Consider the following 922,746-nt stretch of genomic DNA (forward strand, 5'->3'; position numbering starts at 1 on the left):
AGTTCCCAATTAAGGTAAGAATCACAGCGCCGATCGCAAGCCAGAAGGCATCATCCAATGTAAACGGATCGATACTGAGACCAAAGCTGAAAAAGAACATCGCTCCAAAGAAATCTCTAAACGGAACCACGAGATGCTCGATGCGGTCTGAGTGCTCTGTTTCTGAGAAAACAAGACCAAGTAAGAGAGCTCCAATAGCCTCTGCTACATGAATCGTTTCTGAAAAACCAGCGACAAAGAACAAAGCGGCAAAAATCACAATGATGAACACTTCGTTCGAACGGATATCAAACAACTTATTTAATAGTTTTGGCAGCTTCCGCGCAATGATAAAGAAAAGCATCATATAACCAAAAGCGATTAAAATCGATAATAAGGCACCGCCAACAGTAGTGGCATCTCCAAGGACAAGACCTGATACGACGGATAAATAAACGGCAAGGAAAATATCCTCAAACATAATAATCCCTAGAATTAACTCTGTTTCAGGATTCGCCGTTCGTTTCAAATCGACAAGGACCTTGGCCACAATGGCACTTGATGAAATGGTGATCACCCCTGCCATAATGAGAACCTCAAGGAATCCAAACCCTGTGATAAAACCGTAGAGCAGTCCTAAGCTGAAGTTGATCAAAATATAAATAGATCCGCCGACTGCAATAGATTTACCCGATTTAATGAGTTTTCCGACAGAGAACTCAAGCCCAAGATAGAAAAGAAGGAACAGGACGCCCATTCTGCCAAAAAACGAAATAATCTCCGTGCTTTCGATAAATTTCAAATCAATGATCCCGATAGTTGGAGCATGCGGCCCAACAATCATTCCGAGGACAATGAGAAAAGGGATGATAGAAAATTTAATTTTATTGGCGATTAAGCTGGCGATGGCGATAAGAATTAGCGCCGTCCCAACTTCAAAGACTAAATGATCCATTCATCACTCTCCCCCTCTAGAAAGAAAATCACGTACCAATCGCTTCAAGTGTTTTCTTTCGCCCGAAATGACCATCGTATCATTTGCTTGAATAATCGAATCGGCACCAGGGTTGAGTAATTTTTCATTTGTATGTTTAATGATCGCAATCACGGTGACTTCATAATTTTGTCTCACATCTAAATCACCGAGTGTATGTCCAACCGCTTTTGCACCTTTTTCCACTTTAAACCATTCAATGATCAAGTCGTTGAAGGCCATTTCAATGGTTTCTAGTGCCTGCGGTTTATACACCATACCGCCGATAATAGCAGCGATTTGCCGGGATTCAGCATCATCGAGTGAAATGGTAGACAGCACTTCATCTGGATCATCATCGTCAAAACGATAAATTTCCCGTCTGCCATCATCATGAATCACAATCGTCATCTTTTCTCTATTTCTCGTTTCAATTTCAAATTTCTTTCCGATCCCAGGAAGATCATTTTCTTTAATGTTCATTTTATCCCTCCGAATTTGATAGGCTGTGTTTTTCAAATAGTAAATGCGGATGAAATAAAATGAATCAGTAGAGGTAATTAGATTGATACATAACGGGGATCGCACACTTCATTTCCAAAAAACATAGATCAATGGACAATGCAGCTGATGGGGCAGGCTTTGGCAGAAAAGTCTTGGCATACGCCCTTGATAATCTGTCCTTCAACAGAATGGATGAAGCATGTTTTTTTGAAAATGAAGGTGTCTTCACAGCATTGATTTCTTCATCATAAATGGATGGAGAAATCAGGCTAGGTATACTCGCTTCTGCCTGTGAAGCAAAAACGACATTTGAAAAAGGAGAAAACATGACGATGAAGCTAACCAATATCATGATGGAACATCTGATCAATCATCCTCCTCCTTTCAAATTTATTTTCTTTCTTTTTTTACTATATAAAAATATATTTCTTGTTTCAATCATTATGCTTATTTTAGTATCAATTGATCTTGAAATTTTTTATTTAGAGAAAAAGGTTTTACATGATGAAAATGGAAGTAAGTGATGAGCTTTTAAAAGAAGAGGGGGATGGATGATGACATATATCAATTGTCAGTTAGACGGGGATGTTTTTGAAATCGTTTTCAATAGGCCTGAAGCTTATAATTCTTTTCATGTGGACATGTTTGCTGAATTCAAAGAAGCATGTGATGCAGCGGAGGAAAGCAGTGCAAAAGTCGTTGTCATCAAGGGAGCGGGAAAAGGATTCTCAGCAGGCGGAGATATTGGGATGATGCTCAAGCAGGAAAGTGAAGAAGATTTCTATCGTGTGATGGATTTGATCGAGGGAATTACACTTTCTCTAGCTAGTATGAAAAAAGTGACGATTGCGCTTGTTCACGGGTCAGCAGCAGGCCTCGCTTTTAGCTTTGCTCTAAGCTGTGACTACTTGTTTATGCATCAGGATGCAAAACTCGCCATGAATTTTAATGGAGTAGGATTAATTCCAGATGGCGGGGGGCATTTTTTCCTCACAAAAAGAGTGAGTGAGCAAACCGCTAAACAATTGATTTGGAGCGGACAAAAGCTGCCGGCTGAAGAAGCGTTAAAGCTGCGCCTTGCAGACGGGGTGTTCCAGGATGAGGTCGATACGTATCAAAAAGTGTGTGTGAAGCCATTTATGAACATGCCGCTTCAAGCCTTTATCGAAACAAAGATGATCTATTTCCAGCAGTCAGAATCAAAGCTCTTAGCAGTTCTTCAAAAAGAGAGAGCAGCACAGGCAAGACTGAGAAAAAGTCATGATCACAAGGAAGGTATACAGGCCTTTTTAGAAAAAAGACGTCCTGTCTTTCAAAAAGCATAAATGAACATGATGCCGGCGAAAGCCGGCTTTTTTAACGTTCAAATAAAAGCAGCTTTCCTGCTTGATCAACGAGTCGATGAGAATGCTTTGTGTATTGCTGTTCCATTAAGCGATGACGTCCTAATTCCTTTGCTTTCTCGTCACCATCCGCTGTGATTTTTTCATTTAATAAAGTCTCACCCGACCGGTCAAATACGGTTAAAAAGTATGTCTTCTCCATTCCTCATCTTCCTTTCTTCTGTTTTTAATGTAATTAAACATGGAATAAGACAAAACCTCTTTTTTAGCCCTTAAAAATGTGTTTTTTAGAAGAAGAGTGATAGAACGTGCATTCGTAAAAATGGCATGATAAAATATGGACAATGACAGTATCGGACAAGGAGATAGACGTTTGACTAAGCTCACCTTTATTCATGCCGCAGATTTACATTTAGACAGTCCATTTGCAGGAATGTCGACTATACCTAGTTCTATATTTAAGCGGCTCAAAGAAAGTACATTTCAAAGTGCTAAGAACATCTTTGATCTCGCCGTTGCGCGGGAGGTAGACTTTGTGCTGCTGAGCGGTGATTTATTTGATGAATCCAATCGCAGCTTAAAAGCACAGCTGTTTTTAAGAAATCAGTTTGTAAGACTGCAAACGCACGGGATTGAAGTCTTTATTATTTATGGGAATCATGATCATTTAGGCGGTGAATGGACACCGATTGAGTGGCCCGAGAATGTACATGTCTTTTCGAGCAGTACACCAAGTGAGCACTCCTATTATCGAGGGGATCAGCTTGTCGCGAGTATTTATGGGTTTAGCTACAAAGAGCGGGCTGTATATGAAAATATGACATCTCATTATGTCAAAACAACAGATGCTGCCTATCACATTGCGATGCTTCACGGCACATTAGCCGGACAAGAAGGACATGATGCATATGCCCCATTTCAGCTTCAGCAGCTCATAGCACAGGATTTTGATTATTGGGCGCTTGGACATATACATAAAAGAGCCCTTCTGCATGAAGACCCATATATAATTTATCCTGGTAATGTGCAGGGCAGACATATAAAAGAAACGGGAGAAAAAGGCTGTTACTTGATTCACCTCTCCGAAGATTCACGGGCAGCGGATTTTATCAGCTGTGCAGATATCATCTTTGAGAAACTGGCAATAGACATCACAGAAACAACTCATATGACGGATCTTGTCACACTTGTGGAAGGCAAAATCAATGAGCTGAAAGAGGAAGGCATTCCTCATTTTGTGAGAATTGAATTGACAGGTGATGCGCCTTCTTACTTTGAGCATACGCAGCTTGAGGTCCTCGAAGAGCTGATGACTGTTTTTCATGAGCAGGAGGAAGATGAAGATGTGTTTGTTTGGGTGATGTCAATTGATTGCCGAACAAACGAGGATGTGATTGATCCAGAAGATTCCTTTTTGAAGGAACTAACGGCAGAAATTGCACAGTTTGAGTCATATGAAGAGCTGCTTTCACCGATCAAGCGTCACCCAACCTACAGGAAGTCAGGAAAAGCGCTCACAAAAGAGGATGAAGTGGATATAAAAGAAGAGGCACAAAGGCTGCTGACGGAACAGCTGAAGCAATTATGAGAAAAGGAGAGGTATGATGAAAATACGTTCACTCCATATAGCGAATTTCGGGAAATTTTCAAATCGAACCTTTCACTTTTCTGATGACGGTTTTCAGCTAGTTTACGGCCTGAATGAATCGGGGAAAACGACATTGAAGGCATTTATTGAGTCGATGTTATTTGGTTTTTCAAAAAACAAGATATACAAGCCGAAACAAGGATCTTTCTATGGCGGCTCCCTCACTTGCTTAGATGAGGAGTTAGGTGTCATTCACATTGAGAGATCGTCCGATCGAGGCGGTCAAACGCAGGTGTTTTTACCGAATGGTGAAGTGAAAGATGAAGCATTTCTACGAACTCTTTTAAAGGGAACAGATCGCAGATTATTCCAATCAATCTATTCATTTGATGTGTTTGGACTGCAAAATGTCCAAGCCTTAAACGAAGATCAAATCGGTGAATTTCTCCTTTTCTCAAGTTTATTTGGCTCAGATGCTGCCTCCAAGATGGATAGCAGGCTGCTTAAGCAGCAGGAGCAGCTGTTTAAACCAAATGGACGCAAGCCGGAATTAAACCAGCAGCTTGATCGTTTAAAAGAGCTGGCTGCCCAGCTGAAACAAGCTAGATTGGCAGAAGGCCGTTATACAGAAAAAAAACGGGAGCATTCTGAATTCATAGAGACGATCACAGCGCTTCAAAAGGAAATGAAGCAGACAGAAGAACAGATTCAGCAGTTAAACGAACACATTCGACTTTATCCCATGTTAGAGAAGAAGATGGAGTTAAAAAAAGAATTAGCCCGTTATCCAGAACGAGTCAAACGCTTTAGAGCAGAAACAGAGCATGAATTGGATAAATTAGAATCACACCATCACCCGAAAAAGGCTCAAATGACTGCACTAAAGCAAAAATTAGATCATTTGCAAACCTCGCTGGCACAAGTTCAACCGCTTTATGACAAGGATACATTACTGGAGATGAAGCGTGTCGTTGATGAATCTTCTCATGCTGAACGTGTCAAAAACCGCTTAGCTGAATGTAAAGCAGAACGTGATTCATTGAAACAAAAAATGGACGAAGCCGCAGCGAAGCTGAAGTGGCAGCGTTCAGTCAAGCTTGAGCAGATTGACGACTCCCTTGAATTTGAGTGGGAATTAAAGGAGGCTGTCAGCCACTACGTTCGTTTAATGGACAGAAAGGCACAGCTGGATGACCGGTTTGATCATGCAAGACATGAGCTGGAAGAAGCGGAAACCGCTTTAAAAGGATTAAAGGAACAGCAGGCCAAATCGCACAGTTCAGTGGAAGCTGGGGAAACAAGAGCAAAAGAGAAACAGGTTCATTCCCGGGCGTGGTTATTCCCTGTGATGGTGATATTTGATGCTGCATTTCTGCTTGTCCTTTTCTTTTTAACAGAGTGGTGGGTTACTTTCTTATTTGCAGGGTTTTCTGTTTTTGTCTTCTTTGCTATTTACCCATTTTTGAAATCGACACAGGTGAAACAGGGAAGCGGCGGGGGAACATTCGATTCCTTCCAAGTACAGGCAGCTTCAGCTGAAACGCTTGTGAGGCAGAAGGAGCTTTTGTACGAAAGGATCATCCGGCAATATGAAGACTGGGAGCAGGAGCTGGAACCTGTCCAGCAGCAAGTAGAGGAAAAGAAAAAACAGCTGGGCTTGTCCTCAGAGCTTTCTTTCCTAGTAGAAGCCTTCCTTATCCTGAAGCAATTAAAAACGAATACAGCGGGATATGAGGAGCTTAGCCGGGAAATAGACGAGCTTGCCGGCCAGCAGTCCAATTATGAGCAAAGGGTGGAAGCGTTAAGCAGTCTTCTGCAGCGAAAGGAAGGCACCATTCAAGAGAACATCTCGGCCTTTCAAGAGATATTGAAAGATGAGGCGAAAAGAGAAAAAGAACGTCAGACATTGGATGTATCGATTCAACATGTGAAACAGCAGATCACGACGCTGGAAGGGGAAATTGACTATTACGAAAAACAAATGGACGCGCTTTTTCGCCAAGTAGAGGCAGAGTCCAAAAAAGATTACCAAATTCTTTCTCATCTATCGAAAGAATATCGGGAACGGCTTTCCCATTTGCAGCAGCTGAATCAAGAGCTGCATAGAAGCGGCTGCTTTGATGAGGAAGAATCGATTGTTCGTAAAGGATTGCGCCTTCTTGAAGAAGAGTGTGCGGAAGCAAAGCAGCACCTGAATAACATACAATCGAATGCGGCGAATATGGAAAAACGTCTGGCAGAACGAGCAGTGGAAATCCGGCAAATAGAAGCTTCAGGTACGGTGTCTGATTTGACTCATCAGCTTTCAGCTGAGCAGGAGCATGCAAAGCACCTTGCGAAAAAATGGGCGGCGATTCAGCTTGTCCGCTCCGTCATTCGAGAAAAATTGAATGAACATAAAGAAAAAAGGCTGCCAGCACTGCTGCAAACAGCTTCCCGCTTTATTCAGCCGTTAACGAATGATCGATATGAAGCCATTTTATTTTCACCAGAGGATGACCGGCTGATCGTGAAAAGGATGGATGGACGAATATTCCGCCCAGACGAGCTCTCGCAAGCAACCTGTGAACAAGTCTATCTGGCCATTCGTTTTGCACTCGCCTTGTCTCATCAGCAGGAATGTCAGCTTCCGTTTATGATGGATGACAGCTTCGTTCATTTTGATCATGTTCGTCTAGGAAGAGTGCTGGAATTGATGAATGAACTCACGCGTTTTGAAACACAGCTGTTTTATTTTACCTGTCATCAGCATATGGCGCAGGCTGCAAAAGATGGACAGATTACGAGTTTAGCAGTTGAATGATTGACAAATAATGACTTATGTTATACTTATATGAGCAGAAACATGGAAGGAGCTTTTATTGAATGGCTAAAGGGATCATGACCTATGATGTCGGCGAACAAGTTGACCTGCATTTATTAATTAAATCATCTACTAAAGGAATTGCAAGTAATGGCAAACCATTTTTAACGCTCATTCTTCAAGATCAAAGTGGAGATATTGAGGCAAAACTATGGGATGCAAAGCAGAATGATGAAATCACCTATGGACCGCAAACCATCGTGAAGGTAGTAGGCGACATTCATCATTATCGCGGGAGGAATCAGCTGAAGCTTAGGAATATACGCCCTGTTGCTGAAAACGAGCAAATTCGAATTGATGACTTTCTCGAAACAGCTCCTATTCCAAAACACGATATGATGGATACGATTATGCAATATATCTTTGATATGAAAAACCCTAATATTCAGCGTGTTACAAGGCATTTGCTGAAGAAATATGGACAGGAATTTGCTGATTATCCAGCAGCGACAAAAAATCATCACGAATTTGTCTCTGGACTCGCCTACCACGTCGTGTCTATGCTGCATTTAGCAAAATCCATTGTTGACCTATATCCATCACTAGATCGAGATCTTTTATATTCAGGTATCATTCTTCATGATTTAGGGAAAGTCAAAGAGCTTTCGGGCCCAGTCTCCACGACATATACTGTGGAAGGGAATTTAATTGGCCACATTTCCATTATGGTGACAGAAATTGCGAAAGCTGCGGAAGAGCTTAGCATTGATTCAGAGGAAATTCTTATTTTACAGCACTTAGTCCTGAGTCATCATGGAAAAGGAGAATGGGGCAGCCCGAAACCACCAATGGTAAAAGAAGCTGAAATTCTCCACTATATTGATAATTTAGATGCGAAAATGAACATGATGGATCGTGCGCTTGAGCATGTGAAACCAGGAGAATATACAGAACGTATTTTTGCACTTGAGAATCGTTCGTTTTATAAACCAACCTTCCATCACGAATAATCATGTCAAAACGTCCGTTTATGCGGGCGTTTTTTTTCATAACTTGTCTTCTTTTCGCATAAGCATGTAACACAAAGGAAGAGAGGAATGTCCTTAAGAAAAGGAGGCGATGAAAAAATGTTGTTTTTTCCGTGGTGGGTGTATGCATGTATCATCGGCATTATTTTCTGTGCGTATAAATTAATGACAACAGCCAAAGAGGAGCAAGAGATTGATCAATCCTTTATTGAAAAGGAAGGAGAAATTTTTATCGAGCGAATGGAACAGGAAAGAGAGCGCAGACGTCAGGATCAGCAGGTGAAAAGATCGCAGGATACTGCGGGACATGAAGATCATTCGATTGCTTAATCTCGTCATACAAAAACCCCTCTGCACGATGACGGCAGAGGGGTTTTTTGTGATTACTGGTTCTGTTGTGTCTGCTGATTTTGTGCAGGCTGTTCAGATTTTTCTTTGAACGTTTTTTGAAGCTCTTTATCTTTTACTTTCACATCAGCATCTTTTACTAATTTGTTTAAGATGTTTTGGATTTCATTTGTGTCTGCTTGTTTTTGGTCAAGCAGTTCTTTTTTCAAGTCCGCTTTCATGTCATCATATTTACCGCGTTCTTCAGTCTTTTTAATGATATGGTAGCCGAATTGGGATTTTACTGGCTTGCTGATTTCATTTACTTTTAGTTTGAAAGCAGCTTTGCTGAAGTTCTCGTCCATTTGGCCTTCTTTTGCGAACCAGCCTACATCGCCGCCTTGTGCTGCTGAAGCAGTATCAGTTGAATATTCAGAGACAAGGGCATCCCATTTTTCACCTTTATCTAATTTCTTTTCCACTTCGTCAGCTGTTTTCTTATCAGCTACTAAAATGTGGCTTGCGCGGATTTTTCCTTTAAGGTCATCGTAATACGATTTTACTTCTTTATCAGTGATTTTGATGTTAGCTTTGGCAGCCTTTTGAGTCAGCAGCTCATATTTCACTTGATCTTTGATGTAATCTTTACCGAATTCATCTTGAAGCTGTTTTAAACGATCTTCACCAAGTGTCTTTTTATATTCTTCCAATTTCTTATCAATTTCTTTATCAGATACTTTGTATTTGTCAGCAAGAACCTTTTGTTGAACAAGTAGGTTTAAAGCATCTCCACCTGCTTGTTTCTTAAGAGTAGTATAAAGTTCTCCTTTTGTGACATCTCCTGATTTTGTTGTGGCGATCACATCTTTATCACCGCTACTGCATGCGCCAAGAGTTAAAACACTTACTGCTGTTACAGCTGCTAAAGCCATTTTTTTCATTCAAAAAACACTCCTAATCTTTCCAATTTATTTATCATTGCTTGTATCATAACATATTGTGACACGCTGTAAAAAGAAATGCAAATGGAAGGGCATTCGTCTAGTCAAAAAATTGCGCGCGACATACACATATAGTGATCACAAAAAGGAGGCTGAATTATATGGGAGCAGGATATTCTAATGGGTTTGCTTTATTGGTCGTGCTATTCATTTTGCTGATCATCGTTGGTGCAGCATATCTTTACTAATTAAATCGCTGTGACAGAAGGGAGCCGTCCTGCCGTGCGTGAGGGCGGTTCTTTTTTCAAACGATGACAGGTGCCTAAACGTTTTTTATTTTTCTGCATACACTGAGCTTAGAACAGAGGAAGAACTGGCAGGAGGTGTTTTCACATGGGAGGAGAAGTCTTTGCTGGCGGTTTTGCACTAGTCGTCGTATTATTTATTTTATTGATCATCATCGGTGCATCTTGGATTTGCTAATGAAAATATACACAAAAAGCTGCCCTCAAACTGGCAGCTTTTGCTTTGATCTTAAATGGAAATGGTAATTTCAACAAATGATGAGATAAGTAAGATCAGTATCGATACATTGATAAAGCGAAACACCTTATCTTGCCGTTCTTCAGGAATCTCTCTGACAAGGCATAATGTATTAGTAAGCCTGTTTATTGAATACACAATAAACGCGGCAAAGACGATGAAGTAAAATAAAACTATCGGAGATCCCCCCTCTCTATGCTATTCCCATACTACATTACCAAATTTTTTATGAAAAAGATAGAAGTTGGCTTTAAAAACCTCATGATGAGGAAGTTTGGTCAACTAAAATATCAAACTCGTCTTGAGCTTGATCGATGATGCAGGATTTAGGTGCTTTGAGCAGCTTCCATGCAAATAAAAAGTCAGGCAAACAATAGCCTGCATGTATACTTGCGATGATGATAAAATAGTGTGCGTACATAGGAAACGCCACGCCTAACAAAAAGTAAACCGGTGAGATGACACAAAACGGGCTGAGAAGTGAAAAAAGCATCACTTTCTTAGGCACGCGCTGCCAGCAATTTCGTTTCATCAATAGCGTCATTTTTTTCTTATTTTTCATCACTGGGATCAAGTGAACCACACGGTGGACAAGCAATGTCACAAGTAAGAGCACGGCAAAAAGCGGTGCGTTATGGCTGCTTAGCCGCGTTTCAGGATGAGTCAGTTGAAAACATAAAAATGCCATAATGAAAAAAAGGATAGCAAGACTTATGGCTGAAATCATCATTCTCGTATAACCATAATCCTTTTCAAGATTAATGGTCTTCCAACAATTCATTTTTCATCCTTCCAATCTAAAAATCGAATTGAATATCTCAAGATAATTTACTCTTCCTGAGGATAAAAATCAATGGTTTTGATGAAAAAAAATAAAATGGTGCCTTCATATGGAATAAAGAGAGGAAACTTTGGGTTTTTCAAGAAAAAAGAACAGAAGGGGGAGGTTCGTCTCTTTCGTCAATGAGTAATTTCGGCTAAAATAGAAGGACTAAGAGAAAGAGGGAACGTACATGAGTATTGAGGAACGAATGAGCCAGCTTGAATATTATATGGAACTTTTATTGAAGGCAGCCGATATGAGCCGTTATCCATATTATGCGTTATTGATCAGGCAGCGTGTATCGAAAGAAGAGGCAGAGGAAATTGAGCGTATTTGTGCTGAGCTTTCAGAGGAAATGGATAAGCAAAAAGCACAAGGCTACGTCATGTTTGACGATCTCCTTGCGCTCTTTGCGGGACAGTTAATTGAAAAGCTGGATGTTCATGAGACGATATTTGCTTTGCATGATCAGGGGCTGTTTCAGCCGCTAATGAATGAATTTATAAAGATCATTAAACAATTTGATTTGTTTTAGCCGCTTTTTCTGCTGCCTCAGCTGAGTTTTCAAGTTCCTCAGTCTTTTTTGTGACTTTTCCTCGCTCATTTAAAAAGTCCTTCTCAATGTTTGAAAACGATTTCTCAAAAATCTCCATGAAATCCTCACCATAAATGTTTCGGATAATACACATCATTTCTAAAATCTCAGGGAACTTTCCGTAAATGTCATGAAGCGGCTGTGCGCCTTTGACAATACCAGTTCGTGCCGGGTCATAATCTTCGAGTAGTTTATGGAATGTCTCTTCGCCTTTTGGCGTTAGCTCAATATACGTATTGCGCTTATCGTTTAACTTTTTAGAAAATTTTAAAAATCCTCGTTCCTCCAGTTTCTTGGAGAAGTTAAACGCCGTTGATACATGCATGACGCCAAACTTTGCAATTTCTGATATTGAAGCTCCTTTTAATTGATACGCAATCCACAAAATATGATGTTCATTGATATTTAGGTTATACGGTTTGATCCACTGCTGCCAGTCCTTTTCAATGGATTTCCAAAGAGCTTTGCTCAATTGGGCCATTCTTTGACTGAATAAAAGTGCTTCTTTTACATCGAAAGGCTGTTCCGAATGATTCATCCATTTCACCTACTTCTCTTTTTCTTGTAATTCTATTATGCCAATAAAATAAAGATTAATAAAGCTGAAAATTCAAGAATTTTTAAAAGTCATGAAAAACATTGTCAAAATAACCTTTTTTCAACAAAAAAAGTGCGGGATACGCACCCCGCACACTTTTGTAAACGAATATTTTTTTGTGAGTATATTAGTTTTGTAAGGTTTTCTCCAGTTGTTTGAGCTTTTCCTCAATCTCTTGAATTTCCTTTTGTAAGTCCTGCTGATGAGGTTTGATTTCTTCGCGCCATTGCTGAATCGATGTTTGCAATTCAGACCCGACTTCTTTAATCACCTCTGCGCTTTCTTTTGCTGTTTCCACAATTTGCTCTTTTAAAGCTTGTCCGTCTCTTTTTAATTTTGTCAGCGTATCTTCGAATTTGTCATAGCCGTCTTTCACTTTTCCGCGCACATCTCTGCCAGAAGAGGGAGTCGTCAGGAGCACTGCCGCACCTCCGAGGAGACCGCCTACAAATAATCCTGTTAATAAAGAACGTCCACTAGCCATTCAAATCACCTCTAGTCAAATTTTACACATTCGCATGTTCTCTCTGAGCTGACGATCAGCTTCATTGAACTTCCATACATAGCTTGCTTTATTTTAGCATACTTTTGAAGAAAAGGGAGGGGAGAAGGTTGTCTGTCTTTCTGTTCGTTTTTATGTGTATCGGCATCGTTTTTACAGGTGGTTCTATTCATTATGCAAGACAGCTTGGATATGCAGGGTCTTATCCGCCAAAACATGTCTTAAAGCAAAAAGCACTTGTGTGTGCGGCTGGTGCAGGGATTTCACTCCTCATTTTGCTGCTGACCCTTTTTCTTTTATAAAAGCATGAAAAAAACCTCTTCATCTATCATGAAGAGGTTCCAGCGTGTAGACAAACCCTCGCATTCTTTGTCAGTCCTGCGTGCTGGTGCTCACGAATATCAAATTCGCTCCGCGCCAGTACTCGTCCTTCCTAGACTTCAAAGGTTTTCTTTCACGCTGAAAAGAAGACAAAGGGCTAAAATCAAGATCATTTTAGCCCTTTGTCAACAATCTGAAACCTCTTCATCTATCATGAAGAGGTTCGGTTATTCGTTAAGCAACTTCTATCATTCTTGCACGTCTCAAAATGGACTGAGCAATTGGGAAGACAAATACCATAGCAATGGTATTAATCACGGCAGCTGGCAGGACCACGCCCACAAGAAGTGCCGGTAATGCAGCTGGCAGTCCAGTGATCAGTAAAGCGGCAGATAGGAAAATCACACCGGATACGATGGTTCCAATCGCAGTTAACACAGCGGTCAGCACCACTTTGTTCTTTATCTTCATGCAAGATAAGAAAAGGGCTAGGAAGATAAAGGCTGTCACTGGTTTATCAATCATATTCGGAATTTGTCCGCCTGGGAATCCCGTTGTTAATGCAGAAATCACGCCAGTCACTAGCGCAATCACGACAACATGCTGAACCTTTGGGAAAAGGATGATGCTTAAAAACATCATGACCAGCATCATATCAGGTTTCATTCCGAAAAAGATGGGCGGGAAAATCGTATGCAAAACAGCTCCCATTGCTGCAAGCAATGACATAATCACTAATTCTTTTGTTTTCATTTCTATGCTCTCCTCTGCTAAGCTCTTATAGGACTCTCCAATAATATGGCTCATCATTTATTGCAAGAGTCATGACTTTATATTTCTCGTTATTATAACAAATTTATTTCCCTATAGAAAAGCCTTTTTACTCATTTTCTTGCTGGAACTTTTTCATAAAGTCCGCAAGCTTTTGGCAGTCTTCTATTGAGACCGCATTGTAAATAGATGCTCTGCATCCGCCGACAGAACGGTGGCCGGCAAGTCCAACCATTTGCTCTTGCTTTGCTTTTTCCACAAAGGAAGAAGTAAGTGCATCATCACGAAGAGTAAAGGTGACGTTCATATGAGAACGGCTGTCAGCACACGCATGTCCTTGATAAAAACCGCCGCTTTGATCAATGGTATCATAGAGAATGCCTGCTTTTTGTTCATTGCGTTTTTCCGCTGCTTCTACACCGCCAGCATGTTTGACATGCTCAAGGACAAGTGACAGCATATAAATCGCAAAAGTCGGTGGTGTATGATAAAGAGAATTGGCTTTTGCATGTGTTGAATATTTTAATATTTTTGGCGTGCTGCTTTTCTCTTTCTCTAATAAACGTTTGCGCGCAATCACAATCGTGATACCTGAAGGCCCTAGGTTTTTTTGTGCCCCAGCATAGATGAGATCAAATGAAGAAACGTCTATTTTTTTGCTGAGAATATCACTGGACATATCCGCAATGAGCGGCAGTGACGTGTGCGGGAACGTTTTCCACTGAGTACCGAAGATCGTATTGTTCGATGTGATGTGTAAGTAAGCACCATCTGTTAAACCAGAAGTATCTACTTCTGGAATATACGAGTAGTTGTCATCTTCACTTGAAGCAAGCACAGATGTCTGACCAAACCCTTTTGCTTCTGACAATGCTTTTTCTGACCAAGCGCCTGTTTGAATGAAATGAGCTGTTTCGCCTTCATGTAAGAAGTTCATAGGAATCATCGCAAATTGAAGACTAGCTCCGCCTTGTAAAAAGAGGACTTCATAATCTTCTGGAATGTCCATCAGTTCCACCAAAAGCGCTTTTGCTTTATTGTGGACTTCTTCATATTCACCGCTGCGATGAGAAAGCTCCATCACAGACATCCCAGTTTGTTTAAAATCAACAAGTTCTTCCTGTGCTTTTTGAAGCACTTCTAGCGGCAATGCCGCCGGACCAGCATTAAAATTCGTCGTTCGTTTCATCACAATCTCTCCCTATTTCTCGCGTTAATGGATCAAAAGATAAAACCATCCTATCACAAATTTGAAGCATTTGGACAAAAAAATTGAATCGTTCAAAATATCTTACTATTAAAAGGCGGAAGCGATGAAAAGGGGTGAAAATAAGAAAAACCTCATCTGTTAAGATGAGGTAAGCCGCGTGTGGATGGCAGAAGAAATGTCTTTTAAATCCTCTGACGTGTATTGATCTTGATGTGATTTCCATACGGCACCAAAGCCATCACCTTTTCCGTAGCGCGGAATGATGTGCATATGGTAATGGAATACCGATTGTCCGGCTTTTTCACCGTTGTTGTTCAGGAGGTTTAACCCGATTGGTTCAAATTCCTGTTTGATCGCCCTTGCAATTTTCGGAATCGCTTGGAAGTAGTGGTTAGACACTTCTGGTGTCATCTCATAGATGTTTTCTTTATGTATTTTCGGGATTACAAGGGTATGTCCTTTTGTTACTTGGCTGATATCAAGAAAAGCCAATACATGCTCGTCTTCATATACTTTTGCACATGGAATGTCTCCATCAATGATCTTGCAAAAAATGCAGTCGCTCACGCCATGTCACTCCTCATTATTTTTCCTTTATCGTATCACAAAAAGAAGCAAAAAAGAAAACAGGACAAGCGAACTCCTTTGGTCGCTCATCCTGCTCCTGCAGAAGAAATGCTGATGCTTTCATTCGAATGCCTTTTGAATTCTCTATTTACTGAAATAAAGAATTCATATGCCTGCTATTTCTGCCGTAAACACCTCATTTGACGTTTTGGTTTGTCGTATACATATTGTATAGGACACAAAAATCAAGAATCAGTGAAGCAAAACAGAAGCTAAGGTTTTTAGATGAAAAACCAACTTGTCATGCGGTTCTTTGCCTTTAACAAACACCTCATTTACTTATTGGTCATCAAGTTCATTTCTTCTACATACATTATGATGACCAAAGCGCCTATTTTTTATTCATGACTCGTCTATAGGTAAACATTTCAAATTATCATTCGTTTTTGTTACTATAAAGGAAAAAAGAAAGAAAGGAACGAATTCATGTCCCTTCTCACTGTAAAAGATGTAACGGGTGGATATACGAAGAATCCCGTTCTAAAAAATATTTCATTTGAATTAGAAAGAAATCAAATCGTCGGTCTCATTGGCTTAAACGGGGCGGGGAAAAGTACAACCATCCGCCATATTATCGGGCTCATGAAACCGCATAAAGGTGTCATTCAATTGAATGGACGAACCCTTCAAGACGACCAAGAGGCGTATCGTTCACAATTTACATTTATTCCTGAAACACCTGTTTTATATGAAGAATTAACGCTAAAAGAACATTTAGAGCTGACAGCGATGGCTTACGGTCTATCAAAGGAACAATTAGACGAACGCCTGCCATCATTGCTGAAAGAATTTCGAATGGAGAAACGGCTGAAATGGTTCCCTGCTCATTTTTCAAAAGGAATGAAGCAGAAGGTCATGATTATGTGTGCATTCCTTGTGGAACCAGAGCTGTATATCATCGATGAACCGTTTTTAGGGCTTGATCCTCTTGCGATCAATGCACTGCTTGAACGGATGAATGCTGCGAAGAAAAATGGCGCTAGTGTCCTGATGTCAACGCATATTTTGGCGACAGCTGAACGCTATTGTGATTCCTTTATTATTTTGCACGAAGGGGAAATCAGAGCGAAAGGAACACTGACAGAGCTGAGAGAACAGTTCAATATGAGAGATGCGACACTCGATGATCTTTATTTGGAATTAACAAAGGAAGAAAGCTATGAGTAAAACTACGCAAACCATTTGGAAATCAAGATTAGAGGAACACGTACAAGAAACAAGAAAATACTTAAAATACATGTTCAACGATCATCTTGTCATTGTGCTCATTTTTTTCCTTGCAGGCGGAGCAAGCTGGTACAGCAGCTGGCTCAAACATATTCCGGCTCACTTCCCATCCTACTGGGTGATGGCAGTTGTTTTCTCATTGGTACTCACAAGCTCATACGTACGTACGTTGATTAAAGAAGCCGATCTCGTGTTTTTGCTTCCTTTGGAAGGGAAGATGGAGCCTTACTTAAAACAAGCGTTTAATTTTAGCTTCATTTCTCAGCTGTTTCCTCTCATTGTTGTATCCATTGTCGCACTTCCTCTTTATTCGGCGGTGTCTTCAGGAGGCATCACGGGGTATGTGCTGATACTGGCGCAAATGATTTTAATAAAGGGCCTGAATACAGCCATTCAATGGAGAATCACATATTTTCAAGGAAAACACGTGAGATGGCTCGATGCAGCCCTTCGTTTTCTATTAAATATGATGCTGATCTACACCGTCTTACAGGCAGCCTATGTGATTGCAATCGTTTTTTATCTTATCTACGGTGTCTATCTCGTCTACTTAACAAATGCAGTGAAAAAACAGCCCTTTCAATGGGAAATGCATATTTCTGATGAATTAAAACGGAAGCAGCGCTTTTATCGTTTAGCAAACTTATTTACAGATGTGCCTCACTTAAAGAAACAGGTGAAAAGAAGAGCATACATGGATTGGCTTATGAAGTTTGTTCCTTACGATCAGCGTAAAACTTTTTCTTATATGTATGTGAGGGCGTTTGTACGCTCAAATGACTATTTTGGTCTCGTTTTAAGATTAACGGCCGTGTTTGTCCTGATTATTTTGTATACAGGTGCAGCAGGCTGGGTGGGTGCGTTACTAGTCTTGTTCACAGTATTTATCACAGGTGTACAGCTTGTGCCGTTAACGAAGCACTTTGCTCATCTTTCATTACAGGCACTTTATCCAGTTTCTCAAAAAGAAAAGGATCGAAGCTTTTTTGTTCTCGTCCGTAATGTGCTGATCATCCAATCAATCTTGCTGAGCTGTGCGGTACTTCCAGCGGGAGGCTGGCAGGGAAGCGGACTGGCCTTTCTCATTTCTTTAGCATTTGTGCTTGTCCTCTTTAAGCCTTACGTACAAAGCAGGTTAAAAAAGATGAGATAAGTGGAGATTACAGCGAGCGTATGATGACATCAAGGAGGGGACCGGATGAATGCAGCTGAACGGGAGTTGTATGAAGAAGCCATTCTTTTTCAAACACGTTTTTTAAGAAAACCTTCAAAGATCGAACGGTTTTCAAAAGGAGTTCAGCAGCATGTGAACCGCCGAATTCCTGCCAGGTTTCATCAAGTCATCACAAGTGCAGTCAAAACAATGGTTGAATCCACCGTATCAGGATCACACTTTACTTCATTTTCAGTGATTGATGAACAATTATCTATTGTAGAACGAAATGAACTGGCAAAGGATAAAGTGAAGTATTACCAAAAGGCGGCTGCTATCGAAGGGGTTGGAACAGGTGCAGGCGGTTTATTCCTCGGAATGGCAGACTTTCCGCTGCTGTTAAGCATAAAGATGAAATGCCTTTATGAGCTGGCGTGTATTTATGGCTTTGATTTATCTCAAAAGGAGGAAAGACTCTTTTTGCTCTGTATATTTCAGCTCGCCTTTTCCAGCAGTGCCCATCGTCAAAAAATGATGAAGATCATAGATGATTGGGAAACGAGCCGCGAGGAAATGGATTGGTACAGCTTTCAGCAGGAGTATCGAGATTACATTGATCTTGTAAAGCTGTTTCAATTAATGCCGGTCGTCGGAGCCGCTGTTGGCGGGGTGGCGAATCATCAGCTGACAGGACAGCTCGGAGAGGTCGCACGCCATGTGTTTCACTTGCGAATATTGAAAGAAATGAAATAGAAAAGCCGCTGAGGACAGCGGCTTTTTTTATTCATTGTAGGAAAGAACGGCGTTCGCGAGTACCTTTGCTGCAATAGGCATTGCTTTTTCGTTGATATCAAACTTTGGATGATGATGTGGATACACGTCCTGGCTGTTTTCCGGCATGGCGCCTGTGTAGAAGAAGGTACCAGGTACATGCTGAAGGTAGTAAGCAAAGTCTTCTCCGCCCATTTGGGTTTCCGCTTCTTTTACTTCTGTGACACCTTCTGTCTGGTTTGCGATGCCAGCAATATATTCCGTCGGCTTTGGATGGTTTTTGACAGCAGGGTATCCTCTGACGTACTCATATGTGTAGGCAGCATCATGCATCTGGCATACCCCTTTTACCACCTGTTCAATTTCTCGTTCGATAATATGCCGTGCACTTTCTTCAAAGGATCGTGCAGTACCAGTTAAAACAGCTGAATCTGCAATAACGTTAAAGGCATTCTCTGCTACAAAACCTCCAACAGAAACAACAGCAGAATCAATCGGATTGACTTTACGTGCAACGACTTGCTGCAGGTTTGCGACGATTTGTGAACCGATGAGTACGGCATCTTTTGTTAAATGAGGCTGAGCGCCGTGTCCGCCTTTCCCTTGGACTTGAATGGAGAAACGATCGGCCGCTGCCATAAAGTTCCCGCTTTTATAAAGAATCGTGCCACAAGGCTCTGAAGACCAAAGGTGCGTACCGAATATCACATCGACACCGTCTAAACAGCCGTCTTCAATCATTGGTTTTGCACCGCCGGGAGCATATTCTTCTGCATGCTGATGAATGAGGACGATCTTTCCTTTTAATTGATCACGATGCGTATGCAAGACTTTTGCTAATACAAGAAGTGTCGCAGTATGCCCATCGTGACCGCACGCATGCATCACACCAGGCTTTGTTGATTTGTAAGGTACATCTTTTTCATCGTGGATGGGAAGTGCATCAAAATCAGCTCTGAGGGCAATGGTTGGTCCCGGAGAAGCTCCTTCAATAAAAGCGAGTACGCCATGACCGCCCACCTTGGTGCGCGTAGGTATTTGTAATGTATCATAGTAGCTGGCGATGAAAGCGGCTGTTTCTTCTTCCTGAAAAGAAAGTTCAGGATTCATATGGAGATGGCGTCTAATTTCAACCATTTCCTCATAATGTTCATCAAGACGTTCATTGATGCTTTTTTGTAAAGTGGATATTGTCATTGAATCGAAAACCTCCTTCATGCTCTTTTACTGATTGTATGGTAATTGTTAGAATCTTTCAACAGAAGAGGATTTCGTGGTCAGTAGCAAAAGGTCATTTTACATAAAAGTCGAAGTTGATATGAAGCAGGGAAAGGGAGGAGTAGCGTTGGGAAGCTGTCCAAATTGTTCAAAAACATTTTCTTTCGTCGAAAAATTTCATTTATCACATACGAAAATGATGATGTGTCCAAGCTGCCGGCATCAAATTAAAGAAACATTTCTCTCAAAAATGAGTTTTTTCATGATCTGCTTGATTCCACTATTGGTGCTGCTGATTCAATTGAAAGGTGCTTCACCTATGTTGAAGTGGCCGGTCTTATTAGGTTGGATATTGCTGAATTTCTATGTGCTTCAGCCGATCATTCATCGGTACGAGCTGAAATCAAGCTCATAAAATGAAGAGCCCATCGACTGGGCTTTTTTTGATGAAAAAAAGAAGTGCTGAGAGCAGCACTTCCTTAATTGTCTGTGACGGCATGATAGGATGTGAGGTAAGCTGGACGAGAGAAAATGGAGCCTGTATCCTCGTGTGGCTGAAAGAATGCTTCTGATTCTTGAAAGTCTTGAAATAAGTCCTCTGATTCCCAAAGTGTCAAAATCAAATAAACTTCTTCATCTTTTTGCGGTCTTAAAACGCGAATAGCCTGGAAGCCGCGCTGATGTTCTGAGATGTTCGTCTTTTTCTGAAAGGTGGATTCAAACAGTGCTCTGCTTTCAAGCTTAACAGGGATATGATTCAAGGTGACGAAACCAGATTGGACAAGCGCGCCTTTCGCATAAATCACATCATAGGCATGAGGGGCTTTAAATACAGTCTCACCCTCCGTTTCATGAAAAAGAGCTGCTTGTTCTTTTCCGACCATATAAAGCAGATTTTCCAGATGGTGTTTCTTTGCGATTTTATGCAAAAAATCTGCTGTTCCATATGTAATATAGAAATTCATCTAAACCGCCTCCTGCTTGATAGTATAACAAAAGAATGATATATAATTCTTTGGCAGTCAATCCATAAAACATATTATGAAGCAATACATCCCATACTATCCGTATAAAGGAATGAGGTGACCTAATTTGAAGAAAAAGAAGATAATCATTCCATTAGTCATTGCAGGAAGTACAATCGTACTCTCATTTATTGGCTATCTGACGATTTTATTTTTAGGACATTATGTCATAGATGAAAAGAAGCTTGTTTTTCACGCTTCCTCCAAAATCATTGATCAGAATGGAAAAGAACTCACAAGCATGTATTCAGAAAATCGGGATCCTGTGTCATTAAAAGAGGTGCCTGATAAAGTAGCAAAAGCTTTTGTGGCTGTTGAGGACAAGCGTTTTTATGAGCATCACGGCATTGATGCACAGTCTATTTCAAGGGCGGTTTATCGAGATATATTAGCAGGAGGGAAGGTAGAGGGCGGCAGTACAATCACCCAGCAGCTCGCAAAAAATATTTTTCTCACAAATGACAAAACCTTTCTTCGAAAAACAAAAGAAGTCATTATTGCCATTAACTTAGAAAGAGATTATTCAAAGGATAAGCTGCTTGAGATGTATTTGAATCAGCTATACTTTGGCCATGGTGTTTATGGTATTCAGGCAGCAGCCAATTATTACTTTAGTAAGGATGTCAAAGATTTAACGGTCAGCGAAGGTGCCACACTCGCTGCGATGCCAAAGGCACCATCTTCTTATTCGCCTGTTTTACACCCTGATAAAAATAAACAAAGGCGGGACACCATCCTGAATTTAATGAACGAACAAGGATATTTGTCTTCAACAGAAACAGTAGAAGCAAAAGGGAGAACACTAGGCATTCATTTGAAAAAGAAATCAGAAACGCCTTGGGTGGACAGCTATGTTGATCTCATCATTAAAGAAGCAGAGTCAGAGTATGCCATTTCACATGAACAATTGCTTCAAGGCGGCTATACCATTACAGTTCCGATTGATATGAATCTGCAAAAAACCGCATATGATGCGATGAAGAACAACCGTTATTTCCCGGGAAAAAGCGGTTCTCCGGAAGGCAGCGCCGTATTCATTGATAACGAGTCTGGTGGAGTGAAAGCAGCCATCGGTGGACGAGAATATCAGGCGAGAGGCTACAACAGGGTGACAGCTGTTAGGCAGCCTGGATCTGTTTTTAAGCCGATCGCGGTCTACGGTCCGGCAATGCAGGAGAAAAAATTCAGACCTTATTCATTGCTTGAAGACAAAGAAAAAAGCTATGACGGCTATTCACCAAAGAATTACGATGGGCAGTATGAAGGAAGGGTCACAATGGTGGATGCCCTCATGAAAAGTAAAAATACCGCTGCTGTGTGGACGTTAAGCCAGCTGGGCATTGACACGTCGAAATCATATCTTGAGAAAATGGGGATAGATATCTCGGATAAAGGACTAGCCATGGCGCTTGGCGGTTTAGAAAAAGGAGTTTCTCCATTACAGATCGCTGGAGCCTTCCATACATTTGCAAATGAAGGCGTATATAAAAAGCCTTTCTTCATTCAGAAAATCACCAATGATGAAGGAGAAACTGTAGAAAAGAATCGTGGTAAGCAAGAACGAGTGTTTAGCGTGCAGAATGCTTGGAATATGACAAGAATGCTTCAGCAAGTCGTCAAAGGCGGGACAGCCCAGAGCGGTTCATACGCTGGAGATTTAGCAGGTAAGACAGGTACGACCACATATTCAGGTGTGAAAGGTGCAACAAAGGATGCTTGGTTTGCCGGCTATACGCCTAGTACAACGGGTGCGATTTGGATGGGGTATGACAAAACCGATAACAGTCACTATTTAACCGGCGGCAGTCAATTCCCGGTGCAGCTGTTTAAAGATATTTTAACAGCAGCTCAAATCACCAATGAAACGTTTGAAAAACCAGAGGGGATTAAAGAGCTCGAGTCGCCCATCCATTTAGAGGGATTATCAGGATTTGAAGCCCGCTATGCGTTTAAAATCAAAGGCTTGTTTACATTAGAGCTGTCTTGGGACAATCAGGAGGATAAACGCATTGAATACCGCATCTATGAAAAGAGAAATGGAAGCGAGACGCTGATCGACACAGTGACTGGCGTGGACAGCTATACAATGCCGTATGCCAATGTATTTTCAAATGCAGAGTATAAGGTTGTTCCATATAATACCCAAACGCAAGAAGAAGGAGAAGGCAGTCCATATGTCAAGCCAGAGGCTTTTGGACGTTAATATTCGGCGATTTTTTGAACATTGAGCCGCTTTAGTATACCGTGCCTTGAAAAAACGGTATAGTAAAAGCAGGTTTGAGCCTTGTACAAAAAGAGAGTATAAGGCGAAAGGTGGAATGAAAGGTAATGGGAAAAACGAAGGTTTTTAATGACACGTTCTTAAAGGCGTGTAAAGGGGAAAAAACAGACCATGTACCAGTGTGGTATATGAGACAGGCAGGACGCTCACAGCCTGAATATCGTGCCCTTAAAGAAAAATACGGGCTATTTGAAATTACGCATCAGCCAGAGTTATGTGCTTATGTAACAAGACTTCCTGTAGAACAATATGGTGTAGATGCCGCTATTTTATATAAAGATATTATGACCCCGCTTCCGGCTATTGGAGTGGACGTAGAAATTAAAAATGGAATTGGACCTGTGATTGATGCACCGATTCGATCTAAAGCAGATATTGAACGTCTTGGGGAACTTCATCCTGAAGAAGACCTGCCATATGTGCTTGATACCATTCAGCTTTTAACGAAGGAGCAGCTGAATGTTCCGCTTATCGGTTTTGCTGGCGCACCATTTACGATGGCAAGCTATATGATTGAAGGCGGTCCATCTAAAAATTATCATAAAACAAAGGCGCTGATGTACAGTGATCCTGAGGCGTGGATGCTGCTCATGAACAAGTTAGCTGATATGACGATCACGTACATACGTGCGCAGGTAAAAGCCGGGGTCAGTGCATTTCAAATTTTCGACTCATGGGTTGGTGCTTTAAATGCCGCAGATTACCGGACATTCATTAAGCCTGTCATGCAGCGAATTTTCACAGAGCTGAAATCTGAAAACGTCCCAATGATCATGTATGGAGTTGGTGCAAGCCATTTAGCGAAAGATTGGCATGACCTGCCACTTGATGTGGTTGGACTGGATTGGCGTATGAGTGTAGACGAAGCAAGAAAAGAAGGGCTCACAAAAACGTTACAGGGGAACCTTGATCCAACTATTTTACTTGCTCCTTGGGAAGTCATTGAAGAGAGAGCAAAAGATATTTTAGATCAAGGAATGAAATCAGATCACTTTATCTTTAACTTAGGTCATGGGGTATTTCCAGATGTTTCACCAGATACGTTAAAGAAGCTGACAGATTTTATTCACGATTATTCAGCGAAACATAAAAAATCATCCATCTAAACTATTTCAAATGATCTGAAGGAGTGTTGGTTGTGGAGAAAAAGAAAATGGGACTTCTTGTCATGGCATATGGCACCCCATATAAAGAAGAAGATATTGAGCGTTATTATACACATATCCGTAGAGGCAGAAAGCCGGAGCCAGAGATGCTGCAAGATTTGAAGGATCGCTACAAGGCAATCGGCGGTATTTCTCCTTTATCAAAAATTACCGAACAGCAGGCAAATGGTTTGTGTGATCATTTGAACGACATCCAAGACGACATTGAATTTCATGTCTACATTGGCTTAAAGCATATTGAGCCGTTCATTGAGGATGCAGTTGCAGAGATGCACAAGGACGGCATCACAGAAGCAGTGAGTATTGTTCTTGCGCCGCATTTTTCAACCTTTAGCGTGAAATCGTATAACAAGCGTGCACAAGATGAGGCAGACAAGCTTGGCAATCTGAAGATTACGTCTGTGGAAAGCTGGTACGATGAGCCGAAGTTTGTGGACTATTGGGTGAAACAAGTGAAGGATACGTATGCATCAATGAGTGATGAGGAAAGAGAATCAGCCGTACTCATTGTGTCTGCACACAGCCTTCCTGAAAAGATTATTGCAGCAGGAGATCCATATCCTGATCAGCTCGCACAATCTGCCAAAATGATTGCAGAAGGTGCAGGAATTGAACATTATGAAATAGGCTGGCAAAGCGAAGGCAACACGCCTGATCCATGGCTTGGACCAGACGTTCAAGACTTAACACGGGACCTATTCGAACAAAAAGGCTATAAAACGTTCGTATATGTGCCTGTTGGGTTTGTCGCTGACCATCTTGAAGTGTTATACGACAACGATTATGAATGTAAAGTCGTGACAGACGAAATCGGTGCAGCCTACTATCGACCAGAAATGCCAAATGCGAAACCAGCATTTATTGATGCTCTCGCAACTGTTGTATTAAAGAAGCTTGACGAAAGCAAGTAATTATATAAAAGAAGGCGATCCTATGCATGACAATCAAAAACACCTTGTCATCATTGGCGGTGGCATCACTGGTTTAGCCGCCGCCTTCTATTTGGAAAAGGAAGTCGAAGAAAAAGGTCTTCCCATTCAAATATCTCTTATTGAAGCGAGCCCTAGGCTAGGTGGAAAAATCCAAACATTATATAAAGACGGCTACATCATTGAACGTGGGCCTGATTCATTTTTAGAAAGAAAGGTCAGTGGACCGCAGCTGGCGAAAGATGTAGGTCTCGCGGGTCAGCTCGTCAATAATGAAACAGGGCAGGCGTATGTACTAGTCAATGAAACCCTTCACCCGATGCCAAAAGGCGCTGTCATGGGTATTCCAACTCAAATCAGCCCATTCATCACAACCGGTCTTTTTTCAGTTGCAGGAAAAGCGAGAGCGGCAATGGATTTCGTCTTGCCAAAAAGCAAGCAAACAGAAGATCAGTCGCTCGGTGAATTTTTTAGAAGACGTGTCGGTGATGAAGTAGTTGAGAATTTAATCGAACCTCTTCTATCAGGCATTTATGCAGGTGACATTGACCGTCTCAGCTTAATGTCCACCTTCCCGCAGTTTTATCAAACAGAACAAAAGCATCGCAGTTTGATTCTTGGGATGAAAAAATCACAGCAGCATGCGAAAGCGCAGCAAGTGACAGCGAAAAAACAAGGGCAGTTCCAAACGATCAATCAAGGACTTCAAGCGCTTGTTGAAGCAGTAGAAAGCAAGCTCAAGCTGACAACGATTTATAAAGGGACAAAAGTGAAGCAGATTGAAAAAACAGATGGAGGCTACGGTGTGCAGTTAGACAGCGGTCAAACGCTTTTTGCTGATTCAGCCATTGTGACAACTCCGCATCAATCGATCTATTCCATGTTTCCAAAAGAAGCGGGGCTTGAGTACTTGCATGATATGACATCTACTTCTGTTGCAACGGTTGCACTCGGTTTTAAAGAAGAGGATGTTCATAATGAATATGACGGTACTGGTTTTGTCATCTCAAGAAACAGTGATTTCTCTATTACAGCCTGTACGTGGACGAACAAAAAATGGCCGCATACAGCTCCTAAAGGAAAAACGCTATTGCGTGCCTATGTAGGGAAAGCTGGCGACGAATCAATTGTCGAGCAGTCAGACCATCAAATCGTCAGCATCGTGCTGGAGGATTTGAAAAAAATCATGGATATTAAAGCAGATCCAGAACTGACGACAGTGACTCGCTGGAAGACGAGCATGCCGCAATATCACGTCGGTCATCAAAAAGCTATTTCGAACATGCGAGAAACGTTTAAGCAATCATATCCTGGTGTTTATATCACAGGTGCTGCTTTTGAAGGTGTCGGAATCCCTGATTGTATTGATCAAGGAAAAGCTGCTATTTCAGAAGCTTTATCTTACCTATTTTCATAAAAAAACAACTCCCTTTTCTGTCATGGAAAGGGAGTTTTTCATGTTCGAATCAATCAAAAAGAGTTGGGAATCATAAATGTGAACAAAATTGTTGCATCCGGGGAAAAGGGTGTGGTATATTACTTTCTGTACTTAATGACCAAAACGTTCAAATAGTCATTTTGGGAGTGAGATCATGAGTGTTGATAGGAGACAAATGATTTTAGACGGGGCTACGAAGGCATTTACTCAATTCGGGTATAAAGCCACCACAATGGACCTTGTGGCGAAGCTTGCCAACGTCGGAAAAGGAACCATTTATACCTTTTTCAAAAACAAAGAAGAGCTGTTCGATGAAATTTTCACATCCCTTTTAATGGAGATGAGGAAAATTGCGGATGAAGCAATGGATGAGGAAAAAAGTTTCTCTGAAAACCTTCACTTAGCACTCTTTGCAATATTGGAATTTCGAAAAAACCACCAGCTCACAATCAAAATCTTTCAGGAAAGTGCGGAGCTTGGCACGTCAGCGGTCAAGGAAATGATTGAGAAGATGGAGCAAATGATCATTCGCTATATCAAAACGAAAGTAAAAGAAGCGATTGATAAAGGCGACATTAAGCCATGTGATCCTGAATTGACTGCATTTGTGATGGTGAAACTATATATTGCACTTATTTTTGATTGGGAAAAGCGATACGAGCCTTTAACAAAAGAAGAGGTGGCCGAGTCGCTGGAACTTTATGTACTCAAAGGACTTTTAGCAGCACCATAATTTTTTTTAAGTTCAAATGACCAAATTCTAAATTTAGTCATTCATCTATGGGAGGAAAACAGCAATGAATTTAATTCGGAATCAATGGAAAGACATTGTGACGAGCAAAAAACTACTGATCCCGATTTTAGCTGTCTTATTTATTCCGCTGATTTACAGCGGTGTATTTTTAAAAGCGTACTGGGATCCATATGGTACAGTCGATCAGTTGCCTGTAGCGGTTGTCAACTTGGATGAAGGCAGTCATTATGACGGGAAGACACTGCATGTCGGCGATGATTTAGTGAAGGAATTAAAGAAAAACGATAATTTCAAATGGAACTTTGTCGATAGTGAAGAAAAGGCAGTGAAGGGATTAAATAATGAGGATTATTATCTCGTCGTGGAAATACCAAAGGATTTCTCGAAAAATGCAAGTACAGTCCTTGATAAGCATCCAAAAAAATCGAATCTGAAATATTATACGAATCCAGGCGCCAACTATGCGGCGTCACAAATTGCGAATAATGCCATTATCAAATTAAAAGATTCGGTTTCAAAGGAAGTCACAAAAAATTATGCAGAGGTCATTTTTGATAACTTCAAAACGATTGCAAAAGGCTTAGATCAAGCAAGCGATGGTGCGAAGAAAATTGATGACGGAACAAAAAATGCAAAAGATGGCAGTAACAAGTTAAAGGACAATTTAGCAAAATTGGCTGAAGGAACGTTAACCTATAGCGAAGGTGTTCATCAATTTGCTGGTAAAATGGGTGAACTGAACACAGGGATACAATCTCTTGACAGCGGACTTGGCCAGCTCTTAACAGGCTATCAAACCATCGATCAGAAATTTGGAGAGCTTGGTACAGGAATTGATACATTGACTGAAGGGTTAAACACAAGCCGTGAAGGTCATCAGCAGCTCGCTTCTAAAATGCCGCAATTCACAGCGGGTATTGAGCAGCTAAACAACAAAGCACAATCTTTTTCAGAAAAAATTGAAGCAGTAGAAAAAGTCTTGTCGTCACCAGAATTAGCGAATCTTGAAAAGATGGCGCCTAAACTCGATCAGGTGAAAAAAGACGCAAAAACGTTTAGTACAAAACTTGCTTCATTAAAAGAAGCGCTATCGAATCGAGATGCTAAAGTAAAAAGCATCATCCAAAACAGCTCAATGACAGATGAAGAGAAAAAGGCGGCAATGGATCAGCTTGACAGTCTGCCTAAAATCGAACTGCCAGATCTGTCTGGACTTGAACAAAGCTTAGCGGCCTTGCAGGAACTGCCTGATGCAAGTGAGGTTCAATCTGCGGTTGCTTCTGCAAAAGCTCAGCTGCAGCAAGTCAAACAGCTGCCAAAGAAAACGGAACAGCTGTACACATCTACAGTCGCGATACAAAGTGCGATTGATCAAATGACATCTGGAACGAATAAATTGTATCAAGGTGCACTTAAGCTCCAAACAGGTCAAGGCCAATTACAAGATGGTCTGCAAACAGCAAATGGAAAGCTGGATACAGCGAAAAGCGGTGCAGATAAGCTTGCGAATGGTTCAAGCCAGCTGAGTGCAGCGTTAAATAAGCTGGAAAGTGGTTCAACGAATATCCAAAGCAACACATCTAAGCTTGCTGAAGGCTCAAAATCACTCGATAAAGGATTGGGAGATTTAAAGAGCGGTACAGGTAAGCTGTCCGATAAATTAAAAAGTGCCGCTGATGAAACAGGAGAAATTGATGCGGGTCAAGACAATTACAATATGATTGCGAGTCCCGTGAAAACAGAAAATGATACAGCGAAAAAGATCGATAATTATGGTACAGGGCTCACACCTTATATTTTATCGATGGGACTCTTTGTAGGGGCTCTCATGCTCACCGTTGTATTCCCAATGAAAGACCCTGCTGGACGCCCTAGAAACGCGTTTGAATGGTTTTTCAGCAAATATAGCGTACTCCTCTTTGTCGGTATCCTGCAAGCAGTCATTGCAAGCTCCATGCTCATCTTTGGGCTTGGTCTTGAGGTGGAAAGCCTCTGGCGCTTCTATCTCTTTGCGATTATCGTCAGTCTGACATTCTTAGCGATCATTCAGCTGCTGGCGACAACTATGGGGAACCCAGGACGCTTCATTGCCGTTATTATCTTGGTTCTTCAGCTCGCAGCAAGTGCTGGTACATTCCCGCTTGAACTTGTGCCGAAATTCTTCCAAGTCATTCATAGTCTGCTTCCAATGACGTATACAATCAACGGATTTAGAACGATCATTGCAAGCGGTGATGACAGCTATTTATGGCACCAAGCAGCGATCCTTGGAACAGTTGCGATCATCATGATGGCGGCAACAACAGCATACTTTGCTTGGAACGTAAGAAAAATGAAACAGGACGAAGCTTAATTCATGAATCCTTTCTCTTTATAGAGGAAGGATTTTTCATTTGAAATTAGACATCTCGAACCTGAAGCGATATATTTTAAGAAGAGATGCTGAAAAAGGCATACATGGAAGGAATTGCTTTCAGACAAAGGAGGAAATGCCGAATGACAACTGAAGTAAACGAAACCGTTCAGCTGATTCAAAAGCTCGTATCAATCCCAAGTCCATCAGGAAATACGGAAAAAGTGATCGGCTTTGTTGAACGTTTTTTACAAGATTTGAATATTGAGACAAAACGAAATCGAAAAGGCGGATTAATTGCCACAATCAAAGGAACAGATGACAAGGAACACCGCATGCTGACAGCGCATGTCGATACGCTCGGTGCGATGGTTAAGGAAATTAAATCAAATGGACGGCTTCGTCTTGCACTTATTGGAGGCTTTCAATATAACTCAATTGAAGGCGAATATTGTGAAATTGAAACAGCATCAGGCCATACATACACAGGGACCATTCTTATGCATCAAACATCCGTTCATGTTTATGCGGATGCTGGAAAAGCGAAACGAAACCAAGAAAATATGGAGATTCGTCTCGATGAAAAGGTGAAAAATGCAGACGATGTCAAAGCACTTGGCATTCAAGTAGGGGACTTTATTTCATTTGATCCGAGAGTGGAAGTGACGTCTTCAGGGTTTATTAAATCAAGACATCTTGATGATAAGGCAAGTGTTGCGCTGCTTTTGCGGCTCATCCACCGGATTCAAAAGGAAAACATCACATTGCCGCATACGACGCATTTTTTAATTTCCAATAATGAAGAGATTGGCTACGGCGGCAACTCGAATATTCCAGAAGAAACAGTGGAATATCTCGCTGTAGATATGGGTGCGATCGGTGACGGTCAATCGACAGATGAATACAGTGTATCGATTTGTGTAAAGGATTCGAGCGGCCCTTATCACTATGGATTTCGCAAGCATTTAGCTGCATTAGCAGAAGAGAACAACATTGATTACCGCCTTGATATCTACCCTTATTATGGCTCTGATGCATCAGCAGCCATTAGAGCAGGGCATGATATCATTCATGGACTGATTGGTCCTGGTATAGATTCCTCGCATGCTTTTGAAAGAACACATGAAGATTCACTTGTCCATACAGCGGATCTCCTTTACTACTATGTTCAATCACCATTAATCACAGCATAAAAAAAGAACCCCTGATAGATGGGGTTCTTTTTGGTTAGCTTGAAAGCTGTGTTGGCTCAGGTGCCTCTTGTCCAGTCATCACACGATGTCCTTTTTCAGGGTCATACTGCCCTTCCCATTTAGACATGACAACAGCTGCAAGTGCATTTCCTGTTAAGTTGACAACAGTCCGTGCCATATCCATGATACGGTCCACACCTGCAATAAATGCAAGACCTTCAGCAGGTACACCGATCGTTCCTAATGTCGCGAGTAATACAACAAATGAAGTACCAGGAACGGCAGCCATTCCTTTAGATGTTACCATCAGCACAAGAACTAGTGTAAGCTGCTGGACGATCGTGAGGTCAATGCCATATACCTGTGCAAGGAAAAGCGCAGCAATGGCTTGATACAAGACGGAGCCGTCCAGATTAAACGTATAACCGATTGGGATAACGAACGAAACAATTCCTTTTGGACATCCGATGCGCTCCATTTTATCCATGACTCTTGGTAAAACTGTTTCAGAGCTGGATGTACTAAAGGCAAGAAGCATTTCGTCTTTCATGTAAGCAAGAAATCTGAAAATATTGACGCCAATCATCTTTCCGATAATTCCGAATACAACGATAAGGAAGAGAGCGAGCGCAAAATAAACAAGACCTACAAGCTTACCTAATGAAATGAGAGATTCAAGACCAAATTTTGATACGGTCACACCAATGAGTGCAAATACACCAAATGGTGCAGCTTTCATCACAACATTGACGACATGGAACATGGCATGTGATACACCCTCGAAGAAGGCGAGCACTGGTTTACCGCGTTCGCCAATTGCTGAAACGCCAAGTGCAAATAGCACAGTGAAGAAAATAATCGCAAGCAAATCACCTTCCGCCAATGATTGGAAGAAGTTCGTTGGAACGATATGAAGGAACGTATCAGCAACTGATTTGCTGCTTTGCTCTTTTTCCGTTTCAACATACTGGCTAATATCTTGCTTTTCCGTATTTCCAAAGTCAACGCCTGCACCAGGCTGTACAAAGTTTGCAAGCACAAGACCAAGGACAATCGCAAATGTTGTGATAATTTCAAAATAAAGAATGGTTCTAAAACCTAGTTTCCCTACTTTTTTACCATCACCCGCACCTGCAACACCTAAAATTAAGCTGGATACGACAATTGGTATGACAATCATCTTTATGAGCCTTAAGAAGAAGTCTCCAATTGGTTTTAAGTATGTCTCGACACCTGGGTTACCGAAAAAGATTGCCCCAACAACAACACCGAGAATAAGACCGATTAGGATTTGAGTAGCCAATCCAAATTTTAATTTTTTCATAGATTTCCTCCCTAACATATTCATTAAAGGAATATTCCCACCATATTAAGTTTTAATATATGAATTAAAGTATAACTAAATTTAAAGAGGTTCGTCCACGATTAAATTATATTAAGAAAATACAAAATTATTAGAAAAAATAGACATTTAGAACCCCCTCCATTGTTTCGAGTCAATAAAAAGTGCCTTCAGAACTAAAAGTCATCATATGAAAATACTAAAAAACCCTTTTGTGACGAGGGTTTTACCTTTTTACCTATTTTTCAGAAAAAATAAAAAGCACCTTTGACTCCAACTGATGACGGAGGAAAAAAGTGCTTTTTTATTCAATTTATTCCCTTATTTAAGATAACTTACTTGTGAGCATTCCTCACATTCATTACCGTAACACTCGTGCTGTTCCATTAAATCATTTCCACATTTTGTGCATTTCTTTGAGGGCAAATTTCTAAAAAACTCTGTGATTTTTCCTAGCATTTGTCATCCTCCAATACGATTTGTTGCTATTATTGTATTATAACAGATTAATAATTGTCAATCTGTTTTGTAACAATAGGCAGGAAGAATGCTTTTTCCTTGAAAAATGGGTATATTGTAAGAAGGGGATTTTTAGAAAAGGAGGGAAAAATGACGTTGAACTTAACCGTGATTGGATGCTATGGAGGGTTTCCGGCAGCTGGTGAAGCGACATCAGGCTACCTTTTTGAATCAAATGGCTTTCGTCTTCTTGTAGACTGCGGAAGCGGTGTTCTTTCAAAGCTGCAGCAATACATTGATATAGAAGAACTAGATGCTGTTCTCCTTTCTCATTATCACCACGATCATATTGCTGATATCGGACCACTCCAATATGCAAAGCTAGTGGGATATCATTTAGGAAAAAGCAGCGGCCCGCTTCCGATCTATGGACATACTGGTGATCAAGAAGCATTTGGGCGGCTTTCTGATGATGTACATACAAAGGCAAAGCCTTACCAGCCAGAAGAAAGGATTGAACTCGGACCCTTTCAAATTGATTTTTTGAAAACGGTTCATCCGGCAGAATGCTATGCGATGAGAATTCAGGCAGAAGATGCTGTGGTCGTGTATACTGCAGACTCAAGCTATCAGGAGGCATTTATTCCATTTAGCAAGGGGGCAGATCTGCTCATTGCCGAAAGCAATTTTTACGCTGGACAAGATGGATCAGGTGCCGGACATATGAACAGTACGGAAGTAGGGAAAATTGCAAAGGAAGCAAATGTTGGGGAACTTATCATCACCCATCTGCCCCATTTTGGACGTCATAAAGACCTAGTCAATGAAGCACAGGCGTTATATACTGGCAGTATACAGCTTGCCCATTCAGGGCTTAGATGGAACAAGGAAGGAAGATAGAGATGCTGTTTATCGATAACGAACAACATTATGATCCAATGATTAATTTGGCAATTGAAGAATATTGCTTAAAATATTTAGATCCAGAAGAAACATATTTGCTGTTTTACATCAATCAGCCGTCGATCATTATTGGAAAGAACCAAAATACAATAGAAGAAATCAACACAAAGTATGTGGAAGACAATGGAATCAAAGTCGTGCGCCGCTTATCCGGCGGTGGTGCAGTTTACCATGACAAAGGGAACTTAAACTTCAGCTTTATCACAAAAGATGATGGAGACAGCTTTCATAACTTTAAAAAGTTCACAGAGCCAGTTATCAAAGCGCTTGAAAAGCTAGGCGTTAAAGCTGAATTGAGCGGCAGAAATGACATCATGGCAGATGGACGTAAAATTTCTGGAAATGCCCAGTTCGCAACAAGAGGACGTATTTTCAGCCACGGCACACTGCTATTTGATTCAGAAATTGAACATGTCGTTTCGGCTTTAAATGTGAAAAAAGAAAAGATTGAATCAAAAGGCATCAAATCAATTAGAAGCAGGGTTGCCAATATTAGTGAACTGATGGATCAAAAAATGACAACAGAAGAGTTTAGAAAAATTCTTTTAAGCTACATTTTTGATACAAATGGGGACGTGCCTCAATATCGCCTGACTGAAAAGGATTGGGAAAAGATTCACGAGATTTCCCGAGATCGCTATCAAAAATGGGAATGGAACTATGGCCGTTCACCGAAATTTAATTTGCAGCATTCTAAGAGATTCCCTGCAGGCTCCATTGATTTGCGATTAGAAGTGAAAAAAGGGATGATCCAGGATTGCAAAATCTTTGGTGATTTCTTTGGCGTAGGAGATATTGCCGATATTGAGAAGCGGCTCATTGGCCAGCAATATGATCGTAAAACGATCAGTGACGTCTTAGAAAATATGGACATGCGTCACTATTTCGGTAACGTATCAAAAGAGGATTTTCTTGATTTGATTTATTAATCGCGGGAAAGCACTGCTAGGCATAGCAGTGCTTTTTTGATTGAAGGAAATGAAAGCGATTTACATTTGATCTTGTGGATTTTTTCGATTGTCGATTATAATAGAAAGGAGGAATGTTCGGCCATAAAATGAATGGTCATTCATTCATTGATGACATGTAAGGGGTGGGAGAATGGATTTGATTAAAAATCTTCAGCAGACAGCGATGACGAAGGGAGAAAATATCGCATTGATCTTTGAAGGAAAGAAGTGGACCTATCGAGAGCTGATGACAAGTATCGAGCGTTTTGCAGATGGATTAGTGAGCGAAGGGTTTCAAGCCGGGGATCATATCGCGCTTATTTTAGGAAATTCACCGCATTTTGTCATTTCTTTTTTTGGCGCATTAAAGGCAGGGCTTGTCGTTGTGCCTATTAACCCAACATACACACCTAGTGAAATTGGATATATGCTCATCACAGGTGATGTTAAAGGGATTGTTGCGCCTGAACAGCTTCTGCCAGTGTACGAGCAGGTGTATGAGCAGCTTCCTTCCATTGAAAGAGTCATTATTTGTGCAGAAAATGAAGCGGCGTGCAGATCAAGCTTCAAGGAAGTATCTGATCGGCTTGTTTTCTTTGGAAAGCTTGTGACAGGTGCTGCGAATGAAAACGTACACCCTTCCATTCAGCCAGATGATACCGCTGTTATTTTATTTACATCTGGCACGACAGGAAAACCAAAAGGTGCCATGCTGACTCATTTCAACCTTTATTCAAATGCCAGAGATGTCGCTGAGTATTTATCGATTGATAAAAAGGACAAGGTCATTGCCGCTTTGCCAATGTTCCATGTATTTTGTTTAACAGTCTGTATGAATGCGCCGTTGATTCATGGCGCGACGATTTATGTCTTGCCGCATTTCAGCCCGTCAGAGCTTTTGCGCATGATGGAAAAAGAGAAGCCAACGCTATTTGTTGGTGTGCCCACCATGTATAACTATTTGTACCGACAGGAGGGGCATAATGAAGCGATGTCATCTGCGAGGATCTGTATATCAGGCGGTGCCTCAATGCCTGTTGCCTTACTGCATGGCTTTGAGAAAAAGTTCGGAGTTACGGTCCTTGAGGGCTATGGGTTATCAGAGGCATCTCCAGTGACTGCATTCAATCCTCTTGACGGAAAAAGAAAACCGGGTTCTGTCGGAACTGACATTATGAATGTGAAGAATAAAATTGTGAATGAACTTGGAGAAGAAGTCGGTCCTAATGAAGTCGGAGAGCTGATAGCAAAAGGGCCAAACATCATGAAAGGCTATTATCAAATGCCAGAAGATACGGAAGCTGCACTAAGAGACGGCTGGCTGTATACTGGCGATTTGGCGAGAAGAGATGAAGACGGATATATTTACATTGTCGATCGGAAAAAGGATATGATTCTTGTTGGCGGTTATAATGTTTATCCAAGAGAAGTAGAAGAAGTACTCTATCAACATGAAGGTGTAGCAGAAGCCGTTGTCATCGGTGTGCCAGACCCAAACACAGGAGAGGCAGTCGTCTGTTACATTTCCCCTAAGAAACATGCTCACATCAATCAAGAAGACATCATCACACATTGTTCACGCTATTTAGCAAAATATAAGCAGCCCCAAACGATCCATTTCATAGATGATATTCCTAAAAACACAACAGGTAAAATTTTAAGAAGAGCGCTAAGAGAAAAGTATCAAGCAGAAGAAAGTAAATAAAAAAAGGGAGTCTCTGATGAGGAGGCTCCCTTACAAATCCCCGCACTTCAAGGTTTTCTCTCAAAGACATTTTAGCTCTTTTGAATGGCTTCTTTTAACTGTCTCTGAAAAGAATTCGACTGTTTTTGATTCAGTTCATAAAACGTTCCATCAACTAAAAAAACGACCTGTGATCGGTTGGTCCAAAGCTGGAAGGTGGTGCCGTTTGTTCGTCCGAACATCACCTTGGCGATATAATCAGGCTTTTTTAAATTTTTCTTGAGATGATTGCTTGTTTGTTTGCCTTTATTTAATTCTTCAATTAAATCTTCTGCTGTGTCCTTATCATCTATTTCATAAGAGATTGATTCATTCGCAGGTGAGAGCAGCAATTTTTCTGCTCGATTCTCATCAAAGATTTCGCTCGTCCGGCTGAACACATAAAAGAAAGTGATTAATAAAAGTCCAAAAATCACAACTCCTGCAAGGATTTTCTTCATTTTGATCCTCCAACTTACTGTTTTACATGTAGCTTCTCCGATTTTTGAGCCGCATAATCATTTTTTTCGCGAAAGCTTTTTCAGATGGGGCATGCTATGATGGAGCCACATGAGACAGGTTCTAAACGAAAAAATGCGCGACTAGAATAGAGAGAGGGATGGAAAGGAGGCTGACCTGTGCGAGTACGTAAATGGATAGCTCTTGTAACGGTAGCATACATATTGTACGGTCTTTTTATTTATTCGTATTTGTTTCTAATGGGGGATTCATCGGTACCTGAAAGTATAAAAGAGACAAGTGCAGATCCGCATACTTTTATGACAAGCCATGAGCTTGTGATCAGTGAGAATTTCTCGAACATACGGAACCTGCTGTATTTCATAACCATCCCATTAGATTGGTATGTCTTTTTTCTTTTGCTCATTTCAGGGTTTTCACGGAAAATAGCAGACTGGAGCTTGGCAGCAGCCCGTTTCAAGTTTTTAAGCAAACTTGTGTATGTGTTTGTGCTGTCACTTTTAACAATGATCATTTCATTCCCAATTAAATGGATTGGCTATCAGCTGTCTTTACACTACGGAGTATCTTCACAAAGTACGGCAAGCTGGTTGAAAGATCAAACACTGGATTTTTGGATTCAATATCCGCTCCTTGCCCTTTGTGCTATTGTGTTCTTTTGGCTGATTCAAAAGAGAAGAAAGCGCTGGTGGCTGTATGCGTGGTGTTTGACAGTCCCAGTTACGCTGTTTCTCTTCTTTATACAGCCGGTCGTCATTGATCCGTTATATAACAATTTTTATCCACTAAAGGATCAAGCCCTAGAGAAGAAGATATTAACGCTGGCAGACAAAGCGCATATTCCGGCAGATCATGTATACGAGGTCAATATGTCTGAAAAAACGAATACGATGAACGCTTATGTCACAGGAATAGGTGAAAATAAGCGTATTGTTTTATGGGATACAACACTGCAAAAGCTGAAAGACCGCGAAATTTTATTTATCATGGCGCATGAAATGGGACATTACGTCATGAAACATGTCTATATTGGGTTAGCAGGATATTTAGTGCTGTCACTGGCCGGATTTTTTGTAATCGACCGTCTTTATTTTTATCTTTATCAAAAAGGAGCAGCCTCATTTCGACTCAAGGTGTCTAACGACATCGCCGCTCTTCCGCTTCTTTTAATCATCGTTTCCATGCTGTCATTTGCAGCTTCACCTTTTACAAATGCAGTGTCAAGGCATCAAGAACGGGCAGCCGACGAATATGCGGTGAACATGACAAAAGACGGGAATGCAGGCGTAACGTCTTTTCAAAAGCTTGCAAAATCAGGGCTCTCCCAGGTGAATCCACCATTTCTAGTGAAGATTTTCCGCTATGGACACCCGACCATGATGGAAAGAATTATGGATATGGAAAAAGCAGCGGAAAAAGAGAAAACGCCGAAAAAGCAGGAATAAATAAAATCCGGCTGGATCAGCCGGATTTTTATTATCACATTTGGATTAGTTAGAAGCCGCTTGAACGTTGATTAACCCTTTTCCGTAATAGAATGAGTCACCAAGCGGTGTTGCCGTGTTTTCTAAGCGCTGGCGAACCTGAGAAGTTGATAGATTCGGATACTTAGAAAGGATAAGCGCTGCTGCTCCTGCTACATGAGGAGACGCCATAGATGTTCCAGTATAAGAAGTGTATCCACTGCTTGGCACCGTACTTAAAATAGAAGTACCAGGTGCAGAAACATCTAATTCAGGACCTGCGCTAGAAGATGAGTTTCTGACATTGTTACTGTTTACATTGGCAACAGCAATTGTAGAATCGTATTTTGCTGGATAGCCAACGGTGCTAGTAGAGCCAAATGAACCTGAATTTCCTGCTGCGGCAACGACAACTACTCCGCGGTTATTCGCTGTGTCAACAGCATTTTTAAGCGCTGTGGAGCCGTTTGGTCCGCCTAAGCTCATATTGATGACATCCATGTTATTCGCTACAGCCCATTCAATACCGCTAATAATCCAGCTGTATTGTCCGTCGCCATTACGGTCTAATACTTTCACAGCATATAGGGAAGCGCTTGGAGCGACCCCAAGAACACCAATTGTGTTATCAAGGGCAGCAATGGTTCCTGCTACGTGAGTTCCATGTGATTGAAAGTCTTGGGTGGCATTTGGCTCTGAAGGGACGAAGCTCGCACCGCCTGCAACATTTAAGTCAGGGTGTGCAGCGTGGATTCCAGTATCAAGGACAGCTACTTTGACATTAGCACCTTTATAACCTTGAGCGTGTACAGCTGGAGCTTTGATTTGAGGGATTCCATAAGGGACGGTTTGTGCATATGCTTCTGCTTTATGGTCTTCTTCTACGTAAGCAATGCTAGGGTCATGTTCAAGTTTCTTGGCGGCTTGTTCGGACATTTTCACTTGTGCAGCATTAATGAGGCGGTATTGTTTTTCTAGTTTTCCACCATTTTGAATGACAGCTTGTTTCTTAGAGCTGTTTGTGGTGGCAGAGGCTTTAAAACCAACAATATAGCTTTTTTCACTATCTGTTTTGGAGACCGTTTCGGCATTTGCCATGGATCCTCCAAACCCTGCTGAAAACAGAAGAGGGACAGCCAATAAAACACTTGTCATCACATTTTTCTTTTTCACGCACATTCCACATCCCTTTTTTCTTATTTCAGAATAATCATCCGTAGTCTATAAGAATGAACCGTTTGATTATTCTGTATATTCAGTTTAAGGGAAGTAGGCAAATAAGAGTAGACCCGAATTTTTGTGAAAGTCCTAGCGAAAATTGGGGAATTAAGTCACTTGGAACTGGTGGTAAAATATGTTTATTCTATCATTTCAGCGATGTTCTATTAAAAAGGGAGTGTGCTTTTTTTCTCATGATCCATTTCCGGTTAAATATTCGATACCCGAAAAGCCATAAAATAGGTAGAATCGTCTAGCATCTATTTCGAATTTCGATATAAAAAAATATTATTTTATCATTGTTTTTGCCATAAAAAAGAACCTGCTAAGATAACAGGCTCTTTAAGAAGGGGCGGATTGAGTTAAATGGCTGACCACGTTGTAATCACGGACCTTCCATTTACCATCTGACCATTCCACATAATTTAAGCAAGCATTAACAAGTCTCGTGTTCTGTAGACCCATATGTTCATCTGCCAAAGTGGTGAGTAAAGCATGGATAGCAGCTCCGTGAGCCACGATCAGGACATGTTGATCTGGATAGGCGGCTCTGACTTTCTCAATACCTTCTAGCATTCGGTTTTGAATCGTCTCAATTGGTTCCATATTTGGATACTGTTTATCTGGAAACAGCTTCTGACGCTCCTCAAACGACATGCCTTCAGCGTCACCATAATCTCGTTCTATAAAATCATCCATGATGACAAGTGGAGCATGGACATGATTTAAAATCAAGTGTGCCGTTTCTTTTGCCCTTGTTAGTGGACTGGAAATGACAACATCCCAATGGACATCCTTTAAGTAAAGTCCAGTTTGTTCAGCCTGCCATTTACCTGTGTCGTTTAAAGGGATATCTGTTCGTCCTTGAATTCGTTTCGCTGCATTCCAATCTGTTTCCCCGTGTCTGACTAGGCAAATTGTTGTCAATCAAATCCCGCCTTTTCTATCTTTTCTTCTATTATACTAAAGCAGAAGAAAAAAGACTGTATTAGCGATTTGTCAGGCTTGTTAAGGATTCGACGGAGCTTGCGACTTGAGACACCGTTTGTTTGACTTCCTTCAATTCGTTAAGGAAAGTCTGAAGGTCAATTTCAATTTTTCCGTTTTGGTTTTTGCTTAAGTTCATGCTGCTGACGATATCATCGAAGAGTGAATTGATTTGTGTCATTTTTTCTTTACTGTCTGTCACAAGTAAATTCACGTCCGCAATGTGCTGAGAGACAATGGCGATTTGTGAATTGGTATTGTTGACAAGTTCAGATACAGTTGAAACCGTTTTCTTTGTGTCCTCTGATAATTTGCGCACCTCGTTTGCAACGACAGCAAAGCCTTTTCCATGTTCTCCTGCTCGTGCAGATTCGATTGAAGCATTTAAAGATAACAAGTTCGTCTGCTCTGCAATGCCTGTGACAATCCCAAAGATTTGTTCAATTTGTTTGGCGATTTCCTCAAGACGCTTAATTTCTGTTTCAATCTTCGTCATGCTGCCATCAATCTGATTCATTTGTGTTTGCTGAATTTCTAATTCTTTTTTACCGCCGATTGATTTTTCTTCGACCTGTGCTGAAATTTGTGTTCCAGCTTGTGACATGTCCGCCATCTCATCCGATTTTGAGACAAGCTTGTCGACCGCACTTGTTGTGTTTGAGAAGAGCGAAGCAAGCGAATTTGAAGTCTCTGTGATTTTTGTATGAAGCTCTTGCTGCTGCTCTTCTGCTTCATCACGAATTTTAGAATATTCATTTTGGAATGTATCTAGGACAAGCTGCTGCTCTAAATTTAAAATTTTCGTCGTCGCTTTGACCGCTGTCTGATATTCTTTGAAATCTTGGATATGGTTAGCGAATAAATCCATAATTGATAGCAGAAGGTCTTGGAATGCTGCCATGTACCATTTAGGCTGGAGTCCAATCCGTAAATGAACTTGCGCAATTTTAATGCGTTTTGCCACATAGGCTTCGTCAATCACGCCTGCAAACATTTCGCTAATATGAATGCGGAGTGTTTTTTTCAAACGATCGACAGAACTATTGTCTTGAATGATATGCATCAAGGAAGACTCGACTTCTAAATTTTTATAAAACTTATCAACAATATGTGCAATATCATCCTGAACAATTGGATTGAGCTGCTTTAATATCAATAGGTCATGCTGCGTCAGGTCAATCATTTTGATTTGTTTCGCGATGTCCGTATTGTTCGAGAAGTTGATTCGTTTTATCCCATCATCCTGCTGTGTGAAAAAAGCAGTGTTTTTTCTTTTCGGTTCTTTTTTAAATAACAATGTGTTTGTCCCCCCATAATCATCAAAAATATCAGACTTTATGTTTTTTATCGGATAATATTGGATTTTTTAAAGGGGGGACGAGTGAAATTTTACTGTTCTTTATATGACCTTTTTAGTGGTTTTTTAGCAGGGCCTTCTACTACTTCTCCAGTAATGGAAAAACGTGAACCGTGACACGGGCAATCCCAAGTGCGGTCACTATTATTCCAAGCCACTTCACAGCCTAGGTGAGTACATGTTGTATCGACTAGAAAGACATTCCCATCCTCTGATTTATAGGCGCCGCACTTTTTATGTTCATACGAGATAATGCCGCCCTCGCCTGGTTTTAAATCATCGATTGTTTGATCAGTTCGTTTGAATTTACCACTGATCAGCTTGGCAGCGACATTGGCATTTTCTTTAACGAAATCTTTGACGAAAGAGTCAGTAACAGGTCTTGATGGCGTAAAGATTGATTCGTATGGATTCGATTTTCCTTCAATTAAATCACCGATAAGAGTGGCTGCGACGTGGCTTGTGGTCATGCCCCATTTTCTAAAGCCGGTTGCTACAAAGATATTCTGGTGGTGTTTGGTCAGGCGGCCAATGTAAGGGATTTGATCCATTGTGACCATATCGTGGGTTGACCAGCGATACAGCACTTCTTCTATTCCAAGGGTGGCGTCTCCAAACGTTTCTAGTCCTTCATAGTGAGCGGATTCATCTCCGCCTTGTCCTGTTTTATGGCCTTCTCCTCCGATGAGGACTACTTCTTCTCCGTCCCATTCTGCCGTTCTTAAAGAGTGAGCAGGCTGGTCAATTCCTAGGTACATTCCGTCTGTGAGTGGTTTGGTTGTTTTAGCTGCTACGACATAGGATTGCTCTGGATGAATACGGGTGAAATAAAGTCCTTTTCCATCATAAAAAGGAAAGTGTGAGCATGAAATGACATAGCGCCCTGTCAGATGATATCCGCTTTTTGTGACGACAGCAGGGCGGTTCCCTTCTTTTACATCAACAGCGGTTGTTTGTTCAAAGATACGTACACCTCGCTCTAGGAGCTTGTCGATTAGCGCATTGAGATAATGAAGGGGATGAAACTGTGCCTGATTGGTCATCGCAAGGGCTGCTTTAATGTCAGCGTCAAAAGGAAGCTTTGTTTTCCATTCCCGGTCAATACCAAGCTGTTTGTAGGCATCTAATTCCTTCTTTAACTTTTTTACACCGCTTTCTTCCTTTGTATAAAGGTAAGCATCTTTTATCTCTAGCTGACAATCGATGTCGTGCTCTTTGATACGAGCTTGAATGAGGTCTTTTGCTTTCTCATTTGCTTCTACATACAAACGTGCTTTTGGCATCCCAATTTGTTGAATCAGCTCATAATAGTACACATCATGCTGTGAGGTGATTTTAGCCGTTGTGTGTCCGGTCGTGCCTTGCAGCAATTGTTCGGCATCAATGATGATCACATCTAGTCCTCGCTCTGTCATTTCAAACGCCGCAGCGATACCGGTAATACCGCCGCCGACAATGATCACATCTGCTGTGAGATCTTCACTGACAGCAGGAAAAGAATGCTTCTGACTATCCGCCAGCCATAACGATTTTGCCTGTTCCATTCCTTTATGTTCTTGTTCCATGTTGTCGCCTCCAATGATTTGTTGTGTATAATTTTTCCACAATGCTGAAAATCATACATCTGAAAGGAAACAGGGGCGTCATACATAAAAAAGCAGCCAGCACATAAAAATAAACAAGATAAAAGGAAGGAGTGGACTAACGTGTCAACAAAGCAGCCGAAGAAAACATTACCGCCTCAGCACCAAAATGAACGTCCGGGTCTTGAATATAAAATGAACCCTAGACCTGTCTTTGATCGTGAGGTGCAGAATAAAAAGTTAGCAGGAAAAACAGCCATTGTGACAGGTGGAGACAGCGGGATTGGAAGAGCAGTCTCTGTTTTATTTGCGAAGGAAGGTGCCAATGTCGCCATTGTTTACTTAAGTGAACATCGTGATGCCGAGGAGACGAAGGACTATATTGAGAAAGCGGGAGGCCGTGTCATCTTAATTGCAGGTGATTTAGGGGATGAGGCTTTTTCTAATGAGGTCGTCAAAAAAACAAAAGATGCCTTCGGTTCCATTGATATTTTGGTGAATAACGCCGGGGAACAGCATCCACAAAAAAGCATTGAGCAAATTACCTCGCATCAGCTTCTTCGGACGTTTCAAACGAATATTTTTGCCATGTTTTATTTAACAAAGGCTGTTCTTCCTCATTTAAAAAAAGGAAGCAGTATCATTAATACAGCCTCTGTCACCGCCTATAAAGGGCATGAAACATTGATCGATTATTCATCCACAAAAGGGGCGGTCGTCACCTTTACGAGATCATTATCTTTATCGCTCATTAAACAAGGGATTAGAGTGAATGGAGTAGCTCCCGGTCCTATTTGGACACCGCTGATTCCCTCAACCTTTACGGAAAAAGAAGTCTCTGAATTTGGCGGAGATGTCCCAATGGAACGTCCTGGTGAGCCAGTAGAGCTTGCGCCAAGTTATTTATTTTTAGCGAGCGAAGACTCATCTTATATGAATGGACAAATGCTGCATGTGAATGGCGGGACCATTTTAAATGGATAAACAAAAAACTTGCGGTAAAGAGACGAGTTACTGTCTCTCTGCCGCAAGTAAAATCATCATGATTGATGTAAGCAGTGTTCTGCATATTGAGCTGACAAGTCATTGAATCGCTTTTCATCACGCTGATCCAGTGCCTTATCAATCTCTTCTCTTAGGAAGGTTAAGCGCTGTTTATAAAGCGCCTCATCTAAAACCATTTGAATATAGATGTCTAAAATGGTGACGCCGTTTTCTTCGGTTTTTTGGGTGTTGCGGGACTTCATGAGCTCAGCATACGTTTTTTTCTCTTTCATAAAGAATCCCCCCGATGCCTTTTTTATAGTATATGGATTGGCGGAGAAAAAATCAACAAGAATTTATAATTTTTAGACAATTTATTTTTGAGCAGAATCGACACCTCTTGTCCAATCGACAGGATGTGATATATCTTTAAAAATGGCTTTTCGATAGATCGAATGGACTAAAAAATATGATAAAAAGATGATTTTTAATAAATTTTGAAAAAATCCTGTCGTTTCTTATATGTTGGTGATAGATTAATAGTATCTAAAATAACCAAATATTAACACAGGAGGAAATGAAGTGTCAGGAATTAGTGAAACACCTTTAGATTCATACGTCATTAATCAAACAACAATGGCGGTCCTTCCAGTTGAAGAAGGAAAAAGAGTATATTCAAAAGTTATAGAAAGAGAGACAAGCTTTTACGTTGAATTAAAGCCCCTGCAAATTATTGAACGCAGCTGCAGATTCTTCGGCTCAAGCTATGCAGGCAGAAAGGCGGGAACATACGAAGTAACAGGAATTTCTCACAAACCCCCAATTGTGATTGACTCATCCAATCATCTGTATTTTTTCCCAACCTATTCATCCAACCGTCCTCAGTGCGGCTGGATCTCCCACAAATACATTCATACCTTCCAAGAATCATCCCTCGGAGACACGGTGGTCACCTTTACAAACGAGCAAACCGTCAAACTTGATGTCTCATATAAATCATTTGAGAGTCAGGTGCACCGGACAGCATATCTCCGAACGAAATTTCAAGATCGTCTCGATGGAGGTCTTCCGAAGAAACAAGAATTTATGCTGTATCCAAAAGAACAGCAGCTCAATCTCGTATACGATTTTATATTAAGGGAGCTTCGAAACAAATATTAGTCAAAAGCCAGCGGCAGAGCAGCCGCTGGACCTCTTATCCAGCATGAATGAAATGCAAAAAGGCGCCGCTACATCATAAAGAAGAATTCATTGAAACCAAATACGTATGTCTCGTCGTCTATTGGTTGTTTGGGAAATGACAGGGAAATGTGAATCCTTAGACATATTTTCATTCATTTATCCATAAATCACAGAAGAGACACGAGCTTGTCTGTTACAATAAAAGAAATCTTATGTGGTAAAGGATGCTTATATTTGACCGATATGAACGAATGGGATGAAGAAATGGAGGCTCTGTATGAAAAAACAATCACATTTGGTGCTGCTATTTATCCTAACTTTGACATTACTAGCAGCCTGTCAGCAAGCAGGTCAGCCGCCTTCAAAGCAAGACACAAAAGAAGCTGCTTATGAACAATGGGTGCAGTCTTATATGGATGAGTTAAATAAAGCATATGAAAATATGACCGGTCAGTTTATCTCAGATGGACATGGAAAGATCCAAACAAATAAAAAATTGACAGAAGCGACGAAAGCATTTGATCGTGTGATTCAAAAAGGGCTTGATCATCAAGAAGTTCCAGCTGCTTACCAAAAGGCCGATCAACAATTAAAGACAGGCCTTGCTTCATTTGAAAAAGGGATCAGTAAGGTGGAAAAGCTCTTGAAGCATCCCGATCAAGAAAAGCTGTTTATTTCCGCTACCCATCATTTTCAGGATGGCTTGCAGCAGACAGCCGCATTTATGGAAGAAGTAGGTCAGATTCAGCAATCATCCTAAAAAAGCCTGGAAGTAAACCTTCCAGACTTTTTTAAATGTGAAGGATTTTCTTTAAACGGCGAACGCCCTCTTGAATCATGCTTTCGTCCGTACAGGCGAATCCTAGCAGTAATCCCTTTCGATTGCTTTCAAAACAATAAGGACTTAATGGATAAATGCCAACGCCAGCTGCTTTTGCTGCCTCAATGCTTCCTTTTTCATCAAAGTCTTGCGCTCCTTCTAAAAAGACATGAAGGCCCGTATCGGTTCCGTAGATACGGAAGTGTTTGTCAAAGTGATGTGTCAAAAGGGCTTCCATCATGGCTGCCTGTCTTTTTTTATACAACTGTCTCATTCGCCTGACATACCGCGTGAATTCTCCTTCTTTGAAAAAAGAAGCGAGTGTGATTTGTTCCATAATGGGCAGCTGCCTTTGAATGAGTGATTGCAGTGCGGCAATTTCTTTCATGACTGCTTTGGAGCCGACAATGGCAGCCAGGCGGATGCCAGGTGCCAGCACTTTTGAGAAGCTTAAGATGTAAATCACATGCTCGGGTGCTTCTGAAAATAGGGAAGGGAGCGGCCCGCCATGGTAACGATAATCCCCATCAAAATCATCCTCTAATATATAAGACTGATGGCTGACAGCAAACTTCAGCAGCAGCTGCCTTCTGTTTACACTCATACATACTCCAGTTGGACGCTGATGGGAGGGCGTCACAGCAATCAGTTTTGTTCGCCGGGGCAATGTGTTCACCACCATTCCTTCTTCATCAACTGGTGCGGGGTGAATGTTCATTTCGCGATGCATAAACGACAGCCTTGCCCCAGGGAAACCTGGATCTTCAACAGCCACTGTATCACCTTTTTTAAGCAATACCTGTGAAATCAAATCAATGGCTTGCTGCGTACCACCTGTTAACACCATTTGATCTTCTTCTACATCAATCCCGCGTTCAACAGATAAATATTGGCGTATTTCTGAACGCACCTCCCATAATCCATGCGGTGAGGAATAGCCCCAATCCTTCATATCTAATCGCTGTAATGCTTTCATGAGCGAGCGCTTCCATATGTTTTGAAAGTGTGCATCGATGGCTGGCTCCTGATGACGAAAATCAATATCAAGCTTCTCATGAAATTGATTGGCTGACAGCCAATGATCCATTTGTTTTTCGGCTTCTTCAAAGTGAGGTCTTGTCGGAGGTGAAAAAGGCGGTTCACTTTGATAGGGAGGGGAAGCTGTATATTGATCGCTTGAAATGACCTTGGTACCGCCTCTTCTAGATGTGCTCACGTAACCTCTTGCCAGCAGCTCATCATAGGCAAGCTGTACGGTTGATCTTGATACATTAAGCTCCTGTGCTAACACTCTTGTCGGTGTTAACTGATCGTCAGGATGCAGTTTTTGTGTATGAATTTTTTGAATGATCTCAGTCACGATTTGCTGCCAGAGCGGAGTAGCGCTTGAACGGTCTAAATGAATATACATCGTGCACCTTCTCTCGTTTTCACATCATAAGTTGATGATGACACTGAATTATGGACTGGTCAATAGTGTCATTTTTGGATGTAGGAAGTAAGCCAAATGGTGTGTACACTGTTCTCATATGCAATGACATAGAGGAGAGAGTCAAATGATCCCAGCATCCAAAGAGGAAACGGCACACTTATCCATCATCCCGTTTATTTTCGTTTTACTTGGTCTTTTTATGATTACGATTGCTGTGAATCTGCAAGTGCCCCTTTATACGGCGTATGCAGAACACGCAGGGTACGGAAAGGCGGCAACAGCACTTGTATTTGCCGCGTATGTCTTCGGACTTATTCCAGTTTTGCTTTTTCTTGGCGGCATTTCTGACCGGGTTGGACGCAAACCGATTTTATTGGTTGCGCTTAGCTTTTCGTTATGTGCCACCTTGTTGATGATTATCCACCCTTCCATACAGATGCTCTTTGCTGCCCGGCTCTTGCAAGGTGTCGGACTTGGTCTTAGTGTTGGAACATGCACCGCATATTTGATTGCTTTATATCCAGAGAAGTCAGGCTGGATTCCAACTTTTATTGCACTATGCAGTTCGGTTGGATTTGGGGGCGGTGCTCTTTTTACGGCACTTCTTTCTTTTCAGCGTGTGTCCCTCACGCCGCTTAGCTATTGGATTGTGCTGGCTTTTTTGATCTTAACCATTGTGGGTGTCTTCTTTTTCGTGCCGCCTGTCCAAGGAGATTCAGGTAAACCGATGATGAACATGCCAAGATTTCCAAAAGGAACAATGCCGGCGAATGCAGCCATTGCTATCGCATGGTCGGTGTGCGGCCTTGTCATTTCAATTTTGCCAGCACAGCTTAAACTAAATGGTTATGAATTGTGGGTAGGGCCAGCGCTCTTTTTAATTAATATGGCAGGTGTCCTGATGCAGCCCTTTGTGCGCAAGATGAATAGCAGCACAGCGCTCCTTTTGGGGTTTATCTGTCTTCCGTGCGGATATGGCCTCTTACTATACGGTGCAAGCAGCGGGTCTATTTTCCTTGTACTTGCCGGAACGATGCTGGCGGGTACTGCCTGCTATGGATTTACTTATTTAGGTGGCCTTCAGCTCATTGTTGAGCGAGGGAAAAAGGAGGCGGCTAGAGCCGTTGCAGGGTATTACTTGTTTGCCTATTTAGGACTTGGTATTCCGAGTGTTTTTGTTGGACTCTTTGCTGATATATACGGTACTCAGATCGTGTTAACCCTCTTTCTCTTGATCGTTTTGGCTGCCTGCCTCATTCTCTTGATCTCAGGGGTCAGGCAGAAACAAAAGTAAGATGTCCATCTTTCTCTTTCTCTTCCAATTCGTTTAAAATATAGGCAAGAGAGGGGAAGATGAACATGAAAAAAGTGCAGCTTGACGGCGCAGCGTGCAGGTCGCAAGAAGAGCTTCATGACCAGCTAAAAACAGTTTTACACCTTCCTGACTATTATGGGAAAAACCTTGATGCCCTTTGGGACTGTTTGACAGGAGAGGTGACTCTTCCAGTTGAACTGACATGGGTGAATTTTCAAACGAGCAAAGACGCTCTTGGTGATTATGCTGAGAGCTTGCGTCAGTTATTTCAAGAAGCAGAAGAAGAACTGAATGGACAATTTCAATTGAATATTCAATAAGAGAAAAAGCAGCCGCTGCCGCAGGCTGTTTTTTGAGTTTTCGTCTTTTTTATACCGCTATTGAATATTTCACTAGATGTGATAATATATGAACTGTCGCTTAATTGATAATGATAATCATTTATGGCGGATAGAGCTTGATAGAAAGTGAGAAACCTGTATGAAGTTGTATCAATTAAGTTTGTTATTTGTATGTTTGGCATGTATATCTCTGTTTGTCGGCGTACAGGATCTGTCCATTTTAGAACTGTTTCATTTAACAGATGAACAAGTGCACACGTTAGTTTCAAGCCGCCTCCCGCGTCTCGTGAGTATTGTGCTTGCTGGTATGAGCCTTAGTTTATGCGGCTTTATTATGCAAAGCATGACGAGGAATAAATTTGTTTCACCAACCACTGCAGGAACGATGGATTGGGCGAAGCTTGGTATTTTAGCAGCAATGCTTGTTTTTACACATGCGAATCCGCTTATGAAAATGGGGATTGCGTTTCTATTTACTTTAGCTGGGAATCTTCTTTTCTTAAAAATCCTGCGGCATATCAAGGTGAATGATACGATTTATGTACCATTAGTCGGCTTAATGTTTGGGGGGATTGTCAGTTCAATATCTACGTTTATAGCCTATAAATATGATTTGATCCAAAACGTATCCGCATGGCTTCAAGGGGATTTTTCTCTTATTGTCCAAGGGCGTTATGAACTGCTCTATGTGAGCGTTCCACTATTGATCATTGCGTATTTATATGCTGACCGCTTTACAGTGGCAGGCATGGGCGAGAGCTTTGCTGTCAACTTAGGTTTAACGTATAAACGTGTGATGGCAGTTGGTTTGGTGATCGTTTCAATGATTACGTCTGTCACCATTTTAACTGTCGGGATGCTGCCATTCCTTGGATTAATCATTCCGAATATTGTTTCGATCTACCGCGGCGATCACTTGAAAAAAAGCCTCCCGCATACAGCTTTACTAGGAGCTATTTTTGTTCTGATTTGTGATGTGCTCGGAAGGGTGATCATTTATCCATATGAAATATCGGTTGGGCTCATGGTAGGCATCATCGGGAGTGCGATCTTCCTGTACATGTTATTAAGGAGGAAACGCTATGCATAAGAAACGTATATTATGTCTGATTGCAGCCATTGCAGCCGTGTTGATCGTAATTTTTATTACCTTTCAAATGGGGTACTGGCCGTACACAGTCCCAAGCCGTTTAAAGAAAGTGCTTGCGATGACATTAACGGGAGGCGCGATTGCCTTTTCATCTGTTGTCTTTCAAACTTTGACCAACAATCGAATCTTAACGCCGAGCATATTGGGTTTAGACGCACTGTACTTGTTTTTGCAAACAGCGATTATTTATGTGTTTGGGTCGACTCATTTAATGATCGTCAATAAGAATCTTAATTTTTTCCTTTGCGTTGGGCTGATGATTCTATTTTCTGTACTGCTGTATACAGTCATGTTCAAACGCAAAAATAAACACATTTTCTTACTTCTGCTTGTTGGAATTGTGTTTGGGACATTGTTCAAAAGTCTTTCTTCGTTTATGGAAATGCTGATCGATCCGAATGAATATCAGGTCGTACAGGATAAATCCTTTGCAAGCTTTAATCACATGAACACGGACATCTTACTGATCGCTTCTGTTTTATTTGCGGCGCTGTGTGTTTACATTTGGACATTCCGCTCCAAATTAGATGTCATGTCTCTTGGCAAGGAACATGCGGTGAATCTAGGCATTGACTACGACAGCATCACAAAAAAGATGCTGATCGTGATAGCTGTCCTTGTGTCTATCGCAACGGCACTTGTCGGACCAATTACGTTCCTCGGCTTACTTGCCGTAAACGTCGCACGAGAGCTTTTTCGGACATACCGGCATACATACTTGCTATTAGGCTCTTTATTTATCAGCGTGATTGCTCTTGTAGGCGGGGAATTTCTTGTAGAAAAGGTATTTACTTTTCAAACGCCGCTTAGTGTGTTGATTGATTTAGTCGGCGGACTGTATTTTATTTATTTACTGTTAAAGGAGAGTCGTTCATGGTCTTGATGAAGGGCGTCAGTAAGGCGTATAACGGAAAAACAGTGCTTCACGACACAACGATCAGTGTGAAAAAGGGACAGCTGACGTCTCTCATTGGTCCGAATGGTGCGGGGAAAAGCACGCTTTTATCCATCATGAGCCGGCTGATTCAGCCAGACTCAGGTGCAGCTTATTTAGAAGACAAGCCATATAGTGCATACCCTCCGCAGGAACTTGCAAAGAAAATGAGTATTTTAAAGCAGGCCAATCATATGAATGTGCGGCTGACCGTTCGGGAGCTTGTCAGCTTTGGCCGTTTCCCTTACTCGCAGGGTCATCTGACAAAAGAGGATGAGAAGATGATTGATGTGTCCCTCCAATACATGAAGCTTGCCGATATCCAGCATCAATATGTAGAAGAACTGAGCGGTGGGCAAAGACAAAGAGCTTTTATTGCAATGGTGCTGGCGCAGGATACAGATTATATTTTCTTAGATGAGCCTTTAAACAATTTGGATATGAATCATTCTGTCGAGATGATGAAGCTCTTTCAGCAGCTCGTCAAAGATCTTGGGAAAACAATTGTTGTGGTTCTTCATGATATTAACTTTGCCTCTGTGTATTCCGATCATATCGTCGCCTTAAAAGATGGACAGGTCATTAAAGAAGGTGGAGTGGACGACGTGATTCAAACAGAAGCACTTGAACAAATTTATGACATGCGCATACCGATTGAAGTTATTCGTGGTGAGCGTATTTGCTTATATTTTTCTTAAAAAATGAAGAGGTGATTACGTATGAAAAAATGGATATGGATAATGACTGTATTAACAGCGATCGTGGTACTCGCTGGCTGCGGAAATCAAGGACAAACAGAAGGAATTAAAGAAGAAACTGTGACGGTAAAAGACATGCTGAATAAAGATGGTGTAAAGATCAAGAAAAACCCGAAAAAAGTGGTCGTGTTTGATATGGGAAGCCTTGATACGTTAGACAAAATAGGTGTGAATGTAACAGCTTTACCGAAACAAGCGGTGCCTAAATATTTATCAAAATATGAAGGAGACAAATATGAAAATGTCGGCGGATTAAAAGAGCCGAACTTTGAAAAAATTGCAGAAATTAAGCCGGATTTAATCATTATCCAGCACCGTCAAGCAGATGCATTCGATGAATTTTCTAATATTGCCCCTACGATTTATATGGATGTAGACAATGCCAATTATATGGAATCATTTAAAAAGAATGCCAAAACTTTAGGCAAGGTTTTTGATAAAGAAGACAAAGTTAAAGAAGAACTTGCAGCCATTGATCAAAAAGTGGATGCTTTAAAGAAAGAAGCAAAAGAGTTAAAGAAAAATGGGCTGGTGATCATGGCGAACGACAGCAAAATGACAGCGTTCGGACCTAAGTCAAGATACGGTCTCATCCACGATGTGTTTGGTATCACACCGGCAGATCAAAAGCTTGAGCCATCTGATAAACACGGTCAAAGCATTTCGTATGAATACATGGTCAAAACGAACCCAGACTATCTATTTGTCGTTGATCGAGGCGCAGCGATCGGAGAAGAAACGTCTGCGAAACAGCTTGTTGAGAATGATTACGTGAAATCAGTCAAAGCGATCAAAAACAACCATGTGGTGTATTTGAACTCTGACATGTGGTATCTATCCGGCGGCGGGCTTGAATCATTATCTGCCATGATTGGTGAAGTAAAACAAGGTATTAGCCAAAAATAATGAACGAAAGCTGCTCATCTTGAGCGGCTTTTTTATTGTGGATTCATAAAAATATGTTGCGTGCAGGAAACTTTCATCAAAATATGTTATAGTGGAACCTACATTGATAGACTAAGATAGAGTGAGGGTTCGGAAAGGATGAAGGAAAAAAGATCAAAAAGAAGACTAAGGCCTTGGGTAAAAGCCGTGCTGTTTATCATGGCATTTGTCATGGTGATGGCAGTGTCCGTGACTGGATACGCATACTATAAAATTTCAAAAGCGTCGAATAAGGCGCAAGTATCATTAGAAAGAGGAGACACCTCGCAAAAGCGTGTGAAAGCTTTTGATCCAGGAAAGGACAGCTTTTCGGTGCTGCTGCTTGGAATTGACAGCCGTCCAGGTGAAACGGTAGATGAAGCAAGAAGTGATGCGGTCTTACTGGCGGCGGTGAACCGAACAGACAAAACCATTAAGCTTCTCAGTATTCCTCGTGATTCTTATGTAGATATACCGGGAAGAGGATATGATAAAATTGCTCACGCCCATGCGTTTGGGAGTGCAGATTTGTCAGTCAAAACGGTCGAAAACTTGTTGAACATTCCTGTAGACTATGTGATTTCAGGGAACTTTAAGGCGTTTCAAGACATTGTGGATGAGCTAAATGGAATTGACGTAACGATTGAAGATGAAAGCATCGCAAAACAGATGGAAAAGGATTCAAAGGGAAAAGTTCAAGTGCAAACAGGCACTCATAGACTGAATGGCGAAGAAGCTTTAGCCTTTGTGAGAACGAGAAAGGCTGATAGTGATCTCATGCGCGGAAAGCGCCAAATGGAAGCACTTCAAGCCATCTTTGAAAAATCTAAATCGATTTCTTCGATCCCGTCATACGACAACATCATTGATACGCTTGGTGATAATGTCTCAACCAACCTTTCCATGAAACAGTTCATCGGTCTTTTTCCATTACTGAGCTCATTGAAATCAGTGGATACGATTCAGCTAAAGGGCCATGATTATCAGCCTGGGAATGTGTATTACTTTGAGTTAGATGGACCAGGATTAGAAGAAGTTAGAACAGAGCTGAGAAAACAGCTTGAATTATCATAAATAAGAAGGAGCCTGCCGCCGCGGCAGGCTTTTTTTGCATGGGTACCGCGCCGCATTTCAGCAAGAAGTTAATTTGCTTGATGCAGAAAATATGCAGTCAGCAGTTCCTCTACCCGGTGACGTATACGCGGATTAAAGTATTTATGCTTTTCTTCATAGCCATTTATGATAAATAGATACGTTGTAAATCCTTCATCGTGTTCAATTTGCTGTACTTTCATATTTTCTTTACGTAAATGCTGCTTCAGTTCGTAAAGTGCTTTCTGTGCTTCCTTTAACACAGAGGTCACAAGCTGAATGTATGGTTCATTTAGTTTAAATGTTTGATGTTGTTTTAAGTGTGTCAGGTCACGATTGAGGATGGAGATGACCATTGGAAGAAAGATGGCCTGTTCCATCATCTGAAGCTGTATTCTTGATAGTCTTGTCATGTCCAAGCCTGCTTTCTTTATGAATAGAACAAATGTTCTTGTTTATTATATCGAATGAGTCAAACAATCTCAAGGGGGCGAGTGGGATTCATTTGTATATTTTTATGTTTTCCATGTAAAATGAAATGTAGACAAACCTTGAAGGAGTCAAACAAGTTGACATCATTTCTTTCTCTATTTACTCATGAAAATATCACATCATTTTTTGAAAGCTACAAGGCTTTTGGACCAATTGTCGCTATATTGCTTCCTCTGATTGAAGCATTTCTTCCGTTTTTACCACTTGTGGCGTTTGCGGTGGCCAATGCAAATGCATTCGGCCTTTGGGAAGGCTTTTTATTAACCTGGATCGGTGCAAGTGCAGGGTCTATTCTTGTCTTTTTACTGATCAGAAAATTTGGACAGATGAGAATGCTGAACTTTATCAGCAGACACCCTTCCATTAAGAAATTGATGCTTTGGGTAGAGAAGCGGGGATTTGGTCCGTTATTTATTTTACTCTGCTTTCCTTTTACACCTTCTGCGGCTGTCAATGTTGTCGCAGGCTTATCAAGAATTAGCATGTGGCAATTTTCATTAGCTGCTTTAGCTGGTAAGTGTGTCATGCTCTTTATCATTAGTTTTATCGGTTATGATCTTTCTGCTTTAGTAAAGAATCCGTTAAGAAGTGTTTTTGCGGTTCTAGTTATCGTTTTATTATGGTATGTTGGAAAGAGAGTAGAAAATAGGTTGAATATTCGAATGAGCAAGCGTGAGGACAAAGGAGGCTCTTAATGAAAAAGAAGCCATTGCTGTGGTTGATGATTATTACATGCATCGTCTTATTGTTCCAGGTAAAGAATTTCATGTTTGTGAAGTATAAAGTAGAAGGGGTTAGTATGGACCCTACATTTACAGATGGAACAGAATTATTAATCAACAAGTTCTCGCCAAAACTCACGAAAATTAGCCGGTTTGATTATGTGTTATTTCACGGACCCAAAAATCAAATTTTGATCAAACGGGTCATTGGGCTCCCAGGAGAATCGATCAAGTATGTAGATGATCAGTTATTTGTCGATGGGGAAAAATGGAAAGAACCCTATTTAAAAGAGCAGAAAAAACATAAAATGGGGAATGTCCTGACAGGAGATTTTCAGCTGAAAGCTATCACAGGACAAGATAAAATCAAAAAAAACCATTACTTCGTGATCGGAGATAACCGAATACATAGCTTCGACAGCCGGCATTTTGGAACGATTTCAAAGGATCAAGTAGTTGGTGTCAAAAGAAATCAGAATGAATAAAAGAAGAGGCGCTCTGCACATGCAAAGCGTCTCTTTTTTTATTTTGCGGCTTTATATTCAGGATGTCTTTTTGCCCAGACATGATGTAAGAATCGAAAAAACGGTGGCAGCATCGCAATGACAAGAATGATTCTAACGACTTGTACAGCTACTACAAAGGTTGAGTCCTCATGGAGTGTGACTGCTGTTGTTGCCATTTCTGCAATACCGCCAGGTGAAAAGGCAAGAATGGCTGTAATGACAGAAATGCCTGTGACCTCTGCAATGGCAATTGAACTGAGAACCGTTGCAGCAATCAGTCCAGCTGAGCTGACGACGGCCACAATTAACGTGTTTTTTAGCCCGACAAACATCTGTTTATTCATTTTTGAACCGATGGTTGCACCTAGAAATACCTGTGACGCGATATTCGCTTGTGCTGGCCAGTAAGGAATCAAATCATGACCTATGAGAGCACCTGCACCTACTTGAAGAGCTGCAACTCCTAACATACTGCCAATCAGCCAAGGGGCAGGGAAATGAAGACGAACCGCGAGGCGTGACATAAGCCAGGCACCTAAAATAAGTGCGATACTCCACGAGATATTTGACAGGGTGAAAACGCCGGATGAAAAGGCGCTCCCTTGCACGGTTGCAGCTGCATCCGCTGGATTTTTTGTATTTAAATAGAACACCGTAAATGGGATGGTGAGTACCACCATTAATACACGTGTTGTTTGTACGAGACTGACAACGGCTGTATTTGCTCCAACCTCTTGGGCAATCCCTGGCATAGCAGATAAACCGCCTGGTGCTGTTCCGACAAAACTGGTCAGCATATCTGTTTTACTCAGCTTCCATAAGGCAAAGCCAGAGAGCATCGCCAGTAGAATAGAAAAAACGAGCATGAAACTCACAGGGAGCCAATGTTCAGTGAAAATATGAAGAACTTTCATGTTCATTTTCTGTCCGAGTTCGATTCCGAGAATAAATTGACCAAGGAGTAGCCATCTGCTGTGGATACGCAAGGTGTTGTTTCCTTTACGCTGAAACAGGGCGGGACGTCGCATGGCAATAAATGCAGCCGTGATTAATGTTCCGATCATCCAGCCAATAGACATTCCTGTTAAAGACAAAAGAAATCCACCTAAACCGCTTATCGCGATCAAAATGAGATCGGTTCGAAGGCTGTTTCCTTGTTTCATCACATGTAAACCTTCTTCCTGTAAATTTGTTCAGTAAGTGAAATGTTGTTATCTTCACTATAATACAAAAGTCTCTATAAATAAAATACGAATTTTTTTACCAATTTCATAAGATTATCTTATCGAGAATCAGATTGCCTATTGATATAAATAGGTTCGTAATTTTTACCAAGAAGCAAGGTAATATGCAACGATTTTCCCCTATTTTGGTTATCTGTTGACTATCATTTTCAATTACACTACAATCCTTAGTGTGAGGTGATGACATGAAAATTCCTTCTTTTAAATATAATGAAAAGGGTTTGAATCGCTTTTTCGGTCCTTTAGAGGGAAGGATTATGGAGATCCTTTATCAAGGTGAGGGTATGCCGATTAAAGAAGTGCAGCAGAAGCTGTCAGATGAGAAGCCGATTAATTTCAACACGGTGATGACTGTGCTGAACCGCTTAACCGAAAAGGGAATTGTCGAGAAGAAAACAAAAGGGCGTTCATCTATTTATAATCCCATTTTAACAAAAGAAGAATTTCTAAATGAGCAGACAAAATGGATTACCCAAGGGCTGATGGACGATTTTGGTCCACTGGCAGTGAATCATATGGTGGATGCAATTGAAAGTGCTGACCCTGAATTACTCAAAGTGCTTGAAGCAAGGCTGGCATCCAAAAAAGAGGAGCAGCAAAATGAATAAAATGAAATCGAGCCTGCTGTTTTTAGGCGGTATATTGATTGGTTTAACGATTTTTTATCAGATGGGTTATTACGTGCTTTCAAGCTTTTTTGGCTGGAATCAAGCATATAATCTTATTCATGTATGCCAGTCTGTTCTCGAATTCTATGGATTCACTCCTTTGAAATATTTTCTAGATGCTTTAGTCCTCTACACACTGGGATTTGCGATTTTCTATATGACGAAGCAAATCAAAACGTACATTCAATTCAAGCAAAATCTGATGCTTGCAGTCGATTACCACTCGACCGAATCTTTATCTGAGAAATATGCAAATGACATCATTGTGTTTCATTGTCATGAACCGCTTGCTTTTGCCATGGGGATGCTTCACCCAAAGGTTTACTTATCAACGTCTCTCATGGACATGCTGGATGAAGAGGAGATTGACGCTGTTGTTTATCATGAATTACACCACAAATACAGCTATGATCCTTTAAAGGCTTTCACATTCTCAATGCTCACAAAAGTCATTTGGTACATTCCAGTGTTAAAGCATATGAGACAAAGCTATTCCGTTTTTCGTGAAGTGATCGCAGATGACTATGCGATTCGGCAGACAGGCACTGAGCTTGGAGTAGGGCAAGCCCTTTTGAAGCTGATTAAAAAGAGAACGCAGTTTCAAAAACAAACGAAGTTTGCGGTATCCTTTGGAGATCGGGCATTGAATTTAAGAATACAGAAGATCTTAAATCCAACATACAATATTCCTTTCAATGTACCCATCATTCCCATTGTCACATCAACCATTCTCATGGTGGCCTTAATGATTATGCTTAACCTAAATTACTAATTTTTTTTACTTATTAACATTACATTATGTAGTGCAAAAACAGGAGGAAATCACTATATGAAAACGAATCAAGAAATAGGAACACTTTTTGTACGTGTTATTTTAGGTATTATCTTCTTTCTACACGGACTTCAGGCATATCAAGGAGGTCTGGGGGGAACAGCGGCATTCTTTGGACAAATCGGTGTACCGGAATTTATGGCCTATATTGTAAAGACAATTGAGCTGGTCGGTGGTATCGCCTTGATTTTAGGTCTAGGAACACGTATTTTCGCAGCATTATTTGTACCAATTATGGCTGTGGCGATTATTACGGTTGGTTTTTCTAAAGGATTTGTTGGCGGTTATGAATTTGAACTATCGCTGCTTGTCATGGCCCTTTATTTAACACTCAGCGGCAGTAAGATGCTGTCCATTGATGGGTTGCTAAAACATCAGCAGCAAAGCAATGAAGCAAAATTTCATTAAACGATCATGAAAAAACTCCTTCTGCTATTTGTGGCAGAGGAGTTTTTTTATTTATCAAATTGTCGTTTTCACGTTTGAAAAAGTGAAAGAGATGAGGGATTTATTGAGAATAGTATTTTATTTGATAGATTGAATGAACAAAAAGCCGATTTCATTTTTTGACGGAACATACGATCTCCTATTAAAATAGGACTATCTAAGACACATGGTGCGTTAAAAGATATAAAAACCATACAGCATGCTGCTGTTCATCTTGAGCGATACGTTTCATCAGCTCTTTTGTTCCTTGATCCCGGACATAATCTGATATCGTTAAGTAAAAATCGACTGTTCTTTGTTCATCTTTAAATGCGAAAAGAAGCCCTTCTCTAAATTGATCTGGACAAGGTTCTGTTACGCTTGGTTTGTGATTTTTACCTGTTAAAGAATAATACAGCTTTGAAAATAGTTGATAGTGTCTGACTTCATCCTGACGTATTTCTTGAATGATTTTTTTTGCCTCAGGAGTTTTTGCTCTTTGAGCAAGTTTTTCGTAGCATTGGATCGCAGAATATTCACCATTGATTGCTTTTTCAAGGTCTGAAATGATTCTTGTGTTTTGGCGCATGTCATATGGCGGGTAGTCGTAATAACCGTAATACATGATATTGCCAGCCTCCTTTGAGTTCATGATGGTTTATGATATGAGAAGAGTAAGGAAAGGTGCCTATATCTTTTTAGGAAAGAGAAGGGGAAAATAGCTATTTACTTTTATTTTCGCTAGAATATGAGTACATAAGAAAGGTGTTGTGGAGCGTGGAGATTCAGTTTTTAGCAGGCAGATCGGGGAGTGGAAAAACGACTGCAATCTTAGAGGAAATCAAAGAACAGCTTCGGCTTGATCCGTTGGGTCCGCCAATCATTTTTTTAGTCCCGGATCAAATGACATTCTTAATGGAATACGAGCTTGCAAAAACGTCTGAAGCTGGCGGGATGATCAGGGCCAAAGTATTTAGTTTCACGCGTCTTGCTTGGTCTATTTTACAGCAGACTGGTGGAGCGAACCGGCAATTTGTGACAAGCACAGGAATTCAAATGCTTTTAAGAAAAGTGATTGAAGAGGAGAAAGAAAAGTTTAAGGTATTCAAAAAAGCGAGTGATAAGCCGGGGTTTGTCGAGCAAATCGAAAAGACGATGGCTGAGTTCAAGAGATACTGCATGCTGCCTGAGGATATTGAAAAAATTTCATTACAGAGCATGCATTCAGAGTATACAGAAGAAAGACGGGCAGCCGAGAAATTGCATGATCTGCATGTTCTTTATCAGCAGATGGAGCAGCATTTACAAGATGAATATGTGCACTCAGAAGACTATTTGACGCTTCTCACGGAGCAAATTCCTTTATCTGAAGAAATAAAAGGAGCACACATTTATATAGATGGTTTTTATCAATTTACACCGCAGCAGCTTCTCGTCATTGAACAGCTTTTGCTGCATGCTGAGAAAATAACGGCTGCTTTCACAGTGGATCGTTCCTATCATGATAAACAGCCAAATGAACTTGATTTATTTCGTATGACAGGTAAAACGTATTTCCAGCTCTATCAGCTTGCTAAAGAGTGCGGCGCGTCCATTTCTGAGCACATTTTGGAGAAAAATAACCGTCATCTTCATACGTCGGATCTTGCTTATTTAGAACGGCAATATGAGCAGAGACCGGTGAAGCCATATCAGGAAATAACCCCTCATCTCACAGTGTCTAAAAGTGCGAGTAAACGAGCTGAAATTGAGGGAGTAGCGAGAGAAATTCTTCATTTAGTGAGAGAAGAAGGACTTAGACTGCGAGATATTTCGATTGTAGCGCGGCATGTAGACGACTATAAAGATACGTTAAAAGAGGTTTTTCGAGATTACGATATTCCATTTTTTATTGATGGAAATGAATCGATGCAGTATCATCCGCTCATTGAATTAATTCGTTCAAGCTTGGATGTCATAAAAGGAAACTGGCGTTATGAGGCCGTGTTTCGCTGCGTGAAGACAGAGTTCTTATTTCCGCTCGAACTTGCCAAAAACAAAGCGAGAGAACAGGCAGACCAGCTTGAAAACTACTGTATTGCTTATGGTGTAAAAGGAGAACGCTGGACAAACGGTTCCCGTTTCCATTACAGGCGATTCCAATCCTTAGATGAGGATTTTGGACAAACAGATCAAGAAATTGAAATGGAACAGATGCTGAATGATGTAAAGGAATGGATCGCACCGCCGCTTTTCCAATTGCAAAAAAGGCTGAAAAAAGCGCAAAAGGTAAAAGACATGGTAGAGGCAGTTTATGTCTTCTTAGAGGAAATACAAGTGCCGGATAAACTTGAAAAGGCTAGGCTGGAAGCTGAAGAAGCAGGTAGATTAGCTGAAGCCATGCAGCATGGACAAGTATGGGATGCTGTTATTCAATTAATGGATGAATTTGTTGAAATGCTCGGTGAGGAGGAGCTCTCATTTCCTTTATTCCAACAGATGATGGATACAGGATTGGCCTCTTTAAAATTCGCTTTAATTCCGCCTTCACTCGACCAAGTATTTATCGGAAGTATGGATTTATCGAGAATGTATCAAGTGAAGTGTATGTTTATCATTGGGGTAAATGATGGCGTTATTCCCGCACGTCCTTCTGACGAAAGTGTTTTGTCTGAGGATGACCGGGAGTGGTTAAAACGAGCAGGAGCAGAACTCGCAGAGACAGGAAAAGAACGGCTGCTAGATGAGCAATTTTTAATTTACCAGGCGCTGTCGAGTCCATCTCATCATTTGTATCTGTCTTATTCAGTGTCAGATGAAGAGGGGCGCTCTCTATTGCCTTCGCCTCTTATCAAGTATTGTCAGGAGCTTATGCCAAATCATGAGCATGCTTTGTATGTGTTAGACCCGGAACAGCTGGATGACAAGGAGCAATTAAAATTTGTAGCGAATGAGCATGTCTCGTTATCGTATACTGTCTCGCAGCTGCAGCAATGGCTCAACCAATACCCCATCAGTGGTGTATGGTGGAGTGTCTATAATTATTTGATGACGTCATCTCATCGGGATGTATCAAAAAACATCTTGTCGAGTTTGTTTTTTACAAATCGAGCGAAGCGCTTAAAACCAAACGTCACAAAAGAACTTTATGGTGATCACATTCAAGGCAGTGTTTCAAGAATGGAGAAATTCAATGCGTGTGCATTTTCTCACTTTGCTTCCCACGGGTTAAAACTAAAGGACCGGCAATTTTATAAATTGGAAGCACCCGATATCGGCCAGCTGTTTCACTCGGCCTTAAAGCATATTTCAGATACGCTTGTTGAACAAAAAAAGGATTGGAAAAACCTAACGAAGGATGACTGTGTCAACTATTCAAGACATGCAATCGAACAGCTTGCACCGCGTCTTCAAAAGGAAATCCTATTAAGCTCTAACCGGCATGCTTATATTAAAGAAAAGCTCCAGAAAATCTTGATTCGAGTCTCTTCTATATTAAGTGAGCATGCAAGAGTGAGTGGATTTTCTCCCGTTGGGCTTGAGTTAGGCTTTGGCGGCCAAGGGCCACTTCCGCCGTTTACTTTTCAATTGAAAAATGGCTGCACGATGGAGCTTGTCGGAAGAATTGACCGGGTGGATAAAGCAGAAGGTTCAAAAGGGCTGCTGTTGAGAATCGTCGACTACAAATCGAGTGAGAAAGGCCTTGATCTAGCAGAAGTATACTATGGGCTCGCCTTGCAAATGCTCACATACTTAGACCTGACGATTACGTATTCAAAGGAGTGGCTCGGTGTAGAAGCAACGCCAGCTGGCATTTTATATTTCCATATTCATGATCCGCTCATTCAAGCACCGATTCCGCTTGCAGAGGATGAAATCGAGCAGGAAATATTCAAGAAATTTAAAATGAAAGGTCTTTTGCTTGAAGATGTAGAAGCGGTAAAGCTAATGGATCAAACGCTTGAATCAGGAAGATCACAAGTCATTCAAGCTGGCTTGAAAAAGGATGGGTCTTTCCGTTCTGACTCTGCTGTTTTAAGTGAAGATCATTTCCATATACTCACACAGCATGTTCGGCGCACGTTTGAAGAGGCAGGCGAAAGAATTACAAATGGCGAGGTAGCGATTAATCCATATAAATTGAAGGATCAAACACCATGCCGCTTTTGTTCATTTAAGTCTATTTGCCAATTTGATGAATCGATAGAGGATAATGAATTTAGAGTGCTTTCATCTGAAAAGGATGATGTTGTGATAGACCGGATCAAAAAAGAAGGGGATCAGTATGCAAATACCAAAACCGAATAACAGTACTTGGACGGATGACCAGTGGGAAGCCATCGTTTCAGAAGGACAAGATATCCTTGTTGCGGCGGCGGCAGGGTCAGGTAAAACAGCTGTTTTGGTTGAACGGCTGATTCGAAAAATGACCCGTCCTGAAGATCCAGTTGATGTGGATCGTCTGCTCGTTGTGACTTTCACAAATGCATCTGCGGCAGAGATGAAGCATCGGATCACAGAAGCACTTGAAAAGGAATTAGCTAAGAACCCCGGGTCCCTTCATATGAGAAGACAGCTGTCGCTCATGAATCGTGCCAATATTTCCACCCTGCACTCCTTTTGTTTGCAGGTTTTGCGCACCTTTTACTATGAGATTGACCTTGATCCAGGCTTTCGTTTGGCTGATCAAACAGAAGGAGAATTATTAGGAGATGAAGTGTTAGATGAACTGTTTGAGGATGAATATAAGGCTGGAAAGCCAGCGTTCTTTGAACTGGTTGATCGTTACACTTCTGACCGTCATGATTTAGATTTGCAATGGCTTGTGAAGAGAATTTATGAGTTTTCCAGATCTCATCCTTCACCTGAACAATGGATGAGGGCATTCCTTTCTCTTTATGATGTAGATGCTCAAACAAAAGTAGAACAATTACCGTTTTACCCATATATCAAAGAGGACCTTTCTCTCGTTTTTCGAAGCTGTCTTGAACTGCTCGAACGAGCTCTCGCCCTATCAAAAGAACCGGGTGGCCCCGCGCCGAGAGCAGAAAATTTTATAGATGATTTAGAGCAGATCAATGAATTAATCAGGCACCAAGATGATTTTGAGAAGCTTTACGAGCTTTTGCCAAACATCAATTTTAAAAGGCTCAAAACATGTAAAGGGGACGAATATGACCCTGTGCTGTTAGAAAAAGCCACAGATGCACGCAATCAAGCAAAAAAACAATTAGAAAAGCTCAAAGATGAATACTTTATGCGCAGTCCCGCCCAGCATTTGAACAGTTTAGCTGAAATGAAGCCGGTGATCGAAACACTTGTGGAGCTTGTCATCCAATTTGGACAGCGTTTCGAAAGAGCGAAGCAAGAAAAATCAATCGTGGATTTTTCGGATTTAGAGCATTATTGCTTACGCATTTTAGCAGAGCAGGACGCGGAAGGAAATTTGATTGAAACAGAAGCGGCCAAGTACTATCAACAGCAGTTTGAAGAAGTGCTCGTTGATGAATACCAGGATACAAACCTTGTACAGGAAACGATTTTAAGGCTTGTATCTAAAGGGGAACATGCTGCAGAGGGCAACCTGTTTATGGTTGGTGATGTAAAGCAGTCCATTTATCGTTTTAGACTGGCTGAGCCTATGCTCTTTTTAAACAAATATAAACAATTTACACCAGACGGCAAAGAAACAGGGAAGAGAATTGATTTAAATAAAAACTTCCGCAGCCGTTCAGATGTGTTAGACAGTACGAACTTTTTGTTCAAACAGCTGATGGGGGAAACAGTTGGAGAAATTGATTACGATGAACAAGCTGAATTAAAGCTTGGAGCTAGTTATCCAGAAAGCGAAGATACAACGACAGAAATGCTTCTTGTACATTTAGATCAACAGGAAGCAGAAACTGACGAAGAGCGAGAAGAACTAGAGACCGTACAACTAGAAGCGAGAGTCATTGCTAAAAAAATAAGAGAATTGGTGGAGCAGCCATTTCAAGTGTACGATGCAAAACAGCAAATGACCCGTAACTTGCAGTATCGGGACATTGTGATTTTACTTCGCTCCATGCCTTGGGCTCCGCAAATGATGGAGGAATTGAAGAAGCAGGGAATCCCTGTGTATGCGAATCTTTCCTCCGGTTATTTTGAAGCAACAGAGGTGTCTGTGATTCTTTCTCTGTTAAAAGTCATCGATAATCCATATCAGGATATCCCGCTTGCAGCTGTATTAAGATCACCAATTGTTCATTTAGACGAAAATGAAATGGCACTGATTCGCACGAGTGATAAAAAAGGCACTTATTATGATGCTGTGAAGGCATTTATGAGTGTGACTCATTCAGATCACCCTACATGCAAAAAACTAGAACGGTTTTTCAGGTTGCTGCGTAAGTGGCGTGATTTCTCCATGAATCATTCAGTAGCGGAATTGATTTGGGAAGTATACCGCGATACGCAGTATCTAGATTACGTTGGCGGGATGCCTGGAGGCAAGCAGAGACAGGCGAACCTCCGTGCTCTTTATGATCGAGCGAAGCAGTATGAAAAAGCTGCCTTTAGAGGGCTGTTCCGTTTTCTTCGTTTTATCGAAAGAATGCAGGAGCGTGGAGATGATCTTGGTGCGGCAAAAACATTCAGTGAAACAGAGGACGTTGTTCGCATGATGACGATCCACAGCAGTAAAGGATTAGAATTTCCAGTCGTCTTTACCGCAGGACTCGGCAGAAACTTTAATATGATGGACTTAAACCAGTCCTACTTGCTTGATAAAGAATTAGGCTTTGGAAGCAAATATATTCATCCAGAGCTGAGAATTAGCTATGCAACATTACCGCTTGTGGCGATGAAAAAAAAGATGAGGAAAGAGCTATTATCTGAAGAGCTGAGAGTTCTATATGTAGCGCTCACAAGGGCTAAGGAGAAATTATTTCTGGTCGGCTCTGTCAAAAATCAGGTGAAGGCATTAAGCAAATGGCAAAATGCTGCAACCGGAGAGGACTGGCTCCTCCCTGATTTTGAACGTTATCAATCGAAAACATACTTAGATTTTATTGGTCCTGCTCTCATCCGCCACCAAGCAATGTCATCTATTTTAGAAGAAACAGGTGATGTTGTTCTGTCACACCCATCAGCATTCACGATCTCATTTACTCAAGCTTCCGATCTTCTAAAAGAAGATATGTCACTTGAAAAGAAGCAGCAGGACGAGGTGGTACAAGCTTTGATGGAAGGTCTGCCTGTTGAAAAATATGGTGATGCTGATGAGAAAGTAGCAGAGAGACTTTCATGGAGATACCCATACCTAGCGGCCTCACAAGTCGGCACAAAGCAGTCAGTTTCCGAGATAAAAAGAATGAAAGAAATACAGGATGAGTACAGTGTTCCTTCTTCTCTTCGAAAAGACCGTGCCACGATGTATGACCGGCCGGCTTTCATGAAGAAAAAAACACTCACTGCCGCAGAGCAAGGCACCGCAATGCATACAGTCATGCAGCATATTGCGCTTCCTTCTGACGAGCCCTTCGATGAAATCCGTATACATCAGCTGCTCGATTCCTTACAGCAGCGAGACTTGCTAACAGATGAACAAGTCCAGTCAATTGATCAAGAAGGAATTGCAGCTTTCTTCTCTACTTCTATTGGTCAAAAGCTGCGGAAAGCGGACTGGGTGAAACGAGAAGTGTCATTTAGTATGGTGTTACCTGTTAAAGAGGTATACAGCCATATTGATGCAGAGGGGGAGCCTGTCCTTATTCAAGGGATGATTGACTGTTTGTTTGAAACGGATGGAAAACTATATTTACTAGATTATAAAACAGATAGAGTGCAAGGCAGATATACAGACGGTCTTGAAGCAGCTGTACCTATATTGAAAAAGCGCTATGAAACTCAAATAGCGTTATATGCAAAAGCAGTAGAACGTTTAACAAACAGAACATTAGAGGAGAAAATTCTTTATTTCTTTGATGGTAATTTAGAAATTTCATTATAAATGTATCGGAATGAGAGGTGAATCACATGAGGATTCTGCATACGGCAGATTGGCATTTAGGAAAAACCCTTGAAGGCCGGAGCCGGCTTGATGAGCAAGCACAGTTTTTAGATGAGCTGAATCAAATCGTAAAAGACGAACACATTGATGTCATTGTCATGGCTGGAGACGCCTTTGATACAGTGAATCCGCCTGCTAGAGCAGAACAGCTTTTTTATGAAAGTCTATCCGCCTTATCAGATAAAGGAAAACGTCAGGTCGTGGTCATCTCAGGCAACCATGATAATCCGGATCGACTATCTGCCGCATCTCCTTTAACTAATGATCAGGGGATTCATTTAATTGGTTATCCGACAAATGACATCATCCGCGTCGATGTTCCTTCTTCAAGTGAACGTTTATCCATTGCAGCACTCGCTTATCCGTCTGAAGCGAGACTAAACGAGGTGCTGGCTGAAACATTTGAAGAGAAATTGCTTCGCGATCATTACAATTTAAAAATACAGCAAGCGTTCCAACATTTAAGCACTCAATTTCAAGCCGATACGGTCAATATCGCAACGAGCCATATTTATGTGGCAGGAGGAAGTCAAACAGATTCAGAAAGACCGATTGAAGTAGGCGGTGCATATACCGTTGCGGCAGAAAGCCTGCCAGAAGCAGCCTGCTATGTGGCCCTTGGTCATTTGCACCGCCCGCAAACCATCAAGCGTGCCAAAACGATTGCCCGCTATTCCGGGTCACCTCTTGCTTACAGCTTTTCTGAATCAGGATATGCCAAATCAGTCACAATTGTAGAGGCAAAACCTAATGAAAAAGCAAGCTGGAAAGAAGTGTTGTTATCAAGCGGAAAACCACTTGTGAAATGGAAGGCAACTGAGGGACTGAGTCAAGTGCACGAGTGGCTGGATGAAAAACGGGATCTTCAGGCATGGATTGATTTAGAGATTCATTTAACAGATCAGCTCTCCATAGAAGAGATCCATCAGCTCCGAAAGCAGCATAGCGGGTTTGTCCATATTAGACCGAAATTTAAAGAACTTCAGCAAATGGAAGAACAAAAGCAAGCCGAAAAGCTCTCAATCGAGGAGCGGTTCGTGAAATTTTATGAGCGCCAGACAGGCGGCGGTCTTCCTGATGAAAAAACAGTCAAGCTGTTTTTGGAGCTCGCCAATGAAATGCAAGAGGAGGAAGCGACTTGAAGCCGATTACGCTAACCATTAAAGGACTTCATAGCTTCAGAGAAGAACAAACAATTGACTTTAGCTCATTATGTGATGCAGGTGTGTTTGGCATTTTTGGACCGACAGGCAGCGGAAAGTCGTCCATATTAGACGCCATGACCCTGGCACTTTATGGCAAAGTGGAACGTGCGTTAAATAATACACATGGTATTTTGAACCAAGCGGAAGAGAAGCTGTCAGTTTCCTTTACGTTCGCTTTACAAAAGGAACACCACATTTCTTATAAAGTCGAACGTGCTTTCAAGCGGGCAGATGAAATGAAAGTCAGAACGACACTATGCCGTCTGATTGAAATTGGGGATACACAGACAGTTCTTGCAGATAAAGCGAGTGAGGTCAATCGTAAAATAGAAGAATTACTCGGGTTAACCATTGATGATTTTACGCGAGCGGTTGTCCTGCCTCAAGGGAAGTTTGCAGAATTCCTTTCCCTAAAAGGAGCCGATAGACGACAAATGCTACAGCGTTTGTTTAACCTGGAAAAGTATGGGGATCAGCTCGTTAAACGTTTGCGCGCAAAAGCGCAGAATCAGTATGGACAAAAAAATGAACTGCTTGCTGAGCTGAATGGCTTAGGAGAAGCTGGCCCAGAGGCGCTCGCAAAGGCAAAGGAAGCGGCTGAGCAGGCAAAGGCTATTTTTCATGAGAAAAAACAAGCACGGGATGAAGCGTTCACTGCTTTTACAAAGGCGCAAACAATTTGGCAGTATCAAAAGGAACGAGAAGCCTATGAGACGGAACTAAACCATCTGAATCAACTGGCACCATCAATGGAAGAAAAAAAGGTCAAGCTTCATATTGCTGAGCAGGCAGAGGCATTAAAGCCTTATGCGGATGCATTAACAAAGGCTGAAAATCAGCTTTCTCAAGCATTAAAAGAGAAGCAGGAAGCAGAAAATCAGCTACTGCATCAACGAACGATCTATGATCAAATGACGCAGAACTATGAGCAAGCAAGGCAAAAGAAAATAGAAACTGAGCCAGAACTTCTTCAAAAGAAAGAGCAGCTGCTTCAGCTAAAGGAAATTGAACGGAAAAAAGAGGCGGCTCTTCAGGAAAAGACGGCAATCGAACAGCGAAAAAACGATACAGCGCAGCAATTATTACAAAAAAAAGAAGAAGCAGACAATCTCCAATCTTTGTTAGAACGTGCACTGGCAAAACAAACACAGCTGAAGCGTGAGCTGGAGCAATTACAAGTCTCTGTAAAAGAACGGAAAAGTGTACAGGATGCTTTGCGTTTAAGCGAAAATGTTCAAAGAATACACCAAAGCATACACAAGGAAGAACAAAAGATGGAGGAGCTCAAAAAGCGATCAACACAGACCGCAGCAGCATATGAAAAGCTTCAAAAACAGCAAAAAGACCATCATGAAAAAATAGACCAATCGTTTCAAGCGATTGAACAGCTCTATTTCTATGTATGTGAATTCGAACGGGCTTTTACAGAATGGAGTAAAAGAGAACAAAGTCAGAAGCTCGCAAAATTAAAACAGCGTGATGCTGTTAGGGCGGCAGAATTAAGAAAAGAATTAGCGGCAGAGCTCGTAGATGGTGAGCCATGTCCTGTTTGTGGATCGATTCATCATGATCCAAAGGCATTGGAAAACAATGACCATGAAGAAACAGTGGCACAAATCGATGAAGTGATTCAACGGATGGACACAGAGCTCAAGCAGGCAGAGGAATATACAAGAGACATGTATGCCGCCAAGCAGTTATTGGAAACGCACGCCAATCAATTAGTAAAGCAGTTTGCCTTTTTATCTCAGAAAGCTCCAGGTGCGGAAGTTGCAGCAGCAGTAGAAGCAGTGCAAAAGCCGGAGTCCTTGCAGTATCTCATGCAAGAATGGAAAGGCTTGAAACAAGATATTCAAGAAGTTGAACGTAAACGAGCTCGTTTAATGGATGAAACATACGATCAAGCAGCAGAGATAAGCAAGACGAAAGATCAAATGACATTTGATCAGCAGCGTATCGAAGAATTAGACGGGCTGATCAAGGAGCTTCAATCTGAGCTTTCAGAGCAAACGTCTCAATTTGAACAGGCCTTCCCGCACTTTACATTGCGCCAAGTACAAGAGATGCAAAAGCAGATCGACGAAAAGGACCAGCAAGCGGAAGGCTATAAAGAGCGTATTGAGAAAAGTATTTCATTTTTGGAAGAAAAACAGCAGGCAAAAGAACAGCTGCAAACAGCCATATATGATGTAGAGAAGGAACTTGATAAACTAGCGCATCAGCTAGAAAGCCAGCAGCAGCTCATTTATCAATATGAAACAGATTTAGGGAGATATCCATTGAAAGCTGTCTCTATTTCTGAAGAGCTGATCGAGGTTGAACACACGCTTGCTCGTCTCAATGAAATGGAACAGCAATCGTACAAGCAATTACAGCATGCGCAGGAGCTCTTTAGTGAAGCACAAAGTCATTTTTCAAGCTGTGAGCGTCAGCTTCAAGAGGCTGACCGGAGAAAACAAGAAGCAAGTGCAGCATGGGCTAAAGAATCGGAGTCTTCTCCTTTTGATAAGCCTCAAGAGATTGAATCTGCTTTTATGAATCAGGCAGTACGTCACTCGGTTAAACAGGAAATTGACGAATTTGAGGATAAAAGAAAGCAATGTGCCGCAAACTTAAAGCGAATTTCTGAGCTGCTGAAAGATGAGTCACTAGATGAAAAGCAGTGGACTGATATTCAACTGAGGAAAGAAGCGGCAGAGAAGGCATTGGAAGAAGCAACAGTGATGAGCGGCTCTGCATATGAACATCTGCGTGTAATGGAAGAGAATCACCAGCGATTTGCAAGTATTCATGAACGCTTGGCGGAGCTGCAGCAAGAAATTGATCGGCTCGATAAGCTGCAAACCGTGTTTAAAGGAAATACATTTGTTGAGTTCTTAGCAGAAGAACAGCTGGAAAGTGTCAGTCGTGATGCATCTGCCCGTCTTGGTATTTTGACAAGACAAAGGTATGCGATTGAAGTTGATTCAGAAGGCGGCTTTGTCATGCGTGATGATGCGAATGGCGGTGTCAGACGTCCAGTGTCCAGCTTGTCCGGCGGGGAAACCTTCCTGACGTCGCTTGCGCTTGCACTAGCTCTTTCAGCGCAGATTCAGCTGAGAGGTGAGTTCCCGCTGCAATTCTTTTTCCTTGATGAAGGCTTTGGTACCCTTGATCAAGACTTGCTCGATACAGTGATTACCGCATTAGAGAAATTACAGTCTCAAAACTTAGCTGTTGGTGTCATCAGCCATGTGGAAGAATTGAAAATGCGGCTGCCGAAAAAACTGATTGTCCATCCAGCAGATCCAAGCGGGAAAGGGACAACAGTCTCAATGGAATTAATGTAAATATTGAGGTGATGACACGGTGGCAAAGCAAACAATTGGATTATGTGAGATGTGCGGAAGACAAGATGTCCTGCTCACAGAACATCACTTAACGCCAAGAGAAGAGGGCGGGGCTTTTTTACCGACTGCCTTCCTATGCATCCCTTGTCATAAACAAGTACATGCCCTCTTTACAAACCAGGAGCTTGCCGCACGTTTGAATACAATTGATGCGCTGAGGCAGGATGAAAAGCTTGCTTCGTACATCAAATGGATTCGGAAACAGCCGGCAAGCAAGCTGGTCAAAACGAAAAAATCGAGACAGCGCAGAAAAAAATAAGCATAAAAAAGCGCTCCTCTATTTGAAATGGGTGTAGAGGAGCTGCTTTATGCATTGCCTACCATATTCTGATCATTTAAGTCAGGATCCACATAGTTGGTGGCGCTAATGCCATTATTTAATATCAAGAAATCTCCGGTATTCCCCGCTCCAGAGCCTAAAGCAGATTTTGACGAACTTTTAGGCGACAGGTAGAATGAGTCACCGACGTTTACGACGCCTCCAGAAATAGAGTTAATGTAAATGGGTCCGACAATTGCTGGCATAATCGACATCCTTTATTCGAAGTCATATCACCATCATATGCGCAGGTAGGTCCATTTGTGAGTTTTGCGGACTTTCATCATTGCTAAACAGCTCTCTAATATGCTTCACTCGCGCAACGCCATTCATTCTACAAGTAGAGCCGATTTGATAGACAGAGGACGATGATACCCCTTCTACATGGATTGAAGACACTTTAATCACAGGCTTTTCATGGTAAAATGCCGTTCTCACTGATCGTTCTGGCAGCATCAATGGAATGGGCTCATAATACACTTCAAATTCTTTCGCATCTAAATTTTCCGCTTCATAGCCATAAAACAAACTAATGGTTCGTTGAACAGCTAAAACCTTGACTGCCGGGCACAGCTCTTGTGTATCACCAATTTGAACCACACTCGAAATCCCGACAGAATTCACCTTTGAGAACTTCACTTTAGATGTGCGCTTGATCATTATCGAGGTGCCAGAGGAACAAACGGGCCAATAATCAGTGATTCTGGCGGTGTATCGAAAATCGAGGATAATTGTACATGGTCTGTGTCCCCGATGATAAACAGGGAAGAGGACGAAACCCCGACTACTTTAATGCTTCCGGTCTCGATGTTGCGGTTGACAACTGTGAAATTCATCCGTTTTCCTCTCCTTTCGTTTCACTTGGAATATGGGCTAAAAAGTGCTCAATCGCCCGCTTTACATCATGCTTCACATATTCAGCAATTTGCTCTGAACGCTGCAGCGGTGTCATTTCTTCCCGGTGTGGCAGCTGTCCCGCATAGTATTTGATCCTGCTGTCAATTTGCTTGCGAATATCCTCAATGATATGGTGTTTGTTGCTTTCATCGAGGGACCCTTCATATCGCTGTTCTAGTTCTTCAAGAAGTTCTGGAGCTTCTTCATTTAAAAATGCATCGACAAGCTGCCGTGTTTGATTGAAAAATTGATCAGCCATTTCTTGCTGCATCATTCCAATTCCCGGGGTTGTTGTTTGGCCCACTTCAAAGTTTTGAACACTGTTTGGATCAGATGGATTGAGGCCGATATTCAGCGTTCCTTCCAGCCGTTCGATTTTCAGTTGATCAAATTGATAATCAATCCGTTCAATATTCGTTGTCGGTTTATCTTTGATCATTTGTATTTCCTGCTGAAGCTCGTTAAGCCTTTTTTCAAGCATCATGAGTTGTTGCGAGTGTTTTTGAATGATGCCATATACCTGTGAAGCGTTGCTCTGATAATCATACATTTACATACACCTCCGGGGATTGCAGATGACTTAAGTTGTTGGTGACTGAAGCGGTACAAAAGGTGCTGTGCTTGCGCCTTGAGATTCTTCAATTCCTTGTGTACCTGCTGCGGCAGGCGCTGCTTCTACGTAGCTTCCCGTGTTATACAGGTTGGAAAGGGCCTTGATGGATCCAGCACTCCCAATTTGCAGAACAGAGGAGTTACTTACAGACTCTACACGTAAATAATTAATTTGTATCGCTTGATTAATATAGAAGTTCAACGGATCCTCACTCCTTACAAGTTACCAACAAGCGGTTGATCAATGACATCACTGTCGTACGTATTTGTCACACTTTTGTAGTTGCTAATTCGCAATTGATCACCAGTATTAAAACTGCCTGCGCCAGCAAACGTTTTAACCTGACTATTTGGAGAAATAGTGATGCAGTCTCCAACATGAACGACTCCGCTCGTTCCGACGGCATTTACTTTAAAGGCTCCCACAATAGCCGGCATAGCGGTGCACATCCTTTATAAAATTAGGGCACTTGTTTTGGGCGTTTCACCATAGCTTATGATGGGTCTTTTAATGTGTGATTGTCTTTTTGAAAGCTTTTGATGAGAGGAATTAGATGTATGGTTTACCCTTTTTTTGAGCAATCTTTAGAGGTGGATTTGATGCCTTTATTTAAGAGTGTGTCAAGCTCTTGACTGCACCTGATCGTTTCTTCGGCATTCATCCCGAATTTTTTTGCAGTCTCAATTAAATGTAATCTTTTTTGTTCAATTTCATAATTGATCATAACGGACGCCAACTCTCACATTTTTTATCAAATAGAAGGATATGGTTAGTATACCCTATTTTTCTATAAAAAAAGCTGTTTCGTCAATATGAGTAATAAAGTGACAAAATTCGAAAGTGTTCTTACGTACCAAAAATCTCTTTTTTGATCTCAGTCTGTAAATAACGTCGTCTTTTGTTGATATATTGCCGGATTAAGTCTCTTTCAGACTGCAAGACATCTTTTCGATCTTTCGTATATGGATCATCTCCAATTCGATCCTCAATCGATTCATGCCATTTCTCTATGATTGGGCAGAGCCGGTCTTCTACAAAATGTGTATCGAGTACATGCTGGAAAAGTGTGTAATAGGCTCTTTTAAACGAAGGGATATCTAGTAATCTAGCAGTTAATGTATTAAACCCGTTTACTGGGATATAATCAAACGGCATTTCTTCTCCATGAATGTCACGACCCCATGTTGCATCATAATCCCAAGGAAGTACTTGAAACCTCCCTTGTTCATTTACATAAAGGGCATAGTTATGAACAAAACCATCAAAGTTTTGTGTGCATACCACACCGATGAGCCAGCGGAAATACTGTGTCACATCTAGGTATTGTTCAATTTTTTCTGCAAAAGTGTCATCTTTCGCTGTGTTGAGAAAGTAAATAAATTCGCTCAGCCGCTGATCATGTTGAGAAGTCCCCGTTTTTTTCTCATATCCGAGAAGAAGGTGCTTTTTTGGTTTTTTATCAAAAGAACTCAAAAGGGAGAAGTTCGCGTCATCATCAACCGCATAATAAATGCCGCCTCCTGAAAGCTGCCGTTTTTTAAGAAAGAACTCATCGACGGATTCTATTTTTAAATAAATCCCTTCTTTTCTTCCATTTATGGTGAGAAACACATGAGAAGCGGCTGGGCTATGCACCCCCATCTGCTCAAAGAAATAAAAGGACAGCCTGTTTCGGATAAACGACGGATCATTGTACTCTGCATTTAAATGAAAGATGGATTCGCCTTGTCTTTGTTTTGGCTTTCGGTATTCAATTTGATAGGACTTTTTCTTAAGCTTTCTAATGTGCGATCCGCGGTATGAAGCATAAATATGTGATTTGGTTTGGCCGGTTTTTAGAATAGCTTCAACAGGTTCATCGTTCCAAATGTCTTTTTTTAATTCAATCAGGTCCTTTGGATGAATCCACATATCAAGTTGTTTTAAAGGTTCTGTGTTCATATGTTCATCAGCCTCCTATATGCTCTTCTTTACGATATGAAAGTGAAGGAATGTCCTGTACCGGCTGGTAGGTATTCATGGAGTTTTCAAGGAAAGAGGCATTCGTCACGAACACTTGTCTACCGAGTCTCGTAACATAAAGCAGAGAAGATAAACAGCTTTGTCTGTTTGTTTTGTCGAAGATAGACTGGGAGGGGAATTGTTCGTGAGTACATTTGATCATTCACACATTGAACATGCAGTAGCTTCACTTCGAAGTGAGGGACGTGATCATCACTTAGATCGTGAACCAGAATCGAGACGTTCGCATAAGTCAGCTCGTTCTCGTCATTCAAGTCGCGGTCATTGGTTCTTTGGCGGTGGTGGACGCCGTAAATCACGCCGCAGTAAAAAAAGCTACAGAAGCTATCGTTCAAAGAAAAGTTATCGCTCTAAGAAAAGCTATCGTTCGAAGAAAAGCATGAAGAGTAAAAAGTCATATAAAAGCAAAAAATCTTACAGAAGCAAAAAGAGCGAACCGAAAAAGTCACACCGCAGCAAATGCAGATCCCATCATAAGAAAAGCTGCCGCAAGTCACACCGCAGCAAATGCAGATCGCATCATAAGAAGAGCTGCCGCAAGTCGCGCCGCAGCAAATGCAGATCGCATCATAAGAAGAGCTGCCGCAAGTCACATCGCAGCAAGCACAGATCCCACAATAAGAAGAGCCGCAAGTCGCGCCGCAGCCATCGATCTAAACGTTCTCATCACCATAAACGAAGCCGCTCTTGCCGAAGATGTGGAAAGAAATCGCATCGTTCCAGAAATAGAATAAATGTTGAGCGTAAATGGGATCAAGGGAACATGTGGGAGTACCGCCGTTTCCGCTAAGCATTCAATCATCATTTTTGAAACCCTTTTTAAAAGAGAGTATGATAAAAAAGGGTTTTTTTTATTTCGTAGAGAAATAAAATGAGACATCATAACTTAGCGAAATGAAGATTGTGAGGGGAAGACATGAAGTTTTTTACAGGTGAGATACATAGCAGCATGTTTATTGGGATAGTCATTGATGATGAATGGGTGATGGACGTCAAAAAGGCAGAAGCCAAATTATTTGAGCTTGAGACACTGCCAAACTCTTTATCTGAGTGTATCAAAATGGGGGACAAGTTTGTTGAACATGTAGGACAGCTTCTTGATTGGGCTGAGAAAAAAGAAGAAGACCGCGGTTCTTATGTATATCCGCTTTCGGACGTGAAACTCCATGCGCCGATTCCAAAGCCGTCTAAAAACATCATGTGTGTCGGAAAGAATTATCAAGACCATGTCATGGAGATGGGAAGTGCGGCGGATATTCCTAAAGACGTGATGATTTTTACAAAGGCACCTACTTCTGTCATTGGACACGGAGCGGACATTCTTCTTCATGAAGGTGTGACCAGTGAACTGGATTATGAAGGAGAGCTTGCCATTGTGATGGGCAAATCAGGGAAAAACATTGCTCCTGAAGAGGTCCAAGATTATATATTCGGTTACACCATTTTAAATGATGTGACGGCAAGAGATTTGCAGAAAAAACATAAACAATTTTTCATTGGCAAAAGCTTAGATACAACCTGCCCGATAGGACCTTATATCGTTCATAAGTCAATGATCGAGGATCATGGTGCGCTCCATGTGGAAACAAAGGTAAACGGAGAGGTTCGTCAGTCTGCCAGTACGGAATTAATGATCTTCACAATTGAAGACATTGTCTCCACTCTTTCAAAAGGGATGACATTAGAAGCGGGTGACATCATTGCAACAGGTACACCTTCTGGGGTAGGGAAGGGCTTTGAACCGCCTAAGTTTTTAGCTTCTGGAGATCGAATTGACATCACAATTGAACCGATTGGAACGCTGACAAATCACGTCAAATAAAGCGCGTGATGACACAGGATTGTCGCTTTGTGTTCGACTTATTTCGTGGTACGATGAGAAGGTACTTGTTCTGATAAAGGGGGAAATCACAAATGGGAACACATTTACATATCACAGCATGGGTGCTGGGGATTATTTTATTCTTCGTAGCCTTTGCTCTTGCAGGTAAAAACGACAAAGGCGCTAAAATTGTGCACATGATCGTTCGCTTATTCTACTTGATCATTATCGCAACAGGCGTAGAATTGTATGTTCGCACAGGAATGAAAATTCCAGGTTTCGGGGGCGAGTATATTGGAAAAATGATTCTCGGTATCCTCGTGATCGGTTTCATGGAAATGGTCCTAGTGCGCAAGAAAAAAGGAAAATCGGTGACTGGTGTGTTGATTGGGTTTATCGTATTTGCGATTGTGACCATTCTTCTCGGTTTACGTCTGCCGATCGGTTTCCATATCTTTTAATATAAAAAGGGCATTGCTTATACGAAGCAGTGTCCTTTTTATGTGGCATCAAATTGTGAAACGATCCGTTGTCCGTCTGAAGTGGTCCATTCAAAACGAATGTGGCTGGCTGCAGGCTCATAGTGACATTGAAGTGCAAGTGATTGCGTATCTGTCGAAAACTGAAAGAAAGAGACGCGCTGCATTGAATGAAAGGAAGAGAAAACACAATCATAGACGGAAAAACCAAGCTGCTCTATCTGGTCAAGGATGTGATCAAAAACGTTTTCCGGTACGAACATGAGAAGATCAAGCCATCCTTTGGCAAGGGACGCCGTATATTGAATGTTTTCTCCTCCCTGTACTTCTATTAGCTGCCCGTTTTCATGAAGAATCATAGAACCGAGCAATTCCCCTTTTGTCCATTGGTCATTTTCCTTCAAACAGATCATTGTGCTTTGAAGACTTTCTGGCAGCATGATCTCTCCTTCTTCATCTTCAATCAGACAATGCCCGTTTTCAATGAGCAAATACCCGTTACACCATCTTCGGCTGCAGCGTTCAAGCTGCTTCATTCGATTTTCCATTTGCAAAAGCTCCTTTCTTCTTTCTTTTCTTACCAAATCAAGCTTGTCCTATACGCCGGGAAAAAAGGACAAATCAACTATCAAGGAAACGATGCATAAACTAAGAAAGGCTGAATGAGAACACTTGAGGAAAAACGGATGGGAGCTGATGATGATGTGTGGAATTACAGGCTGGGCAGACTTTAAAAAGCAGCTCATCCAACAGGATCATGTAATCAATCAAATGACAGATACATTATCTAAAAGAGGGCCAGATGATACAAATACGTGGAAAAGTGAGCACGTTCTTTTCGGGCATAAAAGGTTAGCGGTGGTAGATGTAGAAGGCGGAAAGCAGCCGATGACATATACACATCAAAACCATGCTTATACGATTGTATACAATGGAGAGCTCTATAACACGGAGGATATAAGAAAAGAATTATTAAAAAGGGGGCACCGCTTTCTTGGGCATTCTGATACAGAAGTTCTTCTTCATGCCTATACAGAATGGAAGGAAGAGTGTGTCTCCCATTTTAATGGCATTTTTGCATTTGTGATCTGGGATAGTGAGCGTGAATTGTTATTTGCAGGGAGAGACCGGCTAGGCGTCAAGCCATTTTTCTATACAGAACGTCATCATTCCTTCTTATTTGGTTCAGAGATCAAAGCACTTCTTGCTCATCCTGATATCAAAGCAAAAGTCGATTATGAAGGGCTGTCGGAGATCTTTGGCTTAGGACCGTCAAGAACACCAGGTCAAGGAGTGTTTAAAGGGATAAAAGAGCTGAGACCTGCACATGCCTTGACCTTTTCAAAAGACGGACTGCGCGTGTGGAGATATTGGAATGTCAAAAGCAAGGAGCATACCGACTCACTTGATGACACCGCACAGCACATTAAGCATCTCTTTACAGATGCCGTGACAAGACAGCTCGTCTCTGATGTGCCTGTATGTACATTTTTATCTGGTGGCGTCGATTCTAGTGCCATTACTGCCATTGCCGCTAAGCACTTTGAGAAAATAGGGGAAGCACCGCTTCATACGTATTCCATTGACTACGAAGGAAACGATCAATTCTTTGAGGCAAATCAATTCCAGCCGAATGCTGACGGCCCATGGATTGATCAAATGACAAAAGCGTTTCAAACGAATCATCACAGCTGTATCATTGGACAAAAAGAGCTCGCTTCCTATTTGAAGGAAGCCGTTGAGGTTCGAGACTTACCGGGTATGGCAGATATTGATTCTTCCTTGCTTTGGTTTTGCCGAGAAATTAAAAAGGACTTCGTTGTTGGCTTGTCAGGTGAATGTGCTGATGAAATCTTTGGCGGCTACCCTTGGTTCCATATGGAAAATGAAACGAATGGTTTTCCGTGGATGAGATCGACTGAAGCGAGAACTCAGCTCCTGCAAGACTCGTGGCAAAAAAAGCTGTCACTTAAGGAATACGTGCAAAGCAAATATGAAGAAACGGTGGCAGAAACGCCTCTTTTAGATGGAGAAACTGGCGTTGATAAAGCCCGTAGAGAACTTTTTTACTTAAATATGATCTGGTTTATGACAACACTGCTTGATCGAAAAGATCGAATGAGTATGGGGGCTAGTCTTGAGGTACGTGTGCCATTTGCAGATCATCGTCTTGTCGAATATGTGTGGAATATTCCTTGGGAAATGAAAATGCATGGAAATCGTGAAAAAGGGGTTTTACGAAAAGCATTAGAGGGAATTTTACCGAATGAAGTGCTTTATCGAAAGAAGAGTCCTTATCCGAAAACACATCATCCAGCCTATACTCAGGCTGTGAAAGAGATGCTAACAGACTGCCTCGCGCAAAAAGACTCTGTACTTCACGAATTTTTAGACCCACATCAATTAAAGCAGCTGATTGAAACGGAAGGAGCTTCTTTTCATGTGCCATGGTATGGCCAGCTCATGAAGGGCCCGCAGTTGATTGCCCATCTTGCACAGATTCATCATTGGTTTGAAACGTATCGAATTGATATAGAAGCGTAATAAAGGGTCGGCTTTCTTGCACTTGTTGAAAGGAAGCCGGCTTTTTTGATACATAACATGAGACTTTTTGAGCACATCAAAAGTTGATCTAATCTTTCTAATTTGTATAATTAACTTAAAGTGAATTAATTTGGAGGAAAAAGGAAAATGAAAATCATTGTGATCGGAGCGGGACCAGGGGGCCTTGCAGCAGCTATGATGCTTCAAAGCAAAGGACATGATGTTCATGTATACGAAAAACAGCCCTTTGTTGGCGGGCGTAACGCTAAGTTTCAACTTGGTGATTTCACGTTTGATACAGGTCCTACCTTTCTCAGCATGATTCATATTGCAGAGGAGCTGTTCACCTTTGCTGGTAAAAATCTTTATGACTATATTGATGTGATTGAATTAAAAGAGATGTATAGATTAATATTTCAAAACAATCAGCTCGATATGATTCGGGATCGCGATGAAATGTACAAACGATTAGAAGCCTTTGCACCTGGTGAGGGCGAAGGGTATCTAAGATTTATGAAGGATACAAAGCGCAAAATGGATCGTTTGACACCAATTCTACAAAGTAAAATGGACCGCTTTCATCATTACCTTCGCCTGAAGGTGATCAAAGCACTTCCACAGCTTTCACTAAATAAAAGTTTGTATGATGTGCTGTCAGACTATTTTTCGAATGAATCAGTGAAATATGCTTTTACATTTCAATCAAAGTACTTAGGAATGTCCCCGTGGGAATGCCCTGGTGCGTTCTCGATCCTTTCGTTTATGGAACATGACACAGGTGTATTTCATCCGAAGGGCGGTGTCAATCAGCTGTCAGAAGCGATGGCAAGGGCCGCGCTTGAAGCTGGAGCAGAGATTCATCTGTCAGCTGGCGTCGAAAAGCTGCTCACGGAGGGAAGGAAAGTAAAAGGCATTCGTTTAGAATCTGGGGAAGAAATACAAGCAGATGAGGTTGTCGTCAATGGAGACTTTGCACATGTGATGACAAAGCTTGTCGAGCCAGGACTCTTAAAGAAATACAGCGAGAAGAAATTAAAAAAGAAAAAATTCTCTTGCTCTACCTTTATGCTTTATTTAGGACTGGATACCATATATGATGAGCCGCATCATACCATCGTTTTTTCCGATGATTATGCTAGATTTGTCAAAGGCATTACGAAGACATATGAGCTGCCAGATGACCCGTCTATTTATATTCAAAATGCAAGTGTAACCGATGACTCACTTGCTCCAAAAGGAAAATCAGCTCTTTATGTGCTGGCTCCAGTTGCCAATAACCAAAGCGGTATTGATTGGGAGGCGCAACAAGATGAATTTAGAGAGCTTGTGCTGGATACATTGGAGCGGAAAACAGGCTTTCAGAATGTGAGACAGCATATAGAAGTCGAGCGGATGATCACACCGAAGCAATGGGAGGAAGACCTTTACGTATATGAAGGAGCTACATTTAACCTCGGCCACCAGCTGACGCAGATGATGGTCCTAAGGCCGCACAATGAATTTGATGAATTAAAGCACTGCTGGCTCGTTGGAGGAGGAACACATCCAGGAAGCGGACTGCCAACCATTTTAGAATCAGCACGTATCACGACAAATGCCATTCTTAAAAAAGAGAAACATTCACACAAAACAATGCCGCATCAAGAAAAGGGGAGCGCCTCATGAAAAAACATATATTAATTGCAGGCGGCGGTATTGGCGGAATGATCTCAGCGCTTTATTTAAAAAAAGCGGGACATGATGTCACCCTTGTCGAAAAAAATGAACGGCTTGGCGGGAGACTTGCTTTTGTACGTGAGAAAGGATATAAAGTAGATGAAGGTCCGACCATTGTCCTACTTCCTGACATGTTAAAAGGCATTTTACATGAGGTAGGAATTGACGATTCATCTCTTGATCTGCTGCAGCTTGATCCGCTGTACACAATTCAATATCAAGATGGAACCTCCTATACGAAATACTCTGATGCACTTCGTCAGCTAGATGAAATCAGACGTGTATTTCCAAAGGAAGATCAAGGGTTCCTGAGGTTTATGGAAGAAATGACAGACCGGTTTCAAGAAGGGCAGCAAGCCTTTCTAGAAAAATCATTTCACGAAAAACGTACATTTTTTACAAAAGCGAATATGAAGATTTTAATGAAATTAAAGGCGTATCGAACGGTACAAAGTGCTCTGAAAAAATATTTCTCAGACGAACGCCTGCGAGATGCATACGCACTTCAAACCCTCTATGTTGGGGGAAACCCGTATGAAGCATCGGCTATTTATTCGCTTGTGTCCTATAGTGAGCACGCGCATGGAATCTACTATTTAAAAGGCGGCTATGCGAGTTTAGTAGATATATTGGAAGGGCAGCTCATCAAAATGGGTGTGCATGTAAGAAAAAATGAAGAAGTCACGCAATTGGTGTTTGAGGGGAAACGGGCAGTCAAAGCTAAAGTAAATGATGAATATGAAACCGCTGATGCATTTGTGATCAATGGAGATTATCCAGCTGCGTTAAAACAGCTTGGTTTAGACGAACAAGATCGCCGGAAATACGTGCCGTCCTCTGGCTGTGTGATGGTGTATCTCGGGTTAAACAAGATGTATCATGAAGCACCTGTTCATCAATTTTTTATGGGAGAACACTTTGATCAGCATATGAAAGAAGTTTTTCAAACGAAAACGATTCCTCAAGACCCGTCGTTTTATACATTTAATCCATCGATCATTGATCCATCTCTTGCCCCAGAAGGCTGCAGTGTTCTATACATGCTCGTTCCCGTTCCTTCAGGAGATCATATCAACTGGGAAGAGGAGACAGAGTTTGTCGAGAAGATGGTGGATGTCCTTGAGAAAAGAGGCTTTCCGAGATTGCGAGAGTCGATTGTCTGGAAAAAGGTCAGAACACCAAATGATTCCTTGCGAGAAGGATTGTTTGAAGGCGGCAGCTTTGGACTTGCGCCTAATTTGTTTCAATCAGGTGTCTTCCGCCCGCAAGTGAAGGTCAGTGAGACAGATAATCTTTATGCGGCAGGTGCTTCCATCCATCCGGGCGGCGGGGTGCCGATCGTGATGCAAAGTGCGAAGCTGATGGCTTCTGTACTACTAAAAGATTTGAATGATAGAAAGGAAGTGAAGCTAAGTGGTTGATGTACAAACAGCATTAAAAGTGTGTGAGGAAACCATTCAAACCCATTCAAAAACGTTTTACCGGGCCTTTTCCATGCTGCCTAAAAAGAAAAGACAGGCCGTCTGGGCCGTATATTCCTTTTGCCGTAGAGCAGATGACATTGTAGATGAATCTCCTTCGCCAAAAGAGGACCTTGCATCCTTTCGGGAGACGTTTGATCGATTTTTACAAGGTGAGGTAGACCGGAATGATCCAATATGGGTGGCGCTAGAGCATACATTTCAAGAGTTTCGGATGGATGAAGCCCCGTTCCGTGACCTGCTCCAAGGACAGGAGATGGATTTAGAGCAGCAGCGATACGAAACGTTGGATGAACTGCTCATCTATTCCTATCATGTTGCTAGTACAGTTGGGCTTATGCTCCTTCCCATTATTGCACCGCGTAAAAAAGAGCAGCTAAAAGAAGCAGCCATTTCGTTAGGGATTGCTATGCAGCTAACCAACATCCTTCGAGATATCGGCGAAGATCAGGCTGAAAGAGACCGCATTTATTTGCCAAAGCAAGTGATGGATCAATTCGGGTACACAGAGCAAGAATTGCAGGAAGGGATTGTGAATCAAGCCTTCCAGCACGTCTGGGAGTACATTGCCTTTGAGGCAGAGGCATACTACGAGGAGTTTTTTGACCATCTTCATGAATTCCCGCTCTATTCACGAATACCGGTGAAAGCAGCAGCCTACTTTTATAAAGCCATTTTAGATAAAACAAGAGAAAACGAATACCGCGTCTTTACAGAGCGAGCATTTATTTCAAAACAGGAAAAAGCACTTATTTTAGAAGATATTACGTAAAAAAGGACTGCACCCGCAGTCCTTTTTATGTGGAAGAAAAACGATACTCCGTCCATACTCTGGAACGCCAGCGCCTATACATGAAGATACCTCTTACCCATTCATCCACAATAAAAGAAATCCAAACCCCGATGAGCCCCATTTCAAACTGAATGCCTAACAAATAAGCGATCGGAAGCCCAATTCCCCACATTGAAATCATCGCCATATACACTGGAAACTTCGCGTCACCAGCAGCCCGCAATGAATTAATAATGACCATATTAAAAGAGCGTCCCGGCTCTAAAATGATCGTCAATAGGAGAAGTGTGGCGGCGATTTCAATGATTTCACGATTGCTAGTGAAAAAGGTAAGCAAATGCGTCGATGATAAAGATAAAGCAGTGGAAGAAAGAAGAGAGATCCCAATGGCCCAGTATAAGCTTTTCATACATCTGCGGTAGGCAGCATCAAATTCATTCGCTCCAATATGGCGCCCGATTAAAATCTGTGTCCCTTGGCTAATCGCTGCACCAAACAACATAATAAACATCATCAAATTTTGAGTGTAGACCTTTGCGGCTAAAGCCTGCGTCCCCATAAATGTAATAAACAGTGTAATAATCATTTGAGAGCCGTTATAAGAAAGCTGCTCTCCAGCAGAAGGAATGCCAATTTTCAGCAGCTTTTTTAAATGCGTCCGCTGGATGTGAAACATACTCTTCAGTGAAAAGCGCAATCCAATTCGGCGGCGGACAATGAGGATCATCGCCATCAATCCGATCAAACGAGCCAGCGAGGTTGAAAAGGCAACACCCATGACACCTAATACAGGAAAGCCAAACGGACCAAAAATGACCAAATAATTGCCGGCAACGTTGAGCAAATTCATTCCGATGGTGACATACATCGTGTCTCTTGTATATCCGTAGCTTTTTAAAATAGCACTATACGTCATAATGAGTGCTTGAATAAAAGAAAGCAGGCCGACAATTTGTAAAAAGACCGCCGCATCCGGCATGAGTTCACTTGATAAGCCCATCATGTGCAGGATTGGAACAGCTAACACAAACATGAGGAGACTAATGACAAAGCTGATCAAGAAGTTGGTTCCTAGTGAGACATAGGCGACTTGAGTCGCTTCCTGCTTGCGGTCAGCTCCTAAAAGCTGCGCAATCACAATGGTCGTTCCTGTTGTAATGAAGCTGAACATGACAATTAATAAATTCAGGAGCTGGTTGCTTACACCTACTGCGGCCACACTGTTATCGGAGTATTGGCTGAGCATAAGTGTATCAGCGCTCCCCATGAGCATATATAAAGAGATTTCGATAAAAATAGGCCAAGTTAATGCAAATAATGAAGGGTGTGTTTTCTCATCTATGGCTTGAACCTTTTCATATGACAGGGTTTGAGATTTCATCACATAGCCCCCTTTCGTATAAATCCGATTTATAGTGTACCGTGCATCGACTATAATAAGAAGAGATGAAACCGAAACTTATTGGAGAAATCCGACTTCATAAGGGGATGAATATGGATCGATTTATTACATTTACTGTACCGCCGTTTCCTATTTATATTGCTTCAGGTAAAGGTGTATTTCATCAAGGAGAAAGACATATCTCAAGAACCTTCACTGTATTTGACCTTCTCTATATCACAAAAGGTGAACTATGGATGACAGAGGGCGAGGAGGCTTTTCATGTAAAAGAAGGTGAATATATGATTCTCTCACCGGGCCTGTCTCATGGTGGACATCTGCCGTGTGAAGAGGAAACCCACTATGAGTGGCTGCATTTCTCAATTGACCGATTTGAGCTGACGAACCGGCCGAGAGAACACTGGATTGATATGAAACAAAATCAAGCGACCTTCGAAAAGCCGGCAACCTATGAATTTAGTCTGCCCCGTTTAGGAAAAGTGAAAGGACGAAGTGTGTTAAAAAAACACCTTTCAGCGATGAGAGCACTAAATCATGATGCATCTGAACTTCCGCTGAAAAAACAGCTATTATTTGAGGAAATGCTCATTCACCTGCAAAAGGAAGCATTCCATATTCCAAGTGCAAAGGAGACTGTCGCATCAGAAGTGGTTCACTATCTTGAGCATCACTTTATGGAGAAATTACACATGGAGCAGCTTGCAGAGAAACTGCACTATCATCCTGATTACATGACAAGATGTATGCAGACGGTGTATGGATTGACGCCAAACCAGTACAGCCATCGTCTCAAAATCGAAGAAGCCAAAAGCATGCTGGCCTCAACGAATGAAAAAATCGCTGCCATTGCAGATCATGTAGGTATTGACGACCCTACTTATTTTTCTAAGCTGTTTCGGCAAAATGAAGGCATGACGCCGATTGAATACCGTCATTTAGCAAAAAGAACGACAAAGTAAAGGAACGTGAACAGATGAAAAAAGAAAAGGAAGAGCTTGTGAACATACGTCCATTAACCGAAACGGACTTAGAGACGGTGTGGCATTTAAAATTTAAAGCATCAGACCAGTCCTATCGAAAATGGAATGCCCCTTATTTTTATGAACACGAAATCCCGCTTGCTGCATTTAAGAAACGGTACTTACAGGAAGAATCCATTCCCCAAAAGATATATGGCATTGAAATAGATGGTGATATCAAAGGCACCGTATCATATTATTGGGAGAATGAACGTACGAGGTGGCTTGAATGCGGCATTATCATTTATGATTCACGCTTTTGGAACGGGGGTATTGGGACAAAGGCATTAAATCTTTGGATTGATGTGTTATTTACGCATATTGATATCCCTCGAATTGGTTTAACAACTTGGTCAGGGAATGAACGGATGATGCGGTGCGCAGAGAATTGCGGATTTATCCTTGAGGGGAGACTGAGAAAGGTCCGTTATTATCAAGGGGTTTATTATGATTCAATGCGCTACGGAATGTTGAGAGAAGAATGGAGAAGCCTTCCGCGGAACAATGATAAAATATTTTAGGACAAAAGTATTGTATGTTTGAATAAACTGAAAAAAATCGGTTTTTCAAGCGAATAATAGAAAATGTGTTTTTTTACATAAGGGGGAATTTAAATATGAGATTAACGGGTCTATTCGTTTCACTTGCTGTTGCCATCTATTTATGGTTTGATGCGCCAAAACATAACAAAGACAAATGGCTGTGGGCTGTTTTAGGCGTGCTATTTAGCACCATCGTACTTGGTATTTATTTGATCAAGACAGAGAGGAAGGGGCTGGGCTGGACGATCTTGATTTTAACCATCTTGTTTTATCTCATGCTGCTCATCTCTGTTTTGATCGGTGTTATTCTTTTTTATCAGGCGCCTTCATGAAGAAGGGCCTTTTTCTTTTACCTTTTGAGCCGGTACACCAGCAATGACGATCTGCTCTTCATGAAAGGAACGATTCACCACGGCATTTGCTCCGATTGAAATATGATTTGCAATGTAAATGTCTCCAAACAGCTTAGCACCGGGGCCAACCCATACGTGATCTCCAATGGTTGGTACATCCTTTTCGGAATGGTTTTGGCCAATATTCACCCCTTGATGAATATCACAAAATGCCCCAATTTTTGCGTGCTTATTCACAATTAAGAGACCACTATGATTGATTCTAAGGCCGGGGCCAAAGACGCCAATCGGAATATCAAAGCCAAGCTGCATGCCTTTCTTTTTATGTAAACAGCGATAAAACCATTTGCGCAGTAGAGCGCCGCTATTAGAATAGTACTCATATTTTCGCAAATACCTTTGATATTTCCATATATCGTCCCCAAACCACTTTGGTCTTCTGCGCGTGATCGCTAATGCTTTCTTATCCTGCGTTAAGTAATGGTGAAGATCGTGCTTTGTAAAAATCATCAAATTCCCCTCCATCCCTTTATGTTTCAGAGAAATTATACCATCCAAACCATTTATATCAAGAAAAAATGATGTTACTTCTTCAATTTTCTACCTTCATTTCATCCAAATTTCTTCATAAAATAAGCGCTTTGAGTTGAGTAGAACAAAAGAACCAGGAAGAATGATTTGTAATTTTTTTCAATATCAAACCGTCTCATGCGTTCCATCTCCTTATAGCAGTAAGGTTTGTAAAAATTACTCGAAAATACTCATTAAAAAGAGAATATTGCATTCATGTGCTTTTTGAATCATCTTTTTGAATACAATTGACTTTCCTATCTCACATCCTCTAGGCTAATAAATGAAAATGATAATCTTTATCAATTGGAGGAGTGTTTTATTATGTCCATCAAAACCGTTTCTAAAAATCAGCAATTTTTAGAGCAGCAAAGTCAAAGAGAATCTAATGCAAGGTCTTACCCGAGACGGTTCCCGTTAGCCATGCAAAAAGCCGAGGGTATGATCGTGACAGATGCAGATGGCAGAGAGTTTTATGACTGTCTGGCAGGCGCAGGAACACTTGCACTTGGTCACAATCATCCGGTTGTTATAGAAGCTATTGAACGTATGCTTCATGAAAAAAGACCATTGCATACGTTGGACATAACCTCAGAAATTAAAGAAGAGTTTGTGAATGAAATTTTTTCTCACCTGCCAGAAGAGTTTGCAAAGAGAGCAAAAATTCAATTTTGTGGACCAACTGGCGGTGATGCCATAGAAGCTGCGATTAAATTAGTCAAGACAGCGACAGGAAATCGTTCCATTCTTTCTTTCCACGGTGCTTATCACGGTGCGACACATGGCACGATGTCATTAAGCGGAAATTTGTCTCCAAAGGAAAGAGTGCAAGGGTTAATTCCAGATGTGCATTTCATGCCTTATCCATATGAATATCGCTGCCCATTTGGCATTGGCGGGAAAGATTCACACCGCATTTCCAGCTCTTATATTGAGCGTGTATTAAATGATCCTGAAAGTGGTATTCTACCGCCAGCAGGTATGATCTTTGAAGCAGTGCAAGGTGAGGGAGGTTCAATTCCAGCATCTATTGAATGGATAAAAGAAATGAGAAGAATCACAAAAGAAAAAGGCATTCCGCTCATTATCGATGAGGTTCAATCAGGCATTGGCCGAACAGGCAAGATGTTTGCCTTTGAACATGCGGGAATTGTGCCAGACGTTATTGTATTATCTAAAGCCATTGGTGGAAGCCTGCCGCTTTCAGTTGTGATTTATGATCAAGATTTGGATCAATGGAATCCAGGTGCACACATTGGCACATTTAGAGGGAATCAGATGGCGATGGCTGCAGGAACCGCTACGCTTAAATTTATAAAAGAAACCAATCTGCTTGATCATGTAGACCAGCTAGGGGATCGCATGCAGGCTTATTTAAAAGACATACAAAAAAATGTACCTGCTATCGGTGATGTTCGAGGAAGAGGATTAATGATTGGTGCTGAAATAGTCAATCCAAATGAAAAGCAGGATGTGGATGGAAGTTATCCAGCAAATCCTGAGCTAGCCAGTCTCATTCAAAAGAATTGCTTCGACAAAGGCTTAATTGTAGAGACAGGAGGCCGTTTCGGTAGCGTCATTCGATTCTTACCGCCATTGATCATGACAGAAGAACAGCTTGAACAAGTCATCGCTATTTTCAAAGAGGCCGTTTACGATGCAATCAACTAAAGCTTCTGTGGATTCATTATTTATCAATCAAAGCCAGCTTGGAAGAGAGTCCTTCCGAGCGGCTCTTCATACATCTATCGACAGCTTACTGGATCAGTGGCAAAAAGACCAAGGTCCATACAGCGGAATATTGCCTGGGAAATTAGCGGCTAGTGTCGAATCCTTATTTCAGCTTCAACCGTCTGGCGAATCAATGGAATCTGTCTTTCAAGATATACAGCAGCACCTTTTGCCGCATCTCGTTGATGTATCGCATCCTAAATGCTTGGCACATTTGCATTGTCCGCCGCTTATTCCTGCACTTGCCGCAGAGGTGATAGTGAGCTCCTTTAACCAATCAATGGATTCTTTCGATCAAAGCGGTATTGCATCTTTGGTTGAGGAGGAAATTTTAAAGTGGCTATGTGCGAAGTTTTCTTATGGAAATCTAGCAGATGGGACATTTACGAGCGGTGGCACCCAATCTAACTACATGGGACTGCTTCTTGCAAGAGATGCATTTTGTGAAAACACATGGCAATGGAATGTTCAGCAGAAAGGCTTGCCGAGTGAGGCTCACCGCATGAGAATTCTTTGTTCTAAGAATGCTCATTTCACTGTGAAGAAATCTGCATCCCAGCTAGGCTTAGGGGAGCAGGCAGTTGTTCTGGTAGAGACAGATGAGCATCACCGCATGGACCTCAACGATTTGAAGAAGAAACTTATTGAATTAAAGGAACAAGATCTCCTGCCTTTTGCGGTAGTGGCGACTTGCGGGACAACTGATTTTGGCAGTATTGACCCAGTTCGAGATGTGTATGACATCGTCAAGCCATACGGTCTATGGATTCACGCAGATGCTGCCTACGGCGGAGCGCTTGTATTAAGCGAAACCTACGGGAATAAATTAGACGGTATTGAACTTGCTGATTCCATCACGATTGACTTTCATAAACAATTTTATCAGCCGATCTCCTGCGGAGCATTTTTGCTAAAGGATAAAAGACATTTTGGTTTGATTCATTATCATGCAGATTATCTCAACCCAAAGGAAGATGAACTGGATGGAATACTACATCTTGTCCATAAATCTGTGCAAACGACGCGCCGGTTTGACGCTCTGAAATTGCTTCTTTCTCTTCGTCTGATTGGGGAGGAAGGATTTGGTGACATCATTGACCATACCATTGATTTTGCAAAGGATGTGGCCGCGCTTATTGAGAGCAATGATCACCTTGACTTGATCAATCCTGAGCCAGAAATCAATGCAGTTGTGTTTCGATTTAAGGGGGCGGATGACATCAATAAAATCATCCATCGAACGTTATTCAAATCAGGAACTGCTGTCATTGCGAAAACAGTGGTGGATGGTCAAACATGCTTAAAATTCACTTTGTTAAATCCGAGAACGACAATCACACATATTGAGGAAATCCTTTCTGACATCGTTGATATCGGGATCGCTCATATTCAATCCGGGAGGGTACTACGTTGAGTCAATATAAACAAATGGCTGAAAATGCAACTATGCAAAGCTTTTTAAACTGTTTTTTACGTGAAACAGGAATCGATCGATCTGCAAAAAAAGAGACGAAAGCAGATGGTTTGCTTGTATTCGTGGCAAAACTAGCAAAGCAAGACCTTGAGCTTGTGATTCCGATCCGATATTTTTCATCTGTAGGCCGCCATCTCTTTGATTTTCCGATTCGCTTTCGTCCAAGTGGCAGCGAAAAAGAGGGAACGATCGTCGATTACACGACACTTGTTGCTTTATGTTCAAAGGAGCTCCTCATTGCATATGGCCGCACTGATGCAGAGGATGAATTCATGCTGCGCATCATTTTAAGCTGCCGAAATATTGAACGATTCTTACGGGAGAGAGAAAGTGATCAAGCTGCTTTATCTCAAGCTGATTTTGAGTACATCGAGGCTGAGCAGTCACTTCTCCTTGGACATTTAACACATCCTACACCAAAAAGCAGACAAGGGATGACAGAAGAGGAGGAAGCCGTCTATTCTCCTGAGCTGAAAGGAGCTTTCCAGCTTCATTACTTTAAAGCGCACCATTCGATTGTGCTTCAGGATTCGTCTATTTCACAATCTGCGGCAAGCCTCATGTTAGAAGAGCTTTCGCGTCAGGTGCCAGAAGAAACAGAGAGACTGAATAGGTTAACAGAAAACGGAGAATTTGTGCTCATTCCGATTCATCCGCTGCAAGTCAAAGTGGTCATGGAGAAGGCATTCGTGAAGCGTTATATAGAGGAGGGGAAACTGACTTATTTAGGACCGCTCGGGTCTGAATACACAGCGACCTCATCCTTTAGAACGGTCTATCAAAAGGATTCTGCTTACATGCTCAAATTCTCTGTTCCTGTGAAAATTACGAACTCTTTACGTATCAATAAACAAAAGGAACTGGATCGAGGAGTAGAGATGTCCCGCATCTTAAAAACAGAATTAGGCGTTTCTTTATATGAAAAATTCTCTGGATTCCGTGTCATTGAAGATCCTGCATATCTCTCTATTCGAGGAGATGAAGCGGAATCTGGCTTTGAAGTGGTCATTCGTCAAAATCCATTCTTGCATCGTGAAAAAGGCGCAAGCTTAATTGCTGGGCTATGTCAGGATCATGCGTACGGAGGAAAATCGAGATTAGCAGGAATTATTCATAAACTTGCAGATTCAGAAGGCCGGTCAACAGAAGCGGTCAGCCAAGATTGGTTTAAACAATATTTGACCATTTCGTTAAAACCGATGCTCTGGCTGTTTGAAACGTATGGTCTTGCACTCGAGGCCCATCAGCAAAATGCTGTTGTGCAAATGAAGGATGGTTATCCAGAGACTTTCTATTATCGTGACAACCAAGGCTACTATTATAGTGAATCAAAAAAAGATAAGCTCGCAAATCTAGTTCAAAACTTGAGCGTAAGAAGTGAAACCATTTGTGCGGATGATGTAGCCGTTGAGAGACTCCGTTATTATTTCTTCTTTAATCATTTATTTGGTCTCATTAATGGCTTTGGCACAGAAGGTCTAGCAAAGGAAGAAGATTTGCTGGCACTCGTGAGAGATACATTGCTCGCTCATGAGGAGACGTACGGAGCATCTGATCTGACTAACAGCCTTCTCCGCTCAAAAGAACTTCCTTCAAAAGCGAATTTGCTGACACGATTTGAAGATATGGATGAGCTGACAGGATCTCTGGAAACACAGTCTCGTTACACGGCTGTCTTGAATCCGCTCTTTTTACATAAGGAGGCGCTGATTGGATGAGGCATCGCATCAGGTTTATTCGTGCTGAATATGAAAGAGATGTCCAGCTTGTCCATAAGTGGATGCAAGAAGAGTACGTTCACCCATTTTGGCATTTGAATATTCCATTTCCTGCTTTTGAAAAGCATTTTTATCAGGCCATACATGATCCGCATCAAACCCTTTATTTAGGCACGATTGATGGGACGCCAATGAGTTATTTTGAGGCTTACAACGTGAAAGGGGATATCATTGAATCCTACTATGAGCCTTCTCCGCATGATCAAGGCATCCACCTGTTAATAGGGGAGCCGGATTATGTGGGAAAAGGATTTGCTGCGCCGCTCCTTCAGGAAATGACAGCATTTCAATTTGAGCAGAACAAACGAACAGAAAAAATCGTTGCTGAGCCGGATATTCGCAATGAAAAAATGATTCATGTATTTGAAAAATGCGGCTTCGAACGTGTGAAACCAGTCACTTTACCCGATAAAACAGGTCTTTTGATGTTTTGTGATCGAGAACGATTCGAAAGGAAGTATAACCATGACGCGGTTCAACAAGCAAAATAATATAGTGGATGTAATTGGGATCGGCATTGGCCCGTTTAACCTCGGGCTTGCCGCATTATCTGAAGAGGTAAATGAAATCGACGCTTTGTTTTTTGAAAGAAGTGAAGCCTTTCACTGGCACCCAGGGATGCTCATTGAAGGGACAACACTGCAAGTCCCATTTTTAGCGGACCTTGTCAGCATGGCAGATGTGAAAAGCAAATATAGCTTCCTCAACTATTTGCAGGAACAAAACCGTTTGTATTCATTTTACTTTCTAGAAGACTTCCATATCCCGCGCAAGGAATACAGTCATTATTGCCGCTGGGTCGCTGACCAGTTAGACTCTTGCCGATTCGGCATGAATGTCGAATCTGTCTCACTGATCGAAAAGGCAGGGGAAAAGCGGTATGAAGTGCATGTCCGTCATGTAAAGGACCAAACTGTAGAGGTGTTTGAAAGCAAACATCTCGTCTTAGGAATTGGCACGCAGCCGGCGATACCCGCATCGCTCCAGCCAGCTTTAGGAGAGAAGGTTTTTCACTCAGCTGACTATTTAAAACGAAAGAAAGAAGGCTGTTTCAAAGGGAAATCTGTGACAGTTATCGGCTCTGGTCAAAGTGCGGCAGAAGTGTTTTATGACATTTTATCAGATGATGAGGCGAAGGATATTCACTGGTTCACACGGTCAAAAGGATTTTTCCCAATGGAATATTCAAACCTTGGACTTGAGTATTTCTCCCCTGACTATATTGATTTCTTTTATGAGCTTCCGCAAGCCAAAAAGGATGCGTTATTAAAACAGCAAGACTTGCTGTATAAAGGTATCAGTTCGGCGATGATTCGTGATATTTATCATTTGCTTTATGAACGTTCCGCCTGTGGAAAGCAGCTGAACACAGTGCTTCAAGCCATGACAGAGGTTAACCTGATTGAGGAAACTACAGGCAGATTATCACTTTCATGCACGCAATGGGTCAAGGAAGAATACTTTACACATGAAACGGATATTGTCGTATTGGCGACTGGCTACCAATCCGTTCTGCCGCCGTTTATCAACCCTATTTCTCATCACATTCAATGGGATGATCAAGGACGTTTCCAAGTTGAACGTGAATATCGTTTGAAAACAAATACGATGGGTGAAAATGATATTTTTGTACAAAATGCAGAGCTTCATACACATGGGGTCGGCGCTCCAGATTTGGGGCTGGGGGCTTATCGAAACAGTGTGATCATCAATGAACTTGCTCGTCAAACCGTGTATCCACTTTATCAAAAGCATGTCTTCCAGACATTTGGAACACACAAGAACGCACACACATTTGAAGAAATCAAAGGATAAGGAGGATGAAGCGATGAGTGTACAAGATGAATTGAAAAAAGCGGTGAATTCTGCTGCTTGGAAAAAGGCAAACCAGCGAATGGTGGCAAAAATGCTGTCTGAATATATGTATGAGGACATGCTTCATCCTGTTGAGCTGGATTGTAAGGATGGCATCGCGCAGTATGAATTAATCATTCACGAACATAAGAAATATCGTTATCTGGCAAAACCTCGGTTGTTTGATAGTTTTGATACAATCGCTGAATCAATTGAGTGCTGTCAAGATGGAAAATGGTCAAAGGATGTCAGTGCCATTGTGTTTTTACTAGACATTCAGCCGATCATTCCAATGTCTTCTGATACAACAGGCCATCTTATCAAAGAGCTTCACCATACTTTGTTAGCCGATGTCCATTTGCTGTCGAAAAAAGCACTTCGTGCGGATGAACTGACAGATACGGATTATGCATGGATTGAAGGAGAAATGACAGGCCATCCTTGGATTGTGTATAACAAAGGACGTATAGGATTCAGCTACGATGATTACTTAGCTTATGCACCAGAACGGCAGGAATGTGTGCAGCTGTCTTGGATTGCTGTACATAGAGAGCTTGCGACATTCCATGCAGTCGATCATGAAAACTATGAGCAGGTGATCGCCAAAGAATTAGATGAAGTCACGATTCGTCAATTTCAGCGTGTGTTAAAGGATGAAGGACTGAATGCAGCTGACTATTATATGATGCCTGTCCATCAGTGGCAGTGGACGCATATGATTATTCAGCATTTCCCGGAAGATTTGGCCTTGCGCCGGATTGTGTATTTGGGAGAGGGACTGGATCAATATATCCCGCAGCAGTCGATCAGAACCTTTACAAATATCTCAAACAAAGGCAAGCATCATATTAAACTGCCAATGAGTATTTTAAATACACTCGTGTACCGTGGACTCCCATCAGAACGTACGGTCATTGCCCCGCGCATTACAGCGCATATTAAAGGGATTGCCGATCAAGACTCATTTTTATCTGATGTCTGCCGCGTCATTTTACCAGGTGAGAATGCAAGTATCAATGTCGATCATCCATACTACAGCAAACTGCCTGGTGCGCCGTATCAATATCTTGAGATGCTCGGTGTCATTTTTAGAGAAAGCATTTATACGTACTTAGAAGAAGGGGAGAGCCCTGTTACACTTGCGGCACTCACTTATGAGGATCATGAAGGTGAGCCGTATATCAAGCAGCTGATTGAAAAATCAGGTCTCTCAGCAAAAGAATGGATGGCGAAGTTTTTCCATGTCGTGATGCCGCCGCTGCTGCACTTTATGTATCAATACGGCACAGTCTTTTCACCGCATGGGCAAAATACAATTCTTGTGTTAAAAAATCATCAGCCGCATCGTTTGGCGATCAAAGATTTCGTTGATGATGTGAATATAAGTGACCAGCCGCTGCCTGAATTAGCTTCATTAGAAGAAGATTTAAAAGAAGTGCTGCGCAGTGAGCCGCCAGAAGGTCTGGTGCAATTTATCTTTACAGGATTATTTATTTGCAATCTGCGTTATGTATCCAACGTATTAGACAATCACAATCTGTTAGATGAAACGACTCTTTGGCGTTTGCTTGCTGAAGAAATTCAGCAGTATCAAAAGCAATTCCCGCAGCTAAAAGACCGTTTTGAATTATTTGATCTATTCCAGCCGAAGCTGACAAAGCTTTGCTTAAATCGTAATCGAATGATTGATTATGGCTATGGAGATGGAGATGACCGCCCGCATGCATCAGAGCATGGGAAGGTCACAAATGCACTCGCTCATGTTCTTTCGTCAGTTGGGGAGAAGTAATAGAAAAGCTGTAGACATCAAGTGTCTACAGCTTGTTTGTTTTTTAAGAAAATGCTTGAGAGGCAAGGAAATAGAAAAGGGCGGGATCATTCAGTTTTTCTTTCCCGCGAATCATCATAAAATGCGCTACGTTTGTTTTTGTAAATCCTGCTTCAACAAGTGTTTCATGCAGGCGTTCAGCAGTTTCTTCCTGCATATCTAAACGAATTGCGCCTGAATAAGACGAGATGAGTGATTGGATGAGCGAGAGAGCGGTTTGTTCATCGTTTGCTGTAAGCGGTCCAATCATTAGATTAGCAGGGGTTTCGATGCCAAAGGCAAATCCAGTTGTTTCATGGTGCTCATTCTTTGCAATCAGCCGGAACGATGCTCGTTCCATTCGCTTTCTTATAAAGCTTGATCGATTGGTGCCTGCACCTTTTTCGTCAAGTGCTTCAATAGACGGAAGGTCCGCTTCATCAGCAGGAGAAAGGTGAATCCCGCCTGGCACACGAAAAGCCGCTGGATTCGTGGTCTGTGCTTTGTATGTATGAATGTAGCCGGCCGTTTGAAATCCAATTTTTTCGTAAACGGGCTGTCCTTGTACAGTAGCAGTTAAAACGACAGGAACGCTTTGATCGCTTCTGCGAAGCAGGGTGTCAATCATTTTCCGTGCAAGGCCTAAGCCGCGATGTGTCTCAGATACAATAACGGCACCAATTGATGCTGCTTTATCATATTGGAAAAGTCCTGCACATGAGATCACTTGTCCATCTGTTGTTGAAAAACCTGTAAAATATCCGTTTGTTAAAAGAGATGTAAGCTCATCCGCATTGTAATCAGGCCAGTCGACCTCTTTTGACAATGCGATAAGATCGGGTATGTCATCAAGTGTTAAAGTTCGTTGTACAACGTTTTCCAATACACGCAACTCCTTCTTAGCTGATTTCATCTATATGTATCGTACCATATGAAGGCATAAGAAAAAGGAAAAGGAAGATCCTTTTCCTCTCAGCGTGTATCAAAAAAGAACCCCCAATGACGGAGGGTCCAGTCTTAATGAACATTAAAATATCGAGCATCAGGGTGGGAAACGACGATCGCTGAAACAGATGCTTCAGGTTCCATCATGAATCCTTCTGTGAGATGGATGCCGATTTTTTCAGGCTGAAGCAGCTTGAACAGCTTTTCTTGATCCTCAAGATTTGGACACGCTGGATAACCAAAGGAATAGCGCTGCCCTTGATATTTCGCTTGGAATCGTTTTTCCATTGTAAAATCGACTGGGTCAGGGAATCCCCATTTGTCACGAATCACTTGGTGGGCTCTTTCAGCTAATCCTTCTGCAAGCTCAAGTGCCAGAGCTTGGACAGCATGCATTTTTAAATAATCTCCTTCCTGCTTAAATTGCTGCGCGACCTCGCGTATACGCGCGCCGGCTGTGACGGCGAATAAGGCAATATAATCTTTCTCGTTTTCATCACTTTTCCGTACATAATCAGAAATGGAGCGGTACGGGAGCTTCTCCTGCCTTGGAAATTGGAACGTTTCAATGATGCGGTCAGGCTCTTCGGGATCATAAATATGCAAATCATTTCCGTCTGAACTGGCAGGGAAGAATTGATACACAAATGCTGGCGCAAACCAGTTTTTCTCTCTGCCTTCGTTTAGAAGATCTGTGACAAGCTGTTTTAATTCCAATGCTTTTGGGTGCTTTTCAGCTAATAAGGTTTTGATCTTTCCCTTTAAGCCGAGATGATGACCAATAAGCATTTGTTCATTCACATAAGGCATAATATGATGCAAATCGATGTCCCTCACATAATGGCGTGCGGTATTTTCTGGCGTAAATACCGGTGCCTTCGGGAGTGCTGCGCGTTTTTCTAGTAATTCTATGACAGCTTTCGGCTGCTTTCCTTCCTTTTCCTTGAAAGGTGCCGCTGGCTCTTCTTGCGGTTTTGTTTGAAATTGAAGAGGATTCGCTTTTAACTCATTGGCTAATGATAGTCCGTCCATCGCATCTTTTGCATAAAGAACAGGTCCATCATAATGAGGCGAAATTTTCATTTTCGTAAATTTACGAGAAAGGGCAGCACCGCCGACCAAAATAGGAACAGAAATATTGGCTTTTTGTAAATCTTGAGCGGTTAGTACCATTTGCTGTGCGGATTTTACAAGTAAGCCTGATAATCCAATCATATCTGGTTTTTCCTTTTGCACAGCTTCAATCAATGTTTGAGGTGTCACCTTGATGCCGAGGTCGACCACCTGAAAGCCGTTATTGCTCAAAATGATGTCGACGAGGTTTTTCCCGATATCATGGACATCTCCTTTTACGGTCGCAAGTAGAATCTTTCCTTTCCCGCTCGCATGCTGCTTTTCCATATATTGCTCAAGAAACGAAACAGATGCTTTCATGACCTCAGCCGATTGAAGCACTTCGGCTACAATCAATTCGTTTTGATTAAAAAGGCGACCAACTTCAGCCATTCCCTGCATTAACGGGCCATTGATGATATGAAGCGGCGATTCATATTGCTCCAAAGCAAGGGATAGGTCATCGATGAGACCTTCTTTCGTTCCCTCGACGACATAGAGCGCCAGCCTTTCATCAAGTGATAAGGAGATCTTTGGTTTTTTCTCCGTTTTCTTTTTGCCGCGGTAAAATTGGGTGAATTCAGCCAGTGTTTGATCATTTGTTTCATAAAGCAAGGTTTCAGCTAGTTTGATTTCTTCCTTTGGAATGGAAGCGAAGCGTTCAAGCTTTTCTGTATTGACAATGGCATAGTCAAGCCCTGCTTGCACGCAGTGATACAAATAGACGGCATTTAAGATTTCTCTGCCAACAGGCGGAAGTCCGAAAGATACGTTGCTGATGCCTAAAATGGTGAGGCACTCAGGCAGGGTTTCCTTAATCATTTTAATGCCTTTGATCGTTTCTTCAGCGGCGCCAATATATTGCTCGTCTCCAGTGCCTACGGGAAAGACAAGCGGATCAAAAATGATGTCACTTGCGGGAATACCATATTTCTTTGTTAGTAAATCGTGAGAACGTACAGCAATTTCAAGCTTTCGTTCTGCTGTCACCGCCATTCCTATTTCATCAATCGTGCCAACAACGAGTGCACCGCCATATAGCTTCACAAGAGGAAGAATCTCTTCAAAGCGTTCCTCGCCATCCTCAAGGTTGATGGAATTGATGATGGCTTTCCCTTGAGAGTAGGTGAGTGCCTTTTCAATCACGTGTTTATCCGTTGAATCAATGACAAAAGGGGCTTTCACCTTTTTCATGGCTTCTTGTAAAAAGCCTTCCATGTCTGCTGCCTCATCACGGTCTGGATCGGCGAGACACACATCAACGACGTGAGCGCCATTTTTCACTTGAGCACGAGCAATTTCTGCTGCTTCTTCAAACTTTTGTTCCGCAATGAGCCGTTTGAATTTGCGAGAACCAATGACATTGGTCCGTTCGCCTACAAAAAGAGGACGCATCGAATCCTCATAAATAAGAGGCTCAATTCCTGATACGGTATGCTGCGGTGATTCGCGGTTGATATGACGCGGCTGAAGCGTGCGTACTTCATCTGACAATGCTTGAATATGCGCAGGTGTAGTTCCGCAGCAGCCGCCGACAATATTTAACCAGCCTTCCTTAGCAAAGGCGGCGATTTTTTTAGCAAGAGAGGCAGGGGATTCATGATATTGGCCTTCTTCATCTGGGAGACCAGCATTCGGATAGCAGCTCACCGCTGACTTTGCAATGGAGGAGAGCGTGCGGATGTGGTCTGTCATAAATTCTGGACCAGTCGCACAGTTAAGGCCCACACTGATTGGTTTCATATGCTCAAGAGAGATATAAAAGGCTTCAATATCCTGACCAGCAAGGGTGGTGCCCATCGGTTCAATCGTTCCTGATACCATGAGTGGTAATTGGATGCCCGTCTGCTGGAAGGCTTCCTGAATCCCTTTGAATCCAGCTTTTACATTCAGCATATCTTGGCTTGTTTCTAAAAGAAGGGCATCACACTTTCCGTCAATCAGAGCGCGGGCCTGCTCTTCATAATTTCTGACGAGCTCACTGAAGGTTGTGCCGCCTGTTACAGATAATGTTTTCGTTGTCGGGCCCATTGCGCCTACAACAAAACGAGGCTTTTCCGGTGTAGAGAAACGGTCAGCTTCTGCCTTTGCCAGCTGCGCAGCTCGAACATTGAGTTCATAGGCAAGGTGCCCAAGCCCATATTCGTCAAGGACGAGCTTTGTCGCGCCGAACGTATTTGTTTCAATGAGGTCAGCACTTGCTTCAAGGTACTCCCTATGGATCTTAGAGATGATGTGAGGGGCTGTCACATTCAAATACTCGTTACAGCCCTCATACTCTTCTCCGCCAAAGTCCTCTGCTGTCAGGTTGGCGTTTTGAATCATTGTGCCCATTGCCCCATCAAGGACGAGGATGCGTTTTTTGAGCTGTTCAGTGATAGTTGACATGGACGTTAGACTCCTTTTCTTTCTGATGGATGTAGGTGGTCAGTTCTGCTGTTAAATCTGATCGAAGGAAAGGAGTAATTAAATAAATGCCATTAAACAATTCGCAGGCTGTATCTAATAAAGAGCGGGCAATCGCTAAGCCTTCTGCTCGCTGCTTTTCTTTATCCTCGCCAGCCTTAGCCATAATGTCACGAATAGAATCAGATAATTTGATGCCTGGAATTTCGTGATGAATAAACTCTGCATTTCGGCTGCTTGTTAACGGCATAATGCCGATATAAATCGGTTTATCCAAGTGGCGGCTTTCCTCATGAATTTTCACAAGCTGTTCCTCAGAATAAACAGGCTGTGAAATAAAATAATCAGCACCGTATTCGATTTTTTTCTCAAGACGTTTCACCGCTTTATCAATATGGCGCACATTTGGGTTAAACGCGCCAGCCACTGAAAAATTGGTCTTTTTGCCAAGGGGCTTTCCTGAGAAAGAAAGGCCTTCGTTAAACTGTTTGATGAGACGAATCAAATCAAAGGAGGTTAAATCATACACAGATGTTGCACCTGGGAAGTCTCCAATTTTAGATGGATCGCCTGTGATCGCTAAAATATCGGTTAATCCAAGGGTATCGAGCCCCATTAAATGAGATTGAAGCCCAATCAAATTACGGTCGCGGCATGTGATATGAACAAGAGAACGCATATCGAGCTGCTGCTTTAATAATGCGCCGCAAGCGACATTGCTAATGCGCGGAGTCGCAAGAGAATTATCGGCTAACGTCAATGCATCAATGCCAGCATTCTTTAATTCATTTGCAGCAACGAGAAATTTTTCGAAGTTCAGCTTCTTCGGCGGATCAAGCTCTACGATAATCGATCGTTTTTTCACAGCCAGCTCATCAAGACCTGGCTCAGTGCGCTGATCTTGGATGGAAATGATTTCTTCTTTTAACACCTTCACTTCTTTTTCAGTGATCGGTGCTAAATCTTTGACCGCTTCAGCCATTGCGCTAATATGCTGAGGTGTTGTTCCGCAGCAGCCTCCGATAATACGTGCGCCCTGATTTCTAAATTCAAGTGCACTTTTTCGGAAATAATCGTTATCGGTATCATAGACGAGTCTGCCTGCTTCAAGTGAGGGGAGACTGCTGTTAGGATAGACAGATAAATGCGAATTTTCCAAAAGTGGAACGCCTTCAAGTGCCTGAATCATGTGATAAGGGCCCAGCCGGCAGTTGATGCCGACAACATCTGCACCAAGAGATGATAACTCAGATAAACCATCCTTCAGCGGGGTACCATCCTGCAAAACGCCTTGTTCATGCATTGAGACGTTCATGACAATCGGAAGAGTCGTTTCTTTGCGGGCAATTTGGAGAACAGCCTTCGCTTCTTCTATATCATAATATGTTTCAAGCAATAATCCGTCAGGCTCTTCATTTAATAGGATGTACAGCTGCTCTCTAAAGCTTCGTTTGATTTCTTCTATAGAGTAAGCATTTTTGTTAAACGTCCGAATGCCGCCAATTGTTCCGAGTACATAAGCAGAGCCTGCGGCTGCTTTTGCAATTTGTACCGCTTTTGTATTGATGCGTTTCGTTTCTTCCTCTAGGCCGTAGCGGGATAGTTTAATATAATTCGCACCGTATGTGTTCGTTTGGATGATGTCAGCGCCTGCCTGCACATATGCTTCGTGCACGCGTTTCACTTCATCCTCTTTCGATAAATTTAATTCTTCAAAGCAGCGGTCAATGCCGTAAGAGTATAAAAGTGTTCCCATCGCTCCGTCAGCAATCAGTACGCGGTTTTGTAAGTCTTGTAATAGGCCCATTGTATTCCTCCTTATTTCTATGTAACAAAAAAAGCCTTCTGATAAGAAGAAGACTTTTTGGCTGTATCGTAATTCTTCTCCTTATCTTCCAAGCAGTTGCTTGCTGGATTTAGCACCTTGGTCATAGAAAATAGATTTCTACTACACCGGTTGCTGAGGCTTCACAGGGCCAGTCCCTCTGCCTCTCTTGATAAGAAAGCAATATGAACATGTCAATGAATTGAACTTCCATCAACTGTAACGAAAAATGCAGAAATAATCAATGGAAAATTTGAAATTTATCGAAAATTTATAAATTGGACATCAATCGGCAAATCGGCCTTGCGCATAAGAGAAATCACCTCTTGTAAATCATCTTTATTTTTCCCTGTCACACGCACTTGGTCATCCTGAAATTGTGATTTCACTTTGATGCCTGACTGCTTGATAAGCGCGTTGATCTTTTTGGCGTTGTCTTGATCAATCCCGCTGATCAGCTTCGCACGCTGGCGTACTGTACCGCCTAGGGCATGCTCAGTTTTTCCGTAATCGATGTTTTTAGTTGGAACATTTCGTTTGATCAGCTTTGTCACAAGCACATCTTTTAACTGCTCAAGTTTGAAGTCATCATCAGAAATGAGGACAAGCTCTTCTTTTTCGAGAGAAATATCACTTTTACTTCCTTTAAAATCATAACGGTTTTTAATTTCTTTCAGTGCTGCTTGAACAGCGTTTTGCACTTCAGGCAGTTCAACTTTCGATACAATGTCAAATGAGCTTTCTTTTGCCATCACACATGACCTCCAAGTTTAGATATTGCGTCTATTTTATCATGCAAATAGCAGAAGAAGAAAACTTTATCAAAGAGTAAAGCCGCCAGCCGTATAAATCGTGTCCAGTTTGTCCACTTTAGCTAACAGAACTAGAGATGTTCATGCAGGAAGAAGTATAGTAGAATAGAGTGAATCAAAAGATGAACGAACGCTCTTTTATGGGCAGATAGGAAGGAAGAGAACATGAGACCAGGTGAGCAACTGACCTTGCAAATAGAGAATGAAATGGAATACGGCTACTTTTTGACAGACGGTGAAGATTCGGTCCTCTTACACCGCAGTGAAATGACAGAAGATATTGGTGACCGAGATGAAGTAGAGGTCTACTTATATGTAGATCATGAAGAAAGACTCGCTGCCACGATGAAAATACCTACAATTAACGCACATACATACGACTGGGTAGAAGTCGTGGACGTGGTAGAAGACATGGGCGCATTTGTTGATGTTGGGCTGTCAAAGGATGCACTTGTTGCAACAGAACACCTCCCGCCTTTTGAGGAAGCATGGCCGAAAAAAGGAGACAAACTCTACTGTATGCTGAAAGTCACAAGCTACGGCAGAATGTTCGCAAAACCAGCCACAGAAGACGTGATCAGTGAATTGTTCACAGAGGCACCAGAAACCTTAATGAACAAAGAAATCACTGGAACAATCTATCGTTTAATTGCGACAGGTTCTTTTATGCTGACAGATACAGGCGTGCGTGGGTTTATTCACCGCACGGAACGAAAGGAAGAGCCACGATTAGGATCGACCGTGACAGGACGCGTCATTGCAGTGAAAGAGGACGGAACGGTGAACGTTTCTCTGCTTCCTAGAAAACAGGATGCACTATCTGTCGATGCAGAAGAAATTTTAACCTATATGAGAACAAGAAACGGCGCCATGCCTTATGGGGACAAAAGTGATCCAGAGGATATCCGCGAAAGATTTCAAATGAGCAAGGCAGCCTTTAAACGAGCACTAGGTCATCTCATGAAAAATGATTTAGTTTACCAAAAAGAAGGCTGGACATACGAGAAAAAGTGAGCATTTGCTCACTTTTTTATTTTTGTCTTAAATAATGGATTTTTTCTGTGAAAAAAGTCATGAAAAACCTTCACTAATCATTGAAACAACGCCTCTCAAATCCGATAAAAAAGGAGTAAGGATGATAAAAGGAGTGTGTTTTTGGATGAAAGTGAAGATTTCATTACTTCTGATGGCAGCCATGCTTATGGTGCTCGCCGCATGCGGTAATCAACAGGAGGGGGCGCCAAAATCAACTGCGAAGCATATTGGCGTTATGCTCACAGATGATGGTCTTGGTGATCAATCATTTAACGATTCATCATTTAAAGGATTAGAAAAAGCACGTGATGAGCTTGGCATTGAATTTGATTATAGAGAAATTGCAGAAACTGATACATATGAAAAAGGGCTGACAGAACTCGTAAAAGATGGAAATGATCTTGTCATTGGTGTAGGTTTCAGTATGCAAGAAGACCTGGAAAAAGTCGCAAAGAAATATCCGAAGAAGCAGTTCCTTTTGATCGATGCTGTATCTGAGCTGAAAAATGTGACCTCTGTGACGTTTAAAGAAGAGCAAGGCAGCTATTTAGCGGGAGCACTTGCTGCAATGACAACGAAAAGCGATGTCATTGGATTTGTTGGCGGTGTTGACGCAGATGTCATTCATCGTTTTGAAAAAGGATTTCAAAAAGGGGCCAAATCAGTCAATCCGAAAATCAAGATATTATCCACCTATGCCGGTACGTTTAGTGATGCAGGCAAGGGTAGTAAAATAGCCAAAGACATGATCAAAAAGAAAGCAGACGTTTTATATGCGGCAGCCGGTTATACAGGTGTCGGTGTATTAAAAGAAGCGCAGGCGCAGGGTAAATATGCCATTGGTGTAGACAGCGATCAGTACTATACTGCTGAAAAAGCGGTCATTTCGTCTATGGTGAAAAAAGTCGATGAAGTGGTCTATCAATTCAGTGAACAGCTCGTCAAGAACAATCAAATGAAAAGCGGACATGTTGTCTATGACTTAAGCAATGATGGAATCGATATGGCAAAAATCCGGATCCTGAAAAATGCTGAGACACTGACCAAAAAATTAAATGGTCTGAAGCAGACGCTTCTAAAAGAAGAGGGGGACGCATCATGAGCTTACGCGTCAAAATTTTACTTAACTCACTTATTTCACTTCTTTTAGCAGTTGGCGTCATCGCCTTTATCATTGTCAGCATGACAAAGATCCAATCATCAAATGAGACAGATGTGCAAACCTTATTAAACGTACAAAAAACGAAGGCAAGCTTTGAAAGTGTCGAGCAAGCCATGACCAATTATTCGATGACACTCTCAGATGAACAGCTAGAGATCGTTCAAAACGATATTTCTACAGCAAAAAAGCAGCTGCAAACGCTAAACAAACATGCAGGAAATATGAACAAAGAGGCATTAACAAGGTTAAATTCAAAATTTGACACGTGGACCAAGGAAGCAAACAACGCCATTGGTGAAAAAAACGCATCGGATGCAAGACGTGTGGCAGCAAGAATTGATGGCGTTTTAAACGATGTGCATACGATGAATAAAAGGGCAGAAGAAGAGTATAAACAAAATCTAGAGGCTGCAGCAGACAATGTCCAATGGATTATCACAAGTGCACTCGTCTCAGCACTCACACTGATTGTCATTGCTGTCTTTTTGAATATTGGATTAACGCGATCCATCGTGACACCCATCAAATCACTATCCTACAGAGCAAAGCAGATCGCAGAAGGCAATCTTGCTGTGGAGCGGATGGATATTCAGCGCAAGGATGAAATCGGCGGCTTGAATGAATCCTTTAATCAAATGACAGATCAGCTGATTAGTCTGATTAAAGAAATCAGCAATGTCTCAAGCCGAGTAGAGACATTCTCGATCCACCTGAATGATGAAAACAAAAAGATGATGGAGTCTGCGAATCAAGTATCTGTTTCGACAGACGAAATGGCCAATGGGTCACAAGCGATTTCAGAAGATCTCCAGCACGGCGTCAGCTTGATTGAGAAAATGGACCAGCATGGACGTAAAAATTCAGAACGCTCGCAAACGGTCATCCGCAGTACAGAGGATGCCATCGAAGCCGTAGAAAGCGGAAAGCACACGTTAACAGAAACAAAAACAGCGATTGAAAAAAATACACATGCCACGAGACAAATCGAAGAATCAGCAGGAGAATTTACGCAATACGCCAGCGGAATCTCGGCCATGGCCAAAACGGTTTCTGACATTGCGGACCAAACAAACCTGCTTTCCTTAAACGCAGCCATTGAAGCGGCAAGAGCAGGCGAAGCTGGAAAAGGCTTTGCCGTTGTAGCAGATGAAATTCGCAAGCTTGCTGATGAATCGTCTAATGCAACAAGACAAATCTTTGACATGGTCAGTCATATTGAAAGAGGCATTCAATCCATTAGTCAAACTGTTCAAGAAGGGGTCAAACTTTCACTTCAGCAGCAGGATGCGATGGACAAAACCTCACACTCCTTTGAAGATATAGAAACAAAAGCGCAGCATATTAAACAAGAAATGGCGGTCTTAAATGACCAAATTATGCAATCAACAGAACTTGGCGGACAAGTGCTGCACTCGATTGAAAATATTAGTGCAGTTGTAGAAGAAACAGCAGCTGGCAGCGAAGAAATTTCTGCCTCAGCCAATGAACAGCTGCAATCGTTCCATCAAATGAACAAACAGGTCGAAGAATTGATGAGTATGACGGCGAGGTTAAATGAAACCGTCCAGCGATTTAAACTTTCATAAGAAAAGCACCCTTCCCGTGTTGTGTCAGGGAAGGGTGCTTTTTATGATCATTTGCCTGTAAAAAAGATCGCAAGCGTGCTAGGCCCTGAATGGGACCCAACAGCGGCACCGATGATTTGAATATCAATTTCCTTTGGATGAAATTCGGCTTCGATCAGCTGTTTCATGTCTTCCGCCAGTGCAGGATCATCACCATGACTAATACCGACCGTTTGGTTCGACCAATCCGTTCCGCGTTCTTTCATTAGTTCAATAATGCGTTTCAGCAGTTTTTTACGTCCGCGGATTTTTTCAAGCGGGATGAGTTTTCCATCTTCGACATGTAAAATGGGCTTAATACTTAACAAACCGCCAACAAATGCGGACGCTTTACTGATTCTTCCGCCCCTTGCTAAATACGATAAATCGTCTACAGTAAAAATATGTTGTAAAGATTCACAAAAATGCTTTACAGACGTTTCAATTTCTTGTATTGTATTTCCGTCAATGGCAAGTGATTGAGCGTGTTTGACAGCAAGCCCATAGCCGAGTGAAGCGCATTTAGAATCGATGATTCGTAAATCAAAATCAGGGTATTCTTCCTTCACTTCGTTTGCCATCATCACAGCTGTCTGGTATGTACCTGAAAGCTCTGATGAAAAAGCGACATAGATAGCAGATGTATGGGTTTGAGCGGCAGAAACAAAGGTTTCCTTGATCCGGTTTGGTGAAGCCTGTGACGTTTTTGGACTGGCTCCTTGTCTCATCGCATCAAATACTTGTTTTGGTTCAATGGTGATCAAATCCTCAAATTCCTGCTCGCCAAGCAATACGCGGAGCGGAATGAGCGTTATGTTATGTTCATCATAATAAGAAAGAGGCAGATCAGCAGCACTGTCTGCTATGATATGAACAGTCATATAAATCCCTTCTTTCTAAAAAATAAGCCATATTTTACATCTTTTTAGCCTAACTATATCATAGAAATCATCTTTTCGTGTTCAAATTCTAAATTTTAGGGAAAACCATAGAGAGAATGGTAAGTGGAGGAATGACAACATGTTCATTGGAGAAGCAAAAAAACTCATTGTCGTCGTTATTGGTGCATTACTCAATGCGATTGGACTGAATTTATTTTTAATCCCAGCTGACGTATATGCAAGCGGTTTTACAGGGGTAGCCCAGCTGTTATCCAGCTTAATCGATCAATATGCGCCATTTTATGTATCAACAGGGATTCTATTATTTATTTTAAACATTCCAGTCGGCATTTTAGGCTGGATGAAAGTTGGCCGTTCCTTTACTTTGTACAGCATCATCAGTGTTGCACTGACGACCATTTTCCTTGGCATTTTACCAGAAACGAGTGTTTCCCACGATATTTTATTAAATGCTGTGTTTGGCGGTGTCATATCCGCAGTAGGGATTGGGATTACGCTCAAATACGGGGCATCGACAGGCGGACTAGACATTGTTGCTATGGTTTTAGCGAAGTGGAAGGATAAACCAGTTGGCACGTATTTCTTCATTTTAAATGGAATCATCATTTTTACAGCAGGATTATTACAAGGTTGGGAGAAAGCATTATATACCCTTGTCACATTATATGTGACCACAAGGGTCATTGATGCCATCCATACAAGACATGAGAAGCTGACCGCGATGATTGTCACGAAGAAAGCAGATGAAATCAAAGAAGCCATTTACGGAAAAATGGTCAGAGGCATTACGACTGTACCTGCAAAAGGCGCATTCACCAACGAGCAAAAGGAAATGATGGTGATCGTTATTACAAGGTATGAGCTGTATGAACTTGAACAAATTATTAAAGAAGTCGATCCAAAAGCCTTTACAAATATTGTACAGACAACCAATATTCTTGGATTTTTCAGACGAGATTAAAAGGTGGGTAGCAGATGAAAAAAGGGTTTGTGCTTCTCCTCATTCTATTGGTTTTAGCCGCTTGTGGACAACAAAAAAAGGATGAACCAGACAAGGAGGTATCCGGTCAAATGGGAGAAAAAACGGTTGAGCTCACAGTAGACCCCGTCCAGAAAGGTTCTTCAGTTCAATTTAACATGTCACTGAAAAATGAATCAGACCGAGATTTTGAATTTACTTTTAACACAAGCCAAAAATTCGAGCTTAGTGTGTATGACGAAAACGGGAATGAACAATACCGCTATTCGAAAGACCGTATGTTCACACAGGCCATCCAAACTTTTGTGCTGAAAAAAGGCGAGGCCTATGATTTTCAAGATACATGGTCAAACGGTGTAAAGCCCGGAACATACGAAGCAGTCGTAACGTTTAAAGGAAAAGCAGAAGGGCTGAAACAAATCACGGAGAAGAAAACATTTCAAGTCAAATAAGCGAGGGAATCAGAAAAAGCTGTCCACATTAGGTGAACAGCTTTTTTTATGTTAGAGATCATCGAGCAAGTCTTGGAAGGTATGCAGCTGGTTTCTTTCTGCATCTGTCGAATTGGCAAATGCAGAGGATACGGCATTTTTCGCTCGCTTGACTGCCTGCTGACGCTCTAACCCAGATGAAAATGAAGAAGTAAGAGCTTCTTCAGTAAACGATTTGGCTTGATCAAAAAGTTCGTTTCTCACAATGAACCTCCAGAAGCATCAGTCTTCATATTCCCTCTGTCTGACGCTTCTTCAAGTGTCGAACGATAAGGAAAACGTGCGTCATGAAGACTGACTGAATCTTTACCTTGTTGTATAAAGCGTTTCGATTTGCTTCTTTTACCCATTCGGAATCCGCCCCTTTACACAAGCTGACAGGACAACCTGTCTAACGGTAGTATGCCCGCTTTCATCTGCTATGTATGAATGGAAAAATTAAAGCGAGAAGTAATTCGTTAGAAACTTTGCAATCCCATCTTGTTCATTTGTATCAGTGACTTCATTTGAGACACGTTTCACGGCATCAATTCCGTTGCCCATTGCTACACCGCATCCAGCAAATTCAAGCATTTCTAAATCATTGTCTTCATCTCCGAATGCCACAATCCGCTCCTTAGGAACACCGTAATAATCACTGATCTTTTGCAGTCCAACGGCTTTGTTCATGCCTGTTTTAATGATTTCAATCACGTGCCACGGGGCAGCCCAGCGCCTGTGATCAATCACTTCTGCATGAACATCTGATAAATAGCTTCGAATGGCTCCGACGTCCTCTTCTTTTGCATGAATTAACACGCTCGTCACATTCTCTCCAAGGTTGTCTCTAAGGTCTCCAACAGTGACTTTGTTTGCATTCATATTAAAGATATCAATGAGTTTTTCATCATGATAATGGAAATACAAATCGTCTAACACTTCAGCTAAGACATTATGCACTTTATATTCTTCACTAATGTCTACAAGCTGTTTGACTACTTGAAGATCAAGTGACGTATGAAATCTGCCCCATTTTTCATCAAGAGGATGATGGACAAACGCTCCGTTAAAATTCACAATGGGTGAATCAAGCTGTAATTGCTGATAATAAGGAGAGCTGGAACGAAATGGCCGGCCTGTTGATATACAGACATGATGCCCGCTGTCTCTCACTTTTTGAATGACGTCAAGTGTATGCGCAGAAATGGTTTTATCATCTTTTAATAATGTGCCATCCAGGTCAAGTGCGATTAGATAAGGTTTAGTCTCCATAAAATCTCCTTTGATCTGTAAGTGATAGGAGGCAATTCATGTTAGCGCCTCTTTCTATAGTGTATCTTTATCACATCTTTGTTGTCTACATGTTAAAATAAACAAAGACGGGAATGATAAAGGAGGATTCATAGGCTGTGATCACCATTGATGAGCAAATTACGCGCGATATTCCATTTTTACATATCGTAAAAGCTGAAAATAAAGACAAACCGCTGCCGCTTGTATTTTTTATTCACGGATTTACAAGTGCACGCGAGCATAATTTACACTTTGCCTTCCATTTGGCGGAAAAAGGCATAAGAGTCATTTTGCCTGACTGTGCTTATCATGGTGTAAGATCAGAAAACCTCAGCTTAGAGGAACTGGCATCAAAGTTCTGGGAAATTGTCCTGAACGAAATTCGTGAAATCGATATACTTAAAACATACTTTCAAGAAAAACAATTGATTGAAGCCGATCTGATAGGCGTTGCGGGTACATCCATGGGCGGCATCACCACCTTTGGTGCACTTGCCAAGCATGATTGGATCAAAGCCGCTGTCAGCTTGATGGGAAGTCCAAACTATACGACGTTTCTAAAAGCACAAATCATGGACATGCGTCACAAAGGGTTAATGAAAGACATTACAGACGAAGAGGTTCATCTGCAATTAGACGCCCTGCGCCCATATGATTTAACGCTGCAAACGGATCGATTAAACAAAAGACCGCTGTTATTCTGGCATGCAGAAAACGATCCTGTCGTCCCTTACCGGCACGCAAAAACTCTATATGATGAGTTAGTAGCCACACAATATAAGCAGGATCCGCATCTGATTCGTTTTATCACTGATGGACAAGCTGGACATAAGGTCTCAAGACAAGCGATGTTCGAAACGATAGACTGGTTTGAGACACATCTGAAAAGCACAAACGTTTAGTCATAAGAAAAAGTACGTTATACTAATGGAAAAAGGAGTGGATATCATGGATGAAGCATTGAAAGAAAATATTTTAGGCGCCCTAGAACAGGTGATTGACCCTGAGCTGAATGTCGACATCGTCAACCTTGGACTTGTCTATGATGTCGATCTTGATGAGAATGGAAAAGCGGATATCACCATGACCTTAACATCAATGGGTTGTCCTCTTGCACCAATTATCGTAGATGAAGTCAAAAAAGCATTAAGTGATCTTCCAGAAGTAAAAGAAACAGAAGTTCACATCGTATGGAATCCCCCTTGGACACGAGACAAAATGTCAAGATACGCAAAAATCGCGCTCGGTATTCAATAAGCACAAAATGAAAAATGCCTGGTATGAGTTAAACTCATGCCAGGTTTTTTTATGAAAAATTAAGGTGGAGGAAGAGAGTAGCTTGATATAATAGATGTAATTTTATAGAACGGAGTACCTATCATGAAACAAAAATGGCTATGGATCGTTCTTTTGATCGTATATGCTGCTGCATTTCTTATATCAATCACTATACGAGAAGGCCAAGTACACAAAAAAAAGGATCTTGAGGCTTTTACTGATGTCAGTCATCTCATGCCTGTCAAAATCAAAAAAGTTGTTCAAGGGAAAGAGATAGACACGTTAAAAGAAGTATTGAAAGAAGCAAAAGCTAAACACCTGCCGATTTCTATTGCCGGAAAACAGCATAGTATGGGCGGCCACACATATTATGAAAACGGCATCGTGCTCGATATGACGGAATTCCGCCAGATTTTAGCGTTTGATCCAAAAAAGAAAACGATTCGGGTTCAAAGCGGTGCTACATGGGATGATATACAAAAATATGTGAATCCATATGGCCTAGCTGTGAAGGTGATGCAATCGCAGAATATCTTTACAATTGGCGGATCTTTAAGTGCAAATGCACATGGACGTGACATTCGCTACGGGTCACTCATTGATACGGTACGTTCCTTTAGGCTGTTAAAAGCAAATGGTGAGATTGTCACAGTAAAGCTAGGTGATGATTTGTTTTCTGCGGTCATTGGGGGATACGGATTGTTCGGTGTCATTTTAGATGCTGATCTTTCTTTAACAAAAGATGAATTATATAAAATGGAGACAACCTCTCTAGATTACGATGAGTATACGGATTATTTTCAAAAGCATGTCAAACACAATAAAGAAGTACGCATGCATCTTGCCAGAATCTCAACAGCAAAAACAAACTTTTTGAAAGAAATGTATGTGACGAATTATTCCCTCTCTTCAGATCAAAAAAACGAATCATATCAAGAGCTGAAAGAAGATCAACTCGTTATGCCATTGAAATTTATGCTCGGCCTTTCAAGGAGATTTGATATGGGGAAAGATCTGCTCTGGAATTTGCAAAAGAAGTATTTCCTAAGTCAAAATGATCAGCTGATCACAAGAAACAATGTGATGCGTTCTGATTCTGCCTTTTTGGAATATGAAAATGAGTCAGACACAGATGTGCTGCAGGAATATTTCGTCCCAGTTGACCGTTTTCGTGCGTACATCGATGACATGAGAGCCTTCTTACAACAGGAAGATTTGAATCTAATGAATATCACAATCCGCTACGTTCAAAAAAATGAAAAAGCGGATCTCTCATATGCGAAACAAGATATGTTTGCCCTTGTGCTTTTAGTGAATTACGGGTTCGAAAAAGAAGAGAAGGCGGAAGCAGAGCGGATCATTCGAAAAATGACAGATATCACGCTGCGGCACGATGGAAGCTATTACTTACCGTACATGCCTTATCAAACGAAGGCGCAAATGAAGCGGGCTTATCCTAAAACCGATGTATTTTTCCAAAAGAAAAAACAAGCAGATCCAGATGGCACGTTTACCAACTACTTTTATGAGAGGTACAATACACAATGAATGCAAAAGCAATGAAATGGTTCGTCTACTCTCAAAGTCTGCTGTTTTTCGCCAGCAGTTTGATATTCCCCTTTTACATTCTTTTTATTAAAAATGTTGGATCAAGCTATTCACAGTTTGGACTCGCCTATGGTCTGTTTGGTTTAAGCGGTGCGTTTATTCATTTACTTTTAGGAAAACTGCCGGAAACCACTGACAGGCGGCTCTTTTTAATCATTCATTCGTTCGGTATGGCGTTTCTTTTGCTGCTTTTTCCGCATATAACAGAAGTGGAGCAAGTGTATATCATTCAGCTTGCACTTGGTGCGCTGGGCGGCTTTCAAAAACATGGGGAGAAACTGCTTGTCACTGATCTGACAACAGAGAACAAAAGAATGAAAGAAGTCGGTCACTATCATTTTTGGACAGCCCTATTTTCATCCATTGCCATTATGCTTGGCGGCCTGTTTGCTGATTTCTTTACCGTTTACTTCATTTTTTATGCAAGCTCCATATTATATTTATGCAGTGCACTCATGGTCCTCTATATCAAAAACGAAAGATAAATCCGCATGTCTCATGAAGATATGCGGTTTTTTTGTTGAAAAAAAATGAAAACAAATATTAAATATACAATTGAATTAATTTTTATACATGTTATAATGTTAAATAATTTCACAAAGATCAAGAGGGTGTATTGACGTTGAAAATAGGTATTATAGGTGCTACAGGGTACGGTGGTGCGGAATTGGTTCGTATCTTCAAGCATCACCCGCATGTGGAGGAATGTATATTGTATTCATCAAGTGGTGATGGGCAATCATACAGTCAATCTTATCCGCATCTGACAAACATGACTGACCAAACATTAAAAGCCATTGACCCGGCTGCCATTGTGCAAGAGACAGATGCTGTGTTTTTAGCGACACCAGCAGGCGTATCTAGTGAACTGACACCAAAGCTTATGAATCAAGGAGTGCCGATCATTGATTTATCAGGTGATTTGCGCATTCAAGATGGAGCAACCTATGAAGCTTGGTATAAACGAAGGGCAGCGGATGCAGCATCTGTCCAGCAAGCGGTGTACGGTTTATCCGAACTGAATCGTGACAAAATTCAACAGGCTGAAGTGATTGCCAATCCGGGCTGCTTTCCTACCGCAGTTCTTCTCGGTTTAGCACCGCTCATCAAACAGAATGTCATCGATGAATCCATGATTATAATAGATGCAAAAACAGGGGTGTCCGGTGCCGGACGATCTGCCTCACTTGGCACGCATTTTTCAGAACTAAACGATAACTTTAAAATTTATAAGGTGAATGAGCATCAGCATACGCCAGAAATAGAGCAAATATTAAGAGAATGGAATCCGCAGACGGCGAACGTCACATTTTCTACGCATCTTGTCCCGATGACAAGAGGGATTATGGCGACGATGTATACACAATTAAAAACAGAAGCCACAAAAGAAGAATTGATGAAGCGAATGAAAGACTTTTATGAAGATTCCTATTTTGTCAGAGTGAGAGATCACGGCGTTTATCCACAAACGAAAGAAGTATACGGCAGTAACTTCTGTGATATTGGCTTTCATTTAGATGAGCGAACAGGGAGACTGACAATCGTGTCGGTCATAGACAATCTCATGAAAGGCGCGGCCGGCCAAGCGGTTCAAAACTTCAACATTATCAAAGGCTTACATGAAGAGGCGGGCCTCACAATGACACCTCTTTATCCATAAGAGAACAGGGGAGACAACAAACATGATCGAATTGAATGAAAAAAGCATTGTCAAAATAGACGGTGACGTATCATCACCAAAAGGCTTTGAAGCAAAGGGGATTCACATTGGCTTGCGCTATTCAAAAAAAGACCTTGGCCTCATCGTCAGCGAAGTACCAGCAGCAAGTGCAGCGGTCTACACACAAAGTCACTTTCAAGCTGCGCCTCTCAAAGTCACACAACAAAGCTTAAAAAAGACAGGACAATTAAAAGGTGTCATTGTCAATAGTGCTATCGCCAATGCATGTACTGGTGAGCAGGGAATAAAAGACGCATACGACATGCAGGCAGCCTGTGCAGATATGTTAGGTGTAGCACCTGATTACATTGCTGTTTCTTCTACTGGTGTCATTGGGGAATGTCTGGAGATGGATAAAATCAAAAAGGGCATCGCCGATTTAAAAGAAGCAAAAGCCGAAAAAGGCCATTTTGAAGAAGCGATCTTAACGACAGATACTGTCATTAAAAATACAGCATACACTCTTACGATAGACGAAAAAGAGATTATCATTTCAGGCGCAGCAAAAGGCTCTGGCATGATTCACCCGAACATGGCGACAATGCTTGGCTTTGTCACAACAGATGCAAATGTTGAACAGGAAGCCTTACAGCAAGCGCTTCGTGACATTACGGATGTGACCTTTAATCAAATTACCGTCGACGGAGAAACTTCGACAAACGATATGGTGCTTGTGATGGCAAATGGCATGGCACAAAACGATGTACTCAATGAAGAGCATCCAGAATGGCCATTGTTTAAAGAAGGATTAAAACTTGCTTGTGAGGATTTAGCCAAAGAGATTGCGAGAGATGGAGAAGGCGCAACAAAATTAATTGAAGCGAAAGTCGCTGGTGCTAAAAATAACTTGGAAGCCGGCATCATTGCGAAAAAAATCGTTGGTTCAAGTCTTGTTAAAACTGCCGTATATGGTACGGATGCCAACTGGGGCCGAATCGTTGGAGCCATTGGTCATAGCGCAGCTTCCGTCACACCGGAAGAGGTAGAAGTCTATTTAGGCGGACAATGTTTGTTCAAACGCAATGAACCGCAGCCATTCTCAGAAGAGGAAGCAAAAGCATATCTAGAAAAGGATGAGATTACGATTTTCATTCAAATGAGTGAGGGGAATGGTGAAGCAGCAGCATGGGGCTGTGACCTTACCTATGATTATGTGAAAATTAACGCGAGCTATCGCACATAAAGAAGGAGATAGACATGAATAAAACGATCGTGTTCAAGTGTGGAGGCAGTGTCATTCGAGAACTTTCAGATACCTTTTATGAAAATGTCCGCTCACTTCAAGCCGCTGGATTTAAACTGGCTATCGTGCATGGCGGAGGACCTGAAATCACCGACATGCTGCAAAAATTAGAAGTGAAAACAGAATTTGTTGACGGGCAGCGTAAAACAACGAAGCCTGTGTTAGAGGTAGCCGAAATGGTTCTTTCGGGAACGGTCAATAAATACTTTGTGTCAGAGCTCGCAAAGCATGATATTTCATCTGTCGGCGTATCCGGTAAAGATGGGCAGATGCTTGTCGCCGATTTCCTAGATCAAGACGTTTACGGGTACGTTGGCGAAATCAAAGAAGTTCATCCAGAGATGGCAGAAGCACTCATGGAAAAACAATTCATTCCTGTGATTGCGCCGCTGTCTATGACGGAAGAATGCCAAACCTTAAATGTGAATGCCGATTTAGCAGCATCAGCTGTCGCCGGAGCCATGAAGGCTGATAAGCTTATGTTTGTCACAGATGTTGAAGGCATTTTAAAAAATGGTGAACTATTAGATGTCGTCACCGAACAAGAAGCCCTTTCACTCATTGATGAAGGCATTATTTCCGGGGGAATGATTCCAAAAGTACAATCCGCATTGAGTGCTTTATCAGGTGATGTGGATGAAGTGATGATCGTAAATGGCAAAGGCAGTATCTTTACAGGAGAAACCTTTAAAGGAACAAGAATTGTGAAACAAAAGGAGGCGGTCCTGTGAGTCATCTCTTTCAAACTTATGGTCGGTGGAATGTTGAAATTAAAGAGGCTGCAGGTTCTTGGGCAGTCGATACAAATGGAAAAAAATATTTAGACTTTATACAAGGCATTGCGGTTACAAATTTAGGCCACAATCACCCAAAGGTCAATGAAGCCATTAAGGAACAGCTTGACCACGTCTGGCATGTTTCAAATCTATTTGAAAATGGACTGCAAGAAAAAGCAGCAGAAAAGCTGGCAGAAAACAGTTCAGGGGATCTCGTGTTTTTCTGCAATAGCGGGGCAGAGGCAAATGAAGGTGCCATTAAATTAGCACGTAAAGCGACAGGGAAAACAAATATCATTACATTTTTGCACTCTTTCCATGGGCGCACGTATGCTGGTATGGCTGCGACAGGCCAAGATAAAATCAAAACTGGCTTTGGCCCTATGCTAGAAGGCTTTCACTACGTACCGTTTAATGATCCAGACGCTATGTCAGCGTGTGAAGTCGATGATGTGGCAGCGGTGATGCTGGAGGTTGTGCAAGGTGAAGGTGGAGTGAATCCAGCGACACCAGAATTTCTAGAAGCCGTTCAAGCATTTTGCAAAAAGCATGAAGCACTGCTGATTGTAGATGAAATCCAAACCGGCATCGGTCGAACAGGAACAGCATTTGCGTACGAAGAGACGTGTCTTGACCCTGATATTATCTCTTCGGCAAAAGGGTTAGGAAGCGGCTTTCCAGTTGGTGCAGTCATAGGGAAAAAAGCTCTAGGAGATGCATTCTCGCCAGGTTCACATGGTACAACATTTGGTGGAAATATGCTTGCCATGGCGGCTGTGAATGCGACACTCGATGTCATTTTCAAAGAAGAGTTTCTTTCAGAAGTGAAAGAAAAGGGTGATTACCTGTTAGAAAAGCTGCAAAATGTCAAACAGCTGAATATCGTAAAAGAAGTGCGGGGAAAAGGATTGATGGCAGGTATTGAATGTGATCAGCCAGTCGCCGGCTATATCACAGCTCTTAGAGAACAAGGGCTGCTGGTGCTTCCAGCTGGTCCGAATGTCATTCGTTTATTACCTCCGCTGAATGTGAAGAAAGCAGAGCTGGATCAAGCGATCGAAACAATTGTTCAAGTATTAGCCAATAAAACAGTTTCGGTGTAAATTTTTTTTACAAACAAACGTATAAAAATGCATTTATATCATTAATTATTCAATTTTGGGGTGACATAAGCATGAAGGGTTATTTAAATTTAGAAGATGGAGCCTCTTTTGAAGGAGATCTGACAGGAGAAGCTGGCATCACAGGTGAAGTGGTCTTTTTTACAGGTATGACAGGTTATCAAGAGGTGCTCACAGATCCTTCCTATAAAGGTCAGATCATTGTTTTCACTTATCCGCTGATCGGAAATTACGGCATTAACCATGAAGACTTTGAGAGCAAGAAGCCTCAAGTAAAAGCGGTAGTTGTTTACGAGGCAGCAGAGCATTTTTCACATCATCTTGCAGCGGTCAGCTTAAAAGATTATTTACAAAAGTGGAATATCCCGCTTCTGACACATACAGATACGCGCGCAGTCGTGCAAAACATCCGGGCAAATGGAACGATGAACGCTGTGCTCAGTGTAGACGAAAACGAAACGCCGCCTGCAATGAAACAAGACAATGTCGTCGCACAGGTGACAGATAGTGAAATCTACACACAAGGCAGCGGTGAGGAACATGTGGCGCTCATTGATTTTGGCTTTAAAAAATCAATTGCAGATTCGCTTGCAGCGCGCGGCTGTAAAGTAACCGTCATTCCATATAAACAAATGGAAAAGGTATTTGAGATCAAGCCGGATGCGATCCTCTTGTCAAACGGACCTGGAGACCCGAAAACCATGACACCGTATTTAAAAACAATTCATGACATCATGATGTCATTTCCGACACTTGGGATCTGCCTAGGTCACCAATTAATCGCTCTTGCACTTGGCGGAGATACGTATAAGCTGCCATTTGGCCACAGGGGAGCGAATCATCCTGTCCAGGATACAGAATCCAAACGTGTCTTTATGACAAGTCAGAACCATAGCTATGTTGTGAATGAAAAAAGCATGAATGACAAAGAAGTGGATGTGAAATTCCTTCATGTCAATGATGGATCTGTAGAAGGATTCATTCATAAAGAAAAGCTGATTATGTCAGTTCAATTTCATCCAGAAGCACACCCAGGGCCTGCTGAAAGTGAATGGGTATTCGATGATTTTATTGAGAAAGTGAAACAAGCAAGGAGAGAAGTCGCACATGCCTAAAGATCAAAGCATACAAACCATTCTAGTCATCGGGTCTGGTCCAATCATCATTGGTCAGGCAGCAGAATTTGATTACTCAGGAACACAAGGATGTATGGCCTTAAAAGAAGAAGGCTACAAAGTCATCTTAGTGAATAATAACCCAGCAACCATTATGACAGACGAGTCATTTGCTGATGAAATCTATTTTGAACCGCTTTCAGTTGATTCAGTGACAAGAATCATTGAAAAGGAAAAACCAGATGGTCTTTTAGCCAACCTTGGCGGACAGACGGCTTTAAACCTTGCTGTCGAGTTAGAAAAAGCCGGTGTGCTGAAAAAGCATGGGGTGACTCTGCTCGGAACGTCAGTTGAAACCATTGAAAACGGTGAAGATCGAGAGAAATTCCGTGCTCTCATGAAGCATTTGAACGAACCTGTGCCGGATAGTGAAATTGTGGATAATGCGGAAGATGCTCTTCAATTTGCAAAAGAAGTCGGCTTCCCAGTCATCCTAAGACCAGCATACACACTTGGCGGTAAAGGCGGCGGAATCGCTCTAACAGAGGAGGCGTTTAAGCCGCTCATTGAAGGAGCTCTCTTAGCGAGTCCGATTCACCAGTGTTTAGTTGAAAAAAGCATAGCTGGCTTTAAAGAAGTCGAATATGAGGTCATGAGAGACCGTCAAAATACGTGTATCACGGTATGCAACATGGAAAATATCGATCCAGTTGGTGTGCATACAGGAGACTCGATTGTCGTTGCACCTTCCCAAACATTAACGGATCAGGATTATCAAATGCTCCGTTCAGCGAGCCTGAAAATCATTTCAGCGCTGGATGTAGTCGGCGGCTGCAACATTCAATTTGCCCTTGATCCACTCAGTAAAGAATACTTTGTCATTGAGGTGAATCCTCGGGTCAGCCGTTCTTCTGCTCTTGCATCAAAAGCAACAGGCTATCCGATTGCGAAAATGGCAGCTAAGCTTGCGGTGGGTTATACGCTAGACGAATTGAAAAACCCGCTCACAGGTACAACCTATGCTAGTTTTGAGCCGGCACTAGATTATGTTGTCGTGAAATTCCCGCGCTGGCCGTTTGATAAATTTAAACAGGCAGACCGTCAATTAGGCACAAAAATGAAGGCGACTGGTGAAGTCATGGCGATTGATCGGAATTTAGAGTCAGCCATTCAAAAAGCAGTTGCATCACTTGAAATTAAAACGAAGGGCTTCCACCTGCCAGAACTGAAAGAGCAATCGACAGAACTTTTATTTGAACTTATCAAAACACCAGACGATCGCCGGTTTTTCGCTGTTATGGAGCTTCTTTCAAGACAAGAAACAGTTGAAACGATTCATCAAACGACGAAAATCGATCGATTCTTCTTACATGTGTTCCAGAATATGATTACGCTCGAACAAGAATTGAAAGATCATAAGGGGACGCTATCAAAAGATACCTTGAAAAAGGTAAAGGAAAAGGGTTTCCTTGATGAAACGATTGCTCTTCTTACGGGTCACACGGAAGAGTCAATCAGGCAGCTTCGTCAAGAATACGGCATTGCTGCTTCATTTAAAATTGTCGACACATGTGCGGCGGAATTTGATGCTAAAACGAATTACTTCTATTCCACCTACTTCGGCAAAAGCGATGGTGAACATCAAGAAAAAACAAAGCAGCGTGCACTCATCATTGGCTCTGGTCCGATTCGAATCGGGCAGGGGGTCGAGTTTGATTATAGCGCTGTTCATGGCGTTCTGACCTTGCAAAAGCTTGGATTTGAAACCATCATGATGAACAACAATCCAGAAACAGTCAGTACTGATTATGAGATTGCAGATCGTTTATATTTTGAGCCGATTACATTAGAGCACATCCTAAACGTTGTGGAAGCAGAACAAATTGATTTTGTCATTGTCCAATTTGGCGGACAGACTGCGATTAACGTCGCAGAAGGCTTAGAAAAAGCCGGTGTCACATTGTTAGGTACGTCCTTTGATACGCTGGATGCACTTGAAGACCGCGATTTATTCTATCAGCTTCTTGATGAACTGAATCTTCCTCACGCAAAAGGAGATACGGCTCATTCAAAAGAAGAAGCACTCGTACATGCGAAAAGCATCGGTTACCCTGTATTAATTCGCCCATCGTATGTCATTGGTGGAATGGGAATGATCGTTGTTCAGTCAGAAGCACATTTGGCATCACTGCTTGATCAGCCAGATCATTTGCCATACCCAATCTTAATTGATGAGTACGTCACGGGAAAAGAAATTGAAGTGGATCTTATTTCTGACGGAAAAAAGGCGTTCATTCCAACCATCGTAGAACATATTGAGAAAGCGGGCGTGCACTCAGGTGACAGCTTTGCCATTTTACCAAGTATCTCAATCAGTGAAGACATCAAACAGCAGGTGCATACCGCGTCTGAACAAATAGCGAAGAAATTATCATTCAAGGGCATTATGAATATCCAATTTGTCATCAAAGGGGATCAGGCGCTTGTATTAGAAGTGAATCCGCGGGCAAGCCGGACTGTACCGGTCGTCAGTAAGGTAATGGGCATTGATATGATCCCAATGGCCACTCAATTATTAGCTGGTGCATCGCTTGAAGAACTAAACCCTGCAACGAAAAACAAAGGGGGGACAGCGGTCAAATTCCCAGTGTTCTCATCACATGCCATTCAAGATATCGACCTCAAGCTGACACCTGAAATGAAAGCGACAGGAGAAGGAATGTGTGTAGGCAAGAACGCCGAAAGCGCCTTGAAAAAAGTATTTGCGCCGATCTGGAAGCAAAAAGGAAGCCTTTTTATACAAGGCAGCGAGCAATTGATAGATGAAGCGAAGCATGCAGGCTTTGACGTCTGGACTGGCAGCTTTGAATCTTGGCTGCAGAATGAAGATAAATCCCTTCATATTCATTTAGGAGAAGATGAAGAGGCAAAAGAGCAGCGTGTAAAAGCACTCACACACGGCGTTCAAGTCCTAACCGAATATGAAACAGTTCAAGCATTCCTGCAAGGAAAAAATGGAGATGTATCACCAGTTTCGCTCCATGAATTATATAAAAAGGAAGTGACGGCATGAGTCAAGTCGACGTACAACCGGCATTATACGGAAAAGACTTTTTATCATTAAAAGATTTCTCAATCCATGAGATTGCATATTTAATTGAAAAAGCTGAAGAAATGAAACAAAACCCATATCAAGATTTATTCAAAGGAAAAACGTTAGCGATGATCTTTGAAAAATCTTCAACTAGAACCCGTGTCTCGTTTGAAGCGGGGATGACGCAGCTAGGAGGACATGCGCTCTTCCTCAGCTCAAATGATTTGCAAATTGGCAGAGGAGAAACCATCAGTGATACAGCGCAGGTGCTGTCTGGTTATGTCGACGGTATTATGATTCGAACCTTTGAACATGAGAAGGTTGAAGAGCTTGCACAATACGCGTCTATTCCAGTCATTAATGGATTAACCGACTACTCACATCCATGTCAGGCGCTTGCTGATTTATTAACCATTAAAGAAACAAAAGGTACTTTAAAAGGAATCAAAGTGGCCTATATCGGTGACGGAAATAACGTGGCGCACTCCTTGATGGTCGGCTGTGCGCAGCTAGGCTGTGACATTGCGGTTGCATCACCAAAAGGCTATGAACCACTTCAAGAAGTCACAGACACTGCCCGTGAGTTTGCAAAACAATCAGGGGCAGAAGTGACCGTGACAACAGATCCTGTTGCAGCTGTAAAAGATGCAGATGTTATTTATTCAGATGTGTTTACAAGCATGGGGCAGGAAGCAGAAACAGAGAAACGTCTTGCTGAATTTAAAGAATATCAAGTCAATAACGAACTGATGAGTCATGCAGCAAAGGATTATATTTTCCTTCATTGTCTACCGGCACATCGCGGGGAAGAAGTGACGGCAGATATTATTGACGGGCCGCACTCAAAAGTATTTCAACAGGCAGAAAACCGCCTGCATGTGCAAAAAGCGTTAATGAAAGAACTTATGTATCGAACATCCAAATAAATCCAAGTGTCCCTGACTCGTATGAGCAGGGACTTTTTGCATAAAGGATTGGAGAGGCAAGGGACGGGACATAATAACATCAATCGAGAAAGGAGGATGAAAATGGGTCAGCAGCATCAGTTTAAATCAGGGAATAAAGCACCGAATAATGGTGTGTATATCGAGATCGGTGAAACTGGCAGTATGGTGAAAGATCCTTTAAAGATTAAGCTTAAAGCAGGCGACGTCTTTCCTGATAACTCGAACCATAATCGTGTTTGGACCTACCAAAGAAAGCCGTAAGCAATTGACTAAGAGTCAGCAGGAATAAGACTTTAGAGGCATGTATCATGCCTCTTTTTTCTTTATAATAAAAAACAATTAAGTTCAAATTTTCAAATAAATAGTATGAAAAAAAGAGAACTTAAGGTAAAATATGTAATATATTGTTGAAAGGATTTGTGTGATGGAAAAGATGAATCTCAGTGAAAGTGTTTGGAATAAACGCTTCACCTCATTATTCATATCAAGACTCATTAAAAACACAGGGGAAAGTTTTGCTTTTACATCCGTCCTTTGGCTATTGATTTTAAGAGGGGATGGAGCGCTCGGTACAGGACTTCTTCTAGCAGTAACGGTTCTCCCTTCATCTTTGTTAGCCCCAATTTTAGGACCTCTTATGAAAAAGCACCATTTGTCTAAATGGATGTTCGCTTCAGATGTTGTTCGAGCAACAATTGTACTCATTATTCCACTTCTGCACTTTTCGCATCTATTGCCTCTATGGTTATTGATTTCATTAATGGTTATTCAATCGGCAACAGGTGCAGCATATAATCCAGCTTCGGTGGCGATCTTACCGCAGATTGTTCCAAAGCATCTCATTCAAAAAGCAAATGCAATCCTGCAATCTTCTTTTGAGATTGTTGCACTTGCAGCAGTCATGGTAGCTGGTCTTTTGGTTAAATTAATTGGACCTGCAGATACTCTGCTGATCACCACTGCTTTATTTGTGATTTCTGGTCTGTTTATTATCGGGGTCAAACTAAAGAAAACCGATGAAGAAAAAGCAGCGGGCATTAAACAAGCGAAGAATACATATTTGTATAACTTAAAAAGAGGGTTTCTCGTTGTCAAAAACCATCACATTTTATTTGCGCTCACGCTGTATTGTATCTTAATGAATGTCGCAGCAGCTCCGTGGCAGGCACTGTCAGCGGTATACGTAGCAGAAGCGCTGCAAAGCGACTCCATGGTGTATTCCATTTTAAGAGGTGTTGCCGCAGTTGGCGCGTTTATGATGGGCTTTGCTCTGGCAAAGGTGAAAATTAAGAGATTTGGTTTGTTCTTTATTGTCGCTGGCATGATTGAAGGGGCTGCATTCTTTATGACAGGGATGAGTACATGGCTGCCGGTTGTTCTGCTTGCTTCCTTTATTTTCGGAGCTGCTGTCAGTGCGATCAATGTGCCGGAAATGGTCATTATTCAAACATCTGTTGACCAAGAGGATCAGCCGCAAGTATATGCTGTGATCAATGCCTCATCAAATGTCTTTCTCCCGCTTGCAGCTGTCGTATCAGGCGTCCTGGCAGAAAGATTTGGAGCGGGACCTGTCATTGCTGGCGGAGGAATCCTTGAAATTTTATCAGGTATCGCGATCTTCCTGTTTACAGGGCTTGCGAAAAGCCATTTGACTCAAGACAAACAGAAGTCCGAAACCGTCGAGGTATAAACAATAAAAACCCCCTGTATGTTTAAGGCAGGGGGTTTTAGCGTGCCGCAATCACTCTGAAAAGAAAGAAAAAAGAGCTAAACATCAATTTAGCTCTTTTTCACAAGTCATATTAAGAATGTTTTGTTGAACTTTCCGTTTCTTTCATTGGACTTACTTCAGCAAAGATGAATAAAATAACCGTAAACACAACTGCAAGAATGGAAGTGAGCGTAAAATCATAAGCAGCTCCATTCATAGAGGCAACGATGTAACCAGCCATATGTGTCAGCAGAAAAGTCCAAATGAGGGTGATAATATAATGCATAATCCCACCGTCCTTTATGTAACAATCTATTGATTATCATACCATAGATGCAAGTGAAGGGAAAAGACTGTTTTCCGCCTTTATGTGACCATTTTAAGACCTTCTGCTATAAAAATAAAAAGAATTCTTCTGTCTTTAGGGGATTTCCTTATTCCTACAAGAGTTGTTGTTCATATCATAGAAAGCAGAATCACTGAAAGGAGGCTGGCCATATGGGTGTAAGCGAACGTTTTTTCCAGCTTGGTTCCCAGTGGAACATCATTCACCTTCCTCAAAAACCAAATGGCTTTGGCATTCTAATCCTCGGTGACCGAAATCACTTTGTGCAGGAAAATACATCATTCTGGCTTCAGCATTATGGAAGAAACCAGCTTTTAACTGCCTTAAAGGATGAAGGATATACATTGTTTAATAGTCATCTTCATGGGAATCACTGGGGATGCGAAGATGCTGTTTTTAGTGCCAAGCAGCTCGTGCATCACACACTAAAACAAGAAATATTAAACCGGGAAATTCATGTGCTCGCAGAGGGAATGGGTGCACTTGTTGCTATGAGCCTTGCTGAGGAGATGCCTGAAGTACTAAGGTCCATTGCGATGGTGAATCCATGTCTGAATCTGGATGCACAACGAGAAAGAGAAAAGGAACACAAATTCTTTTATAAGCAGCTGCTCAAAGAGTTAGCAGAGAGCTATGGCTGTTCTGAAAAGGAAGCTGAAACGTATCCACTGCCTTCTTGTCCTGTTCATTCTGCTCATGTACCGATTCATATATGGCAAAGGCTAAACGGCGCACCTTATGCATATGAACTTCACGCAAAGCCTTTTATTGATCAGCATATGAAAAATCCAGAACATTGTCAGGTCGATCTCACGCTGCATATGTTTGATCATCCGAGAAGAATCTTTCAATCCATTCACAAGTTTTATAAATCGCATGAAAGAGAATTGTGATGAATAGGATGATAACAGCCCTTCATAGAAAGGGCTCTTCTTTTTATTCGATATTAAAAAAGGGGACGTGAACATGGAAACAGGACTGATCATAGGGGCAGATGAGTTTTTTGGCCTGACACTTTGTGAATATATGATGAAAGAGGGCATTCAAGTGGATATCACGCGTCCTCATGATCTTAAAGAAGAACAAAAGGCACTGTTAGAAGAGCGGATGATGTGGCTGGGCAGAAATGATCTCGTTCGTGTCATTGACCTTCAGGATAGCAAAGACACGTATGACCTCATTTTTATTCAATCAGAGGAACCGCATAACAGGCAGAAAGACATCAAAGCAGAGCATGGCATGTACCAGATTCTTTATGAAAAACCTGAAAACGAATCAGTGAAACAGAATGTGCCGGCAGTTATTCTTCCTCGCATGTTCGGACCATGGACACTCAATGAAGATCAAACAAAGCGTGCAGATTCACTTTTTGTAGAAGATGTGGCAAAGGAATTGTTACAATGGGCTTCGGACACAGGTCAAAGACAGGACATGACGTATGAATTGAAGGTAGAAAGCCAAACAGATGACAAACAAGCAGAAGACATGATTGCAGAATGGAAAAGACAAAACTCAACATTTTTCGACAAAAAGCAAGAATGATCTTCCATCTTATCTTTTTTCAGTATAAAATAAACCTATATTTAACATACAGGTTCATCACTGCATGTTGCAAAAGGGAGTTGAACATGGCATGAAGTACCAGCGGCTTGTCATGATCTTTTCGTTCCTTCTTCTATTATCTGCCTGCTCGCAGGCGCCTTTAAAAGGAAAAATTGAGAAGGTGGGTTTACTCGTCCCCGATACGATCAATGATCAAGTTTGGGGAACGAAAGGTTATAAAGGCTTATTAAGTATCCAATCAACATTTGGTGTAGATGTTTATTATAAGGAAGGAATGGTCGACAAGGAGAAAATCGTTGATGCCATTGAAGAATTCCATAAAAAAGGAGTCAATTTAATTATTGGCCATGGCAATGAATACAGTGAAATTTTTAACTTGATCAGTGAAGATTATCCAAACATACAATTTATTACGGTCAATGGAAACAAGCCTCAGGCGGGCAATGTCACAAACGTGACGTTTAAAGGTGAAGCGATGGGCTTTTTCGGAGGCATGACAGCTGCACATATGTCAAAAACAAAAAAGATTGGTATTCTTGCTACATATGATTGGCAAAGTGAAGTAGACGGCTTTATCAAAGGAGCAAAATATCAAGATGAACATGTACAAGTATTAGCAGAGTTTGTCGAAAACTGGGATGATGCTGACAAAGCGGTGGAGCTCTATCAAAAATTAAAAAAGCAGGGCGTTGATGTTGTGTATCCAGCAGGTGATGGTTATAATATCCCTGTCATTGAACAAATCAAAGCCGATAATTTATCAGCGATCGGGTACGTCACCGATCAATCCAACCTCGGCAGCCATACAGTTTTAACGAGCACTGTACAGCATGTTGATAAGGCGTACAGTATCATTGCAAAGAAGTTTAATGAAGGCAAGCTAAATGAACAAGATGAGTACTCCTTTGATTTTAAAGAAGGAGTGGTCGAGATGGGGAAATTTAGCTCCACCATTGACGACGCTTTTGTGAAAGACATTGAAAGTGATATTGCGTCTTACAAAAAAACCGGAAAACTGCCAAATGAAAAGTGAGGAGACGACGACATGCAGCACGAAAAATCGATGGAATTTTTACAAATTGCCATGAAGTATTTTCCGCAGGCGAAGGAAGAGTTAGATAAAGCAGGGATTCAGCTTGACCCTGAAGCACTTCAGCCGCTTCTAACATTATTTACATCTGTCATGCAGGAAGCATACGAGCTTGGAAAAGCAGATGCAGAATCAGAAAAAGCCACAGAATAGTGGCTTTTTTTATGATAATTTTTTCTTGAAGGCACTAATCATAGGACCAACATCTTTAAACACAGGCTTCAGCTCATCGATGGAGTTCATAATGTTCCCAATTTGATTCATGACATGCATGTAGTCAATTGAGTCCTCACTTGAAGATGTCTCCGCACGTTCCTCCTTTGCCTCTGTCTTGCTTTTCTCCTTCTCAATCGGCTGTCCAAACATCATTGCTGAGAAAATATCTTTTTGTGCCATATCACATGTTCCTTTCTACTATTGGTATATATCATTAATCTATGAAAAAAGTGAGAGGAAAGGTTAGACGTTTGTATTGCCAAGAAGAAAAAAATAAGGTAAAATTAGTACCAGATACTAATATAAGATCACAATATCACATGCTCGTATGAGTAAAAGGAGTCTTATTCAATGAATGCTGGAATTATTGGCCTTGGCCGCTATATACCTGAAAAAGTATTAACAAATCATGATTTAGAAAAAATGGTTGAAACTTCTGACGAGTGGATTCGTACTAGAACAGGTATAGAAGAAAGAAGAATTGCATCTGATGATGTCAATACATCTCATATGGCGCTTGCTGCTGCAAAAAAAGCATTAGCTGCCGCAGATGTGGCTGCAGAAGATATCGATATGATTCTTGTGGCGACAGTCACGCCAGATCAAGCATTTCCGACAGTTGCTTGCATGATTCAAGAGCAGCTCGGTGCACATAAAGCATGTGCAATGGATATTAGCGCTGCGTGTGCTGGCTTTATGTATGGGCTTGTAACTGGAAAACAATTTATCGAATCAGGAACTTACAAACACGTGCTTGTTGTCGGTGTAGAAAAGCTTTCTCGCATTACAGACTGGGATGACCGTAATACTGCTGTTTTGTTTGGAGATGGAGCTGGAGCTGCTGTGCTGGGAGAAGTCAGCGAAGGCAAAGGAATTCTATCATTTGAACTTGGAGCAGATGGAAGCGGCGGGAAGCACTTGTACTTAGATGAAAAAGATCATACAATCATGAATGGACGAGAAGTATTTAAATTTGCTGTAAGACAAATGGGAGAGTCAAGTGTAAATGTCATTGAAAAAGCTGGACTATCAAAAGAAGACGTTGATTTCTTGATCCCGCATCAAGCAAATATTCGCATTATGGAAGCAGCACGCGAACGCTTAGAGCTTCCGGTTGAAAAAATGTCGAAGACGGTTCATAAATATGGAAACACATCAGCAGCATCCATTCCAATTTCACTATGTGAAGAAATCGAAGCCGGAAAAATTCATGACGGCGATGTGATTGTAATGGTTGGTTTTGGTGGCGGATTAACTTGGGGCGCAATCGCTATGCGATGGGGCCGATAAAAGAGTGGGGTGCACAAATTAATGGATAAGAAACGAGTAGTTGTTACAGGATTAGGTGCTTTGACACCTCTTGGCAACGATGTAGAGTCAACATGGAAAAATGCTTTAGCGGGTGTATCAGGGGTTGGACCGATTACACGTGTCGATTCAAGTGAATATACCGCAAAAGTAGCGGCAGAACTAAAAGATTTTAACATTGAAGATTACATGGAGAAAAAAGAAGCGCGGAAAATGGCACGCTTCACACAATATGCAGTCGTTGCAGCTCAAAAAGCGCTGGAAGATTCACGTCTTGAAATCACAGATGAAATCGCACCGCGTGTTGGTGTATGGGTTGGGTCTGGTATTGGCGGGCTTGAAACATTTGAAGAGCAGTTCGAAGTGTATTCAAATAAAGGGGCAAGACGCGTCAGTCCATTCTTCGTCCCAATGATGATTCCTGATATGGCGACAGGCCAAATCTCTATTGCACTTGGCGCAAAAGGGGTTAACTCTTGTACGGTGACAGCATGTGCAACAGGAACAAACTCGATTGGTGATGCATTTAAAGTTATTCAGCGCGGAGATGCAGATGCAATGATCACAGGCGGAACAGAAGCGCCATTAACAAAAATGTCGTTTGCAGGTTTCTGTGCGAACAAAGCCCTTTCGACAAATCCTGATCCAAAGACAGCAAGCCGTCCGTTCGACAAAAACCGTGACGGATTTGTCATGGGTGAGGGTGCAGGGATTATTGTTCTTGAAGAACTTGAGCATGCCTTAAAACGTGGTGCGACCATTTATGCAGAAATCGTTGGTTATGGTTCAACTGGAGATGCCTACCATATTACAGCACCAGCTCCAAATGGAGAAGGCGGCGTCCGTGCAATGAAAGAAGCGATTCGAGATGCAGGGTTGTCTGTGGAAGATATTGATTATATCAATGCCCACGGTACAAGCACACCTTACAATGATAAATTTGAAACAATGGCGATTAAAGAAGTGTTCGGAGAGCATGCGAACCAGCTTGCGATCAGTTCGACAAAATCAATGACAGGTCACTTACTTGGCGCAGCAGGCGGAGTAGAAGCCATTTTCTCTGTTCTTGCGATTAAAGACAGCGTCCTTCCTCCAACCATTAATCTTGAAACACCGGATGAAGAATGTGATCTTGATTATGTAGCAAATGAAGCACGTTCAAAAGAAGTACAAGTGGCTTTAAGTAACTCACTTGGTTTTGGCGGGCATAATGCGACAATTATTTTCAAAAAATACGAAGCGTAATACTTTCTGAGAAAGCGGCGGTCGATAAACAGATCGCCGCTTTTTTGCATATGATGAAAATGGAGGTGTTTTAGCGGTATGGGTCTGATCAATACACAATATCTCATTCATCAATCATCATCATTTCAGGAGCTTGCAGCGCGCTTTGTTCCTTATTTTAAAGGGGCCGAGGAAAAAGAATGGTCGTCTATCCTCGCTCACCTGCAGCATCACGGGATGGTTCGGTCTTGGAGCTCGTGCAAAAACATGATCGACAAGCTCAAGGAAAAAGGGTATTTCAAGCTTGTCATGAAAGAATATCAAACGCTTCAAAAGCAGTGGAAAGGTCCTGACATTCCCGTGTTTATTTTACCTGTCAACGAGAGCAGCAGAGAAATCAGAGAGCAATTTTATTATCAATCCGGCATGGCATTTGATGACAAGGTCTTTCTTTTTTTGTCTCCAAATACCCCGAAGGAGCGAATCGGTACATTGCTGACTCACGAATATCACCATGTATGCAGGCTGCATTTTCTCTCAAAAGAAGAAAAAGACTTTACATTCCTCGATACAATCATGATGGAGGGGCTCGCTGAATATGCTGTGTATCATAGATATGGAGAAAACTATACAGCGAAATGGACCACCTTCTATAGCGAAGAACAGCTTCAGCGTATGTACAAGAAATGGGTATCCAGTCATCTTGATCAAAGAGTCCAGGACGACGAAAGGCTGATACAGAATCTTCTTTATGGAAAAGGGAACTACCCTAAAATGCTTGGTTACGCTACCGGGTTTTATATTGTGAAAAAATATTTCAATGAGCACCGAATCAGCGAGGAGTCTATGATTGCAGAGCCAGCAGAAACCTTTTTAAAGGCGATAGAATCACAAAGTGAATAATTCACATAAAAAGAGACATATTACAAATTTACTAAATACTTCTTGATTTCGTCATAGCGATGTAATAATATACAAATAATTCTTTTTATTTTTAAAATACAGAATATTCAGGTTCGATTCTATTGATCTAAGGAGAAAGGGGCGAATGAATGAGCACGCTGCTTGAAGTGCAAAACTTAAAAACATATTTTTTTCGAAAAAAGGAACCGATACCTGCTGTGGATGGCGTTGATTTCAGCATCAACAGAGGAGAAACTGTCGCATTAGTCGGTGAGTCTGGGTCTGGCAAAAGCATTACGTCCTTATCCATTATGGGTCTGATTCATGGAACGGGTGGGAAAATTATGGACGGTTCCATTAAACTTGATGGAAAGGACCTTGTTACATATAGTGAAAAGGAATTATGCAGCATCCGCGGTAATGATGTATCTATGATCTTTCAGGAACCCATGACCTCACTTAATCCCGTCTTAACCATCGGAGAACAAATAACAGAAATCCTCATCTATCACAAAAAACTTTCAAAAAAAGAAGCGGTCAAAAAAGCGGTTGATCTGCTGAAGCTTGTTGGTTTTTCCCGCCCGGAGCAAATCATGAAAGATTATCCGCATCGTTTATCAGGCGGCATGCGGCAAAGAGTGATGATTGCCATAGCGTTAAGCTGTGACCCGAAGCTTCTCATTGCAGATGAACCGACAACTGCCCTGGATGTGACCATTCAAGCACAGGTACTCACATTAATGAAAGATTTATGCTCTACCTTTGGTACATCTATTCTTCTTATCACACATGATTTAGGTGTCGTGTCTGAAGTTGCAGATCGAGTGATTGTCATGTACTGCGGACAGGTTGTTGAAAATGGAACTGTTGAAGAGTTGTTTGAACAGCCGCTTCATCCTTACACAGAAGGGCTGCTTGAATCGATTCCTGTCATTGACGGAGACATACAGCCGTTAACAGCCATCAAAGGGAATGTTCCTGCGCCAGATCAGCTTCCAGCCGGCTGCCGCTTTGCTCCTAGATGTCCGCAAGTGAAGGAACGCTGCCTGGGAGAACTGCCTAAGCTGAGAACATTTGAAAATGGCAGAAGCGTCAGATGTTTCTTATATGAGGAGGCAGACCACACATGACCCTTGCTCAAAATCAAAAACAAATAACGGAATTACCAGAGAAAGAAACGATCCTTGAACTGAAACAGATTCGAAAGCATTTTCCGATTAAAGCGGGCGTCTTTCAAAAGAAAGTCGGTGCAGTGAAAGCTGTTGACGGCATAGACTTGAAGATTTATAAAGGTGAAACGTTAGGTATTGTCGGGGAGTCAGGATGCGGGAAATCCACACTAGGCCGGACAATGATCCGCCTATACGAACCAACAGACGGTCAAATTTTTTTTAAAGGGCAAGACATCACGCGCGTATCAGAATCAAAGCTAAGACAATCTACACGAAAAAACATCCAAATGGTTTTTCAAGATCCCTTTGCATCACTCAACCCTAGAAAAACACTTCGAAGCATCATCAAAGAACCCTACAAAACACATCACTTATATTCCTTAAAAGAAAGAAATGAAAAAGTGGAACAGCTTTTATCAAAGGTAGGTCTTCATCCAAGCTTTGCGAACCGCTATCCCCATGAATTTTCAGGCGGGCAGAGGCAGCGGATCGGCATCGCTCGTGCGCTTGCCATGAATCCCGACATGATCATCGCAGATGAGCCTGTATCAGCACTTGATGTATCCATTCAGGCGCAGGTTATTAATCTGATGGAGGAGCTTCAGGAGGAATTTGACCTTACCTATCTATTTATCTCTCACGATTTAAGTGTGGTCAGGCATATTAGCGATAGAGTCGGCGTCATGTATCTCGGCAAAATGATGGAGCTTGCCGATAAGCATAGTCTGTACGATGACCCGCTCCATCCGTATACACAGGCTCTGCTTTCTTCCGTTCCTGTCACCCGTAAAAAAGGGCAGACGAAAAGAGAACGCATTATGCTCCAAGGCGATCTGCCGAGTCCTGCAAATCCGCCAAAAGGCTGCGTATTTCACACAAGATGCCCGCACGCGAAAGAAATCTGTAAAGAAAAAGTACCAGCATTTCAGGAATTAAAAACGAACCACTTTGTTGCCTGCCACCTCTACAACGCTTGATCAAGCTTGTATGATCTCATCTTTGAGAGGGGGGATGAAACAGGATTCGATCATTATTTTTAAAAAAGAATAGGGGGAATTGTCTATGAAAGGTAGAAATAGAAAGTCCATTTTGGTCAGTTTACTGCTGATCTTTACATTAATCCTTGCTGCTTGTTCTGGTGGAAATAAAACGTCTGGAGACAGTGGAAAGAAATCCACAGGTAAACCGGTACAAGGCGGCGATCTTGTCATCGGTTCAATTGCAGAGCCAACATTATTTAACTCGCTGTATTCTACAGATGTGGCAAGCTCTGATATTGAGGAAAGAATCTACAGCTTCTTACTTCAAACAGACGGAAAGCTCAACCCTCAGCTATCGCTGGCAGAGGATATTAAAGAATCTGATGACGGCAAGCAGTTTGATGTCACCATTAAAAAAGGTGTGAAGTTTCATGATGGTGAAGAACTGACTGCTGATGATGTTGTGTTTACATACAGCATTCCAATCAATAAGGACTACAACGGGGAGCGCGGATCAGGCTTTGAAGTTTTAGAGTCTGTTAAAAAGACAGGGGACTACTCGATCGAATTCAAGCTCAATAAAAAAGATCCGTATTTTTATAATGTCACACTAGGAAGCTACGGTATTTTACCTAAGCATATTTTAGGTGATGTGCCTATAAAAGATCTCGGTGAAAACGAATTTAACCGAAAAAAACCAATCGGTTCAGGTCCATTTAAATTTGCAGAATGGAAAGAAGGAGACTACGTCAAACTAGAAGCCTTTGACGATTATTGGGATGGACGTCCTTACCTTGATACTGTCACAATTAAAACCATTCCTGATCAGAATGCAGCGATTGCCCAGCTGTCAGCAGGAGATATTGATTTCTTTGCTGTACCAGGCTCCGAGCTGCAAACAGCTGAAAAAGTGAGCAACATTAAAATCGAATCTGATCTAGGACTCAATTATTCATACATTGGCTGGAACCAGAAAAATGAACTCTTTAAAAGTAAAAAGGTCCGCCAAGCGCTGACACATGCTATTGATCGTCAAACGATTGTTGACCAAGTGCTAGATGGAGACGGCAAAGTAGCCAACATTCCAGAAAGTCCGCTGTCCTGGAACTATCCAAAGGATGAAAGTGTGCCAGTATTTGAATTTGATCAAGAAAAAGCGAAAAAGATGCTGAAAGAAGAGGGCTGGGAGGATACAGATGGAGACGGCTATCTTGATAAGGATGGCAAGAAATTCTCCTTTGTCATAAAGACCAACCAAGGAAATAAAGTTCGTGAAGATATCGCTGTCGTTGTCCAGCAGCAGCTCAAAGAAATCGGTGTGGAAGCAAAGCCGCAAATTGTGGAATTCAGTGCACTCATTGAGCAGACGACACCGCCTAAGTGGGATTATGATGCGCTGCTGCTCGGCTGGAGCCTTGCGACATTCCCTGATCAATTCAGCATATTCCACTCAAGCCAGTCTGAAAAAGGCTTAAATAACATCTGGTATAAAAATAAAGAGGTCGATAAGCTGTTAGTCGATGCTAAAAACTTAAGCGATCGAAAAGATTATTCAAAGGCATATGAAAAAATTTATAAACTTATCGCAGAGGATCAGCCATATACGTTCCTTTACTATGCCAATTCACATCGCGCTATGCCATCTAATCTCCAAGGCTACTCTTACCACCCGAAAGATGAGTATTACAAAATCGAAAAATGGTGGCTTGAACAGTAGGCTGATAGTGAAGAAGGGGGATTCTCCCCCTTTCACCGTGAGAACAATCCCTTGCATTCGGTGTCAGTTCTCTGCGCGGGTGCTAAAAAGATCACTTCGTTCGCTCCGCATCAGCACGAGAATTCAAGGGTTTTCAGATCACGCTGAAAAGAAGACAAAAGGCTAAAATAACATCATTTTGGCCTTTTTTTCACAGAATGGCGATCCGATGAAAAAGGAGTTGTGCATATGGTTACATATATCATTAGAAGGACATTGCTCTCCATTCCCATTTTATTAGGGATTACCATCTTGTCCTTTGCCATTATGAAAGCAGCACCAGGCGATCCGATGTCACTCATGATGGATCCTACTATTAGTGCGGCAGACCGGGAAGCCTTTATTGATAAGTACGGCTTGAACGATCCTGAATATGTGCAATATATGAAATGGCTTGGCAATATGCTACAAGGTGACTTTGGCACATCCATTGTCAAAAAGGGAACACCCGTGGCTGATTTGATTTTTGCCCGGCTGCCAAATACCCTCATCCTCATGATCTTTTCTACAATAGTTGCCCTGCTGATCGCCATCCCATTTGGTGTTCTTTCAGCAAAACGTCCGTATACAAAGCTTGACTATGGCATTACGGTTACATCTTTTATCGGACTGGCTATTCCAAACTTTTGGTTTGGTCTCATCCTCATTATGGTTTTATCCGTGAACTTAGGGTGGTTTCCAACTGGCGGAGTCTCTACCTTGAATGCTGATTTTAATGTGTTTGACCGGCTCCATCACATCATTTTACCAGCCTTTGTTTTAGCAACGGCTGATATGGCAGGGCTGACCCGGTACACAAGGTCGAGCATGCTTGATGTGATGAGGCAGGATTACATTCGCACAGCAAGAGCGAAAGGCTTTAGAGAAAACAAAGTCATTTTTAAGCATGGTTTAAGAAACGGTCTTATGCCTGTCATAACGATTTTCGGATTAATGATACCATCTTTTATTGGCGGCGCAGTCGTGGTGGAACAAATCTTCACCTGGCCTGGACTTGGAAAGCTGTTCATTGATTCTGCCTTTTCGAGAGATTATCCGGTCATTATGGCAATGACCGTTATTTCCGCAGTGCTTGTGGTGGTTGGAAATTTAATAGCGGATATTTTATATGCGATCGTTGATCCGCGTATTGAATATTAGAAGGGAGCTGAAGCACAATTGGCACAGCCTAATATGGGAACACCTCCTGTTGATATCAAATTAAAGGAGGGCCTTCCGCCAAAGCCAGAGACGATGCTGCGTTTGTTTTGCGAGAAATTTTTCAAAAATAAATTGGCGGTTGCCGGCTCTGTGATCTTATTGATCATTATCTTTTCAGCCATTTTCGCTCCAGTGATCGCTCCATATACACCAGAACAGCAAGATTTATTGAAGCGGCTCCAGCCGCCAAGTGCCGAGCATTTTATGGGCACTGACAAGTTTGGCCGCGATATTTTCTCAAGGGTGCTATATGGCGCGCGGGTCTCTTTATTGGTCGGTTTTGTCTCAGTGCTCGGTGCAATCACCATTGGTACTGTCGTTGGTGCGGTTGCGGGGTATTTCAAAGGGTTTGTTGATTCTTTGTTAATGAGGTTTGTAGATGTCGTGTTGTCGATTCCAGACATTTTTCTATTGATTACGCTCGTCACCATTTTCAAACCGGGCATTGATAAATTGATTTTAATCTTTGCTTTGACAGGCTGGACAACAACGGCCAGACTCATCCGCAGTGAATTCTTATCACTTCGAACAAGAGAATTCGTCCTCGCGGCGAGAACCATTGGAACGAAAAATCATGTCATCATCTTTTCGCATATTTTACCGAACTGTATCGGTCCTATTATTGTGTCAGCTACATTAAAAGTAGGCTCCGTCATTTTAGCTGAATCAACGCTCAGCTACCTTGGCTTTGGTATTCAGCCGCCAACGGCAAGCTGGGGCAACATGCTGCAAGACGCACAAAATTTCTCCATTATGGTGCAAGCTTGGTGGTACCCGCTTTTCCCAGGTTTATTCATTTTGCTGACTGTTTTATGCTTTAATTTTTTAGGAGATGGGCTGAGAGATGCGCTTGATCCTAAAAAGCTGAAGTAAAGTTTAAAAGGGCTCTGCGTTTCCTGAACGAAAGAAAGACATGAAGCTCATCATTCTCAGCTTGAAGTTTTGATAAAGTTGGAATAATTTCTCTATCCCTTGCCCATACTGTGGACAACAGTTTTTATAAAGTGAGGGATTGGTTATGTTATTTCTTCATGACGTATGGGTGAATTGGTTTGAAGGGGAAGAGAATGGCTACAATGTGTGTCATTTTCATGAGTGGCGTAAGGAGGACAGTGTTGAACTGTTAGATCAAGTGCCTTTACTTAAGGTGCAGAGCCCTTTGTTTGATTACATAGAGAATGATCTTTCAGAGCTGCCGAAGACGCTGCTAGAGTCTGTATTTGAGAAATCATATATTCGAAAAAATCATGAACGCCGTAAATTAGAGTATTGCTTTGTAGTCACCGACGGAATTCGAATCATTGCTGTAGATACGATAGGGTATTCCATACCTGTGAGAAAAAGCCGCTTGATTCCAAGGCAGGAGCAATTGGTGTATGAAATGGTGAAAGATGTGAAGGCAGAGGAATATGAATTTTCTAAGGACAGCCTTGAATCGACGAAAGAATATCACATTCTATCACTGCCGCCGCAGCATATCAGCGGATTAACGAGAAAAGAAAGACAGCTGAAACAGCTGATGTTTATGGCGCTCGATCAATTAAAAGGGCTCAAAAACAGGGCGGAGATTGCGTATTGGTATACGGAATGGAACCCGCGCATGTACAACCAAATCAAACGAATGTCTTTCGAAGAGATTTGGAACATGCTTTACAATGAAACGATTGATGGGTGGTCAGAGAATCATTTAGCCTTCTGTGAAAAAATGATTAAAGGGCAGCCTTTTTTCGAAAAGCTTTGGGAAATGGAAAACGAATCAAAAGTAAATTAGAAAAAGCTTGCAGCGGCAGTGCTGCAAGCTTTTTTTATTTGCGTTTTCTGCCAAGACCCATCGCATTCTCCATTTTTTTCAGCATTTTGTTTGCTGCGCGGTTTGCTTTTTCAGCACCTTCGTCTAGAATGCGGTCAAGCTCGTCTGATTCAATGAGTTCATAGTATCGATCTTGAATTGGTTTTAAAGCATCAATGACAACGTTCGCAAGATCTCCTTTAAACTCACCATATCCTTTGCCTTCGTACTTTTGCTCCAGCTCTGCAATGGATATGTTGCCTAATACAGAATAAATCGTCAGCAAGTTGGCAATACCAGGCTTGTTCTCTTTGTCATACCTCACGATGCCTTCTGAATCCGTCACAGCACTTTTAATTTTCTTTTCAAGCTGCTTTGGTTCATCTAATAAGGTAATGAAAGATTTTTGGTTCGGATCGGATTTGCTCATTTTTTTCGTTGGATCTGTTAAAGACATAATTCGTGCGCCTTCTTTTGGAATTTTCACTTCAGGCACAGTGAAGATGTCATTGTACTTTCGGTTAAAGCGTTCAGCGAGCGTTCTAGTCAATTCAAGATGCTGCTTTTGGTCTTCTCCAACAGGGACTAAATCAGTACCATATAATAAGATATCGCCAGCCATTAATGGGGGATACGTTAATAGGCCTGAAACAACTGCTTCTTTACCAGCGGATTTGTCCTTAAATTGGGTCATTCTTTCTAATTCCCCAATATAAGCAACACATTGAAGCATCCATCCTGCCTGGGCGTGAGCAGGTACCTCTGATTGGATAAACAATGTCGCTTTCTCTGGATCAAGACCAACAGCTAAATAAAGAGCTGCTAAGCTTCTAATATTTTGGCGGAGAGCTAATCGGTCCTGACTCACTGTAATCGCATGTTGATCCACGACACAAAAATAGCCATGATAGTCATGCTGCAAATCAACAAATTGCTTCATTGCTCCAATATAGTTCCCTAACGTGACAGAACCGCTCGGCTGAATGCCTGAAAAAATTGTCTTCTTTGTCATACTAAAACCTCTTTTCTTCAATATAAAAAGGCCCACCCATCACTTTTCAACAGAAAAGGGACGAATGAACCGTGGTACCACCCTTGTTATTTCACATAGAAATCACTCAAGACGTTGATAACGGAGACTGCTCCGTCTAAGCCTACTCACTTTTTTAGAAGTGTTCGGTTAGCTGCTCCAAAGCCCATTCCATACATGCCATTATCTGCTCACACCGGCCGCAGATTCTCTGTAAATGGTGAATATATGTACTCTTCTTTTTCATCGCAACAATATGTCTATCTATTATAAAGGATGACCATGAAAAAGTCACGAAGCCCTTATGTGACCTTCTCATCATGCCTATTGACACTTAAAATTTTAGATAAAATAACAAATATCTGTCAGAATTTTTTAAAAAAGGATGATTAATTATATGTATAAAACATTATTCCTGCTGAATTTGTTAAATTATTTTAATCAATTTACGCTTTAATTTGTTGAAGTGATTGAGACTTTAGTTTATAAAAATCCCTCTTTATCCCCATTTACGTTTTTAAAAAATATATGAAATTGATATTGCAATAAATTATTCTATTCATTATAATGAATTTGTTCACACGTTTGTGCTAGGCTCTTTACATAGTGAAAATTCAGAAAAAACAAAAGAAATAGAAAGTAAGCTATTCAGGGACTTTTTTACGCTATTTCTTAAATCTGAATCTCATCTTCTATCGAGACCTTTGAACTAAAAACATATTATAAGGGGGAATACAGTTGAAAAAGCGTTGGTCTGTTGTTACTTTAATGCTTATTTTCACACTTGTATTAAGCGCTTGTGGTTTCAGCGGAAACAAATCAGGCGACAGCACGAGCAGTTCTGGAGAGGCTAAAACAACATTAAATGTGAATATCTCCACTGAGCCTTTTTCTCTACATCCGGGATTGGCAAATGATTCAACTTCAGGTAGTGTCATCCGTCAGACTTTTGAAGGGTTAACAAGAATTAACGCTGAAGGAAAGCCAGAAAATGCAATGGCTTCTGATATCAAAACAAGTGCTGATGGTAAAACTTATACATTCACACTTCGTGATGCAAAATGGTCTAATGGCGACCCTGTAAAAGCAGAAGATTTCGAATATGCTTGGAAATGGGCATTAGATCCTAAAAATGAATCTCAATATGCTTACCAGCTTTACTATATTAAAGGTGCTGAAGCAGCGAACAAAGGGAAAGCGAAAGTTGCTGATGTTGGCATTAAAGCTAAAGACGACAAAACGCTTGTAGTTGAGCTAGAAAACCCAACACCGTTTTTTACTGAACTAACTGCATTCTATACTTATATGCCAGTCAACAAAAAAGTGGCTGAAAAGAATAAAAACTGGTACACAAATGCTGGTGAAAACTACGTATCTAACGGACCATTCGTTCTTTCTAAATGGAAACATGGCGGTTCTATCACGCTTGAAAAGAACAATGAATACTGGGATAAAGATACTGTGAAATTGAAAAAAATCAACATGTCTATGATCAAAGATACAAACACTGAGCTTAGCATGTTCAAAAAAGGCGAGCTTGACTGGGCTGGTTCTCCAACTGGAAGCCTTCCAACTGAGTCTTTAAAAACATTGAAAAAAGAAGGCGGTCTGAAAATCCAGACGATCGCTGGTATCTATAACTACAAATTCAACACAGAAGTAAAACCTTTAAACAATGCAAACATCCGTAAGGCCCTTGCATACTCAATCAACCGTCAAGCGATCGTTGACAAAATTACGCAAGGTGAACAAGTTCCAGCAATGGCAATCGTTCCACCAACAATGGAAGGATTCACAGATAACAAAACTGGCTACTTCAAAGATCACGATGTAGATACAGCTAAAAAGCTTCTTGAAAAAGGTGCGAAAGAATTAGGTTATAAGTCTGTTTCTGATCTTCCAACATTGAAACTTTCTTACAACACAGATGAAGGCCACCAAAAGATTGCACAAGCAATTCAAGAAATGTGGAAAAAAGATTTAGGTGTGAAAGTTGAACTTGATAACTCTGAGTGGAACGTATACATCGACAAAATCCACAGCGGAGACTACCAAATCGGACGTATGGGCTGGTTAGGTGACTTCAACGATCCAGTGAACTTCCTTGAGCTTTACAAAGATAAAGACGGCGGAAACAACGACACTGGATGGGAAAGCAAAGAGTACAAACAATTGTTGAATGATTCTGCAAAAGAAACAGATAAAACGAAGCGTGAAGAAATGCTGAAAAAAGCAGAAGAAATCATCATCAACGATATGCCTATAGCACCAATTTACTTCTACACTCAGCTTTGGGTACAAGATCCAAAACTTAAAGGTGTAGTTGTATCTGGACTAGGTGATGTTCAATACAAATGGGCACATTTCGAAAAGTAAGAGTAATAGTGTAAGAGATCTACGGCAAGGATCTTAAGGTATATGGAGGATGTCTCTCCATATACCTTTCTTGCTGATTAGAGAAATTGTTGTAAAATCATGGAGGTGCAATTCCGTTGCTTAAATATATCGGTAAGCGATTAATATATATTTTAATCACACTGTTTGTTATTGTAACTGCAACTTTCTTTCTCATGCAGGCAGCACCTGGTGGTCCATTCTCTGGTGAGAAGAAACTTCCTGCTGAAATTGAAGCAAACCTAAACGAGCACTACGGATTGGACAAGCCCTTATTTGTTCAATATGTAAACTACCTAGGTTCAGTTGCAACATTAGATTTTGGTCCCTCATTTAAATATAAAGGACAAACCGTAAATGACTTAATCAGTTCTGGATTCCCCGTTTCCTTTACCCTCGGAATTGAGGCAATTCTCCTCGCATTAGCATTTGGTGTATTGTTTGGGGTCCTTGCAGCGCTCTATCATAACAAGTGGCAAGACTATACGATTGCCATTTTAACGATCTTTGGAATTTCAGTTCCAAGTTTCATTTTAGCGGCGCTACTACAATATGTATTTGCATCTGAGGCAAGTATTATAGCGATCTTCCCAGTTGCAGGATGGGAGTCTTGGGCAAGCACCGTACTACCTTCTATTGCACTTTCCTTCATGCCAATGGCATTTATCGCTAGACTTGCACGGTCAAGTATGCTTGAAGTACTAAATAGTGACTACATTAGAACGGCTAGAGCGAAAGGGTTAACAAAATCTGCTGTGACGATCAAACACGCCATCCGAAACGCATTGTTACCTGTTATCACATACATGGGACCAATGGCTGCTTCAGTTTTAACAGGTAGTTTTGTCGTTGAGAAGATTTTTGGTATTCCTGGCTTAGGCTCTCACTTTGTCACAAGCATTACAAACCGTGATTACACCGTCATCATGGGTGTCACAGTCTTCTACAGTATTATTCTATTAATCAGTATTCTAGTCGTTGACGTCCTCTACGGTATTATCGATCCTAGAATTAAACTGACGAAGGCGAAGAAAGGGGTCTAACACATGGAAGAGATGAGAAAAGATTTATTTGTGCCTGCGACAGCTGACGCAGCAGAATCTGAAAAAATTTCTAAACCTAGTCTATCTTTATGGAAGGATGCCATGCTTCGCTTCCGTGCCAATAAACTTGCAATGGTTGGACTTACAATCATTTTTATTATCGTGATGCTGGCCATCTTTGTTCCGATGTTTTCTAAATACGATTACTCTACGACTGATTTGCTGAATGCTGACCAGCCGCCTTCAAAAGAACACTGGTTTGGTACAGATGATTTAGGACGTGACATGTTTGTCCGTACATGGGTCGGGGCAAGAATTTCGATCTTTATCGGGCTTGCTGCAGCGGTGCTTGACGTGATTATCGGTATTATCTGGGGAAGTATTGCTGCATTCAAAGGCGGCCGTACAGATGAAGTGATGATGCGTATCGCAGACGTTTTATGGGCAATTCCAACACTATTAATGGTTATCTTAATGATGGTTGTTCTGCCAAAAGGATTATTAACGATTATCCTCGCCATGACAGTCGTAGGCTGGATTAACATGGCACGTATTGTTCGGGGACAGGTTTTACAATTAAAGAGTCAAGAATACGTTCTTGCAGCACAAACATTAGGTGCGAAAACATCTAGACTTTTATTTAAACACTTAATTCCAAACTCAATGGGACCAATCCTTGTGACGATGACATTAACGATTCCTTCTGCTATCTTCACAGAGGCATTCCTAAGCTACCTAGGGCTTGGTGTACCGGCTCCGTTAGCGAGCTGGGGAACAATGGCGTCTGACGGAATTCCAGCCATGACGTATTACCCTTGGAGATTATGGTTCCCAGCCGCATTTATCTGTATTACAATGTTTGGTTTTAACGTGGTTGGAGACGGACTAAGAGACGCTTTAGATCCGAAGTTGCGTAAATAAGGAGTGATTAGGATGGAACGTGAACGTATTCTAGAGGTGAAAGACCTTGCAATCTCATTTAAAACATATGGTGGAGAGGTTCAAGCCATTCGTGGTGTGAACTTCCACTTAAATAAAGGCGAGACACTTGCTATTGTAGGTGAATCTGGCTCTGGTAAAAGTGTGACATCACAAGCGATCATGAGATTAATTCCGATGCCGCCAGGTTATTTCAAGCGCGGACAGATCCTGTTTGATGGCCAAGATATTGTCAAGAAAACTGAAAAACAAATGCAAACCATTCGAGGAAAAGATATCTCAATGATCTTCCAAGATCCGATGACGTCTTTGAATCCAACGATGAAAGTCGGGAAACAAATTACAGAAGTGCTGTTCAAGCATGAACAAATTTCAAAAGAAGCGGCTGAAAAAAGAGCCATTGAACTATTGGAGCTCGTTGGAATTCCAATGCCTGAAAAAAGAATTAAACAATATCCGCACGAATTTAGTGGCGGGATGAGACAAAGGGTTGTCATCGCCATGGCGCTTGCAGCAGATCCAAAGCTGCTGATTGCCGATGAGCCGACGACTGCACTTGATGTAACAATTCAAGCACAAATTTTAGAATTAATGAAAGAAATTCAGCAAAAGGTTGACACTTCGATTATCTTTATTACGCATGATCTAGGTGTTGTTGCCAACGTCGCTGATCGTGTAGCTGTTATGTATGCAGGACAGATTGTGGAGACAGGGACTGTCGATGAAATTTTCTACAATCCTAAGCATCCGTATACATGGGGACTTTTAGCATCCATGCCGAGTCTTGACACAGATGGCGGAGATGAAGGAAAGCTGACTGCCATTCCAGGAACACCGCCAGATCTGACAAACCCGCCGAAAGGAGATGCATTTGCACTCCGCAGCGATTATGCAATGAAAATTGACTTTGAACAAGAACCGCCAATGTTCAAAGTATCAGATACGCATTATGTGAAATCATGGCTACTTCATCCGAATGCACCTAAAGTTGAACCGCCTGCTTCTGTAAAGGCGAGAATGCGTGAACTAGAAGGTAGCTACGAAAAACCTGTATTAGTAAAAGAGGGTGAATAGCATGGCAGAAAAACTGTTAGAAATCAAAAATTTGAAGCAGCATTTCCATACAGCAAGAGGAACTGTGAAAGCAGTTGATGGGGTTTCATTTGATATTTACAAAGGTGAAACGCTTGGTCTTGTAGGTGAGTCTGGTTGTGGTAAATCCACTACGGGCCGTTCGATCATTAGACTTTATGATGCGACAGATGGTGAAGTTCTTTATAAGGGAGAAAATGTACACGGGAAGAAATCAAGACAAAAAATGCTTGAGTTCAACCGTCAAATGCAGATGATCTTCCAAGATCCATATGCTTCACTCAACCCTAGAATGACAGTGCTTGATATCATTGCAGAGGGCATCGACATTCATGGCCTTGCAAAAACAAAACAGGCGCGTAAAGAGCGTGTGTACCAATTACTTGAAACTGTTGGCTTGAACAAAGAGCACGCGAACAGATACCCGCATGAATTCTCAGGCGGTCAAAGGCAGCGTATCGGAATTGCCCGTGCATTAGCAGTAGAGCCGGATTTCATCATCGCCGATGAACCAATCTCTGCATTAGACGTGTCGATCCAAGCGCAGGTCGTCAATTTATTGAAAGAGCTTCAAGAGGAAAAAGGTTTAACGTACTTATTCATTGCCCATGACTTGTCCATGGTAAAATACATCAGCGATCGTATCGGTGTGATGTATTTTGGAAAATTGGTTGAGCTGGCACCAGCGAATGAATTATACGAAAACCCGCTTCATCCATATACAAAATCATTGCTGTCTGCGATTCCGCTTCCAGATCCTGATTATGAGCGTAACCGCAAACGAATCAAGTATGATCCATCTGTTCACAAAGGAACAAACACCGAGTTCCGTGAAGTGAAGCCAGGTCACTTTGTGAGCTGCACAGAGGAAGAATTCAAAGAGCTACAGGCGAAACAATCATAAGAAGGAAGAAGCACTGCTAAGTCAGTGCTTCTTTTATTTGGGTCTGGTTTCATATATTGGAAAGTGTCACTCATCAAAAAGAAATAAACTCAATCATAGGTGAAGTGATAATGAGGAGTTTAATTCAAAATAAGGAAAAATATGATACGCTTAAGTAATGAAAGTTCAAATTGTATACTATTTCGTTTGGGGGAGGACAATTGAAAAAAATAACATTATCAAATGGAGAAACAGTTGAAGTCGAGTGTCTTAGTTGTGCTTTAACGAATGGATTAGTTGAACCAGAAGGTGGTGTGGTTATTGAAACAGAGTACTTTCACGCCCATCAAGATGTCGCTTATCCAATCAGAGGGCTAATAATTTTAGCTTCAAAAAGACACATCAAATGTTTAGATGATTTAACTAATTCGGAAAGATTAGACTACATAGACGTTTTAGCAAAGATAAGAAAAGCACAAAGAACCGCTTTAGGGATAGAACATGTCTATTATTTTTACAACGAAGATACAACCCATCATTTTCATACTTGGATGGTACCAAGATATGAATGGATGTATAACTTCGGGCGTTCAGTTGAATCAGTCCGACCAGTATTACTTCACGCTAGAAATGAAATGAACACTAAAGAAAATATTTTAGAAGTTAAGGAAGCCATCAACATTCTGACCAAAGAATTAAACAAATAAAAGGAGGGAAAAATAGGATGTTGAGATGGAAAACCTTTCGTTATTCATTGCTTCATGTTCTCATTGTATTCATGCTTTTTTCAACGTCTTTTTTCAGGAAACCAAACGGAGGAAAGTGGATGCTCGCGTTTATGGTACTCATTGGGATTGTGTCTTTTTCAATGGAATATATGCTTAACCGAAAGACAAGCGGTCAGAAGCAAGAAGCATGGCGCGTAAAATATCTTTATTTCATTATGCTTCAAATTGCGATGACAATTATCCTGTTTGTCTGTATTCAACTCGTCATGAATCGTTCGTTATAAAACTTTTTTTGCGTTAATTGAAAAAAAGTGAAACTACTTAAGACTTTGCTGCGTCTTACTAGTACAGGCGTTTAAATAGCAGGAAATCGGGAATATCTAAGGAAGTGGTTCTTAACTAAAGCATAAGGAGCAGATCCATGAATTGGTATGAAAAGCTCAGTGAATACTTCCCGATAGAAGAAATGAAGTCAAAAGAGCATATGGAAGCTTTATTAAAGGAAAGAAGTGATATTTATCATAAGGAAGAAGGACCTCATCATGTGATGATGTACGCCGAATTTGATTCTTTCATCTTTATTGATTATTTATTTGTTTCCAAAGATGCAAGAGGTGAAGGCCTCGGGTCAAAGCTTATTCATAAGCTGAAGGAAAAAAAGAAACCGATCTTGCTTGAGGTTGAGCCTGTAGATGAAGATGATGCAGATACTGCAAAACGCCTAAAGTTTTACCAAAGAGAGCACTTCAAGCATGCAGAATCAATCGGTTATAAACGCAAGTCACTTGCAACAAATGAAGTGAACCGCATGGAAATTCTTTATTGGTCGCCTCTTACAAATCATGAGGAAGAGATCATGGAAGCCATGAGGAAGACCTATGAACGAATCCATACGTATAAAGATGAAGAATGGTATGGACAATCGTATGAGGATGTTGATGATGTATTGAAGATCATTGAAAATAGAAAGCAAAAAAATATTTTCGATCATCTCGACTAAATGAGAATGTTCTGACATCCAGCAGCACCACAAAATGAATGAAATTGTCTAGTTTTTGTCACAAAAATTGCAAGAAAATCTGTTCACACTTACTTTTTTATAGTATAATCACTATAAAGATTACTTATTTAGAACAATTTTAATTTAAGAATACAGATCAATATTCATTCTACAAATTGAGGAGTGAAGATTTATGGTAACATTATACACATCACCAAGCTGTACATCATGTAGAAAAGCAAGAGCGTGGTTAGAAGAGCACAATATCCCATATCAAGAGAGAAACATTTTTTCTGAGCCTCTTTCAATCGATGAAATCAAAGAAATTCTTCGAATGACAGAAGACGGTACAGACGAAATTATCTCAACACGTTCAAAAGTATTCCAAAAACTAAATGTCAATGTTGAGACAATGCCGCTTCAACAATTGTATAAACTAATCAATGAGCATCCAGGTCTTTTGCGTCGTCCAATTATCTTGGATGAAAAAAGATTACAAGTTGGGTACAATGAAGATGAAATTAGACGTTTCTTACCAAGAACGGTTCGTACATTCCAACTAAGAGAAGCTCAGCGACTTGCTAACTAATAAAAACATAAAAAGCTGCCGATCATTTGGCAGCTTTTTTTATTTATTTTCAGCCGTTTGTTCGTAAAAGAGGCTCGCTAATATGACCACTATGACGGTTAAAAACGGAAGCATCAATTCAAGCGTGGCATGCTGTGCCATAAATTCAGCCAATTTCACATCACGTACAATCATTTCACCCCCTGTAAAGGCCAAGAGAGCACTTCCTCCGTATAAAAGAAACGGAAATTTAGTTAAAGCTGCATGAATCAGCTTGCTTCCCCAAATAATAATCGGTACAGAAATCATGAGACCAAAAGCGGTCAGAAGCATGTTGCCTTTTGCTGCACCTGCAACTGCGATGACATTATCAAGTGACATAAAGAGGTCAGCAATCACAATGGTTTGAACCGCACGCCAAAGGGAGCCGCTGCTCTTAATCCGAATGGATTCCTTCTTTTGTTCAATTAACAGATTGTATCCTATATAAAGGAGAAAAAGACCGCCAATAAACTGCAAATAAGGGATAGTCAATAAATAAACTGCGGCACCAGTCATTGTAATTCTCATCAGCACGGCCAAAAGTGTGCCGATCCAAATGGCTTTATTGCGTTTCTCATGTGATAAGCTTCGACTGGCCATCGCAATGATGAGCGCATTATCTCCGCCTAAAATCAGGTCTATGCCAATAATCATCAGTAAGGATACGATCCACTCTGTTTCCATCTATTTCACCTCATGTCCCAAATAGAGCTCGTACAACCAATATATGAGGACAATTCAAATATATGTTTCTGCAAGTTTTCTCTGCAAAAAATGCGTTTTTATTTCTTTTATTCATGTTTTATCATAAAATAGACAGTACGAAGCAATACCTCAATTCTTTAAACGGTTAACATGTAGACGGAACGGGTAAAGTGTAGTAAAGTACTATTAATTGGGAGCTTGTATGTCCCTTCAACATCTTATATAGAAGGGAAGGTTGGCAAAATGGAAATCGAAAGAATAAATGAACATACAGTCAAATTTTATATTTCCTACGGTGATATTGAAGATCGCGGATTTGACCGTGAAGAGATCTGGTACAATCGTGAGCGCAGTGAAGAGCTGTTTTGGGAAGTAATGGACGAAGTGCACGAAGAAGAAGAATTTGCAGTAGAGGGACCGCTTTGGATTCAAGTACAGGCACTTGACAAAGGTCTTGAAATTGTCGTGACAAAAGCCCAACTTTCTAAAGATGGACAAAAGCTCGAATTGCCGATTCCAGAAGATAAAAAAGATCAAACAGATGAAGAAAGCTTAGACGCACTGCTTGATGATTTTCATAAAGAAGAGCAAGATCAAGAAGACCATAATGAGAAGGACAAAAAACTTCAACTTCAATTCGTATTGAAAATGGATGACTTTGAAGATTTGATTGCACTTTCTCAATTAAATATGCAGGATTTTACCACAAGTTTATATTCGTTTGAAAACCGTTATTATCTATATGTTGACTTCCACGAGGATTTGTCAGATGAGCAAGTGGAGAATAAGCTCAGCATTTTGCTTGAATATGCTCACGAATCAGTGGTCAGCATCTACAGACTGAAAGAATACGGTCAGCTGATTATCGAAGGGAATGCCCTTGAAACGATTCAACAGCACTTCTCGTAACTAACAAAAAGTCGATTTCTATAGAGGAATCGGCTTTTTTATCTGAATGAATAGGTAAATAAAGAGATCGGCAAGGAGAAAAATGAAATGAGAAATGTAGTCAAAGTTCTATTTTTTCTAATCATTACGGTAGGTGCTTATTTAATCATCCAATTGATTGTCGGTGATTTAGCGGTAAGTGTATTAAGTTCTGTGAGTGTTCTATTTACTTTATCGATTATTTTCATCGGATTTGTTATTTTCTTGGAGAACCGGAATCCGTCTCAAACGATTACATGGCTTGTCCTGCTTGGCAGCTTTCCGTTATTCGGCTTTTTGTTCTACATTTTCTTTGGACGCAATATCAAAAAGCGCCGGCTGTTTGAAAAGAAGGCGGTATTGGACGAGAAGTTAATTCAGGAAGATGAACGTATCCATAGAGAAGCGATTGAAAAAATGACGCATATGGGTGATCATCAGCAGCTCTTATTTAAGCTGGCCCACAGACTCGGACATACTCCTATTACATATCGCACGTCCTCTAAAGTCTTAACCAATGGTGAAGAAACATTCTCTCATATTTTTGAAGAGATTAAAAAAGCAACTCATCACATTCATTTAGAATATTACATTCTCCGCCACGACGACCTTGGCCAAGAATTAAAGGACATTCTTATTGAAAAAGCGAAAAATGGCGTGATTGTCCGCTTTTTATATGACGATGTAGGAAGCTTAAAGCTCTCCCGTCAATATATTGCTGACCTAGAAAAGGCTGGCGTTCAGATCGTTCCGTTTTTACCAGTAAGGCTCCCCCTTTTAAATAATAAAATCAACTTCCGAAATCATAGAAAAATTGTCGTAATTGATGGGGAAGTGGGATTTGTCGGCGGGCTTAACATTGGAGACGAATACATGGGCAGAAGCAGACAATATGGATTCTGGCGTGATACTCATTTGATGATTAAGGGCGAAGCTGTTCGTGACCTCCAGCAGATTTTCATGCAGGATTGGTACTATATGACGAATGAAAGATGCTCTGGTGTGGACTATTTCAAAGATTTCAGCCACCTTGAGAGTACAACAGAAGGCGTACAAATGATTGCTGGCGGGCCTGACAAGCAGTGGGAGGTCATTAAAAATCTTTTTTTCTCCATGATCATCTCCGCCAAAAAGTCCATCTGGATCGCTTCACCGTATTTTGTGCCGGATGATGATATTTTGTCCGCATTGAAAATTGCCGCATTGAGCGGAGTAGATGTACGGATTATTGCTCCAAAGAATCCAGATAAACGGATTGTTTTCCATGCATCTCGTTCATACTTCCCGGAGCTTCTTGACGCAGGAGCAAAGGTATACGAGTATGATCAAGGCTTTATGCATAGTAAATTTATTATTGTGGATAGCGAGCTGGCTTCGATAGGAACGGCAAACATGGATATGAGAAGCTTTCATTTGAACTTTGAAGTGAATGCCTTCCTCTATAAAACAAAAAGCACCGAGAAGCTCGTCAATGATTTCTTAGGTGATTTAGAGCAGTCACATGAAATTGTTCCAGAAGAGTTTGCAAAGAGACCCTTGGGGGTCAGACTGTTTGAATCAACAGCAAGATTATTATCACCACTTTTATAAAGATTGTATTTTCCCCCTTTTCTATAAGGGGGATTTTTGATTTTACCGAAGAAATGATTATTAAAATTATCTTTTGACACGGTAAAAATTCATTTTGCCTTTTCGCTTCCTTATAGACGAACAAGCTATAATACGGTTATCAAAGAGCGAGGGGCGAACTGAATGAACGCAGCAATTATGGATAACGGTAAGCTTATCCGAATGACACATCATCTATCGAAAAGCCGTCTGGAGCATGTAAGAACGACGTGCAAATTTTATTGTACTGAGTGCAGGGAGGAGGTGCAATTAAAGCTAGGGGAGCATCGTGTCTATCATTTTGCGCATAAACAGCTGACAGCATGTCCGCTAGCTTCAGGCGAAACGGCTTATCATCAGGCGGGAAAGGAAGCCATTATGAATTGGCTGAAGGGGCTTGGACATAAACCGGCGCTGGAAAAGTATATGTCAAATATTCATCAGCGTCCTGATGTGACCGTCTCTATAGAAAATGAAAACTATGCAATTGAATTTCAATGTGCAAATATTTCCCGGCAAGAGCTTCGCAGAAGAACAGCAGGTCTCCGCGAGGCAGGGCTCTTTCCCATATGGATGATAGGGGCAAATCGTTTAAACCGAAAATCTGCCCAGCTTTTTTCTTTCTCCTCCATTCATTGGGGAATTTTAAGGGAATCAGAGGAAAGGCGCTTGATTTTTTTCTGCCCGATCCAGAAAAGGTTCATCCATCTTGATCAATTCCTCGTGTTTCAACCAACGAAAATATGTGCGGCCATGACTGTCAGACCACCTTCAGCATACCGTGATATTCCGGCACTTCTATCTCTGCCTTCCAGTAAGCGTCAAGTAAACCAACAATGGATTAAATGTATACAGCAATTTAGGCAGCGTCCTCCTCGCAGTTTATCAAATGAAAGCAAACGTTTGAGAAATATTTTTTATGAGCATCATCATACGGCATTCCCTTTTTTGCCAACTGAATTATTTATTCCGGTGCAAGAAGCGTATATCTTTACAAGTCCCGTGTATGTTTGGCAAGGGTGTCTCTATGATTGGATGATGCGGAAAAAAGGAAGCGGAAGAGTGACGATTCAACAGCTGATGATGGAAATCAATCGCTGTGTGCAAATGAAAGAAGTGAAACTCCGATATGGCGATGTTTCAAGAGAAGAAATAAAAGAGGTGGTCACTGCATATGTAAATGCGCTTGTAAGACAAGGGTTTTTACATATGACGAAAGAGGGTAATTATGAAGTATCGTCGAATCAAATGCCTATACGAACACTAGATGAAGTGTTAAAACGAGATGCTTTCTTATTTCATTAGCATGTTTCATGACCACTTTGATCATGATAAGAAAAAGGTGGTGTTGCTATTGAATCAAAAGAAACGCTTTTTCCTCATTTTTTTAGTCTGTTTGGTATTTATTTCTGCATATGATTTGACAAATATAGTTCAAAACAAAGAAGATAAATACAACACCAATTTCTTTCACTTTCCGAAAGGTTGGTTTAACACAACTCATGCAAGGGGGATTCATATGACTTCACAAAACAAAAACAATCATTTACCAGACAGAAGCGAAGTAAAAGAAGAAAACAAATGGCGTCTTGAAGATATTTTTGAAAGCGTCGATGCATGGAACAAGGAATTCGAAGCGGTCAAAAAAGAAATTCCGAAGCTGGCCCAGTTTAAAGGAAAGCTGGCCCATTCTGCTGATGTTCTGTATGAAGCCCTCACCTTTCAGGATCAACTTTCTGAAAAGCTTGGCAAGCTTTATACATATGCGCACATGAAATATGATGAAGATACAACGAACTCATCATTTCAGGCGTTAAATGATAAGGCATCGAATCTATTTACACAGCTGTCTAGTACATCTGCTTATATTGTTCCAGAGATTTTATCGATCCAAGAAGATAAATTGCAGCAATTCATACTAGAAAAAGAAGAATTAAAACTGTATTCACATGCTCTCGAAGAAATTAATAAAGAGCGTCCACATATTTTAAGTGAAGAGCAAGAAGCTTTATTAGCTGAGGCATCTGAACCACTTTCATCTTCATCTACTACCTTTAGTATGTTTAACAACGCCGATATTTCGTTCCCTTCTGTAAAGGATGAGAATGGGGAGGAAAAGAAGATTACCCACGGCAACTTCATCACATTTTTAAATAGTGATGATCGTGAAGTGAGAAGAAATGCCTTTAAAGCTGTGTATAAAACGTATGATCAGTATAAGAATACACTTGCTTCTACACTGAGCGGTTCGATTAAAAAGGATAATTTTTATGCAAAAGTGCGAAATTACAAATCCGCAAGAGAAGCAGCATTATCACGAAACAGCATCCCGGAAGAAGTGTATGACAATCTAATTGATACAGTTCATCAATATTTACCGTTATTACACCGCTATATTGAATTGCGTAAAAAGGTATTAAAGCTTGATGAAGTGCACAATTACGACTTGTATACACCACTTGTGAAAGATGCTGGCATGAAGCTCACCTATGATGAAGCAAAGGATTATATGCTGAAAGGGTTAGCGCCATTAGGAGAAGAATATGTGTCCGTGTTAAAAGAAGGACTCGACAATCGCTGGGTAGACGTTTATGAGAATAAAGGGAAACGAAGCGGTGCTTATTCATCTGGGAGCTATGGTACAAATCCATATATCCTCATGAACTGGCAAAATAATATTGATAATTTGTTTACTCTGGCTCATGAATTTGGGCATTCTGTACACAGCTACTATACAAGAAAGCACCAGCCATATCCGTATGGAAACTATAGTATCTTTGTAGCTGAAGTGGCTTCCACTACAAATGAAGCGTTACTAGGCGAATACCTGCTCAATCATTTAGACGATAAAAAGCAGCGTTTGTATGTGTTAAACCACTTGTTAGAAGGATTTAGAGGAACGGTATTCAGACAAACGATGTTTGCTGAGTTTGAGCATCTTATTCATGTGAAAGCACAAGAAGGAGAGGCTTTAACGCCAGAATTTATGACAAACCTTTATTACGACCTGAACAAGAAGTACTTTGGTGACGGCATGGTGGTTGATAAGGAAATTGGATTAGAGTGGACGAGAATCCCTCATTTTTATTACAACTATTATGTGTATCAATACGCGACAGGCTATAGTGCGGCGCAGGCATTAAGCAAGCAAATCTTACAAGAAGGAAAACCAGCGGTAGAGCGCTATACCGATTTCCTTAAAGCAGGAAGCTCTGATTATCCAATCAATGTGCTGAAAAAAGCAGGGGTTGATATGGCTTCTAAAGAACCAATCGAAGCAGCATGTCAATTGTTCGAAGAAAAACTAAAAGAAATGGAAGAGCTCATCTCCAAAACAGGTGAGTAATGAAAAGACTTCTGTCAGACGTGTGAGTGCTATCTCATCTTTTGACAGGAGTTTTTTTCTCATAAAAAAAGACCTCTTCAGATGTCGAGGCCGTTCCATGTCAATCATCAACCTTTAAAACCTCTAAAGGTCTTACGGTGATTCATTCGATAAAGCGTAAAAAGAATTGAAGCAAATAAGAGTGGAGACGTCAAATAAAGAGGAAGCATCTTCATTAAGCCTAATATATTTAAAAAGAAACATAAGCCAATGGCAACAAGTCCAATAGTTGTGCTGCGCATGCAGATCCCCCCATTTTTTTGTTACTTTTACTATATGAAAGTGACAACCCTCTTATGTTTTGTGACAAAAATATGAACATATAGTATATCTGTTGTCATAAGTCGACAAAATTTGATATACTACAGATGTGAAATTAATCACATACAAACATTACCCCTTTGTTTGACCGTGAAAAATTTCTCCCATCCCCTTTGTTGTCGTTAAGACATAGTGAAACCGCGCTTATCCCGGCGCGGTTTCTTCGTGTTTATAAATGGAACGAATGTTCCTTTTTGGAGTAAAGAAAAACATGGGTCAGCACCCATGTTCATTTTCACAGCGATAGACATCAAGATCTGTATGGTGGTCATTCTCTTTATAGCGCCAAAACATTTCTTGCTGCACTTGTACACGTTCTACCTTTTGAGCGAAAGCCAGCTTCTTCATTTCTCGTTCAACTTCTTCAAGCGTCAGGTCATAGACAACGGCTATCTCTTTTGCGGAAGCAAATTGAAAGTAAGCAATAAACCATTCAATTGGAGGACGTTCTGATGGTGTTGGTTTTTCACCAATCATTTCAAAAAGAATTTCCTCGTATATATCATAAGAGTAGGCACCTGAAATTTTTAATCCTTCGTCTCCATTTACGGTATTAAAAAAGGCGAAGGTCGGAAGCTCAGATACGTCCATTTCAGCTGCAATTTTCATATCACATTGCAGTGCTTTCACAGCACTTTGAGAATGAATGTCGCGCTGGAATTCCTCGATGTCCAGACCAGCACTTTTTGCATTTTCTATCAGTACCTGCTCACTTGTGACATCTTGCTGATGGCAAAAAAGTGATTCTTGAATAAGACGCAAAAATTTCATTCCGCATTTTCTGCCTTGAAGCTCCGCTGCTTTTAGTGCGAGTGAGGCGAGGTAGGGTGATGTCACAATTTGTTCAGACAGCATTTGTTCTTTTTTAGTCTGCGTTTTAGTGGCAAATTTCCCCCATGCTTCAGTCAGTAAATGTTTCTTTCTTTTCCGATTCAAAGCATTAATACTAGAACTTGTTACCGTTCGTAAAGTGAAAAAACGGCCATATTTCATTTTCAACTTTTTAATGGATGGCTCTAATAACCAGCAGTCTGGGCTTAGAGGATCAATGAATACATAGATTTCAATCGGCTTTTGAGGATGTCCGTGACAGTGTGAGAAATATTGATCGTGCGTATTGCAGCTCAAGATCGTCCATCCTTTTCAGGTGTTTGGTTGACCATATGACGAGCCGTCAGAGAAAGTCGTTCAAATAAAAAGTCACGAATATCGCCGGTTAATCCTACTTGATCCATTGCATCCTCCATGCATTCAAGCCATGCGTCAGCCCGCTCCTCAGTAATCGGAAAAGGGAGATGTCTCGCTCGCAGCATTGGGTGGCCATGCTCTTCTGTATAAAGCGGTGGTCCGCCTAAATATTGCGTTAAAAACTGTTTTTGTTTTCTTGCTGTTTCTTTTAAGTCATCCGGGAAAATAGGATGAAGCAAAGGATGACACTTTACATTTTCATAAAAAGTATCAACAAGTTGCGATAGAAGTTCCTCTCCAACCGCTTCGTAAGGTGCGTTAAACGATTGTACCATGTTGACTACTCCTTTTACTCGTAGTTAATAGGATGACTCACCCTATTGCGCATTACATTTATTTCAAAAGTGATATTCAGTTTGTTCTATTTTATTGTTTCTATTCTTGTACTTATTTTAACAACCTCATCTCAATTCCACAAACAAACCGCTTTGGTCTGCTCAAAATAAAGAGAGAATCGGATTCTGTGATCAATTGACCATATCATAACACATTCAGTCAAAAAAGGGGGAAAAGCGACATACAAAAAACCGAAGAGGTTATTCTCTTCGGTTTAAGCGAAATATTGAGCTGTGATTTTCTTGACATAATTTTGTGTTTCTTTAAATGGAGGAATGCCTCCGTATTTATCTACATTTCCTGAGCCTGCATTATAGGCAGCTAAGGCGAGTGAGATATTTCCGTTATATTTATTGAGCATTTGTTTTAAATACTTCGTTCCGCCTTCAATGTTTTGGGACGCATCAAAAGCATTGTTGACGCCAAGTGATTTAGCAGTAGATGGCATGAGCTGCATGAGTCCAAGCGCACCTGCATGGCTGACAGCATTTGTGCGGTAGCCGGATTCCTGCTTGATGACCGCGTGAATCAGCTTTTCGGGAACGCCATGCTTTTGAGCCATTTGTGACACGATTTGATTAATCTCTTTTGATGATGAGCTGCTTGAGACAGCCTTTTGAAGCGGCGGCGTGTAGCTGTTGTTTAAGACATTTCCAATGCCATTCGCTGTATTTAATTGATTGTCATTTGCATATAAAGATTGGGCCTCAAGCTGATCACTGCCGGAAGTGGCAGATAAATATGGGTTTGTACGCGCATATTGCGTGTTTGGAGCCGTTGATGGATCCGTGCCCAAAAAAGCTGAGATGGAAAGCGGGAGACGTGATAATTCCGATCCGCCTAAAAAATCTTGCAGCAGCGACTGAAATGAAGCTTGGGCATTCGATTCTTGACCCCCAGACATTTGCGTTTGTGCTGGATCTGTCTGTAACGTTTTAAGCGCTTGAAGCTGCATAAAGGATTGAAGTTGATTGACGTTCATCATGTTCCTCCTTCAAGGAATTCATCTATTCTGTGTTTTCATTTTTTCTTCATAAAAACGAACGACTTTGTTTTTTGTGTTTCGTACTGGAATATGAAATTTGCGGAGCAATGCGGAGAAAGCGGCTTGTCCGATTTCCAGATCGCTCACTTCAAATTCAAGTTCATAGTCCTCTATTGTTAAATATCGGCTGTGATCCAAAACAATTAAGCCTTCTTGGATCATTTTTTCTGCTCTTGACGTTTCAAGTGAACCAAAGTACACAATTTGATCCTTTTGAATGTTCAGGTGGTCTAATCTCTCTGCAACTTCACCTTCTGGCAGCTTAAAATCGTCAAGTTGAGAAGGGGGAGCAATCGTTTGGTGGGTTTCGAGCAAGCCTATTTCGTGTGGTTCCTTTAATGTGAGCACCCATTGACCGTTTTTTTCTCTCATTCTTAATGCAGCCAATTGAGATTTTATATCAAATTGAGGTGTATCAAAATAATAGTTGGTTTGCGTATGGAAATCCGCATCCTTCAATTGAAAATGCTGTTTCAGCTGTTCAAATTCTTCTTTCATTAATAATTGCTTTAGTTCGATTTCAATTTCCTGTGCCATTTGACATCAACCTTTCATTAGAGGAAATATGATTATTGTACATGAAGTGTGTTCAACATGTAAAAGACTGTTTTTTTCTCTCTATTTTCTTTAGGAATGGACCAAAATGAATGAAGAATCTTGGGAAAGGATCATTTAAAAGAGAAAAACAGGATTTTCTCAAAAAGTTCGGTTTATCAATATTGAACTTGATATGATAAAATAAAGCTGTACTTTGTTGTAAAGGAGATCATGATGCAAAACAGAATTGAAATCACAGAAGCAACTTTAAAAGAAGACAGGCTGATTTTGACAATCCAGTCAGAAGAGCAAATCCAAAAAGCAAAAGCATCAGGACAAATGCTTGTTGATTCTGATCACTTTGCGTTCGTTTACATACTTGAAACCGAGGAGTCCTTTTCGTATCTTATTTTAGGGGAACATACATGGGCTCCATTAAAGGAAGCAATGAATCGTGACATCCCTGTCTATTTGGCATCAGATGAACATTCACTGGAACTCATTCAGCTTCAACAGGAATTACATTATTTAATCGACAATATTAAAGACAATGCCAATTACGGAGATATGGAAGAGAAAGTGAAAAGCACATTCCTCTGAAATAATTAGGTATATGGAATTGGGGGAAGTTTCATGGACAAAAAACAATGGGATCAATTCCTCGCACCGTATAAACAAGCAGTCGAAGAACTAAAAGTGAAACTAAAAGGCATTCGAAAGCTGTATGAATTCGAGGATGACCATTCACCAGTAGAATTTGTCACAGGCCGAGTGAAACCCGTTGCCAGCATATTAGAAAAGGCAAAGCGTAAAAACATCCCGATGCATGAGATTGAAACGATGCAGGATATTGCTGGGCTTCGCATTATGTGCCAGTTTGTAGAAGATATACAAGTCGTGAAAAAAATGCTCCAGTCACGTAAAGATTTTGTGGTTGTAGATAAACGCGACTATATTGCAGAACATAAAGAAAGCGGATACCGCTCTTACCACCTTGTTGTGTTATATCCGCTGCAAACCGTAAGCGGAGAGAAACAGCTCCTCGTCGAAATCCAAATTCGTACGCTTGCGATGAACTTTTGGGCGACCATTGAGCATTCTCTGAATTATAAATATAGCGGGAACATCCCGGAGAAGGTCAAGCTGCGCCTTCAAAGAGCATCTGAGGCAGCATCTCGTCTCGATGAAGAAATGTCCGAAATTAGAGGGGAAATTCAAGAAGCACAAGTGGCATTTTCCCGGAAAAAGAAAAACGACAGCTGAGCCAGTTTGATCAAATATGATGCTGCCCTCTCATAGCAGCAAGGTGAAAAAGGAGAAGAATTCATGAAATTTGCAGTTTCTTCAAAAGGGAATTCTGTATCTGACACGCTCAAAAGTAAAATTCAGACTTACTTATTGGATTTTGGTATGGAACTAAATGAAGAGGAACCGGATCTTGTCATTACGGTTGGTGGAGACGGCACCCTTCTTTATGCGTTTCACCGTTATAGCGACCGTCTAAATGAAACAGCTTTTGTCGGTGTTCATACAGGTCATCTTGGCTTTTATGCTGACTGGGTGCCGAGTGAAATTGAAAAACTCGTCTTAGCCATTGCGAAAACGCCTTATCATATTGTGGAATATCCGATCTTAGAAGTCATTGTCAGATACAACGACGGCGGCAGAGAAGAGAAATATTTAGCAATGAATGAATGTACAATTAAAAGCATGGAAGGGACACTTGTGGCAGATGTTGAAATCAGAGGCCAGCTGTTTGAAACATTTAGAGGTGACGGTCTTTGTCTGTCTACACCATCTGGCAGTACGGCCTATAATAAGGCACTGGGTGGCGCCATTATTCACCCTTCCATTAGAGCCATTCAGCTGGCAGAAATGGCTTCAATCAACAACCGAGTGTTTCGGACGGTCGGTTCACCGCTTATTTTGCCTGACCACCATACTTGTGTGATTAAGCCGAGGAATGATGTCGATTTTCAGGTGACCATTGATCATTTAACACTGCTTCATAAAGACGTCAAATCCATTCAATGCCGGGTGGCAGACGAGAATGTCCGTTTTGCCAGATTTAGACCGTTTCCGTTTTGGAAAAGGGTGCAAGATTCCTTTATCGGAAAAGGAGAATAAGAAAGAGGTTGTTCCCGCTGGAATACTTTACGTTAAACAAAACCATAACAGCCAAAGAAGAAGGGCTGCTTTTAAAGGAATATTTAATTGATCTTGGCATTTCGAAAAGAATGCTGACAGATATTAAGTTTGCTGGCGGTGACCTCCTCATTAATGGAGAGCATGTTACCGTGAAGTGCGAGCTACATGAAGGGGACAGGCTCACCATTTTATTTCCCGAGGAAAAAGTGAGTGAAGGACTAAAGCCTGCACCGATTCCACTTGATATTATATTTGAGGACGAGCATGTCCTTGTGCTGAATAAAAGGCCGTATATTCCTTCAATCCCTTCTCGGGAGCACCCTGAGCACAGTATTGCGAATGGATTGCTGCATCATTATGCCAAGCAGTCTGTTCGGCATACGGTCCATTTGGTGAACCGTCTTGATCGTGACACATCTGGCGTCATGCTTGTGGCGAAGCATCGCTTTGCCCATAGCCTTTTATCAAAGGCGCAAAAAAGTGGAGCGGTTAAGCGAACATACAGAGCGTTTACACATGGCATGATCACAGAAAAACATGGAACGATCGCTGCAAAAATTGCCCGAAAAGGGGATAGTATCATCGAGCGGATGGTTGATGATACTGGGCAGAACGCAGTGACGCATTATTCCGTGCGAGCGGTAATCGCTGAGTTGAACATGTCGGATGTGTCTCTCTCGCTTGAAACCGGAAGAACACATCAAATTCGTGTTCATATGCAATTTCTTGGGCATCCGCTCATCGGAGATACGCTGTATGGCGGAACGACCGAGCGGATAGACCGGCAGGCACTGCATAGTGAAACCCTTGTATTTCCTCATCCGATGACAGGTGAGCAAATGACATTTTCAGCCCCGCTTCCTGATGATATGAAATCATTGCTTTTTTAAATAGAGAAACCCGGTCACCTGCAGCGCAGGGCCGGGTTTTTTATGATGTGAAATGCTGAAATCTTGACTCATCATAAGGCATGGATGAAGGAACGGAGACCGTTTTAAGCTCAGGGTATGTGAGGGCAGACAGCTGGTTGCCAAATACGCAGCCTGTATCAATATTGACGGTTCTGCCAACGAATCGAGGTTCTTTCACTGGTGTATGGCCGTACACAATCCACGGTTTTCCGTGATACTCCTTTGCCCAGTCTTTCCGAACAGGCCGTCCATCTGGCCATGTTTCTCCTGTGACGGCACCAAATAATAGATAGGACCGCATCTGTTTATTCGGCTTTTTTCCAATATCCTTTTCCTTCATCGCTGCGTGCGCAATAATCAGCTCATCAGGAATAAGTACATCATAAAGCGGAGCCTTCTCGAATAACTGCTTAAATTCATGTGACAATTTGTTTTGTTCATGAATTGGCAGTTTTTTTATTTCGTTCACTGTGGTTTCGATGCCATGAAGCAATTTGACGGGATTTCCTTTTAAATAGCGGTAAAGCTTAAAGCAATGGTTGCCAGGTACATAGCGGATTGCGCCGTGTGAATAGGCATGAATGACAAATCGCATGACGTCTACTGACTGAGGTCCACGATCTGTTAGATCACCAATAAGGGCCAGCGTTCTCTTATCAGGATGGACGGGTAATCCATGTTTGAGTTCATATCCTAGTTTGTGTATGAGGGTAAGCAGCTCTTCGTAGCAGCCGTGGATATCGCCAATAATATCGAATTTCATAAGGTTTCCTCCTGATTTTTTTCATCCATTCGTCGGATATAAAGAAGTTTGAATTTTAGAAAATATAACGAATGGCTTTCATTTCATTTGGGCAATTGTTAGAATCAATGCTTTAACGTAAGACTTAAAAAATTAAACATGAATGTTAGGAGGCTTTAGCCAATGGAGCATACATCTGTTTCATCACTCGTTGTCGTTATCATTGTCGCCTTTTTCACCCCTATTTTATTGCACCGATTTAAGCTGACCATTCCGGTCGTTGTAGCTGAAATCATCATGGGGCTCATCATTGGGAAAAGCGGTCTTCAACTGGTTGTCGAACATGATGCGTGGTTAGATACATTATCCATGCTCGGTTTTATTTTTCTGATGTTTTTAAGTGGGCTTGAAATAGATTTTTCTTCTTTTGAGTCAAAGAAGAAAGCAAGAGAACTTCCAAATGGTTTAAAAGAACCAAATACATTTAAAGCAGCCACCATTGTTTTTCTTGGGGTATTTTGTATTTCCTTTATCCTGTCCTATGCGTTTGTACTCGCAGGGTTTATCCAAAATGCTTTTTTAATGACGCTCATTATCTCTACCATCTCATTAGGCGTAGTGGTTCCAACTTTAAAAGAGGAAAAGTTGATGCAGACGAATATCGGTCAAATCATTCTGCTTGTAGCTGTCATTGCCGATTTGGTCACGATGATTTTGCTTGCTGTGTTTTCCTCCATTTATGGAGATGGAACAGGGAACATGTGGCTCCTGCTCTTATTATTTGCTGCAGGCATTCTTCTTTATTTATTTGGCCGCGTATTTAAGACAAAGTCAATTTTTCAGTCGATGTCTAAAGGGACCGTGCAAATTGGGACAAGGGCAATCTTTACTCTCATTATAGTCTTAGTTGCCTTATCTGAATCACTCGGGGCTGAAAATATTCTAGGGGCGTTTTTAGCTGGCGTGCTTGTGTCCCTTCTTTCACCAAATAAAGAGCTCGTTCAGCAGCTGGACTCATTTGGCTATGGATTTTTAATCCCGATCTTTTTTGTGATGGTCGGAGTAGATCTGAATATATGGGCACTGTTTAAGGACCCGACGATTATGATCATGATTCCGCTGCTGTTTATTGCGCTGCTTATAAGTAAGCTCATCCCGATTCTTTATTTGAAAAAATGGTATGACATGAAAAAGGTCATTGGCTCCGGCTTTTTATTAACTTCAACGCTATCTCTCGTCATTGCAGCTGCGACGATTGGTGAGCGGCTCGGTGTCATTGATCATAAAATGTCAGGGGCGCTGATTTTAGTTGCTGTGCTAACGAGTATTTTAACACCTGTTTGGTTTAAAGCGCTGTTTAAAAAAGAACAAGCGGCAAGCCATAAGAAGCGTGTGACCTTTATTGGAGCAAATCAGCTGACCTTACCTGTCACACTTGATTTACATCAGGATGAATATGACATTCGGATTTTGCATGTTTTTCAAGAAAATAAGGAAGCACTGCTGGCAGACTCTATCTTTGAAGTCGAATCAATTGAACAATACGATGATGAGACGCTGAGAAAGGCAGGCGTCGGCCAAGAAGATGTCCTAGTCGTCGCAACAGGCAGTGAGACGAAAAATAAGGAAATTGCTTTATTTGCAAAAGAAGAAGGTTCAAAACAAGTCATTGCAAGTGTCAACAAAGCAGAGGCAGAGCTGACATTGAAGGAAGCGGGAATTGATACGTTTTCTACTTTCCTGTCATCTAAAACGGTGCTAAGAGCTTTGATTGAAGCACCTGATGCGATTCGATTGCTAACAAATGAGGATTCTTCTTTGTATCAAATTCAAATGAACAATCATCGTTATCATAATGTCATGCTGAGAGAATTTCCTTTCACCGGTGATTTGGTATTTGTCCGTATTTTCAGAGGGATAGACAGCTTAGTACCGCATGGAGATACTACACTCAGAAGCGGCGACCGTGTGCTTGTATCGGGCTCCCGGGAGTATGTGGCAGGACTAAGAGCCCAATTAGAATGACAATGAACCCTTGACCAATGAACAATTCCTGATTAAGATAGAGGTACAACATCATATATTTGATCCACTAGGGGAGTCCTTTAAAAGGGCTGAGATAAAAGTGTCGACTTTTAGACCCTCATTACCTGAACAGGTTCATACCTGCGTAGGGAAGTGGTGCGGTTTTTGACTATGCTTTTTACAAATTCCAAGCCACTTTCCACGCGGAAAGTGGCTTTTTTATATGGAAAAACAGGAGGAGAGAAACATGACGTTTTCAACAGAATGTAAAGAGGCTGCAGCAGCATGGTGGAATGGAAGCTTTACACATCCTTTTGTCAAAGGGATTGGAGATGGCACACTTTCACTCGATCGTTTCACCTATTACGTGATGCAGGATTCGTATTATTTAACTCATTTTGCAAAGGTGCAGGCATATGGAGCGGCGATGAGTGAGGACTTACATACGACGGGCAGAATGGCGTATCATGCCCAGGGCACGTATGAAGCAGAGCTGTCGCTGCATAGGAAATTTACAGAGCTTCTGCAGATTTCTGATGAAGCCATTGAGAACTTTAAGCCTTCTCCCACTGCTTATGCGTATACCTCTCATATGTACCGATCTGTAAAAAGCGGTCGGTTTGAAGAGATTTTAGCCGCGTTATTACCGTGTTACTGGCTCTATTATGAGGTAGGTGAAAAGCTGAAACAAACAACACCTGACCATCCAATTTACCAAGAATGGATTTTGACATACGGAGGCGATTGGTTTAAGGAACTCGTCTTTGAACAAGTGAACCGCTTTGATGAACTAGCAGAAAAAGCACCAGACCATGTACGGGCCAATATGAAAGAAAATTTCGTGATTTCAAGCTATTATGAATATCACTTTTGGGAGATGGCGTATCAAAAAGAAATGTGGCAAACAGCATGCTTAGATGGGGTTGGTGCAAATGGAACTCCACGCAGTGACAAATGATTCCCTTCCTGCGGGTGAACTGATCAAACAAATAAAAGCCATAGCGTCTGAAGTGGATTTTATTCATATTCGGGAACGGTCTAAAACAGCAAGTGAGCTTGTTGATCTCGTGAAGAATCTCCTTTTAGAAGGTGTACCGAAAGAAAAGCTCGTCATCAATGACCGAGTAGACGTTGCGCTGCTTACCAATATTCACAGGGTGCATCTACCGGGCCACAGCTTTTCGCCAAAAGAACTGCGAAAAAAATTTCCTCACCTTCATGCGGGAGTATCTGTCCATTCGATAGAAGAAGCGAAAGCAGCAGAGAAAAATGGAGCAGAGTATGTCATGTTTGGGCACGTATATGCCACCTCTTGTAAACCAGGACTTCAGGCAAGAGGTGTACAGCTTGTGAAGAAACTGACTTCTGCACTAACAATTCCAGTGGTGGCCATCGGCGGGGTGACCCCAGAACGAGTTCCAGAATTGAAACAGGCAAATGTGAAAGGAATTGCTGTCATGTCTGGGATTTTTGCTCATCATCAGCCGCGTATGATGGCACAAGCATTTTCTGAAAAGGTAAAGGAGAATCCTTATGAAAAAGCATTATGACGTTGCAATCATTGGTGGTGGAATCATAGGGATGTCCATCGCTTATCACCTTGCAAAAGCAGGAAAACAGGTGGTCTTATTTGAAGCGAATGAGATAGGGAAGCAAACGACAAGTGCGGCTGCCGGGATGCTCGGTGCACATGCGGAAGGAGAGGGTCATGAGGATGTTTTCTTTCAGGCAGGCAGAGCAAGCCAGGCATTGTACGAAAAATTAAAAGTCGATCTTCTTCATGAATCAGGCATTGATATTCGAACTTCAGCGGGCGGTATCATGAAGGTCGCCTTTACAGAAGAAGAGAAACAAGCCCTTTGCCGGATGCAGCATTTGTCTACATTTAAATGGCTTGACGCAAGCAGCGTAAAAAAATGCATGCCTCAAGTTACAGATCACATGCTGGGAGCAGGTTTGATTGAAGAGGATGTGCATGTGGAACCTTACGCTGTATGCAGGGCTTTATGGCAGGCGGCTGTCCGGTACGGGGCAGATGTGAAAGAGTGTACACCTGTGATCGAAGTGAAGCGGGACAAAGAAGCGTTAACTGTCAGAACAACGAAGGGCACATTCACATGTGATGACCTGACAGTCGCAAGTGGTGTATGGTCTGGCCGTTTTTTTGAAGAACTCGGATTATCTCATTCTCTTTATCCAGTAAAAGGGGAATGTGTGTCTGTATGGAATAATGGTCCGGCGCTCGCACACACCATTTATCATGATCATTGTTATATCGTTCAGCGAGATAGCGGAAAGCTTGTTATCGGCGCAACAATGAAGCCAAACGAGTGGCAGGCTGTTCCAACGCTTGGCGGCATGGAAGCTGTGATTCAAAAGGCGTCTCAGCTTATGCCTTCTATTAAGGAGATGCCGATTGAAGAGTGCTGGGCTGGCCTTCGTCCGGCGACAAACGACCGGCATCCTTATATCGGAAGACTTCCAGAAGACAAGCGTATTCTTTTTGCTGCAGGGCATTACAGGAATGGCATTTTACTTGCGCCGATTACTGGAGAAATCATTCGTGACCTGATATTAGACGAACCGGTCAAAGAGGAATGGCTTCATGCGTTTCGTATTGGACGAAAGGAGGCACTATTCGTATGAAGATTCAATTGAATGGCAGAATCGTTGATTTCGATCAAGAGAATGGAACGATCTATGATCTGCTATCAGCCTATCAGCTTGAAAACCGTGTGGTGATCGTTGAAAAGAACCATGAAATCATTGATAAAGAAGCGTTTCAACAAGTAGAAATTCAACCAAATGACACGATTGAAATCGTTCATTTTGTAGGAGGAGGATGATCCAATGCTGCACATTGGCGGAAAAACATTCACATCAAGACTATTACTCGGAACAGGAAAGTACCCATCATTTGAGGTTCAAAAAGAAGCGGTGAACGTATCGGAAGCCGAAATTTTAACCTTTGCCGTCAGAAGAATGAACATATTCGAAGCATCTCAGCCTAATTTTTTGGAGCAGCTTGATTTATCAAAATATACGCTGCTTCCGAATACAGCTGGAGCAAGTACAGCAGAAGAGGCAGTGCGTATTGCCCGTTTAGCAAAGGCTTCTGGGCTTTGTGACATGATCAAGGTAGAAGTCATTGGCTGTTCAAGGTCTCTTCTGCCAGATCCAGTTGAAACATTAAAAGCATCTGAAATGCTGCTCGAAGAAGGATTTATCGTGCTGCCATATACATCTGATGATGTGGTGCTGGCAAGAAAATTAGAAGAACTCGGTGTCCATGCCATCATGCCTGGTGCTTCACCGATTGGTTCAGGCCAAGGCTTACTAAATCCTTTGAATCTCTCATTTATTATCGAGCAGGCGAAGGTGCCGGTCATTATTGATGCTGGCGTAGGTTCTCCGAAGGATGCAACTTATGCGATGGAGCTTGGAGCTGACGCTGTATTACTAAATACCGCTGTGTCCGGTGCAAAGGATCCTGTGAAAATGGCAAAAGCAATGAAACTGGCGATTGAATCAGGAAGACTAGGCTATGAGGCAGGACGTATTCCGCTGAAAAACTATGGGACAGCGAGCAGTCCACAGGAAGGAATGCCGGCATTTTGAGCACTCGTTATTCACGCCAAGAGCTTTTTCAGCCAATTGGAACAGAGGGACAAAAGCGGCTAAATGACTCAAAGGCGGTCATTATTGGAGCGGGGGCACTTGGAACCGCAAGTGCTGAAATGCTCGTTCGTGCCGGCGTTGGTTCTGTCACCATTTTGGACCGAGATTATATTGAATGGAGCAACCTTCAGCGTCAGCAGCTTTACACGGAGCAAGACGTGAAGGATCGGCTGCCAAAAGCTGTGGCGGCTGAAAAAAGACTCAAGCAAGTAAACAGTGACGTGCACATCAAAGGAATCGTGATCGATGTGACTGCTCACAATATTGACGAACTTGTCAGTGAGGCTTCAATCATTGTCGATGCAGCGGATAATTTTGAGGTAAGAATGATTGCAAATGATGCCGCTGTCAAACATCAAATTCCGTTCCTTTATGGGGCCTGTGTAGCAAGTTACGGCATTCAATTCACTGTGATCCCTGGTGAGACGCCGTGTTTACACTGTCTGCTTGAACATTTGCCCGCACAAGGCATGACATGTGATACAGCAGGTATCATCAGTCCAGTTGTGCAGCAGGTGGCCGCATATCAAGTGGCAGATGCACTTAAATATTTAACAGGACATCAAGTGACGCCAATTTTAAAATCCTTCGATTTATGGAAAAATGAACGGTCTGATATTCGATCGGCCGCGTCTTTAAAGAAGAAGCAATGTCCAAGCTGTGGACTGAAGACGTATCCATTTCTTTCATATGACAAGAGAGCGAAGGCAGATGTACTATGCGGCCGCAATACGGTACAAATCCGCAGTGCAGCAGAAACACCGCCGCCTTTACATGAAGTTGCTCTTCGGTTAAAGAAAGCAGGAATGGATGTGCTTGAGAATCCATATTTGCTTTCGTGTCAAAAGGATGAATTTAAACTTGTCTTATTTAAAGATGGCAGAGCACTTGTTCATGGTACGAATGATATTGCCAAAGCAAGAACTATTTATCATCAATGGATTGGCTAATGAGAGGTGTGAAGAAATGATCAAAAAAGCATTCACAATCGCGGGTTCTGATTCTGGCGGCGGAGCAGGCATTCAGGCAGATTTGAAAACCTTTCAGGAGCTAGGTGTGTACGGAATGTCTGCGATCACAGCGATTACTGCGCAAAACACACTAGGTGTTCACGGGATATACCCGCTTTCAATTGAGGCGTTAGAGCGTCAAATAGATGCAGTGGCAGAAGACTTACTGCCTGATGCCGTCAAAACAGGGATGCTGTGGAGTGCAGACATGATCAAAATCGTTGCTGAAAAAACGGTTCAATATGAAATGAAGCTGATTGTAGATCCAGTCATGATCGCAAAAGGAGGAGCCTCTTTATTAAATGAAGATGCGGTCTCTGCGATGAAAACACACTTGCTGCCTGTCAGCTATGCTGTAACACCGAATCTTCCTGAGGCAGAAGTACTAACAGGCATACGTATTCAGACGAAAGAGGACCGCTATGTGGCAGCGGAGCGTCTTTATGAGCTTGGCACGAAACATGTCGTGATCAAAGGCGGCCATGGTCCGTCTGATGGGATGATTTCAGACCTGCTGTATGATGGAAAAGGCTTTATTGAAGTCACAAATGAACATATTGATACACCACATACACATGGTACAGGCTGCACGTTTGCAGCAGCATTAACAGCTGAAATTGCGAAAGGATATTCGATGAAGGAAGCCTTTGAAACAGCAGAAACCTTTGTCCATGAAGCCATTAAATTCCCTTTACGTATTGGATCTGGACATGGGCCTACGAACCATTTTGCTTATCAGCAAAACAGAATCAAACGATAACGGAATCGAACCGTCTTCACTTGTGAGGGCGGTTTTTTCGCGAAAATGAAACTTTCTTTCAGCGGAAATTGTCATTCTCTTATGATCTATGATAATATTATGATCAGGTACTAATACTATGTCTTGAAAAAATAGGAGGCTTTATTACATATGAACTTTTCTTTAGAAGGCCGTAATATCGTGGTGATGGGTGTTGCCAATAAACGAAGCATCGCTTGGGGAATTGCCCGCTCACTTCATGAAGCTGGAGCTCGTTTGATTTTTACTTATGTTGGAGATCGTCTTGCTGAATCGGTAAAAGAGCTGGCAAGCACACTTGAGCGTGATGATTCAATTATTCTTCCATGTGACGTGACAAGTGACGAAGAAATCGAAAAATGTTTCGCTGCAATTAAAGAAAAAGTACAAGTCATTCATGGCGTTGCGCATGCCATTGCATTTGCAAACAAGGAAGAGCTTGTTGGCGAATACTTGAACACGAATCGTGAAGGTTTCCTTTTGGCGCACAACATTAGTGCATACTCATTAACTGCTGTAGCAAAAGCAGCACGTCCATTAATGACAGAGGGTGGAAGCATTGTGACGCTTACATACCTAGGCGGAGAACGTGTTGTATCAAACTACAACGTAATGGGTGTAGCGAAAGCATCACTTGAAGCAAGTGTGAAATATTTAGCAGCTGATTTAGGCGCAGAAGGCATCCGCGTGAACAGTATTTCTGCTGGTCCAATTCGTACGTTATCTGCAAAGGGCATCAGCGGCTTTAATACCATTCTGAAGGATATTGAAGAGCGTGCACCGCTCCGCCGTACAACAACCCCTGAAGAAGTTGGCGATACAGCTCTATTCTTATTCAGTGATCTATCTCGCGGCATGACAGGTGAGAATCTGCATGTTGATTCTGGCTTCCATATCATTGCCCGCTAAACGAATACAAGACTTGCAGCATACCGATGAAGGGTATGCTGTTTTTTTATTTTTCTTCTGATTTGAGGCCTCCGTTCATATATATAAGGAATGAATCATTCGGGAGGGATTAGTATGTCAAATAAAGGTGATGAGAATCAAAAGCCGCTGATGTATATTGTTCAGCCGAGCTATCAAGAATCAAAGCCGGCCATGCAAAATATTGTGAGAAAGCGAAAGAAATCAGAAAAACAGCCAGAAAGTGAGACCAATGCAAAAGATGTGATCGAAGAAAGCAAGCAGGAGGAACCTGCAGCTCAAGAAATAGAGCATAAAAAAGAAGCCGAGCCGCCTAAACTTCAACATGAACGAGATATAACTCAAGAAGCTGAGTTTACAGAAGAACAAGAGATCCCACAAGAAGCAGGGCCTTCACAGGAACAAGAGGATACACAAGAAGCCGAGCCTGCGCAGGAACAAGAGATCACACAAGAACCAGAGCTCATACAAAAGCGAGAGTCTCAAGAAGAAGAGGGAAATCAGCCAGAAGGTGTCTTTCATGAAACAAAAGAAGAACCAAGAAGAAAACGAGTGAAAAAGCCTTTAAGTCAGATGAGTATTGATGAAAAAGTCGATTTTCTCACAAGACTGCCTCATAATATGCCAAGGGCTCTTTGTCTGATTGAAGCTGATGGTAAAACATATCGAGGGATCATCATGGATCGAAAAGATGATACTGTGATCATTCGTACAGCAGGCGGGGGAAATCCAGTCGAATTAGCGATTGCTGAGATTTCTTCCATCCACCCGCTAGGTTTTTAATTAATAAAAAAAGTCCCATTTAGGGACTTTTTTTGTTAGCAGTTACGATTTATGAGTCGTGGGTTTAGGCACTCGATTGCGCAGAAGCAGTCAAGGTCTACTTCAACGCAATACTTCGATTTTTCTAATCGGAACACATCACATAGGGAATCTTTATCTGTAAAATCTAAAATATGACGGTCTTTGTCAAATGCGATAAGCAAGCTGAGTGTTGCACAGTGATCACAGATATGTTCGACTCTGAAAAATGCAGTACTGAAGCAAGGGCCTGCATCTACTTCTCCGACGTTTCCGAATGCGACGAATGGTTTTGATTTGGATGTAAAGAGAACAAACGGGACAGTGTCACCTAATGAATGTGATGGAGAAAGGAGATTGCTGTAACAGCTGGTCGGGCAATCTTCTTTGACAGCATTTTGCAAGTCGCTAATGTTTTCAACAGCCTCTGTTACACAGCTCCATGAATGATTGCGGCTCATATTCAACCCTCCTATACTAGGAAATTTGTTTGAGTGTTTGAGCACTGTCATCATCTTCAAGCTATCTTTGCCGGCTCGTGCATCTACTTTTAACCAATGCGGAAGCAGCCGCTTCTTATGCTGACTGCTCCGCATGATTGGCTGTCATTCGTGAGGAAGGGGATGCTTTGACTCATGACAAGTTAGATGAGTGGCCTGTTGATTTAGCCGTGGTGATGATGCTTTTTATCTTTTGATGGCATGACTCTGTCGACAAGCTCTGGGTTTAAGCATTGGATTGCGCAGAAGCAGTTTAGATCAACCTCAATACAAAAGTCCGTTTTTTCTAGACCAAAGAAGTCAGGGTCACAAGGGTGACACACGCTTAGCGTATGTCCGTGTACATCAACAGGTCTTAATACAGATAACGTAGCACAGCAGTCGTGTAATTTTTCAACCCGGAAGAAAATAGATTCGAAGCATTGGCAATCGTCAACGAATCCTCCGATGTTTCCGAAAGTAGAGAACAACCCGCCCTTTTTATCAAAAAGTAAAAACGGAATCGTATCTTTTCCAGAAACTGTTGGGCTTAATAAATTACTGTAGCAGCTCGTAGGACATTTATCTTCTACAGCTTCCTGCTCTGCTAAAATCTTATCAACCGCATCGCATACACAGTTTTCATCATGTCGGCCATGGTGTTTTCCGCAGCTCATGGATTTCAGCTCCTTTAACAAGGTATTTGACTTTAGTCCTTAACAACATATGTATGCGCCCTCTAGTTGGTGTGGGTAAATGACCATTTATATTTGATGTATTTTGATAAAAGGAAAAGCAGAGCTTTTCGCTCTGCTTTTGTACATTAGAGGATACCGATTGCAACGATTGTCGCAACAAGTGTTTGAGTAAGTGTTTGGATTGCGATAGAGATGTCCGCATCGATTGTAGATACTGTAACGTTTCTTGAATTTTCGATGACAAGTTTTTGGCGGTTTGTTTGTTTGTGAGTAGCGGCTTGTAAAAGATCCTGCGTAACGCGGTCTGCCAAATCACCGTCAGCGATTGAGATATTTGTAATAGTGATGATCGCTGTTTGAATCGCTACTTGGATAGATGCTGCAACCTGTGCATCAACAGAAGAGACGTTAATGTCACAAGAGTCTCTGACGATAATGACTTCTTCAGATGTCTGCTTTGTGAAACTTACTTGATCCAAGTCTTGTAAGACATCTTCATCATCATAATAGTCGTCACAAAGTGCTTTTCTTTCATAGTTGCAATCGTCGTGGTGTCTGTGGTGTCCGTGATGTCCGTGGTGTGTACAGTTACGATCTAGAGCGACCCAAGAATATGGTTTAGAATCCATTTCTATTCCTCCTTCCGTTTACTTTATTAAATGCTGGAATGCGTGGTTTTGTCTCGGGCATTTACCCTAGCAGGCAACCCATTTTTATTTAATCGTTATTACGCTGCGCATCACGGCGTTGCTGAATACGATTTCGAAGTGAATTTCGTTTTGGACGTACTTTTGGTTCAGGCTCTACTTGTTCCGGCTGTTTTGCTGCCTCAGCCTGCCTTTTTTTCTCCTGCTGCTGTTCTACGAAATCATTTGCTTTCTTTTGCAAGTCCTCCACTAATTTCAAAATCATTCTTCTTTGATCATCTGAGATATTTGCTTTCTGATCATCAGTAATATTGTTTTTGTTTAACACATCACTGACAAGAAGACTTGTTAATGGATCAATATCAGTATTGATTTGAAACTCCTTTTTTTCGTTCTCTTCAGCCACGATGATTTCACCTCTTTCATACGTCATGTTAGAAAAAGAAAGGGTCAAAGAATGCCGGCTTCAACTAAGAGTACATTCAATGTTTGAGTGAGAATTTGGACGGAGTTCATAATGGATGCATCTGATAATGTAATCGTAATGTTATGGCAGTTGATGATTTGAATCACAGTTTTCTTTTGGACTGTCACTTGTTGTGTGGATAAAAGCTGATCTGTGATGTCGGCAGCCACTTCATCGTCTGGTACAAGAATTTGGATTAAAAGAGTAATGATTGTCGTTACGGTCGCTTGAAGGGAGAGTGCAGCTGTTACATCTGTTTTATGAATTGTGACATTTTCGGAATCTTTGATCTCAATGAAATCATCATAATTGCTGATTAATTCGTTTAACAGTTGTGTATATAATATTTCAGCACTTTCTTCAATAGACAATACTTTCACTCCTTTCTTATCTATACATTATTTAATGCAGCAAGGACGCAAGGTGGAATCGGAAAGTGTGAAAAAGTACAACCCAATTTTATTTCCGCTTGATTCATCATGACGGTCTTTTTTCTTGCATATATAAAGAAAGGACGGAAAAAGAAGAAAGAAGGAGGTGGAGGCTTCTGAGCGGTGCTTTGTCATTTGTCGTGTTTGCCCTCGCATCCTTTAGACTGACGAGACTGATTGTGTTTGATACCATTACGGCCCCTTTCCGCCGTCTATTTCATGAAGAACAGGAAGAGGTAAACGAACAAGGTGAGGTCGAAACATATATCATCATTAAAGGGGAAGGACTGCGGTCTTGGGTTGGAGAACTGTTAAGCTGTTATTGGTGTACTGGCATATGGTGCACTGCTGCCTTACTTCTGATATACATATTTTTTCCTGTCATCAGCATGTGGCTTAATTTACTATTAGCGATTGCCGCAGCAGCAGGCATCATTGAAGCGGTCGTCTCAAAGCTTGTGAAATAAACAGGCATTCTGATCAGACACGCTTTCAACAAATGCATATACTATCATGGAATAGGAAAGGAAGGGTTGCGATGAAACCAAACGAAACGCCGTCACATACGCTTCAAGGTTATCCAGCGCAGTCAAATCAACAATCTGTATATACGAAGAAAATCAAGAAAACAGGCTGCGGCTGTGGAAACAAAAAGAAACCTCAATAGAAGAGAAAAACAAAAGCCGGATTTATCCGGTTTTTTTGTTGCCCTTTTTTTGAGTGATGCATATGTAAGAGGGAAGGGGTGACCAGAATGGATGCATTCGAACAATTAATTGGTTCCTTGTTCACTAAACCCCATGATGGGAAAGAACAAGCGCACGAGAAGGCTGAAATGGATCTAACGGATAAAGCGAATGATCTTGAGGAGCACTTAAAAGAATTTGGCGTGAAGATGGAGGCTTTTGCGAAAGAAACAGAAGCATTCATGATGCGTCATAGAGAGGCAGATTACGTATTTAAACAGCAGAAATAAAAATTCCGCACTTTTTTATGTGATCGTCCAAACCATTTCTTTCATTTTTCATACTTTGTAAGGGAGAAGAGGAGGTGCTTATATATGAGTTGTTACGGTGGCGGTTCTTGCGGCGGCTACGGAGGTGGCTACGGCGGCGGATATGGATCAACATTTGTTCTTGTCGTTGTGCTTTTCATCCTTCTAATTATCGTTGGTGCTTCTTTCTTTAACTACTAAAAAGTAAGAAGGTGAGGGAAGCAAGGGGGAAGCCTTTTGCTTTCCTTTCTCTTTGATCAAACAAGGTTTTAGGATAGGCACATATCCCGCCTATTTTCATATAGTAAGGTGATTACTCCACAAAGAGGAGGCAAATGAATGGATAATAAATTCTTTAAAAGCGTAGAAAACAAAACCGGTGTGAATATGAATGATGTGTTTAAACTTGCAGGTTCTTTGCAAAATGCCAACTTTAAAGATGAGAATACCGTTCGAGGTGTCATTAAAAAAGTAGCGCAGCTTGCGAACAAACGTGTACCTAAAGAAATGGAAGACAAAATCGTTCAATCGATTACTAGTGGAAAAGAAAAGCTTGATTTCAATACAATCTCTAAAATGATGAACAACAAAAAATAAACAACAGGCTCTCCGTTTAAAGGGGGGCCTGTTGTTTTTGCGTAAATAATTCACGGTTTTTCTTTAGAAGAGGATATAAAAAGCGAGAACGATGAGCCGTTTTTCCTCGTCTAAATGATGGAACAGACAGATAAAGAGATTGTTCAGCTCTTGTCATGGCAACGTATAATAAACGGCGCTCTTCTTCCAGCGCTTCTTCATCACCGTTTCTGAGTTCATCCAGTGAGAAATCATGGGGCAGTGCCCCGTCGACCACACAAGTGATGTATACTGTCTGGAACTCAAGTCCCTTTGCGCGGTGGATCGTCATGAGCTGAACACCGGGTTCATCTGTTTTTTCCTTTTCGGCAGACTTCATATGTTCGGCATGTGCGAGAAAGGCTTCAATCGTTTCAAAGCGTTTGGCGGCTGTTTTCACATCACGTACATCATCCGCTCCTTTTTCAAGTACATTCGTATCGTTCACCCGTTTTTTTAAGTAATCCCCGAGTCCCATCTTTTGTTCAATAAATGTCACTGCGTCCGATGGCTTTAACGTCCGTAACGTTCGGAACAAAGGAACAATTGATTGCAGCTTTTTCCGCTGAAACGGCTTTATATCTGTCAGTTTTCCGAGCGCTTCTACCATTGAGCAATCTTCTGTGATGGTCAGTGCCTTTAGTGTATTCAGGGTTTGCTGCTTTAAAAAGAAAACCGGCAGCAGCTGTTTTATGGCGGCCACATCATCTGCATCCTGACTTAAGGAAAGAAAGGCGAGGAGAACCCGAACCATTCGTCTGCTGTAGAAGGCTTTGACGCCGGCATCCGTTTCATACGGAATGGCCGATTGATGCAGCCGTTCATAAATCGCACGGCCGCCTGTATTCGTTCGAAACAGCACGCAGAAGTCATTCGGCTTTGCACCGTTTTTAATTTTCTCCTGAATATCTGCGACAATCATCGTCGCTTCCTCTTCTTCATCATATGGATAAAAAAGCGTCGGGGGAATTTTCTCCGCGCGCACGGCTTTTAACGTCTTCTCATAGCGATGCTGATTTTTCTTAATAATCGCATCAGCACTTGCGACAATCGTATGGTGAGACCGGTAATTCGCATGTAAATGGACGATCTGAGCCGAAGGATAGTCCTGTTTGAATTCAAGAATGAAAGCAGGATTGCTCCCTCTAAAGGCGTAAATGGCTTGATCATCATCACCTACACAAAATAACTGCTCTGATTCTCCGGATAAAAGCTGAATCAATTGATATTGTACTGGGTTAATATCCTGAAATTCATCCACTAAAATATACTGGAATCGTTCTTGATACCGTTTTAGCAGTTCGGGCTGTTCTGTCAGCATATGTAAGCAGGCAATCGCCATATCATCAAAGTCAAATTGCTGATTGTCTCGTTTTTGCTGTTCATATGATTGATAGATCGTCCACATATGTTTTTCCTTTTCATCCTTCAAATCAGGAAGTTCACCTGGTAAAAAGGCATTTTTCCAATAGCCGATCGATTGCAGTACTTGATCAGTAGGGTAGTCTTTTTCATCAAGCCCTTCATTCATTATGGCTTTTCGAATGTATTGCTCCTTTTGCCAGTCAAACTTGATCAGATGCTGGCCGTTCCATTTGCTTGCGTCATCGTGAAGCAGCATTTTATAAAAAAGACTGTGGAAGGTGCCTGTCACTACTTGGCTGGCTTGTGAAGGATGAAGCTGGTATTGCTTGCGCAGCCTTTCTTTCATCTCACTGCTCGCTTTGGTCGTGAAGGTCACGAGTAAAATATGATGAGCAGGAATATGATGATGGGACATGAGATAAGCCGCTCTAGCCGTCAGGACTCTTGTTTTCCCGCTGCCGGCACCAGCCAGCACAAGCATCGGACCATCTTGATGTGTGACAGCTTGAAGCTGCGGTGTGCTGAAGGTGATATGCGGAAAGAGGTCGATCGTATGAACTTGTTCATTCTCTTCTAAATGTAAGGCGTCGCTAAATTGAATTGACCTAGGTTCCTGCCAGTCATATGATTCGTTCGTTTGCGAGATGATCTGTTTCCCGGTTGGAAAACGGAAGCCGCCAAGTTCTTTATAAGAATCTCTTTCCTCTTGATCTGCCGTTTTATTGTGATCAGCTTTTTCACAAATCTCTTGCTGAGACATGTGCTTATGAATAAAGGCAGGTTCATCATGTATATTTAATCTAAAAAAGACCGGTTGTCCGCAATATGGGCAGAATAATTGTCCTTTTTTTCCCTCGTCATGGAGGAATTGATAGTGTTCTCTCGAATACGTATGTAATGAGATCGTTCGATCATGTCGTCGTGCGCATTTCAAAGCTAGTCCTCCAATAGTCAATCAATCTTAAAATGAAACACATCTAATCATATCAAATGAGGCGTGTTTCAAACAGTCATAATTAGGGAATAGTAGAATAGAAGAGAAGCAAAGGAGGCGTTCTTGATGGGATATATAGCCCCGATTCAGCCGGATCTGTATTTTCAATATATCAATCGTCCAGCTCCTCAAGATAAAGAAGACTATGCGAAAGTAACAAAGGTTACTCGCACCTTTCATGACAAGATATACAGAGAGCTGGAGAAAAAAGAGGACTTAGTGACAGAAGCGGAAACGAAAGTACAGCAAAAAAAGCGGGAACGCTTTGTACGAGATATGTTTATGGAGGAAGGCAAGGGCATTCATATCAATACGTATATATAAATGATTGCGCTTTCTTCCTGTGGCGAACGATAATGAAAAAGAAAAAGCCAGAGCATCTTGAATGCTCTGGCTTTTCTTTTGGTCAAACAGACAGCGTTTTTGTCATTTTGACATGTGTGATCCCTGCTTCTTCAAACGGTTCAGAAACCGCTTTGTAGCCTTTCTTTTCGTAGAAAGGAAGAGCTTGGACTTGGGCATGCATCACCGCTTCTTTTGCTCCATTTGCAATCGCTTCTGTTTCTAGCGCCTCTAATAGTTTGTGGCCAAGGCCGAAGGAGCGCGCCTCTTTTAACACACAAATGCGTTCAAGCTTTGCCTTTGATCCCTCAATGATCCGCAGTCTAGCAGCCGCCTGAGGTTTTTTGTCATCATTGTAAATGACAAAATGGGTGGCTTTGTCCTCTAGTTCATCTATTTCGATCTCTACTGGAACTTCTTGTTCTTTTACGAATACTTCTTTTCGAACATAGTATGCATCTTCTCGTTGTGTTTGTTCTGTTGCGATGACTGTTTTCAAATGTCTTTAACCCTCTTCTCCTAAAATAAATGTTTCATAGACGGTCCAAGATCCGTTCTCTAATTGATATAAAAGGTGGAAGCGATCCACTGTTTCTTCATGGTCAATTTTTCTCAGCTTTAATGTGCCAAGTACGTCTGAATGCTCATCATCGGATAGTTTTTGAGCGACTGTCACATGCGGAACAAAGGCATATTCAGGTGTACCAGCAAGTGGCTCTGCGTACAATCTTTCATTGAGCGCCATGATGTCCTCGTTCGGTTCTACTTTCATATAAATGACGTTGTTTACAGGAGCGAATGAACTGAATTTTTTAATACGTAACGTAATAGGAGAAGCATTTTTTGCATAATCTCTTAACGTTGAGACGACCTCAGCCGCTTCTAGATCCGTTAATTCAAAAGGTGTTCTTAATGTTAAATGAGGCGGTATGAGTGCATAGTTCGGATCATAACGCTTCCGGTAAGAGTTCGCAATATCTTGCAATTTTTTTGATGGAAATATAACAACTCCGTATTTCATCATGTTCCCTCCTGAATAAGAAAGTATTTATTATTGTTTATTATAACAAAATTCAGTTGATTAACGAATATGGGAGCATTCTTTTTAACGAAGGCGCAATGAGCGGCTGCCAAAACGTCCATTTATGATCCCCTTCGAATGTCTCAAATAAATAATCCGCACCAGATTGTTCAAGAAGGGCCTTTAAATCTTCATTCGGCTGAACAAAATCAAGCACCTGGCCATCTGTTGTTTTCACAGCCGTTTCCTCAAGCCCAATTTGATGGATAATGGCATAATGAGAAAGGGCTGTCGACTGTTTGACGGCTTCTAGAACCGACTCGTCAACGTAAGGGGACTGCAAAATCAGCCCGCCGAATAAAGAAGGATAATCAATGGCTGTCATAAGGGAAATCGTCGCACCAAGTGAATCACCAATAAACGTTCGTCCTGATCCAATTTGATAGGTTGGAAAGTGTTGATCAATATAAGGAACCAGTTCATTTGCTAAAAAGCGTTTATACGCTTCAAACTTTGTACCTTCTGGATGATACGTGTTTCGTCTTTCCGTGACATTTTCATAAGGAACACCAATGATAATCGAGCGTTCCATTTCTTTGTTTTGCATCAATTCTTCTGCCTGTCTGCCTATTTTGCCTAGGCGGAAATAATCATGACCATCCTGGGCAATGATGACATGATATGTATAAAGGGGGGAGTAATTGACTGGCAAATAGATCAAAATGGTCATGTCCGCCCCAAGTTCTTTTGACTGTAAGGTTTCTTCTTGAATGATTCCTGTTTTCTTCACCATAATCCATTCCTCCAGCTAACCAAATTCATCATAAAGTGAAACGTTTCCATTCATTGTAACACGAAAAACAGCGTTGTTCCTATATGCTAACATGCAATCAAACCGTATAACATCGATTCTGTTATAAAATACAGAAAATTTTAATTAATCATGACATTTCCCCTTGAAAAATGAGATTTAATGGGTTACAGTATTAAGAATTAGAACAGACAGACAACACATTCTTATCGTGAGAGGTGGAGGGACTGGCCCTTTGAAACCTCAGCAACCGGTATGCATCACTTCATGTGATGTACCAAGGTGCTAAATCCAGCAAGCAGCTTTTTTGCTTGGAAGATAAGAGGAAGCGATTAAACCCCTTCTTCTTATGAAGAAGGGGTTTTCTGTTTTGAAATCAGATTTTTACTTAGGATGGTGTCAAATGACAGAACATGTGGAAACGAAATTAGCGCAGATTGGAAACCGTAGCGAAGAGGTGACTGGCACTGTCAGTCCTCCCGTTTATCTTTCGACAGCATATAGACATAGAGGTATAGGGGAATCTACAGGATTTGATTACATTCGAACGAAAAACCCAACAAGACAGCTTGTAGAGGATGCAATTGCTTCACTCGAAGAAGGGACGGCCGGTTTTGCCTTCAGTTCGGGAATGGCGGCAATCCAAACGATCATGGCTCTATTTGAAAGCGGAGATGAACTCATCGTCTCATCAGACCTATATGGCGGTACATACCGTTTGTTTGAAAACGAATGGAAAAAGTACGGCCTGCGTTTTCTTTATGACGATTTTTCAGATGAAGACTGTTTACGCTCTAAAATCACGCCAAACACAAAAGCGGTCTTTATTGAGACACCGACAAATCCACTGATGCAGGAAGCAGATATTCAAAAAATAGCGAAGATTGCAAAAGAGCATGGCGCTTTGGTGATTGTCGATAACACCTTTTACACACCAGTCTTGCAAAAGCCGATTACGCTTGGAGCGGACATTGTCATTCATAGCGCAACCAAATATTTAGGCGGACATAATGACGTTCTTGCCGGGCTTGTGGTCACAAAAGGAGAGCAGCTGTCTGAAGACATGTTCCAGCATCAAAACGCGATAGGAGCGGTTCTATCACCATTTGACTCATGGCTTTTAATGAGAGGAATGAAAACACTGGCTCTTAGAATGCGCCAGCACGAGGCAAATGCGAAGGAGCTGGCTGAGTTTTTAAAGAAACAGCCAGAAATTCAAGATGTCCTTTATCCAGGAAAGGGAGGCATGCTGTCATTTCGAGTAGCTAAAGAGGACTGGGTCAATCCATTTTTAAAGCAGCTAAAAACGATTTGTTTTGCTGAAAGCCTTGGCGGAGTCGAAAGCTTCATTACGTATCCTGCAACACAAACGCACATGGATATTCCAGAAGAGATTCGCATTGCAAACGGTGTATGTAACAAGCTGCTCCGTTTCTCTGTTGGCATCGAGCATGTAGATGATCTGAAAGCAGACTTGAAACAGGCACTATCACAAGTAAAAGAGGAGGTACACGCCAAATGACCACACACGATTGGACACTCGAAACACAACTCGTTCATAATGCGTTTAAAACAGACCGTTCAACAGGTGCAGTCAGTGTACCGATTCAGCATGCATCCACATTTCATCAAAGCAGCTTCGATGAATTTGGCCAATATGACTACTCCAGATCGGGAACTCCGACACGTCAAGCATTAGAGGATACGATTGCAGCGCTGGAAGGAGGAACGAGAGGGCTTGCCTTTGCATCAGGCATGGCAGCCATTTCAACCGCTTTTCTTCTATTATCAAAGGGAGATCACGTCCTTGTCACAAGAGATGTGTACGGCGGGACTTTCCGAATGATCACCCAAGTTCTTTCAAGATTTGGAATTGAGCATACCTTCGTGGACATGACCGATTTGAATGAAGTCAAAAGAGGCATTCAATCAAATACAAAGGTCATTTACATGGAAACACCGTCAAATCCAACACTAGGGATTACAGATATTGAAGGTGTTGTCCAGCTTGCGAAAGAGCATAACTGTCTGACTTTCTTAGATAATACGTTTTTAACCCCTGCGTTTCAGCGTCCGCTTGACCTTGGTGTTGACGTTGTTCTGCACAGCGCAACGAAATTTTTAAGCGGCCACAGTGATGTGCTGTCAGGCTTAGCCGTGGTGAAAGATGAGAAGCTGGGAGAGGAACTTTATTCGCTGCAAAACTCCTTCGGTGCGGTCCTTGGCGTGCAGGACTGCTGGCTTGTGTTAAGAGGGTTAAAAACCCTTCAGGTGAGATTAGAAAAAGCAAGCCAAACGGCCTTCGAACTAGCTTCATTTCTAAAAGAACATCCTGCGGTGAAAAAAGTATACTACCCAGGCTTAGACGATCATCCTGGGGCACACATTCAGCGCAAGCAAGCAAGCGGAGCTGGAGCCGTTCTCTCATTTGAACTAGAAAACCAAGCGGCTGTCAAAGAATTGGTGGATGCCGTCACATTACCTGTATTCGCCGTCAGCCTCGGCGCCGTTGAATCGATTCTGTCATATCCAGCCAAAATGTCACATGCGGCTATGCCAAAAGAAGAAAGAGAAAAAAGAGGGATTACAGATGGGCTGCTTCGTTTAAGTGTCGGAGTTGAAAACGGAGAAGACCTCAAACGTGACTTCAAACAAGCACTCGATCAACTAAAGCCCGTCCTTGTGAACCAATCATAAAGAAGGAGAGAAAAAAGCCGGCACAGCCGCCGGCTTTTTGACCTTTTTTAAACAAAACCATTGACGCTTTATTATTATGGTTATATAATAGAGATTGTCAGTAACAGAAAGCCCAGAACTGATACATAACCCGATTCCGTAGCTCAGCTGGGAGAGCGCTACCTTGACAGGGTAGAGGTCGCTGGTTCGAGCCCAGTCGGAATCATCGTTGAAACCCTTGCCTAGCAAGGGTTTTTTGTTTTTTTGACAACGAATATTTGTTCTGTTTCTTTTGATTGGGGACGAATTGGGGACGAACTTTATCCGCCAGATTGTTTCTCAATATTTTTAGGATCAAAATGATTAAAGTGTTCTGCAGTGTTAAATTCTAATTTGTTTGTGACATGACCATAAATATCTGAGGTTGTTTTAGCACTGGCATGTCCGGCTCTTTTCTGAATAGCATTAATGCTCTCACCTGCTTCTATAAGGAGAGCGACCATTGTATGTCTTAAATCATGTAGTCGAATGTTTTTTAATTTGTGTTTGTTTTTGATTTTTGACCATTTGGAAGTAGGGGTTGTGTAATAGTAAGGCTCACCAAAACCATTATGAAATAAATATTGGTGATCATCTCCTTCCCATAAGTCACCAACTAATAGTTTTTCTTTTTTCCACATGATATGGTACTGCTTTAATTCATCCATATACCAGTTAGGCATCTTTACAAAACGTTTAGAACTTCTTGTTTTAGGTTCTTTAACATAGGGTTTGCCATCAACTGTCTTTGAGATTGAACGATTAATATGAAAGCCGCCGAGATCCCAATCAACATCCAAATGCCATTCAAGTGCAAGACCTTCACCGCGTCTTAGACCGCCGATCATAGCAGCTAAAAAATAAAGTCTCCATTTAATATCAACTTCTTTATACAAAATTTTTATACATTCAGCAGCTTCGTCAGCTTCAAAATAGTTCATTTCTTGCTTTTCATGTTCTGGTTGAGGAAGTCCTTTCATAGGATCAACCTTAATGATCTTCCATTCTTCAGTTGCAGTTTTAAAAACAACTTGTAGAATTTTAAAAATGTCCTGTATAGTGGCTCCGCTTAAACCTCCTGGTTTCCCATCTTTTCGTGCGCCATCTTTTTTTAAACTGTCTAAAAAATCTACAATATGAAGGCTTTTTATTTGCTCCATTCTTTTATTGCCAAAGACAGGGAGAATATGATTTTTTAAATGTCTCCAATATACATCGGAAGTAGTGAGAGAGTATGGTTTTCCGCTCTTTCGATAAAGCTTCTTCTCTTTCCACTTAGCGATAAAAGATTCAAATGTTAATTTTTCAGGTTCTATGTATTCTTCAGAAGAAACTTCGATTTTAAATTGATAGAGCTGATCTGAGAGATACTCTTGCAATCTTCTTTTCGTCTTTAATAGTTTAGTATCTTCTATGCGAATGGTTTTAGTTTTTTTCTTTCTTTTTCCGTTTATATCGTGACCAGCTTCAACAATTAATCTAAAAGAATTGTTTCCTCTTTTTTCAATGCTAGCCATATAAATCACTCCTACTATGAGAAATCTACAATAAATAATTTAAAGTCTTTTTCCTTTTTGAATAACTAAAACATTGAAGCTTACATATTAATAAAAAGCATATTCAAGCATTGTTTTGTTTTGAATCTGATTGTAATAGTTTGGAAAGGTAATCAGATTACGATAGAACATTTCCAGTCTATGATGCGCAAAGTCAAATGAAACTCCAAAACGTCTTGATATAAAGGGCACAGCTTCATATATGGAGTTGGGCATATCTATTTTATTCAAAATGAAACTTGGAACTGCAAAGTGATACATGAATGCATTCGCTTGATTTTCTTGCATTTGTTTAAAGAGATAATGTGTATTATTCTGTGCCCCAGTGTGTTTTAAAATGTGGCAAAGTTCATGACAAAAATCTTCTCTTTGTTGAAATGAGTCTTTCCTTTTGTCTATGACAATAACTTTCTTATTTAGGATACTAATCGCCTTTGATTCTGCTGATTTATAAATAAGAGAAATATCAAAGTGTCTGGCCACTGCTTCAATATTTAATGGGTTCATATCATCTAAAGATAATTTGCTATAAATATCTTTCACTTCTATTTCTAATGCGGAATACATGTATTTCAAGAAAAATCCCCCCTAGCTTAAGAATGTATGTTCGTATTTTATTTTAAAAAAATAAATACTCGAATTGAGTATCTATTTAAAATTTGACTTTAACCTTTTTCTCATCAGTAACAGTAGTTCCATTACCAACGGAGCTGTCAAAAACAAAAGTGATTTCTTTTATGTCTTTAGGATCACTTTCAAAAGGTATACCTTGAGTAATATCCTTTTTTGCTCCTGAATAAAGTTCCCATTCTCCAGAGTCAAGTAGTTGGTTTTCTTTAGCGTTAACTTGTTCTTTTGTGTTCAAGATAACATGTGATATTTGTGGCCATAGTAAATCAATTTTCCCTTTGTTCTCTGCTGAAAAAGATATTTGTATGTAATTAACGGGGTTTTTAAGTTTCAATTTAAGCCCCTGTTGATACGATTCGAGAAGATCATCTGAAATATTAGATATACTCAAAATTTTTACGTCCTTGATATTTATTGACAATGGATCAAGGTCAGTGGTTTCATCAACAACTTTAATATTTTTTAATTCATATATTTCGTTGTCCTCACCTTTATTCTTTTGACCAACTTTTGTCAAAGGACCATCAACGTATTCTCCTTGCTTTGGAGTCTCTTGTTTTTTCTCTGTGTCTTTTTCATCAGTACCAGCAGTATCGTTATTACCGCATGCACCAAGGAAGACTAAACAAAAAATTAGTAGAAATAACAATCTTCCTTTTTTCATTTAATTAGATCCCCCTGTTTTTATAACTCCGAATTTAATCTTTTTTACCAAAACCTTTTTTAAGGATTAATTCTAATAATTCACGAGCTTCTTCTTCGGTAATTTCTCCATCTCGAGAAGCGATTAATGTTTCCGGATCATTTAATATTCGACTTGTTTGTTCATCAATACTGTTTCTACCTTTGAGAAGAAAATCAATCGAGACATCTAAAATGTTCGATATAGCTATTAACGTATTATGGTCTGGCTCTCTTTTCCCTAATTCATAGGCTGTATATGCTGGTCTGGAAATACCAAGTTTATCTGCCATATATTGTTGCGTTAGTTTTTTTTCTTTTCTAATTTTTTTCAAATTATCTGGAAACATTTTATCACCTACCCTTTAATAAATACATTCTAACGTAACGTTTAGTTACATATAAGTGAATGTAACAAAAAGAAACTTTTTTTCTCAAAGGGGTTGATTTTGTAACACAATGATACTATCATAAGAGTAACGAAACGTTACTTTTCCAAAAAGGGGTGTTACAATGCGTGACTGGTTGAAATTAGCTAGGGAAAGTAAATCTCTAGTACAACAGGATGTAGCAAATCTTGTCGGTATTGAGAGACCTTACTACACAATGATAGAGACTGGGAGTAGAAAGCCCAGTGTTAAAATCGCAAAAAAATTAGCAGAAGTATTAGAAATCGATTGGACTTTGTTCTTTGATGACAATGCTTAAATTCAATAAGGAGGTTGTTAAATTGCCAACAAAAACAACTATGACTGTTCAAGAAACGGCTGATTTCCTTGGGGTACATCACGACACTGTTTACACAATGGTTCGTGAAAAACAAATACCGTTCTTCCGAGTAAGAAAAAGAATTTTCTTTAAACGAGAAGTTCTTGAAGAATGGCAATTAGCACAAATGGAATCCAATTTTCAGCCAGTTGAATGATTAATAATTTACCACCTTAGAATACAGCGGATTTTTAGGTTTTTCTGTTCCAATTCGCAACATGTTCTATATAGGAACAATAAGGGGGTGAGGAAGTTGAGGTTGGGGGTAGTGCTCCGACAAGCAAGGAAAAGAGCTGGGATGTCTCAAGAGAAGTTGGCTGAATTGTTAAGTCGCTCAAGGAGCTGTATATCAAAATTTGAGAACGATCAAAAGATGCTTGATGTTCCTACATATGTACGGTGGATGGAGGCGACAAATGCAAAAGAAGCCATGATCGCAACTTTATGTGGTGTCGATCCACTTGCGGTCACTCAGCAAATTACAGCCATTATGGCTTTGTTTGGAGGATGAAGATGAGAAAAGCGATTTTCAAGAGTATTGATCATGAAGGGATAACTGCTGAAATGATCTGTATTGAACAACTACAAAAAAGATTAATGAAAGCACTTGAGAGTGCTGATATCGCTACGGCATTAGCAGCTCACAAAGATATTGCTAAATCATTAAACCAAATTCAGCGTTACGAAAGCCAAGCTAAAGTTCATTTATTAAAACAGGCTGCGAGTATTACAAAAATCAAATATCCAAAATCACTAAAAAATAGATTGAGAGGATTGATCTAGTTGAAGTATTTGTTCACAGCAAGTCGTTTAATGAAGGCGAAAGATATCGTGAAACAATGTCAGATGCGTCATACAGAGGAAGGGCTCATTTTATTAGCCGCTCTGGAATTACAGATCAGAACGGAAATAGAAAACAGAAAAAAGCAGCAAGCTCCGACACTTACTGCTTAAATCATTTCAAACCATGAATAACAAAATGATCGATCTCATTATAGCGTTATTTAGAGATCACGACAAGGCTTATTCTTGTCGTCCGGCTTGCGGATGGGACAGTGCACACCTACCCCCTCAAATCATGCTCCATCCGCGGTCGGACGATGCGAATAAGCATCAAATAATGTGTTAAGGAGGAAAGAAGTCTTGAGAACTAAACCAGTTATTAAACCTTTCAGTGAGAGACAGTCTGATCAGTTCTATTTATCACAAGTGAATGGATCAATTGTGATGACTAACAAAGGTAAGCCAATGTTCCAATTTCCTGATAAACAAGCCTTTGAGAAATTTCAACAACTAAAGGCAGAAGCGATCCGCTCAAAATTAGAGATTTCTTAATGCTTACACCAAACAGAAGAGGAGGGAAGAAGATGAATATTGAGCATCCGATCATCACAGAGATTAATAGATATGGCTATCCAAAAGATATGGTCAGGCAAGAGGAACACTTTGGAATCGATTTTTATGGGTCAGAAATTTTGTTAGAAGATGACTATGTTGAGGATAAAAATTCGGGTGAACTGATCTTGCGAGAAAATCTAGAACGATATCTTGCAGAGGAACTTGATTTTGAATTTAAAACAGCAAAATAAAAGAGTTCACTCCCAACAAGTGAACTCTCATCTAAATAACCAGACACAGAATAAGGTGTCAACCACTATTATAAGCAGGTTGGCACCTAAATTCAATGGGGGGGTTCTTATATGAATGGATTGTCAAATGTTGATTACTCGAACTATATGGCAGCTTCACAGCCATCAGCAGGAACTTCAGTAACAACCGAAGCTATGGTTAGTCGGCAGGCACAGGAAGTACAAGCAGCTATGGTCATAGCAAAGAAGTTTCCAAGAGACGTTTATGCTGCTTTTGAACGAATCAAGAAAGCATGTGAGCGTAGGTTATTAGCTGAGAATGCTGTCTACGAATATCCACGAGGTGGAACAAAGGTATCAGGTCCTTCAATTCGTCTGGCTGAAGCTCTGGCACAGAATTGGGGAAACATTGATTACGGAATCATGGAACTTGAACAAAAAGCAGGAGAATCTTCTGTTATGGCTTATGCATGGGATCTTGAAACCAATACTCGTCAGACCAAAATATTTACGGTGAAGCATGAACGAAAAGCAAAAGGAGCCATTACAAAGCTCAACGATCCAAGAGATATATATGAACTGGTTGCAAACCAAGGTGCACGTCGAGTTCGTGCCTGCATTCTTGGAGTGATACCAGGAGACATTGTTGATGCAGCAGTTGATATGTGTCAAAGAACACTTATTGATGGCCATAAAGAGCCTTTAGAAGATCGCTTAAGAAAAGCATTAACAACATTTAAAGCTGATTTTGGTGTTACGAAGGAAATGGTCGAGGAATATGTCGGAAGCAAATTGGATGCATTTACTGAGCAGGATTACCTCAAAATAGGACGCATCTATACGTCACTTCGTGATGGTATGGCAAAGAAAGAGGATTATTTCAACGTCAAAGTTTCAGGTGCTACAAAATCAAAAATCGAAGAAGAGTTTCTAAAGCAGCAGGAACAAAAAGAGAGTGATGTAAAGGCTGGTGAGCCAGCAAATGATGATTCCGACAATCAACAAGGAGAATTATTACTCTAACGAGATCGATCAAGTTTATATGTCAAATTCTCAATATAAGAGTTTCTTAGAGTGTGAGGCGGCTACAATGGCAAAACTCAACGGTGAATGGCAGCCGCCGTCCTCTGAAGCTCTACTCTTTGGTCAATATGTTCATGCCTGGCTTGAAGGAGAGCAGGCCTTTGATGAATTTAAGATGAATACACCTGCTCTATTTACACAAAAGGGCCAATTGTATAAACAATATCAATTGGCTGATCTCATGATTGAAGCTATACAGAATGACGATTTATGCATGTTTGTTCTTCAAGGAGATAAAGAAGTGATTATCACAGGTAAGTTGTTCGGAGTACCTTGGAAAGGAAAACTCGATGTGTACAACCCTGCAGGTGGTCGCTTTGCTGATCTTAAAACAACTCGTTCTCTCAGAGAAAGAATATGGGATCAAGAGCTTGGCTATTGTTCATTTGTAGAAGCCTACGGATATATTGCTCAAGTGGCCCTCTATGCGGAAATAGAAAGACAGGAAGCAGGACGTAGTGAGTGGTTAGAACCTTTGATTGTGGCCATATCAAAAGAAGATCCACCAGATAAAGCAGTTATCAATATTGATGAGTCAAGAATGGAAATTGAGTTAGAGGATATAGAAAAAAACATGGAGCGGATCGTTCAGGTTAAGCATGGCGGAGAAAGACCTAGAAGATGTGAAAAGTGTAAGTATTGTCGATCTACAAATCGACTTAACCGCATTATCCATTTTTCCGAGCTGGTGAACAGCTAGTGATTGAGAAGCTAATCATTAAAGTTCCTATTCCGTTTGTATACCTGTCTTTATCTAAATCAAGTCATAATCAAGCTGCGTTATTTAGAGCGTATGTAAAGGGTTATATCCAAAGAAATGAACCAGGTCTTACTTTTATTAGGATCAGTGGAATGTACGCTTTATGTGAGACTAAAATGCCTTAATTGACGATGTTGGGGAGGAGGAAGTTATTTGTCTACTGGATGGGTAAAACTGCATCGAAAAATATTAGAACACGAATTATGGAATGACGTGACTACCTTTAGACTGTTCACTTTATTAGTTATGAGAGCAAGTCATCAAGATGGCTTCAAAATGAATGGAGTTGTATTAAATAAGGGCCAGTACATAAGATCGTACTCAAAACTATGTGAGGACCTCGCTTATAAAGAAGGAAGAGGGTTAAAAAAGCTGTCTAAAAGTACAATTATGCGTTCAATTAAGAAACTTGTTACGAACAACATCATTACTGTTAGCGAAACGGAACTAGGAACACTATTCACCATTGTTAAATACGAGTCATATCAAGAGTTTTCGAGCGATCACGAAACAGAACCCAGAACGGAAGAAGAACCTATCGCAGAACGAAGACGGAACGAAAGCGGTACGAAGTCGGAACTATATCAAGAATTAAAGAATTTAAGAATTAAAGAAGAAGAGGAAGAAGAAAAGAGAGCCTCAGTAGAAAATGATTTAACTCCTTTCCAGCAGATCGAAGAAAAATACTTATCACGAAAAGGTGGGTTGATGTTAACACCAAAAGATTCAGCTGCCATTGAAAGGATTCTAAATGAGAGAATCCCACATGAAAACATTTTGCAGTGGATCGACGATATATTCGATCAATATCAGCCGAAGCATAGAGCAGACAGTATTAAATCATTTGCGTACCTAGAATCAGCAATTCTTGATCGTTGGTTTGCACAGCAGCACCAACCTCAGCCTCTTAAAAACAATGTTTCTGAATTTAAACCAAAGCAGCATAGGCAAAGTAATTTAGATGCACTAGCTCAATACGCAAAAGAAAATGGGATTAAATTTGGAGGAGGTTGATGGACATGAACCAAGAGCAAGCAATGTCTATTCTAACAAGAATTGCAGCTGCCTATCCAAGGTTTGAACTCACTACAGACGCGATCGGAAAAGAAAGAATTAAACTCTGGCTTGACCACTTAAAGGATCAACCCTATGAACAGGTTTTGAAAAAGATCGACCAGCACATTGCTGAAAAGAGATTCCCACCTGCTATCGCAGAGATCAAAATCAAACAACCAGAGCAAAACGAATTCTTAGCGAAACAGAAAGTGTGGGAACAAAATGCAAAATTTGCGAAACGTAGAGGCTGAACAGTTTTTATTAGGTTGTATCATCCTTGAGGGTGATCTGATTAAAGAAACGGCACTAGAGCCCAGACATTTTGCTGAAGAACGGCATAAGCGGATTTTCGAAGCGATAAGGGAAGTGGACAAATTAGGTAAGCCTGTTGAATTGGCCAATATCGCTGCAGCTATGGGAGACCTTTTAAATTCAATTGGAGGCTTTGAATACTTAACCAATCTTGCAAGTACTGTTCCCTCAAAACATGCTTTCGAGACCTATGAAACATTAATTTACGAGGCTTTTAGACTCCGAGATTTACAAAGTGCTGCTTTAGCTTTTGCTAATGCCCCATGTGATGAGGGCATCACTGAGCTTTATCAAAAGACCATTGAAGTGCAAGAAGTTGGAGTTAAAGCTACTCGGACGAAAATGGATGTTCTGACCGAGATATTCATGAGCATGGAAGAAGATCAAGGGGATCTTACAGGAGTCGACACTGGTCTTGCGGATCTGAACGCCATGACAGGTGGTTGGCAAAAAAGCGATTTGATAATCGTGGCTGCTCGTCCATCGATGGGAAAGACTGCTTTCGCTCTTAACCTAGGCTGTAATAACGCACTAAAGGGTGGAGTAACAGATATTTTTTCGCTAGAAATGTCAGATACACAGTTAACTCATCGAATGTTAAGCAGCCTTGGAAGAATTGAAGGCACGAAGTGGAGGAATCCGAAAAAGTACTTTAGCGATCAAGATTATGATAGAGCCAACAAAGCTATGGGTGAATACGAAAAATTAGATATCTACATCCATGATCAGCCCACTCAAACAGTCGCAGATATCCGGTCACAGATCCGTAAAACGAAAAAGGATCATCCTGATCAAGATCATTTAGTGATCATTGATTATCTTCAGCTCATTACCCCAATCGGTAAGTTTGAGAGCAAAAACTATGAGGTTGGAGCTATCACAAAAGAGCTGAAGAATATGGCGAGAAGCTTTAATGTCCCAATCATTTTGCTATCACAACTCTCACGTGGAGTGGAACAGAGGCAAGATAAACGTCCAATGATGTCTGATCTGCGTGATTCAGGAAGCATTGAACAAGACGCTGATATCGTTACGTTCCTCTATCGTGATGATTATTACAACAAAGATAGTGAGCAGAAAAATATAGTCGAAATCATCTTTGCTAAACAGCGAAATGGTGAGGTTGGGACAATTAATGCTGCATTTATGAAAGAGTACGGAAGGTTTGTAAACTTATCGCGGCAAATGGAAGCCGCTTTATGAAATGAGGAATGAACATGTCAATCAATAGCGATCAGCGCAAACAGTTCTTGCTCAAAGAATTGAAGCGCATTGGATATAAACCAAGTGAGAATGAAAGTCTCGAAAAACTATCACTCTATGATCTTGAAATGATAGTCATTTCAGCCAAGAGTAAGCGAGGAAATAAGGCTTTAACATATAACGCGAGGATGGGGGCAATCGAATGAAAATAGCATTCACCGTCTACGGAGAGCCGGTAGCACAGGGGCGTCCAAGAGCTACTCACATGAATGGTATGACAAGATTATACGATCCCAAGAAGTCACGAGACTTCAAGCAATACGTGAAGTTGGCTGCGAGCGATCACCGTCCTGATCAACTTCTTACTGGTCCGCTGGAGTTGAGGGTTAAAGTTTACAAATCCACTTTAAAAAGCTTCAGCAAGAAAAAGGCCGCAGAAGCTGAAAGAGGCGAGTTGAGGCCCGCGAAGAAGCCCGATGTTGATAACTACATCAAAGGGATAAAAGATGGCCTGAATAAAGTCATTTGGCAGGATGATAGCCAGATAGTTGATTTACATGTAAGTAAGTTCTACAGCAGCTCACCGAGAATCGAAGTCGAAGTCTCAACTCTCACACCAACCCATAAGGAGGAACAAATATGTCTTTTGTAAATTTTGATGGATCAGTCAAGAAAGTAAATCATAAGCCTAAAGGTGTTACAGAATTGGTCCTTGAAATCTCAACGAAGGATCTAGGAAACAGCATTCAAAACCTTGCTGAAATGATTGATAACGATGTGCGTGTTGAAATTGAAAGCGATATTGTCCGCTATAACGTGCAGATCAATGCTCACACTGAGCGGCCAATTGTAAATTATGAAGTAGATCAGAGCGGTGTGGTCCATATAGCAAAACCTGAGTCAGAACAGCTCGAAGCTGAACTAGGTTTACCAGAAGAAAAACCAAAAATTGAAGAAAAGCCGATGGAGATTAAGCGTGAAGTGGTGGATCAATTCATCGTTGAAGGTATGGCTCCAAAACAGGAAGGTTTCCCTGAGAATATGGCTGACATTGTGAAACGGCGAATTGAGGGTGAATCATACCGCAAGTTGGCCACAGAGCTTGAGATGTCATCCGGCACCGTCGTTGATCTGATCAATGACTACCGAGCAGCAGTGGCTCCGCTTGCTGAAAAATGGTGGGATTGGAAAGAGGATCAAGCCAACGAAGCTGAACCGTTGCAAAAGGAAAATGCTGAAGAAGAAGCAGCTGAAGGTGAAGCTGAAGGTGAAAAGGGTTCAGATGATAGCGTATCAGATGAATACGATATTCCTAAAGATGAACAAAAAGAAGAGGAAGACGGGGCTGCATAAGATGGCACGTAAACGGTCAAAACGGTGGTTCTTGCTTTATCGCGAAGAGGATGGACAGCGCGTCCACCTCTATGAACCACTTAAAAAATATGAACTGCACAGTCGTATCAGGAAAGGATGGAGGATAGTCAGATGATTAATAAAATCAAGTTCTTCTTCAAACATAAGCACTTCTTTTGCTTTAAGTGTAGGAACCTTGTTTCAGTTGAGCGAGGCTATGAGTTGGAATTTTGCACACGGGTTTTCAATGGTCCTTACTGCTCGAAGTGTGGAAGGAGTTTCAGGAAATGAAACAGATCGTCAAAGGAGATTGGGTGGAAGTTGTAGGTAAAGGTGATCACAAACATTTACGCGTTCAGGGTTACGTTCTTGAAATTGCTGAGGGAGAGCTTTTAATAAAGTCACGTTTCGGACGAAAGGGTGTCTATCCCGAAGATTGGGCTAAAAACATGGATATAACGGTCACTGAAGCTGGCTTAAAGGATCTTATTAACTTGGCCTTAGACATAAAGGACAAGCATCTATTTGAAATGTATACGCGTGATTTACAAGCTCTACAGAGCAAATAAAAAGAACCAAAGCACAAGGCTCCGGCTCTAATGAATCTCGACAATTCATTATAACATGGGAGGCCTTGTGCGCATGAATAATCCTTACAAACATATAGACTCTAACATCTCAATTAATCAGCTTTTTGAAAAAGGAGAAGTTAAAGTCATCATCCTAGATGGCCATTCCAACGAAGCGTTTTTAGCTGAAGCACCTATTTACGGTAAAACGGAAATCACTACACGTGACGGCCAATTCACAAACTTAAATTACTCAAGTTCACACAAAATAAAATAGCAGGAGCTTCCTCCTGCAGGGAGGCAGTCAAAATGAAAGAAATCTGGTATTCAAAATCACCATTTGCTGAATTTTGTATTGTCAATACAGCGAGCGGATACGTTGCCTATTGGCGTTCTGATCTCTTAACAGATGCAAAATGGAGCGAGTATGACACATATCAATCCTATCCAGCAGCACGTCGGAATCTTGGTAAAGTCGGCTGTGCTGGAAGTATGAAAAGGGTCGAGCGGTTGCCATGGGAAATCGTGGCATGACCTTGAAGGGAATATGTCTCACTAGTGAGTTTACACCGTTAGAAAAGGGCGTAGAATACTTTCTCTTTCCTCTTGGTTCCGCTCATTATTATGTATCAAAATTTGATAGTCCTGGCTCACACTATGGAGCATTTGAAGCCAGGCATTTTTTAATAAAGCAAAAAGGACAACACCAGCAACAGCTGACACTGTTCTGAGGGAGGATCATATGGAGTTTAAACCATCTGAAAACATGTCATATGAAGGGCTTTGGATGGCTCTGGATGACATCAAACGACGAATAGGGGATGCGGTGCTGTCTGGTGATCGCATCAATAGCCCTTACATCAAAGGACAAAGAAAAAAAGCTGAAACAATTAAAGATGAGCTGCTGCGCCGGTTTGATCAACAGGCCAAGCAAGCAGAATGAAAAAAGAGAGGAAGATCATTATGAAACTGAGAAGCATTTTTTATTTAAACGTACAAGGCATAAGACTTTTGGGAGGGTGGGATCACTACCCTAGTGAGGACGAAATGCGAAACGCATTAATTAATATGTACGGCTCTTGTACTCACTTAGGAGAACGGCCAATTATTTTTGAAGTCATTAAGCAAAACACGTTTTATCAAGGGGATATACAAGATTTGCAGGAGGGCTTCTGATATGAAAACTGTGCCAGCGATTGTATTTAAAAATAAACACACTGCCCGCTATCTAAGTTATGGACCTGATTTTATGGATTTAACCGATCCTAACGGAGATGTAAAAGAAATTGTAGATGCGTTGTGTCTCATTAGAAAAGATTGTGAGAAGCCAAGTGATCAAGATTTAACCGATTTTTACAACCTTGTGTCTCAACACAATGCTCCTCTTGATATTAACGATCTCAAAAACTGTTACGATCCTGCTCATGTTGATTATACAATCGAAGAATTTGAAAGAATCAAGGCAAGACATGAGGAGGAGTATTGATGCGAGAGATTAAATTTCAGGCATGGGTAATTCAACATAAATTAAGTAGCTCTAATATGCATTGGGCAGGTATAGACAGTTACGAAGAAATTATTGATGTTCATGACATTTCTTTTGATAACGGAAAAATAGATTACGTTACAGATAAAGATGGTGATGAATATTCGCTTGCTGATAAAAGTTTGAAAGCAGTTCGACGATACACCGGATTAAAGGACAAGAACGGCCGGGAGATTTATGAGGGAGACATAGTTAGAGGGTCACTCCGATTGCACGAAGATGTTGATCCAATCATGCGAAAGGTGTGTATGCATAATGGCTGCTACATGTTCGGAGTTTGGAATGCTCATGAGTATTTCAACAAACATCAGCATATCGAAGTTGTCGGCAACATCTATCAAAATCCTGAACTGTTAAAAACGGAGGGTGAATGATGGCAAAGTCAGCCCTCACACTAAAATTAGAGAGGCAGATACATGCCAAAACTCAAGAAAATCAAAGTATGTATGGATGTTTTGAAGTGACCATCGGCTATGAGTATGGTCGAGCAGGATATGAGCGAATTGACTATCTGACTTTTGACACGAAAGGCATATGGAGAGCATATGAAATCAAAGTATCTCTTTCGGATTTTCGATCTAGCGCCAAAAAAAGTTTTGTCGGTCATTACAACTATTATGTGCTAACAAAGGAACTTTACGAAAGGGTAAAAGATGAGATACCAAGTCATATCGGTGTTTTTGCTGATTATCGGTATGTCAAAAGAGCGAAGCGCCAAGAGCTTGCTGTAAACGAAAATGTTTTAAAAGAAGCGTTTATGCGTGCCGGTGCAAGAGAAGCTAACAAATTATACAAACTACAAGAAAAAGGAGTATAACAAATGAAAAAACTACTAATCACACTATCTATTATTGTGGCTGCGGTGCTTTGTGCGCCGGCAGCCGCAGCTGTAACGAGCGGATACAAAACAGTAGACGGACACACAATCAGCGTATCAACGGATGCAAATTCATATACACCGAGAGCTAAATCAATCGACGTGACAGCACGTAAAACGGGATCTGAAACGGTCTATTATCGTTTCACTTTGCAAAAAAAGGTGAGCGGCAAATGGAAAAATCAACGGTTCAGCTTGGTCGGATCATTTAAGAACGCCACACCAGCAAAGGAGTTTTACACAGTTAATCACACATCCGGCACGCATCGGATCAAGATGACCATATATAAAAACAGCAATTGGACAGGCGTTAAAGGGCATATTTATACGCCCGCTTTCGAGGTGCGGAAATGACAATCAGAACATGGCATGACTTAATAAGAAGGTATTTCCCTGACGCTGATGATAAGCGATGTGAATTTATCTTGTGGGAAAAGACTGCTTTTCCTCTTGTACCTGTAGAAACTATTGAAAGGCAGCTGCAAGAATATGCCGAGGAGGTCACGAAATGATGAATGTACGAATTGTTGATGACAATTTTAAAGAAATATCTACTCAACCGATTGATATTAAAAAGGTTGATAACTTGATTCGTTTAGTTGCAAAGTATGGGATTGCTGATTTAGATGGGGATAAATATAAATACGAATCAGCTATCTATCTGCCATTGGAGAATGCGTTTGAGATCAGAGTCTTTCCAATAGAAGAATAAATCATATGACATAGATCGGTGCAAAATTGCTCTGGTCTATGTCTTTCATTGTTTATAGGAGGTCGAGGAAATGGGAGCTGAACAATTGTGTTTACTGCCAGGGATCGATGAGAAACAAGTCAGAAATGCTCTGATCAAAGAGCTGAAGGTTTATAGGGCGTTGAAGGTTAAAGAAGAAAACAGAAAAGAGCAGGAAGCAAACGGTGCAACAGGCCTTTTTCCTTCTCTCAGGAACCAGGAAACTTTAAATGAACTGAAGGTCCGGCAGATAGAAAGAGCGCTTGAAAACAGCCTGGATGAAATTGAGCAAGATATCATCCGGATGAAATACCTGACATCACGTGTGGTGAAGGATTTGGAGGTGTGTGAAGAACTGGGTCTGAAGAAAGACCGGTATTACAAATTGAAGAAGCAAGCGACGTTTAACCTTTCGACAGCACTCGGAATCATATGAGTGCTGTTTTTTGTATCTTTATTCCTATTTAATGACAAGTTTTGTGTTGGTAAAATTGACCTTGTCAATGAATAGGAGGGAGTGACTTCTTCTGGGGAAGATACTTGATGCTAAAGCATTAACAAGTGCCATGGATACAAGAGCGAAACACTATCAGGAACTCCGCGAACAAATGGTAGATTTAAAAAAGGCATTACAAGGTGTGGCAAACCTCGGTGATGATTTCACTGGTAAAGGTGCCGATAATATTAAAAGCTTTTATAAAGAGCTAGCTGGGAATGTGGACATGTTTATCAGCTTCATTGATAAGCAAATAGCTTTTCATGAAGGTGTGTCTGGGACACTTGATGATACGAGCTTTGGCGGTGATACTTTTGTAGAAGAGCACTTTTTAGACAACGCTGTACATATGGGTATCAAAAATGCCAAAAGCATTGTAAAGGATCAAAAAAAGGCACTCAAAACCATATTTGAAGATATCGATGACCTTATTTCTTTGGAGGTATTTGATAGCCAAACCTTTGATGAAAAAATAGAAGATGCGGAAGATGAACGAAAAAAGACAGTAAAAGACTTAATAGAGCTTGATCAAAATTTAAAAGATGAATATGCTTTGTCAGAGACGGAGCAGCAAGCTACAATGGCATTGTACGCAGAAATGATGAATGCCACGAATGACGGGAAATCCATTTCACCTATGAATTTTGACAAAAAAGCATTTCAAGATAGTGAAATCTACAAGGCGAAAAGCGATATTGAGAAGCAAACTGCTGAATATCTCAAAATCAAAAAAGAACAAGAAGAAGCCCGCGAGATCGCAAAGGAACAAGAAGCGCTCGCCAACCGTCCTTGGTATGAAAAAGCCCTTGACTATGGGGGAAACATTGTCAATGAGCTAACAGGTGTGAATGATGCTAAACGTGCAGCTACGGGCGTCGATCCAATCACAGGTGAAGAGCTTACGGCAGGCCAACGAGTCGCTGCAGGTGGCATGGCAGCAGCCGGTTATATCCCTATCGTCGGCTGGGCAGGACGCATTTTTAAAGGCGGGAAAGCCGTCTATAAAACCACCCAAGCCACGTCAGCCGCAGTCAGAGCGGTCGACATCTATAAGACGTCACAAAAATCTTTTGATGCCCTAAAGACATCCCAAAAAGGTTTATACGGGCTCACCGCGACCAACGGCTTCAGCGAAGCGATTACAGGTCGAGACATGTTTGGAAACAAGGTCTCGAAAGAACAGCAGGAAGCAAGTATGAATGCGGCGCTTGCAATGCTTTTACCGTTTGGTATGAAAGGACCTGTGAAGAAAACTCCAGGAGTTATCCAGAAGTCAAATAAACAAATTAGTGAAAGCTATGATGAAATAAAGAGATTCAGGGAAAAAGCGGGATTAAAACCTTATGCTATTGATTCTGGTGATACGGTAGCAGCAGTTAAAGTTAACGACAGGACATTTTTTGGAGTGAATTCCACGATCACTAAAGAGTCGCAAAAAGCAACAAGAGAGCTAAGACAAAAGTGGTTAAAAGAAGTACAATGGGTTCCACCTAAAAAGAGTTCCCCTAAACATTTAGGCCATGCTCAGTCATTGACACATGCAGAATCTCATTCATTAATTAGAGCTTTTGAAAAGGAAGGTCAATTACCGCAAAAAGTAACTATGTTTGTAGATAGGAAGACTTGCAATATTTGTAGAGGAGAAATGCCAGCCTTGCTAAAAAGGTTGGGGGTTGATGAATTAGAAGTTTATAGTGGTGGATTAGAAAAGCCTTTAGTTATCAAAGCAACTAAATAAGGAGGAAATTTCGTGATTGTATATAACGGACCAGTTGAAGAACCAGTTGAAAACCCTGGAGAAGAATTTATTAAAAATATTTTCTTTGAAAAAGAAGCGGATTATTGGAAACAAGGAAGTGGAGATTCTTGTTTTGAGGTAGAGGGAGAAGATGAATGGCTTATTTTCTTTTATGATGAGCCATATGGATTCTTTATCATGAGACATCCAGATTATTTAGTTCCTTTGAAAAAGGATGTTGAAATAGAAACAATAGAGCATTTGGTTGGTGGAGAGCCAATGAAAGTACCATCATGCAGTTATGTAAGTCGAGAAGAAGCATATAGAATTGTTCAACACTTTTTAAGTACAAAAACTATGCCTGATTTTGTTGAATGGGTTGATTTATATGACATCGATTTTGAACATGATTTTTAAAACTAGAGTGTCCATCTTTATGGGCGCTTTTTTATTTGCATTGCCGAGATAAAGCAATCATGAATATTTTGTTTTGTCCAGAAAGAAACCTGAGGACGCTGATCATTGAGCACTTTAAGTGCCTTAATGGATGTATGTTTTTTTGTTGACATAGATAGAACTATTATGTAGAATGGTCCCATTATGAGACTGAGAGAGGCGATGTGATAAAATTGTTGAACGAGAAAGCAAAGCGTTTTTGCAGTATACGGCAAGATTTAGAAATGATCTATGATTACTATGCCAGATCTGTCGGGATTTCCTATACGACATTATTTGTTTTGAATCTTATTAGTCAGTATGAGGTATGTACACAGAAAGTTATTTGTGAAAGATCAATGCTTCCAAAGCAGACAGTGAATAATGTAATTAAGAAGCTATCAGAGCAGGGTTATCTCGAATTGGGAGATATGCCTAACAATAGCAAATCAAAGCGAATTCTGTTTACTGAAAAAGGAAAAAAATATGTAGAGCCAATGATTCAGCATATACATAATGCTGAAAATACGGCAATGGAGCAATTATCTGACAGTCAGCAGGATGAACTTCTTTATATTATGGAACTATATGAACAAGCATTTAGGAAAGCTATGAAAAATGAGTGAGGAGCTAGATGATGAGAAAAAATATTGGAGCAAAATCTTACGTGTTACCACAACCAGTTTTTATTATTGCAGCGTATGACGAAAATGGAATTCCGAATGCCATGGCTTCTACATGGGGCGGTATTAGTAATGAAAATGAAATTTCAATCTGCATTAGTTCAGAACGAAAGACGTTAAAGAATATCATGCTGCATGGTGCATTTACCGTAAGCATGTCAGATGCGTCTTTTCTTGAGGCGTGTGATTATCTTGGAAATGAAACTGGAAATGAGGTTCCAGATAAATTTGAAAGAGCTGGATTTCATGCAGTTAAGGCGGACTTTGTTGATGCACCACTGATTGAGGAACTTCCATTTGCGTTAGAGTGTAAAGTGAAAAGTTATGATGAAAAAGAATGGCGCATGATTGCTGAAATCGTGAACATCAGTGTTGAGGAAGATATACTAAATGAGAAAGGTAGAGTCAATCTGGATAAATTCAGTCCACTTGTATTTGATCGGGGGAGCAGAAATTATCATAAAATAGGAGAAAAAGTAGGAGATGCTTTTGAGGATGGACTGTATCTTAAGAAGAACAAGTAAAAAAATATTAAAGACTTATTAATTGAAATTAGAATGAAGATACTGACATGTTTAGTGAATCTGTAGATGAATTAATAAGTAGTATCTAGAGAATGTTTTAAACCTTGATTGGCTTTATGCCTTTTAAGGTTTTTTTATTGGGCTTTAAGCCGAGAAAAAACCGAGAAAAAGCCGATAAAAAGGGGACCTTTTTTCCTAAGTGGATCATCGTATGATAGAGACAAGCAAAACGAACGTGAATATTTTGTCCAGAAGGAAGAACCTGCGGACGCTGATCATTGAGCACTCTAAGTGCTTTGATTGGTGTCCGCTTTTTTTATTGGGAGATGCGCCTTTCCCTTATCAATGGCGTATCTGGATACGGAACAAAGGTGTTGAGGAATGTGGCCATACGAGAGGGACATTCTGAGCCTGGATAGCAGCTGGTCTGCGGCGGCCGTATCGAGGACAGTTTTTCATTTTACTTGATGATTGACTGTACTTGGCATCCTCTCGGAGTGTAGTCATCATTTCAAAATCTATTTAAGCGAATAGCGTAAGGTGGTGCTTATTCGGCAAGGAGCGAGTGAAATGAAGATCAGGGATTCTGTTTCTAAAGAGACATTAAAGCAATTTAAAAGCATTGCTCCTGGTTCTAATCGAAAGAAGAAGAGCAATGCTGATCCGATAACAAAGCGAGATTGGGAAGAAATCATGGGAACGAGACGCGAAACGTATCAACGACAAGGCGGCCGGGTCCGAAGAAAACGCTGATTTGATGGGAACAGTCGTCTTTTGGGTGTATGGCTGCAGGTGCTTTGGTGAGGGATAGGAGCGCAAAAATATAAAAAGGGAGATGATGAGCATGGCATCAAAGTTTGGTGTATCTGCTAATCCGAAAAAAGCGAATCATACTTTAGGAAAGGACAAGGTTGTGGTTGTTGCGATTCAGAATCACAATGATTACATTTGTGGGCCAAACCTTATTCCTCAGCGAAAAGTAGAAGGGAAATGGGTCACAATCAAGACGAATTCACCTAACCCGCTTAACCCAGCAGAGAAAAAGTACGATGAATTCGATATCAAGGAATCACTAAGTAACAAAAAAGGTACGTATCGATTCAAGGTTGAAGTAGAGCGCTATGACAAGAATGGCAATCATGTTGAAACCGTCGGTACATTCTACACAAACGAATTTTACATCAAGTAAGCAGCTGATGCCGCCTCCTGGGCGGCATCATTTGTTTTATAGGAGGAAACATCGATGAATATCAAAACAATCCCCGTACATAAAATTAATCCTGCACCATATAATCCCCGCATCGATCTGCAGCCAGGAGATCACGAGTACGATTCACTAAAACAATCCATAGATAAGTTTGGATACGTTGATCCGCTAATCTGGAATGAACGGACAGGTCACCTTGTAGGCGGTCATCAACGTTTCAAAGTATTGATGGAAGATAAACCGTCTGAAATTCTGGTATCAGTGGTTTCTTTAAATGACCAGGATGAAAAGGCCCTAAACGTAGCATTAAACAAAATCAGTGGCCATTGGGATGAAAACAAACTTGAAAAACTTCTAACAGAGCTAAAGGATAACAATCTTGATCTAGAAACTATTGGATTTACTGAAGAAGAATATGAAGATCTATTAGACAGTGTTTCTATTGAAAATGATATCGTCATTGTTGAGGAAGATAATTTTGATGTGCAAGAGGCACTAGACAATATAAAAGAACCAGAAACAAAGTATGGGGATGTATGGCGGCTTGGCCGGCATACCCTAGTGTGTGGAGATGCGACAAAGATAGAGGATGTTGACCGATTGATGTCTGGCCATAAAGCAGATCTAGTCATAACAGATCCACCTTATAATGTAGCGGTGAAAAGTGATAGTAAAAAGTTAAATGATGATGGCCATGCATCGATCTTAAACGATTCGATGGATGATGGTCAGTTTGATTTATTTTTAAGAGAAGTGTTCCTGAATTATTCAAGAATCATGAACGAGAAGGCAGCTATATATGTTTTTCATGCTGCTTCATATCAACGCGCTTTTGAGAATGAGATGCGTCACGCAGATATTGATATAAGATCGCAGTGTATCTGGGTAAAAAACTCACCGACATTCGGATGGGCGCAATATAAATACATGCACGAACCGGTTTTCTATGCATTCAAAAAAGGCTATTCACCTAATTGGTATGGAGATAGAAAACAAGTTACTGTTTGGAGAGCTGATACCTCAGAAGAAGGAGGACCAGCAACAATTTGGGAAGTTTCCCGCGGTGATACTACAAAATATGTTCATCCCACACAGAAGCCGCTTGATCTTATTAATATCCCATTAAGTAACAGCAGCAAAAAGGGTGATCGAGTAGTAGATTTCTTTGGAGGTAGCGGATCAACTCTGATGACGTGTGAACAAACGGACAGAGAGGCTCTTCTTTTGGAGCTTGATCCTTATTTTTGCGATGTAATTAAAAAGAGATTCGCTGAATTTACTGGAATTGAATCTGAGTTGGTTTCTTCTTTATAGAATAAAAAAAGAGGGTGCTGACAACACCCTCCCTTCAAAGACAGAAAGAAACTCCCTGCCTAAGAGCGTGATCAAGACGCGGCCGCGTTTATGGGAAAATATCACGCTCTCATCCACTATTGTAATGGAGGTCAGGGAGAATGACAACAGAAAATACAAACACACGTTCCCTTTCTGACGAAGAAAAGACGGAAATGCTTATGATCCTTCAAGCTGAACAGGCTGAAGGTATAGATAAATCAAAAGAGAACTATCGCAAAATCGCTCAAGCTGGTATCTCTCAATGGGTCAGAGACTTTAAAGCAGGAAATATCAAATTGTCTACTGTGGAAGATCTGAAGAAGCTCATAGAACTTGATATAGAGCTTCAGAAAAATAATGAATATTAATATCTAGTTTGCTGTTGTTGCTGAAGTTGATAATGAGAAATTTCTATTCTATTAGTTTGGACTGTTGCTCCTTGTACATCATCTCCAGAAGCATAGATTATCCTAGCGCGTTGTACACTACCATCCCAAAAAACATCTCTGATAAAAATTCGTCGCGGATAATCAAATAATCCGTCGATTGAAGCTGTGATAAAAGTTCCGGCTTTTAGTTGTCTAAAATCAGCATAATTTGAGTTCTGAACTGGATAGTAGTGAGGATAGTAAGAATGGTTATTTGGAACATTATTGAATTGCTGTTGTGGGTAATAATACATTTTTAAATCAATCTCCTTTTTCATGTCTTTCAAATTATATATATGAAGGACAGACTCCTAGTTGGAACGGGAGTATATACTCATTTTATAAAAACAAACTCAAAACTTAATTCAGCAGTTCGGAGGTGGGTGATATGTAATGGCTAGACCGCGCGATCCGAGAAGAGATAAAGCTTTCCGTCTTTGGAAAGAGAGCGGTGGAGCCCGCTTACTAAAAGACATTGCAGATGAGTTGGGTGTGACAAGCAGCACCGTCCGTAAATGGAAAGCGAACGATAAATGGGATGATAATTTCAAAGGGAGCGCTCCTAAATCGAAAGGGAGCGCTCCTAAACGTCCTGGCGCACCAAAGGGAAGCGAAAATGCTAAAGGAAATAAAGGAAACAAAAGAGCAAAAGCTCCACCAGGTAACCAAAATGCAAAAGGAAATAGAGGCGGTGCCGCTCCTAAAGGAAACAGAAATTCTGTGCGGACAGGTGAATATGAATCTATTTTGTTCGATTATATGGACGACACAGAAAAAGAGCTCTTTGAGCAGATTGAGACTGATCCGCTCTATCAAATTGAATTGACTATACGCGAGCTTAGTATTCGAGAGCGGCGCATGATGCAAAGAATCATGAATTATGAGAATGGTTTAACGGATAATCAGCGACGTGTTCTTCAGCAACTTAGAAAAACAAAAGATGTCGCACCTTTGACAAGTGAGAATGGTGTTGTCAAATACGTTCCAATTATCAATGAACGACTTGTAGTCACTGAGGTTGAAGAAACTCAATTACCTGTGATTGACCGCATCCTTGAAATAGAGGAAGCATTGACGCGAGTAACAGACAAGCGTCTTAAAGCCATTAGGCAGAAACACGACATAATGAAAACTATGTCAGAGCATGAATTGAGGCTTCGTGGTCTTGACCTTGCAAACCGAACGAGAGAAGCAGAGCTTGAGCGGATTACCGCTCGACCTGTCGATGATTCGGTTCAAATAACAATTAAGCGGAAGAATAAAGGTGATGGCTGATGGTTCAAATGATGGAGAAGGAAGTCAATCCACATTTTGAGGACTTTCTTTTTGATTGGGATCAGAAGTTTCAGTTCTTGGTGGGTGGTTACGGTTCATCTAAGAGTTATCACATCGCACTGAAACTCATCCTAAAGCTGCTGGATGAAAAGCGAACCGCTCTTGTGATTCGTGAAGTCTATGATACGCACAGAGATTCCACGTTTTCTTTATTTGAAGAGATCGTGAATGATTTAGGACTCGATCATGTCATTCAGTGCCGCACATCACCGCTCATGCTTAAATTTCACAACGGCAGCCGGATCATCTTCAAAGGGTTGGACAAGCCAGCCAAATTGAAGTCGATCAATAACATCTCGATCATATGGATTGAGGAATGTTCCGAGGTTAAGTACGAGGGATTTAAGGAGCTGCTTGGTCGTTTGCGTCATCCAACATTACAGCTGCACATGATCTTATCAACGAACCCTGTCGGCCAGGATAATTGGACGTACAGACATTTCTTCCGAGATGAGCAGCTGAAACGTTTTGTCCTTGATGACGAAACCTTATACAAAGAGCGAACGATCGCTATCAACGATACGTACTATCATCATTCTACAGCTGAAGACAACTTGTTCCTTCCGGTCAGCTATATTAAGCAGCTGGATGAACTAAAAGAATATGATCCAGACCTTTATCGCATAGCCCGAAAAGGTCATTTTGGCATTAACGGAATTCGTGTTCTTCCTCAATTTGAGGTGCAGCCGCATGAAGATGTGATGCTGGCCATCTCAAATATCAATCGGCCTTTGCTTAGAGCGGGGATGGACTTTGGTTTCGTTGATTCATATAACGCTGTTGTTAGGTTAGCTGTAGATCACGAGAAGAAGTATCTATATATCTATTGGGAGTATTACGATCGTGGAAAGACTGATGATGTCACGGTTGAGGATTTGAAAGAATTCATAGAAACAAAAGAGCTGATCAAGGCAGACAATGAACAAAAGACAATCGCATATTTCCGCAAGATGGGATACAACATGGTGGCCGCTCATAAGTTCCAAGGATCACGCTTGCAGTACACCAAGAAGATCAAGCGGTTTAAGAAAATCATTTGTTCCGACTCATGCAAAAACACGATCTATGAGCTTCAGCCGCTCACGTACAAAACAGACAAGCACGGCAATATCATAGAGGACGAGTTTCAGATTGATCCTCATACTTTTTCAGCCATCTGGTATGCGTTAGATGATTATGAGGTCACCGATCTGAAAGAGCAGCCTAAAGAGCGGAAACGCCCTAATAGAGAAAGGAGGTCGATGAGAAGGCTATGACAAAACATGTGAAAGCTACTGTGTTTAAAGCAGACATCTCTCAAACTACGAAACAAATTCATGATGATAGTTTTAACTATGAGACTGATGGTTTGATCGAACCGCCATACAATATCAAAGAGCTCAAACAAATAGCTGAGTATTCTACCATTCTTCAGCAATGCATCGATGCTTATAAAACGAATATTCTAGGTTTCGGCTTAGGAATCGAGTATACTTTCGATTTCAACGCAGAGAACGCACCGAAAGAAAAGAAAGCTGCAGCTGAGAAAGAATGGACCCAACTTGAAGAGTTCGCCAGATATATGAACTATGATGAGTCAGCCGAAGTGGTTCTTGGTTATGTAATAGAAGACCGAGAGAAAACAGGTAATGGATTTGTGGAAGTGCTTCGAGAAGGTACAGGGAAACCTGCAGGTATTGAGTACCTGGATGCACAATACTTACGAGTTTGTAAGCTGAGCGATCCCGTTGAAGTCGATTTCCGATACACAGAAAACGGCCAAGTGAAGTCATTGAAGCGAAAGAAGAGATTCAGGAAGTATGTTCAGAAGAACAATACCAAAAAAGTATTCTTTAAGGAATACGGTGATCCAAGAACAATGAATGCTGCTACGGGAGAATATAGCGAAAAAACTCCCCCTGAATTTGTAGCAAGCGAAGTCATTCATTTCAAGATCGGTAGCGGTACATATGGTGTTCCTCGTTGGATTGGTAACATCGTCAATATGTATGGAGCCCGCAAAGCTGAGGAGCTGAACTATCTGTACTTTAAACAAGGTCGTCATGTGCCGGCAGCTATTACAGTGGAAAATGGCATGCTGTCTGAATCCTCGTACGAACAGTTACAGGAATACATGAACGGCATCGAGGGATCTGACAATGCACATAAATTCCTGTTACTTGAAGTGGAAGGAATTCCAAAGAAGGATGAAATATCGAACGATGAAGAGCCGGCTAATGTAAAGGTGGATATAAAATCACTGGCCGAGATTCTCCAGGAGGATGCGCTGTTCCTTGAATATGATGAGAAAACGAGAAACAAGATACGTTCCTCATTCCGTCTGCCGCCAATCTACACAGGCGAATCACAGGACTATAACAAGGCGACAGCTGACACTGCTCGTAAGACAACTGAAGAGCAGGTATTTCAGCCGGAGAGAATGATCATCACTGGCAAGCTCAATACACTCTTTCTCCCTGATCTCGATCTCTGGCATGTGCGCCTTATATTAAATGGTCCTGACTTTCGTGATCCGCTCGAAATTGCAAAGGTTCTTACACCATTTATTCAAGCAGGAGCGGTTTCACCGAATGACCTGCGTGATCTGGCTGGCCGTATTCTTGGTAAGACACTTGAAGAATGGCCAGAGGAAGAATATCACCGACCAATTGAGGCGAAGCCAAAGGCATCAACTAGCTTGCTTGATACGGTTTTTCAAAAGTCTGCAGGTTCCCAGGAAAATCTGATTCATCTCTTAAAAGATGTCAGGGATGAACTAGAGGAGATCCGCAAATGAGCAAGGTTGATCAGCTGATAAAAAACATCAATACCTTTGTACAAAAAGCGGAGGAAGATGAGGTCAAGGAACTCAAAGCGGCGGTGTCTGATTTCCCTGAACTGAAGGATGTTCCCTCTTTGGTGGAAGAGTATGAGAAAACCACCGCAAAACTTCTCAGATTGCAGCGCAGGACGTTTTTAAATGCTCTGAATGGATTTATATCCAAAGACGATTCGGAGACGTTAGAATCCATTCTGGCGTTTTTTAATAATGATCTATTCACTTCAGATGAATTTGCGGATCTGTTCGGAAAAGAAACGGCTGTCTTTCTAACACTCACCGTCACGGAGCTGGCCGAGAAAATCATGAATTCCATCGATGCAGATATTCCATTCAAGGTGCTTTCTGAGAAAACTGAACAGTGGATTGAATCATGGTCACAGGAATTGGCGCAGCTGATGCAGTTGAATACTCATACAGCCATTGAGCAAACCTTGAAAGAGGGTATAAAAGAAGGCCGCTCTATCCAGGAGATTGAAATGCAGTTGAAGGATCTTCCTGAATTCAGCCGGAAACGCGCACGTGTAACAGCCATTACAGAGGTGTTGACCGCTTCTTCTGTTGCTCAACATGAATCATATGTACAATCTCCAGCTGTAACGGGGAAGAAGTGGAAGCACAGCGGAGGGAAAAAGAATCAGTCGAGAGAAAGTCACGTGCAGCTGGACGGCACGATTATCCCTCTTGATGAAGAATTCGAGATACCAGGCAGTGGGGAGCGGTGCATGTTTCCGAGAGATACTAAGCTTTCTCCCAAAGAGCGTGTGAACTGTCATTGCGCGGTTGGACCTGTGGTTGATCCTATTATTCTAGGATTGTCAGCTGAGGAAAAAGAAGAGATTAGAAGAGAAAGAATTATCTAACATGAAATTAATGTATATTATGCTAAAAATTATTATATAATCATTCTGTTTTGTGATATCTTTACTTTATATTAAAAGTAAAGAGGTTATTAAAATGAATAGTTCATTAATTCCTACAAAGAGAATACCTATTGATAGACAATCAGAAATTAAATATCTTGAGGGGCAAAAAACTCGATTAAAATTTAAAGAAAAAAGAAGAAAAGTTGTGTCCACTTTAATAGGATCAGTATATTTCATTATTGCTTTATATTTTTTTATATTTAGTAAATCGGAATTCAGTGGCATACTTACTTTAGCTTTATTTGTATCAGGCATGGTTATGATTTGTTTATCATATTTCATGCCAGAAAGATCAACAACATTGTTATTTGATATTGAAAGGGAAATTGAATTGTTGCGAAGCGAGGATTCGCTAAAAAATAGAAGTGAGACACTATTCAAACAACATGATCTACAATTGAAAAGATATTATGACCTTAATTTAAGGCAAAACTCTTTTGTGTTTTGGGTTGGGATTAGCTGTATTGCTCTAGGTTTTGGATTTATAGGAATAACATTGTATCTAATATCAGGTAATATATTGGGTGATCCACAAAACAAAATAATAGTAGCTGCAACTGGTGCTCTTGCAGGAATACTTTCCAATTTTATTGGAGCTATTTACTTGAAAATGCATACTAATTCGATAAACTCTTTAACCGAGTTTCATAATAGAATTGTTAATACACATCATTTTTATTTCAGCAATTTTTTAATCTCTCAAATAAGTGATGAAAACAAAAGAGAAGAAACATTGGCAAACCTAGCACTAAATATAAGTAATGATACATCCACTGAGGGTAAAGCTAAATAATACCCAGATGGGATTAGTAAAAGAGTTGAGATAGACACTTACAAAACATGGAATGAAATAGTATAATATCCTCATTACTTTTGGAATGAGGGGAATTTATGAGTTCTATGGAATTAACATCAAATATAATAAATTCGTTAGCTTGGCCAGTCACTGTAATTCTAGTCATAATTTTATTAAAGAAACCCATCTCTGAATTGATTTCCACAATTGAAAATATCCGGTTTAAGGACTGGGAGTTTCAAATAAGGAAAAAAGCGGATACTGTTGAAGGTTACACTAATAAAGTCGTTGCAGCCTCAGGGAAAACTTTTGAAATCAAAAAATATTTGGATGAGGAATCTAACTATAAATCTATAGAACAACTTAATAAAGATCTAGATAAAAAGATTCTGGATTTATACTCTGTTTCATTAGATCCTAGAAGAGAGCTATCTTTGAATGATCCTACTCACCAATTCCAATCAACAACCTATACAGCGAGTTATTTACTTATTAAAGGCATTATTACAACAGAATTGAATGAGGCTGTTCGAGAATTGAAAGAATTATATAGTAATTTAAATAGAGCTGATGAGTATTCCAAGAAGAAATATCAAGAAAATGCAACTAAAATATTAGCTGTACTAGACAATAAAATAAAAGAACTCCAATCAGAGACCTCTCATTCAAAGTGAGGTCTTTTTCTTTTGAAAGGAGGTGAATGAATTGCCGAGAGAATTGATAAATGCAAAAATCACACACGTTTCATACGTGGACAAGGCTGCTAATCAAAAGCAGTTTTTTTTTATGAAATCAGAAAAAGAAAATGACTTTCAAAAGGAAATCAAAGTCATTGCCAAAGCTGATGATGCACAGCGTCTTGTGTACGGTATTGTATACGAACCAAACGTAGCTGATGCACATGGGGATTACATGACACCAGAAGAAATTGAGAAAGCCGCTCATGGGTTCCTGAAGGATGCACGTGAGATCGACAAGCAGCATGATTTCCAAGGTGGTGTCGGGGAAGTCGTTGAATCGTACATTGCTCCGTCTGACTTTGAAATGGGCGAGGAGATTATCAAGAAAGGATCGTGGGTCCTTGTTACAAAGGCTTCCGAAGATATTTGGAACCAGATTCAAAAGGGTGAGATCACCGGATATTCAATGGCCGGAACAGCAGACATAGGAAAACAAGAGCGTGAGCCAGCTTCTGAAGAGAAGGGGCTTTTTTCTTTGCTTAAAAACTTCTTTTTATCAAAAGGAGAAGTAAAGAACAGATACGACAAAGGCCGCATGCGTCGTGAGTTTTGGGCGGCACAAGATGCACTGAATTCCGTTTTGTATAAATGGGATTCTTACGACGATGAAGACTTGGAGACTGATCCTGAAAAGGTAAGGGCAGCACTGCAAGACTTTGTGGAAATTACACAAGAGATTTTGCTTACTGATGACTTGGCTGGGATCCAAACTGATCCACCTGAAGCTGTCGCAAAAGCTGGCCGAAAGTTTTCAACTGCTAACTTAACTGAATTGAAAAATGCAAGAGCCGCTATCGACAATCTGTTGAGTCAAGCGGAAGAGAAGGAGGAGAACGAAGAAGTGAAAAAAGAAGATCTGCAAAAGATGCTAGATGACACAATTGCACCGGTTGTAAAACGACTGGAAGACCTTGAAAAAGGAGAAGGCGAGCAGCAAACTGATCCGCAAGAAAATCAACCAGATGAAGCTGTTGCAAAAGAAATGGCCGCAGCTGTAGAAAAGGCACTGGCTCCAGTAGTTGAAAGAGTCGAAGCGCTTGAAAAAGCACGTCCGCAAGGTAATGGAGTAGGGGATGCACAACAACAAGACTTACAAAAATCTGAAACGGTATGGGGCGGCTTGCTTTAAGCCGAGAAAAGGAGGAACTAGAGTGAGAAATCAAGAGGTAATTAACAAAGCGGAAGTGACGCTTGGTACATTAAAGACAGGCGGTCTCATGAATCCGACCCAATCTAGCACATTTATTCGTATGGTGCAAAATGCACCAACACTGCTACAAGATGCACGTGTTATTCCAATGGATAGTGATGCACAAAAAATCGAAAAAATCGGTTTTGGTCAGCGGATTCTTCGTCCTGGTCAAGAAGGTGTAGGTTTAACTAATGAGCAAAAGACTGCGCCAACTACAAGCACTGTGGAGCTTAATGCAAAAGAAGTCATCGCTGAAGTAAATATCACATATGACACGCTTGAAAATAACATCGAGGGTGATAATTTACAAAATACTATCATGCAAATGCTTGCTGAGCGTGCAGCCGTTGATATTGAAGAATTGATCCTAAATGGTGATACAAAATCTGAGGATACTTACCTTGCTCAACTTAATGGTATCCGCAAACAAGCGGAATCCCATATCGTAGATGTAGCTGGCGAACCACTTACACGCCAAGTATTCAAACAAGGATACAAAGCTGTTCCATCTAAATATTTGCGTATTCCACAAGAGTTCCGTTTCTATACGTCTCCAGGACAAGAAGTTGAATGGAAAGACAAAGTAGCGGAGCGTCAGACAAGTCTCGGAGATGCAGCTGTACAAGGCGGGCTTTCCTCTGCATTCGGTGTGCCGGTCAAAGGTATTGCAAACATGCAGCCATATGAAATGGGAGAGGACGGCACAGATGTTTCAGACATTTTATTGACTCATCCAAAAAACATCATCTTGGGCTTCTCTCGTAATATCCGTATTGAGGTTGATAAAGACATCCGTAATCGTAAGTTCATTATCGTCCTTACTGCGAAGCTCGACAGCAAATTTGAGGAAGAGGATGCTGTTGCTAAGATCATTAAGGTCAAGGAGTGATCAATATGTATACAGCTGAATTGATCAAGGGAAAGACATACTCTGTAATGGGTCATGTCTTTCTTTTAAATCAGGAAAAAGAGATTGAGAAAAAGGTCTTTCAATATCTCAATGGCAATGATTTTTTCTCTTGTAAGGAAGTGAAAGCTCCTGTTGATGATCCAAAAACGGATGATCAAACAAAAGAAAATCCATCGGAAGAGGAAGAACCAAAAGAGGCCGAAGAAGAACCGCAACAAGAACAAAAAATCTACACTGAATCAGAACTGAAGGGCATGAACAAAACTGAACAAGAAGCCATTGTTATTGATCTTGGCGGCGATCCGACTCAGCTCAAAGATAAGAGTGAGAGAATTGCCTTCATCCTCAAGCAACAAGAAAAAACAGGAGAGTAAGGCTGATGCTGATCTCTCCTGAAGATGTTAGGGCATATACCGTATTCGAGAGTGTGAAAAACCGCTCTGATGAACTCTTAATCAGTGACATCATCGAGGCTGAAGCTGAGGTATTTAAGATCGTAGGTCATGATTTCACAAGTGAAAAATATCAGCCGCTTCCTGAAAAAGCAAGAATCGCATTGATTAAAATGGCACAGTTCTTTGCGCTGATCAACGGGGATGAATCAATCATCAAAGGGTACAAGTCGGAAAAGATCGGTGACTATTCATACACCTTGGCAGATGGTAACGCCGTTTCAAAGCCAGATGTGTATAACCTGTTGATAGATTTCATTGAGCCGGGAGAACCGCCAGAAGATCCAGGCAGCGTCAAATTAAGGTTGAGATCGCTATGAGCTATCAATCGTTATTAACGGATCGATGCGATATATATCACTTGCAAACAGAGCAGCTGTCAAAAGATCGCTATGGAATACCTGTCCAAGATGCGCAGCCGCTCTTTTCATATCCTGATGAGCCTGATCAAGTTGCGCAGCCATGTTATTTTACGGAGAAAAACCAATCCATCACACAGCAGGAGCCAAACGCAACCATTCATCAATCGTACCTTGTTCATTTTCCTATAACCGCTGATGTTCGTGTAAATGACAAAGTAGTATGGGAAGGCATTACTTTAAAACTGCAAAAGCCAAGGAAGATCAAGAACCATCATATTGAGGTGGTAGCGATGAGGAGTGAAAGCCTATGAGGATTGATGGTCTTGATCAGTTCATAGAGGATTTGAATGCAGCTGTTAATGGCGGCTTGCAAGCAGAATATGAAGAGTGGCTTGAAGGAATGGGTTATGAGTTCCTAGATATTGTTCAGGATGAGGTCATTCGTACAAAAACAGTAGATGCTCGGCGCTTGCTCAACTCATTCCAAAAGGGAGACCAAGAAAACGTCTTTTCGATGAGCAGTGGCGGTCTCACCCTAGATGTAGGGACCAACTTAGAATATGCATCTTACACAAACGATGGCCACTTTACCATTGATCCCTCCAAGAATCAGGACAGACGATGGGTTCCTGGCAGATGGGTTGGTGACCGGTTTGAATACGATCCAAACGCTGAAACAGGAATGCTTCTAAAGTTCCAGTGGGTTGAGGGCAGCGGCTATTGGGATAATGCAATATCCATCTTTGAACAGATGTTTGACCAATCATTGGACCGCAAGCTGCAGCAATGGATCGATGAACAGTTTGGGCGGTGATTAAATGAATCAAGAAGTCGGCGCCATCATGAATTATTGTTACAAGCGGTTTCCGGTGAAAGTATATGAAAAAGAGATTCCTGAACAGTTTCAGATCCCATCGATGTACTTTCCTGCAGCATGGACAAACACAAAAAACGATACTGTTTCAACGTTCCTCAAAACATACACGCTGCATATAAAAGTGTTTCACAAGGATTCTGGACAGGCTCATGATGCAGCTGAATCGATTGTAGATGCCTTGTCAGCTGATCGGAATATCATTCAGATGGTCAGTGTAGAAGGTGAACCGCTCGATCAATATGTGCGAATCAAGAGGGCGGAAACTAGGAATGGTGATCAAGGCGTGGCAACGATCGTCTTCACATGGGATAGTGCCTATTGGTACAACCGAGACGAGCAACCAAGCCTAGACGACATAAATTTTTCAGATGGGGTGATAAAAAGTGGCCAAGAATAAAAGCGAGCCGGTGAAAGAAGAGAAAGCCGCTCCGGTTCTTCCTAAAGAAGCAGCATTTTCATTTGAAGCCTTAAAGGAGCACAGTAAGGATCTTTTTGGGGTCAAACCAGAAATCCTTGAAGGTGCTCTTTTTTATATCAAAGATCAACCAATTACAAAAACAGAAGCAAAGAAGCAGATTGATGCTTTTTTGTCTAAGGAGGTTTAAGCATGAATGGAGGTACTTTCACGCCAGGTACAGAAAAGAAGCGCCCTGGTATCTACTTCAATTTCAAAACCACAGCACAGCAGCGAATTACTTTAGGCGATCGCGGAACCGTTGCACTTCCGATTACGATGAGCTGGGGAGAGCCTAAGAAGTTCATCTCTATCTCTGGCATCGAGGACTTAAATAAAAAAGTCGGCTTAAACATCGATGACAAATCACTACTTCTTTTCCGAGAAGCGAAGAAAAAAGCACAAACAGTTCTTTTATATCGCTTGAATGAGGGTGAACCTGCAAAGGCTCAGATCAGCGAGAATTTCAACGTTCTTGCCAATTATGGCGGACAGAAAGGTAATGAGGTCACGATCCAAGTCACTGAAAACGTATTGGATAGTTCCAAGCGTGACGTGGTGACTTACGTGGGTACTGATATTGTGGATAAGCAGATTGTCACTGATGTCAAAGAGCTGAAGCAGAATAAATATGTTTCGTTTTCTGGTGAAGGTGAAGTGACAATCACAGCTGGCGTAACACTAAGCGGTGGGAAAAACGGTGTGCCAAGCGTGGCAGATTACACAGCATTCCTTGAAGAAGCTGAAACAGAATACTTTGACGTAATTGCGCTACCTAATAACACTAGCGAGCAGTTAAAAGCGACATTTGTGGCTTTCATCAAGCGGCTGCGTGATGATCAAGGACGTAAGGTGCAAGGTGTTTTGGCAAACTATCCGGCTGATCATGAAGGAATTATCAATGTCACAAGCGGTGTTCTGCTAGAAGACGGCACAGAGATCACGCCAGCCAAAGCAACTGCATGGGTGGCCGGTGCATCTGCAGGAGCAAACTTCAATCAGTCGTTAACCTTTGTTGAATATGAAGGGGCTGTTGATACATTAGAGCGTCTTGATAATGATCAAGTGGAATACCGCTTGTCACAAGGCGAATTCTTGTTCACGTTTGATGCGAGAGATCGCACAGTGAGCGTTGAGAAGGACATTAACTCCTTAACGACTTATACAACCGAGAAGAACAAGACATTCGCTAAAAACAAAATCATTCGTGTGCTCGATGCGATCAACAATGATCTCACACGTGAATTGAAGGATTTAATTAAATTACGCAAAGCAAATGGCAATGACATTCCGGCATCGGATGATGGTCTGCAGCTGGTGAAAACACTCATCACGCAATATCTAACTCAGTTGCAAGACGGATCTGGAATCACTGGCTTTGACTCTGAAACTGATATTACGATCGCTTTAAATGAAGATCGTGACGGTTTCTTGATTGATCTAGCTGTTCAACCTGTTGATGCAGCTGAAAAATTCTATTTCAATGTAGAGGTGAAATAAGATGGCTTTTAAAGCGCAGAATACCATTTCAGGTAAGGAAGGGCGCTTATTCCTCGATGGTGAGGAATTGGCGTTCATCAAGACGTTTGAGGCGAACGTGGAGAAGAATAAATCAGAAGTTAACGTTATGGGCCGTCGTATGACCGGTCACAAGACAACCGGTGCAAATGGTACCGGCACAGCGACTTTCTATAAAGTCACATCACGTTTCGTTCAACTCATGCTCAACTATGTAAAAAAAGGACAAGACCCGTACTTCACTATTCAGGCAGTTTTGGATGACAAATCATCTGGCCGCGGCACCGAGCGTGTCACATTGTTTGATGTGAACTTTGATTCTGCAAAGATCGCAGGGCTTGATGTGGATTCAGAAGCACTGGAAGAAGAGGTTCCTTTCACGTTTGAGGACTTTGATCTTCCTGAGAAGCTGAAAGATTCCTTTTAAAATTTAATCACCATAGAAAATGTAACAAAAGAACTGACTAGTGAGTGTTTTTAAATAAGGTATTTTCACTTTTTTGTACAAATATGATATACTTTTGATAAATGGGATACATGGGATAATAGTGAACCCACCCTTCACCATTCGAGAAAAAACTTGTTTACATGCAAAGTGATTTGCATACAATAAAAAGAAGCCAGGATGCGTCAACATCCCGGCAATGTACAATGAGGCCCTTCAAGGGGCTGGCTTATCAATTAGATAGTTTTAAGGATAGACTTTCCCTTCAACCGTCCAAAGCTCAAGGGGAGTCTATTTTTTGTTTATATACGTCAACAAAGCAAGGATAAACATCCCGAATAAAAGCATTAGGGAAATCGCTTGGAACGTTGACATGAGCATCACCCCCTTCCTATCGGGGATGAGCCAGACACCCTTGAGCAAGCCGTTCAATTGTACGAATTATATTATACATGAAAAGATTGGAAAGCACATTCAAAAAATGGTTGTGCTTTTTTGCATTCAAAAAACAAATCAAAGGGAGTTTTTAAACATGAGCGAAAAACAAACAAACAACGTATATGATCTTTCATTCTTTATGCCAGGACAAACAGCTGAGACAGAAGAAATCAAATCAATCATTTCAAAGCGCTTTGTTGATAAAAAGGGTGAAGTGATTCCATTCGTATTCAAAGCCATTACAACTGAGCGCATCGATGAACTAGAGAAAGAAAACACGACTTTCAAAAATGTTAAAGGTCGTGGACGTGTGAAAGACTTGGATTCTCAACGCTTCTATGCACGTATTGCAGTTGAATCAACTATTTATCCTGACTTTAAGTCAAAAGAATTGCGCGAAGCATACAACACACAAGATCCAGTCGAAGTGGCAAAACGTGTCCTGTCTGTCGGCGGTGAATATGCGAACTGGTTAAACAAAGCTATTGAGGTCAACGGTTTTGAAGACGAGATTGAGGACCTTGAAACAGAAGCAAAAAACTAATAAAAGACGGGAACAAAGAGGCTGTGTATCTTTATTACTGCATGCACGAGCTTCATTACTCCCCGTCTGAACTCTTAGAGGTCTATGAAGCGCCGAGGCAATTCAAGGCCTTTTTGTTTGGGTTGATAGCCCATAAATTAGAAGTGCTTGAAAAAGAATCAAAGAAAGGGGGATAAGACATGGCTCGTTTAACCGCTCGGTTTGATTTACAAGACCGGATCACGCGTAAATTGCGTTTGATCAGAGGAGACCTAGAGAGACTTGATAGATTGCGCCGCAGATCAGAGCGGCCAATCACTTTAAGAATCAGGGACAATGCCACAATTGCATTAAGACGTGTGCAGCGGTTTGTTTTGCGTGATCTTGCTCGAACTTATCAGCTGACACTGGATGTAAATGATCTGGCCACAAAAGCACTACGAAAGTTCAATGGCTTTTTACAACGCAAGGTGCCGCGTACTCATAGTGTGCTGATGCGCATTAAAGATCAGGCAACACCAGGGCTTGTCCGGCTGCGCCGTTATATCAACCGTAACTTTGGCAAAGTAGAACGGTTTGCCATAACGGTTCATGATCGTGCAACCGCAGGGATCAGACGTATTGCATCATATGCAGCGCGTCAACTTGGTCGGGGCTACAGCTATACAATTAGAGCCGTTGATATGGTCCGGCGCACGGTAAGCCGTATAGCGTCGTATACTCGGAACACGTTAGGTACTGAATACAGGGTGGCGATTAATGCGATTGATCGTTTCACCGCTCCAGTTCGTGGGGCTGTCTCATTTGCAAATACCCATTTGGGACGGACTTACACAACCACAATTAAGGTTCTTGATCTTATCACTAAGCCTTTACGGGGGATTGTGTCAGCTGTCACCAGTACACTTGGGTTGCTTGGAGTCGGTGCCGGTGCAACAGGTGGTATTGTCGTGCCGCTCAAAATGGTTGCGGATCGCCAAAACATGACAACGGCATTTGAAACATTGCTCGGTAGCAGAGGAAAAGCAGATGCACGACTGGATGAGCTGACAGCCTTTGCTGGTCAAACACCATTTACTCGTGATGAGATTTATGAGTCAAGTCGTGTCCTCCAAGTATTCACAGGGAACGCTCTATCAACTACAGAAGGAATGAAGCTAGTCGGGGACGTTGCTGCAGGTGTTCAACGACCATTTTCAGAAGTTGCGCTATGGATGGGGCGTTTATATGACGGCATTAAATCGGGGCGTCCTATCGGTGACGCAACGGCTGCTCTTCAAGAAATGGGGGCAATCTCTGGTGATGCCAGAGGTAAGCTCGAAAAACTTGCAAAGAGCGGCAAGGACATAAATAAAACGTGGCCTGAAGTTACAAAAGAGTTTGGCAAATACAACGACATGATGATCAAAATGTCGGACAACTTGGCCAACTTATTCCTGGGTGTTAAATCATTCATCAATAACAGCATCCTTATGCCTTGGGGTAAAGGACTTGCAGCTGCGTTCCAACCCGCTCTTGAAGCATTTAGAACGTGGCGTGGGGAATACTCCTTTGTATTGACTGACCTTTCCAACAAAGCTGAAAAAGCGGGTAAGAAATTCGCTAATAGCTTCCTTGATCCGACCAAAAGTGTTTTCGGATTTATTGGTGATCAGTTCAAAATTTTGTTCCCTGGAGAAAAACTCTCCAAGAAGCAAATGAAAGAGCTCAAAGTGAAATTTAAGGACAACCCTAAGCTGAAGAAGCACTTTGAACAACTAGAAAAATACAGAAAAATGGATTTTGAAACTCGGTGGAAGCTCGTCCTTGATAACACGAAAGATGTTTTCGGAGCGTGGTGGGAGAAGACTGGGAAACCAGGTCTTTTCAAAATGGCCGAGAATGTCGGGAAGACTTACGGTGGCATTATAAACGGTGTGATCAACGGTCTACTTGGTATTGATGACAAATCATCCGAGGACAGTTTCACTGATGCAGGAGCCAAAGCAGGAAAGATATTCATTGAATCGTTTCTTGAAGCACTTGATCCTGTGCAATTAGGTATTCGGATCGCCAAGAAGATTGGCGAGATCAACTGGAATGCCCTTACTGGCGAAGGTTCAATTGCCGGTGCGCTGATTGCCAATGCGTTTGCGCTTGCGTTCTTAGGAAAGGTGGCCACATTATTAAAGCCGCTTAAATCCATACTCTCAGGAGCCTTTGCTGCCTACAAATGGGGAAAAGGTTTAAGAGGAGGAATGGGAGCAGGAACGAGCGGCGGTGTAATTGGAGGTTCTGGAGGAGCAGGGAGACCGCCAAGGAACCAACGACCTCCTGAATATCGTCAGCCTTGGATCAATAGAGGTGAGCCGGTACGTCCAACAACGCCAAACCAAGGGCGTGGCGGTGGATTCTTAGGAAATCTCGGTAAAGGTGCAAAGAGCATCGGAAAACGTATTCCTATTCTCGGTACACTGATTGCGGCCACAGAACTGATTGGCATCAACAATGATAATAAAGGTGAAAAGATCGGTGGGTTCACAGGAAATCTAGGAGGCGGAATCGGTGGAGCGGCAATCGGAACAATGATCGCCCCTGGAATTGGAACAGCAATCGGTGGAATCTTAGGGAGCATCTTTGGCGGTGATCTTGGCAAATGGATTGGAAAGATGTTCGACAATGGAACCATCAAGAAGAAATGGGACGAGATCGTCAAATGGTCAGAGGATGCAATCAAGTGGATTAAAGATACATGGAAAGATATTTCTACTTGGTTCAATGACAACGTTGCTGAACCAATTGGTGATTTTTTTGAAAAAGCATGGACAAAAATTAAAACCACTTGGGAGAAAGTCTCTAACTGGTTCATGGAAAAAGTATTCATACCTATCTATAACTTTGTTGTACCAATCATCAACTTTGTGGTTGGTGTTTTTGTTGTTGCTTGGAACATTATTAAAACTGTTTGGGGTGTTGCATCAACGTGGTTCATGGAAAAGGTATGGAAACCATATGGTAAATATGCACTAGAAGCCATTGGATGGGTATGGAATAAACTTGTTGATACATGGAATTGGATCAAAGAGACATGGGGAGTATTGTCTGAGTGGTTTAATGAATATGTGTGGACACCATTTAAGACATATGGCATTCCAGCTATCATGTTTATCTGGAATCTATTCAAAGGTACATGGAACTGGATTAAAACAACATGGGTGATACTTGCAGCTTGGTTCGATGAGTATGTGTGGCAGCCGTTTAAAACTTACGCTTTACCAGCCATTATATTCGTTTGGAATCTATTTAGAAACACGTGGAATTGGATTAAAACTACGTGGGAAAAACTCTCTACTTGGTTTTATGAAAACGTATGGCAGCCATATAAGAAATATGCGGAACCAGCGATTACCTTCGTGTGGGAGAAATTTCAGGATGCTTGGGAAACGATCAAGGGTATATGGGATGGAGTTAGTGGATGGTTTGAAGAAAAAGTGTTTAACCCATTAAAAAAACATGCTGATAACTTAAAAAAGACATGGGAAGGAATCTTTGGAGTTGTAGGGGATGTAGTTGGTAAAATTAAGGAAACCACCGGAAATGTATTTAAGGTTTTTGAAAAAAAAGGTGAAGAAAAAACAGGTTGGAAACCTATGCCTAAAGGAAAAAAACCAGATCAGAAAGCCACAGGCGGCTATATCACCCAGCCAACCTTATCGTGGGTCGGTGAAGCTGGTAACGAATTTGTCATTCCAACTCAAAATAACCGAGGGCGCGGAAAGATGCTGCTTGCACAGGCTGCTTCTCACCTTGGAATGTCTGTTATGCCAAGCGGTGCATCACCAACCTCTCCAGCAGGTTCATCATCTCCTATGCGACCGGCTGCTGCTTCATCAGTTTCCACTTCTGCAGGTGGATCGGTATCAATTGGAGATGCGGGCAACGCATCAAAATATGGGGAACAGTTTAGCACTGACTTTGAAAAAGGGTTAAACAGCAAAGTCGTTTCACTGGAGCAGTGGAAGCAAGCCAATATCAAGCAACCATTTACTCAAATTCAGACATCGACTCCGCAGTATGGAGCGCAAACTGTCACCGGCTTTGCTGCAGGTCAAAATATGACACCAACCGGTACAGGTCAATTCTTAGATCAAAATGTAAGGCAACCTTTCTTATCCGCTCGCCAAGAGTCACCTACCTGGGGAGCTGGACTGATTGACGCATTTAATAGCGGCATGAGATCAAAAGGAAGCGAAGTGACACAAGCAGCCAAGGACATGGCCAAGAAAGTGGAGCAAGCCTTCCGCGAAGAGCTAGACATTCATTCTCCTTCACGTGTCATGATGAGTCTTGGAAAATTCGCATCGATCGGTGTCGTTAAAGGTCTTGATTCGGTCGACGTGAAGAAGTTTGCTGAAAATCAGGCTGGTTCCTTAATCGCTGCATTTAGTGGAATGGGTGCATCTAACCTGAGTGTTCAACAATGGCTAATGGCTGCATTAATGGCAACCGGAACATCTATGAGCTGGTTACCTGGATTGATGACGATCGCGCAGAATGAGTCACGTGGAAACCCGAAAGCTATCAACCTATGGGATTCAAACGCCAAGAGAGGAACGCCGTCTAAAGGATTGATGCAGACCATTGATCCGACCTTTAATTCTAACAAGGCAAGCGGCATGAATGACATCTGGAACCCGATCCATAATGCTGCAGCTGCTATCAATTACATCAAAGGCAGATATGGAAGTGTCTATAATACGCCTGGATTGAGAAGTATCAGAAACGGTGGACCATATAAGGGTTATGCAAACGGTGGTTTAATCACGCAAGAGCAAATCGCCAGAGTGGGTGAAGGAAACAAGCGTGAATGGATTATTCCTGAAGAGCGCGGCATACGTGGCCGCTATTTATTGGCTCAAGCTGCACAGGCTTTAGGAATGGACGTATACGATCCGGGCAACACTGCATCATCTGAACTTTCACAAGGGCAGGTGCAAACAGTAACAGCTGGCACAGCAAATGCACCGTCTGCTTCTGGTGGTTCAAAACAGGTCATCATTAACTTTAATGGTGATCAGCACTTCCATAACGGCCAAGATGAAGATTCACTTGTTGAAAAGATCAAACGATCAATAGCTGAAGAACTAGAAGTAGAGATCAACACAGGAACGAAGGGAGTCGTGATCGATGGCTAAATCAAAATATCAATTATGGATTTCGCAAGGAAAGGACAAATTACGATTCCCTGTCCTTCCAGAGAAACTCGAATTGAACAACAACGTACAAAATGAATCTATCAAAGTATCAAAATTTGGCGAGCTCACATTCTTGGATGTACCAGGGGCTCGTCAAATTTCATTTACAGCCTTTTTTCCGAAGAAGTATACACCGATCGCTGAATATAAAAATATTCCATCACCAGAGAATGCAATTGCCAAAATAGAGCGATTCATGAAGTCAAAAAAGCCTGTACGCTTTATCGTTACTGGAACCAAAATCAATATGCAATGCAGCATAGAAAGCTTTAATCACAATGAAGGTACGTATGACGTCGGCGATCGTGAATTCACGCTGCAGCTGAAAGAATACAAAACCGCATCACCTAGAAAAATCAAACGGAAAGCCAAAAAGAGTAGCAAAAAACGCAGCTCAAAAGGTGCACCAAAAGTATACACCGTTAAAAAGGGCGATACATTGTGGGATATTTCTGGCCGCTTCTATGGTGATAGTACAAAATGGCGCCGCATTTGGAATGCGAATAAAGCCGCAATGATCAAACGAAGTAGACGCAATATTAGACAACCTGGGCATTGGATTTTCCCCGGTCAAAAATTAAAAATACCACAATAGGGGGGCTGACATTGATTGAGCTTTTTGCCATCAGAAGCGGCACCATGTACGAGCTTGTGACAGAGAGTGTGACACTTCGGGGGCAAAGGTATCAGGCTCCCCGCTCAATACAAGCAACAATCGTGACAAAACAAGGAAGTCAAAAGTATTACAGCATCAAAGAGGGTGACACTGTTCTTTTCAAGTGGAAGGGAAAAGAGCTTTTCAGAGGAACAGTGTTTGCAAGAACACCGAAGGACGAAAAGCTCACTTTTACCGCTTATGACATGCTTCAGTATTTGGTGAAGAACCAGGATGTATATGTCTTTGCAAACAAGCGGGCTGATCAGATAATGAAGCGGCTTGGTCAAGATTTTCAGATCCCGATGACGTCAATCGCTAACACTGGCCATGTCATTAAATCGCTTGTATTCAAAAACGATACAAGCCTTTATGACATCATCTTGCAGGCTCTAAGGGAAACAAAGAAGCAAACAGGACGTAACTATCAAATCTATTCTGCTAAAGGCAAGATGGGGCTGAGAGCTTGGCCTGATCCGTCCGAAGTATGGGTCATTGAATCAGGCGTGAATCTCATTGATTATCAGTACAGCACCTCGATTGAGGAAACAGCCACACGTGTGAAGATGAGAGCGACACATGTGGAAAAAATTAAGGTGCTGAAGAAGGAAAAAAAGAAATCTAAGACTACTGACAAAGATAAAGAAAAAGATAAGAAAACGACCAAACCTACGAAGCCGAAAACTGTCACGCAAAAGAAAGAGATTGAGATGCTGGCTGTGGCGAATGATAGTGCTGCTAGAAGCAAATACGGCATCCTGCAGCACGTCGAAAGAGTGTCAGGGGAGATCAACCAAGCACAGCTGCAAAAGAGGGCTGATGTTCGTCTCTCACAGAAAAAAAGCGTGAAAAAAGAACTCAAAAGTATTCAAGCTCTAGGTATTCCTGGATTACAAAGCGGCATGCCTGTCCGGATCATCATTCCGGATATCGGCATCAAAAAAACGTACTGGATCGATCAAGACAGCCATGAATTCAAAGGGGTTAAACACACCATGACGATCGATGTCGTTGAAAAGAATACAATCCCAACGGGGAATCAGTCATGAAACTAAGTGAGGCAATTAAGCGATTGGCCGTCAATGCTGTGGATGCACAATCACCAATGGAATTGATACTCGGTGATGTTGTGTCTGTTTCCCCTCTTAATGTCAGGTTGAATGAAAATGACAAACTCATCATTCCTGAAGAACTTCTTATCTGGCCAGCTCGATTGGACGAGGGAGAAGATGATGAGCTACAAGAAGGCGATAGTGTCATGGTCCTTGCGATGACAGGCGGCCAAACGTTTTACATCTTAGATAAAGTAGTAGGAGGTGGTTCATGATGGCACTCTCTCCAGAAGAAGAAATTGAAGATTTTGAGGAAGATGAAGAGGATATTGTTGAACCTTCGACTACCTACCGAATCGACTTTGAGTCTGGCCGTTTAACCAATGAAAAGATTAATGGTCTCGATGCCATTCGCCAATTTGTATATATGGCCCTAAGAACTGAACGATATTCGCATGCTGTTTATAGCCATGACGTAGGATGTGAGGTTCAAGAAGCTGTGTCTGATGAAGAATCAACGGACGAATACAAGGAGATGGAGATTCCGCGTCTAATAGAAGAAGCACTTCTTGTTGATGAGAGAATTGAAAGTGTGCAAGATTTTGAGGTCACAAAAGAAGGGGCAACCTTTAAAGTGCTCTTTAACGTGGTGACAGATGAAGGGACCTTGGAGATTGAGGAGGTGATCGGAGATGTTTGAGGAACAATCGTATGAAGCCATCATGGAACGCATGTTGGAACGTATACCCGATGATATTGATAAACGTGAAAACAGCGTCATATGGAATGCGTTGGCTCCTGCAGCTGCCGAACTTGCTCAATCTTATATATGGCTTGACCAAGTATTCGATCTTGTTTTTGCGGATACAGCGCAGGGAGAATTTTTAGATCGACGAGCCGCTGAAGTGGGGATCACTCGTAAAGCGGCCACAAGTGCTGTATGGTCTGTTGAGGTGACACCTGAAACTATCAGAATACCAACGGGATCAAGATTCTATATCAACAATCTGTACTTTCAATATCAATCTGACGGCACTTTGAAGTGTGAAACGACTGGTGCTGTAGGCAATGGGAATTTTGCAGAACTGCCGCTTCTATCACTTGATAACATACCAGGACTAGAGTCTGTCATCTTTGAAGAATTGAAGATACCAGGTCAAGAGGAAGAAGACGATGAAGCTCTGTATGAACGATACTTAATGAGAGCAAGACGTGAAGCTGTCAGTGCCAACAAAGCTCACTATAAAAAGTGGGCTGAAGAAGTTGAAGGAGTTGGCAGGGCGAAGGTCTTCCCGCTTTGGAACGGGGAAGGCACAGTAAAAGTTGTCATCACAGATGGGAATTTTGATGTTGCGACGGATCTGCTCGTCAATAAGGTCAAAGAGTACATTGATCCGGTTCCAGGAGAAGGAGAAGGGCAAGCACCGATCGGGGCTACTGCCACTATTGAAAGCGCCAAGTGGAAAGATGTTGAGGTGTCCGTATCTGTGGAGCTTAAAATGGATTACTCCATTGAGGATGCACAAGAGGAAATTGAAGAGAAGGTCAAAGCGCTTCTAAAATCACTTGCCTTTGAAGAAAATGTGATCAGAATGTCAGCGATCAATGACATTTTGTATCATGCGGATAGTGTGTCTGATTATGCGGATGTATTGATCAACGGTGAGGCAAAAAACTTACCGCTTCAGGACATTGAGATTCCGCGTCTAGGGCAGGTGAACGTTATTGAGCAAGCTTGACGAAATGAAAGCCTATCTACCTTCCTATCTAACGGAGATCACTGAATTTGATGAATTAATGAAATCAGAGGCTCCAGAGATGGAAAGGCTAGATGATTCTATTTTTGATATGACTGATCAACTGTTTCCGCTCACTGCCACGTGGGGGCTTAATCGATGGGAAAGGATGCTGAAGGTGCAGCGTGAGTCAGGTGATTCTATTGAGCTGCGCAGGGCACGTATATTGAATCTTATGTCCAATATTCCACCGATCACTTATGCTTCTTTAGAGAGGGCAGTCAATCGGTTCTTGAAGAACCCTAGCGCAGTGGTTCGTCTAACGACAGGCCGCTATCATTTCTCTTTACGGGTAAACCTGGATGATCTACAAAACACAAGATACATCGTTGAAACACTGGAAAATCTCAAACCGGCTCATTTGGCTTACAAATTCACAAGCGTTCATCACACAGACGTTCACAAAATAAAAGATTATCATAACCGGCTCACACTGCGCAGCAGAGTGGGCTTTTTTGATCACATCCCGATCCTGCTGAATGGGGAGTTTTTACTGAACGGCACTTTTTATTTGAGCGGATCGCGCAATTCAACTGACATCCCTGTTCGGTTTAGGCAGTCTTTAAAATTGGCTATGAAGTTCAAAAAAGAAATGAAAGTTCTTGGACGTACAAGATATGTCATGGTAGGAGCCAAACACGAAACGGATCAACAAGCGGCTCTTACGCTTCGATCGCGCTTCAATCAGTTTAGAAAAGAAAAAAAGAAAATGACATTCCGCATGGCTGCTCATGTATCAAATGAGCAAAGTGGAAGTGTAATCATTAAGCAGAAATATTGGACGCTTGATGGCTCAGTACCGCTAGACGGTTCAAAATATCTAGCTGCTACGTCCAAACAAATAGATTTATAAAGGAGGATCATAATGGCTGATCAATTAACCGTTACAACGCTTTATGCTCGGCAACAAATGGCGAAGGCTAGAGCGGAAGGAACGAAGCTCACAAAAGTGGTTAAGATGGCTTTCGGAAAGGGTGGGACGAAGGATGGGAAACCAATCTCACTAGACGGCACTGAACAAGAACTCAAAAAAGAACTTGTTCAAAAGGATATTGATTCATATGAGTTTATGGAACCAGCCAAAATTCGCTACACCTGCACCATTGCTGAAGGTGAGCTTGCTGGAGAAGTCATCAACGAATTGGCTCTTGTTGATGAAGATGGGAAGTTTACGGCCATTCGTACAATGACGGACAAGCAAAAAGATGGTGACATTGAATTCATCTTTGAGATTGATGACATCTATTAAGAAAGGAGCGATCATTGATGGACATTAAATCTCCTAAGACTTTTGAAACAAGTGACAAAGCTCATGCTGATCTGTTCAATGACATGGTGAAGGTATTACTTGAAAATGATACTGGACTGTTAGATCAACTCGGTGGCCATATTGGTGACACCAAGCCGCATGCATCAGAAGCAGAGAAGAAGAAATGGAATGAATCGCAGTTATATAAGATCACAGCTGATGACGGCAAATACTTGATTTCTGTTCCAGCTGATAAAAATATTTATGATGCGATTAAAGACAAGGGAACCTGTACTTTTATCGCTTCCCCAGGAGTAGAAGATTCTCCAGCCCCTAGTAACGCCTATTTAAGAGGAATACAGACAGTTGGCCAAGATAAGATTGGGACCGGTTTTGCGGTAGACACGTCAGGTAATGCGTATTACTTCTACTATAATTCTAGCCATATATCTATCACTTGGACGCAGCTGCCGTCAGTTGCCGAAAGGAATAAATGGAATAATGGTCAGTTATATAGGCTCACACCAAACGATGGAAGAATTGCAAGGGTTCCAAATGGTACCGATATATTTAAACTACCGACAGGTCCTTACATGGGAGCTCAACTCCTTAATACTCCTGTACAAAATGACGGGAGTTTTTATTACGTTGACGTTTTTGAAACAGCCTATGAGCAAAACGAAGTAGTATATAAACGTATTATCGCTACAAGATCTTTTGATAACATAACTTGGATTGGTACATTCCATGCTCAAGGTTTCAAAGGGTGGGAGAGAATTACAACCAGTAAAGATGCAAAACTCGACTGGAAGTTCCCAACAATTGAAAACGGATGGAAAACATACAAATCCGAGGTCAATAATGACTATCGGGTTCGCGTTGCGAAGGATGCGATGGGGATTGTTCATGTAACTGGAGCCATCGCAGGTGGAACAATTGGGGATGTACATGCCTTTATGTTGCCAGAAGGATGTGAGCCACCATTCCCTATTTATAATGTAGGCATTGCATCTAGTACAGGAGGATTTAAGGGACCTCAATTTAGTCGTCAGTATATAGCAACGAATGGTCGATTTATCATACAAGATACAACCAGCAATAATGAATTCATCACAGTTAACTGCACCTTTAAAGCAAAGGAGTGATTTTATGAAGCCTATATACGCCTTTGATAAAGATTTTAAGTATATAACTGGTGGAGATAAAGAAATACCCGATGATGCTGAAATTCCAGAGGGTTTTACAGATGTTCAACCGCAAGAAGGGTTGTACATCGCAAAATACAATCCTTCAAGTAAGACATGGAGCGAGTCGGCAACCCAGGAGTACATTGATAGCTTACAAACAGAGCAACCGCCGTATGATATTGATTTACTAAAACAGCAAAATGCGGTGTTAACTAAACAATTGAGTCAGCTTTCAAAAGATGCAGCTGCAGCTAAATTGCGTGAGGCACAAATGGCAAAACAATTGGCTCAACTCATGACTGAGATTCAGGAGTTGAAGGGTGGTGAAAAATCATGATATATCCAACAGTTGCGGATATAAAGCAGTTTTGGGATTGGAAGTGTTATGGTCCAGAGGATATTGCTTTTTATGTAGAAATCGGTTGGATTAACAAAGAAGACTATGAGGAAATAACAGGAGAACAATACGAAGCCTAGAGGGGCTTTTTATTTTGCCTTCTTTAAGGAGGTGGACAAAGTGAAGGAGTAGGTGAGTATGGTGGAAATGGATTTGGCTCAATATTTGATGACACAAGGACCCTTTGCGGTTCTTTTTTGTTGGGTATTGTTTTATGTTCTCAACACGACAAAGGAAAGAGAAAACAAGCTCAATGAACAAATCGAAGCGCAAAATGAAGTGTTAGCAAAGTTTAGTGAAAAGTATGATGTCGTGATCGACAAGCTCGATAAAATTGAACGGAATTTAAAATAGGAGGGAACATTTATGAAAAACTTCGACAAAGGCACGGTGATCCGCACGGTGCTTCTATTTATGGCATTGATCAACCAAGCGTTAATTCTATTTGGCAAGCCAATATTGCCGATCAGTGAGGATCAAGTCACTTCATTGGCTGAGACATTGTATCTTGCTTTCTCAATGATCTTCACAATCGTAACAACCCTTGTTGCATGGTTCAAAAACAACTATGTGACTGACAAAGGCAAGTTACAAAAAGAAGTCCTGAAACAAAAAGGATTAACAAAATAAAAGCTGCCTTCGGGTGGCTTTTTAAATTCCATTAAACGAATGGGGAGAACACAAATGAATTTTAGACAATTAAGCAAGCTTGTTGATCTTCGAGGAAAAACAAAAAGAAACGGGAGCTATTCAAATGTGGGTGTCAATGCAAAAACGGACATCGCGGTACATCATAGCTTAACAACATCGGGAAACAGCGCAGCTTTTGCAAACTATCATGTAAGCACTAATGGTTGGCCGGGTGTAGCTTATCATTTTGTCATTCTCAAAGACGGTACAATTGAATGGAATCATGATCTAGGAATCAAATCTTATCATGTAGGTAACTCAAACCGCTTTGCTATCGGCATTTGTCTTGTGGGCGATTTCAGAAGTGAAAAGCCGACAGCAGCACAGGAAACGAGTTTCCGAGCTTTAGTAACGGCATTGAAGAAAGATATGCCGAACTACAAAAGAACAAGAGGTCATAATGAGTTTCCGGGCTATTCTTGGAAAGCGTGTCCTGTCTTTGATTATAAGGCAGTTTTAGCTGGTACAGTAAAGCAAACAATTACAAAACCAACGAAGGCATCACCAGCACCATCCAAAAAACCAGCTTCCAAGCCTTCTAAAAAGACATACAACCTGCCTTCTGGCATTTTAAAAGTGACAAAGCCTCTTACAAAGGGATCAGCAGTAAAAGCCGTACAGCAAGCCCTAGCGGCGGTTTACTACTACCCGGACAAAGGAGCGAAAAACAACGGTGTTGATGGCTATTACGGACCGAAAACAGCGGATGCGGTCAAACGGTTCCAATTGATGCATGGACTTGCTGCCGATGGCATCTATGGTCCAAAGACTAAAGCGAAGCTCGAAAAGTTATTAAAATAAAAAGGGCAGGCGGTTATGCCTGCTCATTTCCAAAAAGTTTTATATCTTTTTTACCATTACTTTCTCGCCGTTAAAGTCCAGTTCACCATTAAATTGAAATCCGAATTTTAAATATAGATTTTTAGCAGGTTTATTTTCTTCATATATACTTAAGTAAATTTTATTGCTTTTATAAATTTTAGTAAGGTGTCGAATCAGGGCATCAAGCATTTTCTTACCCAAACCTCTTCCTTGAAAACGTTCATCAATAAAGAACCGATCAAGCCAAACTCTCCCATCTTCGTTTGTTTTTGAATCCCCTGGAAATAAACCATACATCGCAAAACCGATTAGATCACCTTGATAGTAAAGTGCTGCTGGTTGATAATATTCACATTTTACAGCATCTTCTAAACAAACTTTTGATGACTCGACATAAGATTTTTGTTGTCCACTTACTTTTAAATCCAATACTGCCGCACGATTATGATCAGTTACCGGCTTTATTTCTATATTCATTACATATTCCTCCAATGTTGTTGTGTTTAGTATCGACTAGCGACTCTTAAAATTTTCTTATCCAAGTACATAAATCATAAAGTATACTGTTACCATATAGTCAAGGAGGATGTTATTTTTGAATAAAGATTTAAAGAAGTATTTCACAACAGGAGAGTTTTCAAAGCTTTGCGGCATAAAAAAGCAAACTCTTTTTCATTATGATGAGATAGGCTTATTCTCACCAGAAATTAAAAGGGAAAACGGTTACAGATATTATTCATATCATCAATTTGAAATTTTTCAAGTCATTAGTCTATTCAAAGAACTTGGTGTTCCATTAAAAGAAATAAAACGATTAATAAAGCAAAGAACACCAGTAAAGATATTGGAAGTTCTTAAAGAAAAGTCTATTGATATTGAAAAGAAAATTCATAAATTTAATCAGTTGCAAAAAATTCTAAAAACTAAAATGCAATTAATTGAACAGGCACTTGAAACTGATTTTTCATCGATTTCTTTAAAATTTTTACCCGAAGAAGAATTTATGTTAAGTAGAAAAACATTAAATTTATCTGAACGAAAATACGTGGCAGCAATTTCAGAGCTCATCCATCTTGCTCAACACTATGAGCTAGATGAAGGATATCCGATAGGAGGTATCCTTTCGCAAGATCAAATTCTAGGACAAGACTTTTATAATTACAGCCATTTCTATATGAAAATAAAGGGTTATTCAGAGAAAATAAATTATTTTATACGCCCAAAAGGTATGTATGCTGTAGGTTATGAGATTGGTGGTGAAATTGAAGATGCGTACCGTAGAATAATGGAATTCGTTGAAAATAAGGGATTAAAGATCGGTAAGAATGCATATGAAGAATATATGTTAGATGAGATGACAGTAGATGGTTACGAAAATACTTATGTTAAAATTCTTCTTCAAATTGAAGAGAGATAAACAAATGCAATTCAAACTCAATACGTCAAACAGATTAATAAATAAGAATTATGCAATGTGAAGTGCATGAAAATATTAAACCCCTTTCCTTAGTGGATTGGGGCTTTTTTATTTGTCTTAAATTACATACTTTACTACTAATACACCATTTGACATTCGGTCATTTGTAACTATGGAAATTACTGTATATTTTAAGTTATGCTTGATGGGATTAAAAAGGGGAGGGTTTGATTTGAATAAAAAATGGATAACAAGAGTTTCATTATCCATTGTAGCTGCGTTGGGTATCTCCTGTACGCTTGGAGAGTTTGCAGATGCAAAAGCTAATCAGCCACAATATGAACAAAAAACACCGTCTGAATCATTTACAAAAAACGATGCTGAATTATATCAAGGCGCGTTAGATCTTGGTCTAACTGACAATGACATCTTCAAAATCGACAGTCTTTTCGACAAAGAAGATAAAGCCACAGTACATAATGCGTTTGTTGTAGTGATGAGTATAATCACAGGCATAGCTGCGGTTATTGGTACCGGTTACGGTGCAGGTCGCTATATTGCAAAACAACTGTACAAACGTAAACAGCTTTCAAAGGCATATTATAAAAAACATAGATGGAAATTCAGAGCCGCTTTGGTGCCGGTCATCGGCATTCCTGGAACGTTTGGCTTTGATGACTACTACATGGACATATGATTATGTTTGAATATATTTTGATTTTACTTATAGTTGCAACTTTGTTACTAACCGTCGTAGAGGTTTCAAAACTCAAGAAAGAAAATAAAATCCTCAAAAATGAAATTGAGGATTTAAAGAAAAACATTAACAAATGAAATTATTGGCCGCCTAGAAGGACGGCCTTTTTATTTAAAGTATTTTTACATTAAGTATATCTGCAAATTTTATTAAATTTGTATCAGAACGGCTATCTTTTACATGAAACAGTTTCTTTATGTGGTCCACGTATACAACTCGCCCCGAAATTTCTCTGGAAAACCCATTATCGAATAACTCAAAATTGAGGGGCATGTCCTCTCTCATTGCGGTTGCAATGGTGTATTCAAATTCTTCTAATTGCTCAGGACTTAGAATCGGCTGTTCAATTTTCTTTTTTGAAAGATGCAGTTGTCTTAATGCCTCATTATGTTCAGGCAAGATGAATTTCATTTTCCACCTGTTTTGATCCTTCCGATCATCCCACATACTATCACCTCAAAAGGAATTATAACCGAATGTTTGTTCTGTGTCTAAGTTTGAGTTATAATAAATTTATATACGGTTTACCCTGCGGAAACAGGGGAGAAAAATTCGTATATTTCAATGATTTACTTCTTTATCAATCCACTATTACTCATGTATTACTCACACGGCTCCTTTGCAGGAGCTCTTTTTTTGTTATTTTTGCGGTATCTTTTCGGTGCTTTGTAAATTTCTGTATGTAATAATATATGTAATATAAGGGAAATTCGTGGAAGGGGAGTAAGGGATGGAGAAAGTTCTTTCTTCACATGTTGGTGTGAAAATAAATGAATGGTATAAAATGATTCGGCAATTCAGTGTTCCAGATGCTGAGATTTTGAAAGCAGAGGTAGAACAAGAAATTGAACGAATGGAAGAAGACCAGGATTTACTGATTTACTATCAATTGATGTGCTTTCGTCATCAGCTTATGCTTGATTATATTAAACCCTCAGAGCAGCGCTCTATATCCATTGCAGACTTAGTTGATAAAATAGAAAATTCCAACCATAAATTGTCCGGCATGCTGCAGTATTACAACGCGTTTTTTCGTGGGATGTATGAGTTCAGTATAAAAGAATATGTACAGGCCATCCAATACTATAAAATGGCCGAGAAACAACTTACGCTAGTTATAGATGATATTGAGCAAGCCGAGTTTCACTTCAAGGTGGCTGAAGCCTACTATATTATGAAACAAACTCACGTTTCTATGCATCATATTTTAAAAGCGCTTGAAATCTACGATCAATACGATCTGTATAAAGTGAGAAAAATTCAATGCTTATTTGTAATAGCAGGAAATTATGATGATTTGGCTCGACACGATAAATCAATTCCTCATCTAAAGAATGCAATTAAAATTGCAGAGGAAATTGGAGATCAAAAAATCCTAACTAAAGCATTTTTGAATATTGGCCATACATTTGATAGAGATGGTCAATGGGATGAAGCTATCAATTATTTTGAGAAGGCTATTCAAAAGGCAGATGATGATTCTGAGCTTCTTACCAAATTGTATTTTGCGATTAGCTGTACGCAATTTAAAGCAGGAAGACTTAAAGAAGGAGAAGCATCTTTAAAACAAGGAACTAATATACTTGAGGAAGCCCCTAATAAGCTTTATGAAAATCTATTTACCTTCTTAGAAGCGGTTTATGTTAATAATATAAATGAGGAGCAGCTGGCCGAAGTGTTTCAGTATCTAGAACAGAAACAGCTTTTCGCTTACGCTGAGGCATGCTATATAGTGTATGCAGATGAGTATGGGAAACAAGGTCAATTTGAAAAAGCAACAGCTGCTTATCAAAAGGTATTAGAAACACAACTCAAAATTCAGAGAGGGGATTGTTTGTATGAGTTTTAAGAAGGGTTTTACGATGATTGCTCTTACTGTGGTTGCAGCTGCAGGAGTGTACACTATTGCAACTGATCGAAACACTACATCGATAGAAATACAAAAAATCGATCGAAACACGACTATGATCGATCGAAACACAACTTCTCAAAACGTATAGGCAAAATTAAAACAGACCCTGCATGGTCTGTTTTTTTATGGGGACGGATTGGGGACCAACCCTTTCAGTTTTGTTCAGAAATGAAAATATTTATTCAGAAAGGCTCATCATAGAACCTTATTAAATCAGTCTTTTTCAGGGAAGGTCTATTTGCTTCAGATGAGGTCATTCACCTTGACAGGGTAGAGGTCGCTGGTTCGAGCCCAGTCGGAATCATCGTTGAAACCCTTGCTTAGCAAGGGTTTTTTGTTTTTTTGACAACGAATATTTGTTCTATTTATTTTAATTGGGGACGAATTGGGGGGCGAACTTTATCCGCCAGATTGTTTCCAGTTGGCAGGAGGTTTTCGATTGCTTGCCTAACAGTCTTCTCGTCTTTACCTGTTTTTCTTTTCAGATCATCAATTGTTGGATTCTTACGGAAGCGGCTCATATTATAAATAATTCGATAAATCTTTCTCTCGAGATCAGACATACAATCACCACCAAAAATAGTTTGTCAGAATATAAGTTCGTGTTGAAGTTTAGTTAAATGAAATTAGGAGGAAATAAACTTTGAAATCTTTTTGGGAAATAGACGAGGAAGGTTACTATACGTTAAAAAAGATCACCGCAGAAGAAGTAGATAAGGCTGAAAAGAAACTAGGAGTCACTTTACCAGATACATATAAAAAGCTCATATTAGAACAGAATGGTGGTTATACAGTTCATAATGCTTTTCCAACCAATCACTCTAATTCATGGGCTGAGGCTCATATTCAATTTAATCATCTTTTGGGAATTGCAGAAGATGAGGGGATTATGGATAGTGCCTATTTAATAAAAGAGTGGGAGCTGCCAGAAGGGCTTGTTTTGATTAACGGGGATGGCCATACTTGGGTAGCGATGGATTATCGAAAAACGAAAGAGAATCCTGCAATTCATTATTTTGATGTTGAGATGGAAGAAGACTTTAAGTTAGCAGATTCCTTTGATGAATTCATTGAGGGGCTTTATACAGCTGAGTACACTGCCGATGAGGAAGCAGCAGAGGGTGAATATGAACTTTCTGAAGTTCATTTAAGTAAAGAAGAACTTGAAGCCATATTTGAATTGGACGTCCTTGATGAAGAGAATCTTTATAAAATTCAATACTACCCGATGGTTGATTTGAACGAAATTGAATGTTTTTTTAAAAAGATGCAATATCACATTGAAAAAACAAGAGATGAAGATGATCTTTATGAAGTAGCTTCTGCGATTAACAACGTTCTCTTATTGAATCCCAATATGCCAATCAACGATAAAATTAATGGAAATCTAAATCAAATTGCTAAATTTTTAGAAAAAAATAAAGATCCACTTATAGTAAATCTCGGAGAACATATTGCTATGAAAACAAGTTTCCTTTAGTAAGCTTGGGCACAAAAAACAGGCCATACTAGTGGAAGATTTATTTGGAGTATCATCAAATAATAAAAGGCATACCAGAGAGGCGAATTCGTCTCTCTTTTTTGCGGTTTCTTTTCGGTGTGGAATATTCAAACGGATGATAATATATGTAATTATAGGGAAAATAAAGGAATGGATAGGGGGAGGTTTGTTTGGGAGAAAAAGTAGCAAGCCCATTTGTTGCTAAAATGATCGGTGATTGGTACGGATATATAAAGAAACAGGACATTCTAAAGGCTGAAAATAAGAGAAAAGAGATCGTAATAGCCTTTGAAAATATGGAAGAAGATCAAAATGTCTTATTATACTTTAACTTGATTGATTCCAGATACAAAATGTTGGCGCAGGAGTTTGAGGGATCAAAAGATATATTGAAGCAAATAGACATTGAAGAGAAGCAGAAAACGGATGACATGATTCAGTATTATTATTTCTTCTTCAATGGCATGTATGAGTTTTATAAAAAGCGCTTTTCAGACGCTATCAACTATTATCATATTGCAGAGACCCGACTTCGAAACGTTCCTGACGATTTAGAACGTGCTGAATTTAATTATCAGCTTTCGATTGCATACTACGAAATCGCACAAAATCATTTCTCCATTAACCACGCCAAAAAAGCTTTAGAAAGCTTTAAATCAGCAGATTTACAAGAGAGTCGGGTTGCTACTACTCTAATGGTAATCGCATCAAATAAGATGGATTTAAACCAATTTGTACAAGCTGAATCCACCTATAAGGATGCTATCAATTTAGCAGCAGAATCTAAAATTGATTTTCCACAAGCGCTAGGGTATTTCAATCTTGGGATATGTTATGAGCGTCAAGGAAAGCTTCAGCAAGCTTTAGAATGTTTACAAAATGTCTTTTCAGTTGAATTAAAAAAGCCACACAAACCACTGTATATGAGAACAAATTACATGTTAGCGCGTGTACTCTTCCAGTTAGATAAAAAAGCTGAAGGGCTGGATGCACACAATGAGTCACTCATGTTAGCGAATGAATTAGCTGACAATGCGTATATTGCTAAGTTAAATATCATACATTCAATATATGTAACAGATGATGAAATTCAGCTCGACGCAGCTCTTGATGTACTGAAAAAGCAAAAACTTTGGACAGATGCCGCAGAATTGTCAATTATGGCAGCAAGATTTTATAAAAAGCAGGATAATTACAAACTGGCATCAAAATACTTTGATGAAGGTTTGGAATCACAGGCCAAAAAATTGACATGGATGGAGGAGGAAGCTGAATGAAGCACCTGAAAGTTATGATATTAAGCCTTACCTTATTAATGGGGATCACAACCACTGTACATATAAATTCCTCAAATGATTTTCAAACCGCAGAAAACGGCTACTTTGGTTAAGCATGAAGTCTATTAATAAAAAAGCCCTTTTTGGGGGCTTTTTTTATTTGAATATTATCTGCTATTTTCATTGCTGTTTCAATTGATCAAAACACAACTTCAAAACGTATAGACAAAATAAAAACAGACCCTGCAAGGTCTGTTTTTATGGGGACGGATGGGGCCTAATCATTACTATCTTTTTCATTAAGATTAGAAGTTCCCTATACGCTCCATTGCTTTATCAAAAGCTGCTTTTCTTTTGTATCTTCATAGTCAATACTTTGAATTATGTATACAAAAAGAATTTAATTACTTCGATTTTTCTCTCCCCAATCACATAACTGTTCTAAAATTGGTAAAAGTGTTTCTGCCTTATTTGTAAGACTGTATTCCACTTTGGGGGGGACTTGTGGATATTCCTTTCGTATAATCATCCCATCTGCCTCTAAATCTTTAAGTTGTGCACTCAATGTTTTAAAGGTAATCGTTCCAAGTCTCCTTTTCATATCATTAAAGCGAACGGGTTGATTTTCCGAAAGGAGATACAGAATTAGCATTTTCCATTTGCCTCCTATAACTGATAAAGTATATCCAAAAGGTGTCTCTTGGATATTACCCGTTTTTCTATAATCGGCCATACTCATATTGACACTATCCTTTCTGGTAGTAACTATCTAAATAGTGCGTACTTTTTTTCTCTCTATATTCATTTTATACTTACTTTACTTTGAAATAAAGGAGAGAAAACGATGACTAATATTAAAACCTACAATCACAATCTATGGGATCACGGTATTACCCAAGGATATAGCGTTAAAGGAACAATCTACATTTCAGGTCAATTTTCATACGATAAAAATGGTATGTTCGTTGGTAAGGAGAATATTGAAGCTCAGACTCTGCAAACATTTGAGAACCTTGATCGGGTATTGGTGGAATTGGGAGCTACGAAATCCAACATTGCATATGTTGAAATTTTTCTAACAAATCCACAAGAACACTCCGAAACGGTCATAGATCTATTCAAGGAATACTTAGGTCAACACAGACCAGCTGGCAGTCTCATTGGTGTGACATATCTGGCTTTCCCAGAGCAATTGATTGAAGTCAAGGCTATCGCACACACTGATTAAATATGTTATCGTATGCACATCATCATGAAAATTGTTATTATGTTACTGCGAAAGGTCTTAAACCTAACCCGGACGGAATTCACATCAATGCGATGTCCCAGAGAATATTTGGTATAAGATACTATGAAGCATTTCGAAAAAAAGAACATATACATGAGCCATTACCAAATGAACATGAGTTAGTGAATGAATGTCATAATAGAATGAATACCTCAGCGGAGAAAACATATATAGCACTAGAAAAGTTCACGTTAGGAAAGATGACTTACGAAGAGTTGCTGAAGGCCTTATCGTAGGTAAAACTCATGGTAGACTTTGAATGGACAGAAACACATATCTCTTGAAAGGATGATTGAGGTGGTGAAAACAGATAAAGTCTCCTCCTGAATACATGAAATCACATTCAGGAGGAGATAAAAATGTTTAAACAAATAGACGAAAATTATCCGAGAAAAGAGCACTTTCATCATTATATGAAGGTAACCCGATGCTCATATAGCCTGGTGATCGATCTAGACATCACGAAATTGCATTCAATATTAAAAGAAAAAAAGCTAAAAGTATATCCTGTGCAAATTTATTTGTTAGCAAGGGCTGTGCAAAAAATACCGGAGTTTCGGATGGATCTAGTGAACGATGAACTTGGTCACTGGGATCTTCTCCATCCTAGTTATACGATTCTAAATAAAGCAGCAAAGACATTTTCAAGTATTTGGACGCCTTATGACGAAAACTTTGCTCGGTTTTATAAAAGCTGTGTAGCGGACATTGAAACTTATAGTGAAAGTAACAAACTCTTTCCGAAACCTAATATGCCAGAAAACATGTTCAATATTTCAAGTCTGCCGTGGATTGATTTTACTTCTTTTAACCTTAATGTATCTACAGATGAAACTTATTTACTGCCGATATTTACGTTAGGTCAATTTAAGATGAAAGGAGAAAAAATCATCCTACCCGTTGCGATTCAAGTACATCATGCTGTTTGTGATGGCTATCACGTCGGTCAATATGTGGAATATTTGAGGTGGCTTATAGAACATTGTGAAGAGTGGTTAAGCGATTCATTGTATACTTAATTTTCAAAAGGTGTAGTCATTTAGAAAAAGGCAGACTTTGCAGAGTCTGCTTTTTCTGTTGTTAGAAGAAATGTGTAAAATCGCGGTTACTCAATTGTTCTTTTTGCGGTTTCTTTTCGGTGCCTTGTAAACTCATACATGTGATAATAAATGTAATATAAGGGAAATTAGTGGAAGGGGAATAAGGGATGGAGAAAGTTCTTTCTTCACATGTTGGTGTGAAAATAAATGAATGGTATAAAATGATACGGCAATTCAGTGTACCCGATGCAGAGATTTTGAAAGCTGAGGTAGAACGAGAAATTGAGCGAATGGAAGAGGACCAAGACCTGCTCATTTACTATCAATTGATGTGTTTTCGACATCAGCTTATGCTCGATTATATAAAACCTTCATTCGATCAATCAATTTCCGCGCTAGTCGATAAAATAGAGAATTCTAACCATCAACTGTCTGGAATGTTGCAATACTATAATGCCTTTTTTAGAGGTATGCATGAATTCAGTAAGAAAGAGTATGTACAAGCCATTCAATATTATAAGATTGCTGAGAGGCAGCTGGCGCTTGTTGTAGATGAAATTGAACAAGCAGAATTCCATTTTAAAGTTGCTGAAGCATATTACATTATGAAACAAACCCATGTTTCTATGCACCATATTATAAAAGCCCTAGAGATTTATGATCGTTATGATCTTTATAAGGTGAGAAAAATTCAAAGTCTATTTGTGATCGCAGGAAATTATGATGATTTTAAACGATATGAGAAGTCGCTCCCCCACTTACATAAAGCACTAGATCTTGCTGAAGAAATAAATGATCAAAGATTAATCGCTAAAACTTATTTGAATCTTGGAAATACGTATGACAGGCAACAGGATTATATTAAAGCTGCTTCCTTCTATAAAAAAGGGTTGGATAAGATGACTGAAAACAATGAAGATATTAGACCAAGATTATTTTTTAGTTTAAGTTGGACTTTGTTTAAAAGTGATAAAACAAAAGAAGCACTTGAATATATCGCTAAAGGAATAAAAAGTGCAACAGCAGAAAACAATCTGTTTTATAAAACATTGCTCAATTCATTAAAGACAATTTATGTAGATGAAGGTATTGAAAATATACGAAAAATGTTTAAAGGGTTAGAGGAAAAGAAGTTGTATCCTTATATTGAAGAGTTTGCTTTAAGCCTTGCAAATCTTTATGAAAAAAGGAATGATTCGGAGAGGGTAGCAGATTATTATAGAACTGCCATAGAAGCTCAAACCGAAATCCAAAAAGGGGAGTGTTTATATGAATATTAAAATGAAGATATTGATTAGCGCCACTTTATTGGTAGGTGCTGCTTGCCTAGGTTCTTTTAATTACTCACAAGAATCAACTGATCGAAATACCACCGTATTTCCTCAAAAAACCGATCGAAACACGACGATGATCGATCCAAATTCAACATTTGAAAACTCATAGGCAAAACTAAACAGACCTTGAGGGTCTGTTTTTTTAAAATGGGGACAGATTGGGGACGAACCCTTTCAGTTTTTTATCAGAAATGCACTTGCACATTATAGAACCTTATTAAATCAGTCTTTTTCAGAAATTCTACAAGACATCACAAAAATCCTTTGACGCCCTAAAGACATCCCAAAAAGGTTTATACGGCCTCACCGCCACCAACGGCTTCAGCGAAGCGATCACAGGCCGAGACATGTTTGGAAACAAGATCTCAAAAGAACAGCAAGAAGCAAGTATGAACGCGGCGCTTGGAAAGCTTTTGCCGTTTGGGGCGAAAGGGTTTCATGGAAAAATGGGGATTAAGAAAGATGAGAAAAATTCTTTATCTCCAGGTAATGGATTAGCTATACATGAATCTAGAGGTGGACACTTAATAGAGAGACATGTTGGGAAAACAGATGAAGAACTATTAGAAAGGCTGAAAAGTAATCCTAAAATCACGGGTTCTTCTACTTTTAACGATAGAATGACTGCAGAAAGAGTTGCTGATTCAGTTTTGGGTGATCCGAAGAGTGTTGATAAAATACAAAAGTGGTTATCCGACCCCAACAGTAGACCTACATTACCATTAAAATATAAGGGTGATGGAGAGGTAATTGGAAGAAGTGTTTCGAGAAATTCAGAAGTAGTTGAGAATGTTACAAATGCAAAAATTATACTGAAAAAAGATGAGAATGGCGGTTTTATTTTAACAGGATACCCTGTTAAATAGAAAGAAGGATGATAAAATGAATGAGAGTTACAGTTATTTAGAGGAGTTAGAAGATTTTTTAGGTGGGACATTTCATCAGGATATCGATTCACCAGAAGAAGCGTTAGAGGAGTTTATTCATGAAGCTACTAAAGAATGTCTGCTGTCTACTATAAAGGATTGTCAGGATTTTTTGAATGGTACTTTAACAATAGAAGAAAAAGAAAGCTTTATCGAAAATAATGCAGAAATCTATTTTCCGGCGATCTCATTAAATCCTATACAGTGGTTTAATAAAATAGTAGAGGAAATGAAAGAAGCAGTGAAAATGAAGTAACTAAATGATCCTTGATCGGCCAATGCCTTTCAAGGTTTTTTGTGTCAATTGGTCATCAAATCAAGAAAAAGGGGATCTTTTTTCTATGCGGATCATCGTATGATATAGATAAACAAAACGAACGTGAATATTTTGTCCAGAAGGAATAACATGCGGATGCTGGCATTGAGCACTTTAAGTGCCTGGTACTTGGCCACTCCAGCCAGATCTTTTTTATATCTACTGATAAATTCTTTATTGGATGAAGGAATTGAACGGGTTTGTAATTTGAGGTTTTAAAAAGGTAAATGAGTAGTTGGTCAATGATATACTGATCTCATTAGAAACTAGGAGGTCCCCACTTTGAAACCATTTTGGGAGAAAGAAGAAGAGAGTCCTTTCACGTTAGAAAAGATAGATGAGGAAAAAATTCGTGAAGCAGAGGGAAGACTTGGTGTCACTTTACCTGATACATATAAAAAGCTCATTTTAGATTGGAACGGTGGTTTTACAGTGCGTAATGCGTTTCCAACTGATCAGCCGAATTCATGGGAGATGATCATGTTCAATTTGACCATCTAAGAGGAATCGCCAAAGATGATGGCATCATGAATAGTTCCCAGTTAAGTGATGAATTGGAGCTGCCGGAGGGACTTGTGATCATCAGCGGAGAGGAAGAGACATGGATCGCAATGGATTATCGAAAAACGAAGGAACACCCGCCTATCCACTATTTTGATTTAGAAATGGGAGTCGATTTTAAGCTGGCGGATACTTTCGATGATTTTATTGAGCAGTTATATACAGCTGAAGATGTGATGATCGAGGTAGTAGAAATTGATGAGGAATGCTCGGATTTGTATATCAGTAAAGAAGAGCTTGAACAAATTTTTGAGAGACAAGACCTTTGTCAGCAGAATCTCTTTAAAATGGCACATTATCCGATGGAAGAAATTGAAGAGATTGAATGGTTTTTCGATCGTATGAAAAAATGCATCAAACAGATAAAAGATCAACATGTTTTGTATGAAGCAGCGACAACGATTCACTCCATCCTTCTGTTAAACCCGGATATGCAAAGAAATGACCTTATCAATCAAGAGCTGAAAGAAATAGCGGAGTTTCTAGAAAATAGTGGTGAGCCTGATACCGCTTTTTTGGGAGAAGACATTCATCCAGTGAAAAAACGATAGTGAAAGAAGAAAAGCCCCTGAAAAGGGCTTTTTTTGTAATCTTATTGAAAGTCATATTTAAATGAAGTATAGTAGTTTTAAATTATGAAGAGGAGGATGGTTAAAAATGATGCATGCAGGAAGATTACGCCAGAAAACTTTGAACAATCAATAATTTCATATGTTCAAAGGCTCTGTTTTCATCAAACAGAGTAAACGGGGTAGTCTGCACATTTTTAATCATTTTCAGCGGTCAAGTATGTAACTTTACTTGAAGACAGACAGATATCGTTTCTGTCTTTTTTTGTAATTTTTTATTGATATAAAGAGAGAGATGAGTCTAGCCGTGTTTACTCTAGCCACAGATAGCAGCCTATTTGTGGTTTTTTGATGATTTTCTTAACGCCTGTTGATCATGAATAAATGAGCAATTGGAGGAAAAGAATATGAATAGACTAGAATTAAAGCAATTAGCCAAACATCACGGATTAGAAATTTTAGAGAATACCATCAAAATAAATGAATCAGGTGTGGATTTCCGTGTCGCACATGTCGAAGATTTACATGGTGATCAATGGATATTAAGAATGCCTCGCAGACCTGAATCAATGAAACATACCTTACAAGAAAAAAAGACATTAGATCATATGAGTAAGCAGGTTCACTTTCAGGTCCCTCAGTGGTCTATCTTTACAGAAAGTCTGATTGCTTATAAACAATTAGAGGGGGTACCGGCGGCTAGTATTGATGTGGAGAAGCAATCATATGTGTGGAGTTTTGATCAAACGAAAGTACCGCAAGCTTATTATGAATCATTAGGAAGAGTTCTAGCGAATGTACATTCCTTAGATCAACAGCCATTTAAAACGATCGGTGTGGAGATGCTCAGTGCTCATGAATTAAGAGGATCAATGAAACAGCGAATGGAACGTGTCAAATCGCAATACACCATTAACAGCGGGTTATGGGAGCGCTGGCAAGAATGGATAGCTAAAGATTCTTTATGGCCGCCTTTCGTGGGAGTGAAGCATGGAGATTTGCATCCCGGCCACATTCTGATTGATGAAAATCAATGTGTGACGGGTGTGATTGATTGGTCTGAAGTGGGGGTTGGTGATGTATCTGCAGACTTTTTGTCGCATCAACTTCTCTTTGGGAAAGAAGGGTTAACAAAACTTATCCATGCATATGAAAAAGCAGGCGGGAGAACTTGGCCAGGAATGGATGAACATATAATAGAACTTCTGACGACAAGTGCGATCACTGTGGCCGAGTACGCACAGAGATCAGGATTGAAAGATATGCATGAAACTGCAGCATACATGTTGGCAAACGAAAGCTAATCAATCAGAACGAATCCAAAAAAAGCCCTGAAAAGGGCTTTTTTTAATCTAATTCATGAAAAAACTGTTTGAGTTGATCAATGAAAACGGATTTGGATTTTCCTTTTTTATAAATGAACTCGATATTGATGTTGAACAAATGATTCAGCATCTTCGTATGTTTAGTTTTCCCAGGATTGAAATTTTGCAATTGTGGGATTTGCTTGGTATTGATAAAACGCTTCAATATCCTGTCTATCGAATTGGCGAATAACAACTCGGTTTGTTCTTGTAAATATGCTGTTTGCATTCTTCATGTGTTAACCTCACTTTTTAGTTTGTTCTTGATTTGAAAAAGTCTATCAGCCATTCAGATAGCTGCTGTTGTGCTTTGCTGACAAATCGATCTGCATAATAAATTAATTCCAAGTGCCGGACAGGTGCTGGATCAGCAATAGGAATCGAAACAATATTAGGCCACATCGAATGTTGCTTTAGTAATCCTCTTGGCTGAATGGTTGCACCGATGCCGGCTTCAACCAGCTGCAATAGCGAAAACGCGGACCCAACCTCCATGGCAGTGTCTAGTTCAACACCCTGTTCTTTACATACGTCATCTACTAAATCCCTTCCTAGATATCCCTTCGGATACATGACCAACGCACGGTGAGTCAGCTCTTTTAATGACACTTCGCTCTTTTGGGCCAAATCACTTTCTGAATGAACAAATAATTCGTAAGGCTCACTTCCAAGTGGAATTTGAACGAGACGCTTATCCGCAGGCCCTCGCAGTCCGATGCCGAGATCCACTTTATGCGAAAGGACTTCTTCACGAACGAAGATATTTGAATATGCCTTTAGATTGGTTTCTGGATAAAGAGTTTTAAATTCTACAAATAGTGGCACCAGCTGAAAATCAAGATCTGAAGGGAGTACTGCGAGACGAACGGTTCCTCGTTTTTCCGATAATAGTTCTTTCATCGCATTTTTTGCATCTCTTTCAGCTTGAAGCATTTTCACGCCATATTGATAAAGCAGCGAACCAGCTTCGGTAGCAACGACCTTTTTGCCGATTCGATCAAAGAGTGGCATCCCAACTTCTGCTTCAAGCAGTCGAATTTGCTGGCTAAGTGTAGGCTGTGATATACCTAGCTGCTCAGCGGCTTTTGTAAAATGCAAATGGTTGAATACAGCCATAAAATAGGTAATATGCCGGGTATCCATATGTCCACCTTTCATAAATGATAGTCATTTCCTATCATCATAATACGATTTATTGTATTGATCAATGAATGCGGCAGATTTATACTCAAAGTAACCTTAACAAGATGAGAGAGAAAGAAGGGTATTGATGAAAAAAATATATTATTTAGTCGCTTTATTTTTAGCCGCTTTAAACTTACGTCCGATCATTACTTCCGTGGCTTCCATGATGAGCATGATCCAATTAGAGCTTGGAGTAAACGCACTGACAGCAAGTCTTTTGACCACTTTGCCTGTCCTTTGTATGGGAATATTCGCTCCCGTTGCAACGATACTCAGCCGGCGTTTTGGTTTAGAGAGAACGCTGTTTTTCTCGATTCTTCTTATCACGATTGCCACTGGACTGCGTGGTACTAGCCAATCGGTTGCTATCCTGCTCATGACTGCGTTTGCTGGAGGGGTAGGGATTAGCTTCGCAGGTCCTTTATTGTCTAGTTTTATTAAAAAATATTTCCCGAGAAATCCTGGTATTGTCAGTGTGTATTCAATTTCGATGACAATAGGTGCAGCGCTCGCTTCCGGCTTCACGATTCCGATTTATCTACGCAGTCAGCATCATCTTCCATTTGCATTGTCCTGCTGGGCTATTCTAGGGGTGATCGCCCTTATTCTATGGATAGGTTTAGCTCGCAAAAATGAGCAGAATGATCTTGTAACGTTGCCGTTAAAATTGCCGCTGCGAAACAAAAAGGCCATTCAATTCACCTTGTTCTTTGGCTTTATGTCCAGTATGTTTTATTCTTTGACGGCATGGATTTCACCGATTGCTCTTAGTTTTGGAAACAGTCCGCAATATGCTGCCATGCTCTTGACCATATTTACACTCATTCAGATTCCGGTGGCACTACTCGTTCCAGCGGTCGTTACTCGATTAGGAAAACCGAAATTATTTCTCATCTTATGCAGTCTGTCTGAACTCATTGGACTTATCTTTCTTCTTCTGCCAATGCCGATCTTGCCAGCCGTCATTTTCCTAGGTATGGGTGCCGGGGGGTTATTTCCTTTAGCGCTTATGCTCCCGATTATGGAGACGAGTACTCCGGAGGAAGCCGGAACCTGGTCCGCGATGTCGCAGATGGGCGGGTACATCGTGGGTGGATTCGGTCCGTTTTTCATTGGTTTGGTTTTCGATCTAAGCGGACATTTTTATGCTTCCATTGTGGCAATGCTTGTCATCGTCTCGTTAATGATTGGCGTTCAGTTATCAATGAAACTTGGTAGAAAAGAAGAAGTGTCGAGTTAAATGATGCAGCTTCACATTTCAATATAAACGGGGGAATTCTATTGCTCATTCGAGAAGCAAAAACGATCGATTATCCACAATTAAGACAAATCTGTTTAGAATCCCGGCGCCAGAGCTTTCACTGGCTCAATCCAGAAGAACTCCATCTGCAAGATTTTGATCAAGATACGCAGGAAGATCAAATTTTCTTAGCTGAGGACAACAATAAAATCCTTGGATTCATTTCTCTATATGTACCAGATCGTTTTATTCACCTTTTGTTTGTACATCCAGAAGCTGCTGGTCAAGGGGCTGGCGATCTGCTGCTCAAACAAGCGATAAAAGTTTTAGGAACACCGGTCACCCTCAAATGTGTCTCCGACAATCACAATGCTTTATCTTTTTATCAAAAAAGAGGGTGGAAGGCTGTTGTGGAAGAAGGAGAACCTGGGGCGGAATACTGGGTGCTTATTTATGAATAGAAGTCATTTTATCTTATCATTCACAGGGCCCTTATAGGGCCTTTTTGCGGTTTCTTTTCGGTGTCGAATGGCGCATAAAATAGTAATATATGTAATTATAGGGAAAATAGAGGAAGGGGTAAGAGCTGATGGAGAAAGTGCTTTCTTCTCACGTCGGTTTAAAAATCAATGAATGGTATTATCATATTCAAAAATTTAACGTACCGGACGCCGAAGCATATAAAGAGGAAATCAAATCAATGCTTGATTATATGGAAGAAAATCAAGATTTATTTTTGTATTTCTCACTCATGGAGTTCAGACATAAATTAATGCTTGATTACTTGAATCCTTTAGAAAATGGGAAAGAGCGGGCCAACTTCAAGGAGCTCGCAATGAAGATCAAAAGGGACCAAGAGAAATTAACAGGACTGCTCGAGTATTACTTCAATTTTTTCTACGGCATGTATGAATTTGAAAACTATGAATACCTAAATGCAATTACCTTCTATAAACGGGCAGAAAAAAAGCTGTCTCTTGTCAGTGACGATATTGAACGGGCCGAGTTCAATTACAAGATGGCTGAAATCTATTACCACATGAAACAAACCCACATGTCCATGCACCATATCGCACAGGCGATAGAATGCTATCGAGAAAAAGAGACATACACTGTAAGAGAAATACAATGTTCTTTTGTGATCGGATTAAACTATATAGATATGGGCTGCCCCGAAAAAGCAATACCCCATTTTCAACACGCACTAGAAAAAGCCGCCGACAACTCAACAAAACGATTAAAAGGATCAGCACTCTATAATTTAGGGTTGAGTTATTTTCATCATAATGAAATAGCCCAAGCAATTATACATTTTAATGACTCAATTCGAGCATTTAGAGAGCAGGGATACGAACATTTAAATAGAATCTTAGACCCGCTCATTATGTTGTCAAAAGCCTATTTCAAAAAGAAAGAAAAGGATTTAGGTAAGTATGCTTTATATAACGGCATAGAACTATCTGAAAAGCTGAAAGACCATGTGCTGTTATTGATATTCAAATTTTTAAGATCACTATATGTTGACAACAATTTTGAGCAGTTGGAAAAAATTATGGAATCGCTAGAAATAAAGTCAATGTATCCTGATCTTGAAGATTTAGCAAAAGATGCTGCAAAATATTATAATGAAATGGGAGATAAAGACAATGCGATGCATTTTTATGAAAAGATTCTTTATTTCCAAACTCAAGTGAAGCGGGGGGACTGTCAGTATGAAATTTAAAACGTTATCAATAGTATTTGTGATGATCAGTGTCATCAGTATTGTTGGTTATTTTACATCTGAAGTGACAGCAAGTCATGATGAAGCTAGGAGAGGTCATACTGCAAGTATCGGTTATACTGCTTAAATAAAAAGCCCTTAAAGGGCTTTTTATTTTAAGACGGAATATATGCTATGAATAAAGAATATTTTTTCCATAGAAAAGATATTGAGGAGGAAGTAAAGTGACAATGTTAAAATCAACATTATTTCGAAGGATTTTCATTATATCTTTTGCTTTAGCCTTTATGATTAGCCTGTTCAATATGGCTGTGTTTCCAGGGACGCCAGCGTCTTATTATGTTGGCCTAGTTTGTAAGATGTTGTTTATCAGTTTGTTAAATGGTTTGTTTTTTGGAACAATCATCTATTTGATTGGCGTCTTTCTCGGTGCTAAATCTTCAAAGGAAAATCAATAAAAAGTGAGCGGCTATAGTCTGCTCTTTTTTATTTGAAAAAATTTGATATCTAATGAAGAGAAAATGAGTTACTTCATGTACGATCTAGATCGTAAATCCAACATATGTATTTTTCATCATACATTACATTATTTTTAATATCCTACTGCATTCTATTTTAAAGGATGTTACCGTTGGATGTAAGGAATGATTGGCCAGTCTTCCAATAAGTGTTGGAGGGAAATCATGAATTACAAAATAGAAATGTTAAAGAATATGAAAATGGTGTTTATGAGAAATATAGGACCATACGGCAGCAAAAAGAATTTAGATATGATGAAAAGTTTTAAAAAATGGATAGCCCAACATCATTTAAATGATGAATTGGAGGAATATGGTATATATGGTGTTCCTCAAGATGATCCTGAAAGAACTTTACCTGAAAGATGCAGATATGATTTCATGTTAATGACAAATAGAGATTTCTCAAAAGATCAAATGGTTCAGACTGGTCATTTTGAAGGGGGAAAGTATGCCGTTTTTACGGTGAAACATACGACTGAAAAAGTGAATTTGTTTTGGAGTCATTTACCTCATGTTATTCAAAACAATCATTTGGACATTCGTCAGGCTCCTATTATAGAGCGATATAGAGAAGAAGAAGGCGAAGATAAGGTGTGTGAGTTCTTACTGCCTATTTTTTAAAACCCTTGTCGAACTTCTAAGAATAAATTTGTAGATGTGATATGTAGCTGAGGGACAATGACATTCCTCGGAAGAATGAAAGAAACTCATTGTAGTCCGAATAAGCACAACTTATAGACATAATGAAAACTGACCTTTATGGTCTGTACAGATTGTTGACAAAGGGCTAAAATGATCTTTGTTTTAGGCCTTTGTCTTTTTTTCAGCGTGATAGAAAACCTTTGAAGTCTAGGAAGGACGCGCACTGGCGCGGAGCGAATTTGTCATTCGTGAGCCAGCAGCGCGCAAGACTGACAACGAATGCGATATTGAATATATCGCATGAATGAGGAGTGATTAAAATGTTGAAATCAACATTATTCCGAAGAATTTCCACTATATTTTTTATGATTAGCCTATTCAATATGGCTGTGTTTCCAGGGACACCAGCGTCCTATTATGTTGTGCTTATTAGTAAAATGAAGATATTGATTAGCACCGCTTGATTGATAGGTGCCGTGCTTCACACAAAACATCATTCCTTTATTAGCCTGGAATGGAAGGCAAGCGTATAAGTCGATAACTGAACAACGCAGTCTCAAAAGTCCTCCGTGTCTCATTTTTCTTCCGTAAAACTCCACTTTAAACTCATTCAAAAAATTTCTATGTGAATAGACTGTATGGAATATAAAAAATAGAGAAGGAGGCATTATCGTGGGAAATATAACACAGAATTTATCGGCTCTTGGTTTAAATATCTCGCAAAGTGTAAATTTTGGTAAAAACCAATCATCAAATCCTACCGCAAGTTCGAAATTTAATGGGCTTTTTGCGGGACTTACACCAGGTACTGCTCTCGGTATCGTCGGTGATTCAGGTTATTTTTATGGCCCAGGTAGTTTTGTTACTTATAACCAAACAGAGGGCATTGTATTTTTTAATGACCCAACTTCGGTTGGAGGTACTGCAACTAGTTTAATAGATGTGAATAAAATTGAAAGTGTAACGTTAACTGGTTAAATATAGTAGACTTTCGGTAAAGTGTGAATATACCTATAGCTGGTATGCGTTAGTATTAACTTAAGAGGGATTTTCCAGGGGAATAATCTAATTAAGCAATGAAGTTGCTAACGCTATATTCATTTGAAGATGTACAGAAAATGTTATCGACAAATAAGAAAAAACATCATTCAGCTTTTTGCTGGGTGATGTTTTTCTTATATCAATAAACAGCTTAAAACAAAGTCGATTCGAGATAACAATTGAGGGGATGCATGATTGAGTGTTTTTTACTAAAAGAACAGACTGTTAATCGATCTGTCAGCTAGCTCATTATAGAGGATTTTGTTGTTGAATCATTCAATAGCTTCAATAACAAGTGTCTGTCAGTAGAATCAAAGCTTGATGCCATTTCTTCTTCATCACTTCATTTATCAGCATGTGCCCATGCTATACTTTGACTAGATCAATTTGTAAATGGAGGCTCATGATAGGGGGAGCATTGTGTTATTCATCATAGGTATCGTTATCGCTTTTTTTATTGCTTTTTTAGGCTTTACTGTTTTATTAGAAGTTGGTAATGGCGGGGGAACTGCTATCAGTATAATTGGTGCAGTGATCATTTTACTGATAGCGGGTAGATTACAAAGAAAGAGAGAACAGAACGAACCAAATATCATGTTAGACAAGATGATGATGCTCTTTCACGAAAATGGGTTTCACTTTTCAAAATACTTCTTTTCACAAAATGTTGACAAGGCATTGGCAGTTAATGAAGAGGCAAAGAAAATACGTTTTATTAAACATCAATCTAGCGGGTCATCTCGTAAATCTACATTTGCAGTCACTGACCTTTCACTGAAAGATATTCATCAAGTCGAAATTTTAGAAGATGGTGTACCGAGTGAACATTCAATTGAGATCGACTATACAGGAGCGTTTTCAGAAGAGATTTCGACGCTTCAATTAAGGTTAACAATGAATGATAAAGAAAAATCAACTATCACCATCACTTTTCTACAATTTGATTTACCTGTTAGTAAGAATAACGCTGAATATTTGGCTGAACGAGAAAGTTTGGATGAGGTGTATCATCATATTGATGTAATGATGAAATCTGCTGATTAAATACATTCCATGAAGTTACTATAAAGAAAGGAGTCACAGTTTCATGTGATTCCTTTTTTATCTTTGTTCTTGATCACCTATAGCGTGGTGAAAGGTAAAGTGAACTGGGAAATTTCTCGTCCCATTTTCTTTTACACATATAATGAACTACTGACAAGGCTGGTCCAGTTATTGTAGTTGAATGTTTTTCTCAAAAATGAATAAAGATAGAGTAGATAAGAAACGAACATTGATATCGAAATGACTCATGTGATGAGGAGGAAACATACATGCAAAAGCTTTGCAGGGAAGTCTGGATCGAGGTCAATCTTGACGCGATTAAAAGAAATATCGAAGCCATTCAAGCGCATATTCCAAGGAAAAGCAAGATCATGGCTGTCGTAAAGGCAAATGCTTATGGACACGGCTCAGTTGAAGTAGCGCGGCAGGCACTAGAAAGCGGTGCGACAGAGCTTGCGGTTGCCAGCTTGGAAGAAGGTATTGTATTGCGGAGAGCAAAAATTGAAGCACCGATTCTGGTCCTTGGATTTACCCCGCTCGACTGTGTGAAAAGGGCTGCAGCCTGGAGAATTGATCTCTCCGGCCTTCGAGAAGACTGGATTGTTCAAGCAAATGAGATCTTAGCGGAAGAAGAAAGTCAGCATCGCCTTGGGATTCATGTCAATGTTGACACAGGGATGGGACGATTAGGTGTACGGACAAAGGAAGAGCTGTTAGAGGTGGTGGAGGCGCTTGAAAAGAGTGAAAACCTGAGGTGGGATGGAATATTTACGCATTTCTCCACTGCGGATGAGCCTGACCCTGATTTCACACTAATGCAGCACAGCATTTTTATTGATTTTCTTCGTTTCTTAAAAAAAGAAGGCATTACTTTGCCCACGGTACATATGAACAATACAGCGGCTGCCATCGCATTTCCTGAATTTAGCGCAGATATGATACGGCTAGGCATCGGACTTTATGGACTGTATCCTTCGCAATACATTAAGAGTTTAGATGCTGTTAAGCTAGAGCCCGCTCTCAGTTTAAAAGCAAGGATTGCATTCGTGAAGGAAATGGTGACAAAGCCAAGGACCGTCAGCTATGGGGCAACCTATGTAGCAAAACCTGATGAAGTTATAGCAACCATACCAATCGGTTATGCAGATGGGTACTCACGAGCATTATCCAATCGAGGATTTATGCTTTTCCGCGGAAAACGAATGCCGATTGCTGGCCGCGTCACCATGGATATGACGATGATCAGTTTAGGAGAAATGAAAGCAAAGCAAGGCGAAGAAGTCGTCATATATGGTCGTCAAAAGGGCGGAGAAATTTCTGTCGATGAAATCGCCGAAATGCTCAATACGATCAACTACGAAGTCATCGCCACCTTAAGCCGGCGCGTCCCAAGATTTTATCGTCGCGGCGGAAAGATTATTAAAATATCGACACCGGTGATGTATGTGTGAGGGTAAATAACAGGTGCAATTTGAGGATATTTGTTCTGGTGTACAATGATAAAAATTAAATTTTATTACAAATATGTCGATAAAAGGAGGGATATTTAAGATTTGGAGGAATGAAATAATGAAAAAAGGTTTATTCTTAGTGCTTTTGACTATTTTTATGATGGTCACAATTCATCCGTTAAAAGCTCATGCAGCTGAAACAAATGGGTGGACGAAGCGAGCGGACTTACCGGAAGAGAGACTTCATTCTAGTTCCGCAGTAGTAGATGGGAAGATTTTTGTTTTTGGGGGAAGTAGTGAAAAATCATCGAGTAATAAAAATACTTACATGTATGATCCTCACAAAAATGAGTGGAGCTCAAAAGCAGATATGCCTAGAAAAAGAACAGATAGTACAGCAGTGGCTATAGGTAAGAAAATATACGTCATTGGAGGAGCATACCGAGAGAGCGAAAATACGATTGATATTTATGATGCAGAATCTGATACATGGTCGGAAAAACCAATTCTAATACCAAGTTCTGCTGTGACAAATGGAGATATTATTGCGACTGAAGAAAACGATAAGATTTATATTCTTGCAACGAGTAAAAGTCCTTATCAAGAACATAATTTTTATAGTTATGATACAAAAACGGATAAATGGCAACAATTAAAAATGTTTCCTCAGAGTTTTACTGGGATGTCTATGTCAGAAGTCATTAACAATAAAATTTATGCTACAGGCGGATATAGAGGTTCCCAAAATACCCAAATATATGAATATAACATTGAAACAAATAAGTGGGTACAAACAAAATCAAAGCTGAATTTTTATCAAGTAGGAGCAGCGTTTACAACATATCAGGGAAAATTATTTATGGTAGGCGGTCAGCATAGCGTTGACAGATCCAGCTCAATATTACCATATACACAGTATTATGATATCATTTCTAATTCCGTGAAAAAAAGTATAAGTGAATTGCCTGAAGCTAGAGTGGGATCAAGTGCTGTAACACTTGATGGTACGATATATATCATAGGTGGAAGGAATTTCAAAGAATATTATCAATCAAAATCGATTAAAAGTGATTACAAATCAGTGATCTCTATTTCATTAAAAGATTTGCAAATTGCTGAAGGTGAAACAAAGCCAGGTGATGGAACAAGCGAAGAACCCAAAGATCAGGACGGAACAAAGCCAGATGATGGCACAACCGAAGAACCAAAAGATCAGGACGGGACAAAGCCAGATGACGGCACAACCGAAGAACCAAAAGATCAGGACGGAACAAAGCCAGGTGACGGCACAACCGAAGAACCAAAAGATCAGGACGGAACAAAGCCAGGTGACGGCACAACTGAAGAACCAAAGGATCAAGACGGAACAAAACCTGGTGAAGAATCAACAAAAGGCATACTTTCAATTACGATGATAAACGGGCTGCAAAAGGATTATCTGCTTTCAATGAAAGAAATCAACGATTTTCTTAACTGGTACAAAGAAAGAAGCTTTGGTATTGGTATGAACTTCTATGAAATCAATGATGAACACAATAAAGGTCCTTTCACAAGTAAGAAGGATTATGTCGTATACCAAAATATCTTAATGTTTGATATCAAGCAATACTGAAATCCATAAATGATAAAGCTGCTGATAAGAGATCAGCAGCTTTTATTTTGATAAATTTGTTAAAATTAGGATTAACGTCATGAAAAAATGTGATATCTTTTAAAAAATCTGCTAAACATCCTATAACCACATCCGATAATAGAATTGTCAGGGTTGATAAGCCCTAGAATAAAGGACTTTTTTCAGACAAGGACGTCTGTCAGGTCCCACATACATGGAGGTAATAGGAAATGAGAATTAACCACAATATCGCAGCACTTAACACATTGAACCGTTTGTCTGCAAACAACGGTGCGAGCCAAAAGAACATGGAGAAACTTTCTTCTGGTCTTAAAATCAACCGTGCAGGAGATGACGCTGCAGGTCTAGCAATCTCTGAAAAAATGCGTGGACAAATCCGCGGATTAGAAATGGCATCTAAAAACGCACAAGACGGTATCTCTCTTATCCAAACAGCTGAAGGTGCATTAACTGAAACTCACTCAATCCTTCAACGTGTTCGTGAACTAGTTGTACAAGCTGGAAACACTGGTACACAAGATAAAGGTACTGACCTTCAATCTATCCAAGATGAGATTAAAGCTCTACAAGAAGAAGTAGACGGTATCTCAAACCGTACAGAGTTTAACGGTAAAAAATTGTTAGATGGTACGTTTAAAGATACTGGTGATCCTGCAACTACAAAAAGTTTGACTTTCCAAATTGGTGCTAACGCAACTCAACAAATTGATGTTAATATCGAAGATATGGGTGCGGATGCAATTGGTGCAAAAAATGCTGGAGTAATTGTTGCTGGTCAAAGTGTTAAAGACATTGATGTGACTAAATTTGCAGATGTAGCTGCTGCTGCTGCAGGCGGTTTTGATGAGCAATTAAATATTGTTGATTCTGCAATCAACCAAGTATCTGCTCAACGTGCTAAGCTTGGAGCAGTTCAAAACCGTCTAGAGCACACAATCAACAACCTTGGTGCTTCTGGTGAAAACTTAACAGCTGCTGAGTCTCGTATCCGTGACGTTGACATGGCGAAAGAAATGAGTGAGTTCACGAAGAACAACATTCTTTCTCAAGCTTCTCAAGCAATGCTTGCACAAGCGAACCAACAGCCACAAAACGTACTTCAATTACTACGTTAATAACGGGCCCCTTTATGGGGCTTTTTTGTATTTATTAATTAAAAAATATGGATGATATTTAATTTTTTAATAAAATTTAGGAGTGGGGTATTAAGCGTAATTGTGAATTTAGACAGATAAATTCATAAATTAATCTTGAATCAAGCTAAACATCCTTTAAAATAAACCGATATTTTAATTGTTAGGGTTGTTAAGCCCTAGAATAAAGGACTTTTTTCAGACAAGGACGTCTGTCAGGTCCCATATACATGGAGGTAATAGGAAATGAGAATTAACCACAATATCGCAGCACTTAACACATTAAACCGTTTATCTGCAAACAACGGTGCGAGCCAAAAGAACATGGAGAAACTTTCTTCTGGTCTTAAAATCAACCGTGCAGGAGATGACGCAGCAGGTCTTGCAATCTCTGAAAAAATGCGTGGGCAAATCCGCGGATTAGAAATGGCTTCTAAAAACGCACAAGACGGTATCTCTCTTATCCAAACAGCTGAAGGTGCTTTAACTGAAACTCATTCAATCCTTCAACGTGTACGTGAACTAGTCGTACAAGCTGGAAATACTGGTACACAGCAAGGTGAGGATTTAACTGCAATTAAAGACGAAATGGATGCTTTAATTGAAGAGATTGATGGTATTTCTGATCGTACAGAATTCAATGGTAAAAAACTTTTAAATGGTGATTTTAAAGCTTCTACCCCACCAGTAAATACTGACCCATCTTTAGTTTTCCAAATCGGAGCTAATGCAACTCAACAAATCAAAGTGAACATCCAAGATATGGGTGCAGATGCTTTAGGTGTCGATAATGGAACTGGTGGTATCGTTGCAAACCAATCCATTAAAGATTTAGATGTAACAGCCTTTGCAACTAATGCAGCAGATGCTACAGATGTTGGTTTTGACACACAACTAAAAATTGTTGATTCAGCTATCAACCAAGTTTCATCTCAGCGTGCTAAACTTGGTGCAGTTCAAAACCGTCTAGAGCACACAATCAACAACCTTGGTGCTTCTTCTGAAAACTTAACAGCTGCTGAGTCTCGTATCCGTGACGTTGACATGGCGAAAGAAATGAGTGAGTTCACGAAGAACAACATTCTTTCTCAAGCGTCTCAAGCAATGCTTGCACAAGCGAACCAACAGCCACAAAACGTACTTCAATTACTACGTTAATGACAGGCCCCTTTATGGGGCTTTTTTTTATGTTTTTTTCTTCGCGTTTTCTCCAGTCTTATGATTCTTAAACCCCTGTTATAAATCATGAAAAATGACCTTTAAATTTGGAATACTCTAGCGAAACGACCATAGTGAATGAGACTTTATCCTTATTTATTCCTTTTTTATTAAACATATTCCATAAATGTTCGATAAATGGATTGTAAGGCTTACAAAAAAATTCTAATTTAGAACTTTTGGATAAGGACGTCCAATTGGTTCAAACACATGGAGGTCATTTAACATGAGAATTAACCACAATATCGCAGCACTTAACACACTGAACCGTTTGTCTGCCAACAATGGTGCAGGGCAAAAGAACATGGAGAAGCTTTCTTCTGGACTTCGTATCAACCGTGCAGGAGATGACGCAGCAGGTCTTGCGATCTCTGAAAAAATGCGTGGACAAATCCGCGGATTAGAAATGGCGTCTAAAAACGCACAAGATGGCATTTCGCTTATTCAAACAGCTGAAGGTGCATTAACTGAAACACATGCGATTCTTCAACGTATGCGTGAATTAACAGTTCAAGCAGGTAACGTTGGGACTCAACAAACAGAAGATTTAACAGCTATTCAAGAAGAACTTACTGCTTTGGTTGATGAAATTGATGGTATTTCTCAGCGTACAGCATTTAACGGAAAGAATCTGTTGGATGGTAGCGTTGAAGAAGGATTCCAATTTCAAATTGGCGCAAACATTGAGCAAAATATCAACGTACAGATTGGCAAAATGGATGCAGAAACTTTAACTGTAAAAGATATTGTAGTTAATGAAGAAGGCTTTAACTTTGACACCGAAGTAGCAAAAATCGACGCAGCAATCGGCGCTGTATCTAAACAGCGTTCAGCTCTTGGTGCAGTCCAAAACCGTCTAGAGCACACAATCAACAACCTTGGTGCTTCTGCTGAAAACTTAACAGCAGCTGAGTCTCGTATTCGTGACGTTGACATGGCAAAAGAAATGAGTGAGTTCACAAAGAACAACATTCTTTCTCAAGCATCTCAAGCAATGTTAGCGCAAGCAAACCAGCAGCCGCAAAACGTACTTCAATTATTACGTTAATGAAAAAGCCCCTTTGAGAGGGGCTTTTTTTATTTCATTCAAATGACAGCAAGTGCTCTAGACGAAAGTCAGGAACCGCTTCATGGAAAAAAGCTCGGTTGCCTTCATCGTTCTTTTGATCCCATTGCTTCCACCATTCAGCGGTTTCTCCAGAGGTGTCAGCTTGAATCATGTTGTGCAGCTGTTCTAAGTTGATGATTTCTCTTGGTTCTAATAAAAAAGAATGCATCCGGTGATATGCCTCAAGACATTCAGGCTGTTTTGTCACAATGGCGAATTGTACGTAGCGATTTAAAAATTCCTGTACGAACGTCAAGTGGGGGATGGTTGTTTCTCCTTTTAACTCGACGCCGTCCCACGCCATATCAGCAATTGCACAAAGCCACCAGCCAAGTTCACTCGCTTGCTGCATTTGTTGTAATGTGTCCTTTTCAAAAGACAGCCGCTCATTTTTTTGTGCTTGTTTGAGCATACGGTGAAGTGTTTGTGCTTCGAGGGCTGCCTTTGTCATGCCCTGTCCATGAATGGGATCTAACGTACACAAGGCATCGCCCATCACCAATAATCCACTTGGCCAATCCTGCATGTGTTCATAGTGATGTCTCACGCAGGAAGGAACTCTAAATCCTTTTGGTTTTGTAAAGGGCGTTAAATGGGTGATGGCTTCTGCTATCGCGGGGTGGGTCAGTCCAGCGGTTTCTGAATCAAATTGATCTGCATCCGTTGTGGGATAATGTGAACCGCCGGCTGCAGAAAGAAGCACAGCTACTAAATCATGATCAACCCGTTCAAACAGTCCTGTTGGAATTTGCTTGTCTGGCTGGCCAACTACGACCATTGATTGCAGGGGTGGCGCACCTGATGGTATTTGATAATATCTTGTGCTGTATCCTAGAAACACATGTAACTCATCAGTCTGTGGCAAGGTTAATCCAGCGTCTTTCAACCATTTTGGCAAATTAGACATTCTTCCAGACGTATCGATCACTAAGTCTGCTTTCATTTCATGAATGCTGCCAGGTTTTACTTGCCGGTCCTTCACAATAAGCCCCATGACTTGATTAGTCCCCTCTTTAAACTGAAGGGAGATGGCTTCATGTTTTTCTAAAAACTGCACACGTTCCTCTGTTACCATTCTTTGCATCAATACCCACTCTAGCATTGCTCGTCTTGTGACGGCGGTTTCTTCTGTATCAGTGAGCGTTAACTCGCCATCTTTTGTGATAAATCGAGAGGTTTGATGCATGGTATTAAATCCGTCCATTGCCAGTAACTCTTTTGTATAACCAGGGAATAGACGTTCAACGATTTGCTTGCCAAGTGGCAGCATTCTATGTGGATGAAAGGCTTGAGGAGTGCCAAGACGATTCTCAGGAGAGTCCGGCAGTTCATCCTTTTCAATCATCAATACTTGATGATAAAACGTTGATAAAACTTTTGCAGCGAGCATCCCGGTGATACCTCCGCCAATGACGATTGCCCTCTCATATTTCATGGGTTGTGTCACAACATGCGCCTCCAATGAATATACAAAATGGTTACATGACCATTTCATCATATGTCGATTCATTAATTATAGCAAATTTACGTTTGAATATAGAAAGGAAAAGTACTTCTTTTTACTCGTAAATATGAAGAATTTCTTCTAATCATTATCATTATTTTAAAAAGTAACTATTAATTTAAGAGGAACGACCGATAAACTATATAAGGGGGTAGAGAAATTGGATATACTACAGAGTATTGTGACAGCAGCACCTTATATGATGCAGATTTTAAAAAACGAAGTGACGATGGGTGTCATTGATCGAGAGAAATTCTTGCTGTATTTGCCATCGAAAGATGTTGATTTTCAAATTCGAGCAGGAGAACTCATTAAGCCAGATGATTTAAATATGAAAAAAGCGCTCAGAGGTGAGACATCAAGTATGTTTGTGCCTGAATCGGTTTACGGAATACCGTTAAATGCAATGGGTCTGCCAATTTTTGATGAAAATCAACAAGTTATCGGCGCACTCGCTTTAGGTTTTCCACTTAAAAATCAATTAGAGCTTGAAGCATATATGGAGTCATTAAATGACATCATTCAAAGTATTCAAGAAAAGGTGCATGTGGTGGCGGCACATTCAGAAGAGCTTTCTGCGACAAGTGAGGAAATGACCTTACAAACGCAGCAAACACTTGAAAGCTCGAAAAAAACATCTGATATTACAAAAATGATTAAGGGCATTTCGAAACAAACAAGTTTGCTGGGATTGAATGCGTCAATCGAAGCAGCCAGGGCAGGAAAAGAGGGAGCTGGATTTAGTGTTGTAGCCAGTGAGGTTCAAAAGCTTTCAAGTGAAACTTCACGTGCAACAGAAAATATTGAAAGTTCACTGCAAGGGATTTCCTCTAATATACATACATTACTTGAGAGTATGGACCATATGAAAGGTTCATCATCAGAGCAGGCTTTACTTGTGACAGAGTTTAGTGAAATTGTGGAACGGCTGACGAGCGTAAGTAAAGAAATGAAAGAATTCATGCAGCATGTGATGTCAACGTAAAAAACGAATCCAAGAGGGATTCGTTTTTTTGATACGCTATTTTCTTTTGTTCCGGTCAAAGCGATAATCGTATGTTTCTCCCTTTACCACATTTAAAAATTCATGCCCAATTTGAACAAGCTGTCCATTTTTCCATTTGATGAGAGGGTCTTTATCAGGGTATTTCCAGTAAATCGTTTTCTTTCGGTGGGTGAGTTTGTTTTCAATTTCTGCTCTAACTGCGTTCTCCTTTAGTTTCCCTCCGCTATGTCGATAGGTGTTGATGATATATGTTCCGTCAGGTGATGTCATCGAGCGGATAAAGGTTCCGTGAGATACACCTTGAAGAGAAAAGCATTTCCAGTAAATGATGCCAGCGAAGCTAAGGATTAAGATGACAAAGGTGATAGTGTTTTTCTTTTTTAACATGAATTCCTCCAGATGTAGATCACAATATTTCTAATTTATGAGAGAGAATACAAAAAGATTCATATAGTCCAAAAGTTCTATTCATTTCAATTATCGGTCATTTTTTCTCAAAATTCAACAGATAGCCGAAAAGATAAGGAAAATTTAAGGATGTATTAAGTCGATAGGTCATGCGAAATCCCTTTACAAAAGAATTTAAGATCAGTAGACTTATGCTCATATAGAGAAATGGGGAAGATGGAATGACGCAAATCATTGATACATATCAAAGTTATGAAGAGCTTTCCGCTCATGAAAGAGAGGGAATCGACTATCAAATTCTTCACGAGCGGAAAGGAGACCAGCTTTTGGTTTTGTCCCCTCATGCTGGGGGAATTGAATCCGGCGTGAGTGAGCTCATTCATGAAATCGCAAGTGATGATTCTATGTATTTATTTGAAGGCCTTAAAGTGAAAGGCAATCATGTGCTTCACATTACAAGCACACGTTTCAATGAGCCGGTCTGCCTTTCTCTAGTGCATGCCCATCATTACACGTTTGCGCTCCATGGCTACGGGGAAACGGAGGTGCTTCAAACATTAGTGGGCGGGACAGACAGAGAAAAGGCGGCAGAAACAGTGAAACGTTTAACGCTTAATGGATTCCCTGCAGTGCTGCTATCTGAATCTGATCGCTATTCAGGAACACACCCTCACAATATTAATAATCAATGTCTGACCGGAAAAAGTGTACAACTTGAAATCAGTCAGGCGCAAAGAAGAGCATTCTTTCAAGACTTCAGACGGCGCTATCGCCGTGAAACGCAAAATGAGCAATTTTATCGGTACACAAATGTACTCAAGCAAGTATTAAATCTTTATGGATAAACCCTGTCGCCCTATGCAGAAGAGGCTTACGTTTGATAAACAGCTTCTTTTTCCGCGACCTTCTCGGCTTTCATTAAATAAGATGTAAACTCTTGTTGGAAGCGAATGCCTGCTTTCCGCTGTTCGAACAAGGCCAGCCGCTTTTCAGCGAAAGCCCAGGTGACATGAAATGTTTGCGCAATGTGCAAAATGGCTTGCTGCCGAAGGTTTGGAAGCTTCAATTGCATCAGCATAAAGGTCGGCACACAAAAGTGATACATGAATTGTTTAGCTTGAAACTCTTGCAGTTCTCGAAAGAGTTTGTGCATCTTGAAATGATTGCCTGCATGCTTCAGCACATGACAAAGCTCGTGGGCAAAATCCTGCCATTGTTCCTCTGACGATAGAGATCTGTTTAATATAATACTGTAAAGACCTTGATGTTTGATCATCATGCTGCCAGTATCCTCATAGTGGACCCATACATGAAATTCAGAAGCGATCCTTTGCATGTCTCTATAAGCAGGACCGCTTATTTGTAATTTGGCATATAACCGCTTAATCTCTTCTTCTAAATGGGTTAAAAAACCAGTCATTTAAAAACCTCCAAGCAAACGTATGTTCTGTTTTTGGCGTAAAAGAAAAGTCCATATAGGACTAAATAGCTAATGAAGCTATTACTTATTTTTAATATCGGCTTATTTTTAACAATTTTAACATAAAATCAAGGAAAAATGGAATTAATTCCTGTTTTTTTCTTCTTTTTTGCGTTTTCCATTACTAAAAAGAGTGGTTTGAATTCAAATTTTACCATAGTCTTATCACTAAAACAAACCCAAGTTGTCTTACGAACGCCACCAATTGATGAGAAAGATCAATTCAATTTAGCAAAAGGGAGTGCAGAACATGGTAGAAATTTATCAAGATTTTATTCCAGTTGGAAACGGGAACCGCCCAGGATACGCCATGACACCGATGTATGTGACGGTGCATAACACAGCAAACACGTCAAAGGGAGCGGATGCAAAAAGTCATGCGGCATATGTGAAACGCCCAACGACAGCAGAAAGCTGGCACTTTACAGTGGATGATCATGAAATCTTTCAGCATCTGCCGTTAAATGAAAATGGCTGGCATGCAGGGGACGGACATGGAAATGGGAATAGAAAGTCGATCGGCATCGAAATTTGTGAAAATGAAGATGGGAATTTCCAGCAAGCGGTTAAACATGCGCAATGTCTCATCCAAAAGCTGCTGAAAGAGCATAATATTCCACTAGCGAATGTGGTCACACATCAGCACTGGTCTGGAAAAACATGTCCGCGTCTGCTTCTCGCTACATGGGATGAATTTAAAAAAGGAATTGAAACGGCAGGAGACCCTGAGACGGTCATTACGTATGTCGTCAAAAGCGGGGATACGTTAACGAGTATTGCCAAAGCTCATGACGTCACAGTTCAAGATCTTCAAAAGTGGAATAACATTAGCGACCCGAACAAGATTCAAATTGGACAGGTTCTCAAAATTTATCGAAACGATGGAAAAATGATGTATGAGCTGCCAGATGGGATTTTAAAGGTGACTTCGCCTCTAACGAAGGGAGAGCACGTACGCCTCGTCCAAAAAGCGCTTGCTGCTGTTTATTTTTATCCTGATAAATCGGCTGCAGATAAAGGCATCGATGGTGTTTACGGAGAAAAAACGGCGAATGCCGTAGCGCGCTTTCAGCTGGTGAACGGTTTGACAAGTGATGGAATATACGGTCCTAAAACGAAGGAGAAGCTGCTTAAACTGTTAAATCAGTGAGTGTTTCTGTTTGTATGATTGGATGGCTGTTTCACTCTTTTCAATTAATCGCTTAGTATATGGGGACGGCTGATATTCGGCAAACTGAACATATCTCAGTTGTTTGATTTTCTTTTTCATTTTGGCACCTCAATCGTTGCAGCGTATAGTGTATTGTATGCAAGTCTATGTGAAAATGGAAGCAGGACGCGGATTTCGTTCCGCGTCCTTTAGTGTAATCAAGCCTTTTTATTTTTATACTCATCCAGAAGCTGTTCATTCTTTTTAAAAATTCTCTCAGTATGGGGGCTTACCTTATAATCGGCCATACTGATATGGCGTTTTTTCTTTAAAATCTTAAAAGGGTTTTTCTTAGGATTGTTGTTATCCCCTTGAAGTGCGTGGTCCATCTTCATCACCTTCCTCTTCGTCAGGCAAGATTAGGTCATAAATTGTTGTAAGTGATGTCATTAATAAATAGTCGAACTCCGTGACAATCTCATCGGAGGTGAGCTTAATGACAAAATGAGCATCTGCTACAGAAAATGGGATGAGCACCAAATGACCGAAATCATCGTAATATACTTCCTGCCTGTCAAGCTTCGCCTGAATAAGAGCCCGCTGGTCAAGTGTCCGAAGCAGGTCGTCTTTTTGTTCCTGCATATCGTATGGACAAAGCACCGCTTGAATATTCATCTTGTCGGCAAAAGAATAAATAAGCCGCTCAATTCCCTCTATATATGCCTCTACACTTCCATAATATACATGGATCGGTTCATTTTTCAATAGGTATTGGTACGTTTTTAGTTTATTGAGGTAAGAATGAAGCAGATCGTTATTTTGTTCAAGGAGTTGATGGGTGTCGGTTTCCAGCTCATGATTTCCGAGTTTTTTAATATAGGAGCTAAGAAAGATGAAAGCATCAGTTAATGCGAAAAATACGGCAATGATCAAGTAGTGCATCCAATCAGTGAAGATAGAAGAGGGGTCATTTGTCCAGTACACAACAGCACCCGCTACATAAATCCAATACCACGTTTTACGAATGGCAAACATCTTTTCTTTTACTTTTTGTTCAAAGCGCCAAACCGCGAATACATACACAGCAAGAGCACCTAGCAATAACCATACAGTCAATTGAAAAAATAATAGCATGTTCTTCTCTCCCATAGACAGATGAATACTTGTTTATTTCTATGGATATGATTGGAAACCCTGCTTCATGAAAAAATGTCCTGCAGAAGGACGGTTTTAAGTGTGCGGGCAAATAAAAAAAGACCTGTCAGACAGGTCTTTGATATTAGAGAATCGCATTTAACACAAAGTATATAAGAGCTCCTAGAGTTCCTGAAATCGGTAATGTAATCACCCAAGTGACAAGCATACGTTTTGCTGTACCCCAGTTAACCCCTTTGACTCTGTGTGCAGAACCTACACCTAGAATAGAAGATGAGATAACGTGAGTCGTACTAACAGGTAAGTGAATAAACGTCGCACCGAAGATAATAGCTGCACCCGTTAAGTCTGCAGATACTCCGTTTACTGGACGAATTTTCATAATTTTACCGCCGACTGTTTTGATAATCTTCCAGCCGCCGATAGAAGTACCGAGTCCCATTGCAAGCGCACAAGAGAATTGTACCCAGAAAGGAATGTCGTCTGTTGTATGCAAATTACCTGCAATTAAAGCCATCGTAATAATTCCCATCGCTTTTTGCGCATCGTTTGTCCCATGGGTATACGATTGCAGTGCAGCCGTTAAAATTTGAACACGTCGGAATTGTTTATTTGTTTTTGCGAGATTGTTGTTTCTAAATATAATTTTGATAATGGTATACACGATATATCCCAATACGAAAGCTAGGATAGGTGAAAGCAAAAGAGCTTGAATGATTTTAATGAATCCCGAATAGTTTAAGGCGCCAAAACCGGCAGAAGCAATAACCGCACCTGCAATTGATCCGATTAATGCATGTGAAGAACTACTCGGAATCCCGTAATACCAAGTAAGCAAGTTCCATGTGATGGCGGCAATTAAAGCAGCCAAGATCACAACAGAGCCGTTTTGAAGCGTAAATGGATCTGCGATATCTTTTGTAATGGATTTTGCCACACCTGTAAATGTCATTGCTCCTAAGAAGTTCATGAACGCTGCCATGATGATCGCATGTCTAGGCTTTAATGCCTTCGTTGAAACTGAAGTCGCAATGGCATTTGCTGTATCGTGGAACCCGTTAATGAAATCAAAAGCAAGTGCACAAATGACAATAAGTATGGTAAGGATGAGTAATGTGTCCATGTTTAACTAACCCCGTTACGCATTCTTCATAATGATTGTTTCTAGATTGTTGGCAACACTTTGACAGGAATCAGCGATTTCTTCAAGTGTTTCGTAAATTTCTTTGTATTGAATCACTTTAATTGGATCTGTTTCTTTTCCAAACAAGTTCTTTAATGATTTACGATGAAGATTGTCACAATTATGTTCAATCTCTTTGATCTTGATTGCGTGCGGATGAATATCTTTCAAGCGATTTTCAGCTAGTAGATCAATTGTGATTAAAATTTCTTTGGCACACTCTCTGATGTAGTGGCTGAATTTGTCGATATGTTCGTCAGAGCTTGTAATTGAGTAAATTTCTAATGTTGCGGAAAAATGCTCAATTCCATCTAAAACATCATCGAGGCTATTCGTCAATTGAAGAATGTCTTCACGTTCAATCGGTGTAATAAAGGCTTTGTTCAGCTCTTTAATCATGGTATGAACATGATTATCACCTTTTGTCTCATATTCCTTCAATGTGTCAGAAAATTCTTTCAGAGTGGTTTGATTTGTTACTTTATAGCTAACAAAATACTCAGCAGTTTCATCTAAATTTTTAGCAATTTCCGTTAACAAGACGGAAAACTTGTCTTTTTTCCTTTTTAACATGTAAAAACCCTCCATTGTATAAATGAGACAATGCACACATCAAATAATTATATATTCTTTTGTCGAAAAAAAACAGGTGTAGTCGAAAATTTCTTCACTTTTTCTATTTGATCTTATTCTGACCTAAAGATGTGATCTCAACACACCTTTTTCTAAAAGGGGAAAAGCCACGAAAAAAGCGGGCCATATTTGACGCCGCTTAAAGGCTAAGAAGCTGAATGAATCAGCTTAAACCGTTCACAAACAAGAAGCATATCCTCTTTGAATTCTAAACCGTATGATTGGAGTGCTTCTGTGAAAAATTCTTTATGTTCTCTGTACCAATAGTCATAAGATAAGTCGCCTTCACCCTCTGCTTGTGCAAATGATACGGGAACTTCATTCATTGGCATGACATCTACATGTGTAATTTCAATGATGGCTTTTGGCTCTTCTTGGCTATCCAAAATGACCGCATATTGTCCGGGTTGTGGAAGCGACTCCTGTTCCTTTTCATAAAAAAGGTGTCCAGAACAAGTGGCTGTTTTTTTTCCTTGCTTTACAAGATCAAGCAAATGATCAGGATCTGAGCCGAATGCCCACACTGAAACAAACGCGTCAGCAGGTGCTTTTTCTGATTTCTCTTTCCAATAGTCTTCCCAAAATAATCTGCATTTGTTGTTCAATGCTTTTCCCCCTCTTTGTTGTGTTTATTATACCTTGAAGCTGAATCGTTGGAAATGATGTGTCTTTATTCCTAATGAGTGAGTGCGTCATATGTTTTGAAAAACAATGTTTGATTTGGGAAATGTAGGATGATAGGATGAAAATTTTTGAAATTTTAGAATAATCTATTGTATTCTGGTCAAGAAGTCGGTAAGGTCAAAGTAAGAATATGGAAGGGGTGTTGTTCATGAAACGCATTTCTCTAACTGTTTTGTCCATATGTCTGTTTGTTTTCTCGTTTTTTCTGCCTGTCAGCCAAGTCAATGCGAACGAATCTCATGGGAGTAAAGTAGCTGTGGGTAAAGATGGCATGGTGGCTACTGCTCACCCGCTGGCATCAGAAGTAGGTGCTGATGTATTGAAGAAAGGTGGAAACGCAGTGGATGCTGCTGTTGCCATCCAGTACGCACTGAATGTGACAGAGCCAATGATGTCTGGAATTGGCGGCGGTGGTTTTATGATGGTTTATGATGGAAAGACAAAAGAAACATCCATCATCAATAGTAGAGAACGAGCACCACAGGGCGCAACACCTGACATGTTTTTAACGGATGAGGGAAAAGTCATCCCATTTGCTGAGCGGTCCACACACGGTAATGCGGTTGGTGTCCCAGGGACAGTAAAAGGTCTCGAGGCAGCATTAGATAAGTGGGGAACCCGTTCGATGAAGGAATTGATTGAGCCTTCCATTCAGCTTGCAGAGGATGGATTTGAAATCGATTCTGTTCTGGCAAAAGCCATTGAAGATCATCAAGAAAAGCTGAAAAAAACGGCTGCAGCGCCAATCTTTCTTCCAGATGATCAGCCGCTCAAAGAAGGCGATCTGCTTGTACAGCCAGGTCTTGCGAAAACATTTAAGCTCATTGCAAAAAAAGGAAGCAAAGCATTTTATGAAGGAAAAGTAGCAAAAGCACTTGCAAAGACAGTCCAAGATTTTGGCGGAACGATGACAACTGATGACCTTGGTCGTTATGAGGTCAAGACTGACAAGCCTATCTGGGGGGACTATAAAGGATACCAGCTTGCAAGTATGCCTCCACCAAGCTCAGGCGGTGTGTTTATGCTGCAAATACTCAAAATACTAGATCACTTCAATCTATCACAATATGACCCCAAATCATTCGAAAAATATCAGCTGCTAGCTGAAACAATGCATCTCTCCTATGCTGACCGTGCTGCATATGCAGGCGACCCCGAATTCGTAGATGTTCCACTAAAAGGACTACTAGACGATGATTACATTTCAAAAAGAGCTTCTCTCATTCAATTAGATCAAATGAACAAAAACCCGAAAGAAGGAGATCCATGGGCGTATGAGGATGAAAAAAATCCATCCCCAATTGTCCCGCAGCCAGAAGATAAAACCATTGGCGAGACCACTCATTTTACTGTTGCCGATCAGTGGGGAAATGTCGTGTCATTCACAACAACCATTGAACAGTTATTTGGTACAGGAATTCTTGTTCCGGAATATGGCTTTTTCTTAAATAACGAACTAACAGATTTTGACGCAAGACCAGGCGGAGCAAATGAAGTCCAGCCAAACAAACGTCCATTATCCAGTATGACCCCGACCATCATATTCAAAGATAACGAGCCGGTCATGACTGTGGGCTCACCTGGAGGAACGACCATTATTGCTTCTGTTTCACAAACGATCCTAAACTTGCTTGAATACGACATGGAGCTGCAAGATGCGGTGGAAGAGCCGCGGATTTATACAAACAGTCCAACTTCTTACCGTTACGAAGTAGGTGTTCCCCTTGATGTGAGAACGAAGCTAAATGACATGGGTCACCGTTTTGGCAGTTCACCTATTGATATAGGAAATGTGCAAGCCTTACTCATTGATCGGAAAGCAGGGACATTTACAGGAGTAGCTGACTCCTCAAGAAATGGAACCGCTGTTGGTGTCAATTTAAAGCTATCTGCCGATTAAGACCTTTTCCTGGGAAAAGAAGCGCCTCTTCAAGATGGCGTTTCTTTTTTTGTTTAAATGAAAAAACAGAGTTGACACCTGTGAATAGTTTGAATAATATATAGACTAACATCAATCATACATAGCTGATCGGACAACCGAAGGCTCTTGGCAATTTGAAGTACAGAACTGTGATGTATTTCAGGTGGCTAAGGGTCTTTTTTGCGTGTGAAACGGCAAGGTTGGTGTCACTATTATTTGATAACGGGGAGCGGAATAACATGAAAAAGTGGAAATGGGTCTCTATCGTGACCATCATATTAGTCTTGGCTGTGACGAGTACTGCATGCTCAAACGCAAACGAAGCTTCAAAGCAAAAGGGAAAGGTTGAGCTGTTAAATGTTTCGTATGATCCTACACGTGAATTGTATCAGGAATACAATCAAGCCTTTCAGACGTATTGGAAAGACAAAACTGGTGAGGATGTCACGATCAAGCAGTCTCACGGTGGATCAGGAAAGCAGGGAAGATCGATTATTGATGGACTCGAGGCAGATGTGGCAACACTGGCTTTAGGGTATGACATTGATGCGATTGCAGATCGCGGACTGCTTTCAAAAGATTGGCAAAAAGAATTTCCAAATCAGTCCACACCGTATACATCGACCATTGTGTTTCTTGTGAAGAAAGGGAATCCCAAAAACATTAAAGATTGGGACGATTTGATTCGGCCAGGTGTGTCCATCATTACGCCAAATCCGAAAACGTCCGGCGGTGCGAGATGGAATTACTTAGCTGCATGGGCCTACGCCGATAAAACATTTCATGGGAATGAAGAAAAAACAAAGGATTTTGTCAAAAAGCTATATGAACATGTCGAAGTCCTTGATTCAGGTGCACGCGGAGCCACAACGACCTTTGTTGAACGCGGACTTGGGGATGTGTTAATTGCATGGGAGAATGAAGCCTATTTAACGCAGCACGAACTAGGCAAAGACAAATTTGAGATTGTCACCCCATCAATTAGTATTCTAGCGGAGCCGCCTGTTGCGGTTGTTGATCAAAATGTGAAACGTAAAGGAACAGAGAAAGTGGCGAAGGCTTATTTAGATTATTTATATTCTAAAAAAGGGCAGGAAATTGCGGCGAAAAACTATTATCGCCCTAGAAATCAAGAAGTCTTAAACAAATATAAAGACCAGTTTAAAAAGATTGATATGGTGACGATTGATCAAGCGTTTGGCGGGTGGAGAAAAGCGCAGAAAAGATTTTTTGATGATGGCGGCTTATTTGATCAAATATACAGCGGACAAAAATAGGGGGCGATGTGATGAAGAAAACACATGCAGCCGCCAATAAAAGAAAACGTATATTGCCTGGATTTGGTCTGAGCCTTGGGGTGACGCTCGTTTATGTGAGTGCGATTGTCGTCATTCCTTTATCCATGGTATTTATTTGGACGGCTTCATTAGGAGCAGAGGGGATTTGGAAGGTATTTACCGATGCAAGAGTATTGAAGTCGCTTCAGCTGACCGTGACGACTTCCTTTGCAGCTGCTCTCATCAATGCAGGGTTTGGTGTACTGATTGCCTGGGTTCTCGCCAGGTACACATTTCCTGGAAAGAAAATCTTAGATGCTCTCATTGATTTGCCTTTTGCTCTCCCAACCGCTGTTGCGGGTATTGCCCTCACCACCCTTTATTCTCCTAATGGATGGATTGGTCAATTTCTGCATATAAAGGTGGCGTACACACCGATTGGGATTATTTTGGCACTGATTTTTATTGGCATTCCATTCGTTATCCGAACCGTTCAGCCTGTGATAGAGGGGCTGCAGCAGGAAGTGGAAGAGGCTGCGGCGATTCTTGGTGCGACAAGGAGACAGACCTTTTTTCACATACTGCTGCCGGCCTTGTTTCCTGCGGTGATGACTGGATTTTCACTTGCGTTTGCAAGAGCGCTAGGTGAATATGGCTCTGTTGTGTTTATTGCTGGAAATATTCCGTTTAAAACAGAAATTACACCGCTGATGATCATGTCCAAGCTTGAACAATATGATTATCATGGTGCAGCAGCAATTGCATGCTTGATGCTGCTTCTTTCATTTTTCATTCTGTTATTGATTCACGGCATTCAGTGGTATGTTGAGCGGAAAAAACAAGTATACGTGAGGTGAAACCATTGGAGAGAGAGTTTAGTCATCAGCACCATATTCGGTATAAAAGTCCTGTAACCGAATCTAAAGCAGTGAAAATCCTATTGATTACGGTCGTGTATGCTTTTTTGATTTTATTTTTACTTATACCGCTGATCGCCGTTTTTTCAAAGGCATTTGAGAAAGGGTGGAGTTCATATCTTCTGGCCATCTCACATCCAGATACACTAGCGGCGATCAAATTGACCGTTTTCATTGTCGTCGTCACCTTGCCGCTTCAAATGATCTTTGGGGTGAGTGCTGCATGGCTTATCACAAAATTTAACTTCCGCGGAAAACGTTTGTTAACGACTGTGATGGACCTCCCGTTTGCCGTTTCGCCTGTGATTGCTGGAATTGTATTTGTGCTTTTATTTGGTTCAAACGGGCTTTTAGGACCTTGGCTTATGGCGAATGGATGGAAAGTCATTTATTCTGTACCAGGCATGATCCTAGCAACCATATTCGTTACATTTCCATTTATCGCTAGAGAATTAATCCCGTTTATGCAGCATGAAGGCATTCAGGAGGAGGAAGCATCGCTCACACTGGGTGCAAACGGATGGAAGACTTTTTTCTTTGTGACACTGCCGAATATCAAATGGGCTCTTTTTTACGGTGTCATCTTGGCCGGGGCAAGAGCGATTGGTGAATTTGGTGCCGTGTCGGTTGTATCAGGTCATATTCGAGGGATGACCAATACGATGCCGCTTCATATCGAAATTTTATACAATGAGTACCAATTTCAAGCCGCTTTTGCTGTGGCGTCTCTCATGGCGTTTGTGGCAGTCATTACTTTAATCATTAAGCAAATCATTCAGCAGAGGGATCACCGGCTTGGCAAGCGGTCAACATAAATGGAGGGATGTGCCTTGGGGATTACAGCAAAACAAATATCAAAACAATTTGGCCAGACAAAGGTTTTGCAAAACGTGGATTTATCGATAAGAAATGGTGAATTGATCTCTTTATTAGGACCGTCTGGCTCTGGGAAGACGACGTTATTAAGAATCATTGCAGGTCTTGATTACGCCAATAACGGGCAGATTTTATTCGGAGATCAGGATTACACACACATTCCAGTACGAAAACGGCAGATTGGTTTTGTGTTTCAGCAATATGCGCTTTTTCGAAATATGACGGTTTTTGATAATGTGGCATATGGACTGAAAATGAAACCTAGAGGAGAAAGACTGCCTAAAAAAGACATCAAAGAGCGGGTACATGAGCTTTTAGAGGTTGTTCAGCTTACGCAGTTTGAGCAGCGGTATCCAGAACAGCTGTCAGGGGGGCAAAAGCAGCGTGTAGCACTGGCGCGCGCACTTGCCGTTCAGCCGAAGGCACTCCTGCTGGATGAACCTTTTGGTGCACTTGATACAAAGGTGAGGAAAGAATTAAGGCATTGGCTGAAAAAAGTTCATCGTGACTTTCAAATGACCACCATTTTTGTGACACATGATCAAGAAGAAGCATTTGATATTGCTGATCGTGTTGTGGTGATGAATGAAGGAAGAATCGAAAAAATTGGCACAAAGGAAGAAATGGCAGTGCAGACAGACAATCTATTTGTATCTGAATTTTTAGATATAGGAAGCCACATTTAACAAGCAGTATAGAAGATTAGAAGGAAGAGACGCGGTGATGACTGCGTCTTTTTTTATTTAAATTTCCCTAGGGACATTGACTTATAATTTTGAATATTATAATATCTTTACAAAGGTAACGGTATTGAACATTTTTTAGAACGCATAATTGTAAGCGCTTTATAAAAGGTTCTATTCTAAAAATGTTCTTTCTTTTGTTACATGTGTTCATATTTATACCAAATGAATGGGGTGGTTGTTTGAACAGCTTGTTTGAGTTAGATGAACAACTGATTAAGCTGCAGTTCGAAGCATCTTCGAGAGAGGAGGTGACCACATATTTAGCAGGGCGGTTAGAAGCTGGAGGGTACATTAAATCGAGCTTTTTACCAGCAGTGCTTGAAAGAGAAAAAACATATCCTACAGGCCTTCCACTTGCAGCCTTTGGGGTAGCGATTCCGCATACAGATCCTGAGCATGTGAACAAACCAGCGATTAGTGTAGCTACTTTAAAGGAACCTGTCATTTTTCATAAGATGGGAAGCCCAGATGAAACAGTGCAAGCTAAAATTGTGTTTGTCCTAGCAATCTCTGAGCCTAGCAAACAGCTTGTGATGCTGGAGAAGCTGATGACACTTTTTAGAAAAGAAGAAGTGATGACGAAGCTCTCTTATATGACATCTTATGAAGAAGCGGTTGACGTGCTTCAGCAAGAACTAAACCAATAGTCATTCACGAAATTATGTAAGCGCTTTATCTGAAAAATTCAGGAGGTGGATGTATGATCAAGCAAGCCGTCGATTTTATATTAGACCTTGGACCAACTATTATGCTCCCGATTATTATGACGCTTTTCGGTATGATTTTAAGGCAGGGCTTTAAGAAATCCTTCAGGGCCGGTATTACGATCGGAATTGGTTTTGTCGGTGTCAATCTTGTCATTAATTTGCTCGTGAGCGGACTTGGGCCAGCAGCAAAAGCCATGGTTAATTCCCTTGGGCTAAAGCTCGATATTTTGGATGTTGGATGGCCGATTGGAGCTGCCATATCCTTTGGTACACCCGTTGCCCCGCTCATGATTCCTCTTGTGCTTTTATTAAATGTCATCTTATTGTCTGTAAACTTTACGAAAACGCTGAATGTGGATATTTGGAACTTCTGGCATTTGATTTTCGCAGCCTCTGTTACTTACTACGCTTATCATAATATGTTCTTGGCTCTTGCTGTTGGCTTGATCGTCTCTGCGATCACGCTAAAGTTAGCCGATTGGACGGCGCCGACAATCGAACACCATTTCGGTTTAAAAGGCGTATCGATGGCTCATGCGGAAACGGTCAACTTCGCCCCGCTCATGTATGCGTCCAACCGCGTCATTGATAAGATTCCTGGTTTAAACAAAATTCATGCTGATCCAGAAACATTGAAGAAACGCTTTGGTATCTTTGGCGAACCGCTTGTGATGGGTCTCATACTTGGTATCATTATTGGTCTTCTCGGCGGCTATGATGCAAAAGGCGTGATGACGCTCGGTATTCAAATGGCGGCAGTTCTTGTCTTAATGCCAAGAATGGTTGCGTTATTAATGGAAGGACTGATTCCAATCTCTGAGGGCGCTCGTTCTTATATTCAAAAGCGTTTCCCTGGGAAAAATGTCTATATTGGTTTAGATACAGCGATTGTGATTGGTCATCCAGCGAATATGGCGGTAGCCCTTTTAATGGTGCCGATTACGATTTTGCTAGCAGTTGTTCTGCCTTACAATGGCATGCTCCCGTTTGCTGACTTATCGGTTCTGCCATTTACAGTTGTCTGGGCAGTAGCAGCCGCTCGTGGAAATATTATTCGCGGCCTTATTAACAGTATTTTTACATTAATGATTGTCTTCTTTATTGCAACGAACCTTGCTCCGCTTGCGACAACCATGGGGAAAGCAGTCGGCTTTGATTTCCCAGAAGGGGCAAACATGATTTCAGGTATTGATCTTGGTTCTCACGTCATTCCTTGGATCATGGTGAGACTTCTTGATCCGAGCAACCCTTACTTTATTGCAGCCATCATCTGTGCTCTGGCTTATGGGCTTCTATGGTACTGGGTGCGAAATGATATTAAAAAGCAGTATGCAAAAGAAATGGGCTTAGATCAGAAAGAACAATAAATGAGCTGGAGGGATTCTAATGGCGAAGAAAATATTAGTATCATGCGGAACGGCAGTTGCAACATCAACGGTTGTCGCTAAAAAGGTAGAAGAGACGTTAAAGGAAAAAGGATATGATGTCGTGGTGGAACAGTGTAAGGCATCTGAAGTCCCGCAAAAAGCGGAAGGCGCCGATTTAATTGTGACGACAACGCCTGTAAGTGATACAAAAGGGACACCTGTGATTCAAACATTATCCTTTTTAACTGGATTTGGTATTGAAGATGATATCGAGAAAATCATTGATCATATCAAGTAGAGGGCTATTTTCTGAAGGAGCTTTTCCGGCTCCTTCTAGTGATTTGAAAGGAGGAAGTCTTATGCAGCATCATGCTTATAGCCGAACGTCTGCAGTGTTGTCTATTTTTCTTCCGGCTGTGCTCATCTGTCTGTTTTTTTTCTGGTCTCTTTATACGTTATGGTCAGCAGGACCTGAGCCGTTAGCTGTGTTAGGCGTTTATACACTGCCTATTCTCATGCTTTCTAGTATTACAGGACTGAATCAGCCGACAAACGTCATCATTAATGACGATCAACTGAAGATAGGCGCTTTTGGCAGATGGCACACATATGCAGTTTCTGATATTAAAGGAAAGCTTTTTTTAAAGCCTTATCCTCATATCGGGAAAGTCTATGTCAGGGTGGGTCCAGCCCGTATATTCGGAGGGCGCTACTGGATATCCAGTGAAATGAGTGAGTACAAGCAGCTTGTTCAAACGTTGCAGGATTTTGCGAAGGGTGATGAAAAGGAGGATGCCGCTACATGAAATCAGCTGTCTTTTATTCTTCAGAGGACATTCGGTATGAGGAGCGGAACCGGCCAGTCATCGGTGATGATGAAGTTTTGTTAAAGCTGCGAGCCTGCGGCTTATGTGGAACGGATATTTACAAAGCAACACATGAGACAGTACCTCCTGGGACAGTGCTGGGGCATGAAATCGCTGGTGATATTGTCGAGACCGGCAAGCACGTGACAAATGTCCAAACGGGAGACAGGGTCTATGTGGCACATCATGTGCCTTGTTTCACCTGTGACTTTTGTCAAAAGGGTTTTTATACGATGTGTCCGCAGTTTACAGCCACAAATGTAGAGCCGGGCGGGTTTTCAGAATATATCCGTGTACCTGCTTTGCATGTCAAGCACACGATGGGCAAGCTTCCAAAAGACGTATCGTATGAGCAAGGGGCGATGGTAGAACCGGTTGCCTGCTGCCTGCACGGGTTTGAACGAGCTCCTGTTCACCCAGGAGATTCCGTTTTGATCCTTGGAGCGGGGCAAATTGGCTGTATTCAATTGCAGCTCGCCAAATATTATTTGGCTGGGAAAGTGATGATAACAGACGTGAATGAGAACAGGCTGCTGCAAGCGAGGAGTTTAGGTGCAGACGTCTCCTTTCATCCAGCAGCCGAGCCGGTGGAAAACCGGGTGATGAAAGAAACAGATGGAAAGGGAGCGGACCTCGTCATTATTTCTGTTGGGAGCAGTGCGCTTTTAAAAGAGGCGTTTCAGGCTGTAGCGCGAGGCGGGACGATTTTGGTGTTTGCTCATTTTCCAAAGGGAGATGTGGCCATTCCTGCTGAACGATTTTTTAATGATGAAGTGAAGGTAGTAGGAGCCTATTCCTCGCATCCATATCATTATCGTGAAGCCCTTGAGCTTTTGAAAGCAAAAGTGGTCAACACTGAAAAGATGGTGACGCATCGTTATCCGTTAAGCCAGCTGCTTCAGGCGATAGAATGTGCGAGGCATCCTGAGGGTGAGAGCGTCAAAATCATGATGTATCCAGATGAATGAGTGTATGAGATTAAAAGAGAAAGAGAAGTTCTTTGGAAAAGGGCTTTCCCTTTCTCTTTTTTTCTGATAAAAGATGAAAACGCTTAAAAATGAGAGAGAAATGCTTGACTTCGATGACACTTAAACGTATGATGATTACAAATGTAACACATAAGAACAAATGTAAAGGGGAGAGAAGAAATGCAAAAACAAATCACTTTGCCTGAACAGATTAGCCATGAGAAATTAGCAGATTTATATAAACAAATGTGGTTAGTGAGATATTTTGATGAAAAGGTCGACCAATTTTTTGCAAAAGGACTTATCCATGGCACCACTCATTTATGTGTTGGACAGGAAGCGTCAGCTGTTGGATCGATTGCCGTATTAGAAGATAAAGATAAGATCGTCAGCACACACAGGGGACACGGTCACTGTATTGCAAAAGGGGCCGAGGTTAATAAAATGATGGCTGAATTGTTTGGACGTGAAACCGGCTATTGTAAAGGAAAAGGCGGCTCGATGCATATTGCGGATTTAGAAAAAGGAAATCTTGGGGCAAATGGAATCGTTGGCGGCGGTATCCCGCTGGCAACAGGTGCAGCGCTCACATCTAAAATGAAGCAGGAAGGCTTTGTTGTTCTTTGTTTCTTCGGAGATGGTGCCACAAATGAAGGCAGCTTCCATGAAGCATTAAACCTTGCGTCTATTTGGGATTTACCGGTTGTGTTTATTTGTGAAAACAACCAGTACGGCATGTCTGGCCCTGTGAAAGAAATGATCAACATTGAAGACATTTCAACAAGAGCAGAAAGCTACGGAATGCCAGGAAAAACGGTTGATGGAAATGACATGGTCGAAATTATGAACACAGTAGATGAAGCAGTCAGCCGTGCGAGAGCGGGAGAAGGCCCATCACTCATTGAAATGAAAACGTACCGCTGGAAGGGTCACTCTAAGAGTGATGCGAAAAAATACCGTACACGTGAAGAAGAGACAGAGTGGAGACAAAAAGACGGAATCAAACGCTTTAAGTCTCTCTTGATTGAACTGAATGTTTTAACAGAAGAGCAGGCAGCAAGCTTACAGGAAGAAGCGAAGCAGGAAATTGAAGCGTCTGTAGAATTCGCCAAAAACAGTAAAGAACCGTCAATTGACACACTATTAGAGGATGTATACGCCTAATTAGGAGGGAAATCACGTGACAAAAACAACAGTGAGAGAGATTTCATATTTAGAAGCCGTTCGAGAGGCTATGAGTCAGGAAATGAGAGAAAACCAAGATGTCTTCATTTTAGGTGAAGATATCGGCGTATATGGAGGTGCTTTTGGAGTCACGCGCGGCATGATTGAAGAATTCGGTCCAGAGCGCGTTCGCAATACACCTATCTCAGAGGCTGCCATCGCAGGTGGGGCAGTCGGAGCGGCTTTAACTGGTATGCGGCCGATTTTAGAACTTCAATTCTCTGACTTTATAACAATCGCAATGGATCAGCTTGTGAACCAAGCAGCCAAAACACGATACATGTTTGGCGGAAAAGGAAAGGTGCCGCTTGTCGTAAGAACACCAGCAGGATCAGGAACGGGTGCAGCGGCGCAGCACTCACAAAGCTTAGAAGCGTGGATGGCGCATATTCCAGGACTCAAAGTGGTTCAGCCTTCAACAGCCTATGATGCAAAAGGACTTTTAAAAGCGGCGATGGATGATGACAACCCTGTCATTTTCTACGAGCACAAGCTTTTATATAAAACAATCGGTGAAGTGCCTGAAGAGCAATATTCCATTCCTCTAGGGAAAGCAGATGTGAAAAGAAGCGGGAAAGACGTCACGATTGTAGCAACAGCGATTATGGTACACAAAGCGTTAGAAGCGGCAAAGGAACTAGAAGCAGAGGGAATTGATGTTGAAATCATTGACCCAAGAACACTTGTCCCATTAGATGAAGAAACGATTATCGAATCTGTGAAGAAAACAGGTAAATGTATCGTGGTTCATGAAGCAGTAAAACGAGGCGGCTATGGCGGAGAGATTGCAAGTATGATAGCGGAAAGTGAAGCCTTTGACTACTTAGATGCGCCAATTAAACGACTTGGCGGTCTTGCGGTCCCAATACCATACAACCCGACGCTGGAAAAAGCGGTCATTCCACAAGTGCCAGATATTATTGAAGCAGCAAAAGAGCTTGTGCGCTCTTAAGTAAAGGGGAGAAGATCATGCCAAAAGAGATATTTATGCCGAAGCTGAGCAGTACGATGGAAGTCGGCACCTTGCTTCAATGGTTTAAAGAAGAAGGAGATTCGGTTGAAATCGGTGAGCCTCTTTTTGAAATTATGACAGACAAGATCAATATTGAGGTGGAAGCCTATGATGATGGTATTTTTCTAAAGAAATATTATGAAGCCGATGATCAAATTCCAGTCAATGCTGTCATTGGATACATCGGAGAGGCAAATGAACAGGTGCCAAGCGAACCGCCAGCACAATCAGATGAAGATTCACCAGGCAGCAGCGAATCGTCTTCATCAGACGCGGCTTCATCCAGTTCTGCTGAAGCCCCAAAAACACTTAATGAAAAAGTACGTGCCACACCTGCGGCGAGAAAAACGGCAAAGGATCATCATGTAGCGATTCATGAGGTATCTGGCACAGGACCTAAAGGCAGAGTTCAAAAGCGGGACGTCGAGGCGGCCGTCCACTCTAGTGAGAAAGATCAGCGCGTGTCACCGCTTGCAGAAAAAGTGGCTGCTCGTGAAGGAATTGATTTAGCGAATGTTGCTGGATCTGGTGCACACGGTAAAATTATGAAGAGTGATGTAACGGCAGCAGCTGCAAAAACAGTAGAGTCTTCTCCAGCGAAAACACAAAAACTAGCTGGTATGAGAAAAGTGATCGCTGACCGCATGTCACAAAGTGCCTTTACAGCACCGCACGTGACATTAACAAGTGAAATCGATATGACAAAAGCGAAAGAAATACGCAAACAGCTATTGCCAGCGATTGAAAAAGAGACAGGCTACAGACTGTCGTTCACAGAAATTATCATTCATGCGGTCAGCAACGTACTCACGCGCCACCCGCAGATCAATATGACATTTGAACAAAATGAGCTCCATTTCCATGATGATGTGCACATTGGTCTCGCTGTCGCTGTAAAAGATGGCTTAATGGTTCCAGTCATTTCTCATGCGAACCAAAAAGGGTTAAAACAGCTGACAAAAGAGGCAAAAGAAATCGGCCGAAACGCACGTGACCAAAAACTGCTGCCAGACCAGCTGAAAGGGTCCACTTTTACCATTAGTAACTTAGGGATGTATGCCATTGATACCTTTACCCCGATTATTAATCAGCCGGAAGTGGCGATCTTAGGGGTTGGGCGCATTCAAGAAAAACCTGTTGTAGTAGATGGAGAAATTCAGGTGCGGCCGATGATGGGTGTTAGTTTATCGTTTGATCACCGAGTGGTAGATGGCGCACCAGCGGCTGCCTTTTTAACAGACCTTAAAAAAGTGCTTGAACAACCATTTGAATTGCTAATGTAGGAGATGAATCGGATGACGAAAACGTATGATCTGACAGTCATTGGCGGAGGGCCTGGCGGGTATACTGCCGCCCTTCAAGCAGCTGAGCGTGGACGGAAGGTCGCATTGATTGAAGAGGATTTTCTAGGCGGTACTTGTTTAAATCGGGGCTGTATTCCTTCCAAGACACTGCTCAAACATGCAGAAGTCATTGAATCAATTGAGAAGGCGAAAAGCTGGGGAATTGAAACAGGTGATTTGGTCCTTTCCTTCGATAAAATGAGAAAGCGCAAAGATGACGTCATTGAAAAGCTCAGAGGCGGAATTGCCTTTTTATTAAAGCAAGGAAAGATTGATGTATATAACGGCAGAGGTACAGCTGTTACAAAGCACCGGATTGAGATTGAAAAGCAAGATGGTTCAGAATCGATTGAAACGAAAGAGCTCATCATTGCCACTGGATCTTCACCTGCCATTCCGCCAATACCGGGCCTTAAAGACATTCAATTTGACACAAGTGATACGATCTTTGACATCCCAGATATTTCGGCTTCTGTCGTCATCATTGGCGGCGGTGTCATTGGACTTGAGCTGGCTTGTATCTTCCAGAGTCTTCAATCAAAAGTCACGATTATTGAAGCGGCTCCGTCTATTATTCCACAAGAGGATGAGGAAGCATCTAAGCTGCTAGAAAGAGAATTAAAGAAAAAAGGCATCCATATCGCGAAAAAAACCACTGTGACAGAGGTGACGGAAAGCGAAGGAGTCAAAGCGGTTCATGCATCAGACGATAAAGGAGAGACGCATATCTTTACGGCTGAAAGACTGCTTGTTTGTGTAGGAAGAAGACCTAGCGTTTCTGCTGTCAGCCAGCTTGACCTTCAGCTGGATGGTCCTTTTATCAAGGTGAATGACAAGATGCAGACAAGTGTGGAAGGTGTCTATGCAGTTGGGGATGTTGCTGGCGGCTATCAGCTGGCTCACGCAGCGATGGCAGAGGCCGCTGTTGCGGTCAGTAATATTTGCGGTGTGCCTGAAAAAATGAATGCTGATATCATGCCTAGATGTATTTATACATTACCAGAGGTAGCGAGTGTTGGTCTGACTGAGAAAGAGGCAAAAGCCAAAGGACTTAACGTGCGGGCAGAACGATTTGATTTAGCGGCAAGCGGTAAAGCACTAGCGGCAGGTGATCAAACAGGCTTTATTAAATTGGTATACGATACAGCCTATGGTGAAGTGATTGGCGCGACGATGGTTGGCCCGCACGTCACAGAGATGATTTCAGAAGCTTCCTCCTTTATGTATTTAGAAGGAACAGCAGAAGAGATGGCGAAAATGATTCATCCGCATCCGACCATCTCAGAAGGTTTTTATGAAGCAGCACTTGATATCGTGAGTAAGCTGAGAAAATAATGGCCAAACAAGGGATAGGGAGGAGATGCATGTGCACGTCCAGCTTCATCAGAAAGCGGCACTTGTGACAGGTAGCACAGATGGATTTGGAGAAGCCATCTGCCTGGCTTTAGCCCGGGCAGGTGCACATGTTTTTTTACACACGTTTCATGATGAATCAAAGGCTAAAACCATTCGTGAAGACATTCAAAAAATGGGCGGTCAAGCGAGTATCATTCAGAACCCGCTGGAAACACCGCGTGATGCCGCGCGAATGCTGAGGCAAGTGATTGATACATGCGGTAAACTGGATATTTTGGTCAATCAAGCAGAGCAAGGAGCGGACGCGAAGCTTGATGACGTGGGCCCTGATGAGTGGGTGGATGAAGTGGAATCGGCTGTGAATACCGTCTTTCTTTCCAGTCAGGCTGCTGTATGGCATATGGTTGATCAGAGACAAGGCTGCATCATTAATATATCGTCATCAGGCAGTATTACAGGTGATGGCGGGATCTCGCATGCTACTTCGAATTCTATGCTGAATGCCATGACAAAAGGGTTAGCGAGAGAATTTAAAGACAAAGGCATCCGGGTGCTTGCGCTGCTGCCGCCTCCTCTCCATTTGGTTCCTGATACAGAGCAAATCAAGGAGACTGTGGCCCATATGACGGTGTTTCTCAGTACATCCTATGGTGCATTTACAGATGGCGTGGCGATTATGCTTGATGGGGGTGAGAGTGCTGGCTAATGTTCAAAAACCAGTTCTCATCGTTGGCGGAGCCCAAGGGATCGGAAAAGAAATAGCTGAACGATTTTTAAAAGAAGGGCACCAAGTCGCCGTGTCAGATATAGACGAAAAGGGACTTTCGCTCTTAAAGACACAGTATCCTCAGCTGCTGATATTTCAAGCTGACGTTTCATCGTGGGAAAGTGTTCAGCAAATGATATCAGCAGCTGAAAGGGAGCTGGGTGGTATTGCTCACCTTGTGTATTCAGCAGGAATGACTAAATCACTGCCTTTTTTAGAAGTCGATTTTTCACTTTGGAAAAAGACACTGGCTGTGAACTTATATGGTCTTTACTATTGCATCAAAGCGTTGGCACCCTATATGTGTGAGCGGCAGGAAGGCAGTGTTGTCATTATTGGATCGGGATCTTCAATCACCGGCTCAGGCGGCGGTATTCAATATTATGCATCAAAAGCAGGTGCTTTTGGATTGATGCGTTCGCTCGTAAAGGAACTAGGCTCGCATCAAATACGCATCAATGTGATTGCTCCCCGCGTCATTGAATCTCAAATGCTTGATACGCTCTATCCTACTGTAGAGGAGAAACGGCAGCTGCAATCACTCATTCCCATCGGAAGATTAGGAAAGCCTGAGGATATCGCAGGGCTCACTTTATTTCTCACACGTCACGAGGGGAGCTATTTGCACGGACAAATGATCCTGTTAGACGGAGGGAGAACGTATCAGCCAAAATATACTGAGGGAAAAAGAGCGGAGAGTTAATCGCTCTTTTTGTCATTTTCATAACAATTGTTCCAATTGGAAACGAATGTTTGGTATACTGGTAATCATAGTATATTAAAAGGATGATGTCACATGCTGAATTGGGAAGAAAGACGACAGCTCGTCAAAGTTGCTCATCTTTATTATACAGACGGGTGGACGCAGCAGGAAATTGCAAAAAAGCTCAATGTCTCAAGACCAGTCATCTCAAAGCTCTTACAAAAAGCAAAAGATGTGGGAATCGTGGAAGTGTACATTAAAGACGAAAGCATTCATACGGTGGAACTTGAAAAGCAGCTAGAAACAACCTTTCAATTAACAGATGCGGTCGTTGTCCCAAGTGTCGGGACAATGTCTGAGATGGTGAAGCGGGCAGTCGGTCAAGCAGGCGCCTATTATTTGTCTAAAAACATGAAAAATGCGGAGAAAATCGGCATTTCATGGGGGACGACGCTTGCGGAGCTTGTAAAAGAATATCCGTTTGAACGAAGAAACGATGTGAAGGTCATTCCTTTAGAGGGCGGAATGGGCAGGCAGGCGGTCGACATTCATGCCAATCAGCTGGCATATGAGCTGGCAAAGAAAATGAACGGCACGTGTTCCTATTTATATGCCCCTGCGATTTTAGAAACAGAAGAATTAAAAGAACGGCTTATGGCGATGCAGGACATAGAAGCTGTGCTTGAAGAAGGCAGAAATGTGGATATTGCCCTCATCGGTATTGGCAACCCGCATAAAGGGTCAACTTTAAAAACAGTCGGTTATTTAAAAGAAGAGGACTTATCTGGTTTAAGGCAATCAGGGGCTGTCGGTGATATTGGCTTTCGTTTCTTTGATGGAGAAGGAAAACCTGTCCAAGATGAACTGAATCAAAAGGTCATTGGCTTATCGCTGGAACAATTAAAGAGCGTCAAAACGGTCATCGCTGTTGTAGAAGGAACCCATAAAGCTGAGAGCATTTTAGGGGCTTTAAATGGCGGCTTCATCCAAGTACTGGTGACAGACGAACTAACGGCGGCAGCCATTTTAAAGGAAGCATCCGTTCAATAAAAGACTGGCAGCGTTCGAATGGTATAACAAGAGCAACATCAAACGAGAAAGGAGCTGTGTATCTTGAAGCAAACCGAAATGGAAGCAAACCTACACTGTACTCGGTGCCAAGAAGAGACCCTCCACAGCATCGTTTATGTGAATGATCAGATGAAAAGCGTTGAGTGTACAGAGTGTCATCAAAAGATCAGTGTGCAAGTCGACATCATGAAGGAATTTTACAAGGAAGTATACGAGAAAATAGCGACAAAGCCAAAGCGGATCACGCAGGAATATAAGTCGAACCTGAATGGATTTATCTCAAGACTCCCAATCCGCGTGCTTAGTAAGCCATACCGGCTCATGAGATATTTAAACGAATCATACAAAGTGATCAAACAATATAAAAAATGAAGCAGAGCACCGTTTAGTGCTCTGCTTTATTTTGTGTTTTTTTCATATAATAATAAATAGGCAGTCCAGCCATCCCGATCAGCATGGAGATCAGGCAGCTTTTCCAATCGGTGATCATGGTGCTGATTAAAACGAATAATGAACCGATAATCGCAATGATCGGTGTCAGCGGGTAAAGTGGTACACTGTACGCACGCTTCATTCCGCTGTTTTGTTTTCTCAGCTTAAAGACGGCGAAAAAGGCCATCACATAAAAGATGTAGATCATGAAAATCGAGACCTCAGACAGCTTCTCCGGATTACTGACGATCATAAACACAATGGCGATCAAAATTTGCACAAATACAGCGATCCAAGGTGTTTTAAACGTTGGGTGAATCCGCGAAATCGCGTTGGCGAAAGGAATCTGCTTTCGTTCTGCCATCGCAAAAATCACACGTGGGAATGAAAGAACCTTTCCGTTCAAACAGCCAAAGATGCTGATGATGATCCCAATACTAATGATTTTCCCGCCAATTGGCCCAAAGAGCATGGTAGCAGCAGTGCTTGTCGCATTTTCACCTAACTGGACGATTTGATCAGCTGGCAGCACGTGCAAAAGTGCGACATTAATAAAGAGATAACAAGCCGTCACGATTAAAATTCCGCCTGCCATCGCTCGAGGCAGCAGTTTCTCAGGGTTTTTCATTTCACCCCCAAGCGCCGCAAGTAAAATCCAGCCATCATAAGCAAACAGCGTAGCCAAAATCGCTGCACCGAAATTCATTTGAGCGATACTATCGTTGACGGCCATCAAGATGTTTTCGTTACCTTTCCATATGCCAAACACAATAATAGCGGCAATTGGGACAAGCTTTCCGATAGTGGTCAGCCCCTGAACAAATCCGCCGTATTTTGTTCCCATTATGTTAATGATACATAAAAATAAAACGGTGATAATGCCGATCGTTGTAGACCATAAAGTCGAAAGAGAAAATAGATTGGCTAATAATGAACCAAAATAAAGACCAAGTGCACCAATGATGGCGGGTCCGTAAATAATAATCTGCACCCAGCCGCATAAGTAGCCCCAAAATTCACCATACACTTCTTCAAGATAGGCGTACAACCCGCCGGTTCTCGGGATTTGTGTACCAATTTCAGCGACAGTCAGTCCGCCTGCAAGGGTTAAGATGCCACCTAGCAGCCAAGCGAATAAGGCGATGTCTGAGCTTCCTGAATAGGAAAGGACGTTGCCTGGCTTCATAAAGACGCCTGACCCGATAATGGTCCCGATGACAAGAGATAGGGCGAAAAATAAGCCGATGTCTTGTTTTAACGCTGGTTGTTCTTTGTTCATTACACACGACCTCCTGCATCACTTTCGTACGTTACTGTGACATGTATTTTGTTCATTGTAATACGATTTTAGGAAAACAAGAATTAAAAAAATTTTCTGATTTTCGTATTTGTATTTGAAAGTGTTCGTTTATTGGAGATATTAGGGTGAATGTTGTGTTAAAAACGAACAATGAAAGTTTATTTTTGATTTAATGTTAATTTAATGACCGGAAACCGAACATCCAGTAAACGTGCAGCCAAATGGTTGACTTTTCTTGAAAAATGAACTATTTTATTCATAAGGATATTATCTCGAATTCGAGATAATTTAAAATAGGAGTGAAAATAATGAAAATCAATGGGATTCACCACGTATCTGCGTTAACAGCCAATGCTCAGAAAAATGTTGATTTCTACCGCCAAATCCTTGGCTTAAAACTTGTAAAGAAAACAGTCAATCAGGATGATCCGTCTATGTATCATTTGTTTTATGGAGATGAGGTCGCTTCACCAGGAACAGAGCTAACATTCTTTGAAATTCCAATGCTTGCCCGCCGTTTGGAAGGGACGAATGCGATCACAAGCACAGGTCTTCTCGTTTCTTCTGAAGAGGCACTCACGTTTTGGGAAAAGCGGTTTGAAGATAAAGGCGTGCAGCAAGAAACAGCTTCCTTGAGAGGCGGAAGACCTGCTTTGCGTTTTAAAGACCCAGAAGGGCAGCAGCTGTTTTTAACAGTAGAACCGAATACGCAAGAGGCAGGCTCACCGCCAGTGCATGACGATATTCCGGCAGAGTTTGCGATTAGAGGTTTAGGTCCAGTTGAATTAACCGTTGCAGAAGCTGACAAGACGATCCGTGTTTTAACAGACATCCTTGGCTTCACCGAAAGAGCACGTGAACAATCAAATGATGGTGAGATCGTGACCATTTTTGAGTCAGGAAATGGGGGTGCTGGAACAGAAATTCATGTGATCGAAAAAACAGAAGGGCCTTCTGAACGTTCCGGCAGAGGAAGTGTGCATCACGTCGCATTTCGTGTGAAAGACGCAGAGGAGCTTGAAAAATGGTATGAAAAAATCTCAAAAGCAGGCTTCACGAACTCTGGTGTTGTAGAACGTTTTTACTTTAAAGCTCTTTACTTTAGAGAGCCAAATGGTATTTTATTTGAAATTTCAACAGATGGCCCTGGATTTACAGTCGATGAAGGGGTGGATGAGCTTGGCGATCAATTAGCCCTTCCGCCGTTCCTAGAGCATAAACGAGCAGAAATTGAACAAAGATTAACGCCAATTCAGTCGTCATAAAAAACAGCTCATCAACTGAGCTGTTTTTTTATTAGGAACTGACCTGCTTAGATTCAGATTGTGTTAATGTGACCTGCTTTGTTTCTTGTTTTCCGTTTCGAATGAGGGTGATGCTCACGGTGTCTCCTACTTTTGCATTCGTGTATAGCTCGTGACGTAATTCACTGCCAGTTTTGATTTGTTTCCCATTGATGCCGGTAATGACATCCTCTGACTTTAAGCCAGCTTTGGCGGCAGGTGAGCCTGCGGCGATATCTTTGACATACACGCCTTTATTGAGCTGACTGGTTTTGAGTCCGAGAGTTTCTTTTTGATACACATCTGGAACTTGTTCGAGATCCAGCATGCTGATGCCGATATATGGACGTTCAATTTTTCCTTTTGCGAGAAGCTGATCAGCGATTGGTTTGACATCATTGATTGGCAGTGCGAACCCAATGCCTTCAACACCTGTTTCAGAGATTTTCATACTCGTGATCCCCACAACCTTTCCGTCTGTCGTCAGAAGCGGGCCTCCGCTGTTACCTGGGTTAATGGCTGCATCTGTTTGAATAACATTAATGCTGCTTTCGCCTGCTGATGTGTTCATAGAGACTGTTCGGTCGACACCGCTGACAATTCCTTGTGTCACCGTTCTTGAAAGATCTTCACCAAGCGGGTTTCCGATCGCAATGACGGTTTCTCCAGCACGCAGTGAGGAGGAATTGCCTAATGCCGCAACCTTCGTCACATGACTGCTGCTAATTTCCACAACGGCTAAGTCAGTGAGCGGATCAGCTCCAACCAGTTTTCCTTCAATGGTTTTGCCATCGTGTAAGGATACGGTTAGTTTATTTGCCCCTTCAATGACGTGGTTGTTTGTTAAGACATAGGCTTTATTGCCTGATTTTTTGAAAATCACTCCTGAGCCTGTACCGGTTTCTTCCTCTTGACTGCTTTTGTTTTGCTGTGATTCATCGAAAGGCGTATTGAAATCGCCAAAGCTCGTGTCTGTTTGCGTTTGGTAGTTTGTAATGCCGACAATAGCTGGTGATACATTTTCGACCATACTGGAGATGCTGCTTGATGAATTTGATGTTTGGACGGCTGTTGTTTTTGACGAATTCGTGTGATTTGTCGATACTGCTTCAGTTTTCGCTGCCGAATCATTTGCAGTGCTGTCTGATGAATGCTGAGCATATGGCGTAAGAACGTAGACACCTAACGCTAATGTACCGCCTACAACACCGCTGACAAATGGCTTAAACCAGCCGTTTGGCTTTTTCTGTTTTTGAGGTTGTTCAATTGTTTGTTTGTCATCTTTGTGCTGTGTCATTTCAATCACTCTCTTTCAATGATTTTTTCATGTATGTGTTTGGGTGTTTTACCGTATGTGGTGGGGACTGACTTTATCGTATGAAAAAAGTGTGGGATAAAAATGAAAACATTGTGGGAAATTGTTAAAATAAGTAGTGAATCTAAGCAAGATAGAGGAGATTAAACTGTGGAGACAATTGGAATCATTGGATATGGAAGTATGGCTGATATGATGGTGCAAAAGTGGCTGGAAAATGGGGTGCTGGATGCTCATCAAATCATGATCCATACAAGAAGTGAAACGGAGCGCCTTCATCAGCTCAAAGAAAAGCACCAAGAAGTCAACATTTGTTCATTAGACGAACTTTCTGCGTCATGTGATATATTGTTTGTCTGCGTGCCGCCGCTTGCAGTACTTGATGTTCTGGATCAGCTGCCTTCTCGAGCGAGAGCGGTACATATTGTGTCAGTAGCAGCAGCTGTGACATTAGAAAAGTTACAGGCGCATACAACACAGCCAGTGTCTAGATACATCCCAACACTCACGTCAGCTGTTGGGACGGGCGTATCACTTGTTGCGCATGGTGCAGCAGCAGGACGTGAGGACAAGGAGCGTTTGCACCGGCTGCTTTCAGCTTTTAGCATCGTCAGGGAAGTAGGGGAAGACCGGTTTGATGCGGCGAGCAATTTGACAAGCTCATCTCCTGGTTTTATCGCTGCTCTTTTTGAAGAAATGGCGAAAGCGGCTGTGAGAAATAGTGATCTTTCCTTAGAGGAAGCGAATGAATTTTTAACGTATGCCCTTTTAGGAACTGGCCAGGTCCTCGTAGAACGAGGCCTAACCTTTGCTGAAACTGTCGCTAGAGTGGCGACAAAAGGGGGAATTACAGGAGAAGGTGCTGAGGTCATTCAACAGCAGGCACCTCAGATGTTTGATGATTTATTTACACAAACCATGAAGAAATATGAACAGCTGAAATCTCAGATCAACGAAGCGGATAAACACCACTAAAGACATAGTTAGTGGTGTTTTATTTGTTAAAAAAATCCTTTCTAAAAAAGCCTTTTGACCTGTATTATCTGAGTCTAAACTCCTTATTTTCGGACATTGTATTGAAAAATCAATCAAGTTCTCATATAATTTTTTAGAAAATTTAGAAAAATATACACAAATTTTATGTTTAATTAAAGGGGGATGGGAATGAAGCTCTATGTATCTGTCGATATGGAGGGGATTACTGGTCTAGCTGATCATACATTTGTTGATTCGCGCCAGCATAACTATGAGCGGGGCAGACGCATTATGACAGGTGAAGTGAATGCTTGTGTAGAAGCGCTTCTTCAGCATGGTGCCACCGACATTTTGGTGAATGACAGTCATTCTAAAATGAATAATCTTTTGATCGAAGAACTGCATGAAGAGGCAGTTCTCATATCAGGTGACGTAAAGCCTTATTCAATGGTGCAAGGATTGGATCAAACCTATGATGCAGCTGTTTTCTTAGGTTATCATGCAAGGGCATCAATGAAAGGTGTGATGTCGCACAGTATGATTTTTGGTGTCAGACATTTTTACATAAATGATCATCCAATTGGGGAAATGGGCTTTAATGCGTATGTTGCAGGCTACTATGGTGTGCCGGTGATTCTTGTTTGCGGGGATGATCAAGCAGCACGTGAGGCAGAAAAGCTGATGCCTGGTGTGAAAACAGTGGCAGTGAAAGAAACCATCTCAAGATCTGCTGTGAAATGCTTACCTCCTGCCAAAGTCAATAAACAAATCTCGCAGCAAGTGGAAGCCGCGATGAAACAGATTGATCAAATGAAGCCGCTGACGCCTCCTGATCAGCCGCTGCTTAAGATTGAGTTTGCCAATTATGGACAAGCTGAATGGGCGAATTTAATGCCGGGTACTGCCATCATAGAAGGAACAACGACGGTGACGTACCAAGCAGACAATATATTAGAAGCCTATCAAGCGATGCTTGTCATGACAGAGCTTGCCGCACGTACAACATTTTGTTAAGTGAGGGGGAGACAGCAGATGGCCAGCTTTTTGTTCAAGCGTTTTATTGCGATGATTGCTACGATCTTAACGATTACGACTTTAACGTTTATTTTAATGAAGGTCATCCCAGGATCGCCTTTCAATGAAGAACGAAATACAAACGAAACCGTCCAGCGAAACCTCGAAAGCTACTATCACTTAGACGAACCACTCTATGTTCAATATGTCATCTATTTAAAATCCATTGTTACCTTTGATTTTGGTCCTTCCATTAAAAAGCCTTCTGAAAGTGTCAATGATCTATTGGCGAGAGGCTTCCCAGTCTCATTAGAACTTGGTCTTATCTCGATATTGATTGCTGTCATCTCTGGCATCCTGCTAGGGGTCATGGCTGCCCTCCGGCATAATGGTTTGATTGATTACATCGCCATGACCATTGCAGTTTTCGGTATATCCATTCCAAACTTTATCTTTGCTACCCTATTAATTCAGCAGCTTGCTGTCAATTTGAAGCTCTTTCCTACAGCGATGTGGACAAGTCCAATGCATATGGTGCTGCCTACAATCGCCCTTGCTGTCGGCCCAATGGCCATTATCGCCAGGTTAACGAGATCGAGCATGATTGAAGTGCTGTCACAAGACTATATCCGTACGGCCAAAGCAAAAGGGCTTTCTCCCTTTAAGATTGTATTTAAGCATGCGCTTCGGAATGCACTTTTACCCGTTGTAACCATTCTTGGAACACTTGTCGCAAGTATTTTAACAGGAAGTTTTGTCATTGAAAAAATCTTTGCTATTCCTGGGATGGGAAAATACTTTGTCGAGAGTATTAACAACCGTGATTATCCTGTCATCATGGGAACCACTGTTTTTTACAGCATTATTTTAATCACACTTCTCTTCATTGTCGATGTGGCGTATCGTCTCCTTGATCCGAGGATTCAGCTGCATCAGAAAGGAGGAAAGGCATGAGTATACACCTTCAGCATGATCCACCGAACAGGCATCCTGAAGTGCCAGACGAATGGTTTTCTCCACGAGAGCAAAAGAAAACAGAAGCCCATGCCATTAAAAGACCCTCTCTTTCCTATTGGGCTGATACATGGAGGCGGCTGAAGCAAAATAAGCTTGCGATGTTTAGCCTATCGGTTCTGATTTTTCTTTTTGTCATGGCAGTCTTAGGCCCATTGCTTGCACCAAATAGTGTGACAGAGCAGCGTCTTTCGATGCAAAATCTGCCGCCCTCGGCTGCTCACTGGTTTGGAACAGATGAGCTTGGACGAGATGTGTTCACACGTACTTGGTACGGAGCCCGTATTTCATTATTTGTGGGTGTCATGGCAGCCCTGATTGATTTTGCCATCGGCGTGATTTATGGGGGCATAGCGGGCTATAAGGGAGGCAAATACGACCATGTCATGATGCGGATTGTCGAGGTGCTCTACGGACTTCCTTATTTACTCGTCGTCATTTTATTGATGGTGCTCATGGGGCCAGGGCTTGTTACCATTATTGTAGCGCTCACTGTCACCGGATGGATTGGAATGGCAAGAATTGTGAGAGGTCAGGTTCTTCAGCTGAAAAGCCAGGAATATGTCCTTGCCTCAAAAACCTTTGGTGCCAAAAGCCTGCGGATCATTCGCCGCAACCTGCTGCCGAATACGATGGGGCCGATTATCGTCCAGATGACCCTGACTGTGCCGACCGCGATATTTGCTGAAGCGTTCCTAAGCTTTCTCGGTTTAGGTATTCAAGCACCGTTTGCAAGCTGGGGCGTGATGGCCAATGATGCTTTGCCGACTGTGCTGTCAGACAATGGACATTGGTGGCGTTTATTTTTCCCGGCATTTTTTATTTCACTCACGATGTTTTGCTTTAACAATTTAGGTGATGGCTTGCAAGATGCGCTTGATCCAAAGATGAAGAGGTGAAGCGCTTTGAAAAAAGTTCTACAAATTATCGATCTGCACGTCAGTTTTCGGACATACGGCGGTTCAGTTCAAGCAGTACGCGGAGTGAATGTCGATGTATATGAAAAAGAAACCCTCGCCATTGTGGGAGAATCAGGCTGCGGAAAAAGTGTGACATCACAAAGCATTATGAGGCTTCTGCCTGCATACAGCGCGCAAGTCGATCAGGGAGAAATCTGGTTTCAAGACCGCAACTTGCTGTCATTATCTGAAAAAGAAATGCGCGCCATACGAGGCGTGGATATTTCGATGATCTTCCAAGATCCGATGACAGCACTCAACCCAACCTTGACAATAGGAGATCAGCTGATGGAGGCGGCGAAGGAGCATCAAAAGCTGACGAAAAAAGAAGTGAAAGAAGCCGCCATACAAATGCTTGATTTGGTTGGTATTCCGCAGCCAAAGGAGAGACTAAAGCAATATCCGCACCAATTCAGCGGGGGAATGAGGCAGCGGCTCATGATTGCCATGGCACTTATTTGTGAGCCAAAGGTGCTGATCGCAGATGAACCGACGACCGCGCTGGATGTGACCATACAGGCACAAATTTTAGAGCTGTTTAAAGAGATTCAGAGGAAAACAGGGGTTACCATTATCTTAATCACACACGACTTAGGGGTCGTAGCCCAAGTTGCCGACCGGGTAGCGGTCATGTACGGAGGGAAAATGGTTGAAACCGGAACAAGGCAGGATATTTTTTACAGTCCGCAGCATCCTTATACAAAAGGGCTCCTGCAATCCGTTCCAAGACTTGATATGAAAGATGAACTGATTCCGATTGAAGGAAGCCCGCCTGATTTATTTGCACCGCCAAAGGGCTGTCCGTATACCGATCGCTGCCCGGCTGCCATGAAAGTGTGTGATCATATCATGCCGCACGAAACGCAGCGGTCACCTACTCATACAGTGCATTGCTGGCTTCAGGATGAGCGAGCGAACCAAGCGATGTTATCTTCAACACAAAGGGGGAGTTTTTGATGAGGAAAAAAGGGTGGATCATCAGTATTTGTTTGTTTATCATCATACTGCTCGCTGGATGTACAGCCAATGAGCAAGCAGGTAAAGGATCATCAAGCAATAAGGATGAAAAGAAAGTATTAACCTTAAATAACGAAAACGAACCGACGTCATTTGACCCGCCGATTGGTTTTAATAATGTATCGTGGCAAGGTCTGAATAACTTAATGGAGGGATTAACGAGACTGAATGAAAAGCACGAACCATCTCCTGCAATGGCGGAAAAATGGGAGATTTCAGAGGATGGAAAAACATACACATTTCATTTAAGAGACGGCATCAAGTGGTCGAATGGTGACCCAGTGAAAGCGAGTGACTTTGAATATGCGTGGAAGCGTCTGCTTGATCCGAAAACAGGCTCATCTGCATCCTTCTTAGCATACATGATTGAAGGCGGAGAGGCATTTAACAGCGGAAAAGGAAAGAAAGAGGATGTAAAAGTCAGTGCTGAAAATGACAAAACGCTAAAGGTCACACTGGCATACCCGCAGAAATCGTTCTTAAATATGACCGCAAACCCTGCCTTTTTCCCTGTCAATGAGAAGGTAGCAGAGAAGGATCCAAACTGGGCAAAGGATGCCAAAACCTTTGTTGGGAATGGACCGTTTCAGCTGACACAATGGAAGCATGATGAGAGCTTCACTATGGAAAAAAGTGAGACGTATTGGGACAAAAAAACAGTCAAGCTGGATCAGGTAAAGTGGCTGATGATCAGTGATCGAAACACTGATTATCAAATGTATCAATCGGGAGATTTGGACACTGCCTTTGTCCCAGCAGAACAAAGTGAAAATTTGCTGAAAAATAAAGATGTGCAAATTGAAGATCAGGCCGGACTGTTCTTTTATCGTCTGAATGTGAACATGGAACCTTTTCAAAATAAGAACATTCGCAAAGCCTTTCAAATGGCGATCAACCCGCAAGATATCGTGGATTATGTCACGAAGAATAAAGAGAAGCCTGCCCGCGCCTTCGTTTCACCGGGGATTTTAGATTCAAAGGGTGAAGATTTCAGAGTAGCTGGCGGCGATCTTGTCAAACAAGATACGAGTGAAGCTGCGAAGCTATTAGAAAAAGGGCTGAAAGACGAGAACTATTCGAAGCTGCCGCCCGTCACATTAACATATAGCACAAAGCCTGAGAATAAGAAAAAAGCTGAAGCCATCCAGCAGCAATTAAAAGAAGCGCTGGGTGTGGACGTGAAGCTTGCAAACATGGAAGCGAATGTATTTGCAGAAGATCAAAAGGCGCTGAAATTCCAATTCTCGCAAAGTTCATTTTTAGCAGACTATGCAGATCCGATCAATTTCCTAGAGAGCTTCCAAACAGGGAATGCGATGAACCGGACTGGATGGTCAAACGACACCTATGATCAGCTCATTAAAAAGGCGAGCCAGGAAGCAGATGAACAAAAAAGAAACAGCATCCTTCATGATGCAGAGGCACTTCTCATTGAAGAAGCACCGATCATTCCAATTCATTTTTATAACCAAGTGCATTTGCAAAAAGAGGGCGTGAAGGGAATTGTCCGCCACCCTGTTGGGTATATCGATTTGAAATGGGCACAAGTAGATGGAGAGTAATTGAAGGAAAAGAGGAACACGGACGCTTTGAACAAAAGCGTCTGTTCCTTTATTTGTTCATGTTATGGAGAAGATGCCCATAGATTGTAAGAAATAAAGAGAAAGAGGGGATTGGCATGAACCAGCTGCCAGCGGCGCTTCAAACAGGGGATACGGTGGGGGTTATCGCACCAGCAAGCCCGCCTGATGAATTGAAATTAGCAAAAGGGATTGCCTTTTTAGAAAGCCTCGGGCTGAAGGTGAAAAAAGGGAAGTATCTTGATTCCCGGTACGGATATTTAGCAGGTCGTGATCATGAAAGAGTGGAAGATCTTCATGGCATGTTTCAAGATCCAGAAGTCAAAGCGGTTATTTGTGCCTGCGGAGGGTACGGAACCGGAAGACTTGCGGAAGTCATTGACTATGATCTCATTCGCCGGAATCCAAAAATCTTTTGGGGTTATAGTGACATTACGTTTTTACATACGGCCATCCAGCAGCAGACCGGCCTTGTGACTTTTCATGGTCCAATGCTTTCCTCTGATGTGGGACTTGAAGAGGTCCATCCGTATACGAAGGATACCTTTTTGCAGCTGTTTACGCCGAAGGCCTTTACGTATTCGCATCACTTGTCACCTCTTCATACCTTCTACCCCGGCACCGCTTCAGGGGACATCATAGGAGGGAATCTTGCCCTCATCGTGACAACACTTGGCACACCTTTTGAAATTGATACGAAGGGAAAGCTGTTGTTCATTGAAGATATTGACGAAGAGCCTTATAAAATCGATCGCATGATGCAGCACCTCACCTCTGCTGGAAAATTGGATGATGCGGCTGGATTCATCATTGGCGATTTTCATCAATGTGAACCAAAAAAGAAAGACCAGTCCTTAACGTTGGAACAGCTATGGGAAACCTATATTGTGCCGCAAAAGAAACCTGCACTTGGCGGCTTTCGGATCGGTCATTCATCACCCAACTTTGCCATTCCGATGGGCGTGCAGGCTGCACTAGATGCGGAGGGGAAAAAACTGCACATTTCCCCAGGGGTCGCAGCGAAAGAGGCGATTAAATGAAAATTGTGGATGTTCGTACATGCAGAACGAGTGTACCGCTAAAAAAGCCTTTCAAAACCGCTTTAAGAACGGTGTATGACGCAGCATCTCTGATCGTCATCATCACATATGATCAAGGTGACGTCAGCTACGGAGAGGCAGTTCCCACATCGGTGATTACAGGAGAAACGCTGGAAAGCATCGACTATGCCATCTGTGAAGTGATCAGACCCATTTTGCTAGGGGCTTCCTTGGCAGAGTATGAACAAATCTTTTCTGCTATGAACCGCGTGCTCGCAAGCAACACAAGCGCAAAGGCTGCAATCGATATGGCCATTTATGATGGTTTAGCAAAGCAGGCAGGACTTCCGCTTTATCAATACCTTGGCGGATATCGTCATCAGCTCGAAACCGACTATACGGTCAGTGTAAACCGGCCGCTTGAGATGGCGGAAGATGCGAAGCAATACGCAGCCGAAGGCTTTCAGACGTTAAAGGTTAAAGTAGGAAAAGATGATATACACACGGATATTCAGCGGATCAAGCGGATTCGAGAAAAAGTCGGTCCGGATATTCAGATCAGGCTCGACGCCAATCAGGGCTGGACGTGGAAGGAAGCGATCACAGCCATTCGAAAAATGGAAGCGCTGAATATTGAACTAGTAGAACAGCCAGTGCCGAAAGAAGATATTGAAGGTCTGCGCCGTGTGACAGAAGCAACTGAAACACTGATTATGGCAGACGAAAGCATTTTCAGTTTTCATGATGCCATTAGGGTGCTTGAAACGAGAAGCTGCGATCTGATCAATTTAAAATTAATGAAATCAGGCGGCATAAAAGAAGCATTAAAAATCAATGCCCTAGCCGAAGCATACGGTGTTCAGTGCATGGTTGGCAGTATGATTGAGTCAAAGCTTGGCATTACAGCAGCGGCACATTTCGCCGCAAGCCAGCCGAATATCACCCGCTGCGATTTTGATGCCCCGCTTATGCTGAAAGAGGACTTGATAGACGGAGGAATCGTGTACAAAGGAAAAGATATATTTTTACCGCTGCATCATGGGTTAGGCATTCAAGGGGTGAAAGGAGTCTCATGATGATATACGAATCAAAGGTTCCAGTCGCTAACGTATGGACAGCGCCGCATTCGCCGAGAGAAATCGATCAGAAGGTACTTCAGGACTCCATCAACATCAAAGAGTGGATTGACCAGCAAACATATGAAGAAAAGCTGGCTTTATGTGAAGAGAATTTGATTCAATCTCAAGTACTGCTCGGCGGACGAGTGATTGGATTAGAAGAGACAGCTGGCTGGATAAAAGTCGTCATACCGCAGCAGGCCAGCCGGAAACATCCGCAAGGCTATCCAGGCTATATACCTGCTGAGCAATTAACGCAAGTAACAGAGGGAAGTGCGTCAGCTGCATCTCTTATCGTTTGTCAGAAAAAAGCCACGCTATATCAAAACGGGAAACCAGATATGGAGATTAGTTTTTTAACAGAGCTGGCAGCAACCGAAGAAACAGATGATCAATTTCATGTTGTCACCCCAGTAGGAATAAGAGAAATCAACAAAGCGGATGTACGCCCAGGCTCACATGCTTTCTCTATGACCGGCAAAGATGTCGTAGACGCAGGAAAACAATTTATAGGCCTTTCGTATTTATGGGGAGGCATGAGCAGCTTTGGCTATGATTGTTCAGGCTTTGCTTACAGCATGTACAAAGCGTGCGGATATCTTTTGCCGAGAGATGCAAGTGACCAAGCAGTTCAAGGAACGCCGGTTACATCAAGCCATTTAGAACAAGGCGACTTGCTGTTTTTTGCAAATGAAAACGGAAAAGGAGCGGTCCGCCATGTAGGGATCTACGCTGGGAACGGGATGATGCTTCATTCGCCCAAAACTGGCAGACAAATTGAGCTTCTCTCCCTTTCTGGCACTTCATATGAAAAGGAATGGGCAGGTGCAAGGCGGTATTTACCAAGCGAGAGGAGGAGCGATCATGACAGTTGAACCACTCTTACAAGTAAACAACCTTAAAAAACATTTTCATCTATCGAAAGGGAGGACCTTAAAAGCGCTGGATGGTGTCTCTTTTCAGCTGAAACAAGGAGAAACCTTTGGTCTCGTTGGTGAGTCTGGCTGCGGCAAATCCACACTTGGAAAAGTGCTCATGCGTCTTTATGAACCTACAGATGGTGAAGCCTTATATGAAGGGAAAAGTCTTCACCACCTTTCTAAAAAAGAATCATTTGATTTCAACCGGCAAATGCAAATGGTCTTTCAAGATCCGTATTCCTCGTTAAATCCAAGACTGTCAGTAAAAGATATTATGCTGGAGCCAATGGAGATTCATCAGCTTTATGGCAGTCAAAAGAAAAGGATTGCCCGCGTGAAAGAACTGCTTGAAGCGGTAGGATTAAGCTATGATTTTGCTACCCGCTATCCGCACGAATTTAGCGGGGGACAGAGGCAGAGAATCGGCATTGCAAGAGCACTTGCCTTAGCGCCAAAATTTATTGTGGCAGATGAGCCGATTTCTGCACTAGACGTCTCTGTCCAAGCGCAGGTCGTGAACCTGCTGAAAAAACTGCAAAAAGAGGAAGGATTAACTTTTCTTTTTATTGCACATGACTTGTCCATGGTGAAATATATTAGTGACCGGATCGGTGTCATGTATTTAGGTCATCTCGTCGAATTGACGACGAGTGATGCATTATATCAAACACCGCTTCACCCATATACACAAGCCTTGCTGTCTGCCATCCCCATTCCAGATCCTGACGTAGAGGACAAGCGCAAAAGGTTTATTTTAAAAGGAGAAATTCCAAGTCCAGTGAACCCGCCAAGCGGCTGTGTATTTCGAACACGATGTCCTGCCGCGATGGATGTGTGTGCTGAAAAAAAGCCGACATTACAAGCGGTGGAAGAAGGACATGAAGTCGCCTGTCATTTATACAATAGAAAATAGGACAAGCCCGATAAAAAGCCAGCAAGTAGACAAACTGTTCTACATGCTGGCTTTTTTAGTGGATGAACGCCGAATAGGCAATGTACAGCATCTGAAAGAGCCGCCAGATTTAATAATTTCAGAAAAGTCCACTTTAATAACGGTGTACCCGTGAGCGGTTAATAAAGCATTTGTTTCTTGGTTGCTGGGCAGGCTGATCACTTTTTTCTGCCCAATGGATAAAACATTTGGTCCAAGTGTGAATTGCTCTTGTTCGCTGATTTCAATCAAATCATAATACGTTTTGAGCAGCTGGAGATCCTTTTGCTTGAACGCGTCAGGATAAATGATTATCTCGTCATGAGACAGAATATTCATCACACAATCAAGATGCAAAATGTGAGGAGGAAGGTGAATCGGAATGATGTCATGATCCGGCAGTTCCTTTTTTAGCTGGTAGATAGCGGCTGAACTAGTTCTTTTGCTCGTGCCAACAAACACACGCTTCTGATCCACAAGCACATCGCCGCCTTCAATCGTTCCGTCTGTCAAGGTGACAGCTGACCACCCTTTTGCGTGTGCCCATTCTTTTAGGTATTGTTCTTCCCCTTGCCGTACCGGAGCGGCCATACTTGAAACAAACAGTGTCTGTCCAATCGTAAACCCAATATCCCGAGTGAAGACTTGCTCAGGGAAGCGTTCATTCGCCGGGAGCAGGATAGGCCGTACTTGATGATCTTTAAGGGTTTGGATCAATTGCTTATGCTGAGCGACTGCTTTCATTTGAGAAATATTTTCTTTCGCAAAATGTTTCTGGGTTTCGTTAATAATTTGTTTGATTTCCATATAAATAGGACTGCATAAAAGAACTTCTTCTAAATCGTCGTATTCATTCATGCATTGCGGCATTTTGTATAATTGCTCTGCTCTCATAGAATCCATCAAATGGCCTCCTTGTTCATTCATAGTTCTATTATTCCTTCTTCTAGCCATGGTTGAAACATTTCCGAAAGAAAATCTCTCACATAAGACTAAAGCAAAAAGTTTAGACAAACCTAAAAGAATAGTGTTTAATAAAAGTCGTTCCGCATCCACGAAAACAGCAAGAAGGAGCTATGATGATGAGTGAAGAAAATTTCAAATACTGCAAGGAATCGAAAGTTGTTAAAACCAGCAGGGTATTCCCTCTCGATACGAATAACCACCAAACGTTATTTGGCGGCAAATTAATGAGTTATATAGATGACATTGCCTCCATCTCGGCAGCAAGACACAGCCGCAGTGAAACGGTCACAGCTTCAATGGATTCTGTTGACTTTTTAGAGCCGATTGGACAAAAGGAGTCAGTATGCTTGGAATCCTATGTCACATGGGTCGGTACGTCTTCTATGGAAGTGTTCGTCAAAGTCATTAAAGAAAACTTGATGTCTGGAGAGCGCAGACTCGCAGCGACTTCATTTCTGACATTTGTCTCATTAGATGAAAACGGAAAGCCTAAACGAGTCCCGCAGGTGATGCCGGAAACAGAGGAAGAAATCATGCTTCATCAAACAGCGAAGCAGCGGGCAGAGGAAAGAAAAAGCCGCCGAAAGCATAGTAAGGCGCTTGCTGACGCACTTGGGACAGATAAGCCTTGGGCGTAAAAATCACCCTTTAAGCGGTGATTTTTTTCTGTGCCAGTATCTTGCATGGCAAGATAGTGTATGATAAGATAAAGCTATCTTGTGATGCAAGGTACTGGAATCGGAGGAACAATCATGACAACATCCACACAAATGCTAAAAGGAATTTTAGAAGGCTGTCTGCTGTCGATTATTTCTGAGGGCGAAATTTATGGGTATGAAATGACGAAGAAGCTCGCGCATTATGGGTTTGATCAAATTAGTGAAGGCAGTATCTATCCGATTTTGCTGCGTATGCAAAAGGAACAGCTGGTGACCACCGTAACAAAAGCGTCAGCGAGCGGTCCGAAAAGGAAATACTATACGCTCACACAAGCGGGAGAACAAGCGCTCACAGAGTTTATTGACCGCTGGAATGAGCTTTCAAAAAATGTAAACCGCTTATTACAAAAAGGGAAGTGAGATTATGGTATCAAAAGAAACAAGACACATTCTACTAGAGCTGCAACTTTATCTCATATCAAAGGGAAAAAATCAGGATGAAATCGATGAGCTGATGGATGAACTGACAGCACATGCGGTTGAGGCTGAAAAAGACGGCAAAACAGGTGAGGATGTGTTCGGAGGAGATCCGCGGAGCTATGCTGATGAACTGGCAAAAGAGCTGTCAGGAAACCATAAAGACTGGGTGCCATTCGTCAGTGCTTTCTTAATTGGATCGCTTTTTTATATGATCTTATCAGATGCAATCAGCCAAAACTTATCCTATTCTTGGTTTGCTTTAATTGGATATCCGCTCGTTTTAGTGGCCAATGTCATCATGATCATTGTGATGTTTAGAGCGTCTGCCTTTCAAACAAGCAGCCGGGTATTTCTTTACTTTTGGATGTTAGGAATCTTTCAGCTGACAGCGATGGTGACAATCAAACTATTGGATCAAAAGGTCGGCACACCACTACTTGTCCTTACTTCTGGCCAGAGGTGGGGCGTCATTCTGCTCATGCTGCTATGCATCGTTGTATTCAATGCAATCTTAAAGGCGAATGTCGTTTCATTGATTCCGATCATCTTTTTCGGACCGCAGCTCATCTTCGAATGGATTGGCTGGACGTCACCAAGTGTGATTTTGCTGCAAAGTCTGCTATCTATTGTGATTTTAATAGGGCTTATGCTCATTGTCCTGCGCCGGGCAAATAAGAAAAATGAAAATACGAATGTAAACTGAGCACATCTCATACAATGTGCTTTTCTTTTTCTAAAAAAATGTAGAAATGGAATTGTGTTTTTCATTACAATGGGGAGAGGACAAAAATGAAAAGGGGTTCTGTTTTTGGATATCGTATGGGGATATGTACTCGTTTTTGTATTGGCTGCTTTGCCTTTTTTTGAGGTGATTGGTGTCGTTCCATTCGCAATCTTAAGTGGGCTGCATCCTGTGACAACGGCTGTAATTGGATTCATCGGCAACTTTCTCACAGTTTTGCTTCTCATTGTGTTTGTGGACCGGTTTAAAGCATGGTGGTTAAAGAGAAAAGAAGAGAAAGGTGATGAAAAAGGCGAGAAAAAGCAGCTGCGGGCGAGAAAAATTTGGGAACGATACGGTCTGCCTGGATTAGCGCTCATTGGTCCTTTTATCATCGGCAGTCATTTAGCGGCCTTGATGTGCATGAGCTTTGGAACGAAAAGAAAGCAAGTCGCGGTGTGGATGACCGTCAGTTTAATGATGTGGACAGCGCTGGCTGCAAGTTTAACCGGTGCGGGCTTCCATTACTTTGCCCCAGATTCAAATGGGTTGTTCGGAGATATTTTTAGCAAGTAAAAAAGGGGGGATTATCAATGACAGTTCAAACAAGAACAGTATTTGAAACAGAGCGCCTGAAACTGAGAACGATGAATGAACATGATGCGTCATTTTTATATGACGAGCTGTTCCAAGATGAAGAAGTGATGAAGTATTATCCTTCTTTGAAGGATGAACAGCAGACAAAAGAGTGGATTGCATGGAATCAAAAAAATGACCGCATGTACCACACCTCGCTATGGATCATTGAAGATAAAGAAACAAATGAACGTCTTGGACAAAGCGGAATTGTTCTGCAAAATATCGAAGGACAAACGGAGCTTGAGATCGGATATATGCTAAAGAAAGCGGCGTGGGGAAATGGCTATGCTGCTGAGGCTGCAAAAGGCTGCCTTACCTATGGATTTGAAGAAATGAAGGTCAGACGAATGGTCAGCCTAATTCGTCCTGAGAATGAAGCGTCGGTGAAGGTCGCTTTAAAAATGGGCATGAAAAAAGAAAAAACCATTTCAAAATGGGACCAAATCATTGATGTATACAGCATTACCCGTAACGGAGAAAACGGCTCGCTTACCGATTAAGCAGAGCCGTTTTTTTATGCACGCTGTTCTAACTGAAGCAAATATTTCTTCCGTTCAATCCCCCCGCCGTAGCCTCCAAGCTCACCACTTGTTTGAATCACGCGGTGGCAGGGAATGATAATCGCCAATTGATTCGCACCATTTGCATTACCAACGGCACGAACCAAATGCGGATCGCCCAGTTTCGCGGCTAGATCACGATAGGATCTCGTTTCGCCTGCTGGAATGAGTGAAAGCTGCTCCCACACCTTCATTTGAAAAGGGGTGCCATGTAAGGAAAGCTGTACAGTAAACTTGGTCAGCTTTTTCTCAAAATATAAAGCCAATTCCTTTGCTAATTGCTGATGGACGTTTGTTTCTCCAACTAAAATGCGGGCATGATGCTTCTTTCTTAATGTTTCAATTTCTTTTTCGAGTCCCCGCCTGTCCATAAACTCCAGTAAATACACATGTGTGGCATCTGTCACACTCATCATGCGCCCGATCGGTGTAGAAATAAAATTAGCATAAAGAATGTGAATCTGCGCTTTTTTAGGGGGATTTCCCATGATTTTCGTAAATGCATCATTGAAGGCGCTTGAAGATTCATAGCCGAAAGTGACCTGCTGATCGATTACTTTTTTTCCGTTCAAAATTTCTTTAAAGGCAAGTCCCATTCGGCGAGATCTTGCATATTGTACAAAGGTCATGCCGTAAATGTCTTTAAATTTTCTTCGAGCTGTGGCAGAGTGAATCCCTAATTGGCGAAAGTCCTCTTCCTTCCAGCGTTTCTCAGGATTTTTTTCTACTGCTGAAACGAGTGTTTTGACTTCTTCAGGAATGCTGTTCGGGTATGTTAATGGTGTGCAGCGCTTGCAAGGGCGATACCCTGCCAGCAGTGCTTCCTCAGCTGTAAAGAAAAACTCACAGTTTTCAAATTTTGGCTTTCTAGCCGTACATGTGGCATGACAGAAGATGCCGGTTGTCTTAATACAGGCAAAGAATGTGCCGTCATATTGCGGATTCTTGTCAACAAGTGCTTGATAAAATTCATGTTTTTGTTCATCGGTCATCATCATATGAATCCACCTCTTAATTTTCTATAAAATGTTTTTCAGCATTATTTGGAGTACAACGGATGATCTGTAAATGCATCATCCTAAAGTTGAACGTTCATCACATCAATCTGATTTTATTATATCAGCGGTGTGATCGTTGCTGTACCCGGAATAGATCCTTCTCCCTCGTATAACAAATCAAGCATCATAAACGTGTCAATCTCCTTCTTTTCTCATTTTTTACTTAATGTTTTAGTTCATATATTTTAGCTGCTTCTGTTTCATTTCTTCATAAAATGCTTCAACTTCTTGTTCGTAAAGTGCGGTCTCCATGTCCTTGTATTTACGCTTAATCGTCAATGTCATAAAAAATAAATGAATTGTCATATACGCTCGTTTCCTTTCAGTTCGCAGCATGTGAAACAGCCCGCAGATCTTCTTTATCAGTTGACCTGTTTCTAACCCTTAGTATACGGAGGTCCCATAAAATTTCTTTCGAAAAATGAACAAGTATATTTACGTGTGGCAAGCAAAGCGGTAGACCGGTATTTCGGGGTGTGATACAATTTTGACACACAGAATCTGCTTTAAGTCAGATCTGTTTATTAAGAATTGGTTTTCTAGGGTTCCGTGCGGGTGGCGCAGTCTGGACCGAGAGAAAACACATAAGGTCTACAAAATAGACCGTATGTACACGGAGGGATAAAAGCCCGGGAGATTTGATCAAACGATCGATTTCCGGGCTTTTTTTGTTGGTTGGAATCGTTCAGAAAGGAAGGATTAGATGAAATGGGGAAATGTCTTTATTGCGGCGATCTTTGAAGTCGGCTGGGTGATGGGGTTGAAATATGCTGACTCTTTATTGGAGTGGGCCGCAACCATCGTTTGTATTGTCGTCAGCTTTTATTTACTCCTGAAAGCCACGACTGTACTGCCAGTTGGCACACTTTACGCCGTTTTCACCGGACTTGGGACAGCAGGTACTGTCATAGTAGGTATGGTAATGGGTGAGCCGGTACAGCTAGTGAAATTACTTTTAATCATGGTGCTTTTAAGCGGTGTATTAGGGCTCAAACTGACCACGGGTGAAAAGAAAGGGGAGACTGAATCATGAGCTGGCTTTTACTCATTGGTGCAGGCATTTTAGAAATGCTTTGTGTCACCATGATGAATCAATTCCAGAAAGACCGGCATGTCAAATGGATTTTATTCATTGCAGCTGGATTTTCGCTGTCCTTTCTCATGCTCTCTCTTGCGATGAATACAATTCCGATGGGAACGGCATACGCCATTTGGACTGGCATTGGAGCTGCTGGAGGAGCCATTGTCGGCATGCTGTTTTACGGTGAGTCGAAGGACGCAAAACGTATTTTCTTTATCGCACTGATTTTATCTGCGGCGGTCGGGTTAAAAATCATTGAATAAGAAAAGGGTGGCATCTGTCTGCCAGCCTCTCGATGTAGACAAACCCTCGCATTCTTTGTCAGGGCTGCAAAGGTTTTCTATCACGCGTTAAAAGTAGAAAAAGGGCTCAAATAAAAATCATTTGAGCCCTTTTTTGTTACATCGAATGATGATTGGAATCGTTTTCATTTTTGCGGTAAAGCTGACTCACTAGAAGAAAACAGACACCAAATGTGAGTAAAGGAATGAGTCTCTCACCGGCTATAAAAAGATAAATACCTGTGATCAGACATACGATGCCGAGCCAAAAGCTCACTTTACCAAACAAAGTCATGCTTTTCATCTCCATCACTCCTTTTGTGATAAAAGGTCTACTCATATTATATCACGCTAGGTGCGAAATTGAATGAATATTCAATAAAAAATAGACTCTTCATTGCTTTTTCTCTTTCCAGTCCAGTATAATATTTCATTAGAATGAAAACGTAAATGAGGTCATGATACATGAGAACATTGATTACAGAGAAACTTGAATTACACAGACAAAAGCACGAGCAAAAAGGCAGATTACTTGTCAGCTGCCCGGATCAGCCTGGTATTGTATCAGCTGTTTCTTCCTTTTTATTTGAGCACGGAGCGAACATCATTGAATCGAGCCAATACACAACCGATCATGAAAGCGGCCGGTTCTTTTTAAGAATTGAATTTGATTGGAAAGACATCTCGGCGAATATGGATCAATTGAAAAATAGCTTTGAGCCAATCGCAGCATCATTTCAAATGACGTGGAGCATGTCGCGTGCAAGTGAGCTTAAAAAGCTGGCAATCTTTGTCTCAAAAGAGCTTCATTGTCTGCATGAGCTTCTATGGGAATGGCAAAGCGGAAATTTAATGGCTGAAATCGCAGTTGTGATCAGCAATCATGAAACGGCAAAAGATACAGTAGAAGCACTCGGAATCCCATTCCATTTTGTAAAGGCGAACAAAGACATTCGCAAAGAAGCTGAAAAAGAGCAGCTCGCCTTATTAGAAAAGTACGACATTGATGCGGTTGTGCTTGCCAGATACATGCAAATTTTAACGCCTGGATTCATTGAAGAGCATCCGAACAAAATCATTAATATTCATCATTCCTTCCTGCCAGCATTTATTGGTGCAAACCCCTACAAGCGGGCATATGAGCGGGGAGTCAAATTAATTGGTGCGACTTCTCATTATGTCACCAATGATTTAGATGAAGGACCGATCATTGAACAGGATATTGAGCGTGTAGATCACCGGGATGATGCGGAAGCCCTGAAAAATATTGGCCGGACAATTGAGCGCAGTGTGCTTGCACGTGCTGTCAAATGGCACCTTGAAGATCGAATTATTGTTCATGAGAATAAAACGATTGTCTTTAATTGACCGCTTGACTTTTCTTTAGCAATTGGTGATAATATAAAAAAATTAACGAGCGTTGAAAAGGAATAGTAAGCAGGAACTGGTGCGTAAAGAGAGCAAATGATGTGCTGAAACATTTGCCGCAGACAGCTGCTGAACCTGCCCTTTGAGCCTTAGAGGAAAAATCTAAGCGCGTGCCTGGCGTTACAGGAGTTGAGTGGAATAAGCAGATCGCATGCTTATTCAATGAAGGTGGTACCACGGAAAATCCCTTTTCGTCCTTTACATAAGGAGAAAAAGGGATTTTTTTGTGCCTAAAGGTATAGCGGAGGGAATCAAGGATGAAAAAGCAAAGGATCGTCATAAAAATTGGCAGCAGTTCATTAACAGAGCAAAAAGGAGCCATTGATGAACAAAAGATGCGGGATCATGTAAGAGCCATCGCAAAGCTCAAAGAAGCAGGTCATGAAATCATTTTAATTTCGTCAGGAGCCGTTGCAGCAGGATTTGGCAGCTTAGGCTATCCATCAAGACCTGTGACCTTAAAGGGGAAACAGGCAGCTGCCGCCGTTGGTCAGGGCTTGTTAATGCAGAAATATACAGAGCTTTTTTCACAGTTTCACATGACACCTGCTCAAATGCTTTTAACACGTAATGACTTTTCAGATCGAACAAGATATCGAAATGCTTACGCAACGATGATGGAGCTGCTGGAAAGAAAGATTTTGCCGATCATAAATGAAAATGATTCAGTCTCCATCGAGGAGCTTACCTTTGGGGATAATGACATGCTGTCAGCTCTTGTCAGTGGATTAATCCATGCAGACCAATTGATTATATTAACAGACATCAATGGCATTTATGATGCAAATCCAAATGAGCATCCTGAGGCGAAGCGGTTTGATGTCCTGACCCACATTTCAGAAGAATTGTTTTCATATGCAAAGAGCACCGGTTCAAAGGTTGGAACAGGCGGAATGAAATCGAAGCTGTCTGCTGCACAAACGGCACTTTCACTTGGCGTGAAAGTCTTCATTGGCACAGGCACTGGGGAAGACAAACTGCTTCGCATTCTTGCGGGGCAAGGCGATGGAACGTATATCGGTGAACAGGATTTATCAGCCGTGAACAACCGTCGTCAATGGATTCAATTCCACTCACCGGTCTCTGGAAAGATCATGATTGATGCAGGAGCAGAAGCGGCGATTTTGCATAATGGCAGAAGCCTTCTTCCGGCAGGAGTCATTGATGTCGCTGGTGACTTTTCTAAAGGAGAAGTCGTAGAAGTCGTCGGTCCAAACGGATTAGTTGGTAAGGGACAAACCTTGTACGCCTCCGATGAGCTTCTCGGCATTAAAGGAATGCGAAGTGACGAGCTTTCAAAAGAGAAGCCTGAGGTCATACACCGAGATCACTGGGTACAGCATGTACAAAACTGAGGAGGGAATACGATGAATGAAGTTCTTGAAAAAGCAAAAAAAGCAAGTGCAGCCAAAGATCAGCTGCTTCTAAAAACGACGGAACAAAAAAATGCTGCCCTGCACGCCATCGCGAGTGCACTAAAAGCATCTTCAGCTTATTTAATAGAGGAGAACCTAAAGGATGTTCAGGCTGCTGAGGAAAAGCAGTTCACGCCATCTGTCATTGACCGGATCACACTCACGGAAGAGAGAATTGAAGCCATTGCAGACGCGACCCTTCAACTCATTCAGCTAAAAGACCCAATTGGTGAAACGTTAGAAACCATTCAAAAAGAAAACGGCCTGCTCATCGAAAAGGTCCGTGTACCGCTTGGAACGGTTGGAATGATTTATGAAGCAAGACCAAACGTGACAGTCGATGCTGCGACCCTTTGCTTGAAAACTGGAAATGCTGTGATTCTGCGCGGAAGCTCATCTGCTATTCATAGTAATAAGGCAATTGTAAAGGTGATTCATGAAGCGCTTCATACGACGGATATTCCAGTAGACAGTGTGCAATTGATTGAAGATACTGGCCGTGAAACGGCGAAAACGCTGTTCACCTTAAATGAATACCTGGATGTCCTCATTCCGCGCGGCGGGAAGAATTTAATTGATCTTGTCGTGAGAGAGTCAACTGTGCCGGTGCTTGAGACAGGTGCAGGAAATTGTCATATCTATATTGATGAAACAGCAAAAAACGAAATGGCTGAGCGGATTGTGCTGAATGCCAAAACCCAGAGACCATCTGTTTGTAATGCGATCGAGAGCATTGTCATTCATGAAACATGGGCAAAAACATACGGTGCTTCGTTATTTGAAGCCCTTCAATCAAATGGGGTAGAAATACGCGGTGATGAAGCCGTTTGCGCGCTTGCTCCTAGTGCTGCATTAGCGACAGCAGAGGACTATGCAACGGAGTTTTTAGCACCGATCGTCAGTATTAAAATTGTAGAAAACATAGAACAAGCGATTCAGCATATTCAAACATATAGCTCTAAGCACTCTGAAGCGATCATTACGGAAAACGATGAGCATGCAGCCCTTTTCTTAACAGCTGTCGATGCTGCCGCTGTTTATCATAATGCCTCTACTCGTTTCACAGATGGCTTTGAGTTTGGCTATGGAGCGGAAATAGGAATTAGTACACAAAAACTTCATGCAAGAGGGCCAATGGGTCTGCCAGCCTTAACGTCTGAAAAATTTGTCATTCGTGGTCAAGGACAAATAAGAGAATAACGAATTTAAAAGAGAGTCTTGTGACAACAGGCTCTCTTTTTCCTTTCATTTTTGTATTTCTCCGGTCAAGTATGATAAAATATGGTAATGTTTTATATTTTGAGAAGATTGGAGAAGGCAACGTATGGCGAAAATCATTCCCTCTTCGGATATTGGAGTGAAAATCAACAAGTGGTATGAATTAATCCGCAGATTTGATTCAGAACAAGCAGAACAGTTAAAACAGGAAATTCGCACCTCTCTTGATTCAATGGAAGAAGATCAGAATTTGCTTCTCTATTTTTCTTTAATGGAATTTAGGCATGAGGTCATGCTCGATTATTTAAAGCCATTAAAGGAAGGAAAGCTTCGCGCCAACTTTTCCGAGCTTTCGAAAGAAATAGATGAGCATCAAACGCATGTTACAGGCATGCTTGAATACTACTATCATTTTTTTAGAGGCATGTATGAATTCGGGCGGAGGGAGTATATTGCTGCCATATCGTCTTATCAAAAGGCAGAGCACAAGCTTTCTTTTGTATCAGATGATATTGAACGTGCGGAATTTCATTTTAAAATGTCAGAAATATATTATCACATGAAACAAACACATATCTCGATGCACCATGCTAAACTAGCGCTGGATGTTTATGTTCAGCATGAACTGTATGCGCTTCGCACAATTCAGTGTGAATTTATTGTGGCTGGTAACTACGATGATATGAGAAGGCATGAAAAAGCATTACCACATCTCGAAAGAGCACTTGCGAGATCAAGAGAGTTTCAGAATGTGCGTTTTATTGCCTCCTCTTTGTTTAATATGGGCAACAGTTATTACCGAATGGGAGACTTGACCCGCGCACTCGAATTAATGAAAGAATCCATCTCGTTATTTGATCAAAATCAATCCGATCATCTTCGTCGATCTATAGACCCTCTTTATACAGCCGCTCAGATATTATACAAACAAGGAAAACACGAAGAAGCATTACACTACAGAGAAGAATGTATGAAGCGAGCAGAAGCTCTTCAAGATGACATTCATCTTCAGAAAACCATATTTCTAGAAGCATTGTATTTAAGACAAGATGCTGAGCATATCAAACGAATTTTCCATTTTTTAGAGTCTGTCTATGCATATCCAGATATAGAGGAGCTGGCATTAGATACCGCAAAGTATTATAATGAAATGGGGGATTATGAAAAATCTTCCATGTTCTATGGGGAAGCGGAACATGCTCGAATCTATATTCAGAGAGGGGATTGTTTATATGAATTTTAAAAAATGGGCAGTCGTCTGTACAAGCATCACCATTATGGCATTGTGGCTGGCAGCAGCAAATGCCGACCCAGATAACAGAAACCATACGCTGGAACAACCGAATCCGCAACATGACACGATCTAAAAGCCCTTGTTAAAGGGCTTTTTTTACTGCCTAAACACCATTCTGCGGGACATGCTCATAAAAAGGAAACGAGGAGGAAAACTTAAAAAAGAGTATTTATTGATTGACTCTACAATTTAAATTTTGTACAATTCAATTGTAGGAAATATTATTGGAGAGAAAGAGGGTTATATTCATGTCAGACGTTTTATTTACAGCAACGGTATCAGCTGTCGGAGGAAGAGAAGGTAAGGTTGTTTCAACAGATGGTGTACTTGAGCATGATGTAGCAATGCCTGGAACACCAAGAGCAAAAAAAATTGAAAAAGCAACAAATCCAGAGCAATTATTCGCAGCAGGCTACTCTGCATGTTTTGATTCAGCCCTTCAAATGGTAGCAAGACAAGAGCGTATCCGTTTTGAAAGTGAAGTAACAGCACATGTCAGCTTATTAAAAGACAGTTCAGATGGCGGCTTCAAACTAGGTGTTCAATTAGAAGTAAAGGGAACTGGAATTGAGCAGTCTGCATTGGAAGAACTTGTTCATAAAGCGCACGGCGTATGCCCATATTCAAAAGCAACTCAAGGAAACATCGAAGTAGAACTAGTAGCTGTCGCACAATAATAGATATCAATAAAAGGCTGAGGGAACATTCCCTCAGCCTTTTGATTGTGTTAAATTTTGCAAAAGCTCATGTAAAGAGGCACGCAGTGTTTTTAGCTCTTCTTCCGATCTTCCTGTCCCAGTCAGCATGTGAGACGGAATCGCAGTGGCCTTTTCTTTTAGCTGCTCTCCATATTCCGTTAAACGAATTTGCACAGACCGCTCATCCTCTTTCGAACGTTCTCGGATAATGAGTCCGTTTTGCTCCATTCGTTTCAGCATGGGCGTGAGTGTACCGGAGTCTAAATAGAGAAGCTCTCCCATCGTTTTCACATTTAATGTTCCATGCTCCCACAATAAAAGCAGTGCCAAATATTGCGGATACGTAATGTTTAATTCTTCTAACAACGGTTTATACTGCTTCGTCATCTCTCGTGAACTTGCATATAACAAGAAACAAAGCTGGTTTTCCAGCTTCATATGTTCAAATTCATTTGTCATGTCAGTCACCAACTATTTTTTGTCATACTTATCATTGTATAAGATTTTCTTCCTTTTTAAAATAAATACAGACGAAAAATGAAAAATTCTTCAATGTGCCATAAATGTTTGAGAAATGAAGAGAACGTGAAAAGGATGAATAGATGGAGGAGGAGATTGAAGATGAAACCATTATTCACAGCAAAAGTAAAGGCGCAGCATGGAAGAGCTGGACATGTTCGTTCAGAGGATGGTGTGCTCGATCATAACATTGTCATGCCTAACGCTAAGAAAGATGGAGAGACTGGTACAAACCCAGAGCAATTATTTGCAGCAGGCTATGCAGCTTGTTTCGGAGGAGCACTTGAGCAGGTAGCCAAGAAGCAAGGGATAGAAATAGAATCGGAAGTAGAAGGACATGTCAGTCTTTTAAAAGATGAAAGTGACGGCGGCTTTAAGCTTGGCGTAAAGCTAATTGTATCTGCGAAAGGTCATGATCATGACAAAGTGAAAGAGCTTGTCCATGCTGCACATGAATTCTGTCCATATTCAAAAGCAACAAGAGGGAACATTGAAGTAGAGCTTGAAGTGGCTGAATAAAAAAGTTTTCTATCACGCTGAAAAGAGAAACACCTGCTGATGAGCAGGTGTTTCTTTTTTAATATTCTTTCTTTTGTTCGTATGCTTCCCATGCTTCAAATGGCGCAAGGGTTTTTTGAGGTGTCAGCTTGTAAAATGGTATATTTCTTGATTCGTATTCTTTGTTGATTTCTTCATAAATAAATGAGTCATCAAAACCAGAATCCGCTGCATCCTGATGCCCAGCGGCAAAATACACAGCTTTTGGTCTAGCCCAGTAAATAGCGCCAAGGCACATCGGACAAGGCTCGCAACTTGTGTATAGAGTGCAGTCTTCTAATTGGTATGTATTCAGCGTCTGGCACGCCTTTCGAATGGCTGTGACTTCAGCATGTGCGGTTGGATCATTTGCTGTTGTTACGTTGTTGCTGCCCTCTGCAATAATCTGACCATCCTTGACAATGACTGCTCCAAAAGGGCCGCCAGTACCACTATTGACTCCTTCTACTGCAAGATCAATTGCTCGTTGTAAAAAATCTTCGTGATTCATTGTCTTCCTCCCTTTGTTCGACTGACTTCTCTAGTATAAACGAATCATGCTAGAAAAGAAATCATCATAGCAGGAGATCGAACAGGCCAAATTACGCATAAAAAACCCCTGCCGCGTTCAGCAGGGGAGAGACATTCAATTAAGCGTGCTGCGCCAGCTTTTTACGAGCGACTTCAGCAGCTGTGACCATGTTTTTCAAAGCAGCAATGGTTTCAGGCTCTTGTCTAGTTTTTAGACCACAATCCGGATTCACCCAGAAGCGATCTGTTGGACAAACGTTCAGCGCATCATCAATGATCTCGCTCATTTCTTCAACAGATGGAACGCGCGGGCTATGGATGTCATAAACGCCTAGTCCAAGTCCTTTCAAATACGGGTGTTTTTCTAAGTAATCGAGGAATCCGCCATGACTGCGTGAATGTTCAATTGTAATCACGTCAGCATCCAAGTCTTCGATTGTATCGACAATATCCTCGAAGTTACTGTAGCACATATGTGTATGAATTTGTGTTTCATTTTGAACGGATGATGTAGATAAACGGAAAGACTCTGCTGCCCAGTTTAAATATTCTGCCCAATCACTTTCTTTGAGCGGAAGTCCTTCTCTTAGCGCAGGCTCATCCACTTGGATCACTTGAATACCAGCTGCTTCTAAAGCTTCTACCTCTTTACGCAAAGCGAAAGCAATTTGGAAAGCAATGTCTTTGCGAGAGATATCCGTTCTTGGGAAAGACCAGTTTAAGATGGTAACAGGTCCTGTCAGCATGCCCTTGACTTTTTTCTCTGTTAAACTTTGTGCGTATACCGTCTCTTTCACTGTCATTGGCTCTGTAAACTCTACATCTCCATAAATGATTGGCGGCTTCACGCAGCGTGATCCATAGGATTGTACCCAAGCAAATTTTGTAAAGGCAAATCCGGCTAGCTTCTCACCGAAGTATTCAACCATGTCTGTACGTTCAAATTCCCCATGTACGAGCACATCCAGACCAATTTCTTCTTGAATATCAATCCATCGTTTTGTTTCTTTCTTAATAAACTCATCATACTCTGCATCTGTCCACTCATTTTTGCGCCACTTTTGACGAGCACTGCGCACTTCGGCAGACTGCGGGAAACTGCCAATTGTTGTTGTTGGAAGAAGCGGGAGCTCAAGAGATTCGTTTTGGATACGAAGGCGTTCTTCAAAGGCAGCTGGACGTTTAAAATCTTTCGATGAAAGATTGTTGCGTTCCGCTGTTAGATCCGCATTTGTTCCTTTTGCGAACTCTTTTAAGGTAAGAAGTGCTTGTGCTGCTTCGTTAATATCAGCATCAATGGCAGCTGCTCCTTTTGTTAAACCTTCTTTTAGTAATGTCAATTCAGCCAGCTTTTCAGTGGCATAAGACAGTCCGTTTAATAGTTTTTCTTCAAGCTGTTCGCTTGGGTGTTTGGCAACTGGCACATGCAGCAAGCTGCTTGATGGCTGCAGCCACACTTCTTTCGGCTGAACGTCAGCAATGACTTCAGAAATAAAGGATAATCTTTCGCCAAGGTCTGATCTCCAAATATTTCTTCCATCAATGACGCCTGCTGCTAAAATTTTATCTTTCGGGAAACCGTGCTTTTTCACTTGATCAAGGTTGCGCCCTTGATCATGGACAAAATCAAGACCAATTGCTTCAACAGGATATGTGACAAGCTCTTCATACGCATCTACTGAATCAAAGTATGTTTGAAGAAGAATGTTCAAGCCAGGTACGGCTTCTTTGATCGTTTGATAAATTTCTTTTACGGATTTTACGTCTTCACTGGAAGCTGTGACAAGTGCAGGTTCATCAATTTGAACCCATTTGACGCCTGCTTCTTTAAGTTCTTTTAAAAGCTGAGTATAAAGCGGCACTAGACGCTGCTGGATTTCTTTCACTTCATTTGCTTCATAACCTTTAGAAAGTGAGACAAATGTATATAGACCAAGTACAACCGGTTTTGTTTCAACACCAAACGCCTTTTTCACCTTTTCGTAAGCTTCAAGCGGCTTGTTGTGTGTGAGTTTAAATTCTGTGCTTTTTTCGTATTCTGGAACGATGTAGTGATAGTTTGTATTAAACCATTTTGTCATTTCACTTGAGACGGCATCTTTTGTTCCTCTTGCCATCGCGAAGTATGTATCTAGCGGGTCTTTTAAGCTGCGGAAGCGCTCTGGAATCCAATTGAACATAACAGCGGTATCCAGCACGTGATCATAGAAGGTAAAGTCTCCAGAAGGAACAACATCAATTTGTTGATCGATTTGTGTTTTAATGGCAGTTAAAAATTGTTCATCCAGTGTGCTTAAGAGGGTTTCGCGGTCTGTTTGACCTTTCCAGTAAGACTCAAGTGCTTTTTTCCATTCTCTGTTTAAACCAATGCGCGGAAAGCCTAGATTACTTGTTTTAACAATTGTCAATTCCAATTCCTCCTCTAAATATAAAAAGACATTTACGCTCATGATCATGATTGATGAGGTAAATGTCTGGTTTAAAAGACAAAATGTGTGTGCGAAATAAGGCGTGAGTATCACTGACGCTTTTCCGACATCTCCTATCAACCGTAGGGGGTTTGATGTGATAGAGCGGCTGGTATCCTGGCTGGTGAATCTGCAAGCTTTTCATCCTTCCCATCCTAATGACAGTGGATTCCTGAGAAAAGCTCTCCTCACTCACAGTGGCGGGACCGCGCCGGATTTTCACCGGTCTTCCCAATTAAAATTCGACGTGTAATCGAATTACCGACTCTCAAACTATGAATTTATTGTGTTCGATTATATAACGTTCACTTCATTTCGTCAAAGTAAATTTTGAATAATTTTAATTAAAAAAATCCTGAGAAAATTCTATCTTTTCTCAGGACCTCTATTTAAGCTATAGAGATAAAAGATCTGCTTCTAATGTTTTTTCTAAAAGGACATCAGGCGCAGTTAAATATAAAAATCCATTCCCTACAAGGGCTTTCGACTGTTTTAATGGAAGGGTTCTTCTGACAAGCTGAGCATAAACCTCAGGCTCTGTCAGCTTGCGCTGGAACGCTTCTTCTTCGGCGTTTTTAATAATGGCTAGTGCACCGCTTACGTGAGGGGCAGCCATTGAAGTCCCTGTGAGCCTGCCATATTTATGGTTAGGGAGAGTGGATAAAATGTCTTCTCCTGGAGCGACGAGGTCGATTTCTTTATTGGCGTTAGAAAATTCAGAGGATTCTCTAGCAAGGGAAACAGAACCGACGGCAATGACTTCATTGTATGCTGCTGGGTAGGAGAACTCTTCCGTACGCTCGTCCCCGTCCCCTTCATTTCCTGCTGCGCACACAACAAGCACACCGCTTTTTACCGCATTTTGAATGGCTTCCTGCAGGGCAGGCTCATTGCTTGGACCACCGAGAGACATAGAGATAATATCCACCTTCTGCTCTGCGGCATAGTTGATACCATCAATGATCCACTCATATTTTCCGCTGCCATTTTCACCGCCAAGAACTTTCACGATGAGCAGCTTGGCTTCAGGGGCAACCCCTAAAATTCCGCCATTTTGATCGGTTGCGGCAATCGTTCCTGCTACATGGGTACCATGCCCATTATAGTCTTTTACATTTTCAGCATCTCCATCGTCATCATCGGTAAAGTTCTTCCCACCGATAATCTGATCTTTTAAGTCGGGATGCTCTGTGTCACAGCCTGTATCAAGGACAGCAATGGTTATGCCTTTTCCTTTGAAGCCACTTGACCAAAGTTCGGGTGCTTTAATCTCCTGAATACTTTCCGGCGTCTCTTTCGCTTCCATCACATTGGCTTTTACTTCATACGGAATTAAGCGAATTTCACCTTTCATAAGAAAGCCCTCCTTATTTTGTTTTCAAAGTAGATTCAGGCTGCATAATGTTATTGTATAAAAGAAACTTTTGATCGGAAAGGGTCAATTGTAATAATTTTTCAAATAATCAATCTATTATCAAAAGTGCAGTTCTCCTCACATATTGACGAAAGAGCTCACCTTTTGAAGAAAACTCTTGATATCATATGAAAAAGAAGGAAATGCTGCATAGTGAGGTTGCACCTGTACAGATGAAAATGGGTGAATAGAACTAAAAGAGGCAGACTAAAAAATAATGAGATGAAGTAACAAATTGAGAAGAAGGATCAAGTTAAATGTTTTTTCTCAAAAATAATTCCCTCCATAAAAAAATAGATGTGAAGATTGTGACTGTTCCAAATGAGAAAGGCAACATATAATAATGGAAAGACAAGCTTGCCTTTTAGATAGGAGAGATAGAGATGAACAAAGGGAAGATACTCGTAGTCGAAGATGAAAAGAAAATCGCTAGGGTGCTGTCACTTGAACTTGAATATGAAGGATATGAGGTGACAGTCAAAGAGACAGGAATGGACGGCCTTCAGGCTCTTGAAGAAGACAGCTTCGATTTGGTGCTGCTTGACGTCATGCTTCCAGAGTTAAGCGGTCTTGAAGTGCTGAGAAGGGTTCGAAAGACAAATACAGCGACACCTATTATTTTGATTACAGCAAGGGGGAGTGTCCCTGATAAGGTAAGCGGGCTCGATCTTGGGGCGAATGATTATATAACAAAACCTTTTGACATAGAAGAATTATTAGCACGAATTCGCGCGCAGCTAAGACTGAATATACATGCACAAGAAGAAAAGGAGACAGAGCTGAGCATAGCAGATTTAACGGTCAACGAGAAAACAAGAGAAATACAAAGGGCTGGGCAAATGCTTGAACTCACGCCGAGAGAATATGACCTGCTTGTCCACTTACTGAACCATCAGCAGCAAGTGCTCACAAGAGATCAGCTTTTAACAGCGGTTTGGGGTTTTGATTATTTTGGTGATACAAATGTGGTAGATGTCTATATCCGTTATTTAAGGAAAAAAATCGATTACCCATTCGAAAAACAGCTGATTCACACAGTGAGAGGTGTGGGTTATGTGATGAAAGGATAAAGAATGAGATTAAAAAATAAGATTCAGCTTTATACGTCGTTGTCTTTGTTTTTAATGGTGCTCTTGTTTCATACAGCCATTTATTTTATTTTTTCAATGACCTTGACGCAAAAAGATATGTCCCGCTTGTCTGAGGTGGCTGAAAATATTGCCATTGCTTTAAAAAAATCAGAGGAAGAGGGTCTTCCGTCCTCGGAGCTGCTGAAGGCGTACCTGCCTCAAAATGGTATGATCCGAGTCGTGACAGAAACGGGAGAGTCAAAACTGACTGTCACAAAGGAATCAACGTTTAGCTCACTGCCTTTTACATACGAATCTGGCCAGACAGCAGAAATCAAAGAATACAATAAGCATATGATTGCGTTCGCTGCTATTCCGGTCATTTGGACAAATGGTGAGATTATGTCGCTTCAAGTATATGAAGAAATCGAAAATACGGAAGAGAACTTAGCGTTATTAAAAATGATTTTAATCGCTACCGGCGTTTTGTTTATTGTGCTTTCCTATTTTGCAGGCCACGTTTTAACAAAGCAAATTGTCCGGCCGATTAGCAGAATGACGAATACCATGAAGGCAAGTATGAAAGAGAAGGCGTTTAAACGAATTGAATTAACAGGCGATTCAAAGGATGAACTATATCAAATGGGACAAACCTTTAATGAAATGTCCGAGATTCTCGAGAAGCATTATGAAAAAGAACAGCAATTTTTGCATGATGCCTCCCATGAATTGAAGACACCGATTACCGTCATTATGAGCTACAGCAATTTACTCAAACGCTGGGGGCAAACACGTCCAGAGGTTGTAGAAGAATCCTCCCAAGCGATTCATGATGAAGCGAAAAAAATGAAAAGACTGACAGATCAATTATTGACATTGGCGAAAAACGGCCAGCCGTTATACTTGGATATGAAGCCGGTTGATCTTGGTCATTTGTGCAAGCAGCTTTGTCATACACTTGAAGTGGCTACCAATCGAACGATTCAATCTCATGTGCAGACAGATCAGCCGCTGATCGCAGAAGGAGACGAAGAGAAAATCAAACAGCTTTTGACCATCTTAATTGATAATGCGGTCAAATATAGCAGAGAGCCAGTTGATGTGACCTGCGGATGGGCAGAAGACAAGCCATTTATTTCAGTGATTGATCAAGGAATTGGCATAAAAGAAGAGGATCTGCCGAAAATCTTTGACCGCTTTTTCCGCGTGGATGAAGCGAGAAACAGTGAGACGGGCGGAACCGGACTCGGTCTTTCAATTGCGAAGCAAATTGCAGAAGAACATGAGGCCGAGCTGAAGGTAGACAGCCGTATCGGCGAAGGGACAGCCATGACCATTCTTTTTCAGAAATAAATGGGTCTTTTCTCATCAATTTCTCATTTCCTCCTTATAAAATAGGAAATAGGAAGGAGGCGCTGCATGTCTAGAAAAACGAAAATGGTGCTTGCGCTCGCAGGATGTCTTGTGATTCTTGCGGCCTTTGCAATGCTCATGATCCAAACCATTGATCAAAAAATATTAAGTGAAGCAGAAATGAAAAAAATGATCGCAAAAGACTACAATGGAAACATTACACATATTGATTTAATCAATCATAAACAGGACTATACAATGACGCTGGAAAATGCAAACGGCATCTATCAAATCATTGCATCTTCTGCAAGCGGTCAAATGAAAGAAATTAGACAGTTAAAAAGCTATCAAAAGCCAAATGAAAAAAATGCTGAGCTCCAGGCAGAAGAGGCGGCTGTTAAAAAGGTGAGCGGAACTGTCATTCAAAAAAAAGAGACGTCAGATCGTTTCATTTTTACCATCCAATCAAAAAAAGAATTATATCAAGTCGAGGTCGACAAACAGTCATTTAAGGTGCTTGAAGCAGAAAAGAAAAAACCAACCTCTAAAGAAAAGAAGCTTACGAAAATCACTGTCGAGGAAGCCATCCAAATTGCCGTCAAAGAAGTTGGCGGAACAGTGGATGATGCTGATCTTGAAACATTCAGCGGTATGCTCGTATTTGAGGTGGAGCTGGATTTGCCTGACGGCAGAGAGGCGGAGGTGCTTGTGAACGCCTATACAGGGGATATTGAGGGCATTACGTACGAAAACTAATCTTTTTCTCATGATATTCTCATGTTTCTTTCCTTCCTTTATCATCTTGTTTTCTTAAGATAGAGAAGAAATCAAATAGAGGAGGAAATGAACATGATGAAAAAAGTACTAGTAGCTACAGCATTAACGGGAACTCTTGTTGCAGGTGGTTTCACACTTCAAGCGCAAAATACAAATCAAACAGCAAACGCCGAGCAAGTCGTGCAAAAGAAATCGTCATTTGTTTCAAAGAAACAAGCTGAAAAAGCAGCCTTAAAAGTGGTGAAAGGCTATGTGGATGATGTGGATCTTGAGCGTAAAAAAGGAAAATGGGTGTATGAGGTCGAGATCAAAAAAGGCGGCTTTGAATATAAAGTATATGTCGATGCAAAAACTGGAAAAGCGATGAATGATCCAGTCAAAGAAAAGAAACAGAACGTGAAGATCACGAAAAAACAGGCTGAAAAAATGGCTCTTGCAAAAGTAAAAGGCACAGTCACTGATTCTGATCTAGATAAAGAAAATGGTGTGTACATTTACGAAATTGAAATCACAACACCAAGCGGCGAGGAAGTTGATTTTGAGATTTCCGCTAAAACAGGCAAAATCCTGAAGCAAGAATGGGATGATTAAGCTATGACCAAACCTTACACTTTCATGTGTAAGGTTTTTTCATTGGGACAAACTACGGGAAAGGAGGCGAGAGAATATGAAGAAAAAAGAAGAAGAGCAAACAATGGATCACGCGGAATACGTTCCGCATCCTGATGGAGAAGGATATGCTTTGTTTTTGCATGATTCCTTTCATCTCCTCTCCCAAGAGGATATGAATCAGCCGGAAGAGGAATAAAAAGACATGAAAGGGCGATGGCCGAGCTGTCTATCGCTCTTTTTTGAAAAGTAAGCGAATACATAAGGATATTTGGCATCTTGCTTATTGACATCATTCCGCTTTTTCTGTAATCTCAGTGTGTTAACAATATGAGACTTCGTTAGGTGAGGCTCCTGTATGGAGATACGCTGCTGCCCAAAAATGTCCAAAGACGCCAATGGGTCAACAGAAATCATCGACATAAGGTGATTTTTAATGCAGCTGGATTTGATCCTATGCCGTACAGTGCTAAAGCTCTACGATTGAAGGAGCAAGTGTTTATTTTGTCATGCTTACAAAGCGCCTTCATTCGGTTGAAGGTGCTTTTTTATGAGAAAAGGAGGTGTGGGGATGGATCATCCCGATTCGAGACACATAGAGAGTATGTCAAAAGATCAGATTGACGCATCAGACAGAGGAGATCCTGACCCCCGCACATTCTAAGGGATTCGGGTATCTCCTGACTTTGGGGAGGTAACAGCGATGATACAGAACATTACGTACGATGAACTCATTTTAAGAATCATTATTTTATTAAGAGATGGCAAACGCAAAGAATTTAAAAACATTATGGAAGAACTTCAGCCATATGATATGGCCTATTTATTTAAAGAACTTCCAGAAAAACACCGCGGCCGTTTCCTCAGCTTTTTAACAATCGATGATGTGACGGAAATGATGGGTGAGCTTGAGCGCGAATACCAAGAAATTGTGCTTGAAAAAGTAGGAAAAGACAAAGCCACCTTCGTCACAAACAAAATGGATAACGATGACCTAGCCAACTTGTTTGATGAAATGGATGATGAGCTGAAAGATCAGCTTTTATCAAACATGGAGGCAGAGGAATCAAAGGCCGTCCAGCTTCTCATGAATTATCCTGCTGAGACAGCAGGCCGGATCATGACCAACCGGTACGTATGGATTCCTCAGCATTATACGGTTCAGGACGCAGTTGTAAAGCTGAAAAGCTTTGCTGAAATTGCAGAATCGATCAACTATTTATATGTCATTAATGATCAAAAGCAGCTTGTAGGGGTTCTGTCGTACCGGGATCTCATTTTAGGTGAACCAGATGAAAAAGTGCAGGATCTTATGTTTACAAGAGTCATTGCCGTTGGAGCTTTTCAGGATCAGGAGGAAATCGCAAAGCTGATTGAACGGTATGATTTTCTTGCCATTCCTGTTGTAGAAGAGAACAATGTCCTGGTCGGAATCGTCACAGTCGATGATATCATTGATGTCGTCATTCAAGAGGCAGGAGAAGACTATGAGAAGTTCGCTGCCTCTGGTAAAGATATTACGTTCGACACGCCCGCTTTTGTGGCAGCATACCGGCGTCTCCCGTGGCTCATTTTGCTCTTATTCATTGGGCTGATTTCAGGCAGTATTTTAAATTACTTTGAAGATACCCTTCAGCAAGTCGTCGCCTTAGCCTTCTTCATGCCGATGATTGCCGGAATGACAGGGAATACAGGCACACAGTCGCTTGCGGTCGTCATTAGAGGACTTTCAAAAGAAGAATTAACGAAAAAAACCATTATGCGCCTGATTTTTAGAGAGCTCCGAACAAGTATTTACATTGGGATTGTCTGTTCCATCATTATTACAGTCGTCGCAATGGTGTGGCAGGGTAATATGATTTTAGGATTTGTTGTTGGTTCGTCACTGCTTGCCACACTGATTATTGGAACGATGGCAGGTACGATCGTGCCTATTATTTTACACAGATTAAACGTGGACCCTGCGATTGCATCTGGGCCGCTGATTACAACATTGAACGATATTTTATCACTGCTCATCTATTTTGGTATTGCGACAGCGTTCCTTCATACACTTATGTAGCAAGAAGGCTGTAAAACATGACGTTTTGCAGTCTCAGCGCGCTGACAAACCCTTGCATTCGGTGTCAGTCATTGCGTGCCGGTGCTCACGAATGTTCAATTCGCTCCGCTCCGGTACTCGTTCTTCCTTGACTTCAAAGGTTTTCAGATCGCGCTGAAAGGTAGACAAAGGACCATCCCTTGTCCGCAATCTAAGCCTGTAAAACATGACGTTTTACAGGCTTTTTTTGTATAAAGATTGCATATAGCGCTTCCATCCTTTACATTTTAAGGAGAAGGTGGGAGAGAAACATGAAGAAATTCTTATTCATTTTGATGTGTATGTTTTTGCTGAGTGCATGTCAAAGGGAGGACGAGGGGAAAGACCGAAGGCTAGTGGCTGCAGAGCATATGCTTGAAGCCATCACCGAAGGAAATAAAAGAAAAATGGAAGATATCTACGTCGAAGGTGCGGTCCCGAGCCCGGATGACATTCTGAAACTGAAAAAAGAATGGGGCATAGACACGCTTTCTTATGAGGATTTTCAATTGGAAGAAGCCAGCATTCATGTGTTCCATGCGAATTATGAAGATGCAAAAACCGGGAAGAAAAAGGCACTTGCCCTGCGGGTGAAAGAAGATCCTGAAAGAGGTGGCGTGCTGATTGACTTTGTAGGGGTTGTAGAAGGTACTGAAGCTTCCTCTAAATAAAAAGAATCGTTCAAAAGAGCGATTCTTTTTTTGTTTAACGATTTTTATACCGAAAGTGTGCGTTAATCTGACCTTCCAGCATTTTTTTCTTAAATTGTCCGCTTTTTAGCGCTTGTTCTTTTTTCTTCATGTCTTTTAAAATTTCAGCTGTCTGCACACCGTCTTCCCGTTTATTGGCGATGTCCATCAAACGTTCAACATCTGCAAAAGAATATTTCCGTGTGCCTCTTGTTGAGCGCTGGGGGTAAATGAGTTTACGTTCCTCATAATATCGGATTTGCCTGACGGAAAGCCCTGTTAGCTCACTGACAATCCCGATTGAAATGACTTTTTTATCTTTATAAGATACATCTTCCTGCGTCATATACTCACCCCTGCAAGTCTTTTCTTCATATTATATAGAACGAGAAGTGAAAAAACCTATCGTTTGTTAGAAAATATAACACAAAAACGAAAAAAATGAAAAAACCATGGGAGGAAAGATTACAGAGAGTGTGCAATACATCTTACGGCGGCATATAATCATGGTGAATTGACATAGGAGGAGGAGCATATGATGGAGGAAGCACAGATCATTCGTATGGCAAAAGAAATCATCGCATTAGATGTGAAGAGGGATGAATTGCTCGAGCAATTCATGCAGGCTGCAGGTCAGAATGCACATGCGCTTCTAAGAGCCATGCAAAATGATTTGTATAAGAAGTCTTCATAAGCACCCGATCCAAATCACTTGATAGGAGGGATAATCGGTGCGGCGTATATTAAAAGAAGCTTTAGCAAAGGAAAGACATTATTATACGAAGCAGCTATGTTCATTAGGGGTTTACAGCCCTGATGCGGCCAAGAACATGACAATTAGTGACTTAAAAAAAGAGTATCATTTCTTTTTCAACAAAACAGAACGCTGTCTGTAAAAATCCCTTGAAATGTGCGTATGTCACATAAAGGGTTCTTTTTTTTGTTTAATATTATAGCAATATTGAATTTTGTAGAAATTTGGCGAATGAAGTGCAAGAAACCATAGATTCTTTACAGATTTTGTTAAAGTGTGTCGCATCTTGATGGTTTGCTGAAAAAGCTTTTTTTCGAGATGATTGTGAAAAATAAGAAGGATTTTAAAAGTTTATATCGAAACCTTATACATAACACGAATGGAGTCACTTATGTGGTTGAAAGGGTTTTCAAAAACGTACTTCTATTTTTTACGAAAGGCTCCAACTGCACCGCAAGACAGCCTTGAAGTTAAAAAAATATTATAAGAGGTAGATATGTGATGAGACTATCGTTTAATGAAGAAGAAGTAGAACGCTCAATGACGCTTTACAAGGTTTTTGCAAGAGCATTTAAAAGCGTTTCAGAACACAGTATTAGAGACAGCAAAGAGCATGGATTCAATCCAACTGAATTTGCCGTTCTTGAATTACTGTACACAAGAGGTGCTCAAAAGCTTCAGCAAATCGGCTCAAGACTCCTGCTTGTCAGCGGGAATGTGACGTACGTAATTGACAAATTAGAACGAAATGGTTTCATTGAAAGAGAACAGGACCCCAAGGATAAACGGTCTGTTTATGCCCATTTAACGGAAAAAGGGCGAAGCTATCTTGACAAGATTTATCCGATCCACTCTCTTCGGATTGCGCGTGCATTCTCTGGTCTGACGCGTGAAGAGCAAGAGCAATTGATTAGTCTATTGAAAAAAGCAGGTATTCACAGTCAGCATTTATTATTTAGATAAAACGAAAGGGTGCCATCATTGGCACCTTTTAAATTGTTGACAAAGGGCTAAAGTGATCTTTATTTTAGCCCTTTGTCTTCTTCTCAGCTCAGCGTGACAGAAAACTTTTGAAGTCTAGGAAGGACGAGTACCGGAGCGGAGCGAATTGAGCATTCGTGAGCACCGGCACGCAGGACTGACACCGAATGCGAGGGTTTGTCTGCACGCTGGAAGGTGCCATCATTGGCACCTTTTTTATGTGTCAAGCAGCGCCGGATAGGCGATGAATTTTTCAATATCGCTTGCTGGCAGCGGCTTGGCATAATAAAACCCCTGCAGGTCGTCACAGCCCTGGGCAGATAATAGCTGAGCCTGTGCAAACGTTTCAACACCTTCTGCTATCACTTCGAGAGATAATTGGTGTCCCATCGCTATAATAGCCCCTGTAATCTGTTCAGACTTTGAATCACTTAAAATGTCCTCAATAAAGGATTTATCAATTTTCAGTCGATGAATCGGTAAATCCTTTAAATAGCTTAATGAGCTGTGGCCTGTACCGAAATCATCAATACTAATGCGGACGCCAAGCTGTTTTAGCGACGTTAACACCTGTTTTGATTGCTTGATATTGTCCATTGTCATACTTTCTGTGACTTCAAGCTCCAAGAGTGACGGTTTCAGGTCGTATTTTTTCAGTGTGAGCTTGATCAAATCAATTAAGTCTTCAGAATTGAATTGTTTCGCAGATAAATTGACAGCCACAGGAATCTTTAGCCCATCGTCATACCACATTTTTGCCTGCTTGCCAGCCGTATCAATGACCCATCTGCCAATATCAATGATCAGGCCTGATTCCTCTGCCAGCTCAATAAAAGCCTCAGGTGATTTTAAGGAACCATCTGGTGCCTTCATTCTCAAAAGGGCTTCAACCCCAGTCATCTTTCTAGTTTTGGCACTGACTTGAGGCTGGTAGTGAAGGACAAATTGCTCTCTTTGAATGGCATCCCTCAGCTCCAGCTCCCGGTTTAACCTGTCCTCACTTAATCTTTCCATGGATTCGGTAAAGAACTCATAACGGCTCTGCTTATGTTTTTTGGATAAATACATGGCCATATCGGCTTTTCTCATCAGCTCCATCCCGTCTTTGCCATTTTGCGGAGAGATAGCGATCCCAATGCTGATTGACGTAATAAGCTGATGGTTCTGGATGAAAAAAGGACGTTCAAATTGATGGATGATATTTTTAGAAAATTGTTCGATTTTATGTGTATCATGATCCATGTGGGGAAAGATCATTAAAAATTCATCACCGCCAAGTCTTGCGATAAAGCCATTGTCCGGTAAACATTGCGTCAGTCTGTTTGCGGCAGCTTTCAGCAGTAAATCTCCTATGTTATGCCCGAGTGCATCATTAATAATTTTAAAACGATTTAAGTCCAGAAACAGAACCGCTGTTGACGTTTTTGACTTTTCTTGAGCGGAGAGAACATCATTTAAATGATTGATGCCGTGGCGGCGGTTAGGAAGCTCTGTTAGTGCATCATAATGTGCCATCACATGAATTTCTTTTTCTGCAATCCGCTGCTGCGTTAAATCTTTTAAAACAAGATAAATGCTGTCGAGTGAATTGTTCACATGAACAGGTATGTAAGTGACATGATAATAATAAAAACGATCTGCTGTTTTCAGTTCTGCTTCGCGTGTGATAGCTTTTTTTGACTGAGAAATAAATTCTTCCCACAACTCAGTCGGCATCACATATTGGCTGACATCATCACCAATCTTAGAATTGTACAACTCTAAGATTTGTTTACCAGAGTCATTTGCAGAAAGAACCTTTCGATCGACAGATAACACGATAATGCCGTCTATATTATGTTTGATAAGCGATTGAAACCGCTGTTCATTTTCTTTCAGCTGATCTGACTGCGTCATGATCCGGTGATCAATATAGGCCCCAAAAATCATCAGTGTTTGGACTATAAGTGTCATTAAGCCGATAAAAATCGACAGACTGAATGGCGACATTTCAAGAGATCCACCTATAGCAGCCTGTCCATTTGAATGATAAAACATGGTAGAGGCAGCCATACCAGTATAATGCATACCTGCTATAGCACCGCCCATCAACATTGAACCAAGACTCTTTAAAAGATAATTCTCCCGTTTACTTTTCGTGCGGTCAACACGAAAGAAGAGTTTCAATGAGAAGTAGGAGGTAATGGCAGCAATGAAAAACGAAAGAAAAAAGAGGACTGGATCATAGCTGATTGAGACATTGGCCATTGATTCCATTCCAAGATAATGCATGCTGCAAATAGCTGAACCCATGGTGATCGAACTAATGAGCAGCCGTCTTCTAGAGAGCTGTTTTTGAATGCATATTGAAAAAGCGATCAAGGATCCGATAAATGAGGCCAAAATCGATAGAATCAGTAAGGATGTATCATATGTGATGCCAACACGCATTTGAAATGCCATCATGCCAATAAAATGCATCGACCATATCCCCATTCCCATGATCATTGCACCAATGAGCAGCCATACCTTTTTCTTTGCACCGCTTGACTGTGCTACCCTGCTGGCTATATGAAGAGCTGAGTAGGAGGCGACAGCGGCGACAGCGATTGACAGAAAGACAAGCCATCCATTGTAGCTTCCTGTTAAATGGGTCATGTAAGAAAACCTCCTGTACTTTAAAACAGACATATACTTAATATATCGGATCGAATGGCTTCTGTGTTCACCTTTCCTTCACTTAAATACAACAATCAACGTTTTTTTCACCCTTCTTTTATAGTAAAATCAAATTTAATGTAAAAAAACGACGAAAAGCGAATCGTTTCTTCGGTTTTATTCGTTTAATATATGGTGTGATTCTAAAAGAGATAGAATCAGTCAAATGATTATGTGTGAAAGGGATTGATAAACATCGAAGATTTTATTATTTCTTTAGCTGATGCCTTTAAGAACTTGTCATACTTTGGCATCTTCCTCGCATTATGCATTGAATTTGTACCTGCTGAAGTGGTTTTGCCTCTTGCGGGTTACTGGGTCTCAGAAGGGGACATGGCCTTTATCGGTGTTGTGGCGGCCGGCTCTATTGGCGGTGTGGCTGGTCCTTTGACCTTGTACTGGTTAGGACGTTACGGCGGCAGACCCTTTTTAAATAAATATGGAAAGTACTTTTTTATAAAACCTGAGTCGCTTGATAAATCGGATGCTTTCTTTGAAAAGCATGGCGGATTCGTCGCATTCAGCGGCCGGTTCATACCAGGAGTCAGAACACTTATCTCCATCCCGTGCGGTATTGCCAAGATGAATGTGTGGGTCTTTTGCCTGTATACGTTTTTGGCAATTACACCAATTACGTTTGTGTATGTGTATCTTGGGTTTATGCTTGGGGAGAATTGGAAAGAGGTTGGCGCCATGATAGATCCTTATCTTTTACCAATTGGGATCGGTGTTGTGTTATTGTTTGTTGTCTACCTATTGATAAAACGAAGAAAAAGAAAAACAGAAACGCCAACTGCCTAATCAATGGATCGAACAGAAAGTCACCTGTTGACAATCCAGTGTCTATTGATTATGATATAATTAATCTAAATATTCTAAATCCCGCCAAAGGGGAGTAGCGTCCGGTTTTTACCGGAAACAAAGTCGTCATTACATGGACTGATGTTCATCGGCTTTGTTGGCATGATTCTACATATCACATGTCTAGCAAGACCTTTGCCATTACAGGCAAAGGTCTTTTTTGCATTCATAAGCCTTTGTCTGTTGTGGGACAATAGATAAAAACAAGGAGGAATGATGATGGATGCAGCTATTATTTTAGAGTACGGGTGGGTTCTGCTCGTACTGATTGGATTAGAAGGGATTTTAGCAGCTGATAACGCGCTGGTCATGGCCGTGATGGTCAAACACCTTCCTGAAAAACAAAGAAAAAAGGCATTGTTTTACGGACTTGCAGGTGCGTTTGTCATGCGGTTTGGTTCTCTGTTTCTTATTTCGTTTTTAGTGGATGTGTGGCAAGTTCAAGCCATTGGTGCAATTTATCTTCTTTATATTTCCATTCACCATATTTTAAAATCGCACGTATTTAAGAAAAAGGAAACTGAAACAAATGTGAAACAAAGCGGCTTCTGGGCAACGGTCGTGAAAGTAGAGCTGGCCGACATTGCTTTTGCCGTAGATTCCATTTTAGCGGCCGTCGCTTTAGCTGTGACACTGCCAAAAACAAGTCTTCCGCAAATCGGTGGACTCGATGGCGGTCAATTTATTGTCATTCTTTTAGGCGGTATCATTGGTCTTGTGATTATGCGATTTGCAGCAACGGTCTTTGTGAAACTGCTCAAAACAAGACCGAGCCTAGAAACAGCAGCATTTGTCATTGTCGGATGGGTGGGTGTGAAGCTCACGCTTTATACACTGTCACATCCAGCTATTGGGGTCGTATCGTCTCATTTTATCCATTCAGCATTATGGAAAGTCATTTTCTGGACAGTGCTTCTCGCAATTGCAGCATTTGGCTGGTTTTTATCAAGTCCATCAAGAAAAGGCGGGCAGGAAAACGAGGAGAAGCAAGAGGCACGCCTGGGAGAGTAGGTTTTTTGAAAGAAATATCATTTCATTTTCATAACACGTATATTACAAATAAGGGGGAGATACCCCCTTATTTCTTTGCTTTTAGACGAAACATTGTAAAGTAGATGGTGACAAACATGTCATAATTGAGTAACAGGAAATGAATTCCTCATTTCTTCCTTTGCGCTTCCCTCATAAATTAGCTATCATAAATGAGTAATATAGGGAGAACTGAGGTGAAACCATTGCTTAGCCTTTTGTTTAAAAAAGGAAAGAAAAAGCAAACATTAGAGCAGTCGGCTATCAGTATTCAACAAGGTGATATCGAACTGCAAAATGCATTAATAGAGCAATACAAACCATTTGTCGCTAAGACGGTTTCATCCGTTTGTAAACGATATATAGATGAAAAAGATGATGAATTCAGCATAGGCTTAATAGCCTTTAATGAAGCGATAGAAAAATACTCTGCCGAAAAAGGAAACTCACTGCTTGCTTTCGCAGAATTAATTATTAAAAGAAAAGTGATTGACTATATTCGAAAAGAAGCAAGAAATGCGCCAACGGTTCAAATGGACCTGCAAGAAAGTGAGAACGGCGAATACTCTCAAAGCATGATTGAAGCCGAGCTCTCTGCAAATGAATATAGGCGTTTAATTGAACAAGAACATAGAAGAGAAGAGATTGAACATTTTAAAGAACGATTGAAAGTATACGGTCTCACGTTTCAAGAGCTGCTTGAGCATTCACCAAAGCATGCAGATGCCAGGCAAAATGCCATTAAAGTAGCCCATACACTCGTTGAACACGATGAGCTGAGAACCATTTTATTTCAAAAAAAACAATTGCCCGTCAAACAGCTGGAAAAGTTAGTGGAAGTCAGCCGCAAAACGATTGAGAGAAATAGAAAATATATCATTGCGATGGCGATCATTATGACAGGTGATTATGTGTATTTGAAAGATTACCTTAAAGGGGTGCTTAATTCATGAGAAGAGGCATTATAGTAGAGAAAAACAAAAAATATGTCACGCTGCTGACCCCTGATGGACAATTTCTGCGGACAAAATATGAAGAGCAAAACTATGAAATCGGCCAAGAAGTGACATTTCCGAATGAATCACGTCTCGAAAGAAAAAGAGCCGGTTTTTTTGACCTGCTTCGTTTACGTCCGTTAAATGCAGGAATACTATCAATTGCAGCGATTATTGTCGTAATTTTTACTATGATGCCATCTTTCTCAAGTCAAAAAGCATATGCATATATGACAATTGACATTAACCCAAGCTTTGAGCTGAAGCTTGATCACAATTATCAAGTGATCGGTGTCACACCGCTGAATAAAGATGCAAAGCAAGTACTGGCGAGTATGAAGGATTTAGAAAAAAACGACATGACCAAAGTCGTCCAGGAAATTATAGATGTCTGTGACAAAAAAGGATATGTGAACCATTCTAAAAGTATTTATATTTCAACCGTTTATGAAAACAAGCAGGACAATACATATAAAACAAACGTAAAAAGCAAAATTAACACCATTTCTGGTGAATATCAAAAACGCAATTATAAGCTGGAAACTGTGGAAAGTGACATGGAAACAAGAGAAAAGGCTCAAAAGGCAGGCATTTCAACAGGAACATATATTAGAAATCAAGAAATGCAAGATCAAGAACATGAAGACATCAAAAAGGATGAAGACGGAGCAGATAACGATGCTGTGAAGGAAGAAGATCCTAAGAAACATGATGAAGAACAAGCAGATAAAGACAAACAAGAAGACGTAAAGACAGACGATAGCGAAGAGATGCAGCCAGATCAAGAGGCTCCTGAAGCTGAGGACAAAGAGCAGAAGGAGGCAGAGAGGGAAGAGCAAGGATCTGTTCAAAAGCCTCAAAAACCTGATGATGCAAGCAAAGACAACAAGATAAAGGAAGAAAAGGATCATTCTTTCGATAAAGAGCAAAAAAAAAATCATTCAACTGATCCTGATGAAAGAAGACACTGGAACGGCACATCACGTGGTGATGTGGAAAAACATGCAAAAAAAAACGGCAGGGATCAGAACAATCCATCCGCTGAACAAAAAAGAGAACATGTGAAGCAAAAAGGGAAAGGTGCACCGTTTCCTTATCGCGAGAACCGGCATGAGCACACATATGAACAATAAAAAACGCCAGATTAGCTCCGGCGTATTTCACCATGTCTTTATTTAGATTGATTGCCCATTTGTGATTGAGCCTGTTGAACGAGTCTTTTTGTGATTTCACCGCCAACAGAACCGTTTGCACGTGAGACTGTATCTGAACCGAGAGTGACGCCAAATTCTTGAGCGATCTCGTATTTAAATTGATCTAAAGCTTGTTCTACTCCGGGAACAAGAAGTTGATTTCGATTTGCCATGTCATATTCCTCCTTTCACCTCATGTTTGTTGCGCCTTCTTATTTTGAAAAAAAGCCGCACATTTATGCTGGCAATTGCTGTACAAAAAAACCGAGATGATGAAGGTCACCTCGGTTCTTATTTATCCCTTATTCAGCTGAAGCGTATTATACATCATTTCTTGAGCTGTACTTTGCAAATGAGAAGTAAATACAGAGAAGACGGTAGAACTGATAATGCCTTTAATCAAATTCCATTGGCTCTTCGTCAATTCTGTAAACTCGATATGGAGCTTGTCTGTCTGCTCCTCAGTTATTTCTCGTAAATTTGTTTCCTTTAATGGAAATTGTGTATGATGATAAATAAAATCAAGGACGTGCGCATATGCTTCATAAAAACGGATTGGACTAATAATATCATCTGTTCGATCTGTGATGGTGTTAAATAAGGCAGATAAGATCATACGAATGGTATCGAAGTCAAAAACTGATTTTAAATCCCTGACAATTAATAAAATAACGACCTGATCAATAGAGTACTTCTTGCCAAGCTCTGGATGGCCAATCATATCTTTAATATCACGTTTGATCCAATTTTGAATCGCCGTCGATTTAAGAGAAGTCAGCTCACACAAGTTGCCAAGCTCAACAATTTCATTTGTAGAAAGACCATGCTCTGATTTTTGCTTCCGCCGTTCAAGCTTCTCAAAAAAAGACGGGATCTTTAATTCATCATAGTCATGATCCTTGCCATTTTTTACAGATAGTTTCAAAAGCTGAAGCGGAGTCAGATCTCCCTCTCCTTTTAGAGAATACAGAAGTCTTGTCATGTCAATTCTCGTTAATTTAAAAGTAACCATGTTCCACCTCATTTGTACGTCAAAACGTGATTATTGATCTAATTCAACATCATAGTCTCTTTTTGATGAAAATGCAAAATAAACTCAAATTCAAACCTGTGCGTCACAATTTGTACACTTTTCTGCTGGGGCAAATGTCGTAAATATTGATGTGATGGGGCTTTAGCCGTTATGATAAACAGAGAAAGTGATTCCTTTTTCCTTGCAATTTGAGACGTTTATTTTTATAATTTTATTAATAAGTTCATTTGAACTTAATATGACAGCGGAGGTTATGTATGGGTAAGAGAATATTTCTGTTTATATTAACGAACATTCTTGTTATCACTACGATTGGTATTGTACTGTCGGTTATTAGTGCAGCAACTGGTGTTGGTTCTTATATAGGAGCAGACGGAAGACTTAATATCCTTTATCTTCTTGTATTCAGTGCAGTTGTTGGTTTTGTTGGCTCGTTTATGTCACTTGCAATGTCTCGCTGGATGGCAAAAATGATGATGGGTGTACGCGTGTTAAATCCAGAAAAGGATTCATTAACATATGATGAGCAGCAGCTTGTTGACCGCGTGCACAGACTTTCAAGAGCAGCAGGCCTTTCTAAAATGCCTGAGGTTGGTATTTATCAATCATCTGAAGTCAATGCATTTGCAACAGGTCCTTCTAAGAGAAGATCACTTGTTGCGGTATCAACTGGATTGCTTCATGAAATGGATGATGCAGCAGTTGAAGGTGTAATCGCCCACGAAGTCGCTCACGTTGCGAATGGTGATATGGTGACGATGACGCTGCTTCAAGGAATCGTCAACACGTTCGTTGTGTTCCTTTCAAGAATTGCGGCATGGATCGCAAGCCGTTTTGTTTCACGTGAAGAGCTTGTGCCGATTGTTCACTTTATCGCTGTGATTGTTTTCCAAATCATTTTCTCTATCCTAGGAAGCCTTGTCGTGTTTGCATATTCTAGACACCGTGAATTCCATGCAGACCGCGGCGGAGCCGACCTTGCAGGTAAAGACAAAATGATTCATGCGCTTCGTTCACTTGAGGCGTACACGTCAAGAATCAAAGATGATGATCAAACAGCAGTCGCTACGCTGAAAATCAGCGGTAAACGAAAAGCTTCTCTTTTCTCAACACACCCTGATTTGAACGAAAGAATCAGAAGACTAGAAGCAAAATAAGAAAGACGAAAAGACATTCTTTAACAGGATGTCTTTTTCTTTTTGATGAAAAAGAAAATAAAGCATAAAATAGCTTTAAAATCATGTCTCTTTTCATTAAAATGATAAAGGTATTCGAAAAGATAGATAAAAGAAGGAATGACAATGAATCCTATAAAAAAGCTAATTGACCGGCTGTCAGCTTTTCAGTTGATTGCCCTTTATTATTTTCTTGCTGTGACCGTGTCGTTTATTCTTCTCAGCCTGCCAGTGGCTCATCAAGAGGGAGTCAAATGGACATTCATTGATGCCTTGTTTACAGCGGTGAGTGCGGTAAGTGTTACAGGACTGACTGTTGTCGACACCTCACAAACATTTAGTGTGGCAGGGATGTGGATCCTTGCGTTTGTTCTGCAAATTGGAGGCATCGGCATTATGACGCTCGGTACCTTCGTATGGCTTGTCATGCGAAAAAGAATTGGAATTAAAGAAAGAAAGCTGATCATGGCAGATCAAAACCAAAGCAATTTATCTGGAATTGTGAAACTAATGAAGCAGGTCTTATATTTAATTTTGCTGATTGAGTTTGTCGGCGGGCTGATTTTAAGTATGTATTTTCTCAAGTATTACGATGTGCAAAGCGCTTTCTTGCATGGCTTCTTCTCAAGTATTAGTGCGACAACCAATGGGGGCTTCGATATTACAGGGAGTTCTCTTATCCCTTACAAAGATGATTATTTCGTCCAGTTTATTACGATGCTGCTGATCATCTTTGGAGCGATTGGCTTTCCTGTGCTTGTGGAAGTAAAAGATTATTTGTTCAATCAGGACCGTAAGCACGCATCGTTCTCATTGTTTACAAAAATCACCACGCTCACGTTCGGCGGCCTTGTCGTTGTTGGAGCGATTGGAATCTATGCACTTGAAGCCGGGTTTAGCTTTGTAGGGAAAAGCTGGCACGAAATCTTGTTCTATTCTTTGTTTCAATCGACTGCAACAAGAAGCGGGGGGCTGACAACGTTAGATATTACGCAGCTGACGGAACCGACGCTTTTATTTTTATGTATGCTCATGTTTATCGGGGCTTCCCCAAGCTCTGTGGGGGGCGGCATTCGGACAACTACGTTTGCTCTTAATTTACTTGCCTTGTTTCATTTTGCTAGGGGAAATAAATCCATCAAAATCTTCAAGAGAGAGCTTCATCAAGCGGATATTAATAAATCTCTTATGGTAACCATGATGGCCTTTATTTTGGTCTTTGGTGCTACGTTCCTGTTATCCTTAACAGAGCATAATACACTTCTTGAAAATTTATTTGAAGTCTGCTCTGCTTTCGGAACAACGGGGCTGTCGCTTGGGATCACCTCAGATCTCACTGTGTTTGGTAAATGTATCATCATGGTTGTCATGTTTATTGGCCGGATCGGTATTCCAAGCTTTTTATATTTAATAGGCCGAAGAGAAAGCGAAGCAAATTATCATTATCCGAAAGAGCGCGTCATTATTGGCTAAACAGCATTCAATTTGAATGCTGTCAGCGTGTAAACAAACCCTCGCATTCGCCCGCAGTTCTGCGCTCCGGTACTCACGAATGTCAAATTCGCTCCGTTCCGGTGCTCGTCCTTCCTAGACTTCAAAGGTTTTCTATCACGCTGAAATGAAAACAAAGGGCCAAAATGATTTTCATTTTGGCCCTTTGTCAACATCTTACAGCATTCAATTCGAATGCTGTTTTTTTATTTCCATTATCTAACTGGCTAAATCACATGGGATGTTCGCAATCTATAGGTAAGAGGTGAACGAGACGTGCTGGATGTGTTATGGAAAGCAATTGTCATGCTGCTAGTTGGTACCTTGCTGCTGAGAATAGCAGGGCCTAAATCGATTAGTCAATTAACTGTACAACAAACAGTCATCATGATTTCAATCGGATCGATTATTATCCAACCCTTTATTGAGCATAATTTACTTGAAACCATTTATGCAGCTACCATCTTTATTGTGGCACTTGTCATTATGGAGAAGCTGTCGATTCAATCGGATTTTTTTGAAAAATTGCTTTCAGGCAAATCGGTCGTGATTTTACAGGATGGCCAAATGCTTGATCATAAGCTGAAGAAAACAAGGCTCACAAGGGACGAATTTAAAATGCGTTTAAAGCAGCAAGGCATCACTGACATCAGCTGTCTCAAAAAAGCCACGCTAGAAGCCAATGGGCAAATTGGCTATGAGTTAAAACCTGAGGAAAAGCCAGTGACGGTCAAGCAAATGAAAGAACTCCTTGACCAATTAAGAGAAGAACTAAACCTGTCAAAAAAGGACTGAATGCAGATGAAAAGAAAAGCAGCGAAAAATGAAGCATTAACAAATAATATGACGCCGACAGAAAGTATGGCACATGATCAAGGACAAACTCAATTTGACGAACAATCAAGAGATCGTCAGGCAAACCGAAATTCTCATAAAGGGAAACAAGGGGGAGCATCTCGTGACTAAGAAGCATATGAAGAGCAAAGAGATGAAGGACCATAAAAAGCCAATGGACCCAGATATTTTAGAAGAGGAATTTGGCAGTGAGCTTGGAGATATTAACAGCAGCAAATGGATTGATACGTTGGTAAAGCCAAAGAAAGATGATGCATGTCAGCAGAATAAGAAATAGAAAAAACGATCCATGAAGGATCGTTTTTTATTTGATATAACTGCCTTGCCTGCCGGTGATCGTTCGCATGAGATTGGTCATTTTGAGCTCGATCACTGGCTGTGCAACGGTTTTGACAAAAGTGCTAGACAGGGTAAAGGTTAATAGAATGGTCAGCAGCAATAAAATGAGTACACTTGCTGCATTTAGCGCCCAGTCATCAAACCAAGTGGTTCTTAGCAGCTTGATCACAAAGCCGTGTAATAAATAAACATATAACGTTCTTGTTCCCCATTTTGTAAAGAAGAAACGGCGTGTTGGAACTAATGCAAAGAAGCTGAAAGTAGCGCCAAATGCAAGCAAATACCATGCCATTCGTTTCATCGCCGCAATCATTCCTTCATCCCCAAGAGAAGCATACGACTTTGAGCCAAATAAGAAGGAATAATCAAATTCATAGAAGTAGCAAAACAGGAACACAGCCATTAATACAAAAAGTGCTGCCAGCTTTCCTTTGCTTGTACGGATGAATTCAAAATGCTGCTTTTTTAAATAGAATCCAGCTAAAAACATAGGCAAAAAGACAAACGTACGTGATAAGCTGAGTGTATCGCTGATGCTGTCCACATAACCGACGAGTAAAGCAATCGATAAACTGACGATCATCGCCCAGTGAAACGGCAGTTTTGAAAAAGGAATGAGCAGCAAATTCCAAAAGAATAAACTAATTAAAAACCATAAGGACCATTGTGGGTCAATTGGATTTAAATTGGCCATGCTTTGATCCTGCAAGAGATAATAGTAAACCGAATAGATCACCTGAAAGATTAAATATGGGATGATCAGCTTAACGGCGACTTTTTTCATAAAGCCCGGTTTTCTAAACCCTTTTGCAAAAAAGCCAGAAACTAAAATAAAGGCGGGCATGTGAAAGGTATAAATAAACTTGTATAAATAGAGCATCCAGTCATTATCATGAATGAATGATCGTAACAAATGACCAAAAACAACTAGAAAAATCAGAAGGAATTTCGCATTATCAAAATAACTATCTCGTGAAGATGCCATAACATCACCTTTCCTGCTCGATTTCAAACATAAATGTTCTAAGTGCACTGTTCCCTTATTTGCCTCATTCTAAAATACATTTTCGCTCAATTCGCTATTTGATGTGAAATTGTAGAATGGTTGTAAAAGAAGCGTAAGAAAAGTGAACCGTTATACAATCCTGTCATCCAAATGAAATAAATGAGACAGTCTTCGTGTAAAAAGTTATCTTTTTTTATGAGTCGAATGAAGGAACAATGAAAATATTGTAGAAATATTGTAGAGGAATGAGGCTGGAAAAGGAGTGTAAGAGAATGACTGAAACGCTCGATGGCAATAGGTTAACCCCTGCGGGAGATATCAGAAAATTAGAAAAAGAGAACGAATATTTGCGAACTGAGTTAATGCAGCAAAAAATGCTATTAAATAAGACGCTAGATGCTATTTTTATATTTGATCAGCACCTCAACATCATCCAAGCCAACGAAGCAACATGCAGGCTTGTCCAGACACCGAAAGAAGACCTCCTCAATAAATCCGTTCTAGATTTCCTATACGGCATCCCGAAAGATAAAATTGAATGCTCACTCGATCTATTTTTTCGAAAAGGTACGTTAAAAAGAGAGATCTCCATTCAGCTGGAAAATGGTGAGACAAAATACATTGAATTTGTCGCAGAGCACGATACCATGAGTCAGCAATATATTGTGGTCATGCGAGATATTTCTTCAAAGAAAATATTAGAACGAGAACGCTCCATGAATGAGCAGCTGTTCAAAGATTTGTTTGACCGAGCCATTGACGGGATGGTCATTTTTGATCAGGATGGCTGCATGATTGATGCGAATCATTCTTTTTGTCAGAGCTTTGAGCTGCAAAAGACTGATTTAACCGATCGCTATTTACATGAATTTGTCGAAGAAGAAAATCTTCCCGCCTTGCAGCATCTTTTAACGTCACTTAAAGAAACAGGGAAAGCAAAAGGGGAGCTTCCTGTTACCCTTCAATCTGGCCAGCAAAAATTATTTGAACTCACCATTACATCAAATGTGATGAGTGGTTTTTATATGTCCATCATGCGGGATATTACAGAAAAAAGACTGATGGAAGAGAAGCTGTTAAAAAGTGAAGAACGCTTTAGAGAAATTTTTGAAAATGCAATGGATGCCATCATCATATGGGCGGACGATGGAGAGATTGTGAAAGCCAATGAATCAGCCTGCCGAATTTTTGAATTACCGATGCACTCGCTGATTGGCAAAAAACTCACCGACTTTCTCGTCAAATCTGATAAGAGATATAGACCAACAAGAAGACGCTATATCAGGAATGATGAAATAAGGGAAGAGCTGTTGTTCAAAATGGCTAATGGACAGTATAAAGAGCTTGAGTTTACTTCAAAGCATGCGGTATTAGAAGGACAGCACTTAACCATTTTACGTAATGTAAGTGATCGAAAAAGAATGGAGCAGGAGCTGCGCGAAAGTGAGCTCAAATTCCGTAAAGTATTTAATGGCTCAATGGACGGCATTGTTCTTTTTGATAATCAATACCGAATCATTGAAGTCAATCCATCTGCCAGCGAGCTGCTTCAATTGAAGGACGATCAAATAACAGAAATGAATCTTTTCCACATCCTTGCCCCTTATCAAATAGAAAATTTGGCTCAGCCCGCCGAGGCGATGTCATTAGATGAAATGGATAATGAGGTTCCGTTTGTACTGAACCATCCAGATCAGCGTATCCTGGAATTCTCTTTTAAACGCAACATTATCCATAATATGAATTTGGCGATCTTTAGAGATGTGACAGAGCGGAAGGAATTAGAAGAGCGGGTGAGAAAATCAGATACCCTTCATGTGGTCGGAGAGCTTGCCGCTGGAATTGCTCATGAAATTAGAAACCCGATGACAGCATTAAAAGGCTTCATTCAGCTGTTAAAAGGAAATATAGAAGGGGAATATTCGCTCTATTTTAATGTCATCACATCAGAGCTGAAAAGGATTGAATCCATCATCACCGAATTTTTGATTTTAGCGAAACCGCAAGCCATTGTATATGAAGAAAAAAATGTGGTGCAAATTGTGAAAGACACGATGGATCTTCTGCACGCACAGGCGAATCTTGGCAATGTTCAAATGCATCTCAATGTGCTGGATGAGATTCCGCTCATTTATTGTGAACAAAACCAATTAAAGCAGGTCTTTATTAACATTTTAAAAAATGCAATTGAAGTCATGCCGCGCAAAGGAAATGTCTATGTGAGCATTCAGCGGAAGGGCGAGGAGCATATTGTCATTTCACTGCGTGATGAAGGCTGCGGAATGGCAGAGGATAAGCTAAAGCGTCTAGGCGAGCCTTTTTATACAACGAAAGAAAGAGGAACTGGACTTGGCTTAATGGTTAGTTATAAAATTATTGAAGAGCATCAAGGAACCATTGAGGTAGAAAGTGAGGAAGGCGTAGGAACCGTCTTCCATCTCACGCTGCCACTTAGGCAGCAGAAACAAGAAGGAGAGCAGTAACGTGTATTATACCGTCTATCACGCACCCATCGGGGAATTATACATACTAGAAAAGGACGGTGCCATCATCGAGGTGATGTTTGATGATGAACCGTTTTTAGCAAAAAAGCAGGCAGCGAATCTAAAGCAAGCAGATACGCCTGTCTTACAAGAAGCGAAAAAGCAGCTAGATGAATATTTCAAGGGTGAGCGGCAAGTATTCGATCTCCCGCTCAAGCAAACAGGTTCTCCGTTCCAAGAGCAGGTGTGGGAAGCATTGTCGGCCATACCATATGGTGAATCAAAAAGCTATGCAGACATTGCAGAAGCGATTGGCAATCCAAAGGCTGTAAGAGCCATCGGACAAGCTAACAGACGAAATGCATTACCTATTTTTATCCCGTGTCACAGGGTGATTGGAAAAGACCGGTCTCTGACGGGCTATGCAGGATCGAAGACAGACATGAAAGCGGTCCTGCTTGAATTAGAAGGCATCCCATTTGTTCAAAAATAAATCGATTGACCTGTTCCAAATGTTTGTCAAGCGACATATCCTTTTATTAAGCTAAAAAAGTTGGTTTAGGGAAAAAGGAGGGCGCTGGCATGTTTTGGGGCAAAAAAGGCAAAATGTATGCCGTTACGTCACTATGTGTCAAAATGAACGTTTTGACAGAAGAACAAAAAAAAGAAATCTTAACAAAAACGAATCAAGAAACAAAAAAGCGCGGTGCTCTTAAATGACAAGAACACGGCGCTTTTTTGCGATCATTGAGAGATGCTTTCGGCGAAAAGAGCATCAATCTCTTCTGCATAGTTCGATGTGATAATTCCCTTTTCTGTAATGATGCCTGAAATAAGATGATGAGGAGTGACATCAAAGGCGGGATTGAATACCTGAACATCAGGCGGTGCAATGGGGACGCCGTTTAATTCCTTTACTTCCAGCGGGTCGCGCTCTTCAATTGGAATATCTGACCCGTCGCGGGTGGATACATCAAAGGTTGAAAGCGGTGCTGCTACAAAAAACGGAATGTTAAAATGCTTGGCTAGAACGGCAAGACCTAACGTTCCAATCTTATTCGCTGTATCTCCATTACGGGCGATACGGTCAGCTCCAACAATGACAGCAGAAATTTGCTTTTCCCTCATCGTATGGGCTGCCATGTTATCTGTAATGAGCGTCACATCCACGCCGCCTTGCATGAGCTCCCATGTTGTCAGACGAGCGCCTTGAAGAACAGGGCGTGTTTCACATGCATAAATGTGAAGATCAAGATTTTTCTTTTTGGCTAAATAAAAGGGAGCAAGGGCTGTTCCATACCGGCTCGTTGCGATGGAGCCTGCATTACAAATGGTCATGATACGGTCACCTGATTTAAAGAGCTGAAGTGCATTTTGACCGATTTGTCTGCATGTTTCTTCATCTTCTATTTGAATTTGAATGGCTTCATGCACAAGGTCTGTTTTGGCTGCATTCACTGATGCTGCACGCTGAATGCGCTGCAGCAGCCGGTCTAATGCCCAGGCGAGGTTCACAGCGGTTGGACGAGCACTGTTTAAATATTCTTTGATTCGAATGACTTCTTGTTTAAAAACATCCAATTCTTCTGTTTCAATTGCTTGTGCACTAAGCGCCAGCCCAAAAGCTGCTGTAATGCCAATCGCAGGCGCTCCGCGTACTTTTAATGACACAATCGCATCATACACATCTTCTTTCGTATATAAATGCTCAAATACGGTTTCGGTTGGTAATTTTTGCTGATTTAAAATGTTAATACGGTTTTCTTCCCATTCGACAGAACGGGGGACTTCAAATTCTTTTGACAAAACCCGTCACTCCTTTACAGATGGCTGGAATAATGCGACGAGGTCAGACGCTGTTTCCACTGCATGATATTGTTTGATAAATGTTTTTCCAAGTGTCAGTGCTGCTTTTTTCTGTTGAATCCGTCTAGTTGGTGATGGAATTGCATCAAGGTCAGCGGCATGAGCAAGACCAATTGTTCGGCGGACAAGCTCACAGCCGGCAAAGCCTGTTGCTTCTTTTAAAATCCGGTCAAACGTTGTTTCTAAAAAGCTGTCCGATACACTAAACGCTTCAATGCTGTCCTCTTTCCAAGCTTTTGTGAACACTTCTTTGAAGGTTGCCCATACATTGACGACATGGTTAAAAAGGTGCTGCTGCTCGTGTTCATTCTCGCGAGATAAAGCATTCAGGAACAGATTGGCGATAAAGTGGCCGATATCGAATCCGAAGGGACCGTAAAACGCGAATTCTGGATCAATGATTTTCGTTTCAGTTTCATTTGCAAAAATACTGCCTGTATGAAGATCTCCATGAACCAATGTTTCAGCTGATGTCAGGAAGATACGCTTTAATTCTGCTGCCCTAGCTTGCACTTCAAGATCTGCCCAAAGCGCTTCTGCAGATTCTCTTAATTCTTCTTCGAAGTCATTTGTTTCACTATCGAAGAAAGGGTCTGTGAAGACGAGTTTTTCTGTGATATCGCACAGGTCAGGGTTCGTAAATTGCTTCACAAATTGTTTTTTGATTTTAGGATTTGTAGCAAAGTCAGATGTGTAAAAAAGTGTTTTTCCTAAAAATTCTCCAACATGATCAGATAAATGCGGATATTGTTTTCCGGCAATTAGCCCTTTTCTGACGATTTCTAAGTGGGAGAGATCCTCCATGGCTGTCACTGCAAGAGCTGTATCTGAATAATAGACTGCTGGTACGAGGTGAGGCGCATATTCTGACTGCTTGATCAGGGCGGCACTTTCAATTCTTGCCCGGTCTAATGTAAGCGGCCAGCTCTCCCCTACCACCTTTGCATAAGGCAGCGCCTGCTTGATGATCAAACCTTTTTCTTGTTTGTGATCATAAATATGAAAGACGTAATTTAAATTCCCGTCCCCAATTTCAGTACATGTCAAATGACTGCTTTCTTGGATCAAGCCAAGTCTAATTGCGAGTGCAACTGCCGAGCTTTCTGTTAGTTCTTCATATGATGCCGTAAGTGTAACCAATTGCTTCCCCTCCAAATCATATAAAAAAGCCTCTTTCTCCTGAGAGAAAGAGGCTTGATGGTGTGTATGCCCAAAGCCTCTCTTATCTCTCAGCACATACGTCTGATGGAATTAGCACCGTGCCCTATAAGACAATTGTCTTGGCGCTTTATTTGCTGCGCCCCACTTCACAGTGGTATTAACGGTCGGTTGCTGTTGGGGTCAAAAGGCCAAATCCCTCGCCCAACTCTCGATAAGAGAAATCAATATGTAATTGTTTCGTGTCTGTTTGCATTTCTTAATTCAAGATATTATCAGAGCTGCGCTTTACATGTCAATCTTTTTTCAAAATTGCTTTACAATTCATAAAACAATCCATTACAGTGATTGTATTGTCACGTAACTTGAATAGAAGGTGAAGAAATGGAATTCCAGCAATCAGATGTGTTGAAACAATTACCGAAACAATTTTTTGCGTCCCTTGTCCAAAAGGTGCAGAAAAAAGTGCGGGAAGGGGCAGATATCATTAATTTGGGGCAGGGAAATCCTGATCAGCCAACTCCTCCGCACATTGTAAAAGCCATGCAGGAAGCGGTAGCAAAACCTGAAAATCATCAATACTCCTCATTCCGTGGAACAGCGAAATTAAAAAAGGCTGCTGCCGCTTTTTATGAAAGAGAATATGGCGTCACACTTGATCCAAAAACGGAAATTGCGATTTTATTTGGCGGGAAAGCAGGGCTTGTTGAGCTGCCGCAATGTCTGCTGAATCCGGGTGATACGCTTCTTGTCCCTGATCCTGGTTATCCTGATTATTGGTCAGGCGCTGTGCTTGCTGGAGCGCATATGGTAACCATGCCACTTCTTGAAAAAAATGATTTTTTACCTGACTACGATTTGCTGCCTGAAGATGATAAGAAAAAGGCAAAATTAATGTATTTAAATTACCCCAACAATCCGACGGGGGCGACGGCAAGCCGTGCATTTTTTGAAGAAACCGTTACGTTTGCGAAAGATCACGAGCTATGTGTAGTCCATGATTTTGCATATGGCGGCATTGGATTTGATAGAGAAAAGCCGCTCAGCTTTCTGCAAGTAGAGGGAGCGAAAGAGACGGGAATAGAAATTTACACATTATCTAAAACGTACAATATGGCAGGGTGGAGAGTAGGATTTGCAGCCGGAAATTCATCTGTTATTGAAGCAATTGAGCTTTATCAGGATCATCTGTTTGTCTCGCTGTTTAAAGCCACTCAAGATGCAGCAGCGGAAGCGCTATTAAGCGATCAAAAGTGCGTGCAGGTGCAAAATGATCGATATGAGAAAAGGCGGAATGTGTGGATGGCTGCCTGCAAAGAAATTGGCTGGGAAGTCAGTGCACCAAAAGGTTCATTTTTTGCTTGGTTAAAGGTGCCGGAAGGATATACATCTGAAGCCTTTTCTGACTTATTATTAGAGAAGGCACATGTTGTTGTTGCGCCAGGCAATGGCTTTGGTGCTCACGGTGAAGGGTACGTGAGAGTAGGGCTTCTAACAAGTGAGGAGCGGTTACAAGAAGCCGCTCAGCGCATCGCTGCTTTGAAGCTGTTTGAAAAAAAGCCATTGACAACATAAAAAAATGGTGCGATAATTCAGGCAATATTTAAGAAAATTGAATATTCTTATCAAGAGTAGGCAGAGGGACTAGCCCAATGAAGCCCGGCAACCGACTTCCATGAAGCACGGTGCTAATTCTTGCAGCAAGCGCTGAGAGATAAGATTCGGATGAATGACACGAAACAACCTCTTTAAGGCGCTCATGAAGCACTTGAAGAGGTTTTTTTATTGAACATATGCATGACGCAATCGAAAGGGGATTCCTAGTGAGTGAATTACTGGCAACATACGTATTAACACATCGAGAGGATGAACAAATAAATCGAAAAGCGGAGCAGATCGCGCTTGGTTTAACAGTTGGATCATGGACGGATTTGCCGCAGCTCAAAAAGGAGCAGCTTCAAAAGCATAAAGGCCGAGTTGAAAAAGTATTAGAAAAGGCTGTTCCAGCCGAAAATGGCCTTTATCAATCAGAGGTGACCATTGCTTATCCTGAGGCAAACTTTTCAGCTGATTTACCAGCTGTTTTCACGACCATTTTTGGAAAGCTTTCACTAGACGGAAAAGTGAAGCTAGTCGATATCCAATTTTCTGAAGAATTTAAAAAAAGCCTGCCAGGACCTGTATTTGGAATTGATGGCATACGAAAAAAGGTAAATGTGTTTGATCGTCCATTATTGATGAGTATTTTTAAAGGCGTTATCGGCCGTGATATGCAGGATTTAAAAGAGCAGCTCCGCTTACAGGCATTAGGCGGGGTTGACTTCATCAAAGACGATGAAATTTTATTTGAAAGTCCATTAGCCCCTTTTGAAGAGCGAATCAAAGAAGGAAAAGCGATTTTAAAAGAAACCTATGAAGAAACAGGACACCGCACACTGTATGCTGTCAATTTAACGGGCAGAACCTTTGACCTGAAGGATCGAGCGAGAAAGGCCGCTGAACTTGGGGCAGATGCGCTCTTATTCAATGTCTTTGCATACGGCCTGGATGTCATGCAAAGCCTAGCTGAGGACCCAGACATTCCACTGCCGATTATGGCGCATCCCGCTGTGAGTGGTGCTTTGACATCCTCTCCTGAATATGGATTCTCGCATTCTCTTCTTTTAGGCAAATTAAATCGATATGCTGGCGCTGATTTGAGCCTCTTTCCCTCACCTTATGGATCGGTTGCACTTCCGAAAAAAGATGCCTTTGGAATCTATGAAGCTTGCGTGAAAGAGGATACGGTTCAAAAAACATTCCCTGTCCCGTCAGCAGGCATTCATCCAGGAATGGTTCCAGTATTGATCAAAGATTTTGGAATTGATCATGTGATAAATGCAGGTGGAGGCATTCACGGACATCCGCGGGGAGCCATTGGCGGAGGGAAGGCATTTCGTTCGATCATTGATGCCGTGATACATGAAGAGACCATCCAAGATAAGGCGGCTACCTGCCAAGACTTAAAAGCGGCACTTGATCTTTGGGGAAGGGTAGCAGAATAATGAAAAAACCAATTGTATGCTGTGATTTTGATGGAACAATTACAAAAAATGATAATATCATCCGCATCATGAAACAGTTTGCACCAAGTGAATGGACGAAGCTGAAGGATGGTGTCCTGTCAAAGGAAATCACCATTCAAGAAGGCGTCGGGCAGATGTTTCAATTACTGAAAAGTGATCAGAAGGATGCCATTCAATCATTTATTTTAGAAGATACAGAGATTCGAGAAGGATTTAAGCAATTTGTCGATGAGGTAAAAAAAGCAGATATTCCTTTCTATGTACTTAGCGGGGGGATGGACTTTTTTGTCTACCCCATCCTCGAAGGCATTGTCGATCGAGACGATATTTATTGCAACCATGCATCATTTGTGGAAGACCATATTCAGATTGAATGGCCGCATGCCTGCGATACGCAATGTCAAAATGGCTGCGGATGCTGCAAGCCCTCAATCATTCGAAAGCTGACTCATGAGGATGACTTCATCATCATGATCGGAGATTCAGTGACTGATGTGGAGGCGGCGAAGCATGCGGATCTTACGTTTGCGCGCGACTACTTGCTCAATGAATGTCAAGAGCTCGGGCTCGTACACAAGGAATATGACACATTTATTGATCTACAAGCGCAATTTGTTCAAATAAAGGAAGTGAAGGAATGGCAGACGCAAAGAGCAAACGCTGGCAGGAGCTAGCAGACGTTAAACGTGAACTGGCTCAAAGAGATTGGTTTTTCGGAACAAGCGGTAATTTATCGATCAAGGTGTCGGATGATCCAATCACGTTTTTGGTGACGGCAAGCGGCAAAGATAAACGAAAAGAAACAAAAGAAGATTTTGTGCTAGTAAATGCGGCAGGCCAGCCCCATGATCCGAACGAGCCGCTTAGACCATCAGCTGAAACACTGCTTCACACGTACGTATATGAACGGACGAAAGCAGGCTGCTGCCTCCATGTCCATACAATCGATAATAATGTGATGTCAGAGCTGTATGGGGATAAGGGAGAGATTCGTTTTAAAGGCAACGAAATCATCAAAGCGCTTGGTTATTGGGAAGAGGATGCAGAAGTGTCGATTCCGATTATTGAAAATCCAGCTCTTATTCCGCAGCTTGCAGAGCAATTTGCCAAACATCTGACACTAGAGGCGTCATCTGGTGCTGTACTCATTCGCAATCATGGTATTACAGTCTGGGGAAAAACAGCCTTTGAAGCAAAACGAGTATTAGAAGCATATGAATTTTTATTTAGCTATCACTTAAAATTAGCGCTTTATCAACAGCAGCTTGTAAGATAAAAAGGAGGAAAAACACATGGCGACGATTTTGATTCATAATGAAGAGAACACATTACTTGAAAGCGAGCAAGAGGTAGCATCATATTTGGAAAACCAAGGGGTCATTTATGAGCATTGGGATATTGAAAAGCTGCCAAACCGTTTATCAGAAAAGTATGATTTAACCGATGAGGAAAAGGAAGAGATTTTGACTGTTTTCCAAAAGGAAATCCAAAGTATTTCTGAAAAAAGAGGGTACAAAGCGCAGGATGTCATTTCATTATCTGATGCCACGCCAAATCTTGATGAGCTGCTCCAAAACTTTAAACGTGAGCATCACCATACAGATGACGAAGTACGCTTTATTGTGAGCGGGCACGGAATCTTTGCTATTCAAGGCAAGGATGGCGTCTTTTTTGATGTGAGATTGAATCCAGGTGATTTAATTTCTGTTCCGCCAAACATTCGTCATTACTTTACACTTCAAGAGGATCGCAAAGTGGTCGCAGTTCGCATATTTGTCACAACTGAGGGCTGGGTGCCAATTTACGAGGAAGAAACGGTTTAATGATAGAGCTGATCATTCCGCATGAGGCGGAAGATCAGCTTTTTTTTAGGAGATTAGACATAAAATGAGAAAGAAAATAGTTGATTTTGATCTTCTGCATAGGATAAAATTCTGTTTAATCAATGTGTCAGTCCTGTCCAAATTTGAAGTTTACCCCCAAATTTGATTGGGTAAAAGGTCTTTAGGCTGTAAAAAATTAAATAAAATAAGCATATTTAATTTAATTTACAAATAAAGTATAATTTTGGTGTCGGATCATTTTGAGCATAGACAGTCGAAATCATTGCGGGAGCTGAGATCATGAATATTTACGTAAGGAAAGAACAATTGCTGATGTCCATTGATGAGAAGAGAAAACAAATGGTAGAAGCTGCTCAAGTGGAAGGTTACACTGGTGAGAAGACAATTAAATATAGTCAAGAACTGGACAACCTGATGAATGAGTATCAGCATCTTCTTTTTCATGAGAAACAATCTGCCCCCTCCTTTCATGATCTTGTGTCTCAAATGAGTCTTTTATCTGTGAACCGCCCCTCTTATTGACATGAAAAACCGGTCTTGCATAAGCAAAACCGGCTGACATCTTCAGTTATGCTGAGTGAGCAGAAGGAAGCATGATCATGACAGTCGTTCCTTTATTCACTTCGCTATGAATATCAATTGTTCCGCCATACATCGAAATGATTCGTTTACACACGACAAGCCCAAGACCTGTGCCTTTTTCCTTCGATGTAATAAAGGGGAGGAAGATGTGCTTTAACATCTCTTCTGGTATGCCTTCACCTGTATCCTCTACTTTAATGATGACATGTTCTTTTTCAGCTTCGATCACAATCTTCAAATGACCGCCGTTTGGCATCGCTTCTAAAGAGTTCTTTGCTACATTTAAAACAACTTGTTTAATATGATCCTTTGTGCAATACACGCCCACATCTTGAATCGTATTGATTTGCAAATCCACTTCGACATTATAAAGATTTGCCTCAGAGAAAACGATCGGCATGATCTCACTTACAATTTCTTTTACAGAGTTATTCTGCCATTTTTCTGCCGTTGGTTTTCCTAATACAAGAAATTCACTGACGATTTGGTTGATCCGTTTAATTTCTTCCTCGATGACAGAAAAATAGAGCTGATCTTCTTCTGAATGATACTTCTTTTGCAATAGCTGGATAAATCCGCTAATCCCTGTTAATGGGTTGCGAATTTCGTGTGCTGTACTTGCTGCGAGTGTTCCGATCAATTCAAGCTTTTGCGCTTCATTTTGATGACGCTCCTGCTGAGTTTGCCGCCTTAACACGATATATTGGACGAGTGTGAATAAAATATTTAATAAAATAAACGCACTGGATAAAGGGATGAGCATCACAGACAGCACTTCACTTGTTGAAGCACGCTGCGGAAAAACCTCCAGCTTCCAGCTGTTTTCATCTAAATATGTAGACACGGTGCTGCCGCCCTCGGGTACTGGCTGTGGACCGCTTGTAAAGACGACATGTCCATTTTGATTCAGCATCTTAAAATGAAGATCAGGGTTCAATACATTCATAATATTTCTTAAATAGTCAATTTGAATGGCGGCAATCAGTACATTGGTGACCTCTTCGTTTTCATCGAGAACAGGCACACAAATGGAGAGAATCCGCTGTTTTGTAATTCGGCTCACATAGTTGTCTGTGATCACGGTCTGCTTGGTCACTTGAATGCGTTTAAAGTAATCTCTGAATGATAGGTTAATTTTTTCCTTTAACGGGGTGGTGCTTGCTGTTACATTTCCTTTTTTGTCTAGGAGATACAGACCTGAAAAACGAGGTTCTTGTTTATAGATTTTCTCTAGGATGTTTTGTACTTTTTTCGTCTCAAGCGGCTGGTCAAATCCCATGGCGAGGGAAGTTAATCTCGCTTCTGTTTCACTTATTAAATAATTCATTTGATTTTTGTGAATATTTAACATAAGTGTAGCGGTTTGTTTGTTCTTTAAATCGATTTTTTCAGTTTCTTTTTCGTAGATAAAATAACTAATGATTAGGGTTGGAAGCATGACCAAAATAAGGTAAAGCCTGATCTTCTTCCAAAACCCTTTCAGTATACTCATCATTCATCGCTCCAACGTATTACCTAATAGACTTATTATAGCATTGAACCTATCTTTATTACGATGACTTGTGTGATTTTTAAAAAATTAGGTGATTCGTTCTGGTCTCATTTTCGTGCTAAAGATGGATCAAAATGTTGACATTTTACTTATTGTTTATTAATGTCACATTAGTGGGTTGCATTTCATAAAGGATGATAAAAAATGGAAAATCATAATGTTGAAAAATCATTGAAACTATTTATTGTATTATCACGTGCCTATCGCTCAATTAATCATCACATGAACAAACATATTGTGAAGCACGGGCTGAATCCAACTGAATTTGCTGTGCTAGAATTGCTGTATCATAAAGGTGATCAGCCGCTTCAGCAAATCGGTGATAAGATTTTACTTGCAAGCGGCAGCATCACGTATGTGGTTGATAAATTGGAGAAGAAAGAACTCCTCAGCCGCAAGGCTTGTGCAGAAGACCGCAGGGTGACATTTGCGCATATTACCAAGCAGGGACGAGCTTTGCTTGATGACATCTTCCCAGATCATGCGAAAGAAATTCATGAGATGATCAGTGTCCTCAGCGAAGAAGAGAAAGATGCCTGCATCGATATGCTCAAACATGTAGGGCTGCGTGCAAAGCATTTATATGATCATCAAGAATAAATAAAAAGGAAGCCGCTGGCTTCCTTTTCAGCGCGCAGGCAATCCCTCGCATTCAGTTGTCAGTCCTGCGTGCCGGTGCTCGTTCCTAGACTGCAAAGGTATTCTATCACGCTGAAAAGAAGACAAAGGGCTAAAATAGAGATCATTTTAGCCCTTTGTCAACAATCTGTAAAGAAGCCGCTGGCTTCTTTTTTTATTTCGCTTTTTTCTCAATCGGTAAAATGAGTACTTCTACACGCCGGTTTTTACTTCTGCCTTCTGCTGTATCGTTCGAGGCAATCGGTTTGAATTCGCCGTATCCTTTTGTACTAAAGTTCTCTTGGTTTAGATTGCTGTTTTCAAGAAGAATATTTAAAAAGTTCACAGCGCGAATGGCGCTTAAATACCAGTTTGATTCAAATTCTGAATTTCTGATCGGTACATTATCTGTATGTCCGCTAATGACAATGTCACGAGCAGGATTAATGACGAGCAGTTTTGAGATTTCTTTTGCTAACGGGACATCCTGAGGGCGAATAACTGCCCGTCCAGAGTCAAAGAAGATACTGTCCTCAATCGTAATGAGAAGACCTTCATCCGTAAGCTTTGTTTCGAGCTTTGAACCAAGTTTTTTATTTGCAATGAATGAATCGACCTGCTTTTTGACCTTTGTGAGAATCGCTTGGTCCCTAGCCTTTGCTTTGGCTTCTTCATCTTTCTCTTCCTCGGCTGCTTTCTTGACTTGGTTGCTGTTTTCAGTTTCTTCCGTGCTTTGCATGCTGGATTGATCCATAACACCAGTACCGCCAGTAAAAACTACATTAAAAGACTTAGCCATCTGTTCATATTTTGCCGCATCAATTGAACTAGATGCAAAGAGCACAATGAAGAGGGCGAGAAGAAGCGTTAGTAGATCGGCATAAGGGATAAGCCAAGATTCATCTACATGGTCTTCATGATCATGGTTTTTACGTTTCCTAGCCATTTTGATTTTCTCCTTCTTCAATGACAAGATTTGCACGTTCTTTTGCTGGTAAGTACATAAGAAGTTTTTGTTCAATGACTTTTGGAGATTGACCTTCAAGAACAGAAAGAATACCTTCGATCATAATCAGACGAAGCTTTACTTCTTCCTTTGATTTACGCTTCAGTTTGTTGGCAAATGGATGCCATAACACATATCCGGTAAAAATCCCAAGCAGTGTTGCGACGAAGGCAGCACTGATCGCATGTCCAAGTGCTTCAATATCTCCCATGTTGGCAAGTGCGGCAATAAGTCCGACAACGGCGCCAAGTACCCCTAGCGTCGGAGCGTATGTACCAGCTTGTGTAAAGATTAATGCACCTGACTGATGTCGTTCAGACATGGCGTCAACTTCTTCTGTTAAGACGTCTCGAATAAATTCAGCACTTTGACCGTCAACTGCCATGCTTAACCCGTTCTTTAGAAAATCATCATCGACTTCCTCAAGACTTGCTTCTAATGCCAAAAGACCTTCACGACGCGCAATTTGTGCCCAGTTTGAAAATAGAGGGATCATTTCTTGAATCGTTGGAAGCTGGCTGTCTTTGAAAATTTTGCCGAACAATTTTGGTGTTTTCTTAATTTCACTAGAAGGGAATGCGATGACAACAGCTGCAACCGTCCCAACAATGATGATTAATATAGCCGCCGGGTTGAGAAGAGCAGTTAGACTCACACCTTTCAAAACCATACCGACACCTAGTGCAATAAATGCTAAAATAATACCAATTAACGATGTTTTGTCCATTATCTCACCAAATCCTTTAACTATCTTTTTCTATAGTTAATATCGGTGTGTTCCAGAAGGGTTTTAGTCAGAATATAAAATTAAGACACTTTCTGTGAAGAATTTTTGACGAAAGCGCTTTCTATCTGCATAAAAAGAAAACTCCCTCTCATATAAAGGGAGTCTCCATTTAATCGTTTTGAGCGGGTTCATCTAAATGAAGCAGCTCTTTTAATTTTTCTTCATACATGATTTTAACAAGATCGTAGCTCCAATTCATCATGTGATCCACCTCTTTTTCTTTTATCGTAAAGGAAAAGAGGCGGGGGAGCGTCGTCGTTCAGATGGAACTTAGACGCCGCAACATGATGGAGATGCATATCATCCTGAAGATGTAGTTATCCTTTTTTTACGACGATTTCGTCATGTTCAACATCCACAGTAAATCCAGAAAGCTGCTCCTCTTCAAGCAGGATCTCCGTCATTTGGTCTTCAACGTGCTCTTGGATGGTTCTTCGAAGTGGACGAGCACCAAATGCAGGGTGATATCCAAGCTCTGCGATTTTTTCTTTCGCTTCATTTGTGACATGGACTGTTAAATTCTGCTCTTTTAATTGCTCTGACAGCTCATTGAGCAGAAGATCAACAATCTTCACTAAATCATCTCTGTCTAATGATTCAAACTGAATGATGCTGTCAAAACGGTTCAAAAATTCTGGTTTGAAGTAGCTGCTTAGTGAATCAATGAGTGATTGTTCCTCAATCGCTTCTTCCTGATCAGACTGAAAGCCGACCTTGACCGTTTTATCTGCGCTGCCTGCGTTACTTGTCATGATGATGACTGTATCTTTAAAGCTGACCGTTCTGCCTTGGCTGTCTGTTAAGCGGCCATCTTCCATGATTTGCAGGAACATGTGCTGTACATCTGGGTGTGCTTTTTCGATTTCATCCAGCAAAATGATGCTGTATGGTTTTCTGCGCACTTTTTCAGTCAGCTGGCCAGCTTCATCATGTCCAACGTAACCAGGAGGAGAACCGATGAGTTTGGACACAGAGTGTTTTTCCATGTACTCACTCATATCTAAACGAATGATCGCATCTCTTGAACCGAATAATTCTTCAGCTAACGTTTTAGACAATTCGGTTTTCCCGACACCTGTTGGTCCAACGAAAAGGAAGGAGCCTGTTGGTCTATGTTTCGATTTTAAACCAGCTCTGCTTCTTTTCACGGCTTTCGCCACTTTATCAACCGCATGTTCCTGTCCAATCACTCGTGCTTTTAGACGGACGTCAATTTCTTTCATTTTGGTTTGTTCGTCTGCTTGGAGTTTCCCGACAGGAATGCCTGTTTTTTGTTCCACAATGGCCTGAATGTCCTCTGCTGTAACGATATGCTCTTTTTCAGTTGTTTTGTTTTGAAGTCTTGCTTCAATGGCTTCTTCTTCATCGCGAAGCTTCGCTGCTTTTTCATATTGTTCTTCTTTTAGCGCAGCTTGTTTTTCTGCGGCAATTTGCGCTAGTCGGTTTGTCAGCTGATCTTCACTTGCTGCATCAATGGAGAGGTTCGCTTTTGAACCAGCTTCATCCATTAAATCAATGGCTTTATCCGGCAAATGACGGTCTTGAATATACCGCGAAGATAATTGAACGCACGCTTTGATTGCTTCATCTGAATAGGTGACACCATGATAGGCCTCGTATTTATCTTGAATGCCTTTTAAGATGTCGATTGCTTCATCTTGTGTTGGCTCATCTACGATAACGGGCTGGAAGCGCCGTTCGAGTGCAGCATCTTTTTCAATTTGGCGATATTCTTTTAATGTCGTCGCACCTACTAGCTGCAGCTCGCCTCTTGCAAGGGCTGGTTTTAAAATGTTTCCAGCATCCATTGATCCTTCTGCAGATCCTGCGCCCACAAGAAGGTGGATTTCATCTACAAATAAGATGATATTTTTACGGCTTTGCAGTTCTTTGATTAACTGCTTCATTCTTTCCTCAAATTGACCGCGTACACCTGTGTTTGCGACAAGTGAGGAGACATCTAATAAATAGATTTGTTTGTTCTTTAATTTATTTGGCACATCGCCGCTCGCAATTTTGAGCGCGAGTCCTTCTGCGATCGCTGTTTTCCCAACACCTGGTTCACCAATAAGAACAGGGTTATTTTTATTTCTTCTATTTAAAATCTCAATGACTCTTGCGACTTCTTCATCTCGGCCAATGACTGGATCAATTAAACCAGCATTTGCTCCATCTGTTAAGTTACGGCCAAGCTCATCGAGTAAGCCTTTTTGCTTTGGCTGCTCCATGTTTGGGGCATGACTTGCTGCCTGAGAGAAGAATGAACTTCCTCCAAAAAGCTGAGGTCCCATTTTCATTTTTGACTGCTCCATCAAAGAGGTATAGCAGTCTTCACATAAAACCATTTGGCTCCGGGACGAATTTACTTGCATATTCAGGCGAATAGTTGCTTCATTTACTTGACAATGTTGACAACGCATTTGCCATGACCTCCTTAAAATAAAGTTTGACTTTATTTGACCAATGAATGTTAAAGAAAATGGTCTATTGTTTGACCATCTTTGACTATAGTATACTCTGACCTATTTTGACTTTCAACTGTTTTGCTCAAAGGGGAATAAAAACCCTTTTTTGCATTTAATCATGGTTTGTCCTTCTTTTCAAGGAACTTGTCTCATAGGATAAAAAAGAGACAATCGAAAGTGATGGGTGCGGAGGGGTCACATGAAACGTTCAAATGAATCCGCTTTTCAGCTTGCCTTTGTTTATGTAGGAACAGTGGTTGGAGCTGGGTTTGCGACAGGGAAAGAAATCGTAGAATTTTTTGTTCGTTTTGGCTGGATTGGACTATTAGGAATCCTGATTAGCGGTGTTATTTTTACTGGCCTTGGGGCAAAAATGATGCTGATTTCGAAACGAATCGAAGCAGAATCTTATCAAGATATGAACCGTTTTTTATTTGGCGCAGCTGCGAGTCGATATATTAATATTGTCATGTTTTTTATTTTACTTGGTGTCACCTCAGTCATGATTTCAGGCGCAGGGGCTATTTTTGAAGAACAGCTTGGCATATCGAAGGAATATGGGATCTTTTTGACGATCATTTTGAGCGTCATTGTACTCTTTAAAGGTTCAAAAGGGCTATTTGGAGTCAACGTCCTTGTCGTTCCAATGCTGATTTTCTTTTCAATGATCGTGTTTCTTGATTCATTTGTGTTTAGCAGCAGTGAAAGTTATGTTCTTGCGCTGCAAATGGGTGAGGGCGAGTGGGTATTATCAGCCGTGTCATATGGTGCCTTTAATTTAGCACTGTCACAGGCAGTGTTAGTACCCGTCGCAAATGAAATGACCTCTGAAGCAGTCATTAAAAAGGGAGCGGTGCTTGGGGGCATCATGCTGACACTCATTTTGCTTGCTTGCTTCTTATCTCTTTCTTCATTAGATATGCTGGAGGCGTTTGATATTCCAATGGCCCAGGTAGTGTATCAAGTCGCAAACTCGATTCATCTCATTTATTTATTTGTCATCTTCGGTGAAGTTTTTACATCCGTCATAGGCAATTTATACGGGCTGGAGAGACAGGTGAGGGCATATATCCGAATGAACAGCATCTTTACGATATCACTTATTCTCATATGCTGCTATGTGATTAGTAAAATTGGTTACGGTACACTGATTTCAACGGTTTATCCGGTTTTTGGCTATGTCAGCATCTTTTTTATCCTCTTTCTTTGTCTAAAAAAAGTGCCTGCCCCGATAGTTAAGTAAAGAAGGGATAGCCTGCATGAAAAATATGTGGTACACTATCCTCTGTGAAAATTGAACAAAAATCCGTGAAGACGGGAGAGGTTCTAGCAAAACCCTCTATAAAAAACTAAGGACTTGCCGTATCCTTGGATGTGGCATTTTTTATTTTTTATGGCTGGGACACCTCATACACATGTAAAGGTGTCTTTTCTTTTGAGAAAAATAGGGGTTTTCAGGAGCCTTTCAGATGCAGTGTTGTACGGTTGTACTCATCTGCAAAAGGAGGAGAACAGAAAATGAAAAATGAAAAAGCAGTCGTTGTCTTTAGCGGGGGACAGGACAGTACGACATGTTTATTATGGGCACTTCAACAATTTGAAGAGGTAGAAACCGTGACCTTTCATTATAATCAGCGTCATCAAGAAGAAATTGATGTCGCCAAAAGAATCGCTGACAAATTAGGTGTGAAGAATCATCTGTTAGATATGTCTCTTTTAAATCAACTGGCACCTAATGCTTTAACAAGAGATGACATTGACATTGAGGAAAAAGAAGGAGAGCTTCCTTCCACATTTGTACCAGGAAGAAACTTAGTGTTCTTATCTTTCGCCTCTATTCTTGCGTATCAAATTGGAGCAAGACATATTATCACAGGTGTTTGTGAGACAGACTTTAGCGGCTATCCAGATTGCCGTGACGAGTTTGTGAAATCTTGCAACGTCACAGTGAATTTAGCAATGGAAAAACCATTTGTGATTCATACACCACTGATGTGGCTGAATAAAGCAGAAACATGGAAGCTGGCAGACGAGCTTAATGCGCTGGATTTTGTGAAAAATGAAACGCTCACTTGCTATAACGGCATCATCTCTGATGGCTGCGGGGAATGTCCTGCGTGTAAGCTGCGGAAAAATGGCTATGACACTTATATGGAAAGGAAGGAGGCAAAATAAATGCTTTCTCAAATCTATCCACAAACCGATCATCCATTTTCATTTGAATTAAATAAAGACATGCATGTTTCTGCTGCCCATTTCATCCCGCGAGAAGATGCGGGCGCATGCAGCCGTGTTCATGGTCATACGTACACCATCAATATCACGATTGCGGGAGACGAGCTAGATGAATCGGGTTTCCTTGTCAATTTCAGTACATTGAAAAAGCTCATTCATGGGCAGTACGATCACACGCTGCTCAATGATCATGAGGAATTCTCATCAAACGATCGATACGCGATGCCAACCACTGAGGTGGTAGCAAAGACCGTACATGACAAAGTCGCAGCGTATTTATCGACTTTAGCGAACAAGCCGGCATGTGTTCAGGTCTTTGTCAGAGAGACACCAACAAGCTATTGCATTTACCGTCCGAAACGAGTTGAGATCAATGGCTAAAGCGATTCCCGTATTAGAAATCTTTGGTCCAACCATTCAAGGAGAAGGAATGGTCATTGGACAAAAAACCATGTTTGTCAGAACGGCTGGCTGTGACTACTCGTGCAGCTGGTGTGATTCCTCCTTTACATGGGATGGCTCAGCTAAGCATGACATTCAGTGGCTTGAGGCAGAAGACATTGTCAAAGAATTAAAAAGAATAGGCGGACAGGCTTTTTCTCATGTCACCATTTCAGGGGGAAACCCAGCCCTTTTAAAACAAATGGAATCCCTCATTGATTTACTGCATGAAGAGGGAATTGATACAGCGCTTGAAACACAAGGGACGATGTATCAGGAATGGTTTTTGAAAATTGATGATTTAACCATTTCTCCTAAGCCGCCAAGCTCGAATATGAAAACAGATTTTACAAAACTAACACGTATTATAGATGAGCTGAAAAACGGAAATAGGTTGCAGCATGCTAGCCTGAAGGTCGTGATCTTTGACGATCGTGACCTAGCGTATGCGAAGGATGTTCATGCAAAATACCCTGAGCTTCCTTTTTATTTGCAGGTAGGAAATGATGACACGACGACAGCTGATGATGCGTACTTATTGACGCATTTATTAAAGAAATATGAAGCGCTTGTCGATCAAGTAGCGCAAGATCCAGACTTAAACCGCGTAAGAGTGCTGCCGCAGCTGCACACGTTATTGTGGGGAAATAAACGAGGCGTATAGAAAGGAAGAGATGACATGACGACAAGAAAACCAGAAGAATTAGAAGGTGTCACGCTACTGGGAAACCAAGGAACCAATTATTTGTTTGATTATGCACCACAAGTGCTTGAAACGTTTCCAAATAAACATACAAATAGAGATTACTTTGTGAAATTCAACTGCCCAGAATTTACCTCACTATGTCCGCAAACAGGTCAGCCTGATTTTGCGACAGTTTATATCAGCTATATCCCAAATGAAATCATGGTCGAAAGTAAATCGCTAAAATTATATTTGTTCAGCTTCCGTAACCATGGTGACTTCCATGAGGACTGTATGAACATTATTATGAACGACCTGATTGAATTGATGGATCCAAGGTATATTGAAGTTTGGGGCAAATTTACGCCAAGAGGCGGTATTTCCATTGACCCGTATACGAACTACGGGAAACCTGGCACGAAATATGAGGAAATGGCAGAATACCGTATGATGAACCATGATATGTATCCGGAGACGATTGATAATCGGTAATTATTCCGCTGTGTGAGACGGAGTGTGAAACGAATTGGTGTCACATTAAAGTGGAAAAAGTCACACCTGAAAATACTCATGGGAATTGTATAAAAAGTGTGACCTGAGGTGCAACCTGAACTGTGACTTTTATGCAGTGAAAAATTGATAGTACAGAAGCAGATGAAGGCGTACAATTTGTACGTCTTTTCTTTTTTATCCGAAAGAAAAAATGCCTATTTAGAGATCATAGGCATTAAATATTATGATCATATCTTCTTGTATTGTTTAAAGTTAAGTTTCTGAACCTTCTCTTTAACATTTGAAACAGCTCATTTTTGAATTTCATCAAAGTTCTCCTGAATATAGTCCATGACACTTCTGATTAGAACTTCACTTTCAAAATTGACTATCTCATTTATTTCTGACTGTTCTTCATCTGTTAGGTGAGGGTATTGATGTTGTTTAGCATTTACTTCAGCAGCTACTTCAATCCTCACTTTAGTTGTTCTGGTTGTACAATTTCATATTCACCTTCTGCATACTCTTGCTCCGCATAATGGCTCCCCCATTGACAGAGCTCCTGCAAGATAGGTTTAAGAGATTCTCCAAGTTCAGTGGATGAATATTCAACCTTCGGCGGTACTTGATTATACATCTTTCTGGTCACAAGTCCACTGGCCTCAAGCTCTCTAAGTGTTTGAATCAGCATTTTCTGCGTGATATTTGGGATAATGCGCTTTAATTCACTCGTTCTCTTTGGTCCATTCATTAAAAAGTATAATACAAGGCCTTTCCATTTTCCGCCAATCACTTCCTTTGTCACTTCAAACCCGCAGCTGAATTTTTTCATGTCTAAAGCTCTCCATTCCACATTTATTACTTTTTAGTTACTATATCACAAAAAAGTGGGTACTTCCGATAATGTGCTTGCTGGAGGATACTATATCTTGTAAGTTGCTCTTCAAGTACTTAAAGGTACTAGACATAAAATAATATGAATTCTAAAGGAGTGTTAAGTATGGGGAAATTTGAAGGTAAAATAGCGCTTGTAACGGGTGGAACAAGTGGGATTGGTCTTGCTGCTGCACAAAAATTTGTAAACGAAGGTGCATATGTGTATATCACGGGACGTAGACAAAACGAACTTGATAAAGCTGTTAACCAAATTGGCAAGAACGTAACCGGTGTTCAAGGTGATATTTCTAAGCTTGAAGACTTAGACAAACTATATGACATGATAAAGCAGGAAAAAGGTAAGTTGGACATCCTTTTTGCTAATGCAGGCATCGGCAACTTCCTGCCATTAGGTGAAATTACTGAAGAGCAGGTTGATAGAACGTTCGACATTAACGTGAAAGGAACCATTTTTACTGTTCAAAAAGCGCTATCACTATTCCCGGACAAAGTAGGTTCTATTATTGTAACGGGCTCTACTGCTGGATCAATTGGCAACCCAGCATTTAGTGTATATGGAGCATCTAAAGCAGCATTAAGAGCACTAGTTCGCAACTGGATTCTTGACCTAAAAGGTACTGAAATTCGTGTAAATGTGGTAAGTCCAGGAGTGATTCTTACACCTGCATACGATGAGCTTTTTGGTGATGCACTTGAAGGAGCGATGGAAAATGCCAGAAATACTGTTCCAGCTGGAAAAGTTGGGACACCTGAAGAAGTAGCAAACGCTGTAACTTTCCTTGCTTCAGACGAAAGCAGTTACTTGACGGGTGTTGAATTGTTCGTAGATGGCGGGCTAGCACAGGTATAATGTCACTGCGAAGAGATTACAAATCGTCCCCAAAAAAAGTTAATGGGGATTTACTTGAGTCATATAAAAAAGTCGTTTTCCTGATGTCCTGAGTAACCACAAATGCTGCAAACTAAGTTTGGTGATGATATGTAAAATGAGAAAAAAGGAAAAGACATGCCGGATGCATGTCTTTTTTTGCGAATCAACCATAAAAAAAGAGAAGAGTCATGTCACTCTTCTCATACGAATGGGAATAGAACTTGCTAGGACGGCTGGGGGCTACCAGCTCGTAAACATATTATACATGACAGAACGTACGTTTGTAAAGGGGATCATGTTTTTTTGCTTATCTCATTTGATGTAAGATAAAATAGAGGGAATGAATGATAAACGGAGGCGTTTGAGTTGGCAAACAAAGAAGAGCGGACAGAGCAGCTGCTAATGGATCTAAGGGAAGAGCTTCAAATACTCGAACATCAAAACAAAGAACGGTATAAATGGAGTGCCTCCACATTGCTTGGAGTGATTGCCCTCTTGATTGATAAAGGAGTGATCACACCCGAGGAAGTCGAGATGTACAAGACGAAGGCGGAAATGCAAACCTTTCATATGAAAAAAGATTGATGCTTTCTTCATATGAAGTAAGGTAAAAATAAGAAAAGGACATAACAAATTGATGACTCAATTGATATTATGTCCTTACTTTCTGCAATTCGTTTTCACAGCATTAAACAAGCTTATACATTAAAACATCATCCCAGTATTCATGGTCATTTATTTTAAATTCTTTTATTTTACGTCCTTCTTCTATAAACCCCATCTTTTTGTACAAAGAAATGGCCTTTTGATTTGTTGAGAAAACGGCTAAACTAACCTTTTCAATTGAAGGGTTCTTTTCTGCCCAATGTAATAATGCTGTTAGCAGCATTTCCCCTACGCCTAAACCTCTATAGCTCTTATGCACCATCAACCCGAAAGAACCCGTATGGGAAGTTCTTTTTCTATTTGATGAATGTTCAAAGGCTAACCATCCAATGACTTTTTCATCAGTTTGAGCAACTATGTACGTCTCATTTTCATTATCTATTCTTTTCTGTATCCATTCCCTGTGTTCTAAGAGGTTTTTTTTGTTTTCTTCAGGCGATGTAAGTAAATAATCTGATTCAGCAATAACAGATTTCTGTATTTCTAAAGTCATTTCAGCATCTTCCATTTTTCCAAAACGTACAATGATATCATTGGAATTTTGCATATTAGTTTTCTCCTGTCTAGAGCTAATACTGCATCTCATCATTTTTTAAAATGAAAAAGAAGGGTATTGAAATAGCTTTCACCATTTGGCTAAATCGTGATTAGCTTTGCTTCGTATGTACCGATTGTCTGAATTGAGGATTGCAAATTAATGTACGGAGTCTTTGATGATTTTATAGTTTTTATGATTAACGACTGTTAGTGAATCCAGTTCTAGATCTCTATAGTTGTCCATAATGGTGACATCCACAATGACAGAGTTTTCATTCACTTTTTCAACTACACCTGTTAAACCATTTCTAAATTCGATCACATTTCCAATTTTTGCAATCTTCAACCGATCCCTCTCCTTTAAAAACAGATTTCATTCCCTATTAAAAAGTATTTTGCAATATTTTCATACCAATGTAAAGGATAAAGACGTTTTTGTTTTGTTTTCGTTGTATGCTCTTCTAACGAATGGTATATTTAATAATTGATCATGGCTGAAAAGGAGCGGTTTTTTTGACTGAAGAACAAATCCTCACAATCCTCGAATCTTTACGGAATGGGACGGAAAAACAGGTGGCCATCCAAAAAGATGACTTTTTAACGTTTCGTTCTGTTTTGGTGAATCAAGATGATTTTAAACATTTTCGCGGGATCGCCAAACATGGTGGAGATGTTATTTTTGAATATCTTACAGAAGCAAGAAGCTAAAGCTTTTTCTCATTGATGAGAGAAAGCTTTTTTATTTTCGTTCTTTTGTCACACTTCAAACGACTCTGATACATATGAAAAGAAAATGTAATAACCCATAATCAGGAGCATAAGGATGATGATAGGTGAAAAAGGGACCTTTTTAAGCGCTAACAATTCCATTTTATGTGCGCTCAACTAGGACATGCCATTTAATGACGGAATTTGGACAGGCATGTAAATCTTTGTGCGTGAAAATAGAATGAGCTCTTGTTAGAGTGGACAAGTATCTTACAGCCTACTTTGATTATAGGAGGAAAAAGGCGAATGATTAAAATTCATACAGCTCTTTTTGTCATCCTTATGCTCGTTGCAGCAATGAAGATGGACAATATACAAGAGCAGCAAGGCACATTAAGTCACGAACTTTCACAAGCACCTGTTAAACATCAGCTTTCATATATAGATCAAGACCACGAGCAAGTCATCCCAGCATTTTCTGAAGAAAAGCGTCAGCCAAAAGTGAAATTGCTAAGTACGTCAACAGAAGAAAAGTCTTCAAAACCGAAGCAAAAGAAAAAAGTAAAATCTGAAACAACGAATAAGGCAAGCGGAAAACAGTATTCTAATGAAGAAATGGACTTGCTTTCTCGGTTGGTACACGCTGAAGCGAAAGGTGAATCTTACGAAGGGAAAAAAGCGGTGGCAAGTGTTGTCTTAAACAGGGTGGAGCATCGTTCTTTTCCTGACAGCGTGAAAGGTGTGATTTATCAGCGAAATGCCTTCCAGCCAGTATCGAATGGAAGCATTCATGATAAGGCAGATCAAGATTCCATTAAAGCGGTGAAGCAGGTAGTAAAAGAGCATGACAGAACAACAAAGGCTATCTATTTTTATAATCCAAAAACGGCAACAGATCATTGGATTCGTTCCCGCAAAATTGTAGAACGTATCGGACGTCACGTGTTTGCCGTATAGAGAAAAAGAGCGATCAATGAGATTGCTCTTTTTTTGTCTTCAATTATTAAAATATTTTTTGGACTTGTCTCATAGAATGTGAAAAGAATTTGCTTTAGACAAGGGGAGGCTACATGAATCGATTTGTAAAAGGGGTCATTCTGCTATCTGTCGCAGCTTTTATTGCGGAGTGTATAGAGTTTTTAGTCAATATGATTTTAGCCAGAGAGCTTGGAGAACATGGAATGGGTTTATATATGAGTATCCTTCCAATCATCATGCTTGTCCTTGTGATCGCCAGTTTAGAGCTGCCAGTCTCCATTTCTAAATTCATTGCAGAATCACATGAGCGTCTCCACAAAAGCATGCTCCGTCATGCCTTTAAAATGACACTTGTGGTGACAAGTACAACAACAGCTATAGCAGCTATTGTACTGCCTTTCATTCCAGTGTTTCAGTCGTATCATCCGCTTATGAAGGGCCTAGTGCTGTCACTTATCCCGATTATTGCGTTTACCTCCATTGCCCGCGGCTATTTTATGGGAAAGCAGCAAATGGGCAGAATTGCTTTAGCCAATATGCTGAAGAAAACGATCCAGCTTATCTGCTTGTTTTTGTTTTTTCATTGGTATTCGTTTGATATTGAAACAGCAGTACTCATCGCCATTGGTGTCATTGTTGCGAGTGATCTTGTTGTCTTTATTTATTTATACTCCCAATACGTCATGGCAAAAAATGCTGTGAATGTCAGGTCTGTTGAATTAAGAGGAAGTGATGTGCGAAAGCGCCTATTAGCCGTTTCCATTCCGACAACGGGCATGCGCATCTTTCATGCGATCGCCAATGCGGTTGAACCATTTTTAATCAAAGGAGCGCTCGTAGCAGCAGGCATTTCTGGAACACTTGCTGTTGATCATTACGGCATGCTGGCTGGTGTCGCAATGTCGATCGGTTTTTTCCCAGCGTTTATCGCTCATTCCATCATGATTGTGATGATTCCGAGTGTCTCTGAAGCCTATGCTTTAGGTCAGTATGATCTTGTGAAAAAACGTGTCAGACAGGCGATTCTTATAACGTTTGGATACGGGGTGCCGGCAGTGATGGTCATGTATTATTTTGCTTACCCGCTCACACAGCTCTTTTTTGATTCACCGCAAGCTGCTGTCTATTTACAGCTGCTTTGGCCATACTTTTTATGCCACCTGTTTGTGATGCCGTTTCAAGCGTGTTTAATCGGGATGGGGCTCATCAAAGATGTGTTCCTACATAATATATGGGTGCATGTCGTCTCTTTTTCTATGGTGTATTTCCTCGGTTCAATTGAAAGCTTGAATATGATGGGGGTCATTTTAGGGATGAACACAGGCATGCTGCTGTTGACTGCCCTGCATTATGCGACGATTTGTAAGGAGCTCGGCGTTTCAATGTTTCTTACATTGAAAAAAGCTTGAATGTCATCACCATCGAGAGGGCAAGCTAGAAGAAAACTGGGAAGGAAGATCATGATGAATCGTAAACATCTACCCGCCAGTCTTCTGATGATGACCCTGCTTCTATTTCTAACGAGCACAGCAGCAGAAGCAAAAGAGCCTGTGATGGCGCCAAGGATAGAGGCGCCGACATTAAATGGTGACATAAAGATGGTTCCCGAAAAAGGGAAAAAGACCATTTTGCATTTTTGGACAACATGGTGCCCGTCCTGCAAAATGGAGCTGCCCGAATTTGAACAGATTGTGAAAGAAAATCAGAGTGATGTTGACATATTGACCGTGAATTTACTAGGTGCTGAACAAAGTAAACATGCTGTTGCCCAATTTGTGAAAGACAGAAGGTTTACATTCCCGATCATACTAGATGAACACGGAGAAATGATGAAGAAATATCAAATCATCACCATTCCAACGACCTTTTTGATTAACGAAAAAGGAGAAGTGGTGAAAAATCATGTAGGTCCACTGACGAAAAAACAAATCAAAGAGTGGACAAATTCGTAGAACAAATCCTTTCTGTGAAAGAACCAATTCTGTTGGTTCTTTTTTGTGTTCGTTTGCTTTTCATCTGAATACACTGTGCTCAGAAGAAGACGGAACGGTCTATATCAATAATGATAATTATTATCAAAAAGAAATTATAATAATTATTAATTGAAAATTAATCAGAACCTGTTATAATGAGTGACAGACCAATAAAAAGCTTGAAATAGCAGAAAATATAGATGAAAAAGAAACGGGCAACGATTGATAATATGAAAATGATTATCAATTAGAGAGGAGAAAACAATCATGAATGAGAATACAGCACTTTACCAAACGACAAATCAAAAGGAATCGAAATGGTCCTTACATAAATGGGCACAGCACGGAGAATTAATTGCAGCAGGTATATCGGGGATTCTTATTCTAACTGGATGGATTCTAAAGGATCAGAGTATGTGGAGCATTCCTCTTTTCATCCTAGCATTTGTTATTGGAGGTTTTGCAAAGGCGAAGGAAGGAATTGAAGAAACGATTTCGTCGAAGACCTTAAATGTGGAACTTTTAATGATTTTCGCAGCGATAGGATCAGCTCTGATTGGCTATTGGGCAGAAGGCGCTATCTTAATTTTTATTTTCTCACTGAGTGGTGCGCTTGAAACGTATACGTCAAATAAAAGCAAGAAAGATTTAACAGCATTAATGAGCATTGCACCAGATGAAGCAACTTTAATTGAAGAAGATGGTACGACCATTCAAATCGCCGCTTCATCATTAACACCAGGTGACCGGATTATGGTCAAAGCTGGGGAACGCATTGCAGCAGATGGTGTCATTTTAAGCGGGAGAACAAGTGTGGATGAATCTGCCCTCACAGGCGAATCTGTTCCACAGGAAAAAGGGCAGGGGGAAGACGTATTTGCAGGAACAGTGAATTTAAATGGTTCCTTAACAGTGGAAGTCACGAAACATAATGAAGAAACGCTATTCCATAAAATTATTAAACTTGTTGAATCCGCTCAAGAAAGTGTTTCGCCAAGCCAGGCATTTATCGAAAAATTTGAGGGTGCCTATGTAAAAGGCGTGCTGATTACCGTTGCGGTATTAATGGTTCTGCCTCATTTTGTCCTCGGCTGGAGTATGAGTGAAACCTTCTACCGGGCAATGGTGTTTATGGTCGTTGCTTCACCTTGTGCTCTAGTTGCATCAATCATGCCAGCCGCACTGTCACTGATCTCAAATGGCGCGAGAAATGGAATGCTTGTTAAAGGAAGTGTCTTTTTAGAAAAACTAGGCACAAGCAGCATGATTGCTTTTGATAAAACGGGGACAATTACAAGCGGGAAGCCAGCCGTAGAACAAGTCGTCATGGCTAAAGGGCAGGATGAATCTGCTTTTTATCAGGCACTCTATCAAATTGAGAGTCAATCAAACCACCCATTAGCGAAAGCAATTTCTGATATGGCAAAAGAACACCAAACAGAAAGATCAGTCCATGTCACCATTGAAGAAGCCTCTGGATTTGGTGTAAAAGCACAATTAAATGGAGAAACGTGGCGGATTGGGAAGAAAGACTTTGCGGGTAAGGCGTCAATCGACCGCGAGATTGAAGAGACAGGTGATGACCTTTCAGCTCAAGGATACACAGTGGTCTACGTTCAAAAGGGTGAAGAAGTTGTTGGCTGTCTTGGCCTTAAGGATCAAATCAGACCTGAAGCCAAAAAAATGATTCAAGAACTAAATGATTTAGGCATCCAAACCGTCATGCTGACAGGAGATCAGCAAAAAACGGCTGAAGCGATTGCGCAGGAAGCCGGTATCCAAACCGTAGTGGCTGAATGTCTTCCAGATGAAAAGGTACATGAGGTCAATCAATTAAAAAAACAAGGTAATTCAATCATCATGGTAGGAGACGGAATCAATGATGCACCAGCGCTCGCCACAGCAGATGTTGGGGTTGCGATGGGCGGAGGCACAGACGTTGCCTTAGAAACAGCGGATCTCATTTTAATGAAGAACAATTTAAGTAACCTAACAAAGATGATCCGTCTTTCAAGAAAAATGAATCGAATCATTAAGCAAAACATTATTTTCTCATTAACGGTGATCTGTCTGTTAATTTGTGCGAATTTCTTACAAGTGCTTGATTTGCCTTTTGGTGTCATCGGGCATGAAGGAAGTACGATTTTGGTCATTTTAAATGGTCTGCGTCTGCTTCGTGCATCTTAAATCAATCATCAGGGCGCACTGGATTCATGCCAGTGCGCTTTTGTGCGAAATACAGCAAAAACTGATACAATAGACCAGTAGTAAAACGTGTGAGGAGGATCATGATGAACCGAATGAAGAGCTTGTCTTCTTGGCTTAAGAAAGAAGACATTCAAGGTGCATTTATACATACAAAGGAAAATGTGTTTTATCTATCTGGATACTTCACAGAGCCGCATGAAAGAGTGATGGGGCTGTTTGTGTTCCAAGAGGCAGAACCATTTTTTATTTTGCCTAAAATGGAAGTCGAGCAGGCAAAAAATGCAGGATGGTCCGGCGATATCATTGGATATGAAGATCATGAGAATCCATTTGATTTCATTCAATCAGCGATAGAAAAACGAGGTATTCAATCGGCGCGTCTTGCGATTGAAAAAGAATCGATTCCGCTTCAAAGAGCAGAACAGCTCCAAGCTGTCACCGGGGCAGAAACGTTCGTCCGGGCTGAAGATGCGCTCGATCAGCTCAGACTGATCAAAGATGAATCTGAAATTGCTACACTGAAAAAAGCGGCTCAATTGGCAGATGAAGGTGTAAAAATTGGTATTAACGCCTTAAAAGAAGGAATCACAGAAACAGAAGTGCTCGCTGTCATAGAATATGAACTAAAGAAAAAAGGCATTCAAGGCATGTCCTTTTCAACCATGGTTCTCTTTGGTGAAAAATCAGGCGAGCCTCATGGAAATCCGGGACAGGCAGCCTTAAAAAAAGGCGATTTTGTGTTATTTGACCTTGGCGTCATTGTCGATGGATATTGCTCAGATATCACAAGAACATTTATCTATCAGGAAGCTTCTGAAAAGCAAAAGGACATCTATCAAACCGTCTTAAATGCAGAAATGGCAGCACTTGAAATGAGTAAGCCAGGCGTGAGAATCGGCGATCTTGACTTAAAAGCCCGCGGGCTGATTTCAGAAGCGGGGTATGGTGAATATTTCCCACATCGCCTCGGACATGGGTTAGGGATTTCTGTTCATGAGTTTCCTTCTATGAGTCAGGCAAATGACGACCTTCTGCAAGAAGGTATGGTGTATACGATTGAACCAGGAATTTATGTCCCGGGAGTCGGCGGCGTAAGAATTGAAGATGATGTTCTCATTACGGCAGATGGTCCAGTCACCTTAACCAATTATCCGAAAGAGCTGACGATCATCAAGTAATAAAAAAATCACGATGAACGTCCAGGTCTTGGAAGTGTCATCGTGATTTTTTATCACTCTTCTCGATCCTTATCAACAAAAAAATCATCAATTGATTGAAACGGTTTGATTTTATGTTCTTTTCCTAAAGGATGTAATGCAAAACGAGCAGAAAACAAAACAGTCATACATAATATAATCCATATGATGAAACCCATCTTGAATTCCCCTTTCCATCCAGTGATTTGTTCAGCTCACATACATCTTAAAGTATGAAACGCTTACCATATCAAGAGAAAGTAGGAGAAAAAATGGCAAACATAAGGGAGATTGCGAAAAGAGCGGGCGTATCTGTGACAACCGTATCACGTGTGTTGAATGAGCATCCTTATGTTAAAGAAGAAAAAAGGGAACGTGTTCTACAAGCGATGAAAGAGCTCAAGTATACGAGAAACATCCAGGCGGTTCATTTAGCGAAGGGCTATTCGAATATGCTTGGCATTGTCCTTCCAAACATTGAACACTCTTATTTCAGCACACTCGTCACAGGTATTGCAGAAAAAGCACAGGCGCGCGGTATGCATTTTGCTTTATTTCAAACAGGATATGACCCATTAAAAGAAAAAGAAGCGTTAATGAGTTTAAAAGAGCGCCGTGTGGATGGTTTAATATTTTGTTCAAATGCGTTAAGTGATGGTCACATTTTAAAGTGGCAGGAATCAGGGCCGATTATATTTTGCCATCCTGCGCCGCACGATCAATGCTCAACCGTGTCGATTGCGCATGATCAAGCATTTAAGGAAGGCCTGTATCATTTGGCTGCATGCGGGCATCAACGAATTGCGATCGTTCTCGCCAGAACAGAAGGAGCGAATAGCAAGTCGCGCCTTCAGGCTTATCAAGACATGATGCAATCGCTCGGACAGACCATTGATGAGGAATGGATCATCGAAGGGAAGTTATCCCTGCTTGATGGGAAGCAATTATTTGCAGAATGGCAGGAAATGAAAAATCGTCCTACAGCTTTATTCATCACAAATGACGAAGTCTCTGCAGGCTTTTTATTAGAGGCGCAGCGTCATGACATAAAAGTAGGAGAATCACCAGCCATACTCAGCTTTCAAAATAACCAATTGAGTGAGGTTTTAGGGATTTCCAGCATTCATATTCCCCTCAAACAAATGGGACAGGAAGCTTTTGACTTGTTCGACCGGGCATTAAAGGGAGAGAAATCAGAAAAAAGAATGCTGCCATTTCACCTGATTGAGCGGACAACAACCGTTTTGAAAAACAATCGTTGACGCACGTTTCATCTGTTTTGTACGATAAGAGGGATTGAATAAGAAGGAGGTGGGGATGTTCATGGAATCCTTCACCGTTGATAAAGCGTTAAATAATAATGTCATCATCGCAAGACACCCTTCTTTGGGCGAAGTGGTTCTGATTGGGAAAGGGATCGGCTTCGGTAAAAAATCGGGTGATCTTCTCGATCAAGACGTGTTTGAAAAAATGTTTGTGTTAAAAAACACGAAGGAACAAACAGAATATAAACAGCTGCTTCATCATATTGATGAGAACATGATTGAGCTTGCCAATGACGTCATTTATCATATACGAGAAAAAATGGGACAGCGATTGAATGAGCATATTCATGTTGCACTGACCGACCATATTGCGTTTAGTTTTAAGCGGGTGCAGCAAGGCTATGATATCACGAACCCTTTTATGCTTGAGACGCAATCGCTTTACCCGAAAGAATACGAGGTTGCAAAGGAAGTCGTTGAACTGATTAACGAGCGGCCAGATGTCGAAACGAAGCTGCCAGAAGGAGAAATAGGCTTTATAGCGCTTCATATTCATTCAGCTTTGACGAATCGGCCTTTATCTGAAGTGAACCGTCATTCGCAGCTCATTACACAAATGGTCCAGGTCATTGAAGATTCATTTCATATGAAAGTAGACAGAGAAAGTATTCATTATTTACGCTTATTACGCCATATTACGTTTTCAATTGAGCGTATTAAACGGGGAGAATCATTAGAGGAGCCAGAAAAATTGCTTCATCTATTGAAAAATGAATATCCTTTATGCTACAATACTGCTTGGAAAATGATCAAAATTTTGCAGCATGCATTGAAAAAGCCTGTACAGGATGCTGAGGCCGTCTACCTGACACTTCATCTGTACAGATTGACAAATAAAATTTCATAGTTTCCTTGAAACGTGTAACTGATTCGATCAGGCATGAGTGACTTAAGGTAAATACAGGATAAGATCCTGTTATTTGCGCAACCTTATATCACCATGCCTTTTTTTGCGTTTGAAAGTGAAATGTAAACGGTTAATTATGAAATGTACGTCAGGGAGCATCCCAAATGTATGTTGTAAGCGAAAACAAAAGGAGGTTCAACCAGTGTTTAAATCACTTTTTGGTGTGTTGCAAAAAATTGGACGAGCACTCATGCTTCCAGTTGCGATCCTTCCTGCTGCCGGTATTTTACTAGCACTTGGGAATGCGATGCAAAATCCGCAGCTGATTGATGTAGCTCAATTTTTAAGCAACGATACAATTCAGCTTGTTGCAAGTGTCATGGAGAATGCGGGGAACATCGTCTTCTCGAATCTTCCGCTATTATTTGCTGTAGGGGTTGCCATCGGTCTTGCCAATGGAGACGGAGTGGCAGGAATTGCCGCTATCATCGGTTATCTTGTCATGAACGTAACGATGAGTGCCGTATTAATGGCCAACGGATCCATTCCATCCGATTCACTCAAACTAGCCCAGTTCTTCAAGGAAAGCCATCCAGCATATATTAATATGCTCGGTATACCGACCTTGTCTACCGGCGTTTTTGGCGGGATTATCGTCGGGGTATTAGCAGCTTATATGTATAATAAATTTTACAAAATTGAGCTCCCGCAATATCTTGGCTTCTTTGCTGGTAAGCGTTTTGTTCCAATCGTTACTTCTATTTCAGCACTTATTTTAGGGCTATTGATGCTAGTCATTTGGCCGCCAATCCAAGGTGCACTGAACTCATTTTCAACAGGACTGCTCGCAGCGAATGAGCCGCTGGCTGCCTTTGTATTCGGTGTCATTGAACGATCATTAATTCCATTTGGTCTGCACCACATTTTCTACTCACCATTCTGGTATGAGTTCTTTAGCTACAAGAGCTTATCAGGAGAGCTTGTCCGTGGTGACCAGCGTATTTTCATGGCGCAAATCAAAGATGGTGTTCAGCTGACAGCTGGTACATTCATGACAGGGAAATATCCGTTCATGATGTTCGGTCTTCCAGCAGCAGCACTTGCGATTTACCATGAAGCAAAACCAAAGAATAAAAAGCTAGTAGCAGGAATAATGGGATCAGCGGCCCTTACTTCTTTCCTAACAGGGATCACTGAACCGCTTGAATTCTCATTCTTGTTTGTTGCACCAGTATTATTTGCGATTCACTGTGTATTCGCTGGATTATCCTTTATGATAATGGATATTCTAAACGTGAAAATCGGGATGACCTTCTCAGGAGGGTTAATCGACTTTTTCCTATTTGGTATCCTGCCAAATAGAACCGCTTGGTGGCTCGTCATTCCAGTAGGTCTTGTCCTTGCTGTCATTTACTACTTCGGATTTAGATTCGCCATTCGCAAATTTAATCTGAAAACGCCAGGCCGCGAGGATGAAGCAGCAGACGGAGCAAGTGAGGCGAAGTCTGAAAAAGGTAATGACTTGCCTTATGAAATCCTTGAAGCAATGGGTGATCAAGAAAACATTAAGCACCTTGATGCTTGTATCACGCGTTTACGTGTTACTGTCAATGATCAGAAGAAAGTGGACAAGGACCGCTTGAAAAAGCTTGGCGCTTCAGGTGTTCTCGAAGTAGGGAACAACATCCAGGCAATCTTTGGACCGCGCTCTGATAATTTAAAAACACAAATGCAGGACATCATTGCAGGCCGCACGCCTCGTCCAGCGAAAGACCCTTCTGCAAAAGAAGAAGTCAGCCAGCAGGTCGAAGAAGTCATTGCAAAGCCGCTTCAAAATGAGCAAGGGGAAGAAATTTTTGCTTCACCAATTACAGGGGAGCTTCATCCAATTACAGATGTACCAGATCAAGTATTCTCAGGGAAAATGATGGGTGACGGTTTCGCCATCTTGCCAACAGATGGAACGGTTGTTTCACCGGTAAGAGGGAAGATCTTAAATGTGTTCCCGACGAAACACGCCATTGGCCTGCAATCTGATGGTGGACTTGAAATTTTGATCCACTTCGGAATTGATACGGTCGGCCTCAAAGGAGAAGGGTTTGAAGCATTTGTACAAGAGGGAGATCAAGTAGAAATCGGTCAAAAACTTTTAGAGGTTGATATTGATAAAATTAAGTCTGAAGTACCATCTTTGATGACTCCAATTGTATTTACCAACTTAAGTGAAGGACAATTTATTGACCTTCAAGCATCCGGTGAAATCAAAGCTGGACAAGAAAACATCATGAAAATTTCAAAATAATTTTCATAACTGCCGTTCTTGTTAGATGACAAGCTCGGCAGTATGATATAATATTGTGGATGTATTAATTGTATAAAAAGGAGATTGATAAAAATGGCTCAACAAACATTCAAAGTAACTGCAGATTCTGGAATTCACGCACGTCCTGCAACAGTTCTTGTACAAACTGCTAGTAAATATGATGCTGATATCAACTTAGAATATAATGGTAAAACAGTGAACCTGAAATCTATTATGGGTGTAATGTCTCTAGGAATTGCGAAAGGTGCTACAATCACAATCTCTGCTTCTGGTTCTGATGAAAATGATGCACTTGCTGCGCTTAAAGACACAATGAAAAGTGAAGGCCTAGGCGAGTAATGCAACAACTGAAAGGAATCGGTGCTTCAGCAGGCGTTGCGATTGCAAAAGCGTATCGTCTGGAAGAACCAGATTTAACAGTTCACCAAAAAGACATCAATGATCCAGAGACAGAAGTGAAGCGTTTTGAAGAAGCAATTCATGTTTCTAAACAAGAACTTGAAGCAATTAAAGAGCATGCGCTAAAAGAGCTTGGCCAAGACAAAGCAGATATCTTTTCTGCCCACCTTCTTGTGTTAAGTGATCCTGAACTGCTAAGCCCAGTAAAGGATAAAATCAAATCTGATAAAGTAAATGCTGAATTTGCTTTAAAAGAAACAGCGACGATGTTTGTCACAATGTTCGAAGCAATGGACAATGAATACATGAAGGAACGTGCGGCGGATATTCGCGACGTAACGAAACGTGTGATTGGACATTTGTTAGGCGTTGACATTCCAAACCCAAGCATGATTTCTGAAGAAGTCATCATCATTGCTGAAGATTTAACACCTTCTGATACTGCTCAGCTGAACAGACAATTTGTCAAAGGCTTTGCAACAGATATCGGCGGTCGTACTTCTCACTCAGCGATCATGGCAAGATCTATGGAGATTCCAGCAGTTGTTGGGACAAAAGAAGCAACAAAAACGGTGAAAAACGATGATCTGATCATTGTGGATGGTATTACTGGAGACGTCATCATTCAGCCTTCTGAAGATGAAGTGAAAGCGTATCAAAAAAAGCATGAAGACTACTTAGCTCAAAAAGCGGAATGGGCGAAACTTGTTGACCAGCCAACGGTTACAAAAGACGGCGTTCACGTAGAGCTAGCTGCAAATATCGGAACACCTGAAGATGTAAAAGGTGTACTTGAAAATGGCGGCGAAGCAGTCGGATTGTACCGTACTGAATTTTTATACATGGGCAGAGACCAGCTTCCTACAGAAGAAGAGCAGTTCGATGCGTATAAAACAGTTTTAGAGAAGATGGAAGGGAAAGCAGTGGTTGTCCGCACACTAGATATTGGTGGCGATAAAGAACTTCCTTACTTGCAGCTTCCAAAAGAAATGAACCCGTTCCTTGGCTATAGAGCCATTCGCCTTTGCCTGGAAGAGCAGGAGATTTTCAGAACACAACTACGCGCCTTACTTCGTGCAAGTACATATGGAAACTTGAAAATCATGTTCCCTATGATCGCGACGTTATCAGAATTTAGAGAAGCAAAAGCCATTTTACTTGAAGAAAAAGAAGCATTGGTTGCCGCTGGTACAGACGTTTCTGATTCGATTGAAATCGGAATGATGGTAGAAATTCCATCAACAGCTGTCATCGCAGACCAATTTGCAAAAGAAGTAGATTTCTTCAGTATTGGAACGAATGATTTGATTCAATACACAATGGCTGCTGATCGAATGAACGAACGAGTGTCTTACCTTTACCAGCCTTACAACCCAGCGATTTTACGTCTTATTACGCTTGTGATCGAAGCAGCGCATAAAGAGGGTAAATGGGTCGGCATGTGCGGTGAGATGGCAGGAGATGAAATCGCAATACCGCTACTACTTGGATTAGGATTAGATGAATTCTCAATGAGTGCAACATCCATTCTTCCAGCTAGAACGCAGCTAAGCAAGCTTTCTAAAGAAGAAGCTGCATCATTTAAAGAGCATATTTTATCACTTAGCACAACAGAAGAAGTGGTTGATTTCGTCAAGAAGACGTTTCAACAGAACTAAGTGAATGAAAACCAGACAGATGAAACTGTCTGGTTTTTTTGTCGAATTTTATCATATTGAGTCATATTGGGCAGTGAGAAGGGCACCCTATAATTAAAAAATGGAGGTGACCAGATTGCCTTTCTCAGACTACAAACCGGGTGATCAAGTATATGTGATTTATCGAAATCCACATGCTGCAAACGTAGCACAAATTAAAGAAGCAGAAATTGTTTCACATCCATACAACGAAGAAGAGCTTGCCCTCTTTTTGCTTGAAACGTATCATCCACTAGCACCAGATGATGCTGTTTTTCCAACATATGAAGAAGCAGAAGCTCTTTATCAAGACTTGTTTGAATAAGGGAGATTTTAGAAAGGATAAAAGCCATCCTGTGCGGTTAAAGTAACGGTATGAAAACCTTAAAGGTAAGGATGTGCTTAATATGATCAAACCTTTCGTTCCCCAGCTTGTTTACATTGAACCTCGGGCGTTAGAGTACCCGTTAGGACGAGAGCTGAAGGAAAAGTTTGAGGGTATGGGAATCGAAATAAGAGAAACGACTTCACACAACCAGGTCAGAAATATTCCGGGAAAAAATGACTTGCAAAAGTATCGTAATGCGAAGTCAACACTTGTCATTGGTGTGCGGAAGACATTAAAGTTTGACTCGTCTAAACCATCTGCAGAGTATGCGATCCCATTTGCAACAGGATGTATGGGGCATTGTCATTATTGCTATTTGCAAACAACAATGGGAAGTAAGCCGTACATTCGAACGTACGTCAATGTAGAAGAAATATTAGATCAGGCAGATCAGTACATGAACGAGCGGGCGCCGGATATCACGAGATTTGAAGCATCATGTACTTCAGACATCGTAGGAATTGACCATTTGACACATACACTCAAACGAGCGATTGAATACTTCGGGCAGACGGACCTAGGAAAACTTCGCTTTGTCACGAAATTCCATCATGTCGATCATCTGTTAGATGCAAAGCATAATGGCCGGACAAGATTCCGTTTTAGCATCAATGCCGATTATGTCATTAAATATTTCGAGCCTGGCACATCACCGCTAGATCAGCGGATTGAAGCGGCTGTTAAGGTCGCAAAGGCAGGCTATCCTCTAGGCTTTATTGTTGCTCCAATCTACATCCATGAAGGCTGGCAGGAAGGATATAAAGTTCTTTTTGAAAAGCTTGATGCAGCTCTTCCTGAAGATGTGAGAGACGATATCACCTTTGAGATGATTCAGCATCGCTTTACAAAACCAGCAAAGCGTGTGATTCAAAAAAATTACCCAAAATCAAAATTAGAGTTGGACGAAGAAAAAAGAAGATACAAGTGGGGAAGATACGGTATAGGAAAATATATCTATCAAAAAGATGAGGAACAAGAACTGAGAGAGACTTTAGAGTCATATATAGATCAGTACTTTCCTTCTGCAAAAATTGAATATTTTACTTAAAACAAGCCTATATGGCTTGTTTTTTCTATTTAAATTTTCTTACAACTATTGAATGCGGTATCATTTTGCCGATATATAAATTAAGGTGTGAAAGTAGATGTAGGGGTGATGAGATGTTTAAGAAACTTCAAGTGAGAATAGCTGTTTTCATCTCAGTTATTTTAATTTTAACCGTCGTGGCTGTTCAAGTGGGTTCCAACTTAGTGTTAAGACCACTGATTGAACGAGATGCAAAAACCACCGCAGCAGCAACGGCAGAAAGTATGAGAGACATTATTACAGAAAAGCTTGATAATTACGGCAATACAATTAATAAACTCGCAACAAGTACAATGACTGAAGAATTTGCGCGAAAACAAACCAAGCAAACATTGGCTTTTGAAAACGATGAACTAAAAAACATGCAGGAACAGGATAAACTCATTTCGTTTGCCTATATAGGTACAAGTGACGGAAAAATGTTCGGCTTTCCGGAGTTCGATCTTGGCGAAGGGTATGATCCATCGAAACAAGGCTGGTTTAAACAAGCAGCCGAAAAGCCTGATCAGGTCGTTTGGACAGATCCATATGTTGATGAAGCAACGAAAAAAATGATTGTCTCAGCCACGAAGGCGATTGTCAAAAATGGAAAAGTCATTGGGGTCGCTGGACTTGATTTGAAGCTGTCCTCCATTCAAACGTATATAAATGAACAAGAGATTCCTTATAAGGGGACCGCTTTCTTAGTTGATGGCACAGGCACCCTTTTGGCGCATCCAACAGAGCAAGGAAAAAACATATCAAAGGTCGCTTCTGTGAAAAAAGCGCTTGACAACTCAGGTGTTGATGACAGCAAAGAACTGACGGTCCTATCTAAAATCAAAGAAGCCGATTGGACGGTTGGTGTCAGCTTTGAGAAAAGTAAACTGCTTTGGATCATAGAACAAATGAATCAAATAAGCATTATTATATCTGTCATTGCCATTATTATTGCGATGATCCTCAGCTTCTTATTGGCAAGAAGTATCACTACGCCAATCAAGCGTCTAATAGAGCATGTGCGTAAAGTGTCAGAAGGCGATTTAACAAGTACGCTTGCAGTGAAATCCCAAGATGAAATTGGTTTCCTCACGAAAAGCATTAATCAAATGACCGAGGATATCAGGGAGTTAATTGAAAAAGTGAAAGGGGCTTCAGATCAAGTTGTGAAATCAGCAGATGAAGTGACCCACATTTCAAATGAGACTTTGCTGTCTAGCGAACAGATTGCAACGGCCATTCAAGAGGTGGCAACAGGAGCGACTAAGCAGGCATCAGATGCAGAAACGATTAATGAAAAATCAGAGCATTTGTATGAGAAAGTACGCCATATGGGTGAGCTTGCCACGCAAATGCAGACCAACTCAAAATCATCTGAAGATGCAAGCTATAAAGGACTTGATGCACTTGGTGTGCTTGTCCAAAAATCCACACAAGCGAGTGAAGAATCGAAAAAGGTTGAGCAAATGCTGCTAGACCTTGAGCATAAAACGAAAAATATTGAAAACGTCGTGACTGCCATCTCTGAAATCTCGGATCAAACGAATTTACTTGCACTGAATGCAAGCATTGAAGCAGCGAGAGCAGGAGAAAGCGGACGAGGATTTGCTGTAGTTGCAGAAGAAGTGAGAAAGCTTGCTGAACAATCTGCTCAGTCAACAAAACACATTAGTGAAACCGTCAAACTCATTCAAGATGAATCGAAGAAGGCGGCTGAAGCGATGACAACAGCAAGTAAAATGAATGAGGAACAAGGTGCCGCCATCAATGCAACAGGTGAGGCACTCAGCAGCATCACAATGGAAATGCAGGCACTTGTCGGTTCAATCGACAGCATTCATACACAGATCAATGAAATGACAGAAGAACAGCAGAAGATGAGTGACTCGATTCAAAGCATTGCTGCCATTTCAGAAGAATCTGCTGCCTCAGCTGAGGAAGTGCATGCGTCTACAGATGAACAAGTTCAAGCGTTAGAAAGAACGAAAACTTCAACTGAAATGCTGAACGAATCAAGCCAGGCACTGCGTCAGGCGGTTGACCGATTTAAGGTGTAATGAGCGGAAAGGAACCTTGCGATGTGAGCAAGGTTCTTTTTGTATGATAAAATAAACGAGAGGAGGTGTTGACATGGATGTCAATCTAACTGGAAAAAAAGCATTGGTAGCTGCAAGCAGTCAAGGTATCGGAAAAGCGATTGCCTTTGCTCTAGCAAAAGAAGGAGCAGATGTGATGCTCTCGGGAAGACATGAACAGAAGCTGAAAGAAACAGTCAACGAGCTGTCTCCGCTTGTTAAAGGACAGCTGACTTATCAAGTATGTGATGTATCTGACGCCGGGCAAATCAAGGCGCTTGTTCAAGCGGCGGCCGGTGATGAGAAGTGTCTAGACATTCTTGTGAACAATACAGGCGGGCCAAAAACAGGGACGCTCGACACCTTAACAGATGAAGATTGGATCGAATCATTTCAACTTCATTTACTCAGCTATATTCGATTATTAAAAGAGGCATTGCCTTATTTGAAAAAACGCGGCGCACGTGTGTTAAATATTGCGTCAATGTCAGTGAAAGAACCGATACCGGGCTTGATGCTGTCGAATACATTTAGACCGGCCATTGCCGGCTGGACAAAAACAGCCGCTCAGGAGCTTGCGAAGGATGGCATTTTGATCAATACGTTAGCACCGGGAAAAATTGAAACAGACCGTGTGAAACAGCTGGAAAAGCACCGAGCACAAAGAGAGAATCAAACGGTTGAAGAAATCAAAGCACAGGCTGAACGAGCGATCCCGCTTGGCCGTTACGGACAGCCAGAGGAATTTGCAGCATATGCAGTGTTTCTTTTATCTGAAGCCAATACATATATGACAGGTCAAACACTGATCATTGATGGTGGATTGACAAAGTCTCTTTAAGGAGGAACAAGTGATGGCACAAATCAAAACAGTTGGTTTTATAGGAATCGGTGTAATGGGACGCAGTATGGCAGGGCATTTAATGGATGCAGGCTATGAAGTTATCGTTTATACAAGAACGAAAGCAAAAGCAGACGCATTGATTCAAAAAGGGGCATCATGGAAGCCGGCAGTAAAAGAGATTGCAGAAAGTGCAGATGCCGTCATCACAATGGTGGGATATCCATCGGATGTAGAAGAGATCTATTTAGGTGAAGATGGGCTTGTGGCACATGCCGCTCCAGGTACATATCTCATTGATATGACGACATCGAAGCCTCAGCTTGCAAAAGAAATTGAGCTGAAAGCGAAGGAAAGAGGTGTATATGCATTAGATTCACCTGTATCAGGCGGAGACATAGGAGCCCAAAATGGCACGCTGGCCATTATGATCGGCGGAGAAAGGTCAGCCTATGAAGCCTGTCTGCCGCTATTTAAGCAAATGGGTGAAAACATTCAATATCAAGGACCGGCAGGAAGCGGTCAGCATACAAAAATGTGTAACCAAATTGCCATTGCAGCGGGGATGGTCGGTGTCGCAGAGGCAATGGCCTATGCCGAAAAATCAGGGCTTGATCCAGAGCAGGTGCTCAAAAGCATCACAACAGGTGCAGCCGGCAGCTGGTCCTTGTCAAATCTTGCACCAAGAATGCTGAAAGGCGATTTCGAGCCAGGGTTTTATGTGAAACATTTTATCAAGGATATGGGCATTGCACTTGAAGAAGCAGAGCTGATGGGGGAAGAAATGCCAGGGCTCTCACTTGCGAAGTCACTTTATGAAAAGCTGAGCGAACAGGGTGAAGAAAACAGCGGGACCCAGAGCATCTATAAATTATGGGTCAAATAAATAAACTGCCCCGCCTAGGTGGAATAGTTTGCAGCTTTAAACAAACTCTCAAAACAAACTAAAAACCTGTCCCACATAGGGACAGGTTTATTTGATATTATTTTCCGATGAATTGCTGCGTCCAGTAGTTGCCAGATTTCACATAACCAACACCGATATGTGTGTAGCTTTTGTTTAAAATGTTCGCTCTGTGGCCTTCACTGTTCATCCATGCTGTCACAACTTCTTGAGGAGATTTTTGACCTTGGGCAATGTTTTCACCTGCTGATTTGTAAGTGATACCGAATTGCTTCATTTGATCAAATGGAGATCCATAAGTTGGGCTTGTATGAGAGAAATAGTTTTTATCTTTCATATCTTGAGATTTTGCGCGAGCAGATTTACTTAATTTAGAATCAACAGAAAGGGCCTTTAAGCCTTGTTTTGCACGCTCTTTATTTGTCAGCTCAACCACTTCTTTTTCAAATGCATTTAAGCTGCTGTCTGCTTTTGATGCGGTTGTGTCTTTTTGGTCAGCTTTTGTGTTGCTGCTTGTGTTTTCTTTTGCTGGAGTGCTTGGTTTAGAAGCAGTTGGTTTTTTCACTGATTCTTGTTTTTGTTCTTGTTTTGCTTTGTTTACTTCTTTCACTACTTTTGTTCCTGTAACAGGTTGACCGCTTTTGATCAGTTTGTTTAATAGAGCTTCGATCTCTTTTTGATTCGACTTGCTTAGCTTGTTTACATCTGAAGAGATATGTAATTTTGCTGCTAGTGTATGAAGATCAATGGCTTGATGCTGTACATTTATTACTTGTTTCAGGTTAAGCTCCTTCGCATCAGCTGAATGTCCTCCAGTGAATGTGATGAGTGCAGCAGCTGTCAGCGCTGAAAAAAAGAATGATTTCTTCTTCATATTGTAACTCCTCCTAAAATCTTTGTTTTGTTTTCTCACAAAAAATCATAACATGGACTTTTTGTTATAAACGTACCAGCATCCTCCATTGACAATGCAAGTTTGTCATTTTTGTTAAAGTCATCGTAAGAGCCGCTTCATATCAAAGGATAGGGAATTCTTCCATTTAAAGAAAACGACATAAACATACCAATATTTTAAAGTGTTAGTATATTTTTTTGCAGATTAGGGATTGACAGCTTTTTTTCACTCGTTTCGCTGTAACAACTATTACAAAAGTGTTACAATAATGAGTGGTAATTGTAAAAGATTGAAAAGGATGAGAGGAGCTACATAAGTGGGAGAGAAACAGCATCAAGGTGCTGCCGAGCAAAAAAAAATCAAGCGCCGGAACGCCTGGAGAATTAATCTCTTTTTCTTCGCTGTATTTAGTTTATTTGCTGGACTTGTGATCAAGCTTGGTGTGCTGCAAATCGTCAATGGTGAAGATTATAAAAAGCAAGCCAACCGAACAGAGGTCAAAACAGCATCATACCCGTCTCCAAGAGGAAAAATGTATGACGCGAGAGGAAGAGTCGTCGTTGATAACGAAAGTGTACCTGCCATCGTTTATACATCAGAAAGCGGTGTGAAAGCGGAGGATAAGATTAAGGTAGCAAGAAAACTTGCGACTTATATAAAAATGGATACTGATTTTTTGAGAGAGCGTGACATTCGAGATTTTTGGCTGGCGAGCCATCCGAAAGAAGCGGATAAACTCATTTCAAAAGCGGAGAAAAAAGATATCGATGCAAAGGATGTCTATCCGCTTCAAGTAGAGCGTGTCCCAAAGAAAGAAGTCAAAGCGATCGAAAAGGATGCAGAGGAAAAAGCTGTTGCAGCGATCTACCGTAGATTTACAGGCGGATATGCCTTTGAGCCCCAAATCGTGAAGGCAATGAACCCAAACGAAGAGAAAAAAGGGGACGAAAAAGTGGCTTTACTCGATGAAACGAAAGAATCAAAACAAACTTCATCCGTAAGCCTGACATATGAAGAAATTTCACTTGTCTCAGAGCATCTTGATGAACTGCCTGGTGTGAACGTCATCAACGACTGGACAAGAAAATATCCGTATGAAAAGACCCTTTATAATGTACTTGGCGGTGTGACTACACCAGAGCAAGGAATCATTAAAGAGCGTGAAGATTACTATATGGCAAGAGGCTACTCGCGAAATGACCGGGTAGGGAAGAGCTATTTAGAATATCAATACGAGGATTTTCTAAACCCAGAGAAAGCGACCGTTCAATATACACAGGTTGGCGGGAAGCTGCTCGATGAAATCAAGCGGACAGAAGGACGAAGAGGACTTGATCTTGCGCTGACATTTGATATGGAGCTGCAAAAGGAAGTCGACAAAATCGTTGAATCAGAGCTTAGATCCGCCAGCGCGAGAAACTATATGATGGATCGTGCCTTTGTCGTCATGATGGACCCTCACACAGGGGATGTTCTCGCCATGTCAGGCAAGAAAATGGACGGCAGAGACGTCACAGATTATGCGATCGGAACATTTACGACCCAGTACGAAATGGGCTCTGTTGTCAAAGGAGCCACAGTACTTGGCGGTTATCAGGACGGGATGTCACACAACCAAGCCTATATGGATACACCGCTCTATTTTGCAGGGAGTAATGGAAAGCCGAAACAGTCTTACAAAGTTCTTGGATGGGTTAACGACATTCAAGCACTCCAAAAAAGTTCCAACGTCTACATGTTCCAAGTAGCGATGAGAATGGCGGGCATCACCTATCAAAAGGATGGTCCGTTACCTGCAAGGCCTGAGCACTTACAAAAAATGAGAAACTACTATGCGCAATTCGGTCTTGGCGTGAAAACGGGGATCGATCTGCCGCAGGAATCAAGCGGGATGCAGACGCATCCTAAGACGGTCGGCGGACTCTTGCTTGATGAAGCAATTGGTCAGTATGACACGTATACACCGCTTCAAGTGGCACAATACATGTCAACGATCGCCAATGGAGGCAGCCGTATTCAGCCAAGAGTAGTGAAAAGTGTTCATCTTCCAACGAAGAAGGATGAAGTAGGCCCAGTCGTAAAAAAATATGAGCCGAAAGTGCTGAATACGATTAACAACTCGAAAGCAGATATTGACCGCGTAAAAACGGGACTGAAAATGGTCACATCAACAGGCGGAACTGCCGCTGGCCGGTTTGGTCAGCATGATGTCGCAGGAAAAACAGGTACAGCGCAAACGTTCTACTATGGTGCCAACCGCAGCTGGTGGGGAAATTCAACGTACAACTTAACCTTTGGAGGATATTATCCTTCTTCTAATCCAAAGGTGGCGTTTAGTGTCGTGACACCTTATGTCTCAGATAAGGATCCTGTTATTAAAAACATCCCGAGTAAAATTGTGGATAAGTACGTTGAATTACAAAAGAAATATGAAAAACAATAAACCGCAGGGAGCACAGCAGCAGAAAGTGCTCCCTTTTTGCTGAAAATATGGACGTTTCCCTCGATGACAGAAGGAAAATACGGGTTTTCTAGCGAATCTTTTTTATACATCAATCTAAGGACAACCCTAAAAAATGAAAAGGAGGGTCGGACGACGATGGAACAACAAATGAAAGATTCGAATCAATTGTATTCGAACATCGATTTACATGCCGTTCTTTCTTCTAATGGCCGCTTTCTCTACATTTCTTCCAACTGTAAACAGCTTTTGCTCTATGAACAAAAGGATTTACTAGGGTGTTTTTTGAAAGACTTTGTTCATACCGAAGATCAATTTCTCGTCGAAAGTTATTTTTACAATCAGCACATGCTAGAGGTTTGCCACTTTAGACTGCTAAGAAGTGATCTGACAGCTGTATGGATCGAAGCAAGCATTGATTTTGTTGCTTGTGATGGGTTAGACAACGAAGTAAGTAGAGAAATGATCCTGAAAATGAGGGTGCTGGATACTGAGCCCCAAAAAGCAGCATTTCAAACAACATCAAAAGTAGCAGAACAGTCGTTAGGCAGTCTGCCGGCTTTCCAAAATGTCGGTGAAGCTGAACAATTGATTGCCATGCTGCCAAATCCGTTATGTATTACGACTTTAGGGAAAATTGTGTATGCGAATGATGCGATGCTGCAATTAATGGGGGTAAGTGCAAGAGATGACATGATCGGCAAGTCCGCGTTTGATTTTATTGCTGAAGAGTACCATGATATTGTCAGAAGCCGAATAACAAGGCTGCAGCAAGGCCTTCCAGTCGGAATGATTGAACAGATATGGAAGCGTCAAGATGGGAGCAGTATTCATATTGAGGTAAAGTCATCACCGACGATTTATCAAAATCAGCGGGCAGAGCTTTTACTGCTCGTGGACATCTCATCCCGTAAAAAATTTCAAACCGTTCTTCAAAAAAGCCGGGAGAGGTATCAGCTGCTCATTCAAAACTCCATTGATACGATTGCGGTCATCCATGATCACAAGTGGGTATTTATGAATGAATCAGGCATTAAATTATTTGAAGCCGAGCATTACGATAAATTAATAGGTAAGGATATCTTTCATCAAATCCATTCCTGTGATCAGCAGAAGGTCAAAAAGAGCTTATCACGTATTATTGAAAGAGCATCAGATTCTGAGATTGTCACAATGAGCTGTCATACGTTTAAACATAAGCTGATTTATACAGAAATGGTCTGTATCCCAACTACATTTTTTGGAGAAACAGCGGTTCAAATTATTTTAAGAGATATCTCCGAACGTAAGCAGACAGAAGAGCTCATGCTCCGCTCTGAAAAATTATCGATCGCAGGTCAATTGGCGGCTGGTATTGCACATGAAATCAGAAATCCATTGACCGCCATCAAAGGCTTTTTACAGCTCATTAAACCGAAAACAAAAGACCGCGATCAATACTTCGAGATTGTTTTCTCTGAGCTGAGCCGAATAGAAATTATCTTGAGTGAGCTGCTAATGCTGGCGAAACCGCAGCAAACGTCCTCAATGCAGACGCTTGATTTGAAAAAAATCATCAGCGAAGTCACAGCCTTGTTAGAAACACAAGCGAACTTAAATGGCATTTTAATGAACACAAGTGAGATAGAGGAGGGTCTCCTGATGAACGGGGATCAAAATCAGCTCAAGCAAGTGTTTATCAATTTAATCAAAAATGCCGTAGAATCCATGCCGGACGGAGGAAAGGTAGACATCACAGCCAAAGCAGAAGGTGATGGAATACTTGTCACCATTCGTGATGAAGGGGTTGGCATTCCTGAATCGGTGATGAAGCGGATTGGAGAGCCCTTTTTAACCACAAAGGAAAAAGGAACCGGACTTGGCCTCATGGTCACATTTAATATTTTAGAAAATCATAACGGGACGATCCGTGTGGATAGTCAGCCTGAAAAGGGCACCGTATTTCACATCATGTTTCCTGCAAAATAAAAACAACGGCAAGAGAGCCGTTGTTTCAATCTAGCGAATGAATGGAACGTTTTTCAAGTACAAATTGTTCTAGCCGGTCAAGTCCTTCTTTCAGCGTTTCAAGTGAATAAGCATAAGACAGGCGCACGTACCCTTCGCCGAGTGGAGAGAAGGCTGAGCCTGGTACGACCGCAAGTCTTGTACTTTCTAACAGCTCCATGCAAAAATCAAAGGAACTCATCCCAAACGATTCAATGGATGGAAAAATATAAAAAGCGCCAGAAGGTTTAATTACCGGAAGCCCCATAGAAATGAGCCGATCATATACATAATCGAGTCTTTTCTTATATTGCTCTCTCATGATCAGTGCATCATCCACACCATTTGTCACAGCTTCAAGTGCCGCCTTTTGTGAGACAGCTGAGGCACAAGACACGTTATATTGATGTACTTTTAATACATGTTTAGCAATTGGAGCTGAAGCAAATAAAAATCCAATTCTCCATCCAGTCATGCTATGAGATTTAGACAGTCCATTGATGACAATGGTCTGTTCTTTTAAGAAAGAGGCAATTGAATGATGCGGCCGGTCAAATGTCAGCTCGCTGTAGATTTCATCGGATAAAATAAAGATGTCTTTTCCTTCAAGGAGCTGGGCAATTTCTTTCAATTCTTCTTCTGAAAGCGTGACCCCAGTCGGGTTTGAAGGGTAAGGAAGAACCACACACTTTGTCTTTTCCGTTAACGCATCCTCAATCAGCTTGGCATTCAATTTAAAGCCGGCATTCGTTGTGTCAATATGTACGGGCATGGCACCGCACATTCGAATGATCGGTTCATATCCGGGGTATACAGGTCCAGGTAAAATGACCTCATCGCCTTCTGTTAAAATGGTTCGAAACGCAGCATCAATTGCTTGACTTGCACCTGTCGTCACAATGATTTCTGACTCTGCATCATAATCAAGATTCACTTTCTTCTTGATATAATGCTGGATCGCTTGTCTTAGCTCTAGGAAACCAGCATTGTGAGTGTATGAGGTGAAATTCTCGTCAATGGCTGCTTTGGCAGCTGTTTTGACATGATGCGGCGTATAAAAATCGGGCTGGCCTATCGTCAATGAAACGACATCCTCATATGACGATACGAGATTTGAAAATGTTCGAATGCCTGAAATTTCAATATCCTTTACTCTTGGATTCAGCAAATGCTCCATTTCTCATCACCTTAAAAATTTATGTTTTTATCCTATTTTACCATTCACTGCATAAATGTCACCTGCGAAAGGCACTGGATATCGTTATATGTAGTCTATTCTCCTATCCATCACCGCATGAGTGATATATTGAAGAAAGAGCAACATTTATTATAGCGTAACCTCAAGAGAAAATACAGGCTGTGATGAAGATGATTAGAAAACGGCAAAACTGCGTAAACTGAAAGAACATGAGAATCAGGGTCATGGGAATGGCTTTCATAGACATACGATCTCCTAAAGGAGGACGATAGATGGAACAATCAGCGAAGACATCGAAAATCGCGTTCCTATCCGTGCTGAGCAACACATTTGTGGTCATCTTAAAAATCATTGTGGGTCTTTTAACCGGATCTGTTGCTGTTTTATCAGAAGCCATTCATTCGTTTCTCGATTTAATGGCGTCGTTTATTGCATTTATTTCTGTTCGTATTTCAAGAAAGCCAGCAGATTCTAAACATCCTTATGGACATGGAAAAGTCGAAAATATTTCTGGAACGATTGAGACCCTGCTGATTTTCGTTGCTGGCATTTGGATTATATACGAATGTGTTCACAAATTAATGCATCCAGAGCCAGTCAAGCTGCCTGTGCTTGGTATTGTGGTCATGCTGCTAGGCGCGCTCATCAATTTTGTTGTATCGAGGGTTGTGAACAAAGAGGCTGAGCGAGTACATTCAGTTGCCATGAAATCAAATGCACTGCATCTTTTAACGGATGTGTTTACGTCATTAGGGGTGGCATTTAGTTTATTGCTTGTGGCATTAACCGACTGGTATTTCCTAGATCCGATCATTGGAATGGTTCTGGCCCTCTTTATTATGCGTGAAGCGTTTAAACTCATGAAGGAAGCCTTTCCGCCGCTTGTTGATGCTCGGTTAACACCAGAGGAAGAACAATCGATCGAAGCGATCATTCAAGGATTTAGTCAAGAATTTATTGAATATCATGACTTTCGAACAAGGCGGTCTGGTGCCGAGGAATATATTGATTTTCATTTGATTGTAGATGGAAAGACAACGATTGAAGATGTTCACCAATTATGTGATCGAATTGAAGAGAAGATTCAGCTGGAATTTCCGCATGCACAAATCTTTATTCATGTGGAACCTGAAAGTGAAAGAAGCGGACAAACGTAAAAAAGGCGATCAACCTATTCTCAGGTTGTATCGCCTTTTTTTACGCTTCATCTATGAAATGAAATCAATATCCATAAGCAGTATCGTAGTCTTCATACCAAGAGATATAAGCTGTGTCATCATTTGACAAACCATGCTTCATATCTAAAAAATCAGCCTCGCAAATATCTTCAATTACAGTCATTTCGTTGTTCTTTAATAATACGACAGTTCCCATCATGAACACCTTTCTTTAAAAAATCCTTGACTATTGTACCATTTGAAGAATCATTGTCAACAGAAGAATGGAAACAAGACAAAAATATCACAAAATGTTAAAAAATCAGGAGGTAAAAGAACTAGAAGTGCCATGTTTTTCACAAATTTTCAGTATTTATTCACATAAATCGCTTAGATCAAACTGATCTAAAATGTATGTAAAAGTGTAAAGCTCCATTGATCTTACTATATTCATAGGATATAATAACGAATGATTATAAGAAATTTATAGAAAACATACATAATAAAGGAGAAATAGGATGGAAACCAACATAACAGAACCACACATTCAAGAAAAGAAGCATCCTGAGCTAGCAGGTGTAGGCTATCGTTTTCTTGCACACCTTTTGGACGGTATCATTATCGGTGTACCAATTGCATTTATCATGTTTATTTTGGCGTCAGTCTTTTTTATCTCAAGCCCAGAGGCAGCAATGATGATGGATGACGACAGTTATTACTATTCTTCAACCGTCATAACGGATGAGGAATGGGAAGCTATTATGGGACTGATCTTTTTCTATATAGGGGCAATCCTGATGGGTACCGTGGTGACATGGCTTTATTACGCCATCATGGAATCATCAAAATTGCAAGGAACACTTGGAAAGATGGCTCTCGGCATCAAGGTAACAAAAGTCACAGGAGAAAAGGTCACATTCGGACGTGCAACTGGCCGCTTCTTTGCAAAAGGCTTTTTGTCTCCGATCTTATATATTGGCTATATCATTGCCTTTTTCACAGAGAAAAAACAAGCACTTCACGACTTGATTGCAAGTACCATTGTTGTGAAGAAATAATGAAAAAAGCACCTCTGCTATATGGTAAGAGGTGCTTTTTTTCATAGATCGCTTGTATGGATGAGGGAAACAGCACATAAAATAGAATGATAGTGAAAATGAGGCAGGGAAGGGAGACAATCGATTGAGAACAGGAAAAAAGACCGCAAAGAAAAAAGGGGCAGGCTTTGGGCTGTTTTTGACAGCACCTGTGCTGGCCTGGGCGTTGTATGATTTTGCAAATACGATCTTTTCATCAAATATGATCACCATTTTCTTCCCGTTTTACTTGCAGGAAACGATCGGGGACAGTGCGAGAATGGACCAGATCGCCAGCACCTTTATTTCTTATGCAAACGCACTAGCCAGCTTTTTTCTCGTCATTTTTACACCTTTATACGGAGTGCTGATTGATCGTACAGGGAAAAAGAAACGCTACATTACGGTGTTTACGTTCATATGTATTGCTTGTACGCTTTTGATGGGGATTTTTGCTGGGATTGATTTCTCAAGTGAATGGTTTGGGCTGCCTGTTTCTTTATTGGTCGTGGTCACCTTGTTTGTGATCGCAAAGTTTTTTTATCATTCTAGTCTTGTTTTCTATGACACCATTTTGCCCGATCTTGGGACAAAGGAAGAAATCCCGCTTATTTCAGGATTTGGTATCGCTGTTGGCTATTTAGGAACACTTGTCGGCCTCTCTGTTTATTTACTTGTCGGCAATGACCAGTTTCATGAAGCATTTATTCCGACAGCTCTTTTATTCCTTCTCTTTTTTCTACCCTTTCTCTTTTTTGTAAAAGATCCTCATCCGCTGCCTCAGCAAGAGAAAAAGGCGTCTTTTTTCAGCGGGTACAAAGAGATTGTTCACACGTTTAAAGAGATGAAAAAGTACAAGCCAGCTTTTATCTTTATGATTGCTTTCTTTTTTATGAATGATGCTTTACAAACAGCGATTGCGATGATGGCTGTTTATGCCAAAATCATCATTGGCTTTACCGCTGGGCAATTTATTTTGCTCTATCTTGTGTCGACCATTTCAAGTATCATTGGCTCCTTTCTGTTTGGATATATCACAAAAGCGATAGGGGCAAAGCGATCGATTACAGTTGTGTATGTCATTTTGATTGTGGCGCTCATTCTGGCTGTGACAGCGGCAACCGAATGGGTCTTCTGGATAGCGGGCAGTTTATTCGGGATCTCACTTGGCGCAAGCTGGGGGGCATCACGAATCTTGATTATTGAACTGACACCGAAGGAAAAAAGGGGACAGTTTTTTGGCCTCTTTGCATTCTCAGGGAAGGTATCTTCCATTATCGGGCCGATCATTTATGGCTCAGTTACCCTGCTGTTTGCAGAGCACGGAAATCTCGCAAGCCGCCTTGCACTAGGGTCTTTGCTCATCCTTGCAGCGATAGGACTTGTGATTCATCAATTCGTTCGAGAGAAAGCGTAAAGAAACGTCAACTTTTTACCTATGCTGCCGATATAAAAAGTACAATCTTATATTGAAGAATAGAGGGATTTCCGTGGCTTTAAACAAACAAGAAATTTTACTTGACTCTGGTACCAATGAATTGGAAATTGTGAAGTTTGAAATTGGTGCAAATCAATTCGGCATTAACGTCATGAAAGTAAGAGAAATCATTCAGCCGGTTGAGGTGACGGTTGTACCGCACTCTCACCAAGATGTAGAAGGGATGATTAGTTTACGAGGCGAGATTTTACCAGTCATCAATCTATTTTCCTTTTTTAATGTCGAGTCAGATCAGTCAGAACAAGAGAAATATATTGTGACTGAATTCAACCAACGGAAATTTGTGTTCCATACAGGAACGGTATCACAAATTCACCGCGTCAGCTGGGAAGAGATTGAGAAGCCGACTGCACTCAATCAAGGGATGGACCGTCATTTAACGGGCATCATTAAGCTTGATGAAAAAATGATTTTCCTTCCAGATTACGAAAAAATCATTTATGATATTGAATCCGCTTCTGGTGTTGATACGTATCATATGTTTGACGGTGAGAAAGACGAGAGAAGAACAGGGAAGAAGCTGTATGTCGTTGAAGATTCTCCGCTTCTCATGCGTTTATTAACAAATGAATTAACCGAAGCAGGCTATAAAAACATTGTGACCTTTGAAGATGGCAAACAGGCATATGATCATGTCATGGATCTTGTCAGCAAAGGAATCAGTGTCACAGAAGAAATTGATATGATTATTACGGATATTGAAATGCCTAAAATGGATGGCCACCGGCTAACAAAACTGCTCAAGGACAATCCTTTAACAAATTCCATTCCGATTCTTATTTTCTCTTCGTTAATCACTGAAGATTTGCGTCATAAAGGGGAAACGATCGGGGCAGATGATCAAATCAGTAAACCAGAAATTCATCAGCTGATTGAAAAAGTCGATCATTTTATTATCTAAACAAAAAAACCACTCGGTATGAGTGGTTTTTTTGTTTAAAAATAACTTTCCCCGAGTCGTTTGAAGACGGGCTTTGTGTAATGTGATTTTTGTTTTGTGGCGGCAGGTTTTTCTTTTAAACCGACATACGTTTGAAGTATTTGCTTTGCTCGGTTTAATGACATATTCGCTTTCGGATTGCGATATGATTGATTTAAATTTCCTAAGTGTGGCAAAAATTCGAAGTCTTCTTTCGTTGGTGGCAGGTGAAAATAATAATCTCCAATTTCAATCAGCACGTCGGACTGTTGTTGACTATACTTGGGATTGTTAGAGAAATGTAGGCCCACTTTTCTTCCTTTACCTTCTTGCAATAGTTTTTGCAGCGCGCGTTTTTTCAAAAGATAAAGAAACTTGGGGTTTGGTGCGGTTTTAGCATGGCGGTTAACAGTATAAATGGCTTTTGCGATGTTTTCTGCTGTAGGTTCTATGTCTTTAGTATGAGCATAATCGTCCATTTTTTCTCTCCTTTGTCTTTCGTCTTCCTGTGCTTAGTATAAATTATACGTTTTTATTAGTAAATTGCAAATAGAGTTATTGTAAAAAGAAAACCTTTGGTATAAAGGGATTAGGGAGGATTAAAAATTTTTGTGTGTTTGAATCCTTCTCAACTTCCCCAAAATTTATAAATTCATCGCCTCTTCAAAAAATTCAACTGATTCTATTTCTGTTGATTATATAGTAAGTATATAAGTTATGAATCATTTGAGGGTTATTTTTTAGAAGGTCTGCACTATTCTTTTGCTTATCAGTATAGTCGCATGAGTATGTCGTAAACTGTGAACGGTAAATTTTTAGATTAGATTGACAGCATAAAGGAGATGTCAGAGGAACAGTCTCGAAAAGCGTTAAAACAAGTAAAGCTTTTGTCCATAAATGGATAGGGGCTTTAACTGGATAAAATTGGTTATTCGGTTAGTTAAAACGTGATATGATTGTAAAAAGGAGGTAATATCATGACATTCAAAAAAGCGTTCAATATAGGTTATTTTGTTTTGCTTTTATCTTTTATTGTCGTATATTTCTTGCTTCCAGTCGATCAATTATTTACAGCAATTATGATCCTAACCGTATTATTTGGAGTATATCAATTTGTGTTTTTCAAGAAACTAAAAGAACAAAAACAGCAATAAAAAATGCCCTAGTCTGCATTCGTCGAGGGCATTGAAATTTAAACCATTCTCATTGCTTGTATTTTCAATAGTTATTTATGATGGGTTTAAACACCTTCTTCATTTTAGCAAACACACTATCTGTCATCAGTTTTCTTCTACCCGTTTAATCTGAAGAGAATCAGTCTGTTTTAATTTTCTATATGCTAAAGGTGTCGTATTTTTTATTCTTTTAAACAAATTGATAAAATAGCTTGTGCTGTTGAAACCTACTTGGTAGGCGATTTCTGTGATAGTGAGATCCGTTTCTTGGAGCAGGATGAGGCTTTGCTGAATTCTATATTCATTTACATAATGCATAGGTGATTTCTTTAAAATGTCTTTGAAGGATCTGCAGCATTCTGAGCGGCTAAGCTGTCCTGCACGAGCGATATCTTGGAGAAGGATCTTTTCATGATAATGCTGATGAATCCAATTCAGCATGTGTTTCATCCGTTCATTTTTATCGTGTTTACGCGCATCATGTTTCATTTGGAAGCCATTTTGTAATAAGCTTTTCCAAATGGTGATGAGCTGAATATTGAGTTCAAGTTCATAATAGACTGGAGTTTCATCAATTAATTGTTGAATGGTTTGAATACATTGATAAATCTGCTTTGGCCAGTGATCTTTTCGGTTGAGTAAAATATAAGGTGTCTGGCTCGCATGCATATAAGGATGGACAAAAGTGGTGAATAATTCATTCGCTGTGATGAAAGAGGGAGAGACATTTAAACAAACATAAGTACATGCCGTCCCATTCGCATCTTTTACCATGTGCAGGCAGCCACTATTGATGAAAATGCCATCTCCTTTCTTTACATATAATGTCACTTCATTAATATGAAATTCAGCCTCACCCTCTAAAATAAAGACAAATTGAAACTCGTCATGCCAGTGAAGAGGAATATAGCCGCTTCTATGATGACGAATTTTCGTATGATAAAGAGCAATAGGCCATGCTGTCGTGGAATGCTCCGTTAATTCTTTCAGGTTGTAGTCAATCAGAAAATGATGGTTGTGCATGATTCTCCTCAATATTCTTTTATTTTTATGTTCAATTCATATATCAATATGTAACAAATTGAACTACTATCAACTATATTATCATGATTTGTTGAGAATTGAGGAGAATGAAAATGAATAGGAGAAAGGGCATTTTACTTGTACTCATAGGCGCCATCTGCTGGGGGGTAGGAGGAACGATTTCACAAAAATTGTTTCAGCAATATGGGATTGATGTCAATTGGCTTGTGACGGTCCGGCTGCTCATCTCAGGGGGATTGCTTTTATTTGTTCATGTGATGACAAAAGAAAAAACACATCTGATGGGTGTGTGGCAAAAGAAGAGGACAGCGATGCAAATCCTTCTATTTGGGCTAATGGGGATGCTGTCTGTTCAATATACGTATATGGCATCCATTCAACATGGAAATGCTGCTGTGGCAACGCTGCTGCAGTATACTGCCCCTGTTATGATTATCGCGTATTTGGTCATTCGCAGGCAATCAACCTTCACTAGAAGAGATCTGGTCACAGTGGTATTGGCTTTAGCGGGTATGTTTTTCTTATTGACGAATGGTTCTATTTCAACATTAACCGTTCCATTTGCGGCAGTGATTTGGGGAATATTATCGGCTGTGGCGCTCTCGTTTTATACGTTATATCCAATCAGCCTGTTAAAACAATTCGACTCTCTAGTGATTGTCGGCTGGGCAATGCTGATAGGAGGAGGCGCCCTTAGCTTGATCCATCCCCCATGGAAGGTTAATCTCACTCATTTACCTTTTGAAGCGTATGTCTATTTATTATTTGTGGTCATATTTGGAACGATGATCGCTTTTTGGTTTTACATAGAAAGTTTGCAATACTTATCACCAAAAGAGTCGAGCTTAATTGGAAGTGTTGAGCCCCTTGCAGCAGTCGTTACGACTGTTTTCTGGTTAAAAGAGCCATTCGGACTTTTCCAATGGATAGGGACAGCTTGTATTGTCTATATGATTTTATTCTTGGCATTGTATCAGCCGAAAAATGAGGGGGAGGGGTGTTGAACAATAGAAGGAATGATAAGAAGAATTGACTGAATGAAATATAAATAAAGTGAACTATTAGTTCATGATAACTACCTATTTATTAAAATGGGTAGTTTCTCAAATGATATTTTTTTATATGATGTAAGCAGATGAATTATTTTGTATGAATAGAATAAGCGCAATAAAAACAACCATTAAAGTCAGTTTCATTCGTCATTTGTTTGGCTTCACCCATGGCGCTCTCCCCATTCATATGCATGCCAATCAATGTACGGCTTGCAGCATCACCTAAAAATGCACAATCTTCTGTATGTACAACAAACTGTCCCTGTTCATTCTTTGTATGAATAAAATAGTAACTTTTTAGCATTTCCTTCACCTCCAACCTGACTATCCTACTATAAAACGTTTAATGATGTAAAGGAATTTTATTGTGAAAAACAAGAAAAAATGGATCAACAAAACAAAACGAGAGGTGCTAAATGGATGGAGGGGTTAGTAAAGCGAGGTATATGTGATTTATTTATGCATGCTTCAAACAGATTCTATGGGCAGAGGAAATGACATGAAGGACGTTTCAGCCATGCAAAAAGGACTTTCCTGAAAAGAAAGTCCTTTTTGCTATTTACTTATTGAACTCCCTGACCCTTTAGTTCACGCTGCACGTCTAAGTCGGCAGCTTCTCTGCTGAACTTTGGCAGTGTAATGAAGTAAAAAAGGAAGACGAGTAAAATAATAAAGCCCATTCCGTAATAAATATAAGAAACATTTGTAATGAGTTTTGGAAATAATACAGCAATCAGACCTAATGTCATCGATTGAGCAAACATAGTGAGCGGATCAACCCATCCTGACACACGGCCCATCAGGCGAGGGTGGACGATTCTAGGCAGCCAGCCGCCAATGACAATGTTGACTGGGCCAATGCATGTACCAATGACAAATGATGTGACATAAAACAACCATAATGTATGGGTAGAGCCAAGGACAAAAATCAAAATACCTGCGACCAGAATTGGAATCGACATGAGATATTGCATCTTTACCTTTTTAGCGAGGACAGAGCCCATTAAGCTTCCAACGAGCAGTCCTGCACCGATCGCAATGGTAAAGAAGGATGTATGCAGTTCAAAATGGTCCGGTGAAAGTCCATATTTCATTGTAAACATCGGAAGAACGGCAAATGCGCCATTGACAAGACCGAAAACAAAAAAGCCAAAAATTAAAGAAGCCAATAATTTGTTTTTTAAAATATACAGAATGCCTTCTTTAAAATCTTTCAGAGACGTTTTGATGGTCATGCCTCTCCAGCCAGCTTGTCCATTTGGCTGGCGCGCTTCAATTGGAATGTTACATGAACGAATCAGGATGCCTGAAATAATAAAGCTGACTAAATCAATTGTAATGGCACCGTGAAGTCCAATCGTTTTATACATAATGGCACCAATACCAACGCCAAATACCATAAATAAACTAAACAGCATTTGATTTAAGCCAGCGGCTTTTGCATATTGATCTTTATTTAAAATGGCCTGAACGAGAGAAGCTTCAGCTGGATAGAAGAATTTCGTAATGGCACTTCGAATAAACAAGATCAAGAAAATAAGTGGCAGTGAATTAAAATAAATAACGATGAATAATACAATCGTCAGCCCAGCTCGTATCCAATCACAATTCTCTGCGACTTTTTTACGATCAAAACGGTCTGCGACTACACCGACCATAAAAAAGACAAAGACGGTAGGAAGAGAATACATGAGCTCAGCCAATGTGGCGTATGCGGGCTGATGACTAAAATGGTCGAGCAAATAAAAGGCAAACGCCATATTGCCTACTGTTGTCCCCATTTGCGAAGCTAGTGCTGCAAAAAAGAGACGAACAAAATTTCTGTTTTTAAAAATATCCATAAATACGCTCCTTAACCTGAAGATCCCACTTTATATCATATAAAATTTTAACCATTCGTACAATTGATTTCATCTACTGGCTAATGGTCACAGGTGTTCCGTTTGGAACGAGTGAAGCAAGCTCGATGACATTCTGATTATACATGCGGATGCATCCTCTAGAAACAGCTTTACCAATTGAAGACGGGTTATTCGTACCGTGAATGCCGTAATGAATTTTTGAGAGGCTCAGCCAATAAGCGCCAAAGGGCCCTCCTGGGTTTGGCTGTCTGTTGACAATATAATAAGAACCTGTCGGTGTCATATTTAAAATTTTCCCTGTTGCAATCGGATACGAACGAATAAGCTGTGATCCAGAAAACAAAACGAGACGTTTCGTTGAAATCGAAACAAAAATGCGGTAAGGGATCGTATTAGGATCCGGCAAACCAGGAATGATAATGACCTCATTTTGTTCGGGCTCGCGAGCTTGAAATGATGGATTTGCAGCCTTTAAGGCATTTGTTGTAGTTCGAAAATCAAGTGCTATAGAAGCAAGGGTTTCTCCACTTTTCACCGTGTATCGAAGCACCAAAGCACACTCCTTTTACTCAAATAAAAGAAGCCATGATGCCGTCACTTGACATACTATATGGACGGAATCAGGCCCAGTAAGGTTTCTCCTAACATTTGTCATGAAAAAGAACTTTGATTATACATATGCAGGAGAGGGCGGTTTGGCTTCTATTTATACGCGAGATGTCAAGGTAAAAAAGGTTAACTCGGGTTTGGCTAAAAACCGAAGCGGCAGCCGCGTTGTTCCAAGTCCACGGTTGACATAGATGCGGTGCTGATCGATGCCGTATAAACCTTCTACATATGTACGGCCGTAAGGTGCTGTGAGAACCGGTCCATAGAAAGGCAGCTGCACTTGACCGCCATGCGTATGCCCGGAAAGCTGCAAGTTAATAGGTGTTGTTTTCAGCTCTAAAGCGGCATCAGGCTCATGGACGAGCAGTAACGTAAATAAATCAGATGATACTTCCCGTTTGATCAAATCGTAATCAGGCACGCTCATCATGAGATCATCCAGTGAAGCAATCTGAATATGCGCATGATCTTTTTCTAATAGAAACACATCATTTTTGCATAAAGTAAATCCACAAGCCTCCATTGTTTTCTCATAGAGCTCCACGCCAAATGGTCCGTAGTCATGATTTCCGTAGATGGCAAGCTTACCGAACGGAGCATGAAGCTTATTCAAATAAAGCTTCGCTTTTTCATGCTCTTCAGAGGATGCTTGAAAATCAACGAGATCACCTGTGAACACAATGAGATTTGGAGATGCAGCATTGATTTTCTGGACGATGGCTTCTAGATTCTTCGCAGGGAATGTATCACTCAAATGAACGTCACTAAATTGGGCTATTTTAAACTGGTCAAATGAAGCTGGAAGCTGAGCATCTTGAATGGTCAGTGACACGGTATCGATCATGCGCGGCTCAATGTACCTGGCATATCCATATCCACAACTTGCAGCCAAAAAACCGAGAATACTCGCACCAGCTGCTCCTTTTAAAAATTGTCTGCGGGAAAGCTGCTTCATATAAGACTCCTTTATAAATAAAATTAAGTATAGCATCATATTTGGAAAATCTCCCATATGGTGCACCGAGGGTCAATCATGATATGATAGACAATAATGAATGAATAGTCATTCAAATGACACAGAGGGGGAGAACAAATGACGAAACAAACAGTGATTGTCACAGGGGGATCAAGCGGTATGGGGAAGGCGATGGCTGCTCATTTGGCAGCTGAAGGCTGGAATGTCGTGATTACTGGTAGAACGGAAGAGACGCTGGAAAAGACGGCAAAAGAAATGAAGCAGAAGGGCGGATCGGTCGCTTATTTCCAAATGGATGTACGAAACCCGGAGGATGCTGACCATATGGTCAAGTTTGCAGTGGATACATTTGGTGATGTCGATGCCCTCATTAACAACGCAGCAGGAAATTTTTTAGTGCCAGCAGAAAAACTGTCTCCTAACGGCTGGAAGGCTGTCATTGATATTGTGTTAAATGGTACATTTTTTTGCAGCCATGCAGTGGGGAATTACTGGATTCGTCAAAAGAAAAGGGGGAGTATGATTAACATGGTGGCCACCTATGCATGGGGTGCTGGTGTAGGCGTGGCGCATTCGGCGGCAGCAAAGGCCGGTGTGTTGTCTCTCACTCGAACGCTTGCTGTGGAATGGGGGAAGCAATATCGCATTCGCGTCAATGCGATCGCACCAGGTCCAATTGAGAGAACAGGCGGTGCAGATAAACTATGGGAATCTGAAGAGGCAGCGCAAAGAACAATAGATAGTGTTCCTCTTGGCAGACTGGGCACACCTGAGGAAATTGCAGCGCTTGCGAGCTTTTTATTGTCTGAGCATGCGTCTTATATAAATGGAGATTGTATCACGATGGATGGGGGACAATGGCTCAACCAATCACCATTTTGATTGACGATGTAAGACCTGCTTTTGATGTGGTATAATCACACAAAGAGAGAAGCAGGTGATGAAAATGGTCGATCCATTGGATATTTTAACGAATATTGAAGATGTTTTCCCGCACTATCAAGCAATATTCAGTGCGGAAGAGCAAAAAGTGATAGGCTATGAGATTCTAGGAAGAATGAAGCTTGAGTCAGAAACGGTCAGCCTAGGCTCCTTCTTTACGGATTCATCTATTCCTGACGAATATAAATTGGAAGTAGATCACAAAGTATTGACTCAAGCACTTGATCTCTTCACAACTGCAGATGACGATTTGCTCATTTTTATTAATCATGATGCCAATATCCTCATGCTGGATCATGGTGAAAGTTTTTTAGAACTTTTAAAGGAATATGAAGCAAGGGGCATTCAGCTTAACCGGTTTGTTATTGAGTTTGCAGAGCATACGTTTAGCGGCGACATTGAACAGCTATACCATACGTTAACGTATTATCGTACATATGGGATTAAGATCGCCGTCTCAAATATAGGAAAAGAAAGCAGTAATCTGGACCGGATTGCCTTGCTTTCACCTGATTTATTAAAAATAGATTTACAGGCATTAAAGGCATCGGCTCCATCTCCTTCCTATGAATATGTCTTGTACAGCATTTCATTGCTTGCAAGAAAAATAGGAGCTGCCTTAATTTATGAGGATATTGAAGCAAATTTCCAGCTGCAGTATGCTTGGAGAAATGGCGGGAGATATTTTCAAGGGTTCTATCTTCATGAGCCTGCAGGAGAATTAATCGACCGAAGCCACCGAAAAGATCAGCTTAGAGAAGAATTCCAGCAATTTATTGCCCATGAGAAAAAGAAGCTGCAAGCTGTCTACGAACATTCTGAAACATTTTATAAACGAATTCATCAAGCTGTTACGACTTTAAAGAAATCGTGCAGCACAAATGATGAGCTCATTCAAAAGCTGGCACTTGAACTAACAGATTGCAGCTTTCGGATTTATATGTGTAATGAAGAAGGTTTTCAAATCACTGGAAATGTGTTTAAAAAAGAAGAAGAATGGCTGTTTCAGCCGGAGTATATAGAAAAAAACTGGAGCTGGCGTCCTTATTTCCTAGCAAATATTCTTCAAATGAGAATTAGCGGAAAAGGATTTTTCAGCGATATTTACAGTGATTTAGAAACCGGTGAGAGGATACGTACGTTTTCTTATCCTTTAGAGGGTGATATGTATTTGTTTATAGACCTTCCGTATGCTTATTTATATGAGCAAGATGGATTAATTTGAAGACGCGGCGTGAAGACAAACCCTCGCATTCGTTGTTGTCACTCCAGCGTGCCAGTGCTCACGAATGTACAATCGTTCCGCTCTGGTACTCGTCCTTCCTAGACTTCAAAGGTTTTCTATCACGCTGAAATATAAACAAAAGGCATTTTAGCCTTTTGTCTCAATCTGAGCAGCCTCGCAGGCTGCTTTTTTTGATAGAAAAAAGAAATAAAAAATGGTTGACAATGAAACTGATAATCATTATCATTTAGTTATAGAGAGAAGCTACTCTCTGTTCCCCAACCCCTCTATCAGATCAAGATCCAAAAAACTTGGCGCTACCCCCGCCAAGTTTTTTTTGTGCTTCAATCTTTCCCTTCATGCATAGGACAGCCCAAACTCTCCATACATCTTAAGTGATGATAGTTAGACGGTAGGAGGGAAACATCATGATCAAACGTGACATGCGGCTGCTCATTGATTTGCCAAGACCAGATCACCCAGATGCAAATGGTGCCGCTGCTGTGCAAGAATTACTCGGCGGGAAATTCGGTGAAATGTCCACATTAAATAATTACATGTTTCAATCCTTTAACTTTAGAGGAAAACGAAAACTCAAACCGTTTTATGACCTCGTATCCAGTATTACGGCTGAAGAATTCGGTCATGTCGAGCTCGTAACCACAGCCATCAATCTCATGATTACAGGAACCACCCATGGCGGGGATCCAGATACGACGCCGATGAAGGCAGCTGTCGATAAACGAAATACACAGCATTTTATTCAAACAGCCCAAACAGGCTATCCGTTTGATTCAATGGCAAAACCTTGGACCGGAGAGAATGTGTTCTCAAGTGGCAACCTCATTCTTGATCTCCTCCATAATTTCTTTCTTGAATGCGGAGCTCGTACGCACAAAATGCGTGTATATGAAATGACGGACCATCCTACAGCAAGAGAGATGATCGGTTATTTACTTGTCAGGGGCGGCGTGCATATTGTGGCATATGCAAAGGCACTTGAAGTCGCTACAGGAGTAGATTTAGGGAAAATGCTGCCAATCCCAAATCTCGACAACAAATACTTTGATTCAGCGAGGAAATTTGAAGACCAGAATGTTCATACAAAGCTGTACACATTTAGTGATACGGATTACAAGGATATCAATAAAATTTGGAAAGGCAGCCACCCGATTGATGGAAAGCCGCTGACAGTCATTGAGGGCACCCCGCAAGGAGCACCTGTGCCAGATTATAGAGAATTGCCAGAAGAGTTTGCTCCGGGGATTTCTAAAGAAGATTTTGATGAAATTGCGAAACGGCTGATGAGATCTGCCGGTTTATAAAAATCATGGTGCATGAGATGAGAAAAAAGACTCAAACTAAAAAAACAGATTCTTTTTCTTTTTTTGAATTCAAGAGGAAAAATATCATCTGAGAACACTTTATGGTATGATGCTTTGTAGGACTTGTGTATAATCAATACGGGTTCATCTTGAGTTGTTTTTTTGAAAGGAGTCTTTTTTTAGAATGTCACAATTAATGGGTATCATTACAAGGCTGCAAAGTCTTCAAGAGACAGCAGAAGCTGCAAACGAGCCGGCACAGCGTTATTTCGAAGTGAACGGTGAGAAAATCTGTAGTGTTAAGTATTTCGAAAAGAATCAAACGTTTGAATTGACTGTTTTTCAACAAGGGGATAAGCCAAATACTTTCCCATTTGACAACATTGATATGATTTCGATTGAGATTTTTGAGCTTCTACAATCCTAAGCTGAATCGTATGAAATGTTTTTTCTGAGGATTCCTTCGTTTATTGCGGCAGCATACATGGATCATCATAGATGAGATGTACAAATGGAAGATGATCAATCAGCGCATTTTTCGGATAAGAGACCATTAAAAAGGAGTTCCTTTCTGTGAGTGATTCTTTTTTCTACAATCTTTCTGAAGATCATTTAGCGTTTTCTGATGTCGTCATGAGAATGAAAGACTTTATTCGAAAAGACCCTAGATCCGCCTATGTGTTATCAATTGGTACGGACTCTCAGGTCAATCAAAATGTCACAACATTTATGACTGCAATTCATCTCCACCGGATTGGCAAAGGAGCTTGGGGTTGTCTCACACAACAAGTGATCGAGAGAGCCGTGCAAAGTCTTAGAGAAAAAATTTCATTAGAGACAGCGTTTAGCCAAAAGGTATGTGCAGACATCCTTGAGGGGCCTTTAACAGAACTGATGGATTTGCTTCTTCCGTTTGCTGAGGAAGGGGCAGACCTTCGTTTTGAAGCCCATCTGGATATTGGCAAAAAAGGAAGTACGAAAGAGCTGATTCAGGAAATGACCGGAATGATCACAGCTATGGGAATTGAAGCAAAAATAAAACCCGACTCATATGCAGCATTTTGCTATGCCAATCGATACACAAAATAAATTCCGTCATTTTTCTCCAAACCTTGTCGAAACGTGCGGTTGACGATTCGATTCTAGTTCCTTATTCTAGCTGTATAGAGAGGAAGCAGACATTCAAAAGCCTGCTAATCAATATAAAAGCATATATGAAACAGGGGGCCTGATGTTGAATGAGCGTCATCGAAAATCGTTTTAATGAAGAAGAGAAAAAGCTATTATTAAACGTATTGCTGAATCAGGAATATGCTGTCGAATTACTAAGCAGTGAGATCAATGATATAGAATGTGGGACAAAAAATGTCGACGACAATACGTATAAGCAATTGATCACATTGTATGACAGAGTAAGGTTTGAGAATTAATATTGATTTAACATTCTATTAGATACTCGGGGGCTGAGTATCTTTTTTATGCAGAAAAAATCTTTCGACAAATTTCGTTTTAGTTTATGCTTAATGGTAAAGGGGAATGTATGATTGATGATTGAGAGAAAAGGGGTCGAAGAAACATGATAGAGATAGAACCGACTCAATTGCTTGAGTCAACAGTAGCCGAGCATATGATTGATGCAGATAAGGTGGCACATGTTCAAATTGGAAATAATCTTGAGCATGCCCTATTGGTTCTAACAAAAACAGGATATACAGCCATACCGGTATTAGACGCTTCTTATCATTTACACGGGTTAATTGGAACGAATATGATTATGGATAAAATCTTCGGTTTAGAACGTATCGAATTCGAGAAGCTGGACCAGTTGAAGGTTGAAGAGGTCATGCTGACGGATATTCCGAGACTTAAAACAACAGATCCTGTACTAAAAGGCGTTCACGCTGTGACGAATAATGGATTTGTTTGTGTAGAAAATGAGGAGCAGGTCTTTGAGGGCATATTTACACGACGAGTTGTATTAAAGCGCTTAAATGAGGTCATTCATTCCGCGAAAAAATGAGCTGCAGCCCAGCTTATTTTTTTTGCCTTCATAAGTTAAAATTTATATAATGAGCATATAGAATAAGAAAAACTTATAGAGAGAAAGGGGACGCCCATGCAGCTTCAGGAGTTACATATGCTTGTTGTGCTAAGTGAAGAATTGAATATGAGAAAGGCTTCAGAGCGGCTCTTTGTCTCTCAGCCTGCTTTATCTCAAAGATTGCAGACGATTGAAAAGGAATGGGGAACCAAAATCTTTTTTCGTTCTCAGAAAGGGCTCACCGTGACTTCGGCAGGAGAACAGATTATTCAATTTGCAAAAGAGGTGACGGTTGAGCAGGATCGAGTGAGAGAACGAATCGATGAACTCGAAGGGGAAATTCACGGTACACTAAAGCTTGCGGTTGCATCCATTATTGGACAGCACTGGCTGCCGAAAGTGTTAAAGCGGTATGTCGAAAAATACCCAAATGCCAAGGTGTCACTCGTGACCGGCTGGAGCAGTGAAATGCTCAAAAGCTTGTATGAGGACCATGTGCACATTGGGATCATTCGCGGCAACCCTGATTGGAAGGGGACAAAGGAATACTTGATGACAGATCATTTATATTTAGTCGATTCCGTGATCAAGGACGTAGATGAATTAATCAAGACGGAGCGGCCATTTATCCAATTTAAAAGCGACAGCACATATTATCAGGAAATCCAGCACTGGTGGCACCAAAAATTTAAAGTGTCTCCAAAGCAGACGATTCTCGTGGACCAAATTGAAACATGTAAACAAATGGCCTACCACGGCATCGGCTACGCCATTTTGCCTTCTGTTACCTTATATGACCACGAAAAAAGTGTTTATAAAACACCGCTTGTTGATGTGAATGGAGAGCAAATCGGCCGTGACACATGGCTGCTAGGCTATGAAGCGTCTTTTCAGCTAAAACAGGTGCAAGCTTTTGTCGGTGTGGTTAAAGAAATGCTTGAAAATGATGCGGTGTAAGTACCTTCTTGGAATAGGGAGGTACTTTTTTTTATGAAATCATTTGACAATGAAAATCATTATCATTTAAAGTGTACATATAATAATTGAAAATGATTATCATTTAGATGAGGTGACCGATAGATGAAAGCACTAATTGCATTTGCGAGTATGTCTGGAAATACGGAAGATATGGCAGCAATCTTAAAGCAAACACTTGAAGGAAAAGGGATCGATACAGAAATGATGGAATTTGATGATACGAATGCAGAAGACCTTTCCTCATACGATTACGTATTCATTGGTTCTTATACATGGGGTGATGGAGATTTGCCTTATGAAGCAGAGGATTTTTATGAAGAGGTCTCTACTCTTGAACTTAGCCACATCAAAGCAGCTGTCTTTGGATCGGGTGATTACAGCTATCCGAAGTTTTGCGAGGCTGTCCATACATTCCATGACATGCTGAAATCAACGGGTGCATCCGTTTTTCCTGAAACATTAAAAATGGAGCTTGCGCCGGATACAGATGAAGATGTGGCGTGCTGTCAGGAATTTGCAGCGAGCTTTTTAACGTGGGCTGCTTTGTCTGAGAAACGAGTTGAAAATCATGTTTCATAAAGGAGCAACAGCCGTTGCAGCATCTAAAAGTGGTGGATACTTTGTTGCTGTAAAACGTGAAGGTATTTTTCACTATAGTGTGGAGAGCGGATGGCAGCAGCTGTTTAAGCTCAAGCATAAAATCCATGCGATCAGCTATATTGGCCCTTATTTATTCGGTGTTGGTGAAAATGGCACAGTAATTAGATCAGGAGATGAAGGCAGTACATGGGCGTTATCTTCATTCCCAACAAATGCAGTCGTTTGGTCTATTACAGGACGCAAAGATGGGTTTGTATGTGCGCATGGAAAACATAGTATCTATGTGTCAAATGATTTCGGAATTTCCTGGGAAATTATGAAGCCATTTGCTCATGTGAATCATCCGCCGGTCATTCGTTCTTTATGTGCTGCAGGTGACCATCTTTATATTGGAACACAGATTCATGAGGTTCACGGAGGAATATGGGTGTATGACTTGCAAAGTGAACAGATTTTTCTTCTAAACAGAGAGGAGCACCGCATGACAGCTTCTATGCTGCTCTGTCATGAACATCTTCTTGTTTGTGCGTTAGGTTCAAAAAAAGGCAAAAAAGGATCTGTTCAAATTTTAGATTTACATACAAATATTCTGCATGATATTCAATCACATGCCTTTGCTAGAGAAGAATCATTTTTGGATGTGTCAGAGGATAATGGCATTGTGTATGTGACCACCTCACAAGACGAACACGGATTTTCTAAAGTGTATCAGCTTGATATTGAGCAAAAAGAGCTCAAATGGTTTGATACGATCAAAGGACATGGTTTTCGTGTAGCCAATCAAAACGAAAACTTTTTCTGTGCGGGTTTATATGAAAGTAAGTTTGTCAGGCCATATGAGGAGCCTGCATTGATTCATTGATAAGGAGGAAGAAAAAGTGACAGAAAAGGTTTTATTGGTATATGCCACGATGTCTGGAAATACAGAAGCGATGGCAGATTTAATTGAAAAAGGGTTAACGGAAGCAGGAGCCAGCGTGGATCGGCATGAAGCGATGGATATTGATGCCGAGCTGCTCAATGATTACTCGCACATTATGTTAGGGGCGTATACATGGGGAGATGGCGATCTCCCAGATGATTTTATTGATTTATATGAAGAAATGGATGACCTTGATTTAACGGGTAAAGCATTTGCAGTATTTGGTTCTGGCGATACATCTTACGAACATTTTTGCGGAGCTGTTGACCTAATTGAAGAAAAAGTGAAGGAGCTTGGCGGTGACATTGTCCTGCCCTCAGTTAAGATTGAGCTGAATCCAGAAGGGGAGGAAGAAGACGAATTAATTTCTTTTGGCAGACAATTTGTTCAGCTTCACCAGCAAGAAGCGGGATAATCGGTCCCGCTTGTTTTATTTTCCATTGCGGAGATGACTCTAACACTTGTCATTAAAACACTCCTTTGGTACAGTAATGAAGTATAAATTAAGAGGAGGACATACATACATGAAACAAATGGACGCTAATGAAATTATTTCATTTATTCAAAATAGTACAAAATCAACACCTGTCAAAGTCTATATCAAAGGAGACTTAGAAGGTATTGAGTTTGGTGAACATGCAAAAACATTCATCACAGGAAACACTGGAGTTGTTTTCGGTGAGTGGAGCGAAATTCAAGAAGCGCTAGCATCTAACAAAGATAAAATTGAAGATGTTGTCGTGGAAAATGACCGCCGCAACTCTGCAATTCCGATGTTAGATTTGAAAAACATTAAAGCCCGTATTGAGCCAGGGGCAATCATTCGTGACCAAGTTGAAATCGGTGATAATGCAGTCATTATGATGGGTGCTTCTATTAATATCGGTTCTGTGATTGGCGAAGGTACGATGATTGACATGAACGTGGTGCTTGGCGGCCGTGCGACAGTAGGTAAGAACTGTCATATCGGTGCTGGATCTGTTCTTGCAGGTGTCATTGAGCCGCCGTCTGCTAAACCAGTTGTTGTAGAAGATGACGTTGTCATCGGTGCGAACGCTGTTGTTCTAGAAGGTGTGACAATTGGTAAAGGTGCAGTAGTAGCTGCTGGTGCGATCGTTGTAAACGATGTAGAGCCTTACACAGTTGTAGCAGGTACACCTGCTAAGAAAATCAAAGACATTGATGAGAAAACAAAAGGTAAGACTGAAATCAAACAAGAACTGCGTCAGCTTTAATTATATAATTCGCAGCTGAAGACAAAGACGTGGATGAGATATCCACGTCTTATTCGTATAGAAGAAAGGAAGTGAGTTCACTTGTTAAATCGTGAGCAATTAATATCCATTCGAAGAGATTTACACCAAATCCCTGAGCTTGGTTTTCAAGAATTTAAAACTCAAGCGTATCTCATTCAGCACCTTAACACCTATTCAAAAGATCGAGTTGAGATTGAAACGTGGCGAACTGGGCTTTTTGTGAAAGTGAAGGGAACAAATCCAACGCGCGTATTTGCTTATCGTGCAGATATGGACGGTCTGTCTATCCCTGAGGAAACAGGGTATCCATTTGAATCTGTGCATGAAGGAAAGATGCATGCATGTGGACATGACCTTCATATGACCATTGCACTTGGTATCATTGATCATTTCGTTCATGAACCGATCAAAGAAGACGTATTATTTATCTTCCAGCCGGCAGAAGAAGGGCCAGGCGGAGCTGAACCGATGCTTGCAAGTGATGTATTGAAAAAATGGACACCAGACTTTATTACAGCGCTGCATATCGCACCTGAATATCCTGTTGGAACAATTGCTACGAAGCCTGGTTTGTTATTTGCCAATACGAGTGAGCTTGTGATTGAGCTTGAAGGAAAAGGCGGACACGCTGCATATCCTCATTTAGCAAATGATATGGTTGTTGCTGCAAGTGCACTTGTAGGTCAGCTGCAATCGGTCATTTCGCGTAATGTCGATCCCCTTGATAGTGCGGTCATTACAGTCGGTACAATTACCGGTGGAACGGCTCAAAATATTATTGCGCAGCATGCAAAGCTTGACGGTACCATTCGCACACTATCCCCAGAGTCTATGGACAAGGTGAGAAAGCGAATTGAAGCATTGGCAAAAGGCGTTGAAATTGGCTACGAATGCAAGGCTACCGTTCAATACCCTTCCTCTTATTACGAAGTGGACAATTCAAAGGATTTGACAGAGGAATTTATGTCATATGTAACCGAAGAAGGGCTAGCAAATGTGATTGAATGCAGAGAAGCCATGACAGGAGAAGATTTTGGCTACATGCTGAAAAAATATCCCGGCTTCATGTTTTGGTTAGGGGTCGATTCAGAATACGGCCTGCACCATGCAAAGCTCCAGCCTGATGAAAACGCGATTGAAACAGCTGTGAATGTCATGACGGCTTATTTTAAAAAGCAAGCTGGGGAATGAATAATCGAGCTGCCTCCTGTACACCTTATGAACAGGAGGTGTTCTTGATTATGACAAGAATTGGTGTAGAACAATCTTTATCCGATGTAGAAGAACTATTGAAGCAAAAAGGATATGATGTCGTACGTATTCAAAATGAACAGCAAACGGATCAGTGTGACTGTTATGTCGTCACAGGACTAGATTCAAATGTTCTTGGCATTTCAGACACAACAACAAAGGCATCTGTTATTACAGCATCAGGTATGACGGCTGATGAAATTTGCCAAGAAGTAGAACAGCGTGTTCAATAAAACAAGAAAAAGAACCGGTAGATTATGATCCCGGTTCTTTTTGCTCTTTTTCTATATCGAGTACTTCTTTCATTTTTTTGCGCAAGATTCGTTCCACTCGCCATTGCTCCATTGTTTCAGTTTTCGCTATGATGCGCAGCACAAGGGAAGAGGAACCGAACGCCTCTACGCCGACAACTTGAGGACCTTCGATAATTTGAGGAGTTTCCTCCCGTACCTCATCACAGGCAGCTTGGAGGGCTGTGATCATCTGATCCACATTTTCATCCGGTGACAGCTCAATATCAACGAGTGCCTGCATCGTCCCTCTTGAATGATTGCTCACATTCAGTATGCTGCGATTTGGAATGAAATGAAGGGTGCCGTCAAAGCTTCGAAGCTGCGTGGTTCTTAGGCCAATTTGTTCGACAATCCCATCGAAGCCAGCGACCGTTATATATTCTCCTACATCAAATTGTTTTTCCAATAATATAAAGAATCCAGTCACAATATCACTCACTAACCCTTGAGCGCCAAAGCCGATCGCAAGTCCCACAACGCCCGCACCTGCCAGTAAAGCGGTCGGGTTATAATGAAATAAGTCGAGGATCATCACAACTAGAATAAAAATCAATAAGTAGGCGAAAATATTTAACGTCAAACTTTGCAGTGTCTGAGCTCTTGATAAAGAGACCTCATGCTTTTCAGCGAATGTTGAATAGGCGCGCTTAATCATCTTGTTTCCTATGGCTCTGATGATAAAGTAAATGGCAAAGATGGCGACTAGTTTTAGCAAAATCATACTGCTATTGAGGATAATGGAAACCCAATCTACTTGTTGAAATGCTCTCATAATCTTCAAAACCTTTCTATGTATGCTCTAAAAGAGAAGCTAATCATTTGTTCCCTTATGCAAGTCATGTTAAACTTTTGATAAGTAGAGCAGGAATTGTGACAAATCGTTAATTAAATTTATTATTAATTAATATTGACTAAAAATCGCATAAGTATTATAATTGTAATTGTGAAGTTATTAACTAAATGAGAATTTTAAGTTTTGATTCTCATTTTATATACAGCTAAGAAGACTGTATAAAGATATTATTTTTTGGAGGGATTTACATATGGCAGAGCGTTTTGTAGGAAAACAAGCTCCACGTTTTGAAATGGAAGCAGTACTTGCTAACAAGGAATTTGGTAAAGTAAGTTTAGAGGAAAACATGAAGAATGACAAATGGACAGTTCTTTTCTTCTATCCAATGGATTTCACATTTGTTTGCCCAACTGAAATTACAGCAATGAGCGATCGTTATGACGAGTTCGAAGATTTAGATGCAGAAATCATTGGTGTATCTACTGATACAATCCACACGCATCTTGCTTGGATCAATACAGACCGTAAAGATAATGGTCTAGGTGAATTAAAATACCCGTTAGCTGCTGATACTAACCACACAGTATCTAGAGAATACGGCGTTTTAATCGAAGAAGAAGGAATTGCTCTTCGCGGTTTATTCATCATTAACCCAGAAGGCGAACTACAATACCAAACAGTATTCCACAACAATATCGGTCGTGATGTAGATGAGACATTACGTGTTCTTCAAGCATTACAAACTGGTGGACTTTGCCCAGCGAACTGGAAACCTGGTCAAAAAACACTTTAATTGATAATTGAAGAAACAGGAGGGTCTAACTGATGTTAGACCTTTTTGTTTCGACACATACAATGGATGGAGGCGCTTCATAATGAAATTACGTCAACCAATGCCAGAACTAACTGGTGCAAAAGAATGGTTAAATGGAGAAGTAACAAAAGAAGATTTGATTGGTGATAAACCAACATTGATTCATTTCTGGTCAGTCAGCTGTCATCTTTGTAAAGAGGCAATGCCTCAAGTCAATCAATTCCGTGATGAATACAAGGATCAATTAAACGTTGTGGCAGTTCATATGCCTCGTTCAGAGGATGACCTAGATCTAGAAAAAATCAAAGAAGTTGCGAAAGAGCATGAAATCACGCAGCCAATCTTTGTGGACAGTGATCATCACTTAACAGAAGCCTTTGAAAACGAATATGTACCGGCATATTATGTATTTGATAAAACAGGTGCTTTGCGCCACTTCCAAGCCGGCGGAAGCGGAATGAAAATGCTTGAAAAACGTGTCAATCGAGTGCTTTCTGAGTCTGAAAAGGCTGCAGAATAAGCTTTTCCCCCATAAATGGGGGTTTTTTCATGGACAAAATTAGGAAGCATATGGCTTCGGATGAGTTTTTATGTAGGTGTTATTCCTAAGAAAAGAGAAAATGAGGGAGTTTATTAAAAAATATCCCTGAAACAAAAAGGTATAACGACCTATTTACATTTTTGTTTTGAAATGAAAATGTAAAGATTTTAACTTTTTACTATTCAGAACGTTTTTGCACAAAAGAAATTTCAGTTAGGTAAATAACTATATAAATCAAGTAGTATAAGCGTTTATTCAATTTTTTTACAATATTTTAAGGTTTGTCAAAAGCCTATAGTGGCAATGAAATGGGTGCCGATTTTTCCTCTTTGGCAAAATTTTAGTTGAAAATACCTATCTGTTAGCAAACTGTAAAATGATAAAAAAATAGTTGATAAAATTAGTTTTCTAATCTAATATTTACTATAGAATATTTTTTATATGATGAGGGGGAAATCCATTGTTTAATGAGAGGGAAGCGTTACGTTTACGATTGGAACAATTAAACGAGGCAGAAGTAAAGGTCATCCGTGAATATCAAATTGAGCGAGATGCGATTTATGCAAAATTAAGAGAATTAGACCGTCAAGGAACAGGTCTAGTGTCAGATACAAAAAAAGAAGTACGTACAGAGAGAAAGACGGATTCACTGCCTGTATTAGCTGAGCTTGCTGCGCAAGAAATGAGAAGCTACCAGCAGCCGGCACAACCACAATCATCATCTTTAGGAACAGGACAGCTAAACGGTGCGCCTGTAGGTATTCCTGAAGGATCGACAAGACGCAGAAGAGGCACAGCTCGTCCTGGCTCTAAGGCAGCGAAGCTTCGTGAAGCTGCGATTAAAACGTTAAAGCGTCATAATGCAGCGATTAAAAGCTCAGAGCTTCAAAAAGAGATCGAAAAAGAGAGCGGTCTTGAAATTCCAAATATGACAACGTTTATGCAAAGCTTAATTAAAATGTACCCTGAAGTGAAGAAGCCTTATCGCGGACAGTATATTTTAGAAGGCGACATTCAAACAGAAGACGAATAAATAAAAAACTGCTGGGCATAAAAGCCAGCAGTTTTTTATTTTGAGAATTATTTCTTTTGATCAACTGTATAGACAATTTTGCGTTCCTTGGGCAGGTGATCACGCTGTTTTTTGAAGCTGTCGATTTTGACTGTCATGACCTCTCCATTACGCTGCACTGCATCGACTTGTTCCTGAAGTGTTTGAACTTGTTCGTTGAGTTTCTTCAAGATCGGTTCGATTTCTTCTGTCGTTTGCAGGATGCGGTCTCGTGAGAATGGCTGTGCATTTGTTTGTGCTGACTGGTCAATATCAGCAAAATGAGAGGCGATCCATTCTTCGCTTTCTGCTAACTGTTTTTGATAGCTTGTGAGCGTTTCGTAAAAAATCGCTTCTTTTGCTTTTTCAATTTGCAGTAATTTCTCCTGTGTTTCATAAAAACGCTCTTGAAGATGTCTGATGCCTTCCTGTAATACATGGAGCTCTGCGTTTTTATTGCCCAATGTTTGCTGCAGCTTCTCAATCACTGCGGATAAAGTATTTCCTTTTTTCTCCTCTTTTGCAAGTCGTTTATCTTGATCCTCTATCCGTTCATTTAATTGTTGAGAGATTTCTTTATATTTGACAACTTTCAAATGCAGCCTGTGTTTTTCTTCTGTTTCTTTTCTTCTATGATAGGTTTCCTTTTGCAGCATCTCATGGAGAAGGACCATTTTATGTAATAATTCTGATTTGCTGTAGGAGAGTTCCTGTATTTTTGAGGCAGCATCGTGTTGATCATTGGTCATTTCATCCAATTGTTGTTTTAATTGCGTGAAATCCTTTTTCATCTCATGATATTCTTGAGTTAACTTCTTATTTTTAGAATACGTATATGAGGACTGTAAATCAGAGATCATTTGTTGATATTTGGCAGTTTCAGCTTTTAAGTATAAATTCTCTTGAGATAAATCATGGAATAGGGGAGAAGCATGGCGCCTGTTCATCGATAGACCCTCCTTATTCATGTTACCAATAAAGTATGCGAAAGGAGTGCGATTAGAACAACCATATCAAAGGAGGACTTAGAGGATGCACGTAGTGAATGTAATTTTAGCTGGAGGCGCTTCCAGACGCTTTGGAGAGCCAAAGGCAAGTCATATGTATCAAGGGAAACCATTATTTGAGCATGTGAAAGAGCAGCTTTTAGGAGGGCAGACGGTTATCATCAGCCATCCGTCGCTTCTTCCTTTTTTCAAAGCAAGAGGTGAACAAAGTGTGTGGTTAGATGAAGAAGAGGTGCGCGGATGCGGACCGCTTGCCGGCATATATACGGCGATGCAAAAGCAAAAGGCAGAATGGTATTTAGTAACGGCATGTGACATGCCTTTCATCCGGAAGGAAACGGCGAAAGTATTATCGTCCTATTGTAGCGAGCACACAGACGCCATCATTCCGCTTGTTGAGGGCAGATTACAGCCTTTGTTTGCGCTTTATCACCGCCGCTCTCTGCCGTTTATTCGCGCGTGTTTAAAAGAGAATCAATTAGCCATTAAAGACTTGCTTCAAAAGCTTCAAGTGCGCATCGTTTCAGAGGAAGAACTGAACGTGACATCAAACGAATTTCGTAATATCAATAAAAGAAGCGATTTACCTGAAAACGGTATGATATGATACATAAAAACGGTGAGGAGAGAGCAGCATTGAATGACCGATATTCAAGACAAATCTTGTTCCCTCCGGTGGGGGAAAAAGGACAGCATGCGCTGGCTGAAAGTCATGTTCTGATCGTTGGAGCCGGTGCTCTTGGTACCGCCTCTGCGGAAGGGCTTGTTCGGTCTGGCATCGGTACGCTTACGATTGTCGATCGTGATTATGTGGAATTTTCAAATTTACAGCGGCAGCAGCTGTACACGGAACATGATGCAAAGGCGCATATGCCAAAAGCAGCTGCGGCAAAAAAACGTCTCGAGCAGATCAATCATGAAGTGACCATACACGCCCTGATTGAAGATGCAGGGGCGGAGCTGTTAAGGCCGTTATTCCAGAGAGCAGATATCGTCATTGATGCAACAGATAATTTTGAGACAAGAATGGTCATGAATGATTTATCACTAGAAACAAAGACGCCGTGGATATATGGCGCTTGTGTGAGCAGTCAGGGGATGTATATGGCCATATTGCCGGATAAAACGCCATGTTTATCATGTGTGTTCACGGCAATGCCTGTTGGCGGCTTGACGTGCGATACAGCGGGGATTATTTCACCTGCCGTTCAAATGGTTTCTGCTTATCAGCAAACAGAGGCACTCAAATATTTAACAGGTCATGAAGAGCAAATCGAGCGGAAATTTGTCACGTTTGATCTTTGGCAGTCTACATCCTTTAAAATGGATTTATCTCGCACGAAGCAGAAAGACTGTCCAACTTGCGGCACGGCAAGAACCTATCCTTATTTACATGACCAGCGTAAAAAATCCACGGTGCTTTGCGGACGTGACACCGTTCAAATTGTATCAAAGGATTTAGCAAAACTATCATTTCAGCATATAAAAGAGCGGCTCTCATCTATATGTGAGGTGGAAGTAAACGACTTCTTAATCCATGTACGCTACGAAAACTACCGAATGGTCTGTTTCAAAGGGGGACGTGCATTAATCCATGGAACAAATGATGAAAAAGAAGCCAATTCATTACTAGCAAGATTGCTAGGGATATAGGAGTGAAGTGTGATGGAAAGACGGCAGCCAATACAAGTAGAAGAGGCCATAAAGAAAGTCCACCAATACGAAAAACATGGAGAAATAGAATGGGTCCCTTTAAAGGACAGCCTTGGACGGTTTATTGCAGAAGATATTTTGGCAGACCATGATGTTCCGGCATTTGATCGTTCTCCGTATGATGGCTTTGCACTTCGGGCAGAAGATACAAAAGAAGCATCAAGCGAGCATCCAGTTGAATTCGAAGTCATTGATCATATTGGTGCAGGAATGGTCTCAGCAAAAACCATCGGTCCCTTTCAGGCCATTCGTATTATGACAGGAGCAAAAATTCCAAATGGCGCAAATGTCGTTATCATGATTGAACTGACGAAGACTTTTGAAAAAGGCGGCAAATCATTCATGTCACTGAAAAGACCGCTGAAAAAGGGAGACAATATTTCTCGTCAAGGAGAAGAGGTACTCAAAGGAAACGTGATGGTCAAAAAAGGAACAGATGTCACTCCTGGCGTCACGGCTCTATTGGCGACATTCGGATATGCGGTAGTGCCAGTTGTCAAAAAACCGGTGATTGGCATTATCTCAACAGGCACAGAGCTTCTTCAAGTAAGTGATGCCATGGTGGACGGCAAGATTAGAAATAGTAATCTTAGTATGGTCTATGCGCAAGTACTTGAGGCCGGAGCTGAGCCGCTTGATTTAGGCGGAGTCTCCGATGACTTTGACAAAAGTTATCATGCAGTAAAAGCAGCCATGAGCAAGGTAGACATTCTGATCACAACAGGCGGTGTGTCAGTGGGCGATTTTGACTTTCTGCCTGCCATTTATGAAAAACTGGGAGCCAAGGTGCTGTTTAATAAAGTAGCCATGAGACCTGGAAGTGTGACGACTGTGGCTGCAATGCCAAATGGTCAATTGCTGTTTGGGCTGTCAGGAAATCCTGCTGCCTGTTTTGTGGGCTTTGAATTATTTGTGAAGCCGATCATCTATAAATGGTCTATGAAAGAAAATCCATTTCCCGCTTTTGCTGAGGCGAAACTCACACATGATTTTCCAAAAGCCAATCCGTTTACTCGTTTTGTCAGGGCGGCCCTTCAATTCACTGGCAGTCACATCAGTGTGACTCCGACAGGTCTTGATAAATCAAGTGCAGTGACCTCTATTGCAGAGGCTAATTGTTTCATCGTGCTGCCTGGGGGAACAAGAGGTTTTCAAGCAGGTGATCAAGTTGCTGTTCTGCTGTTTCAGCACAAAGGCGGTGGTTCCTCGTGCTGGATGACAAATTAAGCATATTACAGGTGGTCGGTTATCAAAATAGCGGCAAGACTACCTTGATCGAAAAGCTCTGTCAGCTGGCTGAACGTGAAGGGCTGAAGCTAGGCTGCTTTAAACACCATGGACATGGCGGGACACCAGATCGTCTTTTCAAAGAAAAAGATACCGATCGATATGTACAAGCAGGGGCATATGCCGCAGGTGTTGAAGGAGAAGGTGAATTTCACTTTTCGATGCAGCACATCACGTTAGAGCAGCTGCTCAGCATGTGTCAGCATCTTCCGTTAGACGCTGTTCTCATAGAGGGGTACAAACAGGCGCCTTATCGCAAAATCGTTTGTGTAAAGAATGAAGAGGAGCTTATTGACCTTTCAACTCTTTCTAATATACAGGCAGCTATTTATTTTTCTCAAGAGGATCCATTAACCGAAAATTACCCGTTTCCTGTGTTTTCAGCTTTTGATAAGCGCGGGATGACATTTGCTTTTCACTTATTGAAGGGAGGCGGCACGTTTTGAGCGAACTTTTTAAAATAACAAAAACGCCGATTGAGGTTAACGAATTGATTCAGCATGTGACAAGACGAAAGGCAGGAGCGATTACAACGTTTATCGGGACGGTCAGAGAATGGACAAACGGCAAGAAAACATTGCGTTTAACGTACGAAGCATACATACCAATGGCGGAAAGTATGCTAAGGCAGATTGGACAAGAAATGAAGAATCGGTGGCCTGACACTGAAGCAGCGATTGTGCACCGGATTGGAACACTTGAGATAACCGATATTGCTGTTGCGATCGCCGTTTCTTCTCCTCATAGGAAGGCTGCCTACGAAGCCAATGAATATGCTATTGAACGAATCAAGGAAATCGTTCCTATTTGGAAAAAAGAATATTGGGAAGATGGAGAGGCCTGGATAGGTAATCAGCTTGAAACGGTTTCATATCCAGAAGGTAAACCTAGCCATCTTCAACTTGCAGAGAAAGAAGGTGATCAGCATGATTAATGTGTTATTGTTCGCCGGCCTTGCTGAGAAGGCCGGGAAACAACAAATCATCATTCAAAAAGAACAAACAACGGTTGATGAGATTAAAATAGAATTACAGGAGGTATATGGTGTTGATGCTGCACAAAATGTAATGGTTGCAGTCAACGAAATATATACGAGGGAAAATGCTGAAGTGCGTAGCGGGGACACTGTTGCACTCATTCCTCCTGTAAGTGGTGGATAATAGATATTAGAGGATTTGGTTATGGCCGCCCGGCTGTAACCAATTTTTTATGTGTGAAAAGTTTGTAGAGGTACTTGGGTGTAATCTTCGTAAATAAAACATCCCCTTCTTGCTTTAGAAATGTGAGGATCGAGCTGCTGAATGAGATCATACAATTCGCTGATTCGTCTCACATTGAAATCTGTTTGGGCTTGAAGCTGTTCCTTTAATTCTTTTGTGCTCACAATGCTTCCCTTTTTCTCTTTAATAATATCTACACATCTTGCAGCGTAGTATATTTTGTCGTTAGAAGGTCTGCTTTCTTTCATATCAAGTAATTTGAGCTCATGATAAATCGATTCTCTTTCCTTTCGAAAGTATTGCCATGCTTCTTGTTCCTTTTCATACAGTAAAATCAATTGCATTTTCAATTTTTCTCTTAACATTCACTTGACTCCATTTCCACTATCATTTAACCTACCTCTATTTTACATTATATGAAAAAATAACTTTTGATCAAGTAAAATCCCTTTATTTTTAATTTTTTAATATGAAAGTATTGATACTAAAGACTTATTTGTTCTGTAAAAGAAACCAATCATAGTCCTATAAAGCCGGGATTTGTCCAAATTACTAGGATTATTTTAACAAAAAATTGTTGTGTCTATCTAAGACCATGCGAATCCAAAAGAAAAGGATATTTATTCCGAAAGACATATTGTTTACTTAATAAAATGTTTTTAAGTCAGTAAAAGCACGATTCTTGATATGAATATGGTCGGATCATGGGGTCATTTGAAGGGTTTCATTCGTGAAAATAGAATAATAGATAAAATTTTTTCTCAACGAAAATAAGAAAATCAAATGATCGATCACTTATTGGCAATCTTTTGATAAAATAGAAAGAAAAAGAGCGTCATTGTGCGTTTGCATATTTGCTTGACATAGAGAGGATGACATTTGGTGAAAGAAAACATGCAAAAACCTACGATCATTGGAGTGAGCACAAGACCATCAGAGCACCTGAAAAGAGTATGGGAACATCCAGTTGTTTGGTGGCCTTTATCTTGTGTGCTTATTTTAACAGTTGTTGTGACTTATTTGTCTGAGCTCGTAAATAAGGGAATGTGGGCAGATTTAAGTTTGCCGGTACCTGTTGTTTATGTGGTGACGCTCATTGGTCTGGTATTTGGGATTGTCATCAATGCTGCTATATATAAGTTCATCGTATTTTTAGCGAAAGGTGATGCATCATTTCGGCAGCTGTTTTCAGCGGTTCTGTTCATTACACCCGTTACGATCATTGGGACGATTATTTCTCATTTGGCAGTAATCCTTTTTCATGTTCCAAAAGATGTCACGGTTACTTCGTTAAACGCACTCATTCGAATTTCTGGTCCATGGCAGGCGGTGTTAGCCAATATCGATTTATTTGTGATTTGGAATCTTGTTTTAACAGGCTTTTTATTCATCCAAGTTGGGCGTATATCACCGAAAATTTCTTGGGTGATTATAGGCGTCTTTTATATCTTATCGTTAATTTTTCAATATGTAGGAACAGCAATTAACATATCAGTAAGCTGGGGGTAGAATGTTTTTATGAGAAAGAAAATCATCATCGGATCTATTTTAATTATTGTGATTGGACTATTTATTGGATTTAATATTGCGAAAAACCAAGCAAAGCCTGTTTCTACAGCAGCGATTAAAACAGTCAAACTCACGCCGAAAGAAATCACATCTACGGTGATGACACCCGGGACACTTTCATTCTCTGAAGAGCAGTTCATCTATGAAGAAGAGGAAAAGGGGAAATTGAAGGGAATTGCTGTGAAAGAAGGGGAAAAGGTAAAGGCTGGAACGCCGCTTCTTACATATGAAAACAAGGAACTGGAGCTTGAGGAGCAGCAGCAAGCATTAGCCGCTGAGTCAAGTACATTAAAATTGGAACAATTGCAAAATAGGTTGAGTGAATTAGATGAGAAAAAAGCAGGCGGTTCTGACGCTAATGCCAAAAGCGAGCGAGATCAGCTTCAATTAGAACTGAAAGCGGCTGAATTAGAACAAAAGCAAGCAGAGATCAGCCAAGAAAAAGTAAAGGCGCAAATAGAAGATTTAACCGTACATAGTAAAATTGATGGAACAGTGATTTCCATTGAGCAAGAGGCCGGAGCAGGGGGGCCGGAAGATAGGCAGCCGATCATCCATATTGGTAATGAGAAAAAAATGATCGTGCGGGGTTTGATCTCAGAGTATGATGCCATCAAAATCAAAAAGAAACAAAAAGTGAAGGTAACGTCTGATGTCATTCGCGGGAAGAGCTGGCAAGGAGTCGTGAAAAAAGTAGGTGCTGTTCCTGTCCAGACTGCGGCCGAAACAACTTCGAGCGATCAAACGGTTCAATATCCTGTTGAAGTTGAAATAAAGGGGAAGAAACCTGAGGCGAAGCCTGGTTTTAAAATGATCATGGAAATTGAAACAGATAAGCGCCAAGCGCAAACAATTCCTGAAACAGCAGTAAAAAAAGAGACTGATGGACAATACGTTTATGTTGTTCGAGAAAATGTACTGAAAAAAGTAAAAGTGGTCATAGGGGAAACGTCAGGTCATGATCTTGAAGTGACAAAAGGTGTCAAGGCAGAGGACCAAATCATTGCTCATCCAACAGATGACATGTATGACGGAATGGAAGTGAATGCTGAATGATTCAGCTTTCCAACGTAACAAAAAGCTATGAGGTCGCACACGAAACATTTGATGTATTAAGTGACATGAATCTTGTCATTGAAAAAGGTGAGTATATGTCCATTATGGGCCCGTCAGGCTCTGGAAAGTCAACGTTAATGAATATTATTGGCTGTTTAGACCGCCCGACGACGGGACAATATCATTTTCAAGGTACAGAGCTGTCAGCAGCAAAGGATCAAGAGCTCGCGGTCATTCGAAATCAATCCATTGGATTTGTTTTTCAGCAATTTCACCTCCTGCCAAGGTTAAATGCGAGACGCAATGTTGAACTTCCGATGATTTACGCTGGGATCAGCCAAAAGGAAAGAAAAGAACGTGCGGAATTGGCACTTGAAAAGGTTGGTTTGGCAGATCGAATGAAACATATGCCAAGTGAGTTGTCAGGAGGACAAAAGCAAAGGGTGGCAATTGCACGAGCGATTGTCAATAAGCCTCAGCTTATTTTGGCAGACGAACCGACTGGTGCTCTCGACTCAAAAACAAGCATGTCAATTATGGAACAGTTTACACAGCTGAATGAGGAAGGGACAACGATTGTGCTTGTCACCCATGAAGAAGAAATAGCTGCGTATACAAACCGTACGGTCGTTGTGAGAGATGGACGGCTTGTTGAAGATAGATGGATGCAAGGGGACGCTATGAATGAAACTCTTTGAAAATATCAAAATAGCGCTGAATTCGGTTTTAGCTCATAAATTACGTTCTATTTTAACGATGCTTGGGATTATTATTGGTGTTGGATCAGTCATTGCAGTCGTGGCGATCGGTCAAGGCGGTGAGCAAATGTTAAAAGGATCGATTTCAGGTCCAAACAATACCATTGATATGACATATACGCCTTCTGACGAAGAGTTAAATGCAAATCCAAATGCTTTATTCGAAGCCTCATTTACTGAGGAAGACATAAAAAGCATTAGGACAATCAATGGGGTGAAGCAGGTCGCCTCCTCGACTGCACAAGGAATGCAGCTGAGATTTCAAGATACGACAGTTGATGCGACAGTTAACGGCATAAATGAGGGGTATACGGATGTACATTCATTACAAATCGCAGAAGGACAGAATTTAAGAGATATTGACTTTAGAAGCGGCAGAAGAGCTGCCCTCATCTCGGATGGCTTACAAAAAGAACTATTCAATGGACAAAAGGCATTAGGTGAACTGATTTGGATGAATGGACAGCCAGTTGAAGTCATCGGTGTGTTAGCAAAACAGAAAGGGATGTTTTCATTTGATATGAATGAAATATATGTCCCATTTACGATGCTCACCTCCACATTTGGTATGAATGAATATGATAAGTTGTCTATTCAAGTCGCACATGCGGATCAAATGAAGGAAGTAGGAAAGAGCGCGGCTGCCATATTAAATGAAAATCATCATACAGAAGATGCTTACGAAATGATCAATATGGAAGAAATCGCAGAAGGGATCGGTCAAATAACGTCCGTTATGACAACGATCATTGGCTCAATAGCCGGAATCTCTTTACTTGTCGGCGGCATCGGTGTGATGAATATTATGCTCGTTTCTGTGACAGAGAGGACAAGAGAAATCGGTATTCGAAAGGCGATGGGCGCAACAAGGGCGCAAATTCTCGTTCAGTTTTTAATTGAGTCTGTCGTTTTAACACTCATCGGCGGGCTGATGGGAATTGCACTTGGTTTAGGCGGTGCTTCGCTAGTATCACTATTTGCCGGCTGGCCGTCTCTCGTATCTTGGCAAGTGGTTTGTGGAGGCGTACTGTTTAGTATGCTCATTGGTATTGTTTTTGGGTTAATTCCTGCGAATAAAGCAGCGAGGCTAGACCCTATTGAATCGCTCAGGTATGAATAATTCGGAGAAGAAAAAAGCATACAAACGGTTTACATTCGCCTTCATTACCCATCAAAAGCTTTTATGCAAATCGCATAAAAGCTTTTTTTAGTTCCATTGAATGAAATAAAAAATGATAGAAATGCTAATATCATGACTTTCATCTTAATGTCACATATTTTTCAGTTTACAAATGGTACATATAAAGGTAAGATGACCATGGTGAAAGATTTTGATAGTTATTGAATGTATTTGATTGTTTTGTATTGATAATGTTGAAAAAAGTGATTACAATAAAGGTGCGCGCAAAATGAATACGTTTTCAAAAGGGGTGTTCTCATGTTAACACCGGAAAGACATCAACTCATTATCGACAGCTTAGAAGAAAATGATGTCATTAAAATACAGGACTTAACGATGATGACGGATGCGTCTGAATCTACAATTAGAAGAGATTTATCAGCCCTTGAAGAAAAAGGATTTCTGAAAAGGGTTCATGGAGGAGCGGCCAAGGTTTCGAGTATTCGCCTTGAACCAGATGTATTTGAGAAATCTGCCAAAAACCTTCAAGAAAAGTCATTGGTTGCAGAGGCAGCGGCATCTCTTTTAAAACAAGGCGACTGTATTTATTTAGATGCTGGTACAACCACACAGCAAATGATTGAATATATCGATCCAGATCAAGATATTGTCGTGGTGACAAACGGTGTGATGCACATTGAAGCACTTATGAGAAAAGGTATTTCCTTTTACTTGATAGGCGGATCAGTGAAACATCGAACAGGAGCCATGGTGGGAGCCGCAGCTTTGACAGCGATGGAAGATTATCGTTTTGACAAAAGCTTTATTGGGACAAACGGGATTCATCCCGAGGCGGGTTTTACAACACCTGATCCAGAAGAAGCGCTCATGAAAAAAAGAGCCATGAAACAGGCGAAAAAAACCTATATCTTATCAGATGCCTCGAAGTTTGGCGAAATATCGTTTTCAACCTTTGCTAGTTTACAGGAAGCCACCATTATCACAAACGACGCAAAAGAGGATTCATTCGATAATTACCATGAAAAAACGGTTATAAAGGTAGTGAAAACATGATTTATACAGTTACTTTAAACCCATCAGTTGATTACATTGTACACGTGGAGGATTTTGCAGTCGGCGGTTTAAATCGTTCAACCTATGATCAAAAATATCCAGGTGGTAAAGGAATTAATGTCTCAAGGCTATTAAAACGTCACGGTGTTGAATCAAAAGCACTTGGATTCATTGGTGGATTTACAGGCAAATATATTCAAGATTTTTTACAGAACGAACAATTACAAACAGCCTTTCACGAGGTGTCAGAAGATACAAGAATTAATGTGAAACTAAAAACAGGTGAAGAGACAGAAATCAACGGACTCGGCCCATCAATTACTGAAGCGCAATTTGAGTCATTTCTATCTCAATTTTCTTCATTAACTGAAGGAGATGTCGTGGTTTTAGCTGGCAGCATTCCTTCTTCATTACCTCATAACACATATGAGCGTATTGCTGAAGTTTGCAAAGAGCAAGGTGTAAGAGTTGTTCTTGATATTTCTGGCGAAGCGTTAAAAAAAGCAGCTGACATGAAACCATTCTTAATGAAGCCAAATCATCATGAACTGGGTGAAATGTTTGAGACGAGTATTTCATCAGCAGAAGAAGCAATTCCTTATGGGAAAAAGCTGTTAGAACAAGGTGCTGAACATGTCATCGTCTCCATGGCTGGAGATGGCGCCCTTTTATTCAGTAAAGAAGGAATCTATCAGTCCAATGTTCCAAAGGGAACGCTCGTTAATTCAGTTGGAGCAGGAGATTCAGTCGTTGCAGGGTTTTTAGCCGGCGTTTCAAAAGGCCTTTCAATTGAAGATTCATTTAAGCTTGGTGTTACTTCAGGAAGCGCTACAGCCTTTTCTGAGGAGCTTGGCACAAAAGAGCTTGTTGACACACTATTACCACAAGTAAAAGTCACACGCATTTAAAGGAGGAGTCATCATGAAAATTACAGAACTACTCACGAAGCATACCATTAAGCTTCAATTAGACAGCCAGCAGAAAGAAGGAGTCATTGAAGAGCTGGTCACTGTTTTAGATACAGCAGGCAAGTTAAATGATAAAGAGGGCTACAAAGCAGCTGTAATCAATCGTGAAAAACAGAGCTCTACTGGTATTGGCGAAGGAATTGCCATCCCGCACGCTAAAACAGCAAGTGTAAAAGAGCCTGCCATTGCATTTGGCCGCTCAACTGCTGGTGTTGATTATGAATCACTAGACGCGCAGCCGAGTCATCTTGTCTTTATGATTGCCGCAACTGAAGGCGCAAACAACACGCACTTAGAGGCACTTTCTCGTTTATCCACACTTCTAATGCGTGAAGAAATCCGAAAGCAGCTCCTTGAAGCGGCGACTGAAGATGAAATCATTGAGATCATCAATACACATGATCAAGATGATGAAGAAGAAGAGGAAGTTCAAGAGGAGCCGGCAGCAGAAGGAAAACCCGCTAAAATTTTAGCAGTAACAGCTTGCCCAACAGGCATTGCCCATACATTTATGGCAGCAGATGCTTTGAAAGAAAAAGCAAAAGAAATGGGCGTTGACATTAAAGTTGAAACAAATGGCTCTGGCGGTATTAAACATGCCCTTACAGCAAAAGAAATTGAAGAAGCACCAGCCATCATTGTGGCAGCGGACAAGCAAGTAGAAATGGAACGCTTTAAAGGCAAGCATGTCATTGAAGTCCCTGTAACAGCTGGTATTCGCCGTCCACAGGAATTAATTGAAAAAGCAATCAATCAAGATGCGCCGATTTATAAAGGTTCAGGCGGCAGTTCTTCTAAAGATGAAAATGAATCATCTGGCAAAGGAAGAAGCGGATTTTACAAGCACTTAATGAGTGGTGTAAGTAACATGCTTCCATTTGTTGTCGGAGGCGGTATCCTTGTTGCGATTTCATTCTTTTGGGGCATTAACTCAGCAGATCCTAAGGACCCTTCATTTAATTCATTTGCAGCTGTCTTAAAAGGAATTGGCGGCGATAATGCGCTTGCCTTAATCGTTGCTGTATTAGCTGGGTTTATTGCCATGAGTATTGCAGATCGTCCAGGTTTTGCGCCAGGTATGGTCGGTGGTTTTATGGCGTCAGCAGCAGGTGCAGGGTTCTTAGGCGGACTGATTGCTGGTTTCCTAGCAGGTTACATTGTTGTGCTGCTCAAAAAAGTATTCACATTCGTACCGCAGACACTCGACGGGATTAAACCGGTTCTGCTGTATCCATTGTTCGGTATTTTCTTCACAGGCATTATCATGCATTATATTGTCAACACACCAGTGAAAATGGTGATGGACGGATTAACACATTGGCTTGAATCATTAGGTACGGGAAACCTTGTCTTAATGGGTATTATTTTAGCTGGTATGATGGCAATTGATATGGGAGGCCCAATTAACAAAGCGGCTTACACATTTGGTCTTGCAATGATTGCTGCTGGCAACTATGCACCGCATGCTGCAATTATGGCAGGCGGAATGGTACCACCACTAGGTATTGCACTTGCAACAACGATCTTTAGAAATAAGTTCTCAAAACGTGACCGTGAAGCAGGGATTACATGTTACTTCATGGGAGCTGCCTTCATCACTGAAGGGGCGATCCCGTTTGCGGCAGCAGATCCTCTTCGTGTGATTCCTTCAGCTGTTATTGGTGCAGCAGTTGCTGGCGGATTAACGGAATTCTTTAGAGTGACGCTTCCTGCACCGCATGGCGGACTATTTGTTTTCTGGGTAACAAATCATCCAGTTCTTTATATCATCAGCATCTTAATCGGTGCTGTTGTGACAGCGATTTTACTGGGTATTTTGAAAAAACCAGTCAGGCAAGAAGCGTAATGCAGAAGAGAAGCATCGTGAAAAACGGTGCTTCTTTTTGTTTAATCATCAGTGAATTAGGAAAAAATATCTAATTAGATGGTTGTCTTGTGAATTTTTAAATGACATATGATAAAGTAAAGTTATTCAATTCACGTTTCAAGTCTTTTAGCAGAAAGTCTTAGGAGGAAGCAGTATTTTGAACGAAGAAAACAAACAAAACGAAAATGAAATTCAATCTGATGCGAAGCAAGCCAAAACAGAGAAGAAAAGTTCACTGTTTGAATGGATCAAAGCCATTTTAATCGCACTTGCACTCGTCTTGCTCATCCGTACGTTTATATTTGAACCGTATGTGGTGGAAGGAGAGTCAATGGAACCAACACTTCATGACGGGGAAAAGCTGTTTGTCAACAAAACCATTAACTATCTCGGTGGTGTAAAACGCGGTGACATCGTGATTATTAATGGAAAAGATGGTCAGAAGATTCATTATGTCAAACGATTGATCGGCCTTCCAGGTGATACGATTGAAATGAAGGATGATACGCTTTACATTAATGGTAAAAAAGTAGATGAGCCTTATTTAAAAGAGAATAAGGCGCATGCGAAAGAGTATGAAGTGCATTTAACTGGAGATTTTGGCCCAGTGAAAGTACCGAAAAACGATTACTTTGTGATGGGGGACAACAGACTGAATTCCATGGACAGCAGAAATGGACTTGGCCTCATTGAAAAGGATCGGGTTGTCGGGACATCAGAATTTGTTTTCTTCCCATTTGGCGACATTCGACAGACAAAATAAAAGCACCTTCTCATGGGCAAGAGAAAGGTACTTGAACGAGCGACCCTTACAGAAGGGTCGTTTTTAATTTGGCGTGAGCACTGTAACAATGATCACAATCGCTAGAACAGAAGCGAATACAGATCCGGTAATGGCTAAAACGGATCGAAACAACCCGATCTTTAGGTTTTCTTTTCCCCGCTTTTGTAAAAAACGTTTGGAAAAGATGTGAACCAGTGTGTAAATGAGGATAAGCCCAATATAAAGGCCAAAGTCCCTCGCATTAAAGCCTGTTGCAGATAAATAAATGCCCATAAAGAAAATCAATAAACAGTATTCCATCAGTGTGAGTAATCTCAAATCGCCCGAACTCCTTCAATCAATCATTCCCGTTTATTATATCATAATAGACAAAAAGCCTTCGTTCTTAGCGAGAGACGTTTCTATCAAACGTTATTCATGTTATACTTCATATTGATGAATGAGTGATGGAGGATTAATAAATGATTGCAGTAAATAATGTTAGTTTGCGCTTTGCTGATCGTAAACTATTTGAAGAAGTAAATATTAAATTCACTCCTGGCAACTGCTACGGATTAATTGGTGCCAATGGAGCTGGTAAATCAACGTTCCTAAAGATTCTTTCTGGAGAAATTGAGCCTCAAACGGGCGATGTTCATATGAGTCCTGGTGAGCGTTTAGCGATTTTAAAACAGAACCACTTTGAATACGAAGAGTTTGAAGTGCTGAAAGTCGTCATCATGGGTCACAAACGTCTATATGACGTGATGCAGGAGAAAGATGCGATCTATATGAAACCTGATTTCTCAGATGAAGACGGGATTCGTGCAGCGGAGCTTGAAGGTGAGTTTGCTGAATTAAACGGCTGGGAAGCTGAAAGTGAAGCAGCGATCCTATTAAAGGGCCTTGGCATTCCAGAAAGCCTTCAATCGAAGAAAATGTCTGAGCTTGGCGGTTCTGAAAAGGTAAAAGTACTTTTAGCTCAAGCTTTATTTGGCAAGCCTGACGTTCTTCTTCTCGATGAGCCGACGAACCACTTGGACTTACAAGCAATCCAGTGGCTCGAAGAGTTCCTCATTAACTTTGAAAATACCGTCATCGTCGTTTCGCATGATCGTCATTTCTTAAACAAAGTATGTACACATATTGCGGACCTTGATTTTGGAAAAATCCAAGTATACGTCGGTAACTATGATTTTTGGTATGAGTCCAGCCAGTTAGCGCTGAAACTAAGCCAAGAAGCAAATAAGAAAAAAGAAGAACAAATTAAGCAGCTTCAAGAATTCGTTGCCCGGTTTAGTGCGAACGCTTCTAAATCGAAGCAAGCGACATCAAGAAAGAAATTGCTTGATAAAATCTCTTTAGATGACATTAAGCCGTCTTCACGTAAATATCCGTATGTTCATTTTGCGCCAGAGCGCGAAATCGGAAATGATGTCCTTCAAGTAGAAGGTTTATCAAAAACAATTGACGGTGTGAAAGTACTGGATAATGTCAGCTTTATTATGAACCGCGAAGATAAAATTGCGTTCTTAAGCCGTAACGAGCTTGCTGTGTCCACTTTATTTAAAATCCTTGCTGGTGAAATGGAGCCAGACAGCGGATCATTTAAATGGGGCGTCACAACGTCACAAGCCTTTTTCCCGAAAGATAATAGTGAATACTTTGAAGGAAACGATGTTGATCTCGTTGATTGGCTTCGTCAATATTCTCCGAATGATCAAAGCGAAAGCTTCCTGCGTGGTTTCCTAGGACGTATGCTTTTCTCTGGGGAAGAAGTGAAGAAAAAAGCAAGTGTCTTATCAGGAGGAGAAAAGGTTCGTTGTATGTTATCAAAAATGATGCTGTCTGGAGCGAATATTCTGCTGCTGGATGAGCCAACGAACCACTTAGACCTAGAATCCATTACAGCGCTGAATAACGGCCTCATGAGCTTTAAAGGAGCTATGCTCTTCTCATCTCATGACCATCAGTTTGTTGAAACAGTCGCAAACCGAATTATCGAAGTGACGCCAAATGGCATCGTCGATAAACAAACAACATATGATGAGTTTTTATCAGATCAAGACATCCAAAAAAGACTTCAAGAGCTTTACGCATAAATAAAAAAAGACATCCTATGGATGTCTTTTTTTGATTAAATCGCCCAGTTTCCATTTCGGAAGATCGGTTCGCGTTTACCGTCTTTTGTGATCCCGTCAATATTCATTTCCTTTGAACCAATCATAAAATCAACGTGTGTAATACTGCTGTTCACACCCGCTGCATCCAATTCTTCTCGTTTCATTTCTTTTCCGCCTTCGATATTAAACGCATATCCGCTGCCGATGGCAAGGTGGTTTGATGCATTTTCATCGTAAAGTGTATTGTAATAAAGAATATTTGAGTTAGAAATTGGTGAATCATCTGGTACGAGGGCAACCTCACCTAGATAATGAGAGCCTTCATCTGTTTCAACGAGAGATTTTAACATATCTTCGCCTTCTTTTGCTTTCACATCCACAATCCGGCCATTTTCAAAGGTTAATGAAAACTCATCAATGATGTTTCCAGCATAGCTGAGCGGCTTTGTGCTTGAGACTGTCCCGTTTACACCGTCTTTTTTCGGTACGGTAAAGACTTCTTCTGTCGGCATGTTGGCCATGAACGAAACGCCGCGTTCACTTACGCTGCCAGCACCTACCCAAATATGCTGCTCTGGAAGCTCAATCGTTAAGTCTGTGCCCGGTGCTTCATAATGAAGCTTGTGGTAGTGGCGTTCATTGAGTATTTTGACCTTTTCATTTAATGACGCATCGTGCTTTTTCCAAGCCTCAACTGGATCTGATTGATCAGCGCGTGCGACTTTAAAGATTTGATCCCACAATAACGTGACAGCTTCTTCATCTGTATGATCAGGGAAAATCTTTTTCGCCCATTCTTTTGATGCAGCACCTACGACTGTCCAAGCGACTTTGTCAGATTGAACGTATTGACGATATGTATGTAGTGCTGAACCAGCAGCTTTTTGCTGTGCAGCGATTTTTTTCGAATCAATGCCTCGCAAAAGGTCAGGGCTTTCTGACAGGATGGTAATAAAAGCGCCTCCGCGTTTTGCGATGGTTTCCATCATCTGTGCTTCCCATTCAGGGAATTGCTCAAATACTTCTTGCGGTGCATGTTCATACTTTAAACGGGTGAGAACACCATCACTCCAGCGGATATGTACGTTTTTCGCCCCGCGCTCATACGCGTGTTTCGCTACAAGACGAACAAGATGTGCAGATTCAGTAAATGCGGATACAACGACTTCCTGCCCCTTTTGTACATTCACACCGACTTCAATGATGGTCTTCGCATATTGATCTAGTTGTTTTTCAAATGAACTCATAAAAACCCCTCCTTTAGTCATGTTCATCATATCAGATTTATGACCGAAAAGGAAAATGGGGAGCCCGTTTAAAGCCAAAATAAAAAAGCCGCTTTCGTGCGGCTTTTTTAGCGGTTCAGTTGTTTCACAGGCTGTGCATTAGAAGGCGGCATATGTGAAAACGACAGGCTCATTCCTCCTAAAATAATACCCGTTAAAATGACTGTGACAACGACCCGTTTACCTAAATCAAGCAACATGTTCTTCCTCCTTCACGTTTATCCATTTCTCACGATATGATCGAAATGACAAAAAAAGAAGTAGAACAAGAAGATTATTTTAAAGTTTTTTGCAATTTGTCGATCACTTCTAATGAACGACCTGTTCCAATTGCAACAGATTCAAGGGGATTGGCTGCAATATGGACTGGAACAACAATCTCTTGAGAAAGCCATTCTTGTATTCCATTTAAAAGAGCGCCTCCGCCAGTTAAAATGACGCCGCGGTCTACAATATCTCCGCTTAGCTCTGGAGGGCTGTCCTCTAATGTGGCACGAATTGCTTCTAAAATATGAAGAAGTGATTCTCGCATGGCGCCTTGAATTTCATGTGAGACAAGTGTGATCGTTTTTGGCAGACCTGTCACAAGGTCGCGACCGCGCACTTCTAATGATTCAGGCTCATGTTCAATAAGACCATACCCAATTTCCATTTTCACCTGCTCGGCAGTCCGTTCGCCGATTAACAGGTTATATTTCTTTCTGACAAACGTAATGATATCTTCATCCAGCTGATCGCCGCCAATTCGGATCGAATGACAAGAGACAACGCCGCCAAATGAAATGATCGCAACTTCTGTTGTTCCGCCGCCAATATCGACTACGACGTTCGCCACAGGCTCGTCTACCGGAAGATCAGCACCGATTGCAGCTGCAACAGGTTCTTCAATTAAATGCACATGTTTTGCTCCGCAGTTTTTCACAGCATCGCTGATGGCGCGGCGCTCAACAGCTGTTGAACCAGAAGGTGTACATACAACGACAGTTGGCTTTCTGAAGGTAAACCCGATATTTTTTCCTGCTTTTTTCATGATTTGTTTAAGTAAATCTGTTGTCATATCATAATCAGCGATGACACCGTCTTTCATCGGACGGATCGCAACAATTTTCCCAGGTGTTTTCCCGATCATTTCTTTTGCTTCTGATCCGACGGCAAGTACAGTCTTTGTTTCTGTATCGACTGCTACGACGGACGGTTCATTTAAAATAACTCCCTTATTTTTACTATAAACCAATATGTTAGCTGTTCCTAAATCAATTCCAATTTCGGCATTTTGAAACATGTTTTCACCCAATCTCTATTTTTGCTGTTTTAAACAATTTTACATTTAAAAGTTCAGAGGGTTGATGTCATTTGTGGGGGTTTGTGATCACCTTGAAATGAATCTGTAAAATTCAAGTATCATTTTGACAATCACAATAAATTTTCCCTTTGTTTTTTCTTTTATGAAAAAAATTTTTATAGAGGAGAAACCTTTTAAGAATCTCTTACGTCTACGATATATCAATTGGTGAAAAACAGATTGATCTTGAGCTAATGAAAGAAAGAGGGAACGAAATTGAAATCTATCGGAGTCGTAAGAAAAGTAGACGAACTAGGGCGTATTGTGATGCCAATCGAATTGAGAAGAGCACTTGATATCGCTATTAAAGACAGTATGGAATTTTTTATAGATGGAGATAAAATCGTCTTGAAAAAATATCAGCCAGAGGGCGTTTGTCTCATGACTGGTGAGATTACATCAGAGAACCATGAATATGGAAATGGTCAAATTACATTAAGCGCTGAAGGCGCAGAACTGCTGTTAAAAGAACTGCAAGAAGCTCTTCAGAAGTAATCAAAATAGCCTGCTCTCTTCCTTTGTGCTGAGAACAGGCTATTTTTTCTTTAAAAAAGTTCCTTAAAAATGCCCCATCTCCCTCAAAAAATAAGTGGAAAATGGTACAATTGACAAAGAATCTCAGGGCGGCAGGTGGAATCATTTGAACAAAACATATCAAGTTCGGATCGTGTTATCTGTTCTTGCATTTATCTTAATCATAAGCTGGGATTTCTTTTATTATGTAGGCGGCTATCAAATTAATTGGCCGCTCGATCTAGCCTTTACAGTCGTTGTGTTAGCAGGGATCTGGGTTGTCTCAGGATATGTAGACCGCTTGAATTTACTTGTGTCAGATCTAAATAAGAGAGAAAAAGAAGCACACGAACTGACAGAGCGGCTGAATCGAATTACAGATAACTTGCAAGAAATTGTCTTTGAAACAGATGAAAAAGGGCACATCATTTTCTTAAATCAAGCATGGAAACAAATGACCGGCTATGACATAGATGAATGTCTAGGTACGATGTACAATCAGTACTTTGATCAAGAAGAAAGAGTTATTCAGCATTTGTCATCTGTCATCAAAGAGCATAAAGATTCAGGGCGGATCGAGCTGCAGCTTCTTCATAAAGAGGGAAAGAAAGTATGGGGAGACGTTCATTATAAGCTCTACTTTGATGAGGAGCACCAGTTTACTGGAGGTATTGGAACAGTTGCAGATATTACAAAACAAAAGCTGGCAAAGCTTGAGCTTGAAAAATCAAATCAACAAGTGCAAATGCAGGCGCAAAAGCTGGCCGTTGCAGGACAAATAGCCGCTGGAATCGCCCATGAAGTCAGAAATCCGCTGACCTCAGTAAACGGCTTTTTACAGCTGATGAAAACACAATATCCTGAAAGAACCGATTATTTTGACATTATCTTTTCTGAAATTAAACGGATTGATTTTGTTTTAAGTGAGCTGCTGGTGCTGGCAAAGCCGCAGTCGGTCCATTTTCAAGAAGTTCAGCTTCATGGACTGTTAGAACAGGTGATTACATTGCTAAAAACCAATGCAGTCCTTTCGAATATTGATCTCAAACAGCCATTTAAAAAGCAGGATGCCGGCGCTATATTAGCAGACGCTAACCAAATGAAGCAGCTGTTCATTAATTTAATCAAAAATGCCATTGAGGCAATGCCTGAAGGCGGCAGTATATACATATCAACAGAAAAAGTGATGAACGAATGGAAAATTACCATTCAAGATGAAGGAAAAGGGATGTCTGAAGAGGATATTCAGAAAATATATGATCCTTTCTTCTCCACAAAAACAGAAGGGACGGGACTTGGCCTCACCATCTGTGCAGCGATTTTAAAAGATCATCACGGTAGGATGGATGTGGTCAGTGAGCTGGGAAAAGGTACAGCTTTTCATATCTATTTACCTGTGTGGCAAAAAAGCAGACACCAGCAAGGCGAGAGGACGTGATTTCATGAAGGAGAAAGCTTTATTTGTATATGGGACGCTTCTGCAGCATGAAGAGCACCACGAGACGTATATGAAAGAAAGCAGGCCATTAGCTAAATCAGCTTGGATCAGCGGCAGAATCTATGATACAGGTCAAGGATACCCTGCGTGCGTTCCAAAAGAGAAAAGCACAGTATATGGAGAATTGTACGAGGTAACCGCAAGCACGCTGAATAAGATAGATTTGCTTGAGGAAGGGTATGACAAGCAGGTGGTCGATGTCATGACAGACAAAGGGCCGGTGGCGGCTGTTACATACACTTTACCAAAGCAGAAAGCATCATCGCTGAAGGAGATCGAGAGCGGCTGCTGGAAGGAATATAGAATGTGGCAGCAGCAGCCGGCATCCTTCTATTATTTTGCCTATGGCTCCTGTATGGATGATGCAAGATTTAAACTGGCGGAAGTTGATCATTATTTTAAACAAATCATCGGCGGCGGTGCTCTGAACGGCTTTACAACTAGATTTACATTGGTAAGGCCTGATGGATCAAGAGCCGATATGGTAGAAGACGGCGGAGAAACAGAGGGTGTTTTATATGAGGTTCCTTTTGATGCCATTCGATATTTGTACAAACGAGAAGGCGTCTATGAGGGCACATATCGTCCAGCTTTTGTCGATGTCAAAATAGGTGATCAAATATATGAAGACTGTTTAACCTTTCTTGTTCTTCAAAAGAGCGAAGAAATTGCTCCGCCAGGTCATTACCGCAGTGAAATTGAAAAAGGAGCAGATCTTTACTTAAGTGAAGCATTCCGCAAAAAAATTCGCTCGCATATGGATTCATTAATCAAACCGTAGTAAAATGCATGGTAAGTGAGATAAAAGGAGTCTGAACATGAAAAAGGAATATGCAGTCATTGGTCTTGGACGCTTTGGCGGAAGTATTTGCAAGGCGCTGAGCGAAGAAGGACTTGAAGTCATGGCCATGGATATGAATGAAGATCGAGTGAACGAATACGCGAAAATTGCCTCACATGCGGTGATTGGTGATTCGACGGACGAATCTGTTTTAAAAAATCTCGGCATTCGCAATTTTGATCATGTCATCGTTGCGATTGGTGAAAACATTCAGGCCAGTATTTTAACGACGATTATGCTGAAAGAGCTTGGCGTTAAAATGGTCACAGTAAAAGCGCAAAACGATTACCACGAAAAGGTGTTAAATAAAATTGGAGCTGATCGTATCGTTCATCCAGAGCGGGACATGGGCAGACGAATTGCACATAAAATCATCTCCAATAACGTATTAGATTATCTTGAGCTGTCAGATGAGTACAGCCTCATTGAAATCGTTGCCAACAGCAGGCTTGCAGGGCATTCTCTTTTAGATCTCGATATTAGAGCGAGATATGGCATTAATATTGTGGCGATTAAGCGTGGAAAAGAAGTGATTGTTTCACCGCTCGCAGATGAAATGATACAAAAAGAAGATATTCTGATTGTCATTGGGGCAGTTGCCGATATCGGACGTTTTGAAAAACGAGAAATGCAGAACGATTATTAAACACTCCTAGGCGGGGTGTTTTTTAATATGATTGTGTACACATGAGGTGGACAGTGAAGAGGGAAGAAGACATTAAAAGGGCTGTTTTGTTCTGCATAAACAGCTAAAGTCATTCATCATATTTTTCATGCAATTATCACTATTCAGAAATAAAAATCAGTCTTTTTATCTGGGTGATTTTCTCTAAATGTCATTGACTGGGCAAACAGATTCGTTTACGATAAGAAACATTATATTGTTTACTTGGAGGAGGCAGTGTCGTTGGATAAGGAGCTTTTCAGACATCAAATTGAGGTAGCTGCAAAGAGAAAAAAAGCAGCCCTAGTGATTAAACATGCGAAAGTTATGGACGTGTTTAACCAGGAATGGATAGACGCTGATGTCGCTGTTGAAAATGGACAAATAGTAGGGATTGGAGAGTACGAGGGAGAACAGGAGCTGGATGCAGCAGGTCAAATGCTTGTACCTGGTTTTATTGATGGCCACGTTCATATCGAGTCCTCTATGGTTACCCCTGCTGAATTCTCCAAAGCTGTCGTCCCGCGCGGTGTGACAACTGTCGTAACAGACCCGCATGAAATTGCCAATGTGTCAGGGATCACAGGCATCCGTTTTATGCTGGAAGAAGCGAGAAAAGCTGCCTTAAATATTTATTTCATGCTGCCATCCTGCGTACCGGCAGTCAGTTTTGAACGATCAGGTGCTGTTTTAAAAGCGAAAGATTTAAAGCCTTTGTATCAAGAGAAAGAGGTTCTTGGTCTTGCTGAGGTGATGGATTACGTCGGTGTGGAGCAGGCAGAAGAAGATATGCTTCAAAAGCTGCTTGATGCTCAAAACGAGAATAAATTGATTGATGGCCATCTAGCAGGCTTAACAGACCGATTAATAAACGTTTACCGCACAGCGAATGTCCAAACAGATCACGAGGTGACAACAGCCGAAGAAGCCCTTGCACGTGTAAAACGAGGCATGTATGTCATGCTGAGAGAAGGCTCTGTTGCCAAAAACGTGAAAAGCGTTTTACCAGCTGTGAATGAAAAGAATGCGAGACGCTTTTTCTTTTGTACCGATGATAAACATTTAGATGATTTAATGGCTGAAGGAAGTATTGATGAACAAGTACGTATGTCTATAAAAGAAGGGTTAGACCCATTTTTAGCGTATCAAATGGGAAGTTTAAACGCAGCAGAGTGTTTTGGCCTCAAAACAAAGGGAGCCATTGCACCAGGCTTTGATGCTGATTTTATGCTCGTCTCTGATCTTCATCAAGTAGACATTACCAGCGTATTTATTGCTGGAGAATTAGTGGCGCAGCATGGAGAGTACAAGCCAGGTGTCGAAAAAATTGCACCGAGTCCAGCCTTATTACAATCTGTTCATGCTATAGACGTTCAAGAGCAAGATTTGGCTCTGCCTATCACAGCTCATCAAAAAATGAATGTCATCCGCATTATTCCAAATCAGCTAGAAACAAAATTAGAACAAATCTCTCCTTCAGAAACGAACGGACAATTCACTAGTGATACAGAAAGAGATCTATTAAAAATGGTGCTTGTCGAACGCCATCAAGGCTTATCTGAAATGGGGATAGGGATTGTCAGCGGCTTTGGATTAGAAAAGGGCGCAATTGCAACAACGGTTGCGCATGATTCTCACAATTTAATTGCGGTTGGCACAAATGATGCTGATATCGTGAAAGCCATTGACTCGTTAAAAGAAGCAGGCGGCGGTTTGACTGTTGTCAAAGAGGGCCAGACTCTTCATACACTGCCATTACCGATCTCTGGTTTACTTTCAGATCAGCCGGCACATCTTGTAAATGAAAGCCTTCATGCACTCCATGAAGCGTTAAAAGAAACAGGTTTTATTTTAGACTTTAATCCGTTTTTGACGCTGTCCTTCTTGGCACTCCCAGTCATTCCTGATGTGAAAATGACGACAAAGGGTTTGTTTGATGTCAGAAGCTTTCAGCATCTCCCAATTCAATCATAAAAAGAGAGAAACCGCATATGTATATATGCGGTTTTTTCAATGAACGGTGAAAAAAAGAGACACAGCCAAGCGGCTTGTGTCTCTTTTTGTGATTACACTTCCATAATAATCGGTAAGATCATTGGACGGCGTCTTGTTTTTTCATAAAGGAAAGGTGCAAGGGTGTCAGTAATTTCGTTCTTAATTTCAGACCACTGAGTTGTCTTACGTTCCATTACTTTTTCAAGATGCTTCGAAATTAAATCCTGTGCATCGTTGATCAGGTCTCCAGATTCTCTCATGTAGACAAAACCTCTTGAGATCAAATCAGGACCAGCAGAGATTTTGAATTCTTTCATGTCCATGCTGACGACCACAATAACAAGGCCCTCTTCAGAAAGAATGCGGCGGTCTCTTAAAACGATGTTTCCGATATCTCCAATACCGCTTCCGTCGATATACACGTTGCCTGATGGGATTTTGCCAGCGACACTTGCTTCGTCACCTTTCAGTGCAAGAACTTCACCGTTATCCATGATAAAGCAGTTTTCCTCAGGGATGCCGCAATCATTCGCAAGTTTGATATGCGTTTTTTGCATGCGGTATTCACCGTGAATCGGCATAAAGAATTTTGGTTTAATTAAACGGAGCATGAGTTTTTGTTCTTCTTGTCCGCCGTGACCAGATGTATGAATATTATTTAGCGAGCCATGAATGACCTCAGCACCTGCACGATAAAGCTGGTTAATGGTGCGGCTTACACTAATATTGTTACCTGGGATCGGTGAAGATGAGAAGACAACAGTGTCTCCAGGGTTAATGGAAATCTGGCGGTGAGTACCGTTCGCAATACGAGAAAGAGCTGCCATCGGTTCACCCTGGCTTCCAGTACAAAGAATGGTCACTTTGTTTGCTGGAAGGCGGTTGATTTCATTATGTTCAATAAACGTGTTTTTTGGACATTTAATATAGCCAAGATCTTGTCCAATATCAATAGCAGACTCCATACTGCGTCCAAATACAGCGACTTTTCTGCCGTTGGCAACAGCAGACTCAATCACTTGCTGAAGTCTGTGAATGTTTGAAGCAAACGTGGCAAAGATGATGCGTCCATCGACTTTTCTAAAGATGTCATCAATGCTTTCACCTACGCGTCTTTCAGACATCGTAAATTCTGGGATTTCACTGTTTGTACTATCAGATAAAAGACAAAGAACGCCTTCTTTTCCGATCTCAGCCATTTTGGTTAAATTGGCAGGCTCGCCAACAGGAGTAAAGTCAAACTTGAAATCACCTGTATGTACGATGTTACCAGGAGGTGTCTTCACGACAATTCCATAAGAATCTGGAATACTGTGTGTCGTTCTAAAGAAAGACACAGCTGTTTTTCTAAATTTAATGGTATCTTCTTCTTCAAAAATGTGAAGTTTTGTTTGTCTCAAGAGACCATGCTCTTCCAATTTATTACGAAGTAGGCCGATTGCGAGTTTGCCGCCGTAAACTGGAATATTCACTTGCTTGAGAAGGTAAGGGATACCGCCGATGTGGTCTTCATGTCCGTGAGTGATGAAAAGACCTTTGATTTTATCTTCGTTTTTAACTAAGTACGTATAGTCAGGGATGACGTAGTCAATTCCAAGAAGCTCGTCTTCAGGAAACTTAATGCCTGCATCAATTAAAATGATTTCATCTTGAAATTGAACGCCATACGTGTTTTTACCGATCTCGCCTAAACCGCCGAGCGCAAAAACTGCCGCCTGATCGTTTTTAACAAATTTCATTCCTCTCATAGCTCCAATACTTTAAAATTTTCACTTTCTCGTTCATAGTCTAAAAAAGCACCGTCTACAGGCTGAATGAATTCAATGTTGTAGTTATGTTTTTTCAACTTATCGCGTACGTCTCTTTCAGAAACCGCTTCAACGTATAGTGAATCTGTGTGTTCTCTTACAGGTACCTCAGTAGTACTTGCCTGAAAAAATACCTTATATATCATCCAAATCTCTCCTTAAATACCGTATGTTACACTCGCTTATTCTATTATATTAAAAAAACGCGCATAAGAAAAGTCTCTGAGAAAAAAGGACCTTCGGCAAATGTGCGGAAGATCCTTTTAAGCAATTGATTTTTTGCGAAGCATGTCCTTCCATTGTCTTCGAATTTTCTTACGCAGACGACGAAGCATCACATGCCGCCTCCTTTCGGGTTGAAGTAAGCTTAACCAGTGTGTTCCGGTCTCTCTATATACTTGTATTATATGATGTTTCTATTGAATGTTACATGGTTATATGTGGGAAATAGGCGCTTTCAAAAGGAATTGGTTTCGAAAGCTGAAATCTTTCTGTATGATGAAAGGGAGTGTGTATACATAACGAAGAGCAGGAGGGCGAGATATGAATAAAAAAGTCATCTTCTTTGATATCGACGGTACTTTATATGACCATGATAAAAATATACCTGAGTCAACGAAGCGAGCGGTTCATTTATTAAAAGAAAAAGGTCATCATCTCTTTATTGCATCTGGGCGTTCTCCTTTTCTGATCCGGCCCATTTTAGAAGAATTAGGGCTTGACTCATTCATTGCTTATAACGGTCAGTATGTCATGTATGAGGGAGACGTTATTTACGGCAATCCGCTGAAGCAGGAGCTGATGGAGCGGATTTATGAGACAGCGGATCGTCATGATCATCCGCTCGTTTTTATGGGAGAAGAAACGATGAAGGCGTCTGTGCCGAATCATCCGTTTATCCATGAAGGAATCGGTACTTTGAAAACAGAGCATCCTGAGCACGATGTATCTTTCTTTAAAGAAAACGACATTTTTCAAATGCTGTTATTTTGTAAGGCAGAAGAGGAAGTGGAGTATAAGGCATTCCGCGAAGAAATTGACCTTGTCAGATGGCATGAGCTGTCAACGGACGTTCTGCCAAAAGGCGGATCAAAAGCTGAAGGAATCAAACGAGTCATCGAAAGACTTCCTTACGATCAAAAGGATACCATTGCCTTTGGAGACGGATTGAATGATAGAGAAATGATTTCGTTTGCTGGAACAGGCGTGGCGATGGGAAATGCTGTGAGTGAACTGAAAGCATTGGCTGATTTTGTGACAAAGCCGGTAGATGAGGACGGCATATTCCATGCAGTGACCCAGCTTGGCCTCATTGAAGAATAAAAAAGAAGACCCTTAGATCGCGGGTCTTCTTTTTATGTTATGATCTGCCGATCGCAACAGAGTTTTCTGGCTCAGCGAACGGCTGATCCTTTTGAATATGATCATAAAACATAATGCCATTTAAATGGTCAATTTCATGCTGAAAAACAATAGCGGGGAACCCTTTTAGACGGATATCAATGTCCTCTCCTTCAAGCGTAGTGGCCTTGACCCTGATTTTTTGATATCGAGGAACAAATCCAGGGATGGCTTCATCAACTGATAAGCAGCCTTCACCAGTCGCTAAATAAGCTCTTTTGACTGAATGACTGACAATACGCGGGTTGAACAGAGCATAGCTGTATTCTTCTCCGTCTTCATCCTCACAGTGAACAGCGATCATGCGTTTACTAATATTGATTTGCGGAGCTGCCAATCCAACGCCGGGTCTTAGTCCGTATTTTTCAGCAATGTCAGCATCCTGACTGTTTTTGACGAATTCGATCATGTCAGCTAATTGCTGTTTTTCCTCTTCTGTCGGCGGGAGCTCGACCGCTTCAGCTGTTTGTCTTAAGACGGGATGTCCGTCCCTTACGATATCATCCATGGTAATCACAAAACTTCACTCCTATTTCCTTTGTATGTAAAGTATATAAAATGATACACAACATATGCAATGAAATAAAGAAGACCGGTCCTGTGAGACCGGTCAGAGGCTTAAACAGCCTTAGCAGCAGCCACCGCCGCCGCCTAAGAATGCTGCGCCAACGATAATTAATAGGATGAAAAGCACAACGATTAAAGCGAATGTACGTCCGCCGCCGTATCCGTATCCACCGCCATAACTTGGGTAACAACAGCCGCCGCCATATCCGCCACCGAATCCATACCCGTAACCGCCGTATCCACCATACATACTTCCATGACTATAATTAGACATACTTTTGACCTCCTTTGGGAATACACTTGGCCTCTCATAAGTGAAGGCGAAGCGTGTAATATAAACTATGTATGAATGCACTATTTGTATAGTCATGCGCCTATTGCTTGAAAAAAATCTTCTCCGCCTCACATGACTGACCTCTTTCCTTGTCACAAACGTCTATAAAAATTATAGTGGTATGTGGAGATGTAAAGGGGGCCTTGTGATGAGACAGATGAAAAGAAGCTTGAAAGCAGGTGCTGCTTTAGCGGGGATATGTACCCTTTTGCTGACAGGGTGCGGAGGTCAAAGTCCATTCAATGATATGCAGGACGCGATGACGAAAATGAGTGAAAAAGAAGCATCCTTCGAAAAAGAGCAAGGTACACTGCAAAGCTATGAGGAAAAAGAGCAGAAGCTGTATAAAAAAATGATTCAAACAACAAAGGACCATACAAAAACAGTGGCAAGCCTTTCTGATCAGGCGTTAGCATCGGCAGCACAAAGAGAAGAACATTTAAAAACAGAAAAAGTCAGTATGGATGAATCGAAAAAAGAATTGAAAACAGTAAAGGAATCTGCTGCACGATTGCAAGATGCGGGGTTAAAAGAGAAAGCAGATCAAACGGTCAAATCAATCGAGAAACGATATGCGTCATATGATCAGCTTTACAAGGAGTATCAAAAGGCGCTGAAACAAGATCAGCTTTTGTATCAATCTTTAAAGAAAAAGGATCTAGGATATGAAGAGCTGAAGTCAAAGCTGAAGACCGTGAATCGTTCATATAGCAAAGTCAGAAAAGAAAGTAAGAAGTTCAATCGATATACAGACCAATTGAATGATCATAAAAAGGCTTTGTATAAAGCAGCAGATCAAGGATCGAAAAAGAGCTGAAAAAACAGCTCTTTTTTTATTTTTCGACAAAAACAAACATTTTCTATTGTAGTACAGCAGTACACTCTATACTAGTACAGATTAGGTTGTTTGTTAAACAGATTGATACAGTTCACCATAAAAAGTAAAGCGAATACATTTATTTAAATAAAGCCGTTAAATCAATTGACGGACTATTTTTCTTGTTGTAAACTATTCCTTGTTAACAGAAGTTGTATTAGTTTTTTGTGAACTATCGTTAATACAGTTATAAGGACTCAAAAACGAGTGATCAACCAATGTTTCGACAACGATCTTAGTGGCTATTATATACAGGAGTCATATGAGTATTTTGGGTTATCCTATATCTGTATGTATAAATGGATTCACGACAAATGGACTGTTAAAAGAAAGGAAGAGGTGACTTTAGAATGGCTGCAAAAACAAAAAAAGCAATTGTTGATAGCAAAAAGCAATTTGATGCCATCAAAAAGCAGTTTGAAACGTTTCAAATTTTAAACGAAAAAGGCGAAGTCGTAAACGAAGCGGCAATGCCGGATCTTTCAGATGACCAATTAAAAGAATTAATGCGCCGTATGGTGTTTACACGAGTATTAGATCAACGTTCAATTTCATTGAACCGTCAAGGACGTCTTGGCTTCTATGCGCCAACAGCTGGACAAGAGGCTTCTCAGCTTGCAACTCACTTTGCACTTGAGAAAGAAGATTTCATTCTTCCAGGATATCGTGATGTACCACAATTAATCTGGCATGGTCTTCCGCTAACAAAAGCATTCTTGTTCTCTCGCGGACACTTTGTTGGTAACCAAATGCCTGAAGATGTGAATGCACTTTCACCGCAAATCATTATCGGTGCTCAAATCATTCAAGCTGCTGGTGTAGCTCTTGGTTTGAAAAAGCGCGGTAAAAAAGCTGTTGCAATCACTTACACTGGTGACGGTGGAGCTTCACAAGGTGATTTCTACGAAGGTATTAACTTTGCAGGGGCTTACAAAGCGCCAGCGATTTTTGTTGTCCAAAACAACAGATATGCGATCTCTACACCTGTTGAAAAGCAGTCTGCTGCACAAACAATTGCACAAAAAGCAGCTGCAGCTGGTATCGTAGGCGTACAAGTTGACGGTATGGATGCATTAGCTGTTTATGCAGCAACTGCTGAAGCTCGTGAGCGCGCTGTAAATGGTGAAGGTCCAACATTAATCGAAACTCTTACATTCCGTTACGGCCCACATACAATGGCTGGTGACGATCCAACAAGATATCGTACAAAAGAAGATGAAAACGAGTGGGAGCAAAAAGATCCATTGGTACGCTACCGCAAATTCTTGGAAAACAAAGGCCTATGGTCTGAAGAAGAAGAGAATAAAGTGATCGAAGATGCAAAAGAACAAATCAAACAAGCGATCAAAGAAGCTGACGAACAGCCTAAGCAAAAAGTCACTGACTTGATTGAAAACATGTACGATGTAAAACCATTCAACTTAGTTGAACAGCTTGAAATTTACAAACAGAAGGAGTCGAAGTAAGCCATGGCGCAAATGACAATGATTCAAGCGATCACTGATGCGTTACGCACAGAACTGAAAAATGACGAAAACGTTCTCGTTTTCGGAGAAGACGTTGGTAAAAACGGCGGCGTATTCCGTGCGACTGAAGGATTGCAAAAAGAGTTTGGTGAGGATCGTGTATTCGATACTCCACTTGCTGAATCTGGTATTGGCGGTCTTGCTATTGGCCTTGGACTACAAGAATTCCGCCCGGTAATGGAAATTCAATTCTTCGGATTCGTTTACGAAGTATTAGATTCTGTTTCTGGACAAATGGCTCGTATGCGTTACCGTTCTGGCGGACGCTGGCATTCCCCAGTGACAATCCGTTCTCCATTCGGCGGGGGAGTTCACACACCTGAGCTTCACGCTGACAGCTTAGAAGGACTTATCGCACAACAGCCTGGTATCAAGGTTGTTATTCCTTCAACACCTTACGATGCAAAAGGACTTTTAATTTCTGCAATTCGTGACAACGATCCTGTAGTGTTCCTTGAGCATATGAAACTTTATCGTTCTTTCCGTCAGGAAGTTCCTGAAGAAGAGTACACAATTGAAATCGGTAAAGCTGACGTGAAACGTGAAGGTTCTGACCTTTCAATCATCACTTACGGTGCAATGGTTCACGAATCACTAAAAGCTGCTGAAGAGCTAGAAAAAGAAGGCGTTTCTGCTGAGGTTATCGACCTTCGTACAGTAAGCCCGCTTGATATTGAAACAATCATCGCTTCTGTTGAAAAAACAGGCCGTGCGATCGTTGTTCAAGAAGCACAAAAACAAGCTGGTATTGCTGCAAACGTAGTAGCTGAAATCAATGACAGAGCGATCCTTAGCTTGGAAGCACCAGTACTTCGTGTAGCTGCACCTGATACTGTATTTGCTTTCTCTCAAGCTGAGAGCGTATGGCTTCCAAACCATAAAGATGTACTTGAAACAGCGAAGAAAGTTCTTGAATTTTAATTAAATGACAGAGGGGAAAAGAATTTATTTCTCTTCCCCTTTATCAATTACATGACCGTGTAAATATACACAACAAGGGTTCAACAAAATCTAGGAGGCGAAAAACAGTGGCATTTGAATTTAAACTTCCGGACATCGGAGAAGGTATCCACGAAGGTGAGATCGTTAAGTGGTTTGTTAAACCAAACGACGAAATCAATGAAGATGACGTTTTAGCAGAGGTACAAAATGATAAAGCAGTTGTAGAAATTCCTTCACCTGTTAAAGGAAAAGTATTAGAATTAAAAGTTGAAGAGGGAACAGTTGCAACTGTAGGACAAACAATCATTACGTTTGATGCACCTGGTTACGAAAATCTTCAATTTAAAGGCAGCGAAGAAGAAGGCGAAGCAAAAACTGAAGCTCAAGTACAAGGTACTGCTGAAGCTGGTAACGAGCCAGAGAAGAAAGAAGTAGCACAAGAAGAAGCGGCAGCAGCAACTGGTGCAGGCGCACAAGAGCAAGTAGACGCTGATCCAAACAAACGCGTGATCGCTATGCCATCTGTACGTAAATATGCTCGCGAAAAAGGCGTTGAAATTTACAAAGTTGCAGGTTCTGGTAAAAACGGCCGTGTGTTAAAAGAAGATATCGACAGCTTCGTTAATGGTGGTTCTGCAGCTCAAGAAGCAGCACCTCAAGCAGCTGAAAGTGCGAAAGAAGAAGCAGCTCCTAAAGCGGCAGCAGCTCCAGTTCTTGAAGGAGAATTCCCAGAAACTCGCGAGAAAATGAGCGGAATCCGCAAAGCAATCGCAAAAGCAATGGTGAACTCTAAGCATACAGCTCCTCACGTAACATTAATGGATGAAGTTGATGTAACAAACCTTGTTGCACATCGTAAACAATTCAAACAAGTTGCAGCTGATCAAGGAATCAAGTTAACTTACTTGCCTTACGTTGTAAAAGCTCTAACTTCTGCTTTGAAAAAGTACCCAGTACTTAACACTTCTATCGATGATAAAACGGATGAAGTTGTTCAAAAGCATTACTACAACATCGGAATTGCAGCTGACACTGAAAAAGGCTTGCTAGTTCCAGTTGTGAAAAATGCAGATCGCAAAGCGATTTTCGAAGTTTCTAACGAAATCAATGAGCTTGCAACAAAAGCACGTGATGGTAAATTGGCTCCAGCTGAAATGAAAGGTGCATCTTGCACAATCACAAACATCGGTTCTGCTGGTGGACAATGGTTTACTCCAGTCATCAACCACCCAGAAGTAGCGATCCTTGGTATTGGACGTATCGCTGAAAAAGCGGTTGTTCGTGATGGCGAAATCGTTGCAGCTCCTGTCTTAGCTCTTTCCCTAAGCTTTGACCACCGTATGATTGACGGAGCTACTGCGCAAAATGCCCTTAACCACATCAAGCGTTTATTGAATGATCCACAATTAATTTTAATGGAGGCGTAATGTCATGGTAGTAGGAGATTTCCCAATCGAAACAGATACTCTTGTCATCGGTGCAGGTCCTGGTGGATATGTAGCTGCTATTCGTGCTGCACAGCTTGGACAAAAAGTAACAATCGTTGAAAAAGGAACACTTGGCGGTGTATGTCTAAACGTTGGCTGTATCCCTTCAAAAGCATTAATCAATGCTGGCCATCGTTTCGAAAATGCTAAGCATTCTGAAGACATGGGTATCAAAGCTGAAAACGTAACAGTTGATTTCACAAAAGTTCAAGAGTGGAAAGCTTCTGTTGTTAATAAGTTAACAGGTGGAGTTCAAGGTCTTCTTAAAGGAAATAAAGTAGACATCGTCAAAGGTGAAGCTTATTTCGTAGACAGCAACTCTGTACGTGTAATGGATGATAATTCAGCACAGACTTATACGTTCAAAAATGCAATTCTTGCAACTGGATCTCGTCCAATTGAATTGCCTACTTTTAAATACACAGACCGCGTGATCAACTCAACTGGTGCTTTAGCGCTTAAAGAAGTACCTAAAAAGTTAGTTGTCATCGGTGGTGGATACATCGGTACTGAGCTTGGTACTGCTTATGCAAACTTTGGAACTGAAGTTGTGATCCTTGAAGGTGGAGACGAAATCCTTCCAGGTTTCGAGAAGCAAATGAGCTCATTGGTTAAACGCAACCTGAAGAAAAAAGGAAACGTTGAAATCCATACAAACGCTCTTGCAAAAGGCGTTGAAGAAAAATCTGATGGTGTCACTGTTACGTTCGAAGTAAAAGGCGAAGAAAAAACAGTTGATGCTGATTACGTACTTGTGACTGTTGGTCGTCGTCCAAACACTGATGAGCTTGGTCTTGAGCAAGTTGGTGTTGAATTGACTGACCGCGGAGTTGTCAAAACAGACAAACAATGCCGTACAAGCGTATCTAACATCTATGCAATTGGTGACATCGTTGATGGACCACCACTTGCTCACAAAGCTTCTTACGAAGGTAAAATTGCAGCTGAAGCAATCGCTGGAGAGCCAGCTGAAATTGATTACCTTGGTATTCCTGCTGTTGTATTCTCTGAGCCAGAACTTGCAACTGTTGGATACACTGAAGCAGAAGCAAAAGCAGAAGGTATCGAAATCGTTGCAGCGAAATTCCCATTCGCAGCGAACGGACGTGCACTTTCTCTTGATGCAACTGATGGCTTCATGAAAATGATCACTCGTAAAGAGGATGGTCTAGTGATCGGTGCTCAAATCGCAGGTGTTGGCGCTTCTGATATGATTTCAGAGCTTAGCCTTGCAATCGAAGCTGGAGTGACTGCTGAAGATATCGCTATGACAATTCACGCTCACCCAACATTAGGTGAAATTACAATGGAAACGGCTGAAGTAGCAATCGGAAGCCCAATCCACATCGTAAAATAATGAAACCTATGAAGCCCTCTCCTTGATGGAGAGGGTTTTTTTGGTGCCCTGAACACCATATGAAAAACCCCTCATGAGGTGAGGGGTTTCAGCGTGTAGACAAACCCTCGCATTCTTTGTCAGTCCTGCGCGCTGGTGCTCACGAATGTCAAATTCGCTCCGCGCCTGTGCTCGTCCTTCCTAGACTTCAAAGGTTTTCTATCACGCTGAAAAAAAGACAAAGAGCTAAAATAAAGATCATTTTAGCCCTTTGTCAACAATTTGAAACCCCTCATGAGATGAGGGGTTTTTTCATATGGATATATATAAGTGTAAGGTAAATATCATTAGTTTGTATTGACGCGGTCTAAAGCATGACATAAAGGCGATAAGATCTCCTGTTTACTGCGGACATTTCCTTCCACCTTCACGATCACTTTTTCATCATTGACAAGTAAAATAGCCGGTAATTCGTCCACTTCATTTTTCCAGCCTTTACGATCTTCTTTCACAATCATTTTTGACATTTCCTTAGGGTATTCATTTTTTAATTCGAGGACTGCATCATAATATGGGCTTTCTTTATCAAGGTTTTCTGCATCAGTAAAAAAGAGAATTCTCGGTTTTTGAATATGACGGACTTGGTCGGTCTGATTCGGTATGATATACGCAAATGAGCATGAACTAAGTACAAAGAGCATGGGGAATATAATGAGAAGTGTCCTCATAAAATTCAATCTATTCACCTCAAAATCATTTGGGGTTGTCCCAACATTTTTAGGAGCTTGTTCCCTGTTAGTCACTCTAGTGTATCATGTCCCTTTTGACAATTTTCGATTGTTACTCAATTGTTACAGAATTGATATGAAGCAAAATACAATTGAAACGTTCCCTCAATATGATGAGAAAAAAGCACATATTTATAAAAAATGATTAAATGTGTCATACAATTAACCGTTGACAACTTAAATGTGACATCATATTATAGAAATAAGAAATAGATCAAACGCTTTCAAACTATGAATGAAGAAAAGGGGAATGTACGTGGGTACAATTATTTGTCAAGATTGCAATGAAACCATTGATCAGTTTGAAAATGAAAAAGTGACAACGCTATACGGAACGTGCGGTCACTGTCATTGCTGTGATGAAGCCTCTGAATAAATAAAAAAGCATGCAGCTCCATTTGGGGCTGCATGTTTCTTTTTTATAAAATTGGTTTTTGTTCCTTAATCACACGGATCATTTCAAGCGTTGAATCTTCAGGTCCTTGGACAGGGAGACCAATTTCAATATTTTTAAAGATATACGATATATTTTCTTCTGTGATAATTTCACCTGGTATAAAAATCGGAATACCTGGCGGATACACCATCACAAACTCTGCGATAATGCGGCCGACTGCTTCCTTAAACGGAACGACTTCCGTTGTAGCGTAAAAGGCGTCACGCGGTGTCATAGCAAGCGATGGGATCTCAGGCAGCAGCACTTCTGTTACCGCTTGTTTGCCGCCCTCACGAGTAGAGGCTGCGGCAATTTCCTGCATCGCCGTCACGAGCGTATCAATTGTCTCATCTGAATCGCCAGGGGTGACGATACATAAAATGTTGTACAGGTCAGAGAGCTCTACTTCAATTCGGTAACTTTCTCTCAGCCACTTTTCGACATCATGTCCGTTTAACCCAAGGTCTTTAATAGAGATAATTAATTTCGTTGGGTCATAATCGTAAGTGGAAGCTGAACCGAGTACTTCCTTGCCAATGCAGGTAATGCCGTCAATTTGATTCAAACGGTCTCTCGCTGATTCAGCCAAACGAATGGCTTCATCAGCTAGTGCCTTACCTTCAGTGGCTAATCGTTTTCGAGCGACATCAAGTGACGCTAAGAGCAAATAAGAAGTGGACGTTGTCGTCAGCATACTCAAAATCGATTGCACGCGGTCTTTTGAAACAAGCCCTTCCTTCATATTTAAAATAGAGCTCTGCGTAAGAGAGCCGCCAAGTTTATGGACACTTGTTGCTGCCATGTCGGCACCTGCCTGCATGGCAGAGAGGGGAAGCTCATCATGAAAATGTATATGCACACCGTGTGCTTCATCGACAAGGACAGGCACATCAAATGAATGGGCAATGTCTACGATTGATTTTAAGTCTGCTGAAATACCAAAATACGTTGGATTAATGACAAGCAAACCTTTCGCATCTGGATGCTCAGTGAGCGCCTTTTTGGCTGATTCAGGTGTAATCCCGTGAGAGATGCCAAGTTCTTTGTCTATTTCTGGGTGAATAAAAACAGGAACTGCGCCAGAAAATACAATCGCGGACATAATTGATTTATGGACATTACGCGGAACGATAATTTTATCTCCAGGTCCGCATACTGTCATCACCATTGTCATGATGGCCCCGCTTGTACCTTGAATGGAGAAAAACGTATGATCAGCACCGAAGGCTTCAGCAGCAAGCTCCTGTGCTTCTTTTATCATCCCTCGAGGTGAATGTAAATCATCGAGAGGTTCTATATTAATGAGGTCAATGCTTAATGCATTGTCGCCAATGAATGCTCTAAATTCAGGATCCATTCCGGCTCCTTTTTTATGGCCTGGAATGTGAAATTGGACTGGATTCGTTGCTGCGTGTTTTTTTAGTCCAGTATATAAGGGTGTATCATGTTGTGACAATTGCTTTCCCACCTTCATCGAAATACCTGCTATTATTGTGCCAATTACAGCAGATTTCATTGCATAAAACAAAAGAATTATATTATGAACTGATCGGAATGTAAAGCATAAAATCAATCGGTTTCTGATCAAACAGATGCTATAATAAAAGTTCAAATGAGAAATGAGTGTTAAAGTGAGGGACAAGTAAATGGAATATCAATATCCAATGGATGTCGACTGGACGACAGAGGAAAAAATTGCGGTCATTTCATTTTTTCAGGCTGTTGAAAAAGCCTATGAAAAAGGAATTGCGAAGCAGGAGTTATTAGATGCTTATAAACGATTTAAAGAGGTTGTGCCATCAAAAGCAGAGGAAAAAACGCATTGTGCGGCTTTTGAAAAGGGAAGCGGGTATTCCCCTTATCGTGCAGTGAAAACCGCAAGAGAGGCAGAAGAGACAGCCGTTATACGCATGTAAAAAACGAGCCTATAAGGGCTCGTTTTTTTATACAGATTCTTTCTGTGTGAAGCGGTATAGATACGTCAGCGTGCGGAAGGCATTTTCGATTTTCGATAGGAATTCTTCATTATTCATTTGAACGACTTCCTCTCTAGGCAGCTGGATGCCGCATAGAAGCTCGGCTTTCTTGACTGTTTGAACACGTTCAAAAAGCGTTTTCAGCTGTTCGGAATCTAGTTCGCTGTGCCGCATGACATCTGGTTTCATATGATCTTTAGACCAAACAAAATCTTGCGGTATTTTCTGCTGGATGGTGTCTAGCTCTTTTTCAAACAGCTGGCCGTACTCACCTTTCACTGGAGATTCATAAATGAGCGCAAACCAGACAAAGACATGTGTTTTCCAAAGCCCAATTTGAAAATGAGGGAGCTTTTTATATCCGCGCTTACTGTTTGCGAAAGCAACCCATGTATCATTTGGCGGGTTGACAGATCTTCTAGCATGCTTTGCGACGTGTACAAACATTTCGTCTCCTGTAATAGAAGAAAGAAGTGGTGCAAAATGTTCGCCAAGTGCCTCAAGCTTTGGACGGACTCTTTCTTTTAATACAGTCATTCGTTCATCTAAACCATCAACTGTGAATGTTTCAAAATCTTCATCTCTAAAACGCATTTCACTCATGTTATGCCTCCTGTATCTTTTCGCTGATCATATTTTATCATAGCTTGGGTCAAGCTCAAAAAAAGATGCACCGTCAGATAAAAGATTGTAAAGGGCGTGGTGCAGCGTTTAAAACCTTTCATTTTGTGGTACATCATTAATAGGTAAAGACACAATTTTCAGAATGTCGTTGCGGTTATGCGATCGCTTCATACGATATAAGCAAGAACCATTTCTCTTATCGATTGAATTTTTATCAATGAAAACTGACAAGGAATGAATCATTCTCTGGAAGGGGCGTTGACCAATGAAGCAAATCGTGAAGCAGGGGTATAGACAGGAGAAGAAAAATCGCATCGCTGTGTGGAGATTAGAGGTTGATTATGAGCTTTCTACGCTTCATGAAGCCATCGAACAAAAAGATGACATCCAAATCGAACGCAGCAAACGAAAGCTTGAGCGCCTAAGAAAAGAATGGGAGCAGCTTCAAGGGTAAAACAGGGTGAGGTAAAAACGAACCAATTCATCGGTTCGTTTTTGTATGAAGCTGCTTTTTTCTTGCTTTTACGTACATAATATCAGTATGCTATTACAAATAGGTCCTACATAGAAAAGAGGTTTACAATCTGATGACAAACTGGGTGGAAATTGACCGTCTTGCAAAGCTCTGGGTAAAAGAAGCAGGGAGCCGTATTAAAGCGTCCATGCAGGAAGGTCTATCAATTGAAACAAAATCAAATCCAAATGATCTAGTCACGAATATCGATAAAGAAACAGAACGTTTTTTTATTGAAAAAATACAGTCGACATTTTCAGATCATCACATTTTAGGAGAAGAGGGACAAGGGGAAGATGTCACCTCACTCGACGGAATTGTGTGGATCATTGATCCGATTGATGGCACAATGAACTTTGTCCATCAAAAGCGCAACTTTGCCATTTCAATCGGGATATTTGAAAATGGTGTGGGGAAAATCGGTCTTATTTATGACGTCATTCATGACGAGCTCTACCATGCCATTAAAGGAGAAGGAGCCTATATGAACGATATCCTGCTCCCTCCATTAAAAGATGTGGAGATTGAAAAAGCCATTGTGGGTATTAATCCGACATGGGCGATTGAAAGTCCTTATTTTGACGCCAAACCATTTGCCCGTCTAGTGCGTGACGTGAGAGGGACACGAACGATTGGATCAGCTGCCCTTGAGCTTGCTTATATTGCAAGCGGCAGAAGTGACGCATATGTCACCTTAAGGCTTGCACCGTGGGATTATGCAGCGGGCTGCGTGCTGCTTGATGAAGTAGGGGCCGTTTACTCAAATATTCACGGAGAACGTCTTACGTTCCTAGACAAAAACAGCATAGTGGCTGGAAATCGATCCATTTGTGAAAAAATCTTGCATGATTACATAAAAGGAAGCGGAAATAAAAAATAAACGACATCACTTCATGAGAATGAAGTGATTTTTTGTTTTTCCTGAAACTTTTTGGTAAGGCGAATGTCTATACGAATGAGGCCTTAATTTCATGTAAAGGATTGTGTATCAATGTTTGATTTGTTTAGTGATTTATCGCTCCATTTTGAAAGGTATTTTATTTTAAATGAGTACAGTATCCACATCATTCAATGGTGTGTACTTGGACTATTTGTCCTTTTCGTGACACTCCCCATATGGAAAGAAAAGAGGAGTAGTTATGTATTCTATGCTGGTATCGTATTAAGAGTAGTGCTATTAGGCGGGATGACAGTTGAAATGATCCACCAAGTCCTGTCTAGACAGTATACGATCGAAACATTTGAAGTGCTGACAGATTTCATGCAATTTCTCATTTATGGGTACGTCTTGCTTGCATCACTGTACTATGTCATTACTCTTCCTTATTTAAAAAATAAAGGTATGTTCTTTGCTTTTGATTTATCTGTATTACTTCTGCCTTTATGTCAAACAGTGTTTATTGTGTTTGCTGAAAGCAAAAAGTTCTTTCTTAGCAGTGATACGGGGTTAGTATGGAGAGATATGATCACCATTTTGGCTATGGCTTGCTTTGCCGCTTTGCTGCTCCACCTTTTCTTTCGCTTGTTTTGGCATTGGAAGTGGAAGGAATTGCTTTTGTTTTATATCTTGATTTTCGCAGCCTTGCTTTATATATTTTATCCTTCTATTTCGAAGTATGAGCTTCAATCTACATTTAAATCGATTGTCATTTTAGTAGCAGCGGCAGGAAGCTTTATGACGATTGATTTGTTATCTGCTTTACTACGGGACAAGGTGAGATTAAGGCAGTGGGGCGCTGGTTGTATAGCTGTCTTTTTTCTGCTATTACTCAACCCGATTGTCAATATTCCTCATACCATGCTCCAATTCACCAAAACGGAACTGGTAGATACTTTTTCAGAAGAATATTGCCCTTTATCAGCAGTAAGTGCAAAAGCATTCGCTTCAAAATTTGTACCAGAGGATCAATCGCTTTATTTAAATGCTAGTCATCAGCCTATCCCTTATCATTACGTGTTTGCAGATGATCAGTATGAAGTGAATATTTCTGCGTTTACAGGCGATTTAAGCGGATATTCTTATCGAGGTCGTGTAGAGGGGAAGGAACTGACCGATACAGAATATAAGAAAAAAACCATTGAATTTTTCGAAAGAAGCGGGCGGTCAATTGATCTGCAGCGCATTCAATTAGCTGTAAAAAAAGAGGACGGAGAGACGGACGTTCTTCTTCTGCCAAAAATGTCTCAGAATGAAGAGGACAGTTTAGCGTTTGCCACCTGGAAAAAAGGGACGCTTCGACAAGCGCAATACGAAAACGCTATCTTTCAATTAAAGGATATAGACGGCATCCGTTTAACAGAAATGGAGATAAAAAACAGGATCAACAGTATTTATAAACTTTTAAACCTAAAGCTGCCAGCTTATCAAATCACAGGCATCAATGATTTTTATTTGGATTGGCAGCATGAAGTGAGAGTCACAACAAAAGATCAATCTGAGTTTCTGTTTAATGGCTCAACAAAAGATATCATCAGCTTCAAGTTGTCAAAAGCGTTTCTTCAACAGAAAAAAGAGAACGTCAGCGATGAAGATTTGTTAAAAATCATAGGGAAAAAGCCAAAAGACGTAAGAAAAGTAACAGGCACTAGTGAAAGTAAACAATATATATTTAAACGCTCCTCTCATGTCGTCAATCTGTTTAAAGGGGATGATGGAATTGAGTTGAGAGTACAAGCAGATTCTTCAATCCCGCACGCAGTATCTAATCAAGATCGGGAGGGGGTCTATCAGCAAGTACTTAAAAGGTATAAACCATATACGATCTATAAAAAACAAATAAAACCTGTGAGGATGATCGACAAAGAAGGGAACATCGACATTTCATGGCTTGTCATTATACAAACCTTCGGATCAAATGAGCATAAAATCTATGAAGTGAATGGGCGAACAAAAGAGGTGCATCGTTTTGACAGATAAAGAAAAACAAGCCATCTTTCAAGACTTATATGAACTGTATCAAGAAGGGGATCTAGGAGCCGAGGCAGCCAGCTGGATGAAGGCACACGAACAGCAATTTCAGCATACGGCCGCGGGAAGAAAGCAGTCTTCAGCGCCGATGGAAAGCCATAATGACTATGACGAGTTAAAACGCATGAAAGGGTTTATTTACTCGTTATACTTCTTTTTTATCGTTTTATCGATTTGGATGACTGTGTGGTTTTATTTTTGATGTCCAGACCAGCCGACCAAATTGAAAAAATCTATGAAGAATATTTTCAGGAAATCACCAAATATTTATATCGCCGGACGGGAAATATGGAAACGGCCAAGGACCTTGCGCAAGACGTATTTATGAAGGCACTGCATGGGTTGTCCTCCTTTAAGGGACATTCTAGTATGAAAACATGGCTTTATACCATTGCGTATCACACATTTGTGAATGACTATCGCCGAAAAATAAAATGGACTTTTACGAACGTAGAAGAAATGGATTTCTTAGAGCAGCAGTCGTTCACAACACCAGAAGATTACATCGAAACACAAGCCGACATAGAAAGGCTGTGGCATCATATTCATCAGCTGAAGGATTCATATCGGGATGTCCTCATTTTAAGAGATATTCAAGAATTATCATATGAAGAAGTAGCTGAAATTTTGAATTGGACTTTATCTAAAGTCAAAACAACCCTTCATCGAGCGAGATTAGAGCTGAAGCGAATGCTACATTGTGAGGAGTTCAATAAATGAGCTGTTATTTGATTGAAGAATTGTTACCACTTTATATAGAGGGAGACACAAGTGCAGAAACAAATAAAATTGTTGCAGAGCACATACAATCCTGCGAAAGCTGCCGTCACCTTTATCACGAAATGAAAGAGCCAATAACTCTTATACAGGCTCCTGATCTCGTGCCATATATAGATGAAAAGGAAGAAAAAAGAAAATTTGAAAAGCGCTACTATGGTAAGCTGCTTTATCGAGCAAGTATCGCGTTTGGTATAGGGTACGTCATGATGATCATTCTTTATTGGCTGAAATAAAAAACCCCCATCTGGATGAACCAGGTGGGGGTTTTTCTGAGATTAGTTTAATTTTTCTTTCGCAATTTGAACTGCATCATAGAACGTTTTCAATTGCTCTTGAGGAATTTTCTTAAGCATTTGGTTGAAAACAAGTAATTCAGTAGAGCTGAATCCAAGACCTTTTGCGATTTTTGAATCAATCACAACGTTTCCTTTTTTGTCTAGAACAAGGGCATCACCAGCAAGATCAGCAATTCTGATCACTGATTTGAAAAGCTTTTCAAATTTAGCCGCTTCTTCTTTTGTAAGACCAAGTTCAACAGCTTTTGCTGCATCAAAAACCAATTTCCCTTTTTCGTTTTTAGTGATGCTTTCACTGAAAACGATTGTAAGAACAGCTGCGCGATCTAAGAATTTCTCAGCAGTCGCCGCTTCTTCTTCAGTTAGTCCGAGCTCAACAGCTTTTTTCACATCAAATGTGTAGCTGTTGTCTTCCTCAACAAATGAATTGATGAGAATGTTGATGACACGCTCGTTTTTCTCCAATAATTCTTTAATGATTTGCTGCTGTTCAAAAGGAATTCCTTTGAAAGTTGCAGCGCTTGCTTGCCCAGGAGCTACTGTTGTGAAAGTAAGAATGATAGCTAAAGCGAAAAATACAACAGAGCTGAGCGATTTGCTCAAAAACTTCTTCATGCTTCTTTTCTCTCCCTTTTCTGTTAAATTTTGTTGCAAGAAAAGCATACCATGAGAAACTTTGTGGAAGAATAGGAAAAATGTAACTTTCTGTTTGATTTTGGAGAACTATAAAAGTTCTTGTCGAAAAATATAGGGGTGCAGATTGCTTACTTTTGTCAATTCTTCAAGATACGTTCCGTCTGATGAATGGAGCTTTCATAGGTGATTTGTCTTGTTTTTACTCAAAATAAAAAGCCTTCTACATATAGAATGTAAAAGGCTTTTAACTAATTTTATGATTGCACGTTTAATTTTCTTTTTAATGTAAATCCTGTACCCATGAAAATCATGGCGAACACGATACTAAAACATATACCCAGTATGTTTTTTTCTGCAAGAGATACCCCAATAAACGCCATACTGACAACTGCAAGTAATGCACATAATAATAGAAGCCATTTGATTTGTTTCATTTGTCTCCATCCCTTTTTTTAGAGTTAATATAAGTTTACAGAAAAACGATCGGCATTTAAAGGGGATTGTGATATAATATGAAAGTTATCTAATTATTTTAGGAGATGAAAATGTGAAACTTCGAAAAGACCTTCGCAACATCGCAATTATTGCCCACGTTGACCATGGTAAAACGACGCTTGTTGACCAATTGCTCCATCAAGCTGGTACTTTCCGTGCGAATGAAAATATCGCTGAGAGAGCCATGGATTCAAATGATTTAGAGCGAGAGCGCGGTATTACGATTTTAGCTAAAAATACTGCGATCCATTATAAAGATACACGCATTAATATTTTAGATACACCAGGACACGCCGATTTCGGTGGTGAAGTTGAGCGTATCATGAAAATGGTAGATGGTGTACTCCTCGTTGTGGATGCTTATGAAGGCTGTATGCCTCAAACACGCTTTGTGCTGAAAAAAGCACTTGAGCAAAACTTAACACCAATCGTTGTCGTCAATAAAATTGACCGCGACTTTGCTCGTCCGGCTGAAGTAGTTGATGAAGTGATCGACTTGTTCATTGAATTGGATGCAACAGAAGAACAGCTTGAATTCCCAGTTGTCTATGCATCAGCAATCAATGGTACAGCAAGTAACGATGCGAGCAAGCAAGATGAAAACATGGAATCTTTGTTTGAAGCCATTGTGAACCATATTCCTTGCCCAGTTGATAACCATGAAGAGCCGCTTCAATTCCAAGTGGCACTACTTGATTACAATGATTATGTTGGCAGAATTGGAATTGGCCGTGTATTCAGAGGAACAATGCAAGTAGGACAGCAGGTAGCCTTGATGAAAGTCGACGGCACTGTGAAACAATTCCGAGTAACAAAGATCTTTGGTTTCCAAGGGTTAAAACGAGTGGAAATCAACGAAGCGAAAGCGGGAGATCTTGTCGCTGTATCTGGAATGGAAGACATCAACGTAGGTGAAACGGTTTGTCCGGTAGAACACCAAGAAGCACTTCCAATCCTTCGTATTGATGAGCCGACACTTCAAATGACGTTTGTTGTAAACAACAGCCCATTTGCAGGCCGTGAAGGAAAATACGTGACATCACGTAAAATTGAAGAGCGTTTAGAGCAGCAGCTTCAAACAGACGTCAGTCTTCGTGTGCATCCAACTGATTCACCTGATGCTTGGGTTGTTTCTGGACGCGGAGAGCTTCACTTATCCATTCTCATTGAGAATATGAGACGTGAAGGATTTGAATTACAAGTATCGAAGCCAGAAGTTATTGTAAAAGAAGTTGATGGTGTTCGATGTGAGCCTGTAGAGCGCGTTCAAATTGATGTACCAGAAGAGCATACTGGCTCTGTTATGGAATCAATGGGTGCAAGAAAAGGTGAAATGATTGACATGATCAATAATGGTAACGGTCAAGTTCGCCTGATCTTTACAGTGCCATCACGTGGTTTAATTGGTTATACAACTGAATTTCTTTCATTAACTCGTGGTTTTGGTATTTTGAACCATACGTTTGACAGCTACCAGCCAATGCAGTCTGGTCAAGTTGGCGGACGCCGTCAAGGTGTACTTGTTTCAATGGAAACAGGTAAAGCGACTGCTTACGGAATCCAAGGTGTTGAAGAGCGGGGTGTGATCTTCGTTGAGCCGGGTACTGAAGTATACCAAGGGATGATTGTTGGGGAGCATAATCGTGAGAATGACCTTGTTGTAAACGTAAGCCGTATGAAACAACAAACAAACGTACGTTCAGCGACGAAAGATCAAACGGTTAGCATGAAAAAACCTCGTATTATGTCACTTGAGGAATCTCTTGAGTACTTGAATGAAGACGAATACTGTGAGGTTACACCTGAATCAATTCGTCTTAGAAAGAAAATTTTAGACAAAAACGAACGTGAGAAAGCAGCGAAGAAGAAAAAGCTAGCAGGATTATCTTAATTCCATGAAGAATTAAAAAGATAGAACCCTGAAAGATAAGGGGAGGGAATCTTTTTGAATGATCAGGAAGTAAGTGAAAATCTATCCTTTTTCGCGATGCTGTTTCGTGTCGATGAAAATCCGCAAACAGGGATGTGGCTCCTATATGGCACCATCCTTGTTTTAGCGATTATTGTTTTTAAGCTCGGCTTTGCAAGACGCTTACCGATTTTAAAAGCGCTCGTGATTTATTTGTTTTTGATTTTTGGCTGCACGTTTCTCACATTTCTAGGTATCTTCCTTCCAGTAGCGGAAGGACTGGTTGTGGCAGCTGCCATTTTGATTATTTATAAAATACGGCTGCATCGTGCGAAAAAAGAAGGAACAGTTAATACGTAAAAAAAGACCTGAACATGTGTCAGGTCTTTTTTTATGTCTTTTGTTCTTTCTTTCCTTTTTTCTTCTTTTTCTCTTTCGTCGCAGGATCCTGATAAAGAGAGAATCTGCCAGTTTTGATGCGGGCTTCAGTCTTTATTTTAATGCGTTCTTGGCAGTCATCGCACATATATGTATGAATTGGCCGGTTTCTTAACCGTTTAGCAACAAGTGTATCATCATCAATGGTTTCAAGCTTTTCACATAATGAGCACTTCACTCTCATCATTTTCACCTCACTTTATTGCATTTATTATAGCATGTTTTCCAGCTACTTAAAATCAGCGTAGAAAAAGGCTTATATCACAGGAGATATAAGCCGTTCTCATTATTTCTTCTGATTCATATGATGGTTTGATTGGTCGTTTTGATTTTTTTCTAACTGCTTTTGATCCTGTTCTTTGAGCTGATTATTCGGATCATTTGTCGGGTCTTTTTCGTTACGCTCGATCTCATTTCTCGGCATCTCTGGCATCACGCGGCCGACAATGGCAGCCAGTTCGTCCATAATACCGCTTACCGGACGGCCTGCTTGGATTTCTTTGCCCATTTCTTTTAAACGGCTGACTGTATCTGGATCAGCAACCACAACAGCATTTGCACCTTCAGGGTCATTTCTCAGCGCTTTTGCAACTGAATATTTAATGGTTTCTACTTTGCTTCTATCTAAATCATCTTTTACATCAATACCAACAACAGCATAGCGGCCGATGACAATTGCCGTTGCATCATTGACATCTGCTACATGCTCTGTCACATTGACAAGATGCTGCGCAACATCTGTAGATGGGCGGGCTTGATTTGTCTTTTTCTTGGATGAGTCTGACACCCGTACTAAGTGCTGGCGTCCATCTTGCTTGTCCAGCGCTTCTGGCTTTTCCTGCTGCTGGCAAGCGCCTAACAGAATGATCGTTTGAATCATGAATAATGTTAAAAATAGTCGCATCTAAATTCCCTCCTTCACAAACTGCATGATTTATTTTATTGTTGAATTAACCTTCTAACTTTATTCATGAAAACATATATTTTAACAATCGTTTTGGGAAAGACAAGGATGAATGAAACCCCGATCAGGAGGCGAAGGACCTGAGTAAAATTTATGTATTAGACACAAATGTGTTATTACAGGATCCGAATTCAATCTTTTCATTTGAAGACAACGAAGTCGTCATTCCGGCCGTTGTGTTAGAAGAAGTAGACTCGAAAAAGAGATACATGGACGAGGTTGGGCAAAACGCCCGGCGCGTCTCACGTTTAATCGACGGTTTGAGATCGAAAGGGAAACTGCATGAAAAAATCACGCTAGAGTCAAAAGGGACGCTGCGCATCGAGCTGAATCATCGCTCTTTCCATGAACTTCAAGAAATTTTTATTGAAAAAACGAACGATAATCGGATTTTAGCGGTCGCGAAAAATTTGAGCTTAGAGGAAGAAACAAAGCCTCACGGCCGGCCTGTCATTTTGGTCAGTAAGGATGTCTTAGTCAGGGTAAAGGCAGATGCGATAGGTCTTCAGGCAGAGGACTTCTTAAGTGACCGTGTGCTGCAAAACGAAGACATTGATAACGGCTATCATGAGCTCTATATTCCGACCGAGCAATTGAATACATTTTATAAGCAAAGTCAATTGCCGATAAAAGAAGTCACAAGTGCACCATTAAACCCTCATCAATTTGTCATTATGAAGGGGAATGAAGGCGGTTCTGCTTTAGGAATGCTTGATCAAAAGGCAGAGCATGTGAAACGGCTGATTTATGATCAAGAGCATGTTTGGGGAATCCGTCCGAAAAATGTTCAGCAGACGATGGCCCTAGAGCTGCTATTGCGACGTGATATTCCGCTTGTGACATTGATCGGAAAAGCGGGTACTGGTAAAACACTCCTTGCACTTGCTGCCGGATTAATGCAGACAGAGGATCTCGGCATGTTTAAAAAACTGATCGTAGCCCGTTCCATTGTTCCTGTCGGCAAGGATTTAGGCTACTTGCCAGGTGAAAAGGAAGAGAAACTCAGACCATGGATGCAGCCGATTTATGACAACCTGGAATTTTTATTTAATACAAAAAAACCTGGTGAACTTGATGCGATTTTGGCGGGAATTGGTTCTATTCAAGTGGAAGCTTTAACGTATATCCGTGGAAGAAGTATTCCTGATCAATTTATCATCATTGATGAGGCGCAGAATTTAACGAAACATGAGGTAAAAACATTATTAACGCGCGTCGGAGAGGGAAGTAAAATCGTGCTGATGGGGGACCCGGAGCAGATTGATCATCCTTATTTAGACAGCTTAAATAATGGGCTTACGTATGTCATTGAGCGGTTCAAAGGTCAGCAAATATCTGGACATGTCAAGCTTGTCAAAGGAGAAAGGTCTGGACTTGCACAGCTTGCAGCTGATTTGCTGTAGTCCAGACCCTCTGTCTTATGTAATGATGAGCTCTTTGACACCTTTTATCGGCTGAGTGAGGTTGGACTGATCTGCGAAATAAACGTGGATTGGTCCTTCTTCAGTCATCGGCTTCCCATTTTGGCTGAAGTGTGCAATGCTTTCCATTGCCTGAGAAAGCGGAACAGCAATTGTCTCTGTTTCTGTGACAAATTCGCATGTGTCTGCATGTTCAAGCGGTTCTGCATTTTTCAGCATATCACCCAGCTTCATTCCGAAGCTGCCTGTGACGAGTCTTTCCTTTTCGTACTTCTTCTCTGTTTTTAAAGTGGGTGGAAGGGTTTGACCTTCTCTGATCACCCGCTCTTGGTCAAGCTCCTGATCCAGCTGATTTTCTTCATTTGCTGCGCTGTTTTCAAAAAATGAATCCATTAAAAATTTGCGGTCATCAAAAATCCATACACTTGGATCAATGGTGATCTTGTACTTTACGTTCCCCTTAATTTGAATGATACTCATGTTCAAGACAACCCCTTTCCACCATAAATTATAGAAGTTTTCTCCTGCTTTGTCACTTTCATAAACATGCTTCTCCTTGTACACACTAATCGTACATGAAACATAGGGAGGATATTGGGCATGGCATGTCGCAACAATGAAGAGCTTCAGCAATTTGTAGAAGAAGCAAAAAAAGTGGCCAAAGATGGCAAAGTAGCATCCTATATTCCCGCTCTCGCCAAAGCGGATCAGACGGATTTATCTGTGGCTGTGTACCATGTGAGTAATACTTGCCACTCGGCAGGAGATGTAGATAAACGCTTTACCCTGCAAAGTATTTCTAAAGTATTAGCCCTTGCGCTCGTACTCTCAGAAGAAGGGCCAAAAAAAGTCTTTCAATTTGTTGGACAAGAGCCTACAGGTGATCCGTTTAATTCAATGATTAAGCTGGAAACAGCAAGTCCGAATAAGCCGCTGAATCCAATGATTAATGCAGGAGCGCTTGCAGTCACAAGCTTGATAAGAGGAGCGACTCCGCAAGATCAGCTGAACCGCCTGCTTGGCTTTATTAGAGAGCTCGCAAATGATAAAAGTATTACATACTGCAAAGAGACAGCGGCATCCGAATTTGAGACATCGATGATTAACCGGGCTATGTGCTATTATATGAAGCAATATCATATTATTAGAGGGAACGTAGAAGAGGTCATGGACGTGTATACGAAACAATGCGCCATCATGATGAACAGCTTAGATTTGGCGAAAATTGCTTGTGTTTTTTCATTAGATGGCAGACATCCAGAGACGGGCCAGCAAATTCTTTCAAAAGATGTCGCTAGAATTTGTAAAACCTTTATGGTGACGTGCGGCATGTATAATGCAAGCGGGGAATTTGCCATTAATATCGGCATACCTGCTAAAAGCGGTGTTTCAGGCGGGATTATGGGAGCGGCACCATATGATTTTGGGATCGGAATTTTCGGTCCTGCCCTGGATGAAAAAGGGAATAGTATTGCTGGGATTAAGCTGCTTGAGCTCATGAGTGAAAAATATGAGATGAGTATCTTTTAATGTGGAATGTCTTCTTTTTATTTTTACAAAGCGAACTGTACAAATCTGCTTGCAATTTTGGGCGTTTCGCTTTATGATAAATAGAAGAATTAGGTACTCGCCTGGGGAACGGAGGGATACTTTTGGCGTCAGAAATTTTAGTCGATCATCGGCAAAAAGCACTGGCTTTATTAAAATTGGATGCAGATAAAATTTTAAAATTGATCCAAGTGCAAATGGACAACTTAACGATGCCGCAATGTCCTCTTTATGAAGAGGTTTTAGATACTCAAATGTTCGGATTATCGAGGGAGATTGATTTTGCTGTCCGGCTTGGATTAGTTGATCAACATGAAGGCAAGAAACTACTCGATAAACTTGAGAGAGAGCTTTCCGCACTTCATGATGCGTTCACAAAAAAATAACGATTGAAAACTCAAACTTCCACAACATAGGTTTGAGTTTTTTTGTCCTCTCATTTCTTTTGATGGATTGACGGCAAACGGACTTGATTCTTTCATGAATGACGAACAATATAAAAGAGGTAAAACGGGATCAAACGGAGAAAATGTAGTAGAATAAGAACAGCTAAGAAGATATCAAGCAGTAGAAACAGACGTTAGGAAGAGGATTATATGTTAAAGAGAATGCTAAAATCGTATGACTACTCATTATTGTTCGCCATCATCTTAATCAGCGCATTCGGTTTGGTTATGGTATATAGCTCAAGTATGATTACATCTGTTATCAGATACGATGCCGCGCCAGATAACTTTTTTAAGAAACAGCTCTTATTTATGATTGTTGGAGCAGCCATCTTAATCTTTACAGCATTAGTTCCATATCAGCTGTTTTCAAATAAGAAATTCCAGATTGGTATGCTGCTGATTTCAGTTTTTTCCCTCATCTATGTGTACTTTCTCGGTCATGTTGCAGGGAACGCAAGAAGCTGGATCAAATTAGGCCCTTTTAGTCTTCAGCCAGCTGAATTTGTGAAGATTGTCGTCATCATCTATCTTGCTGCGGTGTATGCCAAAAAGCAGCATTATATTGATCATATTTTAAGAGGTGTCACGCCTCCAATCGTGATTGTCTCTATCCTGTGCGGATTTATCATTTTGCAGCCAGACTATGGGACAGCCTTTATTATTGGCATGATTGCCCTTGCGATGATTTTATGCTCAGGCTTTAGCGGCAAAACGCTTGCGAAGCTGCTGGCGCTATTTAGTGCAGTGATGGTCGTCGTGACCCCGTTTATTATTCTTTTTTGGGATAAAATTTTCACGCAAAATCGTCTCGGACGTTTTGAGAGTTTCCAAGATCCATTTAAAGATGCAGGGGCTACTGGGCATCAATTGATTAATTCATATTATGCGATTGGATCAGGCGGCTTTTTTGGACTCGGTCTAGGGGAAAGTGTTCAAAAGTACGGGTATCTTCCAGAACCGCACACAGATTTTATCATGGCAATTATCTCAGAAGAGCTTGGTTTTTTCGGCGTGTTTTTTGTTCTCGCTCTTCTTGGTTTCATCGTCGTGAAAGGTTTTTATATTGCGAGAAAGTGTGAAGATCCGTTTGGAAGTTTGCTTGCAATAGGAATTTCCTCCATGATTGCGATCCAAACTTGTATCAATTTAGGCGGTGTTTCAGGTCTTATTCCAATTACTGGGGTGACACTTCCGTTTATCAGCTACGGGGGATCGTCTATCATTTTACTTAGCATCTGTATGGGAATGCTGCTGAATATCAGCATGTTTACTGAATATAAAGAGCGTTATAAAAAGAAAAAATCAATGAGCAGACCATCGGTTGAAAAAAATGGATTGCAGAAAACTTTGAATCTTTAGAAAACAAAAGTGTACAGTTTTCATTTCTTCCTTTATTATAGAGTACATATAAAATTTTAAGGGATATGGAGGAGTGAGAATGTCACAGAGAACAATTCAAAAGGTTCTAGTTGCAAACAGAGGGGAAATCGCTATCAGAGTCTTCAGGGCCTGTACGGAGCTCAACTTACGTACAGTGGCCATTTATTCCAAAGAAGACTCTGGCTCTTATCATCGCTATAAAGCTGATGAAGCATATCTAGTTGGAGAAGGGAAAAAACCGATTGATGCCTACCTCGATATCGAGGGGATCATCGAAATTGCAAAACGAAATGACGTGGATGCGATTCATCCAGGCTACGGATTTTTATCCGAAAACATTCATTTTGCAAGACGATGCGAAGAGGAAGGCATTCAATTTATCGGTCCAACTTCTCAGCATTTAGATATGTTTGGAGATAAAGTAAAGGCGAGAGATGAAGCGAAAAAAGCTGGTATTCCAGTCATTCCAGGAAGTGACGGACCAGTTGATTCGGTCGAAGAAGTCGAAAAATTCGGTGAAGAATACGGTTACCCGTTTATTATTAAAGCTTCACTAGGCGGCGGCGGCCGGGGTATGCGCATTGTCAGATCAAAAGAAGAGCTGAAGGAAGCCTATGACCGTGCGAAGTCAGAGGCAAAAGCTGCTTTTGGAAATGACGAAGTATACGTTGAAAAGCTGATTGAAAATCCAAAACATATTGAAGTGCAGGTGATTGGAGACAATCACGGCAATATCATTCATTTATATGAGCGTGACTGCTCTGTTCAAAGGCGGCATCAAAAGGTCATTGAAGTGGCGCCAAGTGTGTCTCTAACAGATCAATTGCGTGAAGATATTTGCGAAGCAGCTGTCCAGCTGTCCAAGAATGTATCGTACATTAATGCAGGGACTGTAGAATTCCTTGTTGCAAATGGAGAGTTTTACTTTATTGAAGTCAATCCAAGGGTGCAGGTAGAACACACGATTACAGAAATGATCACAGGTGTCGATATCGTTCAAACCCAAATTCTTGTTGCAAAGGGGCATAACCTTCACAGCAAAGAAGTTGGTATTCCAAAGCAAGAAGATATCTTTACACACGGCTTTGCCATTCAATCAAGGGTCACAACAGAAGATCCTTTAAATGACTTTATGCCAGACACAGGAAAAATTATGGCCTACCGCTCAGGTGGGGGATTTGGTGTACGTCTTGATACAGGGAACAGCTTCCAAGGTGCGGTCATTACACCTTATTACGACTCACTATTGGTCAAGCTGTCTACATGGGCGCTCACGTTTGATCAAGCGGCTGCTAAAATGGTTCGAAATTTACAAGAATTCAGGATTCGCGGGATTAAAACTAACATCCCATTTCTTGAAAATGTGGCTAAGCATGAGAAGTTCCTAAAAGGGGAATACGATACATCGTTTATCGACTCAACGCCAGAGCTATTTAATTTCCCTAAGCAAAAAGACCGCGGAACGAAGATGTTGACTTATATTGGTAACGTTACCATTAATGGGTTTCCGGGTATTGCGGAGAAAAAGAAGCCTCATTTTGACAAGCCAGACGTACCGAAGCTTCCTCTTAATCAAGAGATTCCGTCTGGGACAAAACAATTGTTAGATACGCATGGACCTGAGGGACTTGCCAACTGGGTAAAAGAACAAAATAACGTCCTTTTAACTGACACAACCTTTAGAGATGCGCATCAGTCTCTGCTTGCGACACGCTTCAGAACACATGATTTAAAGAAAGTTGCCCAGCCGACAGCAGGTTTATGGCCAGAGCTGTTTAGTATGGAAATGTGGGGCGGGGCTACATTTGATGTTGCGTACCGTTTCTTAAAAGAAGATCCTTGGGAACGATTGAAAGAGCTTCGTCAAGAAGTGCCAAACACGCTGTTCCAAATGCTGTTAAGATCATCAAATGCTGTCGGATATACAAACTATCCGGATAATGTGATCAAAGCATTTGTAAAAGAATCAGCCGAGGCAGGCATTGATGTGTTCCGTATTTTCGACAGCTTAAACTGGGTCAAAGGCATGACGCTTGCCATTGATTCTGTTCGGGAATCAGGCAAAGTGGCAGAGGCGGCGATTTGTTATACGGGAGATATTCTTGATCCATCTCGTCCAAAATATGATCTTGATTACTATGTATCTCTTGCAAAAGAGCTTGAATCTGCCGGCGCACATATTTTAGGTATTAAAGATATGGCGGGGCTATTAAAACCGCAGGCAGCCTACGAGCTAGTCTCTGCTTTAAAAGATGAGCTTACGATCCCTATCCATCTTCATACGCATGACACGAGTGGAAATGGACTGTTCACCTATGCAAGAGCGATTGATGCAGGTGTTGATATTGTGGATGTTGCCGTCAGCTCTATGGCAGGACTCACATCGCAGCCAAGTGCAAGCTCACTTTATTATGCTTTAGATGGTCATGAAAGAAAGCCAGACATGAACGTCCAATCTGTCGAACGCCTTTCTCAATACTGGGATTCCGTCAGAAAATACTATCATGAATTTGAAAGCGGCATGAATTCGCCTCATACAGAAATTTATGAGCATGAAATGCCTGGCGGTCAATATAGTAACTTGCAGCAGCAGGCGAAAGGTGTCGGTCTTGGCGAGCGCTGGAATGAAGTAAAGGAAATGTACAGACGTGTGAATGACATGTTTGGTGATATTGTAAAGGTAACACCATCCTCTAAAGTAGTTGGAGATATGGCACTTTATATGGTGCAAAATGATCTAACAGAAGAAGATGTTTATGAAAAAGGCGCAACACTAGACTTCCCGGATTCTGTTGTGGAATTATTTAAAGGCTATTTAGGCCAGCCGCATGGCGGATTCCCAGAAAAGCTGCAAAAGCTGATTTTAAAAGGGGAAGAGCCTCTTACTGTCAGACCTGGTGAGAAGCTGAAGCCAGTGGACTTTGAAGACATTAAGAAGCAGTTCAAAGAATCTCATGACCTGACGTTAACAGAGCAAGACGCAATTGCGTATGCCTTATATCCGAAAGTCTTTTCTGAATTTGTCCAAACAGCAGAAAGCTATGGTGACATCTCTGTTCTTGATACACCAACGTTCTTCTACGGGATGAGGCTTGGAGAAGAGATTGAGGTAGAAATCGAAAAAGGAAAAACCCTGATTGTCAAACTCGTATCAATTGGTGAACCGAATCCAGATGCCACAAGAGTTCTTTACTTTGAGTTAAATGGCCAGCCGCGTGAAGTGGTGATTAAGGATGAAAGCATCAAATCCTCCGTTCAAGAAAAAATGAAGGCGGACCGTTCAAATCCAAATCACATCGCCGCATCGATGCCAGGCACTGTCATCAAAGTACTCGTGGAAAAAGGGCAGAAAATTTCACAAGGTGAGCATTTGATGATCAATGAAGCCATGAAAATGGAAACGACTGTACAAGCACCATTTTCTGCGGTCGTAGATGAAATACATGTGACAAATGGAGAACCGATTCAAACCGGTGATCTGTTAATCGTATTAAAGCCTGAATAAGAAGTGAGACACATCCACCGTGATGTGTCTTTTTTGAGCGCATTAAAATGTGCAGCAGCCAGTGAGAGTGATTACACTATAGAGTGAGGTGAAGAAAGTTGGACAACATTGTTGTGATTTGGTTTCGCCGGGATATGCGATTAGATGATCATATCGCCTTGTCAAAAGCGATCACATATGCAAAAAAACACGAGTACAAATTATTTGCTCTTTATCATCTAGATCCATTTTTTACTGAAATGGACCTCGATTTAAACAACGAACATTTTTTTCAAAACTTGGCGCATTTTATCAAGAAAGCAAGAGAATCTCAAATGTATGTTCATCTTCTCTATGGTGATGTCTTGCGTGCCTTTCAGCAAGTTATCGATGTGTATGACATCAAAGCTGTCTTTTTTAATGAAGATCAAGTGGGAATCGGTCAAAAGCGTGACCATCAAGTAACCGCTTTTTTAGAAAAGAAGGGCATTCATGTATCAAAATGGCAAGATACACACCTTCACGGGGCGCAAGATATTTTAAAAAGGGATGGCACTCATTATCAAGTGTTTACTCCATACTATCAATCATGGCGAAAGCAAGAGAAGCAGCCTGTGATAAAAGTTGACAAATCATTTCTCAGCAGCGCTCATACGATTTGTGATGAGTCACTTTCACACAAAGGGAATAACAAACTGCGCAGTATAATCATGAGATGCTCAAGAAAATTTGATCAAATCGGCTCACACAAAGCGATGAACACGCTGCATGACTTTAGCCAAAAAAGACTAACACGTTACCATGAAAAACGAGATATGCCATCTGTTTTTGGAACGAGCAAGCTGTCACGTTTCTTAAAAACAGGGACCATCTCAATTCGAACGATCTTTCATGCGGTACATAAGGAAGCACTGTTTGAAGACGAGGGCAGAGAAACCTTTATCAAAGAGCTGGCGTGGCGAGATTTTTACCATATGATTTATGCTCATTATCCAGAGATGAAAGAAAAAGAAATCAATTCAGCGTTTCAAGGGATGAAATGGAATGAAGATGAGACGCTGTTTGAAGCATGGTGTAAAGGTGAAACAGGCTTTCCTCTCGTTGATGCAGGGATGAGACAATTAAATGAGGAAGGCTGGATGCATAATCGTTTAAGAATGGTCACTGCCTCATTTTTAACAAAGGACTATTTGATTGATTGGAGAAAGGGAGAAGCGTATTTTGCAAAAAAGCTTGTGGATTATGATGAGGCTTCGAATATCGGAGGATTTCAGTGGGCAGCTTCTGTTGGGACAGATGCCGTGCCGTACTTCCGTATTTTTAACCCAACGACCCAGTCGAAGCGGTTTGATCCAAGCGGGGAATATATTAGAAGATATGTACGAGAGCTAGAGCATGTTGAGGAAAAATGGATTCATGAACCAATTAAAATGCCGATAGATGAACAACGGAAATCGAGCTGTGTGCTGGGTGATACATACCCGCTGCCGACAGTTGATCACAAGGAAAGACGCAAAAAAGCCATCTCGCTATTCGAAGAAGCAAAACGACAATAAAGAATCCCCCTCTCTACATGAAAGGGGGATACAATTTTTATCTAAATGGCTCTTTGCTTTCATATTTAAACCGGGCAATAAGTAAGCAGAAGTAGCATAGCACCCCAAACAAACAAGAAATAAAGAATGAATGAGCCAGCGCGTAACCAAGTGCAAGCTGAGAATAAACAGACATCACACCTGAAATGGCTTGAAGTGTAATGAGAATGGCTGAAATGATCCATCCATAATACAGCTGCTTCTGTTCTTTATAATGTTTTATGGCATGGAACATAGCGACAAATATCCAGACGAATAAAAGAAGTGCTGCTGCTCGGTGAGACATTTGAACCCACTGATTAAAATACGCTGGAAGCGCACCGTCTTTTGAACAAAACGGGAAGACAGAACAAGCAAGGCTTGACTTTGTATGTCTCACATAAGCGCCCGTATATACCACGATATACGTATACGTGATCAACCCATAAATATGGAACTGCATTTTTTTGCCGATATGAAGCGGCTTCACAAGTTTTGTTTCAGTTCTGGTTGCTTCAAAGACAAGAAGTGCAAGCAGTAATACTGAAGCAAATGAAATGAGTGAAATACCGAAGTGCAGTGCCATCACAAGTGCGTTAGAACCAAATACGACGGCAAGAGCTCCTAACAGCGCTTGAAGCATTAAAAATATAATGGACATGATGACCAAAAATTTGGTTTCACGGAATACTGGACTAATTTTTTTCCAGCATAAGACCGCCAGTGCCAGAACAAGAATGGTGGAAACCCCTGTTGACATACGGTGACTCCATTCGATGATGGAAGCGGGGTTCATTTCAGGAAAGAAACGACCGTGGCAAAGGGGCCACTGTCTACCGCAGCCAAGACCCGAACCGGTTTTCGTCACAAGCGCACCGCCAATCAGTACGATCAGCATCACAAACGTTGTGATCACGCTCAATAGCCTTAAAGCAAATTTCATCAAATTATTTCACCTTCTCTAAAAAACTTCTGATGTAAATGAAAACCTCACATGCTCTCAAGTTTAAGCCAAATGCGTGTTCTGTTGCAATTCATAATGACCAAAGTTCACAAAAAAATGATATGTTAGTTCACAAAGTTTACAGATTTAGAGTGCTTGATCTTTCTTTGACAGTCTGATAGAAATAGAGGAGAGAATATTTCATTTTGCACCGCCTTCTGAAACACACATATATCCTAATAAATTCACGAAAAGTTCACAAATAACTTCAAGTTTGTCGTTTATTATTTAATAGGATGTTTTTTTACAGCTGTTTATCTTGTATGATAGAGTTGTAATGATTTTACGTGTCATTCTTTCGTTTGAAGGTTTGGGCAAGGGAGGTTATACACATTGGCAAATTCCAAAACAGCCGCGGAAGCAGCTATTCATGGACAAATAGAAGAAACAACAGCGTGGAAAGATTTTCTTGCTCTGATTAAAATGGGCATCGTCAATTCCAATTTCATTACGACATTTACTGGAATGTGGCTTGCTTTTTATTTTACAGGTATGAGTTTTCTTGGAAATCTTGATATTGTGCTGTTAACAATGATTGGTTCTTCTCTTATTATTGCCGGTTCATGCGCAATTAATAATGCGTTTGACCGTGATATTGATATATTAATGGAAAGAACAAAAACAAGACCGACGGTTACAGGTAAAATTCAGCCGGGGCAAGCGTATGCATTTGGCATTCTGCTTGTTGTATTAGGACTCATTATGCTTCTGATGACAACCATTACATCAGCAGTGATTGGATTTATTGGAGTCTTTACTTATGCGGTTCTTTACACCATGTGGTCTAAACGCCATTACACGATCAATACAGTTATCGGAAGTGTATCTGGCGCGGTTCCGCCATTAATCGGCTGGACAGCTGTCACAGGTACAATCGACACAACGGCTTGGGTTTTGTTTATGATTATGTTCATTTGGCAAATCCCGCACTTCCTGTCACTTGCGATTAAGAAAACGGAAGATTACCGTAAGGCGGGCATTCCAATGCTGCCAGTTGTTTACGGCTTTGAAGTCACAAAACGCCAGATCATCATTTGGACAGCATGTCTTCTACCGCTTCCATTTTTCTTAGGTGGATTAGGATGGCCGATTGTCGCACTTGGTACATTGCTTAATATTGGATGGCTTGTTATTGGCCTTATGGGCTTTAAAATGAAAGACATCATGAAGTGGTCGACGCTCATGTTCGTTTATTCATTAAACTACTTAACCATCTTTTTCGTAGCGATGATTATTATTACACTATTCTAGAGTGAAATACACTTTGATCACATCAAAACAAAGGCTATATCTTATAACACAACATTTTCTAACAACTATGAAAGCCGCCTGATATTCAGTTCTATTTAGGCGGCTTTCTGTTTATACATAGATGGTATTTTGAGTAAAAACATCATTTTTTTATGAAAAGAGGAAATGTAAGTGCTTTTATAAGAGGCGGGGGTTATAGATGGGTGAGAAGTGATTTTATAAATAAGAGGTAAAAAGCGAAAGGCAAAGGAGATCAAGCAAAAGGGGTTGGGACAAATTATGATAAGAAAATGGCGTGTTTATTCACTGTTTCTCTTACTGACGCTCGTTTTGGCGGGCTGTGGTGAACCATACTTATCAACACTCAAGCCAGTTGGGGAAGTAGCAGATAAACAGTTTTTCCTAACGGTACTGAGTACACTTATTATGGTTCTTGTCGTCATTGTTGTATCGATCATTTTCTTTTACGTCATCATTAAATTCAAACGTTCTAAAGTGGGAGAAGATACGATTCCAAAGCAGGTGGAAGGGAACCGCAACTTGGAAATCACATGGACAGCGATTCCGATTCTTCTACTCATTATTCTCGTTGTACCTGTTGTTGCATACACGCTTGAACTAGGGGACACAAGCGCTATGGATAAGAAAAAACGAGATCCTGAAAAGACACTTGTTGTTAATGTAAGGGCCAGCTTATATTGGTGGGAATTTGAATACCCTGATTATGGGATTGTCACAAGTCAGGAATTGATCGTACCAACAGATCAAAAGGTGTACTTTAAGCTGAAAGCATCCGATGTCAAACACTCATTCTGGATTCCATCGGCTGGCGGTAAAATTGATACAAACACAGATAATGAGAACAAATTTTATTTAACCTTTGACTCGAAACGAACGAAAGATGCAGGGGAATATTTCTACGGGAAATGTGCGGAGCTTTGCGGGCCGTCACATGCTTTAATGGACTTTAAAGTTAAAACGCTTTCTCAAGATGAGTTCTTAGGATGGACGAAAAAAATGGCTGATTACAAGAAGCCTGAATCCACAAAGGATCTCGCTTTAGAGGGTGAAAAGCTATTTAAAGAGAAAAACTGCTTAAGCTGTCACGCAGTAGAGCCTGGTGACAAGCGGCCGGAAGCAGCAAGGACAGCACCAAACCTTGCGACCTTCGGAGAGCGAACGAAAGTAGCTGGAATCAAAGACATGAACAAAGAAAATGTGAAAGCATGGCTGAAAGATCCGGAAAGCTTTAAACCAGGTAATAAAATGACAGGAACGTACCCTAAATTAAATGACTCAGAAGCAGATGCACTTTACGAGTATTTAAAAGGTCTTAGAATCGAGTAACGCCTAGAGCAAATATTCAAGAGGGTATGTGATCAATGTGAAGTTTTTGTTAAGAGCTCCCGAATATGTCTCTACAACCGAGAAGCCGTCATCTGTCAGACATAGTCTGCTTAAAGGATCGTGAAGAAAGACATCTATATGAAAAGGGGCAAATGGGAGATAAGAGGGGGATTTCATGGTGAGTACAATAGCTAAAAAGCGGGGGTTTGGCGCTGTCTTATGGGATTACTTGACAACGGTTGACCACAAAAAAATTGCCATATTATATTTAGTGGCAGGGGGATTTTTCTTTTTGGTTGGCGGGATAGAAGCGATGTTTATCCGTATTCAGCTAGCCATCCCTGAAAGTGATTTTGTCAGTGCAGGGGTTTACAATGAAATCATGACGATGCATGGAACGACAATGATTTTCCTTGCAGCTATGCCGCTTTTATTTGCATTAATGAATGCGGTTGTACCAATTCAAATTGGTGCACGTGACGTAGCATTTCCGTTTGTGAATTCACTTGGTTTTTGGTTATTCTTTTTCGGAGGAATTTTCTTAAACCTTGGATGGTTTATGGGCGGAGCACCTGATGCTGGCTGGACTGCATACGCTTCGCTCACGCTGAATTCAGAAGGGCATGGAATGGATTTCTATATTTTAGGTTTGCAGATTGCGGGTATTGGTACGCTGATTGCCGGGATTAACTTTCTTGCAACGATTATTAACATGAGAGCGCCTGGCATGACGTATATGAGAATGCCGCTCTTTACTTGGACGACATTTGTCGCCTCTGCACTTATTTTATTCGCATTCCCGCCGCTGACAGCAGGGCTTGCGATGCTGATGCTTGATAGAATGTTTGACACGAGCTTTTTCAATCCAGAGCTTGGAGGAAATACAATCATCTGGGAGCATTTGTTCTGGATTTTCGGACACCCGGAAGTATATATCTTGATCCTGCCGGCATTCGGGATCTTCTCTGAGATCATTCCGGTGTTTGCAAGAAAAAGATTGTTTGGTTACTCGTCCATGGTGTTCGCTACTGTATTGATTGGTTTCCTTGGATTCATGGTATGGGCGCATCACATGTTCACTACGGGGCTTGGACCTATCGCCAATGCGATCTTTGCTGTAGCGACCATGGCAATTGCGGTGCCAACAGGAATTAAAGTATTCAACTGGCTGCTCACGATATGGGGCGGTAATGTGAAGTTTACAACGCCGATGCTTTATTCTGTTGCCTTTATTCCGTCGTTCTTACTTGGCGGGGTAACTGGGGTCATGCTTGCGGCAGCTGCAGCGGATTATCAGTTCCATGATACGTATTTTGTTGTGGCGCATTTCCATTACGTCATTATCGGCGGGGTTGTATTCGGTATTCTAGCAGGTGTGCATTACTGGTGGCCGAAGATGTTTGGAAAAATACTGAATGAGAAGCTTGGAAAAATTGGCTTTGTGCTGTTTTTCATCGGTTTCCATTTAACTTTCTTTATCCAGCATTTTCTCGGTCTATGGGGCATGCCGCGCCGGGTCTTTACATTCCTGCCAGGTCAGGGTCTCGAGCTTGGGAACTTGATCAGTACAATTGGGGCACTGTTTATGTTTGTAGCTGTTGTGATCATGCTGATTAATATCATCTGGACAACAGCCAAAGGGGAGCGTGTATCGAGCGATCCTTGGGGAGATGGAAGAACACTTGAATGGGCAGTGTCTTCGCCTCCGCCAGAATACAATTTTAAACAGCTTCCGCTTGTCAGAGGACTAGATCCATTATGGATTGAAAAAATGGATGGTAAAAAAGGAATGACAGCATCTGAACCGCTCGATGATATTCACATGCCGAATAACTCCATCTTGCCTGTCATTATCTCATTCGGTCTATTTGTGTCAGCGTTTGGTTTCATGTATCGTCAAGAGCACAGCTGGGGGCTTCCGGTGATCTTCATTGGTCTTGGCATTACGTTTGCGACCATGCTGGTTAGGTCTCTGAAAGATGATCATGGATACCATATTCACAAAGAAGATTTGACTGACGACGATGATAAAGGGGTGAAAGCATAATGGAACCACAAAAAATGACGGCGGAAACCTTTCCGGCTTCTCCTGAGAAGGCCACGTTAGAAGGGAAGAATAAGTTTGTCGGGTTCTGGCTGTTTCTTGGAGGAGAAACCGTTCTGTTTGCATCGCTTTTCGCCACTTATTTGGCGCTGAAAAACTCAAATGCAGGCGGAGCAAAAACAACTGATATGTTTGACCTCACACTTGTCTTTATTGCCACAATGCTTCTATTAACGAGCAGTTTAACGAGTGTGTATGCCATGTATCATATGAAAAACTTTGCCTTTAAAAAGATGCAGCTTTGGCTTGGTATCACGGTCCTTTTAGGTGCTGGATTTTTAGGGGTTGAGATTTATGAGTTTTATCACTATGTGCATGCGTATGAGTTTACGATTACCAGCTCAGCTCTTGGTTCTTCCTTCTATACACTTGTAGGAACTCACGGAGCTCACGTTGCCTTCGGACTTTGCTGGATTACCGCTCTTATGATTCGAAATATGAGACGCGGACTTGATTTATACAATGCGCCGAAATATTATGTGGCAAGTCTCTATTGGCACTTCATTGATGTTGTGTGGGTCTTCATCTTTACCGTTGTATATTTAATGGGAATGGTGGGATAAGAATGGGAAATAAAAACACAAATCAGTCCAAAGTCGATCTTGTATATCGTAAAAAGAAAAATGCCGAGGAAATGAAGCATCAGCTCATTTCCTTCGGCTTGATGATTGGATTAACATTTGTTGCGTTTTTAACGATCGCCTCAGAAGACGTTGGAAATTGGTTCGCAGTACCATTTATTTTACTGCTTGCAGGCATTCAGGTAGCTTTTCAGCTTTATTATTTTATGCACATGAACCAAAAAGGGCATGAAACACCCGCCTTGTTTCTATACTCAGGTGTGTTTGTTGCGTTTATTACCGTATTAGCCTTTTTGACCATTATATGGTGGTAAACCCGCTTTGCCCTTGAAGGAGGCGCAGCAATGGAGAACTTAGAAATATTCGGATTTCGGGCATTATGGAGCCCTTATTATTTGACTTGTATTGTGATAGCAGCTGCTCTTTATCTGCTTCTTGTGACAAAGGGAAAGCACCGTGCGACGGTGAAAGAGAAAACGTTATTTCTGACGGGGCTTGTTCTGTTATATGCTGTGAAAGGGAGCCCAATTGATTTAATGGGGCATATTATGTTTAGTGCACATATGGCGCAAATGGCGGTGCTATACCTAGTCATCCCGCCTCTCCTTATTACAGGATTGCCTCCAGCCATATGGGAGCGGATCATTCAAACACCAGGTATTCAAGCTGTTTTCCGTTTGTTTTCCAAACCTTTAATTGCACTGCTTGGATTTAACGGATTGTTTTCGCTGTATCACATTCCGCTTGTGTTTGATTTTGTGAAAACAGATCCGTTTTACCACGCATTGATGACGGTGGTTATTTTTATCGCTGCCTTTTTCATGTGGTGGCCGCTTGTCCATAAAGTCCAAAGTCAGCCGCAGATCACAGGCATTTTGAAGCTTGGATATATCATGGCAGACGGGATATTGATGACTCCGGCCTGCGCACTCATCATGTTTAGTGAGGCACCGATTTATGCAACCTATTCAGATGCAGGCGCCTGGATACAAGCACTGCATTTATGTGTGCCAAGTGATATGCTTGCTGGCCTTGCTCTCACTGGCCCTGATATGTTCCACACCTTGCCGCTGCTAGAGGATCAGCAGCTAGGTGCCATTTTAATGAAAATTATTCAGGAGATTGTGTACGGCTCTATTCTTGCTGTTGTCTTCTTTGACTGGGCAAGAAAAGAAAGAGCGAAAGATGCCGTACCAGATGCGCTTATTCCGAAATATGAATAAAAAAAGCACAGCCAGATGGCTGTGCTTTCATCTTATTAGAAAAAGGGCTAAAATAAAGAATATTTTAGCCCTTTGTTTTATGCTTCAGCCGTCATGGCTTCTAGTTTTTCCTTCAGCTGTGCAAGTGTTTTTTTGCTCGATTGGATGAGAGACTTAGGGAATTCTTCGCCTTCGCCGTATTCAACGCCATGTGGATAATAGTGTTTTCCAAGTAATGGTGTTAGAAGCTGAATGTGTGCCTTTTTGGCACCGACATCTCCTTCAGTAGCGTAGCCGGAAATCCGTAAATAAAAGGTTCCCTCTACCATGCTGTACTTTCTGTCGTATGTCACACGCTCATAATCCCATTGATCGGCTCGTACAAATCCTTCGCTTTCCATAATGAAATCTAATTTATTTAAGTCAGCTGATACCTCTTCAATCCCCGTACCTTCAAACTTCACCCAAAACCCCTCCTTATAAAATTTCCCTTTACTGACAATCATAGTATGAAAGCGTTAAACTTTCAACTGTGAAAGGTATGTTCTTTTATAAGCTGGTTACAGTAATAAAGAAAATAACGGATGGAGGAATCAACGTGAAAACGAAAAAAATCAAAGATATTATGACAAAAAAAGTAGTGACATGCCAGCAAGATGACAATACGTATGAAGCAGCAGTCAAAATGAGAGATGCTGATATCGGTGCCATTCCAGTGGTTGAAGGAGATCAGCTCGTTGGGATAGTGACAGACCGTGACCTTGTGCTTAGAGGCATTGCAGAAAAAAAGCCAAACTCACAGGAAGTGGGCTCGCTGATGACAAAGGAAGTACTAACAGCTGAAGAAGATGCAACACTTGAAGAAATTGTCCGGCTCATGTCAGAGCATCAGCTCCGCCGCATTCCTGTTGTAAAAAACGGCGCATTAACAGGGATTGTCGCTCTAGGAGATTTATCAGTCGAAGATTTATCAAATGATCGCGCGGGAGAGGCACTGACAGAAATCTCTCAACAGGATCAAGATCATGGACAAGGATTTCTTCATTAAGAGGGGCATATTTTAAATTCGTGTTAAATAGGCTGTATTGTCGTTGATAAATGGAGCAAGTTTTGTTTAAATGACAGTAGAAGGTACTTTTTGTACCTTGCCAATTTAACGGAGGTGTTTATTTGAAAACTGTGCTCAAAACACTCCTCATCCTCCTGATTATATCTGGAACGTACGTTCTGTTTATTCAATATGGATCTTCACCAGAAAAAGAAAACAGCAATGAACCGAAGGTGTCTAATGAAGAAACATCTAGCGATAAGCCGATCAACATCCCGAAAAAGGGACTCATGTCCTTTATGGGGAAATCTTCAAACGAAGTGCTTAAACAGCTGGGAGAACCAGATCGCATTGATCCTTCCGCATATGATTATGACTGGTGGATTTACAACCAATCGAAGAAGCACTATATTCAAGTAGGGGTAAAGGATAGTAAAGTGGTGACCTTGTTTGCAACAGGAGACGGACTGAATGTAGAACCGTTTAAAATCGGTCAAGCCACAAGTGAAGTATTTAAGAAAACACAAATTGCACCTTACATTCATGTAGAGGATGAACAAAATTCATACCGCTTTGAATTCTCAGAAGATGATATGAATACAAGACCCACTGTGAAAGTGGGAGATGATGTGTATGTTCAGCTTTACATGGATAAGTTTGAAAGCACCCTTTCAAGTATCAGGGCCTTCAACGCAGATACATTTGTGAAACAAAAGCCGTATGAGGTGGTCTATCGAGGTCAATTGATAGAACCTGAGGCGATATCAGGAGAAAAGTGGAAAGATATCGAAGCTTCCAGTCAAAAACAAATTTTTGATATGACCAATATTATCCGCCATAAGTACGACCTGCCGATCTTAAAGTGGGATGATGAAACCTCTGAAGTGGCCTTCATGCATAGTGAGGACATGAAAGAGAATCATTATTTCTCCCATGAATCTAAAAAATACGGTACGCTGAAAGACCGGTTAGAAAGAGGCGAGGTGGGCTTTCAGCTCGCAGGTGAAAACATTGCTTATAACTATGTCGATGGACCCGCAGCGGTAGAGGGCTGGCTCAATAGTGAAGGTCACAGGAAGGCGTTATTAAATAAAGATTACACGCATCTTGGCGTAGGGGTAAAAGAAAAATATTACACCCAAAATTTCATCAAGAAAACATCTTAAACGAAAGCAGCTGCATGGTCGCAGCTGCTTTTTTGATGGTTAAAAAGAGGCTCACCAAAACAGATGCTGATGTATATAGTATAGTAGGCATTTGTATGGGGGGTGAGGATATGACAAACAAGCAAAAACAAACATCCATTGATGAATTTAAACAATTCGTCAGACGCCATCCGAAGTTAATTCAAGAAGTGCAATCGCAAGAAAAAAGCTGGCAAAGTGTATACGAGAATTGGGTCATGTTTGGTGAGGAAGATGAGATGTGGTCACCTTACCGGCAATCGAAATCTGAAGATGCGAAAGAAGAAAAAGCCTCTAAGCCAAGTGAAACAGGAAAAGCAGATTTTATGTCTAAAATGGTTTCTGCTGTGAAAAAAATGGACGCTGATCAAATGAATGAACAGATTAACAAAATGAGCCAGTCTATTTCCTCTTTACAAAGCTTACTCGGCCAATTTTCATCCAATGGTTCAAAGAAAGGTTCATCTGGAGGCAGTCAGCACCCATTCTCCTTCAGGAAAGATTAAGTGAAAGGGGATGCTTCTGGTGCGAAAAGAAGTACAGGAATTTGTCATGGCCGAAGAGGAGCGAATCAAATTCATAAGGCAGCGTCCTATCTGGTACAGACAGCTGACGCGGCATCCTGAAAATCTAACGTCCTTTGAATTAGATAAAATGAACTTTTACGAAAAAACCATTCCTCATCGTGTGAGTCAGTTGAGCAATAGCGTCCAAATGGCTGAAATGATGATTCAAATGTTCCAAGCAATGCGCAATCAAAATGGAGCCGGCTGAGGCTTTTTTTGAGTTGATTAAGATGTCTATTTCCTGAGCATCCTATAAAAGTATATGAAAGGAGAATCAGATGATGAAATGGATGCTGTCAATAGGCGCATTGCTTTTTCTTGTCACCGGGTGTCAAAGTCAACATGGAGAAGAGCAAGTGATTAAGCAAGACCCAGCAGTACCAGTCATGCAGCAAGCCCAAAGCGCAATGAAGCAGCAAGGCTTTTTGAAATACAAAGTGCAAGGGTCGTCTGTCTATATAGAAAGTACACTTCAAGATTTTCATCTTCAGCCAGAGCGTCTGAAAAAGAACGAGAAGGCGGGATATTTTACAGTGTATGTAGACGGGAAACGTGCAGGGAATGAGTATACCGCGGCATTTGTGGTCAAGCATCTTTCAAAAGGAAAGCATAAAATGACCGTTGTGCTGAATTCCCGTCATCCAGAATATCAACAGAAAAGAGAGACATGGGATGTATTTGTCACGTAAAAGCATTTTCTGATCCATAGGTTTCGTGGTAAACTATGAATTGGAGGTGCAACATTTATGTATGCGACAATCGAATCTGTGGAGCTCCAAGAGGAAGCAAATCAATTGGCTGCCATGATTCTTCAGTCGGAGGAGGCTGAACATTACCGCAACTGCTTTAAGCGTCTCCAGCAAGACGAAGAAGCCCAACAAATTATTGCCCATTTTACAAAAGTAAAAGAGCAGTATGAGGATGTGCAGCGGTTCGGCAAGTATCATCCGGACTATAGAACGATCTCAAAGGAAATGCGTGAGGTCAAAAGAAAGCTAGATCTTCACGATACAGTGGTTGATTTCAAAAAAGCAGAAACAGCGATTCAATCCATCTTAGATGAGATTAGTATTGAAATCGGTCAAGCTGTATCAGCATATATTAAAGTTCCAACAGGGAACCCATATTTTGATGGTCTATCATCATGCGGCGGCGGCTGTGGATCAGGTGGCAGCTGCGGCTGTAAAGTATCTTGACGAGACTTGAATGTCTCGTCTTTTACATAATGAATGAAAAGAATTGAAAAGCGGCAGGTGAAAAGATGGAAACCAAACGTCAAGGGATGGTTGTCTGGCTGCATTCGTTAAAGCAGTCAAAAGCGCTAAGAAAATTCGGGAATGTTCACTATATTTCAAGGAAAATGAAATATGCCGTGATCTATTGTGATATGGATGATCTTGAGCGCCATATGGCTAAACTCAGCTCGTTACCATTTGTGAAACGTGTTGAGCCTTCATATAAACCTTTTATTAAATTAGAGTACGAATCCAAATTGGACAAAGCAAAAGAGTATGATTATAAGGTGGGCTTTTAAAGACACAAAAAAATCCCCGCGGCATCACCCGCGGGGTCCTTCTATTCTTAATGATTCATTAAGGAGAAGGCAAAGGGAGAGGAGAAACCGGAGGAAGAACTTATGGGGAAACGTAAGTCTTCTCCGCGGTTGGCAACAGCACCACATCAGATGCTGTTATAAGTAGTATGACCCCGGATTTCTTGATCTATACATAGAAAATGAATGAATATCATTGCATTGTTCCTTGAGGAGTGATGTGGTAAGATAATGTTGAATTTTTTGTCATAAACAATGACGAATAGAAGCAAGCAGAAAAAGTGGTGGAAAAATGAGAGTCATCTCTGGAACGAGAAAAGGCCGCACTCTTAAAGCGGTACCAGGTCAATCAACAAGACCGACGACAGATAAAGTAAAAGAATCAATATTTAATATGATCGGCCCGTATTTTGATGGCGGATGGGCTCTTGATTTATTTGCAGGAAGCGGTGGTTTAGGGATTGAAGCGCTTTCTAGAGGATTCGATCATTGCATATTTGTTGATCGAGATATAAAGGCGATTCAGACGATTAAAGGAAACCTGAATCAATTGACGCTAATGGATCAAAGTGAAGTGTTTCGAAATGAAGCAAAGCGTGCACTCGCAGCTGTTGTGAAACGAGAGGAATCCTTTCAAGCCATTTTCCTTGATCCGCCCTATAAAGATCAACAGCTAAAAGCACTTCTTGAAATGATTGACGAGCACGCCTTGTTAACAGATGACGGCGTGATCGTGTGTGAGCATGATAAAGACGTGAAGCTGCCAGAAGAAGCAGGGCAGCTCCACATCACAAGACAGGAACTGTACGGATTGACTGGTATTACGATTTATAGAAAGCGGGGAAATTAGCATGGGGAACATAGCCGTTTGTCCGGGCAGCTTCGATCCAGTTACATTGGGGCATTTGGATATCATCAAAAGAGGTGCAAAGATTTTTGATGAAGTGTATGTATGTGTATTAAATAACTCATCTAAAAAACCGTTATTTACTGTTGAAGAACGGTGTGAGCTTATTCGCCAAGCGACGAAGGAGCTGCCAAATATCAAAGTTGAATCGTTTCACGGCCTGCTTGTTGATTATGCAAAGCAAAAAGAAGCCAAAGTCATTTTACGCGGATTAAGGGCTGTGACGGACTTTGAGTATGAGATGCAAGGCACCTCAATGAACAAAGTGTTAGACGATGAAATTGAAACGTTTTTTATGATGACCAACAATCAGTATTCCTTCTTAAGCTCCAGTATTGTCAAAGAAGTAGCGAAATATCATGGGGCAGTCAAAGATCTTGTACCAAAAGAGGTAGAAGCAGCGCTGAAGGAAAAATTTAATGGATGAGTGCACCCAGCACTCATCCATTTTTTAATTTCCGATAGTACAGTGCGATATACACAATCAAGCTGCAAAGTGTGATCAAAGGACCAGCTGTCACAAGCTGATTCCAAACCACGCTGCTGAACATGACGACCTGCTGGCCTGCATCAAAGGCACCCGCTGGGAGAGCCATGTCTGATCGAGAGACATAAAGAGGCTTGAATAATAAAAAGGCAAAAACAGCTGCATAAATTCCGTGAAGCAAACGGGCGAAGAAAAACGGTTTAAAGCGGATATCGGTTGCCGCCAAAATGCCGGCGACTTGGGCTTGAACAGAAAACCCGCTGAATCCTAAAATAAAGCTGACGACAATGGTTTTAGCGAGAAGGGTGACTTCCTGTGACCCCGCCATCTGGCTTCCTAATGTGATTTCAAATAAACCGGCAATCATGGCAAGGTCTAATTCTGGCGGAAGATGCATCGTTTGCAGCATATATCCGAGCCCGATGGATAAAAGGTCTGTCACATGGACAACTGACAGCATTTTGCTAAACACAGAAAATAAGATAATAAAGCCGCCAATCATAAAGAGTGTTTGGACTGATGACATGACTGCATCACTTAAAATTTGGCCGAGCGGTCTTTTCTCTGCGAGTCTTGCTGTATGAAGAGCATTGAATGCCTCTTTAAACGGCGGGAATAAAAACTTCTTGCGGCTTCTTAGGTGTGCATCATGCCGCGCTTTATACGCGCGCATCGTCACACCAACAGCGAGATTCCCTAAATAATGAGCGCTGGCGAGTACAATGCCTAAAGCTGGGTGATGAAAAAAACCAACAGCCACCGCACCGAAAATAAACAATGGATTTGATGAATTTGTAAAGGAAACGAGACGCTCTGCTTCGATCCGCGTCAGCTGCCTTTCCTGCCTCAGTCTTGTCGTTAATTTCGCACCAGAAGGAAACCCTGAAGCCATTCCCATAGCCAGTACAAATCCGCCTACACCCGGCACCCGGAAGATGGGGCGCATAAATGGCTCTAATAATACCCCGACAAATCTGACAATCCCGAAACTAATTAATAGCTCGGACAAAATAAAAAAAGGAAGCAATGATGGAAATACAACCTCCCACCACATTGCAAGTCCATTTTTCGACGCTTGCAAAGAGGCTTGTGGATGTGTAATCACAGTGGCTGTTAAAAAAATAAAAAAAGCAGCGATGAACAGAGTGTTCCATTTTTTCATGGAGATTTCGCCCCTTGCCGTTATGATCTATTGGCGAGCTCGTGATATTAGAAAAAGAAACTAGCCGAGCCTGTCTTCTATTACTATACGAGCAGTAGGGGCATGTTTAGACCTATAGATTCGTATATATGCATAGAAAGAGGAGGGTGGATTTTCATGAAGCGACCGATCATCGGGCTTGCACTAGGCTCCGGGGGTGCGAGGGGAATGGCGCATATCGGGGTATTGTCTAGTCTTGAGAAGCAAGGAATACAGGTAGATATGATTGCTGGAAGCAGTATTGGCGCACTTGTTGGGAGCTTTTATGCGGCAGGACAAGACGTAGAAAAAATGAAAAAACTTGCACTTGTCTTCAGAAGAAAGTATTATGCTGACTATACACTGCCAAAAATCGGTCTTTTAAAAGGAAATCGAATTTTGCAGCTGATTCACACGTTTACATATGGGAAAACATTCGAAGAATTAAGAATGCCCCTTGCGGTGGTTGCCTGTGACCTCGAAACAGGGGAGAAGGTTGTGTTTAAAGAAGGGTCTGTCTCACAAGCAGTCAGAGCAAGCATCAGCATTCCAGGCGTGTTTGTTCCTCACGAAATGGGCGGCAGACAGCTAGTGGATGGAGCGGTTGTTGACCGCATTCCTGTGTCTGTTTTAAAAGAAATGGGCGCAGACCTTATTATCGCCTCTGATGTATCAAGGGTGAAAAAAACAGAAAAGGCGACGAGATTATCGGATGTGATTATGCAAAGTTTGGACATCCTTCAAAATGAATTGGTCCGTCATCAAACCATTCATGCAGATCTCATGATCCGGCCGAGGCTTGAAACATTTAGCTCTAGTTCGTTCACCCAGGTTCAGGAGATGATTGAAGCTGGTGAGCTCGCCGCAGATCAACTAGCAGGTAAACTGAAAGATGTCATTGATAAATGGGAGTGTTAATCGAATGAAAAAATTGAATATTCGCTGGCTCAGCTTTTTTGTCGTTGTTCTTGTCTTATTTGGCTTAACTTTTGTTAAACTGCCGTATTACGTGACAAAGCCGGGTGATGCAACAGAGATTGCCCCTCACATTCAAGTGGACGGTGGATACGGCGAGAAGGGCAGCTTCTCTCTTATGACGATAAAAGTAGGTCCAGCCAATCCGTATACGTATTTACTTGCGAAAATGAATAAATATGACGAGATCGTCCCAGAAGAAAATATTAAAGCGGACGGAGAGTCGGATGAAGATTATATGAAAAGACAGCTTCAGCTGATGAAAAGCTCTCAAGAAAATGCCATGATTGCAGCGTATACAAAAGCAGGCAAAAAAGTAGATTATACGTTTAATGGGGTATATGCGAGCTACGTCATGAAAGGCATGCCTGCTTATGGCAAAATTGAAGTGGGCGACCGGATTAAAAGCGTTGATGGCAAGACGTATGATTCTGCTGATAAAATGGTGTCGTATATCAGCCGTCAAAAAGCTGGTACATCTGTCCGTTTTGTCCTTGAACGAAACGGCAAGGATATCACGCAGAAAGTGAAGTTAAAACCTTTTAAAGAAGAGCCGAACCGAGTTGGAATTGGCGTATCATTATTTACAGACCGAAATGTGAAAGTCTCGCCTTCCATTAAGGTCGATATTGAAAATATCGGCGGCCCGTCGGCAGGTTTAATGATGTCACTTGAAATTTATAACCAGCTGACAAAAGAAGACGAAACACATGGTTATGCGATTGCAGGGACTGGAACGATTGACGCTGATGGTACGGTCGGGCCAATTGGCGGAATAGATCAAAAGGTTGTTGCAGCAGATAAAGCAGGAAAAGATATCTTCTTTGCACCAAACGATAAAGGTGATCCAAATTCAGACTACAAAAATGCAGTGAAAACAGCAAAAGATATTAAAAGTAATATGAAAATCGTTCCTGTGGACACAATGCAGGACGCACTGAACTATTTAAACAAGTTAAAAGAGAAAGCATCTTAAGTGAAAAAAGAGCAGCCTTTATCACAGGCTGCTCTCAGCGTGTAGACAAACCCTCGCATTCGGTGTCAGGTCTCTGCGCCGGTACTCACGAATGTCAAATTCGCTCCGTTCCGGTGCTCGCCCTTCCTAGACTTCAAAGGTTTTCTATCACGCTGAAAAGAGGACAAAGGACTAAAATAAAGATCCTTTTAGCCCTTTGTCAACAATCAGAGAGCAGCCTTAGGCTGCTTTTTTTATCGAGATTGGAAGAGACCAGTCTCTTCATCATAGCGGATCGGTGAGGTTTTAAATTCTGCTTCTGTTAACTTTGTTTGCATTGGTTCGCTGATGGGAAGGCTGAAGACGCGGGAAGCGCGAATGTCAAGATCAAGGGCAGGATGTGAAAAGGAAGACAGCTTGCTGACAAGCGGTACGTCCAATTCCTTTTTTACAAGAGATAAATATTGCTGACCTTTCTTTGACATACCAAGTAAACGAATGTATGGTGCTTGTTTCTCCTTTAGCAGCTCATGCATGACCGTTTTCTTCACCCTCATTAAAAGGTGCGTATTCATCCGCTGCAGCCTTGTCCACGTATATCGTTTTGTTTTCACAAGTGATAGATATTCCTCGTAGGAGGACGCATGTGTGATCGCCTTTTGCATGCGGTGTTCGATGCCTTCTTCAATTTCATAGATGCCTTCTAGTTCTGCTGTATCCATTGTGTGAAACACATGTTTTAAGAAGCTGAAATAGTCTTCTTGCGTATGTAAAAGATCATAAGAAGAATAATAGTCATGTAATTGCTTAAGCGAGGCTTCCGGGAGATAAGAGGCGACAGTTTCAAATGACCCATTCTCTTTTAAGGCTTTTCGGATGCTTGTAGCGCTTGCGATTTTCTGATGTTTAGGAAGCTCTTGATCATGATAACCGGATGCAATTCTTTGAGAGGTAAAGGGCTCTATGTGAGGAGATCTCTCTAAGATGGCTTTGACATAATGGAAGCCTAAAATGTTATTAGGCCTAGACAGATCCAGTAAGTGTTTCGGATCAATGACCTCTTGAAACGCAGCGGCAGCGGCAGCCGGATAACTAAGACCTTCTTTTACCTTTGCTTTTGTGAAAAGGTCGATTTCTTCTTTTTTCTCATGCCAAGCGTGAGCTGTTCGCTCAAATGCTTTGATGTTTCCGTCCTCACTTCCGAAAAAAAGGGAGCGGCATTTTAAAGCATCTAGAATAGACACAGCGCCGTTTGCAAAGGTTTCTGCCTTTTGCACTGCATATATGTATGGAAGCTCACACACGATGTCTACACCGTTTTGCAATGCCATTTTTGTTCGTGCCCATTTGGAGACGATAGCGGGCTCTCCGCGCTGGAGAAAGGATCCGCTCATGACGGCAATGGCTACATCTGAGGAGGTATGTGTTTTCGCCTGGCGAACATGATAGGCATGTCCATAATGAAATGGATTGTACTCGACAACAACTCCTGTTGCTTTCAATAGATGTTCCGCCTTTCTTGCTATGGTTAAATGGTCTATGCTACAGTAGCATAAGGGAAAAATGAAGCCCATTTTTTTCAGTGTAGGCATTCCGTGAACTGATGTCAAACAACGCTCTGACATCACAAAGGACTGTAAAGAAAAAATATTGACAAATAGCATGATGAAAGCTATAATCATGTTTGTTGCTCTTAGAGGTGATACAATTGAAATGGACAGTTTATCAGTTACATCAAAAAGCTAAAAACAGCTTCGATTTTCATGAGACGGTTGACTTAAATGAACTTACTAGCCTTCATTCAGATATACGTCGTATTTCACCGGTAGAGGTGAAAGGGACTGGAGTGATCGAATCAAAGCAAGTCGCATTTGATTTAACCATCACAGGTGAAATGACATTGCCTTGTTCAAGAACGCTTGTTGATGTAAATTATCCATTTGCGATTTCAACGAAAGAACTATTTGTACTTCATAAGACAGACGATATAGAAGATGAAGACGTATCTGTTGTAGAAGACGATATCATCGACTTAACGCCTATAGTCAAGGAAGAAATTCTTCTTGAAGTGCCGATGCAAATCTTTTGCGACCAAACAGACGTAAAAGGTGCTGCACCACAGGAAGGGAATGACTGGGCGGTCATTTCGGAAGATGCACATCAAAACCGAATTGATCCGCGTCTGGAAGGCTTGAAGAAGCTCTTAGAAGAAAATAATGAATCTTAACTCTTTAAGGAGGTGGGAATAATGGCTGTACCTTTTAGAAGAACTTCTAAAATGAAAAAAAGATTGCGTCGTACGCATTTCAAACTACAAGTACCTGGTATGGTAGCTTGCCCAGAATGCGGTGAAATGAAAATTTCTCATCGTGTCTGCAAATCTTGCGGAACATACAAAGGCAAAGACGTAAAAAGCAACTAATGCTTGATAAAAAAGCGTAAGGGAATCTTCCCTTGCGTTTTTTTATTTGTCTATTTTTTAGGTTTCTCTCCTGCAAATAGTCTATCTACTCTAGTAAGCGCATATGATGTGGTATTCAGATTCAGGGGGGATGATCAATTGACGATTACAAGGCAGGACGCATGGACACAAGATGAAGATTTACTTTTAGCAGAAGTCGTCTTAAGGCATATTCGAGATGGAGGAACGCAGCTTTCCGCATTTGAGGAAGTCGGGAAAGCATTGTCAAGAACAGCGGCAGCATGTGGCTTCAGGTGGAATTCATACGTCAGAAAACAATATCAGGCAGGCATTGAGCTGGCGAAAAAACAGCGAAAAGAACTGCGTAAAAAGATTGGGATTCATTCCTCGGGTTTACCACAGAATACGTTAACGATAGAAGAAAAGGCAACTTCAGATCAGGCTGAATTGACCTTGCGAGAAGTGATTCAGTTTTTAGAGAAGCTTGAAAAAGAACCGGCTGGCTCAGCTTATTTACGCGAAGAACTGGCGGACACGCAGCATCAACTGAAGTCGCTCACAGAAGAAAATGAACATTTGAAGCGGCAATTAAAAATGACGGAAGAAGATTACCGGGCACTTATTGGGATTGTTGAAAGAGTCAAACAGAATATCAACTTAAAAGAATATGCTAAATAAGAAAACGCCCCTCACAGAGAAAGGAGGGGCGTTTTGCCATCAGTGATTAAGCGGATTCACCTGTATTCTTTTGAATATGGGCAGGTTCCCAGATGAGTGGATTTTCACCTTTGTCGCGTTCCATATCATATTTTACCGCTTCAAAGCCCATTTTATCCCAAAAACCAGCAGATTTGACGCGTGGATTGGTCCGGATTGGCAGTCCGAAAGATTTGGCGAAATCAACAAGTGCTTCGCCGTACCCTTTACGTTGATACCCAGGAAGCACTTCCAGCTTCCACAGCTCTAAATAATCATGATTGTGGTCAAAATACGTTGTCGTCGAGCCGTCCACTTGATAAAGGCTCATACGTGCAACCAGCTTATCTCCAAAATAAATCCCGTAAAATGGAGAGTTGCTGTCATTTTCAATCATATTACTTTCAAGGTCTTCAAGCATGGATAGTTCTTGTATGCCATATTCCTTAAATTGTTTAAATTCCTCTAAAGTTTTGTAATTGATTAGAAGTCGTTTTACTTGTGTCATATGATCTTCCCCCTTACACACATAATGTTGACAGTGATGTCGTTGAAGGCGTTTTCATCCCATCCGCCTCAAAAAGTTTTTACACTTATTATTATAGTTTTTAAATTAAAAAAATTCAATCGCGGCGCGCCATCTGCTTTTTGCATCGCGGCTTGAAACTGTTAAAATGGTTGATATGATGAAGTAAACAGAAAAAGGGAAGTGCGGCAGTTGAACATAGGAATCATTGGCGGCGGTGCGATTGGTCTGCTTTGTGCCAGTTATTTATCACAGCATCATGACATCACTGTTTTGACAAGAAGAAAAGAACAAGCAGAGGAGATTCGAACATCAGGTATTAAGCGAACGGTAAAAGGAGACACATTCCTGGCGTCTGCGGAGGCAAGGGCAGGGATTACAGGAGTATTTGATCTGCTGATTGTGACGGTGAAATATCACCAGCTGCAAGAGGTGCTTGATGAACTATCCACATTACCTCGTCAACGAATCTTATTTTTACAAAATGGCATGGCCCACTTATTAGATTTAGAAAACTGGGACACGCCGCATTCGATATATATCGGTGTTGTAGAGCACGGGGCGATGAAGGTATCAGATCATGCAGTAAACCATACAGGGATTGGTGTCATCAAGTGGGGGGCTTTTCATCCTGAGGATGCAGCTGCTATGAGAAATGCTTTGAATGAAATGCCGGCCCAATTTCAGATGATTTATACGGATGAATGGAAAAAAGTGCTGGAGGAAAAACTGCTGGTCAATGTCTGTATTAACCCGCTCACGGCTTTATTGCATGTGAAAAATGGAGAATTGATCGCAACTCCTGCATATGAATACATGATGAAATGTGCATTTGAGGAAGCATTGTCCATTCTAGGTCTGGCTGAAAAAGAGCGGCTCTGGTCACACGTCGTTTCCATTTGTAAGAAAACGGCCGCCAATCAATCGTCAATGCTTCAAGATATCGTCAAAGGCCGTGAAACCGAAAGAAAAGCCATCGTTGGCTATCTTTTAAAAAAGGCTCAAGCTCAAGAAATTCTGGCGCCACATCTTACTTTCTTCAATCGAAGCTTGGAAGTATTGGAAAAAAAGCAAACAAAATCTTTTGAGTGAGCTCATTTACATGCTATACTTTTTTCGGGAAACTAACTATTTATTGAAGAAAGGAAGTTCTAAACATGCAATTGACTGAACTTTCCATCCGAAGTCAGAATTTATTCATACGTGATTATATAGAAGAAAAAAAAGAGATGACTGCTTTTTTTGATTATGATATACATTCTGAGCACACATGGAAAAAAAGATACGACGATCTCATGGAAATGAGCTTCCCGCGCGAGGCTTTAGCGGATTATATGAGCGCATACCACGCAAAGTTTGAATCGGCAGCGATGCGTCAGAACATTGAAAAGATCCGTGATGAACGGAGTGTCATGGTGGTTGGAGGACAGCAGGCAGGCCTACTGGCAGGACCGCTTTATACCATACATAAAATCATATCCATTATTCAGTTCGCAAAAGAAAAAGAATCAGTGCTTGGCGTTCCTGTGATTCCAGTCTTTTGGGTAGCAGGTGAGGATCATGACGTAGATGAAATTAATTTTGTCTACACATCTGGCGAAAAAGGTCCAGTCAAGCAAAAGCTGCCATTACATAACGTCAAAAAAACTGCTGCCAAAAGAACACCTCTGCATCAAGAAAAAACAGAGAAATGGCTTCGCGATGTGTTTTCAACATATGAAGAATCTGCGTATACAAATGACTTGCTTGATCAGCTTCTTCGATGTTTACGCAAATCACAAACATTTACGGATTTCTTTGAATGGATTGTATGCGACCTTTTTGAAGAAGATGGACTGCTTCTATTTAATTCAGGAGACTTAGGTGTCAAACCACTTGAGCGTACGTTATTCAAGCATATTGTTGAGACAAATGATGCGGTCACAGCTCGTTTAAATGAAACGCAGACTGCCATGAAACGAGCGGGATATCAGCCGATCATAGAAGCTGGTGACAATCAGGCGAACCTGTTTTACGAATATGATGAAGAGCGTTTCCTTATTGAAAAAGAAAACGGCCAGTTTTCTATATCAGAAGTGGGGCTTACGTGGACAAAAGAAGAGCTTTTGCAGGAAATTGAGGAGCACCCAGAACGGTTCAGCAACAATGTGGTGACGCGTCCCTTAATGCAGGAAACCCTTCTCCCAACACTTGCTTTTATGGCAGGACACGGTGAAGTCAACTATTGGGGAGAACTGAAAGGAATTTTTGAGCATTTTGAATTAAAGATGGCACCCGTTCTTCCAAGACTGCACGTGACCATTCTTGAAAGGCACATCGATAAGAAGCTGCCGGTCAGAGAACTTTCTCTTGAAGAAGTGCTCACAAACGGAGTAAAAGAAAAGAAAGAGGCTCACTTTGAGCAAAGCCTTCCAGACAGCTTTGTTCAAGCCGTTGATCAGGCGAAACGTGAATTAGCGAATGTTCATGGCGTATTGAGGCAAGAAGCACTGGAGGTTGAACCAAACTTCGAACAGCTGCTAGATAAAAATGCCAAATTTATCGAAGACCAGCTTCAATTTGTTTATCAAAAGGTGGCGCAGCGTGTGGAAGAGAAGGAAGGATATATCCTTCGAGATTTTGAACGGATTGAAAACAGCTTAAAACCATTAGATGCCCCGCAAGAAAGAATTTGGAATATCATGTACTTTTTAAACAAATATGGTCCAGAATTCTTCAAAACGTTCAAAAATCTGCCATTTTCATTTCAAAACAAGCAGCAAATTGTCAAACTTTGAAATAAAGTTTTAATGAACCCTGACTAGTTCAGGGTTTTTTTTTATGTAGAAACAGTGTAAAATAAGTTTTGTGGAGAGAAGTGGTGGATAGTGGAGAGTAAGGGTGAGAAAGTGGGGCTCTGATTATCATGTTCATGGGTGAATACCAACATACGATTGATACAAAAGGGCGCATGATCATCCCTGCTAAATTTAGAGACGGTCTCGGAGAACAGTTTGTGCTGACGAGAGGGCTTGATCAATGTTTATTTGGCTACCCTATGAGTGAGTGGAAACTAATCGAAGAGAAACTCAAAGCACTGCCGCTAACGAAAAAAGATGCACGTGCGTTTACCCGGTTCTTCTTCTCTGGCGCAGTTGAATGCGATCTGGACAAGCAGGGGCGTATTAACATCGCATCAAACCTACTCCAATATGCAAAACTCGAAAAAGAATGTGTGGTCATCGGCGTTTCAAATCGAATTGAGTTGTGGAGTAAGTCGATCTGGGAACAATATACAGAAGAGCAAGAAGATTCTTTTGCTGAAATTGCTGAAAACATGATTGGATTTGATATATAATAATCCCTTGTGCAGCAAGCTTTCTACACATTCATTTCTATTTGAAAAAGGTGGGACCATAACATCATGTTCCAACATGAGACAGTATTATTAAAAGAAACAGTTGACGGTTTAAACGTCAAAGAAGACGGTACATATGTAGACTGCACGCTGGGCGGAGCAGGTCACAGCTCATATCTACTATCTCAACTATCAGAAAAAGGTACATTGATTGGATTTGACCAAGACGATGCTGCACTGGATCATGCACGAGAGAAGCTCGCGGATTCTAAAGCGAACATTCTTTTCATAAAGAGCAACTTCCGATATTTAAAAGAACGTCTGAATGAACAAGGCATTACAAGCGTAGACGGTGTGATTTTTGACCTTGGGGTTTCATCTCCTCAGCTCGACACACCAGAGAGAGGCTTTAGTTATCACCATGATGCACCTCTTGACATGCGAATGGATCAAACAGCCGCATTGTCGGCAAAACAAGTGGTGAATGAATGGCCGTTTGAAGATCTAGTTCGGATTTTCTACAAATATGGGGAAGAAAAATTCAGCAAGCAAATCGCACGCAAAATTGAAGAAGCTAGAAAAAAAGCACCAATTGAAACTACAGGTGAGCTTGTCGACATTATCAAAGAAGGAATTCCCGCACCTGCAAGACGAACTGGCGGACATCCAGCAAAAAGAGTGTTTCAAGCGATCCGAATTGCCGTAAATGATGAATTGAAAGTTTTTGAAGAAGCACTAGAACAAGCAATAGAGTTACTCAATCCGAAGGGGAGAATTTCTGTCATTACATTCCATTCACTTGAAGACCGGATTTGTAAAAGTACATTTAAAGAAATGTCTTCTCTTCCAGAACTTCCGCACGGACTACCAGTGATTCCAGAAGGACTTGAACCAAAGCTGAAGCTGATCACGAGAAAACCAATCGTTGCATCAGAACAAGAGCTGGAACATAACAACCGTGCCCGTTCAGCGAAGCTCCGAATTGCAGAAAAAAAGTAAAACGACACCATAGATGATGATAAAAAGGAGGTTTCTTATGAGTAATTTGGCTTACCAAAGAGAAGTAAAACAATATCAAACAGAGCAGCAAGGCCAATCGGTTGTTATTAAAAGAAGAGGTTCTATCACACTTGGTGAAAAAATCTTACTTGTCATGTTTGTCATGGCTCTTATGTGCAGCTCCATTCTCATCATTTCTAAAGCCTTTGCTGTCTATCACGCTAATATTGAAGTCCAGAAATTAGAACAGCAAGTATCTTTAGAATCAAAGAAGATCACTGAGCTTCAAAAAGAAAAAGACTTGCTGAGTGAACCGGAGAGAGTCATTGATACTGCGAAAAAAGCAGGCTTAAGCATTTCGAAAGATGTTAAGAAGGTCGATTAAGATGGCGATGCCTAAAAAGAATAAAATGATGAACAGAGGCGCGGCAATTGCGAGTATTTGCTTCGCCCTGTTTTTCTTTATCATCCTTGCACGTTTTATCTATATTCAGATTACAGGAACGGTCGATGGCCAAGTGTTAGCCGCAAAGGCAAATGAACAATATCAATCGAAGAAAACACTTGAAGCCAAAAGAGGGTCTATTTTAGACCGAAATGGAAATGTGATTGCAGAGGATACGTCTGTTTATAAGCTCATTGCGGTCATGAGCAAGAAAATGACAGTCGACCCAAAGCACCCGATGCATGTCGTCGACAAAGAAAAGACAGCAAAAGAGCTGTCAAAAGTCATTGATATGAGTGAAAGCGAAATTTTAAAGCGTCTGAATACTAAAGGTGCGTTCCAAGTGGAGTTTGGTAAAGCTGGGAAAGACATCAGTTTTTCAACAAAGGAAAAAATTGAAAAGCTAAAGCTTCCAGGGATCGCATTTGAAAAAGACACGAAGCGATATTATCCAAACGGCATGTTTGCGTCGAATCTGATCGGTTATGCAAGATTAGATGAGGCAACGAAGGACATGTCAGGCGCGATGGGACTTGAGAAGGCGCTGAACAAATTTTTAAAAGAAAAAGACGGCTATGTGACATATAACAGTGACAGAAGCGGATGGGCTCTTCCAAATAGTAAAGAAGACATTGTCGCTCCGAAGGATGGGAAAAATGTCACGCTGACCATCGATCAAAAAATCCAGGCGTTCCTTGAAGAAAGTATGACTCAGGTTGCCAAAAAATATAAACCGAAGAAAATCATTGCCACAGTCGTTGACCCAAAAACGGGAAAGGTGCTCGCGATGGGACAGCGGCCAAGCTTTAATTTAAATGAATTAGACATTACGAATTATAACAATGATGTCATTTCATATGCGTTTGAACCAGGTTCAACGATGAAAATCTTCACACTTGCTGCAGCAATCCAAGAAGGGGTCTACCAAGGCAATGATAAATATCAATCTGGTACTTATAAAGTAGGAGGAGGCCTTGTAAGAGACCACAACAATGGAAATGGCTGGGGAAAAATTGACTTTCATGAAGGTGTTCTCCGTTCGTCTAACGTAGCTTTTGCAAAGCTGGCAAAAGAAAAACTAGGCTTCACGCGCTACGAACAATATTTGCAGAAGTTCCATTTCTATGACAAAACAGGTATTGACTTGCCGAACGAAGCGTCTAGTAAAATCAATTACAGATACGAATATGACAAAGCATCGACGGCTTACGGTCAAGCGTCTGCCATTACACCGATTCAACAAATAGAAGCAGCGACAGCGATAGCAAACGGCGGAACGATGATGAAGCCATATGTTATTGATCATATTACAGACCCGAACACAAACAAAACAATTTTACAGCACGAACCAACAGTAGCTGGAAAGCCAATTTCCTCTGATACAGCAAAGCAAGTCCGTGACATTTTAGGTGAGGTGGTTTCCTCGAAGATTGGAACAGGCCAGCCTTACCAAATCAAAGGATTTGACGTTGCTGGGAAAACAGGAACAGGACAAATTGGCGGTGCCGGCGGTTATCTCAAAGGAAGAAACGATTACGTCTTTTCATTTATGGGTATGGCGCCAAAAGATGATCCGAAGCTGCTCGTTTATGTAGCTGTACAGCAGCCGCAGCTGTCTGACACAGAAACTGGCTCTGCCCCAGTTGCACAAATCTTTAACCCAGTGATGAAAAATAGTCTGCTATATTTAAATATTGCACCAACAAAAACAGACGATAAAAAATCAGGCGAACAAAAAGTGAAGCAAGAAACAATGCCTTCATTCTTAGATTTAGAAGTGAAGCAGGCGGAAACAGAAGCCAAAAACAAAAACTTAACGCCTGTTGTCATCGGCGACGGCCTCTCCATTAAACGACAGTGGCCAAGTGCAGGCTCTGAATTCTCTGAAAGCCAGAAAGTTTTCTTGAAAACAGCAGGAAAAACGATAAAAATGCCTGATATGACAGGCTGGTCGAGACGGGAAGTCCTTCAATATGCATCCATTTCCGGTGTGCATATCGAAACAAAGGGACAAGGATATGCTGTCAAACAAAGTGTGAAAAGAGGATCGGAGATTTCAGATGAAGTAGTCACTGTGACATTTAAAAGTCCGAATTAACTGCAAAACCTAGCAAACCACTTGCTAGGTTTTTTCTTTTGCCGAGCGGGATAGACGAGACGTTCTACATAAGGACGGGCCTGCATATGATGGAAACAAGCCATATGTATGTAAGGAGTGAACCAGGCGTGCGAGTATCAAGTGTAACAGTGAGAAAACGATTGCTTTTCGTGCTGCTGTTTGGGGTGATCATTTTTTTCATCATAGATACTAGATTAGGATATGTACAGTTTATTATGGGCGAGAAGCTCACAAGCTTAGCAAAAGATTCATGGAGCCGGAACCTCCCGTTCGAACCAGAAAGGGGAGATATTTTGGACCGAAATGGGGTAGAGCTTGCGACGAACAAAAGTGCCCCATCTATATTGGTCGTCCCGCGGCAAATTAAAAATCCGGCAGAAACAAGCAAAAAACTGGCGGCAGTACTGAATATGTCTGAAGAGAAAGCGTACAAGCACGTCACAAAGAAAACATCCATCGAACGAATTTCTCCAGAAGGGAGAAAAGTATCTCATGAAAAAGCAAAAGAAGTCAGAGAGCTTGATTTAGATGGTGTTTATGTTGCAGAAGACAGCATCAGACACTATCCATTTGGCAGTTTTCTTTCTCATGTGCTGGGCTTCGCTGGAATTGATAATCAAGGGTTACTTGGACTGGAAGCCTATTATGATGATGACCTAAAAGGTGAAAAAGGCTCTGTAAAGTTCTATTCCGATGCAAAAGGGCAGAAAATGCCAGATGAAGCAGATGATTATACACCGCCTAAAGATGGTCTTGATATGAAGTTAACTGTCGATGCGAAGGTGCAAACCATTATAGAACGGGAATTAGACAATGCGCAGGCAAAATATAACCCAGATGGGATGATTGCAATTGCGATGAACCCGAAGAACGGTGAAGTGCTTGGGATGTCGAGCAGACCGGATTTTGATCCAGCGGATTATCAATCAGTTGACTCGAAAGTGTTTAACCGAAATCTACCGGTGTGGAGCACATATGAGCCAGGTTCGACGTTTAAAATTATTACGCTTGCAGCAGCACTAGAAGAGAAAAAAGTCAATTTAAAACGCGATCATTTTTTTGACAGCGGTTCTGTGACAGTTGATGGTGCAAGACTTAGGTGCTGGAAAAAAGGCGGCCACGGATCACAGTCATTTTTAGAAGTGGTTCAAAACTCCTGTAACCCCGGTTTTGTTGAACTAGGCGACCGTCTAGGAAAGGGTAAATTATTTTCCTATATTAAAAATTTCGGATTTGGCCAAAAAACAGGAATCGATCTTCAAGGGGAAGGGCGAGGCATTTTGTTCCCGCTGGACCGGGTTGGCCCTGTAGAGCAGGCGACAACTGCCTTTGGTCAAGGTGTATCTGTTACGCCGATACAGCAAGTAGCTGCCGTAGCAGCTGCGGTAAATGGCGGAACACTTTACACGCCGTACATTGCAAAAGAATGGATAGATCCAATCACAAAAGAGGTAGTGAAAAAGCAATCACCGATTGCCAAAAAGAAAGTGATTTCAGCAGAAACATCCAAAGAAATCAGATATGCGCTTGAAAGTGTAGTCGCTCAAGGAACTGGCCGAAATGCATTTGTTGAAGGATATCGAGTTGGCGGAAAAACAGGGACAGCACAGAAAGTAAAAGACGGCAAGTACATGGAAAATAACCACATTGTGTCGTTTATCGGGTTTGCGCCTGCTGATGATCCAAGTATCGTTGTATATGTGGCTGTAGATAACCCGAAAGGCACTATTCAATTTGGCGGGACAGTTGCTGCACCAATTGTGGGTCATATTATGCGGGACAGCCTGCCTGAGATGGGTGTGAAAAAAAGAAAAGGACAAATTGAAAAGAAGTACCAGTGGCTGGACACAAAAACCATTGAAGTACCGAATCTTGTAGGGGGATCTGTTTCAGACCTTGAATCCTTACTGATTAACCTTAAGATCGATGCTTCTGGAACGGGCAGTAAAGTGGTGAAGCAATCGCCTGCTGCCGGGACAAAGGTCAAGGAAGGCTCCACCATCAGATTATACTTAAACGATGAATAATAAAGAATGAACAGAGGGTAGCCGCACTCATTCGGCTGCCTCTTTTTGTTGAAAGAGAAGGTCTGTTTGAAAAAAAGAGCCTAAAGTGTGTTTTTTCCAAGAGAAACTTAAGGAATACGCTGGATGTATCCTTTTTTTTACGATAAAATATAGACTGTGTGTTTTTTTCACAAGACATGCACGTGAACGAATTTGAGAGGTTTGATATGAAATGAAATTACAAGAACTCCTTACATACTTTAAAAGTGAAAATGACGAATTAATAAACGAAAATCCTGATATCACTTCCATTGAAATGGATTCAAGAGAGGTGAAAAAAGGAAGCCTTTTTGTCTGTATAAAAGGCTATACAGTAGATGGACACGATTATGCTGAAAAAGCGGTGAAAAGCGGGGCTGCAGCGATTGTAGCAGAACACCCTCTTAACATATCAGATGTACCAGTCATTATTGTAAAACACTCTCAAAGAGCTCTTGCAAGAATAGCTGATGCGTTTTACGAGCAGCCAACTCATAAGCTGAATCTCATCGGGATCACAGGAACAAACGGAAAAACTTCGACAACACACATGATTGAACAAATGATGAGAAAAGCTGAAAAGAAAACAGGCTTAATCGGTACAATGTATATGAAGGTGAATGATGACATTCTCGATGTGAAAAACACTACACCTGAAAGTGTCACACTTCAGAAAACCTTTAAACAGATGCTTGACCAAGATGTAGACACAGCCATTATGGAAGTTTCATCACATGCACTGCATCTTGGCAGGGTACATGGATGTGATTATGATATTGCCGTTTTCACAAACCTTTCGCAGGACCATCTTGATTACCACAACACAATGGAAGAATATAAACATGCGAAAAGCTTGCTATTTTCACAGCTTGGCAGTGCCTTTCATCACGATAAGCCAAAGCATGCGATTTTAAATGCAGATGATGACGCTTCGAGTTATTATGAAAAAGTTACAGCTGCTGAAGTCATGACATATGGCTTAGAGCAAAAAGCAGATGTGATGGCAAAGAATATTCAAATCAAACCGAAGGGAACTCAATTTGATTTGATCACTCCAATTGGCACAAAAAATGTGACAGTTGCCCTCATCGGTAAGTTTAATGTGTACAACATCCTAGCAGCTGTATCAGTAGGGATCGTATCTGGCTTAACATTTGAAACGATTGTAAGTGCTATTGAAGAGCTGGAGGGAGTCAAAGGCCGATTTGAACTTGTGAACTGTGATCAAGATTTTCCTGTTATTGTCGATTACGCCCATACACCTGACAGCTTAGAAAATGTCCTGACAACGTGTAGAGAATTAACAGAGGGCAAAATTTTCTGTGTGATAGGCTGCGGCGGTGACCGTGATAAAACAAAGCGTCCTCAAATGGCCCAAATCGCTGTGAAGTATGCAGATGAACCTGTATTTACATCAGACAACCCAAGAAGCGAAGATCCTTCAGCTATTTTAAAGGATATGGAAAATGGGGTGCCAGACGCATATTATCATAGTTTTGTGAATCGCAAACAAGCCATCTTTTTTGCAATTGCCAATGCGAAAAAAGGCGATACAGTCTTAATAGCGGGTAAAGGTCATGAGACATATCAAATCGTTGGCGATCAAGTTTACGATTTTGATGATGCACAGGTTGCTATGGACGCTATTTTAGATCTAAACAAATCTTAAAATGATGAAAAGAGTGTAATGAAATGAAGCATTTTGTACAAAAACAACATACGAAGAACGTGAATGAATACCTTAATAATGAATGTAATTTTCTGATGGAAAACGGCTTTGGAAATTCGGAAGGAGTAAAGAACGATGCTTGAACAGGTGATATTGTTTACAATCATAATGGGATTTTTAATCAGTGTTCTTTTATCCCCGATTTTTATTCCGTTTTTAAGAAGGCTTAAATTTGGTCAAAGTATTAGAGAAGAAGGACCACAGTCTCACCAAAAGAAATCAGGTACTCCGACAATGGGCGGAATTATGATTATCTTTTCTATTACAATTACAACGATTGTGATGATCAACAAATTTTCTGAGATTAGTCCAGAAATGTTTTTATTGTTATTTGTCACGCTTGGCTACGGTCTATTAGGATTTTTAGATGATTATATTAAAGTAGCGATGAAACGAAACCTAGGTTTAACATCGAAACAGAAATTAATCGGTCAAATCGTGATCGCAGTGATTTTTTATGCAGTCTTCCATTATTATCAGTTTGCAACGACGATTCGCATTCCAGGAACAGATGTCAGCTTTGATTTAGGATGGGCTTACTTTATCCTTGTCGTTTTCATGCTTGTCGGAGGTTCTAATGCCGTGAACTTAACGGATGGACTGGATGGTCTATTATCTGGAACTGCTGCAATTGCCTTCGGAGCCTTTGCTATACTGGCTTGGAATCAATCACAGTACGATGTAGCGATCTTTTCAGTAGCTGTTGCTGGAGCCGTTCTTGGGTTTCTTGTGTTTAACGCGCATCCTGCAAAAGTATTTATGGGTGATACAGGGTCGCTTGCTTTAGGCGGAGCGATTGTAGCGATTGCCATTTTAACAAAGCTTGAAATTTTGCTTGTCATTATTGGAGGAGTATTTGTTGTCGAAACGTTATCTGTTATTCTTCAAGTGATCTCCTTTAAAACAACTGGAAAAAGAATCTTCAAGATGAGTCCGCTTCACCACCACTATGAGTTAGTTGGCTGGTCTGAGTGGAGAGTAGTTGTCACCTTCTGGACAGCTGGTTTATTACTTGCTGTTTTAGGAATTTACATCGAGGTGTGGTTATAATTGAATAAGATGCAAATGTTAAAAAACGAAAATGTACTAGTATTAGGTCTTGCAAAAAGCGGATATGCGGCAGCTTCAATTCTTCATGAGCATGGAGTAAATGTCATAGTAAATGACCAAAAGCCGTTTGAAGAAAATGAACCTGCTCAGCTTCTTTCTGAAAAGGGGATAGATGTCATTTGCGGCAGCCATCCTCTTCGTATGTTCGATGATAAAGAAATTACGATTTTAATTAAAAATCCTGGAATTCCATATGAAAATGTGATGGTTCAAGAGGCGCTTCGCCGCCAAATTCCAGTTTGGACGGAAATAGAATTAGCTTATCATTTAACCTCAGCTCCTTTTATTGGGATTACTGGATCAAATGGAAAAACCACTACCACGACTTTGATTTATGAAATGTTGAAACAAGACCGTCAAAAAACTTTAGTGGCAGGTAATATTGGCACAGTTGCCAGCGAAGTCGCTGCAAAGGCAGCTGGTGATGAGTGGATCGTAACTGAACTCTCTTCTTTTCAGTTAATGGGAACAGTTGAATTCAGACCTAAAATCAGCTTAATATTAAATATTTTTGATGCACATTTAGACTATCACCACACTCGTGATGAATATGAAAAAGCAAAGCAGAAAGTTTACGCACATCAACTGGATGATGACATAGCAGTCATTAACCTCGATGATCCATCAGTCGTAAAACTGGCTGAAGCTTCAAAAGCAAAAAAAGTGTTTTTCTCCGTGAAAGAGCAAGTAGAACATGGTGCGTATATTAAAAATGGTGCGATCTACTACATGAATGAACATATCATCGATTTAAAGGATGTTGTTCTTCCTGGTGAGCATAACCAAGAAAATATTTTGGCAGCTATTTGTGTCGTGAAAAATGCAGGCTGTTCAAATGAAGCAATCGCACACGTTCTCACGACATTTAGTGGAGTGAAGCACCGTCTGCAGTTTGTAGATACAATTCAAAGCAGAAAATTCTATAACGATAGTAAAGCCACCAATATACTGGCAACAAGTAAAGCATTGTCAGCTTTTGAGCAGCCGACTATTTTATTAGCCGGCGGACTTGACCGGGGCAATGAATTTGATGAATTGAAACCTTTTATGAAAAATGTAAAAGGAATTATTACATTTGGTGAGACGGCACCTAAGTTTGTGAAGCTTGGTGAAGAACTGGGAATACATCACGTAAAACATGTCGATAATGTTGAACAAGCAGTACCTGCGGCGTTTAACATTTCTGAAGAAGAAGACGTGATTTTATTATCCCCGGCTTGTGCAAGCTGGGATCAGCATAAAACATTTGAAGAACGTGGAGACATGTTTGTAAACGCCGTGCATATGCTTAAATAAGGGCTTGTCTCTCGTATGACTGACAGCCCAAATGAAATTATGCTTGGGGTGTCGGTCTCTTGACGAATAAGAAAACTTCTCCGGACTTTTTGCTTGTTGTCATTACGTTACTTTTATTGACGATTGGTTTAATTATGGTGTACAGCGCTAGTGCTGTGTGGGCATCGTATAAATTTGATGATTCGTTTTATTTTGCAAAAAGACAGCTTTTGTTTGCCGGAATCGGAGTTATCGCGATGTTTTTCATTATGCGAGTCGATTATTGGACGTGGCGGACTTGGTCAAAGATATTGATTGCTGTTTGTTTTCTCCTTTTGTTGCTTGTACTTATTCCTGGTATCGGTATGGAGAGAAATGGATCAAGAAGCTGGATCGGTGTCGGTGCGTTTAGTATTCAGCCCTCTGAATTTATGAAGCTTGCGATGATTGCGTTTCTTGCAAAATTCTTATCTGAAAAACAAAAAAATATCACATCCTTTCGTAAAGGTTTCGCACCAGCATTAGGCATTGTGTTTTCTGCATTTGCCATCATCATGCTGCAGCCAGATTTGGGAACAGGGACGGTAATGGTTGGAACCTGTATTATTATGATATTTGTTTCAGGTGCGAGAATTGCTCACTTTATATTTCTCGGTCTTTTAGGGCTCAGCGGATTTGCTGCACTAGTCTTATCAGCGCCCTACCGCATAAAACGAATTACATCGTACTTAAATCCTTGGGAAGATCCACTAGGCAGTGGGTTTCAAATTATTCAATCCTTATACGCTGTTGGTCCAGGCGGTTTGTTCGGGATGGGTCTCGGTCAAAGTAGACAAAAATTCTTTTATTTACCTGAGCCTCAAACAGACTTCATCTTTGCAATATTGTCTGAAGAACTTGGCTTTATAGGAGGATCACTCATTTTGCTGCTCTTTAGTGTTCTATTATGGAGAGGCATACGAATAGCACTTGGAGCCCCAGACTTATATGGAAGTTTCCTAGCAGTTGGCATTATTTCAATGGTTGCCATTCAAGTGATGATTAATATCGCAGTTGTTACTGGACTTATCCCTGTGACAGGTATCACGCTCCCATTCCTAAGTTATGGCGGCTCATCACTGACATTAATGCTGATGGCCATTGGCGTACTCTTGAATGTAAGCAGGTACGCTAGATACTAATGCTGCTAGTTCATGAAACCATGATGACATTTATTTTGCAAAAGTACAAAAAAATGATTTGAAGAGTGAAAAAGACAGCTTTAGTATCCGAAAACATGTTTTTTACCTCTTCTTTACAGGTTTTAACGGAGCCCTGTTGTTTAAAACAGGGTTTATACTTTGTTCAGAGCAGAAAAAAATTGAGGGGAAATGGTATAATGCGTATAGTAATCAGTGGAGGCGGAACAGGCGGACATATTTATCCGGCCTTAGCTTTTATTAAAGAAGTGAAAAGACTGCATCCTGATGTAGAATTTTTATATATTGGTACTGAAAATGGACTTGAAAAGAAAATTGTAGAAAGAGAAAATATCCCTTTCAAGTCCATAGAAATTTCAGGTTTTAAAAGAAAGCTTTCCTTTGATAATGTAAAAACGGTGATGAGATTTCTAAAAGGCGTTCAAAAAAGTAAATCTTACTTAAAGGAATTTAAGCCAGATGCGGTCATTGGAACAGGTGGTTATGTGTGCGGCCCTGTTGTTTATGCAGCTTCTAAGCTGAAGATTCCGACCATTATTCACGAACAGAACAGCCTGCCTGGTATCACAAATAAGTTTTTAGCAAGGTATGTTGATAAGGTAGCCATCTGTTTTGAAGAAGCAAAGGCACATTTTCCATCTGAAAAGGTTGTATTTACGGGAAACCCTAGAGCCTCTGAAGTCGTCTCTATAAAAGAGGGGAAATCTCTGAAGGAGTTTGGGCTGGATGAAAAGAAAAAAACGGTTCTTATTTTTGGCGGGAGCCGGGGGGCTGCGCCGATTAATAGAGCAGTTATTGACATGCAAGATGAATTAAAGGCTAAGAACTATCAGCTTTTATATATCACAGGTGAGGTTCATTATGAAAAAGTGCTGAACGAACTAAAGGAAAAAGGTGCAGCACCTAATATGATTACAAAGCCTTTCTTGCATCAAATGCCGGAGTACTTGAAATCGATTGATGTGATTGTTGCAAGAGCGGGAGCCACAACGATTGCTGAAGTGACAGCCCTTGGAATTCCAACTATTTTTATTCCAAGTCCATACGTGACGGCAAATCACCAGGAAATCAATGCAAGATCACTAGAAAAGCATGACGCTGCAATCGTTTTAAGAGAATCAGAGCTTTCTGGAGAGAGCCTCCTTCATGCCATTGATGAAATTGCTGGTCATGAAGAAAAATTAAACGAAATGAGCCGTTTAACAAAAGAACTCGGAGTACCAGATGCGGCTGGACGTTTATATAATGTATTAAAAGAAATTACGACTACATGATGGAATGATATTAGGTAAGGCGGAGGGTAATATGGAGAACTTGAAGAATGAATTATTAGAAGCGCAAGTCGGTAAAGTGCTTGAAAATGAGCCGCTTGCAAATCATACGACAATGAAAATAGGCGGGCCGGCAGATCTATTGATCGTTCCTAAAGATATTGATGCAGTTAAAACGATCATGGATCAGATAAAAAAACACCACGCGGACTGGACGGTTATTGGAAGAGGATCAAATTTACTCGTACTTGATAAAGGAATACGCGGTGTCGTCCTGAAGTTAGGCGCTGGACTTGATCACTTAACTGTAAATGGTGAAGAAATTACAGTTGGCGGCGGCTATTCTGTTGTAAGGCTTGCAACGTCTCTTAGTAAGCAGGGTCTTTCAGGGCTGGAATTTGCAGCTGGTATTCCAGGGTCTATTGGCGGCGCTGTTTATATGAACGCAGGTGCGCACGGATCTGATATCAGTAAAATTCTTGTGAAAGCGAGAATCTTATTTGAAGATGGAAGCATCGAGTGGCTAACAAATGAGCAGATGAACTTTAGCTACAGAACGTCTGTCCTTCAAAAGGAACGACCAGGCATTGTTCTCGAGGCCGTGTTTAAGTTAAAACAGGATGATCGCGAGAAAATCACAAAGAAAATGCAGCAAAATAAAGACTATCGCAAGGAAACACAGCCTTATAATCGACCATGTGCGGGAAGTATTTTTCGAAATCCGCTGCCTGAATATGCAGGACAGCTTGTAGAAAAAGCGAATTTAAAAGGGTACCAAATTGGCGGAGCAAGAATCTCTGACATGCATGGAAACTTTATTGTGAACGCTGGCGGGGCTACTGCTCAAGACGTGCTGGACTTAATTCAGTACATCCAAAAGAAAATTAAAGATGACTACAATGTAGATATGCATACAGAAGTAGAAATTATCGGTGAAGCAAATTAAAAGCAAGATTTATGAATGATGGCATCACAGGAAAACAAACGGCATGAAGAATGCCGTTTGTTTTCTCATCAAAATGATGACCCAAAGGTGTGGACAAGCAGCTTTGAATGGGGTGAAGAATATATATGCGGCCTGATCATGAAAATGAAAAGATCGTCAATATAGAAGAACGGATTCCTAAAATTAAAGAACAAAGGAAGCAGAAAGCGAATCGGAGACTAATCTCTTTTATTCTACTGTTTTTTATCATGGTTTTAATCATTATTTATTTGCAGACACCAATCAGTAAAATTTCTTCTTTAACTATTACGGGTAACGAGCATGTCCCTACAAAACAGCTTGTGAAACTTTCCCAGATTAAAGAAGGCGAAACAGAGTTTTGGAATTTAAATAAAGATTTAACAGCAGATCATATTAAACAAAACAAACTGATTAAAAGTGTCAGTATCAAAAAACATTTTCCAAATAAGGTTAGTATTGCTGTCAAAGAATATGCCAATATTGCTTATCTTCAAAAGGGAAATCTATACTATGAGCTTCTTGAAAATGGGACAGTATTGCCAGAAGAAGTCACACCAAGTCATGCAGGACCTATTTTTGTTGATTGGGACAATAAAGAGAAGCTGAAGCAAACGGTTAGAACTTTAAATCAGCTGCCAGCCTCTATTCAGGAACTCATCTCAGAAATATATTATGTGCCGACAAGCTCAAACCAGTGGCTCGTTAAATTTTATATGAATGACGGGAACACCGTGATTGCATCAATTAAAACATTCGCTGATAAAATGAAAACCTATCCTGCCATTGTAAAAGAACTTTCGCCATCTGAAAAAGGCACAATCCATATGGAAGTCGCGACGTATTTTGAAGCGTTTAAATCTAAGAAAAAGGAAGATGAACGTTGAGAGGCAAAACAGTTATATTCTCAATTGTAATGCTTGTTCTTGGTTTTCTGATTTCTTTTTCATACCAATATACAAAGCAGCATCAGGCAGATGTCATCCGAACAGAGCAATGGAAAAAAGAATATTCCTTGAAAAGTCAGCTGACAAAGCAAGAAAAGGCGAATCAGAAACTTGAAAAAGAATTATATAGCCTACAATCACAGGTTCAAGCCACTGAGGCCAATTTGAAAAATGAAAAAGAGCAGTATTTTAATGTATTGGAAGATGTTGAGAAATACAGGATGTTTACAGGAGAGATCGGTGTAAAAGGAAAAGGGGTAAAAGTATCCCTTGAAGATGCATCTTATATCCCGAGTGGACAAAATGTCAATAATTACATTGTTCATGAGAGCCACATTTTTCATGTGATAAACGAACTGTTTATATCAGGGGCCTCTGCTGTATCTATTAATGGACAGAGAATTACACACCAATCGTACATACATTGTAACGGCCCAGTTGTCACAGTTGACGGGGTTCAGCATCCAGCGCCATTTGTTATTTCTGCTATTGGTGATCCGGCTGTGTTAATACCTGCATTAAATATTGCAGGAGGAGTAGTCGATCAGCTGACAAGTGATCACATTTCGATGACGATTGAAAAAAAGGATATTCGTATGAATCCTCTTTTAAAACACAAAGATTAAAAGTGAAAAGGTGAGTGGTGTTGAGGAAAAAGAAGCCTTTACTTAGTTTGACAGCCTTAATGGTGATATTCGGCATCATGGTCTCCATCCAATTTAATTCATTGCAAAAGCCCAAAGTTCGTGATACTCGCGATGTGTGGGAGCTAAGAGAGGATTTATCTGCATCTAAAAGTAAAGAATTGGATTTACTGAAAGAAATTGATAAATACGATGAAATGCTGAAAAAGTATGGTCATCAAGGAGATCAATCAAAAGAAGCTCAACTGACAAAAACATTAAAAGATTTAAAAGAAAAGGCTGGTTTTACAGAAGTGACAGGGGAAGGAATTGAAGTTGACATCTCTCAGCTTTTCTCCAAGGAACTGACCGGGGAAGAAGTGAAAAATATCCCGCCTGATCTTCTGAAAAAGTTAATCAACGAAGCAAATATGTATGGGGCAAAACATATTTCCATTAATGACCACCGTGTGATTAATACAAGTGTGATTCGAGATATTAATGGCACGACGAAAATGGATGGCTACAGCTTAGATGGTGATGAAGTGACCATCAAGATGATCAGCGACCAGGCCGACAAATTATATAGCCGTTTAAATGTATCAGATATTGGTGATTTGTTTGCTCAGGAAAATTTCGGCTTAAGTATTAGCCAGCCGAAGCAGCAAATTCAATTAAAAGCATATGACGGTGCGATTCAGTTAAACGAGTTGAAGCCTCTTGACGATGTAAAGGAGGGAAAATCTTAATGTGGCTTCCTGTACTTGGCTTAATCATAGGAGTTGCGATCGGTTTCTTAACAAATTTTACGATACCGAATGAGTATTCTAATTATCTTTCCCTCGCTGTACTTGCTGCGCTTGATACATTGATTGGTGGAATCAGGGCACATCTGCAAGGGGCATACGATGAACTAGTGTTTGTATCAGGCTTTTTCTTTAATATTATACTTGCAATAAGTTTAGCTTTTCTGGGCGTCCATCTTGGTGTAGACTTGTATTTAGTCGGAATGTTTGCTTTCGGCGTTAGATTGTTTCAAAATATAGCAGTTATTCGAAGAATTCTACTAACAAAATGGACAATTTCTAGAGAAAAAAAGAAAAAAAGTGAGTCATAAAAAAGGATATACATATGATGTAACGAATATTTTCAGTAATCCTAATAAAAAATGTTGATTTTTTAAGTTTTGTTACACACTTGTAAAAACACATTCATTGTATTGTTGTTCAGCAAATAATAGAATAGAAAGTATTGATATGTGAGGAGGTGCCATAGAATGAACAACAATGAAATTTACGTCAGCCTTGACATCGGTACATCCAATATAAAAGTCATCGTCGGAGAAATGGCGGATGATTCGCTTAACATTATAGGTGTTGGAAATGTCCCTTCAGAAGGGTTAAAAAAAGGATCGATTGTTGATATAGATGAGACAGTTCATTCTATTAGACAAGCATTTGAACAGGCTGAAAGAATGGTAGGTTTTCCTTTACAAAAGGCGATTGTCGGAATTAACGGAAACCACATTCATATTCAGAACACGAGCGGCGTGGTCGCAGTATCTAGTGAAAACAAAGAAATACATGCTGAAGATGTGAGACGTGTCTTAGATGCTGCACAGGTAGTATCTATTCCTCAAGAACATCTCGTCGTAGACGTCATCCCGAGACAATTTATCGTCGACGGAAGAGATGAGATCACTGATCCGAAAAAAATGCTTGGTGTTCGGCTAGAGGTGGATGGAACGTTAATTACAGGTTCTAAGACGATTCTACATAACTGGCTCCGATGTGTAGAAAGAGCTGGAATTGAAATTATGGATATTTGCTTGCAGCCGCTCGCATCGGGCTCAGCAGCATTATCGAAAGATGAAAAAAATCTAGGGGTAGCTCTCGTCGATATTGGCGGCGGATCTACAACGATTTCCGTATTTGAAAACGGGCATCTCTATTCTACTCACAGTATCCCTTTGGGCGGAGAGAACATTACAAAAGATTTGTCTATAGGACTTAGAACTTCTACTGAAGAAGCTGAACGAATCAAAAAACAATTTGGACATGCGTTTTATGATGAGGCATCGTCTGAGGAAACATTTGAAGTTTCTGTCATCGGTACCGATCAGAAACAGACGTATACACAGCTTGAAGCGGCTAATATCATCGAGGCGCGGCTGGAAGAAATCTTGCTCTTTGTGGCAGAGGAATTAAGAAATATGGGTGTCCATGATTTGCCTGGAGGATTCGTTTTAACAGGTGGACAGGCAGCTATACCAGGTATCCTTTCTCTTGCACAAACGGTCTTGCAAAACAATGTTAGAATTGCAAGTCCGAATTATATTGGGGTGAGAGAACCTCAGTATATGACAGGAGTGGGTCTGATCCACTTTGCTTATCGCAATGCAAAGATTCAGGGCAGACAGGTTGGATTCCAAATGCCGGATGAGGCGTTTCATGAAGTAGGCGCGTCCATGGAGCCGGTTTCTTCTGCACCACAAGTAAAAGAAGCGCAGCCAAGACCGAAAGTAAAACAAAAAGCACAAGAAGAGACAAATAAAAAACCGGGCAAAATGAAAAAACTATTTAATATGTTCTGGGAATAGAATTAGATTTTCGACGGATTAGGAGGATTCAGCATGTTGGAGTTTGAAACAAATATAGACGGCCTAGCATCAATTAAAGTAATCGGAGTAGGTGGAGGCGGAAATAACGCTGTCAACCGAATGATCGAAAATGACGTACAAGGTGTCGATTTCATTGCAGTCAACACAGATGCACAGGCGTTAAATCTATCAAAAGCAGAAACGAAAATGCAAATCGGTGCTAAGCTGACAAGAGGGCTTGGAGCAGGTGCGAATCCTGAAGTCGGTAAAAAAGCTGCTGAGGAAAGCAAAGAACAGATTGAAGAAGTATTAAAAGGCGCAGACATGGTCTTTGTTACTGCTGGTATGGGCGGTGGAACTGGTACGGGTGCTGCACCTGTCATTGCAAAAATCGCAAAAGATTCTGGTGCATTGACAGTTGGAGTCGTGACTCGTCCTTTCACATTTGAAGGAAGAAAGCGTCAGCTTCAAGCAGTCGAAGGAATTGCTTCTATGAAGGAAGCAGTTGACACATTAATTGTGATTCCAAATGATCGCTTGCTTGAAATTGTTGATAAAAACACGCCAATGCTTGAAGCATTCCGTGCAGCAGATAACGTGCTACGACAAGGTGTTCAAGGGATCTCAGATCTTATTGCTACACCAGGTTTAATCAACCTTGACTTTGCTGACGTGAAAACGATCATGTCCAATAAAGGTTCTGCTCTTATGGGTATCGGTGTTGCGACTGGTGAAAATCGTGCCGCTGAAGCTGCGAAGAAAGCTATTTCTTCACCACTTCTGGAAACGGCAATCGACGGTGCACAAGGTGTCATCATGAATATTACTGGTGGTACGAACCTAAGTCTTTATGAGGTACAAGAAGCAGCGGACATTGTGGCTTCTGCATCTGATGAAGATGTAAACATGATTTTCGGTTCTGTCATTAATGATAACTTGAAGGATGAAATTGTGGTAACCGTGATCGCAACGGGATTTATTGAGCAAGAGCCAGAGGTGTCAAAACCACAAAGAAATCCATTAGGGCAAGGATTAAAGCAAAATCAATCCATTCCTCAAAAACGTGAAGTAAAACGTGAGGAACATCAGCAGTCATCATCTCAGCCGAGACAAAATACACAATCAAGCGATGATACGCTGGATATCCCAACGTTCTTGCGCAATCGTAATAAACGCTAATCGAGTATCACTCATCCCCTTCCACCGGAAGGGGATTTTTTCATGTCCAATATATAAAGAAACCTGTATCACTCCTAATCAAAAAGTCTTGAAACTGTCTGGGCTACTTTATTCAACATATGTATTTCGACTTAGAGTGATTAAGTAAAAAGAATCATTTTTAAATCCTATTACAAAAAGCGACAAAATGATGAACTTTATTTGACTACATTAAATAGAACACCATGAATCTTGTCATGAACAAAGGAAAGGGAGGAGTTAAACCCATACACTGTTTGACCATTTGATGAGGAGGGATTTGATTGAAAGTGAAGTTTCGCAAGACCGCCGGCTATCGTTTGATGAGTCTTTTGGTGATTGGTACTTTAACGATGACAAGCTTTGGGATGGTTCAAGCAAAATCGACTTCTACCTCATATCAAGAGGAAGCTGTTTCCTCCAAGAAAACAAAAGCAAAGATCTCATCTAGATTAATGAAACAGTTTCAACAAGAAGACAAGGTGACCTTTTTAGTCAAAATGAAGGAACAAACCAATGTCAAAAAAGTGGCGAAGGATGCTGTGTCAAAGGCCAAAAAACAGAAGTTAACAGCAGCTAAAACGCAGTACACAAAAAGATCAGCTGTCGTATCAGAACTAAGAGCGACGTCTGAAGAGACGCAAGAAGCGCTGCTTGCTTATTTACAAAAGGCACAAAAGAAAAAGCAAGTGAAGGATATTCATTCGTACTATATTGTAAATGGTCTCGCTGTGACGGGAACGAAAGAAGTCATGGAAAAGGTGGCTTCCTTCCCAGAAGTAGATCAAGTGCTGCCAAATGAAATCCGTCAAATCCATCGTCCTGTTGATTTGAAAACTTCAAAGAAAAACAAACAAATCAAAGCAGCAGATGGAATCGAGTGGAACATTTCTCAAGTTCATGCCCCAGAAGCGTGGGCTTTAGGCTATGACGGAACTGGTACCGTTGTGGCAAGTATTGATACAGGTGTGGAATGGGATCATCCTGCATTAAAAGAAAAATACCGTGGATTTGATCCTGCACGTCCGAATGAACCTTCTCATGAATTCAATTGGTACGATGCAACGACAGGTTCTGAAGCGCCATACGATGATTTAGAGCATGGTACACATGTAACGGGAACGATGGTTGGCTCTGAGCCAAATGGAGAGAATCAAATTGGAGTCGCACCAGGTGCAAAATGGGTCGCGGTGAAAGCTTTCTCAGAAGATGGTGGATCAGATGCTGATCTGCTTGACGCAGGTGAATGGATTTTAGCTCCAAAAGATAAAAACGGAACTCCTCATCCAGAAAAGGCGCCAGATGTGGTCAATAATTCTTGGGGCGGTGGCCCTGGTCTTGATGATTGGTATAAAGATGTGGTCAATGCTTGGAGAGCAGCGGACATCTTCCCAGAATTTTCAGCTGGTAATACGGATTTATTTAACCCTGGCGGTGAGGGATCTATTGCAAATCCTGCGAACTATCCCGAAGCCTTTGCGACGGGTGCAACAGATCAAAACAACAAACTGGGTTCTTTCTCTTTGCAAGGCCCCTCTCCATATGGGGTCATGAAACCAGATATTGCGGCCCCAGGGGTAAACATTCGTTCTTCTATTCCAGGGAAAGGGTATGAGGATGGCTGGAATGGAACCTCGATGGCAGGACCGCATGTCTCAGCTGTTGTGGCTCTTCTGCGCCAAGTACAGTCAGATCTGTCTGTTGAAGAGATTGAAGAAATTCTCATTGATACTGCAAAACCACTGACAGATCAACAATTCCCGGAATCCCCTAACAATGGCTATGGGGCAGGATTAGTTGATGCAAAAGAAGCCATCACAGCATTAACAGATGGAATTGGCAAGATTGAAGGGCAGGTAACAAAAGAAGGAGAAGATACAGAACCACCTGTTTTTTCTCATAAAGGACCGAATGAAATTTTTGCCTCTACGCCAACACCTCTTAGTATTACAGCAGAAGATGAAGTAGCTGTGACAAATGTCTCCTTGAGCTATCAAGTGGATCAAGGGAGAAGGGAGACGCTGCAAGCAAAACGAACGGATGGAAATCATTTAAAAGGGACATATGTTGTCCAGCTCCCAGAACTTGAGGGAGAAAACGTCACGTACCGATGGATTGTGAAAGATTTTGGAGAAAATGAAGCCGCATCAGAACCGTATACGCTTCCGATTAAAACATCCATCACGACTGGCTACTCGCAAGATTTTGAAGCTTGGCCAAGTGGATGGTTCAGTGGTGGAACAAAAGATCCTTGGCAGTGGGGGAAGCCGACCACAGGTCCGAAACAGGCCTTTACTGGAGATCATGTCTACGCTACAAACCTAGACAGTCCTTATGAAAATCAAACAGATGCTCATTTATCTATGCCGATGATTGCTGTACCTGAGTCAGGCTCCTCCTTTTTACAATATCAATACTGGCATGACCTTGAAGCAAATTATGACTATGTGCATATTCATGTGCAGCCTGAGGGTGAAGATGCTGTCCAAGTGGTATCCTACACAGGCAAAACAAGTGGATGGACAAAAGGAGAAGTAGATTTATCTGCCTACAAAGGTCAGAACGTGAGAGTTATTTTTCAGCTAAGAACGGATGGCAGTGTGACAAAAGACGGTTTTTATTTAGATGATGTGAAAATAACAGATCAAGCCTTGCCTCAAAAGGCAAAGAAACAACTTGGCGTCATCAAAAAAGAAAAGCCAGCACAGGAGCAGAAGAAACCCGTCGATCCGAAAAGTGCAAAGCCTGCTAAAATAAAAGAAAAGCATGTCCAGATGAAAAAGGAAAAAAGCTTAGATGCCCCATCTATCAAAGCTCTTCCGATGAAGGCAGAAATCAGTGTTCTTGAAAGCGGCAAGTCCACGTACACGGATGAAGCGACAGGGAGATATCAGCTTTCTCATGGTGCAGGGGAATTTACAGTGAAAGCTGAAGCATATGGCTTTGAATCACGCACACAAAAAGTCAATATTCCTGCAAATGATCAAGCAGAGGCAAATTTCTCCTTACAGCCACTAGAAAAACGAACGATATCTGGCACAATTGTAAGCGAAGCAACGGGTGAAAAAGTAAAGGATGCTACGGTTTATCTTGTAGAGGATGCGAAAGTTGAGCCGGTGAAAACTGATGAATCTGGTGAGTTTTCTCTAGAGGCATTGAGCGGTGTGTATACAGTCAAAGTATTTGCGAAAGGGTTTAAAGGATATTCGTTTACAGCTGATGTGACAGAAAAGCCGCTTGAAAAAGCAATCAAGCTGGAACCTTTCATCGGTTTTGCTGGCGAAATTGGCTACGATGACGGAACAGCTGAAAATGCGCGGGCGTTCTATGATCCTGGTAATGGCTGGGCGGTGAAATTTTCATTAGAAAAAGGGAAGAAACAAGCGCAGGTCGCAGGGGGACTTTTCCGTTTCTGGACAACAGAGTGGCCAGCCCCTGGCGGGAATGAATTTGCGGTTGAAGTGTATGATGCTTCCGGAAAGGACGGTGCTCCAGGTAAGAAAATCGCTGGACCTTTCAAAGCGAATGCGCTGCGTAATGGTGAATGGACAAAAGTAGATTTAGAAGATCAAGCCATTACGGTGGATGGAGATTTCTATCTTGTCTATATTCAAACGAAAAAGAATACGGAATCTCCAGGCCTTGCAACAGATGAAGATGGACCAAATGCTGAAAGAAGCTGGCAGCTGACAAGCGGTGCCTTTTCTCCTTCTCCAAAAGAAGAGGGAAATTATATGATTCGTGCGCTTGTCCAATATGAAGCAGATGTGCCAGAAATAACATCTCCAAAGGCTGGAACGATCACGAACAAAGATGAACTGGAGATTGAAGGTAAAGCCTCTCCAGGGCTTGATGTAGCGATCTATCAAAACGATAAAGAGATTGCCAAAGTGAAAGCAGATCAGTCGGGTGCTTTCAAAGAGAAGGTTACAGTGTCAAGCGGAGAGCATGTATTTACGGCTGCCACTGTTACGGATAAAGGCGCAACGAAAAAATCCAAATCAGTCAAGGTGATCATTGATCAAACAGCCCCAGTGGTAACGATAGATACACCAAAAAAAGGGGAAAAATCTAACAAAGAATCACTCACTGTAGAAGGAAAGGTAACCGATGATCATCTTGATCAAGTCACTGTGAATGGAAAAAAGGCAGCAATAAAAGATGGGAAATATTCTGCAAGAATCCTGCTTGAGAACGGGAAAAATACGATCAAAGTTACAGCAAAAGATGCAGCAGGAAACAAAGCGACTAAAAAAGTCGATATCGATGTTCAATACGAAGCGCCTGAGATTTCTAAGCTGACACCAGCAGAGAATGTCAATCTATCATCAGGTGAGTCTGTTAAAATTTCATTTAACAGCAGAGAAAAGCTAGACGCAACGTTTGTCATTCATATGCCGCTGACAAACGCGAGATCAAAGCTGCAAAATACAACAGAGCTGCCGCTTCGTGAGGTAGCCGGCGGAACATATGAAGGCTACTGGACAGCTACTTCTACCGCTAAAGCAAAAGGTGCAGTCATTGAAGTGATTGTTCGGGATGATTATGGAAATGTTACTCGACAAAAGGCTTCAGGCACATTAAATATCAATGAAAAATAATCCTTAAAAAAAGGCACGACTCCTTGGAGCGTGTCTTTTTCGTTTCGAATAATTGTTTGAAAGCTTGTCCGGAAGCACACTCTCTTGCTTTGTGCTCTCATTCCTCGACAAAAACAATAACAATCCACCAAAAGTTCTCTATCATCCCCAACAAGAATTGACAGACTTCCATCTCTTGGCTGTTTTATACTGGTACAAACAAGTGCAAGTACTGCTTTTGATTCTTTGTTTCAGATGAAAGGAGCAGAAGGTGGTCATTTATTTAGATGTGATTTGGCTGTTAAACTTTTGTTTTGATCTATTGCTTCTCTTACTCACTGCATTTATTCTCAAACGACAAGTAAAAAAACGGCGATATATGTTAGGAGCTCTGATTGGATCGAGCATTGTTCTCTTGCTCTTTACACCATTTGCAATGTTTGTGTCACACCCTTTGGGCAAACTGCTTTTTTCTGTCTTGATCGTGCTTGCCACTTTTGGATTTCAAAGATTTCGATCCTTTTTTCAAAACCTGTTTGCTTTTTACTTTATCACATTTTTGATGGGAGGAGGCATGATCGGGGTTCATTCGTTTTTACAAACCAATACTGTTATTCAAGACGGGCTGTTGATTTCACAAAATGATGGCTTTGGTGATCCCATTAGCTGGCTTTTCGTTTTAACCGGCTTTCCTGCGATTTGGCTGTTTTCAAAGAAAAGATTAGGAGAGGTCGGTGCGAAAAAAAGACAGTTTGATGAACAAGTCCTTGTGGAGATACACATTCACGGGGAGATCATCCGTTTAAAGGGACTCGTCGATTCCGGTAATCAGCTGTATGATCCTATGACGAAAACACCTGTGATGATCGTTCAAGCAGATCAGCTCATGTCCATTTGCGGAGAGCCATTTATAGAGCTTATGAAGCAGTCTCATCCTGTTGAAGTGATGCAAAAGCTCGATGATCAATTTCCGCTTCTTGACCGTTTAAGACTTGTTCCATATCGAGCGGTAGGTCATGATCACGGGTTTCTTCTATGCTTAAAACCAGATACGGTCATCATTTATTCAAAGACGCATATGATCCAGCCAGCCAAGTGTTTTGTAGGCATGAGTCTGAGCGGTTTATCAGCAGATCAGGAATTTCAATCCATCATTCATCCAGATATGTTAGACGGAAAAATCATCCAAGGGGTGTCTTAAGTTTTGGTGATGTCTTTTATCTTACGAGGTCAACTTGACATTTAGAAGGGAGAAGAAGATGAAAAAGTTAAAATTTAAACTCACTTACTACTGGTATAAACTCCTCATGAAGCTAGGTCTTAAGAGTGATGAGATTTATTATATTGGTGGTAGTGAGGCGCTGCCGCCGCCATTATCAAAGGATGAAGAGCAGGAACTGCTTGTCAAATTACCAAAAGGTGATCAAACAGCAAGGGCCATCCTGATCGAAAGAAATTTGCGGTTGGTGGTCTATATCGCAAGAAAATTTGAAAACACAGGGATTAATATTGAGGATTTAATTAGTATTGGAACCATTGGCCTGATTAAGGCAGTCAATACATTTAACCCAGAAAAAAAGATCAAGCTTGCGACATATGCTTCGAGATGTATTGAAAACGAGATTTTGATGTATTTGCGCCGAAATAATAAAATTCGTTCAGAAGTGTCGTTTGATGAGCCGCTCAACATTGATTGGGACGGAAATGAATTGCTTTTATCAGACGTACTTGGAACAGATGATGATATTATCACGCGGGATATTGAAGCAAATGTAGATAAAAAACTGTTGAAAAAAGCGCTGGAGCAATTAAATGACCGCGAAAAGCAGATTATGGAGCTCAGATTCGGTTTAGTTGGCGGTGAAGAAAAAACCCAAAAAGATGTCGCTGATATGTTAGGCATTTCCCAGTCGTATATTTCAAGACTTGAAAAAAGAATTATTAAACGATTACAAAAAGAATTTAACAAAATGGTCTAAAAAATTTTTTTTGAAAGCTCTGTCCCTTTGCTGTCAAAGGTATCAACTTCTTTTCTCATGATTCTCATCATCACTCGTGCATATTTTTCCATCCCAAGGAGATACTGAACTTTGTACAACAGCTCCTGTAGGGAGGGAAAAAAGTGTCCAGAAATAAAGTGGAAATCTGCGGAGTCGACACCTCCAAACTGCCTGTTCTGAAAAACGAAGAGATGAGAAAATTGTTCAGACAGCTGCAGGATGAGGGTGACGATACAGCAAGAGAAAAGCTAGTCAATGGCAATTTGCGGTTGGTTTTAAGTGTGATTCAGCGTTTTAACAACAGAGGCGAGTATGTGGATGATCTCTTCCAAGTAGGCTGTATCGGATTAATGAAATCAATTGATAATTTTGATTTAAGCCACAATGTCAGATTTTCAACTTATGCGGTCCCTATGATCATAGGAGAAATCCGTCGATACTTGCGTGATAACAACCCAATTCGGGTGTCTCGTTCACTTAGAGATATTGCCTACAAAGCGCTTCAGGTTCGTGAGAGGCTGATAAGTGAGACAAGCAAGGAGCCAACGGCAGAAGACATTGCCAAAGTGCTGGAAGTGCCTCATGAGGAAATTGTCTTTGCCCTAGATGCGATTCAAGATCCTGTTTCTTTGTTTGAACCGATCTATAATGACGGAGGAGATCCGATTTATGTGATGGATCAAATTAGTGATGATCGGAACAAAGACACACAATGGGTAGAGGAATTGGCCTTAAAAGAGGGAATGCGCCGATTGAATGATCGAGAAAAAATGATTCTGCGCAAACGCTTCTTCCAAGGAAAAACGCAAATGGAAGTCGCTGAAGAGATCGGAATTTCTCAAGCACAAGTCTCAAGACTTGAAAAAGCAGCCATTAAACAAATGAATAAAAACATCTTTTAAAGCCGCCGCTTCATGTGCGGCTTTTTTCATTCTTGGAAAGAGCACGTCTCTAGTATTGACTCTGTTATTTTTTTCATTTAATCTGTTTTTAACAAATGTTATTTTAGATATCATTTGTTAGGGAACACTTAAGCGGAAAGAAGGGTTATTATGACATTCCATGATGAAAGAAGGCTGCTCATTAAGGTTGCGCATATGTATTATGAAGAAGGCGCCACTCAATCTAAAATAGCAGAAGCGGTTGGGGTTAGCCGTTCGCTCATATCGAAATATTTGGCAAAAGCACGTGAAGCAGGAATCGTGGAAATCATTATTCATGATGAAGTGAATCAACAATATGGATCGTTAGAAAGAAAAATAGAGCGGAAATATGGGCTGCGAGAAGTCGTCTGTGTGGAAACGCTCAGTCAAGAAACAACAAAAAGCCGAATTGGCGCTGCGGCGGCAGGCTTTTTATTAAAAGTCATGAAGGATGGACAAGTCATCGGTTTTTCCTCAGGAACCACTTTGCATGAAATGGCGAAAGCGCTTACGTCAGTTCAGCACTATCCATCCGTGACATTTGTTCCGCTAGTCGGGGGTGTGGGAAACGAAGATGTTGATATCCATGCCAATTATATTATTGCGAGATGCACAGAGGCACTCAAATCTAAATGTGAGTTTTTACATGTGCCTGTCATGCTTGATACGAAAGAAGCGAAGGATGTACTGATTCGGCAGCCGTCAATCAAAAAAGTGATTGAACTAGGAGAATCATCAAATATTGCGGTTGTCGGGATTGGCGGGGTTCCGCAGCATTCAACGATGGTGAAATCTTATATGACAAGCGGAGAGGAGGATATTCTTCAAGCGAAGGATGTAGCGGGTGACATTTGCTATAACTTTATTGATCACCAAGGAGAAGTGTATCCTCACCCATGGAACAACAGGGTAATGGGCATAAGCCCGCAAAAGCTGAAAGAAATCCCGCTAGTCATTGGTGTCGCTGGAGGAGAAGAAAAAATTGAAGCGATCCGGGCAGCATTAAAAGGTGGATTAATTCATGTATTAATTACGGATGAACGAACAGGAGATGCCTTATTAAAGTAACTACCTAATATGATTAGGTAGTTTTTTTTGAGTCTTTAGACTCAAAAAGATTGAAAATTTTATCGATTTTATCTTGACACAAAGTTGACACATCATATAAACTAAGTTCATAACAAATGATAAATAAAATAACAAATGTTACAAGAAACAGATTTTCGTTAATTTTTATAACATTTGTTAAAAGTTTCAGATTATTTTTCTAGCAATCTACCCGAGAAGCAAGAAAACCTGAAAGGATGATTTAGATGTCAATCTATCAACAGTTGTTAGCTCGAGAACGCAGTGGAGATCCAATCAAAGTAGGAATTATTGGGGCAGGCCAAATGGGCTTTGGACTTATTTCACAAATTTCTAAAATTCCAGGCATGATTGTAGCAGGTGTTTGTGATATTCACCTTAGTGCAGCAGAGAAGGCAGCGAATTTTTACAAGCAGCATGCGAAGCCGCATCAAATGGTCGTCACAAATGATTATAGAGAAGTGATTCAATCAGATTTTGTGGAAGTTATCGTAGATGCAACAGGAGTGCCAGAGGTTGGAGCAAACATTTCTTTGGAAGCGCTTAATTCAAAGAAACATCTCGTTCTTTTAAATGTAGAAGTTGATATTACCATCGGTTTGGTGATGCATAAATTATTCACAAATGCAGGACTTGTTTATTCTGGATCAGCTGGAGACGAACCGGCAGCAACACTAGAATTATATGAATTTGCAAAAACAATGGGACTTGAGGTGCTCGTTGCTGGGAAAGGCAAGAACAACCCATTCTTCCCAGAAGCAAATCCAGATACGTGTAAAGCAGAAGCAGATAGTAAACATATGAGTGCACATATGCTCGCTGCCTTCCAAGACGGAACAAAAACAATGGCAGAAATGAACTTATTAAGTAACGCGACAGGGCTTTTGCCAGATAAAGTCGGTATGCACGGAGTCGAAGCAAATTTAGAGAATGTAGCAGATAAATTGAATCAAAAACAACAAGGCGGCGTGCTCGATAACTTCGGAGTCGTTGAATATGTAAACGGACTTGCTCCAGGCGTATTCGTTATCGTCAAGAGTGATCTAGAGCCAGTAGATGAAGAGCTTCGTTACTTAAAAGTTGGAAAAGGTCCTCACTACACGCTTTACCGTCCTTTCCACTTAGCGAGCCTTGAAACACCTGTTACGATCGCAAAAGCGGTCTTACAGCATGATTCATCGATCCACCCGATTGGTGTACCAGTCTCAGAAACAGTCGCTGTTGCGAAAAGAGATATTAAAGCAGGGGAATCACTTGACGGAATTGGCGGATACTCCGTAAGAGGTGTACTTGAAACACATCAAGACATGAAAACGAACGGTCACATTCCAATTGGCTTAATCAGCGGAAAAGTCGTAGCGAAAAAAGACATCAAATTAGGACAGTTCCTGACTCATGATGATGTAGAGCTTGATTCAAACACAACCGTCTGGAAGCTGCGTTCATTACAAGATCACTTATTTCAATCATAAGGACGTGAAGCTATGGAAAAATTAGCAATCGTACTTTGTATCATTCTCATTGTGCAATATGGGTTATCTTTTATCCAAATCAAGTATTACCGTAAAAGCATGGACTCACTAATTGATGACTACAGAGGGAAACAGGGATATCACTTATTCTCAGGAATGGAACGGCGCAAAGTTGGCCCTGGAGCCATTGCGCTCATCATTGTGGATGAATCATATATCATTCAAAAATGCCATGTGCTTGGCGGCGTGTCGATCTTATCTAAATTTAAAGAAGTCCCTGCATATGAAGGCAAGCATGTAGGGACTGTGCTGGACGAGCACCATATGATGAAGAAGACGTTGAAAAAGCGCAAAAAAGCGCCAGCTGTCATGCAAGCACTTTCCATGGCGGCTGAGCAGGCACTTGTCTCGATTTCGAAAAAAAATATAACAAATGTGAACTAAGGAAAGGGGAGATGAAACATGGAATGGATTCAATGGTTTGGAGAGCACTTTATCGGAATGTTTGAAGCCGGCGGAAAGCAGTTCATGGGTCTAATTACAGGTATCGTTCCAACGCTTGTTGTGTTACTTACTTTCACTTATGCTGTCATGAAATTTATTGGAGAAGAGCGAGTGAATAGAGCCATTCAGTTTGCAGCGAAATATACCATTTTGCGCTACACGTTAATGCCGATCTTATCTGTTCTTATTTTGACAAACCCAATGGCTTATACGTTTGGCCGCTTCTTACCTGAAAAACAAAAACCAGCATTCTATGATTCAGCTGTTTCATTTGTTCATCCGGTGACATCACTGTTCCCGTATGCCAACGCAGGAGAACTATTTGTCTACTTAGGAATTGCGAACGGGATTAAAGAAGCTGGATATTCAATGTCAGAGCTTGCTGTTCGTTACTTCTTAGTCGGGATCGTCGTCATTTTACTACGCGGAATCATTACTGAATGGATTACAAAATATTTAGCAGGAAAAATGAAAGCGAATTCACAATAGGGGAGGGTTAGACATGACAAACCACAAAGTATTTGTTGCAAAAGGTGCTGGCGGATGGGGAGAAGGCTTAGAGCTTGAACCAACTGGTAAAAGAAGAAAGGTTGTTTCCATTACAGGGGGAGGCATTCACCCGGTTGCACGTAAAATTGCAGAAATGACAGGGACAGAAGCATGTGACGGCTTTAAAAACTCTATACCAGAAGATGAAATGATGTGTGTTGTCATTGACTGCGGTGGAACAGCGCGAATCGGACTTTATCCAATGAAACGCATTCCTACTGTAGACGTTTTGGCATCCTCTCCTTCTGGGCCGCTTGCTAAACATATTACAGAAGATATCTTCGTATCAGGCGTAACAGAAAAAGATATTTCCTATGCAGAAGCATCTGATGGTGAGGCGAAAGCAGAAGGTCAGGAAAACAGTGAGTCGATTGACAAAGAGAATTTCAAAGAAACGTATGCAAAGCTGAAAGAGGAAAATATTGAGCGGCAGGAAAAAGGCAATTTCCTGATGAGATTCTCACGCGGAATCGGGAAAGTCACCGGTACGTTCTACCAGGCCGGCCGTGATTCTGTTGATATGCTTTTGAAAAACATTATTCCTTTCATGGCATTTGTCAGTATGTTAATTGGAATTATCAATTATACAAAAATCGGTGACCTGATTGCCCATTTTCTATCACCTTTGGCAGGATCTCTTTGGGGGCTCTTACTGCTCGTTGTGGTCTGTACACTGCCGTTCCTATCACCTGTCTTAGGACCTGGAGCAGTCATTGCCCAAGTCATCGGTGTTCTGATTGGTAGTCAAATTGCACTAGGAAACATTCCGCCTCAATTTGCACTTCCTGCACTATTTGCCATCAACGGCCAAGTAGGGTGTGATTTTATTCCAGTGGGGCTGTCACTTGGTGAAGCGAAGCCGGAAACGGTACAATATGGGGTACCAGCTGTTTTGTATAGCCGTCTTATTACAGGGGTTCTATCTGTTGTGATCGCATACGTTGCCAGCTTCGGTATGTATTAAGTATTAAAGGAGGAATCGAGATACATGGTAACACAATCTGTCGTAAAAGAAATTGGGATCTTAGTCCCTCAATTTAAAGAAGATAAGCTGATTGTTTTATTTGGACCCGCAGCGCCGCAGGAATTAAGAGATATGTCTGTCATTCATGAGTTCGAGCATCTAGAAGAAGAGCCGCTAAAGCTAGGCGGAACCATTCAAGTGGGCGATCAAACGTACACGATCACAGCCCTCGGCAATAAAGCAAATGAGAACTTTAAAGAGCTCGGCCATATTTCGATCTACTTCCAAGAACCGTTTGATGATGTATTACCAGGTGCTGTTTTTGCATCCCCGCACACGTTTCCTGATATAAAAGAAGGCGTACGAATTGAAATTTCGTAACCATGTAAAAAAAGCTGTTCCTAATTAGGAGCAGCTTTTTTATATGAGGTTTACCAGAAAGAGCATTTACGATATGCTGTAAACATTCATTATTTGTATATTCAGAATTTTTAATCAGGAGGAAGTTATGGTGTCACTTGAATTGAAGAATGTTTCATTAAAAAGAAATGGGAAATGGCTGCTGCAGTCTATTGACTGGCAGGTGAACAAGCAGGAACACTGGGTGCTTTACGGTTTAAATGGTGCGGGAAAAACCGCTTTATTAAATATGCTCTGCTCCTATTATTTCCCCACATCAGGCGAGATGACAGTGCTGGGACATGTCTTTGGCAAGGAAGCTCTTGGTGAAAAGCTCAGGAGGAAAATTGGTCTCATCTCAGCGGGACTTGAAAAGAAATTGCATAGAGACGACAATGCTTTTGAAATTGTACTTAGCGGCGCATTTGCTTCTATCGGGCTTTATGAAACCCCGACAGATGAAATGAGAGAGAAAGCCATTGATCTATTAAAAGCATTTGGTTCATTCAAATATGCCAACAGAACATATGAAACCCTCTCACAGGGAGAGAAGCAAAAAGTCTTGATTGCGAGGGCTTTAATGAATGATCCGCAGCTTTTGATTTTAGATGAACCTGTGACGGGTCTTGATTTTTTAGCAAGAGAGCAAGTGCTGGAGACCATCTCATTTATTGCAGCAAAGCCTGATGCGCCTACTTTGCTCTATACGACCCATCATGCAGAGGAGATTCTGCCTGTTTTTCAGCACACCTTATTATTAAAAGATGGATCTGTTTTTGATCAAGGAGAAACAAAAGAAATGATGACAAGCGGCTTGCTTTCTTCTTTTTTTGAATGTCCGGTAGATGTCATGTGGAGAAATGGCCGTCCGCATTTAAGTAAATTGTAGATAAAAGAAACTATTGGTCTGCGTCCCTGCTTTTCCATCATACATATTATAGTAGAAAACGAAAGGCGGGGAAGGACAGATGATCAGTATTTCTGAATTCCAAATCAAGGATGTCGTCGATGTATCCAGCGGAAAAAAACTAGGCACCATTGGGGACATTGATATTAATGTGACAAGCGGCAAAATACAAGCGATTATTATTGGCGGCACAGGGAAAATGATGGGATTTTTCGGAAAAGAAGAGGAAATGATCGTCCCTTGGCGAAATATAGTAAAAATTGGCGAAGATGTGATACTTGTCCGATTGTCTTCTTAATTCATATAACTCCTCAATGAATCATTCAATTTTTCCTTAAAACAAACTCTCCATTCTCAGCAAACAATGTCTTTTTCGGGTAAAAAGATTACGTTTTCATATCAATTTGAAAAAAAACCTGCAGAAAGGGCACATTTGAGTGTAATATTTAATGAATCCCACTAACTGTCTATGCATGTCTTGTGGTAAAATAGGAGCGATATAAAGAGAGATGAATGAAAGGTGGGAGGCAGCTTTGACACACAAATATGACCCCTTTCAGCAGAAATCACCATATGCAATGACCATTCATGATTGGACGAACATGACATGTTCTGGAAAAGAGGTATTGGCCGGATTTACGACAAAAAATGGCGGCTTCAGCCTACCTCCATATCAATCATTGAACACTGGACTCCATGTAGGAGATGATGCTTCTAGTGTTCAAATGAATCGTCAAGTCATAGCAGATGCTGCTGCTGTGCCGCTCTCTGATTGGGTGTTTGCAGACCAAACACACGAGGATCGCATCCTGAAAGTCACCAAGGAGCAAAGAGGAAGAGGAAGTCTTCATTATCATGAGGCACTGCCTGGTACAGACGGTTTATATACCTCTGAGACGAACATGATGCTCGCTCTTTGTTTCGCTGATTGTGTTCCGCTTTATTTTCTAGCTCCGCAAAACGGATTAATTGGAACGGCTCATGCCGGCTGGAAAGGAACCGTCAAGCAAATTGGTGCAAAGATGGTTGATGAATGGGTCCGCCAAGAAGGTGCCAAGGCCGATCATATTCAAGTCGTCATTGGACCATCCATTGGCAGCTGCTGCTACATAGTCGATGACGCAGTCATGGATCAAGTGAAACAGCTTCCTTTTTCAACAGAGGATGTGTATTCCGAGATTTCACAAGGACAATATAAAATTGATTTGAAAACATTAAACAAAAACGTATTGCTTCATGCAGGAATAAAAGAAGAAAACATACATGTCAGTTCGATGTGCACAAGCTGCAATGATCAGCTATTCTTCTCACACCGGCGTGATCAAGGCAAAACAGGACGTATGATGTCTTTTGTCGGGTTTAAGGAGGCATAAGTGCAATTGAATGTACGAGAGAATCTCAGACAAATAAATGAACAAATAAACGAAGCATGTAAAAGAGCCGGTAGACATCCAGCAGATGTATCGGTCGTTGCTGTGACAAAGTATGTTTCAATTGAACGAGCACAAGAAGCCAAAGAAGCAGGAATTATGCATTTTGGTGAAAATCGTGACCAAGGGTTACTTGAAAAGCAGGCGGCCATAACCGATGAAAACATTAGCTGGCACTTCATCGGCAGTTTACAAACACGTAAAGTGAAATCTGTCATTCAGACAATTGACTACTTACATTCGCTCGACAGGATGTCTCTTGCGAATGAAATTGAAAAAAGAGCGGATCACACAGTTCGCTGTTTTGTACAAGTGAACACGTCACTTGAGGAGTCAAAACACGGCTTGAAAAGTGAAGACGTCATTCCGTTTGTGAAGCAGCTCGCTGATTTCAAACAGATTGAAATTGCTGGACTGATGACGATGGCTCCATTTACAGATGATCACACTGTGATTCGAAACTGTTTTAAAACATTAAAAAACCTTCGAGAAGAAGTAAAACATCTTAACCAAGTAAATGCACCTTGTCAGCATTTATCGATGGGCATGTCAAATGATTTTGAAATCGCAATTGAAGAAGGTGCGACATTCGTTCGGATTGGCTCTTCACTTGTTGGAAATGAAACAGGAGGTGCGTGACATGAGCATAAAAAATAAGTTTAAAAGCTTTTTCACTCTCGACGATGAAGAGTATGAGTACGAATATATTGATGAAGAAAGAGAACCCGTTCATGAAGAAAAAGGAACGAAGGACAAAGCAGCATTTCAAGATCGTCCGCAGACAGGAAAACAAAATGTTGTCAGCTTGCAAAGCGTGCAAAAATCCTCTAAAGTGGTGTTAAGTGAGCCGCGTGTTTATGCAGAAGCGCAGGAGATTGCAGACCATATTAAAAACAGACGTGCAGTCGTCGTGAATTTGCAGCGCATTCAGCATGATCAAGCAAAGCGAATCATTGACTTCTTAAGCGGAACCGTTTATGCAATCGGTGGAGACATCCAGCGTATTGGCTCGAATATATTCCTCTGCACACCTGATAATGTAGATGTATCTGGTACAATATCAGAGCTATTGACAGAGGAAGAACCTCAGAGGTGGTAAATCATAGTGATTCTAAATTTCATTTTTAATATTTTAGGAACGGTATTAACGATTTACTCATTCGCGATTATTATTTACATCTTTATGTCATGGGTGCCATCTGCAAGAGAAACTGTGTTTGGCCGTTTTCTGACAAATATTTGCGAACCGTATTTAGAACCATTTCGTAAAATTATTCCGCCAATCGGCATGATTGACATCTCGCCGATTGTGGCATTGCTTGTGATTCGTTTTGCATCATCATATGGACTAACTGGTCTTTACAATATGATTGTGCGCTTCATGTAAACAGGCTGCCGGGCTTGGCACTGCCAGGCTCTTTTACATAAGAGGGGAACAAAATGAGCGATATCTATCAGCATTTTAGAAAAGACGAACAGCCATTTGTTGACCAAGTGTTAGGCTGGAAAAAAATCGCACTCGACCAATATCGAATGAAATTAACAGATTTTCTTGATCCGCGTGAGCAATTTATTACTGAATCCGTCATCCAGCATGGCGAAGAACTTGGGATCATGTTTTTTGGCGGGTATGAGGGAGCGGAGCGCAAAAGAGCTCTCATTTATCCTGATTATTTAGAACCTTCTATTCAAGATGTTGAGCTGTCATATTTTCAGGTGAACTATGCGAAAAAGTTTATTTCCTTAGAACACCCGAAGCTTCTCGGCTCATTGATTGGGACAGGCTTGAAGCGTCAAAAATTCGGAGATCTATTATTTTCAGAGGAAGATGTGCAATTTATTTGTACAAGTGATGTCGCCGATTTTGTGCGGGCGCAGCTGACACATGTCGGCAGAGCAGCCGTTTCATTAGAGGAAATCACGCAGGCAGAAATAAAGCCAGTGATCACGAAGACTGATATCAAAGAAGATACCATTTCTTCACTTCGGCTGGATGCTGTATGCGCTGCTGTCAGCCGTCAGTCTCGGCAAAAAGCACAGCTTTTAGTTAAAAATGGGCTTGTCAAAGTCAATTGGAAAGTCACTGAGGACCCTTCCTTTACAATCGGTGAAGGCGATCAGCTCTCTGTTCGGGGATTTGGCCGCTTTAGCCTCAAAACGATTGATGGGAAGACCAAAAAAGATAAATTCAAAGTAACATTTGAGCTTCTGACATAACGAACTTGAATCTGGAGGTGGCGAGGTTGCCATTAACACCTAATGATATTCATAATAAAACGTTCACAAAAAGCTTTCGCGGCTATGACGAAGACGAAGTAAACGAGTTTTTAAGCCAAGTACGTAAAGACTACGAGATCGTACTTCGTAAAAAGAACGAGCTTGAAGACAAAGTAAACGAGCTTGACGAAAGACTAGGTCATTTTGCAACAATTGAAGAGACATTAAACAAATCGATTCTTGTGGCGCAGGAAGCAGCGGAAGACGTAAAGCGTCATTCTGATAAAGAAGCAAAATTGATTATTCGTGAAGCAGAGAAAAATGCAGACCGTATTATCAACGAAGCGCTGTCAAAATCAAGAAAGATTGCAATGGAAATCGAAGAGCTGAAGAAACAGTCGAAGGTCTTTAGAACTCGCTTCCAAATGCTCATCGAAGCGCAGCTTGATCTTCTGAAAAATGACGATTGGGATCATTTACTGGAATATGAAGTAGACGCTGTCTTTGACGAAAAAGAATAAGCGCATCATCTTGACATGACGTGCTCATGTTGCATATAATACCATCATAAATTAACAAGAGATAAACGTTTGAAAGGGACACTCGCAGCTGTCACATGCGTAATAAAGCGAATCAGGGATGGTGGAAGCCTGACATTACGAGACGCTGCAATGAGATCACCCCTTTAGTTCCTTTTCTGAAAAAACCAGTAAGAAAAGGCGTCTGATCACGTTACGATTTTTGAGTGGATAAGCGGCTCTTTCATATCGCTTGTCTAAAAGGGTGGTACCGCGAGACAAGCCTTCTCGTCCCTTATGGGATGAGAGGGCTTTTTTTATTGTTTTTTAATCAGAATTTGCATGTGGAGGAATGGGTATGAACTACAAAGACACCTTATTAATGCCGAAAACAGAATTCCCGATGAGAGGGAACTTGCCGAACAAAGAGCCTGAAATCCAAGAGGAATGGGCAGAGAAAGACATCTATCAAATGGTTTTAGAGCGGACTAAAGGACGCCCGACGTTTATTTTGCATGATGGACCTCCATATGCGAATGGTGACATTCATATGGGGCACGCACTCAATAAAATCTTAAAAGATTTTATCGTCCGTTTTAAATCAATGAACGGGTACCATGCACCGTACGTACCGGGCTGGGATACACACGGGTTGCCAATTGAAACAGCTCTCACTAAAAATAAAAAAGTCAAACGCAAAGAAATGTCTACAGCAGAATTCCGCAAACTATGCGAGGAGTATGCTTGGAAGCAAATTGAAGGTCAGCGCAGCCAGTTTAAGCGATTAGGCGTCAGAGCAGACTGGGACAATCCATATGTCACATTAAAGCCTGAATACGAAGCGCAGCAAATTCTTGTCTTTGGTGAAATGGCGAAGAGAGGCTATATCTATAAAGGATTAAAGCCTGTTAACTGGTCTCCTTCAAGTGAATCAGCCCTCGCTGAAGCGGAAATTGAATATAAAGACAAACGTTCACCATCGATTTACGTTTCGTTTAAAGTAAAAGATGGCAAAGGCGTTCTTGAAAACGGCGAACAATTCATTATCTGGACAACAACACCTTGGACGCTTCCTGCAAACCTTGGCATTTGTGTTCATCCAAACTTAGAGTACAGTGTTCTTCAAGTAGGTGCTGAGCGATATGTTGTCGCATCTGAGCTCGTTGAACAAGTGGCAAAAACGCTTGGCTTTGAAGAGTATGAAGTCGTGAAAACATTAAAAGGAAAAGAATTAGATAACGTCGTTGCAGAGCATCCGATTTATGGTAGAGATTCCCTTGTGATGCTTGGCGACCACGTGACAACTGATGCGGGAACTGGCTGTGTTCACACAGCACCAGGCCACGGGGAAGATGACTTTATTGTCGGTATGAAATACGGTCTTGATGTGCTCTGTCCAGTAGATGAAAAAGGTGTGATGACAGATGAGGCGCCTGGTTTTGAAGGACTATTCTACGAGGATGCCAATAAAGCCATCACAGAACAGCTTGAAGCAAAAGGTGCGCTGAAAAAGCTCGACTTTATCACGCACTCCTACCCGCATGACTGGAGAACGAAAAAACCAACGATTTATCGTGCGACAGCTCAGTGGTTTGCATCCATTAAAGATTTTAGAGAAGCGTTATTAGACAATATTAAAGAAACGAAATGGGTTCCAGCATGGGGAGAAACACGCCTGTTCAATATGGTGCGTGACAGAGGTGACTGGTGTATTTCAAGACAGCGTGTATGGGGCGTTCCAATTCCAGTCTTTTATGCGGAAAATGGTGAGCCGATCATCACGGACGAAACCATTCAGCATGTATCTCAATTATTTAGAGAGCATGGCTCGAATATTTGGTTTGAAAAAGAAGCAAAAGAGCTATTGCCAGAAGGCTTTACACATCCAGGCAGCCCGAATGGTGAATTCACAAAAGAGCAGGACATCATGGATGTATGGTTTGATTCCGGGTCTTCTCACCAAGCTGTTTTAGAAGAAAGGGATGACCTAGTCCGTCCGGCAGATCTTTATCTTGAAGGCTCTGATCAATATCGCGGCTGGTTTAACTCCTCTTTATCAACAGCAGTTGCTGTTACTGGAAAAGCACCATATAAAGGGGTCCTAAGCCACGGCTTTACGCTTGATAAAGAAGGACGTAAGATGAGTAAATCATTAGGCAATACGATTGATCCAACGAAGGTCGCGAAGCAGCTTGGTGCAGAAATTCTTAGACTTTGGGTATCTTCTGTCAACTATCAAGCCGATCATCCAGTGTCTGATGATATTTTGAAACAAGTAGCAGAAGTCTATCGTAAGATCCGTAACACCTTCCGCTTCCTGCATGGAAACTTATTTGACTTTGACCCAGCAGTTAATGCCGTGCCAGTAGAAGAGCTTCGCGAAGTGGATCAATACATCATGATCAAATTAAACAAATTGATTGATAAAGTGAAAAAAGCTTATGATGATTACGAATTTGCGGTCGTCTATCATGCGATTCACAATTTCTGTACGATTGAGCTCAGCTCTTTCTATCTCGATTTTGCAAAGGATGTCGTCTACATTGAGCATGCCGATCATCCAGACCGCCGCAGCATGCAGACGGTCTTCTACGAAACATTAATGGCATTAGTGAAGCTGACTGCACCAATTCTTCCGCATACAGCAGATGAATTATGGAGCCACTTAAGCTTTGTTGAAGAGCCAAGTGTTCAGTTAACAGATATGCCAGAAGGTGTGCTAGTACCTCAAGCTGAAGCGACAGAAACGAAGTTTGACCGCTTTATGGAAGTACGTGACGATGTGCTAAAAGCGCTGGAGATTGCGCGTAACGAGAAAGTCATCGGACGTTCACTTGAAGCAAGTGTGACGCTTTATGCGACGGATGAAGTGAAAAACCTTCTTGCATCCATTAAAGAAGATGTGAAGCAGCTCTTTATCATCTCTGAATTAACGGTAGAAGATGAGCAGCATGCAGATACATCAGCGCCTGAATATACATCAGGACGAATTGTGGTTCAAAAAGCAGAAGGAGAACTGTGCGAGCGTTCCCGCATTATTTCAAAAGACGTTGGGGCAAATCCGAAATACCCAACATTGTCGCTGAAAAATGCTGAAATCGTGGAGAAATATTACCAGAATTAACAGTGCGATATCACAAGCTGGCGCCCCGTCATATGCGGGGCGTTTTCTTTTATGAGAAAATGACAGCGTTTAGAACGAAAGGAAAAATCTTATGGCTTTAAAGTGACCAGTCGGGGCAACAATATGATTATCACGACAGGGCAGGAGTTGAAATAGCGACATGAATGGCGATCTAGAGACGATTTACACGGAACTCCTTCAAATGAAAGAAGAGCTGCAATCTAAACTGTTTGAATACGCATCATTTCGTTCACCCGCTGAGCATGTCACATTGAATGAGGTCAAAACGACCACGCTTCTTTATCACATCAAAGAAGAGCTACAAGATGTGTCTCTCGCTATTGCAAAAATTGAACAAGGAACCTATGGCATATGTGAGGCAACAGGAGATGTAATTCCGCTTGAACAAATGAGCATTCTTCCTACCGCCCGCACGGCTGACGACTTTTTATATCATAAGCAATACGAGAAAAAAGCATTCACTCCTTATCCTTACGAATCGAATGATTCTCATTTTGAAGCCTTCCACATGTAGGGAGGTTTTTGTCTGTCAACTAAAGTTTCTTTACTCCTTCCTGTTTTCTTGATAAAATGCTTAAAGATCAAAGTATGAAGATGGAGGAACGTGTGTGTTCTATTACATAATCGCATTCGTTATCATTTGTTTAGACCAATTAACAAAATGGCTCATTGTCAAAAATATGATGCTCGGTGATTCTGTTCCAGTCATTGATGGATTCTTTTATATCACGTCTCACCGAAATTCAGGAGCCGCATGGGGAATTCTCCAAGGGCAAATGTGGTTTTTCTATGTGATCACACTCGTTGTTATTGCGGGAATTGTTTATTACTTACAAAAACATGGACAAAAGGACAAGCTGCTGGGAGTAGCGCTGGCCTTAATGCTTGGCGGAGCGATCGGCAACTTTATTGACCGTATTTTCCGTCAGGAAGTGGTTGATTTTGCTCATTTCGTATTTGGGGATTATCACTACCCAATCTTTAATATTGCAGATTCTTCTCTTTGTGTAGGGGTTATTCTGCTCTTCATTCAAATGCTGTTAGATGGAAAGAAAAATAAGGAGTCAACTACATGAATCAAGTAAATATTGCCGTTTCAGAAGAACAAACGAGTGAACGGCTAGATAAATTTCTAAGCACGACAGAACCAGAATGGTCAAGAACCCAAGTCCAGCAATGGGTAAAAGATGGGCTGATCGAAGTAAACGGGAAACAAGTAAAGGCCAATTACAAAGTACAAGCTGGGGATCAAATCAAAGTGGAGATTCCAGATCCGGAAGCGCTAGATGTAGAAGCAGAACCAATGGATCTTGATATTTATTATGAGGATGCAGATGTGTTAGTCGTAAATAAACCACGAGGAATGGTCGTTCATCCAGCGCCGGGTCATGTGTCAGGAACACTTGTAAATGGACTGATGGCACATTGCAAAGACTTATCAGGGATTAACGGTGTGATGCGTCCTGGAATTGTCCACCGAATTGATAAAGATACGTCTGGGCTGTTAATGGTCGCGAAAAACGATATGGCACATGAGTCACTCGTCAATCAGCTGGTGGCTAAAACTGTTACAAGAAAGTATACGGCTGTTGTCCACGGTATTATCCAGCATGATACAGGCACAATTGATGCACCAATTGGCAGAGACAAAAAAGACCGTCAAAGCATGACGGTCACAAAAGAAAATGCAAAACAAGCCGTTACTCACTTTGATGTGATTGAACGCTTTAAAGACTTCACGGTTGTCGAATGCCGTCTTGAAACAGGAAGAACACACCAAATTCGTGTTCATATGAAATATATCGGCTACCCTCTTGCAGGAGATCCGAAATATGGGCCGAGAAAAACAGTCGATTTTAATGGACAGCTGCTGCATGCAGGTGTTTTAGGATTTGATCATCCTAGAACAGGAGAATATATCGAGTTTACAGCACCAATTCCAGCTGATATGCAGGCTTTTATCGATTCATTAAGAAATAACGATTGACAGGCCGTGCTTTTTCTGAAATAATAAACAAAGAAATTGAGATTCTTTAAAACAGTCCAGAGAGGCTGAGAAGGATAACGGATCAATTTGTGCACGCGTATGCACAAATGAACGCCCCTCTCTGCCCTTTGCAGAAGGGGCTTTTTATTTGTCAAAAAGAGGTGTAATAGATGGAACAAAAAGCAGTCATTCTTGATGAACAAGCGATCAGACGAGCGCTTACCCGAATTGCACATGAAATGATTGAGCGCAACAAAGGGATGAAGGATGTCATCCTTGCCGGGATCAAGACAAGAGGCATACATCTTGCAAAGCGCCTTGCAGAGCGCATCGAGCAAATTGAAGGGAATCCAGTCACTGTAGGTGAACTTGATATTACGCTATACCGTGATGACCTGACAAAAAAGACAGACAACCAAGACCCGCTTGTAAAGGGTGCAGACATACCAGCTGACATTAATGACAAAACACTTATTGTTGTTGACGATGTCCTGTTTACAGGCAGAACCGTCAGAGCCGCTATGGATGCCCTTGTGGATGTAGGAAGACCATCTTCCATTCAGCTGGCTGTGCTCGTTGACCGGGGACACCGGGAGCTGCCGATTCGAGCGGATTATATCGGGAAAAACATTCCGACTTCAAAAGCAGAGACAGTCATGGTTCAGCTCAATGAAGTAGATCAGAACGACCTTGTCGCTATATATGAAAAATAACCTTTTTAAATGCATTCCAGTGAGTTTGCAAAGAGGGCAATAACAGAGACACCGTGCACACGGCTAACATGACGTGTCTGGTTTATCTAGGCCTCTTTGCGCATACTCGCAAAGAGGCTTTTTTAATGAAAAAGGACACATCTAGGAGGAAAATCATGAGTCAGCAAAAAGCCAATTTAGGCATTCGAGATATCCCAAAACCATTCACATGGCTGTCACTTAGCCTTCAGCATTTGTTTGCGATGTTTGGTGCGACCATTCTTGTACCAAAAATCATTGATATGAGTCCAGCCGTCGCGCTCATCTCAAGCGGTGTGGGAACGATTGTTTACTTAATTATCACAAGAGGACAGATTCCGGCGTATCTTGGATCGTCCTTTGCCTTCATCGCCCCCATACTGAATGTTAAAGCAACGGGCGGCCCTGGAGCCGCAATGGTTGGCGCCTTCATGGCGGGTGTCGCTTATGCACTCATCGCCCTGTTCATTAAATGGCTCGGCACAGGCTGGCTGATGAAGCTTCTGCCGCCGGTTGTCGTAGGACCAGTTATTATGGTCATCGGACTCGGACTCGCTGGAACAGCAGTCAACATGGCGATGTATGTTGATCCGAATGCCACCGAGCTAGTTTACAGCCTCAAGCACTTAATGGTTGCTGGCTTCACACTGGCTGTGACCATTATTAGTATGATTTTCCTAAGAGGATTCCTTAGCTTAATCCCAGTATTAATCGGCATCATCAGCGGCTATCTCTTTGCCTTAACACAAGGCATCGTGAACTTCCAGCCGGTCATTGACGCAAAATGGTTTGCTGTACCAGACTTCGTCGTGCCATTTGTCGACTATACACCTGCTGTGACATTAAGCATTCTCACGGTGATGGTGCCGGTTGCCTTTGTCACAATGTCTGAGCATATCGGCCACCAAGTGGTGTTAAGTAAGGTCGTAGGACAAGATTTTATTAAAAAACCAGGTCTTCACCGCTCCATTTTAGGAGACAGTGCGGCAACGATCTTCGCTTCACTTATTGGCGGACCGCCAACAACAACTTATGGAGAGAACATTGGCGTACTTGCCATCACAAGAGTGTTCAGTATCTTCGTCATCGGCGGAGCAGCGGTGTTTGCGATCTGCTTCGGTTTTGTAGGAAAAATATCAGCATTAATCAGTACAGTGCCGTCCGCGGTGATGGGAGGCGTTTCGTTTCTGCTCTTTGGAATCATTGCTTCAAGCGGCCTGAGAATTCTGATTGATCATAAAGTGAATTTTGAAGAAAAGCGTAATCTCATTATCGCATCAGTCATCCTAGTCATTGGGATTGGCGGGGCATTCATTGAGGTGAAACAAATCAATCTCACCCTATCTGGAATGGCACTTGCTGCGATTACGGGTGTCCTGTTAAATCTGATCCTACCGCATCAAAAAGCAGAAGATGACAACTCAAATGAATCAAATACAGAAAACCTTTTAAAAGAAGTCCAGTGAGGCTGACAAGGGTTCTAAATGGAGCAGAATGCACGAAAGTGCCGCTGCTTCTTTTGGAGAACCCTAAGCTGCCGAGGCTTAGGGTTTTTTTGAACCTGAAAGTGATGAAAAACTAGAGGGGGAAGAAAAAATGAATGATTTATCGACAATGAGCAGCTTATCAAAAGAAGAGATTTTACAGCTGATTGAAGAAGCAGCTGCACTCAAAAAGGGGAAACAAGAACATGGATTAGCCGGAGAATTTGTGGCAAACCTCTTCTTTGAACCAAGCACAAGAACACGTTTTAGCTTCGAAGTAGCCGAGAAGAAACTTGGGATGAATGTCCTGAGCTTAGATGCGGCTAGCACCTCCGTTCAAAAGGGCGAAACACTTTACGATACGGTAAAAACACTCGAATCGATCGGAGTAAAGGCATGTGTGATCAGAGACAGCACCGATGAATATTATAACGAGCTGATTGGGAAGGTTGGAATTCCCATCATCAATGCAGGAGATGGCTGCGGGCAGCATCCAACCCAATCACTGCTTGACCTCATGACCATCTTTGAAGAGTTTGGCGGCTTTGAAGGCTTAACGATTTCGATTCATGGAGACATCAAACATAGCAGGGTGGCAAGATCAAATGCTGAGGTTTTAACGAGGCTGGGAGCGACAGTCCTCTTTTCAGGACCTGCTTCCTTCCAGGATGAACAAAACCCTCACGGAACGTATGCCCAAGTAGATGAAGCCATCGCACAATCTGATGTGGTGATGCTGCTTAGAATCCAGCATGAACGGCACGCTGAAAAAATGGGCAGTGAAGATTACTTATCAACTTATGGATTAACAGTAGACAGAGCAAACAAAATGAAAGAACGCGCGATTATTATGCATCCAGCACCAGTAAACAGAGGTGTTGAAATAGATGATTCATTAGTAGAGTCCAAGCAGTCAAGGATTTTCAAACAAATGGAAAATGGTGTTTATATCCGAATGGCCGTATTAAAAAGAGCTTTTCAAAATAGCACACTACATCAAAAAGGGAGAGATTCTGTCTATGTCATATCTCATTAAAAACGGTTTTATCTTAACAAGCACAGGTGAAAGAGTGCAGCAGGATATTAGGGTAAAAGGAAAAGTGATTCAAGCGATTGGTCACCTAGAAAGAGAAGACGGAGAAGAGGTTATTGATGCAGCAGGGCTATTTGTGTCACCAGGCTTGATCGATCTGCATGTGCATTTAAGAGAGCCGGGCGGAGAGAAAAAGGAAACGATTGAAACAGGCTCTAAAGCAGCCGCAAGAGGCGGATATACGACGATTGCAGCGATGCCGAATACAAGGCCGGTTCCAGATACAAAAGAGCAAATGGAATGGCTGATGAATCGAATCGAAGAGACCTCATCTGTGAGAGTGCTGCCATACGCCTCCATCACAACGAGGCAAATTGGGGAAGAGATGACGGATTTTGCAGCACTAAAAGAAGCAGGTGCCTTTGCTTTTACAGATGACGGTGTCGGCATCCAAACAGCAGGCATGATGTACGAAGCGATGAAACAGGCAGCAAGTCTTGATCAAGCGATTGTGGCGCACTGTGAAGATAACTCGCTCATTTACGGCGGGTGCGTTCATGAAGGAGAATTTTCAAAAGCAAATGGGTTACACGGAATACCGTCCATTTGTGAATCGGTGCATATTGCAAGAGATGTTCTTTTAGCAGAAGCGGCGAACTGTCATTATCATGTATGTCATATCAGTACGAAAGAATCTGTGCGGGTCGTACGCGATGCAAAAAAAGCAGGCATCCGTGTGACGGCTGAGGTGTCACCGCATCACCTGCTGTTGTGTGATACGGACATTCCAGGTCTTGATACAAATTATAAAATGAACCCGCCGCTCAGAGGAAAAGAAGATCGCGAGGCATTGATCGAGGGACTGTTAGATGGAACGATTGATTTCATCGCAACAGACCATGCGCCGCATACAGAAGAAGAAAAGAACGAAACCATGCAGCGTGCCCCGTTTGGAATTGTGGGACTTGAAACAGCGTTCCCGCTTCTGTATACACGATTTGTCAAAACAGGCGAATGGACATTAAAAGAACTCGTTGATTATATGACAATCAAACCAGCAGAAGCATTTTCCCTTCCATACGGAAAGCTTGAAGAAGGGCACATAGCTGATATCACACTTATTGATTTAAACAAAGAAATGGCAATCGATAAAACAAGCTTCTTATCTAAAGGGCAAAATACACCGTTTGACAAATTGACTGTATCAGGATGGCCGGTCATGACACTTGCATCTGGGAAAGTCGTTTATGAAGAGGGGAGACTAGTAAAATGAAGAGACGTTTAGTGCTAGAAAACGGAACAGTATTTGAAGGAACAGGCTTTGGCAGCTTAGAACCATCAGTCGGAGAAGTCGTCTTTAATACAGGGATGACGGGCTATCAAGAAATTTTATCTGATCCATCATACTGCGGACAAATTGTCACACTGACTTACCCGCTTATCGGCAACTATGGCATTAACCGTGATGATTTTGAATCGATCACACCGTTTGTGAAAGGGCTGATTGTGAAAGAGCTTTGTGAAAAGCCCTCAAACTGGCGCTCTTCATATTCACTCGATGAATATTTAAAAATGAAAAACATTCCGGGGCTGAGCGGAATCGATACACGGAAGCTGACTCGAATGATTCGAAGTGCAGGCACTTTAAGAGGGGCATTTGCAGGACCTGATGAACAAGTAGAAGACGTTGTCCGCCGCCTTCAAACATTGCAGCTGCCAACAGATCAAGTGAGTCAAGTATCTGTGAAAAATGCGTACCCAAGCCCAGGCAGAGGAAAAAGAATTGTCCTTGTCGATTTCGGCATGAAGCACGGTATTTTGCGCGAGCTCAATAAACGTGACTGCGACGTCATTGTGGTGCCATACAATATCACTGCAGATGAAGTGCTGCAGCTAAAGCCTGATGGCATCATGCTTTCAAACGGACCTGGAGATCCCGTGGATGTACCGGAAGCCGTTGAGATGATTCAGCAATTGATTGGAAAGGTGCCGCTCTTTGGAATTTGCCTCGGACATCAATTATTTGCTCTAGCGTGTGGTGCAAGCACAGAAAAAATGAAATTTGGCCACAGAGGATCAAACCATCCGGTGAAAGAACTAGCAACTGGCAAGGTGACACTGACGTCTCAAAACCACGGCTACACGGTTAGCAGTATTAACGAAGACGTGCTCGAAGTCACACATATTGCCCTAAACGACAATACGATTGAAGGATTAAAACATAAAGAAGCACCAGCATTCACTGTTCAGTACCACCCAGAAGCATCACCGGGTCCAGAAGATGCAAACTACTTATTTGACCAGTTCATGGAAATGATTCATACGACTGAGAAAGAAGGGGAAGAAGTATGCCAAAACGCGTAGACATCAAAAAGATTTTAGTAATCGGATCAGGTCCTATCATCATCGGTCAGGCAGCGGAGTTTGACTATGCAGGCACACAGGCTTGCTTAGCGCTAAAAGAAGAGGGCTATGAAGTCGTTCTTGTCAACTCTAACCCTGCAACCATCATGACAGATACAGAAATGGCTGATAAGGTATACATCGAACCACTGACACCAGAATTTTTAACACGAATCATTCGAAAAGAACGCCCTGATGCAATCTTACCAACGCTTGGCGGGCAAACTGGATTAAACCTTGCAGTTGAATTATCAGAGCTTGGCGTATTAGCTGAATGCGGCGTTGAAGTACTCGGTACAAAGCTGTCAGCCATCCAAAAAGCAGAGGATAGAGATTTATTCCGTAATTTAATGAATGAACTAAATGAGCCAGTACCAGAAAGTGAAATCATTCATAACCTTGAAGAAGCGATGGCGTTCACGGATCAAATCGGTTTCCCTGTCATTGTCAGACCAGCCTATACATTAGGCGGAACGGGCGGCGGTATTTGTACAAACGAGCAAGAACTGAAGGAAATCGTTGAAAACGGTCTGAAGCTTAGCCCAGTCACACAATGCTTACTTGAAAAAAGCATTGCCGGCTTTAAAGAAATTGAATATGAAGTCATGCGAGACAGCGGTGACCATGCAATCGTTGTTTGTAACATGGAAAACTTTGACCCTGTCGGCATCCATACAGGTGACAGTATTGTTGTAGCACCAAGCCAAACGTTAAGTGACCGAGAATATCAGCTGCTTCGAAATGTGTCGCTTAAGCTGATCCGTGCACTTGGCATTGAAGGCGGCTGTAATGTTCAGCTGGCACTTGATCCAAACAGCTTTCAATACTATATCATCGAAGTAAACCCGCGTGTGAGCCGTTCCTCTGCGCTTGCGTCAAAAGCAACAGGCTATCCAATTGCCAAATTGGCAGCGAAAATTGCTGTCGGCTTAACGCTTGATGAAATGATGAACCCAGTCACAGGTAAAACCTATGCAGCCTTCGAGCCGGCACTTGACTATATCGTTTCTAAAATACCGCGCTGGCCGTTCGATAAATTTGAATCTGCCAACAGACGTCTTGGTACGCAAATGAAGGCAACTGGTGAAGTCATGGCGATCGGCCGTACATTAGAAGAGTCTCTTCTAAAGGCAGTACGTTCACTTGAAGCCGATGTGCATCACATTGAATTAAAAGATGAAGCAGACATCACAAATGAAGTGCTTGAAAAGCGGATTATCAAAGCGGGAGACGAACGATTATTTTATATCGCTGAGGCACTTAGAAGAGGCTATACAGTCGAACAAATACATGAATTCTCAAAAATTGATTACTTCTTCCTTCATAAGCTGGAAGGCATTATCGTCTTTGAGAAGACATTAAAAGAAAACAAAGGCAATACAGACGTATTAAAAGAAGCAAAAGAAAAAGGCTTCTCAGATATCTACATTAGCCGCGAGTGGAATATGAACGAAGCGGATGTCTACAAGCTAAGACAAGAAGCAGGCATTGTACCTGTATACAAAATGGTGGATACATGTGCAGCAGAATTTGAATCAGAGACACCATATTTCTACAGCACGTATGAAGATGAAAATGAATCAGAACGGACTGACAAGAAAAGCGTCATCGTATTAGGTTCAGGTCCTATCCGAATTGGACAAGGAGTTGAATTTGATTATGCGACCGTTCACTCTGTGTGGGCAATTAAACAAGCAGGCTATGAAGCGATCATTATTAACAACAACCCTGAAACGGTCTCAACAGACTTTAGTATTTCAGATAAGCTTTACTTTGAACCACTCACTGTAGAAGATGTCATGCACATCATCGACCTTGAACAGCCTGAAGGAGTCGTTGTTCAGTTCGGCGGACAAACGGCGATCAACCTAGCAGACGAATTATCAAATAGAGGGGTTGAAATTCTTGGAACTTCTCTAGAAGACCTAGACCGCGCAGAAAACCGGGACAAGTTTGAACAAACGTTAGAAACACTCGGTGTGCCGCAGCCTAAAGGGAAAACAGCAACGTCTGTGCCTGAAGCTGTAGCGATTGCCAATCAAATCGGCTACCCAGTCCTTGTCCGTCCTTCCTATGTATTAGGCGGCCGCGCGATGGAAATTGTGTATCAAGAAGCTGAGCTTCTTCACTACATGGAGAATGCAGTGAAGGTCAACCCGCAGCATCCGGTGTTAATTGACAAGTATTTGACAGGAAAAGAAATTGAAGTAGATGCCGTGTCTGATGGAGAAACTGTCGTGATCCCAGGCATTATGGAACACATTGAAAGAGCCGGAGTTCACTCTGGTGACTCGATTGCGGTCTATCCGCCGCAAACATTGTCTGAGGACATCAAAGCGAAGATCGCAGAATACACGATCAAGCTTGCCAAAGGACTCAACATTATTGGGCTTTTGAACATACAATTTGTCCTATCAAAAGGTGAAGTGTATGTACTTGAAGTGAACCCGAGATCAAGCCGGACGGTTCCTTTCTTAAGTAAAATTACAGGCATCCCGATGGCAAACCTTGCGACAAAAGTCATCTTGGGGGACAAGCTCAAAAATTATGGCTACGAAGAAGGGCTTCACACAGAGCAAGAAGGAGTGTACGTCAAAGTTCCAGTCTTCTCTTTTGCAAAATTAAGAAGAGTGGATATTACACTCGGGCCTGAAATGAAATCAACAGGTGAAGTCATGGGGAAAGATGTCACGATCGAAAAAGCCTTATATAAAGGATTGATTGCATCAGGCATTCAAATTCCTAAAGACGGAGCAGTTCTTCTGACAGTGGCTGATAAGGATAAAGAAGAAGGACTTGAGATCGCAAGAAGATTCCATTCGATCGGCTATCATATTTTAGCAACAGAAGGAACGGCGAATTACTTAAAACAAGCAAACATTCCATCAAGTGTGGTCGGCAAAATTGGAGAAGAAGGCAAAAATCTTCTCGATGTCATTCGAAACGGGGAAGCCCAATTCGTGATCAACACATTAACAAAAGGAAAACAGCCGGCAAGAGACGGCTTTAGAATTAGACGTGAATCTGTTGAAAACGGAGTGGCCTGCTTAACGTCCCTAGACACAGCAGAAGCCATTTTACGAGTGCTTGAGAGCATGACATTTAGAGCGGATGAAATGCCAGAAGTGAAAACGAATGCTGAGGTGACAGTAACGATATGAAAAAAGCATACTTGACGGTCGTCTCGAACCGAGAGATCGCTGATCATATTTACGAAATGACATTAAAAGGTGACCTTGTGGACTCCTTTCAAACGGCTGGACAATTTCTTCATCTAAAGGTCAGTGAATCCATGACACCGCTGCTGAGAAGACCGATCAGTATTGCCAACATTCATGCCGAGCAAAAAGAAGCAACCATCATTTACCGCGCAGAGGGAGAGGGCACAAAGCTCCTCTCTCAAAAGCGGGAGGGAGAAACAGTTGATGTATTAGGGCCGCTTGGAAACGGGTATGATCCTTCAGTCGTCAAGCCCGGAGAGACGGCATTACTAGTCGGCGGCGGAATTGGCGTACCGCCTCTATATGAGCTGTCCAAGCGTTTAACGAAAAAAGGCGTCATCGTAAAGCATGTCCTCGGCTTTCAATCGAAAAAGGATGTATTTTACGAGGAGAAATTTCAAGCACTCGGCGATACGTTTATTGCAACGGTTGATGGCACATATGGTGCTAAAGGCTTTGTAACAGATGTGATAAAAGAGCAAAACCTGAGCTTTGATGTGCTGCTCTCCTGCGGTCCAACACCTATGCTAAAAGCGCTGAAAGACACGTATCCTGATAAGCCCGTCTACATTTCGATGGAAGAACGAATGGGCTGCGGGATTGGTGCCTGCTTTGCATGTGTCTGTCATACCGATCAGCTCGACAAACCTTACGTCAAAGTCTGTCTTGATGGACCTGTTTTTAAAGCAGAGGAGGTGGCATTGTCATGCTAAACGTTGAGTTACCGGGATTATCTTTAAAGAATCCAATTATCCCTGCATCAGGCTGCTTTGGATTTGGGAGAGAATTTTCATCCTTATATGACCTATCATTACTGGGCGGTATCATGATCAAAGCCACAACCCTTGAACCGAGATTTGGCAATCCGACACCAAGGGTAGCCGAGACAGGGGCTGGTATGCTCAATGCAATCGGACTTCAAAACCCAGGTCTAAAAGGCGTACTTGAAAATGAGCTGCCTTGGCTTGAGCAGTTTGATACGCCTATTATTGCGAATGTTGCTGGCTCACAGGTTGAAGATTATGTTGAAGTAGCCAAGCAAATCAGCCAAGCCAAAAATGTTCATGCCCTTGAACTGAATATTTCTTGCCCAAATGTTAAAACTGGCGGAATCGCCTTTGGTACAGATCCAAATATGGCAGCATCATTGACAAAAGCAGTCAAGGAAGTCTCTTCTGTACCTGTCTATGTCAAGCTGTCACCTAACGTAGCCAATATTGTAGAGATTGCTCAAGCGATTGAAGCTGCTGGAGCGGATGGACTCACCATGATTAACACATTAATCGGGATGCGTTTAGATTTAAAAACGGGGAACCCCATCCTTGCCAATAAAACAGGCGGATTATCAGGACCAGCTGTCAAACCTGTCGCTGTGCGCATGGTGCATGAGGTGAGTCAAGCGGTTTCTATTCCGATTATCGGGATGGGCGGAGTGCAAAGTGCTGAAGATGTACTTGAATTTTTACTAGCAGGAGCAAGTGCAGTAGCTGTCGGTACAGCCAATTTTGTGAATCCATTTATTTGCCCGGAAATCATTGAAGAGCTGCCAAATGTGTTAGCAGCATATGGTTATTCATCTGTAGAGGAATGTATCGGAAGGAGCTGGAAACATGAAGCACTTGCCCATCATCGCGCTTGATTTTCCATCAGGGCAGGAGGCGCTTGCCTTTTTAGATCCCTTTGAAGGGATACCATTATTTGTGAAGGTCGGCATGGAGCTGTTTTACCAAGAAGGACCTGCCATCCTTGATGAGCTGAAAGAAAAAAATTGCCGCATTTTTCTCGATTTAAAATTACATGACATTCCAACAACGGTGCAAAAAGCGATGAACCGGCTTGCCGCACTTGGCGTTGATTTGGTCAATGTGCATGCTGCTGGCGGGAAACGAATGATGCAGGCTGCATTAGAGGGACTTGAAAGCGGGACTCCTGCTGGACAAAGCCGCCCAGGCATTATTGCAGTGACCCAGCTGACTAGTACGTCAGAAGACATGATGAGAAAAGAATTACTCATTGACCGTCCGCTGCAAGAGACTGTTATCCGGTACGGACAATTAGCATATGAAAGTGGGCTGGACGGGGTTGTTTGCTCTGTTCATGAATCTAAAGCACTTCATGAGCATATATCACCCTCTTTTCTCACTGTAACGCCAGGAATTCGCTTACCGAATGATCAAACCGACGACCAACAGCGTGTGGCGACACCTGCCTATGCAAAAGAGCAAGGTGTTTCACAAATCGTTGTCGGAAGATCAATCACAAAAGCGGATAAACCAATAGAAGCCTATCATCAAATTTTGAAAGAGTGGGAGTGACTGCCAGATGAAATCAAAAATCGCGAAACATCTATTACAAATCAAAGCGGTCTCATTAAAACCAGACGAACCGTTTACATGGGCGAGCGGTATAAAATCACCGATCTATTGTGATAACCGCCTCACATTATCATATCCAGAAGTCAGACACGACATTGCGGAAGGTCTAAAAGATTTGATTCTCACTCATTTCAAGGGAGCAGAGGTTGTCGCGGGTACTGCAACAGCAGGCATTCCGCATGCGGCATTAGCAGCAGACCGCTTGAACATCCCGATGTGTTATGTCAGAAGTAAGCCGAAAGCACACGGCAAAGGAAATCAAATTGAAGGGGCCATATCGAAAGGCCAAAAGGTTGTCGTCGTCGAAGACCTTATTTCCACAGGAGGCAGTGTGCTTGAAGTGGTCGCTGCTCTTCAAGCTGAGGGCTGCGAGGTATTAGGAGTTGCCGCAATCTTCACATACGGACTGCCAAAAGCAGCGGCCGCTTTTCAAGAAAAAAATATTCCGTATGTCACCCTGACAGACTATGACACATTGACAGACGTGGCACTTGAACTGAAAGCGATTGAGCCGTCTGCGATGAACAAACTAAAACGTTGGAGACAAGACCCTTCCTCTGAATCTTGGATGGAAGAAATGGTCTGAAAAGAAGACAAAGGACTAGAATGAAGAGCAATTTAGCTTATCGTTAACAAAAGCTGTGCCTACCCGCACGGCTTTTTTATTTGGGTAAAAATAGTAAAATAGACTCAAATTTTAATAAAAACTAATCCTATCAATAAAGTCGGGTTGACTTTTGTTTGAATTGTGTTAATATTTAAGACAAATTGAAACTCTTATCCAGAGAGGTGGAGGGACTGGCCCGATGAAACCCGGCAACCTGCGATTCGCAAGGTGCTACTTCCTGCAAAATGATTCTATTTTGAAAGATAAGGAAATTGTGAGCTTCCTCATCTTTCTTTCGGACTGAAAGAAAGTTTTTTTATTTTAACGGTGAGGAGGAAGAGGAGATGGAAGTGAAACAAAATCAGGATGAGGACTTAGTAAAGCATATGCAAGAACTGATTGGGGATATGAAATTCGGTTCAATTACGTTAATTGTTCAGGACGGTCAAGTGATTCAAGTGGAAAAAAACGAAAAAATTAGATTAAAGTAGTGCGGAAAATAGCAATATGAGCGGTACTCCGGAAGGGGAGAAATCATGTTAACTTATGAAAATTGGCAAGAGCCGTCCATTACATTTCAAGAGGATGATTTGTATAAAGGAGCCCTGTCTGTACTGAAATGGGCGTACGGTCATTATGGTGACCAGCTCGTATATGCGTGCAGCTTTGGGATTGAGGGCATCGTTCTAATTGATCTGATTGCAAAAGTAAAAAAAGATGCGAGAATTGTCTTTTTAGATACAGGTCTGCATTTTAAAGAAACTTACGACACAATTGATGCGGTAAAGGAAAGATATCCGGGCTTAGATATTGTACTGAAAACGCCTGAGCTGACGGTTGAACAGCAAAATGAGCAGCACGGTGATCAATTATGGAAAACAGATCCTCAAAGCTGCTGTCATATGCGTAAGGTCATTCCTTTGCAAGAAGCCTTATCTGGTTATCCAGCATGGCTTTCTGGTTTAAGAAGAGAGCAGTCACCAAAACGAGCAGGGACGAATTTCTTAAATAAGGATGAAAAATTCAAATCAGTGAAAGTATGTCCGCTTATCCATTGGACGTGGAAGGACATATGGAGATATGCATCTAGAGAGGAACTTACTTATAATCCGCTGCATGACCAAGGATATCCAAGTATCGGCTGTGCACCGTGTACACAGCCAGCATTTACTGCAGATGATCTGCGTTCTGGCAGATGGTCAGGCACAGCAAAGACAGAGTGCGGATTACATGAGTAAGGGAGCATAATGTATGGAAATCGCCGCAATTTTATTTAGTCTATTCTTTGCTTTAAACATAGGCGCAAGCGGAGCAGCTGCTTCTATGGGCATTGCGTATGGATCAGGTGCCATTCAAAAGCCCATTTATGCGCTCAGTTTTTGTGCAGTTGGGATTTTAGCAGGTTCAGTGATTGGCGGCGGTGAGGTCGTCAAAACGATCAGCTCTGGTATTATGCCAGAATCAGTCATTACACTTGAAATCGTTTGTATTATCATTGGTTCTGCTGCACTATCACTTTTCATAGCAAATCTGATGGCGATTCCTTTATCAACAAGTGAGGTCACAGTAGGGGCTGTAGTTGGTGTGGCAGTCGCATATAAAGTTTTGTTTGTGAAATCCATTTTAGTGATTGTGGCATTTTGGGTCATCATCCCGCTTTTCGCCTTTCTTTTTACCTTTGCTGTCGTCAAAATCATCAGAATGTTCCCTAAACGGAAGCTGTCTAAAAAAGGCACAGCTATTTTATCTATCGTTTTAATTCTCAGCGGATTTTTAGAGGCATTTTCAGCCGGTATGAACAATGTGGCAAATGCCGTCGGCCCGCTCGTCGCTTCAGGGGTTTTGTCAGTTGGGCAGGGAACACTTTACGGCGGAATCTTCGTCGCAGCAGGGGCCCTCTTGCTAGGCAGAAGAGTACTGGAAACAAACGGAAAGAAAATTACCCGCTATCAAACAGGCGAAGGGATTTTACTTTCGAGTACCGGTGCCGGGCTTGTCATCGTCAGCTCTATTTTTGGGCTGCCCGTTCCACTTACGCAAATCACCTCCTCGTCTATTATCGGGCTTGGAATGGCAAAAGGCGGGCCTAACATTTTTCACAAACATGTGGTGAAAAAAATGCTGAAAGTATGGGTGGTCTCACCTTTCTTATCACTCAGCCTATCGTATTTGCTTGTGAGCCTTTTCTTAAAAGGAGACTATTACTCTATCTTTATCATGATGAGTGTACTGCTTGCCTCACTTGGTGCGCTGAGTCTGATGAAAGCAGTCAAAAATGAAAGCAGCTCTATTCATGAACAGGGCGGCGGGATTTAACCATAAATCCGACTATTAACATCTAATAAATATGAACATTGAGAGGAAGATGAACAAATGAGTTTAACACCACATGGTGGCGTATTAATTAATCGAGTAAATGAAGAATATGATCTCAGCACGGCTGCGAAGGAAATTGAACTAGATGCGATTTCCTTTGCAGACCTTGAACTCATTGCAATTGGCGGATATAGTCCAATTGAAGGGTTTTTAACAAAAGCGGATTATGAAGCAGTTGTAAGCAGTATGCGGCTAGCAAGTGGTGTCGTTTGGTCTCTTCCTATTACACTGCCAGTGACAAAAGAAAAGGCTGCGGAAATCCATCAAGGCGATATCGTGCGCTTATCCTACAATGGAACTGTATATGGGGTCATTGAAGTAGAGGATCAATACACACCAGATAAGGAAAAAGAAGCGGTGAATGTCTATAAAACAGATGACCGCAATCATCCAGGCGTGAAAAAATTATTTGAACGCGGCGATACTTACATTGGCGGGAAAATTACACTGACGAAACGCAGTGAAAAACCATTCCCTCAATTTACGTATGAGCCAGAAGAAACAAGACGTCATTTTCAAGAAAACGGCTGGAAAACCATTGTTGGTTTCCAAACGAGAAACCCGGTTCATCGTGCTCATGAATATATTCAAAAAACAGCACTGGAAACAGTCGATGGTTTATTTTTAAATCCTCTTGTCGGTGAAACAAAATCTGACGACATCCCGGCAGATGTAAGAATGAAAAGCTATCAAGTGTTATTGGACGGTTATTATCCAAAAGACCGCGTCTTTTTAGGTGTTTTTCCTGCTGCAATGCGTTATGCTGGACCAAAGGAAGCCATTTTTCATGCGCTAGTACGGAAAAATTATGGCTGCACCCATTTTATTGTCGGAAGAGATCATGCAGGTGTTGGTGACTATTACGGCACATACGAGGCGCAGGAACTATTTGATCAATTTACAAGCGAAGAAATCGGCATTACTCCATTAAAATTTGAACACAGCTTCTACTGTAATACATGTGAAGCGATGGCCACTCCAAAAACGTGTCCTCACGACAAAAGCGAGCATGTCATTCTTTCAGGTACAAAGGTTCGAACAATGCTGAGAAACGGTGAATTACCACCAAGCACGTTCAGCCGAAAAGAAGTCATTGAAACATTAATCGAAGGATTAAAAACGACGGTATCTTAACGGGAGGGTATGACATGAGCAACGAACATATCGTGTGGCATGATTCATCTATTACAAAAAAAGAATATCAACAAAAAAACAATCATACGAGCGGCATTATCTGGCTTACAGGTCTAAGCGGGTCAGGTAAATCAACGATCGCGAATGCAGCTGCAAGAGAGCTGTTTGAACAAGGCTACCAAGTCACAGTTCTTGACGGCGATAATGTGCGGCACGGACTCAATAAAGATCTAGGGTTTTCAGATGATGACAGAAAAGAAAACATCCGCCGGATCGGAGAAGTGGCGAAATTATTTGTGGAGCAAGGAACGATTGTCATCACTGCTTTTATTTCTCCATTTCAGGAAGACCGCCACACTGTCAGACAGTTGGTCGAAGAGGGAGAATTTCACGAAGTGTTTGTCAAATGTGATCTGAACGTGTGTGAAGAGCGTGATCCAAAAGGGTTATATAAAAAGGCGAGAAACGGTGAAATTCCATTTTTCACTGGAATCGATTCACCGTATGAAGAGCCTGCTGCGCCTGAGCTCGTATTAGATACAGGGGAATTATCCCGTGAGGAATCTAAACAGCGTCTTGTTGATTATGTAAAAGGAACAACGAAATAATCGCCTGATGGCAGGGGGAGAAAAGCAAGATGGGGAAAGTATACATTGTGGGTGCTGGACCCGGTGACCCAGATTTAATCACATTAAAGGCCTATAAGGCGATACAGCAGGCAGATGTCATCTTATATGATCGTCTTGTCAATCAAGAAATTCTCGCCCATGCCAAACCGGAGGCGGAATTGATTTATTGCGGCAAGCTGCCAAATCATCATACAATGAGGCAGGAAGCCATCAATGAAGCGCTTGTGGCTCATGCAAAGGAAGGGAACGTTGTCGTTCGGCTGAAAGGCGGCGACCCCTTTGTCTTTGGCCGCGGCGGTGAAGAAATCGAATGCTTAGCTGAGCACGGAATTCCGTATGAGGTCGTCCCAGGAATTACTTCTGGGATTGCAGCGGCTGCTTATGCGGGCATCCCTGTGACACATCGTGAATTCAGCTCAAATGTTGCTTTTGTCACGGGCCACTATCAAAAGGATGAACATTTTGAAGAAAAGTGGGAGGCGCTGGCTACAGGGATTGATACTCTTGTGATTTACATGGGTGTCAAAAACGTGGAAAGAGTGCAGCGCCTGCTTTTAAAAAATGGACGGGACCCAGAAACACCCGCTGCATTTATACACTGGGGAACCACATCGAGGCAAAAGACAACTTGCTGCACGGTGGCGACACTGTCTGAAACTGTTGAAAAAGAAGGGATCGAGCATCCAAGTTTAATTGTTGTTGGAGATGTCGTTCATTTTCATCAAAAGCTGAACTGGTTTGAACCCGCATTAATCGAGAAATGAGAATGGTAGAGAAAAGACACGTGCATACATCGTGTCTTTTCGTCTGATGAAAACAAGTGAGAGGGAGGAGCCGCATGAAACAAGCTGTCCTTTATGTTGGGCATGGAAGCAGGGTGAAAGAAGCACAAGATAAGGCCATTTCTTTTATGAAAAGCTGTATGCCGTTAGTGAAAGCAGATATACAAGAAATTTGTTTTTTAGAGCTGACGGATCCTTCTATAGAAGAAGGATTTGAGGCCTGTGTGAAAAAAGGAGCGACACACATTGCAATCGTCCCGCTCCTCCTTTTAACTGCCATGCATGCCAAATCGGATATCCCGGTCGAAATTGAGAAAGTGCGCGCGCGTTTCCCGCAAGTGAAGGTCACATATGGAAAGCCGATCGGGGTGAATCAAGAAGTAACAAAAGCGGTTGCCGCAAGAATTAAAGAAGCAGGATATCAAGGCGAGCGCGCTCGGATTCTTTTAATTGGCCGCGGGAGTTCTGATCCGGAGGTGAAGCGAGATGTGTTTGGCATTGCAGACGATGTCCGAAGCCTGCTTCCGCATGCAGAGGTTCTTCCGTGTTTTATTACAGCATGTGAGCCAAATTATCGAGATGTTCTCGCGCAGTTATCAGAAGATGACGATGGGCCTGTTTATATCGTTCCTTACTTACTGTTTACGGGGATTTTAATGAAAGAAATTGAAAGTGAAGCCGCTCAGGCGAGAAAGCGGCTGAAAGATGTCCGGGTATGCCGGTATATTGGCTTTCATCCGCATGTCAAAGCGGCTTATATTGAACGAGTGCTAGAAACCATTTTAAACAAAGACGATGCGTTTCGTTTCCGAGGAGAAAGCCATGCTTCCAGTCCATCTTGATTTAACCAATAAACAAGTGGTCATCGCCGGCGGCGGATCTGTTGCATTAAGAAGAGCAAAGACATTGTGTACGGAGCCTTGCCATCTAACTGTTGTGAGTCCTGATCTTTCTGAAGAGATGGCGTGCCTCATTGATACATACGCATTGAATTGGAAGGAAAAGAAGGTGGGCGCTGAAGATTTGAAGGATGCGTTTTTCATTGTAGCTGCTACAAACGACCCTTCGGTAAATGAATGGATTGCACAAACAGCGCAGCCTCACCAGCTCGTGAATTGTGTGAGCCAATCTGAGCTCGGTAATGTGATGGTGCCGAAGGTTGTCAAAGCAGGAAAAGTGACGATTTCAGTCTCTACAAGCGGTGCAAGCCCCGCCCGGACAAAACAGCTGGCTGCGGCAATTGAATCCTTGCTTGAACAAGAGGATATTGACGCACTTGATGCCCTTTACATCGAAAGAAAAAAACGACAAAGAAAAAGCCGATAAAATCCTTACAGGAGATTTTATCGGCTTTTTTTATTTATTTTCTCAGCTTGAGCACAAGATCTTCGTCAGGTGTGACAAATAATGTTTGCTGCTGATCATACGTAACAAAGCCTGGCTTTGCTCCGTTTGGTTTTTTCACATGCCGGATTTTCGTATAATCGACAGGAACGGAGCCGGACTCTTTTGCCTTCGAGAAGTAGGCGGCAATTTGAGCCGCTTCAAGCAGCGTTTGTTCATCAGGTGCTTGGTGGCGGATGACGACATGTGATCCAGGAATATCCTTTGTATGCAGCCAAATATCATCACGAGCAGCTGCCTTTGTAGTCAAATACTCGTTTTGTTTGTTGTTTTTTCCGACTAAAATTGGTATGCCTTGGGACGATTCATACGTTTCGAGCTGAATGGCCGCCGGTTTTTTCTTTTTGGCGTGGCGCTTTTGTTTGGCGCGCAAATATTTTCCTTCAACAAGCTCTTCTCTCATTTCCTCTAAATCCTTCGGCGAAGCAGAGGACAGCTGCTGAATCAGCTCTTCAAAATAAGCAATTTCTTCATGTGTCCGCTTAATTTGTTCATTTACAGCTTCTACAGCATTTTTTGCCTTTTGATATTTTGTGAAATATGCCTGTGCATTTTCAGAAGGGGTTTTATTTGTTTTGAGCGGGATCGTGATTTCTCCGCCGTCTTCATCGTAATAATTGATGACAGTCGCTTCTTTATCCCCTTTTTTAATCGCATATAAATTGGCTGTTAACAGCTCACCATAGAGCTGATATTTGTGTGCATCTTGAGATTCTTCAAGTGTTCTTTTTAGCTTTTTCAGCTTGTTTTCATTTTTCTTTTTTTCATTGACGACAAATCGTTCAAGGTCTGCCGCCTGCTGTTTGACTCTGTCTCTCTCAGCTTTTCCGAAATAAAAGCGGTCAAGCAGCTGGCTGAGTGAGTCGAATGTCTTCATCTCGCCATGGACATGCTGAAGCTCTAATAAATAAAAATACTCTTTCCCGTCTTTTCTTGTGAGCTGCGGCGTAAAAGAATGCATGCGAATGAGCTGGAACATGTCGAGCAGTGTATTTGGAATTGTTTCTTGATTGGCAAGGCCGGCCCGGTGTACTGCTTCCTTTGCAAACAGCGGGGAAACCCCAGAGAAGGTATCGACAATTTGATTCGCGATCTTTCCTTCTTGAAAGCGTAAATGCTTCAAAATATCATCCTTTGTCACGTCAAAAGGATTCAATTTTTGCTGCGCAGGCGGCAGAAGGTATTCATGACCAGGAAGCACCGTTCGATAGCTGTTCACAGATGGAGAAAGGTGTTTTAAACCATCAATGATCTGCTGCGTTCCATCCTCTACAAGAATCAAATTACTATGACGTCCCATGATTTCAATGTAAAGCTTACGCGTCTGTTCATCACCGATTTCATTTCGGCTTCTCACATGAAGCACGATCACCCGGTCAAACCCAATCTGTTCAAAACGTTCAATAAAGCCACCCTCAAGATGCTTTCTGAGCAGCATACAAAACATCGGCGGCTCGCTTGGATTGTCGTATTGATGCTCTGTGAGCTGCACTCTCGCATAGCTCGGATGAGCCGATAAAAGCAGCTTGTGATTTTTCCCGTTTGCCCGAATATGAAAAATCAGCTCGTGTTTATATGGCTGATGGATTTTTGAAATCCTCCCGCCAGTTAAAGTCTCTTGCAATTCATTTGTCATACCATATGTAAAAATGCCGTCAAATGACATGTTGGATACACCCTCTTCTTTCACACAAATCTACTGAAAGAACCTTCCGTTTTCTCGTTCTTTAGGCAGTCTTATTATTATAGCATGATTTAGGACGAGTCTGAATAAACTGGCTTATAGAACACTGCATATGAGAGAGAACAAAAGAGGAGTGGACGAGGTCAAATGAATTGGCATGAACTGAACCAAACCGATTTATTAAAAACAATGAATACATCGATAGGTGACGGACTGTCAGAAAAAGATGTACAAAAGCGGCTTGAAAAACACGGGCCAAATGAATTGCAGGAAGGAAAAAAGGCGTCGGCTCTGATCATTTTTTTAGCACAGTTTAAAGATTTCATGGTGTTAATCTTGCTGGCAGCAACAATCATTTCTGCCTTTTTAGGAGAATACATTGATGCTGTTGCAATTGTAGCCATTGTTTTAATTAATGGTGTACTCGGCTTTTATCAAGAACGCCGGGCGGAAAAATCCCTTCAAGCGTTAAAAGAATTATCAACTCCGCACGTGTATGCAAGGAGAAATAATGAATGGGTCAAGATCCCGTCTAAACATCTCGTGCCAGGGGATATTGTGAAATTTTCAAGCGGAGACCGGATTGGGGCAGATATTAGATTACTAGAAACAAAGAGCTTAGAAATCGAGGAGTCCGCTCTCACTGGTGAGTCCATCCCAGCGGTCAAACACGCAAGTCCGCTTTCAAGCGGTCATGTCTCTCTCGGAGATTTGACGAACATGGCCTTTATGGGGACGCTTGTCACTAGAGGCAGCGGCGTAGGGATTGTCATTGGTACAGGGATGAATACGGCGATGGGACAAATTGCCGGCATGCTGGATGCAGCAGGTAACATGGAAACGCCGCTGCAAAGACGTCTCGAGCAGCTTGGGAAAATTCTGATTGTGGCTGCTTTATTTTTAACGGTGCTCGTTGTTGTTCTCGGGGTTGTGCAAGGACATGAATTGTATCATATGTTCCTAGCGGGAGTATCTCTTGCTGTTGCGGCGATTCCAGAAGGCCTGCCGGCGATCGTCACTGTTGCACTTTCCCTAGGGGTGCAGCGGATGATCAAACAAAAATCGATTGTCAGAAAGCTCCCCGCGGTGGAAACACTCGGCTGCGCGTCAATCATTTGCTCAGATAAAACAGGAACGATGACGCAAAATAAAATGACCGTGACCCATGTGTGGGCAGAGGGGAAAACGTGGAATATTTCTGGCACAGGCTACGAGCCATCCGGTGACTTTACCTTGAACGGAGAAATCGTCCATGCTGACAAGCACCCAAGCCTGCAAAAGGTGTTATTATACGGGGCGCTTTGTAATACATCGACCATCGTTGAAAAAGACGGGGAGATGAGGCTTGATGGAGATCCGACAGAGGGGGCGCTTCTCACCGCAGCACGTAAAGCGGGTTTTACAGAGCAATTCATCGAAGCTGGATTTCATGTCATTGAGGAGTTTCCTTTTGATTCAGAAAGAAAGATGATGTCAGTCGTCGTTGAAACGAATCAAAAAGAGCGGTATGTCATTGCAAAAGGTGCGCCGGATGTACTAATGAACCGTTCAAGTCATATCATGCACGGCGGGCGCACAGCTTCTTTTTCAGCCACTCACAGGCAAGAAACAGAAGCTGCAATTCAAGGCTTAGCAAGACAGGCGCTTAGAACCATTGCCATTGCCTATAAAAAAGTCGGTCTGACGGAAAAAATCACCTCTGTAAAGCAGGCTGAAACCGATTTAACATTGATCGGGTTAGAGGGCATGATCGATCCACCGCGCCCTGAAGTCAGACGAGCGATTAAAGAGTGCCGGGATGCCGGGATTAAAACGGTCATGATTACAGGCGACCACGTAGAAACGGCCAAAGCGATTGCCAAAGACTTAAGCCTTTTACCGAAGCAAGGACAGGTGCTCGACGGAAAAGCGCTTGATCAGATGAGCGACAAAGAGCTTGAGCAAACGGCTGAAAATGTATACGTCTTTGCCCGGGTTTCCCCTGAGCATAAACTGAGAATTGTCAAAGCCTATCAAAAAAATGGTCATGTTGTGGCGATGACAGGTGACGGGGTCAATGATGCGCCTGCCATTAAACAAGCAGATATTGGCATTTCCATGGGCATCACTGGAACAGACGTAGCCAAAGAAGCGTCTTCTCTTATTTTACTTGACGACAACTTTGCGACCATAAAATCCGCCATTAAAGAGGGCCGGAATATTTATGAAAACATTCGTAAGTTTGTCCGTTATTTGCTGGCATCAAATGTCGGAGAAATTTTGGTCATGCTGTTTGCGATGCTCCTCGCGCTTCCGCTTCCGCTCGTTCCTATACAAATCTTATGGGTAAACCTTGTCACAGATGGTCTGCCGGCTATGGCACTTGGCATGGATAAGCCAGAAGGCGATGTCATGAAGAGAAAGCCGCGGAATGTGAAAGAGGGCATTTTTGCTAGAGGGCTTGGCTGGAAGGTCATCTCAAGAGGATTCCTCATCGGGCTTGCGACCCTTTTGGCATTTATATTTGTGTATCACCGCGATCCAAACAACCTGCAATATGCACAGACTGTCGCATTTAGTACGCTTGTTTTGGCGCAGCTCATTCATGTATTTGACTGCCGCAGTGAACGGTCCATTTTTGAACGTAATCCATTTGGGAACCTTTATTTGATCGGTGCGGTTTTGTCATCACTTTTACTCATGTTTGTGGTCATTTATTACCCGCCGCTTCAGCCGATTTTCAAAACGGTGGCGGTTGCACCAATTGATTGGCTGCTGATCATTGGGATGTCAGCACTGCCAACTTTTTTACTGGCAGGATCACTTTTGACAAGAAAAAAATAATTGATTATGGTATAATTTTGAGGTAATAGTGTCTGCTATTACCTTTTTCATTTTATTAATATGAAAGAATTGGGTGTTTTGACATGATACGCAGTATGACGGGATTCGGCCAAGCGAGTAAAACGGATGGAGAACTGACAGTGTCAGTTGAGCTAAAATCGGTCAATCACCGTTTTAAAGAGGTTCATGCCCGTTTGCCGAGGCCGCTTTTATATTTCGAAGATACATTAAAAAAGATCATTCTTCGTCACGTGCAGCGCGGTAGAATTGAGCTGTTTGTCACGATTGAAGGCGGTAAACTAGCAAGCCGGTCCTTACAGATCGACTGGCCGCTGCTTGATGAATACATGAAAGCCGCAAAAGACCTCGAAGAACGCTATCACATTTCAGGCATTCAGCATGCACATGACTTATTGGGGCTGGAGCTTGCCGTTCAAGTGGAAGAGTCAGCCAGCCGAAATGAACAGTTAGAGCAGCTGCTGATGGAAGCTTGCGAGGCTGCTGTCAAGGAGCTTTGCTTCATGAGAGAGCAAGAGGGCGCATCACTTCAAAAAGACTGTGAACTGAGGCTTTCTGAACTAGAGGCCTATACAGAAGAAATCAAAGTCTTTGCACCAGAGGTTGTGAGTCAGTACAAAGAACGATTGAATCAGCGATTGCAAGAATGGATCGGAGAGGCGCTTGACGAGAGCAGACTAACGACAGAGGCTGCCATTTTTGCTGACCGGTGTGACATTACAGAAGAGATTACGAGACTGAAAAGTCATTTTCAGCAGTTTCAGCAAATCTTGCTGCAAGGCGGTGCTGCCGGCCGAAAACTTGACTTCCTTGTACAGGAGCTCAACCGTGAAGTGAACACCATTGGATCAAAAGCGAACCATCACCATTTAACAAAGCTGGTGGTTGAAATGAAAAGTGCTATTGAAAAAATAAAAGAACAAGTGCAAAATATAGAATAGTCATTGTGTATGCTGTTTACAGTGCGTCTCTTTCGGCGAGACTAGAGACGTTTATATTACAGGGGGACGAAAGAAGATGACCATAAAGTTGATCAATATCGGATTTGGAAACATCATTTCAGCGAATCGGATGATTTCGATCGTCAGTCCGGAATCAGCACCGATTAAACGAATGATACAAGACGCAAGAGATCGAGGCATGCTCATAGATGCTACATACGGAAGAAGAACCCGTGCTGTTGTCATTATGGACAGTGACCATGTCATCTTATCTGCCGTTCAGCCTGAGACTGTCGCGCAAAGACTTTCTGTAAAAGAAGAAATCATAGATGAAGGGCAGGGGTAATACGCCATTATGAAAGAAAGAGGACTTTTAATCGTTCTCTCTGGACCTTCGGGAGTTGGAAAAGGAACGGTCAGACAAGCCATTTTCTCCCAGGAAGATACGAAATTTGAATACTCTATTTCTGTGACGACACGCAAACCGCGTGAAGGTGAAAGAAATGGTGTCGATTATTTCTTTAAAACCAGGGAAGAATTTGAACATATGATTGAAAACAAAAAGCTGTTAGAATGGGCAGAGTACGTCGGGAATTACTACGGCACGCCTGTTGACTATGTAGAACAGACATTAAGCGAAGGAAAAGATGTTTTCCTTGAAATTGAAGTGCAAGGTGCACTTCAAGTAAGAGAAGCATTCCCGGAAGGTCTTTTTATTTTCCTTGCACCGCCTAGTCTTTCAGAACTTCAAAACCGTATCATTACTCGCGGTACAGAATCTGAGGAGCTCATTCGAAACCGAATGGCTGCTGCGAAAGAAGAAATTGAAATGATGGATGCTTACGACTATGTCGTTGAAAACGATGATGTCGAGCTTGCTTGTGAAAGAATCAAAGCGATCGTCCTTGCAGAACACCTGCGCAGAGACAGAGTCGCACCAAGATATAAAAAAATGCTGGGGGTAGAATAAACCATGTTAGATCCTTCAATTGACTCATTGATGAACAAACTTGATTCAAAATATACACTTGTAACAGTGTCGGCACGTCGTGCACGTGAAATGCAGATCCATCAAGATCAGCAGATTGAAAACACAAAGTCTTACAAATTCGTAGGCAAAGCACTAGAAGAAATTGACGCTGGTCTTTTGACATTTGAAAAAGAGGATCAAGAATAACACATCGCTTCTGCAATGCAGATACGATACGTTCAAAAAAGTCAAAACTATGATTGGTTTTGACTTTTTTGAATTGTAGACGAATTTGTGAAAAAGGCCGTTAAGGGGGACAAACAAATGTTACAGTCAAAAAATATATTGCTCGGTGTCAGCGGAGGAATCGCCGTATATAAAGCAGCAGCACTTACTAGTAAACTCGTACAAGCAGGCGCAAATGTAAGAGTGATTATGACGGAATCTGCTCGTGAGTTTGTGTCTCCGCTTACCTTCCAAGCACTGTCTCGGCATGAGGTATATGTAGATACATTCAAAGAAAACAATCCAAAAGTCATTGCACATATTGACGTAGCTGACTGGGCCGATCTCATTCTTGTTGCCCCTGCAACAGCACATACGATTGGTAAAATGGCCGCTGGACTTGCAGATGATATGCTCACCACGACTTTGCTTGCTTCTACAGCGCCTGTATGGGTCGCACCAGCGATGAATGTGCATATGTATGATCACCCGGCTGTGAAACGGAACATTCGCACATTATATGAAGACGGCTACCGGTTTATTGAGCCGAGTGAAGGTTATTTAGCTTGCGGGTACATTGGAAAAGGGCGATTAGAAGAGCCTGAAAAAATTGTGGAACACATCCGGGCCTTTTTTGAAGAGCCAAAAAGCTTACCGCTCTCAGGTAAAAAAGTCGTGGTGACAGCAGGTCCTACACGTGAAGTGATCGATCCTGTCCGGTTCTTTACAAACCGTTCTAGTGGAAAAATGGGCTATGCGATTGCAGAGGCTGCTCAGCAAATGGGTGCAGATGTTACGCTGATTTCTGGACCTGTTTCTTTAACTGAACCTGACCATGTACATGTAGTGCACGTTGAATCAGCTGAAGAGATGTATCAAGCTGCGCTAGATGTATACGGGGAAGCTGATCTTGTCATTAAATCAGCAGCTGTCGCCGATTACACCCCTGTCACGACATATGCTCATAAAATGAAAAAACAGGCCGGCGCTCTGGACATTGAATTCACCCGGACAAAAGATATTTTAAAAGAGCTGGGGAAAAGAAAAGAGCATCAAGTGCTGGTCGGATTTGCAGCTGAAACGCAGGATGTAGAATATTATGCGAAAAAGAAAATTGAATCCAAGCATCTAGATATGATTGTGGCCAATAACGTCACTAAAGAAGGTGCAGGCTTTGGCACAGATACCAATGTGGCAGCGATCATCAAAGCAGATGGAACGAAAAAAGAGCTGCCGATGATGAGCAAAAAAGACCTCGCTTTTGAAATTTTAAAGGAGGCAATAATGCTGCTTCCAAAAGAGCGTGATCGCGCATGATTGCTGAAGTCATCGTAGATGTCACAACGAAAGCCATTGACCGGCCATTTGATTACCGGGTACCAGATCGATTCAAAGATCTCGTCAAAGCGGGAATGAGGGTGGTCGTTCCCTTTGGTCCGCGGAAGATTCAAGGGTTTGTGACAAAAGTCAAAGAGGAAACAGACATCAAGACAGGAAGCATTAAAGAGATAGTCGATTTATTTGATTTATCACCTGTTCTGACAGATGAGCTACTGGAGCTTTCTCACTGGCTGACGGAAAAAACATTGTCCTATCATATTACGGCACTTCAATCGATGCTGCCCGCAGCCATGAAGGCAAAGTATGAAAAAGAAATACAGGTGCTATCAGAGGAAGAACTTCCGCAGTCATTGAAAGAGCTTTTCGGTCAGCGAGAGAGCATTCTTTATGCTGACATCCCGTCTGAACAATTAAAACAGATTCAAAAGCATGTCCAAAAAGGTCATCTAGAGGTGAGATACCATGTCTCGCAAAAATCTGGAAAGAAAAAGGTCCGCATGCTCCAGCTGGCTGTATCGAAAGAAAAACTTGAAGAAAAGCAGCAGCAGCTAAAGAAAAATGCGGTAAAACAAAAGGCACTGATTTCCTACTTGCTTCAAGCGGGAGAGGCAACCTTTTTAGCGAAAGACTTGCAGCAGCAAACAGGCGCGAGTTCTCAAACGCTTAAAACCTTTATTCAAGAAGGGCTGTTAACAGAAAGCTATGAAGAGGTCTACCGGGATCCTTACCGTGACCGGGAGTTTACACCATCTGCATCACTTGATCTCACGCCTGAGCAAAGAGAGGCGGCAAAACATATTCATCAAGCAGTCAGTGAGGATCAGCACGCAACCTTTTTACTGCACGGAGTGACAGGAAGCGGCAAAACGGAGATTTACTTGCAGACAATTGATCATGTTCTTCAAAAAGGCAAAGAAGCGATCGTTTTAGTTCCTGAGATTTCGTTAACCCCTCAAATGGTGCAGCGATTTAAAGAACGATTTGGCTCAAATGTGGCTGTTCTTCACAGCGGCTTATCGACAGGAGAAAAATATGATGAATGGCGGAAAATTCATCGCAAGGAAGTCAAGCTTGTCGTTGGCGCAAGATCTGCTGTTTTCGCTCCATTTGAAAATTTAGGCATGATTATTATAGATGAAGAGCATGAATCCTCTTATAAACAAGAAGAAATGCCTCGTTATCATGCCAAGGATGTCGCCATTGAACGAGCAGTGCGGCATCAATGTCCAGTCGTATTAGGCAGTGCAACACCTTCACTTGAAACCTATGCACGTGCAAAAAAAGGCGTCTATACATTGCTGCCGCTCAAGCACCGCGTCAACCAGCAGCAGATGCCGCACGTTTCGTTAATTGATATGAGAGAAGAACTAAGAAATGGCAACCGCTCCATGTTCTCAGAAGAGTTAATGATCAGGTTAAAGGAAGTGCTTGAAAGAAAAGAACAAGCCGTTTTATTTCTGAACAAAAGAGGCTATTCATCCTTTGTGATGTGCCGTGATTGCGGATATGTGGAGCAATGTCCTCATTGCGAAATTTCTCTCACCTATCACCGCTATCAAAAACGGCTGAAGTGCCATTATTGTGGTCACGAAGCTCCAGTACCTTCTGAATGTCCAGAATGCCACAGTGAGCATATTCGCTACTTTGGAACTGGCACGCAGCGAGTAGAAGAAGAACTGACAAAGGTGTTGCCTGAGGCGCGTGTGATCCGAATGGATGTGGATACAACGTCTCGTAAAGGTGCTCACGAAAAGCTTCTTACGTCTTTTGGCAATAAAGAAGCGGACATTTTGCTCGGGACGCAGATGATTGCAAAGGGGCTGGATTTCCCAGATGTCACACTTGTTGGTGTTCTCAGTGCGGATACATCCCTTCACATCCCTGATTTTCGTTCAAGTGAAAAAACATTTCAGCTTCTCACACAGGTCAGCGGCAGAGCAGGGCGCCATGAAAAAGCGGGCTCGGTCATTATTCAATCGTATACGCCTTCTCACTATAGTATTGAATTAACGAAGCAGCATGACTACGAAGCCTTTTATGAACAGGAGATGCTGCATCGCCGCCACCAGTCCTATCCGCCTTATTACTTTTTGGCAATGGTGACAGTGTCACACGAAGAAGTGACGAAGGCAGCACATGTCACTGATCAAATTGTCCAGTTCCTAAAAATGAACTGTGCACCGAATACTCGAATCCTTGGTCCGGCCGCATCGCCAATCGCTAAGATCAAAGATAGATATCGGTATCAATGCGTGATAAAATACAAAAGGGAAAATGAACTGGCAAGTTTACTACGGAAAATACAAGACCATTATCAAAAGGAAATGGAACAAAAACAATTGATGATTTCAATAGATATGAATCCATATATGATGATGTAAAACGGAGGGCTGTAAGTGGCAGTAAAACCAATAGTCATACATCCGGCAGAAGTGCTTGAACAAAAGACAGAGCGCGTCGAGACGTTCGATAAAAAGCTTAAAAAACTGCTGGATGATATGTATGATACAATGCTTGAGCTGGATGGAGTTGGACTAGCAGCACCACAAATCGGTATTTCAAAAAGAATCGCTGTTGTAGATATCGGAGAAGAATCTGGCAGAATTGACTTAGTGAACCCCGAGGTGCTTGAAGTAGAAGGAAGCCAGACAGATATTGAAGGCTGCCTGAGCTTTCCATCTTTATACGGCACTGTAGAGAGACCGAACTATGTGAAGGTAAAAGCCTTTGATAAGAAAGGCAAACCATTTACAATAGAAGCAGACGGATTTTTAGCAAGAGCTTTATTGCACGAAATTGATCATTTAGACGGCATTTTATTTACGTCAAAAATCATTGAAACTTATACAGAAAAAGAACTTGCGGAAATGGAAGGGTGAAGAAAATGACACGTATCGTATTTATGGGAACCCCTGATTTCTCAGTACCTGTGCTGCAAACACTGATAACAGAAGGATACGAAGTGGTAGGGGTTGTCACGCAGCCAGACCGCCCAAAAGGAAGAAAACGAGTGCTCACACCGCCTCCTGTAAAAGTGGAAGCCTTAAAGCACGGCATTCCTGTGTTGCAGCCTGAAAAGGTGCGACTTGATGAAGAAATTGATAAGGTGCTTGCCTTACAGCCGGATTTAATCGTCACAGCGGCATTTGGACAAATTTTACCAAAGCGATTACTCGATGAACCTAAGTTTGGCTGTATCAATGTTCATGCCTCGCTGCTGCCAGAACTAAGAGGCGGCGCGCCGATCCATTATGCGATCCTTCAAGGCAAAAAGAAAACAGGCGTTACCATCATGTACATGGTGGAAAGACTTGATGCAGGTGACATGATCAGTAAAGTAGAAGTAGAAATCGATGAATTAGACAATGTCGGAACATTGCATGACAAATTAAGTGTTGCAGGTGCCGCGCTGCTAAAAGATACGGTGCCAAATGTTCTGAGCGGGTCTATTTCTCCGATTCCGCAAAATGAAGAAGCGGCCACATATGCACCAAATATTAAGCGGGAGCAAGAAAGATTAGACTGGACAAAAACCGGCGAAGAGCTTTACAACCAAGTTCGCGGGCTAAATCCTTGGCCAGTTGCCTATACTGAATGGAACGGCGCTCATCTAAAAGTATGGGAAGCGAAAAAGGTTCCGCTGCAAGCGCAAGAAGAACCCGGGAAAGTGATTGAGCTTCAAAAAGAAGGTCCGGTCATTGGAACTGGGAATGAGCAAGGCCTTTTATTAACAGGTGTGCAGCCAGCTGGTAAGAAAAAAATGAGCGGCGAAGACTTCTTAAGAGGCGCAAATATCGAAATTGGACAGAAATTAGGGTTAATGAATGAAGAAAAGTAATGTGAGAGAAGTAGCGCTGGACGCTTTAATCAAACTCGAACAAAACCAGGCTTACAGTAATTTGCTGTTGCAGTCAGTCATGAAAGATAAAGACTTAGCTGATCAGGACAAACCGCTGTTAACAGAGCTTGTATATGGTACACTGCAAAATAAGCTGGCATTAGATTATATGCTGACGCCCTTTGTGAAAAAACCGCAAAAGGTCGCTCCATGGGTGATGCAGCTCTTACGGATGTCCCTTTATCAAATGGTGTACCTTGAAAAAATACCAGATCGTGCAGCCATTCATGAAGCTGTCGAGCTAACGAAAAAGCGCGGACACAAAGGCATTTCTTCACTTGTGAACGGTGTTCTTCGTTCCGTGCAAAGAGAAGGCGTTCCGTCATTTGATGCGATCAAAGATCCAGTAAAGCGGCTGTCCATTGAGACAAGCCACCCAATATGGCTTGTGCAGGAATGGGTTCAGGCGTACGGGTTTGAAGCGGCAGAAAACATGTGCCGCATTCATTTAGTCCCGCCAAAGCAAACCCTTCGCGTCAATCGAATGAAAACGGACCGCACGGCACTGCAGCAAAAACTAATGGATGCAGGCATCGAAACGGAGCTTGGCGACTTATCACAAGATGCACTCAAGCTCATGAAAGGGTCCATCGTCTCAACTCCTTCTTTTCAAGAAGGCTATGTGACGATACAAGATGAAAGCTCGATGCTTGTCGCAAGAGCGCTCAACCCTCAGCCGGGAGAAACAGTGCTTGACGCCTGTGCGGCTCCTGGCGGAAAATCAACACATATTGCAGAACGTATGAATGATGAGGGCAAAATTGTTTCACTTGATTTACATGAACATAAAGTGAAACTCATCAAACAAGCAGCAAAACGTCTGAACCTTACTCACATTGAGGCAAAAGCACTTGATGCAAGGAAAGCGGCAGACTATTACAGCGAAGCTTCGTTTGACCGTATTCTCATTGATGCACCGTGTTCCGGTTTTGGCGTCATTAGACGAAAACCAGATATGAAATATACAAAGTCTAAAGAAGACTCAGCAAGGCTTGCAGCTATCCAGCAGGCCATTTTAAAGGAAGCGGCCCCGCTTTTAAAACCGGGCGGAACCCTTGTATACAGTACGTGTACAATGGACCCAATAGAAAATCAACAAGTGATTCATGCGTTTTTACAAGAACACCAAGACTTCGAACCCGATCTATCTCTTAATGAACGGCTGCCTGAGCAGGTTGCTCCGTTTGTTCAAAACGGAAGTGTACAAATTCTTCCTCATTATTTCGGAACAGATGGTTTCTTTATTTGCAGCATGAGAAAGAAGGGATAAAAAATGACAGAACAAAAAGTAAGAAAAGAACTGAAGACAGAAATGCCGTCGATCTACTCATTTGAGCTTCACGAAATGAAAGAATGGTTAAAAGAACAAGGCGAAAAGCCTTTCCGCGCAGCCCAAATTTTCGAGTGGCTTTATGAGAAACGTGTGACATCCTTTGACGATATGTCTAACCTTTCAAAGGATTTAAGAGAAAAATTAAAAAATCAATTTGCGATCACCACATTAAAAACCGTGATCAAACAAACGTCTCAAGACGGAACGATCAAGTTTTTATTTGAATTACATGATGGCTATACGATTGAAACAGTGCTGATGCGCCACGAATACGGCAACTCTGTCTGTGTCACAACTCAGGTTGGCTGCCGAATCGGCTGTACATTCTGTGCATCTACACTTGGCGGGTTAAAACGAAATCTTGAAGCAGGAGAAATCGTTGCTCAAGTATTGAAAGTGCAGCAGGCACTTGACGAAACAGATGAGAGAGTCAGCTCGGTTGTCATCATGGGAATTGGCGAACCGTTTGATAACTTTGACGAAATGCTTGCTTTCCTTAAAATCATCAACCATGACAACGGCTTAAATATTGGCGCGCGTCACATTACAGTGTCGACAAGCGGAATCATTCCAAAGATCTATCAATTCGCTGATGAGCAAATGCAAATCAATTTTGCTGTCTCTCTGCATGCACCGAACACAGAGATCAGAAGCCGTTTGATGCCGATCAATAAGGCATATAAGCTGCCAAAATTAATGGAAGCCATTGAATACTACATTCAAAAAACGGGTAGACGTGTCAGCTTTGAATACGGCCTGTTTGGCGGAGTAAATGATCAAGTTCATCATGCAGAAGAGCTTGCAGACTTATTAAAAGGAATCAAGTGCCACGTGAACCTCATTCCGGTGAACTATGTACCGGAAAGGGATTATGTAAGAACACCGAGAGAACAAATCTTCCTATTTGAAAAAACGCTGAAAGAACGCGGCGTAAACGTAACGATTAGACGAGAGCAAGGCCATGATATTGATGCTGCTTGCGGTCAGCTAAGAGCGAAGGAGCGTCAGGAAGAGACGAGGTGACGAATGTTGATAAGGGCAGCCTTTCAAACCGATACAGGAAAAGTCCGTCAGCATAATGAAGATGATGCAGGTATTTTTGAAGCAAAAGAAGACACCCTTCTAGCTGTTGTAGCAGATGGAATGGGAGGTCATCTTGCTGGTGATGTCGCCAGCAGGATGGCCGTCTCTTCTTTAAAAGAATACTGGGAAGAAACATCTTCAATCCCAGCAAAACCAGCAGAGCAAGAAAGCTGGTTAATCTCAAAAATTAGTGACATTAATGATCAAGTATATGAACATGCGAAAAACAATGAGGAGTGCCAAGGAATGGGGACAACCATTGTTTGTGCGCTCGTTCATTTGCAAACGGTCACAATTGCCCATATTGGCGACAGCCGCTGCTACTTGCTGAGAGAAGGAGCACTGACCCAGCTAACGGATGACCATTCACTTGTAAATGAGCTTGTGAAAACAGGTGAAATTTCTAAAGAGGATGCAGAATATCATCCAAGAAAAAACGTGCTCACAAAAGCTTTAGGAACAGATAAACACGTTCAAATTGATGCACATACTTTTGAAGTAGACCCAGGAGATCAAATCCTGCTTTGCTCAGATGGTTTATCCAATAAAGTAGAAGAAGAGAATTTGATTCATATTTTAACGCAAACGACCGCACCAGATGAAAAAGTAACAGCATTAATCCAAACAGCGAATGACAACGGCGGTGAAGATAACATTACAGCAGTATTGTTAGAAATCTCCTCCCAGCCAGAGGAGGGTGACAGCAAGTGTTGATCGGAAAACGGATCAGCGGCCGTTATCAGATTCTTCGCGTCATAGGCGGAGGCGGAATGGCAAACGTTTATTTGGCGGAGGACATGATTTTAGATCGCGAAGTTGCGATTAAAATTTTGCGCTTTGACTTTGCAAGCGATGATGATTTTATTAGACGTTTCCGGCGCGAGGCGCAATCAGCCGCAAGCTTAGATCATTCAAATATTGTCAGCATCTACGATGTAGGGGAAGAAGATGACATTTATTATATTGTCATGGAATATGTCGAGGGGATGACGCTGAAAGAATACATACACGCCAATGGCCCGCTTCATCCGAAAGAAGCCGTTCGCATTATGGAGCAAGTCGTTGCGGCGATGGAAGAAGCCCATGCAAAGCAGCTCGTCCACCGGGACATTAAGCCTCACAATATATTAATAGACAACATGGGGAATATTAAAGTCACTGATTTTGGGATTGCCATTGCACTCAGCTCAGCGACCATCACCCACACAAATTCGGTCCTAGGATCCGTGCACTATTTGTCTCCAGAACAAGCACGCGGAGGTCTTGCGACGAAAAAGTCAGACATCTATTCACTTGGAATTGTGCTCTATGAACTCATTTCTGGACGCATGCCATTTGAAGGGGAATCAGCTGTCAGTGTCGCGCTGAAGCATTTGCAATCAGAGCCGCCATCTGTAAGAAGGTGGAATCCTTCTGTTCCACAAAGCGTGGAAAACATCATTTTAAAGGCAATGGCCAAAGATCCATTTTATCGATATGAAGATGCATCTGAAATGCAAAAAGATTTACAAACTGCTTTCGACCCTTCAAGGCTAAAAGAAAAACGTTTTGTGATTGAAGAAGATCATGAAGCAACGAAAGCGATCCCAATCATTCAAGATCATCAAGTCGATCAAGACAATGAAAAAACAGCTGTCCATCCGGTGAAAAAACCGAAGAAAAAGGAGAAACAAAAGCCGAAAAAGAAACGAAAAAAATGGCCTTGGGTTGTGGCATCCATCCTGTTTATTCTAACTGCTGCGACCATTTTAGCCATCACTGTGTTTCCCGGACTGCTCTTTCCAAAAGATGTTGAGGTCTCTGATGTATCTGGCATGACGATTGAAAAAGCAGAGGACACCTTGAAGAAAGCTGGCTTTACCGTCGCCTCTGAACCAATTGAGATCGCTGATGAAAAAATTGAAAAAGGGCTTGTCGTCAAAACAGACCCGAAAATTGGCACAAAGGTAAAAGAAGGAACCGAGATTCAGCTTTATCAAAGTACGGGCAAGGAAAAGACCGAATTACCTGATGTAACAGGTGAAAAGGTTGATAAAGCAAAAGAATTATTAGAGAAAAAAGGGTTTAAGCAAGTTGTTGTGGAGGAAGTAAATGATAATGACACCGAATCTGGGATTGTCATGGAACAGAAACCTTCAGCGAGTACTGAGCTGGTGGCAGCAGATGAAGAAGTGACGTTGACGGTCAGCATAGGTCCTGCCGATATTACTTTGCGGGATTTAACGACATATAGTAAACAGGCTGCATCGAATTATTTAGAGGATAACGGATTAAAGCTTGATGAAAAAGAAGCGTATTCTGATGATGTGCCAAAAGGTGAGGTGATGAAGCAGGAACCAGGAGCTGGTACTGCTGTGAAACCAGGTGATACGGTTAAAATCACCTTCTCACTTGGACCGAAGAAAAAACCGGCTAAAACGGTAACTGAAAAGATTGCCATCCCGTATGAACCAGTCACTGAAGGGCAAGAAATGACCGTTCAGATTTCCATTGACGATGCTGAGCATAGCATTTCTGATTCATATGAAACCTTTAACATCACTGCACCAACTGAACGGACCATTAAATTTAAGATTGAACCAGGTCAAAAAGGATACTATCAAGTGACAGTTGATGATAAGGTCGTAAGCTCTAAAACGATCGAATACCCTGACGATGAATAAAGGAGGGACTTTATGCCTGAGGGCAAAATTATTAAAGCATTAAGCGGATTTTATTATGTGCTCGATGAGTCTCTAGAAAGTGGAAAAGTGATTCAGTGCAGAGCGAGAGGTATTTTTCGGAAAAACAAAATCACACCTCTTGTTGGAGATTATGTTGTATATCAAGCGGACAACGATAAAGAAGGCTACTTATTAGAAGTAAAAGAGCGGACAAACGAACTTGTTCGTCCGCCTATTAGTAACGTCGATCAAGCGGTGCTCGTTTTCTCTGCGACAGAACCGACCTTTAGCACATCGCTTTTAGACAGATTTCTAGTGCTGGTGGAAGCAAATGATATTAAGCCGATTATCTGTATCACAAAAATGGACTTATTGAAAACAGATGAAGAGCGTGAAAGTATTCAAGGCTATGCAGAGGACTATCGGCAAATTGGATATGATGTTCATGTAACATCCACGATCGAGGGAGACGGAATTGAAAAGCTGACCCCGCATTTTCACAATAAAATCACTGTATTTGCCGGTCAGTCTGGTGTAGGTAAGTCCTCCCTTTTAAATGCGATGAGTCCTGATTTGGCGCTGAAAACCAATGATATTTCCTCTCATCTTGGAAGGGGGAAGCATACGACAAGACATGTCGAACTCATTCGTACAGCAGAAGGGCTCATTGCAGATACACCTGGCTTTAGCTCGCTCGAATTTACCGGCATCGAAGCGGAAGATTTAGGCCTTTACTTTTTAGAAATTAAAGAGCGGAGTGCAGATTGTAAGTTTAGAGGCTGTCTGCACGTGAAAGAGCCTGGCTGTGCGGTAAAAGGCGCGGTCGAACAAGAGCAAATCAGAGCGTATCGCTATCAGCATTATTTAGAGTTTTTAACTGAAATCAAAGACAGAAAGCCGAGGTACTAACTCATGGTTTATATTGCCCCTTCCATTTTATCAGCAGATTTCGCCAATTTGGAGAAAGATATCCGTGATGTGGAACAAGGCGGAGCGGATTACATTCATATCGACGTGATGGACGGCCATTTTGTACCGAATATCACATTTGGACCGAATGTTGTGGAAGCGATCAGACCGCATACAAAGCTGCCGCTCGATGTTCACTTAATGATTGAGCAGCCAGACCGGTATATTCCTGCATTCGCAAAAGCAGGTGCTGACATTATTTCTGTCCATGTAGAAGCTTGTCCGCACTTGCACCGCACGATACAGCACATAAAAGAACAAGGCGTAAAAGCAGGCATCGTCTTGAACCCGCACACACCTGTTTCTCAGATTGAGCATGTATTAGAGGATGTAGACCTTATCTTATTCATGACGGTGAATCCTGGTTTTGGCGGACAGGCGTTCATTCCATCTGTCCTCACGAAGGTAAAAGAAGTGAAGTCCCTTAGCGAACAAAAGGGCTTATCAGACTTACTCATAGAAATAGACGGTGGTGTCAATGTAGAGACTGCAAAGAGCTGTAAAGAGGCGGGCGCTAACTTACTTGTGGCCGGCTCAGCGATATACGGTAAAAACAACCGTGCAGCAGCCATTCAGGCCATTCGAGAAGCGTAAAAAAAGGAACCAAAGTCACTCTGATCTTTGGTTCTTTTTACATGGAGAGGAGCGTATATCATGCACATACATATCGTAGCCGGCGGTCCTTTTGATTACATCCCGCCCCTTGAACATGAAGCATCACAGGACGATATTCTCTGGGTCGGTGTAGACCGGGGGACGCTCTATTTACTAGAGCACGGCATCATGCCTGCCAAGGCTTTTGGTGATTTTGACAGTGTGACAGAAGAAGAGCTTTGCGAGCTGAAAAAGAAATTGCCTGCCTTGAATGTATTTCAGGCTGAAAAAGATGAAACCGATTTAGAGCTTGCGCTGAACTGGGCCATGCGCCAGCACCCTGCGCATATTCACATTTACGGCATTACAGGAGGAAGGGCTGATCACTTTCTAGGAAATATTCACCTTCTATATCAAGGCATTCAGCACAAGCAGAACATCACTCTTGTAGATAAGCAAAATATCATTCAAATGTTTGGACCTGGTACATACGAAATAAAAGAAGACCCTGATAAAAAATATGTGTCGTTTCTGCCCTTTGGTACATCGGTTGAAAAGCTGACATTAAAAGGTTTCAAATATCCTCTGAAAAATTGTCATATTGAGCCTGGTTCCACACTATGTATTAGTAACGAACTCATCCACTCAAATGGTACTTTTTCTTTTCATGAAGGCATATTAATAATGGTAAGAAGCAAAGATTGACCAACCTATCAATGTGGATGGCTGATTAAGCTCAATTGTGCTGCAAGCGGTACTTTTAGGAGGGGGACAAAATGAAATTTTATACAATCAAACTGCCTAGATTTCTTGGCGGCATTGTCCGTGCGATGCTTGGTTCATTTAAAAAAGATTAATGAGTAATCTCCTTTATTTCCACATAAAAACGCCTGCTACAGTTTATTGTAGCAGGCGTTTACTCTTCTTGCTTATACACGCTCAACTTTACCAGATTTCAAAGCTCGAGCTGATACATATACTCTTTTAGGCTTACCGTCCACTAGAATACGAACTTTTTGAAGGTTCGCGCCCCATGTACGTTTTGTAGAGTTCATTGCGTGAGAACGGTTGTTCCCAGCTTTTGTTTTTCTGCCTGTAATAACGCATTTACGTGCCATTTGTTTCCCTCCTAACTGCGAAAACATCATCATATTCTTCATATACGTACTTAGAGATGCCTCAAGATACTTTAATAATTTACCACAGCTTCAAGGGGTTTGCAAGGATTGTTTACTCCTCTTTCAAGAAAAATACCTTGACATCTTGATAAAAAATCGAGGCTATAGTATAAGTAGGATTGGGTCGGATTGAATGATTTCTTTTAAAAAGAAGGGTCTTATAGTAAAATAGTGATAACTCAGGGCAATTTCTCAAAAAGGGGGAACCAATGTGTCCATTGAACTTAGAACGAAATACGGACAAATTGATATATCAAATGAAGTCATTGCAATGGTGGCAGGAGGCGCTGCGATCGATTGCTATGGTATTGTTGGCATGGCGTCCAAAAACCAAATTAAGGACGGCTTGACGGATATTCTCCGCAAAGAGAACTTCAGCCGGGGTGTTCTTGTGCGTCAGAAAGAAGACCGCATTCATATTGATATGTACATCATCGTCAGCTACGGTACAAAAATATCAGAAGTCGCACATAATGTTCAAACGAAAGTCAAATATACGATTCATCACACAATTGGACTTTCTGTTGACTCGGTCAACATTTATGTACAAGGAGTAAAAGTTACGAACCCGTAGTAAGGAGGAAATATATTGTCTATTAGAAATCTTGATGGCCGCTCATTTGCAAAAATGATTCTTGCAGGTGCTCACCATCTTTCTCAAAACGCACAAATTGTGGATGCGTTAAATGTTTTTCCAGTGCCAGACGGAGACACGGGGACAAATATGAATTTGTCGATGACTTCAGGGGCAAAAGCAGTTGAAGAAACAAACACCGATCATATTGGGAAGGTCGGCGTGGCCCTGTCAAAAGGGTTATTGATGGGCGCAAGAGGAAACTCTGGCGTGATCCTGTCACAGCTCTTTAGAGGTTTCAGTAAACATATTGAACAAAAAGAAACAATTGATGCAAAAGAATTTGCTCTTGCCTTACAGGCGGGTGTTGATACAGCATATAAAGCCGTGATGAAACCGATTGAAGGAACGATCTTAACAGTTGCAAAGGATGCAGCAAAGAAAGCGGTTGCTGTTTCAGCAGCAGAGGATCAAATTGACCGCGTTCTAGAGTTAACGATTGAGGAAGCAAGAGCATCACTTGATCGAACGCCAGATCTGCTTCCTGTCTTAAAAGAAGTGGGTGTTGTCGATAGTGGAGGTAAAGGACTTCTATGCGTATATGAAGGTTTCCTTGCTTCATTAAGAGGTGAAGAGCTTCTTCCTAAATCGGCTTCTTTACCTACGCTAAAAGAACTCGTTAGTGCAGAGCATCATAAAAGTGCACAAAGCCATATGAACACAGAAGATATCGAATTTGGCTACTGTACTGAATTTATGGTGAAATTTGAAGAAGACAAACAGTCCTTTGATGAGAATGCCTTCAGAGAAGACTTAAGTGAATTCGGAGATTCACTTCTTGTGGTGTCTGACGATACACTGGCGAAAGTTCATATTCATGCCGAGCAGCCAGGAGATGTTTTATCATATGCACAGCGCTATGGCAGCTTGATTAATATGAAAATTGAAAACATGAGAGAGCAGCATAGCTCAATCGTGAACGAAGAAAGAGAACATGTGCCTGCTGCACCAAAAGCACCTGCTGCTGAAAAACAGCGCTTTGGTGTGGTCAGTGTCGCAATGGGAGAAGGAATTGCTGACTTGTTCAAAAGCATCGGAGCTTCCGTCGTCATTGAAGGCGGGCAGACGATGAATCCGAGCACAGAAGACATTGTCACAGCAATAGAAAGCGTACATGCCGAAACCGTCTTTATCTTACCTAATAATTCTAATATTGTCATGGCAGCTAAACAGGCGGCAACTGTCTCAAACCGTGAGGTCGTTGTCATTCCGACGAAGACCGTTCCTCAAGGAATGTCGGCACTTCTTTCTCTCAATGAAGCAGCTTCAAATGAAGACAATGAAAGAGCGATGCTAGAAGCGATTGACCATGTGAAAAGCGGGCAGATTACCTTTGCAGTGAGAGATACTCAAATTGATGGAATCGACATTGCGAGAGGTGACTATATGGGTCTGTTCAACGGAAAAATCACGTTAACAGCGAAAAATCAATTAGATGCAGCAAAAGAACTTCTCGCCAAAATGGTGACAGAAGATGATGAGATTGTCACCATCATTAAAGGAGAAGATGCATCATCTGATGAGCTGGATGCGTTACAAGCCTTTATTGAAGAAACATTTGAAGATGTAGAAGTTGAAGTCCACGATGGAAAACAGCCGCTTTATTCATATATTTTAGCGGTTGAATAACGAAAGAAGGGCAAATAAAGCCCTTCTTCTTCTTTTGCAATTTTTTACTAGCCATTCAACGGTGAAATGAGTTGCGGGAAACGAATGAATCCATTAGTCTAAAGAAAGAACCAAACCATACGCGAGTGGTGATGAGAGGGGAAGACCTATGAAATTTAGAAGTGTGTTTGATATTATTGGACCCGTCATGATTGGGCCATCAAGTTCGCACACAGCGGGTGCGGCTCGTATCGGAAGAGTAGCTCGCAGCTTATTTGGAAGAGAACCGAAACGAATTGTCGTTTCATTTTATGGTTCCTTTAAAGATACGTATAAAGGACACGGTACAGATGTCGCCATTATCGGCGGTGTTCTTGACTTTGATACATTTGATGAACGAATCAAAACAGCGATTGATATTGCAAAAAGCAAAGCGATCGATATTGAATTTAAAGAAGAAGAGGCGGTCCCGGCGCATCCGAATACAGCAAAAGTAGAGATTTCAGATGCGAACGGAAGCCTTGAACTAATCGGGATTTCCATCGGCGGAGGTAAAATTGAAATCACAGAATTAAATGGCTTTGAGCTCAGGCTCTCAGGGAATCATCCTGCCATTCTTGTGGTTCATAACGATCGCTACGGGACGATTGCGGCAGTTGCCAATGTCTTAGCGAAATTCGCCATCAACATCGGTCATATGGAAGTGGCGCGTAAAGATGTCGGGCAAGAGGCACTGATGACGATTGAAGTAGATCAAAATATTGACCCAGCTGTCCTATCAGAGCTAGAAACGCTGCCAAACATTATTCAAGTCACACAAATTGCAGAGTAACAACAAGGAGGTTATGAATGATGTTTAAAAACGTCAAAGAACTCGTGCAGCTAACAGAAGAACGGAATACCTCCATTTCAGAAATTATGATTGTGCAAGAAATGGAAGTGACAGGGAAGTCACGTGAAGAAATTTTCTCCCAGATGTACCGCAACCTAGAAGTGATGGAGCAGGCCGTTGAAAACGGACTAAAAGGTGTGAAATCATTATCAGGCTTAACAGGCGGAGATGCAGTCAAACTTCAAGCCTATATCGCATCAGGCAAAACGCTGTCTGGTCATACGATATTAGATGCTGTCAGTAAAGCAGTTGCAACAAATGAAGTCAATGCCGCAATGGGAACCATTTGTGCCACGCCTACAGCAGGCTCTGCAGGTGTTGTACCAGGTACGTTATTTGCAGTAAAAGAAACATTAAAGCCAACAAAGGAACAAATGGTCAGATTCCTATTTACTTCTGGCGCATTTGGTTTTGTTGTGGCGAATAACGCCAGTATTTCCGGTGCAGCAGGCGGCTGTCAGGCAGAGGTAGGTTCTGCATCAGGGATGGCGGCAGCAGCTATTGTCGAAATGGCAGGCGGTACACCGCAACAATCTGCTGAAGCGATGGCGATTACACTGAAAAATATGCTTGGACTTGTTTGTGATCCTGTAGCGGGACTTGTCGAGGTACCTTGCGTGAAACGAAATGCAATGGGTGCATCTAACGCCATGATTGCAGCAGACATGGCTCTTGCCGGCATCACAAGCCGCATTCCATGTGATGAAGTCATTGATGCGATGTACAAAATCGGTCAAACGATGCCAACGGCTCTTCGCGAAACAGCCCAAGGCGGTCTCGCAGCGACACCGACAGCAAGAGAGCTTGAAAAGAAGATTTTCGGAGGTGTGACCTCATCTCGTGATACAGAAACTGCAAGATAATGTCTCTGTCCTGAAGGGGATTGGAGAGGAAACCGAAAAAACACTCAATGAACTTGGAATCTACACAGTAGCCGATTTACTCGGCTACTTTCCTTATCGATATGACGACTATGAGCTTCGTAACTTAGAAGAAGTAAGGCATGACGAACGTGTCACAGTTGAAGGAAAAGTACATAGTGAGCCCGTTCTCACCTATTATGGAAAAAAACGAAGCAGGCTGACATTCAGGCTGCTTGTCGGGCGTTTTCTCATTACGGCGATTTGTTTCAATCGCCCGTATTTAAAACGAAGCCTTGTGTTAGGTGATACAGTTTCCGTCACAGGAAAATGGGATAAAAACCGTCAATCTATCATGGTGCAGGAATTTAAAAAAGGGACGCACGAGCAAGATGGCAGTATAGAGCCCGTTTATTCAGTAAAAGAAAATGTGACCGTGAAAATGATGAGGCGCTTTGTAAAGCAAGCCTTGTCACTTTATGCAGACAAAGCTGAAGATCCATTGCCAAAGCAGCTTGTTTCTGCCTATAAACTCATGTCCTATCAGGAAGCATTAAAAACCATTCATCTCCCAGAAACAAGAGACTCGCTCAAGCAAGCAAGACGCCGTTTTGTGTACGAGGAATTTCTCATCTTTCAGCTGAAGATGCAGGCGATTAGAAAGAAAGAACGAGAGAGAACATCAGGCATCCAGCATCCGTTTTCCAAAGAGGCAGTTTTTGAGTTTGTTGACAGCCTGCCATTTCCGCTGACGAAGGCACAATCAAGAGTGCTTGATGAAATCATGTCGGACATGGCGTCTCCATATCGAATGAACCGGCTGCTCCAAGGAGATGTAGGTTCAGGGAAAACAGCTGTTGCGGCCATTGCGCTTTATGCCGCTCATTTATCAGGTTTTCAAGGTGCATTAATGGTCCCAACAGAAATTTTGGCAGAACAGCATGCCGATTCACTTTACCAGCTGTTTGAAAAATGGGGGCTGAATATTGCCCTTTTGACAAGCTCTGTGAAAGGAAAGCGACGCAGAGAATTGCTTGAACGTTTAAAAGAAGGCGAGATTGACATATTAGTCGGCACGCACGCACTCATTCAAGACGAAGTCGAATTTCAGCAGCTCGGTCTTGTCATCACAGATGAGCAGCACCGGTTTGGCGTAGAGCAGCGGAAAAAACTAAGAAGCAAGGGGCAGGACCCAGATGTCTTGTTTATGACGGCCACACCTATTCCGCGAACACTTGCGATTACTGTCTTTGGAGAAATGGACGTCTCCGTCATTGATGAATTGCCAGCTGGCAGAAAACAAATTGAAACGTATTGGGTGAAGCATGACATGCTTGAGAGAATTCTTGCTTTTGTGGATAAAGAGCTGAGAAAAGGCAGACAGGCATATATTATTTGTCCGCTCATTGAAGAATCAGACAAGCTGGATGTCCAAAATGCGCTTGATGTCCATAGCATGCTCACTGAGGCATACCGCGGCAAGTGGTCGATTGGCTTAATGCATGGGAAGCTGGCGAGTGATGAAAAAGATCAGGTCATGAGAGCCTTTACCGCAAATGAAGTACAAATTCTTGTTTCAACCACAGTCGTTGAAGTTGGGGTCAACGTACCGAATGCAACCATCATGGTCATTTATGATGCAGACCGCTTCGGACTGTCTCAGCTTCATCAGCTAAGAGGCCGGGTCGGACGAGGAGAGCATCAATCATTTTGTATTTTAATGGCTGATCCGAAGTCAGAAACGGGGAAAGAGCGGATGCGGATTATGTCCGAAACAACCGATGGCTTTGAGCTGTCTGAAAAGGACTTAGAACTAAGAGGACCCGGCGATTTCTTCGGTAAAAAACAAAGCGGGATGCCAGAATTTAAGGTAGCAGATATGGTTCACGACTATAGAGCGCTGGAAACGGCTAGAAAAGATGCAGCAGACCTTGTCCAATCGGACGCCTTTTGGACTGATCCCGAATACAAAGAACTCCGGCAAACGCTGATAGACAGCGGTGTGCTGGGAGGAGATAAATTAAGCTGATCAAATGCTGGAGGAATTTTCTTGTCTTTTTGAAACAAGGATTGATTTATCATCTATGAGATTATATACTACTATTAGTACCTAGTCATAAATGTACGGATGGTGTCTGCATATGAAACTAAATAAAAAAGAACGTCAAAAGCTTCTCCAGCAAACGATCAGCTCGACTCCATTCATTACTGATGAAGAATTGGCAAGTAAATTCGGTGTCAGCATACAAACGGTTCGTCTTGATCGTTTAGAGCTGTCGATCCCTGAATTACGCGAAAGAATTAAGCATGTGGCCGAAAAGACATTAGAGGATGAAGTAAAGTCACTTCCACTGGATGAAGTGATTGGAGAAATGATTGATGTAGAACTTGATGACCAAGCCATTTCCATTTTAGAAGTGAGAAAAGAGCATGTATTCAGCCGAAACCAAATTGCCAGGGGACATCATCTCTTCGCCCAGGCAAATTCGCTGGCAGTTGCCGTCATCGACGATGAACTGGCTTTGACAGCAAAAGCGAATATCAGGTTTACAAGGCAGGTGAAACAAGGCGAAAGAGTTGTCTCTAAAGCCAAAGTAGCCTCACATGATAAAGAAAAAGGAAGAACCGTAGTTGAAGTAAACAGCTATGTTGGTGAGGAAGTTGTCTTTTCAGGTGACTTCGTCATGTATCGCTCAAAACAAAAGTAAAAGGTGGCACGTAATATGAGAATTGCAGTCGATGCAATGGGGGGAGATCATGCCCCTAAAGCCATTATTGACGGTGTGCAAAAAAGCTTAACAGCATTTTCAGATATCGAGATTACACTTGTCGGCGATGAAAACAAAATCAAACCATACATAACAAACAACGATCGCATCACGATTTTAGATGCAAAAGAAGTGATTGAACCGACGGATGAACCAGTGCGTGCAGTTAGACGTAAAAAGGATTCATCTATGGTGAAAATGGCGCAGGAAGTATCCGAGGGACGAGCAGATGCCTGCATCTCAGCAGGAAATACTGGCGCCCTCATGACAGCTGGACTGTTTATCGTAGGCAGAATTGACGGTATTGACAGACCGGCACTTGCCCCAACTTTGCCAACACTGGATGGCAGCGGCTTCTTGTTACTAGATGTTGGTGCCAACGTTGATGCTAAACCAGAACATCTCGTGCAATATGCCATGATGGGATCAATCTACGCAGAGCGTGTCTTCCCAAAGAGCAATCCGCGTGTTGGACTGTTAAATGTAGGAACAGAAGATAAAAAAGGCAACGATTTAACGAAAAAAACCTTTGAATTATTAAAAGCATCAGACTTGAATTTCGTAGGAAATGTAGAGTCTCGTGACTTATTAGAAGGTGTTGCTGACGTTGTTGTCACAGATGGTTTCACTGGAAATATTGCGCTTAAAACGATTGAGGGCACAGCCCTTTCTGTCTTTAAAATGCTGAAAGAAACATTAACATCCAGTTTTACAGCAAAAATAGCAGCAGGCATGATGAAGCCGAAATTAATGCAGATGAAATCTAAAATGGATTACTCCGAATATGGCGGTGCCGCTTTATTTGGTTTAAAGGCACCTGTCATTAAAGCGCACGGCTCCTCTGACGAAAATGCCATTTTCCATGCAATTCGTCAGGCACGTGATATCGTAGAAAAAGACGTTTCAGCCATCATTCATCAAGAAGTCCAAAAAGAAACAACGAATGAGTCTTAATGGAGGTAAAGCAGCATGACTAAAATTGCATTTTTATTCCCTGGCCAAGGCTCTCAAAAAATTGGCATGGGAAAAGATTTATTTGACCAAGAAGCAGTATCTAAAGCTGTTTTTGAAGAAGCAGACAAGACCCTCGGGTTTGACTTATCTTCTATGATTTTTGAAGGGGATGCAGAAGAACTGACGCTCACCTTTAACGCGCAGCCAGCTCTTTTAACGACAAGTATCGCCATCTTAAAGAAATTTGAAGAGAGCGGAATCAAAGCAGATTATACAGCAGGACACAGTCTTGGCGAATACACTGCCCTCGTTGCAGCAGGCGCACTTTCGTTTAAAGATGCTGTTTATGCAGTCAGAAAGCGCGGAGAATTAATGAATGAAGCTGTTCCAGCAGGAGAAGGCGCCATGGCAGCAATTCTTGGCTTAGACAAAGCGGCACTTGAAGAAGTGACAAAAGAAGTGACAGAGAGCGGTCACCTTGTAGAGCTCGCTAACTTAAACTGTCCTGGTCAAATCGTGATATCTGGTACAGCAAAAGGGGTAGAACTTGCTTCAGAGAAAGCGAAAGAAAAAGGCGCAAAACGTGCAATTGCCCTTGAAGTGAGCGGACCTTTCCATTCTGCATTAATGAAACCAGCCGCTGAAAAATTTACGGATGTTTTGTCAAAGCTGGATATTGCGGATGCGAAAACACCGGTCATCTCAAATGTAACAGCAGACATCGTGACTTCCCGAGATGAAATTGAGACAAAACTGATTGAACAACTGTATTCTCCTGTTCGTTTTGAAGAAAGTGTGGAACGCCTTATTGATTTAGGCGTCACAACATTTATTGAAATTGGTCCTGGCAAAGTGCTTTCAGGTCTTGTGAAAAAAGTGAATCGCCGTCTGACGACGATTTCCGTTTCAGATCAAGAAACAATTGAAGCAGCCATTCAAACACTCAAGGGGGATTCTTGATGCTTACAAATAAAACAGCCGTTGTAACAGGAGCATCACGCGGGATTGGCCGATCCATCGCGATTGATTTAGCGAAAAGTGGTGCAAATGTTGTCGTGAACTATTCTGGAAACGAAGCAAAAGCAAATGAAGTCGTAGATGAAATCAAAGCACTCGGCCAGCAGGCATTTGCTGTGAAAGCTGATGTCTCAAATGCTGAAGAAGTACAAGCCATGATGAAACAAGCGATTGATACCTTTGGTTCAATTGACATTCTTGTGAATAATGCAGGGATCACAAAGGACAACCTGCTCATGAGAATGAAAGAGAATGAATGGGATGATGTCATTAACATAAACTTAAAAGGTGTTTTTAACTGTACAAAAGCTGTGACACGTCAAATGATGAAGCAAAGAAGCGGAAGAATCATCAATTTGGCTTCAGTCGTTGGTGTGTGTGGAAACCCTGGACAAGCAAACTATGTTGCAGCAAAAGCTGGTGTCATTGGATTAACGAAAACAACAGCAAAAGAGCTGGCAACCCGTCATATTACAGTTAATGCAGTAGCACCAGGCTTTATTTCAACAGATATGACAGACAAGCTTGACGAAAATGTACAGACGGAAATGCTCAAGCAAATTCCGCTCGCACGCTTTGGTGCACCTGAAGATATTAGCAACGTCGTTGTCTTTTTAGCTTCAGAAGGAGCAGGTTATATTACAGGCCAAACCATCCAAGTAGATGGCGGGATGGTCATGTCCTAAGAAATATCAAAATTTCATTCGGTTTTCTCTAGTTTTTTAAAAACAATTCAACTATAATACTTTGAGGGGAGGTGAAAGGCAATGGCAGACGTATTAGAGCGTGTAACAAAAATTATTGTAGACCGCCTTGGCGTTGATGAGGCTGACGTGAAAATGGAAGCTTCATTTAAAGAAGATTTAGGCGCTGATTCCCTTGATGTAGTTGAGCTAGTTATGGAACTTGAAGATGAGTTCGATATGGAAATTTCTGACGAAGATGCTGAAAAAATTGCAACAGTCGGTGACGCTGTGAACTACATAAATAACCAGCAATAAGTGTAACAAAGTCCCGTCTACTTTTGACGGGACTTTGAAAATTTATGTTAGTTTCAACACATTCAGCTGATCAATTGTCAGCCTTTTTCAGATGCTGGGAGCAATGTTTCCCTGCATGTAGAAAGAGAGACTCCATATAATCAGTATCCTTAAAGGCGATTACGCCTACCTGGAGGTTGCTATGCCAAAACAATATAAAGACAAACAGAAACAGAGCAAAAAACTAGAGCAATTTAGAGAATTCCAGCAGCGCATTTCTGTACAATTTAAAAATGAAAAGCTTCTATATCAAGCCTTTACCCATTCCTCTTATGTGAATGAACACCGGAAAAAGCCATACGAGGATAATGAAAGACTTGAATTTTTAGGAGATGCTGTTTTAGAATTGACCATCTCTCAATTTTTATTTGCAAAATATCCAGCGATGAGCGAGGGAGATTTAACGAAACTAAGAGCGGCGATCGTATGTGAACCGTCACTTGTATCACTAGCACATGAGCTGTCCTTCGGAGACCTTGTTCTTTTAGGAAAAGGCGAAGAAATGACAGGCGGCAGAAAACGCCCAGCACTCTTAGCGGACGTATTCGAGGCGTTTATCGGTGCACTTTATTTAGATCAGGGGCTTGAGCCGGTTGAACGTTTCCTAGAAGCGTACGTCTATCCGAAAATTAACGATGGAGCATTCTCGCACGTCATGGACTTTAAAAGCCAGCTGCAAGAATTTGTACAGCGCGATGGAAAAGGTGTGCTCGAATACCGTATCCTGCATGAAAAAGGGCCTGCACATAACCGGGAATTTGAAGCAAATGTATCCCTTCGAGGTGAAGTGCTCGGAATTGGAAATGGACGCTCTAAAAAAGAAGCAGAACAGCACGCTGCACAGGAAGCACTTGCTAAATTGCAGAAACATCATATGAACCAATAAAATCCCCCTCGTTATTCAGGGGGATTTCACTCTGTTTTCCATCATCTTTTTTCACTTCATATGGTAAGATGATAGTACTTTAAATACATAAGGAGGATCACTCTCATGTTCCTCAAACGTTTAGACGTGATAGGATTCAAATCATTTGCACAGCGAGTGACCGTGGACTTTGTTAAAGGGGTCACAGCTGTGGTTGGACCAAACGGGAGCGGCAAAAGTAATATTACCGATGCTATCCGCTGGGTACTTGGAGAACAATCAGCGAAAAGCCTCCGCGGAGGAAAAATGGAAGATATCATTTTTGCAGGAAGTGACTCAAGAAAAAGAGTCAATTTAGCAGAGGTGACTTTAACATTAGATAACGAAGATCACTTTTTACCGATCGATTTTCACGAAGTCAGTGTGACAAGAAGGGTCTATCGCTCAGGAGAAAGTGAATTTCTCATAAACAATCAATCTGTTCGCTTAAAGGATATTATTGATCTTTTCATGGATTCAGGTCTTGGGAAGGAAGCTTTTTCCATCATCAGCCAAGGAAAGGTAGAGGAAATTCTATCAAGTAAGGCAGAAGAGAGAAGAAGCATCTTTGAAGAAGCGGCTGGCGTTTTGAAATATAAAACAAGAAAGAAAAAAGCCGAGAATAAACTGTTTGAAACGCAGGACAACTTAAACCGAGTAGAAGATATTCTGCATGAACTAGAAGATCAAGTAGAACCATTAAGAATGCAAGCATCCATTGCAAAGGACTATTTGCAAAAAAAAGAAGAGCTTGAAAATGTCGAAATCGCCCTAACTGTCCATGACATCGAAGCACTTCATGAAAAATGGACAACACTTGGTGAAGCAGTCGAGCGCTTCAAACAAGATGAAATGAAGCAGTCTACAGATATCCAAGCAAAAGAAGCCAAAATTGAAGAGTCAAGAGACCGCATTCAAGCGCTTGACGAATCAATTAATGACCTGCAAGAAGTTCTACTTTTCACAAGTGAGGAATTAGAAAAGCTTGAAGGAAAAAAAGAAGTGCTAAAAGAGCGGAAAAAAAATGCGGCCGCAAACCAAGGACAGCTTGAAGAAACGCTCGTTCGTTTAACTGAAAAGCAAGCGCTGTTAACCGAAAAGATTGAGCAGCAGAAAATCACGCGTGACAGCCTGCAAAAAGAAGTGCAGCAGCTAAAAGATGAAGTGAACACAAAGCAGCATCAACTGTCGCTTCATAGTGAAGATGTGGAAGGTCAAATTGAACAGCTGAAAAGCGATTATTTTGATCTGCTCAATGAACAGGCTTCCATCCGTAATGAACGTAAATTACTAGAAGAACAGCAGCGCCAAGCTGCCATGCAGCTAGAGCGGCTGACGCAAAATAACCAAAAACATATCGAAGAACGAGTGTCTGTTAAAGAAAAGAAAACAGAAGCTGAGCAGCAGCTTTCAGCACTGGAAGAAGACATTCTGGCTCAAGTAAAACGCTTTAGAGAAGCAGAACAAAAGCTTGAGCAAATGAAACGTCAATACGAGAAAAAAGAAACGGCTCTTTACCAAGCCTATCAATACGTACAGCAGGCAAAATCAAAAAAAGAAATGCTTGAATCCATGCAGGAAGACTTCTCAGGCTTTTTCCAAGGAGTGAAAGAGGTCTTAAAGGCAAAAGAACGGTTAGGCGGTATTCATGGTGCCATTGCAGAGCTGATTCAAACGGATCAGCAGCATGAGACAGCGATTGAAATTGCGCTGGGTGCAGCCACGCAGCACGTCGTTACAGAAAATGAAGCAGCTGCGAGACAAGCGATTGGATACTTAAAGCAGCATTCCTTTGGACGTGCAACCTTCCTGCCAATGAACGTGATCAAAGAAAGAACCATTCAGCTCAGAGATGTTCAAACAGCAGAGCAGCATGCTGCATTTATCGGCGTAGCGAGTCACCTTGTTTTCTTTGACGAAAAGTATCAAAAGGTGATTCAGAATTTGCTTGGAACTGTGCTGATCGTTAGAGACTTAAAAGGCGCCAATGAACTGGCAAAAATGCTTGGACATCGTTACCGCATCGTGACCCTTGATGGAGATGTCGTAAACCCCGGCGGTTCAATGACTGGTGGCGGCGTAAAGAAAAAGAACAACTCTCTTCTTTCAAGAAACCGGGAGATCGAAACGTTAACAAAGCAGCTCGTTGAAATGGAAGAGAAAACAACGATCCTTGAAAAAGAAACAAAAGAAACGAAGCAATTGATCGGAGCAAACGAAAGCCAATTAAACGAACTGCGTCAGCGCGGCGAAACGCTTCGTGAAAAGCAGCAAGATCTCAAAGGGAAGCTATACGAACTGCAAGTTGCAGAAAAAAATATCAATGCTCATCTTGAACTCTATGATCAAGAAAAAGAAGAATTGCAGCAGCGTTCTACTGAACTCGCGGAGAAGGACAAAAAGCAGGTCGCTCTTGAAGCCTCTATAGGTGAGAAACTGACGGCTCTTGATCAAGAAATCAATACATTAACAAAGCGTAAGCAGACGCAAAGCTCAACGAAAGAAACCATTTCTGCTGAATTAACTGAGCTGAAAATCTCGCTTGCCAAAAAAGAGCAGTCCTTAGCGAATGAACAAGAAAAGCTTTCGAGCTTAATGGCTGAATTAGAAGAAGCTGAACAGACGCTGATGGAAACAAAAGAAGATCTGTCACTCTTAACAAGTGAAATGTCATCTAGTTCAAGCGGAGCCGAACAACTGGAAGAAGCGGCGAAAGAGAAGCTGGAAAACAAAAACAAAACAACCGCCCTCATTTCAGAGCGCCGTAAGCAGCGTCTCGCTCTTTCTGAAACATTAGAATTCGCTGAACGTGAGCTTAAAGAACAAAAACGTTTGTATAAGCAGCTCACCACAAGCTTAAAAGATGAAGAAATTAAGCTTGGCCGTATGGAAGTCGAGCTCGATAACCTGATCGCTTATTTGAACGATGAATATGCTCTTTCATTTGAAGGAGCAAAAGAGATGTATCAGTTGACGTTATCGCCAGATGAAGCAAGAAAACGAGTGAAGCTGATCAAACTAGCCATTGAAGAGCTTGGAACAGTAAACTTAGGCAGCATTGACGAGTATGAACGTGTGAATGAACGCTATCTTTTCTTAACAGAACAGCGAAATGATCTGACAGAAGCGAAAAATACATTATTCCAAGTCATCGAAGAAATGGATCAAGAGATGACAAAGCGTTTCTCTGAGACATTCTCTCAAATCCGCGGGCACTTTGAATCTGTTTTTCAAGCATTATTTGGCGGCGGAAGAGCAGATCTTAAACTGACAGATCCAACTGATTTACTTAACTCTGGCGTTGATATTGTCGCGCAGCCGCCAGGGAAAAAACTGCAAAACTTAAGCCTTCTTTCAGGCGGAGAGAGAGCCTTAACAGCGATCGCTTTACTATTCTCTATCTTAAAAGTGAGACCTGTTCCATTCTGCGTGTTAGATGAGGTAGAAGCGGCGCTTGATGAAGCAAATGTTTTCCGTTTTGCGCAATATTTAAAGAAATACAGCCAGGAAACACAGTTCATTGTCATTACGCACCGCAAGGGAACAATGGAAGAAGCCGATGTGCTCTACGGCGTGACGATGCAGGAGTCAGGTGTTTCTAAGCTTGTATCTGTCAAACTAGAAGAAACGAAAGAGCTTGTCCAGTAATTAAAGGAGGTTTTTGAACCAATGAGCTTTTTTAAGAAATTAAAAGAAAAATTTACGCAGCAAACCGATTCAGTATCAGAAAAGTTTAAAGATGGACTCGAAAAAACGAGAAACTCCTTCCAAGGAAAAGTAAATGAACTGATTTCCCGCTACCGCAAAGTCGACGAAGACTTTTTTGAAGAGCTGGAAGAGGTTCTGATCGGCGCTGATGTCGGTTTCACAACTGTGATGGAACTGATTGATGAGCTGAAAAAAGAAGTGAAATTAAGAAACATTCAAGATCCAAGTGAAGTACAAGCGGTCATTTCTGAAAAACTGGTTGACATCTACAATAGCGGAGAGGAACAAATCTCTGCGCTGAACATTGAAGACGGGCGTTTGAATATCATTTTATTTGTAGGCGTCAACGGTGTTGGAAAAACAACGACTATCGGCAAACTTGCAAACAAGCTGAAAAATGAAGGGAAATCCGTCATTTTAGCAGCAGGTGATACGTTCCGTGCCGGTGCCATCGAGCAGCTTGAAGTGTGGGGAGAACGTTCAGGTGTTCCTGTCGTCAAACAAACAGCAGGCTCTGATCCAGCAGCGGTGATCTATGATGCCGTTCAATCAGCAAAAGCGAAAAATGCGGATGTCCTCATCTGCGATACAGCAGGAAGACTTCAAAACAAAGTCAACTTGATGAAAGAGCTGGAGAAGGTCAAGAGAGTCATTGAACGCGAGGTTCCAGATGCACCTCATGAAGTATTGCTCGCTCTTGATGCGACAACGGGTCAAAACGCCATGGCACAAGCTAAGGAATTTTCTAAAGCGACAAATGTGACAGGGATTGCTTTAACAAAGCTTGACGGTACTGCAAAAGGCGGAATTGTTCTTGCGATTCGAAATGAGCTGAACATTCCCGTGAAGCTTGTCGGTTTAGGTGAAAAGGTGGACGATCTGCAAGAGTTTGATGCAGAATCGTATGTGTATGGATTATTCTCAGACGTAATTGATCAACAAGACTAACAAAAAAATGCCGGCAAATCTGCTGGCATTTTTATTTATGCGTAGCTTCATGAAGTGACAAGATAAAAACTTGACACACAGAAGAGAACCGTGTAAACTTAGTTGATGTAAAGGGAATGAACTTAACAAAGGGGAGAGAGCCCATGACGCTTGAAAAAACAACGAGAATGAATTACTTGTTTGACTTCTATCAATCGTTGTTGACCGCAAAGCAAAAGAGCTACATGTCGCTTTACTACCTAGACGATTTTTCCCTCGGTGAAATTGCGGATGAATATGAAGTATCAAGGCAGGCTGTTTATGATAATATTAAACGGACTGAAGCGATGCTTGAACAATATGAAGAAAAGCTGCTCTTGTTTAAGAAATTTAAAGAGCGTAAAGAACTTCTCAAAAAAATGAGAGAGCTTGTAGCTGATTCTGCGCAAACAGAAGAAGCAGAAGCTTTAATTGAATCGCTTGAGAAATTAGATTAGGAGGCGGCACAGTATGGCATTTGAAGGATTAGCCGACCGACTGCAGCAGACGATTTCAAAAATCCGCGGCAAAGGAAAAGTGTCAGAACAAGATGTAAAAGAAATGATGCGCGAGGTACGCCTTGCCCTTCTTGAAGCTGACGTCAATTTTAAAGTAGTCAAAGACTTTGTGAAAAAAGTAAGTGAGCGGGCAGTTGGACAAGAGGTCATGAAAAGCCTTACCCCTGGACAGCAGGTCATTAAAGTTGTAAAAGAAGAACTCACTGAATTAATGGGCGGAGAAGAGAGTAAGATCGCTGTAGCGAAAAAATCTCCAACAGTCATTATGATGGTTGGTCTTCAAGGGGCAGGTAAAACAACCACAACAGGGAAGCTTGCCAATTTACTTCGCAAAAAACATAATCGCAAGCCGATGATGGTAGCTGCTGATATTTACCGACCAGCAGCGATCCAGCAGCTTCAAACGCTTGGGAAACAGCTTGATATGCCGGTGTTTTCATTAGGTGATCAAGTCAGCCCTGTCGAAATTGCCAAACAGGCAATTGAAAAAGCGAAAGAAGAACACCATGATTATGTCATTTTAGATACAGCAGGACGTCTTCATATCGATGAAGAATTGATGGATGAACTTCAGAAAGTAAAAGAAGTAGCGAATCCAGAAGAAATTTTCCTAGTTGTTGACTCTATGACAGGTCAAGATGCGGTCAATGTCGCGAAAAGCTTTAATGAACAGCTTGGTTTAACAGGTGTCGTTCTAACAAAACTAGACGGTGATACAAGAGGCGGTGCAGCACTTTCTATTCGAGCTGTCACCAACACGCCAATTAAATTCGCTGCGCTAGGAGAAAAGCTTGATGCGATTGAACCATTCCATCCGGAGCGGATGGCATCAAGAATTCTTGGCATGGGAGATGTGCTCACGCTGATTGAAAAAGCACAGGCAAACGTCGACCAAGATAAAGCGAAAGAGCTTGAGCAAAAAATGCGGACAATGAGCTTCACGCTCGATGATTTCCTCGAGCAGCTTGGCCAAGTTCGAAATATGGGTCCACTTGATGAACTGATCCAAATGATGCCGGGAGCCGGTAAAATGAAAGGGCTCAAAAACGTCCAAGTAGACGAAAAGCAGCTCAATCACATCGAAGCGATCATTAAATCAATGACGACCGAGGAAAAAGAACAGCCAGAGGTCATCAATGCAAGCCGGAGAAAACGGATTGCAAAAGGAAGCGGAACATCTGTACAGGAAGTCAATCGCCTTTTAAAGCAATTTGATGAAATGAAAAAGATGATGAAGCAAATGACCAACATGTCCAAAGGAAAGAAAAAGGGCTTTAAATTACCATTTATGTAATTGGTTATACATGATAAAACCGTTGTTAAGAAAAAACACTTTACAAACCCTTTTATCATTGTTAATATACTATCTTGTTGAAATATTTTCGGAGGTGCTAGTAAAATGGCAGTAAAAATTCGTTTAAAACGTATGGGAGCAAAAAAATCTCCTTTCTATCGTATTGTTGTAGCAGATTCTCGTTCACCACGTGACGGTCGTTTCATCGAAACAGTTGGAACTTACAACCCAGTGGTATCACCAGCTGAGGTGAAAATCAACGAAGAATTAGCGCTTAAATGGCTTCAAAATGGTGCGAAACCATCTGATACAGTTCGCAATCTTTTCTCAAGCCAAGGAATTCTTGAAAAATTTCATAATGCGAAAAACAGCAAATAATGAATGAGCTGTCCTTGGAAGAATTGATTGTGTCCATCGTCGAGCCACTTGTTGATTTCCCTGAAGATATTCACGTATCTTCATTAGAAAAAGATGAGCAGGTGATTTACACACTGTCTGTCAATGCTGAAGATACCGGAAAAGTGATCGGAAAGCAGGGACGTACAGCAAAAGCGATACGAACAGTCATTTTTGCAGCAAGTGCAGAGTCTTCTAAGAAAGTTCAACTTGAGATTGCTGACTAAAAAGGGAGAGGGCTTAGGACCTCCCCTTTTTTTACACGTTTAAATCTATTTTTCGTTATACTGTAGAGGACAAATGCCTTCGGATAGGGGGACAAAAAGGAAGATGCAGATCATTCAACATGTCACCGTGATGCAAGTATTAACTGAAAGCAGTAAGGACAAACTGTTAACGACTTTTTTGGAGAAAAAAGAAAGACTAGAACGTGAATGCAATCAACTATATTTTCAACTAAAAAAACATGAAAAAGAACCACATCAGCAAGAAGCCATCCCTCAATTTCAAAAAGCGATCGATAAAAGGCAAGAGAAGATCCGGCAAATTGATTTTCAAGTAGAGCAGCTGCATATTTTGCCGCTTGGAAGTGAAATGAAAGAAACAGAAGTGGATGCACTGGTTGAAGTAAAAATAGGTGATAAATGGGATGACAAGATGCAAGATAATGTCATCGTCGTGAAAGACGGCACCATTGTGGAAATACGTCAGGGGTGATTGAGAACATGGAGCTAGAATGGTTGAATGTTGGAAAGATCGTCAATACACACGGAGTGCGCGGAGAAGTACGTGTCGTGTCAAAGACAGATTTCCCAGAAGAGCGCTACAAAAAGGGAAGCGTCCTCTATATTTTTAAGCAAGGTCAAAGCGAGCCGCTGAAAGTGACTGTCGCATCGCATCGCCAGCACAAACAGTTTGATTTGCTCACATTTGAAGAAATCAACTCATTAAATGAAGCAGAGCATTTGAAAGAATCAATCTTAAAGGTAGAAAAAGAACATCTTGGGTCATTAGACGAAGGAGAATTTTATTTCCACCAAATCATCGGCTGTGAAGTATACGATGAAGAGGACAAGCTGATCGGCCAAATCAAAGAAATCCTTACGCCAGGGGCAAATGATGTGTGGGTGGTTGGAAGAAAAGGCAAAAAAGATGCCCTCATTCCATATATACCATCTGTCGTCAAAAAGATCGATATCTCATCCAAAACCGTACACATTGAAGTGATGGAAGGACTTATTGACGAATGAAAATCGATTTCTTAACCCTTTTTCCTGAAATGTTCGAAGGTGTACTTCACTCATCGATCTTAAAAAAAGCACAGGAGAAAGAAGCTGTCTCATTTCAAGTCGTCAATTTTAGAGAGTATTCGGATCATAAGCATAAAACAGTGGATGACTATCCGTATGGCGGCGGTGCTGGTATGGTACTGAAAGCGCAGCCCGTATTTGATGCGGTAGAAGATTTAACGAAGAAAGCAAGCACGAAACCCCGAATCATTCTTGTCTGTCCTCAAGGGGAAAGATATACACAAAAGAAAGCAGAAGAACTTGCAAAAGAAGAGCATCTTATGTTCATTTGCGGCCACTATGAAGGCTACGATGAGCGCATCAGGGAGCATCTTGTCACAGATGAGATCTCAATCGGAGATTTCGTCCTCACAGGCGGAGAGCTGCCAGCGATGATGATTGCAGACAGTGTGGTCAGGCTTTTGCCTCATGTGCTTGGAAAAAAAGCGTCTCACATCGAAGATTCATTCAGTACAGGTCTGCTTGAGCACCCGCACTATACAAGGCCGGCGGATTATAAAGGACTAAAAGTGCCGGATGTGCTCCTCTCTGGAAATCATGCCAAAATTGAAGAGTGGCGGCGCAAAGAATCCTTGAAGCGAACCTATACAAGACGGCCAGATTTGATCGATTCTTGCAAAACATTAACGGATGAAGAAAAAAGATGGCTTTGGCAGCTTCATAATGACTAGATTGTATTGCACACGGCATAGAGGTATGATATGATACTACTTGTGACTTGGACGGCTTGCTGATCCAAGTTTGAAAACGATGTTCCGCTGCAATGAAGAAAGAGGACATGAGCATCTGTTGGAAGGAGTTGAAAACGATGCAACATTTGATTGAAGAAATCACAAAAGAACAATTACGCACTGATCTTCCTGCGTTCCGTCCTGGTGACACTTTACGTGTACATGTTAAAGTTGTCGAGGGTACTCGTGAGCGTATCCAGATCTTTGAAGGTGTTGTAATTAAGCGTCGTGGTGGTGGAATCAGCGAAACTTTCACAGTTCGTAAGATCTCTTACGGTGTAGGCGTTGAGCGTACATTCCCTGTACACACACCAAAAATCGCTAAGATCGAAGTTGTACGTCACGGTAAGGTACGTCGTGCGAAACTTTACTACCTACGTGAACTTCGCGGTAAAGCGGCTCGTATCAAAGAAATCAGACGATAATGATATCAAAGGAAAGAGCTTGTTACCTGTAACAGGCTCTTTTTTTGTACAATGTATAGAGATAACAGGTAGAAGAAAGAAGGTGCACATATGACGATTCAATGGTTTCCAGGCCATATGGCAAAAGCAAGACGTGAAGTCACAGAAAAATTAAAGCTCATCGACATCGTATTTGAATTAACCGATGCAAGAATTCCGATGTCCTCTAGAAACCCAATGATCGAAGAAATCCTTCAAAACAAACCCAAAATCATGCTCTTAAACAAAGCAGATAAAGCAGATCCTCGTATGACAAAGGAGTGGCAGGCGCACTTTGAGCAGCAAGGCGTTCGGTCACTTGCCATTAACTCAGTCGATGGACAAGGGTTAAATCAGATCATCACAACTTCAAAAGAAATTTTAAAAGAAAAATTCGACCGCATGAAAGCAAAAGGCGTCAAACCACGTGCAATTCGAGCACTAATTATCGGGATTCCCAACGTCGGAAAATCGACCTTAATCAATCGTTTAGCAAAAAAGAACATTGCCAAAACAGGAGACCGGCCTGGTATTACGACATCACAGCAATGGGTGAAGGTAGGGAAAGAACTAGAACTGCTTGATACCCCTGGAATCCTCTGGCCGAAGTTTGAAGATGAGCAGGTAGGACTCAGGCTTGCGGTGACTGGAGCGATCAAAGATTCGATCATCAACTTACAGGATGTCGCTGTGTATGCACTTCGTTTTCTAGAAGAGAATTACCCAGAGCGATTAAAAAAACGCTATGATCTAGCGGAGATACCTGAAGATACGGTTGAGCTGTTTGATGCAATTGGCACTAAGCGCGGCTGTCTAATGAGCGGGGGATTCATAAACTATGACAAAACCACCGAAATCATTATTCGGGATATTCGAACAGAAAAATTTGGTCCCCTCACTTTTGAGAAGCCTGAAAGCTAAAAGACACGCAGCTCATGCGGGTCTTTATTTTTTGCGAAAAACTGCCGATATAAAGAAGGAGGCTGCGAAAAAGCCTATGTACACGGTGAAACAAATAAAAGAACTAATAGAAAAGCATGCAGGCGACGAGTCATACATTCGCGAGCTTGTGAAAGATGATACGAGAAAAAGTGTCCAAAAACTGATAGAAAAGTGGCACAAAGAGAGAGAAAAGCAGCAAGCACTTCACGCAGCATGGCATGACATGCTGCAATTTGAAAACAAAGCAAAGACGCAGGGATACACATGTATTGCTGGAATAGATGAAGCAGGAAGAGGACCGCTTGCCGGCCCAGTTGTGGCAGCAGCCGTTATATTAAAGGAAGAGACAGTCCTGCTCGGTTTAAACGACTCAAAGCAATTATCTGAGAAAAAAAGATTGGCTTATTATGATTTAATTCAAAAAGAAGCACTTGATATCGGAATCGGCATTGTTGATGCGGCTACGATCGATGAAATCAATATTTATGAAGCATCAAGACTGGCGATGGTAAGAGCTGTAGAGCAGTTAACTCATACACCTGATTATCTACTCATAGATGCCATGACACTCCCGCTTTCTACCCACCAAGAGAATATCATCAAAGGAGATGCAAAAAGTGCATCCATTGCAGCAGGTGCATGTATTGCGAAGGTGACAAGGGATCAGATGATGGAAGAGTACGGGCGTAAATATCCTGAGTATCAATTTGAAAAACATAAAGGGTACGGAACGAAAGAGCACCTGGCTGCGATTCAAACACATGGTGCTACCCCAATCCACCGATTATCGTTTGCGCCGGTGAAATCTGTTATATCATAAATTTTAATCTAAGGAGGCTGCCTGTGATGACAAGAGTTGAGGACATACATACAGCACTGAATAGCCGGCTGAATACGGCCGAATCGGTTCCATTAAACACCGAAGGGAAGGATAATGTTCATCGGCTGATTCTCGGCAAGGTACTAAAAATGCTTGGAGATGATACAGCCCTTGTTCAAATAGGCTCAACGAAAATAAAAGCACAGCTGGCGGCTCAGCTTAAAGCAGACGCGTTTTATTGGTTCCAATTTGAACAAGAGGGTGGAGGCAGCCTCAATAAACTAAGACCCGTTCAGCAATTTGATCAAGATCCTAAGACATTAAAAGATGCAGCAGCCAAACTATTAGAAGGTCTCTCACTGAAAAATGGGATTGAAAACATGCTGACGGCTACAGCTTTTTTAAAGGAAAAGCCGGTCATCAACGAAGGAGAGTTAAAAACGGCAGTGAAGTGGATCGAACAGCTTCAAGGAGCTGATGTGAAGAAAGGGCTCCAGGCACTTCTCTTTGCTTTAAAGAAAGATTTACCGATCCAGCAAGGGGTGCTTCAATCTATTTTAGCCGTAAAATCATCCTCTGCCCTTCACCAGGATATAACAGCGCTATTAAATCAATTAACACAGCTTCCGAAGCACACAGATGCCACACAGACCCTTATACAAGCCGTTCGGTCAGTTGTAGATGCAGAGACAGCCATCCATGCAGAAAAGCTCTTATCGGTCCTTCTAGCAGCGAGAGAAGGCGTGGCGAAGCAAGACGGCAATTCACCAATAACGACTCCGCTCAATCCGTCTCAGCAAAAAGAAAATAGTCTTGCCTCAATTGTACAAGAGCGTCAGCCGTCCCAAGTTCTTCAGACAAACGTGCAGCAGCAGTCAACAAGTCCAACAGCGCTGCAAATTCCGCTTCAGCAAATTGAGCGGATACTGACAAGCTTGATGAAACAAGGTGCAGACGGGCAGCAAGAGCCTAACTTAAAACAGCTCACAGCATTGCTGCAAGGGCTCCAGCAGGCAGGATCTCAGCCTGACGCAAAAGGAGCTGTGCTTCAAAAAGAGTTTCCCTTCCTGTCAAAAAGAGAGGCAAAAGCTTTGGCCCAGGTGGTGCAGCAGACTGAACCAACATTAAGCAATAAAACTGATGTGCTCGATTTACTTATGACGATGAAAAAGGCAATTGGTGTACGTGATGAAATCGGTATGCTGAAACTGCTCGAAAAAGGCAGCCAGGATGTCAAAAGTCAGGAGCTGCACCAATTAAAGCTTGTGCTGAATGATGTGAAGCAGGCGGATTTACCAGAGCACGTTAAAAAAGAAGTGGATCAATTATTTCATAGATTGAATGGGCAGTTATTTGTGCAGCAGGAGAACCAAACCGTCAGTCAAATGATGGTTTCCTATCCTCTTTTCTCAAAACATAGTGTTCAAGATTTAACCTTTATACTAAAGGGACATAAGAAAAAAGATGGCTCTATTGATATTTCTCAGTGCCGCCTGATGTTTTATCTAAACATGGAAAACCTTGAAGAAACCTTAATAGACTGTACGATTCAGCAAAAGGTCATGTCTATTACTGTCGAGACAGCCCATGAACTGCAAGGAACCATTAATCCGATGATTCCGGCTGTTCGGGAGAATTTAAATGCTCTAGGATACAGTTTAACGGGAATTACAGCAAAAAAGAGACAAGAGCCAGTAGATCCGTCTCAATTTCTAGATGAACACTTTCATAAAATCAGCGAGAAAGGGCTGGACTTACGAGTATGAAGGATTCAAAACCGCTTAGAAGAGCGGTCGCTCTGCATTACGATGAAGAAAAACAAAAAGCGCCAAAAGTCGTTGCAACAGGCAGCGGCTATGTGGCAGATCATATTATTGAAGAAGCAAAAAAGTCGGGAGTCCCAATCCAGGAAGACCGTAATTTAGTCGAACTCATGCGACATTTAACATTAGATGAGGAGATCCCCGAAGCGTTATACGATACTGTAGCAGAAATTTTTTCGTTTATCTACAGATTAGATCAAAAAATGAAAAAATAAGGTAAAAAAAGTGATTTGGCTGAAAAATTTATATTTTTAATAAAATAAAAGTTTGAATGTTTAGAAGGATTTTACGATTTTACATAGAACCCTAGACATTCTCTTTTTTATTCTTTAAAATGAAAGCGCAGTCTATTTTATAATTTTTGTTTCTACATATGTTGGGAGGATGGGAAATGAATATCCATGAGTACCAAGGAAAAGAAATCCTAAGAAAATATGGGGTTTCAGTTCCAAATGGTAAAGTAGCATTTACACCTGATGAAGCAGTGAAAGCATCAGAAGAGCTAGGGAGCTCTGTATATGTCGTAAAAGCACAGATTCATGCAGGCGGCCGTGGTAAAGCAGGCGGGGTAAAAATTGCAAAAACGAAAGATGAAGTGAAAGGGTTTGCAGAGGAATTGCTCGGCAAGACACTTGTCACACATCAAACAGGGCCTGAAGGGCGCGAAATAAAACGCTTACTTATTGAAGAAGGCTGCGATATTCAAAAGGAATACTATGTTGGACTAGTTTTGGACAGAGCGACATCAAGAATTGTATTGATGGCATCTGAAGAAGGCGGTACTGAAATTGAAGAAGTAGCAGAAAAAACGCCAGAAAAAATCGTCAAAGTGGTCATCGACCCAGCGATTGGCCTGCAAGGCTATCAGGCGAGAGAAGTAGCATTTAAAATTAATATTCCAACAAAATTAGTTGGCCAAGCTGTTAAGTTTATGACAAGCCTTTACAATGCGTTTATTGAAAAAGATTGTTCAATTGCTGAGATTAATCCACTTGTTGTAACAGGCGATGGAAAAGTCATGGCACTTGATGCAAAATTAAACTTTGATAGCAATGCCTTATATAGACAAAAAGATATATTAGAATACCGTGACCTTGATGAAGAGGATCCAAAAGAAATTGAAGCATCTAAATATGACTTAAGCTACATTTCTTTAGATGGAAATATTGGCTGTATGGTCAATGGAGCAGGACTTGCGATGTCTACAATGGATATCATCAAGCATTACGGCGGGGACCCTGCAAACTTCCTAGATGTTGGCGGCGGTGCAACAGCTGAAAAAGTAACGGAAGCATTTAAAATCATCTTATCTGATCAAAATGTCAAAGGGATTTTCGTGAACATTTTTGGCGGCATCATGAAATGTGATGTGATTGCAGAAGGTGTTGTTGAAGCGACGAAACAGGTCGGCTTAACATTACCACTTGTTGTACGTCTTGAAGGAACAAACGTTGAATTAGGGAAGAAAATCCTGAGTGATTCAGGCTTAAATATCACTTCTGCTGAGTCTATGGCTGACGGGGCAGAAAAGATTGTATCTTTAGTCAAGTAGAGCAGAAAGGCAGGGAACCTAAATGAGTGTATTTATTAATAAAAATACGAGAGTAATTGTTCAGGGGATTACCGGTTCAACCGCATTGTTCCATACAAAACAAATGATTGAGTACGGAACAAATATCGTTGGCGGTGTCACACCTGGAAAAGGTGGAACTGAAGTAGAAGGAGTTCCTGTATTTAATACTGTATCTGAAGCAGTGCAGACTACTGGAGCGAACGCTTCTGTTATCTATGTACCAGCACCATTTGCGGCAGATGCCATTTTAGAGGCTGTTGACGCAGAAGTCGATCTCGTCATTTGTATCACTGAACATATTCCAGTGCTTGACATGGTCAAAGTGAAACGGTATATGGAAGGGAAAAAGACAAGACTAGTTGGGCCAAACTGCCCAGGTGTCATCACACCTGAAGAATGTAAAATTGGTATCATGCCTGGCTACATTCATAAAAAAGGTCATGTGGGTGTTGTTTCTCGTTCTGGAACGCTTACATATGAAGCGGTACATCAGCTTTCAGAAGCTGGTGTTGGACAATCGACAGCTGTAGGAATCGGGGGAGACCCGGTAAATGGGACAAACTTTATTGATGTTTTAAAAGCATTCAATGAAGATCCTGAAACGCATGCTGTGATTATGATCGGTGAAATCGGCGGTACGGCTGAAGAAGAAGCAGCTGAATGGGTAAAAGCAAATATGACTAAGCCAGTCGTTGGCTTTATTGGCGGTAAAACGGCGCCTCCAGGAAAACGTATGGGACATGCTGGTGCCATTATTTCTGGTGGTAAAGGAACAGCTGATGAAAAGGTAAAAACAATGCGTGAATGTGGAATTGAAGTGGCAGAAACACCATCTGTCATGGGAGAAACGTTGATTAAAGTATTAAAAGAGAAGAATCTCTTCGAAGCTTGTAAAACGCATTAATGACACAAGAAGACTTGTTCTTTGGCAAGTCTTCTTCTTTCTATCTTAAACTGGAGGAATGGTATGTACAACGTGTCCGAAAGAATGATTTTTCACCGCTTAAAAGGCCTCATCTCACCCTCATTATTAACAAAATGGTGGAAAGTCGATCCTGAGCTATATATAAATGAAGAAACACATCATTTTAAACAGGATCGAGCGTTACAAACGATCGACTTTACCCGCTTAAAACAAGCTGAAGAAAATGAATTCCCCATTTTTCAACACATCGTTCAAGCCTATTTAAAGCAAAACATTCACATGATTCCCATCACATCACCCTTATATCCCAGCACACTAAAAAATATTTATGATCCTCCCCCTGTGTTATTCCTAAAAGGAAACGTATCATATTTAAATGAAGAAAAAAGTTTAGGTGTAGTCGGCACGCGAGTTCCATCGTCTTATGGAGAAGCATGTGTGAAGAAAATTGTTGGTGAGCTTGTAAAGGAAGATTGGATGATTGTCAGTGGTTTAGCTAAAGGAATCGATGGACTTGCACATAAAGAGTGCATCAGAAAAAAAGGAAAAACGATCGGCATTATAGCAGGCGGTTTTCAGCATTTATACCCAAAAGAGCATGAGCAAATGGCTCAATACATGGGCGAGCATCATTTGCTTTTGTCAGAGCATCCTCCTTATGTCAAACCAGAAAAGTGGCATTTTCCAATGAGAAATCGTTTAATTAGTGCACTGACGAAAGGAACCATCGTGATACAGTGCAAAGAAAAGAGCGGTTCTCTTATTACAGCCTATCAAGCACTTGAGCAAGGAAAAGAGGTATTTGCAGTTGCTGGATCCATCTTTGATCCTAATTCCACAGGTCCGGCAAGACTCATTCAGCAGGGAGCAAAGCTTGTTCATTCAACAAAAGATATTTTAGAGGAATTCTCCTTCCGCAGCGTTCAATATACTGAACCAACATAAAAATATCGTTTGACAAAAGACATCGGAATATTTAATAATAGTGAGGATTTAAGTTTACACTTTGTTTTTCGTGTTTATAATGATGTTCATCATAAAGAATTTTTAATGATTGCCTGTTAGATAGGTGCAATTAACATAAATATGAATTGTGAAATGTATAAAGAGAGAACACCTCTTAAGGGGGATTTTGAGTATGGCTGATTATTTAGTCATCGTTGAGTCGCCAGCAAAGGCGAAAACGATTGAGCGTTATTTAGGAAAAAAGTATAAAGTAAAAGCTTCAATGGGGCACGTAAGGGATTTACCGAAAAGTCAGCTCGGTGTTGATACTGAGCATGACTTCGAACCGAGATATATTACGATTCGCGGGAAAGGCCCGGTTTTAAAAGAATTAAAAACAGCGGCGAAAAAAGCAAAAAAAGTCTATCTCGCAGCTGACCCCGATAGAGAGGGAGAAGCGATTGCTTGGCATTTAGCACACAGCCTTGACCTTGACCTCTCTTCTGAATGCCGCGTTGTTTTTAACGAGATTACAAAAGATGCGATTAAGGATTCCTTTAAGCATCCACGTATGATCAATATGGACTTAGTTGATGCGCAGCAGGCAAGACGGATTTTAGATCGTCTCGTTGGGTATAAAATCAGTCCGATTTTATGGAAGAAAGTGAAAAAGGGCTTAAGTGCCGGACGTGTTCAATCAGTTGCACTCCGCCTGATTATTGATCGCGAGAATGAAATTAATGAATTTAAACCAGAAGAATACTGGACTATTGACGGTACATTCCTTAAAGGAAAAGAAAGCTTCGAAGCGAGTTTCTTTGGCCTCAATGGTAAAAAACATCCATTGAAAACAAAAGAAGATGTAAAAGAAATCCTTTCGAAATTAAAAGGAAGCAAATTCTCTGTAGAGAAAGTAACGAAAAAAGAGCGGAAACGTAATCCAGCCGTTCCGTTTACGACTTCTACTTTACAGCAGGAAGCTGCAAGAAAATTAAACTTCCGTGCGAAAAAAACAATGATGATTGCACAGCAATTATATGAAGGAATTGATCTTGGTAAAGAAGGTACAGTCGGTCTCATTACATATATGAGAACGGACTCAACACGTATTTCCAATACGGCGATTGAAGAAGTATCTGCTTTCATTGATCAGACGTACGGCAAGAATTTCTTAAACACAACAAAACGACCGGCCAAAAAGAATGAAAATGCACAAGATGCTCACGAAGCCATCCGCCCGACTTCTACGTTAAGAAAACCGGCAGATGTCAAGCATGTGCTAAGCCGCGATCAGCTTCGTCTGTATAAATTGATTTGGGAACGATTCGTGGCAAGCCAAATGGCGCCGGCTGTTCTTGATACAATGAGTGTGGATCTTGATCATAACGGTCTTACTTTCCGTGCGAATGGCAGTAAAGTGAAATTTCCTGGGTTTATGAAGGTTTATGTGGAAGGAAAGGACGACCAGCTAGAGGAAAAGGACAAAATGCTTCCTGATCTCAAAGAAGGGGATACAGTTCTTTCAAAAGATATCGAACCTGAACAGCACTTCACACAGCCGCCTCCGCGTTACACTGAGGCAAGATTGGTCAAAACACTTGAAGAGCTCGGTATAGGCCGTCCATCTACGTATGCACCAACATTAGATACGATTCAAAAGCGCGGCTATGTCGCACTTGATAATAAACGATTTACTCCGACAGAGCTTGGAGAGATTGTACTCAACTTAATCATTGAATTCTTCCCTGAAATCATTAACGTTGAATTTACAGCGAAAATGGAAAAGGAACTTGATAGCGTTGAAGAAGGTACGATCGAATGGGTTCGTATTATCGACAGCTTCTATCAAGACTTTGCAAAACGGGTAGAAAAAGCTGAAGCAGAGATGCAAGAAGTTGAGATTGAGCCGGAATACGCCGGAGTTGATTGTGAAGAGTGCGGACATCCGATGGTGTACAAAATGGGTCGATACGGTAAGTTCATGGCTTGCTCTAACTTTCCTGACTGCCGTAACACAAAACCAATTGTCAAAGATATCGGTGTCAAATGCCCGTCTTGTCATGAAGGAAACATTGTTGAACGAAAATCGAAGAAACGCCGCATTTTTTACGGCTGTGATCGTTTTCCAGAGTGTGAATTCGTCTCTTGGGACAAACCAATTGAAAGAAAGTGTCCAAAATGCGAAAATATGCTTGTAGAGAAAAAGCTGAAAAAAGGCGTTCAAGTTCAATGTGTGAACTGTGATTATAAAGAGGAACAACAAAAATAGCGGTGAGCAGCCTTGTTCACCTGCTTTTTTATGTCATCAAACAGACCTTACGAAATAGGAGAGTTGTACAATGAGTCAATTTGTAAATGTGATCGGAGCCGGTTTAGCTGGAAGTGAAGCAGCATGGCAAATCGCTAAACGAGGCATTAAAGTCAATTTATATGAAATGAGACCTGTGAAACAAACGCCGGCTCACCACACAGATAAATTTGCGGAGCTTGTATGCAGCAACTCACTGCGTGCGAATGCTTTGACAAATGCAGTAGGTGTATTAAAGGAAGAAATGCGTCATTTAGATTCAGCCATCATCGCAGCAGCAGATGAAAGCTCAGTTCCTGCTGGCGGCGCGCTTGCAGTAGACCGTCATGAATTTGCAGCAAACGTGACAGACCGCGTGAAAAATCATCCGAATGTTACTGTCTTTCAAGAAGAGGTGCAGAGCATTCCAGAAGGTCCGACAATTATCGCGACTGGCCCGCTGACATCTGAAGCACTTTCCAAAGAATTAAAATCGTTAACAGGAGAAGAATATCTCTATTTCTACGATGCAGCAGCACCTATTCTAGAGAAAGACAGCATTGATATGGATAAGGTGTACTTGAAATCTCGCTATGACAAAGGAGAAGCTGCTTATTTAAACTGTCCAATGACAGAAGAAGAATTCGATCGTTTTTATGAGGCGCTCATTTCTGCTGAAACTGTACCATTAAAGGAATTTGAAAAAGAAATCTTCTTTGAAGGCTGTATGCCAATTGAAGTCATGGCGAAAAGAGGAAAGAAAACGATGCTGTTTGGTCCGATGAAGCCAGTAGGACTTGAAGATCCGAAAACAGGCAAAAGACCTTACGCTGTTGTTCAATTAAGACAGGATGATGCAGCAGGTACTTTATATAACATCGTTGGCTTCCAGACACATCTGAAGTGGGGCGATCAAAAGGAAGTATTCCGTTTGATTCCAGGTCTTGAAGAAGCAGAGATTGTCCGTTACGGCGTGATGCACCGTAATACATTTATTAACTCGCCAAGCCTTTTAAGACCGACTTATCAGTTTAAAAATAGAGATGATCTATTCTTTGCCGGACAAATGACAGGCGTTGAAGGGTATGTCGAGTCCGCAGCGTCGGGACTAGTGGCAGGTATTAACGCCGCTCGTTTTGTCAAAGGAGAAGAGCTTGTGACACTTCCGGAGGAAACGGCGATTGGCAGTATGGCTCACTACATCACATCGACAAACAAGAAAAGCTTCCAGCCGATGAATGCGAATTTTGGTTTGCTGAAAGATCTAGGAGTTCGAATTAAAAACAAACAAGAACGTTATGCAGAGTACGCTAAGCGTGCAATCGAAACTATTCAAACTATTTCGAAATCTCTGTAGTAAAACATTGCACGGAAAGCAAGATATGTGATACCATTTAAAAGCCTTAAAGAGGTGTAAAAATGACGAATAAACAGCGTCTTGTCCACTTATTCATTGAATATCTGCAAATTGAAAAAAACTATTCAGCTTTAACGATCTCAGGATATACAGAAGCCATTGAAGAGTTTGTCAGATTTATGAACATTCAAGGAATAGACGGTTTTGAAGAGGTATCCTATCAAGATACGAGAATTTATTTAACAGAAGCTTATGAAAAAGGCCTGACAAGAAGAACGATTAGTAAGAAAGTCTCTGCGCTTCGCAGCTTTTATAAATTTTTATTAAGAGAACAGCTTGTGAAAGAAAATCCTTTTTTACTCGTTAGCTTACCAAAGCAGGATAAGCGGATTCCTTCATTTTTGTATGAAGAGGAACTAAAAGAGCTTTTTACAGTTTCTGATGTCAGCACACCACTTGGGCAAAGAAATCAAGCCATTTTAGAACTTCTTTATGCAACAGGTATGAGGGTCAGTGAGTTATGTTCATTAAAAGAATCTGATCTTGATTTATCGATGGATACAGTGCTTGTTCATGGGAAAGGCAGCAAGCAGCGGTATGTTCCTTTCGGGTCATATGCTCATGAAGCGCTCATTACTTATTTAGAGGATGGAAGGCAGAAGCTGAAAGCTAAGGGGAAAGACCGCGCTGATACTCATGTGTTTTTGAATCAGCGCGGGACGCCTCTTACAGACAGAGGTGTTCGATTCATTCTCACTGAATTAATGAAAAAGGCGTCAGGTACATTACATATCCATCCTCACATGTTGAGGCACACCTTTGCCACGCATCTCTTAAACGAGGGAGCAGATTTGAGAAGTGTTCAAGAACTTCTCGGTCATTCAAATTTATCATCTACACAGGTGTACACGCATGTATCAAAAGATTCTTTAAGAAACACGTACATGTCTCATCACCCAAGGGCTTTTAAACGATCCTAAAAGGAGGTTTTTTCATGTCATCATTTCATGCAACAACCATCTTTGCCGTTCAACATAAAGGAAAAAGTGCAATGGCTGGCGACGGTCAAGTTACTTTCGGGCAGGCTGTCGTGATGAAACACACAGCAAAAAAAGTGCGCCGTCTTTTCGGAGGCAAGGTGCTTGCAGGTTTTGCAGGTTCAGTAGCAGATGCTTTTACACTCTTTGAAAAGTTTGAAACAAAGCTTGAAGAATATGGTGGTAACTTAAAGCGGGCAGCCGTAGAACTAGCGAAGGAATGGCGAAGTGACAAGATGCTAAGGCAGCTTGAGGCTATGCTCATCGTCATGAATAAAGAAAGTATTTTGCTCGTCTCTGGAACTGGAGAGGTCATTGAACCAGATGATGGGATTTTGGCCATTGGCTCAGGCGGCAACTATGCGCTTAGCGCCGGGAGAGCTCTCAAAACCCATGCAGGTGATCATCTCACAGCGAGAGAAATTGCAAAGGCCGCTCTTGAAACGGCCGGAGAAATCTGTGTCTACACGAACGATCAAATCACTTTAGAAGAGCTTGAATAGAAAGGACATGAGACGTATGGAGAAAAAGCCGTTTACCCCAAGAGAGATAGTTGAAAAGCTTGATCAATACATCATTGGTCAGCTTGATGCGAAAAAAGCAGTGGCGGTGGCTTTAAGAAACCGTTACAGAAGAAGTCTTTTACATGATAAGCTAAAGGATGAAGTCGTTCCTAAAAACATTTTAATGATCGGCCCAACAGGTGTGGGGAAAACAGAAATTGCCCGCAGAATTGCTCGAATTTCTGGTGCGCCTTTTATTAAAGTGGAAGCGACGAAGTTTACTGAAGTGGGTTATGTCGGCCGTGACGTAGAGTCCATGGTGAGAGATTTAGTTGAAACAGCGATTAGACTTGTCAAAGAAGAAAAGATGAAAGATGTTCAAGAAGAAGCAGAAAAACAAGCAAATAAACGTCTTGTTCATTTACTTGTTCCTGGTAAGAAAAAGAGCCAGTCTGTGAAAAATCCTTTTGAGATGCTGTTTGGCGGTTCTGATGAAGATGACCGTGATCGAGATCATTCAAATGAAGAAGTGGAACTCGAATCGACAAGAAAGCGAATCGCTCATCAGCTGGCTATGGGAGAACTTGAAGATCATTACGTCACGATTGAAGTAGAAGAACAGCAGCCTTCCATGTTTGATATGCTTCAAGGCTCGGGTATGGAGCAAATGGGTATGAACATGCAGGATGCGCTCGGCAATCTCATGCCTAAAAAGAAAAAACGCAGAAAGCTGACTGTCAGAGAAGCAAGAAAGGCGTTAACGGCTGAGGAAGCTTCAAAACTGATTGATATGGATGAAGTCAGTCAGGAAGCGGTCTACAAAGCAGAGCAGCAAGGAATTATTTTTATCGATGAAATCGACAAAATTGCCAAAAGCGGTGGTGCATCATCTGCAGATGTTTCTCGTGAAGGGGTTCAGCGTGATATTTTACCGATTGTAGAAGGTTCAACTGTGATGACGAAATATGGTGCCGTTAAAACTGATCATGTGCTGTTTGTTGCAGCAGGTGCATTTCATATGGCAAAGCCATCAGATTTGATTCCGGAGCTTCAGGGACGTTTCCCAATCCGTGTAGAATTAGATAAATTAAGTATAGAAGACTTTGTGAAAATCTTAACGGAACCAGATAATGCATTATTAAAGCAATATAAAGCTTTACTTGAAACAGAAGGTATATCTCTTGAATTTTCTGACGATGCTATTCATAAGATTGCCGAAGTGGCTTATCATGTCAATCAGGAGACAGATAACATCGGTGCAAGAAGGCTTCATACCATACTTGAGAAGCTGCTTGAAGAGCTTTCATTTGAGGCGCCTGATATTACGATGGAGACAGTGACCATTACCCCTCAGTATGTCGAAGAGAAGCTAGGAAAGATTGCAAATAACAAAGATTTAAGTCAATTTATACTTTAACAAATGAATAAAGTAATCTAGGAGGATCATTATTATGGCGTTACTACAAAAAACAAGGATTATTAACTCAATGCTGCAAGATGCAGCGGGGAAACCAGTTAATTTTAAAGAAATGGCAGAAACACTGAGAGATGTCATTGATTCAAACATTTTCGTATTAAGCAGAAGAGGAAAGCTTCTTGGCTACTCCATTAATCAGCAGATCGAAAATGCACGTATGAAAAAAATGCTTGAAGATCGTCAGTTCCCTGAGGAATATACAAAGAGTCTATTCAATGTCCCTGAAACGTCTTCAAACCTTGATATTAACAGTGAATATACAGCTTTCCCTATTGAGAACCGTGACTTATTCCAATCAGGCTTAACAACAATTGTCCCAATTATCGGCGGAGGAGATCGTTTAGGTACGTTAATCCTGTCCCGCTTACAAGATACATTCACAGATGATGATTTAATTCTTGCTGAATACGGGGCAACAGTTGTTGGAATGGAGATTCTTCGCGAGAAAGCAGAAGAAATCGAAGAAGAAGCAAGAAGCAAAGCGGTTGTCCAAATGGCGATCAGCTCTCTTTCATATAGTGAGCTTGAAGCGATTGAGCACATTTTTGAAGAGCTGGATGGAAACGAAGGTCTTCTTGTCGCAAGTAAAATTGCAGATCGTGTAGGGATTACGCGTTCAGTGATCGTAAACGCCTTACGTAAGTTAGAAAGTGCAGGCGTAATCGAATCTCGTTCTCTTGGAATGAAGGGAACGTACATCAAAGTGTTAAACAACAAATTTTTAATTGAACTCGAAAATTTAAAATCTCATTAATCAAAAACCCTTTTTGGCCGAAATAAATGCTGAAAAGGGTTTTTTTATGTGAAAAAATGAGGATTTGTCCGAAAAATGTCACTCTTTTTTCCAAGAAACCCCTTACAAATCTGTAGTGCTTTGAATCTAGGCCTTTATACCTATTCGTAAAATAGATATATATTACGAGTTTTTTTTACATATACATCATAGACTTTAATCCTATTATTTCTTACAATGAACATATGGTTTTACAAATCTCGACATGATTAAATGGAATGAAATACATATGATTGGAGGTATATGGTTTTGGATATATTTTCTGGAACGATAAGCAACCTTGAGAATGCCTTGGGCAGAGCGAATGTTAAGCAAAAAGTCATAAGCAATAATATCGCGAATATAGATACACCGAACTACAAGTCGAAAAACGTCGCATTCCATGACATGCTAAATGATGCGTCAATCAAATTAGATGCTAAAAAAACGTACCAAGGTCACATTGATTTTTCAAAAACAGGGTCTAATTATTCAGTTGTTTCGAGCAACCGTACTTCTTATCAAGAAAACGGAAATAATGTCGATATTGATCAAGAGATGAGTGAACTCGCTAAAAACCAAATTCAGTATAATGCGCTGGTGGAAAGAATGAGCGGGAAATTCAATTCTCTTAAAACAGTTTTGACAGGAGGTAAGTGATGTCGATCTTTTCAGGAGTGAACGCTTCGGCCTCAGCATTAACGGCACAGAGGCTCAGAATGGACGTTGTATCCTCAAACCTTGCAAATATGGATACGACAAGAGCTAAACAGGTTGATGGCAACTGGGAGCCTTATAGACGTAAGCTTGTCACATTACAGCCGTCAGGTGAATCGTTTTCATCTATATTGAACTCAAGTATGAATTCGAGCGGCAAATTAGGAAACGGCGTCAAAGTAACAAAGATTACTGAAGACGAAACTCCATTCAACCTTCAATATGATCCTACAAATCCCGATGCCAATGAAAATGGATATGTTCAAACACCAAATGTCGATCCATTAAAAGAAATGGTCGACCTCATCAGCAGCTCAAGATCATATGAAGCAAACGTGACTGCTCTAAATGCGAATAAAAGCATGCTGATGAAAGCTTTAGAAATAGGAAAGTAAGGTGAAAACAATTGGTTAATGCAATATCTCCTTTCCAGCTTCAAACTGCTCAGCAAGCAAGTGAATTGACGAATGCAACGCCCATTCAGGCGGCTGCACCTAAAAGTCAAACGAATTTCTCTGATGTGCTGAAGAATTCCATTGAGGCATTAAATCAATCACAGCTGAAATCAGACCAGTATACAAATGCGCTTGCACAAGGAAAAGATGTCAATCTCGATGAAGTCATGATTGCTTCACAAAAAGCGAGTGTCACACTCACAGCTGCAACAGAGTTTCGAAATAAAGCAGTCGAAGCGTACCAAGAGATTATGAGAATGCAGATGTAGGAGGTGCTGGTGGACAAAAAAAGACTGAATGGAATGACCGGGGGTTAAGATGAATCGTACTTTAATGCAATTAAGAACAAAAACAGTTGAGTTTTGGCGAAATCGATCAAAATTACAAAAAATACTCATGATTGGCGGCGTTGCTGCCCTAGCAATCATTATTACGGTTGTTAGCATCTTTGCTTCTTCTGAAAAAATGGTTCCGCTCTTTAGAGACTTGTCTGAGGCAGAAGCTGGACAAATCAAACAGGAACTAGATGGCAAAAACGTTAAATCGGAACTTGCAAACAATGGAACAACGATTCTCGTTCCAGAAAAGCAAGCAGATTCTTTAAAAGTAACACTCGCATCCGAAGGGCTCCCTAAGACAGGCAACATTGATTATTCCTTCTTTGCAAACAATTCAGGCTTCGGTTTAACAGATAATGAATTTGATGTTCTGAAAGTAGACGCAACTCAGACAGAACTATCCAATCTGATCAACACAATTGATGGGATTAAAGATTCAAAAGTGATGATTAACCTGCCAAAAGATTCCGTTTTTGTTGGAGAAGAGCAAAGTAATGCATCAGCATCCATAGTGCTGCAAGTTGAGCCGGGCTACACGCTCACACCGCAGCAAGTAAAAGGCCTTTATCATCTTATTTCAAAAAGTGTGCCGAATTTAAAAACAGAAAACATTGTCATTATGGACCAAGATTCCAACTACTACGACTTAAACACCAGCTCCGATTCCTATGCAAGTGGAATGGATGCACAGCAGCAGAAAAAAGAGGAAATCGAAAAGAATCTTCAAAGAAAAATTCAGCAGCTGCTCGGAACAATGATGGGTCAAGATAAAGTGGCTGTATCGGTCACAACAGACATTGATTTTACTGAAGAAAAAAGAAAAGAAGACCTAGTAGAACCTGTTGATAAAGAAAACATGCAGGGGATTGCTGTCAGCGCTGAAAAGATTGCTGAAACTTATTCAGGTAACGGCGCAGCAGCTGGAGGCACCGCTGGAACAGGTGACGATGATGTCACAAATTATCAAGGTGCCGATGGAGCGAATGGAAGCGGAGATTACGAAAAGAGCGAAGATCGCATCAATTATGAAGTCAACCGCATTCATAAAGATATCAAAGAAAGCCCTTATAAAATTAGAGATGTTGGCATTCAAGCATTGGTCGAACCACCAACTGCAAACGATGTAAACTCTTTAACGGCTGAAAGACAAGATGATATCAAAAAGATTCTTTCAACGATCATTAGCACATCGATTGATAAAGAATACACAAATGGTCAAGCGCTCACTCAAGCCGACTTAGATAACAAAATCGTTTTATCTGTATCAAAATTAGACGGTAAACAGCAAACTGCGGCAGATAACCCTTCAAACAATATTCCAATTTGGGTTTATATTGTAGGCGGTGTGCTTCTACTTGCAATTATCGCTCTTATCATTCTTCTTGTACGCAAGCGTAGAAGAGATGAGGAAGAAGAGTTTGAGTTTGATGAACGTACACCAATCGATGTTCCTGATATCGACACTGAACCAGAAACAGAAGAAATGGTGAGAAAAAATCAGCTTGAAAAAATGGCAAAAGAAAAACCAGAAGACTTTGCTAAATTGCTACGCAGCTGGCTGTCCGAGGATTAGGAGGAATACACATGTCGAGAAAAGATCCAAATCGACTAACAGGCAGACAAAAAGCAGCAATCCTAATGATTTCCTTAGGGCTAGACGTGTCAGCATCTGTATACAAACATCTGTCTGAAGACGAAATAGAAAAATTAACATTAGAAATTTCCAATGTACGAAGTGTAGATACTGCTAAAAAAGATGAAGTCATCGAAGAGTTTCACAGCATTGCCATCGCGCAGGACTACATATCGCAGGGCGGTCTTATGTACGCAAGACAAGTGCTTGAAAAAGCGCTTGGTGAGGATAAAGCGGACAGCATCTTAAACAGGCTGACATCCTCTCTTCAAGTGAAACCATTTGATTTTGCTCGAAAGGCTGACCCAGAACAAATTTTAAACTTTATCCAGCATGAGCATCCACAAACGATAGCACTTATCCTTTCCTACCTGGATCCAGTGCAGGCTGGGCAAATTTTATCTGAGTTAGGCGAGGAAGTACAAACTGAGGTTGCGAGACGTATTGCCTTAATGGACCGTACATCTCCAGAGATCATCAATGAGGTGGAGCGTATTCTTGAACAAAAGCTCTCTTCAACCTTTACGCAGGACTATACGCAAACGGGCGGAGTCGAAGCGGTTGTAGAAGTGCTAAATGGTGTAGACCGTGCTACTGAGAAAACCATTTTAGACACACTTGAAATTCAAGATCCAGAGCTTGCTGATGAAATTAAGAAACGTATGTTTGTCTTTGAAGATATTGTCACTCTTGACAGCAGAGCGATTCAGCGTGTCATCAGAGATGTTGAAAATGATGACTTATTGCTCGCACTCAAAGTGGCAAGCGAAGAAGTCAAAGAAATTGTCTTCCGCAACATGTCACAGCGGATGGTCGAAACATTCAAAGAAGAAATGGAGTTTATGGGGCCTGTCCGGCTTAGAGATGTCGAGGAAGCACAAACCCGTATTGTCAGCATCGTAAGACGACTTGAGGAAGCTGGAGAAATCGTCATAGCTCGAGGCGGGGGAGACGATATCATTGTCTAGGATTATCAAACATGAAACATCTGTTACTCCTGAACAAGGGCGGCAAACGATTCCTTTACAGCAAGTAAACTTTAAAAGAGAACATCACGAAGTAGAGCTTGTCAATGAAACCGAAGCATCGCAGCTAGTACTCAGTGATGCAGAAGATCAAGCGAGCCGCATATTAGAACAAGCAAACAGTGAGCTGGAAAAAACAATGGCTGAAATCAATCAGCGCCGGACTGATTTTGAAGAGGAAAGAATGCAGCTCATTGAAGAAGCGAAACAAGCAGGTTATCAAGAAGGCTTCCAAAAGGGCGAAGCAGATGCGAATATGCAGTACCAAGCTATTCTTGATCAAGCAAATGACATCGTCAGTCTTGCAAGGCAGGATTACGAAGAAAAAATTGAAAGCTCTGCTGAGCAAATTGTAGAACTCGCTTTTGAACTCGCCAAACGCGTTTGGAATGCAGCTGAGGACACGAAAGATCCATTTTTGGCTCTTGTGAAGCAGGTCATTTCAGAAGTGAAAGAATATGATGATATTTCCATCTATGTTGACCCTGAACATTACGAGCATGTGATGGAATATAAAGACGAATTGATTAGAATCCTTCAGAAGGATACACACCTTGCCATTTACTCGGATGAAAAAGCGCCAAAAGGAACTTGTTACGTAGAAACAAGTTTTGGAAAAGTGGAAGCGAGTGTTGATACCCAAATGAATCAGTTGAAAGAAAAATTATTAGAAGTCATTGATTCAGGTGATCACAAATGAAAATGGATGTACTAAAAGAAACGATTGAAACTGCCGATCCTTATAAACGATTTGGTAAAGTCAATCGAGTGGTTGGGCTCATGATTGAATCTAAGGGGCCGGAGAGTTCGATCGGAGATGTTTGTCTCATTCATAAAAAAGGGAGCAAGCACCATCCAATAAAAGCAGAGGTCGTAGGGTTTAGAGATGAAAACATTCTGCTCATGCCTTATGTAGAAGCATCCAATATTTCACCAGGAAGTCTTGTTGAAGCGACGGGTGAGTCGCTGAAGGTCAAAGTAGGAACTGGATTAATAGGTGAAGTCGTTGATGCCTTCGGTCATCCGCTTGATGGCAGTATGCTTCCAAAGGGACTTGCACCTGTTTCGACAGATCAGTCACCCCCAAATCCAATGGACAGGCCGCCTATTCGAGAAAAGATGGGTGTTGGTGTTAGAGTCATCGACAGTCTGCTCACAGTTGGCACTGGTCAAAGGATCGGGATTTTTGCCGGAAGTGGTGTTGGAAAAAGTACCTTAATGGGGATGATTGCAAAGCAGACAGAAGCAGACCTGAATGTCATTGCCCTTGTTGGAGAGCGTGGCCGTGAAGTTCGTGAGTTTATTGAAAAGGATTTAGGTTCTGAAGGACTGAAGCGATCAATTGTTGTCGTTGCTACTTCTGACCAGCCTGCACTGACGAGACTGAAAGCTGCGTATACTGCAACAGCCATTGCGGAATATTTCAGAGACAGAGGCAAAAATGTCATGTTCATGATGGATTCTGTTACGAGGATCGCCATGGCGCAAAGGGAAATAGGACTCGCAACTGGCGAGCCGCCAACAACAAAAGGATATACGCCTTCAGTGTTCGCTATACTGCCAAAATTGCTCGAACGAACTGGGACAAATCAGCTTGGTTCCATCACAGCGTTTTACACAGTGCTTGTTGATGGAGACGATATGAACGAGCCGATCGCTGATACAGTGAGGGGGATCCTTGACGGGCACATTGTACTTGATCGTGCTTTAGCCAACAAAGGACAATTTCCCGCTGTTAACATTTTGAAAAGTATCAGCCGTGTCATGAGTAATATCGCAAGTCATGATCACAAGGAAGCGGCTAACCGGTTCCGCCAGCTTTTGTCCACTTATCAAAACGCTGAAGACCTCATTAATATTGGAGCATATAAAAAAGGCTCCTCCAAAGATATTGATGAGGCCATGCAGGCTTATCCTCATCTGATTTCATTTTTGAAGCAGGATGTAGAAGAGGCTGTATCTATTGAAGACAGTGTGAGTTTATTGCTCAGTTTGATGAATAGAGAGGATTGACAAAAACAGTGAGATATCAATACAAATTTCAAAAGCTCTTAGAACTGAAAGAAAGTGAAAAAGACAAGTCACTCGCAGCGTACCAACAATCCGTTTCGGCATTTGAGCAAGTCGCTGAAAAACTCTATGAAAATATGAGTAAAAAAGAGCTGATGGAAAAAAGCAAAGAAGAAAAGCTGAGAAGTGGAATGAGTGTTCAAGAAATGCGTCATTACCAGCAATTTGTGACCAACTTAGATAACACCATTCAGCATTATCAGCAGCTTGTGATCATGAAACGTCACCAAATGAATGAAAAACAATCTGATTTAACTGAAAAAAACATTGAGTTTAAAAAGTTTGAAAAAATGAAAGAAAAGCAATTTGAAAAGTTCTCCCTTGAACATAAGGCAATTGAAATGAAAGAAATGGATGATATCTCTATCAGCCAATTCATGTTTCAAGGACATTAGGAGTCGAGATGAATGCCTAAGAAGGAAAAAACGAAGGAATCAGGCGGCGGGAAATTTCAATGGATCTTGTTTATTGTCATCATCCCATTGATTGTGCTTGTGATTGTCACTGGCACGATCCTTTATATGGCAGGTTTTGATCTAAAAAAACCGCTCCAAAACATTCCGGTGATTAGCAGCTTAGTTGGTTCAGATGACACCTCAAAAACGTCATCTTCACCTAATGATCAAAGCGATGCAGAGTTGAAAGAACTGAAAAAGACCATTAAAGAGCAAAAAAATGAACTCGAAATTGCACAAAAAGATTTGAAAACAAGTGATGAAGAGATTAAAAGACTGAATCAAAAAATCAATTCACTTGAAAAAACATCTGAAAATGATGCAAAGAATACGTCAGCCAATGACAGTTCATCGAATAACAGCTCATCGAATAACAGCTCATCAAATAACACGTCAGGTAATAACTCAGCAGGGGCGTCCTCTGATACAGCGGCTTCCTCTAATCAGCAGACAAAAGGAAAGGTCGCCAGCATTTATGAAAGCATGGACCCAGGGAAATCCGCCAAAATTTTATCAGAATTAAGTGATAAAGAGGCGTTAAAAATCCTTGAAGAGCTGAGCAAAAATAAACTGACAGACATATTAGCAAAACTGACACCTCAGAAGGCAGCAACGTTTACAAAAGAGCTTGCCAAAAAAGAAGAAAGTGAAAATGGGGGTGGACAATAAGTGAAGCTATTGGATATTGGAGCCTTACAGCAATCTTCTCAAGGTCTCTCAGGGCTAAAAGGAGACGGCGCTGCATCTGCACGCGGTTTGTTTAAACAATTGCTTAGCGGAGCAGGCGCTCAAAGCGGTCCTGTTCATGCTGAAACAGCCGCTCTTGCCTCTCTTTCTATCAATGATGCGATGCAAATTGTTGAAAAATGGATGCAATCACCTGAAGAAGGAATGAACGCAGACCTACTAAGTGCGCTTCAAACACTACAGGGTCAAACGCTTGAATCATCTGATCTCAAATCACTTGAAGAATTATTTCAAAAAATGGAATCTTCCATTTACGGTGATCAAGCTGAAAAGCCAGGTTCTGAACATAGTGAACAGCTCATACAAGTCCACTTCTTCATCTATCAATTGCTCAATCAACAGCCGCCAAGCTTTGATGCGAAACTTGTGCAGGATATTGAAGGGAAAGGTCAAGACTTTATCCACTTTCTTTCTAAAAACGGGGTAGATGAAAAACTCATTCAGCAAGTAAAAGAGCAGTTCTTCTCGCAGGGTTCAGCGCCAAAGCTGAATTCGATGACTCAAAGTGAGCTAAAGCACTTTAATCAGCTAATCGACCATATGATGGCGAATGCGAAAGGGTCTGACAAAGAGTGGAAAATTTCACTAGGAGAGTTGAAGGAACTAATCTCTCCAAAACAAGAATCTACACTCGCTTCTCCGGCAAAAGGGAATGCATCTCTTGAGTGGCTCATCAAAAAAGAAGTCGTTAAAGGACAAAGCGCTGCTGCACCAGCTTCTGAAAAAATAATGACCCACTCGCTTCTGCCAGGTCATAAGCAGTTTTTCCAACTGCAGTCAGCGGCTCCTGTTCAGCAGACACAAACGACTGATGAAAAGCCAGGAACGGTTGATCAGCAAATTCTAAACACGTGGAAGCAAATGAAATTCACGCCGTTTGGTAATTCAAGCGGACGCTTTACCGTTCGATTAAATCCTGAAAATCTTGGATTCATTACCATTCAGCTAACGAAGCAAAACGGTATGTATGCGAGTAAAATTACAGCCTCGACGCAAGCAGCGAAAGAGCTGTTAGAGCATCATCTGCCGCAGCTCAAGCAGGCGCTTCCAAATATGTCGGTTCAAGTGGACCGTTTCCATATACCGCTTCAATCAAATGAGCAGCCGTTATTTGGACAGTTTAGTGAAGAAAACAAGCAGCAGCAGCCAAAAGGACAGAATTTCCAGCAGACTGATGAACAGGAAACAGAATTCCAAGATGTACTGGATGCTCTTGTTGGGTCAGATGAAGAAGAGGAGGAGATCTAATGGCAACAGTTGATGCTACGAATAGAACAGCCGCACAAGCAGACACTTCTTCAAAAGCAGAAAAGAAAACAGATACGCTTGGCAAAGATCAATTCTTGAAAATTTTGCTCACGCAGCTTCAAAACCAAGATCCGACAAACCCGCTTGATGACCGTGAGTTTGTCACGCAGCTTGCGACATTTTCATCTTTAGAACAGCAAACCAATATGAACGATTCGATCACCAAACTAAATCAGCTCATGTCTACATTTGTTGCACACCAAGATCCGTTTACGACGTATGTAGGCTGGATTGGTAAAGAAGTATCGGGCAAATTGGATGATAAAGAGATATCGGGCACTGTGAAGTCTGTTAAAAACATAGACAATGAATACTTACTTGTTTTAGAAGATGGAACGAAAATCAGCCCTTGGGATGTTACAGCAGTTGGAGAAAAAACGAAGTAATTCGAGGAGGAAAATAAATGTTACGCTCACTTTACTCAGGAATTAGCGGAATGAAAAACTTCCAATCAAAATTAGATGTGGTAGCCAACAACGTAGCCAACGTCAATACACACGGATACAAAAAAAGCCGTATCACGTTTAAAGATATGGTCAGCCAAACCATTTCAAGCTCAGGTGGACCAACGAACAACTCTGGTTCAATCAACTCAAAACAAATTGGTTTAGGATCATCTTTATCTTCTATTGATAAAATCATGAAATCAGGTTCTTCTCAAAATACAGACGAACCATTTGATTTCTATATTAATGGAGATGGATTTTTCCGTATTCAAAAGCAAGGTGAAATCCTATTTACAAGAACAGGGAACTTCAAACCTGATTCAAATGGGGATTTGGCAACACCTGATGGAAACTATCTACTTGGCATGGATGGGCAAAGAATCAACATTCCAAGCGACAATGTGTCAAGTGTCAGTGTTGGGCCAGATGGGACCGTTTCTGTTGTTGAGAACAACGTTTCTCGTACTGTTGGGCAAGTATCACTTGTGTCATTCAGTAATGCAGGAGGATTAGACAAAGTTGGGGATAACCTATACCGCCAAACGCTCAGTTCCGGTGCGCCAAGTAATGCCATTGCTCCTGGAAGTCAAGGAACAGGTGAACTTCAAACAGGGAAACTTGAAATGTCAAACGTTGATTTAACAGACGAGTTTACCGAAATGATTATCGCGCAGCGTGGATTCCAATCGAATGCAAAGACGATTACAACATCTGATGAAATTCTGCAAGAGCTTGTGAATCTGAAACGATAGGAGGTAGGGGGAGCGGATGCTCGCTTCTCTGCTTAATATGATTGAAGTGACAAGATTAAATGGCAAAGGATTTATGCTGAACGCTCTCCATATCGAGCAAATCGAAAGTTTTCCAGACACGACCATTACTTTGGCCAATGGAAAGAAATTCGTTGTGAAAGAAGATGAGGAGCAGCTTCAAGAGAAAATCATTTCTTTCTACAGAAAAATCCAAGTCATTTCATTGAATCAAGGAATAGAGGAGTTTGAATGAAGAAGAAATTAGTCGTAGTAATGCTAATCATGATTATTGCCATCGTCGGAATTGGAGCAGGCATCTTTTTTCTGCTGAATGGGTCAGACGAAGCAAAAGCTGAAAAAGAGCCAACAGCAGATGAAGTCGTAAAAGCTTCTGTTGAAATTCCTGAGATTATCACCAATTTAAAATCTGAAGGAAATGCTGTCAAACTTGTCCTGAATATTGAAACGGACTCTGAAAAAGCAAAATCAGAGCTTGAGAAAAGAAGTTTCCAAGTAAAAGATGCTGTAATCGACATTTTATCAGACACGAATGCAGATGAACTTGATGGCAAAAAAGGCAGAGAACATTTTAAAACACAAGTCAAAAACAAAGTGAATAACTATTTGCAAGATGGCAAGGTGAAAGAAGTATATATAACCTCCTTTAATCTGCAATAGAGGCGATTAATTAACGCGATGGAGGTGAAGAAATGTCAGGAGAAGTGCTTTCCCAGAATGAGATCGACGCATTATTATCCGCCATCTCAACAGGCGAAATGGATGCAGAAGAGCTGAAAAAAGAGGAAACGACGAAAAAAGTGAAGGTGTATGACTTTAAACGTGCACTGCGCTTTTCAAAAGACCAGATTCGAAGTTTAACAAGGATTCATGATAACTTCGCTAGACTGCTCACCACGCATTTTTCAGCGCAGCTAAGATCATATATTCAAATTACTGTCAGCTCGGTTGACCAAGTACCATACGAAGAATTTATTCGTTCGATTCCTAATATGACATTATTAAACTTATTTTATGTCAGCCCGCTTGAAGGAAGAATCATGCTTGAAGTAAACCCAACAATCGGCTATGCGATGATGGACAGGCTGATGGGCGGGATTGGCATTAGTCATAATAAGACAGAATCACTTACAGAAATTGAAACAAAGATTATCTCAAACATGTTTGAGGGAGCTTTGGAAAATTACAGAGAAGCGTGGCAGTCCATAACCGACATCGAGCCTGAAATGGCAGATTTCGAGGTAAATCCCCAGTTTGTTCAAATGGTGTCACCAAACGAAACAGTTGTCGTCATTTCTCTTAATACACAGATTGGCGAGGTAAGCGGGGTTATTAACCTATGTATTCCTCACGTTGTATTAGAGCCTATTATTCCGAAGCTGTCTGTACACTACTGGATGCAGTCTGAACGAAATGAACCAAAACAGCAAGAAACAAAGGCCATTGAAAAACGGATTATGAAGGCAAAAATACCGGTAGTCGCAGAGCTGGGACAATCGGAAATGACGGTGGAAGAGTTTTTGAATTTGGAAATTGGTGATTGTATTGCCTTGGACAAACCAGTAAATGCGCCTCTTACTGTTATGGTCGGAAATAAACCGAAATTCTTGGGACAGGCCGGCCGCGTGAATCGGAAACAGGCGATTCAAATTCTAGATCACGACATAAGAGGTGAAGAAGATGGAGAATAACGGAAGTAAATTATCACAAGACGAAATCGATGCGCTCCTTAAAGGAGGCAGCAATGACGATATAGAGCCTGATACAGTCCTTTCTGCAATGGAGCAAGATGCTATTGGAGAAATCGGAAATATTTCATTCGGCAGCTCTGCAACAGCACTTTCAACCCTATTAAATCAAAAAGTGGAGATTACAACTCCAACTGTTACAGTGATTCAAAAAAGTATGCTGAATGAGGAATTTCCTCATCCGTATGTTGCTATTGAAGTGAATTATACGGAAGGCTTCAGCGCAAGTAACCTGCTTGTCGTCCAGCAAACAGATGCAGCAGTTATTGCGGACTTAATGATGGGTGGAGACGGGACAAATGCTGACCCTTCTTTAAGCGAAATTCACTTAAGTGCAGTACAAGAAGCAATGAACCAAATGATGGGTTCTGCTGCGACATCCATGTCGACTGTCTTTAATAAAAAGATTGATATTTCTCCGCCGCGCGTCGAATTACTTGATGTGAAAGAAGGAGAAGGGACAGACCGCATTCCAGCTGAAGAAATGCTTGTCAAAGTATCCTTCAGATTAAAAATAGGTGAACTCATCGATTCAAATATTATGCAGCTTTATCCTATTACATTTGCGAAGGATTTAATCGCAGAATTAACAGATCCTGCGCAAGAAGAAGAGCCGGTTCAAGAAGAAGTGAGTGCACCTGAACCTCAGCCGGCAGCTCCGCAAACGCAGTCTGCCCCAGCGCAGCAAGCAGCACCGCCGAAAAGACAGGCGAAGCCAAAGCCGGCAGCACCTGTAAATGTGACGCCAGTTGAATTTGAATCGTTCAGTGAGCCTCAGCATACAACAAACCAGCTTGGAAACCTTGACATGCTGATGGACATTCCGCTTTCCATTACGGTGGAACTTGGAAGAACTCAGCGCAGTGTAAAAGAAGTTCTTGAGCTTTCAGCAGGAAGTATCATTGAACTGGACAAACTTGCTGGTGAGCCAGTAGACATCCTAGTTAACAAACGAATCGTCGCCAAAGGGGAAGTCGTTGTCATTGATGAGAACTTTGGTGTTCGTGTGACTGACATTTTAAGCCAGTCAGAAAGACTTTCTAATTTAAAATAAACAAACATACAGGGAGAGAATAAGTAAATGGCTACTAAGGTATTAATCGTAGATGATGCAGCATTCATGAGAATGATGATCAAGGATATTCTTGTAAAAAACGGATTTGATGTAGTAGGAGAAGCAGAAAACGGCGCACAAGCAGTTGAAAAATATAAAGAAACATCTCCTGATCTTGTCACAATGGATATCACAATGCCAGAAATGGACGGAATCACTGCACTAAAAGAAATTAAACAAATCGATGCTTCTGCAAAAATCATCATGTGTTCTGCAATGGGGCAGCAGTCAATGGTTATTGACGCGATCCAAGCAGGTGCAAAAGACTTTATCGTGAAGCCATTCCAGGCAGACCGCGTACTTGAAGCAATTAATAAAACGTTAGGCTAAAAAAGGGTGTAAGATTTGTTGAAAAAACGTTTGATATGTATAGCAATGATCAGTTTTATGCTTTTCTTGACGATGCAGCCTGCCTCACTGTTTGCCGAAACGAAAGATCCTGAGAATGGCACAGTGAATGACTGGCTCAAAGGTGAGAAAGAAAGCAAAAAGGATACAGAGAAGAAAACCACTGACAATCAAACGAATCCGGCAGAAGAAGTTCCCTCTTCTTCTGTCTCCATTATGGATTTTGTCAAAATGATTGGTGCCTTACTTTTTGTCATCCTGCTTATTTATGGTTTAGTGAGATTTGTTGGTAAGCAAAACCGCTTACTCAAACCATTTCGCTATGTTGAAAATATCGGCGGAACGACAGTCGGACAAAACCGTTCAGTCCAGCTGATCAAAGTGGGAAAACGAGTATTAGTTGTCGGCGTAGCAGACTCAATCCAGCTGCTAAAAGAAATTGATGATGAACAAGAATGTGAAGCGATCGTGAAACAATATGAAGAAGCGATGGAAAGCAAAACCGATTTACCAAAAATGGTTCAAAAATTCACATCGCAGATAAAGAAACATGATCAGCCGACCACTTCTTCTTTTTCAGCCAATTTAAAGGCGCAGCTAGCCGAATTGAAAAAGACCCAATCAGAAGTCAGAAAGAAAGGCCCGAAACAAAATGAATGAGTTTATCGATTTATTTAATTCCAGCGGTGCAGGAAATATCAGCACATCTGTCCGTCTTCTTTTACTTTTAACAGTATTTTCGGTTGCACCGGGCATTCTCATTTTAATGACGTGTTTTACACGGATTGTGATTGTTCTTTCATTCGTCAGAACATCACTTGCAACCAACTCAATGCCGCCAAACCAAGTGCTTGTTGGACTTGCATTGTTTCTCACATTTTTTATTATGGCACCCACGTTCTCACAGATTAATAAAGAGGCGCTGACGCCGCTTTTAAATGATGACATCACGTTAAATCAGGCGTATGAAAAAGCCGAAGTGCCTATTAAAGAGTTTATGAGTAAACATACAAGACAGAAAGATTTGGCTTTATTTCTTAGCTACGCAAAAATGGATACACCTGAATCGATTAAAGATATTCCTTTAACGGCGATGGTTCCCGCTTTTGCCATTTCAGAATTAAAGACGGCATTTCAAATTGGTTTTATGATCTTTATTCCATTTTTAATTATTGACATGGTGGTCGCAAGTGTTCTGATGTCAATGGGGATGATGATGCTTCCGCCGGTTATGATATCGCTCCCTTTCAAAATATTGTTATTTGTTTTAGTCGATGGATGGTATTTGATCGTTAAATCTTTGCTGCAAAGCTTTTAGAGTAGGTGCTTAAAACATGAGTTCAGAATTTGTCATTACGATGGCTGAAAGATCAGTGTATGTGGTATTGCTTGTGAGTGGGCCGCTTCTTGCGCTCGCACTCATTGTGGGACTGATTGTCAGTGTGTTTCAGGCGACAACCCAAATTCAAGAACAGACGCTTGCGTTTATTCCTAAGATTGTTGCAGTACTCATTGGACTTGTTGTGTTTGGTCCATGGATGCTTTCAACAATCGTGTCCTTTACGACAGAGCTGTTCTCGAATTTAGATCGATTTGCAGGTTAATAAGCGATGTCAATTATAGAATTATTCCCTGCTTTTCTTTTAGTTTTTATTCGGATCACCGCTTTTTTTGTGACAGTACCGCTTTTAGCGCATAGAACGATCCCGGCTGTACACAGAGTTGGATTCTCACTGTTTTTAGCGGTCATTAGTTTTAGCACCATAAAAGAACCGCCAGCACTCGACATAGACGGTCTTTATATGATGCTTGCGGTGAAAGAAGCAATGGTCGGACTTCTGCTTGGGCTGATTGCATACATCATGGTGTCCGCTGTTCAAATTGCCGGCTCATTCATTGATTTTCAAATGGGTTTTGCGATTGCCAATATTATTGATCCGCAAACAGGGGCGCAGACGCCGCTGATGGGACAGTTTTTTTATACGGTCACATTGCTGTTGATGCTGGCAACAAACGCACATCACCTGCTGCTTGATGGAATCTATTACAGCTTTCAATACATTGCAGTTGATCAATACGCATTGAATTTCGGCAGTGAATCCTTTGCTTACTTTATCGCAAAGAGCTTCAACCAAATGTTTATCATCGCCTTTCAAATCTCGGCACCTGTCGTGGCAAGTCTGTTTTTAGTCGATTTGGCGCTGGGGATTGTGGCACGTACAGTTCCGCAAATGAACGTATTTGTGGTTGGACTTCCTATTAAAATGGGTGTGAGTTTTATTATGATCATCATCTGTATGGGCGTCATCTTCGGTGTTGTCCAAAATACATTTGAAACGATTGTACTCACCATGAGGAATTTCTTAGCATTGGTCGGTGGTTCGTCATGATGACAAGGCTTAGACTAGACTTGCAATTTTTCGCAGGTGAAAAAACAGAAAAAGCAACGCCGAAAAAAAGGCGGGATTCACGTAAAAAAGGACAGGTTGCCAAAAGCACCGACGTCAATACAGCCATCTCATTTCTATTAATCTTTTTATCATTCTTTTTTATTGGGCCTTTTATGAAAGAGCGGATTATCGCGCTCATAGAACGTTTTTATTCAACAACCATGCTAATGAAGGTTAGCACATCTAATATTCATCAATTATTCTTGGAATTGCTTCAGGAAACAGGACTCCTCCTCATGCCTATCCTTGGTGTTGGTATGCTGGCGGGCATTATCAGTAACTATTTACAAGTCGGCTTTCTCTTTTCACCAGAAGTGATCAAACCGAAATTAGAAAAGCTTGACCCAATCAAAGGGTTTAAACGGATATACAGTATTCGAGCCCTCGTAGAGCTATTAAAATCCATTTTGAAAATTGGCTTTGTAGGCTTTGCGACATTTATTGCTCTTTGGATGCACTTTGACGAAATTCTGCGGCTTCCTTTATTAACAGCAGAGGAAACCCTTCATTTCGTTGCAAATATGACCTTAATTATGGGGCTGTATGCTGCTGGTGCTCTTCTGATTTTAGCAGGGCTTGATTATATGTATCAGAAATTTGATTATGAAAAAAACTTGCGGATGTCCAAACAAGACATCAAAGATGAGTATAAAAAATCAGAGGGTGACCCGCTCATCAAATCTAAGATTAAACAGCGTCAGCGGGAAATGGCCATGAGACGGATGATGCAGGAAGTCCCAAAAGCGGACGTCATCATTACAAACCCAACCCACTATGCCATTGCTTTAAAGTATGACGAAGAAAAAATGGACGCGCCCTTTGTTGTGGCAAAGGGAACGGATATTTTGGCTTTGAAAATTAGAACGATTGCGAAAGAGCACGATATCATGACCGTAGAAAACCGGCCGCTCGCCCGCGCGCTCTATGATCAGGTCGACATCGACCAAGCGGTGCCGGAAGAATACTTTAAGGCCATCGCAGAAATTTTAGCTTACGTCTATAAAACGAAACAAAAGATTTTATGAATTTTTGGTTTTAAAAGGAGAGAACAGGCATGTCAGCAAGAGATTTATCTGTTTTATTCAGTGTTATTTTAATTGTGGCGATGCTGGTCATACCGTTTCCGCCAATGCTATTAAGTATTTTAATCATTATTAATATTTCTCTTGCGCTTATCGTGCTTCTCACCACAATGAACATGCAAGAACCACTGCAATTTTCAATTTTTCCATCATTGCTTTTGCTCTTAACGCTGTTTCGTTTAGGGCTTAACATCTCTACAACACGTTCTATTCTTTCAACAGGAGATGCTGGAAAGGTTGTAGAAACGTTCGGTTCATTTGTTGTTGGAGGAAATATCCTCGTGGGTCTCGTTGTTTTCCTTATCCTGATTATCATTCAGTTTATTGTTATCACAAAAGGGGCAGAGCGTGTATCAGAGGTTGCGGCAAGATTTACTCTCGATGCGATGCCAGGTAAACAAATGAGTATTGACGCAGATTTAAATGCAGGTATGCTGACAGAAAGTGAAGCAAGAAACCGCCGTGAAAAAGTAGCGAGAGAAGCAGACTTTTATGGAGCGATGGATGGTGCAAGTAAGTTCGTTAAAGGGGATGCCATCGCAGGTATTATCATCGTCATTATTAATATTATTTTTGGAATCATTATTGGGATGCTTCAGCAAGGAATGTCGATTCAAGAATCAGCTTCCCACTTTACGCTATTAACGGTAGGAGACGGGATTGTTTCACAAATTCCTGCACTTCTCATTTCAACAGCAACAGGGATTGTCGTCACAAGGGCTGCTTCTAATGGGAACCTTGGTTCAGATATCACTGAACAACTGTTTGCATTCCCTGCTATGCTTTACGTCACAGCAGGCACGATCTTCCTTCTTGGGCTGTTTACGCCAATCGGCGTACTTTTGACAGGACCGATCGCAGGTTTACTTGCCCTCGGCGCATACTTGATGTCGAAAAACAAACAAGACCAAGAAGAAATTGAAGAGGTACTGGAGGAACAGGCAGAGGTAGAAGAGATGAAAAGTCCAGAAAGTGTCATTCATCTCCTGCAAATGGATGCCATTGAATTTGAATTTGGCTACGGCCTCATCCCGCTCGCTGATGCAAACCAGGGCGGTGACCTGTTAGACCGGATTGTGATGATCCGAAGGCAGCTTGCCCTTGAACTTGGTCTCGTCATTCCAGTCGTCCGAATCCGGGACAATATTGCACTGAACCCAAATGAATACCGGTTGAAAATTAAAGGGAACGAAGTAGCAAAAGGAGAGCTGCTGCTTGATCATTACTTAGCGATGTCCCCAACGCCTGATGATGATCCGATTGAAGGAATTGAAACAATCGAACCATCCTTTGGCCTGCCGGCTAAATGGATATCAGAAGCAGAAAAAGATCAGGCTGAGATGCTAGGCTATACGGTTGTGGATCCAGCGTCTGTTGTGTCTACTCACATCACAGAAAAGATTAGACAAAACACACACGAGCTGCTCGGACGCCAAGAAACGAAGCAATTAATCGATCATCTGAAAGAAAGTTATCCTGTCTTAGTGGATGAGGTAACGCCAAATCCGCTGGCAGTCGGTGATATTCAAAAAGTACTGGCGAAGCTGCTGAAAGAAAAGGTCTCTATCCGAAACCTTGTCACCATTTTTGAGACGCTTGCAGACTACGGAAAATTAACGACTGATACAGATTTATTAACAGAGTATGTGAGACAGGCGCTGGCAAGACAGATTACCGCACAGTATGCAAGAGAAAATGAATCACTCAAAGTCGTGACATGCTCAGGCCGAGTAGAAAAGGTGATTGCAGACAGCGTTCAGCAGACAGAGCATGGTAACTACTTATCGTTAGATCCAGAATCCTCTGAAAGTGTGATTCAATCAGTGGCGAGAGAAATTGAACAGCTTTCGCTTCGTCAGGAAACGCCGGTTCTATTATGCTCACCTCCTATAAGAATGTACGTTAAGCAGTTGTTAGAAAGATATTTCCCAGATTTACCGGTACTATCTTATAACGAACTAGAAGCGAATGTGGAAGTACAGAGCATCGGAGTGGTGGATATCTAATGAAAATGAAAAAAATCACAGCAAATTCTATGCAGGAGGCAACGATTCAAATCAGGCAGCAGCTTGGGAAAGATGCCGTTATTTTAAATTCTAAAACCGTTGTCAAACGCAAACTGTTCGGTTTGAAGAAACAGCAAATGGTCGAAGTGATTGCAGTGCTGGATCAAGATTTCGAGGAAAGAGCTGGTAAAGGGTTAAACCCTGCGTCGCCTCTTCCAGTGTTGCCAAAAAAGGAAAAGCTGCCCGAAGAGCCTTCATTTGTTCCCAAGGCGGCGAAACCAGCGCCTTCTCATACCCAGCCTTTAGAATATGTGAGGAATGAACGGCATGCGGGTATTCTGCCTGATCCTCTTATAGCAATCGATCAAAAGCTAAAGGATCAAGGGCTTGATGATGCCATTCGAGACGAATGCCTGAAGGGTCTTTTAACAAAGGGTGCGGTTAAAGAATATCACATAAAAAAAGAACTTGAACAACTGCTGACAGATATGCTGCCAGCGCAAACCTCTGATGAGCCGATGATTTCGTCAAAATACATTGTACTGTTCGGTTCAACCGGAGCTGGTAAAACGACAACGATTGCAAAGCTGGCTGCTAAAACGGCTATTCAGCAGCAAAAGAAAATCGCTTTTATTACAACCGATACGTACCGGATTGCAGCGATCGAACAGCTGAAAACATATGCTGAACTTCTGAATGCACCGCTTGAGGTTTGTTATTCGAGAGAGGATTTTGTAAAAGCCCAAGAGACCTTTAAAGAATATGATCATATTTTCATCGATACAGCAGGCCGTAACTTTAAAGAAGAAGCGTATATCAAAGAGCTGACCGACATTATTCCATTTGATGAGAGCATTCAAAGTTTTCTCGTGATGAGTGCCACATCGAAGTATCAAGACATGAAAGCCATGGTCAAACGCTTTGAGCACGTTCCAATCAATCAATTCATTTTTACAAAAGTAGATGAAACGGACACGATGGGAACCATTTTTCAAATCATTGCTGACTCTCAAATCAAACTTGGTTTTTTAACAAATGGTCAAAATGTGCCTGAGGATATTCTTGAAGGTTCTCCTCTTGAACTTACAAGGATGGTTTTACAATCATGAAGCCTGACCAAGCAGAAGGGTTAAGAAAACTAGTTCAGCAGAGTCAAATCATCACACCTTCTCCTCTTAACGCCAGCGGACAGGCAAAGACCATTGCCGTCATGAGCGGTAAAGGCGGGGTAGGTAAATCGAATTTGACCCTGAATATGGCACTGTCTATCGCAAGTACAGAGAGAAGAGTGTTAGTGATTGATCTTGATTTTGGGATGGGGAATATTGATATTTTACTAGGGAAAACATCGACTAGTTCTATATTAGATGTTCTCGTTAGAAAAAAATCCTTCCAAGCAGCCATGACAAAAGGAACGGACAATCTATATTACATTTCTGGCGGAAGCGGGCTTGAACAGCTGTTTTCTTTAGATAAAGATCAATGGTCGTTCTTTTTGGAAGAGATGGAAAGAATCATGCAGGACTTCGATTGTATCTTTTTCGATATGGGTGCCGGCTTGTCAAAAGATCAGCTGCCTTTTGTCTTATCGGCAGGAGAAGTGGTCGTTGTGACTACGCCAGAGCCAACATCCATCATGGATGCCTACAGCGCGATTAAACACTTAGCCATTCATCAGTTTGAACGGTCTGTGCAAATCATTGTCAATCGGTGCAAAACCCCGTCAGAAGGGTCTGAAACCTACCGGAAATTAGCAGGAGTGGTCACATCTTTTCTTCACAGAAAACTTGTATTTGCTGGCGCTGTGCCTGATGATCCTGCGGTTCCTAAAGCAGTATCAGAACAAATTCCATTTTATATGAAACAGCCTCATTCAAGGCTGAGTAAAACCATTAAGATGCTGGCAGAAACACTATATCATCAGCAGATAAGAGAGGCACGGAGAGAACAGCATACGTTTATAGATAAGTTGTCCTCTTTTTTTAAAAGGAGGAAGGTGGACTCATGATTAGAGTGCTAGTAGTAGATGACTCGGCCTTTATGAGAAAGCTCATTAGTGATTTTCTAAGTGCCGAGCAAGAAATAGAAGTCGTCGGAACGGCGCGAAATGGGGAAGATGCCTTAAAACGGATCAAGGAACTGAATCCAGATGTTGTCACGTTAGATGTGGAAATGCCTGTTTTAAATGGAACAGAAGCATTAAAACAAATTCTGGCTGAACACGACCTTGCCGTGATTATGGTGTCAAGCCAGACAAAGCAAGGAAAAGATTTAACCATCCATTGCTTAGAACTCGGTGCTTTTGACTTTGTGACAAAGCCTTCGGGAAGTATTTCTCTCGATTTGCACAAAGTGAGGGGGCAAATTGTAGAGCGGGTACTTGCGGCAGGACTGTCAAGAAAACGCACTGAAGAGAAGGTGTCTCCTAAGCCGGTGATAAAGCCGCCAAGTCCAGTGGCTGCACCCCGGCTGCCATCTGTAAAAGGCAGCTCACTCCGAAAGATTATTACTATCGGAACATCTACAGGGGGACCAAGGGCACTTCAACGAGTCGTAACGAAGCTGCCTAAGGACATCGAGGCCCCTATATTGATTGTGCAGCATATGCCAGCAGGATTCACGGCATCACTTGCTACTAGGTTAGATCATTTATCACAAATTACGATTAAAGAAGCGCAAGATGGAGACATCGCGAAAAATGGAGTGGCTTACATAGCTCCTGGTGGAATGAATATGTCACTTCATGACCAAGGGGGGTCACTTGTCATCAGGCTGTCCCCTGAAGACACGGAAAGCCGGCACAAACCATCTGTTAACTATTTATTTGAATCCATCAGCAGCATAAAGGGTTACGAGAAAATCGCTGTCATTATGACAGGTATGGGCAGTGATGGTACTGAAGGTGTCAAAAAAATGGTCGCAAGCGGTCATACGAAAGTCATTGCAGAAAAAGAAGAATCATGTGTTGTTTTCGGAATGCCTAAATCAGTCATTAAAGCAGGCCTTGCACATGAAACAAGGCATGTGGATGACATCGCACATGCAATTATTAGCTCCATGAAAAAAGAGAGGGCGTGAACACGTTGGATGTAAACCAATACTTAGATATCTTTTTAGATGAAAGCAGAGAACACTTACAAACTTGTAATGAAAAACTTCTTGATTTAGAAAAGAACCCAACCGACTTGCAGCTAGTGAATGATATATTCAGAGCGGCTCATACATTGAAAGGAATGAGTGCAACGATGGGCTTTGATGATATGGCTCATTTAACGCATCATTTAGAAAACATGTTTGATGCTATCCGTAATGAACAAATGATTGTCACTCCTGAGTCAATGGATACGATGTTCGAAGCACTCGATCATCTTGAAGCAATGGTTCAATCGATTGCAGAAGGAGGAGACGGGAAACGTGATGTCACAGAGATTAGTAAAAAGCTAGATGTGACAGGAAGCCATGCTGAAGCAGCTTCTAGCGTTGAAACAGCAGATGCATCAGCTGCTGCTAATGACTTAGATTATAACGAATTTGAACGTACGGTTCTTGATGAAGCGAGAGAGCAAGGCTTCAAATGCTATGAACTTAACGTGACATTAAGCGAAGCGTGCTTACTAAAAGCTGTTCGTGTCTATATGATTTTTGAAAGACTAAATGAAGCAGGCGAGGTTGTCAAAACCGTTCCAAATGCAGAACTGTTAGAATCAGAAGATTTTGAATCTGAATTCAGCATTTCTTATCTTTCTAAACAGCCGATGGACGAAGTGCAGAAAATCGTCACGGCGATCTCAGAGGTTGAGAAGGTTGAGATCTCTGAAGTCTCCGCATTTGAAGAAGCAGCTCCGGCTGAAAAGCAAGAGGTGCAGCCTGAACAGAAAAAAGAAGAAACATCCGTTCCTGCTGTAAAAGCGCCAGCAAATGATGCGCCAAAAGCAAATGGCAATAACGGTGCAGCTGCCGGCGGAACGAAAACAATTCGTGTCAACATCGACCGTCTTGATTCTCTTATGAATCTATTTGAAGAACTTGTGATTGATAGAGGCCGATTGGAACAGATTGCTAAAGAACTAGAAAATAACGAACTCACAGACACAGTCGAAAGAATGACTCGTATTTCTGGAGACCTGCAATCAATCATCCTGAACATGAGAATGGTACCTGTGGAAACTGTCTTTAACAGATTCCCGCGTATGATTCGTCAATTGACGAAAGAGCTTAATAAGAAAATTGAACTGATTATTGAGGGTGCTGAGACGGAGCTTGATCGAACAGTGATCGACGAGATTGGAGATCCGCTGTTGCACTTACTTAGAAACAGTCTAGATCACGGGATTGAATCACCAGAAGAACGTGTGAAAAAAGGCAAGCCGGAAAAAGGTACGGTTCTATTAAAAGCGTATCATAGCGGAAACCATGTCTTCATTGAAGTAGAAGATGATGGAGGCGGGATTAACCGTAAAAAGGTGCTTGAAAAAGCGTTAGAGCGCGGGGTTATTACAGAAAGAGAAGCAGAAACGCTTGAAGATCATCAAATTGATTCATTGATCTTTGCAGCAGGATTCTCTACAGCTGATACGATTTCTGACATCTCAGGCCGCGGTGTAGGTCTTGACGTTGTGAAAAACAAGCTGGAATCACTTGGCGGATCTGTGAGCATTAACTCAACAGAAGGACAGGGTTCACTATTTTCGATCCAGCTTCCGCTTACATTATCGATTATTTCCGTTCTTCTTGTAAAACTAGAAGAGGAAACATTTGCGATTCCGATTTCTTCTATTATTGAAACGGCGGTCATTAAGAAAAGTGACATCCTGCAAACGCATGATCGTGAAGTGATTGATTTCCGCGGATTTATCGTACCGGTCGTGTACTTGAAGAAACAATTCCACGTACCAAATGCGAATGAATTAGAGGAAGAACTGCACATCATTGTTGTTCGTAAAGGAGACAAGCTGACAGCATTTGTGGTCGATTCATTTATTGGTCAGCAAGAGGTTGTATTGAAATCACTAGGAGATTATCTGCCAAACGTATTTGCGATATCCGGCGCAACGATCCTAGGTGACGGTCAAGTTGCACTCATCGTTGACTGTAATGCACTGATCAAGTAAAAAACAATAGAGGAGCGGTCTGAAATGAGTACAGATATCAAAACTGGCGAAAAGATGATTGTGTTTATCGTAAACAAAAAAGAATACGCCATTTCAGTATCAGAAGTAAAGTCCATTGAAAAATGGCAGCAGCCGACAAGAGTTCCTGGCGTTGCCCCTTATATATGCGGTGTTATTAATTTACGCGGTGTCGTGACGCCTGTCATTGACCTGAGAGTCAGACTTGGTTCTACTGACAACGAGATTACAGATGAAACAAGAATGATCATTGTACAAGTTGGTGACATTGAAGTCGGCTGGATTGTTGATGAAGCAAATGATGTTATTACCGTCCATCAGGAAGAAGTAGAATCTTCTCCTGAATCAGCTGAAAAAGAAGGACAGTCATGGGTGACAGGTATCATTAAGCATGATCAGCGTCTTTTCAATATCATTCATGCCGGTGCTGTCCTCGACAAGAGCGTTCAAGGTGCACCTGTTCATTAAGGGGGATGTGAAATGAGCATTTTCAACGAAATTAAAGATGAACAGCTAGATATTTTAGGAGAGGTTGGGAATATCGGAGCAGGCCACGCAGCGTCTGCTCTTGCCAACCTATTGGATCGCAAAATAGATATGGCTGTTCCTTTTGTCAAGGTTCTCTCGTTTGAAGATTTAATGGATTTCTTTGGCGGTGCAGACCTTCCTGTTGCAAGCATTTTCCTGCGAATGGAAGGGGATTTAACCGGCTCAATCTTTTTCATTATGCCGTTTGAGCAAGCGGAGCAATTTGTAAGAGAGCTTGTCCAGGACCCTGCATTTGATATTGATACGATTCATGAACATGAGATGGGGACGTCAGCACTTCATGAACTGGGAAATATTTTAGCGGGCTCTTATTTATCAGCCCTTGCCGATTTAACAAAATTGCAGCTTCACCCAAGTGTTCCAGATGTGACGCTCGATATGTTCGGGGCTGTCATTAGTGAAGGGTTGATGCAATTCAGTCCTCTTGGCGATCAGGCGATTGTGATTGATACATCTATTTTTGATGATCAAAATAAGCAAGAGCTGAAAGGAAATATGTTTCTATTACCAGACTTTGAATCGTTTGAAAAACTATTCAAAGCATTAGGTAACCTATAATGAACGTGCAAATTCCGGCAGTTGTAAAGGTTGGTATTGCGGATGTTCAGCTTGTTAAATCACCGGACCGCATTCGGACATCCGGTCTTGGTTCCTGCGTAGGGCTTGTCTTGTTTGATCAAGACAAAAGGCTGGCAGGCCTTGTCCATGTTATGCTTCCAGACTCCTCTCTTTCAAAAGGGGCGGTGGAGAACTTGGCTAAATATGCAGATACAGGTGTCAAGCATACAATTGATCTGCTCCTAAAAGCAGGCGCACGCAAACATGCGCTAAAGGCAAAACTTGCTGGCGGGGCGGAAATGTTTAAGTTTAAGTCAACCAATGATCTAATGAGAATTGGACCTAGAAACGTTTCAGCTGTAAAAGAACATCTGTCTCTTCATCATATCCCGATTATTAGTGAGGATACAGGCGGAAACAGTGGCCGTACAATTGAATTCGATCCGCTTACGGCAGAGCTTGAGATCCGTACTGTGAAGCAAGGCATTATGAAGATATAACTAAGGAAGTATAGGGGGATAAAGATGCAATCCTTAAATTACGAAGATCAGGCGCTATGGGCTAGATGGAAAGAGTGGAAAGACCCAGCTGCTGGAGATGATCTTATGCGCCGCTATATGCCGCTCGTCACATATCATGTTGGAAGAATTTCCATCGGTCTCCCGAAGTCAGTGCATAAAGAAGACTTGATCAGTCTAGGGATGCTCGGTTTATATGATGCCCTTGAAAAATTTGATCCCGGAAGAGATCTGAAGTTTGATACATATGCATCCTTCAGAATCCGCGGGGCCATTATCGACGGTCTTCGTAAAGAGGACTGGCTGCCTCGTACATCAAGAGAAAAAACAAAAAAAGTAGAAGCGGCTATTGAAAAGCTTGAACAGCGGTATTTGCGTAATGTGACGCCGACAGAGGTGGCTGAGGAACTCGGCATGAGTGAACAGGATGTCGTCACAACGATGAATGAAGGATTCTTTGCAAATCTGCTCTCAATTGATGAGAAGCTGCATGATCAAGAAGACGGAGAGAACGTCCAAGTCATGATTCGCGACGAGAAGTCTGTGACTCCAGAAGAGAAAATGCTGAAAGATGAATTAATTGAACAGCTTTCTGAAAAAATCACAGAGCTTTCAGAAAAAGAAAAGCTTGTGATCAGTCTTTTCTATAAAGAAGAACTGACATTAACGGAAATCGGTCAAGTGCTCAATTTATCTACCTCGCGCATTTCGCAAATTCATTCAAAGGCCTTGTTCAAGCTTAAGCATCTGCTTGATAAAGCCATTCAATCTTAAAGAGTTAGTGAGTGAAAAAATATGTTATGGCTGATTAGCTTCATGCTTCATGCTGCACTTATTTATTTTGTGATTATTTTATATACGAGAATGAATTCGCTGAAGGCAACAGAACAAAAGCAGCGAGAACTTCTAGAAGAAACGGAAAATACCCTGGCTGCATTTTTGATGGAGGTCAAAGAAGAGAATGACAAACTATCAAAAGTGGCAGCCGCTTCCCCTGATTTTTCTGCTGAAGAGCTGAAATCGGATCTTCAGACACCAAAGCAGCCACAACCACCAATTGAATCCCAGCAATCGGTCGAAAGTGAAGATCCCGTACCGGAGCACCTGTCGGCTCTCCTTAGCGAAGTTGAGGTGCAGGAAGAGAAGGTAAACGAACCCGTTCCACAACTCGAAACAGAGGCTTCTATGCCTTCTAAAAGTGAAATAGAAGAAACATTCGAGGACCAAGTGAAGTCCCTATATGATGAAGGGCGGTCACTAGAAGAAATAGCGAAAGAAATGAAAACTGGCAAGACAGAAATCGAGCTTTTATTAAAATTTAGCGGAAAGCTGTAAAGGATTCTTGATTGTCAGTCCATCATGTGTTATATTATTTCTTGGTGTTAAATACACACGCTTAATGATTCGTATGAAGGTGCTGCCGTGGCGCAGTTTTATGTGAACATGACTTAAGCGGAGGAAAAAAAACCATTATATTAGGAGGCAACAAAATGTCAGTTATTTCTATGAAACAATTGCTAGAAGCTGGTGTTCACTTCGGTCACCAAACTCGCCGTTGGAACCCAAAAATGAAGCGTTACATCTTTACAGAGCGTAACGGTATCTACATCATCGACCTTCAAAAAACGGTGAAAAAAGTAGAAGAAGCTTACAACTTCACGAAAAACCTTGCTGCTGACGGAGGAAAAATCCTTTTCGTTGGTACGAAAAAGCAAGCACAAGATTCAGTGAAAGAAGAAGCAATCCGTTCTGGTATGTTCTATGTGAACCAACGCTGGCTTGGTGGAACTTTAACAAACTTTGAAACAATCCAAAAACGTATTAAACGTTTAAAAGATATTGAAAAAATGCAAGAAAACGGTACGTTCGAAGTTCTTCCTAAGAAAGAAGTCGTTCAACTGAAAAAAGAATTAGAGCGTCTTGAAAAATTCCTAGGCGGAATCAAAGACATGAAGAGTCTTCCGGATGCACTTTTCATTATCGACCCTCGTAAAGAGCGTATTGCAGTTGCAGAAGCTCGTAAATTGAATATCCCAATCATCGGTATCGTTGACACAAACTGTGATCCAGACGAAATTGATGTTGTGATCCCTGCAAACGATGATGCAATCCGTGCTGTAAAACTTCTAACTGCTAAAATGGCAGATGCGATTCTTGAGTCTAAACAAGGCGAAGAAGAAGCTGTTGTAGAAGAAACGACAGAAACTGAAACAACAACTGCGTAACCTATTCAAAAGGTGATAAGAGGGAAATGCCTTTTATCACCTTTTTTTCACCTAGTAATCCGTGTTTTAACATAGAAGGAGGAAATGTAAAATGGCAATTACTGCTCAATTAGTTAAAGAACTGCGTCAAAAAACTGGTGCAGGTATGATGGACTGTAAAAAAGCGTTAACAGAAACTGATGGTGACATCGAGAAAGCAATCGACCTTCTAAGAGAAAAAGGAATCGCAAAAGCTGCGAAAAAAGCAGACCGTATTGCGGCAGAAGGATTAACTCTTATCAAAACTGACGGCAACACAGGCGTGATCCTAGAAGTGAACTCTGAGACTGATTTCGTTGCGAAAAACGAAGGATTCCAAGCACTTCTTAACGAACTTGCTGATCATTTGCTTGCTGCTAAACCTGCAACACTTGAAGAAGCTCATGCTTCTAAAATGGAAAACGGTTCAACAGTTGAAGAGCATATCACATCTGCAATTGCGAAAATCGGAGAGAAAATCACTCTACGCCGTTTCTCTGTCATCACAAAAGAAGATAATGCTGCATTCGGTTCTTACCTGCACATGGGCGGACGTATCGGTGTGTTAGCTGTTCTTAACGGAACAACTGACGAAGAGCTTGCAAGAGACATCGCTATGCACGTTGCAGCTGTAAACCCTAAATACATTTCTCGTGACCAAGTGTCAGAAGAAGAAGCAAACCGTGAGCGTGAAGTATTAACACAGCAAGCTCTTCAAGAAGGAAAGCCTGAAAACATCGTAGCTAAAATGGTAGAAGGCCGTCTAAACAAATTCTTCGAAGAAATTTGCTTACTTGACCAAGCGTTCGTTAAAAACCCAGATGAAAAAGTGAAACAAGTTGTAGCAGCGAAAAACGCAACTGTTCAAACTTATGTTCGCTATGAAGTGGGCGAAGGTATCGAAAAACGTCAAGACAACTTTGCTGAAGAAGTTATGAGCCAAGTGAAAAAATAATGTTTGAAAAGCTCTCTGGGGCTTTTTTAGGGAGCACAAGCACTGTGTTCCCTATTTTTTAGAGGATATTGATTTACAAAAGACAGTTTCTTACGCATAATAAGAGACGGTATAGTTTACACTTGGAGGTTATCATGAGCAAACCGAAATATAATCGCATTGTACTGAAGCTAAGTGGCGAAGCACTAGCGGGTGATGCTGGAAATGGAATTAACCCAACTGTCATTCAATCAATTGCAAAGCAAGTAAAAGAAATTGCAGAGCTCGATGTTGAAGTTGCAGTCGTTGTAGGCGGAGGAAACCTTTGGCGCGGAAAGACAGGCAGTGATCTAGGAATGGACCGTGCAACAGCAGACTACATGGGGATGCTGGCAACAGTGATGAACTCACTGGCGTTACAGGACAGCCTAGAAACGCTTGGCATTCAGTCTAGAGTGCAAACCTCTATCGAAATGAGACAGGTTGCAGAACCATACATAAGAAGAAAAGCGATCCGTCATCTTGAAAAGAAACGTGTCGTCATTTTTGCTGCAGGAACAGGAAACCCTTATTTCTCTACAGATACTACGGCAGCACTTCGTGCAGCAGAAATTGAAGCAGATGTCATTTTAATGGCGAAAAATAATGTAGATGGTGTCTACAGTGCTGATCCTCGTACAGATGCGGATGCAGTAAAATATGATAAGCTTTCATACCTTGATGTACTTAAAGAAGGGCTTGCTGTAATGGATTCTACTGCGTCCTCATTATGTATGGACAATGACATTCCATTAATCGTCTTCTCCATTATGGAAGAAGGAAATATTAAACGTGCCGTAAACGGCGAATCAATCGGAACGATCGTGAGGGGGAAATAACGTGTCAAAAGAAGTGTTGAACCAAACGAAAGAAAAAATGGAAAAAGCCGTACAAGCCTACGGACGTGAGCTTGCAACTGTTCGTGCTGGCCGTGCAAATGCTTCACTGCTTGATAAAGTGACAGTGGATTATTACGGTGCACAAACACCGCTTAACCAAATTGCGTCGATCACAGTGCCAGAAGCACGTATGCTGATTATCACACCTTACGATAAAACAGCAATCGGTGATATCGAAAAAGCGATCCAAAAGTCTGACCTTGGCATCACGCCAACAAGTGACGGAAATGTGATCCGCATTGCGATTCCTGCGCTGACAGAAGAAAGACGTAAAGAGCTTGTGAAAGTCGTGAAAAAATACTCAGAAGAAGCAAAAGTAGCTGTTCGTAACGTGCGTCGTGATGCAAACGATGATTTGAAAAAGCTTGAGAAAAATGGGGAGATCACTGAAGATGAATTAAGATCATCGACAGAGGATGTTCAAAAATTGACAGATGAATATGTCGCTAAAATTGATGACGTGACGAAAGATAAAGAAAAAGAAATCATGGAAGTTTAAGAAAAAACTATGTACAATAGATAATAGTGAAAAGACCCTCTTCATGTTTACAGGGGGTTTTTTTGTTAATACTGTTGATGACTATATTATTTAGCGGGAACGCAACCTTTTTGGGTGATGGAGGAATCTCATGCTCAATATACTCAAAAATTGGAAGAATCAGCAAACAGCAGCTTCCAACTTAGAAAGCCTGACAAAAGAAGACATATTAAATGGAGAAATTCCTGAACATATCGCCATTATCATGGATGGGAACGGAAGATGGGCGAAAAAACGTGCTCTTCCACGGGTAGCAGGTCATCATGAAGGAATGAAAGTCGTCAAGCGCATGACAAAGCTTGCAAATGAGCTGAATGTCAAAGTGCTGACTTTGTATGCTTTCTCTACGGAAAATTGGAAACGTCCAAAATTAGAAGTAGACTTTTTAATGAAACTTCCTGAAGAATTTTTAAACATCTACCTGCCTGAACTCATCGAAGAAAATGTCCGTGTGCGTTTAACAGGTGATCCAGACGGCCTCCCGCAGCATACGAAAAAAGCGGTAGAGAACGCAGTAAAGAGTACGGCGAACAACGACGGACTCATTTTGAACTTTGCGCTCAACTATGGTGGGCGCACAGAAATCGTCTCCGCATGCAGACAAATTTCTGAAAAGGTCAAAGAAGGTAAGCTTCGAGCAGAAGACATCACAGAAGAGATGTTTTCAGCTTATTTAATGACAGAATCTCTTCAAGATCCGGATTTGCTCATTCGCACGAGTGGAGAAATTAGATTAAGCAACTTTATGCTTTGGCAAATTGCGTACAGCGAGTTTGTCTTTACGGATGTGCTTTGGCCTGACTTTTCTGATGAGCACCTTATAGGCGCTATCGGGGAGTACCAGCGCCGCGGCCGGAGGTTCGGTGGAATTTAGAGGGTGGTGCAGATGAAACAAAGAATTTTGACGGGTGTTTTGGCAGCTGCAGTCTTTTTGCTAGCAGTTATATATGGACAGATGCCATTTACCCTGCTGATTTATTTAATGGGAAGTGTCGCTCTCTTTGAGCTTTTAAGAATGAAAAAGATCTCGATTTTCAGCTTTCCTGGTATTGTCAGCTTAATATTGCTTTGGCTTTTAATGGGCGGAGACAACAGCTTCTTCCCAAACGTGGACGCATCAAAAATGCAGATTGCTTTATTTGCAGTCTTAATACTTTTAACTTATACAGTTTTGAGCAAAAACTCTTTCACATTCGATGAGGTTGCTTTTGTTGTATTAGCCACATTATATATTGGCGTTAGTTTCTATTATTTTATCCAAATTAGAGGCTTATATGGCATGAGTGCGATCTTCTTCGCAGCAGTGATTATTTGGTCTACTGACTCAGGAGCCTATTTTATTGGGAAATCTATGGGGAAACGAAAGCTTTGGCCAGAAATCAGCCCAAACAAAACAGTAGAAGGATTTATCGGCGGAATCGTCACAGCGGTCGTGTTGTCACTTGTGTTTCAGGCGGTTACAGGATTTTTGCCATCATATCTGCTTGTGATGTTTATTACTCTTTTACTCAGTATCTTTGGACAGCTAGGCGACCTTGTGGAATCTGCTTTAAAGCGTCATTATCACGTGAAGGATTCAGGGACAATTCTCCCTGGCCATGGCGGGATTTTGGACAGGTTTGACAGCTTTTTATTCGTTCTGCCGTTTTTATACTTACTGCTCGCAACGTTTGCCAGCTAACCTCATAGAAACTTATTGAACGAGAGAAGGAGTGGCAATTTGAAATATATTTCGCTATTAGGCGCAACAGGATCAATTGGAGAACAAACGTTAGATGTGATCAGTCAGCACCCGGACAAGTTTAAGCTGAAAGCCATGACATTTGGCAGAAATATAGCAAAGGCGATTCCGATCATTGAGCGCTTTCAGCCTGAATTCGTCGGCTGTGTAGACGAAGAAACCTATCACATGCTAAAAAATCATTCATTTGCATACGATGTGAAGCTGGCTGCTGGTGATGAAGCCAACATCGAGGCAGCGACCTATGATGCAGTGGACGTAGTGGTCAATGCACTTGTAGGGAGTGTTGGACTTGTTCCAACATTAAAGGCCATTGAACAAAAAAAGACGATTGCTCTCGCAAATAAGGAAACACTTGTGACGGCTGGTCATATAGTAAAAGAGTACGCTAAAACATATGATGTACCTTTACTTCCTGTCGATAGTGAGCATTCCGCTATTTTTCAATGCCTGCAAGGTGAACAAGCTAAAAATATTGAACGCTTAATCGTGACAGCTTCAGGTGGTAGTTTCCGAGATAAAAAACGAACTGAACTTGAAGGTGTTACGGTTGAAGAAGCGCTGAACCACCCGAACTGGTCGATGGGAGCGAAAATCACCATTGATTCAGCGACGATGATGAATAAAGGGCTCGAGGTGATCGAGGCACATTGGTTGTTTGATATCCCTTATGAACAAATTGATGTGCTGCTACATAAAGAGAGCATTATCCATTCGATGGTGGAATTTCACGACAAAAGCGTCATTGCTCAGTTAGGGACACCTGACATGAGAGTGCCTATTCAATATGCACTCACATACCCTGACAGGGCGCCGTTACAAGAAGCGAAATCATTGAACCTTTGGGAGATTGGACAATTGAATTTCCAAAAAGCGGATTTTGACAGGTATCGCTGCTTACATTTTGCTTATGAATCAGGTAAAATAGGAGGGACAATGCCTGCTGTACTTAATGCAGCAAATGAAATGGCAGTCGATGCATTTCTGAAAGGCAAAGTAACGTTCCTGCAAATTGAAGAATTGATTGAAAAGGCACTAATCAGACATCATGTGATTTCAACGCCTAGTTTGCAAGATATCCATGAAGTGGACAAAGATACACGAGACTTTGTTCAATCAATCCTCACATAAGGTGGTATGTTCGTGAATACAGTGATTGCGTTTATTATTATTTTTGGAACGCTCGTTTTTTTCCACGAGCTTGGCCATTTAATTATGGCGCAGCGCGCGGGGATTTTATGCCGCGAGTTCGCAATTGGTTTTGGGCCGAAGATTTTCTCCTTTAAACGAAAAGAAACCGTTTATACCATTAGACTTCTCCCTATTGGCGGATTTGTTAAAATGGCTGGAGAGGACCCTGAAGTTATCGAAATTAAACCAGGTCATACAGTGGGGCTCTTATTCAATGAGCAAAATGAAGTAGAAAAGATCATTTTAAATGATAAAGAAAAATATCCTGATGCACTTGTCATCGAAGTTGAGCAGATTGATTTAGATCATGCTATGAGAATCTCGGGATATGAAGCTGGAAATGAAGATATTCTGACTGGCTACAATGTCAGTCAAACAAGCTTCTATATTGCAGATGGTGAAGAAATTCAAATCGCACCATACAATCGTCAATTCGGTTCAAAAACGGTTTGGCAGCGAATTAAAGCTATCGCAGCTGGACCGATTATGAACTTTATTCTAGCGTATGTGATTTTGGTTGCTTTAGGTTTTATTCAAGGGGTAACCGTTGATGATCCTGTACTCGGTAAGCTGACGAAAGACGGCCGGGCGGCTGAGGCTGGACTCATGCAGGGAGATCACATCGTGTCCATTAACGGCGAGAAAATGAATTCTTGGACAGATGTCGTTCAAACAGTTCAAAAGAACCCTGAGAAAAAAATGAATGTCGTCATTGACCGAGACGGCAAGGAAAGCACTGTGCAGGTTGTACCAGAAGCTGTGAAAGCAGATGGGAAAAGCATTGGCCGTTTCGGATCATATCCGCCAACGGAAAATGGATTTTTGAAAGTTATTTCATCCTCTGGAACAACTGTCGTTTCAACGGCAGGTCTGATCTTAACGAACTTGCAAAAAATTGTCACAGGACAATTTTCACTAGACATGTTAGCAGGTCCTGTTGGAATTTATGACATGACAGGAGAAGTAGCCAAACAAGGTGTGTTAACATTAATGCAGTTTGCGGCGTTCCTCAGTATCAACCTAGGCATCGTGAATTTGTTACCGATTCCTGCATTAGACGGAGGACGTTTACTATTCTTATTTGTTGAAGCCATTCGCGGTAAACCAATTAATCGTGAGAAGGAAGCACTTGTTGTCTTTATCGGTGTTGCTTTCCTCATGCTGTTAATGTTAGTGGTAACGTGGAATGACATTCAGCGGTTATTTTTATAAAAACCATTCTCTCTTGTTTCTCATTCCGGGAAACAAGAGTTTTTGTGAGAAGTCCTATTTCATAAATGAGGTGTAACGACATGAGACAATCCCTGACTTTTATTCCAACTCTTCGAGAGGTGCCGGCAGATGCTGAGGCAAAAAGTCATCAACTCTTAGTAAGAGCTGGGTTTATTAGACAAAATACAAGTGGAATCTATCATTATCTGCCGCTTGCGCATAAAGTCATTCAGCATATTCAATCGATCGTCCGCAAGGAAATGGAAAAGGCAGGCGCAGCTGAGCTGCTAATGCCAGTGCTGCAGCAGGCAGAAATGTGGCAAGAGTCAGGAAGATGGTATACATACGGTCCAGAACTGATGCGTATGAAGGATCGCCACGGACGCGAATTTGCGCTTGGCCCAACCCACGAAGAAGTGATCACATCATTAGTACGCAGCGAAGTGAAATCGTATAAGAAGCTACCTTTAACACTATATCAGATTCAATCAAAATTCCGTGATGAACAGAGACCACGCTTTGGACTGCTGCGCGGACGTGAATTTATCATGAAGGATGCATACTCATTCCATTCTTCACCAGAAAGCCTTGATGAGACATACAACAAAATGTTTACGGCTTACTCTAATGTGTTCTCAAAAGTGGGTCTCAATTTTAGACCAGTCATTGCAGATTCAGGGGCAATGGGTGGAAAAGATACGCATGAGTTCATGGCGCTCTCAGAAGTCGGAGAGGATACCATCGCTTATTCTGATACGTCCTCATATGCCGCGAATATCGAAATGGCTGAGGCTGTATATCACGGAAAAGAAGCAAATCCTGCGGACTTCAAAGAGCTTGAAAAAGTCCATACTCCGCAAATGAAAACCATTCAAGATGTGGCTGGCTTTTTAGAAGTTGACCCTTCTGCTTGCATTAAATCTGTTTTGTTTAAAGCAGATGATGCGTATGTTCTGATCCTAACTAGAGGCGATCATGAAGTAAATGATGTGAAAGTGAAAAACTTGGTAGGAGCACAGCTTGTCGAGCTTGCTTCACGCGAAGAAGTGCTGAAAGTTATTGGAACTGAGCCTGGATTTGTTGGACCTGTTAAACTGGAAGCAGAAGTCGATATTTATGCGGACCTTGCTGTGAAGGGAATGACAAATGCTGTCGCTGGTGCAAACGAAGCGGATTATCATTATGTCAATGTCAATCCTGCACGTGACGTGTCAGTAAAAGAATTCACAGATCTTCGCTTGATTCAAGAAGGAGATGTTTCTCCAGATGGGGAAGGCACAATCCAATTTGCAAAAGGGATTGAAGTAGGACAAGTCTTTAAACTGGGCACTCGTTATTCTGAGTCGATGGATGCAACGTACCTCGATGAGAATGGTCGTGCGCAGCCAATGATTATGGGCTGCTATGGCATCGGCATCTCTAGAACGCTGTCAGCGATTGTTGAACAGCATCACGATGAGAAAGGAATCATTTGGCCGGAAACAGTGGCACCATATGACCTTCACCTCCTTGCATTAAATATGAAAAACGATGCGCAGAAAGAACTGGCTGAAACGTTGTACGAGCGCTTAGAAGATGAAGGCTTTGACGTACTTTTCGATGACCGCCAGGAGCGTGCAGGAGTAAAATTTGCAGACAGTGATTTAATTGGACTGCCAATTCGTATTAGCTGCGGAAAACGTTCAGAAGAAGGTATAGTAGAAGTGAAGTTTAGAAAATCAGGTGAATCACATGAAGTATCTGTTGATGATCTGATTTCATTTATACGCCAAGCATAAAGCGAACAAAAAAATGAAGGTACCTCCTGTAGAAAAGAGGTACCTTTCTGATTGACAAAAGGAGGGTCCTGTCTTGGATGAACAATTACCGATCACACGGCGGCAATTTCATATATTACTCAATCAGATTCAAATGACAGATGATGACCTCAGTCGTTACTTTGAAGAAGGAGAAATCGTCAAATTGACGGTGCATAAGGCGACGAAAACATGGCATTTCCTTTTTAAATTTAAAGCGCTTTTGCCTTACAAAGTATACGCCATGTTTCTCAGCAGGCTGACAAATGCATTTTCACATATTGCACAAATCACTTGTACGATTGAAGTGAGTGATCCGCACATATCTGAAGAACTCGTGCAATCGTACTGGTCACATTGTGTGGAAGAACTTCAAGGAATTTCTCCCCCAATCATCAGCTTGCTTCAGCAGCAAAAACCATCGCTGTCTGGACATAAAATCATCATTAAAACGAAAAGCGAAACAGAGGCACTCGCTATTAAGAAGAAGTACAGCCCGATGCTTCAGGCCGCATTTAAACAAGTGGGCTTTCCAGAGCTGCAATTCGATACAGAAATTTTTGTATCAGATCAAGAGATTCAGAAGTTCAGAGAACAAAAGCTTGCTGAAGATCAAGAAAGAGCCATGCAAGCCCTCACTGAGATGGAGAAGAAAGAAAGTGAGGAGCAGAATGAAGCTCCGTCAGGCCCTCTGATGATTGGCTATCAAATCAAAGACAATGAAGAAATTCGTACGCTTGATAGTATCATGGACGAGGAAAGAAGAATTACCGTTCAAGGCTACGTATTCGATGCAGAAACGCGTGAGCTGAAAAGCGGGAGAACGCTTTGTATCTTTAAGATCACAGATTATACAAACAGTATTTTGATCAAAATGTTTGCAAGAGAAAAAGAAGATGCTCAGCTGATGAAATCATTGAAAAAAGGCATGTGGGTGAAAGCAAGAGGAAGCATTCAAAATGATACGTTTGTCAGAGATCTTGTCATGATCGCCAATGATGTCAATGAAATGAAACCGCAGTTGAAAGAAGATACAGCACCTGAGGGTGAAAAGCGTGTGGAGCTTCATTTACATTCCCCTATGAGCCAAATGGATGCTGTCACTGGCATTGGCAGACTTGTTGAACAAGCAAAAAAATGGGGACATGAAGCAATTGCCCTGACGGATCATGCCGTTGTACAATCCTTCCCAGATGCGTATGCAGCAAGTAAAAAGCATGGCATCAAAATGATGTACGGTGTGGAAATCAACTTAGTAGACGACGGGGTACCGATTGCATATAACCCAGAGCACCGCTTGTTAGAGGATGCGACGTATATCGTATTCGACGTAGAGACAACTGGACTTTCAGCCGTTTATGACACGATCATTGAGCTGGCAGCAGTGAAAATAAAAGGCGGGGAAATCATTGACCGCTTTGAGGCATTTGCTAATCCCCATCACCCGTTATCAGCGACCACCATCGAATTAACAGGTATCACCGATGATATGGTGAGAGATGCACCAGATGTCGTCGACGTCGTGCGGGATTTCAAAGAATGGATTGGACAAGATATCCTTGTTGCGCACAATGCGAGCTTTGATATGGGCTTTTTAAATGCAGCGTATAAACGCCTGCTAAAAACAGATAAAGCGTCAAACCCTGTCATTGATACACTTGAACTTGGCCGGTTCCTTTACCCAGAATTTAAAAATCACCGGCTGAACACTCTTTGTAAAAAGTTCGATATTGAACTGACGCAGCATCACCGGGCGATTTATGATGCAGAGGCGACAGGCTATCTCATGCTGAAGATGCTAAAAGATGCGGCTGAAAAAGAGATTGCCTATCACGATCAATTGAATGAAAACATGGGGCAGTCGAATGCTTACCAGCGCTCACGTCCTTACCACGCGACATTGATTGCTCAAAATGAGACTGGCCTTAAGAATTTATTTAAGCTTGTTTCACTTTCTCATATTCATTATTTCTACCGGGTCCCGCGTATTCCGCGCTCTCAGCTTGAGAAATATCGAGAAGGTTTAATTGTTGGGTCTGCTTGTGATAAGGGTGAGGTATTTGAAGGAATGATGCAAAAGTCACCTGATGAGGTGGAAGACATTGCAGCATTTTATGACTATTTAGAAGTACATCCGCCAGAAGTGTATCAGCACCTGCTGCAGCTTGAGCTAGTTCGAGATGAGCGTGCGTTAAAAGAAATCATCACAAACATTGTCAAGCTTGGCGAAAAGCTGAATAAACCAGTTGTGGCGACTGGAAATGTACATTACCTGCATCCAGAGGACAAAATTTATCGTAAAATCTTAATTTCATCACAGGGTGGAGCGAATCCGCTGAACCGCCATGAACTGCCAAAAGTTCATTTTAGAACGACAGATGAAATGCTCGAAGCCTTCTCCTTCCTAGGAGACGAAAAAGCGAAAGAGATCGTCGTAACAAATACGCAAAAGGTATCTGAGATGGTCGAAAGCATTAAACCTATCAAAGATGATCTTTACACACCAAAAATTGAAGGTGCAGATGAAGAAATACGGGAAATGAGCTATCAAATGGCGCGCAGCATCTACGGAGATGATTTGCCGAAAATCGTAGAAGACCGCATTGAGAAAGAATTAAAAAGTATTATCGGTCATGGTTTCGCCGTTATTTACTTAATCTCTCATAAGCTCGTAAAAAAATCACTTGATGATGGATATCTTGTTGGTTCAAGGGGATCTGTCGGCTCATCTCTTGTTGCGACATTAACAGAGATTACTGAAGTAAATCCACTTGCACCTCATTATGTATGCCCAAGCTGTAAGCACTCTGAGTTCTTTAATGACGGATCTGTTGGTTCAGGCTTTGACCTTCCTGATAAGGACTGTCCAGAATGTGGAACGCCGTATAAAAAAGATGGACATGATATTCCGTTTGAAACGTTCTTAGGTTTTAAAGGAGACAAAGTACCTGATATTGACTTAAACTTCTCAGGCGAATATCAGCCGATCGCACATAACTATACGAAAGAGCTGTTCGGTGAAGATTATGTATACAGAGCAGGTACGATTGGTACCGTTGCAGAAAAAACAGCATATGGTTACGTAAAAGGCTATGCAGGAGATCATAACCTTCATATGAGAGGCGCTGAAATCGACCGGCTTGTACAAGGCTGTACAGGGGTAAAACGAACAACAGGCCAGCATCCAGGCGGGATTATCGTTGTGCCTGATTATATGGACATTTACGATTTCTCACCTATTCAATACCCAGCAGATGCGACAGGTTCCGATTGGAAGACGACACATTTTGATTTCCATTCGATCCACGATAACTTGCTCAAGCTGGATATTCTTGGGCACGATGATCCAACGGTCATTCGTATGCTTCAAGATTTAAGCGGAATCGATCCAAAAACGATTCCAACAGATGACCCTGAAGTCATGAAGATTTTCCAAGGGACAGAGCCACTAGGTGTAACAGAAGAGCAAATTGGCTGTAAAACAGGTACACTCGGTATCCCAGAATTTGGGACAAGATTTGTTCGGCAAATGCTAGAGGATACAAAACCAACGACCTTCTCAGAGCTTGTTCAGATTTCTGGACTATCACACGGTACGGATGTTTGGCTCGGAAATGCGCAAGAGCTCATTCACAATAAAACGTGTGAACTAAGTGAAGTAATTGGGTGCCGTGATGATATTATGGTCTATCTCATCTATCAAGGCTTAGAGCCGTCACTTGCCTTTAAAATCATGGAATCTGTTCGTAAAGGAAAAGGACTTCCTCCTGAATGGGAAGAAGAAATGAAGAATAATAATGTACCAAACTGGTATATTGATTCTTGTAAAAAAATCAAATACATGTTCCCTAAAGCCCACGCGGCTGCTTATGTGTTAATGGCTGTTCGGATTGCTTATTTCAAGGTGCATCATGCACTCCTGTACTATGCAGCTTACTTTACCGTTCGTGCGGATGACTTTGATATTGAAACGATGACAAAAGGATCGAATGCGATACGAGCTGTTATGGATGACATTAACTCTAAAGGTCTAGATGCATCACCGAAAGAAAAGAACCTATTAACTGTACTAGAGCTTGCACTTGAAATGTGTGAAAGAGGCTACCACTTCAAAAAAGTTGACCTCTACCGCTCAAGTGCAACGGAGTTTATCATTGATGGAGACGGTTTAATACCGCCATTTAACTCAATCCCCGGACTTGGTACAAACGTTGCGTTAAATATTGTCCGCGCGCGGCAAGATGGGGAATTCCTCTCAAAAGAAGATTTACAAAAACGCGGAAAAGTGTCGAAGACCATCCTTGAATATTTAGATCGTCAAGGCTGTTTAGAAGCACTTCCTGATCAAAACCAGCTTTCTTTATTTTAATGTGATAAATAAGAGCGCCCTAAAAGGGCGTTCTTTTCTCTATATACAATAATTTTATTATGTTAACTAATAAAGTTTTCCCATCAATTGGAATTATTTTCTTATTCATTCATATATCTTGATTTAGCGTGATGTTTTAAGAGAAGAGATTGTATGTCATTCTTTCTACCCAAATAGAGCTCAAAAGAGAATTTCGCCGTCTGAAATGTTCTCAAGCGACATATGATCATTCTGGGTACAGTCAGAAGGAGAATCAAGAGAAAACCTTCGATGAGCGTAAAGCTGATTGCTGTTTACTATGCTTATTTTTGAAACATATTTGATTCTTTTCAAAACTGTACAGATCACGAAATGAAGGATAGAAAGGAGGCGGTCGCGTCTATTGATCAATGTTTCACTAAAAAGAAGGGGTGAGCAATAGAGAAATGGCATCTTACAACTATGTAGAGGTTCTCCAAAAATCCATGCTGTTTTATGAAGCGCAGCGGTCAGGCCGGCTTCCGGAAAGTAATCGTCTTAACTGGCGGGGAGATTCTGGACTAGAGGACGGGAAGGATGTTGGGCATGACTTAACTGGCGGCTGGTATGATGCAGGAGATCATGTGAAATTTGGACTTCCGATGGCTTATTCAGCAGCCGTGCTTGCATGGACAGTATATGAATACCGGGAAGCTTATGAAGAAGCAGAATTGCTTGATGAGATCTTAGATCAAATCAAGTGGGCAACGGATTATTTTTTGAAAGCACATACAGGACCGAATGAATTTTGGGCGCAAGTAGGTGATGGAAACGCCGATCATGCTTGGTGGGGTCCAGCAGAAGTGATGCCGATGAACCGGCCAGCTTTTAAAATTGATGAACATTGTCCTGGCACAGAAGTAGCTGCACAAACTGCGGCGGCTTTAGCAGCAGGTTCTATCATTTTTAAAGAAACAGATGCGTCCTATGCAGCAAAGCTTTTAACACATGCCAAACAGCTATATGCATTTGCTGACAGGTATCGCGGCAAATATACAGATTGTGTCACCAATGCGCAGCCATTTTACAACTCCTGGAGCGGCTATGTTGACGAACTTATTTGGGGCGGGATCTGGCTGTACTTGGCGACAAATGAAGAAACCTATTTAAACAAAGCATTAAAAGCGGTAGAGGAATGGCCGAAGGATTGGGATTATACGTTTACCATGTCATGGGACAATACTTTTTTTGCCTCACAAATCTTACTAGCAAGAATCACGAAAGAAAACAGATTTATAGAATCGACAGAGCGCAATCTTGATTACTGGACTACAGGTCTTGTTCAAAATGGAAAAGTAGAAAGAATCACCTATACGCCTGGCGGTTTGGCATGGCTTGATCAATGGGGTTCACTTCGTTATGCCGCCAATGCAGCATTTTTAGCCTTTGTCTATGCTGATTGGGTATCTGATCAAGAAAAGAAAAATCGATACCAATCGTTTGCGATTAAGCAAACTCACTATATGCTAGGGGATAATCCGCTGAATAGAAGCTATGTCGTTGGTTTTGGCCAGAATCCTCCGAAGCACCCGCACCACCGTACTGCACATGGCTCATGGTCGAACCAGCTGACAAATCCTCCAGTTCATCGGCACACACTTTATGGAGCGCTTGTTGGAGGTCCTGATGCACAGGATCAATATGACGATGACATCTCGGATTATGTATCAAACGAGGTGGCGACTGATTATAATGCCGCCTTCACTGGAAATATCGCCAAAATGGTGCAGCTGTTTGGTCAAGGGCAATCAAAGCTGCCCAATTTCCCGCCTAAAGAACAGGTGGAGGATGAGTTTTTTGTAGAGGCAGCTGTGATGCATAACGATACAACATCTACTCAAGTGAAAGCAGTGCTATACAACCGGTCCGGCTGGCCGGCAAGAAGCAGTCAAACACTGTCCTTTAGATATTACGTCAATCTGAGTGAGGTCTTTTCAAAGGGGCTCACTGAAAAGGATATTCAAGTGACAGCAGCCTACAATGAAGGCGCTTCCTTATCACCTTTAAAGGTATATGACGCATCAAGCCGCGTCTATTTTGCAGAAATCGATTTTACGGGCGTAGCTATTTCTCCTAGGGGAGAATCTGAGCATAAGAAGGAAATACAATTTCGATTATCTGCTCCAAATGGATCGAATATATGGGATGCCTCAAATGATTATTCCTATCAAGGATTAACATCCAATATGCAAAAAACAACGAAGATTCCTGTCTTTGACGATGGTGTTTTAGTATTTGGCACACTTCCAGACAAATAAAAAAACAATGATTTTATTGAAAGGGTGAAGGACTTGTCAAACAAAGAACGGTTTTTAACGCTTTATCATCAAATCAAAAGCGATGCGAATGGATATTTTTCACCAGAAGGAATTCCGTATCATTCAATCGAGACGCTCATTTGTGAAGCACCTGATTACGGACATATGACAACTTCAGAAGCGTATAGCTATTGGCTGTGGCTTGAGGTGCTGTACGGACATTATACAGGGGACTGGAGCAAATTAGAGGCAGCTTGGGACAATATGGAGAAGTACATCATCCCAGTCAATGAAGATGGACATGATGAGCAGCCGCATATGAACGCTTACAATCCGTCCAGCCCAGCCACATACGCAGCAGAGAAACCATTTCCGGATCAATACCCAAGCCAGCTGACCGGTGCTCGTCCTGCTGGTCAAGATCCAATTGATAGTGAATTGAAATCAACCTATGGGACGAACGAAACGTATTTAATGCACTGGCTCCTTGACGTAGATAACTGGTATGGCTATGGCAACTTGCTCAACCCATCACATACAGCCGCCTATGTGAACACATTCCAGCGTGGACCGCAAGAATCTGTATGGGAGTCCATCCCTCATCCATCACAGGACGATAAATCTTTTGGTAAGCCGAGTGAAGGCTTTATGAGCTTGTTCACAAAAGAAAATCAAGCTCCAGCTGCCCAGTGGCGCTATACGAATGCAACGGATGCTGATGCGCGTGCGATACAAGCGATGTATTGGGCAAAGGAGCTCGGCTATAATCAGTCAGCTTATCTTGATAAAGCGAAAAAAATGGGGGATTTCCTCCGTTACGGCATGTACGATAAATATTTTCAAACGATTGGAAGCGGGAAGCAGGGGAATCCGTATCCTGGAAACGGAAAGGGTGCCTGTCATTACTTAATGGCATGGTATACCTCTTGGGGCGGAGGACTTGGGGAGTATGCAAACTGGTCATGGCGTATCGGAGCGAGCCATTGTCATCAAGGATATCAAAATCCTGTCGCTGCTTATGCTTTATCCTCAGATAAAGGAGGCTTAAAGCCATCTTCAGCAACAGGGGCAAGCGATTGGGAAAAAACACTAAAGAGACAGCTTGAATTTTACGTATGGCTTCAATCGAAAGAAGGAGCCATAGCAGGAGGCGCAACCAATAGCTGGAATGGGGACTATAGCGCTTATCCAGCAGGAAGAAGTACTTTTTATGATATGGCATATGAAGATGCACCTGTTTACCTTGACCCGCCTTCAAATAACTGGTTTGGAATGCAGGCGTGGCCAATGGAGCGCGTAGCAGAGCTTTATTATATTTTTGTAAAAGATGGCGACAAAACATCTGAAAATGTCCAAATGGCCAAATCTGTCATAACAAAATGGGTCAGCTATGCCTTAGATTACATTTTTATCGGCAGCCGTCCTGTGTCGGATGAAGAGGGTTATTTCTTAGATGAGCAAGGACAGAGAATTCTAGGGGGAACGAATGTTTCGGTTGCTACAACAAGTGCGCCTGGAGAGTTTTGGCTTCCTGGAAATATTGCTTGGAGCGGACAGCCTGATACTTGGAATGGGTTCCAGTCTGCAACAGGAAATCCAAATTTAACAGCTGTAACTAAAGATCCGACTCAGGATACGGGCGTATTAGGAAGTCTAGCCAAAGCTTTGATATTCTTTGCTGCAGCCACAAAGCAGGAAACAGGTGATTATACAGCGCTTGGTGCAAGAGCGAAAGATGCAGCCGCGCAGCTCCTAGAGGTTGCATGGAATTACAATGATGGCGTCGGCATAGTGACAGAGGAAGATAGAGAAGACTATGACCGTTTCTTTAGAAAAGAAGTGTATTTCCCAAATGGATGGAATGGGACATTTGGTCAAGGAAATCAGATTCCTGGAGCCAGCACCATTCCTTCTGACCCGCAGCGAGGAGGGAATGGGGTCTATACGAGTTTTGCTGATCTTCGTCCGAAGATTAAACAAGATCCAGCATGGTCTTCACTCGAAAGTAAATATCAGTCTTCATTTAATGAAGCTACAGGCAAATGGGAGAATGGCGCACCAGTTTTCACTTATCACCGCTTCTGGTCTCAAGTGGATATGGCCACTGCCTATGCTGAATACCATCGTCTGATCAACTAAGAGGTTAAAATCAAGCTGCCGGCTTCTAGCCGGCAGTTTGATTAGTAATATCAATCCAATGAAGATAAGGGTGATTTCACATGGTCAAAGAAAGAAGCTTTCTTCATCATTCATTCAATAGAGGCGAAAATGGGCAGGAAAATCTGATGTGGAAAAAAGAGGCGGATGATCGAATCTCAGAGCATAGACAAAGAGATCTTGTGATCAACGTGACAAACGGCGAAAAAAAGCCAATAGCAGGTATAGAGGTTGAAATAAAGCAAATCAGACATGAATTCGCCTTTGGTTCAGCGATGAATGAACAAGTGTTATTTAATCAACAATATGCTGATTTTTTCGTAAAGCATTTTAATTGGGCTGTTTTTGAAAATGAAGCAAAATGGTATGCGAATGAGCCAGAAAGAGGGAAAATCACCTACGAAAAAGCAGATGCGATGCTGAATTTTGCAGATCGACATCAGCTTCCAGTGAGGGGGCACGCTTTATTTTGGGAGGTAGAGGATGCGAATCCAAGCTGGCTAAGGTCACTGCCGAATCACGAAGTATATGAAGCTATGAAAAACCGGCTTGAGCATGCGGGCAATCACTTTAAGGGAAGGTTCCGTCATTGGGATGTAAACAATGAAATGATGCATGGTTCATTTTTTAAAGATCGCTTTGGGAAAACTATTTGGAAGTGGATGTATGAAGAAACGAAAAAAATTGACCCTCAAGCACTATTGTTTGTGAATGATTATAATGTGATCTCTTATGGTGAACACCATGCCTATAAAGCGCATATCAATGAACTGCGTCAGTTAGGCGCACCTATTGAGGCGATTGGGGTTCAAGGCCATTTTGAAGAACGGGTCGATCCAGTCATTGTCAAAGAGAGGCTCGATGTGCTGGCTGAGCTTGGTCTTCCAATATGGGTCACAGAGTACGATTCTGTTCACCCTGACCCTAATAGAAGAGCGGATAACCTGGAGGCTTTATATCGCGTCGCATTTAGTCATCCAGCCGTAAAAGGAGTGCTGATGTGGGGATTTTGGGCAGGTGCCCATTGGAGAGGTGAACATGCAGCCATCGTGAATTATGATTGGTCTTTAAATGAAGCAGGCCGACGTTATGAAAAGCTTTTAAATGAGTGGACGACCCAAAGAGTTGAAAAAACAGATGCTAATGGCCATGTGAAATGTCCAGCATTTCACGGAACATATGAGATTCGAATCGGTAAAGAAAGTAAAATGTTGAAACAGCAGACAATTGCACTTGATTCAAATGAACAAACACCGTATCAACTAGATGTGATCCTGCCTCAAGAAGGATAGAGATAGATTGTGAGGAGAATGTAAATGAAAAAGTTGGCTCAAAGAGTGTCTTGCTTCATACTTGTAGCCGCTATATGGTCTGGCTGGTTTTCGCTTACGATGAAGGCCGCCGCTTATGTGCAGACGTCTGGTACACAATTTACGCTGAACAATCAACCATTTTACTTCGCCGGCACAAATAATTACTATTTCCATTATAAATCTAAAAAAATGGTAGATGCTGTGTTCGATGATATGAAAGCAATGAATTTAAAGGTCATACGGATTTGGGGCTTTCACGACGGGGCCCCTCAAGAGAACTCAGTCTTACAATCTAGTCCAGGCGTCTATGAAGAATCTGGTTTTCAAAAACTAGATTATGCAATTTATAAAGCAGGACAGGAAGGAATAAAGCTTGTGATCCCACTAGTGAACAATTGGGATGACTTTGGCGGGATGAATCAATATGTGAAGTGGTTCGGGGCAGAATCGCATGATGCTTTTTATACAGATTCTCGTATTCAAAAAGCATACAAAAATTATGTGCGTTATGTATTAGAAAGAACCAATACGTATACAGGTGTTCAATATAAAGACGATCCAGCTATTATGACTTGGGAATTAGCCAACGAGCCGCGGATGCAGTCAGATCCCACGGGAAATGTACTAGTCAAATGGGCAGATGAAATGAGTACATGGATCAAATCGCTGGATCGTCACCATCTTGTTGCAGTAGGAGATGAAGGATTCTTTCGCATACCAGGACATGAAGATTGGTTTTACGGTGGAGGAGAAGGCGTCGATTGGAACCGTTTAACATCTCTTCCTAATATCGATTATGGAACCTATCATCTGTACCCAGATCACTGGAATAAGTCTGCTGCCTGGGGAGTGAAATGGATCGAAGACCATATCAACCGCGGGAATTCAATCGGAAAGCCAGTTGTGCTAGAAGAGTTTGGCTATCAAAATCAATCAGCTCGTCCTGACGTATACCAAAGCTGGCTGTCAGCAGTTGAGCGGCTCGGAGGGGCTGGCAGTCAATTTTGGATTTTAACAAGCATTCAGGACGATGATTCGCTCTATCCGGATTATGACGGTTTCCGCATCATAAAAGGGAGCAGGGAGGCAGCACTTATCAGTGAACATGCGAAAAGAATGAATGAAAAGAACCGATGACGAATGCCTGCTGAATAAGGAACTGTTTATATAGCTCACTCCAATTAGTAATTCTTACTTTTCAGACAGAATATTTATCACTTTTTCTATATTTAAATTTCTTGAAATATGAAGCGATTATGAGACCAAGTTCCAGAAACGATCAAGAAGCAGAAGGTATTTATGAGATTTCGTTGAAAGGAAGGGGGTGGTTATATTTATTTTAATTCATAAAAAGGAATTTCCAATAACTTGACTAAATGGAAATTTAATTCTATACTCTGTAGTACAGAGTTCTTTGTGGAAGAGGAGTTTATTTATGTCTAATGAAAAATTTAATAATTCAGAAATATTAGAGAATTTATCTCATATCAAGACGATTACAAACTATAAAACAGAGTATTGTAAACAAACCAGTATTTATTTTATCATTTGGGGCCTTATTTGGATAATGGGATATTCAATACCTTTACTTTTTGCTCATTCTATAACTGCAGCTGTCTTTTGGCTTATTTTAGGCATTGCTGGCTGGCTTATCACTTTAACTACTTATTTTAAACAAAAGAAAATGATACCGATGCCCTTGTTTTTAAGAACTCAATTGCAATACACATGGCTTGGTATTGGAATCATTTTAGGTATCTTTATTTTTTTAATATGTGTTGGTTTATTACCATATACATTAAATAATTTACCCTTCTATGTTGTTTTATTGGTTTCCATCATGTATTTACTCTTAGGTATTGTTCTGGCTAAAGAGATCTTTATTATGGGGTTCTGGCTAAGTGTTTTAGGTGTAACTACATTTTTATTATTTCCTAGTTTAATGAACATTATCTTCGCTTTTATAGGTGGAGGAAGTTTGTTATTAACTGGTGTGATTTTAAAAAGAAAAGGACAAGGAAATGAGTAATGTCAATAGTTTAAATGATTTAATCCATCCAAAAGTCCGGTTAGGGATTATGAGTTTATTAATGATTTATGAAAAATGTGATTTTAGCTTCTTAAAAGGTTCTTTATCTGTAACAGATGGTAATTTGGGCTCGCATTTAAAAAAATTAGAGGAAGCAGGCTATGTGCTAATTACAAAGACCTTTGTGGATAAAAAACCAAAAACAATCGTTAGTATAACAGATTTGGGAGAGCAAGCCTACAAAGAATATTTGAGTGTTATTGAAGCCATTTTAAAAAATAAATGAGATGAAAGGAAAGGGTGCCGAATGTTGCAAATAGAAAACGTCAGTAAAAAATATGGAACTTCCCAAGCGTTAAGAAGTGTTACATTAACGATTCCAGAAGGAGTTTGTTATGGATTAATAGGTCCAAATGGGTCTGGTAAATCAACCTTGATGAAAATTATATCTCACATCATTAAATCATATGAAGGCAAAGTTGAGCATGTTGGTGAATCTAAAAGTGCGCTCGGCTACATACCGCAAGACATCAGCTTAGAGGAAAAATTAACAGCGAAAGTAAATATGGAGTTTTTTGGACAAATTTATGGTTTAAAAGGGAAAACATTAGATGAAAGAGTAGAAAAAACACTAAAAGATGTAGGATTGTGGGAAAGAGCAAATGATATCGTTGAAAGCTTTTCAGGAGGAATGAAACGCCGTTTGAATATTGGCTGCGCTTTAATGCATGCTCCTAAGTTAATTCTTTTAGATGAACCGACAGTGGGGGTAGATCCTCAATCAAGACGTTATATTTTCGACATCATTAACAAATTGAAGGAAGAGGGAAGAACTATTATCTATGTTAGTCATTATATGGAGGAAATAGAGAGTTTATGTGATTATGTGGCTTTCATTGATAAAGGGAACATTGTTGAAGAAGGCAAAATAGATGAGCTTTTGAATCGTTACGCAGAAACATCAGTCTTTTTTGAATCTAAGATTCCTAATAAAACATTAACTAATCTCGGGTATGATTTTGTAACTTATCAAGGTGGAGTGTTAGTTAAAACTACAAAACCATTAGATACTTTAGAAGATTTGGCTAAACTGAGTAAGAAGGAATCATTGGTTCCCCAACAATTATCTTTGTACAGACCGAGACTTGAAGATGTCTTTTTTCAATTAACAGGAACAGATTTACGTGATCAATTACAATAAAAATGCCCTTTATGAATGAAAACCACTCTCGTATTTCAATGAAAATAACTTAAAAGAGTGACTGATGTAGAAAGAACATAAATCTAACGAACAGAATTAATTTGTGTGTACCGTAGATTTAAAATCATAAGTAATTAGTCAACATTATTTGACTAATTCTAATTCGCCACATCCGCAAATGGTAAAATAAATAAAAAATGTGATTATTTAAGAGTTGTATAGAAGGGAATCAAATGAATATAACGGGAGTGATTTTTATGTGGCCACTAGTCCGCATCGAATCTATAAAACAGGTGAAAGATCGATCATTGTTGTTCTGGACCATTTTATTACCAGTTGCTTCAATTATTCTTTTAATAGAATTATTTACATCAGGTAGTTCTCAAGTACAAAAAACATTGGTTGCTTCTCAATCAGTGACAGGGATGAGCGTGTTTTTCTCCACATTTGTCATTATTTCAATTGTCATTAGTTTTGTAAAAGATCGTGAGAAAGGAATTGTGGCAAGGCTGGCAAGTACTCCTTTACAGCCGCATCATTTTTTTCTTGGAAAGTGCGTTCCGTTTTTTATTATTATCTTATTTCAAGTTTTGCTGTTAACCATTTTAGGGGTTTATTTATATGGTATTGAAATAACACAATACAGCTCGTATTTCTTAGTAGTTGTCCTATTATCAATGCAAGTGACTTCATGGGGAGTTGCCATCGCTGCATTTGCTAAAACTGAGAATACAGGCTTAGTGATGACAAACATGATTGCTTTAGGGACAGCGGTTGCTTGTGGTTTATGGACTCCATTTGATCAATTACCTAGTTATCTCAAAATAATTGGTATGCTCTTCCCGCAGTATTGGGCACATCAAGGCTTAGTGCAATCAGTATCAACACTACCAGGAGGAGAGAATTTGATCTTAGTAACAGCAGTCCTTATAGGCTATACACTGTTAGGGTTTATTCTTTCGTTGGTTGGCTATAAAAAATATATAAAGAGAGCCAGAGGCTAGTCACTAAAAATTTCAGCTAAATGTTATGCACCGCCAAATCAATGCATGTATGCTGTCTGTAGAAAAAGGAGTGAGGCAATGTTAAGTGAAGAGTTAGAACTGTATGTTGAAAGTTGTTTTCGCCCATATAAAAAAGACAAAACATATGAAGAAAAGAAAAAAGAATTATTAGAGCTGCTTGGAAATGTTAAATTAAAACTCGAAAATGATGGATTAAAAGATGCAGAGGTTCAGGATATGCTTATTGAAAAGCTGAAATCAGGCGAAATAAGCATTGATAACCATACATTAGTAATTGATGATCATAACCGCGTAGAGCACGTGAAAAAAATATTTGTTAATGCTGATTTAGAATGGTTAACATTTATAAATGTTAAATATAAGTTGTGCGATTTTAAGGGACTATCGATTGTACAAAAAGTAATGAGCCATTCAGATTTTAATGGGTGTTATCTGAGAAAAGTTAATATTAGCCATTCTAAAATTTCCTCAACTACCTTTGAAAAGAGTGATTTGACTCAATCTCATTTTGAACATTGTGAGATAACGAATTCATCCTTATATGGCTGTCATTTACCCAACATTAGTATGGATGAATCATCTTTAATCAATGTTTTATTTGAAAATTGTTATTTTAAAAACATTTCTTTTGAGAATTCTAAATTAATCAATGTTAATTTTAAATCATGTACGATTAAAAAATTAAACTTTATTGGAGCGACAATGGATAAAATGACTTATCATATTTTAGAAGGAGAAGGGGCAGATTTAAGCGGTGTGGAAGTAATCGATATTTAATACAGCAGGGGCTATTGAGAAAAATCTCAATAGCCTTTTATTTTTGTTTTATTCACTATCTCTTGCTGCCCCATTAACATGATATGAAAGTTTAATGCAAGGTTTTCGTTAAGCAAAATAAATGTGGAGAACTTCTATTTTCAAATAAAAGATGCCCACCCACCCAGCTAAGTCTTCTTTGCTAGGTGGGCGAGCGATCTTTTCAATGATATGTCGAAAAACTAAAGTTGATTAGAAAGTTGAAGAACTTGAGATGATTGTTGTGCAAGTGCAGCGCGCAGCCATTGGTTCGAATAAATGTTGACCTTCCCCATGTACCTTAGCGGCCAAAGCAGTTGGGATTGTAATTTTAGTCATCTTTAGACCTCCTTATTTAAAATTTATCAACATAGATATGTAGTTGATATATTACATATGATGGTTCATAAGTCTTTATTTGTCAATGATTAAGTGTGAAAGTTTTATATTTTCTGAAAAGTTCGTTGATAACCCTGAAAAAGTGTGGTTTAATATGACTATGGAAAATAATACTATATTTAAAATTTTATGTATTTAAAGGGTTTATATGGTCTTAATGTTGTTTTTTTGATTGAAGGGCGGCGTTATTTTGGATCAAATATTTTGGGTATTTAGATATTAAGTTAATTAAATGTATGAAAAAAGTTGAGGTTACTATGTTATGAAGAACTCGAATAGAAGATTACTTTTTCTATTATAAGTTGATTCACTTAGATTTTAACCATTTTATCCCAATGTGATTGGGAAAGAGGGGGCTCTTTATGAGTATTCATTATGTCGGTATTAGAGAACCAATCAAAGCCTATTTAGAGAAGATGAAAGTTGAGTATGAAGACTATCCTGCTCAAATAATCGATTTGGGCGGGGCTGTTAGTTATGACAAAGAATACTTTATAAATAATACTGATTTTCAAACGGAAACGATTATTTTATCTAATAGAAGGCATACTGTTGAGGATGAACTAGGTTCTCTTGAAAGTGAATTATTGAAAATCTATCAGAATAGCATACTTTATAGGACTTCACCGCTTGATATCAATATAGAACTTTATAGAGGATGGGCAGGTGCTACTGGTAAATTAATAACTGCATTTTCTCCCGAGGGAGTTAATTGGATCAATACAAAAGATGTTGTAAGGGCATGTTTAATCCCTAAAAAAGATGTTAGGAATCGTGCTGGAAAGGCATATGATTTAACAGGACCAGAGTTAGTAAGTATGAGTAGGCTGAAGGATATTTTTGAAGAGGATTTAAATATGAAAATTGAATTATATTGTAAAAGTAAAGAAGAGGTCATATCAATATTGTCCCAGAACAATATGCCTTTAGACGTATTAGAATGGTTAGTCGGTTTTCAAGAAGCTTCTTCTTCAAAACATTTACAGCCATTTACGAACACGCTTGAACAAATAATTGGTCACCCCCCAACTCGGGCCCAATTATCTAAAATACAAATTAATTATTCTTAAAGGAGGAATAATATATGTTTGTCAAAGACCAAGAAATGACGAGGTATAAATTAGCACCACACATTACGCTAGGTAAACTAGAAGACAGTTTGATTGGTTTAAAAGCGCAAACTGTCACCAAAATTGAAGGTGACGGAATTATTGAATTTATTCAAGAAATTTCTAATTATCTCACGGAAGATAATGGGGTTTCGATTAAAGAACTAGAGGAGAATTTCGAAGTAGAGAGTGATCAATTAAAACATGTCCTCGAATTTTTAGTTACAAACGGAATGTGTGTTAAGACGGATATGAACTTTGATTTGACGGCGCTTTTGTCTTATGAAAGAGCCGGTGGACAAGTATTGGTTGAAGATATACTAGATCGTTTAAAAACAGGAATTGTTGAAGTTATTACGCGAGATCATAATCCAGTTGCTGCTGAATTTATTCGTCATTTGCAAGAGGCAGGGCTACATGTAGTGCTTAAAGGAGAATTAAATAAGCAGCCGGATATCAGGGTTGCTATTGGCAACTCTCATTTAGACCCGATTTTTGAAGAAATAAATGATCTAGCATTAGAAGACCACATACCTTGGTTGAGCATTGTGCCATATGATGGACAGACATCTTGGGTAGGTCCATTTTTCATACCACATCAATCAGCTTGTTTACATTGCTATAACCTTCGAAAGTCAGCAAACTTTTCTGACGAAGTATTGCGTTCAGACTTAATGAAAATAAAGCCTATAAATCCTGAAAAGAAACCGGTTTATCATATGCCGATTCATTTAGTTCAAATCGGAATTGCAAGTAATTTAATTTTAGAATGGCTCACACTAAAAGATTACGCACCAAGTGCAATACCAGGTGGATTTACAACAATTAATTTAGATGATAAAGGTGTCTCATTTAATCATCATCGTGTCTATAGAGTACCTAGATGCCCGAAGTGTTCCCCAGCTGCAGATACAGGTTTTCCTCAAGTTTGGTTTCATGGTGAGGTGAATAATTAATTATGGCTAATAAATGGACAACGTTAGAAGAGTCATGGGAAATACTCGACCAATTGGCAGATCCTTATGTTGGGATAGTCCGTAGAGAGTATAGAAAACTCAGAGACGTTGATGATATATGGGGTCATTCATATGGAGCGCATGGTACAGACAGCAATATTTTATTTGGGGTACCGTCTAATTCATATAATGGGGGAGGATCTGCTAATCCAGCTGCAGCCAGATTAGCAGCTATAGGTGAAACGGTGGAAAGATATAGTGCCGCTTATTTACCTTTAAACTCTGATGTTGTATGTTTTGGTACTCAAAAGGACTTAATCAATGAAGGCAAATCAGTAATTGGCTTTGATAAGTGGGAGATGTATGCTGTCACTCAATATGAAGACCCGAATTTTCCTCATGATAGATGGAATGAAGATACAAAATTATGGTGGAGAAAAGGTCATATTGCTGAAAATAATGAAGAAGTTTGGACGCCTGCTCAATTAATTCATATTGCAAACTATACTGAGTGGCCAGGAGACCCCAATATTGGTCATGCAACTAGTAATGGACTAGCTTGTGGTATTACATATCAAGAAGCGGCAATCTCAGGTTTATTTGAAACAATTGAAAGAGATGCATTTATGCTTACTTGGTACAATAAGTTAAGTTTACCGCAGATCGATATTAATACCTCACCTAGATTAAAACACTTCTATGAAAGATATATTAAACCTACTTCTCTTGATTTGCATTTAGTAGACATGAGCATTTTTTCTGGTGTTCCTACTATTTTGGCAGTGATAAGAAATCCTCATACAGATTTAGCTCCATTTGCTATTGGCGCGGCCTCTGCTCATTCAATTGAAAGAGCATGTGAGAAAGCTGCGATAGAGGGAATGTATACAAGAACTTGGGTAAAAACAGAACAACGATTAGGGAACGCCTTAGTGGATGTAGATTATCATCGAGATATTAACAGTTTTGAAGATCATATTAAACTCTATGCGGGAACAGCTATTGTGAAAGAAGCTGATTTTTTAACAGCAAGTGAGAAATTAGTGGACGTTAAAGACTATGCACCGTTTGATGATCGTTCTCCAGACATTCTATGGACTAACCTTGTCAGTCATTTATCAAAACAAGGATATCATGTGGCAACTTTTGATTTAACCAGCCCTGATATAAAAGATGCTGGTGCCTATGTCGTAAAATCAATTATTCCTGGATATAAACCGATTGACGTTCTTTATAGAGGTAGAATGTTGGGCGGAGAACGAATTTTAAAACATTCTTATCATTTAGGTTTAGTAGATAAACCTTTTAAGTTAGAAGAACTGAATCCAATTCCGCATCCATTTCCTTAATATCGTAGAAAGGTGATTAAATATATGAATAGTATTGAAAGACATGCTACTAATTTGGCTGATGTTGTGTATGGAAACGAAGCATTACGGTTTGATGATCCTTCTGAAAATTGGTTTGAGGCAACAAAAATCTATAGGGGTTCAATGGCATGGGACGCACCTGGTGTTGCAGGGCTGCTGCGATCTCAAACTTTGCAAAAGATTGCTACACATGCAAGTAAAAGATTTGACGACCTGCCTTTAATTTTACTACCTAAACCATTAAATACAAATATATCTTTAGACGATGTCATTCAGGAACGAAAAAGTGCAGATTATTTTAGCGGGGGGAGTGTTTCATTAGAACAACTCTCAACAGTTTTACAGAAGAGTTATGGATTGGTAGAGCGTAAAGAAGGACCTAGACGCCCTATACCATCTGGCGGGGCACTTTATCCTCTAGATCTATTTATTGTAGCCAACAAAGTGGATTCTTTAGACAAAGGTATTTATCATTTCGATCCGTATAGAAAAGGATTGACTAAAATGGGTGATTACTCTGAAAAAGAATTTGAGAAAATAATGTTACAAGAAGAATCCGTTCAAGATTTTGCATTTGCCGTAGTCATTTCAGCGAATTTTTGGCGTTCTCGATTTAAGTATGGACATCGTTCTTATCGCTTCGTTTTTATGGAGGCAGGACATGTCATGCAAAATATGATTTTGCTATCTACTGCACAGAAGATTAATAGCCGACCATTCGGAGGGTTTATCGATGATGAGTTAATGGAACTGATCGGTGGATTTAATGGAGTAGATGACGCTCCAATTTATACATTGATTGCGGGTACTTAAATAGATGATTTCAATGGTAGCAGCTTTAGGGATCCTCATTCACTTTTTGGGTCCCTTAAGCTCTAAAATGGTTATCAAAATCAAGAGAGATAAACCAATATCCGATCGAAAGTTAATAACATATATCACTCCTCAGAGGAGCTATGATGGATTCACGATAATCGGAGCTTCTATATGCTGTGGAGCATTTTCTCAAGAGCTCTTAGTTGAAATTTCTAATAATAAAAATGTGTATGGTATTTTATTCTTCTTTTTATTAGGTGTCCTATTACCGTCAGTTCTATGGAAATTAAAAAACAAAGTTGTTGCATTTAGAGGCAGATATGCTGTCAATGTTGATTCAATCTTTTTTCTTCCATTAACTGCTCTATCAGAAGAATTGATTTGGCGGTTCTTTCTTCCGTTATTATTACTAACAAATTCTGTGGAATCTGTGGCGGTATCGATTTGTATCAGTTCAATAGGATTTATCTTGCTGCATATACCAATAGGCGGTGTTAAGTCTATTGCTTATATGTCGCTTTTTACATTCATCACAGTTATTTCATACTTAACATTTGGTATTCTAGCAGCGATAACATTTCATATTTCACATAATCTGTTCATTCATTTTTTTCAACCTCTCAAAATAAACAACTTCAAAACGAAACCTCCCGTATTATCTGAAACTGATTGGTGAGGCTTTTATAAAGGTGGTAAACCCTGTGATAATACTAGAAAAGATGAAAGAGCTTAAAGGAAAAAGAGCGCTGGCTCAGTCATGGTTTTTGGATCCAGAAAAAAGAAAAATAAGTTCAAATTATGATAATCGAGAAACGCCATTTACTCGATGTCTATCAGCTGAAACTTTCATTTCTTATTATCAACTAACATTCAAAAAAAAGCCTGCCTCTATTTTAGATATAGGATGTGGACAAGGGCAGATGCTTGAGTATTTATCTAAGCAATTACCTCTAGCTGATTTGACAGGAATTGATTCATCAGAGGAAGCCATACATTGTGCAAATCAATTGAATATAAAAGCTAATTTTATTTGTACAGATATCGAAAATTTTTCATCACATGCGAAAAGTTATGATGCGATTTTAATACATCTGTGTTTTGGGCTATTTGAAGATCCTGTAGCATTATTAGAACAGTTCCTTCCTTATTTATCAAATGAATCTATTATTTATATAGTTGATTTAAATCGAGATAGTATAGAAAGTGGAATGAGTTCAGTTCAGAACAAAGAAGAAGAACTGTATTTATATGATCAATATCACGCCTCATTGACATTATCTGAGTTCGAGCAGTTACTCACCTATATTACCCAACCTAGAAAAGATGTAAAGTATAAGATTGGTACTTCTATAATTGGAGGATTCAGCCCATTTAGTATGGAATTTTTATCGTTAATAGGAAATGAAAATTTACAGCACACCTTAAGGCAGGTTCCAGATGAATATAGCAGTTCAGCACAGAAGACACCTTTACTTTTACATGCATGGCTGATTAAGCAGTCTGGATACATTCATTCCATATAAACATGATTCTTTCTCTATGTATAATATGAAGGTTATCCGTTTAGTCTCTGCCTGCTTTTCGGGGAGTTCAATATGAATGATTTTTAAATTGCGATTCCCTAAAAATGAGAACGCGTTTCTCTGAAGTGAAGGAGAAAGGCAGTGGGATTAAAATTGAACTGCTTATTTCTTTAACGTTGAAGTACTTATCCATTAGGGGGTTTTGAGAAAGTCGAAAGTGAAGGCTGTTTACTGATACACTCTTTGCTTCTATATGAATAACCATACTGTGTCATACAAAGTTTTTTGGAATTAGAGATGACTTAGTGTAGATGTTACTTTCTTTCATAGGGAGCTCTGTTGTTCGCTCATTGTATTCAGGTGCATTATTATCAGTCCGCTCTGTTCATAGTGGCTTTCCGTTTATATATAAAGGAAGAGAGAGGTATTAATGGTACTGAACATGCTGCATTAATCGATAAGCGAGTACCTATTATAAGGAGGAACTTCATTTGCATAAAAAAATTGGATATGGTATAGTTTTTATGGAAATGCTAACGATTACCGAGACAAGAGTGGGGAAACCCGCTCTTTTGTATTGAACAGGCAATTTTTGTCTCGACATTATTCATCCGTTTTCTGCTCCCCCTGCTCACATAAAGCAGGGTTTTTATGCAGAATGATTGATAAGAGCGTTTATCGAAAGCACAAGGAGGAAGAGAATGAGCAAAAAAGTAGTGGATGTCGTAAGCGAAATGGTGCAGCCAATTTTAGATGGCTTACAGCTTGAACTCGTTGATGTTGAATTTGTCAAAGAGGGTCAAAACTGGTTCCTTCGCGTGTTTATTGACTCTGATAAAGGTGTCGATATCGAAGAGTGTGCCAAAGTGAGCGAAGCCTTGAGCGAAAAGCTTGATGAGGCAGATCCGATTAGCCAAAACTACTTTCTTGAAGTGTCCTCTCCTGGAGCGGAGCGCCCATTAAAGAAAAAAGCTGATTTTGAAAAAGCACTTGGAAAAAATGTTTTCATGAAAACATATGAACCAATTGATGGTGAAAAAGCATTTGAAGGTGAGCTTACAAGCTTTGATGGTGAGATTGCAACAGTGACAGTGAAGATCAAGACAAGAAAGAAAGAGATCAATATTCCATACGAGAAAATAGCTAACGCAAGATTAGCAGTTTCGTTCAATTAACCTTTTCATTGATATAAGGGGGAACCATAAAAATGAGTAGTGAGTTGTTAGATGCCCTGACTGTTCTTGAGAAAGAGAAGGGTATTAGTAAAGAAATTATAATTGAAGCGATAGAAGCTGCACTCATTTCTGCATATAAGCGTAATTTTAATCAAGCACAAAATGTTCGTGTTGATTTAAACCGCGAAACGGGAACGATTCGTGTGTTCGCAAGAAAAGATGTTGTAGATGAAGTGTATGATTCTCGCCTTGAAATCTCTGTAGATGATGCAGCCAATATTAACCCGAATTACATGGTTGGTGACGTCGTTGAGATTGAAGTCACACCAAAAGACTTTGGACGTATTGCAGCTCAGACAGCGAAACAAGTTGTGACGCAGCGTGTGAGAGAAGCAGAGCGTGGTGTGATCTACACTGAGTTCATCGACCGCGAGGAAGACATTATGACGGGAATCGTTCAGCGGATTGACAGTAAATTTATTTACGTGTCACTTGGCAAAATTGAAGCCCTTCTTCCTGTCAATGAACAAATGCCAAATGAAGAATACAAACCGCATGACCGCATTAAAGTGTTCATTACAAAAGTAGAAAAAACAACAAAAGGACCACAAATTTATGTGTCTAGAACACATCCAGGTCTTTTAAAGCGTTTATTTGAAATTGAAGTGCCAGAAATTTATGATGGTACTGTAGAGCTTAAATCGGTTGCTAGAGAAGCTGGGGACCGTTCTAAAATATCTGTTCGTACAGATGATCCTGATGTTGATCCAGTTGGCTCCTGTGTTGGTCCAAAGGGCCAGCGTGTACAAGCAATTGTCAACGAGCTAAAAGGCGAAAAGATTGACATTGTTCATTGGTCTAATGACCCGGTTGAATTTGTTGCCAATGCGCTGAGTCCATCAAAAGTACTTGATGTCATTGTGAATGAAGAAGACAAGGCGACAACAGTTATTGTCCCTGATTATCAGCTGTCATTAGCGATTGGTAAAAGAGGTCAAAATGCCCGCCTTGCAGCGAAGCTGACCAGCTGGAAAATCGACATTAAAAGCGAAACAGATGCAAGGGAACTCGGTATTTTCCCAAGAACTGAAGACTCTGAATCTCTTTTCTTAGAGGCTGAACCAGTAGCTGAGGAATCTGACGAATAAGAGGTGATATTAAAGGTGAAAAGCCGAAAAAAAATCCCGCTTAGAAAATGCGTCGTGACGGGAGAAATGAAACCAAAGAAAGAACTGATCCGTGTTGTTCGTTCTAAAGAAGGAGAAGTGTCTGTTGACGCTACCGGAAAAATGAACGGACGCGGAGCTTACCTTTCTCTCGATAAAGAAACTATTCTTGCGGCAAAGAACAAACGCAGTTTACAGCAGCAATTTCAGACACAGATTGACGAACACATATTTGAAGAATTACTAGAACTAGCTGAAAAGGTGAAAAAACCTTATGAATGAATCTGAATGGTATCCTTTGCTTGGTCTAGCAAATCGAGCTCGTAAAGTCGTGTCAGGAGAAGATCTGGTGATCAAAGAAATTAGACATGCGCGTGCTAAGCTGGTTCTTCTTGCAGCAGATGCCTCATCTAACACAGAGAAAAAGGTATCTGACAAATGCAAATTTTATAATGTTCCGGTTAGAAAAGTTGAAGACCGTTCCGTTCTCGGACGTTCTATTGGGAAAGAAGCTCGCGTAGTTGTCGCTGTCACTGACCAAGGCTTCGCTAAGAAGCTCATAAGCTTGCTCGATTAATTTATTTGGGGGTGAACGAATGGCTAAAGTGAGAGTATATGAATACGCAAAAGCCATAGATGTTTCAAGTAAAGATATTATAGCAGCGCTTAAGGATATGAACGTGGAAGTGAACAACCACATGGCGACGCTTGAAGACGACACTGTGAAAAAGCTAGACGCTATCTATAAAAAAGCCAAAGCAAAAGAGACAGCTAACGAGAAACCCGCAGAACAAAAAAAACAATCATCTAACAAAAACAATGATAGAAAGAAGAATGACGTGCAGAATAATCAATTTAATAAAAACAAAAAAAACAACAACCAAAATAAAAACAAAAACAAACGCGGTGGAAATAACAAACCGCAGCATCAGCAAGCTAGACCTGTAAAGCCTAAAAAAGAGCTTCCTGAAAAAATTGAATTTACAAATTCAATGACTGTCGGTCAGCTGGCTGATGAGCTTGGAAAAGAATCAGCTGAAATCATTAAAAAGCTGATGATGCTTGGTGTCATGGCAACAATCAACCAAGAACTTGATAAAGATACAGTTGAATTAATCGCTTCTGAATATGGTGTTCCAGTTGAGGAAGTCATCATTTTAGAAGAAACTGAACTTGAAAAGTATGAAGTAGAAGATAAAGAAGAAGATATGCAAGTACGCCCTCCAGTTGTAACGATCATGGGACACGTTGACCACGGGAAAACAACTCTTCTTGACAGCATTCGTAAGACAAAAGTCGTCGAAGGCGAAGCAGGTGGAATCACGCAGCATATCGGTGCATACCAAATTGAAGAAAATGGCAAAAAAATTACGTTCCTTGATACACCTGGACACGCAGCATTTACAACGATGCGTGCACGTGGTGCCGAAGTAACGGATACGACAATTCTAGTCGTTGCAGCAGATGATGGTGTCATGCCGCAAACAATTGAAGCGATTAACCATGCGAAAGCGGCAGAAGTGCCAATCATTGTCGCTGTGAACAAAATTGACAAACCAACAGCGAACCCTGACCGTGTGATGCAGGAGTTAACTGAGCATGGTCTTGTACCAGAAGCTTGGGGCGGCGAAACGATTTTCGTTCCACTATCTGCGAAAACAGGTGAAGGTATTGATGAATTGATCGAAATGATCCTTCTTGTCAGTGAAGTAGCAGAACTGAAAGCCAACCCAAATCGTGCGGCAAAAGGGACTGTCATCGAGGCTGAGCTTGATAAAGGAAGAGGTTCTGTTGCAACCCTTCTTGTTCAAACAGGTACACTTCAAGTAGGTGACCCAATCGTTGTCGGAAATACATTTGGCCGTGTACGTGCAATGGTCAATGACATCGGCCGCCGCGTGAAAACAGCAGGACCATCTACACCTGTTGAAATCACTGGTTTAAACGATGTACCGAATGCAGGGGATCAGTTCCTCGTATTCAAAGATGAAAAAACAGCTCGTCAAGTCGGTGAGGCGCGTGCTTCTAAACAGCTGGACGAACAGCGTTCAGATAAAGCAAAATTATCTCTAGACGACCTATTTGAGCAAATCAAACAAGGTGACGTAAAAGATATCAACTTGATCGTGAAAGCAGACGTACAAGGCTCTGCTGAAGCATTAACAGCAGCTCTTCAAAAAATAGAAGTCGAAGGCGTAAAAGTGAAAATCATCCATACGGGTGTTGGAGCGATTACAGAATCAGACATCATTTTAGCAAGTGCTTCTAATGCCATCGTGATTGGCTTTAACGTACGTCCTGATGGAAATGCGAAGAGCACAGCTGAGACTGAGAACGTTGATATCCGCTTGCACCGCATTATCTATAAAGTCATCGATGAAATTGAAGCTGCGATGAAAGGAATGCTTGACCCTGAATATGAAGAAAAAGTCATCGGTCAAGTTGAAGTTCGTCAAACGTTCAAAGTATCTAAAATCGGTACAATTGCTGGCGGCTATGTAACTGAAGGAACGATTACAAGAGATAGCGGAATCCGCTTAATCCGTGACGGCGTCGTTATTTTTGAAGGCGAAGTTGACGTGTTAAAACGATTTAAAGATGATGTGAAAGAAGTTTCACAAGGCTATGAATGTGGTATTACCATTAAGAAATACAATGATATCCGTGAAGGTGATGTCATGGAATCATTCGTTATGCAAGAAATCGAAAGAAAATGATCGGTTATACCGAATGTGAGTGCATGATCTATGATGCATCCTCACTGAAGGAAAAACGTGCGGTTCTTCAGCGTATATTGACAAGAACGCGTCATAAATTCAATGTAACCATTGCTGAAATGGATTACCAGGATACATGGCAGCGTACATCAATTGGAATCGCCGTGATTTCCTCATCTCGGGTTCAAGTGGAAAAGGAGCTTCAGCGTGTATTAAGCTTTATCGATTCTTTTCCTGAAATTGAACGAACGATCACGAAAACTGAGTGGTTTTAATTAGAGGTGATAAGATCATGAGTATGAGAGCAACCCGTGTGGGTGAGCAAATGAAAAAAGAATTGGGCGACATCTTAGGCAGAAAGCTAAAAGATCCAAGAATCGGCTTTTTGACTGTAACCGATGTCGAAGTATCCGGTGATTTGCAAATTGCCAAAGTCTACATTTCTGTTCTTGGCGACGAGAAGAAAAGAGAGGAAACCTTAAAAGGCCTTGCAAAGGCTAAAGGGTATATCCGCTCTGAAATTGGCAATCGAATCAGACTTCGCAAAACACCAGAACTGCATTTTGAATTCGACGAATCCGTAGACTACGGAAACCGAATTGAAAGCCTGATTGCTGAGTTAAACACAAAAGATCACGAATAAGACGTTGAAATAAGGATAGGCGAAGATCGTCTGTCCTTTTTCATCGTTTATGAAAGGAGAGAACGCAGATGATAAATGGTGTTCTTTTATTACATAAAGAAAGAGGCATGACCTCACACGACTGTGTGTTTAAAGTAAGAAAAATTTTACACACAAAAAAAGTCGGCCATACAGGCACCCTCGACCCAGAGGTTTCAGGTGTTCTGCCTATTTGTATCGGAAGAGCAACGAAGATTGTAGAATACTTAACAGATAAATCGAAAACATACGATGCAGAAATCACGATTGGCTTTTCTACAACAACAGAAGACCAAACAGGTGAGATCGTAGAAGAAAAAAAGGTGGAAAAACCGATCTCAGAAAAAGAAATTGATGCGGCGCTGAAGCAGTTTGAAGGAACCATTGAACAAATTCCTCCCATGTTTTCTGCTGTGAAAATTGGCGGGAAAAAGCTCTATGAGTATGCAAGAGAGGGCATCGAAATTGAGCGGCCAAGCCGAGAAATTACTATTCACCGTATTGAGCGGACTACACCTGTCACATATGAGGATGGCAGCGTGTCATTTAGGTTTACTGTTCTATGCTCAAAGGGAACGTATGTAAGGACCTTAGCGGTTGATATCGGGAAGAAACTAGGGTTTCCAGCCCACATGTCACATCTTATTCGTACAGGGTCTGGTGATTTTACACTTGATGAATGTATTACGCTGGATGAGCTGCGAGATATAAGCGAGGAAGGAACTGTAGAAGAGCACCTTGTCCCGATCGAGCGTGCGCTCAATCATTTGCCGAAATGGGAGATAAATGATACATTAGCAAGTAAAGTGGAAAACGGTGCAGTCCTGCCAATGCCTGATGAATTTGCTCATTTCGCAGAGGCGGATCGTGTCGCTGTATTTGCTCCTTCAGGTCGTTGTCTGGCAATATATATGAAGCACCCGACCAAACAGAACCTGATGAAGCCGGCGAAGATCTTATCTCAGGACAAGCAATCTTAAAGAAAAGGTGACATCTCGTGAAGACTATACATATTTCACACCCACATACATTGAATCAAAAAGATCAAGTCCCGTCTGTCATGGCTTTAGGGTACTTTGACGGTGTTCACCTCGGGCATCAAAAAGTCATTGACGAAGCGAAAAGCATTGCGAAAAAAGAAGGATTGGCCTTAGCAGTCATGACCTTTCATCCGCATCCATCACATGTTTTGCAAAAGGCACGGGAACCAAAAGACTTAATTACACCGCTTGAGGATAAAATTGATTTTATCGAACAGCTGGGCGCTGACTATTTATACATCGTACAATTCAGCGAGAGCTTTGCAGCTCTATCTCCTCAAGAGTTTGTGGATCAATATTTGGATGAATTGAATGTGAAGCACGCAGTAGCGGGGTTTGATTTTACGTTTGGCCGTTTTGGTGCAGGCACAATGGAAACGTTCGATGAATACGGAAAAGGCCGTATCACGGCAACCATCGTACCTAAGCTGTCCAATCAAGACCGAAAAGTCAGTTCCACTCTCATCCGTTCCGCATTAAAAAATGGGGATGTTGAATATGTGAGCGAGCTTTTAGGAAAACCTTATCAGCTTCGCGGCATTGTCATCCATGGAGACAAACGCGGACGGACGATCGGATTTCCGACAGCTAATGTCGGCTTATCTGCTGAATACATTATTCCGCCAACAGGGGTATATGCAGTAAGAGCAGAAGTAAAAGGTAAAGTATATGACGGCGTTTGTAATGTCGGCTATAAACCAACATTTTATGAAAAACGTCCTGATCAGCCGGCCATTGAAGTAAACCTTTTTGATTTTAACGAAGAAATATATGGCCAGCCGATTAAATTACAATGGTTCAAGCGCATTCGCAGTGAACGAAAATTTAACGGAATCCAGGAGCTGACGGCTCAAATCAGTCAAGATAAAGAAGAAGCGATTCAGTTTTTTCAAGATCAGCTCAAGCAAACAAAAAAATCATAGAAAAACTGCTCTACCATTTGCAAATTCAGCATATTTTTAGTATGATTATTCCTGTAGCTTTAAAACCACTTACTTGGCAGGCCGACTTCACCGACGGTTGCGAGGTAGATGGGGCTAACATGATTTGGAGGTGAAACAGGATGGCTATTACTCAAGAGCGTAAAACGCAATTAATTAATGAGTTCAAAACACACGAATCTGATACTGGATCTCCAGAAGTTCAGATCGCTGTCCTAACAGAATCAATTAACAACTTGAACGAGCATTTACGTACTCATAAGAAAGATCACCACTCACGTCGCGGTCTTTTGAAAATGGTAGGTAGACGTCGTAATCTTCTTACGTATCTACGTAATAAAGACGTAACTCGTTACCGTGAGTTAATTAACAAACTAGGCTTACGTCGATAATCGTAAAAAGCGGGAGGATTCCCGCTTTTTTATCGTATAATCACTAATATTTTATGGTTAAAATGTTGAAAGAATGGCAAAACCCTTCTACATACAGCTTTCACATTGATATGTGAAAATCATTTTGTTCATAATAAGAACTAACTAAAACTTTACGATAAGAGAGGAGTTTATCTCAGAATGGGACAAGAGAAACATGTCTTCACCATAGACTGGGCTGGACGTCAACTGACAGTTGAAACTGGCCAGCTTGCAAAGCAAGCAAACGGAGCGGTCCTCGTACGCTACGGAGATACGGCTGTGCTTAGCTCAGCAACAGCTTCTAAAGAACCAAAACCACTTGATTTCTTCCCGCTCACTGTGAACTACGAAGAAAGACTATACGCAGTAGGTAAAATTCCTGGCGGCTTCATTAAAAGAGAAGGCCGTCCAAGTGAAAAGGCGATCCTTGCCAGCCGCTTAATTGACAGACCAATTCGTCCGCTGTTTGCAGATGGATTTAGAAACGAAGTACAAGTCATTAGTATCGTCATGAGTGTGGATCAAGATTGCTCATCTGAAATGGCTGCAATGTTTGGCTCATCTTTAGCTTTATGTGTGTCTGACATTCCATTTGAGGGACCAATCGCCGGCGTTACAGTAGGACGAGTGGATGGAAAGCTGATCATTAACCCGAATGTGGAGCAGCTTGAACAAAGTGACATCAATCTTGTGGTTGCCGGAACAAAAGATGCGATCAACATGGTAGAAGCTGGTGCTGATGAAGTACCGGAAGAAACAATGCTTGAAGCGATCATGTACGGTCACCAAGAGATCAAACGCTTAATCGAATTCCAAGAAGAAATTGTGAAGGCAGTCGGTAAGGAAAAAATCGATATTCCTTTATATGAAGTAGATCAAACGTTAGCAGACGAAGTAAAAGCACTTGCTGAAGCTGACCTGCTGAAAGCGATTCAAGTACATGAGAAGCATGCGCGTGAGGATGCAATCAGTGCTGTGAAAAAAGCTGTAGTTGAGAAGTTTGAAGCAGAAGAACGTGACGAAGCAACGATTAAACAAGCGAAAGATGTATTAAACAAGCTTGTCAAAAACGAAGTTCGCCGTCTGATTACTGAAGAGAAAGTACGTCCAGATGGACGCGGCGTAGATCAAATCCGTCCACTTTCTTCAGAAGTAGGACTTCTGCCAAGAACGCACGGTTCAGGCCTATTTACAAGAGGACAAACACAGGCGCTCAGTATTTGTACATTAGGTGCACTTGGTGATGTGCAAATTCTTGATGGTTTAGGTGTTGAAGAATCAAAACGCTTCATGCACCATTACAACTTCCCGCAATTCAGTGTTGGCGAGACAGGTCCAATGCGTGGTCCAGGCCGTCGTGAGATCGGACATGGTGCACTAGGTGAACGTGCACTAGAACCAGTCATTCCATCCGAAAAAGATTTCCCTTATACGGTTCGCCTCGTTTCAGAGGTATTAGAATCTAACGGATCTACTTCACAAGCAAGTATTTGCGCAAGCACACTTGCGATGATGGATGCCGGTGTTCCAATTAAAGCACCAGTTGCAGGGATTGCAATGGGACTTGTGAAATCTGGTGAATACTACACAGTGCTGACAGACATTCAAGGAATGGAAGATGCACTTGGAGATATGGACTTTAAAGTTGCAGGTACATCAAAAGGTGTAACAGCCCTTCAAATGGACATCAAAATCGATGGTCTATCAAAAGACATCTTAGAAGAGGCTCTTCAACAAGCGAAAAAAGGAAGAATGGAAATTTTAGACAGTATGCTGTCAACAATTCCTGCTTCTAGAGGAGAATTGTCTCGTTATGCACCTAAAATCTTAACGATGACAATCAATCCGGATAAAATTCGCGATGTCATTGGACCAAGCGGTAAACAAATCAATAAAATCATTGAAGATACCGGTGTGAAAATCGATATTGAACAAGATGGTACAATCTTTATTTCTTCTACAGAAGAAGATATGAACCAAAAAGCGAAGAAAATTATTGAAGATCTTGTGAGAGAAGTTGAAGTAGGACAGCTTTACCTAGGTAAAGTCAAACGCATTGAAAAATTCGGTGCCTTCCTTGAAATCTTCAGTGGAAAAGATGGACTTGTTCATATTTCTGAGCTTGCGCTTGAGCGTGTGGGCAAAGTAGAAGATGTCGTGAAACTTGGCGATGAATTACTTGTCAAAGTCACTGAAATCGATAAACAAGGCCGTGTGAACCTTTCTCGAAAAGCTGTTTTACGTGAAGAAAAGGAAAAAGAAGAAAAGCAGTCTTAATGAGATCAAATAAAATGTGTTAGAAGCCAGGTATCCGTGCCAGGCTTCTTTCTTTTCTTGCGCTAACAATAGTTCTAGCTTGTTTCTCCCCATCATAATTTGTGATATAGGGGAGGGACAACCATTGAAAAAAACGTTACCATTCATTGTGTTTGTATTTTTACTGCTCGTGTCATATCAAACGATGAAGCAGCCGGCTGCTGTTACATATATTGAATCAATGAAAGAGCATGCCGAAGTTGCATCTGTTTCAAAAGATATTTTATTTCAGGAAATTGAATCGAAGTCTTCTGACTATGAAGTAAAGGCGCAAAATGCTAAGATTGATAAAGTGTGGAAAAAGATGCCTGGCTTAAATGGACAGACAGTTGATATCGATGCCTCTTATGAAAAAATGAAGAAACAGGGGTCATTCGATGAAAAGCTGCTTGTTTTTAATGAAACAAAACCATCTATTCATTTACATGAGCTTGGTGCAGAGCCCATTTATAAAGGGCATCCAGATAAAAAAATGAATGCATTCCTCATCAACGTAGCTTGGGGTGACGAGCATTTAATCAACATGTTAAAGACGCTGGATAAGCATCAAGTCAAGGCGACCTTTTTCTTAGAAGGCAAATGGGTGAAAAAAAGCACAGAGCTTGCTAAAAAAATCGCGGCAGATGGTCATGAAATTGGAAATCATTCATACAATCACCCAGATATGCGCACACTGACAAGAGAACGAGCATTAGAGCAGATAACGAAAACAAATCGCCAAATTGAAGAATCCCTTGGGAAGAAACCAAAATGGTTTGCGCCTCCAAGCGGCAGCTTTAAAGAAGAAACAGTCAAGCTTGCCAAACAAGAAGGCATGGAAACCATTATGTGGACAGTAGACACCATCGACTGGCAAAAACCATCCCCGGCTATTTTACAAAAGCGGGTGCTTGGGAAAATTCACAATGGGGCGATGATATTAATGCATCCAACAGATGCAACAGCGAAAAGTCTTGACGCACTTATCACTCAAATTAAAGAAAGAGGATATGAATTAGGGACGGTTTCTGACCTCCTAAGTGAAAAAAGACATCCGTGATGCGATCTGTTTGTTGAATAGGAGGAGCAAAACTTGGTCAAAACGTATACATGCCAAAACGGAGTAAGAATTGTACTCGAAAACAATCCCACTGTAAGGTCTGTCGCAATTGGCGTCTGGATTGGAACAGGCTCTAGACATGAGACACCTGAAATTAATGGAATCTCACACTTTTTAGAGCATATGTTCTTTAAAGGAACAAAGACAAGATCTGCACGTGATATCGCAGAATCCTTTGACCGCATTGGTGGTCAGGTGAATGCCTTTACATCAAAAGAATACACTTGCTACTATGCGAAGGTGCTTGATTCACATGCTGGCTACGCCCTCGATGTATTAAGCGACATGTTCTTTCACTCAGCTTTTGATGAAGAAGAGCTGAAAAAAGAAAAAAATGTGGTGTACGAAGAAATTAAAATGTATGAGGATACTCCTGATGACATCGTTCATGATTTATTAAGCAAAGCCATTTATGGTGATCATTCATTAGGATATCCGATTTTAGGAACAGAGGAAACACTCTCAACCTTTAACGGAGACTCACTTAGAAAATACATGGATGAATTCTATACCCCGGACCGCGTCGTGATCTCAGTTGCAGGGAACGTAGATGAGACCTTTATTCGCGAGGTTGAAAAGCTGTTCGGTTCTTATGAAGGAAAAGAGAAAAAGCAGCCTGTAGAAGCTCCAGCATTTCATTATGGCAAGCTCGCACGCAAAAAGGAAACGGAACAAGCGCACCTATGCCTGGGCTTTAATGGCCTTCCAGCTGGAGATAAGGGCATCTATGACTTAATCGTCTTAAATAATGTTCTTGGCGGAAGCATGAGCAGCCGATTATTCCAAGATGTAAGAGAGGACAAAGGACTTGCTTATTCCGTCTTCAGCTATCACAGTTCATTTGCAGATAATGGAATGCTGACGATTTATGGCGGAACTGGAGCGAAACAGCTAAACCTGCTCTCTGAGACCATCTTACAAACATTAGACGTCTTAAAACGTGAGGGAATCACGCAGAAAGAACTAGAGAACTCTAAGGAGCAAATGAAAGGCAACCTTATGCTCAGCCTTGAAAGCACAAACAGCAAAATGAGCCGAAACGGTAAAAATGAACTGCTCCTTGGCAAACATCGGACACTCGATGAAATTATTGATGAAATCAACAGCGTCACATTAGACGGCGTGAATAACTTATCTAAACGCATTTTTACAGAAGATTATGCGCTCTCGCTTATTAGTCCGACGGGTGATCAGCCATCATAATGTAAACAACACGGCAGACTCAAAAAAGTCTGCCGTTTTATTGTAGGTAAAGAAGAAAGGGGTTCTGCTTTCATGAAACATGAAAAGCTGAAACAGCTCTCTCCACTTCTGACACAAGCTATTTCTTTCCAAGCCATGACATCTGGTTTTTCGGGAGATCGCACCTTTTTGGTTACAATATCATCTAGTGAAAAGCTGGTGCTTAAGTTATCAGACATTCAAACGTATTCGCGCTATAAAAGAAAAGCATTATTTCAGCGGAATTTAAAAGATCGAGGGGTTCTTTGTTCTGAAGTGATTGAGATTGGAATGAGTGCTGAACTAAACTGTACCTATCGTATTTTCTCCTTTATCGAAGGCGAGAATGCTAGAGACTCCATCCATCTACTTACAAATGAAGAGCAGTATGAAATCGGGAGGCGGGCAGCGCGAGAGCTAAGTTTGATGCATACATGCCGTGCACCTTCTCATGTTCGTCCGTGGGATGAGAAAGTCATGGCAAAACATGAACGGTATGTACATGCCTATCAATCAAGTGGCGTGACGTTTTCCAATGATCAGTTTGTATTAGATTTTATCAAGTCGCATGTTGATGCGGTAAAAGAGAGGCCTAACCAGTTCCAGCATGATGATTTTCATTTAGGGAATATCATCATACAAGGTAATCAATATGCCGGTGTGATTGATTTCGATCAATCCGACTGGGGCGACCCGGTTCATGACTTTTATAAATTGTCCTTATTTAGTCGAGAAAGCAGCATTCCGTTCTCAGCTGGACAACTGGATCAATACGTGAGTACGCAGTCAACAAACGATTTTTGGCTTCTTTTTTCCATCTATACAGCAATGAGCTGCTTTTCATCTATCATCTGGACGCTTTCCTATGATCCGCGACATGTAAAAGACATGGTGAAACGAGTGGAGAGAATGCTAAAAGATCATAATTACTTTCATCAACTTAAGCCTGTTTGGTATACCAACTCACATCATACATAACTTGAAAAGAGCAGGACGGTCTATTTCTTCCTTTTGCTGCATATATGATACGGAAGGGAAGTGATGCGATTTTGAGGCTGAGTGAACTGTCGGGAAAAGAGATTGTCGATATTAAAAGAGCGGAGCGGCTTGGCGTGCTTGGACAAACTGACCTTGAAATCAATGAACAGGACGGTCAAATTACAGCACTCATTATACCTTCCGTGAAGTGGTTTGGCTTTCGAAAACAAGGAAATGACATCCGCGTCCCGTGGAATCACATTCAAAAAATAGGATCAGATATGATCATTCTCGATGTGCCTGAAGAACTTCAGCTGCACGGAGAAAAAGAGCACCCGCAATAATGGGTGCTCTTTTTCTTTTCTCTCTCTGATTTGTTCACAGGCTGAATCCTCTCCTCATATGCTGAAAGGGAGATTCAGAAAATATTACAGACTTTTTTAAATAAAGAAGGTGAACGGTCAGTATGTTGAGCGGTTTAACGGTTGCGGTGATCGGGGGAGATGCAAGGCAGCTTGAAATTATTCGCAAGTTGTCACAGCAGTATGCCAAAGTATTTTTGGTTGGATTTGACCAGCTGGATCATGGATTTATCGGTGCTGAAAAGCTGAAAATGTCTGAACTTCCATTCGAACAAGTAGACAGTATGATCCTGCCAGTATCTGGGACAACGGATGAAGGCGCTGTTGCTACAGTTTTTTCAAACGAGCAGGTTTTGCTGGAAGCTAAATATTTAGAAAGAACCCCTGCCCATTGTACCTTGTACTCAGGTATTTCAAATACGTACTTAGACAATCTGGCAAAGCAGGTGAACCGGAAGCTTGTGAAGCTGTTTGAGCGAGATGATATTGCCATATATAACTCTATTCCAACAGTTGAAGGAATTATCATGATGGCCATTCAGCAAACGGACTATACGATTCACGGGTCTCATGTCGCAGTCCTCGGACTTGGAAGAACAGGACTCACCATTGCCCGCACATTTCGGGCACTAGGGGCAGACGTAAAAGTAGGGGCGGCAGACACAGCACATTTAGCGCGGGCCTTTGAGATGGGACTTCATCCATTTTCAATGGACCAGTTAAAAGAGGAAGTAACGGATGTTGATATTATCATCAATACCATTCCAAGTCTTGTATTAGATTCATCTGTCATCGTCAGCATGACACCAAAGACACTCATTTTGGATATCGCCTCCCGCCCAGGCGGAACAGACTTTGACTTTGCACAAAAGCACGGAGTGAAGGCACTTCTTGCACCAGGACTCCCGGGGATTGTTGCACCAAAAACAGCAGGACAAATCATTGCAAAAGTGCTTTCCGGGCTTTTATGTGAACTTGCGGAGGAAAAAAGGGGGATGGAATCATGACAACATTAAAAGGGAAAAGAATCGGCTTTGGTTTAACAGGTTCCCACTGTACGTATGAGGCTGTTTTTCCGCAAATCGAAGCGCTTGTAAAAGAAGGGGCAGAGGTGCGTCCAGTGGTGTCGTACACGGTGCAGAGCACGAATACGAGATTTGGAGATGGAGCCGAGTGGATCGAGCGGATTGAGAAGCTGACTGGATTTCAAGCGATTGACTCAATCGTGAAAGCAGAGCCGCTCGGGCCTAAGCTGCCGCTTGATTGTATGGTCATTGCTCCTTTAACTGGAAACTCGATGGCGAAATTTGCAAATGCCATGACAGACAGTCCTGTTTTAATGGCTGCTAAAGCAACCATACGGAATCATCGACCTGTCGTTTTAGGAATCTCAACAAATGATGCGTTAGGTTTAAATGGTACAAATCTGATGAGGCTCATGTCGACAAAGAATATTTTCTTTATTCCGTTTGGTCAGGATGATCCATTCAAAAAACCGACCTCTATGGTCGCGAACATGAATCTGCTAACTCAAACAGTAGAAGAGGCACTCCAGCATAGACAAATTCAGCCAATTTTAATTGGACCAAACGAATAATAGATTCACTAGAAAATCATGAAAGATTCAAAAAAGATGCTTCAAGCCTTGCTTTTCTATGGTAAAATAAAATGTAAAAAGTCATAGGATGGCCATCCGAAAGAAAAGAATCATGGATGGGTCGGAAGGAGTTTTACTGATGGGAAGAGGATTGCATGTAGCTGTAGTTGGAGCGACTGGAGCTGTCGGTCAACAAATGTTAAAAACACTAGCTGACAGAGATTTTGAAATGGATACACTTACTCTACTATCCTCAAAACGTTCTGCTGGAACAAAAGTGACATTCAGAGGTCAAGAGTACACTGTTCAGGAAGCAACACCTGAAAGCTTTGAAGGAGTGAACATTGCATTATTCAGTGCTGGAGGAAATGTTTCTAAAGCGCTGGCTCCTGAAGCAGTCAAACGAGGTGCGATTGTTGTTGACAACACAAGTGCTTTTCGTATGGACGAAAACATCCCTCTTGTCGTACCAGAGGTAAACGAAAAAGATTTGCATGATCATCAAGGGATCATTGCAAACCCTAACTGTTCAACGATTCAAATGGTAGCGGCATTAGAACCGCTTCGTCAGGCATATGGAATGAAAAAAGTCATTGTCTCTACGTATCAAGCAGTATCAGGTGCGGGACATGAAGCCATTGACGAACTATACAGCCAATCACAAGCCATTTTAAATAAAGAGGATGTAACACCAGAAGTCATGCCTTATCAAATTGCATTTAATGCGATTCCGCAAATTGATAAATTCCAAGACAACGGTTATACATTCGAAGAAATGAAAATGATCAACGAAACGAAAAAAATCATGCATATGCCTGAGCTGGAAGTAGCGGCAACATGCGTAAGGCTTCCAATTGAAACAGGTCATTCAGAATCTGTCTACGTCGAACTAGAATCAAATGATGCAACAGTGGAAGACCTCAAATCAATTCTAAAAGATGCACCAGGAATTACGCTGCAAGATGATCCGTCTCAGCAAATTTATCCAATGCCAGCAGATGCTGTTGGGAAAAACGACGTATTTGTCGGCCGCATTCGGAAAGATTTGGACCGTCCAAACGGGTTCCATATGTGGATTGTATCTGATAACCTGCTTAAAGGCGCTGCATGGAACTCTGTTCAAATTGCAGAAAGCTTAAAAGCATTAAAATTAGTTTAACATTCAATGGATGATGAGGACGAACAGAAGAGAGTTAGGCATCTTTCGCCTGCTCTCTTCTGTTACGTCAGAATGAACTTGGAGTGAAAACAGTGAAAATAATTGTCCAAAAATTTGGCGGTACATCTGTCAAAGATGATCAAGGTAGAAAAAGGGCACTTGCACATATCTTATCTGCAAAAGAGAAAGGCTATAAGTCGGTTGTTGTCGTTTCTGCAATGGGACGAAAAGGCGATCCCTATGCGACAGATACGCTGCTCGGTCTGCTTTACGGCAGCGCGCAGCATATGACAAACAGAGAAAAAGACTTGCTTGTTTCCTGCGGGGAGAATATCTCAGCTGTTGTGTTTTCAAGTATGCTGAATGAAAACGGTCTAAAGGCTGTAGCGATGACTGGAGCTCAGGCGGGCTTTGTGACTGATAAGGAGCATACAAGTGCGAAAATTATTGACATGAAGTGCGAACGTCTGGAAGCAGCACTGTCTGAACATGATGTTGTCGTTGTCGCTGGGTTCCAAGGAGCGGCGAAAAATGGAGACGTGACAACAATCGGACGAGGTGGCAGTGATACGTCCGCAGCAGCTTTAGGCGCTGCATTGCAGGCAGACTTTATTGATATTTTTACAGATGTAGAAGGCGTTATGACAGCAGATCCCCGCATTGTTGAAAATGCAAAACCGCTGAGAGTCGTGACATATACGGAAATTTGCAACCTCGCATATCAAGGGGCAAAAGTCATTCACCCGCGAGCTGTTGAAATTGCGATGCAGGCAAAAGTACCAATGAGGGTCCGTTCAACATACTCTGATGATGAGGGCACGCTCGTTACATCACACTACTCAGATAAAATGAGCCATGATGTGTATGACCGCCTCATTACGGGTATTGCACATGTCAATGATGTGACACAAATCAAAGTCCCTGCAAAAGAAGGTCAGTACAGCGTACAAACAGAGGTCTTCAAAGCAATGGCAAACGCACAAATCAGTGTCGACTTCTTCAATATCACACCGAGTGAAATTGTGTATACAGTGACAGGTGCAATGACTGAAAAGGCAACGTCGATCCTAAAAGATCTTGGCTATACACCAATTGTGACAACAAATTGTGCGAAAGTATCAGCTGTTGGCGCAGGCATTATGGGTGTACCAGGTGTCACATCTAAAATTGTAACGGCTCTATCCGAGCAAAACATTCCGATTTTACAATCGGCTGACAGTCATACGACCATTTGGGTGTTAGTGAACGAAGAAAACATGAGAGCGGCTGTCAATGCCCTGCATGAAGTGTTTGAACTTTCAAGATAAATGTGATTGAATCATGATGAGGTGAAAAAAATGAATTTCGGAAATATCGCAACAGCTATGATTACACCTTTTGATAAAAAGGGCAACATTGATTTCCAAAAGCTATCAATTCTCATTGATTACTTGTTAAAAAACGGCAGTGACTCCTTAGTCGTTGCAGGGACAACAGGCGAATCGCCAACTTTATCGAATGAAGAAAAAGTCGCTCTTTTTCAGCAATCGGTCAAATTAGCAAATGGTCGTTGTAAAATCATTGCAGGAACAGGCAGTAATAATACAAATGCGTCTATCAAACTAACGAAAAAAGCAGAAGAAGCGGGCGTTGATGCAGTGATGCTTGTCGTACCTTATTACAACAAGCCATCACAGGAAGGCATGTATGCACACTTTAAAGCCATTGCCGAGTCTACATCTCTTCCTGTCATGCTTTACAATGTACCAGGAAGAACGGCTGCGTCATTAGCACCAGAAACAACGATTAAGCTTGCGCAAATACCTAACATTGTTGCCATCAAAGAAGCAAGCGGCGATCTCGATGCCATGACAAAAATCATTGCAGAGACGCCAGAAGATTTCGACGTATATTCAGGGGACGACAGTTTAACACTTCCGGCTGTATCTGTTGGTGCAAAAGGAGTTGTCTCGGTTGCGTCTCATATCGTAGGACTGGATATGCAGCAAATGCTGAAAAGCTATGCTTCAGGCCAGACAGCGAATGCAGCTTTGATCCATCAAAAGCTGCTTCCAATCATGAAACAGCTTTTCTCAGCGCCAAATCCAACACCTGTCAAAACAGCCCTTCAGCTGAAAGGACTAGATGTCGGATCTGTTCGTCTTCCGCTTTTGCCTTTGTCAGAAGAAGAGAGACTGGATTTAAGCAGCGTTTTAAACAGCTGATCAAAACAAAAGATTTCGTAAGCGGTCATTCTCAGATGTCCCTGAGTATGACCGTTTTTTATACATAAACACTTTCTTAAAATGTGACTTCATCTTGTTTTCTAAAATTAGATTCAGTTATAATAGCATTAAGCGATGATGGACGGGCTTGAGACTAGGAGGATAAGAATTTTGAAAAAGAAAAATACAGAGAACGTAAGAATTATTGCACTCGGAGGCGTTGGAGAAATCGGAAAAAACCTATATGTCATTGAGATTGATTCGGACATATATGTAGTAGATGCAGGTTTAATGCATCCAGAAAATGAAATGCTGGGCATTGACGTCGTCATTCCTGATATCTCTTATTTAACAGAGCGTGCTGATCGGGTGAAAGCAATTTTTCTTACCCACGGACATGATGAAGCAATCGGAGGCGTATTCCATTGCTTGAGCAAATTGTCTGTACCAGTCTACGGAACGAAGCTGACCCTTGCGTTACTTCGAGAAAAATTAAAGCAGTATGGCTTCAATCAAAAAGCTGATTTGCGTGAGGTACATGCAAAATCAGTTATTACTTTTGAAACAACAAAAGTATCGTTCTTTAGAACGAATCACAGCATTCCTGATTCAGTTGGGATCAGCTTCAAAACCTCTCTTGGTTCAATCGTATGCACAGGTGATTTTAAATTTGATCAAACCCCAGCGCTTAACCAAGCCTGTGACATCGGAGAGATTGCGAAAATTGGAAACAACGGCGTTTTAGCACTACTTTCAGACAGTGCAAATGCTGAAAAACCAGGCTATACACCTTCTGAGGCGCTCGTCCAAGACGAAATCTCAAATGCGATGTACAATGCTGAAAATCGTGTGATTGTTGCTGTGTCTTCATCTAATATTAACCGCGTGCAGCAGATCATTAATGCAACAAATCAAAATGGCCGTAAGCTTGCCGTTGCAGGGAAGAATATGATGACAACCCTTCAGCTGGCGATCAAGCTTGGTTATGTTACAGCAGACGAAGAATTATTTGTACCCGTTCAAGAAGTGAAGAAAATGGCGAAAAACGACGTGGTCATCCTGACCGCTGGAAGCCACGGAGAGCCGCTTGCTGCTTTAACAAAAATGGCGAAGCAAAATCACAAACAGCTTCATATTGAAAAAGATGATACAGTTGTGATTGCATCTACACCTCTTCCTGGACAAGAACTCACATACTCTAAAACAGTGGATTTCCTTACAAGGAGCGGAGCACAAGTCATTTTTGCGCAAAAACGTGTACATGTATCTGGACATGGGTGCCAAGAAGAGTTAAAGCTGATGCTGAACTTACTAAAACCGAAGTATTTAATTCCGGTGAATGGCGAATATCGTATGCAAAAAGCACATTCTCGTATTGCTGAAGAAGTAGGTATGAAACGCAGTGACATTTTCTTGATTGATAAAGGAGATGTTGTTGAGTTTAGAGGACAGAACGTCAAAATCGGTGAAAAAGTTCATCAAGGAAACATTTTGATCGATGGTCTTGGCGTTGGTGATATCGGAAACATCGTGTTACGCGATAGACGTCTATTGTCTCAAGACGGTATCTTGATTGTTGTCATTACGCTCGATAAACAAAAGAAACAATTAATTTCTGGACCTGAAATCATCACAAGAGGATTTGTCTATGTAAGAGAATCCGAAGAGCTGATTGTGAAAGCAACAGAAATGGTCAAAGAGATTGTCAAAGAGCAAACGGAAAACTCAATTGTTGAATGGTCAACATTGAAACAATCCATGCGCGATGTGCTAAATCAATTCCTATATGAAAAAACAAAACGTAAGCCGATGATCATTCCAATTATTATGGAAGTGTGATGATAAAGCCCAAGGAGCATAAGCTCTTTGGGCTTTTTAGATGTGGCATGAGGAATGCGGATGGAATATGCCCTATTTGTTCATAATAGGAGAAGAGTTTGAGGAAAGGATGGAGACAAATGGACGAAAAGAATGAACAGCAGCCTGAGCGAAAGCCAGAAGAAAAAGACAGCATTATGAGCAAAATACAGCAGCTTGGTGAAACAGCCGTTCCGCAGCTGCCACAAGATACAAATATCCATTGCCTCACCATTATTGGACAAATTGAAGGCCACATGCAGCTTCCACCGCAAAATAAAACAACCAAATACGAACATGTCATTCCACAAATCGTAGCTGTTGAACAAAACCCGAAAATAGAAGGTCTTCTGATCATCTTAAATACAGTAGGAGGAGATGTTGAAGCGGGACTCGCGATTGCAGAAATGCTTGCTTCTTTATCGAAACCAACTGTCTCGATTGTGCTTGGCGGCGGCCACTCGATAGGTGTCCCGATTGCTGTATCGTGTGACTATTCGTATATTGCAGAAACAGCCACAATGACCATTCATCCTGTGCGATTAACAGGTCTTGTGATTGGCGTTCCGCAAACCTTTGAATACTTAGATAAAATGCAGGAAAGAGTCATTAACTTTGTTACAAGCCACTCCAACATTACAGAAGAGAAGTTTAAAGAGCTCATGTTCTCAAAGGGCAATTTGACGAGAGACATCGGAACAAATGTCGTTGGTCATGAGGCAGCAGAATACGGACTCATGAATGAAGTGGGCGGTGTAGGACAAGCGATTAAAAAGTTGAACGAGCTTATCGGAGACAGGGCATCTCAAAACGAGGGGCTGATCCAATGATTTTATATACGCCTATGCCATATGAAGCCATTTACGCTGAGGAACAGGGAGAACGCAAGCTCCAGCAGGTAAACATTCAAGGTGTGCCAGTGATGGTTGAAATGAAAGAAGATGAAGCAGAAATTGTTCAAGTCATGAGCACCAATCCAATGGATTTTCTCAATCAAGAGCTTGCACCAGGCAAGCGATTGAAGTTACATTTAGGCACCAATCAAACCGACTCATATGAATGATTCTATGCTATAATAAAGGGAAAACTTACAACAAGATGCAGCCAAAACCAGGCTGCTTTCTTTCTGATCTTTCGGTAGGTTATATTTTCTTTCGTAGTAAGGTGATGAGTATGGCTAAAAAGAGAAAACGGAAAACGAGAAAAAAACAAAATAAACAGCTAAAACTGAAATATGAATTAAATGGGTTAGTCTGTATTGCCATAGCGATCATTGCCATTTTACAGCTGGGCGTTGTTGGACAAACCTTTGTACATCTATTCCGATTCTTTGCAGGTGAATGGTCCATTCTCTGTCTTATCGGATTATTTCTTTTTGGTGTGACGATTTTCTGGAAAAAACAAATCCCAGATATTTTAACAAGAAGAAAAGCAGGTCTCTACTGCATCATTGCGAGCGTCTTGCTTTTGTCACATGTGAAGCTCTTTCAGCATCTTTCATCTGCTGGTGTCATTGGCTCTCAAAGTGTGATTAGAAATACATTTGAGCTCTTCTTGATGGATATGAAAGGTGAAACAGGATCGCCTGATTTAGGGGGCGGCATGATCGGAGCCGTATTGTTTGCTGCTTCTTATTTCTTATTTGCACAAGCAGGCTCGCAAATCATGGCGATTGTTCTAATGCTGATTGGAATTGTCCTGATTACAAACCGATCCCTTCAGGAAATGGTGAAAAAAGTGACGATTCCTCTATCACAATTTATGGTGAAGCAGTGGAAAGCCTTTGTTGAAGATATGAAAGGAATCAGGCAGGCGAAAAAGAGCGCGTCCTCTCAGAAAACAGGTGAAAAGAAAAAACGTTCACGCATTCAAGAAGAAGACGAGGATGATCTGATCTTGATCGAAGAGGAAACACCGTCTTCTGATAATAGCCAGCCGATTATTTCAAGCTTTGCAGATAGAGATGACATTCTCACCCCGACGGTTCAAAAAAAGCAGGCGGCAAAAGAGACAGCGCCTCTTCAGGACTCTGTGCAAAGTGCACCAGTTCAATCAGATACAGCCGATGAACCAAAAGAGGCACCGCCGATGACATTTACAGAACTTGAAAACAAAGATTACGAATTGCCGTCACTTGATATTTTGGCGGAGCCTCAGCATTCAGGTCAGCAAACAGATAAGAAAAATATTTATGAAAATGCCAGAAAGCTTGAAAAAACATTTCAAAGCTTTGGTGTGAAAGCAAAAGTCACACAGGTTCATTTAGGTCCAGCTGTGACCAAATATGAAGTATATCCAGATGTTGGTGTGAAGGTCAGCAAAATCGTCAATCTAAGTGATGATTTAGCCCTCGCGCTCGCAGCAAAGGACATTCGAATTGAGGCGCCGATTCCTGGCAAATCAGCCATCGGCATCGAAGTTCCGAATGCAGAAATTGCTATGGTTTCATTAAAAGAGGTATTAGAATCGAAGCAAAATGACCGTCCAAATGCCAAGCTCCTCATTGGACTAGGCCGTAATATCTCGGGTGAAGCCGTGCTTGCTGAAATGAACAAAATGCCGCATTTGCTTGTAGCAGGTTCGACTGGAAGCGGAAAAAGTGTGTGTATCAATGGTATTATCACAAGCATTCTCATGAGAGCGAAGCCTCATGAAGTGAAAATGATGATGATTGATCCGAAAATGGTTGAATTAAATGTGTATAACGGTATTCCGCATCTTTTGGCTCCTGTCGTAACAGACCCTAAGAAAGCATCGCAGGCACTGAAAAAAGTAGTCAGCGAAATGGAACGCCGCTATGAATTGTTTTCGCATACGGGGACAAGAAATATTGAAGGATACAATGATTACATTAAACGGATGAATCAAACAGAAGATGCTAAACAGCCAGAGCTTCCTTATATTGTTGTCATAGTAGACGAGCTTGCAGATTTAATGATGGTCGCTTCCTCTGATGTGGAGGATTCCATTACAAGACTTTCTCAAATGGCTCGTGCTGCGGGAATTCATTTGATTATCGCCACACAAAGACCTTCTGTCGATGTCATTACAGGTGTCATTAAGGCCAACATCCCGTCCCGCATTGCCTTTAGCGTATCCTCTCAAACCGATTCAAGGACGATCCTTGATATGGGAGGCGCAGAAAAGCTTCTGGGCAGAGGGGACATGCTGTTTTTACCTGTTGGTGCAAACAAGCCGGTTCGTGTGCAAGGCGCCTTTTTATCAGATGAAGAAGTGGAGCATGTTGTGGATCACGTGATCACACAGCAAAAAGCTCAATACCAAGAGGAAATGATTCCGAGCGAAGAAACGCAGGATCAGCTTGCGGCTGTGGAAGATGATCTGTATGATGAAGCAGTTGAATTGATTATCGGCATGCAGACGGCTTCTGTTTCTATGCTGCAAAGAAGATTCCGCATCGGTTATACCCGGGCGGCACGTCTCATTGACGCAATGGAAGAGCGGGGCGTGGTAGGCCCATATGAAGGAAGTAAACCGAGAGAAGTTCTTCTCTCAAAAGAACAATATGACGAGCTCTCTTCATAATTGAAGAGAGCTTTCCTGAAAAATAGTAAACGATAGTATGATTATGTTAACTGGATGTCAGACTATTTATTTATTTGCAAAAACATGATATAGTTATGTTCAACTTATCTCGGAATAGAGATTTCTCATCTTATCATTTGCATTGATTAGACGGAGGGAAAACATGTCGACCAAAACAGACAATCGCCATTTATATTTGAAAGTGATTGACCGTATTAAAGAAGATATTCAAACAGGTGTATATGCCGAAAAAGAAAAGCTGCCTTCTGAGTTTGAGCTCTCAAAACTTTTAGGTGTGAGCAGAGCGACACTGCGTGAGGCCCTTCGTATATTAGAAGAAGAGAAGTATTTAATTAGAAGGCATGGGGTAGGGACTTTCGTCAATTCAAGACCGCTTTTTTCGACAGGCATAGAACAGCTGACAAGTGTCACGAAAATGATTGAGCAGGTCAATATGACGCCTGGCACCATCTTTTTATCCTCGCAAGAAGGGGAGCCAACAGAGAATGATGTCATTCGTTTTCAGTGTGATAAATCTGATGGGATTTTTTCAATGGAACGCGTTCGAACGGCAGATGGGCAGCCAGTTGTTTATTGTTTAGATAAAATTCCGGTCAAACATCTTCCCGCTTCTTTTACACATGAAGAAGAGTCTCTTTTTGAGCTGTTTGGAAGAGAACCGCACAGCGGGATTAAATATGCAGTTGCTGACATTGAACCAATTGGCTACCACGATCAGGTCTCACCGATTCTAGATTGTGACCCTGAAACGGCGTTATTATTACTGAAACAAATGCACTATGATCAGGATGATCAGCCGGTCTTATACTCCCTCAATTATTTTCGAGCGGATAAATTCAGCTTTCATGTCATACGCAAACGATTTTAACAAGCAGTCGCTTCCATAGGCGTCTGCTTTTTGTTTGCCCATACATAATACTCGTCAAACTTGCCACACTAATACGTAACAGTATATAGAATTGGGTGAATGATGTTGGGCGAGAAAACAGTCAGTAAAAAGAATATCATTGCATTATCATCAGTCCCTCTAATCATGACACTAGGGAACTCGATGTTAATACCAGTATTGCCAGAGATAGAAAAGAAACTCTCGATTACTTCCTTTCAAGTCTCTCTCATTATTACGGTATATTCGGTTGTAGCCATCTTATGTATTCCAATCGCCGGTTACTTATCAGACCGGATTGGGCGGAAAAAGGTACTGCTGCCGTGTCTTTTAATCGCCGGACTTGGAGGAGCTGTGGCAGCAGTCGCCTCAACGATCATGAAAGAACCTTATATGTGGATTCTGTTTGGAAGGGTCCTTCAAGGTATTGGTTCAGCTGGAGCCGCACCTGTCGTTATGCCGTTTATTGGAGATTTGTTTCATGATGATGAAGAGGTCAGTGCAGGACTTGGCGCCATTGAAACCTCTAATACAGCAGGTAAGGTACTAAGCCCTATTATTGGGGCACTTCTTGCTTCATGGTTTTGGTTTGTGCCGTTTTGGTTCATCCCGTTCTTTTCGATCATCAGCTTTCTCATGGTACTGTTCATGGTAGAGTCGGCGAAAAAAGAGGAGGACCCGCCTACATTTAAAGAATTTTTAAAATCAACAAAGACCATTTTTAAGCATGAGGGACGCTGGCTTTATGCCATTTTTGCTATTGGCGGTTTTATTATGTTTCTTCTTTTTGGTGTGCTTTTTTACCTATCGGATAACCTAGAGGCGGCTTATCAAATAAAGGGCGTCAAAAAAGGGCTCTTGCTGAGTATTCCGCTCCTTTTTCTATCAATCAGTTCCTACATTGCTGGAAAAACGATTGGAAAAGAAAAAGGAAAAATGAGAATCTTTTTAATTGTAGGGATGGCTTTGTTATCACTTTCTTATATTTTTTTATGGTGGAATCACAGCTTTTACGTATTGTTTATCTGTTTAAGCATTGGCGGAGTGGGCATCGGTATTGTGCTGCCTGCACTTGATGCGCTGATTACAGAAGGAATTGAAAAAGAGCAGTGCGGTACCATTACGTCATTTTATAGCAGTATGCGTTTTATCGGTGTTGCTTTAGGACCTCCGATTTTTGCCTATCTAATGGATAAAGGGGACTCCATAGTCTTTATTCTCTCGACCATTTGCAGTCTCATTTCACTATTTTTGGTCCTCTTTTTCATCCAGCCAGATGAAGAGGATGAGAGTGAACAATTAAAAACGGTTTAAATATAGAAAAAAGATGGTATTTTGCCATCTTTTTTCTTTTTTATAAATTGACATGTAAAATTTTGATAGTTAAACTAATGTATAGTAATATCTTTTAAATTATCCCAAATTGGAGGTGTTCAAAAACATTCATTTTCTGTCTTTCTTTAGGCAGAAATTGAGCACGCGTGCTGATGATGGAGATATGCTTCTTCAACACGAAAGGACAATTGAATAGGTCATCCTGCCATTTGAAGGAGACGCAGTCAGCACTTCAGACACGCTCAAATACAGCAAATTGATTGAAGAAGTAGAAGGAGCTTGAAGCAGCTATGTTGCAAATAATTAAAGCAAGATGGATTGTATTAGTGGTGTGGATGATAACAGCTGTGATTCTGTTTATTACTGCGCCCGATTTAGAGGAATTAACAAGAGAAAAAGGGCAATTAAAGGTTCCGGAGGGGACACCAACAGCTGAAGCACTTCACCTATTGGATAAGCTGTCAGATAAGAACGGGAAAAAAGATACAGGTGTGCTTGTATTCTCCGAACAACATCTGTTCCCTGCGAAAGAGCAGGAATTAAAAAAGGCTTTAGCTGCACTCATGTCAAATGCCCCAGAACTCCACATTGACGGAATTACTTCGTATTTTCATGTAGATCCGGACATTCAAAAACAACTTTTATCAAAGGATAAAAGTACACTTCTTGTTCCATTCAAATTCGACCACTACGAAACAAAAGCTGTGAAGATTAAAGAACAAATTGAGGAAGTTTTAAAGCCCTATCATGTCTCATATGAAATAACGGGCCAAAAATTTGTGGATTCAGATGTCATTCAAAGCTCTCAACAAGGTCTGAAGAAAACTGAACTTATCACGATGATTTTTATTTTCTTTATTTTAATCATTGTTTTCAGATCGATATTGGCACCTGTTGTTCCGCTCATTACGATAGGCATTTCTTACGCTGTCAGCCGGTGTATTGTGGCTTTTCTCGTAGAATATACACAATTTCCTCTATCTAATTTTACTCAGATTTTTATGGTAGCCATTATGTTCGGTATCGGAACGGATTATTGCATCCTGCTGTTAAGCCGTTTTAAAGAGGAGATCGGTCAAGGCCGTGATGTCAAAGAGTCGATTATCGTCACGTATCAATGTGCAGGGAAAACGGTATTTTTCAGCGGCTTAGCCGTGTTAGTCGGCTTCTCAAGTATTGGATTTGCTAAATTCCAATTGTATCAATCAGCCGTTAGTGTTGCCGTTGGAGTAGGCATTCTGCTGATTGCCCTTGTCACCATCGTTCCCTTTTTTATGTCTGTTTTCGGAAAATCTCTATTCTGGCCATCTAAAAGAGAAAACATTCGGCACCCGCAAAGTAAAATGTGGGAATGGGCTGGGCGTTTTTCATTTAAAAGGCCGCTGATCAGCTTAGGGTTAGTCGCTCTTATTACGGTACCTCCTATTCTGATGTACGACGGCACCCTGTCTTATAACAGTTTAAATGAAATTGGGAATAAGTATGAGTCGGTGTCTGCATTTAATACGATATCAGAGCAATTTGGCTTTGGTGAAGCGCTGCCGCTGAATGTGCTTGTCGAAAATGATGATAAGCTAGATAATCAAGAAAAGATTGTCATGATTGAAAAACTGACTCGTAAATTAAATGACATTGACGAAGTCAAAACAGTCCGCAGTGTCACGCGTCCTGTTGGGGACGGGCTGAGCCAGCTTTATGTCACCTCTCAAGCGAAAGAGCTGGGAGGAGAACTTGGCAAAGGCCATGAAGGAATCGGGAAAATTTCAGATGGCTTGACCGAAACAAATCTCGCTCTTCTCAAACAAAAACCAAAAATTGAAGAATCCGCTCAAGGCATTGACCAGCTGATTGATGGAACAAAAGCAATCAAAAGCGGTGTCGGAGAAGTCAGGGAATCCCTAATCTCTTTAGAAGATGGGGTGAGACGCAGTAAGGAAGGCGTCGGCACCATTCGAAGTAAAATCAAAAAAGCGAAAAAAGAATTAGAGCAAGAATATCGCAGCAGCGAAACGATGATTCAAGAGCTAGAGCGTGTGGTGAATACACTTGAACGCCATGCGAAATCGAATCAGCAGCTGATGACAACCATTAAGAAAGTAAAAGCATCCTATGAAAATCTATCATTTGAAGCACTAGAAAATCGTCTTCCAGAAGTAAAAGACATGGATGAATATAAAGAAATCAAGAAAGTATTCAAAGAAACAAAAGGAATGCTTGATCAAGCAGGGGATCAAATGAGTGTATATGAAGAGGAAGCCGCTCATTTTAAGCAAAAGATCAAGCAGGCAGATCAAGTGATTCAAACCTTATCAAGCAAGCAAAAAGAAGTAAAACGCCAAGTGCAAGCGCTCATGGACGGGCTTGATCAAATTTATGACGGCCTTGACCAAACAAATGAGGGCCAAAAACAATTGATTAAAGAAATGCCTAAAATCGAAGATGGTGCAGAACAGCTGACAGAAGGCCAAAAAGCCATCAAAAAAGGATTTAGCCAGCTTTCATCGAAACTTACGTTATTAACAGATGGATTAGATGAAAGTATTGAAGGGCTTGAGCAGGTCAAAAGCGGCTTCACCGAGGCTGACGGCTACTTAAAGCAGCTTCAGCAAGCGCCAGATGAAGAAGTAACGGGCTGGTTTATTCCAGAAGAAGTGCTGAAACGCCAAGAATTTAAGCAAATCTTTCATACGTATATGTCTCCAGATCGTAAATTAACGACTTTTGAAGTCATCTTAAATGTGAATCCATACAGCAATGAAGCGATGAAAGGTGTCGCGAAAATTGAGGAAACCCTTGATCAATATTTACCTGTAAGTGGACTCAAAAATGCCAAATACGGGGTATCTGGTATCTCAAGCTTAAATGTGGACTTAAAAGAAACGTCTGACGGTGACTTTATTCGAACTGTTATCTTCATGTTAATTGGTATTTTTATTATTTTAATTATTTTATTACGGTCAATCGTCATGCCGATATACTTAACACTTTCACTGATTTTAACGTATTTTACATCAATCGGTTTAACAGAATGGATCTTTAAAACATTTTTTGGCTACGATGGTGTCAGCTGGGCTGTCCCATTTTTCAGCTTTGTCATTCTTGTGACGCTCGGGATCGATTATTCCATCTTCCTCATGGATCGTTTTAATGAATGGAAGGGAGAGCATGTACAAGCATCGATGATATCAGCGATGAGAAATATGGGTTCTGTCATTATTTCTGCAGTGGCCATTTTAGCAGGTACGTTCGCTGCTATGCTGCCATCAGGAGTATTATCGCTTGTTGAAATTGCAACGGTCGTACTCATTGGACTTTTATTATATGCTTTTGTTGTATTGCCCCTCTTTATTCCGGTCATGGTTCGTATTTTTGGTAAATGGAATTGGTGGCCGTTTAGAATGAAATAACGACTGGCGTCTCTGCTATGAGCAGAGGCGTTTTTATTTCCTATCCTTTCCTCTGATTGATATAATGTCTATTAAATGGCTGTTTCACGTATATATCAGCCATGTTCTAATACATAATAAATAGGATGAACAAAGGAGGTTTCTCATGACGTACTTACAAGAGAAGACACTGGACACACCCGGTCTTCATACTCATATTGTCAAAACAGAAAAATTTAAAACCGTGACAATCCTTTTTAAAATGCTTGCACCGCTATCCAAAGATGACGTCACCATGCGTTCTCTTTTCCCGCATGTGCTGTTAAGAGGAACAGAAAAGATGCCCAAAACAGGAGCACTGCGTGCCTATTTTGATGAGCTCTATGGAGCAACCGTTTCGGCAGACATGGCAAAAAAAGGTGAGAATCACATCATTACCTTCCGCCTAGAAATGGCGAATGAAAAATATTTAAAGGATCAAACTCCTTTACTAGAAAAAGGGATTTCCTTACTATCCGACCTATTATTCCACCCGTATGTTGAAGATGGGGTGTTTAGTCAATTATATGTGGATCAAGAAAAACGCACTTTAAAACAGCGAATTCAGGCAGTTTATGATGACAAAATGCGTTATTCGAACTTAAGACTCGTGCAGGAAATGTGTAAAGGAGAACCATATGCACTGCACGTCAATGGTGAAATGGAAGACATTGACGCCATCACAGCTCACTCGCTCTTTGAAGCTTATGAGCATGCGCTTCAATCAAACCAGCTTGATCTTTATGTTGTCGGAGATGTTGACGAAGAAGACATCAGCCGAATGGTTTCCCAGTACTTTAAAACAAGTGAAAGAGAACCAGTCAAACAGCAGACTGAATCAGCAAGAGCTCAAAATGGACCAAAAGAAGTCATTGATGAAGAGGACGTAAAACAAGGCAAGCTGAATATCGGCTTTCGCACACATACAACGATTGCAGATAAAGATTATCCGGCACTGCATTTGTTTAATGGCATATTCGGCGGTTTCTCGCATTCTAAGCTTTTCATTAATGTTCGGGAAAAAGCAAGTCTTGCTTACTACGCTGTGTCTAGACTTGAGAGCTTTAAAGGCTTGATGATGGTGATGTCAGGAATTGAAGTCGGCAACTACCAGCAGGCAGTGGACATCATCAAAGAACAATTTGAAGCGATGCAAAAAGGTGATTTTTCAGATGAAGCAATTGACCAAACAAAAGCAGTCGTCAAAAACCAGCTGCTTGAAACGATCGATACGTCTTATGGAACAGCAGAATATTTGTATCAGCATGCCGTTGTGCCAACTGGGGAAACCCTTGATTCCTTTTTAGAAGCATTAGACCGAGTGACCAAAGAGGACATCATCAAAGTGGGTCAGAAAATCGAATGGGATACGACCTATTTTCTTAAAGGAACGGAGGGTGCTTCATGACAGTGAAAACAATTCAATTCGATCAGCTGCAAGAAACGGTCTATCACGAAAAAATGGAAAGCGGACTGGACGTCTATGTGCTGCCAAAGCAAGGGTTTAACAAAACCTATGCGACCTTTACAACAAAATATGGCTCTGTCGATAACGAATTTGTGCCGCTTGGAAAAGAAGACATGATTCGAGTGCCTGACGGAATTGCCCATTTCTTAGAGCATAAGCTGTTTGAAAAAGAAGATGGAGACGTGTTTCATACTTTTAGTAAACAAGGAGCATCCGCAAACGCTTTTACAACGTTTACAAGAACGGCTTATTTATTCTCAAGCACCTCAAATGTCGAACAAAACCTTGAGACACTCATTGATTTTGTTCAAGAGCCTTATTTTACTGAAAAAACAGTCGAAAAAGAAAAGGGCATCATTGGTCAAGAGATTAACATGTATGATGACAATCCGGACTGGCGTTTATTCTTTGGTCTGATTGAAAATTTATATCAAGAGCATCCTGTGAGAATAGATATTGCTGGAACAGTAGAGAGCATTGCCCCTATTACAAAAGATCATTTATATGAATGCTATGAAACGTTCTATCACCCGAGCAATATGCTTCTATTCGTTGTCGGGCCTGTTGATCCGAAGCAAATTTTAGATCAAGTCAGAGCGAATCAGGCGAAAAAGCCATTTACAGACCAGCCGGAGATCAAACGAAAAGACATCAATGAGCCTGAAGGTGTATACCGGAAAGAATACGAACTTCCAATGAACGTACAAGGCTCTAAATGTATGTTCGGTTTGAAAACAAAGAATCCGCATAAAAAAGGAAATCAGCTGCTAAAGCATGAGCTTGGGATGAATCTCATTTTAGAGACGCTGTTTGGCAAAAGCTCCTTACAATATGAACAGATGTATGAAAAGGGCTTAATTGATGAAACATTCAGCTACGATTATACCGAAGAAGGCGGTTTTGGCTTCACTTCAGTTGGCGGGGATACAAATGATCCTGATCAACTCGCAAAGGTATTAAAAGAAACCCTTCTTCAAGCAAAAAGCCTCATGACAGAAGAGAAAATTGAGCTTGCACGCAAGAAAAAAATCGGCAGCTTTTTAAAAGCCATGAATTCTCCAGAATATATCGCGAACCAATTTACTCGATATGCATTCTTAGACATGAGCTTATTTGATGTCGTCACAATGCTGGAACAAATTCAATTAGCTGATATTCAGCAAATTTTAGATGAAGAAATTGATGAAGAACGGATGTCTGTTTTCAAAGTCGTCCCAAAAACAAAATAAATTTAAAAAGACAAACTCATATCGGCAGAGTTTGTCTTTTTTATGTTCATTGAAAAAGCCGCTTTATTTACGAGGATATTCATTGACATTTGTTTTGGATATTAGTTAAACTCTTTAATAGTTAAACACTTAAACTAAAAAGGAGCAGCGTATGGAACAAAATAAAATTGCCCAGCTCATCCAAAGGTATGCAGATGTCTATCTCTGGATGGAGAAAAAAGTCTCGAGTATGATCACTGAAAAGCTTGATAAAGAGCTGACACTTGATCAATATTACTCGCTTCGATACATCAATTTACATCCAGGGTGTACATCTACGGACCTTGCTTATGTATGTAATGTAAACAAAAGTGCTGTAACATCCATGACTAATCGTCTTTTTACGAAAAACTATATTTTTCGTGAACATGATCAAGCTGATAGAAGGAATGTTCACCTGTACGTCACGCCAGAGGGCAAAGAAGTGGTCAGCCGAATGGAAAAGCAGCTTCAAGACTTAGTTCGGTCTTATTTTGAAAAGCTTGAAGAAAAAGAAATGGAATCATTTATTCAAACATATGAAAAGATCTATCAAGTGATCATCGAAGAGGAGGCACAAAGTTCTAATGAGAGCAATCATAAAGGGTAGATGGCTGATCACGATCCTGTGGGTCGTATTAGCGGCAGTGTTACTCATCACCGCTCCTAATATGGCGCAATTAACAAAAGAAAAGGGGCAAATTTCTGTACCAGACGGCTATCCGTCCTCATATGCCAATCAGTTATTAAAGAAAATGTCTGAAAACGGCGATACAGAAAAATCAATCGTCATTGTCTTTCAAGAAAAGAACATTGTGAAAGAAAGAGAAACATCTTTAAAAAAGGCAATGGATATTTTAGAAAAGGATCAAGATCTCCACATAGAGGACATTACTTCTTACTTTGAAGCCAATAAAGATATCAAAAAACAAATGCTCTCTAAAGATCAAACGACACTCCTTGTTCCAGTTACATACGACTCAAACAAAATCAAAGCGTCCGATTTTAAAGAAAGAGTCAATGAAAAGCTGAAAAGCTTAAATCTGAAATTTGAAATGACAGGGCAGCCGTTAATTGATGATGATGTTATTACAAGTTCGCAGGAAGGCCTGAAGAAAACAGAATTCATTACGATTGGGTTTATTCTCGTTGTCCTTATTCTTGTCTTTCGGTCAGCTGTGGCGCCTTTCGTTCCGTTAGTCGCAGTGGCACTGTCTTACTTGGTGAGTCAATCAATCGTAGCTTATTTAGTGAAATATGTAGACTTTCCGCTCTCGACCTTTACTCAGATCTTTATGGTCGCGATCATGTTTGGAATTGGAACGGATTACTGCATACTGCTTCTCAGCCGCTTTAAGGAAGAGATCGCACACGGTAAAGATAAAATTGAGGCGATTCTGATTACGTATAAAACAGCAGGAAAGACCGTCTTATTCAGCGGAATTGCAGTGCTGATCGGCTTTACATGTATTGGTCTGGCACAATTCCAGCTTTATAAATCAGCTGTTGCAGTAGCAGTTGGGGTTGCTGTGCTCATTGTGGCTCTTCTCACGATTGTGCCGTTCTTTATGGCAGTTTTAGGAAAGGTGTTATTTTGGCCGATTAAAGGCGATATTGCCCATCCGCAGTCAAAAATGTGGGAAACAGCAGGTCGTTTTTCATTTAAGAAACCGCTTTTCAGCTTATTAATTGTAGGAATCATTACGCTTCCGCCAATTCTCATGTATAAAGGAACTCTTTCTTATAACAGCTTAGATGAAATTGGTAATAAATACGAATCGGTTAACGCATTCAATACCATTTCTGATAAGTTTGGACCGGGTGAAGCACTTCCGGCAACAGTGGTCGTGAAATCATCTGACCTTTTAGACAACAATGAAGGGCTGATTGCCATCGAAAAACTCAGCCGTGCAATTGAACAAACAGATGGGGTCAGTAAAGTGAGAAGTGCCACTCGTCCTGTCGGTAAAGGGCTGAGTGATCTGTACGTGAAATCACAAGCCAAAGAACTGAACACAGGACTTGATAAAAGCAATGAAGGCTTGAAAAACATCCAAGATGCACTGACGACAATGAGTCAATCCATTGAGGATCAAACACCGCAAATCAAATCATCAGGAAAAGGCATTAACAAATTGATTTCTGGTACAGAATCTGTGCAAACAGGGATTCAAAATGTTGAAAAATCCTTAAGAAAATTGCAAAACGGCATCGACCAAAATAAAAAAGGTGTAGCAGCCATTAAAGATGAAATCAAAGGTGCGAAAAAGGAATTAACGGCTCAAGTCGCACAAGTGAATCAGCAAGTTTCACTGTATAAAAGCATTTCTAAAGAACTAAAGGCGGCGTTAGCGCAAGTGGATACATCATCCTCTGCCGCAGCAGATGTAAAAGCGTTAATCAAACAAGCAAATACACAATTTAGTACACTTGAAAAGCAAATCCCGCAGGTAAAAGAAAATCAATCGTATCAAGCGATTAAAGCTTCGTACAACGAACTTTCTGCGACATTGCAAGAAGGGGCGAAACAGGCAGACAGCTATGCCAAACAAGCGAAAGAAGCTAGAAAGCAGCTTGAAGCAGCTGATGCCTTTATCGCAAAAGCCTCTGAACAGCAAAAAGTCTTGACGAATCAAATCGATGAGCTCATTGCTGGTTTAGACGCAGTTGAAACTGGACTGGATCAAACGTCTAAAGGTCAAGGACAATTAGCTGATAATATGCCAAAGCTTGCAAATGGAGCGGGCGACATCATGAATGGCCAAAAGCAAATGAAAGAAAAGATTGGCGGCTTTGGGGATAACCTGACCAAGCTGACAGACGGCCTGAACAAAAGTGTAAATGGACTGGAGAAAATTTCGAGCGGCTTAATGGGTGCAGGTGACTACTTAGATGAATTGAAAAATGCACCAGATCAAGATATGGCCGGCTGGTTTATTCCAAAAGACGTCTTAAAAAATAAAGCATTCAAGCAAGTATTTGATTCATACATGTCAGATGATCGCAAGATGACAAAAATTGATGTCATTTTAGAGAAAAATCCATATGGAAATGACGCCTTGTCGATAATTAAACAAGTGGAAGCTTCTGTCGAGCGGGCACTTCCTGAAACAAACCTAAAAGATGCGTCATTTGGCGTCTCAGGTGTATCAAGTATGAACGCTGATCTAAAACAGCTGTCAGACCAAGATTTCAATAAGACAGTTCTTTACATGATGATTGGTATTTTCCTTATTTTGGTGATTTTGTTCCGTTCGCTTGTCATGCCGCTTTACTTGGTAGGTTCACTCATATTGACTTACTTTACAGCAATCGGTGTAACAGAATTTATTTTCACCCATTTCTTCGGATATCCTGGCATTAACTGGGCAGTACCATTCTTTGGATTTGTCATATTAATGGCGCTCGGAGTCGATTATTCGATTTTCTTAATGGAGCGGTTCAATGAATATAAAACAAAAGACATCCAGTTTGCCATGACTGAATCAATGAAAAATATGGGATCTGTCATTATGTCTGCTGCTGTTATTTTGGCAGGTACATTTGCCGCAATGCTTCCATCCGGTGTGCTGTCTCTCCTGCAGATTGCAACACTTGTCCTCACAGGACTTTTACTGTACGCACTCGTTGTGCTACCATTATTCGTACCTGTGATGGTGAAATTGTTCGGAGCAGCCAACTGGTTCCCATTTAAACGAAAAGAATAGGTATTCTATATAGAAAGAAGGAATCAATGTGACGAGTCGTTGGGCGCTGATAACAGGTGCCAGTGGCGGGATTGGGCAGGCAGCTGCCAAAAAGCTTGCCCAAGAAGGCTGCCATGTGATGCTCCATTATTATAAAAATGAACAGGCAGCTGTGCGCCTCGCCGCTCATTTAGATGAGGTATATTCCATTCAAACGCATGTCGTTCAAGCAGATTTATCTAAAACGGGAGGAGCAGATGAGCTTGTCAGCCGTCTGCCGCTCTGTCCAGATATTCTTGTTTTAAATAGCGGCAGGAGCCATGTCGGATTGGTGACAGACACAGAAAAAGACGTATTAGCCAGTATGGTGCAGCTTCATGTCACAAGTCCATATGAGCTTACCCAATCCCTTTTACCTGCCATGATTCAAAAGAAAGCAGGCCATATCATTGCGGTCAGCTCGATATGGGGAGAAACGGGAGCATCGTGTGAAGTGCTGTACAGCATGGTCAAAGGTGCGCAAAATGCATTTATAAAAGGATTAGCAAAAGAGCTTGCTCCAAGTGGAATTAGAGCAAATGCTGTCTCGCCAGGTGCTGTCAAAACAGACATGATGAATCGTTTTACGCAGGAAGACATCGCGATGCTGGAAGAAGAAATTCCGCTTGGCCGGCTTGCATCGCCTGAGGAGGTTGCAGATGTCATTTGGTTTCTCGCCTCAAAACAGTCAAGTTATATCACCGGTCAAATTTTATCTGTCAATGGCGGCTGGTACTGTTAAAAAACGTGTATAATTCGTCTCTCCATGACAAAAGCTATGGCTGTAATTCATCTTTTCGAATGGAGGAATCGACATGTCTGTACTTGAGAACTGGGACCATTGGAAAAACTTTTTAGGTGATCGCTTAAATCATGCGCAGGATAAAGGTTTAGAGGATGAGACCATCAATAACCTTGCGTATGAAATTGGCGGATATCTAGCTAACGAAGTTGAGGCAAAGAACGAGCAGGAAAGAGTACTTGCTGACCTTTGGAGCGTTGCATCAGAAGATGAGCAGCGTGCCATTGCAAATATGATGGTCAAGCTGGTTGAAAATAATAGCTCGCACTAAACAAAAAGAGAGGTCGTTTGTGCCTCTCTTTTTATTTTAACCGTTTCACAACATTGTGCTTTCTAAAAATGTGAAAATGCTTTATGATAAAGGAAGGTAAAAATTTGCCACAATGAAGGGGGTAATATCATTTGGCAAAGCTCGAATGGTATTTTGAATATGAGATACAGGTAAACCGTCCCGGACTTTTAGGAGACATTTCTTCTCTAATGGGGATGCTTTCAATTAATATTGTGACAATCAATGGTGTTGATGTATCAAGACGCGGAATGCTTTTACGCTGTGACCACACAGATCAAATTAAGCGGCTTGAATCAATTTTAAATACAATGGAAACGATAAAAGTAACGAAATTAAGACAGCCAAAGCTTCGTGACCGCTTAGCTGTTCGTCATGGAAGATACATACAGCGTGATGCGGATGACAAAAAGACGTTCCGTTTTGAAAGAGACGAGCTCGGTCTTCTTGTTGATTTTATGGCTGAACTCTTTAAAAAAGAAGGACATAAATTGATTGGGATTCGCGGAATGCCGCGTGTCGGAAAAACAGAATCAATTGTGGCTTCAAGTGTTTGTGCAAGCAAGAGATGGCTGTTTGTATCATCAACTCTTTTGAAACAGACGATCCGAAGTCAGCTGATCGCAGATGAATACAGCCCAGATAACGTCTTTATTATTGATGGGATTGTGTCGACAAGAAGAGGTTCTGAGAAGCATTTGCAGCTTTTAAGGGAAATTATGAGACTGCCGGCAACGAAGGTGGTCGAGCATCCAGACATCTTTATTCAAAATTCAGAATATACAATGGATGATTTCGACTATATCATTGAATTGCGGAATAGCGCAGACGAAGAGATTACATATGAACACGCTGAAGAACCACAAGTGTTTGATCATTCTGGTTTTTCCGGCTTCGATTTTTAATATGGTAATGGTAGGTGTTTGTTTTGACTGAATTGGGAAAACGGCTCGTTGAGGCCAGAGAGGAAAAAGGGATGTCGCTGGAGGATCTGATGGCGGCTACCAAGATCCAAAAGCGCTATTTGCTAGCAATCGAACAAGGAAACTATGATATTATTCCAGGTAAATTTTACGTCAGAGCGTTTATTAAACAATATGCCGAAGCCGTTGGACTGAATCCTGAACAATTGTTCGAAGAATTTCGTAAAGATGTTCCAAGCACGTATAACGATGAAGTATCTGATAAATTATCGAATATTAAGCCGCAAAGAGAGCTGCCAAAGCCTGCCTCGAAAGTGCTTGAACTATTGCCGACAATTTTAATTATTGGAGGCATCATTGTGGTCATCGCCATCATCTATGTGATCGTGCAGGCGGTCAATCATGATAGCGGACAGAAGAATAATCAGGCGGCCCCTCAGCAATCAGAATCTAAATATGAAGTATCTGAGGATTCATCTCTTGCAAAAGATCAAAAGAAAAAAGAAAAAGCTTCGTCAGATGATAAAGAAAAATCTTCTAAAAAAGACGATTCATCAAAAGACGATGAAACTGTTTCTTTAAAGGCGACGAATACAGAAGGCTCGACAACAACGTATGAAGTATCAGGTGCAGACGAAATGGAGTTAACCATTTCTGCCTCGCAAGCTTCATGGCTGCGCGTAAGAGACGAATCTGGAAAAGTGCTGAAGATGGGTGAACTAAAAGATGGCGAATCGTTTAAAACAGACCTGTCTGAGCTTTCTCAGGTCGATATCCGTCTAGGCAATGCGTCTGGAATAGATATCAAGGTAAATGACGAGACACTTAAGTACGAATTAGACCCTAAGAACACCATGACACAAAACATTGTGATTGTGAATAAAGGAAAGGAAAAGTCATCTTAAGCAAGTAGATGACTTTTCTTTTGTTCCTACTATTATATACATAAAAAATTGCATTATTGGAGGATTGGATTTCATGTTTAACTTACCGAATAAAATAACCCTTTCTAGGATCGCCTTGATCCCTGTTTTTATGATTATTATGCTTGCACCGCTAGATTGGGGTGTTGCGCGCTTTGGCGACGTCAGCATCGAAGTGACGCACCTTGTTGGAGCGATCTTGTTTATCGTCGCTTCAACAACTGACTGGATTGATGGATACTACGCACGTAAGCTTAATTTAGTGACGAACTTTGGTAAATTTTTAGATCCGCTTGCAGATAAATTGCTTGTTTCAGCTGCTTTAATTATACTTGTTCAATACAACCTCACACCGGCATGGATGGCGATTGTGATCATCAGCCGTGAATTTGCTGTAACAGGTCTAAGGCTTGTATTAGCCGGAGGCGGTGAAGTAGTGGCAGCGAATATGCTTGGAAAGGTGAAGACATGGGCGCAGATCATTGCGATTTCAGCACTTTTACTGCATAACCTGCCGTTTGAACTAGTGTCATTCCCGTTTGGTGATCTAGCGATGTGGGTAGCGGTGTTCTTCACTGTTGTCTCAGGCTGGGATTACTTTGCAAAAAACTGGGAAGCTTTAAAGAATTCTAACTAAAAAGGACGTGTACGCTTTGAAGTCAGAGAGAAAAGCAGAAATTATTGCAGTCGGTTCCGAACTATTGCTAGGGCAAATTACGAATACGAATGCACAATTCATCAGCAAACAACTAGCTGAAATTGGTGTGAATGTTTATTACCACACAGCAGTTGGTGACAATCCAGAGCGTTTAAAACAGGCCATTCAGGTGGCGCAGGAAAGATCTAATTTTATTATCTTCTCAGGTGGTCTTGGACCAACCAAAGATGACTTAACAAAAGAAACCATTGCGAGCTCGCTTGGGAAAGAGCTTGTACTAAATGAAGAAGCATTTGAATCGATTCAAGACTACTTTCGAAAGACCGGACGCGTTATGTCACCGAACAACCGTAAGCAGGCACTCGTTCTAGAAGGGTCTGATGTGCTCGTGAACCGTTTCGGGATGGCCCCGGGTATGTTTGTTCAAGAAGACGATACGTTTTATATGCTTCTTCCTGGACCGCCAAGTGAATTGCACCCGATGTTTGAAAACGAGGCAAAGCCGCTGATTTCTGAGAAGCTTGGCTTAAAGGAAAAGATCGTGTCTGTTGTTCTGCGCTTCTTCGGAATCGGTGAATCGCAGCTTGAAACAGACCTAGAAGATTTAATTGACGCTCAAACGAATCCGACAATTGCACCACTCGCATCTGACGGTGAAGTGACGCTAAGGCTGACTGCTAAGCATGAGGATGAAAAAGAAACAGAGCGTCTGTTAAAAGAAACAGAAGCGCAAATTTTGGCGCGGGTAGGTGAGTACTTCTACGGATATGGGGATACATCACTTGTCCGCGAAGCATCCAAAGCCTTGCACGAGCACGGAAAAACAGTAGCAGCAGCAGAAAGCCTGACTGGCGGAATGTTCTCCGAATGGCTGACAGATCTCGAAGGAGCATCATCCATTTTGAACGGAAGTGTGGTTTGTTATACAAACCAAGTCAAGCAGCAGGTACTTGGCTGCCGAGAGGAAACATTGTCTTCTCATGGTGCTGTCAGCAAAGAGTGTGCTTTAGAGCTTGCTGAAGGAGTTAGAAAGCTGACCGGAAGTGATATTGGCATTAGCTTTACGGGTGTAGCAGGACCTGATACCCAAGAGGGTCAGCCTGTTGGAAAAGTGTTCATTGGACTATCTACGAAAGACCAGACGGACGTGTTTGAATGGATGTTTACAGGCAGCCGGTCGGGCATTCGAAAGCGTGCTGTGAAATATGGTCTGCATCACTTACTCAACTTATTAAAAGAGAGTTAATTTTGTTTTTTGTTAGGTTTACTCCTTTATAAAAGTGCGTTTTTTCTAATAGAAAATACTCTTTTCTTAAAAAATCTGCCAAGAAAAAATCGAATATGTGTTCGTTTTTTTCTTGGCAAATGACGTAAAACAAGGTATAGTATAGATAGTGGAATTGATAAAGGAGGAAACAATAGAATGAGTGATCGTCAAGCAGCCTTAGATATGGCTCTTAAACAAATAGAAAAACAGTTTGGTAAAGGCTCTATTATGAAACTAGGAGAGCAAACAGATACACGTATTTCAACAGTACCTAGTGGTTCGTTAGCACTTGATACTGCGCTTGGAATAGGCGGATATCCCCGCGGCCGTATTATCGAAGTATATGGTCCAGAGAGTTCTGGTAAAACGACAGTAGCCCTTCATGCCATTGCTGAAGTTCAGCAGCAGGGAGGACAAGCTGCATTTATTGATGCAGAGCATGCACTCGATCCAGTTTACGCTCAAAAACTAGGTGTCAACATTGATGAACTGTTACTTTCTCAGCCGGATACAGGAGAGCAAGCACTTGAAATTGCAGAAGCTCTTGTCCGAAGCGGGGCAGTTGATATTGTTGTTATTGACTCTGTAGCTGCTCTTGTACCAAAAGCAGAGATTGAAGGAGACATGGGTGATTCACATGTTGGTCTTCAAGCACGTTTGATGTCCCAAGCGCTCCGTAAACTATCAGGTGCCATCAACAAATCAAAAACAATTGCCATCTTTATCAACCAAATTCGTGAAAAAGTTGGTGTCATGTTTGGTAACCCTGAAACAACGCCTGGTGGACGTGCGCTGAAGTTCTATTCGTCTGTTCGTTTAGAAGTGCGCCGTGCTGAACAGCTGAAACAAGGCAATGACATTATGGGGAATAAAACGAGAATTAAAGTGGTCAAAAACAAAGTAGCACCTCCATTCCGTATTGCCGAAGTAGACATTATGTACGGTGAAGGGATCTCAAAAGAGGGAGAAATCATCGACCTTGGAAGCGAGCTGGATATCGTACAAAAGAGCGGTGCTTGGTATTCTTACCAAGAGGAACGTCTTGGACAAGGCCGTGAAAATGCGAAACAGTTCCTAAAAGAAAATAAAGATATCATGCTGATGATCCAGGAGCAAATTCGCGAACACTACGGTTTGGATACAAACGGAGTGAAAGCAGCTGAAGAAGAAGGACAAGAAGAATTGGAGTTTAATGACTAAAAAGACTAAAAGACGCTGAAAAGCGTCTTTTTTTTACATTTACATGACAGCTGGCAGGTCAAAAGTTCTGTCTTTGCTTGAAATAACGACTTACGCCTCAGTCTGACTAGCTTGACAAGTATTTCCGACACAATTACAATGGGAATGTATCACTTGTTTTTCTTAACATGATTGATAACTAATTTAAACTTGACAAGGGCAGTGAGGATCTCATTCCCTGTGAAGGCCCTGTATGTTGAGACACAAAACAATGTACATGCCGACACTTTATTTGTAAAACCAAGTTCATAGCAAGAGGAGGTGAAAATATGTCGCCTACGATGTTTACGATCATCTCCATTTTGCTGAGCCTAATCTGTTTAGTTGTTGGCTACTTTGTTCGTAAAACCATTGCAGAAGCAAAAATATCCGGCGCAAGAAACATGGCCGAACAAATTGTTGAGGATGCAAAGCGTGATGCGGAAGCATTGAAGAAAGAAGCGCTCTTGGAAGCGAAAGATGAAATTCATTCGTTTCGTGTAGAGGCGGAGCAAGAAGTTCGTGAAAGACGAAATGAGCTTCAAAGACAAGAAAACCGTTTACTTCAAAAAGAGGAAAATCTTGATCGCAAAGACGAATCTTTAGATAAACGGGAGTCCCTGTTGGAGAAGAGAGATCATTCTCTGAATGAACGACAACAACATATTGAAGAGATGGAAAGCAAAGTGGATGATATGATTCGTTTGCAGAAAGCCGAGTTGGAACGTATTTCAAGTCTAACTCGAGATGAAGCGAAACAAATCATTCTGGATCAAGTTGAAAATGAGCTTTCCCACGACATTGCAGTCATGACGAAAGAATCTGAAAACCGAGCGAAAGAAGAGGCTGACAAAAAGGCGAAAAACATTCTTTCACTTGCGTTACAGCGTTGTGCAGCTGATCATGTGGCTGAAACAACGGTATCTGTAGTCAATCTTCCAAATGATGAGATGAAAGGTCGTATTATCGGACGTGAAGGACGAAATATCCGTACGTTAGAAACGTTAACAGGTATTGACTTGATCATAGATGATACACCTGAAGCTGTTATACTATCGGGCTTTGATCCGATTAGACGTGAAACAGCGAGGATAGCTCTGGACAAGCTAGTCCAGGATGGCCGCATTCATCCTGCACGAATTGAAGAAATGGTGGAAAAATCACGCCGTGAAGTCGATGATTATATCCGTGAGATGGGTGAGCAAACGACATTCGAAGTCGGAGTTCACGGTCTGCATCCGGATCTGATCAAAATTCTCGGCCGCTTAAAATTCCGTACAAGTTATGGACAAAATGTCCTGAAGCATTCAATTGAGGTTGCACATCTTGCAGGTCTCATGGCTTCAGAGCTTGGAGAAGATGCAAAGCTTGCAAAACGAGCAGGTCTTCTTCATGACATTGGAAAAGCCATTGATCATGAAGTAGAAGGAAGCCACGTAGAAATTGGCGTTGAGCTTGCGACGAAATATAAAGAGCATCCTGTTGTCATCAACAGTATTGCCTCTCACCACGGTGACCAAGAACCGACATCTATTATCGCTGTTCTTGTTGCGGCAGCTGATGCATTATCTGCAGCACGCCCTGGTGCAAGAAGTGAGACACTTGAAAATTACATTCGGAGACTTGAGAAATTAGAAGATATCTCTGAATCTTATGAAGGTGTTGAAAAATCGTTTGCGATACAGGCTGGACGTGAAGTACGTATTATGGTGAAGCCAGATTCAATTAATGATCTTGAAGCTCACCGTCTAGCAAGGGATATTCGTAAGCGAATTGAGGACGAGCTCGATTACCCTGGTCACATTAAAGTGACAGTCATTCGAGAAACTCGCGCAGTAGAGTATGCAAAATAGAGCGGTGCGCTTAGCGCCGCTTTATTTTTTTGTGTAAATATGCAACACTGATAAGAAGATCAATTTAAAAGAGAAAGGGTTCAAAAGCGCATGAAAATATTATTTGTTGGAGATATCGTCGGTTCACCTGGCAGAGACACACTGAAAGAATACTTGCCAAAGCTGAAGAAAAAATATCAGCCGCACTTTACTATTGTCAACGGAGAAAATGCTGCTCACGGGAAAGGTCTAACTGAAAAAATCTATCATGAGCTGCTGCAAGCCGGAGCTGATGTGCTCACAATGGGTAACCATACATGGGATAAAAGAGACATTTTCGATTTCATCGATGATGCAGCAAATATGGTCCGACCTGCTAACTTCCCAGAAGGCACACCTGGAAAAGGTCTCACCTTTATTAAAAAACAAGGAAAAGAATTGGCTGTCATCAACCTGCAAGGACGTACGTTTTTACCGCCAATTGACTGCCCATTTCAAAAAGTAGATGAATTAATTGCGGAAGCATCCAAACGGACACCGTTTATTTTTATTGATTTTCATGGTGAAGCCACAAGTGAAAAGCAGGCGATGGGCTGGTATACAGACGGCCGTGCATCATGTGTCGTTGGAACGCATACACATGTTCAAACAGCAGATAACCGCGTATTGCCTAAAGGAACTGCGTATATTTCAGATGTCGGGATGACAGGACCTTATGATGGCATTTTAGGTGTTGACCGAGAAACGATCATTAAACGATTCAAAACAAGTCTCCCAGTCCGGTTTGAAATTGCAGAAGGCCGCACGACGTTAAGTGCAGTAATCGTAGAAATTGACGAACAGTCGAAAAAAGCTGTCAAAATTGATCGAATTTTGATAAATGATGACCATATTTTCTTTGAATAAATGTTCACATATTTATTTCAGAAAAATATTAATCAGAAAGAAGGAATATGCGCCCTCTATCGTGAATATAGTAAAAATGGTAGGTAGCCTGCTATTTTTGAAAAACATTTTGGGGATGGATTTTCAAAAAAATAGCATCATCTAACAAAGATTGTTCTAATGAACACTCACTTATCCATTGTAAATTTAAGGGGGAGCAGAAATGGAAATTTTAAAAGTTTCAGCAAAGTCAAATCCGAATTCAGTAGCAGGAGCATTAGCCGGCGTTTTACGTGAACGCGGTGCAGCGGAAATACAAGCAATCGGCGCTGGAGCACTGAATCAGGCGGTTAAGGCTGTCGCCATTGCAAGGGGATTTGTCGCGCCAAGCGGAGTGGATTTGATATGCATTCCAGCCTTTACTGACATTCTGATCGATGGAGAAGAAAGAACAGCCATCAAATTGATTGTTGAGCCACGATAATTCTAATTTTATTATTTTCAACCTGCTTACATCATGTAAGCAGGTTGTTTTTGTTTACCGCTATACATTTCTTATATAACATATTCAGTTCGTGAAATAGATAAAAATGACATATTAGAGCTTGCATTTTTTCACCATGATGATAAATTAAGATTAAGTTGAATTTACTTCATCAAAAATAAATATTTAAGTAGGTGAAATAATGTTCGAAGCTTTTTTGAAAAGAGGAAAGCTAGTTTTTATTTTATTTTTTATCGTTCTCATTGCTGGCGGCTATTTATTCGCGCAGCTTCCTAAACGAGAACTGCCAGAATTCGAGGCGAATCTCGTCACGATTTCTACCGTTTTTCCTGGTGCAGATGCAAAACAGGTGGAAAGAGATGTCACCAATAAACTGGAATCAGCCCTATCTGATATCAACGGTGTAGAGAAAACGAGCTCGGTTTCAGCCATTGGTTTCTCAAATATTGTGATTGAAATTGAGGACCAAGCCGACTTTCAAAAGGCGGCAAGTCAAATTAAGAATGAAACCACAAGTGCTGCGTCGTCTTTTCCTGATGGGGTGATGGAGCCGGAAGTAAAGGATGAATTTGGCAGCGTGCCGGTTGGTTCTTATATGATTGTGTCGAGTGAATCATCGGACTTAGCAAAGAGTCAGAAATCGCTGCGTGCATTGAAGGAAAAAGTGGAGGACATCAAAGAGGTAGACAGTGTCGTTATCAAAGGCTTAAATGACAAACAAGCGATATTAAATTTAGATTCAAACAAGCTGGAGGGTGAAGGGCTCAATGTAACTGATGTCACAAATGCCATCAATCAGGAATTTGACACATCTCCGCTAGGCGATATTCGGGCAGGCAAAGAGAAGGTGAAGCTGTCCATCAATACATATGACCGCTTAGATCAGGTTAAAAAGATTGAGCTTTTTTCTAAAACGAAAAGAGAGCCGGTCACAATTAGTCAGCTTGGCAGTTTAAAAGAAGTAGAAAAACAGAAAAGTGATATTGTGTCGTATAACGGAAAGCCCGCTTATTCATTTACTGTGAATATTAAACCAGGGCTTGATATTCCTAAAATGTATGACAAAGTCAGTGATGTCATTGAGAAAGAAAAGCAGCTGCCAAACGGGGTGGAGTGGGTAGACTACTATTCACAAAAAAGTGAAGTGGATACCATTTTCAATGATTTAATAAAAGAAGCCATTGTTGCGGTCATTGCTGTCATAATTGTTACCACACTTGGACTCACGATTGGCGGGGCGTTTATCGTTTCACTAGCCATTCCGCTATCGATTACAATTGGAACGATTCCGTTGCCATTTTTACAAGTGGACCTCAATCAAATTTCGATCATCGGCTTTATTATTGCCTTAGGGATACTTGTCGATGATGCCATTGTCGTCAATGATAATATTTTAAGACAAATGAAAAAATACGAAAGTCCGCTTAAAGGAACAATTGCAGGAGTGAAAGAAGTCGCAGGATCCATTTTGACATCAACACTAGCTGTTGTATTTGCCTTCCTGCCGCTTGTTTTCCTATCAGGTGCAAACGGTTCATTTATTCGGGCATTACCGTCTGTTCTAGTTACGACTGTGCTTGCATCCATGGTGATTTCTCTGACACTTGTACCGGTCTATCAATATACTGTGAACCGGAAAAGAAAGAACAAAAACAGTCAAAAAGAGCCGGGATTCCTAGGGAAACCATTAAAAAGGCTGGCTGATTTCTATGCAGACCGTGTGCTGACAAACATTGTGAAGCGGCCGCTCGTTATTGGACTAAGTGGTTTGCTCGTTGCAACGCTTGCTTTTTTACTTATTTTCGTCACACCATTTGAATTTTTCCCTGCGGCGAATAAGAAAGAAGTGGTCGTCACTGTCACACTTCCAAGTGAAACAACACTAGACAAAACAAATGAAACACTAAAGAAAATAGAACAAGAGATCAAACGGCAAAAAGGCATTGAAGAAACGGCGATTTTTGCAGGCGGCGGTGTGCCGAACCTGTTTAATGAAAGTATTTCAAATGCAAGTGACCATACTGGTCAGGTTGTCGTGAGAGTAGACAATGATCAGATAACTAGTAAGGCATTGATAGATCGTATGACTGAGCCTTTGCGAGAGAAATTCAATGAGGCAGAAATCTTTATGAAAACCATTGTTCAAGGGCCGCCAGCTGGAGCGCCAGTGACAGTAACGGTTGCGGGTGAATCTTTTTCAAAGCTCATTGATGTCAAAGAAACGCTGACAAATGAAATGAAAGACAAAGGGGCAAGCTTGATTACGGACGATGTCAATCAGCCGGTGAAAACGATCTCCTTTGAATTAAACCGTGAGCGGATGGCAGAGGATGGGCTCAGTGCTCAGTTTGTCAGCAGACAGCTTGGTCTTGTGACAGAAGGAATTCCATTAGGTACCTTTCAACAAGGAACAAATGATATCGATTTAGTGGTGAAACAGGATATAGGCACACATCAAAATGGTTTAAAGCTAAAAGAAATGAATGTGCCTGTGAAGACAAATGAAGGCGGTATGCCTCAACTTGAGCCGCTTAGCCGATATGTAAAAGAAAAAGAAACAGAGCAGTACGAAAGCATTCCACATGAAAATGGAGTGCCGACCATTACGCTGAAGGCGTATCCCGGTGCATCAGATTCGTTTAAAGACGATATGAAAGAAGTCGTCAATCAAGTAGGAAAAAGTTCTGCAGCGAAGGATTTGACCATTTCACAAGGTGGAGAAAATGAAAATCAGACCCAGTTCTTTATTGAAATTAGTCTCTTATTTGCAGTTGTCTTGCTGCTCATTTATGTGACCATCGCATTCCAGTTCAATTCATTGATGCTTCCGCTGTTAGTTCTAGGAACGGTTTACTTAGCCGTATCAGGAGCCATTATCGGACTGTTTGTTACACAAACACCATTCAGCTTTATGGCAACAATGGGAATTGTCTCATTGGCTGGTATTGTCGTCCGAAATGCGGTCGTCCTCTTCGAATTTATTGAGCAGCGGCGCAAGCAAGGGTTTGATCAACAGACAGCTGTCATTGAAGCAGGAAGAGCAAGGATTAGGCCGATTCTCTTAACAGCATTTACGGCACTTGTTGCACTAATGCCTGTTGCATTAAGTCATGATCCACTCTTTAAGCCGCTGGCAATCTGCATTGTATCAGGTGTGTTTTTCTCAACAATTCTGACATTATTCATTGTGCCAGCCCTATATGTTGCCGTTTCAAAGAAACGCTGACGATGAAAGCAAATCTCCGATCGAAAGGAGATTTGCTTTTTTTTTAGAAAAATATCCAAAAAAATATGTGGGGTGTTCATTTGTATTTATCTGGTGGACAGTGGTATTTACGACTAAAATAAGTCGTGTTAAAATCTGATTGGGAGAAGTTTTTTAACAAAGGGGTTGTACGTCATGTGTGGAACGATGAAAGCAATTGTTAAAAAAGAAAGCGCTTACGGAGCGGCGTTGATGGAGATGCCGATTCCAGAAATCAAAAATCATGAAGTTTTGATCCAAGTGAAAGCCACTTCGATATGCGGAACAGACGTGCATATTTATAATTGGGACGACTGGGCTAAGGGAAGAGTCAAAGCGCCCTACATTTTTGGACATGAATTTACAGGGGAAGTTGTTAAAGTGGGGAAGCAAGTCTCACGAGCAAAGGTAGGGGACTTTGTATCGGCTGAGACGCATGTTGTATGTAATCAATGTTATATGTGCTTAACAGGACAGCAGCATTTGTGCAGTGAAACGAAAATTTTAGGGGTAGACATTGATGGCTGTTTTGCTGAATATGTCAAAGTACCTGAACAAAATGTGTGGCACAATCCAGCCCAAATGCCGGTTGAGCTTGCCTCTATACAAGAGCCGCTAGGAAATGCTGTTCATACTGTACTGCACACACCTGTTTCAGGTAAGTCAGTGGCAATTTTTGGCTGCGGACCAATCGGTTTAATGGCAATTGCTGTCGCAAAAGCCTCCGGGGCTGTTCAAGTGTTCGCTGTTGATAAAAATGAATACAGGCTCGATCTTGCCCGAAAAATGGGTGCAGATCATATTGTAGATATTGGAAAAGATGATCCAGTCGCGATGATTAAGCAGCTCACGCGGATGGAAGGGGCAGACGTGATGTGTGAGATGTCAGGTCATCCAGCTGCCATTAATCAAGCACTCGAAGCTTGTGCAAATGGAGGAAAAGTCAATATACTAAGCTTGCCAGAACGACCAGTGACAATTGATATTACGAATCAAATTGTTTTTAGGGGATTAACCGTGCAAGGGATCACGGGGAGAAAAATGTTTGAGACGTGGCGTCAAGTATCTGAGCTGTTAAGAACGAATACCATTGATGTAAAGCCAGTTGTCACTCATACACTGCCATTTGAAGAGTTCGAAAAGGGATTTGAACTTATGCAAAGCGGTACGTGCGGAAAAGTCGTACTGATGATGCCATCATATCAAAGGGGGAAGAAATGATGAAAGAATTCACGTATTTACAAGATGAATTGGACACAATGAAGCAGCAAGGCACCCACCAAACTTTGAAAGAGATCGACTCAAAACAATCATCCACTGTTACATTAAATGAACAATCTGTCATACAACTCTCCTCAAATAACTACTTAGGCCTCACCTCGCACCCAAGGCTGATGAAAGCAGCAAAAGAGGCGATTGATGAATTCGGTGCGGGTACAGGATCTGTACGAACCATCGCCGGCACAATGACAATGCATGAACGCCTTGAAAAAAAGCTTGCTTCATTTAAAAAGACAGAAGCTGCTCTTGTGTTCCAATCAGGCTTTACGACCAACCAAGGGGTCTTATCCAGTATCCTGACAAAAGATGATATTGTCATTTCAGATGAACTGAATCATGCCTCCATTATTGATGGAATCCGATTAACCAAAGCAGATAAGAAAGTATACAGTCATTCTAATATGGAAGAGCTGGAGAAGATTTTGAAAAAATCAATGAATTACCGCGTCCGCCTCATCGTTACAGACGGTGTGTTCTCGATGGATGGAGATATCGCGCCACTTCCTGAGATCGTCAGGCTCGCAGAAGCATATGATGCATTTGTGATGGTAGACGATGCGCATGCCTCGGGCGTGCTTGGCGAGAATGGCCGCGGGACGGTCAACCATTTTAAACTCGACGGCAGAGTGCACATTCAGGTCGGGACACTTAGCAAGGCTGTCGGAGTGCTCGGCGGCTACGTGGCTGGTTCAGCGGTTTTAATTGATTATCTAAAACATAAAGCAAGACCGTTTTTATTCAGCACCTCACATCCGCCAGCTGTGACTAGAGCGTGTGAAGAAGCGATTGAAGTGCTGTTAGATGAACCGAAGCGAATCGATACACTTTGGGAGAACGCCGCTTATTTTAAAGAAAAAGTCATCAGCCTTGGATTTCAAGTCGCTCCAACAGAGACACCGATTATCCCAATCATGATTGGAGACGAAGCACTTACTTTTCGTTTCTCAAAGGCTTTAATAGAACGAGGCGTGTTTGCCCAAGGCATCGCCTTCCCAACTGTAGCAAAAGGCAAGGCAAGAATTAGAGCCATCATCACAGCCGAGCACACAAAAGAAGAACTAGACCGGGCACTGACAATCATTGAAGAAGAAGCAAAAAAACTAAACATACTTGATTGAGAGAGCGCAGGCTCTCTTTTTTTTGACGATATTCTTTCCAATTTTCATCAAATCTACCGTTTGTTATGTATAATGTATGTAAAAAGATCTATTGGGGTAAGTGATGAGACAAATGTTATTTAATAAAGAAGATTTTTATAAGCAATATTTAGATTATAAGAGCAATGTAATAACAGATAAGAATCACCCTTTTCACAAAATGTTTAATAAAGAGATACCAAACAAAATTCAAAATGAATTAGAAAAACGTCATATGAAAAATTTGGATAGAATCGATATTAAAGCATCTACAGGAAATGGAAAAGTTTCAGAGTCTATTTGGATAGCGTTTCTAGACCAGCTCTTAACAAAGAATCAAAAAACAAATAAAACAACAACACAAAAAGGATTATATATAGTCATTTTATTCGCTAATAATGGCAAAGACTTTTATTTATCGATTGGTTTAGGTACTGAAAATCTATCTCTCAAAAAGATTGAATATGAAGCGAGTGTTTGGCGAGAACGACTAAAACCTCAATTGATGAATAGTCCTAATTTAAAAGGATTTGAAATAGGTGATTTTTACTTAGGAGAATCTGATAGACCTAAAAAATATGCAGCAGGTTCTTTGGTATTTAAAAGGTATAATATTGATACATTTAATCAATACGAATTTTTAAAGGACATATATAACTTAAATGAATTTTTTTATGATTTTATTTTCGAAATATATTCGAATCCGGATCTTCATATGGACACAAAGATTAATAAGAGTATAAAACGAAAAAGAATCATCCATAGAGACGTTTATAAGCAATTAAGAGAAGAAAGAGCCAAGCGAAATGAAGAGACAGGTCGAATAGCAGAGAAATTTGTTTATGATATGGAAGTAGAGCAATTAAATGCAGCGGGTCAGGAGCAATTGGCGAAAAAAGTAAATTGGTTAGCCGAAACGGAAGATGGTCATGGATTTGATATCAAATCGTATTACCCTGATGGAAAAGAAAAACTTATAGAGGTGAAGGGTTCTAAACTTGCTCATCAAGACTTTCCTTTCTTCTTATCTGAACAAGAAAGAATGGTAGCAGAAGAGGAAAAAGAAGCGTATGTGATTACTTTAGTTGAGAGTGTCGGTACACAGCAAATGAAGGTTGTAAAAGAAATACAAAATCCTTTGGAGAAAGATAACATACTGTTAAAACCTACTCAATACTCATGCAGAATCCGGGTGGATTGAAAAGTGATGACACATATGATTTATTTTCAATTCATCACAAAATAGTCTATACTGTAGGGTGGAACTTGGTTTGAAAGGAGTACAAATTCATGAATGAAGAGCAGAGAAAAGCGAGCGGACAAGTGAGTTCATCGGACAAAAAATCCGAGAAGGACTACAGCAAATATTTTGAAGCTGTGTACATTCCGCCTTCCTTAAAAGATGCAAAAAAACGGGGTAAAGAAGAAGTTGAATACAATCAATTTCAAATTGACGAGCAGTTTCAAGGGTTAGGAAACGGCCGCAAGTTTTATATTCGCACATATGGCTGTCAAATGAATGAGCATGACACAGAAGTGATGGCTGGTATTTTTATGGCGCTTGGCTATGAACCAACAAACTCAACGGAAGATGCAAATGTCATCTTATTAAACACTTGTGCTATTCGTGAGAATGCAGAAAATAAAGTGTTTGGAGAGCTTGGACATTTAAAAGCATTAAAACGTGAAAAGCCAGATTTAATTTTAGGTGTCTGCGGATGTATGTCACAAGAAGAATCTGTCGTGAACCGTATTTTGAAGAAACACCCATTTGTTGACTTGATTTTTGGCACGCACAACATTCACCGCCTGCCAGAGCTGTTATCTGAATGCTACCTTTCAAAAGAAATGGTCATTGAGGTTTGGTCAAAAGAAGGCGACGTGATTGAGAACCTTCCAAGAGCCCGTCAAGGTAAAATCAAGGGCTGGGTGAACATTATGTACGGCTGTGATAAATTCTGTACATACTGTATCGTGCCTTACACGCGCGGCAAGGAAAGAAGCCGCCGCCCAGATGAAATTATTCAAGAGGTCAGACGTTTAGCGGCAGAAGGATATAAGGAAATTACCCTTCTTGGTCAAAACGTGAATGCATATGGAAAAGATTTTGAAGATATGGAATATGGTCTTGGCCACCTGATGGATGAGCTGCGAAAAATTGATATTCCGCGTATCCGTTTTACAACAAGCCACCCGCGTGATTTTGATGATCACTTAATTGAAGTGCTTGCCAAGGGCGGAAACCTTCTCGATCATATTCACCTGCCAGTTCAATCCGGAAGTTCTTCTGTGCTGAAACTTATGGCGAGAAAATATGACCGTGAGCGTTACCTTGATCTTGTGCGCAAAATCAAAGAAGCTATGCCGAATGCTTCATTAACAACGGACATTATTGTTGGGTTCCCAAATGAAACAGATGAGCAGTTTGAAGAAACACTTTCCCTCTATCGCGAGGTTGAGTTTGATGCTGCTTATACATTCATTTATTCTCCAAGAGAAGGAACGCCTGCAGCGAAAATGAAAGACAACGTGCCAATGCGTGTGAAAAAAGAACGTCTGCAGCGCCTAAATGCACTTGTGAATGAAATTTCTGCGAAAAAAATGAAGGAATATGAAGGGCAGATTGTCGAAGTATTAGTAGAGGGTGAAAGTAAAAACAACCCTGAGATCCTAGCCGGATATACAAGTAAAAGCAAGCTTGTGAATTTTAAAGCACCAAAAGAAGCGATTGGCAACATCGTCAAAGTGAAAATCACACAAGCCAAAACTTGGTCTCTTGACGGAGAAATGGTTGGAGAAGCTATCGAGGTGAATTAAAATGACACTTTATTCAAAGAAAGAGATTGTCGAGCGCGCAAGAGAGCTCGCTAAAATGATTTCTGAAACGGAAGAAGTTGATTTCTTCAAAAAAGCAGAAGCGCAAATCAATGAAAATACAAAAATTTCAACGATTATTAATCAAATTAAGGCGCTTCAAAAACAAGCTGTGAACTTAAAGCATTACGGCAAACATGAAGCCTTAAAGCAAGTCGAAGAAAAAATCGATGCCCTGCAAGAAGAACTGGATGACATTCCAGTGATTCAAGAATTCAAAGAATCACAAATGGAAGTCAATTCCCTGCTTCAGCTTGTAGCGCACACGATTTCGAATCAAGTAACAGATGAAATCATTCTTTCAACCGGCGGTGACCTCTTATTAGGAGAAACCGGTTCAAAAGTGAAAAACTCATCACCAAGTTGCTCCATTAAATGAGAAAACCCCGCAGATGCGGGGTTTTTTGCTTTCATATTAACATTTTTTGAAAAGCACTACCCATTCTTTTTCATGCTTCATCGTCTCCAAACCTCTCACTCTCCAACTTTTCCAATTTTCAAGGCAAGTTTATGAGCGACCATGCATACACTGAAACAGAAATGAATTTAATTGAACATGAAGTTCAAAATCGTGACACACTAGACGAATGCCCAGCATAAGATAAAACGATCAAGAACAAGGAGGCATGCCGGAATGTCTGAATACAGAGAAATTATTACAAAAGCGGTGGTTGCAAAAGGGAGGAAATTCACCCAAAGCACACACACCATTTCTCCATCGCAAAAACCAACCAGCATCCTAGGTGGTTGGATCATTAATCATAAGTATGATGCTGAAAAGGTCGGTAAAACCGTTGAGATCGAAGGAACATTTGATATTAACGTATGGTACTCTTACGCCGACAACACGAAAACAGAAGTCGTCACAGAGCGTGTGAAGTATGTAGACATCATTAAACTGAGATATAAAGATAAGAATTTCCTTGATGATGAGCACGAAGTAATTGCGAAAGTATTGCAGCAGCCCAATTGCTTAGAAGTGACCATTTCTCCAAATGGCAATAAAATTATCGTTCAGGCAGAGCGTGAATTCATTGCTGAGGTAGTCGGTGAAACAAAAATTGTCGTAGAGGTCAATTCAAGCTGGAAAGAAAAAGATGATCACGAGTGGGAAGAAGAAGTGGATGAGGAGTTAGAGGATATTCATCCAGAATTCCTAGCAGGTGAGCCAGAAGAGTAATGAATGACTAGGGCGCATATCCCCCTAGTTTTTTTGTGCCTGATCTAGGAGAAAAAAGGTGATTTTTTATGCTATAATTAAAGATGGTATGAATTCGAAAGTAATATAGTGAGGGATTAGAAATATGGCAAGTTATACGCCCATGATACAGCAATATTTAAAGATCAAGGCAGATTATCAAGATGCCTTTTTATTTTTTCGCCTAGGCGATTTTTATGAGATGTTTTTTGATGATGCAAAGGAAGCCGCGCAAGAACTAGAAATTACGTTAACAAGCAGAGACGGCGGCACAATTCCAATGTGCGGCGTTCCTTATCATTCTGCGTCTGCATACATAGAACAGTTGATTTCAAAAGGCTACAAGGTCGCCATTTGTGAGCAGGTGGAAGACCCTAAAACGGCAAAAGGTGTAGTCAAAAGGGAAGTCGTTCAACTGATTACACCAGGAACCGTCATGGATGGTAAAGGTTTAAGTGAAAACGAGAACAACTTTATTGCGTCTGTTACCAGCTTTCAAAATGGGTACGGTCTTGCGCTGTCAGATTTATCAACAGGTGAAAACATGGCGGCATTCATCGATCGATTAGATGAAGTCGTATCAGAAATTTATTCTGTTGGTGCAAAAGAAATTGTGGTGTCAAAGCAGCTGGATGAGGAAACAATCAAAACCCTTAAAGAACGCTGCCAAGCGACCATTTCATACGAAGATAGTGATGAATTATTAGATGAAGCTGAACAGCTCATTTCCCATCTTGATGAAAAGTTAAAAACAGCATTTTTAACACTATATGCCTATTTAAGAAGGACGCAAAAAAGAAGCTTGGACCATCTTCAGAAAGTTCAAGTATTTGAGCTTGAACAAACGATGAAAATCGATCTTTACTCAAAACGAAACCTTGAATTAACAGAAACGATTCGTTCAAAAAGCAAAAAAGGCTCTTTATTATGGCTGTTAGATGAAACAAAGACAGCGATGGGCGGCAGACTGCTCAAACAATGGATCGACCGGCCGCTCATTCGCCTTTCGCAAATTAACGAGCGTCAGGAAATGGTGCAGATTCTGATGGATCATTTCTTTGAGCGAGAGGATCTGCGCGAACGATTAAAGCAAGTATATGATCTTGAGCGTTTAGCGGGCCGCGTGGCATTTGGCAACGTGAATGCCCGTGATCTCATCCAGCTCAAAGAATCCTTAAAACAAGTACCGGATATTAAACAACTCGTTCATTCATTACCAGAGGAAATGGCGAAATCAAGAGCGAATGAGATTGATCCTTGTGGTGACCTCCTTGATTTATTAGAAGATGCACTTCATGAAAATCCGCCGATAACGATAAAAGAAGGCAATCTGATTAAAGATGGGTACAATGCAAAATTAGATGAATACCGTGATGCCAGCCGAAACGGAAAGGACTGGATTGCACGGCTTGAACAGCAGGAAAGAGAATATACCGGCATTCGCTCCTTAAAAGTCGGGTTTAATAAAGTGTTTGGTTATTATATCGAAGTGACACGCGCAAATACACATCTGCTGGAGGAAGGGCGTTACGAAAGAAAACAAACGCTTGCCAATGCAGAGCGGTATATCACACCTGAATTAAAAGAAAAAGAAGCACTGATTCTTGAAGCAGAATCAAATATTAACGAATTGGAATATGAACTATTTACAGCTCTTAGGGAGCAAGTAAAAGGCTATATTCCTAGATTACAGCTGCTTGCAAAACAAATGAGCGAGCTTGATGCGCTTCAATGCTTTGCGACTGTCAGTGAAAAGCGCCGTTATATCCGGCCGGAATTCTCAGAGGATGATGTGGATGTCAAAGATGGCCGTCACCCTGTCGTTGAAAAAGTGCTGGATCACCAGGAATATGTACCGAATGACTGCCAGATGGGAAAAGGCAGACAAACCTTACTCATCACTGGACCGAATATGTCAGGGAAAAGTACGTATATGAGACAAATGGCGCTCATCTCGATTCTTGCGCAGATTGGCTGCTTCGTGCCTGCGTCAAAGGCGACGCTTCCAATCTTCGATCAAATCTTTACACGTATTGGTGCAGCAGATGATTTGATTTCTGGTCAAAGTACTTTTATGGTAGAGATGCTCGAAGCGAAAAATGCGATGGTGCATGCTACGAAAAACAGCTTGATTTTATTTGATGAAATTGGACGCGGGACAAGTACTTATGATGGAATGGCTCTTGCGCAGGCGATCATTGAATTTGTTCATGATCATATTGGGGCCAAAACCCTATTCTCTACACATTACCATGAGCTCACTGTCCTTGAATCTCAATTAAGCGAGCTGAAAAATGTTCATGTGCGAGCTGAAGAGCATGAAGGCACGGTCGTTTTCTTACATCAAATCAAAGAAGGTGCAGCTGATAAAAGCTATGGTATTCATGTAGCGCAGCTTGCGGAATTGCCTGATGCCATCATTAATAGAGCCCAGACTATTTTAACGGAGCTTGAGAGCGGATCACATGACTTGACCCCAACCGTATCTGCAGCACCAAAAGCAGAAAAGGCTGAAGAAAAACAGCAGCTATCTTTCTTTGAAGTAGAAGAAAAACCGCAGCCCAAAGCTGCCCTAAAACAGAAGGATCAAGCGGTCATCGACGAATTAAAGTCATTCAACCTAATGGATATGACGCCGCTTGACGCCATGACAAAGCTATATGAATTGCAAAAGAAATTATAATGTAAGGTGAGGTGAGCAGAAATGGCAAAGATTATTCAGTTATCCGATGACCTATCCAATAAAATTGCTGCAGGTGAAGTGGTTGAGCGTCCGGCTTCTGTTGTAAAGGAGCTTGTGGAAAATGCGATCGATGCAAAAAGTACAGTCATTGAAATCGATGTAGAAGAAGCAGGTCTTTCTTCTATCAGGATTATTGATAATGGTGTTGGAATCGATGCTGAAGATTGTAAGCTCGCCTTCCAGCGCCATGCAACGAGTAAAATCAAAGATGAAAATGATCTGTTTCGTGTTAGAACGCTCGGATTCAGAGGAGAGGCGCTGCCAAGTATTGCATCCGTCTCTCATCTAGAAATGAAAACAAGTACTGGCGAAGGAGCTGGGACACACTTAGCTTTGCAAGGCGGGAAGATTATTTCAGAGAAAAAAACCTCTGGCCGCCGCGGCACCGAGATTGTGGTCACCAATTTATTTTACAATACGCCAGCCCGCCTAAAATACATGAAAACCGTTCATACGGAACTTGGCAATATATCGGATGTGGTCAATCGAATTGCACTAGCTCATCCCGAAGTATCGATCCGTTTGCGTCATCAAGGGAAAGTTCTGCTACAGACAAATGGAAACGGAGATGTGCGTCATGTACTTGCGGCCATTTACGGGACAGCTGTGGCTAAAAAAATGCTGCCGCTTCACGTACAATCACTTGATTTTGAAGTGAAAGGATATATTTCCTTACCAGAAGTGACGAGGGCATCACGGAATTATATGTCTTCTGTTGTAAACGGCCGATATGTCAAACATTTTCCGCTCGTGAAAGCGATCCATGAAGGGTATCACACGCTGCTTCCGATTGGCCGCCATCCAATTACATTTATTGAGATGAAGATGGATCCCATTCTAGTGGACGTGAACGTTCATCCTTCGAAGCTTGAAGTGAGACTAAGTAAAGAGCAGGAACTTCATGAGCTGATTAAACAAGGAATTAAGGAAGTATTTCAAAAGCAGCAGCTCATTCCAAGTGCTTCAGCACCAAAAAAAGCACCAATGCCAGCTGTGAAAAATGAGCAGCAATCCTTAACCTTCGATGCGAAACAAGGAAAACAAAGCCCAGCGGAAACACCACTAACCTATCAGCCGGAGCCGCTCGAATCGATCGTATACGAGACAAGTCATACCGATGCATACGGAATGCCTAAACAAGAGAAGACAGAAGCATCATCACCAGTATGTTATGAAGAAGCCTCATCTGAGCGTGTTCATTTAGAGGAATCCGCCGCTTCACTTGAATATGAAGAGACGGTACTGCACGAAGAAATGACAGAAACAATTCCTGAAAATGAGCGCGTCCCTGTGATGTATCCAATTGGACAAATGCACGGCACATATATTTTGGCTCAAAATGAACGAGGTCTTTATATCATCGACCAGCATGCGGCTCAAGAGCGAATCAAGTATGAGTATTATCGTGAGAAGGTGGGAGAGATCAAGCAGGAAGTGCAAGAAATGCTCGTCCCCTTAACATTTCACTACTCTAAAAACGATATGCTGATCATTGAAGAGCATAAGGATATTCTAGCGAAAGTGGGGGTCTTCTTAGAGCCCTTTGGTTCAGGTAGCTACATCGTTCGGTCGCATCCGCAGTGGTTTCCAAAAGGTGAAGAGGCTGAACTGATCGAAGAGATTATAGAGCAAGTGCTTAATGAAAAACGTGTTGATATCAAGAAACTGAGAGAAGAAGCGGCGATTATGATGAGCTGTAAAGGCTCAATCAAAGCAAATCGTCATTTGCGTCATGATGAAATCAAAGCCTTATTAGATGAACTTCGGCAAACGAAGGACCCATTCACCTGTCCGCACGGCCGGCCGATCATCATTCATCACTCGACATATGAGATGGAGAAAATGTTTAAACGGGTGATGTGATATAAAAAAAGCGCTCTAATCAGAGCGCTTTTTTATTTAGCATCCGCAAGGATCTGGCGGTGTGACCACAACTGGTCGTGTATTAATATCAATCGTATCTTCTGCATAAAATGTGGAACCGATGCTGATGGCTCGATTTTCTGCACGGAACGTATATGTACCTGCAGCAGGAAGTACTTTATGTGAAAGCTTTAATGTATATTTGGAAATTCCAAGTAAATCCAATCTGAGCGGGATACGAACGGTTTGTCCGTTGTTCAAAATGTAGCTGTCTTTTAATGCTTTACCGTTCATAATGTCTTTAGTTGTTGCTTGGAAACCCTTTGGCAGAGTGAACTCAACCGCACCAAGACTTAGAACAGAATTTGGGCTGTACGTCAGCTCAATGTCAGAAAAAGACCATTCCTGCTTACTTGCTCCTGTAATTTTTGCGTAAAGTGCAGCTGGTTTTGCATTGGTTGTTGCTTTGCCGGCTTCCTCAGCAGATGCAGAAAGCGGTACTGACAGTGCCATAACCAATGTGAGCATCCCCATCATAAGAATCGTCCACGTTTTTTTCATTTTTTCCTTCCCCCTTGTTGAATATAGGTAAATAATAGATGATTACACCCATTATTTACCTATAATGTTACCATATTACCATATGGTATTAAATGGGACATTATACCCTTATTTTGTCATTCTTTAGTAATAGCGGGGAAATAGCGCATTTGGTTGATTCATTCCGTAATAATGGCCTGGCATTTGCTGGTTTGTTGGCATCATCATATGCATATCTTGATAACCATATGGATGATGTGGCATCATCCCGTATCCACCATAATGGCCTAGATGATGATGGTCCTTCATTGGAACATGCTTTGAAAAGGTATCATGCTGATTTGGAAACGGTGAATAAACTGAATGATGATGTGGATGGTGCGCGTTATACACATCTTTTTTGCCGCTATGATAATGGTTTGGCATATTCATATGATCATGCATGTTTGGCGCGACCATATGCTCATGATTGGCTGTATACACATTTTCAAATGTGTGATAGGGATTTTCTTGGTGATAATGATTCATTTGGCTGTTCATATCGTTCATGTATATCTCATCCTTTATGTCAGGTTGCCATATCCTATGAGACAGATCTGCTTCATGAGCCTATCCATATAAAAGAAAAAAACCGGCCTTTCAGCCGGTAAAAGGAAAAGCAGGTAAAGCGTCAAGCCTTAAATTGTGTAGCTGTGTCTTCTTCTGCGACGCTTTTTACATCTGCTGCAGACACTTTTAGGAAAATAACAGGGATCGTAGCTTCGAGAGGTATCCCAAAAATCGCTCTCAAACCATTTATCTTTTTTATGACAAAACTTTTTTTCTTTACATGGATCCTCATGGCAATGATCGTCATGCTTTTTATGGCAGTGTGAGTGGGAATGTTTGCACTTGCATTTGCACATTGTCATCCCTCCTAAATGTGACTCAATGCTAGTATATGCAAGAAAGAGTCATGAGGACTGGATGCTCTTGCTTCTTTTATAAAAAAAGGCCTTTTTCTGAAAAAACTCAAATAAAAAGAATTGACTAGTGCTAAATTAACATGATAAAATATAAATTTTTATCCTCTGATGAAATGTGTTATAATGATATTGTGAATACTTTCGGAGGTGGCGGATTTGTTTCAAATAGGTGATAAAATTGTTTATCCAATGCATGGAGCCGGTGTGATTGAAGGAATGGAAGAAAAAGAGATTTTAGGTAAGACGCAGGAATATTTCCTGATTCAAATGCCGAATATGCAGATGATGGTCCCAAAAGGCAGAATCAATCAACTAGGTATACGTCCGGTAGCAGATCAAGCAACGCTGAAAGTTGTGATGAACAATTTTGCAGAAGAAACAAACGACGACACGCTTACTTGGAAGCAAAGATATGATGAAAATCTGAAAAAGCTAAAAACAGGTGCGATCGAAGATGGTGCAGACGTTGTCAAAGATCTAATGAGACGAAATCAGAAGAAAGCATTAAATTCAAGTGAAAAGAAGATGCTTGAAGATGCAAGAGGTATGTTAGTGAGTGAGATTTCACTTGCACAGGGACTGACGCAAGATGAAGTGATGACAGCTTTAGAGAATGAATTAAGAATGTAATGATGATATACAGAGACTAGCTGTAAACTGAAGGGGGCACTCCTTTTGTTTACAGCTTTTTTGTTTGAAGAAAAGAGTAATATTGCCATTTTTGTAGGTGGTTTTAACTAAAATTGAAATGAGGTCATACGATTTAGTTTTTACGTTCACAACAAAAATTTAAAGACCTCTGAAATACCTAGATAACATTAAAAACAGGTAACTTCTCCTGATTCATTCAAATGAGCCGGACAACCTTTGAATTTTCTAAGCCATTGATAGTAAAATATTGCGGTAAGATGACACCTAAGAGAAAAAAGGAGCGGTGAAATGAAAAGGTTACTAATATGTGGATTCATCTTTCTTATTCTGTGTACTCTTTTAATGGTGAAATGCAGCCATTCTGTTCAAGAAAAAAAAGAGCAAAAGCAGCATCATCAAGAGGTAGAAAAGTATCAAAAAGAGCGAAAACAAGGCGATCAATATGAAAACTTTAAACAGCTCATGCGATATGAAAGAGACGGTTATGAGATAGAATTTCACGAAAAGGGCGGAAGTGATTTACTCGTATTTTCTCCTCATGGAGGTGACATTGAACCAGGAACAAGTGAAATTGTAGAAGCCTTTCAAGAAAGCTACTCTACGTATTTGTTTGAAGGTACAAAGCAAGACAATAACCGGGACCTGCATATCACGAGTACCAATTTTGATGAACCCATTTTGGTTCAAATGATTAAAACGTATCCTTTTTCAATTTCCATCCACGGCTATAAAAGTGATAAAAGACACACGCTCGTTGGCGGCACAAATGAAAAAATGCAAAGAGCAGTTGTACGAGAACTAAAAGATCGGGGATTTTCCGCAGAAATGGTACAAAAAGGCGAACGGCTTTCTGGTACAGATCCCAAAAATATAAATAATCGAAATGCGAGTGGTGAAAGCGTTCAGCTCGAAATTAGTACAGCGCAAAGAGAAGCTTTTTTTGACAATTTTGATACGAGAAAGGGAAAGAAAAAAGCATTCAGACGCTATATTAATGCGTTAAAAGAAGTGCTCAGAGAATTCGACCCTTCTTCGTAATAAAATTTTGATGGGCAAAAGTACTCTATTTAAACTTGGTAAAAAAGATAGGAATATGCGATTTGAACATAAAATATGTAATAACTTACAATTTGCCTTAAAAACATAAATTATGTAAAATAATAGTTATCAGTTTGATATGATAGAATGGGGCTGAAGTGGATGGCACACAAAATACCATCTTCCGAAGTAGGTGTAAAGATCAATCAATGGTACACGCATATTTGCAAATTTGAAGTTGAACAGGCAAACGGCATGAAGCGCCTTGTTGAAGAAGAAATTCATGATATGGAAGAGGATCAAGATTTACTCCTATACTATTCTCTAATGGATTTTCGCCATCAAATGATGCTTCAGCACTTAGCGCCAGTCCATGCAGGGAGTGAAACGCTTCAAGCAGTGTCCTTTCCTAAAGAAATTGACGATGCAGAAGATGAGATGACAGGCTTACTCGGCTATTATTTTCATTTTTTTCATGGAATGTATGCGTTTATCCAGCGCCGCTATATCGAGGCCATTTCATATTACAAGCATGCTGAACATCAACTGATTTTAGTGACAGATGAGATTGAAAAAGCAGAATTTTACTATAAAATCGCAGAAGTATACTATCATATGAAACAAACCTATTTCTCCATGCACTACGCTAAAAAGGCAAGAGACATCTACAAGAAACATCAGCTTTATGGAAAAAGAAGCATTCAATGTGATTTTGTCATGGCAGGTAATTGGATTGATGTTAATCAGTATCAAAAAGCGCTTCCTTATTTAGAAAAAGCGTTAAAGGTCTGTGAAGCGATGGAACAAAAAGAATGCACATCTTACTTTAAAGCAATGGCTCTTAATAACTTAGGCACTTGCCATTATAGTATGGGAACGTACCATACAGCGACTGTCTTTTTTGAACAAGCCATCTCACTTTATCAGAAAGATCAAGCATCCACGATGATCAAATCATTGTTTTCACTTGCCCTTACTTGTTTTAAACTCGGAGATATTCAGCGGGCGGGGGAGGCCATATCTACAGGAATGAAAGAGGCTTGTGTATTGGAAGATGAAATTTATCAGTTGAAATTCCAATTTTTGCAGGCGCTCTATATAGAGAAAGACGGCTGTGAGCAATTGAGGTCGGCCCTTTTTGGTCTGAGAAATAAAAAAATGTTTGCTGATTTAGAGGAATTAGCGCTTGATGCGGCTAATTATTATAAGGAACGCGACATGTACAAGGAATCCTCCACTTTTTTTGAGATTGTGATCGAAGCGCGTACGCACATTCAAAAAGGAGATGAGATGTATGAGAACGAAGCATAACATGTCAGCTGCTCAAGTAGATGAAAGACTTCACACTTAAAAATGAGACAAACAACACCCTTTACGCAAAACGTAAAGGGCTTTTTTCTTTATTCTTTGATTGCTTTTTCTGCGTCAATTGCACCTGCTCCATAAATCATCGGGTCATCCCCAGACCACTTGCCAGTATTTTCTTTTAACAGGGTTTTGACTTCATCTGGCGTTAAATCCGGTGAATGCTCTAATAGTAGAGCGCAAATACCAGCACAAATCGGTGTTGCCATCGATGTGCCAGATAACGTTGTATAATCCTCATCGACTCTGCTTGATTTATCGAGTTTATCCAGAAAGGATCTTGGTGATCTGAGAGAAACGATGTTTACGCCTGGTGCGAGGATATCAGGCTTTGCTTCCCCATAAACAGTTGGCCCTCTGCTGGAAAACGGTGCCACGACATCGTCACTTGATTCTGGTGTATTCCTGTCATCGTAGGCTCCGACCGTAATGACTTTTTGGCTGACAGCAGGGCTTGCAATTGTCTGGCTGTTAGGACCAGAGTTTCCTGCAGCGACGCATACAACAATGCCTTGATCCCAAGCCGCATTGACAGCACGCACCATTGGATCGTCCTGTTCGTCATCATAACGCTGCGCAGCACCGCCTAGCGACATACTGATAATATGAATCGGATCATCAGGGTGGTCTTCGTTGAACTGTATGCACCATTCAACACCTTCTATAATAGTAGAAAGTGATCCAGCGCCTTGTTTATTTAACACTTTCACGCCAATCAGATTTGCTTTTGGGGCAGGTCCTTTGTATAAGCCATCTGAAGCGGCTCCATCTCCCGCGACATCTCCCGCGCAGTGAGTACCGTGGCCATTATCATCATAAGGCTTTGTTTTTTGTTTGACGAAATCCACAAAATCTCGAATTCTTCCATCTAAATCTTCATGCGGATAAATTCCTGTGTCAATGACAGCGACCGTAATGCCTTCTCCGGTTAAAGTTGTCCCGTTTCGGATGACTTCTTCAGCATGACTTGCTTGTGCGGCTACATCCAGCAGCGCATGAACTTTCCGGTCTAAATAAATTTTACGAATATGCTCCCCATTTGCTAATAGCTCCTCTAAAGCAGCAGGCGTTAGATCAGCAGCGCAGCAATTGATATGGGAAAAATGCCGTTTTATATTTGTTTTTCTGCTTTTTTTCATGAGCTGTTTTGTGCTTTGAATCCCTGCTTCGGCTGCACCTTCCTTAAATTCAATGATCACACGAAGCTTCTTTTTCTTCTTCAGCCTGCCTTCGAAAAAACGATGAAGAAAGCATGGCGTCCATTTAAAAGGTTTATAAAGGTGAAGAACGGTCTCTCTTAAAGGCTGATCTAGTTTACTAGCATGTGTTCTGACCATTTGCACCATAGAAAATCCAAACATGTGATGCCCTCCATTCCAGCTATCCATTCTCGTACACTCTTACGTTATGAGAATGAGAACTGCTTGGTTCGGATTCTTGTCCCTCCTTTTCTTTATATTGGCGGCTTGCTTATGTCTTTCAAAAAAGAAAAGCGCTTACATTTTGTAAAATAATAGAAAAAGGTGGAAATCATATAGAATCTGCCGATGATAGGTGGGAGAGTTCTTCTGAGAGAACCAGTGAAACAAAGGATTTTGCAGAAAAAGGAGGGCTGTGGACAGGGTCAATGCTCATATAAATGTGATGCGTGACAGATGGAAAACATCAAATCCTTATCAAAAAAAGCCGAATTAAAGAAAACAGACTGGATAGGACTAGGTCATATTAAACATAACGTCATTTGTTTGTCATACTATTCTAACTCTGTTTTCAAAGAGGAGAGGCGTTTCTGTGTATATAAATGCAATTATCTTATTTTTGAGGAATCTCATGATCTAGAGTGTTATGATCAAACGTGAAGAGAAAATGTGGAAAAAATGATAAGAAATGATGATTCAATATAAATCATAGAAACGGCTTAGAAATCTGTTAAAGGAGAACGGGAATGAAGAAGTTTTTTGCTTTGCTTCTCCTGCTTGCGATCGGATGGGGCGTTTATTATACCATGCAAGCACAGGAACATGATGAGCCAGTGTCATCAGGTGGGGAAGACGAAAGCGGTTCAAATGATATTTATCGAAATTTTAAAGAACTTGAAGAAAACGAATCAACGAGCAGCTATAACATTACAGCCAACCCAGTGCCCGGCAGCCGCCTTCTTGTGATGTCACCTCATGGCGGGAGGATCGAAGGCGGCGTGAGCGAGATCGTCCATTTTTTTGACAACGATTTTTCGACGTATTTATTTGAAGGTCTAAGAGAGAATGCATCAGAACTTCATATTACAAGTACAAACTTTGATGAGCCAATCGGCGTCGCGCAGGCAAAAGCACATGATTACATTTTAGCAGTGCATGGATACAAAGGCGAGGAAGGAATTGACCATACTCTCGTCGGCGGAACAGATTACGACCGTGCAGAGAAAATTGTCAACTCATTAGAGCGGAACGGATTTTCTGCTGAACTAGCTGTCGCACACGCAACCCTGAGCGGGACAAGCAATCATAATATTAATAATCTTACAAAAACAGGGCAAAGTGTGCAGCTTGAGATTAGTAGAAGTCAGCGTGAAGCTTTATTTGACAGTTTCGATTTTCGGAGGCGGTCAAGTACAAAAAACGAGACATTCTATCGTTATGTCAGGGCGATTCGGACAGTGCTGGATGAAGAATATACATAATGGCTGTGCACCTGCTAAGACAAGCAGGGGAATTCTTGTTACACTATGAACAGTGATAACAAAAGGAGAGACGGATATGGCGCGTCATCATTTTCATCTTCAGGCAAGCTGGCCTGGTCTGCGTAACGATGTGGGTACAATCGCATGTGAACAATTAAAAACAAAGATTTCGATTCCAAAGGAAATGGACGGTCCTGGTGTTGGAACCAATCCAGATGAGATGCTCTTAGGTGCAGCGGCTACGTGTTATATCATTACACTTGCAGCCATGATGGAGCGGAGTCAATTAGAGAAAGAGGATCTATCGATGAGCTCTGAAGCCGTCGTAGATGTGACAAATGGTGTGTTTACTTATGAGGAAATCATTCATCGACCTGTCATCACCCTTAAAGAGTCCGCTTCTGCACATGAAATTGAGCTTGCTCGTAAGCTTGCGCATAAAGCCGAAAGCTCATGTATGATCTCAAGAGCTGTTCAGGGGAATGTGAACATTTCTTTAGAAGAAACCATTCAAGTCGGCCGTTAAAAACAAAAAAGTCATTTTCTCTTGAAATATGGAGAAAATGACTTTTTTTATGACGTCCATTCGGTTTGATCGAGTTGTGCTTTGGTTTCGTTCTGTTGCTTCTTGGACTGATTTAAGACAATCACGCCGCAGATGACAAGTGCAAGGCCGATGAAGCCTTTCGTGCTGATGGTTTCGTTAAACAGCACAAGTCCTACAAGAGCGGTAAGGGCTGTTCCAACGCCAGACCAGGTTGCATAGGCAGACGAAAGCTCAATGGTTTTTAGTGCCAAACTGAGGAAAGTAAAGGCGCAGCCAAATCCGATCAGTACCCCAATACTCGGTAGCAGCTGCGTAAAGCCTTGTGAAAGCTTCAGCATTGTACTGCCAAAAACCTCCGTTAAAATGGCTCCTGTTAAGTAGAGCATTCCTTTTATGATCTCTCACATCCTTTATGACATATTCAATAGTACGACCCCTGAGACAAGCATCGCCATGCCAATGACTGCTTTTTGGTTCAAGGTTTCTTTGAAAAAGAGCACGCCAAAAATAGCCGTGAGGACCGTACCAACCCCAGACCATGTTGCATAAGACATGCTAAGTGGAATGATGTTCAGCGTCAATGACAGCATATAAAAAGCAAGTGTATAGCCAGCCACTACGGCAGCGCTAGGCTTCCAGCGCGTAAAGCCATTTGATAATTTTAACATCGCGGCGCCAATGGCTTCTGAAAAAATGGCAACAGCCAAAAAAAGATATCCGAGGATCATGATCATCCCTCCTCTAATAGGTGTAAAATCCGATGAAGTAAAAGGGTTTTTTCCTCTCTTTTCAGCGGTTCAAGCTGAAACATTTCTGAAAATCCCATCACATGCAAGGCGGATCAGCTGACTCAGTGCAGGATCGCTTATTTCCTCAGCTGCTTTTTCTTTGAACTCCGCATAAAAATCACGCCAAGGTTGCAGCAGCGCATCATCAAATGACATCGTAGCCAGCATACTTGTACATAGCTGGGTCGTATGCTGCATATCTAAATCATGTAATGTGGCCAATATATATGCGCGTACATAAGGCGCTTTTTCGTGTTTGTATGTTTCTTGATACGTCTCGAGCTGCTGACGAAAACAAAGAATCGCATGCTCATTCATTTTTTGGATGAGCTCTTCCTTGCTTGAAAAATGATAAAACAGACCAGCTTTGGTCATATTTGCATGCTCTGCCACCTGCTGAAGGGTGAGCTGGCTGACTCCTTCTTTTAGAATTGTGCTGGCAGCCGCGTCAAAAATTTGCTCTTTTTTGGTTTTAGACATAAAAAAAACACCTACTTTACTGAACAGTCGGTAAAGTAAATGTTAACCCATGAAAAAAGAGTGTGTCAATCGATTCATTTTATGAACGGATGTTTTCACTTAAACGTCATATTTAATACCAAGGGTATGGTCCATATGGCGGGAATGGCGGATAAGGATATCCAAATCCTGGAGCAAGCAAAGATCCAGCAAGCAGACCGCCAGCAAAACCACCTAAAAATGGAGGTCCAAAGAAAGGTCTTCCAAAGCCAAAGCCTGGGCGGCCAAATCCAAAACCGGGTCTCCCAAATCCAAAACCAGGGCGGCCAAACCCAAATCCAAAAGGTCTTCTCATGTCTTCTTGAATAAACGGAGGTGCGTCAAAATAATTCATAATGAAAGGCTCCTTTCTCATAAAATCACTGTAACTGACACCAGTGTATTCCAGTTGCCTACATATGTTTGGGTGAACGCCTAATATAAGGAGGAATGTTGGAAATGGGCCTGTATCCATCTGATTGGGCAAAGTGTCCGCCGCATGCTCATGCATATAAAGCACGTACGGATGTAACAGAGGGGCATTATCATTTAATAGAAGGTATTTCTCAGCCTGTGAATGGAAGCAATACCGACCGGCATACTCATTTTTATCGCGGAATCACCTCCTTTGAAAGAGGACATTTCCACAGGTACTACGGGGTCACAGGGCCTGCAATTCCAAGAGTGGATGGAACACATTATCACGAGATCGAGGAAGTCACCTATTCAGCCTATCTCGATTCTGTACCCATCCCATATGGAGGTGTCGTCTATAGTCCAGATGAGAAGCGGCCAACCCATAAGCATCGTTTAAAAGGAAAAACATATGAAGTGGTTGGAAATGAACCGCTTGGCTGGTGATGGGCAGGATATAGGAGAGTAAGAAAAGTTATGCTATACTGTAGGCAGTTTTGTAAAAGTGAGTGATGTTATGAATAAAGCGAAGCAGCCAGTAATCGTGTTAGTAGGGCCGACAGCTGTCGGCAAAACCAAATTGAGCATTGATATAGCCAAAGCATTTAATGGAGAGATTATCAGCGGGGATTCGATGCAGATTTATAAAGGGATGGATATCGGAACAGCTAAAATCACCCCCGAAGAAATGAATGGCATCCCGCACCATTTAATTGATATTAAACAGCCGGACGAATCTTTTTCGACAGCTGAATTTCAGCAGCTGGTTCGTTCGAAGATCAAAGAGATTGCCGCTAGAGGGAAAACGCCAATGATTGTCGGCGGAACAGGCCTCTATATCCAATCTGTTTTATATGATTACACATTTACGGATGAGAAAAGTGATCCTGCTTTTAGAGAAGAAATGACGCTCTTTGAACAGCAGCACGGCGCGCTTTTGCTGCACGAAAAGCTAAAGGCAGTAGATCCTGATGCGGCAAACGCTATTCATCCAAATAACGTCCGCCGCGTGATCCGGGCGCTGGAAGTGATTCATACAACAGGTCAGAAAATGTCTGAGATGCAAAACGGGCATCAAGAAGTTCCTCTTTATGATACAGCCTTCATTGGGCTGAAAATGGATCGAGAGGTTTTGTACGAGCGCATTCATCAAAGAATTGATATGATGATAGATGAGGGCTTAATTGAAGAAGTGAGAGCACTTTATCAATCTGGCTTGAAGGATTGTCAGTCTGTTCAAGCCATTGGTTATAAAGAGCTGTATGCCTATTTTCAAGGTGACTGCTCACTTGATGAAGCCATCCAGCAATTAAAGCAAAATTCCCGTAGATATGCGAAGCGTCAGTTCACGTGGTTCCGTAATAAAATGGCGGTCACTTGGTTTGATATGACACCGCCTTGCCACTTTTCAGACAAAAAAGAGGAAATTTTCGCATATATAGCAGGAAAGCTTGGACTTAAAGCGAAACTGTAGTTATCAGAATCAAGGAGGACGAAACATGAAACCGATTAATATTCAGGAGCAGTTTTTGAATCAGATCCGCAAAGACAATACATTTGTCACAGTATTCTTGCTGAATGGCTTTCAGCTTCGCGGTCAAGTGAAAGGGTTTGACAATTTCACGGTGCTGCTTGAAACAGAAGGGAAGCAGCAGCTTATTTATAAACACGCCATTTCTACATTTGCACCTCAAAAGAATGTAAATCTAGAATTAGAATAGGATATGTTGTATTTAAAATAGCCCCATGCCTCTGCGAATAAACCGGCCGGAACCCGCTACGTTTTTTGTCAGTGCAGAGGGGCTATTTTGTATGCAATGAAACTTTTCTGCCAATTTTCCGTATAATTCCTTATTGGATATTAGAAGGGTGAGGGGATTCATATGGAAAATGCAGAGCTTGAATTAAGAAGGATTAGAGTGATCCTCCTTTTGATTGGAATTGTTGTCTTGTTTGGATCGTGCGCTATCTCAAACATTGAAACGAGACAAGAAAGTTGGAATAACCATTCTCATGAAAATGCAGATGGAGTTTTACCATCATCTGCTGCACTAAAAAATAATCATTTTGCTGTTGTGAAAGATGATCAAGTACATGTGTACCGGTTTGATGAAAAAGAAGGAGAGCTGACTCTCGTTACAACGAAATACATAGATGAATGGGACGACGAAGAATATGATGATGACCTTGATGAAGAAGAGTAAGCACGTAAATTTACAAATGAATGTGAAGCCGCTACACTATAATCATGCATCAGACATCTAGACAGAAAAGGATGAGTTCATGACACATAAAATTAAAATTAATCATTGGGAACAAACTTGTGAAGACGACTCCTGTTTCGAATATGGAACAAGCGTTTCTGTAAATGGGAAAGAATTAGTGAGAGAAGCTTCAATCGTCTCTGCGCTTGAAGCGGTGCTAAAAGAATTAGGTGTTGACGTGGAAATTACAGAAGTGTCAGAAGATTTACAGTGCGATGCCTACAAAAAATAAAACAAAAAGTCTAGTCTACTAAGCGATTTTTTTTCGTGTTATGATAGATTTCGGTTTCAGTTGAATAGGGAGTAGAGCAGTCTATTTTTAGATCCTGTTCTGCTCTATTTATTTGAACGTACGAGTTCGGCTGTGAAGGTTCGGCCGGGTTGGTTGATTTTTTTCGTTTTGAACATCTATATGTTGTGTTTTGAAAAAACATAGTATACTATATATAGTGAATAACGAAATGATCAACAATACTAAAAACTAGGTCGTGATGGAATTGATTCAAATCGTATTTGATTCAAAAACAGGAAATGTTCAACGCTTTTTGGACAAGACCCCTTTTACAGACAAACGAAAATTGACTGGAGAAGAGTTTTTGGATACGCCGTTTATTCTCGTCACCTTTACGACAGGATTTGGACAAGTCCCTAGTACCACTCAGTCCTTTTTAGAGAAAAATGCTCACCTTTTACTAGGTGTTGCGGTGAGTGGCAACAAAGTGTGGGGAGATAATTTTGCAAAAAGCGCCGATACGATTTCTAAACAATATCAAGTTCCTATTTTGCACACCTTTGAACTAAGCGGAACAAAAAGGGATGTTGAATTGTTTACACAGGAGGTAGAAAGAATTGTCACAAAATCAGGTTCCAAAGTGGATACAATTAAATAACGAAATTATGATTCAAAAAGAAGGAAAGTTTCAGTTCGATAAGGACAAAGAAGCTGTACATAGTTATTTCGTAGATTACATTAATCAAAACACGGTCTTTTTTCACAATCTAGAAGAGAAGATTGATTACTTAATAGAAAACGACTACTATGAGGAAGAATTTTTAAGACAATACAGCATGGCAGATATTAAAGAAGTCTTTGAAGCTGCATATGCCAAAAAATTTAGATTCCCATCATTTATGAGTGCGTTTAAGTTTTACAATGACTATGCACTGAAAACAAATGATAAAAAGAAAATCCTTGAACGCTATGAAGACCGCATTTCAGTTGTTGCTCTTTTCTTTGCGGGTGGGGATAAAGAAAAAGCACTTGAGTTTGTAGAACTGATGATCAATCAAGAGTACCAGCCAAGTACACCAACCTTCTTGAACGCTGGACGTAAAAGACGCGGTGAGCTTGTGAGCTGCTTCTTGCTTGAAGTAAATGACTCACTAAACGATATTTCAAGAGCGATTGATATTTCCATGCAGCTGTCAAAACTAGGCGGCGGCGTCAGTTTGAACCTGTCAAAACTCCGTGCAAAAGGCGAAGCAATCAAAGATGTCGAAAACGCGACAAAAGGTGTCGTCGGCGTGATGAAGCTTCTTGATAATGCATTCAGATATGCAGATCAAATGGGGCAAAGACAAGGATCAGGCAGTGCTTACCTGAATATTTTCCACAGAGATATCAATGATTTCTTAGATACGAAAAAAATCTCTGCCGATGAAGATGTTCGCGTGAAAACTCTGTCCATTGGAGTCGTCATCCCAGATAAATTTATCGAGCTTGCTAGAGAAGATAAAACAGCTTACACCTTCTATCCTCACACAGTCTATAAAGAATATGGACAGCATCTTGATGAGATGGACATGGAAGAAATGTATGACGAGCTTGTAGAAAACCCGAAAGTCAAAAAAGAAAAAGTCAATCCGAGAAAGCTTCTTGAAAAATTGGCTGTTCTACGCTCAGAATCAGGCTATCCATATATCATGTTCCAAGATAATGTAAACAGAGAGCATGCCTTGAACCATATTTCACGAGTGAAATTCTCAAACCTTTGCTCAGAAGTGCTTCAGGCTTCAGAGGTTTCTTCTTACACGGACTATGATCAAGAAGATGAAATCGGTCTTGATATTTCTTGTAACCTTGGTTCATTAAATATCATGAATGTCATGAAAAACAAATCGATTGAAAAAACGGTTAAGCTTGCAACAGACTCACTAACGCTTGTGTCTGAAACAACAGACATTCGCAATGCACCAGCTGTTCGAAAAGCGAACAAAGCGATGAAGTCAATCGGACTCGGTGCGATGAACCTTCACGGGTATTTAGCTCAAAACCAAATTGCCTATGAAAGTGAAGAAGCAAGAGATTTCGCAAATACATTCTTTATGATGGTGAACTATTATTCAATTAAACGCTCAAGTGAGCTTGCGAAAGAAAAAGGAGAAACATTCCATCGTTATGAAGGCTCTGGCTATGCAACTGGTGAGTACTTCAATAAATACGTGGAAAATGATTTCACACCAAAAACAGAAAAAGCAGCAGCGCTATTTGAAGGCATGCACATTCCAACAAAAGAAGACTGGGCCGCACTCAAAGAATTTGTAGCGGAACATGGCATGTATCACAGCTATCGTTTATGTATTGCACCAACAGGTTCCATTTCCTATGTTCAATCGGCAACAGCCTCTGTGATGCCAATTATGGAACGTATCGAAGAAAGAACATACGGTAACAGCAAAACCTATTACCCAATGCCAGGTCTTTCAGCACAAAACTGGTTCTTCTATAAAGAAGCGTACGATATGGACATGTTTAAAGTGGTCGATATGATCGCAACGATTCAGCAGCACGTCGATCAAGGAATCAGCTTTACACTATTCTTAAAAGATACGATGACAACGCGTGATTTAAACCGCATCGATCTTTATGCACACCATAAAGGCATTAAGACACTTTATTATGCAAGAACGAAGGATACAGGGCAGGAAGGCTGTCTTTCTTGTGTTGTTTGATTAAAGGAGAGTTTAACGTGACAAAAATTTATGATGCAGCCAACTGGTCAAAACACGAAGACGATTTTACACAAATGTTTTACAACCAAAATGTGAAGCAGTTCTGGCTTCCAGAAGAGATTTCCTTAAACGGAGATCTCTTAACATGGAAATATTTAGGTGAAAAAGAGCGAGATACGTACATGAAGGTACTTGCTGGACTGACTTTACTTGATACAGAACAAGGAAATACAGGGATGCCGATTGTTGCTGAACATGTGGACGGCCATCAGCGTAAAGCTGTACTCAACTTTATGGCAATGATGGAAAATGCGGTACATGCGAAATCATACTCCAATATCTTCATGACACTTGCACCAACTGAAACGATCAGTGAAGTGTTTGAATGGGTCAAGAAGAATAAATTCCTGCAAAAGAAAGCAGATATGATTGTCAGTTTATACCGTTCGATTCAAAAGGACGATCCTATTTCTCTCTTTAAAGCAATGGTTGCTTCTGTTTATTTAGAAAGTTTCCTATTTTATAGTGGTTTTTACTACCCGCTTTATTTCTATGGACAAGGAAAGCTCATGCAAAGTGGTGAAATCATCAACTTAATTTTGCGTGATGAAGCGATTCACGGTGTGTATGTTGGATTATTAGCACAAGAAATTTACAACAAACAAACACCTGACGTGCAAAAAGAGCTGTATGATTTCTCTATTGACCTTTTAAACGAGCTTTATGAAAATGAACTTCATTACACTGAAGATATTTATGACCAAGTTAATTTATCGCATGATGTGAAAAAGTTCATTCGTTACAATGCCAATAAAGCGTTAATGAACCTTGGATTTGCCCCTTACTTTGAAGAAGAAGAGATCAATCCTATTGTATTGAATGGACTCAATACAAAAACAAAGTCGCATGACTTCTTCTCAATGAAAGGGAACGGCTACAAAAAAGCAACAGTTGAGCCGTTAAAAGATGACGACTTCTTCTTTGGAGATGAATCATAAGGAAAGCGTAAAAGTCAAAACGCATCACTCGTTTTGGCTTTTTGCCATTTCTAACAATGTGTTACATACTGGAGGTTACCGAACATGGGAAAAATGGACGAAATTATTTTAGTTGCACCACGCGCACGCGTGTTCCAAAACGAAACACTTGCGTTTAATGGTGTGAACAGTGAAGAGAAAACAATCAGCACAATAATGAAAGAAATCGAAGAGCACTTCGAGCAAATGCGAAGAGGCGATGCAGAAGAAAATCCTGACTTCAAGCAGCCGATTCCTTATGTTGTGATTAAGCGTGAGGACGAAGTGTATGTATACGAAAGACTTCAAGGCGGGGGAGAGACTCGCTTACATCATAAGTTATCTCTTGGCTTTGGGGGGCATATGAATTTCATCGAAGGAAAAAACTTTGCTGAGATTCTAAAAGAAAATACAGATCGTGAGCTGGACGAAGAACTTTCTATTCAAGAAGAAGACAAACTTGAAATGAAAACCCTTGGATTAATCAATGACGATGACAACAGTGTCGGCCGTGTGCACATCGGACTGTTATCAGCGCTTGAGCTATCTCCGGGTGCTCATGTGGAAGTAAAAGAAACAGATCAAATCTCAGGAAAATGGATGAAAGCAGCCGATTTGAAAAAGCCTGAATACTTCGACCGTCTTGAAACATGGTCTCAATTTGTTGTCAACATCCTAGCGTAAATGAATACACAACAAACCGGCTCAGCAGAAGACTTGAGCCGGTTTGTTTCGTTACAACAGCTACAGCTTATTGGAAAACGAATGCGTCGTGACCGGCCTGCTTCAATCTTGCGACGAGGTCATCTGCATTTTGTTTTGTACGGAAAGCGCCGGCCTGTACTCGGAACATGCCGCCGTCTAATACAACAAACGCGTCAAAGCCTTTGGATTTAAGTGTTGCTGCTAATTCATCTGCATTGGCTTTCACTTTGAAAGCTCCTGCCTGCACTTTATAAAGATTACTTGCTTTTTTTTTCAATTGAAAGGCTTCTTCTAGACCAGTCGCATGAGCGCGAGCGATGCCTTGAAGGAAGGTTGCGTTGCGGAGCTTATTAGCATCAGCTGCCGTATCAATAAAACCATTCTCTGTTAAAATAGCGGGCATAGAAGTTTCTCGAAGAACGTGGAAGTTCGCAGTTTTCTTGCCGCGGTTCGCAAAATCAACCGAGCGGACAATTTCATCATGAAGGGCATTGCGATACGTGGTGGTCGGTGCTGAAACGCCAGGATACACATAGCTTTCAAACCCTGTGCCCCCGCCAGCATTAATATGAATAGACACGAAATAGTCTGCCCCCCAGCTGTTTGCTGCATTCGTACGCTGGGACAAAGTGACGGATTGGTCAGTTGAACGACTTAAGCGGACGGAAACCCCATCATATTCACTAATCAAAATGTCTCTCAATAAAAGCGCGATTTGAAGTGTTATATTTTTCTCCAAAAGTCCATTAGCACTAGCTCCAGAATCTGTTCCTCCGTGGCCAGGATCAATAAAAATTTTCACCATCTATTCATCACCTCGTCTTTATTTTATGAGAAAATAGAAGAATTGCCTGTACAAAATGCGGAAATCATTGAGACTCTTTTCTGCATCATTTGTGATCAAAAAGCTACATTTTTCTAAGAAAAAGCAAATTGTTGGTTTGTCCGCCCAGACGGGGTGAATACAATGGAAATAGCACATCATTTCCTGGGAAACCGCAGAAATCCCTACAATATTCGGTATCTCGGGTCATTTTGACAGCAAACTTGGGCTTAAGCGGGCGATTGTCACGATTACAGCTCCACCCGAATAGAATAAAGAGAGAAGAGCGAGAGGTGAATACGTTGGAGCGAGCTGTCACATATAAAAACAACGGCCAAATCAATATTATACTTAACGGACAAAAGCAAGTATTGGTTGATGCAGACTCAGAGGCAGAATACCTGGAAGCCTTGCAGAAAAATGAGGCAAAACACAGCATCTTACGGGAAATAGAGCGTGAAATGAACAGCCTTGTCGGTATGGATGAAATGAAACGAAACATAAAAGAGATTTATGCTTGGATTTTTGTTAATCAAAAACGGCAGGAACAAGGGTTAAAGGTAGGAAAACAAGCGCTTCATATGATGTTCAAAGGAAATCCTGGCACAGGGAAAACCACAGTTGCAAGACTTGTCGGGAAGCTTTTCTTTGAAATGAATGTGCTCTCAAAGGGTCACTTAATTGAAGCAGAACGCGGTGATCTTGTTGGAGAGTATATTGGTCATACAGCGCAAAAAACAAGGGATTTAATTAAAAAATCACTAGGTGGTATTTTGTTCATTGACGAAGCCTATTCTCTTGCACGCGGAGGAGAAAAGGATTTTGGAAAAGAAGCGATTGATACCCTTGTAAAACATATGGAGGACAAACAGCACGAATTCATTCTCATTCTTGCAGGCTACTCCAAGGAAATGGATCATTTTCTTTCTTTAAATCCCGGCCTGCAATCAAGATTTCCAATCAACATCAGCTTTCCTGATTATACAGTCGATCAGCTCATGGATATTGCAAAACGAATGATGGCAGACAGAGAATATGTATTTACACAAGAAGCCGAATGGAAGCTGCGGGATTATTTAATGCACATTAAAAGTACCACAAGCCCGGCAAAATTCAGCAACGGCCGGTTTGTGCGAAACACCATTGAAAAAGCCATACGAACCCAGGCGATGAGACTGCTTCTTGTGGATCATTATGATAAAAAAGATCTGCTGACCATTAAAAGTCACGATCTTCAAATGAAAGAGGATACGCCTTCTTGAAATGGCGTATCCTTTTTATAAAGAGTCACTAAAATAAACCATCCGAATAGTGGTATACGTGTGATGTGTTTGGTATGATGGTACTACTGAAAACTTAAGTACAGAAAGGAAACAACTAACGTTGAATGAACATGAAATGACTGAAAAAGCGATCCTTGTCGGCTGCCAATTGCCGCATGTAACGGATGAACGCTTTCAATACTCAATGGAAGAATTAGCTTCATTAACTAAAACGGCTGGCGGTGAAGCTGTCAGCGTGATGACGCAGAAGAGAAATAGACAAGACAGCGCAACGTATATCGGTAAAGGGAAAGTAGAAGAACTTGAAGTGCTTTGCGAGGAACTCGAATGTGATGTCATTATTTTTAACGACGAGCTTTCTCCAAGCCAGCTAAAAGCTTTGGCGACTGCTTTAGATGTGAAAATTATTGATCGTACGCAATTGATTTTAGATATCTTTGCAAAAAGAGCCCGTACAAGAGAGGGGAAGCTGCAAATAGAGCTTGCCCAGCTTCAGTATGCCTTGCCGAGACTAAGTGGACAAGGGATCAGCCTTTCAAGACAAGGGGGCGGAATTGGCGCAAGAGGTCCAGGTGAAACAAAACTTGAAACAGACAGACGCCATATTCGAAACCGCATTCACGAAATTAACGGGCAGTTATCTGCAGTCAAAGAACACCGCACAAGATACCGGGAGCGCCGAAAGAAAAATGGTGTGTTCCAAATTGCCATTGTCGGGTATACGAATGCCGGAAAATCAACTTTGTTTAACCAATTAACAGAAGCGGATAGTCATGAAGAGGACCTGCTGTTTGCGACACTTGATCCAATGACACGTAAGATGACATTAGAATCTGGCTACAGTGTGCTCATTTCGGATACGGTTGGCTTTATCCAAGACCTTCCGACCACACTGATTGCCGCATTTCGTTCCACCCTTGAAGAAGTGAAGGAAGCCGATTATTTGCTTCATGTCATCGACTCTTCTAATGAGGATTATGAAGGACACGAACGAACGGTTCATGAGCTTTTAGAAGAATTAGAAGCGGACCGTATTCCGATGCTGACTGTTTATAACAAGGAAGATCAAATTAGACCAGATTTCATCCCATCTTCAAAGCATCGCCACATCTTAATCAGTGCTAAGCGCAAAGAAGATGTAAAAAGGTTAAAAGCGGATATTATGGCTGAGCTGAAAAAAGCCTTTTTAAAGCCATATCATGTAAAGATTCCAGCGTATGAAGGCAAGCTCATTTCCGCATTAAAATCAGAAACGCTTGTGGAATCACTAGAATTTCAAAAAGAAGCAGAGATATATGACATCACCGGATATAGTGGTGAGGATCAGACCATTTTAGGTCAAATCAAGAAGTATATGTTGGAAAGGAATTAAATCAAGATGTTTCACACATTAAAACACGGCAGTATTTTAGAAAAAGTAGCAGCAGAAACAGAACAAGAGATTTTACACGTGCATCAGCAAATTGATCAAAAGAGCGAACAAAATGAGTGGCGGGTGCTTGAAAGCTATCGAAAGCACAAAGTCAGTGACTCTCACTTTAATCCGACGACTGGATATGGCTACGATGATATGGGGAGAGACACATTAGAAAAGATTTATGCGGATGTCTTCGGCGGAGAAAGCGGGCTTGTGCGTCCGCAGATTATTTCCGGTACACACGCAATTTCCATTGCCTTATTTGGTGTGCTGAGACCTGGCGATGAATTGATCTATATGACGGGAAAACCATACGATACGCTAGAAGAAATTGTCGGGATTCGCGGGAAAGAAGGGACAGGCTCATTAAAAGACTTCCAGATTGACTACAAAGCCATTGATTTACGACAAGATGGATCCGTTGATTATGAGAAAGTTAAAGAGTCAATTTCCTCTAAAACAAAAGTCATCGGCATTCAGCGTTCGAAAGGCTATGCGTCAAGACCATCCTTTACTATAGAAGAAATTGAGCAAATGATTTCATTTGTGAAAGAGATGAATGAAGAAATCATTGTGTTTGTAGATAACTGTTATGGTGAATTTACTGAATTGCAAGAGCCGTGTCATGTCGGAGCTGATCTCATGGCCGGTTCACTCATTAAAAACCCAGGCGGAGGCCTTGCCAAAACAGGCGGCTACATCGTTGGAAAAGAAAAATGGGTAGAAGCTTGCTCTTATCGAATGACTTCTCCAGGCATCGGCAGTGAAGCGGGTGCATCGCTGTATGCGCTCCAGGAAATGTATCAAGGCTTTTTCTTGGCGCCGCATGTTGTGGCTCAAAGCTTAAAAGGCGCAGTATTTACGGCTCGTTTTCTTGAGAAGCTCGGATTCCAAACAAACCCAGCGTGGAATGCGAAAAGAACGGATTTGATTCAATCAGTTGAATTTGGAGATCCTAAAAAAATGATTGCGTTCTGTCAGGCAATCCAGTATGCATCTCCGATTAACAGTCACGTCACACCACATGCAAGCTATATGCCGGGCTACGAGGATGATGTCATTATGGCAGCGGGCACATTTGTACAAGGAGCCAGTATCGAATTATCAGCCGATGGTCCGATCAGACCGCCTTATACTGCCTATGTTCAAGGCGGACTCACGTATGCCCATGTGAAAAATGCGATTTGCAGTGCTGTCGATGCCTTATTGGAACAAGGTTTTATTGAAGTACCTGCTCAATAAAAAAATCCATGTTAATATTCCTAACATCTTGTTGACACATAATATAACATGACATATAATAAATTTAAGCAAAGAGGAGGAGACAGTTGAGATGAGTGATAACATTCGCCGCTCAATGCCTTTATTCCCAATTGGGATTGTCATGCAGTTAACAGAATTATCTGCAAGACAAATTCGCTATTATGAGGAAAATGGTTTAGTATTTCCAGCAAGAAGTGATGGAAACCGCCGATTATTTTCTTTTCATGATGTTGATAAATTACTAGAAATTAAAAACCTCATCGAACAAGGTGTAAACATGGCAGGAATCAAAAAGCTTTTTGCCAAAGCTGAGGCAGAAAATCCATCGTCTGTTACAAAGACGGAGGAAAAAACCACAGCGAAGCACAACTTGACAGATGATGAACTCAGGAAGCTACTGAAGAAGGAACTCATTCAGGCTGGACGTTTCCAACAAGGAACGACCTTTAGGCAGGGGGATATGTCAAGGTTCTTCCGTTAACCAATTAGCAAAAGCATTGCTATACACATTTTACCTTTTGTAGGGGAGGAGTTTTACGAAATGGCAAAGTACACAAGAGAAGATATCGTAAAATTAGTAAATGAGGAAAACGTAAAGTACATCCGTCTGCAATTTACAGACATTCTCGGAACGATTAAAAATGTTGAGATTCCTGTGAGCCAGTTAGAAAAAGCTCTCGATAACAAATGTATGTTTGACGGTTCATCTATTGAAGGATTCGTACGTATCGAAGAATCAGATATGTATCTATACCCAGATCTAAACACATTTGTTATTTTCCCTTGGACAGCAGAAAAAGGTAAAGTTGCACGCTTTATTTGTGACATTTATAAGCCAGACGGGACACCATTTGATGGAGACCCGCGTAACAACTTAAAGCGTATCTTAAAGGAAATGGAAGAACTAGGATTTAGTGATTTCAACCTTGGACCTGAGCCAGAATTCTTCTTATTTAAATTAGATGAAAAAGGCGAGCCAACGCTTGAACTAAATGATAAAGGCGGATACTTTGACCTTGCACCAACAGATCTAGGCGAAAACTGCCGCCGTGATATCGTGCTAGAGCTTGAAGAAATGGGCTTTGAAATTGAAGCATCTCACCACGAAGTAGCACCAGGGCAGCACGAAATTGATTTCAAATATGCAGGCGCAATCCGTTCTTGTGACGACATTCAAACGTTCAAACTCGTTGTCAAAACCATTGCGAGAAAACACGGTCTTCATGCGACATTCATGCCAAAACCATTGTTCGGTGTAAACGGATCTGGAATGCACTGTAACCTATCATTATTTAAAAATGGTAAAAACGCATTCTTTGATGAAAAAGCAGATTTACAATTAAGCGAGACGGCTAGACACTTTATCGCAGGTATCGTCAAGCACGCAACAAGCTTTACCGCAGTCACAAACCCAACGGTTAACTCATACAAGCGTCTTGTACCTGGCTATGAAGCACCTTGCTATGTGGCATGGAGTGCACAAAACCGCAGCCCATTGATCCGTATCCCGGCATCACGCGGCATCAGCACACGCGTAGAAGTGCGCAGCGTAGACCCATCTGCAAACCCATACCTTGCACTAAGTGTATTACTTGCAGCAGGTCTAGACGGAATCAAAAACAAACTAGAAGCACCAGCACCAATCGACAGAAACATCTATGTCATGGACAAAGAAGAGCGTCTTGAAAACGGCATCTCTGACCTTCCTGCAACACTTGCAGAAGCACTCGAGCTGCTGAAATCAAACGAAGTCATGATCAACGCACTAGGCGATCACCTATTCGAGCACTTCATCGAATCAAAAGAAATTGAATGGGATATGTTTAGAACCCAAGTACACCCATGGGAACGCGATCAGTATATGTCTCAGTATTAATAATAAAAACCCCTTGGAGCCATTGGCTTCAGGGGTTTTTATTTTGGTCAAAAAATAACGGAATAATATTTTTGGTCTTTGACCAAAATATGAACAAGAAAATTTGAAGTTATGAATTTAGGCTCACACTGCGAAGCAGAGTGGGTTTGATTTTATTAAATGGTGCGTTTTATCTTAGCGCTATAGCTTTAGGTGGTCTAATTATTGCTGTAATTAAAATAATAAAGAGCCTCTGTCATTTTTGAGAGGCTCTTTATTTTAACCGTAGTACTTTCTAAATTTAAGGGAACCTATACAGCTCCTTTTTTATAATGAAATAAAGCGTATTGTAGATTGAAAACTTCAAGTCATATCTTTTCTTAATTTAAGTAGATTGTACCAAGTGAATCCACCGTGTTGCGAGTGTGATCTTCCATGATTTTTAAAACCAAGTTTTTCATAAAAGGGAATCAATTCTTTCTTACAAGTTAAAGTAATTCCTTCTCTCCTATTTTCTTTAACTAGTTCTTCCATTTTCTCTACTAATAATTTTGCTATCCTTTGGTTTCTAGCTGATTTTGAGACGACCAATCCTAAGATGCTTTGGTATCCACCTTTTGAGGTATTTTCCTTAATTTCTTCAAAAAGATCATCTGTAATATAAGGTTGATTAATAACAGGTCCATTAATATAGCCGACAATATTACCTTCTTTTTCTGCGACAATAAAAGTATCATTTATTAATCGAATCCTCTCAATTATAGCTTCTTTTGTAGCGGCCTCTTCTGTGGAAAAACCCTCATTTTCAATAACTAATAACTCATCTAAATCATCAAGTTGAACATTCCTTAAAATAACCATAATAGTTAGGACTCCTTTATATAATAAAAAATGTTTAAACTATAAAATTTTAGAACCCAAACAATAATTTGTCAAGAAAATCTTATACATTCGATGTATCCAATAAGCATACTCTTTCATAATTTTATAAAATAAATCAATTTCACTTTTAGTAAAACTGTTACGTAGTAAATTATTTGCCTGTGTAAGTGCTCTAATTAACTTAGTCTTTATAGTTGTGAAAATAAATGAATGGTATAAAATGATTTGGCAATTCAGCGTTCCAGACGCAGAGATTTTGAAAGCGGAAGTTGAATGAGAAATAGATAGATTGGAAGAGGATCAAGATCTTCTAATCTATTATCAATTCATTTCCGAATTTAAAAATCCTTCCACCAGCATTTTCACCTAAGGAAGCAATAAGAATTCTTTTTCCATCTTCTCTTATATTTCCAAACTCTTTTTGTTTAAGAGCAGATGGTTTTTCTTCTGCTTCAAGGCCAGCATTTTTAAAAGCTTCAATAATATTGGCTGTCGTGAGCTGTTTTTCATTAGATGCTGCGCTACTGCAACGCAAGCTGTTAGCATAATGAGACAAGTAAAAATGAATACAAAGAATTTCTTCATCATTGATCCTCCTGATTTTTAGGTGCAAAGGAAATTTTAGATGAAGTACCTTCTTTTTACTATTGTTTCGACAAAAATAGACAGCGTAAATAACTAATTAATTCTTTTATTTTGACTAAATTGTTAAAAATAATCATCTGGATGGTATACTTATGTGCATATTGTACTAGGAGGTATTCACCTTGAAACCATTTTGGGAAATAGACGAGGAAGGTTACTATACGTTAAAAAAGATCAACGAATCAGAAATATCTAAGGCTGAAAAGAAACTTGGAGTCACTTTGCCAGATACATATAAAAAGCTCATATTAGAACAAAATGGTGGTTATATATTTCATAATGCTTTTCCAACCAATCACTCTAATTCATGGGCTGAGGATCACATTCAATTTAATCACTTGCTGGGAATTGCTGAAGATGAAGGAATTATGGATAGTGCCTATTTAATAAAAGAGTGGGAGTTGTCAGAAGGGCTTGTTCTAATTAGCGGGGATGGCCATACTTGGGTAGCGATGGATTATCGAAAAACGAAAAAGAATCCTCCAATTCATTATTTTGATGTTGAGATGGAAGAAGACTTTAAATTAGCAGATTCCTTTGATGAATTCATTCAGGGGCTTTATACAGCTGAGTATACTGTTGATGAGGAAGCAGCTGAGGGTGAATATGAAATTCCTGAAGATCATTTAAGTAAAGAAGAACTTGAAGCTATATTTGAATTGGACGTCCTTGATGAAGGTAATCTGCATAAAATTCAATATTACCCAATGGTTGATTTGAACGAAATTGAATGGTTTTTTAAAAAGATGCAATATCACATTGAAAATACAAAAGATGAATATACGCTTTATCAAGTAGCTGATACGATTCTCTGCATTTTCTTATTAAATCAAAATATGCCGATTAACGAAAAAATTAGTGAGATTCTGGATCAAATTGTTAAATTTTTAGAAAAAAATGATAACCCACTACTAGTGAATCTCGGAGAAAATATTGCGATTGAAACAGAATTTCTATCTTAGTAGAACGATCTTAAGTTGTCCTTTCTAGAGAAATTATCGGAAATGGCTAAAGAAGAAAAAGTGAAAAAGCTGATGAATTTAAATTTTGTATTTTTTTCTATAAATATCTGTTAATTTATGACGAATTCCACGCCTCTTTTTCCGTTAATAGGATTGTGAAACTTTGAATCTCTATCTATATATAGGTCTAATTTTAGATGTACGATTAAACCAATCGGCAAATAAAATAAGGGGGCTGAGCTTTTTGTAGTTGAGAACAAATGTTTAATTAACTACTTTGATTTCATTATGATAAGAATATGATTGACCCCTTCATGAACCTGGCTGAAACTCAGTCAGGTCTTTTTTATATCAATTTTAAAACATGAAGGCGGTCATTCTAAAAGAAATAAGTAGGCAGCTCCTCTCTTATAACCAACTCTTTTAATTACACACCATTCAATTATTATCATATTTGCGGGATACCGAAAATTTCTATTATGAGTAGACTCACTTTACATATGTTGTAAATCACGTGTTAGAATATACAAGGGATTTGTTTTGAAGGGGGTAAAGGGATGACAGAATTAATTGCCTCTCAGGAGGTAGGAAACATGTTAAACACCTGGAATCTTGCCATACAAAAAGGGGATTTGTCGGCAGCTATTGAAATGCAAGATGACATAGACAAGGCAATCGAACAAATGGAAGAAAATCAAGATATTCTTTTGTACTATCAACTATTAAGCTTTAGACTTAAGCTGAAACTTCAGAATATTAGCAAAAACCTAGATAAGCCATTCTTTGAGAGGAATGCACCAGACGAAAAAGAAGAGAAGACAAACAAACTCATGTCCTATTACTTCTATTTCTATAATGGGATCTATCATGACTACTTACAAGATTATGATAAGGCGCTAAGTTATTTCAGAATAGCTGAAAAGAAGTTGGCCTATGTCGATGATGAAATAGAAAAAGCAGAATTTCATTATAAATTAGCTGTTCTATTTTATGATTTGAAAATGACTTTCTTATCTAAATATCATGCTCAAATTGCTTGTGACACATTTAATGCACATGAATCATATATCAAAAGACAAATTAACTGTAGAATGCTGCATGCGCTGAACTTAATCGATCAATTTGAATATGAGAAAGCAAGTGAACTTTTTAATGAAGCAGAGAACATGATCCGGAGTATCAATGACAATCATTTAATTATTCATCTCTATTACAGCATGGGTTTTTTGGAAAGCAAAAGAGAGAATGCTGAGAAAGCATCTGCATTTTTTAGACGCACACTGAGTTATGAAGAAATTGAGCAACAAATGTTATTAAAAATGAGATGTTTATATGAACTAGCCAGAATAGAATTATCAAATCAAAGCAATGAAGTGATTGAATGGGTTGATCTAGGCATTTCCTTGTCGGAACAAGTGAACCATCACATTTTTCAAATTAAATTTAAATTGTTAAAAGAACTATTATATGAAACAAATGAAACTCAACAAGCCAATATAAGTAATTTGTGTGCAGAGCTTGAAGAAAGAAGAGTTTGGGTTGATTTAGAGGAAATCTTGGTTGATGTGGCGAAATATTTAGAGGAAAAAGGTTTGTTGCAACAATCATTGAAATACTATAAAAGAGCCTTACATGCAAGTCAATTTGTAGGAAAAGGAGTGAATTAAATGAAAAAGTCTTTTTTTATTCTATTATCAATAGCTGTGGTAGCATTAGGTACACTTTTCTTTACAAATGGTTTCATTCAACCTCAACATGATGATGTCCAAACCGTCGCATCAAGAGGGAGCTCTGGAGGATAATTGGTTAAAAAACGATAAAGTGGATTAAAGTGTAAGACTCCTTATGGTATTCTAGTAAAAGAATACGCCATAAAAGGAGTCTTTTTTATATGAAAATATTAGATGCTCCATCTTTACTATCAGCTGTCGAACAAAGGTCAAAAGCCTATCAGGAGCTTCGAGACGAAATGCAGCATGTGAAAAAAGCATTAAAAAGTGTGTCGGGATTAGGTGATGAATTTACTGGAAAAGGTGCAGACAATATTAAAGCCTTTTATGAGGATCTTGCGCTTTACACAGACACTTATCTTGATTTTATTGATATGCAAAAAGCTTTTTTAGATGGGGTAAAAGGAAAGCTTGATGATGAATCGTTAGGCGGGAGTACATTTATTGATGAGCATTTCTTAGGCGCTCAACTGAAACAAGGGATTCAGAATAATAAAGATATGGTCAAGGAACAAAAAGAAGCCCTATCCACTATTTTTGATGACATCAGTGATCTCATAGAACTGAATGTATTTTCAAGTAAAGAGGTCAATGAACATTTAGACGATGCAAACGAAAAAAGAAAAGAGGCAATTGATGCTGTACATAAATTAGATCATGCCCTAAAAACAGAGTACGAAAAATCAGAAGCGATTGAGAAACATCTTGCAACCTTTTATGCAAAAATGATGGCTGCTACAGGAAAAGGGAAAAATGCGCAGCCCATGTATTACGATGCAAAAGCATTTCATGAGACAAATGTGTACAAGAATCATGATAAAATCGATGCACAGGTGAAAGCATATTTAAAGGTGAAAAAAGAAGAAAAAGAGAAACGAAGAATCAAAGAATTGAAAGAAAAACTCAACGATCCTTCGTGTATATCAGAGGAAAAATACTTTGAGATTGTAGACGAAATTGGATATGAAAATCTTTCTTACGATCAAAAAATGTATTACAGCCAGCTTCTCCAGATCAAAGCGCAGGAAGAAGCATCAGAGGGGTTCGTTGATGTTGTAAAAGGTGCAGCAGTTGGTCTATATGATGTGGCCAAAGATACAGTAGTTGGCATCTACGATCTTGTGACAGATCCTGGTGGTGCCGTTGAATCGGTCGTAACGGCTGTTTCTCATCCAATTGAAACGTCGAAAGCGATTGGTAAGTCGATTTCAGACTCATTCCAAAAAGAAGTCATCGATGGTGATGCATATTCTCGATCACACTGGTTCGCCTATGCGACTGGTTCTCTAGCAGAAATCGTCTTTGGTTCTAAAGGGGCAGGTGCCATTACAAAAACGGGGGCAACAGCAGCCAAAACGACGGTGAAGAAAGGCCTTGAGCAAGGAGCAAAATCATTAGACAGAGTTTCTATTCCGAATCTATTGCCATACTCACCAAAGTTTCAAATGGCTGGCGGCCCGAAGCTGCCGTATAACGTGTTTGACGGAGAAAATCTCAAAAATAAACTCCTCTCCATGGCGAAGCGTCTAGACAACAATTCAGGATACGGCATCTCTAAGACAGGCAGACGCTTACCAGCACCAAAATCACCACCAACCGTTGTTAGTTACGGAGAACACTATGTGAGATGGAAACGTAAGAAAGTATTAAAACCGAATGTCGTTTATTCAACAAAGCAAGGCTACACCTACACAACCGATCACTACGGACGTATTGTCAAAGTCGAAGCAAGTGATTTAAAATACGGAGAGGTCAAAAGAAACCAATATGCCCAATCCAATTCAGGAAAGCCGGATCGATTATCAAAAGATGACGGAGGTCACTTGATTGCCTCTATTTTTAAAGGGTCTGGGGATATTGATAACCTTGTTCCGATGAGTTCACAGATTAATAGAAGTGGCGGGAAATGGTATGAGATGGAGCAACGGTGGTTGAAAGCTTTGAAAACCGATCCACCTAAAACTGTGACTGTTTCAATAAAAGCATTTTATGAATCCGATTCGTTAAGACCATCTGAATTCCTAGTCAAATACAAGATAGACGGAAGAGTTTATACAGACACAATATATAACAGACCAGGAGGATGAACAAATGGAAACAAAAGAGATGGAAAGCTTATATAGAGAAATAGCCAGAAATTTAAATGAAATGATTCCAGTGGAGTGGGATACAATTTGGATGTATGCAGAAATGTTAGATGACTCTGCATCTGCTCTCTTTTATTTTACGGTTCCTAATAAAGAGGAATATTTTTATTCACACAATATCCCAGATCAATATCAGGTTAGTGAAGACATATATGATAGCCTGTTGATTAACTTACAAAGAAAGCTAAGACAGTTGAGGGAAGAGTATACTAAAGAACAATCAGATAAATGGACAACTGTAAAAATGAAATTGACTTATTCAGGAAAAATGTCAACAGATTTTGGTTACGATGATGTATTTTCTTTAGGTATTGACAATATACAGAGAATAGCAGTTTGGGAATATGAAACGTTTGGATTTTTACCCGATGATGAGGAAGATAAAGAAGCCGTGCTAAATTTTATAAAAAATAAAGACGATAACTAACGCACAATACCCTCCGATTAAGGAGGGTATTTGTCATATATGTTTCATAAAAGCCTCATTTCCATTATTTAAACCGATAAATCGTCACCTCACAATCACCCAGTACCTCTTCAATCATCTCTTCCACAACCGTCCAATCGCCGCCAGCCAATCCGCAGCCGATCCCGTATGGAATGGCGATGGACTGGTTTTTCTCTTCAGGTGATTGTGTCACTGTATCCTTTAGGTGTTGAAAGCAGCTGCGTAAGGCATCGTAGTCTGTTTGCTTTCTTGTTCTTCCGTATCCAGCTTGGGCAAATAAGTTGGCAATTGTTTTTCCGTCTTTTGTTGTGATAAGTTGAACGGAGCTTAACAAGTCATCTCCTTGTTCTGTACATAACTGTTTATAATCTTTGAACACATTCGGATATTTGCTTTTGATTTGTTTCGCTAATCCAGCGCCCATGACTCCTTTACAGTTCACTTGGTGACAAATGATGTCTTCGCTTGCCTCTAATATATTGCCGTCTACCGTTTTGATCATATGCAGTAACCCCTTTTTGATAAAATGTAAACATATGTTCTATTATAGCAGTTTTGTTTCTATGATTTAATAGCCTTTGATGAGTTTTTAGTTAGTACACGATGTTCAGGTGACAGCAAAGTGACAAACATGTCATATGATTCCATGGTTTGTTCGTTCGATCGATGGAGGCAGACATCTCATTTCAATTATCTTTATCATAAATCAAGTAAAAAGGGATGAAATGAGATGCGGGGACTTAATGAAGATTTATTTAGGCGGGTGAATGAGCTCAGTATCGATCATGGTTACTTGAATCCAATATTTATTGGACTAGCTGAATATACAGTGCTGCTGGCAGCGCTCGTGTGTCTGTTCGTATGGTTTCAAAATCGCAGCAGGTACAATAGGGCGATGGTCGTATCTGCCGGAGTGACCTTCATATTGGCAGAGTTACTTGGGAAAATCGCAGGGCTCCTTTATTTCAATCAGCAGCCCTTTGCAGAAATGAGCCACGTCAATCTTTTGATTCAAAAGGAAGTGAATAACTCGTTTCCAAGTGATCATACCATCTTTATTTTTTCGATTTGCGTGATCTTTTGGCTGTTTCACAAACGCCATATGTATTGGCTGATCATTGCGTGTGCTGTTGGTTTTTCAAGGATTTGGGTAGGTGTTCATTATCCATTTGATGTCTTGGCAGGAGCTGCTATAGCGTGTTTAACAGCCGCCGCCGTTGTATATGTGCCGCTATGCCAAAAGAGCGTTGATGCCCTTTTGTCATGCTATGAATGGCTTGAACAAAAATTGGTAGGGAAGAGAATAAAATAACATTGTTGCAGCAAAATACCCCGATCTGTTTATGGCTCAGATCGGGGTGCTTTTTATTTTCGCCAAAACGTTGAACAATCCGCTTTGTCTTCGATATTAAATTCGATGATTTTTTTTAGGAGAGGATAATCAACTTGCAAGCTTTCTTTCATGCGAAACAGATTTTTCCCATGATCGTACCCAGCTTGTACAATGTCAGCTGAAAATTGATCAATTCCTTTTGCTTCTGGTGCGACAGAAATGTGATGTTTTGCCACGCTAAACCCAATAATAAATGTGCCGTGATCTGTGAACATGGGCTGATTCCAAGCAATTCTTGGCTCTAATTGAGGGAATGTGTCTTCTATCCATTGTAAGATGTCTTGAGTGCGCTGCTTCAGCTCTGGGTTACCGATTTTGCTGATATATTCTTCAAACACATGCATGATATTTTATCCTCCCAATCCATCTACCTCATAAGCCTCAGACGGGATTCGAACCCGCACTCCTTTCGTAAGCATAGGCTAGGGGCAACACGCTTCCCTACGGAATTTCACCGACAGGAATTTCACCTGTCTCAGCTCATGTGCTTTTCGGTGCTTCTGAAACCCTTGCCTTGCGACCCGCCAGCTACAATTTGTTTTACGGCGCTCTTCCCTTCTAGAGCTACTGAGGCGTGTAAGTGATTGATCATATTATATAAAGAAATTGGATAAATGAAAAGCTGCTATGAACCATCATAAGATTAGAAAACCTCGACATTGGGCTTTTTTCATTTCATCTCGAGATGTTTATTTTAAAAAAAGGCGGAATTTTTTCGCAAATATCGTTGACTAGGAGAAAGAAACGCACTTTCAATGGAAACGGTTGTTGAAGATTCAAGTGATTCATATTAAAATGATGTCAAATGGACTAATTAGCAATTGCTAATAGAAGTTCCATATTTAGTGAATTCATGTGTTTTAGCTGAAGGTGATTGGGGGTGTAGAATGAGCAAAGTTCCTGTTGCGGAATTGGCATCACTATTAAATGACTGGAACATGGAAATCAAAAAAGATCATGCAGATGAGGCAGAACGGTTATTTGCCAAAGCGAAACAAGCGGTAGAGGAAATTGACGATGCGGATATCCTCATATACTATTCTCTTCTTGAGAAGAGGCATCACATTCTGATGTACAATTTAAGAGGGCAAAAGGGCAATGTTTCAACGAAAAGCATAGAGGGTCATTATGGAAAAAAAGAAGATGACCTGTCTAACCGTCTTGCCTATTATTTTGATTTTTATGAGGGTGTGTATGAGCAGCATCAAGGTAATTATGAGGTTGCATTGCAGATGTATCAAAGTGCTGAAAAGCTCTTAGATAAAATTCCAAGTGAGATCGAACGTGCTGATTTCGATTTTAAAGTGGCATGGCTTTATTACCGGCTCAGTCATATTATGCTCTCACTAAGCTATATCCGCAGAGCGCTCCACGTCTATAAGCGGCACAAGCAGTATGAAAGAAGAACGGCCCTTTCATACTCTCTTATAGCAGCGAATCTAACAGAGATCGGCCGGTATGAAGAGGCGCTTGAGAATTATCGTCTGGCAGAAAAAGTTTTGACAAGCGAGCAGGATGATTTTATGCTGGCTCAGCTTCATCACAATGTGGCCATTTTATATTCATTTTGGAATAAACCGAAGGAATCGATACGTCATCTTGAAAAAGCACTGTCTCATCAAGAGTATTATGATTCAGATTTCTTTTTCCATTCTACGTATCTGATCAGCCGAGAACTCTGTGTGATTGGTGAAAAGCAGCGTGCAAGCCAATATATAGAGGCTGCATATGCCAGAATGAAAGATGCTTCTCATGAAGTGTTTCAGCTAAAAATAGGCATCGTACATGATCTTTACTTAACGCATGCACCGCAAAGATTTCAGCAAATTGATGAGAAATTAAGAAAGTTAGAAGAGAAGAATGAATATCATGAAGTAAAAGAGCTATCACAATTTGCAGCAAAATATTGTGAAAAGCAAGCACTTTATGAGCAGTCTGTTTTTTACTTGAACAAAAGTTTAGAAGCGGATTTACATATGAAAAGAATGGGGTTGATTTAAGATGAAAACAGGATTAAAAGTATTATTCGTTGTCGGTTTAGCGGTCGCTGCGACTGTTCTATCGCAAAACGTTGCGGATTCATTCGAAGTTGCAGAAAAAATCATTGGTGGTTAATACCATTTATCTTTCGCCCTTGTTGATGGTCGTCAGCAAGGGTTTTTTGTGTTTTAATAGGCTCTTCTTATTAAACGCTGCAAGAACGTTTAATAAGAAGAATTCGCAACAAAGGGGGTGTGCAAATTTATTACCTGCTCCATTATTCTAAATAAACATAGGGCAGAGCAACAAGTTAAAAAGGTCACTTTTCTTTGCTTAATTTAATTTTTTGCAGGACTTTTCATTCAAATTTTATCAAATTGGTCTAATGTACATAGAAGGAAAGAAAAAGCAGGAGCACCGCCCCATTTGTCATGCATACGATGAGATAAGGTCTAATTCGAAGGCAGGTGATTGTATGTATCCACGGGTTTATGGTGGTTTTCATGGAGGCGGTTTTAGCGGAGGCGGGGCACATATTGGGCCGGTTGGTTCCCATATCGGATTCGGCGGGTATTATTTGAGCCCTGGTGTGTTCTCTGGCTTGGGAGGTTTTCCGGGGTACGGGGGATTCGGGACATTTTCTGGATATCCGTATGGCTCTACGTTCATCATGGGACGCCCTCCTGGTTTTTATGTGAGGAGTTATTAGTTTAAGAGCACAATAATTGAAATAGCCAGAGAGGCTATTTCAATTGGTGAAAGTGCTTCAATGCGGCAGTTATCACAATGACCCCTAGGATGATGATAGGCAGCCAAATGCTGATAAACGGATCGTAACGATCTGTATATGCAGCTAAAGCCGCTCCTAGGCAGTAGAAGACAATCGAGCCTATTCGCATCAAGCTTACAAGCTGGATAGGAGCCTTTCTTTTTTCCCGGTATGATATGCGCTGAGCTGCATCTTCAAATAGGTTAGCAAGTGTACTCGTGAGAACGGTTGTGGAAATGCCAGCAACATTCAATTTACGAGCGGCTGCTGTCTGCATGCCCATAGCCATACTTAAAAGGATGATCAGCATAAAGTAAGCACCTTGTGTATAAGGGAAAACGGTCATGAGAGCAAATAGAAGCAAAATCATCAATTCGATGATAAAAATGCGTGTAACGGCTTTTGGCCAAAACGTTTTCTCATGCTTTCCGCCTATCACAACTGCAAGTAAAACCCCTAAAACGAACCCACTAAGAGCAATGATGGAATGAAGGGCTGTTAGCTGCAAGGAGCTTCCTGCTGCAATGCCAAGCAGCACAATATTACCTGTCATATTGGCTGTAAACACATGCCCTAGGCTTAAATAGCCAATCACATCCACAATTCCTGCGGAAAGACACAAGAAAACCAAAGCTGTATTTCGAAATGAATGTGCGGTCAAAATAGTCATTCCTTTCTTCCTCTCTAATGAATAAGTGTAACGCTTTATGACCGCGAATGTCCATCTGATGAGATGGTCACATGTGTGCAAGCTGATGTAAGACTTGTCTAAAAGTATCATCATTCACAAGGTGCCTCATGCGGCGGAACGGATCGCCCTTTTCCTTTAAACGCTCTATAACAGCCGGCATCGTAAAAAGAGAAGGATGAAGCTCATCATGATAGAGTTCGTCCCATTCAAGCGGTGTCGCAACAAGTCCAAGCTCATTTCCTCTTGGGGAATATGGAGCGATGATTGTTTTCCCAGCATCATGCTGAATGTAGTCTAAATACAAGCGATTGCCGCGGTTTTTCTTAAGACGTTCCAGAGTAAAAAGATCCGATGCTTGCTCACATAAAAATTGGCATATAAACGCGGTGAATTGTCTTGTTTCTTCGTATGTGAAGGCGTTTTTCTTTAAAGGAATATAGACTTGAAGCCCTTTACCTCCGCTTGTTTTAATAAAGGCTGTGAGGAAAAGCCCGTCTAAAAGCGCTTTGATTCGTTTAGCCGCTTCTATGGCTAGATGAAACTCATTTACAGATGGCGGGTCCAGATCAAAGACGATTTCTGTCGGCCGATTCGTATCTCTTGTTTCAAAAGGGATATGAAATTCCATTGCCAGCTGGTTGCCAAGCCAAAGAAGCGTACGAGGATCATTACAGACCGTGTAAGAAATATCATCAACTTCATCTGTCAAAACAAAATCCGGCGCATAATCAGGAGTCGACTTTTGATAAAAGAATTCATCTCCAGTGCCATGTGGATACCGAATTAAAGTAAGACGCCTTTCACGTAAAAAGGGCAAAAGGTAGGGAGCCGCTTGTCTTAAATAAAGTAAGTAATCTGCCTTGTTTAGTTGAAGAGCCGGGACAATCGGTTTCTCAGGGTGAGTGACGTCTATAGCAGCAGGGAGTGGATACAGCTGTTTGAGCATTTGCTGAAATGTACATGCTGCTGGATCAGCATCTAGTAAAAAGGAAGAAAAACGCGGCTCTCTTAACGCCGATCCATCAAAGGATATACAAGCAATGCTGGCAACGATAGAAGGGGGGATTTCGTATAATGATCCTCCTGTTAACTGGCCTTTTGTCTGAAATAGCGTACGCAGCGTTTGTTCTTCTTCTTTAGAAAATCCATGCTTGAATTGGACAACCTCGATGAGTGCCGAATCTTGATAAATGGAACCTTGGAAATAGCCATTTTCTTTGTCAAAACGGGTGACAATGACAGAGACATAACGCCAGTTTTTCATTTTCAGCCATTCTTTTGAACGAGTATTGTCATGCCATTTACTTATCTTTTTTTTCGCTACTAGTCCTTCTGCTAAATACATCGTCATCACGTTTTTCATGTATTCAGAGTCTGGATCTGTATGAATGACCTGCAAAAGGGAAGGGTGCTCAAGCTGAACTGATGAGGGGAGCTTTGCTTCTTGGAATAATTGCTGCAGCTGATTTTTTCTTTCCATCAACGGTGAATCAACGATAGGTTTCCCTTTGCAGCTTAATAGATCGAATGCAATAAAATGACATGGAAATCGTTCAGCCTGTCTTTGGATGGCTTCTTTGTTTTTCAGCCTGCCTCTTTGCTGAACCTTCGAAAACTCGCTTTGCTGTTCACTCAGTAAAAAGACCAATTCTCCGTCAAGCGTCAGCGGTAAATAAGGAGCAAATTGGTCTCTTAATTGTTCGCACTGCTCCATCACTTCAGGAAATTGCTCATTTAGCCGTTTTCCGGTCCTGCTTTCTAAACGCATCTCGTCTTCTTCCCATACAAGAATAGCCCGAAAGCCATCATATTTTAATTCATATACCCAGTCTGCACCGGCAGGTATATCATGTGCAGGTGTTAATCGCATAGGTTTCATTGTGCATGTCACTTCCTTATATCATGTGTTCTTAGAGTGGGATGAAATTTTCAATCACATACATAAGTCTGATGAAAACATTACATAGTAAGGAGAAAAGAACGGAGGAAGCGCGATGCATACAGTATGGAAAGGCGGCATTAGTTTCGGATTGGTCAATATTCCAGTCAAGCTGTTTACCGCTACAGAGAACAAAGACATTAAATTAAGACAGCTGCATAAAGAGTGTCACACGCCCATTAACTACAAGAAAGTATGTGCCAATTGCGGTGAAGAAGTAGCGCCGGAACAAATCGTCAAGGCGTATGAATATGCGAAAAATAAATTTATTGAATTGGACGATGAAGAGCTGGAAAAACTGCGAAAAGAAAATGAAGAAAAAGCCGTTGAAATCATTGATTTTGTGAAGATTGAAGAGATTGATCCCATCTATTATGAAAGAAGTTACTTCTTATCACCGGATACTGGCGGAGCAAAGGCTTACTCATTATTAAGAAAAGCTTTAGAGGAATCGGGAAAAATTGGTGTCGCAAAAATTATGATCCGCTCAAAGGAGCAATTAGCGATCGTTAGGTGCTATGAACATATTTTGCTGATGGAAACCATTCATTTCCCTGATGAAATTAGACAAGTATCAGATGTACCGAATATTCCCCAAGAGGAGAACATTGTAAAGAAAGAGTTAGATACAGCGCTCCTTTTAATCGAGCAGCTGACCACGACATTCGATCCAGCGGCATATCAAGATGAATACAGAGAACAGCTGATGAATTTAATTGGCGATAAAATATCTGGAGAACATACCGTTCAGCCGGAAACGACAGGCAAAAAAGATCCTGCAGCCAATGTGACAGATTTAATGGCCGCACTACAGGCTTCGATCGACCGATCAAAACCAGCCAAACCGAAAAAAGCAGCACCTAAGAAAAGAAAAACACCAGCCAAAAAAGAAAAGAATGCATAAAAAAGACCGCTGACAAGCGGTCTTAAATTGTTGACAAAAGGCTAAAATGGTCTTTATTTTAGCCTTTTGTTTTCATTCAGCGTGATAGAAAACCTTTGCAGCCCTAGGAAGGGCGAGTACCGGAGTTGAGCGAATTTGACATTCGTGAGTACCGGAGCGCAAATCTGACAAAGAATGCGAGGGTTTGTCTACACGCTAAGACAGCTGACGAGCGGTCTTATTGCGGCTTTAACACATCCTGAATCGTCCCATCTTTTCGGTGAATGACAACGGAAGTTCCTTTATTAGCTGAAATCTCCTTGGCCCGTTCAATTGCTTCTTGTTTTGTTTCTTTGACCTCACTTGCTCGTTTCGCTTTCTCTGTTTGAACCGCCCAGCCTTCCTCATGTTTCACTACATGCTGCGCCTGATCCATGAGCTCTGGTCTTGCAGAGCTGCTGTTCTCAGAGGGTTTGACAGAACCATGAGAGGAGAAATTCTCTACCTCTTTGTCCGTTGCGTTCTTTTTCCACTCTTTCGCTTGACTGATTGCAATGGGAATGGCTCTATTTTCCTCATAGCCTTCCTGAATCATTTTATTGGCAATCTCAATCGCTTTTTTTCGAATGACGTTGTCTAATGATTTCAATGAAGCTGGATAATCGTTCATCGTCCAAGGCATAAGAAACGCTCCTTTCTTTTATTTGAACACCTTCCCCCATCTGTAATGGATCAAACATTCAAGTTCTCTCAATCCAATGTTGGGGATAAAATACATCGTTTTGCTGAGGCAGAATCTCATCAATTCCCGCAGAATAGAAGGTAGAAAAGGAGTGATTTTGATGATGATGAAAGGTTTGTATGAAGCACATTTACCTGTGAGTGATTTGAAGGCATCGATTGCGTTTTATGAAAAATTGGAATTGTCACTTGCTCATGAAAATGAACGAGTTGCTTTTTTATGGATTGAGAAAGGAAAAAGCTGGATTGGCCTGTGGAAAGTAGATATAAACAATTTTCCATACCATCCCTCGACTCGGCACGTTGCCTTTCAAATTACAACGTCCAGTATCGAACAGATCAAGACCTGGCTGATTGAAAGAGGCATCAACATTCACCCAATGTTTGGTTTTTCAGAAGAAAAGCAGCCTTTAGTTCTCGATAATCCGCCGCAATTTCATGCAGCGATCTATTTTCTTGACCCAGATGAGAATCTGCTTGAATGCATTGCGCCGCTTGAACTTGATACAGCAGAAAACTACGATATCATGACATATGAGGACTGGGATCGAAAGAAACATCCGTTTATTGATTGACAAACTCACTCATTGTAACTATATTGATTACAACGGTGGTGAAAGATTGTGAAACAAATTAGCAGCAGGTATCCGATTGCTGTTCATATTGTGTCATTTATTGCAGGTGTTCCAAAAGAGTGTACAGGTGATTTTATTGCAGAGAGCGTGAATTCAAATCCAGCCATTGTTCGAAAAATGATGGCAATGCTCAAACGGGCGGGTCTTATTGAAATTCGCCGCGGAGTAGGCGGTGCTTATTTAAAAAGACCGGCTGAGGACATCACGCTCTTAGATGTGTACCGTGCTGTGGATGTAAGCGAGGATGAAGAATTATTTAACTTTCATCAGCCCGTCATCGCATGCCCGATTGGTCAAGCGATGGATACGAGACTGCGGCATGAACTAAAAGAAGCACAAGCTGCACTTGAGAATCACCTAAAGCAAGTGACAATTCAGCAATTATTAACAGAGGCGGAATAAAAAAGCTCATACATTGGAGCTTTTTTTACACCTTTGTTGTAACCATTTCGATTATAACGTATGCACATCACCGTTGAACGAAAAATGAGGAGGCCAAACAAATGAAATTATTAGTAACAGGCGCCACAGGACAACTTGGGTCGCTCGTCGTCAAGCATTTGCTCACAAAAGTACCAGCTGAACAAATTGCAGTCAGTGTTCGAAATCCGCAAAAAGCCGCACATTTGAAAGAGGCTGGAGTGGATGTACGCCAAGGAGACTTTACTCAGCCAGACACCCTGGCATCAGCATTTGAGGGCATTGACCGTCTGTTGATCATTTCAACAGCTGATGGAGACCGCGTCGAGCAGCATAAAGTAGCAATTGAAGCGGCGAAAGCAGCAAATGTGAGGTTTATTGCTTATACAAGTGTTGTCAATGCAAGAGAGAGTCAGCTTATCCTTGCAAATGACCATGCTAAAACAGAAGAAGCCATTTTGGCCTCTGGCATTCCTCATGTATTTTTAAGAAACAACTGGTATGTTGAAAACGAAAAAGATACGATTCTGGCGTCAGTCAGCGGCGCACCATTTTTAAGCCCTATTGGCGAAGGAAAGGTTGGCTGGGCAACAAGAAATGACTACGCAGAAGCGGCAGCAAATGCGTTAACACTTGCCGTACATGATCAGGAGATATATGAACTGTCAGGACCTCTTCGGACGCATAGTGAACTTGCACAAATTGTTAGTAAGGTAAGTGGAAAAGAAATCAAAGTAGAAAAAATAGATGTAGACACATTTGGAGACTTTTTAGCTTCAAATGGTGTACCAAAAGAAGCAGTGCCATTTGTCAAAGCCATTCAAAGCGGCATACGCGATGGTGCTTTAGCCGTCGAAAGCCAAGATTTCGAAACATTACTAGGCCGGCCGTTAACACCTATTGAAGAGAGAATCCGTGAATTGATTTCAGAATAAACAACAAAAACGCCCTATGAAAAGGGCGTTTTTTTCATTTAGTCACACGAACCATAAGGTCAAATTTTAGACAAATCACTTCGTTGAAATTTCAGAAATTTGGGATTAAAATGAAATTAAGGCCAGTTATTTAGTCATCAGATGACCAGAATGATGAATCAAAATGCAGCAATAGAAGGGAAGTTCGCCGATGAAAGTCCATTTATTCGTTACTTGTTTAATTGACACGATGCAGCCAAATGTAGGAAAGGCGACAGTGGAAGTATTGGAAAGACTCGGTGTTGAAGTGGAATTTCCAGAAACACAAGTGTGCTGCGGGCAGCCAGCCTTTAACAGCGGCTATACAAAAGAGGCAATCAAAGCAGCGAAAAACATGATCAAAGCCTTTGAATCAGCTGAATATGTTGTGACACCATCAGGTTCGTGCAAGGCGATGTTTTTAGAATATCCTCATCTTTTAAGAGAAGACCGAGTGTGGTCGGCCAAGGCTGAGGCACTTGCCGCAAAAACATATGAATTAACAGAGTTTATTGTTGATATATTACACGTGACAGATGTAGGCGCGAGCCTGAAAGGAAACGCAACCTATCACACCTCTTGTCATATGACGAGACTGCTGCGCATTAAGGAGGCGCCTTATACACTGTTGTCAAATGTCAAAGATTTGACGATGAAACCATTGCCCCGCGCAGAAAATTGCTGCGGATTTGGAGGAACCTTTTCAGTGAAAATGACCCCTATTTCTGAGCAGATGGTTGATGAAAAAGTACAAAGCATAGAGGAGACAGGCGCCGAATATATCATTGGTGCTGACTGCGGGTGTCTGCTGAACATTGGCGGGAGGCTGAACCGTCTTGATAAACCCATTCAGGTCATGCACATCGCAGAAGTATTAAACAGCCGCGGACTTTAAGAGGGGGAACGGCACATGAGTATGAAAATTGGAGAAAAGGCCTTTAAAGAACGGATCGGGGATGGCTTAGAAGACGCTGTCATGAGAGGAGCTGTTTCCTCTGCGCAGGAACGCCTGTATGAAAGGCGGCTATCTGCGAGCGAAGAACTTGGCAATTGGGAAAAGTGGCGTGAACTTGGCGAGGAAATCAGGCAGCATACGCTGACGCATCTTGATGATTACTTATATCAATTAAGTGAAAGTGTAAGTGCACGCGGAGGCCATGTCTTTTTTGCGAAAACAAAGGAAGAGGCATCAGCATATATTCAAGACGTGGCACAGAAAAAAGCAGCCAAAAAGGTCGTCAAATCAAAATCAATGGTCACAGAAGAAATCGAGATGAATCAAGCGCTTGAAGAGATCGGCTGCGAGGTAGTCGAAAGCGATCTTGGTGAATATATTCTGCAAGTGGATGACCATGAACCGCCTTCACATATTGTGGCACCCGCCCTTCATATGACGAAAGAACAAATACGGGAAGTATTTCATGAAAGGCTTGGGTATGAGATGTCAGACACACCTGAAGAAATGACGAGTTTTGTGAGAGCCATCTTGCGTGAAAAATTCCTCGAAGCTGATATTGGTGTGACCGGCTGTAATTTTGCAGTGGCCAACACAGGGTCCATCTGCCTTGTGACAAATGAAGGGAATGCAGATCTTGTCACGGCTATACCGAAGACGCATATTGCCGTTATGGGAATGGAGCGGCTTGTTCCAACGATGGAGGAGCTGGATGTCCTTGTGGGTCTTTTGTGCAGGAGCGCAGTCGGTCAAAAATTAACTAGTTATATTTCTGTCGTGGGACCAAAAGGAGAAGGGGAAGTGGATGGACCAGAAGAATTTCACTTGGTCATTGTGGACAATGGGCGGTCAAATATATTAGGAACGGCCTTTCAGCCTGTTCTCCAATGTATCCGGTGCGCAGCCTGCATCAATGTATGCCCGGTTTACCGGCATGTTGGCGGACATTCGTACGGTTCGATTTATCCGGGACCAATCGGAGCTGTTCTTTCACCGCTTCTTGGCGGTTATGATGACTATAAGGAGCTCCCCTTTGCATCAAGTCTGTGCGCAGCCTGCACGGATGCTTGTCCAGTGAAGATTCCGCTTCACGAGTTATTGATTAAACATAGACAGGTGATCGTAGAAAAAGAGGGCAGAGCGCCTAAAGCTGAAATGATGGCGATGAAAATGTTTGGTATGGGGGCATCGTCTCCCGGAATGTATCAATTTGGAACAAAAGCAGCCCCTGCGCTCTTGAATCGTATGGCTTCAAACGGACAAATTTCAAAAGGGATAGGCCCTTTAAAGAATTGGACAGATATTCGTGACCTGCCAGTTCCAAGTAAAGAAAGATTCAGGGATTGGTTTAAAAAGAGACAAAAGGAGGAGAAGTGATGAAGGGGACCATTTCTCACCGAGAGTCGTTTCTATCTCATATCCAGCAGCAATTAGGCAAAAACTCCTCCCCATCTGCATCAATTCAGCGTCCGGAATGGAGGCATCAAGTCCAGTGGGAAACAAACGGAAGTTTGTCTAAAGAAGAGCTAGTCGAGCAATTGAAAAAGCAATGTCAGCAAATTCACACAAGAGTGGTCGAAACAACACCGGAGGAAGCGCCCTCTGTATTACGATTATTGATGACAGAATATGGTGAGGGCTCTGTAATGACATCGCGTGATCGGCGTTTTGAACAATATGGTTTCCGTCCTATGTTTGACAGCTTGCAACAAGAAGGAATTTCCATCACCAGCTGGAATACAGATGCATCAAGAGAAGAAAAATTAAGGCAGGCAGAACAAGCGAAATATGCAGTTGTGTTCAGTGATTATACCCTTGCAGAATCAGGTACAGTTGTCCTTTCATCCCACCAAGGTCAAGGAAGAGCGCTGCATTTTTTACCGATGATGTATATCGTGTGTATAGAGAAAAGCTCAATTGTTCCGCGGATGATTCAGGCTGTTTCGGCTCTCAATCGCTCAGTAGAAGAGGGGGAGCAGGCGAAAGGCGCCATCCATTTTATATCAGGTCCAAGTAATTCTGCCGATATTGAAATGAATTTAGTGGTGGGGGTTCATGGCCCAGTTCAGGCCGTTTATCTGTTAATAGATGATGAATGAAGGCTTTCGTCATGAAAGCTTTTTTTCATCCAGAAAGCTCGCGCCAGTTTTAAAAAATCATCTTGCCACTAGGTGAATGGACATAGTAAGATGACGACATACAAGATGAACTGCTCATCTACTGCTGATGTAAAGGAAGCTGCTAATGGAAATGAAGACAACTGCTCAAACGAAATCAATTGCACTACCGCTTGTGATTTCAATTATTGCCATTTCGTTTTCTGCAATTATTGTGAAATGGTCAAATGCACCTGCTGCTATTTTAAGTATGTATCGAATGATCTTTGCGGCGGCTCTCATGCTGCCGTTTATCCTGCCAAGAAAAAAAGAATTTCTCTCGATAAAGCGAAGAGACTGGTTTTTCTTATGTATGTCAGGCTTCTTTTTAGGGCTCCATTTTGTGTTGTGGTTTGGCTCACTGAAACTGACGACAGTGGCAAGCTCTACCATTATTATCGCCCTTCAGCCGATGGTCTCCTTATTAGGCGGATTCCTCATTTTCCGTGAACGAACAACAATGTCTGCTCTATTGACGATGTGTGCAGCGATTGTTGGTGCCCTCATGATAGGCTGGGGAGATATTGGTCATAGCAAGGAAGCCATCTTAGGAGATATTTTATCCTTTTTGAGTGTGATTGCTGTTGTTTGTTATTTGTTAATAGGCCAACAGGCTGTAAGAAAAATATCTCATTGGATTTATAGTTTTTGTGTATTTGGTTTTGCCGGTCTTTTTTTAATTTTATTCAACCTGCTTCAGCAAACCCCTTTCACAGGCTATCCGGGTAAAGAGTGGGGAATCTTTTTATTGCTCGCCATCATTCCCACCATGTCTCATGTCATTAATAATTGGCTTTTAACCTATGTGAATGCGACAACCATTTCAATGAGTATTCTTGGTGAACCTGTTGGGGCAACGATCCTTGCTGTATGGCTGCTTGGAGAGAAAGTTACACTGCTTCAAATGCTTGGCGGCCTGCTTGTTCTTTTAGGCGTCTTTTTCTTTTTGATGCAGCAGCGTCAAGGAATCGTGATGAAAACAAAAAAATCCGGTTAACTTCCGGATTTTTTACTCTTTTAAATCGTTTTTTTCAATCACTTTGTTTAATCTTGCCTCGATTTTTTTCAATTCCATTCGTTTTCTTCTGATCATGCGAAACGCGATGACAATGATTGTCACAATAAAGGCAATGAATAGAAGAGAGAACATTTGAAATAGAAGATCTCCCATGTTGAATGCCATATCCTCTCTATTAGACATACGTAAAACCTCCTTTTCTATCTATATATTACCATAATCATTAAAAGATTGAGATTTATCCATAATTTATCTATAATAGGTAAAATATCACTCATTAAAGGAGAACCATTATGAGAACTTTAGTCCTTTTGCGAGGTCTCCCAGGCGTAGGTAAATCAACATGGATCAAAGAACAAGGCTTAGAGCCTTACACTTTATCAGCGGATCAAATCCGGCTGTTAACGCAGCCGCCGCAGCTATCAGTCAATGGGAAACTAGACATTTCAAGCAAGCATGACCACAAAGTTTGGTCTTTATTATTCGATCTACTCACGGCTCGTATGGAACGCGGAGACTTTACTGTGATTGATGCGACACATATTTCAAGTAAATCGATTTCTCAATATAAGTCTTTAGCGACTTCGTATCGTTACAGGGTATATGTCGTCGATTTCACGCAGGTGCCCCTTGAAACAGCTCTTTTGCAAAATCGCTCACGTGAATCTCACAAAGTGGTGCGGGAATCTGTTTTGTATCAAATGAACGAGCGGTTAAAAACAGAAAAGGTCCCGTCATGGGTGACTGTTTTGCAGCCGGAGGAATATCCGCAAGTGATGACCTATCAGCCTCGATCCTTTGATCAATATGAGGCCATTCATGTTTTCGGAGATATTCACGGTTGTTACACCGCACTTACCACCTATTTGCAAGGAGACATCAAAGAAAACGAACTTTATATCTTTACAGGGGATTTACTTGATAGGGGAATAGAAAACAAAGAAGTATTAGATTGGATGCTCGCCCATAGAGAATGCCGGAATGTCATCGTCATTGAAGGCAATCATGATCAGCATTTATACCGATTTGCACATGGTGAAAAAGTCAGAAGCAATATGTTTAACCGGCATACTGCGCCTGAAATTGAAGCAGCAGACTTTGATTTGAAGGAAGTACGAAAGTTTGTCAGAACCTTTCATCAGCTGACTTATTTTACGTACCATGATCAGACATTTCTTGTTACCCATGGCGGACTTGCTCATTTGCCGAAAGAGCTTCTTCATGTCTCAACACAGCAGCTCATTCACGGCGTAGGAGAATATTCAGATGACATTGATCACTTATTTGTTCAAAACACAGCTGGGCTGGATATCATCCAAATTCACGGGCATCGCAATTTATACAGACTGCCTATTCACGCAGCGGAAAGATCTTATAACCTAGAAGGCCAGGTTGAATTTGGGGGGCAGCTGCGGGTGTTAAAAATCACAGCTGACGGGATTGAGACTCATGAAATTGACAATCCAGTCTACAGAGCCTCTGAGAAAAAACAATCGGCTGCTGTTCAGCCAGATATTTCACTGGATGACTTTTTAGCTCATTTAGATCAGCATGAATACGTACAGGAATTAAAGCTTCCACACCATATTTCATCTTTTAATTTTACGAAAAAGGCTTTTAGTGAACGTCAGTGGGATGATGTGAATGTGAAGGCAAGAGGTTTGTTTGTCAATATGGTTTCAAAGCAGATTGTGTCTAGAAGCTATAATAAATTTTTTAACATTGATGAGCGTCCGGAGACAAGAATGCAGCATTTAGTGAACCATCTTCAATTCCCTGTCGCCGTATATGATAAAGCGAATGGATACTTAGGCACTGTTGGGTATAACGAAATGGAAGATGAATTGGTGTTTACGTCCAAATCGTATACATCACATGTGAAACAAAATCAGCATGCTTCCTGGGTCGAAGAGCTATTTTATAAAACCTTCAGTGATGTCCAGGCTGACTACATCAAATCATACGTCCGTGACCACCATGTATCTCTTGTGTTTGAAGTCATTTTGCCAGAAAAAGATCCGCATATTATCACATATGAACAAGATCAACTCATTTTACTCGATATAGTGAAGCGGCAGTTAAGCTATGAAAAAGCACCATTCGCTGAAGTGAAAAGATTAAGTGAACAGCTGGGAATATCCTGTAAGCAGGAAGTGGCTGTTTTCCATGATTGGACGTCTTTTTATAAATGGTATCAGGCGGTCTCTCATGATGACACAATAAAAGAAGAAGGATATGTCATTGAGGATGCTCGCGGCTTTATGACCAAACTCAAGCTTCCTTATTATCAATTCTGGAAGCAGATGCGCGGGATAAAGCAGCGCGTTGCAGAGAAGCGTTCCTCGCAAAAATATATGCAGGCGTTGCAGACAGCGGAGCAAGCTAGGTTCTATACGTGGCTTCTTGAGCAAGAAGCAGATCATGTGAGGAATAGCACAATTATTGAACTGCGGTCACAATTTGAACAAAGCGGTACTGCCCAATTGAATAATGGTGGGATAAATGCATAGTCTAACAAAGAGTCTTTTCTAAGGAAAAGGCTTTTTTTGATGCAATTGAAAGGTGGACACTTGCATGCCTGACCATATTGAAGTCATTCTTCGGACGATGTTTGCTTTTGCAATTTTATTTGGAGGAGCACGTCTTTTAGGAAAACAAACCATTGTGCAAATGAATATTTTTGATTTTATAGCAGCCATCAGCTTAGGTTCAATTGCAGCGAACCTGGCGTTTAATACAACGCTCCCGCTTCAGCACACAACGATTTCCTTTGTGTCACTTGTCATGATTATTTATGTGATTTCCCTGCTTGCATTAAGAAGCCGGACGATGAGAGGGTTTATGGCTGGTAAACCAACCCTTGTCATACAAAATGGAAAAATTCTTGAAGGAAATATGAAAGGGATGAGATATACCCTTGATTATTTAAATCAACAGCTGAGAGAAAAAGACATCTTTGATATTAGCGAAGTTGAATTTGCGATGATTGAAACAGATGGGCATATGTCAGTGAAAAAATACCCTTTGTTTGAAAAAGTCACGCGGAAAGACCTTCATTTATTCATGGAGGCAGAGCGTTACATGCCGATTGAAGTCATCATGGACGGGAAACTCATCCAAAAGAACATACAAGAAAATCAATTAACAGAGCAATGGATAGAAGAAGAGCTTAAAAAAAGGCAGCTGTCCTTAAAGGACATTGTTTATGCTGTCCGTTCAAGTAATGGAAACTTATATATTGATACATATGACGACCATATTCATTCTCCAATCGATCAGGAATGAATGTGTAGTGCTGATGACACCTGTGTGACACACATTTGACAATCTTTATAAGTCCTTTGGGTATCATACGACTAGGTAGCATTTCTTAATTATTATTATTTTCAGAAAATGTGATGACGGATTAAAATAAGTATGTTTAAGTATAAATAGATGAAATTAAAATATTAATATAATATACCGAAGGCGGAATGAACGTTCATTCCTATATTTTTATAAGGAGGGGATGAAATGCCAGCAGTGACTGATAAACAAGAACAGATCATGAAGGCTTCGCTGGAACTATTTATTGAACGAGGCTTTGACGGCACCACAATGCCGATGATTTCAAAAAGAGCAAACGTCGGAGCGGGCACCATTTACCGTTATTTCGACAGCAAGGAGGCGCTCGTCAATATTTTGTACCAGCGCAGTCTCTCAGCATTTATCGAAAAAATGAACACAAACAGTCCAGATCCAAAGTTAAGTATCCGGGCGTACTTTAAGCATGTATTTTATTGCTTGGTTTTATTTACAAAGGAGAATCCAAGCGGCCTGTATTTCTTAGAGATTGATAAACGGTCTCATTACTTAGACGAGACGAGCAAAGAGAAAATGCAGCATTTGTTACATGAGCTATTCCTTATCTTTGAAGAAGGGAAAAAGGATGGAATACATCCAAATCTCTCAGGCAGAACCATTTTATCTATTGTATTTGGTGCCTTCGTGCAGCTGCATAAACAAATTCTTGCAGAAGAAATAGAGCCAACGATTGATTTTTTAGAGGATATTGAGCAATGTTTATGGCGCGCCATCAGCGTTGCATCTTAAAGAGATAAAGGGAGTGGGCATATGAAGCAAACATCAATCATTCCAAAACCAAAAACATACGGACCTTTTAAAAATATTCCCCATATAAAAAAAGGAGAGCTTTCTCAAACCTTTTGGCGGCTGGCAGATGAATTAGGACCGATCTTTCAGTTTGAATTTTCAAATGCAACAAGTATTTTTGTTTCCAGCCATGAACTTGTCAAAGAAGTATGTGACGAGAGCCGTTTTGATAAATATATTGGGACTAGTCTGAGTAAAGTTAGAGCATTTTCAGGGGATGGACTATTTACAAGCTGGACAGAAGAAACGAACTGGAGAAAGGCGCATCAAATTTTGATGCCTGCATTCAGCCAGCAGGCCATGAAGGGCTATCATGAAATGATGCTCGATATTGCCACACAGCTTGTGCAAAAATGGCAAAGAACAGGCCGCGATGAAGAAATTGAAGTAGCTGAGGATATGACAAAGCTGACTTTAGATACAATCGGCCTTTGCGGTTTTGATTTTCGCTTTAACAGCTTTTATAAAGAAAATCAGCATCCGTTCATCGACAGCATGCTGAAAGGCTTAAATGAAGCAATGGAGCAGTCGAGCCGATTGCCAATTGCAGATAAACTGATGATCAAAAGAAGAAAAGAATTTGACCAGCATGTCGATTTTATGAAGAAATTAGTAGATGACATTATTCAGGAACGAAGAAAACAAGATAAAACGGGCGATGATTTACTGTCTCTTATGCTGCATGCAGAGGACCCTGAAACAGGTGAACGTTTATCCGATGAAAATATCCGTTATCAAATCATCACCTTCTTAATTGCAGGACACGAAACAACAAGCGGGCTGCTATCATTTGCGATTTATTTCTTACTGAAGAATCCAGAGAAATTAAAGAAAGCCGTTCAGGAAGCAGATGAGGTGCTGCAGGGCGGGCTTCCGGCATTTAAACAGGTGCAAAAGCTAAGCTACACTCGTATGGTGTTAAATGAAGCTCTCCGCCTCTGGCCAACAGCGCCTACGTTCTCTCTTTATGCGAAAGAGGACACAGTAATCGGGGGGAAATATCCGATTCAAAAGAATCAAAGTGTCTCTGTTCTGCTCCCTAAACTACACCGTGATCAAGCGGTATGGGGAGAGGATGCAGAAGACTTTAAACCAGAGCGGTTTATGCACCCTGAGAAAATTCCGCAGCATGCCTATAAACCGTTCGGAAATGGCCAGCGTGCATGTATCGGTATGCAGTTCGCCCTGCATGAAGCTACGATGGTTCTCGCGATGGTTCTGCACAATTTAGAGTTAATTGATCACACATCTTATGAGCTAGATTTAAAAGAATCTCTCACAATTAAACCTAACGATTTTAAAATCAAAGTACGGCCAAGGAAGCAGCAATTCTTTATGGCACCACCGAAGGAAGAACCGAAGAAAAACACCAAATCTAGTGAGTCAAAAGTGGCGAGTCACGGTACACCGCTGCTAGTTTTGTACGGATCAAATCTTGGCACAGCAAAGCAAATAGCGAACGAATTGGCTGAAGACGGGAAAGCAAAAGGGTTTGATGTGACCACTGCACCGCTTGATGACTTTACACGCCAATTGCCAGATACAGGTGCTGTCCTCATCGTGACCGCTTCATACAACGGACATCCACCTGACAATGCGAAGCAATTTGTGGATTGGCTGGCGCAGGATGAAGAGCAGGATTTATCAAACGTGACATTTGCTGTCTTTGGATGCGGAGATCGAAATTGGGCGAGTACGTACCAGCGTATTCCTCGTCTGATTGATGAAGCACTTGAAAGAAAAGGGGCGAAGCGTGTAACGGATATAGGTGAAGGCGATGCAGGCGGTGATATGGATGAGGATAAAGAAATCTTCCAGAAAACTGTCTTCGAACAGCTTGCAAAAGAATTTAAGCTCACCTTCCAAGAAAAGGGGAAGGAAAAACCAAACCTATCAGTTGATTATACTAATGAGCTAGTGGAGCGTCCTGTAGCTAAAATATATGATGCCTTTTCAGCTGTTGTATTGAAAAATGAAGAATTACAATCAGAAAAAAGCACACGGCAGACAAGACATATTGAATTAAAATTACCTGCTGGAAAAGCATACAAAGAAGGGGATCATATTGGGATTGTACCGAAAAATAGTGATGCACTCGTTCAGCGTGTGACCCGCCGCTTTAAACTAGATCCTGAGCAGCACATTAAGCTTTCATCTGAGAAAGAGGCAAGTCATTTACCATTAGATCAGCCGATTCCAATCAAAGAATTACTTGCCTCGCATGTTGAGCTTCAAGAGCCTGCAACACGTACACAGTTAAGAGAGCTCGCAGCACATACTGTATGTCCGCCTCACCGCGTGGAGCTTGAAAAAATGGCTGGTGAAGCATATCAAGAAGCCATCTTAAAGAAACGAGTAACCATGCTGGATTTATTAGATCAATATGAAGCGTGTGAGCTGCCGTTTGTGCACTTTTTGGCGCTTTTACCAGGTTTGAAGCCGCGTTATTACTCGATTTCTAGCTCGCCAAAGGTAGATGAAGAAAAAGTCAGTATCACAGTGGCGGTTGTAAAAGGTAAAGCATGGAGCGGAAGCGGAGAATATGCCGGAGTCGCATCAACCTATTTATGTGGTCTGAAAGAAGGGGAAGAAGTAGCCTGCTTCCTGCATGAAGCGCAAGACGGATTCCAGCTGCCCCCTTCATCAGACATACCGATGATTATGATTGGACCAGGTACAGGAATCGCTCCATTTAGAGGATTTGTTCAGGCAAGAGAAGTGTGGCAGAAGGAAGGGAAGCAGCTAGGCGAAGCCCACCTATATTTTGGCTGCCGTCACCCTCAGGAAGATGATCTGTATTATGATGAAATGCAGCTTGCAGCGCAAAACGGAGTTGTCCATATCCATCGTGCTTATTCTCGTTACGATGAGCAAAAAGTATATGTCCAGCATTTGTTGAAAGAAGAGGGCGGCATGCTGATCGAATTGCTTGATCAAGGTGCTTATCTGTACGTGTGCGGAGACGGAAAAGTTATGGCCCCAGAGGTAGAGGCTACACTGATCGATCTTTATCAAAACGAGAAACAATGCTCGAGAGAAACAGCTGAAAATTGGCTGACAACCCTCGCAAATGACAATAGATATGTAAAAGATGTGTGGAGCTGACAAAGAGGAAAGACCGCCTATTAGGCGGTTTTTTTTGTTCTCATAGAAAGAGATCGATAGAATGAAGATTGGGAAGATACAAAACACCTAATTTGGAAATGAAATATTTTGTAAAAAATAAGAATATTCTCTCATTTACTCCAATATGAAACAATCGTATGATTTTTGATATAGGACATAAAGGAGGAATATGATGAAAAAGGTGAAAATGTTACTCCCTTCTCTTCTCGTTTTTGGTGCTTTAAGTGTGCCTAGTTTTGCCCATGCCGCATCGGATTCAGTACTAACGTCTGATTATGACATGGTGACTTCTGATGGTAAAGTGATTTCTTCAAGTGATTTCCACAATGATACGAAAGCCCCCTCATCCTTTGACAAAGTGGATGATCTTTCTTCTACTGTTGGCGAAAAAGTAAAACCACTATCAAAATATTTAAAAGATTTTCAAACGAAAGTCGTCATTGGAGACGATGGTAGAACCAAAGTAGCAAATACAAGAGTGGCACCATACAATTCGATTGCTTATATTACATTTGGCGGCTCAAGCTGTACGGGAACACTCATTGCTCCTAACAAAATTTTGACAAACGGACACTGCGTATATAATACGGCATCGAGAAGCTATAGTGAGAAAGGGACTGTATATCCTGGTATGAATGATAGTACTGCGGTGAATGGTTCAGCAAAAATGACTGAGTTCTATGTGCCAAGCGGATATATTAATACTGGAGCAAGCCAATATGATTTTGCCGTGATCAAAACCGATACGAACATTGGCAATACGGTCGGCTACCGATCCATCCGCCAGGTGACAAACTTGACTGGGACAACCATTAAAATCTCAGGATATCCTGGTGATAAAATGAGATCGACTGGCAAGGTGTCACAGTGGGAGATGTCAGGTCCTGTGACGAGAGAAGATACGAATCTAGCGTACTATACGATTGATACATTCAGCGGAAATTCAGGTTCTGCCATGCTGGATCAGAACCAGCAAATCGTTGGCGTTCATAACGCTGGGTATTCAAACGGAACGATAAATGGCGGTCCGAAAGCGACAGCTGCTTTTGTTGAGTTTATAAACTATGCGAAAGCGCAATAAAAAATAGAGCTTGTTTCCTTCATAGGGGACAAGCTTTTTTGTATGAATCGATTTGATAGGATTCATATTTCTAACCTGAGAGATTTGAGATTGAGAGCCTCATCATTTTTTTCTCATGTCATCTGCGCACCACTCATACATTAAAATGACACATTTCCTTTCAGTCAAGATGATGCTGAAGATGGATGAGGAGGGTCACGCGCTTTTGAAGATGAAAAGAGGCTGGATCGCTGCTGTCGCCTTATGTTTTGTGATATGGATGGGCACGTTGTTAGGTGGATTTGGAGAGAAGCAGGCAGCAAAAGGGGCTGATCGATATGATCATGTCGTTCAATTTCCAAAGGAAAGGTACCCTGAAACAGGCAGTCATATTCAAGAAGCCATTCGAAAAGGGCATTCAGATGTGTGTACCATTGACCGAAATGGAGCAGATGCCCGCAGGCAAGAATCATTAAAAGGAATTCCGACAAAACCTGGCTTTGACCGGGATGAATGGCCAATGGCGGTTTGTCTTGAGGGAGGAAAAGGCGCAAGCGTTCAATATGTCAGTCCATCTGATAATAGGGGAGCAGGCTCATGGGTCGGACACCAAATCAGCAGGTTTCCTGATGGGAAAAGAATATTATTCATTGTGAAATAAATCGGAAAGAGTCTCCCTAGAGTGGGGGGCTCTTTTGTTTATCATCAGAGCCTATTCGAGCTAGCAGGGACAAAAGATTCAGTGGTACAATCAATCTATAAGGTACAAAGACTGACAAGAAGAAAATGTGAAGGGACATTTGCTTATGGATAAGAACCGTGCATTATACGATTTTTTTATGCAGCATGCAGAGGAGCTGACCGAAACATGGTATGAATCAATTGAGGACGATGATCCAGAATCCATATATCGTTCAACAGATTCCAGCATCATATCAGAGCTAAAACGGCAGAATCAAGATTATTACCAGCATTTTATACGAGCTATTATTGAAGATAAGACGTATTTACATACTGAATTTAAAAAATGGTCTGAGGAATTAGCCAGTGACCCAAAGCATTTAAATACACCATTAGATTATGTCGTGAGAGAATACATGTCCAATCAAAGAGTGGTTCTGCATTACTTAAAAGAATTTATCAAACAGCGTCAAGATGAAATTGATATTGACCGCATCTTTTATTGGTATGATTTAATTTCCGAAGCGTTTAATATTTCAATCCATGTGTTTATCCAGCAATATGTGAAAAATACAACCGAAAAACTCGTGGCTCAAAGAGATATGATTTACGAATTGAGCTCACCGGTGATTGTCTTAAAAAGCCAGATTGCGTTATTGCCTTTAGTAGGTGACATTGACACAGCGAGAGCAAAGATTATTTTAGAAAATACGCTAAATCAGTGCTCGCAAAAAGGTGTTCAGCATTTATGTATTGATCTATCGGGTGTGGTCATTATTGATACAATGGTGGCTCATCAAATCTTTGATCTTGTCACGTCACTTCGGTTAATTGGAGTAGAGACGACCATTTCAGGGATTAGACCAGAAATTGCCCAAACAGCAGTGCAGCTCGGGCTTCCTTTTAATGAATTTCGCACGGCATCATCACTTGCTCACGCACTGGACCGTATGACTGAATTTTCTTCAATATAAAAACCAGGCCGATGAATGGCCTGGTTTTTAATTTAGATGACAGCGTCAATTTGTGTGACTTTCCAATTTTTTTGTACTTTTTCGTACGTAACAGTTCGTTTTACTTTGCGTCCATCAAGTGTTGGGACAGTAAATTCATATGTGCGGACCGTTTGTTTTTTAGAAACAAGTTTAGGTGTGGCTTTTTCCCAATTGAGCATGTTGTCTCCATCACCGACTGGAACAGCCATTTTGCCTTTATGAACAATGAACTGATAATCTTTTAAACCATGTTTGATGGCATCTTGAGTGAAAACTTGAGATAGGTAGCTGTTTAATTTTTTCTTTGTATCAAATGTTTTAGAAAGATAGTTGTACGTCATATCTTTATAGGTAAATGATTTTAATTTGACATTAGAATGGTCTTTAATTTTGTAGCCTGACATTGCACTCCAAAAATGTTCTCTTGCATCAAGGGCAATATGTAACGCTTCTTTATTAGTCAAAGCGGCTGATTTCTTGGAAGCGGCCAATGTTGTTGTTTGTAATGAGATCATAAGCATAATAGCAGTTAATAAAACAAATAATTTTTTCAAGGCGATTGCCTCCTTTTCTCAATGAAAACTTCTTATGTTACAAATGTTACAATAATTACAGCGATATTACAAGTGTTAAATCTAAATGTTTTTTTATTTCTTTTGTTTCTAATTATATAACGTTTGAGGGAGACAAAAAGTTTTCATTTTTTTATTTTTCTTCTTAATCATTATTTAACCGTTCTAAAGAAGAACGAAACGTCTTTTGGAAAAATTTCTATTTAGACGTTTAACACTCTTTTTTATTTAAGACATATACTATCGTGATGAATGTCTAAAGAAAGTGGTGTTTAATATGTATCATCCGTATGAAGGTGTGTATAATGGGTACTCATATGATAGGCAGATGCAAGGATTTCCATCTGTTGGTATTCCTCAAGGAGGAGGGTTTCCTGGGTTTCCGATCGGAGGAGGAGGTACTTGGCCAGGGCAAGGTTCAGGCGGACACTCAGCACCGCCGGCACCGCCGCAGCATATCATTTCCCAGTATCAGCAAGCACTCTCTCAGCCACAAAGTATGCAGTCGCTTATATCGGGGCAAGGTGTTGGCGGCGGAGGCCATCAAACTGTACAATTTGCAGCGGGATGTAATAGAAGATGGACGATTGTGCTTTTGAGAAACGGTCAAGTATTTTTAATGTTCGTTCTTTCCTCACAGCCTTTTGGCCGAACAACTGGCTTTATATGGCCGAACTTTACATTTGGTTCCTTCCCAAGCTCAAGTATTCTTGCATATTCTTGTGCATAAGAAAAAGCCGGTTTTCATCAGCAGCTGATGAAATACCGGCTTTTTTTAATGAATATTTCGAAATACGCCAATCACTTTACCTAGTATACTCACATTCTGTAAAATAATCGGTTCCATAGATGGATTCTCTGGCTGTAATCTAAAGTGTGTATTTTCTTTATAGAAACGTTTCACTGTCGCTTCATCTTCCTCTGTCATGGCGACCACAATATCTCCATTGTTAGCGGTGCTTTGCTGACGCACAATGACATAGTCCTTGTCCAAAATACCTGCATCAATCATACTTTCTCCCATAATTTCAAGCATAAACACTTGTTCGTCTGGTGCTGCAAAAGTCTCTGGAAGAGGGAAGTATTCTTCTACATTCTCAACAGCTGTGATAGGAAGGCCGGCGGTTACTTTTCCGATGACTGGAACGTTCATTACAGCACTCTTTGGAATATTCATTTCCTCTTCATCTAGTACTTCGATCGCTCTAGGTTTTGTCGGGTCTCTTCTTATTAAGCCCTTTGTTTCCAGTCTAGCTAAATGTCCATGGACCGTTGAACTGGATGCTAGACCGACAGCTTCTCCAATTTCACGGACGGATGGGGGATAACCCTTGCTTTTTACTTCATCTTTGATGAATTTCAGGATATCGAGTTGTCTTTTTGATAGCTTCGTCATCTTTTGCACCTCAAAACGTCAATTTTAAAGAAATTATAGCATGTTTTTCCTAACAGTACAAACATAGGTTCGAAAAAACGTTTGACAGAAACGTTTGTTCGTATTTATAATGAGAGACAGAAAGAGCGAACACACATTCTATTAGGAGAGATGACATTATGAGGTTAAAAGAATCTATTATTTTTATTGGGGTATTCTCATTCATCGTTGGCATATTTCTCTCACTTATTGCAGTCACAAGCCATAATGATACAAATCAATATGTTAAAATAGAGGTTCAATCAGGAGATACTCTTTGGGGATTAGCTGATCAAGTAAATGACAGCAAATCAATCGACAAAAATGCATTTATTGACTGGGTAACAGAACACAATGATCTTGCTTCAACAGAAATCCAGCCTGGAGACATTCTTGTCATACCCGTGAAAAAAGAGCATCCAGTCGTATATCAGCTTGCAACAGTACAGTAGAAAGGTCGATTGAAGACATGAACGCAATCATTTATGCGAGAGTAAGCACTGTGAAAGAAGAGCAGGAAACCTCGCTGAAAAGACAAGAAGAAGAACTGCTGGCTTTAGCTGCCATGCACAAGATGAATGTGGTCAAAGTCATCAAAGAAAAAGCAAGTGGATATGAGCTAGATCGTGATGGCGTGTTTGAAATGCTTGCTGCACTGAAGGAAGAGTCGATCGATGCCGTTCTTATCCAAGATGAAACACGTCTTGGAAGAGGACAAGCTAAAATTGCGCTTCTTCATTGTCTATTTAAAGAGAACGTAAAGGTATACAGCGTGTTTCATAGAGGAGAGCTTGAGCTTTCAGAAGCAGATGAAATGGTCATCGAGATTGTAGGAGTCGTCGAAGAGTACCAACGGAAAATTCATAACCTGAAAATCAAGCGGGGGATGAAAAGGGCTGTTGAGCGCGGATATCAGCCTGAACTAAATTTAAGGCAGCAGGACCATGCACCTGGCCGTGAGCGTATTGAAGTGCCGATTTCAGAAATTGTTCGATTAAGAAAAAATAACATGACGTTCGCCGAAATTGCCGCAACTCTTCAGGCATTAGGTTTTGACATTTCAAAAGCAACAGTGCATAGAAGGTATCAAGAATATGAAAAAGGCCTTACCACCTAAAGCGTGATTTGTTGTCAAAATGATTGATATTTAGTAGTATGTAGAGAAAATGCTTTAAAGGAGTTTGTCATGATTTCTAAAGAACAGCTTTCAAGAATAAATGAGCTTTCAAAAAAGTCGAAAGAAACCGGTTTATCAGACGCTGAAAAAACAGAACAAAAGCAGTTGAGAGAAGAGTATTTAAAAGCTTTTCGTTCTTCTATGAAAAATACACTTAAAACTGTCAAAATCGTTGACCCTGAAGGAAACGATGTCACACCAGAAAAATTAAAAAGAGAAAAAGATCAGAACCTTCATTAAGGCTGTGATTTCTTGAATTTTGAAAAGATGGGAAGAATATTCTCGTCTTTTTTCATATTTGCATAACTTTTTAGGTGATCGATAAACTAAATGTGACAAAATCCTTCTTTTTCAGCGTGAAATAGTTGTGAAAAAAGGACAGTAGATTTATGATAATGGTGTACACAAGATACGGAAGGGGATTTATATGGAAACGATTGAATTGAAATCTATTGCAACAATACGTACTCTCTCCATAGACGCAATTGAAAAAGCGAATTCCGGTCACCCAGGAATGCCGATGGGTGCTGCACCAATGGCATACGCTTTATGGACGAATCACTTAAACGTAAGTCCGCAAAATCCAAATTGGTTTAACAGAGACCGCTTTGTTTTATCTGCAGGCCATGGTTCTATGCTTCTATACAGCATGCTTCATTTAAGCGGATACAATCTGAGCATTGAAGATTTAAAACAATTCCGCCAATGGGGAAGCAAAACACCTGGACATCCTGAATTTGGACACACAGAAGGCGTAGACGCGACAACGGGTCCACTAGGCCAGGGAATTGCTATGGCAGTAGGAATGGCACTTGCAGAAAGACATCTTGCGGAAACGTATAACAAAGACAACTTTCATGTTGTAGACCACTATACATACAGCATTTGCGGAGATGGAGACTTAATGGAGGGAATTTCCTCTGAAGCAGCTTCACTTGCTGGTCATTTAGGCTTAGGCCGTTTAATCGTTCTTTACGATTCAAATGACATTTCTTTAGATGGTGATTTAGATCGTTCATTCTCTGAAAATGTGAAGAATCGTTTTGAAGCGATGAACTGGGAAGTTCTTTACGTGAAAGACGGCAACAACATCGAAGAAGTAACAGCTGCTATTGAAAAGGCGAAGCAAAGCACAGACAGACCTACATTAATCGAAGTGAAAACAACGATCGGTTTCGGATCTCCAAACCGTGCGGGAACGTCTGGTGTGCATGGTGCACCGCTTGGCAGCGAGGAAGCAAAGCTGACGAAGGAAGCTTACTCTTGGACGTTTGAAGAAGATTTCCATGTACCTTCTGAAGTGTACGATCATTTCAAAGAAGCTGTCAAAGACGCTGGACAGAAAAAAGAAGCAGCGTGGAATGAGCTGTTTGCGCAATACGAAAAAGAATATCCAGAGCTGGCAGCACAGCTGAAGCTTGCGATTGAAGGAAAGCTTCCTGAGAATTGGGATCAAGAAATTCCTGTTTATGAAGCAGGTTCAAGCCTTGCTTCCCGCGCATCTTCGGGTGAAGTGTTAAATGGCATTGCAAAGCAAGTACCTTTCTTTATTGGCGGGTCTGCTGACCTTGCTGGATCAAATAAAACAACGATTAAAAACACAGATGATTTCGGGAAAAATAATTATGCCGGCAAAAACATTTGGTTCGGTGTCAGAGAATTTGCAATGGGTGCAGCACTCAATGGTATGGCACTTCACGGCGGTCTTCGTGTATTCGGCGGAACGTTCTTTGTTTTCTCAGATTACTTAAGACCAGCGATTCGTCTTGCTGCCTTAATGGGACTTCCAGTCACTTACGTCTTTACTCATGATAGTATCGCTGTTGGTGAAGATGGTCCAACGCATGAACCGGTTGAACAGCTTGCTTCACTGCGTGCGATGCCTAACCTTTCCGTTATCCGCCCAGCAGATGGAAATGAAACAGCTGCAGCGTGGAAACTAGCTGTATCTTCAACGGATAAACCGACAGCACTAGTTCTTACTCGTCAAAACCTTCCAACGATTGACCAGGCACCAGAGAAGGCATATGAGGGAGTAGAGAAAGGTGGATACGTTGTGGTTGAAGCAGCTGATGCACAGCCAGAAGCACTTCTACTCGCTTCAGGATCTGAGGTTGGTTTAGCCATTGAAGCACAAAAGGCACTTGAAAAAGAAGGGATCCGAGCATCTGTTGTCAGCCTTCCTGCATGGGATCGCTTCGATCAGCAGTCAGACGAATACAAAGAATCCGTTCTTCCTAAAGCAGTACGTGCACGTATTGCAATTGAAATGGGTGCTTCACTTGGCTGGGAGCGTTACACGGGTCTTGATGGTGACGTGATTGCAATTGATAAATTTGGCGCTTCTGCACCAGGAGAAACCATTATCGAGAAATACGGCTTTACTGTCAGCAATGTAGTCAGCCGTGTGAAAGCGAAGCTGAATAAATAAACGAACTCCAAGCATCATGCTTTTTTGCTATCTGTTTGCAGAGCATTTTCATCCGCTCTGCAAACTTTTTTCTTTTTTCTTGTTTTTTTGACAAAACTAGTTTCTTCTTGCTTCATATATAGACAATTCTTTCTTTCACATTTTTGTATAATACAAGCAATAAACGAGATTGACGAAATGTGAAAGGAAGGGATAGACATGGAACGTCATTATTATATTTATTGGATTGAGGATGAATTTGCGCATCACTATTTTGGCAGAGAATCGATTTTGTTTCATTTGTTTGAGTCGTTACATTGGACGAACCGCACTGACGATGAGCTTGTAATGCTTGTGAAGCAAGTGGATTATGTGACGAAACGAATCCCTGCTTTTCATATGCACCAGCGTCTAATGAATAACTTAACGAACATTCACTATACACAAATAGGCTCGATTTACAGCGCTTCCTTACCAGATGGAAAAGGAACTGCAGCATTTATTATTAAAGACCGGTATATTCAAATGTCTGCCACTGGCAGTTATGAGGCAGAAGCGGTGTTTTTTGAAGTGCTGAGAAAAATCAGCCCTTGTTTTCTTGCGATGGACTTTAGTTCAAAGAAACACGGATGGCTCAATCCAGTAAAAGTGAGGAATTTTGTTTAAAAAAATAAAATTGAACGTGAAATGTTGTATAATAGCCTTTTGTTTAGTACACTTTATACGAGACAACATGAAGGAGGAAGAATTATGGATTTATGGGTTGTCATCCTTGTAGGCGTTGTTGCACTGCTTGCAGGAGTTGCACTCGGATTCTTTATTGCTCGTAAGTATATGATGAGCTATTTGAAAAAGAATCCACCGATTAATGAACAAATGCTTCGAATGATGATGATGCAAATGGGCATGAAACCGTCCCAGAAGAAAATCAATCAAATGATGAAAGCCATGAACAACCAAGCGAAATAATACGTACGATATTATGATCATAGATGGAACATGGTTTTAAAGAATGGACAAGCATTGTCCTTTCTTTATTCAATTCACCTTCATCAGACGCTTAAAACCACTGTACTTGCATGAATGAAGCAGGGAAGGTGGTTTTTATTATGGCGTCAAGAGTATGTAAAAAACAAAAAACCCCTATGTCAGAGGTTTTTGTTTCGTTTATGGTCACACATATCAACTGTTCTAAAAATGGTGCGGCATGTTTGATATCATGAAGTATGATTAGTTGGCTGAGTTTGAGTGTAAGTGTCGTTGATATTGTAAGAGGAGATGATCTAGCTGCTGGCTATGTTCGATGGTCACTGTTGATGTCATCCCATTATGCAAGACAACTTTCATCAGCTCTTCTCTTTTTTCTTCGATTTGAGTTAATAATGATGTTTTTACCAAAGTCATGTTCCTTTCATGCAAATCTTGATAAAAAGAATCGATTCTATTATATCCATTTTAAGGTTTATTTTCAAATTTAAAGGATTCATTATCTTGATGTCAAATTAAATTATATAAGGTTTTAAGAGAATAGACCATCTTTATTGAGGTGATGTAAAAAAAATGAAATGATTTTGTCATCTCTTATTGTATATTGTAAGAAGGGGGTGTTCTTTTGACAGATTTGAATTACTTTTTAGCATTTGGAGCAGGATTTCTTTCTTTTATTTCACCGTGCTGTCTGCCGCTTTATCCAGCGTTTTTATCGTATATTACGGGCGTTAGTATAAATGAAGTGAAATCCGAGAAGGTGATGCTGAGAAGAAGAAGTCTGCTTCATACTTTATTCTTTTTAGTTGGGTTCTCTATTATATTTATTGCGATTGGCTTTGGGACATCGTTTGTCGGGAAGTTTTTTAATGATTATCATCAAGCGATTCGTCAAATTGGAGCCATCCTCATTATTTTCTTTGGTTTTATGACTCTTGGCGTATTCAAGCCCTCTTTTCTCATGGGCGAAAAGAGAATCCAGTTCAAAAATCGTCCTGCTGGTTTTTTTGGATCTATTCTCATCGGAATGGGCTTTGCCGCTGGATGGACACCTTGTACAGGACCTATTTTATCCGCTGTTATCACACTGGCGAGTAACAATCCTGAGTCGGCGGTCATGTATATGATTGCGTATGTATTCGGATTTGCCGTCCCGTTTTTTATTCTCTCCTTTTTCATTACGAAAATGGCGTGGATCAGAAAACGCCAGCAGCTCATCATGCGAATTGGCGGAATCATTATGATTGTGGTAGGGATTTTGCTGTTCTTTGATCTTCTCACATGGATTATCATCATGTTCTCATCATTGTTTGGCGGCTTTACAGGCTTTTGAAATCGTTTTCTACAGTCGCGGCGAATGGTTTTTTTTCGTCAATTGGAGTATATTATACATAGGCTGACCTTAAAGAATAAAGGAATGATTTGATATGATGATCTTGATCTCTTCTATAATTGCGGTATGTATGGCGGTGGCCGTCATGTTTATTCGCATTAAGTCATCTGCAAAACCTGCAACTGCGAAAAAAATTATTTTACCTCCTATTTTCATGAGCACTGGCGCATTGATGTTTTTTGTTCCTATGTTTCGGGTAACTGGAGCTGAATTTCTAGAAGCGATCACAGTGGGGATGTTTTTCTCCATATTTTTAATCAAAACATCGAAGTTTGAAATTAGAGGTAATGACATCTACTTAAAACGGTCAAAAGCATTTGTGTTCATTCTCATTGGACTTCTTGTCCTTCGTATCGGGATGAAGACCATCTTGAGTTCTTCTATTGATTATGGTTCATTAAGCGGGATGTTTTGGATTCTTGCCTTTGGCATGATCGTGCCTTGGCGGGTTGCCATGTATTTATCGTTTAGAAAGCTGTCTAAACAATTAGATCCGCAGCAGATTCAAATGAATTAAACCTCCTTTTCATAAAGGAGGTTACATATTGTTGACAAAGGGCTAAAATGATCTTTTATTTTAGCCCTTTGTCTTCTATTCAGCGTTATTGAAAACCTTTGAAGTCTAGGAAGGACGAGCACTGGCGCGGAGCGAATTTAACATTCGTGAGCACCAGCGCGCAGGACTGACAAAGAATGCGAGGGTTTGTCTAAACGCTGAAACCTCCTTTATAAAAGGAGGTTATTTTAATAACGATTCATATGGCGAGTGATCAATGTTTTTTTCTTGAAGGCGCTTCAGTAAAAACTTATGATCCCGCTTTGGTGTGGCCATAATGTAGCCGCGAATGATTAAGTCTAAATTAATGCTGGCAGCCTGTTCTTTTAATGCCAGCTCACCGATTTTACCCGCTATTTTTTCTTTGGCAACATCTCTAAACAGCTCTGGAACAGGTAATACGAGTTCATTTAACAGCTGTTTGTCCTCATCCCGCCATAGGTGAAGGCTCTTTTGAATATATTCATCCTGCCAATCAAGCTCTGATTTCCCATCTTCCTTTGGCAATCGTTTTAAAAACTTGCGAAACATAAAAAAGCCACCGATTGCGAGTAATCCGATCATCACTGTACCCCAAAATAAAATGAACCACATAAACCAGCCGCTTAACATGTTCTCACTCCTTATACCCCTTATCTCTCTATTTTATATTACATGAAGAGAGGATAGAAGAAAATAACAAAAATGTATGTCTATGATCTCTATAAATGCCCTTTTTCATTGATAGCCGCCCATTTACTAGAATGACCCAAACCAATTAATAGAAAAAGAATACATTATCATATAGCGACTCTACTATTTGGCCATGGTGGTTCGCAAAAGGTATTGACTTGAAACGAACGGGAATAGAGCCCACCTATATAAAGGTGGGCTCTTAATGTTTGAAGTGCGGGATTTGAAAGGAAAATGCACCGTTTGGATGGCCGGAACATTTTTTAATTTTGATCGATATGACTCGGTTTTCATAATCTGTTTCAATGTCTTTGTCGTTTAAATAAAAAGGGAGCATCACGCTTTTTTCAATTGGCTGTTCGCCTTCACCATTTGGATGTTGTACTGTGTAAGTCAACGTCAGCTCATGTCCAGCGAAGGTCAGCTTTACATCAGTGATCGATAAGGTGGAGACATCGATTTCGATAATATAATCACGGCTTGTTTCATAAAGATCAATTGGGAGGTGTTCATCATACCAGGCAAATGGATCATCCATTAAAACATTGAGCCAATCATCTATTTCAATAAAATCAGAGGAATTCGATTGCTTTTCATTCTCCATAAACACTCCTCCATCACATCTCATAATAAATCATATGATGAAAATAGAAATGTGTGAAAGACCTAAAACATCCCGTGTGGTCACGGGATGAGAGGGGGATAATTACATATCATGATGAGAATTGTGCTTTTGTCTTGTATGGTTGCGGTTTTTCACTTTTTTACTGCCTGATAACGGCTCAGGCTGACCGCCTTGATGCTCCTTAGGAGAGTTTTGACGGATGTCTTTCCCTGTGTTTTTATTCGTCATGATGTTTGGCTCCTTCTTATTGATTCTTTTTACGTTTTTTATTGTTTTGCCTTTGTTCTTCTGTTAAAACGAGCTGATCATCTTCCGTATAGCCTGCGCCATTACCTTGGCTTTTGGCTGCGTTCATGCCATTAATGACATGATTCGCTTTGCGTTTTGTCATGTTTTATCACCTCATTTATAGTATGAGCCCGCCCCGCTTCGTTTATGAAGAGTAATCATTTCCTAATGATAAGTTAAACTTATTGAATTTAATAAAAGCATTGTTATTTACTTATGTATGAATTTGTTTTAAGATGAAATTGTGAGAAAATTGTGGTGAAATACGACGATTTTTCTGAGAATTGAAATTGATCTTGATCATCAAAAGGGGGATTTTGGACATGTCGAAACAGCAGCAAGTCGCTAAACAAGACGCTTTTCAATCTAGAAAAACGTTTTCGACAAATGGGAAAACGTATCACTATTATTCGTTAGAAGCACTAGAGAAACAAGGAATCGGAAATGTTTCTAAGCTGCCTTATTCCATTAAGGTACTTTTAGAATCAGTGCTTCGCCAAGTAGACGGTAGAGTGATCAAGAAGGAACACGTTGAAAACTTGGCAAAATGGGGAACTGCCGAGGTAAAAGAAATTGATGTTCCATTTAAACCTTCTCGAGTTATTTTACAAGACTTCACGGGTGTACCAGCAGTCGTTGACCTTGCTTCTTTAAGAAAAGCAATGGCAGATGTAGGCGGGGATCCGGATAAAATCAACCCTGAAATTCCAGTTGACCTTGTGATTGACCACTCAGTACAAGTTGATAAAGCTGGAACTGAAGATGCATTAAACATTAACATGGACTTAGAATTCGAACGTAACGCAGAGCGTTATAACTTCCTTAGCTGGGCAAAGAAAGCGTTTAATAACTACCAAGCTGTTCCGCCTGCAACAGGAATTGTTCACCAAGTGAACTTAGAGTATCTTGCAAGTGTTGTTCATGCGATTGAAGAAGATGGCGAGATCATCACTTACCCAGATACATTAGTTGGAACTGACTCTCATACAACGATGATTAACGGTATCGGTGTACTTGGATGGGGCGTTGGCGGTATCGAAGCAGAAGCTGGTATGCTTGGTCAGCCTTCATACTTCCCAGTACCAGAAGTGATTGGTGCTAAATTAGTTGGAGAGCTTCCAAACGGAACAACTGCAACCGACCTTGCATTAAAAGTCACACAAGTCCTTCGTGAAAAAGGCGTAGTGAACAAGTTCGTTGAGTTCTTCGGACCTGGTGTTGCACAATTGCCGTTAGCAGATCGTGCAACAATTGCGAACATGGCGCCAGAATACGGTGCTACTTGCGGATTCTTCCCAGTAGATGAAGAAGCGCTTGCTTACCTGCGCCTCACTGGACGTGATGAAGAGCAAATTAATATCGTTGAGGAATATTCTCGTGCAAATGGCTTATTCTATACGCCAGATGCAGAAGAACCAATTTTTACTGATGTTGTGGAAATTGATCTTTCTAAAATTGAGTCAAACTTATCTGGTCCTAAACGTCCACAAGATTTGATTCCACTTTCTCAAATGAAAGAGACGTTCCATCAACACATTGAAAGCCCAGCTGGTAACCAAGGGTTTGGCTTAGATAAATCAGAGCTTGATAAACAAATCGAATTTAATCTTGCAAACGGTGAAAAAGCTGTGATGAAGACAGGTGCGATTGCGATTGCAGCGATTACGAGCTGTACGAATACATCGAACCCATACGTGTTAATCGGAGCAGGTCTTGTTGCGAAGAAAGCAAGTGAGCTCGGTATGAAAGTGCCAAACTACGTCAAAACGTCACTAGCGCCGGGTTCTAAAGTTGTAACAGGGTACCTTGTGAATTCGGGACTTCTTCCATATTTAAAAGATCTCGGATTTAACATTGTTGGATATGGCTGTACAACATGTATCGGAAACTCTGGTCCGCTTGAGAAAGAAATTGAAGATGCAGTCTCTGAAAATGACCTGCTGATCACTTCTGTTTTATCAGGTAACCGTAACTTTGAAGGTCGTATTCATCCGCTTGTGAAAGGAAACTATCTTGCATCTCCACCATTAGTTGTGGCTTATGCACTTGCTGGTACGGTGAATATTGATTTAACAAAAGATCCTATCGGTGTCGATAAAAATGGCGAGAACGTTTATTTCAATGACATTTGGCCATCAATGGATGAAATCAACAGCGTCGTTAAAAGCACTGTCACACCTGAGCTATTCCGTTCAGAGTATGAAACTGTTTTTGACAACAATGAACGATGGAATGAAATTAAAACGACGGATGATGCATTGTACAAATGGGATGAAAATTCCACATACATTGATAACCCGCCATTCTTTGAAAACCTATCAGTTGAACCTGGTAAAGTTGAACCGCTTAAAGGCTTGCGCGTCGTTGCGAAGTTCGGTGACTCTGTCACAACTGACCATATTTCTCCTGCTGGAGCGATTGGTAAGGACACACCGGCGGGCAAATACTTGCAAGAAAGAGGCGTATCGCCTAGAGACTTTAACTCATATGGATCCCGCCGTGGTAACCACCATGTCATGATGAGAGGGACTTTTGCAAACATCCGTATTAAGAACCAAATTGCACCAGGAACAGAAGGCGGTTATACAACTTACTGGCCAACTGGTGAAGTGACATCGATTTATGATGCATGCATGCGTTATAAAGAGGATGGAACAGGTCTTGCGATTTTAGCAGGTAAAGACTACGGAATGGGTTCTTCACGTGACTGGGCAGCAAAAGGAACAAACCTTCTTGGAATTAAATTTGTTCTAGCTGAAAGCTTTGAGCGTATCCACAGAAGTAACCTTGTCTTCATGGGCGTACTTCCTTTGCAGTTTAAAGACGGAGAAAGTGCAGAAACTCATGGTCTAACAGGAACAGAAACATTTGAAGTTCATGTTGACGAAACAGTTCGTCCACGTGATCTCGTCACTGTGAAAGCAATTGACACAGATGGAAACGAGAAAACGTTTGAAGTGGTGGTTCGCTTTGACAGTGAAGTCGAAATTGACTACTATCGTCATGGCGGTATCCTTCAAATGGTACTTCGCGAAAAATTGGCTAGCAACTAATACAGCAAAGAAGAGAAGGCGATCCAACAGCTTTCTCTTCTTTTTTAAAATAGTGGAGGATCAATCATGTGGAAAAAAGGAATGGCAAGCGCTGTTTTACTTGTGTTGATTGGTTTACTTGCGTGGAATTTATTTGGGCCAAAAGAGCCCGCAATCGGTCTTGAAAAAGGCGATCAGGCCCCTGATTTTGAACTGAAAACCCTTGACGGCAAAACCGCCTCGTTATCTGATTACCGAGGGAAAAAGGTGCTCGTCAATTTTTGGGCGACATGGTGTAAGCCGTGCAGGACGGAAATGCCGGATTTAGACGCGATTAGGAGCGAAAATGACCAAGTTGAAGTACTAGCGGTGAATTTAACGACCACTGAAAAGAGTGTGGATCATGTGGCAGCATTCACAAAAGAATTAAAGGTGAGCTTTCCTGTTTTATTGGACCAAAAAGGCATTCAAGCAAGATATCAGGTGCTCTCATACCCAACGACATACATATTAGACGAAAAAGGACGCATCATGTCTGTGAAGCATCAAATGCTGACAAAAAAAGAAATTGAAAAAGAGCTGGATCTATAATGATTCAGCTCTTTTGCTTATTTTCTAAATGTTTTGGCGAAAATGTAATCATACATATATGGAGGTGAGTGGAATGAGAAGAAGAAAACGACGCACATTTGAAGAGCTTGTGCTTGAAAATAAAAAAGAATTATTAAGCAATGAGGAATTTTTAAACCAGCTTGAAGAAAAGTTGGAAGAGCGATTTAGACAGAAATAAGTTATGAATTATCCGTTTTCGTTCATCCTAAAGAAGAGGGAGGGATGATAATGGGTAGAGAGCATGATAAACAAGCGCAGTTTACACCAGACCATTTAGGGACAAAACCTGTAGCATACAAACGTAATAAAGGTAAAAAGATGCATAATAAATCAAATGAACAGCCTGATGTGATACAGACGAAGGGCGAATAAGGAGGGAATCATGATGAATGACAAGTCCTATCAATCCAATCCAGATGATCGTTCTGATAATGTTGAAAAGTTGCAAGATATGATCGAGAACACTCTTGACAATATTGATGAATCTGAAGCAGCGATGTCCGTTTCAACAGAGACAGAAAAGCAAATGATCAAACAAAAAAACGAAAACCGCAAAATGAGTATTGACGCGATGCGTTCTGAGATCAAGGACGAAGAAGCGGCAAGAAAGAATGGCTATACCGAATAAACCAGGGATTCCTGGTTTATTTTATTGCCTCTTTTTAGAAGAACCATTTGGAATGTGGTAAAATGGCAGAGACAGACCTTAGGTTTTGATAGGAGAGCGATGAAAACGTGTATGTATCCAAAAAAGAAATAGAAGTCCGTTATGCAGAAACAGATCAAATGGGCATCGTGTATCATGCCAATTATTTAATTTGGATGGAAGTCGGCAGAACAGCATTGATTAAAGAATTAGGTTTTTCCTATGCACAGCTAGAAGCAGACGGCGCTCTTGCACCTGTTATAGACTTGCAGGTTCAATATAAAAAACCATTGCTGTATGGTGAAACAGCAACCGTTCATACATGGATTGAAGAATATAATGGGGTCAAAACGGTGTATGGCTATGAAATTCAAAAACCTGATGGACAAACAGCGATTACAGGGACAACCTCACATATTTGTGTCGATAAAGACACCTTTAGACCTATTCAATTTAGAAAAGCCTTTCCTGCCTGGCATAAAGTATATGAACAGTCGAAGAAGAAGCAGGTTTAATTTATGGCTTTTGGTATTAAACGAAGCGATTTAAACGCTTGGAAATCAGCTGTCCAGCAAGGAAAAGTTGCTTTTTTAACACACTACTGGCTTGATGACCGTTTTCCAAACGCCAATACCGTCACAAAAGCAGCCTGTCAGGATATGAAGCGGTTAGTTGAGTGGGGAGAAAGACATGGACTAAAAAAAGAATGGATTCATGACCGCGAAGGGTTTCCTCATTTTGACTTGATCGGTGAGCCGCAAAAAAGAATTCTGCAAAAGGAACGATCTTTAGGAAACATTCAGGAGTATGGGCTGTATATTGAAGTGTAAAACAAAAAAGATACCCGAGGGATGAGGTATCTTTTTTGTTTATTCATAATGAAATTCTGGTTCTTTCACGGACTCGTTATAATCAATATGCAGATCATGGTTGTCAAAGTACCAAATATCACTTTCCTCAATAAAGAAAGTAATGCCTTCTATTTCAGCGGTTGCGCCGGCATTTTGAGGTTCATCTTTTGCGACGCCTAGAGAAAAGCCTTTTTGTACATTACTGCACCCGCCATATCTCACAAAAAAGCGAACTTGATCACCTTTTTCTAAATCTAATTCATCCTTGTACCAATTGAGTGCATCTTCTTTTATCGTTAATTTCAATGTGATCGCCCCTTTTTGAAGTCATGCTGTTTTTAAAATGCAGGATGCAAAAACAGCTTTTCTTTACTTTTACCACATATTTAAATGGATGAAACGGCTAGAGCCATTTGATTTTCGGTTCAGTTTTGTTGAGAATTCGTTTGAGGTTGGCGATGTGTCTGTAGATCACAAAGCCAGCAAGAACGGCAACAACAATGATTAAGAAAAGGTCTTTGGTGAATATGCTGTAAATGAATGTATAGATCCCGGTCAGCATAGATGATAGTGAAACATATTTACTAATGTATAAAAATAAGAAAAAAGCAGCGATCATCGTGATAAATAGGAATGGGGCATAAAATAGCAGCACACCGCCTGATGTAGCGACTGCCTTTCCCCCTTTAAATTTTGCAAAGACAGGAAAGCTGTGACCGATAACAGCAGCAACTCCTGCTAATAAGGGATGGATGTCCAGCTGCATGAAAAACGGTAGAGCTGAAGCAAGCGTCCCTTTTAGGATATCAGCAGTAATCACAATAGACCCTGCTTTTACGCCAAGTGTACGAAATGCATTCGTCGCACCTAGGTTTCCGCTGCCATGTTCACGGATATCGATTCCCTTTGCAGCTTTCCCGACAATGAGACCGGATGGAATACTGCCGAGAAGATAAGCCAAAATAAACATCAAAGCAATTAACATCTGCATAACTCCTTTATATTCTCCCTCTTGTCTTACATTTTAACATGATCTTGTGAAAAACATGGGGAACTTTTTTTGAAAAAATCGAAAGCAGATGGATTCAGCTTTGTTTTTAAGCAGAAATTCGCTAAAATAGAGGAAAAGGAGTGTCTTGATGAACAATCCTACGAAAGAAGAAATTGGCCGTATATTAAAGAGCAGTAAACGAATTGCTGTTGTTGGATTATCAGATCAGCCGCACCGGACGTCTTATATGGTGTCTAAGGCGATGCAGGATGCCGGGTATGAGATTATCCCAGTGAATCCAACGATCGATGAAGCACTCGGTGTGAAAGCAGTCGCTTCTTTAAAAGATATAAAAGAGCCTGTTGATATCGTCAATGTCTTTAGACGTTCAGAGTTTTTACCAGAGGTGGCAGAAGAGTTTCTCGAAATAGACGCACCTGTTTTTTGGGCGCAGCAAGGCATATATCACGAAGAAGCGAAAAGGCTGATTGAGGAAAATGGCAAGGTCGCCATCATGGATTTATGTATCAAGGTGGCTCATGCGATGACAAAAACTCATTAAATCGTCAAAAATCCTTGGTTTTTCAAGGATTTTTGCTTTTTTGTTGCAGAAATATATTTGCGATTCTGAAAGAAAGCGATAAAATAAGGCGACAGGGACATATCGGCGGCCTTGCATATCGAGAAAAAGAGCGATAAGATAAATATAGAACATTTGTTCTGTTTTGCTAAAACCATCATATGATTGCATTTGGCTTATGAAACAGTCTTGTTTATAATGGACTTCTAGTTCTGATTGCAGAATGTAGAATGATTCTCATAGCTGTGCAAAAGAGCATGTATTGGTGAATTACACATGCATGATGATGATGCAGCTTATTAAAGTGGACAGTAATGAGCAGCATGATCATCATTAAAATCTAGAGAGATCATTTGATGATTAGCCGGTTATGTTTGTTAGTGAAAGGGGATTAAGCATTTGGTTAAAAAGCAGCAAGTAGATTATAACGATGATTCTATTCAGGTGCTAGAGGGGCTTGAAGCGGTCCGTAAACGTCCAGGGATGTATATTGGATCTACGGATTCGCGCGGTCTTCATCACCTTGTCTATGAGATTGTAGACAACTCTGTTGATGAAGTGCTCGCTGGCCATGGAGATCATATCATTGTCAAAATACATAAAGATAACAGCATTTCCGTCCAAGATAAAGGGCGTGGAATGCCTACTGGTATGCATAAGCTTGGAAAACCGACACCTGAGATCATTTTAACGGTCCTGCACGCAGGCGGAAAATTTGGTCAAGGCGGATATAAAACAAGTGGTGGCCTTCACGGAGTTGGGGCATCTGTTGTGAACGCGCTGTCAGAATGGCTCACTGTCACAATTGAACGTGACGGATTTATTTATCATCAGCGCTTTGAAAACGGCGGTAAACCTGTCACATCACTTGAAAAAGTCGGAAAATCGAAAAAAACGGGAACACTGATTCATTTTAAGCCTGACCCTACCATGTTCAGTGTTACGACCTATAATTTCGATACATTATCAGAGCGTTTAAGAGAATCTGCCTTTTTATTAAAAGGGTTAAAAATAGAGTTGATCGATGAACGGCATGATGTACAAGAAACGTTTTATTATGAGACAGGCATTGAAGCCTTTGTTGCTTATTTAAATGAAGAAAAAGATGTTCTGAGTGAAGTCGTCTCATTTGAAGGAGAGCATCAGTCCATTGAAGTAGATTTTGCTTTTCAATTTAATGATGGCTATTCGGAAAATATCCTTTCCTTCGTTAATAACGTCAGAACAAAAGATGGCGGCACACATGAGTCTGGTGCCAAAACGGCCATGACGAGAGCCTTTAACGAATATGCTCGCAAAGTCGCTCTTTTAAAAGAAAAAGACAAAAATTTAGAAGGCACTGATATTCGCGAAGGACTGTCTGCTATTATTTCTGTCAGAATTCCTGAAGAGCTGCTTCAATTTGAAGGACAGACAAAAGGAAAGCTTGGGACAAGTGAGGCACGTTCAGCTGTTGATGCTGTTATTTCTGAAAAGCTTGCGTATTTCCTTGAAGAAAACCGGGAAACAGCCACTCTTCTTGTGAAAAAAGCGATTAAAGCGCAGCAGGCAAGAGAGGCTGCTAGAAGAGCACGTGAAGAAGCGAGGAGCGGCAAGAAACGGAAAAAGTCTGAAGCAACACTGAGCGGAAAATTAACACCTGCTCAATCTAGAAACCCAGCAAGAAATGAACTATATCTAGTAGAGGGTGACTCTGCGGGCGGGTCAGCAAAACAGGGGCGCGACCGTAAATTCCAAGCGGTGCTGCCGCTGCGCGGAAAGGTCATCAATACAGAAAAAGCAAAGCTTGCTGATATTTTCAAAAACGAAGAAATCAACACCATTATTCATGCAATTGGTGGAGGCGTTGGAGTCGACTTTAATGTAGAAGACATCAATTATGACAAAATTGTGATCATGACAGATGCGGATACGGATGGAGCGCATATTCAAGTGCTTCTCTTAACATTCTTCTACCGCTATATGAAGCCGCTGATTGAGCATGGCAAAGTGTTTATTGCACTCCCGCCTTTATATAAAGTCAGCAAAGGCTCAGGGAAAAAAGAGATTATTGAGTACGCATGGTCTGATGAAGAAATGGATGACGTACTGAAGAAAGTTGGAAAAGGGTACACGATTCAGCGCTACAAAGGGTTAGGTGAAATGAATGCCGACCAGCTATGGGAAACGACAATGAATCCAGAATCGAGAACACTTGTCAGGGTCAAAATTGATGATGCTGCACGTGTGGAACGCCGCGTCACAACTCTAATGGGTGACAAAGTAGAACCACGCCGTAAATGGATTGAAAAGAATGTCGCCTTTGGACTTGATGAGGAAAGCAACATTCTTGAAAATGAAAACTTGTCGCTAGCTGAGGAGGTTTAAACATGGCACAACAAGAACGATTTCATGATTTACCATTAGAAGAAGTAATCGGCGACCGCTTTGGCCGCTATAGTAAATATATTATTCAAGACCGTGCGCTTCCAGATGCACGTGATGGACTAAAACCTGTACAACGAAGAATTTTATATGCGATGTATGCAGAAGGAAATACGCAGGATAAAAACTTCCGTAAAGCCGCTAAAACAGTCGGTAACGTGATTGGTAACTATCACCCGCACGGAGACTCATCTGTTTATGAAGCGATGGTAAGAATGAGTCAGGAGTGGAAAGTACGAAATGTACTGATTGAGATGCATGGGAATAACGGGAGTATCGATGGTGATCCGCCTGCTGCCATGCGTTATACGGAAGCAAGGCTGTCTGCTATTGCTTCAGAGCTTTTAAAGGACTTAGACAAGGAAACGGTCGAATTTGTCGCAAACTTTGATGATACAAGTAAAGAGCCCGTTGTATTACCAGCGATGTTCCCAAACCTTCTCGTGAATGGATCAACAGGGATTTCAGCCGGGTATGCCACTGATATCCCGCCGCATCACTTGGGAGAAGTCATTGATGGCGTTATTAAACGAATCGAACAGCCGCATTGTACGGTTGAGGATTTAATGACGGTCATCAAAGGGCCAGATTTCCCAACAGGCGGTATCATTCAAGGTGTAGACGGTATTAAGAAGGCGTATGAAACAGGAAAAGGAAAGATTATGATTCGAGGCAAAGCGGAGATTGAAACCATCCGCGGCGGACGCCAGCAAATCGTGATTACAGAAATTCCTTACGAAGTGAATAAAGCCAATCTTGTCAAAAAGATGGACGAGTTCCGAATTGAAAGAAAAGTAGAAGGCATTTCAGAGGTCCGAGATGAGACAGACCGTACTGGGCTTCGAATCGTAGTAGAGCTGAAAAAAGAAGCAGATGCAAATGGTGTGCTGAATTTCTTATATAAAAACTCAGATCTGCAAATCCCATATAACTTTAATATGGTAGCGATACATAATCGCAGACCGACTTTAATGACGCTGACAACTATACTAGATGCATATATTGCCCATCAAAAAGAAGTGGTGACGAACCGCTCAGCGTACGAGCTTCGAAAAGCGAAGGAACGCCACCATATTGTCGACGGCTTAATTAAGGCACTTTCCATCTTAGATGAAGTCATTGCCACAATCCGCTCCTCTAATGATAAGCGTGATGCAAAGAACAACTTGATGGCGAAATATGACTTTACAGAAGCACAATCAGAAGCGATTGTTTCACTCCAGTTATATCGTTTAACCAATACAGATATTACGCAATTAAGAGAGGAAGCAAGAGAGCTAGATGTGCGGATAGCAGAGCTTGAAGACATTTTAGCGAACGAGAAAAAGCTGCTGAAGGTCATTACAAACAGCCTGAAAAAGCTCAAAAAGACATATGCTGATGAGAGAAGATCCGTTATTGAGGAAAAAATCGAAGAAATTAAGATTAACCTTGAAGTGATGATCGCATCAGAGGATGTTTATGTGACAGTCACGAAGGATGGTTACATCAAGCGAACAAGCCAACGCTCCTATGCTGCCTCTAACGGTAAGGACTTTGGCATGAAGGATACTGACCGTTTGATTCATCAGTTTGAAATGAATACAACGGATGTTCTTCTGCTGTTTACGAATAAAGGAAGCTACATTTATTGTCCTGTTCATCAGCTGCCAGATATACGCTGGAAAGACATGGGGCAGCATATTACGAATATCATTTCGATTGATCGCGAGGAATCAATCCAAAAAGCCATTCCAATAAAAGAATTTGATGAAACATCATATCTTTTATTCTTTACGAAAGGCGGAATGGTGAAGAAAACAGAGCTTCTTCAATATAAAGCGCAGCGTTATTCGAAACCGCTTGTCGCCTTGAACCTAAAAGGTGACGATGAACTCGTCGATGTTCATGTCACAACAGGACAGCAGGAATTGTTTATTGCAACGAAAAATGGTTACGGTTTGTGGTTTGATGAAGAAGAAGTAAGTGTTGTTGGACCGAGAGCGGCCGGCGTCAAAGGAATCAATTTGAAGGAAGGGGACGAGGTAGTCTCTGGCCAGATCATCGATCCGAAAAACGATGTCCTTGTGCTCACGACACAAAGAGGGGCTGTAAAGCGAATGAACCTCTCTGAGTTTGATAAAACATCAAGAGCGAAACGCGGGGTTCTTATGCTGAGAGAATTAAAGAAAAACCCGCACCGTATTGTGGCTGTGATCGCTGCATCTCTGCACGATACACTTGAAATAGATACAGAAAAGGGTACAACGATTCCGCTTGAAATCTCTACTCTAAGAGCAAATGACCGTTATAGCAATGGATCGTTTATTGTAGATGAGGAAGAGCAGGGAGAAGTGACTCATGTCCTTCTGACGCCTGAACGTGTGCCAGATGACAATAAATAAGCAAACGAAAACCCCCTGCCAGTCGCAGGGGGGTTCTTTTATATACGGGTCTTTTAGCTCTCGTGGTTGCCAAACATGCTTGAAATGGCGTGCACTACTTCAATTCCTTGGTAGACGAAAAGAGAAAGTGAAGTGACAGAGAATAGACCTAGAATGAAAATTCTTAAGAAAAATAACATCGTGTAAAACCTCCCAATTTTTGTTTTGATTTAGATGGTTGGGTTAAACACGAGCTAGTCGGAAATAAGAAGATTGGTAGAACACTGCAAGTAAATGCTTCTTTTTCCGGTCAAATCGATCAGTATGAGTGATGCGTGCAAATCCAGCTGTCATACTGCCAATAATCAGCAGTGCTGTAAATGCGGCAAATACTGCGCTCACATGTTTTTGTTTCTTTTCATCGCCCATTGTCTGAACGATTTTCATTTCATGTGATTCTTGATCGGCAACCACCTTTGCATGATGGTATACCTGAACGGAATGAGGCATTGAGAACAAATGAAAACTTGCAAGTGCTATGCATAGAACACCTAATTTTAATAGCATATTTTTTTTCATTTTTCTCACCCCTTCCTGGTTATTTTCATGATCTTACCACGTTTTCAGTTATTTGAAAAGTCTTATTTTTTTACTTTCCCTCTTTAAAAAAGCGATAAACATCAGGACATCTATAGGACTGTTTCACTTCATGAAAGGTTTCAATTTTATTTTTTAAATTTAAAAAAAGTGCCATGATCATGGATCAGACACTTTTAGTGAGCTTGTAATGAATGCGGTTTTGCTACAGCTTTAGTAAAGATTCCTGCAATACATATGGCAAATAGAACAAAGATAAAGGCATGAAGCAGTCCTACTTGATTGGCAAGCAGCCCTAAAATAGGAGGACCGGAAAGGGAGGCTGTGTAACCAGATAAGGTCACAATACTGACGCGTTTGACAGCGTACCGGCTATCATCGCCAGCTGCAGAAATGGTCAGCGGAAAGCCTAAAGATGCGCCAAGTCCCCATAAAAAGATCGATATCATACATACAACAAGTGAAATTTTTAAAATGACTAAAAATAGGCCGGCAGCTGCTGATAAAATCGCAACTCTTAGCAATAACACTCTGCCAAAGCGATCGATCAAACGTCCGCTGATCAGTCTGCCGCTAATCATGCCGCACAAAAACAAAGCATAGATGACTGTACTCATGGAATGTGAAACTTGGTAGCCATCTACCATTGCAAGTGGAATCCAATCATTGGCCGAGCCTTCGACAAATGCAAGACATAAGGCGATCATCGCAAGAGATATCGTTCGTTTGTTCAGCCATGCCGTTTGACTAGACTCAACTGTATCGGGCTGCTTCTCATGCTGATCCTTTCCTGTCCCATGCGGGATAAACCGTGTACAAATCAATATGCTGAGGAACAGCAGAAGGGCAATAGCGAGAAGGTGTATCAATACAGAGATGCCTAGATGGATAAAAAGAATACCAGCACCTGCTCCAATTAAAGTCCCAATACTAAAGGAAGCGTGCAATATAGGCAGAATGGTTTTCTTGATGCTGTATTCAATCTCTGTTCCTTCTAAGTTCATCGCTACATTACACATGCCAGAGCCTGCGCCAAAAAGAAAAAGACCGGCAGTGACGACAAAGATAGAAGAGAGCGTTGAACCAATGGCAAGAGTAGTGAATCCAAGGAACATCAAAAAAGCACTGATCACAATCGCCACTCGGCCGCCTTTTTTGCGGACGAATACATTTGAAAGAACAAGCCCAACAATTGAACCAACAGATAAACCGAGTAAAATAAGTCCCATTGTTCCTGTGTTTGCTTGTAATAAATCTCTCACTTCCGGTGTCCGTGAAAACCATGTAGAAATGGAGATTCCAGACATCGTAAAGATCACAATAATTGCTTTATACCACTTTAATTCCATCTAATCCCTCACATTTAAAGATATATATGTTATTGAACAAATCTACTCGATTATAAATGAGACTTGCTGATTCGTAAATAACTTGCTGGAGGAACAAGGTCAATACTAGTCAAAAGAAATCATTCCTTCCCAATTCTTATGATGAGAAGGTAAAATAAACATAAAGGGGGCGGTAGGATGTAATCATATCGCATCGGTATAAATAGAAGGGAGGAGGAGATCAACATGAAAAGTGAAAAGGAAAAAATGATCCAAGGAGAACATTATGTATCTAGTGACCAAACACTGATCGCAGATCGTGAAAGAGCCAGACAATTGACATACGCATATCAGCAAACCAATCAGCAAGAAAAAAGAACATCCATTTTAAAGGAATTATTAGGCGCTTGCGGAAATGATGTCGTTTTTGAAGGAAGACTGCAGTGCGATTACGGATACAATATCGAGATTGGTGAGCATTTTTTTGCAAATTTTGATGCAGTATTTTTAGACGTTTGCAAAATTACCATTGGACATCACTGTTTATTAGGTCCGAATGTACATATTTATACGGCTGGACACCCGCTTGATCCGATAGAACGTGCAAAGGGCATTGAATTCGGCAAACCAGTCACCATTGGAAACCATGTATGGATTGGCGGCGGTGCTATTATTAATCCAGGTGTCACAATTGGTGACAATGCTGTCATTGCATCTGGTGCCGTTGTGACAAAAAGTGTTCCAGCAAACGTGGTGGTTGGCGGAAATCCTGCGAAAATCATTAAATATCTTGATGAATCAAAATCTGGCGAATAAACGGCAGATTTTGATTTTTTCTATTTTGTCTCAATAAGATAAGTATACTTAATTATGAGACAAGAGAAATTCGTTTAATGGATAACTTCCTAGAATATATATTATGTAAACTAGGAAATGAGAATACATATTAGCGTCATTCCATTATTTGAATCTCCATCCCCCATGATGTTGTGATATAGAAAAATCCAAGAGGGCTCAGTTCTCTAACTTTAACATCAGGCTGTTCTGCAAAATATTTCAAAGCCTCTTCTATATTGGTCACTGTAATAGCTAGATGAGCTACACCGATATCACTCGGTTTTAGGTCAACATTCTGTTGATCTGGCGTCGACCATTGGACCAGTTCGATCTTTCTACCGCCGTATTGCAAAAATGCCGCCCCTTCTACAACTGAATGATCGTGAACCCCAAAGTATCTTTTAAAACTATCGTCTTCAAAGTGCATCCGTCCTGGCCGGAACAAGACTTCAAAACCCAAAATATTAGTGAAGAATTCAACTGCTACTTCGATATCGGGTACTACAAATCCTGAATGCTCTATTGTGCCTTGAAAAATTGTATTTTTCATATCGCTAAACCCCTTTGATTTTTTTGGAAGTAAACGATTAATTATAAAGTAGTATTTAATGCAGCTATATAACACAAGCACCGATGATGTTGGCACTACTACAAGATTTAGAACAACAATACCTGAGCCTTGAGATACTATATTATTTTTTTGTAATTTCTATCTTTTTTGATTATCCATTAAAATTTACATGTTCCATCTGAACAATAATCATCGAGCGGCGACTCTAATTTATGCTCTTCAACCTTAGCATTCGCGTACTCTTCTTTCCAAACCTGTTGTAATGTTTCTAAAAATACTTCGCTAGGTTGTGCTCCTGAGATGACATATTTATCATTCACTACGTAAAAGGGAACGCCCTGAATCCCAATTTTTGATCCCTCGGCTCTATCAGCTGCAATATTCTCGCTATATTTATCATTTGCTAAAACATCCAAAGCTTCGTTGCCATCAAGACCTATTTCACTTGTAAGTTGAGCAAGTGTTGCGTGATCACCGATATCTAGTGAATCCGTGAAATGAGCTTTCAAAATACGCTCCATAAACTCCCGTATCTTCCCTTTCTCTTTTGCATAATAAGAAAGACGAAGTGCATCATATGAATTCGTGGGAATCATTGTATCAAATTGATAATCTAATTCAACATCTTTTGCTTTCTGTTTCAATTGATTGTTCAGTACTTTTGCTTTTTCATATGGGACACCATGCTTGGAGGATAATACTTGATGGATATCCATTCCTGTATTTTTTTTCGCATATGGATCTAATTGGAAATGACGAAATAAGACTTCTACCTCTTCTTTATATTCAAACTGTTCTAACCCTATTTCAAATTGACGTTTGCCAATATAACAAAACGGACAAACAAAATCAGACCAAATTTCTACTTTCATCATATGTTCCCCCTTTATGATTTTGATGAATGTGCGAGGGGGATTATGTTAATAAACATCTTTTTAACTAATCCCACCAAAGCTCTTTTTTAAAAAGTTCGTGCTGCCGCTTTTGCCTTTTCAATTGCTGCAGCAACAACTTCTTCTTTCTTAGTTGGATCATAGTCAATACCTTCAACAAAAATCGTTGGTTCCACTTCAATTCCAACAAACTTTAGCGCACCTCTCACGTAAGAATCGGAATGTTCCATTCCAATTGCCTGCGAATAAAATCCTCCCATTCCATGAATATGGATTGCTTTTTTTCCTTTCATCAATCCTTCTGGACCTTCTGCTGTATATTTAAACGTTTTTCCAGCACTCATGATTGTATCAAAATAGGCTTTTAATAATGGTTGGATTCCTAAATTCCACATTGAAGACTGAATGATGTATTTATCTACTTCCATAAATTGCTTTGTGAATGCATTCACTGCTTCTATTTTTTGTGCTTCAACATCTGTTAGCGCTTCGCCACTTCTTAACTTCTTTTGTCCAGTTAAAAAATCAGCATCAATTAATGGAACATTTGCATAATAGACATCTACTTCTATTATTTCATCCGTTGGATTTACTTCCTTATATTCATGGATAAATGCTCTAGCAACTTGCGTACTTCTTGATTGTTCCTCTCTTTGAGGTGTTCCTTTAACAAATAATACTTTTGACATGATTATTGTCTCCTCTATGATTTTGATGAATGTTTTTTATGCCTAAACATTTTTTGAATACTTATAAAAAGAATTTACATGTTTCATCTAAACAATATTTTCGGTATGATTCCTATAATTTTTGCTGAATCAACACTCTCATACAAAAAGCTGATTTAATGATTATAGACAATGGGCATTTTTCCGATTAATTGGCGTTGCCTAGCGGCGTCATACATGAGTTTAGCGACATTTTCCCTAGATACGGACATTTTAGCTGGCTGATCGCCGAATGAATAACCGTAAGATTGCCCTTTGTATTTGATATTAGGATTAATGATTCGAACGACTGTCCAATCCAGGTTCGATTGTTTAATCAGTTCTCCTATCTTCTTCATTTCGGCATAACCATTTGGCATGAAAAGTTTAGGCAGTATTCTCGGCAGTATCGTCGATAAGCTTTTCTTATCGTCTTCAGATTGCAAGGCTGGCGTCGCGAGTGTAATCAACCTTTTTTTGGTGAACTTCTTCATCGCTTTGACAATCCGGTTATGTCCGTCGGCAATCGGTGTGCCTTTTCGTTTTCGCGACAAATCAATCCCGGGGCCTAAGGTGCTAATCACGACATCAGCTTCTGAAACTGCCGTTTCAATAGCTGAAGTGTTCGTTAGTTCCCCCGTTACAATGCGTAAATTCGAATGCTTTTGCTTGATTTTCTCAGGGTTTCTAACATATACCGTAACGAAATCTCCGTTTTCTAATGCAAACTGTGTTAAAAGTTGACCGATTGCACCAGTTGCACCAAAAATAGTGATGTTCATGGTCTTCTATCTCCTTTTGTTATTCTGAATGATCACAATTATTTCCTTGATCAAAACTTTTTCGTAATAACATGTGTTATTTAAGCAACGCGCGTTGTATAATTTGATGATAAGATGAAAAAGAATAATAAACAATAACCAAAATAGCCAATATGTTGTTTACACAACACTTCTATTGTATTGTCGCTTTTAGAAACCATGATGAACCCTTAAAAGGAGAAGAAAAAATGATTATGCCAAAAAAAGATCCAAGAACACTTCGTACAAGACAATTGATTGTAGACTCTTTTCTTTCGTTAGCTAGTGAAAAAGATTTCAACAATATAACGGTACGTGATATCACAGAAAAGGCTACTATTAACCGCGCTACATTTTATGCGCACTTTGACGATAAATTTGATTTATTACATTCTACAATCACCAATACATTTACAGACAAATTGAAAAAAAGATTAAATGATCACGATGGATTCAATGAAAAAGTCATTGCAAATATTTTTCTAGCCATGTGTGATCACCATAAAGAGCTAAGCGAATTATGTCCTAAAGGTTATCATTCTTTAGGAACGATTATAGAAAGTAAAATTAAAGAGGAGTTACAGAAGCTCATAGCTGATCTTGTGCTAAAAGGAACTGAAAATACCATTGAATTAGAGGATAAACAATTGGTAACAACCCTATCTACTATGCTAAGTTGGGGGATATACGGAGCTGCATACACATGGAATAAGGATGGAAGACCTATTTCACCAGAAGATCTAGTGACTAAGACCCTTCCTATCTTTAAAAATGGTATGAGTAAGTATTTTCTTTAATGAATATCAATTATTTTCAGCCATTTTAAAGTAGCCTTTATTAATAAATTACGCAACAAATCGTTATTAGAATAAAACAGTTGCTGTAATTGGCAGTGGGTATTCTGCTGTTAGCACTCTGTTTGAGCTGGCAGAGCTAAAAATACCTCTTTTAAATTTCAAAAACTTCTACGACCTTCTCAATAAATTAAATCGGTCGTAGAGGTTGGGCCTTTTTGGGCTTCCTTGATTTGTTACCGAATTTGTTGGTACTGTAAATCAAATATTCTGGGATATTTCTTTTAAAAATTGCTTTCTCTTTTCATCTGTTGTTAAGTTAACTCCCGAAAAATGAATCCATTTGGTGTCTTCATTTTTAATTCCCAAGTCAGCAAGAGTTCTGTTAATAAAAACGCTTTGAATCGCATTCCCGCCTTCAGTTTCTATATAATCCTTATCTGTTGTAGATGTTGAGATGACGGTTGTTTTTTTTATATTTGTCAATAAACCTTTTAAAGCCCCAGTGTTTTTATCTTCCAAGAATGCGAAACCTCTTAACATGACTTTATCAATAAATCCTTTTAAAATTGCAGGTAAATCCCACCACCAGACAGGAAATATAAATATTAATTCAGTTGACTGACTTAATTTCTTTTGATAATCCTTAACTAATTGATAAGGCGTTTCTCCTTTATGAAAATACTTCAATTCCTCAGCTGAAAAAACGGGATTGAACCCATCTTTATATAAATCGATCACTTGAAATGGTTCTCTCTTTGTTTCTAGATTTTCTGTAATGGAAGTCAAAATGGCATGATTATAGCTTCCGTCCCAAGGATGTGCATAGACAATTGTTTTCATGATTCATTCACCCTTTTTTATTATTTTTCATCATATTTTGATGTACATTCATTTTATTGTATGCTATAACGTACTACAAGTACGGTAATTAAAGTGCGATACTAACCTAAAGGAGAGTGTAAAATGACCGAAGAATCCTTTACAGCTCATGTTGATCTAAAAGAAACTGGATTTGGGTACACTTTATCATTAATTGGTGGGAAATATAAGATGACGGTACTGTATGCTTTATATGCAAACAATGCTCCTATTCGCTATAATCAGTTGAAGCGATTGCTTGGGGCAATCTCTTTTAAAACATTAACCAATACACTAAAAGAACTTGAAGCAGATCAGTTAATTAATCGTAAAGAATATCCTCAAGTGCCTCCAAAAGTAGAATATAGTTTATCGGAAAAGGGATTATCATTGATACCTGTATTAGATGCGATTTGTTATTGGGGGGAAGAACAAATGAAAATGAAATAGTTAGGCTGGCAAATCTTTCTCCTCAAACACATCCTTTTTAATTTTAAGTTCATTTCTCTCAAAACGTGCTATATCTTTCCTCGTTCCGATGACAATTTGAGCTATCCGTTTGACCAAATCTCTTTCTGGTTCCATAACAGAAGCTGAAGTTTTTGTGTTGCAATTGATGAGAACAAAAAAAGAGCCTTTGCTGGCTCCTTATTGTTAATCATATAAAGTTGATCTTAAGACTTTGAAAAGCCTGTTCTCCATGTGGGATATTTAAGAATCCACCCAATTTCGTTCTTGGCTTTGTGGTTCGAGGCCCCTCTCTCCCAAGAGTTTGTTCCTGATTGAGTGTGAGGATACGATGAACTAGTTTTGTCTTGAAGGGTGCCTTTTAAGAAGCTGCTGCACAACGGTACCACTTGGAATTTGTATCAATGCGAACAAAGAAGGACATTTTGTCCTTCCTTTCTTGTACCAGCTTGAGGTTATGTTTTGCAGATCAATATATAGCTCATTCGGGTAAATCCTTATTGCACTTTCACAATCTTATACTTATTCGACTTCCCCTATGCCCCTATGAAGAGAATGAAATCTAAAAATGAATGATTCCTAATTCTATTGATGTTTTAATTGCTTCAGCTCTTGATGTCACATTTAGTTTTTGATAAATGTTTGTTAAATGTGCTTTTACAGTTCTCTCGGAAATTCCCATATCAAATGCAATTTCCTTACTCCGGAACCCTCTAGCTACTGCTTGCAAAACGAGCATTTCTTTTTCGGTAAGCAAATGATTTTCTGTTTTCAATTTTGCATGAGGTTCTTTGTATGCGGTTGATTCAAATACCTTTGAGGCCACATTTGATTGAAGTAAAATGTCTCCTCTGATGGCTGCTTCAATTGTATTAAATAAGTTTTCTCTGCTGGTATCCTTTAAGAGGTAGCCTTTTGCACCAAGCTGTAACCCTTGAATCATTAAGTTCTCTTCATTATAAGTAGTCAGAATGAGTACGGGAACTTTTATTTGAAGAGTCTGCATTTCTCTAAGCATATCAAGCCCGCTCATCATAGGCATGTTGAGGTCAAGTAATACAAGGTCTGGGGATTTTTCTTTTATGACATCTAACCCCTTTCCTCCATCTTCTGCTTCTCCAACAACTTCAAATCTTTCGTCTGTTTCAAGAATTAATTTTAATCCTTCTCTCACAACATAATGATCATCCACAATCACAATTCGATAAGACACTGTATTTACTCCTTTTTCAAAGGTATGTTTACTATTACTTGTGTACCTTCATTTTTTTTACTTTTCAAATGGATCTCTCCACCAAGCAGCCGGACACGTTCTGACATACCAATGATGCCGTAATGTCCAAAAGTGGATTCTCGTTTTTTCTCATCAAACCCCACTCCATTGTCTGCTATTTCCAAATGGATGTGATCACCTTGTTGTACGATCACTAACTCGACATGGCTTGCTTTGGCATGTTTTGAAACATTCGTTAAGCATTCTTTTATTATGTAAACAGTATGTTCAATAAAAAAAGGCGACATATTTTGAAGTACAGAGATCTTTGTGCGAATTGGGATATTCGTTGCTGTCGTAAATCGATTTACTTCATTTTTTACTGTTTCGGTTAAATCGTATTGATCATGACGATCCTTCCGAAGATCATCAATCACCATCCGTGCCTCACCTAGTGTTTTTCGCGCTTGGCTCATTGAGCCCTTGATAATGCTTTGAGCACGCTGGGTATTTTGATTCTCTAAATGTGCTTGAACAGCTTCCAATTGCATAATAATGCCTGCAAGCCCTTGTGCAAGGGTATCATGTAAATCTCTAGCCATTCTTTGACGCTCATTAGCAAGGGTTAACTCTTCCACCTGCTGATGTGCGAGTTCGAGTTCCTTTAGAAACGTTTGAGTTCGAATTCTAGCCTTTACTTGTCTGAAAAATAAGATAGAGTATGCAACGACCACAATAAGGATCAGAAATAAAATCGGAATGTAGACAGTCAGATCATCTGTATCATTAGCCAAAATAAGAGCTAGAAAAAAAAGCACATAAAAACAAAGTCCTGTCAAAATAATCTTTAATGTATGATAGTATACACCGATGCTCTGAGCAATTAATACCGGTAAAAGACCAATTAAAATAACAGGAGAGGCAGCTGGCATAGCTAAAACACAAAGTAGAATAACGATTCCTTGTATGAAGAAATAAATCCAAGGCTTCTTCTGGAAAAAATAAAAAGACCACCAATGAAAAATGAGATGTATTGCAAAAAGGCCAGAAAAAAACAAACTTGAAAGCGATAGAGATACTGTTAAAAACTGAAAAATGATCGCTGCAACATACACAAGAATACCCCATAATAACGTGGGAATTCGGGAATAGATCATTTCATTAAATGGGTCTATCCGTTTCTTATCCATAAACGTTCACCTTCCAAACCCCATCATAACACGAAAAATACCGCCCGCCTTTGAAAGAGGCAATGGCGGTATTAGAATTTTAACATTTAAAGAAGAATAAATTATATAATCTTCTTTTCTTTTTGGGCAATTGACTCTCCTTCAATATCAATATGCGGAAGCAATCGTGCCAGCCATTTAGGTAAGTACCAATTTGCACGCCCTAATAGCATCATACAAGCGGGGATAAAGGTCATTCTAATAACAAATGCATCGAATAAAACCCCAAATGCCAATGTTAATCCCATTGTTTTAATAATCAAGTCTTGAGCAAAAATAAAGCTTGCGAAAACGAAAATCATAATTAAGCCTGCTGCAGTTACAACCCTGCCACTATGCTGTAATCCAGAAATAACAGATTTCTTTGCATCCTGAGATAGAAGAAATTCTTCCCTCATTCTACTAACTAAAAATACTTCATAATCCATTGCAAGACCAAATAATATTCCTGTTACTAGTACAGGAATAAAGTTCAACAGAGGGCCTGCTGCAGGTATTCCAAACAATGGGGCAAGATGTCCATCCTGTAAAACAAAGACAGCAAAACCTAATGTAGCAGTTAATGTCATTAAAAACCCTAGTACAGCCTTTAATGGAACAAGGAATGATCTAAATACAAGAATCATTAACACAAAAGCAAATCCAATAATGACTCCTGCAAATTTTGGCAATGCTTGACTGAGTCTATCTGAAATATCTATATTCACGGCAGTAGAACCAGTCACAAGAAACTTTGTGTCAGTCACACTCGATTCATTTCGAATGTCTTTTACTAATTGCTTCGTTTCTTTATCCTCCGGACCACTTCTAGGTAAGATTGTTAACATTGCGTACTCACCCGATTGATCAGGGATCGCCGGCGTGATTTGTTTGATACCATCCATTTTTTCTAACAATTTTGATGATTCCTCGATGGACTTGGACTTCCTCGTTTTATCTGCTTGAGAGGCATCTATGATGACAACAAGTGGTCCATTAAACCCCTTGCCAAATCCTTCTGCTAAAAGATCGTATCCTTTACGTTCAGTTGTTTCTTTGCCTTTCATACCGTTATCCGGAAGGCCAAGCTCCATATGAAGTGCTGGCCAGCTTACCAATCCTGTCAATAAAATGACACCTAGCATTATTTTACCCGGATGCTTTTGAATAAATCTTCCCCAGCCCATTGTTTTTTTCTCTTTTTTTGGCTGTAATTTAGAAAATAACTTATTTTGTCTGGAAGGACTCACCTTATCTCCAAGAAGCCCTAGTATAGCTGGAACAATCGTCAGAGAAACAAGCATAACAGATAGTACCATAAAGGCTCCCACAAGGCCCATGATACCTAGAAACGGTATGTCAACTAATACAAGTCCACATAATGCAACAATAACAGTGACGCCCGCAAATAATACAGCACTTCCTGCGGTACCCACTGCTCTAGCAGCAGCCTCATTCAAATTGTAGCCTTCTGCTAACAGCTGTCGATATCTTGAAATGATAAACAGTGCATAATCAATTCCTACTGCAAGACCAATCATCACCGCTAATGTGAGACTAAATGCAGACATTTCTACAAAGTTTGAGGTGATTAAAATGACCATAACACCTATGACTAACCCGATCACAGCCGTCAATATTGGTAATCCTGCGACCAAAAGTGAAGCAAATGTAAAGACTAAAATCAAGAAGGCGAAGACAATCCCTATGATTTCAGAAATCCCACCTACTTCAATTTCAGAGAATGTGACGGAGCCGCCTAATTCCGTTTGGATGCCGGCATCTCTTGAAATCTTTATGCTATTTAATACTTTCTCTTTTGAGGATTCCTTTACCTTATCCGCTTTCACTCGATACGTAATATCCGCATATCCTATCTTCTTATCTTTACTTATCGTAAAGTTTTGATATAAATCGGTCACCTGCTTAACTGCTTTATCCTTTTTAATTTCTTTCATCGTCTCATTTATTTTATGTTTTACTTTCTTTGCTTCTAATGTTTCATCCTTAGGTGCTTTAAATATCAGACGAATCGTTCCCCCATCATCACCTGCTGGGAACTTCTTTTCCAAGAGATCCATCGCCTTTTCAGATTTTGTTCCTGGAATCGACATATCTCCATTAAATGAAACGCCTGTCCCTATTGTTGCTGCAACTACAGCTACTAAAATAAGTAACCAACCGATTAACATTCGTTTAGGCTTCATAAAAGCAAAGTTTCCTAAGTTATATAAAAATTTAGCCATTCACTTACTCCTTTTTCATCGAATTCATGATATTCACCTCTTTATTCTACGCAATGAAATAGTGAAGTAAAATTGTACTTTTGGGCAAAAGGGATTGTACATTCAGGCAAGAAAAAGAGCATCTCTCTTGAGATACCCTTCATATATATATTGAAGATCTGGCATATGACAACATATCCTCTTCCTATATAAATCCCAATATCTCATTTTGTTGATGCGCTAGTTCCATTCCCTCTGCTAGATAGAGAGCGCTCATTTTATCTATATCATCATCTGGCCAATGGCGGATCAGTTGACGCAATCTAGCTGCAACGGTCTGACAAACATCTGGTGATAAGTAACGATCAGAATCGGGCTGTTCCAGCAATGGGATGATGTCACCTTGGTAGTTTTTAAAGGGTATTTCCCCACCAAACCCCTCCAAATCATCTAAATTCATACCAATACAAGCAGCTAACCTTTTTCTAAACCATGGAAGTTACTGTATGACCAATGTGCTTCGCAGTGAATAAAATCCAAACCCATGAAACATTCCTCCGATTTCAAGTTTGGGTTATTTTGATTTTATCCCTGCACCACAAAGAGGTATGACGATTGTTTCTTCTGGTTTCTTTTGATATTTCATGTAGCCAGCCAAATTGACTGCTGAGGTCACTTCGACATAAAATCCTTTCTCACTTAGTTTAGAACGTGCATGCAGAATTTCATCTTCTTCAATATCAATAAACGTACCATTGGTATCTTGTACAGCTTCTAGAATTTGTTTGGAGCGCGCCGGGGCAGCAATGGCTATCCCTTCTGCCAAGGTTCCTGTATTCGTAACAGGCGATGCTGATTCTTTCGCATTTTGATAAGCTTTCACAAGAGGTGCACAGTTTTTCGCTTGTATGGCAATGATTTTCGGTATTTGATAAATCAAACCATTTTCAAATAACTCTTTAAAACCATAATACGCACCTAGGAGGAGAGTACCGTTTCCAACTGGAATGATTAAAGCATCAGGTGCTCCTTTTATTTGTTCATAAATTTCATAGGCGTATGTTTTTGTTCCTTCAAAAAAATAAGGATGATACACATGGCTTGCATAAAAGACGTTTTCGTCGTCTACTGCTTTTTGGGCCGCGGCTGCAATATCCTCTCGTGTACCGCGAATCTCTTTAATCGTTGCTCCATGGGCTTTTATTTGAGCGACCTTTTTAGGTGAAGTTTCATCGCTTAGATAGATGTCACATGCAATCTCGCAGCGAGCTGCATAAGCGGCAATCGCCGTTCCTGCATTCCCGCTGCTATCCGCAATGACTTTTGATACCCCTAATTCCTTTGCTTTTGTCATTAAAACAGCAGCTCCTCGATCTTTAAAGGATAGCGTAGGCATCATATAATCAACTTTTACATAAGTGTTTGGCTCATTAGGATCTAAAACGATTAACGGAGTTTGACCTTCACCCATTGTCACAGATTCCCAAGTCTTAGAACCTTTTGAAAATGGCATGGTTTCAACATAACGCCATAAGGAGTTTGGGTAGTGATTCCAAGCCTCTATATCTATTTTAGGGGTATCTTTCACCAGATTTAATACGCCGTTACAATCACATTTCCATAAAGTTGGTGTCATCTCATACTTTTTGCCGCAATGGTTGCAAATCAATTGATCCATCAATCATCAACCCCTTTAAATAATTTTTTATATGAAATATACTTTTTTATATAACATGGACAAAAAAATATTCTAAATATAAGAAATCGCATCAATTTCAATTTTGAAACCAAAATGTAATTCATTCGTTAGTACAACAGTACGTGCTGGTTGATGTTCACCGAAAAATTCAGTATAAACCGCATCTACTTTGTCCCATAGTTCAATATCCGAAATGTATAATGTCATACGCAAAATCTTTTCTTTTTTACTTCCGGCTGCTTCTACAATCATCTCCACATTCTTAAGCGCTTGTAATGTCTCATCTTCAATGGGGCCGAATTCTTTTTCTCTCGTTTCTGGATTGATGGCAAATTGTCCTGAAACGTAGACCGTGTTTTGATGAATGGTTGCGAATGCATAGTGTCCGTTGGATTTTAGATTCCCTACCTCAAGGATACTTTTCATTTCGTTTTCCCTTCATTCGATTTATGTTTGATCTCATCCAAATAGCTGTAGACAGTGACTTTAGAAATACCTAACATAGATGCGACCTTCTCAACCGAACCTTTCATTAAAAAGATTCCCTTTTCATCCATGAACCTTATTAATTCAATTTTTTCATGACGTTTCATAACTGGGTGGACACTGTTTTGAATGATCTGTTGAATCAATTGATCTACTATTCCTTCCACATTATCAAAATCATCATTTGGTGTTGTTTCATTCTCTTGAACTTCAACTTTTGAAGAAAGAAAAGTATCCATAAATTGCTGCATTTGATTCAAAGCTTCAACATCAAAATTGATACAGAATGCTCCAACCACCTTTTTCTTAGAATCACGAATTAATGAAGTCGAAGAACGAATGGTACGGTTGTCTTCTGTTTTAAATGTATACCCAGCAAGATAATCTTCTTTAAAATCTTCTGATTGTAATACAGTCTTGACTAGATGATCAAATGATTGACCGATTTCTCTTCCTGTCACATGGTTATTTACTGTAAACATGACAGATGCTTGAGGGTTCGTTAAATCATGAATCACTACTTCACAATTTGGTCCAAACATTTTTGCCGTAGATTTTGCTAAAGGAATATAGCTCTCTAATAAATTCTTCGTATTTTCCATGCCTAAGCACCTCATTTGTTTATTCCACTAGATTATATAATTTTTTATATATAAAAACAATATATAGATTTTTTTATATATGTTGAAAAGGTTGAGAAAATATAAAAAAAGCAGCCATTGACTGCTTTTTGCTCGTGCTCCTTTCTAATTGATTTCTTGCTGGATTCCATACAAAATGACTTCAATTCCCCACCTGAACCGTTCCATTGATACGGTATCACCTGCAAACATTTCTTCTTTCAGGCTATGGATGAAAGAAATGCCGTCATCGTATGCATCTCCTCTTCTTTATGGTGCAAATTGATACAAGTAATTTATAGTAATTCATTTAATCATCTCCTTTTTCAATTATAAACAAGCAAAGCAATCGGGAAGCCCGGCTGCTTAACCTCTCACTTTTTATGATAAAAGACTTTTGTGTTATTCGATTTGACAAATCCATTGGAACTTTTCTCAAGGTCGAATGGCGCCATCGCGACCGTGGTGTTAAAGACACATTTTGCATCGAGCACAAGCACTGAAAATATGCAATCGACACATATGAAAAACCAGCGTTCCCTTATTTGAGAATAAACGCTGGTTTTTTTTATTATTTGATGTTTAATCCTTCTTTAATGGACTTTAACGTGATTTCATTCGACCATTCTGGGCGATCAGAATATGCAAAGACTGCATTTGTAACGATTCCATCGAATTTCATTTCGCGTAATTTCCGGTAAAGTGCTTCAAAATTAATTTCTCCTTCACCAGGATTCAAGTGCTGGTGAACGGTTACATTGGCATCTGGTGGATTCACGATATAACGTAGCCCGTAAGCTGCTTTATGATTTAGTGTATCTGCGATTAATACATGTGCAAGCAGATCTCCTGCCTCATCAAGGTGCTTCTCTACATCACCAATCCCATCGTCATAGAAGAACGCATGGGGAACAGAATACACAAGTTTGATCCATTCTTTATCTAGTGCACGAATCATGCGGATCGCTTCAATGTTCAACTCTATAAAGTCATGTGGATGTGACTGAAGGTTTAGCTTAATCCCTTCTTTTTCAAAGATTGGCATCAGTTCGTCCATTGATCTGACAAATGCTGCTTCACTTTCTAAAGGGCGTGTTTTGTCTCCACTAAATTCACTGTTCATGAGATCAACACCAAGTTCTGATGTGATCTCAATACATCTTTTCCAGTTTCTCACTGCCGCTTGCCGCTCTTGCTCATTTGGTGAAGACCATTGTTGAACAGGAAGTACAGAAGAAATTTTTACACCTGCATCACGACAATATCTCTTTAAGTCTCTGATCAAATGTTTATCAACTTTTGGATAGTCATAAAACCAAATGAAATCTTTACGCGGGGACAGCTCTACATATTCATAGCCGAGTCTTGCAACGTTATCAATTGTATCTTTTAAATTTGTATGATCACGGTAATGAGACGGGTCGTATGCTAAAATCATGTTCAATCTCCCTTTCTTTTTCAGCTAAGTATTTATTTTTGGACGGTTGTTAATGCTTGATCATAAAATGCTGGGCGGTCATCAAGGTGAATCGGAGTGACTTCACCAGATACTCTCGCTTCTAAACATGCATCAGATGTGACTGCTGCGACATAACCATCCCATGCTGTTGGACCATTGACTTCCCCTTTTAATGTAGAATCAATCCAATCTTGTAGTTCAGCATCATACGCGCTTTTAAAACGAGCTTGCCAGTCTACTAAAATATCTTTTGAATGTTTTGCATCAGTACGCAAAACAACCGTAGCAGGCTCAGGAAGACTGGCAATTCCTTTTTCTCCAACGACTTGGCACTGAATATCATATCCATACTCACAATTGACAAAAATTTCTCCACTAATGAGTGCCCCACGTTTTGTTTTCATCAAGACTATGATTGGATCTTGAAGGTGATCGGCTGCTTGACTTGTTTTCTTTGGTGCAATTGTTTGTACTGACACATAGTCGTCGTTTAGTAACCAGCGGTGAATATCAATTTCGTGGATAAATGTATCGACAATTGACATATCACCAGTATAAGTTTCAGGTACTGTTGGGTTCCTATGTGCAGAATGAATGATTAATGGTTCACCAACAGTTCCTTGATCAAGAGTTGCTTTCAATGCTAGATAGCTTGGGTCATAACGGCGCATGTATCCAACCTGCACGAATAACTTCCCTGCTTCGATTTCAGCATTCACAATGCGCTTACACCCTTCTGCTGTTGTCGCAAGTGGTTTTTCGCAGAAAACAGGTTTTCCTGCTTGTATCGCAGCTAATACAAACTCTTCATGTGTTGGTCCCCAAGAAGTGACGATAATCGCATCAACATCATCAGCTTGAATGAGTTGATGGCCATCGTTGTAGACTGTTGCATCTAAATGTAATGCGTTTACAATCGCTTGGGCTTGCGCTTGATTCACATCTGTTACTGCCACAATTTTTCCTTTTGACAATGTATTTGTGATTCTTTTCATATGTTCTTGACCAATTGCTCCAGTACCAATAACACCAATTCTTAATTTCATTTGAGAACCCCCTCTGAATGAAAGCGCTTTATGTATGGCGCTTAATCGTGTGTGTATCATGATTTTGTATCTTTTCAAAAGTCTTTGTCATAATAAGTCCGACTGCACATACCCCTAAGATGGCTTCAAAATAAAATCCAAATGCGATGCCAAATACATGATTGACCATTCCTGCAATAAACGGACCACCGAAAATACCAAGTGCATATAATGCTTGATACGCACCCATGGCAGTCGCTCTAAAACTTTGTGACACAGATTCAATGGCCATTCCTAGAAGTATTGGAAAAATAAAACCTAATGCAAGTCCACCTACTCCTTGGTTGATATAAAAGATGACCTTTTGTTGAATAAAAGGAATCATAAAGATCGAAAATGAGGCAACCGTAAATGAACCGATTAAGATGTTTCTTTTATTCGCCTCCTTAAGCAGTCTCGCAAGTAATAAAGGTGCTAAGGTGTGCGGCATCATAAAAGAACAGACAACGTAAAAAAGTTCACTTTGTTTCATGCCGATGGTGAGTGCATACGTTGATGTAAATCCAAACATCGTCGTAAAAATCATACTGTGCGCTAAAATAGACAACAGTGAAATCTTTAGTAACGCTGGTTCTTTCGCGACTTTAATGAGTTGCTTCATTTTCAATTGGGTCTTGTTTTCTGTTTTTTGTTCGAGAATAAAAAGTGATAAAACAAGACCAATCAAGCCGATGAAGGATCCAATCCAAAACGGTGCTTTCCATCCAAAGATATCGACGATATAACCACTAAAGCTCATACCTAACAACTGCGCGAGGACAACGATAAATGAAATGTAATTCATTGCCTTCTGTGATTCATTTTCTTTGAAATAATTCGCATACATTATTGTGAAGGCAACCCATGTTGCTGCTGCTAAGCCAGCAAGACACCTCGCAATAAGCCCCCATATGAAGGCGTCCGTTAAGGCAAATAAAAGACAGCTACAAGTGGCCGTCATCATGCCGAAGACAATAAACGGTTTTCTCATGTTTAAGAAGTCGGAAAAGATCCCCACAGGTAGCCTGCAAAAAAGCTGCATCAGCCCGTAACTACTTAACACGATACCAATAAAGGTATAGTGTCCACCAAGTGTTTTTAAATAAGGTGATAAAATCGGGACATAGAGAAACTGTGTAAACCAAAAGAAAAATGAAATGATAGAAAATAGGACTTTGTCTTTCGCGATGACCACATCCATTTATTTGGCAGGCTGTGATCAGAAGGGACACAGCCGCCTGTTCGCTCGTTTACATATAACGAGCTGTAACCATTTTCTTTCTAGTATAGAATTCTACGCCGTCTGTCCCGTTGGCGTGAAGATCACCGTAGAATGAATCTTTCCAACCGGAGAATGGGAAGAATGCCATTGGAGCTGGGACACCCACGTTAACGCCTAGCATACCTGCTTCAATGTTTTCACGAAATTCTCGGACACTTGATGCACTGTCAGTGTAAAGGCAAGCACCGTTCGCAAATCTTGAATGGTTGGCAATGTCAATCGCTTCACCAAGTGATTTCACACGTACAACAGAAAGAACAGGTGCGAAAATTTCGTCTTGCCAAATTTTCATTTCTTCTGTAACGTGATCAAAAATCGTTGGTCCAACGAAGTAGCCTTCGCCTTCTGTCTCACTGTCTTTTCTTCCATCACGAATGAGGCATGCGCCTTCGTCTACTCCTGATTGAATGTATTGTAACGTGCGCTCTTTATGACCTTCACGGATGACAGGTCCAAGGAACACATCTTCCTCAATGCCATTACCAATGACAATTTGATTTGATTCAATTACTAATTTTTCAATGAATTCATCCGCAATCTCTTCTTCTACTGCCACAACAGCAGCTGCCATACATCTCTCACCAGCTGATCCGAACGCAGCACCGATGATTTGTTTTGTTGCCCCATCTAAATCAGCATCCTTTAAGACGATAGAATGGTTTTTCGCTCCAGCTAACGCTTGAACGCGTTTGCCGTGCTCTGTTCCTTTTTTGTATACATACTCTGCCACTGGCTGAGAGCCAACAAATGAAATCGCTTTGACGTTTTTGTGCTCAAGCAACCCATTTACCACATCATGTGCACCGTTCACAATGTTAAGTACGCCTTTTGGGAGACCAGCTTCTTCAAATAGCTCTGCTAATCTTGCGGCAAGGATTGGTGTTCTTTCAGATGGCTTTAAGACAAATGTGTTTCCACAAGCAATGGCGAGTGGGAACATCCAGCAAGGAACCATCATAGGGAAGTTAAACGGTGTAATCCCGCCAATGACACCGATGGGGTAGCGATACATACCAGACTCAAGTCCTGTTGCAATGTCAGGTAGTTGTTTCCCCATCATGAGGGTTGGTGCACCAGCAGCGAATTCCACACACTCTATGCCGCGTTGTACTTCTCCTTTAGCTTCTGTTAAGCTCTTTCCGTTTTCAAGCGTCACAAGCTCAGCTAATTCTTCCCATTTCTCCACAAGCAATTGCTGGTATTTGAAAAGGATACGCGCACGTTTTGGTACAGCTGTTTTGGACCAAGTTTTGAATGCTTCGTTTGCTGACTGGACAGCACGATCTACGTCTTCTATTGTTGATAAAGGTACTTCTGCAATTACTTCACCGGTTGCAGGATTGAAAACCTTTTCTGTTTGCGTTGTTGCAGCTTCGGTCCATTTGCCACCAATATAATTTTTCACTGTTTTTAAGGTTGTTTTTGCCATGTTTTTTCTCTCTCCTCTACTACTGTTATGGTTGATTTAGAATGAATTCTTCTGCTGTTGCCATAAACGCTTTGATTTCTTCTACAGATGGCATCGCATCAGATGAACTATGTTTTGAAATAACAATTGATGCTGAAGCACTGCCAAAGCGCATTGCTTCTTGAATTGTCAACCCATTCATTAGTGCATAAATGAGAGCAGATGCATATGAATCGCCAGCGCCAAATGTTTTCAGTACTTTCGTTTTAAAAATGCCCCCGCGATGGGAAAGACCATCTTTTGTATAGGCGATTGATCCTTCTCCTCCATGTTTAATGATGACAATTTTTGCATGATGTGAAAACCATTTATTTGCAGTGGATTCATCGTTTGATGGGCCGTCAACTGTCAATTTTTCCATCATGTCAAACTCTTCCCTTGTCCCGATGATCAAATCTGATTTTTCAGCAGCAAGGTTATAATAAATTGATGTTTCCTCTTCGGACTGCCAAGTATATGGACGATAATCGACATCAAAAATGATGGTCACTTGATGTTTTCTTGCATAATCTAGCGCAACGAAAACGGCTTCTCTAGAAGGACTTTTTGCTAGCGCTGTTCCTGAGATAAGAATGGCTTTCGCTTGTTTGATGTAATCTTCAGACACTTCGCTGATTTCAAGTTTAAGATCAGCGACATTGTCTCTATACATTAAAATGCTGCATTCTTCAGGGCTTTTAATTTCAGTGAATGCAAGGCCTGTCACCGCGCCTGTTCGATCAATGACAATTCCTTCAGTATCAATGTTGTTTTCTTGCAAATAGTGTGTCGCAAAACGCCCCATTTGGTCATCGGCAACCTTTCCGATAAAGCCTGACTTCATGCCAAGTCTCGCAAGACCGATGGAAATATTCGCAGGAGACCCGCCGACATATTTAGTAAATGTCACTGTTTCTTCCATTGGACAGTTGATTTCATTTGCATTTAAATCAATACATAATCTACCGATCGCAATGACGTCTAGTTTTCTATCTTGTTCAAAAGTTAAATAGGACATTGTCACTTCTCCTTGCTCGCAGCTAATTTGTGTTCCATAATCCACTCATGTTCCTTGCTGTTATGAAACTTCCATGTCCGAACAGGCCCTGCCATCACATTCAAATAGTAAATGTCATAACCAGGGGGCGCTGATACTGGATGATACCCTTTTGGTACTAAAACAGCACTGCCATCTTTGACAGCCATTGTTTCATCTAAAGAAAGGTCATCTGTATACACCCTTTGGAGCGCAAATCCGTGATCTGGTTTTACCTTATGATAATACGTTTCTTCTAAGTAAGATTCATATGGTAAATGATCTTGATCATGCTTATGTGGCGGGTAACTCGACCAGTTTCCTTCTGGTGTAAATACTTCGACTACAAGCAAATGATCTGCAGGCTCTTGCTCTGGTAAAATATTATGAACCTGCCTTGCAATATTGCCTGCTCCTCTATGTTCAACCCCTATATGTTCTGGGGTAATGAGGCGCGCTTTGTATGTGCCTTTTCCTGGAGCAGAGCAAATGGCTATTTCTACATCTGTTGTTGCCTTGATATCAAACTTGTCACCATTTGGTACATAGACAGAATATGGAGGAATCTTTTCAAAAATATCCATGCGCTCTCCGATGTTCTCCCATTTTTCTGTTGTTGTTGAAAGGTGGAGTTTACCAGAAAGAATGACAACACAAACCTCTTTGTCTCCCGTTTCGTGATGAAGCGTTTCACCTTTTGAGAGGGTATACACATCAAATCCAATATACGTCCAACCTGCAGATTCAGGCGTGATGCTCAGCACCTTTCCCTCTTTATCACGTTTTTGTCCTGGTACGATTAGATCAGTCATGATGATCACACCTTTCGTTTTTTTAGCTTTTTAATATCTTCTTGCTTTGTTTAGTTGATTTTCCTTTGCTTCGAATGCTTTTTGCACAGACTCCTGCTCTGATACAGCTGCGATGCCAACATGCCACCATGAACCACCGTAACCGTCTGTCATCGTTTTTGGCAGCACTTTGATATCAATCAATGTGCTGACCGTTTGATGTTTTGCATCTTCAATCGCTGCTTTTAGCTCATCAAGTGTATACACTTCATACGTTTTTGCACCGTAAGCTGCTGCTGATTGAGCAAAATTGATTTTCATGATCTCGCCATCAAGCTGACCTGTCTTTTTATTTCTCATACGGAATTCTGTTGCAAAGCTGGAGATTCCGTTATCCATTTGAAGGTTGTTGATACAGCCAAAACCTGAGTTGTCAAAAAGCATAATGTTGATTTTATAACCTTCTTGAATACTCGTGACAAGCTCACTGTGTAGCATTAAGTAGCTCCCGTCTCCAGTCATCGCATATACTTCTTGGTCAGGTGCAGCCATTTTTGCACCGAATGCAGATGCGACTTCGTATCCCATACAAGAATAGCCATACTCTAAGTGGTACGTATTTCTCTCTTTTGCGACCCACATACGTTGCAAGTCACCTGGTAAACTCCCTGCTGCGCAAGTGATGATGCTATCTTTTGGAATCCATTCGTTAATGCAACCAAGAACGGTTGTTTGCGGGAGTGTTGTGTTTAATTCTTTTTTGTATTCTTCCATTTCTTCTTTGAAATGCCCTTTGATCTCTGGCTCAAAGTCATCGCCTGAGTATTCGATGTTGCGGAGTCTTTCAAGTTCTTGCTCCCACTTCGCTTTTGCCTCTTTAATCTCGTTCGTATAACCAGATTGATAGCCGTCTAGCGCTTTTCTTAATGCACGAAGTCCTAGTTTCGCATCAGCGATGATTTTTGTCGCTTCTAGTTTAGAAGCATGGAAGTCTGATAGATTAATTGTCAGGACATCTCTTTCTGCGTAAAAACGTTTGGATGATGTCGTAAAGTCAGTGAAACGAGTGCCTACACCGATGATCAGATCAGCATCATGTGAGATTTCGTTTGCCGAACTATTTCCTGTCACACCAAGTCCGCCAACGTTTAATGGGTGCGTGCTTTCAATTCCGCTCTTGCCAGCTTGTGTTTCACTAAATGGAATATTGAACGTTTCTGCAAATTGTTTGAATTCGTCAGCAGCCTCTGAATAGCGAACGCCTCCGCCAAGAATTAAGAGTGGTTTTTTCTTCGTTTTGATCAGCTCAGCCGCTTCTTCGATGCTTCTGGTAGAAGGCGCCTGCCGATCTAAGTAATGCGTACGTTCTTTAAAGAATGACATAGGATAATCCCATGCCTCGCCTTGTACATCTTGAGGTAAAGAGATGGTAACAGCACCTGTATCCATTTGATTTGTTAACACGCGCATGGCGCTGACCATTGCACTCATCAGCTGTTCTGGACGTGTAATGCGATCCCAATATTTGCTGACGGCTCGAAACGTATCATTTGTAGATAAGCTCAGATCATGCGTTTGTTCCATTTGTTGTAACACTGGATCTGGCTGACGAGTAGCAAAGACGTCACTTGGCAAAAGAAGAAGTGGAATTTGGTTCGCTGTTGCTGTTGCTGCCGCTGTCACCATATTGGCTGAGCCCGGGCCAACGGATGAAGAGCAAGCGATAATTTGTTTCCGGTGTTTTTGCTTTGCAAAAGCCATTGCCGCATGAGCCATTCCCTGTTCATTTCTTCCTTGATAGACTTCGAGTCTTCCTGGGTTTTCTTGAAGTGCTTGACCAATTCCTACAACGTTTCCATGACCAAAAATGGTGAAGATTCCTTTAATAAATGGTTCTCTCTCTCCATCGAACTCAACATATTGGGCATTTAAGAACTTGACCAATGCCTGACTCATTGTCAATCTAATTGTTTCCATCGTACTCCCTACCTTATCGTATAAATTTATTTCTGCTCTTGAGAGGGTCTCTCTTACCCAAACAGCCTCGCTTGTTTCAAACGTGTCAATCATCATGTCAATACTTATTCTTTGTCTGTCGCTACAATCAATTTAATATCGTTTTGTTCAATAAAGTTGACATACTGTGTATTTAATGGATCATCAGTGATTAAATAGTCTATCTCATCCAAACCGCAGTAGGTAACCATTGCATATTTGTCGAACTTCGTATGATCGACAAGTAAAAAAACATCTCTTCCTTTTTTTACAACTAGCTCCTTCATAGTTGTTTCGACAGGTGATGAGTTGGTGACACCATTAGAGATGGAGACACCTGTAGATGCCATGAATACTTTATCAAAGTTATATAGATTTAACTCCTCAGCTATAGAATAGTTGGAAAAGGATTTCGTCTTTCGTTCTAATTGTCCCCCTGTCGAAATCACTTGTAGCTGTTTATAAGGCATTGCTTGAACGATGAAATCCACGTTATTTGTCACAACTGTTACCTGTTTGTTGTGAATGAAATGTATGAGCTCCAGTGTTGTCGTACCAGAATCAATAAAGATCACATCTCCATCCTTCACCCAGCTTGCTGCCTCTCTTGCAATCAGACGTTTTTGCGCTTGATTTCTAATTTGTCTGTCTTGAAAGGCTTCAAGCTTCGCATGATTTGCAGCAACTCCTCCGTAGACCTTTTGAATATGTCCTTCGTTTACTAATTTTTGGACATCACGTCGAATGGTATTTTTGGAAACGTCAAATGTCTCGACAAGGTCGTCTAAAGATACAGACTGATTTTTCAAGATATATTCTTTGATTTGTTGAATTCTTTTCATTTTTAACATCGTGATCTTCCTTTTCATCATGGCTTATGGAAGGCGGCTTCATGTGATGTGATGGGTTTTTTATCTGATGCGCTGGCTAGATCCGAATTCCCTCATTTTCATTTTGACCACACTTTTAATAGCCTCTGTACCTGGCGTTAGGATGGTTTGTGGATCGTATATGTCAGCATCCTCTTTTAATTTAGAGCGTATAGCTTGATTCCAAGCTAGTAGACATTCTGTATTGACATTAATTTTCGCATGCCCTAATGAAATCGCTCGCTGAATTTGTTCGACCGGAATCCCAGAACCTCCGTGGAGTACTAATGGGATATCTGTGCGTTCAGAAATATCTTTCATTTCTTCAAATCCAAGCTTTGGTTCACCTTGGTATGGCCCATGTACTGAACCAAGTGCTGCCGCAAGTGCGTCTACATTGGTTTCTTGTACAAGTCGATGACAGTCTAATGGATTAGCATATACAATGTTGCCAATCATCCCATCTTCCATACCACCGACTGAGCCAACTTCTGCCTCTACTGATACACCTCTTTTCATCGCATAGCTGACAACATCGTTTGTCATACGGATGTTTTCTTTTAAAGAAAAGGATGAACCATCAATCATGACAGAGCTGAAACCTGCTTCAATGGCTGATTGGCACCTAGCAACGCTCGCCCCGTGATCAAGGTGCAAAGCAACTGGAACTGTAATCGATAAATCTCTCATCAATCCCTCTACCATTCCAACAATCGTTTGAAAGCCACCTAGGTAATCAACAAGTCGATCAGAAGCTGCAACAATGACAGGAGAGTTCTCTTCTTCTGCGGCAAGTAGAATGGCTTTCGTCCATTGCAATCCATTGATATTAAACTGCCCAATAGCATATTTTGCTTGCTTCGCTTCTTTTAACATCTCTTTCATTGAAACTAATTTCACATCAGTTACAGTCATTATGAACACTCCTTCATGGCAATTAGACCCCCATTTTTGTAAGTACGTTGTTTGTCGTTTGTTTGGCTTTTTTAATGACTACTTCTGCATCAAGGTTGTAATAATCGGGTCTAAATAGCTCAACAGATACCACACCGTCATATCCTTTTTCTTTTAAGATGCTGAAAATCCCTTGAAGATCGATGGCGCCTTCACCTGGCCATACGCGATCTTCATCTGTTAAAAAGCCGATTGGGAAGTCCTCTGTATCATCGATATGGACGATAAAGATTTTTGAAATATCAACCTTTTGTAAGTCCTCTAAACGTGAGCCCATTGCATGGAAATGAAAACAGTCTAGAACAAGCCCTACGTTGTCACAATTAACCTCTTCAATGATTTTGTATGCTTGAGACAATGTGTTGACAGTACATTCAGGGTGACCTACGAATTCTAAAGCGATTTTTACTTCATAAGGAGAAGCGAGCGTAGAAAGTTCCTTTAACACGCTTACACAACTTTTATGAATCTCTGATTTAAGAAATTTTTCTTTTGTTACTAGTGGAACGGCAACTATGTAAGGTGCACCAATTGTTTTGGCCGTTTCAAGCATGTCTTTAAATGTTTGAATTGTCGCTTCGTATTGTTCTTTTGATTGATTATTGAAGAAGACGAGAGCATTTAAGGCAAGTGGTTTAATTGTGGTTGATTGAAAATAGTTGTTTAGATCCTCAAGTGAAGCAGTCTCAAGGTATTCTGGTAATTTATCCATTGTTCGAATTTCAATAAAATCATAACCGTGTTTTTCGCAAAGGTTTAAATCTTTTGATAAATTAGAATTTTTGAGAGTTGTCGCTTGGTTAAATGCAAGTTTCATTTATATACCTCTTTCATTAAGAAATTGTTTTATTATTTGATGTAACATCAACGCCTGAATGACCATGATTTCGGAAATTCGCTTCAAGTTCTTCTAATGTAAGCCCTTTCGTTTCTGGCAAGAATTTAGTAACAAACAATATTGACAAGATACCGAATCCAACGAAGATAAAGAATGTCACAGACAACCCAAGTTGAGATAGTAGAATAGGGAACGTTAGACCGACTAAGAAATTAACAATCCAAAGGCAGAAAACTGTGACACCCATGCCGAGCCCTCTAAGGCGGAGTGGGAATATCTCAGACAACATGAGCCAAGTCACTGGAGAAATTGCACCTTGTTGGAACGCAAGGAAGGTAATGGTTAATAATAACACGATATATGGAAGTAATTCTGACCCAGCAAAAAGATTTGAAAAAATTCCGATGAAAAGTAATGTTGTCGTTGTACCGATTAATCCTGTAATGAGCATAGGGCGGCGTCCGATTTTGCCTAGCAAGACAATTCCTACAATTGTCGCGATAACCGAAATAATACCATTTCCAATGTTACCAATCAACGCTGCTTTTGTATCAAAGCCGGCACCTCTTAATATCTCGGTTCCATAATACATAATAGAGTTGACACCAGTTATTTGTTGGACAATCGCAATCCCTACTCCGATGAGTACAAGTCTTCTCACCCAAGAAATAGAGAAATCTTTAAAGGTTGCTTTGTCAAGGTTCTTTTCTTTTTCATAGGCATTTTCAATCTCACTAAGCTCTCTTTCTGCATCTACCTTTGAGCGAATCTTTTGTAGCACTTGCAGGGCTTCATCTCTTTTCCCACTAGTGACAAGCCACCTTGGGCTTTCAGGGACTCTCAACATGCCAAAGAATAAAATGATCGCTGGAAGAGCAGCAATCGGTAGCATAATTCGCCATACAAATGGGTTCTCTCCTAATAAGTTACCAATGATAGCATTGAAAACGAACGCAAGTAATTGACCTGTTACGATCATCAATTCATTTTGTGTAACGATTCTTCCGCGCTGATTCGCAGGTGACATTTCTGCTAAGAAAGTTGGCACTGCAACAGATGCTCCCCCAACTGCTAGGCCAAGGAGGAATCGGAAAATAATCATAATTTCTGCATTCGGTGAAACCGTACAACCGATCGTGGAAAAAAAGAACATCGCTGCGAGAGAAAAAATCGTTCTACGCCTGCCATAACGGTCTGATAACCGACCGCATATCACTGCCCCAAATGCTGCCCCAAAAAGTAATGCACTTGTCACTAAACCTTGTGTAAGCGCTGTTAAATTGAGCTGCCCTGGTTGTGACATATATGGTAATGCCCCATTTAAGACGCCAGTATCATATCCGAAAAGAAGTCCGCCAAAAGTCGAAATTAAAATAATCGCCCTAAGATTTTGGTGTTGGTTGACTTGTTTATTCATGCTCGTTTTCTCCTGTTCTATTTTAAGTATGGATCACTAATTTCTCATCAATATACTTACGAGCCAACAGCGCATATTCAAGTGGATGTGCAATTGAAGGATCTTGCTCAGCTTCAACCACAATCCATCCGTTATAACCATTTTCTAATAGAACGCGGTATACTTCTTCAAAATTAATACATCCGTCACCTGGAACAGTGAAAATACCTTTAAGAAAGGATTGTAGAAAAGGCAAATCTTCTTGCTTACAAAGGTCCATTATTTCTTTTCTGACATCCTTAAAGTGAACATGATGTATGCGGTCAATATGTGTATGCAATAGGGGCATATAATCGCCATCTGATACGAAAATATGACCAGTATCATATAGAAGATGAACATATTTTTCGTCCGTTCCTTCTAATAAACGAGTAATATCTGATAAGGTTTGAACCCCTGTGCCAAGGTGATGATGGTACACAAGTTTCAGATTGAAAGCGTTAGCAATTTTGCCTAACTCATTTATTCCTGTGCAGAGTAAGTCCCATTCTTTATCCGAAAAAGTGGGTTGATTTTTGTAAACACTCACTTCTTTTTTTTGAATAGAGTACGTTTGTTCAGATACAACCGCTACACTTGCATTTACTTCTTGTAAATATCGACAATGATCAGTAAATTTTTTTTTCGCCATCTCTAGTCCGTCTTGTATGATGTAACTACTAAACCACTTGCCTGCAATTTTTAGATTACGTAATTGAAGCTCTTTATTTAAAATGTTGGGTTCGGGGAAAAAACCACCTACTTCAGTTCCTTGAAAACCAGCGACACATATATCGCTTAATAAGTGAGATAATGTATTATCAGCTCCTATCGTTGGAATATCATCATTCCTCCAGCCAATCGGAGCAATGCCCCACGAAATACAGTTCGGGTTGGACACGCGTTTGTCAGCCTCCTTTATGACTAAATACTTGAAAAATAGAGTTAACCATAAGTTTTTCAAAAAATAATCATATTTTTGGTTAACTTATGGTTAACTTTGAAATAATCATAATATCAAAAGCGCTTTCAGTCAATTGTTTTTCGAAATTTTTTCATTATTTTAACTATTCATCACGAAAAAAAGCCTGATGCAATTGCACCAGACTAGACACCTATTAAAATTAAAGGCTATACATTGGATTTAATTTTAATGATAGCTTCTCCATATTGTTTCATGGCACGATTGAGTTCTTTCAGCATAGCTTGAACATTTTTTTTCAAAGTTCATGACCCCTTTATGCTTCATTCTCTTTTCATTATGAAGATGATGATTTCGTTTGGCAAAGTCAATGTATGCGCCAACATTCTTCATGAAAACGCAAACAACACTTGAAAACTTATGCATGTCTCATTTTCCTGCAATTTTTACAGGTTTTCTTTACTTGTGAATATTCATTGAAAAAGATCACTAATCTGTTCTTAGCCTTGTCAACTTGGCGAATATAAAAAACTTAAAATTGCCAGTGTGTGACGGTATTCTATCGGAGTACACTGATTTAATTTTTTCAGGATTCGGGAAAGGTGTTTCCATCAAATATTGAATTGAGTGTGTTTCATTTATTTCGTGACATAAAAGGACGATACCTAGCTATTAATGATCTGAATGATTTTTTGTTTAGCATCTTTTGCTTCTGGGATTAGCATGACAACAAACACATGAAGCATTTCCAGATAAACGTAGGTGTTGATCTCAATTCCTTGCTCTGTTAGTTTTTCATCAAGTTTTATCGCATCTGGATATAAAGCTTCGTGTGTGCCAATAAATGAGTGATTTTCCCCAGTCCTTTAAAATCTCCGTAGATTGGGCTGATCAATGAGTCTGTTGGGTGTTTATCAGCAGCCCATATGTTTGTAATGACTTCCATTCCTTCACGAGCCAGCATCTGATTTTTTTCAGCATATTCAGGGAGTAACTAACGATTTAGCCCCTTTTATGAATTCAATTTTTAATAGGTCATCTTCTGTATATAATCGATAACCATTAGAATAGCGTATTGGGACAGGTAAAATGCCGTTTTCTTCATAGTACCGAATGGCAGCAGCGCTTATTCCTGTTCTTTTTGCAAGTTCACCTTTTGTCATCAGCTCTATTCCTATGTTCGTATTTTTCATGTATAGGTTAGTCACCTGTTGATATTTCCATTATAAAGGTTGAAGTATACTACAAGGTCAAGAATAAGGTCAAAAATATGGATATGTGATTTTCAATTTAGCCTTTTGAAACGGAAATGCCACTATTTATTCATTTTTAAGGTTGCTGTAAGGTTCGGATTAATACAGGTTAAGGTTGAGGTTGTACAATGGGTTTGTAAGGAAGTGAGGGATGAGTCGAATGATTCTCCTCCCTTCTAAATTAATCATAGAGGTGAAAAGTTTTGAGAGAAAATAAAATTTTGTCTTCATTATGTTACTTCAGTATCTTTTTTGCACCGTTTCTGTTTCCGATTATCGTCTACTTCTTAGGAAAGGATGAAGTGAAATATCATGCGAAAAAGTCACTATGGACGCATGTTATTCCTTATTTGATTTTCGGTATTGGTATTGTCGGTTCAGGTTTACTTGGCATGAACGATATCAGTCATGCTGGTCCGTTCTTAATTGCTACGTATGCTCTGACATTCCTTGTGGCGATTTACTTCTTCATTTGGAACATTGTGAAAGGCATTAAAGTGTTTTCAGAATAATAATAGATGAAAAAACGGTTCTGTCATTGAGCAGAACCGTTTTTTGTATGTCTATTCAAGTGGGTAATTGGATATCAATCGTTGTTCCTTCTCCAATTATACTTTGTATCGTAATATCTCCGCCGTGTTTTTGGATAATATCTTTTGCAATCGCCATTCCAAGACCAGAGCCAGCATGTGTCCCTGCTGTATTCGTCCCTCTATAGTAGCGGTCAAACACTTTTTCTAGCTCTGCCTCTTCAATTCCTTTGCCGTTGTCTTTAATTGTGATGTGGGTATGTTCTTTTTGCTCAAGCTGTACAATGATTTTCACATCAGCATCATTGTGGACAAGGGCATTTAAAATGAGATTGGTGACTGCTCTTCGTATGAGGACCGTATCAATATTCAGCATGAGCTTGTCTACATTCGTTTGCAGCTCAATGCTTTGATCTGCATATCTCGAATCGTTTAGGATATCAATTAACGTTTTACGCAGCAACGGCACAATGTTCACAAGCTCTTTATGTAGCATCACGTCGTTATTTTTCAGCCTTGTTGTTAAATTTAGATCCTCCATGACATCTTTAATGTACAGTGATTTATTCTCTATGATGCTGGCATAATGCATCATCTCTTGATCTGAAAGAGGATAATTTCGATCCTTCATGATTTCAGCATAGCCTTGAATAGAGGATAATGGCGTTTTAATATCATGAGAAATATGGCTGATCCATTCTTCCCGCATTTGCTCTAGTTTGTCTTTTTCTTTTTTGCTTGAAGCGAGCTGCTCTGATAAGTGATTGACATTATAGAAGACATCTTTATAAATTCCTTTAGCAGGCAGATTTGTCGTGTAATCTCCGTTTGCCAGCCGCTGGATACTATGAATGGCACGGCCGAGCGGTTTTGTGAGCTGCCGGCTGAATAAGTAACCAATGAGTAATGCTATGATGGCATCAATTGATAATAAAATCATCGTCCCGATATTGAATCTTGTTACTAAATCCTTCGTGTCAAACGAGAATAGGTATTTTCCGATGGAAGGGTCTTTAAAACCGATAAAGTAGCTGTATTCTTTGCTCTTTACTTTTTTTCCGCCAGCATAAATGGTCGATAATAATTGCTTATCTTTATATTTATGTAAGTTCACGATTTCTATCGTTGTATATTTGTTCTTTAATCCTTTAGGTGCCTGCGTATGATACACGTTTTGGCCATTTTCGTCTAAAATTTGAATCCATGCATTCTGTTGTTTTAAGGCTTTCTGTCCTTCTTTGTTTACGGTCATTCCTTGATCAGAAAAAGAGATGTATTGTTCAAATGATCTTGTGAAGGTTTCGGGCGTATTTTCCTCGTTATGCTGGCTGTTTGCCTGAAGTACGAGCCAAATCATAAATACGAATAAGTTGATAAAGACCGTGATAATGGTCACGATAATGACAGAGACCATATACCTGCCTGTTAATCGCCATTTCATCCTTACGCATCCTTTACAACAAATTTATAGCCAAGCCCTTTGACTGTGACGAGAAACTCTGGGGTGGACGGGGAATTTTCTATTTTTTCCCGAAGTCTTCGGATATGAACCATTACCGTATTGTCAGAACCGAAGAAGTCTTCCCCCCAAACAGTTTGATAAAGCGTTTCTTTACTGATAATGCGGTTCGGATGCTGCAAGAAGTAGGTCATCAGCAGAAGCTCTTTCGGCGTGAGCTCAATGACCACGCCATTTTTCTTCAGTTCTGCTTGCTGCTCGTTTAATTCAAACGGCCCTTTTTTGATCACGGGATCGGCTTGAGATGACTGCAAGTATGAGAGCCGTCTCAGCTGCGCTTTCACCCGGTAGGCGACTTCCTTTGGACTGAACGGTTTTGTAATGTAGTCATCCCCGCCGATGGCAAGTCCTACAATTTTGTCTGTTTCCTCTCCCTTTGCTGATAAAAAGATAATCGGAACATGGGAGGTCTCTCTGATTTGTCTGCAAATATCATAGCCTTCACCGTCTGGCAGCATAATATCAAGTATGACAAGATCAGGCTGTTCTTGATGGAATTTCGTGAGCCCATCACGGGCAGTTGAAGCTGTTATAACGCGATCAATGCCTTCTCTTGTTAATACTGTGTTGATTAATTCCAAAATTTCTTTTTCGTCATCGATCATTAATACTTTGCTTTGATGCTTTGGCATACATTGATCACTCTCCTGAAGTCATTGCCATTATTATACCCAATGTAAGAACATAGTGAAAAAATCAACTTCCTATTTGCATAAAAAAAGCCAATTTTCTTTTGAAATGAGAAAATTGGCTTTTGGTGATTCAATTGATTCTAGCGTTTGACTACAAATGTTGTCACACTTTGAGCCGGGAGATGAGCCCAAAATTGATTGCCTGATATATTTAAGTCTGTACCGGGCTGAAGGTTGCTGTTGCTGCTTGTAATCCATCTTGATGCTTGCGAAGCAGTTCCATTTTGCATCACAAAGTGCTGATTGACTCCTGTATTGTTTTTGTTAATCGCGACAATGACAACCTGATTGTTTCCTTTGTAGGCAGATACGAAAACATTTGGTTCAGGACTTTTCGTTGCATCAATTCTGACGTATCCTGGGCGTACAAACTTGGAGAAATGCGCCATGTTGTAACCGCGTTTACTGATCAGGCCATCTTCCTTCATAGGGCCGTAGGATCTGCGGATGTACCACCAAACATATGCCTGAAAGTCCCCTTCTACCATCGAATGGTGAATATGCTCTGAAACCCCTAATGCCTCAGGCCAGCGGTCCGCTGAATTGTTATCGCTATTCGGGTAGTAGACCTCTGTCATCCAAAGCTCCTTCCCCCCTCCTTTTTGTTTGAAAAGAGGATATGGAAGCTGGCTGATTTGGGTTCCGTACAAATGGGCTCCGAGAATGTCCATATTTCCAAGCGCTTGCGGATCATTTAAGATAGGATCTGATATATTTTTAAGGTATTGAAAGGATTCTGGCGCAATCACGCGGGCATTAATGGAGCCGGCATTTTCTCTCATGAAACGCAGGATTTCCTGAGGAGTCCACCATGTCCATTCATGTGCATAATCAGGCTCGTTTTGTACTGATATCGCATAGAGATTGACGCCATTATTTTTCATATACGTCACAAAATCGTTCAGATGCTGAGCATATGCAGCGTATTGATTGTATCTCAGCCGCTTTGCAGTTGTACCATTACGGTTGAAAGTCTCAACCATATGGCTTGGAGGATTCCAAGGTGAAGCGATCACTAAAGCTCCATGCTCTATTGCTCTTTTGGCTGTGGCGACCTCTCTGTGCCAATTATTTCTGTTCTCATCTACAAAAATTCTTAGAATGGAAAACCCTAATTGATTCTGCCCATTGCCAAAAGCGGTTTCCCTTTGAGGTGCGGTCAAATCACCAATCCAAGCCGGGTGGTTCATTCCGCCAAAGCCGCGAATCACTTGTCTTTCTGCATTGATATTAATATTGGCATCTGCTGCTGAAACTTCAGTTGCGCCAGGTCCGATGAACATGACAGACAGCATGGTGAAGCAGATCAATAAAGTACAGATTGTTTTTTTGATCATTGACATCAAATTTTTCCACTCTCCTATCATTTTCTCATCCTTTGTTATTGAGTAAACCGCCAGGAATCAAACTGAAATAGGTTTGCACCTGTTCCAGTAAAGACAAAAAATACGTTGTGCACGCCAGCTGCTCCGTTTACAGTTGTTTCTACTTCTCGCCAGTTGTTCGTTCCGCCTGTGGAAGGGACATTTAATGTTCCGACGAGTCTGCCGTCAGGGCTTCCGAGGCGTACTTCTATTTTTCCGCCTGCATTTGATGCTACATTCGTTTTAAATGTTCTTGCGCCGTTTGATCCGAAATCGACGTTACTGGCAGCCACCCAATCTCCGTTTTGAATGTTTGTGACATGCTGGTTATTGACCGGTCCGCCTGGAGCTGAAGAGGCCTCTGTCAAAATGCGTCCATTCCATGCAAATGTTTCAGCTTCTACCCGCTGATAAGGATTCAGGTTGGAAAGCTGTTTGACCCCTTCAAAATTGGCTGCAACCTCTCGAAGGGAGCCGTCAGCATTATGCACAAGCTTATTAATATGCGGAGATCTGTAGCCTTTTCCTGCCCCGTATAAAGCAGAGCTGACCGTTTGGGTATGATACACGACATACCACTCGTTTTTAAAATTGAACACCGCATGATGGTTGTTACCGCCGCCGCCAAAAAATGCACCCGGATTTTTCAGGAAATGCCCTCTATACGTAAATGGACCCATCGGACTTGAGCTCGTCATATAACCGATCTCACCAGGTGGTTTATCTGCTGGGTGGGAGCCGCCAAAGTTGATGCAATAGGAATAGTAATAGGTTCCGTTATACTTATGCATCCCTGAGTCTTCAAACATAAAAGGAGCATCAATGGTCGAGGCGCTACTGGCAACACTTGTCATATCAGGCCCTAGTTTTAAGACTCTTGCTGTTTTAGGATTGGCCCATTGTCCCTGCGTTGGATTAGAACCGCCTGGTACGCCTCCACCGGCATATAAATAACCAGTGCCGTCATCATCTACAAAAACGGCTGGATCAAACAGCCATACAACCCCGGACATTCCTGGTGTATTTGGCGTGACAAGCGCTTTTCCGATAGGATCTGTCCATGGACCGATTGGGGAATCTGCTGTCAGAACACCAATCCCTCCGCCGCTGTTCGCAAAATAAAGGAAAAATTTATCTTTCCCATTGATTTTTTTCACCGCCGCTGATGGAGCCCAGGAAGCACCTGCCCATTTAGCAATCCCTTTGCCGCCATTTGCCCCATTTGCACCGGCTACTGGAATTGCGCCATGATCTGTCCAGTTCACCATATCTGCTGAAGAGATGACGAAGACCCTATTCAAATTGGCAAAAGAATTATCTTTAATCGTACCGTTGCTGTGATATTCATAGTCATCACTCGACATATAAATGTACACTCTTCCGTTATAGGTGAGCGCAAACGGATCAGCGCCCAAGTGGTGGTCTATGAGCGGGTTTGCATTTCCTACACGTTTTGCAATTGTTGTGCTTGCCGCACTCGCATCATATACCGGTAAACAACTCAGTACCAAAGCAAAAATCAATAAACCAACGCCGCACTTCATCCTCGTCCTCATCGTTTCATTTCCTCCTGTTTTCATCTTCCTAATATTGGGGTTTAAGCCCAATTTCAAAATATGTTGATAGATACTGATGAAGAATGAATAGAAAGAATGATTTCTAGTGCAAATCCTTGCTGTAATCATGATGAAAACCCTTACTTTTTGACTAGAAGACAACAAAAAATGCAGTTCTCCTTTTGGAACTGCATTTTCTAAGTTAATTGATGAGTGTTGATCACATATAACGAGCGGTCACCATCTTCTTTCTTGTGTAAAACTCCACTCCGTCTGTTCCATTGGCGTGCAAATCCCCGTAGAAAGAATCCTTCCAGCCGGAAAACGGGAAAAATGCCATTGGTGCGGGAACACCGATATTGACGCCGAGCATCCCTGCTTCAATATTTTCGCGAAATTCTCTGATGCTTGATGCACTGTCTGTGTACAGGCAGGCACCGTTCGCAAATTTTGATTGATTAGACAGGTCGATCGCTTCTGTCAGTGAAGAGACACGAACTATTGATAAGACTGGGGCGAAAATCTCGTCCTGCCAAATTTTCATTTGATTTGTCACATGGTCAAAGATCGTTGGTCCAACGAAATACCCTTTTCCATTTGTTTCGTGATCTTTCCTGCCATCTCGAATGAGACTTGCGCCTTCTTCAATCCCTGACTGAATGTATTGAAGCGTTCGCTCCTTATGTTCCTCTCGAATGACTGGACCAAGAAAGACCTCTTCATTTATTCCGTTTCCAATGACAAGCTTATTCGATTCATCAACTAATTTTTGAATGAGATCATCTGCCACTTCTTCTTCCACTGCGACAACGGCCGCGGCCATGCAGCGCTCTCCTGCTGATCCAAAGGCAGCACCAATGATTTGTTTCGTTGTCGCGTCTAAATCTGCATCTTTGAGGACAATGGAGTGATTTTTTGCTCCTGCAAGTGCTTGGACACGTTTGCCATGCTCTGTGCCTTTTTTATAGACGTATTCTGCAACTGGCTGAGAGCCGACAAATGAAATGGCTTTGACCTTTTGGTGTTCAAGCAGACCATTGACGACATCATGAGCTCCATTGACAATGTTGAGAACCCCTTTTGGAAGACCAGCTTCTTCAAATAATTCGGCTAATCGTGCGGCAAGAATCGGCGTGCGCTCTGAAGGTTTTAAAACAAACGTATTTCCGCAGGCAATGGCAAGCGGGAACATCCAGCAAGGAACCATCATTGGAAAGTTAAATGGTGTAATTCCGCCGATGACGCCAATTGGATAGCGGTACATGCCAGATTCGAGTCCAGATGCGATATCTGGTAATTGTTTTCCCATCATTAAGGTTGGTGCACCAGCGGCAAATTCGACACATTCAATTCCGCGCTGCACTTCTCCTTTTGCTTCTGTGATGCTTTTTCCGTTTTCAATCGTTACGAGTTCAGCCAGCTCATCCCATTTGTCAACGAGTAACTGTTGGTATTTAAATAAAATGCGTGCACGGCGGGGAACGGGAGTTTTCGACCAAGTGGCAAATGCTTCTTGTGCTGCCTGTACCGCATGTTCGACATCTGTTTTTGTTGAAAGCGGCACTTTCGCGATGATTTCGCCAGTAGCTGGGTTATACACTGCCTCTGTTTGACTTGTTTCTGCCTCAATCCATTGTCCGCCGATATAATTTTTCAACGTTTGTACATCTGTTTTGGTCATGTTCCCTCTCTCCTCTTTGTTAAAGAATGTCATGCTTAAAGGGTGTGTATGTATCGTCATTGTCTCATCTAACGGGCATTCATCTGTATACACTCTTTGTCAAATCAAACGGCAGTTTTGGTTTACGTTGTGATAAACCGCTTTAGTCAGGCTCTTGTTCAACACAGATTGGTTTGTTTGTGACATTTAACACTAGAATACCGAAATTTCATGATGTGTTTTTGATTAACTATTGGGTAACTTTAGAAAAATCATAATATTAAAATGGGTCTCAGTCAATCCTCTTTTTGCTTCATAAGAAAAACCTGATGCGCGGTGCATCAGGTAGAGGCTGGTTCATTTCTGTTATTTGGTTGATGCGGCATAGTGATTTGGTTCTATATAATTTGGCAGCATCTCTCCATGTGCTTCAATGAGTTCATCACATAATTGAATGGTGTCATCAATTGATAGTTCAGCGCTTGTGTGTGGATCCAGTAATGCCGCTTGATAAATGTGTTCTTTTTTCCCGCTGATTGCTGCTTCGATGGTCATGAGCTGTGAACTAATATTGGTCCGGTTCAGTCCCGCCAGTTGTTCAGGGATCTCTCCGACATAGCATGGCATGATGCCGCTTCGATCTGCAACACACGGCACTTCGACACACGCTTTTTCAGGCAGGTTGTGAATGAGGCCACCTGTGTTCAGCACATTCCCGGCAAATTTAAAGGGAACGTTCGTTTCAATCGCTTCAATGATACGTGAACCATATTCTTTTGAGCGAGTATGTGTGATCTGTGTATTGCCCACAAGGTCATGCTTCATTGTATTCCAATTGTTGATTTGTTCCTCGCAGCGTCTCGGGTATTCATCGAGCGGAATGTTAAACTGACCGATTAGTTCTGGGTACCGTGATTTGATGAAATATGGATGGTATTCGGCATTGTGCTCTGAGGATTCTGTGACATAGTAGCCGAATTTATCCATCAGTTCAAAACGTACCATATCATGATGCCTCGATTGCTGCTTTTCTTTTGCCCGTCTTTTGATTTCTGGATACAAGTCTTTTCCGTCCCGTTTTACCTCTAATAACCATGCCATATGGTTAATACCGGCAATTTTTTCTTCAATGCCTTCATGTTCCATTTCAAGAGATTCAAATAGGTCCTTTGTACAGACTTGCACACTATGACAGAGACCAATCGTTTGAACCTGAGTATAGCGCAGCATCGCACCTGTCAGTGTGGCCATTGGGTTCGTGTAATTTAACAATAAAGCATTTGGACAAACCTCTTCCATGTCCTTTGCAAATTCCAGCATGACAGGAATCGTTCGAAGGGAGCGGAAGATGCCGCCGATCCCTACCGTATCCGCAATCGTTTGTCTTAATCCGTATTTTTTAGGTATTTCAAAATCAATGACAGTACTTGGCCGGTAGCCTCCAACTTGGATGGCATTGATAACATATTTCGCATCCTTTAAGGCTTCTTTCCGGTTGTGATAGGACTGGATGGTCACATTTGCACCGTAATTTGCTTTTAAATGCCGGAGCATCGTTTCTGATTCTTTCAGCCGGTTGTGGTCGATATCATATAATGCGAATTCAAAGCCTGCAAGGGCGGGAACAAACAGACAATCTCCTAATATATTTTTAGCAAACACGGTACTCCCTGCACCGATAAATGTAATTTTAGACATAGACGACTCTCCTTTTTACATCTATATTGGGCTAGCCTTTGACAGAGCCTTGTGAAAGCCCTGCGATAAAATATTTTTGCAAAAGTAAAAACATCGTGACCATTGGCAGCATCGCAATGAGTGCAGCTGCCCCAACGAGCTGAAGCTGATGCTGATTTTGACCAAAAAAATGGGATAAGGCGACTGTGAGTGTATGCATCTCTTTATCTTGCAAAAAGAAGATAGCAAATTGATAGTCGTTCCAAATATACACGCAGGCAATAATTAATACAGAAGCGGTAATGGGCTTCAGAAGCGGAAAAACGACTGTGAAAAAAACTCTGAGTGTCCCTGCACCATCAATACGGGCAGCTTCTTCAAGCTCCTTTGGAATTGTCGACCGGATAAAGCCTGCGTATAAGAAAATTGTCAGCGGCAAAAAAGCAGCCACATTATTTAAAACAGCAATTTGATAGGTGTTCATCATCCCGATTTGAACGACCATTTTATAGAGCGGGACAAGGGCTGTAAGCGGTGGAATGACCATAATGGCAATAAATAAAACATAGACTGCTTTATTCAGCTTTGTGTTCCTTCTTGCGAGCGGATAGGCTGCAAGAGATCCAAACATAATAAGCAATACAGCGGAACTGAACGTAATGATCACTGTATTCAAAAAGGACTGGCCAAGCTGAGCCTCTGTCCATGCTGTGCGGAAGTTTTCAAGATGCAGTGCTTTCGGAAACAGCCATTTTGAACTAAAATCTCCTATCCCCTTTAATGATGTCGTCACCAAAATATAAAATGGAATGAGGTGCAGCAATGTGATCAATAGTGCGAGGAAGGAGTACCATTTTTTCTTGCGCTTATAGGCGTTATCCATCACACCTCGGTCTCCTTTCGTTTGAAATAAATCAGCGCTGCGACACTAATGACAAGGATGATGACCGCCATGAACACCCCTTGCGTCGCTGCATAGCCTGCATCCTGACGTTTGAAGTACAGATCATACATAAAGGTCGACATGGATTGCGAGGAATCTCCAGGTCCGCCGCCCGTGAGTGCCACAATGACATCAAAGAGCTTGAGCCCGCCAATGACATTCAGCACAACATTAATGGTGATCGACGGCATAAGCAGCGGCAATGTAATCCGCCTGAATTGCTGGAAGCTCGATGCGCCGTCTAATTGAGCCGCTTCATAATAATCCTTAGGAATACTTTGAAGTCCTGCTAAATAAATGATCATCGCAATCCCGACGAATTGATATGTGTTGACAAGCACAATGATCCATGTGTTAAATTGCGGGTTGCCGAGCGCATTTATTTGATCAAATCCAAAAAGCGTCACCACATCATTTAAGGCACCACCTTGGTAAGCAAACACAAAATACCAAATATAGCCCATCGCAATCGGGCTGATCATGACAGGTAAATAGATGACCGTTCTTGTGATGGCTTTCATCTTTAAGCTTTGATTTAATAAAAGAGCATATCCAAGTCCGATGATATTTTGTAAGACAGTGCTCCCGATTCCATAGAGAAGCGTGTTTTTGACAACAAGCCATGTCGCTTGATCCTGAAGCAGCCGCCCATATTGCTCAAGACCAATCCATTGATAAGTTTGTGAGAAACCGTTCCAATTCGTAAAAGAAAGCTGAATGCCGTTTAAAAAAGGATAAATGATAAAGGTACTGACGACGAGAACAGCTGGCATGTACATCCACCAAAGTGATGAATTCTGGCGTTTTTGTATCTTTTGTTTTGGTAAAGAGGTGAATGCGGCGGGCTGTTTTGCTTTTGTGATGTCATTCATTGGCTTCACTCCTGTTTCAGCATCCATCGGCTATTGTTTTTTCAAACGCTTATATTCCTCTTCCATTTTCTTTGATAACTGTTCTGGTGTGATGGAGCCTGCTAATAATTCTTGACCCGTTGTTGCCATGACCGCCCACATTCCGCTTGGTAAGTATTTTCGATCGAAATACGGTTCAATCTTCACCTGTTCGTATTGATCGTAAAATGCAGAGTAATAGTTTTTCGCTTTCACTTGTTTTAGAGCTGTTTCAGAGGATGTGCCCTCGGCGATTTTTTTTGCGTTTTCAGGTTTTGCTAAAAAATCGATGAATTGTTTTGCTTCTTTTAGATGCTTAGAGTCTTTCCAAGCAGCAACAGTAAAACGTTCTCCGCCAATCCAGCTTTGTTCATCTCCTTCATGAATGGCTGGAACAGGCATCGTGCCTACTTTGATCGATGAATTCAGCTCTGTTGCTTCAGGTCCTAAAGATCCTCCGACAAAGGTGAAGGCGATTTTGTTTTGTGCCATGAGTTCAGGCGCTTGAGATAGTTTCGCTGTCAGGACATCCTTGTTTAAAAGGTCTTGATCCTTCAGATCTTTCATGAATTGTGCAAGCGGTGTATAGAGAGACCAATCAAATGATCCGTTTTCAAGTTCCTTTCCGTATTGATGCTTTTGATCGGTGATTAATAAAGGCGTCGCCAGCTCATCAAAGACTTGGGCAATATTTGAGTTATCTCCTCCTGGTATCCAGAGCGGCACAACATCTCCTTTGCTCTTTTCTTTCACTGTCAGCAAAGCAGATTTTAATTCATCAAGTGTTCTAGGGACTTCTATGCCATATTCCTTTAATAGATTGGCATTAAAGCTAAGCCCATCTTTTGCTTGATTCAGCGGGTAAGCGTACACTTTCCCATCTTGGTCTTTTAAAATTTGGTCGAGTGAAGGATCAAGCTGTTTGACCCAATCCATCTCTTTTAAATCAGCCACATACTCGCTATAGCGCAGTTTGGCCCAGCCATGTGTATCAAACAGGTCTGGCATATCGTTTGCTCCCATTTTGACGCGGATCATATCTTCATAGCTGTTGCCTGGGAAATTAGCATCGATTCGAATCTGCTCATGCTTCTTCTCAAACTCGCGAATGACTTCTTCAAACGCTTTTCTTTCCCCGCTGTTGCTCATTGTTGAAAATAGCGTCAAGGTGACCTTTCCATTTGCTTCAGATGAGCTGTTATTACCGCAAGCAGACAAAATCATGGTCAAGAACATGGCTGCAGTCAGCAGCATGATTTTTTTATTCATGGTTTCCTCCTTTTGATCACTGAAAATTCAGACGATTATCGGTAGAATTCATGCAGTTGCGGAAACAAAGGAAGTCCATTATACTGGAATTCTATTCTTTTCAAAGAGATAAGAGAGCATAGCGGCAGGCTGCCTTGTTCTTAGCATGATCTGGCCATCATGCTAAGCAGCTTGCTTTCTGCTTTTTTGTCTCTTTTTTGTTAGCTGAAATCTATGGTTCACCCCCTTTCATGGATGAGACATGTACTGCCTCGCTCGATGAGTGTTGTTGGAACGACGACTTTCAGAGGAAGTTTTCTTCCGTTTATTCTCTCAAGCAAAAGCTTCAGACCGACTTCCCCCATTTCTTCTGTATATACTTTGACGGTCGTAAGCGGCGGGCTTGAAAATGAAGCGGCTTCAATGTCATTAAACCCAACAATGGATACATCTGAAGGTACGTGTAGACCGGCTTCATGCAGAGCGCGCATTGCGCCGATTGCCATAGAGTCACTTCCAATGAAAAAGGCTTGCGGCAGTTTTCCCTTTTTGATCGCTTGCTGCATAAGCGTATAGCCTTCTTGCATGGAGTATTCACCAATGTGGATGTCTTCCATATGAAGAGCGCCCGTCTCCTGCATTCTTTTCATAAACGTCGTTTGTCTTTCGTCCTCAATCACAGCATTACCTTCGAAATAATGCTCCCGCTCTTTCCCGCCAATATAGCCTAGATGTGTATAGCCGAGAGATTGCAGATGACGAATGGCGCGATCTGCCGCTCTGACAAAATCCACATGTACACAATCATACAAATCTTCATCCGCATAATGATTGATAAAAACAATGTGTTCCATTCGATTTGTCATTTTTTCAACCGTATCCGGGCTGATTCGTCCAATGACGATCAAGCCGTCAATTTCCTTTAGCATCGCCCCTTTATCCATGCTTCTTAGGCGAAAGGTATGGAGAGTGGACAGGCCTTGTTTGGCATATTCTTTTTCAATTCCTTTTCGAATCGATGAAAAAAAGGGATCATTTAATTCTTCGTCAATGGATTGAGCGACAACGACACCGATGATTGGGGATTCAGATGGGCTTTTTTCTTCTGCTTGATCGGCTTTTCTTGCTCTCACTGGGGTATAGTTTAACTTCTTAGCAATGTCGAGGATGTTTTGTCTCGTTGTGTGTGAAACGGCAAGCGTTTGATCGCCATTTAACACACGGGATACAGTGGAAACGGACACTTTTGCATCATGAGCAATATCTTTGAGTGTGGTCATAGGCAAACTCCTCATCGTTATTTGACTAAATATTTACTAAAGATATTTGAAGGATAACACATAAATAAAGCGCTTTCAATTATGAATTTTTGATTTTTATTTTGTTTTTGGGTAAGTTTTGGTGAATGAATTGTGTTTTAGTAAAATTTGCGTAAAAAAAGAGGATGGTTTTCATCCTCTCTTTTACTAACGTGATTCGATTGAGGCTGTTTCTTTTGCAAATATTTGCTTCATTCTTTCCCAAGCAGTGTCGAGTTCTTTATGAAGTCCAAATAAACCTGAGGTGCCGATGATGTAGATCTCATTTCCAGCCTCAGCAAGCAGCCGGAACGTGCTCTCATTACAAGAGCCGTCTACTTCAATTGAAAACGAGTATCCTTCGTGTTTTTTGATATCTTTCACCTGTTTAATTTTCTGAAGCATTTCTTTAATAAAAGGCTGTCCGGCAAAGCCTGGATCGATTGTCATGATCGTCACTCTGTCTATTAAATGAATAAAGGAATCTAATGCTGCAACAGGTGTGGCGGGATTTAGAACAAAGCCAACCTCACATTTTCTTTGGTGAATATGGCGTATGATTCGAAAGGCATCTTTTTGCACGACTTCTGGGTGTAAACAAATCATCGTTGCGCCTGCATCAATACATGCATCGATTAAAAATTCCTGCGGATGTTCGGCCATTAGATGAACATCAATCGGTAAATTTGTCAGTTTCCGAAGCTGTTCAATGAAAAAGGGTGATAACGTAATATTCTTCACATAATGCCCATCCATCACGTCGACATGGTACCGGTCTGCTCTCGTGTTGAGAAGATGAATTTGTTCACGGAAATGCGTTAGATCCATGCACATCAGTGAAGGTGAAAAAACGGCTGTCATTCTCAGGCTCCTCCTTTTTACAGTTGAAATAAAAACTTGATCAATCCAATCAAGATTCCGATGATACCAAAGTCTGTATCTCCAAACGTTGTCCCTTCAAAGCCAAGGGTTCCTAACACAGGTAATAAACAGGCAGGTAAAAAGGAAAGAAGCAATCCATTTACAAAGGCCCCAGCGACTGCACCTCTTACCCCTCCTGTTGCATTGCCATACACGCCTGCTGTAGCACCGCAAAAAAAGTGCGGGACAAGACCAGGGACAATGACAGTTAAACCAAACAAAGGTAAAAGAAAAATGGATACAATGCCTCCTGCAAAGCTGCATAAAAAACCGATAATGACCGCATTAGGCGCAAATGGAAAAACGGTTGGCGCATCAAGTGCCGGCTTTGCCCCCTTCACGAATCGATCGGCAATCCCTTTAAATGCAGGCACGATCTCGCCAATGGCCATCCGTACCCCTGCTAAAATAATGTACACACCAGCAGCAAACGTAATCGCCTGAATGAGAATGAAGACAGCGAAGTTCGTGCCCCCGCTAATTTGTTCTATATAAGGAATTCCTGCAAACGGTGCAATTGCAAAGAACAGTAAAGCCATCGTAATCGAAATGGCAACAGATGTATCTCTTAGAAAACCGAGTGATTTAGGCACTTGAATGGTTTCCGTTGATTTTTCTGGAGAACCAACCCATTTGCCGATCATTCCCGCAGTAAAATACCCGAAAGTACTGAAGTGTCCGAGCGCGAGATCATTGCTTCCGGTGACTTTCCTCGTAAACGGCTGAAGGATTGCGGGTGCAATGACCATAGCTGCACCTAATATCATTGAGCCAGTGGAGATGAGCAGCCACCCGTGCATGCCGGCTGTCGAGAGAACGACGGCGAGCATCGCCGCCATATACAACGTGTGGTGACCAGTCAAAAAGACGTATTTAAAGGGTGTGAATCTTGCAAGTAACAAATTGACCAGCATACCAAAAATCATGATAAGTGCTGTCTGTGTACCGAATTCCTTTTGAGCAATGGCGGCCATAGCATCTGTATTTGGGACAACCCCTTGAATGTGAAAGGCTGCTTCGAACATCTTTCGAAAAACCCCGAGTGAATCAGAGACGACTGTAGCGCCAGCCCCTAATATTAAGAAGCCCATGGTTGTTTTCAAGGTGCCTGACACAGTATCTGCGGCTGATTTTTTCTGCAAAAGTAAACCGGCTAGTGCAAACAAACCGATGAGAATGGCAGGTGTGCCCAATATATCGTTCATGATCAGTTCTATCATGATGTGAATCCCCCTTTTTCATGACTTAAATATGTTGACGAAGGACGTCTTTAATGGCTTCCTGGTCTAACAAATTGTTTAAGCCAGCCACATTTCTTGTGCCGTCATTCAGCTGGTCAATAATATCAGCTGCTCCGATATAAAGGTCTGCTTGTTCATTTTTACTTGTACTGAGATCGGTATGATCCACTTCAGCTTTAAGACCTAATTCTTCTAATGCTTTTTTGACATTCATTTCTACAATAAAGCTGCTTCCTAACCCGTTTCCACATACAACAAGAATTTTTTTCATTTTCTTACTCCTCCTTTATACTTGTGAAAATTGATCGATTAGTTTTTGAACCGATGCTAAATCTTCTGCTTCAATCAATTGTTTCGTCCGTTTCTCTTCACTTAACAGCATGGTCAGCTGTTTGAGTGCTTTCAGGTGGCTCATGCTGTCAATAGCCGCTAGCACTATGACGAGCCGCACCTGCTTTTTTCCATCCTTTGAAAACGAAATGGGCTGTTTGAATGACATGAGTGTCATGCTCAATTTGTTCACGCCGTCCTCGGGCCTTGCATGTGGAATGGCCACTTGTGGTGCAATGACAATATAAGGACCATTTTGAAGAACAGACTGTATCATGGCTTCTACATAACTTGGTTTAATAGCATGTTGATCAAGTAAAGGCTGCGCCGCTTTTGTAATCGCCTCTTGCCATGTGTCTGCTGTTTGGTGGAGCTTGATGGTTTGTTCTGTTAATAAATCATTTAACACTGGATTCCACCCTTTCTGATAGGATACATATGTGGGATAAAGCAGCTCCCTAATATCATGAAGCAGTGCTTGTTTATTTTGTACGATGGTATGCTGCTGAATGATGTTAAATAAAGCGTTTACATGCTTCTCTTCAATCTTCGTTTCTGAGCCTTTCCCGTATTGAAGTAATGTTTTTTTCTCATAGGCAGTTAAAATAGGATGAACGAGATGAACTGGTTTTCCTTTAAACGAAATAGGTGTTGTGGACACAACGAAATCTGCATCAACGGCTGTTAATTCTTCATATGCACGCTTTGATAACAGTCCGCGTACTTCAATGTAGCCAATTAATTCGAGAAGCTGAGTTTTCAGCATGTTACTTGTGCCGATTCCTTCTCCGCAGACAATGTATACAGAACGCCTGACAATGGATGAAATTCCTTCTCTTCTCATCCAGCTGCCAAAATGCATGGCGAGATATGCAATTTCATGGTCACTCAACTTTGAACAGGCCACCTTTTCTAAATGACAAGCAACTTTTTGAGTGATTTCAAACACTTCTGGCTGTGCCTTTTTTATAGAATCCGTCAATTCATTGATGATACCAATGTGATAGATGAGCCTGTAATAAGCTGGAATTAAATGCATTGTCAAGTTTTGCTCCAATGCTTTTGGTTCTTGAAAGGTAATACAAGCATATCTCTGAAAGTCCAATATCATTTGCCTGGCGATGGTGCGAATGAGATGTTCTTCTGGTTTTTTAATTGATGGAAGTTTTTGTTTTTTGGCACTGAGCCATAGGGTGCTAAGAAAATAGATCTCATCATCATGAACAATGAGACTGGCCTCTTTTTGAATCTGCGCCATGAAACGAATAGCAGCCAAGCATTCCTCTGTTTCCTGCAATGTTCGCTTTTCTTCGTTTGAAATGTGTACAGCATGCCCCAGCTTCATCCGCTTGAAGTAGAAAAAGAGATCCAAAGAGAGCTGTTCCAGCATCTCATCTGCAAATTCAAGCTTAAGTTCTTGTTCTGACTGCTGGAGGAGATGGTGTACCCGTTTGGATGAAATAGGTCCCTTTAACCAAAACGACGGAAACGTTTTTTCGTTTTTTATCATGGTGCGAATGAAATGTATATAAGGTTTGAGTGCCAATCGAATGGCCCTTTCGTCTCCTGAAATGACATAGCCGCTTGCTGCCTGATAGCGGAGTGTGATCTCCTGCTTTAAAAGCGCTTCTTTTAGCTGTTTCATATCCTCGAGCAATGTATTTCGGCTCACCTTTGTCATCTTCATAAAATCATCAATTCTTAGGCAATGCTGGCTGCATGCAATGGATAAAAGCAAAATGGCCCTTCGTTCCTTTACACATGGTTCATAATCGTGACCAATAAGAATGGTATCAGCTTTTTGAATAATGACTTCTTTTTCATGAGGGTTTAAATAATAGCCAAGTTGGCCTTTTCGCTGCACACCACTAAGCTGATGAGTTTCCAGCCAGCTGTTCATTCGTTTGATTTCAGCGTAAACGGTTCGAGTCGAGACATTCATTCGATTCTGTAAATCTTCTATTGATAGATAAGATGTCGTATGAAGCAGCATAGATAGTAACGTCGTGCCCCTTTTGGTTAAGTACAGTTGGAATTCCTCCCTTCTTCCCTTTGGTTATAAGTCTAATCAACTCACATGCATCAAAGAAGCCCAAATGTCTTCAGCACGTGCTGTGCAGCGATTGTGTGCTCTTTTCATTAAGAAAAACACACTATAAGGCTTGTATACAAAGAGTCCTTTGTCTTTTTTACGTGTTTAAGGAGCAATAAAAGCAAAAAACCTTGATTGGTATAAAGCCATTCAAGGTTTTTTCACTTCTTATCATCTTTTATTTTTCCTATACGTGACGATCAAAATTATTTGTTGTTTAAACTAAATCCGAAATCCAAATAGTTTTCAAATGAAAGACAGATACACCAATCCCCTTCTAATGATATAAAGTAGTGATGCTGTGGGATATCTAAAAAATAGACTAGTAACTCTTTTAAATGTTTTAATTCAAACTGGTACCCAAACTCTGTAAGGTTATCCCCTATGTAAATTACTTGTAAGTCATTAGCTAAATATTTTTCTTTTAATTCAGTTATAAATAGAAGAGCATCAGAAAGTAACGATTCATTATTTGAGCTCTTACTATGGTGTTTATTGGTTTGTAACCAATTTATTTTTGAACCAGCAAAAACAAATTTTTGTTCTATTAAATCTAAATAAATTTCTGGATTTTCATGTACTTTGACATATTTAAGTAGGTCTTTTAATTCCAAATCCTTTATTAGATCTTCATCATAAGAATTCAATAAAATGAACCCCTTTATCTAAATGTATTTATTTAACTACCTTCTTGTCAAAATTCATAGGAATCGCTGTGAGGTCTAACCAGCATTGATTATGGACAATATAGGAGGAGTCTCTCTTGTAAACCTTCCAAGATTTCTACAGGCATTTCCCTGACCTTGATATCATCGCCTAGGAAAAATAGCCAATTTGTTATTTCGGTTATTTCTTCTGAATGATTAACATCGATAAAAGTCTTTAAAATGGCTGTAGTTTGGTAAGGATTCGTATAAGAAATTGACATTTTGAAAGGATGGTATTTTTTGAACTGTGCAATTGCCTTTGGACCAAGTTCAAGGACAAGGTTAATTACTTCTTCCTGTTTACTTAGTTTTTCTAAAATCTTTTTCCTGCTTAATCGAATATTTGTAGAGCATGGTTCTACATCTGTGAGATGGTCGACAGGCAAAATCCGTTTCTTCTCCTCCTTTAAATCAAAGCCTTCGATCAGCCACAGGCTTTTTTCACGATAAAGATTCAAGAGGTAAATAGGATAGGACTTTATCACGTTCTCCTCTCTTATGGTAATCAGTAAATATCGATCCAAAATAAGCAGTTGGATTAATTTTTCTAACATGGGATGAGGGAGATCTGCCAAATCAAGCAGATCAGGATTATTCGGATTAGTCCCTTCAAATAGCAAGAGGCGATTTAACAGAACAAGGTCATCTTGCTGGGTTTCTGAGATGAGTCCTAGTAATTTTTCAGCTAAAGACTGACGACTCTTTAAATAAGGGAGTTGTTGGTTTCTTGTGGCCATAAAGGCAATAAAAAGAGCTTTAATCTCATTATCGGTAAAACGAACAGTTGGCAGAACGGAATTGTTCATCACAAAATACCCCCCGTCCCTTCCGACTTCTGCGACAAGCGGCATCCCCATAGCTTCAATTTCTCTGATGTCTCTAATTGCTGTCGAACGAGAGATATTAAATTCTCTCATGATTTCAGAAATTGTAAAGTTGGCGCGGTTGTTTATATACCGCATGATGGTATTAATCCGTTCAACTTTTTTCATCTGATCCCCCTAAACAGTATCATTTTTTGACATGATTTAAGCCTATTATATATTTATCAAGTGAAAAGAAAAAACATTTGATCAATTTTTCAAAAGGAAGTGTTGAATATGGCAGATTATATACTAGAACAAAAAGACAGCTTTCACGTGTTAGGTATTGGAACTGAACTTAAGAGTCATTACACAGACTATGCGGGCATAACGAAGGAAAAAGCAGACTTTTGGCAAGCAGTCACACAAGTAGGTAAGCTTGACACCTTAAAAGCCATTGCCTCAAATGACTATATTTTTATCGTAAACGAAGCGGTAAATAACAAGCTGATGCATTATGTCGGGGTCATGACAGAGAAATCGTTACCAGAAGCGGACAGAGTGATTCAATTTCCTAAAGGGGAATATCTAATCGTTAAAGGGGAAGCTAAAACCGCTGATGAATTGCATCAAACGCTTACTGGCACTGCATTTGGTCAAGTCTTGCCTGAAGCAAAGAATTTCGCCTATGTTGGTGGACCAAATGCAGTGGTAGAGATGGGGCAGCGAAACGGCTTATTACTTGGTGAGATGTGGATTCCTGTTGTACGAAAATAAGAAGGATATGGAGGGATAGAAATGGCCTATATCGTTGATTTTAAAAATGTGTCTACGATTGTTTTAGAGTCTTCACCTGTAGCAGACGCACTTGCTGGCTTACGAGCGAATGAGGCTCGTTACTTTATGAACAAATATAAGCATGAATTTACAGTATTACCTGCCAGCGAAAGTCAGGAGACCCTTGATTATGTGAACCGAGTGTTAAAAGAAGAACGTGAACTAGAGTTTGCAGCCAAACCTTTAGAAACGGCAAGTTTTCAAGTAGAAAATATCAAATGGACCTACGTCTTTTATGAAGATGGTCTTGCAATTAACGTCCTGTATACAGTCGATGACCCAAAAAAACGTGCTGTTGGTTTTAAGCTTTCTGAAGGGATGGAAGTACCAAAGGAATTAGAAGGGAAATTTAAATTTGCTAGGCAGAAGTCTAAACTAGCTGGAACGATTCGTGGGTCATTTTTTAAAATTAAAGGGGAATATTGAACTCGAATTTGTGAATCTGATGAAACAAATAAATTAAAATTATTTCCCCCTTCTAAACAGAGCAGCATTCTCTATGCATTATTAGAGGATGTTTTTCTGTTTATTGTACCAACTTCATTTTCTTATGAAGAAGTTCGCCGTTAAAATGGCTTGGCTATTGCACTGTTTAACATCTATACTTTTTTCAGACCTATATTCAAAGAAAATGATGTGAAGTATCCCTCATTCAAAAAAACACTCACCATAAAAGCTGTGAGTGCCTAGTTTTGCTTGTCTCTATCATACGATGACCCACACAGGAAAAAAGATCCCCATTCTCCTTTTGGTCGGTTTTTTCTCGGATAGGAGTCCAGAGTCCAATAAACACCAAAAACCTTGAAGCATTAGCCCATCAAGGTTTTATATAATCTATAAATTCTGTAAATCATCTCCACCGCCAGCTAATTTCCCTATCAGGATAAACTGCAGGTATATATATCCCCCTTCTTTTATTTTCATCATCAATAATGTACCAATTGTTATCCTCTAACCATTCTTCATTAAAATTTGTTTCTACAAAATCATTTTCTTCATCAACAAGTGCTGCGAAAAAATCATTAAATTTGTCTATATTATTTGAAGGGATAATCTCACCATTAACCCACATACCATCAACATTAATATCGCGTATATCTCCTAAAAACTCGTTTAGAAAGTATAATTTCACAATTCTCACTCCTTAGGTGAAACCTTAATATATTGGCTTGGAACTTCCCCTTTAATCAAATACTCATTATCCCTTTTAGTCCAATTAATCGCTCTTTTCTTCCAAAAATCAGAACAAGTAACATCTCTTTCAATCAACTTTTGAATTTGTTTTGGAGAAAGTATAACAACACCTTTTAGCTTTCCAGACTGTATATCTTTCCTTAAAGCTGATATGTTTAGTTCAATTGCATTTTCTCCATAATTTCCAATAACATTTTTGTTATTTGTAAAACTAGTATAAGGGCTATTAGATTTAGCTCCTTTTCTATAACCTCCAAGTATATGCTCTGTAACAGTCACTTCTCGTCCTTTATATAAACCTTCTTTACTAGCTGGTACTAAATCACCTGAACTTGATATATGAGGTTTACCAATTCCATTTGGTCTAGTTGGAGAGTGTAGTAAACTATCCCCTCTATATAAATTACTTTTGTTGGTTAAAGAAGCATCATCTATACCCCTAATCCCCATCTTCCCATGAAACCTCTTCGACCCGATCGGCAAAAGCATCCCCAGAGCCGCGTTCATACTTGCTTCCTGCTGTTCTTTTGAGATCTTGTTTCCAAACATGTCTCGGCCTGTAATTGCTTCGCTGAAACCGTTGGTGGCGGTGAGGCCATATAAACCTTTTTGGGTTGTTTTCAGGGCGTCAAAGGATTTTTGTGATGTCTTGTAAATGTCGACTGCCCTGACCGCGGCTGATGTGGCTTGGGTCGTTTTATAGACAGCTTTTCCGCCTTTGAAAATGCGGCCTGCCCAGCCGACGATTGGGATGTAGCCTGCGGCTGCCATGCCGCCTGCCGCGACTCGCTGGCCTGCGGTGAGTTTTTCGCCTGTGATTGGATCAATGCCCGTTGCGGCACGTTTTGCATCGTTCACGCCGGTCAGTTCATTCACGATGTTTCCACCATAATCGAGGGCTTTTTCATACCAAGGGCGGTTGGCGAGGGCTTCTTCTTGTTCTTTTTTGATTTTCAGATATTCAGCAGTTTGCTTCTCAATATCGCTTTTTGCCTTGTAAATTTCGCTATTTTGATACGCTTTCTTATCAAAATTCATAGGTGAAATCGCTTTTCCGTCATTTGTCGCATTCATCATTTCAGCATACAATGCCATTGTAGCTTGCTGCTCCGTCTCTGACAAAGCATATTCATCTTTTAAATTTTGATCAAGCTCTCTTAGTTCTTTGACCGTCTTTTTTCGTTCATCTTCTGCATCTTCTATTTTTTCATCAAAGGTTTGGCTATCAAATACCTCTAGGGAAATGAGGTCATCAATGTCTTGAAAAATCGTTTTGAGTGCCTTTTTTTGATCCTTCACAATGCTTTTGGCATTCTTGATGCCCATATGTACTGCGTTGTCTAAAAAGTGTTCTTCTACAAAGGTATCGCCGCCAAAGCTCGTATCATCCAGTGTCCCAGAAACACCTTCATGAAAGGCTTTTTGCTTATCAATGAAGCTGATAAACATGTCTACATTTCCAGCGAGCTCTTTATAAAAGCTTTTAATGTTATCGGCACCTTTCCCAGTAAAATCATCACCGAGATTGGCCACACCTTGTAATGCCTTTTTTAAATCCACCATTTGTTCGCGGAGTTCCTGGTAGTGTTTTGCCCTTGTGTCCATGGCACTGGTTAGTGCTTTTGCATCAAGTATCTTCCCCAGCAGAATTCACTCCTTCCCATTCATTGACAAGGTCAATTTTACCAATAAAAATTTTGTCATTAAATAGGAATATTGATACAAAAAACAGTACTTATTATGTAAATGAACAATGTTTCAATAGAATACTTTAGCTCCACTTTTGTCAGTAATAATTATGATGCGATATTTAGAACATCTTTTAAATAAATATTTTTTTAAGCTACTTCATTATAAAATTGTTATAGAGCACTTCCATGGTAAGGAAGATGTCACTAGTCGAGGCAATCCCTACATGAATTAGGAATGCACTTAGAAAAAGCACACCCGCATCAGTGTACTTTTTACGATTTAGACTTCAGCAATTGCAGCTCTTGCTCCATGATATCTGCTGCTTCTGTTATAAATTGAATAATTAAATCTAATTCTTCTGCTTTGTATTCGTTTGTAAGCTGTTTAGTTGATGCTGATAAGGATTGGAAAAGTTCTTTCACTTGTGATTTTCCTGCTGTTAGTGGGACAATGATGACTCTTCGTTTGTCCTTTGGGTCCTTTTCTCTTTTGGCGTAGCCCGCTTTTTCAAGCCGGTCAATGAGAGCTGTGACGGCACCTGAGCTAAGGCCTGTTTTTTCACTTAATTCTCCCGCTGTGAGGGGGCCGAGTTCGTTTAATAGATCGGCGGATTTGAGATCTGTTGGAAAAAGGCCGAGCGATTGAGCGGCCGCTTGGTGGAACAAGACGGTTCGTGTGGCGAGGCGCCTCATTGTATGGATGATCTGGGCTGCTCTGTCTTCAGCCTCGTTCTTTATTGACAACTTGTTCTCCTCCCTTTAAAATCAATTTATCTTGATCATCAAGATAAATGTTCTCTTACTTTATGGTTAAGTTGATCATAGCAAAAATAATGAGAGAACGTAAGCAGGAGGTAAATGAAATGAATCATGTGGATAAAGGCAAGGCATCCACTCGCTTTGTTGTCATCGGTTTGCTGTTAGGGATTTTTATGGCAGCGATGGACAATACCATTGTTGCAACAGCAATGGGAAGCATCGTAGCAGATTTAGGCAGTTTTGATAAATTTGCTTGGGTGACGGCTTCTTATATGGTGGCAGTGATGGCGGGAATGCCGATTTACGGAAAGCTTTCTGATATGTATGGTCGAAAGCGTTTTTTTCTGTTTGGACTTATTTTCTTTTTAATTGGATCAGCGCTGTGCGGTATCGCGCAAACGATGGATCAGCTCATTATTTACCGAGCCATTCAAGGGCTTGGGGGCGGTGCACTTCTTCCGATCGCATTTACAATTATCTTTGACATCTTCCCGCCTGAAAAGCGCGGAAAAATGTCTGGTATGTTTGGAGCAGTCTTTGGTTTATCAAGTGTACTCGGACCGCTTTTAGGTGCTATTATTACGGATTCGATCGGCTGGCATTGGGTTTTCTATATTAATGTGCCAATTGGTATTGTCAGTGTCTTCTTGATCGCCAGATACTATCAGGAATCGCTTGAACATCGTAAGCAGAAAATCGACTGGTCAGGTGCTATTACACTTGTCGTTGCGGTTGTCAGCTTAATGTTCGCGCTTGAGCTTGGCGGTAAATCTTATGCTTGGGATTCGGTGCAAATCCTCACACTTTTTGCTGTGTTTCTTGTGTTCGGTACGATCTTCTTTATTGTCGAGCGTAAAGCTGAGGAACCGATTATCTCATTTTGGATGTTTAAAAATCGATTATTTGCAACATCTCAAATTTTGGCGTTTTTATATGGCGGGACATTTATTATTCTTGCTGTCTTTATTCCTATTTTCGTGCAGGCTGTGTACGGTGAATCTGCGACAAGTGCAGGGTTCATTTTAACACCGATGATGATTGGATCAGTCATTGGCAGTATGATTGGCGGAACGATGCAGACGAAAGTGCCTTTCAGACGTCTTATGACTATTTCTGTCATTTCATTTTTCGCTGGGATGCTGCTGCTTGCCAATATGTCACCAGATACAGCAAGACTGTGGCTCACACTCTTTATGATGATATCAGGCTTTGGCGTCGGGTTCAGCTTCTCCCTTCTGCCGTCAGCTTCAATGAATGATCTTGAGCCGCGCTACCGAGGCAGTGCAAACTCGACCAATTCATTTATGAGATCACTTGGAATGACGCTCGGTGTAACGATTTTCGGGACGATTCAAACCAATGTGCTGACAAATCGTTTAGCTGATGCCTTTAGCGGAATGAAAGGAGCCCCTTCTCAAGTAGGAGATCCACAGGCTATTTTCCAAGAAGGTGCCCGCTCACAAATTCCGCCTGATATTTTAAATAAAGTCATCGATGCGATGTCACAAAGTATTACGTACGTATTTTTGCTTGCATTATTCCCTATTGCACTTGCGGCGATTACGGTCGTATTTATGGGAAATGCACGGGTACGCACATCTAATGAAATGAAGGAAAACGAATAAAGGGAAAAAGCAGAGCGATAGCAGCTCTGCTTTTTTTCTTATTGATATAACGGATGGGCTTTGCCCTCACTGCCAACGATTCGTATTTTCGATTGGACCATGTCTTTCGCTGCTTGTTTTGCTTTTTGTAAATACATACGTGGATCTAAGCTTTCAGGTTCGTTTGAGAAATGATCACGTATTGCTTCGGAATACGCATTTTTCAGTTCAGTTGAGACATTCACCTTTGCCATACCAAGTGCAACGCATCGCTTGACATCCTCATCTGGTACAGCGGAACCACCGTGCAGGACAAGTGGTACATCGACCAGCGCTGCAATTTCTTCAATGCGGGCAAAGTCAATATCCGGCACCCCTTTATAAATGCCATGGGCAGTACCAATCGCAGGCGCTAAAGTAGGCACCCCAGTTTCTTCTACAAATTGGCGGCATTCTGATGGAACGGCTTTTTCAGCATCCTTTTCGTCGACGACGATATCATCTTCTACGCCGCCTACCTTGCCTAGCTCTGCTTCGACATTTACACCGACTTTTAAGGCAAGATCTACGACTTCTTTTGTGCGGCGTACATTTTCTTCATATGAGTGCATAGATGCATCGATCATAACGGATGTATATCCAGCTCTGATACAGGTGAGAATCACATCAAAGTCTGTGCAGTGATCCAGGTGAAGACCGATTGGGATTTGATATTGATCAGCCGCCGCCTTCACTGTATCTGCAATCGCTTTTGCTCCAAGAGATTGAACCGTTCCAACCGTTGTTTGCAAAATCACAGGTGACTTTAATTCTGCAGCAGTTTCGAGCACCCAATAGATACTGTCAAAGGAGTGTACATTGAATGCCACAATTCCGTATTTTTCTTTTTTCGCAGCCTCAAGCATTGGTGTTGTTGAAAGTAAAGGCATGATCAAACATCCTCTCTAGTTAAAATATCCGTTTCTAATACAGCAAGCATGTCTTCATTTGTTCTTGTTTCCAGCAGTTTTTGACGTTTCGTTTCATCCATTAAGCCTCGTGAAAGGGCTGAAAGTGCTTTTAAATGAGTCGTCCCTGCTTCACTTTTAGGGATCAGTAAGGATAAGAAGAAAAAGCAAGGCTTCCCATCAAAAGCGTCCCATTCAATTCCTGTTTCCGTGCGGACGATCACAAGTGCTGGTTTCGTGATGGCTTCTGTTTGTGTATGCGGAATGGCAAATCCATCTTGAAATCCGGTTGTACTAAGTGCTTCCCTTTCCGCTAAGCCTTTTTTGACATCCTCTGGTGAGGTGCAAATACCTGCTTTATAGGCAATGTCTGCAATGACTGCGAACACGCCAGCCTGTGAAGAAGCTGTTTCGTGAAGATTCATATAGATATGTTCCATCATTTCTCTTCCTCCCTTTTAAACTGCTGGTTTGTCTATTTTTTTACGGTAAAGTCCGTAGAGAATCGCACCTACGAGTGATCCGATTAGGATGGAAAGCACCCATTGGAATGCACCTGTGACAACTGGGAGGACAAGGAACCCGCCATGCGGAGCTGGAACCTGTACGCCAAAGAGATACGTCAATATAGCAGAGATAGCCGAGCCAAACATGATAATTGGCAGGACAACAACCGGGTTTTTGGCCGCAAATGGGATGGCTCCTTCTGTAATATGTGTCGCTCCTAGAATATAGTTGATTGCCCCTGCATTTCGTTCTTGTGGCGTGAAATGTTTTCGGAAAATCGTTGTGGCAATCGCAATGATAAGCGGCGGTGTGATACATGCTGCTGACACACCTGCCATGAAGTAAAGGTTACCTTCTGCAAGTAAAGCCGTTCCTGTGACATAGGCTGCTTTGTTAAAAGGTCCTCCCATATCAAATCCACACATCGCTCCAACAATTAAGCCTAAAAGCAGAGGGTTTGTGGATTGTACAGATGAGAGAAAATCCATTAAGGAATTATTTAGCCCTGTGATTGGAACTAACAGCGGGGTCATGACAGCCCCGATTAAGAAAATACCGATGACAGGATAGATGAAGATCGATTTTAATCCATCAAGTGATGCTGGTAATTTTTGAAGCAAGAATTGAAGCAATAAAATGATATATCCTGCTGCAAAACCTGCGATAATACCGCCTAAGAAACCAGCACCTCCATCATTTGCAAGGAGACCCCCTATAAATCCAACGACCATCCCTGGGCGTCTTGCGATTGAATCAGCAATAAATGCTGCTAAAATTGGCACCATTAAGCTGAAGCCAAGTCCGCCAATGCTTTTCAAATAGGCAGCGAACGGATGATACGTTTCGTGCTTAGGATCAGCAGAGTAGATACCAAATAAGAAAGAAAGGGCAATTAAGACCCCGCCTCCAACGACAAATGGCAGCATGTGTGATACACCATTCATTAAGTGCTTATAGATGGTGTGTATCCATTTATTTGCCGACTTTTGTTGAGAGGATGAAGGAGCAGATGGTTTTTCTGTTCCAGAAGCTCTTCCTTTCACTTGATGAACGGGAGCATCTCCATTTATAATGCTCTGGATCAGCTCAGCCGGCGTGCGAATGCCTTTGGCTACAGGCACTTCAATGAGTGGTTTGCCGTGAAAACGATCTGTATTTACATCTTTGTCAGCTGCCACAATGACCCCATCTGCTTCCATAATGTCTTGATCAGTTAAAGCGTTTTCAATTCCCACTTGACCATGCGTTTCGACTTTAATGTCGACCCCTAGCTGCTCAGCAGCGATTTTTAATGCTTCAGCTGCCATAAATGTGTGTGCAATACCTGTTGGACAGCCGGTTGCAGCGACAATTTTTTTACGGCTCATGTGTTATTCCCCCTTATATCTTCTGAATGTGTACTTGCTCAATCAATGAATCAATATCATGTAAATCACTTAAGCCTTTTGAAAATGCAGTGGATGCTCCCGTTGCAATCCCGTAGCGTAAGCACTCTTCAGGTAAGTGTCCTTCAAGGTGTTTACTAAGAAAAGCTGCGAGCATCGCATCTCCAGAACAAGCTGTGTTTACGACAGTGCCTGTTGGTGCATTTCCTTTAAACACTGCGTCCTTCGTAATGAATAAAGCTCCTTCCTCGCCTCGGGAAATAAGCACTTGCTCTGCACCCATCTCAATGAGCTTTTCTCCTGATTGAATGAGTTCTTTTTCTGACAAAGGATGTGTTTTGCCGAAAAAAGCAGCAATTTCTTCTTCATTCGGTTTTAGTAAATACGGCTTGTATTGAAGCGTCTCAAGAACTGCTGCTGAGCTTGTGTCTAAAATGAACTTGACCTTCTGTTGATGGCAAATAGCTGCTACTTCTGAAAAAATGCTGGCAGGAACGCCTTTTGGCAGACTGCCTGACATGATGAGGATGCCTCCCTGCGGGATAGCCGCAATTTTCTCACGAAAGGCGTGAAGCGCATTTTCTTCAATCGCAGGGCCCTGATTCACGAGCTTGTATTCTTCTGTCGTATTGATAAAAACATTAATTCGTGTGATTCCTTCAACAGAGATAAAATCGGTTTGAATGGAGAGATCCTTTAAAGATTGTTCAATATAAGAGCCTGAAAACCCAGCGATAAATCCTAATGCAGTGCTGGTGAAGCCATATTTCTTTAGCATAATTGACACGTTCACGCCTTTTCCATTCGGCTGATAATCTTCATCTTCTGTGCGATTGACTGCATTTGCCCGCATTTCTTTTAATGCAATATATAGGTCAATAGCAGGATTTAAGGTGCAGGTATAAATCAATTGGTTTCACCTTCTTTCTTTTCTCTAAAGAAAGTATCTCATACGATTCAGTGAAAATGTTTTCAGAATGTGTAAAGGTTTTCATGAGAAAAAGCCTTCCAGATCAAAGTCTCGAAGGCTTTCTTATTGGTTATTTCATTCGGATCACATAGGCGTCAAGTAAAATGCGGGCAATGACATGAAGAGAAAGGCGGGATCTGACTTCATAATCTGGGAAGAAAGATTGTTCCCCTTTATATCCGACTAGTGTCATATCTGATATTTTGCTTAATGTAGAATCTATTCTTGTCGTAAGCGTAATAGTTGTGACTTGCTTCATGCTGAGGTTTTGACACGCTTCAACAAGCTCAGCTGTTTCGCCATTTAATGAAACAAAGATGGCAAGCTCACTTTTATCAATGTCTCGCGATTTCAGCCGAATGATATTCGGATCGTCGTGTACTTCACATGTTTTCCCGATGAGCTGTAATTTGATGGTCATCTCTTTGGCGATCATCTCTGAGAAGCCCCTACCGAAAATATAAATTTTGTCTGCATTATGTATTTTTTGAACGGCATCTTCAATTTGTCCAATACTTTGCAGCTGTATCGTTTTTAAAACCTCTTCTTCATTTTTCCTAATTGCTAGTTTGATGTCTTCATCAATATTTTTGAGCTGGTCGCTTGCATCTGTCATTTTCTTTTCTTGTTTCAATCGATATTTAAAGGATGTATAGCCGTTATAGCCAATTTTTTTCATCAGTCTGACAATCGTGGCCGTTGATACATTGGCTCTTTCGCTTAAAGTGACAATGGATAAGGTGGAGATATCCTCTAAATGCTGGTGAATATAATTGAGTAAATATCGTTCTGTTTCACTTAACGTTTGATATACATCACTTGGGATGTTAAATAATGATTCATTCAATTCGATTCCCCCTTATTCATTTCATACTATAATTAAATGCCCAATAAAAACAAGATGATTCTTTTGTCATGTATTTAGATAAAAGGCGAAAATGAGTGAAATTTTATTTTTGACATAAACTAAGGAAAAGTTGTGTCTATGTGAAAGGAGCTGATCCGTATGCTTCATCTTTTGTTTTTTCTGATCCTTCTCTATGTCGTTTATGTCTTTTTGACCGCATTTGTTTTGTTTTATTTACCGATCCAAAAAACATGCAAAGAACATTGTATCTATAAAGCCTCTTCGATCTCAGGAGACGATCAGGGCACAAATCAAGTGATGCTTCTTGACGATGGATTTGAGTCTGGTCAGGCCAGAATCCAAATGATTCGTGAGGCAAAGAGGATGATCCGCCTAAGTTATTATTCCATTCAAAAGGGAAAAACAGCCGAATGGGTACTAGGTGCTTTAATTGAAGCTGCTGATCGAGGGGTGAAAGTTCAGCTGCTTTTAGACGGCATCTGCCACAGTTTGCGTGGACCGCTGAAGCATTTACGATATGCCGTGGCAAATCACCCGAACATGGCCATTCGTTTTTATGAGCCCTTTCGGTTATTTAAGCCATGGACGTGGCATAACCGCCTTCATGATAAGCTGCTGCTGGCAGATGGCCGAGTGGCTGTGATGGGCGGAAGAAATATCGGTGATAAATACTTTGCAGATCAGCCCCCGAAAGATTTTGCATTTGACCGCGATGTGCTGCTTTATAACGACAAAAAAGGAAAAGTATTAGATGAAATGGAGCAATACTTCGTTTATTTATGGAATCATGACTTTACGAAAAGAACAAAAGCTGTGTTCTCCAAACAAAAAGCAAAGAAAGGCTTAAAACTAAGAAAGAAACTGCTTAGATCCTATCAGGAGGCCGTGCGTGCGAAAGAACCTTTTGTGATGTCGTCCTTTAATTGGGCAGCAGATGGCACCTCAGTAAAGCAGATTGCATTTTTTACAAATCCTGTGGAACGCTTCAATAAGCGTCCTCTTGTGCTCAAAAAACTAAACGATCTAGCCCACCGGGCAAAGCGTTCTGTGCTCATACAGACGCCTTATGTCATCCCGACACGACCCATGAAAGACGGCCTCACTCCCTTAGACAGCGGGATTCAAACGACAGTTGTCACGAATTCTCTTACAGCGACGCCAAATCCGTTAGCTTTTGCAGGTTACTTAAGCACGAAAAAGGAACTGATGAAAACAGGCGTTCATTTGTACGAATATGAAGGCCCGTATTCCATTCATGCGAAATCAATGGTCATTGATGATTATTTAAGTATTATTGGCACATATAATTTAGATGCGAGGTCTAGTTTTTTAAATACAGAGTCAATTTTGGTCATTGATAGTGCCCCGTTTGCGCTATCACTTACTCAGGCAATAGAACGTAAAATTGCCTATAGTATACTTGTCGCGAAGGACAAAACAGCCTATAAAGCGCAGTCCTATGGGCAGAAAAAAAAGCCTTTGATGAAAAGGCTCCTTTTAAATGGTTTATCCGCGATCACTGTTCTATGGCGGCGGTTGATCTAAAGGGCAGCTTACTCTTGTGGCAGCCCTTTTTCTTCTGATTGATCCTCTTCTGCTGACTCCAATTTGGTCAATTTAAACACTAGGATCCCCGCAACAATCACAATGACACCTAGTAGTTTTGCGGGAGAAAATTCCACTTTCTCTAACCCAAGCCAGCCAAGCGAATCGAACAAAAGCGCAGAACCGAGCTGTGAAATCAGGACAATCGAGATTCCATAAGTCGGACCAAGACGTTTGATACTTTGAACGAGGCAGATGACCACCCCTACTCCAATGGCTCCGCTCATCCAGTACCACGCTTCCATATGTCTTAATTGAAACATGCCGGTTCCTTCTAGCAAAAGACCCATCAAAAGTGAAGCAATAAAGCCCATACCTAGAACGAGAGTGGTCGTTGACCAAGAGCCTGTCTGCTCATTGACCTTACTGTTAAAAATGGTTTGTAAGCTGACGAGTGCGCCAGCCGTGATGGCTAATCCTATTCCTATGATCATGTCTGAATCCCTTCATTTCTTCTATTCATAAATGTTTCGCTCCGCTATTTCTAAGAGTCCTTCCCGGTCAAGAATCGTAATCTTCCCTCTTCGCCTCTCTATCAGCCCTTTTTCACAAAATTGCTGAATCACCCGGTTAATATGACGGTAGCTTGTACCAATTAAGCTCGCCGCATCAGTAAGACGAAGTGCGCTCGCGCTGTTATCCCCTGTTAACACAGACAATAAGTAGCTTGCGAGTCTGACCTCTACAGGATATAAAAGGTGGAAGCTCAAATCGTTTGATTTCGTATAAAATTTGTTTGTGATGCCCTTTAGTAAAAAGGTTAACACGCGGGGGTCATCCTTCGCATGGCGCATGAGCGCTTGATGAGAAATCCTTAGCATATGTACTTCTGTGACAGCCTCCACTGTATTGACCATCTCAGTCTGCTGAACGTATTCAATATCTCCAATCGCTTCAAGAGGATGTTTAAAACAAAGAATAAAGGTCTTACCTTCTTTTGTGGTGGTGAAAATCTTTAATTTTCCTTTTACTAACAAGTACAAGTGCTCCCTCTGATCTCCCTTTGAACAAATCAGCTCACCTTGCTCATAGCGCCATAAGCTGACGTGTGATATGAGTTTCTGATGAAAGACGGTTTCTAATTCATGTGCCTTGAGATAAGAGGAAAATAGAGATTCATCATGAAGCTCCTCCATCTGACGTCCTCCTTTATAGCTTTAAAATGATGACGCCTACGATCATCAATAGAATTCCTGCATAATGCGGCCATTTCATTTTCTTCTTCTGTACACCAAACCATCCTTTTGCATCGATTGCAAAGGTAAATGCAAGCTGTGCAATGAGTAAAGCAGCGATGGTCAGTGTGACACCGATCATTTGAATTGCAGTGACTTCATTGAAAATAATAATGGCTGCAAATGCACCGCCTACTATATAAAGCGGCTGCACCTTTCGATATTCCCTGAAGTGTCCGTCACGTACGATCAATAAAATGATCAGTGCAATAATAAAACCGGTCAGCTGCGTGATGGTTGCCGCCTGCCATGTCCCTATATCCTGGCTGATTCTTGCGTTTGCTACGCCTTGCAGTGTAATACAAGCGCCTCCTAATAAAGCGAAAATAACACCTTTCATTCGTTCAAATGCTCCTTCTTTTTTCAGTCTAGTTCCATTAAATGATAGATGCCCTGATGTTGAAAAGGACATATGTCCCACTTTGCGTATTATATCAGAAACTTTTTCTTTTGCAGTTTCATCGTTTTAGATTTTTCACAGTGGGTACAGTTTTATATCACCTGAAAACAGAATATTGAATGGAATCACATATAAAAAGGAGACATGTCAGAATGAGAAATCAAGAGAAACATTTTATTAACGGAGAATGGATCGCATCAACAGGAAACGAAACCACGGAAGTCATCAATCCTGCTACAGAGGAAGTCATTGGCACCATTAGTTTAGGAACAAAAGAAGATTTAGATAAGGCAGTCAAAGCTGCTCGTGCCGCCTTTCCTTCTTTCTCAAAAACATCTCGAAATGAACGCGTAAAGATGCTGGAAAACATTGTGCGCGGCTACGAAAAGCGTAAGGATGAACTGATAGAAGTCATGACACAAGAGCTTGGTGCACCGCTGAAAGTATCAGAAGAGGTTCATTACAAAATGGGATATGAACATTTTTCTAAAGCAGCGGAAGCACTTAAATCGTATACATTTACTGAGGACCGCGGCGGACACACCATTATAAAAGAAGCGATTGGTGTCAGCGGATTGATTACACCTTGGAATTTCCCAACGAATCAAACATCACTTAAAATCGCGGGTGCCATTGCAGCAGGCTCGCCAGTTGTCTTAAAGCCAGCGGAAATTACACCTTATGCCGCAATGATTCTTGCAGACATCATTGATGAAGCAGGCGTACCAAAAGGCGCCTTCAACCTAGTAAACGGAACTGGTGACGTCATTGGTGACGGCATTAGCTCACATCCTGATATTGATTTTGTTTCATTTACGGGATCGGGTGCTGTCGGCTCTAAAATAATGGAAAATGCTGCAGACAATATTAAGAAAGTGGCTCTTGAGCTCGGCGGGAAATCCCCTCTTATCGTCTTAGATGATGCAGATGTGGATGAGGCAGCCGAAACAGCCGTTCATCATATTGCGATGAATACAGGTCAAGTATGTTCCGCAGCTACACGTGTGCTGATTCCTGAATCAATGAAAGATGCATTTGAAAAAGCGCTGCTGAATGCTCTGCCGAAGTTTACAGTTGGTGATCCGAGAGAAGATCACGCCACTGGCCCGCTTGTCTCCAAAAAGCAATGGGATACCGTGCAGTCTTATATTGAAAAAGGAATTGAAGAAGGTGCTCACCTGCTTGCTGGGGGAACTGGTAAGCCGGACGGACTAGACAAAGGATATTTCGCCAAGCATACTATCTTCACAAATGTGAAAAATGATATGACCATTGCGCAAGAGGAAATATTCGGACCCGTCATGAGTGTGATCACATATAAGGACCTTGATCATGCCCTTGAGATTGCCAATGATACAGTGTATGGCCTTGCTGGCTATGTGGTTGGAAAAGATGAAAAAACATTAAAATATGTAGCTGAACATATTCGTGCCGGTCAAATTACCATCAACAATGCCGAAACAGATTACTTTGCCCCGTTTGGCGGCTTTAAGCAATCTGGTATTGGAAGAGAATGGGGAGACTTCGGGATCGAGGAATATTTAGAAGTGAAAGCTGTGATGGGACTTCCAACAGCATAATTTGAGAAAGGAGAAAAACCTTAGGGTTTTTCTCCTTTTTCTTGATAGAAAGAATCTGCCCCTGCTCCCCTACTTATCCACCATGATGTGATATTTTTTGACCGTTGCTTTAGGAGGAAACGATTCTTGTAACTCATCAAACCAAACCTCAATCGTTTGACCCTGTGACAGCTCTTTAGAATCTACTTTTGTTAAATCCATAACGATGAGATCATTTTTATACTTTTCAATAAGAAGATGAGTTTTCAATGAATCATCGCTTTTTAGAGGCGTTTTATTGTTAATAAGAAGTAAGTTCGTCTCCCCTTTTCTTAGCAGGATGCCTTTTTTTGAAAAAGGTGCTGTTATTTTATTCTTATTGTCTGAATCCTTTATATGGCCCTTTGGAGAATGGCACGCTACTAATAAAATGAGAAAAAACAAGATGACAAGCCGAAAATATTTTGTGTTTTTAAATTTTAGCTGCATCAACTTTCATACACCCCTTTTCAATTCCTTACGATCGCTTCTTCATTCAAAACGGCTCATTTTTCTAAAGGTGCTTTATCCAGTTAAACGATTCACCTTCATGTTCCTTCACCTTGCAAAGGTATTAGAAATCTTAATCATGACAATCAATATTATATATTTTACTTAATGGCAAACTTTCGGTAAAGTTCAAATTGAACCTATATATATAATTCCTATCGAATTAATCTATGTTTATATTCCTTGTGAGGTGGATATCGTTGCAACTTCATGTATTGAACAGTCCGTTTAGTCAGGAGCAGGCAGAACTGCTTAATCAGCTGCTTCCGACTTTAACAGATCAGCAAAAAATTTGGCTTACCGGTTATTTATCAGCACAGGTAGCTTTAACCGGATTAGAAAATACTGCCCAAACCCCTTCTCCTTCTGCTGCAGCACCAGCGCAGCCTGTCAGTAAAGATGTGACCGTGCTTTATGGCTCGCAAACAGGCAATTCTGAAGGGTTAGCAAAAAAGACAGCGCAGCATCTTGAAGAGAAAGGTTTTCAAGTGACGCTCTCTTCTATGTCAGATTTTAAACCAAATAGTCTGAAAAAAATAAACAATTTACTCATCATCGTCAGCACACATGGCGAGGGAGATCCGCCTGATAATGCCCTTTCTTTCCATGAATATGTTCACGGCAGACGTGCACCAAAGCTTGATCATTTAAGCTTTTCTGTCCTATCACTTGGTGACAGCTCTTACGAATTCTTCTGTCAAACAGGTAAAGAATTTGATGAGCGCTTAAAAGAGCTTGGCGGAACGCGTCTTTTCGATCGAGTGGACTGTGATCTTGATTATGATGAGCCGTTTTCTGAATGGCTTCAAGGGGTGGCATCTTCACTTAGCGAAGGCGGAGCCGCAGCAGCCCCGCAGGAATCAGCGGAAGCAAACACTCAAACAGCTGCATCTGAATACTCAAGAACAAATCCTTTTTATGCTGAAGTGCTTGAAAATATCAACCTAAATGGCCGCGGTTCTAACAAAGAAACCCGTCATTTGGAGCTTTCTCTTGAAGGATCAGGACTTGTTTATGAGCCGGGTGACAGCCTTGGTATTTATCCAACAAATGATCCAGCGCTTGTTGATGAACTGATCAAGGCATGCGGATGGGATGCAGAGGAAGCCGTAACCGTTCATAAAAACGGCGACACGCTTCCTTTAAAGGAAGCACTCACCTCTCATTTTGAGATTACTGTCTTAACAAAACCTCTTCTTCAAAAGATGGCGTCCTTTACAAAGAGCGAAGCCTTGCAGGCCCTTTTAGAAGAAGGAAACGAAGAAAAGTTAAAAGCATATATAGCAGGAAGAGATTTAGTAGATGCTGCTCGTGATTTCGGTCCTTTTGAAGGAACAGCGGCAGACTTCACTGCCATTTTAAGAAAAATTCCGGCACGCCTTTATTCCATTGCAAGCAGCCTTAAAGCAAATGAAGAAGAAGTTCATTTGACGATCGGTGCTGTGAGATATGATGCTCACGGAAGAGAACGTCAAGGTGTCTGCTCAATCTTATGTGCGGAGCGCTTAGAGCCAGGTGATAAGTTGCCTGTTTATATTCAGCACAATCAAAACTTTAAGCTTCCTGAAAACCCTGAAGCACCGATCATTATGGTAGGACCAGGCACAGGCATCGCCCCTTTCCGTTCCTTTATGCAGGAGCGCGAGGAAGTCGGTGCAGACGGAAAGTCATGGTTGTTCTTCGGTGATCAGCACTTTGTGACGGATTTCTTATATCAAACCGAATGGCAAAAGTGGTTAAAAGATGGTGTGTTAACGAAAATGGATGTGGCTTTTTCAAGAGATTCAGAGGAAAAAGTATATGTCCAGCATCAAATGAAGAAACAAAGTAAAGAATTATTCGAATGGCTGGAGCAAGGTGCCTATGTATATGTCTGCGGAGATGAAAAACATATGGCGCATGATGTTCATGATACCCTTCTATCAATCATCCAAGAAGAAGGTGCGATGAGCAAAGAGAAAGCTGAAAGCTATCTAGCCAACTTGCAGCAGCAAAAACGCTATCAGCGTGACGTATATTGATTGAATGCTTGAAAGAAAGGAGCTTTTACTTACATGGTAAAGACAGCATTAACAGCGCCGGATGGACCTCCGAGCGACGTAGAGGAAATCAAAGAAAAAAGTGATTATTTACGGGGTACTTTAAAAGAAGTGATGCTTGATCCGATTTCAGCGGGTATCCCTGATGATGACAACCGCCTGATGAAGCATCACGGCAGTTATTTACAGGATGATCGTGACCTGAGAAATGAACGGCAAAAACAAAAGCTTGAGCCTGCCTATCAATTTATGCTGCGCGTCCGCCTGCCTGGCGGAATTGCTACATCCAAACAGTGGCTTGTGATGGATGAGCTTGCTCATCAATACGGAAACGGTACGTTAAAGCTGACAACTCGTGAAACCTTTCAGCTTCATGGTATTTTAAAATGGAACATGAAAAAAACCATTCAAGACATCCATTCCACTATGCTTGATACGATCGCTGCTTGCGGCGATGTGAACCGTAATGTCATGTGTACATCAAACCCCTATCAATCAGAAGTACACCATGATGTATACGAGCTCGCCAAAAAATTAAGTGATGACCTGCTTCCGCAAACAAGAGCGTACCATGAAATTTGGCTTGATGAGGAAAAGGTAGCGGCAACGCCTGATACAGAGGTTGAGCCGATGTATGGTCCGCTTTATTTGCCAAGAAAATTCAAGATTGGTGTGGCAGTCCCTCCTGCTAACGATATTGATGTTTTTTCGCAGGATTTAGGCTTCATTGCGATTATTGAAAATGATCAATTAGTTGGCTTTAATGTCGCGATTGGCGGCGGAATGGGCATGACTCATGGTGATACAGCGACCTATCCTCAGCTCGCAAAAGTAATTGGCTTTTGTACACCGGAACAAGTTGTAGAGATTGCCAAACAAGTGATCACCATTCAGCGTGACTATGGAAACCGTTCGGTAAGAAAAAATGCCCGCTTTAAATATACAGTGGACCGCCTCGGTCTTGAGAATGTAAAAGAAGAGCTGGAACGCCGCCTTGGATTTACCCTATTAGATGCAAGAGATTATCACTTCGATCATAACGGTGACCGCTATGGCTGGGTAAAAGGCATCAATGGCAGATGGCATTATACGATGTTTGTAGAAGGCGGACGCATCACGGATTACGATGACTACCCGCTGATGACAGGCATTCGTGAAATCGCAAAGATTCATACAGGTGACTTCCGCTTAACAGCGAATCAAAATTTGATCATTGGAAACGTCACATCTCACAAAAAGAAACAAATCGAGCAGCTCATTGAGGAGTTTGGTTTGTCAGATGGACAGCAGCACTCTGCACTGCGCCGCAGTTCAATGGCCTGTGTTGCTCTTCCGACATGCGGCTTAGCAATGGCAGAGGCAGAACGCTACCTCCCGCGCTTGATTGACAAAATTGAAGAGATTGTCGAAGAAAATGGCTTAAGTGATAAAGAAATCACGATTCGTATGACTGGATGTCCAAATGGATGCGCCCGTCATGCGCTTGGTGAAATTGGCTTTATCGGGAAATCACCTGGTAAATACAACATGTATCTTGGTGCTGCGTTTGATGGCAGCAGATTAAGTAAACTGTACCGAGAAAACGTAGGAGAAGAAGACATTTTAAACGAGCTTGGCTCTCTACTCCCCCGCTATGCAAAAGAACGCGAGGAGCATGAACATTTCGGTGATTTTGTGATTCGGGCAGGTATTGTAAAAGAAACAACAGATGGCACGAATTTTCATGTGCAATAAAAAAGACAGGACGCTCTCCTGTCTTTTTTTATGGACTTTGTTTCCTTTTCAAGTATTCGCAAATGCTGTTATACACATCAGGATTATCTAGAGACGAAAGATCTGGTGAAGGCTGCCGTTGATAAGCTCCTTTTAATAAACGACGGACGATTTTTCCGTTTCTTGTTTTCGGTAAAGCTGAAATGAGATGAATTTCCTTTGGTGTGAGCGCTTTTCCCGCATATGAACCAACATGTATTTTGAGCTCTGGAATGAGTGCTGCTTCTTCGAAAGACTGTGAACTTGCCACAATGAAACAAACTAGTGCTTCTCCCTTCACCTCATCCTTTACTCCAATCACAGCAGCCTCATGTACGGCTGGATGCCCGACAAGAATGGATTCAATTTCAGCTGGACCAATGCGTTTACCAGCTGTATTAATGACATCATCCGATCTGCCCGTGATATGAAATGCGCCATCCTCTGATTGCATCACCCAATCACCGTGCGTCCACACCCCATCAAATCGTTTAAAATAGGTGTCTTCATATCGCTTCGGATCTTTCCAAAACCCACATGTCATGCCGACCCACGGCTTTTTCACAACAAGCTCTCCTACTTCATTCAGGACGCTCTCTCCTGCCTCATTATACACATCTGCCGCCATTCCTAAGATTGCCGCATTAAAAAGGATCGGTTTGATTGGGCGAAGCAGCGTACTTCCTACAATTCCGCCAGAAACCTCTGTTCCCCCTGAGTAATTTAAGATCGGAATGTGCTTTTGACCAATGGTGTCAAAAAGCCATTGCCATGGTGCTTCATTCCACGGTTCACCTGTAGAAATGATGGCTTTGACATGCGGCAGCTCAATGTCTGAAAGGTTTTGCTGCATCGCAGATCGAACAAAAGTAGGTGAAAGTCCAAAATGGGTGACTTTTTGCTCGTGGATGAATGACCAAAGGTGCTGTTCATCTGGATAATCGGGTGCGCCGTCATATAAAACAATTGCAGCTCCATTGATCAAGCCGCCAAAGACGAGAAATGGCCCCATCATCCACCCCATGTCTGTGAGCCAGAACAAGCGGTCTCCTTTTGAAACGTCCATACAAAGACCGGCATCAAAAGCTGCTTTTACAGGAAAGCCTGCGTGTGTATGGACAGCTCCTTTGGGTGTACCGGTTGTTCCAGAAGTGTATAAGATCATAAGAGGATCTTCATTTGAAAGATAAGTCGTTTCACTCATTGGTTCTTCTTTTAACAAATCGTTTAGCTGAATATCCTCTTTATATCCAGTAGGAGAGGAAGCATGTACAATGACTGTTTGGACAGTCTTGGTTTTGTCGATTGCTTCTGCCGCACATTCACGCATGTTGATCGTCTTTCCCCGGCGCGTCACGCTCGAGCCTGTGACGACAATGGTTGCACCTGATGCACGAATACGTACGGCAAGAGGTTCACTTCCATAGCCAGAAAAAACCGGGCTAAAGATGACACCAATCTTTGCAAAGGCAAGCATGACGGCAGCTGTTTCCGGAAGCATCGGCATATAAATGACCGCCACATCCCCTTTTTGTATTCCCTTCTTCAAAAAACCAGCAGCGAGACGATTGACATTTTCCTGAAGTTCGAGGAACGTCCATCTTCTCTCTTCGCCCGCTTCATTTCTCCAAATCACGGCTGGTTGATGCTGGGTTTCTTCATTCTCTGCCCATTTGTCAACAGCCGTTTCGACCACGTTGAGCCCGCCGCCTTTATACCAATTGGGCCACATGAATGAATCTTGGCCTAATGCGGCTTCATACGGCTCCTTCCACACGATTCCGACCGCCTTTTCGGCTTCTCTCCAAAACCAATCGGTGCGCTCGATACTAGCTTGATAGAACGCATCATAAGTAGAAAAACCAAGTGAATGCATCCATTTGTAAAGGCGTGTTTGTTTCATCATCTGCTCTTCGGGTATCCACGCTGGTTTTAGGTTCATCATGAGGCCGCCCCCTTTAGACCGGATAAACCGGGTGTTTTCGTCTTGTAAATGTCATTTCTTTAGAGGTATAGGCTTGTAATCTATGACAAAGCTCATCTCGCAAATGGTCAAATGGGATGACACCATCGACAATCATTTCAGAGGCAAGCTCATATATATTCATATCTTCCTGGTATTCCTTGCGTTTCTCTTGAATAAATGCTGCTCTTTCCTCAGCAGGCAGTTCGGCAATTTTATTCGCATAGACAGCATTTACAGCGGCTTCTGGCCCCATGACAGCAATTTGCGCAGATGGAAGAGCGAGACAGCAGTCCGGTTCAAAGGCTGGACCTGCCATTGCATATAAACCTGCACCGTATGCTTTACGAACAATGACGGATATTTTCGGAACTGTTGCCTCCGACATGGCGGAAATCATTTTCGCCCCGTGCCTGATAATGCCTGCTTGTTCCACTTTTGTTCCGATCATAAACCCCGGTATATCGGCAAGGAAAAGGAGTGGAATATGAAAGGCGTCACATAGCTGAATAAACTTGGCGGCTTTGTCGGCTGAATCGTGGAATAAAACGCCGCCTTTTACCCTCGGCTGGTTGGCAATAAGACCGACAGGCTGACCATTCATACGGCTAAATCCTGTAATCAGCTCTGCGGCAAACAACTTTTTGATTTCAAAAAATGATCCTTCATCAATGAGTAAATCAATGAGCTGATACATATCAAAAGGGGTATTCTGCCCTTTAGGGATAAGGTCCTGGAGGGTGATCTCTGATGGTTTAGGTGCGATTGCGGCTGCCCGTTTTGGTTTTTCTGTATAGTTGGCAGGCATGTAAGTTAAATAAGTGCGGGCGGTTTGAATGGCTTCTTCCTCTGTTTTTGCTAAAATATCGCCGCATCCAGAAATGCTGCAATGCATTTTTGCCCCGCCCATTTCTTCAAGTGATACTTTCTCTCCAATCACCATTTCGGCCATTCGCGGTGAGCCTAAGTACATTGAGGCATTCCCTTCGACCATGACGACGATGTCACAAAAAGCAGGAATGTAAGCACCTCCGGCTGCCGAAGGACCAAATAGTAAACAAATTTGCGGAATACGTCCAGACAGCTTCACCTGGTTATAAAAAATGCGGCCTGCGCCTCTTCTGCCTGGAAACATGGCGATTTGATCGGTGATTCTAGCACCGGCAGAGTCGACTAAATACAGCATCGGGCAGTTGAGCTTTTCGGCTGTTTCCTGGATTCTAATGATTTTTTCTACCGTTTTGACGCCCCATGATCCTGCTTTGACGGTAGAATCATTTGCCATGACGCAAACAGTCTGCCCATTCATCCGCCCCGTCCCTGTGACAACACCATCTGCTGGTAAATGTTCATTTTGACACTCGGCAAACATGGCATCCTCAATGAAAGAATCTCCATCTAATAACAATTGGAGGCGGTCACGGACGAACAATTTTCCTTTTTCTTTGTTTTTTTGATGGTATCGCTCAGCCCCGCCTTTTACAATCCGTTGTTTTTTCAGTTCATATTCTTCGATCATACCCATTCCCCTTTCTTGCTACCTGCCTCTGTATTGAGGCGTGCGTTTTTCTTGGAAAGCTTGAAGACCTTCCGTTCGATCTTCTGTATCAATGAGCCGTAGATAGGCTTCGTACTCCTTCGTCAAACCTGTATGCAAATCGTGATCAAGGCTTGATTGAATCGCTTGTTTCGCTTCTTTTAAGGCAAGCGGGCCATTTTTGATGATTTGTTTTGCAAGAGAGATGGCATCGTTCATGAGGGAATCTGCTAAAGAGATATGCTCAATCAGCCCGATTTGAATGGCTTCTTCTGCTTGTAATGATGTGCCTGTGAAAATAAGTTCTTTTGCTTTACCGAGTCCAATGAGGCGCGGAAGCCGCTGCGTCCCTCCGGCTCCTGGTATGATAGCTAGTCCTGTTTCTGGCAGGCCGAGTCTTGCTCCGGCTCGTGCGATGCGGAGATCACAAGCGAGCGCGAGCTCAAGTCCTCCGCCAAGTGCGTGTCCGTTCATCACTGCAATGACAGGTACAGGAATGGATTCAATCTCGATAAACGTTTGCTGAATCGAAAGAACAGCTCCTTTCGCTTCTGCTTCTGTCATCAATCGTCGTTCTTTTAAATCTGCTCCAGCGCAAAAGACTTTTGAACCGGCTCCTGTAATGAGCAGACAGCGAATGCTTTCATCGTGTTTGATTTCTTGAATGATTTGATTGATCTCCTCCAGCATTAGAGCAGATAGGGAATTCGCTTGTTCTGGCCTGTTTAAGGTCATGATGCCGATCTGTTCATCTTGTATCGAAAAATGGACCAATGATGTCATGTTATTCATCCTTTATGAAGTAGTCTGAGAGTGAAAAGCGCGTAAACAGTGACTAGGCAGGGTTCGATCTACTTTTGCTTCAATCCATTCTGCCGCTTTAATTAATGCAGGAAGGTGAATATTTGTCTCAATTCCTAGTTTTTGAAGCATATGCACCACATCTTCTGTCGCCACATTTCCGCTGGAACCAGGTGCATAGGGACATCCGCCAAGCCCGCCGCTGGAGGAGTCAAATATGGTAATCCCTGCTTTTAATGCCGTATAAATATTGGCAAGAGCCATCCCCTTCGTATCATGAAAATGAAGAGCGATTTTATCAGCAGGAAAACGTTCAAGTAAAATGTCTAAGCGCCTTTCTACTTGAAGCGGATGGGCTTCACCGATGGTGTCACCGAGAGATATTTCATCAATGCCATAAGAAAGCAAAATATCCGTTAACCGCAGGACTTGATCCATTGGCACTTGTTTTTCATACGGGCAGCCAAACACAGTGGAAATATACGCGCGCGTGTTTTTTCCTGCTGCTTTTAAATCAGCTGTCATTTGTTTGATGACAGGAAGTGTTTCATGGATGGATTGATTCATATTTTTCTTGTTATGTGTTTCACTCGAAGAGATAAACATAGCGCCTGTGTCAAGATTGGCTTCAAAAAAATGAGCTAAGCCTTTTTCATTGGGAATGAGTGCTGCATAGGTGATGTCGTCTTTTTTGTTAAAGGATTGAGTGAGTTCTTTGGCATCTTTTAAGGCTGGAACCCATTTAGGATGAACAAATGATGTGACTTCAATATAAGGGAGCTGGGCTGCTGCGAGCAGGTCAATCCACGTTCGCTTCTCGCCTGTGTCCAGCCAGACTGATTCATTTTGCAGTCCGTCCCGCGGGCCGACCTCCCTGATAAGCACACTCTTTGGTAATGCCATCTGGCTCCCTCCTATTCTGTCAGTTCTAGAAGAACCTCTCCTTCATCGACAAACTCTCCCTCTGCCTTATGCACTTTGCTGATGGTTCCGGTCTCTTCAGCAACGATCGGAATCTCCATTTTCATTGATTCTAAGATGGCAACCTCCTGTCCTTTTTGCACTTCATCGCCTTGTTTCACAAGAAGCTTCCATAAGTTTCCGGCCATTTGAATCGTGACAGTTTTCATGAACGGTTTCCCTCCCTTTTTTTCATGAGAAAATCGGTTGTGATGCTGCCTTGTAAGAAAGCAGAAGATCCGGCCATTTCCCTTAAAAGCGGTAAGTTGGTTTTGATGCCTTCTATTTCATATGCTTGTAGTGCCTCTTTTAATCGTTCTATTGCAAGTTTTCGCGTATCACCGTAAACGATCATTTTCGCAATCATAGGATCGTAAAAAGGGGTAATGAGGCTTCCATTTGTCACACTTGACTCATGACGGATATACGGAGCTTCAGGTGTGGAGAGCCGAGTGATTGTTCCTGGTGATGGATAAAAGGTGACGGGATCTTCCGCATAAATTCTAACCTCGATGGCATGACCGATTTGATGAATATCCTCCTGATTAAAGGAAAGCGGCTCACGTGCAGCGATTTTCAGCTGCTCCTCAACAAGGTCAATGCCTGTAATTTCTTCTGTGACAGGATGCTCTACTTGTAATCTCGTGTTCATTTCTAGGAAATAAAATTGTTGATGCTGATCGACTAAACATTCAATCGTTCCTGCATTTTCATATCCAATTGCTTTGGCTGCTTTGACGGCCATCTCCCCCATTTGATGTCTCACCGATTCATCGAGACAGGCGGCTGGTGCTTCTTCAATGATTTTTTGATGTCTTCGCTGGAGTGAACAGTCGCGCTCAAATAAGTGGACCCCATGGCCGAAGGAATCAAAAAGGACCTGAATTTCAATGTGACGCGCGTTTTCAATGACCTTTTCCATATACAGCGTCCCATCGTTGAAAAAGCTTTGCGCTCTTTTTTGATTCCCTTCAAAAGCCCTGTACAGCTCCTCGTCATTTTGCACGAGCTGCATGCCAATTCCTCCGCCCCCGCTTGATGCCTTGAGCATGATCGGATAACCGAGTGACTGCGCTTGACTGACCCCTTCTTCGGCATCATGCAGCGGAGCTGAAACGCCTGGTACAATGGGGATACCTGCTTGAGCCATCGTTTTTCTTGCTTCAATTTTATTCCCCATTCGCTGAATGACTTGTGCGGATGGGCCAATAAAGGCGATTCCTTCGCTGCGGCAGCGTTCTGCAAAGGCCGCATTTTCTGATAAGAGGCCATATCCTGGGTGGATGGCATCTGTATTTGTCTGCTTGGCTGCCCTAATGATTGCTTCCATGTTTAAATAGCTTTCAGATACTTTTGCGCCTCCAATCGGATAGGCGCTGTCTGCTTCTTGCACATGAAGTGCATGTTGATCTGCTTCTGAATAAACGGCGACGGTGTAGATCCCGAGCCTTTTACACGTTCGAATAATTCGCCGGGCAATTTCGCCTCGATTTGCAATCAGTACTTTTTGAAACATTGCTGCCTTCACTCCTTTATTAGATCAAGCGCCTGCTTTTTCAGACGAAATTTTTGAATCTTCCCTGATGCAGTCATTGGATACTCGTCAGTGATGAAAAAATATTTAGGAATTTTGTAGCGTGCCATTTGCGACTGACAATAGCTGGTGAGTGTCTCAATCGTCACCGCCCTGCCTTGCTTGAGCCGAATGAATGCGGCGGCTTCTTCTCCATACGTCTCGTCAGGTATACCAACGACCTGTGCATCAAGAATATCCGGATGAGTATAAAGAACATCCTCAATCTCTTTTGGGTAAACATTCTCCCCGCCTCTAATGATCATATCTTTCAGCCGTCCTGTGATTTTCACATAGCCGTCCTCATCCATCTCTGCTAAATCACCCGTATGAAGCCAGCCGTCCTGATCAATCACTTCATCTGTGGCTTCTTCATTTTTATAGTAGCCTTTCATCACATGATAACCTCTTGTACACAGCTCGCCTTGTTCTCCTCTTGGTACTTCCTCCGGTGTGCCTGGAACGGTGATTTTCACTTCGATGTGAGGAAGCGCCCGGCCGACCGTTTGAACCCGTCTTTCAAATGAATCATCCGTTCTTGTTTGGGTAATGACAGGAGAGCTTTCGGTCTGTCCGTAGGCAATCGTGAGCTCCTTCAGTCCCATTTGTTCAATGACGGCTTTCATCACATGGGATGGGCAAAGAGATCCTGCCATAATGCCCGTTCGTAATGTGGACAGATCGTATTGGTGAAAATTCGGATGGTCGAGCTCTGCAATGAACATTGTCGGGACGCCGTGAAGGACGGTGCACTTCTCTTTTTCTACGGTTTGAAGAACTCGCTCTGGGTGGAAGGATTCAATTGGAATGATCGTTCCTCCTTTTGTGAGACAAGCAAGCACGCCAAGAACGGATCCAAAGCAATGAAAGAAAGGAACAGGGATACACATTCGATCCTTTTGGGTAAGCTTCATACAATCTGCGATTTGGCTGGCATTGCAGACAATGTTTGTATGGCTGAGCATGACTCCTTTTGGATAGCCGGTTGTGCCTGAAGTATATTGCATATTAATGACATCATCAGGTGCAAGTTCATCCATTCGTTTCTCCCACTCATGATCCTCTGTTCTTTTAGCAGCTGCGTGAATACTGTTCCAGCTGCGCATGCCCTTTGGCGTGTGCTCACCTATATAGACGACACTTTTTAAATAAGGAAAAGATGAGGATGTGATCTCTCCTTGATGAGCGTTTTGAAGCTCCGGTATAAGTTCTTCAAGCATTCTGACATAGGATGTCTCTTTAAACCCGTCTACGATAAACAGCATGCTGCTATCAGAGTGCTTGAGTAAATAAGCGAGTTCTTGTGATTGAAAGTTTGTATTCACGGTGACGAGAACGGCTCCAATCGACGCGCAGGCGAATTGCAGCATGAGCCATTCGGGTACATTGGGCGCCATGATGGCGATATGATCGCCTTTTTGAACACCTAATGCCATAAGACCTTTCCCGGTTTCCTTGACTTCTCGATAAAACGCTTCATATGAAAAACGTAAGGAACGTTCTGGATACACAATGGCTTCATGTGCTGGATGCTGCTCCATTTTCCCTTTTAATAAGGAACCGATCGTTTGTGGATGAATCGACATCATGGCTTTCCTCCTCCATTGATGGTAAGCGTTTTCATTATCGGATTACGCTAACAGTTGTCTTGCGATGACTAGACGCTGAATTTCAGAGGTCCCTTCTCCAATTTCCATTAGCTTCGCATCTCTCACAAGCCGTTCTACACCACATTCTTTCATGTAGCCTGTTCCCCCGTGAATTTGAACAGCATCAAGACTTGCTTTTGTCGCCATTTCAGAAGCGAAAAGTTTGGCATAGGCAGCTTCTTTTGTAAACGGCTTGCCGTGATCTTTCAGCCAAGCGGCTTTCCATACCATTTGTCTGGCGAGCTCTATTTGCATCGCCATATCTGCCAGCTTAAACTGAATCGCTTGGAAGGAAGAAAGGGTCTGCCCAAATTGCTTTCTTTCTTTTGCATGCGAGAGCGAAGCATCTAGTGCAGCTTGTGCGATACCAACTGATAATGCAGCAATTGAAATGCGTCCCCCGTCTAATGTATATAAAAATTGCTTAAAGCCTTTCGCTGGGTCTCCTAAAATATTCTGGGCGGGTACACGTACACCGTCTAAAATGATTTCTGCTGTATCTGAACCGCGCACGCCCATTTTGTCATATGGATTTGTAATGGTCAGCCCTTTTTGCCCTTTCTCCACAATGAAGGCGGAGATGATTGGGCGGCCGTTTTCATCATAATCCGAGACTGCAGTGACGATAATGGTTCTGGCAAAATTGGCGTTTGTGATCCAGCACTTCTCCCCGCTAATGACATATTCTTGTCCGTCTTTGACCGCTTTTGTTTTTGTCCCTTTTGCATCTGATCCTGCGTTTGGTTCTGTTAATCCAAAGGAGCCGAGTGCTGTTCCAGAAGCCAGCGGGACAAGGTGGTCCATCTTTTGCTCCTCTGTACCGAAGTAATAAAGCGGGCTTGCGCCTAAGGAGACGGCTGCAGCATAGCTAAGACCTGTACTACCGCACTGTTTTCCGATTTCTTCTACAGCCAGTGCATACGATATCGTATCTCCTCCTGAGCCGCCGTATTTCTCTGGAAAGGGGATGCCCATAAAGCCGAGCTCCCCCATTTTTTGAAACGTTTTGGCTGGGAATACGGCCTGTTCATCAATGGTTTGAGCGAGTGGTGCAATTTCTGCTTTGGCGAAATCCTTGACCATCTGGCGGATCATTTGTTGTTCTTTCGTTAATTCAAAATCCATCTTGCTTCCCCCTTTGGCTCTTTTCTATCATATTTATTAATCAAGCAGCTGCTTCATGCCAAGCTTGTTTGAATTCAGAAAATTAAAACAAGAATAATAGAAAAAAAGCATGAATGAAGAAAAATCCTCATTCATGCTTTTTCGTTATTTCACTATTTTTGTAGAAGGCTTGCTTTCGTGATGAAGACGATTAAGAGCCGTAATCTTGTAAGTATCCATTTTCTTTTGATTGACTGGGAGGTCTTTAATCGTTGTTATGGCGCCTTTTTCTTTTCTAAATGTTTGCAGTAATTCATATGTTCCTTTATTTGTTAATCGATAGACTGCATAATAGGATACGGTAGAATGCGGATCATTTTTGATTTGTAAAGCCGCACCATCCGATGTCTTTTTCACAGATTGAATGATTGGTTTTTTAGGTGCTTTCTGATAAAGCCAAGGCATTTCTGGAATGAGAGCTGGTTTGCGGTATGACTCTTCTATCAATCGATTCTTTACATTCAAAGGGTTGCGATTGAGATCCTTCAGGCTGAAATGCATGCTTCCCTGCACGAGCTGTGACTGCCTGTTCAGCTCAATCTGCCTAAAATATTCTTCCGGGTCAGACCAAGCAGGATCACTGTTTTGATTAATTTTATACGCCGCCTGACCAATGTACAGGTGAACCGGCTCCCCTTTCACCTCATTTGACCACCATTTCGTCAGCACATCATAAGCGGCAGCTTGAAAGCCGATGCTCCAGTAAATTTGCGGAGTGACATAATCAATATCGTGCTGCTGAATCCACTCTCTTGTATCAGCATACAAATCATCGTAGTTGGTCATTCCTGCTGTGGTGTTTGAACCAGTCGGGTCATCTTTTATGTTGCGCCATACACCGAATGGACTAATACCAAATTTCACATAAGGTTTTTCTTTCTTAATGGTGTCATTGATTTGCTTCACCAGCTGGTTCACATTATCTCTTCGCCAATCTTCTATATGTGTAAATGCTTTTTTTCCATATGTTTCATACGTTTCTTGATCTGGAAACGGGACACCAGCTATTTTATTAGGGTAAAAATAATCATCCATATGCACCGCATCAATATCGTAGTTTTTCACAACTTCTTCTATGCCGCCTACAATGAAGTCCTGAGCCTCAGGAATGCCTGGGTTGTAATAAAGCTGATTACCATATGCAATCGTCCAATCAGGATGCTCTCTTGCAGGGTGATCGGCTGACAAACGGCTGAGATCAGTATGATTCATTGTGATTCGATAAGGGTTAAACCAAGCGTGAAATTCAAGACCGCGTTTATGAGCTTCTTCTATCATAAACTCAAGCGGATCATACCCAGGATCTTTCCCTTGTGTTCCAGTCAAATATTCTGACCACGGCCCGTATGCTGAAGGGTAAAAGGCATCTGCTGTTGGTTTAATTTGCATAATGACGGCATTCATATTCATCGCTTTGATCTCATCTAACAAACGAATAAACTCTTGTTTCTGCTCTGCTACGGGCAGCCCCTTCTTTGAGGGCCAATCTAAGTTATAAACCGATGCAATCCATACCGCGCGCATCTCTCTTGTGCTCTCAAGCTTTCCTTTTGGCACTGGGCGAGCAGCTAGACTGCTAGAAGGAATCAATAAAAATACAAACATCAACATCAGTGTTAAAACTGTCATACTGATCTTTTTCAGCATGTTTTGCATCACCTCACCTTAAGTTTATTCCGCTTTTTGTGATGGAATGCCAGCAGATGGTGTAAGCAGAATGTTTTTCATTTCATTGAGCTGAGCTTCAGGGACTTTGCAGGCTTCAATTAAATACTGCTCTGCACTCCCGTATGTCTCCAGCATTTCGTGCAGCACATCTTCAAGATAATCTTGCTGCACACCGACAAGCGGCTGAATTTGTTCTTTTGACACCCGGTATAAACTCATCAATCGGACAAATCGTTCCTGCCTTCTGACGAGCATTTGCACGCCTTCATTGGAACGCATATATTCACTTAAAACGACAGCCAGCGGTACACCTGCTGTTAACTGAATCAGGGCAGATAAAAAACCTGTACGGTCCTTGCCACTCGTGCAGTGAAGCATCAGCGGGTAATGGCTTTGATCTGAAAGCAGTGTGAACAGCTGCCGAATCTCTTCTTTACGCTCTGTCAGCATGCTTTCATATAACTCTTTCATGATCGGTGTAAATGAGAGAGACTTCCCTTCTGTTACCAGCATACGAAACATGGTCCATTTACTCGGCATCTTACTGTCAGGCTGCATCGGAATATGGACGATTTTGTCGTGTTCCTTGATCTTTGCTGGATGTGATTTACGTTCTGAGGCTGTACGGAGGTCACAAACGGTTTGAATTCCGAGTGCTGAGAATATTCTGATGTCTTGTTTCGACAAACGGGATAAGTCTGCGGATCGATAAATCATTCCCTGTTTGATCACCATCCCATCTGTTGTTTGAAGTCCCCCTACTTCTCTAAAATTCGCAAGCTTTGAAAATGGGTTGTTTGATTGATTCATAGAAGTGAAAGTCCTTTCTAGTTTCGTTCTTTTTTCTATCATACGCTTTTATATCAAAGGAGAAAAGAGAATCAATTGACCTAATCCCAGTAAGAGAATTTATTGGTATAATGGAAAAAGGACATTCGGATTGATTGGGGATATGAAGTATGATAAAAACAAAACGGATTCAACAAATCAAAGAGTATGTATTTGACCGGGAATCTGCCTCACTTGATGAGCTTGTGGCGCATTTTGGTGTCTCAAAAAACACGATACGCCGAGATGTACAGGCATTGGTCGAATCTGGCGTGCTCAAAAAAGTGTATGGCGGAGTGGCTGTGAACCACTCAACGTTAGTGGTGTATCAGGAGCGAAAGATCCGTCAGCTCAGTAAAAAGCAATTGATCGGTCAGACGGCTGCCGCTTTTGTGGAAAACGGGGATATGATTTTTATTGATTCTGGTACGACAACGCTTGAGATGCTCCCCTATTTGACTGAGAAACAGGTGACCATTGTGACCAATAATGTGGATTTCATTACACAGGCGATGCCTTATGAAAATCTCACCATCTTTTCCACTGGCGGGATGCTTGAAAGAAAAACGAATTCTTTCGTTGGCTATCAAAGTGTTGAGCGCTTAAAAGCTTACAATGTCAATAAAGCCTTTATCGCATCAACTGGTTTATCCATTGATCACGGCGTCACGAATTCGTCTCCGCTTGAAACCGATATTAAAAAGACGCTTGTTCAAAAAAGTGCCAAAACCTTTTTATTAGTGGATGATAGCAAATTCGATCATTACGCCTTGACCACGTTTTGTGATTTGCACGAGATTGATATCGTCGTGACCAATCAGGAGCCAAATGAAGATTATCTTCAATATGGAAAAGAGCATGATGTACGGTTTGTCACACCTTCATCGAATGAATAAATGGACAAAAAAACGGCTCAGGAATTTGAGCCGTTTTTTGATTCATTGATTTCAAGCTGCATGTTCATACGGAATAAAAATCGATACACGGCCGAGATGACGTCAATGAAAGCCGTATCTTCGTGGATATCCTCAAGCTCAAGAAGCTGCAAATTCACATCAAATAAGCCATCTTGTCCATTAAATTGAAGCTGAGCACCATTTAATGGCGATAGCATGTCCTTTAGAATATTCGTGTCTTTTTTAGGACGTTTTAAACCGAATAGGACGGTATACGTTTGAAACACTTCATCCCATTCAATGGCCAAGCCATCCACTTTCACGACATCAAACCACTTGGATTCGATATAAATGAATTCTTTTTGATGTTTTTTCACATATGTAAGCGGTGTGTTTAGAAATGAGGCGTTTTCTGTTTGAATCATGTTCTCTGATTCCTTGTCTACACGCTCTATATATACATCGCCAAAACGGGCTTCTTCTTTTATTCTCGCCCCTTCTAATGTCCAATTGCGGCGCGCCGCTTCATCATATTCAAAGTCGGTCAGCGCCTGTCCTTCTTTTAGTAAGTCTTGTAAGCGATTTTGCAGTGACATGGCTATGTCTCCTTTCTTCTCCTTCATGTGTGTTTATTATTTTAGCATAACTCATGAAAAGAAAGATATGTCCTAGCATATGATGGTATGATAGTGTCAAAAGAAACATCTCGGAGGGGTACGTTTTGCTCACAATGACACTGGCAGAAAAAATCGTAGACGAGGTTAAAAAGGTGCTGACTGAGGAAATCATCATCGCACAAACAAACGGCACCATCATTGCAGCAACAGATCCAGAACGCGTTGGACAATTTCATGAAGGAGCGTATCTGACATCTTTTGAAGGACAGAAACGAATTCTCACAAAGGATGACCAGCAGCACATGAAAGGCGTCAAAGCTGGCATCAATCTGCCTATTTATTTTAAGCAAGAGGTCATCGGGGTCATTGGAATGACAGGAGATCCTGTACATGTGTCTCCTTTTGGCGAAATATTAAGAAAAATGACCGAGCTGCTTATTCATGAACATGAATTTTTTCAAGAAACTGAAACGGATGAACGTCAGCTCGAAGCGTTTGTATTCGACTGGCTTCATCTGCCAGAGACAGCGATTGATCTCACTGAAAAAGCGTCGCGGCTCCAGCTTGATATCAATAAGGAGCGCGCAGTTGTTCTGATCGATTGTCAGGATGAATCATTTATGAAGCAGAATCAATACAAAGAATTGAAGGAAACGCTGCATCTCACTAGTCAGGAGATCATCGTCCGCTGGGGGCATGCCCGTTTTTTGCTCATGCTGCAGACAACAGCAGATGATCGTAAAGCCTTGCAGCAGCGCCTGTTTCACATCCATGCCTCCCTTACGGCGCGGGGCACACAGGGAGTTTTGATTGGAGCAGGCAAACCAGCAGCTGCTCATTTGATGAAGCAATCCTTTCAACAAGCCTTTCGAGCATTAAAAATGGCACATGCTGATACACCGATTGTATTTGATGAAGATTTAACGCTTGAACTTTTTATGGAGGAAGTGAGTCAGGAAACAAAAGAAGTGTTTCTTGATCGAACAATCGCCCCTCTTCTCCCCTATCCTGAATTAGTGAAAACATTGCGGGTGCTTATGACATCAGATTGCTCATTGAAATATACAGCAGAAGCGATGCATGTCCATATCAATACACTGCATTACAGGCTAAAACGCATCCAAGATTTAACGACACTTGATCCAAAGCGTATGCAAGATGCAATGCTCTTTTATTTAGCCTTCATGTTATTAGATCATGATCCAAAAAAACGAAGCGAACAGCCCGATATTTTGTAGAATCGTCCATAGGCATGAGGCGATTCTTTTTTTATACTGAATGAAACGATACGTCTCATCAATAGGAGTTGAATGCGTATGTTACATTCTGAATTTTTAAATCAATTAAAAAAGATTGTCGGTGCTTCTTACATGCAGGACAGTAAAGCCGATCGGCTTGCCTACTCTTATGATGCAACACCAAATTTTCAGCATATGCCAGATGTCATCGTAAGCCCGCACGCGGCTGAGGAAATCCAGCAAATTGTCCGGCTCTGCTCCTCATATAACATTCCGATCGTGCCAAGAGGATCAGGAACGAACCTTTGTGCAGGCACATGTCCCACTCAAGGCGGACTTGTGATGCTGTTTACAAGAATGAACCAATTAATAGAAATAGATGAAGAAAACCTGACAGCAACGGTGCAGCCTGGTTTGATCACACAGGAACTCATTCGCCAAGTAGAGGCGAAAGGCCTCTTCTATCCACCTGATCCAAGCTCTATGAAAATCTCTACATTAGGCGGAAATATTAATGAAAATTCAGGTGGTCTCCGGGGATTAAAGTATGGAGTGACGAGAGATTATGTACTTGGACTTGAAGTCGTTCTGCCAAACGGTGACATCATCAAAACAGGCGGCAAGCTTGCAAAGGACGTGGCCGGGTATGATATGACCCGTTTGTTCGTAGGTTCAGAAGGAACGCTCGGGATTGTCACTGAAGCTACGCTGAAGCTTTTGCCGCTTCCAGAAACAAAACAAACGATGCTTTGCTTATATGAAAGTTTAGAGGAAGCCGCCGCTTCAGTGTCGGCGATTATTGCAGAGCGTATCATCCCCGCCACATTAGAATTTATGGATCAGCCGACTTTGGAAGTCGTTGAAGACTTTGCAAAAATCGGTTTGCCGACTGACGTTCAAGCGGTGCTGTTAATCGAACAAGACGGCCATCCTGAGGCGGTTGCCCGTGATATGCAGCGCATCGCAAAAGTGTGCCAGCAGCACGGTGCAAAAGAAGTGAATATCGCACATTCTGAAGAAGAGGCCAATGCCCTTTTAACAGCGAGACGATCTGCTTTATCAGCTCTCGCCCGGTTAAGCCCGACGACCATTTTAGAAGATGCCACAGTCCCCCGGTCTGAAATTGCCAGCATGGTGCGGGCGATCGAAGACATTGCGAAGGAGTACAAAGTGAAAATCTGTACATTTGGTCATGCAGGTGATGGCAATTTGCATCCTACTTGTGCAGCAGATGCAAGAAATGAAGAAGAAATGAAACGGGTGGAAGAAGCCTTTCAGGCCATTTTTGAAAAAGCAGTCTCACTTGGCGGCACCATTACAGGTGAACATGGCGTAGGTCTTATGAAAGCCCCTTACTTAGAACTAAAGGTCAAAAAAGAAGGCATTGCGGCAATGAAAGCGATCAAACAAGCGCTTGACCCGGAAAATATCATGAACCCTGATAAAGTGTTTGGAAAAGCCGCAAGAAAGCGGGTGGTGGTCTCATGAGTTCTAAACAAACAGAGATTCAGCAAACATTTCAGCAGCAGATGGACGAAAAAGAGCTGCTCAATTGCATGCGCTGCGGCTTCTGCCTTCCTTCCTGCCCGACTTATATTGAATCTGGTCAACAAGAAACACACTCTCCCCGCGGCCGAATTGCTTTAATGAAGGCGGTGAGAGACGGCGTCATTGAGCCAGATGAAGATGTCGAGCATTCGCTGAATCTTTGTCTTGGCTGCCGTGCATGTGAACCGGTCTGCCCTTCCGGCGTTAAATATGGACAGTTACTTGAAGATGCAAGAGACATCATTCAGCAGCACAAAAAACAATCCATCCCTGTCAAACTTGTAAGACGTGTAGTGTTTAAAGGTCTCTTTCCTTCACAAAGCCGAATGCGGAAAGCGGCAGGACTTCTTCGATTTTATCAAACATCTGGTCTGCAAACGGCCGCCCGCAAAACTGGCATGCTGAAGGTGCTTCCACCGCACTTACGCCTGATGGAACAGGCGCTTCCAAAGGTACCGCGTCAACAGAAAAGCCGTTTGACGGAATACAAAGCCGCCGGCCCAGCGAGAAAACGGGTCGCCTTTTTTACTGGCTGTTTAATGGACACGGTTTTTTCCAGTACAAACGAAGCAACCATCCAGCTTTTGCAGCTGGCAGGCTGTGACGTCTTCGTCCCTCCTATTCAGACGTGCTGCGGAGCGCTCCATGGCCATAGCGGTGAAAAAGAACAAGCGAAACAGTTAGCAAAGCGGAATATTGAAGCTTTTGAAGAGATAGATGCGGATGCCATTGTCATGAATGCGGGCGGTTGTGGCGCTTTTTTAAGTGATTACAATCATTTGCTTTGCGATGATCCGGATTTTCAAAAGCGAAGTGAAGCCTTCTCAAAGAAAATCACGGATATATCAGACATTTTAGTGGAGCTGGAATTTCACCGCCGCATGCCGCTTGCTTTGCCAGAGCAAGTCATCACCTACCAAGATTCCTGTCATTTGCGGAACGGAATGGGTGTACAGCATGCGCCAAGGGTGCTGATGAAGGCCATTCATGGTGTATCATTTAAAGAAATGAAGGATGCGGGCCGGTGCTGCGGCTCAGCTGGTATTTACAACATTTTGCAGCCAAAGATGTCGATGCAAATTTTAGATCATAAAATGACAGAAGCCAGCCAAACAAAGGCGGCTGCCATCGTTACATCTAATCCAGGCTGTCAGTTGCAAATGGCAGCAGGCATCAAACGCTCAGGGCACTCGCCGAGCATGCGCGCGGTCCATTTAGCTGATTTATTATTAGAAGCCGTTCTATATGGAAAAAAAGCGTCCAGCCCATCAAGCTGAACGCTTTTTTTCATGCATATCTTTAGACAATTGGTTAGATAATAGAGGCAAATCGCCGAAGGAGCTGGTTCAAATGCTGAAGAAAAACAAACAACAAAAGGACCCGAATTCAGTATTTGAAGCATTGTCACGTTCTGCTGATTTTACAAATGAGCTGTCTCGAAATGGAGATTTTCTGTATAGGACTTCCTTTTTTCGTTCATTGATTAATGGACATCTTCTACATGAACAAATTCTCCCCTCCCTCAAACAAATGCATCTGACACCCACTCTTGAAGAGCTGAAAGAACGAATTCCCATTGAGCAGGCTGTCATCACGAGCGATCTTCAAAAAGTGGAAGAAGCCCTTCACCGGGGCAGCATTGCCATTAGACTTGAGACAGACTGGGGCAAAACGCTTCTTTTGCCGATTGAAGAAAAGAAAGGCAGACAAGTAGGTCCGCCTGAGATTGAATTTGGGATTATTAGTGCACAGGAAGCATTTGTAGAGTCTTTAGATACCAATTTAAATTTAGTCAGGCGGCGGCTGCCAACGCCTAACCTGAAAGTTGAGGAAAAGACGGTTGGTACGCTGTCTCAAACAAAAGTAGCCGTGTTATATATTGAAGAAATCGCCAACCCGGAAAACATCGAAACGGTTCTTCAGCGAATTGAGGACGTTAATTATGATCAGATTTTAGATGCGAATTACCTTGCTCAAATGCTTTATGATGTGTCCAATACGATCTTTCCGTTGTTTTTGAATACAGAAAGACCCGACCGCGTGTCTTCAGGTTTATCAGAAGGAAAAATTGCCATATTAGTGGATGGTTCGCCTCATGTCTTGCTTGCCCCGACTATTTTACTTGAGTATTTTTCCACTATGGAAGACTATAATATGTCATGGATTGCGGCTTCTTGCTTTAGGCTGTTACGCATATTTGCTGTGATATTTTCCATTTTTGCGACACCTTTATATGTAGCCGTTTTAACCTTTCATTATGAGCTGATCCCAAAGGATTTATTAGAAACCATTGTGTCCTCGCGCTATCTTGTGCCATTTCCTCCGATCATTGAGGCACTATTTTTAGAGATTTCGATTGAATTACTAAGAGAGGCTGGATCCAGGCTTCCGACAAAGGTAGGACAAACACTCGGGATTGTTGGCGGGATCGTCATTGGACAGGCGGCGGTGGCAGCGGGCTTAACAAGTAATATCCTGCTGATTATTGTGGCATTGTCTGCTCTAGCTTCCTTTGTCACCCCGATCTATAAAATGGGAAATGCCATCCGGCTTTTGAGGTTCCCTTTTCTATTTGCAGCACAGGTTTGGGGAGCCTTAGGAATTTCACTGATGGGCGCTTTTCTGATCACCCATTTGATGAAATTAACCTCTATTGGGCAGCCATACCTTGAACCCATTTATCCACCTCGTCTAGCTGATTTAAAGAGCAGTTTGATTCGCCCTCAGCTTCGCTTTTTGAATAAAAGGCCGGATAATTTACGCGGACAAAATAGAACCATTCACCAGCCAAAGCCTAAGCAAGGCCGGAAGGGGAAAAATGATTTTTATGAATAAGGAAGTGAAGGCATGAGCTCTTCTTCTGTCAAAGAGAAATTTCAAATATCCCCTTTTTTTGTGTTTTTTCTCATTAATGCCAATCAAGTAGGTGTCGGCATTTTAAACTTTCAAACGAACCTTGTCCGTTCCATGAATAATGACGGATGGATCGCCATTCTAATTTCTGGCATCAGTGTCAATGTGATGATCTTTCTGATTTACTTGATGTTTAAAAAGGCTCCTTCGGATGAATTTGTTCATATTACAAAATTCGTATTTGGTAAATGGATTGGGCAATTATTCAATATTCTCTACATCTTATACTTTTCATGTTTGTCGCTTACTGTCCTCGTCCATTATATGGATGTAATCCATGTGTGGCTGTTTAAAGAAATTCCGGGTTTTTTGTTTGCTGCTGTACTGCTTGTGCTAGTGTATTACATTCATACCGGCGGCTTTAGAACCATTGCAGGATGGGCGTTTTTTAGCATTATACTCACATATTGGATGACGTTTATTTGCTTTTACGTCATGAAATATAGTCACATTCGCTTTATGTTTCCAATGTTTGATCATACATTCTCGCAGCTGGTAATGGGTCTCAAAGATGCCTCCTTACCCATGTTTGGTTTTGGAACGCTGCTTGTCTATTATCCCTTTATTAAAAAAGCACAAACGTCACAAAAATTTGCCCACATGGGAGCATTATTCACGACATGCTTAAATTTACTTGTCTTTCTCGTATCCATTGCGTATTATTCGAGTGCTCAGCTTAAATTAACAAAATGGCCAACATTGACGTTAACAAGCATTGTGAAACTTCCCTTCATTCAGCGCTTTGAATTTATTGAAGTGTCTCTTTGGCTGCTTCTTATTATTCCAAATATCGCGATTCCATTATGGGCTGCGAGCCGAATGGCGAAACAAGTATTTCATACAAGCCAGCGCGTCAATTTAATCGGTCTCAGCATTCTCATTCTGATCATGTTTTCGTTTTTTGCCGGTGCAACTTCTTTTGAAACCTTTAATCAATGGGTGGAATATAGCGGATTCATTCTGATCTATGGATTGATTGTCTGTATGGTCATTGGACTGATGCTGAAAAAACGAACATGAAACAGTATGTACTCATAGGTCTTATGTTGTTTAGTCTTTTGTTAACTAGCTGTGCACAGCCCCGGCTATTAGATGAATTAAATATCTCTCAGGCGGCAGGATTTGATTTAATGGAAGATGGCGAAATGAAGGGCTTTTTTGTCTTTCCCGTCTTTAAAAGTGAAGAGCAAGGCAGCTATCAAATATTAAGTGCAAAGTCAAACACGATTAGTAATATCCAATTTCTCGTGTCAGAAAAATCGCCTTTTCCGGTGGTTATGGGCCAGGTGCTCGTTATTTTAGTCAGTGAAAAGTTAGCAAAAGAAGTCGGCATGATCGATTTAATGAATTACATTTATCGTGATCCTATTATTGGTTCACGCCAAGTGTTTGCGATTGTTGGCGGAGAAGTCGAAGAATTATTATACACAAAAATGAATCAAACGAACTTAAATATAGGTGTATATCTCTCTGATCTGTTAGCGCAAAATATGCGAAATGGCAATGAGCCAGTCACAAATCAGCATATTTTTATGAATCAGATGATGGCAAAAGGGGTCGATGCTTATCTCCCTTACATTGAAAGAACAAGCAATGCCATCAAGGTCTCGGGCGTTGCTCTATTTGATCAAGAAAAAATGGTGGGTCATATTCCAGGAGAAGACACGTTCACATTTAAAGCGATGATTGAAAATCATAAAAATGGCATCTATGAGTTTCAATTGCAAGATCGAGCGAAGACTCATGTTGTCATTGAAAATATCAAATCACATGTGTCTTACCAGATCAAACCGACGAAAAACCTAACAAAAAAGCCTCATATCACGATAGATATCAAACTAAAAGGCGAATTGAAAGAATTCATGAAGTCCAAAAAAATCGATAAACCGAATATATTGGACCAAGTCGAAAAAGAAGTTGAAAAACGTATCACTCAGCAAGGAGAAGATCTTGTACAGTCCTTTAAAAAGCAAAACATAGACCCGCTTGGACTGGGCCTTAGATATAGATCAAAAGACAAGGCAATGACACCAGAAAAATGGCAAGACATTTATCCTGATGCGGATGTAAAAGTGAAATGCCGCATGAAAATTGTTCAAACGGGAGTCAGCCAATAAAAAGGCTTATTCAAATATGTCTTGTTTGTTCTCCAAGATTTTGGACACTTTCATTTTCACTCGTGGAACCTGATCTTTTTGATTAACATCATGTAAAATCTTCTCTACTTCATTTTTATCAGTTTTAAGGATTTTAGGTGAAAATTGTTCCACTAGGGCCGGTCTATTTCCTGCACAGTTTGCCATTGTATCTAGTGCAATTAAGCTGAAAGACCTTCCTTTGTTTAGCCAAGATTTCATTCTTTCCCAGGTTGGACAGCTGACGGCTGCCAGCCTTCCCCACTGATCGTGAAAATGGGTGCAATTTGACTCCATCCAATCCAATATTTTGTGAGAACGGAAACGGTGCAGGCAAATAAAAGCCTCTAACGGCAATTCTTTTTCACTGATCGATTTCATTTTTTTCAATATATGGTGTAATCCCTCATCTTCTGGCAAACAGCTGGCTGCTGCCCACGAAAGCGGATAAAGGAATTCTTCGTCCGCCTGATCCAAAAGTTCCCTTACCCATTCAGCGGCAACTGTACCTAGAACATCAGCTGCGATTTCTAACATTCGTGATTTCACTTCAGCATGCTCCGTTTCATAAAACCTACTATGAACGAAATCCAAGATTTTTTGCTGGTCGTGCTGTTTCAACGCATCGATGACATCATCCTCAAGAAACCATCTAGTAATTGAAAAGTCTATTAAAGACGCCAAATCATGCCTAACGACGTGTAATGTTGGAGCTTTCTCACTTTTGGTGACGATGACGTCCTTCTCTGATTGGAAAGCCTGTCCGTCCTCTCCATAAAAATCATCGTGCAGTAAAAATTGGTTAGGAGAATGGCTGTTTCGGTTCATCAGACGCTTCTACAACATTCATTTCGTTTTTTTGACAGGCGTCACATAAAGTAGTTGTCCCCACCATTTTCACTTCCTTTTACTGCTAATGATTGTCATTCGAGAAAGAGCGGGAACCATTTGAGCATAAGTTAATATAAAGATTATTCTTTCTACATTGATCCATGTTGAATCAATTGAAAAAATGACAATATTCTAATCTTCATCCTTTACATCGGGGTCTTCCGGAATCGGTTCATTTAAGATCTCTTGGACGAGCTCTTTATATTGTTCGAGCTGCTTTAAATGCGTTTGAAACTGCCCTTGATAAATAAGATAAGATTCCCCGTCAAATACGTAACGGATCTTTTTTTGCTGGATTAATTTTTTAATATACGCTTCTGATACTTCCAAGTATTCAGCTGTTTCTGCAATTGTTAAATACATGTTTGTGCACCACCCGTTCGTTTCATCTAGCAAATTATATCATGTTCTGCTGAAAAAACGGATGCAGCCTATTCTTTTATGGTGACTATTTTTCACATAGCAAGTAGATCGTCTAAATGCCGGCAAATATGGTATGATAAAATCTGCTAGACGAGAGCTTTTTAACATAGACTTGATGAAAAAGCCAGGTTCAGTGGTGTCTGTATGAGCCGCAAGCCATGCTGGCATATATAGAAAGCATACTCATGAGAAAAGCAAAACAAGCATAGGCTCTTATAAGGATGCTTGAAGAAAAATCGTATTTAAAGGCAGAGTGAAATGAATGGGAACCTTTTTTAATGAAATTTTAACCTGGCTGACAAGCCTTGGTTATGTAGGTGTAGCACTAGGGCTGATGATTGAAATCATTCCGAGTGAAATTGTACTTGCCTATGGCGGATATATGGTGTCAACAGGCACAATTGGTTTTGTAGGAGCTGTGATTGCCGGCGTCATCGGTGGTACGCTCGCCCAGTGTTTTATTTACTGGATCGGTCTGTACGGCGGAAGACCTTTTTTAACAAAGTATGGAAAGTATTTGTTCATCCATGAACATCATATCGCGACTGCAGAGCGCTGGTTTGACCGGTATGGAACCGGTGTAGTCTTTACCGCCCGCTTTATCCCTGTTGTCCGTCATGCCATCTCGATTCCAGCGGGTATTGCCAAGATGCCTTTTTTGAAATTCGTTTTCTTGACAGGATTAGCTGCCATCCCTTGGTCTATCTTATTTATCTATCTTGGCATGCAGCTTGGGACAAAATGGGATCATATTCAAAGTGTTGCTCATGCTTATACAACCCCTATTATGGTCATTGCCATTGTCCTGATTGTTCTCTACTTTGTACTCAAAAAAATTCGGACGAATCGAAAACGGACAATCTAACCAAAACGCCTTTCACTGATCTGGTGAAAGGCGTTTTTTTATGAGTGTGCTGATTGTTTTTCCATATATCGGGATAGCTCTATTATCATTGCACCCATTCTCTCAAGTGACGGGGCAAGAATTCGGTCTATTCCCTCTTCTTTTAAAGCTTCAGCAGTGACTTTCCCGACGGCTACTGCAAGCACGTGCTGCTCGAATAATGCTTGCAATTCTTCTTTTCTTCCCCATTCTGCAGCTAGTTTGAAAAAGGCGTGAACTTGGACAGCGGTTGTAAAACAAACGGCATGTACTTGTCCATCTTTCATTTCTTTCAGCAGCGTTTCAGCTGCCTCTGGTTCAGGAGGTGTGTGCTGATATGGTAAAAGCGGCAAAACATCTGCCCCTTTTTCATGTAAAAACTGAATGAGAGCTGGTGCATTTTCACCATGAAGCTGCACCATCACACGTTTGCCTTGAAATTCCTTGTCTTCAAGCTTTGAAATCAAGTCACGAACTGTACCGTCTTCATCAGAGAGCTCAGGCTGAATTCCGCGTTTTTTCAAAGCAGCAAAGGTTTTGTACCCTCTTGAAGCAATATGGGCATTTGATAGAATGTTCATAAATTCTTTACCAAGCTGCAGCTCTTCTGCACTCTCAATCAATGTATCTGTACCGATGCCTGTTGTCAAGATCACCCAGTCGGCCCCTTGTTTCACAAAGGTTTCTATGCCTGGCTTTAATTCCTCTTTGGCTAAAAATACGGTTCCTTGAAGAGAGCGAATAACGGCTTGTCCCCCTTGCTTTTCGACAAGTGTACGCATTTCTTCTGTTTTTCTCGTTCCACAAATGGCAATCGTTTTTCCAGATAAGCCCTTCCTCATTTTATCCCTCTTTTTCTATCACATTTGATATGTATTAAATATAGATTTATTTGGAAGACGATGCAAGTGTCTACTAAAAAAGAGCTTGACGTTTCTATCGAATTCGAGTATCTTTTGTAAGTGCAAATTGTAGGAGGTCATTATGGAAAAACAGAATGTTCAAGCAATTCGATTATCAATTGCAGACCCAACACCACTTGGTTTGTTTGGTTTAGCAATGGTGACGCTCGTTGCGTCCTCACAAAAACTAGGAATCACAGATGGCACTTCCCTTATTTTACCTTGGGCTATCTTCCTTGGAGGAATCGCGCAGCTGATCGCGTCCATACAAGATTCAAAGCATCATAATATTTTTGGAGCCACTGCTTTTGGCGCATTCGGTCTTTTCTGGATGGGCGTTGGAACAACTTGGCTCATTCAAGCCGGCGTTTTTGGGAAAACGCTTGCGGGAGCAGCAGATCCAAAACAGTTAGGTTTTGCGTTTATTGGTTATTTGATTTTCAGCTTGTTTATGACGATTGGTGCAATGGAAACACATAAAGTATTATTTTTGATTTTCGTCTTTATTGATTTCTTATTCATTGGTCTTTCCCTTAGCACTTTTGGTGTGATGTACGATGTGACTCATACCATGGCTGGTATTGCAGAATTGATTATTTCCCTGCTTTCATTTTATGGTTCTGCAGCTGTTGTCCTAAATACACATTTTGGCCGTATCGTTTTGCCAATCGGACAACCATTTCGCATTTTTACAAAAGCTTAAATAAAAAAGAACTGCTCTGTGCAGTTCTTTTTTTATGTTTATTTTTCTTGTGCCTCTTGAAAGATCTCTCCGATGATTTCATACGAACGCATTCTTTCTTGATGATCGAACATATCAGAATTAATCATCACTTCATCTGCTTGTGTAGCTTCAATAAAGGCTTCTAATTCTATTTTTACTTTTTCTTTATCCCCAATGATAGTCGAGCTTAATTGTTCATCCACCATCGCCTTTTCATATGGACTCCAAAGACCGTCCATGCTGTCGACAGGCGCCTTCAGTTTTCCTGGTGTGTTGCGAATGAGACTTAAAAACCGCTGATAATGAGAGGTTGCCAAGTATTCAGCCCGTTCTGTTTCATCTGCAGCAAAAACCGTCACACCGACCATGGCATAAGGCTCTTTTAATACATCAGAAGGTCTAAAGGACTGTCTGTACAACTCTAACGCAGGAATTGTATTTTTAGGTGAGAAATGTGCTGCAAAGGCAAATGGTAATCCAAGTTCTCCTGCAAGTCTGGCGCTAAAACCACTTGAACCAAGGAGCCAAATCGGAATGTCCAGACCTTCTCCTGGAACAGCTCTTACATGTTTTTTAACCTGACCGGTCGGCTTGAAATATTGACGAAGTTCTTCAAGCTGCTCTGGGAAATCTTCTCCGTTATGAAGATTACGTCTAAGCGCTCTTGCTGTTAACTGATCCGTCCCTGGTGCTCTGCCAAGACCTAAATCAATTCTCCCTGGATACAATGTCTCAAGTGTGCCAAATTGTTCGGCAATGACAAGTGAAGAGTGGTTTGGCAGCATAATCCCGCCAGATCCTACTCGAATTTTTTCGGTTCCTCCCGCAATATATCCAATTAAAACAGACGTTGCAGAGCTCGCTACCCCTTCCATGTTATGGTGTTCTGCCAGCCAGTATCTATGATAGCCCCACTTCTCCGCCTTCTTTGCTAAATCCATACTACGATCAAAAGATTCTTTAATGGTACCTCCTTCTGTCACTGAGGATAAATTTAAAACGGAATAGGCTTTGCCTTGTAAAACTGATTGACTCATAAATGATGTCCCCATTTCTGTCAAAAATCATACTATTTTATACTTTCAACACCATAACACAAATTCATGAAAGATTTAAATGATTTGATTCGATGATTTTCGAAATGATGATTTCCTAGGTTTTACTTCCAATTTGAAAATTTGCACATAGAATGAAATATCAATTCTAGGAGATGGGCAATTTGTACAATCAATTCGAACACAAATGTCCCTTTTGCGGTAAATACCATGAACAGCCTCATTACAAAAGATCACGTCATGACCGTCCTCGAAAAAGAGACTGTCCATTCATTAAACAAGAATATCCAACACAAAAGATATCTCAAGGGAATCAACCTTGCCAGATTGCAAAAGGAATAAAACAATCAAAACCAAATCAAAGAGCTGGACCAAGAGGCCCGGCAGGCCCAGCAGGTCCCCCTGGACCAACCGGACCTACTGGACCTGCTGGCGGGTTAACCGGCGCTCTTCCTTTTGATCCCTCACAATCACAAGATTATGATGCAGGGCAAGTGGTCACGTTTAATGGCAGTACTTACATTGCCAATGTTGACGATCCATCAGGAATACCTGGACTCTCCCCCGACTATACCCTTTTGGCTGCTTCTGGAGAAACTGGGCCTACGGGGCCTACTGGGATCGGATTAAGTGGTGTTGAAGCCTATGATCCTGTTATGGCAACAACATATTCAGTAGGGCAAGTGGTCACTTATGGTGGTGGTACGTATATAGTGGATTCTGCACCACCTTCAGGTACGCCAGATACGTCGTCAGATTACACACTTTTAGCAGCACCAGGTGAAACTGGGCCTGCAGGCGCTACGGGGATCACCGGTTCAACTGGACCTACTGGTGCCACCGGGATCACCGGTTCAACTGGACCTACTGGTGCCACCGGGATCACCGGTTCAACTGGACCTACTGGCGCTACGGGGATCACTGGAGATACTGGGCCTACGGGTGCGACAGGTATTACTGGATCAACTGGCTCTACCGGCGCGACGGGGATCACTGGATCAACTGGACCTACCGGGGCCACTGGTATCACTGGTTCAACTGGACCTACTGGTGTGACGGGGATCACTGGAGCTACCGGTCCTACGGGTGTCACGGGGATTACTGGACCAACAGGTCCTACTGGTGTGACGGGGATCACTGGATCTACCGGTCCTACTGGCGCTACGGGTATTACTGGAGCTACTGGGCCTACGGGGGCAACGGGTATCACTGGAGCTACCGGACCTACCGGGGCCACGGGTATTACTGGAGCTACTGGGCCTACGGGGGCAACGGGTATCACTGGATCTACCGGTCCTACTGGTGCCACCGGTATTACCGGATCTACCGGTCCTACTGGTGTCACTGGTATTACTGGACCAACAGGTCCTACTGGTGTGACGGGTATCACTGGACCTACCGGACCTACCGGTGCCACGGGCATCACTGGATCTACCGGTCCTACTGGTGCCACGGGGATTACTGGAGCTACTGGTGATACAGGGGCGACGGGGATCACTGGATCAACTGGACCTACTGGTGCCACCGGGATCACCGGTTCAACTGGCTCTACCGGCGCAACGGGGATCACTGGTTCAACTGGACCTACTGGTGCGACAGGTATTACTGGATCAACTGGAGCTACTGGCGCCACGGGCATCACTGGTTCAACTGGACCTACTGGTGCCACGGGGATCACCGGTTCAACTGGACCTACCGGGACCACGGGGATCACTGGAGCTACCGGACCTACCGGGGCCACGGGGATCACCGGTTCAACCGGACCTACTGGTGCCACGGGTGTCACTGGTATTACTGGACCAACAGGTCCTACTGGTGTGACGGGGATCACTGGAGCTACCGGACCTACTGGTGCCACGGGGATTACTGGATCAACTGGCTCTACCGGCGCAACGGGGATCACTGGTTCAACTGGACCTACTGGTGCGACAGGTATTACTGGATCAACTGGCTCTACCGGTGCCACGGGGATTACTGGAGCTACTGGACCTACTGGCGCCACGGGCATCACTGGTTCAACTGGACCTACTGGTGCTACGGGGATCACCGGTTCAACTGGACCTACCGGGACCACGGGGATCACTGGAGCTACGGGTCCTACGGGTGCGACGGGTATTACTGGAGCTACGGGTCCTACGGGTGCGACGGGTATTACTGGAGCTACGGGTCCTACGGGTGCGACAGGGATTACCGGAACTACTGGTGATACAGGGGCCACGGGGATTACCGGATCTACCGGTCCTACTGGTGCCACCGGTATTACCGGATCTACCGGTCCTACTGGTGTCACTGGTATTACTGGACCAACAGGTCCTACTGGTGTGACGGGGATCACTGGAGCTACGGGTCCTACTGGTGCGACAGGGGTTACCGGAGCTACGGGTCCTACTGGTGTAACGGGTATCACTGGAGCTACCGGACCTACTGGGGCCACGGGGATTACTGGAGCTACCGGTCCTACTGGTGTGACGGGTATCACTGGACCTACCGGACCTACCGGTGCCACGGGCATCACTGGAGCTACGGGTCCTACGGGTGCGACGGGGATTACTGGAGCTACGGGTCCTACGGGTGCGACGGGTATTACTGGAGCTACGGGTCCTACGGGTGCGACGGGTATTACTGGAGCTACGGGTCCTACGGGTGCGACAGGGATTACCGGAACTACTGGTGATACAGGGGCCACGGGGATTACCGGATCTACCGGTCCTACTGGTGCCACCGGTATTACCGGATCTACCGGTCCTACTGGTGTCACTGGTATTACTGGACCAACAGGTCCTACTGGTGTGACGGGGATCACTGGAGCTACCGGACCTACTGGTGCCACGGGGATTACTGGATCAACTGGCTCTACCGGCGCAACGGGTATCACTGGTTCAACTGGACCTACTGGTGCGACAGGTATTACTGGATCAACTGGCTCTACCGGTGCCACGGGGATTACTGGAGCTACTGGACCTACTGGCGCCACGGGCATCACTGGTTCAACTGGACCTACTGGTGCTACGGGGATCACCGGTTCAACTGGACCTACCGGGACCACGGGGATCACTGGAGCTACCGGACCTACCGGGGCCACGGGTATTACTGGACCAACAGGTCCTACTGGCGTGACAGGTGTCACTGGGGCTACTGGAACAGGTGGTTTTACAGATACAGCACTTTATGCTGCTAATAGTTCTGGCCCTACCATCGTTACTGTAGCAGGAGGAACGAATATTCCTTTGCCAAACTTTCAAAACATTACTGGTTTTACAGCAAACGGCACTAGTACTGTTTTTACCGTTCTGCAAACTGGTAAATATTATATTACGTATCAAATCAACACCACTACAGCTCTTTTGATTAATACACGTTTGCTTTTAAATGGAACAACTACTATTTCTGGTTCTGTTCAATCACCTGTTATCTCAACTTCATTAATCAACAACACTGTTATTGTTAATTTAACAGCTGGTAATACCATCTCACTGCAGTTTTTTGGGGCGGTTGTCACAGCTATTTTAGTTAGCGGAGGTGGTGCTGCTGGAGCAGCCTTGACCATCATACGTCTTAGCTAAACTAAAAAAAGAAAGGCTTTTTCAGCCTTTCTTTTTTATGTCTTCTATTACATTTATACACTGTTCAATATCATACGATTGCAAAAGATGAAAAATAGATTGGATGATTGAAAACTCTAAATTCCACCATTCTAATAACTGCAGTTTTTCGATTATTTCGGATGAAAATCGATATTTCATGAGCTGCTGGGGATTTCCTGCGGCAATTGCATATGGCGGCACATCTTTTGTGATCACACTATTTGCCCCGATCACGGCCCCGTTTCCTATACTTACTCCTGACATAATCGTCGCACCATATCCAATCCATACGTCATGTCCAATATGAACATCTCCCTTCGATTTGGGATGTCCTTTAATATGGGCAGCTTCTTTAAAAATTTGATTAAACGGATACGTTGTGACCCAATCAGTACGGTGTTCCCCGCCTAGAAAAATTTTCACTTCGTTTGCGATAGAACAAAACTTCCCAATATGTAATGTCGTTCCTTCCCCCCACGTCAGCACTTGGAAATCTGGTCCGGCATAAGAAAAGTCACCGATATTGTGCGAGCTCAGTTCATTTCTTTGATTCAAAAACATAGAAGATTCGGCCTCCTTAAAAGTGAGAGATCTTCGTATGTATATGCTGTCTTACACCTTTACATTATGATTGAACAAGCGAGACAATTTGTTTTTTCTTCCATACGAGCTGATAGTAGCTGTATTGGAGGAGTAAGTTCACAAAGAAAGCAGCTGGGTAGCCAATCCATATTCCTTTAATGCCAAGAGATGTATAGTGCGATAGCACATAAGCGACTGGTACTTCTACAAGCCAAATGGAACAAATACTAAAGATCGTCGGCCAAAGAACCGTCCCGCTTGCTCTCATTGTGGCTGCAACAATTTGGGCCGTTCCAAAAATGAGATAGCTCCATAATGTAATGACGACCAAACTATAGGCAATATCTATCGTGCCAGGGTCTGTTAAAAAAATAGATAAAATCTGCGGTGCAAAAATATAAACGAAAATAATGATACATCCGCCTATGGCAAAGTTAAGACCTAACCCAATTTTAATGACATCTTTCAGTCGATTCATATTTCCCGCGCCAATGAATTGAGCTGCAAAGATCGAGACCGCAATGCCAAGGCTCACTGCCGGCATCTGCACATAACTCACGACTTGATTGACAACACCATAGGCAGCTGTTGCCTGTGATCCATAATCGTTGACGAAAGAAATAACGGCAATTTCTGATAAAGAAATGAGGATCATATTAATGCTTGATGGGATACTGAGCTTTAATAACGTTTTTAATAGATCTCCTTTCATCAATAAATGCTTTCTCACCGATGCATCAATGCGAAGCGGGTGCTTTGTCTTATATAAGTAGATGTGTAGAATGATAAATGTCACAATTGTTGAAATCACAGAAGCATACGCAGCGCCGTATAAGCCGAACGCTGGCAGTCCCAGCCATCCAAATAATAAAATGGGCAGCATCAAAATATTCGTTGCCGTACTAATCATTAAGAAATAAAATGGCGTTTTCGAATCCCCTGTCCCTCGCAAGAAGGTCGTATAAACAAAATAAAGAAATAAGATCGGCATTGAGATGAATAGAATTCTAGCATAGCCCGCACTTTCCTCCACGATATTAGCGGGTGTTCCCATAAGGTTTAAGATGTCTGTTGCGAAAAAACCTCCAATGATCGCTAAAGATACTCCGATCAAAAAAGTGAATGAAAGCGTTGTGCCAATAATTTCTTTTAATTTCTGTTCATTTTTTGCTCCATACGCTTGTCCAATAAGGATCGAGCTTCCCGATCCAATTCCAATGGAAAAAGAAACGAGTAAAAAGAAAAGCGGAAAGAATGCAGAAATGGCAGCTACTGCATCCTCTCCAATCCATCTTCCGACAAGAACAATAGACACTAATTGTCCGATCGATTGCAAAATATTACTTAGCAAAAGCGGGATGAGAAAAATGGACATGGTTTTTACTAAAGATTGATTATTATCTAACGTCATGATGGTTCTCCTTCTCTCTCTAAATCTAAAGATTCTCAGCTAGTATGCTGACAATACGGTCTTCTATCTCTTTCCCTTTTTCGTCATCAACAAGGTGATTTAATAAGATGGAAAAAGCGAGCGTTTTCCCGCCCTGCGTGTCAATATATCCAGAAAGTGTGCTGACCGTTGTTAACGACCCTGTTTTTGCACGTACTTTTTCTAGTGTAGCTGGTTCCTTCAATCTGTTTCTTAACGTTCCCCCCACCATTCGTTCACTTGCCCCTGCTAAAGGGAGCGCATGTTCATAGGTTTTAAACCATTTTTCCTTTTGAATGTTTGTCAAAAATAAAGTGAACTGGTTAGCAGAGACAAGGTTAATAGGTGATATGCCCGATCCGTCACGCAGCACTGCAAGCGAAGGATCGATGCCAAACGCAGGAAGCCGTTCATTCATGACATCCAGACCCGCTTCAAAGCTCCCTTTGTTCTTCACTTTTTTCCCTAGTTCCTTTAGCAAAATTTCTGCATGGGTATTGTTGCTTAATTTCATCATAGGAACAAGCAGCTCTGATAATGGCATCGATGTATGGGAGGCAATTTTTTTGGCTTTTTTAGGAACTTGTTTTGATTTCAGCGGTCCTTTTACTTGAATCCCTTCCGCCTTTAACGCTCGTTTCATTAAGTCTAAAGCATAGGCGGACGGATCCCATAAAGCTACCCATTGTTTAGATGAGCTCGCTTTAACAGGAATAGTCCCAGTCAACGTAATCTTGTTGGTTCCGTGAGAGCGCTTAAAAGAGATTTTCTTTTTTTCACCTTCTGGAACTGTTTTCACTTGATTGATGACTTGAGCGACATCCGTCTTTGGGATCATATCATATGCGGCTTTCTGTCCTGCTTTTTTTCCTGGTTTTACTTCGAGAATCACGGTCCCTGCATCATAATCTTGATTCGGTGAAGCCGTGAGAGCAGAAATTTGTGCCCCGTAATATTGATCCTCATCACTCCAAGGCAGGTCAATGGAGTATCTCGTGTCATCAAACCAAGTGTCATCTGCCGCAAGCTGCCCGCGAATGGTATGTATTCCGGCCTTTTTGACTTGTTTGGCAAGTGCTGCAAAATCCTCCTCTAATAAAGTCGGATCGCCGGTGCCACGAAGATAAAGGCTGCCATGTAGCGTTTTCTTTTGAATGGAACCATCCATCCAGATGTCTGTAGGGAATGTGTGTGTTTCTCCAAGTATATCAAGTGCGATGGCTGATGTGAGCAGTTTCATATTAGAAGCAGGAGTAAGACGAATATCGGCTTGATGTTCATAAAGAAGAGAGGTGTCAGAAGTATCGCGGACGCTGATGCCAGAGATCGCGCCCTCTAAATCAGGTGCTGTTCGTATGAATTCGTCTAAAGCTGTCATCCATTGAAGTGAATCGTCACGAGCTTTGAGTTGTTCATCTTTCGCTGAAAAAGGGAGAAATAAAATCGACAGGATACATATTTGTAAAAACATGAGCTGTGAAAAACGCTTCACGCAATCCCTCCTTTTTGTTGCAGCCAATTTTAGAAGAATATGTTCATTATACACAAAAGAACGTTTGTTCTCAAAGGTTTTTTAAACAGAAAAGTCAGCTTTCTTTGACGAAAACTGACAAGCCCCTTACCTCTTTTCTGGATTCCAGCCATCGGTTCCGCGAAGAACAGCCTGAACCGTGATTTGACTTGCTTCATTTTGGGTTAAAATGGTTGACCATTTTACGCGGTTTGCTGGACTGCTTCCCGCTCCTGTCGATCCAAATTCTTTATATCTGGCCGTTCTTTCATTGTCACGGTTATCCCAGTTATGCCATCCCTCTGCTTTCACATGATCATCCATTTTTGTATGAAGGAATGTTACAGCCGAATGAGGTCTCCACGGACGTCCTAAATAAACCGATTGCGCAGCTGCCGTCCCCTTTTTCAGCGTAGAGTCCATGAATACATAGCCGTACCTTTGCGCTTCTGTTGTGGATGCTGCAGTAATATACCCATTTCCAAGGCTTTTTATTTCAGCTCTTTTAAACACAGCTGTGGCTGATCCAAAAATAAAATCAACCGTGCCCTCAATATAGCAGTTTTCATAATATTGCCGCCCTGTGCCTGTTGCATAAAGTGTATCTTGATAGCCTAACACGCGTATTTGTTTGAACACAGCCCGGTCGCCAGACACATACAGCGCAACTGCCTGACCAGCATGTCTGCCAGCTGTATTTTGAAAGGTGATATTTTCTGCATAAAAATCGTTTGCACGAATCATTGTGCTTGAGCTGTTTGTTGTACTCCCAGTGCTTGCATTTGTATCATCATACGTAAGGATCGTCTTGTGCTGGTTTTCGCCAATAAAGGATACGTGTGGTTTATTTTGCGGAAGCAAAATTTTTTCTTTATATACGCCATTTTTAATATAGATCGTTACCGGTTGTTGATTGTTTGCTGGAATCGCATCAATGGCAGACTGAACGGTGCGGTATGTCCCGCTTCCCTTTTGATCAACGACAAGGACGCGGTTATGCCCGGCTTCTGCTGCTTGAAGTGAAGCGAAGTCAAAAAGAAAGAAAGACAAGACCATAACAATCCATACGTTTCTATATTTCATCACATATCTCCTCCTCATTTTGTGAACGTTTTCATCAAACATTCTTTTTGATCCTATTCCATACACGCACAAAAAAACACCCACGTTTTTATGTTGTGGATGTTTTTTTAGACTTTTCATATTGCATCGCATAAATCCCTTCATTTTCAACCCATTCACAAAATAGAACGTCTCGATAAGAGGAAATATGCTGCTTTTTTAATTGCTTATTCAGCCAGGATTCATCAAAGCCGGCTTCTTGTAAATCATCTTTTAAGATTTCGCCGTCAATAATAAATGTTCTAGGCAATTTCACTTCTTTTCCCTTCACGTTCACATCTTCTGCTGTGGCTGGCGCGTATTTCATTTTCGGAAGAACACTGACAGAACCGTCCGTTTCCAAAATGGCATATTCAATTTCATTCAGTGCAAAATGGCCTTTTGCGCGAACCAGTGTCTGCAGCTGATTGATATCAAGCATATTCTTCTTTAACCGATTGTAGTGAATCTTCCCCTTATCAATCACAAGAGTAGGTCTTCCTTCTAAAAAAGCGCGAATGGATTTAAAGCGCTGTGAAAGCCATTCAACTGTATAAATAAGTACGCCCCATACCGCAACAGCAAATAAAATGTGCTGAATCCTGACTTCTGGGTCAAAAATGGCGTTTCCGACCATTTCGCCTAAAATTAGTGCAGAAATAAAATCAAACGGTGTGATTTGTGCAAATTGTGTTTTCCCTAATAATTTTGTAATAAAAAATAAAGCGAAAAATCCGATTAAGAGTTCAATCAAAATATTAACGAACGGCACAAAAATTCCTTCCTTTCTTGCTGCATTTATATACAGCATATACATGAAAGGAAGGATCTAAACCATTTATGAAGGCAATAAAATAAAGACATTGTCCCCTTCAACGAATGTTTCATATGTTTTAACGCATCCGTGATCTGGTGCTTGCACGTTTCCTGATGAAAGATCAATTTTCCAATCATGCATTGGGCAGAAAACGTGATTCCCGCTGACCATGCCTTCAGCCAGAACGCCGCCTTTATGAGGACAGCGATTTTCAATGGCTTTGAACTGCTTATTAGAGGTTTGAAAAACAGCTAATTCAAGTGTACCGGCTTCAACTGTTTTACCTAGCTGTAGCGGAAAATCTGATAGGGTGCCAATGTGAACTTTAACAACTGAAACTGTCATATGATCTCATCCCTTCAATTGATTTATACGGAAGCCGTCGCTTTTTGAAATAATTGTCTCGTGTCTTTTTGACTCTCGCGAAGCTCCTGCCAAGGCTCTTCATATGTTGAAAGCGCAATGTCCATTCTTTCGATTAAGGCTGCTCGTTTTTCATCATCCAGGAGTACTGATTGAATATGATCTAACCCAAGTCGCTCAACCCAAGCAGAGGTTCTTTCTAAATAATTTGCCGTTTCTCTGTAATATTGCAGGTATGCTGCGGCCATTTGCTCTACTTCTTCTGCTGTACTGACCTTCATTAATAAATCTCCAGCCCGCAGGTGTGTGCCGCCATTTCCGCCGGCGTACAATTCAAACCCTCCATCTATCCCCACAATACCGAGGTCTTTAATTCCGGACTCTGCACAGTTTCTCGGACAAGCAGAGACGGCCATTTTTACTTTATGCGGTGTCGCAAGACCTTCAAATTTCTTTTCAAGTGCAATTCCAAGAGCCATGGAGTCCTGCGTGCCGAACCTGCAAAATTGTTCTCCAACACATGTTTTAACTGTTCTTAAAGATTTTCCATATGCATAACCCGATGGCATATCTAGATCCGCCCACACTTTAGGTAAATCTTCTTTTTTGACACCTAGAAGGTCAATACGCTGACCGCCAGTCATTTTCACAAGCGGTATTTCATATTTGTCGACGACATCGGCTATTTTTCTCAAGTCATTTGCATTGGTGACGCCGCCGTACATTCGCGGAACAACTGAATAGGTGCCATCGTTTTGAATATTGGCGTGCATGCGTTCATTTACAAAGCGTGAGCTCTTTTCATCTTTGTATTCAAGTGGATGAAGCATGCCTAAATAATAATTCAGTGCAGGGCGGCATTTTGAACAGCCCTCTTCTGTATTCCAGTCAAGTACATTCATCACTTCTTTGACATGCTGCAGCCCTTTCTCTTTGATTTCATGAATGACTTCATCTCGTGAAAGGGTAGTGCAGGCGCAGATGGTTTCTTTTTGGGCTGTCCGGCTTGCATCCTCACCTAGCGTATGCCAAAGAATCTCTTCGACAACAGGCTGACAGCCTCCGCAAGATCGTGAGGCACTTGTACATTGCTTGACTTCCTGAAACGTTGTTAAGCCTTCTTTCTGAATGGCTTCCACAATCTGCCCTTTTGACACGCCATTACAGCCGCAAACGATATGGTCGTTTGCCATGCTGTCAATCGTGCTTTCTTGCGCCGGATCATTGGAGGTTAAGACAGATACCTTCTCCATATCCGACATATCTATTCCTTCTTTAATGTACGAGAATAAACGAGGTCCGTCGCTTGTTTCTCCAAACATGACGGCGCCTACTAATCGGTTTTGCTGGAAGACGAGTTTTTGATAGATGCCTTTTTGTTCGTCAAAAATCTTAATCGCTTTTTTCTCATCGTTTTCAATAAAATCACCAGCTGAAAATACATCAACTCCTGATACTTTCAGCTGTGTTGACAGAACAGAGCCTTCATATGGAGCAGGGTTCAAGCCGCATACATGCTTGGCAAGTACAGTCGCTTGATCGTATAAAGGAGCAACTAATCCGTACGTTTGTCCCCTGTGTTCCACACATTCTCCGACGGCATAAATGCCCGGGACACTTGTTTCCATAAAATCATTGACGATAATCCCACGGTTCACTTCAAGCCCGCTTATTTCTGCAAGCATTTTACTTGGTTTAATTCCCGCAGCCATGACGACTAGGTCTGTCTCAAGTGTAGTGCCATCTGAAAATGATAATCCTTCTACTCTTGTATCTCCTAAAATCTCATTTGTCTGTTTTCCTAACAGGAATTTCATCCCCTGTTCTTCTAATGCTTTTTGAAGAAGCTGGCCTGCAATAGGGTCTAGCTGGCGTTCCATTAAATGAGAGCTGAGGTGGATGACATTCACTTCCATGCCTAAGTTTAATAGACCGCGTGCTGCTTCAAGCCCAAGGAGTCCGCCTCCGATGACTGCTGCTTTTTTGTACATAGTAGAGGCATTGACCATTTCCTCAGTGTCTTGCAATGTACGAAAAGCCGTCACGCCTTTTTTATCACTCCCTGGAATTGGAAGGATGAATGGAAGTGACCCTGTTGCTAAAATCAATCGGTCATAATGCACGGTCCGTCCTTGATCACTGGTGACTGTTTGGTTCTCTGTATCGATCTTCACTATAGTCTCGTTTGTAAACAGCTGAATATCATGCTCATGATACCAGTTCCAATCGTTTAACGTAATATCTTCGACCTTCGTATCCCCTTGAAGCACTTTCGATAAAAGAATTCGGTTATAGTTAGGATGCGGTTCAGTCCCAAATACCGTCATGTCGAAACGTTCGCTGTCTGTTTTTAAAATGTTTTCAAGGCTTCGAATGCCGGCCATACCGTTCCCCACTAATACGAGTTTTTCTTTCATGATAAAACACCCCTCATGTGATCATTTTTTAGAAAGTACCATAATCTAAACATAGATGGAAAATACATGTTAAAATTTCTCACATAGTTTTTCATTCACGCAGGCTGACAGCTGTACAGGACAATATTTAAAGCCTGGCATTTTACTGTGCGGATCTAGTTGGTCATCAATTAATTGATTAATTGATTGATGTTTGCTCCAGTGAAATGGAACAAATACGGTATCTTTTCGAATGGTGTCTGATATGCGGCATCTGATGATGACACTTCCTCTTTTTGACTTGATGGTCACGAGCTCCCCGTGCTGAAGTCCATACGTTTTCGCTGTGTCAGGGTGAAGCTCTGCATATGCTTCAAACTGTCTGGCAACAAGAGAGGTGCTCCTTCTTGTTTGAACGCCTGTTTGGTAATGAGCCATCACCCTGCCGGTCGTTAAATAAAGAGGGTATTCTTGACTGACGGGTTCCTTTGCAGCCTTTTTTCCATGTGTGACAACGGCAAACTTCGCTAAACTGTCAGAATGTGAGAATGCATGTTCAAATAATCTTTCAGTTCCCGGATCTTCTAAATGAGTACAAGGCCACCTTATGCCTTGTTCCTTCCTCAGCCTTTCATAGGTTATGCCTGAATAATCAGCCTTTGCACCTTTCGTAACGGCTCTTATTTCCTCAAAGATCTCTTCTGCGGATGAAAAGGAAAAATGGCTGCCTTTGCCTAATACAGCTGCTATTTCACAAATGATTTGCCAATCGTGCTTTCTTTGGTGTTTAAGTGGATATGTTGCTTCTCTAAGCGTAACGCGCCCCTCTATGTTTGTCACGGTACCTTCATCCTCTAAATATGACGAAGTCGGTAAAATTACATCTGCCAGCGCAGCTGTCTCAGACATAAATAAATCAACGGCAACAAAAAAGGACAAGTTCTTGATGGCTTGCTGAATCAAGTGCGCGTTCGGCCCTGACTGGACAGGGTTTGAGCACATTAAAAAGAGCGCTTTGATCTCACCTGCCTCCATTTTTTCAAACATCTCAAAAGCAGACACACCCTTTCCTGGGAGTTCTTTTTCATCAATGTTCCATCGTTCAGCCATTTCTTTTCTGTGACCAGGGTTTGAGATATCTCGATATCCTGGAAGCTGATCTGCTTTTTGCCCATGCTCCCTTGCTCCCTGGCCATTTCCCTGGCCGGTTATTGCGCCATAGCCGCATCCAAAGCGGCCGATCTTCCCAGTAACAAGCAGAATATTCAGGAAATTACGCACAGAAGCTGTACCGTCTATTTGCTGCTCAATGCCTCTTGCTGTAAAAATCATGCCTGTCTTTTCTTGTGCGAATTTCCTTGCTATTTTCTGCATCACATCAATCGTCACGCCGGTTTGCTCAGCAATGTCTGGCAGGGAGATGCGTGAGATATGCTCCTTTAGTTCTTGGAAACCTGACGTTCGTTGATGAATAAATGATTCATCGATTAAATGCTCATGCAGCATGATGTGCAATATGCCGTTTGCCAGTGCGGCATCTGACCCTGGTTTTAGGCTGACATGTAAATCGGCTAATTGGGCAGTCGGAGTTTTGCGCGGATCAATGACGATGAGAAATGCGCCATTGTTTTTCGCCTCTTCGATGTAGGGCAGGAAGGTTGGCTGACATTCCGCTATATTCGTTCCAACCAATATCAACACTCGTGCATGCTTGATGTCGCTTAGAGGAAAGGTCAGGCCACGGTCAAGTCCGAATGTTTGATTTGCGGCAGTTGCTGCCGAAGACATACATAGTCTCCCGTTATAATCGATGTATTTTGTTTTCAGCGCCACTCTTGCAAATTTCCCGAGTAAGTACGCTTCCTCATTTGTAATTGATGCGCTTCCGTACACACTGATCACATCATGGCCATGTGACAGCTGAAGGGATTCTATGTTTGTTTTGATTTCCTCAAGAGCCTCCTGCCATGTCGCTTTTACAAACTGTCCGTTTCTTTTGATCAGCGGGTGATTCAGGCGATCTTTATGGAGCGCGTGCTGGTGGGCATGCTGTCCTTTCATACAAAGTCTTCCGTGCGTAGTTGGATTGTGTACACCAATCGTTTGGTAGCGTGTTCGCCCTTCCACATGCTGCTCGATTAATTGCATTTTGCACTGCATACTGCAAAAAGGACATTGGGCTGGGAACACTCGCTTTTGTTCTTCCTGCTTTGATTTTTGCTGGGCATATTGTAAAAAAGATTGACTCATACCTTCACATCCTTATGACTTACATTTTCTTGTCTGCTTTGGTCAAATTGCGCACAGAGCTCTTCTCTTATTTCCTCATCAAGCAACTTTTCTCGAATAGAAATGTTCCCTTGCCGGGAAAGCCAATCACCAATGGATTCTTGAAAGTAAGCATTTTTCCTATACTCTTCAAGCAGCGCTTTAAAAAAAGGGATAAGCTCACTTGAATGAGCCAAGGTGTAAAAAAGCTGGCCTCCTATATAAATGTTCCTTTCACCCAGCTGCTTTTTCAGACAGATGTCATCAATTGGAGCAAGTTTACACGTGCAGGAAGCACCGGTGATATGAATGGAGGTGACAGCTGGTAAAAGTGTATCTTCCACTTGTCTTTCCAGCTCTATCACAAGTGACGTGACTGCTGGATCACTGCAGTCGCATGAAAGGATATGAGATAGTCTTCTTTTCTCATTGGGCATAATTGGCCAATGATTTTTGACGATTTGTGCCGCCTGTTTTGACACACCGATAAGCCGTATTCGTTTATGCTTTGTCAGCTCTGCCTGCTCAATCAGCCTGTTCTCTAACAAAGACGTAATGATTTTCAAAAAATCCAAATCAAGCCGGCCTCCATATAATTGAGGAATCAACATGTCTTCCTGCTCAGCAGCGCCGATTTTTTCCACCGATCCTTGAAATTGCTCGAGATAGTATTGAATGGCCGGCCGGCAGATGCCGCAGCCGTGATTCGTTTTCCATTGAAAATGTCTTCTTATTTCTTCAGCATTCACCGGCTGCTGCTTTTTAATAAACGAAAAAATGTTCTGCTCATCTGCTTCTGTACATGGACAATAAAAGGCCTGCGATTCCGTTTGTTCATGTGATGATAACTGGCAGCAAGCACGGACGAGCTCTTGACACCCGCCGCACCCGGTTGCTGCCCCTGTCTGTTTTTTCACCTCTTCTAAGTTTGTCAGCTGATGAACCGAAATGCTTTTTAAAATCGTCCCTTTTGTAACGGTTTGACATTGGCAGACGAGATCTTCCATTTTTAATGAATCTAGTGGGGATGCTTGCTTTTCATAAAGGGATTTCATGACCACACTTTTATCACGTCCCACTTTCACATCTTGCAAAAGCTGATCGGCATGCTGCAGCTCTCCGACGAATAAAATGCCTGCCAGCGCCTCACGTTCAAAGACGAATTTTTTATATACCTCTTGCTCTTCATCTAAATAAGTCACAGCTGACATAAACGGAGAATGATGTTCAATACATCCAGCAGAATAAATCGGCAAATCAGGTACTTTTAATTTTGTTGAGTAAATGGGCTTGGGTGTATGTGTGATTTTTTCCCCTAAAAGATGCTTAGCGAGCACGCTTGCTTGTTCATAAATGGGCTGAACAAGACCGTGCACCATCCCTTTGTGCTCTGCACATTCTCCAATCGCATAAATATTTGGGATATTTGTCTCCATCACGTCATTGACAACAATGGCTTTTCTCGTGTGTATGCCATGATTCTCTGCAAGCTGTATATTCGGACGGATACCTGTTGTAAAAACAACAAGATCAGCCTCCACGATGTCGCCATTTTTCAATAGAACGCCTTCTACCCTCTCACCGCCTAAGCATGCAATGGTATGGGCATTTGTTTTCACCTGAATCCCTTTTCGTATAAATTGTCGCTGTAATAATCCGGCGGCTGTTTCATCTAATTGTCGCTGCATGAGCCGCTCCGTATGATGAATGATGGTGGTTTCCAGCCCCGCAATCTGCAGACCAGCTGCCACCTCCACACCAAGCACGCCGCCTCCGATCACTGCTGCTTGTTGATAATGCACCGCATCCGCACAAATGGCCTCATAATCATCAATTGTCCGAAAAGCGTATATCCCTTTTTTGGACACACCCTGAATAGGAAGAAAATTCGGCGATGAACCCGTTGCAATGACGAGCTTGTCATAGGGAATTTCCCGGCGCGCATCTGTCATGACACATTTTCGATTTGTATCGATATGTATAACTGATTCTCCTTTGTACAATGTGATGTCATGCGCGGTGTACCATTCTTTATCCTTTAGTTCAATTTGAGCTAATGATTCGCTTTTTTGTAAAATGGGCGAAAGTTTTATTCGATTGTAGGCAGAGTGCTTCTCTTTTCCAATGACTGTTATGGCGTAATGTTCTGGATGCTTTTGAATGATCTCTTCGATACATTTCATACTCGCCATGCCGTTTCCGATAAACACAAGTTTGCGTTTTGTCATCTGAAATCAACCTTTCTAAGCCTCTGGCTCGAGCACATTGTATGGATTGATTATGGCACACACTTGTAAAAAAGTGTTTATTCATGTCAATTTTTCTCACATAATACTTTCATTACATAAGTGAACTCGCTATCTTTAAGTCAGAAAATTCAATAGAGGAGGCGTTTTATGAAACTCTCAGAATTAAAATCAAGTGGTCATCCTAAGACATTGTTTGGTTCCTTTTTATATTTCGATGTGAGCTTTATGATCTGGGTTTTGTTAGGAGCGCTGGGTGCTTTTATTGCGCAAGATTTTGCTTTATCAACCGTAGAGAAAGGCATGATTGTCGCCATTCCAATTCTATCTGGTTCTTTTTTTCGGATTGTGCTCGGTTTATTCACCGATCGAATAGGACCTAAAAAGACTGCAGTGATGGGAATGCTTTTAACGACCCTTCCGCTCATTTGGGGGTTTATCGCTGGTACAACCCTTTCAGAGCTCGTACTGATTGGGATTTTGCTTGGAGTAGCAGGAGCAAGTTTTGCTGTTGCTTTGCCAATGGCAAGCCGCTGGTATCCTCCTCACTTACAAGGAGTAGCTATGGGGATTGCAGGCGCGGGGAATAGTGGAACACTGATCTCCACATTATTTGGTCCAAGGCTTGCGGAGATTTACGGGTGGCATGCCGTAATGGGGCTCGCTCTGATTCCGTTAAGTCTTGTCTTTTTGTTCTTTATTTTCACTGCAAAAGATGCACCAAATCAGCCCGCTCCTCAGCCGATTCGGTCGTACTTTTCAGTATTTCAAGTGAAATCGACATGGTTTTTCTGTCTGCTTTATGCGATCACATTCGGAGGGTTTGTCGGGCTTTCTAGTTTCCTCAGTATTTTCTTTGTGGATCAATATGGGGTTTCGAAGATTCATGCTGGTGATTTTGTGACCCTTTGTGTGGCGGCAGGCAGCTTCTTTCGTCCTGTGGGCGGTCTCATTGCCGATAAAATAGGTGGAATGAAAGTACTGCTTGGATTATTCGGAATCATCGGCATCTGCTTAGGGGGAGTGAGCAGTCTTCCAGCTTTACCTGTGGTCATTGCGCTTTTATTTGCCGGGATGATGTGTCTTGGGATGCGGAATGGCGCTGTTTTTCAGCTGGTGCCTCAAGTATTTCATAAAGAAATTGGGATTGTGACCGGAATTGTTGGGGCTGCTGGAGGCATTGGCGGATTCTTTTTACCTAATATTCTTGGCAGTTTAAAAGAATTGACTGGCTCATATACGTTTGGCTTTTTGACCATTTCTCTTTTTGTTCTTATTGTCTTCCTCTGTTTAGTCGTATCGCAGCTTAAACGTAAAAAAGTGTTGATCAATCATACCATTTCTGAATCATAAAAAGCCATGACCACACGTTGGTCATGGCTTTTCTTTATATTGTAACACCCTTTGTTTGACCTATTTTGGCAGAACCGAACTCCCCATTAAATAACGGTCTACCTCGTGCGCCACTTGTCTGCCTTCATTAATTGCCCAGACAATCAAGCTTTGCCCGCGTCTTGCATCTCCCGCTGCAAATACGCCTTCTACATTTGTTGTATATTCCCCATATTTTGCGTCAATGCGATTGTTTTTGCTGTCCACGCCAAAGTGTTTCACAAGCGGCTGTTCAGTTCCCTCAAAACCAATTGCAATAAAGACGAGCTGAGCAGGCCATACCTTCTCTGTTCCTGGAATCTCATGAAATTCAAACTTCCCTTGTTCGTTTTTCACCTTTTCCATTTGAATGGTATGAAGCTCTTTTAATTTCCCATTTTTATCTGCCACAATTTTTGTGGTTTGAATTGAATATTGACGCGGATCTTCTCCGAATTTGGCTTGTGCTTCTTCATAAGCATAATCCAGCGAGAAGACATAAGGCTGTTCTGGCCACATGTTATCCCCTACACGTGTATCCGGAAGCTTTGGATGCTTCCCGAATTGAACAACACTTTTTGCTTTTTGGCGAAGTGCAGTTGCAACGCAGTCTGCACCTGTGTCTCCTCCGCCAATCACAATTACGTCTTTTCCTTTTGCATCAATGAAGTTTTTGTCTTTAAATCCTGAATCAAGCATGCTTTTCGTTGCCAGGGTTAAATAATCCATCGCAAGGTGAATCCCTTTTGCTTCCCGGCCTTCAATCAATAGATCACGCTGTTTTTGTGCACCTGTACAAAGGATAACGGCATCAAACTGCTCTTTCAGTTCATCAGCAGTAATATCCACACCGATTTCTGTGTTCGTCACAAAGTCAATGCCTTCTTGTCTTAGAAGTTTGACTCTTCGCTCGACCACTTCTTTATCGAGCTTCATATTCGGAATCCCGTATGTCAGCAGTCCGCCAAGGCGGTCAGAACGCTCGAACACTGTTACAGCGTGCCCTGCTTGGTTTAATTGATCAGCACTTGCAAGTCCTGCTGGTCCTGAGCCGACAATGGCAATTTTCTTCCCTGTACGGCTTGAAGGGATTCTTGGTGTGATCCATCCATTTTCAAAGCCTTTATCAATGATCGTACGTTCGATATTTTTAATCGAAACAGCTGGATCATTGATAGCGACTGTACATGACCCTTCACAAGGTGCCGGACATACTCTCCCAGTAAACTCTGGGAAATTATTTGTTTTTTGAAGTCTTTCGAGAGCTTCTTTCCATCTTCCGCGATAGACAAGATCATTCCACTCTGGAATTAAATTGTAGATCGGGCAGCCAGACACGCCGCCCCTGATCTCCATCCCAATTTGACAAAACGGTGTTCCGCAATCCATACATCTAGCGCCCTGCTTCTTCAATACGTCATCTGTATAAGGAGCTGAATATTCTTTCCAGTCATTTTGACGAGTGAGAGGGTCACGTTCATTTGGCTTTTCTCTTTTATAATCCATAAAACCTGTTGCTTTGCCCATTGTCCTCTCCCCTTTCTTAATGAGCGAGGGCTGCTTTTTGCCCGTTTGCCGTTTCTTGATTTTTCGGTTTTGTGTTTGCTTCAAAGGCATACATCACCGCTTCTTCATGACTGAGGCCCGCTTGTTTTTGTTCTTCGATGCTTTGAAGCATCATTTTGTAATTTCTCGGAATGACTTTGATGAATTGATCCTTTTCTTGCTCCCAGTTTTCAAGAAGTGCTGCTGCTTTTGAGCTGTTTGTATAATCAAGGTGTTCCTTGATCATTTGTTTCACTTCTTGTTCTTCTTCATGATCTGTGAGCTTTTCAAACATGATCATTTCCATATTGCACATTCTTTTGAACTGTTTTGCATCCGATGTATGGATGTAAGCCACACCGCCAGACATACCTGCACCAAAGTTTTTCCCAACGTCTCCTAAAATAACGACACGTCCGCCAGTCATGTATTCACAGCCGTGATCTCCGATTCCTTCAACAACCACATGTACACCTGAATTACGAACAGCAAATCGTTCACCAGCACGCCCGTTAATATAAGCTTTTCCGCTAGTTGCGCCGTAAAATGCAACGTTCCCTACAATGACGTTTTCATGTCCATTTTGTACAAAATGATCAGACGTTTTAACAGCAATTTTGCCTCCTGAGAGTCCTTTGCCGATATAGTCATTTGAATCACCTGTTAAATAGAGAGACATGCCCTTTGGCACAAATGCGCCGAAGCTTTGTCCAGCTGAACCAGTGAATCTTAGTGTGATGGTATCCTCTGGCAAGCCCTCTTCCCCGTAGCGCTTAGACACTTCACTGCCAGTAATGGTTCCGGACACACGGTTGATATTGCGAATGTTCAATGATAGATCAACCGGTGTTTGATGATTCAGCGCTTCTTGCACATAAGGAAGGATTTCATTCATATCCAGCGATTCATCAATTTTATGATTTTGCGGTGTTCTGAATGTCCGCGCTCCTTCTGGCTGATAAAGCAATGTTTCAAGGTTTAGCTGGCCTGCTTTCCAGTGAGCTTTTGCTCGTTCACTGACCGCTAGGACGTCCGTGCGTCCGATTAATTCATCCATTGATGTAAAGCCGAGTTCCGCTAAGATTTCTCTTACTTCCTCTGCAATAAACATCATGAAGTTCACAATGTGATCGGGGTTACCCATGAATTTTTTGCGAAGCTCTGGATTTTGTGTGGCTACACCGACTGGGCAAGTATCCAAATGACATGCTCTCATCATCACGCAGCCCAGCACGACAAGTGGAGCTGTCGCAAAGCCATACTCTTCTGCTCCTAAAATCGCAGCCATCACAACGTCGCGGCCAGTCATTAACTTTCCGTCTGTTTCAAGAACGACTCTTTCGCGAAGACCGTTTAACACAAGGGTTTGATGCGCTTCTGCCAATCCAAGCTCCCAAGGAAGTCCTGTGTGTTTAATACTCGTTTTCGGTGAAGCTCCAGTACCGCCGTCATAACCACTGATGACAATGACATCCGCAGTTCCTTTTGCTACACCTGCTGCAATCGTGCCAACGCCGGCTTTAGATACAAGCTTGACACTGATGCGTGCATCACGGTTCGCGTTTTTCAAATCATGAATCAGCTGTGCCAAATCCTCAATGGAATAAATATCATGATGCGGCGGTGGTGAAATCAATCCGACACCTGGCGTAGAACCACGTACATCGGCAACCCAAGGATACACTTTATTTCCTGGCAGCTGTCCGCCTTCTCCAGGTTTTGCTCCTTGCGCCATTTTAATTTGCAGTTCATCTGCATTGACCAAGTAATGACTTTTCACACCAAATCGGCCAGAAGCGATTTGTTTAATTGCACTTCTGCGGTCATCACCATGTTCATCTACTGTAAAGCGGGCAGGATCTTCTCCGCCTTCTCCGCTGTTACTTTTACCGCCAATTCGGTTCATCGCAATCGCAAGTGCCTCATGCGCTTCTTTACTTAAAGATCCAAATGACATGGCACCTGTCTTAAAGCGGCGCACGATGGATTCAGCAGATTCAACCTCTTCCAGACGAACCGGCTTTTGTTTTGGCTGAAATGCAAACAAGTTTCTGAGGAAGCCGATTCTTTCTTCATCCGCTGCTTTTGTATATTGTTTAAATAGATCGTAATCTTCATTACGGCATGCCCACTGGAGCGTATGGATCGTTTTTGGGTTAAAAGCATGATGCTCTCCATTTTTTCTCCACTGGAATTCACTGCCTGATTCAAGTGTCTGGTCAGTTGCTGCTTGATACCCTGCTTCATGGCGGAGTTTTGCCTCATGAGCAATGGTGTCAAGATCAATTCCGCCAAGCTGAGAAGCTGTTCCTGTGAAATACGCTTGAATGACGTCTTCACTAATCCCGACTGCTTCAAAGATTTGCGCGCCTCTATAGCTTTGCACAGTGGAAATCCCCACTTTGGACATGACTTTGACGACACCTTCTGTCACGCTTTTACCAAACTTTGTAACAGCTTCATCAAAGCTGATCGAAATCGCTTCGTCTGCAATCAGCTGTTTGTACGTTTCATAGACAAGGTAAGGGTGAATCGCATCTGCGCCGTAGCCAATTAGTGCGGCAAAATGATGGACCTCTCTCACCTCTCCAGATTCAACGATCAGACTGACCTTTGTCCGCAGGCCTTGACGCACAAGATGCTGATGAAGTGCACTTAGCGCAAGAAGTGGTGGAATCGGTACTTTTTCTTCTGTCATTTCACGATCTGAAAGGATTAATAAAGAGACACCTTCTCTGATCGCTTTTTCCGCCTCTTCAAACATCGCATCC

General features: G+C 41.3%; 948 protein-coding genes, 1 tRNA gene, 7 pseudogenes, 11 riboswitches and 2 other annotated features (2 of these 969 cut by a window edge). Of the genes and pseudogenes, 703 read left to right on the plus strand and 253 right to left on the minus strand.

Features of this window, described 5'->3' with window-relative positions; all coding sequences use genetic code 11:
* The 3 genes from NSS65_RS04895 to NSS65_RS04905 form a co-directional block, all read right to left on the minus strand.
* On the minus strand, positions 1 to 934 hold the 5' portion of the coding sequence (locus tag NSS65_RS04895; RefSeq protein ID WP_111927074.1) for a cation:proton antiporter. Its footprint begins 290 nt before the window's first position; the window shows 934 of its 1,224 coding nt (coding positions 1-934); the start codon lies at positions 932 to 934; its stop codon lies off the left edge, out of view.
* A gap of 3 nt (positions 935 to 937) precedes the next feature.
* Complete coding sequence (locus NSS65_RS04900; RefSeq protein WP_024425442.1) at positions 938 to 1,435, minus strand: cation:proton antiporter regulatory subunit; 498 nt, start codon at positions 1,433 to 1,435, stop codon at positions 938 to 940.
* Positions 1,436 to 1,499: 64 nt separating this feature from the next.
* A complete protein-coding gene (locus NSS65_RS04905) occupies positions 1,500 to 1,826 on the minus strand; it encodes a potassium:proton antiporter (RefSeq protein WP_227001712.1) in 327 nt (108 codons plus the stop codon).
* Positions 1,827 to 2,007: 181 nt separating this feature from the next.
* Here NSS65_RS04905 and NSS65_RS04910 point away from each other — a divergent pair, with 181 nt between their 5' ends.
* Positions 2,008 to 2,781, plus strand: a complete 774-nt coding sequence (locus NSS65_RS04910) for an enoyl-CoA hydratase (RefSeq protein WP_111927076.1) — start codon at positions 2,008 to 2,010, stop codon at positions 2,779 to 2,781.
* A gap of 31 nt (positions 2,782 to 2,812) precedes the next feature.
* Here the strand turns inward: NSS65_RS04910 and NSS65_RS04915 are convergent, their stop codons facing one another.
* A complete protein-coding gene (locus tag NSS65_RS04915; protein WP_034282213.1) occupies positions 2,813 to 3,001 on the minus strand; it encodes a YhzD family protein in 189 nt (62 codons plus the stop codon).
* Positions 3,002 to 3,172: 171 nt separating this feature from the next.
* Between NSS65_RS04915 and NSS65_RS04920 the strand changes: the two genes are divergently transcribed.
* The 4 genes from NSS65_RS04920 to NSS65_RS04935 all read left to right on the plus strand — a co-directional run bounded on the left by NSS65_RS04920 (position 3,173) and on the right by NSS65_RS04935 (position 8,548).
* On the plus strand, positions 3,173 to 4,387 hold the full coding sequence (locus NSS65_RS04920) for a DNA repair exonuclease (RefSeq protein WP_034282212.1): 1,215 nt from the start codon (positions 3,173 to 3,175) through the stop codon (positions 4,385 to 4,387).
* Positions 4,388 to 4,403: 16 nt separating this feature from the next.
* The gene (locus NSS65_RS04925; protein WP_034282211.1) at positions 4,404 to 7,190 is read left to right on the plus strand and encodes an AAA family ATPase; all 2,787 of its coding nucleotides are present in this window, start codon (positions 4,404 to 4,406) and stop codon (positions 7,188 to 7,190) included.
* A gap of 62 nt (positions 7,191 to 7,252) precedes the next feature.
* The gene (yhaM, locus tag NSS65_RS04930; RefSeq protein WP_024425447.1) at positions 7,253 to 8,200 is read left to right on the plus strand and encodes a 3'-5' exoribonuclease YhaM; all 948 of its coding nucleotides are present in this window, start codon (positions 7,253 to 7,255) and stop codon (positions 8,198 to 8,200) included.
* Between the two features lie 117 nt (positions 8,201 to 8,317).
* Positions 8,318 to 8,548, plus strand: coding sequence for a sporulation YhaL family protein (locus NSS65_RS04935; RefSeq protein ID WP_034282326.1), 231 nt, complete (start codon positions 8,318 to 8,320; stop codon positions 8,546 to 8,548).
* A 53-nt stretch (positions 8,549 to 8,601) separates the two neighbouring features.
* On the opposite strand, the gene NSS65_RS04940 is transcribed toward NSS65_RS04935, so the two are convergent.
* Positions 8,602 to 9,486, minus strand: a complete 885-nt coding sequence (locus NSS65_RS04940) for a peptidylprolyl isomerase (protein ID WP_034282210.1) — start codon at positions 9,484 to 9,486, stop codon at positions 8,602 to 8,604.
* Between the two features lie 161 nt (positions 9,487 to 9,647).
* Here NSS65_RS04940 and NSS65_RS04945 point away from each other — a divergent pair, with 161 nt between their 5' ends.
* Together NSS65_RS04945 and NSS65_RS04950 are read left to right on the plus strand one after the other, a co-directional pair.
* Entirely contained in the window at positions 9,648 to 9,734 is an 87-nt protein-coding gene (locus tag NSS65_RS04945; protein ID WP_008361129.1) for a YjcZ family sporulation protein, read from the plus strand.
* A 145-nt stretch (positions 9,735 to 9,879) separates the two neighbouring features.
* Positions 9,880 to 9,969: a YjcZ family sporulation protein gene (locus NSS65_RS04950; protein WP_017360317.1), complete on the plus strand. Its 90-nt coding sequence runs from the start codon at positions 9,880 to 9,882 to the stop codon at positions 9,967 to 9,969.
* Between the two features lie 51 nt (positions 9,970 to 10,020).
* Here the strand turns inward: NSS65_RS04950 and NSS65_RS04955 are convergent, their stop codons facing one another.
* Positions 10,021 to 10,206 carry a hypothetical protein gene (locus NSS65_RS04955; RefSeq protein WP_072368131.1) on the minus strand — a complete coding sequence of 62 codons (186 nt, stop codon included), beginning with the start codon at positions 10,204 to 10,206 and terminating at the stop codon, positions 10,021 to 10,023.
* An 82-nt stretch (positions 10,207 to 10,288) separates the two neighbouring features.
* Entirely contained in the window at positions 10,289 to 10,810 is a 522-nt protein-coding gene (locus tag NSS65_RS04960; RefSeq protein WP_034282208.1) for a DUF3267 domain-containing protein, read from the minus strand.
* A 232-nt stretch (positions 10,811 to 11,042) separates the two neighbouring features.
* Here NSS65_RS04960 and NSS65_RS04965 point away from each other — a divergent pair, with 232 nt between their 5' ends.
* Positions 11,043 to 11,387, plus strand: a complete 345-nt coding sequence (locus NSS65_RS04965; RefSeq protein WP_065214191.1) for a YhaI family protein — start codon at positions 11,043 to 11,045, stop codon at positions 11,385 to 11,387.
* Here NSS65_RS04965 and NSS65_RS04970 read toward each other — a convergent pair.
* Both NSS65_RS04970 and NSS65_RS04975 read right to left on the minus strand, forming a co-directional pair.
* Positions 11,365 to 11,985: an HTH-type transcriptional regulator Hpr gene (locus NSS65_RS04970; RefSeq protein WP_034282207.1), complete on the minus strand. Its 621-nt coding sequence runs from the start codon at positions 11,983 to 11,985 to the stop codon at positions 11,365 to 11,367. The genes NSS65_RS04965 and NSS65_RS04970 overlap by 23 nt on opposite strands.
* A 187-nt stretch (positions 11,986 to 12,172) precedes the next feature.
* The gene (locus NSS65_RS04975; protein WP_024425453.1) at positions 12,173 to 12,529 is read right to left on the minus strand and encodes a YtxH domain-containing protein; all 357 of its coding nucleotides are present in this window, start codon (positions 12,527 to 12,529) and stop codon (positions 12,173 to 12,175) included.
* A gap of 128 nt (positions 12,530 to 12,657) precedes the next feature.
* Between NSS65_RS04975 and NSS65_RS04980 the strand changes: the two genes are divergently transcribed.
* Positions 12,658 to 12,849, plus strand: a complete 192-nt coding sequence (locus tag NSS65_RS04980; protein ID WP_142944418.1) for a hypothetical protein — start codon at positions 12,658 to 12,660, stop codon at positions 12,847 to 12,849.
* A gap of 253 nt (positions 12,850 to 13,102) precedes the next feature.
* Here NSS65_RS04980 and NSS65_RS04985 read toward each other — a convergent pair whose 3' ends face one another.
* The 3 genes from NSS65_RS04985 to NSS65_RS04995 form a co-directional block, all read right to left on the minus strand.
* Positions 13,103 to 13,621, minus strand: a complete 519-nt coding sequence (locus NSS65_RS04985; RefSeq protein ID WP_326135017.1) for a tryptophan transporter — start codon at positions 13,619 to 13,621, stop codon at positions 13,103 to 13,105.
* A 127-nt stretch (positions 13,622 to 13,748) separates the two neighbouring features.
* Complete coding sequence (serC, locus tag NSS65_RS04990; RefSeq protein WP_326135018.1) at positions 13,749 to 14,828, minus strand: 3-phosphoserine/phosphohydroxythreonine transaminase; 1,080 nt, start codon at positions 14,826 to 14,828, stop codon at positions 13,749 to 13,751.
* A gap of 159 nt (positions 14,829 to 14,987) precedes the next feature.
* A complete protein-coding gene (locus NSS65_RS04995) occupies positions 14,988 to 15,416 on the minus strand; it encodes an HIT family protein (protein WP_024425457.1) in 429 nt (142 codons plus the stop codon).
* Between the two features lie 486 nt (positions 15,417 to 15,902).
* Here NSS65_RS04995 and NSS65_RS05000 point away from each other — a divergent pair, with 486 nt between their 5' ends.
* Genes NSS65_RS05000 through NSS65_RS05010 form a run of 3 tightly spaced genes read left to right on the plus strand, consistent with a single transcriptional unit; the run spans position 15,903 to position 18,609 of the window.
* Complete coding sequence (locus NSS65_RS05000; protein ID WP_144496549.1) at positions 15,903 to 16,643, plus strand: ABC transporter ATP-binding protein; 741 nt, start codon at positions 15,903 to 15,905, stop codon at positions 16,641 to 16,643.
* Positions 16,636 to 17,856, plus strand: coding sequence for an ABC transporter permease (locus NSS65_RS05005; RefSeq protein WP_101677400.1), 1,221 nt, complete (start codon positions 16,636 to 16,638; stop codon positions 17,854 to 17,856). The genes NSS65_RS05000 and NSS65_RS05005 overlap by 8 nt, the downstream gene beginning before the upstream one ends.
* A gap of 45 nt (positions 17,857 to 17,901) precedes the next feature.
* Positions 17,902 to 18,609, plus strand: a complete 708-nt coding sequence (locus NSS65_RS05010) for an EcsC family protein (RefSeq protein ID WP_046310440.1) — start codon at positions 17,902 to 17,904, stop codon at positions 18,607 to 18,609.
* A 27-nt stretch (positions 18,610 to 18,636) separates the two neighbouring features.
* On the opposite strand, the gene NSS65_RS05015 is transcribed toward NSS65_RS05010, so the two are convergent.
* Complete coding sequence (locus NSS65_RS05015; RefSeq protein ID WP_024425461.1) at positions 18,637 to 19,824, minus strand: M20 family metallopeptidase; 1,188 nt, start codon at positions 19,822 to 19,824, stop codon at positions 18,637 to 18,639.
* Positions 19,825 to 20,107: 283 nt separating this feature from the next.
* Here NSS65_RS05015 and NSS65_RS05020 point away from each other — a divergent pair, with 283 nt between their 5' ends.
* Complete coding sequence (locus NSS65_RS05020; protein WP_224426392.1) at positions 20,108 to 20,260, plus strand: hypothetical protein; 153 nt, start codon at positions 20,108 to 20,110, stop codon at positions 20,258 to 20,260.
* Positions 20,261 to 20,324: 64 nt separating this feature from the next.
* Here the strand turns inward: NSS65_RS05020 and NSS65_RS05025 are convergent, their stop codons facing one another.
* Positions 20,325 to 20,810, minus strand: a complete 486-nt coding sequence (locus NSS65_RS05025; RefSeq protein WP_034282197.1) for an antibiotic biosynthesis monooxygenase — start codon at positions 20,808 to 20,810, stop codon at positions 20,325 to 20,327.
* 127 nt (positions 20,811 to 20,937) lie between these two features.
* Here NSS65_RS05025 and NSS65_RS05030 point away from each other — a divergent pair, with 127 nt between their 5' ends.
* The 7 genes from NSS65_RS05030 to NSS65_RS05060 all read left to right on the plus strand — a co-directional run bounded on the left by NSS65_RS05030 (position 20,938) and on the right by NSS65_RS05060 (position 30,984).
* Positions 20,938 to 23,073, plus strand: coding sequence for a PBP1A family penicillin-binding protein (locus tag NSS65_RS05030; RefSeq protein WP_326135019.1), 2,136 nt, complete (start codon positions 20,938 to 20,940; stop codon positions 23,071 to 23,073).
* A 125-nt stretch (positions 23,074 to 23,198) separates the two neighbouring features.
* Positions 23,199 to 24,257, plus strand: a complete 1,059-nt coding sequence (hemE, locus tag NSS65_RS05035) for a uroporphyrinogen decarboxylase (protein ID WP_024425464.1) — start codon at positions 23,199 to 23,201, stop codon at positions 24,255 to 24,257.
* 32 nt (positions 24,258 to 24,289) lie between these two features.
* The gene (gene hemH / locus NSS65_RS05040; protein WP_224426390.1) at positions 24,290 to 25,228 is read left to right on the plus strand and encodes a ferrochelatase; all 939 of its coding nucleotides are present in this window, start codon (positions 24,290 to 24,292) and stop codon (positions 25,226 to 25,228) included.
* Positions 25,229 to 25,250: 22 nt separating this feature from the next.
* Positions 25,251 to 26,663 carry a protoporphyrinogen oxidase gene (hemY, locus tag NSS65_RS05045; protein ID WP_326135020.1) on the plus strand — a complete coding sequence of 471 codons (1,413 nt, stop codon included), beginning with the start codon at positions 25,251 to 25,253 and terminating at the stop codon, positions 26,661 to 26,663.
* Between the two features lie 175 nt (positions 26,664 to 26,838).
* On the plus strand, positions 26,839 to 27,417 hold the full coding sequence (locus NSS65_RS05050; protein WP_041117030.1) for a TetR/AcrR family transcriptional regulator: 579 nt from the start codon (positions 26,839 to 26,841) through the stop codon (positions 27,415 to 27,417).
* 64 nt (positions 27,418 to 27,481) lie between these two features.
* Entirely contained in the window at positions 27,482 to 29,791 is a 2,310-nt protein-coding gene (locus tag NSS65_RS05055; RefSeq protein WP_065214193.1) for a YhgE/Pip domain-containing protein, read from the plus strand.
* A 143-nt stretch (positions 29,792 to 29,934) separates the two neighbouring features.
* On the plus strand, positions 29,935 to 30,984 hold the full coding sequence (locus NSS65_RS05060) for a M42 family metallopeptidase (RefSeq protein ID WP_034282191.1): 1,050 nt from the start codon (positions 29,935 to 29,937) through the stop codon (positions 30,982 to 30,984).
* A gap of 34 nt (positions 30,985 to 31,018) precedes the next feature.
* Here NSS65_RS05060 and NSS65_RS05065 read toward each other — a convergent pair whose 3' ends face one another.
* Both NSS65_RS05065 and yhfH read right to left on the minus strand, forming a co-directional pair.
* A complete protein-coding gene (locus tag NSS65_RS05065) occupies positions 31,019 to 32,308 on the minus strand; it encodes a cation:dicarboxylase symporter family transporter (protein ID WP_034282190.1) in 1,290 nt (429 codons plus the stop codon).
* A gap of 339 nt (positions 32,309 to 32,647) precedes the next feature.
* Entirely contained in the window at positions 32,648 to 32,785 is a 138-nt protein-coding gene (gene yhfH, locus NSS65_RS05070; RefSeq protein WP_008359029.1) for a protein YhfH, read from the minus strand.
* A gap of 156 nt (positions 32,786 to 32,941) precedes the next feature.
* On the opposite strand from yhfH, the gene NSS65_RS05075 reads away from it, so the two are divergent.
* The 3 genes from NSS65_RS05075 to NSS65_RS05085 all read left to right on the plus strand — a co-directional run bounded on the left by NSS65_RS05075 (position 32,942) and on the right by NSS65_RS05085 (position 36,403).
* Positions 32,942 to 33,685 (plus strand): MBL fold metallo-hydrolase, encoded by a 744-nt coding sequence (locus tag NSS65_RS05075; RefSeq protein WP_211043018.1) that lies wholly within the window; start codon positions 32,942 to 32,944, stop codon positions 33,683 to 33,685.
* Positions 33,686 to 33,687: 2 nt separating this feature from the next.
* On the plus strand, positions 33,688 to 34,677 hold the full coding sequence (locus tag NSS65_RS05080) for a lipoate--protein ligase (RefSeq protein WP_098676786.1): 990 nt from the start codon (positions 33,688 to 33,690) through the stop codon (positions 34,675 to 34,677).
* Positions 34,678 to 34,849: 172 nt separating this feature from the next.
* Positions 34,850 to 36,403, plus strand: coding sequence for a fatty acid--CoA ligase family protein (locus NSS65_RS05085; RefSeq protein WP_326135021.1), 1,554 nt, complete (start codon positions 34,850 to 34,852; stop codon positions 36,401 to 36,403).
* Positions 36,404 to 36,474: 71 nt separating this feature from the next.
* On the opposite strand, the gene NSS65_RS05090 is transcribed toward NSS65_RS05085, so the two are convergent.
* A complete protein-coding gene (locus tag NSS65_RS05090) occupies positions 36,475 to 36,882 on the minus strand; it encodes a hypothetical protein (protein WP_034282188.1) in 408 nt (135 codons plus the stop codon).
* A gap of 177 nt (positions 36,883 to 37,059) precedes the next feature.
* On the opposite strand from NSS65_RS05090, the gene NSS65_RS05095 reads away from it, so the two are divergent.
* A complete protein-coding gene (locus NSS65_RS05095; RefSeq protein WP_034282187.1) occupies positions 37,060 to 38,346 on the plus strand; it encodes a M48 family metallopeptidase in 1,287 nt (428 codons plus the stop codon).
* Between the two features lie 45 nt (positions 38,347 to 38,391).
* On the opposite strand, the gene NSS65_RS05100 is transcribed toward NSS65_RS05095, so the two are convergent.
* The 4 genes from NSS65_RS05100 to NSS65_RS05115 form a co-directional block, all read right to left on the minus strand.
* Positions 38,392 to 39,537: a S8 family peptidase gene (locus NSS65_RS05100; RefSeq protein ID WP_034282323.1), complete on the minus strand. Its 1,146-nt coding sequence runs from the start codon at positions 39,535 to 39,537 to the stop codon at positions 38,392 to 38,394.
* A gap of 387 nt (positions 39,538 to 39,924) precedes the next feature.
* The gene (locus tag NSS65_RS05105) at positions 39,925 to 40,509 is read right to left on the minus strand and encodes a histidine phosphatase family protein (protein WP_024426547.1); all 585 of its coding nucleotides are present in this window, start codon (positions 40,507 to 40,509) and stop codon (positions 39,925 to 39,927) included.
* Between the two features lie 61 nt (positions 40,510 to 40,570).
* Positions 40,571 to 41,866 carry a globin-coupled sensor protein gene (locus tag NSS65_RS05110; protein ID WP_024426546.1) on the minus strand — a complete coding sequence of 432 codons (1,296 nt, stop codon included), beginning with the start codon at positions 41,864 to 41,866 and terminating at the stop codon, positions 40,571 to 40,573.
* A gap of 92 nt (positions 41,867 to 41,958) precedes the next feature.
* Entirely contained in the window at positions 41,959 to 43,491 is a 1,533-nt protein-coding gene (locus tag NSS65_RS05115) for an FAD-dependent oxidoreductase (RefSeq protein ID WP_041117038.1), read from the minus strand.
* 141 nt (positions 43,492 to 43,632) lie between these two features.
* On the opposite strand from NSS65_RS05115, the gene NSS65_RS05120 reads away from it, so the two are divergent.
* Complete coding sequence (locus NSS65_RS05120) at positions 43,633 to 44,493, plus strand: SDR family oxidoreductase (RefSeq protein WP_034282185.1); 861 nt, start codon at positions 43,633 to 43,635, stop codon at positions 44,491 to 44,493.
* A 56-nt stretch (positions 44,494 to 44,549) separates the two neighbouring features.
* On the opposite strand, the gene NSS65_RS05125 is transcribed toward NSS65_RS05120, so the two are convergent.
* The gene (locus NSS65_RS05125) at positions 44,550 to 44,786 is read right to left on the minus strand and encodes an IDEAL domain-containing protein (RefSeq protein WP_008348804.1); all 237 of its coding nucleotides are present in this window, start codon (positions 44,784 to 44,786) and stop codon (positions 44,550 to 44,552) included.
* 289 nt (positions 44,787 to 45,075) lie between these two features.
* Here NSS65_RS05125 and NSS65_RS05130 point away from each other — a divergent pair, with 289 nt between their 5' ends.
* Entirely contained in the window at positions 45,076 to 45,654 is a 579-nt protein-coding gene (locus NSS65_RS05130; RefSeq protein WP_034282183.1) for a competence protein ComK, read from the plus strand.
* A 298-nt stretch (positions 45,655 to 45,952) separates the two neighbouring features.
* Positions 45,953 to 46,435: a hypothetical protein gene (locus NSS65_RS05135; protein WP_034282182.1), complete on the plus strand. Its 483-nt coding sequence runs from the start codon at positions 45,953 to 45,955 to the stop codon at positions 46,433 to 46,435.
* Between the two features lie 31 nt (positions 46,436 to 46,466).
* Here the strand turns inward: NSS65_RS05135 and NSS65_RS05140 are convergent, their stop codons facing one another.
* On the minus strand, positions 46,467 to 47,906 hold the full coding sequence (locus tag NSS65_RS05140; protein ID WP_034282181.1) for a PLP-dependent aminotransferase family protein: 1,440 nt from the start codon (positions 47,904 to 47,906) through the stop codon (positions 46,467 to 46,469).
* 145 nt (positions 47,907 to 48,051) lie between these two features.
* On the opposite strand from NSS65_RS05140, the gene NSS65_RS05145 reads away from it, so the two are divergent.
* The 7 genes from NSS65_RS05145 to NSS65_RS05175 all read left to right on the plus strand — a co-directional run bounded on the left by NSS65_RS05145 (position 48,052) and on the right by NSS65_RS05175 (position 54,423).
* Positions 48,052 to 49,221: an MFS transporter gene (locus NSS65_RS05145; protein WP_034282180.1), complete on the plus strand. Its 1,170-nt coding sequence runs from the start codon at positions 48,052 to 48,054 to the stop codon at positions 49,219 to 49,221.
* A gap of 65 nt (positions 49,222 to 49,286) precedes the next feature.
* On the plus strand, positions 49,287 to 49,562 hold the full coding sequence (locus NSS65_RS05150; RefSeq protein WP_034282178.1) for a barstar family protein: 276 nt from the start codon (positions 49,287 to 49,289) through the stop codon (positions 49,560 to 49,562).
* Positions 49,563 to 49,722: 160 nt separating this feature from the next.
* Positions 49,723 to 50,673, plus strand: a complete 951-nt coding sequence (locus tag NSS65_RS05155) for an ABC transporter permease (RefSeq protein WP_041117046.1) — start codon at positions 49,723 to 49,725, stop codon at positions 50,671 to 50,673.
* Positions 50,666 to 51,616, plus strand: coding sequence for an iron chelate uptake ABC transporter family permease subunit (locus NSS65_RS05160; RefSeq protein ID WP_034282174.1), 951 nt, complete (start codon positions 50,666 to 50,668; stop codon positions 51,614 to 51,616). The genes NSS65_RS05155 and NSS65_RS05160 overlap by 8 nt, the downstream gene beginning before the upstream one ends.
* Positions 51,607 to 52,365, plus strand: coding sequence for an ATP-binding cassette domain-containing protein (locus NSS65_RS05165; RefSeq protein WP_034282171.1), 759 nt, complete (start codon positions 51,607 to 51,609; stop codon positions 52,363 to 52,365). Before NSS65_RS05160 ends, NSS65_RS05165 begins: the two co-directional genes overlap by 10 nt.
* A gap of 21 nt (positions 52,366 to 52,386) precedes the next feature.
* On the plus strand, positions 52,387 to 53,331 hold the full coding sequence (locus NSS65_RS05170) for a siderophore ABC transporter substrate-binding protein (protein ID WP_046310460.1): 945 nt from the start codon (positions 52,387 to 52,389) through the stop codon (positions 53,329 to 53,331).
* 138 nt (positions 53,332 to 53,469) lie between these two features.
* Positions 53,470 to 54,423: an LCP family protein gene (locus NSS65_RS05175; protein WP_034282168.1), complete on the plus strand. Its 954-nt coding sequence runs from the start codon at positions 53,470 to 53,472 to the stop codon at positions 54,421 to 54,423.
* A gap of 68 nt (positions 54,424 to 54,491) precedes the next feature.
* On the opposite strand, the gene NSS65_RS05180 is transcribed toward NSS65_RS05175, so the two are convergent.
* Positions 54,492 to 54,854, minus strand: coding sequence for a hypothetical protein (locus tag NSS65_RS05180; RefSeq protein ID WP_034282166.1), 363 nt, complete (start codon positions 54,852 to 54,854; stop codon positions 54,492 to 54,494).
* 156 nt (positions 54,855 to 55,010) lie between these two features.
* Between NSS65_RS05180 and NSS65_RS05185 the strand changes: the two genes are divergently transcribed.
* The gene (locus NSS65_RS05185) at positions 55,011 to 55,628 is read left to right on the plus strand and encodes a TVP38/TMEM64 family protein (protein WP_024425492.1); all 618 of its coding nucleotides are present in this window, start codon (positions 55,011 to 55,013) and stop codon (positions 55,626 to 55,628) included.
* Positions 55,628 to 56,140, plus strand: coding sequence for a signal peptidase I (gene lepB / locus NSS65_RS05190; protein ID WP_034282162.1), 513 nt, complete (start codon positions 55,628 to 55,630; stop codon positions 56,138 to 56,140). Before NSS65_RS05185 ends, lepB (NSS65_RS05190) begins: the two co-directional genes overlap by 1 nt.
* Positions 56,141 to 56,178: 38 nt before the next feature.
* On the opposite strand, the gene NSS65_RS05195 is transcribed toward lepB (NSS65_RS05190), so the two are convergent.
* The gene (locus NSS65_RS05195) at positions 56,179 to 57,324 is read right to left on the minus strand and encodes an AbrB family transcriptional regulator (protein ID WP_034282161.1); all 1,146 of its coding nucleotides are present in this window, start codon (positions 57,322 to 57,324) and stop codon (positions 56,179 to 56,181) included.
* Positions 57,325 to 57,590: 266 nt separating this feature from the next.
* Between NSS65_RS05195 and NSS65_RS05200 the strand changes: the two genes are divergently transcribed.
* From NSS65_RS05200 to NSS65_RS05210, 3 genes are read left to right on the plus strand one after another with little or no spacing between them, the layout of a single operon-like run.
* Entirely contained in the window at positions 57,591 to 58,013 is a 423-nt protein-coding gene (locus tag NSS65_RS05200; protein WP_034282159.1) for a BlaI/MecI/CopY family transcriptional regulator, read from the plus strand.
* Positions 58,006 to 58,845 carry a M56 family metallopeptidase gene (locus NSS65_RS05205; RefSeq protein WP_034282157.1) on the plus strand — a complete coding sequence of 280 codons (840 nt, stop codon included), beginning with the start codon at positions 58,006 to 58,008 and terminating at the stop codon, positions 58,843 to 58,845. Before NSS65_RS05200 ends, NSS65_RS05205 begins: the two co-directional genes overlap by 8 nt.
* A gap of 57 nt (positions 58,846 to 58,902) precedes the next feature.
* The gene (locus NSS65_RS05210) at positions 58,903 to 59,313 is read left to right on the plus strand and encodes a DoxX family protein (RefSeq protein WP_034282155.1); all 411 of its coding nucleotides are present in this window, start codon (positions 58,903 to 58,905) and stop codon (positions 59,311 to 59,313) included.
* Positions 59,314 to 59,509: 196 nt separating this feature from the next.
* Here NSS65_RS05210 and NSS65_RS05215 read toward each other — a convergent pair whose 3' ends face one another.
* Positions 59,510 to 59,956, minus strand: coding sequence for a ferritin-like domain-containing protein (locus NSS65_RS05215; RefSeq protein ID WP_034282153.1), 447 nt, complete (start codon positions 59,954 to 59,956; stop codon positions 59,510 to 59,512).
* Positions 59,957 to 60,108: 152 nt separating this feature from the next.
* Between NSS65_RS05215 and addB the strand changes: the two genes are divergently transcribed.
* Genes addB through NSS65_RS05240 form a run of 5 tightly spaced genes read left to right on the plus strand, consistent with a single transcriptional unit; the run spans position 60,109 to position 72,213 of the window.
* Entirely contained in the window at positions 60,109 to 63,618 is a 3,510-nt protein-coding gene (addB, locus tag NSS65_RS05220) for a helicase-exonuclease AddAB subunit AddB (protein WP_041117059.1), read from the plus strand.
* The gene (gene addA, locus NSS65_RS05225) at positions 63,596 to 67,300 is read left to right on the plus strand and encodes a helicase-exonuclease AddAB subunit AddA (protein ID WP_326135023.1); all 3,705 of its coding nucleotides are present in this window, start codon (positions 63,596 to 63,598) and stop codon (positions 67,298 to 67,300) included. Before addB ends, addA begins: the two co-directional genes overlap by 23 nt.
* A gap of 26 nt (positions 67,301 to 67,326) precedes the next feature.
* The gene (gene sbcD, locus NSS65_RS05230) at positions 67,327 to 68,502 is read left to right on the plus strand and encodes an exonuclease subunit SbcD (RefSeq protein WP_326135024.1); all 1,176 of its coding nucleotides are present in this window, start codon (positions 67,327 to 67,329) and stop codon (positions 68,500 to 68,502) included.
* Positions 68,499 to 71,894 (plus strand): SMC family ATPase, encoded by a 3,396-nt coding sequence (locus tag NSS65_RS05235; protein ID WP_326135025.1) that lies wholly within the window; start codon positions 68,499 to 68,501, stop codon positions 71,892 to 71,894. Before sbcD ends, NSS65_RS05235 begins: the two co-directional genes overlap by 4 nt.
* Positions 71,895 to 71,913: 19 nt before the next feature.
* Positions 71,914 to 72,213, plus strand: coding sequence for a hypothetical protein (locus NSS65_RS05240; RefSeq protein ID WP_034282144.1), 300 nt, complete (start codon positions 71,914 to 71,916; stop codon positions 72,211 to 72,213).
* A 47-nt stretch (positions 72,214 to 72,260) separates the two neighbouring features.
* Here NSS65_RS05240 and NSS65_RS05245 read toward each other — a convergent pair whose 3' ends face one another.
* The 9 genes from NSS65_RS05245 to NSS65_RS05285 form a co-directional block, all read right to left on the minus strand.
* Positions 72,261 to 72,479: a spore germination protein gene (locus NSS65_RS05245; RefSeq protein ID WP_003211468.1), complete on the minus strand. Its 219-nt coding sequence runs from the start codon at positions 72,477 to 72,479 to the stop codon at positions 72,261 to 72,263.
* 22 nt (positions 72,480 to 72,501) lie between these two features.
* Complete coding sequence (locus NSS65_RS05250; protein ID WP_041117063.1) at positions 72,502 to 72,933, minus strand: spore germination protein GerPE; 432 nt, start codon at positions 72,931 to 72,933, stop codon at positions 72,502 to 72,504.
* The gene (locus tag NSS65_RS05255; protein ID WP_003210893.1) at positions 72,933 to 73,109 is read right to left on the minus strand and encodes a germination protein GerPD; all 177 of its coding nucleotides are present in this window, start codon (positions 73,107 to 73,109) and stop codon (positions 72,933 to 72,935) included. Before NSS65_RS05255 ends, NSS65_RS05250 begins: the two co-directional genes overlap by 1 nt.
* Positions 73,106 to 73,720 (minus strand): spore germination protein GerPC, encoded by a 615-nt coding sequence (locus NSS65_RS05260; protein WP_070325684.1) that lies wholly within the window; start codon positions 73,718 to 73,720, stop codon positions 73,106 to 73,108. The genes NSS65_RS05255 and NSS65_RS05260 overlap by 4 nt, the downstream gene beginning before the upstream one ends.
* Positions 73,721 to 73,750: 30 nt before the next feature.
* Complete coding sequence (locus tag NSS65_RS05265; protein WP_003210877.1) at positions 73,751 to 73,984, minus strand: spore germination protein GerPB; 234 nt, start codon at positions 73,982 to 73,984, stop codon at positions 73,751 to 73,753.
* A 14-nt stretch (positions 73,985 to 73,998) separates the two neighbouring features.
* The gene (locus tag NSS65_RS05270) at positions 73,999 to 74,220 is read right to left on the minus strand and encodes a spore germination protein (protein WP_003211745.1); all 222 of its coding nucleotides are present in this window, start codon (positions 74,218 to 74,220) and stop codon (positions 73,999 to 74,001) included.
* A gap of 125 nt (positions 74,221 to 74,345) precedes the next feature.
* Positions 74,346 to 74,507, minus strand: a complete 162-nt coding sequence (locus tag NSS65_RS05275) for an aspartyl-phosphate phosphatase Spo0E family protein (protein ID WP_029707539.1) — start codon at positions 74,505 to 74,507, stop codon at positions 74,346 to 74,348.
* A 122-nt stretch (positions 74,508 to 74,629) separates the two neighbouring features.
* Positions 74,630 to 75,724 (minus strand): CotH kinase family protein, encoded by a 1,095-nt coding sequence (locus NSS65_RS05280; protein WP_280806455.1) that lies wholly within the window; start codon positions 75,722 to 75,724, stop codon positions 74,630 to 74,632.
* 670 nt (positions 75,725 to 76,394) lie between these two features.
* Positions 76,395 to 76,610 (minus strand): hypothetical protein, encoded by a 216-nt coding sequence (locus NSS65_RS05285; RefSeq protein WP_251232210.1) that lies wholly within the window; start codon positions 76,608 to 76,610, stop codon positions 76,395 to 76,397.
* A gap of 111 nt (positions 76,611 to 76,721) precedes the next feature.
* Between NSS65_RS05285 and NSS65_RS05290 the strand changes: the two genes are divergently transcribed.
* Entirely contained in the window at positions 76,722 to 77,627 is a 906-nt protein-coding gene (locus NSS65_RS05290; protein WP_326135026.1) for a fumarylacetoacetate hydrolase family protein, read from the plus strand.
* A 92-nt stretch (positions 77,628 to 77,719) separates the two neighbouring features.
* Positions 77,720 to 78,088, plus strand: a complete 369-nt coding sequence (locus NSS65_RS05295) for a YisL family protein (protein ID WP_034282135.1) — start codon at positions 77,720 to 77,722, stop codon at positions 78,086 to 78,088.
* A gap of 38 nt (positions 78,089 to 78,126) precedes the next feature.
* On the opposite strand, the gene NSS65_RS05300 is transcribed toward NSS65_RS05295, so the two are convergent.
* On the minus strand, positions 78,127 to 78,654 hold the full coding sequence (locus NSS65_RS05300) for a DUF2777 family protein (protein ID WP_214755273.1): 528 nt from the start codon (positions 78,652 to 78,654) through the stop codon (positions 78,127 to 78,129).
* A gap of 154 nt (positions 78,655 to 78,808) precedes the next feature.
* Between NSS65_RS05300 and asnB the strand changes: the two genes are divergently transcribed.
* The 4 genes from asnB to NSS65_RS05320 all read left to right on the plus strand — a co-directional run bounded on the left by asnB (position 78,809) and on the right by NSS65_RS05320 (position 84,619).
* Positions 78,809 to 80,650 (plus strand): asparagine synthase (glutamine-hydrolyzing), encoded by a 1,842-nt coding sequence (gene asnB, locus NSS65_RS05305; protein ID WP_111927185.1) that lies wholly within the window; start codon positions 78,809 to 78,811, stop codon positions 80,648 to 80,650.
* A 147-nt stretch (positions 80,651 to 80,797) separates the two neighbouring features.
* Positions 80,798 to 82,315, plus strand: a complete 1,518-nt coding sequence (crtI, locus tag NSS65_RS05310) for a phytoene desaturase family protein (RefSeq protein ID WP_251232206.1) — start codon at positions 80,798 to 80,800, stop codon at positions 82,313 to 82,315.
* Positions 82,312 to 83,787: a phytoene desaturase family protein gene (crtI, locus tag NSS65_RS05315; protein WP_034282128.1), complete on the plus strand. Its 1,476-nt coding sequence runs from the start codon at positions 82,312 to 82,314 to the stop codon at positions 83,785 to 83,787. The genes crtI (NSS65_RS05310) and crtI (NSS65_RS05315) overlap by 4 nt, the downstream gene beginning before the upstream one ends.
* The gene (locus tag NSS65_RS05320) at positions 83,780 to 84,619 is read left to right on the plus strand and encodes a phytoene/squalene synthase family protein (protein ID WP_034282127.1); all 840 of its coding nucleotides are present in this window, start codon (positions 83,780 to 83,782) and stop codon (positions 84,617 to 84,619) included. Before crtI (NSS65_RS05315) ends, NSS65_RS05320 begins: the two co-directional genes overlap by 8 nt.
* Before the next feature lie 25 nt (positions 84,620 to 84,644).
* On the opposite strand, the gene NSS65_RS05325 is transcribed toward NSS65_RS05320, so the two are convergent.
* Positions 84,645 to 86,021 (minus strand): MATE family efflux transporter, encoded by a 1,377-nt coding sequence (locus NSS65_RS05325; protein WP_144496561.1) that lies wholly within the window; start codon positions 86,019 to 86,021, stop codon positions 84,645 to 84,647.
* A 113-nt stretch (positions 86,022 to 86,134) separates the two neighbouring features.
* Between NSS65_RS05325 and NSS65_RS05330 the strand changes: the two genes are divergently transcribed.
* From NSS65_RS05330 to NSS65_RS05340, 3 genes are all read left to right on the plus strand, one after another.
* On the plus strand, positions 86,135 to 87,001 hold the full coding sequence (locus NSS65_RS05330; RefSeq protein WP_144496562.1) for an AraC family transcriptional regulator: 867 nt from the start codon (positions 86,135 to 86,137) through the stop codon (positions 86,999 to 87,001).
* 14 nt (positions 87,002 to 87,015) lie between these two features.
* The gene (locus tag NSS65_RS05335) at positions 87,016 to 87,582 is read left to right on the plus strand and encodes a GNAT family protein (RefSeq protein ID WP_061109651.1); all 567 of its coding nucleotides are present in this window, start codon (positions 87,016 to 87,018) and stop codon (positions 87,580 to 87,582) included.
* 95 nt (positions 87,583 to 87,677) lie between these two features.
* Positions 87,678 to 87,935: a hypothetical protein gene (locus NSS65_RS05340; RefSeq protein WP_034282121.1), complete on the plus strand. Its 258-nt coding sequence runs from the start codon at positions 87,678 to 87,680 to the stop codon at positions 87,933 to 87,935.
* On the opposite strand, the gene NSS65_RS05345 is transcribed toward NSS65_RS05340, so the two are convergent.
* Positions 87,930 to 88,466, minus strand: coding sequence for a serine acetyltransferase (locus tag NSS65_RS05345; RefSeq protein ID WP_111927193.1), 537 nt, complete (start codon positions 88,464 to 88,466; stop codon positions 87,930 to 87,932). The two genes, NSS65_RS05340 and NSS65_RS05345, sit on opposite strands and share 6 nt — an antisense overlap.
* 384 nt (positions 88,467 to 88,850) lie before the next feature.
* Here NSS65_RS05345 and NSS65_RS05350 point away from each other — a divergent pair, with 384 nt between their 5' ends.
* From NSS65_RS05350 to NSS65_RS05375, 6 genes are read left to right on the plus strand one after another with little or no spacing between them, the layout of a single operon-like run.
* Positions 88,851 to 90,197: an aspartate aminotransferase family protein gene (locus NSS65_RS05350; protein ID WP_034282119.1), complete on the plus strand. Its 1,347-nt coding sequence runs from the start codon at positions 88,851 to 88,853 to the stop codon at positions 90,195 to 90,197.
* A complete protein-coding gene (locus NSS65_RS05355; protein ID WP_144496563.1) occupies positions 90,184 to 91,671 on the plus strand; it encodes an aspartate aminotransferase family protein in 1,488 nt (495 codons plus the stop codon). Before NSS65_RS05350 ends, NSS65_RS05355 begins: the two co-directional genes overlap by 14 nt.
* Entirely contained in the window at positions 91,668 to 93,449 is a 1,782-nt protein-coding gene (locus NSS65_RS05360; RefSeq protein ID WP_144496564.1) for an IucA/IucC family protein, read from the plus strand. Before NSS65_RS05355 ends, NSS65_RS05360 begins: the two co-directional genes overlap by 4 nt.
* Positions 93,446 to 94,000, plus strand: coding sequence for a GNAT family N-acetyltransferase (locus tag NSS65_RS05365; protein ID WP_034282116.1), 555 nt, complete (start codon positions 93,446 to 93,448; stop codon positions 93,998 to 94,000). Before NSS65_RS05360 ends, NSS65_RS05365 begins: the two co-directional genes overlap by 4 nt.
* A complete protein-coding gene (locus tag NSS65_RS05370; protein ID WP_144496565.1) occupies positions 93,975 to 95,324 on the plus strand; it encodes a lysine N(6)-hydroxylase/L-ornithine N(5)-oxygenase family protein in 1,350 nt (449 codons plus the stop codon). The genes NSS65_RS05365 and NSS65_RS05370 overlap by 26 nt, the downstream gene beginning before the upstream one ends.
* Positions 95,325 to 95,337: 13 nt before the next feature.
* Complete coding sequence (locus NSS65_RS05375) at positions 95,338 to 97,152, plus strand: IucA/IucC family siderophore biosynthesis protein (RefSeq protein WP_144496566.1); 1,815 nt, start codon at positions 95,338 to 95,340, stop codon at positions 97,150 to 97,152.
* Between the two features lie 43 nt (positions 97,153 to 97,195).
* Here the strand turns inward: NSS65_RS05375 and NSS65_RS05380 are convergent, their stop codons facing one another.
* The 4 genes from NSS65_RS05380 to NSS65_RS05395 form a co-directional block, all read right to left on the minus strand.
* Positions 97,196 to 98,053: a GNAT family N-acetyltransferase gene (locus NSS65_RS05380; protein ID WP_144496567.1), complete on the minus strand. Its 858-nt coding sequence runs from the start codon at positions 98,051 to 98,053 to the stop codon at positions 97,196 to 97,198.
* Positions 98,054 to 98,187: 134 nt separating this feature from the next.
* Positions 98,188 to 101,616, minus strand: coding sequence for a methionine synthase (metH, locus tag NSS65_RS05385; protein WP_144496568.1), 3,429 nt, complete (start codon positions 101,614 to 101,616; stop codon positions 98,188 to 98,190).
* On the minus strand, positions 101,600 to 103,441 hold the full coding sequence (locus tag NSS65_RS05390) for a bifunctional homocysteine S-methyltransferase/methylenetetrahydrofolate reductase (RefSeq protein ID WP_061109658.1): 1,842 nt from the start codon (positions 103,439 to 103,441) through the stop codon (positions 101,600 to 101,602). The genes metH and NSS65_RS05390 overlap by 17 nt, the downstream gene beginning before the upstream one ends.
* A 78-nt stretch (positions 103,442 to 103,519) precedes the next feature.
* Positions 103,520 to 103,638, minus strand: a riboswitch (SAM riboswitch).
* A gap of 81 nt (positions 103,639 to 103,719) precedes the next feature.
* Positions 103,720 to 104,211, minus strand: coding sequence for a YajQ family cyclic di-GMP-binding protein (locus tag NSS65_RS05395; protein WP_012009527.1), 492 nt, complete (start codon positions 104,209 to 104,211; stop codon positions 103,720 to 103,722).
* A 225-nt stretch (positions 104,212 to 104,436) separates the two neighbouring features.
* On the opposite strand from NSS65_RS05395, the gene NSS65_RS05400 reads away from it, so the two are divergent.
* From NSS65_RS05400 to NSS65_RS05410, 3 genes are all read left to right on the plus strand, one after another.
* On the plus strand, positions 104,437 to 105,285 hold the full coding sequence (locus NSS65_RS05400) for a S1 RNA-binding domain-containing protein (RefSeq protein ID WP_024426505.1): 849 nt from the start codon (positions 104,437 to 104,439) through the stop codon (positions 105,283 to 105,285).
* A gap of 145 nt (positions 105,286 to 105,430) precedes the next feature.
* A complete protein-coding gene (locus tag NSS65_RS05405; RefSeq protein ID WP_065214218.1) occupies positions 105,431 to 106,408 on the plus strand; it encodes a BMP family ABC transporter substrate-binding protein in 978 nt (325 codons plus the stop codon).
* On the plus strand, positions 106,405 to 108,054 hold the full coding sequence (locus NSS65_RS05410) for a methyl-accepting chemotaxis protein (protein ID WP_326135029.1): 1,650 nt from the start codon (positions 106,405 to 106,407) through the stop codon (positions 108,052 to 108,054). The genes NSS65_RS05405 and NSS65_RS05410 overlap by 4 nt, the downstream gene beginning before the upstream one ends.
* Before the next feature lie 47 nt (positions 108,055 to 108,101).
* On the opposite strand, the gene NSS65_RS05415 is transcribed toward NSS65_RS05410, so the two are convergent.
* A complete protein-coding gene (locus NSS65_RS05415) occupies positions 108,102 to 108,953 on the minus strand; it encodes a DegV family protein (protein WP_024425073.1) in 852 nt (283 codons plus the stop codon).
* Positions 108,954 to 109,092: 139 nt separating this feature from the next.
* Between NSS65_RS05415 and NSS65_RS05420 the strand changes: the two genes are divergently transcribed.
* Entirely contained in the window at positions 109,093 to 109,935 is an 843-nt protein-coding gene (locus NSS65_RS05420) for a YitT family protein (RefSeq protein WP_024425072.1), read from the plus strand.
* Positions 109,936 to 109,949: 14 nt separating this feature from the next.
* Positions 109,950 to 110,405: a BsuPI-related putative proteinase inhibitor gene (locus NSS65_RS05425; RefSeq protein WP_024426502.1), complete on the plus strand. Its 456-nt coding sequence runs from the start codon at positions 109,950 to 109,952 to the stop codon at positions 110,403 to 110,405.
* A 51-nt stretch (positions 110,406 to 110,456) separates the two neighbouring features.
* On the opposite strand, the gene NSS65_RS05430 is transcribed toward NSS65_RS05425, so the two are convergent.
* The 3 genes from NSS65_RS05430 to NSS65_RS05440 all read right to left on the minus strand — a co-directional run bounded on the left by NSS65_RS05430 (position 110,457) and on the right by NSS65_RS05440 (position 111,695).
* On the minus strand, positions 110,457 to 110,648 hold the full coding sequence (locus NSS65_RS05430; RefSeq protein WP_024425070.1) for a DUF3813 domain-containing protein: 192 nt from the start codon (positions 110,646 to 110,648) through the stop codon (positions 110,457 to 110,459).
* On the minus strand, positions 110,645 to 110,794 hold the full coding sequence (locus NSS65_RS05435) for a hypothetical protein (protein ID WP_024425069.1): 150 nt from the start codon (positions 110,792 to 110,794) through the stop codon (positions 110,645 to 110,647). Before NSS65_RS05435 ends, NSS65_RS05430 begins: the two co-directional genes overlap by 4 nt.
* Before the next feature lie 88 nt (positions 110,795 to 110,882).
* Complete coding sequence (locus NSS65_RS05440) at positions 110,883 to 111,695, minus strand: Cof-type HAD-IIB family hydrolase (protein WP_024425068.1); 813 nt, start codon at positions 111,693 to 111,695, stop codon at positions 110,883 to 110,885.
* Between the two features lie 137 nt (positions 111,696 to 111,832).
* Between NSS65_RS05440 and NSS65_RS05445 the strand changes: the two genes are divergently transcribed.
* The 13 genes from NSS65_RS05445 to NSS65_RS05505 all read left to right on the plus strand — a co-directional run bounded on the left by NSS65_RS05445 (position 111,833) and on the right by NSS65_RS05505 (position 126,308).
* On the plus strand, positions 111,833 to 112,618 hold the full coding sequence (locus NSS65_RS05445) for an alpha/beta fold hydrolase (protein ID WP_264316076.1): 786 nt from the start codon (positions 111,833 to 111,835) through the stop codon (positions 112,616 to 112,618).
* Positions 112,619 to 112,664: 46 nt separating this feature from the next.
* Positions 112,665 to 112,973 carry a metal-sulfur cluster assembly factor gene (locus NSS65_RS05450; RefSeq protein WP_024425066.1) on the plus strand — a complete coding sequence of 103 codons (309 nt, stop codon included), beginning with the start codon at positions 112,665 to 112,667 and terminating at the stop codon, positions 112,971 to 112,973.
* Between the two features lie 123 nt (positions 112,974 to 113,096).
* Positions 113,097 to 114,542, plus strand: coding sequence for an FAD-binding oxidoreductase (locus NSS65_RS05455; RefSeq protein WP_326135030.1), 1,446 nt, complete (start codon positions 113,097 to 113,099; stop codon positions 114,540 to 114,542).
* Positions 114,539 to 115,087, plus strand: coding sequence for an MFS transporter (locus NSS65_RS05460; RefSeq protein ID WP_061109662.1), 549 nt, complete (start codon positions 114,539 to 114,541; stop codon positions 115,085 to 115,087). Before NSS65_RS05455 ends, NSS65_RS05460 begins: the two co-directional genes overlap by 4 nt.
* Before the next feature lie 137 nt (positions 115,088 to 115,224).
* Complete coding sequence (gene argC / locus NSS65_RS05465; protein ID WP_061109663.1) at positions 115,225 to 116,262, plus strand: N-acetyl-gamma-glutamyl-phosphate reductase; 1,038 nt, start codon at positions 115,225 to 115,227, stop codon at positions 116,260 to 116,262.
* Between the two features lie 22 nt (positions 116,263 to 116,284).
* Positions 116,285 to 117,505, plus strand: a complete 1,221-nt coding sequence (gene argJ / locus NSS65_RS05470) for a bifunctional ornithine acetyltransferase/N-acetylglutamate synthase (RefSeq protein ID WP_061109664.1) — start codon at positions 116,285 to 116,287, stop codon at positions 117,503 to 117,505.
* A 14-nt stretch (positions 117,506 to 117,519) separates the two neighbouring features.
* A complete protein-coding gene (argB, locus tag NSS65_RS05475) occupies positions 117,520 to 118,296 on the plus strand; it encodes an acetylglutamate kinase (RefSeq protein ID WP_025093396.1) in 777 nt (258 codons plus the stop codon).
* A complete protein-coding gene (locus NSS65_RS05480; RefSeq protein ID WP_041117114.1) occupies positions 118,293 to 119,444 on the plus strand; it encodes an acetylornithine transaminase in 1,152 nt (383 codons plus the stop codon). Before argB ends, NSS65_RS05480 begins: the two co-directional genes overlap by 4 nt.
* A 71-nt stretch (positions 119,445 to 119,515) precedes the next feature.
* Positions 119,516 to 120,577: a carbamoyl phosphate synthase small subunit gene (locus NSS65_RS05485; protein WP_024425061.1), complete on the plus strand. Its 1,062-nt coding sequence runs from the start codon at positions 119,516 to 119,518 to the stop codon at positions 120,575 to 120,577.
* Positions 120,570 to 123,650, plus strand: a complete 3,081-nt coding sequence (locus NSS65_RS05490) for a carbamoyl phosphate synthase large subunit (protein WP_254001641.1) — start codon at positions 120,570 to 120,572, stop codon at positions 123,648 to 123,650. The genes NSS65_RS05485 and NSS65_RS05490 overlap by 8 nt, the downstream gene beginning before the upstream one ends.
* Entirely contained in the window at positions 123,647 to 124,597 is a 951-nt protein-coding gene (argF, locus tag NSS65_RS05495) for an ornithine carbamoyltransferase (protein ID WP_326135031.1), read from the plus strand. Before NSS65_RS05490 ends, argF begins: the two co-directional genes overlap by 4 nt.
* 102 nt (positions 124,598 to 124,699) lie before the next feature.
* Positions 124,700 to 124,879: a YjzC family protein gene (locus NSS65_RS05500; protein WP_008348517.1), complete on the plus strand. Its 180-nt coding sequence runs from the start codon at positions 124,700 to 124,702 to the stop codon at positions 124,877 to 124,879.
* A gap of 163 nt (positions 124,880 to 125,042) precedes the next feature.
* Positions 125,043 to 126,308 carry an MFS transporter gene (locus tag NSS65_RS05505; protein ID WP_041117120.1) on the plus strand — a complete coding sequence of 422 codons (1,266 nt, stop codon included), beginning with the start codon at positions 125,043 to 125,045 and terminating at the stop codon, positions 126,306 to 126,308.
* Between the two features lie 112 nt (positions 126,309 to 126,420).
* On the opposite strand, the gene NSS65_RS05510 is transcribed toward NSS65_RS05505, so the two are convergent.
* On the minus strand, positions 126,421 to 126,615 hold the full coding sequence (locus NSS65_RS05510; protein ID WP_003211779.1) for a YjzD family protein: 195 nt from the start codon (positions 126,613 to 126,615) through the stop codon (positions 126,421 to 126,423).
* 212 nt (positions 126,616 to 126,827) lie between these two features.
* Between NSS65_RS05510 and NSS65_RS05515 the strand changes: the two genes are divergently transcribed.
* The 4 genes from NSS65_RS05515 to NSS65_RS05530 all read left to right on the plus strand — a co-directional run bounded on the left by NSS65_RS05515 (position 126,828) and on the right by NSS65_RS05530 (position 129,481).
* Complete coding sequence (locus NSS65_RS05515) at positions 126,828 to 127,568, plus strand: hypothetical protein (RefSeq protein WP_024425057.1); 741 nt, start codon at positions 126,828 to 126,830, stop codon at positions 127,566 to 127,568.
* A 73-nt stretch (positions 127,569 to 127,641) separates the two neighbouring features.
* Complete coding sequence (locus tag NSS65_RS05520) at positions 127,642 to 128,217, plus strand: hypothetical protein (protein ID WP_061109668.1); 576 nt, start codon at positions 127,642 to 127,644, stop codon at positions 128,215 to 128,217.
* Between the two features lie 91 nt (positions 128,218 to 128,308).
* On the plus strand, positions 128,309 to 129,271 hold the full coding sequence (locus NSS65_RS05525; protein ID WP_024425055.1) for a BMP family ABC transporter substrate-binding protein: 963 nt from the start codon (positions 128,309 to 128,311) through the stop codon (positions 129,269 to 129,271).
* A 12-nt stretch (positions 129,272 to 129,283) separates the two neighbouring features.
* On the plus strand, positions 129,284 to 129,481 hold the full coding sequence (locus NSS65_RS05530) for a ComZ family protein (protein ID WP_034282083.1): 198 nt from the start codon (positions 129,284 to 129,286) through the stop codon (positions 129,479 to 129,481).
* Positions 129,482 to 129,490: 9 nt separating this feature from the next.
* Here NSS65_RS05530 and NSS65_RS05535 read toward each other — a convergent pair whose 3' ends face one another.
* Positions 129,491 to 129,724, minus strand: coding sequence for a hypothetical protein (locus tag NSS65_RS05535; protein ID WP_034282082.1), 234 nt, complete (start codon positions 129,722 to 129,724; stop codon positions 129,491 to 129,493).
* Positions 129,725 to 129,895: 171 nt separating this feature from the next.
* On the opposite strand from NSS65_RS05535, the gene NSS65_RS05540 reads away from it, so the two are divergent.
* The 9 genes from NSS65_RS05540 to NSS65_RS05580 all read left to right on the plus strand — a co-directional run bounded on the left by NSS65_RS05540 (position 129,896) and on the right by NSS65_RS05580 (position 139,858).
* On the plus strand, positions 129,896 to 130,834 hold the full coding sequence (locus tag NSS65_RS05540; RefSeq protein ID WP_034282079.1) for a beta-ketoacyl-ACP synthase III: 939 nt from the start codon (positions 129,896 to 129,898) through the stop codon (positions 130,832 to 130,834).
* A gap of 21 nt (positions 130,835 to 130,855) precedes the next feature.
* Positions 130,856 to 132,097 (plus strand): beta-ketoacyl-ACP synthase II, encoded by a 1,242-nt coding sequence (gene fabF, locus NSS65_RS05545; protein WP_034282078.1) that lies wholly within the window; start codon positions 130,856 to 130,858, stop codon positions 132,095 to 132,097.
* A gap of 78 nt (positions 132,098 to 132,175) precedes the next feature.
* Entirely contained in the window at positions 132,176 to 132,979 is an 804-nt protein-coding gene (locus NSS65_RS05550) for a DUF2268 domain-containing protein (protein WP_326133279.1), read from the plus strand.
* Positions 132,980 to 133,128: 149 nt separating this feature from the next.
* Positions 133,129 to 134,109 carry an ABC transporter ATP-binding protein gene (locus NSS65_RS05555; RefSeq protein WP_034282076.1) on the plus strand — a complete coding sequence of 327 codons (981 nt, stop codon included), beginning with the start codon at positions 133,129 to 133,131 and terminating at the stop codon, positions 134,107 to 134,109.
* Positions 134,106 to 135,128: a dipeptide ABC transporter ATP-binding protein gene (locus NSS65_RS05560; RefSeq protein ID WP_252050343.1), complete on the plus strand. Its 1,023-nt coding sequence runs from the start codon at positions 134,106 to 134,108 to the stop codon at positions 135,126 to 135,128. The genes NSS65_RS05555 and NSS65_RS05560 overlap by 4 nt, the downstream gene beginning before the upstream one ends.
* Positions 135,129 to 135,213: 85 nt before the next feature.
* The gene (locus NSS65_RS05565) at positions 135,214 to 136,848 is read left to right on the plus strand and encodes a peptide-binding protein (protein ID WP_046310550.1); all 1,635 of its coding nucleotides are present in this window, start codon (positions 135,214 to 135,216) and stop codon (positions 136,846 to 136,848) included.
* Between the two features lie 228 nt (positions 136,849 to 137,076).
* On the plus strand, positions 137,077 to 138,027 hold the full coding sequence (locus tag NSS65_RS05570; RefSeq protein ID WP_111927225.1) for an ABC transporter permease: 951 nt from the start codon (positions 137,077 to 137,079) through the stop codon (positions 138,025 to 138,027).
* 33 nt (positions 138,028 to 138,060) lie between these two features.
* On the plus strand, positions 138,061 to 138,960 hold the full coding sequence (gene opp4C / locus NSS65_RS05575; RefSeq protein ID WP_111927227.1) for an oligopeptide ABC transporter permease: 900 nt from the start codon (positions 138,061 to 138,063) through the stop codon (positions 138,958 to 138,960).
* Positions 138,961 to 139,105: 145 nt separating this feature from the next.
* Positions 139,106 to 139,858 (plus strand): YjbA family protein, encoded by a 753-nt coding sequence (locus NSS65_RS05580; RefSeq protein WP_024426484.1) that lies wholly within the window; start codon positions 139,106 to 139,108, stop codon positions 139,856 to 139,858.
* 34 nt (positions 139,859 to 139,892) lie between these two features.
* Here NSS65_RS05580 and trpS read toward each other — a convergent pair whose 3' ends face one another.
* Positions 139,893 to 140,888 (minus strand): tryptophan--tRNA ligase, encoded by a 996-nt coding sequence (gene trpS / locus NSS65_RS05585; protein WP_144496571.1) that lies wholly within the window; start codon positions 140,886 to 140,888, stop codon positions 139,893 to 139,895.
* 53 nt (positions 140,889 to 140,941) lie between these two features.
* Positions 140,942 to 141,162: a binding site (T-box leader), on the minus strand.
* A gap of 482 nt (positions 141,163 to 141,644) precedes the next feature.
* On the opposite strand from trpS, the gene NSS65_RS05590 reads away from it, so the two are divergent.
* From NSS65_RS05590 to spxA, 9 genes are all read left to right on the plus strand, one after another.
* Positions 141,645 to 143,282 carry a peptide ABC transporter substrate-binding protein gene (locus NSS65_RS05590; RefSeq protein WP_034282068.1) on the plus strand — a complete coding sequence of 546 codons (1,638 nt, stop codon included), beginning with the start codon at positions 141,645 to 141,647 and terminating at the stop codon, positions 143,280 to 143,282.
* Between the two features lie 116 nt (positions 143,283 to 143,398).
* A complete protein-coding gene (locus NSS65_RS05595; protein WP_024425044.1) occupies positions 143,399 to 144,343 on the plus strand; it encodes an ABC transporter permease in 945 nt (314 codons plus the stop codon).
* 3 nt (positions 144,344 to 144,346) lie between these two features.
* Complete coding sequence (locus NSS65_RS05600; protein WP_024425043.1) at positions 144,347 to 145,264, plus strand: ABC transporter permease; 918 nt, start codon at positions 144,347 to 144,349, stop codon at positions 145,262 to 145,264.
* A 3-nt stretch (positions 145,265 to 145,267) separates the two neighbouring features.
* Entirely contained in the window at positions 145,268 to 146,356 is a 1,089-nt protein-coding gene (locus NSS65_RS05605) for an ABC transporter ATP-binding protein (RefSeq protein WP_087975602.1), read from the plus strand.
* 1 nt (position 146,357) lies between these two features.
* On the plus strand, positions 146,358 to 147,278 hold the full coding sequence (locus NSS65_RS05610; RefSeq protein ID WP_024425041.1) for an ATP-binding cassette domain-containing protein: 921 nt from the start codon (positions 146,358 to 146,360) through the stop codon (positions 147,276 to 147,278).
* Between the two features lie 200 nt (positions 147,279 to 147,478).
* The gene (locus NSS65_RS05615; RefSeq protein ID WP_326135032.1) at positions 147,479 to 147,964 is read left to right on the plus strand and encodes a diadenosine tetraphosphate hydrolase; all 486 of its coding nucleotides are present in this window, start codon (positions 147,479 to 147,481) and stop codon (positions 147,962 to 147,964) included.
* Between the two features lie 17 nt (positions 147,965 to 147,981).
* Positions 147,982 to 148,269: a hypothetical protein gene (locus tag NSS65_RS05620; RefSeq protein ID WP_111927229.1), complete on the plus strand. Its 288-nt coding sequence runs from the start codon at positions 147,982 to 147,984 to the stop codon at positions 148,267 to 148,269.
* A gap of 137 nt (positions 148,270 to 148,406) precedes the next feature.
* Positions 148,407 to 148,985 carry a GNAT family N-acetyltransferase gene (locus tag NSS65_RS05625; protein ID WP_251218724.1) on the plus strand — a complete coding sequence of 193 codons (579 nt, stop codon included), beginning with the start codon at positions 148,407 to 148,409 and terminating at the stop codon, positions 148,983 to 148,985.
* A gap of 193 nt (positions 148,986 to 149,178) precedes the next feature.
* Positions 149,179 to 149,574, plus strand: coding sequence for a transcriptional regulator SpxA (gene spxA / locus NSS65_RS05630; RefSeq protein WP_003211421.1), 396 nt, complete (start codon positions 149,179 to 149,181; stop codon positions 149,572 to 149,574).
* Between the two features lie 39 nt (positions 149,575 to 149,613).
* Here the strand turns inward: spxA and NSS65_RS05635 are convergent, their stop codons facing one another.
* A complete protein-coding gene (locus tag NSS65_RS05635; protein ID WP_061109674.1) occupies positions 149,614 to 150,279 on the minus strand; it encodes a TerC family protein in 666 nt (221 codons plus the stop codon).
* Between the two features lie 264 nt (positions 150,280 to 150,543).
* Between NSS65_RS05635 and mecA the strand changes: the two genes are divergently transcribed.
* The 4 genes from mecA to pepF all read left to right on the plus strand — a co-directional run bounded on the left by mecA (position 150,544) and on the right by pepF (position 156,181).
* Positions 150,544 to 151,209, plus strand: a complete 666-nt coding sequence (mecA, locus tag NSS65_RS05640; RefSeq protein WP_024425038.1) for an adaptor protein MecA — start codon at positions 150,544 to 150,546, stop codon at positions 151,207 to 151,209.
* Between the two features lie 87 nt (positions 151,210 to 151,296).
* Positions 151,297 to 152,817 carry a cardiolipin synthase gene (gene cls / locus NSS65_RS05645; protein ID WP_034282056.1) on the plus strand — a complete coding sequence of 507 codons (1,521 nt, stop codon included), beginning with the start codon at positions 151,297 to 151,299 and terminating at the stop codon, positions 152,815 to 152,817.
* A 162-nt stretch (positions 152,818 to 152,979) separates the two neighbouring features.
* Positions 152,980 to 154,140: a competence protein CoiA family protein gene (locus tag NSS65_RS05650; protein WP_254001642.1), complete on the plus strand. Its 1,161-nt coding sequence runs from the start codon at positions 152,980 to 152,982 to the stop codon at positions 154,138 to 154,140.
* A 214-nt stretch (positions 154,141 to 154,354) separates the two neighbouring features.
* Positions 154,355 to 156,181 carry an oligoendopeptidase F gene (gene pepF / locus NSS65_RS05655; protein WP_309300292.1) on the plus strand — a complete coding sequence of 609 codons (1,827 nt, stop codon included), beginning with the start codon at positions 154,355 to 154,357 and terminating at the stop codon, positions 156,179 to 156,181.
* 107 nt (positions 156,182 to 156,288) lie between these two features.
* Here the strand turns inward: pepF and NSS65_RS05660 are convergent, their stop codons facing one another.
* The 5 genes from NSS65_RS05660 to NSS65_RS05680 all read right to left on the minus strand — a co-directional run bounded on the left by NSS65_RS05660 (position 156,289) and on the right by NSS65_RS05680 (position 159,707).
* Positions 156,289 to 156,462: a hypothetical protein gene (locus NSS65_RS05660; RefSeq protein WP_024425034.1), complete on the minus strand. Its 174-nt coding sequence runs from the start codon at positions 156,460 to 156,462 to the stop codon at positions 156,289 to 156,291.
* 295 nt (positions 156,463 to 156,757) lie between these two features.
* Positions 156,758 to 157,669 carry a ClpXP adapter SpxH family protein gene (locus NSS65_RS05665; RefSeq protein WP_024425033.1) on the minus strand — a complete coding sequence of 304 codons (912 nt, stop codon included), beginning with the start codon at positions 157,667 to 157,669 and terminating at the stop codon, positions 156,758 to 156,760.
* Complete coding sequence (locus NSS65_RS05670; protein WP_008355333.1) at positions 157,666 to 158,064, minus strand: thiol management oxidoreductase; 399 nt, start codon at positions 158,062 to 158,064, stop codon at positions 157,666 to 157,668. The genes NSS65_RS05665 and NSS65_RS05670 overlap by 4 nt, the downstream gene beginning before the upstream one ends.
* Before the next feature lie 275 nt (positions 158,065 to 158,339).
* A complete protein-coding gene (locus NSS65_RS05675) occupies positions 158,340 to 159,107 on the minus strand; it encodes a lytic transglycosylase domain-containing protein (protein ID WP_034282051.1) in 768 nt (255 codons plus the stop codon).
* 21 nt (positions 159,108 to 159,128) lie between these two features.
* A complete protein-coding gene (locus tag NSS65_RS05680) occupies positions 159,129 to 159,707 on the minus strand; it encodes a CYTH domain-containing protein (RefSeq protein ID WP_326135033.1) in 579 nt (192 codons plus the stop codon).
* Positions 159,708 to 159,941: 234 nt separating this feature from the next.
* On the opposite strand from NSS65_RS05680, the gene NSS65_RS05685 reads away from it, so the two are divergent.
* The 4 genes from NSS65_RS05685 to NSS65_RS05700 all read left to right on the plus strand — a co-directional run bounded on the left by NSS65_RS05685 (position 159,942) and on the right by NSS65_RS05700 (position 162,745).
* Positions 159,942 to 160,307 carry a hypothetical protein gene (locus tag NSS65_RS05685; protein WP_034282045.1) on the plus strand — a complete coding sequence of 122 codons (366 nt, stop codon included), beginning with the start codon at positions 159,942 to 159,944 and terminating at the stop codon, positions 160,305 to 160,307.
* A gap of 33 nt (positions 160,308 to 160,340) precedes the next feature.
* Positions 160,341 to 160,970, plus strand: a complete 630-nt coding sequence (locus tag NSS65_RS05690; RefSeq protein ID WP_024425028.1) for a GTP pyrophosphokinase family protein — start codon at positions 160,341 to 160,343, stop codon at positions 160,968 to 160,970.
* Positions 160,971 to 161,033: 63 nt separating this feature from the next.
* Positions 161,034 to 161,834 (plus strand): NAD kinase, encoded by an 801-nt coding sequence (locus tag NSS65_RS05695; protein ID WP_003211364.1) that lies wholly within the window; start codon positions 161,034 to 161,036, stop codon positions 161,832 to 161,834.
* Between the two features lie 8 nt (positions 161,835 to 161,842).
* Complete coding sequence (locus NSS65_RS05700; protein WP_111927237.1) at positions 161,843 to 162,745, plus strand: RluA family pseudouridine synthase; 903 nt, start codon at positions 161,843 to 161,845, stop codon at positions 162,743 to 162,745.
* A gap of 40 nt (positions 162,746 to 162,785) precedes the next feature.
* Here the strand turns inward: NSS65_RS05700 and prpE are convergent, their stop codons facing one another.
* A complete protein-coding gene (gene prpE, locus NSS65_RS05705) occupies positions 162,786 to 163,529 on the minus strand; it encodes a bis(5'-nucleosyl)-tetraphosphatase PrpE (RefSeq protein ID WP_326135035.1) in 744 nt (247 codons plus the stop codon).
* 162 nt (positions 163,530 to 163,691) lie between these two features.
* Here prpE and NSS65_RS05710 point away from each other — a divergent pair, with 162 nt between their 5' ends.
* The 10 genes from NSS65_RS05710 (at position 163,692) to NSS65_RS05755 (ending at position 172,709) form a co-directional block, all read left to right on the plus strand.
* Entirely contained in the window at positions 163,692 to 165,533 is a 1,842-nt protein-coding gene (locus tag NSS65_RS05710; protein ID WP_214755268.1) for a monovalent cation:proton antiporter family protein, read from the plus strand.
* Positions 165,534 to 165,592: 59 nt separating this feature from the next.
* Positions 165,593 to 165,702: riboswitch (TPP riboswitch) on the plus strand.
* A 78-nt stretch (positions 165,703 to 165,780) separates the two neighbouring features.
* Positions 165,781 to 166,491 carry a thiaminase II gene (gene tenA, locus NSS65_RS05715; protein ID WP_075622823.1) on the plus strand — a complete coding sequence of 237 codons (711 nt, stop codon included), beginning with the start codon at positions 165,781 to 165,783 and terminating at the stop codon, positions 166,489 to 166,491.
* Entirely contained in the window at positions 166,466 to 167,083 is a 618-nt protein-coding gene (gene tenI, locus NSS65_RS05720; RefSeq protein ID WP_081124264.1) for a thiazole tautomerase TenI, read from the plus strand. Before tenA ends, tenI begins: the two co-directional genes overlap by 26 nt.
* Complete coding sequence (gene thiO / locus NSS65_RS05725; protein ID WP_214755267.1) at positions 167,067 to 168,179, plus strand: glycine oxidase ThiO; 1,113 nt, start codon at positions 167,067 to 167,069, stop codon at positions 168,177 to 168,179. The genes tenI and thiO overlap by 17 nt, the downstream gene beginning before the upstream one ends.
* Positions 168,176 to 168,379 (plus strand): sulfur carrier protein ThiS, encoded by a 204-nt coding sequence (gene thiS, locus NSS65_RS05730; RefSeq protein ID WP_024426466.1) that lies wholly within the window; start codon positions 168,176 to 168,178, stop codon positions 168,377 to 168,379. The genes thiO and thiS overlap by 4 nt, the downstream gene beginning before the upstream one ends.
* A gap of 4 nt (positions 168,380 to 168,383) precedes the next feature.
* A complete protein-coding gene (locus tag NSS65_RS05735) occupies positions 168,384 to 169,151 on the plus strand; it encodes a thiazole synthase (RefSeq protein WP_214755266.1) in 768 nt (255 codons plus the stop codon).
* Positions 169,148 to 170,161 carry a thiazole biosynthesis adenylyltransferase ThiF gene (locus tag NSS65_RS05740; RefSeq protein WP_214755265.1) on the plus strand — a complete coding sequence of 338 codons (1,014 nt, stop codon included), beginning with the start codon at positions 169,148 to 169,150 and terminating at the stop codon, positions 170,159 to 170,161. Before NSS65_RS05735 ends, NSS65_RS05740 begins: the two co-directional genes overlap by 4 nt.
* 16 nt (positions 170,162 to 170,177) lie before the next feature.
* Positions 170,178 to 170,981, plus strand: coding sequence for a bifunctional hydroxymethylpyrimidine kinase/phosphomethylpyrimidine kinase (gene thiD, locus NSS65_RS05745; RefSeq protein WP_046310584.1), 804 nt, complete (start codon positions 170,178 to 170,180; stop codon positions 170,979 to 170,981).
* Between the two features lie 150 nt (positions 170,982 to 171,131).
* Positions 171,132 to 171,908 (plus strand): enoyl-ACP reductase FabI, encoded by a 777-nt coding sequence (gene fabI, locus NSS65_RS05750; protein ID WP_024425017.1) that lies wholly within the window; start codon positions 171,132 to 171,134, stop codon positions 171,906 to 171,908.
* 114 nt (positions 171,909 to 172,022) lie between these two features.
* Positions 172,023 to 172,709, plus strand: coding sequence for a CotO family spore coat protein (locus NSS65_RS05755; protein ID WP_326135037.1), 687 nt, complete (start codon positions 172,023 to 172,025; stop codon positions 172,707 to 172,709).
* 35 nt (positions 172,710 to 172,744) lie between these two features.
* On the opposite strand, the gene NSS65_RS05760 is transcribed toward NSS65_RS05755, so the two are convergent.
* The 5 genes from NSS65_RS05760 to NSS65_RS05780 all read right to left on the minus strand — a co-directional run bounded on the left by NSS65_RS05760 (position 172,745) and on the right by NSS65_RS05780 (position 175,397).
* Positions 172,745 to 173,188, minus strand: a complete 444-nt coding sequence (locus tag NSS65_RS05760; protein WP_024426462.1) for a CotY/CotZ family spore coat protein — start codon at positions 173,186 to 173,188, stop codon at positions 172,745 to 172,747.
* A gap of 203 nt (positions 173,189 to 173,391) precedes the next feature.
* Entirely contained in the window at positions 173,392 to 173,883 is a 492-nt protein-coding gene (locus NSS65_RS05765) for a CotY/CotZ family spore coat protein (protein ID WP_003211658.1), read from the minus strand.
* A 146-nt stretch (positions 173,884 to 174,029) separates the two neighbouring features.
* Positions 174,030 to 174,533, minus strand: a complete 504-nt coding sequence (locus tag NSS65_RS05770; RefSeq protein WP_034282028.1) for a spore coat protein — start codon at positions 174,531 to 174,533, stop codon at positions 174,030 to 174,032.
* Positions 174,534 to 174,621: 88 nt separating this feature from the next.
* Positions 174,622 to 174,957: a hypothetical protein gene (locus NSS65_RS05775; protein ID WP_034282321.1), complete on the minus strand. Its 336-nt coding sequence runs from the start codon at positions 174,955 to 174,957 to the stop codon at positions 174,622 to 174,624.
* Between the two features lie 44 nt (positions 174,958 to 175,001).
* Complete coding sequence (locus tag NSS65_RS05780; protein WP_223250954.1) at positions 175,002 to 175,397, minus strand: spore coat protein; 396 nt, start codon at positions 175,395 to 175,397, stop codon at positions 175,002 to 175,004.
* A gap of 167 nt (positions 175,398 to 175,564) precedes the next feature.
* Between NSS65_RS05780 and NSS65_RS05785 the strand changes: the two genes are divergently transcribed.
* The 5 genes from NSS65_RS05785 (at position 175,565) to NSS65_RS05805 (ending at position 177,039) form a co-directional block, all read left to right on the plus strand.
* The gene (locus NSS65_RS05785; RefSeq protein ID WP_044334792.1) at positions 175,565 to 175,915 is read left to right on the plus strand and encodes a DUF1360 domain-containing protein; all 351 of its coding nucleotides are present in this window, start codon (positions 175,565 to 175,567) and stop codon (positions 175,913 to 175,915) included.
* Between the two features lie 71 nt (positions 175,916 to 175,986).
* Positions 175,987 to 176,115: a hypothetical protein gene (locus NSS65_RS05790; protein WP_255290946.1), complete on the plus strand. Its 129-nt coding sequence runs from the start codon at positions 175,987 to 175,989 to the stop codon at positions 176,113 to 176,115.
* An 87-nt stretch (positions 176,116 to 176,202) separates the two neighbouring features.
* Entirely contained in the window at positions 176,203 to 176,424 is a 222-nt protein-coding gene (locus NSS65_RS05795; protein WP_034282024.1) for a hypothetical protein, read from the plus strand.
* An 84-nt stretch (positions 176,425 to 176,508) separates the two neighbouring features.
* On the plus strand, positions 176,509 to 176,643 hold the full coding sequence (locus tag NSS65_RS05800) for a YjcZ family sporulation protein (protein ID WP_034282023.1): 135 nt from the start codon (positions 176,509 to 176,511) through the stop codon (positions 176,641 to 176,643).
* A 138-nt stretch (positions 176,644 to 176,781) separates the two neighbouring features.
* Positions 176,782 to 177,039 (plus strand): stage VI sporulation protein F, encoded by a 258-nt coding sequence (locus NSS65_RS05805; RefSeq protein ID WP_034282022.1) that lies wholly within the window; start codon positions 176,782 to 176,784, stop codon positions 177,037 to 177,039.
* A 16-nt stretch (positions 177,040 to 177,055) separates the two neighbouring features.
* Here NSS65_RS05805 and NSS65_RS05810 read toward each other — a convergent pair whose 3' ends face one another.
* On the minus strand, positions 177,056 to 179,356 hold the full coding sequence (locus NSS65_RS05810) for an ATP-dependent helicase (protein WP_326135038.1): 2,301 nt from the start codon (positions 179,354 to 179,356) through the stop codon (positions 177,056 to 177,058).
* A gap of 126 nt (positions 179,357 to 179,482) precedes the next feature.
* Here NSS65_RS05810 and NSS65_RS05815 point away from each other — a divergent pair, with 126 nt between their 5' ends.
* On the plus strand, positions 179,483 to 179,740 hold the full coding sequence (locus NSS65_RS05815) for a hypothetical protein (protein WP_024425007.1): 258 nt from the start codon (positions 179,483 to 179,485) through the stop codon (positions 179,738 to 179,740).
* An 82-nt stretch (positions 179,741 to 179,822) separates the two neighbouring features.
* Here NSS65_RS05815 and NSS65_RS05820 read toward each other — a convergent pair whose 3' ends face one another.
* From NSS65_RS05820 to NSS65_RS05830, 3 genes are read right to left on the minus strand one after another with little or no spacing between them, the layout of a single operon-like run.
* Positions 179,823 to 180,257: a GNAT family N-acetyltransferase gene (locus tag NSS65_RS05820; RefSeq protein ID WP_024426455.1), complete on the minus strand. Its 435-nt coding sequence runs from the start codon at positions 180,255 to 180,257 to the stop codon at positions 179,823 to 179,825.
* Between the two features lie 6 nt (positions 180,258 to 180,263).
* A complete protein-coding gene (locus NSS65_RS05825; RefSeq protein ID WP_039177859.1) occupies positions 180,264 to 180,779 on the minus strand; it encodes a YjcG family protein in 516 nt (171 codons plus the stop codon).
* Between the two features lie 52 nt (positions 180,780 to 180,831).
* A complete protein-coding gene (locus NSS65_RS05830; RefSeq protein ID WP_268421374.1) occupies positions 180,832 to 181,572 on the minus strand; it encodes an esterase family protein in 741 nt (246 codons plus the stop codon).
* Between the two features lie 221 nt (positions 181,573 to 181,793).
* A riboswitch (SAM riboswitch) is annotated at positions 181,794 to 181,915 on the plus strand.
* A 78-nt stretch (positions 181,916 to 181,993) separates the two neighbouring features.
* Between NSS65_RS05830 and NSS65_RS05835 the strand changes: the two genes are divergently transcribed.
* The 3 genes from NSS65_RS05835 to NSS65_RS05845 all read left to right on the plus strand — a co-directional run bounded on the left by NSS65_RS05835 (position 181,994) and on the right by NSS65_RS05845 (position 184,492).
* The gene (locus NSS65_RS05835) at positions 181,994 to 183,112 is read left to right on the plus strand and encodes a methionine biosynthesis PLP-dependent protein (protein ID WP_024426452.1); all 1,119 of its coding nucleotides are present in this window, start codon (positions 181,994 to 181,996) and stop codon (positions 183,110 to 183,112) included.
* Positions 183,109 to 184,287, plus strand: coding sequence for a cystathionine beta-lyase (gene metC / locus NSS65_RS05840; protein ID WP_268436414.1), 1,179 nt, complete (start codon positions 183,109 to 183,111; stop codon positions 184,285 to 184,287). Before NSS65_RS05835 ends, metC begins: the two co-directional genes overlap by 4 nt.
* Positions 184,288 to 184,419: 132 nt before the next feature.
* Positions 184,420 to 184,492 (plus strand) — tRNA-Val (locus tag NSS65_RS05845).
* A 94-nt stretch (positions 184,493 to 184,586) separates the two neighbouring features.
* Here the strand turns inward: NSS65_RS05845 and NSS65_RS05850 are convergent.
* The 4 genes from NSS65_RS05850 to NSS65_RS05865 form a co-directional block, all read right to left on the minus strand.
* On the minus strand, positions 184,587 to 185,822 hold the full coding sequence (locus tag NSS65_RS05850) for a site-specific integrase (RefSeq protein WP_326135039.1): 1,236 nt from the start codon (positions 185,820 to 185,822) through the stop codon (positions 184,587 to 184,589).
* Between the two features lie 87 nt (positions 185,823 to 185,909).
* The gene (locus NSS65_RS05855) at positions 185,910 to 186,428 is read right to left on the minus strand and encodes an ImmA/IrrE family metallo-endopeptidase (protein ID WP_326134463.1); all 519 of its coding nucleotides are present in this window, start codon (positions 186,426 to 186,428) and stop codon (positions 185,910 to 185,912) included.
* 85 nt (positions 186,429 to 186,513) lie between these two features.
* On the minus strand, positions 186,514 to 187,155 hold the full coding sequence (locus NSS65_RS05860) for a hypothetical protein (protein WP_157292820.1): 642 nt from the start codon (positions 187,153 to 187,155) through the stop codon (positions 186,514 to 186,516).
* Positions 187,156 to 187,189: 34 nt separating this feature from the next.
* A complete protein-coding gene (locus tag NSS65_RS05865) occupies positions 187,190 to 187,522 on the minus strand; it encodes a helix-turn-helix transcriptional regulator (protein WP_144525743.1) in 333 nt (110 codons plus the stop codon).
* A 163-nt stretch (positions 187,523 to 187,685) separates the two neighbouring features.
* Here NSS65_RS05865 and NSS65_RS05870 point away from each other — a divergent pair, with 163 nt between their 5' ends.
* From NSS65_RS05870 to NSS65_RS06035, 34 genes are all read left to right on the plus strand, one after another.
* On the plus strand, positions 187,686 to 187,880 hold the full coding sequence (locus NSS65_RS05870; protein WP_144525742.1) for a helix-turn-helix transcriptional regulator: 195 nt from the start codon (positions 187,686 to 187,688) through the stop codon (positions 187,878 to 187,880).
* A 22-nt stretch (positions 187,881 to 187,902) separates the two neighbouring features.
* The gene (locus NSS65_RS05875) at positions 187,903 to 188,097 is read left to right on the plus strand and encodes a helix-turn-helix domain-containing protein (RefSeq protein WP_326134381.1); all 195 of its coding nucleotides are present in this window, start codon (positions 187,903 to 187,905) and stop codon (positions 188,095 to 188,097) included.
* Positions 188,098 to 188,208: 111 nt separating this feature from the next.
* Positions 188,209 to 188,451 (plus strand): helix-turn-helix transcriptional regulator, encoded by a 243-nt coding sequence (locus tag NSS65_RS05880; RefSeq protein ID WP_223251388.1) that lies wholly within the window; start codon positions 188,209 to 188,211, stop codon positions 188,449 to 188,451.
* A gap of 2 nt (positions 188,452 to 188,453) precedes the next feature.
* On the plus strand, positions 188,454 to 188,723 hold the full coding sequence (locus tag NSS65_RS05885) for a hypothetical protein (protein WP_326134380.1): 270 nt from the start codon (positions 188,454 to 188,456) through the stop codon (positions 188,721 to 188,723).
* Positions 188,724 to 188,894 carry a hypothetical protein gene (locus tag NSS65_RS05890; RefSeq protein ID WP_155267116.1) on the plus strand — a complete coding sequence of 57 codons (171 nt, stop codon included), beginning with the start codon at positions 188,724 to 188,726 and terminating at the stop codon, positions 188,892 to 188,894.
* 189 nt (positions 188,895 to 189,083) lie between these two features.
* Positions 189,084 to 189,275, plus strand: coding sequence for a hypothetical protein (locus NSS65_RS05895; protein WP_101677359.1), 192 nt, complete (start codon positions 189,084 to 189,086; stop codon positions 189,273 to 189,275).
* A 32-nt stretch (positions 189,276 to 189,307) separates the two neighbouring features.
* Complete coding sequence (locus NSS65_RS05900) at positions 189,308 to 189,529, plus strand: hypothetical protein (protein WP_025092875.1); 222 nt, start codon at positions 189,308 to 189,310, stop codon at positions 189,527 to 189,529.
* Between the two features lie 111 nt (positions 189,530 to 189,640).
* The gene (locus NSS65_RS05905) at positions 189,641 to 190,552 is read left to right on the plus strand and encodes a hypothetical protein (RefSeq protein WP_101677358.1); all 912 of its coding nucleotides are present in this window, start codon (positions 189,641 to 189,643) and stop codon (positions 190,550 to 190,552) included.
* A complete protein-coding gene (locus tag NSS65_RS05910; protein WP_101677357.1) occupies positions 190,512 to 191,312 on the plus strand; it encodes a PD-(D/E)XK nuclease-like domain-containing protein in 801 nt (266 codons plus the stop codon). The genes NSS65_RS05905 and NSS65_RS05910 overlap by 41 nt, the downstream gene beginning before the upstream one ends.
* 213 nt (positions 191,313 to 191,525) lie before the next feature.
* Positions 191,526 to 192,386 carry a hypothetical protein gene (locus NSS65_RS05915; RefSeq protein WP_326135041.1) on the plus strand — a complete coding sequence of 287 codons (861 nt, stop codon included), beginning with the start codon at positions 191,526 to 191,528 and terminating at the stop codon, positions 192,384 to 192,386.
* A gap of 5 nt (positions 192,387 to 192,391) precedes the next feature.
* Entirely contained in the window at positions 192,392 to 192,679 is a 288-nt protein-coding gene (locus NSS65_RS05920) for a replicative helicase loader/inhibitor (RefSeq protein ID WP_101677447.1), read from the plus strand.
* Entirely contained in the window at positions 192,651 to 193,943 is a 1,293-nt protein-coding gene (gene dnaB, locus NSS65_RS05925) for a replicative DNA helicase (RefSeq protein WP_326135042.1), read from the plus strand. Before NSS65_RS05920 ends, dnaB begins: the two co-directional genes overlap by 29 nt.
* Positions 193,944 to 193,957: 14 nt before the next feature.
* On the plus strand, positions 193,958 to 194,149 hold the full coding sequence (locus tag NSS65_RS05930; protein ID WP_326135043.1) for a hypothetical protein: 192 nt from the start codon (positions 193,958 to 193,960) through the stop codon (positions 194,147 to 194,149).
* On the plus strand, positions 194,146 to 194,595 hold the full coding sequence (locus tag NSS65_RS05935) for a RusA family crossover junction endodeoxyribonuclease (protein ID WP_326135044.1): 450 nt from the start codon (positions 194,146 to 194,148) through the stop codon (positions 194,593 to 194,595). Before NSS65_RS05930 ends, NSS65_RS05935 begins: the two co-directional genes overlap by 4 nt.
* Positions 194,583 to 195,296, plus strand: coding sequence for a helix-turn-helix domain-containing protein (locus tag NSS65_RS05940; RefSeq protein ID WP_326135045.1), 714 nt, complete (start codon positions 194,583 to 194,585; stop codon positions 195,294 to 195,296). The genes NSS65_RS05935 and NSS65_RS05940 overlap by 13 nt, the downstream gene beginning before the upstream one ends.
* Positions 195,297 to 195,583: 287 nt before the next feature.
* Positions 195,584 to 195,865: a hypothetical protein gene (locus NSS65_RS05945; protein WP_256688653.1), complete on the plus strand. Its 282-nt coding sequence runs from the start codon at positions 195,584 to 195,586 to the stop codon at positions 195,863 to 195,865.
* Between the two features lie 73 nt (positions 195,866 to 195,938).
* Positions 195,939 to 196,142, plus strand: a complete 204-nt coding sequence (locus NSS65_RS05950; protein WP_034282417.1) for an XtrA/YqaO family protein — start codon at positions 195,939 to 195,941, stop codon at positions 196,140 to 196,142.
* A 32-nt stretch (positions 196,143 to 196,174) separates the two neighbouring features.
* Positions 196,175 to 196,399: a hypothetical protein gene (locus tag NSS65_RS05955; RefSeq protein ID WP_047946039.1), complete on the plus strand. Its 225-nt coding sequence runs from the start codon at positions 196,175 to 196,177 to the stop codon at positions 196,397 to 196,399.
* A gap of 208 nt (positions 196,400 to 196,607) precedes the next feature.
* Positions 196,608 to 196,808, plus strand: a complete 201-nt coding sequence (locus tag NSS65_RS05960) for a DUF6877 family protein (RefSeq protein ID WP_216099088.1) — start codon at positions 196,608 to 196,610, stop codon at positions 196,806 to 196,808.
* Positions 196,809 to 196,828: 20 nt separating this feature from the next.
* Positions 196,829 to 197,041 (plus strand): hypothetical protein, encoded by a 213-nt coding sequence (locus tag NSS65_RS05965; RefSeq protein ID WP_256688652.1) that lies wholly within the window; start codon positions 196,829 to 196,831, stop codon positions 197,039 to 197,041.
* A gap of 1 nt (position 197,042) precedes the next feature.
* On the plus strand, positions 197,043 to 197,351 hold the full coding sequence (locus NSS65_RS05970; protein WP_326135047.1) for a hypothetical protein: 309 nt from the start codon (positions 197,043 to 197,045) through the stop codon (positions 197,349 to 197,351).
* Positions 197,351 to 197,785, plus strand: a complete 435-nt coding sequence (locus NSS65_RS05975; RefSeq protein ID WP_326135048.1) for a YopX family protein — start codon at positions 197,351 to 197,353, stop codon at positions 197,783 to 197,785. The genes NSS65_RS05970 and NSS65_RS05975 overlap by 1 nt, the downstream gene beginning before the upstream one ends.
* Positions 197,785 to 198,228, plus strand: coding sequence for a hypothetical protein (locus tag NSS65_RS05980; RefSeq protein ID WP_326135049.1), 444 nt, complete (start codon positions 197,785 to 197,787; stop codon positions 198,226 to 198,228). The genes NSS65_RS05975 and NSS65_RS05980 overlap by 1 nt, the downstream gene beginning before the upstream one ends.
* A gap of 3 nt (positions 198,229 to 198,231) precedes the next feature.
* Entirely contained in the window at positions 198,232 to 198,642 is a 411-nt protein-coding gene (locus NSS65_RS05985; RefSeq protein ID WP_326135050.1) for a hypothetical protein, read from the plus strand.
* A gap of 154 nt (positions 198,643 to 198,796) precedes the next feature.
* Positions 198,797 to 199,000, plus strand: coding sequence for a hypothetical protein (locus NSS65_RS05990; protein WP_106032704.1), 204 nt, complete (start codon positions 198,797 to 198,799; stop codon positions 198,998 to 199,000).
* Positions 199,001 to 199,070: 70 nt separating this feature from the next.
* Positions 199,071 to 199,454, plus strand: a complete 384-nt coding sequence (locus NSS65_RS05995) for an ArpU family phage packaging/lysis transcriptional regulator (RefSeq protein WP_148942642.1) — start codon at positions 199,071 to 199,073, stop codon at positions 199,452 to 199,454.
* A gap of 91 nt (positions 199,455 to 199,545) precedes the next feature.
* Positions 199,546 to 201,252, plus strand: a complete 1,707-nt coding sequence (locus NSS65_RS06000) for a T7SS effector LXG polymorphic toxin (RefSeq protein ID WP_257995260.1) — start codon at positions 199,546 to 199,548, stop codon at positions 201,250 to 201,252.
* Between the two features lie 12 nt (positions 201,253 to 201,264).
* The gene (locus tag NSS65_RS06005) at positions 201,265 to 201,669 is read left to right on the plus strand and encodes a hypothetical protein (RefSeq protein ID WP_101677344.1); all 405 of its coding nucleotides are present in this window, start codon (positions 201,265 to 201,267) and stop codon (positions 201,667 to 201,669) included.
* A 215-nt stretch (positions 201,670 to 201,884) separates the two neighbouring features.
* Entirely contained in the window at positions 201,885 to 202,313 is a 429-nt protein-coding gene (locus NSS65_RS06010; RefSeq protein WP_142374251.1) for a MarR family transcriptional regulator, read from the plus strand.
* 11 nt (positions 202,314 to 202,324) lie between these two features.
* Positions 202,325 to 202,894 (plus strand): flavin reductase family protein, encoded by a 570-nt coding sequence (locus NSS65_RS06015; RefSeq protein ID WP_101677342.1) that lies wholly within the window; start codon positions 202,325 to 202,327, stop codon positions 202,892 to 202,894.
* A 570-nt stretch (positions 202,895 to 203,464) separates the two neighbouring features.
* Positions 203,465 to 203,647, plus strand: a complete 183-nt coding sequence (locus NSS65_RS06020; protein WP_264432455.1) for a hypothetical protein — start codon at positions 203,465 to 203,467, stop codon at positions 203,645 to 203,647.
* Between the two features lie 91 nt (positions 203,648 to 203,738).
* Positions 203,739 to 204,083 carry a structural protein gene (locus NSS65_RS06025; RefSeq protein ID WP_252056538.1) on the plus strand — a complete coding sequence of 115 codons (345 nt, stop codon included), beginning with the start codon at positions 203,739 to 203,741 and terminating at the stop codon, positions 204,081 to 204,083.
* A gap of 54 nt (positions 204,084 to 204,137) precedes the next feature.
* Complete coding sequence (locus NSS65_RS06030; protein WP_326135053.1) at positions 204,138 to 205,415, plus strand: site-specific DNA-methyltransferase; 1,278 nt, start codon at positions 204,138 to 204,140, stop codon at positions 205,413 to 205,415.
* Positions 205,416 to 205,555: 140 nt separating this feature from the next.
* On the plus strand, positions 205,556 to 205,804 hold the full coding sequence (locus NSS65_RS06035) for a hypothetical protein (protein WP_256688643.1): 249 nt from the start codon (positions 205,556 to 205,558) through the stop codon (positions 205,802 to 205,804).
* On the opposite strand, the gene NSS65_RS06040 is transcribed toward NSS65_RS06035, so the two are convergent.
* Positions 205,801 to 206,118 carry a hypothetical protein gene (locus NSS65_RS06040; RefSeq protein ID WP_256688642.1) on the minus strand — a complete coding sequence of 106 codons (318 nt, stop codon included), beginning with the start codon at positions 206,116 to 206,118 and terminating at the stop codon, positions 205,801 to 205,803. The genes NSS65_RS06035 and NSS65_RS06040 overlap by 4 nt on opposite strands.
* Before the next feature lie 139 nt (positions 206,119 to 206,257).
* On the opposite strand from NSS65_RS06040, the gene terS reads away from it, so the two are divergent.
* The 16 genes from terS to NSS65_RS06120 all read left to right on the plus strand — a co-directional run bounded on the left by terS (position 206,258) and on the right by NSS65_RS06120 (position 218,671).
* Entirely contained in the window at positions 206,258 to 207,139 is an 882-nt protein-coding gene (terS, locus tag NSS65_RS06045) for a phage terminase small subunit (protein ID WP_326135054.1), read from the plus strand.
* 11 nt (positions 207,140 to 207,150) lie between these two features.
* On the plus strand, positions 207,151 to 208,455 hold the full coding sequence (locus NSS65_RS06050; protein ID WP_326135155.1) for a PBSX family phage terminase large subunit: 1,305 nt from the start codon (positions 207,151 to 207,153) through the stop codon (positions 208,453 to 208,455).
* Complete coding sequence (locus NSS65_RS06055) at positions 208,452 to 209,975, plus strand: phage portal protein (RefSeq protein ID WP_326135055.1); 1,524 nt, start codon at positions 208,452 to 208,454, stop codon at positions 209,973 to 209,975. The genes NSS65_RS06050 and NSS65_RS06055 overlap by 4 nt, the downstream gene beginning before the upstream one ends.
* Positions 209,972 to 210,880 (plus strand): phage minor head protein, encoded by a 909-nt coding sequence (locus NSS65_RS06060; protein ID WP_326135056.1) that lies wholly within the window; start codon positions 209,972 to 209,974, stop codon positions 210,878 to 210,880. Before NSS65_RS06055 ends, NSS65_RS06060 begins: the two co-directional genes overlap by 4 nt.
* Before the next feature lie 94 nt (positions 210,881 to 210,974).
* Positions 210,975 to 211,736, plus strand: a complete 762-nt coding sequence (locus NSS65_RS06065; RefSeq protein ID WP_326135057.1) for a hypothetical protein — start codon at positions 210,975 to 210,977, stop codon at positions 211,734 to 211,736.
* Between the two features lie 98 nt (positions 211,737 to 211,834).
* On the plus strand, positions 211,835 to 212,413 hold the full coding sequence (locus NSS65_RS06070; RefSeq protein WP_326135058.1) for a hypothetical protein: 579 nt from the start codon (positions 211,835 to 211,837) through the stop codon (positions 212,411 to 212,413).
* A gap of 31 nt (positions 212,414 to 212,444) precedes the next feature.
* On the plus strand, positions 212,445 to 213,608 hold the full coding sequence (locus tag NSS65_RS06075) for an XkdF-like putative serine protease domain-containing protein (protein ID WP_326135059.1): 1,164 nt from the start codon (positions 212,445 to 212,447) through the stop codon (positions 213,606 to 213,608).
* Between the two features lie 22 nt (positions 213,609 to 213,630).
* Positions 213,631 to 214,560, plus strand: coding sequence for a phage major capsid protein (locus NSS65_RS06080; RefSeq protein WP_326135060.1), 930 nt, complete (start codon positions 213,631 to 213,633; stop codon positions 214,558 to 214,560).
* A 5-nt stretch (positions 214,561 to 214,565) separates the two neighbouring features.
* Positions 214,566 to 214,955, plus strand: coding sequence for a YqbF domain-containing protein (locus NSS65_RS06085; protein ID WP_326135061.1), 390 nt, complete (start codon positions 214,566 to 214,568; stop codon positions 214,953 to 214,955).
* A gap of 5 nt (positions 214,956 to 214,960) precedes the next feature.
* Positions 214,961 to 215,353, plus strand: coding sequence for a DUF3199 family protein (locus tag NSS65_RS06090; protein ID WP_326135062.1), 393 nt, complete (start codon positions 214,961 to 214,963; stop codon positions 215,351 to 215,353).
* Positions 215,350 to 215,706: a DUF3599 family protein gene (locus tag NSS65_RS06095; protein WP_326135063.1), complete on the plus strand. Its 357-nt coding sequence runs from the start codon at positions 215,350 to 215,352 to the stop codon at positions 215,704 to 215,706. The genes NSS65_RS06090 and NSS65_RS06095 overlap by 4 nt, the downstream gene beginning before the upstream one ends.
* The gene (locus NSS65_RS06100; protein ID WP_326135064.1) at positions 215,703 to 216,209 is read left to right on the plus strand and encodes an HK97 gp10 family phage protein; all 507 of its coding nucleotides are present in this window, start codon (positions 215,703 to 215,705) and stop codon (positions 216,207 to 216,209) included. The genes NSS65_RS06095 and NSS65_RS06100 overlap by 4 nt, the downstream gene beginning before the upstream one ends.
* A 4-nt stretch (positions 216,210 to 216,213) precedes the next feature.
* Positions 216,214 to 216,669: a DUF6838 family protein gene (locus NSS65_RS06105; protein ID WP_216889100.1), complete on the plus strand. Its 456-nt coding sequence runs from the start codon at positions 216,214 to 216,216 to the stop codon at positions 216,667 to 216,669.
* Between the two features lie 10 nt (positions 216,670 to 216,679).
* Positions 216,680 to 216,877: a hypothetical protein gene (locus NSS65_RS06110; RefSeq protein WP_326135156.1), complete on the plus strand. Its 198-nt coding sequence runs from the start codon at positions 216,680 to 216,682 to the stop codon at positions 216,875 to 216,877.
* 2 nt (positions 216,878 to 216,879) lie between these two features.
* On the plus strand, positions 216,880 to 218,226 hold the full coding sequence (locus tag NSS65_RS06115) for a phage tail sheath family protein (protein WP_342467367.1): 1,347 nt from the start codon (positions 216,880 to 216,882) through the stop codon (positions 218,224 to 218,226).
* A gap of 1 nt (position 218,227) precedes the next feature.
* On the plus strand, positions 218,228 to 218,671 hold the full coding sequence (locus NSS65_RS06120) for a phage tail tube protein (protein WP_034282378.1): 444 nt from the start codon (positions 218,228 to 218,230) through the stop codon (positions 218,669 to 218,671).
* A 309-nt stretch (positions 218,672 to 218,980) separates the two neighbouring features.
* Here the strand turns inward: NSS65_RS06120 and NSS65_RS06125 are convergent, their stop codons facing one another.
* A complete protein-coding gene (locus NSS65_RS06125; protein ID WP_074041930.1) occupies positions 218,981 to 219,070 on the minus strand; it encodes a putative holin-like toxin in 90 nt (29 codons plus the stop codon).
* Positions 219,071 to 219,221: 151 nt separating this feature from the next.
* On the opposite strand from NSS65_RS06125, the gene NSS65_RS06130 reads away from it, so the two are divergent.
* From NSS65_RS06130 to NSS65_RS06205, 16 genes and pseudogenes are all read left to right on the plus strand, one after another.
* Positions 219,222 to 219,671, plus strand: coding sequence for a phage portal protein (locus NSS65_RS06130; protein WP_178897061.1), 450 nt, complete (start codon positions 219,222 to 219,224; stop codon positions 219,669 to 219,671).
* A 23-nt stretch (positions 219,672 to 219,694) separates the two neighbouring features.
* Positions 219,695 to 219,847 (plus strand): hypothetical protein, encoded by a 153-nt coding sequence (locus NSS65_RS06135; protein ID WP_226650603.1) that lies wholly within the window; start codon positions 219,695 to 219,697, stop codon positions 219,845 to 219,847.
* A gap of 3 nt (positions 219,848 to 219,850) precedes the next feature.
* Positions 219,851 to 224,824, plus strand: coding sequence for a transglycosylase SLT domain-containing protein (locus NSS65_RS06140; RefSeq protein ID WP_342467368.1), 4,974 nt, complete (start codon positions 219,851 to 219,853; stop codon positions 224,822 to 224,824).
* Positions 224,817 to 225,479, plus strand: coding sequence for a LysM peptidoglycan-binding domain-containing protein (locus tag NSS65_RS06145; RefSeq protein WP_087977383.1), 663 nt, complete (start codon positions 224,817 to 224,819; stop codon positions 225,477 to 225,479). The genes NSS65_RS06140 and NSS65_RS06145 overlap by 8 nt, the downstream gene beginning before the upstream one ends.
* An 11-nt stretch (positions 225,480 to 225,490) precedes the next feature.
* A complete protein-coding gene (locus tag NSS65_RS06150; protein WP_256688626.1) occupies positions 225,491 to 226,588 on the plus strand; it encodes a phage portal protein in 1,098 nt (365 codons plus the stop codon).
* Positions 226,585 to 226,866 (plus strand): DUF2577 family protein, encoded by a 282-nt coding sequence (locus NSS65_RS06155; RefSeq protein WP_256688625.1) that lies wholly within the window; start codon positions 226,585 to 226,587, stop codon positions 226,864 to 226,866. The genes NSS65_RS06150 and NSS65_RS06155 overlap by 4 nt, the downstream gene beginning before the upstream one ends.
* A complete protein-coding gene (locus NSS65_RS06160) occupies positions 226,866 to 227,291 on the plus strand; it encodes a DUF2634 domain-containing protein (RefSeq protein ID WP_144484817.1) in 426 nt (141 codons plus the stop codon). The genes NSS65_RS06155 and NSS65_RS06160 overlap by 1 nt, the downstream gene beginning before the upstream one ends.
* On the plus strand, positions 227,284 to 228,330 hold the full coding sequence (locus NSS65_RS06165; RefSeq protein WP_256688624.1) for a baseplate J/gp47 family protein: 1,047 nt from the start codon (positions 227,284 to 227,286) through the stop codon (positions 228,328 to 228,330). Before NSS65_RS06160 ends, NSS65_RS06165 begins: the two co-directional genes overlap by 8 nt.
* Positions 228,317 to 228,757 (plus strand): annotated as a pseudogene (locus tag NSS65_RS06170) (YmfQ family protein); the annotation flags it as partial. The gene NSS65_RS06165 and the pseudogene NSS65_RS06170, both read left to right, overlap by 14 nt.
* Positions 228,758 to 229,252: 495 nt before the next feature.
* Positions 229,253 to 229,636 carry a phage tail protein gene (locus NSS65_RS06175; protein ID WP_216889114.1) on the plus strand — a complete coding sequence of 128 codons (384 nt, stop codon included), beginning with the start codon at positions 229,253 to 229,255 and terminating at the stop codon, positions 229,634 to 229,636.
* A gap of 17 nt (positions 229,637 to 229,653) precedes the next feature.
* Complete coding sequence (locus tag NSS65_RS06180; protein WP_326135069.1) at positions 229,654 to 230,781, plus strand: hypothetical protein; 1,128 nt, start codon at positions 229,654 to 229,656, stop codon at positions 230,779 to 230,781.
* Positions 230,782 to 230,785: 4 nt separating this feature from the next.
* Complete coding sequence (locus NSS65_RS06185; RefSeq protein WP_326135070.1) at positions 230,786 to 231,160, plus strand: hypothetical protein; 375 nt, start codon at positions 230,786 to 230,788, stop codon at positions 231,158 to 231,160.
* Positions 231,157 to 231,300 carry an XkdX family protein gene (locus NSS65_RS06190; RefSeq protein ID WP_034282362.1) on the plus strand — a complete coding sequence of 48 codons (144 nt, stop codon included), beginning with the start codon at positions 231,157 to 231,159 and terminating at the stop codon, positions 231,298 to 231,300. The genes NSS65_RS06185 and NSS65_RS06190 overlap by 4 nt, the downstream gene beginning before the upstream one ends.
* Before the next feature lie 61 nt (positions 231,301 to 231,361).
* Positions 231,362 to 231,574 (plus strand): BhlA/UviB family holin-like peptide, encoded by a 213-nt coding sequence (locus NSS65_RS06195; protein WP_025092921.1) that lies wholly within the window; start codon positions 231,362 to 231,364, stop codon positions 231,572 to 231,574.
* A 12-nt stretch (positions 231,575 to 231,586) separates the two neighbouring features.
* Complete coding sequence (locus NSS65_RS06200) at positions 231,587 to 231,850, plus strand: phage holin (RefSeq protein WP_101676414.1); 264 nt, start codon at positions 231,587 to 231,589, stop codon at positions 231,848 to 231,850.
* A 54-nt stretch (positions 231,851 to 231,904) separates the two neighbouring features.
* Positions 231,905 to 232,711 carry an N-acetylmuramoyl-L-alanine amidase gene (locus NSS65_RS06205; protein ID WP_101676413.1) on the plus strand — a complete coding sequence of 269 codons (807 nt, stop codon included), beginning with the start codon at positions 231,905 to 231,907 and terminating at the stop codon, positions 232,709 to 232,711.
* A 39-nt stretch (positions 232,712 to 232,750) separates the two neighbouring features.
* On the opposite strand, the gene NSS65_RS06210 is transcribed toward NSS65_RS06205, so the two are convergent.
* Positions 232,751 to 233,209 carry a GNAT family N-acetyltransferase gene (locus tag NSS65_RS06210; protein WP_326135071.1) on the minus strand — a complete coding sequence of 153 codons (459 nt, stop codon included), beginning with the start codon at positions 233,207 to 233,209 and terminating at the stop codon, positions 232,751 to 232,753.
* 118 nt (positions 233,210 to 233,327) lie between these two features.
* Between NSS65_RS06210 and NSS65_RS06215 the strand changes: the two genes are divergently transcribed.
* Positions 233,328 to 234,149 carry a GyrI-like domain-containing protein gene (locus tag NSS65_RS06215; RefSeq protein WP_176967269.1) on the plus strand — a complete coding sequence of 274 codons (822 nt, stop codon included), beginning with the start codon at positions 233,328 to 233,330 and terminating at the stop codon, positions 234,147 to 234,149.
* A gap of 232 nt (positions 234,150 to 234,381) precedes the next feature.
* Positions 234,382 to 234,846 (plus strand): hypothetical protein, encoded by a 465-nt coding sequence (locus NSS65_RS06220; RefSeq protein ID WP_176967270.1) that lies wholly within the window; start codon positions 234,382 to 234,384, stop codon positions 234,844 to 234,846.
* Between the two features lie 171 nt (positions 234,847 to 235,017).
* On the opposite strand, the gene NSS65_RS06225 is transcribed toward NSS65_RS06220, so the two are convergent.
* Complete coding sequence (locus NSS65_RS06225) at positions 235,018 to 235,353, minus strand: YolD-like family protein (protein ID WP_176967271.1); 336 nt, start codon at positions 235,351 to 235,353, stop codon at positions 235,018 to 235,020.
* Positions 235,354 to 235,636: 283 nt separating this feature from the next.
* Between NSS65_RS06225 and NSS65_RS06230 the strand changes: the two genes are divergently transcribed.
* A complete protein-coding gene (locus NSS65_RS06230; RefSeq protein ID WP_176967272.1) occupies positions 235,637 to 236,755 on the plus strand; it encodes a tetratricopeptide repeat protein in 1,119 nt (372 codons plus the stop codon).
* Positions 236,756 to 237,183: 428 nt separating this feature from the next.
* Here NSS65_RS06230 and NSS65_RS06235 read toward each other — a convergent pair whose 3' ends face one another.
* Positions 237,184 to 237,381 carry a hypothetical protein gene (locus NSS65_RS06235; RefSeq protein ID WP_065214243.1) on the minus strand — a complete coding sequence of 66 codons (198 nt, stop codon included), beginning with the start codon at positions 237,379 to 237,381 and terminating at the stop codon, positions 237,184 to 237,186.
* Positions 237,382 to 237,461: 80 nt separating this feature from the next.
* Between NSS65_RS06235 and NSS65_RS06240 the strand changes: the two genes are divergently transcribed.
* On the plus strand, positions 237,462 to 238,298 hold the full coding sequence (locus tag NSS65_RS06240; protein ID WP_065214244.1) for an SMI1/KNR4 family protein: 837 nt from the start codon (positions 237,462 to 237,464) through the stop codon (positions 238,296 to 238,298).
* Between the two features lie 191 nt (positions 238,299 to 238,489).
* Positions 238,490 to 239,596 (plus strand): Rap family tetratricopeptide repeat protein, encoded by a 1,107-nt coding sequence (locus NSS65_RS06245; protein ID WP_268480538.1) that lies wholly within the window; start codon positions 238,490 to 238,492, stop codon positions 239,594 to 239,596.
* A 400-nt stretch (positions 239,597 to 239,996) separates the two neighbouring features.
* On the opposite strand, the gene NSS65_RS06250 is transcribed toward NSS65_RS06245, so the two are convergent.
* Complete coding sequence (locus tag NSS65_RS06250; RefSeq protein ID WP_025093428.1) at positions 239,997 to 240,335, minus strand: helix-turn-helix domain-containing protein; 339 nt, start codon at positions 240,333 to 240,335, stop codon at positions 239,997 to 239,999.
* Between the two features lie 105 nt (positions 240,336 to 240,440).
* Between NSS65_RS06250 and NSS65_RS06255 the strand changes: the two genes are divergently transcribed.
* From NSS65_RS06255 to NSS65_RS06285, 7 genes and pseudogenes are all read left to right on the plus strand, one after another.
* Positions 240,441 to 240,824 (plus strand): RidA family protein, encoded by a 384-nt coding sequence (locus NSS65_RS06255; protein WP_061109701.1) that lies wholly within the window; start codon positions 240,441 to 240,443, stop codon positions 240,822 to 240,824.
* Between the two features lie 419 nt (positions 240,825 to 241,243).
* Positions 241,244 to 241,903 (plus strand): type A chloramphenicol O-acetyltransferase, encoded by a 660-nt coding sequence (catA, locus tag NSS65_RS06260; protein WP_065214246.1) that lies wholly within the window; start codon positions 241,244 to 241,246, stop codon positions 241,901 to 241,903.
* Positions 241,904 to 242,091: 188 nt separating this feature from the next.
* Positions 242,092 to 243,204 (plus strand): Rap family tetratricopeptide repeat protein, encoded by a 1,113-nt coding sequence (locus NSS65_RS06265; RefSeq protein ID WP_326135072.1) that lies wholly within the window; start codon positions 242,092 to 242,094, stop codon positions 243,202 to 243,204.
* A 296-nt stretch (positions 243,205 to 243,500) separates the two neighbouring features.
* Positions 243,501 to 244,124, plus strand: a pseudogene (locus NSS65_RS06270) (RNase A-like domain-containing protein); the annotation flags it as partial.
* A 16-nt stretch (positions 244,125 to 244,140) separates the two neighbouring features.
* Complete coding sequence (locus tag NSS65_RS06275) at positions 244,141 to 244,440, plus strand: contact-dependent growth inhibition system immunity protein (RefSeq protein ID WP_034284276.1); 300 nt, start codon at positions 244,141 to 244,143, stop codon at positions 244,438 to 244,440.
* 342 nt (positions 244,441 to 244,782) lie between these two features.
* A pseudogene (locus tag NSS65_RS06280) lies at positions 244,783 to 245,612 on the plus strand (SMI1/KNR4 family protein).
* 425 nt (positions 245,613 to 246,037) lie between these two features.
* Positions 246,038 to 246,934 carry a macrolide 2'-phosphotransferase gene (locus NSS65_RS06285; RefSeq protein ID WP_326135073.1) on the plus strand — a complete coding sequence of 299 codons (897 nt, stop codon included), beginning with the start codon at positions 246,038 to 246,040 and terminating at the stop codon, positions 246,932 to 246,934.
* 312 nt (positions 246,935 to 247,246) lie between these two features.
* On the opposite strand, the gene NSS65_RS06290 is transcribed toward NSS65_RS06285, so the two are convergent.
* A complete protein-coding gene (locus NSS65_RS06290; protein ID WP_034284287.1) occupies positions 247,247 to 248,152 on the minus strand; it encodes a LysR family transcriptional regulator in 906 nt (301 codons plus the stop codon).
* Between the two features lie 112 nt (positions 248,153 to 248,264).
* Between NSS65_RS06290 and NSS65_RS06295 the strand changes: the two genes are divergently transcribed.
* The 13 genes from NSS65_RS06295 to hag (NSS65_RS06355) all read left to right on the plus strand — a co-directional run bounded on the left by NSS65_RS06295 (position 248,265) and on the right by hag (NSS65_RS06355) (position 260,873).
* Positions 248,265 to 249,419, plus strand: a complete 1,155-nt coding sequence (locus NSS65_RS06295) for an MFS transporter (protein ID WP_268480543.1) — start codon at positions 248,265 to 248,267, stop codon at positions 249,417 to 249,419.
* Between the two features lie 41 nt (positions 249,420 to 249,460).
* A complete protein-coding gene (locus NSS65_RS06300) occupies positions 249,461 to 249,880 on the plus strand; it encodes a GNAT family N-acetyltransferase (RefSeq protein WP_326135074.1) in 420 nt (139 codons plus the stop codon).
* 128 nt (positions 249,881 to 250,008) lie between these two features.
* Positions 250,009 to 251,142, plus strand: coding sequence for a Rap family tetratricopeptide repeat protein (locus NSS65_RS06305; RefSeq protein WP_326135075.1), 1,134 nt, complete (start codon positions 250,009 to 250,011; stop codon positions 251,140 to 251,142).
* Positions 251,132 to 251,269, plus strand: a complete 138-nt coding sequence (locus NSS65_RS06310; protein ID WP_120207245.1) for an aspartate phosphatase — start codon at positions 251,132 to 251,134, stop codon at positions 251,267 to 251,269. The genes NSS65_RS06305 and NSS65_RS06310 overlap by 11 nt, the downstream gene beginning before the upstream one ends.
* A gap of 97 nt (positions 251,270 to 251,366) precedes the next feature.
* On the plus strand, positions 251,367 to 251,600 hold the full coding sequence (locus tag NSS65_RS06315; protein ID WP_070325729.1) for a hypothetical protein: 234 nt from the start codon (positions 251,367 to 251,369) through the stop codon (positions 251,598 to 251,600).
* A 225-nt stretch (positions 251,601 to 251,825) separates the two neighbouring features.
* Positions 251,826 to 252,284 (plus strand): GyrI-like domain-containing protein, encoded by a 459-nt coding sequence (locus NSS65_RS06320; protein WP_070325730.1) that lies wholly within the window; start codon positions 251,826 to 251,828, stop codon positions 252,282 to 252,284.
* A gap of 693 nt (positions 252,285 to 252,977) precedes the next feature.
* Positions 252,978 to 253,283 (plus strand): hypothetical protein, encoded by a 306-nt coding sequence (locus tag NSS65_RS06325; protein ID WP_070325731.1) that lies wholly within the window; start codon positions 252,978 to 252,980, stop codon positions 253,281 to 253,283.
* 483 nt (positions 253,284 to 253,766) lie between these two features.
* Positions 253,767 to 254,390 (plus strand): GlsB/YeaQ/YmgE family stress response membrane protein, encoded by a 624-nt coding sequence (locus NSS65_RS06330; protein ID WP_070325732.1) that lies wholly within the window; start codon positions 253,767 to 253,769, stop codon positions 254,388 to 254,390.
* A 269-nt stretch (positions 254,391 to 254,659) separates the two neighbouring features.
* Positions 254,660 to 255,841 (plus strand): alanine racemase, encoded by a 1,182-nt coding sequence (gene alr / locus NSS65_RS06335; protein WP_070325733.1) that lies wholly within the window; start codon positions 254,660 to 254,662, stop codon positions 255,839 to 255,841.
* A 118-nt stretch (positions 255,842 to 255,959) separates the two neighbouring features.
* Complete coding sequence (locus NSS65_RS06340; RefSeq protein ID WP_326135076.1) at positions 255,960 to 257,453, plus strand: kelch repeat-containing protein; 1,494 nt, start codon at positions 255,960 to 255,962, stop codon at positions 257,451 to 257,453.
* A 230-nt stretch (positions 257,454 to 257,683) separates the two neighbouring features.
* Complete coding sequence (hag, locus tag NSS65_RS06345; RefSeq protein WP_046310661.1) at positions 257,684 to 258,589, plus strand: flagellin Hag; 906 nt, start codon at positions 257,684 to 257,686, stop codon at positions 258,587 to 258,589.
* 264 nt (positions 258,590 to 258,853) lie between these two features.
* Positions 258,854 to 259,765 (plus strand): flagellin Hag, encoded by a 912-nt coding sequence (gene hag / locus NSS65_RS06350; RefSeq protein WP_041116353.1) that lies wholly within the window; start codon positions 258,854 to 258,856, stop codon positions 259,763 to 259,765.
* A gap of 286 nt (positions 259,766 to 260,051) precedes the next feature.
* Positions 260,052 to 260,873: a flagellin Hag gene (gene hag, locus NSS65_RS06355; protein WP_025093449.1), complete on the plus strand. Its 822-nt coding sequence runs from the start codon at positions 260,052 to 260,054 to the stop codon at positions 260,871 to 260,873.
* Positions 260,874 to 260,907: 34 nt separating this feature from the next.
* Here the strand turns inward: hag (NSS65_RS06355) and NSS65_RS06360 are convergent, their stop codons facing one another.
* Positions 260,908 to 262,380, minus strand: coding sequence for an FAD-dependent monooxygenase (locus tag NSS65_RS06360; protein WP_326135077.1), 1,473 nt, complete (start codon positions 262,378 to 262,380; stop codon positions 260,908 to 260,910).
* A gap of 217 nt (positions 262,381 to 262,597) precedes the next feature.
* Between NSS65_RS06360 and NSS65_RS06365 the strand changes: the two genes are divergently transcribed.
* Positions 262,598 to 263,422: a methyl-accepting chemotaxis protein gene (locus tag NSS65_RS06365; RefSeq protein ID WP_034281469.1), complete on the plus strand. Its 825-nt coding sequence runs from the start codon at positions 262,598 to 262,600 to the stop codon at positions 263,420 to 263,422.
* Between the two features lie 36 nt (positions 263,423 to 263,458).
* Here NSS65_RS06365 and NSS65_RS06370 read toward each other — a convergent pair whose 3' ends face one another.
* Entirely contained in the window at positions 263,459 to 263,830 is a 372-nt protein-coding gene (locus NSS65_RS06370) for a DUF5412 domain-containing protein (protein ID WP_326135078.1), read from the minus strand.
* A gap of 242 nt (positions 263,831 to 264,072) precedes the next feature.
* Between NSS65_RS06370 and NSS65_RS06375 the strand changes: the two genes are divergently transcribed.
* Entirely contained in the window at positions 264,073 to 264,696 is a 624-nt protein-coding gene (locus tag NSS65_RS06375; protein WP_024424964.1) for a poly-gamma-glutamate hydrolase family protein, read from the plus strand.
* A gap of 26 nt (positions 264,697 to 264,722) precedes the next feature.
* On the opposite strand, the gene NSS65_RS06380 is transcribed toward NSS65_RS06375, so the two are convergent.
* Positions 264,723 to 265,271, minus strand: a complete 549-nt coding sequence (locus tag NSS65_RS06380) for an ImmA/IrrE family metallo-endopeptidase (protein WP_070325736.1) — start codon at positions 265,269 to 265,271, stop codon at positions 264,723 to 264,725.
* A 310-nt stretch (positions 265,272 to 265,581) separates the two neighbouring features.
* Between NSS65_RS06380 and NSS65_RS06385 the strand changes: the two genes are divergently transcribed.
* Positions 265,582 to 266,481: an N-acetylmuramoyl-L-alanine amidase gene (locus tag NSS65_RS06385; protein WP_326135079.1), complete on the plus strand. Its 900-nt coding sequence runs from the start codon at positions 265,582 to 265,584 to the stop codon at positions 266,479 to 266,481.
* Here the strand turns inward: NSS65_RS06385 and NSS65_RS06390 are convergent.
* From NSS65_RS06390 to NSS65_RS06415, 6 genes are all read right to left on the minus strand, one after another.
* The gene (locus tag NSS65_RS06390) at positions 266,470 to 266,601 is read right to left on the minus strand and encodes a type II toxin-antitoxin system SpoIISB family antitoxin (protein WP_120207232.1); all 132 of its coding nucleotides are present in this window, start codon (positions 266,599 to 266,601) and stop codon (positions 266,470 to 266,472) included. The two genes, NSS65_RS06385 and NSS65_RS06390, sit on opposite strands and share 12 nt — an antisense overlap.
* A gap of 98 nt (positions 266,602 to 266,699) precedes the next feature.
* Positions 266,700 to 266,876 carry a type II toxin-antitoxin system SpoIISB family antitoxin gene (locus tag NSS65_RS06395; protein ID WP_080652934.1) on the minus strand — a complete coding sequence of 59 codons (177 nt, stop codon included), beginning with the start codon at positions 266,874 to 266,876 and terminating at the stop codon, positions 266,700 to 266,702.
* Complete coding sequence (locus tag NSS65_RS06400) at positions 266,845 to 267,615, minus strand: type II toxin-antitoxin system SpoIISA family toxin (RefSeq protein ID WP_024424960.1); 771 nt, start codon at positions 267,613 to 267,615, stop codon at positions 266,845 to 266,847. The genes NSS65_RS06395 and NSS65_RS06400 overlap by 32 nt, the downstream gene beginning before the upstream one ends.
* Before the next feature lie 145 nt (positions 267,616 to 267,760).
* Positions 267,761 to 268,759, minus strand: coding sequence for an inorganic phosphate transporter (locus NSS65_RS06405; RefSeq protein ID WP_017359158.1), 999 nt, complete (start codon positions 268,757 to 268,759; stop codon positions 267,761 to 267,763).
* 15 nt (positions 268,760 to 268,774) lie between these two features.
* The gene (locus tag NSS65_RS06410) at positions 268,775 to 269,392 is read right to left on the minus strand and encodes a DUF47 domain-containing protein (RefSeq protein WP_024426775.1); all 618 of its coding nucleotides are present in this window, start codon (positions 269,390 to 269,392) and stop codon (positions 268,775 to 268,777) included.
* A gap of 206 nt (positions 269,393 to 269,598) precedes the next feature.
* Positions 269,599 to 270,057, minus strand: coding sequence for an ASCH domain-containing protein (locus NSS65_RS06415; RefSeq protein WP_070325737.1), 459 nt, complete (start codon positions 270,055 to 270,057; stop codon positions 269,599 to 269,601).
* A 227-nt stretch (positions 270,058 to 270,284) separates the two neighbouring features.
* On the opposite strand from NSS65_RS06415, the gene ggt reads away from it, so the two are divergent.
* The 18 genes from ggt to NSS65_RS06505 all read left to right on the plus strand — a co-directional run bounded on the left by ggt (position 270,285) and on the right by NSS65_RS06505 (position 287,628).
* A complete protein-coding gene (gene ggt / locus NSS65_RS06420) occupies positions 270,285 to 272,036 on the plus strand; it encodes a gamma-glutamyltransferase (RefSeq protein ID WP_034281472.1) in 1,752 nt (583 codons plus the stop codon).
* A gap of 260 nt (positions 272,037 to 272,296) precedes the next feature.
* Entirely contained in the window at positions 272,297 to 273,334 is a 1,038-nt protein-coding gene (locus tag NSS65_RS06425; protein ID WP_070325738.1) for a sulfate ABC transporter substrate-binding protein, read from the plus strand.
* Between the two features lie 11 nt (positions 273,335 to 273,345).
* Positions 273,346 to 274,191, plus strand: coding sequence for a sulfate ABC transporter permease subunit CysT (gene cysT, locus NSS65_RS06430; RefSeq protein WP_034281474.1), 846 nt, complete (start codon positions 273,346 to 273,348; stop codon positions 274,189 to 274,191).
* A 5-nt stretch (positions 274,192 to 274,196) separates the two neighbouring features.
* Positions 274,197 to 275,066: a sulfate ABC transporter permease subunit CysW gene (cysW, locus tag NSS65_RS06435; RefSeq protein ID WP_144496590.1), complete on the plus strand. Its 870-nt coding sequence runs from the start codon at positions 274,197 to 274,199 to the stop codon at positions 275,064 to 275,066.
* Between the two features lie 15 nt (positions 275,067 to 275,081).
* Positions 275,082 to 275,813 (plus strand): sulfate ABC transporter ATP-binding protein, encoded by a 732-nt coding sequence (cysA, locus tag NSS65_RS06440; protein WP_186365581.1) that lies wholly within the window; start codon positions 275,082 to 275,084, stop codon positions 275,811 to 275,813.
* 239 nt (positions 275,814 to 276,052) lie between these two features.
* Positions 276,053 to 276,520 (plus strand): PTS sugar transporter subunit IIA, encoded by a 468-nt coding sequence (locus NSS65_RS06445; RefSeq protein ID WP_041105930.1) that lies wholly within the window; start codon positions 276,053 to 276,055, stop codon positions 276,518 to 276,520.
* A gap of 53 nt (positions 276,521 to 276,573) precedes the next feature.
* Positions 276,574 to 277,947: a PTS transporter subunit IIC gene (locus NSS65_RS06450; RefSeq protein WP_034281477.1), complete on the plus strand. Its 1,374-nt coding sequence runs from the start codon at positions 276,574 to 276,576 to the stop codon at positions 277,945 to 277,947.
* A gap of 19 nt (positions 277,948 to 277,966) precedes the next feature.
* Positions 277,967 to 278,245 carry a PTS sugar transporter subunit IIB gene (locus NSS65_RS06455; protein ID WP_003212259.1) on the plus strand — a complete coding sequence of 93 codons (279 nt, stop codon included), beginning with the start codon at positions 277,967 to 277,969 and terminating at the stop codon, positions 278,243 to 278,245.
* 61 nt (positions 278,246 to 278,306) lie between these two features.
* Positions 278,307 to 278,753 carry a hypothetical protein gene (locus tag NSS65_RS06460; protein ID WP_144496592.1) on the plus strand — a complete coding sequence of 149 codons (447 nt, stop codon included), beginning with the start codon at positions 278,307 to 278,309 and terminating at the stop codon, positions 278,751 to 278,753.
* Positions 278,750 to 279,781: an alcohol dehydrogenase catalytic domain-containing protein gene (locus tag NSS65_RS06465; RefSeq protein ID WP_034281479.1), complete on the plus strand. Its 1,032-nt coding sequence runs from the start codon at positions 278,750 to 278,752 to the stop codon at positions 279,779 to 279,781. Before NSS65_RS06460 ends, NSS65_RS06465 begins: the two co-directional genes overlap by 4 nt.
* 180 nt (positions 279,782 to 279,961) lie before the next feature.
* Positions 279,962 to 280,945: a pyruvate dehydrogenase (acetyl-transferring) E1 component subunit alpha gene (gene pdhA / locus NSS65_RS06470; RefSeq protein ID WP_024424949.1), complete on the plus strand. Its 984-nt coding sequence runs from the start codon at positions 279,962 to 279,964 to the stop codon at positions 280,943 to 280,945.
* A 31-nt stretch (positions 280,946 to 280,976) separates the two neighbouring features.
* Positions 280,977 to 281,957, plus strand: a complete 981-nt coding sequence (locus tag NSS65_RS06475; protein ID WP_034281944.1) for an alpha-ketoacid dehydrogenase subunit beta — start codon at positions 280,977 to 280,979, stop codon at positions 281,955 to 281,957.
* A gap of 17 nt (positions 281,958 to 281,974) precedes the next feature.
* On the plus strand, positions 281,975 to 283,300 hold the full coding sequence (locus tag NSS65_RS06480; protein ID WP_144496593.1) for a dihydrolipoamide acetyltransferase family protein: 1,326 nt from the start codon (positions 281,975 to 281,977) through the stop codon (positions 283,298 to 283,300).
* A gap of 12 nt (positions 283,301 to 283,312) precedes the next feature.
* Positions 283,313 to 284,695: a dihydrolipoyl dehydrogenase gene (gene lpdA / locus NSS65_RS06485; RefSeq protein WP_342467369.1), complete on the plus strand. Its 1,383-nt coding sequence runs from the start codon at positions 283,313 to 283,315 to the stop codon at positions 284,693 to 284,695.
* A 25-nt stretch (positions 284,696 to 284,720) separates the two neighbouring features.
* A complete protein-coding gene (locus tag NSS65_RS06490) occupies positions 284,721 to 285,422 on the plus strand; it encodes an SDR family NAD(P)-dependent oxidoreductase (protein ID WP_198422982.1) in 702 nt (233 codons plus the stop codon).
* Positions 285,400 to 286,185 carry an SDR family oxidoreductase gene (locus NSS65_RS06495; protein ID WP_070325745.1) on the plus strand — a complete coding sequence of 262 codons (786 nt, stop codon included), beginning with the start codon at positions 285,400 to 285,402 and terminating at the stop codon, positions 286,183 to 286,185. Before NSS65_RS06490 ends, NSS65_RS06495 begins: the two co-directional genes overlap by 23 nt.
* 93 nt (positions 286,186 to 286,278) lie before the next feature.
* Positions 286,279 to 287,235, plus strand: coding sequence for a sugar-binding transcriptional regulator (locus NSS65_RS06500; RefSeq protein ID WP_024424944.1), 957 nt, complete (start codon positions 286,279 to 286,281; stop codon positions 287,233 to 287,235).
* A 63-nt stretch (positions 287,236 to 287,298) separates the two neighbouring features.
* Complete coding sequence (locus tag NSS65_RS06505) at positions 287,299 to 287,628, plus strand: bh protein (protein WP_034281483.1); 330 nt, start codon at positions 287,299 to 287,301, stop codon at positions 287,626 to 287,628.
* 13 nt (positions 287,629 to 287,641) lie between these two features.
* Here NSS65_RS06505 and NSS65_RS06510 read toward each other — a convergent pair whose 3' ends face one another.
* A complete protein-coding gene (locus NSS65_RS06510; RefSeq protein WP_070325746.1) occupies positions 287,642 to 288,967 on the minus strand; it encodes an amino acid permease in 1,326 nt (441 codons plus the stop codon).
* Positions 288,968 to 289,296: 329 nt separating this feature from the next.
* On the opposite strand from NSS65_RS06510, the gene NSS65_RS06515 reads away from it, so the two are divergent.
* Positions 289,297 to 290,253 carry a ring-cleaving dioxygenase gene (locus NSS65_RS06515; protein ID WP_025092293.1) on the plus strand — a complete coding sequence of 319 codons (957 nt, stop codon included), beginning with the start codon at positions 289,297 to 289,299 and terminating at the stop codon, positions 290,251 to 290,253.
* A gap of 31 nt (positions 290,254 to 290,284) precedes the next feature.
* Here the strand turns inward: NSS65_RS06515 and NSS65_RS06520 are convergent, their stop codons facing one another.
* Positions 290,285 to 291,568, minus strand: coding sequence for a trypsin-like peptidase domain-containing protein (locus tag NSS65_RS06520; protein ID WP_144496594.1), 1,284 nt, complete (start codon positions 291,566 to 291,568; stop codon positions 290,285 to 290,287).
* A 168-nt stretch (positions 291,569 to 291,736) separates the two neighbouring features.
* Here NSS65_RS06520 and proG point away from each other — a divergent pair, with 168 nt between their 5' ends.
* The 10 genes from proG to NSS65_RS06570 all read left to right on the plus strand — a co-directional run bounded on the left by proG (position 291,737) and on the right by NSS65_RS06570 (position 302,136).
* Positions 291,737 to 292,561 (plus strand): pyrroline-5-carboxylate reductase ProG, encoded by an 825-nt coding sequence (gene proG / locus NSS65_RS06525; RefSeq protein WP_144496595.1) that lies wholly within the window; start codon positions 291,737 to 291,739, stop codon positions 292,559 to 292,561.
* 189 nt (positions 292,562 to 292,750) lie between these two features.
* A complete protein-coding gene (locus NSS65_RS06530; RefSeq protein WP_034281488.1) occupies positions 292,751 to 293,575 on the plus strand; it encodes a M55 family metallopeptidase in 825 nt (274 codons plus the stop codon).
* 18 nt (positions 293,576 to 293,593) lie between these two features.
* Entirely contained in the window at positions 293,594 to 294,529 is a 936-nt protein-coding gene (locus NSS65_RS06535) for an ABC transporter permease (protein ID WP_034281489.1), read from the plus strand.
* Positions 294,526 to 295,488, plus strand: coding sequence for an ABC transporter permease (locus NSS65_RS06540; RefSeq protein ID WP_034281490.1), 963 nt, complete (start codon positions 294,526 to 294,528; stop codon positions 295,486 to 295,488). The genes NSS65_RS06535 and NSS65_RS06540 overlap by 4 nt, the downstream gene beginning before the upstream one ends.
* Before the next feature lie 6 nt (positions 295,489 to 295,494).
* Complete coding sequence (locus tag NSS65_RS06545) at positions 295,495 to 296,505, plus strand: ABC transporter ATP-binding protein (protein WP_044331813.1); 1,011 nt, start codon at positions 295,495 to 295,497, stop codon at positions 296,503 to 296,505.
* On the plus strand, positions 296,505 to 298,127 hold the full coding sequence (locus tag NSS65_RS06550) for a peptide ABC transporter substrate-binding protein (RefSeq protein ID WP_070325749.1): 1,623 nt from the start codon (positions 296,505 to 296,507) through the stop codon (positions 298,125 to 298,127). The genes NSS65_RS06545 and NSS65_RS06550 overlap by 1 nt, the downstream gene beginning before the upstream one ends.
* Positions 298,128 to 298,243: 116 nt before the next feature.
* Positions 298,244 to 299,185, plus strand: a complete 942-nt coding sequence (locus NSS65_RS06555) for an LD-carboxypeptidase (RefSeq protein ID WP_070325750.1) — start codon at positions 298,244 to 298,246, stop codon at positions 299,183 to 299,185.
* Complete coding sequence (locus tag NSS65_RS06560; protein ID WP_034281494.1) at positions 299,182 to 300,261, plus strand: dipeptide epimerase; 1,080 nt, start codon at positions 299,182 to 299,184, stop codon at positions 300,259 to 300,261. The genes NSS65_RS06555 and NSS65_RS06560 overlap by 4 nt, the downstream gene beginning before the upstream one ends.
* On the plus strand, positions 300,261 to 301,178 hold the full coding sequence (locus NSS65_RS06565; RefSeq protein WP_070325751.1) for a C40 family peptidase: 918 nt from the start codon (positions 300,261 to 300,263) through the stop codon (positions 301,176 to 301,178). Before NSS65_RS06560 ends, NSS65_RS06565 begins: the two co-directional genes overlap by 1 nt.
* Positions 301,168 to 302,136 (plus strand): oligopeptide/dipeptide ABC transporter ATP-binding protein, encoded by a 969-nt coding sequence (locus tag NSS65_RS06570; protein WP_041116397.1) that lies wholly within the window; start codon positions 301,168 to 301,170, stop codon positions 302,134 to 302,136. The genes NSS65_RS06565 and NSS65_RS06570 overlap by 11 nt, the downstream gene beginning before the upstream one ends.
* Before the next feature lie 39 nt (positions 302,137 to 302,175).
* On the opposite strand, the gene NSS65_RS06575 is transcribed toward NSS65_RS06570, so the two are convergent.
* Positions 302,176 to 303,057, minus strand: a complete 882-nt coding sequence (locus NSS65_RS06575; RefSeq protein ID WP_046310717.1) for a dimethylarginine dimethylaminohydrolase family protein — start codon at positions 303,055 to 303,057, stop codon at positions 302,176 to 302,178.
* 179 nt (positions 303,058 to 303,236) lie between these two features.
* On the opposite strand from NSS65_RS06575, the gene NSS65_RS06580 reads away from it, so the two are divergent.
* From NSS65_RS06580 to NSS65_RS06600, 5 genes are all read left to right on the plus strand, one after another.
* Positions 303,237 to 303,758: an acyl-CoA thioesterase gene (locus tag NSS65_RS06580; protein ID WP_008346212.1), complete on the plus strand. Its 522-nt coding sequence runs from the start codon at positions 303,237 to 303,239 to the stop codon at positions 303,756 to 303,758.
* 114 nt (positions 303,759 to 303,872) lie between these two features.
* On the plus strand, positions 303,873 to 304,199 hold the full coding sequence (locus NSS65_RS06585; RefSeq protein WP_034281498.1) for a PadR family transcriptional regulator: 327 nt from the start codon (positions 303,873 to 303,875) through the stop codon (positions 304,197 to 304,199).
* Positions 304,200 to 304,203: 4 nt separating this feature from the next.
* Positions 304,204 to 304,962 carry an NADH dehydrogenase gene (locus NSS65_RS06590; RefSeq protein WP_046310720.1) on the plus strand — a complete coding sequence of 253 codons (759 nt, stop codon included), beginning with the start codon at positions 304,204 to 304,206 and terminating at the stop codon, positions 304,960 to 304,962.
* A gap of 105 nt (positions 304,963 to 305,067) precedes the next feature.
* Positions 305,068 to 305,556 carry a small multi-drug export protein gene (locus tag NSS65_RS06595; protein ID WP_025092307.1) on the plus strand — a complete coding sequence of 163 codons (489 nt, stop codon included), beginning with the start codon at positions 305,068 to 305,070 and terminating at the stop codon, positions 305,554 to 305,556.
* 17 nt (positions 305,557 to 305,573) lie between these two features.
* The gene (locus NSS65_RS06600) at positions 305,574 to 306,119 is read left to right on the plus strand and encodes a GNAT family N-acetyltransferase (protein WP_065214278.1); all 546 of its coding nucleotides are present in this window, start codon (positions 305,574 to 305,576) and stop codon (positions 306,117 to 306,119) included.
* 14 nt (positions 306,120 to 306,133) lie between these two features.
* On the opposite strand, the gene NSS65_RS06605 is transcribed toward NSS65_RS06600, so the two are convergent.
* Both NSS65_RS06605 and NSS65_RS06610 read right to left on the minus strand, forming a co-directional pair.
* Positions 306,134 to 307,177, minus strand: a complete 1,044-nt coding sequence (locus NSS65_RS06605; RefSeq protein ID WP_070325752.1) for a trifunctional transcriptional activator/DNA repair protein Ada/methylated-DNA--[protein]-cysteine S-methyltransferase — start codon at positions 307,175 to 307,177, stop codon at positions 306,134 to 306,136.
* A 231-nt stretch (positions 307,178 to 307,408) separates the two neighbouring features.
* Positions 307,409 to 307,543, minus strand: coding sequence for a YrzI family small protein (locus tag NSS65_RS06610; protein WP_070325753.1), 135 nt, complete (start codon positions 307,541 to 307,543; stop codon positions 307,409 to 307,411).
* Between the two features lie 222 nt (positions 307,544 to 307,765).
* Positions 307,766 to 307,875, plus strand: a riboswitch (guanidine-I (ykkC/yxkD leader).
* Between the two features lie 65 nt (positions 307,876 to 307,940).
* On the opposite strand from NSS65_RS06610, the gene NSS65_RS06615 reads away from it, so the two are divergent.
* Both NSS65_RS06615 and NSS65_RS06620 read left to right on the plus strand, forming a co-directional pair.
* Positions 307,941 to 308,270, plus strand: a complete 330-nt coding sequence (locus NSS65_RS06615) for a multidrug efflux SMR transporter (protein ID WP_041116412.1) — start codon at positions 307,941 to 307,943, stop codon at positions 308,268 to 308,270.
* Positions 308,267 to 308,581: a multidrug efflux SMR transporter gene (locus tag NSS65_RS06620; RefSeq protein ID WP_024424636.1), complete on the plus strand. Its 315-nt coding sequence runs from the start codon at positions 308,267 to 308,269 to the stop codon at positions 308,579 to 308,581. The genes NSS65_RS06615 and NSS65_RS06620 overlap by 4 nt, the downstream gene beginning before the upstream one ends.
* Before the next feature lie 136 nt (positions 308,582 to 308,717).
* Here NSS65_RS06620 and NSS65_RS06625 read toward each other — a convergent pair whose 3' ends face one another.
* Positions 308,718 to 308,903: a hypothetical protein gene (locus NSS65_RS06625; protein ID WP_034281503.1), complete on the minus strand. Its 186-nt coding sequence runs from the start codon at positions 308,901 to 308,903 to the stop codon at positions 308,718 to 308,720.
* Between the two features lie 161 nt (positions 308,904 to 309,064).
* On the opposite strand from NSS65_RS06625, the gene purU reads away from it, so the two are divergent.
* The 6 genes from purU to NSS65_RS06655 all read left to right on the plus strand — a co-directional run bounded on the left by purU (position 309,065) and on the right by NSS65_RS06655 (position 314,631).
* The gene (purU, locus tag NSS65_RS06630) at positions 309,065 to 309,967 is read left to right on the plus strand and encodes a formyltetrahydrofolate deformylase (RefSeq protein ID WP_034281504.1); all 903 of its coding nucleotides are present in this window, start codon (positions 309,065 to 309,067) and stop codon (positions 309,965 to 309,967) included.
* Positions 309,968 to 310,010: 43 nt separating this feature from the next.
* Positions 310,011 to 310,229 (plus strand) — a binding site (T-box leader).
* Positions 310,230 to 310,284: 55 nt separating this feature from the next.
* The gene (proB, locus tag NSS65_RS06635) at positions 310,285 to 311,382 is read left to right on the plus strand and encodes a glutamate 5-kinase (protein ID WP_034281505.1); all 1,098 of its coding nucleotides are present in this window, start codon (positions 310,285 to 310,287) and stop codon (positions 311,380 to 311,382) included.
* Between the two features lie 12 nt (positions 311,383 to 311,394).
* Entirely contained in the window at positions 311,395 to 312,642 is a 1,248-nt protein-coding gene (locus tag NSS65_RS06640; protein ID WP_065214280.1) for a glutamate-5-semialdehyde dehydrogenase, read from the plus strand.
* 124 nt (positions 312,643 to 312,766) lie between these two features.
* Positions 312,767 to 313,903 carry a Rap family tetratricopeptide repeat protein gene (locus tag NSS65_RS06645; RefSeq protein WP_034281507.1) on the plus strand — a complete coding sequence of 379 codons (1,137 nt, stop codon included), beginning with the start codon at positions 312,767 to 312,769 and terminating at the stop codon, positions 313,901 to 313,903.
* Positions 313,893 to 314,027 carry a hypothetical protein gene (locus tag NSS65_RS06650; RefSeq protein ID WP_024424642.1) on the plus strand — a complete coding sequence of 45 codons (135 nt, stop codon included), beginning with the start codon at positions 313,893 to 313,895 and terminating at the stop codon, positions 314,025 to 314,027. Before NSS65_RS06645 ends, NSS65_RS06650 begins: the two co-directional genes overlap by 11 nt.
* 175 nt (positions 314,028 to 314,202) lie before the next feature.
* Positions 314,203 to 314,631 (plus strand): organic hydroperoxide resistance protein, encoded by a 429-nt coding sequence (locus tag NSS65_RS06655; RefSeq protein ID WP_041116420.1) that lies wholly within the window; start codon positions 314,203 to 314,205, stop codon positions 314,629 to 314,631.
* A 33-nt stretch (positions 314,632 to 314,664) separates the two neighbouring features.
* On the opposite strand, the gene NSS65_RS06660 is transcribed toward NSS65_RS06655, so the two are convergent.
* Positions 314,665 to 315,111: a MarR family transcriptional regulator gene (locus NSS65_RS06660; RefSeq protein WP_024424644.1), complete on the minus strand. Its 447-nt coding sequence runs from the start codon at positions 315,109 to 315,111 to the stop codon at positions 314,665 to 314,667.
* Positions 315,112 to 315,273: 162 nt separating this feature from the next.
* Between NSS65_RS06660 and NSS65_RS06665 the strand changes: the two genes are divergently transcribed.
* Entirely contained in the window at positions 315,274 to 315,690 is a 417-nt protein-coding gene (locus NSS65_RS06665) for an organic hydroperoxide resistance protein (RefSeq protein ID WP_034281509.1), read from the plus strand.
* A 58-nt stretch (positions 315,691 to 315,748) separates the two neighbouring features.
* On the opposite strand, the gene NSS65_RS06670 is transcribed toward NSS65_RS06665, so the two are convergent.
* From NSS65_RS06670 to NSS65_RS06680, 3 genes are all read right to left on the minus strand, one after another.
* Positions 315,749 to 316,219 (minus strand): nucleoside deaminase, encoded by a 471-nt coding sequence (locus NSS65_RS06670; protein WP_034281510.1) that lies wholly within the window; start codon positions 316,217 to 316,219, stop codon positions 315,749 to 315,751.
* Positions 316,220 to 316,358: 139 nt separating this feature from the next.
* Positions 316,359 to 318,647, minus strand: a complete 2,289-nt coding sequence (metE, locus tag NSS65_RS06675; RefSeq protein ID WP_046310735.1) for a 5-methyltetrahydropteroyltriglutamate--homocysteine S-methyltransferase — start codon at positions 318,645 to 318,647, stop codon at positions 316,359 to 316,361.
* 149 nt (positions 318,648 to 318,796) lie between these two features.
* Positions 318,797 to 318,988: riboswitch (cobalamin riboswitch) on the minus strand.
* Between the two features lie 113 nt (positions 318,989 to 319,101).
* Entirely contained in the window at positions 319,102 to 320,061 is a 960-nt protein-coding gene (locus NSS65_RS06680; protein WP_024424648.1) for a S8 family peptidase, read from the minus strand.
* A 443-nt stretch (positions 320,062 to 320,504) separates the two neighbouring features.
* Here NSS65_RS06680 and NSS65_RS06685 point away from each other — a divergent pair, with 443 nt between their 5' ends.
* The 7 genes from NSS65_RS06685 (at position 320,505) to NSS65_RS06715 (ending at position 326,681) form a co-directional block, all read left to right on the plus strand.
* The gene (locus NSS65_RS06685) at positions 320,505 to 321,191 is read left to right on the plus strand and encodes a response regulator transcription factor (protein ID WP_034281512.1); all 687 of its coding nucleotides are present in this window, start codon (positions 320,505 to 320,507) and stop codon (positions 321,189 to 321,191) included.
* A gap of 3 nt (positions 321,192 to 321,194) precedes the next feature.
* Positions 321,195 to 322,544, plus strand: a complete 1,350-nt coding sequence (locus tag NSS65_RS06690) for an ATP-binding protein (protein ID WP_034281513.1) — start codon at positions 321,195 to 321,197, stop codon at positions 322,542 to 322,544.
* Positions 322,545 to 322,610: 66 nt separating this feature from the next.
* The gene (locus NSS65_RS06695) at positions 322,611 to 323,300 is read left to right on the plus strand and encodes a PepSY domain-containing protein (RefSeq protein WP_034281514.1); all 690 of its coding nucleotides are present in this window, start codon (positions 322,611 to 322,613) and stop codon (positions 323,298 to 323,300) included.
* A gap of 93 nt (positions 323,301 to 323,393) precedes the next feature.
* Positions 323,394 to 323,912 (plus strand): PepSY domain-containing protein, encoded by a 519-nt coding sequence (locus NSS65_RS06700; RefSeq protein ID WP_034281515.1) that lies wholly within the window; start codon positions 323,394 to 323,396, stop codon positions 323,910 to 323,912.
* A gap of 76 nt (positions 323,913 to 323,988) precedes the next feature.
* Positions 323,989 to 324,129: a hypothetical protein gene (locus NSS65_RS06705; protein ID WP_003212346.1), complete on the plus strand. Its 141-nt coding sequence runs from the start codon at positions 323,989 to 323,991 to the stop codon at positions 324,127 to 324,129.
* 131 nt (positions 324,130 to 324,260) lie between these two features.
* A riboswitch (M-box (ykoK) riboswitch) is annotated at positions 324,261 to 324,425 on the plus strand.
* Between the two features lie 208 nt (positions 324,426 to 324,633).
* Positions 324,634 to 325,992 (plus strand): magnesium transporter, encoded by a 1,359-nt coding sequence (mgtE, locus tag NSS65_RS06710; RefSeq protein WP_024424654.1) that lies wholly within the window; start codon positions 324,634 to 324,636, stop codon positions 325,990 to 325,992.
* A 290-nt stretch (positions 325,993 to 326,282) separates the two neighbouring features.
* Entirely contained in the window at positions 326,283 to 326,681 is a 399-nt protein-coding gene (locus tag NSS65_RS06715; protein WP_024424655.1) for a hypothetical protein, read from the plus strand.
* A gap of 34 nt (positions 326,682 to 326,715) precedes the next feature.
* Here NSS65_RS06715 and NSS65_RS06720 read toward each other — a convergent pair whose 3' ends face one another.
* Complete coding sequence (locus NSS65_RS06720; RefSeq protein ID WP_024424656.1) at positions 326,716 to 327,045, minus strand: MerR family transcriptional regulator; 330 nt, start codon at positions 327,043 to 327,045, stop codon at positions 326,716 to 326,718.
* 192 nt (positions 327,046 to 327,237) lie between these two features.
* On the opposite strand from NSS65_RS06720, the gene NSS65_RS06725 reads away from it, so the two are divergent.
* The 3 genes from NSS65_RS06725 to NSS65_RS06735 all read left to right on the plus strand — a co-directional run bounded on the left by NSS65_RS06725 (position 327,238) and on the right by NSS65_RS06735 (position 328,416).
* Complete coding sequence (locus NSS65_RS06725) at positions 327,238 to 327,393, plus strand: hypothetical protein (RefSeq protein ID WP_087977671.1); 156 nt, start codon at positions 327,238 to 327,240, stop codon at positions 327,391 to 327,393.
* A gap of 37 nt (positions 327,394 to 327,430) precedes the next feature.
* Complete coding sequence (locus NSS65_RS06730; protein WP_024426818.1) at positions 327,431 to 327,595, plus strand: hypothetical protein; 165 nt, start codon at positions 327,431 to 327,433, stop codon at positions 327,593 to 327,595.
* 356 nt (positions 327,596 to 327,951) lie between these two features.
* Complete coding sequence (locus NSS65_RS06735) at positions 327,952 to 328,416, plus strand: MarR family transcriptional regulator (RefSeq protein WP_087975546.1); 465 nt, start codon at positions 327,952 to 327,954, stop codon at positions 328,414 to 328,416.
* A gap of 234 nt (positions 328,417 to 328,650) precedes the next feature.
* On the opposite strand, the gene NSS65_RS06740 is transcribed toward NSS65_RS06735, so the two are convergent.
* Complete coding sequence (locus NSS65_RS06740; protein WP_034623374.1) at positions 328,651 to 331,071, minus strand: EAL domain-containing protein; 2,421 nt, start codon at positions 331,069 to 331,071, stop codon at positions 328,651 to 328,653.
* A 246-nt stretch (positions 331,072 to 331,317) separates the two neighbouring features.
* Between NSS65_RS06740 and NSS65_RS06745 the strand changes: the two genes are divergently transcribed.
* The 4 genes and pseudogenes from NSS65_RS06745 (at position 331,318) to NSS65_RS06760 (ending at position 335,149) form a co-directional block, all read left to right on the plus strand.
* Positions 331,318 to 331,932 (plus strand): DedA family protein, encoded by a 615-nt coding sequence (locus NSS65_RS06745; protein ID WP_025092317.1) that lies wholly within the window; start codon positions 331,318 to 331,320, stop codon positions 331,930 to 331,932.
* 77 nt (positions 331,933 to 332,009) lie between these two features.
* Positions 332,010 to 332,116: riboswitch (yybP-ykoY riboswitch) on the plus strand.
* Positions 332,112 to 333,003: pseudogene (locus NSS65_RS06750) on the plus strand (TerC family protein). Its footprint overlaps the riboswitch before it by 5 nt.
* 215 nt (positions 333,004 to 333,218) lie before the next feature.
* Entirely contained in the window at positions 333,219 to 333,974 is a 756-nt protein-coding gene (sigI, locus tag NSS65_RS06755) for an RNA polymerase sigma factor SigI (RefSeq protein WP_003210952.1), read from the plus strand.
* Complete coding sequence (locus tag NSS65_RS06760) at positions 333,971 to 335,149, plus strand: anti-sigma factor domain-containing protein (RefSeq protein ID WP_326135080.1); 1,179 nt, start codon at positions 333,971 to 333,973, stop codon at positions 335,147 to 335,149. Before sigI ends, NSS65_RS06760 begins: the two co-directional genes overlap by 4 nt.
* Before the next feature lie 38 nt (positions 335,150 to 335,187).
* On the opposite strand, the gene NSS65_RS06765 is transcribed toward NSS65_RS06760, so the two are convergent.
* Together NSS65_RS06765 and NSS65_RS06770 are read right to left on the minus strand one after the other, a co-directional pair.
* Positions 335,188 to 335,382, minus strand: a complete 195-nt coding sequence (locus NSS65_RS06765) for an alpha/beta-type small acid-soluble spore protein (RefSeq protein ID WP_024424662.1) — start codon at positions 335,380 to 335,382, stop codon at positions 335,188 to 335,190.
* 122 nt (positions 335,383 to 335,504) lie between these two features.
* Positions 335,505 to 336,221 (minus strand): DUF1836 domain-containing protein, encoded by a 717-nt coding sequence (locus tag NSS65_RS06770; RefSeq protein ID WP_268436387.1) that lies wholly within the window; start codon positions 336,219 to 336,221, stop codon positions 335,505 to 335,507.
* 278 nt (positions 336,222 to 336,499) lie between these two features.
* Between NSS65_RS06770 and htpX the strand changes: the two genes are divergently transcribed.
* The 5 genes from htpX (at position 336,500) to NSS65_RS06795 (ending at position 340,040) form a co-directional block, all read left to right on the plus strand.
* Positions 336,500 to 337,399, plus strand: coding sequence for a protease HtpX (gene htpX / locus NSS65_RS06775; protein WP_024424664.1), 900 nt, complete (start codon positions 336,500 to 336,502; stop codon positions 337,397 to 337,399).
* A 144-nt stretch (positions 337,400 to 337,543) separates the two neighbouring features.
* The gene (locus NSS65_RS06780) at positions 337,544 to 338,890 is read left to right on the plus strand and encodes a TrkH family potassium uptake protein (protein WP_080652937.1); all 1,347 of its coding nucleotides are present in this window, start codon (positions 337,544 to 337,546) and stop codon (positions 338,888 to 338,890) included.
* Between the two features lie 294 nt (positions 338,891 to 339,184).
* Positions 339,185 to 339,703: a YetF domain-containing protein gene (locus NSS65_RS06785; protein ID WP_046310749.1), complete on the plus strand. Its 519-nt coding sequence runs from the start codon at positions 339,185 to 339,187 to the stop codon at positions 339,701 to 339,703.
* Positions 339,704 to 339,709: 6 nt separating this feature from the next.
* A complete protein-coding gene (locus NSS65_RS06790; protein ID WP_087975542.1) occupies positions 339,710 to 339,874 on the plus strand; it encodes a hypothetical protein in 165 nt (54 codons plus the stop codon).
* Positions 339,867 to 340,040: a hypothetical protein gene (locus NSS65_RS06795; RefSeq protein WP_170825835.1), complete on the plus strand. Its 174-nt coding sequence runs from the start codon at positions 339,867 to 339,869 to the stop codon at positions 340,038 to 340,040. Before NSS65_RS06790 ends, NSS65_RS06795 begins: the two co-directional genes overlap by 8 nt.
* 27 nt (positions 340,041 to 340,067) lie before the next feature.
* Here NSS65_RS06795 and NSS65_RS06800 read toward each other — a convergent pair whose 3' ends face one another.
* Entirely contained in the window at positions 340,068 to 341,087 is a 1,020-nt protein-coding gene (locus NSS65_RS06800) for an acyltransferase family protein (RefSeq protein ID WP_041116436.1), read from the minus strand.
* Positions 341,088 to 341,380: 293 nt separating this feature from the next.
* On the opposite strand from NSS65_RS06800, the gene NSS65_RS06805 reads away from it, so the two are divergent.
* The 3 genes from NSS65_RS06805 (at position 341,381) to NSS65_RS06815 (ending at position 344,311) form a co-directional block, all read left to right on the plus strand.
* Entirely contained in the window at positions 341,381 to 343,591 is a 2,211-nt protein-coding gene (locus tag NSS65_RS06805) for a PAS domain-containing sensor histidine kinase (RefSeq protein ID WP_176967486.1), read from the plus strand.
* A gap of 1 nt (position 343,592) precedes the next feature.
* A complete protein-coding gene (locus tag NSS65_RS06810) occupies positions 343,593 to 344,084 on the plus strand; it encodes a methylated-DNA--[protein]-cysteine S-methyltransferase (RefSeq protein ID WP_065214290.1) in 492 nt (163 codons plus the stop codon).
* Between the two features lie 89 nt (positions 344,085 to 344,173).
* Positions 344,174 to 344,311, plus strand: a complete 138-nt coding sequence (locus tag NSS65_RS06815) for a hypothetical protein (RefSeq protein ID WP_162860203.1) — start codon at positions 344,174 to 344,176, stop codon at positions 344,309 to 344,311.
* A 24-nt stretch (positions 344,312 to 344,335) separates the two neighbouring features.
* On the opposite strand, the gene mtnA is transcribed toward NSS65_RS06815, so the two are convergent.
* Together mtnA and mtnK are read right to left on the minus strand one after the other, a co-directional pair.
* Entirely contained in the window at positions 344,336 to 345,397 is a 1,062-nt protein-coding gene (gene mtnA / locus NSS65_RS06820) for an S-methyl-5-thioribose-1-phosphate isomerase (RefSeq protein WP_176967485.1), read from the minus strand.
* A gap of 6 nt (positions 345,398 to 345,403) precedes the next feature.
* Positions 345,404 to 346,597: an S-methyl-5-thioribose kinase gene (mtnK, locus tag NSS65_RS06825; protein ID WP_041116443.1), complete on the minus strand. Its 1,194-nt coding sequence runs from the start codon at positions 346,595 to 346,597 to the stop codon at positions 345,404 to 345,406.
* 79 nt (positions 346,598 to 346,676) lie between these two features.
* Positions 346,677 to 346,836: riboswitch (SAM riboswitch) on the minus strand.
* A gap of 163 nt (positions 346,837 to 346,999) precedes the next feature.
* Here mtnK and NSS65_RS06830 point away from each other — a divergent pair.
* From NSS65_RS06830 to NSS65_RS06855, 6 genes are all read left to right on the plus strand, one after another.
* Complete coding sequence (locus NSS65_RS06830; RefSeq protein WP_326135081.1) at positions 347,000 to 348,190, plus strand: pyridoxal phosphate-dependent aminotransferase; 1,191 nt, start codon at positions 347,000 to 347,002, stop codon at positions 348,188 to 348,190.
* Between the two features lie 44 nt (positions 348,191 to 348,234).
* A riboswitch (SAM riboswitch) is annotated at positions 348,235 to 348,336 on the plus strand.
* Positions 348,337 to 348,408: 72 nt separating this feature from the next.
* Positions 348,409 to 349,659 (plus strand): 2,3-diketo-5-methylthiopentyl-1-phosphate enolase, encoded by a 1,251-nt coding sequence (gene mtnW / locus NSS65_RS06835; RefSeq protein WP_326135082.1) that lies wholly within the window; start codon positions 348,409 to 348,411, stop codon positions 349,657 to 349,659.
* A complete protein-coding gene (locus NSS65_RS06840; protein ID WP_041116448.1) occupies positions 349,659 to 350,354 on the plus strand; it encodes a 2-hydroxy-3-keto-5-methylthiopentenyl-1-phosphate phosphatase in 696 nt (231 codons plus the stop codon). Before mtnW ends, NSS65_RS06840 begins: the two co-directional genes overlap by 1 nt.
* A complete protein-coding gene (locus NSS65_RS06845; protein ID WP_326135083.1) occupies positions 350,318 to 350,956 on the plus strand; it encodes a methylthioribulose 1-phosphate dehydratase in 639 nt (212 codons plus the stop codon). Before NSS65_RS06840 ends, NSS65_RS06845 begins: the two co-directional genes overlap by 37 nt.
* 16 nt (positions 350,957 to 350,972) lie before the next feature.
* Complete coding sequence (locus tag NSS65_RS06850) at positions 350,973 to 351,503, plus strand: cupin domain-containing protein (RefSeq protein ID WP_034281537.1); 531 nt, start codon at positions 350,973 to 350,975, stop codon at positions 351,501 to 351,503.
* Positions 351,504 to 351,803: 300 nt separating this feature from the next.
* A complete protein-coding gene (locus NSS65_RS06855) occupies positions 351,804 to 352,046 on the plus strand; it encodes an aspartyl-phosphate phosphatase Spo0E family protein (protein WP_024424676.1) in 243 nt (80 codons plus the stop codon).
* Between the two features lie 46 nt (positions 352,047 to 352,092).
* On the opposite strand, the gene NSS65_RS06860 is transcribed toward NSS65_RS06855, so the two are convergent.
* Positions 352,093 to 353,598, minus strand: coding sequence for an ATP-binding protein (locus tag NSS65_RS06860; RefSeq protein WP_034281538.1), 1,506 nt, complete (start codon positions 353,596 to 353,598; stop codon positions 352,093 to 352,095).
* A gap of 204 nt (positions 353,599 to 353,802) precedes the next feature.
* Here NSS65_RS06860 and NSS65_RS06865 point away from each other — a divergent pair, with 204 nt between their 5' ends.
* Positions 353,803 to 354,258 (plus strand): MarR family transcriptional regulator, encoded by a 456-nt coding sequence (locus NSS65_RS06865; protein ID WP_034281539.1) that lies wholly within the window; start codon positions 353,803 to 353,805, stop codon positions 354,256 to 354,258.
* A gap of 193 nt (positions 354,259 to 354,451) precedes the next feature.
* Here NSS65_RS06865 and motB read toward each other — a convergent pair whose 3' ends face one another.
* The 3 genes from motB to NSS65_RS06880 form a co-directional block, all read right to left on the minus strand.
* On the minus strand, positions 354,452 to 355,222 hold the full coding sequence (gene motB / locus NSS65_RS06870; RefSeq protein ID WP_144496609.1) for a flagellar motor protein MotB: 771 nt from the start codon (positions 355,220 to 355,222) through the stop codon (positions 354,452 to 354,454).
* Positions 355,215 to 356,009 (minus strand): flagellar motor stator protein MotA, encoded by a 795-nt coding sequence (gene motA, locus NSS65_RS06875; RefSeq protein ID WP_024424680.1) that lies wholly within the window; start codon positions 356,007 to 356,009, stop codon positions 355,215 to 355,217. The genes motB and motA overlap by 8 nt, the downstream gene beginning before the upstream one ends.
* A gap of 377 nt (positions 356,010 to 356,386) precedes the next feature.
* Positions 356,387 to 358,489 carry an ATP-dependent Clp protease ATP-binding subunit gene (locus NSS65_RS06880; protein ID WP_120207160.1) on the minus strand — a complete coding sequence of 701 codons (2,103 nt, stop codon included), beginning with the start codon at positions 358,487 to 358,489 and terminating at the stop codon, positions 356,387 to 356,389.
* Positions 358,490 to 358,733: 244 nt separating this feature from the next.
* Between NSS65_RS06880 and NSS65_RS06885 the strand changes: the two genes are divergently transcribed.
* The 5 genes from NSS65_RS06885 (at position 358,734) to queF (ending at position 362,387) form a co-directional block, all read left to right on the plus strand.
* Positions 358,734 to 359,777 (plus strand): hypothetical protein, encoded by a 1,044-nt coding sequence (locus NSS65_RS06885; RefSeq protein WP_120207158.1) that lies wholly within the window; start codon positions 358,734 to 358,736, stop codon positions 359,775 to 359,777.
* 71 nt (positions 359,778 to 359,848) lie between these two features.
* Positions 359,849 to 359,893: riboswitch (PreQ1 riboswitch) on the plus strand.
* Between the two features lie 159 nt (positions 359,894 to 360,052).
* On the plus strand, positions 360,053 to 360,709 hold the full coding sequence (queC, locus tag NSS65_RS06890; RefSeq protein ID WP_046310763.1) for a 7-cyano-7-deazaguanine synthase QueC: 657 nt from the start codon (positions 360,053 to 360,055) through the stop codon (positions 360,707 to 360,709).
* On the plus strand, positions 360,710 to 361,150 hold the full coding sequence (gene queD / locus NSS65_RS06895; protein ID WP_034281544.1) for a 6-carboxytetrahydropterin synthase QueD: 441 nt from the start codon (positions 360,710 to 360,712) through the stop codon (positions 361,148 to 361,150).
* A complete protein-coding gene (gene queE / locus NSS65_RS06900) occupies positions 361,143 to 361,874 on the plus strand; it encodes a 7-carboxy-7-deazaguanine synthase QueE (protein ID WP_034281545.1) in 732 nt (243 codons plus the stop codon). The genes queD and queE overlap by 8 nt, the downstream gene beginning before the upstream one ends.
* Before the next feature lie 15 nt (positions 361,875 to 361,889).
* On the plus strand, positions 361,890 to 362,387 hold the full coding sequence (gene queF, locus NSS65_RS06905) for a preQ(1) synthase (protein WP_024426839.1): 498 nt from the start codon (positions 361,890 to 361,892) through the stop codon (positions 362,385 to 362,387).
* Positions 362,388 to 362,862: 475 nt separating this feature from the next.
* Here queF and NSS65_RS06910 read toward each other — a convergent pair whose 3' ends face one another.
* Positions 362,863 to 363,219 carry a winged helix-turn-helix transcriptional regulator gene (locus NSS65_RS06910; RefSeq protein WP_061109758.1) on the minus strand — a complete coding sequence of 119 codons (357 nt, stop codon included), beginning with the start codon at positions 363,217 to 363,219 and terminating at the stop codon, positions 362,863 to 362,865.
* 168 nt (positions 363,220 to 363,387) lie between these two features.
* On the opposite strand from NSS65_RS06910, the gene NSS65_RS06915 reads away from it, so the two are divergent.
* Positions 363,388 to 364,134 carry a glucose 1-dehydrogenase gene (locus NSS65_RS06915; protein WP_034281548.1) on the plus strand — a complete coding sequence of 249 codons (747 nt, stop codon included), beginning with the start codon at positions 363,388 to 363,390 and terminating at the stop codon, positions 364,132 to 364,134.
* Positions 364,135 to 364,521: 387 nt separating this feature from the next.
* On the plus strand, positions 364,522 to 364,740 hold the full coding sequence (locus NSS65_RS06920; protein ID WP_046310768.1) for a hypothetical protein: 219 nt from the start codon (positions 364,522 to 364,524) through the stop codon (positions 364,738 to 364,740).
* 103 nt (positions 364,741 to 364,843) lie between these two features.
* Here NSS65_RS06920 and NSS65_RS06925 read toward each other — a convergent pair whose 3' ends face one another.
* Both NSS65_RS06925 and NSS65_RS06930 read right to left on the minus strand, forming a co-directional pair.
* Positions 364,844 to 365,368, minus strand: coding sequence for a GNAT family N-acetyltransferase (locus tag NSS65_RS06925; protein WP_046310770.1), 525 nt, complete (start codon positions 365,366 to 365,368; stop codon positions 364,844 to 364,846).
* A gap of 147 nt (positions 365,369 to 365,515) precedes the next feature.
* Positions 365,516 to 365,704: a DUF2187 family protein gene (locus NSS65_RS06930; protein WP_003211747.1), complete on the minus strand. Its 189-nt coding sequence runs from the start codon at positions 365,702 to 365,704 to the stop codon at positions 365,516 to 365,518.
* Between the two features lie 167 nt (positions 365,705 to 365,871).
* Here NSS65_RS06930 and NSS65_RS06935 point away from each other — a divergent pair, with 167 nt between their 5' ends.
* From NSS65_RS06935 to NSS65_RS06960, 6 genes are all read left to right on the plus strand, one after another.
* Positions 365,872 to 366,066, plus strand: coding sequence for a hypothetical protein (locus tag NSS65_RS06935; RefSeq protein WP_034281552.1), 195 nt, complete (start codon positions 365,872 to 365,874; stop codon positions 366,064 to 366,066).
* Between the two features lie 306 nt (positions 366,067 to 366,372).
* The gene (locus NSS65_RS06940) at positions 366,373 to 367,023 is read left to right on the plus strand and encodes a cell wall hydrolase (RefSeq protein ID WP_070325763.1); all 651 of its coding nucleotides are present in this window, start codon (positions 366,373 to 366,375) and stop codon (positions 367,021 to 367,023) included.
* A 113-nt stretch (positions 367,024 to 367,136) separates the two neighbouring features.
* On the plus strand, positions 367,137 to 368,453 hold the full coding sequence (locus NSS65_RS06945) for a polysaccharide biosynthesis protein (RefSeq protein ID WP_024424690.1): 1,317 nt from the start codon (positions 367,137 to 367,139) through the stop codon (positions 368,451 to 368,453).
* Between the two features lie 54 nt (positions 368,454 to 368,507).
* Entirely contained in the window at positions 368,508 to 368,996 is a 489-nt protein-coding gene (stoA, locus tag NSS65_RS06950; protein WP_144496683.1) for an endospore biogenesis thiol-disulfide oxidoreductase StoA, read from the plus strand.
* 288 nt (positions 368,997 to 369,284) lie between these two features.
* Complete coding sequence (locus tag NSS65_RS06955) at positions 369,285 to 371,204, plus strand: heavy metal translocating P-type ATPase (RefSeq protein WP_101677262.1); 1,920 nt, start codon at positions 369,285 to 369,287, stop codon at positions 371,202 to 371,204.
* Positions 371,205 to 371,308: 104 nt separating this feature from the next.
* Positions 371,309 to 372,403 carry a Xaa-Pro peptidase family protein gene (locus tag NSS65_RS06960; RefSeq protein WP_098677361.1) on the plus strand — a complete coding sequence of 365 codons (1,095 nt, stop codon included), beginning with the start codon at positions 371,309 to 371,311 and terminating at the stop codon, positions 372,401 to 372,403.
* A 53-nt stretch (positions 372,404 to 372,456) separates the two neighbouring features.
* Here the strand turns inward: NSS65_RS06960 and NSS65_RS06965 are convergent, their stop codons facing one another.
* Positions 372,457 to 372,600, minus strand: coding sequence for a hypothetical protein (locus NSS65_RS06965; RefSeq protein WP_162842493.1), 144 nt, complete (start codon positions 372,598 to 372,600; stop codon positions 372,457 to 372,459).
* Between the two features lie 93 nt (positions 372,601 to 372,693).
* On the opposite strand from NSS65_RS06965, the gene NSS65_RS06970 reads away from it, so the two are divergent.
* The 10 genes from NSS65_RS06970 to NSS65_RS07015 all read left to right on the plus strand — a co-directional run bounded on the left by NSS65_RS06970 (position 372,694) and on the right by NSS65_RS07015 (position 384,247).
* Positions 372,694 to 373,683, plus strand: a complete 990-nt coding sequence (locus NSS65_RS06970) for a LacI family DNA-binding transcriptional regulator (protein WP_061109763.1) — start codon at positions 372,694 to 372,696, stop codon at positions 373,681 to 373,683.
* A gap of 55 nt (positions 373,684 to 373,738) precedes the next feature.
* Entirely contained in the window at positions 373,739 to 374,593 is an 855-nt protein-coding gene (locus tag NSS65_RS06975; protein WP_024424695.1) for a transcription antiterminator, read from the plus strand.
* A gap of 202 nt (positions 374,594 to 374,795) precedes the next feature.
* Complete coding sequence (gene ptsG / locus NSS65_RS06980; protein WP_024424696.1) at positions 374,796 to 376,895, plus strand: glucose-specific PTS transporter subunit IIBC; 2,100 nt, start codon at positions 374,796 to 374,798, stop codon at positions 376,893 to 376,895.
* Between the two features lie 93 nt (positions 376,896 to 376,988).
* Entirely contained in the window at positions 376,989 to 377,255 is a 267-nt protein-coding gene (locus NSS65_RS06985) for a phosphocarrier protein HPr (RefSeq protein ID WP_003211078.1), read from the plus strand.
* A complete protein-coding gene (gene ptsP / locus NSS65_RS06990; RefSeq protein ID WP_034281562.1) occupies positions 377,255 to 378,973 on the plus strand; it encodes a phosphoenolpyruvate--protein phosphotransferase in 1,719 nt (572 codons plus the stop codon). Before NSS65_RS06985 ends, ptsP begins: the two co-directional genes overlap by 1 nt.
* A 100-nt stretch (positions 378,974 to 379,073) precedes the next feature.
* Positions 379,074 to 379,316 (plus strand): transcriptional regulator SplA domain-containing protein, encoded by a 243-nt coding sequence (locus NSS65_RS06995; RefSeq protein WP_044331928.1) that lies wholly within the window; start codon positions 379,074 to 379,076, stop codon positions 379,314 to 379,316.
* A gap of 82 nt (positions 379,317 to 379,398) precedes the next feature.
* Positions 379,399 to 380,427, plus strand: coding sequence for a spore photoproduct lyase (gene splB / locus NSS65_RS07000; RefSeq protein WP_034281564.1), 1,029 nt, complete (start codon positions 379,399 to 379,401; stop codon positions 380,425 to 380,427).
* 113 nt (positions 380,428 to 380,540) lie between these two features.
* Positions 380,541 to 382,502 (plus strand): methyl-accepting chemotaxis protein, encoded by a 1,962-nt coding sequence (locus NSS65_RS07005; protein ID WP_144496610.1) that lies wholly within the window; start codon positions 380,541 to 380,543, stop codon positions 382,500 to 382,502.
* A 73-nt stretch (positions 382,503 to 382,575) separates the two neighbouring features.
* Positions 382,576 to 383,361 carry an SDR family oxidoreductase gene (locus tag NSS65_RS07010; RefSeq protein WP_144496611.1) on the plus strand — a complete coding sequence of 262 codons (786 nt, stop codon included), beginning with the start codon at positions 382,576 to 382,578 and terminating at the stop codon, positions 383,359 to 383,361.
* Positions 383,362 to 383,374: 13 nt separating this feature from the next.
* Entirely contained in the window at positions 383,375 to 384,247 is an 873-nt protein-coding gene (locus NSS65_RS07015) for an NAD(P)-dependent oxidoreductase (RefSeq protein ID WP_041116468.1), read from the plus strand.
* A 97-nt stretch (positions 384,248 to 384,344) separates the two neighbouring features.
* On the opposite strand, the gene NSS65_RS07020 is transcribed toward NSS65_RS07015, so the two are convergent.
* Entirely contained in the window at positions 384,345 to 385,139 is a 795-nt protein-coding gene (locus NSS65_RS07020; RefSeq protein WP_041116470.1) for a CAP domain-containing protein, read from the minus strand.
* Between the two features lie 337 nt (positions 385,140 to 385,476).
* On the opposite strand from NSS65_RS07020, the gene NSS65_RS07025 reads away from it, so the two are divergent.
* Both NSS65_RS07025 and NSS65_RS07030 read left to right on the plus strand, forming a co-directional pair.
* Positions 385,477 to 387,603 carry a penicillin-binding protein 2 gene (locus tag NSS65_RS07025; RefSeq protein WP_041116472.1) on the plus strand — a complete coding sequence of 709 codons (2,127 nt, stop codon included), beginning with the start codon at positions 385,477 to 385,479 and terminating at the stop codon, positions 387,601 to 387,603.
* 156 nt (positions 387,604 to 387,759) lie between these two features.
* Complete coding sequence (locus tag NSS65_RS07030; RefSeq protein WP_326135084.1) at positions 387,760 to 389,589, plus strand: PAS domain-containing protein; 1,830 nt, start codon at positions 387,760 to 387,762, stop codon at positions 389,587 to 389,589.
* A 25-nt stretch (positions 389,590 to 389,614) separates the two neighbouring features.
* Here the strand turns inward: NSS65_RS07030 and NSS65_RS07035 are convergent, their stop codons facing one another.
* Complete coding sequence (locus NSS65_RS07035) at positions 389,615 to 390,784, minus strand: aminotransferase A (protein WP_024426854.1); 1,170 nt, start codon at positions 390,782 to 390,784, stop codon at positions 389,615 to 389,617.
* A 293-nt stretch (positions 390,785 to 391,077) separates the two neighbouring features.
* On the opposite strand from NSS65_RS07035, the gene NSS65_RS07040 reads away from it, so the two are divergent.
* A complete protein-coding gene (locus NSS65_RS07040) occupies positions 391,078 to 391,962 on the plus strand; it encodes a cation diffusion facilitator family transporter (RefSeq protein WP_144496613.1) in 885 nt (294 codons plus the stop codon).
* A 64-nt stretch (positions 391,963 to 392,026) separates the two neighbouring features.
* On the opposite strand, the gene NSS65_RS07045 is transcribed toward NSS65_RS07040, so the two are convergent.
* On the minus strand, positions 392,027 to 392,179 hold the full coding sequence (locus NSS65_RS07045) for a hypothetical protein (protein ID WP_162842519.1): 153 nt from the start codon (positions 392,177 to 392,179) through the stop codon (positions 392,027 to 392,029).
* 301 nt (positions 392,180 to 392,480) lie between these two features.
* Between NSS65_RS07045 and NSS65_RS07050 the strand changes: the two genes are divergently transcribed.
* The 3 genes from NSS65_RS07050 (at position 392,481) to NSS65_RS07060 (ending at position 395,437) form a co-directional block, all read left to right on the plus strand.
* Positions 392,481 to 393,020 (plus strand): RDD family protein, encoded by a 540-nt coding sequence (locus NSS65_RS07050; RefSeq protein ID WP_024424707.1) that lies wholly within the window; start codon positions 392,481 to 392,483, stop codon positions 393,018 to 393,020.
* A gap of 124 nt (positions 393,021 to 393,144) precedes the next feature.
* Positions 393,145 to 394,455: an MFS transporter gene (locus NSS65_RS07055; RefSeq protein WP_326135085.1), complete on the plus strand. Its 1,311-nt coding sequence runs from the start codon at positions 393,145 to 393,147 to the stop codon at positions 394,453 to 394,455.
* Positions 394,456 to 394,528: 73 nt separating this feature from the next.
* Positions 394,529 to 395,437, plus strand: coding sequence for a chemotaxis protein (locus NSS65_RS07060; protein WP_024424709.1), 909 nt, complete (start codon positions 394,529 to 394,531; stop codon positions 395,435 to 395,437).
* Between the two features lie 35 nt (positions 395,438 to 395,472).
* Here NSS65_RS07060 and NSS65_RS07065 read toward each other — a convergent pair whose 3' ends face one another.
* Positions 395,473 to 395,934, minus strand: a complete 462-nt coding sequence (locus tag NSS65_RS07065; protein WP_008356877.1) for a YkyB family protein — start codon at positions 395,932 to 395,934, stop codon at positions 395,473 to 395,475.
* Positions 395,935 to 396,432: 498 nt separating this feature from the next.
* Here NSS65_RS07065 and NSS65_RS07070 point away from each other — a divergent pair, with 498 nt between their 5' ends.
* The gene (locus NSS65_RS07070; protein ID WP_186365583.1) at positions 396,433 to 396,609 is read left to right on the plus strand and encodes a hypothetical protein; all 177 of its coding nucleotides are present in this window, start codon (positions 396,433 to 396,435) and stop codon (positions 396,607 to 396,609) included.
* Between the two features lie 126 nt (positions 396,610 to 396,735).
* On the opposite strand, the gene NSS65_RS07075 is transcribed toward NSS65_RS07070, so the two are convergent.
* Positions 396,736 to 397,653, minus strand: coding sequence for an AraC family transcriptional regulator (locus tag NSS65_RS07075; RefSeq protein ID WP_111927305.1), 918 nt, complete (start codon positions 397,651 to 397,653; stop codon positions 396,736 to 396,738).
* A gap of 113 nt (positions 397,654 to 397,766) precedes the next feature.
* Here NSS65_RS07075 and NSS65_RS07080 point away from each other — a divergent pair, with 113 nt between their 5' ends.
* Positions 397,767 to 398,678 (plus strand): EamA family transporter, encoded by a 912-nt coding sequence (locus tag NSS65_RS07080; protein WP_144496615.1) that lies wholly within the window; start codon positions 397,767 to 397,769, stop codon positions 398,676 to 398,678.
* A gap of 136 nt (positions 398,679 to 398,814) precedes the next feature.
* On the opposite strand, the gene NSS65_RS07085 is transcribed toward NSS65_RS07080, so the two are convergent.
* The 4 genes from NSS65_RS07085 to NSS65_RS07100 form a co-directional block, all read right to left on the minus strand.
* On the minus strand, positions 398,815 to 399,030 hold the full coding sequence (locus tag NSS65_RS07085) for a hypothetical protein (protein ID WP_024424712.1): 216 nt from the start codon (positions 399,028 to 399,030) through the stop codon (positions 398,815 to 398,817).
* Positions 399,031 to 399,289: 259 nt separating this feature from the next.
* Positions 399,290 to 400,567, minus strand: a complete 1,278-nt coding sequence (locus tag NSS65_RS07090; RefSeq protein ID WP_034281582.1) for an MFS transporter — start codon at positions 400,565 to 400,567, stop codon at positions 399,290 to 399,292.
* A 73-nt stretch (positions 400,568 to 400,640) separates the two neighbouring features.
* Positions 400,641 to 401,138 (minus strand): L,D-transpeptidase family protein, encoded by a 498-nt coding sequence (locus NSS65_RS07095; protein WP_034281584.1) that lies wholly within the window; start codon positions 401,136 to 401,138, stop codon positions 400,641 to 400,643.
* 156 nt (positions 401,139 to 401,294) lie between these two features.
* A complete protein-coding gene (locus NSS65_RS07100; RefSeq protein WP_111927309.1) occupies positions 401,295 to 402,152 on the minus strand; it encodes a metallophosphoesterase in 858 nt (285 codons plus the stop codon).
* A gap of 138 nt (positions 402,153 to 402,290) precedes the next feature.
* On the opposite strand from NSS65_RS07100, the gene fadH reads away from it, so the two are divergent.
* The 14 genes from fadH (at position 402,291) to NSS65_RS07170 (ending at position 412,946) form a co-directional block, all read left to right on the plus strand.
* Entirely contained in the window at positions 402,291 to 403,055 is a 765-nt protein-coding gene (gene fadH / locus NSS65_RS07105; RefSeq protein ID WP_081124330.1) for a 2,4-dienoyl-CoA reductase, read from the plus strand.
* A gap of 64 nt (positions 403,056 to 403,119) precedes the next feature.
* Complete coding sequence (locus NSS65_RS07110; RefSeq protein WP_024426863.1) at positions 403,120 to 404,340, plus strand: EAL-associated domain-containing protein; 1,221 nt, start codon at positions 403,120 to 403,122, stop codon at positions 404,338 to 404,340.
* Between the two features lie 428 nt (positions 404,341 to 404,768).
* A complete protein-coding gene (locus NSS65_RS07115; protein WP_034281589.1) occupies positions 404,769 to 405,665 on the plus strand; it encodes a manganese catalase family protein in 897 nt (298 codons plus the stop codon).
* Between the two features lie 184 nt (positions 405,666 to 405,849).
* On the plus strand, positions 405,850 to 406,092 hold the full coding sequence (locus NSS65_RS07120) for a DUF1797 family protein (protein WP_003212254.1): 243 nt from the start codon (positions 405,850 to 405,852) through the stop codon (positions 406,090 to 406,092).
* Positions 406,093 to 406,238: 146 nt separating this feature from the next.
* Positions 406,239 to 406,754, plus strand: a complete 516-nt coding sequence (locus NSS65_RS07125) for a ribonuclease H-like YkuK family protein (RefSeq protein WP_034281591.1) — start codon at positions 406,239 to 406,241, stop codon at positions 406,752 to 406,754.
* 149 nt (positions 406,755 to 406,903) lie between these two features.
* Positions 406,904 to 407,095 carry an antirepressor AbbA gene (gene abbA, locus NSS65_RS07130; RefSeq protein ID WP_003210802.1) on the plus strand — a complete coding sequence of 64 codons (192 nt, stop codon included), beginning with the start codon at positions 406,904 to 406,906 and terminating at the stop codon, positions 407,093 to 407,095.
* A gap of 146 nt (positions 407,096 to 407,241) precedes the next feature.
* The gene (gene cbpB, locus NSS65_RS07135; RefSeq protein WP_034281593.1) at positions 407,242 to 407,685 is read left to right on the plus strand and encodes a cyclic-di-AMP-binding protein CbpB; all 444 of its coding nucleotides are present in this window, start codon (positions 407,242 to 407,244) and stop codon (positions 407,683 to 407,685) included.
* 96 nt (positions 407,686 to 407,781) lie between these two features.
* Positions 407,782 to 408,663 (plus strand): LysR family transcriptional regulator, encoded by an 882-nt coding sequence (locus NSS65_RS07140; protein ID WP_120207134.1) that lies wholly within the window; start codon positions 407,782 to 407,784, stop codon positions 408,661 to 408,663.
* A gap of 123 nt (positions 408,664 to 408,786) precedes the next feature.
* Positions 408,787 to 409,263, plus strand: a complete 477-nt coding sequence (locus NSS65_RS07145) for a flavodoxin (protein WP_024426866.1) — start codon at positions 408,787 to 408,789, stop codon at positions 409,261 to 409,263.
* On the plus strand, positions 409,253 to 410,146 hold the full coding sequence (locus NSS65_RS07150) for an exo-alpha-sialidase (protein WP_144496617.1): 894 nt from the start codon (positions 409,253 to 409,255) through the stop codon (positions 410,144 to 410,146). Before NSS65_RS07145 ends, NSS65_RS07150 begins: the two co-directional genes overlap by 11 nt.
* A gap of 16 nt (positions 410,147 to 410,162) precedes the next feature.
* Positions 410,163 to 410,621 (plus strand): flavodoxin, encoded by a 459-nt coding sequence (locus NSS65_RS07155; protein WP_080701188.1) that lies wholly within the window; start codon positions 410,163 to 410,165, stop codon positions 410,619 to 410,621.
* Positions 410,622 to 410,730: 109 nt separating this feature from the next.
* A complete protein-coding gene (dapD, locus tag NSS65_RS07160; RefSeq protein WP_008347987.1) occupies positions 410,731 to 411,441 on the plus strand; it encodes a 2,3,4,5-tetrahydropyridine-2,6-dicarboxylate N-acetyltransferase in 711 nt (236 codons plus the stop codon).
* Positions 411,442 to 411,522: 81 nt separating this feature from the next.
* Positions 411,523 to 412,653, plus strand: a complete 1,131-nt coding sequence (locus NSS65_RS07165; protein WP_284382991.1) for an N-acetyldiaminopimelate deacetylase — start codon at positions 411,523 to 411,525, stop codon at positions 412,651 to 412,653.
* A 50-nt stretch (positions 412,654 to 412,703) separates the two neighbouring features.
* Positions 412,704 to 412,946 (plus strand): YkuS family protein, encoded by a 243-nt coding sequence (locus NSS65_RS07170; protein WP_284383965.1) that lies wholly within the window; start codon positions 412,704 to 412,706, stop codon positions 412,944 to 412,946.
* Positions 412,947 to 412,968: 22 nt separating this feature from the next.
* On the opposite strand, the gene NSS65_RS07175 is transcribed toward NSS65_RS07170, so the two are convergent.
* Positions 412,969 to 413,778: a mechanosensitive ion channel family protein gene (locus NSS65_RS07175; protein ID WP_024424726.1), complete on the minus strand. Its 810-nt coding sequence runs from the start codon at positions 413,776 to 413,778 to the stop codon at positions 412,969 to 412,971.
* Positions 413,779 to 414,049: 271 nt separating this feature from the next.
* On the opposite strand from NSS65_RS07175, the gene ahpA reads away from it, so the two are divergent.
* From ahpA to rok, 3 genes are all read left to right on the plus strand, one after another.
* A complete protein-coding gene (ahpA, locus tag NSS65_RS07180) occupies positions 414,050 to 414,592 on the plus strand; it encodes a biofilm-specific peroxidase AhpA (protein WP_003211758.1) in 543 nt (180 codons plus the stop codon).
* Between the two features lie 82 nt (positions 414,593 to 414,674).
* Positions 414,675 to 415,133, plus strand: a complete 459-nt coding sequence (locus NSS65_RS07185) for a TlpA disulfide reductase family protein (protein ID WP_024424727.1) — start codon at positions 414,675 to 414,677, stop codon at positions 415,131 to 415,133.
* A 481-nt stretch (positions 415,134 to 415,614) separates the two neighbouring features.
* A complete protein-coding gene (gene rok / locus NSS65_RS07190; RefSeq protein ID WP_024426871.1) occupies positions 415,615 to 416,187 on the plus strand; it encodes a transcriptional regulator Rok in 573 nt (190 codons plus the stop codon).
* A 47-nt stretch (positions 416,188 to 416,234) separates the two neighbouring features.
* Here the strand turns inward: rok and NSS65_RS07195 are convergent, their stop codons facing one another.
* Positions 416,235 to 417,152 carry a sigmaE regulated sporulation protein gene (locus NSS65_RS07195; protein ID WP_065214311.1) on the minus strand — a complete coding sequence of 306 codons (918 nt, stop codon included), beginning with the start codon at positions 417,150 to 417,152 and terminating at the stop codon, positions 416,235 to 416,237.
* Positions 417,153 to 417,237: 85 nt separating this feature from the next.
* Here NSS65_RS07195 and NSS65_RS07200 point away from each other — a divergent pair, with 85 nt between their 5' ends.
* Genes NSS65_RS07200 through moaD form a run of 6 tightly spaced genes read left to right on the plus strand, consistent with a single transcriptional unit; the run spans position 417,238 to position 421,372 of the window.
* Positions 417,238 to 417,819 carry a molybdenum cofactor guanylyltransferase gene (locus tag NSS65_RS07200; RefSeq protein WP_065214312.1) on the plus strand — a complete coding sequence of 194 codons (582 nt, stop codon included), beginning with the start codon at positions 417,238 to 417,240 and terminating at the stop codon, positions 417,817 to 417,819.
* Positions 417,820 to 417,848: 29 nt separating this feature from the next.
* Positions 417,849 to 418,865 (plus strand): thiazole biosynthesis adenylyltransferase ThiF, encoded by a 1,017-nt coding sequence (locus tag NSS65_RS07205; protein WP_061109774.1) that lies wholly within the window; start codon positions 417,849 to 417,851, stop codon positions 418,863 to 418,865.
* Between the two features lie 9 nt (positions 418,866 to 418,874).
* Positions 418,875 to 420,152: a gephyrin-like molybdotransferase Glp gene (glp, locus tag NSS65_RS07210; RefSeq protein ID WP_065214313.1), complete on the plus strand. Its 1,278-nt coding sequence runs from the start codon at positions 418,875 to 418,877 to the stop codon at positions 420,150 to 420,152.
* Positions 420,134 to 420,658 (plus strand): molybdopterin-guanine dinucleotide biosynthesis protein B, encoded by a 525-nt coding sequence (gene mobB / locus NSS65_RS07215; protein ID WP_065214461.1) that lies wholly within the window; start codon positions 420,134 to 420,136, stop codon positions 420,656 to 420,658. The genes glp and mobB overlap by 19 nt, the downstream gene beginning before the upstream one ends.
* Positions 420,655 to 421,146, plus strand: a complete 492-nt coding sequence (locus NSS65_RS07220; protein WP_034281605.1) for a molybdenum cofactor biosynthesis protein MoaE — start codon at positions 420,655 to 420,657, stop codon at positions 421,144 to 421,146. The genes mobB and NSS65_RS07220 overlap by 4 nt, the downstream gene beginning before the upstream one ends.
* Positions 421,139 to 421,372: a molybdopterin converting factor subunit 1 gene (moaD, locus tag NSS65_RS07225; RefSeq protein WP_034281607.1), complete on the plus strand. Its 234-nt coding sequence runs from the start codon at positions 421,139 to 421,141 to the stop codon at positions 421,370 to 421,372. Before NSS65_RS07220 ends, moaD begins: the two co-directional genes overlap by 8 nt.
* Before the next feature lie 47 nt (positions 421,373 to 421,419).
* Here moaD and NSS65_RS07230 read toward each other — a convergent pair whose 3' ends face one another.
* A complete protein-coding gene (locus tag NSS65_RS07230) occupies positions 421,420 to 421,797 on the minus strand; it encodes a hypothetical protein (protein WP_065214314.1) in 378 nt (125 codons plus the stop codon).
* 517 nt (positions 421,798 to 422,314) lie between these two features.
* On the opposite strand from NSS65_RS07230, the gene NSS65_RS07235 reads away from it, so the two are divergent.
* The 8 genes from NSS65_RS07235 (at position 422,315) to lepB (NSS65_RS07270) (ending at position 430,607) form a co-directional block, all read left to right on the plus strand.
* Positions 422,315 to 422,941 carry a YIP1 family protein gene (locus tag NSS65_RS07235; RefSeq protein ID WP_065214315.1) on the plus strand — a complete coding sequence of 209 codons (627 nt, stop codon included), beginning with the start codon at positions 422,315 to 422,317 and terminating at the stop codon, positions 422,939 to 422,941.
* A gap of 9 nt (positions 422,942 to 422,950) precedes the next feature.
* Positions 422,951 to 424,057, plus strand: coding sequence for an efflux RND transporter periplasmic adaptor subunit (locus NSS65_RS07240; protein ID WP_061109778.1), 1,107 nt, complete (start codon positions 422,951 to 422,953; stop codon positions 424,055 to 424,057).
* Positions 424,054 to 424,755, plus strand: coding sequence for an ABC transporter ATP-binding protein (locus NSS65_RS07245; RefSeq protein WP_034281612.1), 702 nt, complete (start codon positions 424,054 to 424,056; stop codon positions 424,753 to 424,755). The genes NSS65_RS07240 and NSS65_RS07245 overlap by 4 nt, the downstream gene beginning before the upstream one ends.
* Positions 424,742 to 425,935, plus strand: coding sequence for an ABC transporter permease (locus NSS65_RS07250; RefSeq protein WP_144496618.1), 1,194 nt, complete (start codon positions 424,742 to 424,744; stop codon positions 425,933 to 425,935). The genes NSS65_RS07245 and NSS65_RS07250 overlap by 14 nt, the downstream gene beginning before the upstream one ends.
* Before the next feature lie 318 nt (positions 425,936 to 426,253).
* Entirely contained in the window at positions 426,254 to 427,009 is a 756-nt protein-coding gene (locus NSS65_RS07255; protein WP_070325773.1) for a DeoR/GlpR family DNA-binding transcription regulator, read from the plus strand.
* Positions 427,006 to 427,917, plus strand: a complete 912-nt coding sequence (gene pfkB / locus NSS65_RS07260; protein WP_034281616.1) for a 1-phosphofructokinase — start codon at positions 427,006 to 427,008, stop codon at positions 427,915 to 427,917. The genes NSS65_RS07255 and pfkB (NSS65_RS07260) overlap by 4 nt, the downstream gene beginning before the upstream one ends.
* Positions 427,918 to 427,930: 13 nt before the next feature.
* The gene (locus NSS65_RS07265) at positions 427,931 to 429,823 is read left to right on the plus strand and encodes a PTS fructose transporter subunit IIABC (RefSeq protein ID WP_070325774.1); all 1,893 of its coding nucleotides are present in this window, start codon (positions 427,931 to 427,933) and stop codon (positions 429,821 to 429,823) included.
* Positions 429,824 to 430,034: 211 nt separating this feature from the next.
* Positions 430,035 to 430,607, plus strand: coding sequence for a signal peptidase I (gene lepB, locus NSS65_RS07270; RefSeq protein WP_029706712.1), 573 nt, complete (start codon positions 430,035 to 430,037; stop codon positions 430,605 to 430,607).
* Positions 430,608 to 430,670: 63 nt separating this feature from the next.
* On the opposite strand, the gene NSS65_RS07275 is transcribed toward lepB (NSS65_RS07270), so the two are convergent.
* Positions 430,671 to 430,946 carry a hypothetical protein gene (locus NSS65_RS07275; RefSeq protein WP_034281618.1) on the minus strand — a complete coding sequence of 92 codons (276 nt, stop codon included), beginning with the start codon at positions 430,944 to 430,946 and terminating at the stop codon, positions 430,671 to 430,673.
* 143 nt (positions 430,947 to 431,089) lie between these two features.
* On the opposite strand from NSS65_RS07275, the gene NSS65_RS07280 reads away from it, so the two are divergent.
* Positions 431,090 to 432,709 (plus strand): ATP-binding cassette domain-containing protein, encoded by a 1,620-nt coding sequence (locus tag NSS65_RS07280; RefSeq protein ID WP_111927325.1) that lies wholly within the window; start codon positions 431,090 to 431,092, stop codon positions 432,707 to 432,709.
* Between the two features lie 35 nt (positions 432,710 to 432,744).
* On the opposite strand, the gene NSS65_RS07285 is transcribed toward NSS65_RS07280, so the two are convergent.
* The 3 genes from NSS65_RS07285 to mreBH all read right to left on the minus strand — a co-directional run bounded on the left by NSS65_RS07285 (position 432,745) and on the right by mreBH (position 435,298).
* Positions 432,745 to 433,977, minus strand: coding sequence for an aminopeptidase (locus NSS65_RS07285; RefSeq protein WP_144496619.1), 1,233 nt, complete (start codon positions 433,975 to 433,977; stop codon positions 432,745 to 432,747).
* A 107-nt stretch (positions 433,978 to 434,084) separates the two neighbouring features.
* Positions 434,085 to 434,216: a protein YkpC gene (locus NSS65_RS07290; RefSeq protein WP_003210922.1), complete on the minus strand. Its 132-nt coding sequence runs from the start codon at positions 434,214 to 434,216 to the stop codon at positions 434,085 to 434,087.
* A gap of 74 nt (positions 434,217 to 434,290) precedes the next feature.
* A complete protein-coding gene (gene mreBH / locus NSS65_RS07295) occupies positions 434,291 to 435,298 on the minus strand; it encodes a rod-share determining protein MreBH (protein WP_144496620.1) in 1,008 nt (335 codons plus the stop codon).
* Between the two features lie 276 nt (positions 435,299 to 435,574).
* On the opposite strand from mreBH, the gene NSS65_RS07300 reads away from it, so the two are divergent.
* The 5 genes from NSS65_RS07300 to ade all read left to right on the plus strand — a co-directional run bounded on the left by NSS65_RS07300 (position 435,575) and on the right by ade (position 440,848).
* Positions 435,575 to 435,853: an AbrB/MazE/SpoVT family DNA-binding domain-containing protein gene (locus NSS65_RS07300; protein WP_024424746.1), complete on the plus strand. Its 279-nt coding sequence runs from the start codon at positions 435,575 to 435,577 to the stop codon at positions 435,851 to 435,853.
* Between the two features lie 145 nt (positions 435,854 to 435,998).
* On the plus strand, positions 435,999 to 437,309 hold the full coding sequence (locus tag NSS65_RS07305) for an ATP-binding protein (RefSeq protein ID WP_046310821.1): 1,311 nt from the start codon (positions 435,999 to 436,001) through the stop codon (positions 437,307 to 437,309).
* A 4-nt stretch (positions 437,310 to 437,313) separates the two neighbouring features.
* Positions 437,314 to 438,150: a gamma-glutamylcyclotransferase family protein gene (locus NSS65_RS07310; RefSeq protein ID WP_144496621.1), complete on the plus strand. Its 837-nt coding sequence runs from the start codon at positions 437,314 to 437,316 to the stop codon at positions 438,148 to 438,150.
* A gap of 37 nt (positions 438,151 to 438,187) precedes the next feature.
* Positions 438,188 to 438,856, plus strand: coding sequence for a TrkA family potassium uptake protein (locus tag NSS65_RS07315; RefSeq protein ID WP_008345123.1), 669 nt, complete (start codon positions 438,188 to 438,190; stop codon positions 438,854 to 438,856).
* A gap of 261 nt (positions 438,857 to 439,117) precedes the next feature.
* Complete coding sequence (gene ade, locus NSS65_RS07320; protein WP_144496622.1) at positions 439,118 to 440,848, plus strand: adenine deaminase; 1,731 nt, start codon at positions 439,118 to 439,120, stop codon at positions 440,846 to 440,848.
* A gap of 92 nt (positions 440,849 to 440,940) precedes the next feature.
* On the opposite strand, the gene rnjA is transcribed toward ade, so the two are convergent.
* Positions 440,941 to 442,608 carry a ribonuclease J1 gene (gene rnjA / locus NSS65_RS07325; protein WP_012009818.1) on the minus strand — a complete coding sequence of 556 codons (1,668 nt, stop codon included), beginning with the start codon at positions 442,606 to 442,608 and terminating at the stop codon, positions 440,941 to 440,943.
* A 5-nt stretch (positions 442,609 to 442,613) separates the two neighbouring features.
* The gene (locus tag NSS65_RS07330; protein WP_008345114.1) at positions 442,614 to 442,823 is read right to left on the minus strand and encodes a DNA-directed RNA polymerase subunit epsilon; all 210 of its coding nucleotides are present in this window, start codon (positions 442,821 to 442,823) and stop codon (positions 442,614 to 442,616) included.
* 397 nt (positions 442,824 to 443,220) lie between these two features.
* Between NSS65_RS07330 and NSS65_RS07335 the strand changes: the two genes are divergently transcribed.
* Positions 443,221 to 444,000, plus strand: coding sequence for a Cof-type HAD-IIB family hydrolase (locus NSS65_RS07335; RefSeq protein WP_024426890.1), 780 nt, complete (start codon positions 443,221 to 443,223; stop codon positions 443,998 to 444,000).
* 37 nt (positions 444,001 to 444,037) lie between these two features.
* Here the strand turns inward: NSS65_RS07335 and def (NSS65_RS07340) are convergent, their stop codons facing one another.
* On the minus strand, positions 444,038 to 444,595 hold the full coding sequence (gene def, locus NSS65_RS07340) for a peptide deformylase (RefSeq protein WP_024424751.1): 558 nt from the start codon (positions 444,593 to 444,595) through the stop codon (positions 444,038 to 444,040).
* A gap of 111 nt (positions 444,596 to 444,706) precedes the next feature.
* On the minus strand, positions 444,707 to 444,895 hold the full coding sequence (locus NSS65_RS07345; RefSeq protein ID WP_034281949.1) for a YjcZ family sporulation protein: 189 nt from the start codon (positions 444,893 to 444,895) through the stop codon (positions 444,707 to 444,709).
* 232 nt (positions 444,896 to 445,127) lie between these two features.
* Between NSS65_RS07345 and NSS65_RS07350 the strand changes: the two genes are divergently transcribed.
* The 5 genes from NSS65_RS07350 (at position 445,128) to lpdA (NSS65_RS07370) (ending at position 451,168) form a co-directional block, all read left to right on the plus strand.
* Positions 445,128 to 445,796, plus strand: a complete 669-nt coding sequence (locus NSS65_RS07350; protein ID WP_081124344.1) for a YkyA family protein — start codon at positions 445,128 to 445,130, stop codon at positions 445,794 to 445,796.
* Positions 445,797 to 446,206: 410 nt separating this feature from the next.
* Entirely contained in the window at positions 446,207 to 447,322 is a 1,116-nt protein-coding gene (gene pdhA, locus NSS65_RS07355; RefSeq protein WP_024424754.1) for a pyruvate dehydrogenase (acetyl-transferring) E1 component subunit alpha, read from the plus strand.
* 3 nt (positions 447,323 to 447,325) lie between these two features.
* Positions 447,326 to 448,303, plus strand: coding sequence for a pyruvate dehydrogenase complex E1 component subunit beta (pdhB, locus tag NSS65_RS07360; RefSeq protein WP_012009824.1), 978 nt, complete (start codon positions 447,326 to 447,328; stop codon positions 448,301 to 448,303).
* A 107-nt stretch (positions 448,304 to 448,410) separates the two neighbouring features.
* Positions 448,411 to 449,751 carry a dihydrolipoamide acetyltransferase family protein gene (locus NSS65_RS07365; protein ID WP_024426891.1) on the plus strand — a complete coding sequence of 447 codons (1,341 nt, stop codon included), beginning with the start codon at positions 448,411 to 448,413 and terminating at the stop codon, positions 449,749 to 449,751.
* Positions 449,752 to 449,755: 4 nt separating this feature from the next.
* Complete coding sequence (gene lpdA / locus NSS65_RS07370) at positions 449,756 to 451,168, plus strand: dihydrolipoyl dehydrogenase (RefSeq protein ID WP_024426892.1); 1,413 nt, start codon at positions 449,756 to 449,758, stop codon at positions 451,166 to 451,168.
* Positions 451,169 to 451,494: 326 nt separating this feature from the next.
* Here the strand turns inward: lpdA (NSS65_RS07370) and NSS65_RS07375 are convergent, their stop codons facing one another.
* Positions 451,495 to 451,875 carry a hypothetical protein gene (locus tag NSS65_RS07375; protein WP_227001729.1) on the minus strand — a complete coding sequence of 127 codons (381 nt, stop codon included), beginning with the start codon at positions 451,873 to 451,875 and terminating at the stop codon, positions 451,495 to 451,497.
* 316 nt (positions 451,876 to 452,191) lie between these two features.
* Here NSS65_RS07375 and NSS65_RS07380 point away from each other — a divergent pair, with 316 nt between their 5' ends.
* Positions 452,192 to 452,311, plus strand: a complete 120-nt coding sequence (locus NSS65_RS07380; protein WP_003212464.1) for a GapA-binding peptide SR1P — start codon at positions 452,192 to 452,194, stop codon at positions 452,309 to 452,311.
* A 43-nt stretch (positions 452,312 to 452,354) separates the two neighbouring features.
* On the opposite strand, the gene NSS65_RS07385 is transcribed toward NSS65_RS07380, so the two are convergent.
* Positions 452,355 to 453,827, minus strand: a complete 1,473-nt coding sequence (locus tag NSS65_RS07385; protein ID WP_108909025.1) for an aminotransferase class I/II-fold pyridoxal phosphate-dependent enzyme — start codon at positions 453,825 to 453,827, stop codon at positions 452,355 to 452,357.
* Between the two features lie 190 nt (positions 453,828 to 454,017).
* Between NSS65_RS07385 and NSS65_RS07390 the strand changes: the two genes are divergently transcribed.
* Entirely contained in the window at positions 454,018 to 454,287 is a 270-nt protein-coding gene (locus tag NSS65_RS07390; RefSeq protein WP_034281639.1) for a UPF0223 family protein, read from the plus strand.
* Positions 454,288 to 454,314: 27 nt separating this feature from the next.
* On the opposite strand, the gene NSS65_RS07395 is transcribed toward NSS65_RS07390, so the two are convergent.
* Complete coding sequence (locus NSS65_RS07395) at positions 454,315 to 454,950, minus strand: DUF1054 domain-containing protein (RefSeq protein WP_024426894.1); 636 nt, start codon at positions 454,948 to 454,950, stop codon at positions 454,315 to 454,317.
* Between the two features lie 286 nt (positions 454,951 to 455,236).
* Between NSS65_RS07395 and NSS65_RS07400 the strand changes: the two genes are divergently transcribed.
* The 6 genes from NSS65_RS07400 (at position 455,237) to NSS65_RS07425 (ending at position 459,466) form a co-directional block, all read left to right on the plus strand.
* Positions 455,237 to 455,425, plus strand: coding sequence for a hypothetical protein (locus NSS65_RS07400; RefSeq protein WP_024424761.1), 189 nt, complete (start codon positions 455,237 to 455,239; stop codon positions 455,423 to 455,425).
* Positions 455,426 to 455,558: 133 nt separating this feature from the next.
* Complete coding sequence (locus NSS65_RS07405; RefSeq protein WP_070325783.1) at positions 455,559 to 456,365, plus strand: inositol monophosphatase family protein; 807 nt, start codon at positions 455,559 to 455,561, stop codon at positions 456,363 to 456,365.
* A gap of 111 nt (positions 456,366 to 456,476) precedes the next feature.
* Positions 456,477 to 458,402, plus strand: a complete 1,926-nt coding sequence (locus NSS65_RS07410) for a hypothetical protein (RefSeq protein ID WP_144496624.1) — start codon at positions 456,477 to 456,479, stop codon at positions 458,400 to 458,402.
* Positions 458,392 to 458,655 carry a hypothetical protein gene (locus NSS65_RS07415; protein ID WP_070325785.1) on the plus strand — a complete coding sequence of 88 codons (264 nt, stop codon included), beginning with the start codon at positions 458,392 to 458,394 and terminating at the stop codon, positions 458,653 to 458,655. Before NSS65_RS07410 ends, NSS65_RS07415 begins: the two co-directional genes overlap by 11 nt.
* On the plus strand, positions 458,655 to 459,173 hold the full coding sequence (locus tag NSS65_RS07420) for a sigma-70 family RNA polymerase sigma factor (protein WP_061109971.1): 519 nt from the start codon (positions 458,655 to 458,657) through the stop codon (positions 459,171 to 459,173). Before NSS65_RS07415 ends, NSS65_RS07420 begins: the two co-directional genes overlap by 1 nt.
* Positions 459,170 to 459,466 (plus strand): zf-HC2 domain-containing protein, encoded by a 297-nt coding sequence (locus tag NSS65_RS07425; RefSeq protein ID WP_061109793.1) that lies wholly within the window; start codon positions 459,170 to 459,172, stop codon positions 459,464 to 459,466. The genes NSS65_RS07420 and NSS65_RS07425 overlap by 4 nt, the downstream gene beginning before the upstream one ends.
* A gap of 42 nt (positions 459,467 to 459,508) precedes the next feature.
* Here NSS65_RS07425 and NSS65_RS07430 read toward each other — a convergent pair whose 3' ends face one another.
* Both NSS65_RS07430 and NSS65_RS07435 read right to left on the minus strand, forming a co-directional pair.
* Positions 459,509 to 460,144, minus strand: coding sequence for a hypothetical protein (locus tag NSS65_RS07430; protein WP_326135088.1), 636 nt, complete (start codon positions 460,142 to 460,144; stop codon positions 459,509 to 459,511).
* 275 nt (positions 460,145 to 460,419) lie between these two features.
* Positions 460,420 to 460,599: a DUF5325 family protein gene (locus NSS65_RS07435; RefSeq protein ID WP_034281645.1), complete on the minus strand. Its 180-nt coding sequence runs from the start codon at positions 460,597 to 460,599 to the stop codon at positions 460,420 to 460,422.
* A 113-nt stretch (positions 460,600 to 460,712) separates the two neighbouring features.
* On the opposite strand from NSS65_RS07435, the gene typA reads away from it, so the two are divergent.
* Both typA and NSS65_RS07445 read left to right on the plus strand, forming a co-directional pair.
* On the plus strand, positions 460,713 to 462,551 hold the full coding sequence (gene typA / locus NSS65_RS07440) for a translational GTPase TypA (RefSeq protein ID WP_342467370.1): 1,839 nt from the start codon (positions 460,713 to 460,715) through the stop codon (positions 462,549 to 462,551).
* A gap of 54 nt (positions 462,552 to 462,605) precedes the next feature.
* Positions 462,606 to 462,929, plus strand: a complete 324-nt coding sequence (locus NSS65_RS07445; protein WP_003210819.1) for a YlaH-like family protein — start codon at positions 462,606 to 462,608, stop codon at positions 462,927 to 462,929.
* 31 nt (positions 462,930 to 462,960) lie between these two features.
* Here the strand turns inward: NSS65_RS07445 and NSS65_RS07450 are convergent, their stop codons facing one another.
* Together NSS65_RS07450 and NSS65_RS07455 are read right to left on the minus strand one after the other, a co-directional pair.
* Positions 462,961 to 463,194, minus strand: coding sequence for a YlaI family protein (locus tag NSS65_RS07450; RefSeq protein ID WP_223250959.1), 234 nt, complete (start codon positions 463,192 to 463,194; stop codon positions 462,961 to 462,963).
* A 99-nt stretch (positions 463,195 to 463,293) separates the two neighbouring features.
* The gene (locus NSS65_RS07455; protein WP_034281647.1) at positions 463,294 to 463,911 is read right to left on the minus strand and encodes a YhcN/YlaJ family sporulation lipoprotein; all 618 of its coding nucleotides are present in this window, start codon (positions 463,909 to 463,911) and stop codon (positions 463,294 to 463,296) included.
* A gap of 140 nt (positions 463,912 to 464,051) precedes the next feature.
* Here NSS65_RS07455 and NSS65_RS07460 point away from each other — a divergent pair, with 140 nt between their 5' ends.
* Positions 464,052 to 465,374, plus strand: coding sequence for a PhoH family protein (locus tag NSS65_RS07460; RefSeq protein ID WP_025092370.1), 1,323 nt, complete (start codon positions 464,052 to 464,054; stop codon positions 465,372 to 465,374).
* Between the two features lie 15 nt (positions 465,375 to 465,389).
* Here NSS65_RS07460 and NSS65_RS07465 read toward each other — a convergent pair whose 3' ends face one another.
* Positions 465,390 to 465,872, minus strand: a complete 483-nt coding sequence (locus tag NSS65_RS07465) for a hypothetical protein (RefSeq protein WP_034281650.1) — start codon at positions 465,870 to 465,872, stop codon at positions 465,390 to 465,392.
* 120 nt (positions 465,873 to 465,992) lie between these two features.
* On the opposite strand from NSS65_RS07465, the gene glsA reads away from it, so the two are divergent.
* The 5 genes from glsA to NSS65_RS07490 all read left to right on the plus strand — a co-directional run bounded on the left by glsA (position 465,993) and on the right by NSS65_RS07490 (position 473,809).
* On the plus strand, positions 465,993 to 466,922 hold the full coding sequence (gene glsA, locus NSS65_RS07470; RefSeq protein WP_326135089.1) for a glutaminase A: 930 nt from the start codon (positions 465,993 to 465,995) through the stop codon (positions 466,920 to 466,922).
* A gap of 122 nt (positions 466,923 to 467,044) precedes the next feature.
* Positions 467,045 to 467,326: a YlaN family protein gene (locus NSS65_RS07475; protein WP_003212509.1), complete on the plus strand. Its 282-nt coding sequence runs from the start codon at positions 467,045 to 467,047 to the stop codon at positions 467,324 to 467,326.
* A gap of 210 nt (positions 467,327 to 467,536) precedes the next feature.
* Positions 467,537 to 468,748 (plus strand): putative lipid II flippase FtsW, encoded by a 1,212-nt coding sequence (ftsW, locus tag NSS65_RS07480; protein WP_065214322.1) that lies wholly within the window; start codon positions 467,537 to 467,539, stop codon positions 468,746 to 468,748.
* Positions 468,749 to 468,827: 79 nt separating this feature from the next.
* Positions 468,828 to 472,274 (plus strand): pyruvate carboxylase, encoded by a 3,447-nt coding sequence (pyc, locus tag NSS65_RS07485; RefSeq protein WP_326135090.1) that lies wholly within the window; start codon positions 468,828 to 468,830, stop codon positions 472,272 to 472,274.
* A gap of 98 nt (positions 472,275 to 472,372) precedes the next feature.
* Positions 472,373 to 473,809: a deoxyribodipyrimidine photo-lyase gene (locus NSS65_RS07490; RefSeq protein WP_326135091.1), complete on the plus strand. Its 1,437-nt coding sequence runs from the start codon at positions 472,373 to 472,375 to the stop codon at positions 473,807 to 473,809.
* Between the two features lie 37 nt (positions 473,810 to 473,846).
* On the opposite strand, the gene NSS65_RS07495 is transcribed toward NSS65_RS07490, so the two are convergent.
* A complete protein-coding gene (locus NSS65_RS07495) occupies positions 473,847 to 474,770 on the minus strand; it encodes a heme A synthase (protein WP_326135092.1) in 924 nt (307 codons plus the stop codon).
* A gap of 393 nt (positions 474,771 to 475,163) precedes the next feature.
* Between NSS65_RS07495 and cyoE the strand changes: the two genes are divergently transcribed.
* The 6 genes from cyoE (at position 475,164) to ctaG (ending at position 481,336) form a co-directional block, all read left to right on the plus strand.
* Positions 475,164 to 476,081: a heme o synthase gene (gene cyoE, locus NSS65_RS07500; protein WP_034281660.1), complete on the plus strand. Its 918-nt coding sequence runs from the start codon at positions 475,164 to 475,166 to the stop codon at positions 476,079 to 476,081.
* Positions 476,082 to 476,360: 279 nt separating this feature from the next.
* Positions 476,361 to 477,428, plus strand: a complete 1,068-nt coding sequence (gene coxB / locus NSS65_RS07505) for a cytochrome c oxidase subunit II (protein WP_061109797.1) — start codon at positions 476,361 to 476,363, stop codon at positions 477,426 to 477,428.
* 175 nt (positions 477,429 to 477,603) lie between these two features.
* The gene (gene ctaD, locus NSS65_RS07510) at positions 477,604 to 479,475 is read left to right on the plus strand and encodes a cytochrome c oxidase subunit I (RefSeq protein WP_034281664.1); all 1,872 of its coding nucleotides are present in this window, start codon (positions 477,604 to 477,606) and stop codon (positions 479,473 to 479,475) included.
* Positions 479,472 to 480,095 (plus strand): cytochrome c oxidase subunit III, encoded by a 624-nt coding sequence (gene ctaE, locus NSS65_RS07515; RefSeq protein WP_087977219.1) that lies wholly within the window; start codon positions 479,472 to 479,474, stop codon positions 480,093 to 480,095. The genes ctaD and ctaE overlap by 4 nt, the downstream gene beginning before the upstream one ends.
* 2 nt (positions 480,096 to 480,097) lie before the next feature.
* Positions 480,098 to 480,427, plus strand: a complete 330-nt coding sequence (gene ctaF / locus NSS65_RS07520) for a cytochrome c oxidase subunit IVB (protein ID WP_024426910.1) — start codon at positions 480,098 to 480,100, stop codon at positions 480,425 to 480,427.
* A 30-nt stretch (positions 480,428 to 480,457) separates the two neighbouring features.
* Positions 480,458 to 481,336 (plus strand): cytochrome c oxidase assembly factor CtaG, encoded by an 879-nt coding sequence (gene ctaG, locus NSS65_RS07525; RefSeq protein ID WP_034281665.1) that lies wholly within the window; start codon positions 480,458 to 480,460, stop codon positions 481,334 to 481,336.
* Between the two features lie 77 nt (positions 481,337 to 481,413).
* Here the strand turns inward: ctaG and NSS65_RS07530 are convergent, their stop codons facing one another.
* Positions 481,414 to 481,779 (minus strand): YugN family protein, encoded by a 366-nt coding sequence (locus NSS65_RS07530; RefSeq protein ID WP_024426911.1) that lies wholly within the window; start codon positions 481,777 to 481,779, stop codon positions 481,414 to 481,416.
* Positions 481,780 to 481,940: 161 nt separating this feature from the next.
* Between NSS65_RS07530 and NSS65_RS07535 the strand changes: the two genes are divergently transcribed.
* From NSS65_RS07535 to coaD, 9 genes are all read left to right on the plus strand, one after another.
* The gene (locus NSS65_RS07535; RefSeq protein WP_326135157.1) at positions 481,941 to 482,363 is read left to right on the plus strand and encodes a CBS domain-containing protein; all 423 of its coding nucleotides are present in this window, start codon (positions 481,941 to 481,943) and stop codon (positions 482,361 to 482,363) included.
* 122 nt (positions 482,364 to 482,485) lie between these two features.
* Positions 482,486 to 483,529, plus strand: coding sequence for a CAP-associated domain-containing protein (locus tag NSS65_RS07540; protein ID WP_326135093.1), 1,044 nt, complete (start codon positions 482,486 to 482,488; stop codon positions 483,527 to 483,529).
* A gap of 110 nt (positions 483,530 to 483,639) precedes the next feature.
* The gene (locus NSS65_RS07545; RefSeq protein WP_024426914.1) at positions 483,640 to 484,053 is read left to right on the plus strand and encodes a YlbD family protein; all 414 of its coding nucleotides are present in this window, start codon (positions 483,640 to 483,642) and stop codon (positions 484,051 to 484,053) included.
* A 19-nt stretch (positions 484,054 to 484,072) separates the two neighbouring features.
* Positions 484,073 to 484,321: a YlbE-like family protein gene (locus NSS65_RS07550; protein ID WP_024424278.1), complete on the plus strand. Its 249-nt coding sequence runs from the start codon at positions 484,073 to 484,075 to the stop codon at positions 484,319 to 484,321.
* Between the two features lie 73 nt (positions 484,322 to 484,394).
* Positions 484,395 to 484,802: a hypothetical protein gene (locus NSS65_RS07555; RefSeq protein ID WP_081124349.1), complete on the plus strand. Its 408-nt coding sequence runs from the start codon at positions 484,395 to 484,397 to the stop codon at positions 484,800 to 484,802.
* A 57-nt stretch (positions 484,803 to 484,859) separates the two neighbouring features.
* A complete protein-coding gene (locus NSS65_RS07560) occupies positions 484,860 to 485,309 on the plus strand; it encodes a YlbF family regulator (protein WP_007499807.1) in 450 nt (149 codons plus the stop codon).
* 65 nt (positions 485,310 to 485,374) lie between these two features.
* On the plus strand, positions 485,375 to 485,647 hold the full coding sequence (locus NSS65_RS07565) for a YlbG family protein (protein WP_024424276.1): 273 nt from the start codon (positions 485,375 to 485,377) through the stop codon (positions 485,645 to 485,647).
* Between the two features lie 280 nt (positions 485,648 to 485,927).
* Complete coding sequence (rsmD, locus tag NSS65_RS07570; protein ID WP_326135158.1) at positions 485,928 to 486,515, plus strand: 16S rRNA (guanine(966)-N(2))-methyltransferase RsmD; 588 nt, start codon at positions 485,928 to 485,930, stop codon at positions 486,513 to 486,515.
* 1 nt (position 486,516) lies between these two features.
* Positions 486,517 to 486,999, plus strand: coding sequence for a pantetheine-phosphate adenylyltransferase (gene coaD / locus NSS65_RS07575; protein ID WP_024426917.1), 483 nt, complete (start codon positions 486,517 to 486,519; stop codon positions 486,997 to 486,999).
* Between the two features lie 13 nt (positions 487,000 to 487,012).
* Here the strand turns inward: coaD and ylbJ are convergent, their stop codons facing one another.
* Positions 487,013 to 488,221 carry a sporulation integral membrane protein YlbJ gene (gene ylbJ, locus NSS65_RS07580; RefSeq protein WP_029707660.1) on the minus strand — a complete coding sequence of 403 codons (1,209 nt, stop codon included), beginning with the start codon at positions 488,219 to 488,221 and terminating at the stop codon, positions 487,013 to 487,015.
* A 156-nt stretch (positions 488,222 to 488,377) separates the two neighbouring features.
* Between ylbJ and NSS65_RS07585 the strand changes: the two genes are divergently transcribed.
* Positions 488,378 to 489,157 carry a patatin-like phospholipase family protein gene (locus tag NSS65_RS07585; protein ID WP_041117300.1) on the plus strand — a complete coding sequence of 260 codons (780 nt, stop codon included), beginning with the start codon at positions 488,378 to 488,380 and terminating at the stop codon, positions 489,155 to 489,157.
* A gap of 4 nt (positions 489,158 to 489,161) precedes the next feature.
* Positions 489,162 to 490,190 carry a SepM family pheromone-processing serine protease gene (locus tag NSS65_RS07590; RefSeq protein WP_024426920.1) on the plus strand — a complete coding sequence of 343 codons (1,029 nt, stop codon included), beginning with the start codon at positions 489,162 to 489,164 and terminating at the stop codon, positions 490,188 to 490,190.
* Between the two features lie 233 nt (positions 490,191 to 490,423).
* On the opposite strand, the gene NSS65_RS07595 is transcribed toward NSS65_RS07590, so the two are convergent.
* Positions 490,424 to 491,671: a nucleotidyltransferase gene (locus NSS65_RS07595; RefSeq protein WP_065214463.1), complete on the minus strand. Its 1,248-nt coding sequence runs from the start codon at positions 491,669 to 491,671 to the stop codon at positions 490,424 to 490,426.
* Between the two features lie 206 nt (positions 491,672 to 491,877).
* Between NSS65_RS07595 and NSS65_RS07600 the strand changes: the two genes are divergently transcribed.
* The 3 genes from NSS65_RS07600 to gerR all read left to right on the plus strand — a co-directional run bounded on the left by NSS65_RS07600 (position 491,878) and on the right by gerR (position 493,269).
* Entirely contained in the window at positions 491,878 to 492,396 is a 519-nt protein-coding gene (locus NSS65_RS07600; protein ID WP_019743276.1) for a DUF177 domain-containing protein, read from the plus strand.
* A gap of 21 nt (positions 492,397 to 492,417) precedes the next feature.
* Positions 492,418 to 492,591, plus strand: coding sequence for a 50S ribosomal protein L32 (gene rpmF, locus NSS65_RS07605; protein ID WP_008354700.1), 174 nt, complete (start codon positions 492,418 to 492,420; stop codon positions 492,589 to 492,591).
* Positions 492,592 to 492,729: 138 nt separating this feature from the next.
* A complete protein-coding gene (gene gerR / locus NSS65_RS07610) occupies positions 492,730 to 493,269 on the plus strand; it encodes a sporulation-specific transcriptional regulator GerR (protein WP_061109804.1) in 540 nt (179 codons plus the stop codon).
* Between the two features lie 46 nt (positions 493,270 to 493,315).
* Here the strand turns inward: gerR and NSS65_RS07615 are convergent, their stop codons facing one another.
* Positions 493,316 to 493,795, minus strand: a complete 480-nt coding sequence (locus NSS65_RS07615) for an N-acetyltransferase (RefSeq protein WP_007499784.1) — start codon at positions 493,793 to 493,795, stop codon at positions 493,316 to 493,318.
* 210 nt (positions 493,796 to 494,005) lie between these two features.
* Between NSS65_RS07615 and NSS65_RS07620 the strand changes: the two genes are divergently transcribed.
* The 59 genes from NSS65_RS07620 (at position 494,006) to NSS65_RS07910 (ending at position 556,454) form a co-directional block, all read left to right on the plus strand.
* On the plus strand, positions 494,006 to 494,905 hold the full coding sequence (locus tag NSS65_RS07620; protein ID WP_065214324.1) for a 2-dehydropantoate 2-reductase: 900 nt from the start codon (positions 494,006 to 494,008) through the stop codon (positions 494,903 to 494,905).
* A 65-nt stretch (positions 494,906 to 494,970) separates the two neighbouring features.
* Positions 494,971 to 496,590: a bacillithiol biosynthesis cysteine-adding enzyme BshC gene (bshC, locus tag NSS65_RS07625; RefSeq protein ID WP_326135096.1), complete on the plus strand. Its 1,620-nt coding sequence runs from the start codon at positions 494,971 to 494,973 to the stop codon at positions 496,588 to 496,590.
* Positions 496,591 to 496,718: 128 nt separating this feature from the next.
* Complete coding sequence (gene mraZ / locus NSS65_RS07630; protein WP_003211163.1) at positions 496,719 to 497,150, plus strand: division/cell wall cluster transcriptional repressor MraZ; 432 nt, start codon at positions 496,719 to 496,721, stop codon at positions 497,148 to 497,150.
* 66 nt (positions 497,151 to 497,216) lie between these two features.
* Positions 497,217 to 498,149 (plus strand): 16S rRNA (cytosine(1402)-N(4))-methyltransferase RsmH, encoded by a 933-nt coding sequence (gene rsmH / locus NSS65_RS07635; RefSeq protein WP_024426925.1) that lies wholly within the window; start codon positions 497,217 to 497,219, stop codon positions 498,147 to 498,149.
* 37 nt (positions 498,150 to 498,186) lie between these two features.
* Complete coding sequence (gene ftsL, locus NSS65_RS07640) at positions 498,187 to 498,534, plus strand: cell division protein FtsL (protein ID WP_024424265.1); 348 nt, start codon at positions 498,187 to 498,189, stop codon at positions 498,532 to 498,534.
* A gap of 7 nt (positions 498,535 to 498,541) precedes the next feature.
* On the plus strand, positions 498,542 to 500,692 hold the full coding sequence (locus NSS65_RS07645) for a penicillin-binding protein (RefSeq protein WP_034281955.1): 2,151 nt from the start codon (positions 498,542 to 498,544) through the stop codon (positions 500,690 to 500,692).
* Between the two features lie 128 nt (positions 500,693 to 500,820).
* Complete coding sequence (locus NSS65_RS07650) at positions 500,821 to 502,740, plus strand: stage V sporulation protein D (RefSeq protein WP_217008576.1); 1,920 nt, start codon at positions 500,821 to 500,823, stop codon at positions 502,738 to 502,740.
* A gap of 211 nt (positions 502,741 to 502,951) precedes the next feature.
* Positions 502,952 to 504,427 (plus strand): UDP-N-acetylmuramoyl-L-alanyl-D-glutamate--2,6-diaminopimelate ligase, encoded by a 1,476-nt coding sequence (locus tag NSS65_RS07655; protein ID WP_326135097.1) that lies wholly within the window; start codon positions 502,952 to 502,954, stop codon positions 504,425 to 504,427.
* 135 nt (positions 504,428 to 504,562) lie between these two features.
* Positions 504,563 to 505,537: a phospho-N-acetylmuramoyl-pentapeptide-transferase gene (gene mraY, locus NSS65_RS07660; protein ID WP_003211854.1), complete on the plus strand. Its 975-nt coding sequence runs from the start codon at positions 504,563 to 504,565 to the stop codon at positions 505,535 to 505,537.
* A complete protein-coding gene (gene murD / locus NSS65_RS07665; protein ID WP_080701193.1) occupies positions 505,538 to 506,893 on the plus strand; it encodes a UDP-N-acetylmuramoyl-L-alanine--D-glutamate ligase in 1,356 nt (451 codons plus the stop codon).
* 59 nt (positions 506,894 to 506,952) lie between these two features.
* Positions 506,953 to 508,053 (plus strand): stage V sporulation protein E, encoded by a 1,101-nt coding sequence (spoVE, locus tag NSS65_RS07670; RefSeq protein ID WP_024424259.1) that lies wholly within the window; start codon positions 506,953 to 506,955, stop codon positions 508,051 to 508,053.
* Positions 508,054 to 508,250: 197 nt separating this feature from the next.
* Positions 508,251 to 509,345 (plus strand): undecaprenyldiphospho-muramoylpentapeptide beta-N-acetylglucosaminyltransferase, encoded by a 1,095-nt coding sequence (murG, locus tag NSS65_RS07675; RefSeq protein WP_046310860.1) that lies wholly within the window; start codon positions 508,251 to 508,253, stop codon positions 509,343 to 509,345.
* A 31-nt stretch (positions 509,346 to 509,376) separates the two neighbouring features.
* Positions 509,377 to 510,288, plus strand: a complete 912-nt coding sequence (gene murB, locus NSS65_RS07680) for a UDP-N-acetylmuramate dehydrogenase (RefSeq protein ID WP_034281685.1) — start codon at positions 509,377 to 509,379, stop codon at positions 510,286 to 510,288.
* A gap of 125 nt (positions 510,289 to 510,413) precedes the next feature.
* Positions 510,414 to 511,193 carry a cell division protein FtsQ/DivIB gene (locus NSS65_RS07685; protein ID WP_061109806.1) on the plus strand — a complete coding sequence of 260 codons (780 nt, stop codon included), beginning with the start codon at positions 510,414 to 510,416 and terminating at the stop codon, positions 511,191 to 511,193.
* The gene (locus NSS65_RS07690; protein ID WP_034281688.1) at positions 511,190 to 511,879 is read left to right on the plus strand and encodes a DUF881 domain-containing protein; all 690 of its coding nucleotides are present in this window, start codon (positions 511,190 to 511,192) and stop codon (positions 511,877 to 511,879) included. The genes NSS65_RS07685 and NSS65_RS07690 overlap by 4 nt, the downstream gene beginning before the upstream one ends.
* 20 nt (positions 511,880 to 511,899) lie before the next feature.
* Positions 511,900 to 512,625: a DUF881 domain-containing protein gene (locus NSS65_RS07695; protein WP_034281689.1), complete on the plus strand. Its 726-nt coding sequence runs from the start codon at positions 511,900 to 511,902 to the stop codon at positions 512,623 to 512,625.
* Positions 512,625 to 512,993, plus strand: coding sequence for a small basic family protein (locus tag NSS65_RS07700; RefSeq protein WP_003210988.1), 369 nt, complete (start codon positions 512,625 to 512,627; stop codon positions 512,991 to 512,993). The genes NSS65_RS07695 and NSS65_RS07700 overlap by 1 nt, the downstream gene beginning before the upstream one ends.
* Before the next feature lie 159 nt (positions 512,994 to 513,152).
* Positions 513,153 to 514,475 (plus strand): cell division protein FtsA, encoded by a 1,323-nt coding sequence (ftsA, locus tag NSS65_RS07705; protein ID WP_034281692.1) that lies wholly within the window; start codon positions 513,153 to 513,155, stop codon positions 514,473 to 514,475.
* 33 nt (positions 514,476 to 514,508) lie between these two features.
* The gene (gene ftsZ / locus NSS65_RS07710; RefSeq protein ID WP_024426931.1) at positions 514,509 to 515,654 is read left to right on the plus strand and encodes a cell division protein FtsZ; all 1,146 of its coding nucleotides are present in this window, start codon (positions 514,509 to 514,511) and stop codon (positions 515,652 to 515,654) included.
* A gap of 308 nt (positions 515,655 to 515,962) precedes the next feature.
* Positions 515,963 to 520,273 (plus strand): S8 family serine peptidase, encoded by a 4,311-nt coding sequence (locus NSS65_RS07715; protein WP_326135159.1) that lies wholly within the window; start codon positions 515,963 to 515,965, stop codon positions 520,271 to 520,273.
* A gap of 250 nt (positions 520,274 to 520,523) precedes the next feature.
* Entirely contained in the window at positions 520,524 to 521,453 is a 930-nt protein-coding gene (gene spoIIGA, locus NSS65_RS07720; protein WP_046310869.1) for a sigma-E processing peptidase SpoIIGA, read from the plus strand.
* A 58-nt stretch (positions 521,454 to 521,511) separates the two neighbouring features.
* The gene (gene sigE / locus NSS65_RS07725; RefSeq protein WP_007499746.1) at positions 521,512 to 522,231 is read left to right on the plus strand and encodes an RNA polymerase sporulation sigma factor SigE; all 720 of its coding nucleotides are present in this window, start codon (positions 521,512 to 521,514) and stop codon (positions 522,229 to 522,231) included.
* Between the two features lie 143 nt (positions 522,232 to 522,374).
* Positions 522,375 to 523,154 (plus strand): RNA polymerase sporulation sigma factor SigG, encoded by a 780-nt coding sequence (gene sigG / locus NSS65_RS07730; RefSeq protein WP_024424250.1) that lies wholly within the window; start codon positions 522,375 to 522,377, stop codon positions 523,152 to 523,154.
* A 150-nt stretch (positions 523,155 to 523,304) separates the two neighbouring features.
* On the plus strand, positions 523,305 to 524,243 hold the full coding sequence (locus NSS65_RS07735; RefSeq protein WP_326135098.1) for a sugar-binding transcriptional regulator: 939 nt from the start codon (positions 523,305 to 523,307) through the stop codon (positions 524,241 to 524,243).
* A gap of 245 nt (positions 524,244 to 524,488) precedes the next feature.
* Positions 524,489 to 525,733, plus strand: coding sequence for an SAF domain-containing protein (locus NSS65_RS07740; RefSeq protein ID WP_277722006.1), 1,245 nt, complete (start codon positions 524,489 to 524,491; stop codon positions 525,731 to 525,733).
* A 12-nt stretch (positions 525,734 to 525,745) separates the two neighbouring features.
* Entirely contained in the window at positions 525,746 to 526,177 is a 432-nt protein-coding gene (locus NSS65_RS07745) for a transcriptional regulator GutM (protein ID WP_087977397.1), read from the plus strand.
* A gap of 18 nt (positions 526,178 to 526,195) precedes the next feature.
* Positions 526,196 to 526,726, plus strand: coding sequence for a PTS glucitol/sorbitol transporter subunit IIC (locus tag NSS65_RS07750; RefSeq protein WP_024424246.1), 531 nt, complete (start codon positions 526,196 to 526,198; stop codon positions 526,724 to 526,726).
* Between the two features lie 13 nt (positions 526,727 to 526,739).
* Positions 526,740 to 527,750 (plus strand): PTS glucitol/sorbitol transporter subunit IIB, encoded by a 1,011-nt coding sequence (locus tag NSS65_RS07755; RefSeq protein ID WP_024426936.1) that lies wholly within the window; start codon positions 526,740 to 526,742, stop codon positions 527,748 to 527,750.
* 24 nt (positions 527,751 to 527,774) lie between these two features.
* Positions 527,775 to 528,131, plus strand: coding sequence for a PTS glucitol/sorbitol transporter subunit IIA (locus NSS65_RS07760; protein ID WP_111927335.1), 357 nt, complete (start codon positions 527,775 to 527,777; stop codon positions 528,129 to 528,131).
* A 130-nt stretch (positions 528,132 to 528,261) separates the two neighbouring features.
* Positions 528,262 to 529,038: an ABC transporter ATP-binding protein gene (locus NSS65_RS07765; RefSeq protein WP_041118122.1), complete on the plus strand. Its 777-nt coding sequence runs from the start codon at positions 528,262 to 528,264 to the stop codon at positions 529,036 to 529,038.
* Between the two features lie 79 nt (positions 529,039 to 529,117).
* On the plus strand, positions 529,118 to 529,354 hold the full coding sequence (locus NSS65_RS07770; RefSeq protein WP_008344958.1) for a YlmC/YmxH family sporulation protein: 237 nt from the start codon (positions 529,118 to 529,120) through the stop codon (positions 529,352 to 529,354).
* Between the two features lie 235 nt (positions 529,355 to 529,589).
* Positions 529,590 to 530,429 (plus strand): peptidoglycan editing factor PgeF, encoded by an 840-nt coding sequence (pgeF, locus tag NSS65_RS07775; protein ID WP_024426938.1) that lies wholly within the window; start codon positions 529,590 to 529,592, stop codon positions 530,427 to 530,429.
* Positions 530,430 to 530,435: 6 nt separating this feature from the next.
* Positions 530,436 to 531,125 carry a YggS family pyridoxal phosphate-dependent enzyme gene (locus tag NSS65_RS07780; RefSeq protein ID WP_041118124.1) on the plus strand — a complete coding sequence of 230 codons (690 nt, stop codon included), beginning with the start codon at positions 530,436 to 530,438 and terminating at the stop codon, positions 531,123 to 531,125.
* A gap of 1 nt (position 531,126) precedes the next feature.
* Positions 531,127 to 531,585, plus strand: a complete 459-nt coding sequence (gene sepF, locus NSS65_RS07785) for a cell division protein SepF (protein ID WP_065214329.1) — start codon at positions 531,127 to 531,129, stop codon at positions 531,583 to 531,585.
* A gap of 6 nt (positions 531,586 to 531,591) precedes the next feature.
* Entirely contained in the window at positions 531,592 to 531,873 is a 282-nt protein-coding gene (locus tag NSS65_RS07790) for a YggT family protein (protein ID WP_024424240.1), read from the plus strand.
* Between the two features lie 53 nt (positions 531,874 to 531,926).
* A complete protein-coding gene (locus tag NSS65_RS07795) occupies positions 531,927 to 532,703 on the plus strand; it encodes an RNA-binding protein (RefSeq protein ID WP_024424239.1) in 777 nt (258 codons plus the stop codon).
* Between the two features lie 26 nt (positions 532,704 to 532,729).
* The gene (locus NSS65_RS07800) at positions 532,730 to 533,224 is read left to right on the plus strand and encodes a DivIVA domain-containing protein (RefSeq protein WP_008344947.1); all 495 of its coding nucleotides are present in this window, start codon (positions 532,730 to 532,732) and stop codon (positions 533,222 to 533,224) included.
* Between the two features lie 355 nt (positions 533,225 to 533,579).
* Entirely contained in the window at positions 533,580 to 536,345 is a 2,766-nt protein-coding gene (gene ileS, locus NSS65_RS07805; protein WP_046310879.1) for an isoleucine--tRNA ligase, read from the plus strand.
* A gap of 160 nt (positions 536,346 to 536,505) precedes the next feature.
* Complete coding sequence (locus NSS65_RS07810; RefSeq protein WP_024424237.1) at positions 536,506 to 536,880, plus strand: hypothetical protein; 375 nt, start codon at positions 536,506 to 536,508, stop codon at positions 536,878 to 536,880.
* A 94-nt stretch (positions 536,881 to 536,974) separates the two neighbouring features.
* Positions 536,975 to 537,442, plus strand: coding sequence for a signal peptidase II (gene lspA / locus NSS65_RS07815; RefSeq protein WP_024424236.1), 468 nt, complete (start codon positions 536,975 to 536,977; stop codon positions 537,440 to 537,442).
* Positions 537,439 to 538,353: an RluA family pseudouridine synthase gene (locus NSS65_RS07820; RefSeq protein ID WP_024426940.1), complete on the plus strand. Its 915-nt coding sequence runs from the start codon at positions 537,439 to 537,441 to the stop codon at positions 538,351 to 538,353. The genes lspA and NSS65_RS07820 overlap by 4 nt, the downstream gene beginning before the upstream one ends.
* 170 nt (positions 538,354 to 538,523) lie before the next feature.
* Positions 538,524 to 539,066 carry a bifunctional pyr operon transcriptional regulator/uracil phosphoribosyltransferase PyrR gene (gene pyrR, locus NSS65_RS07825; RefSeq protein ID WP_024424234.1) on the plus strand — a complete coding sequence of 181 codons (543 nt, stop codon included), beginning with the start codon at positions 538,524 to 538,526 and terminating at the stop codon, positions 539,064 to 539,066.
* Between the two features lie 155 nt (positions 539,067 to 539,221).
* Positions 539,222 to 540,550 carry a solute carrier family 23 protein gene (locus tag NSS65_RS07830; RefSeq protein ID WP_025092549.1) on the plus strand — a complete coding sequence of 443 codons (1,329 nt, stop codon included), beginning with the start codon at positions 539,222 to 539,224 and terminating at the stop codon, positions 540,548 to 540,550.
* Positions 540,551 to 540,680: 130 nt separating this feature from the next.
* Positions 540,681 to 541,604, plus strand: a complete 924-nt coding sequence (locus NSS65_RS07835) for an aspartate carbamoyltransferase catalytic subunit (protein ID WP_081124354.1) — start codon at positions 540,681 to 540,683, stop codon at positions 541,602 to 541,604.
* Positions 541,588 to 542,874, plus strand: a complete 1,287-nt coding sequence (locus NSS65_RS07840) for a dihydroorotase (RefSeq protein ID WP_061109815.1) — start codon at positions 541,588 to 541,590, stop codon at positions 542,872 to 542,874. The genes NSS65_RS07835 and NSS65_RS07840 overlap by 17 nt, the downstream gene beginning before the upstream one ends.
* Complete coding sequence (locus NSS65_RS07845; RefSeq protein WP_024424230.1) at positions 542,871 to 543,965, plus strand: carbamoyl phosphate synthase small subunit; 1,095 nt, start codon at positions 542,871 to 542,873, stop codon at positions 543,963 to 543,965. Before NSS65_RS07840 ends, NSS65_RS07845 begins: the two co-directional genes overlap by 4 nt.
* Positions 543,950 to 547,165: a carbamoyl-phosphate synthase (glutamine-hydrolyzing) large subunit gene (gene carB / locus NSS65_RS07850; RefSeq protein WP_070325794.1), complete on the plus strand. Its 3,216-nt coding sequence runs from the start codon at positions 543,950 to 543,952 to the stop codon at positions 547,163 to 547,165. The genes NSS65_RS07845 and carB overlap by 16 nt, the downstream gene beginning before the upstream one ends.
* Positions 547,162 to 547,938, plus strand: coding sequence for a dihydroorotate dehydrogenase electron transfer subunit (locus NSS65_RS07855; RefSeq protein ID WP_061109817.1), 777 nt, complete (start codon positions 547,162 to 547,164; stop codon positions 547,936 to 547,938). The genes carB and NSS65_RS07855 overlap by 4 nt, the downstream gene beginning before the upstream one ends.
* On the plus strand, positions 547,932 to 548,864 hold the full coding sequence (locus tag NSS65_RS07860) for a dihydroorotate dehydrogenase (RefSeq protein ID WP_061109818.1): 933 nt from the start codon (positions 547,932 to 547,934) through the stop codon (positions 548,862 to 548,864). Before NSS65_RS07855 ends, NSS65_RS07860 begins: the two co-directional genes overlap by 7 nt.
* On the plus strand, positions 548,836 to 549,540 hold the full coding sequence (gene pyrF, locus NSS65_RS07865; protein WP_061109819.1) for an orotidine-5'-phosphate decarboxylase: 705 nt from the start codon (positions 548,836 to 548,838) through the stop codon (positions 549,538 to 549,540). The genes NSS65_RS07860 and pyrF overlap by 29 nt, the downstream gene beginning before the upstream one ends.
* Positions 549,541 to 549,547: 7 nt before the next feature.
* Positions 549,548 to 550,186, plus strand: a complete 639-nt coding sequence (pyrE, locus tag NSS65_RS07870) for an orotate phosphoribosyltransferase (RefSeq protein WP_061109820.1) — start codon at positions 549,548 to 549,550, stop codon at positions 550,184 to 550,186.
* Between the two features lie 188 nt (positions 550,187 to 550,374).
* A riboswitch (SAM riboswitch) is annotated at positions 550,375 to 550,477 on the plus strand.
* Between the two features lie 74 nt (positions 550,478 to 550,551).
* On the plus strand, positions 550,552 to 550,698 hold the full coding sequence (locus NSS65_RS07875) for a YezD family protein (protein WP_073205135.1): 147 nt from the start codon (positions 550,552 to 550,554) through the stop codon (positions 550,696 to 550,698).
* 45 nt (positions 550,699 to 550,743) lie between these two features.
* Positions 550,744 to 551,445, plus strand: a complete 702-nt coding sequence (locus NSS65_RS07880) for a phosphoadenylyl-sulfate reductase (protein WP_024424224.1) — start codon at positions 550,744 to 550,746, stop codon at positions 551,443 to 551,445.
* Between the two features lie 13 nt (positions 551,446 to 551,458).
* Positions 551,459 to 552,523, plus strand: coding sequence for an inorganic phosphate transporter (locus NSS65_RS07885; RefSeq protein ID WP_025092551.1), 1,065 nt, complete (start codon positions 551,459 to 551,461; stop codon positions 552,521 to 552,523).
* A 57-nt stretch (positions 552,524 to 552,580) separates the two neighbouring features.
* Positions 552,581 to 553,717, plus strand: coding sequence for a sulfate adenylyltransferase (sat, locus tag NSS65_RS07890; protein WP_125586826.1), 1,137 nt, complete (start codon positions 552,581 to 552,583; stop codon positions 553,715 to 553,717).
* A gap of 14 nt (positions 553,718 to 553,731) precedes the next feature.
* Positions 553,732 to 554,325: an adenylyl-sulfate kinase gene (gene cysC, locus NSS65_RS07895; protein ID WP_024424221.1), complete on the plus strand. Its 594-nt coding sequence runs from the start codon at positions 553,732 to 553,734 to the stop codon at positions 554,323 to 554,325.
* A 29-nt stretch (positions 554,326 to 554,354) separates the two neighbouring features.
* Positions 554,355 to 555,110, plus strand: a complete 756-nt coding sequence (gene cobA, locus NSS65_RS07900) for a uroporphyrinogen-III C-methyltransferase (RefSeq protein ID WP_326135099.1) — start codon at positions 554,355 to 554,357, stop codon at positions 555,108 to 555,110.
* 74 nt (positions 555,111 to 555,184) lie between these two features.
* The gene (locus tag NSS65_RS07905) at positions 555,185 to 555,970 is read left to right on the plus strand and encodes a sirohydrochlorin chelatase (RefSeq protein WP_087978864.1); all 786 of its coding nucleotides are present in this window, start codon (positions 555,185 to 555,187) and stop codon (positions 555,968 to 555,970) included.
* Complete coding sequence (locus NSS65_RS07910) at positions 555,951 to 556,454, plus strand: bifunctional precorrin-2 dehydrogenase/sirohydrochlorin ferrochelatase (protein ID WP_120207075.1); 504 nt, start codon at positions 555,951 to 555,953, stop codon at positions 556,452 to 556,454. Before NSS65_RS07905 ends, NSS65_RS07910 begins: the two co-directional genes overlap by 20 nt.
* 34 nt (positions 556,455 to 556,488) lie before the next feature.
* Here NSS65_RS07910 and NSS65_RS07915 read toward each other — a convergent pair whose 3' ends face one another.
* Entirely contained in the window at positions 556,489 to 558,198 is a 1,710-nt protein-coding gene (locus tag NSS65_RS07915) for an NFACT RNA binding domain-containing protein (protein ID WP_034281729.1), read from the minus strand.
* 165 nt (positions 558,199 to 558,363) lie between these two features.
* Between NSS65_RS07915 and NSS65_RS07920 the strand changes: the two genes are divergently transcribed.
* From NSS65_RS07920 to spoVM, 17 genes are all read left to right on the plus strand, one after another.
* Positions 558,364 to 561,039 (plus strand): calcium-translocating P-type ATPase, SERCA-type, encoded by a 2,676-nt coding sequence (locus tag NSS65_RS07920; RefSeq protein WP_034281732.1) that lies wholly within the window; start codon positions 558,364 to 558,366, stop codon positions 561,037 to 561,039.
* Positions 561,040 to 561,122: 83 nt separating this feature from the next.
* Positions 561,123 to 561,998 carry a YicC/YloC family endoribonuclease gene (locus NSS65_RS07925; protein WP_034281735.1) on the plus strand — a complete coding sequence of 292 codons (876 nt, stop codon included), beginning with the start codon at positions 561,123 to 561,125 and terminating at the stop codon, positions 561,996 to 561,998.
* 76 nt (positions 561,999 to 562,074) lie between these two features.
* A complete protein-coding gene (remA, locus tag NSS65_RS07930; protein WP_008344898.1) occupies positions 562,075 to 562,344 on the plus strand; it encodes an extracellular matrix/biofilm regulator RemA in 270 nt (89 codons plus the stop codon).
* A 9-nt stretch (positions 562,345 to 562,353) separates the two neighbouring features.
* Positions 562,354 to 562,968, plus strand: a complete 615-nt coding sequence (gmk, locus tag NSS65_RS07935; RefSeq protein WP_024424214.1) for a guanylate kinase — start codon at positions 562,354 to 562,356, stop codon at positions 562,966 to 562,968.
* 3 nt (positions 562,969 to 562,971) lie between these two features.
* The gene (rpoZ, locus tag NSS65_RS07940; RefSeq protein ID WP_003211647.1) at positions 562,972 to 563,175 is read left to right on the plus strand and encodes a DNA-directed RNA polymerase subunit omega; all 204 of its coding nucleotides are present in this window, start codon (positions 562,972 to 562,974) and stop codon (positions 563,173 to 563,175) included.
* Positions 563,176 to 563,292: 117 nt separating this feature from the next.
* Positions 563,293 to 564,510, plus strand: coding sequence for a bifunctional phosphopantothenoylcysteine decarboxylase/phosphopantothenate--cysteine ligase CoaBC (gene coaBC, locus NSS65_RS07945; RefSeq protein WP_144496634.1), 1,218 nt, complete (start codon positions 563,293 to 563,295; stop codon positions 564,508 to 564,510).
* Positions 564,507 to 566,915 (plus strand): primosomal protein N', encoded by a 2,409-nt coding sequence (gene priA / locus NSS65_RS07950; RefSeq protein WP_034281740.1) that lies wholly within the window; start codon positions 564,507 to 564,509, stop codon positions 566,913 to 566,915. Before coaBC ends, priA begins: the two co-directional genes overlap by 4 nt.
* Before the next feature lie 15 nt (positions 566,916 to 566,930).
* On the plus strand, positions 566,931 to 567,413 hold the full coding sequence (gene def, locus NSS65_RS07955; protein ID WP_025092560.1) for a peptide deformylase: 483 nt from the start codon (positions 566,931 to 566,933) through the stop codon (positions 567,411 to 567,413).
* A gap of 5 nt (positions 567,414 to 567,418) precedes the next feature.
* Positions 567,419 to 568,372, plus strand: a complete 954-nt coding sequence (gene fmt, locus NSS65_RS07960) for a methionyl-tRNA formyltransferase (protein ID WP_326135100.1) — start codon at positions 567,419 to 567,421, stop codon at positions 568,370 to 568,372.
* Positions 568,359 to 569,702: a 16S rRNA (cytosine(967)-C(5))-methyltransferase RsmB gene (gene rsmB / locus NSS65_RS07965; protein WP_326135101.1), complete on the plus strand. Its 1,344-nt coding sequence runs from the start codon at positions 568,359 to 568,361 to the stop codon at positions 569,700 to 569,702. The genes fmt and rsmB overlap by 14 nt, the downstream gene beginning before the upstream one ends.
* A gap of 3 nt (positions 569,703 to 569,705) precedes the next feature.
* Positions 569,706 to 570,788: a 23S rRNA (adenine(2503)-C(2))-methyltransferase RlmN gene (rlmN, locus tag NSS65_RS07970; protein WP_024424208.1), complete on the plus strand. Its 1,083-nt coding sequence runs from the start codon at positions 569,706 to 569,708 to the stop codon at positions 570,786 to 570,788.
* Between the two features lie 3 nt (positions 570,789 to 570,791).
* Positions 570,792 to 571,562: a Stp1/IreP family PP2C-type Ser/Thr phosphatase gene (locus NSS65_RS07975; protein ID WP_034281746.1), complete on the plus strand. Its 771-nt coding sequence runs from the start codon at positions 570,792 to 570,794 to the stop codon at positions 571,560 to 571,562.
* Positions 571,556 to 573,511 (plus strand): Stk1 family PASTA domain-containing Ser/Thr kinase, encoded by a 1,956-nt coding sequence (pknB, locus tag NSS65_RS07980; protein WP_081124366.1) that lies wholly within the window; start codon positions 571,556 to 571,558, stop codon positions 573,509 to 573,511. Before NSS65_RS07975 ends, pknB begins: the two co-directional genes overlap by 7 nt.
* Before the next feature lie 12 nt (positions 573,512 to 573,523).
* The gene (gene rsgA / locus NSS65_RS07985; protein WP_024424205.1) at positions 573,524 to 574,420 is read left to right on the plus strand and encodes a ribosome small subunit-dependent GTPase A; all 897 of its coding nucleotides are present in this window, start codon (positions 573,524 to 573,526) and stop codon (positions 574,418 to 574,420) included.
* A gap of 3 nt (positions 574,421 to 574,423) precedes the next feature.
* Positions 574,424 to 575,074, plus strand: coding sequence for a ribulose-phosphate 3-epimerase (gene rpe / locus NSS65_RS07990; protein ID WP_041117359.1), 651 nt, complete (start codon positions 574,424 to 574,426; stop codon positions 575,072 to 575,074).
* A 60-nt stretch (positions 575,075 to 575,134) separates the two neighbouring features.
* On the plus strand, positions 575,135 to 575,779 hold the full coding sequence (locus tag NSS65_RS07995) for a thiamine diphosphokinase (protein ID WP_065214345.1): 645 nt from the start codon (positions 575,135 to 575,137) through the stop codon (positions 575,777 to 575,779).
* A 71-nt stretch (positions 575,780 to 575,850) separates the two neighbouring features.
* Positions 575,851 to 575,931: a stage V sporulation protein SpoVM gene (spoVM, locus tag NSS65_RS08000; RefSeq protein ID WP_008354550.1), complete on the plus strand. Its 81-nt coding sequence runs from the start codon at positions 575,851 to 575,853 to the stop codon at positions 575,929 to 575,931.
* Positions 575,932 to 576,003: 72 nt separating this feature from the next.
* On the opposite strand, the gene rpmB is transcribed toward spoVM, so the two are convergent.
* Complete coding sequence (gene rpmB / locus NSS65_RS08005) at positions 576,004 to 576,192, minus strand: 50S ribosomal protein L28 (protein ID WP_003212514.1); 189 nt, start codon at positions 576,190 to 576,192, stop codon at positions 576,004 to 576,006.
* 271 nt (positions 576,193 to 576,463) lie between these two features.
* On the opposite strand from rpmB, the gene NSS65_RS08010 reads away from it, so the two are divergent.
* The 141 genes from NSS65_RS08010 to mutL all read left to right on the plus strand — a co-directional run bounded on the left by NSS65_RS08010 (position 576,464) and on the right by mutL (position 728,353).
* On the plus strand, positions 576,464 to 576,826 hold the full coding sequence (locus tag NSS65_RS08010) for an Asp23/Gls24 family envelope stress response protein (RefSeq protein WP_008344871.1): 363 nt from the start codon (positions 576,464 to 576,466) through the stop codon (positions 576,824 to 576,826).
* Between the two features lie 15 nt (positions 576,827 to 576,841).
* Positions 576,842 to 578,515 (plus strand): DAK2 domain-containing protein, encoded by a 1,674-nt coding sequence (locus NSS65_RS08015; RefSeq protein ID WP_144496637.1) that lies wholly within the window; start codon positions 576,842 to 576,844, stop codon positions 578,513 to 578,515.
* A gap of 148 nt (positions 578,516 to 578,663) precedes the next feature.
* Positions 578,664 to 579,326 carry an L-serine ammonia-lyase, iron-sulfur-dependent subunit beta gene (sdaAB, locus tag NSS65_RS08020; RefSeq protein WP_047202147.1) on the plus strand — a complete coding sequence of 221 codons (663 nt, stop codon included), beginning with the start codon at positions 578,664 to 578,666 and terminating at the stop codon, positions 579,324 to 579,326.
* Positions 579,327 to 579,346: 20 nt separating this feature from the next.
* Positions 579,347 to 580,249, plus strand: coding sequence for an L-serine ammonia-lyase, iron-sulfur-dependent, subunit alpha (gene sdaAA / locus NSS65_RS08025; RefSeq protein WP_024424200.1), 903 nt, complete (start codon positions 579,347 to 579,349; stop codon positions 580,247 to 580,249).
* On the plus strand, positions 580,227 to 582,275 hold the full coding sequence (recG, locus tag NSS65_RS08030) for an ATP-dependent DNA helicase RecG (protein WP_081124367.1): 2,049 nt from the start codon (positions 580,227 to 580,229) through the stop codon (positions 582,273 to 582,275). The genes sdaAA and recG overlap by 23 nt, the downstream gene beginning before the upstream one ends.
* Before the next feature lie 112 nt (positions 582,276 to 582,387).
* Positions 582,388 to 582,954 (plus strand): transcription factor FapR, encoded by a 567-nt coding sequence (gene fapR / locus NSS65_RS08035; RefSeq protein WP_024424199.1) that lies wholly within the window; start codon positions 582,388 to 582,390, stop codon positions 582,952 to 582,954.
* A gap of 15 nt (positions 582,955 to 582,969) precedes the next feature.
* Positions 582,970 to 583,968, plus strand: coding sequence for a phosphate acyltransferase PlsX (gene plsX / locus NSS65_RS08040; protein WP_034281756.1), 999 nt, complete (start codon positions 582,970 to 582,972; stop codon positions 583,966 to 583,968).
* Positions 583,969 to 583,983: 15 nt separating this feature from the next.
* Complete coding sequence (gene fabD, locus NSS65_RS08045) at positions 583,984 to 584,928, plus strand: ACP S-malonyltransferase (protein ID WP_061109833.1); 945 nt, start codon at positions 583,984 to 583,986, stop codon at positions 584,926 to 584,928.
* The gene (gene fabG / locus NSS65_RS08050; protein WP_024424196.1) at positions 584,928 to 585,671 is read left to right on the plus strand and encodes a 3-oxoacyl-[acyl-carrier-protein] reductase; all 744 of its coding nucleotides are present in this window, start codon (positions 584,928 to 584,930) and stop codon (positions 585,669 to 585,671) included. Before fabD ends, fabG begins: the two co-directional genes overlap by 1 nt.
* A gap of 81 nt (positions 585,672 to 585,752) precedes the next feature.
* Positions 585,753 to 585,986 (plus strand): acyl carrier protein, encoded by a 234-nt coding sequence (gene acpP / locus NSS65_RS08055; RefSeq protein WP_034317822.1) that lies wholly within the window; start codon positions 585,753 to 585,755, stop codon positions 585,984 to 585,986.
* Between the two features lie 181 nt (positions 585,987 to 586,167).
* Entirely contained in the window at positions 586,168 to 586,911 is a 744-nt protein-coding gene (gene rnc, locus NSS65_RS08060) for a ribonuclease III (protein ID WP_034281759.1), read from the plus strand.
* Positions 586,912 to 587,016: 105 nt separating this feature from the next.
* Entirely contained in the window at positions 587,017 to 590,577 is a 3,561-nt protein-coding gene (gene smc, locus NSS65_RS08065) for a chromosome segregation protein SMC (protein ID WP_326135104.1), read from the plus strand.
* Positions 590,578 to 590,598: 21 nt separating this feature from the next.
* Positions 590,599 to 591,585: a signal recognition particle-docking protein FtsY gene (gene ftsY, locus NSS65_RS08070; protein ID WP_024424194.1), complete on the plus strand. Its 987-nt coding sequence runs from the start codon at positions 590,599 to 590,601 to the stop codon at positions 591,583 to 591,585.
* A gap of 143 nt (positions 591,586 to 591,728) precedes the next feature.
* Entirely contained in the window at positions 591,729 to 592,061 is a 333-nt protein-coding gene (locus tag NSS65_RS08075) for a putative DNA-binding protein (protein WP_012009935.1), read from the plus strand.
* A 13-nt stretch (positions 592,062 to 592,074) separates the two neighbouring features.
* Positions 592,075 to 593,415, plus strand: coding sequence for a signal recognition particle protein (ffh, locus tag NSS65_RS08080; protein WP_041117374.1), 1,341 nt, complete (start codon positions 592,075 to 592,077; stop codon positions 593,413 to 593,415).
* Between the two features lie 105 nt (positions 593,416 to 593,520).
* On the plus strand, positions 593,521 to 593,793 hold the full coding sequence (gene rpsP / locus NSS65_RS08085) for a 30S ribosomal protein S16 (protein WP_008344841.1): 273 nt from the start codon (positions 593,521 to 593,523) through the stop codon (positions 593,791 to 593,793).
* A complete protein-coding gene (locus tag NSS65_RS08090; protein WP_024424192.1) occupies positions 593,793 to 594,038 on the plus strand; it encodes a KH domain-containing protein in 246 nt (81 codons plus the stop codon). Before rpsP ends, NSS65_RS08090 begins: the two co-directional genes overlap by 1 nt.
* A gap of 103 nt (positions 594,039 to 594,141) precedes the next feature.
* Positions 594,142 to 594,528: a YlqD family protein gene (locus NSS65_RS08095; RefSeq protein WP_024424191.1), complete on the plus strand. Its 387-nt coding sequence runs from the start codon at positions 594,142 to 594,144 to the stop codon at positions 594,526 to 594,528.
* An 8-nt stretch (positions 594,529 to 594,536) separates the two neighbouring features.
* Positions 594,537 to 595,061 carry a ribosome maturation factor RimM gene (rimM, locus tag NSS65_RS08100; protein ID WP_024424190.1) on the plus strand — a complete coding sequence of 175 codons (525 nt, stop codon included), beginning with the start codon at positions 594,537 to 594,539 and terminating at the stop codon, positions 595,059 to 595,061.
* On the plus strand, positions 595,058 to 595,792 hold the full coding sequence (gene trmD / locus NSS65_RS08105; RefSeq protein WP_144496639.1) for a tRNA (guanosine(37)-N1)-methyltransferase TrmD: 735 nt from the start codon (positions 595,058 to 595,060) through the stop codon (positions 595,790 to 595,792). The genes rimM and trmD overlap by 4 nt, the downstream gene beginning before the upstream one ends.
* 137 nt (positions 595,793 to 595,929) lie before the next feature.
* Positions 595,930 to 596,277 carry a 50S ribosomal protein L19 gene (gene rplS / locus NSS65_RS08110; protein WP_008354510.1) on the plus strand — a complete coding sequence of 116 codons (348 nt, stop codon included), beginning with the start codon at positions 595,930 to 595,932 and terminating at the stop codon, positions 596,275 to 596,277.
* Between the two features lie 90 nt (positions 596,278 to 596,367).
* Positions 596,368 to 597,216 carry a ribosome biogenesis GTPase YlqF gene (gene ylqF / locus NSS65_RS08115; protein ID WP_024424188.1) on the plus strand — a complete coding sequence of 283 codons (849 nt, stop codon included), beginning with the start codon at positions 596,368 to 596,370 and terminating at the stop codon, positions 597,214 to 597,216.
* Between the two features lie 76 nt (positions 597,217 to 597,292).
* A complete protein-coding gene (locus tag NSS65_RS08120; RefSeq protein WP_034281766.1) occupies positions 597,293 to 598,057 on the plus strand; it encodes a ribonuclease HII in 765 nt (254 codons plus the stop codon).
* A 26-nt stretch (positions 598,058 to 598,083) separates the two neighbouring features.
* Complete coding sequence (locus tag NSS65_RS08125; protein WP_034281767.1) at positions 598,084 to 599,823, plus strand: hypothetical protein; 1,740 nt, start codon at positions 598,084 to 598,086, stop codon at positions 599,821 to 599,823.
* A complete protein-coding gene (locus NSS65_RS08130; protein ID WP_003211418.1) occupies positions 599,820 to 600,095 on the plus strand; it encodes a FlhB-like flagellar biosynthesis protein in 276 nt (91 codons plus the stop codon). The genes NSS65_RS08125 and NSS65_RS08130 overlap by 4 nt, the downstream gene beginning before the upstream one ends.
* Before the next feature lie 176 nt (positions 600,096 to 600,271).
* Positions 600,272 to 601,432, plus strand: coding sequence for an ADP-forming succinate--CoA ligase subunit beta (gene sucC / locus NSS65_RS08135; protein ID WP_024426972.1), 1,161 nt, complete (start codon positions 600,272 to 600,274; stop codon positions 601,430 to 601,432).
* 22 nt (positions 601,433 to 601,454) lie between these two features.
* Complete coding sequence (gene sucD, locus NSS65_RS08140; protein WP_007499624.1) at positions 601,455 to 602,357, plus strand: succinate--CoA ligase subunit alpha; 903 nt, start codon at positions 601,455 to 601,457, stop codon at positions 602,355 to 602,357.
* A 63-nt stretch (positions 602,358 to 602,420) separates the two neighbouring features.
* The gene (gene dprA, locus NSS65_RS08145) at positions 602,421 to 603,323 is read left to right on the plus strand and encodes a DNA-processing protein DprA (RefSeq protein WP_034281769.1); all 903 of its coding nucleotides are present in this window, start codon (positions 602,421 to 602,423) and stop codon (positions 603,321 to 603,323) included.
* Positions 603,324 to 603,516: 193 nt separating this feature from the next.
* Positions 603,517 to 605,592, plus strand: a complete 2,076-nt coding sequence (topA, locus tag NSS65_RS08150; protein WP_034281770.1) for a type I DNA topoisomerase — start codon at positions 603,517 to 603,519, stop codon at positions 605,590 to 605,592.
* Positions 605,593 to 605,662: 70 nt separating this feature from the next.
* Positions 605,663 to 606,967: an FADH(2)-oxidizing methylenetetrahydrofolate--tRNA-(uracil(54)-C(5))-methyltransferase TrmFO gene (gene trmFO / locus NSS65_RS08155; protein ID WP_024424183.1), complete on the plus strand. Its 1,305-nt coding sequence runs from the start codon at positions 605,663 to 605,665 to the stop codon at positions 606,965 to 606,967.
* Positions 606,968 to 607,029: 62 nt separating this feature from the next.
* Entirely contained in the window at positions 607,030 to 607,947 is a 918-nt protein-coding gene (xerC, locus tag NSS65_RS08160) for a tyrosine recombinase XerC (protein ID WP_034281771.1), read from the plus strand.
* A gap of 14 nt (positions 607,948 to 607,961) precedes the next feature.
* Complete coding sequence (hslV, locus tag NSS65_RS08165) at positions 607,962 to 608,507, plus strand: ATP-dependent protease subunit HslV (protein WP_034281773.1); 546 nt, start codon at positions 607,962 to 607,964, stop codon at positions 608,505 to 608,507.
* Between the two features lie 16 nt (positions 608,508 to 608,523).
* Positions 608,524 to 609,924 (plus strand): HslU--HslV peptidase ATPase subunit, encoded by a 1,401-nt coding sequence (hslU, locus tag NSS65_RS08170; protein WP_024424180.1) that lies wholly within the window; start codon positions 608,524 to 608,526, stop codon positions 609,922 to 609,924.
* Between the two features lie 34 nt (positions 609,925 to 609,958).
* Positions 609,959 to 610,738, plus strand: a complete 780-nt coding sequence (codY, locus tag NSS65_RS08175; protein ID WP_007499612.1) for a GTP-sensing pleiotropic transcriptional regulator CodY — start codon at positions 609,959 to 609,961, stop codon at positions 610,736 to 610,738.
* A 288-nt stretch (positions 610,739 to 611,026) separates the two neighbouring features.
* Complete coding sequence (flgB, locus tag NSS65_RS08180; RefSeq protein ID WP_012009952.1) at positions 611,027 to 611,416, plus strand: flagellar basal body rod protein FlgB; 390 nt, start codon at positions 611,027 to 611,029, stop codon at positions 611,414 to 611,416.
* Complete coding sequence (flgC, locus tag NSS65_RS08185; protein ID WP_024424179.1) at positions 611,416 to 611,868, plus strand: flagellar basal body rod protein FlgC; 453 nt, start codon at positions 611,416 to 611,418, stop codon at positions 611,866 to 611,868. The genes flgB and flgC overlap by 1 nt, the downstream gene beginning before the upstream one ends.
* Before the next feature lie 11 nt (positions 611,869 to 611,879).
* Positions 611,880 to 612,197: a flagellar hook-basal body complex protein FliE gene (gene fliE, locus NSS65_RS08190; RefSeq protein ID WP_034281774.1), complete on the plus strand. Its 318-nt coding sequence runs from the start codon at positions 611,880 to 611,882 to the stop codon at positions 612,195 to 612,197.
* 49 nt (positions 612,198 to 612,246) lie between these two features.
* Positions 612,247 to 613,839 carry a flagellar basal-body MS-ring/collar protein FliF gene (gene fliF / locus NSS65_RS08195; protein ID WP_024424177.1) on the plus strand — a complete coding sequence of 531 codons (1,593 nt, stop codon included), beginning with the start codon at positions 612,247 to 612,249 and terminating at the stop codon, positions 613,837 to 613,839.
* 11 nt (positions 613,840 to 613,850) lie between these two features.
* Positions 613,851 to 614,867, plus strand: coding sequence for a flagellar motor switch protein FliG (gene fliG, locus NSS65_RS08200; RefSeq protein WP_034281776.1), 1,017 nt, complete (start codon positions 613,851 to 613,853; stop codon positions 614,865 to 614,867).
* Positions 614,860 to 615,624 (plus strand): flagellar assembly protein FliH, encoded by a 765-nt coding sequence (gene fliH / locus NSS65_RS08205; protein ID WP_120207052.1) that lies wholly within the window; start codon positions 614,860 to 614,862, stop codon positions 615,622 to 615,624. The genes fliG and fliH overlap by 8 nt, the downstream gene beginning before the upstream one ends.
* Complete coding sequence (fliI, locus tag NSS65_RS08210; protein ID WP_098676874.1) at positions 615,621 to 616,937, plus strand: flagellar protein export ATPase FliI; 1,317 nt, start codon at positions 615,621 to 615,623, stop codon at positions 616,935 to 616,937. Before fliH ends, fliI begins: the two co-directional genes overlap by 4 nt.
* Before the next feature lie 8 nt (positions 616,938 to 616,945).
* Entirely contained in the window at positions 616,946 to 617,389 is a 444-nt protein-coding gene (fliJ, locus tag NSS65_RS08215; RefSeq protein ID WP_024424173.1) for a flagellar export protein FliJ, read from the plus strand.
* 12 nt (positions 617,390 to 617,401) lie between these two features.
* Entirely contained in the window at positions 617,402 to 618,118 is a 717-nt protein-coding gene (locus NSS65_RS08220; protein WP_342467371.1) for a MotE family protein, read from the plus strand.
* Positions 618,119 to 619,444 (plus strand): flagellar hook-length control protein FliK, encoded by a 1,326-nt coding sequence (locus tag NSS65_RS08225; RefSeq protein ID WP_340889338.1) that lies wholly within the window; start codon positions 618,119 to 618,121, stop codon positions 619,442 to 619,444.
* A complete protein-coding gene (flgD, locus tag NSS65_RS08230) occupies positions 619,444 to 619,890 on the plus strand; it encodes a flagellar hook assembly protein FlgD (protein ID WP_024426978.1) in 447 nt (148 codons plus the stop codon). The genes NSS65_RS08225 and flgD overlap by 1 nt, the downstream gene beginning before the upstream one ends.
* 17 nt (positions 619,891 to 619,907) lie before the next feature.
* Entirely contained in the window at positions 619,908 to 620,702 is a 795-nt protein-coding gene (gene flgG, locus NSS65_RS08235) for a flagellar basal body rod protein FlgG (RefSeq protein ID WP_034281786.1), read from the plus strand.
* A 37-nt stretch (positions 620,703 to 620,739) separates the two neighbouring features.
* Complete coding sequence (locus NSS65_RS08240) at positions 620,740 to 620,955, plus strand: flagellar FlbD family protein (protein WP_008344794.1); 216 nt, start codon at positions 620,740 to 620,742, stop codon at positions 620,953 to 620,955.
* On the plus strand, positions 620,952 to 621,380 hold the full coding sequence (fliL, locus tag NSS65_RS08245) for a flagellar basal body-associated protein FliL (RefSeq protein WP_024424168.1): 429 nt from the start codon (positions 620,952 to 620,954) through the stop codon (positions 621,378 to 621,380). Before NSS65_RS08240 ends, fliL begins: the two co-directional genes overlap by 4 nt.
* Positions 621,381 to 621,412: 32 nt before the next feature.
* On the plus strand, positions 621,413 to 622,411 hold the full coding sequence (fliM, locus tag NSS65_RS08250) for a flagellar motor switch protein FliM (RefSeq protein WP_024424167.1): 999 nt from the start codon (positions 621,413 to 621,415) through the stop codon (positions 622,409 to 622,411).
* Positions 622,401 to 623,522, plus strand: a complete 1,122-nt coding sequence (fliY, locus tag NSS65_RS08255; protein ID WP_034281787.1) for a flagellar motor switch phosphatase FliY — start codon at positions 622,401 to 622,403, stop codon at positions 623,520 to 623,522. Before fliM ends, fliY begins: the two co-directional genes overlap by 11 nt.
* A 27-nt stretch (positions 623,523 to 623,549) precedes the next feature.
* On the plus strand, positions 623,550 to 623,912 hold the full coding sequence (locus tag NSS65_RS08260; protein ID WP_007499584.1) for a response regulator: 363 nt from the start codon (positions 623,550 to 623,552) through the stop codon (positions 623,910 to 623,912).
* Between the two features lie 57 nt (positions 623,913 to 623,969).
* Positions 623,970 to 624,590, plus strand: coding sequence for a flagella biosynthesis regulatory protein FliZ (gene fliZ, locus NSS65_RS08265; protein WP_231293995.1), 621 nt, complete (start codon positions 623,970 to 623,972; stop codon positions 624,588 to 624,590).
* Positions 624,583 to 625,248 carry a flagellar type III secretion system pore protein FliP gene (gene fliP / locus NSS65_RS08270; protein ID WP_008354479.1) on the plus strand — a complete coding sequence of 222 codons (666 nt, stop codon included), beginning with the start codon at positions 624,583 to 624,585 and terminating at the stop codon, positions 625,246 to 625,248. Before fliZ ends, fliP begins: the two co-directional genes overlap by 8 nt.
* A 16-nt stretch (positions 625,249 to 625,264) precedes the next feature.
* Positions 625,265 to 625,534 (plus strand): flagellar biosynthesis protein FliQ, encoded by a 270-nt coding sequence (gene fliQ, locus NSS65_RS08275; protein ID WP_003211206.1) that lies wholly within the window; start codon positions 625,265 to 625,267, stop codon positions 625,532 to 625,534.
* 6 nt (positions 625,535 to 625,540) lie between these two features.
* Positions 625,541 to 626,320 carry a flagellar biosynthetic protein FliR gene (gene fliR / locus NSS65_RS08280; RefSeq protein WP_024426982.1) on the plus strand — a complete coding sequence of 260 codons (780 nt, stop codon included), beginning with the start codon at positions 625,541 to 625,543 and terminating at the stop codon, positions 626,318 to 626,320.
* Positions 626,317 to 627,405 (plus strand): flagellar biosynthesis protein FlhB, encoded by a 1,089-nt coding sequence (gene flhB, locus NSS65_RS08285; RefSeq protein WP_029707677.1) that lies wholly within the window; start codon positions 626,317 to 626,319, stop codon positions 627,403 to 627,405. Before fliR ends, flhB begins: the two co-directional genes overlap by 4 nt.
* A 29-nt stretch (positions 627,406 to 627,434) precedes the next feature.
* Positions 627,435 to 629,468, plus strand: a complete 2,034-nt coding sequence (flhA, locus tag NSS65_RS08290) for a flagellar biosynthesis protein FlhA (protein WP_034281791.1) — start codon at positions 627,435 to 627,437, stop codon at positions 629,466 to 629,468.
* On the plus strand, positions 629,468 to 630,577 hold the full coding sequence (gene flhF, locus NSS65_RS08295) for a flagellar biosynthesis protein FlhF (RefSeq protein ID WP_034281794.1): 1,110 nt from the start codon (positions 629,468 to 629,470) through the stop codon (positions 630,575 to 630,577). The genes flhA and flhF overlap by 1 nt, the downstream gene beginning before the upstream one ends.
* Positions 630,571 to 631,476 carry a MinD/ParA family protein gene (locus tag NSS65_RS08300; RefSeq protein WP_051627337.1) on the plus strand — a complete coding sequence of 302 codons (906 nt, stop codon included), beginning with the start codon at positions 630,571 to 630,573 and terminating at the stop codon, positions 631,474 to 631,476. Before flhF ends, NSS65_RS08300 begins: the two co-directional genes overlap by 7 nt.
* Positions 631,473 to 632,546, plus strand: a complete 1,074-nt coding sequence (locus tag NSS65_RS08305; protein ID WP_034281797.1) for a chemotaxis response regulator protein-glutamate methylesterase — start codon at positions 631,473 to 631,475, stop codon at positions 632,544 to 632,546. The genes NSS65_RS08300 and NSS65_RS08305 overlap by 4 nt, the downstream gene beginning before the upstream one ends.
* 5 nt (positions 632,547 to 632,551) lie before the next feature.
* Complete coding sequence (locus tag NSS65_RS08310) at positions 632,552 to 634,579, plus strand: chemotaxis protein CheA (RefSeq protein WP_041117392.1); 2,028 nt, start codon at positions 632,552 to 632,554, stop codon at positions 634,577 to 634,579.
* Between the two features lie 24 nt (positions 634,580 to 634,603).
* A complete protein-coding gene (locus NSS65_RS08315) occupies positions 634,604 to 635,065 on the plus strand; it encodes a chemotaxis protein CheW (RefSeq protein WP_024424157.1) in 462 nt (153 codons plus the stop codon).
* Between the two features lie 12 nt (positions 635,066 to 635,077).
* Entirely contained in the window at positions 635,078 to 635,704 is a 627-nt protein-coding gene (locus tag NSS65_RS08320; RefSeq protein ID WP_065214356.1) for a chemotaxis protein CheC, read from the plus strand.
* Positions 635,704 to 636,204, plus strand: coding sequence for a chemotaxis protein CheD (locus NSS65_RS08325; RefSeq protein ID WP_024426989.1), 501 nt, complete (start codon positions 635,704 to 635,706; stop codon positions 636,202 to 636,204). Before NSS65_RS08320 ends, NSS65_RS08325 begins: the two co-directional genes overlap by 1 nt.
* Before the next feature lie 24 nt (positions 636,205 to 636,228).
* Positions 636,229 to 636,996: a FliA/WhiG family RNA polymerase sigma factor gene (locus NSS65_RS08330; RefSeq protein ID WP_024424154.1), complete on the plus strand. Its 768-nt coding sequence runs from the start codon at positions 636,229 to 636,231 to the stop codon at positions 636,994 to 636,996.
* A 21-nt stretch (positions 636,997 to 637,017) separates the two neighbouring features.
* Entirely contained in the window at positions 637,018 to 637,557 is a 540-nt protein-coding gene (locus tag NSS65_RS08335; RefSeq protein ID WP_065214357.1) for a Swarming motility protein SwrB, read from the plus strand.
* A gap of 155 nt (positions 637,558 to 637,712) precedes the next feature.
* Positions 637,713 to 638,447: a 30S ribosomal protein S2 gene (gene rpsB / locus NSS65_RS08340; protein WP_024426991.1), complete on the plus strand. Its 735-nt coding sequence runs from the start codon at positions 637,713 to 637,715 to the stop codon at positions 638,445 to 638,447.
* Between the two features lie 91 nt (positions 638,448 to 638,538).
* On the plus strand, positions 638,539 to 639,420 hold the full coding sequence (gene tsf, locus NSS65_RS08345) for a translation elongation factor Ts (protein ID WP_024424151.1): 882 nt from the start codon (positions 638,539 to 638,541) through the stop codon (positions 639,418 to 639,420).
* A gap of 134 nt (positions 639,421 to 639,554) precedes the next feature.
* Entirely contained in the window at positions 639,555 to 640,277 is a 723-nt protein-coding gene (gene pyrH, locus NSS65_RS08350; protein ID WP_008344767.1) for a UMP kinase, read from the plus strand.
* A gap of 1 nt (position 640,278) precedes the next feature.
* Positions 640,279 to 640,836, plus strand: a complete 558-nt coding sequence (gene frr / locus NSS65_RS08355) for a ribosome recycling factor (protein ID WP_024424150.1) — start codon at positions 640,279 to 640,281, stop codon at positions 640,834 to 640,836.
* Between the two features lie 130 nt (positions 640,837 to 640,966).
* Positions 640,967 to 641,749 carry an isoprenyl transferase gene (locus NSS65_RS08360; protein ID WP_034281803.1) on the plus strand — a complete coding sequence of 261 codons (783 nt, stop codon included), beginning with the start codon at positions 640,967 to 640,969 and terminating at the stop codon, positions 641,747 to 641,749.
* Positions 641,750 to 641,761: 12 nt separating this feature from the next.
* Entirely contained in the window at positions 641,762 to 642,556 is a 795-nt protein-coding gene (locus NSS65_RS08365; protein WP_024424148.1) for a phosphatidate cytidylyltransferase, read from the plus strand.
* 39 nt (positions 642,557 to 642,595) lie between these two features.
* Positions 642,596 to 643,747: a 1-deoxy-D-xylulose-5-phosphate reductoisomerase gene (gene dxr, locus NSS65_RS08370; protein WP_326483442.1), complete on the plus strand. Its 1,152-nt coding sequence runs from the start codon at positions 642,596 to 642,598 to the stop codon at positions 643,745 to 643,747.
* 6 nt (positions 643,748 to 643,753) lie between these two features.
* Positions 643,754 to 645,019 (plus strand): RIP metalloprotease RseP, encoded by a 1,266-nt coding sequence (gene rseP, locus NSS65_RS08375; RefSeq protein ID WP_101677204.1) that lies wholly within the window; start codon positions 643,754 to 643,756, stop codon positions 645,017 to 645,019.
* An 80-nt stretch (positions 645,020 to 645,099) separates the two neighbouring features.
* Entirely contained in the window at positions 645,100 to 646,797 is a 1,698-nt protein-coding gene (locus NSS65_RS08380) for a proline--tRNA ligase (RefSeq protein ID WP_034281811.1), read from the plus strand.
* 133 nt (positions 646,798 to 646,930) lie between these two features.
* Positions 646,931 to 651,184 (plus strand): PolC-type DNA polymerase III, encoded by a 4,254-nt coding sequence (locus NSS65_RS08385; protein ID WP_235362306.1) that lies wholly within the window; start codon positions 646,931 to 646,933, stop codon positions 651,182 to 651,184.
* Between the two features lie 425 nt (positions 651,185 to 651,609).
* Positions 651,610 to 653,460, plus strand: a complete 1,851-nt coding sequence (locus tag NSS65_RS08390; protein WP_326135106.1) for a glycoside hydrolase family 9 protein — start codon at positions 651,610 to 651,612, stop codon at positions 653,458 to 653,460.
* Between the two features lie 33 nt (positions 653,461 to 653,493).
* Positions 653,494 to 655,599, plus strand: a complete 2,106-nt coding sequence (locus tag NSS65_RS08395) for a glycoside hydrolase family 48 protein (RefSeq protein ID WP_326135107.1) — start codon at positions 653,494 to 653,496, stop codon at positions 655,597 to 655,599.
* Between the two features lie 80 nt (positions 655,600 to 655,679).
* Positions 655,680 to 656,909, plus strand: a complete 1,230-nt coding sequence (locus NSS65_RS08400; RefSeq protein WP_326135108.1) for an endo-1,4-beta-xylanase — start codon at positions 655,680 to 655,682, stop codon at positions 656,907 to 656,909.
* Between the two features lie 24 nt (positions 656,910 to 656,933).
* Positions 656,934 to 658,067: a cellulase family glycosylhydrolase gene (locus NSS65_RS08405; protein ID WP_326135109.1), complete on the plus strand. Its 1,134-nt coding sequence runs from the start codon at positions 656,934 to 656,936 to the stop codon at positions 658,065 to 658,067.
* 298 nt (positions 658,068 to 658,365) lie between these two features.
* Entirely contained in the window at positions 658,366 to 658,959 is a 594-nt protein-coding gene (locus tag NSS65_RS08410) for a hypothetical protein (protein ID WP_326135110.1), read from the plus strand.
* Positions 658,952 to 659,245 (plus strand): transcriptional regulator, encoded by a 294-nt coding sequence (locus NSS65_RS08415; protein ID WP_041117404.1) that lies wholly within the window; start codon positions 658,952 to 658,954, stop codon positions 659,243 to 659,245. The genes NSS65_RS08410 and NSS65_RS08415 overlap by 8 nt, the downstream gene beginning before the upstream one ends.
* 21 nt (positions 659,246 to 659,266) lie before the next feature.
* A complete protein-coding gene (locus NSS65_RS08420) occupies positions 659,267 to 660,160 on the plus strand; it encodes an ABC transporter ATP-binding protein (RefSeq protein WP_034281828.1) in 894 nt (297 codons plus the stop codon).
* Positions 660,161 to 660,393: 233 nt separating this feature from the next.
* Positions 660,394 to 661,164 carry an ABC transporter permease gene (locus tag NSS65_RS08425; protein WP_252050432.1) on the plus strand — a complete coding sequence of 257 codons (771 nt, stop codon included), beginning with the start codon at positions 660,394 to 660,396 and terminating at the stop codon, positions 661,162 to 661,164.
* A gap of 78 nt (positions 661,165 to 661,242) precedes the next feature.
* On the plus strand, positions 661,243 to 661,962 hold the full coding sequence (locus tag NSS65_RS08430) for a pentapeptide repeat-containing protein (RefSeq protein WP_252050433.1): 720 nt from the start codon (positions 661,243 to 661,245) through the stop codon (positions 661,960 to 661,962).
* Positions 661,963 to 662,741: 779 nt separating this feature from the next.
* Entirely contained in the window at positions 662,742 to 663,449 is a 708-nt protein-coding gene (locus NSS65_RS08435) for a hypothetical protein (protein ID WP_342467372.1), read from the plus strand.
* A gap of 14 nt (positions 663,450 to 663,463) precedes the next feature.
* Positions 663,464 to 664,444, plus strand: coding sequence for a TOMM precursor leader peptide-binding protein (locus NSS65_RS08440; protein ID WP_034281831.1), 981 nt, complete (start codon positions 663,464 to 663,466; stop codon positions 664,442 to 664,444).
* A gap of 2 nt (positions 664,445 to 664,446) precedes the next feature.
* Positions 664,447 to 665,793 (plus strand): YcaO-like family protein, encoded by a 1,347-nt coding sequence (locus NSS65_RS08445; protein ID WP_034623592.1) that lies wholly within the window; start codon positions 664,447 to 664,449, stop codon positions 665,791 to 665,793.
* Positions 665,794 to 665,817: 24 nt separating this feature from the next.
* Complete coding sequence (locus NSS65_RS08450; protein WP_070325831.1) at positions 665,818 to 666,627, plus strand: SagB/ThcOx family dehydrogenase; 810 nt, start codon at positions 665,818 to 665,820, stop codon at positions 666,625 to 666,627.
* 13 nt (positions 666,628 to 666,640) lie between these two features.
* On the plus strand, positions 666,641 to 667,306 hold the full coding sequence (locus NSS65_RS08455) for a CPBP family intramembrane glutamic endopeptidase (RefSeq protein ID WP_335370715.1): 666 nt from the start codon (positions 666,641 to 666,643) through the stop codon (positions 667,304 to 667,306).
* 25 nt (positions 667,307 to 667,331) lie between these two features.
* Positions 667,332 to 668,153 (plus strand): class I SAM-dependent methyltransferase, encoded by an 822-nt coding sequence (locus tag NSS65_RS08460; protein WP_131631251.1) that lies wholly within the window; start codon positions 667,332 to 667,334, stop codon positions 668,151 to 668,153.
* A 701-nt stretch (positions 668,154 to 668,854) separates the two neighbouring features.
* Complete coding sequence (gene rimP / locus NSS65_RS08465) at positions 668,855 to 669,328, plus strand: ribosome maturation factor RimP (protein WP_003211398.1); 474 nt, start codon at positions 668,855 to 668,857, stop codon at positions 669,326 to 669,328.
* Between the two features lie 32 nt (positions 669,329 to 669,360).
* Complete coding sequence (gene nusA, locus NSS65_RS08470; RefSeq protein WP_024424140.1) at positions 669,361 to 670,476, plus strand: transcription termination factor NusA; 1,116 nt, start codon at positions 669,361 to 669,363, stop codon at positions 670,474 to 670,476.
* Between the two features lie 15 nt (positions 670,477 to 670,491).
* Positions 670,492 to 670,776, plus strand: a complete 285-nt coding sequence (locus NSS65_RS08475; RefSeq protein WP_335370716.1) for a YlxR family protein — start codon at positions 670,492 to 670,494, stop codon at positions 670,774 to 670,776.
* Positions 670,769 to 671,071 (plus strand): YlxQ family RNA-binding protein, encoded by a 303-nt coding sequence (locus NSS65_RS08480; RefSeq protein WP_024424138.1) that lies wholly within the window; start codon positions 670,769 to 670,771, stop codon positions 671,069 to 671,071. The genes NSS65_RS08475 and NSS65_RS08480 overlap by 8 nt, the downstream gene beginning before the upstream one ends.
* Positions 671,072 to 671,090: 19 nt before the next feature.
* Entirely contained in the window at positions 671,091 to 673,211 is a 2,121-nt protein-coding gene (gene infB, locus NSS65_RS08485) for a translation initiation factor IF-2 (protein WP_034281840.1), read from the plus strand.
* Entirely contained in the window at positions 673,208 to 673,486 is a 279-nt protein-coding gene (locus tag NSS65_RS08490; protein WP_024424137.1) for a DUF503 domain-containing protein, read from the plus strand. The genes infB and NSS65_RS08490 overlap by 4 nt, the downstream gene beginning before the upstream one ends.
* 17 nt (positions 673,487 to 673,503) lie before the next feature.
* A complete protein-coding gene (gene rbfA, locus NSS65_RS08495; protein WP_007499525.1) occupies positions 673,504 to 673,854 on the plus strand; it encodes a 30S ribosome-binding factor RbfA in 351 nt (116 codons plus the stop codon).
* Between the two features lie 68 nt (positions 673,855 to 673,922).
* Complete coding sequence (gene truB / locus NSS65_RS08500; RefSeq protein WP_120207030.1) at positions 673,923 to 674,852, plus strand: tRNA pseudouridine(55) synthase TruB; 930 nt, start codon at positions 673,923 to 673,925, stop codon at positions 674,850 to 674,852.
* A 17-nt stretch (positions 674,853 to 674,869) separates the two neighbouring features.
* Positions 674,870 to 675,835: a bifunctional riboflavin kinase/FAD synthetase gene (gene ribF, locus NSS65_RS08505; RefSeq protein WP_098676888.1), complete on the plus strand. Its 966-nt coding sequence runs from the start codon at positions 674,870 to 674,872 to the stop codon at positions 675,833 to 675,835.
* A 140-nt stretch (positions 675,836 to 675,975) separates the two neighbouring features.
* Positions 675,976 to 676,245 carry a 30S ribosomal protein S15 gene (gene rpsO, locus NSS65_RS08510; RefSeq protein WP_008354438.1) on the plus strand — a complete coding sequence of 90 codons (270 nt, stop codon included), beginning with the start codon at positions 675,976 to 675,978 and terminating at the stop codon, positions 676,243 to 676,245.
* 180 nt (positions 676,246 to 676,425) lie between these two features.
* Positions 676,426 to 678,543: a polyribonucleotide nucleotidyltransferase gene (pnp, locus tag NSS65_RS08515; protein WP_024424134.1), complete on the plus strand. Its 2,118-nt coding sequence runs from the start codon at positions 676,426 to 676,428 to the stop codon at positions 678,541 to 678,543.
* Between the two features lie 124 nt (positions 678,544 to 678,667).
* Positions 678,668 to 679,621 carry a polysaccharide deacetylase family protein gene (locus NSS65_RS08520; protein ID WP_041117421.1) on the plus strand — a complete coding sequence of 318 codons (954 nt, stop codon included), beginning with the start codon at positions 678,668 to 678,670 and terminating at the stop codon, positions 679,619 to 679,621.
* Positions 679,622 to 679,654: 33 nt separating this feature from the next.
* Entirely contained in the window at positions 679,655 to 680,884 is a 1,230-nt protein-coding gene (locus NSS65_RS08525) for a pitrilysin family protein (RefSeq protein WP_342467373.1), read from the plus strand.
* A 72-nt stretch (positions 680,885 to 680,956) separates the two neighbouring features.
* The gene (locus NSS65_RS08530; RefSeq protein ID WP_326135112.1) at positions 680,957 to 681,880 is read left to right on the plus strand and encodes an aminoglycoside phosphotransferase family protein; all 924 of its coding nucleotides are present in this window, start codon (positions 680,957 to 680,959) and stop codon (positions 681,878 to 681,880) included.
* 71 nt (positions 681,881 to 681,951) lie between these two features.
* Entirely contained in the window at positions 681,952 to 682,224 is a 273-nt protein-coding gene (locus tag NSS65_RS08535; protein WP_034281978.1) for a YlmC/YmxH family sporulation protein, read from the plus strand.
* 122 nt (positions 682,225 to 682,346) lie between these two features.
* Positions 682,347 to 683,249 carry a dipicolinic acid synthetase subunit A gene (gene dpaA / locus NSS65_RS08540; RefSeq protein WP_070325838.1) on the plus strand — a complete coding sequence of 301 codons (903 nt, stop codon included), beginning with the start codon at positions 682,347 to 682,349 and terminating at the stop codon, positions 683,247 to 683,249.
* Complete coding sequence (gene dpaB / locus NSS65_RS08545) at positions 683,246 to 683,839, plus strand: dipicolinate synthase subunit B (protein ID WP_046311007.1); 594 nt, start codon at positions 683,246 to 683,248, stop codon at positions 683,837 to 683,839. Before dpaA ends, dpaB begins: the two co-directional genes overlap by 4 nt.
* Before the next feature lie 139 nt (positions 683,840 to 683,978).
* Positions 683,979 to 684,998: an aspartate-semialdehyde dehydrogenase gene (gene asd / locus NSS65_RS08550; RefSeq protein ID WP_024427010.1), complete on the plus strand. Its 1,020-nt coding sequence runs from the start codon at positions 683,979 to 683,981 to the stop codon at positions 684,996 to 684,998.
* Between the two features lie 92 nt (positions 684,999 to 685,090).
* Complete coding sequence (gene dapG, locus NSS65_RS08555; protein WP_034281880.1) at positions 685,091 to 686,305, plus strand: aspartate kinase; 1,215 nt, start codon at positions 685,091 to 685,093, stop codon at positions 686,303 to 686,305.
* Between the two features lie 30 nt (positions 686,306 to 686,335).
* Positions 686,336 to 687,202: a 4-hydroxy-tetrahydrodipicolinate synthase gene (gene dapA / locus NSS65_RS08560; protein ID WP_024427012.1), complete on the plus strand. Its 867-nt coding sequence runs from the start codon at positions 686,336 to 686,338 to the stop codon at positions 687,200 to 687,202.
* A 171-nt stretch (positions 687,203 to 687,373) separates the two neighbouring features.
* Positions 687,374 to 689,041 (plus strand): ribonuclease J2, encoded by a 1,668-nt coding sequence (rnjB, locus tag NSS65_RS08565; protein WP_034281883.1) that lies wholly within the window; start codon positions 687,374 to 687,376, stop codon positions 689,039 to 689,041.
* A gap of 119 nt (positions 689,042 to 689,160) precedes the next feature.
* Positions 689,161 to 689,889 carry a ClpP family protease gene (locus NSS65_RS08570; RefSeq protein ID WP_024424124.1) on the plus strand — a complete coding sequence of 243 codons (729 nt, stop codon included), beginning with the start codon at positions 689,161 to 689,163 and terminating at the stop codon, positions 689,887 to 689,889.
* Positions 689,886 to 690,122, plus strand: coding sequence for a YlzJ-like family protein (locus NSS65_RS08575; protein WP_008344712.1), 237 nt, complete (start codon positions 689,886 to 689,888; stop codon positions 690,120 to 690,122). Before NSS65_RS08570 ends, NSS65_RS08575 begins: the two co-directional genes overlap by 4 nt.
* A gap of 110 nt (positions 690,123 to 690,232) precedes the next feature.
* Positions 690,233 to 692,605, plus strand: coding sequence for a DNA translocase FtsK (locus NSS65_RS08580; protein WP_070325840.1), 2,373 nt, complete (start codon positions 690,233 to 690,235; stop codon positions 692,603 to 692,605).
* Positions 692,606 to 692,768: 163 nt separating this feature from the next.
* Complete coding sequence (locus NSS65_RS08585; protein WP_024424122.1) at positions 692,769 to 693,494, plus strand: GntR family transcriptional regulator; 726 nt, start codon at positions 692,769 to 692,771, stop codon at positions 693,492 to 693,494.
* 99 nt (positions 693,495 to 693,593) lie between these two features.
* Complete coding sequence (locus tag NSS65_RS08590) at positions 693,594 to 694,826, plus strand: MFS transporter (RefSeq protein WP_170825840.1); 1,233 nt, start codon at positions 693,594 to 693,596, stop codon at positions 694,824 to 694,826.
* A gap of 311 nt (positions 694,827 to 695,137) precedes the next feature.
* Complete coding sequence (locus NSS65_RS08595; protein ID WP_144496652.1) at positions 695,138 to 698,254, plus strand: MMPL family transporter; 3,117 nt, start codon at positions 695,138 to 695,140, stop codon at positions 698,252 to 698,254.
* A gap of 145 nt (positions 698,255 to 698,399) precedes the next feature.
* A complete protein-coding gene (locus NSS65_RS08600) occupies positions 698,400 to 699,680 on the plus strand; it encodes a pitrilysin family protein (RefSeq protein WP_070325841.1) in 1,281 nt (426 codons plus the stop codon).
* Entirely contained in the window at positions 699,677 to 700,969 is a 1,293-nt protein-coding gene (locus tag NSS65_RS08605; protein WP_025092606.1) for a pitrilysin family protein, read from the plus strand. Before NSS65_RS08600 ends, NSS65_RS08605 begins: the two co-directional genes overlap by 4 nt.
* A gap of 151 nt (positions 700,970 to 701,120) precedes the next feature.
* Positions 701,121 to 701,597 carry a MarR family transcriptional regulator gene (locus NSS65_RS08610; RefSeq protein WP_046311014.1) on the plus strand — a complete coding sequence of 159 codons (477 nt, stop codon included), beginning with the start codon at positions 701,121 to 701,123 and terminating at the stop codon, positions 701,595 to 701,597.
* A complete protein-coding gene (locus NSS65_RS08615) occupies positions 701,575 to 704,694 on the plus strand; it encodes an MMPL family transporter (RefSeq protein WP_326135113.1) in 3,120 nt (1,039 codons plus the stop codon). The genes NSS65_RS08610 and NSS65_RS08615 overlap by 23 nt, the downstream gene beginning before the upstream one ends.
* 28 nt (positions 704,695 to 704,722) lie before the next feature.
* Complete coding sequence (locus NSS65_RS08620) at positions 704,723 to 705,454, plus strand: SDR family oxidoreductase (RefSeq protein WP_081124409.1); 732 nt, start codon at positions 704,723 to 704,725, stop codon at positions 705,452 to 705,454.
* A gap of 73 nt (positions 705,455 to 705,527) precedes the next feature.
* The gene (locus NSS65_RS08625) at positions 705,528 to 705,785 is read left to right on the plus strand and encodes a DUF3243 domain-containing protein (protein WP_024424114.1); all 258 of its coding nucleotides are present in this window, start codon (positions 705,528 to 705,530) and stop codon (positions 705,783 to 705,785) included.
* 131 nt (positions 705,786 to 705,916) lie between these two features.
* Entirely contained in the window at positions 705,917 to 706,708 is a 792-nt protein-coding gene (locus NSS65_RS08630) for a DUF3388 domain-containing protein (protein WP_003211480.1), read from the plus strand.
* A 23-nt stretch (positions 706,709 to 706,731) separates the two neighbouring features.
* Complete coding sequence (locus tag NSS65_RS08635; protein ID WP_061109885.1) at positions 706,732 to 707,631, plus strand: helix-turn-helix domain-containing protein; 900 nt, start codon at positions 706,732 to 706,734, stop codon at positions 707,629 to 707,631.
* A gap of 73 nt (positions 707,632 to 707,704) precedes the next feature.
* Complete coding sequence (gene pgsA / locus NSS65_RS08640) at positions 707,705 to 708,286, plus strand: CDP-diacylglycerol--glycerol-3-phosphate 3-phosphatidyltransferase (RefSeq protein WP_008358030.1); 582 nt, start codon at positions 707,705 to 707,707, stop codon at positions 708,284 to 708,286.
* Between the two features lie 16 nt (positions 708,287 to 708,302).
* Positions 708,303 to 709,553 carry a competence/damage-inducible protein A gene (locus NSS65_RS08645; protein WP_070325846.1) on the plus strand — a complete coding sequence of 417 codons (1,251 nt, stop codon included), beginning with the start codon at positions 708,303 to 708,305 and terminating at the stop codon, positions 709,551 to 709,553.
* A gap of 177 nt (positions 709,554 to 709,730) precedes the next feature.
* A complete protein-coding gene (recA, locus tag NSS65_RS08650; protein ID WP_034281901.1) occupies positions 709,731 to 710,774 on the plus strand; it encodes a recombinase RecA in 1,044 nt (347 codons plus the stop codon).
* Positions 710,775 to 711,082: 308 nt separating this feature from the next.
* Positions 711,083 to 712,645 carry a ribonuclease Y gene (gene rny / locus NSS65_RS08655; RefSeq protein ID WP_003211958.1) on the plus strand — a complete coding sequence of 521 codons (1,563 nt, stop codon included), beginning with the start codon at positions 711,083 to 711,085 and terminating at the stop codon, positions 712,643 to 712,645.
* 90 nt (positions 712,646 to 712,735) lie between these two features.
* Positions 712,736 to 713,530, plus strand: a complete 795-nt coding sequence (locus NSS65_RS08660; protein WP_024424109.1) for a TIGR00282 family metallophosphoesterase — start codon at positions 712,736 to 712,738, stop codon at positions 713,528 to 713,530.
* A 202-nt stretch (positions 713,531 to 713,732) separates the two neighbouring features.
* Positions 713,733 to 713,993: a stage V sporulation protein SpoVS gene (spoVS, locus tag NSS65_RS08665; protein WP_003211281.1), complete on the plus strand. Its 261-nt coding sequence runs from the start codon at positions 713,733 to 713,735 to the stop codon at positions 713,991 to 713,993.
* A 202-nt stretch (positions 713,994 to 714,195) separates the two neighbouring features.
* Positions 714,196 to 717,240 carry an efflux RND transporter permease subunit gene (locus NSS65_RS08670; protein WP_326135114.1) on the plus strand — a complete coding sequence of 1,015 codons (3,045 nt, stop codon included), beginning with the start codon at positions 714,196 to 714,198 and terminating at the stop codon, positions 717,238 to 717,240.
* Positions 717,241 to 717,414: 174 nt separating this feature from the next.
* Positions 717,415 to 718,479 (plus strand): L-threonine 3-dehydrogenase, encoded by a 1,065-nt coding sequence (tdh, locus tag NSS65_RS08675; protein ID WP_101677174.1) that lies wholly within the window; start codon positions 717,415 to 717,417, stop codon positions 718,477 to 718,479.
* On the plus strand, positions 718,479 to 719,657 hold the full coding sequence (locus tag NSS65_RS08680) for a glycine C-acetyltransferase (RefSeq protein WP_034281904.1): 1,179 nt from the start codon (positions 718,479 to 718,481) through the stop codon (positions 719,655 to 719,657). The genes tdh and NSS65_RS08680 overlap by 1 nt, the downstream gene beginning before the upstream one ends.
* Positions 719,658 to 719,760: 103 nt before the next feature.
* Positions 719,761 to 720,876 (plus strand): DUF3578 domain-containing protein, encoded by a 1,116-nt coding sequence (locus tag NSS65_RS08685; RefSeq protein WP_326135115.1) that lies wholly within the window; start codon positions 719,761 to 719,763, stop codon positions 720,874 to 720,876.
* 89 nt (positions 720,877 to 720,965) lie between these two features.
* Positions 720,966 to 722,492: a tRNA (N6-isopentenyl adenosine(37)-C2)-methylthiotransferase MiaB gene (gene miaB, locus NSS65_RS08690; protein WP_024427027.1), complete on the plus strand. Its 1,527-nt coding sequence runs from the start codon at positions 720,966 to 720,968 to the stop codon at positions 722,490 to 722,492.
* A 1-nt stretch (position 722,493) separates the two neighbouring features.
* Positions 722,494 to 722,928 (plus strand): RicAFT regulatory complex protein RicA family protein, encoded by a 435-nt coding sequence (locus NSS65_RS08695; RefSeq protein WP_008358013.1) that lies wholly within the window; start codon positions 722,494 to 722,496, stop codon positions 722,926 to 722,928.
* A 255-nt stretch (positions 722,929 to 723,183) separates the two neighbouring features.
* A complete protein-coding gene (gene cotE / locus NSS65_RS08700; protein ID WP_034281908.1) occupies positions 723,184 to 723,729 on the plus strand; it encodes an outer spore coat protein CotE in 546 nt (181 codons plus the stop codon).
* A gap of 124 nt (positions 723,730 to 723,853) precedes the next feature.
* Positions 723,854 to 726,430, plus strand: a complete 2,577-nt coding sequence (gene mutS / locus NSS65_RS08705; RefSeq protein WP_326135116.1) for a DNA mismatch repair protein MutS — start codon at positions 723,854 to 723,856, stop codon at positions 726,428 to 726,430.
* A gap of 21 nt (positions 726,431 to 726,451) precedes the next feature.
* Positions 726,452 to 728,353: a DNA mismatch repair endonuclease MutL gene (mutL, locus tag NSS65_RS08710; RefSeq protein ID WP_034281912.1), complete on the plus strand. Its 1,902-nt coding sequence runs from the start codon at positions 726,452 to 726,454 to the stop codon at positions 728,351 to 728,353.
* A 36-nt stretch (positions 728,354 to 728,389) separates the two neighbouring features.
* Here the strand turns inward: mutL and bslA are convergent, their stop codons facing one another.
* Both bslA and NSS65_RS08720 read right to left on the minus strand, forming a co-directional pair.
* Positions 728,390 to 728,914, minus strand: coding sequence for a biofilm surface layer hydrophobin BslA (gene bslA / locus NSS65_RS08715; RefSeq protein ID WP_024424102.1), 525 nt, complete (start codon positions 728,912 to 728,914; stop codon positions 728,390 to 728,392).
* 123 nt (positions 728,915 to 729,037) lie between these two features.
* On the minus strand, positions 729,038 to 729,442 hold the full coding sequence (locus NSS65_RS08720) for a hypothetical protein (RefSeq protein WP_034281914.1): 405 nt from the start codon (positions 729,440 to 729,442) through the stop codon (positions 729,038 to 729,040).
* Positions 729,443 to 730,014: 572 nt separating this feature from the next.
* Between NSS65_RS08720 and NSS65_RS08725 the strand changes: the two genes are divergently transcribed.
* The 3 genes from NSS65_RS08725 to NSS65_RS08735 all read left to right on the plus strand — a co-directional run bounded on the left by NSS65_RS08725 (position 730,015) and on the right by NSS65_RS08735 (position 732,858).
* Positions 730,015 to 730,488, plus strand: coding sequence for a CarD family transcriptional regulator (locus NSS65_RS08725; RefSeq protein ID WP_024424099.1), 474 nt, complete (start codon positions 730,015 to 730,017; stop codon positions 730,486 to 730,488).
* 309 nt (positions 730,489 to 730,797) lie between these two features.
* Complete coding sequence (locus tag NSS65_RS08730; RefSeq protein WP_034281917.1) at positions 730,798 to 731,547, plus strand: poly-gamma-glutamate hydrolase family protein; 750 nt, start codon at positions 730,798 to 730,800, stop codon at positions 731,545 to 731,547.
* 162 nt (positions 731,548 to 731,709) lie between these two features.
* Positions 731,710 to 732,858 (plus strand): Rap family tetratricopeptide repeat protein, encoded by a 1,149-nt coding sequence (locus tag NSS65_RS08735; protein WP_034281920.1) that lies wholly within the window; start codon positions 731,710 to 731,712, stop codon positions 732,856 to 732,858.
* Positions 732,859 to 732,947: 89 nt separating this feature from the next.
* On the opposite strand, the gene NSS65_RS08740 is transcribed toward NSS65_RS08735, so the two are convergent.
* Positions 732,948 to 734,273 (minus strand): S8 family peptidase, encoded by a 1,326-nt coding sequence (locus NSS65_RS08740; protein WP_034281922.1) that lies wholly within the window; start codon positions 734,271 to 734,273, stop codon positions 732,948 to 732,950.
* Between the two features lie 584 nt (positions 734,274 to 734,857).
* On the opposite strand from NSS65_RS08740, the gene NSS65_RS08745 reads away from it, so the two are divergent.
* On the plus strand, positions 734,858 to 735,592 hold the full coding sequence (locus tag NSS65_RS08745) for a poly-gamma-glutamate hydrolase family protein (protein WP_024427035.1): 735 nt from the start codon (positions 734,858 to 734,860) through the stop codon (positions 735,590 to 735,592).
* Between the two features lie 76 nt (positions 735,593 to 735,668).
* A complete protein-coding gene (locus NSS65_RS08750) occupies positions 735,669 to 736,118 on the plus strand; it encodes an OsmC family protein (protein ID WP_034281924.1) in 450 nt (149 codons plus the stop codon).
* Between the two features lie 47 nt (positions 736,119 to 736,165).
* Here NSS65_RS08750 and NSS65_RS08755 read toward each other — a convergent pair whose 3' ends face one another.
* From NSS65_RS08755 to NSS65_RS08770, 4 genes are all read right to left on the minus strand, one after another.
* The gene (locus tag NSS65_RS08755) at positions 736,166 to 736,534 is read right to left on the minus strand and encodes a multidrug efflux SMR transporter (protein WP_034281925.1); all 369 of its coding nucleotides are present in this window, start codon (positions 736,532 to 736,534) and stop codon (positions 736,166 to 736,168) included.
* Between the two features lie 15 nt (positions 736,535 to 736,549).
* A complete protein-coding gene (locus tag NSS65_RS08760; protein ID WP_034281927.1) occupies positions 736,550 to 736,867 on the minus strand; it encodes a multidrug efflux SMR transporter in 318 nt (105 codons plus the stop codon).
* A 69-nt stretch (positions 736,868 to 736,936) separates the two neighbouring features.
* Positions 736,937 to 737,407 carry a TetR/AcrR family transcriptional regulator gene (locus tag NSS65_RS08765; protein WP_342467374.1) on the minus strand — a complete coding sequence of 157 codons (471 nt, stop codon included), beginning with the start codon at positions 737,405 to 737,407 and terminating at the stop codon, positions 736,937 to 736,939.
* A gap of 112 nt (positions 737,408 to 737,519) precedes the next feature.
* Positions 737,520 to 737,780, minus strand: coding sequence for a hypothetical protein (locus tag NSS65_RS08770; RefSeq protein ID WP_041117464.1), 261 nt, complete (start codon positions 737,778 to 737,780; stop codon positions 737,520 to 737,522).
* A 104-nt stretch (positions 737,781 to 737,884) separates the two neighbouring features.
* Here NSS65_RS08770 and NSS65_RS08775 point away from each other — a divergent pair, with 104 nt between their 5' ends.
* The 9 genes from NSS65_RS08775 to NSS65_RS08815 all read left to right on the plus strand — a co-directional run bounded on the left by NSS65_RS08775 (position 737,885) and on the right by NSS65_RS08815 (position 744,755).
* The gene (locus tag NSS65_RS08775; protein WP_034281930.1) at positions 737,885 to 738,286 is read left to right on the plus strand and encodes a YmaF family protein; all 402 of its coding nucleotides are present in this window, start codon (positions 737,885 to 737,887) and stop codon (positions 738,284 to 738,286) included.
* 70 nt (positions 738,287 to 738,356) lie between these two features.
* Positions 738,357 to 739,313 carry a tRNA (adenosine(37)-N6)-dimethylallyltransferase MiaA gene (gene miaA / locus NSS65_RS08780; RefSeq protein WP_034281931.1) on the plus strand — a complete coding sequence of 319 codons (957 nt, stop codon included), beginning with the start codon at positions 738,357 to 738,359 and terminating at the stop codon, positions 739,311 to 739,313.
* A gap of 25 nt (positions 739,314 to 739,338) precedes the next feature.
* Positions 739,339 to 739,560, plus strand: coding sequence for an RNA chaperone Hfq (gene hfq / locus NSS65_RS08785; protein WP_024424088.1), 222 nt, complete (start codon positions 739,339 to 739,341; stop codon positions 739,558 to 739,560).
* 162 nt (positions 739,561 to 739,722) lie between these two features.
* Complete coding sequence (locus NSS65_RS08790; protein ID WP_024424087.1) at positions 739,723 to 740,043, plus strand: YmzC family protein; 321 nt, start codon at positions 739,723 to 739,725, stop codon at positions 740,041 to 740,043.
* 79 nt (positions 740,044 to 740,122) lie between these two features.
* A complete protein-coding gene (locus NSS65_RS08795; protein WP_034281933.1) occupies positions 740,123 to 740,335 on the plus strand; it encodes a hypothetical protein in 213 nt (70 codons plus the stop codon).
* A gap of 265 nt (positions 740,336 to 740,600) precedes the next feature.
* Positions 740,601 to 740,993: a class Ib ribonucleoside-diphosphate reductase assembly flavoprotein NrdI gene (gene nrdI / locus NSS65_RS08800; protein ID WP_008360380.1), complete on the plus strand. Its 393-nt coding sequence runs from the start codon at positions 740,601 to 740,603 to the stop codon at positions 740,991 to 740,993.
* On the plus strand, positions 740,953 to 743,055 hold the full coding sequence (nrdE, locus tag NSS65_RS08805) for a class 1b ribonucleoside-diphosphate reductase subunit alpha (RefSeq protein ID WP_024424086.1): 2,103 nt from the start codon (positions 740,953 to 740,955) through the stop codon (positions 743,053 to 743,055). Before nrdI ends, nrdE begins: the two co-directional genes overlap by 41 nt.
* Before the next feature lie 17 nt (positions 743,056 to 743,072).
* Positions 743,073 to 744,053 carry a class 1b ribonucleoside-diphosphate reductase subunit beta gene (gene nrdF, locus NSS65_RS08810; protein WP_024424085.1) on the plus strand — a complete coding sequence of 327 codons (981 nt, stop codon included), beginning with the start codon at positions 743,073 to 743,075 and terminating at the stop codon, positions 744,051 to 744,053.
* Positions 744,054 to 744,137: 84 nt separating this feature from the next.
* A complete protein-coding gene (locus NSS65_RS08815; protein WP_024424084.1) occupies positions 744,138 to 744,755 on the plus strand; it encodes a hypothetical protein in 618 nt (205 codons plus the stop codon).
* Positions 744,756 to 744,822: 67 nt separating this feature from the next.
* Here the strand turns inward: NSS65_RS08815 and NSS65_RS08820 are convergent, their stop codons facing one another.
* The gene (locus NSS65_RS08820; RefSeq protein WP_024427042.1) at positions 744,823 to 745,581 is read right to left on the minus strand and encodes an N-acetylmuramoyl-L-alanine amidase; all 759 of its coding nucleotides are present in this window, start codon (positions 745,579 to 745,581) and stop codon (positions 744,823 to 744,825) included.
* A gap of 320 nt (positions 745,582 to 745,901) precedes the next feature.
* On the opposite strand from NSS65_RS08820, the gene spoVK reads away from it, so the two are divergent.
* From spoVK to glnA, 5 genes are all read left to right on the plus strand, one after another.
* Positions 745,902 to 746,861, plus strand: a complete 960-nt coding sequence (gene spoVK / locus NSS65_RS08825; protein WP_024424083.1) for a stage V sporulation protein K — start codon at positions 745,902 to 745,904, stop codon at positions 746,859 to 746,861.
* A 121-nt stretch (positions 746,862 to 746,982) separates the two neighbouring features.
* Complete coding sequence (gene hflX / locus NSS65_RS08830; protein ID WP_034623554.1) at positions 746,983 to 748,254, plus strand: GTPase HflX; 1,272 nt, start codon at positions 746,983 to 746,985, stop codon at positions 748,252 to 748,254.
* 6 nt (positions 748,255 to 748,260) lie between these two features.
* Positions 748,261 to 749,541, plus strand: a complete 1,281-nt coding sequence (locus tag NSS65_RS08835) for an aminotransferase class I/II-fold pyridoxal phosphate-dependent enzyme (protein ID WP_065214383.1) — start codon at positions 748,261 to 748,263, stop codon at positions 749,539 to 749,541.
* Positions 749,542 to 749,632: 91 nt separating this feature from the next.
* Positions 749,633 to 750,043 (plus strand): MerR family transcriptional regulator, encoded by a 411-nt coding sequence (locus tag NSS65_RS08840; protein ID WP_034281940.1) that lies wholly within the window; start codon positions 749,633 to 749,635, stop codon positions 750,041 to 750,043.
* 60 nt (positions 750,044 to 750,103) lie between these two features.
* Complete coding sequence (glnA, locus tag NSS65_RS08845; protein WP_024427046.1) at positions 750,104 to 751,438, plus strand: type I glutamate--ammonia ligase; 1,335 nt, start codon at positions 750,104 to 750,106, stop codon at positions 751,436 to 751,438.
* A gap of 342 nt (positions 751,439 to 751,780) precedes the next feature.
* On the opposite strand, the gene NSS65_RS08850 is transcribed toward glnA, so the two are convergent.
* Entirely contained in the window at positions 751,781 to 752,278 is a 498-nt protein-coding gene (locus NSS65_RS08850; RefSeq protein ID WP_041117472.1) for a GNAT family N-acetyltransferase, read from the minus strand.
* A gap of 196 nt (positions 752,279 to 752,474) precedes the next feature.
* Here NSS65_RS08850 and NSS65_RS08855 point away from each other — a divergent pair.
* Positions 752,475 to 752,573: pseudogene (locus tag NSS65_RS08855) on the plus strand (hypothetical protein); the annotation flags it as partial.
* Positions 752,574 to 752,609: 36 nt separating this feature from the next.
* Here NSS65_RS08855 and NSS65_RS08860 read toward each other — a convergent pair.
* Positions 752,610 to 752,855, minus strand: coding sequence for a hypothetical protein (locus NSS65_RS08860; protein WP_231122761.1), 246 nt, complete (start codon positions 752,853 to 752,855; stop codon positions 752,610 to 752,612).
* A 211-nt stretch (positions 752,856 to 753,066) separates the two neighbouring features.
* Here NSS65_RS08860 and NSS65_RS08865 point away from each other — a divergent pair, with 211 nt between their 5' ends.
* The 4 genes from NSS65_RS08865 to NSS65_RS08880 all read left to right on the plus strand — a co-directional run bounded on the left by NSS65_RS08865 (position 753,067) and on the right by NSS65_RS08880 (position 758,210).
* Positions 753,067 to 753,906 (plus strand): SMI1/KNR4 family protein, encoded by an 840-nt coding sequence (locus NSS65_RS08865; RefSeq protein WP_065214384.1) that lies wholly within the window; start codon positions 753,067 to 753,069, stop codon positions 753,904 to 753,906.
* A gap of 557 nt (positions 753,907 to 754,463) precedes the next feature.
* A complete protein-coding gene (locus NSS65_RS08870; protein WP_041117476.1) occupies positions 754,464 to 755,573 on the plus strand; it encodes a RapH N-terminal domain-containing protein in 1,110 nt (369 codons plus the stop codon).
* Positions 755,574 to 755,797: 224 nt separating this feature from the next.
* Positions 755,798 to 757,723 (plus strand): T7SS effector LXG polymorphic toxin, encoded by a 1,926-nt coding sequence (locus tag NSS65_RS08875; RefSeq protein WP_065214385.1) that lies wholly within the window; start codon positions 755,798 to 755,800, stop codon positions 757,721 to 757,723.
* A 4-nt stretch (positions 757,724 to 757,727) separates the two neighbouring features.
* Entirely contained in the window at positions 757,728 to 758,210 is a 483-nt protein-coding gene (locus NSS65_RS08880) for an immunity protein YezG family protein (RefSeq protein ID WP_041117480.1), read from the plus strand.
* A 64-nt stretch (positions 758,211 to 758,274) separates the two neighbouring features.
* Here NSS65_RS08880 and NSS65_RS08885 read toward each other — a convergent pair whose 3' ends face one another.
* Positions 758,275 to 758,733 (minus strand): macro domain-containing protein, encoded by a 459-nt coding sequence (locus tag NSS65_RS08885; RefSeq protein ID WP_326135120.1) that lies wholly within the window; start codon positions 758,731 to 758,733, stop codon positions 758,275 to 758,277.
* A gap of 228 nt (positions 758,734 to 758,961) precedes the next feature.
* Between NSS65_RS08885 and NSS65_RS08890 the strand changes: the two genes are divergently transcribed.
* Positions 758,962 to 759,543 carry an undecaprenyl-diphosphatase gene (locus NSS65_RS08890; RefSeq protein ID WP_326135121.1) on the plus strand — a complete coding sequence of 194 codons (582 nt, stop codon included), beginning with the start codon at positions 758,962 to 758,964 and terminating at the stop codon, positions 759,541 to 759,543.
* 53 nt (positions 759,544 to 759,596) lie between these two features.
* Here NSS65_RS08890 and NSS65_RS08895 read toward each other — a convergent pair whose 3' ends face one another.
* A complete protein-coding gene (locus NSS65_RS08895; RefSeq protein ID WP_041117486.1) occupies positions 759,597 to 759,968 on the minus strand; it encodes an iron chaperone in 372 nt (123 codons plus the stop codon).
* 543 nt (positions 759,969 to 760,511) lie between these two features.
* On the opposite strand from NSS65_RS08895, the gene NSS65_RS08900 reads away from it, so the two are divergent.
* Positions 760,512 to 761,624, plus strand: a complete 1,113-nt coding sequence (locus NSS65_RS08900) for a tetratricopeptide repeat protein (protein ID WP_034283371.1) — start codon at positions 760,512 to 760,514, stop codon at positions 761,622 to 761,624.
* A 455-nt stretch (positions 761,625 to 762,079) separates the two neighbouring features.
* A complete protein-coding gene (locus NSS65_RS08905) occupies positions 762,080 to 762,313 on the plus strand; it encodes a hypothetical protein (protein ID WP_024425111.1) in 234 nt (77 codons plus the stop codon).
* A 34-nt stretch (positions 762,314 to 762,347) separates the two neighbouring features.
* Here NSS65_RS08905 and NSS65_RS08910 read toward each other — a convergent pair whose 3' ends face one another.
* Together NSS65_RS08910 and NSS65_RS08915 are read right to left on the minus strand one after the other, a co-directional pair.
* A complete protein-coding gene (locus tag NSS65_RS08910) occupies positions 762,348 to 763,043 on the minus strand; it encodes a YoaK family protein (protein ID WP_251232109.1) in 696 nt (231 codons plus the stop codon).
* 67 nt (positions 763,044 to 763,110) lie between these two features.
* On the minus strand, positions 763,111 to 764,943 hold the full coding sequence (locus NSS65_RS08915; protein ID WP_326135122.1) for a DNA ligase D: 1,833 nt from the start codon (positions 764,941 to 764,943) through the stop codon (positions 763,111 to 763,113).
* 115 nt (positions 764,944 to 765,058) lie between these two features.
* Between NSS65_RS08915 and NSS65_RS08920 the strand changes: the two genes are divergently transcribed.
* Positions 765,059 to 765,907: a Ku protein gene (locus NSS65_RS08920; protein WP_041117494.1), complete on the plus strand. Its 849-nt coding sequence runs from the start codon at positions 765,059 to 765,061 to the stop codon at positions 765,905 to 765,907.
* 217 nt (positions 765,908 to 766,124) lie between these two features.
* Here NSS65_RS08920 and NSS65_RS08925 read toward each other — a convergent pair whose 3' ends face one another.
* Positions 766,125 to 766,568 (minus strand): DUF2188 domain-containing protein, encoded by a 444-nt coding sequence (locus tag NSS65_RS08925; RefSeq protein ID WP_065214391.1) that lies wholly within the window; start codon positions 766,566 to 766,568, stop codon positions 766,125 to 766,127.
* Positions 766,569 to 766,728: 160 nt separating this feature from the next.
* Between NSS65_RS08925 and NSS65_RS08930 the strand changes: the two genes are divergently transcribed.
* The 7 genes from NSS65_RS08930 to NSS65_RS08960 all read left to right on the plus strand — a co-directional run bounded on the left by NSS65_RS08930 (position 766,729) and on the right by NSS65_RS08960 (position 772,743).
* A complete protein-coding gene (locus NSS65_RS08930) occupies positions 766,729 to 767,202 on the plus strand; it encodes a VOC family protein (protein ID WP_326135123.1) in 474 nt (157 codons plus the stop codon).
* A gap of 48 nt (positions 767,203 to 767,250) precedes the next feature.
* On the plus strand, positions 767,251 to 767,664 hold the full coding sequence (locus NSS65_RS08935; protein ID WP_034283385.1) for an Rrf2 family transcriptional regulator: 414 nt from the start codon (positions 767,251 to 767,253) through the stop codon (positions 767,662 to 767,664).
* A 101-nt stretch (positions 767,665 to 767,765) separates the two neighbouring features.
* The gene (locus NSS65_RS08940; RefSeq protein ID WP_326135124.1) at positions 767,766 to 768,617 is read left to right on the plus strand and encodes an SDR family oxidoreductase; all 852 of its coding nucleotides are present in this window, start codon (positions 767,766 to 767,768) and stop codon (positions 768,615 to 768,617) included.
* Positions 768,618 to 768,807: 190 nt separating this feature from the next.
* On the plus strand, positions 768,808 to 769,530 hold the full coding sequence (locus NSS65_RS08945; RefSeq protein ID WP_041117501.1) for a (Fe-S)-binding protein: 723 nt from the start codon (positions 768,808 to 768,810) through the stop codon (positions 769,528 to 769,530).
* A gap of 15 nt (positions 769,531 to 769,545) precedes the next feature.
* Complete coding sequence (locus NSS65_RS08950) at positions 769,546 to 770,967, plus strand: LutB/LldF family L-lactate oxidation iron-sulfur protein (protein ID WP_041117503.1); 1,422 nt, start codon at positions 769,546 to 769,548, stop codon at positions 770,965 to 770,967.
* Positions 770,967 to 771,689, plus strand: coding sequence for a lactate utilization protein C (locus NSS65_RS08955; protein WP_144496658.1), 723 nt, complete (start codon positions 770,967 to 770,969; stop codon positions 771,687 to 771,689). Before NSS65_RS08950 ends, NSS65_RS08955 begins: the two co-directional genes overlap by 1 nt.
* A gap of 145 nt (positions 771,690 to 771,834) precedes the next feature.
* Positions 771,835 to 772,743, plus strand: a complete 909-nt coding sequence (locus NSS65_RS08960) for a DMT family transporter (RefSeq protein WP_034283398.1) — start codon at positions 771,835 to 771,837, stop codon at positions 772,741 to 772,743.
* A 12-nt stretch (positions 772,744 to 772,755) separates the two neighbouring features.
* On the opposite strand, the gene NSS65_RS08965 is transcribed toward NSS65_RS08960, so the two are convergent.
* Positions 772,756 to 772,947, minus strand: a complete 192-nt coding sequence (locus NSS65_RS08965; protein WP_034283400.1) for a hypothetical protein — start codon at positions 772,945 to 772,947, stop codon at positions 772,756 to 772,758.
* Positions 772,948 to 773,057: 110 nt separating this feature from the next.
* Between NSS65_RS08965 and NSS65_RS08970 the strand changes: the two genes are divergently transcribed.
* The 7 genes from NSS65_RS08970 to NSS65_RS09000 all read left to right on the plus strand — a co-directional run bounded on the left by NSS65_RS08970 (position 773,058) and on the right by NSS65_RS09000 (position 782,757).
* On the plus strand, positions 773,058 to 775,274 hold the full coding sequence (locus NSS65_RS08970; RefSeq protein ID WP_120206960.1) for an RNA ligase: 2,217 nt from the start codon (positions 773,058 to 773,060) through the stop codon (positions 775,272 to 775,274).
* Positions 775,275 to 775,338: 64 nt separating this feature from the next.
* Positions 775,339 to 776,049 carry a DUF421 domain-containing protein gene (locus NSS65_RS08975; RefSeq protein WP_144496659.1) on the plus strand — a complete coding sequence of 237 codons (711 nt, stop codon included), beginning with the start codon at positions 775,339 to 775,341 and terminating at the stop codon, positions 776,047 to 776,049.
* 228 nt (positions 776,050 to 776,277) lie between these two features.
* A complete protein-coding gene (locus NSS65_RS08980) occupies positions 776,278 to 776,856 on the plus strand; it encodes a TetR/AcrR family transcriptional regulator (protein ID WP_034283407.1) in 579 nt (192 codons plus the stop codon).
* Between the two features lie 21 nt (positions 776,857 to 776,877).
* Positions 776,878 to 780,021, plus strand: coding sequence for a bifunctional cytochrome P450/NADPH--P450 reductase (locus NSS65_RS08985; RefSeq protein WP_144496660.1), 3,144 nt, complete (start codon positions 776,878 to 776,880; stop codon positions 780,019 to 780,021).
* A gap of 193 nt (positions 780,022 to 780,214) precedes the next feature.
* Positions 780,215 to 781,123 carry a trypsin-like serine protease gene (locus NSS65_RS08990; protein ID WP_024425124.1) on the plus strand — a complete coding sequence of 303 codons (909 nt, stop codon included), beginning with the start codon at positions 780,215 to 780,217 and terminating at the stop codon, positions 781,121 to 781,123.
* 211 nt (positions 781,124 to 781,334) lie between these two features.
* Positions 781,335 to 781,763, plus strand: coding sequence for a NucA/NucB deoxyribonuclease domain-containing protein (locus NSS65_RS08995; protein WP_186365586.1), 429 nt, complete (start codon positions 781,335 to 781,337; stop codon positions 781,761 to 781,763).
* A 145-nt stretch (positions 781,764 to 781,908) separates the two neighbouring features.
* Positions 781,909 to 782,757: an STAS domain-containing protein gene (locus tag NSS65_RS09000; protein ID WP_041117519.1), complete on the plus strand. Its 849-nt coding sequence runs from the start codon at positions 781,909 to 781,911 to the stop codon at positions 782,755 to 782,757.
* A gap of 32 nt (positions 782,758 to 782,789) precedes the next feature.
* Here the strand turns inward: NSS65_RS09000 and NSS65_RS09005 are convergent, their stop codons facing one another.
* The gene (locus NSS65_RS09005; protein ID WP_041109224.1) at positions 782,790 to 783,332 is read right to left on the minus strand and encodes an IseA DL-endopeptidase inhibitor family protein; all 543 of its coding nucleotides are present in this window, start codon (positions 783,330 to 783,332) and stop codon (positions 782,790 to 782,792) included.
* 295 nt (positions 783,333 to 783,627) lie between these two features.
* Between NSS65_RS09005 and NSS65_RS09010 the strand changes: the two genes are divergently transcribed.
* Entirely contained in the window at positions 783,628 to 784,080 is a 453-nt protein-coding gene (locus NSS65_RS09010) for a hypothetical protein (RefSeq protein WP_070325869.1), read from the plus strand.
* A 45-nt stretch (positions 784,081 to 784,125) separates the two neighbouring features.
* Here the strand turns inward: NSS65_RS09010 and lexA are convergent, their stop codons facing one another.
* Positions 784,126 to 784,746, minus strand: coding sequence for a transcriptional repressor LexA (gene lexA, locus NSS65_RS09015; protein ID WP_034283422.1), 621 nt, complete (start codon positions 784,744 to 784,746; stop codon positions 784,126 to 784,128).
* Between the two features lie 158 nt (positions 784,747 to 784,904).
* Here lexA and yneA point away from each other — a divergent pair, with 158 nt between their 5' ends.
* From yneA to NSS65_RS09045, 6 genes are all read left to right on the plus strand, one after another.
* The gene (gene yneA, locus NSS65_RS09020; protein ID WP_034283425.1) at positions 784,905 to 785,216 is read left to right on the plus strand and encodes a cell division suppressor protein YneA; all 312 of its coding nucleotides are present in this window, start codon (positions 784,905 to 784,907) and stop codon (positions 785,214 to 785,216) included.
* Positions 785,217 to 785,233: 17 nt separating this feature from the next.
* Entirely contained in the window at positions 785,234 to 785,881 is a 648-nt protein-coding gene (locus NSS65_RS09025) for a recombinase family protein (protein WP_034283427.1), read from the plus strand.
* A 69-nt stretch (positions 785,882 to 785,950) separates the two neighbouring features.
* Positions 785,951 to 786,181, plus strand: a complete 231-nt coding sequence (locus tag NSS65_RS09030) for a DUF896 domain-containing protein (RefSeq protein WP_034283429.1) — start codon at positions 785,951 to 785,953, stop codon at positions 786,179 to 786,181.
* Positions 786,182 to 786,368: 187 nt separating this feature from the next.
* Entirely contained in the window at positions 786,369 to 788,372 is a 2,004-nt protein-coding gene (tkt, locus tag NSS65_RS09035; protein WP_024427083.1) for a transketolase, read from the plus strand.
* A gap of 198 nt (positions 788,373 to 788,570) precedes the next feature.
* Entirely contained in the window at positions 788,571 to 789,017 is a 447-nt protein-coding gene (sirA, locus tag NSS65_RS09040; RefSeq protein ID WP_024425134.1) for a sporulation inhibitor of replication protein SirA, read from the plus strand.
* A gap of 84 nt (positions 789,018 to 789,101) precedes the next feature.
* Positions 789,102 to 789,320, plus strand: coding sequence for a YneF family protein (locus tag NSS65_RS09045; RefSeq protein ID WP_003212379.1), 219 nt, complete (start codon positions 789,102 to 789,104; stop codon positions 789,318 to 789,320).
* A gap of 261 nt (positions 789,321 to 789,581) precedes the next feature.
* Here the strand turns inward: NSS65_RS09045 and NSS65_RS09050 are convergent, their stop codons facing one another.
* Positions 789,582 to 789,749 carry an aspartyl-phosphate phosphatase Spo0E family protein gene (locus NSS65_RS09050; RefSeq protein WP_008343814.1) on the minus strand — a complete coding sequence of 56 codons (168 nt, stop codon included), beginning with the start codon at positions 789,747 to 789,749 and terminating at the stop codon, positions 789,582 to 789,584.
* Between the two features lie 214 nt (positions 789,750 to 789,963).
* Here NSS65_RS09050 and NSS65_RS09055 point away from each other — a divergent pair, with 214 nt between their 5' ends.
* The gene (locus tag NSS65_RS09055; protein WP_056766594.1) at positions 789,964 to 790,671 is read left to right on the plus strand and encodes a cytochrome c biogenesis protein CcdA; all 708 of its coding nucleotides are present in this window, start codon (positions 789,964 to 789,966) and stop codon (positions 790,669 to 790,671) included.
* A gap of 94 nt (positions 790,672 to 790,765) precedes the next feature.
* Positions 790,766 to 791,248, plus strand: coding sequence for a CcdC protein domain-containing protein (locus NSS65_RS09060; RefSeq protein WP_024425136.1), 483 nt, complete (start codon positions 790,766 to 790,768; stop codon positions 791,246 to 791,248).
* Positions 791,249 to 791,470: 222 nt separating this feature from the next.
* Here NSS65_RS09060 and NSS65_RS09065 read toward each other — a convergent pair whose 3' ends face one another.
* The 4 genes from NSS65_RS09065 to sspO form a co-directional block, all read right to left on the minus strand.
* On the minus strand, positions 791,471 to 791,899 hold the full coding sequence (locus tag NSS65_RS09065) for a DUF2621 domain-containing protein (protein ID WP_144496662.1): 429 nt from the start codon (positions 791,897 to 791,899) through the stop codon (positions 791,471 to 791,473).
* 262 nt (positions 791,900 to 792,161) lie between these two features.
* Positions 792,162 to 792,563, minus strand: a complete 402-nt coding sequence (locus NSS65_RS09070; RefSeq protein WP_144496663.1) for an Hsp20/alpha crystallin family protein — start codon at positions 792,561 to 792,563, stop codon at positions 792,162 to 792,164.
* Positions 792,564 to 792,665: 102 nt separating this feature from the next.
* Positions 792,666 to 792,812 (minus strand): small acid-soluble spore protein P, encoded by a 147-nt coding sequence (locus tag NSS65_RS09075; RefSeq protein WP_003211331.1) that lies wholly within the window; start codon positions 792,810 to 792,812, stop codon positions 792,666 to 792,668.
* Positions 792,813 to 792,828: 16 nt separating this feature from the next.
* Positions 792,829 to 792,975 carry a small acid-soluble spore protein O gene (gene sspO / locus NSS65_RS09080; RefSeq protein ID WP_034283440.1) on the minus strand — a complete coding sequence of 49 codons (147 nt, stop codon included), beginning with the start codon at positions 792,973 to 792,975 and terminating at the stop codon, positions 792,829 to 792,831.
* A gap of 220 nt (positions 792,976 to 793,195) precedes the next feature.
* On the opposite strand from sspO, the gene acnA reads away from it, so the two are divergent.
* From acnA to NSS65_RS09115, 7 genes are all read left to right on the plus strand, one after another.
* A complete protein-coding gene (gene acnA, locus NSS65_RS09085; protein WP_065214406.1) occupies positions 793,196 to 795,925 on the plus strand; it encodes an aconitate hydratase AcnA in 2,730 nt (909 codons plus the stop codon).
* 66 nt (positions 795,926 to 795,991) lie between these two features.
* Positions 795,992 to 796,495: a TlpA disulfide reductase family protein gene (locus NSS65_RS09090; RefSeq protein WP_024425141.1), complete on the plus strand. Its 504-nt coding sequence runs from the start codon at positions 795,992 to 795,994 to the stop codon at positions 796,493 to 796,495.
* Between the two features lie 73 nt (positions 796,496 to 796,568).
* Positions 796,569 to 796,694 carry an FbpB family small basic protein gene (locus NSS65_RS09095; protein WP_003211002.1) on the plus strand — a complete coding sequence of 42 codons (126 nt, stop codon included), beginning with the start codon at positions 796,569 to 796,571 and terminating at the stop codon, positions 796,692 to 796,694.
* A 50-nt stretch (positions 796,695 to 796,744) separates the two neighbouring features.
* Positions 796,745 to 796,888 carry an acid-soluble spore protein N gene (locus tag NSS65_RS09100; protein ID WP_008357830.1) on the plus strand — a complete coding sequence of 48 codons (144 nt, stop codon included), beginning with the start codon at positions 796,745 to 796,747 and terminating at the stop codon, positions 796,886 to 796,888.
* Between the two features lie 13 nt (positions 796,889 to 796,901).
* A complete protein-coding gene (gene tlp, locus NSS65_RS09105) occupies positions 796,902 to 797,144 on the plus strand; it encodes a small acid-soluble spore protein Tlp (protein ID WP_024425142.1) in 243 nt (80 codons plus the stop codon).
* Between the two features lie 107 nt (positions 797,145 to 797,251).
* A complete protein-coding gene (locus NSS65_RS09110; RefSeq protein WP_065214407.1) occupies positions 797,252 to 797,677 on the plus strand; it encodes a thioesterase family protein in 426 nt (141 codons plus the stop codon).
* A 3-nt stretch (positions 797,678 to 797,680) separates the two neighbouring features.
* Complete coding sequence (locus NSS65_RS09115) at positions 797,681 to 797,992, plus strand: hypothetical protein (RefSeq protein ID WP_041117529.1); 312 nt, start codon at positions 797,681 to 797,683, stop codon at positions 797,990 to 797,992.
* Positions 797,993 to 798,031: 39 nt separating this feature from the next.
* On the opposite strand, the gene NSS65_RS09120 is transcribed toward NSS65_RS09115, so the two are convergent.
* Entirely contained in the window at positions 798,032 to 798,319 is a 288-nt protein-coding gene (locus NSS65_RS09120) for a HesB/YadR/YfhF family protein (RefSeq protein ID WP_024425145.1), read from the minus strand.
* A gap of 97 nt (positions 798,320 to 798,416) precedes the next feature.
* On the minus strand, positions 798,417 to 798,998 hold the full coding sequence (gene plsY, locus NSS65_RS09125; protein WP_024425146.1) for a glycerol-3-phosphate 1-O-acyltransferase PlsY: 582 nt from the start codon (positions 798,996 to 798,998) through the stop codon (positions 798,417 to 798,419).
* A 75-nt stretch (positions 798,999 to 799,073) separates the two neighbouring features.
* Here plsY and NSS65_RS09130 point away from each other — a divergent pair, with 75 nt between their 5' ends.
* The 4 genes from NSS65_RS09130 (at position 799,074) to parC (ending at position 804,392) form a co-directional block, all read left to right on the plus strand.
* Entirely contained in the window at positions 799,074 to 799,202 is a 129-nt protein-coding gene (locus NSS65_RS09130; protein WP_257995200.1) for a hypothetical protein, read from the plus strand.
* Positions 799,153 to 799,566 carry a CoA-binding protein gene (locus NSS65_RS09135; protein WP_034283453.1) on the plus strand — a complete coding sequence of 138 codons (414 nt, stop codon included), beginning with the start codon at positions 799,153 to 799,155 and terminating at the stop codon, positions 799,564 to 799,566. Before NSS65_RS09130 ends, NSS65_RS09135 begins: the two co-directional genes overlap by 50 nt.
* A 417-nt stretch (positions 799,567 to 799,983) precedes the next feature.
* A complete protein-coding gene (parE, locus tag NSS65_RS09140; RefSeq protein WP_034283454.1) occupies positions 799,984 to 801,951 on the plus strand; it encodes a DNA topoisomerase IV subunit B in 1,968 nt (655 codons plus the stop codon).
* Positions 801,952 to 801,953: 2 nt separating this feature from the next.
* Positions 801,954 to 804,392: a DNA topoisomerase IV subunit A gene (gene parC / locus NSS65_RS09145; protein ID WP_061109917.1), complete on the plus strand. Its 2,439-nt coding sequence runs from the start codon at positions 801,954 to 801,956 to the stop codon at positions 804,390 to 804,392.
* 53 nt (positions 804,393 to 804,445) lie between these two features.
* Here parC and NSS65_RS09150 read toward each other — a convergent pair whose 3' ends face one another.
* The 3 genes from NSS65_RS09150 to NSS65_RS09160 all read right to left on the minus strand — a co-directional run bounded on the left by NSS65_RS09150 (position 804,446) and on the right by NSS65_RS09160 (position 806,317).
* Positions 804,446 to 804,571: a hypothetical protein gene (locus tag NSS65_RS09150; protein ID WP_255222231.1), complete on the minus strand. Its 126-nt coding sequence runs from the start codon at positions 804,569 to 804,571 to the stop codon at positions 804,446 to 804,448.
* Between the two features lie 43 nt (positions 804,572 to 804,614).
* On the minus strand, positions 804,615 to 804,950 hold the full coding sequence (locus tag NSS65_RS09155) for a hypothetical protein (RefSeq protein WP_034283456.1): 336 nt from the start codon (positions 804,948 to 804,950) through the stop codon (positions 804,615 to 804,617).
* A gap of 194 nt (positions 804,951 to 805,144) precedes the next feature.
* A complete protein-coding gene (locus NSS65_RS09160; RefSeq protein WP_065214408.1) occupies positions 805,145 to 806,317 on the minus strand; it encodes an MFS transporter in 1,173 nt (390 codons plus the stop codon).
* A 225-nt stretch (positions 806,318 to 806,542) separates the two neighbouring features.
* On the opposite strand from NSS65_RS09160, the gene NSS65_RS09165 reads away from it, so the two are divergent.
* On the plus strand, positions 806,543 to 807,112 hold the full coding sequence (locus NSS65_RS09165) for a sugar O-acetyltransferase (RefSeq protein WP_065214409.1): 570 nt from the start codon (positions 806,543 to 806,545) through the stop codon (positions 807,110 to 807,112).
* 136 nt (positions 807,113 to 807,248) lie between these two features.
* Here the strand turns inward: NSS65_RS09165 and NSS65_RS09170 are convergent, their stop codons facing one another.
* The 4 genes from NSS65_RS09170 to NSS65_RS09185 form a co-directional block, all read right to left on the minus strand.
* Positions 807,249 to 807,683, minus strand: coding sequence for a VOC family protein (locus NSS65_RS09170; protein ID WP_326135125.1), 435 nt, complete (start codon positions 807,681 to 807,683; stop codon positions 807,249 to 807,251).
* Positions 807,684 to 807,862: 179 nt separating this feature from the next.
* Complete coding sequence (locus NSS65_RS09175; protein ID WP_326135126.1) at positions 807,863 to 808,576, minus strand: DsbA family oxidoreductase; 714 nt, start codon at positions 808,574 to 808,576, stop codon at positions 807,863 to 807,865.
* An 89-nt stretch (positions 808,577 to 808,665) separates the two neighbouring features.
* Entirely contained in the window at positions 808,666 to 809,286 is a 621-nt protein-coding gene (locus tag NSS65_RS09180; RefSeq protein ID WP_326135127.1) for an NAD(P)H-dependent oxidoreductase, read from the minus strand.
* A gap of 155 nt (positions 809,287 to 809,441) precedes the next feature.
* Positions 809,442 to 810,086, minus strand: a complete 645-nt coding sequence (locus NSS65_RS09185; RefSeq protein WP_326135128.1) for an NAD(P)H-binding protein — start codon at positions 810,084 to 810,086, stop codon at positions 809,442 to 809,444.
* Between the two features lie 227 nt (positions 810,087 to 810,313).
* Here NSS65_RS09185 and NSS65_RS09190 point away from each other — a divergent pair, with 227 nt between their 5' ends.
* Entirely contained in the window at positions 810,314 to 810,901 is a 588-nt protein-coding gene (locus tag NSS65_RS09190; protein WP_244858511.1) for a TetR/AcrR family transcriptional regulator, read from the plus strand.
* 258 nt (positions 810,902 to 811,159) lie between these two features.
* Here NSS65_RS09190 and NSS65_RS09195 read toward each other — a convergent pair whose 3' ends face one another.
* Positions 811,160 to 811,741, minus strand: a complete 582-nt coding sequence (locus tag NSS65_RS09195; protein ID WP_070325880.1) for an NAD(P)H-dependent oxidoreductase — start codon at positions 811,739 to 811,741, stop codon at positions 811,160 to 811,162.
* A 123-nt stretch (positions 811,742 to 811,864) separates the two neighbouring features.
* On the opposite strand from NSS65_RS09195, the gene NSS65_RS09200 reads away from it, so the two are divergent.
* Positions 811,865 to 812,209: a helix-turn-helix domain-containing protein gene (locus NSS65_RS09200; RefSeq protein ID WP_034283468.1), complete on the plus strand. Its 345-nt coding sequence runs from the start codon at positions 811,865 to 811,867 to the stop codon at positions 812,207 to 812,209.
* A 580-nt stretch (positions 812,210 to 812,789) separates the two neighbouring features.
* Here the strand turns inward: NSS65_RS09200 and NSS65_RS09205 are convergent.
* The 21 genes and pseudogenes from NSS65_RS09205 to NSS65_RS09305 all read right to left on the minus strand — a co-directional run.
* Positions 812,790 to 813,440, minus strand: a complete 651-nt coding sequence (locus NSS65_RS09205) for a response regulator transcription factor (RefSeq protein WP_065214416.1) — start codon at positions 813,438 to 813,440, stop codon at positions 812,790 to 812,792.
* A gap of 5 nt (positions 813,441 to 813,445) precedes the next feature.
* A complete protein-coding gene (locus NSS65_RS09210; protein WP_326135129.1) occupies positions 813,446 to 814,630 on the minus strand; it encodes a sensor histidine kinase in 1,185 nt (394 codons plus the stop codon).
* Between the two features lie 101 nt (positions 814,631 to 814,731).
* Positions 814,732 to 816,894, minus strand: a complete 2,163-nt coding sequence (locus NSS65_RS09215) for an MMPL family transporter (protein ID WP_326135130.1) — start codon at positions 816,892 to 816,894, stop codon at positions 814,732 to 814,734.
* Between the two features lie 184 nt (positions 816,895 to 817,078).
* Positions 817,079 to 817,333 (minus strand): hypothetical protein, encoded by a 255-nt coding sequence (locus NSS65_RS09220; RefSeq protein ID WP_342467375.1) that lies wholly within the window; start codon positions 817,331 to 817,333, stop codon positions 817,079 to 817,081.
* 114 nt (positions 817,334 to 817,447) lie between these two features.
* Positions 817,448 to 818,551, minus strand: coding sequence for a threonine synthase (locus NSS65_RS09225; RefSeq protein ID WP_326135132.1), 1,104 nt, complete (start codon positions 818,549 to 818,551; stop codon positions 817,448 to 817,450).
* A 72-nt stretch (positions 818,552 to 818,623) separates the two neighbouring features.
* On the minus strand, positions 818,624 to 818,998 hold the full coding sequence (locus NSS65_RS09230; protein ID WP_342467376.1) for a RidA family protein: 375 nt from the start codon (positions 818,996 to 818,998) through the stop codon (positions 818,624 to 818,626).
* Positions 818,995 to 819,660 (minus strand): helix-turn-helix transcriptional regulator, encoded by a 666-nt coding sequence (locus NSS65_RS09235; protein WP_046311244.1) that lies wholly within the window; start codon positions 819,658 to 819,660, stop codon positions 818,995 to 818,997. The genes NSS65_RS09230 and NSS65_RS09235 overlap by 4 nt, the downstream gene beginning before the upstream one ends.
* A 589-nt stretch (positions 819,661 to 820,249) precedes the next feature.
* A complete protein-coding gene (locus NSS65_RS09240; RefSeq protein ID WP_070325886.1) occupies positions 820,250 to 821,116 on the minus strand; it encodes a sugar phosphate isomerase/epimerase in 867 nt (288 codons plus the stop codon).
* A gap of 32 nt (positions 821,117 to 821,148) precedes the next feature.
* The gene (locus tag NSS65_RS09245) at positions 821,149 to 822,183 is read right to left on the minus strand and encodes a Gfo/Idh/MocA family oxidoreductase (protein WP_061109940.1); all 1,035 of its coding nucleotides are present in this window, start codon (positions 822,181 to 822,183) and stop codon (positions 821,149 to 821,151) included.
* Between the two features lie 28 nt (positions 822,184 to 822,211).
* Positions 822,212 to 823,402: an MFS transporter gene (locus NSS65_RS09250; RefSeq protein WP_024427112.1), complete on the minus strand. Its 1,191-nt coding sequence runs from the start codon at positions 823,400 to 823,402 to the stop codon at positions 822,212 to 822,214.
* 49 nt (positions 823,403 to 823,451) lie between these two features.
* A complete protein-coding gene (locus NSS65_RS09255; RefSeq protein WP_024427113.1) occupies positions 823,452 to 824,912 on the minus strand; it encodes a CoA-acylating methylmalonate-semialdehyde dehydrogenase in 1,461 nt (486 codons plus the stop codon).
* Between the two features lie 25 nt (positions 824,913 to 824,937).
* Positions 824,938 to 825,948: a 5-dehydro-2-deoxygluconokinase gene (iolC, locus tag NSS65_RS09260; protein WP_024427114.1), complete on the minus strand. Its 1,011-nt coding sequence runs from the start codon at positions 825,946 to 825,948 to the stop codon at positions 824,938 to 824,940.
* 2 nt (positions 825,949 to 825,950) lie between these two features.
* A complete protein-coding gene (gene iolB / locus NSS65_RS09265) occupies positions 825,951 to 826,778 on the minus strand; it encodes a 5-deoxy-glucuronate isomerase (protein WP_024427115.1) in 828 nt (275 codons plus the stop codon).
* 30 nt (positions 826,779 to 826,808) lie between these two features.
* Positions 826,809 to 828,734, minus strand: a complete 1,926-nt coding sequence (gene iolD, locus NSS65_RS09270) for a 3D-(3,5/4)-trihydroxycyclohexane-1,2-dione acylhydrolase (decyclizing) (RefSeq protein WP_081125269.1) — start codon at positions 828,732 to 828,734, stop codon at positions 826,809 to 826,811.
* 104 nt (positions 828,735 to 828,838) lie between these two features.
* Positions 828,839 to 829,603 (minus strand): DeoR/GlpR family DNA-binding transcription regulator, encoded by a 765-nt coding sequence (locus NSS65_RS09275; protein ID WP_024427117.1) that lies wholly within the window; start codon positions 829,601 to 829,603, stop codon positions 828,839 to 828,841.
* A gap of 60 nt (positions 829,604 to 829,663) precedes the next feature.
* On the minus strand, positions 829,664 to 830,521 hold the full coding sequence (fba, locus tag NSS65_RS09280) for a class II fructose-1,6-bisphosphate aldolase (RefSeq protein ID WP_024427118.1): 858 nt from the start codon (positions 830,519 to 830,521) through the stop codon (positions 829,664 to 829,666).
* Positions 830,522 to 830,558: 37 nt separating this feature from the next.
* Complete coding sequence (locus tag NSS65_RS09285) at positions 830,559 to 831,392, minus strand: sugar phosphate isomerase/epimerase (RefSeq protein WP_024427119.1); 834 nt, start codon at positions 831,390 to 831,392, stop codon at positions 830,559 to 830,561.
* 16 nt (positions 831,393 to 831,408) lie between these two features.
* Positions 831,409 to 832,830 (minus strand): sugar porter family MFS transporter, encoded by a 1,422-nt coding sequence (locus NSS65_RS09290; protein ID WP_024427120.1) that lies wholly within the window; start codon positions 832,828 to 832,830, stop codon positions 831,409 to 831,411.
* A gap of 22 nt (positions 832,831 to 832,852) precedes the next feature.
* Positions 832,853 to 833,749, minus strand: coding sequence for a myo-inosose-2 dehydratase (gene iolE / locus NSS65_RS09295; protein ID WP_081124455.1), 897 nt, complete (start codon positions 833,747 to 833,749; stop codon positions 832,853 to 832,855).
* A 686-nt stretch (positions 833,750 to 834,435) separates the two neighbouring features.
* A pseudogene (locus NSS65_RS09300) lies at positions 834,436 to 834,776 on the minus strand (alpha/beta hydrolase); the annotation flags it as partial.
* 55 nt (positions 834,777 to 834,831) lie between these two features.
* Positions 834,832 to 834,963, minus strand: a pseudogene (locus NSS65_RS09305) (MerR family DNA-binding transcriptional regulator); the annotation flags it as partial.
* Between the two features lie 263 nt (positions 834,964 to 835,226).
* Between NSS65_RS09305 and NSS65_RS09310 the strand changes: the two are divergent.
* On the plus strand, positions 835,227 to 835,535 hold the full coding sequence (locus NSS65_RS09310; protein WP_034283494.1) for a DUF4870 domain-containing protein: 309 nt from the start codon (positions 835,227 to 835,229) through the stop codon (positions 835,533 to 835,535).
* Between the two features lie 55 nt (positions 835,536 to 835,590).
* Here the strand turns inward: NSS65_RS09310 and NSS65_RS09315 are convergent, their stop codons facing one another.
* From NSS65_RS09315 to NSS65_RS09390, 16 genes are all read right to left on the minus strand, one after another.
* Positions 835,591 to 836,994, minus strand: a complete 1,404-nt coding sequence (locus NSS65_RS09315) for a HAMP domain-containing sensor histidine kinase (protein WP_326135133.1) — start codon at positions 836,992 to 836,994, stop codon at positions 835,591 to 835,593.
* Positions 836,995 to 836,996: 2 nt separating this feature from the next.
* Positions 836,997 to 837,704 carry a response regulator transcription factor gene (locus tag NSS65_RS09320; protein WP_081124456.1) on the minus strand — a complete coding sequence of 236 codons (708 nt, stop codon included), beginning with the start codon at positions 837,702 to 837,704 and terminating at the stop codon, positions 836,997 to 836,999.
* A 140-nt stretch (positions 837,705 to 837,844) separates the two neighbouring features.
* Positions 837,845 to 839,110: a glucuronoxylanase gene (locus tag NSS65_RS09325; protein WP_034283503.1), complete on the minus strand. Its 1,266-nt coding sequence runs from the start codon at positions 839,108 to 839,110 to the stop codon at positions 837,845 to 837,847.
* Positions 839,111 to 839,145: 35 nt separating this feature from the next.
* The gene (locus tag NSS65_RS09330; RefSeq protein ID WP_326135134.1) at positions 839,146 to 840,684 is read right to left on the minus strand and encodes a glycoside hydrolase family 43 protein; all 1,539 of its coding nucleotides are present in this window, start codon (positions 840,682 to 840,684) and stop codon (positions 839,146 to 839,148) included.
* Positions 840,685 to 840,904: 220 nt separating this feature from the next.
* The gene (locus NSS65_RS09335; protein ID WP_326135135.1) at positions 840,905 to 842,365 is read right to left on the minus strand and encodes a CoA-acylating methylmalonate-semialdehyde dehydrogenase; all 1,461 of its coding nucleotides are present in this window, start codon (positions 842,363 to 842,365) and stop codon (positions 840,905 to 840,907) included.
* A 345-nt stretch (positions 842,366 to 842,710) separates the two neighbouring features.
* On the minus strand, positions 842,711 to 844,042 hold the full coding sequence (locus tag NSS65_RS09340; protein ID WP_081124458.1) for an alpha-glucosidase/alpha-galactosidase: 1,332 nt from the start codon (positions 844,040 to 844,042) through the stop codon (positions 842,711 to 842,713).
* 31 nt (positions 844,043 to 844,073) lie between these two features.
* On the minus strand, positions 844,074 to 844,904 hold the full coding sequence (locus tag NSS65_RS09345; RefSeq protein WP_326135136.1) for a carbohydrate ABC transporter permease: 831 nt from the start codon (positions 844,902 to 844,904) through the stop codon (positions 844,074 to 844,076).
* Entirely contained in the window at positions 844,904 to 845,836 is a 933-nt protein-coding gene (locus tag NSS65_RS09350) for a sugar ABC transporter permease (RefSeq protein ID WP_041118130.1), read from the minus strand. Before NSS65_RS09350 ends, NSS65_RS09345 begins: the two co-directional genes overlap by 1 nt.
* 30 nt (positions 845,837 to 845,866) lie before the next feature.
* Complete coding sequence (locus NSS65_RS09355) at positions 845,867 to 847,123, minus strand: ABC transporter substrate-binding protein (RefSeq protein ID WP_081124459.1); 1,257 nt, start codon at positions 847,121 to 847,123, stop codon at positions 845,867 to 845,869.
* Between the two features lie 218 nt (positions 847,124 to 847,341).
* Positions 847,342 to 848,382 (minus strand): LacI family DNA-binding transcriptional regulator, encoded by a 1,041-nt coding sequence (locus NSS65_RS09360; RefSeq protein WP_211044078.1) that lies wholly within the window; start codon positions 848,380 to 848,382, stop codon positions 847,342 to 847,344.
* 186 nt (positions 848,383 to 848,568) lie between these two features.
* Entirely contained in the window at positions 848,569 to 849,261 is a 693-nt protein-coding gene (gene alsE / locus NSS65_RS09365; protein ID WP_034283513.1) for a D-allulose 6-phosphate 3-epimerase, read from the minus strand.
* 17 nt (positions 849,262 to 849,278) lie between these two features.
* Positions 849,279 to 850,541 (minus strand): PTS ascorbate transporter subunit IIC, encoded by a 1,263-nt coding sequence (locus NSS65_RS09370; protein WP_034283515.1) that lies wholly within the window; start codon positions 850,539 to 850,541, stop codon positions 849,279 to 849,281.
* A 25-nt stretch (positions 850,542 to 850,566) separates the two neighbouring features.
* Positions 850,567 to 850,833 carry a PTS sugar transporter subunit IIB gene (locus NSS65_RS09375; protein WP_024425192.1) on the minus strand — a complete coding sequence of 89 codons (267 nt, stop codon included), beginning with the start codon at positions 850,831 to 850,833 and terminating at the stop codon, positions 850,567 to 850,569.
* Between the two features lie 15 nt (positions 850,834 to 850,848).
* Complete coding sequence (locus NSS65_RS09380) at positions 850,849 to 852,921, minus strand: BglG family transcription antiterminator (protein ID WP_326135160.1); 2,073 nt, start codon at positions 852,919 to 852,921, stop codon at positions 850,849 to 850,851.
* Positions 852,922 to 853,190: 269 nt separating this feature from the next.
* Positions 853,191 to 853,631 carry a rhs-associated protein gene (locus NSS65_RS09385; RefSeq protein ID WP_101677122.1) on the minus strand — a complete coding sequence of 147 codons (441 nt, stop codon included), beginning with the start codon at positions 853,629 to 853,631 and terminating at the stop codon, positions 853,191 to 853,193.
* An 89-nt stretch (positions 853,632 to 853,720) separates the two neighbouring features.
* Positions 853,721 to 854,683 (minus strand): HTH domain-containing protein, encoded by a 963-nt coding sequence (locus tag NSS65_RS09390; RefSeq protein ID WP_101677121.1) that lies wholly within the window; start codon positions 854,681 to 854,683, stop codon positions 853,721 to 853,723.
* 108 nt (positions 854,684 to 854,791) lie between these two features.
* Between NSS65_RS09390 and NSS65_RS09395 the strand changes: the two genes are divergently transcribed.
* A complete protein-coding gene (locus NSS65_RS09395) occupies positions 854,792 to 855,271 on the plus strand; it encodes a GyrI-like domain-containing protein (protein WP_251232095.1) in 480 nt (159 codons plus the stop codon).
* Positions 855,272 to 855,292: 21 nt separating this feature from the next.
* Positions 855,293 to 855,757 (plus strand): phage tail protein, encoded by a 465-nt coding sequence (locus NSS65_RS09400; RefSeq protein WP_326135137.1) that lies wholly within the window; start codon positions 855,293 to 855,295, stop codon positions 855,755 to 855,757.
* A 424-nt stretch (positions 855,758 to 856,181) separates the two neighbouring features.
* Here the strand turns inward: NSS65_RS09400 and NSS65_RS09405 are convergent, their stop codons facing one another.
* The 3 genes from NSS65_RS09405 to NSS65_RS09415 all read right to left on the minus strand — a co-directional run bounded on the left by NSS65_RS09405 (position 856,182) and on the right by NSS65_RS09415 (position 858,909).
* Positions 856,182 to 856,463: a hypothetical protein gene (locus NSS65_RS09405; RefSeq protein WP_101677119.1), complete on the minus strand. Its 282-nt coding sequence runs from the start codon at positions 856,461 to 856,463 to the stop codon at positions 856,182 to 856,184.
* 5 nt (positions 856,464 to 856,468) lie between these two features.
* Positions 856,469 to 858,172 carry a T7SS effector LXG polymorphic toxin gene (locus NSS65_RS09410; protein WP_326135161.1) on the minus strand — a complete coding sequence of 568 codons (1,704 nt, stop codon included), beginning with the start codon at positions 858,170 to 858,172 and terminating at the stop codon, positions 856,469 to 856,471.
* A 317-nt stretch (positions 858,173 to 858,489) separates the two neighbouring features.
* Positions 858,490 to 858,909: a MarR family transcriptional regulator gene (locus tag NSS65_RS09415; protein ID WP_046312274.1), complete on the minus strand. Its 420-nt coding sequence runs from the start codon at positions 858,907 to 858,909 to the stop codon at positions 858,490 to 858,492.
* 170 nt (positions 858,910 to 859,079) lie between these two features.
* Between NSS65_RS09415 and NSS65_RS09420 the strand changes: the two genes are divergently transcribed.
* Positions 859,080 to 860,600 (plus strand): MDR family MFS transporter, encoded by a 1,521-nt coding sequence (locus NSS65_RS09420; RefSeq protein WP_041117607.1) that lies wholly within the window; start codon positions 859,080 to 859,082, stop codon positions 860,598 to 860,600.
* A 38-nt stretch (positions 860,601 to 860,638) separates the two neighbouring features.
* On the opposite strand, the gene NSS65_RS09425 is transcribed toward NSS65_RS09420, so the two are convergent.
* The 5 genes from NSS65_RS09425 to NSS65_RS09445 all read right to left on the minus strand — a co-directional run bounded on the left by NSS65_RS09425 (position 860,639) and on the right by NSS65_RS09445 (position 865,235).
* On the minus strand, positions 860,639 to 861,508 hold the full coding sequence (locus NSS65_RS09425; RefSeq protein ID WP_041117609.1) for a class II fructose-bisphosphate aldolase: 870 nt from the start codon (positions 861,506 to 861,508) through the stop codon (positions 860,639 to 860,641).
* Positions 861,509 to 861,510: 2 nt separating this feature from the next.
* Positions 861,511 to 861,969, minus strand: coding sequence for a PTS sugar transporter subunit IIA (locus NSS65_RS09430; RefSeq protein ID WP_326135138.1), 459 nt, complete (start codon positions 861,967 to 861,969; stop codon positions 861,511 to 861,513).
* A gap of 15 nt (positions 861,970 to 861,984) precedes the next feature.
* A complete protein-coding gene (locus NSS65_RS09435) occupies positions 861,985 to 863,400 on the minus strand; it encodes a PTS fructose transporter subunit IIBC (RefSeq protein WP_034283995.1) in 1,416 nt (471 codons plus the stop codon).
* Positions 863,401 to 863,413: 13 nt separating this feature from the next.
* The gene (gene pfkB, locus NSS65_RS09440; RefSeq protein ID WP_326135139.1) at positions 863,414 to 864,328 is read right to left on the minus strand and encodes a 1-phosphofructokinase; all 915 of its coding nucleotides are present in this window, start codon (positions 864,326 to 864,328) and stop codon (positions 863,414 to 863,416) included.
* 130 nt (positions 864,329 to 864,458) lie between these two features.
* Positions 864,459 to 865,235 carry a MurR/RpiR family transcriptional regulator gene (locus NSS65_RS09445; protein ID WP_034284000.1) on the minus strand — a complete coding sequence of 259 codons (777 nt, stop codon included), beginning with the start codon at positions 865,233 to 865,235 and terminating at the stop codon, positions 864,459 to 864,461.
* A 159-nt stretch (positions 865,236 to 865,394) separates the two neighbouring features.
* Between NSS65_RS09445 and NSS65_RS09450 the strand changes: the two genes are divergently transcribed.
* On the plus strand, positions 865,395 to 866,801 hold the full coding sequence (locus NSS65_RS09450) for a phospholipase D family protein (protein ID WP_326135140.1): 1,407 nt from the start codon (positions 865,395 to 865,397) through the stop codon (positions 866,799 to 866,801).
* Between the two features lie 8 nt (positions 866,802 to 866,809).
* Here NSS65_RS09450 and NSS65_RS09455 read toward each other — a convergent pair whose 3' ends face one another.
* From NSS65_RS09455 to NSS65_RS09465, 3 genes are read right to left on the minus strand one after another with little or no spacing between them, the layout of a single operon-like run.
* Entirely contained in the window at positions 866,810 to 867,295 is a 486-nt protein-coding gene (locus tag NSS65_RS09455; RefSeq protein ID WP_034284003.1) for a DMT family transporter, read from the minus strand.
* A 21-nt stretch (positions 867,296 to 867,316) separates the two neighbouring features.
* Positions 867,317 to 867,997: a cyclic nucleotide-binding domain-containing protein gene (locus NSS65_RS09460; RefSeq protein WP_034284006.1), complete on the minus strand. Its 681-nt coding sequence runs from the start codon at positions 867,995 to 867,997 to the stop codon at positions 867,317 to 867,319.
* Between the two features lie 13 nt (positions 867,998 to 868,010).
* Positions 868,011 to 868,436, minus strand: a complete 426-nt coding sequence (locus NSS65_RS09465) for a DMT family transporter (protein ID WP_101676656.1) — start codon at positions 868,434 to 868,436, stop codon at positions 868,011 to 868,013.
* Positions 868,437 to 868,648: 212 nt separating this feature from the next.
* Between NSS65_RS09465 and NSS65_RS09470 the strand changes: the two genes are divergently transcribed.
* Positions 868,649 to 870,076 (plus strand): aldehyde dehydrogenase family protein, encoded by a 1,428-nt coding sequence (locus NSS65_RS09470; RefSeq protein ID WP_326135141.1) that lies wholly within the window; start codon positions 868,649 to 868,651, stop codon positions 870,074 to 870,076.
* A 69-nt stretch (positions 870,077 to 870,145) separates the two neighbouring features.
* Here the strand turns inward: NSS65_RS09470 and NSS65_RS09475 are convergent, their stop codons facing one another.
* Positions 870,146 to 870,544, minus strand: coding sequence for a DUF3221 domain-containing protein (locus NSS65_RS09475; RefSeq protein ID WP_326135163.1), 399 nt, complete (start codon positions 870,542 to 870,544; stop codon positions 870,146 to 870,148).
* Positions 870,545 to 870,804: 260 nt separating this feature from the next.
* Between NSS65_RS09475 and NSS65_RS09480 the strand changes: the two genes are divergently transcribed.
* Both NSS65_RS09480 and cysI read left to right on the plus strand, forming a co-directional pair.
* The gene (locus NSS65_RS09480) at positions 870,805 to 872,625 is read left to right on the plus strand and encodes an assimilatory sulfite reductase (NADPH) flavoprotein subunit (RefSeq protein WP_326135142.1); all 1,821 of its coding nucleotides are present in this window, start codon (positions 870,805 to 870,807) and stop codon (positions 872,623 to 872,625) included.
* Positions 872,626 to 872,658: 33 nt separating this feature from the next.
* Positions 872,659 to 874,377, plus strand: a complete 1,719-nt coding sequence (gene cysI, locus NSS65_RS09485) for an assimilatory sulfite reductase (NADPH) hemoprotein subunit (RefSeq protein ID WP_034284013.1) — start codon at positions 872,659 to 872,661, stop codon at positions 874,375 to 874,377.
* Positions 874,378 to 874,405: 28 nt separating this feature from the next.
* On the opposite strand, the gene NSS65_RS09490 is transcribed toward cysI, so the two are convergent.
* The 10 genes from NSS65_RS09490 to NSS65_RS09535 form a co-directional block, all read right to left on the minus strand.
* The gene (locus NSS65_RS09490) at positions 874,406 to 876,340 is read right to left on the minus strand and encodes an AMP-binding protein (RefSeq protein ID WP_326135144.1); all 1,935 of its coding nucleotides are present in this window, start codon (positions 876,338 to 876,340) and stop codon (positions 874,406 to 874,408) included.
* Positions 876,341 to 876,353: 13 nt separating this feature from the next.
* Positions 876,354 to 877,877: an acyl-CoA carboxylase subunit beta gene (locus tag NSS65_RS09495; protein ID WP_326135145.1), complete on the minus strand. Its 1,524-nt coding sequence runs from the start codon at positions 877,875 to 877,877 to the stop codon at positions 876,354 to 876,356.
* Between the two features lie 18 nt (positions 877,878 to 877,895).
* Positions 877,896 to 878,678, minus strand: coding sequence for an enoyl-CoA hydratase (locus tag NSS65_RS09500; protein WP_034284021.1), 783 nt, complete (start codon positions 878,676 to 878,678; stop codon positions 877,896 to 877,898).
* Between the two features lie 12 nt (positions 878,679 to 878,690).
* Positions 878,691 to 879,599 carry a hydroxymethylglutaryl-CoA lyase gene (locus NSS65_RS09505; RefSeq protein ID WP_024427768.1) on the minus strand — a complete coding sequence of 303 codons (909 nt, stop codon included), beginning with the start codon at positions 879,597 to 879,599 and terminating at the stop codon, positions 878,691 to 878,693.
* Between the two features lie 11 nt (positions 879,600 to 879,610).
* Positions 879,611 to 879,826 (minus strand): acetyl-CoA carboxylase biotin carboxyl carrier protein subunit, encoded by a 216-nt coding sequence (locus tag NSS65_RS09510; protein WP_034284022.1) that lies wholly within the window; start codon positions 879,824 to 879,826, stop codon positions 879,611 to 879,613.
* Entirely contained in the window at positions 879,823 to 881,172 is a 1,350-nt protein-coding gene (locus tag NSS65_RS09515; protein ID WP_326135146.1) for an acetyl-CoA carboxylase biotin carboxylase subunit, read from the minus strand. The genes NSS65_RS09510 and NSS65_RS09515 overlap by 4 nt, the downstream gene beginning before the upstream one ends.
* An 8-nt stretch (positions 881,173 to 881,180) precedes the next feature.
* Complete coding sequence (locus NSS65_RS09520) at positions 881,181 to 882,818, minus strand: AMP-binding protein (RefSeq protein ID WP_326135147.1); 1,638 nt, start codon at positions 882,816 to 882,818, stop codon at positions 881,181 to 881,183.
* A gap of 42 nt (positions 882,819 to 882,860) precedes the next feature.
* Positions 882,861 to 884,003: an acyl-CoA dehydrogenase family protein gene (locus NSS65_RS09525; RefSeq protein WP_214755176.1), complete on the minus strand. Its 1,143-nt coding sequence runs from the start codon at positions 884,001 to 884,003 to the stop codon at positions 882,861 to 882,863.
* 144 nt (positions 884,004 to 884,147) lie between these two features.
* On the minus strand, positions 884,148 to 885,689 hold the full coding sequence (locus tag NSS65_RS09530) for a family 10 glycosylhydrolase (RefSeq protein WP_326135149.1): 1,542 nt from the start codon (positions 885,687 to 885,689) through the stop codon (positions 884,148 to 884,150).
* A 24-nt stretch (positions 885,690 to 885,713) separates the two neighbouring features.
* Positions 885,714 to 886,520: a tyrosine-protein phosphatase gene (locus NSS65_RS09535; protein ID WP_326135150.1), complete on the minus strand. Its 807-nt coding sequence runs from the start codon at positions 886,518 to 886,520 to the stop codon at positions 885,714 to 885,716.
* A 149-nt stretch (positions 886,521 to 886,669) separates the two neighbouring features.
* On the opposite strand from NSS65_RS09535, the gene NSS65_RS09540 reads away from it, so the two are divergent.
* Positions 886,670 to 887,434 (plus strand): DeoR/GlpR family DNA-binding transcription regulator, encoded by a 765-nt coding sequence (locus NSS65_RS09540; RefSeq protein WP_070325915.1) that lies wholly within the window; start codon positions 886,670 to 886,672, stop codon positions 887,432 to 887,434.
* 17 nt (positions 887,435 to 887,451) lie between these two features.
* Here NSS65_RS09540 and NSS65_RS09545 read toward each other — a convergent pair whose 3' ends face one another.
* Positions 887,452 to 888,030 (minus strand): branched-chain amino acid aminotransferase, encoded by a 579-nt coding sequence (locus NSS65_RS09545; protein WP_326135151.1) that lies wholly within the window; start codon positions 888,028 to 888,030, stop codon positions 887,452 to 887,454.
* Between the two features lie 125 nt (positions 888,031 to 888,155).
* Between NSS65_RS09545 and NSS65_RS09550 the strand changes: the two genes are divergently transcribed.
* The 6 genes from NSS65_RS09550 (at position 888,156) to NSS65_RS09575 (ending at position 895,867) form a co-directional block, all read left to right on the plus strand.
* Positions 888,156 to 889,289: a sugar diacid recognition domain-containing protein gene (locus tag NSS65_RS09550; protein WP_098677247.1), complete on the plus strand. Its 1,134-nt coding sequence runs from the start codon at positions 888,156 to 888,158 to the stop codon at positions 889,287 to 889,289.
* A 78-nt stretch (positions 889,290 to 889,367) separates the two neighbouring features.
* Complete coding sequence (gene glcD, locus NSS65_RS09555) at positions 889,368 to 890,777, plus strand: glycolate oxidase subunit GlcD (protein WP_111927479.1); 1,410 nt, start codon at positions 889,368 to 889,370, stop codon at positions 890,775 to 890,777.
* Positions 890,774 to 892,114: a (Fe-S)-binding protein gene (locus NSS65_RS09560; RefSeq protein ID WP_326135152.1), complete on the plus strand. Its 1,341-nt coding sequence runs from the start codon at positions 890,774 to 890,776 to the stop codon at positions 892,112 to 892,114. Before glcD ends, NSS65_RS09560 begins: the two co-directional genes overlap by 4 nt.
* Positions 892,115 to 892,187: 73 nt before the next feature.
* Positions 892,188 to 893,672, plus strand: coding sequence for a spore germination protein (locus tag NSS65_RS09565; RefSeq protein ID WP_041117649.1), 1,485 nt, complete (start codon positions 892,188 to 892,190; stop codon positions 893,670 to 893,672).
* 12 nt (positions 893,673 to 893,684) lie between these two features.
* Positions 893,685 to 894,770 carry a GerAB/ArcD/ProY family transporter gene (locus tag NSS65_RS09570; protein WP_326135153.1) on the plus strand — a complete coding sequence of 362 codons (1,086 nt, stop codon included), beginning with the start codon at positions 893,685 to 893,687 and terminating at the stop codon, positions 894,768 to 894,770.
* Positions 894,767 to 895,867, plus strand: a complete 1,101-nt coding sequence (locus NSS65_RS09575; RefSeq protein ID WP_046311370.1) for a Ger(x)C family spore germination protein — start codon at positions 894,767 to 894,769, stop codon at positions 895,865 to 895,867. Before NSS65_RS09570 ends, NSS65_RS09575 begins: the two co-directional genes overlap by 4 nt.
* Positions 895,868 to 895,873: 6 nt before the next feature.
* Here NSS65_RS09575 and NSS65_RS09580 read toward each other — a convergent pair whose 3' ends face one another.
* Together NSS65_RS09580 and NSS65_RS09585 are read right to left on the minus strand one after the other, a co-directional pair.
* A complete protein-coding gene (locus NSS65_RS09580; protein WP_326135154.1) occupies positions 895,874 to 896,713 on the minus strand; it encodes a hypothetical protein in 840 nt (279 codons plus the stop codon).
* Positions 896,714 to 896,908: 195 nt separating this feature from the next.
* On the minus strand, positions 896,909 to 897,139 hold the full coding sequence (locus NSS65_RS09585) for an excisionase family DNA-binding protein (RefSeq protein ID WP_034284049.1): 231 nt from the start codon (positions 897,137 to 897,139) through the stop codon (positions 896,909 to 896,911).
* 322 nt (positions 897,140 to 897,461) lie between these two features.
* Here NSS65_RS09585 and NSS65_RS09590 point away from each other — a divergent pair, with 322 nt between their 5' ends.
* Positions 897,462 to 898,064, plus strand: coding sequence for a DedA family protein (locus tag NSS65_RS09590; protein WP_034284052.1), 603 nt, complete (start codon positions 897,462 to 897,464; stop codon positions 898,062 to 898,064).
* 38 nt (positions 898,065 to 898,102) lie between these two features.
* On the opposite strand, the gene NSS65_RS09595 is transcribed toward NSS65_RS09590, so the two are convergent.
* Positions 898,103 to 898,924 carry a uroporphyrinogen-III synthase gene (locus NSS65_RS09595; RefSeq protein WP_046311372.1) on the minus strand — a complete coding sequence of 274 codons (822 nt, stop codon included), beginning with the start codon at positions 898,922 to 898,924 and terminating at the stop codon, positions 898,103 to 898,105.
* Between the two features lie 142 nt (positions 898,925 to 899,066).
* Here NSS65_RS09595 and NSS65_RS09600 point away from each other — a divergent pair, with 142 nt between their 5' ends.
* A complete protein-coding gene (locus tag NSS65_RS09600) occupies positions 899,067 to 899,687 on the plus strand; it encodes a GPR1/FUN34/YaaH family transporter (RefSeq protein ID WP_024425703.1) in 621 nt (206 codons plus the stop codon).
* A 38-nt stretch (positions 899,688 to 899,725) separates the two neighbouring features.
* Here NSS65_RS09600 and NSS65_RS09605 read toward each other — a convergent pair whose 3' ends face one another.
* Positions 899,726 to 900,745: an LLM class flavin-dependent oxidoreductase gene (locus NSS65_RS09605; protein WP_034284055.1), complete on the minus strand. Its 1,020-nt coding sequence runs from the start codon at positions 900,743 to 900,745 to the stop codon at positions 899,726 to 899,728.
* A 173-nt stretch (positions 900,746 to 900,918) separates the two neighbouring features.
* Between NSS65_RS09605 and NSS65_RS09610 the strand changes: the two genes are divergently transcribed.
* Positions 900,919 to 904,326: a collagen-like protein gene (locus tag NSS65_RS09610; RefSeq protein WP_342467377.1), complete on the plus strand. Its 3,408-nt coding sequence runs from the start codon at positions 900,919 to 900,921 to the stop codon at positions 904,324 to 904,326.
* Between the two features lie 21 nt (positions 904,327 to 904,347).
* Here NSS65_RS09610 and NSS65_RS09615 read toward each other — a convergent pair whose 3' ends face one another.
* The 9 genes from NSS65_RS09615 to NSS65_RS09655 all read right to left on the minus strand — a co-directional run bounded on the left by NSS65_RS09615 (position 904,348) and on the right by NSS65_RS09655 (position 917,041).
* Positions 904,348 to 904,908 (minus strand): CatB-related O-acetyltransferase, encoded by a 561-nt coding sequence (locus tag NSS65_RS09615; RefSeq protein WP_061109222.1) that lies wholly within the window; start codon positions 904,906 to 904,908, stop codon positions 904,348 to 904,350.
* 64 nt (positions 904,909 to 904,972) lie between these two features.
* A complete protein-coding gene (locus NSS65_RS09620; RefSeq protein WP_061109223.1) occupies positions 904,973 to 906,340 on the minus strand; it encodes an MATE family efflux transporter in 1,368 nt (455 codons plus the stop codon).
* 25 nt (positions 906,341 to 906,365) lie between these two features.
* Entirely contained in the window at positions 906,366 to 907,850 is a 1,485-nt protein-coding gene (dacB, locus tag NSS65_RS09625; RefSeq protein WP_061109224.1) for a D-alanyl-D-alanine carboxypeptidase/D-alanyl-D-alanine-endopeptidase, read from the minus strand.
* A gap of 126 nt (positions 907,851 to 907,976) precedes the next feature.
* The gene (locus NSS65_RS09630; protein WP_326134781.1) at positions 907,977 to 908,951 is read right to left on the minus strand and encodes a pectinesterase family protein; all 975 of its coding nucleotides are present in this window, start codon (positions 908,949 to 908,951) and stop codon (positions 907,977 to 907,979) included.
* A gap of 88 nt (positions 908,952 to 909,039) precedes the next feature.
* Positions 909,040 to 909,741, minus strand: a complete 702-nt coding sequence (locus NSS65_RS09635; protein WP_101676952.1) for a DUF421 domain-containing protein — start codon at positions 909,739 to 909,741, stop codon at positions 909,040 to 909,042.
* A 66-nt stretch (positions 909,742 to 909,807) separates the two neighbouring features.
* Positions 909,808 to 910,131, minus strand: coding sequence for a nitrite reductase small subunit NirD (gene nirD, locus NSS65_RS09640; RefSeq protein ID WP_024422642.1), 324 nt, complete (start codon positions 910,129 to 910,131; stop codon positions 909,808 to 909,810).
* Positions 910,132 to 910,154: 23 nt separating this feature from the next.
* Positions 910,155 to 912,566 (minus strand): nitrite reductase large subunit NirB, encoded by a 2,412-nt coding sequence (gene nirB, locus NSS65_RS09645; RefSeq protein ID WP_081124488.1) that lies wholly within the window; start codon positions 912,564 to 912,566, stop codon positions 910,155 to 910,157.
* 69 nt (positions 912,567 to 912,635) lie between these two features.
* On the minus strand, positions 912,636 to 914,795 hold the full coding sequence (locus NSS65_RS09650; RefSeq protein WP_101676951.1) for a molybdopterin oxidoreductase family protein: 2,160 nt from the start codon (positions 914,793 to 914,795) through the stop codon (positions 912,636 to 912,638).
* Positions 914,792 to 917,041, minus strand: a complete 2,250-nt coding sequence (locus NSS65_RS09655; protein ID WP_326134782.1) for an FAD-dependent oxidoreductase — start codon at positions 917,039 to 917,041, stop codon at positions 914,792 to 914,794. The genes NSS65_RS09650 and NSS65_RS09655 overlap by 4 nt, the downstream gene beginning before the upstream one ends.
* Positions 917,042 to 917,209: 168 nt before the next feature.
* Between NSS65_RS09655 and NSS65_RS09660 the strand changes: the two genes are divergently transcribed.
* Positions 917,210 to 918,412 carry a nitrate/nitrite transporter gene (locus NSS65_RS09660; protein WP_326134783.1) on the plus strand — a complete coding sequence of 401 codons (1,203 nt, stop codon included), beginning with the start codon at positions 917,210 to 917,212 and terminating at the stop codon, positions 918,410 to 918,412.
* Positions 918,413 to 918,472: 60 nt separating this feature from the next.
* On the opposite strand, the gene gltD is transcribed toward NSS65_RS09660, so the two are convergent.
* Positions 918,473 to 919,957: a glutamate synthase small subunit gene (gltD, locus tag NSS65_RS09665; protein WP_024428371.1), complete on the minus strand. Its 1,485-nt coding sequence runs from the start codon at positions 919,955 to 919,957 to the stop codon at positions 918,473 to 918,475.
* A 16-nt stretch (positions 919,958 to 919,973) separates the two neighbouring features.
* On the minus strand, positions 919,974 to 922,746 hold the 3' portion of the coding sequence (gene gltB / locus NSS65_RS09670; protein ID WP_326134784.1) for a glutamate synthase large subunit. It continues 1,799 nt past the right edge of the window; only the last 2,773 of its 4,572 coding nucleotides appear in the window; its start codon lies beyond the right edge, outside the window — the gene reads right to left on this strand; its stop codon occupies positions 919,974 to 919,976.

Source organism: Bacillus sp. FSL K6-1006, assembly GCF_038593175.1.
Taxonomy (GTDB): Bacteria; Bacillota; Bacilli; order Bacillales; family Bacillaceae; genus Bacillus; species Bacillus safensis.

Coding starts and splice junctions, on each gene's coding strand:
- NSS65_RS04900 (WP_024425442.1), bottom strand. CDS start 1,435: ATGAACATTAAAGAAAATGATCTTCCTGGGATCGGAAAGAAATTTGAA.
- NSS65_RS04910 (WP_111927076.1), top strand. CDS start 2,008: ATGATGACATATATCAATTGTCAGTTAGACGGGGATGTTTTTGAAATC.
- NSS65_RS04915 (WP_034282213.1), bottom strand. CDS start 3,001: ATGGAGAAGACATACTTTTTAACCGTATTTGACCGGTCGGGTGAGACT.
- NSS65_RS04925 (WP_034282211.1), top strand. CDS start 4,404: ATGAAAATACGTTCACTCCATATAGCGAATTTCGGGAAATTTTCAAAT.
- yhaM (WP_024425447.1), top strand. CDS start 7,253: ATGGCTAAAGGGATCATGACCTATGATGTCGGCGAACAAGTTGACCTG.
- NSS65_RS04935 (WP_034282326.1), top strand. CDS start 8,318: ATGTTGTTTTTTCCGTGGTGGGTGTATGCATGTATCATCGGCATTATT.
- NSS65_RS04940 (WP_034282210.1), bottom strand. CDS start 9,486: ATGAAAAAAATGGCTTTAGCAGCTGTAACAGCAGTAAGTGTTTTAACT.
- NSS65_RS04945 (WP_008361129.1), top strand. CDS start 9,648: ATGGGAGCAGGATATTCTAATGGGTTTGCTTTATTGGTCGTGCTATTC.
- NSS65_RS04950 (WP_017360317.1), top strand. CDS start 9,880: ATGGGAGGAGAAGTCTTTGCTGGCGGTTTTGCACTAGTCGTCGTATTA.
- NSS65_RS04960 (WP_034282208.1), bottom strand. CDS start 10,810: ATGAATTGTTGGAAGACCATTAATCTTGAAAAGGATTATGGTTATACG.
- NSS65_RS04965 (WP_065214191.1), top strand. CDS start 11,043: ATGAGTATTGAGGAACGAATGAGCCAGCTTGAATATTATATGGAACTT.
- NSS65_RS04970 (WP_034282207.1), bottom strand. CDS start 11,985: ATGAATCATTCGGAACAGCCTTTCGATGTAAAAGAAGCACTTTTATTC.
- NSS65_RS04975 (WP_024425453.1), bottom strand. CDS start 12,529: ATGGCTAGTGGACGTTCTTTATTAACAGGATTATTTGTAGGCGGTCTC.
- NSS65_RS04985 (WP_326135017.1), bottom strand. CDS start 13,621: ATGAAAACAAAAGAATTAGTGATTATGTCATTGCTTGCAGCAATGGGA.
- serC (WP_326135018.1), bottom strand. CDS start 14,828: ATGAAACGAACGACGAATTTTAATGCTGGTCCGGCGGCATTGCCGCTA.
- NSS65_RS05000 (WP_144496549.1), top strand. CDS start 15,903: ATGTCCCTTCTCACTGTAAAAGATGTAACGGGTGGATATACGAAGAAT.
- NSS65_RS05005 (WP_101677400.1), top strand. CDS start 16,636: ATGAGTAAAACTACGCAAACCATTTGGAAATCAAGATTAGAGGAACAC.
- NSS65_RS05010 (WP_046310440.1), top strand. CDS start 17,902: ATGAATGCAGCTGAACGGGAGTTGTATGAAGAAGCCATTCTTTTTCAA.
- NSS65_RS05015 (WP_024425461.1), bottom strand. CDS start 19,824: ATGACAATATCCACTTTACAAAAAAGCATCAATGAACGTCTTGATGAA.
- NSS65_RS05020 (WP_224426392.1), top strand. CDS start 20,108: ATGATCTGCTTGATTCCACTATTGGTGCTGCTGATTCAATTGAAAGGT.
- NSS65_RS05025 (WP_034282197.1), bottom strand. CDS start 20,810: ATGAATTTCTATATTACATATGGAACAGCAGATTTTTTGCATAAAATC.
- hemE (WP_024425464.1), top strand. CDS start 23,199: ATGGGAAAAACGAAGGTTTTTAATGACACGTTCTTAAAGGCGTGTAAA.
- hemY (WP_326135020.1), top strand. CDS start 25,251: ATGCATGACAATCAAAAACACCTTGTCATCATTGGCGGTGGCATCACT.
- NSS65_RS05050 (WP_041117030.1), top strand. CDS start 26,839: ATGAGTGTTGATAGGAGACAAATGATTTTAGACGGGGCTACGAAGGCA.
- NSS65_RS05055 (WP_065214193.1), top strand. CDS start 27,482: ATGAATTTAATTCGGAATCAATGGAAAGACATTGTGACGAGCAAAAAA.
- NSS65_RS05060 (WP_034282191.1), top strand. CDS start 29,935: ATGACAACTGAAGTAAACGAAACCGTTCAGCTGATTCAAAAGCTCGTA.
- NSS65_RS05065 (WP_034282190.1), bottom strand. CDS start 32,308: ATGAAAAAATTAAAATTTGGATTGGCTACTCAAATCCTAATCGGTCTT.
- yhfH (WP_008359029.1), bottom strand. CDS start 32,785: ATGCTAGGAAAAATCACAGAGTTTTTTAGAAATTTGCCCTCAAAGAAA.
- NSS65_RS05080 (WP_098676786.1), top strand. CDS start 33,688: ATGCTGTTTATCGATAACGAACAACATTATGATCCAATGATTAATTTG.
- NSS65_RS05085 (WP_326135021.1), top strand. CDS start 34,850: ATGGATTTGATTAAAAATCTTCAGCAGACAGCGATGACGAAGGGAGAA.
- NSS65_RS05090 (WP_034282188.1), bottom strand. CDS start 36,882: ATGAAGAAAATCCTTGCAGGAGTTGTGATTTTTGGACTTTTATTAATC.
- NSS65_RS05115 (WP_041117038.1), bottom strand. CDS start 43,491: ATGGAACAAGAACATAAAGGAATGGAACAGGCAAAATCGTTATGGCTG.
- NSS65_RS05125 (WP_008348804.1), bottom strand. CDS start 44,786: ATGAAAGAGAAAAAAACGTATGCTGAGCTCATGAAGTCCCGCAACACC.
- NSS65_RS05135 (WP_034282182.1), top strand. CDS start 45,953: ATGAAAAAACAATCACATTTGGTGCTGCTATTTATCCTAACTTTGACA.
- NSS65_RS05140 (WP_034282181.1), bottom strand. CDS start 47,906: ATGTATATTCATTTAGACCGTTCAAGCGCTACTCCGCTCTGGCAGCAA.
- NSS65_RS05145 (WP_034282180.1), top strand. CDS start 48,052: ATGATCCCAGCATCCAAAGAGGAAACGGCACACTTATCCATCATCCCG.
- NSS65_RS05150 (WP_034282178.1), top strand. CDS start 49,287: ATGAAAAAAGTGCAGCTTGACGGCGCAGCGTGCAGGTCGCAAGAAGAG.
- NSS65_RS05155 (WP_041117046.1), top strand. CDS start 49,723: ATGAAGTTGTATCAATTAAGTTTGTTATTTGTATGTTTGGCATGTATA.
- NSS65_RS05160 (WP_034282174.1), top strand. CDS start 50,666: ATGCATAAGAAACGTATATTATGTCTGATTGCAGCCATTGCAGCCGTG.
- NSS65_RS05165 (WP_034282171.1), top strand. CDS start 51,607: ATGGTCTTGATGAAGGGCGTCAGTAAGGCGTATAACGGAAAAACAGTG.
- NSS65_RS05170 (WP_046310460.1), top strand. CDS start 52,387: ATGAAAAAATGGATATGGATAATGACTGTATTAACAGCGATCGTGGTA.
- NSS65_RS05175 (WP_034282168.1), top strand. CDS start 53,470: ATGAAGGAAAAAAGATCAAAAAGAAGACTAAGGCCTTGGGTAAAAGCC.
- NSS65_RS05180 (WP_034282166.1), bottom strand. CDS start 54,854: ATGACAAGACTATCAAGAATACAGCTTCAGATGATGGAACAGGCCATC.
- lepB (WP_034282162.1), top strand. CDS start 55,628: ATGAAAAAGAAGCCATTGCTGTGGTTGATGATTATTACATGCATCGTC.
- NSS65_RS05195 (WP_034282161.1), bottom strand. CDS start 57,324: ATGAAACAAGGAAACAGCCTTCGAACCGATCTCATTTTGATCGCGATA.
- NSS65_RS05200 (WP_034282159.1), top strand. CDS start 57,591: ATGAAAATTCCTTCTTTTAAATATAATGAAAAGGGTTTGAATCGCTTT.
- NSS65_RS05205 (WP_034282157.1), top strand. CDS start 58,006: ATGAATAAAATGAAATCGAGCCTGCTGTTTTTAGGCGGTATATTGATT.
- NSS65_RS05210 (WP_034282155.1), top strand. CDS start 58,903: ATGAAAACGAATCAAGAAATAGGAACACTTTTTGTACGTGTTATTTTA.
- NSS65_RS05215 (WP_034282153.1), bottom strand. CDS start 59,956: ATGTATTACGGTTATTACGACTACCCGCCATATGACATGCGCCAAAAC.
- addA (WP_326135023.1), top strand. CDS start 63,596: ATGCAAATACCAAAACCGAATAACAGTACTTGGACGGATGACCAGTGG.
- sbcD (WP_326135024.1), top strand. CDS start 67,327: ATGAGGATTCTGCATACGGCAGATTGGCATTTAGGAAAAACCCTTGAA.
- NSS65_RS05245 (WP_003211468.1), bottom strand. CDS start 72,479: ATGCCAGCAATTGTCGGACCCATTTACATTAACTCTATTTCTGGAGGC.
- NSS65_RS05250 (WP_041117063.1), bottom strand. CDS start 72,933: ATGATCAAGCGCACATCTAAAGTGAAGTTCTCAAAGGTGAATTCTGTC.
- NSS65_RS05255 (WP_003210893.1), bottom strand. CDS start 73,109: ATGAATTTCACAGTTGTCAACCGCAACATCGAGACCGGAAGCATTAAA.
- NSS65_RS05260 (WP_070325684.1), bottom strand. CDS start 73,720: ATGTATGATTATCAGAGCAACGCTTCACAGGTATATGGCATCATTCAA.
- NSS65_RS05270 (WP_003211745.1), bottom strand. CDS start 74,220: ATGCCGGCTATTGTGGGAGCCTTTAAAGTAAATGCCGTCGGAACGAGC.
- NSS65_RS05275 (WP_029707539.1), bottom strand. CDS start 74,507: ATGATCAATTATGAAATTGAACAAAAAAGATTACATTTAATTGAGACT.
- NSS65_RS05280 (WP_280806455.1), bottom strand. CDS start 75,724: ATGAACACAGAACCTTTAAAACAACTTGATATGTGGATTCATCCAAAG.
- NSS65_RS05285 (WP_251232210.1), bottom strand. CDS start 76,610: ATGATGATTGAATGCTTAGCGGAAACGGCGGTACTCCCACATGTTCCC.
- NSS65_RS05290 (WP_326135026.1), top strand. CDS start 76,722: ATGAAGTTTTTTACAGGTGAGATACATAGCAGCATGTTTATTGGGATA.
- NSS65_RS05295 (WP_034282135.1), top strand. CDS start 77,720: ATGGGAACACATTTACATATCACAGCATGGGTGCTGGGGATTATTTTA.
- NSS65_RS05300 (WP_214755273.1), bottom strand. CDS start 78,654: ATGGAAAATCGAATGAAGCAGCTTGAACGCTGCAGCCGAAGATGGTGT.
- asnB (WP_111927185.1), top strand. CDS start 78,809: ATGTGTGGAATTACAGGCTGGGCAGACTTTAAAAAGCAGCTCATCCAA.
- crtI (WP_251232206.1), top strand. CDS start 80,798: ATGAAAATCATTGTGATCGGAGCGGGACCAGGGGGCCTTGCAGCAGCT.
- crtI (WP_034282128.1), top strand. CDS start 82,312: ATGAAAAAACATATATTAATTGCAGGCGGCGGTATTGGCGGAATGATC.
- NSS65_RS05325 (WP_144496561.1), bottom strand. CDS start 86,021: ATGAAATCTCAAACCCTGTCATATGAAAAGGTTCAAGCCATAGATGAG.
- NSS65_RS05330 (WP_144496562.1), top strand. CDS start 86,135: ATGGATCGATTTATTACATTTACTGTACCGCCGTTTCCTATTTATATT.
- NSS65_RS05335 (WP_061109651.1), top strand. CDS start 87,016: ATGAAAAAAGAAAAGGAAGAGCTTGTGAACATACGTCCATTAACCGAA.
- NSS65_RS05340 (WP_034282121.1), top strand. CDS start 87,678: ATGAGATTAACGGGTCTATTCGTTTCACTTGCTGTTGCCATCTATTTA.
- NSS65_RS05345 (WP_111927193.1), bottom strand. CDS start 88,466: ATGATTTTTACAAAGCACGATCTTCACCATTACTTAACGCAGGATAAG.
- NSS65_RS05350 (WP_034282119.1), top strand. CDS start 88,851: ATGTCCATCAAAACCGTTTCTAAAAATCAGCAATTTTTAGAGCAGCAA.
- NSS65_RS05355 (WP_144496563.1), top strand. CDS start 90,184: ATGCAATCAACTAAAGCTTCTGTGGATTCATTATTTATCAATCAAAGC.
- NSS65_RS05365 (WP_034282116.1), top strand. CDS start 93,446: ATGAGGCATCGCATCAGGTTTATTCGTGCTGAATATGAAAGAGATGTC.
- NSS65_RS05370 (WP_144496565.1), top strand. CDS start 93,975: ATGACGCGGTTCAACAAGCAAAATAATATAGTGGATGTAATTGGGATC.
- NSS65_RS05375 (WP_144496566.1), top strand. CDS start 95,338: ATGAGTGTACAAGATGAATTGAAAAAAGCGGTGAATTCTGCTGCTTGG.
- metH (WP_144496568.1), bottom strand. CDS start 101,616: ATGTCAACTATCACTGAACAGCTCAAAAAACGCATCCTCGTCCTTGAT.
- NSS65_RS05390 (WP_061109658.1), bottom strand. CDS start 103,441: ATGGGCCTATTACAAGACTTACAAAACCGCGTACTGATTGCTGACGGA.
- NSS65_RS05395 (WP_012009527.1), bottom strand. CDS start 104,211: ATGGCAAAAGAAAGCTCATTTGACATTGTATCGAAAGTTGAACTGCCT.
- NSS65_RS05400 (WP_024426505.1), top strand. CDS start 104,437: ATGAGACCAGGTGAGCAACTGACCTTGCAAATAGAGAATGAAATGGAA.
- NSS65_RS05405 (WP_065214218.1), top strand. CDS start 105,431: ATGAAAGTGAAGATTTCATTACTTCTGATGGCAGCCATGCTTATGGTG.
- NSS65_RS05410 (WP_326135029.1), top strand. CDS start 106,405: ATGAGCTTACGCGTCAAAATTTTACTTAACTCACTTATTTCACTTCTT.
- NSS65_RS05415 (WP_024425073.1), bottom strand. CDS start 108,953: ATGACTGTTCATATCATAGCAGACAGTGCTGCTGATCTGCCTCTTTCT.
- NSS65_RS05420 (WP_024425072.1), top strand. CDS start 109,093: ATGTTCATTGGAGAAGCAAAAAAACTCATTGTCGTCGTTATTGGTGCA.
- NSS65_RS05425 (WP_024426502.1), top strand. CDS start 109,950: ATGAAAAAAGGGTTTGTGCTTCTCCTCATTCTATTGGTTTTAGCCGCT.
- NSS65_RS05435 (WP_024425069.1), bottom strand. CDS start 110,794: ATGGGTAAAAGAAGCAAATCGAAACGCTTTATACAACAAGGTAAAGAT.
- NSS65_RS05440 (WP_024425068.1), bottom strand. CDS start 111,695: ATGGAGACTAAACCTTATCTAATCGCACTTGACCTGGATGGCACATTA.
- NSS65_RS05450 (WP_024425066.1), top strand. CDS start 112,665: ATGGATGAAGCATTGAAAGAAAATATTTTAGGCGCCCTAGAACAGGTG.
- NSS65_RS05455 (WP_326135030.1), top strand. CDS start 113,097: ATGAAACAAAAATGGCTATGGATCGTTCTTTTGATCGTATATGCTGCT.
- NSS65_RS05460 (WP_061109662.1), top strand. CDS start 114,539: ATGAATGCAAAAGCAATGAAATGGTTCGTCTACTCTCAAAGTCTGCTG.
- argJ (WP_061109664.1), top strand. CDS start 116,285: ATGATCGAATTGAATGAAAAAAGCATTGTCAAAATAGACGGTGACGTA.
- argB (WP_025093396.1), top strand. CDS start 117,520: ATGAATAAAACGATCGTGTTCAAGTGTGGAGGCAGTGTCATTCGAGAA.
- NSS65_RS05485 (WP_024425061.1), top strand. CDS start 119,516: ATGAAGGGTTATTTAAATTTAGAAGATGGAGCCTCTTTTGAAGGAGAT.
- NSS65_RS05490 (WP_254001641.1), top strand. CDS start 120,570: ATGCCTAAAGATCAAAGCATACAAACCATTCTAGTCATCGGGTCTGGT.
- argF (WP_326135031.1), top strand. CDS start 123,647: ATGAGTCAAGTCGACGTACAACCGGCATTATACGGAAAAGACTTTTTA.
- NSS65_RS05500 (WP_008348517.1), top strand. CDS start 124,700: ATGGGTCAGCAGCATCAGTTTAAATCAGGGAATAAAGCACCGAATAAT.
- NSS65_RS05505 (WP_041117120.1), top strand. CDS start 125,043: ATGGAAAAGATGAATCTCAGTGAAAGTGTTTGGAATAAACGCTTCACC.
- NSS65_RS05510 (WP_003211779.1), bottom strand. CDS start 126,615: ATGCATTATATTATCACCCTCATTTGGACTTTTCTGCTGACACATATG.
- NSS65_RS05515 (WP_024425057.1), top strand. CDS start 126,828: ATGGGTGTAAGCGAACGTTTTTTCCAGCTTGGTTCCCAGTGGAACATC.
- NSS65_RS05520 (WP_061109668.1), top strand. CDS start 127,642: ATGGAAACAGGACTGATCATAGGGGCAGATGAGTTTTTTGGCCTGACA.
- NSS65_RS05525 (WP_024425055.1), top strand. CDS start 128,309: ATGAAGTACCAGCGGCTTGTCATGATCTTTTCGTTCCTTCTTCTATTA.
- NSS65_RS05530 (WP_034282083.1), top strand. CDS start 129,284: ATGCAGCACGAAAAATCGATGGAATTTTTACAAATTGCCATGAAGTAT.
- NSS65_RS05535 (WP_034282082.1), bottom strand. CDS start 129,724: ATGGCACAAAAAGATATTTTCTCAGCAATGATGTTTGGACAGCCGATT.
- NSS65_RS05540 (WP_034282079.1), top strand. CDS start 129,896: ATGAATGCTGGAATTATTGGCCTTGGCCGCTATATACCTGAAAAAGTA.
- fabF (WP_034282078.1), top strand. CDS start 130,856: ATGGATAAGAAACGAGTAGTTGTTACAGGATTAGGTGCTTTGACACCT.
- NSS65_RS05550 (WP_326133279.1), top strand. CDS start 132,176: ATGGGTCTGATCAATACACAATATCTCATTCATCAATCATCATCATTT.
- NSS65_RS05555 (WP_034282076.1), top strand. CDS start 133,129: ATGAGCACGCTGCTTGAAGTGCAAAACTTAAAAACATATTTTTTTCGA.
- NSS65_RS05560 (WP_252050343.1), top strand. CDS start 134,106: ATGACCCTTGCTCAAAATCAAAAACAAATAACGGAATTACCAGAGAAA.
- NSS65_RS05565 (WP_046310550.1), top strand. CDS start 135,214: ATGAAAGGTAGAAATAGAAAGTCCATTTTGGTCAGTTTACTGCTGATC.
- NSS65_RS05570 (WP_111927225.1), top strand. CDS start 137,077: ATGGTTACATATATCATTAGAAGGACATTGCTCTCCATTCCCATTTTA.
- opp4C (WP_111927227.1), top strand. CDS start 138,061: ATGGGAACACCTCCTGTTGATATCAAATTAAAGGAGGGCCTTCCGCCA.
- NSS65_RS05580 (WP_024426484.1), top strand. CDS start 139,106: ATGTTATTTCTTCATGACGTATGGGTGAATTGGTTTGAAGGGGAAGAG.
- trpS (WP_144496571.1), bottom strand. CDS start 140,888: ATGACAAAGAAGACAATTTTTTCAGGCATTCAGCCGAGCGGTTCTGTC.
- NSS65_RS05600 (WP_024425043.1), top strand. CDS start 144,347: ATGGAAGAGATGAGAAAAGATTTATTTGTGCCTGCGACAGCTGACGCA.
- NSS65_RS05610 (WP_024425041.1), top strand. CDS start 146,358: ATGGCAGAAAAACTGTTAGAAATCAAAAATTTGAAGCAGCATTTCCAT.
- NSS65_RS05620 (WP_111927229.1), top strand. CDS start 147,982: ATGTTGAGATGGAAAACCTTTCGTTATTCATTGCTTCATGTTCTCATT.
- NSS65_RS05625 (WP_251218724.1), top strand. CDS start 148,407: ATGAATTGGTATGAAAAGCTCAGTGAATACTTCCCGATAGAAGAAATG.
- spxA (WP_003211421.1), top strand. CDS start 149,179: ATGGTAACATTATACACATCACCAAGCTGTACATCATGTAGAAAAGCA.
- NSS65_RS05635 (WP_061109674.1), bottom strand. CDS start 150,279: ATGGAAACAGAGTGGATCGTATCCTTACTGATGATTATTGGCATAGAC.
- mecA (WP_024425038.1), top strand. CDS start 150,544: ATGGAAATCGAAAGAATAAATGAACATACAGTCAAATTTTATATTTCC.
- cls (WP_034282056.1), top strand. CDS start 151,297: ATGAGAAATGTAGTCAAAGTTCTATTTTTTCTAATCATTACGGTAGGT.
- NSS65_RS05650 (WP_254001642.1), top strand. CDS start 152,980: ATGAACGCAGCAATTATGGATAACGGTAAGCTTATCCGAATGACACAT.
- pepF (WP_309300292.1), top strand. CDS start 154,355: ATGACTTCACAAAACAAAAACAATCATTTACCAGACAGAAGCGAAGTA.
- NSS65_RS05660 (WP_024425034.1), bottom strand. CDS start 156,462: ATGCGCAGCACAACTATTGGACTTGTTGCCATTGGCTTATGTTTCTTT.
- NSS65_RS05670 (WP_008355333.1), bottom strand. CDS start 158,064: ATGGTACAATCGTTTAACGCACCTTACGAAGCGGTTGGAGAGGAACTT.
- NSS65_RS05675 (WP_034282051.1), bottom strand. CDS start 159,107: ATGAACGTCAATCAACTTCAATCCTTTATGCAGCTTCAAGCGCTTAAA.
- NSS65_RS05680 (WP_326135033.1), bottom strand. CDS start 159,707: ATGGCACAGGAAATTGAAATCGAACTAAAGCAATTATTAATGAAAGAA.
- NSS65_RS05685 (WP_034282045.1), top strand. CDS start 159,942: ATGCAAAACAGAATTGAAATCACAGAAGCAACTTTAAAAGAAGACAGG.
- NSS65_RS05690 (WP_024425028.1), top strand. CDS start 160,341: ATGGACAAAAAACAATGGGATCAATTCCTCGCACCGTATAAACAAGCA.
- NSS65_RS05695 (WP_003211364.1), top strand. CDS start 161,034: ATGAAATTTGCAGTTTCTTCAAAAGGGAATTCTGTATCTGACACGCTC.
- prpE (WP_326135035.1), bottom strand. CDS start 163,529: ATGAAATTCGATATTATTGGCGATATCCACGGCTGCTACGAAGAGCTG.
- NSS65_RS05710 (WP_214755268.1), top strand. CDS start 163,692: ATGGAGCATACATCTGTTTCATCACTCGTTGTCGTTATCATTGTCGCC.
- tenA (WP_075622823.1), top strand. CDS start 165,781: ATGACGTTTTCAACAGAATGTAAAGAGGCTGCAGCAGCATGGTGGAAT.
- tenI (WP_081124264.1), top strand. CDS start 166,466: ATGGAACTCCACGCAGTGACAAATGATTCCCTTCCTGCGGGTGAACTG.
- thiO (WP_214755267.1), top strand. CDS start 167,067: ATGAAAAAGCATTATGACGTTGCAATCATTGGTGGTGGAATCATAGGG.
- thiS (WP_024426466.1), top strand. CDS start 168,176: ATGAAGATTCAATTGAATGGCAGAATCGTTGATTTCGATCAAGAGAAT.
- NSS65_RS05735 (WP_214755266.1), top strand. CDS start 168,384: ATGCTGCACATTGGCGGAAAAACATTCACATCAAGACTATTACTCGGA.
- thiD (WP_046310584.1), top strand. CDS start 170,178: ATGATCAAAAAAGCATTCACAATCGCGGGTTCTGATTCTGGCGGCGGA.
- fabI (WP_024425017.1), top strand. CDS start 171,132: ATGAACTTTTCTTTAGAAGGCCGTAATATCGTGGTGATGGGTGTTGCC.
- NSS65_RS05755 (WP_326135037.1), top strand. CDS start 172,023: ATGTCAAATAAAGGTGATGAGAATCAAAAGCCGCTGATGTATATTGTT.
- NSS65_RS05760 (WP_024426462.1), bottom strand. CDS start 173,188: ATGAGCCGCAATCATTCATGGAGCTGTGTAACAGAGGCTGTTGAAAAC.
- NSS65_RS05765 (WP_003211658.1), bottom strand. CDS start 173,883: ATGAGCTGCGGAAAACACCATGGCCGACATGATGAAAACTGTGTATGC.
- NSS65_RS05770 (WP_034282028.1), bottom strand. CDS start 174,533: ATGGATTCTAAACCATATTCTTGGGTCGCTCTAGATCGTAACTGTACA.
- NSS65_RS05790 (WP_255290946.1), top strand. CDS start 175,987: ATGAAACCAAACGAAACGCCGTCACATACGCTTCAAGGTTATCCAGCG.
- NSS65_RS05795 (WP_034282024.1), top strand. CDS start 176,203: ATGGATGCATTCGAACAATTAATTGGTTCCTTGTTCACTAAACCCCAT.
- NSS65_RS05800 (WP_034282023.1), top strand. CDS start 176,509: ATGAGTTGTTACGGTGGCGGTTCTTGCGGCGGCTACGGAGGTGGCTAC.
- NSS65_RS05805 (WP_034282022.1), top strand. CDS start 176,782: ATGGATAATAAATTCTTTAAAAGCGTAGAAAACAAAACCGGTGTGAAT.
- NSS65_RS05815 (WP_024425007.1), top strand. CDS start 179,483: ATGGGATATATAGCCCCGATTCAGCCGGATCTGTATTTTCAATATATC.
- NSS65_RS05825 (WP_039177859.1), bottom strand. CDS start 180,779: ATGAAATACGGAGTTGTTATATTTCCATCAAAAAAATTGCAAGATATT.
- NSS65_RS05830 (WP_268421374.1), bottom strand. CDS start 181,572: ATGGTGAAGAAAACAGGAATCATTCAAGAAGAAACCTTACAGTCAAAA.
- NSS65_RS05835 (WP_024426452.1), top strand. CDS start 181,994: ATGACAGAACATGTGGAAACGAAATTAGCGCAGATTGGAAACCGTAGC.
- metC (WP_268436414.1), top strand. CDS start 183,109: ATGACCACACACGATTGGACACTCGAAACACAACTCGTTCATAATGCG.
- NSS65_RS05850 (WP_326135039.1), bottom strand. CDS start 185,822: ATGGCTAGCATTGAAAAAAGAGGAAACAATTCTTTTAGATTAATTGTT.
- NSS65_RS05855 (WP_326134463.1), bottom strand. CDS start 186,428: ATGTATTCCGCATTAGAAATAGAAGTGAAAGATATTTATAGCAAATTA.
- NSS65_RS05860 (WP_157292820.1), bottom strand. CDS start 187,155: ATGAAAAAAGGAAGATTGTTATTTCTACTAATTTTTTGTTTAGTCTTC.
- NSS65_RS05865 (WP_144525743.1), bottom strand. CDS start 187,522: ATGTTTCCAGATAATTTGAAAAAAATTAGAAAAGAAAAAAAACTAACG.
- NSS65_RS05870 (WP_144525742.1), top strand. CDS start 187,686: ATGCGTGACTGGTTGAAATTAGCTAGGGAAAGTAAATCTCTAGTACAA.
- NSS65_RS05885 (WP_326134380.1), top strand. CDS start 188,454: ATGAGAAAAGCGATTTTCAAGAGTATTGATCATGAAGGGATAACTGCT.
- NSS65_RS05900 (WP_025092875.1), top strand. CDS start 189,308: ATGAATATTGAGCATCCGATCATCACAGAGATTAATAGATATGGCTAT.
- NSS65_RS05905 (WP_101677358.1), top strand. CDS start 189,641: ATGAATGGATTGTCAAATGTTGATTACTCGAACTATATGGCAGCTTCA.
- NSS65_RS05910 (WP_101677357.1), top strand. CDS start 190,512: ATGATGATTCCGACAATCAACAAGGAGAATTATTACTCTAACGAGATC.
- NSS65_RS05920 (WP_101677447.1), top strand. CDS start 192,392: ATGAACCAAGAGCAAGCAATGTCTATTCTAACAAGAATTGCAGCTGCC.
- dnaB (WP_326135042.1), top strand. CDS start 192,651: ATGCAAAATTTGCGAAACGTAGAGGCTGAACAGTTTTTATTAGGTTGT.
- NSS65_RS05930 (WP_326135043.1), top strand. CDS start 193,958: ATGTCAATCAATAGCGATCAGCGCAAACAGTTCTTGCTCAAAGAATTG.
- NSS65_RS05935 (WP_326135044.1), top strand. CDS start 194,146: ATGAAAATAGCATTCACCGTCTACGGAGAGCCGGTAGCACAGGGGCGT.
- NSS65_RS05940 (WP_326135045.1), top strand. CDS start 194,583: ATGTCTTTTGTAAATTTTGATGGATCAGTCAAGAAAGTAAATCATAAG.
- NSS65_RS05945 (WP_256688653.1), top strand. CDS start 195,584: ATGAAACAGATCGTCAAAGGAGATTGGGTGGAAGTTGTAGGTAAAGGT.
- NSS65_RS05950 (WP_034282417.1), top strand. CDS start 195,939: ATGAATAATCCTTACAAACATATAGACTCTAACATCTCAATTAATCAG.
- NSS65_RS05955 (WP_047946039.1), top strand. CDS start 196,175: ATGAAAGAAATCTGGTATTCAAAATCACCATTTGCTGAATTTTGTATT.
- NSS65_RS05960 (WP_216099088.1), top strand. CDS start 196,608: ATGGAGTTTAAACCATCTGAAAACATGTCATATGAAGGGCTTTGGATG.
- NSS65_RS05965 (WP_256688652.1), top strand. CDS start 196,829: ATGAAACTGAGAAGCATTTTTTATTTAAACGTACAAGGCATAAGACTT.
- NSS65_RS05970 (WP_326135047.1), top strand. CDS start 197,043: ATGAAAACTGTGCCAGCGATTGTATTTAAAAATAAACACACTGCCCGC.
- NSS65_RS05975 (WP_326135048.1), top strand. CDS start 197,351: ATGCGAGAGATTAAATTTCAGGCATGGGTAATTCAACATAAATTAAGT.
- NSS65_RS05980 (WP_326135049.1), top strand. CDS start 197,785: ATGGCAAAGTCAGCCCTCACACTAAAATTAGAGAGGCAGATACATGCC.
- NSS65_RS05985 (WP_326135050.1), top strand. CDS start 198,232: ATGAAAAAACTACTAATCACACTATCTATTATTGTGGCTGCGGTGCTT.
- NSS65_RS05990 (WP_106032704.1), top strand. CDS start 198,797: ATGATGAATGTACGAATTGTTGATGACAATTTTAAAGAAATATCTACT.
- NSS65_RS05995 (WP_148942642.1), top strand. CDS start 199,071: ATGGGAGCTGAACAATTGTGTTTACTGCCAGGGATCGATGAGAAACAA.
- NSS65_RS06015 (WP_101677342.1), top strand. CDS start 202,325: ATGAGAAAAAATATTGGAGCAAAATCTTACGTGTTACCACAACCAGTT.
- NSS65_RS06020 (WP_264432455.1), top strand. CDS start 203,465: ATGAAGATCAGGGATTCTGTTTCTAAAGAGACATTAAAGCAATTTAAA.
- NSS65_RS06025 (WP_252056538.1), top strand. CDS start 203,739: ATGGCATCAAAGTTTGGTGTATCTGCTAATCCGAAAAAAGCGAATCAT.
- NSS65_RS06030 (WP_326135053.1), top strand. CDS start 204,138: ATGAATATCAAAACAATCCCCGTACATAAAATTAATCCTGCACCATAT.
- NSS65_RS06035 (WP_256688643.1), top strand. CDS start 205,556: ATGACAACAGAAAATACAAACACACGTTCCCTTTCTGACGAAGAAAAG.
- NSS65_RS06040 (WP_256688642.1), bottom strand. CDS start 206,118: ATGTATTATTACCCACAACAGCAATTCAATAATGTTCCAAATAACCAT.
- terS (WP_326135054.1), top strand. CDS start 206,258: ATGGCTAGACCGCGCGATCCGAGAAGAGATAAAGCTTTCCGTCTTTGG.
- NSS65_RS06050 (WP_326135155.1), top strand. CDS start 207,151: ATGGAGAAGGAAGTCAATCCACATTTTGAGGACTTTCTTTTTGATTGG.
- NSS65_RS06055 (WP_326135055.1), top strand. CDS start 208,452: ATGACAAAACATGTGAAAGCTACTGTGTTTAAAGCAGACATCTCTCAA.
- NSS65_RS06060 (WP_326135056.1), top strand. CDS start 209,972: ATGAGCAAGGTTGATCAGCTGATAAAAAACATCAATACCTTTGTACAA.
- NSS65_RS06065 (WP_326135057.1), top strand. CDS start 210,975: ATGAATAGTTCATTAATTCCTACAAAGAGAATACCTATTGATAGACAA.
- NSS65_RS06070 (WP_326135058.1), top strand. CDS start 211,835: ATGAGTTCTATGGAATTAACATCAAATATAATAAATTCGTTAGCTTGG.
- NSS65_RS06085 (WP_326135061.1), top strand. CDS start 214,566: ATGTATACAGCTGAATTGATCAAGGGAAAGACATACTCTGTAATGGGT.
- NSS65_RS06090 (WP_326135062.1), top strand. CDS start 214,961: ATGCTGATCTCTCCTGAAGATGTTAGGGCATATACCGTATTCGAGAGT.
- NSS65_RS06095 (WP_326135063.1), top strand. CDS start 215,350: ATGAGCTATCAATCGTTATTAACGGATCGATGCGATATATATCACTTG.
- NSS65_RS06100 (WP_326135064.1), top strand. CDS start 215,703: ATGAGGATTGATGGTCTTGATCAGTTCATAGAGGATTTGAATGCAGCT.
- NSS65_RS06105 (WP_216889100.1), top strand. CDS start 216,214: ATGAATCAAGAAGTCGGCGCCATCATGAATTATTGTTACAAGCGGTTT.
- NSS65_RS06115 (WP_342467367.1), top strand. CDS start 216,880: ATGAATGGAGGTACTTTCACGCCAGGTACAGAAAAGAAGCGCCCTGGT.
- NSS65_RS06120 (WP_034282378.1), top strand. CDS start 218,228: ATGGCTTTTAAAGCGCAGAATACCATTTCAGGTAAGGAAGGGCGCTTA.
- NSS65_RS06125 (WP_074041930.1), bottom strand. CDS start 219,070: ATGCTCATGTCAACGTTCCAAGCGATTTCCCTAATGCTTTTATTCGGG.
- NSS65_RS06130 (WP_178897061.1), top strand. CDS start 219,222: ATGAGCGAAAAACAAACAAACAACGTATATGATCTTTCATTCTTTATG.
- NSS65_RS06140 (WP_342467368.1), top strand. CDS start 219,851: ATGGCTCGTTTAACCGCTCGGTTTGATTTACAAGACCGGATCACGCGT.
- NSS65_RS06145 (WP_087977383.1), top strand. CDS start 224,817: ATGGCTAAATCAAAATATCAATTATGGATTTCGCAAGGAAAGGACAAA.
- NSS65_RS06155 (WP_256688625.1), top strand. CDS start 226,585: ATGAAACTAAGTGAGGCAATTAAGCGATTGGCCGTCAATGCTGTGGAT.
- NSS65_RS06160 (WP_144484817.1), top strand. CDS start 226,866: ATGGCACTCTCTCCAGAAGAAGAAATTGAAGATTTTGAGGAAGATGAA.
- NSS65_RS06165 (WP_256688624.1), top strand. CDS start 227,284: ATGTTTGAGGAACAATCGTATGAAGCCATCATGGAACGCATGTTGGAA.
- NSS65_RS06175 (WP_216889114.1), top strand. CDS start 229,253: ATGGCTGATCAATTAACCGTTACAACGCTTTATGCTCGGCAACAAATG.
- NSS65_RS06180 (WP_326135069.1), top strand. CDS start 229,654: ATGGACATTAAATCTCCTAAGACTTTTGAAACAAGTGACAAAGCTCAT.
- NSS65_RS06185 (WP_326135070.1), top strand. CDS start 230,786: ATGAAGCCTATATACGCCTTTGATAAAGATTTTAAGTATATAACTGGT.
- NSS65_RS06190 (WP_034282362.1), top strand. CDS start 231,157: ATGATATATCCAACAGTTGCGGATATAAAGCAGTTTTGGGATTGGAAG.
- NSS65_RS06200 (WP_101676414.1), top strand. CDS start 231,587: ATGAAAAACTTCGACAAAGGCACGGTGATCCGCACGGTGCTTCTATTT.
- NSS65_RS06205 (WP_101676413.1), top strand. CDS start 231,905: ATGAATTTTAGACAATTAAGCAAGCTTGTTGATCTTCGAGGAAAAACA.
- NSS65_RS06210 (WP_326135071.1), bottom strand. CDS start 233,209: ATGAATATAGAAATAAAGCCGGTAACTGATCATAATCGTGCGGCAGTA.
- NSS65_RS06225 (WP_176967271.1), bottom strand. CDS start 235,353: ATGTGGGATGATCGGAAGGATCAAAACAGGTGGAAAATGAAATTCATC.
- NSS65_RS06230 (WP_176967272.1), top strand. CDS start 235,637: ATGGAGAAAGTTCTTTCTTCACATGTTGGTGTGAAAATAAATGAATGG.
- NSS65_RS06235 (WP_065214243.1), bottom strand. CDS start 237,381: ATGTCTGATCTCGAGAGAAAGATTTATCGAATTATTTATAATATGAGC.
- NSS65_RS06250 (WP_025093428.1), bottom strand. CDS start 240,335: ATGAGTATGGCCGATTATAGAAAAACGGGTAATATCCAAGAGACACCT.
- NSS65_RS06255 (WP_061109701.1), top strand. CDS start 240,441: ATGACTAATATTAAAACCTACAATCACAATCTATGGGATCACGGTATT.
- catA (WP_065214246.1), top strand. CDS start 241,244: ATGTTTAAACAAATAGACGAAAATTATCCGAGAAAAGAGCACTTTCAT.
- NSS65_RS06265 (WP_326135072.1), top strand. CDS start 242,092: ATGGAGAAAGTTCTTTCTTCACATGTTGGTGTGAAAATAAATGAATGG.
- NSS65_RS06275 (WP_034284276.1), top strand. CDS start 244,141: ATGAATGAGAGTTACAGTTATTTAGAGGAGTTAGAAGATTTTTTAGGT.
- NSS65_RS06285 (WP_326135073.1), top strand. CDS start 246,038: ATGAATAGACTAGAATTAAAGCAATTAGCCAAACATCACGGATTAGAA.
- NSS65_RS06290 (WP_034284287.1), bottom strand. CDS start 248,152: ATGAAAGGTGGACATATGGATACCCGGCATATTACCTATTTTATGGCT.
- NSS65_RS06295 (WP_268480543.1), top strand. CDS start 248,265: ATGAAAAAAATATATTATTTAGTCGCTTTATTTTTAGCCGCTTTAAAC.
- NSS65_RS06305 (WP_326135075.1), top strand. CDS start 250,009: ATGGAGAAAGTGCTTTCTTCTCACGTCGGTTTAAAAATCAATGAATGG.
- NSS65_RS06310 (WP_120207245.1), top strand. CDS start 251,132: ATGAAATTTAAAACGTTATCAATAGTATTTGTGATGATCAGTGTCATC.
- NSS65_RS06320 (WP_070325730.1), top strand. CDS start 251,826: ATGAATTACAAAATAGAAATGTTAAAGAATATGAAAATGGTGTTTATG.
- alr (WP_070325733.1), top strand. CDS start 254,660: ATGCAAAAGCTTTGCAGGGAAGTCTGGATCGAGGTCAATCTTGACGCG.
- NSS65_RS06340 (WP_326135076.1), top strand. CDS start 255,960: ATGAAAAAAGGTTTATTCTTAGTGCTTTTGACTATTTTTATGATGGTC.
- hag (WP_046310661.1), top strand. CDS start 257,684: ATGAGAATTAACCACAATATCGCAGCACTTAACACATTGAACCGTTTG.
- hag (WP_041116353.1), top strand. CDS start 258,854: ATGAGAATTAACCACAATATCGCAGCACTTAACACATTAAACCGTTTA.
- hag (WP_025093449.1), top strand. CDS start 260,052: ATGAGAATTAACCACAATATCGCAGCACTTAACACACTGAACCGTTTG.
- NSS65_RS06370 (WP_326135078.1), bottom strand. CDS start 263,830: ATGTTAAAAAAGAAAAACACTATCACCTTTGTCATCTTAATCCTTAGC.
- NSS65_RS06375 (WP_024424964.1), top strand. CDS start 264,073: ATGACGCAAATCATTGATACATATCAAAGTTATGAAGAGCTTTCCGCT.
- NSS65_RS06380 (WP_070325736.1), bottom strand. CDS start 265,271: ATGACTGGTTTTTTAACCCATTTAGAAGAAGAGATTAAGCGGTTATAT.
- NSS65_RS06385 (WP_326135079.1), top strand. CDS start 265,582: ATGGTAGAAATTTATCAAGATTTTATTCCAGTTGGAAACGGGAACCGC.
- NSS65_RS06390 (WP_120207232.1), bottom strand. CDS start 266,601: ATGAAAAAGAAAATCAAACAACTGAGATATGTTCAGTTTGCCGAATAT.
- NSS65_RS06395 (WP_080652934.1), bottom strand. CDS start 266,876: ATGAAGATGGACCACGCACTTCAAGGGGATAACAACAATCCTAAGAAA.
- NSS65_RS06400 (WP_024424960.1), bottom strand. CDS start 267,615: ATGCTATTATTTTTTCAATTGACTGTATGGTTATTGCTAGGTGCTCTT.
- NSS65_RS06405 (WP_017359158.1), bottom strand. CDS start 268,759: ATGGACACATTACTCATCCTTACCATACTTATTGTCATTTGTGCACTT.
- NSS65_RS06410 (WP_024426775.1), bottom strand. CDS start 269,392: ATGTTAAAAAGGAAAAAAGACAAGTTTTCCGTCTTGTTAACGGAAATT.
- ggt (WP_034281472.1), top strand. CDS start 270,285: ATGAAACGCATTTCTCTAACTGTTTTGTCCATATGTCTGTTTGTTTTC.
- NSS65_RS06425 (WP_070325738.1), top strand. CDS start 272,297: ATGAAAAAGTGGAAATGGGTCTCTATCGTGACCATCATATTAGTCTTG.
- cysT (WP_034281474.1), top strand. CDS start 273,346: ATGAAGAAAACACATGCAGCCGCCAATAAAAGAAAACGTATATTGCCT.
- NSS65_RS06450 (WP_034281477.1), top strand. CDS start 276,574: ATGATCAAGCAAGCCGTCGATTTTATATTAGACCTTGGACCAACTATT.
- NSS65_RS06455 (WP_003212259.1), top strand. CDS start 277,967: ATGGCGAAGAAAATATTAGTATCATGCGGAACGGCAGTTGCAACATCA.
- NSS65_RS06460 (WP_144496592.1), top strand. CDS start 278,307: ATGCAGCATCATGCTTATAGCCGAACGTCTGCAGTGTTGTCTATTTTT.
- NSS65_RS06465 (WP_034281479.1), top strand. CDS start 278,750: ATGAAATCAGCTGTCTTTTATTCTTCAGAGGACATTCGGTATGAGGAG.
- pdhA (WP_024424949.1), top strand. CDS start 279,962: ATGCAAAAACAAATCACTTTGCCTGAACAGATTAGCCATGAGAAATTA.
- NSS65_RS06480 (WP_144496593.1), top strand. CDS start 281,975: ATGCCAAAAGAGATATTTATGCCGAAGCTGAGCAGTACGATGGAAGTC.
- lpdA (WP_342467369.1), top strand. CDS start 283,313: ATGACGAAAACGTATGATCTGACAGTCATTGGCGGAGGGCCTGGCGGG.
- NSS65_RS06490 (WP_198422982.1), top strand. CDS start 284,721: ATGCATGTGCACGTCCAGCTTCATCAGAAAGCGGCACTTGTGACAGGT.
- NSS65_RS06495 (WP_070325745.1), top strand. CDS start 285,400: ATGGGGGTGAGAGTGCTGGCTAATGTTCAAAAACCAGTTCTCATCGTT.
- NSS65_RS06500 (WP_024424944.1), top strand. CDS start 286,279: ATGCTGAATTGGGAAGAAAGACGACAGCTCGTCAAAGTTGCTCATCTT.
- NSS65_RS06510 (WP_070325746.1), bottom strand. CDS start 288,967: ATGAACAAAGAACAACCAGCGTTAAAACAAGACATCGGCTTATTTTTC.
- NSS65_RS06515 (WP_025092293.1), top strand. CDS start 289,297: ATGAAAATCAATGGGATTCACCACGTATCTGCGTTAACAGCCAATGCT.
- NSS65_RS06520 (WP_144496594.1), bottom strand. CDS start 291,568: ATGACACAGCACAAAGATGACAAACAAACAATTGAACAACCTCAAAAA.
- NSS65_RS06530 (WP_034281488.1), top strand. CDS start 292,751: ATGAAGCTCTATGTATCTGTCGATATGGAGGGGATTACTGGTCTAGCT.
- NSS65_RS06535 (WP_034281489.1), top strand. CDS start 293,594: ATGGCCAGCTTTTTGTTCAAGCGTTTTATTGCGATGATTGCTACGATC.
- NSS65_RS06540 (WP_034281490.1), top strand. CDS start 294,526: ATGAGTATACACCTTCAGCATGATCCACCGAACAGGCATCCTGAAGTG.
- NSS65_RS06550 (WP_070325749.1), top strand. CDS start 296,505: ATGAGGAAAAAAGGGTGGATCATCAGTATTTGTTTGTTTATCATCATA.
- NSS65_RS06555 (WP_070325750.1), top strand. CDS start 298,244: ATGAACCAGCTGCCAGCGGCGCTTCAAACAGGGGATACGGTGGGGGTT.
- NSS65_RS06560 (WP_034281494.1), top strand. CDS start 299,182: ATGAAAATTGTGGATGTTCGTACATGCAGAACGAGTGTACCGCTAAAA.
- NSS65_RS06565 (WP_070325751.1), top strand. CDS start 300,261: ATGATATACGAATCAAAGGTTCCAGTCGCTAACGTATGGACAGCGCCG.
- NSS65_RS06570 (WP_041116397.1), top strand. CDS start 301,168: ATGACAGTTGAACCACTCTTACAAGTAAACAACCTTAAAAAACATTTT.
- NSS65_RS06575 (WP_046310717.1), bottom strand. CDS start 303,057: ATGGATTCTATGAGAGCAGAGCAATTATACAAAATGCCGCAATGCATG.
- NSS65_RS06580 (WP_008346212.1), top strand. CDS start 303,237: ATGAGTGAAGAAAATTTCAAATACTGCAAGGAATCGAAAGTTGTTAAA.
- NSS65_RS06585 (WP_034281498.1), top strand. CDS start 303,873: ATGACAACATCCACACAAATGCTAAAAGGAATTTTAGAAGGCTGTCTG.
- NSS65_RS06590 (WP_046310720.1), top strand. CDS start 304,204: ATGGTATCAAAAGAAACAAGACACATTCTACTAGAGCTGCAACTTTAT.
- NSS65_RS06600 (WP_065214278.1), top strand. CDS start 305,574: ATGACAGTTCAAACAAGAACAGTATTTGAAACAGAGCGCCTGAAACTG.
- NSS65_RS06605 (WP_070325752.1), bottom strand. CDS start 307,177: ATGATGATGACCGATGAACAAAAACATGAATTTTATCAAGCACTTGTT.
- NSS65_RS06610 (WP_070325753.1), bottom strand. CDS start 307,543: ATGACAATTCATTTATTTTTTATGACATTGACGATTAAGCGTAAATAC.
- NSS65_RS06615 (WP_041116412.1), top strand. CDS start 307,941: ATGAAATGGGGAAATGTCTTTATTGCGGCGATCTTTGAAGTCGGCTGG.
- NSS65_RS06620 (WP_024424636.1), top strand. CDS start 308,267: ATGAGCTGGCTTTTACTCATTGGTGCAGGCATTTTAGAAATGCTTTGT.
- NSS65_RS06625 (WP_034281503.1), bottom strand. CDS start 308,903: ATGAAAAGCATGACTTTGTTTGGTAAAGTGAGCTTTTGGCTCGGCATC.
- purU (WP_034281504.1), top strand. CDS start 309,065: ATGAGAACATTGATTACAGAGAAACTTGAATTACACAGACAAAAGCAC.
- proB (WP_034281505.1), top strand. CDS start 310,285: ATGAAAAAGCAAAGGATCGTCATAAAAATTGGCAGCAGTTCATTAACA.
- NSS65_RS06640 (WP_065214280.1), top strand. CDS start 311,395: ATGAATGAAGTTCTTGAAAAAGCAAAAAAAGCAAGTGCAGCCAAAGAT.
- NSS65_RS06645 (WP_034281507.1), top strand. CDS start 312,767: ATGGCGAAAATCATTCCCTCTTCGGATATTGGAGTGAAAATCAACAAG.
- NSS65_RS06650 (WP_024424642.1), top strand. CDS start 313,893: ATGAATTTTAAAAAATGGGCAGTCGTCTGTACAAGCATCACCATTATG.
- NSS65_RS06655 (WP_041116420.1), top strand. CDS start 314,203: ATGTCAGACGTTTTATTTACAGCAACGGTATCAGCTGTCGGAGGAAGA.
- NSS65_RS06660 (WP_024424644.1), bottom strand. CDS start 315,111: ATGACAAATGAATTTGAACATATGAAGCTGGAAAACCAGCTTTGTTTC.
- NSS65_RS06665 (WP_034281509.1), top strand. CDS start 315,274: ATGAAACCATTATTCACAGCAAAAGTAAAGGCGCAGCATGGAAGAGCT.
- NSS65_RS06670 (WP_034281510.1), bottom strand. CDS start 316,219: ATGAATCACGAAGATTTTTTACAACGAGCAATTGATCTTGCAGTAGAA.
- NSS65_RS06680 (WP_024424648.1), bottom strand. CDS start 320,061: ATGAAAGGTGAAATTCGCTTAATTCCGTATGAAGTAAAAGCCAATGTG.
- NSS65_RS06685 (WP_034281512.1), top strand. CDS start 320,505: ATGAACAAAGGGAAGATACTCGTAGTCGAAGATGAAAAGAAAATCGCT.
- NSS65_RS06690 (WP_034281513.1), top strand. CDS start 321,195: ATGAGATTAAAAAATAAGATTCAGCTTTATACGTCGTTGTCTTTGTTT.
- NSS65_RS06695 (WP_034281514.1), top strand. CDS start 322,611: ATGTCTAGAAAAACGAAAATGGTGCTTGCGCTCGCAGGATGTCTTGTG.
- NSS65_RS06700 (WP_034281515.1), top strand. CDS start 323,394: ATGATGAAAAAAGTACTAGTAGCTACAGCATTAACGGGAACTCTTGTT.
- NSS65_RS06705 (WP_003212346.1), top strand. CDS start 323,989: ATGAAGAAAAAAGAAGAAGAGCAAACAATGGATCACGCGGAATACGTT.
- mgtE (WP_024424654.1), top strand. CDS start 324,634: ATGATACAGAACATTACGTACGATGAACTCATTTTAAGAATCATTATT.
- NSS65_RS06715 (WP_024424655.1), top strand. CDS start 326,283: ATGAAGAAATTCTTATTCATTTTGATGTGTATGTTTTTGCTGAGTGCA.
- NSS65_RS06720 (WP_024424656.1), bottom strand. CDS start 327,045: ATGACGCAGGAAGATGTATCTTATAAAGATAAAAAAGTCATTTCAATC.
- NSS65_RS06725 (WP_087977671.1), top strand. CDS start 327,238: ATGGAGGAAGCACAGATCATTCGTATGGCAAAAGAAATCATCGCATTA.
- NSS65_RS06740 (WP_034623374.1), bottom strand. CDS start 331,071: ATGACCCATTTAACAGGAAGCTACAATGGATGGCTTGTCTTTCTGTCA.
- NSS65_RS06760 (WP_326135080.1), top strand. CDS start 333,971: ATGAGAAGAGGCATTATAGTAGAGAAAAACAAAAAATATGTCACGCTG.
- NSS65_RS06765 (WP_024424662.1), bottom strand. CDS start 335,382: ATGGCAAATCGAAATCAACTTCTTGTTCCCGGAGTAGAACAAGCTTTA.
- NSS65_RS06770 (WP_268436387.1), bottom strand. CDS start 336,221: ATGGTTACTTTTAAATTAACGAGAATTGACATGACAAGACTTCTGTAT.
- htpX (WP_024424664.1), top strand. CDS start 336,500: ATGGGTAAGAGAATATTTCTGTTTATATTAACGAACATTCTTGTTATC.
- NSS65_RS06780 (WP_080652937.1), top strand. CDS start 337,544: ATGAATCCTATAAAAAAGCTAATTGACCGGCTGTCAGCTTTTCAGTTG.
- NSS65_RS06790 (WP_087975542.1), top strand. CDS start 339,710: ATGAAAAGAAAAGCAGCGAAAAATGAAGCATTAACAAATAATATGACG.
- NSS65_RS06800 (WP_041116436.1), bottom strand. CDS start 341,087: ATGGCATCTTCACGAGATAGTTATTTTGATAATGCGAAATTCCTTCTG.
- NSS65_RS06805 (WP_176967486.1), top strand. CDS start 341,381: ATGACTGAAACGCTCGATGGCAATAGGTTAACCCCTGCGGGAGATATC.
- NSS65_RS06815 (WP_162860203.1), top strand. CDS start 344,174: ATGTTTTGGGGCAAAAAAGGCAAAATGTATGCCGTTACGTCACTATGT.
- NSS65_RS06830 (WP_326135081.1), top strand. CDS start 347,000: ATGGAATTCCAGCAATCAGATGTGTTGAAACAATTACCGAAACAATTT.
- mtnW (WP_326135082.1), top strand. CDS start 348,409: ATGCATGACGCAATCGAAAGGGGATTCCTAGTGAGTGAATTACTGGCA.
- NSS65_RS06840 (WP_041116448.1), top strand. CDS start 349,659: ATGAAAAAACCAATTGTATGCTGTGATTTTGATGGAACAATTACAAAA.
- NSS65_RS06845 (WP_326135083.1), top strand. CDS start 350,318: ATGGCAGACGCAAAGAGCAAACGCTGGCAGGAGCTAGCAGACGTTAAA.
- NSS65_RS06850 (WP_034281537.1), top strand. CDS start 350,973: ATGGCGACGATTTTGATTCATAATGAAGAGAACACATTACTTGAAAGC.
- NSS65_RS06855 (WP_024424676.1), top strand. CDS start 351,804: ATGAATATTTACGTAAGGAAAGAACAATTGCTGATGTCCATTGATGAG.
- NSS65_RS06860 (WP_034281538.1), bottom strand. CDS start 353,598: ATGAGTATACTGAAAGGGTTTTGGAAGAAGATCAGGCTTTACCTTATT.
- NSS65_RS06865 (WP_034281539.1), top strand. CDS start 353,803: ATGGAAAATCATAATGTTGAAAAATCATTGAAACTATTTATTGTATTA.
- motB (WP_144496609.1), bottom strand. CDS start 355,222: ATGGCTAGGAAACGTAAAAACCATGATCATGAAGACCATGTAGATGAA.
- motA (WP_024424680.1), bottom strand. CDS start 356,009: ATGGACAAAACATCGTTAATTGGTATTATTTTAGCATTTATTGCACTA.
- NSS65_RS06880 (WP_120207160.1), bottom strand. CDS start 358,489: ATGCGTTGTCAACATTGTCAAGTAAATGAAGCAACTATTCGCCTGAAT.
- NSS65_RS06885 (WP_120207158.1), top strand. CDS start 358,734: ATGAAACGTTCAAATGAATCCGCTTTTCAGCTTGCCTTTGTTTATGTA.
- queC (WP_046310763.1), top strand. CDS start 360,053: ATGAAAAATGAAAAAGCAGTCGTTGTCTTTAGCGGGGGACAGGACAGT.
- queD (WP_034281544.1), top strand. CDS start 360,710: ATGCTTTCTCAAATCTATCCACAAACCGATCATCCATTTTCATTTGAA.
- queE (WP_034281545.1), top strand. CDS start 361,143: ATGGCTAAAGCGATTCCCGTATTAGAAATCTTTGGTCCAACCATTCAA.
- queF (WP_024426839.1), top strand. CDS start 361,890: ATGACGACAAGAAAACCAGAAGAATTAGAAGGTGTCACGCTACTGGGA.
- NSS65_RS06910 (WP_061109758.1), bottom strand. CDS start 363,219: ATGAAAAAATTCAGCTGCGGGTTTGAAGTGACAAAGGAAGTGATTGGC.
- NSS65_RS06915 (WP_034281548.1), top strand. CDS start 363,388: ATGGGGAAATTTGAAGGTAAAATAGCGCTTGTAACGGGTGGAACAAGT.
- NSS65_RS06925 (WP_046310770.1), bottom strand. CDS start 365,368: ATGCAAAATTCCAATGATATCATTGTACGTTTTGGAAAAATGGAAGAT.
- NSS65_RS06940 (WP_070325763.1), top strand. CDS start 366,373: ATGATTAAAATTCATACAGCTCTTTTTGTCATCCTTATGCTCGTTGCA.
- NSS65_RS06945 (WP_024424690.1), top strand. CDS start 367,137: ATGAATCGATTTGTAAAAGGGGTCATTCTGCTATCTGTCGCAGCTTTT.
- stoA (WP_144496683.1), top strand. CDS start 368,508: ATGAATCGTAAACATCTACCCGCCAGTCTTCTGATGATGACCCTGCTT.
- NSS65_RS06955 (WP_101677262.1), top strand. CDS start 369,285: ATGAATGAGAATACAGCACTTTACCAAACGACAAATCAAAAGGAATCG.
- NSS65_RS06960 (WP_098677361.1), top strand. CDS start 371,309: ATGAACCGAATGAAGAGCTTGTCTTCTTGGCTTAAGAAAGAAGACATT.
- NSS65_RS06965 (WP_162842493.1), bottom strand. CDS start 372,600: ATGGGTTTCATCATATGGATTATATTATGTATGACTGTTTTGTTTTCT.
- NSS65_RS06970 (WP_061109763.1), top strand. CDS start 372,694: ATGGCAAACATAAGGGAGATTGCGAAAAGAGCGGGCGTATCTGTGACA.
- NSS65_RS06975 (WP_024424695.1), top strand. CDS start 373,739: ATGTTCATGGAATCCTTCACCGTTGATAAAGCGTTAAATAATAATGTC.
- NSS65_RS06985 (WP_003211078.1), top strand. CDS start 376,989: ATGGCTCAACAAACATTCAAAGTAACTGCAGATTCTGGAATTCACGCA.
- ptsP (WP_034281562.1), top strand. CDS start 377,255: ATGCAACAACTGAAAGGAATCGGTGCTTCAGCAGGCGTTGCGATTGCA.
- NSS65_RS06995 (WP_044331928.1), top strand. CDS start 379,074: ATGGAGGTGACCAGATTGCCTTTCTCAGACTACAAACCGGGTGATCAA.
- splB (WP_034281564.1), top strand. CDS start 379,399: ATGATCAAACCTTTCGTTCCCCAGCTTGTTTACATTGAACCTCGGGCG.
- NSS65_RS07005 (WP_144496610.1), top strand. CDS start 380,541: ATGTTTAAGAAACTTCAAGTGAGAATAGCTGTTTTCATCTCAGTTATT.
- NSS65_RS07010 (WP_144496611.1), top strand. CDS start 382,576: ATGGATGTCAATCTAACTGGAAAAAAAGCATTGGTAGCTGCAAGCAGT.
- NSS65_RS07015 (WP_041116468.1), top strand. CDS start 383,375: ATGGCACAAATCAAAACAGTTGGTTTTATAGGAATCGGTGTAATGGGA.
- NSS65_RS07020 (WP_041116470.1), bottom strand. CDS start 385,139: ATGAAGAAGAAATCATTCTTTTTTTCAGCGCTGACAGCTGCTGCACTC.
- NSS65_RS07030 (WP_326135084.1), top strand. CDS start 387,760: ATGGAACAACAAATGAAAGATTCGAATCAATTGTATTCGAACATCGAT.
- NSS65_RS07035 (WP_024426854.1), bottom strand. CDS start 390,784: ATGGAGCATTTGCTGAATCCAAGAGTAAAGGATATTGAAATTTCAGGC.
- NSS65_RS07040 (WP_144496613.1), top strand. CDS start 391,078: ATGGAACAATCAGCGAAGACATCGAAAATCGCGTTCCTATCCGTGCTG.
- NSS65_RS07045 (WP_162842519.1), bottom strand. CDS start 392,179: ATGGGAACTGTCGTATTATTAAAGAACAACGAAATGACTGTAATTGAA.
- NSS65_RS07050 (WP_024424707.1), top strand. CDS start 392,481: ATGGAAACCAACATAACAGAACCACACATTCAAGAAAAGAAGCATCCT.
- NSS65_RS07065 (WP_008356877.1), bottom strand. CDS start 395,934: ATGGACGATTATGCTCATACTAAAGACATAGAACCTACAGCAGAAAAC.
- NSS65_RS07070 (WP_186365583.1), top strand. CDS start 396,433: ATGACATTCAAAAAAGCGTTCAATATAGGTTATTTTGTTTTGCTTTTA.
- NSS65_RS07075 (WP_111927305.1), bottom strand. CDS start 397,653: ATGCACAACCATCATTTTCTGATTGACTACAACCTGAAAGAATTAACG.
- NSS65_RS07080 (WP_144496615.1), top strand. CDS start 397,767: ATGAATAGGAGAAAGGGCATTTTACTTGTACTCATAGGCGCCATCTGC.
- NSS65_RS07085 (WP_024424712.1), bottom strand. CDS start 399,030: ATGCTAAAAAGTTACTATTTTATTCATACAAAGAATGAACAGGGACAG.
- NSS65_RS07090 (WP_034281582.1), bottom strand. CDS start 400,567: ATGGATATTTTTAAAAACAGAAATTTTGTTCGTCTCTTTTTTGCAGCA.
- NSS65_RS07100 (WP_111927309.1), bottom strand. CDS start 402,152: ATGAAGCAGCTTTCCCGCAGACAATTTTTAAAAGGAGCAGCTGGTGCG.
- fadH (WP_081124330.1), top strand. CDS start 402,291: ATGACGAAACAAACAGTGATTGTCACAGGGGGATCAAGCGGTATGGGG.
- NSS65_RS07110 (WP_024426863.1), top strand. CDS start 403,120: ATGGTCGATCCATTGGATATTTTAACGAATATTGAAGATGTTTTCCCG.
- NSS65_RS07115 (WP_034281589.1), top strand. CDS start 404,769: ATGATCAAACGTGACATGCGGCTGCTCATTGATTTGCCAAGACCAGAT.
- NSS65_RS07120 (WP_003212254.1), top strand. CDS start 405,850: ATGTCACAATTAATGGGTATCATTACAAGGCTGCAAAGTCTTCAAGAG.
- abbA (WP_003210802.1), top strand. CDS start 406,904: ATGAGCGTCATCGAAAATCGTTTTAATGAAGAAGAGAAAAAGCTATTA.
- cbpB (WP_034281593.1), top strand. CDS start 407,242: ATGATAGAGATAGAACCGACTCAATTGCTTGAGTCAACAGTAGCCGAG.
- NSS65_RS07140 (WP_120207134.1), top strand. CDS start 407,782: ATGCAGCTTCAGGAGTTACATATGCTTGTTGTGCTAAGTGAAGAATTG.
- NSS65_RS07145 (WP_024426866.1), top strand. CDS start 408,787: ATGAAAGCACTAATTGCATTTGCGAGTATGTCTGGAAATACGGAAGAT.
- NSS65_RS07150 (WP_144496617.1), top strand. CDS start 409,253: ATGTTTCATAAAGGAGCAACAGCCGTTGCAGCATCTAAAAGTGGTGGA.
- dapD (WP_008347987.1), top strand. CDS start 410,731: ATGAAACAAATGGACGCTAATGAAATTATTTCATTTATTCAAAATAGT.
- NSS65_RS07170 (WP_284383965.1), top strand. CDS start 412,704: ATGACAAGAATTGGTGTAGAACAATCTTTATCCGATGTAGAAGAACTA.
- NSS65_RS07175 (WP_024424726.1), bottom strand. CDS start 413,778: ATGAGAGCATTTCAACAAGTAGATTGGGTTTCCATTATCCTCAATAGC.
- ahpA (WP_003211758.1), top strand. CDS start 414,050: ATGGCAGAGCGTTTTGTAGGAAAACAAGCTCCACGTTTTGAAATGGAA.
- NSS65_RS07185 (WP_024424727.1), top strand. CDS start 414,675: ATGAAATTACGTCAACCAATGCCAGAACTAACTGGTGCAAAAGAATGG.
- NSS65_RS07195 (WP_065214311.1), bottom strand. CDS start 417,152: ATGAACAGGCGCCATGCTTCTCCCCTATTCCATGATTTATCTCAAGAG.
- NSS65_RS07200 (WP_065214312.1), top strand. CDS start 417,238: ATGCACGTAGTGAATGTAATTTTAGCTGGAGGCGCTTCCAGACGCTTT.
- moaD (WP_034281607.1), top strand. CDS start 421,139: ATGATTAATGTGTTATTGTTCGCCGGCCTTGCTGAGAAGGCCGGGAAA.
- NSS65_RS07230 (WP_065214314.1), bottom strand. CDS start 421,797: ATGTTAAGAGAAAAATTGAAAATGCAATTGATTTTACTGTATGAAAAG.
- NSS65_RS07240 (WP_061109778.1), top strand. CDS start 422,951: ATGAGAAAGAAAATCATCATCGGATCTATTTTAATTATTGTGATTGGA.
- NSS65_RS07245 (WP_034281612.1), top strand. CDS start 424,054: ATGATTCAGCTTTCCAACGTAACAAAAAGCTATGAGGTCGCACACGAA.
- NSS65_RS07250 (WP_144496618.1), top strand. CDS start 424,742: ATGAAACTCTTTGAAAATATCAAAATAGCGCTGAATTCGGTTTTAGCT.
- NSS65_RS07255 (WP_070325773.1), top strand. CDS start 426,254: ATGTTAACACCGGAAAGACATCAACTCATTATCGACAGCTTAGAAGAA.
- pfkB (WP_034281616.1), top strand. CDS start 427,006: ATGATTTATACAGTTACTTTAAACCCATCAGTTGATTACATTGTACAC.
- NSS65_RS07265 (WP_070325774.1), top strand. CDS start 427,931: ATGAAAATTACAGAACTACTCACGAAGCATACCATTAAGCTTCAATTA.
- NSS65_RS07280 (WP_111927325.1), top strand. CDS start 431,090: ATGATTGCAGTAAATAATGTTAGTTTGCGCTTTGCTGATCGTAAACTA.
- NSS65_RS07285 (WP_144496619.1), bottom strand. CDS start 433,977: ATGAGTTCATTTGAAAAACAACTAGATCAATATGCGAAGACCATCATT.
- NSS65_RS07290 (WP_003210922.1), bottom strand. CDS start 434,216: ATGTTGCTTGATTTAGGTAAACGGGTCGTTGTCACAGTCATTTTAACG.
- mreBH (WP_144496620.1), bottom strand. CDS start 435,298: ATGTTTCAAAATGCCGAAATTGGAATTGATTTAGGAACAGCTAACATA.
- NSS65_RS07310 (WP_144496621.1), top strand. CDS start 437,314: ATGAAGGAGAAAGCTTTATTTGTATATGGGACGCTTCTGCAGCATGAA.
- NSS65_RS07315 (WP_008345123.1), top strand. CDS start 438,188: ATGAAAAAGGAATATGCAGTCATTGGTCTTGGACGCTTTGGCGGAAGT.
- rnjA (WP_012009818.1), bottom strand. CDS start 442,608: ATGAAATTTGTTAAAAACGATCAGGCGGCAGTTTTTGCGCTCGGCGGT.
- NSS65_RS07330 (WP_008345114.1), bottom strand. CDS start 442,823: ATGATATATAAGGTATTTTTTCAGGCAAGTACTACTGAGGTACCTGTA.
- NSS65_RS07335 (WP_024426890.1), top strand. CDS start 443,221: ATGAATAAAAAAGTCATCTTCTTTGATATCGACGGTACTTTATATGAC.
- NSS65_RS07345 (WP_034281949.1), bottom strand. CDS start 444,895: ATGTATGGTGGATACGGCGGTTACGGGTATGGATTCGGTGGCGGATAT.
- NSS65_RS07350 (WP_081124344.1), top strand. CDS start 445,128: ATGAGACAGATGAAAAGAAGCTTGAAAGCAGGTGCTGCTTTAGCGGGG.
- pdhA (WP_024424754.1), top strand. CDS start 446,207: ATGGCTGCAAAAACAAAAAAAGCAATTGTTGATAGCAAAAAGCAATTT.
- pdhB (WP_012009824.1), top strand. CDS start 447,326: ATGGCGCAAATGACAATGATTCAAGCGATCACTGATGCGTTACGCACA.
- lpdA (WP_024426892.1), top strand. CDS start 449,756: ATGGTAGTAGGAGATTTCCCAATCGAAACAGATACTCTTGTCATCGGT.
- NSS65_RS07375 (WP_227001729.1), bottom strand. CDS start 451,875: ATGAGGACACTTCTCATTATATTCCCCATGCTCTTTGTACTTAGTTCA.
- NSS65_RS07390 (WP_034281639.1), top strand. CDS start 454,018: ATGGAATATCAATATCCAATGGATGTCGACTGGACGACAGAGGAAAAA.
- NSS65_RS07395 (WP_024426894.1), bottom strand. CDS start 454,950: ATGAGTGAAATGCGTTTTAGAGATGAAGATTTTGAAACATTCACAGTT.
- NSS65_RS07400 (WP_024424761.1), top strand. CDS start 455,237: ATGAAGCAAATCGTGAAGCAGGGGTATAGACAGGAGAAGAAAAATCGC.
- NSS65_RS07405 (WP_070325783.1), top strand. CDS start 455,559: ATGACAAACTGGGTGGAAATTGACCGTCTTGCAAAGCTCTGGGTAAAA.
- NSS65_RS07410 (WP_144496624.1), top strand. CDS start 456,477: ATGTTTGATTTGTTTAGTGATTTATCGCTCCATTTTGAAAGGTATTTT.
- NSS65_RS07420 (WP_061109971.1), top strand. CDS start 458,655: ATGTCCAGACCAGCCGACCAAATTGAAAAAATCTATGAAGAATATTTT.
- NSS65_RS07425 (WP_061109793.1), top strand. CDS start 459,170: ATGAGCTGTTATTTGATTGAAGAATTGTTACCACTTTATATAGAGGGA.
- NSS65_RS07430 (WP_326135088.1), bottom strand. CDS start 460,144: ATGAAGAAGTTTTTGAGCAAATCGCTCAGCTCTGTTGTATTTTTCGCT.
- NSS65_RS07435 (WP_034281645.1), bottom strand. CDS start 460,599: ATGAAACAAATCAAATGGCTTCTATTATTATGTGCATTACTTGCAGTT.
- NSS65_RS07450 (WP_223250959.1), bottom strand. CDS start 463,194: ATGATGAGAGTGAAGTGCTCATTATGTGAAAAGCTTGAAACCATTGAT.
- NSS65_RS07455 (WP_034281647.1), bottom strand. CDS start 463,911: ATGCGACTATTTTTAACATTATTCATGATTCAAACGATCATTCTGTTA.
- NSS65_RS07465 (WP_034281650.1), bottom strand. CDS start 465,872: ATGAGTATCATTCAAATTAAGGGGAACGTAAAGTACAAGATCACCATT.
- glsA (WP_326135089.1), top strand. CDS start 465,993: ATGGCATGTCGCAACAATGAAGAGCTTCAGCAATTTGTAGAAGAAGCA.
- ftsW (WP_065214322.1), top strand. CDS start 467,537: ATGTTAAAGAGAATGCTAAAATCGTATGACTACTCATTATTGTTCGCC.
- pyc (WP_326135090.1), top strand. CDS start 468,828: ATGTCACAGAGAACAATTCAAAAGGTTCTAGTTGCAAACAGAGGGGAA.
- NSS65_RS07495 (WP_326135092.1), bottom strand. CDS start 474,770: ATGAAATTTGCTTTAAGGCTATTGAGCGTGATCACAACGTTTGTGATG.
- coxB (WP_061109797.1), top strand. CDS start 476,361: ATGATAAGAAAATGGCGTGTTTATTCACTGTTTCTCTTACTGACGCTC.
- ctaD (WP_034281664.1), top strand. CDS start 477,604: ATGGTGAGTACAATAGCTAAAAAGCGGGGGTTTGGCGCTGTCTTATGG.
- ctaF (WP_024426910.1), top strand. CDS start 480,098: ATGGGAAATAAAAACACAAATCAGTCCAAAGTCGATCTTGTATATCGT.
- ctaG (WP_034281665.1), top strand. CDS start 480,458: ATGGAGAACTTAGAAATATTCGGATTTCGGGCATTATGGAGCCCTTAT.
- NSS65_RS07535 (WP_326135157.1), top strand. CDS start 481,941: ATGACAAAAAAAGTAGTGACATGCCAGCAAGATGACAATACGTATGAA.
- NSS65_RS07545 (WP_024426914.1), top strand. CDS start 483,640: ATGACAAACAAGCAAAAACAAACATCCATTGATGAATTTAAACAATTC.
- NSS65_RS07555 (WP_081124349.1), top strand. CDS start 484,395: ATGAAATGGATGCTGTCAATAGGCGCATTGCTTTTTCTTGTCACCGGG.
- NSS65_RS07560 (WP_007499807.1), top strand. CDS start 484,860: ATGTATGCGACAATCGAATCTGTGGAGCTCCAAGAGGAAGCAAATCAA.
- NSS65_RS07565 (WP_024424276.1), top strand. CDS start 485,375: ATGGAAACCAAACGTCAAGGGATGGTTGTCTGGCTGCATTCGTTAAAG.
- coaD (WP_024426917.1), top strand. CDS start 486,517: ATGGGGAACATAGCCGTTTGTCCGGGCAGCTTCGATCCAGTTACATTG.
- ylbJ (WP_029707660.1), bottom strand. CDS start 488,221: ATGAAAAAATGGAACACTCTGTTCATCGCTGCTTTTTTTATTTTTTTA.
- NSS65_RS07585 (WP_041117300.1), top strand. CDS start 488,378: ATGAAGCGACCGATCATCGGGCTTGCACTAGGCTCCGGGGGTGCGAGG.
- NSS65_RS07590 (WP_024426920.1), top strand. CDS start 489,162: ATGAAAAAATTGAATATTCGCTGGCTCAGCTTTTTTGTCGTTGTTCTT.
- rpmF (WP_008354700.1), top strand. CDS start 492,418: ATGGCTGTACCTTTTAGAAGAACTTCTAAAATGAAAAAAAGATTGCGT.
- NSS65_RS07615 (WP_007499784.1), bottom strand. CDS start 493,795: ATGACACAAGTAAAACGACTTCTAATCAATTACAAAACTTTAGAGGAA.
- bshC (WP_326135096.1), top strand. CDS start 494,971: ATGCAATTGACTGAACTTTCCATCCGAAGTCAGAATTTATTCATACGT.
- mraZ (WP_003211163.1), top strand. CDS start 496,719: ATGTTCATGGGTGAATACCAACATACGATTGATACAAAAGGGCGCATG.
- rsmH (WP_024426925.1), top strand. CDS start 497,217: ATGTTCCAACATGAGACAGTATTATTAAAAGAAACAGTTGACGGTTTA.
- ftsL (WP_024424265.1), top strand. CDS start 498,187: ATGAGTAATTTGGCTTACCAAAGAGAAGTAAAACAATATCAAACAGAG.
- NSS65_RS07645 (WP_034281955.1), top strand. CDS start 498,542: ATGCCTAAAAAGAATAAAATGATGAACAGAGGCGCGGCAATTGCGAGT.
- NSS65_RS07655 (WP_326135097.1), top strand. CDS start 502,952: ATGAAATTACAAGAACTCCTTACATACTTTAAAAGTGAAAATGACGAA.
- mraY (WP_003211854.1), top strand. CDS start 504,563: ATGCTTGAACAGGTGATATTGTTTACAATCATAATGGGATTTTTAATC.
- murG (WP_046310860.1), top strand. CDS start 508,251: ATGCGTATAGTAATCAGTGGAGGCGGAACAGGCGGACATATTTATCCG.
- murB (WP_034281685.1), top strand. CDS start 509,377: ATGGAGAACTTGAAGAATGAATTATTAGAAGCGCAAGTCGGTAAAGTG.
- NSS65_RS07685 (WP_061109806.1), top strand. CDS start 510,414: ATGCGGCCTGATCATGAAAATGAAAAGATCGTCAATATAGAAGAACGG.
- NSS65_RS07700 (WP_003210988.1), top strand. CDS start 512,625: ATGTGGCTTCCTGTACTTGGCTTAATCATAGGAGTTGCGATCGGTTTC.
- ftsA (WP_034281692.1), top strand. CDS start 513,153: ATGAACAACAATGAAATTTACGTCAGCCTTGACATCGGTACATCCAAT.
- ftsZ (WP_024426931.1), top strand. CDS start 514,509: ATGTTGGAGTTTGAAACAAATATAGACGGCCTAGCATCAATTAAAGTA.
- sigE (WP_007499746.1), top strand. CDS start 521,512: ATGAAAAAGTTAAAATTTAAACTCACTTACTACTGGTATAAACTCCTC.
- NSS65_RS07735 (WP_326135098.1), top strand. CDS start 523,305: ATGACATTCCATGATGAAAGAAGGCTGCTCATTAAGGTTGCGCATATG.
- NSS65_RS07740 (WP_277722006.1), top strand. CDS start 524,489: ATGTCAATCTATCAACAGTTGTTAGCTCGAGAACGCAGTGGAGATCCA.
- NSS65_RS07745 (WP_087977397.1), top strand. CDS start 525,746: ATGGAAAAATTAGCAATCGTACTTTGTATCATTCTCATTGTGCAATAT.
- NSS65_RS07750 (WP_024424246.1), top strand. CDS start 526,196: ATGGAATGGATTCAATGGTTTGGAGAGCACTTTATCGGAATGTTTGAA.
- NSS65_RS07755 (WP_024426936.1), top strand. CDS start 526,740: ATGACAAACCACAAAGTATTTGTTGCAAAAGGTGCTGGCGGATGGGGA.
- NSS65_RS07760 (WP_111927335.1), top strand. CDS start 527,775: ATGGTAACACAATCTGTCGTAAAAGAAATTGGGATCTTAGTCCCTCAA.
- NSS65_RS07770 (WP_008344958.1), top strand. CDS start 529,118: ATGATCAGTATTTCTGAATTCCAAATCAAGGATGTCGTCGATGTATCC.
- sepF (WP_065214329.1), top strand. CDS start 531,127: ATGAGCATAAAAAATAAGTTTAAAAGCTTTTTCACTCTCGACGATGAA.
- NSS65_RS07795 (WP_024424239.1), top strand. CDS start 531,927: ATGAGCGATATCTATCAGCATTTTAGAAAAGACGAACAGCCATTTGTT.
- ileS (WP_046310879.1), top strand. CDS start 533,580: ATGAACTACAAAGACACCTTATTAATGCCGAAAACAGAATTCCCGATG.
- NSS65_RS07810 (WP_024424237.1), top strand. CDS start 536,506: ATGAATGGCGATCTAGAGACGATTTACACGGAACTCCTTCAAATGAAA.
- NSS65_RS07820 (WP_024426940.1), top strand. CDS start 537,439: ATGAATCAAGTAAATATTGCCGTTTCAGAAGAACAAACGAGTGAACGG.
- pyrR (WP_024424234.1), top strand. CDS start 538,524: ATGGAACAAAAAGCAGTCATTCTTGATGAACAAGCGATCAGACGAGCG.
- NSS65_RS07830 (WP_025092549.1), top strand. CDS start 539,222: ATGAGTCAGCAAAAAGCCAATTTAGGCATTCGAGATATCCCAAAACCA.
- NSS65_RS07835 (WP_081124354.1), top strand. CDS start 540,681: ATGAATGATTTATCGACAATGAGCAGCTTATCAAAAGAAGAGATTTTA.
- NSS65_RS07840 (WP_061109815.1), top strand. CDS start 541,588: ATGTCATATCTCATTAAAAACGGTTTTATCTTAACAAGCACAGGTGAA.
- NSS65_RS07845 (WP_024424230.1), top strand. CDS start 542,871: ATGAAGAGACGTTTAGTGCTAGAAAACGGAACAGTATTTGAAGGAACA.
- carB (WP_070325794.1), top strand. CDS start 543,950: ATGCCAAAACGCGTAGACATCAAAAAGATTTTAGTAATCGGATCAGGT.
- NSS65_RS07855 (WP_061109817.1), top strand. CDS start 547,162: ATGAAAAAAGCATACTTGACGGTCGTCTCGAACCGAGAGATCGCTGAT.
- NSS65_RS07860 (WP_061109818.1), top strand. CDS start 547,932: ATGCTAAACGTTGAGTTACCGGGATTATCTTTAAAGAATCCAATTATC.
- pyrF (WP_061109819.1), top strand. CDS start 548,836: ATGAAGCACTTGCCCATCATCGCGCTTGATTTTCCATCAGGGCAGGAG.
- pyrE (WP_061109820.1), top strand. CDS start 549,548: ATGAAATCAAAAATCGCGAAACATCTATTACAAATCAAAGCGGTCTCA.
- NSS65_RS07875 (WP_073205135.1), top strand. CDS start 550,552: ATGGAAGTGAAACAAAATCAGGATGAGGACTTAGTAAAGCATATGCAA.
- NSS65_RS07880 (WP_024424224.1), top strand. CDS start 550,744: ATGTTAACTTATGAAAATTGGCAAGAGCCGTCCATTACATTTCAAGAG.
- NSS65_RS07885 (WP_025092551.1), top strand. CDS start 551,459: ATGGAAATCGCCGCAATTTTATTTAGTCTATTCTTTGCTTTAAACATA.
- sat (WP_125586826.1), top strand. CDS start 552,581: ATGAGTTTAACACCACATGGTGGCGTATTAATTAATCGAGTAAATGAA.
- cysC (WP_024424221.1), top strand. CDS start 553,732: ATGAGCAACGAACATATCGTGTGGCATGATTCATCTATTACAAAAAAA.
- cobA (WP_326135099.1), top strand. CDS start 554,355: ATGGGGAAAGTATACATTGTGGGTGCTGGACCCGGTGACCCAGATTTA.
- NSS65_RS07905 (WP_087978864.1), top strand. CDS start 555,185: ATGAAACAAGCTGTCCTTTATGTTGGGCATGGAAGCAGGGTGAAAGAA.
- NSS65_RS07910 (WP_120207075.1), top strand. CDS start 555,951: ATGCTTCCAGTCCATCTTGATTTAACCAATAAACAAGTGGTCATCGCC.
- NSS65_RS07915 (WP_034281729.1), bottom strand. CDS start 558,198: ATGTCATTTGACGGCATTTTTACATATGGTATGACAAATGAATTGCAA.
- NSS65_RS07920 (WP_034281732.1), top strand. CDS start 558,364: ATGAATTGGCATGAACTGAACCAAACCGATTTATTAAAAACAATGAAT.
- NSS65_RS07925 (WP_034281735.1), top strand. CDS start 561,123: ATGATACGCAGTATGACGGGATTCGGCCAAGCGAGTAAAACGGATGGA.
- remA (WP_008344898.1), top strand. CDS start 562,075: ATGACCATAAAGTTGATCAATATCGGATTTGGAAACATCATTTCAGCG.
- gmk (WP_024424214.1), top strand. CDS start 562,354: ATGAAAGAAAGAGGACTTTTAATCGTTCTCTCTGGACCTTCGGGAGTT.
- rpoZ (WP_003211647.1), top strand. CDS start 562,972: ATGTTAGATCCTTCAATTGACTCATTGATGAACAAACTTGATTCAAAA.
- coaBC (WP_144496634.1), top strand. CDS start 563,293: ATGTTACAGTCAAAAAATATATTGCTCGGTGTCAGCGGAGGAATCGCC.
- priA (WP_034281740.1), top strand. CDS start 564,507: ATGATTGCTGAAGTCATCGTAGATGTCACAACGAAAGCCATTGACCGG.
- fmt (WP_326135100.1), top strand. CDS start 567,419: ATGACACGTATCGTATTTATGGGAACCCCTGATTTCTCAGTACCTGTG.
- rsmB (WP_326135101.1), top strand. CDS start 568,359: ATGAAGAAAAGTAATGTGAGAGAAGTAGCGCTGGACGCTTTAATCAAA.
- rlmN (WP_024424208.1), top strand. CDS start 569,706: ATGACAGAACAAAAAGTAAGAAAAGAACTGAAGACAGAAATGCCGTCG.
- NSS65_RS07975 (WP_034281746.1), top strand. CDS start 570,792: ATGTTGATAAGGGCAGCCTTTCAAACCGATACAGGAAAAGTCCGTCAG.
- rsgA (WP_024424205.1), top strand. CDS start 573,524: ATGCCTGAGGGCAAAATTATTAAAGCATTAAGCGGATTTTATTATGTG.
- rpe (WP_041117359.1), top strand. CDS start 574,424: ATGGTTTATATTGCCCCTTCCATTTTATCAGCAGATTTCGCCAATTTG.
- NSS65_RS07995 (WP_065214345.1), top strand. CDS start 575,135: ATGCACATACATATCGTAGCCGGCGGTCCTTTTGATTACATCCCGCCC.
- spoVM (WP_008354550.1), top strand. CDS start 575,851: ATGAAATTTTATACAATCAAACTGCCTAGATTTCTTGGCGGCATTGTC.
- rpmB (WP_003212514.1), bottom strand. CDS start 576,192: ATGGCACGTAAATGCGTTATTACAGGCAGAAAAACAAAAGCTGGGAAC.
- sdaAB (WP_047202147.1), top strand. CDS start 578,664: ATGAAATTTAGAAGTGTGTTTGATATTATTGGACCCGTCATGATTGGG.
- sdaAA (WP_024424200.1), top strand. CDS start 579,347: ATGTTTAAAAACGTCAAAGAACTCGTGCAGCTAACAGAAGAACGGAAT.
- fapR (WP_024424199.1), top strand. CDS start 582,388: ATGAAACTAAATAAAAAAGAACGTCAAAAGCTTCTCCAGCAAACGATC.
- plsX (WP_034281756.1), top strand. CDS start 582,970: ATGAGAATTGCAGTCGATGCAATGGGGGGAGATCATGCCCCTAAAGCC.
- fabD (WP_061109833.1), top strand. CDS start 583,984: ATGACTAAAATTGCATTTTTATTCCCTGGCCAAGGCTCTCAAAAAATT.
- fabG (WP_024424196.1), top strand. CDS start 584,928: ATGCTTACAAATAAAACAGCCGTTGTAACAGGAGCATCACGCGGGATT.
- acpP (WP_034317822.1), top strand. CDS start 585,753: ATGGCAGACGTATTAGAGCGTGTAACAAAAATTATTGTAGACCGCCTT.
- rnc (WP_034281759.1), top strand. CDS start 586,168: ATGCCAAAACAATATAAAGACAAACAGAAACAGAGCAAAAAACTAGAG.
- smc (WP_326135104.1), top strand. CDS start 587,017: ATGTTCCTCAAACGTTTAGACGTGATAGGATTCAAATCATTTGCACAG.
- ftsY (WP_024424194.1), top strand. CDS start 590,599: ATGAGCTTTTTTAAGAAATTAAAAGAAAAATTTACGCAGCAAACCGAT.
- NSS65_RS08075 (WP_012009935.1), top strand. CDS start 591,729: ATGACGCTTGAAAAAACAACGAGAATGAATTACTTGTTTGACTTCTAT.
- ffh (WP_041117374.1), top strand. CDS start 592,075: ATGGCATTTGAAGGATTAGCCGACCGACTGCAGCAGACGATTTCAAAA.
- rpsP (WP_008344841.1), top strand. CDS start 593,521: ATGGCAGTAAAAATTCGTTTAAAACGTATGGGAGCAAAAAAATCTCCT.
- NSS65_RS08090 (WP_024424192.1), top strand. CDS start 593,793: ATGAATGAGCTGTCCTTGGAAGAATTGATTGTGTCCATCGTCGAGCCA.
- NSS65_RS08095 (WP_024424191.1), top strand. CDS start 594,142: ATGCAGATCATTCAACATGTCACCGTGATGCAAGTATTAACTGAAAGC.
- rimM (WP_024424190.1), top strand. CDS start 594,537: ATGGAGCTAGAATGGTTGAATGTTGGAAAGATCGTCAATACACACGGA.
- trmD (WP_144496639.1), top strand. CDS start 595,058: ATGAAAATCGATTTCTTAACCCTTTTTCCTGAAATGTTCGAAGGTGTA.
- rplS (WP_008354510.1), top strand. CDS start 595,930: ATGCAACATTTGATTGAAGAAATCACAAAAGAACAATTACGCACTGAT.
- ylqF (WP_024424188.1), top strand. CDS start 596,368: ATGACGATTCAATGGTTTCCAGGCCATATGGCAAAAGCAAGACGTGAA.
- NSS65_RS08120 (WP_034281766.1), top strand. CDS start 597,293: ATGTACACGGTGAAACAAATAAAAGAACTAATAGAAAAGCATGCAGGC.
- NSS65_RS08125 (WP_034281767.1), top strand. CDS start 598,084: ATGACAAGAGTTGAGGACATACATACAGCACTGAATAGCCGGCTGAAT.
- NSS65_RS08130 (WP_003211418.1), top strand. CDS start 599,820: ATGAAGGATTCAAAACCGCTTAGAAGAGCGGTCGCTCTGCATTACGAT.
- sucC (WP_024426972.1), top strand. CDS start 600,272: ATGAATATCCATGAGTACCAAGGAAAAGAAATCCTAAGAAAATATGGG.
- sucD (WP_007499624.1), top strand. CDS start 601,455: ATGAGTGTATTTATTAATAAAAATACGAGAGTAATTGTTCAGGGGATT.
- dprA (WP_034281769.1), top strand. CDS start 602,421: ATGTACAACGTGTCCGAAAGAATGATTTTTCACCGCTTAAAAGGCCTC.
- topA (WP_034281770.1), top strand. CDS start 603,517: ATGGCTGATTATTTAGTCATCGTTGAGTCGCCAGCAAAGGCGAAAACG.
- trmFO (WP_024424183.1), top strand. CDS start 605,663: ATGAGTCAATTTGTAAATGTGATCGGAGCCGGTTTAGCTGGAAGTGAA.
- xerC (WP_034281771.1), top strand. CDS start 607,030: ATGACGAATAAACAGCGTCTTGTCCACTTATTCATTGAATATCTGCAA.
- hslV (WP_034281773.1), top strand. CDS start 607,962: ATGTCATCATTTCATGCAACAACCATCTTTGCCGTTCAACATAAAGGA.
- hslU (WP_024424180.1), top strand. CDS start 608,524: ATGGAGAAAAAGCCGTTTACCCCAAGAGAGATAGTTGAAAAGCTTGAT.
- codY (WP_007499612.1), top strand. CDS start 609,959: ATGGCGTTACTACAAAAAACAAGGATTATTAACTCAATGCTGCAAGAT.
- flgC (WP_024424179.1), top strand. CDS start 611,416: ATGTCGATCTTTTCAGGAGTGAACGCTTCGGCCTCAGCATTAACGGCA.
- fliF (WP_024424177.1), top strand. CDS start 612,247: ATGAATCGTACTTTAATGCAATTAAGAACAAAAACAGTTGAGTTTTGG.
- fliG (WP_034281776.1), top strand. CDS start 613,851: ATGTCGAGAAAAGATCCAAATCGACTAACAGGCAGACAAAAAGCAGCA.
- fliI (WP_098676874.1), top strand. CDS start 615,621: ATGAAAATGGATGTACTAAAAGAAACGATTGAAACTGCCGATCCTTAT.
- NSS65_RS08220 (WP_342467371.1), top strand. CDS start 617,402: ATGCCTAAGAAGGAAAAAACGAAGGAATCAGGCGGCGGGAAATTTCAA.
- flgD (WP_024426978.1), top strand. CDS start 619,444: ATGGCAACAGTTGATGCTACGAATAGAACAGCCGCACAAGCAGACACT.
- flgG (WP_034281786.1), top strand. CDS start 619,908: ATGTTACGCTCACTTTACTCAGGAATTAGCGGAATGAAAAACTTCCAA.
- NSS65_RS08240 (WP_008344794.1), top strand. CDS start 620,740: ATGATTGAAGTGACAAGATTAAATGGCAAAGGATTTATGCTGAACGCT.
- fliL (WP_024424168.1), top strand. CDS start 620,952: ATGAAGAAGAAATTAGTCGTAGTAATGCTAATCATGATTATTGCCATC.
- fliM (WP_024424167.1), top strand. CDS start 621,413: ATGTCAGGAGAAGTGCTTTCCCAGAATGAGATCGACGCATTATTATCC.
- fliY (WP_034281787.1), top strand. CDS start 622,401: ATGGAGAATAACGGAAGTAAATTATCACAAGACGAAATCGATGCGCTC.
- NSS65_RS08260 (WP_007499584.1), top strand. CDS start 623,550: ATGGCTACTAAGGTATTAATCGTAGATGATGCAGCATTCATGAGAATG.
- fliZ (WP_231293995.1), top strand. CDS start 623,970: ATGCTTTTCTTGACGATGCAGCCTGCCTCACTGTTTGCCGAAACGAAA.
- fliP (WP_008354479.1), top strand. CDS start 624,583: ATGAATGAGTTTATCGATTTATTTAATTCCAGCGGTGCAGGAAATATC.
- fliQ (WP_003211206.1), top strand. CDS start 625,265: ATGAGTTCAGAATTTGTCATTACGATGGCTGAAAGATCAGTGTATGTG.
- fliR (WP_024426982.1), top strand. CDS start 625,541: ATGTCAATTATAGAATTATTCCCTGCTTTTCTTTTAGTTTTTATTCGG.
- flhB (WP_029707677.1), top strand. CDS start 626,317: ATGATGACAAGGCTTAGACTAGACTTGCAATTTTTCGCAGGTGAAAAA.
- flhA (WP_034281791.1), top strand. CDS start 627,435: ATGTCAGCAAGAGATTTATCTGTTTTATTCAGTGTTATTTTAATTGTG.
- flhF (WP_034281794.1), top strand. CDS start 629,468: ATGAAAATGAAAAAAATCACAGCAAATTCTATGCAGGAGGCAACGATT.
- NSS65_RS08305 (WP_034281797.1), top strand. CDS start 631,473: ATGATTAGAGTGCTAGTAGTAGATGACTCGGCCTTTATGAGAAAGCTC.
- NSS65_RS08315 (WP_024424157.1), top strand. CDS start 634,604: ATGAGTACAGATATCAAAACTGGCGAAAAGATGATTGTGTTTATCGTA.
- NSS65_RS08320 (WP_065214356.1), top strand. CDS start 635,078: ATGAGCATTTTCAACGAAATTAAAGATGAACAGCTAGATATTTTAGGA.
- NSS65_RS08325 (WP_024426989.1), top strand. CDS start 635,704: ATGAACGTGCAAATTCCGGCAGTTGTAAAGGTTGGTATTGCGGATGTT.
- NSS65_RS08330 (WP_024424154.1), top strand. CDS start 636,229: ATGCAATCCTTAAATTACGAAGATCAGGCGCTATGGGCTAGATGGAAA.
- NSS65_RS08335 (WP_065214357.1), top strand. CDS start 637,018: ATGTTATGGCTGATTAGCTTCATGCTTCATGCTGCACTTATTTATTTT.
- rpsB (WP_024426991.1), top strand. CDS start 637,713: ATGTCAGTTATTTCTATGAAACAATTGCTAGAAGCTGGTGTTCACTTC.
- tsf (WP_024424151.1), top strand. CDS start 638,539: ATGGCAATTACTGCTCAATTAGTTAAAGAACTGCGTCAAAAAACTGGT.
- pyrH (WP_008344767.1), top strand. CDS start 639,555: ATGAGCAAACCGAAATATAATCGCATTGTACTGAAGCTAAGTGGCGAA.
- NSS65_RS08360 (WP_034281803.1), top strand. CDS start 640,967: ATGCTCAATATACTCAAAAATTGGAAGAATCAGCAAACAGCAGCTTCC.
- NSS65_RS08365 (WP_024424148.1), top strand. CDS start 641,762: ATGAAACAAAGAATTTTGACGGGTGTTTTGGCAGCTGCAGTCTTTTTG.
- rseP (WP_101677204.1), top strand. CDS start 643,754: ATGTTCGTGAATACAGTGATTGCGTTTATTATTATTTTTGGAACGCTC.
- NSS65_RS08380 (WP_034281811.1), top strand. CDS start 645,100: ATGAGACAATCCCTGACTTTTATTCCAACTCTTCGAGAGGTGCCGGCA.
- NSS65_RS08385 (WP_235362306.1), top strand. CDS start 646,931: ATGACAGATGATGACCTCAGTCGTTACTTTGAAGAAGGAGAAATCGTC.
- NSS65_RS08390 (WP_326135106.1), top strand. CDS start 651,610: ATGGCATCTTACAACTATGTAGAGGTTCTCCAAAAATCCATGCTGTTT.
- NSS65_RS08400 (WP_326135108.1), top strand. CDS start 655,680: ATGGTCAAAGAAAGAAGCTTTCTTCATCATTCATTCAATAGAGGCGAA.
- NSS65_RS08405 (WP_326135109.1), top strand. CDS start 656,934: ATGAAAAAGTTGGCTCAAAGAGTGTCTTGCTTCATACTTGTAGCCGCT.
- NSS65_RS08410 (WP_326135110.1), top strand. CDS start 658,366: ATGTCTAATGAAAAATTTAATAATTCAGAAATATTAGAGAATTTATCT.
- NSS65_RS08415 (WP_041117404.1), top strand. CDS start 658,952: ATGAGTAATGTCAATAGTTTAAATGATTTAATCCATCCAAAAGTCCGG.
- NSS65_RS08420 (WP_034281828.1), top strand. CDS start 659,267: ATGTTGCAAATAGAAAACGTCAGTAAAAAATATGGAACTTCCCAAGCG.
- NSS65_RS08425 (WP_252050432.1), top strand. CDS start 660,394: ATGAATATAACGGGAGTGATTTTTATGTGGCCACTAGTCCGCATCGAA.
- NSS65_RS08430 (WP_252050433.1), top strand. CDS start 661,243: ATGTTAAGTGAAGAGTTAGAACTGTATGTTGAAAGTTGTTTTCGCCCA.
- NSS65_RS08435 (WP_342467372.1), top strand. CDS start 662,742: ATGAGTATTCATTATGTCGGTATTAGAGAACCAATCAAAGCCTATTTA.
- NSS65_RS08440 (WP_034281831.1), top strand. CDS start 663,464: ATGTTTGTCAAAGACCAAGAAATGACGAGGTATAAATTAGCACCACAC.
- NSS65_RS08445 (WP_034623592.1), top strand. CDS start 664,447: ATGGCTAATAAATGGACAACGTTAGAAGAGTCATGGGAAATACTCGAC.
- NSS65_RS08450 (WP_070325831.1), top strand. CDS start 665,818: ATGAATAGTATTGAAAGACATGCTACTAATTTGGCTGATGTTGTGTAT.
- NSS65_RS08455 (WP_335370715.1), top strand. CDS start 666,641: ATGGTAGCAGCTTTAGGGATCCTCATTCACTTTTTGGGTCCCTTAAGC.
- rimP (WP_003211398.1), top strand. CDS start 668,855: ATGAGCAAAAAAGTAGTGGATGTCGTAAGCGAAATGGTGCAGCCAATT.
- nusA (WP_024424140.1), top strand. CDS start 669,361: ATGAGTAGTGAGTTGTTAGATGCCCTGACTGTTCTTGAGAAAGAGAAG.
- NSS65_RS08480 (WP_024424138.1), top strand. CDS start 670,769: ATGAATGAATCTGAATGGTATCCTTTGCTTGGTCTAGCAAATCGAGCT.
- infB (WP_034281840.1), top strand. CDS start 671,091: ATGGCTAAAGTGAGAGTATATGAATACGCAAAAGCCATAGATGTTTCA.
- NSS65_RS08490 (WP_024424137.1), top strand. CDS start 673,208: ATGATCGGTTATACCGAATGTGAGTGCATGATCTATGATGCATCCTCA.
- rbfA (WP_007499525.1), top strand. CDS start 673,504: ATGAGTATGAGAGCAACCCGTGTGGGTGAGCAAATGAAAAAAGAATTG.
- truB (WP_120207030.1), top strand. CDS start 673,923: ATGATAAATGGTGTTCTTTTATTACATAAAGAAAGAGGCATGACCTCA.
- rpsO (WP_008354438.1), top strand. CDS start 675,976: ATGGCTATTACTCAAGAGCGTAAAACGCAATTAATTAATGAGTTCAAA.
- pnp (WP_024424134.1), top strand. CDS start 676,426: ATGGGACAAGAGAAACATGTCTTCACCATAGACTGGGCTGGACGTCAA.
- NSS65_RS08530 (WP_326135112.1), top strand. CDS start 680,957: ATGAAACATGAAAAGCTGAAACAGCTCTCTCCACTTCTGACACAAGCT.
- dpaA (WP_070325838.1), top strand. CDS start 682,347: ATGTTGAGCGGTTTAACGGTTGCGGTGATCGGGGGAGATGCAAGGCAG.
- dpaB (WP_046311007.1), top strand. CDS start 683,246: ATGACAACATTAAAAGGGAAAAGAATCGGCTTTGGTTTAACAGGTTCC.
- asd (WP_024427010.1), top strand. CDS start 683,979: ATGGGAAGAGGATTGCATGTAGCTGTAGTTGGAGCGACTGGAGCTGTC.
- dapA (WP_024427012.1), top strand. CDS start 686,336: ATGAATTTCGGAAATATCGCAACAGCTATGATTACACCTTTTGATAAA.
- NSS65_RS08570 (WP_024424124.1), top strand. CDS start 689,161: ATGGACGAAAAGAATGAACAGCAGCCTGAGCGAAAGCCAGAAGAAAAA.
- NSS65_RS08575 (WP_008344712.1), top strand. CDS start 689,886: ATGATTTTATATACGCCTATGCCATATGAAGCCATTTACGCTGAGGAA.
- NSS65_RS08580 (WP_070325840.1), top strand. CDS start 690,233: ATGGCTAAAAAGAGAAAACGGAAAACGAGAAAAAAACAAAATAAACAG.
- NSS65_RS08585 (WP_024424122.1), top strand. CDS start 692,769: ATGTCGACCAAAACAGACAATCGCCATTTATATTTGAAAGTGATTGAC.
- NSS65_RS08590 (WP_170825840.1), top strand. CDS start 693,594: ATGATGTTGGGCGAGAAAACAGTCAGTAAAAAGAATATCATTGCATTA.
- NSS65_RS08595 (WP_144496652.1), top strand. CDS start 695,138: ATGTTGCAAATAATTAAAGCAAGATGGATTGTATTAGTGGTGTGGATG.
- NSS65_RS08600 (WP_070325841.1), top strand. CDS start 698,400: ATGACGTACTTACAAGAGAAGACACTGGACACACCCGGTCTTCATACT.
- NSS65_RS08605 (WP_025092606.1), top strand. CDS start 699,677: ATGACAGTGAAAACAATTCAATTCGATCAGCTGCAAGAAACGGTCTAT.
- NSS65_RS08610 (WP_046311014.1), top strand. CDS start 701,121: ATGGAACAAAATAAAATTGCCCAGCTCATCCAAAGGTATGCAGATGTC.
- NSS65_RS08615 (WP_326135113.1), top strand. CDS start 701,575: ATGAGAGCAATCATAAAGGGTAGATGGCTGATCACGATCCTGTGGGTC.
- NSS65_RS08625 (WP_024424114.1), top strand. CDS start 705,528: ATGTCTGTACTTGAGAACTGGGACCATTGGAAAAACTTTTTAGGTGAT.
- pgsA (WP_008358030.1), top strand. CDS start 707,705: ATGTTTAACTTACCGAATAAAATAACCCTTTCTAGGATCGCCTTGATC.
- recA (WP_034281901.1), top strand. CDS start 709,731: ATGAGTGATCGTCAAGCAGCCTTAGATATGGCTCTTAAACAAATAGAA.
- rny (WP_003211958.1), top strand. CDS start 711,083: ATGTCGCCTACGATGTTTACGATCATCTCCATTTTGCTGAGCCTAATC.
- NSS65_RS08660 (WP_024424109.1), top strand. CDS start 712,736: ATGAAAATATTATTTGTTGGAGATATCGTCGGTTCACCTGGCAGAGAC.
- spoVS (WP_003211281.1), top strand. CDS start 713,733: ATGGAAATTTTAAAAGTTTCAGCAAAGTCAAATCCGAATTCAGTAGCA.
- NSS65_RS08670 (WP_326135114.1), top strand. CDS start 714,196: ATGTTCGAAGCTTTTTTGAAAAGAGGAAAGCTAGTTTTTATTTTATTT.
- tdh (WP_101677174.1), top strand. CDS start 717,415: ATGTGTGGAACGATGAAAGCAATTGTTAAAAAAGAAAGCGCTTACGGA.
- NSS65_RS08680 (WP_034281904.1), top strand. CDS start 718,479: ATGAAAGAATTCACGTATTTACAAGATGAATTGGACACAATGAAGCAG.
- NSS65_RS08685 (WP_326135115.1), top strand. CDS start 719,761: ATGAGACAAATGTTATTTAATAAAGAAGATTTTTATAAGCAATATTTA.
- miaB (WP_024427027.1), top strand. CDS start 720,966: ATGAATGAAGAGCAGAGAAAAGCGAGCGGACAAGTGAGTTCATCGGAC.
- NSS65_RS08695 (WP_008358013.1), top strand. CDS start 722,494: ATGACACTTTATTCAAAGAAAGAGATTGTCGAGCGCGCAAGAGAGCTC.
- cotE (WP_034281908.1), top strand. CDS start 723,184: ATGTCTGAATACAGAGAAATTATTACAAAAGCGGTGGTTGCAAAAGGG.
- mutS (WP_326135116.1), top strand. CDS start 723,854: ATGGCAAGTTATACGCCCATGATACAGCAATATTTAAAGATCAAGGCA.
- mutL (WP_034281912.1), top strand. CDS start 726,452: ATGGCAAAGATTATTCAGTTATCCGATGACCTATCCAATAAAATTGCT.
- bslA (WP_024424102.1), bottom strand. CDS start 728,914: ATGAAAAAAACGTGGACGATTCTTATGATGGGGATGCTCACATTGGTT.
- NSS65_RS08720 (WP_034281914.1), bottom strand. CDS start 729,442: ATGAACGATATGAACAGCCAAATGAATCATTATCACCAAGAAAATCCC.
- NSS65_RS08730 (WP_034281917.1), top strand. CDS start 730,798: ATGAAAAGGTTACTAATATGTGGATTCATCTTTCTTATTCTGTGTACT.
- NSS65_RS08735 (WP_034281920.1), top strand. CDS start 731,710: ATGGCACACAAAATACCATCTTCCGAAGTAGGTGTAAAGATCAATCAA.
- NSS65_RS08740 (WP_034281922.1), bottom strand. CDS start 734,273: ATGTTTGGATTTTCTATGGTGCAAATGGTCAGAACACATGCTAGTAAA.
- NSS65_RS08745 (WP_024427035.1), top strand. CDS start 734,858: ATGAAGAAGTTTTTTGCTTTGCTTCTCCTGCTTGCGATCGGATGGGGC.
- NSS65_RS08750 (WP_034281924.1), top strand. CDS start 735,669: ATGGCGCGTCATCATTTTCATCTTCAGGCAAGCTGGCCTGGTCTGCGT.
- NSS65_RS08760 (WP_034281927.1), bottom strand. CDS start 736,867: ATGATCCTCGGATATCTTTTTTTGGCTGTTGCCATTTTTTCAGAAGCC.
- NSS65_RS08765 (WP_342467374.1), bottom strand. CDS start 737,407: ATGTCTAAAACCAAAAAAGAGCAAATTTTTGACGCGGCTGCCAGCACA.
- NSS65_RS08770 (WP_041117464.1), bottom strand. CDS start 737,780: ATGAATTATTTTGACGCACCTCCGTTTATTCAAGAAGACATGAGAAGA.
- NSS65_RS08775 (WP_034281930.1), top strand. CDS start 737,885: ATGGGCCTGTATCCATCTGATTGGGCAAAGTGTCCGCCGCATGCTCAT.
- miaA (WP_034281931.1), top strand. CDS start 738,357: ATGAATAAAGCGAAGCAGCCAGTAATCGTGTTAGTAGGGCCGACAGCT.
- hfq (WP_024424088.1), top strand. CDS start 739,339: ATGAAACCGATTAATATTCAGGAGCAGTTTTTGAATCAGATCCGCAAA.
- NSS65_RS08790 (WP_024424087.1), top strand. CDS start 739,723: ATGGAAAATGCAGAGCTTGAATTAAGAAGGATTAGAGTGATCCTCCTT.
- NSS65_RS08795 (WP_034281933.1), top strand. CDS start 740,123: ATGACACATAAAATTAAAATTAATCATTGGGAACAAACTTGTGAAGAC.
- NSS65_RS08815 (WP_024424084.1), top strand. CDS start 744,138: ATGGGAAAAATGGACGAAATTATTTTAGTTGCACCACGCGCACGCGTG.
- NSS65_RS08820 (WP_024427042.1), bottom strand. CDS start 745,581: ATGGTGAAAATTTTTATTGATCCTGGCCACGGAGGAACAGATTCTGGA.
- NSS65_RS08835 (WP_065214383.1), top strand. CDS start 748,261: ATGTTTCACACATTAAAACACGGCAGTATTTTAGAAAAAGTAGCAGCA.
- NSS65_RS08840 (WP_034281940.1), top strand. CDS start 749,633: ATGAGTGATAACATTCGCCGCTCAATGCCTTTATTCCCAATTGGGATT.
- glnA (WP_024427046.1), top strand. CDS start 750,104: ATGGCAAAGTACACAAGAGAAGATATCGTAAAATTAGTAAATGAGGAA.
- NSS65_RS08850 (WP_041117472.1), bottom strand. CDS start 752,278: ATGGTTATTTTAAGGAATGTTCAACTTGATGATTTAGATGAGTTATTA.
- NSS65_RS08870 (WP_041117476.1), top strand. CDS start 754,464: ATGACAGAATTAATTGCCTCTCAGGAGGTAGGAAACATGTTAAACACC.
- NSS65_RS08875 (WP_065214385.1), top strand. CDS start 755,798: ATGAAAATATTAGATGCTCCATCTTTACTATCAGCTGTCGAACAAAGG.
- NSS65_RS08880 (WP_041117480.1), top strand. CDS start 757,728: ATGGAAACAAAAGAGATGGAAAGCTTATATAGAGAAATAGCCAGAAAT.
- NSS65_RS08885 (WP_326135120.1), bottom strand. CDS start 758,733: ATGATCAAAACGGTAGACGGCAATATATTAGAGGCAAGCGAAGACATC.
- NSS65_RS08890 (WP_326135121.1), top strand. CDS start 758,962: ATGCGGGGACTTAATGAAGATTTATTTAGGCGGGTGAATGAGCTCAGT.
- NSS65_RS08895 (WP_041117486.1), bottom strand. CDS start 759,968: ATGCATGTGTTTGAAGAATATATCAGCAAAATCGGTAACCCAGAGCTG.
- NSS65_RS08900 (WP_034283371.1), top strand. CDS start 760,512: ATGAGCAAAGTTCCTGTTGCGGAATTGGCATCACTATTAAATGACTGG.
- NSS65_RS08905 (WP_024425111.1), top strand. CDS start 762,080: ATGTATCCACGGGTTTATGGTGGTTTTCATGGAGGCGGTTTTAGCGGA.
- NSS65_RS08910 (WP_251232109.1), bottom strand. CDS start 763,043: ATGACTATTTTGACCGCACATTCATTTCGAAATACAGCTTTGGTTTTC.
- NSS65_RS08915 (WP_326135122.1), bottom strand. CDS start 764,943: ATGAAACCTATGCGATTAACACCTGCACATGATATACCTGCCGGTGCA.
- NSS65_RS08920 (WP_041117494.1), top strand. CDS start 765,059: ATGCATACAGTATGGAAAGGCGGCATTAGTTTCGGATTGGTCAATATT.
- NSS65_RS08925 (WP_065214391.1), bottom strand. CDS start 766,568: ATGCCTTGGACGATGAACGATTATCCAGCTTCATTGAAATCATTAGAC.
- NSS65_RS08930 (WP_326135123.1), top strand. CDS start 766,729: ATGATGATGAAAGGTTTGTATGAAGCACATTTACCTGTGAGTGATTTG.
- NSS65_RS08940 (WP_326135124.1), top strand. CDS start 767,766: ATGAAATTATTAGTAACAGGCGCCACAGGACAACTTGGGTCGCTCGTC.
- NSS65_RS08945 (WP_041117501.1), top strand. CDS start 768,808: ATGAAAGTCCATTTATTCGTTACTTGTTTAATTGACACGATGCAGCCA.
- NSS65_RS08950 (WP_041117503.1), top strand. CDS start 769,546: ATGAGTATGAAAATTGGAGAAAAGGCCTTTAAAGAACGGATCGGGGAT.
- NSS65_RS08955 (WP_144496658.1), top strand. CDS start 770,967: ATGAAGGGGACCATTTCTCACCGAGAGTCGTTTCTATCTCATATCCAG.
- NSS65_RS08960 (WP_034283398.1), top strand. CDS start 771,835: ATGGAAATGAAGACAACTGCTCAAACGAAATCAATTGCACTACCGCTT.
- NSS65_RS08965 (WP_034283400.1), bottom strand. CDS start 772,947: ATGTCTAATAGAGAGGATATGGCATTCAACATGGGAGATCTTCTATTT.
- NSS65_RS08970 (WP_120206960.1), top strand. CDS start 773,058: ATGAGAACTTTAGTCCTTTTGCGAGGTCTCCCAGGCGTAGGTAAATCA.
- NSS65_RS08975 (WP_144496659.1), top strand. CDS start 775,339: ATGCCTGACCATATTGAAGTCATTCTTCGGACGATGTTTGCTTTTGCA.
- NSS65_RS08980 (WP_034283407.1), top strand. CDS start 776,278: ATGCCAGCAGTGACTGATAAACAAGAACAGATCATGAAGGCTTCGCTG.
- NSS65_RS08985 (WP_144496660.1), top strand. CDS start 776,878: ATGAAGCAAACATCAATCATTCCAAAACCAAAAACATACGGACCTTTT.
- NSS65_RS08990 (WP_024425124.1), top strand. CDS start 780,215: ATGAAAAAGGTGAAAATGTTACTCCCTTCTCTTCTCGTTTTTGGTGCT.
- NSS65_RS08995 (WP_186365586.1), top strand. CDS start 781,335: ATGAAAAGAGGCTGGATCGCTGCTGTCGCCTTATGTTTTGTGATATGG.
- NSS65_RS09000 (WP_041117519.1), top strand. CDS start 781,909: ATGGATAAGAACCGTGCATTATACGATTTTTTTATGCAGCATGCAGAG.
- NSS65_RS09010 (WP_070325869.1), top strand. CDS start 783,628: ATGTATCATCCGTATGAAGGTGTGTATAATGGGTACTCATATGATAGG.
- lexA (WP_034283422.1), bottom strand. CDS start 784,746: ATGACGAAGCTATCAAAAAGACAACTCGATATCCTGAAATTCATCAAA.
- yneA (WP_034283425.1), top strand. CDS start 784,905: ATGAGGTTAAAAGAATCTATTATTTTTATTGGGGTATTCTCATTCATC.
- NSS65_RS09025 (WP_034283427.1), top strand. CDS start 785,234: ATGAACGCAATCATTTATGCGAGAGTAAGCACTGTGAAAGAAGAGCAG.
- NSS65_RS09030 (WP_034283429.1), top strand. CDS start 785,951: ATGATTTCTAAAGAACAGCTTTCAAGAATAAATGAGCTTTCAAAAAAG.
- tkt (WP_024427083.1), top strand. CDS start 786,369: ATGGAAACGATTGAATTGAAATCTATTGCAACAATACGTACTCTCTCC.
- sirA (WP_024425134.1), top strand. CDS start 788,571: ATGGAACGTCATTATTATATTTATTGGATTGAGGATGAATTTGCGCAT.
- NSS65_RS09045 (WP_003212379.1), top strand. CDS start 789,102: ATGGATTTATGGGTTGTCATCCTTGTAGGCGTTGTTGCACTGCTTGCA.
- NSS65_RS09060 (WP_024425136.1), top strand. CDS start 790,766: ATGATGATCTTGATCTCTTCTATAATTGCGGTATGTATGGCGGTGGCC.
- NSS65_RS09065 (WP_144496662.1), bottom strand. CDS start 791,899: ATGTTAAGCGGCTGGTTTATGTGGTTCATTTTATTTTGGGGTACAGTG.
- NSS65_RS09070 (WP_144496663.1), bottom strand. CDS start 792,563: ATGGAGAATGAAAAGCAATCGAATTCCTCTGATTTTATTGAAATAGAT.
- NSS65_RS09075 (WP_003211331.1), bottom strand. CDS start 792,812: ATGACGAATAAAAACACAGGGAAAGACATCCGTCAAAACTCTCCTAAG.
- sspO (WP_034283440.1), bottom strand. CDS start 792,975: ATGACAAAACGCAAAGCGAATCATGTCATTAATGGCATGAACGCAGCC.
- acnA (WP_065214406.1), top strand. CDS start 793,196: ATGTCGAAACAGCAGCAAGTCGCTAAACAAGACGCTTTTCAATCTAGA.
- NSS65_RS09090 (WP_024425141.1), top strand. CDS start 795,992: ATGTGGAAAAAAGGAATGGCAAGCGCTGTTTTACTTGTGTTGATTGGT.
- NSS65_RS09095 (WP_003211002.1), top strand. CDS start 796,569: ATGAGAAGAAGAAAACGACGCACATTTGAAGAGCTTGTGCTTGAAAAT.
- NSS65_RS09100 (WP_008357830.1), top strand. CDS start 796,745: ATGGGTAGAGAGCATGATAAACAAGCGCAGTTTACACCAGACCATTTA.
- tlp (WP_024425142.1), top strand. CDS start 796,902: ATGAATGACAAGTCCTATCAATCCAATCCAGATGATCGTTCTGATAAT.
- NSS65_RS09115 (WP_041117529.1), top strand. CDS start 797,681: ATGGCTTTTGGTATTAAACGAAGCGATTTAAACGCTTGGAAATCAGCT.
- plsY (WP_024425146.1), bottom strand. CDS start 798,998: ATGTTAATTGCTTTGATGTTTATTTTGGCTTATCTTCTCGGCAGTATT.
- NSS65_RS09135 (WP_034283453.1), top strand. CDS start 799,153: ATGAACAATCCTACGAAAGAAGAAATTGGCCGTATATTAAAGAGCAGT.
- parC (WP_061109917.1), top strand. CDS start 801,954: ATGGCACAACAAGAACGATTTCATGATTTACCATTAGAAGAAGTAATC.
- NSS65_RS09150 (WP_255222231.1), bottom strand. CDS start 804,571: ATGTTATTTTTCTTAAGAATTTTCATTCTAGGTCTATTCTCTGTCACT.
- NSS65_RS09155 (WP_034283456.1), bottom strand. CDS start 804,950: ATGAAAAAAAATATGCTATTAAAATTAGGTGTTCTATGCATAGCACTT.
- NSS65_RS09160 (WP_065214408.1), bottom strand. CDS start 806,317: ATGGAATTAAAGTGGTATAAAGCAATTATTGTGATCTTTACGATGTCT.
- NSS65_RS09165 (WP_065214409.1), top strand. CDS start 806,543: ATGAAAAGTGAAAAGGAAAAAATGATCCAAGGAGAACATTATGTATCT.
- NSS65_RS09170 (WP_326135125.1), bottom strand. CDS start 807,683: ATGAAAAATACAATTTTTCAAGGCACAATAGAGCATTCAGGATTTGTA.
- NSS65_RS09175 (WP_326135126.1), bottom strand. CDS start 808,576: ATGAAAGTAGAAATTTGGTCTGATTTTGTTTGTCCGTTTTGTTATATT.
- NSS65_RS09180 (WP_326135127.1), bottom strand. CDS start 809,286: ATGTCAAAAGTATTATTTGTTAAAGGAACACCTCAAAGAGAGGAACAA.
- NSS65_RS09185 (WP_326135128.1), bottom strand. CDS start 810,086: ATGAACATCACTATTTTTGGTGCAACTGGTGCAATCGGTCAACTTTTA.
- NSS65_RS09190 (WP_244858511.1), top strand. CDS start 810,314: ATGATTATGCCAAAAAAAGATCCAAGAACACTTCGTACAAGACAATTG.
- NSS65_RS09195 (WP_070325880.1), bottom strand. CDS start 811,741: ATGAAAACAATTGTCTATGCACATCCTTGGGACGGAAGCTATAATCAT.
- NSS65_RS09200 (WP_034283468.1), top strand. CDS start 811,865: ATGACCGAAGAATCCTTTACAGCTCATGTTGATCTAAAAGAAACTGGA.
- NSS65_RS09210 (WP_326135129.1), bottom strand. CDS start 814,630: ATGGATAAGAAACGGATAGACCCATTTAATGAAATGATCTATTCCCGA.
- NSS65_RS09215 (WP_326135130.1), bottom strand. CDS start 816,894: ATGGCTAAATTTTTATATAACTTAGGAAACTTTGCTTTTATGAAGCCT.
- NSS65_RS09220 (WP_342467375.1), bottom strand. CDS start 817,333: ATGAATTTAGATGATTTGGAGGGGTTTGGTGGGGAAATACCCTTTAAA.
- NSS65_RS09225 (WP_326135132.1), bottom strand. CDS start 818,551: ATGGATCAATTGATTTGCAACCATTGCGGCAAAAAGTATGAGATGACA.
- NSS65_RS09230 (WP_342467376.1), bottom strand. CDS start 818,998: ATGAAAAGTATCCTTGAGGTAGGGAATCTAAAATCCAACGGACACTAT.
- NSS65_RS09235 (WP_046311244.1), bottom strand. CDS start 819,660: ATGGAAAATACGAAGAATTTATTAGAGAGCTATATTCCTTTAGCAAAA.
- NSS65_RS09240 (WP_070325886.1), bottom strand. CDS start 821,116: ATGATTTTAGCATACGACCCGTCTCATTACCGTGATCATACAAATTTA.
- NSS65_RS09245 (WP_061109940.1), bottom strand. CDS start 822,183: ATGAAATTAAGAATTGGTGTTATTGGTACTGGAGCAATTGGTCAAGAA.
- NSS65_RS09250 (WP_024427112.1), bottom strand. CDS start 823,402: ATGGATGTGGTCATCGCGAAAGACAAAGTCCTATTTTCTATCATTTCA.
- NSS65_RS09255 (WP_024427113.1), bottom strand. CDS start 824,912: ATGGCAAAAACAACCTTAAAAACAGTGAAAAATTATATTGGTGGCAAA.
- iolC (WP_024427114.1), bottom strand. CDS start 825,948: ATGTCCTATTTAACTTTTGAACAAGATAGAAAACTAGACGTCATTGCG.
- iolB (WP_024427115.1), bottom strand. CDS start 826,778: ATGACTGATCTAATCGTACCAGGACAAAAACGTGATAAAGAGGGAAAG.
- iolD (WP_081125269.1), bottom strand. CDS start 828,734: ATGGAAACAATTAGATTGACAATGAGTCAGGCATTGGTCAAGTTCTTA.
- NSS65_RS09275 (WP_024427117.1), bottom strand. CDS start 829,603: ATGTTAAAAATGAAAAGAATTCAACAAATCAAAGAATATATCTTGAAA.
- NSS65_RS09285 (WP_024427119.1), bottom strand. CDS start 831,392: ATGAAACTTGCATTTAACCAAGCGACAACTCTCAAAAATTCTAATTTA.
- NSS65_RS09290 (WP_024427120.1), bottom strand. CDS start 832,830: ATGAATAAACAAGTCAACCAACACCAAAATCTTAGGGCGATTATTTTA.
- NSS65_RS09315 (WP_326135133.1), bottom strand. CDS start 836,994: ATGAAATGGCGATTAACAGGCAGGTATATGGTCTCTGTCATTATCGTG.
- NSS65_RS09320 (WP_081124456.1), bottom strand. CDS start 837,704: ATGCCAAAGCATCAAAGCAAAGTATTAATGATCGATGACGAAAAAGAA.
- NSS65_RS09330 (WP_326135134.1), bottom strand. CDS start 840,684: ATGAGGACGAGGATGAAGTGCGGCGTTGGTTTATTGATTTTTGCTTTG.
- NSS65_RS09335 (WP_326135135.1), bottom strand. CDS start 842,365: ATGACCAAAACAGATGTACAAACGTTGAAAAATTATATCGGCGGACAA.
- NSS65_RS09340 (WP_081124458.1), bottom strand. CDS start 844,042: ATGTCTAAAATTACATTTATCGGTGCAGGGAGTACCGTGTTTGCTAAA.
- NSS65_RS09345 (WP_326135136.1), bottom strand. CDS start 844,904: ATGGATAACGCCTATAAGCGCAAGAAAAAATGGTACTCCTTCCTCGCA.
- NSS65_RS09350 (WP_041118130.1), bottom strand. CDS start 845,836: ATGAATGACATCACAAAAGCAAAACAGCCCGCCGCATTCACCTCTTTA.
- NSS65_RS09355 (WP_081124459.1), bottom strand. CDS start 847,123: ATGAATAAAAAAATCATGCTGCTGACTGCAGCCATGTTCTTGACCATG.
- NSS65_RS09360 (WP_211044078.1), bottom strand. CDS start 848,382: ATGACCACACTCAAAGATATTGCTCATGATGCAAAAGTGTCCGTTTCC.
- alsE (WP_034283513.1), bottom strand. CDS start 849,261: ATGACAGCCGTTTTTTCACCTTCACTGATGTGCATGGATCTAACGCAT.
- NSS65_RS09370 (WP_034283515.1), bottom strand. CDS start 850,541: ATGATAGAACTGATCATGAACGATATATTGGGCACACCTGCCATTCTC.
- NSS65_RS09375 (WP_024425192.1), bottom strand. CDS start 850,833: ATGAAAAAAATTCTTGTTGTATGTGGAAACGGGTTAGGAAGCAGCTTT.
- NSS65_RS09390 (WP_101677121.1), bottom strand. CDS start 854,683: ATGAAAAAAGTTGAACGGATTAATACCATCATGCGGTATATAAACAAC.
- NSS65_RS09395 (WP_251232095.1), top strand. CDS start 854,792: ATGGCAGATTATATACTAGAACAAAAAGACAGCTTTCACGTGTTAGGT.
- NSS65_RS09400 (WP_326135137.1), top strand. CDS start 855,293: ATGGCCTATATCGTTGATTTTAAAAATGTGTCTACGATTGTTTTAGAG.
- NSS65_RS09415 (WP_046312274.1), bottom strand. CDS start 858,909: ATGAGGCGCCTCGCCACACGAACCGTCTTGTTCCACCAAGCGGCCGCT.
- NSS65_RS09420 (WP_041117607.1), top strand. CDS start 859,080: ATGAATCATGTGGATAAAGGCAAGGCATCCACTCGCTTTGTTGTCATC.
- NSS65_RS09425 (WP_041117609.1), bottom strand. CDS start 861,508: ATGCCTTTACTTTCAACAACACCAATGCTTGAGGCTGCGAAAAAAGAA.
- NSS65_RS09430 (WP_326135138.1), bottom strand. CDS start 861,969: ATGATGGAACATATCTATATGAATCTTCACGAAACAGCTTCTTCACAG.
- NSS65_RS09435 (WP_034283995.1), bottom strand. CDS start 863,400: ATGAGCCGTAAAAAAATTGTCGCTGCAACCGGCTGTCCAACAGGTATT.
- NSS65_RS09450 (WP_326135140.1), top strand. CDS start 865,395: ATGCTTCATCTTTTGTTTTTTCTGATCCTTCTCTATGTCGTTTATGTC.
- NSS65_RS09455 (WP_034284003.1), bottom strand. CDS start 867,295: ATGATCATAGGAATAGGATTAGCCATCACGGCTGGCGCACTCGTCAGC.
- NSS65_RS09460 (WP_034284006.1), bottom strand. CDS start 867,997: ATGGAGGAGCTTCATGATGAATCTCTATTTTCCTCTTATCTCAAGGCA.
- NSS65_RS09465 (WP_101676656.1), bottom strand. CDS start 868,436: ATGAAAGGTGTTATTTTCGCTTTATTAGGAGGCGCTTGTATTACACTG.
- NSS65_RS09470 (WP_326135141.1), top strand. CDS start 868,649: ATGAGAAATCAAGAGAAACATTTTATTAACGGAGAATGGATCGCATCA.
- NSS65_RS09475 (WP_326135163.1), bottom strand. CDS start 870,544: ATGCAGCTAAAATTTAAAAACACAAAATATTTTCGGCTTGTCATCTTG.
- cysI (WP_034284013.1), top strand. CDS start 872,659: ATGGTAAAGACAGCATTAACAGCGCCGGATGGACCTCCGAGCGACGTA.
- NSS65_RS09490 (WP_326135144.1), bottom strand. CDS start 876,340: ATGATGAACCTAAAACCAGCGTGGATACCCGAAGAGCAGATGATGAAA.
- NSS65_RS09495 (WP_326135145.1), bottom strand. CDS start 877,877: ATGATCGAAGAATATGAACTGAAAAAACAACGGATTGTAAAAGGCGGG.
- NSS65_RS09500 (WP_034284021.1), bottom strand. CDS start 878,678: ATGACATCATTGGTCCATTTTTCGATACAAGATGAACAGATCGGCATC.
- NSS65_RS09505 (WP_024427768.1), bottom strand. CDS start 879,599: ATGGCATTACCAAAGAGTGTGCTTATCAGGGAGGTCGGCCCGCGGGAC.
- NSS65_RS09510 (WP_034284022.1), bottom strand. CDS start 879,826: ATGAAAACTGTCACGATTCAAATGGCCGGAAACTTATGGAAGCTTCTT.
- NSS65_RS09515 (WP_326135146.1), bottom strand. CDS start 881,172: ATGTTTCAAAAAGTACTGATTGCAAATCGAGGCGAAATTGCCCGGCGA.
- NSS65_RS09520 (WP_326135147.1), bottom strand. CDS start 882,818: ATGATGTCGATTCATCCACAAACGATCGGTTCCTTATTAAAAGGGAAA.
- NSS65_RS09525 (WP_214755176.1), bottom strand. CDS start 884,003: ATGGATTTTGAATTAACGAAAGAACAACAAATGATCCGCCAGATGGTC.
- NSS65_RS09530 (WP_326135149.1), bottom strand. CDS start 885,689: ATGCTGAAAAAGATCAGTATGACAGTTTTAACACTGATGTTGATGTTT.
- NSS65_RS09535 (WP_326135150.1), bottom strand. CDS start 886,520: ATGAATCAATCAAACAACCCATTTTCAAAGCTTGCGAATTTTAGAGAA.
- NSS65_RS09540 (WP_070325915.1), top strand. CDS start 886,670: ATGATAAAAACAAAACGGATTCAACAAATCAAAGAGTATGTATTTGAC.
- NSS65_RS09545 (WP_326135151.1), bottom strand. CDS start 888,030: ATGTCACTGCAAAATCGCTTACAAGACTTACTAAAAGAAGGACAGGCG.
- glcD (WP_111927479.1), top strand. CDS start 889,368: ATGTTACATTCTGAATTTTTAAATCAATTAAAAAAGATTGTCGGTGCT.
- NSS65_RS09560 (WP_326135152.1), top strand. CDS start 890,774: ATGAGTTCTAAACAAACAGAGATTCAGCAAACATTTCAGCAGCAGATG.
- NSS65_RS09565 (WP_041117649.1), top strand. CDS start 892,188: ATGCTGAAGAAAAACAAACAACAAAAGGACCCGAATTCAGTATTTGAA.
- NSS65_RS09570 (WP_326135153.1), top strand. CDS start 893,685: ATGAGCTCTTCTTCTGTCAAAGAGAAATTTCAAATATCCCCTTTTTTT.
- NSS65_RS09575 (WP_046311370.1), top strand. CDS start 894,767: ATGAAACAGTATGTACTCATAGGTCTTATGTTGTTTAGTCTTTTGTTA.
- NSS65_RS09580 (WP_326135154.1), bottom strand. CDS start 896,713: ATGAACCGAAACAGCCATTCTCCTAACCAATTTTTACTGCACGATGAT.
- NSS65_RS09585 (WP_034284049.1), bottom strand. CDS start 897,139: ATGTATTTAACAATTGCAGAAACAGCTGAATACTTGGAAGTATCAGAA.
- NSS65_RS09590 (WP_034284052.1), top strand. CDS start 897,462: ATGGGAACCTTTTTTAATGAAATTTTAACCTGGCTGACAAGCCTTGGT.
- NSS65_RS09595 (WP_046311372.1), bottom strand. CDS start 898,924: ATGAGGAAGGGCTTATCTGGAAAAACGATTGCCATTTGTGGAACGAGA.
- NSS65_RS09600 (WP_024425703.1), top strand. CDS start 899,067: ATGGAAAAACAGAATGTTCAAGCAATTCGATTATCAATTGCAGACCCA.
- NSS65_RS09605 (WP_034284055.1), bottom strand. CDS start 900,745: ATGAGTCAATCAGTTTTACAAGGCAAAGCCTATTCCGTTTTAAATTTA.
- NSS65_RS09610 (WP_342467377.1), top strand. CDS start 900,919: ATGGGCAATTTGTACAATCAATTCGAACACAAATGTCCCTTTTGCGGT.
- NSS65_RS09615 (WP_061109222.1), bottom strand. CDS start 904,908: ATGTTTTTGAATCAAAGAAATGAACTGAGCTCGCACAATATCGGTGAC.
- NSS65_RS09620 (WP_061109223.1), bottom strand. CDS start 906,340: ATGACGTTAGATAATAATCAATCTTTAGTAAAAACCATGTCCATTTTT.
- NSS65_RS09630 (WP_326134781.1), bottom strand. CDS start 908,951: ATGAAATATAGAAACGTATGGATTGTTATGGTCTTGTCTTTCTTTCTT.
- nirD (WP_024422642.1), bottom strand. CDS start 910,131: ATGACAGTTTCAGTTGTTAAAGTTCACATTGGCACCCTATCAGATTTT.
- nirB (WP_081124488.1), bottom strand. CDS start 912,566: ATGAAAGAAAAACTCGTATTAGTGGGGAACGGTATGGCCGGCATTCGA.
- NSS65_RS09650 (WP_101676951.1), bottom strand. CDS start 914,795: ATGAGTCAATCTTTTTTACAATATGCCCAGCAAAAATCAAAGCAGGAA.
- NSS65_RS09655 (WP_326134782.1), bottom strand. CDS start 917,041: ATGACAAAACGCAAACTTGTGTTTATCGGAAACGGCATGGCGAGTATG.
- NSS65_RS09660 (WP_326134783.1), top strand. CDS start 917,210: ATGAAACTCTCAGAATTAAAATCAAGTGGTCATCCTAAGACATTGTTT.
- gltD (WP_024428371.1), bottom strand. CDS start 919,957: ATGGGCAAAGCAACAGGTTTTATGGATTATAAAAGAGAAAAGCCAAAT.